Annotated in this window: 788 protein-coding genes, 14 tRNA genes, 3 rRNA genes, 2 other RNA genes, 3 pseudogenes and 1 other annotated feature (1 of these 811 running past the window's edge); of the genes and pseudogenes, 301 read left to right on the top strand and 509 right to left on the bottom strand. The window is 45.9% G+C overall.

Annotation, left to right across the window (positions count from 1 at the left end; translation table 11 throughout):
• Positions 1-393 precede the first annotated feature (393 nt).
• Positions 394-2,100, top strand: a complete 1,707-nt coding sequence (locus CA267_RS18225) for a response regulator (RefSeq protein WP_075609464.1) — start codon at positions 394-396, stop codon at positions 2,098-2,100.
• Here CA267_RS18225 and CA267_RS18220 read toward each other — a convergent pair.
• The gene (locus CA267_RS18220; RefSeq protein ID WP_269748484.1) at positions 2,072-2,989 is read right to left on the bottom strand and encodes an NAD(P)-dependent oxidoreductase; all 918 of its coding nucleotides are present in this window, start codon (positions 2,987-2,989) and stop codon (positions 2,072-2,074) included. The two genes, CA267_RS18225 and CA267_RS18220, sit on opposite strands and share 29 nt — an antisense overlap.
• Positions 2,990-3,086: 97 nt before the next feature.
• On the opposite strand from CA267_RS18220, the gene CA267_RS18215 reads away from it, so the two are divergent.
• Together CA267_RS18215 and CA267_RS18210 are read left to right on the top strand one after the other, a co-directional pair.
• Positions 3,087-3,581 carry a glutathione peroxidase gene (locus CA267_RS18215; RefSeq protein WP_075609466.1) on the top strand — a complete coding sequence of 165 codons (495 nt, stop codon included), beginning with the start codon at positions 3,087-3,089 and terminating at the stop codon, positions 3,579-3,581.
• Between the two features lie 16 nt (positions 3,582-3,597).
• On the top strand, positions 3,598-4,602 hold the full coding sequence (locus tag CA267_RS18210; protein WP_075609467.1) for a 2-hydroxyacid dehydrogenase: 1,005 nt from the start codon (positions 3,598-3,600) through the stop codon (positions 4,600-4,602).
• Between the two features lie 240 nt (positions 4,603-4,842).
• Here the strand turns inward: CA267_RS18210 and CA267_RS18205 are convergent, their stop codons facing one another.
• The 6 genes from CA267_RS18205 to CA267_RS18180 form a co-directional block, all read right to left on the bottom strand.
• Positions 4,843-5,601, bottom strand: coding sequence for a methyltransferase (locus CA267_RS18205; RefSeq protein WP_075609468.1), 759 nt, complete (start codon positions 5,599-5,601; stop codon positions 4,843-4,845).
• A gap of 2 nt (positions 5,602-5,603) precedes the next feature.
• Positions 5,604-6,365, bottom strand: a complete 762-nt coding sequence (locus CA267_RS18200; RefSeq protein WP_075609469.1) for a Nif3-like dinuclear metal center hexameric protein — start codon at positions 6,363-6,365, stop codon at positions 5,604-5,606.
• 116 nt (positions 6,366-6,481) lie between these two features.
• A complete protein-coding gene (locus CA267_RS18195; protein WP_075609470.1) occupies positions 6,482-7,114 on the bottom strand; it encodes a TetR/AcrR family transcriptional regulator in 633 nt (210 codons plus the stop codon).
• 7 nt (positions 7,115-7,121) lie between these two features.
• Positions 7,122-8,144, bottom strand: coding sequence for a protease SohB (sohB, locus tag CA267_RS18190; RefSeq protein ID WP_075609471.1), 1,023 nt, complete (start codon positions 8,142-8,144; stop codon positions 7,122-7,124).
• A 92-nt stretch (positions 8,145-8,236) separates the two neighbouring features.
• A complete protein-coding gene (locus tag CA267_RS18185) occupies positions 8,237-10,795 on the bottom strand; it encodes an acylase (protein WP_083638450.1) in 2,559 nt (852 codons plus the stop codon).
• A 169-nt stretch (positions 10,796-10,964) separates the two neighbouring features.
• Positions 10,965-13,562 (bottom strand): VolA/Pla-1 family phospholipase, encoded by a 2,598-nt coding sequence (locus tag CA267_RS18180; protein ID WP_075609472.1) that lies wholly within the window; start codon positions 13,560-13,562, stop codon positions 10,965-10,967.
• A 319-nt stretch (positions 13,563-13,881) separates the two neighbouring features.
• Between CA267_RS18180 and CA267_RS18175 the strand changes: the two genes are divergently transcribed.
• On the top strand, positions 13,882-14,625 hold the full coding sequence (locus CA267_RS18175) for a YciK family oxidoreductase (RefSeq protein WP_075609473.1): 744 nt from the start codon (positions 13,882-13,884) through the stop codon (positions 14,623-14,625).
• A 96-nt stretch (positions 14,626-14,721) separates the two neighbouring features.
• On the opposite strand, the gene glnS is transcribed toward CA267_RS18175, so the two are convergent.
• On the bottom strand, positions 14,722-16,392 hold the full coding sequence (gene glnS, locus CA267_RS18170; RefSeq protein WP_075609474.1) for a glutamine--tRNA ligase: 1,671 nt from the start codon (positions 16,390-16,392) through the stop codon (positions 14,722-14,724).
• A 239-nt stretch (positions 16,393-16,631) separates the two neighbouring features.
• Between glnS and CA267_RS18165 the strand changes: the two genes are divergently transcribed.
• Positions 16,632-17,663 (top strand): LacI family DNA-binding transcriptional regulator, encoded by a 1,032-nt coding sequence (locus tag CA267_RS18165; RefSeq protein WP_075610073.1) that lies wholly within the window; start codon positions 16,632-16,634, stop codon positions 17,661-17,663.
• Positions 17,664-17,764: 101 nt separating this feature from the next.
• On the opposite strand, the gene CA267_RS18160 is transcribed toward CA267_RS18165, so the two are convergent.
• The 10 genes from CA267_RS18160 to CA267_RS18115 form a co-directional block, all read right to left on the bottom strand.
• The gene (locus CA267_RS18160; RefSeq protein WP_097349134.1) at positions 17,765-17,974 is read right to left on the bottom strand and encodes a hypothetical protein; all 210 of its coding nucleotides are present in this window, start codon (positions 17,972-17,974) and stop codon (positions 17,765-17,767) included.
• A gap of 272 nt (positions 17,975-18,246) precedes the next feature.
• Positions 18,247-19,932, bottom strand: a complete 1,686-nt coding sequence (locus CA267_RS18155) for an alpha-amylase family glycosyl hydrolase (RefSeq protein ID WP_075609476.1) — start codon at positions 19,930-19,932, stop codon at positions 18,247-18,249.
• 11 nt (positions 19,933-19,943) lie between these two features.
• The gene (locus CA267_RS18150; RefSeq protein WP_075609477.1) at positions 19,944-21,419 is read right to left on the bottom strand and encodes an MFS transporter; all 1,476 of its coding nucleotides are present in this window, start codon (positions 21,417-21,419) and stop codon (positions 19,944-19,946) included.
• A gap of 45 nt (positions 21,420-21,464) precedes the next feature.
• On the bottom strand, positions 21,465-23,312 hold the full coding sequence (locus tag CA267_RS18145) for a glycoside hydrolase family 13 protein (protein WP_075609478.1): 1,848 nt from the start codon (positions 23,310-23,312) through the stop codon (positions 21,465-21,467).
• A 302-nt stretch (positions 23,313-23,614) separates the two neighbouring features.
• Positions 23,615-25,426, bottom strand: a complete 1,812-nt coding sequence (locus tag CA267_RS18140; protein ID WP_232367574.1) for an alpha-amylase family protein — start codon at positions 25,424-25,426, stop codon at positions 23,615-23,617.
• A 206-nt stretch (positions 25,427-25,632) separates the two neighbouring features.
• Positions 25,633-26,529, bottom strand: a complete 897-nt coding sequence (locus CA267_RS18135; RefSeq protein ID WP_075609480.1) for a PEP-CTERM/exosortase system-associated acyltransferase — start codon at positions 26,527-26,529, stop codon at positions 25,633-25,635.
• Positions 26,530-27,003: 474 nt separating this feature from the next.
• Positions 27,004-27,519 carry an RNA methyltransferase gene (locus CA267_RS18130; RefSeq protein ID WP_075609481.1) on the bottom strand — a complete coding sequence of 172 codons (516 nt, stop codon included), beginning with the start codon at positions 27,517-27,519 and terminating at the stop codon, positions 27,004-27,006.
• Between the two features lie 338 nt (positions 27,520-27,857).
• Positions 27,858-29,396 (bottom strand): histidine ammonia-lyase, encoded by a 1,539-nt coding sequence (gene hutH, locus CA267_RS18125; RefSeq protein WP_075610074.1) that lies wholly within the window; start codon positions 29,394-29,396, stop codon positions 27,858-27,860.
• A gap of 6 nt (positions 29,397-29,402) precedes the next feature.
• Positions 29,403-31,073, bottom strand: a complete 1,671-nt coding sequence (hutU, locus tag CA267_RS18120) for a urocanate hydratase (protein ID WP_075609482.1) — start codon at positions 31,071-31,073, stop codon at positions 29,403-29,405.
• Entirely contained in the window at positions 31,070-31,795 is a 726-nt protein-coding gene (locus tag CA267_RS18115) for a UTRA domain-containing protein (protein ID WP_075609483.1), read from the bottom strand. The genes hutU and CA267_RS18115 overlap by 4 nt, the downstream gene beginning before the upstream one ends.
• A gap of 105 nt (positions 31,796-31,900) precedes the next feature.
• Here CA267_RS18115 and hutI point away from each other — a divergent pair, with 105 nt between their 5' ends.
• The 4 genes from hutI to CA267_RS18095 all read left to right on the top strand — a co-directional run bounded on the left by hutI (position 31,901) and on the right by CA267_RS18095 (position 37,786).
• Entirely contained in the window at positions 31,901-33,109 is a 1,209-nt protein-coding gene (gene hutI, locus CA267_RS18110) for an imidazolonepropionase (RefSeq protein ID WP_075609484.1), read from the top strand.
• Positions 33,096-34,043 carry a formimidoylglutamase gene (gene hutG / locus CA267_RS18105; RefSeq protein ID WP_075609485.1) on the top strand — a complete coding sequence of 316 codons (948 nt, stop codon included), beginning with the start codon at positions 33,096-33,098 and terminating at the stop codon, positions 34,041-34,043. Before hutI ends, hutG begins: the two co-directional genes overlap by 14 nt.
• A 204-nt stretch (positions 34,044-34,247) precedes the next feature.
• Positions 34,248-34,919: a hypothetical protein gene (locus CA267_RS18100; RefSeq protein WP_075609486.1), complete on the top strand. Its 672-nt coding sequence runs from the start codon at positions 34,248-34,250 to the stop codon at positions 34,917-34,919.
• The gene (locus CA267_RS18095; RefSeq protein ID WP_075609487.1) at positions 34,919-37,786 is read left to right on the top strand and encodes a glycoside hydrolase family 16 protein; all 2,868 of its coding nucleotides are present in this window, start codon (positions 34,919-34,921) and stop codon (positions 37,784-37,786) included. Before CA267_RS18100 ends, CA267_RS18095 begins: the two co-directional genes overlap by 1 nt.
• Positions 37,787-37,854: 68 nt before the next feature.
• Here the strand turns inward: CA267_RS18095 and CA267_RS19065 are convergent, their stop codons facing one another.
• The 13 genes from CA267_RS19065 to sdhC form a co-directional block, all read right to left on the bottom strand.
• Complete coding sequence (locus CA267_RS19065; RefSeq protein WP_321174022.1) at positions 37,855-38,112, bottom strand: DUF6363 domain-containing protein; 258 nt, start codon at positions 38,110-38,112, stop codon at positions 37,855-37,857.
• A 332-nt stretch (positions 38,113-38,444) separates the two neighbouring features.
• A complete protein-coding gene (locus CA267_RS18090; RefSeq protein ID WP_075609489.1) occupies positions 38,445-42,782 on the bottom strand; it encodes an alpha-1,6-glucosidase domain-containing protein in 4,338 nt (1,445 codons plus the stop codon).
• Between the two features lie 68 nt (positions 42,783-42,850).
• Entirely contained in the window at positions 42,851-45,898 is a 3,048-nt protein-coding gene (locus tag CA267_RS18085) for a TonB-dependent receptor (RefSeq protein ID WP_075609490.1), read from the bottom strand.
• A gap of 337 nt (positions 45,899-46,235) precedes the next feature.
• The gene (locus CA267_RS18080; RefSeq protein ID WP_075609491.1) at positions 46,236-47,717 is read right to left on the bottom strand and encodes a tryptophan halogenase family protein; all 1,482 of its coding nucleotides are present in this window, start codon (positions 47,715-47,717) and stop codon (positions 46,236-46,238) included.
• A 104-nt stretch (positions 47,718-47,821) separates the two neighbouring features.
• Entirely contained in the window at positions 47,822-50,647 is a 2,826-nt protein-coding gene (locus CA267_RS18075; protein WP_075609492.1) for a TonB-dependent receptor, read from the bottom strand.
• A 1,274-nt stretch (positions 50,648-51,921) separates the two neighbouring features.
• Positions 51,922-52,794, bottom strand: coding sequence for a succinate--CoA ligase subunit alpha (gene sucD / locus CA267_RS18070; RefSeq protein ID WP_075609493.1), 873 nt, complete (start codon positions 52,792-52,794; stop codon positions 51,922-51,924).
• Entirely contained in the window at positions 52,794-53,960 is a 1,167-nt protein-coding gene (gene sucC, locus CA267_RS18065) for an ADP-forming succinate--CoA ligase subunit beta (protein ID WP_075609494.1), read from the bottom strand. The genes sucD and sucC overlap by 1 nt, the downstream gene beginning before the upstream one ends.
• Before the next feature lie 152 nt (positions 53,961-54,112).
• Complete coding sequence (odhB, locus tag CA267_RS18060) at positions 54,113-55,657, bottom strand: 2-oxoglutarate dehydrogenase complex dihydrolipoyllysine-residue succinyltransferase (protein ID WP_075609495.1); 1,545 nt, start codon at positions 55,655-55,657, stop codon at positions 54,113-54,115.
• Between the two features lie 9 nt (positions 55,658-55,666).
• Complete coding sequence (sucA, locus tag CA267_RS18055; protein WP_075609496.1) at positions 55,667-58,489, bottom strand: 2-oxoglutarate dehydrogenase E1 component; 2,823 nt, start codon at positions 58,487-58,489, stop codon at positions 55,667-55,669.
• Positions 58,490-58,657: 168 nt separating this feature from the next.
• Positions 58,658-59,368: a succinate dehydrogenase iron-sulfur subunit gene (locus tag CA267_RS18050; RefSeq protein ID WP_075609497.1), complete on the bottom strand. Its 711-nt coding sequence runs from the start codon at positions 59,366-59,368 to the stop codon at positions 58,658-58,660.
• A 14-nt stretch (positions 59,369-59,382) separates the two neighbouring features.
• Complete coding sequence (gene sdhA / locus CA267_RS18045) at positions 59,383-61,155, bottom strand: succinate dehydrogenase flavoprotein subunit (protein ID WP_075609498.1); 1,773 nt, start codon at positions 61,153-61,155, stop codon at positions 59,383-59,385.
• Position 61,156: 1 nt separating this feature from the next.
• Positions 61,157-61,504, bottom strand: coding sequence for a succinate dehydrogenase, hydrophobic membrane anchor protein (gene sdhD / locus CA267_RS18040; RefSeq protein ID WP_075609499.1), 348 nt, complete (start codon positions 61,502-61,504; stop codon positions 61,157-61,159).
• A complete protein-coding gene (gene sdhC / locus CA267_RS18035) occupies positions 61,498-61,872 on the bottom strand; it encodes a succinate dehydrogenase, cytochrome b556 subunit (protein ID WP_075609500.1) in 375 nt (124 codons plus the stop codon). The genes sdhD and sdhC overlap by 7 nt, the downstream gene beginning before the upstream one ends.
• A gap of 663 nt (positions 61,873-62,535) precedes the next feature.
• Here sdhC and gltA point away from each other — a divergent pair.
• Positions 62,536-63,816 (top strand): citrate synthase, encoded by a 1,281-nt coding sequence (gltA, locus tag CA267_RS18030; RefSeq protein ID WP_075609501.1) that lies wholly within the window; start codon positions 62,536-62,538, stop codon positions 63,814-63,816.
• A gap of 63 nt (positions 63,817-63,879) precedes the next feature.
• Positions 63,880-64,302, top strand: a complete 423-nt coding sequence (locus tag CA267_RS18025; protein WP_075609502.1) for a DUF3429 domain-containing protein — start codon at positions 63,880-63,882, stop codon at positions 64,300-64,302.
• A 134-nt stretch (positions 64,303-64,436) separates the two neighbouring features.
• On the opposite strand, the gene CA267_RS18020 is transcribed toward CA267_RS18025, so the two are convergent.
• From CA267_RS18020 to CA267_RS18005, 4 genes are all read right to left on the bottom strand, one after another.
• Positions 64,437-65,897, bottom strand: coding sequence for a phosphohexomutase domain-containing protein (locus tag CA267_RS18020; RefSeq protein ID WP_075609503.1), 1,461 nt, complete (start codon positions 65,895-65,897; stop codon positions 64,437-64,439).
• On the bottom strand, positions 65,894-67,315 hold the full coding sequence (locus tag CA267_RS18015) for a mannose-1-phosphate guanylyltransferase/mannose-6-phosphate isomerase (protein WP_075609504.1): 1,422 nt from the start codon (positions 67,313-67,315) through the stop codon (positions 65,894-65,896). Before CA267_RS18015 ends, CA267_RS18020 begins: the two co-directional genes overlap by 4 nt.
• Positions 67,316-67,483: 168 nt before the next feature.
• Positions 67,484-68,317 carry a pirin family protein gene (locus tag CA267_RS18010; protein ID WP_075609505.1) on the bottom strand — a complete coding sequence of 278 codons (834 nt, stop codon included), beginning with the start codon at positions 68,315-68,317 and terminating at the stop codon, positions 67,484-67,486.
• Positions 68,317-69,276, bottom strand: a complete 960-nt coding sequence (locus tag CA267_RS18005; protein WP_075610075.1) for a glutathione S-transferase family protein — start codon at positions 69,274-69,276, stop codon at positions 68,317-68,319. The genes CA267_RS18010 and CA267_RS18005 overlap by 1 nt, the downstream gene beginning before the upstream one ends.
• Positions 69,277-69,525: 249 nt before the next feature.
• Between CA267_RS18005 and tcdA the strand changes: the two genes are divergently transcribed.
• Both tcdA and CA267_RS17995 read left to right on the top strand, forming a co-directional pair.
• Positions 69,526-70,302, top strand: a complete 777-nt coding sequence (gene tcdA, locus CA267_RS18000) for a tRNA cyclic N6-threonylcarbamoyladenosine(37) synthase TcdA (protein WP_075609506.1) — start codon at positions 69,526-69,528, stop codon at positions 70,300-70,302.
• A 36-nt stretch (positions 70,303-70,338) separates the two neighbouring features.
• On the top strand, positions 70,339-70,746 hold the full coding sequence (locus CA267_RS17995) for a hypothetical protein (RefSeq protein ID WP_075609507.1): 408 nt from the start codon (positions 70,339-70,341) through the stop codon (positions 70,744-70,746).
• Positions 70,747-70,762: 16 nt separating this feature from the next.
• On the opposite strand, the gene CA267_RS19260 is transcribed toward CA267_RS17995, so the two are convergent.
• From CA267_RS19260 to CA267_RS17970, 5 genes are all read right to left on the bottom strand, one after another.
• Positions 70,763-71,287 carry a DUF2919 family protein gene (locus CA267_RS19260; protein WP_075609508.1) on the bottom strand — a complete coding sequence of 175 codons (525 nt, stop codon included), beginning with the start codon at positions 71,285-71,287 and terminating at the stop codon, positions 70,763-70,765.
• A complete protein-coding gene (locus tag CA267_RS17985) occupies positions 71,277-71,714 on the bottom strand; it encodes a GNAT family N-acetyltransferase (protein ID WP_075609509.1) in 438 nt (145 codons plus the stop codon). The genes CA267_RS19260 and CA267_RS17985 overlap by 11 nt, the downstream gene beginning before the upstream one ends.
• A 190-nt stretch (positions 71,715-71,904) precedes the next feature.
• Positions 71,905-72,651 (bottom strand): serine/threonine-protein kinase, encoded by a 747-nt coding sequence (locus CA267_RS17980; RefSeq protein WP_075609510.1) that lies wholly within the window; start codon positions 72,649-72,651, stop codon positions 71,905-71,907.
• A 98-nt stretch (positions 72,652-72,749) separates the two neighbouring features.
• Positions 72,750-73,211, bottom strand: a complete 462-nt coding sequence (locus CA267_RS17975) for a MarR family winged helix-turn-helix transcriptional regulator (protein ID WP_075609511.1) — start codon at positions 73,209-73,211, stop codon at positions 72,750-72,752.
• Positions 73,212-73,231: 20 nt separating this feature from the next.
• Positions 73,232-73,396, bottom strand: coding sequence for a hypothetical protein (locus tag CA267_RS17970; protein WP_170669088.1), 165 nt, complete (start codon positions 73,394-73,396; stop codon positions 73,232-73,234).
• Positions 73,397-73,445: 49 nt separating this feature from the next.
• Between CA267_RS17970 and rimO the strand changes: the two genes are divergently transcribed.
• The gene (gene rimO / locus CA267_RS17965) at positions 73,446-74,873 is read left to right on the top strand and encodes a 30S ribosomal protein S12 methylthiotransferase RimO (protein WP_075610076.1); all 1,428 of its coding nucleotides are present in this window, start codon (positions 73,446-73,448) and stop codon (positions 74,871-74,873) included.
• A 45-nt stretch (positions 74,874-74,918) separates the two neighbouring features.
• Here the strand turns inward: rimO and CA267_RS17960 are convergent, their stop codons facing one another.
• The 7 genes from CA267_RS17960 to CA267_RS17930 all read right to left on the bottom strand — a co-directional run bounded on the left by CA267_RS17960 (position 74,919) and on the right by CA267_RS17930 (position 82,824).
• Complete coding sequence (locus tag CA267_RS17960) at positions 74,919-75,926, bottom strand: Kelch repeat-containing protein (protein ID WP_083638455.1); 1,008 nt, start codon at positions 75,924-75,926, stop codon at positions 74,919-74,921.
• Positions 75,920-76,579 (bottom strand): SDR family oxidoreductase, encoded by a 660-nt coding sequence (locus CA267_RS17955; RefSeq protein ID WP_075609512.1) that lies wholly within the window; start codon positions 76,577-76,579, stop codon positions 75,920-75,922. The genes CA267_RS17960 and CA267_RS17955 overlap by 7 nt, the downstream gene beginning before the upstream one ends.
• Positions 76,580-76,595: 16 nt before the next feature.
• Positions 76,596-77,351: a 3-deoxy-manno-octulosonate cytidylyltransferase gene (kdsB, locus tag CA267_RS17950; protein ID WP_075609513.1), complete on the bottom strand. Its 756-nt coding sequence runs from the start codon at positions 77,349-77,351 to the stop codon at positions 76,596-76,598.
• Positions 77,352-77,361: 10 nt separating this feature from the next.
• The gene (locus CA267_RS17945) at positions 77,362-77,556 is read right to left on the bottom strand and encodes a Trm112 family protein (RefSeq protein ID WP_075609514.1); all 195 of its coding nucleotides are present in this window, start codon (positions 77,554-77,556) and stop codon (positions 77,362-77,364) included.
• On the bottom strand, positions 77,546-78,577 hold the full coding sequence (gene lpxK, locus CA267_RS17940; protein WP_075609515.1) for a tetraacyldisaccharide 4'-kinase: 1,032 nt from the start codon (positions 78,575-78,577) through the stop codon (positions 77,546-77,548). Before lpxK ends, CA267_RS17945 begins: the two co-directional genes overlap by 11 nt.
• Complete coding sequence (gene msbA, locus CA267_RS17935; protein WP_075610078.1) at positions 78,574-80,322, bottom strand: lipid A export permease/ATP-binding protein MsbA; 1,749 nt, start codon at positions 80,320-80,322, stop codon at positions 78,574-78,576. The genes lpxK and msbA overlap by 4 nt, the downstream gene beginning before the upstream one ends.
• A gap of 81 nt (positions 80,323-80,403) precedes the next feature.
• The gene (locus CA267_RS17930; protein ID WP_075609516.1) at positions 80,404-82,824 is read right to left on the bottom strand and encodes a DNA internalization-related competence protein ComEC/Rec2; all 2,421 of its coding nucleotides are present in this window, start codon (positions 82,822-82,824) and stop codon (positions 80,404-80,406) included.
• Positions 82,825-82,862: 38 nt separating this feature from the next.
• Here CA267_RS17930 and CA267_RS17925 point away from each other — a divergent pair, with 38 nt between their 5' ends.
• A complete protein-coding gene (locus CA267_RS17925) occupies positions 82,863-83,396 on the top strand; it encodes a DUF2062 domain-containing protein (protein WP_075609517.1) in 534 nt (177 codons plus the stop codon).
• Positions 83,397-83,436: 40 nt separating this feature from the next.
• On the opposite strand, the gene ligA is transcribed toward CA267_RS17925, so the two are convergent.
• The 3 genes from ligA to smc are packed head-to-tail and all read right to left on the bottom strand — an operon-like array spanning position 83,437 to position 90,329.
• A complete protein-coding gene (gene ligA, locus CA267_RS17920) occupies positions 83,437-85,473 on the bottom strand; it encodes an NAD-dependent DNA ligase LigA (protein ID WP_075609518.1) in 2,037 nt (678 codons plus the stop codon).
• A gap of 53 nt (positions 85,474-85,526) precedes the next feature.
• Positions 85,527-86,840, bottom strand: coding sequence for a cell division protein ZipA (gene zipA / locus CA267_RS17915; RefSeq protein ID WP_075609519.1), 1,314 nt, complete (start codon positions 86,838-86,840; stop codon positions 85,527-85,529).
• Positions 86,841-86,858: 18 nt separating this feature from the next.
• A complete protein-coding gene (gene smc / locus CA267_RS17910; protein WP_075609520.1) occupies positions 86,859-90,329 on the bottom strand; it encodes a chromosome segregation protein SMC in 3,471 nt (1,156 codons plus the stop codon).
• A gap of 224 nt (positions 90,330-90,553) precedes the next feature.
• On the opposite strand from smc, the gene cysZ reads away from it, so the two are divergent.
• Positions 90,554-91,297: a sulfate transporter CysZ gene (gene cysZ, locus CA267_RS17905; protein WP_075609521.1), complete on the top strand. Its 744-nt coding sequence runs from the start codon at positions 90,554-90,556 to the stop codon at positions 91,295-91,297.
• On the opposite strand, the gene CA267_RS17900 is transcribed toward cysZ, so the two are convergent.
• Together CA267_RS17900 and nlpI are read right to left on the bottom strand one after the other, a co-directional pair.
• Positions 91,284-92,789, bottom strand: coding sequence for a tetratricopeptide repeat protein (locus tag CA267_RS17900; protein ID WP_075609522.1), 1,506 nt, complete (start codon positions 92,787-92,789; stop codon positions 91,284-91,286). The genes cysZ and CA267_RS17900 overlap by 14 nt on opposite strands.
• A gap of 9 nt (positions 92,790-92,798) precedes the next feature.
• Positions 92,799-93,689 carry a lipoprotein NlpI gene (gene nlpI / locus CA267_RS17895; RefSeq protein WP_075609523.1) on the bottom strand — a complete coding sequence of 297 codons (891 nt, stop codon included), beginning with the start codon at positions 93,687-93,689 and terminating at the stop codon, positions 92,799-92,801.
• A 141-nt stretch (positions 93,690-93,830) separates the two neighbouring features.
• On the opposite strand from nlpI, the gene cdd reads away from it, so the two are divergent.
• On the top strand, positions 93,831-94,229 hold the full coding sequence (gene cdd, locus CA267_RS17890) for a cytidine deaminase (RefSeq protein ID WP_075609524.1): 399 nt from the start codon (positions 93,831-93,833) through the stop codon (positions 94,227-94,229).
• Positions 94,230-94,260: 31 nt separating this feature from the next.
• Here the strand turns inward: cdd and CA267_RS17885 are convergent, their stop codons facing one another.
• Positions 94,261-94,551 (bottom strand): DUF1244 domain-containing protein, encoded by a 291-nt coding sequence (locus CA267_RS17885; protein ID WP_075609525.1) that lies wholly within the window; start codon positions 94,549-94,551, stop codon positions 94,261-94,263.
• Between the two features lie 59 nt (positions 94,552-94,610).
• Positions 94,611-96,722 (bottom strand): polyribonucleotide nucleotidyltransferase, encoded by a 2,112-nt coding sequence (gene pnp, locus CA267_RS17880; RefSeq protein ID WP_075609526.1) that lies wholly within the window; start codon positions 96,720-96,722, stop codon positions 94,611-94,613.
• 378 nt (positions 96,723-97,100) lie between these two features.
• Here pnp and CA267_RS17875 point away from each other — a divergent pair, with 378 nt between their 5' ends.
• Positions 97,101-97,655 (top strand): HNH endonuclease, encoded by a 555-nt coding sequence (locus CA267_RS17875; RefSeq protein WP_075609527.1) that lies wholly within the window; start codon positions 97,101-97,103, stop codon positions 97,653-97,655.
• Positions 97,656-98,112: 457 nt separating this feature from the next.
• Here the strand turns inward: CA267_RS17875 and CA267_RS17870 are convergent, their stop codons facing one another.
• From CA267_RS17870 to CA267_RS17855, 4 genes are all read right to left on the bottom strand, one after another.
• The gene (locus CA267_RS17870) at positions 98,113-99,003 is read right to left on the bottom strand and encodes a mechanosensitive ion channel family protein (RefSeq protein ID WP_408609426.1); all 891 of its coding nucleotides are present in this window, start codon (positions 99,001-99,003) and stop codon (positions 98,113-98,115) included.
• Positions 99,004-99,114: 111 nt separating this feature from the next.
• Positions 99,115-100,362 carry a glutamate-5-semialdehyde dehydrogenase gene (locus CA267_RS17865; protein ID WP_075609528.1) on the bottom strand — a complete coding sequence of 416 codons (1,248 nt, stop codon included), beginning with the start codon at positions 100,360-100,362 and terminating at the stop codon, positions 99,115-99,117.
• Positions 100,359-101,468, bottom strand: coding sequence for a glutamate 5-kinase (proB, locus tag CA267_RS17860; RefSeq protein WP_075609529.1), 1,110 nt, complete (start codon positions 101,466-101,468; stop codon positions 100,359-100,361). Before proB ends, CA267_RS17865 begins: the two co-directional genes overlap by 4 nt.
• 825 nt (positions 101,469-102,293) lie before the next feature.
• On the bottom strand, positions 102,294-103,280 hold the full coding sequence (locus CA267_RS17855; protein ID WP_232367572.1) for a DNA topoisomerase IB: 987 nt from the start codon (positions 103,278-103,280) through the stop codon (positions 102,294-102,296).
• A 497-nt stretch (positions 103,281-103,777) separates the two neighbouring features.
• Between CA267_RS17855 and CA267_RS17850 the strand changes: the two genes are divergently transcribed.
• Complete coding sequence (locus CA267_RS17850; RefSeq protein WP_075609531.1) at positions 103,778-104,332, top strand: hypothetical protein; 555 nt, start codon at positions 103,778-103,780, stop codon at positions 104,330-104,332.
• 90 nt (positions 104,333-104,422) lie between these two features.
• Here the strand turns inward: CA267_RS17850 and CA267_RS19255 are convergent, their stop codons facing one another.
• Together CA267_RS19255 and CA267_RS19250 are read right to left on the bottom strand one after the other, a co-directional pair.
• On the bottom strand, positions 104,423-104,620 hold the full coding sequence (locus tag CA267_RS19255) for a hypothetical protein (protein ID WP_097349133.1): 198 nt from the start codon (positions 104,618-104,620) through the stop codon (positions 104,423-104,425).
• Positions 104,617-104,757, bottom strand: coding sequence for a DUF2878 family protein (locus tag CA267_RS19250; protein WP_097349132.1), 141 nt, complete (start codon positions 104,755-104,757; stop codon positions 104,617-104,619). Before CA267_RS19250 ends, CA267_RS19255 begins: the two co-directional genes overlap by 4 nt.
• Before the next feature lie 393 nt (positions 104,758-105,150).
• Between CA267_RS19250 and CA267_RS17830 the strand changes: the two genes are divergently transcribed.
• The 4 genes from CA267_RS17830 (at position 105,151) to CA267_RS17815 (ending at position 110,785) form a co-directional block, all read left to right on the top strand.
• Positions 105,151-106,773, top strand: coding sequence for a diacylglycerol kinase family protein (locus CA267_RS17830; protein ID WP_075609534.1), 1,623 nt, complete (start codon positions 105,151-105,153; stop codon positions 106,771-106,773).
• Positions 106,774-106,917: 144 nt separating this feature from the next.
• Complete coding sequence (gene gdhA / locus CA267_RS17825) at positions 106,918-108,258, top strand: NADP-specific glutamate dehydrogenase (RefSeq protein WP_075609535.1); 1,341 nt, start codon at positions 106,918-106,920, stop codon at positions 108,256-108,258.
• Between the two features lie 291 nt (positions 108,259-108,549).
• Complete coding sequence (locus tag CA267_RS17820; protein WP_075609536.1) at positions 108,550-108,993, top strand: hemerythrin domain-containing protein; 444 nt, start codon at positions 108,550-108,552, stop codon at positions 108,991-108,993.
• 463 nt (positions 108,994-109,456) lie between these two features.
• Entirely contained in the window at positions 109,457-110,785 is a 1,329-nt protein-coding gene (locus CA267_RS17815; protein ID WP_217358040.1) for a DUF2254 domain-containing protein, read from the top strand.
• 540 nt (positions 110,786-111,325) lie between these two features.
• On the opposite strand, the gene CA267_RS17810 is transcribed toward CA267_RS17815, so the two are convergent.
• The 9 genes from CA267_RS17810 to ftsH form a co-directional block, all read right to left on the bottom strand.
• The gene (locus CA267_RS17810) at positions 111,326-111,484 is read right to left on the bottom strand and encodes a YqaE/Pmp3 family membrane protein (protein ID WP_075610081.1); all 159 of its coding nucleotides are present in this window, start codon (positions 111,482-111,484) and stop codon (positions 111,326-111,328) included.
• An 857-nt stretch (positions 111,485-112,341) separates the two neighbouring features.
• Positions 112,342-114,675, bottom strand: a complete 2,334-nt coding sequence (locus tag CA267_RS17805) for a bifunctional diguanylate cyclase/phosphodiesterase (protein WP_075609537.1) — start codon at positions 114,673-114,675, stop codon at positions 112,342-112,344.
• A gap of 7 nt (positions 114,676-114,682) precedes the next feature.
• Complete coding sequence (locus tag CA267_RS17800; protein WP_139316245.1) at positions 114,683-115,312, bottom strand: cupredoxin domain-containing protein; 630 nt, start codon at positions 115,310-115,312, stop codon at positions 114,683-114,685.
• A 227-nt stretch (positions 115,313-115,539) separates the two neighbouring features.
• Positions 115,540-115,625, bottom strand: a tRNA-Leu gene (locus tag CA267_RS17795).
• Between the two features lie 6 nt (positions 115,626-115,631).
• Positions 115,632-116,003 (bottom strand): preprotein translocase subunit SecG, encoded by a 372-nt coding sequence (gene secG / locus CA267_RS17790; RefSeq protein WP_075609539.1) that lies wholly within the window; start codon positions 116,001-116,003, stop codon positions 115,632-115,634.
• Between the two features lie 10 nt (positions 116,004-116,013).
• Positions 116,014-116,760: a triose-phosphate isomerase gene (gene tpiA, locus CA267_RS17785; RefSeq protein ID WP_075609540.1), complete on the bottom strand. Its 747-nt coding sequence runs from the start codon at positions 116,758-116,760 to the stop codon at positions 116,014-116,016.
• Between the two features lie 93 nt (positions 116,761-116,853).
• Positions 116,854-118,197 carry a phosphoglucosamine mutase gene (gene glmM / locus CA267_RS17780; RefSeq protein ID WP_075609541.1) on the bottom strand — a complete coding sequence of 448 codons (1,344 nt, stop codon included), beginning with the start codon at positions 118,195-118,197 and terminating at the stop codon, positions 116,854-116,856.
• A gap of 16 nt (positions 118,198-118,213) precedes the next feature.
• Positions 118,214-119,038, bottom strand: a complete 825-nt coding sequence (gene folP, locus CA267_RS17775) for a dihydropteroate synthase (protein WP_075609542.1) — start codon at positions 119,036-119,038, stop codon at positions 118,214-118,216.
• Positions 119,039-119,162: 124 nt separating this feature from the next.
• Positions 119,163-121,112, bottom strand: a complete 1,950-nt coding sequence (ftsH, locus tag CA267_RS17770) for an ATP-dependent zinc metalloprotease FtsH (protein ID WP_075609543.1) — start codon at positions 121,110-121,112, stop codon at positions 119,163-119,165.
• A gap of 777 nt (positions 121,113-121,889) precedes the next feature.
• On the opposite strand from ftsH, the gene yhbY reads away from it, so the two are divergent.
• Complete coding sequence (yhbY, locus tag CA267_RS17765; protein ID WP_075609544.1) at positions 121,890-122,186, top strand: ribosome assembly RNA-binding protein YhbY; 297 nt, start codon at positions 121,890-121,892, stop codon at positions 122,184-122,186.
• A 90-nt stretch (positions 122,187-122,276) separates the two neighbouring features.
• Positions 122,277-123,056: an SDR family NAD(P)-dependent oxidoreductase gene (locus tag CA267_RS17760; RefSeq protein WP_075609545.1), complete on the top strand. Its 780-nt coding sequence runs from the start codon at positions 122,277-122,279 to the stop codon at positions 123,054-123,056.
• Positions 123,057-123,119: 63 nt separating this feature from the next.
• Here the strand turns inward: CA267_RS17760 and CA267_RS17755 are convergent, their stop codons facing one another.
• A complete protein-coding gene (locus tag CA267_RS17755) occupies positions 123,120-125,513 on the bottom strand; it encodes a Lon protease family protein (RefSeq protein WP_075609546.1) in 2,394 nt (797 codons plus the stop codon).
• A 452-nt stretch (positions 125,514-125,965) separates the two neighbouring features.
• Here CA267_RS17755 and leuS point away from each other — a divergent pair, with 452 nt between their 5' ends.
• The 13 genes from leuS (at position 125,966) to lipA (ending at position 139,011) form a co-directional block, all read left to right on the top strand.
• Entirely contained in the window at positions 125,966-128,569 is a 2,604-nt protein-coding gene (leuS, locus tag CA267_RS17750) for a leucine--tRNA ligase (RefSeq protein WP_075609547.1), read from the top strand.
• Entirely contained in the window at positions 128,569-129,087 is a 519-nt protein-coding gene (locus CA267_RS17745) for an LPS-assembly lipoprotein LptE (RefSeq protein ID WP_075609548.1), read from the top strand. The genes leuS and CA267_RS17745 overlap by 1 nt, the downstream gene beginning before the upstream one ends.
• A gap of 11 nt (positions 129,088-129,098) precedes the next feature.
• Positions 129,099-130,124, top strand: coding sequence for a DNA polymerase III subunit delta (holA, locus tag CA267_RS17740; protein ID WP_075609549.1), 1,026 nt, complete (start codon positions 129,099-129,101; stop codon positions 130,122-130,124).
• Between the two features lie 5 nt (positions 130,125-130,129).
• Positions 130,130-130,804, top strand: coding sequence for a nicotinate (nicotinamide) nucleotide adenylyltransferase (gene nadD / locus CA267_RS17735; protein WP_075609550.1), 675 nt, complete (start codon positions 130,130-130,132; stop codon positions 130,802-130,804).
• A 26-nt stretch (positions 130,805-130,830) separates the two neighbouring features.
• Positions 130,831-131,148 (top strand): ribosome silencing factor, encoded by a 318-nt coding sequence (gene rsfS / locus CA267_RS17730; RefSeq protein WP_075609551.1) that lies wholly within the window; start codon positions 130,831-130,833, stop codon positions 131,146-131,148.
• Positions 131,149-131,244: 96 nt separating this feature from the next.
• Positions 131,245-131,715, top strand: coding sequence for a 23S rRNA (pseudouridine(1915)-N(3))-methyltransferase RlmH (gene rlmH, locus CA267_RS17725; protein ID WP_075609552.1), 471 nt, complete (start codon positions 131,245-131,247; stop codon positions 131,713-131,715).
• 5 nt (positions 131,716-131,720) lie between these two features.
• Positions 131,721-133,631 carry a penicillin-binding protein 2 gene (gene mrdA, locus CA267_RS17720; protein ID WP_075609553.1) on the top strand — a complete coding sequence of 637 codons (1,911 nt, stop codon included), beginning with the start codon at positions 131,721-131,723 and terminating at the stop codon, positions 133,629-133,631.
• Positions 133,628-134,743: a rod shape-determining protein RodA gene (rodA, locus tag CA267_RS17715; protein ID WP_075609554.1), complete on the top strand. Its 1,116-nt coding sequence runs from the start codon at positions 133,628-133,630 to the stop codon at positions 134,741-134,743. The genes mrdA and rodA overlap by 4 nt, the downstream gene beginning before the upstream one ends.
• Entirely contained in the window at positions 134,743-135,597 is an 855-nt protein-coding gene (locus CA267_RS17710; RefSeq protein WP_075609555.1) for a septal ring lytic transglycosylase RlpA family protein, read from the top strand. The genes rodA and CA267_RS17710 overlap by 1 nt, the downstream gene beginning before the upstream one ends.
• A gap of 294 nt (positions 135,598-135,891) precedes the next feature.
• Positions 135,892-137,040 carry a serine hydrolase gene (locus tag CA267_RS17705; RefSeq protein ID WP_408609425.1) on the top strand — a complete coding sequence of 383 codons (1,149 nt, stop codon included), beginning with the start codon at positions 135,892-135,894 and terminating at the stop codon, positions 137,038-137,040.
• A 95-nt stretch (positions 137,041-137,135) separates the two neighbouring features.
• Positions 137,136-137,399, top strand: coding sequence for a DUF493 family protein YbeD (gene ybeD / locus CA267_RS17700; protein ID WP_075609557.1), 264 nt, complete (start codon positions 137,136-137,138; stop codon positions 137,397-137,399).
• Entirely contained in the window at positions 137,400-138,056 is a 657-nt protein-coding gene (lipB, locus tag CA267_RS17695) for a lipoyl(octanoyl) transferase LipB (RefSeq protein WP_075609558.1), read from the top strand.
• On the top strand, positions 138,049-139,011 hold the full coding sequence (gene lipA / locus CA267_RS17690) for a lipoyl synthase (protein WP_075609559.1): 963 nt from the start codon (positions 138,049-138,051) through the stop codon (positions 139,009-139,011). The genes lipB and lipA overlap by 8 nt, the downstream gene beginning before the upstream one ends.
• A 127-nt stretch (positions 139,012-139,138) precedes the next feature.
• Here the strand turns inward: lipA and CA267_RS17685 are convergent, their stop codons facing one another.
• The 3 genes from CA267_RS17685 to CA267_RS17675 are packed head-to-tail and all read right to left on the bottom strand — an operon-like array spanning position 139,139 to position 141,890.
• Positions 139,139-140,863 (bottom strand): GGDEF domain-containing protein, encoded by a 1,725-nt coding sequence (locus CA267_RS17685; RefSeq protein WP_075609560.1) that lies wholly within the window; start codon positions 140,861-140,863, stop codon positions 139,139-139,141.
• A 27-nt stretch (positions 140,864-140,890) separates the two neighbouring features.
• Complete coding sequence (locus CA267_RS17680) at positions 140,891-141,094, bottom strand: hypothetical protein (RefSeq protein ID WP_075609561.1); 204 nt, start codon at positions 141,092-141,094, stop codon at positions 140,891-140,893.
• A gap of 1 nt (position 141,095) precedes the next feature.
• A complete protein-coding gene (locus CA267_RS17675; RefSeq protein ID WP_075609562.1) occupies positions 141,096-141,890 on the bottom strand; it encodes an SAM-dependent methyltransferase in 795 nt (264 codons plus the stop codon).
• A gap of 583 nt (positions 141,891-142,473) precedes the next feature.
• Between CA267_RS17675 and ansA the strand changes: the two genes are divergently transcribed.
• The gene (ansA, locus tag CA267_RS17670; RefSeq protein ID WP_075609563.1) at positions 142,474-143,481 is read left to right on the top strand and encodes an asparaginase; all 1,008 of its coding nucleotides are present in this window, start codon (positions 142,474-142,476) and stop codon (positions 143,479-143,481) included.
• Positions 143,482-143,490: 9 nt separating this feature from the next.
• The gene (locus CA267_RS17665; RefSeq protein ID WP_075609564.1) at positions 143,491-144,327 is read left to right on the top strand and encodes a DUF2797 domain-containing protein; all 837 of its coding nucleotides are present in this window, start codon (positions 143,491-143,493) and stop codon (positions 144,325-144,327) included.
• Between the two features lie 319 nt (positions 144,328-144,646).
• Here the strand turns inward: CA267_RS17665 and CA267_RS17660 are convergent, their stop codons facing one another.
• From CA267_RS17660 to malQ, 13 genes are all read right to left on the bottom strand, one after another.
• Positions 144,647-144,865 carry a hypothetical protein gene (locus CA267_RS17660; RefSeq protein WP_075609565.1) on the bottom strand — a complete coding sequence of 73 codons (219 nt, stop codon included), beginning with the start codon at positions 144,863-144,865 and terminating at the stop codon, positions 144,647-144,649.
• Entirely contained in the window at positions 144,859-147,681 is a 2,823-nt protein-coding gene (locus CA267_RS17655) for a DUF349 domain-containing protein (protein WP_075609566.1), read from the bottom strand. Before CA267_RS17655 ends, CA267_RS17660 begins: the two co-directional genes overlap by 7 nt.
• Positions 147,671-147,961: a YeaC family protein gene (locus tag CA267_RS17650; RefSeq protein ID WP_075609567.1), complete on the bottom strand. Its 291-nt coding sequence runs from the start codon at positions 147,959-147,961 to the stop codon at positions 147,671-147,673. The genes CA267_RS17655 and CA267_RS17650 overlap by 11 nt, the downstream gene beginning before the upstream one ends.
• The gene (locus CA267_RS17645) at positions 147,958-148,287 is read right to left on the bottom strand and encodes a zinc ribbon domain-containing protein (RefSeq protein WP_075609568.1); all 330 of its coding nucleotides are present in this window, start codon (positions 148,285-148,287) and stop codon (positions 147,958-147,960) included. The genes CA267_RS17650 and CA267_RS17645 overlap by 4 nt, the downstream gene beginning before the upstream one ends.
• A 162-nt stretch (positions 148,288-148,449) precedes the next feature.
• Positions 148,450-150,108 (bottom strand): alanine/glycine:cation symporter family protein, encoded by a 1,659-nt coding sequence (locus tag CA267_RS17640; protein WP_075609569.1) that lies wholly within the window; start codon positions 150,106-150,108, stop codon positions 148,450-148,452.
• Between the two features lie 56 nt (positions 150,109-150,164).
• The gene (locus CA267_RS17635) at positions 150,165-151,292 is read right to left on the bottom strand and encodes a M14 family metallopeptidase (RefSeq protein WP_075609570.1); all 1,128 of its coding nucleotides are present in this window, start codon (positions 151,290-151,292) and stop codon (positions 150,165-150,167) included.
• Between the two features lie 96 nt (positions 151,293-151,388).
• Entirely contained in the window at positions 151,389-151,937 is a 549-nt protein-coding gene (locus CA267_RS17630; RefSeq protein ID WP_139316246.1) for a TlpA family protein disulfide reductase, read from the bottom strand.
• A gap of 139 nt (positions 151,938-152,076) precedes the next feature.
• On the bottom strand, positions 152,077-153,522 hold the full coding sequence (locus tag CA267_RS17625; RefSeq protein WP_075609572.1) for a glyceraldehyde-3-phosphate dehydrogenase: 1,446 nt from the start codon (positions 153,520-153,522) through the stop codon (positions 152,077-152,079).
• A gap of 785 nt (positions 153,523-154,307) precedes the next feature.
• On the bottom strand, positions 154,308-154,709 hold the full coding sequence (gene msrB / locus CA267_RS17620; RefSeq protein WP_075609573.1) for a peptide-methionine (R)-S-oxide reductase MsrB: 402 nt from the start codon (positions 154,707-154,709) through the stop codon (positions 154,308-154,310).
• A gap of 21 nt (positions 154,710-154,730) precedes the next feature.
• Positions 154,731-156,281, bottom strand: coding sequence for an NADP-dependent phosphogluconate dehydrogenase (gene gndA / locus CA267_RS17615; protein ID WP_075609574.1), 1,551 nt, complete (start codon positions 156,279-156,281; stop codon positions 154,731-154,733).
• Between the two features lie 142 nt (positions 156,282-156,423).
• Positions 156,424-158,514 carry a glycogen debranching protein GlgX gene (glgX, locus tag CA267_RS17610; protein ID WP_075609575.1) on the bottom strand — a complete coding sequence of 697 codons (2,091 nt, stop codon included), beginning with the start codon at positions 158,512-158,514 and terminating at the stop codon, positions 156,424-156,426.
• A gap of 8 nt (positions 158,515-158,522) precedes the next feature.
• Positions 158,523-160,703, bottom strand: coding sequence for a 1,4-alpha-glucan branching protein GlgB (glgB, locus tag CA267_RS17605; RefSeq protein WP_075609576.1), 2,181 nt, complete (start codon positions 160,701-160,703; stop codon positions 158,523-158,525).
• A 69-nt stretch (positions 160,704-160,772) separates the two neighbouring features.
• Positions 160,773-162,980: a 4-alpha-glucanotransferase gene (gene malQ / locus CA267_RS17600; protein ID WP_075609577.1), complete on the bottom strand. Its 2,208-nt coding sequence runs from the start codon at positions 162,978-162,980 to the stop codon at positions 160,773-160,775.
• A 235-nt stretch (positions 162,981-163,215) separates the two neighbouring features.
• Here malQ and gap point away from each other — a divergent pair, with 235 nt between their 5' ends.
• Complete coding sequence (gap, locus tag CA267_RS17595) at positions 163,216-164,211, top strand: type I glyceraldehyde-3-phosphate dehydrogenase (RefSeq protein ID WP_075609578.1); 996 nt, start codon at positions 163,216-163,218, stop codon at positions 164,209-164,211.
• Between the two features lie 144 nt (positions 164,212-164,355).
• Complete coding sequence (locus CA267_RS17590) at positions 164,356-165,207, top strand: D-hexose-6-phosphate mutarotase (RefSeq protein ID WP_075609579.1); 852 nt, start codon at positions 164,356-164,358, stop codon at positions 165,205-165,207.
• Positions 165,208-165,781: 574 nt separating this feature from the next.
• Here the strand turns inward: CA267_RS17590 and CA267_RS17585 are convergent.
• The 5 genes from CA267_RS17585 to zwf are packed head-to-tail and all read right to left on the bottom strand — an operon-like array spanning position 165,782 to position 171,406.
• Positions 165,782-166,426, bottom strand: coding sequence for a bifunctional 4-hydroxy-2-oxoglutarate aldolase/2-dehydro-3-deoxy-phosphogluconate aldolase (locus CA267_RS17585; protein ID WP_075609580.1), 645 nt, complete (start codon positions 166,424-166,426; stop codon positions 165,782-165,784).
• A gap of 3 nt (positions 166,427-166,429) precedes the next feature.
• Positions 166,430-167,383, bottom strand: a complete 954-nt coding sequence (locus CA267_RS17580; RefSeq protein ID WP_075609581.1) for a glucokinase — start codon at positions 167,381-167,383, stop codon at positions 166,430-166,432.
• Positions 167,380-169,209, bottom strand: a complete 1,830-nt coding sequence (gene edd / locus CA267_RS17575) for a phosphogluconate dehydratase (protein WP_075609582.1) — start codon at positions 169,207-169,209, stop codon at positions 167,380-167,382. Before edd ends, CA267_RS17580 begins: the two co-directional genes overlap by 4 nt.
• 9 nt (positions 169,210-169,218) lie before the next feature.
• Positions 169,219-169,911, bottom strand: coding sequence for a 6-phosphogluconolactonase (pgl, locus tag CA267_RS17570; RefSeq protein WP_075609583.1), 693 nt, complete (start codon positions 169,909-169,911; stop codon positions 169,219-169,221).
• A 1-nt stretch (position 169,912) separates the two neighbouring features.
• Entirely contained in the window at positions 169,913-171,406 is a 1,494-nt protein-coding gene (gene zwf / locus CA267_RS17565; protein ID WP_075609584.1) for a glucose-6-phosphate dehydrogenase, read from the bottom strand.
• 273 nt (positions 171,407-171,679) lie between these two features.
• Between zwf and CA267_RS17560 the strand changes: the two genes are divergently transcribed.
• Positions 171,680-172,528, top strand: a complete 849-nt coding sequence (locus CA267_RS17560) for a MurR/RpiR family transcriptional regulator (protein ID WP_075609585.1) — start codon at positions 171,680-171,682, stop codon at positions 172,526-172,528.
• Positions 172,529-172,782: 254 nt separating this feature from the next.
• Positions 172,783-174,219, top strand: coding sequence for a pyruvate kinase (pyk, locus tag CA267_RS17555; protein WP_075609586.1), 1,437 nt, complete (start codon positions 172,783-172,785; stop codon positions 174,217-174,219).
• Positions 174,220-174,261: 42 nt separating this feature from the next.
• Here the strand turns inward: pyk and CA267_RS17550 are convergent, their stop codons facing one another.
• Positions 174,262-174,813 (bottom strand): NAD(P)H nitroreductase, encoded by a 552-nt coding sequence (locus CA267_RS17550; RefSeq protein WP_075609587.1) that lies wholly within the window; start codon positions 174,811-174,813, stop codon positions 174,262-174,264.
• Between the two features lie 555 nt (positions 174,814-175,368).
• On the opposite strand from CA267_RS17550, the gene sppA reads away from it, so the two are divergent.
• A complete protein-coding gene (gene sppA, locus CA267_RS17545) occupies positions 175,369-177,231 on the top strand; it encodes a signal peptide peptidase SppA (RefSeq protein WP_075609588.1) in 1,863 nt (620 codons plus the stop codon).
• Positions 177,232-177,235: 4 nt separating this feature from the next.
• Positions 177,236-177,724 (top strand): SprT family zinc-dependent metalloprotease, encoded by a 489-nt coding sequence (locus CA267_RS17540; protein ID WP_075609589.1) that lies wholly within the window; start codon positions 177,236-177,238, stop codon positions 177,722-177,724.
• Positions 177,725-177,842: 118 nt separating this feature from the next.
• Here CA267_RS17540 and yfbV read toward each other — a convergent pair whose 3' ends face one another.
• The gene (gene yfbV / locus CA267_RS17535) at positions 177,843-178,292 is read right to left on the bottom strand and encodes a terminus macrodomain insulation protein YfbV (protein ID WP_075609590.1); all 450 of its coding nucleotides are present in this window, start codon (positions 178,290-178,292) and stop codon (positions 177,843-177,845) included.
• Positions 178,293-178,546: 254 nt separating this feature from the next.
• Between yfbV and trxB the strand changes: the two genes are divergently transcribed.
• The 4 genes from trxB to infA all read left to right on the top strand — a co-directional run bounded on the left by trxB (position 178,547) and on the right by infA (position 181,310).
• Positions 178,547-179,515 (top strand): thioredoxin-disulfide reductase, encoded by a 969-nt coding sequence (gene trxB / locus CA267_RS17530; protein WP_075609591.1) that lies wholly within the window; start codon positions 178,547-178,549, stop codon positions 179,513-179,515.
• 41 nt (positions 179,516-179,556) lie between these two features.
• A complete protein-coding gene (aat, locus tag CA267_RS17525; RefSeq protein ID WP_075609592.1) occupies positions 179,557-180,306 on the top strand; it encodes a leucyl/phenylalanyl-tRNA--protein transferase in 750 nt (249 codons plus the stop codon).
• Entirely contained in the window at positions 180,303-181,019 is a 717-nt protein-coding gene (locus tag CA267_RS17520) for an arginyltransferase (protein WP_075609593.1), read from the top strand. Before aat ends, CA267_RS17520 begins: the two co-directional genes overlap by 4 nt.
• A gap of 72 nt (positions 181,020-181,091) precedes the next feature.
• Positions 181,092-181,310, top strand: a complete 219-nt coding sequence (gene infA / locus CA267_RS17515) for a translation initiation factor IF-1 (protein ID WP_075609594.1) — start codon at positions 181,092-181,094, stop codon at positions 181,308-181,310.
• A gap of 78 nt (positions 181,311-181,388) precedes the next feature.
• Here infA and clpA read toward each other — a convergent pair whose 3' ends face one another.
• Both clpA and clpS read right to left on the bottom strand, forming a co-directional pair.
• The gene (clpA, locus tag CA267_RS17510; protein ID WP_075609595.1) at positions 181,389-183,665 is read right to left on the bottom strand and encodes an ATP-dependent Clp protease ATP-binding subunit ClpA; all 2,277 of its coding nucleotides are present in this window, start codon (positions 183,663-183,665) and stop codon (positions 181,389-181,391) included.
• Between the two features lie 24 nt (positions 183,666-183,689).
• A complete protein-coding gene (gene clpS / locus CA267_RS17505) occupies positions 183,690-184,010 on the bottom strand; it encodes an ATP-dependent Clp protease adapter ClpS (RefSeq protein ID WP_075609596.1) in 321 nt (106 codons plus the stop codon).
• A 205-nt stretch (positions 184,011-184,215) separates the two neighbouring features.
• On the opposite strand from clpS, the gene cspD reads away from it, so the two are divergent.
• Positions 184,216-184,434 (top strand): cold shock domain-containing protein CspD, encoded by a 219-nt coding sequence (gene cspD / locus CA267_RS17500; protein WP_075609597.1) that lies wholly within the window; start codon positions 184,216-184,218, stop codon positions 184,432-184,434.
• A gap of 190 nt (positions 184,435-184,624) precedes the next feature.
• A complete protein-coding gene (tnpA, locus tag CA267_RS17495) occupies positions 184,625-185,059 on the top strand; it encodes an IS200/IS605 family transposase (protein WP_075609268.1) in 435 nt (144 codons plus the stop codon).
• 448 nt (positions 185,060-185,507) lie between these two features.
• On the opposite strand, the gene CA267_RS17490 is transcribed toward tnpA (CA267_RS17495), so the two are convergent.
• A complete protein-coding gene (locus CA267_RS17490; protein WP_075609599.1) occupies positions 185,508-187,733 on the bottom strand; it encodes an NADP-dependent isocitrate dehydrogenase in 2,226 nt (741 codons plus the stop codon).
• Positions 187,734-188,165: 432 nt separating this feature from the next.
• Between CA267_RS17490 and CA267_RS17485 the strand changes: the two genes are divergently transcribed.
• The 7 genes from CA267_RS17485 to CA267_RS17455 all read left to right on the top strand — a co-directional run bounded on the left by CA267_RS17485 (position 188,166) and on the right by CA267_RS17455 (position 195,033).
• A complete protein-coding gene (locus tag CA267_RS17485; RefSeq protein ID WP_075609600.1) occupies positions 188,166-188,714 on the top strand; it encodes an rRNA large subunit pseudouridine synthase E in 549 nt (182 codons plus the stop codon).
• Between the two features lie 175 nt (positions 188,715-188,889).
• The gene (gene mnmA, locus CA267_RS17480; protein WP_075609601.1) at positions 188,890-190,011 is read left to right on the top strand and encodes a tRNA 2-thiouridine(34) synthase MnmA; all 1,122 of its coding nucleotides are present in this window, start codon (positions 188,890-188,892) and stop codon (positions 190,009-190,011) included.
• The gene (hflD, locus tag CA267_RS17475; protein ID WP_075609602.1) at positions 190,011-190,637 is read left to right on the top strand and encodes a high frequency lysogenization protein HflD; all 627 of its coding nucleotides are present in this window, start codon (positions 190,011-190,013) and stop codon (positions 190,635-190,637) included. Before mnmA ends, hflD begins: the two co-directional genes overlap by 1 nt.
• A gap of 14 nt (positions 190,638-190,651) precedes the next feature.
• Entirely contained in the window at positions 190,652-192,025 is a 1,374-nt protein-coding gene (gene purB, locus CA267_RS17470; protein ID WP_075609603.1) for an adenylosuccinate lyase, read from the top strand.
• A 63-nt stretch (positions 192,026-192,088) separates the two neighbouring features.
• The gene (locus CA267_RS17465) at positions 192,089-193,297 is read left to right on the top strand and encodes an adenylate/guanylate cyclase domain-containing protein (protein WP_170669086.1); all 1,209 of its coding nucleotides are present in this window, start codon (positions 192,089-192,091) and stop codon (positions 193,295-193,297) included.
• 51 nt (positions 193,298-193,348) lie between these two features.
• Complete coding sequence (locus tag CA267_RS17460) at positions 193,349-194,494, top strand: cupin domain-containing protein (protein WP_075610082.1); 1,146 nt, start codon at positions 193,349-193,351, stop codon at positions 194,492-194,494.
• Positions 194,495-194,574: 80 nt separating this feature from the next.
• Positions 194,575-195,033: a GNAT family N-acetyltransferase gene (locus tag CA267_RS17455; protein ID WP_075609605.1), complete on the top strand. Its 459-nt coding sequence runs from the start codon at positions 194,575-194,577 to the stop codon at positions 195,031-195,033.
• Positions 195,034-195,049: 16 nt separating this feature from the next.
• On the opposite strand, the gene CA267_RS17450 is transcribed toward CA267_RS17455, so the two are convergent.
• From CA267_RS17450 to ydiJ, 7 genes are all read right to left on the bottom strand, one after another.
• Positions 195,050-195,469 carry a DUF4826 family protein gene (locus tag CA267_RS17450; protein WP_075609606.1) on the bottom strand — a complete coding sequence of 140 codons (420 nt, stop codon included), beginning with the start codon at positions 195,467-195,469 and terminating at the stop codon, positions 195,050-195,052.
• A 120-nt stretch (positions 195,470-195,589) separates the two neighbouring features.
• On the bottom strand, positions 195,590-196,153 hold the full coding sequence (locus CA267_RS17445; protein ID WP_075609607.1) for a PEP-CTERM sorting domain-containing protein: 564 nt from the start codon (positions 196,151-196,153) through the stop codon (positions 195,590-195,592).
• 73 nt (positions 196,154-196,226) lie between these two features.
• The gene (locus tag CA267_RS17440; RefSeq protein WP_075609608.1) at positions 196,227-197,660 is read right to left on the bottom strand and encodes an alkaline phosphatase PhoX; all 1,434 of its coding nucleotides are present in this window, start codon (positions 197,658-197,660) and stop codon (positions 196,227-196,229) included.
• A 173-nt stretch (positions 197,661-197,833) separates the two neighbouring features.
• Entirely contained in the window at positions 197,834-198,625 is a 792-nt protein-coding gene (tatC, locus tag CA267_RS17435; protein ID WP_075609609.1) for a twin-arginine translocase subunit TatC, read from the bottom strand.
• Complete coding sequence (locus CA267_RS17430) at positions 198,622-199,038, bottom strand: Sec-independent protein translocase subunit TatA/TatB (RefSeq protein ID WP_075609610.1); 417 nt, start codon at positions 199,036-199,038, stop codon at positions 198,622-198,624. Before CA267_RS17430 ends, tatC begins: the two co-directional genes overlap by 4 nt.
• 2 nt (positions 199,039-199,040) lie before the next feature.
• Entirely contained in the window at positions 199,041-199,283 is a 243-nt protein-coding gene (tatA, locus tag CA267_RS17425; RefSeq protein WP_075609611.1) for a twin-arginine translocase TatA/TatE family subunit, read from the bottom strand.
• 254 nt (positions 199,284-199,537) lie between these two features.
• Positions 199,538-202,582 carry a D-2-hydroxyglutarate dehydrogenase YdiJ gene (ydiJ, locus tag CA267_RS17420; protein WP_075610083.1) on the bottom strand — a complete coding sequence of 1,015 codons (3,045 nt, stop codon included), beginning with the start codon at positions 202,580-202,582 and terminating at the stop codon, positions 199,538-199,540.
• Positions 202,583-202,901: 319 nt separating this feature from the next.
• Between ydiJ and CA267_RS17415 the strand changes: the two genes are divergently transcribed.
• From CA267_RS17415 to CA267_RS17405, 3 genes are read left to right on the top strand one after another with little or no spacing between them, the layout of a single operon-like run.
• A complete protein-coding gene (locus CA267_RS17415; protein WP_083638466.1) occupies positions 202,902-203,051 on the top strand; it encodes a class IIb bacteriocin, lactobin A/cerein 7B family in 150 nt (49 codons plus the stop codon).
• Between the two features lie 21 nt (positions 203,052-203,072).
• On the top strand, positions 203,073-203,198 hold the full coding sequence (locus CA267_RS17410; RefSeq protein WP_083638468.1) for a class IIb bacteriocin, lactobin A/cerein 7B family: 126 nt from the start codon (positions 203,073-203,075) through the stop codon (positions 203,196-203,198).
• A 48-nt stretch (positions 203,199-203,246) separates the two neighbouring features.
• A complete protein-coding gene (locus CA267_RS17405) occupies positions 203,247-203,426 on the top strand; it encodes a hypothetical protein (RefSeq protein WP_139316247.1) in 180 nt (59 codons plus the stop codon).
• A gap of 180 nt (positions 203,427-203,606) precedes the next feature.
• Here the strand turns inward: CA267_RS17405 and ppsA are convergent, their stop codons facing one another.
• Positions 203,607-205,979, bottom strand: coding sequence for a phosphoenolpyruvate synthase (ppsA, locus tag CA267_RS17400; protein ID WP_075610085.1), 2,373 nt, complete (start codon positions 205,977-205,979; stop codon positions 203,607-203,609).
• Between the two features lie 193 nt (positions 205,980-206,172).
• Here ppsA and ppsR point away from each other — a divergent pair, with 193 nt between their 5' ends.
• The gene (gene ppsR, locus CA267_RS17395; RefSeq protein WP_075609612.1) at positions 206,173-206,985 is read left to right on the top strand and encodes a posphoenolpyruvate synthetase regulatory kinase/phosphorylase PpsR; all 813 of its coding nucleotides are present in this window, start codon (positions 206,173-206,175) and stop codon (positions 206,983-206,985) included.
• Between the two features lie 36 nt (positions 206,986-207,021).
• Here the strand turns inward: ppsR and CA267_RS17390 are convergent, their stop codons facing one another.
• Together CA267_RS17390 and CA267_RS17385 are read right to left on the bottom strand one after the other, a co-directional pair.
• Positions 207,022-208,989, bottom strand: a complete 1,968-nt coding sequence (locus CA267_RS17390; RefSeq protein WP_232367571.1) for a tetratricopeptide repeat-containing sulfotransferase family protein — start codon at positions 208,987-208,989, stop codon at positions 207,022-207,024.
• Positions 208,990-209,253: 264 nt separating this feature from the next.
• Entirely contained in the window at positions 209,254-211,893 is a 2,640-nt protein-coding gene (locus CA267_RS17385) for a TonB-dependent receptor (protein ID WP_075609614.1), read from the bottom strand.
• Positions 211,894-212,184: 291 nt separating this feature from the next.
• Between CA267_RS17385 and CA267_RS17380 the strand changes: the two genes are divergently transcribed.
• Both CA267_RS17380 and CA267_RS17375 read left to right on the top strand, forming a co-directional pair.
• Positions 212,185-214,194, top strand: coding sequence for a BCCT family transporter (locus CA267_RS17380; RefSeq protein ID WP_075609615.1), 2,010 nt, complete (start codon positions 212,185-212,187; stop codon positions 214,192-214,194).
• 33 nt (positions 214,195-214,227) lie between these two features.
• Positions 214,228-214,707 carry a MarR family winged helix-turn-helix transcriptional regulator gene (locus tag CA267_RS17375; RefSeq protein ID WP_075609616.1) on the top strand — a complete coding sequence of 160 codons (480 nt, stop codon included), beginning with the start codon at positions 214,228-214,230 and terminating at the stop codon, positions 214,705-214,707.
• Between the two features lie 2 nt (positions 214,708-214,709).
• On the opposite strand, the gene CA267_RS17370 is transcribed toward CA267_RS17375, so the two are convergent.
• Both CA267_RS17370 and CA267_RS17365 read right to left on the bottom strand, forming a co-directional pair.
• Positions 214,710-215,042, bottom strand: a complete 333-nt coding sequence (locus CA267_RS17370; RefSeq protein WP_408609397.1) for an RnfH family protein — start codon at positions 215,040-215,042, stop codon at positions 214,710-214,712.
• An 11-nt stretch (positions 215,043-215,053) separates the two neighbouring features.
• Positions 215,054-215,482: a type II toxin-antitoxin system RatA family toxin gene (locus CA267_RS17365; protein ID WP_075609618.1), complete on the bottom strand. Its 429-nt coding sequence runs from the start codon at positions 215,480-215,482 to the stop codon at positions 215,054-215,056.
• 173 nt (positions 215,483-215,655) lie between these two features.
• Between CA267_RS17365 and smpB the strand changes: the two genes are divergently transcribed.
• Positions 215,656-216,132, top strand: coding sequence for an SsrA-binding protein SmpB (gene smpB / locus CA267_RS17360; RefSeq protein WP_075610086.1), 477 nt, complete (start codon positions 215,656-215,658; stop codon positions 216,130-216,132).
• 24 nt (positions 216,133-216,156) lie between these two features.
• Here smpB and CA267_RS17355 read toward each other — a convergent pair whose 3' ends face one another.
• Positions 216,157-217,413, bottom strand: coding sequence for an oxidoreductase (locus CA267_RS17355; RefSeq protein ID WP_075609619.1), 1,257 nt, complete (start codon positions 217,411-217,413; stop codon positions 216,157-216,159).
• Positions 217,414-217,675: 262 nt separating this feature from the next.
• Between CA267_RS17355 and CA267_RS17350 the strand changes: the two genes are divergently transcribed.
• The 3 genes from CA267_RS17350 to ssrA all read left to right on the top strand — a co-directional run bounded on the left by CA267_RS17350 (position 217,676) and on the right by ssrA (position 219,455).
• Positions 217,676-218,080, top strand: a complete 405-nt coding sequence (locus tag CA267_RS17350; RefSeq protein WP_075609620.1) for an SRPBCC family protein — start codon at positions 217,676-217,678, stop codon at positions 218,078-218,080.
• A gap of 442 nt (positions 218,081-218,522) precedes the next feature.
• Entirely contained in the window at positions 218,523-218,837 is a 315-nt protein-coding gene (locus CA267_RS17345) for a DMT family transporter (RefSeq protein ID WP_075609621.1), read from the top strand.
• 261 nt (positions 218,838-219,098) lie between these two features.
• Positions 219,099-219,455: a transfer-messenger RNA gene (gene ssrA, locus CA267_RS17340) on the top strand.
• A 312-nt stretch (positions 219,456-219,767) separates the two neighbouring features.
• Here ssrA and azu read toward each other — a convergent pair.
• Complete coding sequence (azu, locus tag CA267_RS17335; protein WP_321174023.1) at positions 219,768-220,217, bottom strand: azurin; 450 nt, start codon at positions 220,215-220,217, stop codon at positions 219,768-219,770.
• 282 nt (positions 220,218-220,499) lie between these two features.
• Complete coding sequence (gene norR / locus CA267_RS17330; RefSeq protein ID WP_075609622.1) at positions 220,500-222,068, bottom strand: nitric oxide reductase transcriptional regulator NorR; 1,569 nt, start codon at positions 222,066-222,068, stop codon at positions 220,500-220,502.
• A gap of 151 nt (positions 222,069-222,219) precedes the next feature.
• On the opposite strand from norR, the gene CA267_RS17325 reads away from it, so the two are divergent.
• The 3 genes from CA267_RS17325 to hmpA are packed head-to-tail and all read left to right on the top strand — an operon-like array spanning position 222,220 to position 224,826.
• On the top strand, positions 222,220-222,459 hold the full coding sequence (locus tag CA267_RS17325) for a hypothetical protein (RefSeq protein ID WP_083638469.1): 240 nt from the start codon (positions 222,220-222,222) through the stop codon (positions 222,457-222,459).
• A gap of 2 nt (positions 222,460-222,461) precedes the next feature.
• On the top strand, positions 222,462-223,622 hold the full coding sequence (locus CA267_RS17320) for an NnrS family protein (RefSeq protein WP_075609624.1): 1,161 nt from the start codon (positions 222,462-222,464) through the stop codon (positions 223,620-223,622).
• 16 nt (positions 223,623-223,638) lie between these two features.
• Entirely contained in the window at positions 223,639-224,826 is a 1,188-nt protein-coding gene (gene hmpA / locus CA267_RS17315) for an NO-inducible flavohemoprotein (protein ID WP_075609625.1), read from the top strand.
• 370 nt (positions 224,827-225,196) lie between these two features.
• Here hmpA and CA267_RS17310 read toward each other — a convergent pair whose 3' ends face one another.
• Positions 225,197-225,571 (bottom strand): hypothetical protein, encoded by a 375-nt coding sequence (locus CA267_RS17310; RefSeq protein WP_097349239.1) that lies wholly within the window; start codon positions 225,569-225,571, stop codon positions 225,197-225,199.
• A gap of 294 nt (positions 225,572-225,865) precedes the next feature.
• Here CA267_RS17310 and CA267_RS17305 point away from each other — a divergent pair, with 294 nt between their 5' ends.
• On the top strand, positions 225,866-226,372 hold the full coding sequence (locus CA267_RS17305; protein ID WP_075609626.1) for a retropepsin-like aspartic protease family protein: 507 nt from the start codon (positions 225,866-225,868) through the stop codon (positions 226,370-226,372).
• A 48-nt stretch (positions 226,373-226,420) separates the two neighbouring features.
• On the opposite strand, the gene CA267_RS17300 is transcribed toward CA267_RS17305, so the two are convergent.
• A complete protein-coding gene (locus CA267_RS17300; RefSeq protein ID WP_075609627.1) occupies positions 226,421-227,230 on the bottom strand; it encodes a DUF3307 domain-containing protein in 810 nt (269 codons plus the stop codon).
• Complete coding sequence (locus CA267_RS17295) at positions 227,227-227,862, bottom strand: hypothetical protein (protein ID WP_075609628.1); 636 nt, start codon at positions 227,860-227,862, stop codon at positions 227,227-227,229. The genes CA267_RS17300 and CA267_RS17295 overlap by 4 nt, the downstream gene beginning before the upstream one ends.
• Positions 227,863-228,094: 232 nt before the next feature.
• Here CA267_RS17295 and CA267_RS17290 point away from each other — a divergent pair, with 232 nt between their 5' ends.
• On the top strand, positions 228,095-230,506 hold the full coding sequence (locus CA267_RS17290) for a PemB family protein (protein ID WP_075609629.1): 2,412 nt from the start codon (positions 228,095-228,097) through the stop codon (positions 230,504-230,506).
• Positions 230,507-230,620: 114 nt separating this feature from the next.
• On the opposite strand, the gene CA267_RS17285 is transcribed toward CA267_RS17290, so the two are convergent.
• Entirely contained in the window at positions 230,621-231,091 is a 471-nt protein-coding gene (locus CA267_RS17285; protein WP_075609630.1) for an EVE domain-containing protein, read from the bottom strand.
• Positions 231,092-231,288: 197 nt separating this feature from the next.
• On the opposite strand from CA267_RS17285, the gene CA267_RS17280 reads away from it, so the two are divergent.
• Complete coding sequence (locus CA267_RS17280) at positions 231,289-233,487, top strand: YgiQ family radical SAM protein (RefSeq protein ID WP_075609631.1); 2,199 nt, start codon at positions 231,289-231,291, stop codon at positions 233,485-233,487.
• 176 nt (positions 233,488-233,663) lie between these two features.
• Here CA267_RS17280 and CA267_RS17275 read toward each other — a convergent pair whose 3' ends face one another.
• The 5 genes from CA267_RS17275 to CA267_RS17255 all read right to left on the bottom strand — a co-directional run bounded on the left by CA267_RS17275 (position 233,664) and on the right by CA267_RS17255 (position 240,035).
• Positions 233,664-234,758 (bottom strand): SGNH/GDSL hydrolase family protein, encoded by a 1,095-nt coding sequence (locus CA267_RS17275; RefSeq protein ID WP_083638473.1) that lies wholly within the window; start codon positions 234,756-234,758, stop codon positions 233,664-233,666.
• 464 nt (positions 234,759-235,222) lie between these two features.
• On the bottom strand, positions 235,223-236,815 hold the full coding sequence (ahpF, locus tag CA267_RS17270; protein WP_075609632.1) for an alkyl hydroperoxide reductase subunit F: 1,593 nt from the start codon (positions 236,813-236,815) through the stop codon (positions 235,223-235,225).
• An 84-nt stretch (positions 236,816-236,899) separates the two neighbouring features.
• Positions 236,900-237,457 (bottom strand): alkyl hydroperoxide reductase subunit C, encoded by a 558-nt coding sequence (ahpC, locus tag CA267_RS17265; RefSeq protein ID WP_456298158.1) that lies wholly within the window; start codon positions 237,455-237,457, stop codon positions 236,900-236,902.
• A gap of 581 nt (positions 237,458-238,038) precedes the next feature.
• Entirely contained in the window at positions 238,039-238,980 is a 942-nt protein-coding gene (locus tag CA267_RS17260) for a GGDEF domain-containing response regulator (protein WP_075609634.1), read from the bottom strand.
• A 380-nt stretch (positions 238,981-239,360) separates the two neighbouring features.
• The gene (locus CA267_RS17255; RefSeq protein WP_075609635.1) at positions 239,361-240,035 is read right to left on the bottom strand and encodes a 2OG-Fe(II) oxygenase; all 675 of its coding nucleotides are present in this window, start codon (positions 240,033-240,035) and stop codon (positions 239,361-239,363) included.
• 291 nt (positions 240,036-240,326) lie between these two features.
• Between CA267_RS17255 and CA267_RS17250 the strand changes: the two genes are divergently transcribed.
• Positions 240,327-241,877, top strand: a complete 1,551-nt coding sequence (locus tag CA267_RS17250) for a bifunctional GNAT family N-acetyltransferase/carbon-nitrogen hydrolase family protein (protein ID WP_075609636.1) — start codon at positions 240,327-240,329, stop codon at positions 241,875-241,877.
• Positions 241,878-242,190: 313 nt separating this feature from the next.
• Positions 242,191-242,973 (top strand): hypothetical protein, encoded by a 783-nt coding sequence (locus tag CA267_RS17245; RefSeq protein ID WP_075609637.1) that lies wholly within the window; start codon positions 242,191-242,193, stop codon positions 242,971-242,973.
• A 407-nt stretch (positions 242,974-243,380) separates the two neighbouring features.
• On the opposite strand, the gene rpsO is transcribed toward CA267_RS17245, so the two are convergent.
• The 8 genes from rpsO to CA267_RS17205 form a co-directional block, all read right to left on the bottom strand.
• Positions 243,381-243,650: a 30S ribosomal protein S15 gene (gene rpsO / locus CA267_RS17240; protein ID WP_075609638.1), complete on the bottom strand. Its 270-nt coding sequence runs from the start codon at positions 243,648-243,650 to the stop codon at positions 243,381-243,383.
• A gap of 117 nt (positions 243,651-243,767) precedes the next feature.
• Positions 243,768-244,745 carry a tRNA pseudouridine(55) synthase TruB gene (truB, locus tag CA267_RS17235; protein WP_075609639.1) on the bottom strand — a complete coding sequence of 326 codons (978 nt, stop codon included), beginning with the start codon at positions 244,743-244,745 and terminating at the stop codon, positions 243,768-243,770.
• Positions 244,746-245,144 (bottom strand): 30S ribosome-binding factor RbfA, encoded by a 399-nt coding sequence (rbfA, locus tag CA267_RS17230; RefSeq protein WP_075609640.1) that lies wholly within the window; start codon positions 245,142-245,144, stop codon positions 244,746-244,748.
• Positions 245,145-245,245: 101 nt separating this feature from the next.
• The gene (gene infB, locus CA267_RS17225; RefSeq protein WP_075609641.1) at positions 245,246-247,867 is read right to left on the bottom strand and encodes a translation initiation factor IF-2; all 2,622 of its coding nucleotides are present in this window, start codon (positions 247,865-247,867) and stop codon (positions 245,246-245,248) included.
• Between the two features lie 24 nt (positions 247,868-247,891).
• Complete coding sequence (gene nusA / locus CA267_RS17220) at positions 247,892-249,385, bottom strand: transcription termination factor NusA (RefSeq protein ID WP_075609642.1); 1,494 nt, start codon at positions 249,383-249,385, stop codon at positions 247,892-247,894.
• A gap of 46 nt (positions 249,386-249,431) precedes the next feature.
• The gene (gene rimP, locus CA267_RS17215; protein ID WP_075609643.1) at positions 249,432-249,890 is read right to left on the bottom strand and encodes a ribosome maturation factor RimP; all 459 of its coding nucleotides are present in this window, start codon (positions 249,888-249,890) and stop codon (positions 249,432-249,434) included.
• Between the two features lie 397 nt (positions 249,891-250,287).
• Positions 250,288-251,280, bottom strand: a complete 993-nt coding sequence (locus tag CA267_RS17210; RefSeq protein WP_075609644.1) for a response regulator — start codon at positions 251,278-251,280, stop codon at positions 250,288-250,290.
• A gap of 9 nt (positions 251,281-251,289) precedes the next feature.
• A complete protein-coding gene (locus CA267_RS17205; RefSeq protein ID WP_075609645.1) occupies positions 251,290-254,607 on the bottom strand; it encodes an MHYT domain-containing protein in 3,318 nt (1,105 codons plus the stop codon).
• A gap of 313 nt (positions 254,608-254,920) precedes the next feature.
• Here CA267_RS17205 and CA267_RS17200 point away from each other — a divergent pair, with 313 nt between their 5' ends.
• Genes CA267_RS17200 through cyoD form a run of 4 tightly spaced genes read left to right on the top strand, consistent with a single transcriptional unit; the run spans position 254,921 to position 258,910 of the window.
• Positions 254,921-255,889: a ubiquinol oxidase subunit II gene (locus CA267_RS17200; protein WP_075609646.1), complete on the top strand. Its 969-nt coding sequence runs from the start codon at positions 254,921-254,923 to the stop codon at positions 255,887-255,889.
• Positions 255,886-257,973, top strand: a complete 2,088-nt coding sequence (locus tag CA267_RS17195; RefSeq protein ID WP_075609647.1) for a cbb3-type cytochrome c oxidase subunit I — start codon at positions 255,886-255,888, stop codon at positions 257,971-257,973. The genes CA267_RS17200 and CA267_RS17195 overlap by 4 nt, the downstream gene beginning before the upstream one ends.
• On the top strand, positions 257,970-258,608 hold the full coding sequence (locus CA267_RS17190; RefSeq protein ID WP_075609648.1) for a cytochrome c oxidase subunit 3: 639 nt from the start codon (positions 257,970-257,972) through the stop codon (positions 258,606-258,608). The genes CA267_RS17195 and CA267_RS17190 overlap by 4 nt, the downstream gene beginning before the upstream one ends.
• Complete coding sequence (gene cyoD / locus CA267_RS17185) at positions 258,605-258,910, top strand: cytochrome o ubiquinol oxidase subunit IV (RefSeq protein WP_075609649.1); 306 nt, start codon at positions 258,605-258,607, stop codon at positions 258,908-258,910. Before CA267_RS17190 ends, cyoD begins: the two co-directional genes overlap by 4 nt.
• 314 nt (positions 258,911-259,224) lie before the next feature.
• Here cyoD and CA267_RS17180 read toward each other — a convergent pair.
• The 4 genes from CA267_RS17180 to CA267_RS17165 all read right to left on the bottom strand — a co-directional run bounded on the left by CA267_RS17180 (position 259,225) and on the right by CA267_RS17165 (position 260,095).
• Positions 259,225-259,301: transfer RNA gene (locus CA267_RS17180), tRNA-Met, on the bottom strand.
• 76 nt (positions 259,302-259,377) lie between these two features.
• A tRNA-Met gene (locus CA267_RS17175) sits at positions 259,378-259,454 on the bottom strand.
• 25 nt (positions 259,455-259,479) lie between these two features.
• On the bottom strand, positions 259,480-259,716 hold the full coding sequence (locus CA267_RS17170; RefSeq protein ID WP_075609650.1) for a hypothetical protein: 237 nt from the start codon (positions 259,714-259,716) through the stop codon (positions 259,480-259,482).
• A gap of 73 nt (positions 259,717-259,789) precedes the next feature.
• Positions 259,790-260,095 (bottom strand): 4a-hydroxytetrahydrobiopterin dehydratase, encoded by a 306-nt coding sequence (locus CA267_RS17165; protein WP_075609651.1) that lies wholly within the window; start codon positions 260,093-260,095, stop codon positions 259,790-259,792.
• 524 nt (positions 260,096-260,619) lie between these two features.
• Here CA267_RS17165 and CA267_RS17160 point away from each other — a divergent pair.
• The 8 genes from CA267_RS17160 (at position 260,620) to CA267_RS17125 (ending at position 267,622) form a co-directional block, all read left to right on the top strand.
• Positions 260,620-261,612, top strand: a complete 993-nt coding sequence (locus CA267_RS17160; RefSeq protein ID WP_075609652.1) for a mechanosensitive ion channel family protein — start codon at positions 260,620-260,622, stop codon at positions 261,610-261,612.
• Between the two features lie 31 nt (positions 261,613-261,643).
• Positions 261,644-261,811, top strand: a complete 168-nt coding sequence (locus CA267_RS17155) for an entericidin A/B family lipoprotein (protein ID WP_075609653.1) — start codon at positions 261,644-261,646, stop codon at positions 261,809-261,811.
• Positions 261,812-262,237: 426 nt separating this feature from the next.
• Positions 262,238-263,392, top strand: a complete 1,155-nt coding sequence (locus CA267_RS17150; protein WP_075609654.1) for a zinc-dependent alcohol dehydrogenase — start codon at positions 262,238-262,240, stop codon at positions 263,390-263,392.
• Between the two features lie 11 nt (positions 263,393-263,403).
• Positions 263,404-263,907: a hypothetical protein gene (locus CA267_RS17145; protein ID WP_075609655.1), complete on the top strand. Its 504-nt coding sequence runs from the start codon at positions 263,404-263,406 to the stop codon at positions 263,905-263,907.
• Between the two features lie 531 nt (positions 263,908-264,438).
• Entirely contained in the window at positions 264,439-264,834 is a 396-nt protein-coding gene (locus tag CA267_RS17140; protein WP_075609656.1) for a DUF3718 domain-containing protein, read from the top strand.
• A 1,110-nt stretch (positions 264,835-265,944) separates the two neighbouring features.
• Positions 265,945-266,340 (top strand): DUF3718 domain-containing protein, encoded by a 396-nt coding sequence (locus tag CA267_RS17135; RefSeq protein WP_075609657.1) that lies wholly within the window; start codon positions 265,945-265,947, stop codon positions 266,338-266,340.
• A gap of 221 nt (positions 266,341-266,561) precedes the next feature.
• Complete coding sequence (locus CA267_RS17130) at positions 266,562-266,957, top strand: DUF3718 domain-containing protein (protein ID WP_075610090.1); 396 nt, start codon at positions 266,562-266,564, stop codon at positions 266,955-266,957.
• 332 nt (positions 266,958-267,289) lie between these two features.
• Positions 267,290-267,622 (top strand): hypothetical protein, encoded by a 333-nt coding sequence (locus CA267_RS17125; RefSeq protein ID WP_075609658.1) that lies wholly within the window; start codon positions 267,290-267,292, stop codon positions 267,620-267,622.
• 40 nt (positions 267,623-267,662) lie between these two features.
• Here the strand turns inward: CA267_RS17125 and CA267_RS17120 are convergent, their stop codons facing one another.
• Positions 267,663-267,818, bottom strand: coding sequence for a hypothetical protein (locus CA267_RS17120; protein ID WP_170669085.1), 156 nt, complete (start codon positions 267,816-267,818; stop codon positions 267,663-267,665).
• 178 nt (positions 267,819-267,996) lie between these two features.
• On the opposite strand from CA267_RS17120, the gene CA267_RS17115 reads away from it, so the two are divergent.
• The gene (locus CA267_RS17115) at positions 267,997-268,272 is read left to right on the top strand and encodes a hypothetical protein (RefSeq protein WP_075609659.1); all 276 of its coding nucleotides are present in this window, start codon (positions 267,997-267,999) and stop codon (positions 268,270-268,272) included.
• 54 nt (positions 268,273-268,326) lie between these two features.
• Here the strand turns inward: CA267_RS17115 and CA267_RS17110 are convergent, their stop codons facing one another.
• Complete coding sequence (locus CA267_RS17110; RefSeq protein WP_075609660.1) at positions 268,327-268,653, bottom strand: YkgJ family cysteine cluster protein; 327 nt, start codon at positions 268,651-268,653, stop codon at positions 268,327-268,329.
• A 290-nt stretch (positions 268,654-268,943) separates the two neighbouring features.
• Between CA267_RS17110 and hemN the strand changes: the two genes are divergently transcribed.
• A complete protein-coding gene (hemN, locus tag CA267_RS17105; RefSeq protein ID WP_075609661.1) occupies positions 268,944-270,314 on the top strand; it encodes an oxygen-independent coproporphyrinogen III oxidase in 1,371 nt (456 codons plus the stop codon).
• Positions 270,315-270,371: 57 nt separating this feature from the next.
• On the opposite strand, the gene CA267_RS17100 is transcribed toward hemN, so the two are convergent.
• The 7 genes from CA267_RS17100 to moaB are packed head-to-tail and all read right to left on the bottom strand — an operon-like array spanning position 270,372 to position 274,590.
• Positions 270,372-271,388: an ATP-binding cassette domain-containing protein gene (locus CA267_RS17100; RefSeq protein WP_075609662.1), complete on the bottom strand. Its 1,017-nt coding sequence runs from the start codon at positions 271,386-271,388 to the stop codon at positions 270,372-270,374.
• Positions 271,373-272,053 (bottom strand): molybdate ABC transporter permease subunit, encoded by a 681-nt coding sequence (gene modB, locus CA267_RS17095; protein WP_097349148.1) that lies wholly within the window; start codon positions 272,051-272,053, stop codon positions 271,373-271,375. Before modB ends, CA267_RS17100 begins: the two co-directional genes overlap by 16 nt.
• Positions 272,043-272,864: a molybdate ABC transporter substrate-binding protein gene (modA, locus tag CA267_RS17090; RefSeq protein WP_075609664.1), complete on the bottom strand. Its 822-nt coding sequence runs from the start codon at positions 272,862-272,864 to the stop codon at positions 272,043-272,045. Before modA ends, modB begins: the two co-directional genes overlap by 11 nt.
• A gap of 16 nt (positions 272,865-272,880) precedes the next feature.
• Positions 272,881-273,348, bottom strand: a complete 468-nt coding sequence (locus CA267_RS17085; protein WP_075609665.1) for a molybdenum cofactor biosynthesis protein MoaE — start codon at positions 273,346-273,348, stop codon at positions 272,881-272,883.
• The gene (locus CA267_RS17080; RefSeq protein WP_075609666.1) at positions 273,349-273,594 is read right to left on the bottom strand and encodes a MoaD/ThiS family protein; all 246 of its coding nucleotides are present in this window, start codon (positions 273,592-273,594) and stop codon (positions 273,349-273,351) included.
• 7 nt (positions 273,595-273,601) lie between these two features.
• Positions 273,602-274,081, bottom strand: a complete 480-nt coding sequence (gene moaC / locus CA267_RS17075; RefSeq protein WP_075609667.1) for a cyclic pyranopterin monophosphate synthase MoaC — start codon at positions 274,079-274,081, stop codon at positions 273,602-273,604.
• Positions 274,081-274,590: a molybdenum cofactor biosynthesis protein B gene (gene moaB, locus CA267_RS17070; RefSeq protein WP_075609668.1), complete on the bottom strand. Its 510-nt coding sequence runs from the start codon at positions 274,588-274,590 to the stop codon at positions 274,081-274,083. Before moaB ends, moaC begins: the two co-directional genes overlap by 1 nt.
• A gap of 75 nt (positions 274,591-274,665) precedes the next feature.
• On the opposite strand from moaB, the gene CA267_RS17065 reads away from it, so the two are divergent.
• Positions 274,666-275,463, top strand: coding sequence for a HesA/MoeB/ThiF family protein (locus CA267_RS17065; RefSeq protein WP_232367570.1), 798 nt, complete (start codon positions 274,666-274,668; stop codon positions 275,461-275,463).
• 281 nt (positions 275,464-275,744) lie between these two features.
• On the opposite strand, the gene CA267_RS17060 is transcribed toward CA267_RS17065, so the two are convergent.
• The 4 genes from CA267_RS17060 to recC all read right to left on the bottom strand — a co-directional run bounded on the left by CA267_RS17060 (position 275,745) and on the right by recC (position 287,175).
• Positions 275,745-278,039, bottom strand: a complete 2,295-nt coding sequence (locus tag CA267_RS17060) for a zinc-dependent metalloprotease (protein ID WP_083638548.1) — start codon at positions 278,037-278,039, stop codon at positions 275,745-275,747.
• 366 nt (positions 278,040-278,405) lie between these two features.
• Entirely contained in the window at positions 278,406-280,280 is a 1,875-nt protein-coding gene (gene recD / locus CA267_RS17055) for an exodeoxyribonuclease V subunit alpha (RefSeq protein ID WP_075609670.1), read from the bottom strand.
• Positions 280,277-283,873 carry an exodeoxyribonuclease V subunit beta gene (gene recB / locus CA267_RS17050; protein ID WP_170669084.1) on the bottom strand — a complete coding sequence of 1,199 codons (3,597 nt, stop codon included), beginning with the start codon at positions 283,871-283,873 and terminating at the stop codon, positions 280,277-280,279. The genes recD and recB overlap by 4 nt, the downstream gene beginning before the upstream one ends.
• 8 nt (positions 283,874-283,881) lie before the next feature.
• Positions 283,882-287,175, bottom strand: a complete 3,294-nt coding sequence (recC, locus tag CA267_RS17045) for an exodeoxyribonuclease V subunit gamma (RefSeq protein ID WP_075609672.1) — start codon at positions 287,173-287,175, stop codon at positions 283,882-283,884.
• A 547-nt stretch (positions 287,176-287,722) separates the two neighbouring features.
• Between recC and CA267_RS17040 the strand changes: the two genes are divergently transcribed.
• Positions 287,723-288,376 carry a dUTP diphosphatase gene (locus CA267_RS17040; protein ID WP_075609673.1) on the top strand — a complete coding sequence of 218 codons (654 nt, stop codon included), beginning with the start codon at positions 287,723-287,725 and terminating at the stop codon, positions 288,374-288,376.
• Between the two features lie 510 nt (positions 288,377-288,886).
• Here the strand turns inward: CA267_RS17040 and CA267_RS17035 are convergent.
• From CA267_RS17035 to CA267_RS16980, 12 genes are all read right to left on the bottom strand, one after another.
• Positions 288,887-289,921: an alpha/beta hydrolase gene (locus tag CA267_RS17035; RefSeq protein ID WP_075609674.1), complete on the bottom strand. Its 1,035-nt coding sequence runs from the start codon at positions 289,919-289,921 to the stop codon at positions 288,887-288,889.
• Between the two features lie 119 nt (positions 289,922-290,040).
• A complete protein-coding gene (locus CA267_RS17030) occupies positions 290,041-291,714 on the bottom strand; it encodes an AMP-binding protein (protein WP_075609675.1) in 1,674 nt (557 codons plus the stop codon).
• Positions 291,715-291,944: 230 nt separating this feature from the next.
• On the bottom strand, positions 291,945-296,222 hold the full coding sequence (locus CA267_RS17025; RefSeq protein WP_232367569.1) for an EAL domain-containing protein: 4,278 nt from the start codon (positions 296,220-296,222) through the stop codon (positions 291,945-291,947).
• Positions 296,223-296,350: 128 nt separating this feature from the next.
• Positions 296,351-296,845, bottom strand: coding sequence for a hypothetical protein (locus tag CA267_RS17020; protein WP_075609676.1), 495 nt, complete (start codon positions 296,843-296,845; stop codon positions 296,351-296,353).
• 44 nt (positions 296,846-296,889) lie between these two features.
• On the bottom strand, positions 296,890-297,393 hold the full coding sequence (locus tag CA267_RS17015) for a hypothetical protein (RefSeq protein WP_075609677.1): 504 nt from the start codon (positions 297,391-297,393) through the stop codon (positions 296,890-296,892).
• Complete coding sequence (locus CA267_RS17010; protein WP_075609678.1) at positions 297,393-297,593, bottom strand: hypothetical protein; 201 nt, start codon at positions 297,591-297,593, stop codon at positions 297,393-297,395. The genes CA267_RS17015 and CA267_RS17010 overlap by 1 nt, the downstream gene beginning before the upstream one ends.
• A gap of 344 nt (positions 297,594-297,937) precedes the next feature.
• Positions 297,938-299,242 carry a ribonuclease J gene (locus tag CA267_RS17005; protein ID WP_083638478.1) on the bottom strand — a complete coding sequence of 435 codons (1,305 nt, stop codon included), beginning with the start codon at positions 299,240-299,242 and terminating at the stop codon, positions 297,938-297,940.
• 335 nt (positions 299,243-299,577) lie between these two features.
• Entirely contained in the window at positions 299,578-301,746 is a 2,169-nt protein-coding gene (locus tag CA267_RS17000) for a S46 family peptidase (protein WP_075609679.1), read from the bottom strand.
• A gap of 401 nt (positions 301,747-302,147) precedes the next feature.
• Positions 302,148-302,411, bottom strand: coding sequence for a DUF2789 family protein (locus CA267_RS16995; protein ID WP_075609680.1), 264 nt, complete (start codon positions 302,409-302,411; stop codon positions 302,148-302,150).
• 144 nt (positions 302,412-302,555) lie between these two features.
• Entirely contained in the window at positions 302,556-302,915 is a 360-nt protein-coding gene (locus CA267_RS16990; protein WP_075609681.1) for a DUF2750 domain-containing protein, read from the bottom strand.
• Positions 302,916-303,236: 321 nt separating this feature from the next.
• Positions 303,237-304,079 (bottom strand): LysR family transcriptional regulator, encoded by an 843-nt coding sequence (locus CA267_RS16985; RefSeq protein WP_075609682.1) that lies wholly within the window; start codon positions 304,077-304,079, stop codon positions 303,237-303,239.
• 132 nt (positions 304,080-304,211) lie between these two features.
• Positions 304,212-304,376, bottom strand: coding sequence for a hypothetical protein (locus CA267_RS16980; RefSeq protein ID WP_170669083.1), 165 nt, complete (start codon positions 304,374-304,376; stop codon positions 304,212-304,214).
• Positions 304,377-304,694: 318 nt separating this feature from the next.
• Here CA267_RS16980 and maoP point away from each other — a divergent pair, with 318 nt between their 5' ends.
• From maoP to CA267_RS16965, 3 genes are all read left to right on the top strand, one after another.
• A complete protein-coding gene (gene maoP, locus CA267_RS16975; RefSeq protein ID WP_075609683.1) occupies positions 304,695-305,054 on the top strand; it encodes a DUF413 domain-containing protein in 360 nt (119 codons plus the stop codon).
• A gap of 217 nt (positions 305,055-305,271) precedes the next feature.
• Positions 305,272-306,003 (top strand): PRC-barrel domain-containing protein, encoded by a 732-nt coding sequence (locus CA267_RS16970; protein WP_075609684.1) that lies wholly within the window; start codon positions 305,272-305,274, stop codon positions 306,001-306,003.
• 5 nt (positions 306,004-306,008) lie between these two features.
• On the top strand, positions 306,009-307,325 hold the full coding sequence (locus tag CA267_RS16965) for a class II fumarate hydratase (protein WP_075609685.1): 1,317 nt from the start codon (positions 306,009-306,011) through the stop codon (positions 307,323-307,325).
• Here the strand turns inward: CA267_RS16965 and CA267_RS16960 are convergent.
• Positions 307,322-307,639 carry an ArsR/SmtB family transcription factor gene (locus tag CA267_RS16960; RefSeq protein WP_075610094.1) on the bottom strand — a complete coding sequence of 106 codons (318 nt, stop codon included), beginning with the start codon at positions 307,637-307,639 and terminating at the stop codon, positions 307,322-307,324. The genes CA267_RS16965 and CA267_RS16960 overlap by 4 nt on opposite strands.
• Before the next feature lie 184 nt (positions 307,640-307,823).
• On the opposite strand from CA267_RS16960, the gene CA267_RS16955 reads away from it, so the two are divergent.
• The 4 genes from CA267_RS16955 to CA267_RS16940 all read left to right on the top strand — a co-directional run bounded on the left by CA267_RS16955 (position 307,824) and on the right by CA267_RS16940 (position 311,401).
• Positions 307,824-308,192: a rhodanese-like domain-containing protein gene (locus CA267_RS16955; RefSeq protein ID WP_075609686.1), complete on the top strand. Its 369-nt coding sequence runs from the start codon at positions 307,824-307,826 to the stop codon at positions 308,190-308,192.
• Between the two features lie 91 nt (positions 308,193-308,283).
• The gene (locus tag CA267_RS16950) at positions 308,284-309,201 is read left to right on the top strand and encodes a LysR family transcriptional regulator (RefSeq protein ID WP_075609687.1); all 918 of its coding nucleotides are present in this window, start codon (positions 308,284-308,286) and stop codon (positions 309,199-309,201) included.
• Positions 309,202-309,327: 126 nt separating this feature from the next.
• On the top strand, positions 309,328-309,531 hold the full coding sequence (locus tag CA267_RS16945; protein WP_139316248.1) for a hypothetical protein: 204 nt from the start codon (positions 309,328-309,330) through the stop codon (positions 309,529-309,531).
• The gene (locus tag CA267_RS16940) at positions 309,521-311,401 is read left to right on the top strand and encodes a putative bifunctional diguanylate cyclase/phosphodiesterase (RefSeq protein WP_075609688.1); all 1,881 of its coding nucleotides are present in this window, start codon (positions 309,521-309,523) and stop codon (positions 311,399-311,401) included. The genes CA267_RS16945 and CA267_RS16940 overlap by 11 nt, the downstream gene beginning before the upstream one ends.
• Here the strand turns inward: CA267_RS16940 and CA267_RS16935 are convergent.
• Positions 311,390-311,992, bottom strand: coding sequence for an exopolysaccharide biosynthesis protein (locus CA267_RS16935; protein ID WP_075609689.1), 603 nt, complete (start codon positions 311,990-311,992; stop codon positions 311,390-311,392). The genes CA267_RS16940 and CA267_RS16935 overlap by 12 nt on opposite strands.
• A 208-nt stretch (positions 311,993-312,200) precedes the next feature.
• On the opposite strand from CA267_RS16935, the gene CA267_RS16930 reads away from it, so the two are divergent.
• The 10 genes from CA267_RS16930 (at position 312,201) to CA267_RS16885 (ending at position 320,809) form a co-directional block, all read left to right on the top strand.
• Positions 312,201-313,535 carry a sigma-54-dependent transcriptional regulator gene (locus tag CA267_RS16930; RefSeq protein WP_075609690.1) on the top strand — a complete coding sequence of 445 codons (1,335 nt, stop codon included), beginning with the start codon at positions 312,201-312,203 and terminating at the stop codon, positions 313,533-313,535.
• 17 nt (positions 313,536-313,552) lie between these two features.
• The gene (locus CA267_RS16925) at positions 313,553-313,777 is read left to right on the top strand and encodes a hypothetical protein (RefSeq protein WP_075609691.1); all 225 of its coding nucleotides are present in this window, start codon (positions 313,553-313,555) and stop codon (positions 313,775-313,777) included.
• 5 nt (positions 313,778-313,782) lie between these two features.
• The gene (locus tag CA267_RS16920; protein ID WP_075609692.1) at positions 313,783-315,297 is read left to right on the top strand and encodes a sensor histidine kinase; all 1,515 of its coding nucleotides are present in this window, start codon (positions 313,783-313,785) and stop codon (positions 315,295-315,297) included.
• Positions 315,287-315,739, top strand: a complete 453-nt coding sequence (locus CA267_RS16915; RefSeq protein WP_075609693.1) for a response regulator — start codon at positions 315,287-315,289, stop codon at positions 315,737-315,739. Before CA267_RS16920 ends, CA267_RS16915 begins: the two co-directional genes overlap by 11 nt.
• Before the next feature lie 22 nt (positions 315,740-315,761).
• Positions 315,762-317,756 carry a response regulator gene (locus tag CA267_RS16910; protein WP_075609694.1) on the top strand — a complete coding sequence of 665 codons (1,995 nt, stop codon included), beginning with the start codon at positions 315,762-315,764 and terminating at the stop codon, positions 317,754-317,756.
• A gap of 172 nt (positions 317,757-317,928) precedes the next feature.
• The gene (locus CA267_RS16905) at positions 317,929-318,270 is read left to right on the top strand and encodes a DUF883 domain-containing protein (RefSeq protein ID WP_075609695.1); all 342 of its coding nucleotides are present in this window, start codon (positions 317,929-317,931) and stop codon (positions 318,268-318,270) included.
• Between the two features lie 2 nt (positions 318,271-318,272).
• Positions 318,273-318,773 (top strand): hypothetical protein, encoded by a 501-nt coding sequence (locus CA267_RS16900; RefSeq protein ID WP_075609696.1) that lies wholly within the window; start codon positions 318,273-318,275, stop codon positions 318,771-318,773.
• A 9-nt stretch (positions 318,774-318,782) separates the two neighbouring features.
• Entirely contained in the window at positions 318,783-319,040 is a 258-nt protein-coding gene (locus CA267_RS16895; RefSeq protein WP_075609697.1) for a hypothetical protein, read from the top strand.
• Positions 319,041-319,049: 9 nt separating this feature from the next.
• Positions 319,050-319,616, top strand: a complete 567-nt coding sequence (locus CA267_RS16890) for a CC0125/CC1285 family lipoprotein (RefSeq protein WP_075609698.1) — start codon at positions 319,050-319,052, stop codon at positions 319,614-319,616.
• A 746-nt stretch (positions 319,617-320,362) separates the two neighbouring features.
• Positions 320,363-320,809, top strand: coding sequence for a ferritin-like domain-containing protein (locus CA267_RS16885; protein WP_075609699.1), 447 nt, complete (start codon positions 320,363-320,365; stop codon positions 320,807-320,809).
• 61 nt (positions 320,810-320,870) lie between these two features.
• On the opposite strand, the gene yfbR is transcribed toward CA267_RS16885, so the two are convergent.
• Positions 320,871-321,515: a 5'-deoxynucleotidase gene (yfbR, locus tag CA267_RS16880; protein ID WP_075609700.1), complete on the bottom strand. Its 645-nt coding sequence runs from the start codon at positions 321,513-321,515 to the stop codon at positions 320,871-320,873.
• Positions 321,516-321,952: 437 nt separating this feature from the next.
• Here yfbR and CA267_RS16875 point away from each other — a divergent pair, with 437 nt between their 5' ends.
• The gene (locus tag CA267_RS16875; RefSeq protein WP_075609701.1) at positions 321,953-322,129 is read left to right on the top strand and encodes a DUF1328 domain-containing protein; all 177 of its coding nucleotides are present in this window, start codon (positions 321,953-321,955) and stop codon (positions 322,127-322,129) included.
• 28 nt (positions 322,130-322,157) lie between these two features.
• Positions 322,158-322,352 carry a hypothetical protein gene (locus tag CA267_RS16870; protein WP_075609702.1) on the top strand — a complete coding sequence of 65 codons (195 nt, stop codon included), beginning with the start codon at positions 322,158-322,160 and terminating at the stop codon, positions 322,350-322,352.
• Between the two features lie 949 nt (positions 322,353-323,301).
• On the opposite strand, the gene CA267_RS16865 is transcribed toward CA267_RS16870, so the two are convergent.
• From CA267_RS16865 to CA267_RS16845, 5 genes are all read right to left on the bottom strand, one after another.
• Positions 323,302-325,776 (bottom strand): efflux RND transporter permease subunit, encoded by a 2,475-nt coding sequence (locus tag CA267_RS16865; protein ID WP_075609703.1) that lies wholly within the window; start codon positions 325,774-325,776, stop codon positions 323,302-323,304.
• A complete protein-coding gene (locus CA267_RS16860) occupies positions 325,730-326,623 on the bottom strand; it encodes an MlaA family lipoprotein (protein WP_075609704.1) in 894 nt (297 codons plus the stop codon). The genes CA267_RS16865 and CA267_RS16860 overlap by 47 nt, the downstream gene beginning before the upstream one ends.
• Positions 326,610-326,963, bottom strand: a complete 354-nt coding sequence (locus CA267_RS16855; RefSeq protein WP_097349146.1) for a hypothetical protein — start codon at positions 326,961-326,963, stop codon at positions 326,610-326,612. The genes CA267_RS16860 and CA267_RS16855 overlap by 14 nt, the downstream gene beginning before the upstream one ends.
• 202 nt (positions 326,964-327,165) lie before the next feature.
• Positions 327,166-327,348 (bottom strand): hypothetical protein, encoded by a 183-nt coding sequence (locus CA267_RS16850; RefSeq protein WP_139316249.1) that lies wholly within the window; start codon positions 327,346-327,348, stop codon positions 327,166-327,168.
• 289 nt (positions 327,349-327,637) lie between these two features.
• Positions 327,638-328,255: a BON domain-containing protein gene (locus CA267_RS16845; protein WP_075609707.1), complete on the bottom strand. Its 618-nt coding sequence runs from the start codon at positions 328,253-328,255 to the stop codon at positions 327,638-327,640.
• Positions 328,256-328,630: 375 nt separating this feature from the next.
• On the opposite strand from CA267_RS16845, the gene CA267_RS16840 reads away from it, so the two are divergent.
• Complete coding sequence (locus CA267_RS16840) at positions 328,631-329,641, top strand: endonuclease/exonuclease/phosphatase family protein (RefSeq protein WP_075609708.1); 1,011 nt, start codon at positions 328,631-328,633, stop codon at positions 329,639-329,641.
• On the opposite strand, the gene CA267_RS16835 is transcribed toward CA267_RS16840, so the two are convergent.
• From CA267_RS16835 to CA267_RS16810, 6 genes are all read right to left on the bottom strand, one after another.
• The gene (locus tag CA267_RS16835) at positions 329,601-329,978 is read right to left on the bottom strand and encodes an MgtC/SapB family protein (protein ID WP_075610095.1); all 378 of its coding nucleotides are present in this window, start codon (positions 329,976-329,978) and stop codon (positions 329,601-329,603) included. The two genes, CA267_RS16840 and CA267_RS16835, sit on opposite strands and share 41 nt — an antisense overlap.
• Positions 329,979-330,468: 490 nt before the next feature.
• Positions 330,469-330,882, bottom strand: coding sequence for a response regulator (locus CA267_RS16830; protein ID WP_075609709.1), 414 nt, complete (start codon positions 330,880-330,882; stop codon positions 330,469-330,471).
• A 153-nt stretch (positions 330,883-331,035) separates the two neighbouring features.
• A complete protein-coding gene (locus CA267_RS16825) occupies positions 331,036-331,572 on the bottom strand; it encodes a hypothetical protein (protein ID WP_075609710.1) in 537 nt (178 codons plus the stop codon).
• Between the two features lie 481 nt (positions 331,573-332,053).
• On the bottom strand, positions 332,054-333,274 hold the full coding sequence (locus CA267_RS16820; protein WP_075609711.1) for an AGE family epimerase/isomerase: 1,221 nt from the start codon (positions 333,272-333,274) through the stop codon (positions 332,054-332,056).
• Positions 333,274-334,449 (bottom strand): glycoside hydrolase family 130 protein, encoded by a 1,176-nt coding sequence (locus CA267_RS16815; RefSeq protein WP_075609712.1) that lies wholly within the window; start codon positions 334,447-334,449, stop codon positions 333,274-333,276. Before CA267_RS16815 ends, CA267_RS16820 begins: the two co-directional genes overlap by 1 nt.
• 19 nt (positions 334,450-334,468) lie before the next feature.
• Complete coding sequence (locus CA267_RS16810; RefSeq protein ID WP_075609713.1) at positions 334,469-336,337, bottom strand: sodium:solute symporter family protein; 1,869 nt, start codon at positions 336,335-336,337, stop codon at positions 334,469-334,471.
• A 224-nt stretch (positions 336,338-336,561) separates the two neighbouring features.
• Here CA267_RS16810 and CA267_RS16805 point away from each other — a divergent pair, with 224 nt between their 5' ends.
• From CA267_RS16805 to CA267_RS16795, 3 genes are all read left to right on the top strand, one after another.
• Entirely contained in the window at positions 336,562-337,554 is a 993-nt protein-coding gene (locus CA267_RS16805) for a LacI family DNA-binding transcriptional regulator (RefSeq protein ID WP_075609714.1), read from the top strand.
• Between the two features lie 78 nt (positions 337,555-337,632).
• Positions 337,633-338,811 carry an AGE family epimerase/isomerase gene (locus CA267_RS16800; protein ID WP_075609715.1) on the top strand — a complete coding sequence of 393 codons (1,179 nt, stop codon included), beginning with the start codon at positions 337,633-337,635 and terminating at the stop codon, positions 338,809-338,811.
• A gap of 13 nt (positions 338,812-338,824) precedes the next feature.
• Complete coding sequence (locus CA267_RS16795) at positions 338,825-339,325, top strand: NUDIX hydrolase (RefSeq protein WP_075609716.1); 501 nt, start codon at positions 338,825-338,827, stop codon at positions 339,323-339,325.
• A gap of 185 nt (positions 339,326-339,510) precedes the next feature.
• On the opposite strand, the gene CA267_RS16790 is transcribed toward CA267_RS16795, so the two are convergent.
• The 3 genes from CA267_RS16790 to CA267_RS16780 all read right to left on the bottom strand — a co-directional run bounded on the left by CA267_RS16790 (position 339,511) and on the right by CA267_RS16780 (position 345,824).
• Positions 339,511-341,430 carry a sialate O-acetylesterase gene (locus CA267_RS16790; protein ID WP_075609717.1) on the bottom strand — a complete coding sequence of 640 codons (1,920 nt, stop codon included), beginning with the start codon at positions 341,428-341,430 and terminating at the stop codon, positions 339,511-339,513.
• A 116-nt stretch (positions 341,431-341,546) separates the two neighbouring features.
• Positions 341,547-342,539 (bottom strand): LacI family DNA-binding transcriptional regulator, encoded by a 993-nt coding sequence (locus CA267_RS16785; RefSeq protein ID WP_075609718.1) that lies wholly within the window; start codon positions 342,537-342,539, stop codon positions 341,547-341,549.
• A gap of 270 nt (positions 342,540-342,809) precedes the next feature.
• On the bottom strand, positions 342,810-345,824 hold the full coding sequence (locus CA267_RS16780; protein ID WP_075609719.1) for a TonB-dependent receptor: 3,015 nt from the start codon (positions 345,822-345,824) through the stop codon (positions 342,810-342,812).
• Positions 345,825-346,198: 374 nt separating this feature from the next.
• Here CA267_RS16780 and CA267_RS16775 point away from each other — a divergent pair, with 374 nt between their 5' ends.
• From CA267_RS16775 to CA267_RS16750, 6 genes are all read left to right on the top strand, one after another.
• Entirely contained in the window at positions 346,199-347,203 is a 1,005-nt protein-coding gene (locus tag CA267_RS16775) for an aldo/keto reductase (RefSeq protein ID WP_321174024.1), read from the top strand.
• Positions 347,204-347,581: 378 nt separating this feature from the next.
• Entirely contained in the window at positions 347,582-348,034 is a 453-nt protein-coding gene (locus tag CA267_RS16770; protein ID WP_075609721.1) for a cupin domain-containing protein, read from the top strand.
• A gap of 415 nt (positions 348,035-348,449) precedes the next feature.
• Complete coding sequence (locus CA267_RS16765; RefSeq protein WP_075609722.1) at positions 348,450-349,040, top strand: gluconate 2-dehydrogenase subunit 3 family protein; 591 nt, start codon at positions 348,450-348,452, stop codon at positions 349,038-349,040.
• A 27-nt stretch (positions 349,041-349,067) separates the two neighbouring features.
• Positions 349,068-350,798, top strand: a complete 1,731-nt coding sequence (locus CA267_RS16760; RefSeq protein ID WP_075609723.1) for a GMC oxidoreductase — start codon at positions 349,068-349,070, stop codon at positions 350,796-350,798.
• The gene (locus CA267_RS16755; protein WP_075609724.1) at positions 350,795-351,706 is read left to right on the top strand and encodes a sugar phosphate isomerase/epimerase family protein; all 912 of its coding nucleotides are present in this window, start codon (positions 350,795-350,797) and stop codon (positions 351,704-351,706) included. The genes CA267_RS16760 and CA267_RS16755 overlap by 4 nt, the downstream gene beginning before the upstream one ends.
• 343 nt (positions 351,707-352,049) lie before the next feature.
• Positions 352,050-352,925, top strand: coding sequence for a dienelactone hydrolase family protein (locus CA267_RS16750; RefSeq protein ID WP_075609725.1), 876 nt, complete (start codon positions 352,050-352,052; stop codon positions 352,923-352,925).
• Between the two features lie 69 nt (positions 352,926-352,994).
• Here CA267_RS16750 and CA267_RS16745 read toward each other — a convergent pair whose 3' ends face one another.
• The 7 genes from CA267_RS16745 to CA267_RS16715 form a co-directional block, all read right to left on the bottom strand.
• Positions 352,995-354,266 (bottom strand): GDSL-type esterase/lipase family protein, encoded by a 1,272-nt coding sequence (locus tag CA267_RS16745; protein WP_075609726.1) that lies wholly within the window; start codon positions 354,264-354,266, stop codon positions 352,995-352,997.
• A 114-nt stretch (positions 354,267-354,380) separates the two neighbouring features.
• Positions 354,381-357,314, bottom strand: a complete 2,934-nt coding sequence (locus CA267_RS16740; protein ID WP_232367568.1) for a TIM-barrel domain-containing protein — start codon at positions 357,312-357,314, stop codon at positions 354,381-354,383.
• A 41-nt stretch (positions 357,315-357,355) separates the two neighbouring features.
• Positions 357,356-359,092, bottom strand: a complete 1,737-nt coding sequence (locus CA267_RS16735; protein WP_075609728.1) for a DUF5597 domain-containing protein — start codon at positions 359,090-359,092, stop codon at positions 357,356-357,358.
• A gap of 142 nt (positions 359,093-359,234) precedes the next feature.
• Positions 359,235-359,555: a tryptophan 7-halogenase gene (locus CA267_RS16730; RefSeq protein WP_075609729.1), complete on the bottom strand. Its 321-nt coding sequence runs from the start codon at positions 359,553-359,555 to the stop codon at positions 359,235-359,237.
• Positions 359,556-359,613: 58 nt separating this feature from the next.
• Positions 359,614-362,430 (bottom strand): TonB-dependent receptor, encoded by a 2,817-nt coding sequence (locus CA267_RS16725; protein WP_083638481.1) that lies wholly within the window; start codon positions 362,428-362,430, stop codon positions 359,614-359,616.
• A gap of 109 nt (positions 362,431-362,539) precedes the next feature.
• Positions 362,540-364,948 carry a glycoside hydrolase family 95 protein gene (locus CA267_RS16720; protein ID WP_075609730.1) on the bottom strand — a complete coding sequence of 803 codons (2,409 nt, stop codon included), beginning with the start codon at positions 364,946-364,948 and terminating at the stop codon, positions 362,540-362,542.
• Between the two features lie 187 nt (positions 364,949-365,135).
• Positions 365,136-365,957: an IclR family transcriptional regulator gene (locus tag CA267_RS16715; RefSeq protein WP_083638483.1), complete on the bottom strand. Its 822-nt coding sequence runs from the start codon at positions 365,955-365,957 to the stop codon at positions 365,136-365,138.
• Positions 365,958-366,179: 222 nt separating this feature from the next.
• On the opposite strand from CA267_RS16715, the gene CA267_RS16710 reads away from it, so the two are divergent.
• The 7 genes from CA267_RS16710 to CA267_RS16675 all read left to right on the top strand — a co-directional run bounded on the left by CA267_RS16710 (position 366,180) and on the right by CA267_RS16675 (position 374,996).
• A complete protein-coding gene (locus CA267_RS16710) occupies positions 366,180-367,259 on the top strand; it encodes an aldo/keto reductase (RefSeq protein ID WP_170669082.1) in 1,080 nt (359 codons plus the stop codon).
• A 15-nt stretch (positions 367,260-367,274) separates the two neighbouring features.
• Positions 367,275-368,408: an amidohydrolase family protein gene (locus CA267_RS16705; protein WP_408609424.1), complete on the top strand. Its 1,134-nt coding sequence runs from the start codon at positions 367,275-367,277 to the stop codon at positions 368,406-368,408.
• The gene (locus tag CA267_RS16695) at positions 368,386-369,591 is read left to right on the top strand and encodes a UxaA family hydrolase (protein ID WP_075609732.1); all 1,206 of its coding nucleotides are present in this window, start codon (positions 368,386-368,388) and stop codon (positions 369,589-369,591) included. Before CA267_RS16705 ends, CA267_RS16695 begins: the two co-directional genes overlap by 23 nt.
• A gap of 3 nt (positions 369,592-369,594) precedes the next feature.
• Entirely contained in the window at positions 369,595-370,323 is a 729-nt protein-coding gene (locus tag CA267_RS16690; RefSeq protein ID WP_075609733.1) for an SDR family oxidoreductase, read from the top strand.
• Between the two features lie 15 nt (positions 370,324-370,338).
• Complete coding sequence (locus tag CA267_RS16685; protein ID WP_075609734.1) at positions 370,339-371,193, top strand: fumarylacetoacetate hydrolase family protein; 855 nt, start codon at positions 370,339-370,341, stop codon at positions 371,191-371,193.
• The gene (fucP, locus tag CA267_RS16680) at positions 371,190-372,482 is read left to right on the top strand and encodes an L-fucose:H+ symporter permease (RefSeq protein WP_075609735.1); all 1,293 of its coding nucleotides are present in this window, start codon (positions 371,190-371,192) and stop codon (positions 372,480-372,482) included. Before CA267_RS16685 ends, fucP begins: the two co-directional genes overlap by 4 nt.
• 504 nt (positions 372,483-372,986) lie before the next feature.
• Positions 372,987-374,996 (top strand): pectate lyase family protein, encoded by a 2,010-nt coding sequence (locus tag CA267_RS16675; protein WP_075609736.1) that lies wholly within the window; start codon positions 372,987-372,989, stop codon positions 374,994-374,996.
• An 80-nt stretch (positions 374,997-375,076) separates the two neighbouring features.
• Here CA267_RS16675 and CA267_RS16670 read toward each other — a convergent pair whose 3' ends face one another.
• Positions 375,077-375,712 carry a DUF4760 domain-containing protein gene (locus CA267_RS16670; RefSeq protein ID WP_075609737.1) on the bottom strand — a complete coding sequence of 212 codons (636 nt, stop codon included), beginning with the start codon at positions 375,710-375,712 and terminating at the stop codon, positions 375,077-375,079.
• A gap of 638 nt (positions 375,713-376,350) precedes the next feature.
• On the opposite strand from CA267_RS16670, the gene CA267_RS16665 reads away from it, so the two are divergent.
• The 6 genes from CA267_RS16665 (at position 376,351) to CA267_RS16640 (ending at position 381,926) form a co-directional block, all read left to right on the top strand.
• Positions 376,351-377,736 (top strand): integrase family protein, encoded by a 1,386-nt coding sequence (locus tag CA267_RS16665; RefSeq protein ID WP_083638486.1) that lies wholly within the window; start codon positions 376,351-376,353, stop codon positions 377,734-377,736.
• Positions 377,733-378,587, top strand: coding sequence for a hypothetical protein (locus CA267_RS16660; RefSeq protein ID WP_075609738.1), 855 nt, complete (start codon positions 377,733-377,735; stop codon positions 378,585-378,587). The genes CA267_RS16665 and CA267_RS16660 overlap by 4 nt, the downstream gene beginning before the upstream one ends.
• 91 nt (positions 378,588-378,678) lie before the next feature.
• Complete coding sequence (locus CA267_RS16655; protein ID WP_075609739.1) at positions 378,679-378,864, top strand: helix-turn-helix transcriptional regulator; 186 nt, start codon at positions 378,679-378,681, stop codon at positions 378,862-378,864.
• 2 nt (positions 378,865-378,866) lie between these two features.
• On the top strand, positions 378,867-379,133 hold the full coding sequence (locus tag CA267_RS16650) for a helix-turn-helix domain-containing protein (protein ID WP_075609740.1): 267 nt from the start codon (positions 378,867-378,869) through the stop codon (positions 379,131-379,133).
• A gap of 3 nt (positions 379,134-379,136) precedes the next feature.
• Positions 379,137-381,365, top strand: coding sequence for an AAA family ATPase (locus tag CA267_RS16645; protein WP_075609741.1), 2,229 nt, complete (start codon positions 379,137-379,139; stop codon positions 381,363-381,365).
• Positions 381,366-381,647: 282 nt separating this feature from the next.
• Positions 381,648-381,926, top strand: a complete 279-nt coding sequence (locus tag CA267_RS16640) for a hypothetical protein (protein ID WP_075609742.1) — start codon at positions 381,648-381,650, stop codon at positions 381,924-381,926.
• A 184-nt stretch (positions 381,927-382,110) separates the two neighbouring features.
• On the opposite strand, the gene CA267_RS16635 is transcribed toward CA267_RS16640, so the two are convergent.
• From CA267_RS16635 to apbC, 3 genes are all read right to left on the bottom strand, one after another.
• Positions 382,111-382,187: transfer RNA gene (locus CA267_RS16635), tRNA-Pro, on the bottom strand.
• A gap of 479 nt (positions 382,188-382,666) precedes the next feature.
• Positions 382,667-383,263, bottom strand: coding sequence for a dCTP deaminase (dcd, locus tag CA267_RS16630; RefSeq protein WP_075609743.1), 597 nt, complete (start codon positions 383,261-383,263; stop codon positions 382,667-382,669).
• A gap of 73 nt (positions 383,264-383,336) precedes the next feature.
• On the bottom strand, positions 383,337-384,422 hold the full coding sequence (gene apbC / locus CA267_RS16625) for an iron-sulfur cluster carrier protein ApbC (RefSeq protein ID WP_075609744.1): 1,086 nt from the start codon (positions 384,420-384,422) through the stop codon (positions 383,337-383,339).
• A 107-nt stretch (positions 384,423-384,529) separates the two neighbouring features.
• Here apbC and metG point away from each other — a divergent pair, with 107 nt between their 5' ends.
• Positions 384,530-386,596: a methionine--tRNA ligase gene (metG, locus tag CA267_RS16620; protein WP_075610099.1), complete on the top strand. Its 2,067-nt coding sequence runs from the start codon at positions 384,530-384,532 to the stop codon at positions 386,594-386,596.
• A gap of 48 nt (positions 386,597-386,644) precedes the next feature.
• On the opposite strand, the gene CA267_RS16615 is transcribed toward metG, so the two are convergent.
• Positions 386,645-387,406 carry a methyltransferase domain-containing protein gene (locus CA267_RS16615; RefSeq protein ID WP_075609745.1) on the bottom strand — a complete coding sequence of 254 codons (762 nt, stop codon included), beginning with the start codon at positions 387,404-387,406 and terminating at the stop codon, positions 386,645-386,647.
• Between the two features lie 87 nt (positions 387,407-387,493).
• Here CA267_RS16615 and gloB point away from each other — a divergent pair, with 87 nt between their 5' ends.
• From gloB to CA267_RS16600, 3 genes are all read left to right on the top strand, one after another.
• Positions 387,494-388,291: a hydroxyacylglutathione hydrolase gene (gene gloB, locus CA267_RS16610; RefSeq protein ID WP_075609746.1), complete on the top strand. Its 798-nt coding sequence runs from the start codon at positions 387,494-387,496 to the stop codon at positions 388,289-388,291.
• A gap of 66 nt (positions 388,292-388,357) precedes the next feature.
• Complete coding sequence (locus CA267_RS16605) at positions 388,358-390,061, top strand: LysM peptidoglycan-binding domain-containing protein (RefSeq protein ID WP_170669081.1); 1,704 nt, start codon at positions 388,358-388,360, stop codon at positions 390,059-390,061.
• A 5-nt stretch (positions 390,062-390,066) separates the two neighbouring features.
• Positions 390,067-391,128: a hypothetical protein gene (locus tag CA267_RS16600; RefSeq protein WP_075609748.1), complete on the top strand. Its 1,062-nt coding sequence runs from the start codon at positions 390,067-390,069 to the stop codon at positions 391,126-391,128.
• Positions 391,129-391,364: 236 nt separating this feature from the next.
• Here CA267_RS16600 and cysS read toward each other — a convergent pair whose 3' ends face one another.
• Complete coding sequence (cysS, locus tag CA267_RS16595; RefSeq protein ID WP_075609749.1) at positions 391,365-392,741, bottom strand: cysteine--tRNA ligase; 1,377 nt, start codon at positions 392,739-392,741, stop codon at positions 391,365-391,367.
• A 162-nt stretch (positions 392,742-392,903) separates the two neighbouring features.
• Here cysS and CA267_RS16590 point away from each other — a divergent pair, with 162 nt between their 5' ends.
• The 6 genes from CA267_RS16590 to CA267_RS16565 all read left to right on the top strand — a co-directional run bounded on the left by CA267_RS16590 (position 392,904) and on the right by CA267_RS16565 (position 398,772).
• The gene (locus tag CA267_RS16590; protein ID WP_075609750.1) at positions 392,904-393,401 is read left to right on the top strand and encodes a peptidylprolyl isomerase; all 498 of its coding nucleotides are present in this window, start codon (positions 392,904-392,906) and stop codon (positions 393,399-393,401) included.
• A 63-nt stretch (positions 393,402-393,464) separates the two neighbouring features.
• Entirely contained in the window at positions 393,465-394,199 is a 735-nt protein-coding gene (gene lpxH / locus CA267_RS16585; RefSeq protein ID WP_075609751.1) for a UDP-2,3-diacylglucosamine diphosphatase, read from the top strand.
• Between the two features lie 189 nt (positions 394,200-394,388).
• Complete coding sequence (locus tag CA267_RS16580; protein WP_075609752.1) at positions 394,389-395,021, top strand: YqiJ family protein; 633 nt, start codon at positions 394,389-394,391, stop codon at positions 395,019-395,021.
• A gap of 17 nt (positions 395,022-395,038) precedes the next feature.
• The gene (locus CA267_RS16575) at positions 395,039-396,811 is read left to right on the top strand and encodes a flotillin family protein (protein ID WP_075609753.1); all 1,773 of its coding nucleotides are present in this window, start codon (positions 395,039-395,041) and stop codon (positions 396,809-396,811) included.
• 511 nt (positions 396,812-397,322) lie between these two features.
• Entirely contained in the window at positions 397,323-397,871 is a 549-nt protein-coding gene (locus tag CA267_RS16570) for a hypothetical protein (protein WP_075609754.1), read from the top strand.
• A 403-nt stretch (positions 397,872-398,274) separates the two neighbouring features.
• Positions 398,275-398,772, top strand: coding sequence for an LURP-one-related/scramblase family protein (locus CA267_RS16565; protein ID WP_075609755.1), 498 nt, complete (start codon positions 398,275-398,277; stop codon positions 398,770-398,772).
• 219 nt (positions 398,773-398,991) lie between these two features.
• Here the strand turns inward: CA267_RS16565 and CA267_RS16560 are convergent, their stop codons facing one another.
• The gene (locus tag CA267_RS16560; RefSeq protein ID WP_075609756.1) at positions 398,992-399,393 is read right to left on the bottom strand and encodes a type II toxin-antitoxin system death-on-curing family toxin; all 402 of its coding nucleotides are present in this window, start codon (positions 399,391-399,393) and stop codon (positions 398,992-398,994) included.
• Entirely contained in the window at positions 399,393-399,563 is a 171-nt protein-coding gene (locus tag CA267_RS16555; protein WP_075609757.1) for an acetyltransferase, read from the bottom strand. The genes CA267_RS16560 and CA267_RS16555 overlap by 1 nt, the downstream gene beginning before the upstream one ends.
• Before the next feature lie 1,873 nt (positions 399,564-401,436).
• On the opposite strand from CA267_RS16555, the gene CA267_RS16550 reads away from it, so the two are divergent.
• The 3 genes from CA267_RS16550 to CA267_RS16540 are packed head-to-tail and all read left to right on the top strand — an operon-like array spanning position 401,437 to position 404,896.
• Positions 401,437-402,639 (top strand): ABC-three component system protein, encoded by a 1,203-nt coding sequence (locus CA267_RS16550; protein ID WP_075609759.1) that lies wholly within the window; start codon positions 401,437-401,439, stop codon positions 402,637-402,639.
• Complete coding sequence (locus CA267_RS16545; protein WP_075609760.1) at positions 402,636-403,079, top strand: three component ABC system middle component; 444 nt, start codon at positions 402,636-402,638, stop codon at positions 403,077-403,079. Before CA267_RS16550 ends, CA267_RS16545 begins: the two co-directional genes overlap by 4 nt.
• On the top strand, positions 403,076-404,896 hold the full coding sequence (locus CA267_RS16540; protein WP_075609761.1) for a DUF3732 domain-containing protein: 1,821 nt from the start codon (positions 403,076-403,078) through the stop codon (positions 404,894-404,896). The genes CA267_RS16545 and CA267_RS16540 overlap by 4 nt, the downstream gene beginning before the upstream one ends.
• Positions 404,897-405,184: 288 nt before the next feature.
• Here the strand turns inward: CA267_RS16540 and CA267_RS16535 are convergent, their stop codons facing one another.
• Positions 405,185-406,081, bottom strand: a complete 897-nt coding sequence (locus CA267_RS16535) for an NAD(P)/FAD-dependent oxidoreductase (RefSeq protein ID WP_075609762.1) — start codon at positions 406,079-406,081, stop codon at positions 405,185-405,187.
• Positions 406,082-406,210: 129 nt separating this feature from the next.
• Here CA267_RS16535 and CA267_RS16530 point away from each other — a divergent pair, with 129 nt between their 5' ends.
• The 3 genes from CA267_RS16530 (at position 406,211) to CA267_RS16520 (ending at position 407,693) form a co-directional block, all read left to right on the top strand.
• Entirely contained in the window at positions 406,211-406,624 is a 414-nt protein-coding gene (locus CA267_RS16530) for an RrF2 family transcriptional regulator (protein ID WP_075609763.1), read from the top strand.
• A 345-nt stretch (positions 406,625-406,969) separates the two neighbouring features.
• Positions 406,970-407,200, top strand: a complete 231-nt coding sequence (locus tag CA267_RS16525; RefSeq protein WP_139316251.1) for a hypothetical protein — start codon at positions 406,970-406,972, stop codon at positions 407,198-407,200.
• Between the two features lie 256 nt (positions 407,201-407,456).
• On the top strand, positions 407,457-407,693 hold the full coding sequence (locus CA267_RS16520) for a DUF2798 domain-containing protein (protein ID WP_075609765.1): 237 nt from the start codon (positions 407,457-407,459) through the stop codon (positions 407,691-407,693).
• A gap of 90 nt (positions 407,694-407,783) precedes the next feature.
• On the opposite strand, the gene CA267_RS16515 is transcribed toward CA267_RS16520, so the two are convergent.
• The gene (locus CA267_RS16515; RefSeq protein ID WP_232367657.1) at positions 407,784-408,974 is read right to left on the bottom strand and encodes an NRAMP family divalent metal transporter; all 1,191 of its coding nucleotides are present in this window, start codon (positions 408,972-408,974) and stop codon (positions 407,784-407,786) included.
• 229 nt (positions 408,975-409,203) lie between these two features.
• Between CA267_RS16515 and CA267_RS16510 the strand changes: the two genes are divergently transcribed.
• Positions 409,204-409,638: a thiol-disulfide oxidoreductase DCC family protein gene (locus CA267_RS16510; RefSeq protein ID WP_075609767.1), complete on the top strand. Its 435-nt coding sequence runs from the start codon at positions 409,204-409,206 to the stop codon at positions 409,636-409,638.
• Positions 409,639-409,761: 123 nt separating this feature from the next.
• Here the strand turns inward: CA267_RS16510 and CA267_RS16505 are convergent, their stop codons facing one another.
• From CA267_RS16505 to miaE, 3 genes are read right to left on the bottom strand one after another with little or no spacing between them, the layout of a single operon-like run.
• Positions 409,762-411,672 (bottom strand): DUF3857 domain-containing protein, encoded by a 1,911-nt coding sequence (locus CA267_RS16505; protein ID WP_075609768.1) that lies wholly within the window; start codon positions 411,670-411,672, stop codon positions 409,762-409,764.
• Positions 411,665-412,699 (bottom strand): hypothetical protein, encoded by a 1,035-nt coding sequence (locus CA267_RS16500; RefSeq protein WP_075609769.1) that lies wholly within the window; start codon positions 412,697-412,699, stop codon positions 411,665-411,667. Before CA267_RS16500 ends, CA267_RS16505 begins: the two co-directional genes overlap by 8 nt.
• A gap of 27 nt (positions 412,700-412,726) precedes the next feature.
• Positions 412,727-413,515 (bottom strand): tRNA isopentenyl-2-thiomethyl-A-37 hydroxylase MiaE, encoded by a 789-nt coding sequence (gene miaE, locus CA267_RS16495; protein WP_075609770.1) that lies wholly within the window; start codon positions 413,513-413,515, stop codon positions 412,727-412,729.
• 256 nt (positions 413,516-413,771) lie between these two features.
• Here miaE and CA267_RS16490 point away from each other — a divergent pair, with 256 nt between their 5' ends.
• Complete coding sequence (locus CA267_RS16490) at positions 413,772-414,371, top strand: Yip1 family protein (RefSeq protein WP_075609771.1); 600 nt, start codon at positions 413,772-413,774, stop codon at positions 414,369-414,371.
• A gap of 236 nt (positions 414,372-414,607) precedes the next feature.
• Here CA267_RS16490 and purF read toward each other — a convergent pair whose 3' ends face one another.
• From purF to fabB, 10 genes are all read right to left on the bottom strand, one after another.
• Entirely contained in the window at positions 414,608-416,125 is a 1,518-nt protein-coding gene (gene purF, locus CA267_RS16485; RefSeq protein WP_075609772.1) for an amidophosphoribosyltransferase, read from the bottom strand.
• Between the two features lie 14 nt (positions 416,126-416,139).
• On the bottom strand, positions 416,140-416,628 hold the full coding sequence (locus tag CA267_RS16480) for a CvpA family protein (RefSeq protein ID WP_075609773.1): 489 nt from the start codon (positions 416,626-416,628) through the stop codon (positions 416,140-416,142).
• A gap of 204 nt (positions 416,629-416,832) precedes the next feature.
• Positions 416,833-417,420, bottom strand: a complete 588-nt coding sequence (locus CA267_RS16475; protein ID WP_075609774.1) for an SPOR domain-containing protein — start codon at positions 417,418-417,420, stop codon at positions 416,833-416,835.
• A gap of 24 nt (positions 417,421-417,444) precedes the next feature.
• A complete protein-coding gene (gene folC, locus CA267_RS16470) occupies positions 417,445-418,713 on the bottom strand; it encodes a bifunctional tetrahydrofolate synthase/dihydrofolate synthase (protein WP_232367567.1) in 1,269 nt (422 codons plus the stop codon).
• Entirely contained in the window at positions 418,714-419,559 is an 846-nt protein-coding gene (accD, locus tag CA267_RS16465) for an acetyl-CoA carboxylase, carboxyltransferase subunit beta (RefSeq protein ID WP_075609775.1), read from the bottom strand. It abuts the gene before it with no gap.
• 155 nt (positions 419,560-419,714) lie between these two features.
• Positions 419,715-420,506: a tRNA pseudouridine(38-40) synthase TruA gene (gene truA, locus CA267_RS16460; protein ID WP_075609776.1), complete on the bottom strand. Its 792-nt coding sequence runs from the start codon at positions 420,504-420,506 to the stop codon at positions 419,715-419,717.
• Between the two features lie 146 nt (positions 420,507-420,652).
• On the bottom strand, positions 420,653-423,922 hold the full coding sequence (locus tag CA267_RS16455) for a FimV/HubP family polar landmark protein (RefSeq protein ID WP_075609777.1): 3,270 nt from the start codon (positions 423,920-423,922) through the stop codon (positions 420,653-420,655).
• 479 nt (positions 423,923-424,401) lie between these two features.
• Positions 424,402-425,418, bottom strand: a complete 1,017-nt coding sequence (locus tag CA267_RS16450; protein WP_075609778.1) for an aspartate-semialdehyde dehydrogenase — start codon at positions 425,416-425,418, stop codon at positions 424,402-424,404.
• Between the two features lie 76 nt (positions 425,419-425,494).
• Positions 425,495-426,643: a 4-phosphoerythronate dehydrogenase gene (locus CA267_RS16445; RefSeq protein WP_075609779.1), complete on the bottom strand. Its 1,149-nt coding sequence runs from the start codon at positions 426,641-426,643 to the stop codon at positions 425,495-425,497.
• A 110-nt stretch (positions 426,644-426,753) separates the two neighbouring features.
• Positions 426,754-427,968: a beta-ketoacyl-ACP synthase I gene (gene fabB / locus CA267_RS16440; protein WP_075609780.1), complete on the bottom strand. Its 1,215-nt coding sequence runs from the start codon at positions 427,966-427,968 to the stop codon at positions 426,754-426,756.
• A gap of 209 nt (positions 427,969-428,177) precedes the next feature.
• Between fabB and mnmC the strand changes: the two genes are divergently transcribed.
• Complete coding sequence (mnmC, locus tag CA267_RS16435) at positions 428,178-430,199, top strand: bifunctional tRNA (5-methylaminomethyl-2-thiouridine)(34)-methyltransferase MnmD/FAD-dependent 5-carboxymethylaminomethyl-2-thiouridine(34) oxidoreductase MnmC (protein WP_075609781.1); 2,022 nt, start codon at positions 428,178-428,180, stop codon at positions 430,197-430,199.
• A gap of 47 nt (positions 430,200-430,246) precedes the next feature.
• Here mnmC and CA267_RS16430 read toward each other — a convergent pair whose 3' ends face one another.
• From CA267_RS16430 to CA267_RS16410, 5 genes are all read right to left on the bottom strand, one after another.
• Positions 430,247-430,987: a FlgO family outer membrane protein gene (locus CA267_RS16430; RefSeq protein WP_075609782.1), complete on the bottom strand. Its 741-nt coding sequence runs from the start codon at positions 430,985-430,987 to the stop codon at positions 430,247-430,249.
• Positions 430,984-431,655: a FlgO family outer membrane protein gene (locus CA267_RS16425; RefSeq protein WP_075609783.1), complete on the bottom strand. Its 672-nt coding sequence runs from the start codon at positions 431,653-431,655 to the stop codon at positions 430,984-430,986. Before CA267_RS16425 ends, CA267_RS16430 begins: the two co-directional genes overlap by 4 nt.
• Before the next feature lie 241 nt (positions 431,656-431,896).
• Positions 431,897-432,196 carry a YfcL family protein gene (locus tag CA267_RS16420; RefSeq protein ID WP_075609784.1) on the bottom strand — a complete coding sequence of 100 codons (300 nt, stop codon included), beginning with the start codon at positions 432,194-432,196 and terminating at the stop codon, positions 431,897-431,899.
• A gap of 9 nt (positions 432,197-432,205) precedes the next feature.
• The gene (locus tag CA267_RS16415; RefSeq protein ID WP_075609785.1) at positions 432,206-433,339 is read right to left on the bottom strand and encodes an ATP-NAD kinase family protein; all 1,134 of its coding nucleotides are present in this window, start codon (positions 433,337-433,339) and stop codon (positions 432,206-432,208) included.
• Positions 433,336-433,920: an elongation factor P hydroxylase gene (locus tag CA267_RS16410; RefSeq protein WP_075609786.1), complete on the bottom strand. Its 585-nt coding sequence runs from the start codon at positions 433,918-433,920 to the stop codon at positions 433,336-433,338. Before CA267_RS16410 ends, CA267_RS16415 begins: the two co-directional genes overlap by 4 nt.
• 130 nt (positions 433,921-434,050) lie before the next feature.
• Between CA267_RS16410 and CA267_RS16405 the strand changes: the two genes are divergently transcribed.
• The 5 genes from CA267_RS16405 to CA267_RS16385 all read left to right on the top strand — a co-directional run bounded on the left by CA267_RS16405 (position 434,051) and on the right by CA267_RS16385 (position 438,157).
• A complete protein-coding gene (locus CA267_RS16405) occupies positions 434,051-434,758 on the top strand; it encodes an FFLEELY motif protein (protein WP_075609787.1) in 708 nt (235 codons plus the stop codon).
• Positions 434,751-435,203 carry an acyl-CoA thioesterase gene (locus CA267_RS16400; RefSeq protein WP_075609788.1) on the top strand — a complete coding sequence of 151 codons (453 nt, stop codon included), beginning with the start codon at positions 434,751-434,753 and terminating at the stop codon, positions 435,201-435,203. Before CA267_RS16405 ends, CA267_RS16400 begins: the two co-directional genes overlap by 8 nt.
• Positions 435,200-436,336, top strand: a complete 1,137-nt coding sequence (locus CA267_RS16395; protein ID WP_075609789.1) for a retropepsin-like aspartic protease — start codon at positions 435,200-435,202, stop codon at positions 436,334-436,336. Before CA267_RS16400 ends, CA267_RS16395 begins: the two co-directional genes overlap by 4 nt.
• 99 nt (positions 436,337-436,435) lie before the next feature.
• A complete protein-coding gene (locus tag CA267_RS16390; protein ID WP_075609790.1) occupies positions 436,436-436,996 on the top strand; it encodes a type 1 glutamine amidotransferase domain-containing protein in 561 nt (186 codons plus the stop codon).
• Between the two features lie 75 nt (positions 436,997-437,071).
• Positions 437,072-438,157, top strand: a complete 1,086-nt coding sequence (locus tag CA267_RS16385) for an alkene reductase (RefSeq protein WP_075609791.1) — start codon at positions 437,072-437,074, stop codon at positions 438,155-438,157.
• A 75-nt stretch (positions 438,158-438,232) separates the two neighbouring features.
• Here CA267_RS16385 and CA267_RS16380 read toward each other — a convergent pair whose 3' ends face one another.
• A complete protein-coding gene (locus CA267_RS16380) occupies positions 438,233-440,269 on the bottom strand; it encodes an NADPH-dependent 2,4-dienoyl-CoA reductase (RefSeq protein WP_075609792.1) in 2,037 nt (678 codons plus the stop codon).
• A gap of 297 nt (positions 440,270-440,566) precedes the next feature.
• On the opposite strand from CA267_RS16380, the gene CA267_RS16375 reads away from it, so the two are divergent.
• Complete coding sequence (locus CA267_RS16375) at positions 440,567-441,172, top strand: TetR/AcrR family transcriptional regulator (protein ID WP_075609793.1); 606 nt, start codon at positions 440,567-440,569, stop codon at positions 441,170-441,172.
• Between the two features lie 535 nt (positions 441,173-441,707).
• Here CA267_RS16375 and CA267_RS16365 read toward each other — a convergent pair.
• Positions 441,708-443,645: a GNAT family N-acetyltransferase gene (locus CA267_RS16365; protein ID WP_075609794.1), complete on the bottom strand. Its 1,938-nt coding sequence runs from the start codon at positions 443,643-443,645 to the stop codon at positions 441,708-441,710.
• 1,151 nt (positions 443,646-444,796) lie between these two features.
• On the opposite strand from CA267_RS16365, the gene CA267_RS16360 reads away from it, so the two are divergent.
• Complete coding sequence (locus CA267_RS16360) at positions 444,797-446,230, top strand: hypothetical protein (protein WP_075609795.1); 1,434 nt, start codon at positions 444,797-444,799, stop codon at positions 446,228-446,230.
• Between the two features lie 444 nt (positions 446,231-446,674).
• On the opposite strand, the gene CA267_RS16355 is transcribed toward CA267_RS16360, so the two are convergent.
• From CA267_RS16355 to fadR, 4 genes are all read right to left on the bottom strand, one after another.
• Positions 446,675-447,277, bottom strand: a complete 603-nt coding sequence (locus CA267_RS16355) for a superantigen-like protein SSL4 (RefSeq protein ID WP_075609796.1) — start codon at positions 447,275-447,277, stop codon at positions 446,675-446,677.
• A gap of 80 nt (positions 447,278-447,357) precedes the next feature.
• Positions 447,358-447,717 (bottom strand): phasin-related domain-containing protein, encoded by a 360-nt coding sequence (locus tag CA267_RS16350; RefSeq protein ID WP_075609797.1) that lies wholly within the window; start codon positions 447,715-447,717, stop codon positions 447,358-447,360.
• Positions 447,718-447,821: 104 nt separating this feature from the next.
• On the bottom strand, positions 447,822-448,202 hold the full coding sequence (locus tag CA267_RS16345; RefSeq protein WP_075609798.1) for a VOC family protein: 381 nt from the start codon (positions 448,200-448,202) through the stop codon (positions 447,822-447,824).
• 501 nt (positions 448,203-448,703) lie between these two features.
• Positions 448,704-449,414 carry a fatty acid metabolism transcriptional regulator FadR gene (gene fadR, locus CA267_RS16340; protein ID WP_075609799.1) on the bottom strand — a complete coding sequence of 237 codons (711 nt, stop codon included), beginning with the start codon at positions 449,412-449,414 and terminating at the stop codon, positions 448,704-448,706.
• 286 nt (positions 449,415-449,700) lie between these two features.
• On the opposite strand from fadR, the gene nhaB reads away from it, so the two are divergent.
• From nhaB to CA267_RS16325, 3 genes are all read left to right on the top strand, one after another.
• Complete coding sequence (gene nhaB, locus CA267_RS16335) at positions 449,701-451,281, top strand: sodium/proton antiporter NhaB (RefSeq protein ID WP_075609800.1); 1,581 nt, start codon at positions 449,701-449,703, stop codon at positions 451,279-451,281.
• A 27-nt stretch (positions 451,282-451,308) separates the two neighbouring features.
• Entirely contained in the window at positions 451,309-451,833 is a 525-nt protein-coding gene (gene dsbB / locus CA267_RS16330) for a disulfide bond formation protein DsbB (protein ID WP_408609423.1), read from the top strand.
• A 92-nt stretch (positions 451,834-451,925) separates the two neighbouring features.
• Entirely contained in the window at positions 451,926-452,378 is a 453-nt protein-coding gene (locus CA267_RS16325) for a GNAT family N-acetyltransferase (RefSeq protein WP_232367566.1), read from the top strand.
• A 14-nt stretch (positions 452,379-452,392) separates the two neighbouring features.
• Here CA267_RS16325 and CA267_RS16320 read toward each other — a convergent pair whose 3' ends face one another.
• From CA267_RS16320 to CA267_RS16265, 12 genes are all read right to left on the bottom strand, one after another.
• A complete protein-coding gene (locus CA267_RS16320; protein ID WP_075609803.1) occupies positions 452,393-452,887 on the bottom strand; it encodes a YcgN family cysteine cluster protein in 495 nt (164 codons plus the stop codon).
• Positions 452,884-453,549 carry a fumarylacetoacetate hydrolase family protein gene (locus CA267_RS16315; RefSeq protein WP_075609804.1) on the bottom strand — a complete coding sequence of 222 codons (666 nt, stop codon included), beginning with the start codon at positions 453,547-453,549 and terminating at the stop codon, positions 452,884-452,886. The genes CA267_RS16320 and CA267_RS16315 overlap by 4 nt, the downstream gene beginning before the upstream one ends.
• A 1-nt stretch (position 453,550) precedes the next feature.
• A complete protein-coding gene (locus tag CA267_RS16310; protein WP_408609422.1) occupies positions 453,551-454,510 on the bottom strand; it encodes a lytic murein transglycosylase in 960 nt (319 codons plus the stop codon).
• Positions 454,511-454,548: 38 nt separating this feature from the next.
• The gene (locus tag CA267_RS16305) at positions 454,549-454,842 is read right to left on the bottom strand and encodes a YcgL domain-containing protein (protein ID WP_075610101.1); all 294 of its coding nucleotides are present in this window, start codon (positions 454,840-454,842) and stop codon (positions 454,549-454,551) included.
• A complete protein-coding gene (rnd, locus tag CA267_RS16300; RefSeq protein ID WP_075610102.1) occupies positions 454,842-456,026 on the bottom strand; it encodes a ribonuclease D in 1,185 nt (394 codons plus the stop codon). The genes CA267_RS16305 and rnd overlap by 1 nt, the downstream gene beginning before the upstream one ends.
• Positions 456,027-456,087: 61 nt before the next feature.
• Positions 456,088-457,740, bottom strand: a complete 1,653-nt coding sequence (fadD, locus tag CA267_RS16295; protein WP_075609806.1) for a long-chain-fatty-acid--CoA ligase FadD — start codon at positions 457,738-457,740, stop codon at positions 456,088-456,090.
• A gap of 124 nt (positions 457,741-457,864) precedes the next feature.
• Positions 457,865-458,704, bottom strand: coding sequence for an alpha/beta fold hydrolase (locus tag CA267_RS16290; protein ID WP_075609807.1), 840 nt, complete (start codon positions 458,702-458,704; stop codon positions 457,865-457,867).
• An 83-nt stretch (positions 458,705-458,787) separates the two neighbouring features.
• Positions 458,788-459,471, bottom strand: coding sequence for a Slp family lipoprotein (locus CA267_RS16285; RefSeq protein ID WP_075609808.1), 684 nt, complete (start codon positions 459,469-459,471; stop codon positions 458,788-458,790).
• Between the two features lie 89 nt (positions 459,472-459,560).
• Positions 459,561-459,863, bottom strand: a complete 303-nt coding sequence (locus tag CA267_RS16280; RefSeq protein WP_075609809.1) for a hypothetical protein — start codon at positions 459,861-459,863, stop codon at positions 459,561-459,563.
• Between the two features lie 112 nt (positions 459,864-459,975).
• Positions 459,976-460,656 carry a tRNA (adenosine(37)-N6)-threonylcarbamoyltransferase complex dimerization subunit type 1 TsaB gene (tsaB, locus tag CA267_RS16275; RefSeq protein WP_075609810.1) on the bottom strand — a complete coding sequence of 227 codons (681 nt, stop codon included), beginning with the start codon at positions 460,654-460,656 and terminating at the stop codon, positions 459,976-459,978.
• 16 nt (positions 460,657-460,672) lie between these two features.
• Positions 460,673-462,586: an ATP-dependent DNA helicase gene (locus tag CA267_RS16270; protein WP_075610103.1), complete on the bottom strand. Its 1,914-nt coding sequence runs from the start codon at positions 462,584-462,586 to the stop codon at positions 460,673-460,675.
• 149 nt (positions 462,587-462,735) lie between these two features.
• Positions 462,736-464,049 (bottom strand): alpha-amylase family glycosyl hydrolase, encoded by a 1,314-nt coding sequence (locus CA267_RS16265; RefSeq protein WP_075609811.1) that lies wholly within the window; start codon positions 464,047-464,049, stop codon positions 462,736-462,738.
• Between the two features lie 259 nt (positions 464,050-464,308).
• Here CA267_RS16265 and CA267_RS16260 point away from each other — a divergent pair, with 259 nt between their 5' ends.
• From CA267_RS16260 to CA267_RS16235, 6 genes are all read left to right on the top strand, one after another.
• Positions 464,309-464,803, top strand: a complete 495-nt coding sequence (locus tag CA267_RS16260) for a DUF2244 domain-containing protein (RefSeq protein WP_075609812.1) — start codon at positions 464,309-464,311, stop codon at positions 464,801-464,803.
• 11 nt (positions 464,804-464,814) lie between these two features.
• Entirely contained in the window at positions 464,815-466,062 is a 1,248-nt protein-coding gene (locus CA267_RS16255) for a saccharopine dehydrogenase family protein (RefSeq protein WP_075610104.1), read from the top strand.
• A 129-nt stretch (positions 466,063-466,191) separates the two neighbouring features.
• Complete coding sequence (locus tag CA267_RS16250) at positions 466,192-467,052, top strand: TraB/GumN family protein (protein ID WP_075609813.1); 861 nt, start codon at positions 466,192-466,194, stop codon at positions 467,050-467,052.
• A gap of 247 nt (positions 467,053-467,299) precedes the next feature.
• Positions 467,300-467,872, top strand: a complete 573-nt coding sequence (locus CA267_RS16245; RefSeq protein WP_075609814.1) for a lipid-binding SYLF domain-containing protein — start codon at positions 467,300-467,302, stop codon at positions 467,870-467,872.
• 223 nt (positions 467,873-468,095) lie between these two features.
• Entirely contained in the window at positions 468,096-468,836 is a 741-nt protein-coding gene (locus tag CA267_RS16240; protein WP_075609815.1) for a PEP-CTERM sorting domain-containing protein, read from the top strand.
• A 675-nt stretch (positions 468,837-469,511) separates the two neighbouring features.
• Positions 469,512-471,980 carry a membrane-bound PQQ-dependent dehydrogenase, glucose/quinate/shikimate family gene (locus tag CA267_RS16235; protein WP_232367564.1) on the top strand — a complete coding sequence of 823 codons (2,469 nt, stop codon included), beginning with the start codon at positions 469,512-469,514 and terminating at the stop codon, positions 471,978-471,980.
• Between the two features lie 424 nt (positions 471,981-472,404).
• Here CA267_RS16235 and CA267_RS16230 read toward each other — a convergent pair whose 3' ends face one another.
• Complete coding sequence (locus tag CA267_RS16230) at positions 472,405-472,740, bottom strand: hypothetical protein (RefSeq protein WP_075609817.1); 336 nt, start codon at positions 472,738-472,740, stop codon at positions 472,405-472,407.
• 244 nt (positions 472,741-472,984) lie between these two features.
• Positions 472,985-473,100, top strand: a sequence feature (His leader region).
• 44 nt (positions 473,101-473,144) lie between these two features.
• Between CA267_RS16230 and hisG the strand changes: the two genes are divergently transcribed.
• The 8 genes from hisG to hisIE are packed head-to-tail and all read left to right on the top strand — an operon-like array spanning position 473,145 to position 480,255.
• Positions 473,145-474,047 carry an ATP phosphoribosyltransferase gene (hisG, locus tag CA267_RS16225; RefSeq protein WP_075609818.1) on the top strand — a complete coding sequence of 301 codons (903 nt, stop codon included), beginning with the start codon at positions 473,145-473,147 and terminating at the stop codon, positions 474,045-474,047.
• 12 nt (positions 474,048-474,059) lie between these two features.
• Positions 474,060-475,367, top strand: a complete 1,308-nt coding sequence (gene hisD, locus CA267_RS16220; RefSeq protein ID WP_075609819.1) for a histidinol dehydrogenase — start codon at positions 474,060-474,062, stop codon at positions 475,365-475,367.
• Positions 475,364-476,446 carry a histidinol-phosphate transaminase gene (gene hisC, locus CA267_RS16215; protein WP_075609820.1) on the top strand — a complete coding sequence of 361 codons (1,083 nt, stop codon included), beginning with the start codon at positions 475,364-475,366 and terminating at the stop codon, positions 476,444-476,446. Before hisD ends, hisC begins: the two co-directional genes overlap by 4 nt.
• Positions 476,443-477,513: a bifunctional histidinol-phosphatase/imidazoleglycerol-phosphate dehydratase HisB gene (hisB, locus tag CA267_RS16210; RefSeq protein ID WP_075609821.1), complete on the top strand. Its 1,071-nt coding sequence runs from the start codon at positions 476,443-476,445 to the stop codon at positions 477,511-477,513. The genes hisC and hisB overlap by 4 nt, the downstream gene beginning before the upstream one ends.
• Positions 477,513-478,115, top strand: coding sequence for an imidazole glycerol phosphate synthase subunit HisH (hisH, locus tag CA267_RS16205; RefSeq protein ID WP_075609822.1), 603 nt, complete (start codon positions 477,513-477,515; stop codon positions 478,113-478,115). The genes hisB and hisH overlap by 1 nt, the downstream gene beginning before the upstream one ends.
• Entirely contained in the window at positions 478,116-478,853 is a 738-nt protein-coding gene (gene hisA, locus CA267_RS16200; RefSeq protein WP_075609823.1) for a 1-(5-phosphoribosyl)-5-[(5-phosphoribosylamino)methylideneamino]imidazole-4-carboxamide isomerase, read from the top strand.
• Positions 478,835-479,638 carry an imidazole glycerol phosphate synthase subunit HisF gene (hisF, locus tag CA267_RS16195; RefSeq protein WP_075609824.1) on the top strand — a complete coding sequence of 268 codons (804 nt, stop codon included), beginning with the start codon at positions 478,835-478,837 and terminating at the stop codon, positions 479,636-479,638. Before hisA ends, hisF begins: the two co-directional genes overlap by 19 nt.
• Positions 479,635-480,255 (top strand): bifunctional phosphoribosyl-AMP cyclohydrolase/phosphoribosyl-ATP diphosphatase HisIE, encoded by a 621-nt coding sequence (gene hisIE / locus CA267_RS16190; protein WP_075609825.1) that lies wholly within the window; start codon positions 479,635-479,637, stop codon positions 480,253-480,255. Before hisF ends, hisIE begins: the two co-directional genes overlap by 4 nt.
• A gap of 6 nt (positions 480,256-480,261) precedes the next feature.
• Here hisIE and CA267_RS16185 read toward each other — a convergent pair.
• Positions 480,262-480,867 (bottom strand): annotated as a pseudogene (locus tag CA267_RS16185) (substrate-binding periplasmic protein); the annotation flags it as partial.
• Between the two features lie 235 nt (positions 480,868-481,102).
• Between CA267_RS16185 and lepB (CA267_RS16180) the strand changes: the two are divergent.
• Together lepB (CA267_RS16180) and CA267_RS16175 are read left to right on the top strand one after the other, a co-directional pair.
• Positions 481,103-481,744 (top strand): signal peptidase I, encoded by a 642-nt coding sequence (gene lepB, locus CA267_RS16180; protein ID WP_075609826.1) that lies wholly within the window; start codon positions 481,103-481,105, stop codon positions 481,742-481,744.
• A gap of 150 nt (positions 481,745-481,894) precedes the next feature.
• Positions 481,895-482,350 carry an Hsp20 family protein gene (locus CA267_RS16175; RefSeq protein ID WP_075610105.1) on the top strand — a complete coding sequence of 152 codons (456 nt, stop codon included), beginning with the start codon at positions 481,895-481,897 and terminating at the stop codon, positions 482,348-482,350.
• Positions 482,351-482,413: 63 nt separating this feature from the next.
• Here the strand turns inward: CA267_RS16175 and soxR are convergent, their stop codons facing one another.
• Positions 482,414-482,884, bottom strand: a complete 471-nt coding sequence (soxR, locus tag CA267_RS16170; RefSeq protein ID WP_075609827.1) for a redox-sensitive transcriptional activator SoxR — start codon at positions 482,882-482,884, stop codon at positions 482,414-482,416.
• A gap of 73 nt (positions 482,885-482,957) precedes the next feature.
• Between soxR and CA267_RS16165 the strand changes: the two genes are divergently transcribed.
• Positions 482,958-483,398 (top strand): alpha-crystallin domain-containing protein, encoded by a 441-nt coding sequence (locus CA267_RS16165; protein ID WP_075609828.1) that lies wholly within the window; start codon positions 482,958-482,960, stop codon positions 483,396-483,398.
• Between the two features lie 490 nt (positions 483,399-483,888).
• On the opposite strand, the gene CA267_RS16160 is transcribed toward CA267_RS16165, so the two are convergent.
• From CA267_RS16160 to adk, 3 genes are all read right to left on the bottom strand, one after another.
• A complete protein-coding gene (locus tag CA267_RS16160) occupies positions 483,889-485,022 on the bottom strand; it encodes an alanine racemase (RefSeq protein ID WP_075609829.1) in 1,134 nt (377 codons plus the stop codon).
• The gene (locus CA267_RS16155; RefSeq protein WP_075609830.1) at positions 485,022-485,420 is read right to left on the bottom strand and encodes an MAPEG family protein; all 399 of its coding nucleotides are present in this window, start codon (positions 485,418-485,420) and stop codon (positions 485,022-485,024) included. Before CA267_RS16155 ends, CA267_RS16160 begins: the two co-directional genes overlap by 1 nt.
• A 120-nt stretch (positions 485,421-485,540) precedes the next feature.
• A complete protein-coding gene (gene adk / locus CA267_RS16150; RefSeq protein ID WP_075609831.1) occupies positions 485,541-486,185 on the bottom strand; it encodes an adenylate kinase in 645 nt (214 codons plus the stop codon).
• A 387-nt stretch (positions 486,186-486,572) separates the two neighbouring features.
• On the opposite strand from adk, the gene CA267_RS16145 reads away from it, so the two are divergent.
• The gene (locus tag CA267_RS16145; RefSeq protein WP_075608833.1) at positions 486,573-487,904 is read left to right on the top strand and encodes an IS4 family transposase; all 1,332 of its coding nucleotides are present in this window, start codon (positions 486,573-486,575) and stop codon (positions 487,902-487,904) included.
• 54 nt (positions 487,905-487,958) lie between these two features.
• Here CA267_RS16145 and htpG read toward each other — a convergent pair whose 3' ends face one another.
• The 14 genes from htpG to zorA all read right to left on the bottom strand — a co-directional run bounded on the left by htpG (position 487,959) and on the right by zorA (position 508,324).
• Positions 487,959-489,881: a molecular chaperone HtpG gene (gene htpG, locus CA267_RS16140; protein WP_075609832.1), complete on the bottom strand. Its 1,923-nt coding sequence runs from the start codon at positions 489,879-489,881 to the stop codon at positions 487,959-487,961.
• 116 nt (positions 489,882-489,997) lie between these two features.
• Positions 489,998-490,597 carry a recombination mediator RecR gene (gene recR / locus CA267_RS16135; protein WP_075609833.1) on the bottom strand — a complete coding sequence of 200 codons (600 nt, stop codon included), beginning with the start codon at positions 490,595-490,597 and terminating at the stop codon, positions 489,998-490,000.
• 238 nt (positions 490,598-490,835) lie between these two features.
• Positions 490,836-492,533, bottom strand: coding sequence for a P-loop NTPase fold protein (locus tag CA267_RS16130; protein WP_075609834.1), 1,698 nt, complete (start codon positions 492,531-492,533; stop codon positions 490,836-490,838).
• 173 nt (positions 492,534-492,706) lie between these two features.
• Positions 492,707-494,440 (bottom strand): restriction endonuclease subunit S, encoded by a 1,734-nt coding sequence (locus tag CA267_RS16125; RefSeq protein WP_075609835.1) that lies wholly within the window; start codon positions 494,438-494,440, stop codon positions 492,707-492,709.
• Positions 494,440-495,915 (bottom strand): type I restriction-modification system subunit M, encoded by a 1,476-nt coding sequence (locus CA267_RS16120; RefSeq protein ID WP_075609836.1) that lies wholly within the window; start codon positions 495,913-495,915, stop codon positions 494,440-494,442. The genes CA267_RS16125 and CA267_RS16120 overlap by 1 nt, the downstream gene beginning before the upstream one ends.
• A 44-nt stretch (positions 495,916-495,959) precedes the next feature.
• Positions 495,960-498,404, bottom strand: a complete 2,445-nt coding sequence (hsdR, locus tag CA267_RS16115) for an EcoAI/FtnUII family type I restriction enzme subunit R (protein ID WP_083638492.1) — start codon at positions 498,402-498,404, stop codon at positions 495,960-495,962.
• A gap of 558 nt (positions 498,405-498,962) precedes the next feature.
• The gene (locus tag CA267_RS16110) at positions 498,963-499,304 is read right to left on the bottom strand and encodes a hypothetical protein (protein ID WP_075609838.1); all 342 of its coding nucleotides are present in this window, start codon (positions 499,302-499,304) and stop codon (positions 498,963-498,965) included.
• 24 nt (positions 499,305-499,328) lie between these two features.
• A complete protein-coding gene (locus CA267_RS16105; protein WP_075609839.1) occupies positions 499,329-500,279 on the bottom strand; it encodes an IS30 family transposase in 951 nt (316 codons plus the stop codon).
• 60 nt (positions 500,280-500,339) lie between these two features.
• Positions 500,340-500,711 (bottom strand): HEPN domain-containing protein, encoded by a 372-nt coding sequence (locus CA267_RS16100; protein WP_075609840.1) that lies wholly within the window; start codon positions 500,709-500,711, stop codon positions 500,340-500,342.
• 13 nt (positions 500,712-500,724) lie between these two features.
• Positions 500,725-501,423: a hypothetical protein gene (locus tag CA267_RS18925; RefSeq protein ID WP_217358039.1), complete on the bottom strand. Its 699-nt coding sequence runs from the start codon at positions 501,421-501,423 to the stop codon at positions 500,725-500,727.
• A 13-nt stretch (positions 501,424-501,436) separates the two neighbouring features.
• The gene (locus tag CA267_RS16090) at positions 501,437-504,289 is read right to left on the bottom strand and encodes a DEAD/DEAH box helicase (RefSeq protein WP_075609841.1); all 2,853 of its coding nucleotides are present in this window, start codon (positions 504,287-504,289) and stop codon (positions 501,437-501,439) included.
• Positions 504,279-505,676 carry an EH signature domain-containing protein gene (locus CA267_RS16085; RefSeq protein ID WP_075609842.1) on the bottom strand — a complete coding sequence of 466 codons (1,398 nt, stop codon included), beginning with the start codon at positions 505,674-505,676 and terminating at the stop codon, positions 504,279-504,281. The genes CA267_RS16090 and CA267_RS16085 overlap by 11 nt, the downstream gene beginning before the upstream one ends.
• Positions 505,677-506,462: an OmpA/MotB family protein gene (locus CA267_RS16080; protein WP_075609843.1), complete on the bottom strand. Its 786-nt coding sequence runs from the start codon at positions 506,460-506,462 to the stop codon at positions 505,677-505,679.
• Between the two features lie 17 nt (positions 506,463-506,479).
• On the bottom strand, positions 506,480-508,324 hold the full coding sequence (zorA, locus tag CA267_RS16075; protein WP_075609844.1) for an anti-phage ZorAB system protein ZorA: 1,845 nt from the start codon (positions 508,322-508,324) through the stop codon (positions 506,480-506,482).
• A 719-nt stretch (positions 508,325-509,043) separates the two neighbouring features.
• On the opposite strand from zorA, the gene CA267_RS16070 reads away from it, so the two are divergent.
• Positions 509,044-510,018, top strand: a complete 975-nt coding sequence (locus CA267_RS16070; protein WP_075609845.1) for a hypothetical protein — start codon at positions 509,044-509,046, stop codon at positions 510,016-510,018.
• A gap of 1,396 nt (positions 510,019-511,414) precedes the next feature.
• Here the strand turns inward: CA267_RS16070 and CA267_RS16065 are convergent.
• From CA267_RS16065 to CA267_RS16030, 8 genes and pseudogenes are all read right to left on the bottom strand, one after another.
• Positions 511,415-511,567 (bottom strand): hypothetical protein, encoded by a 153-nt coding sequence (locus CA267_RS16065; protein ID WP_170669079.1) that lies wholly within the window; start codon positions 511,565-511,567, stop codon positions 511,415-511,417.
• A 124-nt stretch (positions 511,568-511,691) separates the two neighbouring features.
• On the bottom strand, positions 511,692-511,949 hold the full coding sequence (locus CA267_RS16060; protein ID WP_075609847.1) for a DUF2442 domain-containing protein: 258 nt from the start codon (positions 511,947-511,949) through the stop codon (positions 511,692-511,694).
• A 773-nt stretch (positions 511,950-512,722) separates the two neighbouring features.
• Entirely contained in the window at positions 512,723-513,676 is a 954-nt protein-coding gene (locus tag CA267_RS16055) for a hypothetical protein (RefSeq protein ID WP_075609848.1), read from the bottom strand.
• Between the two features lie 303 nt (positions 513,677-513,979).
• Entirely contained in the window at positions 513,980-514,813 is an 834-nt protein-coding gene (locus tag CA267_RS16050) for an abortive infection family protein (protein ID WP_075609849.1), read from the bottom strand.
• A gap of 88 nt (positions 514,814-514,901) precedes the next feature.
• A complete protein-coding gene (locus CA267_RS16045; protein WP_075609850.1) occupies positions 514,902-516,365 on the bottom strand; it encodes a hypothetical protein in 1,464 nt (487 codons plus the stop codon).
• 43 nt (positions 516,366-516,408) lie between these two features.
• Complete coding sequence (locus CA267_RS16040) at positions 516,409-517,719, bottom strand: restriction endonuclease subunit S domain-containing protein (protein ID WP_075609851.1); 1,311 nt, start codon at positions 517,717-517,719, stop codon at positions 516,409-516,411.
• Positions 517,720-517,935: 216 nt separating this feature from the next.
• Entirely contained in the window at positions 517,936-519,198 is a 1,263-nt protein-coding gene (locus CA267_RS16035; RefSeq protein ID WP_075609852.1) for a Y-family DNA polymerase, read from the bottom strand.
• A pseudogene (locus CA267_RS16030) lies at positions 519,198-519,597 on the bottom strand (LexA family protein). Before CA267_RS16030 ends, CA267_RS16035 begins: the two are co-directional and overlap by 1 nt.
• A 343-nt stretch (positions 519,598-519,940) precedes the next feature.
• Between CA267_RS16030 and CA267_RS16025 the strand changes: the two are divergent.
• Positions 519,941-520,105: a hypothetical protein gene (locus CA267_RS16025; protein WP_170669078.1), complete on the top strand. Its 165-nt coding sequence runs from the start codon at positions 519,941-519,943 to the stop codon at positions 520,103-520,105.
• 82 nt (positions 520,106-520,187) lie between these two features.
• Here CA267_RS16025 and CA267_RS16020 read toward each other — a convergent pair whose 3' ends face one another.
• From CA267_RS16020 to CA267_RS16010, 3 genes are all read right to left on the bottom strand, one after another.
• Positions 520,188-520,844: a hypothetical protein gene (locus CA267_RS16020; RefSeq protein ID WP_075609854.1), complete on the bottom strand. Its 657-nt coding sequence runs from the start codon at positions 520,842-520,844 to the stop codon at positions 520,188-520,190.
• 36 nt (positions 520,845-520,880) lie between these two features.
• Positions 520,881-521,660 (bottom strand): PEP-CTERM sorting domain-containing protein, encoded by a 780-nt coding sequence (locus tag CA267_RS16015; RefSeq protein ID WP_075609855.1) that lies wholly within the window; start codon positions 521,658-521,660, stop codon positions 520,881-520,883.
• A gap of 108 nt (positions 521,661-521,768) precedes the next feature.
• A complete protein-coding gene (locus CA267_RS16010) occupies positions 521,769-523,916 on the bottom strand; it encodes a PKD domain-containing protein (protein WP_075609856.1) in 2,148 nt (715 codons plus the stop codon).
• 91 nt (positions 523,917-524,007) lie between these two features.
• Here CA267_RS16010 and CA267_RS16005 point away from each other — a divergent pair, with 91 nt between their 5' ends.
• Positions 524,008-524,256, top strand: coding sequence for a helix-turn-helix domain-containing protein (locus tag CA267_RS16005; RefSeq protein ID WP_075609857.1), 249 nt, complete (start codon positions 524,008-524,010; stop codon positions 524,254-524,256).
• Positions 524,257-524,515: 259 nt separating this feature from the next.
• Here CA267_RS16005 and CA267_RS16000 read toward each other — a convergent pair whose 3' ends face one another.
• Complete coding sequence (locus CA267_RS16000; RefSeq protein ID WP_170669077.1) at positions 524,516-524,722, bottom strand: hypothetical protein; 207 nt, start codon at positions 524,720-524,722, stop codon at positions 524,516-524,518.
• A 31-nt stretch (positions 524,723-524,753) separates the two neighbouring features.
• Between CA267_RS16000 and CA267_RS15995 the strand changes: the two genes are divergently transcribed.
• Positions 524,754-525,092, top strand: coding sequence for a hypothetical protein (locus tag CA267_RS15995; protein ID WP_075609859.1), 339 nt, complete (start codon positions 524,754-524,756; stop codon positions 525,090-525,092).
• A gap of 87 nt (positions 525,093-525,179) precedes the next feature.
• Here CA267_RS15995 and CA267_RS15990 read toward each other — a convergent pair whose 3' ends face one another.
• The gene (locus tag CA267_RS15990; protein WP_075609860.1) at positions 525,180-525,581 is read right to left on the bottom strand and encodes a hypothetical protein; all 402 of its coding nucleotides are present in this window, start codon (positions 525,579-525,581) and stop codon (positions 525,180-525,182) included.
• A 336-nt stretch (positions 525,582-525,917) separates the two neighbouring features.
• Between CA267_RS15990 and CA267_RS15985 the strand changes: the two genes are divergently transcribed.
• The 4 genes from CA267_RS15985 to CA267_RS15970 all read left to right on the top strand — a co-directional run bounded on the left by CA267_RS15985 (position 525,918) and on the right by CA267_RS15970 (position 529,098).
• Complete coding sequence (locus tag CA267_RS15985; RefSeq protein ID WP_075609861.1) at positions 525,918-526,268, top strand: hypothetical protein; 351 nt, start codon at positions 525,918-525,920, stop codon at positions 526,266-526,268.
• 177 nt (positions 526,269-526,445) lie between these two features.
• On the top strand, positions 526,446-526,739 hold the full coding sequence (locus CA267_RS15980; protein ID WP_075609862.1) for a sigma-70 RNA polymerase sigma factor region 4 domain-containing protein: 294 nt from the start codon (positions 526,446-526,448) through the stop codon (positions 526,737-526,739).
• On the top strand, positions 526,739-528,028 hold the full coding sequence (locus CA267_RS15975; protein WP_075609863.1) for a tyrosine-type recombinase/integrase: 1,290 nt from the start codon (positions 526,739-526,741) through the stop codon (positions 528,026-528,028). Before CA267_RS15980 ends, CA267_RS15975 begins: the two co-directional genes overlap by 1 nt.
• A 224-nt stretch (positions 528,029-528,252) precedes the next feature.
• The gene (locus CA267_RS15970) at positions 528,253-529,098 is read left to right on the top strand and encodes a hypothetical protein (RefSeq protein ID WP_075609864.1); all 846 of its coding nucleotides are present in this window, start codon (positions 528,253-528,255) and stop codon (positions 529,096-529,098) included.
• Positions 529,099-529,230: 132 nt separating this feature from the next.
• On the opposite strand, the gene CA267_RS15965 is transcribed toward CA267_RS15970, so the two are convergent.
• The 7 genes from CA267_RS15965 to CA267_RS15940 all read right to left on the bottom strand — a co-directional run bounded on the left by CA267_RS15965 (position 529,231) and on the right by CA267_RS15940 (position 534,943).
• A complete protein-coding gene (locus CA267_RS15965) occupies positions 529,231-529,557 on the bottom strand; it encodes a YbaB/EbfC family nucleoid-associated protein (protein WP_075609865.1) in 327 nt (108 codons plus the stop codon).
• A gap of 42 nt (positions 529,558-529,599) precedes the next feature.
• Positions 529,600-532,119, bottom strand: a complete 2,520-nt coding sequence (gene dnaX / locus CA267_RS15960; protein WP_075609866.1) for a DNA polymerase III subunit gamma/tau — start codon at positions 532,117-532,119, stop codon at positions 529,600-529,602.
• Between the two features lie 15 nt (positions 532,120-532,134).
• Positions 532,135-532,671 carry an adenine phosphoribosyltransferase gene (gene apt, locus CA267_RS15955; protein ID WP_075609867.1) on the bottom strand — a complete coding sequence of 179 codons (537 nt, stop codon included), beginning with the start codon at positions 532,669-532,671 and terminating at the stop codon, positions 532,135-532,137.
• Between the two features lie 21 nt (positions 532,672-532,692).
• Positions 532,693-532,815, bottom strand: a complete 123-nt coding sequence (locus CA267_RS19165) for a hypothetical protein (protein WP_269748473.1) — start codon at positions 532,813-532,815, stop codon at positions 532,693-532,695.
• A 111-nt stretch (positions 532,816-532,926) separates the two neighbouring features.
• Complete coding sequence (locus CA267_RS15950; RefSeq protein WP_075609868.1) at positions 532,927-533,688, bottom strand: HvfC family RiPP maturation protein; 762 nt, start codon at positions 533,686-533,688, stop codon at positions 532,927-532,929.
• Positions 533,685-534,530, bottom strand: a complete 846-nt coding sequence (locus CA267_RS15945) for an HvfB family MNIO-type RiPP peptide maturase (RefSeq protein ID WP_075609869.1) — start codon at positions 534,528-534,530, stop codon at positions 533,685-533,687. Before CA267_RS15945 ends, CA267_RS15950 begins: the two co-directional genes overlap by 4 nt.
• 74 nt (positions 534,531-534,604) lie before the next feature.
• Complete coding sequence (locus CA267_RS15940; RefSeq protein ID WP_075610108.1) at positions 534,605-534,943, bottom strand: HvfA family oxazolone/thioamide-modified RiPP metallophore; 339 nt, start codon at positions 534,941-534,943, stop codon at positions 534,605-534,607.
• Between the two features lie 422 nt (positions 534,944-535,365).
• Here CA267_RS15940 and CA267_RS15935 point away from each other — a divergent pair, with 422 nt between their 5' ends.
• Positions 535,366-535,941 (top strand): hypothetical protein, encoded by a 576-nt coding sequence (locus CA267_RS15935; protein ID WP_075609870.1) that lies wholly within the window; start codon positions 535,366-535,368, stop codon positions 535,939-535,941.
• 449 nt (positions 535,942-536,390) lie between these two features.
• Positions 536,391-536,993 carry an EF-hand domain-containing protein gene (locus tag CA267_RS15930; protein WP_075609871.1) on the top strand — a complete coding sequence of 201 codons (603 nt, stop codon included), beginning with the start codon at positions 536,391-536,393 and terminating at the stop codon, positions 536,991-536,993.
• 164 nt (positions 536,994-537,157) lie between these two features.
• Here the strand turns inward: CA267_RS15930 and rrf are convergent.
• The 6 genes from rrf to pssA all read right to left on the bottom strand — a co-directional run bounded on the left by rrf (position 537,158) and on the right by pssA (position 544,645).
• Positions 537,158-537,273, bottom strand: a 5S ribosomal RNA gene (gene rrf, locus CA267_RS15925).
• Between the two features lie 221 nt (positions 537,274-537,494).
• A 23S ribosomal RNA gene (locus CA267_RS15920) occupies positions 537,495-540,379 on the bottom strand.
• A gap of 781 nt (positions 540,380-541,160) precedes the next feature.
• Positions 541,161-541,237, bottom strand: a tRNA-Ile gene (locus tag CA267_RS15915).
• A 235-nt stretch (positions 541,238-541,472) separates the two neighbouring features.
• Positions 541,473-541,548: transfer RNA gene (locus tag CA267_RS15910), tRNA-Ala, on the bottom strand.
• 81 nt (positions 541,549-541,629) lie between these two features.
• Positions 541,630-543,179 (bottom strand): 16S ribosomal RNA (locus tag CA267_RS15905).
• The 16S, 23S and 5S rRNA genes sit together here with 2 tRNA genes alongside, the layout of an rRNA operon.
• Before the next feature lie 635 nt (positions 543,180-543,814).
• The gene (pssA, locus tag CA267_RS15900) at positions 543,815-544,645 is read right to left on the bottom strand and encodes a CDP-diacylglycerol--serine O-phosphatidyltransferase (protein ID WP_075610319.1); all 831 of its coding nucleotides are present in this window, start codon (positions 544,643-544,645) and stop codon (positions 543,815-543,817) included.
• 288 nt (positions 544,646-544,933) lie between these two features.
• On the opposite strand from pssA, the gene xdp1 reads away from it, so the two are divergent.
• The gene (gene xdp1 / locus CA267_RS15895) at positions 544,934-545,746 is read left to right on the top strand and encodes an exosortase-dependent surface protein XDP1 (RefSeq protein ID WP_075610318.1); all 813 of its coding nucleotides are present in this window, start codon (positions 544,934-544,936) and stop codon (positions 545,744-545,746) included.
• Positions 545,747-545,837: 91 nt separating this feature from the next.
• Positions 545,838-548,630: a tetratricopeptide repeat protein gene (locus tag CA267_RS15890; RefSeq protein WP_075610317.1), complete on the top strand. Its 2,793-nt coding sequence runs from the start codon at positions 545,838-545,840 to the stop codon at positions 548,628-548,630.
• A gap of 42 nt (positions 548,631-548,672) precedes the next feature.
• Here the strand turns inward: CA267_RS15890 and clpB are convergent, their stop codons facing one another.
• The 3 genes from clpB to rluD form a co-directional block, all read right to left on the bottom strand.
• The gene (clpB, locus tag CA267_RS15885) at positions 548,673-551,243 is read right to left on the bottom strand and encodes an ATP-dependent chaperone ClpB (RefSeq protein WP_075610316.1); all 2,571 of its coding nucleotides are present in this window, start codon (positions 551,241-551,243) and stop codon (positions 548,673-548,675) included.
• Positions 551,244-551,435: 192 nt separating this feature from the next.
• Positions 551,436-552,170, bottom strand: coding sequence for a peptidoglycan editing factor PgeF (gene pgeF / locus CA267_RS15880; protein WP_075610315.1), 735 nt, complete (start codon positions 552,168-552,170; stop codon positions 551,436-551,438).
• Positions 552,171-553,154, bottom strand: coding sequence for a 23S rRNA pseudouridine(1911/1915/1917) synthase RluD (gene rluD / locus CA267_RS15875; RefSeq protein WP_075610314.1), 984 nt, complete (start codon positions 553,152-553,154; stop codon positions 552,171-552,173).
• 169 nt (positions 553,155-553,323) lie between these two features.
• Between rluD and CA267_RS15870 the strand changes: the two genes are divergently transcribed.
• On the top strand, positions 553,324-554,091 hold the full coding sequence (locus CA267_RS15870; RefSeq protein ID WP_075610313.1) for an outer membrane protein assembly factor BamD: 768 nt from the start codon (positions 553,324-553,326) through the stop codon (positions 554,089-554,091).
• 124 nt (positions 554,092-554,215) lie between these two features.
• On the opposite strand, the gene CA267_RS15865 is transcribed toward CA267_RS15870, so the two are convergent.
• The 5 genes from CA267_RS15865 to pomA form a co-directional block, all read right to left on the bottom strand.
• Positions 554,216-554,935, bottom strand: a complete 720-nt coding sequence (locus CA267_RS15865) for a ChrR family anti-sigma-E factor (RefSeq protein WP_075610312.1) — start codon at positions 554,933-554,935, stop codon at positions 554,216-554,218.
• Positions 554,928-555,539: a sigma-70 family RNA polymerase sigma factor gene (locus CA267_RS15860; RefSeq protein WP_075610311.1), complete on the bottom strand. Its 612-nt coding sequence runs from the start codon at positions 555,537-555,539 to the stop codon at positions 554,928-554,930. Before CA267_RS15860 ends, CA267_RS15865 begins: the two co-directional genes overlap by 8 nt.
• 123 nt (positions 555,540-555,662) lie before the next feature.
• A complete protein-coding gene (locus tag CA267_RS15855) occupies positions 555,663-556,235 on the bottom strand; it encodes an LON peptidase substrate-binding domain-containing protein (protein WP_232367655.1) in 573 nt (190 codons plus the stop codon).
• Positions 556,236-557,238: 1,003 nt separating this feature from the next.
• A complete protein-coding gene (locus CA267_RS15850; protein ID WP_075610309.1) occupies positions 557,239-558,180 on the bottom strand; it encodes a flagellar motor protein MotB in 942 nt (313 codons plus the stop codon).
• Positions 558,181-558,187: 7 nt separating this feature from the next.
• Positions 558,188-558,946, bottom strand: coding sequence for a flagellar motor protein PomA (pomA, locus tag CA267_RS15845; protein WP_075610308.1), 759 nt, complete (start codon positions 558,944-558,946; stop codon positions 558,188-558,190).
• Positions 558,947-559,250: 304 nt separating this feature from the next.
• Here pomA and xseB point away from each other — a divergent pair, with 304 nt between their 5' ends.
• From xseB to dxs, 3 genes are all read left to right on the top strand, one after another.
• Entirely contained in the window at positions 559,251-559,493 is a 243-nt protein-coding gene (gene xseB / locus CA267_RS15840) for an exodeoxyribonuclease VII small subunit (protein ID WP_075610307.1), read from the top strand.
• An 81-nt stretch (positions 559,494-559,574) separates the two neighbouring features.
• Entirely contained in the window at positions 559,575-560,465 is an 891-nt protein-coding gene (locus tag CA267_RS15835; RefSeq protein ID WP_075610306.1) for a farnesyl diphosphate synthase, read from the top strand.
• A gap of 38 nt (positions 560,466-560,503) precedes the next feature.
• Entirely contained in the window at positions 560,504-562,366 is a 1,863-nt protein-coding gene (gene dxs / locus CA267_RS15830) for a 1-deoxy-D-xylulose-5-phosphate synthase (RefSeq protein ID WP_075610305.1), read from the top strand.
• Between the two features lie 173 nt (positions 562,367-562,539).
• On the opposite strand, the gene CA267_RS15825 is transcribed toward dxs, so the two are convergent.
• The 10 genes from CA267_RS15825 to lpxD all read right to left on the bottom strand — a co-directional run bounded on the left by CA267_RS15825 (position 562,540) and on the right by lpxD (position 570,959).
• Complete coding sequence (locus CA267_RS15825; RefSeq protein WP_075610304.1) at positions 562,540-563,037, bottom strand: phosphatidylglycerophosphatase A family protein; 498 nt, start codon at positions 563,035-563,037, stop codon at positions 562,540-562,542.
• Complete coding sequence (gene thiL / locus CA267_RS15820; RefSeq protein WP_075610303.1) at positions 563,037-564,002, bottom strand: thiamine-phosphate kinase; 966 nt, start codon at positions 564,000-564,002, stop codon at positions 563,037-563,039. The genes CA267_RS15825 and thiL overlap by 1 nt, the downstream gene beginning before the upstream one ends.
• Before the next feature lie 60 nt (positions 564,003-564,062).
• Positions 564,063-564,482 carry a transcription antitermination factor NusB gene (nusB, locus tag CA267_RS15815; RefSeq protein WP_075610302.1) on the bottom strand — a complete coding sequence of 140 codons (420 nt, stop codon included), beginning with the start codon at positions 564,480-564,482 and terminating at the stop codon, positions 564,063-564,065.
• A gap of 12 nt (positions 564,483-564,494) precedes the next feature.
• A complete protein-coding gene (ribH, locus tag CA267_RS15810) occupies positions 564,495-564,968 on the bottom strand; it encodes a 6,7-dimethyl-8-ribityllumazine synthase (protein ID WP_075610301.1) in 474 nt (157 codons plus the stop codon).
• A 105-nt stretch (positions 564,969-565,073) separates the two neighbouring features.
• Positions 565,074-566,174 carry a bifunctional 3,4-dihydroxy-2-butanone-4-phosphate synthase/GTP cyclohydrolase II gene (gene ribBA, locus CA267_RS15805; RefSeq protein WP_075610300.1) on the bottom strand — a complete coding sequence of 367 codons (1,101 nt, stop codon included), beginning with the start codon at positions 566,172-566,174 and terminating at the stop codon, positions 565,074-565,076.
• Between the two features lie 27 nt (positions 566,175-566,201).
• Positions 566,202-566,864, bottom strand: a complete 663-nt coding sequence (locus CA267_RS15800) for a riboflavin synthase (protein ID WP_075610299.1) — start codon at positions 566,862-566,864, stop codon at positions 566,202-566,204.
• Positions 566,865-566,891: 27 nt separating this feature from the next.
• Entirely contained in the window at positions 566,892-568,016 is a 1,125-nt protein-coding gene (ribD, locus tag CA267_RS15795; RefSeq protein WP_075610343.1) for a bifunctional diaminohydroxyphosphoribosylaminopyrimidine deaminase/5-amino-6-(5-phosphoribosylamino)uracil reductase RibD, read from the bottom strand.
• A gap of 8 nt (positions 568,017-568,024) precedes the next feature.
• On the bottom strand, positions 568,025-568,474 hold the full coding sequence (nrdR, locus tag CA267_RS15790) for a transcriptional regulator NrdR (protein WP_075610298.1): 450 nt from the start codon (positions 568,472-568,474) through the stop codon (positions 568,025-568,027).
• Positions 568,475-568,531: 57 nt separating this feature from the next.
• The gene (glyA, locus tag CA267_RS15785) at positions 568,532-569,788 is read right to left on the bottom strand and encodes a serine hydroxymethyltransferase (protein WP_075610297.1); all 1,257 of its coding nucleotides are present in this window, start codon (positions 569,786-569,788) and stop codon (positions 568,532-568,534) included.
• 145 nt (positions 569,789-569,933) lie between these two features.
• Positions 569,934-570,959 carry a UDP-3-O-(3-hydroxymyristoyl)glucosamine N-acyltransferase gene (gene lpxD / locus CA267_RS15780; protein WP_075610296.1) on the bottom strand — a complete coding sequence of 342 codons (1,026 nt, stop codon included), beginning with the start codon at positions 570,957-570,959 and terminating at the stop codon, positions 569,934-569,936.
• 198 nt (positions 570,960-571,157) lie between these two features.
• Here lpxD and ettA point away from each other — a divergent pair, with 198 nt between their 5' ends.
• A complete protein-coding gene (gene ettA / locus CA267_RS15775; RefSeq protein ID WP_075610295.1) occupies positions 571,158-572,825 on the top strand; it encodes an energy-dependent translational throttle protein EttA in 1,668 nt (555 codons plus the stop codon).
• A gap of 115 nt (positions 572,826-572,940) precedes the next feature.
• Positions 572,941-573,363, top strand: a complete 423-nt coding sequence (locus CA267_RS15770; protein ID WP_075610294.1) for a PilZ domain-containing protein — start codon at positions 572,941-572,943, stop codon at positions 573,361-573,363.
• Here CA267_RS15770 and radA read toward each other — a convergent pair.
• Entirely contained in the window at positions 573,330-574,694 is a 1,365-nt protein-coding gene (gene radA, locus CA267_RS15765; RefSeq protein WP_097349221.1) for a DNA repair protein RadA, read from the bottom strand. The two genes, CA267_RS15770 and radA, sit on opposite strands and share 34 nt — an antisense overlap.
• Before the next feature lie 219 nt (positions 574,695-574,913).
• Here radA and CA267_RS15760 point away from each other — a divergent pair, with 219 nt between their 5' ends.
• Positions 574,914-577,394 carry a PilZ domain-containing protein gene (locus tag CA267_RS15760; protein WP_232367563.1) on the top strand — a complete coding sequence of 827 codons (2,481 nt, stop codon included), beginning with the start codon at positions 574,914-574,916 and terminating at the stop codon, positions 577,392-577,394.
• Between the two features lie 3 nt (positions 577,395-577,397).
• Here the strand turns inward: CA267_RS15760 and serB are convergent, their stop codons facing one another.
• Positions 577,398-578,417, bottom strand: coding sequence for a phosphoserine phosphatase SerB (serB, locus tag CA267_RS15755; RefSeq protein ID WP_075610292.1), 1,020 nt, complete (start codon positions 578,415-578,417; stop codon positions 577,398-577,400).
• Positions 578,418-578,558: 141 nt separating this feature from the next.
• On the opposite strand from serB, the gene CA267_RS15750 reads away from it, so the two are divergent.
• A complete protein-coding gene (locus CA267_RS15750; protein ID WP_075610291.1) occupies positions 578,559-579,242 on the top strand; it encodes an AhpA/YtjB family protein in 684 nt (227 codons plus the stop codon).
• Here the strand turns inward: CA267_RS15750 and CA267_RS15745 are convergent.
• From CA267_RS15745 to rpoE, 10 genes are all read right to left on the bottom strand, one after another.
• A complete protein-coding gene (locus CA267_RS15745) occupies positions 579,197-579,979 on the bottom strand; it encodes a TatD family hydrolase (protein WP_075610290.1) in 783 nt (260 codons plus the stop codon). The genes CA267_RS15750 and CA267_RS15745 overlap by 46 nt on opposite strands.
• Positions 579,980-579,995: 16 nt before the next feature.
• A complete protein-coding gene (gene pdxH, locus CA267_RS15740) occupies positions 579,996-580,634 on the bottom strand; it encodes a pyridoxamine 5'-phosphate oxidase (RefSeq protein WP_075610289.1) in 639 nt (212 codons plus the stop codon).
• Between the two features lie 62 nt (positions 580,635-580,696).
• Entirely contained in the window at positions 580,697-581,605 is a 909-nt protein-coding gene (gene era, locus CA267_RS15735) for a GTPase Era (RefSeq protein WP_075610288.1), read from the bottom strand.
• The gene (rnc, locus tag CA267_RS15730) at positions 581,592-582,281 is read right to left on the bottom strand and encodes a ribonuclease III (protein WP_075610287.1); all 690 of its coding nucleotides are present in this window, start codon (positions 582,279-582,281) and stop codon (positions 581,592-581,594) included. The genes era and rnc overlap by 14 nt, the downstream gene beginning before the upstream one ends.
• Positions 582,281-583,195, bottom strand: coding sequence for a signal peptidase I (gene lepB / locus CA267_RS15725; RefSeq protein ID WP_075610286.1), 915 nt, complete (start codon positions 583,193-583,195; stop codon positions 582,281-582,283). Before lepB (CA267_RS15725) ends, rnc begins: the two co-directional genes overlap by 1 nt.
• Entirely contained in the window at positions 583,195-584,991 is a 1,797-nt protein-coding gene (gene lepA / locus CA267_RS15720; RefSeq protein WP_075610285.1) for a translation elongation factor 4, read from the bottom strand. The genes lepB (CA267_RS15725) and lepA overlap by 1 nt, the downstream gene beginning before the upstream one ends.
• 161 nt (positions 584,992-585,152) lie before the next feature.
• On the bottom strand, positions 585,153-585,650 hold the full coding sequence (locus CA267_RS15715; protein WP_075610284.1) for a SoxR reducing system RseC family protein: 498 nt from the start codon (positions 585,648-585,650) through the stop codon (positions 585,153-585,155).
• On the bottom strand, positions 585,647-586,795 hold the full coding sequence (locus CA267_RS15710) for a MucB/RseB C-terminal domain-containing protein (RefSeq protein WP_083638572.1): 1,149 nt from the start codon (positions 586,793-586,795) through the stop codon (positions 585,647-585,649). The genes CA267_RS15715 and CA267_RS15710 overlap by 4 nt, the downstream gene beginning before the upstream one ends.
• A 16-nt stretch (positions 586,796-586,811) precedes the next feature.
• Entirely contained in the window at positions 586,812-587,405 is a 594-nt protein-coding gene (locus CA267_RS15705) for a sigma-E factor negative regulatory protein (RefSeq protein ID WP_075610283.1), read from the bottom strand.
• Positions 587,406-587,480: 75 nt separating this feature from the next.
• Entirely contained in the window at positions 587,481-588,059 is a 579-nt protein-coding gene (gene rpoE, locus CA267_RS15700; RefSeq protein WP_075610282.1) for an RNA polymerase sigma factor RpoE, read from the bottom strand.
• Between the two features lie 197 nt (positions 588,060-588,256).
• Between rpoE and nadB the strand changes: the two genes are divergently transcribed.
• Positions 588,257-589,930, top strand: coding sequence for an L-aspartate oxidase (gene nadB, locus CA267_RS15695; RefSeq protein ID WP_075610281.1), 1,674 nt, complete (start codon positions 588,257-588,259; stop codon positions 589,928-589,930).
• Between the two features lie 7 nt (positions 589,931-589,937).
• Here the strand turns inward: nadB and CA267_RS15690 are convergent, their stop codons facing one another.
• The 3 genes from CA267_RS15690 to CA267_RS15680 all read right to left on the bottom strand — a co-directional run bounded on the left by CA267_RS15690 (position 589,938) and on the right by CA267_RS15680 (position 591,579).
• Entirely contained in the window at positions 589,938-590,801 is an 864-nt protein-coding gene (locus CA267_RS15690) for a MaoC family dehydratase (RefSeq protein WP_075610280.1), read from the bottom strand.
• A gap of 99 nt (positions 590,802-590,900) precedes the next feature.
• Positions 590,901-591,341: a protein YgfX gene (locus CA267_RS15685; RefSeq protein WP_139316260.1), complete on the bottom strand. Its 441-nt coding sequence runs from the start codon at positions 591,339-591,341 to the stop codon at positions 590,901-590,903.
• On the bottom strand, positions 591,328-591,579 hold the full coding sequence (locus tag CA267_RS15680) for an FAD assembly factor SdhE (RefSeq protein ID WP_075610278.1): 252 nt from the start codon (positions 591,577-591,579) through the stop codon (positions 591,328-591,330). The genes CA267_RS15685 and CA267_RS15680 overlap by 14 nt, the downstream gene beginning before the upstream one ends.
• 156 nt (positions 591,580-591,735) lie before the next feature.
• On the opposite strand from CA267_RS15680, the gene ygfZ reads away from it, so the two are divergent.
• Both ygfZ and CA267_RS15670 read left to right on the top strand, forming a co-directional pair.
• Positions 591,736-592,731 (top strand): tRNA-modifying protein YgfZ, encoded by a 996-nt coding sequence (gene ygfZ, locus CA267_RS15675; RefSeq protein WP_075610277.1) that lies wholly within the window; start codon positions 591,736-591,738, stop codon positions 592,729-592,731.
• Positions 592,732-592,783: 52 nt separating this feature from the next.
• Positions 592,784-593,263 (top strand): FKBP-type peptidyl-prolyl cis-trans isomerase, encoded by a 480-nt coding sequence (locus tag CA267_RS15670; RefSeq protein WP_075610276.1) that lies wholly within the window; start codon positions 592,784-592,786, stop codon positions 593,261-593,263.
• Between the two features lie 196 nt (positions 593,264-593,459).
• Here CA267_RS15670 and CA267_RS15665 read toward each other — a convergent pair whose 3' ends face one another.
• Together CA267_RS15665 and nadE are read right to left on the bottom strand one after the other, a co-directional pair.
• Positions 593,460-593,798 (bottom strand): P-II family nitrogen regulator, encoded by a 339-nt coding sequence (locus CA267_RS15665; protein ID WP_075610275.1) that lies wholly within the window; start codon positions 593,796-593,798, stop codon positions 593,460-593,462.
• 5 nt (positions 593,799-593,803) lie between these two features.
• Positions 593,804-594,637: an ammonia-dependent NAD(+) synthetase gene (gene nadE, locus CA267_RS15660; RefSeq protein WP_075610341.1), complete on the bottom strand. Its 834-nt coding sequence runs from the start codon at positions 594,635-594,637 to the stop codon at positions 593,804-593,806.
• Between the two features lie 225 nt (positions 594,638-594,862).
• Between nadE and CA267_RS15655 the strand changes: the two genes are divergently transcribed.
• Positions 594,863-595,408, top strand: a complete 546-nt coding sequence (locus CA267_RS15655; RefSeq protein ID WP_075610274.1) for a GspH/FimT family pseudopilin — start codon at positions 594,863-594,865, stop codon at positions 595,406-595,408.
• Here the strand turns inward: CA267_RS15655 and CA267_RS15650 are convergent.
• Positions 595,405-595,788, bottom strand: coding sequence for a type IV pilin protein (locus CA267_RS15650; protein ID WP_075610273.1), 384 nt, complete (start codon positions 595,786-595,788; stop codon positions 595,405-595,407). The two genes, CA267_RS15655 and CA267_RS15650, sit on opposite strands and share 4 nt — an antisense overlap.
• Before the next feature lie 83 nt (positions 595,789-595,871).
• Between CA267_RS15650 and CA267_RS15645 the strand changes: the two genes are divergently transcribed.
• Genes CA267_RS15645 through CA267_RS15630 form a run of 4 tightly spaced genes read left to right on the top strand, consistent with a single transcriptional unit; the run spans position 595,872 to position 598,624 of the window.
• Entirely contained in the window at positions 595,872-596,402 is a 531-nt protein-coding gene (locus CA267_RS15645) for a prepilin-type N-terminal cleavage/methylation domain-containing protein (RefSeq protein WP_075610272.1), read from the top strand.
• Entirely contained in the window at positions 596,396-597,010 is a 615-nt protein-coding gene (locus CA267_RS15640; RefSeq protein WP_075610271.1) for a prepilin-type N-terminal cleavage/methylation domain-containing protein, read from the top strand. The genes CA267_RS15645 and CA267_RS15640 overlap by 7 nt, the downstream gene beginning before the upstream one ends.
• Positions 597,003-598,094, top strand: a complete 1,092-nt coding sequence (locus tag CA267_RS15635) for a hypothetical protein (protein ID WP_097349222.1) — start codon at positions 597,003-597,005, stop codon at positions 598,092-598,094. Before CA267_RS15640 ends, CA267_RS15635 begins: the two co-directional genes overlap by 8 nt.
• 2 nt (positions 598,095-598,096) lie before the next feature.
• The gene (locus CA267_RS15630) at positions 598,097-598,624 is read left to right on the top strand and encodes a type II secretion system protein (protein ID WP_075610269.1); all 528 of its coding nucleotides are present in this window, start codon (positions 598,097-598,099) and stop codon (positions 598,622-598,624) included.
• Here CA267_RS15630 and CA267_RS15625 read toward each other — a convergent pair.
• The 11 genes from CA267_RS15625 to murJ form a co-directional block, all read right to left on the bottom strand.
• Positions 598,621-599,082 (bottom strand): type IV pilin protein, encoded by a 462-nt coding sequence (locus tag CA267_RS15625; RefSeq protein WP_217358038.1) that lies wholly within the window; start codon positions 599,080-599,082, stop codon positions 598,621-598,623. The two genes, CA267_RS15630 and CA267_RS15625, sit on opposite strands and share 4 nt — an antisense overlap.
• Before the next feature lie 25 nt (positions 599,083-599,107).
• Positions 599,108-603,172, bottom strand: a complete 4,065-nt coding sequence (locus CA267_RS15620; RefSeq protein ID WP_075610267.1) for a PilC/PilY family type IV pilus protein — start codon at positions 603,170-603,172, stop codon at positions 599,108-599,110.
• Positions 603,173-603,183: 11 nt separating this feature from the next.
• Positions 603,184-603,747: a PilX N-terminal domain-containing pilus assembly protein gene (locus CA267_RS15615; RefSeq protein WP_083638568.1), complete on the bottom strand. Its 564-nt coding sequence runs from the start codon at positions 603,745-603,747 to the stop codon at positions 603,184-603,186.
• Complete coding sequence (locus tag CA267_RS15610) at positions 603,744-604,589, bottom strand: PilW family protein (protein ID WP_075610266.1); 846 nt, start codon at positions 604,587-604,589, stop codon at positions 603,744-603,746. Before CA267_RS15610 ends, CA267_RS15615 begins: the two co-directional genes overlap by 4 nt.
• Positions 604,586-605,209 carry a type IV pilus modification PilV family protein gene (locus CA267_RS15605; protein ID WP_083638567.1) on the bottom strand — a complete coding sequence of 208 codons (624 nt, stop codon included), beginning with the start codon at positions 605,207-605,209 and terminating at the stop codon, positions 604,586-604,588. Before CA267_RS15605 ends, CA267_RS15610 begins: the two co-directional genes overlap by 4 nt.
• A 135-nt stretch (positions 605,210-605,344) precedes the next feature.
• The gene (gene ispH, locus CA267_RS15600; RefSeq protein ID WP_075610265.1) at positions 605,345-606,289 is read right to left on the bottom strand and encodes a 4-hydroxy-3-methylbut-2-enyl diphosphate reductase; all 945 of its coding nucleotides are present in this window, start codon (positions 606,287-606,289) and stop codon (positions 605,345-605,347) included.
• Between the two features lie 10 nt (positions 606,290-606,299).
• Positions 606,300-606,755: an FKBP-type peptidyl-prolyl cis-trans isomerase gene (fkpB, locus tag CA267_RS15595; RefSeq protein WP_075610264.1), complete on the bottom strand. Its 456-nt coding sequence runs from the start codon at positions 606,753-606,755 to the stop codon at positions 606,300-606,302.
• Positions 606,756-606,768: 13 nt separating this feature from the next.
• A complete protein-coding gene (gene lspA, locus CA267_RS15590; RefSeq protein WP_075610263.1) occupies positions 606,769-607,302 on the bottom strand; it encodes a signal peptidase II in 534 nt (177 codons plus the stop codon).
• The gene (gene ileS, locus CA267_RS15585) at positions 607,295-610,117 is read right to left on the bottom strand and encodes an isoleucine--tRNA ligase (RefSeq protein WP_075610262.1); all 2,823 of its coding nucleotides are present in this window, start codon (positions 610,115-610,117) and stop codon (positions 607,295-607,297) included. The genes lspA and ileS overlap by 8 nt, the downstream gene beginning before the upstream one ends.
• A 140-nt stretch (positions 610,118-610,257) precedes the next feature.
• A complete protein-coding gene (gene ribF / locus CA267_RS15580; protein WP_075610261.1) occupies positions 610,258-611,178 on the bottom strand; it encodes a bifunctional riboflavin kinase/FAD synthetase in 921 nt (306 codons plus the stop codon).
• 88 nt (positions 611,179-611,266) lie between these two features.
• Positions 611,267-612,826: a murein biosynthesis integral membrane protein MurJ gene (gene murJ, locus CA267_RS15575; RefSeq protein ID WP_075610260.1), complete on the bottom strand. Its 1,560-nt coding sequence runs from the start codon at positions 612,824-612,826 to the stop codon at positions 611,267-611,269.
• Positions 612,827-613,127: 301 nt separating this feature from the next.
• On the opposite strand from murJ, the gene rpsT reads away from it, so the two are divergent.
• Complete coding sequence (rpsT, locus tag CA267_RS15570; RefSeq protein ID WP_075610259.1) at positions 613,128-613,391, top strand: 30S ribosomal protein S20; 264 nt, start codon at positions 613,128-613,130, stop codon at positions 613,389-613,391.
• Between the two features lie 210 nt (positions 613,392-613,601).
• On the top strand, positions 613,602-615,323 hold the full coding sequence (locus CA267_RS15565; RefSeq protein WP_075610338.1) for a GNAT family N-acyltransferase: 1,722 nt from the start codon (positions 613,602-613,604) through the stop codon (positions 615,321-615,323).
• A gap of 170 nt (positions 615,324-615,493) precedes the next feature.
• Here CA267_RS15565 and CA267_RS15560 read toward each other — a convergent pair whose 3' ends face one another.
• From CA267_RS15560 to CA267_RS15500, 13 genes are all read right to left on the bottom strand, one after another.
• Positions 615,494-615,805 carry a hypothetical protein gene (locus tag CA267_RS15560; protein WP_083638566.1) on the bottom strand — a complete coding sequence of 104 codons (312 nt, stop codon included), beginning with the start codon at positions 615,803-615,805 and terminating at the stop codon, positions 615,494-615,496.
• 705 nt (positions 615,806-616,510) lie between these two features.
• On the bottom strand, positions 616,511-617,395 hold the full coding sequence (locus CA267_RS15555) for an IS982 family transposase (RefSeq protein ID WP_170669076.1): 885 nt from the start codon (positions 617,393-617,395) through the stop codon (positions 616,511-616,513).
• A gap of 120 nt (positions 617,396-617,515) precedes the next feature.
• A complete protein-coding gene (locus tag CA267_RS15550; protein ID WP_075610257.1) occupies positions 617,516-619,408 on the bottom strand; it encodes a SurA N-terminal domain-containing protein in 1,893 nt (630 codons plus the stop codon).
• 339 nt (positions 619,409-619,747) lie between these two features.
• Positions 619,748-620,020 carry a nucleoid-associated protein HU-beta gene (hupB, locus tag CA267_RS15545; RefSeq protein ID WP_018983015.1) on the bottom strand — a complete coding sequence of 91 codons (273 nt, stop codon included), beginning with the start codon at positions 620,018-620,020 and terminating at the stop codon, positions 619,748-619,750.
• Between the two features lie 319 nt (positions 620,021-620,339).
• Positions 620,340-622,694 carry an endopeptidase La gene (lon, locus tag CA267_RS15540; RefSeq protein ID WP_075610256.1) on the bottom strand — a complete coding sequence of 785 codons (2,355 nt, stop codon included), beginning with the start codon at positions 622,692-622,694 and terminating at the stop codon, positions 620,340-620,342.
• Between the two features lie 270 nt (positions 622,695-622,964).
• Positions 622,965-624,239, bottom strand: coding sequence for an ATP-dependent protease ATP-binding subunit ClpX (gene clpX / locus CA267_RS15535; RefSeq protein WP_075610255.1), 1,275 nt, complete (start codon positions 624,237-624,239; stop codon positions 622,965-622,967).
• Between the two features lie 74 nt (positions 624,240-624,313).
• Positions 624,314-624,943, bottom strand: coding sequence for an ATP-dependent Clp endopeptidase proteolytic subunit ClpP (gene clpP, locus CA267_RS15530; RefSeq protein ID WP_075610254.1), 630 nt, complete (start codon positions 624,941-624,943; stop codon positions 624,314-624,316).
• Positions 624,944-625,041: 98 nt separating this feature from the next.
• Positions 625,042-626,346 (bottom strand): trigger factor, encoded by a 1,305-nt coding sequence (gene tig / locus CA267_RS15525; RefSeq protein WP_075610253.1) that lies wholly within the window; start codon positions 626,344-626,346, stop codon positions 625,042-625,044.
• Between the two features lie 418 nt (positions 626,347-626,764).
• A tRNA-Pro gene (locus CA267_RS15520) sits at positions 626,765-626,841 on the bottom strand.
• 35 nt (positions 626,842-626,876) lie between these two features.
• Positions 626,877-626,961, bottom strand: a tRNA-Leu gene (locus tag CA267_RS15515).
• A 7-nt stretch (positions 626,962-626,968) separates the two neighbouring features.
• Positions 626,969-627,044, bottom strand: a tRNA-His gene (locus CA267_RS15510).
• Positions 627,045-627,143: 99 nt separating this feature from the next.
• A tRNA-Arg gene (locus tag CA267_RS15505) sits at positions 627,144-627,220 on the bottom strand.
• Positions 627,221-627,245: 25 nt separating this feature from the next.
• Positions 627,246-627,322 (bottom strand) — tRNA-Pro (locus CA267_RS15500).
• A gap of 308 nt (positions 627,323-627,630) precedes the next feature.
• Between CA267_RS15500 and folD the strand changes: the two genes are divergently transcribed.
• Complete coding sequence (gene folD, locus CA267_RS15495) at positions 627,631-628,485, top strand: bifunctional methylenetetrahydrofolate dehydrogenase/methenyltetrahydrofolate cyclohydrolase FolD (RefSeq protein WP_075610252.1); 855 nt, start codon at positions 627,631-627,633, stop codon at positions 628,483-628,485.
• Positions 628,482-629,036, top strand: a complete 555-nt coding sequence (locus tag CA267_RS15490; RefSeq protein WP_075610251.1) for a DUF1415 domain-containing protein — start codon at positions 628,482-628,484, stop codon at positions 629,034-629,036. Before folD ends, CA267_RS15490 begins: the two co-directional genes overlap by 4 nt.
• 49 nt (positions 629,037-629,085) lie before the next feature.
• On the opposite strand, the gene CA267_RS15485 is transcribed toward CA267_RS15490, so the two are convergent.
• From CA267_RS15485 to CA267_RS15470, 4 genes are read right to left on the bottom strand one after another with little or no spacing between them, the layout of a single operon-like run.
• Entirely contained in the window at positions 629,086-630,093 is a 1,008-nt protein-coding gene (locus CA267_RS15485; protein WP_075610250.1) for a DUF4340 domain-containing protein, read from the bottom strand.
• Positions 630,090-631,934: a GldG family protein gene (locus tag CA267_RS15480; RefSeq protein ID WP_075610249.1), complete on the bottom strand. Its 1,845-nt coding sequence runs from the start codon at positions 631,932-631,934 to the stop codon at positions 630,090-630,092. The genes CA267_RS15485 and CA267_RS15480 overlap by 4 nt, the downstream gene beginning before the upstream one ends.
• A complete protein-coding gene (locus tag CA267_RS15475) occupies positions 631,934-632,665 on the bottom strand; it encodes an ABC transporter permease subunit (protein ID WP_075610248.1) in 732 nt (243 codons plus the stop codon). The genes CA267_RS15480 and CA267_RS15475 overlap by 1 nt, the downstream gene beginning before the upstream one ends.
• The gene (locus tag CA267_RS15470) at positions 632,662-633,588 is read right to left on the bottom strand and encodes an ABC transporter ATP-binding protein (protein ID WP_075610247.1); all 927 of its coding nucleotides are present in this window, start codon (positions 633,586-633,588) and stop codon (positions 632,662-632,664) included. The genes CA267_RS15475 and CA267_RS15470 overlap by 4 nt, the downstream gene beginning before the upstream one ends.
• Positions 633,589-633,892: 304 nt before the next feature.
• Between CA267_RS15470 and tsaA the strand changes: the two genes are divergently transcribed.
• From tsaA to CA267_RS15450, 4 genes are all read left to right on the top strand, one after another.
• A complete protein-coding gene (gene tsaA / locus CA267_RS15465; protein ID WP_075610246.1) occupies positions 633,893-634,618 on the top strand; it encodes a tRNA (N6-threonylcarbamoyladenosine(37)-N6)-methyltransferase TrmO in 726 nt (241 codons plus the stop codon).
• Positions 634,619-634,705: 87 nt separating this feature from the next.
• Positions 634,706-636,412 carry a proline--tRNA ligase gene (locus tag CA267_RS15460; protein ID WP_075610245.1) on the top strand — a complete coding sequence of 569 codons (1,707 nt, stop codon included), beginning with the start codon at positions 634,706-634,708 and terminating at the stop codon, positions 636,410-636,412.
• A gap of 37 nt (positions 636,413-636,449) precedes the next feature.
• Positions 636,450-637,289 carry an MBL fold metallo-hydrolase gene (locus CA267_RS15455; RefSeq protein WP_075610244.1) on the top strand — a complete coding sequence of 280 codons (840 nt, stop codon included), beginning with the start codon at positions 636,450-636,452 and terminating at the stop codon, positions 637,287-637,289.
• 21 nt (positions 637,290-637,310) lie between these two features.
• Positions 637,311-638,234: a phospholipase A gene (locus CA267_RS15450; RefSeq protein WP_232367561.1), complete on the top strand. Its 924-nt coding sequence runs from the start codon at positions 637,311-637,313 to the stop codon at positions 638,232-638,234.
• 326 nt (positions 638,235-638,560) lie between these two features.
• Here the strand turns inward: CA267_RS15450 and CA267_RS15445 are convergent, their stop codons facing one another.
• Both CA267_RS15445 and CA267_RS15440 read right to left on the bottom strand, forming a co-directional pair.
• Positions 638,561-640,183 (bottom strand): methyl-accepting chemotaxis protein, encoded by a 1,623-nt coding sequence (locus tag CA267_RS15445; RefSeq protein WP_075610242.1) that lies wholly within the window; start codon positions 640,181-640,183, stop codon positions 638,561-638,563.
• A gap of 147 nt (positions 640,184-640,330) precedes the next feature.
• Positions 640,331-641,377 (bottom strand): zinc-binding alcohol dehydrogenase family protein, encoded by a 1,047-nt coding sequence (locus CA267_RS15440; RefSeq protein WP_075610241.1) that lies wholly within the window; start codon positions 641,375-641,377, stop codon positions 640,331-640,333.
• A 413-nt stretch (positions 641,378-641,790) separates the two neighbouring features.
• Between CA267_RS15440 and katG the strand changes: the two genes are divergently transcribed.
• Positions 641,791-643,968: a catalase/peroxidase HPI gene (gene katG, locus CA267_RS15435; protein ID WP_232367653.1), complete on the top strand. Its 2,178-nt coding sequence runs from the start codon at positions 641,791-641,793 to the stop codon at positions 643,966-643,968.
• A 104-nt stretch (positions 643,969-644,072) separates the two neighbouring features.
• On the opposite strand, the gene guaA is transcribed toward katG, so the two are convergent.
• Both guaA and guaB read right to left on the bottom strand, forming a co-directional pair.
• Entirely contained in the window at positions 644,073-645,653 is a 1,581-nt protein-coding gene (gene guaA, locus CA267_RS15430) for a glutamine-hydrolyzing GMP synthase (protein ID WP_075610239.1), read from the bottom strand.
• A gap of 70 nt (positions 645,654-645,723) precedes the next feature.
• Complete coding sequence (gene guaB, locus CA267_RS15425; protein ID WP_075610238.1) at positions 645,724-647,193, bottom strand: IMP dehydrogenase; 1,470 nt, start codon at positions 647,191-647,193, stop codon at positions 645,724-645,726.
• Between the two features lie 101 nt (positions 647,194-647,294).
• Between guaB and xseA the strand changes: the two genes are divergently transcribed.
• A complete protein-coding gene (gene xseA / locus CA267_RS15420) occupies positions 647,295-648,704 on the top strand; it encodes an exodeoxyribonuclease VII large subunit (RefSeq protein WP_075610237.1) in 1,410 nt (469 codons plus the stop codon).
• Between the two features lie 25 nt (positions 648,705-648,729).
• Entirely contained in the window at positions 648,730-649,848 is a 1,119-nt protein-coding gene (locus CA267_RS15415) for a hypothetical protein (RefSeq protein ID WP_139316258.1), read from the top strand.
• Between the two features lie 31 nt (positions 649,849-649,879).
• Here CA267_RS15415 and der read toward each other — a convergent pair whose 3' ends face one another.
• From der to trmJ, 20 genes are all read right to left on the bottom strand, one after another.
• A complete protein-coding gene (gene der / locus CA267_RS15410; protein ID WP_075610235.1) occupies positions 649,880-651,322 on the bottom strand; it encodes a ribosome biogenesis GTPase Der in 1,443 nt (480 codons plus the stop codon).
• Between the two features lie 117 nt (positions 651,323-651,439).
• Entirely contained in the window at positions 651,440-652,666 is a 1,227-nt protein-coding gene (bamB, locus tag CA267_RS15405; protein ID WP_075610234.1) for an outer membrane protein assembly factor BamB, read from the bottom strand.
• A 54-nt stretch (positions 652,667-652,720) separates the two neighbouring features.
• Complete coding sequence (locus tag CA267_RS15400) at positions 652,721-653,338, bottom strand: YfgM family protein (RefSeq protein WP_075610233.1); 618 nt, start codon at positions 653,336-653,338, stop codon at positions 652,721-652,723.
• A 58-nt stretch (positions 653,339-653,396) separates the two neighbouring features.
• Positions 653,397-654,674, bottom strand: a complete 1,278-nt coding sequence (hisS, locus tag CA267_RS15395; RefSeq protein ID WP_075610232.1) for a histidine--tRNA ligase — start codon at positions 654,672-654,674, stop codon at positions 653,397-653,399.
• A gap of 90 nt (positions 654,675-654,764) precedes the next feature.
• The gene (gene ispG / locus CA267_RS15390) at positions 654,765-655,883 is read right to left on the bottom strand and encodes a flavodoxin-dependent (E)-4-hydroxy-3-methylbut-2-enyl-diphosphate synthase (RefSeq protein ID WP_075610231.1); all 1,119 of its coding nucleotides are present in this window, start codon (positions 655,881-655,883) and stop codon (positions 654,765-654,767) included.
• 8 nt (positions 655,884-655,891) lie between these two features.
• On the bottom strand, positions 655,892-656,851 hold the full coding sequence (locus CA267_RS15385) for a RodZ domain-containing protein (RefSeq protein WP_083638564.1): 960 nt from the start codon (positions 656,849-656,851) through the stop codon (positions 655,892-655,894).
• A 9-nt stretch (positions 656,852-656,860) separates the two neighbouring features.
• Entirely contained in the window at positions 656,861-657,964 is a 1,104-nt protein-coding gene (gene pilW, locus CA267_RS15380; protein ID WP_075610230.1) for a type IV pilus biogenesis/stability protein PilW, read from the bottom strand.
• Between the two features lie 27 nt (positions 657,965-657,991).
• Positions 657,992-659,110, bottom strand: coding sequence for a bifunctional tRNA (adenosine(37)-C2)-methyltransferase TrmG/ribosomal RNA large subunit methyltransferase RlmN (locus CA267_RS15375; RefSeq protein WP_075610229.1), 1,119 nt, complete (start codon positions 659,108-659,110; stop codon positions 657,992-657,994).
• Positions 659,111-659,856: 746 nt separating this feature from the next.
• Complete coding sequence (gene ndk / locus CA267_RS15370; protein ID WP_075610228.1) at positions 659,857-660,288, bottom strand: nucleoside-diphosphate kinase; 432 nt, start codon at positions 660,286-660,288, stop codon at positions 659,857-659,859.
• Positions 660,289-660,436: 148 nt separating this feature from the next.
• Entirely contained in the window at positions 660,437-660,850 is a 414-nt protein-coding gene (locus CA267_RS15365) for a SufE family protein (protein WP_075610227.1), read from the bottom strand.
• A gap of 18 nt (positions 660,851-660,868) precedes the next feature.
• Positions 660,869-661,402 carry a putative Fe-S cluster assembly protein SufT gene (gene sufT, locus CA267_RS15360; protein WP_075610226.1) on the bottom strand — a complete coding sequence of 178 codons (534 nt, stop codon included), beginning with the start codon at positions 661,400-661,402 and terminating at the stop codon, positions 660,869-660,871.
• Positions 661,403-661,411: 9 nt separating this feature from the next.
• Positions 661,412-661,771: a HesB/IscA family protein gene (locus CA267_RS15355; protein ID WP_075610225.1), complete on the bottom strand. Its 360-nt coding sequence runs from the start codon at positions 661,769-661,771 to the stop codon at positions 661,412-661,414.
• Positions 661,772-661,782: 11 nt separating this feature from the next.
• On the bottom strand, positions 661,783-663,000 hold the full coding sequence (locus tag CA267_RS15350) for an aminotransferase class V-fold PLP-dependent enzyme (protein WP_075610224.1): 1,218 nt from the start codon (positions 662,998-663,000) through the stop codon (positions 661,783-661,785).
• The gene (gene sufD / locus CA267_RS15345) at positions 662,997-664,256 is read right to left on the bottom strand and encodes a Fe-S cluster assembly protein SufD (protein WP_075610223.1); all 1,260 of its coding nucleotides are present in this window, start codon (positions 664,254-664,256) and stop codon (positions 662,997-662,999) included. The genes CA267_RS15350 and sufD overlap by 4 nt, the downstream gene beginning before the upstream one ends.
• Entirely contained in the window at positions 664,253-665,014 is a 762-nt protein-coding gene (gene sufC, locus CA267_RS15340; RefSeq protein WP_075610222.1) for a Fe-S cluster assembly ATPase SufC, read from the bottom strand. The genes sufD and sufC overlap by 4 nt, the downstream gene beginning before the upstream one ends.
• Positions 665,015-665,017: 3 nt before the next feature.
• On the bottom strand, positions 665,018-666,454 hold the full coding sequence (gene sufB / locus CA267_RS15335) for a Fe-S cluster assembly protein SufB (RefSeq protein ID WP_075610221.1): 1,437 nt from the start codon (positions 666,452-666,454) through the stop codon (positions 665,018-665,020).
• Positions 666,455-666,784: 330 nt separating this feature from the next.
• Positions 666,785-667,966 carry an IscS subfamily cysteine desulfurase gene (locus CA267_RS15330; RefSeq protein ID WP_075610220.1) on the bottom strand — a complete coding sequence of 394 codons (1,182 nt, stop codon included), beginning with the start codon at positions 667,964-667,966 and terminating at the stop codon, positions 666,785-666,787.
• Between the two features lie 3 nt (positions 667,967-667,969).
• Entirely contained in the window at positions 667,970-668,455 is a 486-nt protein-coding gene (gene iscR / locus CA267_RS15325; protein WP_075610219.1) for a Fe-S cluster assembly transcriptional regulator IscR, read from the bottom strand.
• Positions 668,456-668,560: 105 nt separating this feature from the next.
• On the bottom strand, positions 668,561-669,388 hold the full coding sequence (cysE, locus tag CA267_RS15320) for a serine O-acetyltransferase (RefSeq protein ID WP_075610218.1): 828 nt from the start codon (positions 669,386-669,388) through the stop codon (positions 668,561-668,563).
• Between the two features lie 6 nt (positions 669,389-669,394).
• Positions 669,395-670,111 (bottom strand): tRNA (cytosine(32)/uridine(32)-2'-O)-methyltransferase TrmJ, encoded by a 717-nt coding sequence (trmJ, locus tag CA267_RS15315; RefSeq protein ID WP_075610217.1) that lies wholly within the window; start codon positions 670,109-670,111, stop codon positions 669,395-669,397.
• Positions 670,112-670,336: 225 nt separating this feature from the next.
• Here trmJ and suhB point away from each other — a divergent pair, with 225 nt between their 5' ends.
• The gene (suhB, locus tag CA267_RS15310; RefSeq protein ID WP_075610335.1) at positions 670,337-671,113 is read left to right on the top strand and encodes an inositol-1-monophosphatase; all 777 of its coding nucleotides are present in this window, start codon (positions 670,337-670,339) and stop codon (positions 671,111-671,113) included.
• Between the two features lie 45 nt (positions 671,114-671,158).
• On the opposite strand, the gene CA267_RS15305 is transcribed toward suhB, so the two are convergent.
• The 12 genes from CA267_RS15305 to CA267_RS15250 form a co-directional block, all read right to left on the bottom strand.
• On the bottom strand, positions 671,159-671,338 hold the full coding sequence (locus tag CA267_RS15305) for a hypothetical protein (protein WP_139316257.1): 180 nt from the start codon (positions 671,336-671,338) through the stop codon (positions 671,159-671,161).
• Between the two features lie 502 nt (positions 671,339-671,840).
• Positions 671,841-673,742 carry a putative bifunctional diguanylate cyclase/phosphodiesterase gene (locus tag CA267_RS15300; protein ID WP_075610215.1) on the bottom strand — a complete coding sequence of 634 codons (1,902 nt, stop codon included), beginning with the start codon at positions 673,740-673,742 and terminating at the stop codon, positions 671,841-671,843.
• A complete protein-coding gene (locus CA267_RS15295) occupies positions 673,726-675,324 on the bottom strand; it encodes a sensor domain-containing diguanylate cyclase (RefSeq protein ID WP_075610214.1) in 1,599 nt (532 codons plus the stop codon). The genes CA267_RS15300 and CA267_RS15295 overlap by 17 nt, the downstream gene beginning before the upstream one ends.
• The gene (locus CA267_RS15290; protein WP_083638563.1) at positions 675,317-675,754 is read right to left on the bottom strand and encodes a type 2 periplasmic-binding domain-containing protein; all 438 of its coding nucleotides are present in this window, start codon (positions 675,752-675,754) and stop codon (positions 675,317-675,319) included. The genes CA267_RS15295 and CA267_RS15290 overlap by 8 nt, the downstream gene beginning before the upstream one ends.
• Positions 675,754-677,016 (bottom strand): hypothetical protein, encoded by a 1,263-nt coding sequence (locus CA267_RS15285; protein WP_075610213.1) that lies wholly within the window; start codon positions 677,014-677,016, stop codon positions 675,754-675,756. Before CA267_RS15285 ends, CA267_RS15290 begins: the two co-directional genes overlap by 1 nt.
• A 517-nt stretch (positions 677,017-677,533) precedes the next feature.
• Complete coding sequence (locus CA267_RS15280; RefSeq protein WP_075610212.1) at positions 677,534-677,833, bottom strand: type I-F CRISPR-associated endoribonuclease Cas6/Csy4; 300 nt, start codon at positions 677,831-677,833, stop codon at positions 677,534-677,536.
• A 147-nt stretch (positions 677,834-677,980) separates the two neighbouring features.
• Positions 677,981-678,922 (bottom strand): protein translocase subunit SecF, encoded by a 942-nt coding sequence (gene secF, locus CA267_RS15275; RefSeq protein WP_075610211.1) that lies wholly within the window; start codon positions 678,920-678,922, stop codon positions 677,981-677,983.
• Between the two features lie 10 nt (positions 678,923-678,932).
• Positions 678,933-680,777 carry a protein translocase subunit SecD gene (gene secD / locus CA267_RS15270; protein WP_075610333.1) on the bottom strand — a complete coding sequence of 615 codons (1,845 nt, stop codon included), beginning with the start codon at positions 680,775-680,777 and terminating at the stop codon, positions 678,933-678,935.
• A 52-nt stretch (positions 680,778-680,829) separates the two neighbouring features.
• Positions 680,830-681,165: a preprotein translocase subunit YajC gene (yajC, locus tag CA267_RS15265; RefSeq protein ID WP_075610210.1), complete on the bottom strand. Its 336-nt coding sequence runs from the start codon at positions 681,163-681,165 to the stop codon at positions 680,830-680,832.
• A gap of 27 nt (positions 681,166-681,192) precedes the next feature.
• Complete coding sequence (gene tgt / locus CA267_RS15260; RefSeq protein ID WP_075610209.1) at positions 681,193-682,305, bottom strand: tRNA guanosine(34) transglycosylase Tgt; 1,113 nt, start codon at positions 682,303-682,305, stop codon at positions 681,193-681,195.
• Between the two features lie 157 nt (positions 682,306-682,462).
• Entirely contained in the window at positions 682,463-683,509 is a 1,047-nt protein-coding gene (gene queA / locus CA267_RS15255; protein ID WP_075610208.1) for a tRNA preQ1(34) S-adenosylmethionine ribosyltransferase-isomerase QueA, read from the bottom strand.
• A gap of 150 nt (positions 683,510-683,659) precedes the next feature.
• A complete protein-coding gene (locus CA267_RS15250; RefSeq protein ID WP_232367560.1) occupies positions 683,660-683,923 on the bottom strand; it encodes a DUF6471 domain-containing protein in 264 nt (87 codons plus the stop codon).
• A gap of 184 nt (positions 683,924-684,107) precedes the next feature.
• On the opposite strand from CA267_RS15250, the gene CA267_RS15245 reads away from it, so the two are divergent.
• The 12 genes from CA267_RS15245 to CA267_RS15190 all read left to right on the top strand — a co-directional run bounded on the left by CA267_RS15245 (position 684,108) and on the right by CA267_RS15190 (position 694,980).
• A complete protein-coding gene (locus CA267_RS15245; RefSeq protein WP_075610206.1) occupies positions 684,108-684,497 on the top strand; it encodes a DUF2170 family protein in 390 nt (129 codons plus the stop codon).
• Between the two features lie 23 nt (positions 684,498-684,520).
• Entirely contained in the window at positions 684,521-685,201 is a 681-nt protein-coding gene (locus CA267_RS15240; protein WP_075610205.1) for a PspA/IM30 family protein, read from the top strand.
• A 114-nt stretch (positions 685,202-685,315) separates the two neighbouring features.
• Entirely contained in the window at positions 685,316-686,368 is a 1,053-nt protein-coding gene (locus CA267_RS15235; RefSeq protein WP_232367559.1) for a potassium channel family protein, read from the top strand.
• A gap of 2 nt (positions 686,369-686,370) precedes the next feature.
• The gene (locus tag CA267_RS15230) at positions 686,371-687,018 is read left to right on the top strand and encodes a YjfK family protein (RefSeq protein ID WP_075610204.1); all 648 of its coding nucleotides are present in this window, start codon (positions 686,371-686,373) and stop codon (positions 687,016-687,018) included.
• 12 nt (positions 687,019-687,030) lie between these two features.
• Entirely contained in the window at positions 687,031-687,447 is a 417-nt protein-coding gene (locus CA267_RS15225) for a DUF350 domain-containing protein (RefSeq protein WP_075610203.1), read from the top strand.
• 10 nt (positions 687,448-687,457) lie between these two features.
• Positions 687,458-688,072 carry a DUF1190 family protein gene (locus CA267_RS15220; protein WP_075610202.1) on the top strand — a complete coding sequence of 205 codons (615 nt, stop codon included), beginning with the start codon at positions 687,458-687,460 and terminating at the stop codon, positions 688,070-688,072.
• On the top strand, positions 688,073-689,248 hold the full coding sequence (locus CA267_RS15215) for a glutathionylspermidine synthase family protein (RefSeq protein WP_075610201.1): 1,176 nt from the start codon (positions 688,073-688,075) through the stop codon (positions 689,246-689,248). It abuts the gene before it with no gap.
• Positions 689,249-689,253: 5 nt separating this feature from the next.
• Positions 689,254-689,793, top strand: a complete 540-nt coding sequence (locus CA267_RS15210; protein WP_075610331.1) for a rhomboid family intramembrane serine protease — start codon at positions 689,254-689,256, stop codon at positions 689,791-689,793.
• 44 nt (positions 689,794-689,837) lie between these two features.
• Positions 689,838-690,551 (top strand): VC0807 family protein, encoded by a 714-nt coding sequence (locus CA267_RS15205; RefSeq protein ID WP_075610200.1) that lies wholly within the window; start codon positions 689,838-689,840, stop codon positions 690,549-690,551.
• 265 nt (positions 690,552-690,816) lie between these two features.
• Positions 690,817-691,476 carry an ABC transporter ATP-binding protein gene (locus CA267_RS15200; protein ID WP_075610199.1) on the top strand — a complete coding sequence of 220 codons (660 nt, stop codon included), beginning with the start codon at positions 690,817-690,819 and terminating at the stop codon, positions 691,474-691,476.
• Positions 691,477-691,478: 2 nt separating this feature from the next.
• Complete coding sequence (locus CA267_RS15195; RefSeq protein WP_075610198.1) at positions 691,479-693,908, top strand: ABC transporter permease; 2,430 nt, start codon at positions 691,479-691,481, stop codon at positions 693,906-693,908.
• Complete coding sequence (locus CA267_RS15190; protein WP_075610197.1) at positions 693,898-694,980, top strand: lipocalin-like domain-containing protein; 1,083 nt, start codon at positions 693,898-693,900, stop codon at positions 694,978-694,980. The genes CA267_RS15195 and CA267_RS15190 overlap by 11 nt, the downstream gene beginning before the upstream one ends.
• 35 nt (positions 694,981-695,015) lie before the next feature.
• Here CA267_RS15190 and glsB read toward each other — a convergent pair whose 3' ends face one another.
• Positions 695,016-695,924: a glutaminase B gene (gene glsB, locus CA267_RS15185; protein WP_075610196.1), complete on the bottom strand. Its 909-nt coding sequence runs from the start codon at positions 695,922-695,924 to the stop codon at positions 695,016-695,018.
• A 100-nt stretch (positions 695,925-696,024) separates the two neighbouring features.
• Complete coding sequence (locus CA267_RS15180; protein WP_083638571.1) at positions 696,025-697,467, bottom strand: alkaline phosphatase; 1,443 nt, start codon at positions 697,465-697,467, stop codon at positions 696,025-696,027.
• Positions 697,468-697,825: 358 nt separating this feature from the next.
• On the opposite strand from CA267_RS15180, the gene CA267_RS15175 reads away from it, so the two are divergent.
• From CA267_RS15175 to CA267_RS15160, 4 genes are all read left to right on the top strand, one after another.
• Positions 697,826-698,770, top strand: coding sequence for a LysR family transcriptional regulator (locus CA267_RS15175; RefSeq protein ID WP_075610329.1), 945 nt, complete (start codon positions 697,826-697,828; stop codon positions 698,768-698,770).
• Between the two features lie 109 nt (positions 698,771-698,879).
• On the top strand, positions 698,880-699,047 hold the full coding sequence (locus CA267_RS15170) for a hypothetical protein (protein WP_170669075.1): 168 nt from the start codon (positions 698,880-698,882) through the stop codon (positions 699,045-699,047).
• Complete coding sequence (locus CA267_RS15165; protein WP_075610194.1) at positions 699,014-699,301, top strand: hypothetical protein; 288 nt, start codon at positions 699,014-699,016, stop codon at positions 699,299-699,301. Before CA267_RS15170 ends, CA267_RS15165 begins: the two co-directional genes overlap by 34 nt.
• A 596-nt stretch (positions 699,302-699,897) precedes the next feature.
• Positions 699,898-700,737, top strand: a complete 840-nt coding sequence (locus CA267_RS15160; RefSeq protein WP_075610193.1) for a PEP-CTERM/exosortase system-associated acyltransferase — start codon at positions 699,898-699,900, stop codon at positions 700,735-700,737.
• 187 nt (positions 700,738-700,924) lie between these two features.
• On the opposite strand, the gene CA267_RS15155 is transcribed toward CA267_RS15160, so the two are convergent.
• From CA267_RS15155 to CA267_RS15145, 3 genes are all read right to left on the bottom strand, one after another.
• The gene (locus tag CA267_RS15155) at positions 700,925-701,941 is read right to left on the bottom strand and encodes an NAD-dependent epimerase (RefSeq protein WP_075610192.1); all 1,017 of its coding nucleotides are present in this window, start codon (positions 701,939-701,941) and stop codon (positions 700,925-700,927) included.
• 11 nt (positions 701,942-701,952) lie between these two features.
• Positions 701,953-703,227 (bottom strand): Vi polysaccharide biosynthesis UDP-N-acetylglucosamine C-6 dehydrogenase TviB, encoded by a 1,275-nt coding sequence (tviB, locus tag CA267_RS15150; RefSeq protein WP_075610191.1) that lies wholly within the window; start codon positions 703,225-703,227, stop codon positions 701,953-701,955.
• A gap of 101 nt (positions 703,228-703,328) precedes the next feature.
• On the bottom strand, positions 703,329-704,093 hold the full coding sequence (locus tag CA267_RS15145) for a S1 family peptidase (protein ID WP_083638562.1): 765 nt from the start codon (positions 704,091-704,093) through the stop codon (positions 703,329-703,331).
• A 145-nt stretch (positions 704,094-704,238) separates the two neighbouring features.
• Here CA267_RS15145 and CA267_RS15140 point away from each other — a divergent pair, with 145 nt between their 5' ends.
• The 7 genes from CA267_RS15140 to CA267_RS15110 all read left to right on the top strand — a co-directional run bounded on the left by CA267_RS15140 (position 704,239) and on the right by CA267_RS15110 (position 714,108).
• A complete protein-coding gene (locus tag CA267_RS15140; RefSeq protein ID WP_075610189.1) occupies positions 704,239-705,093 on the top strand; it encodes a ThiF family adenylyltransferase in 855 nt (284 codons plus the stop codon).
• A 61-nt stretch (positions 705,094-705,154) separates the two neighbouring features.
• The gene (gene pepA, locus CA267_RS15135) at positions 705,155-706,021 is read left to right on the top strand and encodes a flocculation-associated PEP-CTERM protein PepA (RefSeq protein ID WP_232367558.1); all 867 of its coding nucleotides are present in this window, start codon (positions 705,155-705,157) and stop codon (positions 706,019-706,021) included.
• Positions 706,022-706,457: 436 nt separating this feature from the next.
• Positions 706,458-707,228: a flocculation-associated PEP-CTERM protein PepA gene (gene pepA / locus CA267_RS15130; protein ID WP_075610187.1), complete on the top strand. Its 771-nt coding sequence runs from the start codon at positions 706,458-706,460 to the stop codon at positions 707,226-707,228.
• Between the two features lie 713 nt (positions 707,229-707,941).
• On the top strand, positions 707,942-708,706 hold the full coding sequence (gene pepA / locus CA267_RS15125; RefSeq protein ID WP_075610186.1) for a flocculation-associated PEP-CTERM protein PepA: 765 nt from the start codon (positions 707,942-707,944) through the stop codon (positions 708,704-708,706).
• A gap of 146 nt (positions 708,707-708,852) precedes the next feature.
• A complete protein-coding gene (prsT, locus tag CA267_RS15120) occupies positions 708,853-711,450 on the top strand; it encodes an XrtA/PEP-CTERM system TPR-repeat protein PrsT (protein WP_075610185.1) in 2,598 nt (865 codons plus the stop codon).
• 88 nt (positions 711,451-711,538) lie between these two features.
• Positions 711,539-712,645, top strand: coding sequence for an acyltransferase family protein (locus CA267_RS15115; RefSeq protein ID WP_075610184.1), 1,107 nt, complete (start codon positions 711,539-711,541; stop codon positions 712,643-712,645).
• 356 nt (positions 712,646-713,001) lie between these two features.
• Positions 713,002-714,108, top strand: a complete 1,107-nt coding sequence (locus CA267_RS15110) for an acyltransferase family protein (protein ID WP_075610183.1) — start codon at positions 713,002-713,004, stop codon at positions 714,106-714,108.
• A 267-nt stretch (positions 714,109-714,375) separates the two neighbouring features.
• Here the strand turns inward: CA267_RS15110 and CA267_RS15105 are convergent, their stop codons facing one another.
• From CA267_RS15105 to CA267_RS15085, 5 genes are read right to left on the bottom strand one after another with little or no spacing between them, the layout of a single operon-like run.
• Positions 714,376-715,356, bottom strand: a complete 981-nt coding sequence (locus CA267_RS15105; RefSeq protein ID WP_097349244.1) for a glycosyltransferase family protein — start codon at positions 715,354-715,356, stop codon at positions 714,376-714,378.
• Positions 715,357-715,385: 29 nt separating this feature from the next.
• The gene (locus CA267_RS15100) at positions 715,386-716,237 is read right to left on the bottom strand and encodes a hypothetical protein (RefSeq protein WP_075610181.1); all 852 of its coding nucleotides are present in this window, start codon (positions 716,235-716,237) and stop codon (positions 715,386-715,388) included.
• Positions 716,238-716,274: 37 nt separating this feature from the next.
• Positions 716,275-717,531 (bottom strand): O-antigen ligase family protein, encoded by a 1,257-nt coding sequence (locus CA267_RS15095; protein WP_075610180.1) that lies wholly within the window; start codon positions 717,529-717,531, stop codon positions 716,275-716,277.
• Positions 717,528-718,085 carry an arsenate-mycothiol transferase ArsC gene (locus CA267_RS15090; protein WP_170669074.1) on the bottom strand — a complete coding sequence of 186 codons (558 nt, stop codon included), beginning with the start codon at positions 718,083-718,085 and terminating at the stop codon, positions 717,528-717,530. The genes CA267_RS15095 and CA267_RS15090 overlap by 4 nt, the downstream gene beginning before the upstream one ends.
• Before the next feature lie 35 nt (positions 718,086-718,120).
• Positions 718,121-719,227 (bottom strand): glycosyltransferase, encoded by a 1,107-nt coding sequence (locus tag CA267_RS15085; protein ID WP_075610178.1) that lies wholly within the window; start codon positions 719,225-719,227, stop codon positions 718,121-718,123.
• Positions 719,228-719,336: 109 nt separating this feature from the next.
• On the opposite strand from CA267_RS15085, the gene CA267_RS15080 reads away from it, so the two are divergent.
• From CA267_RS15080 to CA267_RS15070, 3 genes are all read left to right on the top strand, one after another.
• Entirely contained in the window at positions 719,337-720,497 is a 1,161-nt protein-coding gene (locus tag CA267_RS15080; protein ID WP_075610177.1) for a carboxylate--amine ligase, read from the top strand.
• 4 nt (positions 720,498-720,501) lie between these two features.
• Positions 720,502-721,488, top strand: a complete 987-nt coding sequence (locus CA267_RS15075) for a polysaccharide deacetylase family protein (RefSeq protein WP_075610176.1) — start codon at positions 720,502-720,504, stop codon at positions 721,486-721,488.
• A gap of 113 nt (positions 721,489-721,601) precedes the next feature.
• Entirely contained in the window at positions 721,602-722,411 is an 810-nt protein-coding gene (locus tag CA267_RS15070) for a hypothetical protein (protein ID WP_075610175.1), read from the top strand.
• Positions 722,412-722,500: 89 nt separating this feature from the next.
• Here the strand turns inward: CA267_RS15070 and CA267_RS15065 are convergent, their stop codons facing one another.
• The 9 genes from CA267_RS15065 to CA267_RS15025 all read right to left on the bottom strand — a co-directional run bounded on the left by CA267_RS15065 (position 722,501) and on the right by CA267_RS15025 (position 731,997).
• Positions 722,501-723,247 carry a DUF3405 domain-containing protein gene (locus CA267_RS15065; protein WP_075610174.1) on the bottom strand — a complete coding sequence of 249 codons (747 nt, stop codon included), beginning with the start codon at positions 723,245-723,247 and terminating at the stop codon, positions 722,501-722,503.
• A gap of 108 nt (positions 723,248-723,355) precedes the next feature.
• On the bottom strand, positions 723,356-724,258 hold the full coding sequence (locus CA267_RS15060; protein WP_075610173.1) for a hypothetical protein: 903 nt from the start codon (positions 724,256-724,258) through the stop codon (positions 723,356-723,358).
• 65 nt (positions 724,259-724,323) lie between these two features.
• Positions 724,324-725,157 carry a glycosyltransferase family 2 protein gene (locus tag CA267_RS15055; protein WP_075610172.1) on the bottom strand — a complete coding sequence of 278 codons (834 nt, stop codon included), beginning with the start codon at positions 725,155-725,157 and terminating at the stop codon, positions 724,324-724,326.
• Between the two features lie 31 nt (positions 725,158-725,188).
• Complete coding sequence (locus CA267_RS15050; protein WP_075610171.1) at positions 725,189-726,994, bottom strand: ABC transporter ATP-binding protein; 1,806 nt, start codon at positions 726,992-726,994, stop codon at positions 725,189-725,191.
• 112 nt (positions 726,995-727,106) lie between these two features.
• A complete protein-coding gene (locus CA267_RS15045; protein ID WP_075610170.1) occupies positions 727,107-727,862 on the bottom strand; it encodes a glycosyltransferase in 756 nt (251 codons plus the stop codon).
• A complete protein-coding gene (locus CA267_RS15040) occupies positions 727,862-728,725 on the bottom strand; it encodes a hypothetical protein (RefSeq protein WP_075610169.1) in 864 nt (287 codons plus the stop codon). Before CA267_RS15040 ends, CA267_RS15045 begins: the two co-directional genes overlap by 1 nt.
• A 46-nt stretch (positions 728,726-728,771) precedes the next feature.
• A complete protein-coding gene (locus tag CA267_RS15035) occupies positions 728,772-730,037 on the bottom strand; it encodes a glycosyltransferase (protein WP_075610168.1) in 1,266 nt (421 codons plus the stop codon).
• A 12-nt stretch (positions 730,038-730,049) separates the two neighbouring features.
• The gene (locus CA267_RS15030; RefSeq protein ID WP_139316255.1) at positions 730,050-731,225 is read right to left on the bottom strand and encodes a glycosyltransferase; all 1,176 of its coding nucleotides are present in this window, start codon (positions 731,223-731,225) and stop codon (positions 730,050-730,052) included.
• Positions 731,188-731,997: a sulfotransferase family 2 domain-containing protein gene (locus CA267_RS15025; RefSeq protein ID WP_075610166.1), complete on the bottom strand. Its 810-nt coding sequence runs from the start codon at positions 731,995-731,997 to the stop codon at positions 731,188-731,190. The genes CA267_RS15030 and CA267_RS15025 overlap by 38 nt, the downstream gene beginning before the upstream one ends.
• A gap of 47 nt (positions 731,998-732,044) precedes the next feature.
• Between CA267_RS15025 and CA267_RS15020 the strand changes: the two genes are divergently transcribed.
• Positions 732,045-732,887: a hypothetical protein gene (locus tag CA267_RS15020; protein ID WP_075610165.1), complete on the top strand. Its 843-nt coding sequence runs from the start codon at positions 732,045-732,047 to the stop codon at positions 732,885-732,887.
• Positions 732,888-732,947: 60 nt separating this feature from the next.
• On the opposite strand, the gene CA267_RS15015 is transcribed toward CA267_RS15020, so the two are convergent.
• Positions 732,948-734,018, bottom strand: a complete 1,071-nt coding sequence (locus CA267_RS15015) for a glycosyltransferase (RefSeq protein ID WP_075610164.1) — start codon at positions 734,016-734,018, stop codon at positions 732,948-732,950.
• A gap of 19 nt (positions 734,019-734,037) precedes the next feature.
• Positions 734,038-735,480 carry an exosortase gene (gene xrt / locus CA267_RS15010; RefSeq protein ID WP_075610163.1) on the bottom strand — a complete coding sequence of 481 codons (1,443 nt, stop codon included), beginning with the start codon at positions 735,478-735,480 and terminating at the stop codon, positions 734,038-734,040.
• Positions 735,481-735,685: 205 nt separating this feature from the next.
• Here xrt and CA267_RS15005 point away from each other — a divergent pair, with 205 nt between their 5' ends.
• From CA267_RS15005 to CA267_RS14990, 4 genes are read left to right on the top strand one after another with little or no spacing between them, the layout of a single operon-like run.
• Positions 735,686-736,834: a glycosyltransferase family 2 protein gene (locus CA267_RS15005; protein ID WP_075610162.1), complete on the top strand. Its 1,149-nt coding sequence runs from the start codon at positions 735,686-735,688 to the stop codon at positions 736,832-736,834.
• Positions 736,831-738,045, top strand: coding sequence for a DegT/DnrJ/EryC1/StrS family aminotransferase (locus tag CA267_RS15000; RefSeq protein ID WP_075610161.1), 1,215 nt, complete (start codon positions 736,831-736,833; stop codon positions 738,043-738,045). Before CA267_RS15005 ends, CA267_RS15000 begins: the two co-directional genes overlap by 4 nt.
• Before the next feature lie 25 nt (positions 738,046-738,070).
• Complete coding sequence (locus CA267_RS14995; protein ID WP_083638558.1) at positions 738,071-739,366, top strand: FemAB family XrtA/PEP-CTERM system-associated protein; 1,296 nt, start codon at positions 738,071-738,073, stop codon at positions 739,364-739,366.
• A 7-nt stretch (positions 739,367-739,373) separates the two neighbouring features.
• Positions 739,374-740,408, top strand: coding sequence for a GNAT family N-acetyltransferase (locus CA267_RS14990; protein WP_075610160.1), 1,035 nt, complete (start codon positions 739,374-739,376; stop codon positions 740,406-740,408).
• Here CA267_RS14990 and CA267_RS14985 read toward each other — a convergent pair.
• A complete protein-coding gene (locus tag CA267_RS14985) occupies positions 740,402-741,271 on the bottom strand; it encodes an XrtA system polysaccharide deacetylase (RefSeq protein WP_075610327.1) in 870 nt (289 codons plus the stop codon). The genes CA267_RS14990 and CA267_RS14985 overlap by 7 nt on opposite strands.
• Positions 741,272-741,914: 643 nt before the next feature.
• Between CA267_RS14985 and CA267_RS14980 the strand changes: the two genes are divergently transcribed.
• Positions 741,915-742,769, top strand: a complete 855-nt coding sequence (locus CA267_RS14980) for a polysaccharide deacetylase family protein (RefSeq protein WP_075610159.1) — start codon at positions 741,915-741,917, stop codon at positions 742,767-742,769.
• 347 nt (positions 742,770-743,116) lie between these two features.
• On the opposite strand, the gene CA267_RS14975 is transcribed toward CA267_RS14980, so the two are convergent.
• The 4 genes from CA267_RS14975 to CA267_RS14960 are packed head-to-tail and all read right to left on the bottom strand — an operon-like array spanning position 743,117 to position 747,895.
• Positions 743,117-744,754, bottom strand: a complete 1,638-nt coding sequence (locus CA267_RS14975; protein ID WP_097349242.1) for a TIGR03016 family PEP-CTERM system-associated outer membrane protein — start codon at positions 744,752-744,754, stop codon at positions 743,117-743,119.
• Complete coding sequence (locus tag CA267_RS14970; protein WP_075610157.1) at positions 744,747-745,676, bottom strand: XrtA-associated tyrosine autokinase; 930 nt, start codon at positions 745,674-745,676, stop codon at positions 744,747-744,749. Before CA267_RS14970 ends, CA267_RS14975 begins: the two co-directional genes overlap by 8 nt.
• Positions 745,673-747,241, bottom strand: coding sequence for an XrtA system polysaccharide chain length determinant (locus CA267_RS14965; protein WP_075610156.1), 1,569 nt, complete (start codon positions 747,239-747,241; stop codon positions 745,673-745,675). The genes CA267_RS14970 and CA267_RS14965 overlap by 4 nt, the downstream gene beginning before the upstream one ends.
• 21 nt (positions 747,242-747,262) lie before the next feature.
• Positions 747,263-747,895: an XrtA/PEP-CTERM system exopolysaccharide export protein gene (locus CA267_RS14960; RefSeq protein ID WP_075610155.1), complete on the bottom strand. Its 633-nt coding sequence runs from the start codon at positions 747,893-747,895 to the stop codon at positions 747,263-747,265.
• Positions 747,896-748,045: 150 nt separating this feature from the next.
• Between CA267_RS14960 and CA267_RS14955 the strand changes: the two genes are divergently transcribed.
• On the top strand, positions 748,046-749,458 hold the full coding sequence (locus CA267_RS14955) for a TIGR03013 family XrtA/PEP-CTERM system glycosyltransferase (RefSeq protein WP_075610154.1): 1,413 nt from the start codon (positions 748,046-748,048) through the stop codon (positions 749,456-749,458).
• 14 nt (positions 749,459-749,472) lie between these two features.
• The gene (locus CA267_RS14950) at positions 749,473-750,423 is read left to right on the top strand and encodes a sulfotransferase domain-containing protein (protein WP_075610153.1); all 951 of its coding nucleotides are present in this window, start codon (positions 749,473-749,475) and stop codon (positions 750,421-750,423) included.
• 441 nt (positions 750,424-750,864) lie between these two features.
• Here the strand turns inward: CA267_RS14950 and tnpC are convergent, their stop codons facing one another.
• From tnpC to hldE, 5 genes are all read right to left on the bottom strand, one after another.
• A complete protein-coding gene (gene tnpC / locus CA267_RS14945) occupies positions 750,865-752,364 on the bottom strand; it encodes an IS66 family transposase (protein ID WP_097349187.1) in 1,500 nt (499 codons plus the stop codon).
• Positions 752,365-752,450: 86 nt separating this feature from the next.
• The gene (gene tnpB, locus CA267_RS14940; protein ID WP_075608945.1) at positions 752,451-752,801 is read right to left on the bottom strand and encodes an IS66 family insertion sequence element accessory protein TnpB; all 351 of its coding nucleotides are present in this window, start codon (positions 752,799-752,801) and stop codon (positions 752,451-752,453) included.
• Positions 752,798-753,115: an IS66 family insertion sequence element accessory protein TnpA gene (gene tnpA / locus CA267_RS14935; RefSeq protein WP_075608946.1), complete on the bottom strand. Its 318-nt coding sequence runs from the start codon at positions 753,113-753,115 to the stop codon at positions 752,798-752,800. The genes tnpB and tnpA (CA267_RS14935) overlap by 4 nt, the downstream gene beginning before the upstream one ends.
• 244 nt (positions 753,116-753,359) lie before the next feature.
• The gene (locus CA267_RS14930; RefSeq protein ID WP_075610152.1) at positions 753,360-754,442 is read right to left on the bottom strand and encodes an XrtA/PEP-CTERM system-associated ATPase; all 1,083 of its coding nucleotides are present in this window, start codon (positions 754,440-754,442) and stop codon (positions 753,360-753,362) included.
• Between the two features lie 113 nt (positions 754,443-754,555).
• Entirely contained in the window at positions 754,556-755,986 is a 1,431-nt protein-coding gene (hldE, locus tag CA267_RS14925) for a bifunctional D-glycero-beta-D-manno-heptose-7-phosphate kinase/D-glycero-beta-D-manno-heptose 1-phosphate adenylyltransferase HldE (protein WP_075610151.1), read from the bottom strand.
• A gap of 27 nt (positions 755,987-756,013) precedes the next feature.
• Here hldE and CA267_RS14920 point away from each other — a divergent pair, with 27 nt between their 5' ends.
• Complete coding sequence (locus CA267_RS14920; protein ID WP_232367557.1) at positions 756,014-756,355, top strand: GIY-YIG nuclease family protein; 342 nt, start codon at positions 756,014-756,016, stop codon at positions 756,353-756,355.
• Here CA267_RS14920 and CA267_RS14915 read toward each other — a convergent pair.
• Complete coding sequence (locus CA267_RS14915) at positions 756,352-757,263, bottom strand: DUF350 domain-containing protein (protein WP_075610326.1); 912 nt, start codon at positions 757,261-757,263, stop codon at positions 756,352-756,354. The genes CA267_RS14920 and CA267_RS14915 overlap by 4 nt on opposite strands.
• A gap of 58 nt (positions 757,264-757,321) precedes the next feature.
• On the opposite strand from CA267_RS14915, the gene glnE reads away from it, so the two are divergent.
• Positions 757,322-760,246: a bifunctional [glutamate--ammonia ligase]-adenylyl-L-tyrosine phosphorylase/[glutamate--ammonia-ligase] adenylyltransferase gene (glnE, locus tag CA267_RS14910; protein ID WP_232367556.1), complete on the top strand. Its 2,925-nt coding sequence runs from the start codon at positions 757,322-757,324 to the stop codon at positions 760,244-760,246.
• Positions 760,247-760,257: 11 nt separating this feature from the next.
• Here glnE and CA267_RS14905 read toward each other — a convergent pair whose 3' ends face one another.
• From CA267_RS14905 to CA267_RS14875, 7 genes are all read right to left on the bottom strand, one after another.
• On the bottom strand, positions 760,258-760,878 hold the full coding sequence (locus CA267_RS14905; RefSeq protein WP_075610324.1) for a TcpQ domain-containing protein: 621 nt from the start codon (positions 760,876-760,878) through the stop codon (positions 760,258-760,260).
• A 229-nt stretch (positions 760,879-761,107) separates the two neighbouring features.
• Positions 761,108-762,037: an LpxL/LpxP family Kdo(2)-lipid IV(A) lauroyl/palmitoleoyl acyltransferase gene (gene lpxL, locus CA267_RS14900; RefSeq protein ID WP_075610149.1), complete on the bottom strand. Its 930-nt coding sequence runs from the start codon at positions 762,035-762,037 to the stop codon at positions 761,108-761,110.
• A gap of 431 nt (positions 762,038-762,468) precedes the next feature.
• Positions 762,469-762,726: a DUF3081 domain-containing protein gene (locus tag CA267_RS14895; RefSeq protein ID WP_075610148.1), complete on the bottom strand. Its 258-nt coding sequence runs from the start codon at positions 762,724-762,726 to the stop codon at positions 762,469-762,471.
• Between the two features lie 194 nt (positions 762,727-762,920).
• Positions 762,921-763,475, bottom strand: coding sequence for an outer membrane beta-barrel protein (locus tag CA267_RS14890; protein WP_075610147.1), 555 nt, complete (start codon positions 763,473-763,475; stop codon positions 762,921-762,923).
• Between the two features lie 24 nt (positions 763,476-763,499).
• On the bottom strand, positions 763,500-764,735 hold the full coding sequence (locus CA267_RS14885) for a hypothetical protein (protein WP_232367555.1): 1,236 nt from the start codon (positions 764,733-764,735) through the stop codon (positions 763,500-763,502).
• Complete coding sequence (locus CA267_RS14880; RefSeq protein WP_083638556.1) at positions 764,704-765,498, bottom strand: outer membrane lipoprotein-sorting protein; 795 nt, start codon at positions 765,496-765,498, stop codon at positions 764,704-764,706. Before CA267_RS14880 ends, CA267_RS14885 begins: the two co-directional genes overlap by 32 nt.
• Positions 765,485-767,893: an efflux RND transporter permease subunit gene (locus CA267_RS14875; protein ID WP_321174035.1), complete on the bottom strand. Its 2,409-nt coding sequence runs from the start codon at positions 767,891-767,893 to the stop codon at positions 765,485-765,487. Before CA267_RS14875 ends, CA267_RS14880 begins: the two co-directional genes overlap by 14 nt.
• 356 nt (positions 767,894-768,249) lie before the next feature.
• On the opposite strand from CA267_RS14875, the gene CA267_RS14870 reads away from it, so the two are divergent.
• The 9 genes from CA267_RS14870 (at position 768,250) to CA267_RS14830 (ending at position 781,395) form a co-directional block, all read left to right on the top strand.
• Positions 768,250-770,514, top strand: a complete 2,265-nt coding sequence (locus tag CA267_RS14870) for an acyl-CoA dehydrogenase (protein WP_075610144.1) — start codon at positions 768,250-768,252, stop codon at positions 770,512-770,514.
• Positions 770,515-770,700: 186 nt separating this feature from the next.
• Positions 770,701-772,722: a putative bifunctional diguanylate cyclase/phosphodiesterase gene (locus tag CA267_RS14865; protein WP_075610143.1), complete on the top strand. Its 2,022-nt coding sequence runs from the start codon at positions 770,701-770,703 to the stop codon at positions 772,720-772,722.
• A 6-nt stretch (positions 772,723-772,728) separates the two neighbouring features.
• Positions 772,729-773,319, top strand: a complete 591-nt coding sequence (locus CA267_RS14860; RefSeq protein WP_075610142.1) for a thymidine kinase — start codon at positions 772,729-772,731, stop codon at positions 773,317-773,319.
• Complete coding sequence (locus CA267_RS14855) at positions 773,316-774,062, top strand: SDR family oxidoreductase (protein WP_075610141.1); 747 nt, start codon at positions 773,316-773,318, stop codon at positions 774,060-774,062. The genes CA267_RS14860 and CA267_RS14855 overlap by 4 nt, the downstream gene beginning before the upstream one ends.
• 90 nt (positions 774,063-774,152) lie before the next feature.
• Positions 774,153-775,769 carry a serine hydrolase gene (locus CA267_RS14850; protein WP_075610140.1) on the top strand — a complete coding sequence of 539 codons (1,617 nt, stop codon included), beginning with the start codon at positions 774,153-774,155 and terminating at the stop codon, positions 775,767-775,769.
• Positions 775,770-775,853: 84 nt separating this feature from the next.
• Positions 775,854-776,351, top strand: a complete 498-nt coding sequence (locus tag CA267_RS14845; protein ID WP_075610139.1) for a GAF domain-containing protein — start codon at positions 775,854-775,856, stop codon at positions 776,349-776,351.
• 269 nt (positions 776,352-776,620) lie between these two features.
• A complete protein-coding gene (locus CA267_RS14840; RefSeq protein WP_075610138.1) occupies positions 776,621-779,545 on the top strand; it encodes a TonB-dependent receptor in 2,925 nt (974 codons plus the stop codon).
• Between the two features lie 179 nt (positions 779,546-779,724).
• The gene (mscL, locus tag CA267_RS14835) at positions 779,725-780,153 is read left to right on the top strand and encodes a large conductance mechanosensitive channel protein MscL (protein WP_083638555.1); all 429 of its coding nucleotides are present in this window, start codon (positions 779,725-779,727) and stop codon (positions 780,151-780,153) included.
• Between the two features lie 189 nt (positions 780,154-780,342).
• Entirely contained in the window at positions 780,343-781,395 is a 1,053-nt protein-coding gene (locus tag CA267_RS14830) for an NAD(P)-dependent alcohol dehydrogenase (RefSeq protein ID WP_075610136.1), read from the top strand.
• 98 nt (positions 781,396-781,493) lie between these two features.
• On the opposite strand, the gene upp is transcribed toward CA267_RS14830, so the two are convergent.
• From upp to CA267_RS14795, 7 genes are all read right to left on the bottom strand, one after another.
• Positions 781,494-782,123, bottom strand: a complete 630-nt coding sequence (gene upp, locus CA267_RS14825) for a uracil phosphoribosyltransferase (RefSeq protein WP_075610135.1) — start codon at positions 782,121-782,123, stop codon at positions 781,494-781,496.
• A gap of 90 nt (positions 782,124-782,213) precedes the next feature.
• Entirely contained in the window at positions 782,214-782,978 is a 765-nt protein-coding gene (locus tag CA267_RS14820) for a class I SAM-dependent methyltransferase (RefSeq protein ID WP_170669073.1), read from the bottom strand.
• Between the two features lie 564 nt (positions 782,979-783,542).
• Positions 783,543-784,550: a zinc-dependent alcohol dehydrogenase family protein gene (locus tag CA267_RS14815; RefSeq protein WP_083638554.1), complete on the bottom strand. Its 1,008-nt coding sequence runs from the start codon at positions 784,548-784,550 to the stop codon at positions 783,543-783,545.
• Between the two features lie 285 nt (positions 784,551-784,835).
• Positions 784,836-785,087, bottom strand: coding sequence for a cell division topological specificity factor MinE (minE, locus tag CA267_RS14810; protein ID WP_075610133.1), 252 nt, complete (start codon positions 785,085-785,087; stop codon positions 784,836-784,838).
• On the bottom strand, positions 785,087-785,896 hold the full coding sequence (gene minD / locus CA267_RS14805; RefSeq protein WP_075610132.1) for a septum site-determining protein MinD: 810 nt from the start codon (positions 785,894-785,896) through the stop codon (positions 785,087-785,089). The genes minE and minD overlap by 1 nt, the downstream gene beginning before the upstream one ends.
• Positions 785,897-785,927: 31 nt before the next feature.
• Positions 785,928-786,653 carry a septum site-determining protein MinC gene (gene minC, locus CA267_RS14800; RefSeq protein WP_075610131.1) on the bottom strand — a complete coding sequence of 242 codons (726 nt, stop codon included), beginning with the start codon at positions 786,651-786,653 and terminating at the stop codon, positions 785,928-785,930.
• A gap of 193 nt (positions 786,654-786,846) precedes the next feature.
• Entirely contained in the window at positions 786,847-788,214 is a 1,368-nt protein-coding gene (locus CA267_RS14795) for a DEAD/DEAH box helicase (RefSeq protein WP_075610130.1), read from the bottom strand.
• A 322-nt stretch (positions 788,215-788,536) separates the two neighbouring features.
• On the opposite strand from CA267_RS14795, the gene CA267_RS14790 reads away from it, so the two are divergent.
• Both CA267_RS14790 and CA267_RS14785 read left to right on the top strand, forming a co-directional pair.
• A complete protein-coding gene (locus tag CA267_RS14790) occupies positions 788,537-790,141 on the top strand; it encodes an ABC-F family ATPase (RefSeq protein WP_075610129.1) in 1,605 nt (534 codons plus the stop codon).
• A gap of 335 nt (positions 790,142-790,476) precedes the next feature.
• Positions 790,477-791,418 (top strand): collagen-binding domain-containing protein, encoded by a 942-nt coding sequence (locus tag CA267_RS14785; protein WP_075610128.1) that lies wholly within the window; start codon positions 790,477-790,479, stop codon positions 791,416-791,418.
• A 111-nt stretch (positions 791,419-791,529) separates the two neighbouring features.
• Here the strand turns inward: CA267_RS14785 and CA267_RS14780 are convergent, their stop codons facing one another.
• From CA267_RS14780 to CA267_RS14770, 3 genes are all read right to left on the bottom strand, one after another.
• Positions 791,530-792,156, bottom strand: a complete 627-nt coding sequence (locus CA267_RS14780; RefSeq protein WP_075610127.1) for a trimeric intracellular cation channel family protein — start codon at positions 792,154-792,156, stop codon at positions 791,530-791,532.
• Between the two features lie 277 nt (positions 792,157-792,433).
• Positions 792,434-793,438: a ribosome biogenesis GTPase YlqF gene (gene ylqF, locus CA267_RS14775; protein ID WP_075610126.1), complete on the bottom strand. Its 1,005-nt coding sequence runs from the start codon at positions 793,436-793,438 to the stop codon at positions 792,434-792,436.
• Between the two features lie 70 nt (positions 793,439-793,508).
• Entirely contained in the window at positions 793,509-794,252 is a 744-nt protein-coding gene (locus CA267_RS14770; protein ID WP_075610125.1) for a TrmH family RNA methyltransferase, read from the bottom strand.
• Positions 794,253-794,476: 224 nt separating this feature from the next.
• On the opposite strand from CA267_RS14770, the gene rlmE reads away from it, so the two are divergent.
• On the top strand, positions 794,477-795,097 hold the full coding sequence (gene rlmE / locus CA267_RS14765) for a 23S rRNA (uridine(2552)-2'-O)-methyltransferase RlmE (protein WP_075610124.1): 621 nt from the start codon (positions 794,477-794,479) through the stop codon (positions 795,095-795,097).
• Positions 795,098-795,129: 32 nt separating this feature from the next.
• On the opposite strand, the gene fdxA is transcribed toward rlmE, so the two are convergent.
• The gene (fdxA, locus tag CA267_RS14760) at positions 795,130-795,453 is read right to left on the bottom strand and encodes a ferredoxin FdxA (RefSeq protein ID WP_075610123.1); all 324 of its coding nucleotides are present in this window, start codon (positions 795,451-795,453) and stop codon (positions 795,130-795,132) included.
• 239 nt (positions 795,454-795,692) lie between these two features.
• Between fdxA and CA267_RS14755 the strand changes: the two genes are divergently transcribed.
• The 3 genes from CA267_RS14755 (at position 795,693) to CA267_RS14745 (ending at position 801,663) form a co-directional block, all read left to right on the top strand.
• Positions 795,693-797,318 carry an NAD(P)/FAD-dependent oxidoreductase gene (locus tag CA267_RS14755; protein ID WP_075610122.1) on the top strand — a complete coding sequence of 542 codons (1,626 nt, stop codon included), beginning with the start codon at positions 795,693-795,695 and terminating at the stop codon, positions 797,316-797,318.
• A gap of 535 nt (positions 797,319-797,853) precedes the next feature.
• Positions 797,854-800,580 (top strand): TonB-dependent receptor, encoded by a 2,727-nt coding sequence (locus CA267_RS14750; protein WP_075610121.1) that lies wholly within the window; start codon positions 797,854-797,856, stop codon positions 800,578-800,580.
• A gap of 72 nt (positions 800,581-800,652) precedes the next feature.
• Positions 800,653-801,663 carry a pectinesterase family protein gene (locus tag CA267_RS14745; RefSeq protein WP_075610120.1) on the top strand — a complete coding sequence of 337 codons (1,011 nt, stop codon included), beginning with the start codon at positions 800,653-800,655 and terminating at the stop codon, positions 801,661-801,663.
• Between the two features lie 340 nt (positions 801,664-802,003).
• On the opposite strand, the gene CA267_RS19160 is transcribed toward CA267_RS14745, so the two are convergent.
• Both CA267_RS19160 and CA267_RS14740 read right to left on the bottom strand, forming a co-directional pair.
• Positions 802,004-802,138 (bottom strand): hypothetical protein, encoded by a 135-nt coding sequence (locus CA267_RS19160; RefSeq protein WP_269748472.1) that lies wholly within the window; start codon positions 802,136-802,138, stop codon positions 802,004-802,006.
• A 55-nt stretch (positions 802,139-802,193) separates the two neighbouring features.
• Positions 802,194-803,393, bottom strand: a complete 1,200-nt coding sequence (locus CA267_RS14740; protein ID WP_075610119.1) for a hypothetical protein — start codon at positions 803,391-803,393, stop codon at positions 802,194-802,196.
• Between the two features lie 539 nt (positions 803,394-803,932).
• Between CA267_RS14740 and CA267_RS14735 the strand changes: the two genes are divergently transcribed.
• From CA267_RS14735 to CA267_RS14710, 6 genes are all read left to right on the top strand, one after another.
• Positions 803,933-804,709 carry a DUF481 domain-containing protein gene (locus tag CA267_RS14735; RefSeq protein WP_075610118.1) on the top strand — a complete coding sequence of 259 codons (777 nt, stop codon included), beginning with the start codon at positions 803,933-803,935 and terminating at the stop codon, positions 804,707-804,709.
• A 136-nt stretch (positions 804,710-804,845) separates the two neighbouring features.
• Complete coding sequence (locus CA267_RS14730) at positions 804,846-805,634, top strand: OBAP family protein (RefSeq protein ID WP_075610117.1); 789 nt, start codon at positions 804,846-804,848, stop codon at positions 805,632-805,634.
• A 360-nt stretch (positions 805,635-805,994) separates the two neighbouring features.
• Positions 805,995-808,127 carry a TonB-dependent siderophore receptor gene (locus CA267_RS14725; RefSeq protein WP_075610116.1) on the top strand — a complete coding sequence of 711 codons (2,133 nt, stop codon included), beginning with the start codon at positions 805,995-805,997 and terminating at the stop codon, positions 808,125-808,127.
• A 231-nt stretch (positions 808,128-808,358) separates the two neighbouring features.
• Positions 808,359-808,643 (top strand): hypothetical protein, encoded by a 285-nt coding sequence (locus tag CA267_RS14720; protein WP_075610115.1) that lies wholly within the window; start codon positions 808,359-808,361, stop codon positions 808,641-808,643.
• 5 nt (positions 808,644-808,648) lie between these two features.
• A complete protein-coding gene (locus CA267_RS14715) occupies positions 808,649-810,265 on the top strand; it encodes a PepSY-associated TM helix domain-containing protein (RefSeq protein WP_075610114.1) in 1,617 nt (538 codons plus the stop codon).
• Positions 810,262-810,549 carry a hypothetical protein gene (locus tag CA267_RS14710; protein ID WP_075610113.1) on the top strand — a complete coding sequence of 96 codons (288 nt, stop codon included), beginning with the start codon at positions 810,262-810,264 and terminating at the stop codon, positions 810,547-810,549. The genes CA267_RS14715 and CA267_RS14710 overlap by 4 nt, the downstream gene beginning before the upstream one ends.
• Before the next feature lie 221 nt (positions 810,550-810,770).
• Here the strand turns inward: CA267_RS14710 and CA267_RS14705 are convergent, their stop codons facing one another.
• Together CA267_RS14705 and CA267_RS14700 are read right to left on the bottom strand one after the other, a co-directional pair.
• Positions 810,771-811,811 carry an alpha/beta hydrolase gene (locus tag CA267_RS14705; RefSeq protein WP_217358037.1) on the bottom strand — a complete coding sequence of 347 codons (1,041 nt, stop codon included), beginning with the start codon at positions 811,809-811,811 and terminating at the stop codon, positions 810,771-810,773.
• Between the two features lie 92 nt (positions 811,812-811,903).
• Positions 811,904-812,857, bottom strand: coding sequence for a glycoside hydrolase family 43 protein (locus CA267_RS14700; protein ID WP_217358036.1), 954 nt, complete (start codon positions 812,855-812,857; stop codon positions 811,904-811,906).
• A 992-nt stretch (positions 812,858-813,849) separates the two neighbouring features.
• On the opposite strand from CA267_RS14700, the gene CA267_RS14695 reads away from it, so the two are divergent.
• Positions 813,850-814,446, top strand: a complete 597-nt coding sequence (locus CA267_RS14695; RefSeq protein ID WP_232367554.1) for a DUF4136 domain-containing protein — start codon at positions 813,850-813,852, stop codon at positions 814,444-814,446.
• Positions 814,447-815,161: 715 nt separating this feature from the next.
• Here CA267_RS14695 and tnpA (CA267_RS14690) read toward each other — a convergent pair.
• The 5 genes and pseudogenes from tnpA (CA267_RS14690) to CA267_RS14670 form a co-directional block, all read right to left on the bottom strand.
• Positions 815,162-815,596 (bottom strand): IS200/IS605 family transposase, encoded by a 435-nt coding sequence (tnpA, locus tag CA267_RS14690; RefSeq protein ID WP_075609268.1) that lies wholly within the window; start codon positions 815,594-815,596, stop codon positions 815,162-815,164.
• A gap of 172 nt (positions 815,597-815,768) precedes the next feature.
• Complete coding sequence (locus CA267_RS14685) at positions 815,769-818,747, bottom strand: TonB-dependent receptor domain-containing protein (protein ID WP_075610109.1); 2,979 nt, start codon at positions 818,745-818,747, stop codon at positions 815,769-815,771.
• 270 nt (positions 818,748-819,017) lie between these two features.
• A pseudogene (locus tag CA267_RS14680) lies at positions 819,018-819,897 on the bottom strand (IS982 family transposase).
• Between the two features lie 690 nt (positions 819,898-820,587).
• The gene (locus CA267_RS14675; RefSeq protein WP_075610524.1) at positions 820,588-823,557 is read right to left on the bottom strand and encodes a TonB-dependent receptor; all 2,970 of its coding nucleotides are present in this window, start codon (positions 823,555-823,557) and stop codon (positions 820,588-820,590) included.
• A gap of 317 nt (positions 823,558-823,874) precedes the next feature.
• Positions 823,875-824,969 (bottom strand): tryptophan 2,3-dioxygenase family protein, encoded by a 1,095-nt coding sequence (locus tag CA267_RS14670; RefSeq protein ID WP_075610525.1) that lies wholly within the window; start codon positions 824,967-824,969, stop codon positions 823,875-823,877.
• A gap of 119 nt (positions 824,970-825,088) precedes the next feature.
• Here CA267_RS14670 and CA267_RS14665 point away from each other — a divergent pair, with 119 nt between their 5' ends.
• Positions 825,089-825,364: a late competence development ComFB family protein gene (locus CA267_RS14665; protein ID WP_075610526.1), complete on the top strand. Its 276-nt coding sequence runs from the start codon at positions 825,089-825,091 to the stop codon at positions 825,362-825,364.
• A 12-nt stretch (positions 825,365-825,376) separates the two neighbouring features.
• On the opposite strand, the gene ffs is transcribed toward CA267_RS14665, so the two are convergent.
• An RNA gene (ffs, locus tag CA267_RS14660) (signal recognition particle sRNA small type) lies at positions 825,377-825,473 on the bottom strand.
• Positions 825,474-825,560: 87 nt separating this feature from the next.
• On the bottom strand, positions 825,561-826,619 hold the full coding sequence (locus tag CA267_RS14655) for a Glu/Leu/Phe/Val dehydrogenase dimerization domain-containing protein (RefSeq protein WP_075610527.1): 1,059 nt from the start codon (positions 826,617-826,619) through the stop codon (positions 825,561-825,563).
• A 190-nt stretch (positions 826,620-826,809) separates the two neighbouring features.
• Between CA267_RS14655 and CA267_RS14650 the strand changes: the two genes are divergently transcribed.
• Entirely contained in the window at positions 826,810-827,277 is a 468-nt protein-coding gene (locus CA267_RS14650) for an Lrp/AsnC family transcriptional regulator (RefSeq protein WP_075610528.1), read from the top strand.
• A 27-nt stretch (positions 827,278-827,304) separates the two neighbouring features.
• Here the strand turns inward: CA267_RS14650 and maiA are convergent, their stop codons facing one another.
• From maiA to pspA, 9 genes are all read right to left on the bottom strand, one after another.
• Positions 827,305-827,958, bottom strand: a complete 654-nt coding sequence (gene maiA / locus CA267_RS14645; protein ID WP_075610529.1) for a maleylacetoacetate isomerase — start codon at positions 827,956-827,958, stop codon at positions 827,305-827,307.
• A 37-nt stretch (positions 827,959-827,995) separates the two neighbouring features.
• The gene (locus CA267_RS14640; protein WP_075610530.1) at positions 827,996-829,006 is read right to left on the bottom strand and encodes a fumarylacetoacetate hydrolase family protein; all 1,011 of its coding nucleotides are present in this window, start codon (positions 829,004-829,006) and stop codon (positions 827,996-827,998) included.
• 8 nt (positions 829,007-829,014) lie between these two features.
• Positions 829,015-830,175 (bottom strand): homogentisate 1,2-dioxygenase, encoded by a 1,161-nt coding sequence (locus tag CA267_RS14635; protein WP_075610531.1) that lies wholly within the window; start codon positions 830,173-830,175, stop codon positions 829,015-829,017.
• A complete protein-coding gene (gene hppD, locus CA267_RS14630) occupies positions 830,168-831,262 on the bottom strand; it encodes a 4-hydroxyphenylpyruvate dioxygenase (protein ID WP_075610532.1) in 1,095 nt (364 codons plus the stop codon). The genes CA267_RS14635 and hppD overlap by 8 nt, the downstream gene beginning before the upstream one ends.
• Positions 831,263-831,466: 204 nt before the next feature.
• The gene (gene tyrR, locus CA267_RS14625) at positions 831,467-833,023 is read right to left on the bottom strand and encodes a transcriptional regulator TyrR (RefSeq protein ID WP_075610533.1); all 1,557 of its coding nucleotides are present in this window, start codon (positions 833,021-833,023) and stop codon (positions 831,467-831,469) included.
• A gap of 135 nt (positions 833,024-833,158) precedes the next feature.
• Positions 833,159-833,959: a phenylalanine 4-monooxygenase gene (gene phhA, locus CA267_RS14620; RefSeq protein WP_075610534.1), complete on the bottom strand. Its 801-nt coding sequence runs from the start codon at positions 833,957-833,959 to the stop codon at positions 833,159-833,161.
• A 191-nt stretch (positions 833,960-834,150) separates the two neighbouring features.
• Positions 834,151-834,597, bottom strand: a complete 447-nt coding sequence (gene pspC, locus CA267_RS14615; RefSeq protein WP_075610535.1) for an envelope stress response membrane protein PspC — start codon at positions 834,595-834,597, stop codon at positions 834,151-834,153.
• A complete protein-coding gene (gene pspB, locus CA267_RS14610) occupies positions 834,594-834,833 on the bottom strand; it encodes an envelope stress response membrane protein PspB (protein ID WP_075610536.1) in 240 nt (79 codons plus the stop codon). Before pspB ends, pspC begins: the two co-directional genes overlap by 4 nt.
• Positions 834,834-834,919: 86 nt before the next feature.
• Positions 834,920-835,594, bottom strand: coding sequence for a phage shock protein PspA (gene pspA, locus CA267_RS14605; protein ID WP_075610537.1), 675 nt, complete (start codon positions 835,592-835,594; stop codon positions 834,920-834,922).
• A gap of 199 nt (positions 835,595-835,793) precedes the next feature.
• On the opposite strand from pspA, the gene pspF reads away from it, so the two are divergent.
• The 6 genes from pspF to CA267_RS14575 are packed head-to-tail and all read left to right on the top strand — an operon-like array spanning position 835,794 to position 842,234.
• On the top strand, positions 835,794-836,906 hold the full coding sequence (gene pspF, locus CA267_RS14600; protein ID WP_075610538.1) for a phage shock protein operon transcriptional activator: 1,113 nt from the start codon (positions 835,794-835,796) through the stop codon (positions 836,904-836,906).
• A 17-nt stretch (positions 836,907-836,923) separates the two neighbouring features.
• Positions 836,924-838,528 (top strand): ABC transporter substrate-binding protein, encoded by a 1,605-nt coding sequence (locus CA267_RS14595; RefSeq protein ID WP_075610809.1) that lies wholly within the window; start codon positions 836,924-836,926, stop codon positions 838,526-838,528.
• Entirely contained in the window at positions 838,525-839,556 is a 1,032-nt protein-coding gene (locus CA267_RS14590; protein ID WP_075610539.1) for an ABC transporter permease, read from the top strand. Before CA267_RS14595 ends, CA267_RS14590 begins: the two co-directional genes overlap by 4 nt.
• Entirely contained in the window at positions 839,543-840,436 is an 894-nt protein-coding gene (locus CA267_RS14585; protein WP_075610540.1) for an ABC transporter permease subunit, read from the top strand. The genes CA267_RS14590 and CA267_RS14585 overlap by 14 nt, the downstream gene beginning before the upstream one ends.
• Positions 840,436-841,431, top strand: coding sequence for a peptide ABC transporter ATP-binding protein (locus CA267_RS14580; protein ID WP_075610541.1), 996 nt, complete (start codon positions 840,436-840,438; stop codon positions 841,429-841,431). The genes CA267_RS14585 and CA267_RS14580 overlap by 1 nt, the downstream gene beginning before the upstream one ends.
• Positions 841,428-842,234, top strand: coding sequence for an ATP-binding cassette domain-containing protein (locus CA267_RS14575; RefSeq protein WP_075610542.1), 807 nt, complete (start codon positions 841,428-841,430; stop codon positions 842,232-842,234). Before CA267_RS14580 ends, CA267_RS14575 begins: the two co-directional genes overlap by 4 nt.
• Here the strand turns inward: CA267_RS14575 and CA267_RS14570 are convergent.
• The 9 genes from CA267_RS14570 to CA267_RS14530 form a co-directional block, all read right to left on the bottom strand.
• Entirely contained in the window at positions 842,231-843,361 is a 1,131-nt protein-coding gene (locus tag CA267_RS14570) for a sodium ion-translocating decarboxylase subunit beta (protein WP_075610543.1), read from the bottom strand. The two genes, CA267_RS14575 and CA267_RS14570, sit on opposite strands and share 4 nt — an antisense overlap.
• Positions 843,362-843,364: 3 nt before the next feature.
• A complete protein-coding gene (oadA, locus tag CA267_RS14565; protein ID WP_075610544.1) occupies positions 843,365-845,167 on the bottom strand; it encodes a sodium-extruding oxaloacetate decarboxylase subunit alpha in 1,803 nt (600 codons plus the stop codon).
• Between the two features lie 17 nt (positions 845,168-845,184).
• The gene (locus CA267_RS14560; RefSeq protein WP_075610545.1) at positions 845,185-845,451 is read right to left on the bottom strand and encodes an OadG family protein; all 267 of its coding nucleotides are present in this window, start codon (positions 845,449-845,451) and stop codon (positions 845,185-845,187) included.
• A gap of 735 nt (positions 845,452-846,186) precedes the next feature.
• Positions 846,187-846,263: transfer RNA gene (locus CA267_RS14555), tRNA-Arg, on the bottom strand.
• Positions 846,264-846,311: 48 nt separating this feature from the next.
• Positions 846,312-846,388, bottom strand: a tRNA-Arg gene (locus CA267_RS14550).
• Positions 846,389-846,427: 39 nt separating this feature from the next.
• A tRNA-Ser gene (locus tag CA267_RS14545) sits at positions 846,428-846,518 on the bottom strand.
• Between the two features lie 162 nt (positions 846,519-846,680).
• A complete protein-coding gene (csrA, locus tag CA267_RS14540; protein WP_075610546.1) occupies positions 846,681-846,878 on the bottom strand; it encodes a carbon storage regulator CsrA in 198 nt (65 codons plus the stop codon).
• Positions 846,879-847,011: 133 nt separating this feature from the next.
• Positions 847,012-849,609 carry an alanine--tRNA ligase gene (alaS, locus tag CA267_RS14535; RefSeq protein WP_075610547.1) on the bottom strand — a complete coding sequence of 866 codons (2,598 nt, stop codon included), beginning with the start codon at positions 849,607-849,609 and terminating at the stop codon, positions 847,012-847,014.
• Positions 849,610-849,747: 138 nt separating this feature from the next.
• Positions 849,748-850,197 (bottom strand): regulatory protein RecX, encoded by a 450-nt coding sequence (locus tag CA267_RS14530; protein ID WP_075610548.1) that lies wholly within the window; start codon positions 850,195-850,197, stop codon positions 849,748-849,750.
• 101 nt (positions 850,198-850,298) lie between these two features.
• Here CA267_RS14530 and CA267_RS14525 point away from each other — a divergent pair, with 101 nt between their 5' ends.
• Complete coding sequence (locus CA267_RS14525; RefSeq protein ID WP_075610549.1) at positions 850,299-851,516, top strand: GNAT family N-acetyltransferase; 1,218 nt, start codon at positions 850,299-850,301, stop codon at positions 851,514-851,516.
• Positions 851,513-853,594 carry a M13 family metallopeptidase gene (locus CA267_RS14520; protein ID WP_075610550.1) on the top strand — a complete coding sequence of 694 codons (2,082 nt, stop codon included), beginning with the start codon at positions 851,513-851,515 and terminating at the stop codon, positions 853,592-853,594. Before CA267_RS14525 ends, CA267_RS14520 begins: the two co-directional genes overlap by 4 nt.
• Before the next feature lie 59 nt (positions 853,595-853,653).
• Here the strand turns inward: CA267_RS14520 and CA267_RS14515 are convergent, their stop codons facing one another.
• The 4 genes from CA267_RS14515 to CA267_RS14500 all read right to left on the bottom strand — a co-directional run bounded on the left by CA267_RS14515 (position 853,654) and on the right by CA267_RS14500 (position 858,378).
• Complete coding sequence (locus CA267_RS14515; RefSeq protein ID WP_170669072.1) at positions 853,654-855,297, bottom strand: SulP family inorganic anion transporter; 1,644 nt, start codon at positions 855,295-855,297, stop codon at positions 853,654-853,656.
• The gene (locus CA267_RS14510; RefSeq protein ID WP_075610551.1) at positions 855,294-855,959 is read right to left on the bottom strand and encodes a carbonic anhydrase; all 666 of its coding nucleotides are present in this window, start codon (positions 855,957-855,959) and stop codon (positions 855,294-855,296) included. The genes CA267_RS14515 and CA267_RS14510 overlap by 4 nt, the downstream gene beginning before the upstream one ends.
• Positions 855,960-856,171: 212 nt before the next feature.
• Positions 856,172-857,719 (bottom strand): SulP family inorganic anion transporter, encoded by a 1,548-nt coding sequence (locus CA267_RS14505; RefSeq protein WP_075610552.1) that lies wholly within the window; start codon positions 857,717-857,719, stop codon positions 856,172-856,174.
• Between the two features lie 20 nt (positions 857,720-857,739).
• Complete coding sequence (locus CA267_RS14500; protein WP_075610553.1) at positions 857,740-858,378, bottom strand: carbonic anhydrase; 639 nt, start codon at positions 858,376-858,378, stop codon at positions 857,740-857,742.
• Between the two features lie 155 nt (positions 858,379-858,533).
• On the opposite strand from CA267_RS14500, the gene CA267_RS14495 reads away from it, so the two are divergent.
• Both CA267_RS14495 and CA267_RS14490 read left to right on the top strand, forming a co-directional pair.
• Positions 858,534-859,487 carry a hydrogen peroxide-inducible genes activator gene (locus tag CA267_RS14495; RefSeq protein WP_075610554.1) on the top strand — a complete coding sequence of 318 codons (954 nt, stop codon included), beginning with the start codon at positions 858,534-858,536 and terminating at the stop codon, positions 859,485-859,487.
• 248 nt (positions 859,488-859,735) lie between these two features.
• Positions 859,736-860,638 (top strand): LysR family transcriptional regulator, encoded by a 903-nt coding sequence (locus CA267_RS14490; RefSeq protein ID WP_075610556.1) that lies wholly within the window; start codon positions 859,736-859,738, stop codon positions 860,636-860,638.
• A gap of 49 nt (positions 860,639-860,687) precedes the next feature.
• On the opposite strand, the gene CA267_RS14485 is transcribed toward CA267_RS14490, so the two are convergent.
• The 35 genes from CA267_RS14485 to CA267_RS14315 all read right to left on the bottom strand — a co-directional run bounded on the left by CA267_RS14485 (position 860,688) and on the right by CA267_RS14315 (position 897,251).
• Complete coding sequence (locus CA267_RS14485; RefSeq protein WP_083638594.1) at positions 860,688-861,275, bottom strand: DUF938 domain-containing protein; 588 nt, start codon at positions 861,273-861,275, stop codon at positions 860,688-860,690.
• Positions 861,268-863,892 carry a methionine synthase gene (metH, locus tag CA267_RS14480; protein ID WP_075610557.1) on the bottom strand — a complete coding sequence of 875 codons (2,625 nt, stop codon included), beginning with the start codon at positions 863,890-863,892 and terminating at the stop codon, positions 861,268-861,270. Before metH ends, CA267_RS14485 begins: the two co-directional genes overlap by 8 nt.
• A 9-nt stretch (positions 863,893-863,901) precedes the next feature.
• Positions 863,902-864,957 (bottom strand): homocysteine S-methyltransferase family protein, encoded by a 1,056-nt coding sequence (locus CA267_RS14475; protein WP_170669071.1) that lies wholly within the window; start codon positions 864,955-864,957, stop codon positions 863,902-863,904.
• 3 nt (positions 864,958-864,960) lie between these two features.
• Positions 864,961-865,899, bottom strand: a complete 939-nt coding sequence (gene metA / locus CA267_RS14470; protein ID WP_170669070.1) for a homoserine O-acetyltransferase MetA — start codon at positions 865,897-865,899, stop codon at positions 864,961-864,963.
• 78 nt (positions 865,900-865,977) lie between these two features.
• Positions 865,978-866,406, bottom strand: coding sequence for a DUF2802 domain-containing protein (locus CA267_RS14465; protein ID WP_075610558.1), 429 nt, complete (start codon positions 866,404-866,406; stop codon positions 865,978-865,980).
• Between the two features lie 338 nt (positions 866,407-866,744).
• On the bottom strand, positions 866,745-867,236 hold the full coding sequence (locus tag CA267_RS14460; protein ID WP_075610812.1) for a chemotaxis protein CheW: 492 nt from the start codon (positions 867,234-867,236) through the stop codon (positions 866,745-866,747).
• Between the two features lie 17 nt (positions 867,237-867,253).
• Positions 867,254-867,988 (bottom strand): chemotaxis protein CheW, encoded by a 735-nt coding sequence (locus CA267_RS14455; protein WP_075610559.1) that lies wholly within the window; start codon positions 867,986-867,988, stop codon positions 867,254-867,256.
• An 8-nt stretch (positions 867,989-867,996) separates the two neighbouring features.
• Positions 867,997-868,761 (bottom strand): ParA family protein, encoded by a 765-nt coding sequence (locus tag CA267_RS14450; RefSeq protein WP_075610560.1) that lies wholly within the window; start codon positions 868,759-868,761, stop codon positions 867,997-867,999.
• Positions 868,762-868,798: 37 nt separating this feature from the next.
• Positions 868,799-869,932, bottom strand: a complete 1,134-nt coding sequence (locus CA267_RS14445; RefSeq protein ID WP_075610561.1) for a protein-glutamate methylesterase/protein-glutamine glutaminase — start codon at positions 869,930-869,932, stop codon at positions 868,799-868,801.
• A gap of 26 nt (positions 869,933-869,958) precedes the next feature.
• Positions 869,959-872,250: a chemotaxis protein CheA gene (locus CA267_RS14440; protein ID WP_075610562.1), complete on the bottom strand. Its 2,292-nt coding sequence runs from the start codon at positions 872,248-872,250 to the stop codon at positions 869,959-869,961.
• Positions 872,251-872,262: 12 nt separating this feature from the next.
• Positions 872,263-873,024 (bottom strand): protein phosphatase CheZ, encoded by a 762-nt coding sequence (locus CA267_RS14435; protein WP_075610563.1) that lies wholly within the window; start codon positions 873,022-873,024, stop codon positions 872,263-872,265.
• A 35-nt stretch (positions 873,025-873,059) separates the two neighbouring features.
• Complete coding sequence (gene cheY, locus CA267_RS14430; RefSeq protein WP_075610564.1) at positions 873,060-873,443, bottom strand: chemotaxis response regulator CheY; 384 nt, start codon at positions 873,441-873,443, stop codon at positions 873,060-873,062.
• Between the two features lie 48 nt (positions 873,444-873,491).
• Positions 873,492-874,220 carry an RNA polymerase sigma factor FliA gene (locus CA267_RS14425; protein WP_075610565.1) on the bottom strand — a complete coding sequence of 243 codons (729 nt, stop codon included), beginning with the start codon at positions 874,218-874,220 and terminating at the stop codon, positions 873,492-873,494.
• A complete protein-coding gene (locus tag CA267_RS14420) occupies positions 874,217-875,083 on the bottom strand; it encodes a MinD/ParA family protein (RefSeq protein WP_075610566.1) in 867 nt (288 codons plus the stop codon). Before CA267_RS14420 ends, CA267_RS14425 begins: the two co-directional genes overlap by 4 nt.
• Complete coding sequence (flhF, locus tag CA267_RS14415; RefSeq protein WP_075610567.1) at positions 875,080-876,489, bottom strand: flagellar biosynthesis protein FlhF; 1,410 nt, start codon at positions 876,487-876,489, stop codon at positions 875,080-875,082. The genes CA267_RS14420 and flhF overlap by 4 nt, the downstream gene beginning before the upstream one ends.
• 29 nt (positions 876,490-876,518) lie before the next feature.
• On the bottom strand, positions 876,519-878,618 hold the full coding sequence (flhA, locus tag CA267_RS14410; protein WP_075610568.1) for a flagellar biosynthesis protein FlhA: 2,100 nt from the start codon (positions 878,616-878,618) through the stop codon (positions 876,519-876,521).
• A 92-nt stretch (positions 878,619-878,710) separates the two neighbouring features.
• The gene (gene flhB / locus CA267_RS14405; RefSeq protein ID WP_075610569.1) at positions 878,711-879,835 is read right to left on the bottom strand and encodes a flagellar biosynthesis protein FlhB; all 1,125 of its coding nucleotides are present in this window, start codon (positions 879,833-879,835) and stop codon (positions 878,711-878,713) included.
• Positions 879,836-879,847: 12 nt separating this feature from the next.
• The gene (gene fliR, locus CA267_RS14400) at positions 879,848-880,630 is read right to left on the bottom strand and encodes a flagellar biosynthetic protein FliR (protein ID WP_075610570.1); all 783 of its coding nucleotides are present in this window, start codon (positions 880,628-880,630) and stop codon (positions 879,848-879,850) included.
• A gap of 4 nt (positions 880,631-880,634) precedes the next feature.
• Positions 880,635-880,904, bottom strand: coding sequence for a flagellar biosynthesis protein FliQ (gene fliQ, locus CA267_RS14395; RefSeq protein WP_075610571.1), 270 nt, complete (start codon positions 880,902-880,904; stop codon positions 880,635-880,637).
• Between the two features lie 9 nt (positions 880,905-880,913).
• Complete coding sequence (fliP, locus tag CA267_RS14390; protein ID WP_075610813.1) at positions 880,914-881,648, bottom strand: flagellar type III secretion system pore protein FliP; 735 nt, start codon at positions 881,646-881,648, stop codon at positions 880,914-880,916.
• Positions 881,649-881,667: 19 nt separating this feature from the next.
• Positions 881,668-882,081, bottom strand: coding sequence for a flagellar biosynthetic protein FliO (fliO, locus tag CA267_RS14385; RefSeq protein ID WP_075610814.1), 414 nt, complete (start codon positions 882,079-882,081; stop codon positions 881,668-881,670).
• A gap of 28 nt (positions 882,082-882,109) precedes the next feature.
• A complete protein-coding gene (gene fliN / locus CA267_RS14380) occupies positions 882,110-882,511 on the bottom strand; it encodes a flagellar motor switch protein FliN (protein ID WP_075610572.1) in 402 nt (133 codons plus the stop codon).
• A gap of 30 nt (positions 882,512-882,541) precedes the next feature.
• The gene (gene fliM, locus CA267_RS14375) at positions 882,542-883,600 is read right to left on the bottom strand and encodes a flagellar motor switch protein FliM (RefSeq protein WP_075610573.1); all 1,059 of its coding nucleotides are present in this window, start codon (positions 883,598-883,600) and stop codon (positions 882,542-882,544) included.
• A 13-nt stretch (positions 883,601-883,613) separates the two neighbouring features.
• Positions 883,614-884,138: a flagellar basal body-associated protein FliL gene (gene fliL / locus CA267_RS14370; RefSeq protein WP_075610574.1), complete on the bottom strand. Its 525-nt coding sequence runs from the start codon at positions 884,136-884,138 to the stop codon at positions 883,614-883,616.
• Positions 884,139-884,227: 89 nt separating this feature from the next.
• Positions 884,228-886,009 (bottom strand): flagellar hook-length control protein FliK, encoded by a 1,782-nt coding sequence (locus CA267_RS14365; protein WP_075610575.1) that lies wholly within the window; start codon positions 886,007-886,009, stop codon positions 884,228-884,230.
• Positions 886,010-886,172: 163 nt separating this feature from the next.
• Positions 886,173-886,613, bottom strand: coding sequence for a flagellar export protein FliJ (gene fliJ, locus CA267_RS14360; protein WP_075610576.1), 441 nt, complete (start codon positions 886,611-886,613; stop codon positions 886,173-886,175).
• A 5-nt stretch (positions 886,614-886,618) separates the two neighbouring features.
• Positions 886,619-887,953, bottom strand: a complete 1,335-nt coding sequence (gene fliI, locus CA267_RS14355) for a flagellar protein export ATPase FliI (RefSeq protein WP_075610577.1) — start codon at positions 887,951-887,953, stop codon at positions 886,619-886,621.
• The gene (gene fliH / locus CA267_RS14350; protein WP_075610578.1) at positions 887,946-888,725 is read right to left on the bottom strand and encodes a flagellar assembly protein FliH; all 780 of its coding nucleotides are present in this window, start codon (positions 888,723-888,725) and stop codon (positions 887,946-887,948) included. Before fliH ends, fliI begins: the two co-directional genes overlap by 8 nt.
• A gap of 21 nt (positions 888,726-888,746) precedes the next feature.
• Positions 888,747-889,787 carry a flagellar motor switch protein FliG gene (fliG, locus tag CA267_RS14345; RefSeq protein ID WP_075610579.1) on the bottom strand — a complete coding sequence of 347 codons (1,041 nt, stop codon included), beginning with the start codon at positions 889,785-889,787 and terminating at the stop codon, positions 888,747-888,749.
• A gap of 11 nt (positions 889,788-889,798) precedes the next feature.
• Positions 889,799-891,499: a flagellar basal-body MS-ring/collar protein FliF gene (fliF, locus tag CA267_RS14340; RefSeq protein WP_075610580.1), complete on the bottom strand. Its 1,701-nt coding sequence runs from the start codon at positions 891,497-891,499 to the stop codon at positions 889,799-889,801.
• Between the two features lie 16 nt (positions 891,500-891,515).
• Positions 891,516-891,848 (bottom strand): flagellar hook-basal body complex protein FliE, encoded by a 333-nt coding sequence (gene fliE / locus CA267_RS14335; RefSeq protein WP_075610581.1) that lies wholly within the window; start codon positions 891,846-891,848, stop codon positions 891,516-891,518.
• Positions 891,849-892,161: 313 nt separating this feature from the next.
• A complete protein-coding gene (locus CA267_RS14330) occupies positions 892,162-893,508 on the bottom strand; it encodes a sigma-54-dependent transcriptional regulator (RefSeq protein ID WP_075610582.1) in 1,347 nt (448 codons plus the stop codon).
• Entirely contained in the window at positions 893,505-894,695 is a 1,191-nt protein-coding gene (locus CA267_RS14325) for a sensor histidine kinase (RefSeq protein WP_075610815.1), read from the bottom strand. The genes CA267_RS14330 and CA267_RS14325 overlap by 4 nt, the downstream gene beginning before the upstream one ends.
• A 120-nt stretch (positions 894,696-894,815) precedes the next feature.
• Complete coding sequence (locus CA267_RS14320; RefSeq protein ID WP_075610583.1) at positions 894,816-896,291, bottom strand: sigma-54 dependent transcriptional regulator; 1,476 nt, start codon at positions 896,289-896,291, stop codon at positions 894,816-894,818.
• A gap of 159 nt (positions 896,292-896,450) precedes the next feature.
• The gene (locus CA267_RS14315; protein ID WP_075610584.1) at positions 896,451-897,251 is read right to left on the bottom strand and encodes a flagellin N-terminal helical domain-containing protein; all 801 of its coding nucleotides are present in this window, start codon (positions 897,249-897,251) and stop codon (positions 896,451-896,453) included.
• Between the two features lie 266 nt (positions 897,252-897,517).
• On the opposite strand from CA267_RS14315, the gene CA267_RS14310 reads away from it, so the two are divergent.
• Genes CA267_RS14310 through rffA form a run of 9 tightly spaced genes read left to right on the top strand, consistent with a single transcriptional unit; the run spans position 897,518 to position 904,812 of the window.
• On the top strand, positions 897,518-898,249 hold the full coding sequence (locus CA267_RS14310) for a class I SAM-dependent methyltransferase (RefSeq protein ID WP_075610585.1): 732 nt from the start codon (positions 897,518-897,520) through the stop codon (positions 898,247-898,249).
• A 17-nt stretch (positions 898,250-898,266) separates the two neighbouring features.
• Positions 898,267-899,247 (top strand): TDP-N-acetylfucosamine:lipid II N-acetylfucosaminyltransferase, encoded by a 981-nt coding sequence (locus CA267_RS14305; protein ID WP_170669069.1) that lies wholly within the window; start codon positions 898,267-898,269, stop codon positions 899,245-899,247.
• 11 nt (positions 899,248-899,258) lie between these two features.
• The gene (locus tag CA267_RS14300) at positions 899,259-899,978 is read left to right on the top strand and encodes a WbqC family protein (RefSeq protein ID WP_075610587.1); all 720 of its coding nucleotides are present in this window, start codon (positions 899,259-899,261) and stop codon (positions 899,976-899,978) included.
• Complete coding sequence (locus CA267_RS14295; protein ID WP_075610588.1) at positions 899,975-900,739, top strand: hypothetical protein; 765 nt, start codon at positions 899,975-899,977, stop codon at positions 900,737-900,739. The genes CA267_RS14300 and CA267_RS14295 overlap by 4 nt, the downstream gene beginning before the upstream one ends.
• Positions 900,736-901,479: an FkbM family methyltransferase gene (locus CA267_RS14290; protein ID WP_075610589.1), complete on the top strand. Its 744-nt coding sequence runs from the start codon at positions 900,736-900,738 to the stop codon at positions 901,477-901,479. Before CA267_RS14295 ends, CA267_RS14290 begins: the two co-directional genes overlap by 4 nt.
• A 3-nt stretch (positions 901,480-901,482) precedes the next feature.
• A complete protein-coding gene (locus CA267_RS14285) occupies positions 901,483-902,109 on the top strand; it encodes a class I SAM-dependent methyltransferase (RefSeq protein ID WP_075610590.1) in 627 nt (208 codons plus the stop codon).
• Positions 902,106-902,771, top strand: a complete 666-nt coding sequence (locus CA267_RS14280; protein WP_075610591.1) for an acetyltransferase — start codon at positions 902,106-902,108, stop codon at positions 902,769-902,771. Before CA267_RS14285 ends, CA267_RS14280 begins: the two co-directional genes overlap by 4 nt.
• On the top strand, positions 902,768-903,688 hold the full coding sequence (locus CA267_RS14275) for a glycoside hydrolase family protein (RefSeq protein WP_075610592.1): 921 nt from the start codon (positions 902,768-902,770) through the stop codon (positions 903,686-903,688). Before CA267_RS14280 ends, CA267_RS14275 begins: the two co-directional genes overlap by 4 nt.
• Positions 903,685-904,812, top strand: a complete 1,128-nt coding sequence (rffA, locus tag CA267_RS14270) for a dTDP-4-amino-4,6-dideoxygalactose transaminase (protein ID WP_075610593.1) — start codon at positions 903,685-903,687, stop codon at positions 904,810-904,812. The genes CA267_RS14275 and rffA overlap by 4 nt, the downstream gene beginning before the upstream one ends.
• A 386-nt stretch (positions 904,813-905,198) precedes the next feature.
• Here rffA and CA267_RS14265 read toward each other — a convergent pair whose 3' ends face one another.
• From CA267_RS14265 to pseB, 18 genes are all read right to left on the bottom strand, one after another.
• Entirely contained in the window at positions 905,199-906,107 is a 909-nt protein-coding gene (locus CA267_RS14265) for a class I SAM-dependent methyltransferase (RefSeq protein ID WP_170669068.1), read from the bottom strand.
• 244 nt (positions 906,108-906,351) lie between these two features.
• The gene (locus tag CA267_RS14260; RefSeq protein ID WP_075610594.1) at positions 906,352-907,551 is read right to left on the bottom strand and encodes a glycosyltransferase family 2 protein; all 1,200 of its coding nucleotides are present in this window, start codon (positions 907,549-907,551) and stop codon (positions 906,352-906,354) included.
• On the bottom strand, positions 907,552-908,661 hold the full coding sequence (locus tag CA267_RS14255; protein WP_075610595.1) for a class I SAM-dependent methyltransferase: 1,110 nt from the start codon (positions 908,659-908,661) through the stop codon (positions 907,552-907,554). It abuts the gene before it with no gap.
• Positions 908,661-909,851, bottom strand: a complete 1,191-nt coding sequence (locus CA267_RS14250) for a capsular polysaccharide export protein, LipB/KpsS family (RefSeq protein ID WP_139316273.1) — start codon at positions 909,849-909,851, stop codon at positions 908,661-908,663. The genes CA267_RS14255 and CA267_RS14250 overlap by 1 nt, the downstream gene beginning before the upstream one ends.
• 274 nt (positions 909,852-910,125) lie before the next feature.
• Positions 910,126-911,001 carry a glycosyltransferase family 2 protein gene (locus tag CA267_RS14245; RefSeq protein WP_075610597.1) on the bottom strand — a complete coding sequence of 292 codons (876 nt, stop codon included), beginning with the start codon at positions 910,999-911,001 and terminating at the stop codon, positions 910,126-910,128.
• Complete coding sequence (gene glf / locus CA267_RS14240; RefSeq protein ID WP_217358035.1) at positions 911,001-912,167, bottom strand: UDP-galactopyranose mutase; 1,167 nt, start codon at positions 912,165-912,167, stop codon at positions 911,001-911,003. Before glf ends, CA267_RS14245 begins: the two co-directional genes overlap by 1 nt.
• Entirely contained in the window at positions 912,164-913,120 is a 957-nt protein-coding gene (locus CA267_RS14235) for a glycosyltransferase family 2 protein (RefSeq protein ID WP_075610598.1), read from the bottom strand. Before CA267_RS14235 ends, glf begins: the two co-directional genes overlap by 4 nt.
• The gene (locus CA267_RS14230) at positions 913,117-914,304 is read right to left on the bottom strand and encodes an acyl-CoA reductase (protein ID WP_075610599.1); all 1,188 of its coding nucleotides are present in this window, start codon (positions 914,302-914,304) and stop codon (positions 913,117-913,119) included. The genes CA267_RS14235 and CA267_RS14230 overlap by 4 nt, the downstream gene beginning before the upstream one ends.
• Complete coding sequence (locus CA267_RS14225; protein ID WP_075610600.1) at positions 914,301-915,395, bottom strand: LuxE/PaaK family acyltransferase; 1,095 nt, start codon at positions 915,393-915,395, stop codon at positions 914,301-914,303. The genes CA267_RS14230 and CA267_RS14225 overlap by 4 nt, the downstream gene beginning before the upstream one ends.
• A 2-nt stretch (positions 915,396-915,397) precedes the next feature.
• Positions 915,398-916,783 (bottom strand): AMP-binding protein, encoded by a 1,386-nt coding sequence (locus tag CA267_RS14220; protein WP_232367652.1) that lies wholly within the window; start codon positions 916,781-916,783, stop codon positions 915,398-915,400.
• 5 nt (positions 916,784-916,788) lie between these two features.
• Positions 916,789-917,553 carry an SDR family NAD(P)-dependent oxidoreductase gene (locus tag CA267_RS14215; protein ID WP_075610602.1) on the bottom strand — a complete coding sequence of 255 codons (765 nt, stop codon included), beginning with the start codon at positions 917,551-917,553 and terminating at the stop codon, positions 916,789-916,791.
• Positions 917,537-917,776 (bottom strand): acyl carrier protein, encoded by a 240-nt coding sequence (locus CA267_RS14210; protein ID WP_075610603.1) that lies wholly within the window; start codon positions 917,774-917,776, stop codon positions 917,537-917,539. The genes CA267_RS14215 and CA267_RS14210 overlap by 17 nt, the downstream gene beginning before the upstream one ends.
• Positions 917,777-917,793: 17 nt before the next feature.
• On the bottom strand, positions 917,794-918,372 hold the full coding sequence (locus CA267_RS14205; RefSeq protein ID WP_075610604.1) for a GNAT family N-acetyltransferase: 579 nt from the start codon (positions 918,370-918,372) through the stop codon (positions 917,794-917,796).
• Entirely contained in the window at positions 918,372-919,397 is a 1,026-nt protein-coding gene (gene pseG / locus CA267_RS14200; protein WP_170669067.1) for a UDP-2,4-diacetamido-2,4,6-trideoxy-beta-L-altropyranose hydrolase, read from the bottom strand. The genes CA267_RS14205 and pseG overlap by 1 nt, the downstream gene beginning before the upstream one ends.
• On the bottom strand, positions 919,394-920,449 hold the full coding sequence (gene pseI / locus CA267_RS14195) for a pseudaminic acid synthase (protein WP_075610606.1): 1,056 nt from the start codon (positions 920,447-920,449) through the stop codon (positions 919,394-919,396). The genes pseG and pseI overlap by 4 nt, the downstream gene beginning before the upstream one ends.
• Positions 920,450-920,569: 120 nt before the next feature.
• A complete protein-coding gene (gene pseF, locus CA267_RS14190; RefSeq protein WP_075610607.1) occupies positions 920,570-921,262 on the bottom strand; it encodes a pseudaminic acid cytidylyltransferase in 693 nt (230 codons plus the stop codon).
• Positions 921,259-922,404 (bottom strand): UDP-4-amino-4,6-dideoxy-N-acetyl-beta-L-altrosamine transaminase, encoded by a 1,146-nt coding sequence (pseC, locus tag CA267_RS14185; RefSeq protein ID WP_075610608.1) that lies wholly within the window; start codon positions 922,402-922,404, stop codon positions 921,259-921,261. The genes pseF and pseC overlap by 4 nt, the downstream gene beginning before the upstream one ends.
• Positions 922,401-922,746, bottom strand: partial view of a UDP-N-acetylglucosamine 4,6-dehydratase (inverting) gene (gene pseB, locus CA267_RS14180; RefSeq protein ID WP_075610609.1) — the final stretch only. The gene runs 659 nt beyond the window's last position; 346 of the gene's 1,005 nt are visible here — the last part of the coding sequence; its start codon lies beyond the right edge, outside the window; its stop codon occupies positions 922,401-922,403. Before pseB ends, pseC begins: the two co-directional genes overlap by 4 nt.

Raw genomic sequence — 922,746 nt, 5'->3', positions numbered from 1 at the left:
AACATTAACCAAACCTGACCTTGACGTAAACGTAAACAAAAAACCCAGAGTAAGCAAGTTGTAAATAATTTGTGACGGTCACCGGTATGCTCTATCAGAAGTAGTTCACCCACAACCGGGATGTCTTTGCAGTATTGTTTACTTATTGGCACCATACGACACCGAGGCAGTGTTGATACAAGCAGCACAGGCGTTATTAATATGACATGATTAACTACTGAAAAGTACCACGATGTAAGCGCAAAAACAGTACACTTAACAGGCGCCATTTAGCGCGGAATATAGGTAGTTGAAATACTTTATTAACTGGCAATTGATGACGTACTCGCTTGCCATGGTATGCTGAACTTACGGCCGATTGTGGCTATAGCTTTTCATTAACAGGTAGGACCGATGATATACCGTGTTGCCATCGTTGAAGACAACGCCACTGCCAGGTCGAATATCCGCAGCAATCTGTTACCAATGGGCCTTTTCGAGATCAGTAGTTTTAGTAACGGTAATGAGCTGAAAGCAGCGCTTCGCCGCCAGGACTTCGAAATTATTATTTTTGATTATCATCTGGGTCAAAGCAAAACCGGGGTTGAGTGGGTACAGACACTTCGTCAGAGCCAGTTCCTCAAGCCAAGTACCGGCATCATCTTTATTACCTCAGACCGGTTACCCCAAACTGTTGGTAAAATCATTGATGTACATCCAGACCTGTTGCTGATAAAGCCTTACAACATAGCTACCCTTTGCCGAAGCATGAAACATTATCTGGCCTATCGTAGTTATGTCAGTCAGGTTCTGCATGCTATGGATACTGGCAATTTGAAAGAAGCCATAGAACAAATTGAAAAACTCCGCCTCGACACTATTCCGGAAAAGCTAAAAAGCGAAGTGCTTAAGTTGCAGGCCCGCCTGTATTATCAGGCCGGAAATGTAACGCTTGCTGGCAAGCTTTACGAATCTGTATTGCAACAGTCAGAGAAAGTGCTGTGGGCGCAGTGGGGAAAAATTAAATGTCAGTACGTGGCGGGCAACTGGGCGGACTGCAAAGATCAGCTTAACGATTTACTATCGTCGAGCCTTGCCAGAGATAAAGCATTCGAATGGCTGGCCTGTCTGTGTTTCGAACAAGAAGCTTACGCTCAGGCCGAATTTTATTTGGATCATATAAAAGTCAGCGAGCTTAGCGGACCAGCGTCGCGGCTAAAATCTATGACCTATCAGCGTCAGGAACGCAGCGTTGAAGGAATCGAGCTACTTCAAAGGAAGCGGGAATATCACCGCAGCGCGCGGGACCGCTTTAACGAATTTACGTTTGACCTGGCAGAGTTCTATTTAAACATTGCCGAGCAGCAACCCATTGTAAACCGGGCTGAGAGCCTGCTGCAGGCTCGTCGCTTAATCGGCATAGCCGGAAGAAATAAGGCTGACCAGCAGCTTACTCAGAAACGGGATTACCTGTTGGCATATTCTGCAGTTCTCGAAGGCGACCAAAATAAAGTAGAACAGCTACTTAACGGCGAATATATGGAGGTCTTTATTCGCACTGATACGCCAACATTAATTACTGCCGCAAAAGTGAACAGCGCCATTGGGCGGATGAGCAAAGCGCGGGAATTACTTACTCTTGCCCACGAAAGAAACCAGGATATGGAAAGCTTGGCGGAACAAATTTCTAATCATGACACGCTTACCGCGACAGAGCGCCAAATGGGATTGGCTACCGAGCAAGCAGCAGAGTTAAACGATAGCGGTAGCAGATTATTCGTCCAAAAAGACTACATAAAAGCCATGTTGTGTTTTTATCAGGCTTTTACCTTAGTGCCTGGGACTTCCGCATTTGGCTTAAATTTGTTGCAGTGCATGATAGAATCAAGACACGCCGCTTATCGCACGTTTACGGTATCTACACTAGTGAGCCAGTTGACTGCCACAGATTTGTCGGCCAGTAACCAGCAACGTCTGGCGCAGCTTCGCGCTGCGGTCATGGAAGATGAAGCCTTTTTCCTGCAGGCCAGAACCATTAATATGGCGCCAGCAGATCCACCTTCAACAGCAGCGCAAGACAAGGAGGAAGAGGTTATCGTGTCAGGCGCGTCAGCAAGCTAGACGTATCCCAGCGGCTGCCTCCGGCTTTCTGAACATCCGCGTAATATTGGTCGACTAAGGCGGTCAGCGCTAAAGTCGATCCGTTTCTGCGTGCCTCTGCCAGAGCAATAGCCAGGTCTTTGCGCATCCAGTCGACTGCAAAGCCGAAGTCGTACTTGCCATCTAACATAGTCGCTGCGCGGTTTTCCATTTGCCAGGATTGCGCAGCGCCTTTGCTGATCACCTCAATCACCTGCTTACAATCAATACCAGCCTGCTGACCAAAATGTAAAGCCTCAGCCAACCCTTGTACAATGCCCGCAATACAAATTTGGTTCATCATTTTTGCGAGCTGGCCGCTGCCACTTTCGCCCAATAACTGGCTGTGTCGAGCAAACACATCTATTATCGGTTTGGCTTTAGCGAATACATCGCTGTCTCCCCCTACCATTACCGTTAATTGCCCGTTTTCTGCACCCGCTTGTCCACCGGAGACCGGGGCGTCCAAAAAGCCGATGTTTCTATCTTTACATGTTTTGTAAAGTTCCCGGGCAACTTCAGCAGAAGCCGTCGTATGATCGACCAGAATGCTGCCATTACGCATAGCAGAAATAGCCTGCGTAGCAACTTCGTGCACGTCATGATCGTTGCCTACACACATAAAGACCAGGTCTGCTCCTTCAGAGGCTTGCGCCGGCGAGAGCGCAAGATGACCTTCGAATTGAGCTTTCCATCGCTCAGCCTTTGCAGTTGTACGGTTATAAACGGTAACGTCATAACCGGCCTTTGCCAAATGACCAGCCATGGGATAGCCCATTACGCCCAGCCCAAGAAAGCTTACTTTTCGGATCGTCATAAGATACTCTTTATTTTTCTGCCAGTTATACTGGAATGGAAGATGCTCAGGAATTTCTCGTATAGTAACAAAGTTAACTGCTACGTGTTACTGCGGGAATGCCAGGGACAAATCTTTTTTTGCAAACACTAACCGATGAAAAGGAAACATCATGCCTTCAGTTTACAATTTCACTGCTACGCTTAACAACGGCGATGTCAGACCGCTGTCGGATTACGCTGGAAACGTTATGTTAATTGTAAACACAGCCAGTCGCTGCGGCTTTACTTACCAGTATGGGGGGTTGGAACACCTTTATAACGAGTATAGAGATGCCGGACTCGTGGTGCTTGCATTTCCGTGTGATCAGTTCGGTCATCAAGAGCCGGGATCAGACGCTGAAATTAAGCAATTCTGTGAACTCAATTACGGAGTTAGCTTTCCCGTTTACACAAAAATCGAGGTAAACGGTGCGAACGCCCACCCTCTCTTTCAACACCTTAAACGGTCTGCCCGTGGCTTTCTGGGTACTACGCGTATTAAGTGGAATTTTACCAAATTTTTGATTGATGCCTCGGGTAAGGTGGTAAAACGCTACGCGCCTGCCACAAAACCCGACGCCATAAAAGCAGATATTCAGCGTCTTTTAGCGCTTCCAACTCATTAATTTTTGAGGGTAATTTATGACGATTCAAGTAGGTGTTTTCAGCAGCAAACCTTATGATGAAGAAGTAATTGTCGCCGTGCAGCGAGGTACTAGTGTCAACTTTCATTTTGTTGCCGCACCACTTGATGAAAATACCGTGGCGTTGTGCAGCCAGTTCGAGGTGGTATGCCTGTTTGTTAATGATGATGCCAATGCCCAAATAATTAAAAAGTTAGCAGCAATGGGAGTTCGGCATATTGCGCTGCGATGCGCAGGTTATAACAACGTCGACATCGCCGCTGCAAAAGCGTGTAACATCGCTGTATCTCATGTTCCCGCTTACGCACCACAAGCGGTGGCTGAACATGCGGTTGCTATGATGCTGACGTTAAACCGAAAGATGCACAAAGCTTATAATCGGGTAAAAGAAGGAAATTTTGATTTAAACGGCCTGATGGGCTTCAACATGTATGGTAAAACAGCGGGCATTGTCGGCACGGGACACATCGGCCAGGCCACGGCACGTATTTTACTTGGTTTCGGATGCGAGGTATTGTGTTGCGATCCTTATCCGTCATCGGCATTAGAACAGGCAGGCGCCAAATACGTTAATTTCGAATCATTACTGGAGCGCTCACAAATAATCAGCCTGCATTGCCCTCTTAACGAAAACAGTTATCACCTGATAAGCGCGCAGGCGATAGAAAAAATGCAGAATGGCGTGATGTTGATTAACACGTCCAGAGGCGCCCTGGTGGATACCCAAGCCATTATCGCTGGACTTAAATCTCGTAAGATTGGTTATCTTGGACTGGACGTTTACGAAATGGAATCGGAGTTATTTTTCCGCGATCATTCCAGCGATATTATCCTTGATGATGTATTTGAGCGACTGGCGACTTTTCACAACGTGTTGATCACCGGTCACCAAGGTTTTTTTACTCGTGAAGCTCTATACCAGATAGCCAACACCACACTGAACAATATACAACAATTCATTCAGGGGAACGCTGCACCCGCCACGTTCATTACTTTGCGTTAATAGTACTATTTACCCCCCCACTCGAGCGTTGCCGCGCCGCTCAATAACGCTCTTTTTGCGCCTGGCATCGTTGCGCTTTCTAACATAGCCGGCTATGACGTACGAAATTCCGCCTTGCTATGCGCAAAAATCTCTTCATCAAGCCAATATTAGCTTAAGAACAATCGAAAGCTATGTCTAAGCTGCTGATTTAAAAGGACGTTTGAAGTCTATAGGAGGACTCTTATTCAGAGTTGTTATTCAGCTTTCCGCGGATTTGCGCAACATCAGGTGAATATATTTACCTAACCAGCAATACGGCGGTGTTTGGTTATATTGCCGTTCCAGCGCAACCAACTGATCAAACACAGCGTCGCTGCTGGGTTTCTCTTTCATATAATCATGAAAACAGCGAATGCCGGTAATCGATTCTACAGAAAAGCCCGTACCTTCAGCGTGCTGAATGACTTCTGCGGGGCGCAGCGGATTATCTGGATTTAACCGCACCTGGTTTTTTACCTTCATTCCACGGCTGATATAATCAAAGTTCCCATACAACGCGTTACCAAACAATGCCGCATCGCGATTAAAAAAGCTCAGACTGAGCAACTTACCTGGCGCCATGTTTTGAAAAATAAGATCAATGGCATCGAACGGGCGAGCCAGCCATTCCAGCACGGCATGGCAAACAATGAAATCATACGAATGTAAATCGGCGGCTTGATCCAGGGTTTGTTGAACAATGGTAACGTCTGGAGTATCAGCGAGCATTTCTCTGGCAAGCGTTAGCACCTCTTCGGAGGCATCAGTTAACGTTACCTGATGCCCTAAATCGGCTAGTGTTTTAGTCATGACTCCGGTACCACCACCGATGTCCAGAATCTTGCTTGGTCCATTGGCAAGAAACGGCATCATGGCATCGATTAAAAGCATATGCCGAAGGCGACCTTTCGTGGTGCCGTAAATGTTCTTAGCAAATTTGGCGGCAATACCATCAAAGTACTGATCAGTGATTTTCATTGTCAGGCCGGGTTGTCAATATCAATAAAACGTACATCAATTTTCAGTTTTTCAGCAATATACTCGCCCACGGCTTTTACGCCGTAGCGCTCAGTGGCATGATGTCCTGCTGCAAAAAAATGAATATCCATTTCCCGGGCGATGTGTATAGTCTGCTCGGACACCTCGCCGCTAATAAATGCGTCCATACCTGCGGCGGCAGCTTGCTCGATAAAGCCCTGTCCTCCGCCACTGCACCAGGCAACAGTGCGAATGCTGCGGGATCTGTCGCCTTCTACCAGCGGTGAACGGTTCAGTACGTTGCTAATTCTCTCTTTTAGCTGCGCCTGACTAATGGGTGTGGGCAATTCACCGGAATACACAATACCTTGCGGCTTAACATCTGCGAGCGTCTTCACGTGTTCCAGCCCCAATAACGCGCCTAATTGGGCATTGTTTCCAAAGCGCGGATGAATATCAATGGGAAGATGATAGGCGAACAGATTAATATCGTGCGCTAACAACGCAGCTATTCGTTTCCTTTTCATACCGGTGATCACCCCAGATTCTCCTTTCCAGAAATATCCATGATGTACCAGGATAGCGTCGGCCTGCTGTTCAATAGCCGCATCAATCAGTGCCTGAGACGCTGTCACTCCTGTAACAAGATGGCGAATTTCTGATTTACCTTCTACCTGCAACCCATTGGGACAGTAATCCTTTACTTCCGACGGTTTTAGGAGCAGATCCAGCTCCTTTTGCAGGCTTTCTCTGGTAATACTCAATATTTACCCCTTAATTTGATTTATTCCTGGACGGCCTGTAGACAGCTGAATGCGTGCATGAAGGCCCTATTAAGAACATTCACTAGCTAGCATAACCCGTATCAGCGGCGGAAACGTTAAGAGTTGCCCGCTCCCGCTATCCCTTGAGATACGAAAGGTACAAGATGAGCGATGACATCTGCAATATCTACCTGTTCGTTAAAATCCGATTCCGCAATTTCCTTTAGCGCTTTACTCGAAGCCATTGAAAAAACAAAACTGCCCATGGCGAAGTGCAGGCGCCAGAACAATTCTGCGTCAGGTACATCGGGTAAGCGATCATGGATGGCGCGTACCAGTGTGGTGACTGTACTTCCGTAACCCGCCATAATAAAACGCCGTAAATGCCCTTGCGTTTCATTGTAGCCTCGCCCCAGTAACTGAACAAAAGTCTCGGTTCCGTTAGGCCGAACCTTGCTGAGCGTAATCATGGGCGGAATTAATGCATGCAGTAAATTTTCAATGCCAGGCGCGCCATGTTCTTCAGGTAATTTGTTTAGTACCCCATCAATCTGCGGCATAAGTGTGTCAAAATAGCGCTTAAACACGGCTTGGATCAGGTTTTTCTTACTACCGAAGTGATAGTTAACCGACGCCAGATTGACTCCGGCTCTTGTGGTGATGGTGCGCATGGAAGTTTGAGTAAAGCCTTGTTCTGCAAACAAGGCTTCAGCGGCATCCAAGATTCTAACTTTGGTCTCTTTCGCCATAGTACAACTAGTTAAACCAGGTCTTCGACTGGCTCCACAAACGCATAATGCTTCTTTCTGCCACACTGGCAAACGACATTCCCAACTTCTCGGCAACGTTCTTCTTAACACTGTATTTAACGCTGTAGATGTGTCTTTCTGGATAAACTGAAAGAATATAATCGTCTGATGTCATTATTTCATCTACCAGTCCAAGTTCCTTTGCTTTGACTCCTGGCCAAAACTCGCCCGTGGCCACCCGCTCAATATCCAGTTCCTCTCGCTGACTTTTGACAAAGTCTTTAAACATTACGTGAATATCTTCAATTTCTTCGCGAAACTTCTCACGGCCTTCATCCGTGTTTTCGCCAAACACGGTTAAGGTGCGTTTGTATTCGCCGGCAGTATGTTGTTCAAATTCAATGTCGTTTTTCTTCAACAGTTTATTGAAGTTAGGCAACTGCGCCAATACGCCGATTGAACCGATGTAGGCAAATCTGGCGGACAAAAGTTTGTCAGCAACACACGCCATCATATAGCCGCCGCTGGCAGCTACTTTGTCTACTGCTATTGTTAACTTAATTCCTTTATCTTTAATTCGTCGTAGTTGTGACGCGGCCAGACCATAGCCGTGAACCACACCGCCGCCACTTTCCAGACGTACCAACACCTCATCCTGTTTATCTGCAATACACAAAATAGCGGTTACTTCCTCGCGAAGACGCTCCACTTCATGTGCATCCATGGAACCTTTGAAGTCGATGACAAACATGCGCGGCGAATCATCTTCTGGACCCGCTTTCTTCTTCGCTTTATTGTCTTTTTTCTGTTGTTTAGCCAGTTTTTTCAACGCGGCTTTATCCAATAAAACTGAACGTGCGTAGTGGGTAATGTCTTTCAACTGCTCTGTAAGTGAAAGTATTTCCAGTTGCCCTTTTCCCTGTTTTTGCCTGTTTGCCGCGCCAACAATAGCCGACACAATTAAAATAACAGCTGCGACTAATGTGACAGCTTTTGCTAAAAATAGCCCGTACTCGTACAAAAACTCCAAGCGTTCTCTCCTAAGTTACAAAACAAAAGGACCTTATTTCAGGTCCTTTTTACTATGAGGTATCGTTCTTACGCTATTGTATCAGTGTTCGTTTATTCTGACGATAAGCTGATTTGCTCAATTGTGTTATCAGTAATGGCTTGGTCCGTAAAATACACATCTCGTAACTGAGGCTGTGATGAGTAAAGACGAGTCTGATCAAGGAAATGCTCCGACCCATACACGCGGGACTGAGAGTAAGTTAAGATCCCCCTCGCCTGCGGTCCGGCTTCGGTGAAATTCACAATTAACATCCAGCTACTCCCGTAGTTAATATGATAACCCTGTGCCTCTGCACTCATGATGGTGGTGTCGTTAAGCGGCGCGTACGTGTGTCTTCGCAACAAAGTGCCGTTATTGTCCGGCACAATATTAAACACATTGAAACCGCCTTCTATATTATGCGCGCCGCCCCACGGCAACCGCTCACCCGAAGGCGTACCATCAGGCAGACTGCGCTCAACGAACTGTACACTACCAAATTCAGCATCCGGTGCGACGTTCGCCGCTTCAAGCACCTGCACTGCCCGGGCAAACTGAGCTAAGGTAGTGGCATTTTGTATCAATCCCGAGGGTGTTGTTAACGGTTCCTCTGCATTAAACGGCGTCTCCCACTGCGGATCGGTAGCAAACTGAAACGCAAATTCTCTGAATACGTGCGCTCCTACGCTGCTGGTGTTCATGGTGCCATCCCATGTTGCAAGGGCTGAGCAAGCAGCACTGATATCAACATCTTCGCCATCTACATTCACCGCGGTAGCGCCTTGTGCTTCGCACATCTGCAGCACCGACGGTAGAATATCCTCCGCAAGATAGCTGCGATTGCTCATCAGCATTGTTTCAAGCTCTGCGGGATTAAACTTATTATCGCTGCCCGCTGCTGTCTGCATAAACTTCTGGCCCATTCGCGAACGCAATGATTGCTGATAGTCGGTTTGCCCGTACAGGGGAGACACGCCGGTAATTGGCGAATTGAAATTCGTCAGCCAAAAGCTGTCATTGGAGTTTTGAACAAAATCTTCGCCTTCGTATTTCGGCGCATTTTCATAGGGTACCGGACGTTCAAAATCAAACGCCGATAAATAGCCCGGTAACACAGTAAAACCTGCTGCGGCTTTTGTCTGTACCAGCAACGGATTAGTAGTAAGCTCGTTCAAGGCTGTTTCAGTCAAATAAGGTACAGTGGAGTCATCGATATAGAAAACCTCACCTTCTTTTGATGCTGCCATTGTATTGTTAAAAATAACACCATCGTAGTTTTTAAAGGCCTGTTTGAACTCTTCCATACTAGTGGCCATATTCATTGCCAGCCAATGATCGACGACATCCAGATTTGGCAGATTCGCATCTTTAATGGCAAAGGCGTTGGTGTCGGTCCAATCAAAGCTACCGGGGACTTCAACCATTGGCCCGTAATTCGTATAATAGGACGTTTTGTTCATTTTGATTGTCGTACCCGGGCCCACCGCCACCTCAATTTCCAACGGCTTTTCGTAAATAGTCCGGCGATTGCCATCAATCATATGCGTCATATTGCTATCATCTTCATCATCAAGACGTAGTTGATAGATAACAAAATGCTCTGCGGTAGAGAAGGTATGGGTCCAGGCAATATTGTCGTTAAAGCCTATATTCACTGCGCCAGGTAAACCCATTAATGAGCTACCCAACACATTCAAATGGCCGGGAATAGTAGTGTGAAATTGCCAGAAGCGTAAGTTTCCGGTATGGGGGAAATGAGGGTTGGCTAACACCATACCCATTCCATTTTCCGTTTTTTCACTGCCCAACGCCCAGCCATTGGAGCCCATATCCGCAGGATTGGTTGGCGGTACTGTGACGGCGGGCGTCATCTTAACTTTTGTTGTAGAAGCAGTGGCAGGTTGCGGCAGATAATCTTTTCCCGGAGGGGCTGCCAGAAACATGGGTCCAAGAAAGTTTGCAGCCCCTGGCAATAAGGCGACACCCAAGGAATAGGTCAAAATATCCGTGCTGTCCAGCTCATAAACCCACGGCTGACCTGCACAAGCGGGATCTTGATCTTCAACAGGCGTGTCGTTTAAATATTTATTATACCCTGCCGTATACCCTTGAAACATCGCCCGACTGTTAGCAGACATGCGCGGCAGATTTTCTTCGGCTAATTGTCTGATCCCCAACGTCAGAAAACCAAAGTCGTTAATAAGATTTTCAGAATCGCCGCTACCCTGCACTTCGTCGGGGCCGAAAAACTTCGCCCGCTGCGAATTGTATTTGACTATTTGATCAGCGAGCACACACATATTGTCTCTAGCGAACGCATAACCTACCCCGTAAGCCATACTTTCTAAATTATCCGCAGTAACATGGGGAACGCCGTATTTGGTCCAGCGAATATCCGCATTTAAAACACCATCATCGTCAAACGCCACCATTGTTGGCGTTGCAGGCGTTGTAGGATCCGTCGGTTCAGGTGTCGGTTTTTCAACATTACTAAAATCGTTATCATTATCACCGCAGCCGCCGAGCGCGAATAGTAGCGAAAGCGCTAGTAAACTTTTTTTCCACGGCAAAGCAGCGGCTCCAACGCGGGAGCTTGTAACCGAAATGGAAGATTGCGTAAACTTTGTCATCATGTCTCCTTGATGTTGACCGCAAGTTTCTTGTATAGCAGATTTAGCACAGGCCAGACCTATTAACAAACACTTAACAAAAAGATTTTGTAAGCAAAGTAAAAAGCCGACGAATCACGGAGTCCCTTAAGGGCAACACGTAATTCGACGGCTTCGATATTAGGCGTAACTAGTTTGCTACAACATCTTCGTTTTCAATGGGAAGAATCGTGGCATCTGATGCAATATAACCAGCCACTTCCTTCTGCATCTCAGTAAACACGGCTAAACCCGCCTCAGGATTTAAACTGGAGCCGTGTGCCCCCTGGTTAAACTGTACCTGGCCACTCACCGGTGACGTACCAGAAAGGGTAGAAGATACCTGCTGCAGCCCCAAAACCGCAGCCAACGCCTGTTGTCCTGACAACGGCAAAGTTGTGGTAACAGGAATTACCTGATCAGGCAGGTTTTCTTCGCCGCCATCTCCCACTACCGTCATCATATGCACTGGCGTAGTTTCAGCAACCATACCCGCATAGTTGTTAGCATCACCTGCATCCATAACGGTTTGCGCTGCAAAAGCAAACTCTGCTAACGTAGCTTGTACAGCCGCAGCTTGTTCTGCAGTCAAATTATCATTAAATACTGCAACTGCCGCTGTTAGCTGCTCTTGTGTCACGTCAGAAGTTTCATAAAGTTGCATCAATAATGCCTGGAATTCTTCTGACGATTCAGATAACAACAGCCCCTTGATTAACGGCCCGAACGTACGGGATTCAATTAGAAATTGAGCTACTCCGCCGCCCGGTGATTCAAGCGATGCTTCTTTAACCGCATAAAGTCCGTTCAAAGGTTCCAGTTCACCGCCCAGATTGCTGTTGGCTACCGCCGCAAAATTAAGCCCAGCAATAGCGCCCAACGATACGCCCATAACAGACACACGAGACAAATCAAAATTGACTGCTTGATCGCTTGTTGTGTCATTCAACGCATTCAGGCCAAGACGCAGGCCGAGTAAATCAGCAACGCTTTGCCGTAAATTGTCGCGAGCTGTCGGTAAACTCGCCAGATTCATATAGTGGGTCGCGCTAATTTCCGTAGCGTTGATTTCGTCGGTGCCATCACCGTCTAAGTCGAAACCACGACTGCCGTGCAGCGGCTGATCAATGGCTACTGTTGCTATACCTGCTAATGATAACGCTCCACTAATCGCCAGCATATCTTCTTTCTTACTGGTAATGCCATGAGACAAAATCACAACCGGCCAGCCCGCTTCAGGTTCGCTGATTTCAAACCCCAAACCTGCTGCAACATCAGGGTTAGGTACGGTAATTTGTACATCAAGCGTTTCTTTACCGTTATTACCGCCTGTTGATTGAGGAACGGGATTGAACCGGGTGATATTGCGAGCCGGGTCTAACATTTTACCGTTCACGCGCAGATCAGCTAAGCCCAGCTGTTGACACATCGCGTGGTTGGGTCCGGGCGTCGCCCCGGCTAACACTTCTTCTGACGCGCGAGCTAGCACAATGCCGCTGTCACAGGCCGCATGCCAAAAATCATTGACTGGCGCCCGTGGATTTTCCGCACTGGGAACACCCAGGTAATAAGGAAGAGATACAGTTCCTTCATAACGTTGGGCAGCGCAAAAAGCTCCCGCTTGTTGAAGAATGCCCTCCGACAAGGCGACTGCAAATTCATTTACCTCGGGACCCCAGGTTGATTCCAGCGCACCAGAAGTCGTACCTAATAACCCCTCACAGGTTTGTAGAAGACTAAAATCTATTGTTTGAATAAATGCTGCAGCTTCGGCAGACAGGTCCGCTATCCCTGTTTCAACAGCGTCTTTCAGCGCTTCCGCAGAGGCAAGATTAAGTGCTTCCATAGCATTGGGTGCCGCCGCAGGATCCGTGACAACAATAACTGGCAGCGCTTCGCCCGCTGAGGGATCGCCCGCTCCGGCACGAGCCGCATACTCGGCGACCATCACTTTTTTAAGACTTTGCAAAGCGATATCAGTCGACTGGGTAGTAAAAGCAGAAACATAGGTGATATCTTCACGATTTAGCCCCACTTCTTCTAAGGGGGTAATAAAAGAATTGACCAGACCCTGCAGTTGAAGCTGATCGTCAGTGGCCAGGGGCTTAGAATTAATATCCTGGCGAACCAGTTCCCACGTTGTAGAACCCGCGACCGCTTTGCCAGAGGAGTCTTTAAGATCTGTGGTCATAACTAACATATAACCATGAGCCGGCTTTAATGGCTTTAGCGGCACCACGCTAATGGTGTTGGCATCAATTAGGCTAAGTACATAATCTGTTCCGTACTGCAATTGTGCTCCTACCTTACAACCCGAAGAAGGTATCGCCGCGCTGGCACAATCGGGATCGCTTTGGTCCAACCCTAACGTGGCCTCATAAAGCATGACGCCTGCGGATAATGTATCACCATCCAGTGACACGCCTGAAGGTGTCTGCACATTAATAACGAATGGGTGCTGAGTTGACCAACCGTCCAAAACATTTAATGCGTTTTGCGGATCAGCAAAGTCAGTTGTATCTGCTACCGGAATATTTAACGTATAATCAAAAAAACCGTCGTCGCCGGGTAGCATAAGCAAATCATTGGGGATATTCAGGTCGCCATTTGCTGGATCAAACACAATACGGGAAAGCGGTGTTTGCACAGGTGTTTCATCCTGAATGTCTTCGATGGTGTCGTTGGAACCTCCGCAGCCAGCCAAACCCAACGCCAAAGCGATGCTGGAGCTGATAAAGAGTTTTCTCATTGTGTCTCCCTAGAATTTCATTGTTGTTATTCTGGACCTAAAATTTACCTTCCTATCGCCACCCTTAAAAGCTCTTATACGGTGCGGCATCAGGCGTCGAACGGAAGAAGTTAGACCAGTTACATTTCATCCAATATTATTGGCTTTGCAATAACTTTGCAAAGATTTGTTAACATTTTGCAAGTGGATAAATTTTTGCTGTAATTTCTTTCCTCCAGGTTTACAAAACACCCTCGCTGGGTATGATCTGCGTTCGATCATCACAATGGCTGTCTTTGTTTCATATATAAAGAATAGTCGATACCGGATAAATGAGGTTATGAATAATTATCAGGCGCCTGCGGGCTTGCTGGAAAACCGAACTATACTAATAACAGGAGCTGGTGACGGTATTGGTGCAGAGGCTGCAAAAACCTACGCTGCTCATGGTGCCACTTGTATCTTGCTGGGGCGCACGGTGAAAAAACTTGAAACTGTATACGACGCAATAGTTGCTGCAGGTTCACCGGAACCCGCTATCGTTCCGTTGGACATTAGAGGCGCGACCAAAAAGAATTACATAGACATGGCCGAGACAATTGCCGATCAGTTTGGCAAGCTTGATGGTATTTTACACAATGCTTCGGTTCTGGGACATTTGAGCGCATTTGCGGATATTGAGCCAGATGAGTGGCTTAACGGGATGCAGGTAAACGTAAACGGCGCGGCTTTTATGACCCAGGCGTTACTGCCACAGCTACTTAAATCGGATAGCGCATCGGTAATATTCACGTCTTCTGGTGTTGGCCGCCAGGGACGTGCATTCTGGGGCACATATGCAGTTTCGAAATTTGCCACTGAAGGCATGATGCAAGTTTTGGCAGCCGAATATGCCAAACGTAACGTACGCTTTAATTGTATCAACCCTGGCGCTACAAGAACCGCTATGCGGGCCAGCGCATTTCCTGCAGAAGATCCGCAGACGTTAAAAACTCCCGCAGATATTATGCCGCTTTACCTTTATTTAATGGGAAAAGATAGCGAAGCTGTAAACGGTCAGAGTCTGGATTGCCAACCAAAGTAAAGATGGCTTTGGCGGGTTTGACTAAAAACAAATTTGCGAAGATAGTAAAAAAAAGGCTGCGATTACAGCCTTTTTATCACCAAATTTTATTTGGTTCTAATTATCGTCAATTTTTGCCCACGTGTCTCGCAAGCCTACGGTACGGTTAAACACCGGCATAGCCGCGGTGCTATCTGAATCCACACAGAAATAACCCGTACGTTCAAACTGCCACGCCCCAGCTTCTGGCACATTTTCAGTTAACCCAGCTTCCACCCAGCCTTTTTTAGTGACCAGTGAGTCCGCATTAATGGCGTCGACGAAATCTTCTTCGGCTGCCGGATTGGGAACATTAAACAAACGATCATACAACCGGAATTCTGCTGCCTGACCCGAAGCGGCATCTACCCAATGAATTACGCCCTTTACCTTACGCCCATCAGCGGGATCCTTACCTAGGGTATCCGCATCATAGGAGCAATAAACGGTGATAACATTGCCCTGCTCGTCTTTCTCCACACGTTCTGCTTTTACTACATAGGCATTTCGAAGACGTACTTCCTTACCCAGCACTAAACGTTTGAACTTTTTGTTGGCTTCTTCGCGAAAATCTTCAGCTTCTATCCATACTTCACGGCTGAACGGAACTGATCTTGTTCCCATTGATTCATCATTAGGATGATTAGGCGCGGTCAACGTTTCCGTTTTATCCTGCGGATAATTCTCTATCACCAATTTAATGGGCTCTAAAACTGCCATTGCTCTAGGCGCATTTACATTAAGATCATCGCGAATACAGGCTTCCAGCATGCCCATTTCCACCATATTGTCCATTTTCGTGATGCCAATACGTTTGCAGAATTCCCGTATAGAACCAGCGGTGTAGCCTCGGCGGCGCAATCCTGCGATTGTAGGCATACGGGGGTCATCCCAACCAGAAACATGATGTTCATCTACCAATTGAATCAGGCGTCGCTTACTTAATACCGTATATTCAAGATTGAGCCGGGAAAATTCGTACTGACGAGGTTTAGAGTCAATCGATATATTATCGATTACCCAATCATATAAACGGCGGTTATCTTGAAACTCCAATGTACATAAAGAATGGGTGATACCTTCCAGCGCGTCCGAAATACAATGAGTAAAATCATACATCGGGTAAATGCACCATTTATCGCCGGTTTGATGATGATGGGCAAATTTCACCCGGTATAGCACAGGATCACGCATGCACATAAATGGTGATGCCATATCAATTTTCGCTCGTAAGCTACACTGGCCTTCGGCGTATTCACCGGCAGTCATCTTTGCAAACTCGCGCTTGTTAGTTTCGACATCTGTATCACGATAAGGGCTGTTTTTTCCCGGCTCCGTTAGCGTACCGCGCATTTCTCGCATGACGTCCTGCGGGGAAAAATCTACGTATGCCAAACCCTTTTCTATTAGTTCGCTGGCAAAAGCGTGCAGCTGATCGAAATAGCCTGAGGAATAACGCGCTTCTCCATTCCACTGAAAACCAAGCCACTGCACATCTTCTTTAATTGAGTTAACAAACGCGATGTCTTCTTTAGCGGGATTGGTATCGTCAAAACGCAGATTGCAGGTACCGCTGTAATCTTCTGCAATACCAAAGTTAAGACATATAGATTTTGCGTGCCCAATATGCAGAAAGCCGTTAGGTTCTGGCGGGAAGCGCGTTTTAACCGTAGTGTGCGCACCGGACGCAAGATCTTTATCTATAATTTGCCGGATAAAATTGGTCGGACGGTGATCAGTCTCGGCCATTCGCGTATTCCCCTTATTATTAATTTGAACAAAATTCGTGCCGTGAGTATAACACCGACCGCTCCAGGCCAAACAACATTTATTGTAAACCCCGAAGCGAGTGATTAAATAAACAGCGGCTACAGCTAATTAGCTGCTGTAAAGCAACAGTGAATTCAGAAAAAATCGTTCTGTCGACAAAATATGGTAATCTATCAGCTTTGGCGAAGTGCTGTATTCCGTTCCAAGAAATGGTGTTCATGAAAGAAAAAGCAACCTCTTTTGACATTGCCCATATTGCTGGCGTTTCCCAGTCCACAGTATCCCGCGCGTTGAATAACAGCCCGTTGGTTAATCAGGAAACCCGCGATCGTGTGCAGCGGATTGCCCGGGAGCTTAATTACAAGGTTGACAAAAACGCCAGTAATTTGCGAACCCAAAAAAGCAATACTATTGCTTTGTTGTTATTTGAAGATCCCACTTCTGATGATTCGATGATTAACCCGTTTTTCCTTTCCATGCTAGGTAGTATTACCCGCGCCTGCGCCAATGCGCGGTATGATTTACTGGTATCTTTTCAAAACCTTGATGATGACTGGCACGCGGAGTATGAAGATTCTAATAAAGCAGACGGGATAATTTTGCTCGGCTATGGCGACTATTTATCCTACCGCAACAAGCTTTCACAGTTGGAGGAGCAAGGCACCCATTTTGTGCGCTGGGGTGCTCATGATAAAGAGCATCCAGGAGTCAGTATCGGCTGCGACAATTACCAAGGGGGTTTCGATATTACCGAACACCTGGTAAAAATGGGACATCGTAGTTTTGCTTTTATCGGCGATGCTGGTAGTCATGCGCCAGAGTTTATGGCGAGACACCAGGGTTATGTTGATGCATTGAGCAAACACGGACTGTGGACCGAAGACACTCCACAATTCGATGCAATTTCGACGGAAGATTCCGGTTTTCACGCTGTGCAAGAATTGCTGGAACAAGAGGCATTACCCGACGCCATCGTTTGCGCATCAGATTTGATTGCAATGGGAGTATTAAAAGCGCTGCGGCTCAGTCCGTACTCCGTTCCTGAGGATGTTGCCGTAGTCGGCTACGATAATATTCAGGTTTCCGGTTTTACTACGCCGGCACTCACTACTGTGCAGCAAAATACCCGTTTGGCCGGTGAAATTCTGGTAAATACTCTCCTAAAGGCCATTGCCAAACAAGAAGTTCATGATTACCTGATGCCAGCGGAACTTATCATTCGACAGTCTTGTGGTAGCGACAATAGTTAACGTTGTGCTGCACGAGCGAGCATAAATTAAGGCGGAGCATGACACCCAGTGGCGATAGTCTGCCCGCTCTTTTTATGCCTACCTTTACTCGATACGCCAAATTATGCGCTTTCTAACCGTTCGGTAGTCTGCCGTGAGTTGTGACAGATTTTCAGCAGTGCATCGAAATCTCTCACTGTTTGCCCGTCAACAGTGCAGTAACCGCCAAAATAAAAGCTGCTCATAATTTTTCGACGCATGGTTTCAGTAATATCTTGCTTTTCCATAGCACAACTAAAGTTGCGGCTTTTATCAAAAAATGAAACGCTCATAAATAACTCCAAGATTAATGAGTAGGCGAAGGTAAATGCATCCTTTTTTGCCTTGCTGAAGAAGCTAAGCAAAGAAAGTGCCCAAAAACAAGCTGCACCTAATCTTTCGAAATCGATGTTATTGTCTCGCGAGAATATGACATTCTTACGACAATGGAAAAATCTTCTGCTTTCTCTGAGGAGATCCCATGTCTATGACAATAGCAATAAGAGTTTAAGGGAGAGAAAAAGAGCGGGCAGCAGACCGTTTACTGCCCGCGTTGAAGGTAGAATTACTGCGCTGCCATTCTGTTTTCCAGAGTCTGAATCAAGGTAGGTTCTGTTATTATCCCGTCCCGCACCCACACTTGAACGCTGTTAGCTGCTACCGATGTATTGAGTGTTGCGCCACGCGTTAATGATTTTGACTCTCCTGACAGTTGCTCTGTCCATTCACCGGCTTGAATAAAATCGTTCACCGAAAAAGACGCAGGTGCGTTACCTTTGTTCAGTAAGACTAATGCGGTCTGTGAAATATCACCTTCCTGCAGAATCCGATAGAAAGACGCTGTATTCCCCTGCAACTTAATATTAAGCTGTAACCCGCGCTGTAAGGCTGGAGTGGCCTTTCTTACCATTGCAATTTTCTTTAGCGCGTTATGAATTGGATGATTTTTAGCTTTTTCTATATTTGATTGGCCAAAATAGTTACGATTTCCTTCATGTTCGGCTGTTCCTCGCATAAACCCTATTTCTGATCCCTGATATACCACAGGAATCCCGCGCACAGTAAACAGCCAGTTATGCGCATTCATGAACCCAGCATCGGACGCATCCATACGCGGCATGTCATGATTGTCGTAGAAGGTGGTAAGCTCGTAAGGGTTGTTGTACGGCCCGTGGGTCAGGTACAGTACGTCCTCTAGCTCACCAAAATCGCTGTCTTTGTTGGTAAAAACTTCCACCATTGCTTTTTGCATGGGGAAATCCAGTACACTGATGCCGCCGTTTTTTGGCAGCGTATGCTGAGCGATAAAGTTTGCGTCATATTGAAAGCTTTCTCCAAACATGTAAAAGCCTGGATGTGCTGAGCGAATTCGATCAGACATTTCCCGCCAAAAGCTGTGCTTCACGTGCCGAATGGTATCGATGCGAAATGCATCAGCCCCTTGATCAATCCAATAAAGATAACTGTTTATCAGATAATCTTGTACATCAGGATTATCCTCATTCAGGTTAGACAACTGGGCAAGATCAGGAAAATCATGGAAGAATGACTGCAACGGCTTTGAGGTGTCTAACTCTTCAGGAGGCAAGTTTTTATGATCCGCTACCAGCTTACCCTGCGCATCGTATAACTCTCCAAACCCAGGTTGGTCAACGGGCATTGTGAAGCTGGGAGAGCCATGATTGGCGACAATATCAAAAACCGTTTTAAGGCCGTGATTCTGTCGCATGCTTGTGGTGTAGTCTTTAAACGATAAATCTTCGCTGACAAGATGTTCGTCAGCTTGATAAAAGTTGGTCGCCCAATAGCCGTGATAACCGGTTTTGCCGCCGTCTTTAAACTGCCCGCCGTATTCGATGGGTTCGCCGCCAGTGAAGGCTTGATCAGGATTATCAACAACCGGCGTCAACCACACCGCAGTAAAACCCATGTTTTTGATATAGTCAGCGTTATTTAGCACGCCTTTCAAATCGCCGCCCATATATCCAACATTCGCCGACTTGCCATCCGGCCCCTGTAGTTCTAGCTGCCATGTGGGATGCTCCCCACCCTGATCTGGGTAATTGTTCTGCGAGTCGCCATCGACAAATCTGTCGGTCATGACAAAATAAATGGCTTGGGCGGTGAACGGTTCTTTGGTTCCATAAAATGCTTGTGATGCAGTTGTCACAGAAGTCCGGTCTGTACCAGCGCAACCGCTGATTACGCTGGCGATGATTGCAGGCAGCAACGCATATTTTGGCAAATTCATAATTATTCCTTCTATTCCACGACAGGTGGCGGCAAGTGATCAGGTTCTTTAACAAAAAATACAGCTATCGCGCCCACTATCATGGACAATCCCGCCACCACAATGATGTACTTAGCTTCATTATCAAAAACCGTACTTAGGATGAGGCCAGAGAATAATCCGGCAATTATCTGAGGAATGGCCACGGTGAAGTTAAAAATTCCCATGTAAACCCCGGTCTTATTTGGTGGGAGTGCTCCAGCGAGCATTGCATAAGGCATTGCCAAAATGGCCGCCCAAGCGATCCCTACCCCTAACATTGGCAACAGTAAGTTGACAGCGCCTGCAGGTACAGTGACTTGTGTAATAAGTAAATTGACATCCACCGGAGTAAGATCTTGAAAGAACATGAAGCTGATATAACTCATTCCGCCTAGTGCCAGTGATAGCGAGTAAATCAGTTTACGTCCGAAGCGATCTGCCAGTTTTGCCAGAAAGACCGAGAAGATAGCGGCAAATACGGAATAAGCGGCAAACAGAATACCAACCCAATCTCCCGCGGCGCCTTTAGCGGCGATTATATTTTCTGGCACAGCTGCAACGGTAGCAATATAAGCAGGATCAAACCATTTTTTGTCTACATTCCAAATATGCTGGGTAATGGCTGGCATGGTGTACACCCACATTATAAATAGTGCAAACCAGGAAAAAAACTGTACCACAGCCAGTTGCGCCATGGTTTTGGGCATGGTGGTAATGAGATTGAAAAACGCCTTAAGACGCTGACTCGGGCTTAACTTTTGACCGTGTTCCTGCTCAACAGTTTCTGCATCTACACCTTTATAATGGTAGTATTCTTTGGGCGAATATTCTCGAGTCCGTATTACTGTCCAGATAACCGAGCCTAACAGTACCGTCGCCCCCAGATAAAAAGCCCATACTACTGACGGCGCGACTTCGCCGACCCGTGCAGTATTGTCCAGCCCCACCACATTGGTTAACACAAACGGCAAAATAGAACCAATGACAGCACCAATGTTAATCAGCAGCGCTTGCACCGAATAGCCGATATTCCGTTGAGATGGCGGTACCATATCCGAGACCAGAGAGCGAAACGGCTGAAAACACACATTGAACGATGCGTCCATCAGCGCCAGCATTAGCGCACCGAAAAGCATAGGAACCATAAATGCAACAAATAAAGGCGCATTTGGCATCAGTAACATGCCGATTGCGGCGGCAACCGCTCCTACTAAAATAAAGGGCCGCCGGCGACCAAGGCGATTCCAGGTTCGGTCCGAAGCCGACCCAACAATTGGCTGAACAATTAGGCCCATAACCGGCGCTACCAGCCAAAACAGTGATAAAGAATGTAGGTCGGCGCCGAGATCTGAAAGTATTCGGCTGACATTGGCGTTTTGCAGAGCAAACCCGAACTGCACGCCCAAAAACCCGAAACTGACATTCCAGATTTGCCAAAAGCTTAACTTTGGTTGTTGTGTTTGCATAAAAATCTCTTAGTTATTGTTGTTCTTTACTGCCGGCAAAACACCTTACTGCAGAATCCAAACCGTTGCACTGTTAGCAGGAACTGGCAACGTATTCTCAAGCGCTCGCGATTGTTGAGAATCCAGTTTTTTGGCAATCGCAAACGGCGCCAGATGCGAGGCAAACCTCTTAAGCTTAAGGTTAATGTCTTTCGCCTGTTTGTTGATCACGACGAGCACTGCTTCATTGATATCATCTTGATGACGCAGATAAACATACACACCATCCACAGGCGCAAAATGGGTAAGTCTTCCCGTCGCCACTACCGGATGGTTTTGACGTAAGTGCAGCAGTGAACGAACACGCTGCTGTGCTTGACGCTGGTGGTCGCTTAAACCTTCTCCAGTAAATGCATTTACTTTATCTCCTTTCCAACCTCCCGGAAAATCGCTGCGAATGATGCCATGATCTTCTGTACCTGCATTTCCCATTAAAATTTCTGTTCCGTAGAAAATTTGCGGAATCCCACGTGTGGTGAGCACATAGGTCATTGCCATATCCCAAAGCGCCTGACTTTCATCCAACTGGGTAAAAATCCGGCTCATATCGTGATTGTCGGCAAACACCACGAGATTATACGGGTCGCCGTAAATAAAATCGCTGGTCAAAATATCGTAAAGCGACTTCAATCCTGTTTCCCAGCTTTCTTTTTCTTTCAGCGCCGGTGCAATCTGTGCCTGTAATGGAAAATCCATTACACTGGGAAGATAGCTTTTATAATCATCGTATCTGTTTGTTCCCCGCTGCCAGTAAGAGGTAATCAGCGGATTGGTAGACCATTCCTCCCCGACAATATTGAAGTCAGGATATTCCTGCATTAGTCGGCGGGTCCACTCAGATAAAAAAGCACGATCGGAATAGGAATAGGTATCTACGCGAATTCCGCTTAAGTCAGCATATTCTACCCACCAGATCGCGTTTTGAATTAAATAGGTAGCAAGGAAACGGTTTTGCTGATTGAGATCCGGCATTGAGGGAACAAACCAGCCATCGCTGAAAGCTTGTTGATCTTCTTTAACGCCATGGGGATCATGTAGCGATTCTCGCTGATGAGTTGTCGGTGTAAACTCGCCCCGATTATGGATCCAGTCTTTTGACGGTGCATCAGTCATCCAGCTATGACTACTGCCTATGTGATTAAGTACCATATCCATGATAACGCCAATCCCTTTATCCCGTGCTTTGGCGCTGAGGGTTTTATACAACTCGTTGGTACCGTAGCGAGGATCGAGTTGATAATAATCGGTGATGGCGTAACCGTGGTATGAATAGCTGTCCATCGCATTTTCCAGTAGCGGCATCGTCCAGATCTGCGTAAATCCCATTTCCTTCAAATAATCAAGATGATCGATGATCCCCTGAACGTCGCCACCGTGACGTCCACCCGGCGTGGTGCGGTCTAACCTTTCGGTATAGCCTTGGACGTTATCGTTTCTGGTATCGCCATTGGCAAACCTGTCGGGAGTGAGAAGATAAATGGCATCTTTTGATGAAAACCCCTGCCGCTGTGCAGAATTTTTCCTGCGGCTGGCCAGTTCATATTCAACAGTGGTAACAGTGTGACCCTCTTTGATAAATTCCAAAGTAAGCTGGCCAGCGGCTGCATCTTCTATGACTAAATCAATAAACAGATAATTGGGGCTATCCAGAGAACTTACTTTCTTTATGGTTACCCCTGGGTAATCAGTACTTACCTTACTGTGAGCGATGTTGGGTTCATACACCATTAACTGTAGCTCGGAAGACTCCATCCCCACCCACCAGTTCGGCGGCGACACCACAGCGGCGTTGCTGATACCAGACCACAGTGCGAAGGAAAGACATAAAGATATTACTGTTTTCAGATTAGGCATCACATCACTTATTTCGGCTGTTAACAGGACGTTAAGATAATGAGTGATAGTACCCCTTCGCCCCGTCCAGACCAAACGAATGCATACGTATTCAGCGTACACAATAAACGTAAAAGGTACTGGATGATGAGTATTTGTACAATGGAGGAGAAACCATGCAGCTTATGCCGTCAAAACCCGTTTTTAGGTTACACGTAACCAGCCCTCAGCTTTTCTGAGCATAAGCTGAGGAACCTTTGCACAGGCGCGCATTTTTTATTCTGGTGTATGGTTATACGAATGCGCATTAATGTGAATTAGCATCATTCAAGCTCATAAACTTTTGACTCCAGGGGCGCAAGATCAACATTCAAGCTGGCTTTACCGTCTTTCACAGTAAGTGAATTGGTTTGACCCGTTAATAAATCTTTCACCATAATTGAGCTTTCAAGATTCCACGCAGTAACAAGAGACGCCGGTAACGTAACAGAAATTGAGGTGTCACTTGTGGAATCGAAATGACTAATGACAATGAGCCTGGAGTTGTCTTTGTAACGAGCAAACGCAAGCTGTTTCTCACTATACGCACTGCCATTCCCCAGGCTAGTGGTGTGTAAACTGGTGTAATCACCGGCCATGGCTTTGTGAAAAGCTGCTATACCCATGACTTTTTCGTAATATGCCCGCAGCGCTTTTTCTTTGTCGGTGGATTGACCGCCATCGAACTTGCCGTTGTTCATCCAACGTTGATGGGCAGGTACTCCGGCATAATCAAATATAGTCGTTCGCGAAGGATCGCCGAATCCCATATCCTCACTGCCGTCCTCTCCTACGTCCTGTCCAAAATAAAGCATCATTGGTGAGCGGCTTATCAGCGCCGACACAACAAGAGCCGGTTTGCCTTTCACCGCGTTTCCGGCAAACTGCGGGCTGGCAATGCGTTGTTCATCGTGGTTTTCAAGAAAATGCAGCATATGGCTTTCGATATCTTGCATATCCTCCTGCACACTTTCTAATGCAGAGGTATCGCCGCTGTTTTGCATAACTGCTTTCAACGAATCATAAAACGCAACCTTGTCGTACAGATAGTCCATTTTGCCGAGCTGAATATAATCGCGGTAAAGCTCAGGTTGGTAGACTTCTGCTAACAAGAAAGCGCTGGGATTTTCCATTTTAATTGAGGAATTTAAAAAAGACCAAAACTCTACCGGTACCATTTCTGCCATATCGTAGCGGAAACCGTCGACGCCTTTGCGAAGCCAGAAATGCGCGATATTGCGAAATTTGTACCATGAGTCGGGCAACGACTGCTTCGCCCAGAACTCGGCGTGGGCCGCGTAGTCTTTTGTCCGGTAGGAGTCAGGTAATACCGGAAAATCGTAGCTGCCATCCGGCTTAACCCCATAATTTACTTTGACAGTCTCATACCAGTCGTTAACATCGGGCTGAGCGGTGCGAGCGCCGTTACCAGTCCATTTGGCTGGACTTTCATTAAATTTTCCGTCGGCTAGCGGGTGTGGTTCGCCTCCTAAAGGCAATGTTGATGCGCCCGTTTGCGGAACGACGAAATCTTTTCCCACCACGTAATAGAAGTTGTTATCTCTTGCATATTCAACATTGGTGTTATCTTGCGCGCCAAAGTTTGCCACACCTTCTGGTAAGTTCATGGATTCATATTGTCGGGCAACGTGATTGGGGACAATATCTATAATGACTTTCATACCATGGGCATGAGTGCGACTAATAAGCGCTTCAAACTCAGCCAGTCTGTTAGCAGGGTCTTCGGCTAAGTCAGGGTCAACATTGTAGTAATCTTTTACCGCGTATGGAGAACCAGCACGTCCTTTAACGACGTCAGGATCATCGCTGGAAATACCGAATTGGGAATAGTCCGCTACTACTGCATGATGAGGGACGCCAGTAAACCAAATGTGAGAGGTGCCTAGCTTTTTAATGTCAGCCAGAGCCTTATCGGTAAAATCGTTGAATTTACCTACCCCGTTTTCTTCACGGGTGCCCCAGGGTCTGTTAGTTGTATTGGTATTACCATAAAGGCGGGTAAAAACCTGATAGACCACAGGTTTAGTATGAACCACGGAGCTAAGGTCGTCGCCATAAGCGTTTGAAGTTGACATGTCGACTCCGGGAGCATTTTCGTTTGCCATCGGAGTACATGCTCCGAGCAACGACATAAGCAATGTACAGATCACCCCTTTCGGCAGGGATTTTTCAGCGGGACAGTACATGAATAACTTCCTATGATAACGGTTATCCTAGAATAACCGTTAAAGGAATGTTAACCACCTATATGCATACGTATTCAAATGTAAAATTAGTAGAATTACGCTGCACGGCGTTGTTTGCCATCCTTTTGTGTAAGTGAAGACGGTTGGTGACGAAAAATTGCGCCAAAGTTGGGAATTTCTTCCAACTCCTGCATAATCTTACGCTGAAAACGTTGTAATGCAGGGGAAATCTGCTGCATAAATTCTTCAGGAGATAACTGATACGCCGCCCGCTGACCATGATATTCAATTTCATGCCCTAGCTGCTGGAAATTGATCCCCAGCATCTTCAAACCGCGAGCAAGCTTTGGTTCCATCATTACATAAACATTTTCGATGTCCCGAAGCACACATATGCTGGCAGCAAAAAAGTAAAGTGCCAGCGATAAATATGGGAAATTTCTTCCAGGTTCGGATTTACGAAAGCCCTTATGTAAGGACTTACCGGTAACAGGAGATAAAGAATTATCTGATTGGCGGCGACGGAAGCGTTTGGGGATTGCTAAGCGAGAAATTTCGCAGATGGTTTGTCTTGGATACCGCTGGGGACTATGATCGTCAATTCGTATGGCTTCTGGACAATTATGCTCCAGTGGTAGAACCTGGCCCGGATGCTGGGGCATTACCAGCCTTACTGTTCCCGCACAATCTCCGGTGGCTTTGTGCTTGATGTAACAGCTAAGCGCATATTCATCAAACTCGTCATACTCCATTTTTGTCTTATTTTGTTGCTCAAAACCCAGTTCTTCACAATAAACCTGATGTCGCGTACGAAAACACACACGCTGCTCATCCTCTTCGTGAGCAACAACTAAGGTAAAGTGTTCAAAAAAATGACTGGCCGCCGCATCAATGGCTTTGTTGACTTTCCGACGGATCACAGGACGAAGCACCTGTTTGATACCCGGAACTTGATGCACTTTTTTAAAAGCGTTTAACAAGCGACGTTTCACTCTGACTCCCGTTTATTTTGGTCTATCGGATTAAGTTGAGTCTTCTTTGAATCGCTTCCGTGCCAGCCCTTAGTTTCAGATCCACGCCAGATCGAGCTTAAGGGCAGTACACTGCCTGATCACCCTATTAAAGTAAATAGTAAAACGTATTTTATATTCAGTTAATTAGATGGATATAACTATTTATAATCGTTATTTTCAGGCGGGAAATGATTCCGCTCTGGCCAGCATAATCAACAATCGGGCCAGCTTGAGCATTCTTATTAATAATAGGTAATTTACCAGGAGGATAAATGGAGTTTACGCGATAGAAGCAGAGCCATAGGCCGCGCCGGACGGGTGCTGCTAATTTATCGATTACGCGAGACTTTTATTTTTAGATCAAAACGCCACTTGTGTTCGCAGCCCGTCTTTCCGTTCCCTGCCCTTTCTAAACGTATCTCTTTGGCAACACCCTGTACATATTTTTACACTTTAGGGACGCTTGGGGGCGAATTTTAGCCTGTTGTTCTTATCGCGACTGGCTTTGATAAGCTCGTCGCTGGCGTCATAGTCACTTTTGGCAAGACGATCATAAAGTACAACATTTACTGTCGCCGCTAGATTCATACAGCCTTGCGTCGGAACGTACACTACGTCATCACACTGCTGCAGAACGCCTTTGGGTATAGAGCCATCTTCAGGACCAAAGATATAATATGCATTCAGGGGATGATTATATTCGGGTAGTGGTGTAGCTCCTTCGGCAAGTTCAACCGCGATGACTTTCGCGCCCGGCTGTTTACCTTCAAGAATGAAACCCACCCCTTGAGCGGGGATAGTTTTATGCACCGCTTTGGTATCAGCGTTAAATGCTTTTGCTCTGGTATATCTTTCACCGGTATAAAAAATCCTGCTGGCACCGTAACAACCTGCCGCTCGTAGCACCGCTCCTACATTGGTCGCTGACTTTGGGTTGATCAAACCGATACTTACATGTTGTTGATTCAAAAGATTACCAGTAAAAATAAAAGAAACGAATTATGGCAAAACCAGCGTGTAAAGTCAGCTTCCTTCGTTGCCAGTACGCCAGTTTATTCAGCATTTATCTAAGATAATAGAATCCGGTAGCTCCGATGCAAAACCAGAAAATGATGGATGGATAGTGGTTTAATAAAACAACAAATGTGCGCATGTTTTGAAGGAGTTATGATGACTTACCGCCCAAGTATCTCTGGTGTTACCTTTCGCCGACACTTATTAAAAGGTTGATACGGTACAGCCTCTCTAGATTTACAGAACAAAGCCGGTGAGAAATTCCCGGCCCCGATGCCAACAAATGACAAGTATTATGTAAGAATGAAAGCATTTACATTAGCGGATACAAGGTCGGCTAACTCATGCTTCATAATTAACTCGCACGCTCCGGCAATGTCTGGCGCAAAATAGCGGTCTTTGTCATAAAAAGGCACGACTTGACGTAAGAGCTGATGAACTGCCGAAAGCGGCTGACTGGTAGTGAGTGGAGCACGAAAATCCACTCCTTGCGCGGCGGCGAGCCACTCAATGGCTAAAATGCCAGCGACATTCTCATAAATGTCTTTCAGTCTGCGCCCTGCAAAGGTTGCCATAGAAACGTGATCTTCCTGATTGGCAGAAGTGGGAAGCGAATCAATACTTGCCGGATGGGCCAACGTTTTATTTTCGCTAGCCAACGCGGCACAGGTGACCTGCGCAATCATAAACCCTGAGTTCACACCTCCGTTCTCAACCAAAAATGGCGGCAAACCGCTCAGGCTTGAATCAATTAGCAGTGCCATGCGCCGTTCAGCAAGAGCACCAATTTCAGATAGCGCTATCGCCAGCATATCCGCGGCCATTGCAATAGCCTCAGCGTGAAAGTTGCCGCCGGAGAGAATGTCGTTACTGTCGGCGAAAACCAGTGGATTGTCTGACACGCCGTTGGCCTCTGTCACCAATGTTTGCGCCGCATAACGCATTTGTTGCAAACAAGCTCCCATTACCTGTGGCTGACATCTGAGTGAATAAGGATCTTGTACCTTGGCACAGCCTTCATGGGAGCGACCTATTTCGGATTCACCCAACAACGCGCGAAATATGCTTGCCACATCCCGCTGGGCCTGATGACCTCGCACTTCATGAATACGATCGTCAAACGGTACGCGCGACCCTAATGCGGCTTCAACACTCATTGCCCCAATTGCCATGCTGCTCAGCAGTGCATTCTCCGCGAAAAATAAACCTTCTAACGTAAACGCAGTCGATGCCTGAGTACCATTAAGTAATGCCAGACCTTCCTTGGGTGCTAACGCGATGGGCGTTAAACCAGCGGCCTGCAACCCTTTAGCGGCAGGCTGTCTCTTGCCATTAAGAATTACTTCCCCTTCACCTAATAACACCGCACTCATATGGGCAAGAGGAGCAAGATCACCCGAAGCGCCCACAGAACCTTTTTGTGGAATTGCTGGCCAAACCTGGTGATTGTAGAGGGTAATTAGTGCTTCGATGACTTCACGGCGAATACCGGAAAAACCGCGAGCCAGCGAGTTAATTTTTAACAGCATCAGCAAACGCACCGTTGAGGTCTGCATAATCTGTCCGATACCCGCAGCATGAGACAGCACAATACTTCGCTGTAGCAGCTCTAGCTCATCTTCGGCGATTCGTGTATTCGCAAGTAAACCAAAGCCTGTGTTGATACCATAAACGGTGCGGCCTTCCTTCAGAACATCTTTGACAGTCTGTTCGGCAGCGTCAATACCGGCGTGGGCAGATTGAGCCAGTTTGAGCGGCGAATGGGTGCGAAAACATTGTCTACAGTCATCCAACGAGAGCGTGCCGGGATGCAATTCGAAAAAGTTGTCCATCATAATTTACTCCTTGTCCATCATCGGCAAATCCAGACCGTGCTCAGAAGCGCACTTTCTCGCAATCTCATAGCCGGCATCAGCATGGCGCATAACGCCAGAAGCCGGATCGTTATGCAGTACCCTGGCAAGACGCTTATCGGCATCGGTGGTGCCATCACACACAATTACGACACCGGAATGCTGGCTAAAGCCCATGCCCACGCCACCGCCGTGATGAAGGCTCACCCAGGTAGCACCACCTGCGGTGTTTAGCATTGCGTTAAGTAACGGCCAATCGGATACTGCATCAGAACCGTCTTTCATGGCTTCAGTCTCACGGTTTGGAGAAGCAACAGATCCGGAATCAAGATGATCGCGCCCAATCACCACCGGTGCTTTTAGTTCGCCATTTCTCACCATCTCATTAAATGCCAATCCTAACTTTTGACGTTCTCCTAACCCTACCCAGCAAATACGAGCTGGTAGCCCCTGAAACTGAATTCGCTCTCGAGCCATATCCAGCCAGTTGTGCAAATGAGGATTATCAGGAATCAATTCTTTGACTTTTTGATCGGTTTTGTAGATATCTTCTGGATCGCCAGATAACGCCACCCAGCGGAAGGGACCGATGCCTTGACAAAACAGCGGCCGAATATAGGCGGGAACAAAGCCCGGAAAATCGAACGCATTTTGGACGCCCGCCTCCATTGCCATCTGGCGGATATTATTGCCGTAGTCTACTGTGGCCGCACCTTTGCGCTGAAACTCAAGCATTGCCGAGACTTGCAGCGCCATAGATGCTTTCGCCGCTTTCACCACCTGCGCTTCGTCGGCCTGGCGGCGGGCGCTTGCCTCTTCCAATGTCCAACCTTTGGGTAGATAACCGTTTAAGGGATCGTGTGCGCTGGTCTGATCGGTCACAACATCGGGTACTACTCTTTTTCTTAAAAGCGCTGGAAACACCTCTGCCGCGTTGCCCAATAATCCTACTGATACCGCCGTGCCTGCTTTTTTAGCCGCGTTAATCATAGCCAAAGCTTCATCAATGGTGGTGGCCTTTCTATCGAGGTATCCGGTTTTCAGTCGTAAATCTATTCGGCTCTCGTCTACCTCGACGGCAATCATCGAAAATCCTGCCATCGTGGCGGCCAACGGTTGAGCTCCGCCCATGCCTCCCAGTCCACCGGTTAATATCCAGCGGCCTTCAGCTTTGCCCTCAAAATGGGCTTTGGCAATGCTGACAAAGGTTTCATAAGTACCTTGAACAATTCCCTGCGAGCCAATATAGATCCAAGAACCCGCTGTCATCTGCCCGTACATCATCAAGCCTTTTCTGTCCAGCTCGTTAAAGTGCTGCCAGTTAGCCCAGTGGGGAACCAAATTAGAATTAGCAATCAATACACGAGGGGCGTTCTTATGGGTGGGAAATACGCCAACTGGCTTACCGGATTGCACCAACAAGGTTTCATCATCATTAAGCCGCTTTAGCACTTCGATTATTTTATCGTAGGCTTCCCAGTTTCTAGCGGCGCGCCCTATTCCACCGTAGACGACTAACGATTGCGGATGTTCAGCAACGTCTGGATCCAGGTTGTTCATCAGCATGCGAAGCGGCGCTTCGGTAAGCCAGCTTTTCGCGCTGAGTTCGGTGCCGCGAGGGGCAGAAATAACGCGTGTAGGGTCGTTTCTTATCATTTTTTTAACTCCTTAACGGGGGCATCAAATTGCAGATGGCCGCCCAGTCGATAGCGATTGCCGGGGTGAGTCAGTAAAGCAAAACTGACTATTCCCCGTGCAGAATAGGTGCGTCTGGTAATGCGCAGACAAGGCTGTTGAAGAGGAATTTCCAGTACGTCTGCGTCTGTATCTGAGGGAAGCATTGCTTCAACAATATGGTCCGCTTCAGTCAGAGGAGCGACGAGATTAAGATACTCATTGGCTGTAACTTTGTTGAAATCCTGCTGGAGATAGTCGGGCGCCCACACTGGGCTGACGAGCCTTTCTTCAAGTTGCACCGCCACCTGATTCTCATAATGCACCACCCGCGTGAAATAAAGCTCAGCCCCCGGCGCGACCCCTAACCATTTGCTTTGTTGCTCGCTGGCAAAAATTTTATCTTTAACTAGTAAACGTGCCTGGTACTGGTGACCGCGGGATCGAATCTCTTCTTGAACACCGACAATTTTCAGCATAGAGCTCATCGGACGGCTATCCGACACAAATGTACCCAGCCCTTGCGAACGCGCAAGAATTCCTTCTTCAACCAGTTCAGTCATTGCCCTGCGGGCTGTCATGCGACTGACCTTATAACGCAACGCCAGCTGGTTCTCGGAATCAATTTGATCGCCCGGCTGCAGTTCTCCGGATTCAATAGCATCGAGCAATGCAGATTTAATCGTGATGTAACGCGGAAGCATTAATGTATTCCTTTGGGCAGAATACGGCACACTTTACTGCAAGCCACTTGTATATACAAGTATGCACAAGTAGACTGTAAATCCATAATCCTACGAAGGAATCACATGGCGTCGACACTACTAACAAATATTCGTATTGCATCAATGACTGAAAACGGTAACCCCTTCGGCGAATTGGACGCGTCCTCACTGCGTATGGCTGACGGTAAAATCACCGAACTCGGCAATTCTCTTAAACCTAAAGCAGCAGATACTGTTGTGGATGGAAAAGGCGCCTGGTGTCTTCCCGGCTTCGTTGATTGCCACACCCATCTGGTCTACGGCGGCAGTCGGGCAAATGAATTTTCCCAGCGACTGGCGGGGGTGAGCTATGAAACCATCAGCCAACAGGGCGGTGGCATAAAAAGTACAGTAAGAGCTACCCGGGATGCCAGTGAGTCGCAGCTTTTCGAGACTGCCATGCGCAGAGGCCGGCGGCTTGTCGAAGAAGGCGTCACTACCATGGAGATTAAATCGGGCTACGGATTGGATCTTCAAAATGAGTGCCGCATGCTAGACATTGCACAGCGAGTAGCAGACGCGCTGGGGATCCATGTTCAGCGTACTTTTTTAGGCGCCCACGCGTTGCCTCCCGATTCCTCTCTTTCTGCTGATGAATACATTGACCTTGTTTGCGAGGAAATGCTGCCTTTCGTAACGAAGAACAATTTAGCTGATGCGGTAGATGTCTTTTGTGAGTCTGTTGGGTTTACGCTTGCTCAGACAGAACGAGTATTTAAGGTAGCTAAAGACTGTGGGCTGAAAATAAAAGCGCATGTCGAACAGCTGTCTGACAGTAAAGGGGCATTATTGGCCGCGCGATATGGAGCGGTCTCTGTTGATCATGTTGAATATCTTGCGCCCGGTGATGTCCCTGCGCTGGCAAAGGCTGGAACGGTAGCGGTGCTGTTGCCAGGCGCGTTCTACTATTTAAAAGAAAAACAGCTTCCTCCCGTGCAAGCGTTGCGGGATCATAACGTCCCCCTGGCAGTCTCGACCGATATTAATCCCGGCACCTCGCCGATTGCGTCGCTGCTGACATGTGCAAACATGTCCAGCGTATTGTTTGGCTTAACGACAGAAGAAGCACTAAAAGGAATTACCGTTAATGCTGCAAAAGCGCTGAGCCTGTTTAATAAAGGCACAATCGCCAAAGGCGCTGACGCCGATCTGTGTTTGTGGCAAATAAGTTCACCAGATGAGCTGATATACGAAATCAACGGTTTTCGCCCTTACGCGAAATGGATAGGAGGTAAACTGCATGGAAAATCTTAACCCCTGGACGGGAAGAATTGACGCAGAGGACGGAGAGCGTGGCCATCGCTGGCATCAGGTTGTGCAATGTCAGCACATTGATGAGTTGCCAGAACATGAAAAAGCGTTAGTTCTCGTTGGTTATCCTAATGATAGTGGAGTAGCCGCCAATAAGGGCAGAACTGGCGCGGCGGAAGGACCAAATGCATTGCGCCATGCGTTAGCCAATCTTCCATGGTGCAAAGAAGGGTCTCTTTACGATGTCGGCGACTCAACAATTTTTGATGTGCTGGATGACACACAGTGCAGTTATGCTAGCTTAGTAAGTTGTGCGCTTAAAAAGAAGGCGAAGGTGATTGGGCTAGGAGGCGGCCATGATATCGCTTGGGCAGCCTTTCAAGGGCTTGCCGCTGCTCTTCCTCAGGGTACAAATATCGGGATTATTAATATAGATGCTCACCTGGATTTACGCAAACCTTCACCGGCTGGAACATCCGGCACACCTTTTAGACAAATTTCAGAATGGTGCCACCAGCAAAAAATGCCCTTTCACTATGCCTGCTTTGGGGTTTCTAAAGCTGCGAATACTTCCGCTTTATTTGATTATGCCAAGGAATCCAACACCCGCTTACTACTCGATTACGAATTTAATATTGAATCAGCCATTGCCACTGTCACTCCATTTTTAGAATCTATCGATTCCCTTTACGTAACCGTATGTATGGATGCATTTTCTTCTTCAGTCGCCCCTGGCGTTAGCGCCCCTGCGGCCTTAGGGATTCCACCGATAGCGGTAATTCAGTTTCTGCAATGGCTTGGCAAGCAACAAAGCCCGCTAAGCTTTCGATGGCATTACAGCGATATCGCTGAATTAAACCCCACTTATGACGCCGAGATGAAAACTGCTCGGCTAGCCGCACGTCTCGTTTTTGAACTTACTGACGCCATGGGATAAAACTATACAACCTTCACACGCCAATTAAATACACATTGAATTAACAATATATTGACGTTTCTTTTTCATATAGTTAAATTGTAAACGCGAGCATTGGTAGGTGAAAGTAAATCGCTCTCTCTCACCCCAAAATGTAAGCGCTACCATTTAATAAAAAATAATCGCGTAGTTAATTTTAATTTGGTTTGTTTGTTGGAGATACACATGAAAAAAACACTACTAGGATCACTCATAACACTGGCGTTTTGTAGCGCATCTGGCACTGCTGCAATGATAGAAAACGGAGATTTCAGCACCTGCGATCTCACCAGTTGGCAAACAGATAGCGATGGCGCCGCAGGCAACCCAGCAGATTTTACTGTGACTGGCGCAGCACCCAACTGTGCAGCAAACATCTACATTGATAACACCGATGCCATGGCGAATACTCTCTATCAAAACCTGGATCTCACCGCTTCCGCAGATTCGCAACTATGGCTGAATTATGATTTTAGCGTAAACAGCGAATTAACCGATCAGGCACCACTGACCGCGGATTATTTTGCCGTATATCTAAATGATGGTAGCGGCATGACCTACGACTATACCGGTAACCTTGGCACGTTTTTCGGCGCGCCTGATATCAACGGCGAAGCTAGCTACACCGGAGCATTTCTTCTTGACGACAGTTTTAAAAACCAAACAGGTTGGAGCATTGAATTTCAACTGTTAAGTAACGTTGATATGTCACCAGCGTGGATGACGATTAATTCTGTAAGTCTTAATGAAGTGACTGCCGACGTCTCTGCACCCGCCACCTTCTCTATTGCCAGTTTGGGCTTATTCCTGCTTGGCGCAAGAAGAATGAACAGAAGTAGCAAAGCTGGAGTTGCATAATGAAAAATTCGCTCTCTCTACTCATTAGCAGTTTGCTTATGGGGGGAATGTCTGCTCCCGCATTGGCTGATTGGACTGATGTTGAAGCCCCGCTTACCATTTCACAAGCAAGACAGACGTTTGATCGCGTTAACAAAGCGTATGTGGTTAACGTGACCATTACCAACCAAAGCGATATGTCAATCAGCGGGCCAATGAGACTGTTAATTGCTAACAGCTCACTAGATGTTGTTCAAATGTCTGGCGAAACTGAAGATGGTGTTCCCTTCATCGATGTTTCTACCGACTCGCTGGCGTCGGGTAGCGCTATGACTGTACCTGTTCGATTTGAATTTGCGCGGGGAAACATTACTTTCGATGCGCAGCTACAACAGGATAGCGAGCAAGAAAACAACTGGGTAATGGTGTGGCAGGACGAGTTCGATGGCGACGAGATAGACTCGTCAAAATGGAGTTTTGAAGAAAATTGCTGGGGCGGCGGCAACGGTGAACAACAGTGTTACACTAACCGCGAGGATAACGCCTATGTAGATAATGGCGTTCTTACGATTATTGCAAAGAAGGAAACCTTTATTGGCCCTGATAATCCTGATGGGAATACGGATAGTCTTGCTACCCTACCCTATACATCGGCTCGGCTTCGCACGATTAATAAAGGCGACTGGACCTACGGCCGCTTTGAAATAAAAGCGAAGCTGCCGTCCGGTCAAGGAACCTGGCCCGCTATCTGGATGCTTCCCACCGACTACGTTTATGGCCCATGGGCAGCATCGGGTGAAATCGACATTATGGAGGCGGTAAACTTAAAGGCCGCTTCTGATGATCCCACCGCCAACGGCGCGCCAGAAGATCGTACCTACGGCACCTTGCATTTCGGCCGCATTTGGCCAGGAAATGTGAGCTCAGGCGCGCCTTACCGTTTACCTGATAATGCCAATCCTGCTGATGGTTTTCACGAATACGCTATTGAGTGGGAAGACGGCGAAATCCGCTGGTACGTTGATGATGTGCATTTTGCAACGCAAACGCAAGAAGGATGGTACGCGCAATATCAGGATGAAAACGGCCAATGGCAGACTGCACAAGGTAGTGCTCCCTTTAACGAGCGTTTCCACTTGTTGTTGAACGTTGCCGTGGGCGGCGCTTGGGCAGGTAATACTAATGAAACAGGCATTGATGACACAGTCTTCCCCCAAACGATGGAAGTCGATTACGTGCGGGTGTACGAATGCTCTGTTAATCCTTCCACCGGTGAAGGTTGTGCGTCGATAAACCCTGATGCGACGCAAGTGCCAGGTGTCCCAACACCTGAAATTATTGATCCTGTTGAAAACTTAGGTGCAGGCCCGGTATTTAACATCTACCTGAACAGCTTGTTAGAAGGTATGTCCATCGGCAGTTATAATCCTAACGGCAGTGTTGCGATTGAAACGGTTGAAGACGGTGAACATGGCAATGTACTGCAAATCACCCAAACAGGCGACACAGGCAACATGTATGTGAATACTGACCCGGCCATCAGCCTTACCCATTTTGCCGAATACGGCGAACTGGTTTTTGACGTAAGAGTCATAAACAATGATGCGGATTCAAGTCTGTTGGTAAAAATGGATAGCGGATGGCCTGCAGTCAGCGATACCACCGTTCCTTTACCGGCTGTTGGCGAATGGCAGGAAATTCATATTTCTGTTGCCGATTTACTCGCACAAGGAAACCGTTTTGCGCCGGGTAACTTCGCTAACGTGGATGCTCTGGTTAATCCTTTTGTGGTAGAAACCACTGGCCCCATGACTTATGCCTTGGATAACATTCGTTTCCAGTACAGTCTTGACGGCGTGGCTACTGCGGTTATCTTCGATGACGTAGATCATCCTCCGTTTGGCATTAACAAATACGTTGCAAGCGGCACAGTTGATATTGAACAGGTTGTTAGTAGCGACGGTGACCATGGCGAAGTGAAACAGGTAACCTTCAATACCAACGAATCTGTGGTGTATTTTCAGACGCAGGTAGGCACTGACAATCAGCCGGCGAAACTGGATGTCAGTAATTTCGACACCATTGATTTTGATCTTTTAGTGCTGAATGACGATCGTGCAGAAAGAACCTTTAATGTCAAAATGGAATGTGGAAACCCCTGCGGTTCTGGTGATTTTCCTATTGAAGCTCCAGCGATCGGGGAATGGAAACATTACTCTATTCCTATCGCTGATCTGGTTACTCATCCAGGTTCTTCTTTGGACTTAACTCAGGTTGATACGCCTTTAGTGGTTTTTCCTGCTTGGGGAAATCAGCAAGGCGTGGTAATGCAAATAGACAACGTAAAACTTGTCGGCGATGGTGATGATTCGAACAATACGCCTATCAACGTCACTGTCTCAGATACCTTTCCTATCTTTGACGATGGCTTTACCGAAGGATGGAGCCTGTGGGATTGTTGCGCCAATGCTGCAATTTCCGTTGTACAAGACGCTGAGCGTGGTCCCGTTGCTAACGTAGATTTTTTTGGACCTGCGCCCACTGTCTCAGGACTTAGCGCCACATTGCCGCACGATTTGACAGCGGTTTTTGAAGGGACCCTGGAGTTTGACATGAAGCTTGTGTCACCATCCAATGATCCGGGCGCACTGCTGCTTATGAAGGTAGAAGGTGCTGATGGTAGCTTTGCGCAACTTGAGTTAGTTCAAAGTAATGAAGGCGCACAACCTCAAGTTGGTCAGTGGCAGCATTTTACCTACGATCTTAGTACGTTAGCTAACATGGGTCTCAACTTAGAGAAAGTGAAACTTGTATTGATATTTCCAGAGTGGGATAGAGCCCAGGGTGCGGTTTATCAGCTAGACAATATTATTGTTAACGCTGATTAAACAGCCGATGAAGAACCTGCAGTTGCCGTTTCAACTGCCAGGTTCTTCCACTGTAGCGGTTATGAGGATCACACTCCGCCTATAGCTTGAGCAACGGTTAATGGTTCATTTTCTTTAATACCGCGTAAATGCGCGCCTGCCGCTTTCTTTCCTTCACGATAGCCTAACGTGAGCTTTAATTTATCCATAGTGAGTGCCCTGATTTTAAAATGTTCCGAAGGAGCAAGAATTGTCACCTTGCAATCGGCCGGTGGATTGTCCATAAATTGCAAAGCGTCGTTGTAGATCTGTGGCCTGTTGAGGCTCTGCGTAGAACTTTGAAACAACCAGCCGCCGTTGGCAACAGGTTTAGTATCCTATACATAAAGCTGATTCGGCTCGAAAAGTGCGAAGTTTCTTTTCCTCAACCAGGCAGGGCGGAATCGCAGATGCTTTGTGCAATAAGTGAAGATCTCGTCGCCGAACTTCTGGAGCAGGAGCACGCTAACAGAGCCAGCGAAGATAATTTCACGGTTTTTTAAGACTTCCTGTTTTTCTATCGCTGGCGCAAATGGGTCCATCCATGCGCTTATCGTTCCCATCTTGTCGCACATAAAGCTATTTAAATAAAAAAAGCCGCTAAGAGTAGCGGCTTAAATTATTTGTTTCTGAATGATCACTATATCGGGATCACCGTTACTATTGGCGCAGAACCGTCCGGCCCCGCGACTTCAAACCGATAAGTGCCAGCAGGTAAATCCAAGAACAAATTTATATTACTCGTCCCTAAAACCTTGGCCGAATTGGCGACAATCCCATTACTTATCGCATCTTCGGGAGTGCCGAAATCAATAGTAGCCCAATCTTCAGACGCTACTTTAAACTCGGTGGCTCCTTTACTTAACGTAATTTCAGTACTGTAGATACCGCTGCCCTGATACACCAGCTCATGCTCGGTGCCCCACTCGTTCATCCCACCACGAATAAACACTGGCGTGGTGCCAAAAAATGCTGTTTCAAACACCTTTACCACTGGCTGTTCGGCGTTGCTCATATTCAGTATAAAGCTGTATTCAGCGTCTTCCTCCACAGTGATCTGCAGATTTTCGCTGGTATCTGCTACCTCGGTTGTTCCCCCTATTATCACCGTTTTATCAACATATGCAGCACTGATAGCGCCAAAATTAACCGTCGACCAGTCATCTGAAGCCGCCTTAAAATTGTAGGTCCCCGCAGCTAACGATAATGTTGCAGAATATTGGCCGCGGCCCACGTAGGTAAACGCATTGTCAGTGCTCCAGTCGTTAAAGTCGCCACGCAGAAACGCGGTAGTTCCCGCCAAAGGTTCTTCATTAACAATGGTAATTTGCGGTGATGCTGGATCTATAGCATTAAAGCTGAAGAGATAAGTCGCACTCAAGGCTGGAGTAAAGACCAGATTATTATTACTCGTTGCTAATACTTTTTCTTCATCTTCAACAATAGCAACGTTCGCAGAATCAGGCGCACCAAAGTTCACGGCAGTATAGTCATCAGATGCAACTTTAAATTCATATTCCGTCCCTGCGGTCATCTTCAAAGACACCTGGTAAACGCCGCCTCCCTGATAGATCATCGGATTAAGTGTTCCCCACTCATTCATGTCGCCTCGCAGAAATACTGCAGTATCTCCAAAGGGAACCACATCAGGTGCACCGGAAGTAGCATAAGCTGATAAGCCATAGCCTTGCGCTCCTGCTTGCGATTTCACAAAGACCGCCATAGTGAGGGCGGGTACGGTGATGGTTCCGTTACCTGCGTCGTCACCCTCCCCTTCAGCGAAAAACGCGCCGCGTACGTTTGCATCTACCGAATTCATCTGCACAGGGTGCAGGTTAAAGCCGGTCGCTGAACTGACCTTTATCGACTTTTCTTCATAACCGGTATTCACCACTACCACTAACGCGTCCAGCATAGGATCAATATCAGTAAGAGTGATATCAGAATCTGGCGATACGCCATCATCAATACTCATCACAATCAAACCTTGCTGTTGGGATTTTCCAATATTATGAAAGCCCACACGGTCGATAACGTCTTGCATAGTGGTAAGCCTGAAAAGCGGGCTCTGTGACCGAATACTGAGAAATTCATTGAACACTGCAGAAGCAAACTCGATGTCACTCATGGTCGCTGCTCGCTGGGAAGAATTAATGAACTCGCCCATTTCTTTCCAGCGAACGTCGTTGTCCTCAGCTAATGGTAGTCCGACGTTCCAGTTGTTGGTGTTGTAAGTAAAATCGAGGTAGTTGAACCAATCGCCTGAATCGTAGCTGTTGCGATCCATCGACTTGGAGCGCAACATGTCACCGCCCATTTGCAGAAATGGTATTCCCTGAGACATCAGCGGAAGGCCGATCCCGATATTCTGCGCTCGCACGCGTTCAGAGAGGGAGAGATCCATTGGTAACGTGTAGTTGAACTGATCCCACAAGGTTTCATTATCATGTTTGGACACGTAATTGATGATGTCTGCGGGATCGGTGGCGTAACCGCCAAGATTGCTGGTGGCAGTGGCAGCGCCGTTTGATGTTTTTAGAACGAATTCGGTTAAGGTTCCAGCCATTCCCACTTTCACCCTGTCCTGATCACTTAGTGCCTGATCGCTTTGAGGATTGAAAATATTCCCTTGACGGACTGCCTCACGAATACGATCGTTAAAGGTGCCGATTTCAGTGCCAGCCATATTTAGCTGATTTGCCTGCTCGTAGCCCCGGTCTTCCTTCAACCAGCCTTCGCCGTAAAAATAGGTATCAGAGTCCACCTCTTGAACCGCCGCTTTTAGACGCACCATTGTCTCTTTGGTTGCCTGACTCATTATGTCGAAACGAAACGCATCAAATTTATATTCCTGCGCCCAGATGAGCAATGAGTCCTTCATCACCTTTTCCATCATGACGTTGCGCGGCTCAGTATCCTCACAACAGGTTTCCTGCACAATCGCGCCGGTTTGCACGTCGTATCGATGATAATAACCTGGCACTACTTTATCCAAGACTGACTTAGGGTATACTCCAGAGGTACTGGTGTGATTGAAAACCACATCCAAAGCTACACGCAGACCTAACTCATGAAGCGCCTGAATCATTGCGCGCATTTCTACTATTCGTGCCACGCCTTCAGCATCAGATGCATAACTGCCCTCTGGCGCACTATAATGTTGAGGATCGTAGCCCCAGTTGAAGGTATCTACGCCTCTGATTTGTTGAGTAAGAGCTTGCGCTTTTTCGGCTTCCGCCAACGGATCGTAGCTGTTATACACATCCAGCAGCACACTCGTTGCAGGTTCTTCGTCACAGATTGGCGCTTGCCCGTTTAACCGACACAGGTCACCAACGGTGTTGTATAAGGAAACCGTATTTGCAGGGTCCTCGTCGACGGTGGCTATGTCGTTGGAAGGTAAAATATGAAAGTGGGTAAGCCCCGCTTCAACCAGCTTTTGTAAATGCGTGACTGGCGCTGTGCCTTGTTCAGTAAACGCCAAGTATTTTCCACGGTTTGCTGGTGAAGTGGATTCGTCCCGGGCGCTAAAGTCACGAATATGGCCTTCATAAATCACTGCATCTTCCGGATTAGCAATAGTGGGAATGGCCTGAGTTTCCCAGCCCTGCGGTTTTAAATCCTCATCTTGCAGATTGACAAAGCGAGAGAAACGGCCGTTGGTAGTTAAAGAGACAGAATAAGGGTCTGTGACTTCAAGGGTTTCAAGGGTTTTTGTTGCTGGATGATACACCACCACCTGATATCGATATAACGCCCTATCTAAATCCATATTTCCCTCATAGCGCCATACGCCTGAAGTATCATCTCGGGTCATGGTAAAGGAATTTGCCAGGGTTTTGCTGTCGGAATAGGTAAGTAGTGTTACACTTTGTGCTGTAGGTGCCCAGACCGCAGCAGTAATGCCAGTATCGGTATATATAGCACCCAACTGCGTTTCATCAGCATCATCTTCTTCGCTAGTATATAGCGCGTCCAGCGCTTTCGCAGTTTGCACACCGGTCGCCGCCACCAACGTACCCTCGCTGTTATATCCCGCAAGAACCACCTGATAAGTGAGAAGTTGTTTAGCTTCTTCTGGCGTCCACTGTCCACTCCAGGGGGCAAGGGCGGCTAAGTGTGGTGCTGTCGCAACTTGATCATCTGATAAGCTCGCTGGTACCAGCTCGATAGTCGTGCCATTCAGTCCCTCTTCCAGCGTCACGGTTAAGGTGGCATTTTCTGAATAATGTAATTTTACACTTTCAACTCCTTCAGGTGTATTCCACAGCAGAGTGTTCGTATCCAGCCAGTGCGCAGCTACCCCTTCTATTTCAACAGGTTGAGGCCCTAGTGACATAATAGGAAACCCAAAAATCGTGGCTTCTCCGGACAACGTGAAATTCATTCGCGTATATTTTTCATCATCCTGAATCAGTGAGCCTTGGAAATCACCGCCACCGAGCTCCTTACCTGCGTCGTCAGTACCTTTATGGACAATGAAGTTGTGGCAGCTACCATAGTTTTCTTTTAGCTCCAGCACCCAGTAAGCCCCATAATTAGGATCAATACCCGTGGGTTGTCTGCCATTCGCCCAATCGGAGTCTGCATCAGCGTATGCATCGCACTCATCATTATTCCATGTATGAAGACGCCATCCTTCATAGGCGGGATCATTGGCCGAATTATCAGCATCCACTGAGGCTCTGTTGAAATACAGCACCGCCTGTTGATCGCCAGGGAAAAAAACGGGATCCGGCAGACTTGGATCAGCCCCAACTACACAGGCATCGTTGGCTTCATTAGGTACTGTAGGTGGGTCACAGGCAATAGGCGGCGGTGCAACGCAACTGGTTCCGGCAGCATCTGGCACTTCCGGCGCGTCACAGGTTAGCAGGTCGTTATCGCCTGATTCCACCTCTGAACCGCCACACGCGGTGAGCAACAGTATTGAATATATTAGCGCTGTCAGCGCAAGTGTTCGTTTGAATGAAAGCATGGCTTGTCTCTGTAAACTAAATGTCAGAAATGATTTCCCGAAAAAGCGTTGTAATTTTTCTATCGTCTTCATAGCGAGTAAGTCATCCCCAGAAAGTATTGGGTGCCAAAGAACTGAATCGTTCCGGTTTGTTCAGGTGAGGTAAAGTAGCTCTTGGTAGGTTCGTCGGTAAGGTTATTTACCTGAAAAAGGACGCTCAAATTATCGTTAATGTTGTAAGACGCTTGATAATCGATCACCAATTCCGCATCAAAATTTACGGTTTGATCATTCACCGCAACCTGCTCTGACACAAAAGCATCCCGATACCTGCCTGAGACACGGGTTTCAAAACCTTCGTAGTCCCAGAACAATGTCAACGTAGCAACGTTTTCTGACAAACCTGGCAAGCGGCTGGAAAATACGCCATCGCTCAACGTGCGCTGAATTTCGCTTTCGGTGTACGAATAACTGGCACTGATCCCTAATCCTGCAAGCGCGCCAGGCAACATGCTGTAAATTTGCGTATAAGCCACTTCTACACCGCGAATATAACCGCCTTCGGCGTTATTAATGGCGGTCTCGTAAAGACCATTTTCGGTGGGTACAGAGATAAATAGAGGATCGCCATTTTCATCCCTGGCCAGCTCCGGTTCTTGTCCTGAAAATTCAGCTTCTAAGTAGACGGGAACCTCGACAGCTTCGGGGATGGTAAAGCCGTTCCCCTCAAAGTCGTACGGCTCAATGGCGATATTTTCAATAAATGATTCAATATTTTTATAAAATGCAGCAACAATAATCGCGCCTTCGGTTTCTTCAAAGTAGTATTCGTAAGAAACGTCATATTGGGTTGCGTAAAACGGATCCAGATAGGGGCTGTTGCGGGCGGAGCCATTTACTTTGGCAGTGGGTTGAGACAGCGTAATCTCGTTAGAGTCCCGGTTCATTGTAGCGGTAACGGTTTCTACCGAAGTAGAAGAATTTGCTGCAAAACGGTTGATAGGCGCGCGCCCCATCACTTTAGCCGCAGCTACTCGTAGTTGAGTATTGTCGGTCAATTTGAAATTAAGATTAATAGAAGGCAATACGTCAGTGAATTCGTGGGCGAGAATCGTTGGACGGTAAAAGTTATTGATTAAGCCCGCTTCATCCACGATATTTTGTGCGCCTGCTAAAGGATCGCTCATTTCTACCGTTGTTCCCGTATCTGGATCGGTGACAAGTTTAGTAGCTCGTTGCAACGTAGTTGACCGTTGCTTCGAGCGTACATAACGAATACCCACGTTGCCGGATACCGGAATATCTCCAATTTGTGTATCGATATTGGCCATTAAATAGGCAGCATTAACGGTTTCAAATACAGTGCCGCTTTCCTGCACCGTCCATTCAGAGGCAGGCCCGGTGCCGCCATTGATGACACCTGCAGCGCCGACACCCCACGTTTGTACAGGCTGCGGTGCTCCATCGGGGAACCATGCTGCTAATGCCGCGTCTTGATTAACAGACAAGTAACTGGGGAAGTAGCTAAAATCTCCCGACCAATCTACCGTTTCTACTAAGCTTTCATCAAGGGGTAACGGCGGTTGACTGACGGAAAATCCGCCATCATTTCCAAATTCAAAGATAGAACGGTCATTACGATATTCCCGATCTGAGTAGCGGTAACCGAATTCCATCGACGATAATAATGGCAGATCAAGATAATATTGAAAGTCCGCTCGATAAGCGTCTAATTCGTCTTTGTTTTCATAAGGGTAAATGCCGTATTTACTCATCATAATCCGGCTGGTGTCAGCAAAAGCGTCGAACTGGCTGAATCCGATGTCTGGTAAATTCTGCCCATTTAGCAAATAGGAAATCTGAACATTTTCGTCAAAGGCAGGGCTGGCTGCTGATGCATCTTCAGACACCAGTCCCCACAGCAAGCCATTGCGAAAGTCGCTTTGCGCTTTTGATAGCGATACATCGAACTGAGCTGCAAGATTCTCAGTAATTTGCCAGTTGGCGTTAATTCCGTAGCTTTCCACCTGATCAGTATCGTGATTATCATCATTCACCATCTCCACACGAGTAAAGCTGTTATCTGTGCGAGTAAAAGTGCCACCCACCACACTGTTGTTAACAATAACCGGATTAGTAATACTGGCGTTAACGCCGCCAAACTTTACTCGCAGTCCTCTGGCAAAGGTTTCTGATTCAAATCTGGATACAAAGGCATCAGCTTTTAGGCGAAAGTTATCCAGCGGCGCCCACTCAATGGCAGCAATGTAGCCATTGCGCGTTTCTTTGCCACCCCGGTGCTGCATTTCGAATCCTTCGCTAATCAGTTCGCACTGCGGGCAATCAGAGCCGATGTTCTCCACATCACCCTCTACGCCATCCACATCCACCTCACCGTTGTAGGCCAGGCCGACAAATTGAGTGGAAACGCTGGGTTGAAGCAACCGCGCGTAGCCCATTGAGACACCCAAAGTATCCTCAAGAAATTTGCCCTGATAGGACAAGCTGAGTCTATGACCGTATTCTTCAGCGTCGGGAATTTCATCAGCGCGGTCGTTAAACATTCCGCGCACGTTAACGTTAAAAGTATGGGTTTGTTCGTTAGCGAGCGGGCTGGCAGTTTGAAGCTCGACGGTACCGGCAACGCCTCCTTCTATTAACGATGCCTTTGGTGACTTATAAACCGCGGCAGAGCTAATCAGTTCTGAGGGATACTGGTCAAATTCAATAGCACGACTGCCGCTGGTCGAGACCTGCTCCCTGCCGTTGAGCGTGGAAAAAACAAAGTCTCCGGCAAGGCCCCGAATGTTAATTTCTGCCGCTTGTCCACCCGTACGTACAGCGGAAATACCGGGAAGCCGCGTCAGAGCATCAGCCATCGACACATCAGGTAATCCCCCTAGATCGTCTGCTGAAATTTGCTCGGATACGGTATCGCTGTACCGTTTCTGGTTAAGCGACTGAATGAGACTGGTGCTATATCCCCTTACCTCAATTTTCTCGATGGTGTCTTCCTCTGCACCTTGAACCTTTGAGGGTTTTTGTTCGCTTTCCTGAGCGAAAAGAGGTTGGCTGAAAAAAGCCAGCCCGCTCGTCATCAGAGCCAGCGAAATAATACTGGGTTTGAAAGTTTTCATTTGGCATTTCCCGTTGCTTATTATCTGACAACCGGGTTACCGCCCCCAATTGTCTTTTTTATTTCAGTGGGAATACTAGCCTTTAGTACGAAAAAGAAACAATGCACTGCATACGTATTCAGTAACATTAAATTACCTTTTATTAACATTCGGCGGGAGTTACGCGGACAGGAACCTTAGAAAGTTGATTACCCCTTGATCTCACAGGTGTTCCTATGAGAATCTTTTTACTCAGATTTGTTGCAAGGTGATGTGGAAAATCGTGCGGGTTAAATAAATGTGGGTATTTTGTATTACCGGCCCATGAGGGGAAGCCTGAGCCGATCACAAAGATAGATTATCTGCTAAGCATATGCCGAATATAATCATCATGGCTAGGCAAATGGAAGACAGGTTCTAGCTTCTTTGCCTTTAGTTGGGTGAGCATTTTAATAATAGCAGCATCAGGTAATGTGTTAACCAGCGGATGGTATTCCTGAGGTTTAATACCCTGTCCGACCATGACCTGTAACCAGGAGCTTTCAAGAAACAAGTCATTTTGCTCTCGGAATAGCTTTCCATTTTCTTTAAACAACGCGATTTTGTGCGCCAATAACTCGGGCACCTGTACGTGTCGCATGTCATTCCAGAAATCTTCTTCTCGTTCATTTAAATAGTAGTGAAGCACTAAGAAGTCTCTGATTTGCTCGAATTCCAACTGAGATTGGCGATTATATTCTTCAACCATGGCGGGCTTAATGTCGTGCTGGGGAAACAGTTGCAGTAGCCTGACAATACCTGACTGAATAAGGTGGATGCTCGTGGATTCCAGCGGTTCCAGAAACCCACTGGACAAGCCAATGGCAACCACATTCCGGTTCCACTGACGACGCCGCCTTCCCGTGGTAAAACGAATTAGCCTGGGTTCAGCGAGGGCTTTGGTCTCTAAGTTCTCCATTAGTACAGACCGCGCTTCCTCGTCGGTGATGTATCTGGAACAAAACACATGTCCATTGCCGTTGCGATGCTGTAACGGTATTTGCCACTGCCAGCCAGCTTTATGCGCAATGGAACGGGTGTAGGGAACGGTCTGTTGATGGTGCTCTGAAGGTACAGCAATAGCGCTGTCGCAAGGCAGCCAGTGGGACCAGTCGTCGAAGCCAGTCCCGAGGGTTTGCTCAATAAGTAATCCTTTAAAGCCAGAGCAGTCAATAAAAATCTCACCATCTATTTTTCTGCTATTTTCCAGCACCAAAGCAGAAATATCACCATTCTGACCTCTTAATACCTGTTGGACCTTTCCTTCTATCCGCTTTACTCCTGCCTTTTCGCTGATTTTTCTTAAAAATTGTGCATATAAACCAGCATCAAAATGATAAGCGAAAGGCATTTCCATTATAGGATCCTGGCTATTTATCTGCGCAAACTTTCCGGCTACCGCGCAATGGTAATTAAGATCGTAAGCCCACAAATCATCCTCAACACCGAGCTTTTGCCCCCGCGCCAATACGTGATGAAAATGACAGAACGCCATACTCTTTCCCGGGACACCGAAGGTATGAAAGTAAGATTCGCCCGGTCTCTTCCAGTTTTCGAATCTGATCGCCAGCTTTATGGTAGCTTTGGTTTCTTTTAAAAATTCAGATTCATTTAGCCCAAGTACATTATTAACGAGCCTTATCGGTGGAATTGTTGCTTCGCCAACCCCTACAGTACCAATTTCATCAGACTCTATTAACGTGATAGAAACCGTATCGCCTAGTACTTTTTTCATCAGTGCGGCTGACATCCAGCCGGCGGTGCCGCCTCCTAATATCACCACTTTCTGAATTTGACGCATATTTATTTTCCAAAAAAAAGCCACTGCTATGACATAGTAGTGGCTTTGGGTAGATATCTCTATTTAACCGAACGAATTAGCCTGTCCGGCGCTTACCATTCAGACTAAAATGAATAATTAAAGCCCAGCAAATAGTTGGCACCGTAGGATTGATACATAGTCACTTGGCGCCCATCGGCCTCTGAGGCTTGGATATCATCCTCGTCGGTAATGTTTTGTGCCTGCAGCGTTACTCGTAAACCATCGAGAGACTCAATGCCAGATTCAGAGAAATCATAACCAATTTGCGCATCCCACAGAGTACCACCTTGTTTTGTCGCATCCGTTAGCGCCAGACTTACGCCCCGCTCTTCGGTTAGATATTCACTACGTTTCGTACCGGCAAGACGAATTTCGAAGCCATTGCTTTCGTAGAAAAACGTCAGACTGTAGTTCTCTTCAGATAAGCCAGGAATCCGGTTTTCTTCTGTTCCCGGCGCTGCGTCGGCTTCGCCATCCATAAAGGTAGCACTGGCAAACACCCCGAATCCTTCAAGAGACTCATGAATAAGTTCACCCGGCAAGCTGCCCTGTAACTCCCAACCTCGAACGAAACCTTCAAATCCATCCATTGTGGTGGTTACCGAACCTTGCATCAATATCGGTGCTTGACCAGTAGAGGATTGGTGCAATTCAGGTATATAGAACTCGGAAAAATCCTCAACTACCGCATTGCTACGGTGCCAGTTTTTAATATCCTTATAGAAAAAAGCCACTGACACGTAGCCGGTATCCGCAAAGTAGTTTTCATACGCCAAGTCAAACTGGTTCGCTTCTAAAGGTTTTAACTCTGCGTTACCTGAACTACCGCCCCAAGGGCTGTTTTCGATATCACCACTGGTGATCTGGTTATCATTAAAGGCAAAGGTAACCTGCGCATTAGGACGCATATCATCCATTCGTGGCCGGGAAATGACTTTGCTCATTGCCAGACGGACAAACTGGTTTTCCGCCACTTCTGCGTTCAGATTCATGGTAGGCAAGACATCCGTATAGTCTGTGCCTCCTGACACTGGCGTGGCTACCGTCATACCATCCGCGTTAGAATAAGTGCTATAACCAAATGACTCCTGATCAGCGCGTACCACTTGCAGACCGAAGTTACCACGCAAATAGATACCACTGAATTCGGTATCTAAATCAAGCTTGGTATAAAGGGTAGTTAGCTTTTCATCAACGGTATAAGTATCGCCGAGACGATCGTTCTGGACCAGCTTAGCATCTAATTCGCTATAATAGCCGCTGTTGTACAGGCCGAGGGAATCGTACGCAAGTACGCCTTCAATGCCTATAAAATCCAGTGGTACTACACCTAAAACGTCTGGAATGGCATCAGCGTCAGGGTAAGACGGCGAAGTAAGGTAAGCGCCATTGTTTACTTTGCTTTTGCTACGGTCCGAATATACCACTCCTGCTTCAAGGCCAGTAAAGATACCCCATTCTACAAAACCATCTACTGAGAGACGATAAGTGGTCAGCTCTTCTTCAAATCTTGGCCTATTGACAAAGCCGTCTTGCTGATCAGCAAAGTACAGTTGTTCGTCGCCCTCGTAAATAGGTGCACCCCAGGCTTGGGGACCGGCGACACGGATCAGGTCTGGATTGGTTAAGTCTACTGGGGCAATGGTGGGATGATCGCTATACATCACGCCAGTTGAGGTCATTTCCCAGGAGCGAGCGGTATACGGACGACCCTCTACGCCAGCACGCCCTACCCCTGAATAACTTTCTACATCGACAATACTTTTATCCACTTTACCTGAGGAAATATCGCCCGCAAGGGTCCAGGAATCGTTTAAAATATATTCAACATTCATTCCGACGGTGGTGAGATCAGAATCCTGCCGTCTGGCGTCGTTGCGGATGACACTGTAATAATCGTCAAAATATCCAGCTGTAACCAGACCATCTTCTACTTCAGTAATAGTATATGCTACGCCTCCCCATTCAGGGCCACCTTCTTCCAGACCACGACGCACATCGCTTTCTTCAAAATCAATATAGAGCGCATCTACTTGCACATTTAATTTATCATTTGGTGCCCACTGCACTACAGCCGCTAATGAATCTCTTTCCAGCATAGCAGAACGTGCAAATGAATCATGGCCGCCTAGAATAACCGTATCTTCTGGGACCGTTACACCTTCAGCGGCATTGGCTGGATTGGCTGTTGGATAGCCCCACAGTCGCGATTGTTGTTCCTGCCGTGGCGATTCCATCGATGCAAATGTCAATGCAAGCCCTAGAGTATCGTCGGCAAACTGATCCACATAGTTAAAAGATAGCCGATGCCCATCGTTGTCCATATCCGGATTTGCGGAATCTTCACTGTTTTTCTCAAAAGTGCCGTTGACGGTAAAATTCTGCTTTGCAGATAATGGACGCACCGTTTGCAGGTCGATGGAACCGCCAATATTTTGTGTTGTCATGCCAGCTTCTGGCGTTTTATAAACCAGAATGTTAGAAATAATTTCCGTGGGGTAAAGGTCAAATTCGACGCCGCGGTTATCGCCCATACCTAGCAATTCGCGACCGTTAAGTGTGGTGCCAACATAGTTTTCGTTGAATCCGCGGACGGAAATACCAGACGTACGGCCGTTGCGACGCTCCCCAGCTAAACCAGGTAAGCGAGAAAGTGACTCAGCGATACTGGTGTCCGGGAGTTTACCAATGTCTTCGGCAGATATTGCTTCGACAATGGAGGAATTGTCCATTTTTATTGCTTGCGCACGCTGAAGGCTACCGCGGATACCGGAAACCTGAATTACCTCGACCATATTTTCATCAACTTGATCGGCCGAATTTTCTTGTGCAATTACAGGTACAGCACAAAAGGCAAAGCCACTGGTAATCATGGCAACTTTAATTAAGCTTGGTTTAAATTGTGTCATCTTGGTGTCCCATTAATATCTGAAAACCGTCACATATTCTTCTTTTGACAATTTAGTAACGGCACATGTCATCATCTTGAATCCTATCCTTAAGGTCCTATAAGCTCAATTCCCTGCATACGTATTCATAAAATTTAAAAAACATCTAGTTAACATTGAACATAACCGTTAACACTTATTGCATAAGTTGATTTCAAAAAGAAATGACGACTGTTTAACAGATGCAGAGGGTGAAAATCTTCTCTAGGAGCTATTGTTAGTGCATCTGGTATCGTCTAAATGCCGTATATAAAGTTGATTCAACGTAAAATTTAGCAAATGGAAACCAGTTAGTAGCTAATTTTACTGCCCCTGGCTTGCCGGCAAATGTTAACTCAGCGGACTCAGAACGGCCAGAAGGTAAAAGCAGATCACATAGAAGAGTAAATTCCTCTATCTTCCTTCGGGCGGGGCTTTTTCAGCTTAGAGCTGCGTCAATTGCATTCGATTCAGCCAGGCAAAATCTTGGCGAAATCGGTTAGTCAAAAGTTGAAAATTTCTCGCGCTGAATGAGCACAGATTAAGGCGGATCATTATTTACCCCGGTAACAGCAAGAAAAGCTGAGAAGCCGTTTGCGCAATTTTAAGTGGAGAGTTAGCAAAGAAGTTGCGCTAGCGTCTCCGACCGATTGCTGTTGGTATCTGCTTGTTCTTCTAATTTACAGTGTTAACCGAGACAGCGTGCACTGGTGTTGGATCTACGTGAACTGATAACGCGGTGAAGACACCTTACGTTCATCGCAGCTAAAACTTCATAGACTTAATTCTTAATGCTCACCATTCACTTTGTGGAGGATGTTTCGAATATAGCTTTCGACACCAATGGTAGCGAGAACCGCATTTAGATCAGCAAAGAAAAGTAGTCAACTCAGAAAAAACCGAGCTTTGCAGTTCGAGACGTTTACTTGCGTAGTATTTACGCCATTCGAAATCATGTAACGCAGAAAAGTTCTGCTGGCCCAGGTGCCCTGCTTCTTCAAATCCCATCAGTCGGATTTACCTTGGAGCTATCCAAATGATCTATGTCTTCTTTATCAACAAATGGGAAAGCTCTGGCTGAGTGAGACATAATTTGTAAAGATTTTTTATGCTTGGGAAGAGAAACGAAAAAATCCGATATCAGTAACTCTGATATCGGATTTTGAAATCCTAAAAAGCATTATCATTCGGATGGTTCGGCTACCTGCCAGATATTAACCCCGAACGGCTTATAAGATAAAAATCGATAATTATTACTACCAGCCAGTAGCTTCGCGTAGTGCTTTACCGATATCAGCCAGTGAACGTACTGTTTTTACGCCTGCAGACTCAAGTGCAGCAAATTTATCGTCAGCCGTACCCTTACCGCCAGCTATAATTGCACCAGCATGACCCATACGCTTCCCAGGAGGAGCTGTTACACCAGCAATATAAGATACGACCGGTTTGGTGACATTTTCTTTGATAAACGCAGCTGCTTCTTCTTCAGCTGTGCCGCCGATTTCACCAATCATAACAATCGCTTCAGTCTTCGGATCTTCCTGAAACATTTTCAAGATATCGATAAAGTTAGAACCTGGAATAGGATCGCCACCAATACCTACGCAAGTAGATTGTCCGAAACCTTCATCTGTGGTTTGCTTTACTGCTTCATAAGTCAATGTACCAGAACGGGATACAATACCCACTTTTCCGGGCTTATGAATATGACCAGGCATGATACCGATTTTACATTCACCCGGAGTGATTACACCGGGACAGTTCGGACCAATCATCCGCACGCCTTTCGCGTTTACGTACTCTTTTACATACAGCATATCCAGGGTAGGAATGCCTTCCGTAATACAAACAATTAATTCGATACCGGCATCTGCAGCTTCTACAATTGAATCTTTGCAGAATGGTGCTGGTACATAGATAACCGTTGCTGTTGCACCAGTTGCCTCTACTGCTTCACGCACGGTATTAAATACCGGAAGGCCTAAATGGGTTGTGCCACCTTTTCCAGGTGTTACGCCGCCAACCATTTGCGTACCGTATTCAATTGCTTGTTCAGAATGAAAAGTACCTTGCCCGCCAGTAAATCCCTGACAGATAACTTTGGTATCTTTATTTATTAGTACTGACATTATTTGCCCTCCGCAGCTTTAACAACTTGCTGAGCTGCGTCTGTAAGACTGCTTGCAGCGATAATATCCAAACCTGAGTCAGCTAGAACTTTACGACCTAGCTCAGCATTAGTACCTTCAAGACGAACAACTACAGGTACATTTACACCAACTTCTTTCACAGCACCGATAATGCCTTCAGCAATCATGTCACAACGAACAATGCCGCCAAAGATGTTTACCAATACCGCTTTAACATTGGCATCAGAAAGAATAATTTTGAAAGCTTCAGCAACACGTTCTTTGGTCGCACCGCCACCAACGTCAAGGAAGTTAGCAGGTTTGCCACCATGCAGGTTAACGATATCCATCGTTCCCATAGCCAGACCCGCACCATTAACCATACAACCGACGTTTCCATCTAATGCCACATAGTTAAGTTCAAAAGCAGCAGCATGAGCTTCACGAGCATCTTCCTGTGAAGGATCATGCATTTCTTTTACTTTCTTCTGGCGATAAAGCGCGTTGCCATCAACACCTAACTTGGCATCTAAGCAATGAAGATTACCATCAGCTTTAATTACGAGCGGGTTGATTTCGATTAATGCTAAGTCCAAATCTTCGAACATCTTTGCAAGACCCAGGAAAATTTGCGTAAACTGCTTAACCTGAACGCCTTCTAACCCAAGTTTAAACGCCATTTCGCGCGCTTGGTAAGGTTGAGGGCCAACGATAGGATCGATTTCAGCTTTTAGGATTTTTTCTGGTGTCTCTTCCGCTACCGTTTCAATTTCGACTCCACCTTCTGTAGAAGCCATGAAAACGACACGACGTGATGCGCGATCAACAACAGCACCAAGGTAGAGTTCATTGGCGATATCGGTGCAAGACTCTACCAGAATTTTGCTGACCGGCTGACCTTTTTCGTCAGTCTGAAAGGTCACCAAATTTTTGCCAAGCCATTTTTCTGCAAACGCGCGAATTTCATCTTTAGTCTTCACGAGTTTGACGCCGCCGGCTTTACCGCGTCCACCTGCGTGGACCTGACATTTTACCACCCATTCTCCGCCGCCAATGCGGTCCGCTGCTTCTGCAGCTTCTTCAGGAGAATCAGTTGCGTATCCTTCAGAAACAGGTAAACCGTATTCTTTGAATAGCTGCTTACCTTGGTATTCATGCAAATTCATGGTGTTTCTATCCGATTTTTAGTAAGACAAAAGCCGCGGTCCGCGACTTGATTAGCTTGGCTGATATTATAGGATAAATACCAGCGCTGTGATTGATAAATGCTCTGGAAAACCAAAGCATCTATCCGCACACAATTTTTTGAAATAGAATCTTATACGTCCAGCAACAGACGTGTCGGATCTTCCAGCATCTCTTTTACAGTTACCAGAAAGCCCACCGATTCTTTGCCATCAACAATACGATGGTCATAAGACAGCGCTAAATACATCATAGGTAAAATTTCAACTTTGCCATCCACTGCCATTGGACGGTCTTGAATTTTATGCATACCTAAAATTGCGCTTTGTGGTGGATTGATGATCGGCGTCGACATCAGTGAACCAAACACACCACCGTTAGTAATAGTAAAGTTCCCACCCTGCAGGTCAGCCATAGCAAGTTTGCCATCACGGCCTTTAATGGCGAGATCTTTAATGCCTTTTTCAATACCTGCCATTCCCAAAGTATCGGTATCTTTCAATACTGGTGTAACCAAACCGCGAGGAGTAGATACGGCAATAGAAATATCGAAATAGTTATGATAACAAATATCGTCGCCATCAATAGAGGCATTGACATCAGGGAAACGTTTCAGGGCTTCTGTCACTGCTTTGACGTAAAAGGACATAAAGCCTAAACGAATACCGTGACGTTTTTCAAAGCTTTCCTGATATTGCTTACGAAGTTCCATGATAGGTTTCATGTTAACTTCGTTGAATGTGGTAAGCATCGCGGTAGAATTTTTTGCTTCTAGGAGGCGCGTCGCGATGGTCTTACGCAAACGAGTCATAGGAACGCGTTTTTCCGTACGTTCACCCGTTGGCAGTGAATCACCGCTATCTTTAGCTGGGGCAGAAGCCGTTTTCTTCGCATCGCTATCGGATTTCAAATACTGCTCAACGTCTTCTTTGGTAATACGGCCGTTTTTGCCTGTTCCTTTAATTTTGTTTGCGTCAATCCCTTTTTCAGACAATAAACGGCGAACAGAAGGGCTAAGTGCGTCGCTGCTGTCGCTATCGTCTGCATCCGTAGAATCGGATTTCACTTGTGCTTGTGCAGAAGCGCCTGAGGATGCACCTTCAACAAACTTTGCAATGACTTCTTCAGCGGTAACTGTTGCGCCTTCTTCTGCAAGAATTTCGCTAATAGAACCATCAGCAGGCGCAACGACCTCTAACACCACTTTATCGGTTTCAATATCCACCAGGTTTTGATCACGTTTTACCGTTTCACCAGGCTGAACATGCCAAGTGGCAATAGTGGCATCAGCGACAGATTCAGGCAGAACAGGAACTTTTACTTCACTAGTTTTACCAGAAGCACTTTCGTTAGATGTAGTAGCCTCTACCTTTTCATGGGAAGCAGTTTTAGGTTCTTCTTTGGAAGACGTATTGTCTGATGAGGCCGATGCTGCCTTACCACCTTCTTGTAATTTAGCAATCACTTGCTCACCTAAAACAGTAGCGCCTTCTTCATCAAGAATTTCACCAACAACGCCGTCGGCAGGAGCAACAACTTCCAGAACGACTTTATCTGTTTCAATATCAACCAGGTTCTGATCGCGCTTAACTGTGTCACCGGCCTTCACATGCCAGGTTGCAATGGTGGCATCGGCAACTGACTCAGGTAAGACCGGAACTTTTATCTCTATTGTCATCTTTGTTCCTTATTTAATAGTGAGTGCGTCTTCAACCAGGGCCTTCTGTTGCTGGTTGTGAACGGAAACATAGCCAACCGCAGGCGAAGCTGAAGCTTCACGACCTGCATAGGTCAAATGGGCGCCTTCAGGAATGGCTTGCCAGAAATGGTGCTGACTGGAATACCACGCACCCTGATTCTGCGGCTCTTCCTGACACCAAACCCAATCTTTTACGTGACTGTAATTAGCAACGATTTTCGCGCATTCTTCCTGCGGGAAAGGATAAAGTTGCTCTAAACGTATGATCGCCACATCGGTTTGCTCATTTTTACGACGTTGATCAAGTAAGTCGTAGTAAACTTTTCCTGAACACATTACTACGCGCTTAACCTCAGAAGGATTCAGATCATCTATTTCACCAATGACGTTATGAAATACACCTTCAGCTAATTCTTCTAATGTAGAAGTGGCTAACGGATGCCGCAATAACGACTTGGGAGACATCACGATCAACGGCTTCCGCATTGGTCTGATAACCTGGCGCCGCAACATATTAAATACCTGGGCAGGTGTAGATGGTACACAGACTTGCCAGTTGTGATCAGCACATAATTGGAGGAATCGCTCAAGTCGCGCAGAACTATGCTCTGGTCCCTGCCCTTCATATCCGTGGGGCAATAACACGGTCAAACCACACAGACGCCCCCATTTTGCTTCGCCGGAACTTAAAAACTGGTCGAATACGACTTGCGCGCCGTTTGCGAAGTCACCAAACTGCGCTTCCCAAATTGTCAAACATGAAGGCTCAGCAGTGGCGAAACCGTACTCAAATGCCATGACGGCTTCTTCAGATAGGACCGAATCGTAAATCTCGATATCACCCTGTCCTTCTCTCACATGCTGCAAGGGGATAAAGGTGCTGCCATCGGTTTGATTATGTAAAACTGCATGACGGTGGAAGAAGGTTCCACGACCAGAATCCTGGCCAGTCATCCGAATATCATTACCAATATCGACAATAGTAGCGTAAGCCAATGTCTCGGCCATACCCCAATCGAGCTTCTTCTCACCAGTCATCATCGCTTTACGATCTTGATATAGCTTATTTACACGAGACTGGAGCTTCACGCCTTCTGGATAGCTGGTGATTCTCTCACCTAATTCTTTAAGTTTATCAACGCTCACTTTGCCGTCATACGGCGCATCCCAGTCATGGCCAATATAGGGGGTCCAGTCTACGGAATGTTCTGTCATTGGACGCCACTCATCAACCACACAAGCGCCATGATCTAGTGCGGCACGATAATCATCAATAAGTTTCTGGGCATCCTGCTCTTTGATAACACCCTCAGCAATTAGCTGATCTGCATACAACTGACGGGGAACCGGATGCTTCTGAATTTTCTGATACATCAAAGGCTGTGTTGCGTTTGGTTCGTCGGCTTCATTATGGCCATGGCGACGGTAGCAAACCAGGTCGATGACAACATCTCTTTTGAACTTATTTCGATAATCCAATGCCAGCTTGGTTACAAATTGTACCGCTTCTGGATCGTCGGAATTAACATGAAAGATGGGAGCCTGTACCATTTTCGCAATATCGGTACAATACTGGGTAGAACGGGTATCTTCCAGTTTAGATGTAGTGAAACCTACCTGATTGTTTATAACGATGCGCACGGTTCCGCCAACGGCAAAACCACGAGTTTGCGACATGTTAAACGTTTCTTGCACCACGCCCTGTCCGGCAATGGCCGAATCACCGTGAAGGGTGATTGGTAATACTTTGTGGGAATCGTTACTGCGGCGATCCATTCGAGCACGAACAGAGCCCATGACTACTGGATTAACAATTTCCAAATGAGAGGGGTTAAATGCCAGCGCCAAGTGAACGTTGCCGCCAGGAGTCGCAAAGTCAGATGAAAATCCTGCATGATATTTTACGTCACCTGAGCCCAGCGTATTATCATGCTTACCTGAAAACTCATCAAACAGTACAGAAGGATTTTTACCTAATACGTTCACAAGAACATTAAGACGCCCACGGTGTGCCATACCGATAACGACTTCTTTCGTACCCACGACGCCTGCTTCTGTAATCAAGCCTTTAAGCATGGGGATGAGTGCATCACCGCCTTCAAGCGAAAAACGCTTAGCGCCAGTAAATTTCGCGCCCAGATACTTTTCCATTCCATCTGCAGCGGTCAAACCTTTTAGCAGCGCAAGTTTTTCTTCTTTCGCTACTTCAGGCTTCGATTGCACCGACTCGATACGCTGTTGTAGCCAACGCTTTTGTTCGGTATCGGTGATATGCATATATTCTGCACCGATAGAACCGCAGTAGGTTCGGTTCAGCGATTTAAATAATTCACCCAACGACATGGTGTCTTTGCCAATCGCATAAGATCCGACGTTGAAGATGGAGTCAAAATCATCTTCCGATAAATTGTGGTGGCTTAATTCCAAATCGCGTACGCGAGGTTGCTTCCACAGGCCCAAGGGATCGAGATTCGCATGCTGATGGCCTCGAAAACGATAGGCGTTGATCAACTGCAACACTTTAACCTGACGTTCATCAGAAACCGCAGCACTATTAGAGGCTGGCGTACTACTCATTCTGGCGGCGGGCCCCAAGGCAGCGAGTTTTTTAAACTGCTCCCGGATAGTGGAGTGGTTGCTTTCTAACTCAACGCCATCGACCTTAGGTAGGCTATCGAAAACTTGGCGCCAGGAATCGGACACGCTTTGGGGATCTTCAAGGTACGCCTCGTACAATTGTTCAACATAAGCTGCATTTGCGCCAGCCATATGTGAAGAATCCCACCACGCTTTCATCACGCTTTCTTGCATTATTGTGCCTTGCTACGTTTTATGAACTAAATAACACGAGCGTCTATTATGACCGTTATTGATTTCAGAACCAACCATTTAGCCCGCATATAAAAAAAATAGCCATCCCGGATGGATGGCCATTTAAAGCATTACTATCTGCAATACAATATTTCGCAGAAAATAGTACTAAACAGCCCGTTGCAAAAGCAGCGACTTGATATGGCCGATAGCTTTTGTCGGGTTTAATCCTTTCGGACAAACACTCACACAATTCATGATACTATGACAGCGGAAAACGCTAAATGCATCATCAAGGTCGTTTAAACGCTCTTCTGTTGCTGTGTCGCGAGTATCCGCTATGAAACGATACGCATGAAGCAAACCCGCAGGACCGATAAACTTTTCTGGATTCCACCAAAACGATGGGCATGAGCTTGAGCAACAGGCACAGAGAATACATTCATATAATCCATCAAGCTTAGCCCGCTCTTCAGGAGATTGCAGGTTTTCTCCTGCAGGAGGCTGCTTGTGATCATTAATTAGAAACGGCTTAACTTTTTCGTATTGCTTAAAGAACTGGGTCATATCCACAACTAAGTCGCGAATAACCGGTAAACCAGGAAGCGGACGAATTACAATCTTGCCTTTACCCAGTGCAGAAAGGGGAGTAATACAAGCTAGACCATTTTTCCCATTTAAATTCATACCGTCAGAACCACAGACTCCCTCGCGGCATGAACGACGAAATGATAACGATGGATCCTGCTCTTTTAATGCTATCAGTGCATCTAGCACCATCATATCCTGACCTTCTTCCACTTCCAGCGCATAGTCCTGCATTCGTGGCGCGTTATCAACATCTGGATTATAGCGATAAATCGAAAAAAACATTTGCATGATTTTTACCTCTTTTAATACGAACGCACTTTAGGTGGAAACGCTTCCCGTAACTTCGGCGCCATATTGACCTCACGTTTACGCATTGATTCAGACTCAGGCCGATAAATGGAGTGGCACAACCAGTTGTCGTCATCTCGATCTGGATAATCAAACCGACTGTGCGCGCCGCGACTTTCCGTTCTAAAGTTTGCGGCAACGGCTGTACAATAGGCTGTTTCCATCAAATTATCCAACTCAAGGCACTCAATACGTTGCGTGTTGAAATCCTGACTCTTATCGTCTAAGCGCGCATGTTGCAATCTTTCACGAATTTCTTTTAGCTGGGTGAGGCCATCTGCCATGGAATCGCCTTCACGAAACACTGAAAAATTAAGCTGCATGCATTCCTGCATATCCTTTTTGATCTGAACAGGATCTTCTCCCTTGCCCTTCTCGGACCCTTCCCAGCGATTAAATCGAGACATAGCTGCTTCAATGTCAGAGTTTGACGCATCACGAGTTGGGGCCATTTCGCTAAGCGTTTCGCCCAGATGCAAGCCAGTTGCGCGACCAAATACCACCAAATCGAGTAACGAGTTTCCACCCAGGCGATTGGCGCCGTGCACAGATACACACGCAATCTCACCACAAGCAAATAAACCTTTTACCACTACATCCTGGCCGTTCTCGTCCACGCGTAACGCTTGACCATGAACGTTAGTAGGTATACCGCCCATCATATAGTGACAAGTCGGTATAACGGGAATTGGCTCTTTCACAGGATCTACGTGCGCAAAAGTGCGCGAAAGCTCAAGAATACCGGGTAGACGAGATTCAAGTACGTCTTTACCCAAATGATCGAGCTTCAACTTAAGATGGGTACCCCACGGGCCATCACAACCCCTGCCTTCACGAATTTCTGTCATCATGGAACGAGCTACAACATCACGACCTGCCAAATCTTTAGCATTAGGAGCATAACGCTCCATGAAGCGTTCACCATCTTTATTTAGCAGATAACCACCCTCGCCTCGACAACCCTCAGTAACCAAGGTGCCAGCACCTGCAATACCAGTGGGATGGAATTGCCACATTTCCATATCCTGCATGGATACGCCCGCACGAAGAGCCATACCCACGCCGTCACCAGTATTAATATGGGCGTTTGTCGTAGATGCAAATATGCGTCCCGCTCCCCCCGTTGCCAGAACAACAGCACGAGATTTAAAATAAACCACCTGGCCACTTTCGATATCTATGGCGGTACACCCTACAACTTCGCCATCCTGATTTTTTACCAAATCAAGAGCGTACCATTCGCTAAATACCGTAGTGTTGTTTTTTACGTTTTGCTGATACAACAAATGCAGTAAAGCATGACCAGTACGGTCAGCAGCAGCGGCAGTTCGTGCAGCCTGCTCGCCCCCGAAGTTCTTCGACTGTCCACCGAACGGACGTTGGTAAACCTTACCGTTTTCAAAACGGGAAAAAGGCAGGCCCATGTTTTCCATTTCAACAATGGCTTCAGGGCCGTTTTTGCACATGTACTCAATGGCTTCCTGATCACCAATATAATCAGAGCCTTTTACGGTATCGTACATATGCCATTCCCAGTTATCTTCATGGGAATTGCCTAACGCAACCGTAATTCCGCCTTGGGCTGACACGGTGTGTGAACGAGTCGGAAATACTTTAGACAATAATGCGCACGTTTTATTTGACTGTGATATCTGAAGTGCAGCACGCATACCTGCACCACCGGCGCCTATAACTACGGCGTCAAACTCATGTACTGGTAAATTCATATTACACTCCCAACAAAACAAACAGACCAACAGCAACGTATATAAAAGCAATAAGGTTAATTAAAAACTGGATAGTGGCCCGCAGTTTCAGCGCTTTTACATAATCAGTGAGCACCTGCCACATACCAATTCGAATATGGATCATGGTGGCGACAAGCGTAGCGAGGGTAAACACCTTCATTGTCAAACCAGCAAACAGACCACGCCAGACAGTAAACGTAATTTCTTCTGTGGTGAAGAAGAACCACGCCATAAAGATGGCATACGCTGTAATGATTAAGGCGGTCGTACGCAGTGAAATAAAATCCTGCACTCCGTTACGTCTAGCACCTGATTGATTTGTTACCATATTGCAACTCCCAATACGACGGTCAGTATTATCCAAAGTGCAATAATCGCTTGTGCACTGAGATTTCCTGATTTAAGTTCTTCCCAATATCCTATCTCAGTTATGAGATGACGAATGCCGCCGAGGGTGTGATATATCAGAGCCGATATTGTGCCGATTGCTATCACTTTCCCAACCCAGCCGTTCATTATCTCTTGTACATCAGCGAATCCTTCTGGGGAGGAAACAGAAACTGCCCACGCCCAGATGACGAACAACAACGCAAAAAATAATGCGACGCCGGTAATACGGTTGAGGATTGACGAAATAGCAGCGGGAGGAAATCTTATGGTAGTAAGATCTAAATTTACTGGTCTTTGCTTTTTCACAATGTATGCCTGTTTATTCCGTAGGGAGAAGGAATCACTCACTGTTTTTATGTCCTAATTGAGCTATTCCGCTTATAACCTGTTAATTGCCTCATCCGTTGAGTCGTTAACAATTTGTGAATTTTTTATTACTTGTTTAACAGAACAAATATTCTGTCTTCAAAGCTCGCATGAGTATATCCAGCGCATTGTATAATTACAATTTTTTGTGGCCTATTGAGGCGTTAGTTGTCGATATTCTGTTCTCAACTAAGACAGCAGTTAAAGATAACCAGGTAAGTAAATTAAAATTACAAAGAGATTTCATTTTATCAATATTGCTATACATTAAATGAAACGGTATTAAGCGGTAAGCATTTACCCGTCGTTGTAAGAATCGGCTGTAGCTTTGCCAACGTTTCTCAGTTGAAAGTTTCAAATTAAGCCCAACATTGATGTTTGCATCTCAGTTCAGATAAAGCAGCATCAATTTACGTTTACCAAACCATACTTGTGTCAGGTCTGGTGTATAATGCTAAAGAATTGAGAATATTTATTGCGCAAACCTGCATTTAAATTGACTTATTGATACATAATAAAGTAAAACTACGCCACTTTTCCCAACGAAGCAGTCCATTTAAAGCTGTTTCGCTGCAAACAGAACCATTCTGAGGAGAGCATTTTATGGCAGATCAGAAAGCCATTCTTAAAGCCGGCGACAAGGAAATTGAACTTCCTATATTGTCTGGCACAGAAGGACAAGATGTAATTGACGTGCGTCCACTTGGGGCAAACGGATACTTCACGTATGATCCGGGCTTCATGGCTACAGGATCCTGCGAATCGAAAATTACCTATATTGACGGCGAAAAAGGCGTATTGTTACATCGCGGTTATCCCATTGAAGAATTAGCACGGGATGCAAGCTATCTTGAAGTTTGTCACATGCTATTAAATGGCGAAGCTCCGAGTAGCGAAGAATACGAAGAGTTTAAAGCAACTATCACCCGTCATACCATGGTTCATGAACAGATAAATATGTTCTTCCATGGTTTCCGTAACGATGCCCATCCAATGGCTATGTTATGCGGAACAGTGGGTGCAATGTCATCGTTCTACCATAGCGACCTGGATGTTTCCAATTGTGATGAACGCATGCGTAGCGCGCACCGTCTCATCGCGAAGATGCCTACCCTGGTAGCAATGTGTTACAAGTACAACATTGGTCAACCCTTTGTTTATCCGCGTAATGATCTTAGCTATGCGGGCAACTTCCTGAACATGTTATTCTCCGTTCCGGCTGAAGATTACAAAATCAGCCCTGCGGTTGAACGTGCAATGGATCGTATATTTATTTTGCATGCCGATCACGAACAAAACGCTTCTACATCAACTGTACGGTTAGCCGGTTCTTCTGGTGCTAATCCTTACGCGTGTATTGCTGCTGGCGTGGCTTCTTTATGGGGCCCGGCTCACGGTGGTGCAAACGAAGCGTGTCTGCGAATGCTTGAGGAAATCGGAAGCGTTGACCGTATTCCGGAATTTATTGAGCGTGCGAAGGACAAAAAAGACCCCTTCCGCCTCATGGGTTTTGGGCATCGGGTTTACAAGAACTACGATCCGCGCGCAACAGTAATGCGTGAAAGCTGTCATGAAGTTCTTAAAGAGCTGGAAATTAAAGATCCTTTGCTTGAAGTAGCTATGGAACTTGAGCGTATTGCACTTGAAGACCCTTACTTTGCCGAGAAGAAGCTGTTCCCGAATGTGGATTTCTACTCAGGCATTATTTTGAAAGCTATTGGTATTCCAACCAATATGTTTACGTGTATTTTTGCTCTTTCCCGTACCGTGGGATGGATTTCTCATTGGCATGAAATGATGAGCGATCCTAAACAAAAGATTGGACGTCCTCGTCAGCTTTATACGGGCTATAGTAAACGTAAATACACCCCTATCGACAATTAATTTTTTGTCGAACCGCAAAAATAGCGCCTGCATGGCGCTATTTTTAAATAAGGAGTAGCGACTATGCCCTATCCTGCTCTCGCGTTAGGTATTGCTGGACTCATTCCTTTTATTTTTCTAGCCGTTACTGCAGTTGTTGACTTGCTTCCAGTCTATGAAGCTGCGAGATATTTTACTCAATATTCCGCGGTGCTTCTGTCATTTTTTGGCGGCGTTCATTGGCTGGATGCGATTCAAAACCGGCGCACTAATCACCAGTTATATGTGGCGATGCTTCCCACTATCATTGGTTGGCTATGTCTTATTTTTAATGGCGATGTGCGGGTACTTGGCGTACTCTCTGTCTCTTATGTGCTTCTTCTAATGTACGATAAATACACATTAGCTTTTGATAAAGAGCTGGTTGTAAGCTATATCTCGCTACGCGTGCTACTTACCACCGTTGTAGTTATCTGTCACGCAATCATGATTTTTCAACTGCAATAAATGCCGTTCCCTAACAACTTGCTGGATATCTATAAAAGAGTTTGCTGAAGAAGCTTGGGGAAACGACAGGAACACTGACGCTCTAGTAAAAAAGGAGCTACCGTGACTTACGGCAGCTCCTAATTAGAAGCGAGTTATTCGTCTCGAATAACGGCAAGCAATTCTGCCGTTTTTTCTTTCATTAAAGGAATATCATTTCTCGATTCCACATTCAGTCTGATAACAGGTTCAGTATTAGACTTGCGTAAATTAAATCGCCACGTCCCGAATTCTAGCCCTAGACCGTCAATTTCCTCGATAACTTCTGCTTCGGGTTGGTATTTCTTCATCACCCGTTCCAACGCCGCGTCAGCATCTTTTAGTGTGCTGTTAATTTCACCTGATGAGGGAAATGCAGCAATGCGGGCTTTTACCATTTCAGCCAGCGTTTGATGTTTAGTACAGAGTAATTCAGCCACTAGCAGCCACGGGATCATGCCGGAATCACAATAGGCAAAATCTCGGAAATAATGATGCGCGCTCATTTCACCGCCGTATACTGCATCTTCTTTACGCATTCGCTCTTTTATAAAAGCATGGCCGGTTTTACATTTTATAGGCGTACCGCCAGCAGTAGTGACAATATCTTCCGTATTCCAGCAGACCCGTGGATCATAAATAATTTTAGCTTTATTATCTTTATCCAGAAAGGCTCTCGCAAGTAACCCAACTATGTAATAACCTTCTATAAAGTTACCTTGGGCGTCAAACAAGAAACAGCGATCAAAATCGCCGTCCCACGCAATACCGAAATCAGCATTATTTTCGACAACTGCCTGGGCTGTATCAGCGCGATTTTCGGGAAGGAGAGGATTGGGAATACCATTAGGGAAAGTACCATCTGGTTGATGATGGACTTTGATAAATTCAATAGGTACGCCTTTTTCCTTTAACGCTGATTCAATGGCATCCAGCACTTTACCCGCCGCCCCATTCCCCGCATTGGCGACTATCTTCAATGGCGTAAAATTGTTTAAATTTACATATGACAATACATGAGCCACATAACTGTTTAGGCAACTCTTGCACTCATAGCGTCCCGTGCTTTGAAGCAACCCCTCTTTTATATGTGCCTTTCCGTTAAAGAATGCTTCTTTATCAATGGTAACACCATCGGTGTAATACGCCATTCGCTGGTTTACTTCGTCATCAGATAACGCTTGGGCAGCCTCTTTAATAGCGTTTAGCCCTGTATCTCCACTAATCGGCACGGAATTAGCTTTTACTAATTTCATGCCGTTATAGTTGATAGGATTATGACTTGCGGTTACTTCGATTCCACCATCTACACCCAAATAGGTAGTAGCAAAATAAATTTCTTCTGTTCCGGCCATGCCGATATCAGTCACCGCTGCGCCGCCCTCAATTAAACCGGCGGCAAGTGCTAGCTTGAGCGGAGTGGATGTTAACCGTACGTCGCCACCCACCACAACACGTTGTGCAGAAAGCTCTTTAGCGAAAGCAAAACCAATACGATAAGCCACCTCTTCGTCTAGTTGGGTATTGAGTTCGCCGCGAATGTCGTAAGCCTTAAAGCATGTTATAGGCTTACTCATTTTTTGGCCTCTTTACTCTCAGTTCTGCCGTAGCGATCGGAAAATCTTACGATATCGTCTTCACCAAGATAGGCTCCAGATTGAACCTCAATCAGCTCCAACGGAATTTTTCCAGGATTTTCTAACGCATGAACTTCACCGATGGGAATATATGTAGATTCGTTTTCTGTCACCATTTGTGTGGTATCGCCAATTGTTACACTGGCTGTACCTGAAACCACAATCCAGTGTTCGGCGCGGTGATGATGCATTTGAACAGATAATTTTTCGCCGGGCTTTACAGTAATACGTTTCACCTGGAATCGCGCGCCATTATCAATTGAGTCGTAACTACCCCAGGGCCGGAAGACTTCGCGATGGAATTCAAACTCAGGGCGCTTTTCGGCCTTAAGCGTGTTAACCACATTTTTGATTTCCTGCACCTTATCTTTGTGCGCCACCATGACAGCGTCTTTGGTTTCAACGACAACGATATCATCCAACCCGATTACAGCAATGAGCCTTTCTTCAGAGTTAATGTAGCTGTTGCGGGTATTTTCCAAAATGGCATCACCCACAACCACGTTTCCGTGGGCATCTTTATCAGACGTTTCCCATAACGACGTCCAGCTTCCTACATCTGACCAACCCGCATCCAGAGGCACCATGGCTGCTTTCTGAGTTTTCTCCATCACTGCATAATCGATTGAATCGTCAGGGCACGAGGCAAACACGTCAGCATCTACTCGAATAAAATCAAGATCCTGAGATTCGGAATCTATGGCTTTCTTACAAACACTAAGAATTTTTGGTTGATACTTTTCAAGTTCTTCCAGATAGCGGCTGGCTTTGAACATGAACATACCGCTGTTCCAGAAATAATTACCCGATGCCACGTATTGCTCTGCTGTCGCCATATCCGGCTTTTCTACAAATTCCTGAACGGCGAAACCGTTTTCCAGCTCCTGTCCAGACTTTATATAGCCATAACCGGTATGCGCTTGGTCAGGCACAATGCCAAAAGTAACCAAATAGCCTGCATTTGCCAATTCCTCTGCCTTTTTTATAGCATCATGGAACGCTGGAAGCTTTTTGATTAAGTGGTCTGCTGCAAGAACGAGCAACGTAGGATCTTCTCCTCCCTGCACCGCATGTAAAGCTGCCAGCGCAATTGCAGGCGCCGTATTTCTTCCTACTGGTTCCAGCAAAATTCCGCTGTGCTTTACGTTCTGTTGGCGTAGTTGCTCCGCCACCAGAAAACGATGTGCATCATTACAGATTAAAATAGGCTCTTCTGCTCCCGTACCTTTCAGCCTTCCAATAGTTTCTTGAAGCATGGTTTGTTCTGAGGTAAGGGCTAAAAACTGCTTAGGCAATGCCGCGCGAGATTTCGGCCAGAGACGACTTCCGGTACCACCGGCTAATATGACTGGTTTCATTTACTTTCCTGTGAAATATTGGCGAAAGCCTTATTTATCCTTACTCCATGTTAATCAAGGCATTAAATCCAATCAATGGTGGTAATGCAAATACATGGTCTATTTTCGTTTTTAATCTAAGAAAGGGGTTCAACAGACCCCTTTTTAAATCAAAACTGGTAATACAGATCAGTTTGCTAGCTTGCCGCTCTGGTAATCCTGTAACGCCTGCTGAATTTCCTCATCGGTATTCATAACGAATGGCCCATATTGAACCACTGGCTCACGTAAAGGCGCCCCCGCAACAAGAATAAATTTGGCAGCTTTTTCTGCCTTAACGGAAAAGAAGTCACCGGCGGACAACACAGCTAACTGTCCCTGTTCTACCGGTTTTTCAGCAATTTCTACGCCACCTTCGTAGCAATATACAAAAGCAGTGTGATCTGCGGGTAACGTAACGTCAAATTTGTCACGCTCTGATACGATAAAATCGGTAAAAAGTGGCTTGACTGAATTAGTTTGCACCGGCCCCGCCTGTCCTTCCAAATTACCCGCTAACACTTTAACAATGGTTTTGTCAGTAAGAGAAACGTGAGGAACAGCATCGGGTTGAATATCCTGATAACCCGGGGCTGACATTTTTTGCGAGGCGGGTAAATTAACCCATAGTTGAAAACCCTGAAGCAAACCTTCTTCCTGCTCTGGCATTTCCTCATGAATCAGCCCCCTACCCGCATTCATCCATTGGATGCCGCCGCTTTGAATCAAACCTTCATTACCAACAGAGTCCCGATGCCGCATTTTACCTGCCAGCATATAGGTAACGGTTTGAAAGCCTCTGTGAGGGTGTGGAGGAAAACCGGCAATATATTCGCCCGGTTTATCCGAACTGAAAAAATCCAGCATGAGGAAAGGATCCAGTCGTTTAATGGCAGGCTGACCAATAATGCGAGTTAACGAAACACCAGCGCCATCCTGAGTCGCCATTCCTTCATAAACACCGGTTACGGTTCTTGTCGTCATTATAGAGATTCTCTTCCGTGGGGAGCATTCAAGGCTAAATCAGGCCCGACAGGTACAATTTGCGTCGGGTTGATCATGGTATGGCTAAAGTAATAGTGACGCTTGATATGCTCAAAGTTAACAGTTTCAGCAACACCGGGATACTGATAAAGCTCCTTCATGTAGCCGTTTAATGCGGGATAATCTGCAATCCGTTTTATATTGCACTTGAAGTGCCCATGATAAACCTGATCAAAGCGAATAAGTGTCGTAAATAGGCGCCAGTCTGCTTCCGTAATACGTTTGCCAACAAGGTACCGCTGTGTAGAAAGCCGTTGTTCAACTAGATCAAGAGCGTCAAAAAGAGCCGCCACGGCTTCCTCATAAGCTTTTTGCGTAGTGGCAAAGCCGGTTTTATAAACACCGTTGTTGATGTTGCTATAAACCAGTTGATTTATCTCCTCAATCTCGGCATGAAGCGATTGCGGGTAGTAATCATCGTGATTGCCCGTCAGCGAATTGAATGACTGATTAAAAATCCGAATAATATCCGCAGATTCGTTATTTACAATAGTTTCGCTTTTTTTATCCCACAGCACCGGGACTGTCACCCGGCTGGTAATGGTCGCATCGACCCGCGTATAGAGCTGGTGTAAATACTCATAATTATAAAGCTTATCTCCCGTTGCTGCTGGAAAGGATTTAAAACTCCAGCCTTTATCCAACATTTCCGGAGAAACAACAGATACATCTATGTGAGATTCTAGCTGCTTAAGCTTGCGGAATATCAGAGTCCGATGCGCCCACGGGCAGGCTAGCGATACGTAAAGGTGATAGCGACCTGATTCCGGAGTGTACCTGGCGTCTTTACTGTCTTCCACCCAATCACGAAAAGACGATGATTCACGCTTAAACTTGCCGTCGTTACTGTCAGTGTCGTACCATTTGTCTTGCCACTTGCCGTCAACCAGTAAGCCCATTAGTCTGCTCCCGTAAATTTGATCTTGCGCTATTTCACCATATACCAAGTTGAACGTATTGCGCATAATTTTGGATTTTTCATCCTATTTTTTAGATATTGACGCTAGGGCGTGTTGAGTACACGACTCTCTGCGGTTGCGGTAGTGTGTCGTTCAATTGATTAAGGTATTATGACAAGTTCTACGGTAGTCAGCTGCTACAGTCAGCAGAGCATCCTAAATACTTTTTTCCGGATTAGTCGTTAATTTATGAGTAACAAACAACGTTTTGGTGGTATCAGCCGGCTTTACGGTGCCGATGCCACTACTACTCTCGCCCGCTCACACGTCTGTATTGTTGGCATCGGAGGCGTGGGATCGTGGACAGCAGAAGCCCTGGCAAGGAGTGGTGTAGGCAATCTCACGCTTATCGATTTAGACGACGTATGTGTAACTAATACCAATCGGCAGATTCACGCCCTCACTGATTCCATAGGCCAACCGAAAGTAGAAGTTATGGCCCGGCGTATTCGTTTGATCAATCCAGACTGCCAGGTAAATGCAATTGAAGATTTTGCAACATCAGATACAGTGTCAGAATATATAACCACGCAGATGGATGCAGTGGTGGAAGCAACCGACAGCGTTCGCGCTAAAGCGGCCATTATCGCGTTTTGTAAACGTAACAAAATAGCCGTGGTAACAATTGGCGGCGCCGGAGGACAGATTGATCCAACTCAGGTCACGGTGGGCGATCTCTCCAAGACCATACAGGATCCACTGGCGGCAAAGCTGCGCAGTGAATTGAGACGCAGCTATAATTTTACGAAGAATGTAAAACGTAAGTTTGGCGTGGAGTGCGTATATTCCACTGAACAATTACGCTACCCTCAGCCCGATGGCAGTGTATGCTTCAATAAATCGGTGTTAGAAGGTGGAACCCGGCTCGACTGTGCAGGTGGTTTTGGTGCCGTGGTCACGGTAACATCAACCTTTGGAATGTTTGCCGCAGCGCGAATCATAAATCGTCTTACCGGTGAAAAATAATAATTCACGAGCGTAATCGCCACTGAGGAGTTTTATATGCAACAGGCTGATCTGGAGCAATTAATGGCCGAGAGTGCCAACGATGCAGTGCAAACTGCAAAACAAGAGTTTGGTGTTTCCCTGGATTTTACACCCGAAAGTATCCGGCAAGTAGATAGCGTATTGCTGAGCTTTGTAGACAGGTATCATGACCAAGCGCTGGAAGACAATGCCGTATTCACTCTCTGTAATATCTTCGGCGCTTATGTCGGGGAAAGTTTTAAAAAAATAGCCGGCGGCAATTGGCGCTACGATCAAACTGATCCGCAAGCACCCTTTGTTGTACTGGATGTAGGTGACCGCTCCTACGCATTCGCGGGAATTTGCTATGAAAGGCTGGTAAACGATAGCCAAATAAGTGTAAAAGCTTACTTCGATAAAGCTAGCCAAAATCAAATGCATTAATGGTAGTCAAGCGTGTTTAACCGGGCTTTTCAGAGCTTGAAGATAAAGGTCCCGCCTCAGTGCGCTTGGGGTGGCGCCAATCTTTTATCATTAGTTTTACATGGCGACTCCTCACCAAGCAAACAAGAAACAAGCACGAGAGTAGCAGCATCAGCGCGTTGACAAACTGAAACAGCCAGTGATAAACCGCAATTTGCCATACCTGCACAGTAACAGAAGCAAGTATTCCGAAGATTAAAAGCGGGTAAATGCAATGTCGCCAGGAGGTGCGCGATTTTTTCCAAAGGCGCTCCCGATTTCCCAGCAACAACAATACAGTCAAAAAAGGAAGTGTGATTACAAGCCTAATTATCAGGTAGCTGCTTTGGGGATAAAATAACTGAAGCAGGAATGTTGTTTGATCTCTTATCGCAACCGCAAAAATAAATATGAGCCAGTCAGCGCATGCTGCCAGCAACAGCATGTATAACCAAAGAGGCGGTTTAACGACACCGCCTTCATCGTAGCAATGAAGAGGCAATGGCAATGTGTTACGCGTCATGGCTTAACGTCAATGCGAAATGGTGGCTGGCAATTGCCATTCGTTTACGTAAGTAGAATCGGTGCGCGTTAAAACGCTGGACTCCGGAATCCAGATGTAAACTTTCACATTGTTGCTCTTTGGCAATCTGAATACAGGCTTCCATCAGTCCGTCGCCGATTCCTTTTCCTCTAGCGCTATCTACGGTTACAAGATCATCAATATAAAGATGTTTTCCCCACGCCAGCTTCTCATTTATCACATATCCAGCCAGAGCAACGACCTGCTCTCCTTGCATGGCAGCAAGAAGCCGGTAGCCGGACTTCATTTGCGTGTGCATTTTATTAGCAAGTTTCTCCAGCGAATCATGCGGTCTGAGTTGTTGCATCACTGGTGCAGCAGCCAGTAGAGAAGAATAAGTGGTTAAATGAATGTATTGAAGTTCCATAACTTCCCATTGTTTTACGTATTTTTAGGAAGACCACATTACACCCTTCCCTCACATTCCCGGCCACTACCGATTTCTTTCACCTATTTCCCACTCACTTGGCAAGTAAATGCAGATGTAAGTATTCCAAACCGTAAAAGCGACGAAACATGATCTTTTCAGGACCGCTGCTTACATAACAAGGCGCAGTCTACCAGAACTTTTCCAGTATGTTTTTTACAATATCCAAACTCAAGATGTTGGCAAAAAGCGCCTGAACGCGAACCTGCAACCGGTGGAGAGGATATCCGCGAAATATCCATACCTTACGTACTTTATTGTATTTTTCATAAAAACGGCTGCGAAATTGAGGCAAAGGCGTTTTCCCAAGGCGCTGCCAGGCTTTGTATGTGCCTGTAATATCTGCTCCACGCATAAAACGCGACAGCCAACGGGGCAGCGAATGCCAGCGTATGCTCGACTGGAAATCAATAATTGCCGGCTCTCCGTGCGTATCAACTAAGATATTTCCCAAATTGCGTAAATCCAAATGCACTCTGCCGGCTTTATGCATAGCGCTTATACGCTTTTCAAGTTGATAAAAAAATTGAGGCGAGAGTTGTTCGCCGCTCTCGCAAAGGCTCTTGAGGGTTTTTCCTTCTACATACGAATACGCAATGGTCGAGGAGGTAAGCCGGTAGCACTTCTCTGCAATGCCATCAATATGCTTCAGCGCACTTATTGCCTTAAATTCCTGATTGATAAACATTCTTCCCACTGAATGTCTGATTAACCAATGACGTGAGGAAAAGTCTTTTATAACCAAGTCAAAAACATGATCACAGTACCGATACACGATAGCGTTCGCGAACCGTCCTTCATTAATAATGCTAAGATGACGAACGTCAAAAAAATGTGAGGGAAAGTACTGCTGCAAGGACTGTATTAACGTGTCCAATTTTACGAACCCAAATAGTTGTCAAGGCAACTATTTTCCCACCCACTTTATTGCCCAGGCAACTATATTGAGGTAAAGCCAGGTTTCTTTACGATGAACTATTCTAAATTGGACAGACAATGACCGAGCAACGAGAACAACTGCTCACGCTGCTTCATATTTAACCCACTTAGCGCCTCTTCATACACGGTGTTCACGTGCTTAACTGTTTGCGGGAATAATGCCCACGCGTTGTCCGTGAGCGCCAGTTTAAACGCTCGCCCGTCGTGAGGGCACGGCGTGCGAACGATAAGACATTTTGCTTCCATCCGGCACAACATACGACTCATTGCTCCCCTATCGTTTTGCGTGAGTTCACATAACTGCGCCAGCGTATCTGCGCGATTGCCTGCTATCAATTTAATCACTGCGTACTGGGAAGCGGTTAAATCCAAAGGTTTCAGTTTACAATCGAGCTTCGCCACGATCTGGTTGCGCAAAGAAGCAACCAAGCGCCCTAAGTCACCAGCCGTTGCTGCATTTTCTTCCTTCCTTTCTGAATCTTGCACTTTTATATTCATAGTTAAACGTATATCTTTATTTAACGGCCTGTCTCGCTTTTACCTGGATAAACCAGCGCCTTTTTCGCGGTCAGTAAGACCGCGACACCGGAAAATAATTCCTTTTGGTTATTTTTCTTTCTCAGCGCTCGGCTGTGATGGATGAAATTAGCCGCCGAATCTACTGCGATTACGATTATCATCATGTATAATCCGCGTCCTTTCTTAACTTTTACCCAAACGCCAAAGCCGCCTATGACCGTTAAAACCTATCGCCCGAATCAAACTACCACAATGGAAATCCCTGTAAAAACGCTACAGGAAAACCGTTCAGCTGCACCTGCTTTGGGCTCGAGAATCGGTTTCGTCAGTCTCGGCTGCCCAAAAAATTTAGTCGATTCTGAGCGGATTCTTACACAATTACGCACCGAAGGCTACGATGTGGTTCCCACTTATCAAGATGCCGATCTGGTCATTGTAAACACTTGCGGATTTATTGACTCTGCGGTGGAGGAATCGCTTGATACTATCGGTGAAGCACTTAAAGAAAACGGGCGGGTGATAGTCACCGGCTGCTTGGGAATAAAGGATGACGAAATACGTGAAGTCCATCCTAATGTTCTTGCTATCACCGGCCCTCACGCTTATGAGGAAGTGGTGGAGCAGGTGCATACGCATTTGCCGAAACCAGAACACAATCCCTATCTGCACTTGATCCCTGATCAAGGTATTAAGTTAACGCCGCGACACTACGCCTATTTAAAAATTTCCGAAGGATGTAATCACCGCTGTACGTTTTGTATTATACCGTCTATGCGAGGCGATCTGGTAAGTCGTCCCGTGGGCGAAGTTTTAGATGAAGCAAAACGTTTGCAGGCCGCAGGAGTTAACGAGCTTTTAGTGATTTCGCAGGACACTAGTGCCTATGGCGTAGATGTAAAACATCGGACCGGCTTTTGGAATGGTATGCCGGTAAAAACGCACATGCAGCAACTTTGTGAAAAGCTGGGGGAATTAGACATGTGGGTGCGTCTGCATTACGTGTATCCCTATCCTCATGTGGACGATCTCATTCCGCTAATGAATGAAGGCAAGATCCTGCCTTACCTAGATATTCCTTTCCAACATGCCAGCAAACGAATTTTACGCCTGATGAAGCGTCCAGGGAGTGCAGACAGAACCATTGAACGCGTAAAACGGTGGCGAGAACTGTGCCCTGAACTTATTATCCGTTCCACTTTCATAGTGGGCTTTCCTGGTGAAACTGAAGAAGAATTTGAAGAGTTACTCCAGTTTCTGCAAGAGGCGCAACTAGACCGCGTAGGCTGTTTTACCTATTCCGCCGTTGACGGCGCAAAAGCCAACGATTTACCTGATCCGGTTCCTGAAGATATTAAACAGGCTCGTTTAGCAAGATTTATGGAAGTTCAAGGGAAAATTTCTGCAGCTCGCTTGCAACAACGCATAGGCAAAGAATATCAAATAGTCATTGATTCAGTAGATAGTGAAGGCGCAACAGGAAGAACCTACGCAGATGCACCAGAGGTGGACGGTGTGGTTCATCTTAATGGTGTATATCATCTCAAACCCGGTGAAAGAGTATGGGCTGAAATCATTCATGCTGACGAACATGATATCTGGGGCGTACTGTCGGACGATGAAGAAGATAGTTTACTCAATTAATGAGTAACGCCTGCTTTTGCAGGCTTTCTTTAGCGAGAATACAGATTATTGGTGAAGTTTAAGCTTGCTGACAGTTGAGCGGGTATCATTTGCACCCGCTTTAGCCGCACCACCGATTATCCATATAGCGTCGTCAACAGACACCGCCCCTAATCCATGCCGGGGCACCGGCATGACTGTGGCCTGCGACCATTTTTCTCGCTTCAAGTTATAGCGCCATACTGATGAAAATACGCCGCGTCCCTCGGTGAAGTATTCTCCACCAAAAGCAAAAATATTGCCGTGTAATACCGCGCAAGCTAGCCCCGCCTGCGGCTGTGGAAGCGGCTTTCCTTCAACCCACTCATTGGTGGCGGGATCAAAAATTTCATGTGAATCCAGATTGCCCTCTTCCACCGTACGTCCGCCAATGACATGCCATTTACCTTTCGCTACCACAGCGCATGCACTGTTTCTGGAAGTAGGCATTGGCGCTGCTGTCTGCCAAACTCCAGCTTCGGGATCAAATACGCCATGCCAATTTGCATCTTCCTGATCCGCCCACTTCCCATTGCTACCTTTTTTAGGAGTTCGCCCCCCAGCAATATGAATCTTCCCGTTCAATATACCTGAAACGGTTTCGGATAATGCGACTGGCATAGGCGTTTTTTCGGCCCATTCATTCACATTTTCGTCATACATAAGGACGGAATTAGTATTTGTCCACTGCCCGTCGTCAGATTCGACAAAACCACCAAAAGACCATATATTGTCCTTAACCGCGACCAACATCGGGTGGTGCCGAGGTGCTGGCAAAGGGGCCAATCGCTGCCATTTTTCTTGGTCCTTTTGCAGCCGATAAACGTGAGCAGAAACGTTTAAACCACCGGTTTCCGTTGCGCGTAATCCGCCAGCGACATAAATCGCATTATGTAACACCGCGGGATAAATTTCCTGCACCGGCTGAGGTAAAGAAGGTCCTAATGACCATCGGTAGTTTGTTACCGGCTCAGCAGCTATGGCACTGGCAAAGGTTCCTGTCAGCCACAATCCTGCAACCAGCCATTTTACCACGGTAAGGAGTCTCCGTTAGAGTGGAAAAAGCCCCCGGTGCTTTCCAACGTAAGCTCACCCATTCTTTCTACCAGTCCTTTCGCCGCAGTGGCAGCATCAATATCGCCTGCGTTGTTTACCATTTCTGTTTGAACAAAGCCCGGATGGAGAAGCGCCACCGCTATTCCTCTGGGCCGCAAATCTCTGGCAAGGGATACTCCCGCCGCGTTTAACGCCGCTTTGGACATACGATAACCATAATAACCACCAGAACCGTTATCAGTCATTGAGCCCATACGGCTGGTCATCAAGCCAATTTTGGCATTTTCCGCCATTGCCGGTAGCAGCAACTGAGTTACCAACAGCGGCCCTAGCGCATTGACTCGAAACTGATAGTCGATCGTGTTCGGGTCCCAGTCTTCCAGACTTTCGCGCCCAAGCACGCCGGCATTGTTAATTAGCATGTCTATCTTAACGCTTAACAGTGAGGCCAATGACTGATGAAGACTCTCTGGATTGGATACATCGACACCTGTTACCACTGTCGCACCTGAGGAGCTAAGTTCATCACTACTATTTCGGCAGACGCCATATACTCTATCACCACGAGAAAGATAGGCCTGAACCAATGCCAGACCAATACCTCGATTTGCGCCCGTTATGACTACGTTCATTTTCGTTTCTCCTTCTTTAACGTTCTGACAATATATGTAGTAGAGATGCCAGATCCTCTGGCGTATCAATTCCTACTGGTGGGGGAGCTTGTGCTACATCTACATGAATTTTGTCCCCGTACCAAAGCGCCCGTAGCTGCTCTAACGATTCTATATGTTCCAGCGCGGTAGGTTCATAAGCTACGTACTGACGCACATATTTGGCCCGATACGCGTACAGCCCTATGTGGCGGAAATACAAATCAGGGTTAGCGTAGGTAGGGTTGCCAAGCATTCTATCTCGTTCAAAAGGCACGGCAGCGCGGGAAAAATAGATGGCGTGAGAATACTGATTCGTTACCACCTTTACCACATTTGGGTTTAATACCTCATCCGCTCTAATAATCGGTGTAGCGAGCGTTGCAATGGCGACATCGCTGTTAGCAGACAAATTAGCAGCCACTTGATTGATATTCTCAGCGGGCACAAAGGGTTCATCACCCTGAACGTTTACAATAATAGCGTCGTCTATGAGCTTTTCTCTGCTTATCACTTCCGCTATACGTTCGGTGCCCGATGTATGATCCCTGGAAGTCATGCATACATCCACAAACCCCTTCGCCACATTAGCAATCCGTTCGTCATCAGTTGCAACAATAACCCGCGAGGCGCCCGCTTCCTGTGCTCTTTCCACCGTGTGCTGAATCATAGGTTTACCCTGAATATCAGCCAGAGGCTTGCCGGGAAAACGACTTGAGCCGAAACGAGCGGGAATGACTACAATGAAAGACATAATATCCCTGCTATTTAATGGCTTCGAGTTCATCAAGAGATAATTGATTTGCCGTTTCTTCAATAAGCACCGGAATTCCCTCTTTTACCGGATAGGAAAGTCGATCAAATCGACACACCAGTGCTTTTTTATCATCAACAAAAATAAGTTTCCCTTTACACAATGGACATGCCACCACATCCAGTAATTTTTTATCAAACGCCATTTGACCTTCCTTTATTCAGCCATCCAGAGGCTTCTAAACGGGTGTTTAGTTCATTATAAAATGCATCGGGTAATACTGCATTTACTGCAAGGTACCAGCATTCTTCGTGGGCGAAGTAGTTTACTTTTACGGCGTCTTTTTCCGTCATAATTACAGGGCCTATAGGAATATCATCCTTTACAAAGGTATGGTGATCTGCAAATTCCCGCTTCTTTAATACATTCACACCGGCACTCGACAGTTGCGTGAAAAAACGCTGCGGGTTACCGATACCAGCAATCGCATTCACGCTAGGATATCGAGCAATAAAATCTTCAATACCCAAGGTGAGCGCAGGATCCTTAACATTAATTATACAGGATGAGCGCAATTGCATGTGAAACTGCGGAATTGTGACACTTAACAAGCGCGCATCTTCTGCGCACTTAACGTTGTGTAAAATCATATCCACAGTGTCAAGACGCCAGATCCCTTCACGCAGTGGCCCCATTGGCAAAAGCTTTCCATTCCCGTAGCGTCTTTCATCCATCACTACCAGCTCAACATCCCTTTTTAGCGCGTAATGCTGTAAACCGTCATCACACACAATGACCTGACATCCAAAACGGCTGACAAGAAACTCTGCTCCTCTGCGCCTGAGGGGGTCAATGACTACATCTACGCCAGTGCGCGACGCAATTAATCTTGGCTCATCGCCTACGAGAGCAGCTGAGTCAGCATGCATAACATGATGAGGAAAATGTTGCGCGCGTCCGCCATAACCGCGGCTTAGCACACCGACTTTAAGTCCCTTAGCACGAAAATGTTCAACTAGAGCTATGACCACCGGGGTCTTGCCGTTTCCCCCAACGCTGATATTACCAACAATAACAAGAAAAGCATCAGGCTTGGAAGAGGCAATGAACCCAGTAGCGAAAAGATACCGCCGACAAGCAGTAACCGCAGCAAACAACATTGAAAAAGGCCACAATAACCAAAGGAACGGGTGGCCTCTGTACCAGGCTCGTTCCAGCTTACTCACCCCGCGTCACCAAACTGTAAAGTATGCAGTTGAGCATAATGACCTTGCTTTTCCAGCAACTCATGGTGCTTGCCTTTTTCAATGATCTGGCCTTGTTCAACCACAATAATCTGGTCAGCATTTTCAATAGTAGACAGACGATGCGCTACCACAATACTGGTGCGTTCTTTCTGCAGTTTTTCCAAGGCATCCTGAATCAGTCTTTCCGACTCGGTATCCAAAGCCGATGTCGCTTCGTCCAGAATTAATACGGGCGCATTGGTGAGAATAGCGCGAGCGATAGCAATACGCTGACGTTGACCGCCGGATAACATCAGGCCGTTTTCTCCTACTATTGAATCCAGACCGTCGGGTAATTGGGCGAGAAACTCAGTAACGTGTGCGATATCCGCAGCCTGTTCAATGTCTTTCCGGCTAACTTTTTCTAACGACCCGTAGGCGATGTTATTGGCGATGGTATCGTTAAACAAGGTGACATGCTGCGAAACCAACGCGAATTGGCTACGCAATGACTTGAGGTCGTAATCCTCCAGCGAAATGTCATCTAGCAGTACTTCTCCCTGCTGCGGAGAATAAAATCTGGTAAGTAACGATGATATGGTTGACTTACCACTGCCTGATCGGCCTACAAGCGCAACGGTTTCCCCTGCTTTTGCGGAAAAAGAAATGTTCTTTAATGCCGGAATATTCTTGCCTGGGTAAGTAAAAGTAACGTTTTCGAAGCTGAGATTTCCTTTTACTCTCTGTTTTGTCACCGTCCCGTTATCTGGCTCATCATTTTCATCCAGCACTTCAAACACGCTGGTACAGGCAGCCATACCTTTTTGAAATTCATTATTGACTGTGGTTAATTGCTTTAGAGGCTTCAACAACAACACCATGTAGAATACTACGCTGATAAACACACCGGCGGTAAGTTCTTCTATCATTTGCGGCGTACTGGCAATAAATAGTACGACCGCAAGTGCAATTGAAGCTATAACCTGAATGGAAGATACACTCAAGATTTGAGTCACTGCCAGCTTCATAGTTTGCTGTCGATTAAAATTGTTCTTCTTAGCAAAGCGATCTTCTTCAATCTTTTGCCCGCCAAACATCAACACAACTTTGTGGCCTTTTACTGCCTGCTCGACTGCAGAAGTGACGTTACCCATTGATAACTGAATGTTCCGGCTGACAATCCGAAACCGTTTACTTACAAACGCGACAATAACGGCGACGACAGGTCCGATAACAAGAAATACCAGCGACAGTTCCCACGATTGATAAAACATCACGCCGAGCAGACCGATAACAAACGCGCCTTCTCTCACAATAGTCAGCAACGCTTTGCCCGATGCATTGGCGACTTGCTCTGTATCATATGTGACCTTACTGATCAGCCCTCCAACCGCGTTGTTGTCATGAAAAGAGACGGGAAGATGAATGTACTTTTCAAACAATTGCTGGCGCATACGCATGACGACTCGAGACCCAATCCACGACAGCATGTAAGTACCAAGAAAATTAAAAAGGCCGCGGAGCAGGAAAAGCGGAACAATGGCATACGCAGCAAGCCGCAAATATTCGTGATCACTGTTGCCCAGCGATTCATCTATTAGTGGCTGTAGTTGAGAGACAACGTAGGTATCCACTGCGGAGTAACCGATCATCCCTACGACGGCAAGAGCGAAAGCCAATTTGTAATCGCGAAGATAGCCTGTGAACCGGCGCAATTGCGACGCTGAATAATCGATTTGCTGCATGAAATATAACACCACGTTGTTTATCAGCACCATTGTAACTGCTTGATGCGAAAATCCATAATTTAGCCCACGAATTGTCCATTAAGGCATCAATTCTTTTCCGTTTTTACGGCCATCCGAGTCCTCACCTATCCAGTTTTCAGGTTTTCGGCCCAGTTGAAACCATCGGGGGTTAAGGTGCTGACGGTAAGTGAAAACTTCAGGCGCGTTAACGCCGGTAAAATCAATGCGGATATAGCCGTGATAACTGGTCGCGAACATTTTTGCACCTACCTTCTGGTAACGCGTCATCGTTTCGGAAGACGGAAAACCCCACTGGTTAGCATAACCCTGGCTGAATACCACTATTTTGGGCGATACTCGCTGCACAAAAATACCTGAAGAAGAGGTACTGCTACCATGATGCGGTGCCACAAGTACATCAGCGTTAAGGTTTGACGCCCTGTATAAAAGCGCATATTCGCTGCTTCTTTCAATGTCTCCGGGCAAAAGTAAGCGATGGCTTCCATCGTCAACCAGTAAAACACACGAATGATTATTATCCGTTATGTGGTTTCCAGGCAACGGCCAGATACTACTAAACGAGAGCCCTTCCCACATCAAGTTTAACCCTTGCTGACAATCGCCGTCGGCCAGATGCACGGCAGGCTCTGAAGCTTGCCCATTTGCTTTAGTATACTCCAGTATTGCGGATAGTCCGCCCGCGTGATCATCATCACCATGACTTACAAATATATGATCAATCTGCGTAATCGAAAGTGCATTAAGTGCTGGTATAACCACCGCTTCCATATAGCTGCCCTGAGATAGGAAACTTTTTCCCGTATCGACAATGACACCTTTACCGCCTCTTGAAATAAGCAGCGCCGTACCTTGCCCAACATCAAAGCTATGAAAGTACCAAGGTGACGAAGCGAAGGGAACGAACCCGGAACAGGCAGCAACAAGCAATATTCCAGAGATGAGACGTTTATGCTGAAATGGTGGAAAGCTCAGTGCAATAATGGCAGCTAAAAGTAGTACGACGTTTGAACTTGAAAATGCAGAGGTTGTTACCATACCTTCCTCCAGTGCCGGAATGGAGAGCACACGCAGGATACCGCCCATAAGCCAGTCAACAAATTCCAGAGCTGGCATACCGGTATGAGGTAAAAACCAGCTCAATAACAGCGCTATCTCCCCCACTGGCACCAGTAGTGAAACCAAGGGTACACAGAAAAGGTTTACCACAGGCGCAGTTAAGGAAACGGCTCCAAACCACCCTAGCGTAACCGGTAACATCAGTAATGACAGCCACAATTGGATGCGGATGAGCTGCTTAAATTTCTGATATCCGGTAATTGATAAAGCGGGAGAACGCCAGTTGATAAACCATATCATTAATACCGCTCCGGCACTCAGGTAGAGGCTGGCGGATAAAATGCTGAACGGAAAGCAAATAATTACAGCCACTAGCATCCAAAGAGCAATGTGATGCGCAGCCCAGTGCCGATAAAAGTGCTTAATGGCAAAATAGACGCTGAGTAACACCAAAGCCCGGGTTACTGGCAATTGCCATCCTGCCAGATGCGCATATCCCGCACACATCGCCAGTACCGGTATCACCAGTTGCCGGTCAAGATTCAGCACGGGTGTGCGCAGGCCACTTAAGCAGGAGAAACCCACGCCGATTATCATCATAAACCCGTAGCTAAATGCCGCGACCATACCAAGATGTAAGCCGGAAATGCTAAATAAATGCGCGGTGCCGGTGACCTGCATCATTTGCCAGTCATCCGCTGTGAAGTCGCTGCGATCGCCGATCAGTAACGCTTTTAGCCATCGCCCATGCTTTAGCCTCGCGTTATCAATATGCGCACCCAGTTGGTAGTGCAAACTCTTTGCAGGTTGCAGAACTTTAATAGGCGCAGCGTTGCGGATATATCCCGTAGCAACTATTTCCTTAGCCACCAAATATTGCTGCTTACTTCTGGTACCCGGATTGGCGCTTCCGTAGGCAGGTTTCAACCTGGCGGTGACTAACACTTGCTGATGAACAGCAAGTTTTGCTGTGGGTTTAGCCCAGGATAACGCTATTTTTCGCGCTGGCTGAATTTGACTTTCATCTAGTTGGCTGACAGACATTACCATTGTCGAGCGAAGCGCATCATGTCGATATTCCACGATCTGTCCTGTTAAAACGACATCTTGTTGAATTTTGTCCAGAGGGAGTTGCCAAGCGGTGTGCCAATGCCCTACACTCGCCACCCACAGTGCCCCGAATAGTAAACCGACACCACCAATAATCGGCCCAACACTACGGGAGATTGCGTTGGTAAACGAACTTTTTAGTGGGTGCGAAGGTACACAGTAAAGAGAATTTCGGCAGTTGCTTAAAAGTAGCGCCGATAAAAGCAGGGCTCCGGCTGACAATACCCACAGGTTTGGCAATACAGGCCATAGCACCGCAGATAGTGCTCCTGCACAAAAGGCGGCCAGCCAAATAGTGGTATATTGTTGCATTCCGTTGCTTCGTTCCTACGAAATTGGTCATTTTTTGTATGCCAAGAAAATTTATAAAGCGGTTTTTGCCCGATCATCAGACAATAAAGAAACAGCGTGCATTGCGAATGTTCGGGACGATATTGCATGAGCCGAACCTGTGGCATTTAAATCGTCGTTCGGCATCAGGCGCATTAGGAATCGGATTATTTTTTGCCTTCTGGCCAGTCCCCTTTCAGATGTGGCTTTCCGCCGCCGCTGCAATTCCGTTTCGCGTCAATCTACCGTTATCTGTAGCCACAGTATGGATTACTAATCCTTTTACTATTCCTCCGATATTTTACGGTGCTTATAAAATAGGAACTACTGTACTTGGGTCTGACCCGAAGCACTTCGAGTTTCAGTTCAGTTGGCAGTGGGTTGTTGAAAGTTTGTCTACGATAGGCCCCGCTTTCCTGGTAGGTTGCGCTATCTGTTCCGTAGTTGGTGGGCTGGCAGGTTATTTCGGTTTAAACTGGCTGTGGCGATTTTCGGTCCGCAAATCCTGGGAAAAACGAAGACTGGCAAGGCAGCAAAAAAAAGAGGAATGTTAGTTCCTCTTTTTATTAATAACATCTGCGTCGCTACTTATCCTTAATAAACGCCGTATTCTTTTAACATTTCTATCAACTTGGCTTCATCCCAAATTGCCACATCCAAGCTTTGTGCTTTCGTCAACTTAGAGCCTGCTTTGTCTCCAGCGACCAAAAAATCTGTTTTAGCAGACACCGAACCGGCTACTTTAGCCCCAAGTTGTTGTAAAAGCACCTTAGCATCATCTCGACTCATCTGCGCAAGTGTACCGGTCAATACACAAGTTTGCCCAGTGAGCGGTAAATCATCTGAAGACGGGACTTCCACGTCAGGCCATGTAACACCCTCATGAATCAGGTCGTTGATAATATCAACATTGTGGGCTTCGTTTAAAAAGTTGAACACGTGTAGCGCCACCACTGCTCCCACATCATTCACCGCCTTAAGGGCCTCAATGTCAGCGAACATTAACGCTTCAAGCGTACCAAAGTGCGTTGCTAAATTGGCCGCTGTGGTTTCTCCGACTTCGCGGATCCCCAGCGAATAAAGAAATTTTGCTAGTGTCGTCTTTTTAGAATCTTCCAGTGACTGAAGTAAATTGCTTGCCGATTTTTCCGCCATTCGTTCAAGTGAAACTAATGACCCCAATGACAACTTATAAAAATCCGCCGGGCTTTTAACCATGCCGGCATCGACGAGTTGCTCTACCAGTTTATCTCCTAAACCATCGATATCCATTGCCTTGCGCGAAGCAAAGTGCTTTAACGCCTGCTTTCGCTGGGCGGCACAAAAAAGTCCGCCGGTGCAGCGCGCTACAGCCTCTTCGGCCAGCTTTTCTACCTGGGAGTCACAAACGGGGCAATGTGCAGGAAACGCAATATCACGAGTGTCTGCTGGACGCTCAGCCACGACCACAGAAACAACTTGAGGAATAACATCTCCAGCCCGGCGAATGACTACTGTGTCGCCTATTTTCACCCCAAGACGCAGGATTTCGTCCTGATTATGCAAAGTGGCATTGGAAACCGTGACGCCACCGACAAACACTGGCTCTAACCGCGCTACCGGCGTAATGGCACCCGTTCGACCTACTTGAAACTCAACCTCAAGCAGTCGCGTCATTTCTTCCTGTGCCGGAAACTTCTGAGCAATTGCCCAGCGAGGAGCACGAGCAACAAAACCCAGTCGCTGTTGCTTGTCAATTTCATCAACCTTAAATACTACGCCGTCGATATCGTAGGGAAGTGAAACTCTTGCTGCGAGGATTTTTTCATAATAAGCCATACAGCCCTTTGCCCCCTCAGCAGTGTCAACCTGAGGACACAGCGGTATACCCCACGTCGCCAGCTGTTCTAAACGCTCACTATGATTGGCCGGTAACGTAAAACTTGCTGGCGTTACCAATCCCAGAGAATAGGCATAGAACATAAGTGGTCGTTTGGCAGTAATACGCGAGTCGAGCTGGCGTAAACTTCCCGCAGCTGCATTTCGAGGATTGGCAAACACCTTGGCGCCGTTCTGCTTTTGACTTTCATTAAGTTTTTCAAAACCGGCTTTTGGCATAAATACTTCACCGCGGACTTCCAGACGCTCCGGCCAACCTTTTCCTCGCAACGAAAGCGGGACGTTGGCGATGGTTCGAACGTTCTGTGTGATATTTTCACCCACCTGACCGTCCCCGCGGGTAGCTGCTCGTACCAACTGCCCACTTTCATAAAGAATACTAACTGCTAACCCATCTAACTTGGGCTCACAGCTGAATTGCAAAACAGCATTATCTTTCAGGCGATCGGATAACCGCTTCTCAAAAGCAAACAGAGAGGCTTCGTCGAAAGCATTATCCAGTGAAAGCATCGGGACTTCATGAACCACCTGCTCAAATGATGGTAGCGGCGCCCCCCCTACTTTCTGAGTCGGTGAATCCGGCGTTTTCAACTCAGGATACTGAGCTTCAAGCGATTTTAATTCATTAATTAATCGGTCGTACTCAGCGTCGGGGACACTTGGGTTATCCAGTACATAATACTGATAGTTATATTCGTTGATTATTTCACGCAGCTGCGACGCGCGCTCTGCAAAGGAGGAACGTGTAGACATAGGATTCTCGAAAAGCTTGGGGCCACCAGCGAGTGCTGATGGCCGACTTGAAATCAGTAACGATTGATCATTCGCTGACGCTCAAAATCGCGAATTTTTTCAATATACTGCTGTAGCCCTTGTTTTGTTAGCACGCTTCTTCGCCCATCAAGCACCTGTGCTGAAAATTCTTCGGCAATTTTACGCGCGGCGTTGTGCATCATGTTGAAAACCTGATGCGCATCGCCTTCAATGGGCAGTATCATAAACAACGTCACACCTTGAGTGGTAAACGTCTCTAAATTGTCGATATCAAATACTCCAGGCTTGAACATGTTCGCCAAACTAAATAATACCGGCCCCTTCCCGTTTGAATTTACGTGGCGATGGAAGATATCCTGATCGCCAAATTTAAAGCCCAGCGTAAGCAAAAGAGGCAGTAGTGACGCTCCGGAAATTAGTTCACTCTCTGGTGCTCGCACGTTTAATACCAATACTTCCTGCTCGGCAGCGGAAGATGGTTTCTGTGAAGTATCAGAGTTTGTCGCATTCTCTTCTGTTGTCGCGGCGCTGGCAGTGGTTTCTTCAAAGTCGATGCGCATTTGATCATCGCCAAAGCTAGGCTCCTGACGATGCTTGGGACTGCCTTTTGAACGCTTACGATTTACGAAACGGCGAGCCTGTTCGCCTAAGCTTCCGCCTTCCTCGCTGTCGTTATCTTCTTCAGAGGGATGCCCAGCAGGATGCCCAGCAGAATGCCGATCGTCTTCTGGCAAAGATTGAACATCCAGCTTGAAATCATCGGTTTTCACTTTGTCTGCTTTTTCAGCGTCACTCATAGGATGTTCTGTATCTTGAGAAGAAGAATGAGTGCTTTCGTTTTTCTTCAACAAAAATCCAGGTGGTTCAGGCATGTTAAGTTCGTTGTCTCTATCAGTTGACGGAGACCGGTTCGATTGAAGATGAGGCTTAGGGTTACTGATCACTGAACCATACAAACGAGTATCTGCTTTAACACCTTGCGCAGATTTAGCGCTTTCTGCATTGGGGGTTTCCGGCGCGGAAGCTGAATCACCAGGTTTTGACTTTGTCGCTGGATTGCTGCTGACAACACGAACTGGCCCCAACCCTAGCTCGTCATACTCGTTTTCATCTTCACGAGGGGAGCGCGCTGCCGCGCTTTTTGTTCCCATATCATCAGCCGACCACGCTACATCGTCATTATCCAAAGTATCGTTATCTGCTTCTTCATCCCAACGCCTCGGCTCTACCCGGCGCTTTGTCTCTGATTTGCCGTTTTTGCGGATTTTCCAGATACCATGTGCAAGAACTGCAACGATAAATAAGGTACCTGCTACCAGTAATGATAGACGTAATTCATCTTCCATTAATCAAATCGCCCTTTGTTATGCTTCTACGAAGGCCATAGCTTCATCTACATCCACCGCTACCATACGAGATACCCCGGGTTCAGCCATGGTAACGCCGGTAAGATGGGTGGCCATCTCCATCGCAATCTTATTATGGGTAATGTAAATAAACTGCACTGAACTAGACATTTCCGAAACTAAATTACAGAAACGCCCCACGTTGGCATCATCCAATGGCGCATCCACTTCATCCAACAGACAAAACGGCGCCGGATTCAACCGAAATATTGCAAACACCAATGATAAAGCTGTTAAGGCTTTTTCTCCACCGCTTAATAGGTGAATTGTACTATTTTTCTTTCCCGGCGGCCGAGCCATGATGGTGACACCGGTTTCCAGTAAATCATCATCCGTTAATGCCAGATAAGCTGCTCCTCCGCCAAATACCTTCGGAAACAGCGTTTTCAAACCTTCATTCACATCTTCAAAGGTTTGGGAAAAGCGGGTTCTGGTCTCTTTATCAATCTTTCGTATCGCCGTTTGTAGCGTATCCATCGCCGTGACTAAATCTTCGTGCTGCATATCAAGATGATTTTTTCTTTCCGCCTGAACTTCGTACTCTTCTACAGCTGCAAGATTAACGGCACCCAAACGGGCAACAGCAGCTGTCGTTTTTTCCAGCTCTTTTTGCCACTCATTTTCATCAGCATTATTGGCAAGATTTTCCAATATCGGTTTCAGTGATTGTCCCGTTTCCTGCAATTGTTCAAGAACAGAGTTGGCTCTGACACGGTAGCCTTCAATTTCTATTTTTACCGAATCAATAATTTTCTGACGCTGCTGAATTTGTTCCTGCAGCCCTTTTTGCCCTTGCTGCGCTTCCTGTAATAATGCTTCTGCATTTTGCAGTTTTTGTTGCTCAGTTAGCCGCAACTCTTCAGTATCTTCACGCTGCAAAAGCAGCGTTTGCAACTGTTCTTTCTGAGTTTCAAGCGGCGTAGCTATGCTGTCGCGCTCTTCCCTTAACAGCCTTTCCCGATTCTCATATTCAGCCAGTTGAGTCTGGTTACGCGTGACCTGCTGCTCGTATAAAGACTGCTGACTTTGCTGTTGTTGAATGGATAAAGCCAGCTGATGTTTTTCTGCGGTGTATTGATCCACAGAACGACGAAACTCAATAGCCTGATGCTCAAGTTTTTCGCGCTGTTGCTGACTCTCTTCCATTTGAGTTTCATGATCAACAATCGATTCCTCCAACACTTCCAGTTGCGCAGATAACGCTTCGATCTGTTGTTGCTCCATTTCCAACATCTCTTCGTGTTTTGCCAAGTCCTCTGCAGTGCGTTGAGCACGATTTTCACTCTGTTCCTTTTGCAGTTTTGCCACACCGTATTGATTTTGTAGCTGCTGCAACGCATTGCTGGTCTCGTTCCGCTTAGCTTTTGCCTCATCCAGCTGGATTAGGGTCTCTCTTTCATTGGCGCGAAAGTTATCGGCAAGCTCGCTTGTCTCTTCCAGCTTTGCCTGTAACTGTTGCAAGTGTTCATATAATGATGATAACTGTGCTGCACGTTGCAAAGCTCCAGTCTCCTCGCTGGCCTCCCCATATACCAGCCAGTCTCTGCCAATCCATCCCCCACTTTCTAATACAACGCTTTCGTTGTTATCTAAACTTGAGACCCGCTCCATAGCCGTTGCAACATCGCTGGCAATGTAAATGCTATTGAAAATGTTCGGCACGCGTGTCTGATTCAAACTCTGCGCAAGTGTTCCAGGAATCTTCGTGGTCGTAAAACTATCACTGGTGTAAATGGGTATGCCGGCGGGAACATTGTCGAGGTCATCGATAAGGTCTTGTAACGACAATTCGTTGGCAACGACGGGATGTTGGAGATACTTTAACGTTTGTTCTACCAGCTTTTCTCTGCCCGGTTCCACTACTAACGATTGCCACAGCGCCTGGACTGAATCTGGCAGTTCGCCATTTTCTGCTACAGCAGATTGCTGCAGCGTTTCCAGTGCTGCAATCCGTGACTCCATCTGCTGGACATCACCTTGTGCCTGGGTAAGTAGCCCCTGCGTTTGGCGAGATTTTTCTGTTGCAGCATTGTGATTTTCTGCGCGCTGGCTATAACTGACTTCGCAGCTACCAAGTTTTCCGCGCGCTAACTCAATCTCATTTTGCAACTGAGCGAGTTTAACCGTCAAATCGTCCTGCGCGAGTTCCCTCAACTCCTGTTTAAGTTCAGAGATTCTCTGAGAAGTCCGCAGCTGCATATTCATGGCCGACTGAATTTGGCCATGACAATTTTGCGCTTTTTGCTTTACGTCGTTGTACCCCGATTCCTGATCACGGCTTTTCGCATTAAAACTTCTTAACGCCTGTTCCGCTTGGTCGCGATTATCCTGCGCTTGAAAAAGGGTTTCATCGATAATTTCCTGACGGGGAATAAGCTCCTCAAGCTGCTGCTGCGCCATGGCTTTGGCGGTTTTCGCTTCGCTCATCGCGCTGGCAAGTACGTTGCGCTTATTGTTGAGCTCATCAAGTTCTTCTGTAATCTGGTTGTTGCGCTGCTGACTGTGCAGCATGTTCTGTTCGATACGAGTGATTGAAGTACTGATGCCAAATAGCTGCTGTTGCAGGTCATCCAGCTGCGCTTTGTGGGAAGCAGCCTGTTCGGTATATACCATCATGCCGGCTTCATCGCCACGTTGCTGCGCGACGAGTGCATCAACTTCAGATTGTTGTTGGCGCTCATCGCTTTCCAGACGGCTGATATGCTCGTTGTGCTTTAGCCAGCGAATCGCAGCCAGCTCGGCCTTCAACGTTCTTTCAGTAGACTTAAGCGTTTTATAACGTTGCGCCGCCGCAGCCTGGCGCTGCAATTTTTCCAGCTGCTTGCCAAGCTCGTTACGCACATCTTCAAGTCTTTCAAGGTTTTCATGGGTATGGCGAATACGGCTTTCGGTTTCTCTTCGGCGTTCTTTGTACTTGGAAATTCCGGCGGCTTCTTCGATAAAGATTCGCAGCTCCTGTGGCTTGGATTCGATAAGCCTGGAAATCATGCCCTGCTCTATAATGGCATAGCTTCGAGGGCCAAGGCCTGTACCTAAAAACAAATCAGTGACATCGCGGCGGCGGCACTTTACGCCGTTGAGAAAGTAGTGCGATTGCGCATCCCGCGTGACCAGTCTTTTTACTGCCAGTTCATTGTACTTCGCGTATTCACCGCCAATACGGCCTGAACTATTATCGAAGGTCAGCTCTACGCTACACTGCCCTACAGGTTTGCGTGCTGAAGAACCATTAAAAATGACATCGGTCATGGCATCGCCGCGCAAATTTTTTGCTGAGCTTTCGCCAAGCACCCATCTGACAGCATCAATAACGTTGGATTTTCCGCATCCGTTTGGTCCCAGAATTGCGGTCATTTTGCCGGGAAAGGGTATTGTGGTGGGGTCTACGAAAGACTTAAATCCGGCGAGTTTAATTTTCTTCAGGCGCACCGCATTGCTCCCGTTCTGTCACGTAACAGAAGACCCTGGCTCCGGAGCTGCAGTGCTACCGTAAATATATTGATGAAGGTCAGTTGGGTCACCGTTTAGCAGCGCGCATGTAAATTATTGTTATGCTGCGACTTTAACAAAACTCATACGCTGTAACAATTGGATTTAGAGATTTGGCCTGCCTCTCTGTATACTCGCACATCAAATAAATTAAAGGAGAGATTATGCAATCCCGCAGTGGTTTCGGCTACTTTATTGCCGGATTTTCCTTAATAAAAACCAAAGGATTAAAGCGTTTTGTATTTATACCGCTTTGTATAAATCTTATTTTATTCGCCACCGCCTTCTACTTTTTATTTGGCAAAATTGAGGGAGGGATCTGGTATATCCTGTCGCTAATTCCTGAGTGGCTTGGGTGGCTAAAGTCGGCGCTGGCGTTTCTCTTGTGGCCATTAGCGGTAATTAGCGTGCTGCTGGTTTTCGCGTTGATCTTCGGGACGCTGGCGAATTGGATTGCCGCCCCGTTTAATGGCATTTTAGCGGAGAAAGTAGAACGACATCTTACTGGCAAACGTCTTGGTGATGATGGCCTCTTCGATTTGCTTAAAGACATTCCCAGAACGCTGGGCCGCGAGCTATCCAAGCTTCTGTGGTACATCCCTAGAGCACTGGGTTTTCTCCTGCTTTTCTTGTTTGTTCCGGTTTTTGGACAGATTCTTTGGTTTTCTTTCAGTGCGTGGATGATGGCAATCCAATACTGTGATTATCCATACGACAACCATAAAGTGCCATTTGGAACTATGCGCTACCATCTCGGTCAGCACAAAGGAAAAGCATTTTCTTTTGGGGTAATGGTAAATATTTTTTCGCTTATTCCCATCGTTAATTTCATTGTTATGCCCGTAGCAATTTGTGGCGCAACTGCAATGTGGGTTAACGAATTAAAAGGCGAAATTATTCGCGAATAACAGGAGGCTGCGAATCCGCTTGCGGCTGTTCTGCCAGGGTGTTTTCATTACCCCTGACAATGGGCTCGGAGCGATTGTAGGCTTCGTATTTTGCCAGCCATTCGCCTGCTTGAGCGGTTTGCCCGTGTTTGTGAAAGCTTTGAAAAAGATTCATAAATATAGGCCTTTGCGCTGTGGGCTCCGCTAACTGCTGTTGCCAAAGTTGCAAGTAAATGGGCGGAATTTCGCCGCTGTCGTGATGTTCTAAAAAGGTAATTTTATCGCTGGGCTTATACGCACGTTCACCCGTCCCGTCACAGGATTTTGCCGGCCATATACTGAGATCAGGCTCTAATGATTGCCAGTTTTCAAGTGTAGCCAAGGGCGCGTAAGTCAGCACACCATCGAAAATCAGATTCGGTGCAGGTATTTTTCCGCAATACCGTTTTGCCATAGGCTCACTTAGTGCATACTCGTCAACAAACCCTGCAAAGTGCGCTAACTCATGCACAAACACAGAATAAGCATCGGTAAGGTCAAGGAACATGACTCCATTGTTGACATTGGCTTTCCCTAAATCTGCGACAATAACGGCGTGAGTAAAACTCTGTTTTTTTACAGCAGCTGCAAGTGGACGGATATCACAACCAAGCCTGCCGGATTGCTGCCAGCTGTCATCGCACTTCAGTACATCTTTTTTCAGCCACACGGGATCCAGCATGCATATTGGTAAAGAAGAAAGACGCTTGTCGTGGGTAAAGCGCTTCTTTATGTCGTGAGCTCTTTCTATGGTAGATAAGGAGGTCGCAAAAATCTGGATGCGTTGCTGACAAAGCTGATCTGACGGCCATTGTTGTAGTTTTATCTGGTTTACCGTCACCGGTTGATACAGCGCAAGCACCTTAGTTAACTTTTGCGCTAGCTCATGACCTTGCTGCGCAGCCTGTTCAAGATATCCTTCTGACTCTTTCTTGCTTCCTTCATCCCATAACAACCGGCCATACTGAAACGCGCTTTGCGCATAGTCCTTCGCAGTTTTCTTTAACCAGGGACGCGCTTTGTCGGGCTGTGAGTGGAGCAAATACCAGTCGGCTAACGCAGCTTGTGCAGGCAAATAGTCTTGCTCAGCGGCACGAACTAACCATGCCTCCCGCTTTTCTGGATCGTCCGTGGCAAGTGCATATTTCATTTGCGCTTCGGGCACTTCTCCTCTTGCAGCAAGTCGCATCAAGGTGGTGCTTTTGTCATCGTCGCTAACCATCTGGTACAGCGCCCAAGCGGCGTCCGCATTGCCCAGCGCCACCAGTTTGTTCAACCAGTATTCATCGCCATTAGATTGCGCATAACCGGTTAGTAATTGCTGAGCCGAGTCGCTACCCTGCAGAGCCGCACGCCACAGTAACGGGGCCGGATATGATGCCGCTTGAGCATTTTGAATTAGCTGCTGATTTTGACGACCTGAATCCGCGCTTACCAGCAATAATGCCAGCAACGCTAAGCATAAACCTCGCATGGGCTTGGTTTAATTCGTTTCGTCTACTGCATTGCGCAGGCGGCTGAGTTCCAGTCGAGCATAACGATGCTCTACGTAGTCATAAACATTGGTGCTAAGTGCCAACTTGAAGTAGTTAGCTGCAACACTTCTGTTCCCACGGGCACTGTGATATTTGCCTAAATAGAAATAGGCTTCGCAGAGCCGGTCAGTAAGTTCCTTTTGACTCGAAACGCCTTCAATTAAAGAATTCAGTAACGTATTTTCTGTTATTTCACCCAAATACAGGTCGACCAGCCGGGTTGCCCAATGCTGCGGCGAGAGTTTATCCCGTACAGATTTTAGATCAGCCAGAGCCTGCACCGGTTCTACATCAGCTTTAGCGAAATAGGCCCATAGCGCGCGAAACGGATCACTCTCTTCTTTCTCAAGAAAGGTGTTTAAATCATTGATCGCAAGATCAGCCCTTCCACCGTAGTACAATGCTATACCTCGGTTAAGATAAGCAAAGTCATAGTCAGGGTTAATATCCAACGTGGAATCAAAAGCTTCGTATGCCTGGATGAACTCCATTTGCTGAATATAATGAATGCCGATGGAATTAAAAGCTGGAGCCATATCCGGCTTTAATTGCAGTGCCTGACCATAGTCAAACTGAGCAAGCCCGGCAAGTCCAACGCTGTCATAAAGCATGCCACGCTGATAATGCAGTTCAGCACGATCTTCATCAGGCAATGAGGCACTTGCCAAAATTTGGTTGTACCGAGCAATTGCCATTTGCGAACGCGGATTAACGGGCGCGGGCTCGGCAAGAAGAAGATTCCCCATCTCCGTTCGCTGCGAAACATCACGTGTTTGTGCACATCCAGCTAAAAAGAAAAGAAAGAATGAAAAAAAGATGAGACTAAAGAGTTTACGCATGTTAAAAATGGGGTCTCTCAATAATTAATAGAATTGCGCCAACGGCTACTAACGCTGCCGTTCCAAGCCGTTGTGATAGGCGCAACGATCGCGCATTTACTGGTAAAAGTAAAGCCCGAAGAGGTGATATAAGGTATTTGTATGGACACTGAAATTGAACAACTCTTAACAGAACGCGCACATGTTGCGCAGAAAAATGCACACGCTCCCTACTCCGGCTTCCAGGTCGGTGCAGCTATACTTACCCATGATAATCAGATTTACAGTGGTTGTAACGTAGAAAATGCAGCCTATCCGCAGGGACAATGTGCGGAGGCATCGGCTATCGGTGCTATGGTTTCTCACGGCAGTAAAAACATTAAAGCTGTTTTAATTGCCAGCCCAAACAATGACTATTGTTTTCCCTGTGGCGGCTGTAGACAAAAAATTGCAGAATTCGCTGATGACGAGATACCTGTCATACTTGTCACTCAGGGAGCACAATCAAAAACTGTTACTGTGGGTGAGCTTTTACCTTACGCATTTCGGCTTAAACCATAGCGTCGTAACAAAACTGACCGTTACCGAAAGATCATTTTGCCTTTGCTGCTAAAGCCGCCAGTTGTTCTTCGGATGCTGGCGCCTGATGATTAGCTTTCCATTCGGAATAAGGCATTTTATAAATAACTTCCCGAGCTTGCTCATAATCTATCTCCACTCCTCTTTCCGTCGCGGCCGTGGTATACCATTTTGCCAGACAGTTGCGGCAGAAATCGGCAAGTATCATTAAATCAATGTTCTGAACATCTTTGTTAGCGTCTAAATGCTCAAGTAAGCGGCGAAAAGTAGCGGCTTCTACTTCAGTCTGAGTTTGTTTGTTCATTCGTATTTCCTATACAAAAAAGGGAGCGCGATGCTCCCTCTTTAATTATAAAATAACGATTATTCGTCGTTAGATTCTTTAGGTGCAGGTTTCTCTAGCAGTTCTTTGATGCTGAGACGTACCCGATTCTGACGGTCAATTTCCATAACTTTAACATCGACCATTTGTCCTTCAGATAAATAGTCGGATGTCTTATTGACGCGTTCATGGGCAATTTGTGAAATATGAACCAGGCCTTCTTTCCCCGGAAGTACTTCTACAAACGCACCAAAGTCAACAATACGCGTCACTTTACCGTTATACGTTTTGCCTACTTCAATTTCTGCAGTAACTTGCTCAATCTTCTTGATCGCAATATCAGCTTTTGCACGTTCGGTGGCAAAAATCTTGATTGTACCGTCGTCTTCAATTTCAATATTTGTTTCTGACTCTTCAGTAATCTGGCGAATCATAGCGCCGCCTTTACCGATAACATCGCGGATTTTATCCTGATCAATCTTCATCGTGTAGATGCGAGGAGCGAATTCACTCAGTTCATCGCGGTGGCCAGAGATAGCTTCATCCATCACTTTCAGAATATGCAACCGCGCTTCTTTCGCCTGCTTTAAAGCAACCTGCATAATTTCCTGCGTGATACCTTCAATCTTGATATCCATTTGCAGTGCAGTAATACCGTTAGTGGTACCCGCGACTTTAAAGTCCATGTCTCCTAGATGATCTTCATCACCCAGAATATCGGAAAGAACCACAAAATTATCGTCGCTCTTAACAAGACCCATTGCAATACCAGCAACAGAGGCTTTAATAGGAACACCAGCATCCATTAATGCCAAAGATGTACCGCACACAGAAGCCATTGACGATGAACCGTTAGATTCGGTAATTTCTGATACTACACGCACCACGTAGGGAAAATCAGCTTCGTCAGGCATAACAGCTTGAATACCACGCTTCGCCAAACGGCCGTGACCGATTTCGCGACGCTTAGGCGAACCAATCATACCCGTTTCTCCCACACAGTATGGAGGGAAGTTGTAGTGCAACATAAAGCGGCTGTCACGCTTACCAGCAAGCTCATCAATCATCTGAGCATCACGTTCTGTTCCAAGGGTAGCAGCAACCAGCGCCTGCGTTTCGCCCCGGGTAAATAATGCAGACCCATGGGTACGTGGTAAAATGCCAGTAGCAACATTTAGCGCACGAATCATAGCCGGATCACGGCCGTCAATTCTTGGCTCACCCGCGAGAATACGAGAACGAACTACGTCGCTTTCCAATTCATGCAGTAAATCTAAAACTTCCTTTTTATCCTGCTCTTCATCTTCAGCGATAATATCGGCCAGCGCTTTTTCTGTCACTGCAGTAACGGTATCTTTGCGAACCAGCTTATCTGAAATCTGGTACGCTTCTGTCATACCAGTTTCCGCTAACGCCTTAATTTTCGATTTAAGCGCCGTGTTTTCTGCTTTTGGCTGCCAATCCCAACGTTCAGTGCCCACGGATGCGGCAAATTCGTTGACTGCCGACACAACGGTTTGCAGTTGTTCATGACCAAACATCACTGCGCCAAGCATCACATCTTCAGACAGTACGTTAGCTTCAGATTCTACCATCAGCACAGCGCCCTGAGTTCCAGCAACAACCAGATCCAGGTCGCTGTTTTCTTGCTCAGAAGCACGAGTGTTAAGAATATATTCACCCGCGGAATAACCCACACGAGCGGCACCAATCGGGCCATTGAAAGGAATGCCAGAAATAGCCAATGCTGCTGATGTACCAATCATGGAAATGACATCAGTAGGAATTTCAGGATTCGCCGACATCACTGTTACCACAACCTGAACTTCATTTTTGAAGCCTTCAGGAAACAAGGGACGAATCGGGCGGTCGATTAAACGCGCAGTAAGGGTTTCGCCTTCAGAAGGACGCCCTTCACGTTTGAAGAAGCCGCCAGGAATTTTACCCGCAGCATAGGCTTTCTCTTGATAATTCACGGTAAGTGGGAAAAAGTCTTGATCGGCTTTTGCTTCTTTTTTCCCTACAACAGTTACCAGCACGGACGTATCATCCATACTAGCCATAACTGCAGCTGTTGCCTGACGAGCGATCACACCCGTTTCTAATGTGACAGTATGCTGTCCGTACTGAAAAGATTTTGTAATAGGAGTCACTATTTATCCTTTAAATATTCATCTATATATATTCGCTTTTGAACGCGGCGCATAGTATAGCTATGAATAGCACCTAATTCCATTGACAAATCCTGGTTTAGCGAAATTATCATAGCAGTATTACCGGTTAATCAACTGTTCTACTAGCGGCCCCGCCATCCCGTTTACGCTCTCTCTGAGGTGTAATCTATCATTCATTTGCGACCTTATTTTTAAAGCCACTTTTCTATTTGCCGTATCGTCTATTGCACAGCATTGAAACAAACCCGCTAAATTTACTTTTTATTCGGTTTATTTTGCTTTTAAATAAGTCTATTTTTTCATCAAAATGACATATAAAAGAGTATGCTGTTAGCAGATGAACGCAAAGGAGTTATCATGCTGGTTTTACGACTTAATAAAGCAGGTATGCCCCAGGAGTGGATTCATGTCGAGCAGGCAGCGCGGCTCTACTCTCAAGATAAAGTGCTGTTTGAACTGGGTACCGATCACTATACGATGCTGGGAGGTTGGAATCGCCTTGGCAATAGGAGTAGATTGCGCCTTTCTTCCATCATCGCCTGTGATGGTAAAGTAACTGATATCAGCGGCAAGGTTGCCCTTACTAATCGTTACCTTTTTCGGCGAGACAATTATCTTTGTCTCTACTGCGGCCAAACCTTTTCGCCTTCTACACTCACTCGGGATCACATTATTCCTCGCTCTCGAGGCGGGAAAGACTGTTGGACTAATGTGGTAACAGCCTGTCCCCGATGTAACCACGCGAAAGGTGCTAAAACGCCCGAAGAAGCAGGTATGCCTCTGCTCGCCGTACCGTTTAGACCCAATATTTACGAGCGTTTTTATTTAATGAATCGCCGTATTCTTGCAGACCAAATGAATTTTCTTGCCAGTCACTTCACCCAGCGTCGCGAGTGGATCGCCAGTGGTTAACGCAGGGAGAGATGGCCACTTTCAAACAATGGTGACGTTTTTTTAGCCGAACTTGTGGAACGGGGACGCTCCAGCAGAACCATCAGGAATGACTTTCCCGCGTTTCGAATAAGAAATTTACTCATTTTTTAAGGTTGCAGAATGTTTATTCATTCATGCTCTTGTTCTGATTTTTACCTCAATGACAAATTTATCATCAGGTTTATTCGACAAATATGTCGGGGCAGCTTAAGCCCAACCCGAGATAAGAAGTATCGTACAGACCTTAAATATACTTTTAAATCAGCAGCTTATATATAGAAGTCGATTGTTCTTAAGTTAATATTGGCTCGAGGACGAGATTTTTGCGCATAGCAAAGCAAGATTTCGTACGTCATAGCCAGCTATGATTAAAAAGCGCAACGATGCCAGGCGCAAAAAGATCGTTATTGAGCGGCGCGGCTTATCTCGAGTTGGGTTAATTATTATCTACCGTCTGCGAGGAAGCCTGCTTTTCAAGCGTTTGCCCTTGTAACGCCGAATGCCAAAGATCCATCCAGTCGGCACTGATTTTCTGCTGTAATGCATGTGCCTCTGCAGTAGGACAAAAAAGCGATACCGTGACTTTCAGCTTTGCAAACTGATTTGTTTCCACGGCAATATCAGGATCGATTTGAATAAATTCCACTTCCATATGCCGCTCAATTAGCCCTTTATAGCGTTCAGCAACGTCCCGAAAATATTCACAATGGCCTTTTGCTTTTGCGATGAAGGTGGGCAATAAAGAATAGGGATTTACTGAGGGTTCATTAATAATAGAAAATGAGTGAAGCGTATATCTTCGTAAAAAGTTGAGATTCTTAACGGTCTGGGTGACCAGTTGACTATTAGGAACATACACATGTTTTCCAGTGTAGCTAAATGATTCGTGATCAACTTCGAGCAAGGCAGTTTTTGCCCAGTCCATTTCAACCACTTCGCCCACTATATTATTCATCTGAATCCAGTCGCCGACTCTAAAAGGCTTGGCTCCCAGATAGTAGATGAAACCCATGAAGCACTGAATGAATTCCCGGGTGGCAAGTACGATTGCTACCATAAAAGCAGCGATGGAAATAGCCAAACTCTGGATTTCATTGCCCCAGAGCAGCATGAGAAGAATAAGAAGAGAGGCGTTTCCCAGCTGTTCAAGAATATTTATGGTATGGCGTCTGTCCTCACCTTTTCTTTTACTGCGCATTTTAATGAGCTTAAGGATAAGACGTTTTGCCGCCAAAAACAGCACTACAATGATAGCGGAGGAAAACAGCTTGTAGGTGTCTGTCAGATAAACAATTTGTAACCACCAATTATCTACATCAATATTCAACACTTAGCCCCTGGCTTCAATTTTTCGCTCCACATAAAAAAACACCGGGTTTCTATCCAACCCGGTGCTTTCATTATGACCAATGCCTAACCAAGAGACAATCCCATACGGTTAATCTCTTACCTGTCCAGTACCATTTACCAGATACTTTTCCGACGTTAAAGATTCCAGTCCCATTGGGCCGTAAGCGTGTAGTTTGGTGGTTGCAATCCCTATCTCAGCTCCCAGTCCTAACTGACTGCCATCTGAGAAACGTGAGGAAGCATTAACCATCACTACTGACGCATCGACTGTGCGCTGAAAACGATCCGCTGCTTCTTTATCTTCAGTACAGATAACCTCTGTGTGGTGACTGCCAAACCGAAAAATATGTTCGAACGCGGCGTCAATATCCTCCACCACACGAATAGCGATTTCCAAGCCAAGATACTCTTCACCGTAACCTTCTTCACTAATAACATCTGCGCCCTCAAAATAAGCAGCACCTTTGTCATTGACGTGAATTTTTACGTCATGTTCGGCTAAGGATTTCGCAACTCGCGGAAGGAAATCTCCAGCTACCGCCTGGTGGACAATTAATCCTTCCAGTGCATTACATACACCCGTTCTTTGCGTTTTTCCGTTAAGTAGCAAATTGAGCGCTTTGTCCAAGTCAGCGGCTTTATCAACGTAAAGATGACATACGCCTTTGAAATGCTGGATGACAGGCACTTTTGCGTTATCTGTCACGTAGTTAATCAGCCCTTCGCCGCCACGTGGAATAATTACGTCAATATAATCTCGCTGCTCCATCAACTCCTGCATAAGCTGGCGATCTGCATCAGGTACAACGTTAATCAACGCTTTCGGCAGATCATGCTTTACCAGAACATCTTGTAGAATCTCAGCGATACAGAGGCTGGAATCGAGCGCTTCTTTGCCCCCACGTAAAATTACTCCGTTACCCGATTTGAAGCATAGTGCTCCTGCATCGGCGGTCACATTAGGGCGGGCTTCATAAATCATACACACCACCCCCAATGGAATACGCATTTTTTTAATTTCGATACCATTGGGGCGGGTTCCTATTACCCGTTCCTGCCCCACCGGATCATCAAGGCTGACAATGACTTCAATGCCTTCAGCCATACTTTCTATGCGTTCGTCATTGAGAATCAACCGATCTACCATAGCAGAATCTAATTGGTTTTCTTTCGCTCGAGCGACTTCTTTTTCATTAACTTGCTTTATTTTTTCTTTGTTTGCCCGAAGCGCCGCTGCCATATCTTTTAACACTGCATTTTTTTTAGCTTCATCCAGGACAGCTAAGGTTTGTGCAGCTTTTTTTGTCTCTTTCGCTAACTCTGAAATTAAGCTCATTCTTTCTCCAAATTTGCGATGTTTTGATTTGAAATAATCGGACCGGTTTTTTGTTCAAACTCAGTGGCAAAATCTTCGTTATCTTGCTTGGCGATAAAGTTTAAAAGACAACTGCTGTAATTGGATTTCGCTTTTACCAGCTTGGTACCATCATCTTTTCGCACTAAAATCGTATCGCCGACGGAAAACTCACCTTTCACTTCAATTATTTCACTACTCGTTAACTGATCTGTGTCACTTTCTAAAGACGCGGCGAAATTGCTTTCCACGATAACCTCACCCTGCGCATTAGAGGTGTGCCGCATCCAGTGAATATTCTCCTGCATAGGGGTCTCGTGCGCCTGAAAATGGGTGCCCGGATTCTTGCCTTCAAGCAACATATTGAATGACAATTCGGTAAAACCGTTAATGATGAATGTATCTATGCCATGAGAAACCGCTTTTTCGGCCGCCTCGATTTTCGTTCGCATTCCGCCGGTACCTACACCGCCTTTCACAGCGCCACCAGCCATGGCATAGATACTCTCATCAATATGTTCCACCCACGACAATAATTTTGCATCATCATGTTCATGAGGATTTTTATTGTACAACCCATCGATATCCGAACAGATTATCAGCGCATCTGCATCAGCAGCCGCTGCCACCATTGCTGACAGATTATCGTTATCTCCAACTTTAAGCTTATCAGTCGTTACCGTATCGTTCTCATTTACGATAGGTAAAACGCCGTTGTCCAGCAGACAAAATATGGTCTCGCGAATACTGACATACCGCTCCCTGTCCCGCAAATCGCCGTGGGTCAACAAAATTTGCGCAGAAGGGAAATCGAACAACCGATCCCATGTTGACATCATTTCTGTCTGTCCGGCTGCCGCCATTGCCTTTTTAACCGCGATATCTGTTTTTTCCTGCTCAGGAAACAACTGAGATCCTGCCGCAACGGAACCGGAAGAAACCAGCACCACCTGGGTACCAGCAGCCCTACACTTCACAATAAATTGCGCAATACTCAACAAATAGTGGCTGCTGCACCCCTTTTTATTCGGAGAAATTAATGCACTCCCAACCTTAATTACGATACGTTTCCAATTTGAACGACTCATATTTAATCACCTCAAACCATTTATTCTGCGAATTCTTACTTTACTGAAGACAACTAAGCGCATCACCTGCGTGAAAACTAAGCCTAAAAAGTGCTCCTACCTTCCACGGTACGCACAGCAAAAGCAGGACTAAATTCGTTCCATTTACGAAAAACGAGAGTAAATCACTAATCCTTCGTTAACCCAGCACTACCCAAAATCAATAGACATAGTGTAGATGTCTAATTGTTATGCTACCAACAATTAAGTATTCAAGAGCGCGTTAGCCAATAAAGCGATATTTACTTATTACCCGCCAACCCCGAAGACACTCAGCACTTCGTAATTTTTCGTTGACTAACGACACTTCTGCACTCATCGCCGTAGCTAAACTAACCGCCACCTTAATGTAACCCCACCTCAGAATAAGCCGCGCCGCTCAATAACAATCTTTTCTATTTCTAAGAGTAGTCAAATCTATTCAACCTTTTGAAATTTGGTAAATAAACGGACGAAAGTCTCTCACATTGCCGCCTAATCATTTTCGGCCATGCGTCACTAGATGGATGTGCCAATTAGTTTGAGCTCTAACTATATCAAGTTTGAGCACTGCTTTGCAAGCTGTAGAGGATAAAATCAGGTTATTGTCGGTTTCGTAGGTAAGTACTTCCACGATTAACAAAAGTCTACAATGTCTCTCAATAAAATATATAAGTCATTGTTATAGATTATAATTATGGTTTAATTCAATATCCTTTATAAATTAACTTTGAATAAAATACCTCAACAAAACATGATTTACTCATTTAATTTACGGGTTCGGTTAATTTATGGGGAGAGTTTGTCTCAAGCAGCTATTATTCCATTGAGAAGTTTCTCTGTCGCGACGATTACTTCATCGTTCAACTGATCTTCCGGAATAATTTTTTTGATTTCTTCCATCGTCAGTTCTCGCTTAGAGGCGGTATCAACAACCTGAAATAATTTCGGGTGAAGGTAATATTGGCGACAAACTGCTGGCGTATTTCCCAACATTGACGCGACGTGCTTAACCAATGTGGTAGACCAGCCACGGCGAGGATTTTCCAGGACTGCGCGTTCGACCTGGGGCAAACTCATTAATGCAAAACGACTCGCTCCCCAGGTGCGAAAATCTTTGCAGGAAAATCCGTCTCCCATATTTTCGTGGATAAAGGCGTTAACATCGTGACTGTCCACATCATGCCATTTTCCTTGGCTATCCTCATACCGAAACAGTGCATAACCACGCTCTTCAGCACTTTCAGCAACAAGGTCTGCCAGTTTTGGATCTTCAATCTGGACCTCTCGCGGCTTGTTGTGCTTTCCAATGAAGGAAAGTTTAACGGTGTTATCATCTTGAAGAATATGTTTACGTCTTAACGTAGTAAGGCCGTAGGTGTTGTTACTAACGGTATACTGTTTATTTCCCGCGCGTAGACCTGTGTGATCGAGGATAAGGCAAACAAGGGCAAGAGTGCGATCGCGGGTCCAATGAAGATCATCTACATGAGACCAGCAAAACTTTCTAAACGCCGGCAGGGCCGCGCCAAATTCACTTAGCCGGGCAAATTTTGCGCTTTGTTGAGCCTTGTGCCAATTAGGATGATAGATGTATTGCTTTCGCCCCTTAGCATCTATGCCGGTAACTTGCAGGTTAGCAGTAGCTTGTTGATTAATACGTACGTCACACCAATTAGGAGGGATAACCAACTTTTGAATTCGCTGGAGCACTCTTTGGCTTTGTACCTTCCGCCCGGATGAGTAAAAAAACTCAAACCCTTTTCCACGACGTCTACGCCGAATATCTAACATTGCACTTTCCATTACTGCTACCTCGATGATTCATATTCAATGCGTCAACATTTTGCACCCCTTTAGGCGAAATTTCAGGGCTCGACCAGGTGCCCGCATTGTTCTCTGGCAGTTGGTAGTGCAATCTTAAGACCAACTAACCAAGTATCAGGTAAGTACCCGAAAATTCTTTTGCAGGCAGGTGAATCCTGCTCAGTTAGCTAAAGCGGAATCTTGAATAATCAGAAAAATTTTCATTTGTTCCCGCAAAAAGTTCCTGTTTCAGCAAGATTTTCAAGTGTTCCAAGCATTTGTGACTGAACAGTCCTTTACCTTTCAACTACTTATAGCCGTCGGTACAAATCTTGTATCATCATTTTAGAGAATGGAAAAGGAACGTAAGGCTACTTTCCTAATCCTGAAGGAATTCGAGCGTAATGCTCCAGCCAGGTATTCCAGTAGAGTTACGGGATTTGGCAAAAAAATGGATTGATGTTTAGTCACAGTGTGGAGGAAGTATGAACAGTCCAGCTAATCATGAAAATATTCGGGCAGCATTTTTGAGCCCTCAACACATTCAGGTTGCTGCAGTATTTGAAACAGCAGATGAAGCCCGTGCGTCTGTGACTGACGTGGAGCACGATACCGGAGTTGGACGCGATCAAATCACTATTGTCGATCCAACTGATAGTCACTTTAGCGAAAAATTAGAAGGGGATAGTGAAAGTATTGGTAGAATGATGTGGAATTCCCATTTGATATTGGGAGCGGTAGGATTGGCGGTCGGACTAACCATTGCCTTTTTACTCGTTCAATTTGGTCCTGAGCTCACGCAGAATAATCCAATGTTTACATTTATTGCCCTTATTAGCCCAGGCATATTCATCGGTCTTTTCGTCGCGGGTTTGATGGGTCTTCGCCCCGACAGAACAGAAATTATTGATACGGTAAGACACGCCATTCGCAGAAAGCATTACGCAGTCATCGTTAACCTTAAGAAGCATCAGTCCATTAAAGCAGTTGTTGATGTGCTTTCCCAGCGCAGTCGAAAAGTAGTGGAATCTGCTCAGTAAGCTGTAGAAAGTTGAAGCGCTCTGATTTGAGCGCTTTGCAATTTCCGCAAGTAGCAGCCTTTCGGGTCATTATGTCAACCTCCAGCCATCTTAGAACAACGAAAGATGAAAACTTGAATAATTTTCCACAGGAGCCATACCAGTAGCCAAATATTTATCGCAAGCTCCGCCATTATATATTTCGGGCTGTTCTACCTTTTTTACAATTAAAAGCGTAAGAGGCAAAATACCAATCCATATTATCGCCAGCACAGCCAACGATTGCACCAGGCTTAAATCAAAAGTCACAGCCTCCAGGCGAAGCCCCGCCCAATAATTAAGGGCCCAGCTAATGCCCCCAATATAGCAGCGAGAAACCAGCGACCCTGTAAATAATGCAAACTGTAGCGCACTGTTACACCAAATCCCGCCCATATAAAAACCAATCATACCGGAGCAAGTGGAGCTGATGGATGATCAGGAAAAATAAACAATCCGATGGCGACAGCCAAGGCTGTCACTAACAGTACCTAATAATCCAATTGCAACTGCACAGTGAAAATCGGTGTTACGTTCTTTAGAGAAGATGAAGAAGCTCTCTAGCAGCAGAACAATTATCCACATCAACTGAAACGGAAAAATGACAGCTATTATCCAAATTGCTGGAAACCATAAAAAATTCCGATTTTTCCGCCGGTTGTGTTCAACATGGCAGACATTCTGCATTATGACGGGATGTTTTAACTGTTTATAACATAATAATTCCCTCTTAGTATGGGCAATATGTCTGAAGTTCCATAATCGGTCGGGAAAGGAATAAGCTTCAAGGAGAATTCAGCTTGAAAATGGTGAAGTACTACGTGCTAGGTGCAATTGCTGCAGCGTTATTAGCTTGGTTTATCCCTTTTTGGCCAGTACAGATTTTATTTTTATGGATTTGCTTTTCTTTAGCAGCAGTAAGCACCGCATACTTACTTAAGTACCCTTCGATGTTTCGTAAACGTGAGGACGGATCTATACCCATATACGTGCGTTGGTTATTTATTCCTTTTTTATTGGGAACAGACGCATATAATTCGTGGGCCAGAAGAAACGACAAAGTCCCGGCTATACAGCAAATAGATGAAAATCTTTTTCTCGCCTGCCGCCTCTTCGGCAAAGATGTGGAAACTCTCCATGAATATGGGGTTAACGCCATACTTGATGTCACAGCTGAATTCGACGGCCTGGACTGGACCGCCTATCAATGGGATTGTGCATATCTAAATATTCCGGTACTCGATCACACTAGTCCAACTGGTGAACAGCTCAATACCGCATTGAACTGGATTGACCAGCAGATTCGAGATGGGAAAAAGGTGGTCGTGCATTGTGCGCTAGGAAGAGGCAGATCAGTCCTCACCATGGCCGCTTACCTGCTTGCCCGAGATAACACGCTTTCTGTGCTTGATGCTCTTAACAAAATTCAATCCATTCGCGCCACAGCACGGTTGAATAAGCGCCAGCTGCGGTCGCTATCTAAAATTAAACAAGGCGGCAGACTTAAATTTACCCGTTCCCTGGCATTAATAGCTAACCCGGTGGCTGGCGGGGGAAAATGGCTGGAAGAAAAAGACGATATACTTGCACAGCTAAATCCCCACTATCGGGTAACTGTACACGAGACTACAGAATCTCTTGATGGCACTCATCTAGCCCGTAAAGCAATAAAGGCAGGAGCCGAGGTCGTTGTAGCGTGCGGAGGTGATGGCACCATTACGGAAGTCGCTGCGGCATGTGTTGATACCAATGCAATATTGGGCCTCATTCCGTTGGGAACGGCAAATACACTTAGCCATGTTCTTCATGGTTATGCCAGCAAAATAGTACCAATCGGTTCAGCCTGCGATGCAATAATCGAGGGAAAAGTCATAGAAATGGATACCGCCTTATGTAACGGCGAATTGATGCTGCTTGTGGCTGCAGTGGGTTTTGAACAGCAAATGATATCTTCTGCTGATCGCACTCAAAAAGATGCTGGCGGGCAGTTGGCATATCTTCGCGGACTCTGGGATGCGATATCAAAAAATGATACCGGTACTTTTGAAATTCGATTTGATAATGAGGAAAGCGTTAAACTTACGACGCCTAGCCTTGTTATTGCAAACGCCGCTCCGGTGACTACAGCGCTCGCTCAGGGTGGTGATGTTCCTGATGCAACTGACGGTAAGTTAGATATAACCTGGCTGGAACCGCAGGAAAGCTCCGATAAGCAGTTTCTGTCATTAGCGGAACTCGTTTTTTTAAGTGGCGAAAGCAAGAAGGAATCAGAGAGAATCCGCTATCGCCAGGCAAAGCAGGTAATTGTTAAGTTTTCTGGTATGGAACACTACGCATTAGATGGCGAAATCAAACAGGCAGAGGAACTTCATATTCAAATTCATTCCAATAATCTACGGGTAATGGCTTCGAAACCAGAATAGCTCTGCTGTTACGGATAAATTGCCTTATCAGAAACGTATTTTTTACCCGCTGTCGGCGGCTCTCCTTAACGGTGATAAATATATTGATCAAGATCTTCGGTTTCTGGGTACCGACATTATTCCTTAAGTAAAAAGAGGCTAAATATGGATGAGGAATCTACTTTAAACGAATTTAAAACCTGGATAGATGAACGTCACCCTTCTCAACCCGAATATCTGCAGGCAACTAAAGAGATTGCAAAGGATGTCATACCAATTTTTTGCAACAATGAAAGTTACCGGCGACTTAATGTATTTAAAAGACTATGCGAACCGGAGCGCATTATTCATTTCAGCGTTCACTGGCTCAACGACGCCAACGAAGTGGAAATCCACAACGGCTGGCGTATACAACATAGCGGCCTGATTGGCCCTTACAAGGGGGGACTGCGCTTCCATCCGTCAGTCAACGAATCTGTCCTTAAATTTCTCGCGTTTGAGCAATCCTTTAAAAATGCTCTTACCGGAATTCCTATAGGCGGAGCCAAGGGAGGATCAGATTTTAATCCCAAAGGACGTAGTGAAACAGAGGTAATGCGGTTTTGTCAGGCTTTCATGGGCGAATTGCAGCGCCATATAGGGCCTCACACCGATGTGCCAGCTGGTGATATTAATGTAGGTAGCAGGGAAATTGGCTTTTTATACGGCGAGTATCGGAAGATCCACAATCGCTTTGGTGGCAGCCTGACCGGAAAGGATATTTCCTTTGGCGGGAGTCATGTGCGTACGGAAGCGACAGGTTTCGGCCTCATTTACATGTTAAGAGCCGTACTTAAGCAGCATAAGGATGAGATTAAGAATAAACGAATAGGCATTTCTGGGGCTGGGAACGTAGCCTTACATGCTGCTCTAAAATCAGTACAGGTTGGCGGGCAAGTTATTAGCCTTTCCAACAGCCGTGATTGCCTTATTAAAGAAGAAGGGTTCAGTGAATCGGCTATCTCGTGGGCCATTAAGAACAAAGCTGAAAGCGACAACATCCTGATTGACCTGTGTGAACATCATGGAGGAGATTGGCATAAAGATGCCACGCCGTGGCAACAACCAATGGACATTGCCCTGCCCTGTGCTACGCAAAATGAATTAGATAAAGATGCAGCGGCGGCTTTACTGTCTAATGGTTGTAAATACATTCTTGAAGGCGCCAACATGCCGTGCACCAATGAAGCCCTGGATCTCATTGAAGAAAAAGGCATTCCATTTGTTCCTGGAAAAGCATCTAACGCTGGCGGCGTCGCCATTTCTGGGCTCGAAATGTCTCAAAACGCCACATTCAAACGAGCTACTTACAAGAAAATTGATGATGCGCTTCAGGACATTATGCTGAACATTCATCAGCAATGCGTGGAAGCTGGCACTGCAGATGGGCGCGTTAATTATGCAAAAGGCGCTAATATTGCTGCTTTTCGACGTTTGGCCGATGCCATGGTGGCGCAAGGAGTCTAACCGGGTAATCGAATGAGCATGGATAGGTCAATCATGATATCTCTGCTGGGGCGTTCTCGCTCCAGCAAGTTGCCTAAGGAGTCTCAATGTCTTTCGCAGGCTCTTAGCGATTTCCCCTCAGTTTGTAACCGCAAGAAATGCAAAATAAGTGTAAAAACTACGGAATGTTATTATTCGAAGAGCAACTGCCGCACTCGCAGCGAGAAAAGACTTTAACTTTCAATGAGTTAATCACCTCACTTAATGGAACGATATTCGCAGGGAAAGACATAGTAAACTGGGAGTACTACTATGAATATTTTTGAAGCCATACGTCAAGATCACGAAAAGCAACGCTCATTACTGAAGATACTTGCGGAAACCAGCGGAGATACGCCTGCGAGACAAGAGTATTATCAGGAGTTAAAGGACCAACTGGAAAGTCACGCAATTGCAGAAGAACGATTTTTTTATTCGCCTTTAATAGATACGGACGAAGCTATAGAACTTTCCCGTCACGGAATGGCGGAACACCATGAAATTGACGAGCTACTCGAAAAACTGGATGAGACAGATATGAGCTCTTCTGGATGGTTACACCATTTGAAAGCGCTTCAGGAACTCGTCGAACATCATTTTAACGACGAAGAACAAGATTTCTTTCCGATTGCCGATAAAGTTCTCAGTAAACAGCAGAAAAATCACCTGGCAAAAGAGTACAGGGACGAGATGCAGGCTGAACTCCATGAGCATTAGGAGGAAATGCCGCGTCGAAAAACCGGGGCTTTTAATTTTTCGTCCTCAACTACCCGATGTTATGTCCTGTACTGCGGACTAGCGCCAAAAGATAGGGTTATGTAGTTTAGTTATCTAAGAGGGTATTTATTATTTCTTCTATAGCAAGTTCGGGGTAAGCAAAATTAGTGTTTATACGCGGTGCAGATGAGGCAAATAGGCGATATCACAGTGTTTAATTCGTCTTTTGCCGAATGGCTCACATGTAGTGTTGTAACTACATAGGATGTCAGCCAAATCGCTAACCGTAACTAACCGATAATTGATAGCTCATTAACCGCAGTTCCGAAGTAGGAGTGCGCCAACAGATCTATCGCGCAACATTCTATGGCGTTTCAGATACGAAACCGTACCTTTCGCAGCTGATGATGGTAACGGCCGTGGGATTACCCTCAATATAAGGTCAGTAAAAGGATATTAGACTGTGGTGAGCTATTCTGTGTTAACCACTCGAATTCGAACATGGGTGGAAGGGATCAGTACCAGCTATTGGTTTATTCCCGTTTGCATGATGATAGTCACTTCGATGTTTTGCCTGGTGTGTCTAACGGTGGCACGCCGCGCCTCGATGCCCGAGGGAATGTTAAGTTTAATCCCGCTGGTGACTCAAGCCGGTGCCCAGCAATTACTTTCTACCATCGCTACAGCTATTATAACTGCTACAAGTATCGTGTTTTCTATGACAATCGTAGCGCTAACGATGGCTTCAGCGCAGTTTGGGCCTCGTCTCCTACGCACATTTATGATAGACAAAGGCACACAAGTCGTGCTGGGCACAATGGTATCGACCTTTCTTTTTTGTATTATTGCACTGCACCATTTAAGTAGTATTACAGAAAACAGAGATGCGCTTTCGCTCCTTTCTGCACTGGCCATGCTGCTTGCTATTATTGATACTTTCACCATAGTTTACTTTATTCATCACATTGCACGGTTTATTCAGGCAGATGAAGTTATCTATCGGTGCTTCAGAAACTTAGAAGCGAATCTTGACACATTACTGCCTCGTCCCGAAGGCGAAGCGAATGAGCTACCGATTTCCGAGGCGTTGGTAAGCGTAGGTTTTTATCAGACATCCGTTAAAGCGAAACGCATTGGCTATGCGCAGAGTATCAATTACTCGAAGATGTTAAACCTTGAATCGGACAGGATTACAGGGATTGAGGTGAAGGCGAGAAGCGGCGATCATGTTATGCCAGACGCGACCATTCTAATTATTCATTCAACTTGTCAATTGCAGGAAGAGACTATAGAAGAGTTGAGGAAGTTTATTGTTATCGGCCGGCAGCGCACGCCCATACAGGATCCGGAATTCGTAGTCAGCCAGTTGGTAGAAATTGCATTACGCGCGCTTTCACCAGGAATAAACGACCCCTTTACCGCAATTACTTGTTTAGATAAATTAACTTCAGCGTGTATTCTAATGTCACATCGCGTTTTTCCTGCTTCTTGCGTAGTGAACACCTCCTCGAATATCTGGTTAAAGCGACGCACCTTTAATTTACACAGTGTTATCGACACCAGTTTCGACCAAATTCGTCAGGCGGGCAAAGCGCACGTCGATGTTGCCCTGCATATATTGCACTGTCTTAGTAAATTAAAGGAGCACTTTGATAAAGAGTTTCAAGAGAAGATTAATGAACAAGCTAAAGCTACCGTTGAACTAATCGAACTTGAGCGGATAAGTGAAAAGGATAAACGAGAAATTCAGGAAGCTTATACGTCATTTACACATTGCCCGAAGATATTCTGAAGGAGGCGTTAGCGCGTTATTATATCAGCCTCATGTAGTTCGGATAATACTAATCCACCTTGATGTGGACTACTAAACGTCTGAACTTTATTCAGATTCTCCAAACATCAATAATCTGCTGAACATAACGCAGTAAATACTAAGTGATGATGCCTAATCTAGGGCGAGATCGCGAATATTTTTACCCAAAAAGTGAAGTTTTCTTAGCCAGAACTTCTGGGGCCTTTAATTTCTGGAGTCTTGGATGCTCCAGAAGAGCCATCAGGGATGATTTTACGGCGTTTCGGATAAGAAAGCTTTACCTATTTTCACTGCTGATGGTTTTTCGCTCAGTCTAGCGGTTGCCCTGAGGCTTAATACCTTGATAGCTCCACGGTATCGGTAAGGAATGAGGGATAAAAAAAACGTTATATCAGAAAGATAGAGGAAGAAACCGTTTCGACGTCGTTATCTTCAGTATGATATTGGATGCCATACACAAGTGTAGGGGCGTTCAATTAGATCGCCCCGTAGCGTCTGGATCGTTTATACCAGGATCCCCTAACGTGTAACAATAATATATATCGCATGTATGATACCGGGAATATACCCCAGCAACGTCAGTACAATGTTGATCCAAAACTGCACACCAATACCTACTTGTAGAAATACGCCCAATGGGGGTAAAAGTATTGAAAGAATTATACGTAAAATATCCATTTCCTGTTCCTTATAAAGTGAAAACATCTATCCTACCTATGCAACTACTTTGCCATTAATAATAAGCGTAATGATCGAGCGTTTCTGTACGGAGCGGTGCTTACTTTGCCAACAAACCATTTTGTTGCTAATGCGGATATCGGCCTTATTCATCGCCATAGTCAACAAGTCCACTGTTCAATTAGGATCGCTTTCACTGATCTCATTCTTCAACAAAATTGGAGCATAGTATGGTCAGCACAGGTACAAGAAACATCGACCAAAGCGCGAATCGGCTTTGCTGACTTGCTCTTAAACGTTACGACGACCGTGCTACTCAAGTACTTCAGTCCTCTCGGGTAATATTCAATCTTATGAACAAGACTAGCAAGAAGGGTTGCAACGCCTGTCTCGCCGCCTAGTTGCTCATAAACTGCTGCGGATATCGAAAACCAGCGCCAGAGGGTCTATAGAATAAGCTAGCGCCGCTAAGCTTCATCCGCCCATTGATAAGTATCCACATTCTAATCTTTTGCATCAGCAATGCTGCCACACTCGGTGAAGCAAACGTCATAATGAAAGACTTGCTGGGTATATATGTAACAAATACATCCACCAGTCTTCTTCACTTAATCGAAGATTATCTGACTTTTGCCTGCACCCAGCCCATAGGATTAGATGATGACTCAGAAGTAGTCCTACCGCCCCTTTTCGTCATTCACTGGTAACTGCGCCAGTATGACCAAAACCTAATAATCCTAATTTCTAACTGCTTTGCTTCTGTCTGGCGTCCTGTAAACAGGTTAACCGCTATGGCTCCTGAATGAACTTTGGTTGCGGCCATTTAATATCAATAGCGCTAATCGCTACTCTTCAACCTATAATTTCTCTGCGTTTTGCGAATAAGGCGACACCGCTAGCCATTCAGTTAATGCCGCTATCGATAATGGCTTGCTGATGAAATAGCCTTGAGCAATATCACAATGCCAGTCGCGCAGAAGAGCAAAGGCAGCTTCGTCTTCGACACCTTCAGCCACCACTTTGAGTTCAAAGACTGAAGCCAAGTGTAGAATCGTACGCACTATTTGTTGATCATCGACATCATTAGATAAATTCAAAACAAAGCTTTTATCTATCTTGATGGTATCAATAGGCAGATGCTTTAAATAAGCAAGCGAAGAGTAACCTGTCCCAAAATCATCAATCGCTAAACGGAAGCCCTTCGCTTTTAATTGTCTTAAATTCTCGGTAGCGAGATCAGCATCCGCGACCAAGTCACTTTCGGTAATCTCCAATTCAAGATCAGTTGGCTCTAACCCCTGCGCCGCCAGTAAATCAGCCAGTTTATCCAGTAATGCTCTATTTTGAATATCATGCGATGACAGGTTCATAGCGATAGTAAATGTGTGACCTGCCGCTCTAAACATGGCTAAGTCATTTATTGTTTTTCGCATTACCCAGGTGGTGACCTGCTCAATCATTCCAGCTTGTTCTGCAATGGCAATAAATTCATCGGGAGGAACAAAACCCAGCAGCTTATTATTCCATCGGACGAGAGCTTCCATGCTGCAGATCTGCAGGGTTGAAAGAAATACCTTGGGCTGATACACCATACTTAATTCAGCCTGCTCAGCAACCAGTGCATTTTTTAATTCTGTAATAATAGCTAACCGCCGTAGATAGCTTTTTTCAAGCGCCTGTTCATAAGGCAGTAACCATTGCGATGACTTTACCGCTTCATCAATAACAATATTCACTTTACGAAACAAGTCTTCTGCGTTATCGATATTGCCAGGACAACGAATTTCTGCGAACACAACCTTCATTGGAATGGCTAACAAGTCTGATTCAACCGGCTGTTCAAGAATGTGGCGAAGCGTTTCCAACTGCAATTGCGAAAGCATTTGTTCAGGAATATAAAGAATCTCGCTTCCGGACAATCGTCCTGCAACGCCCGGCCATCGCAACAGTCGCTCAGATAGAATTTTTAAGCAGTAGTCGCCATTAGCATAACCGTAAAGATCATTAATAGTTCGAAACCCTAGCAGATTGATAGCAATAACTTGAAAATGCTCTGCAGAATCCATTCGTTGATTAATCAGGTGTTCGATATAACTACGATTGAACAAGCCCGTAAGTAAATCATGTTGTGCCTGAAACCGAATGCGATCTTCACGACTTTTAATACTGCGCTGCATACTGGAGAATGCTGAAGCAAGATTTGAGATTTCAGATAATCTGCCTTTTACATTCAGACTTTGCTCGTAATCACCTTCCGCCACTTTTTCGACAGCTTTTACCAGATGCGCCACAGGTTTGCTTACCCGCCGAGACAACAGCATTGACACAGCGAGGGAAAACACCATAGCGACAAGAGAAATGCTGATGATACTAAACTGAAGCTCAGAGAAGTTCTTATAGTGATCGCTGATATCTACAGCCATTAAAATATCCACAGGGGCTACTTCGCCATTCGGTAGCATCAGCTCGCGAGTGTCGTAATTGTTCTCGCCTCCCATTGTTATGTCCAGCCAGCTGACTGCTTGAGGCTTGTGCTGCAAAATATGCTGAGCTTTAGTTTCAGCAAGACTTGCTGTCATAACCACAGGAGAAGCATTACGCTCCTTATCGGTGGAAATAATGATATCGGCTTGAATTACCGCTTTTAAATCTACTAAAAATGCTTCATTGATTACTAATCCGATACCGGCAATAGCAACAGGCGTAGGCGCCCCTACAGGCAACAAGATCATTTGATAAAGCTGACCATCGACAACAATGAATTCGTTGGCGCCACCTTGCTTAGAGACCTGCTGAAGAAGATCAGGGAGAGGAAATCTCATCCCGCTGAGAAATTGTTGAGGTTGACTGTTTATGACATTGCCCTGAAGGTCTAACAGCACCATAAGATCGGCATGGATGCGTGAGCGTTGATTAGTCCAAGCGCTTGCGATGGTGGGAATATCACCCGTTGCTACCGCTTGTTTAAAACTGAAATCCGCCGTGAGAACGGTGGCAGAGTTTATAAGTTGTTGTTCCCTACCCTCTACAACCTTAGTAAACACGCTTTGAGCAACGTTCAACTCCCTTTCTACCTGGTTATTGACCATTCTGGACGTGGCAGTCCATACGTTTAATAGAATGAGTACAGCAGTGAAAACCACTCCACCTAGCAAAATTCGAAAGATACTTTGACGAAGAGATATTTCCACCTAGCGATTATCCGCCAAACTTCTGCTTTCCAAAAACTGTACCTGAGTCCACAGCGGGCGCTTCGACAAGTGTTAGATCCACTACCTGGGGTTCATTAACCGCTGTATCTCTCAACTTTACAGCGAATCGTTTATTGTGGGTCTCGTCGAGCAGGGGGTGCCAGAGAGAAACTTCGTCAACATTATCGGGTACCGAAATCTGCCCAGAAGCATCAGATTGCCACGTGATTTCCTCGTCTTTTACATAGATATAACCCACCATCTGATCGTGAATATTACATCCGATTACCACGATTCCGGGTATATCAAATTGAACGGGAGGGGCATTTCTTCCGCTATACAACTCAATTTCGAAAGCCTTGGGTGCAGAAAAGCTATATACATGGTGACGAATATTGTCACTATTAGGAAATAACACCGACTGCCCTTTATCTATTGTTAAGACCCGGGGATAAAATTGTTTGCCCTGCTGATCCATAATGGCAACAGTATTGGGAATTTTAAGATGCTCCTTACGATCAATAATTGCTGCTCGCGGAACACTTACAATGACATCTTCAATCGGGTGATTATTTTGATCTACCAGCAGTAATAGCTTGGCATGAACCGCCATCCGTGGATTTGATAACAGTATCAACGCTATTGTCCACAGAAGCAGACGCTGTAGTGAAATATTAATGTATCACCTCTATATGGTTTCTACGCGAGCGTTTGTATTAAACAATTGTAGCTTGGTTTGGTAGCAGGTTTAACAATCCTTTTCACTGTTCACGGCCATGATCGAAGGGCGTGACAGCTAACATTATAATACAGATAGAAAAAGAGAAAGAAAAAAGCCGGCTTTCGCCGGCTCTTTATACTATTTGGTGCGGAAAGCGGGACTTGAACCCGCACGAGCTATGCTCACCACCCCCTCAAGATGGCGTGTCTACCAATTCCACCACTTCCGCAAATTATTAATTAGGTACATCATCAGTTTGTGGTTGCTGCGCTGGGGCAGGAACGTCATTATCTACAGGCACATCCTGATCTGCTGGAACAGTTTCCTGTTGCACTGGAACTTCAAGATTCTCCCACTCATCGCCGCCCTTCTCACGATTAGCAGTTAAATTTCCTAAAATTAAGCTTATCAGGAAAAACAGGGTTGCAAGAATACCGGTTGTTCTGGTCATAAAATTACCAGAGCCCGATGATCCAAAAACGGTATTTGAACCACCCGCACCAAATGATGCACCCATGTCTGCGCCTTTTCCCTGCTGAATGAGCACAAACCCAATCAAAAGCAGTGCGATTATCAAATACGCGACCAGTAGCACTTCATATAACATAATTACCTCGTCAAATTGCCGCTTGGCAAATTGCTATAAAATCATCTGTATTTAAACTGGCGCCGCCAATCAAACCGCCATCTACATCTGTCTGCTTAAATAATTCAGTCGCATTAGAAGGCTTAGCGCTGCCTCCATAAATAATTCTTACACGTGAAGCCATCGCCTCATCGTAATCAGCAAGAAAGCCTCTGATAAAAGCATGAACTTCCTGTGCTTGTTCAGGGGTAGCCGTTTCCCCAGATCCGATAGCCCAGATAGGCTCATAGGCAATAACACACTGTTGCAAAATGTCAGCAGACATCACAGAGACTACGGCTTGTAGTTGTTCAGTAATAAAACGCTCAACAAAGCCTTCTTTACGAACTTCCAGCGACTCACCCACACAGATAATAGGGATAAGTCCTTCTGAAACTGCTCTATGCGCTTTTTCAGCGACAATCTCGTTCGTTTCGCCGTGATGTTCACGTCGCTCAGAATGCCCGACTATGACATACTTACAATTCATTTCCTGAAGCATTGCTACAGAAACATCGCCGGTGTGAGCACCATTTTTAAGATGGCTTATATCTTGCCCGCCTATAGAAAAGGTCTCAGCGTTGAACAAAGACAAATAAGGGAATGGCGGGCACAAAACCACGTCCAATCCTGAAAAACATTTCTGATTCAATGCGTTAGTAAAAACTTCTACTAATGCTCGGTCACCATTCATTTTCCAGTTTGCAGCCACCAAAGGCTTGCGTTTTACTTTGTTCACAGTCAGACCTTACCTGTCCTGAAGCGGGCGTGATAGTAACGAGTCCCGCAAAAATATACAAGTACAAAAAGCAGAATCTTGCATCGATTTCAACTATTTGGCTACTTTGCGTACAGCCTCAGCGATATATTCAGCCCACTGCAAAGAAGCCATTGCATCGTTTGATTCAACCATAACCCGAATTAACGGCTCAGTACCGCTTTTACGAAGCAAGACGCGGCCATTTTTCCCCAACACGCGTTCAGCTTCCAACACAGCCTCATTAACGGTGGAATCGTCTAAGGGATTGCTATTCCCTTCCTGATATCTCACATTGATTAACTGCTGTGGGTATTTTTCAAAACCGCTGGCGAGATCATGCAGACTCATGCTAGCACGTAACATAGATGCTAATACCTGCAGCCCGGCAACAATACCATCTCCAGTAGATGCCGTATTTAGATTTAGCACATGTCCTGAATTCTCTCCACCAATAGCCCAACCCTTCGCTTGCAGAAGTTCCATTACATACCTGTCGCCCACTTTACTACGCGCAAACGGCACACCCAGTTTATTCAGAGCAATTTCTAACCCCAGATTGCTCATCAGCGTTCCCACTACGCCGCCATTGAGTCGACCGCTTTTCAGCGCATCGCGTGCAATTATATAAATAATCTGATCGCCATCAATGATATTGCCAAGATGATCTACCAACATAATTCGATCACCATCTCCATCGAGCGCAAAACCTAAATCAGCTTTTGTCTCCAGCACCTTATCGACTACCGCCTTCATTGAGGTCGCACCGACGTCTTCGTTGATGTTTAAACCGTTAGGTGAAGTACCTATTTCTATTACGTCTGCACCAAGTTCCGAGAGTACGTCTGGAGCAATATGATAGGTAGCACCATGGGCGCAATCCACCACTATTTTCATACCCGTTAACGATAATTCTGACGGAAAAGAACCTTTACAAAACTCAATATAGCGACCAGCAGCGTCATTTATGCGCGACGCTTTCCCCAGCTTGTTAGAAGCAACACACTGTAGTGGCTGGTCCATCATACGTTCGATAGCAAGTTCAATGTCATCATCAAGCTTGAAGCCGTCAGAGGAAAAAAACTTGATACCATTGTCATAGTACGGATTGTGGGAAGCGCTGATAACAATGCCCGCTTCGGAGCGAAATGTTTTGGTTAGATAAGCTATAGCAGGAGTCGGCATAGGGCCTAAGAGGCCGATATTAATTCCGGCCGCAGACAAGCCCGCCTCCAACGCGGATTCGAGCATATAACCGGAAATTCGAGTATCTTTCCCAATAAGTACCTTGTTGGTTCCCTGACCAGCCAGTACTTTTCCAGCTGCCCAGCCGAGTTTAATGACGAATTCCGGATTGATAACGCTCTGCCCTACCTGCCCCCGAATTCCATCGGTTCCAAAATATTTGCGTTGCCCCATAAAAGCTCCTTTGTTTTTATTTTACGGCACGTAATTTGTTTATAATTTTTATTGCATCGACAGTTTCAGCAACATCGTGCACCCTGAATACTTGCGCGCCCATCTGGGCCGCTACTGTGGCAATTGCAATACCACCAGCAAGACGTTCACCAACGGGTTTATTGAGTAATTGTCCAATCATTGACTTACGTGATACGCCTACAAGAACGGGATAACCCGTTGCTATCAATCGTGGCAACTGCGCCAATAGCTGATAATTGTGCTCCAGATTTTTACCGAAACCGAAACCGGGATCCAAAATAATATTTTCTTTAGAAATGCCCGCTTCAACACATTCAGTTATACGCTCTTGCAGGAATTCGATCACCTCTGCCACTACGTCAGAATATTGAGGATTTTGCTGCATAGTACGCGGTTGCCCTTTCATGTGCATCAGGCATACCGGTACCTGTGCGTTTACGGCTGCCTGCATTGCTCCAGGTTCCTGAAGCGCCCGCACATCATTAATCAATCCTGCGCCAACTGCAACTGCTTCACGCATGACCGTTGCTTTACTGGTATCAATTGAGATAACCACATCAGTTTCCTGACGAAGCCGCTTTATTACAGGAATCACTCTTTCTAACTCTTCTTCTTCTGTAATCTCCGGCGCGCCAGGACGCGTAGATTCGCCGCCAACGTCTATGATAGACGCACCTTCGCGGATCATAGCTTTCGCTTTAAGAACGGCGGCATCCAAAGAATTGTGAGCGCCTCCGTCTGAAAAGGAATCCGGCGTGACGTTTAAAATTCCCATAACCTGTGGGAACTGTAAGTCCAAGTCGATGTGATTAAAATGCATAGTTGTTTGGCTCGAAAATCGTTTGCCGGTAAGGACGTTCAGGATTTTCAGTGAAAGACCTTACCACGTCCCGCAATAAAAAAGCGCCAGATCAACTGGCGCTTTTTAACAACAATATTGTCAGTTAGCTAGGCAAATCGCCAGGCTTACCTACCGATGGTTTATCAATTCCATCATCGGTAATTTCGCCTTCTCTGGCAGGCTTCCCACCTGTAGGCTTATCTCCGCCAGAAGGTGTACGGTCATCCCAGTCTGCTGGAGGACGTACATCACGGCGCGCCATCAGATCATCAATTTGCTTCGCATCGATGGTCTCGTATTTCATTAAAGCGTCTTTCATCGTATGCAGAATATCTTCATTCTCGATGAGAATCTTTTTCGCCCTATCATAGTTACTATCGATTACGGCTTTAATTTCAGCATCAATAGCGCGAGCGGTATCGTCTGACATATGCGATGCTTTAGACATCGTTTTTCCAAGGAAAACTTCCCCTTCTTCCTCTGCATAAAGCATTGGCCCCATTTTACTGGACAAGCCCCACTGCGTTACCATTTTGCGCGCAATGTCCGTGGCTCGTTCAATGTCGTTAGACGCACCTGTGGTAACTTTCTCGTCACCATAAATGATTTGTTCTGCTATCCGGCCGCCGAATAAGCTGGAAATCATACTTTCCAAATGCTGCTTAGAGTGGCTGACTCTATCTCTTTCTGGTAGATACATTGTTACACCCAACGCTCTGCCTCGAGGTATAATCGACACCTTGTACACTGGGTCGTGTTCTGGCACCAGGCGTCCCACAATAGCGTGACCCGCTTCGTGATAGGCTGTCATGGCTTTTTCATTTTCTGACATCACCATCGATTTACGCTCAGCGCCCATCATGATTTTGTCTTTAGCCTTATCAAATTCTTCCATTGACACTAATCGCTTGTTGGACCGAGCAGCAAATAACGCAGCTTCATTAACCAAATTGGCTAAATCTGCACCAGAGAAGCCAGGAGTTCCTCGGGCAATTACTGCGGCATCTACATTATCGCCCGTCGGTACTTTACGCATGTGTACTTTAAGAATTTGCTCACGACCGCGAATGTCCGGCAGTCCGACAATAACTTGTCTATCGAATCGGCCTGGACGTAATAACGCAGGATCAAGTACATCTGGGCGGTTAGTCGCGGCAATCACGATAATTCCTTCGTGGCCTTCAAACCCGTCCATTTCCACCAACATCTGGTTAAGAGTTTGCTCACGTTCATCATGACCTCCTCCCAAACCTGCCCCGCGTTGGCGACCTACCGCATCAATTTCGTCAATAAAGATAATACACGGTGCTGCTTTCTTAGCTTGTTCGAACATATCCCGAACCCGAGACGCTCCCACACCAACAAACATTTCTACAAAATCTGAACCGGAAATGGTGAAGAATGGAACTTTTGCTTCCCCGGCAATAGCTTTGGCCAGTAACGTTTTACCCGTTCCAGGAGGGCCAACCATCAATACGCCTTTGGGAATTTTACCGCCCAGTTTCTGGAATTTTGATGGATCACGGAGAAAGTCCACTAACTCCGCAACGTCTTCTTTGGCTTCATCACAACCTGCCACGTCGGCAAATGTGGTTTTAATTTGATCTTCCCCTAGCAGGCGCGCCTTACTTTTGCCAAACGACATAGCACCACGACCACCGCCCCCTTGCATTTGACGCATGAAAAATATCCACACACCAATAAGAAGCAGCATTGGAAACCAGGAGATAAAAATTGATGTAAGAATTGACGGCTTTTCTGGTGGCTCACCCAGAATACGAACATCCTGTTTGATTAAATCAGTAATTAACTGATCATCAAAATAAGGAATGTATGTTACGAACGTTTCACCCGAACGCTTAGTGCCCCGAATTTCTCTGGAGTCACTATCAATGCGGACTTCACGAATGTTGCCTTGTTTCGCTTCTTTTAAGAAAGTTGTGTAATCTGTTTGCGCTCGCGTCGATTCACCAGGTGAAAAGCTTTGAAACACCGACATCAACACAACGGCGATAACCAACCATAAGATTAAATTTTTTGCCATATCGCTCAATGCTACTAACCTCTAAAAAACCGGAATCGTACTGACGCATTCATCAAGTAAACTACATAACAAGTAATGAAATTACTAGAAAATGCTTGCCACCCGTGCTTTCCGTAACGAAATACGTTCCTTTCATCGCACACCAAGATTACTACACTTTATAACCACATGCCACCAGACTTCCTAAGCATAATGCGCTAAAAACAGCACAACGCGCAAAAATCGGAGTTGTCATTTTAAAGAATAATAAAGTAAAACCAACAAAGGCAATGAAATATTAACGAAACTCCTTCAGTCAAAATTTCAAAGCCCTACTTACTACACCTTATCAACCGCACGTTCGTTTTCCGTTCTGGCTGACTTCTTGCCTTTATAAAAGAAAAAGGACGTTCATACTTCCTGACAAATTAAAAGCGCCAAGCTCAGGCAATGCTATTTCTACGAAGTTCCCATTGATTCCGTTCAACAACCTGTTCAAAACATTTTTTGAGAGGACAGGGAAAAAAATGCTGGCCAACAACAGTGTCAGTAGCAATCCTCGCCATTACCTTCAATTTCAATAAATCCATTTAACGTAGAGTCTGTTTCAAGCAGATCTGCTATCTAACTTGAATCCGAAATTTTCTAGCCTTAACAGCGTTCCTGAAATCCACATGTACATGATGCCGGCTATATACTTCTTTTTTGCCATTTCAGCGCATTCTGATTAGGATTGTGGTAAAGATGGCGGTAGAATACGTCATTTCAAGATGTAATTATCATAATAATTGTAAGAAAACCTATTAAATGAAGCTTTCAAATAAACAAAAACAATTTCTTAAAGGTTTAGCACACGCATTAAAGCCTGTTGTTCAACTTGGTGCAAACGGCCTCACAGAGGGAGTCGTTGCTGAAATTAACAATGCGCTCAACTATCATGAACTGATTAAAGTTAAAGTTCCCACTGATGACAGAGAAGAAAAGACATTGATAATGGATGCGATTGTGCGGGAAACAGATTCAATCAAAGTTCAGGCTATTGGCCATACCCTGGTGCTTTTTCGCCCCAGTGAAGAGCGTAAAATACAGTTGCCAAAACACTAGAATCTGTTTTTCCTAATCTGGCTCGAAACATAGTTTTCTGCTTCACCTGTCAGTACTATGCGTTTTCGTTATCGAAAAGCAGGTATTTGCATGAATTTATCAGGTGCTACGGCCATTGTGACAGGTGGCTGTTCAGGATTGGGTCACGCCACCGCTATTGCGCTACGACAGGCTGGCGCAAACGTTGGGTTGTTAGACCTTAATGAAGAATTAGGTGTGCAGCGGGTAAACGAGCTTGGCGCAGACGGAACCGTGTTTCATAAGGTAGATGTTCGCCAGGAATCGGATGTACAGCAAGCCATTGATGCCGTTAAGGAACGGTTCAAAGAGATTCACCTTTGTGTGAATTGTGCAGGCATCGCTCCCGCGAAGCGCCTGTTAAATCGTGAAGGTACTGCTGCTCCCCTCGCTGATTTCCAAAAAACAATAGATATTAACCTTGTCGGAAGCTTTAATGTTGCGCGTCTTGTTGCCCAGGCAATGGCATCTCAGACTTCTTTATCTGACGATGATAATGAGCGTGGGGTAATTATTAATACCGCCTCAGTTGCCGGGTATGAAGGTCAGATTGGTCAAACTGCCTACGCAGCCAGTAAAGGTGGGATTATCGCGTTAACTTTACCAATGGCGAGAGACTTGGCTCCGCTTGGCATTCGCGTGAATACCATTGCGCCAGGCGTAATGGGAACGCCTATGTTGCTGGCAATGCCTGAAAACGTGCAGGAGGCGCTGTATTCCAATGTGCAGTATCCTAAACGTCTGGGATTACCTGAAGAGTTTGCCAAATTAGTGCTGCATATTGCCGACAATGCCTATCTTAATGGTGAAACTATTAGACTAGATGGTGCCCTTAGAATGCCGCCCAAGTAACGCTTACTACCCGTCGCGGGTTTAGTGAGGGGAACAGAACAGGAATAATACCCTGCCCCCTCGCTATTCTTCGCCACCATTAACAATTAACGCAATGTTATAGAGTCGGTTTACGGCGTGGTAATTTACGGTATTTTTCGGATACCTGCCGCGGGACGTCATTTTGCCCGCCTCTTTTTGCATTAGTATGGTTAATGCCTCATCAACTGTTTCTACAGCGTATATACTAAATTGTCCTTTTTTTACCGCATCAATTACCGCCGCATTTAACACCAGGTTCACGGCATTCGATTTAGGGATGACAACTCCCTGCTTCCCCGTCAATCCTCGGTGCTGACATAAATCGAAGAAGCCTTCGATTTTTTCGTTTACTCCGCCGACCGCCTGCACTTCACCATACTGATTAATTGAACCCGTTACAGCAAGCGCTTGATTGGCGGGTATTTCTGTAAGCGCTGAAATCAGGGCAATAAGCTCTCCCAAAGAGGCACTGTCACCGTCAATGTGACCGTAGGATTGCTCCAGCGCAATATTGGCCGACAGAGTTAATGGAAAATGCTGGGCATATTTATTGCCGAGGTAGCCGTTCAGCAACATGACGCCTTTGGAGTGAATCGGCTGACCTAGCTCAACTTCCCGTTCAATATCCACCACTCCGTTTGCACCAGCATACACGGTTGAGGTGATGCGTGCTGGCGTGCCAAATGCGGTATCTCCAACATCCAATACGGTAAGGCCATTCACTTTACCAACAGCCATACCGTCTGTAGCAATTAATACATGGCCTTCTTTGATATCGTTCAACAATGATTGACTGACTCTTCCCGTACGCCGCTTTTTCGCTGTTAGCGCAATTTCTATATGCTGAATATCAAGAATATCATCAGCCGTTTTACAACTAAAAAACTGTGCTTCATTAATAAGCTCAATGACGTGGGCAAAATGGGCCGATAGCTTTTCCTGGTGCTCAGCCATTCGCAATGAATACTCTACCAACCGACGCATCGCGTTAGAGGTAATACCTTTCATTCCTATCTGGCGAATGTGTACCCGCACTCTACCGACAAAATCATAAAGAGCCTGGCGAGTTAAGGGAATTTCATAATCGAAATCTACCAGTACCCGAAATAATTCCGCAAACTCGTCATCGTAATCTTGCAACGTATAATAAAGATCCCGGGAACCAAGCAAAATAACTTTTACGTTTAACTCAACAGGCTGAGGGTCAAGGGTGATGGCATTTACCATCCCTACGTCCTGCTGAGGAAAATCCATCTTTAAAGAACCCGACTTGATGGCGAGCTTCAACACCTCCCATACATACGGCTGCTCGATAAGATGATCCATTTCCAATAATAAATATCCGCCATTTGCTTTATGTAGCGCGCCCGGCCGTATCATTCGATAGTTGGTGTAAACGCTGCCATGAACATTCGTGTATTCAACCTTACCGAACAAGTTCTGATACGTGGGGTTGGGTTCATAAATTACCGGCGCGCCTTGGGAAATCGTATGGCCGATAACAACGTTAGGCAAAAATTGCTCTTCAAGCAGAAGCCGTTTATCAACTTCGTCGGGCTTCTCTTCTTTACTTTCATCGGAAAGCAAAGAAACAATAGTGTTAACGAGGGGTACGCGTAACTGCCGAAGATATTTTAAAATTCCCAGGTGGCCAGCATATTTGTGCTCAAGGGCCTTTAATAAAGGTCGGGTTCCTTGTTCAGCAGTATCTTTATTCAGCTTACGAATTTGTTCTGAGTTTTCTCGTTTCCAGGTAGGTAAAGCTAACAGGCTTTCGCTTAAACGATTTTCCAGTTCATCAACAAGGTTGTAGTAGTACTGCCGCTTTTCATCAGTTAGTTGTGAGAATTCGGAATCATCCACAGGTTTACCGTCGATGATTGGCGCAAAACGTATTGCTCCACCCTCTTCAAGAAGCGCGACCTGGTGTGCCTGCGCGTACCGCTCTACTGCATCAATAGCTTTATCGTACCGCTGATCAAATTCCCGCGCAATTGACGCTTTCTTACGCTGATACCCCGGATGATCAAAGGCGGCTGGAAACGTGTCAAGCAGCTCATTTATCAATCCGCTCATATCTTTATAGAACGCTTTTCCCCCGCCTGGCGGCATACGTAAAACATAAGGTTCCCGTTCTTCATCAAAGTTATTGATGTAACACCAATCATCCGGAGTCGGTAAGGTAGCAACCTGACGCTCAATATAATCTTTCACCAGCGAAAATCGACCGGTCGCGGGTTCGCCCATTACATAAAGATTATATCCTTTAGCGTTGATGCCCAGGCCAAAAGTAAGCGCTTCGCGAGCACGTTCCTGACCGATGAACGTCGTATTCATCACGTCGTCATCATTTAGTGCCTGATTGATAATTCTTCGGTTAATACCGGGAGAAAGTTGCGTTGGTAATAGAGGCGTATAATTGGCAGCGCCTGACATAGTAAGTATTTTCTCTTTATTGAATCGCGTTCGGCCTACCTCAAATTTTTGGATAAGCAGTAATCGCGATTGACTCCGTATCTCACAAAAACTTCAGCGAGTTTTAACTAGGGCGTCCTCACTGAACCCGGCATTGTTAGTCCAAGTTCTGACGGAGCAGGTTTGAAAATACCCCGTCCAACAGCATCTATATAACTAATCATGAACTAGCTGATAAAAATATCATAGAAATGAGGCAGACTCTCGAAAAGCTTTATCTTTACCGTCAGAATTTAAAGAAAAGGTTATGACCATTAAACAATACACATCGGATTCGATCTCTAGGAGATTACGGCAAAAATAATGTTTCCCTGGCAGAAAATCTGCACCTGCTATTGTGACAACGCAGGCCGCTGGGGTATTCTATGCGACCCGATACATAGACATATTTTAAACGCGGAAGCCTTAGTTTCATGGCCGAAAAACAGTACCACCCTAAGCAAATAGAACAAGCCGTTCAACAATACTGGGAAAATAATCAGTCCTTCAAAGCGGTTGAAAATCCTGATAAGGAAAAATTTTACTGCCTTTCAATGTTTCCTTACCCCAGTGGGCGGCTTCATATGGGCCATGTACGCAATTATACCATCGGTGATGTAATCAGTCGTTTCCAGCGTATGCAAGGGAAAAACGTGATGCAGCCTATGGGTTGGGACGCTTTCGGTTTACCCGCAGAAAATGCTGCAATTAACAACAGTACTGCCCCTGCCAAATGGACGTATGCCAATATTGATTACATGAAAGACCAGTTAAAGTCTTTAGGTTTTGGGTATGACTGGGATCGTGAAGTCGCCACCTGCAAACCAGATTATTACCGTTGGGAACAATGGTTTTTTACCCGTTTGTACGAAAAAGGTCTGGTTTATAAAAAGCATGCAACGGTAAACTGGGATCCGATAGATCAAACCGTACTGGCGAATGAGCAAGTTATTGATGGTCGTGGCTGGCGCTCCGGCGCATTGGTTGAGCAAAAAGAAATTCCTCAGTGGTTTATCAAAATTACCGATTATGCCGAGGAACTGCTTCAAGACCTTGAACAACTCGAGCAGTGGCCAGATCAGGTTAAGGCAATGCAGGCAAACTGGATTGGGCGTTCAGAAGGTGTGGAAATCACTTTCGAATTGGCACAAGCTGCGGGTGATGTGAGTGATTTAACAGTCTACACCACTCGTCCGGATACGTTTTATGGCGTGACCTACGTTGCCGTGGCCGCACAGCATCCTATAGCAGAATTTGCCGGCGCAACGAATCCGCAAATTTCCGCTTTCATTGAAGAATGTAAAAACACCAAAGTCGCCGAAGCCGAAATGGCAACCATGGAGAAAAAAGGTTGCGATACTGGCTTATTCGCAGTTCATCCGCTGACCGGCGATAAAGTACCGATTTGGATAGCGAACTTTGTACTGATGGATTATGGCTCAGGTGCTGTAATGGCCGTGCCAGGCCATGATCAGCGCGACTGGGAGTTCGCCGCCAAGTATAAGCTGCCGATTGCTCAGGTTATTGCACCGGTTGAGGGTGCTGAGGATAAGTGTGATTTAGCAACCAGCGCCTACACTGAAAAAGGTGTACTTATTAACTCTGATAAGTTTAATGGCTTGTTATTTACCGAGGCGTTCGAGCAAATATCCAGCGCACTAGAAGCCCGAGGCAGTGGAAAGCGGAAAGTCAATTATCGCCTTCGCGACTGGGGCGTTAGTCGCCAGCGGTATTGGGGCGCGCCTATTCCTATGTTAAAGCTGCCTAACGGAGAATCTGCGCCGGTTCCAGCCGAAGATCTGCCCGTGCTATTGCCTGAAGATGTAGAAATGAATGGCGTGACATCACCGATAAAGGCAGACCCGGATTGGGCAAAAACAACCCTGAATGGCGAAGAGGTTTTACGGGAAACAGATACGTTTGATACCTTTATGGAATCATCCTGGTACTACGCCCGTTATTCGTGTGCACAGAATGATACTGCCATGCTTGACCCGGCGCAGGCTAATTACTGGTTACCAGTAGATCAGTATATTGGTGGTATCGAACATGCGATTTTACACTTGTTGTACTCACGCTTTTTCCACAAGTTGCTACGCGATGAAGGTCTGGTCGATTCCGATGAACCTTATAAACGTCTTCTCTGCCAGGGTATGGTGCTGGCCGATTCCTATTTTTCGGAAGACGATGCTGGTAAGAAAACCTGGTTTTCTCCCACTGATGTCAGTACCGAAAAAGATGATAAAGGCCGCATTATAAAAGCATGGCTGACCAAAGATGGCACGCCCGTCGAGCACGGCGGCATGACCAAAATGTCGAAATCGAAAAATAATGGTATCGACCCTCAACAGGTTATTGATCAGTACGGTGCTGACACCGTTCGCTTATTTACTATGTTCGCCGCGCCACCAGAACAGACACTTGAATGGGTGGATTCTGGCGTCGAAGGGGCTAATCGTTTTCTACGTCGTGTATGGAAGTTGGTTACCGACCATATTGACAACGGCGCACCAGCCCCGCTGAAGAAAAACGCCCTGAACAAAGAGCAGCAAGCGCTGCGTCGTGAAGTGCATAAAACCATCGATAAAGTTACGGATGATCTTGGTCGTCGTCAAACCTTTAATACTGCAGTAGCCGCAGTGATGGAGCTTTTGAACCATTTGCAAAAAGCCTCACAGGAATCTGATGCCGATGTTGCGGTAATGCGCGAAGCCGTCGAAGCACTGCTTTTGATTCTGAATCCCATTACGCCTCATATCAGCCATACATTGTGGAAAGCACTAGGACATTCAGAAGATATTGAAACCGTAGCCTGGCCTCAAGCAGACTCTGCCGCATTGGTAGAAGATGAAAAGCTGATTATTGTTCAGGTGAACGGGAAAGTACGGGCAAAAATTACGGTAGCCGCTGACGCCCCTAAAGAAGAAGTTGAAACCTTGGCTATTGCGCAACCAAACGTTCAGCAATTTACCGAGGGGAAAACGGTGCGCAAAGTTATTGTCGTGCCTGGTAAGCTTGTAAATATCGTGGCGAACTGATGATAAGAAGCTATGCTTTTCTACCACTATTTCTGGTCAGCCTGGCGTTGGCCAGCTGTGGTTTTTCGCTTCGCGGCAATCAACCTTTACCTCCTTCGGTGAATTATGTTGCCGTGACTTCTGCGCAAGCACATGCTCCACTTGCCCGAGCGTTAAAACAACGCTTAGAAGTTTACGATATTCAGGCAGGCGACCTTGCTGATACTCCTAATCCTGATCACACTGTGCTGATCAGGATTATGCCTGAGCAACTAGAAAGGCGGCTGCTTTCGGTATTTTCGACTGGACAGGTCGCCGAATATGAGCTGATATATGGCGTAAACTATCAGGTGATATTTCCCGATCAAGAAGCGGTTTCTGCATATTTTGAGGTTCTCAGAGATTATCAGGATGATCCTGCCCAGGTTCTGGCGAAAACCAGAGAACTTAATCTGGTACTGCAGGAGATGCGACAGGAGGCAGCAGATAGAATCATCCGGCGCCTTGCCAGCCAGTCTCCTGTCAGCGATATTGAGTAGCACGCTAATTTATGCAGGTTTACCCGAATCAGTTCAACCAGGAGATTAGCCGCTCTCTTAAACCGGTCTATCTGCTGTTCGGCGATGAGCCGCAACAGAAATTTGAAATGATAGAAGCGGTAAGAAACAGCGCCAGGCAACAGGGGTTTACGGAGAGAACCGTATTTGTCGCCGATAAGGAGTTTTCATGGAGCGCATTACTTGAGGCTACGCAAACGCTGTCTCTCTTTTCCTCTCAGCAGCTTATTGAACTAGAATTACCGACTGGAAAACCCGGAACAGAAGGTAGTAAGGTTTTGCAGACCATTGCAGCGACGCTGGGCACAGACATTTTGCTTATCATTCACGGGCCGCGCATAGCTAAAGATGTGCAAAAAGCTAAATGGTTTAAAGTGCTCGATGAGATAGGTGTCTTCTCACTGAGCTATGCACTTGAGGGAAAGCAACTCTACAGCTGGGTTCAGCAACAGTTACAGCTTGCTAACGTCTCTACCACCCCAGCCTGCGTCAAGCTTATCGCTGATTTTTGTGAAGGCAATATGCTGGCCGCCAAACAAGAAATACAGAAGTTGTCACTGTTGTTTGATCAACAACATATTACCGAGGACCAAGTTGAAGCCGCAATGGTGGATCAATCCCGCTACAATGTATTTCAGTTGATTGATGTCATGCTGGGGGGGGAACAACAACGCTGTATCAAAATGCTCTACCGTTTGGAAAGCGAAGGTATTGAACCGAATATTATTATCTGGGCACTATTGCGTGAATGGCAACTACTTTGGAAATTGCGGCGAATGCTGGATGAAGGAGAAGCAATCCAATGGCAACGACACGGTATCTGGAGAAATAAGCAAGCTTTATATCAGGCAGCATTGAACAGATTGTCGAAAAACACACTAACGGTAATACGAGATCAGCTACGTGATGCAGATATCGCGTTTAAACAACAAACCGTAGTACGACCGTATATAAAAATATGCCATCTTTGCATGCTGTTTTTAGCAATACCGCTACAAACATTACCGTTTATGGATTAAGATCAATGAGCGGACGCCATCCTATAGCCCTGCTCGGGGGCACGTTTAACCCACCCCACAAGGGCCATGTCGAACCTGCGCTACAAGCCATTAGTCAAATAGGTATAGATCAACTTGGCCTTATGCCCTGTAAGCTACCTCCCCATAAATCCACCGAGGGAATAGCGGAAAAACATCGGGTAAATATGGTGAAGCTTGTTTGCGCCCATCACTCTCAGCTTTATCCTGAGTTAGTGGAATTATCCTTAGGCACGCCTTCCTATACCTCAAAAACGCTACGACATCTGCGTAAAGATTCTCCCACACAACCGATAATCTTTATTATGGGAGAAGACTCCTGGCATAGCCTGCCTCAATGGAACGACTGGCGCGAGCTTCTGAAGTTGGCTCACCTGGTGGTGGTAAAACGGGATGTCGCTGGCGATGAAAAGCCTGCCGGGTTGCAGAAAGATTTACAGTTGCTGATTGAACAACATGAGGTAGATTCAGCAAGAGCACTAACCTTTTGCCCTGCAGGCGGGTTATACTTCGCTCATACGTCGTTGAAAACAGTTTCTTCGACGCAATTACGAGAAATGTTTAGATCGCCAGATATGGCGTCTAACCAAATTGAAAGAGTAGCAGATTGGCTTTTGCCAAGCGTTATAGACTATATCCAACAACACAGGCTGTATGCCTGAATTTTGCGACCTACCGAGGAGAACTTTTGGAGAGTAATAAGCTCAAACAGTTTGTCATTGACAAAATTGACGATATGAAAGGCAGAGATGTTGTCCAGCTGGATGTACAAGGTAAATCCACCATTACTGATATGATGATTGTTTGCTCAGGCAATTCCAAACGTCATGTTTCAGCAATTGCCGATAATTTGGTTGTAGAAGCGAAACAGGTGGGGCACCTTCCTCTCAGTGTGGAAGGAAAAGAAACCGGAGAGTGGGTATTGGTAGATCTGGGTGAAATCATTGTTCATGTTATGCAAGATGAAACGCGGGATTTTTATCAATTAGAAAAACTGTGGTCTTAAAATTTACCTGGCCGCGGGGCCTGCTGAAAGTTATTTATGTAGCTCGCTGTTTTCAGTGAAGTATTCTGTTAGTTAGTGTGAGGAAATACTGAGCCTGTGCGTATACAGATTGTCGCAGTTGGAACAAAAATGCCTGCGTGGGTTGCTGCCGGAGTCGATGAATTTATTCGACGTTTCCCACCTGATATGCCTGTTTTTTTTAACGAAATTGCCGCAGGGAAAAGAGGCAAGAACGCTGACATCAAACGCATTTTGCAAAAAGAAGGAGAAGCGATGCTCACGGCGATCCCGAAAGGAAATCGCATTGTTACTCTTGAAGTAACCGGAAAGCCGTGGGATACACCGCAATTAGCCACCCAACTGGAGGCGTGGAAGATGGACGGTCGCGACATCAGCCTATTGATAGGCGGCCCCGAAGGACTCGCCCCAGAATGTATTCAATTGTCTGAGCAAAGATGGTCGCTTTCTCCACTGACACTGCCCCACCCTCTGGTGCGCATTATTGTAGCGGAAAGTCTTTATCGCGCCTGGTCTGTCGTCCAAAACCACCCTTACCATAGGGAATAGGCAGTATGGCCAGAAAACGTCAGATCATCCGCGACCATACTGCAGAAGCAAATCTGTTTGCCCGGCGCACAGCAGTCGCTATGTTGATTGTGCTCATCGCGCTGGGGGTTGTAGTACGCAATCTTTATAGTCTACAAGTAGAGCAGCACGAAGATTATCAGACGCGATCCAATGGCAACAGGATCAAAGTCTTGCCCATTGCGCCTAATCGCGGCCTAATCTATGACCGCAATGGCACAATATTGGCAGAAAACAAGCCCGTATTCAGTTTAGAGTTGGTCCCAGAGCAGATAGAAGATTTAGATGCCACGTTGAAGGAACTGACTTGGCTAATGGGAATTACAGAAGAAGAAAAAGAAAATTTCTTTAACACGCTAAAAAGCCAGCGCCGGTTTAAGCCTGTTGCGCTGCGAAGCCAGTTAACCGAACAGGAAGTGGCGACGTTTTCGGCGCAAAAGCATCGTTTCCCTGGTGTTTCTATTGAGGCTCGTTTATCACGTTTTTACCCTTTTGGAAAAACCCTAACCCACGTTTTGGGCTATGTAGCAAAAATTAATGAAAAAGATCTGCAGAAATTAGTAGAAGCAGGTCAGGAAGCAAATTACGCCGCCACCTATGACATCGGAAAGCTCGGCATCGAAAAGTTCCATGAAGAAAAACTCCACGGTCAGGTCGGGTATCAGCAGGTAGAAGTGAACAGTCAGGGACGTATTATTCGCACACTTAGTGTTGACCCTCCTGTGCCGGGACGAGATATCGTTCTAAATATTGATCTGGAGTTGCAGATGGCGACTGAACGTGCACTCAAAGGGCAACGCGGCTCCATTGTCATCACATCGCCTAAAACAGGAGGGGTACTGGCGATGTTTTCAAGCCCAAGCTATGATCCAAATTTATTTGTGCATGGCATCAGCCAAGCCAATTATAGCCGGCTTTTGAATTCTCCTGGTAGGCCGTTGATAAACCGGGCCACACAAGGACAATATCCTCCAGCATCCACCGTTAAGCCTTTTTTAGGTTTAATAGGTCTTGAGGATAATGTAATAAATGTCAAAACCACTATCAATGATACCGGACGCTACAAGTTACCCAACGTTTCTCATGTCTGGCGTGACTGGAAAAAATGGGGGCACGGCAAAGTCAATGTCACCAAAGCTATTGAAGTTTCCTGCGATACTTTTTACTACGATCTTGCCTATAAGCTGGGAATTGACCGGATCAGTGAGTCGATGTCAGAATTTGGTTTCGGGGATTATACCGGCATTGATTTATATGAAGAATCTGATGCCAATATGCCAAGTCGAGGCTGGAAACGGGCAAGATTTGATCAACAGTGGTATATCGGCGATACCATTCCGGTTGGAATTGGACAAAGTTACTGGACAGCCACTCCCATTCAGTTAAACCATGCCCTGAACGCTTTGATCAACTACGGCGAACGTTATATACCGCAAATTATGCAAGGTTATCGTAATAAAGACGGCGAGGTTCTTATGGAACCGCTAAAAACACTGCGTCCGGTTCCCATCTCAGAGCGAAAGAACTGGAACATTATTCTCGGCGCAATGCATGATGTTATTCACGGTGAAGACGGTACGGGACGGAAAGCGTTTAGTGATGCAAAATACCAGGCTGGCGGTAAATCAGGTACGGCACAGTTATTTTCTGTCGGACAAAATGAATCATACGAAGCAGAGAGTGTGTCAGAACATCTGAGGGATAACGCCATGTTTGTCGCGTATGCGCCATTTGAGGATCCTGAGGTGTCGGTGTCAGTAGTTCTTGAAAATGCGGGCGGAGGCAGCTCAAACGCCGCCCCGCTTGCCAGAGAAGTTATGGACTTTTATTTCCGCTACAAAGATTTTTCCGAACCTGAAATTGTCACAAACAACACGTTGACTAAGGCGGCGGAATGAACAGAAATACGTTGAAAAACAATCCCACTACATTTTTGCAAAAGCTGCACATTGATGGCGTACTGCTGTTGGGGTTGTTGGCGCTGATGGGCGTGGGGCTCATCACCCTCTATTCAGCATCCGGACAGGATATTGAGCAGATGGAACGCCAGTTAGCAAGGCTTGGTATTGCGTTGGCTTTTATGTTTGGGATGGCACAGCTTCCTCCACTAGCTTATCGGCGTTTCTCCCCTTATACGTACATCCTTGGGTTGCTGATGTTAGTAGCAGTCCTCCTGTTTGGGGACGTGGGAAAAGGTGCGCAACGTTGGCTGGATCTTAAATTTATTCGCTTTCAACCGTCAGAATTAATGAAATTGGCCGTACCTATGATGGTGGCGTGGTATATCAGCAAGTTTACTTTGCCTCCCCGCTTACTTCAGGTGTTTGTTAGTTTCATGCTGGTTCTTGTACCCACAATTCTTATTGCTAAACAACCGGATCTGGGTACATCCTTACTTATTGCGAGCTCTGGGATTTTCGCTATTTTTCTTGCCGGAATGAGTTGGAAACTGATTGGCTTTGTGGCAGCGCTAGGTGGAGCCTTCCTCCCCATTATGTGGTACTTCCTGATGCAGGAGTACCAAAAGCTGCGCGTGATCACTTTTCTCAATCCGGAAACCGATCCTCTTGGCTCTGGTTATCATATTATTCAGTCGAAAATTGCGATAGGCTCCGGAGGACTTGAGGGAAAGGGATGGCTACAGGGAACGCAGTCTCAACTTGAGTTTTTACCTGAGCGACATACGGATTTCATATTTGCTGTGTTTAGTGAAGAATTTGGTCTGCTGGGCATTCTAGGTTTACTTGCTATATATATTTTTATCATCGTGCGTGGGTTAATTATTGCCAACCGAGCTCAAGATCCTTACACCAAGCTATTGGCTGGCAGCATTACTCTCACCTTCTTTGTCTATGTATTTGTTAATATGGGAATGGTTTCCGGGCTTTTGCCTGTTGTGGGTGTTCCTCTTCCATTAATCAGTTACGGCGGCACATCAATGGTGACATTGTTGGCAGGGTTTGGCATCCTGATGGCAATTGGCACACAAAAGCGGTTTTTATCACGGTAATGCGGTTTTCATACTTTCTAGCTCTGTTTTTTGTCACATCTTTAGTTGGATGTCAGTCTTCCAGCCGATATAGTCAGCAGCAAGACTCCGCACCTACGTTCGCCTACGCTGAGCCAAGTATTGAGGATGCTACGCCGCAATATGAACCCTATCGTGAATATAGCAGCCGTCCCTATGAAGTGCTTGGTAAACGTTATTATCCGCTGCAGACCGGAAAAGGTTTCGAACAAACGGGCTATGCCTCTTGGTATGGGCAAAAATTCCACGGCCATCTTACATCAAACGGCGAAACCTATAATATGTTTGCCATGTCGGCAGCCCATACCACACTGCCTTTGCCCTCTTACGTAAGAGTCACCAATCTGGAAAATGATAAACAGGTAATTGTGCGAGTCAATGACCGCGGCCCTTTTCATTCCGATAGAATTATCGATTTATCCTATGCGGCAGCGATAAAGCTGGGGTACCAGGCTCAGGGCACTGCGCGGGTAAAACTTGAGGTGATTCACTTTGATGAGAACAATAATGTTACAGTTGGCAACCAACCCACCGTCAGCTATGCTCAATATGCGGGGCTTGAAACCCCACCTGAAGAAACGCTTAAGCCAGCATCGACAGTTGATAGCGATGGCGTATATATTCAAGTTGCTGCGCTGAGTGACATTGAGAAAGCCAAATCAGTTTCCAGCTTGTTATCCGCTCTTTATCAAGTGCCAACAGAAATTCCCTTTATTGATAACATCTATAGACTACGTCTTGGTCCCCTTACTGATCGTTTCCAGGTACAAATGCTGCTTGCGGACCTAAAGCAAAATGGCTATCCCGGTGCATACACAGTGGGAACTGAGTTATAGCAGATGTAGCGTGGTTGGGTATGGGTCTACCTTAGTCATTCTAAAATGTGCTTAAGAACGCAGGACCATTTCGCGTTGGCGATGAGAATTGAATTTCATCGTTCTATTTTGTGACATTGTCGAGGAAACTCCCACTTGCTGGTAGAAAACACTAAACTTTTCCCGCAAAGCCTAGTCCTAGTGGGGGGCTTAAGTTAGAATTCCCTCGATAAGTCATTCCCAATCAAAAAAACGGTAAAAATTATCACCATGTATAATAATATTAATCGCGCTAAATCGTCTGCAATCTCTAAAATGGTGGCAGCCTGTATACTGTTGTTAACCTTCTTTGCTTCTTTTGCTTACAGCGCTACGGTTATTCCGCCGGCGCCGAGTGTCGCAGCGGAAGGTTTTGTATTAATGGATTATGAGACAGGACATATCATTGCCGAAAAAAATGCTGACATGCAGCTTGATCCCGCCAGCTTAACCAAAATGATGACCGCTTATGCTATTGGTAAGGAATTGGAAGCTGGCAATATCAGTATGGACGATATTGTTACCGTTTCGGAGAACGCGTGGGCGAAGAAATTTCCTGACTCGTCTAAAATGTTTATCGAAGTTGGCACTCAGGTATCTGTCGCAGATTTAATGCGAGGAATTATCGTGCAGTCAGGTAATGACGCGTGCGTCGCAATGGCAGAGCATGTAGCAGGGTCGGAAAGTGCCTTTGCAAGTATGATGAATGCCCATGCACAAGCATTGGGAATGTCTTCTTCGCATTTTGTCAATAGCCATGGCTTACATGACCCTGAACACTTCACTACTCCGCGGGATATGGCCACGCTTTCTCGCGCTATAGTGGCAGAAACACCTGAAATCTATGCTATCTACAGTGAAAAAGAGTTTACCTATAACGGTATTAAGCAATACAACCGAAACAGCCTGCTATGGGATCAAAGCCTGAATGTTGATGGCATAAAAACCGGCCACACGTCGGATGCAGGTTACAGCTTAATTACCTCTGCCGAACAAGGCGGAATGCGGTTAATTTCTGTGGTAATGGGAACCGAAAGCGAGCGCGCACGCAAAGAAGAAAATAAGAAACTGTTACGTTACGGTTTTCGTTTTTATGAAACGATTACTCCTTATAAAGCCGGAGAAAGTTTTGTCTCCCATCGTATATTTATGGGCGACAGAGAGACTGTAGACCTTGGAATTAACCAATCTACCCCCATTACCATTCCACGCGGTCAGGCTGAAAATCTTGAAGCCAATTTTGAACTGAATAAAAAACTTGAAGCGCCGCTGGCAAAAGGCCAAGTGGTAGGTAAACTTTATATTCAGTTAGATGGTGAAGACGTAGCTGAATACCCTTTAGTGACTTTGCAGGAAGTGAACGAAGGTGGTTTTATAGACCGTATGATGGATTACGTGATGCTGAAATTAGGTTTGGACGAATAACCCTCCTAATCAACGCATTCCACTAGTTCAAAGACGGCCAGATTTGCTATAATCCGGCCGTTTTTGTTTTTATAGATTGCAGTCAAGGATATCTCATGGATACCCATTTCGATGAACTACTCGATTTTCCGACCTATCAGACATTTAAAGTAATGGGAGTTGCCCACGAAGACCTGCCAGCTCAGGTAATTGCGTGTTTACAGCAACATGCCCCCGGCGACTATTCGCCCACGGTAAAACCCAGTAGTAAGGGTAACTATCACTCTCTTTCTATTAGCGTTCGCGTAACCAGTAAAGAGCATATGGAAACCTTGTACACCGAACTGGCAGATTTAGAGCTTGTGCGGGTTGTTTTATAGGTGAACGATAATACTGATTCGGTCATTGTCCGGCAGCTGAACCTACGCCAGTATTTGCCGGTGTGGCAGACCATGCAAACTTTCACTGACACTCGCAACAGCGATGCGGCAGATGAAATTTGGCTGGTAGAGCATGAGCCGGTTTTTACTCAAGGCCAGGCAGGCAAAGCCGAGCACATTCTACTGCCGGGAAATATTCCGGTTGTAAACGTGGATCGCGGCGGGCAGGTAACGTATCACGGGCCGGGGCAGCAAGTGGTTTATCTGATGCTGGATGTTAAACGGCGGAAGTTAGGTGTACGACATCTGGTGAACGCCATGGAAAACGCGGTTATTCAGTTACTGGCAGATTTTGATATTACAGCCTACGCCAAGAAGGATGCACCTGGCGTTTATGTCGAAGAGATGAAAATCTGCTCGTTAGGTTTGCGTATCAGGCGCGGTTGTTCATTCCATGGACTGGCGTTGAATGTTAATATGGACTTGGCACCTTTTACCCGAATCAATCCCTGTGGATACGCAGGAATGGAAATGACTGATACTCGACGGCTCGGCGGTCCTGCCACAGTTGCGGAAGCTGGCCCGGCTCTTGTACAAAAATTACTGGATCAATTACAGATTCAGCATATACAACGCAAAGAAGGTTTTGATGAGTAATGCACGTCCACAAGCCGGAGTAAAACTCCGCGACGATGAAAAAGTGAAACATATTCCGGTGACGATTATTCCCTCCGAGAAAGAAGAAATGTTGCGCAAACCTGAATGGATAAAAATCAAACTTCCGCGCACCACCGACCGAATAGATCACATAAAACAAACGCTTCGTAAAAACAATCTGCACTCAGTATGTGAAGAAGCCAGTTGCCCTAATCTTGCAGAATGTTTCAATCATGGCACGGCGACATTTATGATTTTGGGAGACATCTGCACACGGCGTTGTCCTTTTTGCGATGTCGCCCACGGCAAGCCCCTCCCTCCGAGTGCCGAAGAACCAGAAAAACTGGCAAAAACAATTGCAGAAATGAACCTGCGTTACGTGGTAATAACGTCTGTAGATAGAGATGATTTGCGCGACGGCGGCGCACAACACTTTGTTGATTGTATTAATGCCATCCGCGAGCATAGCCCCACTACAACTATTGAAGTGTTGGTACCAGACTTTCGCGGCCGTATGGATCGCGCCCTTGATATCTTTCAGCACGGCGTACCTGATGTTTTTAATCATAACCTGGAAACTATTCCAAGATTGTATCGGGAGTGCCGTCCGGGAGCGAATTACCAATGGTCTCTTGATCTATTGAAAAAGTTTAAAGAGCAACATCCTCACATCCCTACCAAATCTGGTTTAATGATGGGAATGGGCGAAGAAAGTGAAGAAATTCAAGGCGTGCTTCGCGATTTACGTGCGCATAATGTGGATATGTTAACGTTGGGGCAGTATTTACAGCCAAGCCGTCACCATTTTCCTGTGAAAAAATACGTTCACCCACAAGAATTTGATGCGTTGGGAGATTATGCTAAAAGTATCGGTTTTTCTCATGCAGCCTGTGGTCCCATGGTACGGTCCAGCTATCACGCAGATCGTCAGGCCGCTGGTCATGAAGTGAAATAAAAAATTGTTTGCCCTTTCTTTTGAAGGGGCAATACCCATTCACGTAATCACAACACAGTTCATTGAACGTAAATTATAAGACTTATCTCTTTTCGATTAGGTTCAGCCCCAAAATTACAACTCATGCTTAGGTACCGGAGTACAAATGTTGATCGTATTCGTATACCTGATTGCGGCCATATTTTTTGGATTGATATAACGCCAGGTCAGCAGCCGAGAAAAGATTATCCAAATTGTATCCTACCTGACGGGTATCACTCACGCCAAAGCTCGCCGATACCGAAAATGAATGTCCCGACACTGATGAATCAATCATTTCGATAGCTTCACGACACTGTTCGGCAAATACTAAACCTTCTTTAACATCTGCATCCGTAATTAACATGCCAAATTCTTCTCCGCCCATACGACCCAAAGTACAGTTTTTATCCGAAACAGTGTTTATCGCGTTTACCACCTCCCGTAGTACCCAATCCCCCACCTGATGACCGTAGTTATCATTGACCCGTTTAAAGTAATCCAAGTCTAGAAGTAGCATACATACCGGACTCCCCTGGCGGGAGGCGGTCTTCAAAACTTTTGTCGCTATGTCGGAGAAATAACCCCGATTAGCACATCCCGTTAATGAGTCTGTGGTGGCAAGCACTTTAAGCCTGTGTTGGATTTTACGGCTACGGTATGTCCAGCAGAGTAAACCGATAACCGTTATTGAGGTGAACACCAGCGCAAGTAGTGCGCTTTCGATCTGCTGTCTTCTAAGATCCGATTCAGTGCCAAGGAGCTTGTTCTTTTTGTCGAGAAGCGCAATCTCGTTTTCCTTCGCTTTCAAATCGTATTTGGCCTGCTGTAACGCCAATGCTTTTACGACGCGTTCACTGTGCAACGTTTCTTTTAGGGAGTTCTGCTTTTCCAGTAACGTTAAGGCACGTTCATACTCACCTTTCTGTTTGGCCACTTCAACCAGAACCTTATAAGCTTCAATTTTTGGAGGTAAAAATTGGCCCGCTTTGTCCAAACTGATAACGGCAAAAGATGTTTTTCTTGCCATGTCCAATTCATTCATAGCCAGGTGAAACTTAGATTCTGCTGCAAAGAAGCTTGACTGAAGAAAGGCGACGTCAAGCGCTTCAACCTGACTTTGCGTATCTTCAAATATCATTCTGGCCTTGTTGATATTGCCGTTCTGGACATAAAATGAAAACAAGTGAACATAGTTAGAAGCAACGTAGTAAGGTTGTTCAGCTGCTTCACAAATGGTAATAGCGCGGGAAAATTGCTTTTCTGAAGTGTTAGACTCCCTCACTACGATTTCATTTTGCATCGTGAGCGCGAAGCAGCGCTGCTCAACGGTGATGTCAGGACTCGCCAAAATCTTTTCAGCATAAGTCAGTGCCATTCTGGCTTGCTCAGTACTGTTATAAAAAATGAGTAAGCCCTTGTAGGCATCAATTAACACTTTAGTATCCGCAATATGCGCCAACATTGCGTCTAACTGTTCGGCCAGCTCTACACTTACTCCCCATTGTTCGGAATAGGATGCTATACCCAGCATTGAGGTGAGTATTCGCACCTTCAAAGGTGACGACGCCGGCACCTCATCCAATAATTCTCTATATAGTGAAAGCGTACGCTGTAGGTCACCTTCAAACGTACTGAAGTAGGCTTCTAGATATCGATAATGAAGTTTTTCTTGAGGAGAAAGGCCTTGCCTTTCAATCTGCATGAAAAGCGTCAGCGCCTTTTGTGTATCAGACAACCGTAGCTTGTCAGATTGCTCGAGTAAACTGGCACCTGAGGCAAACGTAACCTGCAACCATACAACACACAAAAGCCCGATCAGGTATTTTGGCAAAACCTATTCCTCAAAACGACTGGTTCCCTAGCGAGGATCTTTTTCAGGATGATCGTCGGGCATTGGTGCGGGATCATTTGGATCGGTAGGTTCTACTATCGCCATAATGGCATTGATATCAGCTGCAGAGGCTTTAAGCTCCGCAATTTCCTGCTGTTGCGCAACGGTTAAATTCTCATATGATGCATTAACGTCTTGTGCAAGTTGTTCCAGAACTATAATGGGACCCATACTATTTTCCTTCCAGTTTATGAAGTTGTTCCAGTTGCGCAAGTATAGCCGTATTTTTAGAAAGTTTTTGTGCAGGAGGAACAACAAGTGTGGTTATCGGCTGCAATTGTGCATCAGCCAGTTTGTTTAACGGTACCCAATCTATTCTTACCTTATCGGTAATTAAGGTCGGACACTCATATAAAGCTACCAAATGGTCGGCAGGATAGGTTTGTAAAAGAAGATCTACCAGAATCTGGCGCTCCCCTCGGCTACTTATCCGTTTTGAAATTGTCAGATCACCCGCTAAGGCTACCTGCCATAAAATAAGATAGGCAGTAGGGTCGAAACGGCGATGATAGAACATAAATTGACTGGTTTCGAAGTGCTGACACCCAAAGGCCCCAGGATCAATTCCCATGTCTGCGTAAAGACAATCTTCGGCTGATATTCCAGGTTCCATGTGCGCGGAAAATCCTTCTTCCCGAGCCTTCGCTATAGCGTGATGTGGTACCTGCGCAAACACTCCGGGATGCCCGTAAAACGCACCGACTACCCGTTTTCCCTGTCGAACTTCAGCCATTATCCGAACCAGCATTTCGCGATAGGTGATTCTGCGATCTTTGTGTTCCGCGTACAGGTGCTGGAGTGACCGTACGTCTGGATTCATCGTTTCGATCCAGCTCTCCATAAGCGGATGACAACTGGTAAACACTACTTCTGCGTTCTCAATGTGACTGCGACAGCGTACAGACATATGAGCACCGAGGGTCATACCTGGGCCCACGCATACCAAACTTCCTTTATTGTTTTGCATAAGGTGCTACGAATTGTTTCAACCGCTGTATTTGAACTAATTATGCTGCTTTCCTATTTTGACGCAAGGAAAAACCTAATGCTTGCCATGTAAGTTTTATACCTATATATAATTATTCATACCCAATTGATTGTGGAGGCGTCCCGGGTTCTACTGAGATAAGTGTAATGAATTTTTTCTTTCACCCTGTTAATTGGTGAATCAGCGCTTGATGTTCTTTGCGGTTATGGCTTGGGGTAGCCCGAGGCGGAATCGTGAACATTCTTCAAATAAAAAGTGAAAGTTTGTTAGCAAAACTTCTGGAGCATGGATGCTCCAGCAGAGCCATCAGGGAGAATCTGCGGCGTTTCGGCTAAGAAACTTTTACCTATTTTTCTCAGCTGATGGTTTTTCGCTCACTCACGCGGTTGCTCTGAGGCGCAGCCTCTTCAATCAGCACTTCTTCGTCGCTCCCGTATACATCGAATTCTCTTATTCGTGCTAGCAGCCATATTGCTTTTACGCTGTCCCTTAATCAGTGGTGCTTTAGATAGATGACATTCATACCCACCTTGTTACAATAAGCGCAAAAATCGGAATGCTTATGCGCAAACACATTTATATCGCCTATACAGGCGGCACTATTGGAATGAAGCCGTCCTCTCATGGCTACGTGCCAGCCGCAGGATTTTTAAGCCAAACACTCTCTGCCATGCCCGAATTTCACCGTCCGGAAATGCCATTGTTTACGTTGCAGGAGTACGGAAATTTAATTGATTCGTCTGATATGAATCCCTCTGATTGGCAACGAATTGCCGATGATATCGCGATTAACTACGACCGCTATGACGGGTTTATTATCCTACACGGTACGGATACCATGGCTTATACGGCCTCGGCGTTGAGTTTTATGCTGGAAAATCTTTGCAAACCGGTGATTGTAACAGGCTCACAAATTCCGTTGGCAGAGCTTCGATCCGATGGTCAGGTAAATCTGCTAAATGCGCTGTATATCGCTGCAAATTATCCCATTGCTGAAGTTGGGTTGTTCTTTAACAACAAACTTTTTCGCGGGAATCGTAGCCGTAAAGTGGATGCAGATGGCTTCAACGCGTTTGATTCACCCAACTTTCCGCCACTACTCGAAGCAGGCATTAGTATTCGGTTGAAAGCGGGAAAACTCGCAGAATCTACTTCCATCCCTATGAAGGTTAGTCCTGTGACTGCACAGCCGATTGGATTGATCAGCCTGTATCCGGGCATTGCTTCAGAAGTCATTAAAAATACTCTGCAGCAGCCTGTTAACGCGTTAATTCTACTTAGCTATGGTGTGGGCAACGCGCCACAACAACCTAAGTTGCTTAAACAGCTAGCCTACGCTCAAGAGCGTGAGATCGTGGTACTCAACTGTACTCAGTGCATGCGTGGACGTGTTAATATGGAAGGATATGCCACCGGACAAAGTCTTAGAGAAGTCGGTGTGCTGTCAGGCAGCGATATGACCCCGGAAGCCGCCCTCGCCAAATTACATTATCTACTGAGTAAATCTCTTACATTTTCACAATTAAAAGATCAACTAGCGGCGAACCTTCGCGGAGAGCTCAGCGACTAAAGGAGCAACATGCAGTATTATTCAGGTACTATACGTAAAATGCGAGTAAGTACCGATTCCAGCAATCAGGTAAAGTATCATCTTCCAGTAGGTGAGGAACTATTAGATGTAAACGCGCTTATCGGTCAAACTATTACAGCAGAATATCGCGGCACAATTAAATGCTTGAATTGTGAGAGAAAAACCAGGAAGAGCTTTAATCAAGGTTACTGCTATCGCTGTCTGATCACGCTGGCTCAATGCGATAGCTGCATTATCAGCCCAGAAAAATGTCACTACGACCAAGGCACATGCCGCGAGCCGCAATGGGGTGAGGCGCATTGTTTGAGCGATCATTTTGTATATATCGCCAACACTGGCTCACTTAAAGTAGGAATTACGCGTCACATCGGCGAAGGAATTTCATCTCGATGGATTGATCAGGGGGCGACACAGGCAACAGTTGTGATGAGAGTGCCAGACAGACTTACCAGCGGCCTGGTCGAGACGCTATGTAAAAGTCATATTGCCGACAAAACAAATTGGCGGAAGATGTTAACAGGCGAGCCTGAGAAACAAGACCTGATCCACACCAAAAATACAATTCTGGAAAAAATCTCCGCCCCTTTACAAGCACTTCAAGAAGAAAAAGGCCTGCAGGCAATCGCCGAAGTGAAAGATGTGGTACATGATATTCATTATCCTGTCACTACTTACCCTCAAAAAGTAAAATCCATTAATCTGGATAAAACTCCGCAGTTTTCCGGCGCGCTACTAGGGATAAAAGGACAGTACTGGATGTTGGACGGTGATCGCGTCATCAATATGCGCAAATATTCAGGATACGAAATCGAGATCGCAGTGTAATACTAATCGACGTTGATGTGCGCTCACTCAGCGCGAATATTTTTTAACTTTTGACAAGCCAGTTTCATGAAGGTTTAGTGGGGCTAAAGCGAACGCAGCTGGCGCCGTTCAAAGGCTGAAAAAGACGCCGCTGTACTTCAGTCGAGTATTTTTTCAAGTAGCTGAACCGACAACCATTAGCCGCTTTAAGCCAGTTTGAAAAGCGGTATGACTTTGGCTTACTTACAATTTAAAGAGCAATGCTGTGCTTCACTTAAGTGTCTGGGCAAGGACCCTTTCCACCCTTGCTGAGAGAGCAATTATTACTGCTGATATACCGTTACCGTACTTCTTCGCCTTCCAGCTCCCGGGCTAAATCGTCAAGTTCAGAGGCGGTGCTGTCAAAGGTACCCTCTGCATACTGATACTTCACTAATACATGACGATTATTTCGCCCATACTTAACGATAAGCTGCTCAGCGTTAAAATGGCTTGCCGTATTTAAGAAACGATAAGCCATTTTTTCAGAGGCAAAGCGATATTGAGTTTGAACTACCATCCCTGCTCTCCTTTTTCTTGTACCACCAATTCCTGATAAGCTGTTACTGCTAAGCGAAAGCGTTCAAGCAAAGGTTTTTCATCTGCTTTGACTGGACCATGAGACAACCACGCTTCTATAACATCCTCAGCACGAGTGCTCTCACCTTTTTCCAACTTAGCCGTCATCAACGCTAACTGAACATCCTGACGTTGCGACGCAGCACTTTGTGGTGAAACCACGCCCAAAGTCACCTCCAACATGGTAGTTAACCAGGCGCGGTTGTGCGAAGGCGTATTCTGCATCAGAAATGCCTGCTGCCATCGTTTGTCGAGGCGCTGATAACAATCTTGCGGAATTTGCTCTGCCGCATTCTGTGGCTGCTGCCAGTGTTCCAGCGCCTCCAGTAGCGCATCCAGGCGTGCAAATTTTTGCTCTAACTCTTGCTCCTGCCTTACGGCCTCGATTTGCTGAGAAACCTGACGCAGTTGCGCGTTCAACTGATAGCTGACCTTCCCGGAATGTTCTCTGGCTTGAGCTTCCAATTGCGCTAATTGCGCTTCGCTTTCGCTTACTGGTTGCGTTGGTAGCTTTCCTTTTAACAAATCCACCTTTTCAGCCAATGATGCGACAGAATCGGATATCGCATTATTCTTTGCTTGCCGCTCTTGTTTAAGCTTAGTAAACAGAGCGTCGTTAAGCTCTTTAAACGCCCGCCACAGCTTAGCTTCATGGCGCCGCCCTGCAGAAGCAACGTCCTTCCATGCTTCCTGATATAAACGCGCCTGTTCACCGGCATGATCAAGGCTGTTGCTTTCGAGCAACACTTTAACCTTCTCTATCAACGCCTGTTTTTTCTGCTTATTTTGTTGATGCCACGCTGCAATACGATCTGCGTGAGGAGCCAACGCGGATTCCCAACGCTTACGTAACTTTTCATAAGTTTGCCGGTCAACCTGCCCTGCACTGCGCCACTGTTTTTTAGCACTTTCCAGTGATCGGTGTAGCTCTGCTTCAGAAGAGTCCTCGGCCAAGGATTCAAGATATTCAATTAACGCTATTCGCTGAGTTTTAGCCTGCTCACGAAGTTCGTCTTGTTTAGCAAAATACTCGCGACAGGGAACAAATGCCTTTTCTAGATTTTCATCAAACTGAAGATTGAGTTTTTCATCTCCATCGTCGCCGGTACTTCCCAGCGATTGCCATTGTTGGCGTAGTAACTTTATATTTTCCGCTCGCGCATGAACATCTTCAGGCACAGCGTCAGCAAGAGCTTCAGCCTGAGCGAGAAGCGCAGGCTTACGCGGTTTGGCAATATAGTTTTGCCAACCTTCCAACCTTTCGATTTGTTCTTTAGTTTGCTCAAAACGCCGGGAAAGCGAACTTTGTGCTGATGCGGGTAAAGCGGCAAAATTTTCTGCCAGTTGATTAAACTTACCCATAGCTACACGAAAACGGCCATTGTCAATCAAGTTGTTTATGATACTTAGCTGTTTGCGGCAGATTCTCAGGTCTTGCTCTTGCTCCGCCTGCTGCTCCTTTACAACACTTTGCCAGGAACTCTGGATTTCTCGCCATTCATTTTGCCATTGTTCAGGCAGGTGGAGCAGCACGCTACACGTCTCTTTCCATCTTGTTTCCAAGGCACGCCACTGCTGCCAGTCATCCTCAGACGCTTGCGCGGCTTGCGGCAATTCTTTTGCGGTATCTAAAATCTGTTTTAATCGAATGCCGGCTTGCTGTTGCGCAGAAAAATTATCCATCTTTCCTAGCAAGGAGGCTACGACCTCAGACAGTTTCACGATTTCAGCACGATCGACATCAGATGCAGAAATCCCAGATAGGGCCCTTTCGAAGTTACGAACACTGGCGTTTGCTGTTTCAACATCAGCAATGGTAGCGTCGCTCAGTCTTTCATTAAACAAGCAATTTACGTTATCTTGTGCCGCCGCCCTAGCTTCTTGCGCTTCCTGCAAACGCTGCTGGGCTACACGTTTTGCTTCTTCAGCTTCCCAACGGGGACGCAAACGTTCGCTATGGCGTTCAATTGCTGCTGAAATCCGGCGATATTTGTCACGAAAATTGTCGGCAACAAGGTTATCAAGAAAACTAAAATCCTCTGCTAATTGCTGATAATCCTGCGTCAATTGCGCGTGCCGGCTTTTAACTTCAGGAAAATTCATTTTTTCCGTTAACGCCTGCATCTTTGACAATACTAAGGTAGTGTCTCGTTCAACAATCTGCGGCTTTTGCACAAGCGCCTGAAGATGCGCGATACGCTGTTCAATTAACGCTATAACGTTAGAATCTTGCTCTTTTCGCTGCAGCTTTTGCAGAAAATCAATATCATCAACAGTGGCGATTATCCTCTGCTTTAACCCAGCACTGGCATAGGTTAGAAAATATTGCTGCAAAAAATCACTTTTGTTGATTTTGTTCAGCAATTGCATGACAAGATCGGCGTCATCATGCAGCGCTTCCTTTTGCATTAGTACTTTTCGCAACATTCCTGGAGAAGCTGACTGTAAAAGGTAGTTTCGTTTTTCCTGAAGAGATAGTCTCGAATTTTCTTCGAGAATAGCAGATTCTACATGTTGCTCTGCCCGCTTCTTTACAATTGGATCACGGGCGATTTGTGACATTTTTTGCCACAACGCAAATGAATTCAGTTTATCCAATGCCGCAAGCGTAACCTCGGTGCTATCATCATTAAAAGCCAACTCGTGTAAAACCGATTTATCTGCGGGCTTTTCAGGAGACAGCTTCGCAATAGCCTGAAGACGAACTTTGGGATTGGCACTGGTGTGCGATGGTGAAAATATACGACTAAATATCATCCTGCTTAAACCGGGCTATTGTGTTTTCATCACCATCTTGGGCTAACGCGTCTTTAAATTCACGTTTACTTTTATGCACAATTTCACCGCGTTCGTTAACGGTCATGTGTTCAGATGATTTTTCCACTTTTGACTGATACAACAAAACCGCCTGCATCGAACTGGCACGCTGCGCTTCTGATAAAGGCGTGCCATCAGGCCATTTTCCAGTTTCTACAGCTTGACGCAGACGGTCGTAGACCTCCGGCGTCATACCTGCAAGTAATCTTTCTATGCTCATGAAGAAAATCGTTTAATTATGAGTATTCTTACGCGATTCACAACATACCATATAAAACCCACCACCGAGGCAAGAATAGCTAAATTATGTTGTAAATCTCCAGGTTTGGTGCCGCCCCAGTACATAAATCCGAAACCTGCGATGAACAACAACATTGCGATCATCGACTGGTTCTGAATGCTGTGCAGCTTTTTGTAACGCTGCATTTGCTGCTTACGCAAGATATCTTCAGAAGAGGCATCGCCTACTGCAAAATTACAGTGCGGGCAAACTGCGGCTTTATCAGAAATCTTTTTGTTGCACGAGGGACAATCAATCAATGCCATTAAATGCTCCTGTATATTTTAACTCTCTGCGTTAAACGGGCACAATGTTTAAGCCAGAGCTATTATACGTTCAATAACTAAGAATACACGCCAGAACCGCCACTAAGGAAAAGCGTGATTAGATAAATTACCTCATAATCACGCTAACATCGAAGCCGTCGATTACTTGTTTACTTTACTCCAGTATTCGTTGACAGTTTGTTTCATTTCTTTGCTTAACATCATTATTCCAAAAAGATTGGGTAATGTCATGACGACGATAGCCACGGCGGAAAGCGCCCACACAAGCGTGGTATCTGAAAATGACGCCCAGATAAAACCAGCCACATAAATCACTCTGTAGGGCATCACCGAACGAGGCCCCAATAGATAAGTCATTGCCCGGTCGCCGTAGTAAGACCAAGCAATGGCCGTGGAGAAAGCAAACAACATTAACCCTATGGAAACAATATATTTGCCAAAATCACCAAAGAAGCCTCGGGTAAATGCAATGGTGGTCAGTGCTGCTGAATGAACCAGAGATTTACCGCTGATTTGAATATTTTCCTTAACCGGCTTACCTTCATTTATTTGCAACGTACCGGTGTAAGCTTCATCGCCTCCCACACTATAATTAACCTCTTCGGCAACAGAACGAGCGTTCAGAAGTGTAAACCCGCCGCTTACTGCCGTGCCGTTAACCACCGATACAGGGCCTGTATACGGAGCAATGGCAGCCCCGTCAACACCATTAATAAAACGGTAAAGCTTGTTGATATCCTCGGCATTTTTGTCGTCATATTGTCCAGCAACAAAGTACATGTCGGAACGATCAAACACGTTCTGGTGCTTTTCTTTCCATACGCCGGAAGATAAAATAACTAATCCGGTAATGGTACAAATAATAATCGTATCAATAAATGGCTCCAGTAGGGATACCATTCCTTCTGACGTGGGTTCTTTAGTCTTTGCTGCAGCGTGAGCAATAGGCGCTGAGCCCTGCCCGGCCTCATTGGAAAAGAGCCCACGATTTACGCCTCGATTGAAAGCATAAGCCAGTGACGCACCCAAGAAACCACCCGCAGCAGCTGAGCCACTAAAAGCATCACCAATTACAGCCATAAAGGCTGGACCGATGTTTTCCAGATTTGCAAAAATAACGGCCAGTGCACCTATTAGATAAATAACAGCCATAAGCGGAACCACCTTCGCCGTAACTGCTGCAATACGATGGATTCCGCCAAGAATAACCAGTGCTAGCAGAATACCCAGTACACTTCCTACAATGAGGGGATCAAAGCCAAAAGTGGCTTCAATGCTCTGCGCTATGCCGTTGCTCTGAGGCAAATTCCCGGTTCCGAAGGAACTGATTACGGTAGCAATTGCAAAGGCGATTGCCAACCATTTCATGTTCAGGCGCCGATCCATATAATACATAGGTCCGCCAGCCATGGTGCCATCTTCGGTTTGCACGCGATATTTGTGAGAGAGCGTTACTTCCACAAACTTGGTGGTCATTCCCAAAAACGCCGTTGCCCACATCCAAAATAAAGCCGCAGGACCGCCTAAAAATATGGCGAAAGCGACGCCACTTATATTTCCTGTGCCAACGGTCCCGGAAAGCGCGGTAGTTAAGGCGCGAAAGTGGGTGGTATCGCCAGGATCGCTGTCGCTATCATACTTTCCTGTCACCACCAGCCACGCATGCTTGAAAAAACGTATCTGCGGAAATTTCAGGTAAATAGTAAAAAAAAGACCAACACCTAGCAACACGAAGGGAAACCAATCCGCTCCCCCAAGCATGCCATCCAATGACACTAAAAAGTTGTACAAGCCTTCCAAAGTGTTCCCCTCAATTGATTGTTGTTTTTATTATGGCTTTATTAGCACATTTATTATTATCGCAACTGAGATGCGACTGCTCGCACCGCAATAAGTAAATCTTCCCCTAACTGTTTACAGCGCTGCACCGACCAGCCGTATACCGGGTCAGGTAAATCTTTATTATCTTTAAATGGCATTTCCAACGTGTACGCCAGACAATCAAACTTATTACCGACAGCATTAGAGGCAACGGTAAGGTTCGCTTTGCCAGGTTCATCTTTCGCGTATCCGTGAACATCCTGAAATTCAGGTGTTGCAGTAAGTAACGCATCTTTAAACTTGTTTTCCAATTCTTTGAGACGTTCTGAATAAGCGGGGATCCCCTCGCTACCCGCAACAAAGTTGTAAGGCAATGCTTCATCACCATGTAAATCGAGATACATATCTACCCCAACCGCGTTCATAGCTTCCAACACACACCAGACTTCAGGACTTTTTTCCTTAGAAGGTGCTGCCCATTCACGGTTTAAATTGGTACCCACCGCGTTGCAGCGCAGGTGCCCTCTGGCTCCACCATCAGGATTCATATTAGGTACAATATAAAATACCGCGTTTTCTAACACATGCCGCGATAGTCCATCCTGTTCATCAAGTAACCGATAAATTAACCCTTCAGCGCACCACTGCGCCATAGTCTCACCGGGATGTTGTCGGGCCGTCACCCATATCTTTTTCTTGCCGGGGTCTTCTTCACCAATTACCAGCATTGACATATCGCGACCATCGACAGTGAGGCCGAGCAGGCGGTGCTCACACAGCAACGACATCTGTGCATCATGTATTAAATCCAGGTGACGTTCGTAGCTATAAGGGATGAAGTAAGCGAAATAGACGGCGGGTTGCTCAGGAGTAAAGTCGAAAGAGAGATTGTCACCGTCAAATTGGCATTTAATACGAAACCAATCCTGGCGATTATAGGAAGCCAGGATGTCATAGTCTTTCCAGCCATTTGGATAAGCGGATTTTGCTAAGTTAGTGATGGCGATACGGTGAGTGGTAAACGCCTCGCTGAACAGACGAAAATGAAACCATTGATAAAATTCTGACTGATTGTCTTTCGGGATTGATAAAACGATATCATCTGGCGACTCTGCGCGAATAACTTCGATATTCCCGCTATCAAACTGACTTGAAATATGCATGCTACTGTCGACTCCGGTATTCATATAATCTTTTTTTGCGCAACAATTTAGCACAACGCGCCACTATATTACTATTAACGGTAACACAGATGCTGCTTATTCAACCTGCTCGGCTTCCTGTGCTGTCACCCAGGTGCGCATTTTAAGTCCGGCGGCCGAAGAGTAACCCATTGAACTGGCCTTTATTACAAACTTTTCATTTAACAGGTAATACGTTGGATACCCTTGCACTTTAAAAGTATCTTTTAAACCTTCATCTCCCAACAATATCGGACCTTCGATATCCGATAAAGCTTTGAAGGCTTTTACTTCGTTAACGTTTTTATAATCAAGGGCAATGCGGTAAACGTTAAATCTTTTGCTATCGACATATTCAAGATTACTGATGCTCGCTTTACATATTTCGCACCAGGGCGCAAAAAAGTATAGTAGCGTAGCCTTTCCTGAACCCGGACCCATTCGCTGACTTCCTCCATCGACTAAGGGGAGACTGAAAGGAGCAATGACTACGCTGCTGTCGGTATCTAACATATCTTTTGTCTGCCATTTCGAGGCAAAAAACATCAGCAACGCCAGTATGAGCCCATCCCTAACCCATCGGCCCCACCGTAGCGTACCTCGGCTCGTTTTATTTTTAGCGGTCACAATACCTTACCTCTGTGATCCTCAACAACTGTGAATGGCAATCCTGCGCCAGTCGCTACAGCCTACCCCAAATTACTATTTAAAGATAAAAAAAACCGGCAATGCAAGCAAAGCCGGTTGAAAAACGCCTGCCTTTGGATCAGGCAGGTAACGTTGGGAATAAAAGTCCTGCCATGTCGCGAATCACTCGCATTACCTGGCAACTATAGCCAAACTCATTGTCATACCACACGTACAACGTTAGCCGTTTGCCAGCGACAATGGTCGCTTGGGAATCAACAACTGCCGACGCTCGCGAGCCTACCATATCAGTAGAGACAATTTCCTTACTTGCGGTATAATCAATTTGATTTTGAAGTTTCGAAAATAAAGCCGTATTTCGTAAAAATTTGTTTACAGTTATGCGATCAGTGGCATTAGCTAAATTCAGATTAAGAATAGCCAGTGACACATTTGGGGTGGGTACCCTGATCGCATTTCCGGATAATTTGCCGGCTAACTTAGGATAGGCTTTCGCCACGGCTTTTGCTGCACCAGTTTCTGCAATTACCATATTTAAAGGGGCGCTTCGTCCACGACGATCCCCTTTATGGTAATTATCTATCAAATTTTGATCGTTAGTGTAGGAATGGATAGTTTCTACATGACCGTCTTCAATTCCATATTCTTCGTCCAACGCTTGCAGCACCGGCGTAATAGCATTGGTAGTACAACTTGCAGCAGAAAGGATGGTATCTTCGGGCATTACATCATAATGATTTACACCGTGAACAATATTTTTTATGTCGTCTTTTCCCGGTGCGGTCAACAATACTTTTGCCGCCCCTTTAGCGCTAAGGTGACGCTCTAGCCCTGTCCTGTCGCGCCAGACGCCGGTATTATCTACAACAATCGCGTCATTGATACCGTAAAGCGAATAGTCAATGTCGTCAGGGCTATCGGCATAAATAATTTGAATAAAAGCGCCGTTCGCTTTTAAAGCCTGCCGTTCTTGGTCGACGGTAATGCTGCCATTGAAAGGGCCGTGAACCGAGTCCCGGCGCAGTAAGCTTGCCCGTTTTTCGAGATCGCCGTCTTTACCGCCACGCACCACAATCGCTCGCAACCGCAGTTTGTTATTTTTGCCTTGGCGCTCAATAAGTAACCTCGCCAGTAAGCGCCCAATTCTGCCAAAACCGTACAGCACGATGTCTTGAGGCTGTTGATCGTCAGATTTATCAACAATGGTTGACAGTTGCTCACGTAAATAGGCTGATAAGTCTTGCTTTTCTAGAGCCGTACCATAAAAAAAATTAAACGCCAGTTTGCCAATATCTATTTGGGCAGGTGCTAATTTCATTTCGCTTAGCGCTAGCAATATGGGCCAGCTTTCCCGCAAGCGCAGCTTAATTCCTTCGTGCAAGCGGACTTTTCGATGCGCCTTAATTACATCAATGGCACTGGCATTGAGAAGTGACCGACCATAGACAGAAATTTCTACCGCATGATTGCGATATAGCTTACCGATAAGCGGCAACATCATTTCCGCATAATCTTGTCTTTCCTGCCAACTGCTTTGCAATTCCAGTTCGACCTGTTGATTCATTCCTTCGCCTTATCATACGTTTGTGCTGAAAAAGAGACCATGCCAGCTTCTTTTTTGAGGGTACAAAGGTGATTCTATTAGTCTGGCATGGACGAGGGGCATTCTAATTAAACTATTGAAGAACGCCAAATTGTTGATTAATTTCAGAAAAAGTCTATATAAACGTAGAGGCGGTAATTATTTAGTAATTTTTCTACAAAATTAAATGACACCAGATTTCGCGGTTATGAATCTGAGGTGTCCCATCGCAGCGCGATGCCAACGTTAACATCAGGCAGGCGTTGTGTTCAGAAGAAGGAATCGATGAGTGGTACGAGCCACTGTCATCGTCAGCGCCACTTAGCGCAATTTAAGTTAAGGAAATAAGAGACTAGAAGCCGGAAAACCGTCGTTTAAGAAGATGAAAAGCAGCACCAGGCGCCTTGTGTAAGGCGCTCACTTACCTGCCAAATGCCGCTGAACTGTTGTTAAGTGCGTTTATTAATGGCGGGTGAACGTTGCATCAATGGATGGGAAGTAATCGTCTGACAGCCTTAGCGTCTTCAAATATGCGCTAAAATCCAGCGACTCCGAGAAAATGAGAACTGGTGCTGTTCTGTAATTCTCTTTCATAAAAAAAATATATTTTTTTATAAAACTGTATAAGCAACAGTCAGCAGCGGATTCAATTGCCGTTCTAGAGAGGGTTTTGAATGGAGCGTAAGCTTAGCTAAAAAGCATTAATGTGCAGAAACCACCGGGTCAGGAGACAGCGAGACAAGGAATAATGCCTCGCCCCCCTACCATTAGCCTTTCACTATTTCCTTGTCATCAGATTCAAAAGTCAAGGAAACAGAGTTTACGCAATATCGTTGCCCCGTAGGTTCAGGTCCGTCGGGAAAGACATGGCCCAAATGTGCGTTGCACTGTTTACAGTAGATCTCAGTGCGATGCATACCATGACTAACATCTTCACGAAAACCGACGTTTTCACTGTCTGTCTGATCGTAAAAAGAAGGCCAACCACAACCGGCATCGAACTTGGTAGATGCTTCAAAAAGCACGGCACCACAACATTTACACAAATACTCACCGCTACGCGCTTCGTTCAGCAAAATACCCGTAAAAGGTCGCTCTGTTCCGGCCTGACGAGTAACCCGAAATTCTTCTTCTGTCAGCTTACTCTGCCAGTCGTCGTTGTTACTCATGACATCATCCCCTCAAGTCGATTAACGTTTAATAGCTACCTGTGGTCTGGCTGGATCACTCCATTCTAAATGGAACCGCTTGCTCGCGGGTTTATCTACCCGTTGATACGTATGTGCGCCAAAATAATCTCGCTGCCCTTGCAGCAGGTTAGCTGGCAACACTGCCGTGCGATAAGAATCATAGTAACTTAAGGCTGACATCATTGCCGGACAAGGTATTCCTGCCAGGCTGGCCTGCGAGATAGATTCACGCCAATCCAGCTGGTATTGCGTAATTTGATCAGCAAAGAATGGGTCCATGAGAAGGTTAGGCAGGCTCTCATTGTTCTCATAAGCCCGCGCAATAGACTGCAGAAACTCCGCACGAATGATGCAGCCGGCGCGCCATATCTTGGCTATATCTCCAAATTGCAAATCCCACCCGTGTTCTTTCGCCGCAAGACTCATCAGTTGAAAACCTTGAGCATACGCGCAGATTTTAGAGCAGTATAAAGCCTGTTCCAGCTTGTTTACTGCCGCTAATTTTTGTTCGTCGCTCAATACTGGCGCATTCGGCCCCTTTAATATTTTGCTGGCCTGAACCCGCTCATCTTTTAAGCTTGACAGACTTCTGGCAAATACTGCGGAAGTAATAGTTTGTGCAGGACTTCCCACTTGCAACGCGCTTACTGCTGTCCATAGCCCAGTACCTTTCTGGCCAGCTTGGTCTAGAATGACGTCGACGAGAGGCTGAGACGTCTCAGGATCCATTTGCTCAAGAACTTCGGCGCTGATTTCAATGAGATAACTATTCAACTTGCCTTCGTTCCAGCGGCGGAATACTTCGGCAATTTCTGCGGGCGCCATATGTAGCGCAGTGCGCATAGCCTGATAGGTTTCACAAATAAGCTGCATATCCGCGTACTCGATGCCGTTGTGAACCATTTTTACATAATGTCCCGCACCGTTGGGACCAATATAAGTCGCACAAGGTTCGCCGTCTAACACAGGCTTACCCGGAATAAGAGATTCGAGAGGCTTGCCAGTTTCAGGATCCACTTTGGCTGCAATCGCTTTTAGTACCGGCTCAATTCTGGTCCACGCGTAAGGATTACCTGAAGGCATAAGAGAAGGACCAAACCGCGCACCAACTTCCCCCCCAGAGACCGCGGTAGTAAAAAAGATAAACTTGCTTTTGTACTTCTCTTCCCGAGCTACAGAGTCTGTCCATAAGCTATTGCCGGTATCAACCACGATGTCATCAGCATGAACACCCGCATCAATCAGATGCTGGCACACATTATCGACCGGATCTCCCGCAGGCACGGAGAGGATAATTAGGCGCGGAGACTTTACCTTGTTGAGAAGTTCGGTATAAGAACTACACCCGGTGATTCGCGCCTCTGCATCCCCGCGTTCATCCGCATCTTTCGCTACAATGGCATCAACCTTAGATTGATCTAAGTCGAAACAGGCTACCCGGTAACCGTGATCTGCCAAGTTGAGCGTGAGATTTGCTCCCATTACACCCAACCCGATAAAACCAATGTTACAGTCCAATTCGTTCTTCTGCTTTCCATCTTCTTTTTGCATGGATTTTACCTTAAGTTTCGGATGAGTACGGATCTTACCATCCGTTCTGTATAAATACTGTTACGCGATACCCTTCTAAAACAAAAGCGCAGGTGTGATCCGCGTAACCTGGCTTTTACGAATGGCGTCCGGCCCAATCATGTCAGTTACTCTGCAATTCCGAGTAACTAAAAATCGCTAAGCTCCGCCCAGCCTGTAAAAATACGCGCTGAATACATATATTGGGTTGATCATTAATAGACGCATATCGTGTATCTAAGTGTAACGTCCAGCCACCATGGGGAGACAAACTGGGTAAATTAAACCGCACATCGTTATCGCTGGAATTAAAGCACATAAACCAGTGTTCCGGCGGTTCATTATCTTTCGATCGGCCTCGAATTTCCGCTCCAAAAGCTTGATTATCGGCGTCCTGCCAATCCTTCGAAACTTTACTGCTGCCATCAGGCTTAAACCATCGAATCGCAGCCACATTCGTTTCGCGCTGAAAATTATCGTCCTCCAGTAGCAGATGAGATAACAATTCGCTGCTTTGCCGTAACGCAACAACATAACTACAAAACGTAAGGAAATCTTGCTTTCGTTTATTCAACGTCCAGTCAAACCAGTTCATTTCATTGTCTTGGCAGTAGGCGTTGTTGTTACCCTTTTGGGTGCGACTTAGTTCATCTCCTCCAAGAATATGTGGTGTTCCTTGCGATAAAATCAAGGTAGTGAAGAGGTTCCTTTTTTGCCGTTCTCGCAAGGAGATGATCCCAGCATTCGTAGTGTCCCCTTCTTCACCATAATTGCAGGAAACATTATGGCCATGGCCGTCGCGATTATTCTCACCGTTTGCTTCGTTATGCCGCTGTTCGTAACTCACCAAATCTTGCAGTGTAAAACCATCGTGGTACGTAATGTTATTTACGGACGTGTTGATATGACGCTTATCTTTGTGAAAGACATCTCGGGATCCCATCAGACGTGTAGCAAATTCTGCTGTCATACCATGGTCGCCGCGCCAATATGCACGTACAGTATCGCGAAATTTATCATTTACTTCTAACCAGCTTGATGGAAAGTTTCCGAGCTGATAGCCGCCAGGGCCAATGTCCCAGGGTTCTGCGATCAAGATACTATTTTTCAACGCAGGATCTTGTCTGATAGCGCGTAGTAAACCGGCATTTTGTGAAAAATGCTGAGGATCCCGGCCCAGGCAAACTGCCAGATCGAAACGAAAGCCGTCTACGCCGATGACCTTTACCCAATACCGCAGCGCGTCTAAAATCAATGTCATCATCGTCGGCTGCGCTGAGTGAATCGTGTTGCCGCAACCTGAATGATTGCTAAATACCAACTCGCCGCTGGCAGTTTGCTCCATTAAGTAAGCCTGATAAGGACATAGCCCTTTATAGGAGAGGATTGGCCCGCCGTTGCCTCCCTCTGCGGTGTGATTGAAGACAACGTCAACAATCACTTCAAGCCCTTCTTGATGATATGCATCAACCATAGCTTTAATTTCAGCCAAAGCATCGGCTTTCGCATACCGAGGTTCCGGCGCAAAAAAATTGATGGGATTATATCCCCAATAATTTGTCAGCCCTTTTTCAGTAATATAAGGTTCAGGCATAAAAGAACACAGTGGCATAAATTGTACTGTGGTTGCGCCCAATGCTTTAATGTGACTGATGACGGCAGGATGGCATGCCCCCAAATATTTACCTTGATCCTCTTCAGGAACTAGAGGATGAAGCTTTGTTAAGCCTTTAACATGTGCCTCATAGATAATCCTTCGGTGACGGGGGAGTGCTGGCTTTTTAATCGTAGAAGGCGGATAGCGTGTACCGTCCACAACCATACTCTTAGGTACCATAAATTGTGAATCGTGCGCGTACTGCCGGGCGTTCCACTGAATGGGACGACTCAGCTTTTTTGCATAAGGATCAATAAGTAATTTGTCTGCCGGGGCGCTGTGCAGTTGGCCATCACCTCTGTCAACCCGATAACCATACAACTGTCCATCAGCGACATCTTCTACAAACCCATGCCAGATGTCGCCGGACTTCGCGGGTAAGAGTATTTCATTAACGGGTTCTTCGGTATCGCCATGATACAAGCAGAGTATAACTGCCCGTGCATCAGGACAGAAAACGGCGAAGTTACATCCCTCATCAGTGGGTGTAGCGCCCAGCGGCTGAGGATTACCCGCGCTAACAAGAACTTTTTGCGTTGAGTCTACCTGCGCGTCCACGCAATCTCCTATTCATGAATAAAATATATAGTGGCGAGAGGCGGTAAAGATATTTTAATGGAATAAGGTCGATAGTTATGAGACTGCTCAACCGCCTCCACTACCTGTTCAACGGGATACTCACTTCCCCAAAATACCTGACTATCCGTATTCAGTACAAGCTTGTATTTACCTTTATCCTGGACACCCAGTTTAAAATCTGAACGCGGAGTGGGTGTAAAATTGCTTATAACGTAGACTTTCTGGCTGCCATCCGCGGTCTGGCGGATAAAAGAAAGTACGCTCTGATCCGCATTTCCGCTATCAATCCAGCTAAACCCGGCGGGTTCGTGATCACAACTGTGTAACGCGGGTAGCGTTTTGTACACATCGTTCAGCTGCTTATAAAGTGCCTGAATTCCCTTGTGCTTATCAAACGCCAATAAATGCCAATCGAGGCTACAGTCATGATTCCATTCTCTCGTCTGACCTAGCTCATTTCCCATGAAATTTAATTTTTTTCCCGGGTGCCCATACATAAACCCGGCATAACAACGAAGATTTGCCGCTTGTTGCCACTCATCCCCCGGCATTTTACCAATCAGACTGCCTTTGCCATGCACCACTTCATCGTGGGAAATCGGCAGCACAAAGCTTTCATCGTAAGCGTAAATCATGCTGAAGGTGATATCGCCATGGTGATATCGCCGGTTTGCAGGGTCATTAGCAATGAACCGCAACGAATCGTGCATCCATCCCATGTTCCACTTAAAGCCAAACCCTAAGCCGCCTTCGTGAACGGGTCGTGACACTTTAGGAAACGACGTTGATTCTTCCGCAATCGTCATGGCATCAGGATACTGCCGATACACTTCTTCATTCATCCAGCGCAACAAGCTAATCGCTTCAAAGTTTTCGTTGCCGCCATGAATGTTGGGGATCCATTCGTTATGTTTGCGCGAATAATCCAGATATAACATTGAAGCGACCGCGTCTACTCGCAATCCGTCGATGTGAAATTTATCCAGCCAGAAAAGTGCATTGGCGACGAGAAACTGACGAACGGTGCCCTTGCCGAAATCGTAAATACATGAATTCCAATCCGGATGCCAGCCACGACGGGGATCATCATATTCATAAACGTGGCTACCATCGAAGCGCGCTAAACCGTGGCCATCTTCCGGAAAATGTGCAGGCACCCAATCAATAATCACACCGATTCCGGCCTGATGACAACTGTCGACAAAATATTTAAATTCATCGGGATCACCAAAGCGGCTGGTCGGAGCAAATAGTCCTACAGGTTGATATCCCCAAGACCCATCAAATGGAAATTCAGATACCGGCATTAGCTCTAAGTGGGTGTACCCCATATCTTTAACGTAGGGTACAAGATCGGCAGCTAAATCTCTGTAGCTCAGATATCGCTTTCCCGATTCTCGATCTGGCCGCTTCCAAGAAGCTAAATGAACTTCATAAATACTCATTGCCTGATGATATTTGTCGGCTTTCCTGGCTTCCATCCACTGCGCGTCTTCCCATTGATAGCGACTGTGATCAAACACGCGTGATGCATGCGAAGGATACTGATCAGCGTGGTAACCTAAGGGATCAGCTTTATGAGGCAGATCATTTCCCCACGCATCTTTAATCTGATACTTATATCGTGTTCCAGCACTTACTCCCGGAACCACCAACACCCAAAAACCAATATCGGTGCGTTGTAGCGGATGCTTGCGTCCATCCCACTGGTTGAAATCACCAATAACCGATACTGCTGATGCGTTTGGGGCAAACACTGCAAAACGAGTGGCTTCTATTTCGCCATCATTAACCGACAAATTGAGAAGTTGCGCGCCCGCTTGCTGATAAAGGTTCTGTGGCGCGTGATCAATAAAGTGCACCGCGTGAAAGGCTTCCTCCTGAAACTGGTAAGGATCGATAACTCGGTATTCGGTCTCTGACGTCGTAACCAGCAGCTCATACGGCTGGTCTTCTTTCAGTTGAGTTGATACTCCTCTGAACAAATCGCTATCGTTTACCCGCTGAAGAGAAAAAAGCGTTGTCTCTTCGCCCACACGGCTTACTGAAACGGCGGTTGCACCGGGGAGCCATGCGGTAATTTGCAGGCCTTCTGGCGTTGAAGTTGGACCGAGTGTAGAAAAAGGCTGTGCACATTTAGCCCATGCCAGTTGCTGCTCAATTTGCATGAAGTACTCCTGTTAAAGACCGCAGTCACCCTGACTGCGGACCTCCTGTTATACCTGTTACGGTAAAACTTACTTATTGGTGCTCGCACTTTTACGTTTTTCTGTCAGCGTCCTGGCCAACTGGCTGATTTCCTCGTTATCGAATATAGCTTCAAGGTTTTGACTGAGTTTGCGTCGCCAATTGGGGTACTCGTTAAAGGTGCCGGGAACGTTCACAGGTTTATCCATTTCCAGCCAGTCTTCCAGTTGCAAACTTAGCAGAGCACTTGAGCCTCCTGCCATATGAGTTTGCATTCCGATGTTTAATGCTCGACTCATAGCAGTATGATTAACGTCGCGCCCGACGTCGTCCCCCACAGAGTGGTGCCCGTGCAAGGAATCCAGTATGGCCTGCTTGTTCTCATGACGATCAGCATACAGCGTCGACAGGATTTCGTCTGTCGGATATAGCCCCAGCTCTTTCCCCAACTGCAGATCCAAACAGTGCCAGAAGCCAATTAGCGTTGGCATATCATGAGTGGTAAGCGTGGACATTGATTGTACGGGATAGTGAGACGGTGAGAAAAATCCCCCATCTTCAGCTTGCTCAAAAAAGAATACCCGATAGGAATAAACGCCATTGTCTGCCAACTTACTGCGGATCTCTTCTGGCACAGTTCCCAAGTCTTCGCCAATTACCAGACTTTGATGACGATGGCTTTCCAACGCCAAGATGCCAAGCAAGTCATCAACGGGGTAATACACGTAGCCGCCATCACGGGCGTGATCGCCCTTCACTACCCACCATAGACGCAGTAACGCCATGACGTGATCAATACGTAACGCACCTGATGACGCCATATTAGAGGAAAATAAATCGATAATAGGCTGGTAACGCTGCTCATATAGCTTGTGCGGGTCCATCGGCGGGAGGCCCCAGTTCTGCCCTAACGGCCCCAGAACATCTGGCGGAGCACCCACACTCGCGTTCACACAGTAAAGATCTTTATTACCCCAAATTTCTGCACTTCCTTCGCTCACACCCACAGCCAGATCGCGATACAGCCCGATAGCCATACCTGCATCATCCGCCACCTTGCTTGCTTGCGCTAACTGAAGCGCAGCTTGCCATTGCAAAAACTGATAAAACTTTACCCGTTTACTGTTGGCTTTTTTAAACTTAGCGACGTCTGGCTTATGGTATTCCTTCACATTGTCTGGAAATACTGGCCATCCCCACGAAGGCTTCTCTTCAGATTTCAGCTTTTCTTGCAGAACATCATAAACCGCCAGCATGTCGAGGCTTTCTCCGCCTTCGTCGACGAATTTTTTAAACGCGCGATTCTCTTTTGTGTTTTTAGAAAGAAATTGGTGATTATAAACTTCAAAAACGGCAGCTAACGCCTTTAATTTCAGTTCAGCTACGCCAGTATAATCAATGTACTCCACTTCACGCACGTGCTGCAGCTTACGTTGAAAATCATCATCATTAACAATGCGTTGTACCGAATCATCACGAAAGCCTTCAATGGCGGAGACATCTAAATAAAGATAATTTAACCAACGGCGAGAAGAAGGCCCGTAAGGGCTACAGGCTTCCGGATTGGCCGGATAAAGCGAATGAATAGGATTTAATCCGATAAACTCAGCGCCGACATCTGCTGACTTACGAATTAGTTTCGCCAAATCGGAAAAATCACCAACACCCCAGTTGCTTTCGCTTCGCAAGCAGTATAACTGGACACTCAGACCCCAGATTTTTTTGCCTTGTTCTATCGCTTTCGGTGTGTAACACGCCTGAGGTGCTACAATTAATCGCATATCAGCGAGAGATTGAGCGTCGCCGTCTACGTGTAGCGCGAAATTGTGGTAGCCCAGAGGCAACTGATGGGGAAACGCCACGGCGTATTCCTGATATTCAACCTCGTCAAATTGGGCAGCGCTGATAAGTTGTTGGTCCACGGGAATGAAAGAATGACGGAACTCCTGGCCACTTTCGTCAGTCACAATGACGGTATAGTTGTCGTTAACCAATTCAATCGGTAAACGTACCGTAAATTGAATGTTGTCAGTTTCACGATTAACTTGTACTGGGTTCAGAGGCGATTGCCATATATCTTTGGCCTCCTGAGTGAGTTGCGCTTGTATGGCCTCTTCGCTGCTGGTGTCGTAACCCAAGACGTTTAACAATTTGGCTTTACTTGCCTCTGAGATGGTTGTGGGTTTGCCCCATGCGTCCACATAGTGAGTTTCTATGCCACGCATCTCAACCAGCTTTTGCAGAACGTGATTTGTCATGTAAATTTATTCCTGTTCGAAGCGCGTTGTGCTTTTGCTACCACTATAGGCACATTTAGCCAACGCACAAATTTTTAACATTATTAGTTAAAGTCACGGATCAAAGAAACTGAATACGATTGCATAGATGCACTTCTGTAATTTTGCAACAAAATTTGCATTTGCTTTGCCAATTATGCCATTCTGATCCATACTTTACGTAATTTATTTTCACCTACTAACTTTGAGGTACGTCATGACAATACGCATTGGTATTAATGGCTTCGGACGCATTGGACGTCTGGTAATGCGCGCCGCAATGAAACGCGCTGATGTTGAAGTAGTTGCAATTAACGACCTGCTTGACACGGATTATATTGCCTATTTGTTAAAATACGACTCGACTCATGGAATCTTTGACGGTGATATTAAGGTTGACAATAATCAACTAATTGTCAATGGCAAAAGTATTCGAGTGACAGCTGAAAAGAATCCTTCTGATCTTGCCTGGGGCGATGTAAATGTAGATGTAGTGGTTGAATCTACTGGCTTGTTCCTCACCCAGGAAACAGCAGCAAAGCACTTGGAAGCAGGCGCTAAAAAAGTTGTAATGTCCGCACCATCAAAAGATGATACCCCGATGTTCGTTATGGGTGTTAATCACGACAGCTATAATGGTCAGACAATAGTTTCAAACGCCTCGTGCACCACGAACTGTCTTGCACCTTTGGCGAAAGTTCTTAACGACAATTTTGGCATCGTAGATGGACTCATGACTACTGTTCATGCGACAACGGCTACGCAAAAAACCGTAGATGGCCCTTCTCATAAAGATTGGCGTGGTGGACGTGGCGCTAGCCAAAACATAATACCTTCTTCTACTGGTGCGGCGAAAGCCGTAGGTAAAGTTATTCCTGAATTAAACGGTAAGCTTACAGGTATGGCTTTCCGTGTACCTACGCCTAATGTTTCTGTTGTTGATTTAACCGTAAACCTGGCTAAACCTACCAGCTACGAAGAAATTTGTGCAGCAATGAAAGCGGCATCAGAAGGCGAATTAAAAGGGATCATGGGATATACCGAAGACGCTGTTGTCTCTACTGATTTCCTCGGAGATTCACAAACATCAATTTTTGATGCAACAGCAGGTATCGCATTAACTGATACTTTTGTAAAAGTTGTTTCCTGGTATGACAACGAATGGGGCTATTCCAATAAAGTTCTGGATTTGGTTGAACATATCGCCAAATAGATGCGTACAGATGTTTTGTTGATGATTAGCTGAAAATCTGGTGTAAAAAAGGTGTGATTATGTATCGCACCTTTTTTCGTTTCAGGGCACAATGTTAATCAGTATCAGCGCTTCAATGACTTAGCAGTTTCACAGAGAGGATTTATGTCCATCGCAAAGAGTATTACGGTTAACGAGTCAGCCGGTATCACCTTTTTAGAAGTAGATAATGCCTATGCGACCGGCAAAATCAGCCTCTATGGAGGCCATGTTCTTTCGTTTATTCCTAAAAGCGACCAAAAGGAGCGCCTTTGGCTCAGTCCGCACGCATACCTTAATGGTGAACGCCCTATTCGCGGAGGAATTCCCATATGCTGGCCATGGTTTAGCGACGATCATGGAAAGGAAAAGGGCACCCTCCCCTCCCACGGTTTTCTTCGCTCGCAAGTGTGGCAATTACAACAGTCTGAAGACTTAGATGACGCCACAAGAATCCTGTTAACACCTTCCTTCAGCCGCGGTGATGGCTTTGAATATGATTGTCAGGTGACACTTGAACTGCTGGTTGGCGCAACGTTAGAAGTCACCTTACATACAAAAAATACCGGCGTAATCCCTTTTGTATTTAATACAGCATTACACACCTATTTTGAAGTGCCAGATATCGGCAATACTTCATTAACCGGTATCCATGGAAATTATAAAGATAAGACGGATAACTGGGCAGTAAAAGCCACTCCGATGCCTTACACCATCAGCGGAGAAACTGATCGCATTCACTTAACGGCCATTCCGGAAGTGATAATCAACGATAGCGACACGCCATTAACGTCTGTGTCATCGTCAGGACATGATTCTGTGGTAGTTTGGAATCCATGGCAAGGTGCTGCGTCAATTTCGGATATGGACGCATTTGGCTTTAAACACATGCTCTGCGTCGAAACTGCTTTCACTCAGGGTTGTGAAGTTGCGCCAGGCGACACCCACTCTATCACCCAGATTATTTCTCCCGCCTGAGAAAAGAAAGGACAGACGGTAGTGCAAGCTGCCGTTGGTTCTGATTATGTCTAATACTAATCCGCATCAATATGTGCTCAATATTGAGCTCTCCTGCCTTAACCTCAGTGGCAATGAGAAGAGAGGAAGAGTCGACTTAAAATTAGATACCATATCTGCGTAGCCTCTGATACTAATGAGCAGCTCACAGAAAAGGTTTTTCTGGCAAAATTTACGAGGTGTAATGGGATTTTACAAAGAATATATGGAAGCTATTGATGCAAACACCAGTCATTGTAGAAAAGCACTCACTCAACATGAGCCTTCCATTTGCTGACTAAGAAGCCGTACAACATTTCGGTTGCTTCAAAGTAGTTGACACAATGTAAAAGCGAAAGCGCTGGAATATTTACGTCAGACTAATTTAAGAGCTCTCTACTCTGCATCGCTCGAATTTGTTAGGGTAAGGTTTTACACTAATCCACATTGATCTGTGATCAACTCAGAGATAGCGAAATCCATCAATAAAAGTTGCGGGTTAAATGAGAAAGCCAGATCTCGCAATCTGGCTTTAATAATGAAAGCTAGGTCAACACTACTGCTTTGATCCTTTAACCGCTTCTTCCGCTAGTTTAGTAATAGTGTTCCAGTCGCTATTAGCAATAGCTTCATCAGGTGCTACCCAGGATCCACCCACACAAACCACGTTTTTCAACGCCAGATAGTCTTTGTAATTGTCAGGTCCGATCCCACCTGTCGGGCAGAAGACTACGTCAGGAAAAGGGCCGCTAATGGATTTGATAGCTTTAATACCGCCAGACGCTTCTGCAGGAAAGAATTTCATGTGTGTGTAACCTGCATCCTTTCCTTTCATTAAATCTGACGTTGATGAAATGCCTGGGATGAGAGGAATTTCACACTCCATTCCTGCTTTAAGTAATTCAGCGGTCATACCGGGGCTAATAGCAAATTTTGCACCCGCTTCAATGACTGATTTTAACTGCTGGGCGTTAGTCACTGTACCCGCACCAATCAATGCATCAGGTACTTCATCTGCGATCACCTTAATGACATCCAGTGCGGCTGGCGTACGTAATGTCACTTCCAGCACTCTAATACCTCCTGCCATCAGCGCTTTTGCTAGCGGTACCGCCTTCTCCACATCATGAATAACCAGTACCGGGACGACGGGACCAGCAGCAAAAATTTCTGCTGGAGAGAGTTTCCAATTCGTTGTCATGTTTCAACTCGCAGTATGTTGTTGTAAATACGCTGATGCCCCTAACAAACCGTGGTCAGGCTCTGCAATCAGATAAGTAGGAATGTCTTTAACGTAATGCTTCATCTGGCCTTTTGCTTCAAAACGGGCCCGGAAGTCACTACGCTTGAGAAAATCGGCAAACCGGTTGGCGATACCACCACCGACAAATACACCGCCACTGGTCGCCATATTTAACGCAAGATTGCCCGCAAAGCTGCCCATAATGCGGCAAAACTGAGTAAGGGTGACTTCACAGATATCGCAAGAACCATCAAGCGCCTGAGACGTAACCTGAGCGGGTTCTGTCAGCGTAGCAGCAACACCCCGATGTTCGGCAAGTGCACGATAAATATTCATAATACCGCGCCCTGACATCACTTCCTCTGCCGAGGCGCGACCATAATGGTTTTGTAAATAGCGCCAAATAATGATGTCGGTTTCATCTACCGGTGCAAAATCAATGTGTCCGCCTTCCCCGTCCAGGGTCTTCCAGCCGCTAGACGTGGTGGTAATGTGTTCAACGCCAAGACCAGTGCCAGGCCCAAATACAGCAATGTTACCACCGGCTTTTGCTGTCCCCTCTCCTATTTGGATTACTTGTTCTTCAGAAAGCACCGGCAGCGAATGCGCAACAGCGGTAAAATCATTGATAACAAATAATTCGTGGAGTTTCAGTTGCTGTTTTAGCGCCTGCTGAGAAAACACCCAACTATGGTTAGTCATCGCCACCTGGTCGCCTAAAACGGGACACGCAATAGCTATACAGCCCTGGGTAAATTTTTGTTGAGGGCAGTCTTGAAAGTACTGAAGAATAGCCAGATCAATACTGGCGAAATCTTTACAAATATATTTCTTTATATCAGTCACACCGTTTTCTGTGACTCTGGCCAATCGAATGTTAGTGCCACCAACATCGGCGACAAACTGCCAACTCATAGCGCTTGCTCCTGCGTTACGAATAACGAACATGCGCCTTCTTCTGCGCCGGTAAGTGTTGCACGCATACCGGCAAACATTTCGCGCCCCATACCTTCCTGGTGATGTGACAAATCAGCAGGTTTCGCCTCGCGTTTTTCCAACGTCTCATCATCTACACAAAGACGCAAAACACCATTTTTAGTGTCTAATTCAACTAAATCGCCACTTTCCACTTTAGCTAACATGCCGCCCTTGTTGGCTTCAGGGGTCACATGTATTGCAGCAGGAACTTTCCCTGATGCTCCAGACATACGCCCATCAGTAACCAAAGCGACCTTATATCCTTTATCCTGCAGTACGCCAAGCGGCGGAGTCAGACGGTGAAGCTCAGGCATACCGATAGCGGATGGTCCCTGAAAACGAACCACAACGATGCAATCTTTATCAAGTTCACCCGCTTTGAACGCGGCATCCAGTTCAAATTGATCTTCAAACACTACTGCCGGCGCCTTAATGTGACAATGAGGCTCCGGTAACGCAGACGTTTTAATAACAGCACGTCCAAGATTACCTTGCAGAACGCTAAGTCCGCCATCCGGCTTAAATGGTTTTGCAACAGTAGCAAGTACCTGATCATCGAGTGATTTGGTTGGTCCATCTACCCATTCAAGTACACCGTCGCGCAACACTGGCTCTTTAGTGTATTGTTCTAACCCTTCACCACAAATCGTTTTAACGTCGTTATGGATTAAGCCAGCATCAAGCAGCTCTTTAAACAACAGCGCCATGCCGCCAGCAGCAACAAAGTGATTGATATCGGCAGAGCCATTGGGATAAATCCGGGTTAATAACGGAACAGCATTAGAAATTTCAGAAAAATCATTCCAATTAATAATGATTCCGGCTGCTCTCGCTACTGCGACCAAGTGCATCGTATGGTTAGTAGAACCACCCGTTGCTAACAAACCAACCAAGCCATTAACTATTGCTTTTTCATCCACTACGTGACCCATAGGCATATAATTCTCGCCTAGATCCGTCAACCGTGTTGCCTGAATCGCCGCCGCTTTGGTTAATGCATCACGCAAGGGCGTGCCGGGATTAACAAACGATGCGCCAGGTAAGTGCAACCCCATAATTTCAACGACTAACTGATTAGAGTTTGCCGTTCCATAAAACGTACAGGTTCCGGCAGAATGGTAGGACTGAGATTCTGCTTCAAGCAACTCTTCACGGCCTACTTTGCCTTCCGCATAAGCTTGGCGAACTCGTGCTTTTTCCTTATTGGGAAGACCTGAAGGCATAGGACCTGCGGGGACAAACACCGTTGGAAGATGGCCAAAAGATAATCCGCCCATCAATAATCCAGGCACTATTTTATCGCATATCCCTAACATCAAGGCGGCGTCAAACATATTATGGGATAACGCCACTGCCGTGCTTTGGGCGATAACATCGCGGCTCATCAGGCTCAAATCCATGCCTGGATTGCCCTGCGTCACGCCGTCACACATTGCTGGCACGCCGCCGGCAAACTGCGCCACACTTCCTACCTCTTTGACGGCCTCCTTGAGAATTGCGGGATAAGCTTCATAAGGTTGATGTGCAGATAGCATGTCGTTATAGGCAGAAACAATCGCTACGTTTGCCTTTGTCATACTGCGCAGATCAGTCTTGTCCCCGGTGCCGCAAGCAGCAAAACCGTGGGCCAGGTTCCCGCACGACAACACTCCGCGGTGCGGGCCTTGTCTGCGAGCTTTATCAATTTTTGCCAGATAGGCTTTACGGCTATCTTTACTACGCTCAATGATACGCTGAGTAATTTCAGCAATTTGGGAATTCATATATAGCTCCTATGGCGCCCACATCAGCGTAACCGGTGCCCGGTTTATCACTGCTGTGACGGGTTTTTGCACCTCGGTGGCACCGTCTAAGGCTTCGGTCAATACTGCTTTTTTGCTTTCGCCTGTCAGGTGTAAAAAGATGTTCCGGCTGTTTAACAGTGCCGGTAACGTAAGAGAGATGCGCTGGTGAGGTGCGGTTTTTGGCGTAACAGCGACACAAATCATGCCGCTGGACATGTTCAGCCCTTCCTCGATCTGTTCTGAACAAGGAAACAGCGAAGCGGTATGCCCGTCCTCACCCATGCCTAAAATCAGCGCATCAAAAGGCTGTACTATGTTGGCAAGGCGAGATTGCACTTCATTTAAGCCATCATTTGCATCAGCATCATCGGTTTTCAGCGGTATAAAGTGCGCAGCCTTAGCTTTGTTCTGGATAAGATTTTCTTTTACCAGAGCAGTGTTACTAGCGTCATGGCTTTCATCTACCCAGCGTTCATCGGCCAGGGTAATATCGACCTGATCCCACTGCACATCTGCTTCACTTAGCTTTTTAAATAAAGCCAAGGGTGTACGTCCACCACTAACAACGAGACTGGCTCGACCGCGCTTCGCGATTCCATCTGAAAGAATGGCAATCAGCTCTTTTGCAAAGCTCTGGGTCAACGCTTCTGCGTTATCAAAATTTTTGGTTATAAGTGCCATATTATTTCTTCTTCACAACTTTGCTTTCATACCAACTGCGGTTTTCACGAGCCAATAAGCCTATTGATGCAACCGGCCCCCACGTACCTGCTTGATACGGTTCAGGCGGCTCATTGGTATGCTTCCACGCTTCCAAAATTGAATCGACCCACTTCCAAGCCTGTTCAACTTCGTCGCGTCGCACAAACAGCGCCTGATTCCCCAGCATAACTTCCAACAACAGCTTTTCGTAAGCGTCAGGAATGCGATCCTGAGAAAATGCTTCAGAAAAACTCAAATCCAGTTTGGACTTTTGTAAGTCCATGGAGCCAGAACTTGTCAAGCCCGGCACTTTGTTCATAACCGTAATTTCGACACCTTCATCCGGCTGAACACGAATAACCAGCTTATTCGGTGGCAGATTCTGGAAGCTGTCGCCGAACAGATTGTGAGGCTGCCGTTTGAAATAAATCACCACTTCACTCACTTTGGTGGGAAGTCGTTTACCTGTTCTTAAATAAAATGGGACTCCAGCCCATCGCCAGTTGTCGATCTCTGCCTTAATAGCAACAAATGTTTCTGTCTGGCTTCTGGTATTGGCATCCTCTTCTTCAAGATAGCCAGGCACTTCATGCCCTTTCACGAAACCAGAGCTATACTGGCCGCGCACGGTGGTTTCACTAATGTTAGAAGAATTAATGGGCCGCAGCGCTTTCAGCACTTTTAGTTTTTCATCACGAATACTGTCGGCATCTAACGTCGCAGGTGGCTCCATGGCAACTAAGCTTAATATTTGCAGCAGGTGATTTTGTACCATATCGCGCATTTGACCGGCATCATCAAAATAGCCCCAGCGGCCTTCAATTCCCACCGACTCAGCTACACTGATTTGCACGTGATCAATACAATTGTGATCCCAATTGGTGGCAAAAATAGAGTTAGCGAAACGCAGTGCAATCAGGTTCAATACCGTTTCTTTACCAAGATAGTGGTCAATACGGTAAATCTGCGATTCTTTGAAATATTCTGAAACCTGATCATTTATATCTTTAGAAGACTCAAGATCATGGCCAATCGGTTTCTCAAGTACAACCCGAACACTGCTGTCAATAATGTTACAACTATGCAGGCCACGACAGATATCACCGTAGATGGGCGGTGGAGTTGCCAGATAACAGACCATTGTTCGTGACGCGTCCACACATTCATCGAATGCGCGATAGCTTTCAGCGTCTTTCATGTCCACGCAGAGATAATGCAAACGCGCTTTTAAACGTTCCCACGTTACTTCACATACCGACTTTTCGCCGAACTTTTCAATGTTATTTTTTACTTCTTCGCGGTATTCATCTACAGAAATATCCTGACGGGCAACGCCGATAATGGTGGTGTCCGGATGAATAAGCTCAGCTTTTTCCAGCTGATAAAGTGACGGCAGAAGTTTGCGTCGAGAGAGATCCCCTAATGTACCAAAAAGCACAAAATCACAGGGTTCAAAGGAATTATCCATTACCATATTGTCGACCTCTTAATGAAAAGAAGATAACAGCATCAGTAGGCGTGCTGCGAACTGTTACCTAAATGTTATTGGAACATAGTTAACACTAAATGTAGTAAAATTACAACTTGGGGCGATTCAGTAAATTTCAATGCCGTCATTAGCCGCGTTTTTCCGCCATTTGTATGACAAACTGTCAAAAAATTACATTTTCCTTGTCACTTGTGTCACTTTGGGTAGTATATTGAACAATCGCACTGAACGAATACCCCTACATATTGCTATATCCGTATGAATATACTTGAGAAAATTACCCAAAACAAAGCCGCGTTCAGTAAGTCCGAACGCAAAGTTGCCGAAGTGATCCTGGCCAACCCCCAAACCGCAATTCATTCGAGTATAGCAACACTGGCGAAAATGTCTGATGTTAGCGAACCCACCGTCAACCGGTTTTGCAGAAGACTGGATACGAAAGGCTTTCCTGATTTTAAACTTCATCTGGCACAGAGCCTCGCAAATGGGACGCCATATGTAAACCGTCATGTTGATGAAAATGATACTCCTGAGGAATACACCACCAAAATTTTTGAGTCTACTATGGCGTCGCTGGAAGTGGCTCGTCAATCGGTTAACGTAAATACAGTAAATCGAGTCGTAGATTTGCTCACTCAGGCGCAAAAAATTTCTTTCTTCGGTTTAGGGGCTTCTGCCTCAGTCGCCCACGATGCGCTAAATAAATTTTTCCGATTCAACGTGCCGGTTATTTATTTTGAAGATATTCTTATGCAACGTATGAGTTGCATGAATTGCGCCGAGGGCGATGTGGTTGTGTTAATTTCTCATACTGGCAGAACCAAGAGCCTGGTGGAAATAGCCCAGATTGCGCGAATGAATGACGCAACCGTGGTGGGAATCACCTCTGCTGACAGTCCCCTTTCTAAAGAATGTAACTTTGTGCTTTCTCTGGAAGTGCCAGAAGATACCGACATGTACATGCCTATGGCGTCTCGTATCGCTCAACTTACGTTAATAGACGTGTTGGCTACAGGTTTCACCTTAAGACGCGGCAATAAGTTCAGAGAAAACCTTAAACGTGTAAAAGACACCTTGCGCGGTTCGCGGTATGACAAAAGAGAATAGCTGGCTTTCACGTTAAGCCACTTATCCGAACAGCGTGTCTACAATTTCCTCGGCCTCCTGATAGTTTTGCTATAATGCAGGGGAAAGCAAACAATTTTGTTGCTGACATTCACATTTTTGTCAGATTACACTACTATTCTGTAATTAAATTACGTAAAGTGATTACAGACACTGCCTGGATCGCGCTGTGATTCGAAAACAGTGTATTGCTTCAACTTATTTCACTCATAAAATCAACAAAGCGACACATCATTATGACTAGAAGAACCAAGATCCTTGCCACCCTGGGACCTGCTACAGATTCATTAGAAAGCATTCAGGCAATTATTGCTGCCGGTGCCAACGTTGTGCGAATGAACTTTTCTCACGGTCAGGCTGAAGACCACATCGAACGCGCAAAAAGAGTACGTCAGGCAGCGAAAAACTTAGGTAAATACGTCGCTATTCTAGGCGATTTGCAAGGGCCAAAGATTCGCGTAGCTCGATTTAAAGGCGGCGCTATTCATCTGGACGTCGGCGCCCCCTTTATTCTTGATGCTGAGCTAGACAAAGACGAAGGTACTGTCGATGCTGTAGGCATTGATTATAAGGCTTTACCAGATGATGTGTCGGCAGGAGATATTTTACTGCTTGATGATGGCCGTATTCAGTTAGAAGTCCTGGAAGTTAAAAGCCGGAAAGTTTATACCACGGTCACCGTAGGCGGAAAATTATCAAACAATAAGGGCATTAACCGCCAGGGCGGTGGGTTATCTGCTGAAGCCTTAACTGAAAAAGATAAACAAGATATTAAAACTGCGGCCACAATTGGCGTCGATTACCTGGCTGTGTCCTTTCCTCGCAGTGGTGCCGATCTTGACTATGCTAGAGAACTGGCTGAAGCCGCAGGCTGTTACGCTAAAATTTGTTCTAAAGTAGAACGTGCTGAAGCAGTTGCCACTGATGAAGCTATTGATGACATTATTCGCGCGTCTGACGCAGTGATGGTTGCCAGAGGCGATCTTGGTGTAGAAATCGGTGATGCTGAACTGGTCGGCGTACAGAAAAAGCTGATTGCCCGTTCTCGTCAGTTGAATAAAGTCGTCATTACCGCCACGCAAATGATGGAATCGATGATTAACAGCCCGATGCCAACCCGGGCTGAAGTTATGGATGTAGCCAATGCGGTATTGGATGGCACTGACGCCGTGATGCTTTCAGCAGAGACAGCTGCAGGTAGCTTCCCGGTAGAAACTGTGAAAGCAATGTCACGGGTATGTGAGGGCGCTGAAACGCAGCCGAGTATTAAAATATCCAAGCATCGCATGGACGATATTTTTGCTACGGTGAGCGAGAGTATTGCTTTATCAGCCGTATATGCTGCCAATCATTTGCCCAGCATTCGTGCTATTGTTGCATTAACGGAAAGTGGAAATACACCAAAGCTGATGTCACGTATGACCACTGGACTGCCTATCCTTGCAATGTCACGCCATTTTGAAACCCTGAACACGATGGCGCTGTTTCGTGGTGTGCAACCCATCTTCTTTGATTCAAGAAACAGCGAGCCTGGTCAATTGAAACACGATGTGATGACGGTTTTAAAGGAACATGGATTAGTTAAATCTGGTGACAGCGTGATCATGACCTATGGTGATGAAATGGAAAAAATTGGCGCCACAAATGCGCTGAAAATTGTGCAAGTCGACTAAGTATTAAAACGATAAAGGGCCGGAGCTGAATCTCCGGCTTTTTTATATCAAGCGTTCAAAATAATCCGCTGAATTTCGGGCTGGCGCTATCGGCGTGTCAAACGCGGGCGTGCCAAGGTAAAGAAAGCCTACAATTTCATCTTCTTCTCCAACCCGCAGTCCTTCGCGCACAACATCACACTGTGCATATGCGCCACTTCTCCATATTCCGTTAAACCCTTGTGCTATTGCAGCCATCTGCATTGCCATAACTGCACAGGATGCTGATGCAACCTGCTCTATTCGCGGCACTTTCGCATTTTCTGTGTATTTTGCAATTGCCACAATTACCATTGGCGCACGCAGGGGCAATTGTGGCGCCCGTTCAATTTCCTTTTCCGACTTACCATTGTCAATGGCAGACTGCTCGAACAGTGCCCCAAGCTTCTGCAATCCACTTTCTTCACAGATGATAAACCGCCAGGGAGTTAATGCTGCATGATCCGGCGCTCGAAGTGCCGCCTGCATAATGTTTTCCAAAACCTCACCTTTTGGTGCTGGCGCTTTGAGACGAGGCTGCGAGCGGCGATGTAAAAGTAATTCCAGTGCATCCACGCAATGCTCCTTAAGCTGATTAAAAACCCAAAATTGTGATAATTTATCCTACGCACATGCAAAAAGAAAAACTAGAGGTTAATGCAAACTTTGCCACTGTTCGGGTTTGACGTGGGCGTTCGGCCTAAACAGCTTTCTCATATAGCGGTTGCCCCATCCCGATACAATCTAAACTACAAGACATAAGCTGCAATGCACCGATACGGAAGATTTTGCTAAAATTGCTGCAGGCATAACCCCAAGACTCTTATTTTGCACCATCGCAAGTGCTTCCCTGCCTCGCGGCCCGAACACGAGTAACTACGCCAGCTATAGAGACAACAAAGCGTAGCATTAGGCTGGTATAAGTATGATAATTTATCTATGTTTGGTAACCTCATCAAGAGTACAGTAGAGGGGGGAACGATGCCGGCAGATAATAGACAAAACAACGAACCAGACACAGTAGCAATGTTGTCCACGTCCCGTTCTTACAATTCATTACAAATTAAGTTAGCGATTCCAGCAAGTTTCGTTAACATGAACAGCTAAATAACTCAGAGGTAGCGAGCGACTATGTCAGCGAAAGGAAGCTGGACCAAATCCTTATTTGTTGGTCTTTGGACGGTACTGAATTTTTGCCGGAAATTATTATTCAACTTTATTTTTATTCTTATCATCGTCGGTATTTTCATTGCTCTTTCCAGTGATAAAGACCCTCTTACTGTTAAGCCCAATAGTGCGCTCTACCTAAATTTATCCGGCTCGCTAGTGATAGAAAAGGAAGCTGTTGAGCCTTTTTCTCAGTTCATTCAGGAAGCTTTAGGAAATGAGCAGGAAAATCCTGAGGTTCTTGTTAGAGACGTTATAAAAACCATCCAAAACGCTAAGCAAGATCGCCGAATTAAAGCCCTTGTTCTGGATTTACAAGATCTGACAGATGGCGGGCTCGACAAGCTTCGTCAAGTCGCAGAAGCTATTGATGATTTTAAAACTTCTGAGAAACCGGTTTACGCTATTGGCGACTACTATACCCAGACTCAGTATTATCTCGCTTCTCACGCAGATCACGTTTATTTAAACCCGATGGGAGCTCTACTGCTTGAAGGCTACGGAAGATACGGCCTTTATTTTAAAGATTTATTAGAGAAGCTTAATGTGACTACTCACATCTTTCGAGTAGGAACCTATAAATCTGCGGTTGAGCCCTTTTTACGTAACGACATGTCTGATGCTGCCAAAGAAGCAAATCAGGAATGGTTAAACACCTATTGGGCGCAGTATAAAGCTGATGTCGGTGCTGCGCGTAATATGGATGAATCTAATTTTGATGAAAAATTAGATGTTTTAGTCGAAAAATTTAATGCTGCCGGGGGCGATTTTGCGCAATATGCTTTGGAAAACGGGTGGGTAGACGCGCTGAAAACCCGTGAAGAAGTTCGTCAGGAGCTAGTGAACCTGGTAGGCTCCGATGACAACGAGTTAGGGGTAAACGTAACTCCCTATAATACCTATGTAAAAGTGATCAATCCCCCCGTTCCTTACCATGAAAATGACACAGATAAAGTTGCGATTGTCGTGGCAAAGGGAACAATCCTTGATGGCGATCAACCCGCAGGTGCGATTGGTGGTGACAGTACAGCCCGTTTGCTGCGACAGGCGCGCCTTGATGATTCCGTGAAAGCGGTTGTACTACAGATTGATTCTCCTGGCGGCAGTTCTTTTGGGTCAGAAGTCATTCGTCAGGAAGTATTGGAACTTAAAGCTGCAGGTAAGCCGGTAGTTGCGTCTATGAGCACATACGCAGCGTCAGGAGGATACTGGATATCTTCAGCGGCTGATAAAATTATCGCTTCGCCTAGCACCATTACAGGCTCCATCGGCGTGTTCGGCATGTTTATGACTTACGAGAAGTCACTCGACTACATCGGTGTTAATAGTGATGGCACCGGCTCAACTGAAATAACCGGCATGTCCCCCACCCGCGCTCTCGACCCTCGGTTTGGTCAGATTTTGCAGCGCAATGTGGAAAGCAGCTACAATCGTTTTATCAATATGGTAGCTGAAGCCAGAAGTATGACACCTGAGCAGGTAGATAAAATTGCGCAAGGAAGAGTATGGATTGGCAGCACAGCATTAGAACTCGGGTTGGTTGATGAACTCGGCGATCTTAATGATGCCGTCGTTGCCGCAGCTGAGCTGGCCGAACTGGATGACTTCGACACTTTTTATGAGCAACGAAAGTTGTCCCCTCAGGAGATTTTCTGGAAAGAGATGTTCGGTCAGGCAATGGTCTGGGGCGCAAAGGTGCAATTCGCTGACAGTAACAGTCAATTGATGGGACTTGTTCGCCAGGTAGTCTCAGAGTTTGATGAACTTAAACAGTTAAACGATCCTATGGGCGTTTATATACTTTGTTTGGAATGTCAGGTTAAGTAGCTGAGTGAACAGCTTCTCGCTACGCGATAAACAAGATGTGATACAGGCCGTCGAGCGTTTGTATCACATCGCCTTTACACGTTTGAATACCCGATTCCCTCTTCCGGAAGTCACATTTCGTAAGTCTGGAAAAAATGCGGGTACAGCTTTTCTCCAACAAAACCGTATTAATCTTCACCCTCTTCTGTTTGCCCATAATAAAGCGGCTTTCTTCACCGACGTTATTCCACACGAAGTCAGTCATCTCATCACTTTCCAGCGATTCGGACGGGTGAAACCTCACGGCAAAGAATGGCAATATATTATGCAATTTGTATTTGAAGTCGAGCCGAACACCACCCACCAATTTGATTTAACGCCTCTGAAGTTAAAGACCTATCCCTACCGGTGCCAGTGCAGTACCGTTGAACTTTCTGTTCGACGCCATAATAAAGTTCTTAAAGGACAGCAGTACCGCTGCTTGCGCTGCAACGTTTTGTTAGAGTCGCTGTAGATCATCGCCTTTAAGGGATACGGCATTTTGATTCAGGAATTAGTGGGAAAACAGACATTAAAAAAGCACCTTTGAAGGTGCTTTAGTTGGGGTAACGGCTGATTGCTTGCAAGGAAGCTTACTGAAACCAGTGACGAGTGAGCATACGGTCTAAATCACTGAATGCGGTTTTAAGTAAACTAGCAAGTTCACGATACTGCGGGCGAGATTTGAGCGACTGCACCGCACAACCCTCAGCGCGCATTTTTGAATGAACTTCTTGGTACCAACTACGCAACTGAGGGGGTAAAAGCTGGTTTGAACGATGCCCCAACCAAAGAAGCCCCTGCATAGGTAAACTTAGAAAAAAAGCGCCTATAGCGATAGCTTGAGGTAAATATTCAGCGCCAAAGGTATTTATCATCATGGCACATGCCAGCACGGCCATTGGCGGCATGGTTTTAATCGCCAGTCGCGTGGCGGAAATTACCCTACATTCAGGGAATATGGCATACAATTCCTTCTTTACCGGCCAGATATTCATATACTCCTGCCCGTCCCGGAACATAGAAGTCATAGATTGAGCCATAAATCACCTCATTAAATACAAATACTGCATCGCCACGTTACCGTATTTAGAGCAGTATGGGTAATAATCTTTTCATATAATACTTGCTAATTGACATTATAGCCCACTTGATCGCGCAAGTGACAATATTGAGATAAAGAGGCATCATACTTAATACGTAACGATGCTTGAATAATAGGTTTTTGCCCCTATAACCTGTGAACATCGAATAAGAGATAAGCTTCGGCAAAGAAGCGATAGTTTTGGAGATTAAAATGGCAGAAAGCAGACACGTTCGTCTTCTTATATTAGGTTCCGGCCCCGCAGGTTATTCGGCCGCGGTGTATGCAGCTCGCGCAAATCTTGAACCTGTGCTCCTTACAGGTATTCAGCAAGGCGGACAGTTGACCACCACTACCGAAGTTGAAAACTGGCCTGGTGATCCAGAAGGATTAACCGGTCCGGATCTAATGGTAAGAATGCAAAAGCATGCAGAGAAATTTAATACTGAAATTATTTTTGACCACATCAACAAAACTGATTTCAGCAAACGCCCCTTTACTTTACACGGGGATAACGGCACCTACACCTGTGATGCATTGATAATCGCTACCGGAGCCTCAGCAAAATATCTTGGTTTGGAATCCGAGGAAGCGTTTAAGGGCAAGGGCGTTTCTGCATGCGCGACCTGCGATGGCTTTTTCTACCGCAATCAGAAAGTTGCCGTGGTCGGCGGTGGGAACACAGCCGTTGAAGAAGCACTTTATCTTTCCAACATTGCGTCTGAAGTTCATGTGATTCATCGTCGAGAAGAATTCCGCAGCGAGAAAATTCTCGAACAGCGTCTTTTGGATAAAGCTGAAAATGGTAACGTCGTCCTGCACCTCAACCGGACTTTGGAAGAAGTCATGGGGGATGAAATGGGCGTTACCAAGATTCGCATTGCTGGTACTGCCGGCGAAGATGTAAAAGAAGAGTTGGACGTAATGGGCCTATTTATTGCCATTGGTCATAAACCTAATACTGATATCTTTGAAGGTCAGCTGGAAATGAGAGACGGCTATATCGTGGTGAATAGCGGATTACAAGGTAACGCTACGCAAACAAGTGTTGAAGGTGTATTTGCAGCGGGTGACGTAAGCGACCATATCTATCGTCAAGCGATTACTTCTGCGGGAACAGGCTGTATGGCCGCGCTGGACGCTGAAAAGTATCTTGATGGTATGCGAGTGGTTCAAGGCTAAAGAATAATGGGAAAGGGCTAACCCCTTTCCTGTCTCCCTCTATGATAGAACTCCCCTATCTCACGGACGACACCCCTTTCCCCGATGTGTCGCGGGCTTTAACAGAACCAAATGGACTGTTGGCTTTTGGCGGTGCACTTGATGTTAACCGGCTTTTTGAAGCCTATACTCATGGCATTTTCCCCTGGTTTAGTCGCGAAGAACCTATTTTGTGGTGGTCTCCTGATCCACGAGCTATTATAGAACTAGACGAGTTTCATGCGTCCAGCAGTCTGCGTAAATTGATAAAAAGACAGCAGTACCACGTGACGTTAAACTATAATTTCAATGCGGTAATCGAAGCGTGTTCCAGTATTCCACGGTTGAATCCCCACACAGGGAAAATAAGTCGGGACACCTGGATAACAAAAGAAATGCAACGGGCTTACGAGCAGCTTCATATTGCAGGAATAGCCCACTCAATCGAGGTATGGGATGAAAAGGATGTGCTGGTCGGGGGACTATATGGTGTCGCTGTCGGCAAGGTGTTTTGTGGAGAATCTATGTTCCATAAACGTGATAACACATCAAAGCTAGCCATGTATGCGCTGGTAACGCATATGAAGAACCATAATCTGGCCTTTATTGACTGTCAGCTTCCTACCGCTCATTTGGTTTCGCTTGGAGCCAAAACGCTTTCGCGGGCCGACTTTATTTCGCGATTACACAAGCTCAATCAAACGTTGGATGAACAGGGAAATATTGCCCGCTTTTATCGTCATTGCTGGTTAAAACAGGTAATTACGCTATGAAGTTTGGTATCACGCAGACATTCTCATGTAGTTATCTGCCAGAGCAGCACGAGCAGCTTCTGGTTTATGCCGAACGAGACAAAGATCAAGCGACGCGGTACGGGCAGCTTATTCAGGCTGGCTTTAGGCGAAGTGGAGATCAAATCTATCGCCCCCACTGCCCAAGCTGCAATGCATGCCAGTCGCTTCGCATTGCCGTTAACCAGTTTGTTCCTTCTCGAAGCCAGACACGTATACTTAAGCGTAATACCAGGTTGCGAAGTGAGCTCGTACTGACACCAAAGGAAGAGTACTACGCATTGTACGAACGCTATATCGGTGAACGCCACGCCGATGGCACCATGTTTCCGCCGAGCCACAAGCAGTACGAAAGCTTTATTCTTTGCCACTGGAAAAGACCTGTTTTTATTGAAGCCTGGAAGGAAGATACCCTGGTGGCGGTAGCGGTCACTGATGACATTAGTGATGGCTGCAATCATACGGCTATGTCTGCACTTTACACATTTTACGCGCCAGAGCTTGAGAAAAACTCCATTGGTACCTGGATGATTTTGCAACAAATTGCTCATGCTAAACAGCTGGGCAGACAATATCTTTATCTTGGATACCAGATAGAGGGATGTAATAAGATGAACTATAAAGGCAGGTTTTTACCCAATGAACGCTTTATTGAGAACAAATGGCGTAAAATTGACAAAAATTTAGCTTATTAACTTTACACTGCGCCTTAGATTGGTTAAGGTCTGCGCGGCAAAAAATTCGACATACTGAGGTAACTGCTTTACATGGCAAAAGAAGATTCAATCGAAATGGAAGGTACGGTACTTGATACCTTACCAAATACTATGTTCCGCGTTGAGCTGGAGAACGGCCACGTCGTGACGGCGCACATTTCAGGAAAGATGCGTAAAAACTATATTCGAATTTTAACAGGTGACAAAGTCACTGTTGAAATGACCCCGTACGATCTGACGAAGGGTCGTATCGTTTATCGTGCCAGGTAATATTCAGTAAGCAGTTTTCAGCACTCATAAAAAAGCCCGATAAATATCGGGCTTTTTTGATCCTTACTTGTTCAATAGTTAGTTCGATTCTGCCTCGGCATTTTGTGCTTCTACGCCGGAATAAGAAAACGTGAGTTTGTCTTCACTTAAATCAACCTTAACGTTACCACCTTTATTCAGCTCTCCGAACAACAGCTCGTTCGCCAGTTCTTTCTTAATTTCATCCTTAATAAGACGTGCCATCGGACGCGCGCCCATACCTTTATCATATCCTTTCTCGGCCAGATAAGCTCTTGCCGCTGCGGAAACTTCAAGCGACACGCCTTTATTATCCAACTGCGCCTGAAGCTCAATAATAAATTTATCGACAACTTGCAGAATGACTTCCGAATCCAAATGATTAAACCATATAATACCGTCGAGACGATTACGGAATTCAGGCGAAAATATCTTATTGATTTCCGACAACGCATCGTGGCTATGATCTTGTTGTTTAAAGCCAATAGACTTACGGATAGTTTCCTGCACGCCAGCGTTGGTTGTCATTACCAGCACAACGTTACGGAAATCGACTTTGCGGCCGTTGTTATCCGTTAAGGTGCCGTGATCCATCACTTGCAGCAATATATTGTAAATATCGCTGTGCGCCTTTTCAATTTCATCCAGCAGCACTACAGAATATGGGTTTTTAATTACGGCATCTGTCAGTAAGCCGCCTTGATCGAAGCCTACATATCCAGGAGGTGCGCCTATGAGCCGGCTGACAGCGTGCCGTTCCATATACTCGGACATATCAAACCGCACAAGCTCTACGCCCATGATTTTCGCAAGCTGCTGTGTAACTTCTGTTTTACCTACACCGGTAGGTCCCGCAAACAGAAAACTACCGATGGGTTTAGTTTCCGTTCCAAGACCAGAACGAGACAAATGTATTGCATCGGTTAACGTTTCAATGGCTTTATCTTGTCCGAACACCATCATCTTCAGGTCTCGATTAAGATGCTTTAATGCTTCTCTGTCAGACGCTGATACCGATTTCTCAGGGATACGGGCCATCTTTGCAATTATTTGTTCAATGTCCGCGACGTTAATTGTTTTCTTCCGTTTAGACTGCGGCAACAAGCGCTGGCTAGCTCCGGCTTCATCCATTACGTCGATAGCTTTATCGGGCAGGTGCCGCTCATTGATATACTTTGCCGACAATTCCGCTGCTGCTTGCAATGCTTTTTGCGTAAAGCGCACGCTGTGATGCTCTTCATATCGCGACTTAAGCCCCAGCAAAATTTTCGTAGTATCGCTAACGCTAGGTTCAACCACATCAACTTTCTGAAAACGACGGGCCAGTGCACGGTCTTTCTCGAAAATACTCTGATATTCCTGATACGTGGTAGATCCAATACAACGTAGCTCGCCACTGCTCAACTTCGGTTTGAGCAGATTGGACGCATCCATCACCCCACCCGATGCCGCACCAGCACCTATGATGGTATGGATTTCATCAATGAATAATATTGCGTCAGGATCTTTACTCAGTTCGCGTAGAATTGATTTAAGACGTTTTTCAAAATCGCCGCGATACTTGGTGCCTGCTAGCAGCCCGCCCAAGTCCAGCGAATAGACGGTACTTGCAGCGATAACATCAGGTACATCTTCTTTTACAATCCGGTACGCCAAACCTTCGGCAATGGCGGTTTTACCCACACCCGCTTCGCCCACTAGCAACGGGTTATTTTTGCGACGCCGACACAAAATCTGGATTGTCCGCTCTAATTCAGAATCCCGTCCAATAAGTGGATCGATTTTGCCGTCTTTCGCCTGCTTGTTAAGATCGGTGGCATATTTGCTTAAGGCAGATCCGTTTTCCTCGCCTTCAGCCGCATCTTCTCCGCCTTCCGGTGCACCGGAAGCGTCATCGTCCATTTTACTTACGCCGTGACTGATATAATTTACTACATCCAAGCGGGTGACATCCGCTTTCTTAAGAATGTACACCGCTTGAGATTCTTGTTCGCTAAAAATCGCGACAAGCACATTCGCCCCGGTAACTTCATCCTTTCCCGAAGACTGAACATGAAACACTGCGCGCTGTAACACACGCTGAAAACCTAAGGTAGGTTGCGTTTCTCTGTCCGTCGCCTGATCATCCAGAATTAATGGTGTGGTGTCTTTTACGAAATCCAGGAGTTCGCTTTTGATTGCATCAATATCTGCGCCACAGGCCTTTAGAGCGTCCCGAGCAGCTGTATTATCCATTAATGCGAGTAACAGATGCTCCACCGTCATAAATTCATGACGGTGCTCTCTGGCAAACACGAAAGCTTCGTTTAACGTTTGCTCTAATTCTTTATTCAACATATCGCTCGCCCTCTGTTAATTGACTTACGCCTGCTCCATGGTGCACATAAGCGGATGTTGGTGCTTACGTGCGTACTGATTGACCTGCATCACTTTCGTTTCCGCAATTTCTGCAGTAAATATGCCACATACCGCTTTGCCCTGATAATGGACTGTGAGCATAATTTGATTGGCCCTCTCAGCATCCAAATTAAAAAAATGGGTGAGAACTTCGACCACGAAATCCATAGGGGTGTAATCGTCGTTGTTTAACAACACTTTGTACATCGGCGGCGGTTGCGTTTTTTGGCGCTCCGCTTCTCTCTGCTTTTCTTTCTCTATACTGATCGCGTTGTCTTTACTCATAGTATTATGATAGTGCCTGTAGGTGTCCAGAACAGAATTTTTTCTAATTGAATAATTCTGCAATTTACGCTTGACATTTAGTGGTTAAAATATCTACAGTTTCAATATGGGTATGTGAAGTGACGCACATAGCCATTGTGCTCTCGGTATTTTCTATTGTGGGGGCATATACATGTTAGTTCAAGGATTAAGAGGAAGTCGAAGTATGGCGGTTGGAAAAGTTAAATGGTTTAACAACGCAAAAGGGTTTGGTTTTATCGTTCCGGAAGATGGCGGTGAAGATATTTTCGCCCATTATTCTACCATTCAGATGGAAGGTTATCGTTCATTAAAAGCTGGGCAAGAAGTTAAATTCGATGTTCAGCAGGGCCCCAAAGGCTTGCATGCCGAAAATATTGGCTTGGTCGACGAGCCTGAGCGTTAACTGATACTATCAGACTAGCGTTTCCGAAGAGGCTCTTTACTGTTGTGCAGTCAGTAAAGAGTCTTTTTTATTTTCAGCCCTAAACCACCTACTTCAGTAGGTGGTTATCATTAATGTCAGGGCTTTGCCCGTATACCTACCCATGTTAAATCTCCCTTTGATTTTTAGCGAAGTCAAAAAGGAAAATAACATGAGTAGATACGAGCAAGCATCGCACGTGTTTTGGCGATGTCAATATCACATAGTCTGGACTCCGAAATACCGGTTCAGGATATTATCGAATAAATTAGGCAAAGATGTTTACAGGTGTATTCACGTCTACTGTCAGCAACTCGACTGCATAGTGATGGAGTTGAACGTGCAGATAGACCATGTTCACCTAGTAGTAAAAATTCCTCCAAAGCTGTCGATATCAAACCTGATGGGTGCTTTAAAAGGCAAGATAGCTTTGAAACTATTCAATAAGTACCCACATTTGAGAAAGAACAAAATGTGGGGAAACCACTTCTGGCAACGAGGTTACTTTGTTGATTCAGTGGGAGTGAACGAAGAGATCATTAGACGTTATGTACGTCACCAGGAGAAGGTTGAAAGACAAGAGCAAGCTCAGCTCGCCCTAGAATAGAAGGCCCCCTTTTAGGGGGTTCACACAAAGCCACCTTCTTTAGAAGGTGGATTCTTTACTTATCCTTTATTGCTGGAGTATCTTCCTTAGATACTGCGTATTCCCCCTCATGCTTTAAACGAAACACCTATACCTAATCAATAATACCCATTTGTAGATAGCATCACATTTTCTAGCCTCAACAAATTCCTCTGATCATTTCAAATTATTAATGTCAGCGATAGAAGCCAGTGTATAGGTATGGATATGTGGCGTGAAGCCTGCCCGCTTGCTAAAGCTGCATCAGTCCCACTTGCTCTGGAACCACCATAGCGGCGTACGACTTCTTCGTCAGCAAGTGGGTGGACTCACGCTGAGTAAGTACTTATCTATGCGGATCAATATTACTTCGGCGAAGGCCCAAAAAAGCCTGCTTTCGCAGGCTTGGTATCTTGAACGTTCCGAAAAACTATTTGGCTAAAATCTTGTGAAGCGTCTCGCTTGGAGACATCGCTTTTGCCAGCTTGTCTTCATCAGGATAGTAGTAACCGCCAATTTCCTGAGCTTGTCCTTGCGTAGAATCTATTTCAGCAATGACTTTATCGATATTGGTTTTAAGTTCCTCATAAACCGGTTTGAACTGTGCGGCAAGGTCAGCGTCTTGCGTCTGATTTGCCACTTCCTGGGTCCAGTAGAGTGCCAGATAAACGTGGCTACCCCGGTTGTCCAGTTGTCCCACTTTACGTTGGGGGGATTTATCGGTATTGAGAAGCGTTTCGGTGGCCTTATCAAGCGCATCCGCAATAATTTTCGCCTTTTTATTGTCGTGCTTAATAGCCACATCTTCAAGCGATACCGCCAGCGCAAGGAATTCACCTAACGAATCCCAACGTAGATGTCCCTCTTCAACAAACTGCTGAACATGTTTCGGTGCAGAACCACCTGCGCCGGTTTCATACAGACCACCACCCGCCATTAGAGGAACAATGGACAGCATTTTTGCACTGGTTCCTAATTCTAGAATAGGAAACAGATCTGTCAGATAATCTCGTAGCACGTTGCCGGTGACTGAAATGGTATCTAGCCCGCGGATCGCCCGTTCCATACTGAAGCGAATAGCACGAACCGGAGACATAATCTGGATATCCAGACCATTGGTATTGTGCTCTTGCAGATACTTTTCCACTTTTTTGATTAGCTGAGCATCGTGAGCTCGTTCTTCGTCAAGCCAAAATACCGCTGGCATTCCAGATTGACGTGCGCGAGTAACCGCGAGTTTCACCCAATCCTGAATAGGCGCGTCTTTCGCTTGGCACATGCGCCAGATATCGCCTTCTTCAACATCGTGTGACATCAGTATGTTGCCGTCCTGATCGACAATTTCCACTGTACCGTCAGCTTCAATTTCAAAGGTTTTATCGTGCGAACCGTATTCTTCTGCCTTTTGTGCCATCAGTCCGACATTGGGCACCGTTCCCATGGTAGTAGGATCGAATGCACCGTGAGTTTTACAGAAATTAATAACTTCCTGATAAATCGTCGCATAGGTGCTTTCGGGAATAACTGCTTTGGTATCGTGAGATTTTCCATCAGGTCCCCACATTTGACCGGAATTGCGGATCATGGCGGGCATAGAGGCATCCACAATGACATCGCTAGGGACATGAAGATTGGTAATGCCTTTATCAGAATTGACCATCGCAATCGGTGGGCGATCAGCATAGCACTTGTTAATATCGCTCTCTATTTCAGAACGCTGTGATTCAGGTAGCGAAGAAATTTTGTCATAAACGCTGCCTAAGCCATTGTTAGGGTTTACACCAAGCTCTTTAAACAGGTCGCCGTATTTTTCAAATAGTTCTTTATAAAATACCTTAACGCAATGACCAAACACGATAGGATGTGACACCTTCATCATGGTCGCTTTTACGTGTAGAGAAAACAGTACGCCGCTTTCTTTAGCATCTTCAATTTGTTCTTCAAAGAATTTACAAAGGGCGTTCTTACTCATAAACATGCCGTCAATAACTTCACCGGCAAGTAAATCTACCCGTGGCTTAAGGGTTTTCTTTTTCCCCTGCTTATCAGTAAATTTAATGCTTACATGACCTGCTTTATCCACTGTGGTGGATTTTTCACTGGAATAAAAATCACCACCGCGCATATGTGCTACGTGCGAACGGGAGGCTTGACTCCAGGCACCCATAGAGTGAGGATGCTTGCGGGCAAAGTTTTTTACCGCAGTAGGCGCACGACGATCGGAATTTCCCTCACGAAGAACAGGATTTACCGCACTTCCTAATACCTTGCCGTAACGCTCGCGAATTTCTTTTTCTTCATCAGACTTAGGTGCTTCAGGAAACGGTGGTACGTTAAAACCTTTCGCATTTAGTTCTTTAATTGCTGCGCGTAGTTGGGGAATCGACGCACTGATGTTGGGCAATTTGATAATGTTAGCATTTGGATCCTGGGTCATTTCACCAAGCTCAGCTAACGCATCAGGCACCTTCTGTTCATCCGATAAATAATCTGGGAAGATTGCCAGGATCCGTGCGGCTAGAGAAATATCACTCAGTTCGACACCGATGTCTGCGGCACTGGCAAATTTCTCAATGATAGGTAACAACGAATAGGTCGCCAGCATGGGCGCTTCGTCGGTTTTGGTATAGATGATGGTCGACTTGGCTTTGGTCATTATATACCTCAAGGTTGACGGTACTGTAATACCGTTATTTATTCCATTTATATACGGCGCATGTCACCGAACATATTACTATGCCGAATGATCATTCAGGCGGTCTGGTAGCAGCGGCAAGTTATCAATGATGTTACATTCTTTAAGGCGGCTCTGCGCCATTTGAGAAAGAAAAACAGTCGTTATGTCTATAAGTGAGACATCTCATCATCATTCAGCTACTACCAGCTACGTAAATTTGCCGCGCACATTAGTATAAGGGCGAATAATGCAGTTACAAGTCATACCTTTGTGTTAGCGTAGGTGATCATTGAAAATAGACGTTTGACAATGCCGTAGAGGTTCTTCGTCTCTCCCATGCACTTACATTTTCATCAGCTTAAGCATGTTTCCTCTGTTACACTACGCTACATTTATCGGTAGAGGTACTTCATGTCTGCTTCCCCCTGCGTGGTCCTGTTCAACAAGCCTTTCGACGTTCTTTCTCAGTTTACTGACGAGGATGGACGAAAAACATTGAAAGATTTTATTCCCATTCCTAACGTGTATGCAGCCGGTCGACTGGATCGTGATTCAGAAGGATTACTGGTGTTGACAAACGACGGCAAGTTACAGCACAAACTCGCTCACCCAGCCGCCAAAACCAGTAAAACGTATTGGGCGCAAGTAGAAGGTGAGCCCACAGATGATGCCATTCGGATGTTGTGCCACGGCGTTGAACTAAAAGATGGCCGAACTTTACCCGCTAAAATTCAACGTATGGAGCCGCCTTCTGTATGGCCAAGAAATCCGCCGGTTCGGTTCCGTAAGCTTATCCCAACCACCTGGCTATCCATCACCATTACAGAAGGCAAGAACCGCCAGGTTCGTAGAATGACGGCCAATGTCGGCTATCCTACACTCAGACTCATTCGCTATCGTGTAGGCAGTTGGACTATTGACGGTCTGGCGAATGGCGCATACCGCAGTATTCCGCTTTAACGCCACGCGTCGACGCAGCGTGCGTAATTCCAGAGTCTGCACGAAAGCACAACACTGTAATACACATCCGCATCAATGCGGATCAGTATAAGTGCGTGTTGAGTCGTGCTAAATGACAATTAATCTGGTAGAATCCGCGACCCTGAATTACCTGTAAAAGAGTGTGTTATAAAAGGTGAATAATTCGTCATTTGCTCACAATTCCCCTGAACAGAAAAAAGTCATTGTTGGCCTATCCGGCGGTGTCGATTCGTCCGTTTCTGCTTACCTGTTAAAAGAACAGGGATATCAGGTAGAAGGCCTGTTCATGAAAAACTGGGAAGAAGATGACAATGATGAGTATTGCTCTGCAGCAGAAGATCTTGCCGATGCTCAAGCCGTCGCGGATAAACTGGGCATTCATCTACACACTATCAATTTTGCTGCTGAATATTGGGACAACGTATTTGAATATTTTCTGGCTGAATATAAAGCCGGGCGTACTCCCAATCCCGATATCATGTGCAACAAAGAAATCAAATTTAAGGCCTTTCTTGAATTCGCCGCGGAAGATTTAGGCGCTGATTATATCGCCACCGGTCACTACGTAAGACGGCGTAAATATCAGGATGGCTGGCAGATGCTGCGGGGGCTGGACAGCAATAAAGATCAAAGCTATTTCCTTTATACATTAGGTGAACAGCACATCGCTAAAACCTTGTTTCCTGTAGGGGAACTGGAAAAGCCGATGGTAAGGAAAATAGCGGAAGATCAGGGGCTGGTTACCCACGATAAAAAAGACTCTACCGGTATATGCTTTATCGGCGAACGGAAATTTAAAGATTTTCTCGCTCGTTTTTTACCTGCTCAACCTGGTGTCATTGAAACCGCTGAAGGCGATGTTATCGGTGAGCATGAAGGTTTGATGTATCATACGTTAGGACAACGTAAAGGGTTGCATATCGGCGGGCTGAAAGATTTTGGCGATGACCCCTGGTATGTCGTGGATAAAGATGTCTCCCGCAATGTGTTGATTGTTGGCCAAGGCGCTGATCATCCGCGTTTATTTTCTAATGGCTTGATTGCCAAACAACTACATTGGGTCGATCGCAATCCGCTTACGACCTCGGTTCGTGCTATGGTTAAAACCCGCTACCGCCAGAATGACATTCCTTGCGTACTGACACCGACAACCGATGATGAAATAAAGGTGACGTTTGATGAGCCGCAAAAGGCGGTCACCCCGGGTCAGTCGGCGGTTTTTTATCAAGAGGAAGTCTGTCTTGGCGGCGGCATCATTGAGAGTTACATCCGCTGATGTTAGATCCGAAAATTGAAAAGCATCTTGCGCTTGCCGGGGTTTGTCAGGCTGCGGCCCTTGTCCAGCAACTGGCCCGCAAAGGCAATGTTGACAAAGATGCCTATGAAGCCAGTCTTTCGAGTATTTTAGTCACAGACCCGGAATCTCCCCAGCATGTATTTGGTAAGCTGGATAATCTAAAAATTGGTTACCGCACGCTATTTAGTCAGTTATCTGATAAAACAGCGAAAAAAGATACCGAGATCACCCGTTATATCGCCAGTTTACTTGGGCTTGAGCGTAAATTAGCTAAAAAGCCAGATGCACTGAATAAACTTGCAGAGCGCATTTCTCATGTGCAGCGTCAGCTTGCTCATGTGGAGTTTGATAATGTTCAAATTGTATCATCGCTCGCCAGTATCTACAGCGATATCATCAGTCCTCTTGCACCACGTATCCAGGTGGCTGGAAATCAAGATTTACTCAGCCAACCTATAAATCAGCATCGCGTGCGCGCTCTGTTACTGGCTGGCTTGCGTTCTGCGGTTATGTGGCGACAGATGGGTGGCAGACGAAGACAGATTTTATTTAGTCGAAAGCAAATTCTGGAAAGCGCTACCCAAGCGCTAAGATTGATTAATTAGTTGAGGAGCTAAAGGTGGAACTGAGTCAGTTAACCGCAATTTCCCCTGTTGATGGACGTTACGCCGGTAAAAGCGCTGAGCTACGGGGAATATTCAGCGAATATGGCCTGTTAAAATATCGGGTACAGGTAGAGGTTCGCTGGCTACAGATGTTAGCCAGTCACAGTCAGATCGCAGAAGTCCCTGCTTTTAGCCAGCAGTCAAACGCGCTGCTCGACGAGATTGTTTCGTCATTTTCTGTCGATGATGCTCAGCGTATTAAAGACATTGAACGCACCACCAATCACGATGTAAAAGCAGTTGAATATTTTCTTAAAGAAAAAGTTGAGCACCACAGCGAGCTTAATGCCATCAGTGAATTTATCCATTTCGCCTGCACATCGGAAGATATCAACAATCTTTCCCACGCTCTGATGTTGAGGGAGGCTTGTGATTCAGTAATTTTGCCTTACTGTGACAAGCTTATTGCTGAGCTAAAGCGCTTAGCACAAGACTACAAAGCAATTCCCATGATGGCGCGAACTCACGGTCAACCAGCCTCGCCTACCACTATGGGCAAGGAAATGGCTAATGTGGCGTTGCGTTTAATGCGTCAGCGCGAGCAGATTGCTAAGGTAGAATTGCTCGGCAAGATTAACGGCGCCGTGGGCAACTATAATGCTCACCTTTCAGCCTACCCCAATGTTGACTGGCATGATGCAGCTGAAAAATTTGTGACAAGCCTGGGTTTGACGTGGAATCCTTATACTACGCAAATTGAACCCCACGATTATATTGCCGAGTTATTTGATGCTGTTAGCCGCTTTAATACCATTTTGATTGATTTTGATCGGGATGTCTGGGGATATATTGCGCTTGGTCACTTTAAGCAACGGACGGTGGCCGGAGAGATTGGCTCTTCAACTATGCCACATAAAGTGAACCCGATAGATTTCGAAAACTCAGAAGGGAACCTCGGCCTGGCCAATGCGATTTTTAATCACCTGGCGGTGAAACTTCCTATTTCTCGTTGGCAACGAGATCTGACAGATTCCACAGTGCTGCGCAATCTGGGAGTGGGCGTGGGTTATGCCATTATTGCTTATCAGGCCACGCTAAAAGGTATCAGTAAATTAGAGGTGAACGAAGCGAGTCTGCTAACTGAGCTGGATAATAACTGGGAACTTCTGGCAGAGCCAATTCAAACCGTTATGCGTCGCTACGGCATTGAAAAACCTTATGAAAAGCTGAAAGAGTTGACTCGTGGTAAAAAAGTTAACGCCGCTGCCATTGCCGATTTCATTGATAACCTTGAACTGCCTGAAAATGTGAAAACGGAATTAAAGTCTCTTTCTCCTGCAAATTATATTGGCGATGCAATCCGTCTGGTAGATCAGTTACCAAAATAGGAAATGTTTTGTAGCCTTCTAAGACCGGTTTTAACGCCGGTCTTTTTTATTATTGGAAGGCTAATGCATCATCAGATATTTTCATCATCTACCTCTTCCCGCGGCTACTTGTCTGCACTGATAAAGCAGATAACACTGATGATGAGCTTTTGCTTCGTTATTCAGCTCTCCATTGCTATTTATTATGTTGAAACCATTGGTGCTGGCGGTTATATAAACCTGCTTTGTCATAGTGCCGCCATTCCATTAATACTGCTTTACTGTTCCCGCCAGCAGGTTCTTATCGCTCGTCGTTTACTAAACGTAATTTTTGCCAGTTATTTATGCTGTGCTTGCGTAATTTGGGGAATGTCTCTTGGCATCCAGCACTTTTTGTTGCTCGGTAACCTTGTGTGTGGATTCTTTTACCGCACTAACGAGCGAACTGAACAACTAGGCACCGCAATGGCTTTTAGTGGGCTATTTATTGCTATAGAAATGATGAATACCGATTTTGCGCAATGGCAGCACGTTGTTCGTCTTGCAGACAGTCTTACCCTCACCTTTGCCACTCTCATCATCCTGTTATGCTTTCAAAGACAAACTCAAACGAGGTGGCAGGCGCTCAAGAAGGTTAACAATGACACACGCGCTTTATTAGCCAATATATTTCCGCCTTCAAGCAGCAATAATCTGCAGCAGCTATGGCCAATGGGACAAACGAAGACAGTCTCCTGTGCTAGCGTAATGTTCGCTGACTTACAAGGCTTTACTCGCTTAAGCGAAACGTTTGAGGATGAAGAGGTAGTAGAGATTTTAGATAGCCTGTACTGCCAGTTTGACGCTATTGCCAAGCAACTAGGTGTCGAGAAGATAAAAACTAACGGCGATGAATATATGGCAGCAGTCGGCATTCCCTCTACCGTAAGCTCTAGACCCACATCGGAACCCAACGCCGTGACAATGTACCGCTTTGCCTGGCGGATAAATGAAACGTTTCAACGCTATTGTACAAGGTTACATTTACCGTGCAATTTGCGAATAGGTATCGCGACTGGTGCTGTAACCGCAGGAATCATAGGTAAAGAAAAACCGGTATTTGACATCTGGGGGAAGACAGTCAATCGTGCCGCACGCCTGGAACACGCCGCTACACCCGGCACCATTTTCCTCTGTCAAAATTCTTACAATGCAATCGTCACATACTATAATCAGCCACTCGCTGTCCCGGCATCCAGTTTATCGCTGACCGCCTTCAAAGTGACGCATCCGCCGCCCGCTTTTGTTACTTGAAGCTGAGAGAACAAATCCGCATAATTCTGCTTTTACTAAATGACTCATGCCATGACTTTCTCGCTGACAAACTTCTCCATTCATGACTTTCTGAGCCAGCATTGGCAAAAGAAACCCGCTGTGTTCCGCCATGTCTTTTCGCCATTCGTTGATCCTCTGGATGAAAATGATTTAGCTGGCATAGCAATGGAAGAGGAAGCAGACAGTCGCATGGTTATTCAAGATGCGCACGGCTGGCACGTTGAGCATGGTCCTTTTACTGAAACAGATTTTGGCGAGCTTTGCCGGGACAAATGGACGCTGTTAGTGCAGGGAGTCGATAAATACTTACCCGACGCTGATGCCTTAATGGAAGCGTTTAACTTTATTCCTTATTGGCGCATGGATGACTTAATGGTAAGTTTTGCCTCCCCTGGAGGCGGAGTTGGGCCCCACCTTGACCAATACGATGTTTTTCTGGTTCAGGGAAAAGGCAAACGCCGCTGGCAAGTGGGAAAGCCTGGGGAACATATCGCGCAGTATCCTCATCCTGACCTAAAGCAAATCCAGCCTTTTGCAGCTGTTATGGACGTGGTACTTGCACCAGGAGACATGCTTTATATCCCGCCAAACTGGCCGCACAATGGCGTGGCTGTAGATGAATGTATGACATACTCGGTTGGTTTCAGAGCACCAGATCAGGCGCAAATCGTTCAAAGCCTGCCAGAGATATTTGCAACAGCTTCCGATACCGCAATACGTTACACCGATCCGGCTTTGACTGCCCAATCACACCCTTCCCTCGTCAGCTCTACCGCACTTTTAACGTTGAAATCCCTGCTGATGGACGTACTCAACGGCGATCAGTGGCAACAAGCTATGCTGCGGTTATTAAGTGATCAGCAACTGCCCGAATCTTTTCCCGCTACGCTTTATCAACCGGAAACCTTAAACAACGCGCTGAAAGCTGGTGCTATTTTTCAGCGTGTGCCGGGATGTCGCCCGCTGTTTACCCCCACTAACAACAGCAGTATTTTTACGTTTTTCGTCAACGGAGAACTCTTTACCGCGTCACGGGCTTGCGAATCGTCTGTGCTCGCTATACTTTCTGGCGAGTGGGTAACTTCTGAATGCATAAGCAAGTGCGAAAATAAATTCGCGCTTTTAGAAATTGTGTCTACTCTTATCAATAAGGGGTATTGGGAACTGCACGAATGACTGCATGATTAACAGTTCCCTAACCAACACATAATCAGTTTAAAACATAATCAGTTTAAAACATCATCATAGTAAATCATATGGCGTTTCAGGTAGAAAACGTTGATTGGGTGAGCGGTAAAAATCGACTAACACAATTACGAGAACGGGTTTTTATTCTTGAATGGCGGCTTCCGCGAGAGGCGGAGTTTGACGAACGTGACGCTAATGCATTCCATATTCTGATTAGCAATGATAAACGTGAACCCATTGCAACCGGACGTTTAACCCGCGACGGAGAAATTGGCAGAATTGCGGTAAAGCAAGAGCATCGGGATCAAGCAGTCTATCAAAAACTTTTTAATGCTTTAATAGGGCTGGCGAAAATTGAACAAGTTCCCACCGTAAGCGTAAGCTGCGATCTGGAAGGGGTGGAACACCACCGTCAATTAGGCTTCAAACCCTCGGGGCCGGTTTTTATGGAAGCTGGGATTCCGCGCCAGCGTATGGCCTGTTCGGTGAATAACTTTCCACTACCTGATGTTACTAAAATGCATTAACTGCGTGCAGACAGAACTAAGAAACAGACGGCCACAATTTTTCATTATCAAATATATCGTACAGATCTTCTGCACGTTGCTGTAAAAGTGCGGCAAAATCCATTTTGATCTTATCCTCACTTGCCTGAGCCAGGTTAGCTGATTTAATTTGCCAAGACATGGCAAAATATCGAACGGCATCTCTGGCATTTTGCGCGTTATCAATGGTTGTAACGTCTGAAGGTAAATTACCTGTAAGAACCCAGTAGTGCTTATTATCCTGAGATTTGATTTTCCAGATGGCAACAAAAGGAGCTAGGTAACGACTGGCTGGCGCATCTACTGTATCAAATAATATTTCATGCTCAGCTAAATGTTTATTGGCTTTCTGGTATTGCTGTTTTACCCAAGCAGCACGTTGTTCGTCAGTCAATTCGTTGGCTTTATTATCTGTCATGATTACTGCACAGCAGCTTGATGTAATTAGCATTACTGTACAGCGTACCTTGATTGGCAAAATGTGTGATAGCGTGGAAAAGACGCGGCAAGCCCATTCCTGCCGCGATTTTTTTTATGTCTACTTGTAGGCGTTACGTTTTTTACGTTGTATCAAGGCAGCCACACCCATTATCGTTAAGATAAAAGTGCCTGGCTCTGGAACCTGTGCAGCATTGGCAATAGCTTCTAAGGTATATGCTGCGCTGGCAAAACTTATACCTTCGTTACCCCCTAGCGCAAGTGTATAGACACCCGCAGCAAGCCATCCCGCATCAAGTTCATTTTCACCTGCATTGGGTGTAAATCCGTCGATGCCTGTCAGGTACGTCAAGCTTTCTCCAGTGAACGTGATAAAGTCACTGGAGTTCGAGAAAAGAAAACTCGGATCTGCCGATAGTTCACCGGCGTATAAGCTCATGCCGAATGACGTTAAAGCGTCGATATTAAAACTAATCTCAGTTTCCTTATCCAAGGAAAATACGAAGAAATCGATGGCTGAAGTATCTCCTGCCAACCAACCGTCTTCTGACGCTACCGTTCCAGTATAAGATGAAGGTAGTGAAATCGGCATAATTCCTGCGTTCGCGGCAAAACTTCCAATCATAAGTGACGCCACTGCAATGGCTTTAATTAATTGTTTCATTGTGTATTCCTATATTATTTTATTATGTGAAGTACGCCCTTAGCGGGCGTAGCATTATTTAATTTCGCGCAGTTTATAGAGCGCCGTTTTCCCACGGACCGGTAATTGCAAAAGTCACACCTGGAGTTTGAATGTTGACGAACAACCAACGGCCATAGAAACAGGCGCCAGCCCATTCGCTGCTCGAGAAACTGCGACGTGCGCTACCGTCAGTCGAGCTTCCCACAGAATCAGAAAAGTTGTCTTTAACGCCCGGATACACACCATCAATGGTTTCCAAATCGCCTTGATCCAGCATCATATGATTTTCCGCAAAAGTGAATGTATCACCACCCTGCGTCAGACCCACCAACCGCTTAGGATTAGAGCTTCCGTCTTCACACATCAAAATGCTGCCGCGAGGACTTACCACTATGTTATCCGGGCCATTTACCTGGGAGTCGCTTTGTGATTCAAAAATAATGGTCAGTTGTTGCTTTCTAGGATCGAAGCAGAAAATCTGACCCAGGTTTGCCGCGCCACCACTGGTCGAAACAAAGTAAATTTTGCCATCGTCATACCAGCAACCTTCACCGCGCTCGATAATTGCAGCATCAGACGCCTGAGAAAAACAGGTTTCGTTAAACGCATCTGGATCAGGCACTTCCTGCCAGCTTACTGTCCACGAAGAACCTTCTACCAGACCATTGCGCAAATCAACACGAGGGGTATTATTTAATACCATGGCGTAAAGCTTGCCGCCCGCTTTCAGGTCGCCGTATTCTCCTGCAGATTCAAACTTGTAAAAGCCAGAAGCGCCAGTGTCTTCTGTCATGTACACATAGCCGGTAGCGGGATCGACAGCCGCTGCTTCATGAGAAAAACGTCCCATCTCGCGAATTGGATTGCCATCTGAAATACCGAATCCGGGTACTTCAAATACGTATCCGTGATAAAAACCCTGTTGTTGTTGATAGGTTTCTTCACAAGAAAGCCAGCTGCCCCAAGGCGTAGGACCGCCACAACAATTACGGATAGTGCCACCTAAGCTGTTGTAGGAAGAAAGGAACTTGCCCTCCATCACATCAAACAAGACGTTGGTTGTTCCACCATTTTGGGCAGCGTTATAAATGCCGCGGCCGCTAACAGGTGAACAGGGATGACTTTCGCCAAAATCCAGTTCATGGTTACGAACAAGACAAACCACGTTTTGTTTTGCTGCAACTACCGCCATGCCATCGTGATCAGTTGGAGTTGGGGTACGGTCAGACTGTATCTGCCCGGTCCATCCGTATGAGGTGTATTCAAATCCTTCTGGCAATGCCAGTAGCTCAAGACCAGTGGCCTTGTCCTTTTTTAGCGAAAGAGGGCCGTAAGAATCTGAATAAGGCAAATTTGCGGCTACTGCCTTAGTCGACATTGCTGCAAAAGCGGTGCTGGCAGCGACAACGGAGCTGCCTTTAACGAATTCCCGACGGTTGACTACAGCTTGGCTCGAGGCGGCCAAAGATTTTTTTACGTTTGACATTTTTTATACCTGTTGATGTTGGGTTATTATCAAGAAGAAATCCCAAATGGTGTAAGGGTACGGCTTCCTCAGGTCTTGCTTCCAACACCAATCTACGGTCCAAAAGTGACAGGATTAGGCATTTTTTTTTACGTTTTTCGTACAGTTTTGTTACGGTTAAACAACGGCTTATGTTATAGATCGCTTACAGCCTGCTGACTCTCCTTTTGCTGCTGCTTTTGCATCCAGCTAATCATCATAATCGACAGTTCATAGAGCAAAATAATGGGTGTGCCTAATGCTATTTGTGAAATTAAATCTGGCGGCGTAATTAACGCAGCAAGTAGAAAAATAATCACAATGGCGTGGCGTCTATAACGCTTCAACGTTTCGGCAGTGACCAAACCCGCTTTTGCCATCACTAGTAGACATACCGGTAGTTCAAAACTTAGTCCAAAGGCTAAAATCAACTTTATTACGAGAGAAAGGTATTCACTGACTTTGGCTTCAAGCTCAACGTTGATGGCCTGCTGCGTTCCTGTGGTTTCAAAGCTGATAAAGAACTCCCACGCCATCGGCATGACCACGTAAAAGGCCAGAGCGCCGCCGGCTATAAACAGCACCGGTGTCATACAAAACAAAGGAATCAAACTTTTACGTTCGTGTAAATACAACCCAGGCGCCAAAAAACGCCACAGTTGCATTAACATAAGAGGCAAAGTGAAGAAAAGCGCGGTAAAAAAGGACAGCTTTAAATAGGTAAAAAATGCTTCCTGCAAGCTGGTATAAATCATCCTTCTTCCGCTTTGCGCGCCAAATATCTCCACTAATGGTTGTTGCAGGAAGCGGTAAATATCGTTAGCAAAATAGTATGCGATACCAAAAGCGGCCGCAAAAAACAGTAAGCAATATAGCAGTCGGGTCCGTAGCTCCGTGAGATGCGCCAGCAACGGCGCCCGGGAAAGATCAAGGTTTTCCTGATTCATCTGTCCAAGCCTTTGCCGATGTTAGAAGATGTTTGTGTAACTGGTGACGCTGCTTCTTTTGCAGCATTCGCGGTGGCTTCAGCATGTTGATTACGAGCAGCAGTTATCATTTCTTGCCGCTGCTGATGCTGAGCCGCACTTATTGTGCCGGGACGGAAATCGGCGGGTAATTCGCGTAACTCAGGCGGAAGTAAATCACGCCAGCTGTCATCACCTTTTTTTCCTTTGCCTGATGCAATATTCACTTCCTTTTCCAGCTGCAAAATGCTGCCTTGAAGGTCGGCATACATACGGCGCACTTTAGCAATAAATTTTCCGACGATATGGAAAAGCTGAGGCAAATCTTTCGGCCCCAGAATGATAAGTGCCAGAACAGCGACAAAAAATAGTTCAGCCCAACTGAAATCCAGCATAATTAGCGGCTTGTTTTTTCAGACAATGCAGCAGCAGTGGCGGCAGGCTCAACCGCTGATGTTTCTGTAGAGGATCGATTTGCCAGAGTGTCTTTTGGCGTTTCCTCCTCATCTTCTCGCATCCCCTGCTTGAAGTTTTTTATACCCGACGCAAGGTCACCCATGAGCGCCGGGATCTTGCCGCGACCAAATAAAAGTAAAAATATCGCTAATACCAGCAGGATCTGCCACATATTCACGCCCATCAGTTTTCTCCAGGATTTACAGTGTGAATAGCGATACTGGCAAGACAATATGAAACATCAATGACAGATTGATGAAGGATTTAAAACGTAGAGATAGAAGAGAAATGCGAATGAATGATTGCGGCGCGAGCCACGCGATCTGGAGCCAGCACAATATCGGTTAAACGGTTAGCAAGGGAACCGGCTTTTTCCGGCAGGGCTAAAACAAATATTTCGCACCAGACCAGTCGATTCGGCGACCGATCTGGCATCGTTTAAGGGTGCACTCGTATTAAAGAAAGCAATGCCTGCAACGGGTGGCGCGGTTTAAAGTCTTCAATGCGATGCACCTGGCTTCGGCAAGAGTAGCCGGTTGCGAGAATTTGGCTTGCCCGGTATCGCTGAACTGCTTGTTCCCAGCTCAAAGCATAAATGCCTAGTGAACGTTCCTTTTGATCAGCCTCGTGACCGTATGTCCCTGCCATACCGCAACAGCCAACCGCAACGATATCAAGAGGCTGTTTTATACGAGCAAAAATCGACTGCCATTGGTTTTCAGATTTTGGTAATGCCGTTTTTTCTGTACAGTGGCTGAAAAGCGCTAATGGTTCGGTGGCTTGCGCGGCTGAAAGGACGGGCCAAATCGACTCTGGCAGCGATAATAGCCATTCATGCACGGTGAGAACAGAAAAGTGGCCTCTCGCCTCCCCTAACGTTTTAGTATATTCATCGCGATAACACAGTACCAGTGATGCATCCACTCCCACCATGGGAATATCTAATTCCTGCAACTGATTTAAAAATGCGGCGGTGTTTGCCGCTGTCTTCGCGAAACGTTGCAAAAAGCCTTTTACATGTTCCGGCTTCCCATTTGGTTTAAAAGGCAGCAATACTGGTTGTAGCCCCAGTTCTTTCACTAACTGCACAAAATCAGCCACCACCTGGGCGTCGTAGTAGCTGGTGAAAGGATCCTGCACAATAAGTACATGACGTTGACGGGCCGCGGAATCTAATTTTGCTAGCGACTGGAAATCGAAAGCAACCTCGTCTTTATCAATACGATCCCCCAGCACCGGCACTGACAGCAGCGGCGTATCTACATAACCTATGGATTTTTCAATCATTCCCTGTACGAACTTTTGATTAAGAAAGAAATTGATAAAGCCAGGCACGATTGCCATTATCGGTGCCATACGTTCAATATTTGCTACCATATGATCTTTTAAAGGTCGCAAATAGCGCTGGTAGTAAATAGATAAAAACGTCGAGCGGAATTCCGGCACATCCACCTTTACCGGACACTGACTCGAACATGATTTACAAGCAAGGCAGCCATTAAGCGCATCAAATACTTCGTGAGAAAAATCGTCCTGGCGATTACGGCTGTTTTGCCAACGCTGCCACCAGGAAGAGGAAAACATCTGCGCGTTCAATTTAGCGGTATTCACCCCTTGTTCGCTAAGTAAGCGGATCCACTCCCGTATCAGCCCGGCTCTTCCTTTTGGACTATGACGGCGATCGCCGGTAATTTTACTTGAAGGACACATTGGCGAGGTCGTGTCATAGTTGAAACACAAGCCATTGCCATTACATTCCATTGCAGGTGATAAGGCACTTTTAAAGGCGACGGGAATAGTCCGATCAAACGTAGCGCGCTTGGTATCGCTTACTTTTACCAATTCCTCGTTACTGTCAAAAGGTGTACAAATTTTTCCAGGATTCATTTTATTGTGAGGATCAAAGGCACTTTTTATCTTACGCAATTCGGTAAACAGGCTTTCACCAAAGAACGCCGGACCATATTCGCTGCGGTAGCCTTTACCGTGCTCTCCCCACATTAATCCACCATATTTTGCCACCAGCGCGACAACTTCATCCGAAATCGTATGCATGAGCTTTTCCTGCTCAATATCGCACAAATCCAACGCGGGACGAACATGCAGTACACCAGCGTCGACGTGGCCAAACATGCCATAATGTAAACCGTGCCCATCCAAAAGCGCGCGAAATTCCAAGATAAAATCAGCCAGATTTTCAGGCGGCACAGCGGTGTCTTCGGCAAACGCAATGGGCTTCTGGCTTCCGGCTGTTTTTCCAAGCAAGCCGACAGATTTCTTTCGCATCGCGTAAATTTTACTGATGTCAGCTTTATCAAACGTGACCTGATAGCCGATTACACCAGACTCCCCGGTTCTTGCTGCTTCTGATAATTCCTGCTCTAACGCGGCAATACGTTGTTTGATTTGCGCTTCATCGTTGCTGTTGTACTCCACCATATTTAAGCCAAGCATGGTTTGATTGGGCACATCAGTAATGAGATCGGCAATGGAATGCCAGATAATGTCTGTTTTTGCTAAGTTGAGAACTTTGCTGTCTACCGTTTCTACTGATGTCGCTTTTGCAGCTATCATGCGCGGAGCGTGGCGCAGAGCAGAATCAAAACTATCATATTTGATGTTTACCAAAGCCTTATGGCGAGCGATTGGTGTCAGCGACAGCTTCGCTTCAGCAACCATTGCCAAAGACCCTTCCGCGCCGGTGATCAAACGTCCGATATCAATTTGTTGCTTCTGATCATCATAAGCATGTTCAAGATCGTAGCCGGTGAGAAAGCGGTTTAAGCGGGGAAATTTAGCCAGAATTTCATCGCGTTTGCCCACACATGTGGCTAAAACCTGCTGTAATATTTTCCCTTCGCTGGTGTTGTCGCTCGCTCGCTTTTTTGCTTCTTCCATCGATATGGAAGAAGTCTGCAGTACTTCACCGTTAGCGAGTACTGCGGTAAGACCAAGTACATGGTCGCTGGTTTTGCCGTACACCAGCGAGCCCTGCCCCGACGCGTCGGTACTTATCATGCCGCCCAGCGTAGCGCGATTACTGGTGGATAAATCAGGTGAGAAGAAAAAGCCGTGGGGGCGTAATGCGTCATTCAACGCATCTTTAACTACACCAGCCTGTACCCGAACCCATTGCTCTTCAACATTGATTTCCAGAATTTGTGTCATGTATCGTGAGACATCTACCACAATACCGTCGGTCAGGCTTTGGCCATTGGTACCGGTTCCGCCGCCACGGGCGGAAAACTTCACCAGCGGATGCTGATTCGCTATCTCACCAATTGCTCGCATATCGGCAATGTTCTTGGGAAAGATTACCGCCTGAGGAAGCTTCTGATACACCGAATTATCGGTAGCAACAACGAGCCTGCTGCCATAACTGAAGTCAATATCGCCGCTGAAAGCCGAATTTTCCAGCGCAGTCAGGTACGCTTGATAATGGCTTAGGGGACTACTCTGTGGGGCAATACGCGGCAGGCTCAAGTTACAACTCTCCAACTGATATTTGGACGCTAAGTATACCCATCGCTCCTGTCAGTCTCTAGCCAAAACTTGCGGTTTTCCACAATTCCTTTTGCTTCATTCCGACAAAGCATAAATTTATTTCACGTCAAATCTGACTTTCAAATAACGTGATTTAAGATAAACGTTCGTAAGTAACGGGTTCAACAACTCTTCTATAAATGAAGACTTACGCTGCATCGTGTCACAAAACTGGCCTTTCGGCCGTTGTTAAAGCTTATAGAGACGTTAATAATGGTTTGGCCATTTTGGCACAACATCAATTCAAGGAGGAAAAACGATGAACGAAATAAGTTTCGATTCACCAGCCATGCAACTTAACGCGTCGGAAATTGAGCAAGTCAATGGTGGGATCCTTCCCATTATTGCAGCTGCTGTAGGTTTAGATGCGGCACTTACCGGCTTTATGATCAGCGCAGGTTATTGGTAAACTTTAAAAGGAGAGTATGTTATGCAAGAATTAACACTTCAAGAACTGGAAACCGTCAATGGCGGCATTTTACCGCTTATTCTTGGTATTGCAGCTGCGGATATGGGATTAATTAGTGCCATGTACGGAGCGGGTTACTGGCGTTAAAAAACAAAGCCAGATATTTTAAAATATCTGGCTATTCCGAGTAGAGATATGATGAACATTTTAAAATATTCTGTTTTCTTTCTTGCTGCCTTAGGATATTTGGTAATTCAAATTACTCACGCCGTAGCGAAACCCTTAGATCAGGCGCTATCGTTATGGTATAGCGGGATAATCGGGATCATGTTAGGTGCCTATGGGTATTACTTGTTTGGCCGTAGTAAAAACTGATTCCGGCTTAGCAGATGCAGATATAGCTAAGTGGAAAAGCAGAGCGCTTTCGGGTACCCCTTTCGCTACATACGGCTTGGCTAAAACAGCGGGAAGTTCACTTTCTGATCTATGATCAAAAGTTTGCAAACACTGTAGTATAGATCGGCAAAGCGCCGACCTAAATTACAGAAGACGAATCTAATTATGATTTTCTGCCAGGTACAGCCATGTCTCAACAACAGTATCGGGATTCAGCGAGACGGAGTCTATTCCTTCATTCACTAACCATCCTGCAAAATCTTCATGATCTGAAGGGCCCTGTCCGCATATTCCTACGTATTTTCCGCGTTCTTTCGCGGCCCGGATTGCCATGGATAACAACGCTTTTACAGCGTCGTCTCGCTCATCAAACAAATGAGCGATAAGCCCTGAATCCCGATCTAGTCCCAGCGTAAGCTGAGTCAAATCGTTGGAGCCAATAGAAAAACCGTCAAAAATATCTAGGAACTTGTCTGCCAACAATGCATTAGAAGGTAGTTCGCACATCATAATAACACGCAAACCATTTTCTCCCTGAACCAGCCCCTGCTCTGCCAGAATATCAATAACCTGCTGACCTTCATCCAGAGTACGTACAAACGGGATCATTATTTCCACGTTGGTAAGCCCCATCTTATTGCGTACCCGCTTTACCGCCTCACATTCAAGGGCAAAACAGTCTCTGAAATCGTCTGACACATACCGGCTCGCTCCGCGAAAGCCCAACATCGGGTTTTCTTCATCTGGCTCGTATTGATATCCTCCCACTAGATTAAAATACTCGTTGGACTTAAAATCCGACATGCGCACAATAACTTTTTCCGGTGAAAACGCCGCACCAATTGTGGCAATGCCTTCTACAAGCTTTTCAATATAAAACTCAGTGGGAGATTCGTAACCCGCAATCATATCGCTGATTTCTTCTTTCAGCTCCTCAGGTTGGCTGTCGAAATTGAGCAGAGCTTTTGGATGCACGCCAATCATTCGATTAATAATAAATTCAAGCCGCGCCAAACCTACACCTTTATGAGGTAACCGCGCAAAATCAAAGGCCCGGTCAGGATTGCCCACATTCATCATCACTTTTAGCGGCAGGTCGGGCATGGCATCTATCCGCGACGTTGTCACATCGAATTCCAGCGCTGAACTATAGATGTAGCCGGTATCGCCTTCTGCACAGGAAACCGTTACTTTCTCGCCGTTTTTAAGCGTGTCAGTGGCATTTCCACATCCGACAACCGCAGGAATACCCAGCTCACGTGCAATAATGGCTGCGTGGCAAGTTCTGCCGCCGCGATTGGTGACAATGGCGGAAGCCTTTTTCATAATCGGCTCCCAGTCAGGATCAGTCATATCCGTCACCAACACATCCCCTGCCTGAATCTTGTTCATCTCTTCAATAGAGGCCAGCACCTTTGCTTCACCGGCACCAATTTTATGGCCGATAGCCCGGCCCTCGCAGATAACTTTCCCTTCACTTTTCAAATGAAAGCGTTCTATGCTTTGCGTATTTTCTCGACTGCGGACCGTCTCCGGACGTGCCTGCACAATATACAATTTGCCATCTACACCATCTTTTGCCCATTCAATATCCATTGGACGTTTATAGTGCTTTTCGATAATCATCGCCTGTTTGGCCAATTCCGTGACTTCTTCATCGGTCAACGAGAATTGCATACTGTCTTTTTTCTCAATATCAACAATAGAAACTTGCTTTCCGTGGCTTTGGTCATCGGAATAGATCATTTTAATTAGCTTACTGCCAAGATTACGCCGCAAAATTGCAGGAAGTCCCTTGTTGAGAGTAGGCTTGTGTACGTAAAATTCATCAGGATTCACCGCGCCCTGAACGACCATCTCACCCAATCCGAAGGAACTGGTGATAAACACCACATCTTCAAAACCAGATTCTGTATCTATCGTGAACATAACGCCAGAGGAAGCAATGTCACTTCTTACCATGCGCTGAACGCCAGCAGACAATGCAACGCCCTTATGATCGTACCCCTGATGCACGCGGTAGGATATGGCACGGTCGTTAAATAAAGACGCAAAAACATGCTTTATCGCAACCAGCACCGATTCATAGCCTTTCACATTTAAAAATGTTTCTTGCTGTCCGGCGAAAGAAGCGTCAGGCATATCTTCCGCGGTCGCCGAGGAACGTACTGCAAAAGATGCATCTTGGTCAGCGTCACCTTGTAATTCAATAAAATATTGCTTTATCGCAGCTTCAAGCTCTGGCTGAAACGGTGTATCAATAATCCATTGGCGGATATTTTTACCAGCTTCAGCAAGCGCCGTGACATCATCAACATCGAGTGAATCCAGCAACTGGTGAATCCGGGCGTCAAGGCCGCTTTGCTCCAGAAACTCATTGAATGCGTCTGCTGTGGTAGCAAAACCTCCGGGCACTTGAACCCCGGCATTCGCCAGATTAGAAATCATCTCCCCCAATGAAGCATTTTTCCCACCCACGCGTACGACATCCTGCATGCCTAATTCTTGATACCAAAATACGTAATCTTGCACTGCCAAAGCCTCCAGCTTTTCATAAAAATGGTAGCCCAGTTGTCTGGGCCCGATGTATCGCGTCATAAGCCATCTCAAGCAAATTGTTTGATGCACTGGCTTTTCGATAAATCCATCTTAGAATGGGAAAAATCAGAAAGTAAAATTTATCTTAAATTCGTAATAAATTTACGACAATTGTTAAGGATATGTTGTGCGCACAGCTTTTTATATTTCCGATGGTACCGCCATTACCTCTGAGGTGTTTGGCCACGCCCTGTTGTCTCTGTTCCCTATTCAGTTCAATCATAAAACGATTCCTTTCGTCGAAACGGAAGAACACGCTTATAAAGTGCTGGAAAAAATATCTGAAAGTTTTCAAGACAGCGGTGAGCGACCGCTTGTTTTTTATACAATTGTAAATATTGATGTGCGTAAGATTATCGCCCGCTCAGTGGGAATTAATTATAATTTTCTCGATCAGTTCGTAGCGCCGGTTGAAAAGGTGCTGGGGGTGCCGTCCAAACCGGAAAAACACCGCACCCACAGTATTCATGAGAAGACATACGATATTCGCATTGACGCGGTAAACTACGCGCTAGCTAACGACGATGGTTCCAGTGTAAAAGATTACGCCAGCGCCGATATTATTCTGGTGGGCGTATCGCGTTCGGGTAAAACACCCACCAGCCTTTATCTGGCGCTGCAGTACGGCATCAAAGCCGCTAATTATCCGTTCACAGAAGAAGATATGGGAGACATATTAAAGCTACCGCCCGCGTTGCGACGCTTTAAAGATAAATTGTTTGGCTTAACTATTCATCCTGATCGTTTACATCAAATACGCTCCGAAAGGCGTGCCAACAGTCGCTATGCTTCTTTACAGCAATGTAGAATGGAACTGCGGGAAGTAGAGAATCTTTATCGCCGGGAAAAAATTCCTTTCCTCAACAGCACCAAGTTCTCGATTGAGGAAATTTCCGCGAAAATCCTTGCTGAAACAGGTCTTCAGCGGAAAAAATATTAACGATCCGCGCATCCTGCTCCATCAGTTTAAAGTTCGTTAAGCCGGGTACCGGTTCAGTGCATCGAACAACGGCTGCAGGTGACTTTCAAAGTGCCGCCACTGATCCCTTCCCGTTTGGTATATGGGCTGGCGCACTTGTTGTGAGCTTGGTGTTTTCACCACGCGCTCAGTGTTATAAAACGATAAGCACTGCTCCTCAAAAGGCAGCCCGCAATAGTCGAGCATACGATGTACCTGCCCTTCCAAATCATCTAAGACATCTTCATGCTGAACGCGCAGGATTTGCCCGGGAAATAACTCGTCCCAGTGCTTCATCAGCTTTTCGTAGGCCACGTAGTACCGCCCGATTTCGTTGAGCCCATAGGTGAATTCCTGCCCATCGCCAAACAATTGCTTATAGCCACTGAAACAGCACGCAAATGGCTCTCGACGGGCATCAATAATTTTTGCGTGAGGAAGTATGCTTTTGATTAAACCAATGTGCATAAAATTGTTTGGCATCTTGTCAATAAAATACGGTGCACCCGCGCGATAGCAGCGGGTATCGTCAATGTACTTTTGCCCAAGAAGTCGGCGCTGCTCGCTTGTCAAATCAGCAAGGCTGTGGGGGTAGGCTTTTTTTCCTCCGCCAAGGCTGGCAGCAATCCCCATAATATTATGCAATTCCATTGTGCCGTCTACGCAGGAATGAGAAGCAAGGATCTGCTCAAGTAATGTAGAGCCGGCGCGTGGTAAGCCTACAATAAAAATGGGATCGGCTATGTCACAACCTGCATCGCCTAAGCCGGATAACTCTGCTGGACAAGCCTCAATTTGAGCCTCAACTGCCCTTTCAACAGGTTCAATATTAAACCGGCTGGTACGCAATTTTAGTGAGTTCGCCCGCGCATAATACTGAAATGCTTCATCGTAGTGCTGTCGATCTTCCTGTGCTTTTGCTAAAGCAAACAGAAGGTGAATTCTGTTTTCGATAGAAAGACTAGTACTTTCAAGTTGCTGCATAGCCTCTATTTCTTGATCGCTGAATGTGTAGGTTTTGGTGTTGGCTAAACTCCAGTAGGCGTCGCCGAGTTCGGGCGTTAATGATGCCGCTTTTTGGTACGCGTGCAATGCATGAGCAATGTTTCCTTTCGCTTTGTATGCATGACCGAGGGCTAGCCAAACACCAGGCAGGTTTTCCTGCGCTTCCAGTCTTTCCATAAAAATAGCAATGCCGTCATCAAGTTGGCCTAGCCCAACCACCGCGTTCGCTTTGGTGACAGAAACCGCAACATTTTCAGGCTGCTGCTTCAGCAAACGATCAGCTACTTTTATTACCTGTTCATACTTTCCTAACTTGTAAAGCAAATTGAGATAGCTTTGTGCGGCGGCTTGATTCTCAGGATACAGTGTTGTGCAACTTTCCAACAAAAATTCCGCTTCATAAAATACATTTAGTTGCATGCCGATTTCTGCGAGCAGAACCATGCCTTCCGGATGATGTTTATTCTCCTGCAAGAATTGCCGACAGACTTTATCGGCAGCATGAAACGCGCCTTCATACATCAAATCGTACCCGCCCAATACAGGTTTTGGCAGGGAATTAAGCGCAGCAACTTTTTGTTGGGCAAGTGCAAAAGCATTATGCTGCTCCTGTTGCTGATAAATAATTATCAATTGCTGCCAGCTCGGGAGCAAAGCGGGGTTGTGTAAGGTGGCATGGTAGAAGCAGGCCGCAGCTTCTTTGTTCGCCTCAAGAGCAAGTAAACAATAACCTTTTTCCTGATAAGCTCTGCCGTAATCAGGTCGCAGTACCAGCAATCTGGTGAGCGAGGATAACGCCTCACTATAGTTCTTTTGTATGCGATAAATAACGGCATCAAGATATAGCAGCTCAGCTTTTTGTCGTTCATCAGCAAGACTATCCAAATGCATATCTATGAGAGATTTTGCCTCGGCCAGTCGCGCCTGCTGCACCGCCCGTTTTACTTGCGCTGCGATATCTTGTCCATCTACTTCCATCATAACTCACCAAGTCTAATTGGAAACGGCAAGCGTAAGCGCTTGCCGCTATTTTTTACTACCGCGTAATACTAATCCGCTGATATGGATTAGTATAAGCCTAACGTCTGTCGATCTTTGCCGTCCGAATTTTCAGTAAACCTGCTTTAATTGTGCAGCGAACCATGAAGCCTTTTCGCTACAGAAAAGTCAGCTAAATAAGTATTGAGCAACAACGAGCAAGACAGATTCACGACAATTCCTTCGGGTAGCAATGATCAACTGGTCCTAGTAATAATCGTAAGAAAAGCGCAAGCCAATAGTTCTCGGACGATTAGTAACCACTTTTGGCGTAAATTGTTGGGTATCAATATTCAAGACTGCATTTTCATCAAATACGTTATCAATATACAACTCTGCCTTCCAATCGTTCTTAGTTACACCCATCGCCAAGTTCGCGATAATGTAGCTGTCTTGAACATAACGACCGCCACGGAAGGTATCCCCGTCAGCGTCACTGTATGTCACGCCCTCATAGACTGCTGCTTCCTCTTCAATTTCGAGTCCAGAGCCCGTGCCGTAAATTAGCTGCGTGGCGTCTTCCATAACATAAGCACCCATTACCATGCCCGCGAGCCTGTCACCCGTATAAGCCACTGAAGCGTTTACGTACCCGGTCCTTGACTCTGGAAGCTCAAAATAATATCGAGCATTAATGTTACCGGAAAATTTTGCAGAGTAAGGTAACCTTGCCCCTTCTCCTGGCGCTATTCCTTGCAGCTCCGTATTTATCCGTGTAAGTTCGGTATCTAATAGACTGATTGCAGAGCTGATTACTAAATCGTCGGTAGCCAGCCAGGTAATATCTGCATCCAATCCTCTAATTTCTGCATCGCCCACATTATCGGTAAATACCAGGAAGCTGATGTTAGTCGGATCGAAACGTGAGGTCTGCAAATCCTGAATTTCAGAATAATACGCGGTAGCATTCAACCTCACCTGACCGTCAAAAAAGTCGCCTTTTAAACCCAGTTCATAATTATCCAGGGTATCAGTGGTGGAATAAACAGGAATACGGAAGCCTTCAAAAGCGCCAGTCTGATTACTCGCCTGACCACCACCTACACGGTTAGTGACGGGAGGACGAAAACCTTCAGCATAGGTGGCAAACAGCAAAATGTTGTCTGTCGCTTTCCAGTCGAATGAAAACTTATAGATCGTATCATCGACGGTTAGGGTGCCGTCGGGATCCAGTGAACCCACTTGCAGCTGACCACTTTCTACAGCAGCTAACACCGCTTCGGGATCTTCACCCACAGCTTCTAGCTCGTCCGTATCCAAAGAGCCAAAAGCTCTTATTCTGCGGCTGACATCCACAGTGGTGGTCGACCCTTTATAAGTATCATCTATCTGATACCAGCGCGCACCAAAACTGGCTGTAAGAGTGTCAGTTAAATCGTATTCCAGTTGACCAAACAGAGCATATTGTTCAATAGTATGGGTGACATCGTTAACAAAGCCTACCTCTGAAGGAAAAGGACCGCCGTTGCTGTTAATACCTTCGCTACCAAGAAGCGTGCGCGCCATATCGGGAAATTTTTCAGTGCTGGGGATCTTAAACTGACCAATGGTAGCCACCTCCTGCTTATCATAGAAAATCCCTGCGGTTACACGCCAAGGCGCATCAATAGTAGTGTTAAACCGCAATTCATGGGTATTTCGCGTTGAAGTAGTGTCTTCTTTATAGAATTTAGTGGGATCTAAACAGGTTTCATCCGCCGCATTAACATTGGCACCGTAATTACATACATAATATGCAGAAAACAAACCGCCATTGGTATAGCCGGTGTAGTCGACCAGAGTATCAATCTCTCTGTCTAAATAGCCGCCGGTATAGAGAACATCGAGCTTTTCCAGTCGTCCTTCCAAGGTCCAGGTTGTCAGGCCAAATTCGTCAGTGTTTTCTTCCGGCTGAAAGCGGTTGGTTGAGCTTTGCCCTTCCAGATTCGGATCGTAGGCAAATACACCTTCGGTATCCAACGTTTGCTGCGTGTGCTGAACCAGCAGATCCCAATTCTCATTAAAGATATAAGATAAACCGAAACGTGCCCCTGCATAAACGGCATCATTAAAATCATCTTCAATTAGCGCGTCATTTTGTGGGGCCACGACGGGAGTGTTTTCCGGGTCAGCCAGCACCCCGCCAGAGATTCTGTCAATTACCACCGCACTGCCAGTATAGCCACCGTTACCTGGCTGGTTTTCGATATTATCAATCCAACCGCCTTGTTTATCGTTATATGCGGCCACGCGTACTGCAAGCTTATCAGTTAGCGGCATGTTTATATAAGCTTCAACAGCGTTACTTATTTCGCCGCCTTTAGTTGAAGCCAATGACATATCCAATCCAGCGGCAAAACCGGAATGATTAGGCTTTTTGGTGATCATTCTTACGGTTCCAGCCTGAGAACTGGCACCAAAAAGCGTACCTTGCGGCCCGGGTAATACTTCAATCCGCTCTACGTCCGTGGCATATACATCCAAATTACGGCCAGCCATAGATACCGGCATTTCATCCACATAAAATGCCACGGATGGCTGTAGCGCCTGAACAGACGAAAGCATAATGCTGGATTGTGTTGTTGCGGCACCGCGAATGTAAATTTCGTTTTGTCCAGGACCCGTTCCCTGAAACGTAACGTTTGGCAGAAACTCTACATAGTCTCCAAAGTTGTCGATACCAAGATTTTCTAAGGCTTTACCGTTTAACGCGGTAATCGCAACCGGTACATCTTGAATTGATTCGGTGCGCTTTGTCGCCGTCACTTCAATGGTTTCAATTTTTGCCTTCGTATCACTTTCCTGCGCATAAATATGCGTAGAGGTGAGCGCAGCCAAAATTGCGCAGCTAAGCTGTGTTTTTCGCATGAGTGTATTCCTTGGTCTATAATCTTTTTATTTGCAATATTTACCTGTTACTGCTGCTGTCGATTGCACCAGATTGAAAAATAGACGTATTGCATTATATGAACTTAAATTGAAATTTTACCTTCTTCTCTAACTATATTTATATAGCGAGAGGCGATATAATACATGAAATCAATAGGTTCTGCAGAAAAGTGGCAAAAAACTAGATTTGACTACTAATAATTACAGTAGAAACTTAAAAAGCACCGTCTTCCAGCAGAAAAATGTTGGCTTTGATAGGAGGAAAGTAAAATTAAAACATCTCATTCAGATCAAGATACTAAAGAGTTAAGCGCCAACGATTCCGAGGCAGGCCAGCTTAATAAACCTGTATTTATTTCCTCGTCGCTGCTTATCATCGCTTTACTTATTTTTGCCGTATCCTCGCCCGAGGTAGCCAATACGTTTTTCCAGCATTTATTGGACGTGATAATTAAAAACGGTAGTTGGTTTTATATTCTGGCTGTGGCCATAATTGTCCTTTTTGTCACTTTTCTTGGGCTTTCCAGCTACGGTAATATCCGCCTCGGACCTGACCATTCAAAACCTGAATTTTCCTTACCCACCTGGCTGTCGATGTTATTTGCGGCGGGGATGGGTATCGGATTGATGTTCTTCGGTGTAGCAGAGCCGTTAATGCACTTCATGGACCCACCCACCGCCGATCCGAATTCTGTAGAAGCTGTGCGTGAGGCGATGAAAACCACGTTTTTTCATTGGGGAATTCATGCGTGGGCTATCTACGCGGTGGTGGCGCTCGTCTTAGGATATTTTGCTTACCGGCACAATTTGCCCCTTACCCTGCGTTCTGCACTATACCCGTTTATTGGCGATCGCATTTACGGTTGGGCTGGTCATCTGGTTGACATTTTTGCTGTGACTTCAACTATTTTCGGGATTGCAACCTCTTTAGGTGTGGGCGCCTCGCAAATAAACGCTGGACTAAATTACGTATTTGAGCTTCCTAAAAGTACTACGGTGCAGATCTCGCTGATGGCAGGCGTAGTCTGCATCGCCATAGTTTCAGTGGTAACCGGGCTTGATAAAGGCATTCGTCGCCTTTCGGAAACGAACATGCTGCTGGCAGTGGCATTGCTTATTTTTATTTTGATACTTGGACCAACGGTGTTTTTGCTACAGGCCTATCTGCAAAACACTGGCGCATACTTGTCTGATATCGTAAGAAACACTCTTAACCTATATGCCTACGAAAAAACCGACTGGATTGGCGGCTGGACTATCTTTTACTGGGGCTGGTGGTTGGCTTGGGCACCTTTTGTTGGCTTATTTATCGCCAGAATTTCTTATGGACGCACAATTCGTGAGTTTATTTTAGGTGTGCTACTTATCCCTTCACTGTTCACACTGCTGTGGATGACAGTATTTGGCAATAGTGCTATCGACTTAGTTTTTTCCCAACACAACGTCGCGCTTGCGTCGATGGTGGATCAGGATACTTCCGTAGCGCTATTTGTATTTCTGGATAACTTTCCGTTCAGCCAGTTTTTAAGTGTGATTGCCGTACTGATGGTAATCATCTTTTTCATTACATCCTGTGATTCAGGCGCTATGGTAGTGGATATGCTTTGTTCCCACGGAAGTAACAACACTCCCGTGTGGCAGCGTATTTACTGGGCAGTAGGTGTTGGGGTGGTAGCATCTATCTTACTTTACGCTGGTGGTCTTGATGCCCTACAGACAATGACCATTGCGTCGGCGTTACCGTTTGCGATAATTCTGCTGGTTTCTCTACTTGGGTTGTTAAAAGCGTTGCGGGTTGAAGCGTACAAACGGGAAAGTTTACAAATTCCCGCCGTGCAATCTGCCGATAACGAGACAAACCAGAACTGGAGAGATCGACTGGAAAATATTGTCAGTTATCCAAATAAAGTTGCCGTTTCCCGCTTTATGAAAAAAGTTGTTTTACCCGCTTTTAAAGAAGTTGGCCTGGAATTAGAGAAACAAAATTTCGAAGTGGTCATCATTGAAGATGAAGAGCATATGAAATTTTCAGTCGCCATGGGCGACGAGCCTGAATTCGTTTATGCCGTTTACCCGACACCGACAGCTCAGCCTGATTTTACCGTAACTGAGGGTGAATCATTGGACACAGACGGCGACCAGACGTACTATCGCGCCGAGGTCCACCTGAGTGAAGGCGGGCAGAATTACGATATCATGGGGTGGTCAAAACTTGCTGTTATCAATGATGTTATTGATCATTACCATAAGCACCAACACTTCCTACATTTAATGAAGTGATACAATAAAAGATGTTAAGTAGGATTACTTTAGATGCGTAAAGAAGAAGAGCTACTGGTCGCACTACGGCGGGTTATTCGCGCCGTAGATCTGCGCAGTAAACAACTCAGCAGAGATGTGGGATTAACAGGGCCACAGTTGCTGGTTATGCAGAACATTGGAACCAGCCCCGGCATCATGGTACGGGAAATAGCTGAGAACATTACTTTAAGCCCGGCGACCATCACCAATATCCTCGATCGGCTGGAAGCCAGGGGATTAGCTACGCGTATTCGCAGCACGACGGATAAACGCAAAGTGGGCGTATATTTATCTGATGAAGGGAAAAGCGCGCTGCATAATGCGCCGCGGCCATTGCAGGAACATTTTATAGAACGGTTTAATCAGCTAAAGGAGTGGGAGCAAAGTCAGCTGGTTTCCACTATGCAAAGAATTGCGAGTATGATGGATGCCGAAGATATTGATGCATCGCCGTTTTTAGAAGTGGGGAATATTATGGATAAGCCTCTTTAGCTTTATTTAGCTTTTTGCGGATTGGGTCGCCCACCGGTGACCTTATCGGCTCTCCCCTCTTCTTTCGCTTTTTCGGCGCGGCGTTTACGCACTTCTTTGGGATCAGCAATTAAACTGCGATAAATTTCAATTCTGTCTCCATCTTTTACGGTATCTTTCAGCTTTACTACGCGACTCCAAATCCCTACCTTTGTCGCATTTAAATCAAGATCGGGGTACAAATCGCTAATTCGAGATGCGGCTATTGCTTCTTCTACTGTCGTCCCTTCAGCAACCGCTAATTCTATTAGAGACTGCTTTGTCGGCAAGGCATACGCTACTTCAATGTTAAGCATTCTGGGCGCCATCAGTAAACCATTCTCGCACGTTCGGTGAAGGCATTGACCATACTAGAAGCCAGGCTGTTAAAAATTTTGCCAAAAGCCAGTTCGGTCAGCTTATTGCTGAATTCAAACTCAAGATTCAGCTCAATTTTACAAGCAGTCTCCGATAGTTCGGAAAACGTCCAACCCCCTGTTAACCGTTTAAACGGCCCTTCAATCAGCGTCATTTCAATGTGTTTAGCCGGCTCTAGCGTATTAAGAGTGGTAAACCATTGTTTTACTCCTGCCTTTGCTACCAGTAAAGAGGCCTTCATTTTTTTCCCTTCCTGAGACACAATTTTACTGTCTTTGCAGCCGGGTAAAAACTGCGGGTACGACTCCACATCATTAACCAGATTAAACATGGCTTCAGCACTAAAGGCGACTAACGCGCTACGGTGGATACTCGGCATGTACGCTCGCTTGCATTTATTTCGGAAACAATAAGTTTATCATGAGATATTCCCGCCACCTACCCTTCTGTTTTCTGAAGATTGCCCCATATCTGCTGTCATATGATGAATTATCCCATTATCACCTCTTTGAAATTAAAGACATTACCGTAGCAATCGGTATAATAGCGCCTATGAAAAAGAACAAAGCTAAAAATTCGACCGGTACCATCGCGCTGAATAAAAAAGCACGACACGATTATCATTTAGAAGACAAGCTGGAAGCCGGAATGGCGCTTCAGGGTTGGGAAATCAAAAGTATTCGTGCCGGAAAAGTAAATCTTACTGACAACTACGTTATCATCCAAAATGGTGAAGCTTTATTGGTAGGTTGTCGTATTGCGCCTCTTACCCAAGCTTCTTCCCACGTCATCTGTGAACCGGAACGGGCGCGTAAGCTGTTGCTAAATAAGAAAGAGATTAACCGTCTTATTGGTGCCCGCGAACGTGAGGGTTATTCCATTGTGGCCACGGCAATGTATTGGAAAAAGTGCTGGGTGAAACTGGAAATTCACCTTGCTAAAGGTAAGCACGCTCATGACAAACGTGACGCGGTTAAAGATCGTGACTGGCAGCGCCAGAAAGAACGCGTAATGAAGAGCAGTGTTTAAATAAGCACTATTTTTTTGCCTCTTTTACTTTTCTTTTTCCTGCGCCCAGGCAGCCATATATGTATGGTAACGCTTAGTCATTTTGCGTCGGTGAAGTAGGTCAAGCAATAAACTGTGAAAAGAAGATGGATGTTTAAGAGGCGTAAGATCATTTCCCAGCCTTCGAAGCTCCCGCCGTACCTTTGCCATTTTCACAAAACTTGCTAACGTTTTGTCTCGCCAATGACAAACGGGAGCTACGCCTTGATAATCGGCCTTTATTTGCCATTTCTTCGCCAGATCCGGAGTGGATGCCACGGCTGAGCCCATGCCCGCGAGTGCGCAACCTTGTTCAATTACCCGCTCCGCCACTGCAAGCCTTCTAATTCCTCCGGTTGTCATCACAGGAAGCGATGTTGAAGCCGCAATCCTTTTAGCAAACTCCAGAAAATAAGCTTCTTTAGGTAACGTGCGTTCGTTATGGGTTCGTCCTTGCATAGCAGGCGATTCGTAACTACCTCCTGTAAGCTCAACCACATCCACCCCTACGCCTTCAAGCATAGAGACCACGACCTGGGCGTCATCAATATCAAAACCACCATGCTGAAAATCAGCGGAATTCAGTTTCACCATAATAATGAAATTGCTACCGCAACACGCGCGGATCTGGCAAACAATGTTAAGCAGCAAACGGGCGCGATTCAGTAAGTTTCCACCCCATTCATCTTCACGCTGGTTCCACAACGGCGACAGAAACTGCGTTAGCAGATAACCATGAGCCGCATGAATTTCAACACCATCAAAGCCAGCCTCTTTCGCTCTCACTGCAGTGGTAACAAAACGGGCGCAAATTGTGTGAATATCACTGCCCTGCATGGCTATCGGTTTTGCAAATAAACTTGAATGCCGCCCCATATTCAAGCTAATTGCAGAAGGAGCCAACGCTGTATCCCTCATAGCTTTTAACACCTGTCGCCCGGGATGATTAATTTGCATAATGGCGAGGGCGCCGCCGGATCTAATAATTTTTGCCCATTGTATAAATGGTTCAATGGGTGAATCAGCCTCAAGCGCTACGCCACCCGGGCCAGTCATAGCATGGCGATCAATCATAACGTTGCCGGTGATTATCATCCCCAGGCCGCCATGAGCCCAATAGCGGTAAAGGGAAAACAATGCGTGGTCAGGTAACAGCCAGCGCCCTGACATATTTTCTTCCATCGCCGCCTTGACCAAACGGTTGCGCACGGTTTTACCACAAGGCAGGGTAAAGGGAGTGTAAACTATAGACGTTGAGCTCATAGATACTTCGACGGTGAAAAGGCCGCCATACTTTAAATGACCTGAGGTAAGAATGCACCCGTTGATATTCTCTGACGTCCTCATACTTTGAACAAAAACAACGAAGTGAACAATTTTTGAACTTTAGTTACGGAAGGTTGCGCTAAAAAGTAGCTATGCTTAACTTCAAACTGGGTGGCTTATAGTGTAGGAATAGTAAAGCGTTTATCGCAGCGCTATCATCCGCCTTCTTCCCACAGCTTAGTTAGTACGAGGTTTTTCAATGCAAGACGTGCAACATATCAGCATCGCTATTGCGCGGCCTCCAGATGCCGTATACCAGTTTGCAGGGAATCCGGCCAATCTTCCGCAATGGGCTGCAGGAGTTGCAGGGGCTGAAATCCAACAAGAGAATGATATCTGGATTGCTCAAGCACCGTTTGGGAAAGTGAAAATCAGGTTCGCTCAGCAAAACGCGTTAGGTGTGATGGATCACGACGTAGAGCTTGAGTCGGGCGAAACTTTTCACAACCCAATGCGAGTTGTACCTAATGGTGAAGGTAGCGAATTGATATTTACGCTTTTCCGCCACCCGGGTATGACAGATGACGAATTTGCTGCAGATAAACTGGCCATTAGCAATGATTTGCAGACGCTAAAAGAACTGCTTGAATCGGCCGCGGGTTAATCGTACTACAGTTAACCCCTCCCCCTCCTGATCTGCTTTAGGGAGAAAGCAAAATGAAATTATATCGGTATGCTAAAGTTGAAACAGAAATACTCGGGCTATTGTTGCTAACAGCAAGCATGTGAGCGCTAGTCGCTGCGGTTGTTATTATTTTTTATATATACTCAGTGGCGGGTTTTACCTATGGCGAGATAGTATTTCGCATAACCGTGACGCGCTTAGCTTCGGCTAATGCTTTTTGGCGGCATTGCAGCTGCTGTCGTTGCTATAGAAAATTACTTTGCGAGACTGGTTTTTAATCCGGTGAAATTGGCAAACCTATAGAACGTCGTTGGCCTTTACAGACTGCTGGTCTTATGGCTTTTATTCTATTATGAAGTAAGGACGACCTTACCGCTCACTTTAATTCTGGGGACGACCCCAATTTTTCGGGGTGAACCTTATGGCATGGATAATTCTTTTCTTCGCTGGCATTAGTGAAGTCGCATGGGCTGCAGGCCTAAAATATGCGGACGGTTTTACCAAACCACTTCCTTCTGCTTTAACATTATTCTGCCTGATAATCAGCTTTTTACTGTTGGGATTGTCGCTGAGAACCCTGCCGTTAGGCGTGGCCTATGGCGTATGGGTTGGCATTGGCGCCGTCGGCACCGCAATAGCGGGAATAGTATTTTTTCATGAATCAGTAAGTCTGTTAAAGCTTGCCAGCATTGGGCTGATTCTTTTGGGAGTAATCGGTTTAAAACTGGCTTCGTAATGAAAGCCGGAATTTAAAGCTGGTTACCTACGGCTTACCCGCGGCTTCGAGAACTTCTGTGTGAACTTTTTACCTTCAAAGCGTTCATACAATATGGAAAAGGGAGAAGTTCTTACGTTTTACCAGGATGTGAATGGTGCGTTCACTTACAGTACTGAAGTTCGTTGTTGTACTGTGGTGCAGTTCAGTGTAAGATCGCTTTTAAATCAAAGCTTACCGCAAGTTAGTAAGTTTTGACGTACCTAGCAATAGGACGTCCTCGGGGCTGATTAGGATTCGACAGGATCTAGGAAGCTGGAGGTGCATGCAGAGGAGCGGTTTGCCTCTTAAAAAGCCGCATTTAAATAGTCGCAAACGACGAAACTTACGCACTAGCCGCTTAATACCCGGCATAGGCCCTTCCACCTCAGCTTTGTTTGCTAGCGAGGGTTCGGAAGGTCATATAAGCAAACTAGCGAGGGAAACTTTCCTGAGGTTGAACCGCGAAATAGTATCAGGACAGCTATGACGTATCCTGTTTGTCGGAGACCGAAATAGTTAAATAAAAGACAAAATAAGCATGTAGTACCAAAGGTAGACATTTTCTGGACGCGGGTTCAAATCCCGCCAGCTCCACCAAATGATAAGGCCCTGCGTCGTAAGACGTGGGGTTTTTTGTTTGTGCTGGTTGCCGTTGAATAAAGATTGCTTTGGTTCACAAACCGTTGGGGACAATTCGCACGTCGCCGGCGCCCAGAGGGTCAGCGCCTTGAAAAGCGCTGAGGATATTCTTGGTAGCTTCACCATATGCAGGGTTAGCCAAAGACCACAAAAAAGGCTCTAACCGGTAAGGTGTAGAGCCTCATTGTCTCCTGAGATTTATTATCCAGTGACATCTACGATTCTCAAGAATTAGGTAGTACTACTACCAACGTTTTCCTCACGAGTTTGCTACTGCAATTTTACTGTTCCTTTCATAACCGCAATGTGTCCGGGGAAGGAGCAAAAGAACATATAATCTTCTTCTGGTTTTATTTTATCTACCTGAAACGTAACAGATGTTTTTTCACCTCCGCCAATAATTTCGGTATGAGCAATGACCCGTTCGTCATCGGGTTTAATGTAGTCATTATCTAAGCCTGCTGTCATACCATCACTCGCCACGGCTTGTGCATTAGATGCTTTAGTGATTACAACGTTATGCCCCATCGCATTTTTAGGAAGCTTTCCTGAGTGAGTAAGATTAACGGTGAACTCTTCGCACGATTTGTCGATGACAAATTCGTTTTTATCGTACTTCATCGCGTCAGTGCTATCGATGTTAACTTCGCACTCGGCAGCCATTGCCGACGTTGCCATGGCTGCACACGCAAAAGGTATTGCCAGATATTTAATCTTCACGGTTTTGTTCTCCAGGTTAAAGAAAAATAAAAACTGCCTCTTTCGCAAATTAACTGCGTTGGAGGCAGGTTCAATATGAGTTTAAACGGAAGATATACGTTTTTTGATTTGTTATGTGAGCAACAGTTTTAGAGCAGGACGAAAATAATCCAGATTACCTCCGCTCAGCTGAAAGGTAATTTACCGGTCGAAGCGCTGCCGGATAATCGTGGAAAGACTCTATAACTGTAGCTACACCGCGGTGGCTTCCCCATAGCGGGCCAGCATTAACAGTTCGCCCGCTTACCTTAAGGCTTTTTCCACGGTAATGCCTAATCGCTTAGCCAATCTTGCCAGGTTCGCTCTATCCATGCTTACCGCCTCTGCTGCCGCGGTCCAGTTAAAGCCATTGCTTTGCAACGCGTCGCGGATGATCGCACGCTGAAATGCTTCGGTCTCATCTCTTAGGCTTATCGACTGCGTTTGTAGGTCAGCTGCGCGAGGTTCAATTCGAGCTGGCACTTCTGTTTGTTCAAAGGGAAGACTCAAAGAATCTGCATCAATGGGGACTATCGCCTCTGACGATTTCTTTCTTTGTACATTAATTGCCGCACGACTAAGGGAATGTTCAAGTTCTCTTACGTTACCTGGCCAGGAGTATTGTTGTAAGGCTAATTCTGCAGAAGACGTTAGACTGAGCTGACGAAATCCCAGCTTTCTTGCAAGCCGTTCCAAAAAATAGTTTGCCAGTAGCAGGATGTCACTTTTACGTTCTTTTAGCGGCGGTACACTGATTGGATAAATTGCCAGGCGATGGTATAAGTCTAGCCGGAAATTGCCCTTATCAGCTTCTGCGAGTAAATTGCGATTGGTGGCAGCAATAACGCGAACATTCACAAGTTGGATCTCGTCTCTACCCACGGGTTGTATCTCCCCGCCTTGTAACGCTCGAAGCAACTTACTTTGAATATTGAGAGAAAGTTCGCCAACTTCATCCAGAAACAGTGTTCCGCCGTTGGCGAGCTGGAATTTCCCCACTCTGTCTCTGTCAGCTCCCGTAAAAGCTCCTTTGACGTGACCGAATAATTCGGATTCCGCCAATGTTTCTGTTAGAGCGGCGCAGTTCAGGTAAACCAAAGGCTGATGCTTACGCAACGAATGATAATGCACATTTCGGGCAACTAGCTCCTTTCCCACACCAGTTTCGCCTGTAATAAGCACGGTAAAATCGGACGGCGACACAAGAGAAATATCGGCTTTCAGCTTCTGCATCGCTGTACTTGTGCCAATCATTTCACCGCCATCTTTTGCAAATACGTCCTGGGTGAGTTCGGATACAAGCTGGCTGGCATGCGATGCGGACTCTTGCAACGTTGCTAGCAACAGCGCCGACTTTAACGTAGCGCTCGACAGCGCCGCGAGAATTTCCAGAGTGTCATCACTAATCTTGTCGAAAGCCTGTGGCGCCAGACTGTCCATGGACAACACGCCTATCAATTCGCCATCAGAGTGCAAAGGCAATCCTAGACAGGAATGTACAGCTAAATCATCTTCCGGGCTGGACAATAGACCATCAAAGGGATCAGGAAGATTACTGTCGGATGGAAAACGGGTGGGCAAGGTGTCTGCACAGATTTGCTCTAACCGAGGATGAGCGTCAATGTCAAACCTTCTTCCCATTGTGCCCGGAGCCAATCCTTGGACAGCTAAAGGGATCAAAAGCCCGTCCTGCTTTCGCATTAACGCTACCGCATCGCATGCTATTACTTTTCTTACCGTAGTCAGTAGTCGCCCAAAACGATCTTCGTTGTTCAGGCTGTTTGCCAAATCCACGGCAATTTTAAGTAGCAGATGAACATTGTCGTTATTCATATAAACCCATGTGAGTCAAAAAGACACACCTTCACTATGAGTCACTTTGACTCAAAGAGCAAATTTATTTATTTATGTTATTGAAAATTAGGCGGAAACAATATTGGCATTAGCTGTGCAATTCTCTAGTAGCCAACTATCGGAGATGATAATGAATTCTGCCTTTAACAATCGCTATATTCGCCTACTACGAATGTCTAATATCGCCATGGCAATAACGCTGATGCTACTCGTGTCTACCGTACTGATTTGTTACCCGTTCTCTGAATATTTTTCGGTTCCCACTCAAATCGCCAGCCATATATTGATGATCGTTATCGCCGCTGCTCTTAAAATAAGCTACGTGTCGCGGTGCGTTGCGCTGCACGAATTACGCATGGAAGTAAGATAACCGTGAAGATAAACAACCGATTCGCTTGTGCTCCGTTCAGATTGTTTTTTCTTGCTTCCAGTGTGTGGGCGGTCCTCGCTCTGTTGTTGTGGGGGCAGTTCTTTCTGCATGGCTTTACGCTATCTGTCAATCCTGTGTTCTGGCACGCTCACGAGATGCTATTTGGTTTTGCTGTGCCTGTAGCTTTTGGATTTATTTTCACCGCAGCCCGCCACTGGACCGGTAAGCAGGCAACCCTATTGTCCTACCAGCTATTCCTGTTGGCGCTGTGGCTGTTGTGTCGGTTTACCTTTTTTATTCCTTTTCTTCATTCCCATAATGCAATTTTTATCGGCGTACATCTTACCTGGTGGGTGTCCGCCCTTGCCGCGCTTTACCGTCAGTTGCTTCACAAACAGTCTGGCACTTACGCCGGTCATTTCCTCATCTTCTTCGTTATGGCTATGGTTGATATCAGCATGCTTATTTTACAACGTGAAGGAGCTCAACAGGAAGTGCAGGTGTTATTGACTACCGCCGTTTTGCTATTTTGTGTGCTGATTGGATTGATAGGTAGCAAAATACTACCGTTTTTCACCCAGCGAGCAGTTGCGGGTTATCAGGTCCGCCGGCGACCACGGCTGGAGAAATTGACCTTTGTTATTACCGCAGTGAGCGTCGTTTCCTTTTTTACTTCGAAATGGTTTGCCGTTTCCTCACTTCCAGGTTACTGGCTGATAGCCGCAGGTTTTCTTAACGCCACGCTGTTGATCAGTTGGCACACCAAAGGAATATGGCATCACCCGCTCTTATGGTCGTTGTACGTTGCTTTCGGGTTCATGAGTCTAGGGCTGTTATTTTGCGGCATTAGTTTTTTCGCGTTCTTCGTGCCGTTTAACGATGCGCTACACCTTATCACCATTGGCGCTATGAGCAGCATGATGCTAGCCATCATGGTTCGGGTGTCGCTGGGTCACACAGGCCGCGTTGTTCGAGCGCCTCGCTATTTCGGCCTGGCTTTAATTCTGCTTTTCGGCATTGCGTTCATACGTATGCTGGCGTTTCTGTTTCCCTCTCCGCCGCTTATCTGGTCGATTACAGCGTGGGGAGCCGCATTTGTTATCTCACTTTTTGTTATTCGCTTTGGCGCTATTTTGCTTCGTCCCCGAATTGATGAAGCCTAACCTACAGGACAGTTTGATGCTTAGCCAACACACAATCCATACCGTAAAATCCACCATCCCGTTGCTGGAATCAGCTGGGACGTCGGTGACCGACTATTTTTACAACCGCATGTTCAGACATAATCCTGAACTTAAAGACACTTTTAACATTAGCAATCAGAAAACCGGTAAACAGCCATTCGCTTTGTTCAGCGCTATTGCTGCTTATGCTAAGAACATTGACAATCTTGATGCGCTTGCCCCTCTGGTTGAACGCGTTGCACACAAACACACCATATTTTTTATACAACCCGAACAGTACGCGATTGTAGGGCATCATTTAATCGAGACACTCCGCGAGTTGGCGCCTGAAGCATTTACTCCTGACGTTGAGCAAGCCTGGAGCGAGGCTTACCAGTTTCTTGCCGATATTCTCATTGGTAAAGAAGCAGCACTTTATGAAATGTCTCGTCAAAAACAAGGTGGCTGGTACGGCCTGCGCTCATTTAAAGTAGCTGAGAAAAAAGTAGAGTCGGACCTGGTAACCAGCTTCCGGCTAAAACCCGTTGACGGCAAACCAGTCATAACCTATACGCCGGGGCAGTATTTAGGCGTTAGTATCAAACCGGTTACAGAAGTACACAACCAGATTCGCCAGTATTCCCTTTCTGATAAGCCTAACGGTGAGACCTATCGTATTAGCGTTAAGCGGGAAACAAATCCCGAAAAAGGCATTGTTTCACATTATCTCCATGAAGCTATCAAAGAAGGAGATACACTTGATGTGTATCCACCTGCTGGCGCTTTTTATCTTCGCGATAGCCACAAACCTGCAGTGTTAATATCAGCAGGCGTCGGGCTCACGCCGATGATGTCGATGTTAGAAACAATGAAAGCCGACAATCCGGAACGCAGCGTTTACTTCCTGCACGCTTGTGAATCTGCGCGTCAGCATTCTTTTAAAACAAGGATAGAAGAACTCGCTGCAACAGGAATATCTATCGCGCCGATGTTCTGGTATATACAGCCCCACGAGGAAACTGGAGTATACCAGGGGCTAATGGAGCTCTCTCCCGTTGCCCATGATTTACCCCTTGCAGATGGCGAATTTTATCTCTGTGGCCCCACCGGCTTTATGGCGTTCATTAAGCACCAGCTGATAGCCATGGGTGTTAATGAAGCAAATATTTTTTACGAAGTATTTGGCCCCCACGACGACCTGTAACTGTCGATAATTTGTTGCCCCACATTCTCGGGGCAAGATCGCGAAGTTTTCTCGAATGGCAGATAAAAATTCTTGAAATTAGCTGCTGGAGCTGGGATGCGCCAGCAGAGTCATATTGAATGATTTTTCCCCTGAATGATGGTTTGTGCCGCTGTTACCGCCCATGTCTCTGGCGCAGCTTAAAAAACAGAGGTTAAACTCTCGTTACGCGATGAAGACGTTTAAGCGCAATTTCTTAAGAAAAGCATGTTATCGCGCCTCGCACGCTTTTATGTTTGATATTCAAATACGCTTAAATGCTTCTGTGTACAAAACAGGAGTTCATCTAGTTGCTAGCGTCCTTGCACAACTGGACTTTCCTCACACTTACTTACCGGTGCCGTTTAAAAGGCGGGCGGCCACTATAATCTGTGCTGTCTTGATTCTTGATTTCTTCAAATTGAGCAATATCGATAACCCGGAGCCGTTCTACTTTTCTTTGATAAGGCGGTTTACCTGACATATCTACTGTTCTCACTTCTACCCATTCCATGGCGTTTTCCTGGGAAAGGGCTTCAAACTGCGCGACATCTTGTACAGGCAAGGTTTCAAATTTACGCGTGAATGGCGGTTTGCCGGTGCGATCTACTACCTGCACCCGCACGGTGTCTACTGCTTGGCTTTCATGCGTGGCTTGTGCGCTGGCCCCTCCTGGAAGGGCAATCACACACATTCCGCTTAGTAAGGCTAAAGTTTTCATTGTCATATTCGTCTCCACCAGCAATTGTGACGTTTACCAAGATGTTTGATTAACCTCACTATTATATATTTGAGAACAATAATAATAATGGCGTTTCATGATAGCAGTTACCTATCACCTAACGGCTATAACGGAATCTTCTTCTATGAAGCTGCACCTATACTGCGCATTGTTTAATTTGTGGTGCACCAATGTGTTTCGCCTTGATCGCGCCGTAAAAATAATTCCCTGTGCTTTCAATAAGATAGTAAACGGCCTTAAAATTGCCATTGTTATTCCCATTAGATATGGGGAATAGCGATGACAAAATGGTGCGCACTGCTACTGATGTTGATAGTGGTCACCCCGTCCGTAGTGGGAAAAGATTTTGATCATGAACTTACTCTTCTTGCCAGTTCAGGAGGGACACTTTATGTTGAGGCGTCCTTTGGCTCGTCCCTCACCACAAATTTTATGGTAGATACGGGTTCGGGCATGGTGACAGTTAATAAAGAAACTTTCCAAAGACTAAATAAGCTCGGCGATGCTGTACCCGCTGGAGTGTCTGCCGCTCGCCTGGCAAACGGTAAAATTCAAAAGGTCAGGCTGTATCGCGTTTCGCACTTTCAGTTGGGGGAGTCTTGTGATTTCAATGACGTAGAAGTGGCAGTGATTGACAAGGGCAATAACATTTTAGGCATGAGTGTGCTTTCTCGCATTGCTCCCTTTGCTATGCATATGAACCCGCCGCGATTGGCGGTTTCCAACTGTATTGAATCTGCGTTAGAGAATGAAGCAGAGACTGTGGCTTCATTGCCCCGCTCCTGAAGTAGGAAATCCGGTCAGCAGGAACGTCTACACGCTCCCTTTACTTTCTTATTTTCCCGTTGGTAGCTGACTGACAATGGCGGTAGTGAGAATGCCAACCATAATGGTAACGGTGAAGCTGATAAGCGTGCCTAACATTACATATTCTGTGAGCTTCTTGTCCTGATCCTGCCGCAAATCGCCAAAACGAAATACTGACTTAGCCGCCATTAGAAAACCAATGGCAGAGAACTGATTAAGTAGAATAAAGGTCAGGATCAATATTCGCTCCAGATATCCGATCCCTTTTCCTGCCGATGCCAGCGATCCTTCGGTGTCCGGTAATTTTTCTCGCGCTACATCCTGTTTAGGCGAAGGTTTAGCATGCTCAGTTAGCTGCTTTGTCCAGGGTTCGAGGAGCATTGTAATGATTACGGAGGTAGGCTTTAGAATAATGAGATAAGCAACCACAACTACTATGTGCTTGTATGACAGACTGGGTGAATTTACCAGTTTTATGAAGGCAGGCACTTGTTCGGTGGCAATTATCCATACCCCTATTAACACCAGCGCGTGGGCAACCTGATCAGCAAGAAATGCGCGCATACTCTGAGGCCTTTGATAAGACTTAATCCAATCAATTAGCCAGTGGCTAGCGAAAACAGTTGCCGCTAAAATTACCGTAGCGCCAACCTTTTCATCGGTAAATAATAACAGAACCGTTAGCGTTAGTATTCCATGCACCAAAGCATGCGCAGTAAGTTGTGGGGATTTATGGTGATCTCTATTACGGCTGGCTACCCACCTATACGGCTGCAGATAAAAATCCCCTACCAGATGAGCCAATACTAACATGCTGAGTAAAACCCATTCGTTCATAGGTTCATTTCCTTTACACTTTCTTTGAAGTAATCGCAGTATTCATCAATAAGTTGATAACGGCTGGCGAGCAGTAGCTTGGTAGTGTTGCTGCGTGTTTTTTTTAGCTTTTTCGCAACCGCTTCATGTGACTGGTTGGCTGAAGTTATGTAACACAGCAAGGTTTCAGCCTGTATTGTGGTTAACCCCAAAAGATGCGCGTCCACAAATTTAGTCAGTAATGTCAGCTTATTCTGAAGCAGTTTGTCGTTACTATTTATAGTGAGGTACGCGTTTTTCATGCTGTCTAATCCTTTCCCTGAAAGCACAAAGGCTTCGCCGGTTGAGCTTTTGACATCGTGACGCAGCAGCATTGCTTTGCCAATTCCGATACTTTGTCTAACGCTAAATGCAGGCTCTGATGTCTTTAATGCCAAGCGCAGTATAATGGCGCCCTCGATTGCCTCTGACGGATTATCGAAGATAATCTGGAAAGAATCACCCCGAAAGATATCGAATTTAATGGAACAACGTTTTTCTAACTGGGAAAACGTACTGTTCAGGGCATACAACAATTTTTCGTAATGTTCAGGGGGAATTTTTTGAGAATTGACGATGTCGCCGGTGAGAACACCGATAGCGTTTTTTTCCATTTTGCTCACCACCTGCTTTGTTGTACAAGTTAATCTTTTAGTGTGGGAGTATTATAAGTCACAAATTTAAAAGTTACCATACTAAGTAACATAAGAAAAAGTTACCCGAGAGATTCACTTGGTGTCTGCTGCCCTCAAAACTCGCTTTTTTGGAAATACAGCTTTTCATTGCGCCACCGGTGGCAACGGGATAAATTAACGACATTATAACGAAACCTGAAAGCTATTAAGCATGCGCTGTGTCATTCTATTTCTGAGCCTACTATATTTATCGGCCTGTGCTCAACCACACCCTGCAGAGGCAGAATTAGCGCCGCAGAGCGAATTACTCCCTACACTAGGTCCGCACGCTTTTTATGTCGACCAACGACTTTCAGAACATGAACGTCAACCCTATCAATTTAACGATTTGCATAAGGCAATAAATGCAGCACCTTCGGGAACCGAAGCAAAGCCAACAGTGATATATCTGGCACCCGATGTTTACCAGTTACAAGGTTCGCCTACCGATCGCGGTTTGTATATTCATCAAGACTGGCTGAGGCTTGTAGGGTTATCCGCAAATGCAAAAGATACGGTGCTGGCGGATAATCGGGGCCACACTATTGGTGCCACCAGTAAAACAGGTTCATCACCCGCAGAAAGCGTATTTATAACCGGAACCGGCTTTTCCGCTTATAACCTGACGATTGGTAACTACTGTAACGTGGATTTGGTTTATCCCAGAAATCCCGCTCTGAATCAGCCTAAACGGACAGACACAATTACCCAGGCTTATGCAATCGGGGCTCATCATCCTGATAAAATATTAGATAAATATGTTTTCGACAACGTACGTTTTATCAGCATGCTGGACACTATTGCGCTAGGGGAAGTGCGGCGGGTTTACTACCATAACGTGTATGTCCAGGGGACCGATGATTTTTTAGGTGGCGGAAATGTGCAAGTTCTTAAAAACAGCACTATTCATAGCTATACCAGCCGACCAATCTATATTGCAGGTAAATCGGGTACTGCATTTATCAACGTGCAATGGGATATCGATTTTGCTGAAACGCAACCCTTGTACCTCACTAAAATGGCCTCCCGCTTATTCTTGAAGAACGTTAACTTTAATGATCTCAATAATAAAGTCACTACTGTACATACCGCTCCCTACCCCAAACCTGACATCCAAAGTTACACGTATAACATCACGTTAAATGGCAATCCGATAGCGTTACAACCTGCCAGCACGGTCATTTCCCTTACAAAAAAACAGGCCGATATTCTCACAGCAAACGCATTGTTGGCGGGTGACGATAGCTGGTCGCCAGACAGCAACAACGCTTCATCCACGCCCTCGCCACTCGCGATGCAAATCGAGGGGCCGCAGCACTTGCTGGCTGGTGGCGACAGCATTACGTTTACCGCAAAAAGCTTTCCCAAACGTACAGTGGAGGACATAACGTGGAAGGTCAGCAAACCGATTGTCGATATAAAAAATATTGAGGAGGGCGTTGTTTCGATTAGTAGCCAATATAACGGCGAATATCCGCAAAAGGTTACGCTAACTGCCAGCGCAGAAAACGGGATCTACAGCAATACGACGTTTGCGGTAAAACCTGTAAAACTGCCCGCCCCACCCTTCGCATCGGCACCGCAGATTACATTAGAAAACGGTAAATTGTACCTACACTATAAACTGGACTTAGCGTTCGCGGGCGGTATTCATGCGGATAAGTCTCTCATCCACTGGTACCGCAACGACAGCAGCGGCAATCAAACCATGGTGGCAACTTCGCGTCTAAACCAGCCTTTACAACAATACACATTAGTACCCGCCGATATCGGGCAGACAATAACCGCCGCTATTACTCCTAAAAGCCAACGCAGTGATCCCGGCAAAACGTTAACGGTTGACTACGGCCCTGTTTCAGCCGCTAGCATTGCAGATAATGGAGATACCTTTAGCGTGGTTCTGTTACCTCAACAATTTCCCACCCAACGCCAACCCGAGATCAAAAGCGGCTATTGGACGCAAGATACTTACTATCCCAAAGATCAGCAGGTTAATTGGCAGGCAAAAGCTGAAAGGCCATGGCGCTTCGGCAAAGGCATAAATGGCGCGCCTGAATATGGTCTTATGCCGGCTTCTCAAGGCGCCAGGTTACTGTATAGCAGAAGTGCAATTTATAAAGAAATGGAAGTGTTGGCTACGCTTGATACCGAAAAGACGGCCGCGCAAGGTTTTGGTAGCCCGAACGGGCAATATCTTGAATTTTATATCGGCTATAATACCCAAACAAAAAGCGGGTACGCACTACGCATCGAGCGTACTAGCAAGTATGGCTATGCCACAGATTTCACTTTGATGCACTATCAAAATGGTATGGGTAAACCTCTTACGTCTTCAGTAACGGCAACGGCGTTTAACAGCAATACCCACATTACACTTAAACTCGATCATCAGATGTTTAGTGCGCATGTCAGCACCGCAACACCTCTTTCCAAGCAACAGCGAGAGGCGGGGCTAGCTTCACAGGTAAATCTCGTTACACCCGTTACTGAAATTAATGGCGCAGGGTTTGGTCTGCAACACACAGGCACAGTGGGCGAAGGCGGTAGATTTGTACTAAAGAGTTTGCGGGCGGATTATCGTTAACGGGTCTATTCACTGGTCGAACGTCGGCCGCTATATCGAGCTTCATACATCGCAATGACAGCCGACTTTATAGTTGACAATAAGGCCACTTTGTAAAACGGAAGAGCATACTGTTTATTGTTTGCCCTGCGCCATATTCATCAATATTTGCCATTCTTCAGCGCTAACCGGCATTACAGATAAACGGTGCCCCTTTTTCACTAATCCAATTTCATGAATAGCAGGTGTAGCTTTAATAGTGCTTAGAGGCAATACCCGTGCGAATTGCTGCTCGAATGTGACATCGACGCGATACCAACGTGGATTGTCCCGTGAAGCCTTTGGATCGTAGTAAGCCGATTCAGGATTAAACTGGGTTTCGTCGGGGTACCCTGCTCGGCTTACTTTTGCTACACCGGCTATTCCAACCTCTTTACAACTGGAATGGTAGATGAAGACTTTATCATTTAGCGCTACCGAATCACGCAAAAAATTACGCGCCTGATAGTTCCTCACCCCATCCCACGGCTCTGTTTGTTGCGGCCGATGTTTTAAATCTTCAATGCCAAAGGTATCTGGTTCGGTTTTAAACAGCCAATATCCCATTCTCTTGCCGCCACATTCTGTTGAGAGCCTTCATTATAGATTGCCCGGTTGTCGTTTTATATTAAAGAGTTAGACTAAACGAAGACAGCAAGCGTTCTTCTGTATTTGCTTACCTCATCTTTACCAGTAGGTAATGCTATCACCCCACCAAATGCACCTGCTATAATATGCGCTGAATTTTTCAACAATCAGTTGTTATGCAAGCTACTATTAAGGCTGATCGCAGCCTGTTTTCCTACCCAAAATACTGGCCGCACTGCTTAGGCACTGCGCCGTTTCTTCCAATGTCCAAAGCGGAAATGGATGAGCTTGGCTGGGATAGCTGCGATGTCATATTAGTCACTGGCGATGCTTATGTCGATCACCCGAGCTTTGGTATGGCAGTGATTGGGCGGGTATTAGAAGCCCACGGGTTTCGTGTTGGTATTATTGCCCAGCCGGACTGGACCAGCAAAGAAGACTTTATGAAGCTGGGTAAGCCCAACCTGTACTTTGGCGTCACGGCCGGCAACATGGATTCCATGATTAACCGCTATACGTCGGACAAAAAGCTGCGTCACGACGATGCCTATACGCCTGGAAATATTGGCGGCAAGCGCCCCGATCGCGCAGTTACTGTTTACTCGCAGCGCTGCCGGGAAGCTTTTAAAGGCGTTCCCGTCATTATTGGCGGCATTGAGGCCAGCTTGCGCCGTATTGCCCATTACGATTATTGGTCGGAAAAAGTGCGCCGTTCGGTATTGTTTGATTCTAAAGCAGATTTGCTGATGTTCGGGAATGCCGAGCGTCCTCTGGTGGAGGTCACTCACCGGCTGGCTGCTGGTGAAGATATCGCCGATATTACTGATATTCGCGGTACCGCTATTATTGTTAAGCAAGCGCTCCCGGACTGGCAAGGGGTAGATTCCACCTCGTTAGATCGGCCGGGCAAAATTGATCCCATTTCCAGTCCTTATCAAATGGAACCGGAATGTGACTCGCAGGACAAGGGCAACTCTGAAGCGCCAGATACCCAGCCCATTGTTATTCAACCGGCAGAAAGACGGAAACCCTGGGAGAACGTGTACGTTAAATTGCCCGCCTATGAAACGGTTAGTGAGAACAAAACCCTTTATGCTCATACTTCACGGATTTTGCATCAGGAAACTAACCCGGGTTGTGCGCGTGCCTTAATGCAGCGCCATGGTGATCGGCACATCTGGATCAATCCACCGGCAATGCCGCTGGAAACCGAAGAAATGGACGCTGTTTTCGACTTACCGTACCAGCGGGTGCCGCATCCTGTATACGGCGAGGCGAAAATTCCCGCCTACGATATGATCCGCTTCTCCATTAACATCATGCGCGGATGTTACGGCGGCTGTACATTTTGCTCAATTACCGAGCATGAAGGTCGAATCATACAAAGCCGATCGGAAGATTCTATCATTCGTGAAATAGAACAAATTCGCGATACCGTGCCTGGTTTTACCGGCGTTATCTCTGATCTTGGCGGCCCTACAGCCAATATGTATCGATTGCGCTGTAAAAGCCCCAAAGCAGAAGCCACATGTCGTCGGCCTTCGTGTGTGTATCCGAGTATCTGTGCGCATATGGATACCGATCATAAACCCACTATTGATCTCTATCGCCGCGCACGGAAACTTCCCGGCGTTAAAAAGATACTGATTGCTTCAGGCGTTCGCTACGATCTGGCAGTGGAAGACCCGGAATATGTGAAGGAGCTGGCCCTTCATCATGTTGGCGGCTATTTGAAAATAGCGCCAGAACATACTGAGGACGGCCCGCTCTCAAAAATGATGAAGCCGGGTATGGGCAGCTACTACCGCTTTAAAGAATTGTTCGACAAATATTCTCAGGAAGCGGGTAAAAAGCAGTATCTTATTCCCTATTTTATTGCTTCTCATCCGGGCACTACCGATGAAGACATGTTAAATCTGGCAATTTGGTTGAAGGAAAACAAGTTCAAACTGGATCAGGTACAGAACTTCTATCCTTCGCCGATGGCAACAGCGACAACCATGTACCACACTGAGGTAAACTCGCTGCGCAAAGTGAGCAAAGACAGCGACGCGGTGCCATCAGCAAAAGGCGAAATTCACCGGCGGCTACACAAGGCAATGCTGCGATACCACGATCCAAAGAACTTTGCGCAGATTCGCCAGGCTTTGACCAAAATGGGTCGCGAAGATCTTATCGGAAGAGGACCTCAGCATTTAGTCCCACCAGAAAGTGCTGATGAGAAACGTGGTAAAGCGAAGAAGGCAAAACATGGCGAGCGAGCGTTAACGAAGCATACTGGTTTACCACCCAGCGGCTTTCGTACGGGCAAGAGAAAAAGCCCGCAGCAACGTAGTCAAACTACGGTTACCAGTACGCCCAAGGGAAAGAAGTAGTGCGAAACCGGCAGAATATCTCGAAGGAAAAACCGATTTATTCTGCCTTCCGTTAGCCTGCTTTCGAAAAAGGCTGGAAAATCGAATGGCTATCGCTATCCCAGCATAATCCGACCGCCGTTGTACATTCGCAGGCGGGCCTGCGATTTAAGGCCGCCTGTAAAATACACTAAACGCTATTGCCAGCCAGTCATTTCTCGAATTTTCGCCGCCAGTAATGCGGCATTTTGCTGATGATGCATCACCCGCGGATGTTGCGTGTATCCGGTGAATGGAAATATTAGCGTGTCTATGTCTTTATCACCCGCTTGTTGCTGCTTTGCCACAGCCTGCCGGATAATCTCTGGCCATTTAGATTCTTGAGCTGAGGCATCCATACTGCCTAATGCGCATAGTATTTTTGCCTCAGGATATTGCCCCCGAAGGGTTTTAATAAAATCGGCATACGCATTAATAAAGTCCTTGTCTGAAGGTGTTGGATTCAGGCGCTGCTTATCTAAAAAAAGTGCCCGGTCGTTTTGGAAGAGATTGACGACAACTACGTCAGGCGTCCAGGAATCGAAATTCCATTGTGTATCATTGTTACCCACAGCAATGAGCTGATCGTAAAAATCAGACATGGTGAAACCAAACCAGCTTACCAGCACACCTATCCCGCTCTGGGAAATAGTGTGGAGCTGCGCGTTCAGCTCTCTTGCAGCTATGGCGCCATAGGACAGATAATGGTTTTTCTGTGAAGGAAGATCGTCGCGGCCATTAAATATGCCCTCGTTCCCCATACCACTGGTAATGGAATCGCCATAAATCTCTATTTTTCGCTTAGGCGCTGCGGGGGGAGCTTTCACGGTGGCACTATCTGGAATATCTAGTCCTAAAAACCGAGTGGCACCTTCTTCGCCTTCAGTGCGCTTATAAATCTCAATAGTGTGAGAGGTATCTGCCAAAGCGCTGGAGATCCAGTAAACGTGTTTTCCCTGCAACGCATTAATAACGTAAGGCGCATCGGAGTTACCATCGAGAATAATGTTGTAATAATTATTCCCGCTGTCATCATCTAAAATTACGCTTACCGAACTTCCGGTAAAGGTTGTTTTAACCTGACTTCCTGGCCAGGAAAGCAATGGCGCTTTTGGATCGGTAAAATCAATCCTGCCGACATACTGAAACGCGGGATTATCCGCTGGAACTGTCTTTGCCACTGCACTGCTTAGTGCAATAGCGGTAAATAAGAATGTCGCCAACCCCACACGAGTTATACGTTTTATTCGCATATATCCATTTTCCTTCCTCATAGCTGTCTGTCTATTAGGGCAGATTTACCCCTTCAGGTAAAGTGTGAGCAGGTAGACGATGTAAGGATAAAAACATCTTATACCGATCCGCATAAAGAAGTGCTCACTCAGCGTGGGTCTTCTCGCTTGCTGACAAAGAAGTTGTACGCCGCTTTGGTGGTGCCAAAGCAAGTGCAACTGATGTAGCTTCAGGATGCGGGAAGGCCGCGCCCAGAGGGAGAAAGCAGGACTTCCCATTTCTGCGTTGCATTATTTTGAAAGGCTATAGCATTCCTTCAATAATACGTCTGGAACTGAAAAGTCCTGCTTTCTCTGAGCTGATCACTTCTTTATGTGGATCGGTATTAGGGGGAAAAAGAAAGGGAATTTGTTTTAACAGATTACAGATACGAAGAAACCGGGCTTTCGCCCGGTTTCCTAAGTCATAGCCAGCGATGTAGAGCCTAAGCGGCTGCAGACTCCGATGTTTCTTCCTCGGGTACTTCGTGGCTCAGAAGATACTCAAAAGCAGCCAGTGATGCTTTTGCTCCTTCCCCCATCGAAATAACGATTTGCTTATAAGGTACCGTAGTAACATCACCTGCAGCAAAAATACCTGATTCCGACGTATTACACTTATTATCTACAATAATCTCGCCGTGCGGTGTCATGTCTATCACTCCTTTCATAAACTGACTGTTTGGTACCAGGCCAATTTGAACAAATACACCTGACAGCGCTTTGGTGTGCACTTCTTCGGTAGCGCGATCCTGATATTCGATACCGGTTACCTTCCCATTTTCAGCCACTATCTGACGAGTAGCGGCATTGCGGATAATGGTAACATTGTCACGCTTTTGTGCTTGGTTAATCAGTACCTGGTCCGCTTTTAAGTCAGGCATGAACTCAAACACAGTGACCGATTTCACAATACCTGCTAAATCCAGCGCAGCTTCAATACCTGAGTTACCGCCACCAATTACTGCGACGTCTTTCCCTTTAAAGAAAGGCCCGTCACAGTGAGGGCAGTATGCCACACCGTTTCCTACGTTTTCTTTCTCGCCGGGTACGCCAAGCTCTCTCCAACGTGCGCCGGTAGCGACAATCATAGAGCGCGTTTTTACTGTTTCGCCAGATGACAATGTCAGCGTTTTGATATCGCCTTTTTGAATGTCACTGACTCTGACATGCTCTTTAAGCGTAATATCGTAATCTTCCATGTGAGAAACCAGATTTCCCACTAATTCCGGACCAGATGTTTTAGGCACAGAGATTAAGTTCTCAATACCCATAGTATCTTTAACCTGCCCGCCTACGCGGTCAGCAATTAAGGTAACCTTCAAACCTTTACGAGCGCTATAAATAGCGGCACTTACACCCGCAGGGCCACCACCGATTACGGTAACATCCTGCAGCGGCAGCGATTTAGACGCATTCGCTTGAGTAAGGCTGGGATCCCTTTCAATTAATTTATCAATCAATGTCGCTGCATCTACCTTACCATTGGCAAAAAGTTTGCCATTAAGATAAACGCTTGGAACGCCTTGGATATCGCGTTCTGCAACCAGTTTCTGATATAAGCCGCCATCAATCATTTCAGACGAAATATTCGGATTCAGTAAGGCAAACTGATTTAGCGCCTGTACCACTTCCGGGCAATTATGGCAGCTAAGGCTGATAAATACTTCGAAATTCAGCTTTTCCTTAACGCCCTGCACAATGCCTTTTACGCTGTCATCGACTTTTAACTCTGTGCCGGAAGCATGCAATAACGCTAAGACCAGTGAGTTAAACTCATGTCCACCAGGAATACCGGAAAAACGTATACCAGTATCTTCACCATCGGCTTCAAGTGAGAAGCTGACTGCACTGCGCAATACGCCGTTAGTATCACGTTCTTCCAACTTGATCTTGTCGCTCACGCTTGCAATACCGGACAGAAACTCAACCAGTTCTTCGCGTTTGCTATGCTCACCAGTTTGCACGACGAACGTAACTTCTTTTTGCATTGAGGCTGTGTAACCTTTCAATGCTTGTAAAATTTCTTTAGATAACACGGTTAATCTGCCTCTTATAGGGTTGCAAGAGTGGTGTGGGCCGTAAGGCCCACACCGGCTCAGATAGTTGGTCTAAGCAAATACTTAGATTTTACCTACCAAATCTAATGAAGGAGAAAGTGTCGCTTCACCTTCTTTCCATTTAGCTGGGCAAACTTCCCCTGGATGCTCTGCTACATACTGTGCAGCTTTGATTTTACGCACCAAGTCTTCTGCGTCACGGCCAATACCTTCAGCAGTAATTTCCATAGCTTGGATAACGCCATCAGGGTCAACTACAAAAGTCGCACGGTCCGCCAGGCCCATGGTTTCACGCATACAGTCGAAGTTACGAGTAATTTCGCCTGTTGGGTCGCCAATCATGGCAAATTGGATTTTACCGATAGTTTCTGAAGTATCGTGCCATGCTTTATGAGTGAAATGAGTGTCAGTAGACACAGAAAACACTTCAACACCACGAGCTTGCAACTCTTCATATTTGTCTGCGATATCACCAAGTTCAGTTGGGCATACAAAAGTAAAATCTGCTGGGTAAAATACAAATACAGCCCACTTTCCTTTAATATCTTCGCTGCTTACTTCGATGAACTCGCCGTTTTTAAATGCGTTTGCTTTAAAAGGTTTAATAGCAGTGTTAATCAATGCCATGGTTAATCTCCATTAGTTGGGTTGGTGGTGTGGCATCCTCCGAAAAGAAGAACGACACCTTCGTTACGTAATTATTCAGAACATCGTTTTAAAAAAATAAACAACCTAGACTGGTTTGAATATCTTTTAAAGCGTCTGTTCAACTTGGAAAAATTCTAACGTGAGGCAGCTAAGAAAGATAATTGGGAATGTTGAATGCTCTAATCTAGAAAACAAATCAAAAACCCTTCCTTTCCGCACATATATTGAACTATAAGAATGACAAATTTTTAAAGGTAGTTCAAATTTATTTCGCTTTTGAGTACCGCCAAGAAAATCTCAGCGATGCTGTTTATACTCATCCACCTTGACGAGTGCTCACTCAGCGCGAGAATTTTTCAACTTTTAACAAGCCAATTTCGTGAAGGTTTAGTGGGGTTAAATCGAACGCAATTGGCGCAGCTGAAAAGCTGAAAAAGCCGCGCCTTGCTGGCCGCGCCCGACGGGGGATGCAGCACAACGACAAGAGATTGGGGCAGGAACGGGTTCAGCATAAGCATTTAAGGTGTGTTGGTAGCGGGTTTTTCTGTGGAAACCTAGTGTGGTTTACCAGGCACTTCTAAATATTCGTATTCAATTCTGTTTCGGCCCGCGTCTTTTGCTCGATACAGCGCGTGGTCTGCCGTATCAACCAAAGTGCGAATACTTACCCCCTGGCGGCCTCCTCGACTAAAATCGACAAACGTAACACCGATACTCACGGATAAATAAGCGGCTTGATTGGCTTTCACATGCTCTATTTGCTGATGACGGAATTCTGCAATAATTGCTTCTGCAATTGCCATCGCCCCCGAATCGTCTGTTTCTCCCAGGATTATTCCGAATTCCTCACCACCAAGCCGGCTGACAAGATCAGTACTTCTTTTAGCTTCTGCTTTAAGGATCCTTGCAACAGCAACAAGACAATCATCACCTTTGGCGTGGCCGTAATAGTCGTTATACGATTTAAAATCATCGATATCGACAATGAGAAGCGCAAGAGGATTACCATTTCGCTGGCACCGCTCTATCTCGTGTTCGATGGCTTCATCAAATTTTCGTCGATTCGCCAGATTTGTTAATGGATCGGTTGCCGCTAAAGATTCAAGTTGCAGAGTCTGCCTGTAAAGGCGGGTATGGGTCTTTACCCGCGCTTTTAAGATAGGAACTTCAACAGGTTTAATGATGTAATCTACCCCTCCAATATCAAACCCTTTAGTTTGCTGACGTATAGTGTCTTCAGCGCTGACAAAAATAACCGGGATCTTGTGGGTGCGTTCATCCTGCTTTAGCTGTTTGCAGAACTCGAAACCGCTCACCTGCGGCATTACAACGTCTACCAGAATGATATGAGGTTTAACTGTCGTTGCCAGTCGAAAGCCCTCGCCCGCAGTTGTGGCAATCGTCACCTCGTAATCTGATGATAATGCAGCGGCTATAATATGAATAGTGGTGGTATCATCATCTACTATCAGCACACGAGGGCGCGTTTGCGGCATAACGACAATCCTGCAAAATAAGTGACTTGAGTGTAGCAAAGGAACCAGATTACATCTGTTTTCCAACCTTTTCTTAGAGAATAGACCTGGGCAAGAGCGAGAATGAACGAAAAGCCAGCAGCCTTGAGAATCAAGCGGAATTTCTTATCCGAAACGCCGTTAAATTATCCCGAAGGGCTTTGCTGTAGCCCCCCCAGCTCCAGCAGGGCGGCTAATAAACCCTCGCTTGTTCAAAAAGCATTCGCGCTCTCTTCCTAAAGAATAGACGTATTATCAGGATAAAAGAAGCGGCCGAATAAAGTTGTGCTGAAACCGGTTATGCTACCTTCAGGTTTATAAAAATTCACGCGCGTATTTGCCTTAAATAGATAACAAACAAACTAACGAGGCGGATCAACTTTATTGCCGTGAGTGGTATTAATTCGAAACCAGCCCGCAACGGAATAACGATCACGCTTCGCTGGCTTTACTTCGTGAGGAAAATCTTCGCTTAAGAAAATAGCGACGGTGCCCATTCGAGGTAACACATTAATGCCTTCTCTGTCCGCTTCGTCCCGATAAAGCACCAATTCTCCCCCATCCTCCAATTGCCAATCGGCGTTCAGATAGGTTACCAGCGAGAGCATCCGGTTGGATTCGCCCTTGAAGGCATCCGTATGGCGTTTGTAAAAGCTCCCGGGTGCGTAGTGCGCAAAGTGACTTTCGAACGAAAACAGACCAAGGAACAGCCGACGATTGAGATACGCTTTTAGTTCTTCACACCACAACAACCATCTACGACCTGCTTCGCTGGTACCGTCAATCCAGCAGATCTCATCTGTACGTACGAAGCTATTTTTTTGGTATTCCTGCTGGCGCCCGATGCCTGCTGCAGTAAAGTTATGATCACTGAGGCGATGTTGGCAATCGGAAAGTTGTTGGGACAATCCGGTGGGTAAGGCCTGATGCTGAATGCTGTAACCTTTAGTGCATAAATCTTCTACAATTTTTTCAAAAAGAATAACGTTATTCTCCCCCTCACAGGGTGAAAGTAATTGCTGAACAATACCCGTCATTATCGTTAATATGCGCTGGTTAATAAAGAAACTGACTTATACGCCGTAATATAAATGCTGACAAGGCTTTTTCATCAGGGATAGTACGAAATTTATTAACTATTCATTCTAATTGCAGGGGATTTTTAACCCAGCAGGATATTTGTGGCATAATTCAGTAACGCTGTTGAAACAGAGATAAAGGGCAGCGTAGAGACTGACTTACAGTAGAAGTAAACTCGCCACACCTTGATTAATGAAGTTGGCATCACAATACCTAATAGAATTGTTTTTACACGAGGCGGTATAACTATGAGTCAAGATCAGACTGTAGTGGAAGACACAGAACATCACCTGGAGCTGAGACATTTAAAACTTGAAGATTACGATGATGTAAAAGAGTTAATGAATGCGGTTTATGCTCGCGTTGGCGGCGCATGGCCCTATAAAAATTTTAAAGCCCAGGTAACAACGTTTCCAGACGGCCAGATTTGCATTGAAGACAAAGGCAAAGTCGTAGCGTTTGCAATTTCTGTCATCGTGGATTACGAGCAGTTTGGCGATAAACACAGTTATGATGAAATAACCGGCGATGCCTACTTAACCACTCACGATCCAAACGGTGATGTGCTGTACGGGGTAGAAGTTATTGTCTCGCCCGACTATCGCGGCTTGCGGTTAGGTAGACGTCTGTACGAAGCACGCAAAGAGTTGTGCCGAAACTTAAATCTGACATCCATTATGGCTGGCGGCAGAATTCCTAATTACTCTAAATATTCTGAAGAGCTATCGCCGTACGAATATATTGAACAGGTTAAATCAAAAGATATATACGATCCGATTTTGACGTTTCAGTTGTCCAATGGCTTTGAAGTCAAACAGGTTCTTCAGGCTTATTTGCCGGAAGATGAGGCGTCAAAAGGCTATGCGACGTTACTGCAATGGCATAACATCTATTACGAGCCGGATAATCCAAGGTTGTTTGGCGGTAAAAAATCTAATGCTCGGATTGGCTGTATTCAATGGCAAATGCGTTATTTTGACAGTGTGGAAGAACTCCTGCAGCAGGTCGAATATTTTGTCGATGCGTTGTCTGACTATAAATGTGATGTGGCATTGTTCCCTGAGTTTTTCAATGCGCCACTGATGGGCCTTAGCCCGTCGGAATCTTCTATTGACGCTATCTGGCACCTTGCAACTTACACCGATGAAATTCTTTCTGCGATGTCGCACCTAGCGGTGTCGTACAACATTACGATCATCGCGGGCTCGATGCCGGTTGTAGAAGAAGACGAGCTTTACAACGTCAGTTATATTTGTAAACGCGATGGCACCATTGAAAGTCAGTATAAGCTACACCCCACTCCGCACGAAAAGAAAGACTGGATCATGCAAGGCGGTAATAGCCTGAAGGTATTTAATACCGATTTTGGTAAAATCGGGGTTCTTATCTGCTACGACGTTGAATTTCCAGAACTCGCACGACTGATGTCAGAGCAGGAAATGCAGATTTTATTTGTGCCATTTTGGACCGATACTAAAAATGGCTATCTGCGGGTTCGCCGTTGCGCGCAGGCTCGCGCTATCGAGAACGAATGCTACGTGGTCATTGCTGGCAGCGTGGGCAATCTGCCTAAAGTAGATAATGTGGATATCCAATACGGCCAGACCGCCGTATTCTCCCCTTCCGACTTTTCATTTCCCCACGATGCGATTGTCTCGGAAACCACGCCAAATACTGAAATGACGCTGATTGTGGACCTGGATTTGGATAAACTGACCAAATTGCAAAATGAGGGGTCGGTGAGAAATTATCTTGATCGTCGCAGAGATCTGTATCGGGTTGAATGGATGGGCAATTAATTAACATGCCGTTAGCTCTTACTGGCAGAACAGAATTCTTTGTTATGGTAAAGACTTCTGTTTCTGCCAGTAACGTTAAGGCGTGTGTGGTAACTACAGAGCGGTTTAGGTTGCATTGCTGGGGCAAGAAATAAGCCCGTAGCGTTTTGACAGCCGTTAAGCAAGATGAAAGGGCAACATGTTGGTTTTAGATAACTATGCCTTGTTGTATTCTGCAAAGGCATTTAAGTAAAGAGTTGGTATTGAGGAGAAAATAGCGCTAACATCCGCTTTCACGCTTATTTTCCTATGGAACAACGAGTAAAGAGAGAATATGGCAAACGATTCAAGAAACGAGGATTTTCCTACCATTAGATTGGATGAAGAAGATCGTCGTGAGTACCAAAAAAAGAAACATACTGCTGCGCATACTATTTCGTCTCAGTCGAACAAGCAAACGGAGAACGCGGACGCTGGTAATTCCGCAACCAGTAAAAGCGGTAATGGTTTATGGATAGCATTGGTAGCACTTGTGGCGTTATTAGGGTGCGGCGGTTGCTACTACTTGTATACCTTGCTTCAACAACAGCAGGAAAGTGCAGCTCAGGCAGAAACAAGAATTGCACAGCTTGAGAAAAGGCTTTCTGCTACCGGTGAAGAAATGGGTGAATCTACAGTCGCGCTTCAGGTGAAGGTAAGTGAGGTCACGGAGCGTACCAATAATCTTTGGGAGCAAATGGATAAGCTGTGGGCTTCAGCTTGGCGCCGAAACCAAAAAGAAATCACTGAATTGGGCGACAAGCTAAATTCAGTTCAAAACTCCCTTTCTACATCACTTAATACAGTGACCGATGATGTTGCTGCACAGAAGAATCAAATAGCGTCAGTAAAGAATCAGCTTGCTTCTCTTGCAGATGAAATTTTATCTTTAAATGTCCAGATGGAACAAGCGGCAGGTGATAAACAAGCGCAGGCGCAAGGGATAAAAAACCTTGCCGATAAACTTGCGGTGCTTGAACAACGAAACAATTCTTTGGCCGGCCGCATCAGCAGTATGGAAAACGAAATAAGAGAAGTAGCCACGAAAGTAGTGAGTCAACCTTCGCCGCAAGGCTAAATTATCTCTTTTCCTAATAAATAAGCGCCTTCCTGGCGCTTATTTATTTAACCCCTATCTCACCCTTCTTCCATTTGCTGAACAAGCGAGCGAATTCGGCTGGATACGCTTATACCGCTCTTCAAAATGAAATCAGATGAACATCAGCGCAATACTACTCCGCCTTGATGTGTCCTCACTCAGCACGAGAATTTCCACCTTTCGACAAGCGAATTTCGTGAAGGTTTAGTGGGCTAAATCGAATGCAATTGGCTCAGCTCCAAAGCTAAAAAGCCGCGCCTTGCTGGCCGCTGACCGCGACCAAAGGGAAATAGAAGAACCCATTAAAGCGGATTAGTATAATACTCCATACTAGACAACAGATAGAAAAAAAGCGCCATAAAGGCGCTTTTCTTAGAAACCTGTGCTTATCGACGCAGGCCTAAACGCTTAATCAGATCAAGGTAACGCTCTGCGTTTTTACCTTTCAAATAATCAAGAAGCTTACGGCGCTGGCTAACCATACGTAACAAACCACGACGTGAGTGGTGATCTTTCTTATGGTCAGCAAAGTGGCCTTGAAGTTTGTTGATGTTATGAGTTAACAATGCAACTTGAACTTCAGGTGAGCCGGTATCGCCTTCCTTTACGCCATATTCGGCAATAAGATTTGCAGTTTCTTCTTTAGTTAGTGACATATGTATCTCCTAGTGAGTGAAATCTGGCCAATCACTAATTCAGCCAGATTATAAGAGCGCGTATTATAGCGATGCGTACTCTGATAGCAAGTATTCTCTGGTGAGGATCGTAATTTCCTATTCGTAAACGACGCGTCGCCGTGGCGAAACAAATACTTTATCTGGATCTTTACAACGCGTCTGATCCTTGGGCAAGGTTATTCCATCACCTACGCCTAAAAACAGAGCTTGCTCAGGCTTTTCAGCGTATACACGATAACTTTGGCCTTCTTGCAATGCCTGAGCGGTCTTTCCACTCACGCTTTGGCCGTGCTCAAAACGATGTTGTTCACTGTCGTCTAAATAAATTGCCGGTAGCCGTAACACAGCTGAATCCATAGGCAACAGCAGCTTATCCAACTCATCAAATTGCCCGTCCGCCAAAGAAGAATTCATTGCTTCCAGTGCTGCCAGAGAAATCATTTTATCTGTAGGATAGTCCGCGACCTCGGTGCGATGTAAACGGGTAACATAGGCACCACAGCCCAACTTCTGCCCAATATCGTCAACTAAGGAACGTATATAAGTACCTTTACTACATTTAACCCGCATATAAACATCAGGCAGAGCAATTTGTAGAATCTCTAACTCATAGATAATAATATCCCGAGGCTCTCGTTCCACCGTCTGACCCAGGCGAGCGTAATAATACAGCGGTTTACCTTGGTATTTTAAGGCGGAAAACATGGAGGGAATTTGTTTACCCGGCCCTTTAAAACTTTCACAGACTTCTCTTACCGCGGCTTCATCCACATTAACTTCGCGTTGTTCGACCACATCACCATCGGCATCTGATGTGGTAGTACGGATGCCAAGATGCGCTGTAACTTCATAAGTTTTCTCGGCTTCCAGCAGGAACTGAGAAAATTTTGTGGCTTCGCCAAGACAAATCGGCAACATGCCGCTGGCCAGAGGATCCAGCGCCCCGGTATGGCCAGCTTTAGAAGCATTAAACAACCAACGGACTTTTTGCAGAATCTGGTTGGAGGAACCACCACGGGGTTTATCAAGTAACACGATGCCGTTTATGTCACGGCCCTTACGTCGTCTAGCCATCTACTCCTGCTCTTCGTCTCTGTCCTGACTTCTGGCTTTATCCTGAGCCACTGTCTCGGAAACAAGATTAGAGATCCGCATACCTTCAGTGATAGAAGTATCTTGGAAAAAATGTAAATCCGGCACACTTCGCATACGAACGCGTTTAGCTAAAATACTCCGGATAAAACCTTTATATTCCACCAGTTGTTTTACTTGCGCTTTGCCTTCTGCTTCATCGTTCTCATAAATAGTGACAAAAATTTTTGCGTGCGCTAAGTCTCGCGATACCTCAACATCAGACACCGTAATAAGAGGCAATTGTCCTACGCGATGCTTGTATTCGTTTTGCAAAATACTCGCAACTTCTTTGTGAATTTGCTGAGCTACCCTGTCGGTTCGAGAAAATTCCCGTGCCATATTCACTCTCCTGATTTTATGTCTGCCAAAGATTTCCTAATACAGACAAAAACGGGGGCTTTCGACCCCCGCTTTACATACTATACTACGTTGGCTGGCAACTAGATCTGACGTGCAACCTCAATAACTTCGAAGACCTCAATTTGGTCACCGACTTTAACGTCATTGTAGTTTTTCACGCCGATACCACATTCCATACCGTTACGCACTTCCTGAACGTCGTCTTTGAAGCGACGTAAAGATTCCAGCTCACCTTCGTATATCACCACGTTTTCACGCAGAACACGAATTGGACTGCTACGTTTAACCGTACCTTCGGTTACCATACAGCCTGCAATGGCTCCGAGTTTAGGCGATTTAAATACGTCACGCACCTGAGCAAGGCCGACAATTTCTTGTCTGAACTCTGGTGACAACATACCGCTCATCGCTGCCTTCACTTCATCAATCAGGTCATAGATAACGCTGTAATAACGTAAATCGACTTCTTCGGTTTCCAGAACCCGACGGGCAGTGGCGTCAGCACGTACGTTAAAGCCCACGACAATAGCGCCAGAAGCCGCTGCCAATGTTGCATCAGTTTCGGTAATTCCACCTACACCGCTGCCGACAATGTTAACTTTCACTTCATCAGTAGACAGCTTCATCAACGATTCGGCGATAGCTTCTACAGAACCTTGTACGTCCGCTTTTAGTACGATGTTCAACTCACTAACATCACCAGCTTCCATATTGGCGAACATATTTTCCAATTTCGCCTTTTGCTGGCGAGCCAGTTTCAGTTCACGTTTCTTCTGATGACGTTTAGCTGCAACTTCCCGCGCTTTGCGTTCATCTTTAACCACTACGGCGTCTTCACCGGCAACAGGCACGCCAGATAAGCCCAGCACTTCTACTGGGGTGGAAGGTCCAGCCTGGTCCAGCGTTTGACCATTTTCGTCACGCATTGCGCGAACACGGCCATATTCTTCGCCGCATAAAAAGATGTCACCCGCTCGCAGCGTACCATTCTGGATAAGCACTGACGCAACCGGACCACGACCTTTATCAAGACGAGATTCGATAACGATTCCGCGGCCAGGGCCAGAAGTGATGGCTTGCAGATCCAACAATTCAGCTTGCAAATTAATGGCTTCAAGCAGGCTGTCCACGCCCATACCGGTTTTTGCCGATACATTGACGAACTGGTGCTCACCGCCCCACTCTTCTGAAATTACGTCTAGCTGAGACAATTCGGTTTTTACCCGATCTGGATCCGCTGCCTCTTTGTCCATTTTGTTCACCGCAATAATGAGCGGTACGCCGGCAGCACGAGCATGCTGAACAGCTTCCTTCGTTTGCGGCATCACACCGTCATCAGCAGCGACTACGAGTACCACGATATCTGTTGCAGTGGCTCCACGCGCACGCATGGCCGTAAAAGCGGCGTGACCTGGTGTATCCAAAAAGGTAATTTTGCCACTATCGGTTTCCACTACATAAGCACCAATGTGCTGTGTAATACCCCCGGCTTCTCCGGCGGCCACTTTGGCTCGACGAATGTAATCCAGCAGCGAGGTTTTACCGTGGTCAACGTGCCCCATAATAGTAACAACGGGTGCGCGCGGTGTTTTATCACCTTCACCGGCATCTGCCAGCAATTCATCTTCCAACGCATTATCATTAACAAGTTCATACTTGTGGCCCATTTCTTCCACCACAAGTACAGCTGTATCTTGGTCCAGCACCTGATTAATGGTCGCCATTTCGCCCATCTTCATCATGGCTTTAATGACTTCGTTTGACTTAACAGCCAGACGATTAGCCAATTCACCCACAGTGATAGTTGCACCTATTTTGACGACACGCTCAACCGGTTGAGCTGGTTTATTAAAGCTTTGCTTCAAGTGTTCTCCCGCGTTTTTCTTCGACTTCTTGCGACGTCGAGAAGAGCGTTCAACCTGCATATCTTCTTCGTCTTCCGCTTCCTGAGCGTAACGGTTTGAATGCAAGTGAACGTCTTGAGCTTCTTCTTTTTTGCGACGTTCCTCTTCTTCTTTCCAACGACGTTCGTTTTCTTCAGCAAGTTTACGTGCTTCTTCTGCAGCGCGTTTTGCTTCTTCTTCGAGTTTTTTCTTCGTCTCTTCTTCCTGCGCCTTACGTAAACGCTCTTCTTCCTGACGAGCTTTAGCCTGTTCAGCTCTCTCTTCGTCAGTCATATTGGCTTCTTCACGCTTACGAGCTTCAGCTTCTTGCTTCGCTCTTTCTGCGCGTTTTACACGCTCTTCTTCAGCTGCTTTTTTCGCTTCCGCTTCCTGCCTGGCTTTTTCTTCTGCCACGCGTTTTGCTTCTGCTTCTGCCGCCGCTGCACGCTCTTGCGCTTCTTTCTGCGCCTGTGCTTCTTCCTCAGCGCGTCTGGCTTCCTCTTCTTCAGCCTGACGTTGCTCGTCTAGATCCGTTCGTTTTACATAGGTACGCTTTTTACGCACTTCTACTTTCACAGATTTAGATTTTCCCACACTAAGCGTGCTGGTTGTTTTTCGCTGCAACGTCATGCGCTTCGGCTCTCCCGAACCTGAACTACCGTGCTGCTTACTTAAATGGTCCAGCAACAGGCGTTTCTCATCTTCAGTGACTTGAGTATTTGCACTCTTATCGATACCGGCATCTTTAAACTGACTCACTAGTCGGTCAACGGTTGTTCCAATGTCACTGGCGAGCTTTTCAATCGATACTTCTGCCATTACGTGTTAATCCCCTTGTTGACCTTATTCTTCACCAAACCAGACAATGTTGCGCGCAGCCATAATCAGGGCACCCGCTTTTTCTTCATCTAACTCATCAATATCACTGATCTCATCAGTGCCCTGTTCCGCCAGCCCTTCCAAGTCGGTAATACCCCGACTTGCCAGAACAAACGCAACATGTCTGCTCATACCTTCAAGATTAAGCAAGGCTTCCGTTGGTTCTACACCTTCCAATGACTCTTCGTTCGCTAATGCCCGCGTTGTCAGGAATGCTCGTGCGCGTGTACGCAACTCTTCAACGGTATCTTCCTCAAATCCTTCTATTGCCAGCAATTCACTTACCGGCACATAAGCGACTTCTTCTAACGTGCTGAAACCTTCATCGACCAGCACTTCTGCAAATTCTTCATCAATATCCAGACCATCCATGAACAATTTAAGCACTTTTGCATTTTCTTCTTCATGCTTATTGTTCAGGTCGTCAATAGTCATTACGTTCAGTTCCCAGCCAGTCAACTGACCAGCAAGACGAACGTTTTGGCCACTGCGACCAATGGCCTGCGCAAGATTGTCCGCTTCTACCGCAACATCCATGGTGTGGCTGTCTTCGTCTACCACTATCGACGCAACTTCAGCTGGAGCCATAGCGTTAATAACAAACTGGGCCGGATTTTCATCCCAAAGCACGATATCTACGCGCTCACCGCCCAATTCGCCAGAAACCGCTTGTACCCGCGAACCGCGCATGCCTACGCAAGCGCCCACTGGATCGAGACGCTTGTCGTTGGTTTTCACCGCTATTTTAGCGCGAGAACCGGGATCCCGTGCCGCCGACTTAATTTCCAACGTCTCTTCTGCTATTTCCGGTACTTCCAGTCTGAACAACTCAACCAGCATATCGGGGTGAGTACGGCTAATAAATAACTGCGCACCCCGTGCTTCCGGACGAATAACATAAAGCAAACCCCGTACCCGATCGCCTGGGCGGAAGGTTTCCCGTGGCAGCATATCATCGCGGTAAATAACACCTTCTGCGTTATTACCTAAATCGATAATGATATTGTCGCGATTTACCTTTTTCACCGTACCGGTGACCAGCTCGCCGACCCGGTCCTGATATTCCGCAATCATTTGTGCACGTTCAGCTTCACGAACTTTTTGTACAATAACCTGTTTAGCGGTTTGTGTAGTTATACGGTCAAAAGCGATAGACTCGATTTGCTCTTCGACATAATCGCCAACCTGACTTTCAGGTTCATCAATTTGCGCTGCCGAGAGAGTAAGTTCCGCATATGGATTTTCCTGCTCCTGATCATCAGGAATAATCAACCAGCGTCTGAATGTATCAAAATCACCGCTTTTTCTGTCGATGCTAACGCGTACTTCAATATCGCCTACGTTTTTCTTTTTGGTTGCGCTGGCAATGGCAAATTCCAGTGCTTCAAAAATCTTTTCTCTAGGCACTTGTTTTTCATTTGAAACGGCTTCCGCCACTAACAAAATTTCTTTATTCATTTTCGCCTCACTAATGCTTTCCAGACGGAAAGCGTGTGCTGTTCCATTAGTCGAATGTGGGAACAACGTTACCTTTTTCGATATTCGCCACAGCTAACTGGAACTGCTGGCCGTCCACTTCAATGCTGATCGTGCCATTTTCGCACGTGAGCAATTTTCCTTTAAAATTACGCCGGTTATCCATAGGCATTGACAGCTTTACCTGCACAATCTGGCCTATCACTTCCTCGTAGTGCTTCTCTTTGAACAGCGGTCTGTCCATACCAGGTGAAGACACTTCAAGGTTATATTCCGTACTGATGGGATCTTCGACATCTAAAATTGCGCTGGCTTGATAACTGACTTCTGCACAATCATCTACGGTTATGCCGTCTTCATGATCAATAAAAACACGCAAGATTGAATGTTTTCCTGCACGAACAAACTCTACGCCTACCAGTTCAAAGCCCAGAGCTTCAACGCCAGGTTCAAGCATCGTGGTCAGTTTTTCTTCAAGCTTTAACAATCCTTACCTCCAAAAACGAAAAAAGGGCTTAAAGCCCAAACTACCTTTTACTAAGACTCTTGCAGTCAGCATAAATTCCGATTCAAGTACAACAAAAAGCCCCGGACTAGCGGGGCTTTTATACAAATCTGAACCCATCACTGTCAAGAGACAGTTGCAAACGCATGGGTACTACCACCTATCGTGGTACGGTTTGCTAAACTAGCAAAGCGCTATGCCGCCGTTCAAAGAACGAAGCCCGCTCTCGCTGAAAAGTGCGAGTATTATACCTACCGGCACACCATTAAGCAACTAACGAATCCAAATGTATTAAAGCTTTAGGGTTTAATACATTCAGTGCAGATAAATTTTTATCCCTCATGCGCTTACCTTGCCTGACCCAGTGCCATCAGACTGATTACTCTTCCTGCCAGTGAGCTTTAATTTCAAGAATAGCGGGTAAATTTTCTACCATTAATGCAACCAAACGCGGATCGAAGTGTTTACCACTTTGTTCCTGAATAAAATCCATCGTCTCAGTTACCGACCATGCCGCTTTATAAGGACGGGTGCTGGTCAGCGCATCAAATACGTCGGCAATAGCGACTATTCGTCCCTCAATGGGTATATCTTCGCCCGCTAAACCTAGCGGATAGCCGGAACCATCCCATTTCTCATGGTGGGTAAGCGCTACAGATTTAGCCACCTTAAGCAGCTCGGAGTCAGCTTCGCCAAGAATTTCCGCACCTATTTGCGGATGAGTTTTCATTATCGCGAATTCTTCATCCGTCAGCTTGCCGGGTTTAAGCATAATATGATCGGGAATGCCGATTTTACCGATATCGTGCATAGGCGCAGCATGCAGCAAGGTTTCGGCCTGCTCCGCAGAAAAGCCGTAGGCTTGGGCCAGTATTCTTGAGTAGTGACTCATTCTCAGCACATGCATACCGGTTTCATTATCTTTATATTCCGCCGCTCTGCCTAAGCGTTGCACTACCTGTAAGCGGGTACGCTTGAGCTCATCTGACTGCACCAGCGACAAGTGCGTTTTTACCCGCGCCAGTACTACGGCGGGAGAAATGGGTTTGGTAATGTAATCTACCGCCCCAGCTTCAAATCCTTCTGTTTCATCATGAGTATCATTTAATGCAGTGACAAAAATAATAGGAATGGAACGTGTACCCGCATCCTTCTTTAAAGCGCGGCACGTTTCAAATCCTGTCATTCCAGGCATCATCACGTCCATTAGGATCAAATCAGGTAATTGTTCCTTAGTCACACGAATGGCTTCTTCACCATTTTTAGCAAACGCAAGCGTATAGTGCGGTGCTAAAAGCTGCTTTAGTACCCGCAAATTAACTGGTTCATCATCGACCAGAAGAAGAGTAGAAACGGATTCAGTCGTTAACATTTCAAAAATTCACTCTATTTCTATTCTGTCAATGACAAGTTTTAATTTTTGCTCAGCTCGCTCAAATTCAAATTCATCGATATCGGTACAAATACTACGAATATCTTTGCAATAGCGTCCTTGCTCCAGCTCAGACAGCTCGAAAAGCAAATTTTCATCGAGACGATTATGTTTTACGCTGGCGAGTACCGCTTGCAACGTGCTGTGCAACGCCCGCATATCAACCAGGCCAGAGGATTCGGCTGCCGGTTCTGTGGTTCCCACTTCCAACTGACATTCGAGCGCCTGAATTTCCTCTTGCAATTGAGCAAGCAACGTCTTGATAGAGGCGTTTCTTTGCGCCGCATGTTCCATTTTCTTAAATAGCTGCATTAGTCGAGACAGCCCGAGATTACCGGTGACACCCTTTAAACTGTGGCTAATACGTTGAATATCCCTATCGCTGTTTTCGGCTTGCGCTTGTTGTAACAGGTCGAGGGACTCCTCAAGATTAGCCATGAAACGAAGAATTTCAGCGTTATGGGTCTTACGGTCGCCCCATAGAGCCTCGCCTTTCACTCTGTCTATGACCTTGATAGCAGCCTGTTGCTTATGCGCTTTTTCTGGCGAAAGTGATAAGTCAATACCTAAGACTCGAGCGATTTCGCGATTCAGCAATGGGAAATCAATTGGCTTGTTGGCAAACCCTTCCATGCCCGCCTCAGATGCCGCATCTTTATCCTGAACCAGAACGCTCGCCGTAAGCGCCACGATGGGAAGACGTTTAAGATGATGTAACGCTTCATATTCGCGACGTTTTTTTGTGGCAGTTAAGCCATCCATTATCGGCATCTGCAAATCCATCAATACCACATCAAAGGAATCGGCGGCCATTTTCTCCAGCGCTTGCACTCCGTCACATGCCGACGTCACAACGTGGCCATGCCTGCGCAACAGCAATGCAATCAGGTCGACGTTCTGCGTGATGTCATCCACCACCAATACACGCAGTGGCGGTAAATTTATTTCGCTGGTTTCAACAATGAGTTCAGCGGGTTTTGCCGCCTTAAGCGGTAAAACAAACTTGAATTCGGAGCCGCTCTTCTCTTTACTGAAGGCTTCGATAGTTCCCCCCATTAACTCTACCAGTTGTTTACTGATAGTGGTGCCAAGACCGGTACCGCCATATTTTCTGCTCATAGAGGCATCTGCTTGCGCAAACGCATCGAAAACATGGGCGAGCTGATCTTCGGTCATGCCGATGCCAGTGTCTTTTACGGTAAATTGCACCTGATCTTTTAAGTGTGGTGTAACCGTAACCGTCACTTCACCCGCACCCGTGAATTTTACAGCGTTACCTAACAAATTATTCAGAACCTGACGAATTCGTTCCGGTACACCATGATACGTATGCGCTAAGTCCGGCGATAACTCAACATTCAGCTCCAGCCCCTTCCGCTTGGCTTCCAACCAGAATGTAGAAATAACGGTATCGACTTCATCGGTAATAATAAAATCCCGGTATTCCAGCTCAAGCTTCCCTTTATCAAGCTTGGCGCTGTCCAGAATGTCATTTAAAAGATGTAAAAGAGAACGCGCCGAACGGTTAATCGTAACGACGTGCTTGTGCTGCTCTTTTTCTAATACTTCATCAAGAAGAAAATCGCTGAAACCGATAATGGCATTCATGGGGGTGCGAATTTCGTGGCTCATATTCGCTAAAAAAGCCGAGCGTGCAGCAGCGGCTTGCTCTGCATCTACTTTTGCATTTATTAGTTCGTTTTCCATTAGGCGACGTGAGGTAATATCCATAATAAATCCATCCAGCCAGGTTTTGGATTTATCGTCACTTAACATGTATGCTCCTTCCTCTCGCAGCCAGCGAATGCTGCCGTCGCGATGAATAATGCGATACTCTAAACTGAATTTCTGGCTATCTCCCCTTTGACCATAAATGTTAGCCAAATCATCAGGATGATAAAGATCAGCAAAACTGCGGATAGGGTTAGGTAATAAGAAATCTGACGCCGGATAGCCTGTAATATCTTCTACTGCATCACTGATAAATTCCATTAGCCAATCTGCGCGATCCATACAGCGGTAGGCAATGCCGGGAATATTCCCGATAAAGGAGCGGAACTTTGCTTCGCTTTCTCGAATTGCAGATTCCATTTCGATACGTTCGCGGATGTCGGCGATAAAAGCTACAAAATAATTGTGCCCGTGAACCTGAGTATGCCCTAGCCCCACACGAGCAGGAATTTCTTCTCCTTGCTTGTTAAGCACAGTGACTTCTCTGCTGGCCCCAATAATTTTTTCATGAGCCGGCACTGTACGATGAAGAAAGACATTGTTGTCGTACAGATAACGCTTGTGTTCTGGAATAATCATTAGCACCGACTGCCCAACCATTTCTTCAGTTTCCCATCCAAGAATGTCGGTGATTGCAGGATTGGCTTTACGGATAATCCCGTTTTCGTCAATCTTTAAAATGCCATCTATGGCAGTATCCAGAATGGCTTGCTGCGTTTGTTGGCTACGATATGCCTGTTCAGAAATTTCGCGATATCTAATCAGTAAGCTGACGCCCAGCACCAGGACGATAATCACACTGGTAAAGAAAACTACGCCACTGGCAAGATAAAGTGAAATGGTGTCACTTTGAGTGGAGTTTTCCAGCCCTGGTGGCATCACAAAACGCGCAGCAATCATTCCCGTATAGTGCATTCCCGAAATGGCTGAGCCCATGACAATACTGGCGATAAGCCGTAATTTGATACCTGTCTTACTAAGTCTGGTAAAGCGGGTAAGGCCGAACTTTATCCACAACGACAACATCGACAAAACGACAGCCACAACCAAAGACAGTAAAAATAATCCAAGGTCGTAACGCAATAGCGGCGCCATTTCCATTGCCGCCATACCTGTATAGTGCATACAACCAATACCAGCACCCACCAGTAATCCAGCAAGCATAATCTGCCCTGGACTCACTCGTTTGAATATTATGTTATATAGCGCGACCCATGCAGCGGCTAAAGAAGGTAAGAATGAAACAGCAGTTAGGGTGACGTTGTAGCTGATCGGCGTGCATACTTCGAGTGCCAGCATGCCGATGAAGTGCATTGCCCAGATGCCACCAGCTAGTGCCAGGCTACCCACACCGAGCAGAATTTGCTTATATAACGGGTTATCTGTACCTCTTGCCTGACCGGCAGTACGAAAAGCAATATATGACGCGGAGATCGCAATAAACACTGATACAGCAACCAGCGGCAGAGAGCTTTCTCCGGCAAGTACTAAAGCCCCCGTTGGCACTTCAAAAAAAGAGGACAACCCAACATTCATTTCAATCTAGCCTACAATAGTATTAACGGTTTGCATCTCTGGCCTTGATGAAGCTAAAGTGCATTTACTGCCTACTGCGGGGTGTCCGTACTGCGCATGACTGGTAAGGCAAAAAAGTAAAATTGGCGACTCGGTTAAACTTTATTTTTTCGTGCAGACTATAAAACCTGCGTAACACAGAATAATCCTTGAAATGGACGCCGATTGATATGTTTACCTGGTACTCAAAAATTTACCTGTGTATTGAACAAAATACCTTCGTCTTGTGATTTGTCAGCGCGAGATCCAACGTATAGCAGCTAGCCTTCCCCTTTTGTCACTGCTATTACTGATACCGCCCGCAAATGCAAGCGCAACATTTCTCGCGCCACTGGGTAGCGTCGCGGAAGCTCAGCGCTCTCACCTGATATGGGTAATTGTGCTGACACTAGGCGCAATTGTGCCGGTGTTAATAGCTACACCTTTAATTCTTTGGCGTTATCGTTATCAGAATAAAAAAGCCAAATACCTCCCTAGCTGGGCGTTCAGCATAAAGCTGGAATACGTTCTCTGGGGGCTTCCCTCTATTATTGTTACGGCGCTAGCATTTAAGTTATGGCACTCGGTTGCCGAACTTGCCCCCTATAGACCCATTGAATCACAAGAAAATGTCGCGCCGTTATGTGTTCAGGTTGTAGGCTTAAACTGGAAATGGCTGTTTATCTATCCTCAGTACAATATTGCCACAGTCAATGCACTTAATCTTCCCGTTGGTCGCCCGGTTTCTTTGCAATTAACCACAGATACTGTAATGCAAAGCTTTCGGATATCGGCTCTTGCCGGGCAAATTTATGCAATGCCCGGAATGACAACGCAGCTTAATTTTATAGCGAGTAAAAAAGGGGAAACGCTGGGCGAAAACACACAATACAACGGCGACAAATTTGCTGAACAGCGTTTTGCAGTGAAAGCCTTATCTACAGCAGACTTCCAACAATGGGTAAGTCAGGTAAAAGATACAGGTAATCAGCTTACTGCTGAAAATTACCACATTTTAGCAAAACCCGGCAATGCCGCCTTAGCGCGCAAACAGCTGGATTTAAAGAACAATGAAGCATTAAATTTCAATGCGCTGCCTGCACATTTGTTTCATCGCATAGTGAACCGCTACCACACTCACAGCGCCGTACCCGACACTGCCCAACCAGGTAGTCCGACGTACGAAGCTGAACGTGCTTCCCTGCCCTCACTGGATTTGCCAATGACAAACTTTTGCACACAGATGAAAAAGGAATTGCAATGAGCACCTGGTCTTTGACAGGTCGGCTATCACCAGATGTAGTCACGCTGTTTGATGTATTTAAAGATCCCTCTATTAATAACGCAGTGGTCAGTGGCGCGGCATCAACAGAAGTCATCGGAATATTGGTGGCGGTGGCACTATTAACTCGTTACCGGCTTTGGAAGCCGCTTTGGGAAAAATGGTTAACCAGCGTAGACCATAAAAAAATTGGCATCATGTATATTGTACTGGGCCTTGTGATGATGAGCCGGGGTGTAATTGAGGGCGCAGTGATGCGAGCCCATCAGACAACCTCCCTCGGTGGCAACGGTATACTTTCCGCGCATCACTTTGCGGAACTGTTCAGCACTCACGGCACGATCATGATATTTTTCGTTGCCATGCCGTTTATCATCGGACTGATTAATTATCTGGTGCCTTTACAAATCGGCGCGCGGGATATGGCATTCCCGCTAATGAACCAGATCAGCCTAGGACTAACTACAGCGGGAGCGGCGCTGGTAATGATTTCGCTGGTTATCGGAGAATTTGAAACCGGCGGCTGGACCGCGTATCCCTCCTTCACCGCCAAAGCGTTTTCTCCCGGCGTAGGACCGGATTACTGGATTTGGGCCATCGCAATTTCTGGAGTAGGCACCTTACTTTCCGGAATTAATTTTGCGGTGACCATCTACAAATTGCGGGCGCCGGGCATGCGCCTGCTTTATATGCCGCTGTTCACCTGGACTACGTTGTGCACCTCCATTCTGATTATTTTTTCAATGCCAGCACTCACCGTTGCTGTTTTAATGTTAGCGCTGGATCGCTACTTAGACTTCCATTTTTTTACCAATGATTTGGGTGGCAATATGATGAATTACGCCAACCTGTTCTGGATGTTCGGTCATCCGGAAGTCTATGTCTTAATCTTGCCCGCTTACGGCGTATTTTCTGAGACCTCTGCAACGTTTGCGGGTAAGCGTCTCTACGGCTATAAATCGTTAGTGGTGGCGACGATGTGTATTGCTGTTCTGTCTTTCACTGTTTGGCTGCACCACTTTTTCACTATGGGGCAAAGTGCCACTGTTAATGCCGCATTTGGCGTGGCAACAATGCTCATTGCCATCCCAACCGGCGTAAAAGTTTATAACTGGCTGGCGACATTGTTTCGCGGGCGCATTCGATTAACTGTTCCCATCATTTATTTAACCAGTTTTTTTATATTGTTTGTCATAGGCGGCTTGAGCGGCATTGTACTTGCCAATCCCACTATTGATTATCAGGTCCACAATTCTCTTTTTCTGGTAGCACATTTTCATAATGTACTGCTGCCGGGGCTTCTGTTCGGTATGCTCTCGGGCATTCATTATTGGTTCCCCAAAGCTTTTGGTTTCAGACTGGATGAAAAGCTGGGGAAAATTACGGCGCTGCTTTGGGCAATCGGGTTTTCCGTTACCTTCTTACCGTTGTACGGGCTAGGCTTAATGGGCATGCCCAGACGCAGCCCCAGCTATTACAATGCCGAATTTGAACCCTGGATGATTCTTACGGGATTCGGCGCCCTTTGCCTGGTAAGCGCCATGTTGATGCTCTTTGCTACTTTTTGGGTGAGCATTAAAAACCGCCATACGTTAGCGGTGCCTCACGGCGATCCCTGGAACGGCAGAACGTTGGAATGGTGGACGCCCTCTCCGCCTGATGAATGGAATTTTGCACATCCGCCCCAAATTTCAGGCATAGACGCATTCGCTTATGCTAAAGAAAGTGGCGCTCCATATAATGTGCCCAGTCAATACCATGAAATTGTACTGCCCGCGCCCAGCTCGTTAGGCTTTATATTCATGTGCCTGTTTACCCTGTTAGGATTCGCTCTTACATGGTGGATATACTGGTTAGCCTTACTGTGCGGCCTGGCTATTCCCGTGGTTTTAATTTGGCACAGTTTTCGTGCCGAAAAATGTCAGGTGATCAGCGCCGCGACAGTACGTCAAAAAGATTCAGCGTGGCGTAACCAAACGCAGTCTGCTCCCGGTATTAAACGGGATCTGGAAAGTACCGCCAGCAACAAAGGTAAGGCGTCAACAGAAGGAGCGGTATCGGTATGAGTACAGGGAGCCGACATCCTGGTTTAAATCTAGGAGAAGGTCACGGCAGCGCAGACGAGCGAGCAGAAATCGCGATGTTCGGTTTCTGGATTTTTCTAATGAGCGATTTTATCACCTTCGGATTAGTATTTGCAGTGTATGGCACCGCCATGGGTGCCACTGCAGGCGGACCAACAGCCAAGGATCTCTTTGAATTTAAAAGTGTTTGCCTTCAGACTGCGGTGCTTCTTTTCAGTAGCCTGACCTGCGGTATGGTCAGCATGTCCCTTAAACACCAGCACAGCGATAATCAGCAACACAGTATCTTTTTTCTGGTGTTCTGGATACTTGTTACCACGCTTTTAGGAATGGTATTTATTGGTTTGGAGTATCGCGATTTCAGCACCATGGCTGAAAAAGGGGGAATACCTTCGCGAAGTGGATGGTTAACTTCGTATTATGCGTTAGTAGGATTGCATGGGCTGCACATGATCGCAGGTTGTCTGTGGGCCTTGGTTTTGGTTGTACAGGCACTACAGTTTGGCTTAGAGGATAAGGTTAAGACACGCCTGATGCGCTGGAGCTTATACTGGCATTTTCTGGATATTGTATGGGTGGGAATTTTCTCTGGCGTTTTCCTGGGAGGATTTATATGAATGCTGAAAAATACAATGAACTAAAAAGCTATATCATGGGCTTTGTATTTTCCGTAATACTTACCAGCATCCCCTTTTACGCCGTTTACACAAAAGCATTTTCCCCAGCCACCCTGTACATTGTTATCGCTATTGCAGCAGTGACGCAAATTGCAGTGCAGTTTCGTTTCTTTTTGCACATAAATTTCAGCAAGCAAAAAAGAGAAGACTTGCACCTGATCCTGTTTACGGTGCTGCTTCTCATTATCATGGTGGGGGGCACCCTGTGGATAATGACAGATTTATCTTCTCGAATGCACTAACCTTAGAGGCCAGATACTAACCCACATCGTTATGTGCTCATTCAGCACGGCGTTAATACCAAACACGACGATAGAAGCCATCTGTCCCCTCCGTTTATGCTCACATCGGGATTACAGGATCTTTACCAGGGCGTGGGCCTTTGCTGTTCCTTTTTAACAAGCCGCCATCCCTTCATTCCATACACTTGCGCTACACCGGAACGGAGGAAGTTCACAATGTTCCCGATGCCATAATAAAGAGGCGTCGCGAGACGCTATGTCCGCTTTTTATTCCACATACAAAAACACCGCCATTTAGGCGGTGTTTTTGTATGTGGTTGCGGGAGCAGGATTTGAACCTACGACCTTCGGGTTATGAGCCCGACGAGCTACCAGACTGCTCCATCCCGCGTCTGTCTATTTTAAAGCGAGACGCTTTCGCTTTGTTGATATGCCACTTGGTTTTACTTAAGCAACCTATCTGTATGTGGTTGCGGGAGCAGGATTTGAACCTACGACCTTCGGGTTATGAGCCCGACGAGCTACCAGACTGCTCCATCCCGCGACTGTAAATCTTAGTGGTATGTGCTTCACATGCCTTCCAAGTGGTGCGTATTATACATAGGCCTCAGGCCTTGGCAAGTATCTATTTCAATTATGTGACACATTTTTATCGATAGCTGGTTTATTGAACGATATGGTGAAAACAACATCATTTTATCCAGGGCAACCGCATGAATGAGCGAAAAACCATCAGCTGTGAAAATAGGTAAAAGTTCCTTATCCGAAACGCCGTCAAATCGTCCCTGATGACTTTGCTGGAGCATCCATGCTCCAGAAGTTCGGCTAAGAAACTTTCACTTATTGTTTAACAACTATTCGCGATCTTCCTCTGTCATTTTATGGCTTCAGCTTCTCCATTTTCTCAGCTAATTTGAAATCAAGTTCACTAAGTCCATCTGCATCATGGGTAGTCAGCTTCACTTCAATTTTGTTATACACATTGAACCACTCTGGATGATGATTAAGTTTTTCCGCCCAAATCGCCACCTGCGACATCCATCCAAACGCGCCTATAAAATTTTTAAATGAAAACGTCTTGGTAATACCATCGCCATTCCTCGACCATTGCTCGTCTTCTTGTAACTTTTCATTTAATAGCGTCAACGCTTCAGCAATTTCTTCATCGTTATACTTTCTTGACATTTACCAGTTCCTTTTAATCATTATTAAATTAATAGCATGCTTTGAGTGGCTTTAACTCCTATTGCTTTCTCCTCAACGGCATTTTTCCAACGTACTTCATCGTTGAAGATAGCTCAGCCTACTCGTTAAACCTCACAAACAATATAGGTTTCGCTTTATCGTTAATTAAGCTGCGTTAATCTTCGTTTACATCTTGATCGCGTACAATTTAGTAGTGGTAATCGCCATTTTCAAAGCCGCAAATGATTTTGTCATTTTTTCACGGTAGCAGTAGATCTTGCAGGCAATAACTATTATGTAGTCATGTCCTCTACTTTCCTTTGTTAAAAATAACAAAGGCTAAGAGCGCCCACGCAGGCTTGATATGTTCACCGAAAGAATTTCGCAAACCGGAACGTATTTTGAATCCGTTTGGGTGCAGTGAGAGGTAATGAGCCAAGACTAATTCAGATATCTCAGCATTAATTGCCGGGTGACTCTATTTTCCGAACTCGCTGCACACATCACCACAAGCAAGGAGTGGCATGGATTTTCCGGAACTAGAAAAGTTTTATCAACTGATTAGCGAGAAGCTGGAACACTGGCTTGTCATTGGTATAAAGCATATCCCAAATATCATCGTTGCAATTATCATTGCAGTTGCATTTGGTGTTCTTGCTAAGATTGTGGGAAGAGTCATCAGAGGCGTACTTCATCGTACATTTGATTCAGTTCAAATTGCCGATCTTATTACGTCTATCATCAAGGCTCTGGTGGTACTAGCAGGGATTTTCCTTGCTCTTGATTTCGTCGGCCTGCGCGGCACTGTAACGTCGCTTCTTGCTGGCGCTGGCATAGTGGGACTTGCCATCGGTTTCGCCTTTCAAGATCTTACCGAAAACTTTATTGCTGGCGTGGCTATGGGTATTCGAAAGCCATTTCAAATCGGGGACGTGATTGAGGCGGAAAGCGTGTTTGGGACGGTAGCGTCTATCAACCTTCGTAACACTCACGTGGAAACGTTTTTCGGCCAGCGTGAAATCATTCCCAATAAAATATTGTTCCGAAATATTCTTACCAATTACAGTGTGCTTGGTCATCGTCGAATAGAAGTGCCTGTCGGTATTTCTTACGCTGATGATCCAGATAAAGCAGCAAAAGTTATTGTTGAAGCGATGAATAAAAAAGACTACGTAATCAATAAGGATGACACCGCTGTATTCGCAGAATCCTTTGCTGAGAGCAGTATAAATTTACTGCTGTGGTTTTGGATCCGCTATCCCGGTGAACCCGGCTTTATGCAGGTCAGACACGACGCCATTGTTACCGTACAACGTTCGCTCAGTGACGCTGATATTCTCATACCCTTTCCAATCCGTACTCTCGATTTTGGCGCCAAAGGCGGCGAAAAGCTGGATACCATGCTAAAACCCGTTGCTCAAGGCAACGCCGATGAAAAAAATGAAAATTCAACTTCCTCTTCACCCCCACTTAGAACACAAGCATCTGACGAAAATAAGGATGCGTCTTCTGAGTAACTTAATAAACAATCGTAACAAGGAGTAATATATGAAGTCACTATACACATCAAGACGCTTACGCTCGCAATCCCTGGTGCTGTTGATGGCATTTCTGGGTTCACTGCTAACAGGATGCGCCACAATGGAGGGAGCCGGCGAGGATATTCAATCGGCCGGGGAATCTGTTGAAGATGCATCAGAAGATGCACAAAACTAGGTAATTTGCAGGCGGCAACAGATGACCGTTGCTGCCTCTTTCACTGCTATCGTGTATCCGTCCCTACAGGGGCCTCAACTTCCTCGCTTTGCGGCAACGGCCATGCATTTCGTTTTGTGACAGCAAAAAATATTGTTCAAACCAATGCGAAAAGATGTCTCTCACACTTCTCGTCCCTTGCCTACTCGGCAATAGCTGCGACACATTACAGATGTTAAACATAAACGTACCGCTTGCGCTGGAATTAAATATTGATCGCCAGAGATAAGGCACACCTCTTGCAATTTGCCTCTGGTAATCGAAATTTGCTCTTTCTATTTTGCAGTGGCAACGGTTTCGCTAGCGTCCTTTTGCTGGACTGACGGTTTCTTAGCGTGTCCTCCCGTTCAACCCGCTGAAATTTTTAGCCATTAAGGAGATATATTTATGCTCGCCATGAACTACCGTGGCCCTCAACGGGTTCGCGCCGACCAAAAGCCAATGCCCGAAATTCTACACCCGCGCGACGCCATTGTCAGGGTCACCCGATCCTGTATCTGCGGGTCCGACTTACACCTGTATAACGGCAATGTACCAGATACACGAGTGGGAACGACTTTCGGCCACGAATTTACAGGTGTAATCGAGGAGCTGGGTCCAGATGTTCACAACCTTAACGTTGGAGATCGCGTGCTGGTTCCCTTTAACATCGCCTGCGGCCAGTGCGCGTTTTGTAAAAAAGGGTTATACGGCAACTGCCACGAAGCCAATTCCCAGGCCACCGCAGTGGGCGGTATTTTTGGTTACTCCCACACCGCTGGCGGCTATGACGGAGGCCAGGCTGAGTACGTGCGTGTTCCTTATGCCGATATCGGGCCTACAGTCATTCCCCCAGGCATGGATTTAGACGATGCAGTGATGTTGACTGATGTGGTACCCACCGGTTATCAAGCGGCTGAAATGGGGGGGATCCAGCGCGGTGATACCGTAGTGGTGTTTGGTGCTGGCCCTATTGGTATTATGGCGGCTCGTTGCAGTTGGCTGTTTGGTGCTGGCCGCGTCATTATTATCGATAAAGAAGATTACCGATTAGAATTCGCTAAGAACTATGCGCAATGCGAGACGTATAATTTCCTGTCAATGGCCGATCCCGTGGTATTCATTAAAAAGCTCACCGACTCGCTGGGAGCCGATGTCTGTATCGACGCAGTGGGAGCAGAAGCTGCTGGTGATGCATTACAAACTATTACAGGCCGTAAAACATTGTTGCAGGCTGGTTCAGCCACAGGTTTGCAATGGGCAATCAATTCCGTGAAAAAAGGCGGTATTGTTTCAGTAGTTGGAGTTTATGGCCCTACCCTCAATTTGGTGCCAATGGGTAATGTGGTGAACAAAGGCATCACACTGCGGGCCAACCAGGCGTCGGTCAAACGTCTGCTCCCGCGACTTATCGAGCACGTGCAAAACGGCGTGCTGAAACCTAAAGAGTTGATCACCCATCGGATACCGCTGGAAGAAGTCTCTGATGCGTATCGTATCTTCAGCGACAAGCTTGATGGCTGTATCAAAACCGTTCTTATTACCCCCTCGGCTGACAAATAAGGAGTATGACGATGAATGATATAAAAAAACCCGAAGTATCTGCTGAAGACATGAAACACATTAATGGCTGGGGCATTGATGCTGATCCTGATAACGACCCCACGTATCCGCTGCAGCAGCGCGACAAGGCCGCTCATGAGGTAAAATGGGATCGCCCCAAGCAACAACCAGTGGATCAAGAGGTACTGCATTCTATTGAACGTCCAGATGTTACTGCGGTGTACGGGACGTCAGCAGCACCCTCAGGGATCAGCGGCATGTTAAGACGCATAGCGTTTCGATACGGTGAAGGCAGGTTCGCCCACTGGCTCCCTCTTGTTCTGGCAGATCGCATCAATTCAGTTGAAGGAATTGTGAGCGATTTATGTCACGGCCGCGTCACAAACGTTTTTAAAGAAAAAGGCATGAAAGCGCAGTGGGAGCATAATCGTCCGGCTGTGATAAAAAAAGCAGCAGTAACGGCGGTTGTAGTAACTGGTGTCGCATGGTGGCTTTCTTCACGTAAAAATAAGTAGTATCTCAGGTAAACATATACATGCGGTAAGGTCGTTGTTGCGGCTTTACCGCATGCCGTTTTGCTGAATTTGGTGTTGGACATCAGGAACCCGCAGGTTATTTCATACGGCAATTCTCTTATTGAGAATAATTTGTCCTTCTACCAGTTAGACTGGCATCATTCTTCAATAAAAATCAGCGCGAGATCGTTAATATTTTTTAAACAATAAGTGGGAGTTTCTTAGTTGATGGCTTTTCGCTCACTCATGCGGTTGCCCTGGATAAAGCATCAACTTATTTAAGTCCTCTAGCGCTGAAGGCCAATAACCTAAAGCTTCGCGAGCAATTCTATCTGCCTGCTTAATATCGCTCCCTATCCCAGGAATCCCTGTTTCATAGCCACTTTAAGTATAACTTCAAATACCGAAGTATCGCTTTACTACTATTTTGAAACGTCTTTTTTAGCTTAAATACTCACCGAACCAGCGGCCTGCAAAAAAAAGAATAACGCAGGCCCTAATAACTTAAACTCTTATTTCGAGGAATTAACCATGTTGAAAATCGTTAAAACTTCAGTTTTATTAGCCCTGGCTAGCGTCGGTGTTGCCAATACTGCACAAGCTGACATCAATGATGCCTTAGCTAATATTTGCACCATTGTACAAGCTGATGATAAGGGCGAACTTCGTAAAAAAATTCGTACAGTTGAGTCAGATTACCGTATGAAATTACACGACTACTACTCCGGAATTTCTTGTGGTGGAAACAGCCTGATTCGCACAGCTATGCTGGCAAACGCGGTTGAAGCCGGTACGCTATTAGTGAAAAAAATGCCAAAAGGCGATTTATCTGAGCCAGAAAAAGACGGCAAAACTCTGCAAGCATGGGTGTCAGAGAACGGATTACAAGGCAGCGCAATTGCAGCGGTAATTCAAGAACGCATGTAAATGTTTCCACACCATGTGGACCAGTCAACATGGTAGCGGGGACATTCCCCGCACTAAAAGCGGCTTCTCGAAGCCGCTTTTTTTATTTGTTTTTCACTTCACCTAAATAAACTGCACTTATTTCACATTCACAAGAAAATAAATCCCTCCTGGTAAAACCCCCTTCTCCAATTCGCTACTTTTAGTTAGCGAGGAGAATGTCCAACCCGCCTGACTCCCTCAGCGCATCCAGCGGCGAATAAACAAGACGTCACGATTCGGTAATAGCAACTCCCTTTCAAATAGCCGTCATGTAACGCGTTAATACTCATCCGCCTCAATGTGTGCTCACTCAGCGCGCTCAAGGGCGTGTTGATCTTTGCTGTCCGAATGTTGTTCAAAATAAACCTGTTTTGATGGCGCCGCGAGCTATGGAGCCCCTTCTTAGTAAAAAAGTCGCCCAAGTAAATAGTAAGCAACAAAGAGCAAGACAGGTTTATGATGAACCCTACAGGCAGCGATTGAACAGAAAAGGTCAACACGCCCTGGTATAAATTATTTCTGCGGTTGGCTTCCAAGATAAAGACCGCAACTGCCTTTTTAACAATAGGTGAATATTTTATGGCCGAACTTCTGGAGCAAGAAGTGCTTCAGCAGAGCCATCAGAGGTGATCATACGATGTTTGACTGAGAAGTTTGTTCTTATTACTCAAGGGTGTTGGATTTATAGTCTTGCTAGGCCGGGTTTCAGGGGTGTTGTGATGGAGTGTGAATAGCGGGTGAATTGAAGAAAATACATTCAATACGTTTAATTTGTATTTATGCGAAATGGACGAAATAAACATTTTAAATTTCGTCATTTACGCTTGGCTACAATATTTTAAACATTCAAAAAAGGGAACAACCTGTTAATACTGAAGAGATTTCTAACGAAAATCAAGGCGTTCCCAAAGTTGAATACCAATAATTTCTATTTTTAAATCATAGACTAACCACCTAACTACAACCGCTTTGACGCAGATGGTATAAGGCTATATACCTCAGTATTGGGAGACATGTTTTAGTAAATAACCGTTTGTACTTAAATAGATTCCACACTAACTATTAACTATAAACACAAGGAAACTAACCATGTTGAAAATCGTTAAAACTTCTTTGACTGTTGCTGTTACTTCAATCATTTTCGCCAATACAGCTCACGCCGATATTGAAGATTCACTTGCCAATATTTGCACCATTGTTCAGGCCAACGATAAAGGAGAGCTACGTAAAAAAATGCGCTCCGTACAGTCTGATTATCGTCTGAAATTGCGCGATTATTACTCTGGCATCAGCTGCAACGGCAACAGCTTGATACGCACTGCAATCCAAAACAATGCGGTAGAGGTCGGCACCTTATTAGTTAAAAAAATGCCTGCTCGTGAGCTGGAAGCTCCAGAAGCGGACGGCAAAACTCTACAGGCATGGATTGCAGAAAATGGCTTTCAAAGTAATCCTATTTCCGCTGAGTTGAAAGACCGTATTTAACCTGAACATTTATATCACCATGTAAACAGTCAACATGGTTGCGGGGTTTCGGCCCCGCCCTCAGTGGCCCTTATTCAAGGGCCACATTTTCTTCATATCTCTCTACGCATCTTGTATAACTTTGCATACCGATGTATCACCTTTTCGCTAGTGCGCTTTTTAAATTTGCTATTAAATCCGCCTCGTTGAGCCACGCAGTGTGGCAGCTTGAGGAACCTACCATGTTGAAATCAGTAAAATTAACCGTATTAGCGTCTGTTGTTGGCTTTGGATTTTGTACGTCTGCTCTGGCGGATATTAATGATGCGTTAGCTAACATCTGTACTATTGTGCAAGCGGATGACAAAGGCGAGCTACGTAAGAAAATGAAAAACGTAGAAGATGACTTCCGTATCAAATTGCAAGATTACTACACCGGAATTTCCTGTGATGGTAACAGCCTTATCCGTACTGCAATGCTGAGTAACGCGGTAGAAGCCGGTACTCTGCTAGTTAAGAAAATGCCTAAGAAGCAACTTAGCGAGCCAGAAAATGACGGCAAAACGTTACAAACGTGGATAGATGAGAAAGGTCTTCAGAGTAATCCTGTAGCACAGGCTCTTGCTGAACGCATTTAATAAAAACTATTAGACACCATGATGTCACCGATCAACATGGTAAGTGGGTACGCCCACAGTTCAGGCGCCTTAACCGGCGCCTTTTTTATATGAAAGGAAGTATATCTTCGCCCCTATCTCTTTCTTTGCGGCCGTTTCCCCCTTTTTTGCCAACAAACTGATTGCCGTCGAAAAATCTAGCTGCTCGTTGGAAATTGCTCTTGAACGATTACCGGGTTTCAGGTAAACATTAAGATATGAAAATGTATACCCTTGTATGGCTTTACAGGTTTTGTTTTTATCCGGTTTAGCATTAAATGATTATGAACAAACAAACTACTTAAGGAGCAGCTGTGAAGCTTTCTCCTTCTTTTTTTAGAGTGCTGACTATGATTAAAATTGTTAAAAACTCTATCGCTTTAGGTCTGTTGTTATCCAGCGGCATGGCGATGGCATCTCAGAATGAAAGCGACGCCACCCATTGTAGTTTTTCCTCTACGTTAAGCGAAGGGGTGGTTGTAAAAAAAGCCCGCAGCTCGCTGCGTGAAGTTAATTTATTGGCAGAATCTGTTCGCAGCAACTGCGCGACAAATAGTAAGTTTCCTGAACAATTTTTGTTGCAATCGGTTGAAGCAGACGCGCTTTTGCACAAAAAACTGCCCGCTAACATGGTCGCAAGCCGGTAAATTAAAAAATCCTTTTTACTTAGATTTTTCTACGTCTTCACTACCCAAACACCATTCGGTGAAAAAATGGCCTTCCCAGCCCTTTTGCCTCCTTCCCGTCGAAGTAGCTTAAGACGATCTCGTAAAGTTCGCTGCCGATGTGGAATGAATGCAGACCATAGTAATCTTCTACTTTAACATCCACTAACACCAACATTAATCATTACTCTTTTCGTGAGCGTACTCAGGCAATAACTAAGGCGCTTTCATTGGTAAGCGTTACGGCGCTTAGGGTTTTTGACGGCGTTGAGAATGTGGATACCAACTTCACTGATGCGGATTTACTCCGCGCTTAAAATAATGCCCGCCAACAGGCTTCTCCTAAAGCAGTCCGTTTGCAATTTCAGCAAGATGATATAGATACAATGCTGGGCGCTTATTATTTCAGCCAAAATCTCGATCTTGATTTTGCTATCGTTTCGCTGGTAAATCTTCGGTGGCAGCTCAATATACCGGATTATGATCTCACCATAATTGCCTGGAGCCAAAATGTATTAAATGGAAACTACGCCGTTAAAAACGGATTCGATGCTCCCGTAAAAACGGGAAAAGTCATGGCGTATCCCGGTCAACCCGGGACTTATGGCCTCACAGTGCAAAAGAACTTATAGCCGGGCATAATGCCAAACCGCGTCGATGTGTGCTCACTAAGCGCGGGAATTATCTTACGCAGCAACAACCGGAATCAGATCTGCCGATAGGCCGTGTTTCACCCGCGCCTTAAGGCAAGCCACTGAACCGGGCTCAAATTCGCGGCACGTCGTAGAACGCTGCTCGTATATTTCGCATCGGATATCTTCACCAATATTGCCAACCAATGCCACGCAACGAGGTTGAGGTTGATTGGTTCCTTTCATTGCTACGCAGGAGGCATTAACTTTTTCGGTAAGCGCCTCAGGCACAGTACCGCCAAGAAACGGATCGGATTCAGCCCAGTAAAAAGACACGCGAAAGGTGGCACAACATGCACCACATTGAACACAAGGATTCATACTACTTTTTGCTCCACACTACGTGCACAACAACCAGCGAATTCTGGGTTGGCATCAAAATACATTCCGGTACAACCGGTGATCAGATTTACATTCGATGTCACAAGGATAATAAGAGAGGCAGAACGCCTTATCCGGACGCGCTATTATCTCACTACTTTCGCAAATACAACAATAGATAACGGATTCTCCGTTAAGAAATATACAGTCTATTGAACGAGATCAATATTTGAAAAATAGATATCTTTTACACTTCGATAATCTTCTTCTGCGTAAAGTCAGTTACAGCCATGCCAGCTATCGACCTGTTTAATCCCGCAATACTGAGTAAGTACAACATTCAAGGCCCCCGCTATACTTCTTACCCTACGGCGCTGGAATTTAGGTCGGACGTTCAGGACGGCGATTTAGCGCGTGCGGCAGAAAATTCAACTGCCACAGGATTATCGCTTTACATTCACATCCCTTTTTGTCACAGCATGTGTTTTTACTGTGGCTGCAATAAAATTGTGACTCGACAACAAGATAAAGCCGATCGATATCTTGATTATCTGGAAAAGGAAATTGTTTTACGCAGCAAATTATTTAGGTATCGGAAAGTGTCTCAGTTGCATTTAGGTGGCGGTACGCCCAGTTTTCTTACCCTCGCTCAACAACACCGGTTAATGACAGTGCTGCAGAAGCATTTTCACTTTGCAGCAAAAACGCAATGTAGTATTGAAGTAGATCCCAGACGAATTGACAAGAATTACATTAAAGCGCTTTACGCATTAGGATATAATCGCTTAAGCATTGGCGTTCAAGACACTGATTATCGCGTGCAGGCGGCGATCAACCGAGTGCAAAGCACGGCGCATATCGCCGATTTAGCGGAACAAGCCCGAAATGAAGGCTTCAACTCTATAAATCTGGATATCATTTACGGCCTTCCCCATCAGACTCCAGAAACATTTACTACCACCCTGGCAGCGGTAAAAGCCATAGCACCGGAGCGGGTATCGTTGTTTGGCTATGCGCACTTACCTTCAAAATTTGCCGCACAACGTAAAATTAAAGATGTCTGGCTGGGAGATGGCGCAGCCAGAACCGAATTAATGAAGCTGGCGACGCAGCGTTTAACCCGTGCAGGATATCGGATCATTGGCATGGATCATTTTGCGCTACAACATGATGAACTGGCTATAGCGCAGACCAACGGTACTCTTCATCGCAATTTTCAAGGTTATACCACTCGTGGAGATTTAGATCTGCTGGGGCTGGGCGTTTCTTCTATAAGCTCAATTGCTAATTTATATGTTCAAAATCCTACGGACCTTAGCAACTATTACGGTGCGCTAGATAGTGCATCAACTTTGGTTAGCAGAGGGATAGAGTTAACCGAAGATGATCAAATCAGGCGCACTATCATCACGCAACTTATGTGTCATTTACGTGCAGATTTTTCTGTACTGAACAGTCAGTTTGGTATTCGCGCTAGCGATTATTTCAAACAGGAGCTGATATCATTACAAACGTTTGTAGACGATGGATTAGTGGAGGTTACTGCACAAGGAATCGTTGTTCATCCTCATGCCCGCTTGCTTATTCGAATAATTTGCATGACCTTCGACGCGTACTTACAGCAATCGGTGCAGTTTCATCGGTATTCCAAAGTTATCTGAATGCCGAAACAGGGAAATCGATTACCTGAACAGCGATAATCAGAATATCAGGAAACGTCATCTCATTTTAAACCTGGCGGTGACGGTTTCCCCGCGCTCTAGCGCCATTTTTTCCAGCGACAGCTGGCTTATCAAGGAATAAAGCGTGGTCTGTTGGCGTTCTAACCTTACCAGAACCTGCCCGTCCGGTAGCGTGTTAATATCACCAATTTCGCATTCAAAAGCATTTACGATAGATGATTCGCTTCGATGCTGCCGATCTAAACTGACTTCTCTGGCATCAATGGTTATTTTGGCAACGCCACTATCAATCACAGGATGGCGGGCGTAAATTTTTTGATCTTCGCATTCAATTTCATAGCAACTGTAGTTAGCGTGATGTTGTACCACGCTACCACTTAACAGGCTAAACCACTGCTCAGACATTTGATTGTTGTTGATGACGCCTTCAAGAACCTGAGACGGCTCGCCTACCTGCATTATTTTTCCGTTTTCCATGTAAAGCAGAGCGTCGCAAAATAAGGTGAGATCTCGCAAATCATGGGATACCAGAATCATGGGTAGCCCGTCAGTGGCAAGTTGGCGCAAATAAGCAAGCGTCTTACGTTTAAGTGCCTGATCCATCGCACTAACAGGCTCATCCAGCAACAGAATATCAGGAGAATTTAAGATAGCTCTGGCGATGGCTACTCGCTGCGCTTCTCCACCTGAGATCTGCGCCGGCATCTTATTTACCAGGTGCGAGCAGCTACACCCTTCGGATACATCATCGATAGCAAACCCAGGGCTGCATGCTAAGTCAGCAGCAAAAGCAAGATTCTGCCCAACAGAAAGATGAGGAAATAATGCAGGTTGTTGAAATACCATTCCCACACGAGCTTGCTGTAAGTTGGCGTCGCCCCATTTGCCGGTTACCGTGGCGTTGGCTTCAAGTTTTGCCAGACAGCGTAGTAATGTCGTTTTACCCGCGCCTGAAGGGCCGGTAAGACCCAATAGTTGGGTAGTATGATGAGTTGTAATTTGATTATCGGCAATTTTGTGCGGGGGACGCAGAATTTTTACTGCAAATTCCATTCGTTTATCCCCTTGCGATTATAACGATACAAAATGCTTAGCAATACAAAGGAGAAAACCAATAGGCCGAAGGCCAGTAAATGCGCTTTCTGGTATTCCAACGATTCCACATGATCATACAGTGCAATGGAGAGCACCTGGGTTTCTCCGGGAATATTGCCACCTATCATTAACACCACCCCAAATTCCCCAACCGTATGAGCAAAGCTGAGACCAAAGGCGATAACGAAGAATGGACGGCATAAAGGTATTACGATTTTACGAAAGCAGGTAAAGCGTTTCATCCCCAGTGTTTTTGCTACGTCCAGATAACGCTTATCCAGTTGCACAAAACCGGTGTAAAGCGGTTGCACAGCAAAGGGTAAAGAATATATTAACGAGCCAACTACCAGTCCGGTGAACGAAAATGCTAACTGGCTACCGGTAGTGGTGAGCCAAAGCTGACCAAGCGCGCTGTTAGGGGAAAAAGCAATAAGCAGATAAAACCCCAGTACCGTTGGAGGTAACACCAGCGGCAAAGCAATTATCGACTGCAACAGGTTTTTCAAAGGGTGCTGACTTCTGGATAACCACCAGGCTAAGGGTGTAGCTATTGCCATCAGCAGCACACTGGTTATAACGGCTAATTTCAAGGTCAGTAAAATTGCAGTAACATCAGTTGCCAAGGCTTTCCCCTGGAGTATCTAATGCCTGGCCATACCCCCAATCATCTAAAGATTTTTGCACCTTAGGTGACAGCAGATATTCCATAAAGCGAGCGGCGGCCTCGGGATGTGCCGCTGCTTTCATCACTGCCATTTTTTGCACAATCGGTTCATGATAATGCTCGGGAATAAGAACAACGTGACTACTGCGATCTTTAATTAGCGACCACGCCACCAGCGCATTATCGACATTGCCGGAAATATAATACTGATAGGCTTGGAGTATATTTTTGCCGTAGACCAGTGATGGCAGCATCTGTTGCCACAACGCCAGCTTTAATAAGGTTTGTTGGGCTGCTAATCCGTATGGAGCAAGACGGGGATTGGCGATTGCAAGTTTTTCATTGGGAGCTAAAGCAGCAGTTTTTAAATCATCGATGGCAGGCTCGGCCAAACTGCGACTAAGATACGCTAACCGCCCTACTGCATAAGTTTTCACAGCGCTCGAAGCAACCAGTCCGTCTTCAACTAACTGTAATGGCCTTTCTGCATCGGCAGACAAAAATACATCAAAAGGGGCACCGCTTTTTATTTGCGCATACAAGGTTCCGCTTGAGGCGACGGTAATGATTGCATGGACGCCAGAGCGCGTCTCAAACTCCTCAGATATTGCCTTTACCGGTTTGGCAAAATTCGCGGCCACCGCTATATGCAGCGTTTCTTCTTGTGTGGCTTGCGCGGCGCAAAGCTGGTTTGGGAAAAGAAAGACAGGGCATAGTGCTATTACAAACGTAAGTACGGCAACAATGCGCTCGATTAATTTCCCTATCATCACCATTTAGCCTTTTTCATTTCTGCTGTTGCAGCCATTTCGTGGCAGCACGTTCATCACTTTCTTTTGCTTGCACCCATGCAGGCTGGCCATTCTGATATTCTTTTTTCCATAGCGGAACGGTATTCTTGAGAACATCCATAATAAAACATGCACCGTCAAAAGCTGCCTGGCGATGGATTGCAGCACACCCCACCCATACAATCTGTTCATGGTTAGCAATTTTACCTACTCTGTGCACAATACCTGCGGTTGCCAGGGAAAAACGGGCAATAGCTTGTTCAGCCAAGCGGTTCATGGCGGCCTCTGTCATTCCCGGGTAATGCTCAAGCTCAATCCCCTCTATACTACCGCTGTGATTGAAATCGCGAACAAGACCGGTAAATGTCACTACTGCTCCAAACGGCTTATCAGCAGCTTGAGAACACAACTCATCATACAATGCCTGCTGATTAAAATTATCAAAAGTCACGTTAACGAACATCTACCCGCCCGTTACCGGTGGAAAAAACGCCACTTCATCGCCATCACTTACCGGGTGCTCACCATCGACCAATACATGATTGCATGCCATTAGTACACCATCGCTCAATGCCTGTGCCCACTTTCCATCTTGGGCAGACAAATAATCGACCACGGCTTGCATGGTCATATCAGGCTGCGCGGGAATGACAGTCTGGCCTTCACCAGCAACTTCTCTTACCTGGGCAAAGCATTTTACGGTAATCATAATGTTCTTATACGTCCGTTTGCCAGTGGCCGGTCTTGCCACCTTTCTTATCCAATACTCGAATACCTTCCAGTCGCATTCCCGGATCAACGGCTTTACACATATCAAAGAGGGTTAGCAGCGCAATGTTGACTCCCGTAAGTGCTTCCATTTCTACGCCGGTTTTGCCGCTCAACTTGCAAAAGCAGCGCACCTGAATTCTTGCTTTATCTGCTTCAATAGAAAAAGTGACATCGACTTTCGACAAAGGCAAAGGATGACACAGGGGAATGAGTTCCGCGCAACGTTTTGCCCCTTGAATACCAGCAATTCTGGCGACAGCGAAAACATCGCCTTTGGCAATATTATGCGAGGATATCTTTTCTATAACTTCCGCAGAAGCATAAAGGTACCCTTCTGCGGTTGCTTCTCTGATGGTGACGGCTTTTTCAGTCACATCTACCATATTGGCTTCACCACCAGCGTTAAGATGGCTGAATTCTGCCATTAGTGCTGCCCCGTTAGATGACCCACAAAGTTACACGGTTTAAAGCTGGCATCAAGCTGGCTTTTAATGATTTTTTCCCAGCCTGTGCGACAGGCTCCTGTTGATCCTGGTAAACAAAATATAACTGTACGATTAGCGAATCCCGCTACCGCACGAGACTGAATAGTAGAGGTGCCGATTTCTTCAAAACTAAGGCTACGGAATAACTCACCAAATCCATCTACTGCTTTATCGAACAGCACGCTAAGCGCTTCGGGGGTAGAATCCCGCTGCGTGAATCCGGTGCCGCCAGTGACTAGCACCGCATGAATGCTGTCATCAGCGATCCATTTCGACACAACGGCTCGTTGAGCATAAATATCATCTTTCACCAGTTCCCGAGCCACCAGATTATGACCGGCCTCTTTTAGAGCATTTACGAGATACTCACCAGAGGTATCGGTTTCCACCGTTCGTGTATCTGAAATGGTAAGTACAGCAATGTTAAGCGCAACGCTTGCAGTTGTCATGATGTTCCTTGAAAAATTCTATACAGGCTGAATGTTGAGAATGTGGTACATTGGTAGTTCAAACGGCAGAATTTTATGCCTTTTCAAATTTATTCACTTGCACCGTTACTCACTATGCCAGATTCGCTTAGCAAGACTCAAGTAATGCGATTCAATCGACAGATTGTATTGCCACAAATTGACCTGGACGGGCAGGAAAAACTGCTCAATGCTCGTGTTTTAGTCATGGGAATGGGTGGACTGGGCAATGCTTCGGCACAAAGCTTGTGCGCCAGCGGCGTAGGATATTTAACCTTGGTTGATGACGATTACGTTGATGCCACCAACTTACCTCGGCAAATATTGTTTCGGGACCATCAGGTAGGGCAACATAAAGTGGATGCCGCCAGAGATACACTTTATGCTTTGCAACCTGCCTGTAACATACAAATATGGCGCGAACGGCCGAACATTGTTGACCTTACAGCACTGGTTGCAAAGCATGATCTGGTGCTTGATTGTACCGACAATCTGCCTTCCAGAAGTCAAATAAACAACGCATGCGTTGTTCAGCAAACACCTCTTATCAGTGGTGCAGCCATTCGGTTTGAGGGGCAACTATTTGTTTATAACCCCAGTGAATCATGCGCTTGTTATGCGTGCGTCGAGCGGCTATTTGCGGCGCCGGATTTATCCTGTACTGAAGGGGGAATATTTTCGCCAGTGGTTAATATTATTGGTGTACAACAGGCGCTCCTGGCTATGCAGTTACTAATTGGCTTTGGCCACTGCCCCGTCAGCGAACTGCGTTTGTTCGACGGACTAACGCAGCAGTGGGAATGCTTTCGCGTACCAAAATTCGCTCACTGCTCGGTTTGTGGCACCGATGTATAAAATTGAGGGATTTTACCAGGGCCGTGTTGCCCGGAGAGATCGCGAATGATGATTAAGCGATAAGTGAAAATTTCTTAGCCGAACTTCTGGAGCATGGATGCTCCAGCAGAGCCATCAGGGATGATTTTACGGCGTTTCGGGTGAGAAATTTTGCTTATCCCTTGAGACGGCTGAATCTTTATTCATTCATGCTCTTACCGTCGGGCGTGTTGCTGGTATGGGTAAGGGCAAACAGAAGCCAAAATCTGCACAGCTGTTTGCCGTCCCTTAGCGAGTCTGTTTTAAATGGGTGAACCTGGCGGCAAAGGTTTCACTTCAAACGCCCCTGCCCACTTGCCAGTTTCCCAATAGGCTTCGAGTTGATTCTGTAGAATGCTGCTGCCAGGTAGCTTACTTTCATCATCCAGCCATTCTTCAAACTCTGCCACCGCACTTTCCATTGCCAGTTTTGCCTCAGGGGCTAAATCAGGGTTCTGCAACGCACGCATCACCGCATTGAGTGCTACCATTCGCAACCGCGGGTTTAATCCGGAATCAGAGTTATCAGCACGATACCAGTGCATAGTAAAAATCTGGTTTACCAACTGTTCCAAATCCGGCAACGCCTTCGCCTGAGTCGCCTGCCAGGATAAACGGTTGAGTCGCTCAGGGTTCAGCAGCAGCGAAAACGAAAAATCAGCAGCAGATTCAGCGGCGCTTAGAGGATCAAACGCCAGCCCCATACGGCTGTTAAATTCCTCGCGGGTAAGATCATCACCAAACGCAGTAGGAGGAATAAGTCTAATCAGTCCTTCAGGAAACTGCAGAAACGCTGGCGACGTCGCCGCCAACAATTGCTGAATGGCCTTTTCCTGCGACTGTGGCGTTACCATCGTCTGCCCTACCGGTTTAGAGTAATCGCCTTTACGTTCATATTCATAAACCAGTCCACCTACCTGCTTTGCTACTGCTTCTAATTGATAGCGGTGTAGTAAATAGATCGGCACTACCACATTTTCTAACGACGACAGAGTGGCATTATCAGGAATAGAGTTTATCCCCAGCCGTTTTAATGCCAATTCGCGCACAGCCACTATGTCTTCATAGGCAGCTAACGGATCGTCGCCGTTGTCCCACATATGACCGTTGCTTGAGGGATAACTGGATGAGCGGGTATCCCAGTCGGTTTTGAATTTCAGGCCGCTGGCGCGCGTTTCAGCAATGGCTTTGGCAAGCCCTTCTTGTTCTGCCTTCGCGTTTGGATAATTCTGATATCCAAAGGCAATGGTGTATTTGTCCCACTCACCCATGCCTGTATCGTAGGCGTCGTCCAATACAATATTGCCATTTTCTACCGACAGTTTGGGATGCGGGTAATCCATCACCGATTCGCGACCATTTTCACTTGCGGCAAAATTATGGGCGATTCCCAGCGTATGTCCGACTTCATGGGCAGACAACTGGCGGATGCGCGCCAGCGCCATTTCCTTCTGCGCCTCAGTGGCATGCTGTCCATCAAACGGACTGGTTAATCCAAGGGCAATCAAATAATCCTGACGTACTCGCAACGAGCCTAAAGTTACGTTGCCTTTAATAATTTCGCCGGTACGGGGGTCGACTACAGATGAACCGTAGGACCAGCCCCGGGTAGCGCGATGCACCCAGTTGATCATGTTATAGCGCACATCCATGGGATCAGCGCCTTCCGGAAGCACTTTTACCTGAAACGCATTTTGATAACCAATGGCTTCAAACGCCTGATCCCACCAGCTTGCCCCCTCTTTCAAAGCGCTCATCACCGGTTCCGGAATGCCGGGATCCAAATAGTAAACAATGGGTTTTACCGCTTCGCTCGTTTTGGCTTCCGGATCTTTTTTTGTTAGCCGATGACGGGTGATAAAGCGTTTTTCAATCGGTTCAGATATGGCAGTTGCGTAGTCGTAATAGCCGCGCTTCCAATACCCCGAATAAGGGTGATACGGCCTCGGCGTATAATTATCATCGGGTAGCTCAATAAAAGAATGATGAAGATGCACAGAGATACTATCGGGATCCGGCGTTACCTGTCTCACATAATCTCCAGCATTCTTTCCACCGAAGGTGACGAGCGCTTCAAGTTCAGTGTTTTTTTTAAACCCTTTACTTCTTGGCAAAAACACCCCACTACGAGAAGCGTCAGGAGCGAAATTTCCTTGCTCGGATTGGAAAAGCGCGGTCGAGATACCGTGCACATCGCTTAGCAGGTAAGGTGTGTAATCGATGAGCACTTTATCGCCATCGACTGCAGCGACAGTAAAACCCGCCAACACTGAGTCCGCAAAGGCTTCATCGATACTGGCTTTTTCTGCTGGATTATCAGAATCTGCGCGGTACTGCGTATTAAGCTGCTTCAATAATACCTTATTACCGTAACGCTCAAATTCAATGATACGGGTATCACCGAGTTGCCCCCGGTCTAACCCGATGTCGTTTGATCCCACTCCCTGCGGCATACTGGAAAGAAATAACAGGGGCTGATCAAAATCAGTAATTTCTAAAAAGATTTTGTCGTTTTCGCTGTCATAATAAAAAGGAATATAGCCGTCATGTCGAGACATGGCAGCGGTGAAATCGCTCAGTTTCGTGGTGACCGCCCACAACTGACTGCTGGCGAACGTCAGCAATACTAATAACCATTTATACACAGTAAGTTCTCCCTTTGAACATGCAAATTACATTATTGTCGTTTTTCTCGTTTGCCGCCTTCGGCAGGCAACTTGTCGTAGTTATATTGTTAGCTAACGGCTGACTGCGGCGGTAAGCCCGTCAGTCGACATCCTTGCCCTACCGCAATTGCAGATTTTTTGAACTGTCTGGCGGCGAAAACCCGTTTCAATAAGATAGGAAATTTTTGCTACGAAACAGGAAGCGAGATAAGGCGCTTTTCTCGCTCCCTCTATTTTCAGCGCATACTGCTATTGCAGCTACGAATTTCCACCCAACTTTGTGACAATTGCTTGTGCCAGACCAGAAAAGCGCTGCTGTCTTGTAGCCACTACATCTGCAAAGCGTGATTGCGACGATACTAACAACGCTCCTTGCCTGGCGCGCGTCAAACCGGTATACAACAACTCGCGGGTGCATACGCTGTCCATTTGGCTGCCAGTGGCGTCGGGAATAAACAGCACTACTTGCGCAAACTCTGATCCCTGAGATTTATGTACCGTCATAGCGAAAACAGTTTCTACACGAGGAAGCCGGGAAATACTCAGACCTCGATAACCGCCTTCCGCCTTTTCAAACCAGGCTTTTAAATTCCCCTCATCATCTGGCCAGATAAGCCCGACATCACCATTAAACAGCCCTTGAGAATACTGATTTTCCAACACCATTACAGGCCTGCCGCGGTAATAGGTTCGCCCGTTTAATGCGCCCCCCAAACCTAAGGCACTTTCGATTTGCTGATTAAGCTGCTCAACGCCTAAGGGCCCTTTGCGTACGGGTGATAGCCAGCGACAGTAATTTACCGCTGTCATGGCTTCTTCCAAAGATTGGCTTTTCACTATATTGCTAAAGCTTTTCCTCGCCAACGTGCGTAGCTGTTGTGATAAATCCTGCGAAGGAAGTTGTCTCACTTCTTGATTTTCCAACAAATTAAAACCTTGCACAGTGTCGATTTGTTTTATATTGCGCCAAGCAAATTCCGCATCGCTGTTTTTAATTGCGGTGGCGACAAGCGCAATGTTGCCGGCAAAACGGTGGCTTACCTGTAGCGTTTGAACATAGCTGCGGCTAGTCTCGCTTACTGGCAGCGCCGGCAAGTGCGGACACAAGCGTTTTATATGTGCGGCCATGGCAGGCGTTACGCTACCTGATGAATGCTCTGCCAGCAGCGCTTCGAGTACGTTACCTGATTCAACAGCAGGTAATTGCTCTGCATCACCCACCAGAACAAGCTGCGCATTGGCAGGTAACGCGCGACAAAGCCGCGCCATCAAAGCAAGATCGACCATCGATGCTTCGTCCACTATTAATACATCGCAAGTGAGTGGAGAAACCGCATTTTTTCGGGTCTGGACGCCAAACCGCTGAAGACCCAATAAACGATGCAAGGTTACGGCTTCATTAGGAATGTAAGGCTTTAATGCGGCTGTTTTCTCGCCCGCTATGGCGTGCAACGACGCACTTACCGATTCAGATAAGCGTTGTGCTGCTTTTCCCGTTGGTGCGGCCAGTTGAATATGTAGTTTATTTTCGTAAGCAGCCTGTAGCGCTAACATTAAACGAGTAACAGTATAAGTTTTGCCTGTTCCCGGCCCTCCGTTTATGATGGTAAAACGCTGGGAGAGACTACTTGCTGTCGCTATTTGTTGCCAGTTTTGCTGTGACTGCGGGTCCACATCAAAGATTTCCGGCCAGAGGGCTGCCAACCGGCTGTACTGCCCATCATCCAGCGGTTCCACTGCAAGTCGAGCCGCGATTGTCTCAGCCACATCTGTTTCAAACTGCCAGTAACGTTGCGAATACAACCTTCCCTGCCAGTAAACTAAGCAGCCATCAGCATCGCCTTGAAGACAAAATTGAGTAAGCGCATGTAGCCGGTCATAATCGGGAAACCTATACCCAGCTTTGTCATCGTCCGGTTGCGCAAACCAGGTTTGATTAGCAATTGCCGATAAATTCAGGCATGTGTTTCCCTGGCGTTGTGCGTAAGATAAAGCCAGCAAGATGTGAAACCAATCATCTGCCGTTTCAGGCGTCGCGTCGAAAAGCTCTGTCATCAGTCGGGCGAAATAGAAATCAATGGCTTCCAATCCAGCCAGTCTTTTAGTGGCAGCAGTAAAAGATTCCCTGCTCATGATGTTTGCTCCGTCTCAGGGACTTCCGCAGTGCCGCCAAATAGCGTGTCCAGGTCATTTAATAACGATGCTGTTACTGGCGTATAAAAAACGCCCTCTTGCCGGGTATTTTCAGCATGCATACCACGCAGGTAGAGGTAGAACACGCCACCGAAATGAACGTCGGCATCATAATCCGGTATCATTTTCTGTAAATACCGGTGCAATGCCAGGCAATAAATCAGGTACTGCACGTCGTAAAGGTGCTGCTGGTTGTTTTGCAGCAAAGCGGCAAAGTGATAGTCTTCAATTCTGTCGCCAAGGTACGTAGATTTATAATCAGCGACAAAAAACTTTCCTTCATGTTCGAAAATTAAGTCAATAAACCCGTGCATCATCCCTTCCAGGCTTTGTCGGTCCAGTGAAGGCGGGCTTAGCAACTGCTCTTGGCTAAAGCTTTGGCGATGCGCCATCAGCACCTGCGAAATGCCTTGCCAGCGCGCGTTTTTGACGGGGAAATAAAATTTCGCTTCTCGTAATATGGATGTCTCTGCCAAATCCTTCAAACAAACAGGCGAAGAATGAGGCAGGTGTAAAGGCATCGCCAGTACTTCATTCAGCCAGTTGAAAAGCGCATCATGTTTGTCGGCAGCAAGGTGAAAACGGCTGATAACTTCACTGGCGCTACTGGCCCAGTCGGCGCTATTGAAATTCACAACTTCCAAAAGATCGTGTAGCAAATTTCCCGCACCCGCGCCTTTTTCAAACTGAAAACGAAAGGCCGCGGATTCCGGAGAAGCTGCCTGTATGGTTTCGGGCGCTACAGCAGCAACAGGTTCCGACTCACGGCGGGTGTGTTTTACTACCGCCTGCTGACGAGCTAAAGCAGAAAAAGAATACAGTCGCCAGTTTTCTTCAACTGAACCACAAAACGTTGCAAGAGAAAGCGCCTCTTCTGACGCCGTTTTAGGCGCGCGAGCCCGGTGCTCAAACGGGTGCTGAACCTCGACAAGGGCGGTATGATCACCCGGTTCGTTTTGTAGACTGGTAAGTATCTGCTGCCAGTTTTGTTTATCCTTTACCCCTAACGCCTGAGCAAGCGGCGACTGTTCACTGTCGTTAAATGGTGCTATTCCTAAATAGCATCTATGGGCTGCGCGGGTGACCGCCACGTACAGTAATCGCGTGGCTTCTGCGTGCCCTTCCTGGCGCACTTTTTCCACCGCCCGGTAGCTGCGGCCCAGTTGCAGCGCCAATTGTTTTTGCTCACTATCGTAAAAACGGAATTGCTGTATCCACTGATTACCTGCTTTCGCTGGGTCTCGATAAACGCTGGCAAAGGGAACAAAAACGATGGGATACTCTAATCCTTTAGAGCCGTGTTGCGTAACCAGCTGAATTAAACGTGCATCGCTTTCCAAACGCTGAACCTGTTCATCGGCCTGTTCAGGAGCACTAACCTGGCGATGCAGCCAAATCAGCAACTGTTCTGGCTGTGGCTGAGTGGTGGCCGCTCGCTCCACGACTTCGGCAAGGTGTACGTAATTAGTAAGCGTACGTTCAGTTGACTCATCCAGCCCACAGAACTGCGTTTGCAGCAAATGCAATATTACCGCCATACAGCCTCTTTTCTGCCACATATCGCGTAACAACAGCACCTGACTCATCACGGCTTCCCACTGCTTGTCATCTTCGTGATATAACAAATCAATCAGGTTCTGATGCGACAACCCTAATAGCGGGCTACTTAAGGCAGCAGCAAGACGGCTTTTATTCTCCCAGTGCCAGATACCGTCCAACACCCGGTATAAATCCTGCGCTTGCGCAGAAGCAAACAGGCTTACCCGGTTACTGAGAAAAACCGCGCCTAATCCGGCTCGTTTTAGCGCTTGCTGAACAATTACAGCTTCGGGCGTACTTCGCACCAGAATGGCAATATCTGCAGGCTCTACCGCCCTATCACCTAGCCGTGCCTCATCAAGCAAGCGGGAAATTTCTGTACACATCCATAGCGCTAACTGATGCTGCATCTGCGTTTTGGCTGGCGCGTCATTTTCATCGTTAGGCTGCAACAGCACGTAGTTTAACGCCGCTCGATGGGGGTTGGGATCATTCAGCGGCGTAGCAGCAGCTTTCGCGCCAGCAGTGCTATTGACCGGCTCATAATCAATACCATAACCAAATACGTTTGCCGCGTCTTCAGTTAATAGATTGCCGTAAAACAGCCGGTTATAAGCGGTTACCATTTTTTCAACTGAGCGCCAGTTGGTGTTCATTACCCAGCGATGATCGGCTTGGCGTCCAGCTTCCAGATAAGTAAAAATGTCGCCGCCACGAAACCCATAGATAGCCTGTTTGGGATCGCCTATCATCATCAACACATTATCGGTGCTGCCCGGGGGATAAACAGTAGCAAGAATTTGGTACTGGTTAGCATCTGTATCTTGAAATTCATCAATCAGGGCAACGGGAAAAAGCGAGCGTAATTCAGCCTGAAGGCCGTTATTTCTATCGCTCACCTGCTCGGCCAGTAACCGAATCAGATCATCAAAATCAACAATCCCCAGTCGTCGCTTTTGCGTAGCAACATGTTGACGAATAAACTCAAAGGCCTGGGCCACCAAGGCGTAGCTATCAGCGGCTTCAACCCGTTTATCCCGGTCACTTTCCAGTGCTACAAGCGTCTTTTTAACGTGAGCCAGAAATTCTTTAAGTGGGGCAAAAACGGTTTTTAGGTGTTCATTCCCGCGATAGCGATTGCCATTGATAAACTTGCCGATAGCGGCCGGCGGTGCAGTAAGGGCAGCTTGCTGTAACCAGGCGAGCGTTTCGCTCCATTCCTCTTGTCTTACTGCTGCATCTTTCTTTCCTTCGATGAGCGTAGAAGCAATGGCATGTTCTTCGTTAAGAAGCCCCTCCCGAATGCGGACAAACTCTGTCTCCAGAGTTTGCTCTTCCTGCTGCAGACCGGTTGCAAAATCCTCCTCAATCTGCGCTTTCGTCAGAACATTGGGTACAAGACCACTACGTATTGCCGCTCCAAATTGCGCCAAAAGCGTCTCTGGATCGTGCCAGTTATTTTGCACCAACAACGGGTAGTGTTCTGCGTTGCCGGCAATCATGCGCACCCAGTCACGAGACGCTTCTACGTAAAGCATCCTCGTATCTGTAGCCAACGACAGTTCCATCGGTGTACCACCGGAAAACGCCAGCTGGCTTAGCACCTTGTTACAAAAGCCATGAATAGTGAACACCGAGGCTTCATCTAATTCCAGCAGCGCAGCCTCGAGTGTTCGTCTTCCTGTCTCGGGATACTGTTGATAAAGATGCCGATAAACGGGATCTGCGTCTGGAGCAGCCTCAATCCCCTTTTGCCCGACAAGCAGCCAAAACAGCAAAGCTTCGCGTAAAGTTGCTGCAATTCTGCCGCGGATTTCTTCGGTGGCGGCATTGGTAAATGTCATCACCAGTATTTGCTGCACAGAAAGGTTTTTTTCCAGCAATAAACGCAAATATAAACGCGTAATATTGAAGGTTTTACCGGTACCAGCACTGGCTTCGATCAGGTGTCTGCCAGCAAGCGGCATGCCTACAACGTCTAACGGTTTTGCCACTTTTTCCCTCATCGTTTTTTGTCTCCATGACATTGCATCAGCGGTAGAAATAGCGCTTCTATGTCCGCAAGCGGAATATCGGTCAGTGCAATGCCGTTGGGATAAAACCATTTAACATAATCATCTTCATTTAAGCCCTTTTGCTGCTGTGACTGGCCTTCAGCCAATTGCTGCCACATTTGTGTTGCTTTGGGTGTCGTCACCCAATCGGATAAAAGCTGATCTTGAGCAGCATTTAACGCGGCAATAGCAATATCAGCAAAGCCAAGGTAGGGGCCTTGATGCGCCTTTGTAAATACCGCTTCATACTGAGCTAATAAGTGTTGTGCCTCTTCGGAAGAAAAAGCGCTAAAGCTGGCGCGTCGAATAGTGAATTTGTCACTTTTCCAACTTAAGTAATAAGCTTCCAAGGGAAGCGCGCGGCCGCTGGCATTAAATACCAGCATGGTTAAAAACTGAGACAGCAACCGCTGAACGTGCTGCTTACCTACATGCATATGCTTGAGAGTCAGGCCATCAGTCCAAGCCTTTGCCTCAACAGTACATTGGTGTCCTTGCCAACTGGCAACAATAGCATCGCTGTGAGTTAACGCCAGCGCCTCACCTAACGCTTCAGATGCAGTATTCCAACGTTCCAGCAAGGTAGCAGTTAATGGCGTTGCCGGCAGCTCTCCGCTAAGCTGATAGCGCGTCAGTACCGTAGCGGTATTGTTCTGCTCAACACAGGTATTTACTAAGGCATCCATTACCTGATATCGAATTAAAGGGCTTTCGGCAAAGGGTTCTGCATCACTTAAATCTGGCTGTTGATTATCCAGACGCACACCTAAAACCTGATTTGCAAAATATTGCAGCGGATGGCGCAGGCAACGAGCAATCTGCTGAACAGAAACTGTCTCTGGCAGCCGTGGTTCTTCCAGTGGAGCAAAGGTCGTCCGGGCCGGCTTACTGGCAGTTGAAATCGATTCAGCAAGGCGGTACCAGCCCGGCTCGAAGCTGATAAAATCCGCAGAAAAATTGCCGGCGCTAAAAGGGTGTAGTGGCAATTGTCGCTGCTGAATTTTGCTGTCGAACCCATAGCCTCGCTCAAGCACGTCAAGCAATTCAGCCAATACTAAACTCGGCTGGCGCTCACTGTTATCTTTTTCACTGTTTCCCTGATAGCTCAGGTAAAGATAATCCCGTGCAGAAATCAGCGCTTCCAGAAACAGATAGCGGTCTTCCATCCGCCGCGAGCGGTCACCAATTCTGGCTGCATTTTTAGGCATCAAGTCAATGCTGATAGGTTGAGACTGGCGTGGAAATTCCCCATCATTTAATCCTAAAATGCATACTACTTTGAACGGAATACTGCGCATTGGCAGCATTGAACAGAATGTTACCTGCCCCGTCATAAAATGATTGCCTACATCTGGTGAAGAAAAGCGTTTAAGCAGAACCTCTCGAACCTGACGAAGTGACAGGTCGCCGACGAAACCAGCTTCGCGGCAGTGATGCTCTAAATCCGCAGTAGCCCTTTCTAAGGTTTCCCAGGTATCCTGTTGTTCTGGTAATGGCGAAAAACAGGCTTCTCGTAATTCTGTTAAAAATTCACGCCATTGCTCAGGCGTTCTGGTCTTTTTTAGCTGTGTGCAATAATGGCCAAGCTGATCCAGTAAGTGAATCAGCTTCCCCAGCACCACTGTTTGCTGACCTTCCACGTCCGGCACAGTAAGAATATCATGAGAAATTTTCTCTTCATCAGCAAACACCATCCCCATCAATAAACGCTTCAGTCCCCATGACCAGGAATGTAAAAAGGAGTCTGTAGCACCGTGTGTAATCACGCTTTTATGGTGACTATCTACCCCCCAGTGAACCTTGGCCTGTTGTAGCCAATAGCTCATCGAATCAAGATCGTCACTGGTAAGAGAAAACTTGGCCTGAAGCGCATCAAGACGCAGATAATCCATAATTTTGCTCACCTCGAATCGGCTATCCGGAAGGCTGAGCAAACTGATGAAGGAGGCAATTAAAGGTTCTGAATCCAGTGGTGAACGATCGGCAATGGAACAGGGGACCCGTGGTGCGCCGGAATTATCCGTAGACGGTGTGCCAATGCGGTGGAAAACCGCATCAATGAGCGGAGCATAATCCTCAATAGCGGGGCACATTACCACCACATCAGCAGGTTTAATTCCACTGTTGTTGTTCATTAAATGAAGGAGTTGGTCATGTAAGCCCTGAACTTCCCTTAACGAACTATGCGCTCTGGCAATAATAATACTGTTATCTTCTTGTGATACGGGTACCGTGCGCGACGGCGCTGTCGCCTGCAAAATATCTTGCTGCACCGCATGTAAATAACCTGTGGGCACGGTATTACCTTGCTGGGCAGGAACGTCAAAGCCGCTGATTTCAAAGGTATCAACGCTGGTGAGAAGATTAAAAAGATCGCGCCCTTGTTTGCCTAGGTTTGCAAGCAGCGGATTATCCTGTTGATCTAATTGCCACTGCGTTACGCCCTGCTGACGCAACAGCCTTGCCCGTTCTCTGTCGCTTTTCACATCCCCCCAATAGTTAACGCTTGGGTTTAAATGAAAAATATGAATATCAGTGTATTTTGCCAGTGCATCGAAAAACTGCACCAGTTGAGGCGCCATGGTATTAATAGCAAACGCAATGACTCTGGCTGGCAACGTTATCTCACAATCTTGCTGCAACGCATCAATCGCCATCTTGTGCAGGCGCGCCGGGTGAAGCGGGCTTTGGGCAACCAGGTGGCGCCATATCAGTGATTGCCAGATTTCATCTTCACTATTTAATACAAGTTCACCCTGCTCCCAGGAAAATAGCCAATCAGGCCGATACAATAAATATTGCTCAAAAATGTCAGCCAACGCAGTAGCGAATTGCAAACGCTGCACCCCCTGCTCCTCAGCATCAGCCAGATGCTGCCAATAGCGGCACGCTTTTTCGGTTTCTGGTGAGTGGCAAAATGTATCGCTGCGCAGGATATTTTCAATTCGCCAAACCAGCACTTCACGCCGATATGCCGATTGTTGAGGGACCACATCTTTTCCCAACACCGCGCGGGCAGTATTCCACATAAACCGGGTTGGCAGCGGAAATGCCAGATTCATTGCAATCCCTTTTTGCTGGGCCAACTCCATGTTCAGCCAATGCTGCATACCTGGATTTTCCACCAGAATGGTTTGCGGACTAAAAATATGACCGGGTTGTTGTTCTAACAACGCACCCAGTAAATAACTGAGATGTTCCAGTTTGTTTGAGGGGTATAGTGCGAGCAAAATAAACCACATTTTGAGGATGCTTTAGAGCATGTTACGGCATCTGTAGAATTTCCTCCACATGCCGCTGGATAATTCATGGCGTTAAAAGGAAATCACCATCTGTAGTTTATTGCCCGAGCAAATGGTCAGTAAGCGACAATAGAATGTCAGATAATAGAAAAATAAAGTTTGGCGAATAATTGAGCGGTGATGTATATTAATGCCGAGAAAAAAAACCCACACAGATCTCAGGACACGAAAAATCTGTGCGGGCAAGGTTACGGGCCGCATACTAACAACCTGGTTTCGGCGTTGCCTGGCACCTCTCCAAGTTAGCGCTAGTATGAAGCGCAGTTAACAATATTGTTAAAGCACCGTTCGTGCCAATAAAGAATAACGATAAAATTCAAAACGTTACACAAGAAGCGCGCTTTCTCTGAGGAAAGCGCGTTTTTTATTTTGGTGCAGGCGCACCAAGAATGCCCATCCTTCTTATGAGCCTCCGTAGATTTTTGTTAGCTTCCTTAACGACTTTTCATCCGATACAATCGGCGTATCTCGAAAACAGGATTCGAATATGCTTACCCAACAACAATTGGCCACTATGCTGGCACTGCAAAATAAAATGAACACAAAAGTTAACCCCAAATGGTTAACTGCAGGCTACGCCTATTTGCGGGCAGCGATGGTGGAATCAGTCGAAGCTATTGAACATCATGGCTGGAAATGGTGGAAGGCACAAAATAAAGATTTGCCCCAGCTTCAGATGGAACTGGTAGATATATGGCACTTTGCGCTTTCTGACAGCATTATTCAGCATCAGGGCGATATTGCTGCTACAGCCACCGCCCTTGCTTCTCAGCTGGCTCAAGCAAAGACTACCGTTCAGTTTGATGGGCAGGAGTATTTGCCTGAAAACATGAATCTTTTGGATAATCTTGAGCTAATGGCAGGATTATGTGCCGCAAAACGCTTCTCCGTTCCCTTGTTTATGCACATTGTTACAGAATGCGATATGGATAGTGAAGAATTATATCGCCAATATGTAGGCAAGAATGTCTTGAACTTTTTCCGCCAGGATCACGGTTACAAAGCGGGCACTTATTGTAAAGTATGGAATGGGCAGGAAGATAATCAGCATCTGGTGGAAGTATTATCTGCGCTTAATATTCATGACGATAATTACAGTGAGAGTGTCTATCAAGGATTAAAAGCGCGATATCCTCAGTAACAATCTCGTTTTGCGTTTGTTCACCGTTGAACCAGTTTAGGAACTTATACTAAGTCAGGGGTTAACAAACAAGGTGCAATGTTGCATCATCCCATGGCGGCTCCCATCCTATGAGTGACACGTACAGCATTAGCTGCTGGTGCGTTCCTCATAGGGCGAGGTTGAAACTTCTTGCCTCGCGTTACTCCAATTACAAAAGCACCACGACATTCACTTAACGATGTTTCGTTCAAGCCCTTAGCACTTGCTAAATGATCAACAATAATTGCCAATAGTGTAACTTCTGAAAAAAGAGAAGGTAGATAAATGTTATCTACCGCTCAGAGCGAGAACGCGAATATTCTTTAAACAATAAGTGATAGTTTCTTAGCCGAACTTCTGGAACATGGATGCTCCAGCAGAGCCATCAGGGACGATTTTACGGCGTTTCGGATAAGAAACTTTTTTATATTTTCACAGTTGATGGATTTTCGCTCACTCATGCGGTTGCTTTGATCTACCGCTGCGTTATTAGTCAGCCCGAAACACTCGCTGCTTCAAAAACTGTATTGCGTCATCAAGCACTTCTGGCGCGTGTTTGTCGAAGCACACGTCCAAAAAAGCGTTACATCCGTTATCCAAAAAGGCGTGATTTCTATCGGGATATACGCGATACATGACAGGCTGGCCGGCTTTTTCCAAAGCATCCGCGTACGCTTTTACCGCTTCAGGAGGTGTAGTTTTGTCCAGCGCGCCGACATAAACAAACTGTGGCGGCAGCTTTTTGCTATCGGCGTTGGGAATCAAAAATATTGGTGAAACCGCTTCATACCATGAGGGGTTGGCAGCAACGGTAATCTTGTTGCCAAAAATGCCTCGGGCGGTGGCTTTGCCCATTTGCCAGAAAATATTCTTGTCACTTTCAAAGCCATTCTCTGAGGCAGCCTTGAGATTAAATGCACCATAGCTAACAACAGCGCCCTGCACCGTCACTCCGCCGTTATTCATTACATCGCTGGCGGACTTGCCAGGTGGTAGCCATGTCGGCACAAACTCCCTTTTATCCGCGGTAAAGCCTTCGTTGCCCAGCATATCCCCACCAGTAACTACCATGGCAGCCAGATGCCCACCTGCACTATCGCCGGTTACGGCAACTTGCGTCGGATCACCATGGTATCTTTCAATATTTGCCTTAACCCACAGCACGGCACCTAAAGCATCTTCGATGATATCATTCATATGGACAGAATTATTACTGTCACCTAACAACCGATAGTTAACGTTGGCTACCACATATTGACCATGTTCGGCGAGGTATTTGGAGGTTTGTTCCATAATAGCGTTTGAATTAATTAACCATCCACCCCCATGGAACAACACGATTACCGGTCGTTTATTCTGCAATCCTTCAGGCTGATAAATATCCATGGTCAACGCGTGTCCGTCTGGTTTCGCCCATTCAACATCTTCGAAAACCTTAACGGAATCGGCCAGAGCAGTACTTGAAATAGCGCCTTGCAGAAAAATCAGCAACGCCATTGACACTAAGCGCGAATTAATTTTCATAGTTTCTAATGTCCTTTTAATAATTTACAGTCTCAGAATATTTGCAGGAGCAACTATTGTGCAATGGCAAATTGACCGGATGCTCAATAGATAATTATGGGTTCAAACGTTAAACCGCATTATCGGTTTATCCATACCAGTTTATCTCGATAATTTTCCTGAATAACGGTTTCAAATCTGGCTTCCAGTACGTGCCGTTTCACTTTTAGCGTAGGCGTCAGCAGATCATTTTCAATAGTCCACTCCTGCTCCATCACTAATAACCTGTCAAGCACCTGATGACTTTCCAGCGCCGCATTAACGTTGTTAAACGTCTCCAGAAGACTGCTTCCCACAGATTGAAGATCATGCTGATACGCCTCTTTACTTAACACCACCAGAGCCACCGGCTGAGGCAAATTGGTACCTGACACGCAAACCTGCTCAACAAATGGATTTTCCATTAGCTTCGCTTCTATGGGGGCAGGTGCAACATATTTACCTTTGGCAGTCTTAAAAATATCTTTTAATCTGCCGGTAATGCGAATATACCCTTCGCTGTCCATCTCCCCCTTGTCACCGGTTTTTAAGTAGCCATCAGCGGTTAACACTTCAGCCGTTTTTTCCGGTTCAAGATAATATGAATGCATGTTACAGGGCGATTTCACCTGAATTTCACCATTCTCAGCAATGCGAATATCTACGCCCTCGTAAGCTTTTCCTATTGTGCCAATCTTGTCTTTCCTGAAAGGTACGCTGGCAGTGCCGTATGCGCTGTTTTCTGTCATTCCCCACCCTTCAGAAATATGAATTCCAATTTTATGGAACCATTCGGTTATTGCAGGTGCTAAAGGTGCCGAACCACTTGCCCATAGTCTGGTACATTGTAAGCTTAAGCCGCGCCGAATCTTGCTGGCTACCAGTTGATTAAGCAGAGGGATCTTCAATAAAATATCGAGTTTTTTCTGGGGGATTTTCGCCAGAATCCCCAGCTGAAATTTCGTCCATAACCGCGGAACAGAAATAAATAGTGTTGGCTCACAAGTGTGGATATCGCGATGAAAGGTTTCCAGGGACTCAACAAAATAAATATGTCCACCGGCATACAAGCTGGCAAGTTCCACCAGCACTCGTTCGGTAATATGAGCCAACGGTAAATAGCTTAATAATCTGTCATCCCGATTAAGCGCCAATGTGATCATGGCATTTTGTGCAGCCCAGCACACTGATTTAAAAGTATGCACTACGCCTTTAGGACGTCCGGTACTACCAGAGGTGTAGATAATTGTCATTACCTGATGTATATCAGGCGCAGGAGATCCCTCAATAGGCGCACAATCTATAAAATCTGACCACGCTGTGCCTTCACCAGCGCCCGGATAGGGAAACGCCACGGTTGGTAAACCTTCGGGGATAGCAGCAATTTGCTTGTCTGCATCGTCAAGTTTTCCCACAAAAAGCAGTTTAACGTTAGCATGTTGCAGAATGTATTGAATAGTCTGTTCACCAGCAGTGGAAAAAATTGGCACCGACACATGGCCAGCCATCATAATCCCAAGATCTGCTATAAACCACTCTGCACAATTTTTTGAAAAAATACCGATGCGACTACCTGGCTCTAACTGCAGGTCTTGAAGGCGCGCAGCCACTCTGCGAGCAAGATTCGCCACGTTTTTCCAGGTGTATGTTTCATAGTTGCCGCTAACCGGCTGGGTTAAGTATACCGATTCGCCCTGGCTTGCCTCCCACTGATAAAGCATGGTAAGTGGGGACATAACGGGGTGATTCGTGATAAGTGTGGGATCCAGTGGCATAACTGCTGAGCCTCTTAACTAGCGCGCCTTAACATTAACATAAAGTTTACATTATTGTAGTTATACTATTCCACAACATTGCGAATTAGGATAATTATATAGCGTGAGCGCTCTCGCGAAATGACGGGGGAAGCCGCACATCGTTTTAGTATTGCCTGAGCAAGCGCGTCTGGTGCAGCGTCAATACTGATCAGAAGGTTTTGTACTGTCGGTGTGACAATAGGCGTGGGCTAGAGATTCTTAACGTCCGTTACTGCTAATACTGGCCATTTCTTATCAAGCAAGGAAAGAATCCTGTCAGCTTCAATCGGTTTAGAATAGTAATAGCCTTGTTGGCAATAACATCCTTTTTGGGCAAGATATTTTGCTTGTGCATAGGTCTCAACTCCCTCGGCGACACTTACCATATTTAAACTTGCGGCCAGCCTGATTGTGGTTAATACCAGCGCATCACTATGGTGTCCAGGCTGAAGATCATCGACAAAGCTTTTATCTATTTTAAGTACCTGCAGCGGAAACTTTTTTAGGTAGCTTAATGATGAGTAGCCGGTGCCAAAGTCGTCAAGGGCCAGGACAAATCCTGCATCAATAAAACGCTGTATTTGGTAAAGCGCGTTGTCGGTATCATCCATCAGCACGCCCTCTGTAATTTCAAATCGCAAGGCGCTGATAGGTAAACTGGCTTCAGTTAGCTGAGATAAAATACCGTCTACATCAAATTCGGTTTTAAAGTGAAGTGCAGAAAGATTAACGGACACATAACCACGATAACCTTTCTGATACCATTGAGTGAGATCTTCTACGGCTTTATTTAAAGCTACGCGCGTTACTTCAATGATGTAACGCAGTTGTTCGAGAATGGGAATGAAATCATTAGGGAAAAGCGTTTCGTCATTGAGTTTGCAGCGCAACAACAATTCAACGCCTTCCATTCGCCCTGTTTTTACGTTGACAATTGGCTGATAATGATTATGAAAACAGTCTTCCTGAAAAGCAGTTTTAACCTGATTTTCAAGATGCAGACGTTTTTTAGCACGCTCATTCATTTCACTGGTGTAGTAAGTAAACCCGTTTAAGGTATCTTTCTTCGCCGTGTACATTGCCACATCAGCTTGCTTTAATAATTCAGCCGGTACACTGGCATCATCAGGGTAAAACGATACTCCCACACTGCATGACACGCGAAGTACTTCATTGCCAAGTGCTACAGGAGTTTCTACCGCTTCAATCAGTCTACCGACAAAAGAGCTTAACGCATCTGAATTTTCCACCTCTTCCATAACCAGTACAAATTCATCACCACCTAAGCGGGCGACGGTATCATTACTGGAAGCAAGATTTGCCATGCGGCTCCCAATAATCCTAAGTAGTTTGTCACCATAATCGTGTCCGAGAGAATCGTTTATTCCTTTGAAACGATCTAAATCTACAAACAGCACTGCCACTTTAGTATTATGGTGACTGGCGTTTGCTATCGCATGCTCAAGCCTATCAAGTAACAGGCTCCTGTTGACCAGCCCGGTCAGGCTATCGTAATTAGCGATTTTCAACAGTTTTCGCTCAGCATTCTTCTGTTCGCTGATATCAGAAATAACTACGAGATAATGATCAACCTTGGCGCTGTTTTTATCTTCTGTAATGGCAGTGATATCAACCAGAACATCGTAGCGACGTCCGTCGGCGCCTTCGATAACATCTTCATTTTTCCAGAACTCTCCCGCACGTAAATTTGATAACCTGCCGGATAACTGGCGTTGCAGTTTGGGAAAACGCTGATAAAGACGATTTAGCTGGCGATCCAGATGTTGATCGGGTTCAATCCCAAACACATGCTTGCATGCCGGGTTTGCGGCAACGGGAACCATGTTGGCATCAAAAATTATTACCCAATCCCGGGTCTGCTTAAATGCGTCACCAAACAAACGCACTTGATGCTGCGCTTGATGCAGCCGATTAAGCTGACGCTGACGATGATAAAAATACAAAAGAAGCGTTAGCAAAATTGCGCCTACGTAAATACTATATGCTAGCGGCGAGCGCATCGGCGGGTAGGGAATCGTGAAAGTAATGGCGGCTGGCATCACCGTATAATCAAATTGCTGCACCGCAGGACTGACTTCAAATCGGTAGGTTCCTGGTGCCAGGAAAGCAAAAATAACATTGTTGTCTTTGGTCTTTGCTTCGCTAATTATGTCGTTCCCCCGTGACAAGTTGTAACGGTAAACTTCATCATGGTACTGGCTCATGAACAAAGATGAGAAATGGATGGAAACGCCAAAGTCATCATGCTGTAGCTCAAAATGCTTTCCCGATAAATTTATCATAGGAGTGTTGAGCTTGCGGGAATCCAGTTCTACGGAACTAATTGCCATGGTCGGGGTAAAACGATTTCGGTCCGCTTCTGCTGCAATTTTCTCTGGATCAAAAATTATTAGCCCGTTTGTGGAGCCATAAGCCAGTCTGCCGTCATCTAGTTCAAGTACGGCATCCTCATTAAATTCTGAAACTTCCAGATCCTGACCATAGATAAAGTTACTAACTTGCTTAGTATCCGGCGAAAAACGGTGCAACCCGCTATGTGAGCTAAACCATAAAAAGCCTTGTTTATCCTGCTGCAACGAATAGACGATATTGGTGGAAAGGAGATTGTCTTTATGAAAATGATGTTTTAACTCAAATGTCGTCGCATCCAGACCCAGCAAACCAAATCGTGGAAACCCTAGCCACAGTATATTTCGCTCCCGATCGACAACCAATGAGGTAACAGCCACGGCGTTATTTCGTTGTTCGGGAGGATACCGATATACGAGTGTTAGTTTGAAAGTATCCTCATCAACTAACCAAAGGCCGTCCAACATAGACAAAAATACACTGCCGTTATAAAAGTCGGGAGCAGCAATAAATCCGTATGAAAATGGCACATTAACAGTGGGTTCATCAAAGTTCAGCTCGATCAGTTCTTGGCTGGAAGTGTCGTAACGATAGAAGCTTTTATCGCCAATGAAAAATAATCTACCTTTTGAATCCATCGCTGCTGCGCCAGTCCACTTTTCAAGTTCGCTTTGTTGTTGGATGTCATTAACCGGTAAAACCTGCGTTTTACTGGTCTTAATGTCAAACAAACGTAACCCGTCCAACGTTTGCAGAATCAAGGTATTGCCGCTGCCTTTAAAAACTTTTTCAATGGTGGTATCCGTTCTGGCAGCTTTGACACCGGAAGACATTAAGAAAAGCTCAGACGTGTTAGAATCCTGTCGGTACTTAGTTAGCCCATTGTCGGTCCCCAGCCATAACGTTTGCGGATCACTTTGATATATGCTCCATATAGTATTGTTGCTCAGCACATCATCTTGACGACGGTAATTGTTCTGAACAGTAAAAATAGAAAGGCTGTTAGCAGACCAATAAAGGGCGCCACCATAAGAGCTACCTAACCAAAGGTTATTAGTCTTATCAACGGTAACTGCTTTTATATCTTTTTTCGCCAGCTCATCTTTGCCATTATTGGGTTCCAAAACATGGGCCGACTCCCATTGCCCCTGCTCGTTTTGCTTTAAAGACATCAGGCCTATATCAGTTCCAAGCCATAGGTTGTTTCCTGCGCCTTGAGTAATTTCCCAGATATTGCGGTACGGCACTACCTCTTTGAATCGCGCAGTCGATCCAGGCTTCTTTAAACTCGCGAGTAAATTATCCAGGGGCGTCACGTACAACCCTTCAACGGTGCCCACAAAAAAATTGCGCTTCTCATCGATAAAGAGATATTTAGAATCTCGTTTGTCGCGGTTAGGAAGTGATCCGCCAAGATAATCTACCGCTTCCGGTTGGCTTTCCGGATCTCGAAAATTTACCGCCAGTAACGCGCGTTCTGTCGCCAGTAACATTGTTTCATCAACAACGAGTGCCATGCGAATATAGTTTCCTTCCTTTATCATTGCGTCAGGAAGTTCAAAAATCACTGTGGCGGTATTATCCCGCACATTATAACGATAGACTTTTTGATCGATTGCAATAATGACGTTGCCAGAGTCTTCCTCTTGAAAGGACGCTGCCGATTGGATCCACTCAGGCTCGTATTTAAACGGGGCAGAGAGAACATTTTGAATAGTATTGGTGTTTAAATTGTAGCGGAAGATGCCTGAGCTATACGTGCTGATCCAAAGGTTACCGTGGCTATCCATGAATAGTTTGGTGATGCTGGCATTGGTAAATACCTGATCAGGACCAGCGATATGGTCGTATCGATATCCATCCCAGCGATCCAGGCCGCCTTCGGTGGCAATCCACACAAAGCCGGTTCTATCCACGAGAATGTCGTTGACTGTGTCCTGGCTGAGGCCTTGCCGCGTAGACAGATAAGTGAAGTTGGGATCCTGAACAAGAGGATCGGCAAAAGAAATGCTGCTGAAGCAGCATACCAGCACCGAGAAAAAGAAAACCATGCGCTGCAAAAGCACGTTTGTCCCCTGCAGTAGCCATGATTTGTTTTTATATTGTTTTAAGGCCACAGGGGTATCCTCATACTACGTAAGGCATGAAAAACGCCTAAGATTCTTTCTTGTAAACATCATCCTCCGTAATAACGATTGAACGAAAAGCATACCGTGATGCAACCTGCGCATTTTAACCATTATTATCAGCCATAGGAACTATCATTGATTATTCGCTCATATATACACTTACCGATATATATAACTAAAATTAAAGATACAAAATAATTCATAGCCACTATAACGTAAGCGTACACGTATCCCATAAATTCCGAATCTATGAGCAATCGCTCGATGTAACGCACCACTTGGAATACCCCAAAGGCAATTAGTAGCCCTAAAATAAACTTCGATGCTCGTTCCATTTTTTGGCGGGAATATTTCACTCCCAGTATCACCAGACCCACACAAAGAAAATCCGAAAACGCGAAACCTAAGTACCATAATGAGAAAATTAGATAATTATGATGTTCGCTGTTAGCCAAAGGCATTAATGTTAAGGTAAGAGCTTGATGTAGAGCCTCAATAGCAATAATGCCCACCATCACGTAAGTGAAGCTCGTTAAGCGTCGAACAACGGCAGAATAGACAATAAGACATGTAAGGTTGATAATGGTTATCGGTGATATATCAAAGGACATAATATTTTTTAAAGAGAATGGATAGCGACGTTTTCCAGTAACTGCTAGAGGGATCGGAAACTTTGACGTAAATTTTCTAATATTACTTTCGCTACAAAACCAATAAGCAGTAGAGCGATAATCATGTTAATCAATACGATACTATTACTATACATCAAAGACATTAAATAGCTGTCGATATAACTTCTTTCAACAAGGCGTACGATTTGAATAACTCCCATAAAACCATGAAGCCATAAAACAACTTTACTAATCGTATCAAAAGGAACTTGCGCCTTTCTGCTCCATAAACAAGCAACCCAAATAAATAAAAAGTCTGTTGCAGCGAATCCAATATACCAGGAGTAGTAAACTAATTCATAGTAGCTGCTATATTCATTACTGCTATATAAGTAAAACTCTAATCCTACGTGTAGGATTTCAAGAATAAGCACTCCAACAAATATAAAGGAAAAAGCCGTTAATTTTTTTACACATAAGGTATAAACAAACAACGCTGCTAAATAGAGCAGCGTTGTCGATGGTACGATATTGAGAATATCTGCCATTATTTCCTTTTATCTCCGGGCTTCGGTAGTTCATTACCACTGCCATTACCATTGGTAGTCATACTACAAAGCAGAGGGACAGTGGCGCAAATATTTTCTACAAAGCTTGCCGAAGCTCCTCTATCAAGCTGCGCTGCCGCTACGGTTGTTGATAATAACCCGATAACTGAGACTACTGCAATTTTAATGATCTTTTTCATGATAGTTCCTTTGATAGTTGGTTTTAGAATATTGCTTCATCATTGAAGTACTACTAATGCTTTATCGACAGAAGGTTCGTTTACGTGAAGGTTTTTTTCGATTACCTGGCTGATGATTTGATACCAATTTGCATAGCTTGATTTTTATTCGGCCCGCGCCCTGCTGTCAGCTGACAAAGAAGCACTGCATCACTGCGGTGGCTACAGAATATGTACAGATGAACCACGACGGATGAACCACAGGACGCAGTACAGCCACGCCAGGGAAATCGTTCGCTATTTTCAAAGCTACGCTCTGCCCGTTAAGACAATAACTTGCGAACTGATGCGGCTAACAAGAATTTTTAAGATTGACGAATAGGCACTCGACCCGTTTTTACCACACCACGGCGAATTCCGGCTTGCGGGGCTAAACGATATAAATCTCCGTTTTCTCCGACGTAGTTTTTACGCACCCCGCTTGATTTCGCTATTTCAGCATGCGCTAGCAGATGCTCTCGCTCACCATGTACAGGTATGGCTATCTGCGGCTTTACCCATGAAAACATAAGGCGTAATTCTTCGGCATAAGGATGCCCGCTGGCATGGATGGGCAAGTCACTTTCTTCACTTTGCACAGTTATAATGCCACTGCTGTTAAACCTGGTCATAAGCGCTTCGACCGCTTTTTCGTTGCCAGGTATAACGATACTGGAAAAAATTACCGTATCACCCTTTGCAAGCGCAAGATGCGGATGATTGTCTGTTGCAAGCCGGTGTAACGCGGCTCGTGGCTCCCCCTGACTGCCAGTTGCTACCACTAACACTTCTTCGGGAGGTAAATAACCGATATGCGCAGAATCAACAACCTTTAGAGTATCAGGCCAGATTTCCAGATAGCGAGCGATACTATACATATTTAACAGAGAACGCCCAAACAGTGCCATGTACCGGCCTGTTTTTTCGGCCACTTTGGCTAAAGATAATAAACGGGCGATATTGCTTCCAAAGCAGCTTACCACTACCCGACCCTTCTTAGGTTTTATGGTAGCTAATAGTCCGTCATAGCAACTTCTTTCTGAAATAGAAAAACCCGGCTTGTTAGCATTGGTTGAATCTCCTACCATTGCCAAAACATTCCGCTTCGCGAGTTGTTGATACAGCTTTGGATTAAACGCTTTGCCAGTAACAGGCTGGGCATCGATTTTCCAATCCGCAGTGTGTAATACATTGCCAGCCAACGTTTCAATGAACAACGCATAAGGTTCAGGAATAGAGTGAGTCATGGCGAGCCAGCTAACACTGAAAGGCCCGATTTGACATACAGCAGCACTAGATACTTCGATAATTGGCACCTTGGCACTAAGGCCTACCTGCGCCAATTTCCGGCGCAGCACTTCAGCGGTGAAAGCAGTGGTATAAATCGGGCAGCGAAAACGCTGCCATAAATAGGGTACCGCGCCCACATGGTCTTCATGGGCATGCGTTATTACCATTCCGCATAGCCGCTCCCTTTGCTGAACAATAAAACCAGGATCTGGTGCTACTACCTCGTATCGATCACTGCTTTGAGAGCCAGGTTTATGAGGTGGTACTAACGGCTCATCAAATGATACCCCACAATCGACCATCAACCAGTGCCCGGCGTGCCCGTACAGGTTGAGGTTCATACCGATTTCTCCGGTTCCTCCCAGTGGCAGAAACCATAGGTCCTCATCCCCAGGAACCAAATGTGACGTATCCGAACTTGAAATAGTGACCTCCCAACCGCAAAACCATAACCCTGCCTGCAACAAATTTACTTACCCGCGCGCGTCTACCAGCTAACTTTCGATTTTAGTCATCTCCTAGTGTCATACTCGCCTCTTGTTACTCATTTACAATGGCAATTTGAGTCACCGATCATCCGCACTGCCCTGATTAACTCCGATCGCAATATCACGGAAAGCTTTTCAAGGAGATCGAATTAAGGGCGCGGACTAACGCGCCCTTAATTCGCGTGAACTCACTTTACAATTGTCATTTCATCAATGAGGTTTTGCGCGTTATCCACATATTGCATTACCCACAGCATGTAACGGGTATCCACATGAATAGTACGAGTGGTTTTGGGGTCGAAATCCCAGTCGGAGTTTACGCTCTCAAAAGTGCCATCGAACAGCAGTCCCACCAATTCCGCATCAGCGTTTAAGGTCGCGGAACCAGAATTTCCGCCAGTGGAATCTAAATCAGTAAGAAAGTTAACCGGTACGCTACCAATGCTTTCCAGTTGATAAGGGCCGTACTTCTTATCCTCAATCAGTCTTAATTGCTTGGCAGGTGAATTGAATGGCTCCGTGGCGGTGTCCTTTTTGAGAATTCCCTCAAGCCGGGTAAAGGGTTCATAAATGAGACCATCTTTCGGCTTTCCGCCAAGCACGGTGCCGTAAGTGACTCGCAAAGTACTGTTGGCATCTGGATAAGCCAGACTATTCTGCGCTTTCTGCCAATCGATAATTGCCCTCATATACTTAGGTTGCAGCGCGGCAGCTCTACCGGCCAGGGCTTTGGCGTCATTTTCTATTTTCATTTCGGTAGGGTATAACGCCACTGCCAGTTTTATGAAGGGATCATTACTGGCTTCAAGTTCCTCTTTATTAGCAGATAACAGGGATAGACGATATTTAGCTTCATCTAACTGAGTATTTTCATAAAAAGACGTCAGCGTTGCATCTAAAGAGCTGTCATCGTTTTTGCCGCTTAACCCCAGCGCTTCATCAAAAGCATCGATATGTGCTGTAGCTGGTTGCTCACGGTACATATTGATAAATTTCTGCCACACGGCTTTATCAACTTTGGCATCATAACGGCGATCGATCCGCTGCATACTTTGCTCAAGGCGAGAGCTATCACGCTCCTGAAACCCAGGTTCTCGTTCAGCATCAGGTTTGGCCTGCTCAATCGCATTACGATACAACGTCTGTGCAGCAGCAAGTAATTGGGAGCGCGTAATATTGTTATACCAGAAATTCTGCTTACTTTTCGTCGCTTGTTGCGCCGACACATCATCTAACGCGCTAATGGCATCAAGGAGATCCGGCTTATTTCCAGCATTTTGCAGCCATTGATTCAGCGATTTTTCGCGCTTTTCCCGCCGCTCAACTAAGCCAACCCGCTTTGCTCCCGCTAGCTGCCCTTCGGTATTTTTCAAAAAGTTATTCAGCCCGGCCAAAGTTGACTCGTACTTGATTCGCGCTTCGCTCCCTTCTGGGGCGGCGTCTTCAATGGTGTCTATCCAAGTGGAAATTAAATCGACATAAGTTGGATACATCCAGCCAAAGGTATAGTCTACCGTTGCCAGGCGAGCGTAACGATTTGTAGAACCCGGATATCCCACTGCCATTACGAAGTCCCCTTCGTTCAAACCGGCGGCAGAAACCTTCAACATGTGTTTTGGCTGATATGGCACGTTATCTTTACTGAAATCTGCTGGTTTACCGTCTGGTCCTACATAAGCGCGGTAAAAAGAAAAATCGCCAGTATGACGTGGCCACATCCAGTTATCTATATCCCCACCGTACTTCCCTATGGAATCAGCGGGCGCGTAAGCAATACGCACATCTCGGATTTCCATTTGTTTAATCAGTTTATATTCAAGCCCCTCAAAAAATGCCGGTACGGAGCAGCGATAGCCTTCTTCGGCTTCACATTCAGCGATGAGTGTTTTTTGCTTCTGTTCGATGGCGTCATACCGCTCTCGTCCGGACATGTCGTTGTCCAGCTCGCCGAGCACCTGCTCGGTAACATCGGAGAATGCTACCGTCACCCACATTCTCGTGCCAGGCGCAGCCGGTAATTCTTCATTCATGGTTTTCGCCAGAAAGCCATTTTCCAGATAGTTGTGCTCTGGCGTACTATTGTACTGCACAGAGCCTCGTGCGCAGTGATGGTTAGTTACAGCTAAACCTTTCGGCGAAACAAACGACGCGGAGCAACCGCCTAATGAAACAATGGCGCCCATAGGAAAAGCCGTAAGATCGCTCAAACGCTCTGGCGGTATATTTAATCCAGTAGCTTTCAAATCTTCGGCTATTTGAGGTAATTGCTCTGGAGTAAACATTCCTTCTTTTGCCATTACGTTGGTACCTACAAGCAACAGTGCAGTAGAAGCACAAGCAAACAATATGCGTGACATTAAATTTCCTTTTTACGTTTTTATTATGTACAGCGAGATGTTACACATTTTTTGAACCTGCGCACAACACCAATGCCTAAACAGACGTGACAGCTGTGAAAAAATATTGCCAGCAGATGAACCGCATACAAATGCCTTTTTCAGATAAGCGGGTTTGCGGTCGCGAAGCGTCGGTATCGTTTGCTATCTAGAAGAATAAAGGAAAACGTTAAAACAGATAGCTTTCCTGGCTTTGCCAAGCTAAACGCATGAGCGAAAGTTCATCCCCTGGATCCCGAAATTCCATACCGCGCTAAGTCAGCCCTAGTGGCTTCACCGGAGCATCCTGCTCCAGACCTTCGGCTGGCAAACCTTCACTCACAATTAAAAGTATCGCCTTCTCGCTAAAGCTTTGCTGGGAACTACGAAGCACGTGAGTCGTAGTTTTCCTTATCCTGGTGCAGCCGCACATTAAGCTTATCGATAACGACCACCCACTCAGCATCTGCAACATAGGCGTTCTGTATAAATTCGGCTTGCGCTTCATTCCAAAAAGGAGCGTCTTCCAGATGGCGACTATCGTGAACGCCGCGGTGTTTCGCGATAAATTCTTCTATCTTTTCCTCACTAGAGTCTAAACCAAGCTGCATGAACAAATCCTGCATACTGGGATGCTGTACAACCATACGTCTCTCCTTAGCTATATCAATTAATACCTTAAACGTGCCCCTGCAAAGCAAAGATCAGTCATAGGTATTGCTCAAATAAATATGGCCAGGCAGATGTATTTTGACGTTGCCAGAACCCAAAGCTCCGCTGCCGCCTTTGACTTACGCTAATAAACGATCTGCAAATTCTTCCGGCGGATAGACCTCGCCATCTTCTCCGGGAACAGGACAAATCATAAGCATAAGATCATCTTGTATCAGTCCTGGCGTCCACTTTTTCAACCAATCGTCATAAGAAATAGCCATGGGTTCACAGTGAGACCAGTCCTCAGTGGCCCAGAGCTTTGCTAACTCAGCATCGGGCCACACCGGCACACCGTCTTCGTCATCGGCCGTCAGCATAACGCAGCCATCTTCATCTTTTAATATCCAGATTGCTTTGTTCTCCCGAATAAGTGCGATGGTATCGTTTAGGCGGCGTTCTGCATTTGCAGAAATCAAAGGATGCGTATCTAAGGACATAGTGAAACCTCGTTGTGAATAAATGGACAAGACGAACCACCATTTGCTCGTCACTATTCTATAATATACGAATATAGTTAGTAGGACTTGCTGGCGGTAGATCATAAGTATCGAAATAATGGGCGCTATTATACTAATCCGCCTTCCCCCGGTCATTGAGCAAAGCAAGATTAGCGGCGAAAGTCGTTTTTGTGTAGGAAGGGTCCTCTCGGATACGAAAAGCTATGGCGAGTTAAACAAGGCTAAGTTACGACGCGGAGAAGTCGTCATAGTTTACTCACCATATTCGCATTCAACGCGCTGACTCCCCCACAACCGCAATTACGCCATAATCGCGTGGGACGGCGACAATTGAGCAATGAGTTCAGATAAGCCAGAACGTTTGATAATCTTCATGCTGTTCATATAAACCGACGAGTGAATCGCATCCAGTGCCATAACTTTGCGAATAGAAGTACCTTTGCTAAACAATGATGCACTGTCTGCTGGCAATACTGCTATTCCGCCCTCTTCTTCCAGTGCTGAGACAGCTAACCGTAAAGAATTCGTTTGTAGTTTAGCGTCCCGTAGGTGATGATTATGCGTAAGTAATACGTCCCGGGCTTTACTCCCCCAATCTATAGCAATGAAATCAGCAGGCGCAATTTCGTCTGCATTATAATTCACCGCGTACACGTTTAAAGGCTGTTGAAGAATAAGTTCGCTCTGAATTTCTTCCGACTTCAGCGGTTCCGTAGAGAACGCTAAATCGATAACACGTTCATGGAGTTGGCGGGTAAGGTTATCCGGCGTAAGCACTTCTGCTTTCACCGACCAGTCGGGAAAAGACTGATGAATACGAGACAGCGTTGACGTTAAGCAGAGTTCACTCGCCAACTGAGTAGCACCGCAAACGACATATTCTCCGGATTCGAGCTGCAGTTCCCGCTTGGCCTCTTTTAATGTATCGCTTAGCTGGTGGGCAAAGGGTAGAAGCTTTTTTCCAGCTGGCGTTAACTGAATACTGTTCCGGTGGCGCACGAATAGCGTAGTTTGAAAATACTCTTCCAACAATTTGATGCGCGCACTGACTGCTGACTGAGTAAGATAAAGATTTTCGGCAGCTTTACCGAAATGGCGAGTATTAACAACTTCTATGAAGGTGGTAAGAAAGCGGATATCCATGCTTTTTACGAAATTTCGACGTGACAAGACCGTAAAACTGTCATAGTTTCGGTGCTAAGTAAACAAAAAAGCATAGCAGCGCATCAGTTTCCTGATGCGCTGTGTTCTTTATCTGGAGGATGTTACCCGCGTTTAGTAACTTTCCTGGTGCAGACGTTTTTGCTTCTCGCGACGTTGAAGGTCGCGCTTCTGCTTAGTCTTCACCTGATGACGACGATCCGGGTTTTTCTTGCCTGAAACGTCTTCATCTTCTACCGAGTCCCATTCTTCACGGTGGTAACGATAGTCTTTGCTCATTGCAGTCTCGTTGTTGTTGCCTCATTCGCATTATCAGCCTCTGAAAAAAAATGGGAAACAAATATTTATTATCGTTACGATGAATATTTTTTAATCATCAAGAGGGATCTTTTTTATCTAAAATGAGTTGCAACTGGAGTTATAAATTCTGCTTTCACACCTGATAAACCGGGTCTTGGGCCTCGTACCTACAGCAATACAAATCGTTTCAAGTGTATGCAAAATAATTTGTGGAGAAGAACAAAAATTTTTGTTTCATTTTTTGGATAATTTGCACTAAAAGTCACCTTGAAATTACCATTGAAACGAGACAACTCTATGAAAGCTCCTGACGTTCGCGTATCACCAAAGCCTTTTATTGACCGTAGTAAATTTCCCTACGGTTTTCGCAAATCCGGAGACTTCAGTATCAGCGAAGCTGACTTACTGACCCGCTACGGGAAAACCTTATTAGCATTAGAAAGCGGCGAACTAGCCCCAGCCTCTGTAGATGAAAGTCATTTTATGGAATTCATCAGCGGAAAAGCAGAAGCTGTCAATAATCTTGAGAAAGCCTGGCAGAAATATGTTCATCTGGCACGCGGTAAGCGTCATTTCTATACGCTGCACAGCAGCGCCGCCAGTAACCAGTCTGATTACGATGATGACTTCACTGACGAAGAATTTGACGTCGCCTAAACGTATCTCACGCCGTCTGTAGTCTCTAATGGTTGTAGAGCGTATCCTTGTGCGCTCTACTTGCTTTTTATTCCTAATTTTCCAGTGCCTGCCCTGAGGGCAATGATCCTTCCCTGCCCGCGAACGAATCCAATTCTTACCGCAAAACCGTATGAACTCACAGTTAGCACTACACGTATAATCGCTTATTCGTTGTGGAACAAAAGGATCAGGTAAGATGATTTCATATAAGCAGTTGAGAGATTTTGATATACACGCCACTGACGGTGATATTGGTGGATGCAAAGATGTTCTGTTTGATGACCAGGATTTTGTGGTCCGGTATCTGGTAGTAGACACAAATAATTGGCTGCCATTGAGCCGCAAAGTGGTCATTTCCCCTATTTCCATTGCGCGTGTGGCCCGAGATGAAGAGAAAATTCATGTCAACATGACGTCTCAGGCGTTAAAGGATAGTCCCTCAATTGATGAACATAAACCTTTATCACGCGAGTACGAAGAGACCCTTTTTAAATACTTTGGTTACGGCTATTACTGGATTGGACCGGGTGCTTGGGGCGATTTTACCCACCCTACTGAACTGGCCGACCAGGAAATGCAGGAATCGCTTAATGAACTGAGTGAAAAGCCCTCCAATCATTTGCGTTCGTGCAGTGAAGTACATGGTTATGAAGTTTCCACTCAGGATGATGAAATTGGACATATTACCGATTTTCTTATTGATCCCGAGAGCTGGTCACTGAAGCTGCTGGTGGTGGATACGCGCAACTGGCTTCCGGGCGGTAAAAAACTCGCTGTGCGTCCTGCTGATCTTGAGAAGATTGACTGGTCAAGCCACAAGGTGGTTTTTAAACTGAGTCATGATCAATTAATGGCGCGTCCAGAAGTAGATATGGATAAGCTACAGGATGAAAGTTACGTTCAGTCAATGCTGCTAAAAGCGGAGTAACGAGTATGAATAAGACGCTATACCAGAAGGAAACCTCTCTTGCAGCAGAAAATTTCGCAATTGGCGATGCGCCGATGCCTGCCACTTTTATTCGTGCCTTAGGCTATGTTAAAGGTGCTTGTGCGCAGGTAAATGAGCAACTTGGTTTACTCGATAAAACAGTGGCAGATGCTATTTGGGAAGCGGCAACTGAAGTTGCGCAAGGGCAACACGATCATCAATTTCCCGTCGATGTTTTTCAAACCGGTTCTGGTACCAGTACCAATATGAATGCCAATGAAGTGATTGCGTCATTAGCTAGCGAACATGCCGGGCGCACCGTACATCCCAATGACGATGTGAACAAAGGACAAAGTTCTAATGACGTTATTCCTACTACTATTCATGTCAGCGCGCTAATTGAATCAACCCATACATTAATGCCTGCGATAGATAAGCTTTGCGAAAGCATTGAAGGCAGAATGGTGGAATTTGAAACGGTGATAAAGACCGGCCGAACGCATCTAATGGATGCCATGCCCGTCACTGTTGCGCAGGAAATGTCGGGTTGGTATGCGCAGCTTAAACAAGCTCAGGCTCGTTTGTCAGATACTCATCAGCGGTTAAGTCAACTCGCCATAGGCGGCACTGCAGTGGGTACAGGCGTTAACACTCATCCTGAATTTGCCGCTCGCGTCGCGTCGGTACTTACAGAACAACTCGGTATCACCTTTACAGTAACTGATAATCATTTTGCCGCGCTGTCTGCGCAAGATACCGCTGTAGAATTTTCTGGGCAATTGTCTGTTTTGGCTGTAGCGATTATGAAAATCAGCAATGATTTGCGATGGATGAACAGCGGGCCATTAGCCGGATTGGGCGAAATTGCGTTAGCCAAATTGCAGGCTGGTAGCAGTATTATGCCGGGCAAGGTGAACCCCGTCATCCCGGAGGCAGCAGCGATGGCCGCTGCACAAGTCATGGGTTATCACACAGCAGTGACGGTTGCAGGGCAGTCAGGTAATTTTCAGTTAAATGTGATGCTGCCGTTAATTGCCAATAACATATTGCGCAGTATTCAATTGCTGGCCAATAGCTGCAACCACCTTAGTGAAAAAGCAATAAATACTTTTACTGTAAACACACAGCAGTTGAGCAAAGTATTGGCAAAAAACCCCATACTTGTCACCGCTCTCAATCAACGAATCGGTTATGAAAAAGGAGGAGAAATCGCCAAAAGAGCCTATCAGGAAAAACGGGACATTTTCGAAGTTGCGCAGGAAATGACCGATTTAGATACCGCTGAGCTCAAAAAGCTCCTGGACCCGGCCAATCTTGTTTAGCCGTCACCGCTTTTACAGAAAAAATCAGTAAGGAGAGACATTGTGCGATGGATACGCGTATCTGCTATACGATAGTAAATGACTTGGCCGTCGCGGCGAGTGGCGACAAGGCTGGCGTCTCTGAGCAACGCCAGATGTTGAGACAGCACCGGTTGAGTCACTGGAATACGCTTGAGAAGATCAGTCACAGAAAGTTCCTGCTCCAGAAGTGAGCCCATCACTCTTAAGCGCGTTTTGTTCGCCAAATGTTTTAAATAACGTTCTACATCCTCAGCGTGAGTAAGCAGTTCTCGCGTTTTTTTTGTATTTTGCATTAGAGTCATGTAGTTACTTTACTACTTAGAGAGGGTATATATTGAAGCGCGTCCTGCTCGTGAATGGCAAGTGCGTTTATCTTGAAAATGCCACCACTTAAAGCCTATCGAAGTAACTTGTTGAAATTATGACAAGATACTTCTACTTTGAGTTAACAGAATGGAAGATATTAAGGAGTCATGATTGTTACTTACCATTGAGGATCGATTAGCTGCTATACCCGGCGCTATCAGACGCGTGTCAGCTCAAGAAGCTGCTGAAGAGAGTTCGAGCAATAAGGGGATCATAGTTGATGTACGCGAAACTGCAGAGCAGGAAACCGCGCCTGTCCCTTCAGCCATACGTTTTTCCCGTGGCATGTTGGAAATGAAGATGCTGCAGGCCTACCCTGATCCATCGCTACCGGTTTATCTGCACTGCGCATCTGGCGTACGCGCCCTGTTAGCAGCGGAACAACTGGTAAAAATGGGCTACGAAAATGTCTCAGCGATTACGAGTAACATCAAAGACGTTCAGCAGGCGTTTGAAAAAACTGTGACAAAACAGGGGTAAGTAAAACGCTAAAGCACAAAAGGAAACGCTACTCAATCTCTTAGTAGAAGGTTTAGAATAGCATCACCATTCTCATTAACTGATTCTTAAAATGCTAAAAGCAACCCTCGAACAATGGCGAATGTTTAAAGCTGTGGTTGATTCCGGCGGGTTTAATCAGGCAGCTACGTCTGTACATAAAAGTCAGTCAAGCGTTCATCATGCGGTACAAAAGCTTGAAAATGCGCTGGGTGTGGCCTTGTTTATCAATGACGGCAGACGCGTCCGATTAACAGAAGCTGGTGAAATGATGTTAAGACGGGCGAATTTTCTGCTTGATGAAGCCCATAAAATAGAAGCTGTGGCCGCCAGTTTAAAAAGAGGAACAGAAACTCAGTTACGTATTGCCGTGGATATTATTTTTCCGCCTGAGTTACTTTACAACGTACTGGATAAAGTGTCGCAGGAATATCCGCTGTTGCGAATTGAAGTCATGGAAACCGTACTAAATGGAGCGAACTCGCTACTCAAATCTGCGGAAGTCGATATTGCTATCTCTCCTTTTCCTTTCCCAACTGGCTTTAGTGAAGATCTTTGCGAGATTGAGTTTGTGGCAGTTGCGCATCCCCGACATCCTTTGCATCAATTACATCGCCCACTTACCAAGGAAGACTTAAAATCCCATCGGCAGATCGTGGTGAGGGATTCGTCAACCGAGCGCAAAGCAGATGCAGGTTGGTTGGGTGCAGACCAGCGCTGGACAGTCAGTCATGTTCGCACCTCTGTTGATATTATCACCAAAGGATTAGGGTTCGCGTGGCTGCCTCTTGCAATCATACGGCACCAATTGTCTTGCGGACAACTGGTTCCCCTTCCCTTAGAGCAAGAAGGCGTTCGCAAAGCTCTCCTCTACCTCAGTTTTGAAGACGGCGACCGACTAGGCCCAGCCGCCAGATCATTAATTGGAGAATTGCGCTATCAATCGATGCAACTTCCCTCTGCCGAGCGGGTTTTTGACAATAGTCGTTGAACCTCAGCACGTATCAGGTTATAACCTACCAGCACAGCCATAGAATTATAATAAAAAACTGCAGTTATGGATGAAACCGCTTGCGATGGAAATAAGTAAAGACGCTGTTTTATTGGCGTTTTTTGAATGAATCTGACAGTTCAATGCACTTCTGGTGTTAAAGCAATTGAGCGTCTGCCCCGCTACTTTTTCTCCCGCTACACACGTAGCTTGTCTTTTTCTCTGTGGGTAATTGTAAACTTTGCCAGCGTTGGCAACGTACTTGTCATCATTCGAACATCACCCACTGCTACTTTCAACTTTGCACACCGGTCGAGTAATGCCCGATAGCCTGGAATTAATAAAAAACGACAACAAATTGCGAAAGCGTTTGCTGCTAGGCTCTATATCTCTGTCACTCTTAGTGATAGCGATATTCTGTTACGTGGGCTACGGGCTAATGCTGGAAATGGAGGAAGATTTAGAGGTTCAGGCGTTTAAAGATCAGTTTAGTGACATAGAAGAATTGATCTTGCCGCAGTTATCCGCGGACAACCTGCCCAACAAACAGGTAACGTTAACGGGTAGAGATGTCGCCATACTCACCAAGGATGTTGTTTTCGTAAGTGTCAATGACGTTACGTTACTACAGCCAGAAAAGCAGTTCGATGTCGATAATGTTCTTGCGGCACTTTCCGACACAGGCTTTTTTACGTTTGGTGATCAAAACTATTTCGCCCATCGAGCAAAGCTTGCAGGCACCGACGACACGCTGTTTGTGGTGTGGGAAGCTATCGGGCTTGTCCAGGTTTCTCAACAAATTATTAGCCGATTGTCTGTAGCTGCGTTTCTTACCTTCTGGCTGGCAGTATGGTCTGCCCTCATTATGTCAGCATTTATTACTCGTCGCTTTGAAAAGGCCAGTAAGGCGCTGGAGCGTTTAGCGCTAACGGATAATCTTACGCAGCTATATAACCGCAATGCCTTGTTCGCATTACAGGAAGAGGATGAAAATAAAGGTGCTCTGTTTTTACTGGATTTAGATAGATTCAGAGACATTAATGATGCTCTCGGCCATGATATGGGCGATCGGCTACTCAAAGCTTACGCGAAGCGCCTTACCCATTTGGCAGGCAAAGAGATGCAGGTATTTCGCTATCGTAGCGACGAGTTTGTGTTGTGGCTGCCCCATGTGAAGCGCGAGGAAGTACAAGACCGCGCATTTAAAATCTTGTATGACTGCCGAGAGCCTTTACGCGTGGGAAGCAGCGCATTCGAAATTGGCTGCAGCATTGGCGTCGTGCTTATGCCAGAACACGGGCGTATGATAGAAACCCTTATCAAAAATGCCGAAAATGCAATGCACCGCGCAAAGCGGCTGCGTTTGGGGGTGCAGATTTATAACGACCGTCTTGCCTACAACAGCACAATCAAAGTCACGTTAAGAAGCCAACTGCGTTCAGCCCTGCATCAGCAGCAATTTGAGCTGTATTACCAGCCCAAAGTGGTCATGAGCACTGGCAGTGTAGTGGGAGTAGAAGCCGTAGTTCGCTGGAATCATCCTGAAGAAGGTTTACTGCCTCCCGGCTACTTTATCGATTTGGTCGAGCAAAGCGGAATTGTTCACGCTTTTACCCGCTACACGCTGGAAAGTGCCGTAAGTCAGATTAAAATCTGGGAGGATGAGGGTCGCGCCATTCCCGTGTCTGTCAACTTATCTGCCTACAATTTAATTGACGGCGCATTCGTCCCTTTTGTGGAACAACTCCTCGCGCATTTTGCGATTACTCCCTCATTGCTGGAATTTGAGCTCACTGAAAGTGCGACAATGGTCGACATCGGCGTTAGCAAAAAAATGATAAAATCTTTCAGGTCATTAGGAATAAAAACGTCAATCGATGACTTTGGCACCGGCATGAGCTCGTTCGCCTACTTGCGAGACCTGGATATCGATACCGTCAAACTGGATAAGTCATTTATTCAGGAGCTGCGCCCAGACTCAAAAGATGAAAAAATAGTTGAAGGTATTGTATCGTTATGTCGCAGCTTAGGCATTGGTATCGTTGCTGAAGGCGTGGAAACGCTAGAACAGGCAGAAACACTTCAACGACTTAATTGCCTTATTGCCCAAGGCTTTTTTTACGGGCGTCCGGTACCGGTAACAGGCATCGACGCCTTGATGTCCGCTTCCCAAAAAACGGTTGTCCATTCAGGTCAGTGATAACAACTGCTGCCCGCCCATAACAAACCCTGTTATTGCCAGTGACAACCCCAGCAACGCTATCGCCCCATCATCAGTAGCCATACCAACAGCCATAATTAGAACGGAAAATGCAGGTATCAGACCTAAAAAAGGCACCAGTTCAAGTGGCACCATCATTAATCCGCAGCAGGCGCAGCAAAGTGCGATCAAACTTCGAAACAGCATCTGGCGCATAAAGAACCATCGCGGCATTAAAAATTTATCTACATACACAACATAGGGCTTCACTTTTTGAATGCCAGTGTTAAGGGAATCGCGGCTCATGTGAATGTCTTTTATCACGGAAGGTAACCATGGATGCCCTTTCGCCAGTAAAACTTGCAACGAAATAAGAAAAATTGTTATTCCCGTCACAGTGGGTATTCCGGGGATTGCGCCTATTGGTGTAGAGCAGATAAATGCTGGCACTGCCAGCATAGGACCAAAGCCACGCTTCTCCATTAGTGTTAGTAATTCACCAAAAGCGACTTTTTCTTCCCTGCCTGAAGATTGCATCCGCCCCAATAACTCGTACAATGTCATTGAACGTTGCGCAGCTTGGGTAAACATGTTCCGTTTCCTGTAATTGTAAATGCTTTCCTCGATCGAAGTTGTGCTATTTTTATGCCATTGTTTATAAACGGTTGTAAATACGTTTCTTTTAAGGCAAACACACCGTAGAATGTTGCCTCGTAAGCAGGTATTGGCCTGATCCGGTTTTGCCAATTCCCTGTATATCTTTCTCTGGCAATATAATCGTTACAAAAGGAAGTTTTTTGTGCTTACTGTTTTACTCGTTGACGATGATCCTGAGTTCACAGATGTAGCCTGCACTATCATAGAGTTTCTGGGGCATGACGTCTTGACAGCAGGAACCCTTGCAGAAGCCCGCGAGTGGCTCACTAAAGAATCTTTTGATCATATCCTGCTCGATTTTATGCTTCCTGATGGTAGCGGCGTCCATCTTTTCGAGGAACTTGACCAATTAGATAAACGCCCGAGAGTGACGCTGATTACCGGTCATCCCTCCGTCAGAGGAATAATAAAAGGGTTATGTGGGCCCAACATTGATTATCTGGTAAAACCAATTCAACGGGAAGAAATTGAAGCGGTTCTGCAAGGCAAAAAGAAAGCCAAGGATAAAAGTTCAGGCTCTAAAATTAAAAAATACTTTGGTCACCTTATTGGCGAATCAGCATCAATGCGCGAGTTGTACAAGCTCATTGAACGGGTGAGCCGTACCAGCGCAAACGTCATGTTGCTCGGCGAAAGTGGCGTCGGCAAAGAAGTCGTAGCCGAAGCAATCCATCAAGCTTCTGACGTAGAAGGTCCTTATGTTGCCACTAACTGTGGAGCATTTTCTAAAGAACTGATTGGCAGCGAGCTGTTCGGCCATGAGAAAGGTGCCTTTACCGGGGCTGTGGGTCGTAAATCCGGGGTCTTTGAACAAGCTGAGAACGGCACCCTTTTTCTTGATGAAATTACCGAGATGCCGATCGATATGCAGCCCAATCTGCTGCGGGTATTAGAAAACAAGGTTGTCATTCGGGTCGGTGGAACCAAAACGATTCCCGTAAATTGTCGTGTGGTGTCCGCGACTAACCGGTCTATGGAAACCATTGCTGAAAGCAAGGTATTGCGGGAAGATATCTACTTTCGTCTGGCTGTATTTCCAATTACCATTCCACCACTACGCGAGCGCAAAGAAGACATTCCTCTGTTAGCGACTTATTTTATTGAAGAGCTGAATAAAGAAAACGATACCGAATTTGAATGGGATCCGGTACAGCTTGATACCCTGACCTCTTACGATTGGCCAGGAAATGTTCGGGAATTACGGCACTTTGTTCATCGTGCGGCCATTATGAGCGATCCCACGAAAGCGGAAATCGAATTACCAAAAACTATTGAATCTCCGTTCGCTAAGAAGCAATCGACAGCGCCAGCGTTACAAGCCGGCCGGACGATAGAAGATGTAGAGAAGGAGCTTATTTACGCAACGCTCGAAAAAGTGAATGGAAACAAGACATTGGCAGCGGAAATGCTTGGTATCAGCACAAAAACCCTGTACAACAGACTTCATGCTTACGGAGACCTGAGCAAAGACGAGTAATCGTCGGAGATGTAATAATGAATGACAAAGAAATGGCAATGATAGCCACACATGTACATGATGCTCGCAAGCCGCTCAACCGTATTTCCATGCAAGCCGAATTAATAAAAATGGTGTTAAACGGAGACTTACCGGTTGAAAAAGCTGAGCAAGCGTTAGATAAAATAATTGCCGGCACCAAAGATTGCAGTGAAGCACTGACGAAAATGTTGTCAGACCTAGGTGACCTTCAGGCGGAATAAGTTGTATGCTAAACAAGCTGGTTCAATCACTCTACAGCTGGGTAATACTGGTAGGTGTGGTGGTGGTGATTATTACGGGTAACTCTTTTTACGTGGTAAGCACGCTTGATGACTTGGCAGCGTTAGAAGCCAGGCTGTTTAGTACAAACCGGGTCATCAATGCCATCAACACGCTTCACATGGCTATATTGCGTGCAGAATCGGGCCAGCGCGGTTATCTGCTGACGGGCGACGATAAGTATCTGGTAGAATATACTGCCACGCTCAATCGTCTGAACGGCCTGATTGATGAGGTCGAAATTAGCGCTTTAGCATCAGATTTACCCGAGCAAACTCGCCAGGTTGATCAGCTCCTGGAATTGAGCAAAGTAAAACTGAACGAGCTCATCCGCACCGTTGAAATTGCCCGCGCCGGTAATGTAGATGAAGCAATAAATATCGTGCAATCTAATGTCGGCTTGCAGCTTTACGACAGATTCCAGTCCTTATTCAGAAATATTGATAATTCTGAAAGGGAAATGCAGGGAAAACACCTGGCGAATCTCATGCAATTACGACGTGACTCGGTGAACACGTTACTGATCTCCGCCCTCACGACCGCCTTACTTATTATCTCCATATTTGTTTTACTTAAGCTCAATATGCGTGAAACCTTCCTACATCAGCGCGCTCTTGAAGAATCCAACGAAGAACTTGAAGACAAGATTGCACTGCGAACGCAAGAGCTTAAACTTTATTCTGAAGAGCTAGCCAGAAGTAATCGCGAGTTAGAGGATTTTGCTTTTGTTGCCTCTCATGACCTACAGGAACCGTTGCGAAAAATTCGCGCGTTCGGCAACCGTCTCGATTCAGGCTACAACGACGTTATTGACGAACGTGGCAAAGATTTTCTAAAACGTATGCTCAGTGCTGCAGAACGAATGTCAATGCTGATTACCGATCTGTTAGCATTTTCTCGTATAGCCACACGCGGCAAAGCGTTTGAATCAGTGGATATTAACGAAGTCTTTGAAAACGTGCTTGAAGACCTGGAGATTGCAATTGAAGAAGGGGAAGCGGTAATTACCCTGCCCAAGTTGCCAACTATTCAAGCCGATAAGTCCCAGTTTGAGCAACTTGTTCTTAATCTTATCTCCAACGCGCTGAAGTTTAAAAAAGACAATGAGACGCCGGTAATTACGGTGTCCTATCGCACGCCTGCGGCAGAAGAATTATCAATGTTCCTGCAGATCGACAGTTATGAATGGATTCAAATTACCATTGAAGATAACGGCATTGGCTTTGACCAGTCTTTTGCAGAAAAGATATTTGCGCCTTTTCAACGCTTGCATGGCCGTAGTTCTTATAAAGGCACGGGAATCGGTCTGGCGGTGTGTCGGCGCATAGTAGAGCGCCATAACGGCGAAATCCGTGCTTATAGCGAACCAGGAAAAGGTACCAAATTCGTGATTACTATGCCGACAAATGGGGAACCATTTGCGACAACTAACAGTGAAGGAGTAGTAAGTAATGCCTCTTAAAAGCGCCACATCCATTAATATTTTAATGGCAGATGATGACGAGGATGATCGTCTTTTAACCATTGATGCGTTAAAAGAAAGTCGGGTGTTAAACAACCTCTATTGTGTAGAAGATGGTGTAGAGTTACTTGAATATCTACGTCGCGAAGGAAAATATAGTGATCCAAAAGATTCTCCTCGCCCTAGTCTTATCTTGTTAGATTTGAACATGCCGCGTAAAGATGGCCGGGAGGCTTTGCAGGAAATAAAAGCGGACCCTGCTCTCCGTTCTATCCCAGTAGTGATTCTTACCACTTCTAAAGAAGAAGAAGACATGTTACGCGGATACGATCTAGGTTGTGCGTCTTATATCACCAAACCAGTAAATTTCGAAGGTTTGGTGGATCTCATGCGAGCGCTGGGACGCTACTGGATTGAATTTGTTGAGCTACCTCACGATTAAGTTGTAAAGGCAAAGGTGCAATGTGACAGATATCATTCGCGTATTATTGATAGAAGACGATGAAGATGATTATTTTCTAACTGCGGATTATCTGTCACAGTGTGAAGATCCTAAATTCCAGATAACCTGGGTAACCAATAGCGCCCACGCCGTTAAAGCTTTTAATAAAAAATCCTTCGATATTTGTTTGCTAGACTATATTTTAGGCGCCGAAAACGCCGTTGATGTACTGGAAATTCTCAAGTCCAATGGCATTTCGGTCCCAGTGGTTATTCTGACTGGACAGTCAGATATCCAAATTGACGAAATGGTAATGCGTGCAGGTGCAGCAGACTATTTGACAAAAAGTGAAATAGAAACACCGCGTTTTATGCGTACCATGCGGTACGCTATGGTTCGTCGGGAAATTGAAAATGAGCGAATAGAACGGCACAAGGTCGAACAGCAAAACAAAGCCAAAGATAAATTTCTCGCACATTTGGGCCACGAACTGCGCACCCCTCTTACTTCTATTCTGGGCTATACCGAATTATTACTTGATGACGTTGCCAATGATCGCCTGAACCAGGAATTATCGATTATTCATACAAACGGCAAACATTTGCTTAGTTTATTGAACGACCTCCTCGACATGTCAAGGATTATGGCCAATAAGCTAGAGCTATCGCAGAAAGTCATTAATCTAAGCAGCTTTATGACAGACGTTCATTCCCTTATGAATTTGGCAGCCAAGGATAAAGGGCTCAAAATGTCAGTGGTTTCGGAATCGCTAATTCCAGAAATGATCCGAACTGATCCTACGCGACTTCGCCAGGTGCTCATTAATCTAATCAGTAATGCGGTTAAATTCACCGATACTGGCCACGTCGGCGTATCGGTAGAAGTCACACCGCCTAAGTATCCCGGTGATATAGAACGATTATTGTTTAAGGTAAAAGATACAGGCATCGGAATGCCGCCAGACAAGCTTGAAGACATCTTTCATCCTTTTGAACAAATTGAAGATGTCATGAGAGCAAATCATGGTGGTGCAGGTTTGGGACTGGCAATCAGCCGCGAGCTGGTAAGTAAAATGGGCGGTAACATCTCTGTGGAATCTGTCTTTGGGAAAGGTAGTGTCTTTTCTTTTACCATCGATCCCGGCGATATTAGTCAGCAACACCGCGAACAGTTAAACTTGGCCGTCCCCAGCTCGCGTACTGCTCAGACTCTTATGTTGCATGTGTCAGGGCGCGTACTGATTGTGGATGATTTGCGAGAAATAAGACGTCTTACGGGGCATATGGTAAGTCAATGCCACGCTACTGTTGCTTATGCGGAAAACGGCGTAAAAGCACTAGAAGCGGTGCTTATGGCAGAGCAGGAAGGTCACCCTTTCCACCTGGTGTTGATGGACATTCATATGCCGGTTATGAGTGGTATCGACGCATTAAAGGCTCTTCGAAAGCATAACTGTAATGTAGCTGTCGTAGCCATTACTGCAGCCAGCCGCAAAGGCTTAAAACAGTCATTGTTAGACGAGGGGTTTGACGATGTACTCGGAAAGCCTATTGAAAAGACAGCGCTTATCCAGGTGCTCGATAAGTATTTAATCAGTACGCCGGTTGAAGCTGATAACCTGCTTGAGGTTGAGGGTACGTCTCAGCAGGAATTTGATAAAGTAGATAATCCTAACACGGGAAAAAAAGTGTTAGTGGTTGAAGATGATCATGATGCAGCTGAACTTGTTCAGTTACTGCTTACTCATCAAGGTCATGATGTCATTATTGCCCATTCAGGTAAAGAAGCGCTGGATACCTTGAGCGATAACTATTTTGATTCTGTCCTGTTGGATCTGACATTACCGGATTACAGTGGTTTGGATTTGGCTGCAGAAATCAAGTCACTGCAGACCGATGTTGATATCATTATTGTAAGTGGCCGCGAGCCCGATCCTAAAGATCTTCAAAAACTCGGTATTCAGCAATCGGTGCTAAAGCCCGTCAGTAAAGATGATTTGCAAGTTCTGTTCAGATAAGCGTTGTTTACGCAATTATTACAAGCCCGCTGAAGGATTTACTTGGCACAATATTTATCTTAGCGGTACCCTTCTAAAATATTCTTCATAATTAATGGCTTACGAATATCTTCGTCTTGGTACACGCATTGCAGCGCCCTCTATGCAGAAATTCATCGAAAAGGAGATAGCAATGGCTATTCAAACACCACAAGGCGTAACAGATAATTTAGCTTCAAAAAAACCATCTACTGCAAACGGTGTGGGAGAGAAATCTCATCCAGTCACTGATAAGCTTCAGGAAACTCTGCATTCTTCTGTAGATAAATTAGCGAGTTCTGCAAGTCGAGCAGAGGAAACGCTACGTTCATCCGCTTCAGGAACTAGCGAAAAAGTTGCTGCCAGCAAACGCGAAGCAGAGCAAAAATGGCTAGGTTCTTCAGTGCGTAAGTACGCAGTGGAAAATCCTATAGCTGCCGCAAGTGTAGCGTTTGCAGCAGGTATGTTGATCACTTCACTGATGCGCAAAAAGTAAGCATGTCTACTAACAAGGAACAGTTTCACAATGCGGCCTACGGGTCCAATGAAACCAATCCCTACTGCCCGGCCAGTGATACTGGCCGGGCAGATTCATGTGCTGATGAAAAAAGGCCTGATGATGACGCAACTTTTAAAGAAACGCTAAACGCCTTTAAAAACGTATATGCGCAGAAAAAAGCAGAAGTTGAAGCGCTTTCGGAAGTCATGGCTGCAGAGACAGAGCTCGTTAAAAAGTCTCTTGTCGTTACCGCCCTTTCGTTACTTGCTTCATTTACTTTCGCTTGTTGCTGTTGGTTGGTTATTAATGTGGCATTAGGAATTGCGCTTCATCATGCTGGTTTACACTTTGCGTGGTCTTCATTGGTATTAATTATCATCAATGGCTGTCTTGCTGCTTTTGCATTCACAGTGGCAAAAAACGCTTATAAGCATCTGACTTTCATGCCGATCGTTCGCGCTTTTATAGGAAAGGCTGGCGTTGAGGAAGATGTACATTAAGGAGAAATTATGGCAATGTTCCTTAACAAGGAAATAAACGCTGTTCATCACGCCCATCAACATTACTCAATTTCGCAAAGACGAAGTGACTATGCAGTGGCCAGACTTAAAATCCGAACAAGATTGTTTATCGCGTCACCTTCAGTCTTATTAGGCTTCTTCTGTAGTGGAGTATTTAAAGGGTTAACATCAAGCCAACCCTCTTCGGGAAAGCGAATGGCGCTGCTCACGTTCGCAAGAACCGCGATGTTTAAATTTCTTACCTAAGGACAGATCATGAAATTGCTACCTTCAACAGCTCGAATACCCAAATGTACATTAACAGTGTTAATGTCCGGAATACTGATGGTGGCGGCATGTTCTTCGTTACCCAGCGTAGCTCCTACCCCATATCAGTCAGCTAAGACATTTAACGGTTATGGATACTCCAGTGTCCAGTTAAGTGATAATGAATATCGGGTAATGTTTAAAGCTACAGATGAAACTCCGGCTGACAAAGTGCAGGAATATACACTTTATCGTTCAGCTGAATTGGCGAAAGAGAGAGGCTATAGCTGGGTAGCGATTGTAAAAACCGATGTTGAAAAGAAAGGGACGATTGGTAAAACAGTCACTCGTTCAAGAAATGAGCCGAAACCGCCGGTGATGAAAGATGAGCAGTGTACAATGTCCGGTTGTAGTGAAATTGTACAGCCGCTAAACACAGGTACCGAAATGAGCGTAGAAACGAAGCCTATGAATGATATTTATTATTCTGTAATGGTGAGAATGGGCGCAAATAAGGTTTCCACTGGTAACAATGCGTTTGCAGTCGATGAAATTTTGTCAACTAAGCCAGATTAGCCGCTAAGACGTTGAAACTGTTTATCAACGAGAGATAATTGGTTACGTGGCCAACCGGCTTCACTCACCTCAGTTACGCCGATTTTCCTAATGCGGCCATTTCATTCATCCAATGAGCCCGTGATACTTCTATCAAAAGGAGTAGTGGCAGTAACATCTTTCTCAGTCGTCAGTGGACATCTTGCTTGATTTAGCCCCCTAAACCTTCACGATTTTGGCTTGTCAAAATTTGAAAAATTCTCGCGCTGGGTGAGCACACAACAAAGCGAATTACTGGTAGCAAGCTGCTTAACATAGTTTTCACAGAACTACCCCAAGCATAAGAAACTTTCTTGTTGAACATCATCCTGATACACATAACGAGGAGGCGAATCCCATTGCACTGAAGAAATTTACCCATTCCCTCTAGCGATCTTTCCTGCTTAAATAAGAACAGCGACAATATTAAGAGCCTGCAGCTGAGTGTCTTCCTGTGTTGTCAGCCAAACCGTTTCTATAGCTTTGCCGCACCAGAGCCTTCTCTTCTTACAACGAGAAGGTAAATTTTACTGGTTCTTATTCCAATATCCCGCGCCACACCAGACTCTCTTTTTACGTTTTCAAAAAACTGTTATTAATCAGCAAGGTTGTTCAACATTACAAACTCATTACCGGTCTTACTATGGAACGTAGTGTGCATTGTATTCAACCGAAGTCTGCGAGATTGGCTGGCGTTTTTTCTTTTCTTTTGTATGTGGAGATTTCCTATGAGTAATCAAACACCCCAGGTTGACAAAGTAACTGACATAATCAAAGTAATGAATGGTGGGATAGAATTTTATCAGGACGGGATCGAAAAAGTGTCCCAGCAAAATTTGAAAGCGATGTTCACCAGAATGATTACCGAAAAGCAGGAAGCCATAGCCGCCCTTCAGCCCTACGCGGTTTCTGAACAAGGTGATGCAGAAACCGATTCTGACTGGACTGTTGATGTACGCAACATGTATACGAATCTTCTGGGCGCCCTGAGTTCGAATAAAGACCACACTTATGTAGACCAGCTTGAAGAAGTTGAAGACAAAGTTCTCGAAGCCATTGACGACGCACTGGAAGAAAACCAGCCCGCCAACTGCGCCACTGAGCTTCGCCGGGTCCGAGTTCGTATGCAGCAATGTCACGATGAAATGAAATCTTTACAGGATGCTACGGCGTAGACCTCAGGAAAATTACCCATGGCGAAAGGCGTCATGGGTAGGGTTAAACTTAAGCTCACAGTTATTCCGAAAGATGAAGGGTATTCGCTCTTTCTACCCAGTCCAAATCCCGTGTTTGTTCATCTAACGTCCCTTTTGCATCTTCTAAAAATACCTGACAGAAATAGTCAACGCACGGGTGAAGCTCACGATACTTTCCAAGCTGAATTTCCATTTCCTGCTTGGCGTTAGAAAATTCTCCGTTCGATTTAGACAGCTCGTAATCACATTTTAAATATGCACAAAGGACATCTGCAGCTTTCGCCAAGCGTACGTGGGCATCTTCTTTGTCCTGCTCAATAAGAGGCTGATAACGAGCCTGCAGCTTTTCAGGAAGCGTTTTAATCAGCATTGCCTCGAATCGGCGCTCCAGTTTTTTTATTGCGGTTGTCGTTTCAGGGTCGTGGTATTTAACCGGACTAGGAATATCACTCATTCCCGCTATCTCACTCCCTTCATGAAAAAGTGCCATAGATGCTACCCGATCAGGATCAATATCCTCTTCAAATACGTCCGCGGCAATGGCTCCCAACATATGTGCGACGACAGCAGCTTCATAAATATGGGTGGAAAGAATTTCATCCTGAAACTGCGCCATTAATGGCCAACGCTTTACGTTTTTTGCCCGCTGCATTAGCCCAATAAAGGCGGAATGATTTTTTGACATGGAAGGTCCTTGATGTTGGATGGCAAGATTATATCAAGATCGTCAGGGATATGGACAGGGAGAGATCGTGAATGATTTTTCGCGATAAGTGAAGATTTTTTAGTCGAACTGCTTAAGCATCCATGCTCCAGCAGAGCCATCAGGAAGGGTTTTACGGCGTTTCGATGATAAATTTTGTTTATTACTTAAGACTGCTGAATGTTTGTTCATTCATGCTCTTGCCCTCGATATATAGAGGAGAAGATGAGGATTAACTTAGGCGTCCCACCTTGTTAGCATCGTGTAAAAAGTGCATTCTTCTTGTAATAGTGAATAATAAAACTCACTACCTTTCGTGAAAAATTATTATTTAAGGATTAAAATCAAATGCTTGCAGATTTGGCACAGTTCGCGCATATCTTATTGTGAATTTACGGAAGCAATAAGAGGATTTACTTATGTTAGGTTGGGCTATTACATTCTTTATTATCGCCATTATTGCAGCAGTTTTTGGTTTCGGTGGCATTGCCGGTGCAGCTACAGGTATTGCTCAGTTTTTATTCTTCGTATTTGTCGCGCTATTGGTCATTTCGCTTATTGCAAATGCGTTACGCGGTAAATCACCTAGAGTTTAAGATTAATTAGGATAAAGGAGAAAGGAATATGATGACATATAAAGCATTTTTAAAAACTTTGATGGTTGCTGGGTTCGCTCTGTCTCTTAGCGCCTGTGATCAGGGCCCTGCGGAGGATGCAGGTGAAGAGTTAGACGACGTGGTAACTGATACGGGTAACGCTGTGGAAGACGCTTGTGAAGATGCTAAAGAAGGCATGGACACAAAAGACCAGGATTGCTAATTGAAATACGATAAAAAAACCAGGTTTTTACCTGGTTTTTTTATGACCGCATGTTCCAGTTCAAAACGAACTAGAGTAAACCCCAGATAAACAATATAACTTGCCAAACCGCTTTTCCAATTTGCTGCAAACATTATACTGATCCACACTGATGTCTGATCAGCTCAGAAACAGAGGAAACCATTTATCTCTTTTCGGGCGCGGCTTTTTTGCGCTGAGTGAGCACAGCCTTGCCGATTAGAATGATGGCCAATCGTGAAAAAGGGTCAGCCGCGCGATGAGACTAAAGAAAGAGAGAGTTTATTCCTCGGGGCTAAGCTGAACCGTATAATCAGCAATATCTACTTTCAATAACGACGATTCTTGTTCCTCTGAAATGTCAGGACGTCTATCAAAGATGGTCAGCAGGGAATACGCGAGGAATAAAGATATAGTACAACAGATGAAAAACGCCAACCAAACTTTGGCAGAAGAGGAATGGCTTGTGAAGAAATAATATCTATCTTTTAATTTACTCGTTTTAGATGCTCCCACGCGCTTTCCTTTAATACAGAACTCCGTTTCCAACCCCAAAATTTATACTTATTTTCAGGAAAGTACAAGCCTCTTAACTCACGGTTCAGGTTTTACGTTCACCCTGCTCGTTAGCGAAAACCATTGAGGTTAAATTACGGCGATCAATGAACACGGTGCCCTGCCCCAGGCTTTCAGCTGGCTATTCTCGCGTAAATAGCGGTACCTTAAGCACAACCGCAGAGGCAGGCTGTTTAACAAATTGAGGAACACTAGCCTTTATCTGGCAGCATTTCACGGAAACAGTCATAGGGTTATCTAACACTTCATCAATGACTTTAAATTCTTCTTTCGAAGTCAATCAATCATTTTAAATGCTCTTTTTCGGCAATCTTTGCTTTGTACTCGCTCAATTTTATCTTCCCGACAAGAGAGCTTAATTGCTCTCTCTGGAACTTTGCTGCGGCTTATTGGGCCTGGCAACTAACCAGTTTAATAGCGCCGGCAGTAACGTAAGGTCGGTAATTAAAGCAAATATCATTGCCGTAGCGGTGAGCAAGCCAAAATATACACTGGGTAAAAAGTTTGAAAGCCCAAATATTGAGAAGCCGATGGTAATAATTGTTGTAGTAAATACTATCGCCAAGCCGGTATGACCAAAAGCCCGGTTACTTGCACTACTCGCCTCGTTACTTTCTGCTGTCGCGTCCTTCCTACCCTGCAGATAAGCGTGTAAAAAGTGAATGGTGTCATCAACGGCAATGCCCATTGCAATGGCCGCAATGGTAATTGTCATAATATCAAGAGGAATGCCTAACCATCCGATTACCCCCAGGATGCCGAGCGTGGTAAGTATATTAGGTACCAGGGCAATAAGCGCAATCTTTAATGATCGGAAAATCAGTAGCAGTACCAGTGCCAGCACCGCATACACGATCCCCAAAGTTGTCACCTGAGAGTCAAATAAGCGGCTAAGGATATCCTGGTACAGTACGAACAGGTTAGTGAGTTGATATTCATCTCTCTCTACACCAACAGCTTGCAAATCTTTCTGTAAGTCGTTCATGAAGGTTTCGCGATCGAGCCCTGCGGTGGTGTCCTGAATTCGAATTGAGATCCGCAACTGTTGAGAGTCTGGAGAAAAATAGGCTCCTACAAGTTGATTTACAACCTGTTTATCAAGAATATGATAAATGGTAGTTAACTCATATTCAGTGAGCGGCTTGTTATCATTGAGCTGCTTGGCTAAATCAGTAAAGTTGGCGACAGAAGTCACACTGCCAGTGGCTTCAAACGCTTTTACTGCAGCCTGAACAAGTTGTAGACGGTTTACTGCATCAGCCGTAAGCACCAATTCCTGATCATCGTTTACCTGATCAACGTTAAGGATGATATCAAGCGGCGTTGAGCCTCCGAACTGCTGGTCAATAAAAGCCAGCTCTTTGTGAACCTGAGTATCATCATCAAAATAGTCAATAAAGGAGTTCTCCACGTCTAAACGTGAAATACCCAATGCCGTCCCCAAAAATATCAGTATGCACACCAAAGCCACAGATTTAGGAATAGCCAGGTTCATACGCTTAACGTCATCCAGCGCTTTTTCAATGAAACGATATTCTGAAGACTCTTGACTTGCAGGTAATAAGGTTAGTAACGCGGGAAACAGGAGCAAGCTTACACTGATGGTCACTAACATGGATACCAGCATCATCCAGCCGAAATCTACCACCGGTTGCAATCCGCTGAAAATAAGCGAGCCGAAGCCCACGGAAGTAGTAAGCATGGCGAAAAAACTGGGAGCGAGTTTATCGTTTAATGTGGCAATCACTCTTTCACGCTGGGAGAACGCCGGATTGTTGCGGCTAATTTCTCGATAAGCTCCTATCAGATGTATCATCACCGCTAGCGTAAGAATCAGCTGCAGTGCAACAAAATTGGCGGATATAACCGTGGTGCGCATATCCAAAAACCCAAAAATCCCCATTGTCAGCAGCACACTCACGGCACAGGAAAACAAAGGAAAAAGCACCCATTTTATGGACCGATAGAGAAACAATAACAATAAAGCAATGACGACAGAAATCGCCAGACCGAAATTGGTTAAGTCAGATTTGATAATATCGATTAAATGCTGGCCCACCACGTAGGAACCGCCCATGTATGTGTTGGCCCGATCTTCAACCTGCTTGCTAATCTGCGTTAATTGCTCAATTTCTTTTTTTCGTTGCTCTATCAGCCCTTGCTTTATGGGATCAGCTTTGGCTTTTAATTCGCTAAGTCTTCGCTCCTGCTCTGGGGTTAAATCGCCTTCTAGCAACTGTGCCTGGATCCTCGTCATTTCTGACTCTATCTGTGCCAGTTCTGGATTTTCTTCAAATACAATCTGAATAGAAGTGGCGGTACCCTGGCGGTTTATCAGCAAGTCGGTGAAAATCGGATGATCGACCACCAGATTTTCCATGACCTCAGGAGAATAGTGTTGATTCTGCCAGGTAAGGGAGCTGACTTCTGTCCCGCCGGTTAAAGCAGAGGTATCGTTAATTAACGGGACAGTCAAAATGGAAGTGACAGCTTTAACCCTGTCTAGCTGGCGAATTTTTTCCGATAGCGCACTGATATCGTCAAAGGTTTGTTGGCTAAAAAGGGCGTGCGCAGTTGGCTCATAAGCTAACAGAATAAATTCATCCGGAGAAAACTGCTGGTTGGCAACCTGTGTCTGAATATAAAGTTTATTATCTTTAACCAGCAGCGTGTCTGCTGACGCATCAATCTTAAACTGGCTGACAAAATAACCCAGCACACCGATCGCTATCGCGAACGCGAGGATCAGAAACCATCTTGCTGCCACAATTCCATTGGCAAGTTTATTTTTCGTCTTGTTGCTGCTCGTTGTTGTACTGGAAGAGTTCATCTCGCCGCTGTCCCTGTATATATTGGTTTCTAAAGTAGATGTAAGGATCTTCTGCCTGCTGATAAAGCTGCTGGTAGGTGTCGGATTGATTAGAAAAATCATCAAATCCATCAGCGGTACGTAACTGGTATGATTCAGGGGGCTCAAAAAACTGGTTTATAGGATGAATAAAACCTTCGGTAACGGTGGAAAAGGCACCTCGGGTGTCGCTCGGGCCTAGCAAAGGTAGCACCAGATACGGCCCCGACTGCACATCATAACGCTGCAGCGTATCAGCAATGGTTTGTTTCTTCGGTTCCATTTCGAACCAGTTGGTAGCGGGATCAAATAAACCTAAAATGCCAACTGTCGAGTTAATAACAAATCGGCCAAGATTAACACCCGCCTCATCAACTTCGCCGGCAAAAAGATTGTTCACCAGGTTCAGGGGTTCGCGGATGTTGTCAAACGCATTACCGATTTTGTCTCTGACGACGACAGGCACCACATATTGGTAGCCGTTTGAAGCCGGAATCAGTACATATTGATAGAGATAATTATTGAAGCCAAAGACTGAGCGATTAAAGCCTTCCCAAGGGTCATAATAAAAATCACCGGTTGCTACGTCCGAACTGCCCTGCGCATCGGTTACTGCAACAACTGTAGGTTCGACACTGATTTTACCCTGGCTGGTTTCAACAGTAACAGATTTTCCCGCACTCAGTTGCTCAACATTCTGATTGGGTTGCTGGCGCTCTTCCTTTGTTTGATTACTCTGTGTCGCTTGCTCTTCGCTTTCCTGGGGAGTGGCGCAACCCGCGATCACGCCCACTGCTAATATAATTACTATCTGCTTAAAGGCTTGCATATATACCACTTCCCATCCTTTCGTGGTGTGTAAGAAGGTTTTTAGCGCGGCTTAATACGTCATCGCGGCTGGAATACCACTCGTTGCTGTCGTACTGCTTGGCCAACTCAAGATAATGTTTGATACGCTGCTGGCGAATAATATGATCCCGTTTGTGTAGATCAAACTCTGTCTCTAAATACTGACGTTTTACGGCTTGCATATCGATATCATTTTTAGCCGCTAATTTGCGAGATTCTTCTGGTGAAGATAAAAATTCGGCTATTACCTGGGGCTGACTGATAACCCCAACACTGCCACAAAGTAACACGGATAAAAGAGCCCATTTAATGAAACGCATTGTGCCTACCTCCGAAGTCGTTAAATCCATTAACCAGAGTGCAGTCTCTATACCAGAGTGGTATTAAAAAGCCTGAAGAAAATTCGCATATCTTGCTGAATTATAAAATATTTTTATTTGATGGTATAACCGCTGATAGCCGTTAAAACTGAGTGGGCAATTACTACAGAATTTTCGTAGATATTGCCCATTGAGTTTCTTTTTATTCACCTACACGTTTAGCCATCCAATTACGATACAAAGCTGCATTTTCAGCTGAATCCACCCTTTGTACGTCGTGTTGCTTCTCATATCTATCAAACCAGTTAAACACTGGCTGACTCTGCAAATATTTTTGAAAGCGGCTGTTCGGCTGAGGCGGGTATTTAGGTTTAAGAAACTTCATGATGTCAGTCCTTTCTTTATAGTTAATTCTGTCTGTCCAGTTCTTCATACCATTCGCAAAGGTACTGGATAGTCTGACATATTCAATTAACGAACCAATTGCGCAAAAATATAAAAAAACGCTTCGTGTCAGCAAAAACAGCGGGTAATAATAAAGTTGTAGTTTCGGTTTAAAGGTCATTCATACGGAGGAGTATAAGCTTTGCTGAGTGATGGGAAAAATTTACAGGGCAACTTGTAGAGCTAAAAAAAGGCACCGAGGTGCCTTTTTCTTTACTTTGGAGCGTTAGCTACTGAGTATTGGTCATTGCTGTTTTTGTAGCGACTTTTAAATTGTCTTCTACATTCTTCACGTCTGAAGCATTTTTAGCAATTTCTACCGCTAGTTGCCGTTCAGCATCCGAACCTACGTCTCCGGTCAGTGTTACATTTCCATCTTCTACATCAACGTCGATGTCTAAGCCAGAGATATCGCTGTCCATAAGCAAACGCGTTTTGATCACCGTAGCGATTTTCGCGTCGGTTAATGCGTTTTCATCATCCGCATCGTCGTCATCCACATCGGAATTAGATGAAGCGGTCATTTCATCATTGTCCCAGTCTTCAACCACAGAGAGTTGATTATCTACAGAACTTACTCCATCAATATTAGCAACTAACTCTTCTGCTAGTTTTTTATCAACGGAATTTTCGACCTTTCCTGTCAGCACAACTTTACCGTTTTGGACGTCGGTATTAATATCGAAAGAATTTAAATTTCCATTAAAAAGCAACGTAGCTTCAGCTTTACCGTCTATCCACGCATCTTTTGCGCCTTTCTCCCATTTATTCTCGTTATTCATATCACCGGCTAGAGCGGAAGCAGACAGTGTACCAGCTACTATCAACGATAAAATTGAACGTTTCATGTTTGTTTCTCCTTTGTCAATACTCTGAGTACAAAGCTAGTTCTATGCCAACACTTAATAGCTTGATAATATTGCGAAAACCGCGGCTAAAGACAACATTTCGCAAAAATTTGCTGCAATGTTTACGGTAAAATTAGTAGTTTTTACTCAGAGAAACGTGCAGAGATAAATCCGTCTCACCTCCCATCATTGGCTACGCCACCATACTGAAAGTATGGCCGGAAAATAACGATAAAGGGCTATCTCATAATGTTACAATTAACGCGTACTACTAAACCTGATAAGCTTTATTGCTGTACTACCCTTTGTCTTTGATCTTGGTATCCGCAACAAGTTGCTGTAAATTCAGAATGTTCTTAAAAGGATCAATCGCTTATGTTTGAGACGCTCTCACTAATGAGCACTCTGCTGCTGTTTACGACTATTGCTCCTCTTTTACCAGGAGAGCACTGGACAATCCGCGTATGGGAATTTCCCCGCGTGCAGTTGTTCGTCCTCTTATTGGTGACTCTCTTGGGCTGGGGAATAAACTTTGGCAGTCATTTAACGACCTCCCTTGTTTTCATGGTCGCTTTGGGGGCAGCCATTTTTTACCAGGTTTTATGGATAATTCCTTACACAAGGTTATGGAAAAAAGAAGTAGTAAGAGTCAAAGAAGCGAAGGCGGAGCAATGCATCTCCGTCATGACAAGCAACGTCTATATGTACAACGAAAACTACGCTGGACTGAAAGGTCTGGTGAAAGAGAATAAACCTGATTTACTCATTACTCTGGAAACCAACGGTAAATGGGAAAAAGAACTAGCAGAGCTTCACGACTCATACCCGCACCGCCTTGCCTGCCCTCTTGAAAATCTTTATGGTATGCACCTATACAGTCGCATTCCTTTTAAGGCGGAGAAAATCCGCTACATTATTGAGGAAGGCGTACCCTCAATGGAAATTACCATTGAATTAGCCGGGCAGGAGGTTGTAGTGTACTGTCTGCACCCGAAGCCTCCGAGTCCAACAGAGAATGAAACAGCCGGTCCAAGAGATGCCGAATTAGCGGTTATTGGGCGCGAAGTTGCCGAGAAAACGGTACCTGTAATTGTGGCTGGCGATTTAAACGATGTAGCATGGTCACCCACCACTCGCAAATTCAGAAAATCTAGCGGCGCTAAAGATCCGCGCAGGGGGCGAGGTTTTTTCAATACTTTCCACGCAAAATATCCCCCGATACGCTGGCCGTTGGATCACGTTTTTCACAGTGCCGAATTTGAATTGGTTCATATTAAACGTCTGCCCGGTTACGGCTCAGACCATTTTCCCCTATTAACAAAGCTCCAGCTTAACCCTAACCGGATTAAACACGTTTCTTCATCGGATCAGAAAACTGGAAAATAATGAACCCCATGAACGATAGCACTAGACTGATTTCATAGCGGGTGTAGGCTACAGAGACACCCAGCGCTCCTACCAACCAGATACCTGCTGCAGTCGCAGTGCCGGCTACTCGCTTGCTGTTTTTAAGGATGGCGCCGCCCCCGATAAAGCCAATGCCGGTAACAATGCCGTACATTACACGAGCTTCCGCTTCGCCGTCCTCGTAAACATCCCTTCCCACCAACATAAATGCACATGCAGATATTGCTACCAGTGGAAATGTACGGATGCCAGCCCCGTCGGCTCTATGTTCTCGATTGTAAGCAATGGGTAATGCAAGAATGAACGCTATACCCATTTGATAGAAGTGATAGAATATCAGGTGTAGATCCAAATCCACGCAGCTCCTCCTTCTTGATTTTATTCTGAAAAGCAATAACAGTGCCTACTCATGTAGTCATACCAAATCAATGTGATATCGACTCACTCAGGACGTATCTGGCGGTTAATGAAGCAGGCGAGGTTCGGCTTCCTTATAACAAGGGCGGTACCCGCGTTGCCAAATTCCTACGTGCCCCTATTAAACGTAGCATTTCATTCAAGCGACTCAACTAAGTCCTTCAGTTTTCATTAAGGGAGTGCAAGTCGTTGCGGATAAAATTAATTATCACTACTGACACGAGTCAAAGCTAGCTTCATTTTTTTTGTAGAGTATGACAGCGTTATTTTCTGAAAAGGTATGCACAACATGGGAGACTACAGCTCGAAGGCTTTACTGTGACGAGAGTAATGGGTGGTTATTTTTCGTGGTGCTTGTTTAAGAACGGAAAAGTCAGGTATAAACCTGGCTAAGCAGAAACTGCCAATTCTGGCAATCTACGGGCGCTTGCTGTTAAAGCAGCGAGCCGTTGGCAACGCTCTACCACATCTTTGTAGTTGTTAAGATCAGAGACAATGTCGTCTGCAGTGCAGTGGCTGAGGTCAATACCCGCACTACTTTGTGGCGCCATTAAGATTACGGGTGGGTGATTCGGCTTAAGTAATTTTAATTTCCGGCATATGTTTTCGCCCTCCATATCTGGCATGTGGATGTTAAGCAAAGCCACGTCGTAACGGTTCAGCGTCGCCAGCCTGATAGCGAGCTTACCGCTCGCAGCGTAATCTACTTTCCATCCTAAACCAGCAAGCAGACGAGTGAGGCGGCTAGCCGCAACAGGATTATTTTCTGCCACTAATACTGTCAAAACATTTTTTTCTGGCATATTGTTTTCTTATTGGCGCTGTGGCCTCTATCCCACTGTGGTTCATGTTAACCCGAGTAGACTCACCTACACCCGCTAAAGTTGCCCAACGGAAGCTCCGATAAAGGGTAAGCACAACATAGGCCAACATTTTGCAGCTGAAGATTCTTAACGTTACGAGGGTAAAGTCTCTCTGATGCGCTCGCAGGCTTCTTCCCGTGGAATAAAATGGGCAAGCCCCAACAGTCTGTCGTCCCGTGGCCAAACTGCTTTGTTTAGCAAAACGACATCGTGCTGCGAAAGTTTTTCAGAATCCAGTACTACGGCTACAGCCTTTTTATTAGGTTTAATAAAAGAAGGCTCTACCTGCTTCACTGCGTCAGGCAGTACACAGATGAATTCCCTTTTTTGCGGATCGCGAATAACGCAAATTTCGTTTTCTAAAAAAACGATAGAGGGCCACCCTTCTGCAATACGGCTTTGCGCAAACATGGCAATGGTGAATGCGATAAGTGCTCCAAAGGTGGTAAAAATGAATGTTTTACTCAGATCTGGAGCCAACGACACAATTACCCCTACGATTAGCGCGAACAATATCCACGCGCCAAACACCCGCCGCATGACTTTAGGGCTAATGCCAGAGAAAATAATAGCCTGCTTTAATTGCGCTTTGTCGAAGGTTCTTATTGTGACATAGGTTGATGCAGTCACTCCCTCTTCCTTTTTAATGTTGTTTAATGACAAGTACCATAAAGCATATCATCCTGCTACACAAAAAGATTAAGAGATTGATTCAATAGCATTAATGTCTGCCAGTCGTGATAAAGACCCGTGCAGCATTAAAGAGACGAGGAACGATTGTGCGAAAAAAAGCTGGCCGTTCGACCAGCTAAAACTCTATTAGAGAGACTATTTCCAAGAGAAATAACTTTACCTTTTGATGGATGATCTGTAAATGATAATTATTACTATTAATAAATAAAACGTACTTCTATGGTGAGCTCCTCTATCCGTCTATGTCAGCAAATAAGCTTTCAGGTTACCCCAGCTACAGTTTCTGCGATCACTTACGAATCATCCGTGAATTCTTCCCTATGCCTCCGGGAAAGATGAGTAATTATATTCTGCTACGTATAGATAATAAACTCTCTCGATCGGTGGCAAAGAAGCATTACATCCATGCGTAGTAGGATTACCTCGGTGTCAGTTTATCGAAACGATGGCAAAGTTCCATCATCGCGCGTCCACTATGGTAAGGCGCCTTCCAGAAACCGGCTTTATAGGTAGGTTCGGCTGGTGCGTGGTGACATTTTGCTGTCCAATACCATTCACCACCTTGATCGTCTTTATGATAACGCTGAATAAACGACCAGATTGTCTCACACGTGTGGTAGTAGCCGCTGTTACCGGTGAGCAGGTAAGCGTTAAAAAAACCTACCAGGGCTTCTGCTTGTACCCACCAGAAGCTGATATTTTTACGGTGGCCGCTGGAAACATCGGCATCATCACATAAAAAGCCGGCATCACTCATACCCTGACGAAGTGTTTTTTCTGCCAAAGCAAGTATGACCGATTCGGCCTGCGCTTTACGCTTCTCATCAGCAAGAATTTCCACCGCTTCATGAAGTAGCCAGCTTGCCTCAATGTCATGGCCAAACGATACAGTAGCTGACAGATCTTCCCATTTTTGGCTAAAAAACAGCTTTAGGTGACCGGTTGCACCATCCATGATTCGTTCGAGAAATGTATCAACAATATGTTGCAGCGCTTCGCTAACCTCATCGTCAGCGTGTACACGATACAGCGCCGAGTACGCTTCAAGTACATGCAAATGGGTATTCATCGATTTAGGACAATTGAGATCTTTTTCACTTAAACGGAAATCTTCAATAGCGCCCCATTCTCTCGTACAGGCCTCTATATAGCCGCCGTTTTCTCTATCTCTGGCGTGTTTTTCTACTAGTTGAAAGCATGTTTTTGCCAAGACCAGTGCCTCGGAATTTTGGGTTAGCGCGTAGTACCGGCTTAACGCGTAGATGCCAAAGCACTGCGCATAGCTTTGCTTTTTACCCTGCACCAGGTGACCAGCAGAATCAGCTTCCCAAAATAAGCCGCCGAACTCGTGATCAACCAGATTATGGCAAATCCACTCGTAAGCCCGGGTGGCAAGGGCGGTGTAGCGGGTATCGCCATTAAAAAGCGCCAGTTCGCTGAAAAACCAAAGGATACGGGTATTCAGAATGACACCTTTGGGAGCGCCAGATACGGGTTTTGAAAACGCGTCGACTTCGCCAAAAAAGCCCCCCTGTTCCTCATCTACCGCGATGGTGGCCCACCAATTCGCAATACCTTCAAGTTCACCAAGCACCGCTTCGCGGGAAAAAGGTTTATAAGGCAACGCGGCTACTGCCATTACAATTTGCCCTCATTTTTACTGATGAGCGTGTTAATTGCACATACGGATGCTGCTGAGGTCAACTTATCTTCTGGCGTATTAACACAGTAATCGACCAACTGGTTTATCGTGGTGGTGGCCACATGCAGCCGCGTATCAGCAGAAGCGTAATAAATAAAAACATCGTCATGCTGGTTACGTATCCATCCGTTCGTGAACGCTACATTGCTCACATCGCCTACCCGTTCCTCGCCCTCGGGCCCAAGAAATAATCCACCAGGTTTATAAATAATTTTCCATGGCGCAGTTAAGTCTGTCATAAACATATAAAGCACGTAACGCAACCCTGCAGCAGTGTTTCTAACGCCGTGTGCCAGATGCAGCCAACCCTGAGCGGTTTTTAGAGGCGCAGGCCCCTGCCCGTTTTTCAGCTCATAAACAGTATGGTAAACCTTCTGATCAATAATCTTTTCTTCATCAACTTGCGCGTTTTCCATGCTAGCCGTCAGGCCCCAGCCTATACCGCCGCCACCGCCGACACTAATAAAGCCATCTTGCGGACGCGTATACAAGGCGTATTTGCCATCGATAAATTCGGGGTGCAGTACCACGTTACGCTGCTGACCGCTGTGAGTGATAAGGTCAGGCAAACGCTCCCACTTCACTAAATCTTTTGTGCGCGCAATGCCACACTGGGCAACGGCTGCTGACGTATCATCCATACGCGTTTTATCTTTGCGTTCAGTGCAAAACAGCCCATATATGTAGCCGTCTTCATGTTTCGTTAAACGCATATCATAAACATTGGTGTCTGGCTCATGGGTTTCTGGCATGTCGATGGGCCGATTCCAAAATGTAAACTTGCTTACCCCATCGTCACTTTGCGCTACGGCGAAAAAGGATTTCCGATCCGCCCCCTCTACCCGCACCACAACCAGGTACTTGCCGTTAAAATAGATTGCGCCGGCATTAAAAGCGGCGTTTACGCCGATGCGTTCCATCAGAAAAGGATTGGTCTGGCGGTCAAAGTCATAACGCCAGTTCAATGGAATATGCGCTGCCGTTATCACGGGGTTTTCCCAGCGTTGGTAGATGCCATTGCTCAGCCCCGTTGGCGAATTCTTCTTCTGAATGAGAGCCTCATGAGCCGTACGTAAAGCATCAAGGCGTTCGTCGAATAAAGATTGCGTCATAAAATCTGTTCTCTCGCGATTATTTTGAAGATTGGAGTTGAGATGAGAGGGGCTGAGTCGGTTCTGCCGCCTTTATGTCGGTGGGCCAATCCTGCAGATTGTCCCACCAGAAAAATTTCAAGTACACTGTAGTACTTATTGCAACAGCCATAGCAATAAAAAAAGCGGGCCACTCCCGTATCACCATAAAGATGGGTGCTGCAGTTAATGCGGTATGCCAGAAAATTCCGACCACAATATTTATGGCATCCCGTAGCCCGTCCCGATTAGCTTGGATGGCGGGATTATCTGCCTGTAGCGCACGTAGAACGGGCCCCCATAAACCCCAGGGCCGGGTTTTCAAGTAGAAGTGCTTTAGCACCGCCATATCATCCGGAGTCGATATTAAACTCACCACAACACAAGCCAGCAAACACAGAGTAAACATGGCAGGAAACCCGTAGAGCGGCGAAATATCGGTAAACATCATGGGAATGGCGGCAAGAATGCCCGCCAACATGCCAGCGAAATAGCCCATGCCGGTAAACCGCCACCAGTACCATTTAAGGAGATTCGAAGCGGTGTAGCCGCCATATAATGCGGAAACCAGCCACATTACGATGCTGTTCAGAGAGGGAATAAACAGGCCAAATACCGTCCCCGATACAATAAAGGCAATGGACACCATATAGCTCATCCAGATTGCTTGCTTTTCCGTAGCTTCAGGATTGATATAGCGACGATAGATATCGTTAACTACGTAGGCGGGTGCGGCATTAGTAGTAGCGGCAAAGGTAGACATAAAGGTAGCCAGCAATCCCGCGATAATCAGCCCTAGCAGACCGTTCGGTACAAAGTTTGCCAGAGCAAACGGGAGTATCTGCTCAAAATCTACCTCTTCACCCATCGCCTGTAGCGCCGGCATGAAGTAAACCAAAGCCAGAATGGTCAAACCGGTAATCATCATGTAGCGGGGAAATAGCAGTACAATGCTGACGAAACCACTCATCTTCGCAGCGTCAGTGGGACTACGGGCAGATAATACCCGTTGCATATCGAAGTTTGGCGCTGGGCCAGCCATGCTTTGTAAAATGCCTTTGAACAACACCAACATGATGAATACTGAAAATAAGGACCAACCATCCGTCACAATCTGCGCGTTGGCCTGTTCAAGGACACCGCTCCAGTCGAGGTCAAGCTGCCAGCCAAACCCCAAACTTTCCCATCCGTCTGGAATCACCTGTTGAAGCATCTGTGGAGACACTTGTTGCATAGCAATAATGCCAATAGCAATACAGGCCACAGTCATAATAATAAACTGTAAGACTTCCGTAAAAACCACGCTTACCATACCGCCCTTTACCACATAGATAGCGGTTAATGCGGTGACGATAAGCCCGTAGTAAACTTCGTTCATGTGAGGATCGGAGTTAAGTTGCCAGGGTAGGAATACAGCGGCAAATTTACCAATGCCGATAAACCCGTAGGCCAAAAATCCGAGCACGCTTAACAATGCAAACAGGACAACGATGAGGTGGCTGAGCGTAGCACCTCTGCTAACGCCGAAGCGAAAACGGATCCACTCGGCCCCGGTCATGACTCCGGAGCGGCGCAACCAGATAGATAGAAACACCATTAAAAAAATTTGATTAAAGCTGGGCCACAACCAGGGTATGAATACACTCTTTAAACCATAGATAAAAAGCAGATACACCATCCACATGGTGCCGCTGATATCAAACATACCCGATGCGTTCGACAAGCCGAGAAAAGGCCAGGGAATACGGTTTCCGCCAAGAAAATATCCCTTGGTATTTTTTTTCGCTGTTTTTGAGATAAAAACACCCAGCAGTACCACAACAATCAGATAGCCAACAACGACCAGTACGTCCAGGGTAGACAGCTTCATATATTCATTCCGTGTTACAGCCTGTTAACAACGTGGAGCAACTATGCTACAAGAACATAAATTGAACCGGTTCACAATTCAAGTAAAATATAACCTTTTTACCTACAAATATTTTCTAAAAATTCGAGAATATCTCCGTTAGCCATTGGTATCTTAATCACTATTCCCATATGTCGTTTGTCAGGTATAGTGCGTGCACTGGCTTTAGAAACAAAGGAACTTTTATGGCGACAATCAAAGACGTAGCGCGTGAAGCTGGATTATCTACCGGCACTATCTCAAAGGCACTACATGATCCGCAAAAAGTTTCCAGAAAAAACCAGGTAAAAATTGAAGCGGCCATAAAAAAGCTTAACTACAAGCCCAACATGCTGGCGCAGAAATTCCGTGCCAGCACTTCTAAAACGCTGGTAGTAATGGTGCCCGATATCGCTAACCTGTTTTTCGCCAAAGTGATTAGCGGGATTGAAGCTGTTGCCCAGGCTGCTGGCTTTAGCGTGTTGTTAGGCGACACTAAAGACTCTCTTGAGCGAGAAAGAGAATTCATCCGCATGGTCGAAACCCGGCTTGCTGATGGTTTAATTAATCTGCGTCCGTATTACAAAGATGAAGCATTATTGCCTATCAAAGGCGTTCCCAGTGTTACCGCCAGTAGCAGTAGTGGGACACCTTCTTATTCTGTCCGTATAGACAATGTTGCCGCATCAGAAAAAATCGTTAAGCATCTTATTGGTCTTGGGCATAAACGTATTGGTGTTATCTCAGGTCTGCATCATAACCCCCATACGATTGATCGATTAGAAGGCTACAAAAAGGCGTTGTCTCAAGCTGGTATAGATTACGATGAAGACCTTGTCGTTGAAGGCGATTTCAACTACTGGTCTGGTCTAAGTGCCGCCGAACAATTTTGTCAGATGCCAAACATGCCCACTGCTTTCTTCTGTATGAATGACGAAATGGCCATTGCTGCTATGAAAGGCTTTATCGACAAAGGATTTTGCATTCCACAGGATCTCTCCGTCGCAGGCTTTGACGATATGGATGTATCACGATATGTAGTGCCTACACTTACGACGGTCGCCCAGCCTGCAGAAAAAATTGGCGAGAAAGCCGCTGAAATGCTGATATCTCTTATTCAGGGTGACACGCCAAAGTCGGAAGAAGTCATTCTTCCCTTTGAGTTTATTATTCGCGAAAGCACCGGGCCTTTCCAATAGCATTACAGTTAAGAATTGAACCGGTTCATTTTTAAGGTATTATTGAGCTATATCTCGTAATTCCGACAGCGCGTTTGAATGAATAGTAAAATTAACAATTGCCGTTTAGTTGAAGCCGCTAATGCTTATGATCATTGGCTGGGACAACAGGTTTTTCCCGTATGGTTAGCCAATGGTTTTGAGGCAAGTGGCGCTAGCATCGAGACCTTTACCGCCCATGGTCATCCCGATTTACGCAGCCACAAGCGAATTCGAGTTCAAGCCCGGCAAATGTTCTGCGTCTGCTACGGCCAAACGCGTGGGTGGACAGATTCAGGTAGTGACATCCTGCATGGCATTGACAGTTTCCTGGCGAATTCGACCGAAAGTCATTCTCCGGGTTTTTATCCCACCATACTAAATGCTGAAAATCAGGTTATTGATACTTCGCGAGATTTGTACGACTGCGCCTTTTTTCTTTTGGCTTACGCATGGCGCTATCGAGTGTTTCACGATTTACACGCGCTGAAAAATGCCCATAATTTAATAAACATCATTGAACATTTATTAAAAGGTTCACGCGGAGGATGGAAAGAAGGTGATTATGCCTATCAGGTCCGTCGGCAAAACCCGCACATGCACCTTTTCGAAGCATTTATGGCGTTGTATGAATCCACCAGAGACGCCAAATGGTTAGCTTACGCCGGAGAAATGTTCGCGCTTTTCGAAACAGTTTTTTTTGATGAAGAAGCGGCTGTGCTACGGGAATTTTTTACTGACAACTGGCAACCCGATCCCGCTCGTAGTCATGTAATTGAACCCGGCCATATGATGGAATGGGTATGGCTGCTGTATAAATATGGGAGCCTATCTGGCAAGCCTGTACACAAATATTGCACTACGCTTTATCGCCAGGCACTCAAAATTGGTCTTTGCAAAAGTTCTGACCTACTTCTTGACGCCGTGACTGCAACTGGCGAGGTAATTACAGGCACCAAACGTTGCTGGCCTATGACAGAATGGGTGAAAGCAGCTCTGGCCATGACAATATTGTTTCCCAATGAAAAAAACAAGAGCCATGCTTATGTCAACGACGCCTCAAACGCCCTATCAAGTCTGATGCGTCATTATCGTCACCCTGAACGTGCCGGACATTATATCGATCGTCGGGATGAAAAAAACAACATTCTTGACGCTTCCATGCCCGCCAGTACCCTATATCATTTATGTATGACGCATAATGAAGTATTCAACTGGCTGCGTCTGCGTTGCCAGTAACTACGGAGTCACTATGTTTAACTTTTGTCCGCAATGCCGAAGCGCCAATATCTCAACTATCAACGGCTCTGAATATCGCTGCCCAGACTGCGGCTTCGTGTATTATCACAATACGGCATCAGCGGTGGCCGGTATTATTACTTGTGACAATGCCATGTTAGTTACCCAGAGAGCCAGAAATCCGGGGAAAGGAATGTTCGATCTGCCGGGCGGTTTTGTTGATCACGGCGAATCTCTTGAGCAGGCTTTGTCGCGAGAGGTGGAAGAAGAGCTGGGGTTAACCTTGACCGATTGGCAATACTTTGTGTCTTTGCCTAACACCTATCGGTATACAGATGTACTGTATCATACCTGTGATGCTGTATTTTCGATTGAACTGTCTTCACGCCCGACACTCACTCCAGAAGCTAGTGAAATTCTTCAGGTTCACTGGCTGGAGCGCGATAAAATTGATTTAACGACAATTGCTTTTCCATCACTGCGTGAAGCCATACGGCGCTTTTGCAGACGCTAATACACTTTACGTGCATATTGCAATTGGATGCTAAAGCGGCTGCCCCTGTTATCGCGCCTCTGGTAACAGTGGCAGCCTTATTTTATACCAAACAATACTAGTACGAATCCTCCTTGATGTGTGCTCACTCAACGGGAGAATTAGTATATCAGTTTAACTTTCTGCTCAATCTTTGTTTGGGTTGCTTATTCTGATGCCGCACTTACGTGTTCTGCGTTCCAGTTATCCGTTCTAAAAGGTACAGCTGGCAAACCTTCAGCGTTTACCAGATTTACTGCTGGATTATCTGCCCAGGCATAACGCAGGGCCACGGGCTCGCTAACTTGTGGATGGTGAACCTCTACAGTACGCCCTTTTATCGTTGCCTTTCCTCTATAAAAGACTCCATCTTTACCTGCAATAATGAAGCCTTTAGGAGCTTGCCCGTCGGTGGTTTGCAAGCCTTTGTCATGGTCAAAATGCACGATGATGCGACTACCCTGGTTTTCCATTGCTCGATAATCCGGACCAGAGGACAGGATATTATCGCCATACACCTTACTTGCCGCCTGCAGCCATAGCCGTTCCCCGACCACTCGTTTACGCTTAGGATGGATGTCGTCGCCATTGCCTACATCAATAGTGACCGCCATACCGGTGAACGGTAAAGCCAAGGTTTGGCGCTGCGCATCTCGCAAATAAGCCCAGGCGCTATCCGGCTGCAATGGCTGACGCGGTAAAAATGCCGCTAGCTGTACATAAAGAAAGGGGAGATCAGGAGCATTTGCGCGGGTGCGCCAATTCTCAATCATTTTCGAGAACAACGCGGCGTAATAAGGGTGCCGCTCGACATTGCTTTCGCCCTGATACCAGATAACTCCAGCCGCTGCATAAGGCAACAGCGGGTAAATCATTGCGTTATAAAGAAATCCTGGCGTAAAGCTGTAGTTTTTTACATCGGGCATGGGAGGCTCTACCTGGTTGCTGTATTTCCAGTCTGCGAACAGATCCGTCTTTTCTCCTTTTACCGACAGCCATATTTCACCCTCTTTGCCCACAAACACATTGTTGTCCCAGTCATTGGCTGCGCGAATCGCAATGACATTCTCTCCCGCTTTTAACATAGAAGCTGGCACTTCATGAAGGGAGTCGCCATTGCGCCAGTCTTCGGTTGCCAGTAACTTGCCATTGATGAAAATAAAAGCGTTTTGAACAATATCTCCCAAACTTAACGCAACCGAACTCTGCGCTTCATTTCTACTTAGGGTGAACCTATGTCGTAGCCACACAAAATCGTGTAGCGCCGTGGTATTAGGTAAAGTACGAATAGCCCATGAGCTATCATCAAAGCCGATACCGGCAGCACCGGTGGCCAGTGCCTGCTCGACGCTGTTTATCCGGGACCACTTCTCAGTATTTCGCTTTTCATTCGCCGCAAGCTTTTGCGGCCAGTTTTCAGTTTTTAACACTTCAGTTGCCATGGCTTTATAGCCCGGAACATTTTTTACTTCGTCGATATCTGTCCATGCTTCTGCCGGCGTACCGCCCCAGTTACTTTCGATGATGCCCACCGCCACATCTTCATGTTGCTGCAAGCGCTTAGCGAAAAACCATGCCACAGCGGAAAATTCACCAGCAGTTTCTGGCGATGCAACCCGCCATTGCCCTTCAGGCAACTGTTCCTGCTTTTTCGGAGACAGCGTATTTGGCACATCAAAAAAGCGGATCAAGGGTATTTCTGCATTGGCAACTTCCTGCTCGTGCCCGACTACATTATCCTGTAAATCCCACTCCATGTTGGATTGCCCGCCCGCTATCCACACCTCGCCAAAGTACAAATCCGATACTTCACGGGTCTCATCGCCTTCAACCAGCAGCGTAAAAGGGCCGCCTTTTTGATGAGGTGGCATAACGAGTGTCCAGTTACCACTTTCGTCAGTGACGGTGGAAAATTGCTGTTGATTAACGGAGACTTTTACTTTCTGTCCCGGCGGCGCGCTGCCCCATACTTTGACTTCTTTATCGCGCTGCAGCACCATATGGTCGGTGAACAAAGGAGACACTGTCATTGCTACGCTTTGAATGCTAATCATCGACAGCAGTCCTGCAATAATTGCTATTTTCATCAGTTAATTTCATTCCCATTGGTAAATGTCGACCTGAGTCTGAAGAATCAAAGAGTACATCGGTAACCGCAATCTTTTGATGCTCGTATCAACTCAGCGTTTAGAAAAAAGTTCTGTCAGAGTAAATATGGCCGGGTGCTTTCACGAATTATCAGTTCGAAAGGCAAGATGTATTCAATTAACTTTGGCTCAGTTCCCTCGATCATTTGGAAAAGTAATTCGGCGGCCTTTTCACCAATTTTTACACCAGGCTGGCGTACTGTAGTCAGCGGTGGGTCGCTGTAATTAGATACCTCTAAATCATCAAACCCTGTCACTGAGATATCCTGAGGTACGCGAAGCCCCTTCTCTTTTAAGCCTTTAATTGCACCAATCGCCATTTCGTCATTCATACAAAATAATGCTGTGGGCTTGTCTTTAAGCTGCGCAAAGTGCTGAACAGCATTTAATCCAGACCAAAGAGTAAAGTCCCCTTCTATTACATAATCGTCGTTGAACGCGATATTTGCCTGCTGCAAAGCCTGACGGTAGCCCAACATACGATCGCGGGTATGGGGGTTATCTTTTAAACCAGAAATGACTCCGATTTTTCTGTGACCTTGATCGAGCAGGTATTTGACTACCTTATACGCAGCTTCCGTATTGTCGATACGCACTGAAAGATAGGGAGTATTCGCGCAGCCCGCTGCGTTCACTGCTTTCACATTGCAGTTAGGTAGCAATGACTCTTTATGATGGGGGCGAAGCTGAATGATCCCGTCAGCCTGTCGGGTTTCCACCAGGTTAATAAATTCTTTTTCGCGGCTGGTAATATCTCTTGTATCCCCTAACAACACGTTATAGCCGTACTTGGCAGCCGTATCTTCTATACCACTGATGAGACTGGCAAAAAACAAATTGGCAATATTGGGAACCAGCACAACGATAGTATTGGTGCGCTGTAAACGGAATTTTTGGGACGTCAGGTTCGGCCGGTATTGAAGTTTATCTATGGCCTGGTTAACCCGTTTAAGACTTTCCTTTGAAACCAGCTCAGGATTACTTATTGCGCGGGACACCGTGGCAATGGATAAACCGGATTCTTTAGAAACATCTCGAATTGTCGCCATACATTTATCTTTATTTCTTATCTGGAGAAAGATTGCAGGATTCGAGCACTCGTAATAGTGAGTTTCATCATGCTGTCCCTGCACAAGGTATTATTCTGAACTATTTCGTTTTCAACAAACACCCTAACTTGTGAAAAACTTAATAGAAAGAGAAATTTATCCATAAGTATGTTCGTCAGCGCGTTGATAAAGTCCCTTTACACTAATTAATAAGCGCAACAGCCAAAGGTGCCAGCAACGCTGGCACCTCAGTTTTCGGCAAGTTCAGTTTTAGAACTTTGCCCGCACACCCACTGTGTAACGGGTTTCATAGTAGTTCTGGAAGGCGTACTGGTCCGGCCATTGCAGATAGTAGTCTTCATACTCACCGGTCACGTTAGACCCTTGCGCATAAACAGTGAAATTGTCGTTGATATCGTAGCTGGCCGACACATCCACATAGGCAGTTTCGTCCTGAAACAGATTCAGCGCGCCCCATCCGCCCTGTCCTGCCAAACGTTCACTACGATAGTTGTATGCAATACGCGCTTCAAAACGGTCGCCCTGATACCAGCCAATCAAGTTAAACTGGCGCTCGGAGTTGTCGTTAAACATATTTTGTTCGCCGTAGATATCGGTGCCAGAACCTTCACTGGGTGAATAGGTAAAGTTAGAATCGATACCAAAGTTGGTGAACATACTGTCGGCGGCAAGATAATCGCTTAAGGCAATTTTTGCCCCGATTTCAAAACCTTTAAGCGTGCCGCCTTCTCCCTGCACCAGCGTTGAAATAGGCACGCTACGGCGCACAATACCATCGGCGTCAGGCATTTCCATATCCACCGTCTCGCTTACGGTAAAGCTGTCAATCTCAACGCGGAAAATCGCCGCGCTTATCATGCTGGCTTCGCCGGTGTACCATTCCAAAGAAATGTCGTAATTCGTCGATTCCCACGGGTCCAGATTCGGGTTTCCAGCCAGGCTGCCTCCGGTCACAATAAACTGCCCTTCGGTGGGACTTCCCGCTACAGAATCCAAAGCGTTGCTAAGAGTCAAACCTTCGCCATACTGGTTCAGGTTCAAAGGGGTCATTGCTTTTGAAAAAGCAAACCTTGCAACAAGATCATCAGTAATGCTGTAAGAAACGTTCAGCGATGGCAAAACGTTAGTGTAATCCCTGCTTGAAAGCACATCGCCGGTATCTACAGCCGTACCGCCGTACGCTTTGTTTTCACCGGCAATATTTTGTTTAACCGATAAATCGGTTTCAATTACACGTACGCCTGCGTTACCTTTTAACAGGCCATCTAATGCTTCAAAATTTGCCTGAACAAAATAGTTTAATTCTGCAATATCGGCGCTAAAGCTGGAACCCGGTATTACATTTTTCGTGCTGGAACCAAATACTCTGTTATGGAAAGCTTCGGGATCATCATAGTCGCGAGGATCTGCTGCCCAGACAGCAGGAATGCCACTAACAGGGCCAAAATCTGTCACCTGCACAACATTGTTGTACTGATCAAGAGGAATACTTTCCAAAGCGGCATAAGGCATAAATTCGCCGTTAACCGTTTCGCCATCAGAACAGGCTGGTGCGGGGGCGTTTAGCAGCACGTCGGTGGCCTTCCATTGCGCTTCACACCCAGCAGTTTGTACTGGAGAAAACAGATTATACCGTTCATATTCCGCGCTACGTTTGGCGTAACGAATTCCCGCATCGATGCTGGTAATATAGCCTTCTTCTAAACGGTACTTCCCTTTCATGCTGAACGCGTTCAGATCACCTTCTGCATTTTCGTTACCTTCAGAAGAAAACGCTCCGACGTTATAGCTATCCAGATTTGCCATATAATCTGCGATAGTGGCACCGCCGCCCAATCCACCTGCAAGTTCGCGATCAAAGCCGCTCCACACCGGATGTTCTCCAGTAGTGTCGTAGGTTAAATGGGGATCTTCACTGTAGCCGTTGGCATTAATAGCTTGCAGGCAACCTCCTTCATCGCCTACCACCTCATCGTTCGGGCCACATTTATCGGAGGGAACCAGATTGGTTGTTCTTCCCAACGTGGTTGAACCATTAGTTAAATCGCCTTCGTTATAGCCATGACGGTGTTCTTGGGAAGCGCGACCAATTATGGTTCGAAACTCACCGGTGAACGCCCCGCCGTTGTCGTAATCCAGTTGCAAATTTATATTGGTGGAGCTGTTATTGTAAACGTCATTCTGCGTAAACGACTTTAACCGCGAAGGATACAGCTCAGCCTGTGACCATGCGTAGACCTCACCGCCATCAATCATTGCACCAGTAGCACGTTCTTCGGTAGGCGTAAACCAGCCACGTGGCCCCCACTTGTTGGTGGCGCTCATACCCAATTTACGATTGAATTCTTCCTGCTCGGTATAGAAAATATCAGCGGTAAATACAAATCCTTCACCCAAATCCACCTGAGTAGAAGAGTTTATGCCAAAACGTTCCCGCTCTGTGCCCTGATTCCACGCCGAAAAGCCTTGAGCTCCAAGAATAACGCGTCCATCACGGCCGGGCTCGCCTACTTCTTCGGCGCTGGTGCGGTCAGTCCAGCCAGCATCCCCAGGACTGCCGGTGTTCAAGCCGTTATAGGAGTTAGCTAAATTAACATTGGCGTAAGTACCGGATATTAAAAAGCCGACTTTACCATTATGCCAGTTGTACAGGGCGGATAAGTTAGGATCATTTTCCTGGGTTTCATCACCACGTTGAAATTCTACAGAGCCTGAGACCGTTTGACCTTCTTCAAAGTCAAAGGGGCGATAGGTCTTCAGGTTTACCGTACCCGTAATGCCCGCATTTCCTAAATCTGCAGTGGCATTTTTATATACATCGGCACCGCGGAAAAGTTGTGAAGGAATATCGCTGAAGTTCGGTTGAGTAGAGACAACAGAGTTAGCCCCCAGATACTGCTCACCGTTCAGCTGAGTCACTACTTGCGGCAAACCGCGAATGTTTAGCGATGCGCCCTCACCGGCAGAACGTCGAATCTGAACACCGGAAATACGCTGAAGCGAATCTGAAATCGTGACATCCGGTAACTTGCCGATATCGGTAGCAGCAATAGAATCAACGACTGTATCGGCAGTACGTTTATTAAAGATAGATGCGACCTGCGAACCACGAATACCACTTACATTGATGACTTCTATGCTGCTCTCATCAACGGCGGCGTCGGTTTCCTGAGCACGTACCTGACCTGCCTGAAGGCTTGCCAACACTCCTAATGTCAGTGCTGACAGCTGATAGCGCTTATGTGTGTTCGTAAATACTTTCATTTTTCAGTCCCTACTTAGCGTTAAGATACAGTGAATCCGGATACATCTCTTATTCTCTAACCCAACAAGGATCTTGAACGCGTTCACATGTAACCGTTTTCATGTTTCACGCAATGTAATACATCAACCTTCACTTTTCAATAACAATGTCTTTACAAGAGGCAAAATATTTACAAAAATAGCCGTTCTTATATGCAAAACCTATAACCCTAGGAAATATAAAGGTTTCACTATATCCAGATACAGATAGGAGACGGGCGAAACGCGGAGGACTTCACCGCTCTTTTCCCTGTGCCTCAAGAATTTAGCAGTGAAACGTGCGATGTAACCGAATTGCATTGTCGTGATCATTAAAAATCGACCACATGGAGTGCATGACTATGAACTACCAGGCTTCAGCAGCGCGGTACGAAAAAATGAAATACAAACGTTGCGGAACCAGCGGATTGCGACTTCCTGTCGTGTCGCTGGGTCTGTGGCAAAATTTTGGTCTGGACACGCCGCAACGTTTAGCAGAGCAAAAACTCTTTGCTGCCTTTGATGCGGGAATTACGCATTTTGATTTAGCGAATAATTATGGCCCTCCCCCAGGAAGTGCGGAAACCGCCTTTGGCCGGATACTGAAAAACAACCTTCGAAGTTACAGAGATGAAATAGTTATCTCTACCAAAGCAGGCTATACAATGTGGGATGGCCCCTATGGTGATTGGGGGTCGCGGAAGTACATGTTAAGCAGCCTGGATCAGAGCCTGCAACGTATGAACCTTGAATACGTAGACATTTTTTACAGTCATCGTCCTGATCCTGAGACCCCCTTAGAAGAAACAATGGGCGCACTGGATAGCGCTGTAAGATCAGGCAAAGCACTGTATGTAGGGTTATCAAACTACACCGCTGATCAAACCCGTTACGCCACAGATATCTTAAATGAACTAGGCACGCCCTGTCTTATTCACCAGCCAAGGTATTCTATGTTTGACAGGTGGACGGAAGAAGATGATCTACATGACGTTTTACAGGAAAGAGGCATAGGCTGCATTCCGTTTTCTCCCCTTGAGCAAGGTATTCTTACCAGTCGCTATCTGGAAGGTATTCCTGCGGATTCCAGAGCCAACAGTCCTGATAGTCCCAGACTTCATCGTGCCGATATTACGCAAGAGAAGTTAGCGAAGGTGAAGGCATTGGCCGAAATTGCACTAGAGCGCGGTCAGACCATGGCGCAACTCGCTATGTCCTGGTTACACCGCCAACCTACTGTAACCTCGGTGATAATGGGTGCCAGCAGGGTGTCACAGATTGAAGAGGCAGTAAAAATTGCTCAAGCACCGGGGTTTAGTGAAGATGAGCTTGGCCAAATTGACGCGATTTTAAGACGCTGATAGCGACATCACATCGACATACAACTTGCACGATGGTAGTTGTTCGTAAAGTAGTAAAGCTACAACTAGTATAACGCTAAGCGTAAAGAATCACACCGACACTAAATAGCTGTTCGTAAGTGTGCTACACATGAAAAGGCAAAACGGGGGTATCATTCAGAACTGTCCGCAGGCGCTGTGCAACAGGCGCTGTGCAGCAGGCGCTGCGCAACAGCATGGATGCTGCGGCTGAGGCCCACGGAAGGGTTTACAGCGTGTTCTGAATGGCGTCTTCGTTATGACTCATACTTCGGAACAGTTATTCGGGCGGTAAAAGTAAAAAATTTTTTGCAAGGGCGTGTTGGCCTAAATATCTAAACCAAAAGGAACATGTAGATCATGACATTTCATTTAGCCTCTAAAATAACTGCTGTTTTAATGGGCGCCGCGATGTTGGCTCCTGTGTGCGCTACTCCAGCAGAAGAACTTACTACCTCCGCTATTATGCCGTTAAAAGATGCTACAGCGGAAAAAGGTGATGGCTGGGTATTCTATAGCTATTTTACCGGTGATACGGTGGGAACTGAACAGTCACTCACCGGGCTTGCTGTCATTCAGCCTGGTAAAGAAATTCATCCTCCTCATGTTCATCCAGAAGAAGAATACCTGATGGTGACGCAAGGCAACGGCGTATGGACAGTAAATGGTAAAGATACGCCAGCCTCCACAGGTGACATGCTTTATGCGTCGCCGTGGGAGTCACACGGGATTAAAAATACCGGGGATATTCCGCTAAAATTTGTTGTAATGAAGTGGCACAGTAAAGGGAAACCGCTGCCTGAACAGCCTTAACATTACGTGCACCGCGAGAATTTGCCAAACGTTAGCGGTAGTTTAAACCTATCTGCGGGGCTTCGGCTCCGCAGAAACTTAAATGATTTACCGTTTTCTTTTTGTATTTTTACCATTTTCTCCAAACTAATTGAAACCGGTTACACAAACAGGTAAAGTGACGCCAGGTTGTTAATAAAATTTACATATAAATAAACTATACAACCCGAATTTCTGAAGCGAGTATTCTCGACTTTCACATGTTGGCGGCATATGTTGGCGAATAGTAACGCCCGTTTACCTGATCTATAGCTGGCTATAAGGTGAAAAAGCGCCATACATCGCTGTCGAGAAGCACGGTCTTTGAGCTGAGGTTGTATAACATTCCCGTTTTCCCCATAACGGCTTATGAAGTAACAATGAAGGTAGAAGTGCAATGAAAATCTCCCGCAGAGACATACTTAAGGGCGTTTCAGTAATAGCAGGAAGTGCAACGGCAAGCGTGCTGTTAAGCTCCAAATCGATGGCTGCGTTGTCAACCTATAGCCAGGGAAATGGGAAAGAGAAGCCTAAATTATTTTCTCCGCTTCAGACCGAAGTTTTAAAGAAGGTGTGTGAACTCACCATTCCCAAAACCGATACACCGAGCGCAGCAGATGTTAATTGTCATCATTTTGTTGATCACCAACTTCAGGCGGTGTTTACGCCAAATGAAGGCGACGCCATAGTCGAAGTGTTAAACAAGATTGCTCATAGTAGCGAAGACAAATATGCCACAGGGTTTACTGCAGCGAAGGAAACGCAACAGTTGGAATTACTTACAGCGCTTGAAGCGAAAGAATCGCCCTTCACTGACCAACATCATCAAGCGTTTAAAATGCTCAAAGGGCTCATTGTATTTGGCTATTACACCTCTATGCCCGGCGCAACAAAAGAACTGACTTACCTCGCTGTTCCCGGCGGTTTTCGTGGTTCTGTGCCCTATTCCGAAATTGGCAGCGCTTATAGTTCTAAAGCCTTTTACTAAGTCAGATGAATTGAGAAGTACTAAGACATGAAAAAAGAAACCTATATCGAACAATCGAATGAAAATTTCGATGCTATTGTCATTGGCTCAGGCATCACTGGCGGCTGGGCGGCGAAAGAATTATGTGAAAAGGGTTTTAAAACCCTGATGATTGAACGCGGTCGAGTGGTGACTCATAGAAAAGACTACATCACCGAAGGGAAGCCGCCCTGGGAATACCCTAACCGAACCAAAGTCGACCGTGAACTTGCCGAAGAGCAATATAAAATTCAGAAGCAGTGTTACGCATTTAACGATGGTACCAAGCAATTTTTTGGTAACGACAAAGATTACCCCTATTCCACAAGCGAAGGAACTGAGTTTAGTTGGATACGCGCCAATCAGTTAGGCGGTAAATCCATGTTGTGGCACCGTCAGTCCTATCGAATGAGTGAATTTGATTTTCTTGCCAATTCACGTGACGGACACGGGAATGATTGGCCTATTCGTTATAAAGACCTTGCGCCTTGGTATGAGTATGTTGAGCGCTTTGTAGGCATTAGTGGTTCCAAAGAGAACCTGCCACAGCTTCCTGATAGTGTCTTTCAGCCCGCGTTTGAGATGACTGCGCCTGAAAAATATTTCGCTGAAAAAATGAAGCAGGAAGTGCCGGATAAACCGGTGATTATAAGCCGCTGCGCGCATCTTACCGAACCTCAACAAGTGCAGGTTGATTTAGGTCGTATGCGCTGTATGGCAAGAAACGAATGCCAAAAAGGCTGTTCCTTCGGCGCCTATTTTTCCACACAAAGCGCTACTTTGCCTGCTGCCGCTCTTACCGGTAACCTGCACATCGCGCCCAATAGCGTAGTAGAAAGCTTAATTTATGATGAAGCGACTAATCGCGTAAAAGGTGTGCGCGTTATTGATAACGACACCCTTAAAGAGCGGGAATACTTCGGTAAAATTGTATTTATGTGCGCATCGACACTTGGCACTACACAAATTATGCTGAACAGTCGTTCCAAACGTTTTCCCAACGGTATTGCCAATAGCTCCGGCGTACTTGGACAGTATTTGATGGACCATAACTACAACGCACTGGTAACTGCGAATATTGATGGTTACGAGGATGAATACTACGTAGGAAGACGTCCTGCGTCTTTATATGTGCCAAATTTTCATTATGAGCCTTCGAAATATCACAAAGCGTTCAAGCGAGGCTATGCGTTTGCGGGCAGCGCATCAAGAAGCGATTGGCAATATATGGCTAATGCCGATGGTTTTGGTGTGTCCTTTAAAAACATGCTTCACAACCCGGGAAGCTGGGGCATGGGGCTACAGGCTCAGGGAGAAATGTTGCCTAACCGTGATAATCAGGTATCGCTGCACGCCACCAAAAAAGACAAATGGGGAATTCCGCAATTGCATATTCACTGCCAATGGTCGGATAATGAAAATGCAATGATGAACAGCGCGTTGGAAGTGGGCAGCGATATGATGAAAAAAGCTGGCTTTACCAATATTAAACAACAACTTTTAGGGCAACCGCCTGGATTGGCCATTCACGAAGTTGGCACCGCCAGAATGGGCCGGGATCCAAAAAATTCTATTGTTAATGGGTATAACCAATCCCATGATGTACCTAATTTATTCGTCACCGACGGTTCCAGCTTTTGTTCGTCAGGGGTAGGCAATCCTTCACTTACCTTTATGGCAATTACTGCCAGAGCCGTCGATTACGCAGCCAAGGAAGTTAAAGCAGGAAGACTATCATGAACACCATCTATCAGTTTAAGCGCAAGTTACTCTCCGCCGTGGGCATTTCCGTTGTGTTGTTTGCCATTGGCGGATGCAGCGAGCCGCAAACCCAACAGCCAAAGCAGCCAGAGGGCGCGGCTGAAGCAACGTCAGCGCAAGCCCCGCAAGTAAGCGTTCAACTTTACTCGGTCAAAGACTCTCTTAAAGCGGACTTTAAAGGTACGTTGGAACAGATTGCCAACTTAGGGTTTGATGGTGTGGAATTTGCCGGCGATTTTGGCCCTTATGCTGAGGATCCAGAAGGGTTAAAAGACTATTTAGCGTCTATCGGTTTACAAGCCAGTGGTGCCCACGTGGGTATCGATCAGTTAAAAAATAACTTTGACAATACCACTGACTTCTATAAAAAGCTGGGCGCATCATGGCTTATCATTCCTTGGGACGACCGCGCATTTAATGGCGACGATGTGAAAGCGGTTGCTGAAGACCTTTCTGCCCTTGCCGAAAAACTTAAGCCATTGGACATGCGAGTGGGTTTTCACAACCACGCTCAAGAGTGGCAGGATTACGGCGATGCCAGCTATTTGGAATATCTGGCGGAGAATACGCCGAAGTCAGTGATCCTTCAGCAGGATGTGGGCTGGACAATAGATGCCGGCGAAGATCCTATCGCGTTTGTAAAGCATTACCCTGGGCGCACGCTCACCACACACTTTAAGTCAGACGTAGCGGAAGATAGCCAGTACGTGCCGATTATTGGAAAAGACAATATCGACTGGAAAGCCGTGTATACCGCTACCATCACTGATGGTGGTGCGAAGTGGATTGTTATCGAACAGGAAGAATATCCTAATGGACTTTCTCCTATGGAAGCGCTGACGCAATCGAAAGCTGGCTTTGATGGAATCATAAAAAGCGCCCGTTAATCCGCTACCCGTAGCTGACACTCACCGTCTGCTACGGGTGGTTTTACCACTTGCGTAAAAGACCATTACTCTTCCCCGCCCGTCATGCCTTAAGTTTTAAATATTTAACCTCAACTCAGGATAAGCCGCGCCGCTCAATATTAGCTTAAGAACAATCGACAGCTATATCTTACATCCTGATATAAAAGGATGTTTAAAGTCTATACGACAATTCCTATCCCGAGTCGGGTTATTTAGCCATTCGTCGTTCGGTAAAAGTGGATAAAAGCGGGTTAATTTTCCACATCCTCCTGCTAACCTACTACAATGAATTCCTAACAATTATATTCAATGGAAACCTGCTATGTGTGATAGTCAAACGGAAAAAGATATTGAAAAATTTCTGAGCTTGAACAAGCTGAACCGACGCAACTTCGGCAAAATGATGGCAGCCAGCGGTATTGTCGCCGCCTTTCCTCAGTTTGCCATTGGTGCCGCTGATGTCACCGAACAACAGGTAACTGTGACCACCCGCGACGGTGAGGCCGATTGTCTTTACATTGCTCCTGCCAGTGGTAAGCACCCAGCAGTTGTCATGTGGCCGGATATTAAGGGGCGTAGACCAGCTTTTGACATAATGGGAAGGCGTTTGGCAGCACAAGGCTATGGCGTACTGGTGGTTAATCCTTTTTACCGCGATACCAAAGGCCTGGCGCTACCAGAAAATGTCACTTTCCCCTCTGATGCTGCATGGGAGATTCTTAGCCCTATGCGCGAAAAGCTCACAGCCGATGCAGTGGTTTCGGATACACAAGCTTTTTTCAGATTTCTGGATAAACAAAAGCAGGTAGATAAATCCCGTCAGGGTGCCGTAATGGGCTACTGCATGAGTGGTCCGTTCGCCATGTTTGCTGCCGCAGCAATGCCCAATCGGATTGGCGCAATAGCCACATTTCACGGCGGCGGTTTGGCAACTGATGAGCCGAATAGCCCGCACCTGACCATTCCCGGCACTGATGCACAAGTGCTTCACGCAATCGCAGAAAACGATAATGAAAAGCATCCCGATATGAAACCTATGCTTGTAGAGGCTTATAAGAAAGCCAATATTCCTGCAGAAATTGAGGTTTATGAGGGTACTTTACATGGCTGGACGCCGCCAGATTCACAAGCCTACAATGAAGAACAGGCTGAAAAGGCGTGGAAGCGAATGTTAGCTTTATTTCAACGGGCGCTATAGCCTTCTACATGTCGTAAAAGAAAACCGGGAACGCACAATGTGGGTTCCCGGTTTTACCTTCCGCTATATCTACTGCGACGTGTCGTTTCTCACGTATTTATCAATATAGGGCTCCAGTTGCCTGGCCCATATTTCGTAGCCTTCTTCCTCAGGATGCAGTAAATCCGGCATAATCGTGGTGGTTAGCTCGCCATTTGCAGTAAGAAACTGCTTGTTAAAATTATCAAACATAACCCCCTTTTCTTTCGCAAGCTGTTTTAATAGTGCATTGGTTTGTTCATTATTTTGCCGTAGCTCGTCGGCTGCCTCTGCACTACGGGGAAAAATTGCGAGTAACAGCACCTTAGCATCAGGCGTCGCTTTTTTCACTTTATCAACAATTGCTGCAACCCCCTGACTTATTGCCTGAGGACTGTCCAGCCGATGCCCGGTGTTGTTGGTACCAATCATTATCACCACCAGCTCAGGCGATACATTATCTAACGCACCATGTTGTAAGCGCCACAGCACGTTTTCTGTGCGATCTCCGCCAAATCCCAGATTCAGTGTAGAAATGTCGCCAAAATGGGAAGACCATACAGTTTTACCACCATTTTCCCAGCCTTGCGTGATCGAGTCACCCAGCATCACAACCTCAATGTCTTGCTCTTTTGCCTGGGCAAGCTTCTCTTCATGACGCGGCATCCACCAATCCGTCGACCAGTATTCATTTAAAGGAGCCGGTGTTAACGCTAACTGTTCATCACTTTTGCAATCGACATTAGCAGTACCCGATCGCCGATACGCTATATTTGCGACTTTAAGTTTGCCATTGCCGCCGGTCTCCAGATTGAATCCCCGTTTAACTGCCGATAAGTCGGCTGTGGGATCAACCAGACAACGTACCGGGATTGCCAGATGGTGCCAACCGCTTCCTACGTTTTCCTGGGCCCATTCCCTTAACCGAAAATGACGATGGCAGTATGGCGTGCAATTAGCACTTACGCTGACAATTCCTCTGTCTATTGCCTCTACCTGCATATCAAATTCCAGTATTCCGTTGGCAACAAATGGCTGCAAATTGACTCCTTCACCTAAAAAATAAAGTCCGGAAGACCAGCTTTCCTGAAAATCTAACGCCAACGCCTGACCACGGTCGTCGGTTTTTACCGTGTCCAGCTTTACCATCCCGTTTCCGACGTTAGCGGAATGCTTCACCGGCATGTCCTGCTCATGGTTGCGAACGTAAAGCTGCCATGATTGTGGTGTATCGTTGTTATATAACACGATACTTTCGCCGGCTTGCTGTACTGCGCTTCTTCCACTGTTTCCGGAACAGGCAGCCAGTGCGAAAAGCAGCACACAACACATTCCTGTAGAACGAAACGAATAAGACATCGTTCTTATCACTCGTTATTCTCCAAATTAAACAAAAGTAGCGGCGTTATATGAACGCCGCCTTCAGGTTATACACGTTTACAGTTGAACGATAACTTCCTCACCCTTATAGGAAATTGAATGCTCAGGTTTCACGTCCAAATTGGCGGCGTCCTGTTGTTCTCCCCGAATCAGGCGCACTCTGAACTTCCGCGTTTTATTCTGTTCAGGAAATTGCCCCTGTCTGGCACCAATGACAAGGCGCTTGTTGCTGTCGTCATAACGAATGGGCGTGAAGCTGAATTCGCCTTTTTCGTAGTCGTAGCTCTTACCATCATCCTCATAGAAGCTATAGTTTCCATCGGCACCGGCATAGATAGTCAACAGTATTGGGGCATCGGGTTTTTCATAAACTGTCTGTATTGCCGGGCCAGTAGGCACTATTGAGCCAGCGCGGACGAACAATGGCATCCGTTCAAGTGGGGCGTCAGCCGAAACGGTCTGTCCGCCATCAAAAGATTTACCGGTATAAAAGTCGTACCATTTAGTACCTTCAGGTAAATAAACCTCACGAGCAGTGGCACCTTCTTTATCCACTGGATTGACCAAAAACGCCGGGCCAAACATATACTGATTGTTGATATCGCGCACCGATTTATCTTCAGGAAAATCCATTATTAAGCCGCGCATCAGTGTATCGTCCTGATGATACTGTTTACCTGCCTCGCTGTAGATATAAGGCATCAGGCGGTAACGAAGTTTGGTGTAATAGACCATGGAGTCGTACGCTTTGGAACCTTCATCGGCAATATTATAAATTTCGCGGTAAGGGTTTTGTCCGTGAGAACGAAATAAAGGCACAAAGGCGCCAAACTGGAACCAGCGCACATTCAGTTCCTGCCAAGGCTGAATGTCTTCAGGCTCAAGACCAGAAAAGTGCCCCACGAAACCGTTGCTGGTATTGCGGTATTTATTTTCTGGCGTAAAGCCGCCGATATCCATTGTCCAGTTCGGCATACCCGATAAACCAGTACTGATGCCTGCGGCTATCTGCTCGCGCAAATTTGACCAGCGGGGAACGGTATCGCCACTCCAGATTGCTGCCCCGGTACGCTGAATGCCGCCAAAGCCGCTACGGGTAAGGATAAACGATCGCTTCTCAGGATCATCTTTACGTTCACCTTTATAAACCCCTTCGGCATTAGGTAGCGCGTAAGAATTGAAATATTCTGTGCCCGAGCCAACGGAAAGCGGCGTCATTATTTCCTTACGCTTCGTGAAAGACAGGTTCGAGTGAATATCGGGCTCAGAGGCATCCAGCCACCATGCGTCGATACCAAGCACGTTCAGATTTTCCTCAATTTGTCGCCAGAAGATTTGCTGTGATTCTTCCGGGTACGGGTCGTAGAAGCCATTGAGATAACCTTTGCCAATCCAGTCGAGGTTTTTCTCGTTATCGACATTTTTGCTTAACATATAACCTTTGGCTGCAAGCTCTTGGTAATTTTTGGTATTAGGGTAGAACTTGGGCCACACCGATATCATAATTTGCGCGTCTAAATCATGAATTTGCTCCACCATTTTTTTCGGATCAGGAAAGTGCTCCTTATCAAACTCATGACTGCCCCATTTATCTTCAGGCCAGTAGGACCAATCCAGTACAATGTTATCCAGCGGAATTTTTCGCTTGCGATACTCCTTCACCACGTCGACAAGTTCCTGCTGGTTTTGATATCTTTCCCGGCTTTGCCAGAATCCATAAGCCCATTTTGGCAACATAACTGCCTTGCCGGTAAGGGCACGGTATCCCTGAATCACACCATCGTAGTCTTCTGCAATAACGACATAATAATCAATTGCTTTTCCTGATTCCGAAGCAAACGACAGCGAATACTGGTCAGCATGAGCAAGCGGCGGCGCGTGTTTTAAACGGATATATCCACCTTCTGAATCCCAATTAATACGAATATCCGTCTTTTTACCTGCGGTCATTTCATAGCGAACGTCGTGATACCAGGGATTCCAGTTCATTCGCCAGCGGTCCAGTACCTTTTCACCGCCTAACCACAGTTGGGCGTAGCCACTGTTGTACATTCTAAAAAAATGGTTACCTGAAGTGTCAGATTCAATACTTCCTGACCATTCCACTCTTGGCGCTGTAACGTTTCCTAACTCATCAGGAAAAGGATGTTCACGGGTACTGTTATTGGCTAAAAACTGATAATCAGGTTCGGCCTCTACCCGGGTCAGCAGTAATTTATCACCGTCGAAATATTTGGCTGTTAATCCGCCGGGCTTACCTTGCGCATCATAAAGCTTCAGGTTCTCCGGCAGAGGCACGGCACCTTCAGGGTTGCCAAAATGAGTGACTGAAGCGTTATCCCACAACACGCCATAGTTACGGCTGGACACCACCAGAGGAATGGTAATTTCCAAATTGTAGGTGGTCATTTCCAGATTATCACCGGCGAAATTTACCTCACCGTTTTGATGCTGACCAAGCCCGTAAAACGCTTCGTCAGTATTTTTATTCCACTGTTGACGCAGAGAAAAACTGTCCTTTTCAGGCGTTACCGGATCAGCGGTAACCGGCCCGAAAGTGCCGCTATCTACTTCTGTCAGCAACTGCTCATTGCGATTATTGAAAACGGCAACATTGCCGCTGTTCACATCCACGGTGGCATAGCCACCAGACGTAGTAAGTGTCACCTTCTCACCTTGCTGCGAAATGCTGAATTCGCCCTGAGGTTTGGCAGTGACCTGAATACTTTCTGCAATCGCTTCAAGATTATCGTGGGGTAAATTGGTAACCCGAAAAATATTATTCCGGTAGACTTCAACCCTTACCAGTTTTGCTTCCCCTGAAGAGGGTTGTACAATTACGCCGTTTGCCGTTTCCTGATAACGGGCAGCTGCATTTTTAGTCTCGGCAGCCTGCGCGCTATTAACCTGATTCGGTTGGCACCCAGACAACGTTATAACAGCCGATAGCGTAAACGCGGCGGCACCGAATAATCGCAATGATGACTTCACATAGTTCTCCATTATTTTCCTACGCTTAAAATTTTCGCCAGCTATCTTCGATAGGTAGCCATCTTGACCTTCAACACATGTGGACGAGAGGTAAAGTTTAGTCCCCAATCGGTCTGATCGCCGTTCCAGACCCGTTCAAACACCCACTTCTGCCCCTCAAAATGCCCCTCTTCCACCCGCTCAATCATAGTCGGCGTTCCCTTCAATTCATCAGAAGGCACAAAGGTGACTCGCGCGCGAAACGCCGTCACTAAAAACTCATTCTCTGACAGCTTTATGATGGCAGCGCCACCAGAGGCAGGATCGTTGCCGGTGGGAGGATTTATCCAAAACATTTCCCGGCCATAGGTCACTTCCGCGTTCCACTTACCCAAATCGGCGGTTTGTGTGAAACGCGCTCCTTCCTTGTCTTTTTCATTATCGGAAGCCGTGTCATCGCCAGAACCTTTGGCGTTCCACACATCCTCACTTTTCTCTGAATCGGGTTCAGCAAAACCCCATACCGGATGTTTATAACTCAGCGCCGCCCAGGCCTCTGCCATTGGAGCGAATAACCGGTAATTCTCAGCAAAAGCGTTAATGACCTCATCGTTGACCGCTTTAGCTCCCAGAGGAAAATTGGCGTAGTCGGTATAATCCATACCGAAGGGCGCGAAACCTATTCCCTGCTCACCGAGAGTTTGAAAAAAGTAGCGGGCGTAACCTTCAGCGTTACCAATCTCTGCGACAAACAGAGGATTGTCTGGCCGTGAATAAAGTTCGAGCACTCGCGCAACGGTTTTAAAATCGCGAAAATAAATATCAGGAGATATCATATCAATACTGGGCGCAGCGATTTTCCATAAGTCGATAACGTTGTCTGTGGGACCGCCCATGGAATAGCCATCACCTGGCGTAAAGGGATTGCGCAGCGCGACATTGACGTTCATAGGTAAGTTTTTAATTTGTTTGCCGGCCTGAGCAATTTCTTCCACGTAGGTAGCGATATGCCAGGCGTGGAAAAATTCGTCGGCATCCTCTTGGAAAACCTGTTGCCAGGAACCGGCAGGTAGGTTCATCGCCTCGCGAAGCTTTGCAGGGACTTGCGCATTAAACTGAGTATTCGCCATGGCGGAGAAATCTCTTTTGCTGCCATAGGTGCCGACTTCGTTTTCTACCTGCACCATAATTACACGATGAGCGGGATCGTTATCTCTTAAGTAGCTCATCAATTGCATAAATGCACGCTTATCTGCTGCCAATGTTTCCTTTCCTAGCGGAGACAACGAGTTAAGCATTTTTCCGTCTTTCGTGATGACTCTGGGAAAGCGCTGGTTATCCAGCTTTACCCAGGAAGGTGCGTAATGGGGCGCATTATTTTTCCAGGTGGCAAACCATAATAGATTCAGCCTTACATTATGTGCTGCTGCCTCGGCAATTAAGGTGTCCAGAAAACTGAAATCAAACTGCCCTTCTTGCGGTTCGATTTGTTCCCATGCAACAGGAATACTTAAGGTATTGGCTTGCATTTTCTCAACCACCGGCCACACGTCCGCCAGAGCAGCCGAATAATTTGCTGAATTGTTGGTTTGCGCCCCTAAAATAAGAAACGGCTTATTATCAACAATAAACCGGTGCCTGCCGTTTTCACTTTGCACTCGCGGCAAAGACGCATCATTATTCCCTGAACGGAATGCCGTTTTCGCCCCCGCTGCAGAATGACTACAGCCCGCAAGGCTGGTAACAGACGTAATCACCACAATGGCAAAATACAGTGATAATCGTGGTGCTAATTTCATTGTGTCTAATCCTTTAACTTAAAAGCCGGTGCTTAGGAACTAAAGATGGTTCTTGTCATATTGCTAGCGAACTTGCACAAGAAAAGCGCTGGCTATACGATGTATCATGCGCTTTCGCCAATGTTGATGAAAAGGTACAGCATCAATGTCGGCGCCAAATCCCAAAAGGATGAAAGTAGTTGTGCTGTTCTTTGCGCCAGTTGATAAACTCGATACCTAACATAAAAGTGCGTTTAATGGCGCGCAAAAATTCCTTTTTGTCTATGTCCAACAGTCGCTTAAACAGTCGAATAAGGGGAATACTCGCCTCCCCTGCTCCCGCCGTAGCGATTTTGGATGATTCAACCCCGGTCACCTGACACGGATGCTGTTTGAGCACACGATTCAATGCCGCCGCAGCCATCCAGCCTGCGGTTCCGCCACCAATAATGACAAAGTGACGAAGAAAATTATCCTGCTGCATGTTGTCTATCCAGTAAACGGCCTGGACAAGTGCATAAATGGCCCAGGCCCCAATTTAATCAAAAAGACATACGTAAACGCAGACTGTACCGGCGGTCGTTCAAAACAAAATCCCGAGGCCTGTTTTCAAACCCCTGATAAGTTTCCCGCGTCTCATCGGTAAGATTAACCGCATCGAGAGTTACGGACAGATTGTCAGTAAAATCGTAGGAGACCGACGCATCCAGTTGGCCATAATCCTTGTTGTAGATCGGCAAATTGCCCGTGCCATTCCCAGAAGTTGTAATGACCCAATCGTCTCGCCAGTTGTAAGCTACGCGTGCAGATAAATCATCTTTGTCGTACAACAGTATCAAGTTATAGCTGCTTTTTGATAGCCCTTCCAGCGGCACAAGAAGCGGATTGCCGTTACTGTCTGTTGCGGAAGGACTCGGTGCTTCACTATCAACATATGTATAATTGGCTTGGACTCCGAAGCCATCAAAGGGCGCTGGCACGAAATCAAAAAATGTCTGAATCCCGACTTCAAAACCTCTAATGGTTCCGCTTTCCCCGTTAACCGGAGCAGTAACCTCGAACTGCTGCGTGCCTTTTCCTGGAACTTCTAATGGTGCATCATATACCCCATTTTGTTGGAAGTTCTTCACCTTCTTATGAAACAATGTTGCATAGGCTAAGTCGCCTGGGCTAAAGTACCATTCAAGTGCCATATCAAACTGGTCAACAGTCAGTGGCTTAAGATTCGGATTGCCGCCGGTCCCGGTGCTATCGCGGTAAACCGGAGGTGTTGATGGATCGCCGTCGTCATCTATATAATTTTCAATGTAAGAAAAGTTAGCTGCAAGCGAATCGAACGAGGGGCGAGATAAACCCCTCGAAGCCGCCAGTCGCCAATACAGTTGTTCCGTAAGTAAAAAGCGAATATTAAAGCTAGGTAACACTTCGGTATAACTTTGCTCAATGGTAATTGCACTTTGCTGTTGAATATCCGTAGAGGTATCTTCTGCGGAACGATAGGTTAAAGTCTGCGTACCTTCAGCAGTAACGTCCGTTTTCACGACTCTCACACCAAAATTTCCGACATAGAAATCATCATCAACTGAGCCGAAATCGACCATTGCATAAATTGCCATTGTCTCTTCGCCCTGGGAGTTCAATTCGTTTCTATCGGTAAAGCCTGGCACAGCACCCGATTGTGGGTTTAACCCTGCCAATATTGCCAGCGCTTCTTCTGGATTTGCCAGTAAATTAGGGTCAACCACAAAGTGCGGACCAAAAGGATTCTGTGCACCATCATCTCGCCAAAATGATGTTTGGTGAGGATCTTGTGCATAATAAGCGGGGAATTCGATGTAATCAGCAGTTGCTTCATCGGTGCCATCATAGGGAGGACCGGACACTGCAGCCCAATCATAGCCTGAGTCCGCAGTGTTAATATCTTTGGTAGTGTATCTGGCGCCGGTAGTAAATGTTCTGAAAATAGTACCCTGGTCAAAATCCCAGGTAAGGTCAGTACGGGCGGCAAGTTCATCACCTGTGTTCTCGGCAGATCTTGCCATCATGGCGGTGTAACTATAATTATCCGGATTAGTTAAAAAATCAGCCGCGTCTGTAGCCGTATTTCTTACTTCATAGCGCGGGATCTCTTGGGTAAGATCCATGTAAAAGGTTGAACCGGCCTTTAGCCCCCCGAATCCTGTAGCATCTCGATAATCAGTGGACGAATCAATATATTGCAGATCGGCCTTAACCCCCAACTGACCAGAAACTTGCCACTCAAATCCAATAGAAAGATCTGAGGTTTCTGAGTTACGGGTAGCATCTCGGGTAGCGGTTTCCAATGGTATATTGTTGTAAGCTCCGGTGAGCAGATTGCCCTGCTCGTCAAAACTGAACTCCCCCGCCACAGCATCTAATGTTCCGCCCTCTCCCGCACCGTAACCAAACATAGTAGTTTGCGGATCATAAAATTCATACTTTGACAGAAGATACTGTGAGTAAATCATCAGATTTGAGTTAGGTGCCCATTGTGCTGCCATCGCCAGACCTTTCCGTTCACGCTCGCCGAGCCAGGCGGAGATACCGCCGCCTGAAGCAACTTCGACTTCTTCACCTTCATAACCGGGAATATCGGTGCGGGTATAGAAAGGTTCGACAATAACGGCATCTTCGCGGAATTTGGTTTTGCTGAAAGAGGCATTGATCAAAAAGCCGAACTCGCCAGAATCTGTGTCCCAGCGATCAGAATAGAGCCCTGATAAATTGGCACCCACATCATCTCTTAAATCATATTGAATGGCTTGCGCCGTGGCGCTAATTAACCTCTCATCTGAATCGAAAGGCTTGCGCGTTCGCAGGTTAATCAGGCCCCCGATCCCACCTTCAATTTGTTCAGCCGATGGGTTTTTATAAACGTCTACCCCCGAAAGCAGTTCGGAGGGGACATCTTCAAAGCTAAGCGATCGTCCCCCGGTGGTGGAAAAGATATCGCGCCCGTTTAGCTCAGTACGTACCTGCGTTAAACCCCGGATCGCGACATCGCTGCCCTCGCCCCGGTTCCTGGAAATCTGCACCCCGGAAATCCGTTGCAGCGCCTCGGCCACGTTAAGATCAGGCAGCTTGCCGATGTCATCAGCAATAATAGAATCGACTATTTGCCCGGAAAACTGCTTTCGACTGACGGCAGAGGCCAAACTGGACCGTAAGCCAGAAACTTCTATCACTTCAACTTCCTGGTCCTCGTCTTCTGCAGCAGTTTCCTGGGCATTAAGTGTTAGCGGCATCAGCATTCCCAGCGCACTGACGATGCAAAGCGTGAGTCTGGAACGACGAAACCCAGGCCTGTTCATCGATAAATTTTCTTTATTCTCGTTCATGTGTAATCCCACTTGGTTTTATCTTATGTAAACTGCCGAGCGTACCGCTACTACTTCTCCCGGTGTTTTCCAAAACTCGGCGCTACTTCACTGTTGTCGCCGAACCTTCTTAACGTGCGTGAGGGGTAACCACGTACTTTTTTCCACCTTGAGCTGAAAATGTGGTGGTATTTCCCTGTAGCTTTGTTTTTATCAACGTTCCAGCACTATCTAAAACCTGAAAACCGTCGCGCATATCGCCGTGATAAAGCGTAATCTGTTGGTCACTCACGCTACTTATGGTCGCTTGCTGAAGCCTTGCATCTTGCCATCTCATATCCACCAGGATATTGCCGCGCGCTTTCAAACCGGTCACCTGCCCTGCCGGCCAGGAAGCAGGAAGCGCGGGTAAAAAATGGAGGTTGTCGAGATGGCTTTGTAAAAGCATTTCAGTCATGCCAGCGGTTGCGCCAAAGTTGCCGTCAATCTGAAAAGGAGGATGATTATCCCAGAGGTTTTTTAGTGTACTGTGGGCTAGCTGCTCTTGTAGTAATTTGTGCGCTCTATCGCCATCAAATAGCCGCGCCCAGAAATTTATTTTCCACGCTTTACTCCATCCGGTACCGCCGTCCCCTCTTGCGTTTAGCGTAACCTTTGCAGCCTCGGCTAATTCGGGAGTTTGCGCCGGTGAAATTTGATTGCCCGGGTACAGCGCGTAAAGCTGGGAAATATGCCGATGATGCGACTTTCTATCATCGAGGTCTTTTCTCCATTCCTGTAGCTGCCCCCACTTTCCTATCTTAAGACCGGGCTCAAGCTTATCGAGAACGGGAGTGATTTTTTCTACCCACGTCTTCTCATTCAGTTGCTCGGCAACAGTAAGCGTATTGCGCAATAGATCTGACACAATTTGCTGAGACATTGCGGCTGCTACCGCGAACGTGCCATGCTCAGGAGAAAAAGAGGGAACCACGACCCAGGTATCGCTGTTTGGATCTTTTACTAGCGCATCCAGCCAAAAAGCGGTGGCTTCACGCATCACGGGCCACGCACGATTCTTTAAAAAATTATTATCCTGCGTAAACAGGTAATGCTGATAAAAATGCTGGGAAATCCAGGCTCCTGCCTCGGGCTGCCAAAACGCCGTAGGCCAGGCAATTGTCCCGCTAAACCCCCAGATATTGCTGTTTAAAAATACTGTCCAGCCATTTGCGCCCATAATGGCTTTCGCGGCTTCTTGCCCCGGTGGAATGAGACTTTCTACATAATCAAACAGCGGTATATTGGTTTCAGACAGATTAGTCATATCTGCCAGCCAATAATTCATTTGCAGGTTGATGTTAAAATGGTAGTCGGAATTCCATGGTGCATGTTCGTGTTTGTTCCACACGCCTTGCAGATTCGCTGGCAAACTTCCCGGCCTTGAAGAGGCAATTAACAGATAGCGGCCGTATTGATAGTACAGTGCTTCTAATGCGCGTGTGCTCTCTGCTGAGGCATTACCGTGCTGGTAACGGGCAAGTAATGTATCGGTAGGTACATCGGGTATTTCAGCATCTAGATCCAAATTCACCCGACGATATAATTCACTCTGATCCTCAATATGCCGTTTTTTGACTTTTTCATAGTCGCCAGAAAAAGAAGCAATAATGTTTTTCAAGTTGCGCTGAGCAGACTCGCCACGATAATCCGGATAATGATTCTCATAGTTTGTTGCTGCGAAAAAAAACATTGTGACATCGCTTGCATCACTGACGATGATCTTGTTTTGTTGGCGACTTACCTTCCCGTTATGGGTGACTACCTCCAGATTGGCTACATATTGCAGATTGTTATCGGCCAAGGCTCCGGACACCGCGATGCGATTTTCACTGCCGCCCCAATTTACTGAACGATTGTCGGGAATATCCAAACTAATTTCCAATTGCATTCGCTTTGGCTTGCTGGCGTGCAGGCGCACGGCCAAAGCCTGATCAGGGTAGCTGACAAAGTATTCACGGTAATAGGTGGCGCCTTGGTAATCGTACTGAACCGTCGCGGTTCCACTTTCAAAATTCAGGGTGCGGGTGTAATTGCTAATCTGAGAAAATTCGTGATCAGTATCCACTATAAGATCGGCGAACCTTTGATAGCTTCCGTATCCGCCAGGTTCATGACCTAGTTTTTCTGCAACTGCCTCAGGCGCCATCTTACCAGTGCGTAGCAATGTCTTCTGTATTTGGGCTAACGCTTTGGCATATTGTTCTGGATTTTTAGGTAAACCTGTCACATATCCTTCTTTGCTTCCCGGCCCCCCTGTCCACAGGGTTTTTTCTGCGATAACAATGCGTTCCTGCTGCACCCCGCCCAGCACGCTCGCGCCTAAAAAGCCGTTTCCAATAGGAAGTGATTCGCTTTCCCAATCAGCTCCCGGTGCTGTATACCATAAGCTTTCTGCTGCACTGGTTGTTGCTGTTACTGTGAGTAACAGCAACAACACCGCGGTGCTTAACTGCCGCACACGGTAACCAACGGGTGAAAGAGAAGCGGAACCAAACATCGTTAGACAGCACCTTGTAAAATATATGTAAATCGATTGTACAAATCATAGCCATGCATGTTTTGTATATCAAACTATTTTTCATATTTAACTAGATTAAGTGACCAGAAAGGAACAATGAGTCTGTAGAGGTGAAACGGTGAAGGAGAAAGAGGTGAAAAGAGGACCGGAGGCGTCCTCAGAAGACTTATTGGTTCGTAGCGCCAAGTTTAATTGCGATACGGTGAGCACAATTGCGAACTTCTTCTATGGTGGTATTGATATCAAGCGTATTTAAGCCACCGAGATAATGAATGTAAGGAACCACCAGACAAGCAATCAACTTTCTATCGCGCCCGAATATCGGAAAGCCGATATCTTCAACGCCTTGAATCTGGCGGCTAAGCATACGTTCATAACCTTGGTTTTTTACAACGTCAATCAAGCTTTTTAACGCCTGCGGTGACATTTCCTTTTCAATTTCTTTAAATATTTCCGGATGATCGCTCCGACTGGTAAAGGCGATGAAGATATGTCCCGAACAGGAGTTTAATAAAGACGCCGAGGCCCCTAACCGAATAGTGATAAGTTTATCCATGGGGCTGTCTTTTTGTGCGACAACAACGGCGCGCATACCATTACGCACCGAGAGATGGCATGACTGCCCAACAATTTTCGTCAACGAATCCAGTTCAGCCACAGCCACTTCGGTTAGAGTCTTAATGGGTGAGTGAGCATGGGCTACATCAAATAATTTGAGTGATAACCGGTACTTATCGGTTTCTTCATCAAGCTGAATATATCCTCTTCGTTCCAGCACGCACACCATTCTGAATATTTCAGAAACCGATTTTTCTAACTGGTTAGCCATTTCTTTTAATTTAAAGCCTTCCGCAGAGCCTGCAAGTAATTCGATAATATCCAAGCCCTTTTCCAACGCTGGCGCTGTATAAGCTTTTTCGGAAGAGGCGCTCTCCCGCCGGTCTTTATCGCTAAAACCTTGCTGCGGCTGATTTTCTATTTTGGGCATTTACCAATCTCCAAACCTTTCTGCATATCATCAAATGCTAAGGCGTAACTTTGTGCGGGACGCACTCAATAGTATTTTTGTTAGTATCATGAAGCGTCACAGCACGCGGTTATCCGCTCAGCCATGTTAACTTCTGAAATTAGATCTAACAATGCGTTTACATATCAGAGAATAAATTTTATATTTAAAAAACACATTTGTATACAAAACATAAAAGAATGGATGAAGCGGGGCTATGCCACTATGACAATGAGTACCGCCTTGAATAAAGAGGCGCTGTATTTAAGACGTCCACAACGCTTGCGTTTAGGGGTGGGTGGCGCGCCTTTCGGTAATCTATACAAGGCGATGACCGACGAGGAATGCTTTTCCATTGTTCACACGATGTTAGAAAACGGATGTAATGTTATCGACACGGCACCTTTCTATGGTTTTGGCTTATCAGAAAGACGGTTGGGCGGTGTCTTTCGCTCTTGTTCCCAATTTCCCGAACGAACGGTTATCTCGACGAAAGTCGGAAGAGTGCTTGAGGCTGACTCCTCAGGGTTTACATCAAAAAGCAGTGACGGCTTTATCAACTGCGACCCAATGTCAGCCCAGTTTGATTATTCCTACGAGGGAATTATGCGTTCCTTTGAGGGGAGTATAGCGCGTTTAGGTCGCAACCCCGATATTCTGCTGATCCACGATATTGGCGAGTACACCCACGGTAGTGACAATCAGCAATACATGAAGCAGTTGGAACAAAGTGGATTTCTTGCACTGGAAGAACTAAAAGCCACAGGTGATATTAGTGCCATCGGCGTGGGTGCAAACGAAACTGAGGCTTGTCAAACCTTATTAGGATTATTTCCACTGGATTGTATTTTGCTGGCGGGCCGGTTTTCCCTGTTAGAGCACACTGCTTCATTGCCGTTACTCACACAGTGCCAACAGCGAGGGATTCAAGTATACGCTGGTGGCATCTACAATTCTGGCATATTAGCCAGTGGAAGCAGCGGCAGAACGCCTTTTTACAATTACCAGGTTGCACCTGTTGAAGTGGTGCAAAAAGTTAATGCCCTTGCTGCCGTCTGTGATGAATATAATGTGCCTCTTGCCGCATTGGCAATGCAATTTGTGCTTTCTCACCCCGTGATAACCGCGGTGGTCCCCGGCATGTCTTCTCTGACAGAAGCCAGCCAAAATCTCGCCTACTTCGACACGCACATTGATACTGAAGTATGGGAAACATTGCGGGAGCTGAATCTTTTAGCTGCAGATTATCTTTCCTTACAGGAGGCTTTTTGTGCAAATAATTGATAGCCATTTGCATATCTGGGAGTTGCACCGGGCGACTATCATTGGCTAACCCCGAGCTTAAGCGCACTGTATCGGGACTTCACCCCCTCTGAGGCACTAAGTGAAATGCAGCGAGCTCAAGTCGCAGCCAGTGTTTTGGTGCAAGCTGCTGCTACTGAAGCTGAGACTGAATACCTGCTTGGCGTAGCCTCACATTTTCCTGAACAATTTTTAGGTGTAGTCGGATGGGCGGATTTTACGGCTGTGGATGCCATCGCACGTATCGCCCGGCTGGCAGAAAATAAAAAGCTGGTGGGACTGCGCCCCATGTTGCAGGACATTAGCGATGTCAACTGGATCCTTAACCCGGCGTTAGCCCCCGTATTGCAGTTTATCAGCGACAAAGCAATTCCGTTTGATGCACTAGTGACCTCATCTCACCTGCCTGCTGTTATTAAGCTGGCGCAACGCTACCCGCTAATGACCATCATTATTGACCACTGTGCCAAACCCAGTGTAGACAATGCGCCGCAGGAAAATTGGAGGGAAGCAATGGCAACATTGGCAGAATATCCCAACGTGGTAGTTAAAATGTCCGGCCTGCCCTCTGAATCGGCTGAGCCGTTTAATAAAGCGGGAGCTGCACAATTTCTGGATCTACTGTTACAGTATTTCGGTGCTGATCGGATCCTATGGGGAAGTGATTGGCCCGTAGTTACCCAGCGAAGCAACTATTGCCAATGGCTGACGTTTTGTATTGAGTTTTGTCAACAACGATTAACGTCGAAGCAATGTGAAGCTGTGTTTGCACTTAATTGCCATAGAATTTACAACCTCGCCCGCCCTGCTCCTGACAGTGCACCTCACCCACTGATTCTTCTGCATGAACGCGACAACGTGCTAATCGCCCGTAGAAATCTTGCTAAGGGAGATGTGATGACCATCGACGGTGTTGAAATAGCCATTGAAACCGATATCGCCGTAGGCCACAAACTCGCCCGCCACACCATTGCGAAAGAGGAAAAAGTTATCAAGTATGGAGCGGCAATCGGCGTCGCTAAAGTGAATATTTCCCAAGGCGCGCATGTGCATCTGAACAACTTGCGCAGCGACTACATTCCCAGCCATACAAGGAGCAGTGTTAACCATGACACCTCTTCCCGCGATTAGCGGCTTTTTACGTCCAGACGGGCGTAAAGGCATTAGAAACATAACGTTAGTTTGTTACCTGGTGGAATGTGCGCACCATGTGGCCCGCAAAATTGTGGATAAAGCCGACCAGTCTGACGTCCATCTTATTGGCTTTCCTGGCTGCTTTCCGAATGACTACGCCTTAAAGCAGCTACAAAGTATTGTCAGCCATCCCAATGTTGGCGCTATTTTACTGGTGTCGCTAGGGTGCGAGGGCTTTAACAGAGAAGCGTTGTACGATGCGGCTCACAGGTCCGGCCGTCCGGTGGATACATTGGTGATTCAGCAACAAGGTGGTACTCGATCAGCGATTGAAAGCGGCATTATGAGAGTACAAGCCCTGCAACAACACATCGTTGTGCAACGCGAACCTATGGCAGTATCTGAGCTGGTGATCGGTACGATTTGCGGCGGTTCCGACGGCACCAGTGGCATAACAGCAAACCCTGCAGTGGGAAAATCTTTCGATAAACTGGTCGCGCAACAAGCCACCTGCATTTTTGAAGAAACGGGAGAGTTAATTGGTTGTGAGCAGATCATGGCTGAACGTGCTGCCACTCCTGAACTGGGTAACATTATTACTGCTGCCGTGGACAAAGCCAGTAACTATTACAAAGTGCTGGGCTATGGCTCATTTGCGCCCGGCAACGCAGAAGGTGGTCTAACCACTCAGGAAGAAAAAAGTATGGGCGCATACAGTAAATCAGGCAGCAGCCAGATAAGCGGCATAATAAAGCCAGGCGATGTCCCTCCCCGCGGTGGGCTTTACCTGCTGGATGTGGTACCCGATGGTGAGCCACGCTTTGGCTTTCCCAATATTTCCGATAATGCCGAAATTGTCGAAATGATTGCCTGCGGCGCACACCTCATTCTATTTACCACCGGCAGAGGCTCCGTTGTGGGCTCAGCCATTTCCCCGGTGATAAAAGTTTGCGCCAACCCAGAGACCTATCGCAGCCTTTCTGAAGACATGGATATCAACGCCGGCAGAATTCTGGAGGAAGATACCAACATTGATGAAATCGGCGATGAAATTTATCGCGCCGTACTGGCTGTCGCTAACGGTGAACCGACGAAATCTGAAGCACTCGGCCATCAGGAATTCATTCTTACTTACAAAACCTTCGAGCCTATTGGCCCGCAGTGTCTACCTTTCGGATAACTTATGCTAAGACTTAAAAACAAAAAGGTATTAATTACCGCGGCGGCCCAGGGAATTGGCAGGGCGAGCGCTGAGTTGTTTCATCAACAAGGTGCTCAGGTCATTGCTACTGATGTCAATATGCCGCTACTTAAAACGACGCAAGTCGCTGAGCATCATTATTTAGACGTCACTGATCTGGACAATATTCACCAGCTACAGGCGCAAATCGGAAATGTGGATATACTGTTTAATTGCGCAGGCGTCGTTCAGAACGGCGGGATAATGGATTGCTCAGAAGATGACTGGGCGGCTTGCTTGGCACTAAACGTCACTTCTGTTTATCGATTGTGCCAGGCGTTTATTCCCGGCATGTTGGCTCAAAAGACGGGTTCCATTATTAATATGGCTTCCGTTGCAAGCAGTATTACTGGCGTTGGCAACCGTTTTTCTTATGGCGCAAGTAAAGCTGCGGTTATCGGTATGACCAAGGCAATGGCCGCCGAATTTGTAGCAAACAATATCCGGGTTAACGCTATATGCCCCGGTACCATTGAATCGCCCTCCCTTGAACAGCGAATGGCGGCAAATGGCGATTATGAAGCCAGTCGCAAAGCCTTCGTTCAGCGCCAGCCGATGGGGAGATTGGGTCAACCGATTGAAGTGGCTCAGCTAGCCCTTTATTTAGCAAGCGACGAATCATCGTTTACTACCGGGCAGGTGCATGTCGTAGATGGCGGCTGGACAATTTAACTAACAGGACTATGTATGAAACTGATTCGCTACGGAGAAGCGGGCAAAGAAAAGCCCGGGATTGTAGATACGAAAGGCGCTTACCGGGATCTTAGCAAACATATTAATGATGTCGCGGGCGCCACACTGGGCGCGGATTCACTTTCTGCGCTGCAACAGCTTGATATAGATTCACTACCGGAAATTCCTGCTGATGTACGCTTGGGGCCTTGTGTTGGCAATGTAGGGAAATTTATTTGTATCGGGTTAAATTACGAAGATCATGCTAGAGAAACCAGCGCAGATATTCCTCAGGAACCCATTATTTTCATGAAAGCCACCAGCGCCATCAGCGGTCCGAATGATCCTATTATCCGCCCCAAAAATAGCACCAAACTTGATTGGGAAGTGGAATTAGCGATTGTGATCGGAGAATCCATTTCTTATGCCGATGAAGCACAAGCAGAAAAGGCCATTGCTGGTTACTGCATTTGCAATGATATTTCCGAAAGAGAATTTCAGTTGGAGCGCGGCGGCCAATGGGATAAAGGCAAAGGCTGCGACAGCTTTGGCCCTCTGGGTCCATGGCTGGTAACCAAAGAAGAAATTAAGGATGTCCTCAACCTGGATATGACGTTGCAGGTAAACGGCAAGCAGTATCAGAATGGCTCCACCCGCACAATGATATTCCCACCCGCTTATGTAGTAAGCTACATAAGCCAGTTTATGAGCTTACAGCCTGGCGATGTTATCAGCACCGGCACCCCGCCCGGGGTAGGACTAGGTATGAAGCCGCCAGTGTGGTTACAACCGGGTGATAATGTGGAGCTACAAATCACTGGATTAGGGCAGCAACGCCAGGTTGTAAAGGATTATCAGGAAACGCTATGATTGGCGAAAATACAAGAAAACAGGCTTCTTTTGCAACAGTGAGTCCATGTCTGGTACTGGTAATCAGCCTTTTCTTCATGTGGGGGTTTGCTAACAACCTTAATGACATTCTTATCCAGCAATTTAAAAAAGCTTTCGTTTTATCTGATTTTGAATCCTCTTTGGTGCAGTCAGCGTTCTACCTTGGCTACTTTTTCTTTGCCATTCCTGCTGCGATCATTATGCAGAAGTTCGGCTATAAGCAAGCTATTGTAGGCGGACTTCTGCTTTACGCCTGCGGAGCGCTGCTGTTTTTGCCCGCAGCAGAGCATCAGGAATACACCTTTTTTCTTATTGCTCTTTTCGTTATCGCCAGCGGACTTGCTTTTCTTGAAGCAAGCGCCAACCCATTTATTGTAAAGCTAGGACCACCAGAAACCGCCCAGCAACGATTAAATTTTGCCCAGTCTTTTAATCCTTTAGGTTCTATTACCGGCGTGCTGGTCGGGCAATCTTTTATTTTTACCGGTGTTGAATACAGCCAACAGCAGCTCGCCGCTTTTAGCCTTGATGAAAAAGCAGCTTACTTACGCGAAGAGGCGTTAACGCTGCAGGTCCCCTATTTGATTATTGGCTGCACAATACTGTTGTGGGCGGCACTATTTTTATTTTTAAAAATCCCCAAGCAGGTAAATGAAGCACCAGCGTCTTTTAGTCTCGGCGGATTTCGCTCTGGTATGGCAGCGTTAATGCAAAAGCCTCACTTCCGCGCTACCTTACTGGCGCAGTTTTGTTATGTGGGCGCGCAAGTGGGCGTATGGAGTTTTCTTATCCGCTATACCCTGGTAAACCAGCCGGAAATGACGGAAAAAGCTGCGGCTAATATGCTGTCTATCTCGCTGGTGTTGTTCATTATTGGCCGGTTTGTCGGCACGGCGTTAATGTCGAAAATGGAAGGGCGTAAGCTTATGGCCATCTTTGCTCTGGGGAACACTGTACTGTGTGGCTTTGCCATGTTCGTGGGAGGAAAAGCAGGAGCCTATGCGCTTGTCCTCGTCAGTTTTGGAATGTCGATTATGTTCCCTACCATTTTTGCCATGGGTATTGCCGGGGCTGCGGAACACAGCAAGATGGCTTCATCTCTTCTTATTATGACCATCATCGGCGGAGCCATTCTCACTGCAGTCATGGGAATGGTGTCAGATTTATCCGGCATATCTGCGGCATTTGCGGTTCCGGCAGCTTGCTTCGTAGTAGTAGCCTGGTTTGCTTTATCTGGATATAAAAATAAGTCTGTTGCGCATAGATAAAAACTCCCCCTGCGTGAGACATCGCTATTGCTGATAAAAAGAAGCCGTACGCTACTTTGATTGGCGGCAAAGCAAGTGCGGCTGATGCATATTCAGCAAGTGGTAAAACCCGCAGTCAGAAAAACGCTACCCCCTCCACACAGTGAAGTCACAGTTTAAATTTCATCCGAAAAGCCTCCACCAATCGCTGGGCTGTAAGCATAGATAACGTTGCGGCACAGCAGGTAAACAGGCGTATTTCCAGTTGGTGCGATGAGCGAGATTTGGGCGCGTATGCTACCGGTATTTCCTCACCAGTAGGAACGTCCTCGCCGACGATGTTAATTTTTAACCAATTGTTTGCACATTTATTTTACAACTGTCTATACTTTTCCTCACCGTTGCCACCGGTAGCACGTTTTAGCGTGTTACCGCCAAAACTAAAAACGGTATATATAGCAACCAAACCGACGTTGTGAAATTGCAGTTAACGTAGTGTCGGAAATTCTCATTCAGGACAATAAAATGAAATTCAACTTACCTGCGAAACTTACCAAAATTACGATGATTTTTGCCAGTCTTGGCTTTACAGCTAACGCCTTTGCCGATGGCTACCATACACAAAACGGGGGAACGACCGGAGGTGCGGGCGGTAATGTTGTCTATGCGACAACCGGAACCCAGATTCATGAGGCGCTCTGTAGCAGAGCATCAAGTGACACTCCTCTCATTATTGAAGTGGAAGGTACGATCAATCATGGAAATACCACCAAAGTTTCAGGAGATAGCTGCAATACGGCTGCTGATAAAATTGAGCTTAAAGAAATCAGTAATGTCACGCTAATTGGCGTGGGCAACGGCGCTCTTTTCGATGAACTAGGCATCCACATTCGAAGTGCGAGTAACATCATTATTCGAAACGTGCACGTAAGAAACGTCAAGAAATCCGGCTCGCCGACCTCTAACGGCGGAGATGCAATAGGCATGGAATCAAATGTCAGCAACGTTTGGGTAGACCACGTCACACTGGAAGCCAGTGGCGGCGAAAGTGAAGGATATGACGCACTTTTCGATCTTAAAGGAACGTCGAAATACGTTACCCTTTCCTACAGTATATTGCGTAACTCCGGCAGAGGCGGCTTAGTTGGCTCAAGCGATAGCGATGACAATAACGGCCCGGTTACCTACCATCATAATTATTACCAAAACATTAATTCCAGAACGCCTCTTTTACGTCATGCCACTGCCCATTCTTACAACAACTATTTTAATGGCATCCAGTCTTCAGGGATGAATCCTCGAATCGGCGGCCAGATTAAGGCTGAACACAACTATTTTGAAAATGCGAACAACCCGCTTGGCACCTTCTACACTGACGACATGGGGTACTGGGAAGTTAACGGAAATATTTGGGGAGCCAATGTAGTCTGGACTGAGGAAGACAGCGGTAATCACCCTGCGGGTCCCAATCCCAGCTCAACAACATCAATTAGTATTCCATACAGCTATCAGCTTGATGATGCGAGTTGCGTTCCTGCACTCATTCTTGCTACTGCAGGCGCCGATACGCAAATGGCTGAATCGGACGGTAGTTGCTCGGTGACTGGCGGTGGCGATAATGGAAATGGCGACAACGGCGGCGATGGCGATAACGGAGGTGGTGACAATGGCGGCGGTGGCGACTCAGGTACTAATCTGGCAATCGGTGCCGGCGCAGATGGAAGTTCAAAAGCAAGCGGAACCAGCTATGGGAACGTAATCGACGGCAACGTAGATACATTTTGGTCGCCGTCAGGATCTACAGGTACCATTAATGTAAAGAACCTGGGCTCGGAAGTCAGTGCTGCACGTATAGTGGAATCGGCTGGCGCAGAAGGCAGAATTACCGCCTGGTCACTTGTTAACTACGATACCGGCGTAGTTTTAGCTTCCGGCAACAGCGTGCCGGACGTAGTTACCTTCAATGCCGTTACACTTAATAAACTCAGTTTTGTCATTTCTGCGGCAACAGGTACGCCACAAATTGCTGAATTCGAAGTGTATGCATCTTCTACAGGTTCAGGTAATTCTAATGGTAACAGTAGTAGCCAGCACAACAGTATTGTCAGCGGCACGTACCGAATCGCCCCCGTTCACAGCGGCCAAACGTTGGATGTGACTAATTGTGCATCAGTAAACGGCGTAAATGTTCGCCAGTGGAGTTGGCTCAACAATGAGTGCCAGCAATTCATTATTACACCTGTTGATGATATTTGGCACAGAGTATCACCCGTTAATGCCCCTAACCTGGCTCTAGAGGTAGATTCATCCAGCACGACGAGCGGAGCCAACGTAATGCTTTGGGAATACTGGGGCGGGTACAACCAACAGTTTAGGTTCCAAAGTGCGGGTAACGGAAAATGGCGACTGGTTAACCGCAATAGCGAGCTATGTCTTGATATTGAAGGAGCATCGGCAACTGAGGGCGCGAACCTCATCCAATGGACGTGTACCGCAGGCAGAGAAAATCAAATGTTTGAACTGATTTCTCAGTAATAGGACGGAAGGTGCGGGCTTGGCGTGCGTTCCAAGCTCGCTTTTATTGTCGGCTGAAATTTAGCCATTGAGCTTAATGTTCAGTGGATATTTTTTTGTGCTAGTTTATTTAGTTTTTTAAAAATCCTGCTCAACTCAGCTTTTCTTTCCTTCTCTTTTATTGAATCTCTTCTAATTACCCACTTTAAAACTAACCAGCTAAAGTTTTCATAGAATGTCACTTGCCTTTTTTGTGATGAAATTATGAACTCTCTAAAATAAAAGCCAAAATCTATCACCATTGATTTATAAGCTTCATACAAATACAGCTCATCATATAAATCATGTCGTATTGCATTCGATGCCTGTTCCCACGTATTCAGCACATACCTTATTGATTTTGCATATTCGTTGCTTCGATGTTCTGGTTGCGCCAGTTCGGCGAAGTCAAGCTCACTTCTTCTTGCTATGGCTTCCCCAACCTTTCTAATGTGTTTTAAGTATGCTTTATTATCTTGCAGCCTTTTTTGGAAATCCAAAGAGTTTGCCTCTCTAGCGGTCTGGCGTGAGTATGCTAGATTTAAAAGCGCCGCTGTTAGAGCTAGTGATGCTGAAAGTAGAATGGCAATGGCAGATATGAGCTTTTCATCAACCTGATGAATGACAAATATACCTCCCAAAGAGACTAATATTATAGTTGCCGCAAGAATGTAATTTAGCTTAGTTCTTTTTTTCAAAACTCACTCACAAAAAAAGAGCCATCAGGCTCTTTTTAAAATCTCGATTAATATTTTTGATTACGCCGCCGCGCCAAATCCCCAGTCTTCTTCTCTATACATAGGACACTCCCTACTTAGCACTGTGTATTTTCAAATATAGTCTTTATAAACTGACAATGTCAATACAGATCAATTGAAACGGCCAACACGTCACTCTAAAGCCCAAAAAGCCTAGAATATCAAAGAGTTAAAACTTTATACTAACTGTGCAGGCGATCCATTAAGCTAATTATAGTACCGAAATCCTTTACAGAAAGCAATTTGAAACAACATCCAATTGTAAATGCACTGAATATTGTGACAATTATGGGACGCTCATTTTACGAGCAATCAATGAGCGGGGTAAGTCATTGAAAATAGGAAAGTTGGTCGGTGTGAGAGGATTTGAACCTCCGACCCCTGACACCCCATGAACTCCAGAGGGATAAGCTGCAGCCCGCAATATAAAGGAGCAAACCCCATCCAAATAAGGCCTACACTATAATTTCTCTTCATTTTGTTGTAGCTGAAAGTAACTAGAAATAATCCTTTATTGCGGTACAATAGCCCCTAATTAGCCCCTCCTATTGAAAAGGGGCTTCCAAGAGGGGCTAAAAGTGAAGACGTCAATCACTACCGCACAAGCTAAAAAGTTTGCTGATACCGCAGCGCCAAATAAAGAGCTTTATTGCTCAAACATCACAGGCTTTCATCTTAGGAAAAACGCAAAGGGTGTTAGCTGGCGTTTGAAATACTTAGACGCAACTAAGAAAAGACGCCGTGTAACTATTGGAGGCTATCCTGCCTTACATCCTCAGGAGGCCGCTCAAACCGCTATAGAATGGCGCAGTGGTATCACCAAGGGCGAAGCAGACCCAATGGCAAAGCGCGAGGCGTTAGCCGCTCAGAAACGTGTACAAGAGCAGCAACAACAGCAAAACCAGTACAAGGTAACAGGACGTTTCTTTACTGACGTTTACGAGCCACATCTGATCAGCAATTACCGAAGCGGCAAAGAAGTCGCCAGTAAGATAAAAAACTTTTCTTTCCTCTTTGAGCGTGACATGGACAAGATCAACTCACACGATATAAACGCTTGGTATAGTCGTGCTTCTACAGCTGGGCTAAAACGTCAAAGCATTATCGGTTATCTAGGAGCATTTAAGGCAATGCTCAACTTTGCAGCTGGCACAAAGAAAGGCGATCAGAACAACAGCCCCGTAATTCAGTTTAACCCTCTTAGGGACTATTCTTTACCACGCCCAAATGTTCAAGAGCGAGAACAATTAAAGCGCCAGAAAGAGCAACTGCAGGCGAAACGCGACATATTCACGCCTGAAATTAGAACCGGTATCATGCAAGGTTTAACGGCCTATGCTGAAAAGATTAGAGCGCAACGCCGTAGCAGCCGCAAACATGGTAAACCGTTTCTACCTGATTTAGACCTTGTTCCTTTCCCGCATTGGTTTTTACCGTTTGCTCATATTGCCCGCTTAACAGGTATGCGCCCTAGTGATATTAGATCGCTTCGCTGGGAGCAGCTATCCTATAACCGCTTTAACGGTGAAACTGTACTGACCTTTACCCCGCCTAAAACCGAAGACAAGGGCATAGAACCTATAGAAGTAAAGTTTCCAGTGTCAGGCGAACTAAAAGAGATACTCAGTCAGTGGCAAGAGCATCACGGAAACCCCACCAGCGGTTTTATATTTAAGTCTGAACGCACAGGTAATCAGATAGAGCGCAAAGCCTATTTAAAGCATTGGAAGCACGTTAAAGATTTGGGAAAACTACCGAAAGACTTAGACTTCTACGCTTTCCGTCACAACTTCATTTCAACACTCGTTAAACAGAACTACAGGCCGCTGAGAATAGCCAAGCTGGTGGGGCATGCTGACGAAACCATGATAATAAAGCACTACTTTCACACTGATAACGAAGATATGAACGAGCTAGCAAGTGTGGCCGCACAAAGCTGGGCTAAAGCTGTAGGGGGTGAATGATGAAAAAAATAAAATATAAAATGGGGAGTCGAAAAAAGTATGACGGCTTAGTAACACATCTTAAGGACGTTGATACAATCGGCGATCCTAAGGCAATACCGCCTAACCGCGAAGAGGCAGAGAAAACCATGTCGTGGGCGCGTGATGCTATAAAGCGAAAGGGGGAACGTGGAATAAAGCCAGTCAATGCGGAGAAAACGAGAGACTGGGATCTTGAGTTGATGTTGCCGGACCTTGCAGCAATGCTGTTTAGCGATTATCTCGCTGAACGAAACTTGCCTAGTGAGTTTACACCTCACTTGTTAGGCTCAGATCAAAAACAACGCGTTCCGTTCAAAACGCGGCTTTTAGAACTAGCTATCGAAAAGAAACTAAATGAACAAGAGCAGCGAGGAGTTTGCCTTGCAGCAGACGGACTATTTGAAATTTCTTGTGCAGAATCAAATGTGAAAAACGAGAACTTCGAAATGGCCGCGATCCATATAGGTCGGGCAATGCCGATCGCCGTTGTATTGAACGTAATTAAGATGGAACACTCTTGGCACAATGGACAAAGTTATCAGAACAAAAACAAAAGCAAGGCAGAAAAAGAACGAAAGCCAGAATTAGGAAAAATCTATAGAAAGCTAGCCAAGCGGAAAAAAGCAGGAGAAACACCAAAAGACCTATGGCCGATTTTTATTGAAGATTTGCACAATGCTACAGATGAAAATGGGGCAAAACCGTTTGATGATGTTAAGTCATTTTATCCGAATAGCGCAAACGTGAGAACTTGGCGCGTTGAGTTTTATGGGAAAAGCGGACCGGTTAAAATTAGATATGAAGCTTATCTAAAAGGCTTGAGAAAATAAGTTAAAAAAACTATACAGGTAGCCGCGGCTAATTCCACCTCCACAATTTAATAGAAGCCTCTAGCAACTAACTGCAAACAGGGGCTTCATTATGAACCAGCAGACAGACCTACTCAGACCTAGCCAAGCGGCAGCGTATCTGAACATGCACCGCGTTACACTTCACCGCTTGTCCGAGCGTGACCCAAACTTCCCACGAAAAATTAAAGCTGGAGAGCGGCTTTGCTATTTCCGCAAAACTGACCTTGAAGCATGGCTAAAAGATCGGGAGGTGTGATCATGAAAAAGCAAAACAATATACACAGCACCAGCTTAGTAGCGCAGCGCCAGCGGCTATTAGAAGCGCTTAGAGAGCGTTCCCTTACTACGGTAGATTGTCGTAATGAGCTAAACATTATCGCGCCAGCCCCAAGAATTTATGAGCTTAGACACAACTACGGGCACGAAATACTAACCGAAAGAGTAACCGTTGCTGATAATCACGGACGCTTACATCCACGAGTAGCCCGCTATCACTTAATGAAAAACGAAAACTGCGGGGGGTAATTTATGATCGAACAAAAGAAAGCCCCAGCGGTTACTGAGGCTATGCAAAACAATATAAACACAAGCACGTTTAATATACCGCTTTGCTCAGGTTTTGGCCAGTTTCATAGCACCAAGAATAAGCTAGAGCCAAAGGCTTATAAAGCGATCACACTTCAACAAATAGTCGATATGCTCGCACGACCACCAAGCAGGGCTAAAGAGCATGGCCAGTGGGCTATATTCTCAGACTTAGCGAGTCGGGATGTTATTGAACAGCGCAACACCGGTGCGTTTTACGCTCTGTGGGCTGACATTGATGATACAGGCGACAAGACCTTTACGGATATGTTTAGCCTCGCTTATGGTGCATTAAGCGTTGACCTAATAGCGTACACCAGTCGAAGCGCTACTGAAGCCAAACAGAAAAGCCGTTTAATTGTTCCATTAGCCCATTCGGTAAACGGTCGCGACTTTGAGATCATGCAAAAGATACTCAATGACAAACTAGAAGCCGCTGGTGTTATACCAGACCGCAAAACCGAAACCGCAAACCAGATCTGCTACTTACCGAACAAAGGCGAGTTTTACGACTTCATGGATAACTTCTTTACCGGCCTGTTATCGGTGGATAGCTGGGGCGATGAGTTTCACGCTGAGATGCAAACGCTGGAAGCTGCAGAGTACACCCGTAAAGAGCGGCTAGAGCAAAGTAAGCGTAAGGCATACGAACGTATGTCAAGCAGCGGCAAAAGTCCTATAGATGCTTACAAAGCGGCCTATAGCCCCCTTGATTTACTGGAACTATACGGCGGCAAGGTCAGAGGCGAACGAGCAGTTTCCCCGTTATCTGAGAGTGGTAACGCCCAGATCGTCATCAAGCCAGACGGCGCTTTACTAAGCCATCACGGGAGCGATGATGAAGCTGGACTAGGCAAACGTACCCCACAAGGTAAACGCCTCATAGACGCATGGGATTTATTTAAATTCTTTGAGCATGGTAACGATGAAACAGCAGCCCTTAAAGCCGCTGGCGTTATGTTCACGGACGAAAACGGTGTAAGTATCTCCAAGCGTAACCAGCGCGACTACATGGAAGCCCAGAGCGCGACCCCAGAAGCACTAGAGGCGGTAACAGTGATATTCGACAATGAAGCTCCACCTAGCCAGTTAAAACAGCCGCCAAAGCCTACATTCGACTTTACCAAATTTGCACTCAATGGGAGTTCAGCCACTATGAAAGCGCAGATGCTCGATGATAGATATGTACTTGATGGACTGGCAATACTAGGGCAAGCCACCGTCTTTTACGCCAAGCCAAACAGTGGTAAAACCTTACTGACCTTGCACCTAATTTGTGACGGTATAAAGCGCGGCGAGGTTGACGGTTCAGACGTTTTTTATATTAATGCCGATGATGATCTCAAAGGCCTAGTGACCAAGTTGGAGATAGCTGAACAACACGGTTTTTATTTGATTGGGCCAAGCTTCAAGGATTTCCGCATAAACGACTTTGCGTCATATATCGCGGCAATGATTAAAGCGGACGACTGCAAAGGCAAGGTGATTATTCTCGACACCTTAAAGAAGTTCACAAATATCATGGACAAGAAAATGGCCAGCGATTTTGGAAAGTATATGCGCGGGTTTGTGAGTAAAGGCGGCACTATGATATTGCTGGCACACACCAACAAGAACAGAGATTTAGAGGGTAAAGTAGTGTTTTCGGGAACGAGCGACATTGTGGACGATGTAGATTGTGCCTATACGATAGATGTGACAGAGAGTAACGAGCTAAGTAAAACCGTTCTGTTTGAGAATATCAAAAGCCGAGGCGACGTTGAGCAAGAGGTGGCCTATAGCTACGCTAACGATATTACAGGGGCAACTGGCGGTTACCTCGCTTTACTCAATTCCGTTCACAAGGTAAGCACTGCAGACGCAGAGGAAGCAAAACAGCAGCGCGGGATTATGGATCAGCTTGAGAAGAACGCTCTAATCATTGAAGCCATACAGGAAGCCTTAGCCGGTGGCGAGATGAAGAAAACCGACCTAATAGAAGAAGCGAACAAGCTATCCGGAATTTCTAAAGAGCGAGTAAGTAAAACACTAAACGCTCACACAGGCAAAGACTGGAGCAAAGGCCATCGCTGGACGAGACGCAAAGGCGAGAAACACAGCTTCTTTTTCAGGGCGCTTCACTGCACAGATCAAACATTTGGTCTTTATGACAAGCTCAGTAACGGCGACTAATTTAACAAGTTTGTCAGTGATATTTAAGCCAGCTTCGCAGACTCTGGAAAATTAGAAAATTTAAGAAATTAGAATTAAGGGGTAAAGCATGGGGACAAGAAGTGGCTATTAATTAGCCACGCTTGGTTTTTGAATTAGGCTGCAGCCCCCACCAGCGCTTAATTACTCTAATTTTCCTAATTATTCTAATTTCTCAAAAATATTAAATATTCTGTACTTTTCAAATACTGGGGTAGAACCAAAATATAAAGCGAGGCTAACATCCATTCAGGAGCGCCAATCATGAAACCTACCAAATTAACTGACCAACGAAACAACACACTAGAAGCAGTGAAAACGATTATACAGAGTCATAATCTGCATGGACTACCGAGCTATAGACGCCCCTTGGCACCGAGGTACAAAAATGTAGTCGCCATACTGAACGATCAGCAAATTAAAACAACATGGTGTAATGAGTGGACACCCAAGCGGCTACTGAGATTTTTACAACGGCTAGGCTATGCAGGCTTAAGCGGTGTTAAAGAAGATATGATGGGACTACCTAAGAAGCTGGAATAAGGTTTGTTGAATTTTCAGTGCTAATAAAAAAAGGGTATTTTCTTACACATTAAGGGAAGCGCAGAAAACAGACATTATATTTGCAGAGTAGCCCCTAATCAGCCCCTCTCTAAACGAACTCAACATCCAGACATAAAAAAAGGCCTCAAGCAAACGCTCAACGCCTTGTTTTTACTCGAAAAGTTGGTCGGTGTGAGAGGATTTGAACCTCCGACCCCTGACACCCCATGACAGTGCGCTACCAAGCTGCGCCACACACCGACCGAAAGAGCGGACAAGTGTACTCATTTTTTTGACTATTGCAACGCAAAAAATCCATTTTAACTGCCGTTTGCCGGTAAAATGCACAATAACTTCAACAGCCTGCTAACAAATATAAAAATTATCGTAGGTATCCAGCTACACTTGCTTCCCCACCCGTGTGAAAGTAGTAATAGATGGCACTTACGTACGGCGCACGTCTTCGTTAAACATCGTTAGCTATAACAGCTCGCAGTTACTCGCGGCGAAGATTTTTCGCTTCTGTCCGGCAAGGAACAGCATATTCAAGCTTTGGCTATTAAGGGCGTGTTGACTTTTTCTGTTCATTTTTTTCAGGGTTCTTCATAAACCTGTCTTGCTCTTTGTTGCTCGTTACTTACTTAAGTTGCCTTTTTTACCGAGTACGGGCTTCATAGCTCGCGTCGCAATCAAAACAGGTTTGTTTTGAACAAACTTCGGACAGCAAAGATTAACACGCCCTACTTCTCGTCTTTACCGTCAGAGCTAATTCTGCTGGCGTCGGCGCCATGTTGCCCTTTATATTTTGCGTCTAACCTGGCGCTGTAGGGTTTTTCAGCAGATTGCGACAACACTTCAAAACTTAACGCCCCGATCTTCATCATTGGGCGCAGCGCCAGCGGCAACTTGCCACTATTAAAGAACTCCAGCACAATATTTCCTGACCAGCCTGGATCGATGCGGTGGGCTGTCACATGCACCATTAATCCCAGTCGCGCCAATGAGGAACGCCCGTCCAGCCAGCCGACAATGTTATCGGGTAACGTTACTGACTCATAAGTCACAGCCAGCGCCAGTTCCCCTGGATGAAGGAAGAATGCCTTGCCGTCGGCCAGCTCAATTTCATCACTCATGACTGAGTTTAACGCTTCCTGAACCTGCGCTTTCGGTCCACTTAAATCGATAAACGGCGCCTGATGATCTTCAAATACGCGAAATTTATTTCCCAGCCGAATATCCACGGTCACGCCGCTGATTTCACTGTAATCGGGCGTGGGATCGATTTTAATTTTGCCTTCCTGTAGATATTGAAAAATATCTCGGTCACACAATCGCATAGGATTTTCCTACTTCTTTTTGGGCGCTCATTATGCGTACGTAGCCAGTGCTAATCAACAAGCTAGTTGCCTGTTACTGAAACCTTACCCCGATAGGATCGCCTTTTATGTTAGTTTCATCAGTTCGTGCGCTCAGAGTAAGCGACATTGTCATTGATAGTGCCCTTGCAGCTTCTCGATAAGCCTCAGCTAATGGGCTGTCAGGCTCAGCGGAAACCAGAGGTGCCCCGCTATCGGCGTGCTCCCGAATCTGCATATCAAGAGGCATAGCCCCTAGCAACGGTAAATCATAACGCTCTGCCAATTTTGTTCCACCGCCGTGGGAAAACACGTATTCTTTGGCGCCACAGCTGCGACACTGGTAGTAGCTCATATTTTCTATAAGCCCCAGTACAGGTACATTCACTTTGTTCAACATGGCGATGCCTTTTTGCGCGTCCGCCAACGCCAGATCCTGAGGAGTGGTAACAATAACCGCTCCAGACAAAGGCACCTGTTGCGCCATCGTCAGTTGAATATCGCCGGTTCCGGGTGGCATATCGACTATCAGATAATCCAATACCGGCCAGTGAGTTTCATCAATTAATTGTTTTAACGCGCGGCTGGCCATCGGCCCACGCCACACGGCAGCATCTTCTTCGGGCACAAGATAGCCAATAGAATTTGCGACCAAGCCTCCAACTTCTATGGGTTGCATGTGCTTACCATCAACACTGGCTGGGCGAGCACTGGTGTTACCCAACATAATCGGAATAGAAGGGCCGTAAATATCGGCATCTAAAACCCCGACTCTTGCGCCCTCCTGCTGCAGCGCAAAGGCGAGATTGATACTGGTAGTAGATTTACCCACCCCGCCTTTGCCCGAAGCAATAGCAACAATATTGCGAATGTTAGTCACTCCAGGAAGTTTTGTCTGCGCGCTGGGAATTTGTTGGGTAACCTCAACTGCAGCATGTATTTCCTTTGCCTGCAGACTGTCTTCGATATGCTGACGCAATCTTTGGTGTTGAGTGGCAGCACAAAAGGGTAAGGTGACGACCAGCTTATCGTTATCCTGTCGGCACCAAGGGCGGGTTTCTTCTATGGGCAATGAATAATACTTAGCCACTAAGCCGGCTAAATGCTCGACTGTCTTATCTGGTTTGCGAGAGAAAAACATAGGTTACCTTTAATTTACCGGATTACGTGAATTACGTAATGCAAAAATGGCGCAATTCCGATAGTATTTGCAGCCATTTTGAAACGCTTGAGATCATAAAAGTCATTATGTCAGAACACCTCTCGTCTTCTGCCGCACCGGCATCGACCACTAAGCGCCGTATACTGGTTACCAGTGCCCTGCCCTATGCAAACGGTTCTATTCACCTTGGCCATTTGCTGGAGCATATCCAGACCGATATCTGGGCTCGCTTTCAACGTCTAAGAGGCCACGAATGCTACAGCGTCTGTGCCGATGATGCCCACGGCACACCCGTTATGCTCAAAGCCCAGGAGCTCGGCATTACACCAGAAGAAATGGTCGAGCAAACCCGCGCCGAACATCATCAGGATCTGCAAGACTTTTATGTGAACTATGACAACTATTATGTGACTCACTCGCCAGAAAACAAGGCGCTGTGCGAAACGATTTATCATCGTCTTGATGAAGCGGGCTACATTAGCAAGCGCACCATCAATCAGCTTTACGATCCGCAAAAGCAAATGTTTTTGCCAGACCGATTTGTAAAAGGCACATGCCCTAGCTGTAGCGCTGAAGATCAAAACGGCGATAGCTGTGATGTTTGCGGCGCAACTTATAGCCCTACTGAGCTAAAGAATCCTCGCAGCGTAGTATCGGGTGCGACACCTGTCTTAAAAGAGTCTGAGCACTTTTTCTTCGATTTGCCGCAGTTTGAAGGCATGTTAAAAACCTGGATTCGTTCTGGTGCCTTGCAGGATGAAATGGCGAACAAACTGCAGGAATGGTTTGAAGACGGCCTGCAGCAATGGGATATCAGCCGCGATGCGCCTTATTTTGGTTTCGAAATTCCGGGCGCGCCCAACAAGTTCTTCTATGTGTGGGTAGATGCACCGGTTGGGTACATGGCTAGCTTCAAGAACTTTTGTGATAAGAATGATGTCGATTACGATAGCTTCTGGGAAAAAGATACTGATACAGAGCTTTATCATTTCATCGGTAAAGATATTACCTACTTCCACTGTTTGTTTTGGCCAGCAATGTTGGAAGGTGCTGGTTATCGTAAACCTACAGGTGTGAATATCCACGGTTTTGTGACCGTAAACGGGGCCAAAATGTCGAAGTCTCGCGGCACTTTCATTAAAGGCCGTACGTTTCTGGATCATCTTGACCCGGAATATCTGCGCTACTATTTTGCTTCCAAACTAGGCGATAATGTCACAGACATTGATCTTAATTTTGCTGACTTCGCTCAGAAAGTAAATTCTGATTTGGTTGGCAAAGTGGTAAACATTGCCAGTCGCTGTGCCAGCTTCATCACCAAACGCTTTGACGGTAAGTTGTCAGATAATGTACTTGAGCCTGAACTGCTTGCTCAGTTCCACGGCGCGTCAGAAACCATCGCTAACTTCTACGAAAGCCGCAAGTATCATCAAGCTGTGCGCGAAATTATGTCGCTGGCCGATAAGGCCAATCAGTTTATTGATACCAATGCGCCTTGGGTAACCATTAAGGACGAATCGAAACAGCAATTTACTCATGATGTTTGTTCACTGGGTATTAATATGTTTCGAATTCTGGTGACATATTTGCAACCGGTACTGCCGGTGTTAGCAGAGAAAACCGAAGCCTTTTTAAATGACACGCTAAGTTGGGAAGGCGCGCAAGCTACGCTTACCGGTCACGCAATTAATAAATTTAAGCCAATGATGCAAAGAGTGGAAATGGAGAAAATAGACGCAATGGTTGATGCATCCAAAGAGAATCTTGCTGCTACCAGCACACCGAAAATCTCCGCGGAAAGTCCGCTGGCGAAAGACCCTGTCAGCGACACTATCAGCTTTGATGACTTCGCTAAAGTAGACCTGCGAATTGCCCGTATTGCTAATGCGGAACATGTGGAAGGTGCAGATAAACTACTACGCCTTGAGCTGGATCTGGGCGGCGAAACTCGTCAGGTTTTCGCCGGCATTAAATCTGCTTATGCGCCTGAAACGCTCATTGGCAAACACACTGTAATGGTGGCTAATCTGGCGCCGCGCAAGATGCGTTTTGGATTGTCTGAAGGAATGGTGCTTGCGGCTGGTCCCGGCGGAAAAGATTTATACATTTTGGAACCTCATGAGGGTGCCAAACCGGGTATGCGAGTGAAATAGTTTTTGGCCGTGTATTGCGCATAGTGGTGCGCAATACGCTACCTGAGGTTACTGCTCTTTTTTGTGTATTGCCTCACCTGCTTTTAGGCGCATACTCGCACCTAGAGGGCTAAACTGCGGCTGAAGTTTCCATTTAGGACGAACTGTCGTCATCGGCCACACGCGTTTGCGGGCCAAAATAACATACACCGAGCTGCACCAGGGGCAGTATTTACAAAGCCACTGCTGAAAGGCCGATAACTCTTTTTTACGGTATTTGAAAAATAGCATGGAAAAAAGTACCTGACGCTGCTCAACAATCTCAAAGCCCAGGAGTTGTAGCCAATCCCGTATGCGCGAGCTGGTAAAAAATCTGGCGTCATGCAGAATGTTACCGCGATTTATCGGTAAAAACTTCCCGATTCCGGTAAGACTAAAAGGATTGAAGCCGCTTATCATCACGTAGCCGCTGTGAGTAATGCAACGGTCTACTTCACGTAATATCTGATGCGGATCCTGCGCAAAATCCAGTTCGTTGGCGAGCAAAAAACCATCGATACTGTTCTCGATGTAAGGCAGTTCGTGAGACTTTCCCTGCAGGCCCGTTTGATCGCCCAGAACCCGGGTTTGATTAATCTGATGCGAAACAGGACATCTTGCCAGCTGAATTTGTGCGCTAAGATTTCCCAGTTTTACGAAATGATAACCAAAAATACGCTGGCTATAACTATTACACACCTCCTGCACAGCTTGCTGGATAACCTCCCCGGCGGGAAGCTCAGTCCAGTCGGTAGGGTAACGAGGCTCTGTATGGTGAAAGGCCGATCTCATTGATTTTCAGGCTGATCCATTTGGTTGCGCAGACGCTATCAAGTTCCTATAGTATCCTATTCATTACTTTTCACAAGCAGGTACGCTATGACCGTTGCTCAAGGAAAACTACCTGACGGTGTGACCGTCTCGCCTGTCCGCGCTTTTTCCGACAACTACATCTGGTGTTTACACAATAATACCCATGTTGTTGTGGTCGACCCCGGCGAGGCGCAGCCTGTGCTCACGTTTTGCAGAGAAAACAGCCTGACCTTATCTGCGATTCTCATCACGCATCACCACCATGATCATACCGGGGGCATCGAAAAGCTCATTTCCACGCGCCCGGATATTCCGGTCATTGGGCCTCGTGGCGGACATATTCGCGGTGTTACCCAATCAGTCGTTCAAGGTGACACGGTTTCTTTAGCGGATTTAAAATGTGAATTTTCGGTTATTGAGGTTCCAGGGCACACTTTGGATCACCTAGCTTTCGCTGGCCAGGGGCTGGTTTTTTGCGGTGATACGTTGTTTGCCGCAGGATGTGGGCGGTTATTTGAAGGCTCTGCCGCACAAATGCTTCATTCATTAAACAAGCTCCAGCGCTTACCCGATGATACACTGGTTTATTGCGCTCACGAGTATACCCAGTCTAATATTCGTTTTGCCAAGGCTGTAGAACCAGAAAACCAGGAACTACAAGATTATGCGCTTGGGGTAGAAAATCAGCGAAAAGACGATAAACCAACCATCCCTTCGGATATAAAAACCCAAAAGGCAGTGAATCCTTTTTTGCGCGTAAATGAGCCTAACGTTGTTGCAGCAGCTAACTCTTTTAGTAATCAAGCGCTTAATGATGAGGTCAGTATTTTTGCATCATTACGCAAGTGGAAAGATGAGTTTTAATGGATTTCACAGCTAGAAAACGTACAATGCCAAGTTTGTCGTAGTTAAAAACGGGGCTTTAGCGCAATGAAATGCCGGTTGACCATTTTATCTTCACTTGTGTTGTCGCTCACACTTAGCGGGTGCCAGACGCTGGATGATTCTCAGCAGGACACGGTGGATGCTGCCCAGCAGAGCCAGCAATCAGACACCATAAATGAGAACAACAGTGGCGCTTCGCCTGATAAGTGTGAAATTGGTCGCACCCCCATTGAAGACAAACAAGACTGCGAAATAGCCAAAGATGGCGTTATTGAGGTGGTACACCCTCAAGAAGATGTCGACGTAGAATTGGAGCCCGAAGCCATTGAAGAAGCCCCGGTAGTGATTGATGATGTCTGGGTACGCATCGGTAATCAGCTTCAGTTTAGTATGCCCGACGATCGGCGGGTACACGTACAGCGTAATTGGTATTTAAAACATCCTGAATATATGGCCAGGGTGGTCAATCGTGCTAAGCCTTTTCTTTATTATATTACTGAAACTCTTGAAGAGCGCAAAATGCCCCTGGAACTGGCGCTGCTTCCTATTGTAGAAAGTGCCTATGATCCGTTCGCTTATTCGTTTGGGCGGGCTGCCGGAATGTGGCAGTTTATTTCCAGTACCGCTAAACGTTTTGGTATTCGACAGTCCTGGTGGTATGACGGCCGGCGCGATGTCATTGCCTCCACTGAAGGTGCGCTGGATTACCTGACATATTTAAATAAGATGTTTGATGGCAACTGGTTACATGCTCTTGCCGCGTACAATAGTGGCGAAGGTCGGGTTCAGCGAGCTATCAAACATAATAAAGCGATAGGAAAACCCACCGATTTCTGGTCTCTGGATTTGCCAAGGGAAACGCGCGCCTATGTACCCAAACTACTTGCATTGGCTGATATTCTGAAAAGAAAGAAGCATTATAAGTTTACCTGGCCAGAAGTAGAAAATGTTCCCGTAATTGTTGCAGTAGATATTGGCTCTCAGGTAGACCTTGCTTTTGCGGCGGATTTGGCAGATATGAAATTAGAAGCCTTTAGCGCGCTTAATCCTGGATTTAACCGCTGGGCAACTGATCCCGATGGCCCTCACCGGTTGGTTTTACCCACAGATAAAGCCGATGCTTTTCGTCAGGCACTTGCCAAAATAGATCGTAAAGAACGGTTAAATTGGGTACGGCATAAGATCAAAAGTGGCGACTCACTGCTGAAACTTGCTGCGCAATATCATACCACTGCAGATATTATAAAACGCGTAAACAACCTCGATTCCAATGTGATTCGAATTGGCGATTACGTCATGGTGCCGGTAGCGCTTAAAGCGCTGGATGCTTACCCGTTGTCTCAGGATCAGCGTCTTGCGTCAATTCAAAATACTGAGCGTGCCGCTCACCAGCTAATCCACGAAGTGGCTGCTGGCGATACTTTTTGGGATCTCAGCCGCGAATACAAAGTGAACATGCGAGATTTGGCAAAATGGAATGCCATGGCTCCTACCGATCCATTACTGCCCGGTAAAAAGCTGGTTATCTGGGTAAACCAGGTGACTGAAGCGCAAAAGCAAAATGCAATACTGCGTACTCTCACTTATACAGTAAAATCCGGCGACTCGCTTTCTCGCATTGCCAATAAATTTAACCTTAAAATCAGCGATATTGCCAAGTGGAATGACCTAAACCATAAGCGCTATTTGCAGCCCGGTCAGAAGTTGACCCTTTATGTGGATGTGACGCGGCTTAAAAACGTAGGATAACGTCAATGCTAAGAATTAACCGGGAGAATTTACGCGCAAGTCACGAGACTCCCTGGTTGATCCTGGATTTGGTCATGCTGGTACTGCTGATAGTCAATCTGGCATGGCTTATTTTCGACGCTCTTTACGCTACGGATGTAATCCATTCACAACTGGACAGGTTCTGGCCTGCCCTCATCACACTTTATCAGCCTGTTCATAAAAATTTTATTTTGGTGGACCTGGTTTTTATCACAATATTTTTTGCCGAATTTTGCTTTCGCTGGAGCGTCTCGGTGATCAAAAAAGAACATTTGCGCTGGTACTTTTTTCCATTCTTACATTGGTATGATCTGGTGGGGCTAATTCCGCTGGGCGCCACGCGAATTTTTCGTTTCCTACGTATTTTCTCTATTCTGCATCGCCTGCACAAATTTAAGATCATCGATTTAAATCGCACAGCCATTTTTCGCTTTTTCACCTTTTATTACGATGTTTTTGTGGAAGAGCTTAGCGACCGTATTGTAGTGAGAGTGTTGTGTGATGCGCAAAAAGATATAGCCGCTGGTTCGCCACTGGTTGAAGATATCAATCGACAAGTATTAGCACCAAGGCGGGCAGAGCTTACCCAATGGCTTGCAGGTGCCCTCAATCATTTTGGGGAATCCATTGCTGACATCGATCACGGCGAAGTTATTCGTCAGCATGTTCGTCAAAGCATAGGAAAAGCGGTCAAGAACAATGCTCAGGTTTCTACCCTCCATTATTTGCCGATTATCGGCCGCACAATCGAAAGCACTCTGGAAATTGCGGTGACAGACATTGTGACCACCTCACTTATCAACTTACTTTCAGATTTAGATGCCAAAAGCATTGATCATTTCGTTATCTCAGGCTTCAAGGATTATAAACCTACGGCTAATGAGCTGGACAGAGAAGTTCTGCAGATTATTAACGAATGTCTTGAATTGATGAAATCCCACGTTTCTCAGCAGCGCTGGAAATCGGAACTAATGGAAAGAGAAAGTACGTTACCGGTTTCTGATGTTCATAAGCCGATGTATCACAAACCGGGCGACCCGAAGTGAGTATATATGGTAACAAGTACAATACATGAAGCCTGCCGCAACCTGATGTCTCCGGTATTGTTCTTAACCTTACACCAGACTACCCATATTACATGAGGCCACCGCCCTAGTTCTGGTTCTGCGCTTTTTATGCACCAGTCACAATTGTAGAATCCAGCCACCGAGGAGCATTTAGTTGCACAGCGCTACAAAGTGTTACCAGCGCACTTGGCGCTGGCTGGGCCGATACAGCCTGGCTACTGCCGCCGCCATGTCGTTCCCATTGGCCCATCTTCAAGTACTACGCCTTTTGCTGTTAAAGCATCACGTGCACTGTCAGCAGTCGCCCAATCTCGCGCAGCCCGGGCATCATTTCGTTGCTTGATAAGTGCTTCGATTTCAGCAGCCTCGTCGTGAGCTCCGGCTTGCAAAAATATATCCGGATCTTGTTGCAGTAAACCAAGAATGTTTCCCAGTTTCTTTAATAAAGCCGCCAGGCGTCCCGCTTGGGCAGTATCAGTCTTCTGCTTGTTTAAATCGCGCGCCAGGTCAAATAGTACCGAATACGCTTCAGGCACATTTAAATCATCGTTCATGGCCGATTCGAAACGAGCTAAATAGCCACCGTAGGCAGTGTCTACTTCATCGTCGGCAGTAACGCCGCGAAGCGCAGTATATAAACGCTCCAACGCCGACTTCGCTTGCGTAATATTATCTAAAGAATAACTTAACTGGCTGCGATAATGGGCAGACATCAAAAAAAATCGCAATACTTCAGGATCGTGTTCTTTTAATACATCCCGCAAGGTAAAAAAGTTACCCAGAGATTTAGACATTTTTTCGTCGTTAACCTGCACCATGCCGGTATGCATCCACACGTTTACATATGGCGTGTCGTAGGCGCAGCACGACTGCGCAATTTCGTTTTCGTGGTGCGGAAATATTAAATCGGAACCGCCGCCATGGATATCAAAATGCGCACCAAGATGTTTATGATTCATGGCAGAACATTCAATGTGCCATCCCGGACGCCCTTCTCCCCATGGAGATGTCCAAGCAGGTTCACCGGGTTTAGCGGTTTTCCACAGCACAAAATCCAAAGGATCTTCTTTGCCACCGGCAACGTCTACGCGAGCACCTGCATTAAGTTGCGACAAATCCTGTTTGCTCAATTTGCCATAGTCTTCATAAGTACTCACATCAAACAACACATCACCGCTGCTGGCCTGATACGCGAATTTTTTGTCGATTAGCTTGGATATCACATCAATGATTTCATCTATGTGAGTAGTAACTCTGGGCTCAATATCAGGTTCCAACAGCCCAATTGCAGCAAAGTCTTCGTGCATCATTCCAATGGTGCGTGTGGTAAGTTGCGCCATGGTCTCGTTATTCTCTTTTGCACGGGCGATGATTTTGTCATCCACATCGGTAATATTGCGAACGTAATTCACATCGTACCCCAGATGTTTAAGGTAACGAACCAGTACATCAAAACTGAGGTAGGTTCTCGCATGACCCATGTGACTTAAGTCATAAACGGTAATTCCACACACATACAAGCCCACCTTCCCTTCTTCCAGCGGTACAAATTTCGCTTTTTCTCGGGTTCGGGTATTGTAAAGGTGTAGCATTGGCGTTATTCCTTAAGATAAAAGTGGGGACGGATTTTAGCACTGTAAAAGCGCCAGTCACAGGTCTTTATAGCGATTTATGCCTTGGGCTAATTTAACTCAATATTGAAATGAGCTACCATTAGCCGTTAGGTAACTTATCCCATTAATAAGGAAAATATCATGGTAACCCTCAAAACCAATTATGGTGACATCACGTTAACTCTTTTTGCTGACAAAGCGCCGAACACTGTCGAAAACTTTTTGAACTACGTAAAAAAAGGGTTCTATGACAACACTATTTTCCACCGGGTCATTGATGGCTTTATGATTCAAGGCGGCGGTTTTACCGCTGATATGGAACAAAAAACTAACGATGCACCTATTGCCAACGAAGCAAATAACGGTGTAGCGAATGAAGCAGGTACTATCGCCATGGCGCGTACCAACGATCCGCACTCTGCTACTGCGCAGTTCTTTATAAATATTAAAGACAACGACTTTCTAAATTTCACCAGCGAGTCTGTAAACGGCTGGGGATATTGTGCGTTCGGTAAAGTGACCGAGGGTATGGACGTAGTAGAAAAAATCAAGAACGTAAAAACCGGCACCAGCGGCTTTCATCAGGATGTTCCGGTGGAGCCTGTTATCATTGAAAAAGCTGTGATTACCGAAGCGTAATTGGTCGTCATATATGGGTACGGCTTGCTGTGCCCGTCCCTTACCTAGCCAGTCAGTTTATTCATGCCATTTACCTACTTTATTGCTGATCTTCATTTAAGCGCTGATCGGCCCGATATCACCGCGTGTCTAATGCAGTTTTTAGAGCATGACGCTCCCAAGGCTGAAGCACTATACGTATTGGGCGACCTCTTTGAAGTGTGGATTGGCGACGATAATGTCACTCCCTTTAATAACAGCATTGCTAAAGCGTTTAAACTACTAAGTCAGAAGATCCCGATTTACTTTATTCACGGCAATAGAGATTTTGCTATCAGGCAAACCTGGGCTGATAAGGCAGGAATTATTATTTTGCCAGAGCAAAAAGTCATCGATCTTTATGGGCAACCCACCTTGATTACCCATGGTGATGAATTATGTACCCGGGATCTTGCTTATCAAAAATTTCGCCGTAAATCCCGGGGATGGTGGTGGCCCAGGCTAATGCTTGCCTTGCCACTATGGGTGCGCCAGCGAGTGGCGGAAAACGGTCGAAAAGAAAGCGTCGAAAACCAAAAACATTTGAAAGCTGAAATTATGGATGTTACGCCAGATGAAATCGTAAAAGTAATGGAACACTATCAGGTGCGGCAGTTAATACACGGTCACACCCACCGCCCTAATATCCATTCATTAGTGGTAAATGGAAAATCAGCGACGCGAATCGTGCTTGGAGACTGGTATGAACAAGGCTCTGTATTGCGCGTCAGCGCCTCAGATGTTGAGCTGGAAAAAAGAAGTTTTTGTTTTAAGCAATAGAGCCTGCCATTCTTCGATGTCGAATTTGATCGGAAAAAATCTGCGGAAAATTTTGTCCTAAGCTGTATTTGCTTCGGTGTGTGCTCATTTAACGCAGAATTGATACGAATTTCTAAAGCATCTGCTGGTTTTACGTTTAATTTATGATATAACCTTTTCAACATATTGTTTTCATCAAGGATGGTGATTATGTTTTCTTTTCTGCTCAGCGATGCCAACTTCTGGTTCAGCGTGGCAATAGGCGTTGTGGTTGTACTGTTTGTTGTCGAATGCATTGGCTTGTTATTCGGCGCCAGCTTGTTAGGTGTTTTCGACGATATACCCGGGTATGAGCTTACTTCGGATACTGACATTGATGTTGGTCACCCCACAGCCTTTGCAAATTGGCTGAGCCTCGACAAACTCCCTCTGATGATTTGGGTTATCATCTTTCTTACGCTGTTTGGCCTTACCGGCTATCTTCTTAATTATCTCTACGAACAATTTTTTCAAAGCCTGATTCCCGCCCTTTTATCTTTACCTGTGGCTTCTGTTTCGGCGCTCATTCTTACTGGTGGTATAGGCAAAAGGATAGCTCCGCTTTTACCTAAAAACGAAACCTCTGCCATTTCAGATGACGAGTATTTCGGTGCAATTGCCAAAATTACCATTGGAACCGCCCGCCCTGGCAGCCCTGCAGAAGCAAAATTTGTAGACAAGTATGCTCAGGCACATTATGTACTGGTTGAACCGTTTGAAGCTCAGGAAGTTTTTAGCCAGGGTGAAAAAATTATTTTAGTAAAAAAAGGACTGCGCGGCTGGCTTGCCACGCGTTACAAATAGTTAAACAAGGATCGAACATGGAACAGCTCTCAAGTAGTAATTTATCTTTTATGCTGGTAGTCACGGGGATTATCGTTATTTCGCTGCTAGCAATTGGTTTAATTTTCGCCAAACTTTATACCCGGGCGACTAAGGAAACAGCGTTTGTGCGCACCGGCCTCGGCGGTGAAAAAGTGATAAAAGACGGCGGCGCCATTGTGCTCCCGGTGGTTCACGAGATTATTCCTGTCAACATGAATACACTACGAATTGAGGTGGAAAAAACGCAAAAAGATGCGCTTATTACCAAAGACAGGATGCGGGTTGATGTAAAAGCGGATTTCTATCTTCGTGTCGCTCCCAATGCAAGCGGTATTTCTATGGCAGCACAGACCCTCGGAACACGCACCACTCGAGCGGAAGAAGTTAAAAAGCTGATGGAATCAAAGTTTGTTGATGTGCTGCGAGCTGTTGCTGCCGAAATGACCATGACAGAAATGCATGAACAACGTGCTGATTTCGTCCAGAAGGTTCAGCAAAGCGTCGCCAACGACCTTGAGAAAAATGGCTTAGAACTGGAGTCGGTGAGCTTGACCGGCTTCGATCAGACAGACCTGCAGTTTTTTAATGAAAATAACGCGTTCGACGCCGAAGGGCGTGCGCGACTGGCGAAAATTATTGAAGAAAAGCGCAAAGAAACCAATGATATTCAGCAGGAAAATCGTATTAAAATTGAGCAGCGGAATCTTGAAGCGGAAAAACAGTCACTGGAAATAAAACGCGATGAAGAAGAAGCTCGGTTATTACAGCAACAGGTATTGGCCTTCAAGCGTCAGGAACAAAAAGCTGAGATAGCCAAACAGCGAGAACAAAAAGAGCGGGAAGAAAGAGAAGCCGGTATTGTAAGAGAACGTGCCATCGAAGCGGCGGAAATTGAGAAATCCCGTGAAATAGAAACGCAGGAAATAGCAAAACGCCAGGCTCTGGAACAAGCCCGTATTCGCCAACAGCAGGAAGTCGAAGTTGCTGAACAAATAAAGCAAATAACGGTTGCCGGAAAATCAGAAGAAGAATCAGCAGCCCGCGCGAAAGCGGCGGAAGCAGAAAAAAGCAAAGTTGAAAAGGAAGAAGCTGTTATTACCGCGCGTCAGGTTGCCGAAGCCCATCGGCGCAAAGAAATTGAAGTTATTGATGCGCGCAAAGAAGCTGAACGCGAAGCTGTTGGAATAACAGTGGAAGCTCAAGCGAAAAAAGAAGCAGCATGCAGTACCGCAGAAGCCATTCTTACGGAAGCCAAAGCTTCTGCAGATGCAAAAATATTACAAGCCGAAGCGGATGAAAAAGTTCTTGCGGTTGAAGCCGCCGGTAAACAGGCGCTGTACGAAGCAGAGAATACACTCAAAGATGAACAAATCGACTTACAGAAATCCTTGGCAATTTTAAAGGTTCTTCCTGAAATTATCGCCAGTGCTGTTAAGCCGCTGGAAAATATTGAAGGGATCAAGATCCTTCAAGGGTATGGACACAGTGCGTCTGGCGCTTCATCTTCTGTAACTCATACCGGCAGCATTGCTGATCAAGTCACCACTGCGGCCCTTAACTATCGTGCGAACGCCCCTATGATTGACGCCATGCTTAGAGATTTGGGCATGGTAGACAAGCAATCCGGCTCCTTGCACGACTTACTGAGTGGCAATAATCCGATTATTGCCTCCGCGACAAATGCAGCAAGTAAGTTTAACGGTGCGGACGAATGCAATGGTCAGGCTGTTGAAGCACCAGAAGAAATAACCCCACCGACAAAACTATAATAAAAGTAAGCCATAGCCCAAAGGGCCTTCGAGCACTGAGGGCAATGGCTTCATTTCACACTGATTATAAAGCGGGATGTTACTGCTAATAAGATGAATAATTTCGAAGTTAAACCGACAGCTGTCAAGAACAGGGTTTAGGTAAACCTGACAGGCGGTTATGTGCGAGAAGCAGTCTTCGAGACTATCAATGTCGTTTTTCTGCTTTAGATAAACAGAAGATGCTCAGCTTAATAAACCATCCCCAAGCCTCGTAGTTCAGGAATCGACGATTTAGCAAATATGGCATCCATGACAGACAAAAAATGTCTGTGCTAGCCCACTTAATGCTTACTATTCGGGAGACTAGCAATGTTAATCGGAATACTAAATTTCGGGTTAACACTTCCAACCGACTAATAATAATGTATTATTTCTGCGCATTCTGAGAAATGTATAACGTAGTTATGGCAATCACACCTGATAATGCCCGATTGTGATTTGTCGTTAGCCTGGGCATGGATAAAATCAAATGAACAAGTTAAAAGCCTCAGCGGTTTTGTGTGTCACCCTTTTTGCAACTGGATGTGCTAATAAGGTACACACTTACGCTACCTCAACAGAAAACACCATCGCACTTCGCGGTCTCGCAAAACAAAGTGTCGAAGCCAACATTGGTGAATTCACAGATTCCGGGAAGAATGAATCAAAGATTATGTGTCGTTTATCCTCTCCAGTAGGCACACCAGAAGGTAAAACGTTTGCCACCTACATCAGAGATTCAATTGTGTCTGAAATGGTTGTCGCTGACCTTTATGACGATGAATCTCAGACGGTCATCACTGCCAACCTGAATGACATATACGGCAGTACCGTAATCGGTAATGCTTACTGGGAATTCGATATTTCCCTGTCATCCTCAAATGGCAACACGCTTGACGTTAAAACTCGCTACGATTATGAGTCAAGCTATCTAGCCACTTCAGCCTGCTCTGAGATGCAGCGTTCTTTTGTGCCTGCAGTGCAGAAGCTGAACACAACGATATTTTCAGACCCGAACTTTCCGGCGCTATTGAAATAATCCTGTTGTGATGGTAAGCAGAACATGCTGATCTGCTTACCCTTCTGCTCGCCCAATTTCACCGCTCGCAAGCTTTCACAATCGTAGTTCACAACTCTGTTCATGGGATAGTCATGGCGTTGTGGGGGAATTTTGAAGCGGGATCGTTTGAAGGACACCCACCTCAGTTCAGCAATAAAAACAAGCGTGCGAAAATTACTATCCACGCAAAGTGACGCCTGATTTTTCTTCTTAAGGTTAAGCAAGGGGGAGAGTGGCCGCTTCGAATGTGTTGTTGCGCATTTTCGGAACACGCTACATCATGCATTTTGCCGGGATGCGTGGAGGAGGGGCATTTGGATAAGAAATTGTATAAATAGCCTCCCTTCATCCCATAGCCTTTAGAAGTACAAAGGAGTAGTAGATGTCTACGGTATTATCCATCAGCAATAAGTTAATGAGTTTTAGAGGACGAATGTCCATTGGTGATGAAAATGGTGAAGCCTTATATGATGCGAATGGGCAATTTTCGCTATTCTGTCGCACTTGGACACTGAATAAAAGCGGGAAGCAAATCGCAACAGTGAAGAGGAAAATATGGGCTTGGATGCCTACATATAATATGGAATCATTCCTTGGGAACTTTATGATCAAGAGGCATCTGTTCTCTTGGACTCGCGCTTATAGCGTCATTGGAGGTCAGTATGACGGTACAGAAATACGGGGAAACTTTTGGGATCTTAAATTCAGGGTCACACGGGGAAATAATTGTATCGCGTCCGCCAAGGGAAAGATTCTGACATTGCGGGATACCCATAGCATTCAAGTGCATGGTGACAAAACTGAGGACGAACTTTTCACTTCTATTGTTATGGTAGTCCTGCATCTTGACAGAAAAAGTGATAGAAACGATTCAGACTGACTATTCAATCAGCTCAGTGGAAACGTTTTTTTGGTCAATTGACAGATCAACGCACCGGAAATGGCACGAACAGAATCAAGCGAACTTTTGCCGTCGCCACCGAAGGCGGTGGTCTCGTCTGAGCGAAAAGCGGAATTTAGCGCAAACGTCGTGTTAAACAGTTTTTAGCACCAAGCGGACATCGATACACCTGCTCTTTAGCAAAGACCATTGCCTCTTTTATGAAGTAGCATCTTGTTCTGACACATACTGGGCGTAAAGCAAATCTGCAAAATCTGACTCGTCTATTTTACCTACAACTAAATCTCTTATTGCATCTGCAAACAGGTCATTGTCGGCGGTCAGTTCAAAATCATTAAGGGAAAGGTATTCCAGCGCCACGGCTAAACCAGTTCGTTTGTTGCCATCCGGCAATGAATGGGAAAGCGCGATTGACGCTGCATATTTTGCTGCAATTTCGAAAACGTCGTCTAAGCCAAGATAAGCAATAGCATTGTCTATTCTGCCTAAAGCTCCCTGAAGTTTATTGATATCAGCGGCGCCCTTCATCCCAGGTTCGTTTTCGAGTATGAACACATTAATTTCGATAACGCGTTCAAAGGGAAAAAAAATCAGATCCATTACATATCAGCGAGTTTTTCGAAGGTTCGCTTATGGGTTCTTAAAACCAGTTTGGTTTCAGATTTAACAATTTGCTGACCATATTCACCAGACAAATCAAGTTTCTTACTGGCTGCAATTTTGGGGCGTTGAACAGCTTTAACGCCGTACACTTCAATTTTAGTATTCATAAAAACCTCGGAAAAATAGACTTACAGTATATACCTGATTTGGGAGGAAGAACATTAGCTTGAAGGGCCGCAAATAGCGTCCAGCATACGGTTTATCGTTAGAACCATTTCGGTAATTTAGCATTTTCAGTGTTTTCTGCCATACTTTTCTCTTAGACCTTCGCAGGATAGCCATGGCATCTGCAAGCCCCCGCGGAACCAACACCGCATTATAGGACAGAAGCGCCCACTTAAGATTTCTCACAGGTATTTGTATCATACTGGGGTTGGAAGATAACAAGCGTTACCTGACACTTTTTAACCTGGCTCCTGCGGGTAAGTTACGAGGTTGTTATTTGGTAGGACTGCGCGTCACATATGTAACGTGCGGCGGCGCAGCTTTGTATCGCGCTCACGTCATCCAACAAAACCCGATTAGCCCTGTGCTATTTGAAGTTACCGGAGACACTACGAAATGGATTCTCGAGTGAGTGCGACAAAGCGGACTAACCAGCCGTAATTATTTGTTTCCTTCCATCAGGTCGTTAGAAGATCATATTTGTACCAGGCAATACAAGCGTATTTTCATGGATGGATTGAAAAGCTGGGGCTTGAGGTAACGTTCTATAGACGCATACCCTGTGCCGAACTAAAGCCGATCTGATCTACAAGAAAACAAAGAACTTGCGGGTTGTTCAACTTCTCTTAGGTCACAAAAAACTGAAAGCCCCGTAAAATACTTAAACACTGAGGTAGATGATACTCTCGAAATTGCAAAGTCGCTTGATATTGATGTTTTCTATCAGGTTTTGCGCTGACGTCGCAATGGTTGTAAACAATGGCGGCTTTAGTCAAAACGAGCATTCGGAAAGCTTATGTGCGAGGCGGCACAGCAACGCGGCATGGATGTCAAAGAGAAGTTAATCAAACGCCGTCAGAAGATGAATTTGAGAATGCAATATCCAACGGAGTTTCGAGGGGTTGACAGCAATATCAAAATGCCCTAGGAAGTGGATTTCTTAACCGGCCAGGCTTTCTTTAAATAAGTTCTCTAACAAGCTTTTTGAACAGGGTTATTCCGCGTAATGCTGAATAACCTTTTTTTGTTTCTTAAAACCAATACTTTGGGTTGAGGGGCCTCGCTCCACGTTGTCCGCTTTGGGCAGCAGCCAGCCTCACGCATTGAGCTAATGATGTACGTTGTATCGCTCAAAGCTGCCATTAAAATTGCAATGAACCAACAGCTGCTTTACGGACGGAGCTGCCCTACAGCGAGCCTTGACGGGCATAAATAGACAAAAAGCGGACGTTCAGTGAAGGATTAACTCATTTATGCCCCAAAGTTTGTTGGCCTTGGAATGAAGGTTTAGCATTTTTGGTATTAGTTTGGGAATAGCTTTAGTCGCGCTCGGCTACATCTTATTTGTTACGTATCTTCGAAGGTCAAACCTTCAATGGGGCTTAATTGCTTGCAGCAAGCTTATGTGCAGGTACTTCTGCTCCACGCCGCAAGTACATCCCTGTAGACTCGACAATGGCATCTGATGTGAAGGGATTCACAAATGCCGTGATGACATGGGTGTCAAGGAACGGCCATGCCATCAACGTCCGTAGACGCACCTGCACCGGGTTATTCGTCTCTTCAATTTAGCTTCATTTGATACAGCATGATACAAGCTGTTATTTTTAAAGAAAAATTTCTGTTAAGTATGATGAAGCATATTGAATTAATGTTCCAAAATAGATTAAAGTATCACCAATCAAGGACAGAGCTAGGCCAACTCGACTCGAGCATCGACCACGCCATTAAGGGAATGAAAAGCCAACCACCTCCCTCAAAAGTTAACTCTGACTCCATTTATTTAGTTAAACAAATGCATTTGTTGAGGCTTTGATGTCAGATGATTTTTTTGAACAGGTAGCTGCTGATAAAAGCCAGTTGGGTTTCGACTACCAAGATCTTGTGTGCCTTGAATATCTCATTGATATGAAACAAGGAGAAAGTGTTGGTCTTGAAGTTTTAGATGATGTTCATCATGAGAGAATTCACGGCGGAAAAGCGTTAATTCAAGTTAAGCACTCTGTTGATGAGACTGAAGCTGTAACAAATAGAGACTTAGACCTTTGGAAAACTCTTTACAACTGGAGCAAGGCTCTTGAATGTATTTCAGATGATGATATTCAACTTATCTTTTTCACAAATAAGAAGAAAACAATAAGAAAAGGTCTCGTTGAGCAGTTAGATCAAACTACCATCAAATTAACTGATATCGAAGAAATAATCTCTTCAATCAAGGCTGATATAGATGAAAAAGAATCTATTAAGGAAGAAGGCGCAGCAGAAAACCCTGTTAGAAAATATGTTGATTATGTTGATAGTTTGACCTCAGAAAAAAAAGACAGACTATTTAGCAAGATCGTCTTCATATTTTCTGTGACAGATATTTTCGACAGACTGAGAAGTAAGATTGAATACTTCTCAATTGACAATAATAAGTCATTAGATGTCGTCTATCAGTTGATTGGTGTCTATAGGAAAAAGAAATATGAATTAATTAAAGGTGGCAATAAACTGAGAATTGACTTTGGTACGTTTAGAAAAGAGTTTCAGTTTGACCGCGTTATTAAACTATTCCAAGACAGGAAAGTTGATTTTTCGAGTTATCATGGCTTTAAAAACATAAATAATATCAATCCTAAAGATGGCGTATTTGCTAAGCAGTTAGAAGATATAAGTATAGATAGTGATGATATTGTTGAATATGCAATGGAATATGCGGCTACATCTATGTTTATTCAGAAAATGATTTCTGAAGGTGAATTTAGTACGACAGAAGATGAGGCGGTAAATGAAGAGTTATATTCATCTTGGCGATCTCTACATAAACGGAATTATAACGGACAAGATGTTAGTAATGAGCAAAATCATATGACTCTTGCTAGAAATTGTTTATATAACTTGGAAGATACAAATTTGGTTGTATCTAACTCCATCTTAGCGCAGCCGATGGTTATTGGAAAAGGTATGGAGTTATCTGATTTGCGTTGGATTGGTTGGCGAAAGGATTGGAAAAAAGTCTACGGTGGCACTAAATGAATAGGGTGTTAAATAATGAAGCTATTGGGTTGTTAGCTATACAGTCAGTGCTATCTTATCTTGGTTCATTAAGTGTAGCCAATGCCTACTTGATAATACCTTTGGCTTTTGATAAGAAAATAAGAAGCTATCTAAAACGAAAAGGAACATCGGTTCTATCTGCTCAAGAATTAGTAACTTCGAAAAGTGATTACTTTATTGGATTTAATGAAAAGTTTACTGACTATCTTATAATTACAAGCAATGCAATTTCGATGGGGATAGAACTTGGTTTATTCTCTATTGAAGATAGTGTCCTTACATATACAAACTATACGATTAGTTCGGACGACTATTTAGGGAAGAAATTTGGTGATATTACTTTGGCATCGGAAAATTTGTCGAAATTTCTAACTTCAGAACCTGAAGAATTGTATTCTTTATTAAGATTGAAAATATGACTATTCAAATAAAAAATATATTAATCTGGCAGAAAAATGGTAATCTCCGAAACCTTGAGTTATCAACTAATTCAGTTAACGTAATTACTGGTGAGTCAGGTAAGGGTAAGTCTTCAATTCTCCACATTATTGACTACTGTTTGCTTTCTTCGAAGGCGGACGGTATATCCAAGCATAATATTGATGATAAGTCCTCGTGGTATGGGCTGAAATTACAAACAGGTGATGGTGATATAACTATTGCGAGGCCTGCCTACCATGCAGGTGAGACAAAGGAAGCTTATTTTTCAGATCAAGGCCAAATACCAGAACTTCCATATAATAATATGAAAGTTGATACACTAAAGAAGGTGCTAGATAAGTCTTTTGGCTTGGATGGTGAGCTGAAAGTTCCCTATGGGGGTAGAACCGTAAAGGCTGGTTCTAAAGTATCTTTCCGTAATTTTTTGAGCTATTGCTATCAAGATCAAAGTGCTCTAGTTGCACCTGACTATTTATATAACAGACCTGGAGATATAAAAACTATCGAACGTATAGAGCGAACATTTCGTATGGCGTTAGGCGTTGTGGATAGTGAAGGTGCAATTATCACTGAACGTCTTGAGAAGCTCAAACGGGATCGCTCAAGCTTAGAGCAACGCTCGGAGGTGATGCAGAAAAAGCAGCTTCACTTTCAGGAAGATGTAGAGCAACTAGAAGAAGAAGCAATTTCTCTTGGGCTTCTCGAAAAACCTAACGAAGATATCAAAGATACTTTAAGCAGTTTAAAGTCGATAGCCGAATCGAATATAGAACAATTTAGCGAGGCAGGTATCAAACTCAAAGATCTTGAGTCTAAACAGTTAGAGCTAAATTTGAAATTACAGCAGTTTAAGCGATTCAATGAGGATTTTAGCAATTACCAATCTCTTTTAAAGGAGAGTGGCGATTCTATCCTTCCGATTGAATACATTCTTGATAGGTATAGTGAGACACTCCCGGGAACTCACACAAGCGATCTTTTGCTTGCGTTAGAAGAGCAGCTAACTAGAGTGAAACACAGTTGGGAAACAAGGAAGAAGTCACCTCTATATGTTGATGTAAATGCCAAAGCTAAGGTATTGAAGAAAGAGTTGGACGAACTAAAGGTAAAGATAAGCAAGCTTAAGGTTACTAGCAAGGTTCTATCTTCGCCTGAAGATATATATAGATATCAGGGGAAGCTATCTGTGAAAGTAGAGCTTTTCTCTGAACGCTCGATTCCAATTGATTACAAAGAGAAGCTTTCCGAAATTGACAAGAAAATTGAAGATCTTAGTGGTTATGTTCAAGATATCGAGTCTAAACGTGAATTTGTTATGGGTAAGCTCAATAGGTATATCAACCTGCATTTAAGCCGACTGAAACTCAAAGGATATGAGAACAGCCAAGCAGTGTTTTTAGAAAAAGAACGTGCTATTAATCTAGTTCTTAATGAAGGGGAAGCGGTCGAGAAGATGATTGATATTGGCAGTGCATCCAATTACTTGTACTTGCATTTGTCTTACTTCATGGCTCTGCATAAAGTAGCGAGAGAGAATTCAGTTCCTTGGCTTGCACATTTCTTAGTTTTTGATCAGGTAAGTACGCCTTATACGTTGGAGAACTCTGATGATATCGCCAGTCTAGATCTAGCATTGAAAGAAATTGATATGTATGTAGAAGCAATGAAAGATAAGGGAGGTATTCAAGTCATTTTGATGGAACACATCCCTGAAGCTCATTGGGTCAATCTAGAGCTTTCAAACTTTAAACTGGTTGATCGAGAGCTAGTTAATGGTTATGGGTTAATAAACTAAATCTTGAAACTAAATTGGAACGGCATAAATTAATAGGATCAGAGTAAAAATCAGGCCAAAACCTTCTCATAAGGTTTAATCGAAGAGACAGAAAACTCGGTGTAGGTCCAGCTGTGACCTTCCGTGACAGGGATGTCACGGGTGAGTTAATACTTGAGGGTCCGCTTTACGTACAAAGCAGCCCCCCATGTTTAGCGAAGGTCAAAGTGCCGCTAGTGTTAGATCGTATACGAGCCCGTACAGGTAAGAAACTAAAGGACGAACACTACTTCTTTCACGCTGCGATATTTATCCGAATATCAGGCTTCTGTGTGCGGCAACCCCACCCATTACGCCAGAAGCGATTGCAAAGGTCGCATTTTGCATGGGCGCTGACATGTCCCCTACGGCAAATATTCCCGCTACGCTGGTTTCTTTCATGCCATCAACTTTTACGATATCTCCTAACGGAGAGGGTTCAAGTTCACATCCCAATGCAGTAACCAATGCATTTCGTGCATTGATTTTTGGCCCTATACACAGGCCTTCCAGTGCCAGTTCTCTGCCATCTTGCACGGTAACAGATGTTATTGCTTCCCCTTCTCCGTTTACTTGAATAATGGGCGACGTTTCAATAGCCACATCGCGTTTTTTCAGTAAAGTGTACTGCTCGTCGTCAGGAGTATAGACACCCTGTGTAAAAAAGGTGGTTTTTCCCCACTCAGGGATCATTGCAGCCTGATGAACAGACATAGCGCTAGTGGCAACGACACCCAAAGGTCGGTCGCGTAGTTCAAAGCCATGACAATACGGACAATGTACTACGGTTTTTCCCCAACGCTCAGATAAACCCGGGATGGGTGGCAAGGTGTCCTGAAGTCCTGTGGCCAGTATCAGCTTTTTGCAGCGAAAAACATCACCTGCTTTTGTGATTACTACGAATCCTTCTGCGTCCTTTTGTGCAGTTTCAACATATCCGCTCCGTAGAGTAAATGTTGGATAATTGTTTAATTGCTCAAGCGCTGTTCGCCTAATTTCGGTCGGCGTTTTACCATCAAGAGTAAATACGCCGTGCGAGGCAACAGCAAACCGATTCCGAGGCATTCCCGCGTCAATGACAAGTACATGTCTGCGACCACGCACCAACTGCATTGCTGCCGACAAACCTGCAAAGCTTCCTCCAACAATAATTACATCAAAATTCATAAGTGTTCTCCCGTCATACGTAACAACTATAGTTACATAAAATATTAGCACCCGCAATATATGTAACCTTAGAAGTTTCATGATAAACTAACTGCCGCATTAAAAGATGGTATTAAGAGGTGAATCACGATGAGAAAAGACAGTCGTTTGTCGCGTGTATTGCATGTGCTGGTGCATTTGGAATCTTACGGTAAACCCGCTACATCAGAAGTGTTAGCGAAAATGTTGAATACCAATCCGGTAGTCGTGCGTCGCACGATGGCGTTGTTGAAAGCCAAGGGTTATGTAACCTCATTAAAAGGTCATAATGGCGGCTGGTCGCTGGCAACACCTCTTTCGAATATTACCCTTTTTGATATTCATGAAGCGTTGGGCGAGTCTTCGGTGTTTGCTATAGGTTTAACCGACGAACACAATAATTGTCCGATAGAAATGGCGGTTAATGAGGCAATTAGCGACGTTTTAACCGAAGCGGAATCTCTTTTGCTGCAAAGATTTAAGACCATTACCCTTGCGCAACTGGCAAAAGGCTTTGGCGTGTAGAGCAGCCTCAGCACAAGATTGGGTTCACGAAAACTTCTTTTTGTTTCATGCTCGACCAGATCACCAAATAACTGGAGCAAACTCACTTCTCTTCTCTTTCGCTTTCTGTCGCCAACCAATTTAATGAATTTCTCAATATCTTCTTTTTAATCAGCTAGTTGGTTTAACTATTTGAGCAACTTAGTAAGAAAATTAACGAATCGGCTGGTCATTTCATTTATTCAACATATTGTGAATCTACATAACGGTATTAACGCGCATACAGACCGGCTATTTTCCTTCCTATAAAATTTGCCCAGTTTCGTTTGGTCGCGGGGTTATTCCCCAAATAAAGAGGAAAGAAGTGTGGAGATGAATGTTTCACGAGAAGATATGAAAATGATCATCATGGAGCTGATTGATGGCGCAGAATTGATTGGCATCCGTGAATCCGCAAATCAAATCTATTGTAAACTTTGTGGCGCAACTGCACCGCATACGGAAAACGCAGAAGTTGAGCATTTTGATCACTGCGCAGTTTCGCGCTCTGATATGTGCCTAGGCTACAAATTCAGAGGCTTTCAAAAAGAAGATTAATTGCCTTCATGGCGCTTTAACAGAGGTTTATTACCCGGGATATCCTACTTTAGGGCAGAGCCAAATAGTGCGCTATTTCTTCTTGTGCCAGCTTCAGTGCATTTGCTAATGGCTTAGGCTGGCAAAGTGTTCTTCCAGCCTTCGCGTCCGCGAGATGTCATCGCTCCTGCTGGCGAACCCACGGCATCATCTTTTAATCCAGGTGGTGCTGCTCGGTTTAAACCTGTCAAGCACCACAAGAATAGTGGAATTGACTATGCATTCACCCAAAACAATCATTGTTGCGCAAGCGCTCATTTCTTTTATGATGGCGGCATTAATGACCGGCATTTTCAGCTGCCTTGAGCTCGGATTCACCCAAGAATGGCTACTTACCTGGCCTATCCATTTTATGTCAGCCTGGCCCATTGCATTTGTATTGTCCCTTCTTGTCAGTAAAGTGGCATTTGCTATCGCCATTAGGCTCACTCAGGATGCTGCTCCTACACGATAGCAGCAATCACCGGGAGTTTTAGCGTGCCGTGTCGCTATTATACCAATCCACCTTGATCTGATCACACGTCAAGGTGGATGAGTATTCGCCTTACAAGTACCACCTCCAGGCGATAAATAGCATCAAAAATCCGAAGAGATACGCAAGCCCTGTATAACTTAGTAATCGCAGCCATAACCCGCCCTGCAGTTCTGGTTTAATAGCTGCGGTGTGGACCAGCTTGTGATTCAGCCAGGCAAACATGGGGGTGGTAATAAAAGCTAGTGTCATTGCGAATGACAACATCGCTAGTAACGCGGCTTTAAAAAACAGCACAATTGCAAAGCTTGCCGCAGCAACAATAAGTAGCCAACGAACAAACAGGAAATTGGGAACGTCAGACTTTCCTTTTAGCAGAAGGTAACCCTCAGCCAGGGCTCGGGAATAACCATCATAAACGGTAAGCGCTGAGCCGAATATGCACAGAAAAGCGATGAGCGCAATGAGATAGCGTGACCATTCACCAATTGTAACAGCATACAGGTTTACCAGTTGATGTGAGAAACCAATACCACCGCTGGCTAAAGGTTCGCTACTTCCATGCAAAACCAGCGCACCTAGTGCAAGGAAAACCAGCGCCAGCAGTAACGTCGTAATGTATCCCAAGTTAAAATCGAACAACGCAGATTTTGCGGTCACTTTTTGAGTTTGGCTTTGCTGTTTCAACCACAATGACGTAATACCTGAAATTTCGATGGGAGCTGGCATCCAGCCCATGGTGACCACAAGAAAGCCGATGGTTGCTAATGTCCAGGGTGAAGGCGACGCAAAAGTCGGTGGGGCAACGGGACCTTGATACCAGGCCACTGCCGTAGCGGCCACAGTGGCGATTACCAGCAAAACCATAATTACCTTGGCAACTCGATTTAGCGCGGCAAAATGACCGGCGATCAGAATCAGCAAACTGGCAAGTAGAACCATTCCTGCAAGCCAGGAAATCGGCAATGAAAATGGCAAAAAGTAGCCAAGTAAGCTGGCGGAAAACATTAGCAGCGCTGCTGAATTTACCACAGCAGCAACATTGTTGAGTATAAAACTGATGAGTAAATACCCCTTCCCCATCTGATTGTAACCCTGTTGAAGCGTTTCCCCCGAACTGATGGTATAACTGACACTGGCGCGGAAAAACGGGTACTTCAGCACATTTACCAGAAAAATAAGTAACACTAATTGCCAGCCAAACTGAGCACCTGCCTGTGTTGATGCCACTAAATGGCTACCGCCAATGGCTGCGGTGGCCATTAATACACCCGGCCCTAGCAGTTGGATTAGCTTTTTGAGGGTGTTTTGTGGGCCTTCAGCATGCGAAAGGGTATTCTGGACCACGACACATATATCCTGTTTTTATGACAACATCGCCTAACCTAGTGTAATACTAACCCAGCTAACATAGTTTTCGTCAGGAGTTTTTTTCTTCTGACCATGCAGCGACATTACGCTTCTCTGTTCCAGCTTTAGAAGGGGGAAATAGATGGCTCACAACGTGAACCGTTTAATTGAAGAAACTGAAGAACGTTATATCGTGATATTCGACGGTATCTGCCGCTTTTGCAATCGCTCGGTAGATTTCATTATCAAGCGTGATCCAGCGGCAAAGTTCGCGTTCCTGCCTATGCAATCAGATGTGGCTGTCAGGCTAGCAGCGGAGTTGGGAATAAATAATCTGGGAGAAGATACCTTTGTGCTTATTAAAAACAGACAATGCTATTTCTATTCCACCGCAGCATTGGAAATAACCAGAGACCTCACTGGCTTTTGGCCCTGGTTAAGATTGGCGATGATATTTCCAGCGCCGATAAGGGACGCTTGTTACCGTTGGGTCGCCCGCCGCCGGTACCGACTATTTGGTAAGCGTGAACAGTGCGTAGCGCCATCAGCAGAAAAGCGTGCACGCTTTATTTCCTAAGCTTGCGTTAGATTTAGTTTTAATGCCTGTTGATCGCTGTCCGAATGCGGAATCAACTTACCCTGTTTCGATGGCGGCAACTCCGTCGATCAATAACAATACTCAGTTGCTTCTCCAAAAGCACTACCCTTTCTGCCCAGCAAAGACAATATGAGTCTGGCTCTGAAATACATCAACCAGTGCGTTAAACTGGGCAAAATTATTCTTTTCCAACCACCGCGAATGAATCAGTAATTTGCTTTTTACCGTCAGTACAAGTTCATGTTGGCCGTTAAAGCGACGGGAGACGGTTCGAGTAAAACTGCCGAGGGGATGCTGCAGATTCAACTCAGCCGGTAATCGGATTATTTCCCAGTCTTCGGGAAAAACAAACTGGTATTCCGATACCACTCGCGAGCCCGCATAAAATACATCGTAAACCTTATTCTGGATTTTCGCCGTGGACAGTTCGTGCGCCAACCAGGCATCATTTTCGTCCAGATTAATACCATCATCAGGATCAAAATAGGATGGGAATTCAGTGAGCGTTTCTATAAACAGCTCCTGATTGACAGTCTCAACACCAGAAAAGGATATAGCAGGGTCAGCGGAATCTGCGACGGTATCATGATAAAGCTCTACGGCCCATTCATTACGCTCCTTCTCATTTTGACGCGCCAGAATACCGCGGACTTGGCTTTCGTACGCGCCTTCAAAAGATACCCTCTGCTTCTCTGTCTGCCCGCCGCTGGGGTTAAATCGGATAGTCGTCTGAGAGTGTAGTCGCCAACGGTAACTGTCAGCTAACAGATTTTGCAGTTGCGCCTCGCTTTCTAATGGCAGAGACACTCGGTTCTGAATCCAGTCTGGCACATTTTGCCAGCTGGTATAGGCATCGGTGGGATCCAGACAATATCGCGAATCCTCCCAGTCAAAACACGCCACAACATGATCAAATAGCGTAACCGATGGAAGCAGCACACTGGCAGGACGACTGCGCTCTGTTGCTACCAGCACGGGTTCCGCATCAATATCTATTTCAGCAAGCATAGCTAACAGCAACGCTGTTTTGTCTTTACAGTCACCGTAGCGGTTGCGCAAGGTTTCGTCTGCTTTGTGCGGCACAATAGCGTGGCCTTGCTCAGACATGGAAACGTAACGAACATCCCGTGAGACAAACTGAACATCCCGTGAGACAAACTCGTGAATAGCCCCAATTTTTGCGCGCTGGCTGGTTAAATTGCTAGTGAGCTCGGTGACTTTTTCTGCTATTCCGGCACTATTTGATATTGCTACGTCGAAACCGCTATTTACAATTTTCTGTACTGCTTGCCAATTGCTCAGCGAACTCACCGAAATTTTACCGACATCATCTCCCACGGAAATACTTTTATCCGCTTTAACAGGGTCGATATTTTCACCTTTACAACTGAAGATATACTCCTTTTGCTCGCACTGCACATTGTCGCTGTCTGATGCGGCATGTAAAGGTTGTTGCTCCGTCCAGCTGGCAAGAAAACGGTAATTCACCACCTGAGCCTTTCTCTGAGGGTAACTGTGAAAAGACCAGAATGGTGTCTTTTCAGTGACTGGATGGCGAATCTCGTAAGAAATCACCGACATACCACCCACGCTCACTGCAGGATATGACACTACCATACGCTTGCCGTCGGTGAAGGTGTTGTAACTGTCATCATCAATAATTTTAAGGCCGGCTTCGTCCACCCAACGCACGTCACCTGCAGGACTTATGCTACCCGCGGCAAGAATGGTAAGGGTTTCATCGTTACTGCTGAAAGGGACAGATTCATATCCTGAATCTTGCACTGATGTTTTGGTGGGGTAGTACCAGATTCGGGTAACTTTGGTTACAATCTCATCCTGATGTGCCTGTACTTTTACGTCCTCTAACAGTGCCGTCAACGTCGTAAAAGCGCTTTTATCAATGGAAGATAATGCAGCTGTGGCCTCTTCTGCCAAAGCGGGATCTTTGGTTATTGCTAATGCGGGGGCTGCAGATAATACCAGCAGAAAAGTGACAAGAATTTTAGTCATTGATTTTTAATCCTTGTGCATCTGCAATAAAAGCATCGCGGTATTTTTTCAGCTCCCGCTGTGAACCCGAGAACGAGCCTGCTATTTCCACAAAACGTTTGTTGCCTTCCAGTAAGGTAGAAACATACAACTGATGAGAGCCGTCCATTGTTCCCTCGCACACGATAAAAGAACGCAGACGCGCCGAGTTGCCTCTAAGCTCACGATGTGAAGAACAAATGGGCGCATCCATATTATCAATAAACGCCTGATAGCGGTTTTCTGCCAGCAGATTAAAAGAATCCCCATCGCTATAAATGTAGACCAGGTAATTCATAGTTTTCAGCGGGCCCATCATCTTAAATACGGCTTCGCCTTTGTCTGCTTTTCTTACTTTTAGGGGGCGCCACCCACTTTGTGACAAAGGAATAGAAATACCTTTTTCTGCGAGCTCAACCGTCGACAAGGGTTCGTATTCTTTAATCATTGCCAGTGAAATTTGTTGATACAATACATAACCAAAAATAGCGGCCAGAATTGGGGCGAAGACAACAACCGCAGCCCATTCGATAGGATTGTAGCCAGCGTATCTGGGCATGATAGGCGCGTTATTACAGCATCGACGCAGACGGTTAATGCGGTGGTGAAGCAATATGAGCCAGATAAGATTGGCTAGAAAAACTAGAATGTCTATGTAATCTTCTGTACCAAAAAGATAACTTATCCAGAAGTAAAGGGAACAGGCGAAAAAACCAGCCATCCAGATATGATCGGTAAAGCTGCGCCAACCTTTTACACCCACCGCCTTTTCTGCATCACGTAAAGCATGAAAAAAACGAGGCAGAGCAAAAGGCTGCAGAAAAAAGAAGCCTGGAACAAAGATCCACAAGAATGGGCTGAGCGCCTGGCCAGTGATACGTCTGCAATCTCGAATAACCAGAGCAAACCAGATGGGAGCATACAAACCCGCTGTACAGAAAAAAAGCAGAGCAGCCAGAAAGCTTCTGCGAGGGGGTGCGGTCACCGGTGCTTCAGAGGGTGTCTGCATAACGTCCCTGTACCTCAATCAACAACTTTAGGAACCAGCATACTCTGCAACCACAGCTTGATGCGGTACGCCGGAATGAAATTTAAAATCAGCATCAGGCGAAGAGATAAGCGCAGCTTCCTGTTCACCAAAAAACCTGACACGGTCTGTAATGTCTTTTCCCGCCACCTGTTTGGCGAGCGTTAGATAATCCTCATAATGTCTGGCTTCGCTGCGAAGCAATGACACATAAAACCGATTAAGTTCACTATCCAGATACGGTGCTAACCTGGCAAATCGTTCACAACTACGTGCTTCAATATAAGCACCACAAATTAATTTATCAATTAACGTATCAGGCTCATGGGTTTTAACGTGCTTCATCAATCCGCGGGCGTAGCGCCCCGCAGCTACATTTTTGTATTCAATACCTCTGCCCGATAAAATATCGAGTACCTGTTGAAAATGATGCAATTCTTCTTTAATTAACAACACCATTTTGGTTACCAGATCATGACCATAGTCGCTATCTCCCTGCGCATTGATCATTTTTTTTAAGCCATTATGCATGCCTTCAAAGTTGCCATCGCCCTGCTGACGGTAGACAAAATCTTCATAGGGCTTCAGCCAGTTCAGTAACTGATCCCCATTTTCTTTATCAACAGCATAGCGCCTGAGTAACAACATGGCGGTTTGAGCGGCTTTTAATTCACAGTTACAGTGATCAATTAGCAGGCCGGGTAAATTTTCTGGTTTCCGGGCTTTGAGAATCCATGACTGCGGGGTTTCACAAAGCAGAAAACGTTTAATGGGATCAGTTAGTTCTTCAACAGACATAAGCGATAGTTCTTATAAAAATAACTGTATTTTACCCTTTCTTCTCACCATATTGATACAGCACAATCGGTATTCCTACTACCGCGAGCCCTGTTTCATCGCGTGACCTCAAAAGATAATGCAACAGGGGAAAAGAACATTTTTTGAACAAAATGATTGACATCTTCCACCCTGGGAATGTAAATTTAATGTTATATTTTTTAACAAAGAGAAAAAGCTATTCCCTCCAACAGTTTAATAATAAACGGTGACGCTTATGATACTGAACCACCTTGTAGGAATTTACACCCATCCCCGAGAAGAATGGCAATCTATTGATAGCAGGCACGAGAATTATTTTTATGCGATGAGTCATGTCGCAGTCATTGCACTTATTCCGGCTTTGGTGACTTACTATTCTGCCGCACATTTGGGCTGGAGCATAGGAGCAGGCAATTTAATTAAGCTCACTAATGAAAGTGCGATTTCACTGGGAATTGGTATGTACCTCGGGTTGATTGTAGGCGTGATGGCGCTTGCAATCCTAATCCATGAACTTGCCAATGCATTTGATGCCAAACCCTCCTACACGCAATCACTGGAACTGGCAGTATATACCGCCACTCCATTGTTTATGGTGGGACTTGCGGGATTTTACCCAGAGTTGTGGTTCGTTATGGCGATGGGACTGGTGGGATTAACCTACTCGATTTACCTGCTTTACTCAGGAGTTCCAATCATCATGCATATTCCTGAAGAGAAAGGATTTATCTATGCCAGTTCTGTAGTGACATGCGGTTTGGTGTTGCTCACAATCCTGATGGCTACATCTGTCATAATGTGGAGCATGGGCTTCGGGCCGGTTTATATGCATTAACACTGCATTGAAGAGACATACCAGATTTACGGCGATTTCATTGATAAGTGAAGATTTTCTGGCAAAACTTCTGAAGCAGAAATACGTCAGCAGAGCGAAATATCAAAAAGCGTAACAGTTGTAATCTTTTGTGGATTTCCGTTTTGAATAGGACCTTAAACTAATCACACATCAAGGTGGATTAGTATTAAAGTGAAAAAAAGCCGCAAGTGCGGCTTTTTTTGGCTAACGAGTAATCATGAGTCCATATTGTGCATATCGAGATTGCTTAACTCAGCCTGCACCACTGGAGCCTGACGTGCTTTTTCGCTGCGAGCTAAATCGATACGCTCAAGATACTCCTGATTGATATCAGCAGTAATGTAATTGCCATCAAACACTGACGTTTCAAACCGTTGAATATCTGAGTTTTCTTCCCGGACAGCAGAAACCAAGTCGCTGATATCCTGGAAAATTAAGCCGTCGGCCTGAATTAAGTCAGCGATTTGATCTATTTCACGGCCATAGGCAATTAATTCATTAGCAGAGGGCATATCAATACCGTATACGTTAGGAAAACGAATTTCCGGTGCTGCTGATGCGAAGTAGACTTTCTTGGCACCTGACTCTCTGGCCATCTCAATAATCTGCCCAGAGGTGGTTCCTCTCACAATGGAATCGTCTACCAGCAATACGTTTTTGCCTCTGAATTCAGAGGATATAGCATTTAATTTACGCCGGACAGACTGTTTCCGCATCGTCTGCCCGGGCATAATAAATGTACGACCGATGTAGCGATTTTTCACGAATCCCTGACGATAAGGTAAATTCAGCGTCGTAGCGATTTGCAAAGCCACATCCATAGAAGTTTCCGGAATGGGTATCACTACATCAATATCAAGATCGCCCCACTCTCTGGCAATTTTTTCACCCAGCTTTCTTCCCATGTTTACCCGGGAAGCATAAACAGAAATGCCATCGATGAAAGAATCAGGACGGGCAAAATAAACAAATTCGAAAATACATGGAGCAGAAGCCGGTGCTTCAGCACATTGCTGTGTGAATAGTTCACCTTGTTCAGTGATATAGACGGCTTCACCCGGAGCTACGTCACGAATAAAGGTATACCCTACAACATCCAGCGCGACGCTTTCGGAAGCTACCATATATTCTTCGCCCATTTCCGTAACGCGTTTACCTAACGCTAACGGCCGAATACCATTGGGATCGCGAAATGCTACCAGTCCTTGCCCGATAATAGCGGCGACTACGGCATAAGCACCGCGGATTTTCTTATGAACATTAGTAACGACTTTAAAAATATCTTTTGCAGTAACAGTTAATTCTGCACAACTTTGTAGTTCGTGAGCAAAAATGTTAAGCAACAACTCAGAATCTGAAGAAGTATTAATATGCCGACGGGCAATACGAAAAACTTCTTCCTGTAGTTCGTGAGAGTTCGTCAGGTTTCCATTATGGGCGAAGGCAATACCAAAGGGAGAATTAACATAAAATGGTTGCGCTTCTGCTGAACTGGATGTTCCCGCTGTGGGGTAACGATTATGGCCAATTCCCATATTTCCTGTCAGGCGCTTCATGTGACGAGTATGAAATACGTCGCGCACCAAACCATTAGCTTTGCGAAGATTAAACCTGTTGTGATCAATGGTTATAATACCTGCGGCATCCTGTCCACGGTGTTGTAACACGGTCAATCCATCATAAAGTGACTGCGCAACCGGCGTTTTACCAACTATTCCGACAATACCACACATCTGCGTTACCTATTTCAAGCGGGTGTTAAAAAACTGGAGCTGCCTTTCACAAAAGAGAAAAACCACTCAATAATGACTGCAAATTCCGGGATCAGCACCGAATTCATCCACCATTGCGATGTGGCAGAGGGGGTGAAGGTGTCCATAAAGAACAACAATGCACTAACAATAAGTGCGCCTCTTAACGCACCGAAGACTGCGCCAAGAACTCTATCTGTACCAGACAATCCTGTAGCCTGAACGAGCTGCCCCACTATGTAATTCACCATACCGCCCAACAGCAACGTGGCGGTAAACAGAACGGCAATGGCTGCGCCATTACGTAAGAGTTCGTCGTCTATTCGCGTAAAATAAATTGCCAAATCGGCGTAAAACTGGCTGGCAATAAACAGCGCCCCAAACCATACCACCAATGAAATGGCTTCTTTAACAAACCCTCGAACCAGGCTAATCAGGGTAGATACCGCAATTATACCCAGAATGGAAAAGTCTACCCAATTCATCAAATTACATTTTGCCTGTTAATACGAAAAACAGCAGCCAACGAGACCCTTGGCGAGATGGCGCGCATTTTAACAGAAGCCTTGGAGATTACCAACGCGATTTCCTGTTTCGTCCTGGGGATGAGACCGGAAAAGTAAGCAAAAGTTGCCATACTTAAGTCGATAACAAGTATGAAAGTGAACCGATTGCAGGCCCAATTTGCGCTATTCCACTTTAAATCGAGTAACTTTTCCCTTTAGGCCAGTAATTTCCTGTAAATGCGGAATAGCAGATTGTAGACTGGCTTTATCCAGGTCGGGGCCAACGAAGACTTTAGTCAACAAACCGGAATTTGTTTTTATAGGTCGACTAAATGCGCGATAGCCTGCATTTTCGAGGTTTGCCAGCAACTGCTTGACGTTTTTCTGGTGGCGGAAACTGCCAAGTTGAACAACCCATCCGCCATCTTCATCTGCAGAAACTGGATCATTGACTACAGTTTGAGTGGCAAGATTATCTTTTATTGCCACCGCTTCTGCCTTAGCAACACTAGCATTTTGTCCAGTCGCATTGCCATCATCTACCGCGGGGTCGTCGACAACTTCTATGGGTCGCTGAGCAGCCTTCGCTACCTTATCAGAAGGAAATGGTTCTGGATCAACGATAGGTTTTCGTGTTGGCGTTGCAGGCACGCTTGCAAACGTTTCTTCGTTTTTTTCCTTTTTCCCATCCAGAAAATCTGGCAGAAAAATTACCGCCAAGGCAACCAGTATAACCGTACCCACTATCCGATTTTGTAAAGCCGAAGTCACCTTACACTCCTTTTGCCTAATTCATCACGCATGAAACGCCAATACATCTGCAACAGTCAGGAAAGACCCAAACACTAATATGGTGTCACCGGGTTTGGCCACATCGCGACAGGAAACGTACGCATTAATAACAGAATCATAGCACGATGTGCGTGTTCGATGAGCGGGCGGCAGTGCGTTTTTTAGTGCATTGGCCGCACAACCCCTAGGGCCCGCAGTAGTGGCTAAATACCATTGAGCAGGAACATCCGTAAATACTGCTAGTGTTTCCTCTAATGCTTTATCTTTGAGCATCCCTACAACACAAAATAAATTGTTATATGACTGTGTAGTTAGCCATTCTACCATGGCTGCTGTCGCCTGGGGATTATGCGCGACATCCACGATAACTTCAGGAGCGCTTGATAGCCGCTGTCTCCGTCCGGGTAGTGAAGTTTCTGCAATAAGAGAACGAAGTTGTTGTTCGTCAGGCATTAACTGTAAGGCATGTAACGTAGCTAAGGCCGTACTTATATTTTGTTTGAGAATTTGCGGCGCGGGTAAATCAGTCAAGATAGCGGCGCCACATTGCCATTGCCATCCATGATCGGTTTCTACCACCGAAAAATCCCGCTGGGCCCATAATGCCTTAGCTTCTAATCGGTTTACTTCTTCGTAAAGGGTAGCGGGAGGATGTAACTCACCGATAATGGCTTTGCTTCCCCGGCGCATTATTCCCGCTTTTTCTACGGCAATTTGCTCACGAGTGTCACCGAGCCAATCCTGGTGATCAAGCCCGATGGTTGTAATGACTGCAATGTCAGGATCAAGAATATTGGTAGCGTCCAGTCTGCCGCCCAGTCCGACTTCAAGTATCGCCACATCCACTGACGCTTCAAGCATCATCACCATAGCAGCCAGCGTACCAAATTCAAAATAGGTTAAAGATATATCTTCGCGTGCTTGTTCAATTACAGAAAACACCCGACAGTAATCAGCTTCGGAACAGAGTTCGTTGTTGATCCGTATCCTTTCACGATAATCCAGCAAATGAGGCGAGCTATAAACACCTACGGATTTTCCCTGAGCAAGCAGGGCCTGTTCAAGAAAACGACAGGTGGTGCCTTTGCCGTTAGTTCCCGCCACGGTAATCACAAGGGTACTGGAGAAATCCAGGGTAAGACGTTGCGCTACCTGCTTGACTCTCTCCAACCCCATATCAATAGTGGTGGGATGAATAGATTCCAGGTAAGACAACCACTGCGCCAGCGTCTTTGCCGCTGGCGCCATAGAATGAGGATAAGATTCGGTCACTTAATTGGGACGATGTAGTTTTACCAATAGGCGGTGTAATTTATCACGCATCTGGCGACGGTCAACAATCATATCAATTGCGCCCTTTTCCACCAAAAACTCACTGCGTTGAAATCCTTCAGGAAGTGTTTCACGCACTGTCTGTTCTATAACACGAGGGCCGGCAAAACCAATTAGAGCTTTAGGTTCAGCGACATTGATATCTCCCAGCATGGCCAAACTGGCTGACACACCACCCATAGTAGGATCGGTTAATACGGAGATGTAGGGCAAGCCTCTTTCGCTCATTTTCGCCAGTGCAGCAGACGTTTTAGCCATCTGCATGAGCGACATTAACGCTTCCTGCATTCGGGCTCCGCCACTCGCTGAAAAGCAGATCAACGGCATATTATTTTCTAAACAAGCATTTACCGCAGCAACAAAACGCGCGCCCACCACAGAAGCCATGGAACCGCCCATGAAAGCAAACTCAAAGCTAACCACTGCAACAGGCATTCCTTTTAACTTACCTTGCATAGCGATGAGCGCATCTTTTTCATTGGTGCTCTTTTGCGCTGCTGTAATACGGTCTTTATAGCGCTTAGAATCTTTAAACTTCAAAATATCCCGAGGTTCAAATTCTGCGCCCAGTTCTTTTCTGTCTTTTTCATCCAGAAAGCTATTGAGACGGCTGCGAGCGCTGATACGCATGTGATGATCGCACTTCGGACATACTTCTAACTGCTTTTCTAAATCAGTTTTATACAGAACTGCCTGGCAGGACCCACACTTTGTCCAGATACCCTCAGGCACATTTCCTTTAGTAGAAGTTTGCGTCCGTGGCAGTATTTTTTGAATCCAGCTCATTAAGGAGAATCCTTTTATTCGTTTTCAGTGCTTACTTGATTATTATTTGTGCACATCTGTCAAAATTTTAATATAGCGCGCTATTAGACCACAATACACGAAAATGCTAAAAGCAAAACTGGTCTAAGAAGTTAAACAAGCTTTTGTTCACTGTATCAGGTTTCCGGCAAAAATAGTGGCCCGATTGGCCGAACCGGCAGTTCGAAACGCTCAGGATAGGTCACGTGCACCAGATACAAGCCATTAGGTTTTGCAGTAGCAGCGGCGAGCGTACGATCTTTAGCAGCAATTAATTCGGCTATCCAGTCCTCGCCCTGCTCTCCTGCGCCTATGTCCATTAACGAGCCGGTAATATTTCTCACCATATGGTGGAGAAACGCGTTTGCATGAATATCAAGAATAACGTATTTACCCAACCGCGAAACCTCTACCCGCGTCACTTCCCGGTAAGGAGAGCGAGACTGACAGTGCGCTGCACGAAAGGCGCTAAAATCATGTTCGCCAATAACCGCCTGCGCCGCCCGGTGCATACGGCTTTCATCCAATTCGCGATACTCGTGAGTCACGCCATTATGTAAAATAGCAGGGCGTAGGCGGTCATTGTAAATGATATAGCGGTAGCGCCGATGTGTGGCAGAAAAACGTGCGTGAAAGTCTTCATCAACCACTTTACACCACGTCACCGCAATAGAATCAGGAACGTTGGCATTTATTCCCATGGTCCAGGCGCGTTCTGGGCGTACCACATCGGTATCAAAGTGCACCACCTGGGCCGTAGCATGAACACCAGCGTCGGTCCGCCCGGCACAGAAAATATCTATCCGTTTATCGGCGACTTTGCTTAATGCCTTTTCCAGATACTCTTGTACGGTAGGAACATTATTTTGTCGCTGCCAACCGTAATGCGCAGCACCGTCATATTCAATTCCCAAGGCAATTCGCGGCATACTTCTCACTACCCTCTTAAAAAAATCGGCTAAGTGTAGTCATAGCCGCATTCAAGTGCAATGCGAGGGACAATCCTATGGGAAAAAACCCGTCGAATTTTTCACTTATCGTCGTTAATCAGCAGCATATCCTCTCTTGCCGCAAATCAACCCTTGAGCGACGCCAGCAAGTTTTCCGCTTCTTCCTGTAAATCACTGTTACCTTTTTCTGCCACTTCTTTTAATAGCTCTCTGGCCGCGTCCATATCATCCATTTCAATATAGACTCTGGCCAGATCAAGGTTTGCACTTTGACCTGCATCTTTGTCGATATCAATTATGTCATCGTCTTCTGACACACCAGTAAAATCAGATAGACTTACGTCCAAATCCAAAGGAACTTCATTGAAGTTATCTTCATCTTCCTGCATGCTTTCATCCAGCAACGTCTCTACATCAAGAAAAGAGGCTTCATCTTTTGCTCTTGGCGCTAAGGGTTCTGCGTCTGTGTCAGTAAGTAAGGCTTCAAGATCAAGGTCTGGATTATCCAGCTTAATGTTTGACTGGCTCTCTGGCTTTCTTTCAGTGTCATCGTCAATAGAACCCAATAATTCATCAAAATCTGAATTTTCCAGCTCATCAAAAATTTCGTCATCGCTGCTGTCACTATCTCCAGTTAGCCAGTCATCCAGCCCGGGAACATCCTCTAGCTCATTAATTTCCTTTTCCGAAAACTGGGTGTTGGGGAGCACACCATCAATTTCCTGCTCTAATGAGAACTCTTCTGTCTCATCAAAAGAATTTTCCAGAATGCTGTCGTTGAAGGCTGTATCTGTTTTACCAGCACCAATCTCGGAAAATGATGGGATCTCGTCCATCATTTGCTTATCAAAAGCATCTAAAGCTTCATCAAGGGGATCGGTCGCGACAAAATCATCTGCCCCTGCCGCTAAGTCCTCGCTTTCACCTGCAGAGCTATCGAAACTATCTTCTGACTCTGTCTTCGGTGCAGCTTCAAATGCGGGAGCTTGCTCTTCCTCAGGGTCATCACTATTAATGTCGCCAGAATCTTTATCAGCTAAACCGGCATCGACAGCGCTTGCCTGATCGGCTTGGGGCGGTGTCACCATTGCGTCTGTTGAAGGATCAGTTTCTGCATTCTCTTCGTGATCACCGGCTTTATCATCTGCTTCCGGCGCAGCTGCGGAAGCATCGGGTGACTCATCAAATTGTGATTCAGATGATGACGACGGCGCCTCTGCTTGCTGCTGTGCAGAGCCTTCTTCATCCGAATCTTCACTCTCTTGCCCGGCTGTCGCGTCAGTTAGCGATTCGTCATTATCTGCATCGCTTGCCGGTAATTTTTCCTCGGGTTGTGATTCAGATGATGACAATGCTTCTTCTGCTTCCAATTCTGCCAATAATTCATCAGAAAGCTCGTCTAATTCTTTATCTTCTTTGGCTTCTTCCGCTTCTAGTTCTGCAAGCAGTTCGACGCTTAAGTCGTTACTGAGGTCATGCTCGTAAAGGCCTTCTTCAGTAGTATCAATTACATGTGCAGGCGGTGTATTAATTACGTCTTCATTACTTTGCGACTGTAGTTTTGCTATCAAGTCGTCAGACAGGGGGTCGCTGAAGTCGTCAGCATTTTCCATATCCTCAACATCTATTTCATCCAGATCTGCAGTTAAGGCATCAAGGTCTTGAATTCCTTGCGGCGACGGTGCACTCGATACCTCAATTTCATCTTCATAATCGTCATCTTCATCACGTTCGTCGGGCATCCCGCCCATCATTTCAATTTGCTCTATTTCGCCGATTAGCTCATCGGTAATGCGATCAAGATCCTGATTCTGCTGATGAATTTCCTTGTCCAGCTTCTCAAGCATATCTTCGTTTATGGTAGCGTCTTCCACCCCAAGAGTTTCTTCAAGCGTAGCTGGCTTGTCTTCCTCCAGCAGCTCATCAATACTGATTTCAGGTTTGTCGTCTGTTTCTTCAGTTGCATCTAGCGCCGTCGTACCCGCACTAATTTTTCCATTTGCGTCAGCTTCATCCGACACTTCAACCACAAACTCATCACTGCCAGTATTATCATTTTTCGCAGAAGAAGCAGCTACAGCTGCGACTTCTTCCGCCGCTCCGCTTCCAGAGATATCCGCGTCTGAACCCTTGTTTGGCTCATCCAGCAGGTCATCGCTCTCCGACAAATCAATTGCATCAATGTCAAACTCAGTATTTAACGTGTCACCATCACCGAAGAGGCTATCAAGTTCGTTCTGATCCAAAGAATCTTCGCCGTCCTCAAATATGTCTTCGCCTCCAGGCACCAGCATATCGTCTTCATCAAGTTCGGCGAAGTTTTCAAGTTCATCGTCTAGTGCCTCTTCCAACTCAGAGGAAAGTACGTCATCAAGCAAATCGTCATCATTAAATAAGTCGTCATCTGACAATTCTGCTGCATCCGCCAGATTGTCTGGCATCGCTGTAGCCATATGAACTGTGGTATTTTCCGGAGCTGATGACATAGATGAGGCAGCGGAAACAGGCGCATCAGGGGCCGAATCAGTGGGTGGCTCCCTACGCTTTAACAGCCAGGCGGCCAACCCGCCCATAATTAAAAGGGTCAGGATCCCGGAACCCACAACTAAGCTGACAGGATGAGCGAGCGTATCCATCAGCGAGCCACCTTTCTCAGCTTGCCGTTCTGATTGCTCCTGTCTAATCATGTCGAGCAACTGGCGTTGTAGCGCGAGCTGTTCATCCATCTGTGCCTGAACATCTCCTTCAACCTGATCACGAAGACTGCTTAAATCAGTATTTACCTGATCTACCCGCTCATATAATTTACGATTTTCGTCAAGTAACGACTGTACATTTTCCAGCGACGCGGCAAATTGCTGCCGCAGTTCATCGAACTGCTTTGCCTGCTGAACATCCATTTGAGTAAGCTGTTTTTCGAGAGCTGTTTTGGTATTGCTTAAATCTTCCTGATTAACCAACGGAACAGCAGGCTTAACGTTTTCTTTGCGAGTTCCCGATTGCTTTTGCAGACGAGCAAACTCTCTTTCATCCTGCTCGGCGCGTTGTTGTGCTTTTTGTGGATCGATGCGAGAAATGTAGCGTTCAGAGGGCATGCGCAATATAGCGCCGTCTACAATCAGGTTTAAGTTGTTCTGTTCAAAAGCGTTGGGATTTAACTGGTAAATCGCCGCCATCACCTGATAAATAGAGAGATTTTTATTTTGCCGATGTCTTTCGGCGATCTGCCATAAAGTATCAGAAGAATCGACGGGGCCAAACTCCACGCCAGAATATTGACTGGTGGCGTTTTTCGGGCCTTTGATTTGCATCGTTCTTTCTTGAGCATCAACGTCTGGATGGGGCGCTGCTAACATTAGTGATAAAACAAATATGCCCGTCAAATGCAATTTCATAGCGTTCCTATATACCCTCAAGCGTCTCAACCGCAGCCATTATTCATTGGCGGTCATTCTAAGGTAGCTGGGTATGTAAGGATAATCATCTGCTGTTATCCCTCTACCCATTGTTATTATTCGCGCGCCGGTTCAACGTAAAACGCGTTTTTTTGCGATGATAAAGCCATGCCAGCTCAACATGATCCGCCATACTGTCAAAACACCGTCATAAGTCAATGAGCCAGCTTCCTTTGACGGGCCATGCAAAAAATAATCCACAGCGACCTCTATCAGTTTTATCCGCTTAAAACTATAAACCAGTTACCAGTAGCAATCTAGGTAATAGCCCAAATAACCGCAGGGAAATGGATAAGGATGATTAGCGAATTAGTTTCTGCTGAATTTTATTGAGGAGGTTTGGTGTGACACATGATAACCAATAGTGTTTAAAATAGTTGTAGCCAGGCAGGTAATGGCCTGCCTGGCGTTGATGTCATTTACATATAATCGCGAATAAGCGTTTCGGCAATTTGCACACTATTGGTCGCTGCGCCTTTACGAATGTTGTCTGAAACGACCCATAGGTTCAGGCCGTTTGGATGCGTAATGTCGTTACGGATACGACCCACATGCACCAGATCGTTTCCGCTGGCACTGCTGACTTGCGTGGGGAACTGTTCCCGGGCCTCATACACCTGCACGCCTGGCGCATCAGCCAGCAACTGCTTCACTTGTTCAGCATCAATAGGCTGGCGGGTTTCCAAATGAATAGCTTCACCATGGCCATAAAAAACCGGCACCCGTACGGCGGTAGCATTTACTAAAATGGAAGCGTCACCCATAATTTTCTGGGTTTCCCACGCCATTTTCATTTCTTCTTTGGTGTAGTCGTTATCCAAAAAAACATCGATTTGTGGAATGGCATTAAATGCGATCTGACGGCTGAAAGCTTCTGGTGTGATTTGTCGCGCGTTAAGAAGATCGGCAGTTTGTTTAGCGAGTTCTTCCATCGCTGATTTACCAGCACCTGATACTGATTGATAAGTACAAACGTTAATTCGCTCAATGCCTACCGCATCGTGTATAGGCTTAAGCGCTACCAGCATCTGGATGGTAGAACAATTCGGATTCGCAATAATATTACGGTTGCGGAAATCAGCTAAGGCATGGGCATTGACTTCAGGCACTACTAAAGGGATATCAGGTTCATAGCGAAACTGAGATGTATTATCAATCACTATACATCCCGCTTCGGCCGCTTTCGGCGCATAAATCGCTGAAACACTGCCACCGGCAGAAAAGAAACCATACTGCGCCTGGGTCCAGTCGAAGGATTCCGCATCCAACACTTCCACTTCTTCGCCCTTAAACGTGACGGTACCGCCAGCAGAACGTTTACTGGCAAGCGGATATAAGGTTTTAACTGGAAATTTCCGCTGCTCAAGAATATCGATCATTGTCTGGCCGACCAGACCTGTGGCGCCAAGAACGGCAACATCAAAGGCTTGTGACATATTAGGTGAAACTCCTACTTTCGTCGCGTGAAAAGGTTAATACATCACGCTGGGCTGATTATTTTGCAACACACTGCTAGAGCATTTCCAAGGTAAATCCCAAACCGGTTAGCTGGCGGATTATACCATTGGAAACCATTCCGGAGAGACGCAGTGTGTACGCTGCATATTCGCGACGAACCCGGTATGATTTTCTTATCGCCGCAAATTGATTCGATTTTGCCATGGCTTGGCGAAAAAACCTATCGTCGTCTTGGATATCATATATCGAAATTAGCAGTTGGCGTAGTTCAGCCCAGGACAATGCTTCGACAGAGGGATCTTCCGGCGTAAAATCAACGGGTTCAGGTGTATCCAAAAAGTCTTCCATGGCAAGCTGAGGAAACTTATCCATCTGATCGCAAAACTGCTCATACACAAGTTGCGTTCCCCGAAGCTTACCTTCAACTGAGTGGCCTGCTATGTGAGGCGTAGCTAACCAAATCTTTTCCAACAAAGTGCTACTGATATTCGGCTCGTTATAGTAGACGTCAAGGACAACCGATGGTGGATTGGGCTTGTGCAGGCGCGCGATTAAAGCGGGTTCATCTATCACCTCGCCACGACAGGCGTTAATCAGTAATTGGTGGCCCTGAAGCGCCTCTAGACGCTGCTCGCTCATCAGGTTAACGGTAGCAAACTCGCCATCTTGAATAAAGGGCACGTGCAGCGTGATCACCTCACATTCTAAGATTCGGTCCATATTTACAAAGTGACGGGGATCATCAGTGTTTTCCAAAGGCGGATCGCAGAGTAAATAAGCAATATTCAATGCTTGTAAATAATGCGCCAGTGCGGTTCCTACATACCCAGCTCCCACTACACCGACCGTAATACGGGAGAGGTCAAGTTTTTCCTGCTCATGCGCGGTTAATAACGCGCTGATTACGTATTCCGCCACTGCTGCAGCATTAGACCCGCCTGCAGAGTTCCATTTTATATTGTGTTGCGCCAAATAGGCGGTATCCAGATGATTGGTGCCAGCTGTCGCTGTGGCAACATATCTGAGGGATGAGGCCTTGTGTAAAAGTGCTTCATCAACTTTGGTGGTAGAACGCACCGCTAAATAATCGGCGTTGACAAGATCGTCGGCACCGACGTCCTGCCAGTTAAAAGCCACAGCCTCACCCAACGTTGAAAAATACTCGGCGCCCCGAGGAATGGTGTCTTCGAAATACAGTTTCATAACGTCACTACATCCTTGAACGAAAGAGAAAACCATCGGAAGCTTAGGAAATTCTCGTGATACAGACAAAAACAGCGCCCACAGGCGCTGTTTTCTTATTCCCTTTAACTTTATCGCTGATAACGCTGCATTACCAGAGTAGCGTTTGTGCCACCAAAGCCAAAGCTATTAGACATAATCGTATTTAACGTAGCTTCACGTGCTTCAGTCACGATATCCAGACCAGCTGCCGCTTCATCCAACTTGTTGATATTAATAGATGGTGCAATAAAATTGTTTTCCATCATCAACAGGCTGTAAATAGCTTCATTCACACCGGCTGCGCCTAACGCGTGGCCAGTCAATGATTTAGTCGCACTGATTGGCACGCCTGATTTGCCAAACACTTCCTGAATGGCCGCCAATTCTTTAACATCTCCTACAGGGGTAGAAGTACCATGAGTATTCAGGTAATCAATGGGTCCATCGATATTCTGCATCGCCATCTTCATACACCGAATCGCGCCTTCGCCGGAGGGAGCAACCATATCAAAGCCATCAGACGTTGCGCCGTATCCGACAACTTCACCATAAATTTTTGCGCCCCGTGCCAGCGCATGTTCTAGTTCTTCAACGACAACCATACCGCCGCCACCAGAGCTGACAAAGCCGTCACGATCAGCATCATAGGTACGAGAAGCCACTGCAGGATTGTCGTTATATTTAGACGACAATGCGCCCATTGCATCAAACTGGCTGGAGAGCGACCAATGAAGCTCTTCACCTCCACCCGCGAATACCACATCCTGTTTGCCTAACTGGATAAGTTCCAACGCATTGCCAATACAATGCGCGCTGGTGGCACAGGCGGAAGCAATGGAATAATTCACACCTTTAATTTTAAACGGCGTGGCCAGACACGCAGAAACGGTAGATGCCATACAACGAGGCACCATATAAGGACCGACGCGTTTAACACCTTTTTCCCGCAGGATATCGGCAGATAGCACCTGATTCTCGGAAGAAGCACCGCCAGAACCAGCGATAATTCCTGTACGTTCGTTGGAAATATCACTCTCTTCCAGACCCGAATCAGCAATAGCTTGCTGCATAGCGATGTATGCGTATGCCGCAGCGTCACCCATAAAACGCATGGCTTTGCGGTCAATGTGATCTTTCACATCCAGATCAACATTTCCCCAAACCTGGCTACGTAAGCCCATTTCTGCAAATTGTTCGGAGAACGTAATTCCTGACTTACCTGCTTTCAGGGACGCCAGAACGTCTTCTTTATTGACACCGATGCTGGACAAAATGCCCATACCGGTGATAACAGCTCTTCTCATAATTTACCCTTTATTTAGATGGGGCATATGTTAACGATTTTCAGCACCAAAGTGGTCTGCTCTTTTCGTTTATACCGCTCGACGTTATGCCTACACCTTAAGTATGCACTGAATGTATTACAGTATAAGCAACGATTAAACACTACCTTCACTTTAGCATGCACGTTATGATCGCCCCAGCGAAATCATTCTAATCCAAGGTTTAAGCGTTGAAATCGACCTCAGCCACAGTTCATTTTAATACCCAAGGCACGCCCGTTGCTGATAATTTTGACGATGTTTACTTTTCCAATGACAGTGGAATTGATGAAACCATGCACGTTTTTATGGGCGGAAATGATCTCCCAGGGCGCTGGTTAGAACATCAAAAATCTCACTTCGTTATCGGCGAAACCGGTTTCGGCACTGGCCTAAACTGCTTGGTGGCTATGCACGCGTTTCGGCAATTTCGGCATGCGAATCCTGATCATCCCCTCACCCACTTGTTTATTCTGACAACAGAAAAGTATCCTTTACTTCAAGATGACATAAAAAAAGCGTTACTAGCTTTTCCCACGTTAGCGGAAGCGGCTGATCTACTGGTTGCCCAATACCCTATGGCACTACAAGGATGTCATCGTCTCCATTTTAACGCTTTTTCAACCACATTGGATTTGTGGCAAGGCGATGTCCACGCGTTACTCCCGCAGTGGCATACTCCTGTAGACGGGCTTGTTGATGCCTGGTTTCTTGATGGCTTTGCTCCCAGCAAAAATCCGCAGATGTGGACCGATGCATTGTTTTCTCAACTCGGAAGGTTGTCAAAACCCGGCGCTACCTTTGGTACTTTTACCGCTGCTGGCGTGGTGAAGCGGGGTTTGTCTGCCGCTGGATTCGAAGTAAAAAAGCATCCGGGCTTTGGGCGTAAACGGGATATGTTAGTGGGACGTTATGCAGAGCTTCGCCGCAAAAAAATCGATGCGCCTTACTATCGCTTTAGCTCCGTTGCGCTCACCGCTCATCACCGCGTCGCTATTGTGGGAGGCGGTTTGGCGGGTGCGTGTACCGCCTATGCTCTGGCCAAACGGGGTATTTCCGCTACGCTTTTTTGTCACTCTGACTCTCTTGCACAAGGCGCCTCAGGCAATCCGCAAGGCGGTTTTTATCCGCAGTTACACGCGCAGGCCAGTTTTCCCAGCCAGATTCAGGCGCTGAGTTTTCTATACGCCAATCGCCATTATCGGCAGCTTGCGCAACATCGTCCGTTTAGTCATGACTGGTGCGGCGTCTTGCAATTGGGTTTTTCTGAAGAAGTGGTTAAGCGGCAACATAAAATGGTTTCTGCCGATATCTGGCCCAGCGAAATGATTGCGCCGGTGAATGAACAGGAAGTCACTGCTATAGCCGGGGTTCACCTGCCCTACAGCGGCATTTACATTCCCCAGGGAGGCTGGATCTGCCCGCCGGAACTGGTGACTTCGCTAATCAATGCCGCGGCTGAATATGTAGACGTTAAATTGTCCCATCAGATAACAGAAATAAGGGAATCTACCGACGTCGTTAACCTGACAATTAACAACACCCGCTATGATTTCGATCATGTCATACTCGCAACGGGCGCTGATTCGATTACTTTAGATATCTTTGATCAGCTCCCTCTTCGCCCGGTGCGAGGCCAGGTTGAAGCCATTCCTACTCAGCCGCCAATAGTCAATCTGAAAGCTGTGATTTGCCATAAAGGCTACTTAACACCCGCCTATCAAGGCCGTCATGCTCTCGGTTCAACGTATCAAAAAAATGATGTGGATTGTACCCCGCGAGAAAGTGAGACCCACATCAATCTACAAACTCATAGAAAGGCGCTGGCAAGTTCACAATGGATAGACAAGTTAAAATACGATGGCACCGCCAGAGCATCCGTTCGTCTTGGCATGCCAGATCACCAGCCTGCAGTAGGATTGTTGGGAGATACAGAAAAGCAGGCTCGGGATTATGCAGATTTATTTAAAGGCCAGCCTTTATCTGCCATGCCATTACCAGCAAAGGGAAGAGTAAGTGTGTTTACTGGTTTGGGTTCAAGAGGCTTAACAACGGCACCGCTCATGGCTGAGATGCTGGTCAGCCAGCTGTGCCACCAGCCCTTGCCGATGGCTAATTCGCTGCTTCAGGCGCTAAACCCTAATCGCTTTGTTATACGAGCTTGTCAGCGTGGAGCAGCAGAAACTGACACTATCGGCGGTAAGGAAGATTAAGAAGTCTCGAGCCGTCCAAGGTTCTGTTAATTGCAAAGGTTTAATATTTACCCTCTGCTAAGTTTTATGCTGTCTGAATTTTCACTTTCCACGCTGCCGTTACTGGGAATTAACGCATCGACAACATAAAAAGGAATAAACGTTTGCGCACTGGCCATTACGCGACGGTTCTCGAGGCCGAGAATTCTGGCGTTCACCATCACGCCCCCCTGATGTTTAGCCAGCGTGCCAGTGAGTACGTATTCTACCGGTAGCTCGTTGTTTAGCTCCAGATAATCCCGCGATAATAAAAAATCGCCCGACTCCGTGACGCGAATGTAAGTTGTAGCTTTAAAATCTACAACGGGAATACGGAATTTGTGTAGCTCGTGCATAAACGACTCAGACATTTGCTGACCCAGCAAATTCGTTTGCTGCAAATCCGAATCCAACAAGGCGAAGGTGGTAATTGCCACTGGCGTCTGCTCAGAGACTTGTTCCATATTGGCGATTAGATCCTGGGCCAGATTTTTTACATAATCGCTGATGTCTTTATCTAACAGAGGGCCTTTATAAACGCCCTGATCGCCGGAACGAAAAAATATCTGCCCCGCGCTACGTCGTGTGTCTTTATCTTCTGTAACTTTGGCCATGGGCGCTTCACGGTCCGACGCCATGACGTCGATTACGTTCATTGCGCGGCGACTATTCGGTGTTTTGGCAACGGCATCTTCATCTACAGAGGAACAAGAGGTTGCCGACACTATAACCGACAAAGCAATTAGCACCATCTTCAGCGGAGACTTCATATATCGTTACCCTTTTCTTCTGCTCTGGTTTCTTCCGTTCTATAAAGACGGCCCTGACGACTGGTTACCTGTTCGCGTTCCCAAAATAGTTCGGCAGGGAAAAAGCGTGTGGCAGCCGCCACCACATCTTTACTTTTGGCGTTAATTACCCGCGCATTTACAATGGCACCAGCCTGCTGATGTACCAGCGTACCGGTAATAAAGTAATCCACGCGGTCGATATCAGCTAACTGTTCAAGATTTCGGGAAAGCACACGATCTGCACGGTCTCCCATTAATATATCGTTAGTAAGCTTGAATTCTTGAGTCGTGAAGCCGCGTTTTGTCGCTTCTGTAATCATTCCCTGTTCTAACTGATGACCCAGCAACATCAGTGGGTTTTGATCTTTTGCGTTATATTCCATTGAATCAGCCGGCACAAAGCCCACTACGGCATATCGAGCTTGCGGAATCGGGCGCAAATTTGCGAACAGTTCATTTGCCAGAATAAAAGTATGATATTCCACATTCCCCAATGGCGGCACTGACTCGTTTGAACGATATTGCCCGTTTTGTTCTGGCTCCGATGCGCAACCGGTAGTGAATAAAGCTATCAGGCAAATAAACGCCATACCGCTAGCTGACCAGTGGTTTTTTACAGACAGAAGATAATAGCTCAGAGAGTTCATGGTGATACCGTAAATGGCGCAGTTGTAAATGTCTTAGATCAGCACTGCAGCAATAATCGCACCAAAGAGGAAGATGTAGCGATTAAATTGCCGTTAAGTGCTCCAGGCCCTGCCCAACAGAGGCCTTCACACGGCGGACCCCGCAAATTCCGGCAAGAAAAAGCAGCGCCAGGCGGCAAAAAAGTGCCAGAAAATTGCCGCTTTCGTTAATGTTCTTAGGCGGAAGTTTTTGCAACAAACGTTAGCGCGCCTCCCTAACCAGTTTTTGCCAAAGCGCAACAACCCGTTGCTGATCGACAATCTCAAGCTCACCTCTGGCAAAAGCGGCGTCAAGGCTTTGCTGCATTTCAGTGTGTAAAGTCGCAACGGTTGCCTGAGCATCCATTTCCTGTTTTCGAGCAATGACAGCAAAATGCCCTTGCAGATAACTGGCCAAAAATAATTCATCATCGTTACCGTGATCCACTACGCCGTCTAACCGCGATTCAATGTGGGTCACTGCATCAATAAATTCCGAGTCTGCAGCGGGTTCTGGTTGCATTATTTTCTCCTACACCACTGGGTATAAAACTTTATCGTGATAGCCTGTGATCACTTGTAAATGTCCAGCAAGCAGCGCATCCAATTCGCTGTCACCGGAGTCCAGGCGCAGTGGCCGACCTTCCAGTTGCTGAAGCTTTTGTTTAGTTGCTATCACCAACATATTTTCTTTGCCGATTCGATGTAAAAAAGCAGGGCTTAGTTGTTGATTGCCTCGTCCAAGGATGTGCCCTTGTCCGCCTATCACTGTAATCACCAATTTGGTAGGTGCCGTTTGAGTAAGTGAAAGCAGCGTTTGCGCAGTGACATCACTGGCAACAAGTTCGCCATTTTTTATAATGTCGACGCCTAACAGCGTATTGGGTAATGCTAAATGTTCCATGATAGCGGCGACAGTGGTACCGGATCCCATCACAAACATGGCTTCAGGTAAATCTTCCATTACTTCAAGAACATGCGCAACAATGTCAGCAATAACCAGTTCTTCATGTTCGCGGCCGCCCATTTTCACTGCTTGTATGTACGAAAGTTCAGCGGGAACTCGCATGTCGCCAAAATGGCGAGCAAGTACTTTTCCCGCCCGAAAGGCGTCTTCGTCAATGTCACGCACTTCACCTTCCATTTCACTTACAAGCTCACCTTTTGCCATCAGCGCTACCACCTGCCCTGCCGCACTTGGCGTTACTGCGTACACACCGGAATGGATTTTACAACCAGCCGGTACTCCAAGCACTGGCACCTTATCGCGAACAGCGTTGCATATGTTGCGGGCAGTGCCGTCGCCACCAGCAAAGAGCAGTACATCAATCCCACTGTCGATAAGAAGCCGAGCAGCCTGTTCAGTATCCTGTGCTTCAGTTTGCTTGTTTGCTGGTGTAAAAATGACTTCAAAGGGCAAGCCTGATTGGTCGCAGCTATCTGCGCCCATTTCGCCCGCGACCGTTTTTATCTGCACAGCCGCTTCAGATTCAGCTAGCACGGTAAGTGCTTTTGTCATTTTATCCTTAGCCAGCTTTTGGGCACCCTGTGCTAATGCCTTTTCACGAATTTTAGCACCATCACTGCCTTTTAGTGCCAGCGCACCACCAATTCCGGCGAAAGGATTTACCAGAACGCCAAGGCGAAGTGGCTTTTTCTCTGTCATATCGCTTCTCTGTAAATGGTCCGTGAACATAATTGAGAGGTCCGAAAATGTTGTTGCAGTACCTCAATAAACATTGCCGCTCTCGGTGGAAAGCTGGTTCCAATATAGGTTAGTAATTGCTTTTCAACTGCAAGGGTAAAGCCTTTTCTATCCGGCTCAGCGCCGTTTAGATTATCGGTACTTACGCTAAATTTCCTGCCCAAAGCCAGGGTAAAAGCCCATTCAATTGCCTGAGGTTTAACTTCTGCTTGTTCAAACGCGCGCTGCTGCTCGCTATTACGTCCATCCGGGCAATACCAGTAGCCATAATCTTCCAATTCTCGGCGCTTGGCGCCGGCAATACACCAATGGGCTATTTCGTGTAACGCACTGGAGAAAAACCCATGCGCGAAAACAATTCGACAGTGAGGCGTAGTATCATCAGCGGGAAGATAAATTGGCTCAGATTTTCCTCTTGTCAGTTTGGTATTAAACCGGGGGTAAAATGTCTGGTTGAACAAATCGATAAGTGTATCTACTTCTGGATCAACATCAAGACAGGGCTGTTCGACTGGGTTATCAACTGAGTTAACATTCAACATACGACTCTTTGTGAATTGCAAAGTATGGGCACTGAAAGTGGCAAAGTTTACCAAAATTCGTCTTGCTCAGCTATGATAGCTACAAAAATCTCGCACTGGATTTCAGGAGCGTTAGATCAGGAGGGTTAATGTGGGGCAGTCAGAACAGTCATTGGTGCGGCATATCCACTCAGTTAATGCGCTGCGGGAATCAGCTGAAAAAACTGGCTTGCTTAAGCAAATCCATGCGTTGCAGAATTGGCAGTGCCAGCGTTTATTAGCGACGCATAGCGAACTTGCACAACAGGAAAAATATCAGCGGGCGATGAATTTTTTTGTAGAAGAACTGTACGGCCCTCAGGATTTCAGCCAGCGGGATGCTGATCTCGCCAGAGTCATTCCCAAATTCGCAAATATTCTTCCAGCCAACGCCATGCAGGCACTGGACGACGCGCTAGCGCTCAATGCTTTGTCTTTTGAGCTGGATATGCAGATGGTTCAACACTTGGCTTCTGCTCCATTAACCAGAGACAGCTATGCTGAAGCTTATCTTACCCTGGGTCGCCAGCCGGACCGGGAAAGGCAGATTTTATTAGTGGCAAGTATGGGGCGGGAGCTGAGCAGCGTAGCCAATATTTTCGGTATCGACACATTATTAAAGCTAGCTAAACGACCAGCGCACGTTGCCGGTCTTCAATCGTTACATGGATTCCTTGAAAGAGGCTTTATGGTATTTAAAACAATGGGTAATATAGAAAGTTTCATGCAACCAGTCATTGCACGAGAGCATGAGTTGATGCTACAACTATTCGACCCAAAGCGCGATTTGACGAAGGAAAACCCGGTTCCTCATGTGTAGCCCTCAACTCTGGTTTCATCCGGCACCGTTTGTTCAAGACTGGACTATTGGCGAGACGCATATTGATCATTATCAGCATGTCAATAATGTTGCGTATGTTAGCCAGGTAGAATCACTGGCGTGGGCGCATTCCAAACATCTCGGCTTACACTTCGACCACTATGTTGCGCTGGATCGAGGGATGGTAATACGCCGGCATGAGTTGGACTACCTTCTTCCTTGTCATCTGGGAGACTCGTTGCGCTGTGCCACCTGGATTGTGAAATGTGATCGGGCGGTCTCATTGACGCGGCAATTTCAGTTTATTTGTCAACGCCGCAATAAAACCGTATTTACTGCCCGCACACAATTTATATGTGTCAGTTTGGCTAGCGGTAAGCCAAAGCGGATGCCTGCGGAATTCCGCTCAATCTATGGCAAAGCTTGTGTTCAGGAAAACGAATGAAAACGGCAGTTGCAGTATTGAGTCTGCTGTTGATAATATCGTTGTCACTTAATGTCTGGTATTGGTCTTCAAATCATAAAGCAGCTTCTGCTGTGCCAGATTCGGCAACAGCAGCACCTGCCACACCTGTAAGATCAGCAAACATAAATATTTCCGCAGTTGCTCCTGATTCACCACCAGGTCCCGAAAACACTGCCGCAGAGGACAAAAGCGAAGATGCGCAAGAACTCAGCCGCATAAAAAGCTGGATCCGCAACGGCGAATTTGCCCAAGCCGCTACAGCAATTAATGAACGTCTTCGTCTTACACCAGATGATATCGAATTGTTGCTGCTTGAAGCTGATATTATTGCCAAAACCCAACCGTTAAGTGATGCAATTATTCACTATTATAGCTTACTCGATTTATCTCTTCCCCCTTCTACTCGCGGCGACATTGAAAACAGGATTTCGACGTTAATGCAAAACGCTATTGAGCAACTAAAAAAAGACAGGGCGTGGGATCTTCTGGCGCGTTTTCTTGAACCTCTTTTTCAGCTTATGCCTCAGGATCGCAGCATCATCGTTGCCCTGGCTGATGCCTACGCCAGGCAAAATAAACTGACGTTAATGGAAGATGTTTTGGCTTCTCTTCCACCTAATGACTATCAGGCAAGCGCCATTCGGAAAAGGGTTCAGGACGAAACTGAACTTCCGTCCGCCACGGGAGACACTGATTCGGCTCCTCCCGCCAATGCTAAACCTGATGCTGTAACGCAAATCCCTCTTACCCGCGCAGGCGATCATTTTATCGTTGAGGTAAAAGTGACTGACTTGCCGGTTCCCCTGCTGATTGATACTGGAGCCAGCACGACAGCGGTTTCCAGCCAACTTTTCGCTGATATAAAAAATCGCGCTCATGTGGATTTCGTGGGTGTTTTTGATGTAAATACCGCCGCGGGAAAAATTCGCGCCCCGTTAGTACAACTCTCTTCTTTAGAAATTGGCCCGTATCGGCTGAAGGACGTCAGCGTGCTGGTACTGCCTGTTGATGCTATCAGTGGTGCGCAAGGTTTACTGGGAATGAACATCTTAAAGCAGTTTGATTTTCGTATTGATCAACAGGGCAAAATACTCATGCTGCGCCCGCTCTGATTGTTTTTCTGTCGCCGTTAAATTTAATGTTTGTAAACAAACTTTCTCAGTTTCTGCCACGTAGCAAGTAGCACATTTATCACCGAGGAGAAACTATCTATGGGTAAATTAACAGGCAAAAAAGTCGCTATTCTTGTCACTGACGGTTTTGAACAAGTTGAATTGACCGAGCCAATGAAAGCAGTGAAAGACGAAGGCGCGGAAGTGGAAATTGTTTCATTGAAGTCTGGCGAAATCCAAGGCATGAACCATGATGAAAAAGGCGATAAATTTCCGGTAGACAAAACTGTCGATAGCGTATCGGCAAGCGATTACAATGGGCTTATTCTGCCAGGAGGCGTCGCCAACCCTGATACATTACGCACCAATAAACAGGCAGTAAAATTTGTGCGGGACTTTTTTGATCAGCATAAGCCGGTTTCAGCAATTTGCCACGGGCCGTGGATGTTGGTAGAAGCCGATGTACTTAAAGGCCGTAAAGTCACATCGTTCCCTAGCATCAAAACCGATGTTATTAACGCTGGAGGCAACTGGGTTGACGAAGAAGTCGTGGTGGATCAAGGGCTAACCACCAGTAGAAAACCGGATGATTTAGCTGCGTTTAATGCGAAAGTTATTGAAGAGCTTCGTGAAGGTAAACACGACCGCCAAACTGCTTAATCGTATTTCTGTTTTGGGGCCAGTGGTACTTCGCTGGTTCCCTTCCCCTTTTCTTTTTCAGCAAACAGGACAATCATGTCGGATTTATTTTCTCCAGCTATGGTAGGCAACGTAGAAACACGTAACCGAATTTTCATGGCACCGCTTACTCGAAGCCGGGCCGATGATGAATCGGATGTGCCCGCAGACATGGCTATCGAATACTATGCGCAGCGCGCCTCCTCAGGCCTTATTATTGCTGAAGCTACCCAAATTAATCCGGTTGGCAAAGGCTACATTCGCACTCCCGGTATTTATGCCGCAGAACATGTACAGAAGTGGCGCGAAATCACCGATGCGGTACATGCCAAAGGAGGCAAAATATTTTTACAGTTATGGCATGTTGGACGCATCAGCCATACGCATTTTCAACCCAACGGCAATGCTCCGCTTGCGCCGTCAGCAGTAAAACCGGATGTTGAAGTTTTTTTTGATGGCAAAAAGCAACCTGCTTCTATGCCTAAAGCCATGACAGTCGAAGAAATAAAGTCAACGGTAGAAGATTTTCGTAAAGCCGCGGCATACGCTAAGGAAGCACATTTTGATGGCGTAGAAATTCACTCTGCTAACGGCTATCTAATCGATCAGTTTATCCGGGACAAAACCAATCATCGAGATGATGAATACGGCGGCTCACTGGAAAATCGCTGTCGGTTACTGAGTGAAGTCACCGAAGCAGTACTGACTGTGTGGGAACCATCTCAGGTCGGCGTGCGGCTGTCACCTGTGGGGAATCAAAATGATATTGCCGACAGTGACCCACTCAATACCTTTACTTATGCTATTAATATGCTGAACAACTACCATCTCGCTTACTTGCATATGGTGGAAAAATTCCCCACCATGGGGATAAGTAACCGGGATCTAAAAATTCAGGAAAGTTTGCGCAATGTATGGCAAGGTTTTTATATTGCCAACGGCGAGTACGATTATTTAAATGGTCAACGGGCAGTAGAATCGGGTTACGCAGACGCCGTCGCGTATGGTCGCCCTTACATCGCCAATCCAGATTTGGTCGAACGTTTTGCACTTGGTGCCGAACTCAACGAACCAGACCCTGATACCTTTTATCAAGGCGAAGAAAAAGGTTACACCGATTATCCTTTTCTAAACGAGCGCTGATATGAGCGTTGAGTGGTTGATCCAGGTAGAAAGGCAGGAATTTCCGCCTTTCTACCTGACAAAAAATAATTGATATTAAAGGGATGCGGCCAAACGTGTGCCCTGGTCAATTGCCCGTTTTGCATCAAGTTCCACAGCCTCATCTGCACCGCCAATCACATTATAAGGAACCGACAGCCCCTCAGTGAGTGACTGCATAGGCTCCTGACCGGCGCAGATGATGACATTATCTACCGCCAGAATTCTGTTTTCCCCTTCCACTGTAACATGCAATCCATCGTCATCAATTTGGTGGTATTCCACTGAGGCAAGCATCTGCACTCCTTTTTTTAGCAGACCTGCTCGATGTGCCCAACCTGTCGTTTTCCCCAGACCAGCGCCAACTTTAGTGGATTTGCGTTGCAACAGATAAATTTCGCGAGATGAGGGTTCTGGTTGTGCAGTCATACCTTCCACACCAGCACGAGCAGAAAATGTCATATCAATACCCCACTCTTTCATAAAAACGGGAATATCCAGACTCGGCGTGAGCTCACCGTGTGACAGATACTCAGCAGTATCAAATCCAATACCACCGGCGCCAATAATGGCTACTTTACGACCCACTGGCTTCTTAAATTTCAGCACGTCTAAGTAAGACATAACTTTCGGGTGTTCGATGCCCTTTATTGGCGGCATTCTAGGCACAATTCCGGTGGCCACAATAACATGGTCGAAATCGGCATCTTGCAGCATGGCCGTAGTCACAGGTGTATTCAACTTTACTGTTACTTTCTGTAACGATAACTGTCTGGCGAAATAGCGCAATGTTTCGTAAAACTCTTCCTTGCCAGGTATTTGTTTAGCGATATTAAACTGGCCGCCAATTTCTTTGTCACTATCAAATAGGGTTACCGCGTGCCCACGTTGCGCAGCGGTAACAGCCGCTGCCAACCCAGCTGGCCCGGCGCCTACAACAGCAATTCTTTTACGCGTAGCGGCAGGATGAACGACTAATTCCAGCTCATGGCAAGCTCTCGGATTAACCAGACAGCTCGTTAACTTGCCATTAAAGATATGATCCAGACACGCTTGATTACAGCCAATACAGGTGTTTATTTCGTCGGCACGCCCTTCCTGGGCTTTGCGCATAAACTCAGGATCAGCCAGAAACGGACGAGCCATAGAAACCATATCGGCGTCACCTCTTGCTAACACTTCTTCGGCGACATCGGGCATATTAATTCGGTTAGAGGTGATTACCGGAATAGATAGTGCCTTGCGAAACTTTGCAGTGACCCAGGTAAACGCCGCCCGTGGCACCTTGGTAGCAATGGTAGGAATGCGGGCTTCGTGCCAGCCAATTCCGGTGTTAATAATGGTAGCACCAGCCTGTTCGATTGCTCTACCAAGTTTCACTACCTCATCATAGCTTGAGCCTCCTTCAACCAGATCCAGCATTGAAAGACGATAAATTAGAATAAAATGCGATCCCACGGCGTCGCGTACACGGCTTACAACTTCAATTGGCAGGCGGATGCGATTGTCATAGTCACCGCCCCAGCTGTCGTCACGATGATTGGTTCTTTTAGCAATGAACTGATTAAGGAAATATCCTTCAGAGCCCATTATTTCCACGCCGTCGTAGCCAGCGCGCTGCGCCTGTTTAGCGGCAAAAACGAAATCCTGAATTTGCTTTTCTATCTCCTCACCTGTCAGAGCTTTTGGAACAAAGCGATTAATCGGCGCTTGAATGGCTGACGGAGCCACAAGACTTTTGTTGTACGCATAGCGCCCGGTGTGCAGGATCTGCATACATATTTTTCCATCAGCGGCATGCACCGCATCGGTAACTTCTTTATGCTGCATAACGGCTTCATCAGAATCCAGTCGGCGCGTCATAGGATGCGTCGAGCCTTCTTCGTTTGGTCCAATGCCGCCGGTAACAATTAGCCCCACGCCCCCTTTCGCGCGCTCGGCGTAAAATGCAGCCATATGCTTATGCCCGTCAGGAACTTCTTCCAAACCGGTGTGCATCGATCCCATCACTACCCGGTTCTTCAACTGCGTAAAACCGAGATCCAGCGGGCGAAACAAGTGCGGGTATGTGGGGTGGTCTGTGGTGGCTGTCATGATGAATCCTGATTGTAGTGATTGCCTGAGTCGCACTTTGCATCAGATAAGGCTGCAGGCAAATATACCGCCCAGCAGCATGTTTAATGCTTATAAGCTATTAAAACCAAGCCGCGCGTTCAATCGGCAATGCGCAGCGGTAGTGAAATTCGGTGCTATATCTGAAACGAATATTTTTCTGACACCATTAGTACGAATCGTTACTGTAATATTGAACTAGACACCGTCAAGATAAGAAGCTATGTTGACGGTGTCAAGATTTATCATCATATTCATCACATAATATCTGAGGTTGTCATGAAATCCGCGACACTGCCCTACCACCACGGTGATCTTCGCGCTACGTTAGTCAGTGCGGCGACTGCGCGTCTGGAAAATCAAGGTATAGAAGGGCTCTCGCTTCGTAAACTCGCTGACGATATTGGGGTATCGCGCACCGCGCCGTACCATCATTTTGAAAACAAAAACGCGTTACTGAGCGCCGTTGCCGCCAAAGGCTTTCAAGACTGGTTAGCGTCAGCAAAGCGCATTATTGAAGAAGCAGCCGTGCCACCAGAGCAGCGTTTTCGACAGTTTATTTATCAATACATTAATTATGCGGCTACCCACCCGCAAATGTATGAACTCATGTTTGGCAGAACGATCTGGCAACAGGGAAACGCAACAGAGGATTTAAAATCCGTAGCATTTCCTAGTTTCCAATATCAGGTTGAGATGACGCGCTTATGGCAAAAGCACAACCTGTTACCCTCCAATCAGGAAGCACTGCGTCTGGCGCAGGTGACTTGGGGCACGTTACATGGGATCGCAAGACTGGTTATTGACGGTATTTATGCCCAAAGCGAGCATATCGAAGACATGTGCAATTGCGCAGCCGACCTGTTTATGCAACAGCGAAAATAAGTCACAACGTTTTCCCACCGTTTTTTACAGTCGCACGACAGACCCGGCTTATAGTGAACGTTATTGCCGCTCTGGAAGCAAATACCACGCTAGAATACACTAGTAAGCGGTGCGTAGGGCGTAGGCCAGTGTGGAATTCAAACGTGCTGACAACTTTGTCTATTGCGCTCATTCTCTATCAGAAATGATGCGCTGTCGGATTATAATGAACAGACCGCACCGGTGCTTCTTTCAAATATTAAGGTTACAAGTATCGAATTGATTAGCAATTAATTAACGATGAATATGGGCGAATAAAAGATACCCGCTTTCTAATTAACAAGCTGCTTTCCAAGGCTAGCGGTTGTAAGCAGGGCACTCGGCGCAGCAGACCCGCTCATTCGCTATTTTAGCCTGTATTTGTTCGGCGGCATTTAAAGATGAGCTCGCCACACTCCCCTCACATTACACATTGAATAAGAGCTTTGGAGGGAATACATGTTTCGCTAAAAGGTAAACACGTACCAGTAGAAAAGAGCGAGCTAAAATTCTGGTTTTAGGCAAAGTCCTTTTGCTGATCCTGTAATGACAAAGTCATAAAGCGACTATTGGGATCTTCCCGATAATTGCCAAACGGTGAACAGTAGGTAAAGCCGTAGCGGGTGTAAAGAGCTCTGGCGGGAGCAAAAAAGTCCATGGATCCGGTTTCCAAACTTATGGTTGCGTAACCGCGTGCTTTAGCTGTGTGGATGACATGTTGCAACAAAGCCGACGCTACGCCTCTTTTTCTAGCGGTTATTGCCGTTCGCATAGATTTAATTTCACCGTGGGCAGGCGTTAACTCTTTTAAGGCAATGCAACCCAGAAGCCTACCTTCAGCGCGTGCTGTCCAAAACGTAACCGAAGCATGTTGCAAGCCAACAATATCCAGAGCGTGCACACTTTCTGGCGGCGACGTTTTTCGCATATCATCCAGGTGTTCTTCCAGAAGCTGAATGACATCCTGGCTTTCCAGTAGTTCTATAGCTATTTCCATATAACATCCTGATACTGGTCGTTTTTTGTTAACAACGGCGGGGGTGAAATCCGGGACATTTTTGCTGATATCTTTGACATTCACCTCTGCGTTGTCAACTGCTTTTTCCAGCGCAGCAAAGGCTTCAGTAAAATGATCGGCCAGAGGTTGTAATGACTTCACATATTTATTGCAGCACACCATTCCGATATTGGCTTTGCCTGCGTAGGTCATCAACGTAATATTGACGCCGCCACCTGGGGTTATTGTGGAAATGGGATAGCAGGATAATAATTTACTGTCTTTAAAATAACGGGTGTCGCTCGGCCCGGGAATGTTTGACACCAGCATATTGGCAATAGGCTTAATCCAGTTGGAAAGTCGGAGTAATTCGCCGACCAAAGCACTGGCCTGAATGAGAATAGTGTAAGCGCTGAAAGCTTCGGCGCTGGCGTCTTGAACTGCCTGCTTTACAATACGGTGATTAACTTTGATTTGCTGCAAACGCAAATACGGATTTTGCTCGCCATGAGCCAATTGTACTGGAACGATAGCAATCCGATTTCCCGTTGTTTGCTCTCCTGCTTCGCGCAAATTGATCGGCATGTTGGAAATCAAGGCTTTCTCAAACACCTGACCATATTGGTGCAATAGGCGATGCACGCCAATATCAAATACACACAACAGCACTTCATTAGCCGAAGCACCGGTGAGCCTGCTCAGCCTTGATATTCGGTTAACATCTATATCTGCGGTAGCAACCGTACGTCCCTTTTGCACCTGTCCGGTAAGTAAGGTTTGCGAGCCGCTAAAAGGTGCGGGCATATAGTTTGGAAAAATACGGAAAATTTTTAGCAGTAGCCGGATAAGGATAATAAGCAATTGTGTCCCAACTTTTATATTACCCCAGAGCCGCTGACAAAAACCTGGTTGGCGCTTTTGCCGGTGAACCGGATTCCACAAATGCGTTAACGCCCAAAGCGGCACAAAGCCGCAGTTTTTCGGGTTGGAGGAATAGCCACACTGAAACCACTTCACTAATGTGGCACCATCACCATACATATGATGAACCCTGGCATAAATAGCAAAGCGAGCCGACTGATCATCAAAGATAAAGTGGTATTGCCAGAGTGGCTTCGCGTGGTCTAGCCTGGTTTCATGAAGTGTGGCAACGAAGGCATTCAATGCGCCATCATCATCCACATCGGCCACTCTATGAAGCTGAACATGATAATTCATGTTCAGGGACTTAACCGGCTGCAAATCCAGCGGATAGCCCAGGAACGTCCTTACGGTGCAGTTAAACGGTGGCGTGCCAGTGGCAAACGTGCGAACGTCGTCAACAAGTTGTTTTACATACTCAGATCCCTCTGCTAATGCAGGCATCTCAAGTTTTTGCAGACATGCCACGTGTTTTGGATTAGAAGCCGAGTCAGCTAGCCAAAATGACTTGTCGAGTAACGACAGCGATATCCCCATCAGTGGGTATCACGCCATTCTCTGCCACTTCGATAGCTTAGATTTACTGTAGGGAGCCACGTCATTTCGCTACGGGCTCGTGGGATAGTTTCTGCTGCTAGCGTCAGGCGTGGTAAGAGAACGACCATCAGGAGCGGCTATTCAGAAAGGTGCTGAGCTTCTTCGCCCAGTTTAAAAAAGACTGATTATACTGACATGACGGCGTGATGCCGCTCCCTTCCCGCTTAACTGGCATCAGGTGCTCGGTAGTCTTTAGCTGCAAATTATTGTCCTTCGGTTTGACACACATCTGACAGTGCTTGCTTTTCTTTAAGTGTAATGGAAGTCGCCTGAACCAATATCAGCAGCAATACTTCAACCGGATTTTCCCGGCATTCCATACAGACAACAATTGCTACTATGATAAGGTATGGTGATTGACAGGCTACTGACGGCGCCACCAATAATCAATGTTTGCCATCCTCCCTTTTTTGGCTGTAACTACAGCGCATCTTGACGTCGCTTGCTGGAAAGAACGTGAATATTTTAAGCAAATGCTAAAAGTGCGAGTTCACGATAGCGCCGCTTTATATATTCCCTGATCAGCGATAGGTGCAGATCCTTTTCTTTTCGCGAAATGTAGCCGCCTTCACTTGCAAATACAATTGCTAATCCTATAGTGGTACGAATTGTCAGTGATGTTTGCTCAGCTCAGAGATAGAGGATCAGTATAATACCGCTGGTAACGAAGAACTCGCGATCAGCTTGCAAACAATAGCTGAGTTTTTAGACGAACGTCTGAGCACGAATGCCCAGTAGTTAATGCTCAATGGTGTCGCCTTTCTAGAGTAGACGGCGACGCGAAGCATAACAGCACCTAAGTTATTAGTTGCATTCTTAATGAGCCACTATCACAACGGATCGGTATAAAGAGTTTACGCTCTGTCAAAAGCAGCCAGGCGCCGCCTCTTTGCCACGTGATGTTATAGAAAGAAATACCGTATTCAGCGAAACATTAAGGTATTATCTGCGGCTGTAACAATGCGGCAGATTTACAGCCTGTAGTGAACATATTTGCAGTAGCGCAAAATACTGCGCATCACTCTAACATCCGACAATAAATAAAATTTTTATCAAAGCGCGGTGAGTGTCACCGGCGCTTAAGGGTAACAGTGAACAAGAAATACGAAAATCCTGACAACATCTATACGCAGCAAGTCAAGCAACTCATCGAAATGGTGCATCCGCAGGATCCTGAGCAGGCTTCTGTCTATGAAGACGCCCGCCGCTATTTCGCACTGACTCCGTCTTTAGAAGCGCACGCTCATGAGCTAAAAATGCAACTAGGGGCGCTACAGGAAAATACAAAAAAGGAAGAGGCATTTTTACATCTAAAAGATCAGTTAAAAGCGACAAAAAAGAAACTGGAAGATGAACGACTGCAACGGGTAGCGAAGCTACGTGATGTATCTTTACGTTTGCTGGAATTGTGTGAAGGCGATACATTTGAAGAAACCCAACTGCTGAGCTCGAAGTTTCTGGGTACGATTATGCTGATTACGCAAGGAACAGAACGTAATTTTGCGCGTCTACATCAGCGATTAAAACCTTTATATAAAGCGGTATTAACGCTGCGTTTAGTGGACAGATTACTGGAAGAGGAATCCATCAGTCACCCCTACCTTTCCCACTATAGAGAATCGTTGAATCGCTTCCGCGGCAATTATTTCTGGCAAGAAAAATGGCAAACTGAATTAGCGATTCCCCTTATTACCGGCGCAATTCTACAGGATATTGGTCTACAACACCCTGATGCGCTTTTAATATTGAACGGGAAAGAGAATGATCAGGACGAATTTAGATTACTTGAGGAAACGCAGCGTAAACTTTTATTAAAGCTGAATTATCACCACACAATGTCGTATTTACAGCAAGGGTTGGGACTACCGGCGTATATCGGCAACGACAAAGCAGAAAGAGATCAGTTTTTTAAGACTCACCAAATTGCGAATCAGTTTCGCCAACAACTAGTAAAAGATGCGTTTGTTTCTAAAAGCGGCATTGGTGAATTACTTAAGATCCCACAGATCTACGTATCCATTGTGTTATCGACCAAAGCAGATTACGACCGCAAAAGCTTGCCTAAAGGTTATATGTTGATAGAACAACTAGCGAAAAAAGGGGCACTCAACCCTCGCCTGGCTGAGGCATTCATCAAAATAGTGGGTTACTTTCCCCAAGGTTTTGGTATTACGTTCATCCCGGTCAACGAGCGTGGGCAGGAGAAAAATCAATACGAATATGCCATCGTTACTCAACTGAACCCCAAAGATCCTGCTGAGCCTATGTGCCGTATCGTATCGCGAAACTTAACTTATATTTCATCCGGTACCGCTGAGATAATCAGTAAAAGCCGTAATTTGTTCTTTCCTGCCAATCGCCAAAAACTTATGCGCGTTGGGAAGGATCGCCTGATAGAGATCATGAGTCAGCTATCAAATAATTTTAATTCCGAAGATATAGACAATCTGGTTCCTCCGCTTTGGGAGCCAAATGAGTTCTTCTCAAATAAACGGAATCAAAATCTTTGGAATCGATCGCTTTAGTTATGCCTAGCCTTGCCTGAGGGTAACGAATCACCCAGAACGCCTCCGGCAGTTTATAAATAAAGCGCAGCTATAGGATGTTTCCCAGGAATAATGGCAACGCACCATCCGCTGAGCCTTCCTTAGGACGCTTTTCAAAGGCTTGTAGTCTTCGTTAACCGAATTCGAAAGAACCCCTCTTTCAAGAAGAGAGCGAGAGTGGTTCTATGCAATAAGTGAAATAGCCCAAATTCTGGAGCAGGGATGCGCCAGCAGCGCCATCAGGGAAAATTTTACGGTATTTCGGATAAGAAATTTTTGTCAATATCTCAAGACTGCTGAAATTTTATTCATTCATGCTTTTGGCCCGCCCTCCCACTTTATCGCTAAAATGCCTTCATTCAAGTATCTGTACTAAGAACCTTTCATTCTCGCTGAGTGTTCAGTTAGCAATACGGACCGGTATCAGCTTTCTTTCTTGGGTGTTTTTCTTTCCGAGTTAGCAGATGGCGATGTCGTTGGCCCTGGAGAAGGTGCAGCCTTATTGGTGCGGGATTTAACCACAGCCGTTTGCGGTGATACTGTTTTACCCGATGGTGTCGGCGCTGACGGTTTTTCCTTGTCTGCCGAACCGTCTTTCTTTACGTTCGCCGATTTTTCATTGGAGGTAGAAGCTGTTGACGTTTCGTTTGCCTGCTGCTTTTCTGAAGCCTGTTTAGCAGCTAGCAACGCGACTTGCTCTACCAGCATGTCTAACTTGGCAGATAGTAACGCCAGTTGTTCTTCACGCCTGGGGGCCGGACGCCGGAACTTGGGCATTAACGAAAACAATGGGTTTGCTGCAACTAGCGTCTGTACCGAACTAAAAACATGTTCGGGACTAAAGCGTTCTCGCAGTCTCGCATCAATTGGCGTTCCTCGATGCTGCAGATCATCGAAGGTCTCCTGGGTTTGTTCAAGACGTTCCAGAACGGTTTTCGATAAAAAGAATATTTGTTCACCGACTAAACCGGCGCCAGCTTCAATCCATTCAAACAGAGAGGGAACGGGTTTATGATTTCGCTTCATAGTGACTCCAATTGGCGCTTACGCACATCCAAAAATAATGATGGCCGAATAGCCCGCTTGTTGATAGCCTTAGCGCAAGCTCAACTTCGTGCTATCAATTTTGCCACGGCCTCGGTTAAAGCATCCACCTTCGCGGTCAATTCTTCTATTTTCTTATCTGTATGATCTACGTCTAAACCCATTTTCTGGCGCACTTCACTAACACGATTTTCAACTTCATTTGTGGTTTCTTTAAATCTGGCTTTGGCGTCGTCCTCAAGGTTTTCTCCTTTTTTAACCAGATCATCAAACGCCTTGCTGGTATCAGCGCTGAATTTTTCGTACCGTTCCTGGGCTTCCTCTACACTTTTCCCGTACGCCCCCAGCCCAGCAAGCCAGATCTTACGTGCAAAATCTTCAGCTTCGCTGATTTTACTTTTAACTGAATCGTTCTTAATCATGCTGATTTATCCTTTTAACGAGGAATTCGTCGGTTATTAAAGCTTACATGATGTACCCCAAAGCACACCCACAACAGGAACGGCTTATAGTTGCCGCTTTTTATTCAGGCCATAGAATGCAGGCCAATAGTATTACCTTCTGTATCGGTAATTAATGAAATAAAACCGTATTCGCCTATCGACATTTTAGCTCGAGTTACACTACCACCTGCCGCGGCTACCCGGGATTCTTCTATCGCACAATCCTCACATGAAAAGTAAATAATTGTACTGTTTCCTCCCGGCGGATAGTGTTCCATTTTCACCAGCGAACCGCCCGCCCCGTATTGATCCATCTGTGAGGGAAAAGCCCACATCTCCAACTGTTCATCGGTAGGATCAGACAGCTGTTCCAGCGTTACCCTAAGTACAGCCTGATAAAATGCTTTTGCTCTTGCCATATCTTCTACATATATTTCAAACCACGCAATTGGGTTGTTGAGCATTTTGATTCTCCTGTTCGGACTTACAGAAATTGGTATAACAACCTGATGGTGACCAGATGAATATGTATAGCAGATATTTTTTCATCTGCAGAGTAATAAGAGATATCGCCCAAAGAAAAGATAATCCGCATTGGTGTGTGCTCACTCAGCGCTAGAAATTTTCAACTTTTAACAAGCCAGTTTCGTGAAGGTTGGTGGGGCTAAATTGAACGCAACTGGCGCAGCTCAAAGGTTGAAAAAGCCGCGCCCAAGGAAGATTTACAGCGTTTTCTGAATGCTGTTCTGACTATGACTCATACTTAAAAAGTTATGTAGAAGAAAAGACAAAAAGCCTCAACAACTAACCAACGTAAAAGCCAGCCGGGTTAATGTCGGGGTTAATGACGGGCTAAAACTAAATGTAGGTGACAAGCAAAACGGGAACGGAGAAAGCGCAATTTTTCTACGCTTGTGCCGCTTCTCATTCGTCAGAGAATAGTGAAAACAAGACAGTTTAAGGAATTAGTCGACAAGATCCTTTGGCATTTGATCGCGAATTTGCTGCCACACCTTGCCGCTTTCTATACCGTATTTACGAACAACCACAGGGACGGTGTCATATTCTCCGTTTTCTGCCACATCCAGCAGCTTTTGGTAAAACTGTCTGGCCACCTTGCGCGCTCCTTCATCAGAAAAGTAGTACCCACCAATCCGAGAATACAAGCCACGGAAACCGTTCATCATCAGAACAAAGACATTATTGTTAGATGCTAACGCTAAATCATGGTTCAGTTGATAATCGAACTGCGCAAACGCCAGGCCGTTTTCTTCAACATTTTTATAGCGAGCAATAATTTCAGCAGATTGCTGAGGATTGTTACGTATTGCGCCACGGATGAATACAGCACTTAAATTAGTACGTGCCGCCAGAAGATTATCAACCAACTCAGGAATGCCTTCTTGATCTAACCTGGCTAACGTCTCAAGAATATTGAGGCCACAGGTTTCCCAGAAATTATTCACTTTAGTGGGCTTTCCATGCTGAATTGTCAGCCACCCGTCACGCGCAAGCCTTTGTAATACTTCGCGTAAGGTTGTTCGCGTGACACCGATTAGCTCAGACAGCTCACGTTCCGCCGGCAAAATAGTGCCCGGCGGGAAGCGACCGCTCCAAATCGATTCCACGATATATTCTTCAGCAAATCCAGCCGGGCTCTGAGCCTTGTAAATCATAACTATTTCGCCTGAACATCTTTTTTATTTTCAAACTGATTGTACCAGATGCATTTTCGTTAACACAATCAATTAATCACTCATTAACTTGCTATTATACGATTGATGGCAGGTTATCTCCTTCCTCAACCCGCAATTTTAAGGTAGGCTGAATTCTGTTGGAGAATTCAGAAGCCTAAACCCTCTGAAAAACGAATCTCTGGCTGTTATTGCTTGCAATTTGCGATAACAATAATTACAAGAAAACTGCGAATATCGTCGACAAGTTGTAGAAGGATACAAAACGATGCAAACCTCCATGACCGTGGCTACTTATCGGAACTTTCTCGGCCATGCGCCCGACTGGTACAAAACGACGATCATTGGTTTCCTTATTGCCAACCCTTTACTGTTTATGGTGGATCCGTACCTGTCAGGTTGGATTTTGGTGATCGAATTTATATTTACGCTGGCAATGGCATTGAAATGCTACCCTCTACAGCCAGGAGGATTACTGCTTATTGAAGCGATGTTCATAGGCATGACCTCTCCCGAACATATGATGCATGAAATTGAAGTCAATCTGGAAGTATTGCTGCTACTCGTGTTCATGGTAGCGGGTATTTACTTTATGAAAGACCTTCTTATGTATCTGTTTACCAAGCTGGTCTTAAAGGTAAAAAATAAAATATTGTTGTCACTGTCGTTTATTATGGCATCGGCATTTCTATCGGCTTTTTTAGATGCTTTAACGGTGGTGGCGGTAATCATTAGTGTGGGGCTGGGTTTTTATACCATCTATCACAAAGTCGCTTCTGGAAAAGAATTTCATCATGATCACGATCACACCATGGATGATGGTGTGATTGAGCTGGGTCGTGACGACCTCGACAGCTTCCGCGCATTCCTGCGCAACCTGATGATGCACTCAGCTGTTGGTACCGCCTTGGGCGGCGTGATGACAATGGTAGGTGAACCACAGAACCTAATCATTGCTGATAAAGCCGGATGGGATTTCGGCGAGTTTTTTATTCGCATGGCACCTGTTTCAATTCCTGTATTTGTATTTGGTCTGCTTACGACCATGGTTCTTGAAAAGATGAGATGGTTTGGCTATGGCGCAAAGCTGCCTGAGCCAGTTCGTACCATTTTGACAAATTACAACAACCATATGGATCAGGAGCGTTCCAGTCGCGATAATGCCAAGCTCGCTGTACAAGCGATTATTGGTGTGTGGCTGGTGGTCGGCCTTGCCGGCCACTTTGCGTCGGTGGGGCTGATTGGCTTGTCAGTGATCGTACTTGCCACCTCAATGTCAGGCGTTATTGAAGAACACGCTTTAGGCAAAGCGTTCGAGGAAGCTCTCCCTTTCACAGCATTGTTATGCGTTTTCTTCGGAGTCGTTGCCGTAATTATCGACCAAGGACTATTTCAGCCGGTCATTCAATGGGTACTTTCTTTTGAAGGAGAAACCCAGATGGTAATGTTCTATCTGGCAAACGGCGTGTTGTCTATGGTCAGTGACAACGTATTTGTGGGTTCGGTATACATTACTGAAGTCATGTCTGCGCTGAACAACGGGCAAATTACCCGGGATCAGTTCGATATGCTGGCCGTGGCAATTAACACTGGAACTAACTTACCGAGCGTAGCAACACCAAATGGTCAAGCTGCTTTTCTGTTCATGCTGACATCGGCCATTGCGCCACTTTTACGGTTGTCCTATGGCAGAATGGTAATAATGGCACTGCCCTATACGCTAGTACTGACTCTGGTGGGGTTAGCGGCAACATATTTCGGGCTCGCTGATGCCACCCAGGCATTGTATGATATGCACCTAATTGAACATCATAGCGCTTCTGCTGCCGCTGGCGCGGAAGGTCATTAATCAAAGTCAGGTAATAAAACTACGATGATGTCGTTGGTATATGGAATGAGTCGCTGGGCAGAGCATAAGTCTGCCTGGTTGCTACTCTTTTTATCGTCGTTAGCGCTGGAAATAGCGGCGCTTTATTTTCAGTACGGGCTGGGGCTTGAGCCCTGCATCATGTGCATTTATCAACGCACAGCGATGTACGGCATCGTGTTTTCTTCACTACTGGTACTCATTTTCAATAACGGTATCACCCGCATGATCGGGTTTGCTGGCTGGGCCGTCTCTGCGGGCTGGGGCTGGATGATTGCTCGTGAGCATGTTGAAATTTTAAACGCCAGTAATCCCTTTTTTGCCAGCTGTGAAATTATTCCTAACTTCCCTTCGTTTATGCCGTTGCATGAATGGTTGCCGGCTGTTTTCGCTGCCAAAGGCGACTGTACGGAAGATAGCTGGCAATTCCTGGATATGGGAATGGCAGAGTGGATGATAATTATTTTTGGCATTTATTTCGTGCTCTTTTTGTTTGCCTTCGGATCGCGGTTGTTGGACAAGAAACTCTTTTGATCGACCTCACTATCCTGCCATCAAGGCTTCCTCCGATCCATACTACAAAAGGACCGATTACCATTCAACGTATCGGCTTTAAGCATACGGATATGTTGTGCGAAGCAGCACAGAAGTCCGTTCATCACGTTCGGCCATGGCTGGGTTCCGGTTGTTGTCCGGTCACACCTGTGGCTGCACGGCAGTGTATTGATGAGTTGGAGCAGAAACGCGAGAGGAGCTACGGCATAACCTATTTGTTAGTAATGGAAGACTCCTGTTTAGGAATGGGTCTGATAAATTATGTTCATCCGGTACACCGTAGCGCAAATCTGGGTTATTGGATTAGGCCTGAAGCATGCGGACAAGGCTTAGCTGTTGCCTTGTGTAAAAGCTTGCAAAAGCTGGCTTTTCTGCAAATGGATTTATGTCGACTGGAGCTTTATATCGAACCCAACAACAAAGCCAGCTTACGTGTAGCTGAAAAACTTGGGGCCGAGAAAGAGGGATTATGCCGTAAACGCATATTTGGTCGGGACGCTTTGCTTTACAGCCTTACGACATAGTACTGATCCACGGTTTAATCAATATCCTCTAGCGGCCAAATAGCAATATATTCTTCGAATTCTTCTAAATTCACATCGGTTTCAAATACTGTTTTACCTCTTATCGACATTCCACTTTTGTGCATTGCAGTTTTCTTCCCGCGATTGAGAAGTGGGTGCCATGATGGTAAGCCTCTGCCTTCGTGTAAACGTCGGTAACTGCAACTAGGCGGCATGAAAAAGATGTCTTTGAGGTTTTCTTTGGTCAATTTTACGCAATCAGGTACAAGCTGTGTGCGTTGAAAATACTGGCTGCAACTGCAGGTCTTCGTGTTTAGTAGTGAACAGGCAATATTGGTAAAGTGAACGTGTTCATTGGCGTTAATATGCGACGTTGGCGCCGCTTCTTCGGCTTCATCGTCATCAATAAATTTATGTAAGCAGCACTTTCCGCAGCCATCACAAAGTGCTTCCCACTGCTGCTCATTCATATCTTCCAGTGAAGTTGTTTCCCAAAATGGTTCGCTCATAATGCCTGCACACTTGTTTCTACAGTGATCTTGTCAGCTAACGTCGCTGAAACTGAATCTTCAGAAGTTAAAGGCCCCACTCCTTTTGGCGTACCTGTCAAAATAATATCACCAGCATCCAGTGTAAAAACACTAGACATATGACTAATCAAGTCCACGATGCCACGAAGCATCATGTTCGAATTTCCAGCCTGACGGGCCTCGCCGTTAACTGTTAGCGTAAACTCGATGTTCTGTAGGTCGGGAACTTGAGATATTGGAACAAAGCCCGATACGGGACAACTAAAATCGAAAGCCTTTGCTCTTTCCCAAGGATGCCCTTGCGCTTTCAGTGTACGCTGGACATCTCGCAACGTCAGATCCAGCGCTAAGCCGACTCCCCATATAGCAGCCTCTACATCATCATGAGTCGCATGACAAAGACGCTGTTTTAGTAATACTGCTATTTCAAGTTCATTGTGACATTCGCCTTTATCCGCAGGTATCGAAAGCGGCTGCGATAAATGGCATAACGCGTTTACGGGCTTCATAAATAACAATGGTTCAGCCGGTACCTCTGACTGCATTTCTTGTACATGATCCAGATAATTGCGCCCAACGCATACGACTTTTCCTAATGGTAAATCCACCGGTAAACCCAAACTGTCTAAATGCTGGTACATATCAGTAGCCTCGCTTTATACGGTCGGAAAGATACCCGACAGCTATACCGAAATAGCTTGAACGGTTCCATTTCATTAGTGTATGAAAGTTATTGTAGACCAGGTAAAGGCGCCCATCTTTACCATCAGGCATAATTAACGAAGCGGGAATATTGACATCAGGTAAGTCATTGCCATTATAGCGACGCACCCCTCTTGCCTGCCACGTGGATAACGGCACATACTCTTTTTTGTCCAACCCCGCATGCGTACCAGCATAGCCTTCGCGAAAAACAACCTGCCGCCCCCATGTACTTTGATCATCCCAACCTTCAGAAGATAAGAAGTGAGCTATTGACGCAAAAACATCCGCTTGATTGTTCCAGATATCTTTCTTACCGTCACCATCGTAATCTACTGCATAGGCAAGAAAAGAGGTTGGCATAAACTGGCTTTGCCCCATAGCGCCAGCCCAGGAGCCTTTGAAGCTTTCTACTGTCGTATGCCCTTCCTGCAAAATTTCTAAGGCAGCAAAAAACTGTTTCTTGAATAAGGTTTCCCGACGCCCTTCGTACGCCAAGGACGTCAACGCAGAAAGCACATCGAACTTGCCCTGGATTTTGCCAAAGTTAGATTCATTTCCCCACAACGCCACAATAAAACGAGGCTGAACACCGTACTTTTTGCCTATTTCCTCCAGTAGCGCCTGGTTCTTTTGATACAGCTCAACGGCCTGTTTCACCTTCCAATCGGGAACCCGCGTAGCCAGATAGGTATCCAGGGTGATCTTTTTTTCGGGCTGGTTACGATCCGATTTCACCACCGTGGGGCGAAACTGAATGTTAGCCATCACGTTTTCAAGAAAAGCATTCTCGTAGCCCTTCGCCGTGGCTTCTTGCTTGAGTTGTGTGAGATAACTCTTGAATCCGGCTTCGGTTTTTTCTTCTGCCCAAGCAAAATGAAAACTTATAAAATAAACGATTACAACAACATAAAACTTATGCACAAACACTCTCCAGACTACTTTTTATCCGGTTTAGCAGGCAATCCTATTGCTACTCGATGTTCCGCCAGCCAGTCTTCCTGTTTGGGCGGCATTTGGAGATAAAAACCTTTTTCCTGCAGCGCTAATTTAATATCCGCTACATCAATACCAGCAAGAGTCCGCCGCTTGTCGACCGGCACCACCATTACCAATTCAGGTTGGCCAAACTGTTTTAACAAAATTTCAGGTACATCCTGAAATGCGTCTTTGCCAGGCACATATAGCAACATGCCCTCTTTACGACGAGTTCTATAAACTGCACAAAGCATCATTCGGCAGCCTTCTGTAAAGGACGATGGTACTGCTTAACAGGACCAAGAAGATTTTCCAGCATAGGTTGGAAAAGTGGCTTGCGCCATCCGTTTAGAAGATCAGGTTGTAAACCCATGGCCTTTGTTTCGTCAATTTCAAACCACCACCATTTTAGGACCTGATTTATCTGCTTTTTAGAGGCGAGAATTTCCTCGCTGACACCTTGTTCAACGGCTATTTTGGAGCTGATTTCTTTTATGGCCGCCAAATATTTCTTGTATTCAGGAAAATCTATGAGCCGCTTTACCCGTGGTAGGTGCTCAGCAGGTGACATTTGGTTAAACTCCTCAAGAGCTTGATTAACGATATTCACGATAGCTTCACCATGCATACGCATAGTTTGAGGAGAAATCCCGTGCACTCGATTTAACGCCTTTTTGTCTTCCGGCAATTGCTGGGCCGCCTCAAATAAATGCGGCTCTTTGAACACAAAATTTAAGGCTATATCTTTATCACGAGCACGATTCAGACGCCACGCAGCCAGGTGTTGAAGTACTGTTAGTTGTCTGCTGTTCAACCGCCAGTTGTTTTTAATGAGTAAGTACGCATACTCCAAGGGCATAGAAGCACGCTTCTTTTCGGCCAAAGTTTGAATTTCTGCAAAAATCCAGTTGCGCTTTTCGCGGCCGTGAATCATACCGTTAAGCTGTTCATATGCAGGTAACAGGTACAACACGTCGTTGGCTGCGTAAGCCAGTTGGTTTTCGCTCAACGGACGAGCTAACCAGTCGGTGCGCGATTCCCCTTTATCCAAAACCACGCCACACAGCTCTTCAATTAATTTTGCGTAACCAATCGACGCCCCCAATCCCAGCACGCTGGCTGCAAACTGGGTATCGAATACCGGAAATGGAATAACGCCGAACGCGGCTAAAAAGGTCTCTAGATCTTCTGAGCACGAATGCAGTATCTTTACCACATCCTGATTTTCCAATAACAAGATAAAGGGAGAAAAGTCGGTAATGTCAAGAGGATCGATAAGCACCAGTTGCTGACCGTCAAACAACTGTATAAGCCCAAGGTGCGGCTTCAGTGTACGCGTGCGCACAAACTCGGTATCTAACGCTACCGCTTTACACTGCTGCGCGCGCTGGCAAGCCTCTGCCAATGCTTCATTAGAAGTGATTAATTGATAATCCATAATACGAAAGCAGCCGGCATTCGCCGGCTGCACCTCATTTTTAATTCAGGAGCTTAAGCCATTAATCGCGAAGTTCCCTACGCAGAATTTTCCCCACGTTGGTTTTAGGCAATTCATCTTTAAATACAACAAGTTTCGGCACTTTATATCCGGTCAGATTATTGCGGCAATGCGCTATAACCTGTTCAGCGGTCAAGGATGCATCTTTTTTTACGACAAAAAGCTTAACGGCTTCCCCACTCGCTTCATGAGGAATGCCAATCGCTGCTGCCTCAGCTATTCCGTCGTGCATCGCTGCCACTTCTTCAATTTCATTGGGAAAAACATTAAATCCCGATACGAGGATCATATCCTTTTTCCGATCAACAATATAGAAGTAACCGTTTTTATCTACCCTGGCGATATCGCCGGTGGCAAGCCAGTCATCCTTTAGAATTTCGCTTGTTTCGTTTGGTCGGTTGAAATAACCTTTCATTACCTGTGGCCCTTTTACCCACATTTCACCAGGTTCGCCTTCTGGCACTTCAATGCCATCATCGTTAAGCAAGCGAATATCAGTGGAAGGTACTGGTAAACCAATCGCCCCGGTATAGGCATCAATTTGCGGAGGATTAACGGCTACCACAGGCGAACATTCTGTCAGCCCATAGCCTTCTAACAATACGGTCCCGGTTACCTTATGCCACTTTTCGGCCACGGGACGTTGTACAGCCATGCCGCCACCCAAACCAAATTTAAACTTTGTGAAATCCAGTTCACTGAATCCAGGCGTGTTGAGTAACCCATTAAACAAGGTATTGACCCCGGGCAAAATAGCAAACGGATATTTCTTCAGCTCCTTCACAAATCCCGGCATATCACGAGGATTAGTTATCAATAAGTTAGGACAGCCGTACTTCAAAAATAACAGGCAGTTGGCCAGTAATGCGAAGATGTGGTAGAGCGGTAATGCGGTAACAACTAAATCCTCACCCGGCGTTATCACTGTTTCCAGAATTCCGGACACCTGCTCTAAGTTAGCGATCATATTGCGATGCGTCAGCATAGCGCCTTTCGATATCCCTGTGGTTCCCCCGGTATATTGCAAAAACGCTAACGATTCACCGGTAAGTTGCGGTTTTTTGTATGTCAGCGTCCTTCCTTCTTTCACTGCCGACATAAAGGAGCCTGCACCAGCAAGGGTAAATGCGGGCACCAACTTTTTAATATGCTTAACTACCGCATTTACGACCCAGCGTTTAGGGGCGGGAAACATATCTCCCAAAGAAGTCAGCAACGTGTGTTGAATGGGAGTATCTTTGATAACCTTTTCAAGCGTGGCAGCAAAATTTTCGACAATAATGATAGCTTTAGCATTAGAATCATTCAGCTGGTGCTTCAATTCGCGGCTGGTATAAAGTGGATTGACGTTAACCACCACCATACCCGCCCTTAACACACCAAACATAGCCACCGGATACTGCAGCAAATTCGGCATCATAATGGCGACAGCATCACCGCGCTCCAAACCGGAATGTTGCAGATAAGCAGCAAATTGTGCCGACAATGTATCCAATGTCGCAAACGACATTTTATGGCCCATATTAATGTAGGCCGTACAGTCACTGTATTTTTCCACCGACTGTTCAAAAATATCAATGATAGAAGAATAGCGATCAGGATCAATTTCTGCGGACACGCGAGAATCGTAATGCTTAAGCCAGGTTTTTTCCACAAACCCTCCGTCTATTATTATTTTGATCTAAGCGCTGGAAAACGTACAACATTCATCCATAACACCACTGGTCTGATTACTTGCGCATAGTATAGGATGAAGGCCTAAAGATAAACTTTCCAGTTTACAATTGTTCAACAAAATTACGGATTGCCGTACCCACCAGCTCAGGCTTTTCCATATGAATATGGTGCCCGCCCACAAAATATTCACATTGACTATTCTTAAACCAATGCTGACGCGCTTCATAACTGTTCTTCACTTCTTTGAAACTGTCACTCGCCGCTCCAAACCAAACCGGACATTGCACATTACGCATTAACGCCTCAGCCTGCTCTTCAGTTAAACGCACTGTGGAGACGGTACGTAATTTCGGATCGCTGGCCCAAAAACAATGTCCGCCTGCGTCTTGAGTAAGGTTACGGGAAATAATCGCTTTTGCATGTTCAGGCTTAATATCAGAAACGTTGCATCGCGCTTGCACAGCCTCCTCAAGATTGACGATGTTCAGGCGATTACGAGATTTTTTGAAACGGCTGAGGATGGATGTGCGGATCTGCTCAGCAATGGTGTCAGTTGGTTTCGTTAGCGGGCCGCAGGCATCGATACTTATTACCCCTTTTACTTGTTCGGGAAACGTTGCTGCATACATGGTAGCCAAAATTCCGCCCAGGCTGTGTCCAAGCAGGATCACGTTGTTAAACTCGTAATGATCCAGCAGAGAATACAAATCTTGAAGATAATCTACCAGATTATAATGCGAGCCGTGGGGGCGATGGGTGGAAGTACCATGACCCGCCAGGTCGAGCGAAATGAAACGATATTGAGTAAGATAAGGAAACAACGGCTCCAGGCTCGCAGCATTATCAAGAAAACCATGAAGGCCAATAATAACCTGCCCTTCTCCTTGGTTATCCAGCCCGCCGAGTGTTAGCGGACCCGCGTGAAATTCTGTTTCAATCATGACACACCTTACGGAAATTAAATGCCGAAAAAGCGGCAATATGTTGCCGCTTATTTACCAATGGATGCCGCTTTTCAAAAAGGTTATTTACGATCAACCTTAACATCTCGAGATATCGAAGAACGGCTGGACGAGGAACTGCTTCTCTTCACCGCAGGGGTAGGTTGCGGTTTCACGGTAGGCCGAAAATTACTACGTTCAATAACTCTTACCCGCGAATGCCCAAATCCGTTCATGCCGAATCCCCAGCCTGGACGATAAAATGGATGGTAGAAAGGAGAATACCAGCCAGTTCCATAATTGAAGTATAGTGTAGAAACGTCATAAACGGTTTCTTTACGCCATAAATGATAGTCCTGCACATTTAGAGTAGGGTACATATAAGGTTGTTCGCCCACCATCCCCGCAGTGGGTTGTTCTACTGAACCAACGAAAGTAATTGGACGACCTTCCTCAAAGATAATAGGATCCACGAAGCCGTTTATCTGGGCTTTAAAGCGGCCTATTGTATCTTCGCTTGTATTAGGTTTGCCGTAATGGTTAACCGGAAAATGAACGACTTCAATCAAGGTCTTTTGGGGCTTATTCTCCACTCCCACAATAATACCGCCCCATCTTGCAGTCTGACCACGAACAGCGTCGCCGCCCGTCACGGCCCGATTATAAGAAACCAGTTGCGTACCTTCTGGCACTTCAAGGCTTTCGGGCACTAATGCACAGCCCGATAATACCAATATAAATGAAATTGCGATTAACCGAAGAAACATAAATTTACCTCAGTGCTTCTGATGAGATTCAATACGCATATTATCCAATAAAAGACTGAATAAAAGCTGAATGTCAGCGATGGATAGTGTCACGCGAAGATATCTACGCCCAACAATTGCCGGACATTTTCTCGCTGCGCTTCTCTGTCCAGGCTTAAATAGGCGGTGACAGCTTCCTGCCCTTTGCCCTCAGGCTGGTCGTATCCGCTTTGTTGCTGAAAAGTTCTGGCACTATTTAGTGCATCATCGGTTTTTGCAGCATTGACAACGCCTTCAGATATTACAGGATCGACAGCATTCCCCGTTGAAGAGGTGTCAGGTACGCGCTCGACTTTGCTACGCGGAGGCGCTTGGTCGGGGCGAATAATCTGTAAAGAAGGTTTTATTTCCATTTTCACATCTGGTCGTTAAAAAATCTTTTGCGCAAGAGATACTATCGAGACAGCGTTAGGGCCGGTAAGAGAAGACCGGCAAAAATCAATTTAGTTCAGCAAATTTTATGCCCTATTCCTTGCCCGGGAGTTTTTTCCATGTAACAGTATCTCGCAAATATACCGGTAGTGCTTCTTCAGCAGTTTTGCCTTCTCCGCGTATTAACGCCACTTTTGCCAGTGCCAGCATGTATTCAGCAGCAGGATAAAGAGCAGCCACCTTTCGTGCACCCATTTTTTCTTCAAGTGCGGGATATGCCTGCCACCCAGTCCCCACTGCAGTATAACTGTCACTGTCAATTAATTCACATGCCGCTTCAGGCGAGCAAACTTGCTCGGACTGGTGCGCATCAACAACACCGTCGTTACTGGAAAAAACACCAAAGTACACTTCCCCCATTCGGGCATCAATGGCGGCAAAAACCGTCTCAGCCTGGTGTTGTACTACAGCCTGCTGCGCCATGGCAGCTAATGTGCTAACTCCAACTACAGGCAACTGCGAGCCTAATGCCAAACCTTGTATCATGCCGGTGGCAATCCGTACGCCGGTAAAGCTTCCGGGCCCCCGCCCAAACGCCAGTCCATCTAACTGGGATAGTTTTACGCCAGCTTCTTTTAAAACACTATCAACCATCGGTAGAAGCTTCTGGCTATGTTGCTGCGGACAGATTTCAAAACGGCTGATAACGGTGTTTTCCAGCAGTAAAGCTACTGAGCAGGCTTCTGTCGCGGTATCAATGGCTAAAATATTCATGTGACTTCCAGTGCGGTTAATCTATTTTCGCTAAAAATGCTTCAACCTGCTCAAGAGACCGGGTACGCCGCATATCCGGCAGGCTGGAAATAAAAGTTTGAGCATAGGGTTTGGTAACCAATCGGTTATCACAAATTACCAGAACGCCTTTATCTGTGGGATCTCGGATTAATCGTCCTGCCCCCTGTTTAAGCGTAATAACAGCCTGCGGTATCTGAATAGCCGCAAAAGGATTCGCTCCCCGCTTTTTAACATCTTCAATCCGGGCTTGCAGCAATGGATCATCCGGTGACGCAAAGGGTAATTTGTCAATCATGACACAGACCAAATCGCTGCCACGTACATCCACACCTTCCCAGAATGCGCCGGTTCCTAACAACACTGCATTTTCGTTCGCCAGATACTCGCTCAGGAGAGCCTGCTTGGTAGTTGTGCCCTGCACCAACAATGGATTTTCTACGGCGGTTTCAAGGCGGCCGGCAATTTCATTTAACATCGCATGACTGGTAAACAACAAAAAGCAGCGCCCACGGCTTGCTTTAATTAGTGTTTTTGCGGTCTCAAAAAGCGTTTCCCGCATCTTGAAGCTATTAGGTTCAGGTAGATAGCGGGGGACGCAGAGTAGCGCCTGATTCTGGTAATCAAAGGGGCTTTCCAGTCCTAACGTTTTCGCATCTTCCAAACCCATGCGGCGCTGAAAGTGTTCGAATCCGCCGTTAACCATCAAGGTTGCAGAAGTAAACACCCAGCCCCGTGGTGGTGAAGACACGAATCGCCGAAACTTGGCAGCAATAGATAAAGGAGTTAAGTGCAGTACGATATGTCGAGGCGTTGTCTCATACCATAAGCTCACCCCATCCTGCTTGTCATCCCGCAGCGCATCCAACCGCTCTCGCGCTTCTACTATTCGCTCGTAAAGATTATCCAGATCTTTGTCTCGACCAATGTGCAGGCGAGAAACTTCATGCAACACACCTAACGCATCAGCCAGGCGGCTTACCTGCTCTCGCACTTCGTCTCGTTGCAATGCTTCCTGCCAGTTCCCCCGCTGCGGCGAATCTGGAAACAGTAGCCGCAAATCCGACGCTATCATACGGCACTTATCTGCTGCTTTGTCGAGTTGTCCTGCATCTTTGAGAACGGTACGAAACAGCAAGGTAATATCTTTTGCCATATCGTGGATCTGCCGGGTTGACAGCGACTCACCAAAATAATCGCTGGCGATATCGGGAATTTGATGTGCTTCATCAAAAATAATGGCATCTGCTTCAGGGATCAATTCACCAAAACCTGTGTCTTTTAACGCCATGTCCGCAAAAAATAAATGGTGATTCACCACGATCACATCCGCATCAAGGGCTTTGCGACGGGCTTTTACCAGATAGCATTCTTCATAATCAGGGCAGTCTCTTCCCAGGCAGTTATCCACCGTAGAGGTAACCAAGGGGATGACTTTTGCGTCCTCAGGTAAGGTTTTTAATTCACCGATATCGCCGCTTTTGGTGGTATTAGCCCAGATTTTTACTGTTGAAAGCTGATGGAGTACATCTTTTTCTACTAACGTTGAATTGCCGCCATGCTGCGCCATTCGGTGAATACAGAGATAATTGGCGCGGCCTTTTAACAGTGCCGTTTTACGATGGCTCCCCATGGCTTTTTTTATAACGGGAAGATCCCGGTGATATAATTGCTCCTGCAGATTTTTGGTCCCTGTGGAGATGATGGCCTTACCGCTGATCTGAAGCGCTGGGCCAAGGTAGGCAAAAGTTTTTCCAGTGCCAGTTCCCGCTTCCACTACCAGACAGTGATTATTATCCAACGCATCTTTGACTGCATCGGCCATGTCGGTTTGCGCCTTACGGGGAACAAAGCCAGAAATGGCTTTTGCCAAAAGACCATCGGCAGAAAAGAGTGTCGAAATCGAGGCCATATCGTTCAGGTTCAACTGCAAAAGGCGGCATTATGCCAGATAATTTATCCTGGTGGTGGAATAGATAACATTCTCTGGCCTACCTGACCTGTTGCGACTCGGTAGAACCTTTCACTCGTCGCCGATACTCACAAATATATTTTCCCGCGCTAGCGTTTCTCCACTAACACCTTATATTCCCACGGCTGTAAAGTCAGCGCCTGTTCATCACTCAGCTTCACGGCTTTTTCAGATAGCGCGTTAATATAGTTGCCAGCAAAGAGTTCAGAGTCGAATTCGGCCTCGGCGGTAGTCTTGGATAAGTTTAGGATAACCAACACTTTTTCATTACCTTTCATGCGCACAAAACTGAAAACTTGTGACATGGAAGAATTGGGAACCTGAATCATGGTGGCGCCAAAAGGACCATTCCACAGTGCAGGAATGGACTTCTTTACTGCGATTAGCCGTTTGTATAAATCACCCATGGCATGATCCTGCCATTGAATCGGGTCCCGTTCAAAAAAAGCCAGACGCTTTGTTTCTCCAGCTTCCTGACCATTATGAATTAGTGGCATGCCTTCACCGATAACCGACAGCACTACGGCTGCTTCCAAAGCCTCGCCGAATTGTTCTTGTGGTGTACCAGCCCATGCATTCTTATCGTGATTACTGACGAAGGTCATGCGATAAGCGCTTTTAGGCCAGGAGCGCTCATTCCATGAATAGTATTTTCTTAACTTTTCTAAAGGCAGTCTCGTCTGCGCGATTCCTTGAACAGTTTCGTACCAGCTCCACCCGTATGTCATGTTGAATGCTCTTTCATGCATATCCCGGTCTTCCCATTCAGCCAGCATAAATACCGGCTTAATGGCATCTAATACTTCCCTCGCCTGCTCCCAGAAATCTTTAGGTACGTAGCCTGCCACATCGCAACGATAACCATCAATATCGAATTCTTTTACCCAATAGCTAAGCGCCTCAATCATATAGGTTCTAAGGCCAGCCTGGTCATAATCAAATTCTATGATGTCATCCCAGTCCCACCAGGGAGACGGTCGAAAATCTCCTTTAAAATCTTTGGCGTACCACTCTGGATGGCTACTGACCAGGTGGTTATCCCACGCGCTATGGTTGGGCACCCAATCAAGAATAACTTTCATATCAAGCGCATGAATAGCCGCGATCAAATCCTTTAGGTCGTCCTGATTGCCAAATTCAGGATTGACACCGTAGAAGTCTTTCACTGCGTAAGGACTTCCCAATTCTCCCTTTTTATTCATTTCACCAATGGGATGAACTGGCATCAGCCATATGATGTCCGCTTCCAACGCCCTGATATGCTGAAGTTTTGCTTGCACCCCTGCAAAGGTCCCTTCCTGACTGAACTGACGAGTGTTCACCTGATATATAATGGCATGTTTAGACCACTCCGGTTGCTCTAACAGATAAGGAGAATTAGGAGGATAAGGGTGAGTCGACATGAAACCTCTCCAGAATTGAGTTGCGTCTTGATTGAAAATGATTGCCAGGATACGAACAAAGGTTTCTACGCACGAACGCCTAAAGTGATTACTCTAGCTAGAGATATTGCGCGACAACGATGAAACCCGCTTTAACCGATGTGGCTAGGGTCAGTTGACAGTAAGGAAAGTCGGCGTGGGAAATTCCCCTCCCTCAAACCAACAATTAATGTGCTACCTTTAAAGAGCAATGTAAAAACGTAAAACTAGGTGAGAGGCTATGGTGGCCGTGAAGCAGCAAGACCTGACATTGCATATTCTATTACTTCCGAACCGATCCGCGAGTTGGAGGGAGGTGAAACGCTTGCTGTTAATAATGGCTTTTCCTATTTTTATTATTGCTGTTGCCTGGTCATTAACAGGTGCATGGCTCATCCTCCCTTTCGCCGGGTTAGAGTTTGGTTTATTGGCGTTTTTGATGTACCGGGTTTCTCTCTATACTTACCAGGAACAATTAATTATTCTTTCTCCGAACGTCATCATTATTGAAACGGGTTACCGCCACAAAAAGATACTTAAGATAAAGCGTCATGAATGCTTTGTGGATTTTCGAGAGTCAGAGGACGACTGGCAGCTACCCGGTATTTTTATGCATTGTGGCGAGCAGCGCGTTGAAGTGGGTATATTCCTAAATTTACCGGACAAAAAAGAATTGCGAAGGCATTTGGAACAGGCCGGGCTTCCCGTCTGCAGAACACATTGGTGGAAACAATAGGTGATGAGGTAATGGAAAAACTTGATATTGTTGTCTACGGAGCCACCAGCTTTATTGGTCAGATCATCGCGCGCTTTATGGCAAAAACCCCGAAGACAAGCGCTATCCGCTGGGCAATCGCAGGTAGAGATAAAGTAAAGCTTCGTCACCTGGCTGATTCGCTCGCATCCTTTCTGCCTGCACCGCCGCCGGTTTTAATTGCCGATAGCGACGACCCCGCCTCACTACACGCTATGTGTGAACAAACAAAAGTAATATTAACCACCGTAGGGCCTTTTGCTACATTTGGTGAACCTCTTGTTAAAGCCTGTGTAGCCAATGGGACGGATTACGTGGATTTAACTGGTGAGCCTCAGTGGATTGCAAAAATGCTTTCCCGCTACGAAGATAAAGCAAAACAATCTGGCGCACGCATTGTGCATAGTTGTGGGTTTGATTCTGTTCCTTCAGATCTGGGCGTTTATTATTTGCAACAGGAGAGTCAGCGGCTTTTTAGTGAGCCCTGCCAACACGTATACATGCGCGTAAAGCGAATGCGCGGTGGTATTTCTGGCGGAACTGTCGCCAGCATGCTAACTCTGTTTACTGAACTACGGCATAACAAGAAAGCCCGAGCGGCAGTGGCAACACCTTTTGCGTTATGCCCAGCGCATTTTCGTCCCTCAGTACGACAACCTTCTTTGAAGCGAGCAAAATACGATCACTACACGGGCAGGTGGATTGCCCCGTTTATAATGTCAGCCATCAATACTCGCATCGTACATCGTTCTAACGCCTTACTTAATGCTGAATATTGCGAAGACTTCACCTATCAGGAAGCAATGGTCACGGGTGCCGGACTAAAAGGTGCACTTCGCGCCTGGGGTTATACATTTGCTATAGGCGCTTTCGCGCTTGCAGCCTCAATTCCTCCTGCCCGCAAAGTTCTGTTAGAGCGCTGGCTGCCGCAATCTGGTGAAGGTCCATCTGAAAAAGCTCGCAACAAAGGCTTTTTCGATATCTGGTTTTACGGTGAAACGATATCGGGAAAACGCCTTACCGCCAGAGTCACGGGAGACAAAGATCCCGGCTACGGCTCCAGCTCACAAATCATCAGTGAAGTTGCACATGTTTTGGCTACAGATCACGTGGTACGTCGACTGCCGGGCGGGTTTTACACTCCTGCAAGCTGTTTTAAATCTGCGCTTTTTGAGCCGCTTTGCGAATCGGCAGGAATAACCTTTGAGATTATACCAGCTCCGTCTCTACCGATACGTTAGAAAGCTAATGGGTTTTCTCCGTGTTTGCTCAAACAATAACAGTGGCTGCATCTATTACAGTTGTGACAGTTCCCATTCCGCAGTACATTGCTAACTTTTCCAGGATTCATCGCAAAGGATGTAGAGTTAATGCGTAAGTTTATTTTATCAGCGTGTGCGGCTGCACTAGCAACTTCTGTTCAAGCTGCTTCCGTTTGGAAAGTGGAAAACGGTTCCAATACGCTATATTTGGGTGGAACCTTGCATATTTTGAGTCCGTCGGACTACCCGCTCCCCGCTCCCTATGAAGAAGCTTATAAAGAAGCAGATACCCTGGTATTTGAAACCGATATCGGCGCTCTTACGTCACCCGAATTTGCTGAAAAGTCTGCTAGCTTGTTGACTTACAGCGGTACTAAGACGCTGAAAGATAATATTAATGATAAAACGCTGGCGGCACTTGCTGAGCACCTGAAAAGTCGCGGCGTGCCTCTTGAGCGTTTTATGAAATTGAAACCTGCGTTAGTCGGTATTTCGTTAAGCCTGATGGAATATCAGCGAATAGGGCTCACCAGCCAAGGTGTCGATAATTATTTTTACACTAAAGGCATGGGAGAAGGTAAGACGCTGGACTGGTTCGAAACACCTGAAGATCAGTTAGGTTTTATTGTAAAACTAGGTGAAGGCGAAGAAGACGCATATATTCAGTATACACTGGATGACTTAGAAAAAATGCCAGGTATGGTCGGAGAAATGAAAGAAGATTGGCGAAAGGGTGACATGGCATCCCTTTATGTAAACAACATCGAAGAAATTGTGGCTGAGTATCCCTCTATCTATGAAAACCTACTTACTGAGCGTAATACTAACTGGCTTCCAAAGTTGAAAGCGTTAATGGCTACCCCTGAAACCGAATTTGTTTTAGTAGGGACTTTACATATGCCGGGCAAAGATGGTGTTTTAGATTTATTAAAGCGTGAAGGTTATACGATTACTCAACTGTCTGAGTAATCTACATTTGCTCGTATGCTCTTCCCCTCTCTTGAGGGAGCGTATAAATTCTTCTGAATAATAATAACCCGCTTTTCCTTGAGCTCGCCCTCTCTGCATCTGCCATATTCGCACGTACTTCCAAAGCGCACGAATATTGCATCGACTTGGGAAAGTAACAGTAAAGCCTGTTAAATACATCTGTTTGCTGTAAATGACACTTGTTATGGCGATACAGGATTGGAGAACACATTGAATGGAAATAACAATGACTATAAAACAAAAGATGCTCTGGCTGATATGTGCCTTAACTTTTCTCTCGCTAACCGGTTGCGCATCAATGGGAAGTGGTACTGTGGCAGAAAAGCGAGACGTCATTCTGGATATGCAACAAGCCGCACTTACCAAACTTTATAAAGAAAAACCTGATACGCGTGCGCAACTTAGAGACGCGGCGGGTTATGCGGTCTTCAGCAATGCCAATATTAATCTTATTTTTGTGTCCGCAGGAACGGGATATGGCGTCGTTAATAATAATCTTACCGGCGTTAAAACTTATATGAACATGGCAGAAGGTGGTATTGGGCTGGGTATCGGCGCAAAAGACTATCGGATTGTCATGGTATTTCATAGTCAGGACGCCTTAACGTACTTCATAGAAAACGGCTGGACCGCAGGCGGAAACGCTGATGCAACGGCTAAAGCGGGAAATAAAGGTGCTTCTATTGATGGCGAAGGCTACCTTGGAAATATTACCGTTTATACAATGACAGAAAGCGGATTAGCGCTTCAGGCTACAGTAAAAGGGACTAAATTCTGGGTAGATGACCAGCTTAATTAAGTTCAAGATATCTATAAGTACATTAGTAATTTGACTGTGTAAAATTGACACGGCAACTCGCTTTGCCGTGTAATAACTTCTTCAAGAGCGTTTTGCCTTTTCTAAAGCTATTGATAAATCTCCGTTTTTACCACCCCAGACCAGGCGTATATGTTGCAGTTCGCTGTTGCAATAATGTTGCAATAATTAGGCTGTTTTAACACGGTACCGGAGAAAATAAGCAATGAAGCAACTTAAATACACTATACCTCTACTTCTCACTTCCTTTGCAAGCCAGGCAGCTCTGGTTGACTTGTCCACATGGATGACAGACGGCGAAGGCTCATGGTCGGTAAGCGCCGATAACAACACTGCGAACCAGTCCGTTAACGGGGATCCGACGGTATTTTATTCCACTGGAAGCAGTTTGGGTCAAACTATTTCTGGTGAGTTTAGTGTAGGAACCGAGAATGACGACGATTTCATTGGTTTTGTCCTTGGTTATAATGCAGGAGAAATAAATTCAGCTACCAGCGACTTCTTATTAATTGATTGGAAGCAAGCTGATCAGGTTCATCCTGAGCTTGGAACAGCAAGTGCAGGCCTTGCCATTTCTCAAGTATCTCAGGGTTTAAATTACGACACTGGTGCTTGGGAGCATGACCCGACCATGGGAGTCACTGAGTTAGCTCGCTCAATCAATTATGCAGAAACTGGTTGGGAAGATAATACCATCTATTCATTTGATATCACTTTTACTGCGGAATTGGTGGAGGTTTTCATCAATGATATAAAAGAACTTAGCATCAGTGGAGAGTTCACAGACGGAGGCTTCGGTTTTTATAATTTTAGCCAGCCGGATGTGCAGTACTCCCAGGTAATGGCAGACGAAGCACCACCAGTGGGTGTTTCTGAACCCACTACGGTGCTGTTATGGGGAGCTGGCTTGGCTGCAGTGTTTCTGCGTAGGAAGCAAAAGCAGTAATATTGATCCATGATCGGCGCAGAGATAGAGGAATCCATCTGATGAAGTCACGTTGGTGAAGGAATACCCATGCCTTTCAAGCTAATGAAACGCGGGGTATATGGTTTCCTCTATTTCCTTTGGGCAGGGTTTTTTTGGCTTTTGAGCTGCGCCAATAGCATTTGATTTAACCCCGCTAAACCTTCACGAAATCGGCTCGTGAAAAGTTGAGAAATTCTCGCGCTGAGTGACCGCACATAAATGCGGATTAGTATACGTATATCATCAGGAAGCAAGAGCGCCCTGCCTATGCTTATAAATGCGCAAGACAACCGTACTTGCGCTCTTCAATAGATATAGCTTTCTTTTTCTGAACACAGGGTAAGTCTAAGCTCATTAATTTCTTCCATATTCCAGCTTCTTTCGGTGTAAACCGAAAGCTCCTGTTCCCCAATTTAAATTAGCGCTTTTTCCTGATTCCGCAGCATTCTTAGCGGGAGTGTGAACCGACTTCTCTACCATTCGTAGCAACTACAACAATACGCGATGGAAATATTTGATGTTGTGTATTCCAAGTGGCATGAATAAATGATGGATCAGGCCGTTTTAGTATAACAACATGCTGCGCCACGTAAGATAACCTGTTGAGGATGAAATCTTACTTATCGCGGCATTGCAATCCAGGAGATGTCGTCTGTGAGTTCGTCTAAAAGTAATAGCCAAGGAAACTACTGGCCTACCCTTATATTAGCGATATTTATGGGACTATGTGGGGTAGGACTGGCAGCCGGAGGAGCCTGGCTAATAGTGGTTGGGGGTAGTTGGTACTATTTCCTTGGCGGAATAGGAATGTTAATTAGCGCCTTCTATCTGGCGAAACGAAGTCGCAAAGGTGTTTGGGTATTTGCTCTGGTTCTACTAGGGAGCTTTATCTGGGCTGCCTGGGAGTCGGGACTGACTTATTGGCGCTGGGTGCCACGGATGGACGTAGTCATGCTTTTGGCGCTAGGTGTGACTTTGGTTATGCCAAGACTCCGCCAGCCATTTCCTCGCAAACTATCCTATACTTTATCTTCAATATCGCTGGTAATTTTTGCGGTAGTATTTTCATTAGCTTTTCTACCCTTAAATCATTATCAAAGTGCAGTGGCGCCGGGTATAGCCAGTGAATCCTTCAACACCAATACCGCATCTTCGACAAACCCCAACGTCGCGGATTCTCCCTCGGAAGAAGACTGGCCTACTTACGGAAGAGATAATGCAGCGACACGATATTCTCCGCTTACACAAATTAATTTGTCCAACGTTGAAAATTTAGAAAAGGCCTGGGTGTATCGTACCGGCGATACTCCTGAAGAACGCTGGGGAGCAGAAACCACGCCACTAAAAGTCGGAAACAAGCTTTATTTATGTACCGCTATGAACGATATGATGGCGGTAAACGCCAAAAGTGGTGAGTTGATTTGGCGGTACCGGGCTAATTTAGACAAAAAAGATATTCCCTATACTGCGGCTTGTCGTGGAGTTGCTTATTATCAAGTTCCCGAGTCCCAACAATCTGATGGTTCCGCTTTATGTCAAACACGAATTATTGAAGGTACGCTGGATGGACGGATTATAGCTGTAGACGCTAACACTGGTGAAGCCTGCCCCGATTTCGGGAATCAAGGGCAAGTGGATATAAAAGAGAATATGGGTGTCACGCCAGACGGTTATGTCGCTATCACTGGCGCGCCGAATATAGTTAATGGTGTCATTATTACTGGTCATCAGGTACTGGATGGGCAAGCCAGAATGGTACCTTCTGGTGTAATTAAAGGCTTCGACGCAGTTACCGGCGAGTTGCTGTGGGCATGGGATATGGTGAAACCCGATATTGATAAGGTACCACCGCCAGGGGAACATTATACCCGCGGCACCCCCAACATGTGGACCACGGCTACCGGCGACAATAATCTAGGCCTGGTATATTTGCCTATGGGCAATTCCTCACCAGACTATTGGAGCGGATTTCGTAGTGAGGTAGAAAACGAATATTCTACCGCGTTGGTTGCTCTGGATGTTAAAACGGGTAAGCCGGAATGGAAATTTCAAACGGTACACAAAGATGTGTGGGATTACGATTTAGGTTCTCAAGTTACGCTTATAGATTTTCCAAAAAACGGGAATACGGTTCCTGCCCTTATTCTCCCCTCCAAGCAGGGAGATATCTATATTCTGGACCGGCGCACTGGCGAGCCTTTAGTGGGTGTAGAAGAGCGTCGTGCCCCGCAGGGAGGCGTTGAGCCAAAGGAGCGCAGTGCCACTCAGCCACACTCGCTTTATCACACATTGCGCCGTCCTGATCTAACGGCAAAGGACATGTGGGGTCTCACACCATTTGACCAGCTTGCCTGTCGAATTCAGTTTCAGATGGCGAGTTATAAAGGGATGTTTACCCCACCAACCACCGAATCCCGCTGGATTCAGTATCCAGGATATAATGGCGGCTCCGATTGGGGCAGCGTGGCCATCGATCCTGAAAGGGGGCTGCTGATCGCGAACTACAATGATATGCCAAACTATAACCGTCTGGTTCCTCGTGAAGCCGTACAAGAGCGAGGCTGGCAGACCCGGGAAGAACAAAACGAACAGCCGCAAAGTTCACAAAACAATAGACGAGCGTTGTCCGAAAGCACAGGTTTCCCGCAAGCAGGCAGTCCTTACGGTATCAATATAAACGCGGGATGGCGCCTTCCCGTCACCGGCTTGTTGTGTAAACAGCCACCCTACGGCGGCATTCGTGCCATTGAATTGGCGAGCGGCAAAACGCTGTGGGACCGTCCTTTAGGAACAGCGCGCCGAAACGGCCCGTTCGGCATTCCCTCTTTCCTCCCAGTAAACATTGGCACCCCAAACAACGGCGGTTCGGTGGTTACTGCGGGAGATCTTATTTTTATCGCTGCCGCCACTGATAATCTCATTCGCGCCATTGATATCAATACCGGGAACACTGTGTGGCAGGACGTACTTCCCGCTGGAGGGCAAGCAAATCCTATGGTTTACCAGGTAGATGGTAAACAATATTTAGTTATTGTTGCTGCCGGGCATCATTTTATGGAAACACCAAAAGGCGATTATGTCGTTGCCTATGCCCTTCCCGACGCACTTAATAACACTGATTAGGTAGTTTAATTACTGGATGAGGCGGTGATCAGCTGCCTCATCAGTAGGCTAACTCAATTAGATGAAATTAATTCAACGAGCCGCAGGTATTTTATTTCAAAAGTAGAGGGGCTTTATCAGTTCGCGGTTTTGTTCCCAAGACTCAATACGGACTCGCAAAAGCGTATACCACACTCCCCCAAGAAAGAGACAAATTCTGGGACGGCGTCAGGTAAGGTTTGCTGACTCTAAATAGCTGTTCGTAAGTGCGCTACACTACAGATGAAAAGGCAAAACAAATGTATCATTCAGTACCCTCCGTAGGCGCTGGCCAGCTTGGGTGCTGCGGCGGAGCACCCGAGGGAGAGTATATACTCATCCGCCTTATGTGTGTCAGCTCAGAGTACACATCAAGGTGGATGAGTGTTATTTAGGTCAACACGCCTTAGATATAAATGTCCAAATGTTTAATTTTTCCAGTCGCTCGATGTTTCTCTTCTTCAGCTTTCTGGTTAACCTGCTTCGGCAACTGCTCGCCTTCCGTCCCGGAGGAATTGATATCCTGATGTTCACGTTTATCATGTGAGTAACCTGTCTGCTCTTCATGCCGCTGATACTGTTCTTTGCGATTCACCAGGCGCTCTTCGTCGTGCTCGGCCTTCTCCGGATCTCCGAGCGCTTGCGACTTTTGCTCTGCAGTGACTCGCGTAATTTTCTCTTTGCTCTTCACCGGGACCTTGCCCTCTCTGGGCAATATGGGAAACAATAAATCGCTGCTCATGATACAGGCTCCGTAATGACAGTTATAATGAATACAACTTCTCCTATCTGTACGTATCGGCCGCTCCTTTCTATCATTTAGCATTTTTTTCAAGAAAATTTCCACTTCGCATAAGTTATATCCAAACTGTTGAATCAAAATGGGTAAAAGAGTGCAGCTAGAGGGTTGCAAACCTGCAGGTAATTGGCTACTGTTTGGGCGTCTACACTTTTGTGAAAAATTAAATGTTTAACTGCGCTCTAAACCATCATCATCACCATATAGCATAGCCTTTCAGGTTCGTGCTGGGAGGTTATTGTTTCCTTCCAGTGGCGCAGATGCAGATTCTCGACCCCCGGAAGGAGACTTCCGGGGGTTTTTCGTTTTTAGCGCCAATATTAGGATTATACAGAGGAATGAACGTCATGACGGACAGCAAGAGACTGCGCATTGCGATACAGAAATCGGGCCGATTAAGCGATGACAGCATCGCCCTGCTAAAAGCGATCGGCATTAAGCTTAACATTCGTGACCGTTTGTTGATTGCGCACTCCACCAACGAAGCCATCGACCTTCTACGGGTACGGGATGACGATATCCCCGGATTGGTTATGGACGGCGTGGTTGATTTAGGCTTTATTGGCGAAAATGAGCTGGAAGAAAAAATGCTGGAGCGTCAGGCGGCGGGTAAACCTGCTGAATTCGAAGTCCTACGACGCCTTGATTACGGTGGCTGTCGTCTCTCCATCGCTGTTCCTAAAGAATTTTCTTATGATGGCGCGGCTTCCCTAGCCGGAAAGAAAGTCGCTACCACTTATCCTTACTTACTCGAACGGTACTTCAAAGAGCAAGGCATTAAAGCCAAGGCTGTCATGTTGACGGGTTCTGTGGAAGTCGCTCCTCGCGCCGGTGTGGCGGATGCTATTTGTGACTTAGTTTCCACTGGCGCCACGCTTGAGGCGAACGGCCTGGTAGAAGAAGAAACGATATTTCGTTCTAAAGCCGTGCTTATTCAGCGCGCCGATGGTGAACTCAATGATGAAAAACAGGCCTTAATCAACCGTTTGGTGCCACGTATTGACGGCGTTATGCAGGCCAAAGAAAGCAAATATATTATGCTGCATGCTCCAAAAGCTTACCTTGAACAGATAAAAAGCCTTTTGCCTGGCGCGGAAAATCCAACGGTATTGCCCCTCGCAGGCAGCGAAGAGACAGTCGCGATTCACGTAGTCAGTGCTGAAAATCTGTTTTGGGAAACCATGGAGAAGCTAAAAGCACTGGGCTGCAGCTCTATTTTGGTAATGCCCATCGAGAAGATGATGGGCTGAGCGGACACCACTATGATTACTTGGTCAACATTAACCTTTGATGAAAAACGCGAGGCATTGGCTCGCCCTGCGATGAAAGACAGTGCATCTTTGAAAGCCACAGTAAGTCAGATATTAGCTGAAGTGCAGTCACACGGTGATGCTGCCGTTATTCGGTATACACAACAGTTTGACTGCCCTTCCCTGACGTCGTTACGACTTTCTAACGAACGGCTGCATGAGCTAGCCGAACAGGTCGCAGATGATGTTAAGCGCGCCATTCAAATAGCGTTTAATAACGTTAAGCAATTTCATGAGGCGCAAAAGCCTGCTGATATACGACTTACCACAACGCCGGGAGTAACCTGCGAACAGCGCTTCACTGCGTTAGATACAGTCGGTCTTTATATTCCGGGCGGAAGTGCGCCCTTGCCTTCCACAGTGCTTATGCTCGGAGTACCTGCTAGCGTGGCGGGTTGCCGCAGAAAGATCCTATGTACACCGCCTAATCAAAATGGCGAAATTGCTTCAGAAATCGCCTTTGCTGCCCGCCTCTGCGATATTGATGAGGTTTATCTCTGCGGTGGCGCACAAGCTATTGCCGCCATGGCGTTTGGCACTGAAAGCGTGAGTAAAACAGACAAAATCTTTGGACCTGGTAACAGCTTTGTTACTGAAGCTAAGCAGCAGGTTAGCCAGCGCGCTGATGGTGCCGCGATCGACATGCCGGCTGGTCCGTCTGAGGTGTTAGTAATTGCTGATGATAATGCCAATGCTGATTTTGTGGCCGCTGATTTGCTGTCGCAAGCGGAACACGGCCCCGACTCCCAAGCCATTTTAGTTTCACCAAGCAGCTCATTAATTACGGCGGTGCAACAAGCAGTAGAAGCTCAGTTAGCCACCTTATCTCGTAATCACATTGCCGCTAAAGCAATGGAAAATGCGCGGTATATTTTGACAGACACCATTAGTGATGCAATTGCGGTAAGCAATGTTTATGCACCCGAACATTTAATTGTACAAGTTGGCAATGCCCGCAGCTACTTACCTGCCATTCAAAATGCAGGTTCCGTGTTTCTCGGCGCGTGGTCGCCTGAGTCGGCAGGCGACTATGCTTCGGGTACTAATCACGTATTGCCGACGTATGGGTACGCACGCAACTACTCGAGTCTGGGGCTGTTGGACTTTATGCGCCGGTTTACTGTGCAGGAACTTAGCAAAGAAGGAATCAGTAATTTGGGACCAGCCATTATGACACTGGCACAGGCAGAAGGATTGGACGCTCATAAACAAGCTGTTGCCGTGAGGCTGAACGCATTAGCGCAGGAGTGTGATCAATGAGCCAACTTGTAAATCGTCTTATTAACGCTAATCTTGCGGCGTTAAAACCGTATGAGTCGGCGAGACGTCTGTTTTCCGGAGGGCAGGATTGGCTAAACGCTAACGAAAGCCCTTTTACCAACCCTTATGAAATCGACAGCGATCACTTCAATCGATATCCGTCCTGCCAGCCCGCGGCTGTTATCAACGGATACGCGGCGTACGCTCAGGTCGATAGTGAACAGGTTCTAGTCACCCGGGGCGCCGATGAGGGAATAGAATTACTTATTCGCACCTTCTGCCAGCCAGGGCAAGACAATATTCTTATTTGTCCCCCCACCTATGGTATGTACGCAATTAGTGCTGAAACCTGCAACGTGGGCGTGAAACGCGTTCCACTGCAAGCGGATTTTCGCTTAGATGTTCCGGCGATCTGCGCCGAAGATGATGTAAAACTAGTGTTTATCTGCTCACCCAATAACCCAACGGGCACAACGGTTGATCAAGGTGATTTACTCACCATCGTTAAACATTTTGCTGATACTGCTTTGGTGGTTGTAGACGAGGCCTATATCGAATTTGCCATGGATGCCACCTGGGCGAACGCGCTCGCGAGCCATCCGAATCTGGTCATCTTGCGGACATTATCGAAAGCCTTTGCTCTGGCAGGGTTGCGGTGCGGTTTTACGTTAGCCTCACCTGCCATTATTCAGGCCCTGCTAAAGGTCATTGCGCCTTACCCTGTTCCAGAGCCCGTGGCTCAAATAGCGGCTCAGGCACTAACAAAAGAAAACATTGAGCGCCTGCGCGCTCAGACAGCTTTTTTGAATAGCGAATGTGAACGATTAAAGCAGGAACTGGCGCGCCGTAGGGGTATTGAACTACTAGGCGATACAAAAGCCAATTTCATATTGTTCCGCTATGCGGGAAGCAGCGAACTTATGCAGTATTTAGTTTCTGAAGGCATGCTCATTCGCGATCAGTCTAAACAGTACAGCCTTAATCAATGTTTGCGGGTCACAGCGGGAAATGAAGCCCAGAACAACCGCTTACTTCAGTTAATTGACCACTTTATAGCACAAACAGGAGTGTCGGCATGAGCCAGCAAGCCATACTTTTTATCGACCGTGACGGCACATTGGTAGAAGAACCCCCTATTGATAAACAACTCGATAGTTTAGAAAAGCTGGTTTTCGAGCCACATGTGATCCCGGTACTAATAAAGCTGCAAAGCGTCGGGTTCCGACTGGTGATGGTCAGTAATCAGGACGGCCTGGGGACAGACAGTTTTCCTCAAGCTGATTTTGATAAGCCCCATAATGCAATGATGGCTCTCTTTGCCAGCCAAGGCGTGCAGTTTGACGATGTCCTTATATGCCCTCACTTTGATGAAGATAGCTGTAGTTGCCGTAAGCCGAATCTGGGCCTGGTGAAAGCGTATTTGCAGCAGGGTAAAGTAGATTTCGCGCGCTCTTATGTTATCGGCGATCGCATTACCGATATGCAACTGGCTGAGAACATGGGGATCCGCGGGTTACAGTACGATCGCCAAAACAATAACTGGAAAGCGATAGAAAAAGCATTGACGGCCTCGTGTCGGATTGCAGAAGTGGTGCGACGGACCTCAGAAACGGATATTACCGTGCGAGTGGATTTAGATTCCAGCGCTAAGTCGCAGATCCATACCGGCATGGGTTTTTTCGACCATATGCTGGACCAAATCGCCACCCACGGCGGCTTTGAAATGAACGTGAATGTAAGCGGTGACCTGCACATCGACGACCATCATAGCGTTGAAGATACGGCCCTGGCGCTAGGCGAAGCCTTGAAAAAAGCATTAGGCGATAAACGCGGGATCGGCCGTTTCGGATTTGCCTTACCTATGGATGAATGCCGGGCGGAATGTATTATGGATATCTCTAATCGTCCGCATCTTAAATTTGACGCAAATTTCTCCCGGGATCAGGTGGGCGAAATGACGACAGAGATGGTTCCCCATTTCTTCTATTCTCTGGCTCAGAGCATGGGGCTATCGTTACACCTTTCTACCTCTGAGGGGAATGCGCATCATCAGGTAGAAAGCCTGTTTAAAGTATTTGGGAGAGCGCTACGCCAGGCCATTGCACGCGAGGGTGATGCGTTGCCAAGCAGCAAGGGAGCATTGTGATGAGTCAGCGGATTGTTATTGTTAATACCGGCTGCGCGAATATTTCTTCGGTTAAATTTGCGCTGGAGCGTCTGGGAGTTCAAGTCGAAGTTTCAGCTGAAGACAAGGTAATTAAAGCGGCAGATAAAGTTTTCCTGCCCGGCGTGGGCACCGCCACTGCCGCCATGACCAGTATTCACGGCAAGCGACTCGCACCAACTTTACACAACCTGACCCAACCGGTTCTGGGGGTTTGTCTGGGTATGCAATTAATGATGGAAAGTTCAGATGAAACCCGCACAGGGACAGTCGAATGCTTGAATCTGATGCCAGGAAAAGTAAAACGTTTAATGGCGGGAGAGTTGCGTCTTCCCCACATGGGCTGGAATACCGTTTCTCCATCGCCTGATTCGCCTCTTTTTATGGGCATTCCAGAAGGCACTTACTTTTATTTTGTGCATAGCTTCGCCGTGCCGGTTTATGAGCATACCGTAGCGAGCTGTGAGTACGGCCAACCGTTTTCTGCCGCAATTGGCCATAACAACTTTTTTGGTGTGCAGTTCCACCCTGAACGCTCCGGCGAAGCTGGCGCAGAACTATTAAATAATTTTGTGAATCTATAGATGATAATTCCCGCAATTGACTTAATCGATGGTGCTGTGGTGCGACTGTACCAGGGCGATTATGAACAAAAAACGCAATACGCTAAAGACCCGGTAGAAGTGGTTCACGAATACGCTGATCAAGGAGCTACCTGGCTACACATTGTCGATTTGACCGGTGCCAAAGACACCGACAAGCGCCAACTACACTTAATTAAGCGTATGGTGGATACAAAACGCATGGCTTTTCAAGCCGGTGGTGGCATTCGGAGCGAACGTGAAGTCGCTCAACTGCTTGATTCCGGAGTCAGCCGTATAGTCATTGGTTCATTAGCGGTCAAGCAGCCTGAACTGGTGAAAGGCTGGTTAAAATCTTACGGCAGCGATGCCATCGTGCTGGCGCTTGATGTGAATATCGACGAACAGGGTAACAAGCTAATCGCTACCCACGGCTGGCAGGAAAACTCTGGCGTGGCGCTGGAAGATCTGCTTGAAAATTTTGCCGAAATGGATGTTAAGCATGTGCTATGTACTGATATCAGCCGCGACGGCACACTTAGAGGCGCGAATGAAGCGCTTTATGAAGAAGTCAGTCAGCGATTTTCAAATATTGCCTGGCAAGCTTCTGGCGGAATTGGCGGCCTTGATGATATACGTGCTCTGCGTCCCACGGGCGTTAGCGGTATAATCTTGGGTCGTGCGTTATTGGAAGGCAAGTTTACTGTTAAGGAGGCTATTTCATGCTGGCAAAACGGATAATTCCTTGCCTGGATGTGCGCGATGGCAAAGTGGTTAAAGGTGTACAATTCAGAAACCACGAAATTATAGGAGATATCGTTCCTTTAGCAGCGCAGTATGCCAGCGCTGGTGCTGATGAACTGGTGTTTTATGACATAACTGCCAGCTCTGATCAGCGTGTTGTCGACAAAAGCTGGGTGAGCCGTATCGCTCAGGTCATTGATATTCCCTTTTGTGTTGCCGGAGGAATTAAGTCTGTAGAAGAAGCTGGCCGCATTTTAGAAATGGGCGCAGATAAAATATCGATAAACTCCCCTGCCCTCACAAATCCGGAGCTGATTAACCAGTTACACGATGTTTACGGGCAACAATGTGTCGTAATAGGTATCGACAGTTTTTTCAACGAAAAGAACGGTCAGTACGAAGTATATAAGTTTACTGGCGATGAAAGCCGCACCGAGCAAACCCGATGGCAAACGGTAGATTGGATCCGCGAAGTCCAGTCCCGGGGTGCCGGTGAAATTGTGCTTAACTGCATGAATCAGGATGGAGTTCGCAAAGGCTATGATCTTGCACAGTTAAAAGCGGTGAGAGAAATCTGTAATCTGCCCCTGATTGCTTCAGGCGGTGCCGGTGAAATTAGTCATTTCACAGACGTATTTCAGCAAGCGGATGTGGACGGTGCGCTAGCCGCTTCTGTTTTTCATAAAGGCATTATTGATATGCAGGATCTCAAAGATACGCTTAGTTCTCACGGCATCATCATGCGCAAGCGCCACAGTCAAAAAAATACAGGAATACTATGATCATCGATTCTTCAAATCTGCGCCAGTTAGCATGGGAAAAAATGGAGGGCCTCCTACCTGCTGTTGTGCAGGACGCAGTTAGCGGAAAGGTACTAATGCAGGGATACATGAACGAGGAGGCGTTGAGCGTCACGTTGTCATCAGGCAAGGTCACCTTTTTCAGTCGCTCAAAGCAACGTCTTTGGCAAAAAGGCGAAACCTCCAACAATACGTTAGATCTGGTTGAAGTCGGCAGTGATTGCGACAATGATTCGTTGTTAGTTTTAGCTAATCCGAATGGCCCGACCTGCCACACTGGCAGTGAAAGCTGCTGGGCTAACAGCCAGCCAGCAGAATTTACTTTTCTAGCCGATTTGGAAAGGGTATTGGCTGCACGCAAAAACGCAGATCCTGATTCCAGCTATACGGCGTCGCTGTATGCCAAGGGCATTAAAAGAATTGCCCAAAAAGTAGGAGAAGAAGGGGTAGAGACAGCGTTAGCCGCCACTGTTCAGGACAAAGAAGAGCTGAAAAACGAAGCCGCCGACCTGATTTATCATCTGACAGTGCTGTTGCAAGCGAGCGATATGAGCCTTTCTGATGTAATTGACGTGCTAAAGTCTCGCCATCAACCCTGACAGTATTTATTTCATCGACTGCACGGCGCGCTGCAACCGCGCCACAATTGCCGGATCGAGGCTCCGGTTAGCCGCTAAATAACCGTGTACCGATAGCTCAGGAATAAACCTGACTGGTGCAAATCGGCTGGCGTCCATTCCAAAACGCTGTGCTGTTGGAGCAATTAACGCAGGATCTTCAACAATTAAATCTACGGTGCCGCGAAGCAGATGTTGCCAGGAGCACTGAATATCTGCACAGATAAATATCTGTTCGTTCTCTTTTAGCCCTAACTGTTGCAGCCAGTAATAAGAAACGTCATCGCGCTGAACTGCGATGCTGTAGTTGTTGAGCGCTGCCCAGTCATTTATGACGATATTTCTATTGCCAGCCAGCTTTACCAGCGCCAGCTCAAAAAGCACTACAGACGCGATAAAGATAAAGTCCTGCTCTCGTTCGGGCAGGCGTGTTATGGAGTAAATAAGTGATTTGGTATTTTTCTTGGCTAGGTTAACCGCTCTTGCCCACGGGTAGAGTTCATATCGTGCGTTAAGCCCCGCAGCGTCAATAATGGCTTTAACTCTATCCGTTGCAGAGCCGGCTACGTCTCCTTCCGTACTCTCATATTGGTAGGGAGGCGAAGATTCAGTCTATACAACTAAATCAGCCGCTAAAGCTGACCAGGATAACAATAAAAATAAACCTGCAGTTACACATTTCACTACACATACCAGAACCCGCTGTTAATATTTGCTAACTTTATCAAACTTATGAGTGGGTAAATAGACATGTTTTGTTACAGCACAAGCCACAACTTTTGAACTATAGTCTTGTCATAGTCGAGCAATAAATCACAGGAAGATAGGTATGAAAAAACAACTGGCAGCGCTTTGGCGCGACAATAAAGGATTTTTGGTTTTCATTGTATTGATGTTTGCCGTACGTAGCAGTTTCGCAGATTGGTACAATGTACCTACAGGCTCAATGTTACCCACCATAGTGGAAGGCGACAGAATTTTTGTCAATAAAGCCGCTTATCGAATTGACATTCCATTCACCGATATTAGCGTGATGGAAACGGGAAACCCCGAACGGGGCGATATTGTGGTATTTGAAAGTAAGGCAGCCGACAACCGGCTGGTGAAACGGGTGGTTGGACTTCCGGGCGATCGCTTAGCGATGCAGGCGAACCGCTTGTTCATCAATGGTAAGCCGTTGTTTTATGATGACAGGAATGATGGAGAAAAAATTGAACATCTAGGTGACGTAGCGCACCCTATTCAGTTAGTAAAAAATGACAGTACCCTTACCAGTTTTTCGCCAGTAACTGTTCCAGCCAATCATATTCTGGTACTAGGCGACAATCGCAATAACAGTGCGGATTCCAGAGTCTACGGTTTTGTACCTGTCCACGAGTTGCAAGGTAAAGCAATCAGCGTCATTTTTTCACTGGATGCAGATAACTATTTTGCTCCTCGCTCCTCGCGTTACCTCAAGCCGATGATTTAAGGTGCTTAAATTTTTTTGATTTTTCGGCTTGAAAAACTTGGGTCTGTTACTACATAGGAATTATCGGTGCTTGCAAGCAAGGCCGATAATACTGCCGCCGATGATCGGGGCAACTTTTTTAACATATTGCTTTATTTTAAGGATATGACCATGCGTACTATCGATCTATCTCCACTTTACCGTTCATTTATTGGTTCTGATCGTCTTGCCTCTCTTGCAGATGCAGCCTCTCGGAATCAACACACGTATCCTCCCTATAACATTGAGCTATTAGGTGAGGACAAATACCGAATTTCTATGGCCGTTGCCGGTTTTGGCGCCGACGATGTGACAATTGAAGCACAAGAAAACGCGTTGACTGTTACGGGTAAAAAGCCGTCTGACACTTCACCAACGCAAGATGAGAAATCCAGTAAAGAAGGTAAAAAATATCTTCATCAGGGAATTTCATCTCAAAGTTTTGAACGTAAGTTTCAGTTAGGTGATCACGTTAAAGTGATTGGCGCAGACCTTCAACATGGCTTGTTACATATTGATCTGGAGCGGGTTGTTCCTGAAGCGAAAAAGCCGCAAAAAATAGAAATTGGTACCAAGCAAGAAGCTTAGTAAGCAGTAGTATCTGTTGCTGACATAGATAACTACGAAACGGCACTTAACGGTGCCGTTTTTTTATCCCGTTTCGCTTCTGTCTGGCCATTTCTCCTTATCAGCTTCAACTAACAAAACCGGGCCGGGACCGTCTTGCGCCAGTGTGTCATCAGGATTGTAAAGCGGACACCGCTCCATAGACAAACAACCGCAACCAATACAGCTGGTCAACGAAGACTGTAGTCGCTGTAAGCGTTGAATACGCTGCGCTAACTTTTTCTCCCAGAGCGTGGCCATCTGCTGCCACTGCTGTGGCGTCGGTGCTTTAAATTTCGGTAAGGTAGCGAAAGCCGGTTCCAGTTCATTCAGAGCAATTCCCAATTGTTGGGCAGCTTTTATGAGGCTGACCCTGCGGATGGTATCTCGCCCATACCGTCTCTGATTTCCTGCGTTTCGAGAACTGTGAATTAGCCCCCGCTTTTCATAAAAGTGCAGTGCTGAGACATTGACGCCACAACGCTCTGCAACTTTTCCTACTGACAAATCATTCATTTAAAAACCTCTTTACCTAAACCTAAGTTGAGGTTTTAACATGCGATCTCTCAAACAGACAAGGAAATTAGAGATGACATCAGCAACGTTCTTGAATCAGCCCCCCTCCACGGTTGCCCGACCTGGAAAACCCGTACCCGATGGTAAGAGACTGCTAAAAAATTTGCTTTTTGACGAGCCAGTAAATATCGGCTCCCCGGCGCCTATTTACCCTACGTTCAACGTCGCCATGATTAAGTCCGATCATTGCCGGATCACGATTGGCGCACCGGGGTTTAGCCAACGCGACATTTCGATGAATCGTGAGCGGACACTTTTAATCATTACAGGAAAGCGCACGGTTGATACCTCTTATCGTATGTCTTCTCTTTGCGCAGCTTCAATCACGGGAAACCCTGCAGCTTTTTTCGAGTGTATTTTCGACATTGGAGAGCACGTGCAGATATCAAGAACCGCTATGGAAAACGGCCTGTTAGAAATAGATCTCATCAACCGGTTAACCGCATCCGCCTAGCCATCCTGGCGCCTGCAGCCTTAGCTTTTATTTTTTCTCTGGGCATTCATCTCTAAGATGAAAATTAGCCTTTATACGGCGTTTCCTTAACGTTTTCTCTACTGACATAAGTCTTAGAAAAACTGGCTTTACCTAATACCGACGTGACATTTTTAAGTACGCGATATCAGTGGCAAAAGGAGCATATGAATGAGCACATCAACGACTAGTAGTTCTATAAAGATACAGAAAAAGAGAGACTCGAAAGGTGGTATCTTGATCCTGGTAAAAGCCGTACTCAAGAGCTATGACAAGTACTTTCATCAGGTAATGACGATGAAGTAAAAATAAGAAATTTGATGGACGGGCGCTCGAACTTTTAATAAACAAAAGATTCCGGCAGTATTGTTTATCGTTGTAGGCTTCAACCAATACTAAATAACCTGAAACCTGGTAAAGTACAAGCGTCTTTCCTGCTGCCTATTTGTTCATCTGCGCTGGCAACTTATTACTACCAGCCATGTATTCGCGACCATTGGGCGCTAACGCTGTGGTTGTCCCGGGTTACGTGATATTGCGCAAATTGCGAAGCCGTGGCGCATGCGTGAATAGGTAAAATTCGTAGCATACTGCCATATGAAAATACGTCTTCCATAGGTGAGCGTCCATCAACATGTGCAATAACGCCATGTTCCTGATTGGTTTGTGATACGTACCAGCCGGGTAAAAGATTCCCGTGGATGTCACACACCAGACCATAGCCGCAGTCCTTTTTCTGCCCTGTGGTGCCTTTGTCTCGCGACAACGCCATCCATCCTGCATCAATCAACACCCAGCCCTTTTCCTGTTGATGACCAATTACTGACGTCAGTACACTTAAAGCGATGTCGGTGTATTCACAAAGATTGATACCGGCCATAACACAATCGAAGGTAGCATAAACCCCGGCACGTAGTTCCGTGATCCCTTCATGAGATATATCCGCAAGAGCAGTGGGCGTAGAACCAACAGACACCATTTCGCAGGAAATGCCGGCTTTCGCTAACGAGGCAACTGCAACGTTAATTTGTTCGCATTCCTGCTGTGCCATCTTGTCCTTCGCCTCCTGCGAAAAGCACTGGTAAGATGCGCCTGCGTGGGCCATCAGGCCCTTAAATTGAAGTTTTCTCGTATCAGATAGCAGACGAGCAATTTCAACTAGAGTAGACGCATTAGGGTTAATCCCGGCGCGCTGATTATCTACATCAACTTCCACAGCAACGCGTAACGAACCGTCCAGTTGAGGAGCAACTTCAGTTAATGCTTTGGCACCAGCCATGCTATCGACAATCACGGTTAAACCAACGTCTGCACTCAGTAATTCATTTATCGCTTTGACTTTATTCGGACTTATCCCAACAGCATAAAGAATGTCTGAATACCCCGCACTGGCAAAATATCGCGCTTCTGCTAGCGTAGAGACCGTAATGGGAGAAGGAGCAGGCGCGTAAATTTCTGCGGCTTGTAAGCTTTTTAGGGTTTTAACATGCGGACGTAATATAAGATTTTCCCTGGCACACTTCTCCTGCATGCGCTTAGCATTAGCCCTTAATTTTGATTCGTCAATAATACAGGCGGGAGTGATGAGTGAAGCCAGTAACGTCATTATAACACCATGTAGTGGATCATAAATAAATTCGTACATGCCAGGAACAGCAGCGACAAAAACGTCAGCGCCATGCCCGCTAATCGTTGCCAGCTAGCGCCTTCATGATGACGCAGACCGTAGGCATGCAATAAGCGTCCAAAAAGCAGTGAACAAGCGCCAAGATGCAGCACCCAATGCACATTCGTAATGGTTTCTAACGCGGCCAGCAGAATCAATGTTAGCGGCACGTACTCGTTGAAGTTTCCATGTACGCGGGTCAGCCTAAGCAACTCGGTATCACCACCATTGCCAAGGCTAATCTGCCTTCTTCGTCTTACGCTTATTACCGACACAGAAATGTACAGGTAGCACAACGCAAGCAAGCTGGCGTAAAACGCTGTAATAGGCAAAGTCATTCCGTTTCTCCGTGATCAAAATTTTATGATTCTGCCAACGACGCACATCTCTGACAAAATTAATGCATCTATTATAAATTCAAAAGGCCGCAAAAAGCGGCCTTTACAATTTCTTTAATATTAATCAAGCAAAGTTTGGAGTTCTTTACTTACTTTCTCAACCGGTTTGGTGCCGTCGAGCTTATGATATTCACAGTTGCCAGACTCGGCTTCCGCAGCGTAATACCCTACCAGCGGCTTTGTTTGCTCGTGGTAGACGCCTAAACGCTTACGAACCGTTTCTTCTTTATCGTCATCACGAATGATAAGGTCTTCCCCGGTGGTATCATCTTTTCCTTCCGCCTTTGGAGGGTTATAAACCACGTGATACACGCGGCCAGATGCAGGGTGCACGCGACGCCCTCCCATCCGCTCTACAATAACATCATCGGGAACATCAAATTCGATAACATGATCAATCTTAATCCCTGCCTCTTTCATTGCATCAGCTTGAGGAATAGTGCGCGGAAAACCATCTAGTAAAAAGCCCTCTTTGCAATCATCCTGGCTGATACGCTCTTTCACCAGACCGATAATGATGTCGTCGGAAACGAGCTTACCTTCATCCATAACGCGTTTTGCAGCCTGCCCCATCTCTGTGCCTGCCTTAATTGCAGAACGTAACATGTCGCCTGTGGAAATTTGGGGAATACCAAACTTTCCCATTAAAAATTGTGCTTGAGTTCCCTTACCGGCACCCGGTGCGCCGAGGAGTATGATTCGCATTGTTGCGCTCTCCGCTTTTTATTTTATAACTGACGGCACTTTACACATTCACATCAGGCGTGACAAGACTTTGCGAGGTTTAACCTATGAACTTGCGTCGTTTGAGTCAAGTTTTGTTAACGCGTTTATCAGAGCTATTTTGTTTTTTATACACAAAGCGGATAAAGCTCTTCAATATCGAGGAAAAAGAGTTGGTTTATAGATAAAAATAGCAATCCGCACGGTCTGTGCCCGGCTCAAAGATAGAGGACCAGTATAAGAAGACTCAAAATGAAAAACGGGCGCTAACGCCTAATGCCGATCAGTTAAGAAATATTTTAGCGATCGGTTGACCGATCTTTTCAGGGGTTCACAATCCGATATCAGGAAACTGGTATCGGATTTTTTATGTCTCTTCTTCAAGCATTAGTTGATACATCGCAATTTTTAGATGATGTTAATTCCCTCGATAAACTAAAAGCGATTCTTGACCCTGACATACTTGAGCAAGCTTTTAAGCGTGCAGGCGTTGCAACTGTGCGGCGCAGGAGGTTACCGCTTGAAGCCGTGATGTGGTCTGTCGTTGGAATGAGCTTGTTTCGCAATGAAACAGTTTGGGATATTGCCAGTCGACTGGATATTTCTTTGCCTGGTAAAAATAAACTTGTTGCTCCCAGCGCGCTGGTCCAGGGTAGACAACGTTTAGGTTACGAGGCTGTACAACAAACATTTCAAATATTAGCGCATAGAACGTTTACCACTCAGGCATTTGAGCAATGGTGCGGACTGAACCTTCTGGCTGTCGATGGCGTGGTATATCGGACTCACGACAACGAAATTAACCGTCATGAGTTTGGTTGTGATAGCAACAATCATGGGGAAAGTAGCTACCCACAGGTACGGATGTGCAGTTTGATGGAAGTTTCCAGCCATTTGCTATTAGACAGTGCGTTTGATGGCCGGCATGCAGGTGAAATGAGTTTAGCTCAACAACTGTTACCTTCAGTTCCTGGCCACTCGTTAACCCTGTTTGACCGCGGATATTACTCACTTGGTTTACTACACAGTTGGCAAAGTGTGGGAGAAGATACCCACTGGATGATACCTGCCAGAAAGGATTTACAATATGAAGTAAAGCATACTCTAGGCAAGAACGATGCAATTGTGACGTTATCGACCACACCTCAAGCCAGAAAGAAGTTTAGTGAACTGCCAGAAAACCTAACGGCTCGACTAACCAGCTACCAGGTAAAAGGAAAAACCTACCGCGTCCTTAGCTCTCTAATCGATCCACTGCGTTTCCCCTATGACGAGGTTACAGAAGTGTATACCCAACGCTGGGAAATCGAATTAGGTTTTAGGGAAATGAAACAAGGAATGCATCAATCGAAACATACACTACGGAGTAAAAAACCTGACATGGTTCGCCAGGAGCTATGGGGATTGTTGCTGGCTTACAACCTAATAAGGATCGCTATGATAGATGCGACAAAAGACTATGATGAACTATCTCCGACAAGATTGAGCTTCAATCTCTGTATGAGGCAGGTTATTGCGTTCTTCATGTTCACTTCAGTTCACAGCGCAAGTAAGCTTCCTGCTCACTATGAAGAGCTGCTTAATACTCTGAGACTGTTTACATTGCCCGATAAAATCCCAGACAGGCATTATCCACGAGTGATTAGACGAAAGCCCAAGAAGTATCCATACAAAAGAAAATGCCAGTCAGCTCTTAACTGACTGGCATTAGGCGCTAACGCCCGTTTTTAGATATCTTAAGTGCTGTAACCTACGCTATTTAGACAGGCTCATTAACAAGCTGTTCAAATTACGCGCAAAACTGGAAGGATCTTTCAGGCTCCCCTGTTCGGACAATGCCGCTTGATCATAAAGCACTTCAATCCATTGTTTAAAGAGGCTTTCATCCTGTACGTCAGAAAGCTTATGAATCAACTGATGTTCAGGGTTTAGTTCAAATTGGTATTGAACCTCCGGAACCTGTTGACCCGCAGCCTGCATCAGCTTGACCATCTGCGTGCTCATCCCGTTTTCATCGGCCACGATACACGCTGGCGAATCCGTCAGGCGGTGAGTAAATTTCACATCTACTACTTTACTTCCTAGTGCCGACTTCGCCCGCTCCAGTATCCCTTCTACTTGCTTCTCGGCTTCTTCCTGCGCTTTTTTGGTTTCTTCGTCATCCAGATCTCCAAGATCCAGATCGCCTTTTGCAATTGACTGGAATTGCTTCTCGTCGAATTCCGTCAGATGCGACATTAGCCATTCATCAATGCGCTCGCCCAGCAACAGCACTTCAATGCCCTTCTTACGGAAAATTTCCAAATGGGGGCTGTTTTTCGCCGCCTGATAATTATCAGCTGTGACATAGTAAATTTGCTTTTGGCCTTCTTTCATCCGCTCTACGTAGTCAGCCAACGACACAGTCTGTGCGTCAGTATCATTATGTGTAGAAGCAAATCGTAGCAAGCCTGCAATTTTTTCGCGGTTACTGAAGTCTTCGGCCGGGCCTTCTTTTAGCACGTTACCAAATTCGTTCCAAAAACCCTGATACTGCTCGCTATCATTTTTCGCCATGCGCTCAAGCATTTGTAAAACACGCTTAGTACAACCCTGGCGCAGTGCCTGAGTGACTTTGTTATCTTGTAAAATTTCGCGCGATACGTTGAGCGGAAGATCGTTGGAATCGAGCAAACCTTTTACAAAACGCAGATACGTTGGCATAAACTGTTCAGCGTCATCCATGATAAATACACGCTGCACATATAATTTAAGGCCATGTTTCTGATCCCGATTCCACATATCAAATGGCGCTTTAGCTGGAATATATAGCAGACTGGTATATTCGGTCTTGCCTTCCACTCTATTATGCGCCCACGTTAGTGGATCGGCAAAATCGTGAGAAATGTGTTTGTAGAATTCTTTATATTCTTCATCAGTGATGTCCGCTTTATCGCGAGTCCACAGTGCTGTAGCTTTGTTAACCACTTCCCACTTACCTGGCTCAGCAGGAATTTTTTCACCGTCTGGGCCGTCTCTCTCAGGCGTTTCCTTCTTCCACATCTGTACAGGGATGCTGATGTGATCAGAATATTTGCTAACGATGGAGCGCAAACGCCAGTCATCAAGAAACTCTTTTTCATCTTCACGCAGATGCAACACAATTTCTGTACCACGGGAAGGTTTATTAATTTCAGCAACTGTGAATTCACCTTCACCGTCTGAAATCCATTCAACACCCTCACTAGGATCAGCGCCCGCCGCACGTGAACGAACTGTCACACTGTCGGCAACAATAAACGCCGAGTAGAACCCTACACCGAACTGCCCAATCAGCTGCGAATCTTTAGCTGAATCGCCAGAAAGTTTACTGAAGAAGTCTTTGGTACCAGATTTCGCAATCGTACCTAAATTGGCAATGACTTCCTCCCGGTTCATACCAATACCATTATCGCTAATGATTACGGTACCGGCTTCTTTATCAACGCTGATTTTAACGTGCAGTTCGCTGTCGTTTTCATAAAGTCCGTCGTTTTCCAACGCGCGAAAACGAAGTTTATCTGCTGCATCTGCCGCGTTAGAAACCAATTCGCGAAGAAAGATTTCCTTATTGGAATACAGGGAATGAATCATCAGATGCAGAAGTTGCTTAACCTCTGTCTGAAAACCGTGTTTTTCTTGATGGGCTGCTTCAGCCATAAACCAGAATCTCCTAGTTAGATGGATCTTATTTCAAACAGGGAAGTGAGGACTTAGCTGTAGGATTTCAACTGCCCGACAAAAATATTTGTCAGGCAATTTGCACAATTAAAAGATTAGAGCCTTCTGCGACCAGAGAACGCGTGAGTCAGAGTGTTGCCATCTATGTACTCCAATTCACCCCCGACAGGCACACCATGGGCGATACGACTCGCTTCTATATTGTGGCGGGAACAGAGCTGAGCAATATAATGAGCAGTGGCTTCACCTTCCACTGTAGGATTGGTGGCAAGAATGACTTCGCTGATGGCTTCTTCCCGTAAACGTTGCTCAAGTTCGCCTAAGCCAATATCGTCAGGACCAATGCCATCAATGGGAGAAAGATGCCCCATCAACACAAAATAGGTGCCTTTAAACGTCAGTGTCTGTTCAATAGCCATTACATCCTGAGGGCTTTCAACGATGCATAGCAAGCCGCTGTCAGCACGTTCCGGGTGCCGACATATTTCACAAAGTGGATCTTCGGTAAACGTGCGACACCGCTGACAATGGCGAATATGCTCCATTGCATTATGCAGCACCGTACTCAGCGCCAACGCACCCTGGCGGTTGCGTTCAAGCAGATGAAATGCCATGCGTTGAGCACTTTTATTTCCCACTCCGGGCAGGCATGTCAGAGCGGAAATAAGCTCTGACAGTAGCGGACTAAACTTCATTTAGGTTAAAACGGCATTTTGAAACCAAATGAGGCTTTGTTACTGATGAGTGCTGATGTGTTATATTCAGCGGCTTGTAGCGTTTTTGACATCGTTTTCATTACTCAACATTACTCTTTATTACTTAACTTTTGGCCCCTATTTGACCCCAACATATCAAGTGAGTCAGAACGCAAGGATATCAAAAATTTCTACAGGTTATGGGGCTTTAGCAAAATGAGACCTGGAGTCGGCAAGTCTAGCACTCTAAAAATTTCTCTTGTTTTTCTTTCAAAAGAACTAATCGTTTCACTTCAGCTCGTTTACTACCGAATTCCAAATCGCTTACTTCATAATACTCTGCAATGCTGTCATGAATCAACTTCAAGAATCGAGCCTCGCGCTCTATAGAGAGCTGACTTTTTGGCTTGTCGTAACCAAAGCGTTCGAGCAAAAAAATCCCTAGTCTTCTAAATGAGTATGACTCCCAGCTAGCAAATGATTTTACCCAATAATCTATATCCAAACGTGATAAAGCCCCGACTTTCCAGTCTTCGATTTTTTGCGATTCGTACGGCCAGCCGTGAGCGACTTCCCCACATAGAAGTTCAAAGTGCGCCTTTTTTCTATGCTCTTGCCAAGTTGCGTAATACTCATCTCCCAATATTGATAAACGAGCATTCTTTACTTCAACAATTTTTCCTCGCTCCTTTGATATGGAAAACGACTTACCTTGGCAAAGGGTTTCCACCTCATCTAAAAATTTGTCTTCACTTGCATCAACATATTCGAAAAAAATCAATGTGCTATAAGCAGAACAAGCCTCTAGCCATCTATTGAGTTCTGGACTCTTCTCGTTGTAGATATAATTTTTCAAAACAGGGACATCTTGATCTAGAAATTCCTTGGTAAAGATCTCGCCAATCATAGTGCTTTTGTATATGGCTTCATCAACTGGATTACCTTTCGAGATCAACCTGACCACTTTGAATATATCTTTTAAGGGGAAATCATTCCCATTGAAGATTGTGATGGCCCCCTCAAGAGGCATAGATGAACCACCTATTTTTTGCCTATGTTGCTTATCTAACTCGTCGTCTTCATCAAACCCAAACGCTGCACTATAAAACGCTTTTATCTCACTTTCTGACTTACCTACCTGAGCGAGAAATACAATTGAAAAAGCGTCGTTTATTAAACCTTCTAAAGTTCTCGTTTCGTTTATCTCATATTCTCGCAAAACAGCAGAATAAATATACTTGATACGCTTACTCATTCGTATCAATACCCGAAGATTATCTACTTCGAGTCGTGTGAGATTACTTTCAATAAGAAGATGATGCTTTTCATAGATTTCATCACAAAAAGCGATTCTTATAATTTCGTCAACTGTCGGTTTATAAGCTACAACATCGTTAAAAAATTTTTCTTTAAATGATTTTTCAACACTCAACTTTTCAAAATCAGTGGCAAACAGAAACTTTGTACCATTCTGCTCAGCTAAGTTGTAACACAACTCTATAACTTGCTTTGCAAAGTTTGTATCAGAAAGACGTTCGATATCATCAACGACGATTAAACGCTTGCCAATTCCGTTCAGCATTGTTTCTTTAGCAATACCAGTCATTCCACTGAAAAAAGCCAATAGTCCTTTATCAGTTTTATCTAGTGCCTTATCCAGAGCAGCCGTAGTTGTTTTTAAACTTTTAGCGAGAAAGTTAGCTCCTTCTCCGTTTACATTGTTTAAAGCTCCCAAAAGATGGTTTATAAAGTCATCCCTGGTTCTTAAGCCTGCAACCGAAACATAAACTGCACTATCAGCATTGGGGATAAACTCCGTTTTTAGGTAGACAGTCTTGCCTGTTCCCCACTTCCCATCCAAGACTACCAGTGAGGGAAAGGAATCATCCTCAAATAAATTTTGGATCTTTTCTTTAATATCTAATTTCGATTTCATGATTGCCTTCGCACAAGTCTATTAATTTAATAATTCAACTTGACAAACCATATGGATACACTTGGTCAAATTGTGGACTAGCGGCTGCTTCCCCAATTGGGTTGGCAAGAATCAGTTTAACCAATCGCACTATAAGCTTTTTCGTTTTACAGCCTTAACAAATTAGCCAAAACTTATTTAACCTGTTTAACGAAGGCTTGTGAAATATTGATTTTAACTTTTCGTAGTGCCTGAAACTTGCACGTAAGATTATCACATAACGCCAGCAACTCATGGACTCTAGTGACAATCCTTTTTTGCTCTATAACTTTAGGCAAAGGAAATACTAGTTGTCTTAACAAACCGAGATTGAGAACATTCATGGTCGAACCGTGGCTCTTGTCGAATAACTCTTCTTGTATCAGTCGGCTACCAAGCACAATACGTATATATTCTCTACTAACATCATCGTGCAGGCTTAGTTTAACTAAACGAGGGTTGATAATTCCTTGACTAGCCTCTTGTGACAAAATGAGAACCTTTCCAATCGTACCAACCAAGCTTATCAGCATATCTCCTGGTTGAACTTTACATGAAATCAGAGATTCAAACTTTTCCTGATTAATGTAATAATCACCTATATTTTCATCACCAGAAATCACCTGTTCTTGACCATAAATTTTGTATCCATCTTCGACGTAAAAACTTTTTTTCAGTGCGGATCCGAATGGCCCAGCTTTTAAGGCATTTTTCTCATTTTTGGCTATGTGGTCGAACTTTACCCACTCCCACCCATCAGGGAGGTCAAATGGCTTTTCTTCGTCGGATATGGACGGCAACGGCTTTTGTTTTTTGATTTTCTTATCTTTGATTAGCTGCTCTTTTTCTGCGGCAATGCGTTCGAGTAGTTGTGATGCGGGTTCGTCGTTGGGATCTTGTTTTACCAGTTTGCCCATTACTGCGAGTTGCAGGATGGTGTGTTTCAGCTGGTCGATGCTGTCCTCTGTGGTGAATAGCACGTCAAAATGTTCGCTGATGCGCTGCCAGCTTTCGTTTAGCTCGTCAGTATCTTTTGCGTTGGTGAGCGTTTCTAACAGTGATTTAACAAGTGTTTGATGCGCTTCGATACTGGCTTCGGTTTGTGACTCTAGTTGGTCACATAGCGCCATCAACTCTCTTACTTTTTCTACGATTCTAGCTTGCTCATTTAAAGGTGGAATTGGGATTTCAAAAGTCTCAAAAGTGCGCTTACTCAACCCCTCAATAGCCATTCCAACCTGTCTATCCCAGATTTCTTTTTGAATTAAGGGAGACATGAGTACAAGATGAACCCAGTTGGTTAATTCTGGTTCACACATCCTAACAATCGTAACGTGTTGGCTAACATTAGCTTCCTTTAAAAAATCAGGAAAAACTGTCGTCCTGCCTAAAGAAGCTCCAGTTATATTAAGCAAAATATCACCAGGGAAGACTTTAGTTTTGCTCATCTTTTCATGCACTTCATCACTAATGTAAACGACGTCATCTAGTTTAACTCCGTCGTTCCACACATTTTGAGATCTCAGAAATGGTATACCAGACTCAACGTAAGCACTTTTTCCTCCCCTTGGTGTACTTCCAGATCCAAGTTTGGAAACTAAATCTCTAATCTTAAAGATTGCCCACCCTGTAGGGACTATTAGTTTACTTTCACTTCCTGTGCATAAAGATTTCGCAGTAAGCCTACTTAGAAAGCTATCATTTTTTTCAACTGATTGTTCCTGCGATACAAGCTTTCCTCTTACAGCTAACTCTAAAATCAACTCTCTCAGCTTTTTTATCCCATAAAGCTCAAGCTTGTTTGAACTACCCCGCCCTGACGCAGACTTGGTTTTGATTGCTGATGTCCAGATATCCAGGTTTTCAGTAATGATACTTTCTACTGACATTAGACTTCGCCCTCAGCGCCTGATGACAGAGCTTCCGCCAGTATGCCTTTAAGCTGATCGCGCAATGCCTGAATTTCTTGCTGTTGTGTTTCGTATTGCTGTAGCAGTTCGTCAGGATCGTGGCTTTCTACTTCGCCAACGTGTGGGTTTTTAATATCCAGATTGAAGTTTCGTTCGATGACTTCTTCGATTGAAATTTTCCAGGCTTGTTCATTCTCTACTCGACTGGCAAAGTCATCTTCCTCTTTGCCCCACCATTCCTGTTCAGTTTTGAATTCTTCAAACTTCATTGGTTTAGTTTTGGAGTAGTTTTTCACGCCGTCTGGATATGGGTGCTCGTAAAACCAAATCTCTTTGGTTGGCTTCCCTTTGGTGAAAAACAGCAGGTTGGTTTTAATGCCTGTGTAAGGGTTAAACACACCATTAGGTAGCCTGACTATGGTGTGTAGATTACATTCTTCTGTAAGTAGCTTTTTGATTTTGGTTTTGACACCTTCACCGAACAGCGTGCCGTCTGGCAATACTACAGCGGCGCGGCCTCCGTCTTTAAGCACCTCGATGATGAGCTGTAGGAACAAGTCGGCGGTTTCACGCGTTTGCATATCTGAAGGGAAGTTCTTTTCGATACCATCTTCTTCAGTGCCACCGAATGGCGGATTAGTAACGATAACATCAAACTCGCTGTCCCAGTTTGAAAGTGGTCGGTTGAGGGTGTTGTCGTGCCTAATTTGCACAGGTACTTCGATACCGTGCAACATCATATTTGTGGTAGCTAACAGATGCGGTAACTGCTTTTTCTCAACACCATGAATTTGGTTTTGCAGTGTTTTGTGGTCAGCTACGGTTTTTACGTATTTTGATTTTACGTGGTCAACGGAGCAGGCTAGAAAGCCAGCTGTGCCACAAGCCGGATCAAATACTTTATCGCCCAGTTTTGGATCTACCCTGTCTACAATAAAACGGGTTACTGCACGAGGTGTATAGAATTCCCCTGCGTTACCCGCACTTTGTAAGTCACGTAAAATTTGCTCGTAGATATCACCGAATAAGTGGCGTTCTTTAGAGTCGGTGAAGTCTACTTCATTTAACTTGTTGATCACTTGGCGTAACAGCGTGCCATTCTTCATGTAGTTAAAGGCATCGGAGAACGCTTCGCGCACGATAAAGCCTCGCGGGTTCCTATCGATGGGTGCTGTTAAGTTTTTAAGCGCTGGGAATAAGTCATCATTCACAAACTCCATCAGCTCGTCGCCCGTGCTCCCTTCATCATCGGCTGCCCAGTTGCGCCACAGGTACTGAGACGGAATTGGCTCACGGTAATCGTCCATTTCAAATTCCAGCTCTTCTTCCTGGGCATCGAATATCTTTAAGAATAGTAACCATGACATCTGGCCTAAGCGCTGAGCATCACCATCAACGCCTGCGTCTTTTCTCATGATGTCCTGAATGGATTTAATAACGGTACTGATAGACATACTTTCTTATTCTCTGATTCTATATTGTTCGGCCTGAGCGGTGCTCAGGCTGATTTATCTGGTGTGGTGCTGTAGATGGCTTTTTCCAGTTCCGCTATGGCTGCTTCATACTGTTTTGGCCCGCCAAATCCTTTCTTGGCAATTTCGATGGGGCGGCCAAACTCTACAACTTTACCTGTTTTAAGGGCATCTTTGCTTTCCAGAGCCTCTACGCCCTCATCACTGTATTTATTCAACAGTTCATTTAAAACGGCCTGCGCCATTTCGCTATATTTGGTGAAGTAGTTGCGCTTTTTAACATTGTTTGCGCGTTCTTTGCGCGTTAGCGGAGGATGGTCGAAAACAACGTGGCATATCATATCAAAGGGATCTAACTCTTTCCCGATTTCTGCTTCAAGGACTTCCCAAATGATGCCTTCAGATTCTAATTCGTCGATAACCGCTTGCTTGCGTTCAGAGCTATTCCAGCGCTTGATAAATTCATCAAGAGACGCAAAGGACTTGGTGAGTGTTTTTTTGGTGTAGTCTTTAAACGATTCTGTGACGAGTTTGCCGTCTTCATCATAATACTGAACACGCTCCCCCACTTTCTTCACTGCTACACCATTAATGTGGTATTTGGTTACAGTCGTTTCTTCGTCATCATCCCAGCCTGTTTGAGGTGCTTCTCCACCTTCAGGAAAATCGAAGTCATCATCGCTGCCGAGATTATCAGAGTTATCTGTATTGTCTTCAGTTTCATACTCTGAGTCATGCCCTTCTAAAATATCGTCGAAATCAGAGTCGGCATCATTGATATCACTGGGCTTGGTACTGATGACTTTTTCTGGAATACCGTCGAAGCGCTCATCGGCAAACAGCTCTGTGGCTTTTTTGAAATCAAGGATGGTGAACCAGAGCTTGCCAAATTTATCATCGATACGCGTGCCTCTGCCGATGATTTGTTTGAACTTGGTCATACTCTGAATGTTCTGATCGAGCACTACCAGCTTGCAGGTTTTCGCATCAACGCCCGTTGTCATAAGCTCAGATGTAGTAGCGATAACGGGATAAGTGCGCTTTGGGTTAATGAAGTTATCTAACTGGGCTTTACCAATGGCATCATCACCAGTGATCTTCATTACGTACTTATCGCTTTTGGCATACTGTTCTGGGTTACAGTTAATCAACGCCCTGCGCATTCGTTCGGCGTGGTCGATGTCGTTACAGAACACAATTGTTTTTGCCAGTGGGTCTGTGCGCTTTAGGTAATTGGTAATCGTCTCTGCCACCAATTGTGTGCGCTCATCGATGACTAAAGTGCGGTCAAAGTCCTTCTGGTTATAGATGCGGTCTTCAACTTCGTTGCCATGCTTATCAACCTGCCCTTTGGTTGGTCGCCAGCCTTGCAAGTCAATATCGAGATCCACGCGAACCACTTTGTACGGGGCGAGAAAACCGTCTTCAATGCCTTCTTTTAGCGAGTACATATAAACTGGCTCACCAAAGTAGTCGATATTAGACACTTCATCGGTTTCTTTGGGTGTAGCAGTTAAGCCAATCTGGGTAGCTGAACCAAAGTATTCAAGAATTTCCCGCCAGGCACTGTCTTCTGAAGCACTGCCTCTGTGGCACTCATCAATTACGATAAGATCGAAGAAATCAGGATCGACTTGCTTGTAAGCTTTCTGGCTTTCATCGGGGCCAGTTAATGCCTGATATAGCGCAAGGTGAACTTCGTAAGCGGGATCGACTTTTCTGCCAGTGATTTTAGTCATCGCCTGACCGAATGGCTGAAAGTCGTTAATACGGGTTTGATCTACCAGAACATTCCGGTCTGCGAGGAATAAAACACGCTTCTTCGCTTTGGCTTTCCACAATCGCCAAATTATTTGAAAGGCGGTATAGGTTTTACCTGTGCCTGTTGCCATTACCAGCAGAATACGATCCTGCCCAGCCGATACAGCTTCTACTGTTCTGTTGATTGCCTGTAACTGATAGTAACGAGGGGATTTGCCAGAGCCGTCATCGTAGTAATCCTGAGTGATGATAGGTAACTGAGAATATTTATAGCCTTTGAACGTACAGTATTTAGCCCAGAGCTGCGCAGGTGTTGGAAAGTCTTCTAACTTGATTTCGGTTTCAAGCTGCTGAGGATTCGTTTTGTCATGAAAAATAAAACCATCGCCATTACTGGCGAAGATAAAAGGCACATCAAGTAACTTGGCGTAATCCAGCCCTTGCTGCATTCCTTTACCGATATCATGCTTATTGGCTTTGGCTTCTATAACAGCCAGGGGCATTGAGGGTTTGTGATAAAGAACAATATCAGCGGATTTTACTTTTTTACGGGCAGCCACCATTCCTCGAACGACGACTTTGCCATCACGCAGTTTTACTTCCTGCCGAATCTGGGTCATATCATCCCACCCTGCTTGTTTAACAGCAGGCATGATGAACTTAGAAATGATGTCCGTTTCTGATAGCGCTTTTTTGTTCACTGAACTCATGATTACCTCGATGCTACTCATACCAAGGACTGGTTCAGACTTATCTAAACTAGGTGGGAACACGTGTCCTTTACGTATGAACTATCAATCCTTAATTTATTGTTCTTTTATCGAGCCTGGTCGCGGCGTTAGTTCAGTTGTAAAAGTACCAGAATGCCGAGTAGATGTCATTTCGAAAGGCTACTGACATCTGCACCTACTTCGTTTATGCCGAAAGTTCTCCACAAGCGGCCCTTTTTAAGGCTGAAGACATAAGAGGAGAACTTCATGAAATGTAGGCGACAATTTTTTAGCGCATTGTTTGACGTACTTAGCTCACAACTGATGACCATCGGTGACATTCTGTTTGTGATTTTTGTTGTACAGCTGATAACCCAGTTCGAAGTTGCAGAGAGTTATCCGTTTACCGGAATAAGAGGCTATATGCTAATTTTACTCATCTATTTATTATCACTTGCTTGTCACTTACAAAGTGCAAGGCTGCGAAAAAAATAGAATGTTCTTGGAGCACCCGCTGGGTGCTCTTTTTTCTAACCTGCTATAAGCTCGCTCACGCTTCTATGGCATAACAACAGGGTAATTTGAATCACCCCAAAGCTCGTTGGGATTCTTCATCATGATATCGAGTAGTGCTGGCACTAGCTGATGCAAAAAACAATTAGCATCTCTTAGCTGGTCTCGATTAACTCTGCTGCTCCATGTCGCACCACCATGAATAAGCTGGTTTCGAAGTGTGTACAGTCTTTGCAGAACCAATTGAAGTACAACCTGGGTCTGAGTATTGCCAAGCGCTTTCGCCGCTCTGGATTTCGAAGCGGCAAAACGTGATTTGAATTCTTCTTCGGTCAGGTTACCGTTTTGATAATCCCAGAATGGCTGATAAACATACCGCGAATTCAACTCCGAAGTGCACCACTCGCTAAATTAAGCCGCGCCTCTCAATTCTTCGAACACTACGGTTGGTTGTTTAAAGCCAAGACATTTCCTTGGCCTTGCATTTAGGGCACGTTCAACGTCAGCAATTTGCTTGTCCGTCACTGTCCGTAAATCGGTGCCTTTACGGATGTATTGCCGCAACAGCCCGTTGAAGTTTTCGTTCAGTCCGCGTTCCCACGACGAATAAGGGTTGGCGAAGTAAATATCCGTCTTCAACTTCTCTGCAACCCGTTCATGGTCACAGAATTCGCTGCCATTATCCGCCGTAATTGTGTGGACATGACGACGATAGCGCCACAGCATGCCGATCATGGCTCTACTCACTTCTGCTGCGCTTTTGGCTGGTACTTTGCGTATAAGATACAGCTTACTTTTGCGCTCAACCAGGCTAACTATCGCGCCTGTTCCTTGCTTCCCTAAAACAGTATCTGCTTCCCAGTCACCAAACCGCTTCTTCTTATCAACAATGGCAGGACGGCGCTCAATTCCAACCCGATTCGGAATAATAACGCGCTTCGCTCGGCTGCCTTTACGGTATTTCCGGCGTCCATGTCGCAACTGCTTGTGCAACTTGCCACCACGTAATTTATCGCGCTGTACGAAACCGTAAATCCACTCGTGACTGACTGGGTGGCCGATGATTTTGCCTACATCTGCAATCTGCTCGGGACTCCATTTCTGGCTCAACCCGAACTCAACAAACGTAATTGTCAGCGCTGGTATGCCATATTTCGCTGCCTGACATCGTCGTTTAATCGTCTTAGCATGAGCGATTTCGGGCAGGTAGTGATTATCCCGGATCCTGTTGCGCCTGACTTCGCGACTAATAGTGCTGTGACTTACTTTAAGTCGTTTCCCAATCTCCCGATAGCTGAAACCCTCGCATAAGTAGGCTTCGATCTGGTATCGTTGCCCCTCGATCAACTGCTTGTAACTCATGGTAATACTCATGTTTGTTTGGCGACTACAGAGTACCACCAACAGGCAGTTGATCTCTTCTCACCGTTTAACCATGAGTGGTGCACTTATTATCTGAATTCGGGACTGGTTATTGAGTAACACCCGAATGCTTCCAGGAAATTCTTGCCACACCATTTTTGACAATACGTCATCAGTATCCAGAGCAAGTAGCTTTTCAATAAATAACGAGAAACTTTCGGCTTCGCGCAGTTTAAGTGCATCGATATCCTGTGCGTAGATGGCGTTGAATGCTATCCAAAGAAAAATGAATTTAGCATCAGGATCGTCATCGCACATCTCAGCTCGCTGAAGCCAACTGAGTCCTCTGTGGCTTCGCAGTGCCAAACTGTCGCCGAAGTTATCGCGATGAGCGCGTTGAAACGCTTTTAACTCTGAATATCGTGCTTCCATGTTCTCTCACTCCTTATCGCCACTCAACGGCTGAGACTATACCCCAATTTCCTTTTGGATTAGGACGCCGCCACTTGGCTTTATCCATTTTGCGCAGATAGTGGAGTGCCTCTTCATAAGATCCTATTTTCTGTTCATCGCCTTTTTCCCCTACGGTAAAGAATCCGTTTTTTGAAAGTTCAGGCGTGAAGGCCGTACCATCTTTGGCATAAGGTATAGCCGATGCAGATACCTGCGACTTGGAAATGTCTCTGGTAATTTTTGCGGTGAAACTCTTTTCTGAAGATGCAGTGGGCTTATCCGGTTTTACTCTGGGGACAGATGCGTGACGCTCCGAACGCTCCTTAACCGCGCCATCAAGCTTCACCCAGGTGACTGCACCGTTGGGATGTTCGTAAGGTATTGGGCTATCAAATTCTTCAATATTTCTGAGCTTCCACGCATAATTCCATTTATCAAGTAATCCAGCTTCGACTTTTGCTTTTGAGATGCCGTGTTTGTCAGTGGCTGATAGCAACTGTTCGTAACTCAAGGGGCCTTCACAAGCAAACAGCTCTGCGGTGCCAAAGATATGCTTTGTACCTTTTTTAATTAGTCCGATTACCTGCCTTTTTCCGGTGCGCGTTCCACGCATTTCCCACGTTTTTTCGCCTGTGAAAATTTGCGAAATATAAGGCTCGTCGATTACCAGGCCGATATTGGGTAAATCCATCTACAGTTTCCTTTTAATTTTTCGTATTTAGCGTGTCACTGAACAAATTATGCATTTCCTCTTTTGATAACGTGCCAGGCAGCAACGCATTCATGCTCAGATTCCGTTTATTTGTTAGCAATCGGTTCAGGTTTGCATCGAAAGATTGCTCTTTATATTTTGGGTGCAGTGCCAGCGGTATATACACGTGCACGGTTTTCTTCTGTCCAATACGAAATGCTCTGTCAGTGCTTTGATCTTCTACAGCGGGATTCCACCAACGTGTAAGATGTATAACATGATTAGCAGCAGTGATTGTCAGCCCTACTCCGCCAGCTTTTGGCGAAAGCAGCATGATGTCGAACTCGCCTTCCGATACTTGCTGGAATTCATCAACAAAACGCTTACGGGTATAGCCGTCTACTGAGCCGTTGATCCTGAAGGGACGTGTTGGAAGCTGGTATCGCTGCTGAAGATATCCTGATAAATACTCCTGCACATCGATGGCCTCACAGAAAATTAACGCCTTCTCACCTTTACTGTGTATGTCATCTAAAATTTTGATGAGTGCAGATAGTCTTGCAGAACGCTTTATGACACCGTCGGTTATACCGGAACCGTCAAATTCTTCCGCGACAAGTGATGCTCGACGGATTTTCTGGATAACTCCAAGCATCCCTCCCTTCGCAGCTTCATCCTGCCCGTCTTTGATTATTTTCTCGTACTCATCTGCCTGCAACGCAGGCATCTCTATAGGTACTTCTCTGATTACTTTTTCGGGTAGCCCAGAGATGTGCTCTTCTTTCATTCGACGCAGCATTAGTGCTGGGTGACTTTTATCCACCAGCAGTGATTTTAGACGTTTTGCTTCTGTGGGATCAGACTCAGCAGGGAGTGCATATTCATTGTGGAAATGACTCAGAGACCCGAAAAGTCCTGGCTGAGCTGTATCTACAATACACCACAGATCTTTCAGTTCATTCTCAACCGGAGTGCCCGTGAGCATAAGCGTAAAATCAGACGATAAGGACTTCGCCATTTCAGTGACACGAGATACCGGATTTTTAATTTTTTGGGCTTCGTCGAAAACGGTCACCCCCCAGTCGATAGAAATGAAATACTTTATTTTGTCCCGCAGCGTTTCGTAGGTCGTCAATATCCAATCAGACCGACTTAACAACCGATTGCGTTCGACCACCGACATAGTTTTGAGTGCCCGAATGTTTTCACCAAAAGCTTCAAACACCTCTCCGACTCCGTCATTCTGAATGTGGATACGAGCTTCATCCAACCAATTTTTAAGCAACCCAGAAGGAGCGACGACGAGAAACGGCTTTTTGGTGTACTGCTTTGAATCCATCTGTGATTTTACAGATGTTAGAAAAGCGAGGGTCTGAAGTGTTTTCCCTAACCCCATGTCATCTGCTAGCAATGCCCCCACAGATCCACTTTCCCAATGCTCACATAGCCAGTTAACACCAAACTTCTGATGATCATAAAGCGTTTTAGTTTTTAGCTTCTCAGGCATCCGGTTCAAAGCAGGCCGAGCGCTACGCTTGACGATTTCAAAATCAATTTCTTCAATATTGTCTTTGAGTACAGGAGCCAACACTTCTTTAGGGTTGTAAGGATCTGCTGGCCCATCGTCGTCAAACGGCTTCAACATTCTGATGAGGAGATTTTTAGTCTCTAACGATACTGGAACCTGCTGACCTGAGAATGTGGTCTCCGTAATTTCGTTATCCAGCGCTTCAGTGACCGCTTCGAGTAGGTGCTTCATTTCCTCTACAGTGAAATTAACGAGCAAATCCTCAATAGGGAAAAACAGGCGTAAGCTATCATCTGGCACCCAATCGCCTTCACGCTTTACCACGTAAGCGCAAAGTTTAGGTTCCCACACGCCGATATTAGCAATCCGTTGACTGACAAATTCTGGTGTTTCTACAAATACGGCTTCGGTATCTTCTGGTGTTTCGTCCAACCCGAGAGCTTCATTGATCACTTTATGCGGGTTACTTACAAAGGCCAGGCGCTCTTCAGCTGGTCGCGTTTGGTAGTCTTTCACTACAGTAAGCACATCTTGTATCCGCTTAGGAAGTACCACGTAAGTATTGTTACCAACTGCGTAGTTACTTCTTACTCCGCTCCATGATTTGAAATGATCCTCGAACTGCTTTTGCCTTACCTTAGGAACTGCATACTCCACATCAGATTGTGATTGAGTATTCCATTCACTCTCCGCTGCGGGCTTAATTAACAACGGGTTAAAAACCCCATGCTCCTGAACATCCAGCGTTAGCCTATCCGCACGACAAATAGTGATATCGTCTAATTGCCCGTCTACCACCGCTTCCTCTGGAAGTAATTCTTTGATTTCACCCAAAGCGACGAACTGCTCATCCCTGTCATCAAAGCTGGTGTTATTAAACCTGTCGATTCGCTTCGTTAATTGGAAGAGTGGATCTAGTAATAAAGACTCCTTTCCGGCAGCTTTTACAAAAATATCATTTACTTTCGCCCCCAGAACAGGTCGCCCCTGTGCATTAAGTAAGCGATAGCTGATTTGAAAATTAGGGCTGCTAATGAGGCCACTTGTTGAAAGCTTTACTGAACCATCGAAGACATTTAACAACCCGAGCTGCTTAACCTCTATCTCTGTCAGCTCGGCGATAGTCGCACTACTGCAAAAAATACCTTTATCAGAGACTTCAATATCAGCACTGCTGTTGGCTAGCCTGAATAAGGGGTCAGCACATATTGCCTTCTCATCACGTTGAAGCTGGAAACGTCCCCACTCTTTGGGATGTAATCGCTGACTTGCGCCCTCAGCAAAGAAATGAAATACCTGATTGTCGTATGACCAGTAAAAATCCGCGCTATCTGTCATTCATGTACTCTCGACTACTCACCGAAACTCCGGTTAAGTCATTTATCAATGTGGAAAGCTTGTACTGCCAGCCACCGGAATCGCTTGAATGGTGTGCGCCTTCATAGTCACAGTTTGATATCAGCTCAGAACGGCGGTAAGCACCCTTATACAGTTTAGGTCGTGAAAGGTCACGGTCCCACACTCGGTATTTCCCCGAATGGCTCCACTCCGTAACCAATACGCCACCAATGACCATGATTAGCGAACTGTGGTTTGGCGCACCGCCCGACAAAGTCGCAAATGCACTTCCATGATTCAGAAAGTTACGAGCCTGCACTTTTGCTTGAGGGCCTAGCGCTACCCAGGCTTCCTGGATAACCCCTTTTTTGAGATAGGCATTCCAAAAACGCTTTCTGTATACCCAATGATGATCTGCTGTGGAGTCGGTTTTGGCGACATGACTAAGTAGGTTGAAAAAGTCATTCATGGTATTTTCAACCATCCACCCACGCATGACATCAACTGCCTCTTCACTCACTCCAATCCAGCCAGATTTACTGATCCGAGGGTCGCCATAGTGAGCTAAAAAGAGCTTTTTCAGTTTCTCCTTTGATCGTTTTTTTGGCGGTGTTATCTGGTAGGAAAGTAACATTCCCTCGGCAAAATCATTACGTAATGAGGGGTAAATAAACTGCTTCTCGCTATCAATAAAAGTGTTGATCATTTCATCAACAATAAAGAGCTGTCTGGAGCTACTCATCTCTGACAAAGAAGCACCCAGTTCTGTCAGAACAGACTGCAAGCCCACTTTAAAGAAGTTTCCGAAATTTAAGCCCCTGTGCAAGCGGTAAGTAGAGATACAATCCACTATTGACTCGTTAACAGCTATCTTTGTGAAACGCTGCATGACGTTAGGGGAGAATAGTGAAACGCTTTGCGCCCACTCCCTCAATTTATTCAGCTTCGGTGTATCTGCCTTGATGATAAGTTCTGATATAGCTCCTTTGAGTTCCGAGAACTTGCGCGAGTTAACAGGATACTCAGATAAAAACACCTGAATCAGACCAGGAACGGCCTGAAAACGATCACTGTCGAGAAACCAGCTAAAGGTAATAGATATTGCCCTTTCCTGTTCGAAGAGAGGCTCTTCTCCAATTCTTTGCACCAGCGCCCAGGGGATTAGCTTCTCTTCTCTTCTGGAAAATTGCGAGAATAACGAAGGCTCTTCTATTGCCTTTAAAAGCTTTTGATACACCGCTTCTAAATCAACTAGTTCGGGTGCATCGGCTAACGACAATTCAAATATCGACTGAACATATTCTTTTGCTTTTAAAAGTTCGCTTACGCTCTCTGTCCTTAGCGCAGGCATAGTGAACATGTCGAAATTTAAGCTCTTAGTCGCCATTTAGTTCGCCCCTGCCTCAACAATAGAGCGCTGGGCATCCGTCAATGTAGGAGGAGCCATTGTAAACCGGATATCTATCCTACGATTAACAGGGTCATTGGTAGGTACATCATGGGCGTGCCCTTCAACGGGACGACCTTCACCGTAGCCAGAGACCGAAAATATTGGTTGGCCTGAAGCATTTTCCATATTTAACAATGGAGGCGACTGCATCACATGTCGGTATGCTGAAATTGCTCTTTGGGCTGATAAATCCCAGTTATCTTTGTATCGCCACGAGTTCATTGGAACGTTGTCAGTGTGGCCTTCAACAAACACACTATCGAGCGTACCTTCTAACTCACTTTTATTTACACACAAGCCATTTTCAGGAGGATTGGATGAATAGCACGGTAATATGCTGGACATGACCATAGATATGATTTCTAAATTGGTTTTACTCGTTTCGTTGAGTGTAACCTCAGATGACTCAAACAATACGGCTTGTTCGGTCAAGCGAAGGACGCCATGTTCAGTATCAACTTCTACAATAATGTCCTGAGTTGCCAGTGTTTCTTTGATTTCTAACAATAGCTGCGTTCTGATTTGCTCTCTGTTAGTTAGCTTACGTACAATCGTTTTCTGGGTTTCAGTAACTTTTTCCTGCTTTTGGATAGCATCCTGAAAGTTCAGAATAAACGCGACTAGCGTAATAATGAAAACCAGTAGCAAACCAGACATCATATCTGCCACAGAGATAAGGTATCCGGCTCCCTCATCTTCTAAGAGATCATGTTGTTCGTTCATTGGAGTTCCCTACCCAATTACTGCGCTGAATTCACAATACGCTTTGCTGATTCGACCTTACTATTAAGCTCAATTTCCGCAGCCTTTGCTTTAGCCACAGCTTCGGATACTTCTTTTTGTGTTAATTGAATGATTTTCTGAATGCCGTCGGTAAAAACGGATGCCCTGTTATCCAGTGTTTCATCAAGTCCCTCCACTGTTTCGGACAGGTCCTGAGTCGCACCTGCCAGACTTTGAACTACTTCAGCGGCGTGTTTATCCAAATTGATGACGTAATCTTCGGTATTCTTCGCGTAGCTTTGAAGACCATCACTAAGAGAGCTGAATAGCTTCTCAACTGACTTATCAATATCAGCGAACCTTTCCTGATATTCCTTCCAACTGCTCTCAATCTCTTTCTGACCCGACAGCAGTTCGGAAACAAATGATTCTGTGCTCTGTGTAGATTTAAAGAGGGCGTCAGTATGTTCCTTAACAGCCTTACCGTAGCTCGCGAATTCAGCGGCGACTTCCCTGAACTCAACATTCGCTTTAGCAGCTTGCTCAATAAGCCCTTTACTTTGCTCTAGTGTTTCAGACAATTCTGCATGAATTTGCTTGTTTGATTCTGACAGTGAGGTCATCTCACCGGATGCCAATTTCAACTGGGTAGCTATCTGAGTTACGTTGTCGATGGCTGCCGCGAGGTCTTTTGCCATCTTATCAGCGGCCTTCTCAAGTTCAGAAGTCACACCTTTGATAGCTTCAGACATGCCCGCAGCGAGGTCAGAAACCGCATCCGCGATACCTTTAGCAATTTCAGCACTTCCCTGACTAAGAGCTGTAGACATATCCTCAACCGCTTTTCTGGATGCATCTTGCATCGCTTGTTGACCGTTACTAAGACTAGAGACTTGCTGTTCCATTTGTCGAGTCATGCTTTCAACAGTGGTCGCAAACGCTTTCATTTCTTCACCTGCTGCACCACTAATAGACTGAGAAAACTCTTTTATCAGCTTCTCAAGCGTTTCATCGTTGGCAGATTTCTGTTCGTTCCTCAGGTCGTTTATTGCTGAAACTACAGGAACGGCAACGTGCTGCTCAATAACTTGTCCCAATGATACGGCTAAATCATTCGCGAAGGATTCGAGTGCCACAGATTGCTTCTTAGACTCTTCAAGTGCCTTGTTTGCCAAACGCTCAGCAGAAAAATACTCTACCCTCGCATCAATTTCCGCCACCAGTGATTGGCAGCGCTTTGTAAAATTGTGAAGCTTTTTCTTTTCATAAAAGGAAAATAAAAGCGAGGATATCAAACCGAATATTGAAGTGATAAAAGCTAGCGCGGCACCATCAAGCAATGTGTTAAGAGCTTGCTTAGCATCGCTCATGTCATTTGAGTTCAGTCCTGGCGCTGCTAAATATATACCCACAGAAAGACCAACAAACGTTCCAATAATCCCCAATCCTGTCAGGGTATTGGGCAACGAGTTGTAAAAGCGCATGTTGATGTAGTGCCACAAAATATTCTTTTGGTTGAAATGTGTCGCGGTAAGGTGCGTATTCAGGATAACTTCTTTATCACCTTCGAAATCGTCGCCTGGTATTAACAGCGTTTCTTCAAACTCACGCCAGCAGTCTTTGAGGTAATGACTTTTCCCCATCCACTCAGAAAATTCATAATAGCTTTCAGGAAAGCTCTCCTTATTTCGCTCCGATTTTTTAATCTGTGCTAACGCACTTTCCATTTCTTTATTTATAGGATTTATATGCCCCTTGAACCGGAGCGAAGATATGATCGCAATGCCAACTGTAATCACACAGTACACGGCTATGAAATAGCCAGATGTGAGGCTTTGGAGAAGGGAGTCAAACGTATCCATACTACTTCCTTGAATCAAATTGTCAGGGTTTTTTTACCCTTGTCATATTTATTTACTTTCCAGTATTCAGCAAGACAGCTTCGGTTGCAATGTAATGTGTCTCAGCTAGATGGCAAAATCGAAAATATTTTAGCGCAACGCCGAATGTGACAACACAATCCAAACTTCTACCGATACGGCACCATAGGTGCCCTAACAAATAGTCGGCACGACTTTGCAAAAGAACTTGAGCAAAGCTCAACAGCAACCGCGTAGAGAATTAGTATGTGAAACATAGTGATTCTCGTAGCCGGAGGCAGCATCGCAGATTAACCACTGTTTTCGTTTGCCCTAGCAAACTTGCAAAGTATTGCGCAGCAATAATTTGCAACCTTCACAACTACGTTGTGAGAACTGCGAGCGGGGTATCCCTCGCGACGCTTTCCCCGAGCAGAGGAAGGGGAAAACGGTGGTTAATCAGCGGTAGCTGACTCCGAGCAACGCTTCTGTCGCCGTCGCAAAGCGACAAGTGCCAGAGTAGCGACGAGTCGCGTCCACTCTGGCTTGCAGAAGTGTTGCTACAACGAAGTTGTTTGTATTTTCTGGCGAGAAAATACAATTGCTAAGCGGACTGCTTAGCTAAGCGAAGCTTGGGCATAATGCATAGCATTGTGCTCCACCCTGCCGATTTCTCATTGCGTGAATCTATTTACTTTCGACGTAAAAACACAGGAGAAAATATGAACTACGTTGAAAGAGCATTTGAAACATCACTGACGCATATCAATATAGCGAGTGCTTCCGATCCTGGCACCTTAGGTATGCAGAGAGAGAATGCCGTTCTTGCAATCCTCGGGGCTTTTAGAGTTTCTAGTAAAAGCGTACTACAGCGCCATCTGGGGCTTAATCGAGAAGCAGTGAATAAACTCGTTAATCGCATGAAGAAAAAACAGCTGGTTACCTTGCACAGTTCTTTTGCGAACACCGATAAGGGATTTATTTTACTCACATCGCAGGGAATCAGAGAAGCTGAATTTCTGTTGAATAGAGAGCTGCACCTACGCTCTGATTCGAGCAGAATCAATGAGCGAAATCTTATACATGATCTTTCAGTTCAAATAGTAATTTTGAATTTAGCGAAGAGCCAAGGGATTACCGGATTCGCATCAGAAAAAGACCTTTCGGTTCTTCTTGAGAGTCGGGGCAACGATCCACGATTGGTTGATGCACTTGTTGTTGATGCAGATACCGGATGTACTGTCGCGATTGAAATGGAAACATCGAATGCAAAAAATAAAGGTAACGGTAAGCTCCGAGAGGCAATACTTACAAAATATCTACAAGAGCTTGAAAACATTAATGGCTTATATGAGTTCGTTTACATGTATAGCCACAGACAACGATTTTTGACCCAGATCGAAAAAGCTCATTCGAGATTGTTTTCAGCTAATCGCTCACAGTTCTCTCCTGATCAGCAAACTTTACTAACGAGCCGCATAAAGTTTAAACCACAAGAGTGTAATGTTATTTACGAACTCATGTTCAACAGCAAACGCCAGCTAGGCGACGATAAGTTGGAGTTAGTTCGGAAAGACTCGTATCTACAACAGTTGGAAGAACTTGAAAAGCTAGCTCACACAACTGAAGACAGAGTTATTCAAATTCGTCGCGATGGATTCATAGAGGCGGGAAAGCTAATGGGGTTGATTGAATAAAAAAGCCTTCTGTTTGACCTGTCGGGAGCCTGATGGCTCCCTTTTCTTGTGGCCTCTCTTGCTTCGACAACAAACGCCAATCGCGATGATTATTGCTCATCATCTACAGCCCGCACCTCTCGGCTGGCTGCGAACCGAGGCAAAAGCGCAGTCGAGGTTTACCGCACTTTCAATATTATTCCCATATAACTGAAAAATATGGCTAATGAAAGTAAGACTGTGGTTCTGCATTCCTCTTTATGTAGTCACGTATTCAGGTAAATTTCAGTTTACAGCGCTTTGTGTTTTTTTTCTGACAACATTTTCCGAAATTCACTACTTGCAAGGCTCATAATGCTAGCTTCGCAAATCTTGAAAGGACAAGCACCACACCTCGGAAATCTTACGCTATGAAATTGTCTCAGAATATGACGTTTTAGTAGATGAATGGAGGCAATCTTCCGAAAAAGCGCAATCATTACTCAGAAGATTGTGGAATATAATACTGACAACTTTAGCAGCGTACGAACCGTACGCTTCAAATGATTTACGTAATGACTTGGAGAATCAGGCAGCTGATGAACTACGTAAATGGTTAACAGAACTCCGAGCTGCCAAGGAAGCTATAGCTGAGCTTTACGAAAGTTAATGAGTGACGCAATATTTTCCCATCTCAATTCCTAGTTATTAACAGGACTAACTAGGAGAAACTTTAAATGAGAATATACTATGAAAGCCTTTTCAACGCGTGCTTGAAAATTAGCGGGAAGTGGGTGTCGCTGAGTAACGCAATAATAGCAGTTGCAACAATCAATACCCTTTGTAACGTTATATTCTTGTTGCTTGATTATCCAGAATTCATCGTATATCAATCCCTTTCGAACAGACTTTACTTGATTTCTTTCGGATGTCTCGGGGTTGCGTTGGTTTTAGGATTAATAGCTTATGTAGCTATGCGAAAATTGGAAAGCGAATGATATTGAGCACCCCGGCAGGGGTGTTTTTTTCTTTAGTGTAATTTGTACTAGCTCAGCCCTGAGCTCACAATTACCGAGTTTTTTATGGTGCCAACGTTAGATTAGGTTTGAGCTAAATTTTTTGTAGTAGCTCATATCTGATCTTACAGTTTCGGTGACTAGGTTTGGACTTAACTTGACAGATAGCTATGAGCGTTTAGCAAAAGTTAAGGATAAATCTAATATTCTGAAGAATCACAGGTGCAATTTGGGAATATTACGTTCGATAAACGTAAAAATCATAAAAAAATTTCCCTCCAAAAAAAGGCATGACTACCGACCAATTCGTTCCGCTCTGCGTCGCGAATTCACAACCTTATGCTTACGATAGGACACGTGTGCTGTAATAACTACTGCTCCAACAATCAGTAAGGAAATTCCACAAATCACATACAAAGTTGTCACTTGAACAGTGCCTCATGTTTTAAGTTTTCAATATCCATAGTTAAGCCACCAAGTTCATCATCCGCTTTTTCGACACCATCGTTCAGCAAATACAAAGTATGCAGTGCTTTTAGCACATCAGAACGATTGTGTCCGGCGCTCACGAGCATTTTTACCTCATTAAGGTAATCAGGTTGTTGTCATAATTAGTCCTTTGCATCTGCAACCCAGTAGGCAAATGCCAACAATACTAATAGCCCCACCACGCCAATAATAAAGCCTTCTAATGTCATATTAGCCTAACCCAGAGGATATCTTACCGACGTACAGCTGCGAAACCGGAAAACAAAGCTCAAAATCATTCCAATCCAACTCACCGTCCATAATGCGAAATTTCCGAAATTGATTCATATCTAGATAGCGTCGTGTGATTGGATTTGTTGCCAATTTTAAGAATGGGCCGAAGTCGACTTGCTGTTGGGTGCCATCACTAAAGCTGATGTCGATTTTGTACTCACGCGCGTAACTCGCGCTTAAGATGGCAATGTACATTTTTTGAGCCTAACTCTGAATTAAAGTGTCGAACGGCACCGCATGACTATATCCAGTGCGATACTCGGTTAGTGGTCATCAAACAGTCCCTTGAACAATTTTGCAACAAGCTGCTGCAAAATTATTTTTTGGCCCAGCTTATGACATAGAAGCCCAGCGCCGATAATACGATAACAACAAACCAGGCTATACCCACAGCCAACCAAATGTTCATCTATCTCAAACCGTTAATTCATAATATTGCGTTACCGATGCTTAAAATAACTAATCAGATACGCAATTAAGGCTATCCCACCTATTGCCACGGCCAACCCTATTAGCTGAACTTCATTCATTTTATTTAGGGCCTTTTTTCCGAGTCAATACGTAGGCTGTTCCAACATATGCAATTAACAGCGATAGAATCGAGCCCAATACAACAAATATTTCTATCATCTGCAACCATGTTTAACTATGACGAATTCGCCTGTTTTAACGTAATGCGAAGTGTTGTTTCAAGCACGAGCATATCCCGAACAGTATAGGACAAGAAATGTCATATTGGCTATGGTGTTTATATGAAACGTGTGTACTACAATGTAATTGTCCCCACTCTCCTTCTGACCATTGGTCTGCTTTCTGTTCTGCTCTCTTTCGTTTACAAGCCCTTCGACCAGGTAGGGCGATCTAAGTCGATAGCCAGAAGCGGAACTTGTTCACGCAAATTCGTTTCTCAGAGCAATGGGTTGCCTAGGGCACTTTTGAACCTGAAGCAAGCGAGTCTATTAGCTGGTTTACGAATCAGCTAGCCACCGCATTATGTTCAGCAAAAACTCTTCGTTTTGTTCCGCACCAACAGAGCGTAACCCAATCGTTTGGCCTGTATTTTTAATTAATTGCGAAGAGAACATCATGCCTTCAGAAAAAACTGCTACACGTCCTTTACCTAACTCTAAAATAGCGCCTTGATTCCACCCTGACATTGGAACCCTCGGTGTATCCGAGTTTATTTGGAACGGTATTTTTGGTTCTGTTGCAGTAGTTCTGTTCCCTAAATTCAATAGAGATATTGCTTTCTCGGGGGCTTTAAATGCTGAGCCACCAAACGATCTCACCTGTAGAATTTCTGATGATGCATTATTGATACTTTCTAGAAAAAGAGGTTGTGATTTTTCATCTATATTATTAGTAGTTTCTTTACTGTAAGTGGTCGCGTGTCCAGCGAGCGACTGATTCACTTTGCTAAAAGTTACGTTTCCAACATGTCCATTGATGAACTGAAAACCAAGTGCATGTGCCAGATTATCTATAGCTTTGGGAAAGGGAGTGTGATCTGCAACTAAAAAAAGTGAGCCACCACTTGATATCCAGCTCTTGACCACTTCAACCTCATTGTCATCAAGCGCTGCTCCATAAGGTGGAAGCCAGTCCTGTCGCTTTCTGTCAAGCGCGTTTGCAATTACTAAAACATCAACCTGTCTTAGCTGATTTTCTGTAATTGCTTTATCATTCGAGCTGACCCTGAATCCGTCACTTTCAAGAACTTGTGCGAATGGCTTATATCTACCGCTCAATGTAAGAAAGTTATTATGGGCTTCATCTATTAACACGAGCGGACTACTCTCAGGTGAAAAGTGTGCAACTCTGTGTTTAGGTCTGAAGTCAGGGTCGGATTGTTGAGAGCTGTCAGAACAGGCTACCAATACTATAGCAAAGCCAAAAATAATTAAGCTGTGCACTAACTTCATTTACACCTTCCTCTGTGATAATTAGGTAGTGATTAATTAAAAAATTTAACGATGCTCGACCATACCATAAAAAAATATTGGAGAGAGGTAGTTTTACAAATCAGAAGTATAAATAGATGTGATTCAGTGACCTATCATTGCGTCGTGCAGTGATTAGCAAACTTCCACTTTAAGTACGTTGCCGCTCTACAAGCTTCATGCGGCACTTCCAGACAACGAGCGGACATTCAACGCACGTGAACTGGGAAATTTGTAGCACTGCGGAAAAATGGTCCGCGCGCATGCCTTTGTTATACAAGATCTCTACCGTTCTCTCTGAATACTGTCTTGAATGTACCTAAATACTGTATACATGGCGTTAACAATGGCGGTTGCTTCAGGTACATCTAGCAAGTCATTCACATGGGCTAGGCTGGCCTTATTTCTAAGCGTAGAAAAGGCATCAATAGACGCGGCAAAAGAATTAAGGACTCTGGTAACTTCCTCAGCCCTATGACCTGACGCTTGTAATGCCGGATGAAACTGTCGAAGTTGCTTGAACGCTTTAGATGCTGTAGGGACGTTTTGTAGATCAATTTGATTGTCAGTACAAAGTTGCACTAAATATCCATGGAGAGCAGTATGAGCGCGATCTATTGCGCTTGAAGAATCCACTGTACCGATTAATGCTTTCGCGTCTCCCAAAGCCCTCATTACCGAAGTCGAAATAGATTCACTAAATTCTGGCGCAGCAACACTGCCTGCTGTTTGAATCAACTCCTCATCAACAATTTGATAATGATCTTGGTTGTTAAGCAGAATCTGATTCATGTGCTGCACCGTTGGCACGGATGCGCCACGATTTTCTAGCTCTTCTAAAGCCTCATATACAGCAGCTATAAAATTTGGAGCATCCTTTGCTGCATTCTGAGCTTGGTTGGACATGTCAGACTCAGCCCAGTCGAGCGAAGAGCTGCGGGCGTAATAATCACCAGAAACTTTGCAGAAGTGTTTCTTGAATATCTCAACTATTTGCTGCCGACTCATTGCTCCTGAAACTCTTCTGATCAATGAATTAAAATCATTTACAGATTGGTCACTGAGTGGTGTCGTTATCCCCATGGGGAATCTAAGTTCACTTGCCATTTGTAGCGGCATTAATTGCCCTCTTTGTTAAATAACACCGCACTTTACGGCGATGTTGGAGCGCATCGAAAAAATTTGCGACAGCAGCGCCTTGTTACCCCTAGACAACTTTAGAAGCCGACAATTTTGGTGATGCATCAATTATCACTATATTTTCGGCCCCTTCTTGCCCCATAGCTTTAAGGATTCTACCTACCTTCGCAACTTCTAATTTCGTATAGCACAGTATCACTTTGATATCAGAGATCGACTTAGATGCTTTCTTGTATATCTCCGTCTGATTTTTAAGGTTATTTTTTAACGAGGTAGATCTGGCTAGCTTAAACTCTATAATTGTCGAGTCTCCGCTACCAAAAGAAACCTTATAGTCAGCAGGTCCACGACCGTTATTTACTTCAGAGTTCACATCATATGGAGAGGCATACCAAGTCAATCTAAATACACGCTGAATAGTATCCTCGGAAGCTATAGGTTTTCCTTTTTGATAGAAAATTCTATATCCGTCATTGTTTTCTATGTTGTCTTTAAGAAAATTTGCTCTTTGTAGAGCTTCGTCGTAACTATTAGGCTTAACGTTAAAGAAATCGCTAGACTTGAGTAAGCTCTCACAAAAAAGCGAAAGAGTATTGATAAGTTCACCACGTATTTTTTCAATCTTCTCTTTTGATAACTTCGTGGACTCATCTTTTTTGTCTTCTTTTTGCTTTATGTAGTAATCTAAAATCTCTGGAAATTGATTTATTGTTTTTGATACGGCGTACTCAATATCTTTTTTCTTTGGCGAAACTGGCAAGGCTTTATAGAAGTAAGAGTTTACAGATTCACGCAAAGCAGCATTACCAATTGAGTTTGCTATTTTCCTAAAATTTCCAGACAGCTCGCTGTGGCATATAAATGCTTGATCTTTTGTAAGAATATCTAGGGGGGTAAGCAGTATGAAATCGCCATCTTCCTCTAGGTGGAAGTATGGTAGCTCATATTCCTTTGGTTTCCATATCATCAATTTTTCGTCATAAGTACATCTAACACTGAAAACCTTTCTTTGATGGGGCTGTAACGATTTTTTTGCAAAGCTTTGTGTGTACTCCAGTAGGTACTCAAGCATTAAATTAGTGGCGAAATCACTAATAAAGTCTTTTCCAATTCCTACACCAACAAGAGTCAGCTTCTCAATATGGGTTGCTGACGAAATTGTCTCTTCTCCGAAATTGGAATAGAACCCGTTGAATGCGGCAATGATATCTTTAGCAAACTTGGCTCCCAACCCCTTTCCATTATTTCCATACTTACAGAGACCGAGCCAGTTTTGTTTTATCTCTGGAAATTTGAAGAGATTTTCATTTGCTGAATTTCCCTCATTTACTGCTATTTCTTTTAGTAAAATGAGGTGAGAAACGATTTTATCGTGTTGCTCTTGATATTCTTGCTTGTCTGAAGCAAATAGTAGAAATGGATCAATAAACAGCGGTAAGTCTGAAGTTAAACAGATGTTCAAAGCGCCATGATCATCGAGTTCTTTCTCTTCAATCTCAAAGTATTCTGAAAATATTAATTTGATGCTCATATTCTTCCTTGAGTGTTAATGCTCTTGTTAGCTGCGGCCTCAACTATTCTTCTCTCGTATTGTCATCAAAATGAGGGTACACAGAATAATCAAATTCGTCAGTCAGAAAACGTTCAAATGATTCGCGAACCTTTTTGTGATCACAGCTCGCTCTGTTTCTTCTGTAAATTTGGTTGTTCGCCTCAATTTTATTCAGCAAGAACTCAGCGGTGTCCTGATTTTTAAAGTGTTTTAGATTTGGCATCAGGTGTTGAGTAAAGCGAAGGTCTGCTGCATCATAATCGACACTTACTCCGTAATAGCACGAAATAAGTTTAGCGTAACAATCCTCCCACTCTTCTGAGTCGGATAATTCTAAAACGTACTTCCATTGATATTGAGTAAATTTTGGTGAGTTTTCACCTTCAATCCAATTTACCAAATACTCATAGTGATTTTCTAAACTTCCACGGACGAACCAGCCACAAGTCTTACCTACATCTGTACTTTCACTAGCATGTTTAACTTTTAGCTTAGCATCCTCTGTAAGTAACGGGTAAATAGTCTCATTCATTGAAAGATAGTGGAGTAGATAATCAAGAGGTTGCCCTGCACCAGCGATGTTACTGTAATAGTCTTTATCTGCGTCAATTAGTGCATTTAGGCGAGTTTTATGCCGATCAGTGATCAGTCGAATGACACCAATATTTACCATCCTATTTTCATTACATTTGTCGTTATCAAGCTTGAACGTAAGCTTCCATAATGATTTATAAAGCGCGAATTCCACATCCTCACTCATTCTGTTGAGGTATCTACTTTCAAGGTAAGTTTTGATCTTGGCTTTAGTATTTAAAGCTTCCTTAGCTTCGTCTAAGTCTTCTAAAATCTCCGTAATTACTTTTTGCGTGTAAAAGGGAGGCTTTATTAGCAGACCTTCGAGCGTATTTCTTATTAGGGATCTGACTGTTTCTTTATTTGGCTTATGAAGATCGAGGTTTTCTTTAAGAACAGGATGAGCACAAAGGTGTCTTTGTTTTTGTAAATAACGTAGATTTTCATAGTCAGCTGTGTCAATGAAATTTGTTTTTTTGAGAACGTTTTCTATTACGCCTAGCTCCCAGCTTGATGAACGTGAATCTTCATCTTGAATATTCCTAACATCCTCAAGGATCTCTTTAGCTGATGGGTCTGCGTAGAGGTCAACAAGATATTGAAGTTTATAGATAATGTCTGTAATAGCTACAGCCCATAACATCACTACAGAAGATCGATACGAACCTATTTGATATGAGGATAGAACCTCTTCGAAATACTCTTTAGTTTTACCAAAGTGTATTTTCTCCTTCATCGTCTCAAGTTCAAAATTCTTCACTTAACAAAAACCTCCTTGTTGGCAGCTAGCAGCTTGTTGCTGAGACTTCATAGTAACACTCGTTTCCACTGAAAAACCATATTCTGTGTTTTCATGGGAAAGAACATGAAATGTCCGCTTTACGTACAAAGCAGACTGTCAAGTTTGGTTTAGCTCTAAAATGAAGAGTAACAGATATAGTTTTGGTTAATCCCAGTAATTAATTAGCTATGTGAATTAGCATAGAATTCGTGGTATATCCTCCCAGCGCGTCGTCGCGCACTTTGATAAAAAACCACGTCGCATATCGAATAGCTGATGCTTTTGTCGAGCGCCGAAGTGAAGTGTGTTGCGGCCATAGCGCTGATTAATACTGTCTAAGCATCGCATTAAGGATGCATTGTCAGCAGAGCTACTAAAAAGATCTTGCTGTCTATGCTCGTTTTCACTAACTAAGTCCACCAACCCCACCCCGCATTTGTAGAATTTAATACCTTTCATGAAAAGCGCATCTATCCCATCACTTACGGCAGAAATTATCTGTCGGGTATCCTTTGTAGGTGTTGAGAAAGGAAAAAGTAGCGATTTGCGATAATAAGGAGCGTCATCATGTGGTGAATTTGTTGCAAATATTACCGCTGACTGAGCCAGACAACCTCGTTTACGCAGCTTCGTCGCAACGATTTCAGCATGTGTCACCAAAGCAGACCTAAGTTGCTGTTTGTCTGTGATTCGCTTACCGAAACTACGGGTAGAATAAATTTCTTTTTTATCTGGCCTTTCTGTATCCCAATTAAACCTAATTTCTCCGCGCAACTCGCGGATGGTGTTTTCTACGTTTATACTAAATAAATTTCGCATATGAGAGGGTGTCTGCTTATACAAGTCCAGTGCAGTAGTAATTCCCATACTGTTAAATCTTGCTCCCAGACGTCTCCCAATCCCCCACACATCGGTTACATCCATTTGATTCAATACAGCTTTCTTTTCTGATTCGGTTGCAATGATGGCTACCCCATCGAAACCTTGAATCTTTTTCGCCGCATGATTTGCCACCTTGGCGAGCGTTGGTGTTGGCCCAAATCCAACGCCTACCGGAAGACACACTTCCCTCCAGACTCGTTTTCTTATCTGAATGCCCAGGTCATACCAGAAAGCACTGTCGGTTTCAGTGAAATCATATCGCAAGAAACATTCGTCAATTGAGTAAACATGGCTTTCGGGCGCATAACGAGCGCACGTATCCATCATCCGCTGACTCAAATCCGCATACAGCGCATAGTTACTACTTCGCACCACTACTCTCGCTTTCTTTGCCTCATTTGCAACTTGGAAAAACGGGACGAATTTCTTGAATCCGAGTCGTTTGGCTATGGGGCACACCGCAACAACACAACCATCGTTATTGGACAGCACAATAACGGGTCTCTTATGAATGCTTACATCAAACACTTTTTCGCAGCTCGCGTACATGCTTACTGCATCGACTAGTGCGAACATCAAAGAAACCGCGCTAATTTCTTATGAAGCCTTACTGAACGGATGACCACCCCTTCAACGCGAAATTCATCTTCATCGGACAATTGATAGGCCGAAATTTGACTAGACGAGGATAACAACTTGCGATTAATTTTCCAGGCGCTTACAGACAAATTCGCTGTTCAATAACGCAACCACTATCGCCAAGTGCGTGATGCTTTCTGCTCGCGACACAATTAGCAAATCGCCATCATGAATTCCATCTCCTATCATCGACTCCCCCCTCGCTAACCCGATGAATGTTGCACTAGGATGCTCAATTAATAACGCATCCGAATCGAGACCGAGTTCAACGTACTCCGCTGCTGGAGACTCAAAGCCGAAAATCCCAGCTTGCGCCGAAATGGGAATAACTTTCATACAAACCAACCTACACACTGTTTTTATATACAGCTTTTTAATGTGATTTTGGTCGCTTTCAATGTCAATGAAGCAAATGTGAGTACGTAATGAGGTAAGTTGTTGAGACGTAATTTCTTTTAGCTGCTCGCCGACCATAGGGTTAGCAACAAGAGCTTGATGTGACCTTCCTATCTACTACCAGGATGCAATAAGAACAAAAGACAAAGTGCCTGTCTTTTGTTATCTCTACAGTCCTTAAGGACAGGTTACAAGCTATGTTTTATCTGTGACACTGGATCATCACTTTGAAAAAAGAAGAAATGCTGTGTCCCGCGAAGAAATCGACCAATTGTGGAGCGCCATGACACGTTTCCCTGAAGATATTTTTCTTGCGTATCGAGGTGTCGAGGTAAGCGAAGTCTATGGCAATGAAGAAATTATCGAGTTGATTAACGGAAAGTTTTTTCCATTCAATCAAATTGTTAAAAGAGACTTTGGTTTGGGGTTTGATGATGTTGCAAAGTGATGAAAGAAGCTTTTGCCATTTGACACATAGGCCTGGAAATTATGACGAGAAGGGAGTGCCCTGCCTTCTCGTCATGGGTTAATTATTCTGTAGCTTCTAATGCCACGGTGTCATCCACAAATACTCCCTTCCATCGGCTAGGAATATAACTATCCACGACGCTCGTTTCAGGCGAAGCATTTTGCAAAGCTATTTGAATCCGCTTCATTGTTCGCGGAATTAATTGACTGGTATCACCAACCACAGAGCGCGCCAAACTTTGACTAAGGGCGTTTACGGAAAGTCCGCCGCTTTCTTGTTCAAATGTCGCATAAATATCTACATGATATCCATCAGCGTACTGCACAACACAAGTAAAGAACGTTGTGCTTTCACTCCAACCGGACGTGGAACTATCAGATTTAATGGTTAGCAACGGGTCTTGGCACTGTGGCACCTTCAGATTCATGCCCTGCGCCTGAGCCATTGCCGCAAAACCGCTTTGCCCGAATGGATTGACTAAGGTGAACCTAGGTGCCGTAGCTGGCAGCAATGCAGGCGGAATGCCTTGGTTATACGTCAGTGAGTTCATATTCTCTTTAACAGTTGTAATGACTGTATCAACAACTTGTTGACGAATTGATGAATCCCCAGGGATGTTAATGATCAGATAAGCTTGCTCGGTTGATTTTGTGGGAGTGGTTGAAGCGCAGCCAGTTGCTAAGAGCGCAAAAAGGGTTGTAAAGATAAGTTTGTTCATTACATCTTCCTAATTATTGTTATTTGTGAGTGAAAGTTAGCGAGCCTTGCGACCGAAATTATTTCTTCTTGCGAAAAGGAACCCACCGACGACAGCAAACATTGCGATAGAGGTAGGTTCAGACACGTCGGCGATAGCTCCGACTCCGCCGTTGTCACTCTCTTCGTCGCCGCCATTGGAGACGTCACCGTCCAAGTAGCTTAAGTCTAGGGTGCCACGAACCAATGCTATGCCGTAACGAGGATAGGAAAACGATGTTGTGAACGTATCTTTATTCAGATAAGCATTTCCACCATTCTCGTTGCCATTGAATACCGTAAAGTCGTCGTAAAGACCCGCCAAGCCGTAGTAATTATTATTATTATCATCACTGCCAAATATGGCTTCGGTTTTGTTCAAGGCATCGCCACTTAGGTAATCTGAAGCGCGCGCCAGATACGTGTACCCGAATAAAGTTTGAAACTGCACGTCTGTCTCAGTATCAGAGTTCAGTTCATCTGACCACCCCGTGCTGGTTTGCTGGGTAAAGGACTCAGACTCGACCCAGTCATAGGAGGGTACGAAGTAATTGAACAGGCCCGTCATCTCAGTCACAGACGCGACGCGCCATCCATCGACAGCGTAAGTTGAAAGAGCTGAATTAATTGACATGCCTTTGGTTGACGACCATTGCAGCCAGTCCATGCCTAATCCGCTGACGACGTCAGAACTGTCCTCTCGCGTGAACTCACCATAACTGATGACACCACCATGTGTAGTCGTGGTCACCGTAGCGAGCAAACCCAATGCGGCTAATTTTTTTCCTATTATTTTCATTATGTTTCCCTCTGCCAATGCAGTTAAATGTTACTAATATAAACAGCGTTTGCTAATTTGCGGTGTGAATAACACCTTGAGGAGAGAGGCTCGCGCCTCTCATGATTTTTATTCGATGGTTACAACGACTTCGTCACGATCACTATCGCGACTGCCATCATTGACAGTTAACCCAACGACCACAGTGCCAGTGAAATCATCATTAAATAGCAAGGTTGGCTTTGCCAATGTTGGATCATTAAGCGTGGGTAAGTCTGCGAAATCCGATGTGGTGCTGATAACCTGCCAGGTGTAACTTAGCGAGCTGGTTTCGGAATCGCTACTGGCAGAACCGTCAAGCTCGACCGAACGCGACGAAGACGTGGTATCTTCCCCTGCATTCGCGACAGGCTTGGCATTGCCAGAGGCATAAATAGTGACATGATCTACTGACTGAATCCCATAGCTATCAGACGCCAACAACTGCACGACATAGCGGCCATTTGCATCAATGAGTAGCTTGGGTGCTAACGAGGACGCTTCTTCCAGAACGGAAGTAGAATTGTAGGGGCGAGAAATCACGCTCCATTCATAGGTAACGTTTTCGTTTTCAAGTCTTAAACTCTTCGAGCCATCGAAAGTAACAGTGGTTCCAGAAACGACATCAAAATCATTCCCAGCGTTGGCTATTATCGGTGTAATATAGTCATAAACGTGGATTTGACTTCCCTTTACGCTCTCAGCTACCCCTTGAGATTCTTTTCCTGACGCGACCACGCTATAGTGATAATAACCAGGCACTGTAGGATTGACAGAAACAACAGGTCGTTCATCTCCATAAGCAGCGTAGGCTTGACTGTTTACTTTTTCATTATTAAGGCGATCATTAGGCCACCAGATTAAACGCATAGGCTCTCCTTCTTTATCAAAGGAAGGCGTTGCATTTAATGTAAAGCCAGTGCTCAGACTCACAGCACTTTTATGCGCTGTAACAGCGAAAGGATTGAGTTTATCGTCAGAAAGCGTAATACGAATTAGGTAGGATTCGCTGGTTCCTGTAGAGTCACTTACCGTTGCTCTGATTCTGTAGTTCCCAGCTTTATCTCCAGTAAATTCTGTCCAAGATTTTTCAAGAATTGAACGGGTAATTGAGGGGCGGCTACCAGAGGGGCCACTCGCCACTGTCCAGTTGTATGTCAGTTCTTCACCATTGGGCGAAATACTGTCAGAAAAATCGACAATGATAGGTTCATTGACTTTGCCAAATAGATACTCTGAAGTCACCACATTTAGACCCAACGGTGCAAACTCAGCCACAGAAATGGTGATAGTTTTTGGCTCGGATGATAACTCATTATCACTGGCGACTAATTGGGCTGTGTAATCTCCCGCCAAATCTGGCACAAACTCGAATGTCGCTTTATCACTTGTGGTCGCTGCAAGTTCACTCGATTCGGGTGTAGAAGTGAAAGACCATGCATAATTTATTTCATCGCTGTTGTCTTCTACAGTGCTGTAAAGATAGACAATTTTTCCTGATGTCAACTCATCATCGGAGACAAGCTCCGAAATGACAGGAGCAATATTCGCTTCGCTGACTTTAACACTGAAAGAAGCAGGTTCGCTTTGTATATCGGTGCTGGTAATTACCAGTTCAAACTCGTACGTCCCGACAACATCAAACTCCGGTGCAGCAAGCGTGGGAGAATCCGACTCCACATCGAATGTTGCGCTGGTTAACGCACTTTCGCCGGGCGCTGAAACGAGACGCCAGGAATATATATTATCTTCGCTCACATGTTGGCTTTGCGATGCGTCAAAGGTCAATTTGTCGCCTAACTCAACATCAAATTCCGAAGTAATTACTGCAACAGGAGCTGGCGCATCAACGGTAATAGTGATCGAATCACCCTCGCTATCAACAGTGCCATCATTGACAATCAGTACCGCGACATATTCACCAGCAACATCAGGGGTAAATTCAATCTGCGCGCCTTCACCCATTGGTGACGCGAGTGAACTGCCTTCGGGAAGCATTTCTAATTTCCAGTGATAAGTCAGCGCATCGCCATCTGCGTCAGAACTGCTTTCACCATTTAACGTAACGCTGTCACCCACGTTAATTCTGGCATCACTTCCTGCCTGGGCTACTGGAGCTGCATTTGAAGGGGGTTGGGGATTGGGAGATGGATTTTCCGAGGGGTCACTACTTGAGCCACCGCATCCCGTTAATACTAGCGTTGGGATAATGAGCGAGGCTATTGTCGTCCGATTCATACTACTTTTCCTTGATAATTATTGTTTATTATATCTCCGGATAAATATCCGAATATCGGATATATTAATTACTCGCATATCGTTTGCAACTATGAAAACGATATTTGATGCAGATTATCGCAAAGTAATTGGCTGGCTCATTGCAGAGCGTAAGTTCAAGAAGATGTCTCAGCCCGAGCTTGCTGAGAAGCTAGGCTTCCCCAGCAACTCTTATGTGAGCAAGATTGAGACATTTGAACGCAAGCTCGATATTCTTGAATATGTACGCCTTTGTGAAGCGCTGGAACTGGATGCTAAGGAAGGCTTAGAAATGTTGAAAAAGCGGAGTAAGCAGTTTTAGAAAAAATTTGTGTACATTGCTGTTTTCAGCAGCGCCTCTTGAGAAGATTTCGATATCATTTTTTGTGGTTAGAACAAATAAGCTACTTACAGGGAGTCTCCAAAATAGTTCGCTGTCCCTAACTGGGCGTACCACCGCAGCTTACCCGCTTCCCCTCACCCCATTGGACTTAGACAATAGTGAAGCTCAAATTTATCTGCATAATGCTCAAGGGATTGCAGCACCTCCACACGGTATTAAAAATAAATTGCAACCATATCTAAACCCAATGGCGCTTGCCATTGCCGTCATCCAGTTCAGCAAGCAAAGTATTGTCTAGACCAATCCCTAGATTACGCTCCAACCTGTCACAATGTAAATAAAGATGACGGCCATCGTTAGCAAAGCTCTCCTTTCCTCCTCTTTGAGCCGTATGAGTAAATAGCGTAAGGGACAAAGAATTCTCCTCGTCAGTGGCTATGTACATTCGAAGACATAACTACTATTAAGGAAAAATCATGACTTTAATGAATATAACTGACATTGATACTTTCAAGCCGAGTAGCGCAATAAGTGATGATGAAGATATTCTCATCCTCTATAAGGAAGGAAAAGAATCGATTTGCTACGTCAGAAATTATTTGATGCAGCAAGAGTTCCTAATTATCAGTTCGGGTTTAGTCATGGAATTGCCGGAATATTACAGGCCTATGACAAACATCTTTGTGCGCGTACATTTTCATGTCATAAGAAAATTTAGATTGCGCATTCAGGAATATGTGATCAAAAGCAACCAGCTTCTGCATTTTTATCGTTTTTTTGATGCGTCGATTGCCGAGTTCTTTGACTCACTGTAACTATTAAGCCAGCAACTTATTGCTGGCTTTTTTCTTTTTTCCCAAATATCTTCGCTAACGATAATGAAAAGGGCTGCAAAGCAGCCCTCAGAGTAGATCGATCTGCTCAGTCCATTCATCAATCGCTTCGGGGGAAAAGTACCGATTTTTCGATACACCGAACACGTTCTCAAACTCCAGGTCGTCTACTTCATCTGAGTTGATAAACTGAACTATTTGCAGTTCAAAAATCAGGAATAACAAGCACCGTTCGTTAGGTGCGAAGTATTTCTTTCTGAACTCATCAGGGAGTTGCTGTACAAGCCCATCTGATAGCACGAAGCCGTTAGTGATAAACCTCTCATCTTTGTGCTCATAGATATAGTCGAGTGTCTCTGGGTTGAAATACCAGCACATTCGAAACTTATCAGGCCATTCAGTCCTGGTAGAGCGTTTGAATTGGTGAATAAACGTGATTTGCAGATCACGGTGTTGTGTCTTCTTTGTCATAGTTAAGTCCTCAAGTAGTAAACCTCAGGAATAACTAAGTCTGTGAGTGGGGAATTAAGTCTACCTGTGCTGCCAGCTGACGGAAAACAACAAGAAATGATCAAGGCGTTAGCATTAATTTACGGATTGTATCCACTATACGAGCTGCCGCGAATTGCACTTTAGGGCTGGAGGGAAAACTTTCGCTCAAACATTGGTGAACATAAAATTTTAAGCAGGAGGGAGAGGCAAAATGGCAATCACATTGCTGCTGAGCTATCGCAGTCAATGAAATTGAAACTAGCAGATTTTTCCGTAAATTTCTAGTGATGGAAATACGAATTAGTCGGGAAAAATATGACTCTGCTTTCAAAAATACTTTTCGATCATTGCGACGTTGAAGTTAGCCCATCGCCAGAGACAGAAGACACTGGTACACAAGATTTAGCGACAGTAAACCCAGCAACAGGTCTAGCCATGTTGAAAGGCTCGACGATAGATGTAGCGGGCAATCCGCTCGGTACTGATTTTACAGAAGGACAAACCTCTTCATGCAGCTTTCAAGACTTTGATGATCATTTAAGCGACTCGTTTAGTTGCGACTCGCTTCACTCACATTCAGCAACCATATTTGATTGCGACACTTCGAACGATTTTATATCAGACAGCTTTGACAGCTCCTGGGACAGTGGTTTTGATGAATATTGAAAGCAAGGACTGATTGCGTAATTCCGGTATAGAACTGACAGAAAAGCTTAAATGCTGCTTATGCCAGTATATCAACCTTATATATCTAAAAGGCATACACAAAAGCACGTAATTTTTCTGAAAATTTTTTTTGTTTTGTAACCTGATATCAGGTTTATAAACAAAGAGAAAAAAGCTTTGACCAACCCAGCTAGCATAAATATTGCCGAGGTAATGGACAACCCTGAAAAGATTGAATGGATTCTGAATAAGATCGCTTTCCTAGAAACAGAGCTTGCGAAGCTCAAAAAACCTCAAAACCAGTGGCTAACTTTAGAAGAAGCCGCAGCTGAACTCGGGAAAAGCGTAAGCGCAGTTCGTCAGCGACTTAAAAGTACGAAGAAGCCTATGCCAAAAGGCAAAGTGTGGAAGCAGGCTAAAAAAGGTCACGCCATCTCTGTAAATGTAACAAATTTTAGGAAGTTTATGTAATGTCTCAGGCCCTAACTAACGAAAATGACCCTATTAAAGTCGCATTAGACGCAGCAAAAGGGGTATCAATCCACAATGGCAGCCTACGTTTGCAATTTAAGCTTCCAGGTCAACTTCGACATACTCGAAAGTCGCTTGGCTATCCGCCAAACCTGGATAATATTGAGATTGCTATTGACAGGCTGCGTAACATAAAACAGGACATCGCAAATGGCTTGTTTAAGTATGATGAGGAAGAATTTTGGTCTAAGCACTTCCCCACTAATGCACGCAACCCAGGCTCGCCGATCACTGTAGAAGCTTGCTTCAAAAGCTATGTAGAAGAAAATGATTCGGTACTCTCCGACTCAATTAGAGAGAAACTTAATACAGCTCTTAATTGGCTCTCGCACTATAGACTCGCCTCGAAGCCACTTGGACATCTTACTAAGACAGTCCTTAAAGATTTAAGAAAAAAGAGCGTACAAGGCAATAGCAAAACGAAGTTTGCTGGTTGCACAGTAACGACAGTAAACGAGTACAGCAGTACGCTACGAAGAGTGCTAGATTATGCCGTTGAAGAAGGTCACCTGAAAGAAAACCCCATGAGATTAGTACCTCAGTTGAAGAAGGACGACCTTAATTTAGAGTATTATGATCGTTACGTTAAGCCTTTCACTGTGGCTGAGCTAGACTGCCTCCTCGCCACAATCCATGTCCCATCAGTTAGACAGATGGTTAAATTCCTAGCCTGGACAGGACTTCGGCACGGTGAACTGAAGGCGCTGGCATGGGAAGACGTTGATCTGGAAAACAAGAGAATTACTGTTAAATACAACCTCACGAGAAAAGGAAAGCTAAAACCGCCAAAAACCAAAAGCGGCTACCGTGTGGTAGAGCTTCTTCCAGCAGCATTAGCGGTGCTAGAAGAAATGAAGGATGAGTCGGCAGCTCTTCCGCCAGTAACTGATAAAATTCATTACAAATACGGCAAATTTGATATCGTCAAAAGACGAAGAGTCTTCTTAGGAAGAGCTAATCAGCCTTACAAAAGACCAGAACTTACAACTGCCCCCAAGCAATGGGAAAAGTGGTTGAGAGAAGCAGGTGTCTCTTACCGCGCTGCTTATCAACTTCGACATACATATGCGAGTAGGATGCTTACAGCAGGATGCAACGAAGCTTGGCTAGCAAGTCAAATGGGCCATGCGAATACAAATATGATAGCGACGATATACGGAAAGTGGATACCTGAAGACAACCCTGACTATATAGCCCAGTTGGCAAAAAAGCTGGGGCAAAACTACTGACCGTAAGAAAAATAGGGGCTGTACAGCTATGTCAGTCCCTAAAATTAGATTAGTAGAAAAGTAAAAGTAGTTATTCTCCTTGCCGTCAAATTAATTACCTAACTCACTTATTCCGCACAAAATTCAATTCTCTCAATCATCCCCCTACTCCGCGCTACAAGCTTTTGGTAGACTTCTGATTAAAAGTTTGAGTAATAAAAATTTAAAACTAAGGAAAGTTTCACATGTCATTTCGACTCCTTCGCATTTCAGCAATTGCTATTTGTCTATCAATCTTCCCGCTAATAAATCATGCCTTTGCTCAAGATTCTGAAAAACAAGAAAGTCATTTCAATTACAATAAAAATGACGAAGCTGGTTTGGAATGGTTCATTCGGAGATACAAAGACAACGATCCTGCCGGACTAGTGAATGAAGCTGAACTGCTCTTGGCTGAGCTTAAGAAAGCGAGAATGAAGCTAGCGGAAGAGCAGCACGCTAAAGCAGTTGAAAAAAATTTCTTGTCGATATCTTCTTCGAAAGAAGCTAAGGAATTCTTGAGCGACCCCAGAAATTCCACTCGAAAAGATCTTCTTGCTAAAGCGCGAGGGCTTTTGAGTAAACTAAAACTTGAAGAAGCGAATAGAGAACTCCAGCAGCTCAACTCTATTACTGACTATCAAAGTTTTATTACCAATCACTCATCGAATGAGTTTAAAGAACTTAGAGCTATTGCTCAGCACAAGATACTATCGATAAAAACTCAGGCACAAATGGCTGAATATGAATCGCTCGAAACGATCTCTGACTACATGTTCTTCATTAGGAAGTATGAGCAGTCTGACCATAATGGTTTCATCGCTCAAACTAAAGCTAAAGTTGCAGCGCTTCGGGATCGGACAGTTCAATTCAGAGAACAACTCGAAGAGGGAGACGATAGCCATTGTGGACTCGTAGTCCTCGTGAAAGACAAGGTAGTGCAGATTGAAACAATGATAGGTCTCAAATATATCAAACGCGAACAAGTGTTTCCGCATGGCTTTGAAGAGTGTACGTTCGTCAACAATATTTACCAGAGTCCAGCCGCTTAAAGACTATCACTCGAATCTTGAATCAAAAAAGCTCTGGTAGCAACCAGAGCTTTTTCATATATATCACTTGCCCCCTGCTTGACCCCATCACTTTTCAAACTGCTAGAGACCAATGAATACGGGGCTTTTTGCTTAAAACGGCATTTTGAAACCTGGAGGTAATGGCATGCCCCCAGTGACATCACCCATTTTTTCTTTGCTGGTTTCCTGTACGCGACGAACGCCATCGTTAAAGGCCGCGGCGATCAAATCTTCCAGCATATCTTTATCGTCTTCCATTAAGGAAGGATCGATATCGACTCGGCGAATGTTATGGTTGCAAGTCATTGTAATTTTAACCATACCGGCCCCGGCCTGCCCCGTTACTTCAACGTTAGCCAGTTCTTCCTGCATCTTTTGCATGCGCTCCTGCATTTGCTGCGCCTGCTTCATGATATTGCCCATTCCACCTTTAAACATACTTTTTCTCGCTATTCGTTAAGTAAATAATTCAGCCTACTGCTACCGTGCTTTCACTGTGTCAGGGAGCACAGAGGCATTAAAAGTTGTCAGTAAAGACTGAAATGATTCATCAGATGCCACAACCTGTTGTGCGTAATGTTGTCGCATTTCATTAATTTGCTGTTGCAGTGAAAAAGGTGTTTGCTGCGGTTCGCCTTTTTCAATATTCAGCGTTACGTCCATTCCCAAAACCTGGTTCAGCGCCTGATTCACCTGTGCTACGGCTCCATCATTGAGTAAATGAGACTGACTGGCGTCTAATTCAAGTGTCACTGCACTTCCTTGTTGAGAAAATGCAGAGTGCAATACGATCTGTTTAACTAATCCAGCCACTGGCATCTGTGATATGAGATGACTCCACTCATCAATCTGACTAGCCTCGAGCAGTTTTTTTCCGTTAGGTAGATAAGCGGGTAGCGAACCTTGCTCAAGTGATACTGGTGTGTCTGTACTTTCGGGGTTTACCGAAATCTCAACAGTAACCCGCGCCCCTGCCTCTGCAACGTCGGAAGCGCTGGCTACCATAGGAGCGTCTGGCTCAATGGCATTTACCGAAGGATTGGGTTTGGTAGTAGTCGCAAACGTTGTTGATGCCCCTCGTCCATCCACAGGAGAATTGACCTGAGAATAACCAGGCCCTGAGTCAACATTATCGGGTATACCTTCCATTACCCAAGGTGGAACATCATTCTTATCATCAGGAGTAGAATCGACAGGTGTAGGGTTGGCTTCTTTTAGAGCCTTCTGAGCTTCCTTACGTTCCGGCTTTTCAACGACAGGAACCGCTGGCGACGCTGATTTTGCTTGATCGAAGTGCGACTTTGCTGGTTGCCTGCGAATATCGCGAGCAACTTCGGTGACTTTGTCAGACTTTTTTACCGAAGAGTCTGACGCCTCCCCACGACTTCGCTTCAGACGCTGACGCAATGCCAGCATTTCCTCCATTGAGGATAAACTACCAGCACTGTCATCATCAGGTGCTGATTGGGATGACGCCTCAGACTCAGCCGATACATTCTCCTCCTGTTGACCTTGATAGCTTTCTTGAAAAGGAGAAGGGTCGTCAATGGAAAAGTAATCTTCGGCGTAATCAGGTGTATTATCAAAAGGTGGAATATCACGAAGTGCCATGTTCGCAGGCTCTTCGGCCGCATCATCTGAATCATTAAACGGCTCGGCGGTATTTTGTCCTTCTGATTCAGCTTCTACCGGACGAGGGACATTTGATGAAACACGGTACTGCCCAGCCTGCTGTTCAATTGCCGCTTGTTCCTCGGCAAGTTTTTTTATGCTGAAATTATCTGTTTCGTCACCGGCACCGGCAGTTTCAGCACGTGAACCATCAACATCGTCCTCATCAGGCATTTCTTCATGCTGAGGCAAGACTGCTGCAGGTGCCTGCTCCGCAATAACGTGTTCCGGATCTTTGACAGGCGCAGTTGGCGCAAACGACATCATCCGTAGCAGTGTCATTTCCAGTCCACTGCGTCCCTCGGCGGCATAAGGCATGTCTTTCCTGCCTTGCAACGCAATCTGGTAAAGCAACTGGACCTGCTCTGCCGGTACTTGCTTTGCTAATTGATAGATTGCCTTGGCCGATGTAGTTTCGAGTTTACAAACATCAGGCACCCATTGAGTAAGTGCAATCTGATGCAGCAAACTACTAAGTTCAGCGAGTAATTGATTATAATCCGGCGATTGTTCCGCCATCTGCGCCACGATTTCCATAAGATCATGAGGCTTTTTCTGTACGACAGCATACAACAGCTTTAGCAACTGGTGACGATCCATCAGACCCAGCATATCGGTAACGATAGCGGTTGAAATGCGATTATCGCCTTGTGCGATGGCTTGATCTGTCAAACTTAATGCATCACGCATACTTCCCTGTGCAGCACGGGCAAGTAACGCGAGAGCTGGCTCCTCAAAGGGAATTGCTTCCTGCTGCAATACGTATTGTAACTGCCCGGTAATTTGTTCCCGAGAAAGCGCTTTAAGATTAAACTGCAAGCAGCGAGAGAGAATAGTAACAGGTAATTTTTGCGGATCTGTCGTCGCCAGCAAAAACTTTACATGCGGAGGCGGCTCCTCCAAGGTTTTCAGCAGTGCGTTGAAACTGTGTTTAGACAGCATGTGCACTTCATCAATCAGATAGACTTTGAAGCGGCCCCGCGTCGGCTTATATTGTACGTTATCCAATAATTCACGGGTATCTTCCACTTTGGTTCTGGAGGCAGCATCAATTTCCAGCAAATCAACGTAATTGCCGTGCTCAATTTCTTTACACGTATCACACTTTCCGCATGGATTGGCGCCCTGTCCTTCCTCACAGTTCAAACTTTTAGAAAAAATGCGAGCGATGGTGGTTTTTCCCACACCACGAGTTCCTGTGAACAGGTAAGCATGATGTAAGCGATCATTATCCAACGCATTGGCGATAGCGGTCACAACATGATCCTGGCCTACCAGCTCGCTAAAGCGGCCGGGACGCCATTTTCTCGCCAATACCTGGTAACTCATCGGTGTTGCTGCTCCTTATTCGCCTGCAAACTCGCAGATTGAATAGGTAGATATATTCATTGCGGCAAGTTTCTCAGCGCCACCCAAGTCGGATAAACCAATAACGAACCCTGCATGTTCAACTGAACCTCCCAGGTTTCTTATTAACTTTGCTGACGCGGCAATGGTGCCGCCGGTCGCTAGTAAATCGTCTATCAACAGAACTTTATCGCCCGGCTGAATTGCGTCCCTATGAATTTCCAGTGTATCCATGCCGTATTCCAGTTCGTAACTTTCACTTATTACCTCTCGGGGTAGTTTATTAGGTTTACGAACGGGCACGAAGCCGACCCCCATTTCAATTGCTAATGGCGCACCAAAAAGAAAGCCTCTAGCTTCCGTTCCGGCAACCTTATCGAACTTATAAGGCTTAAATTTTTCTAATAATAATGCAATGCAGCTGGAGAACGCTTTGTGGTCCTCCAGTACGCTGGTCACATCACGAAACATTATGCCTGGTTTCGGATAATCAGGCACAGTCTTAACGACTGATTTAATATACTCAGCGGTCACAATAACGCCTTTGGTTTGCTGCTACAGCCAGAAAGTGAACCAGCCTACAATGACATGCAAGAGAGAAAACGCTAATAAAACCGCAATGATAGCCAGAACATACCAACCATTGAAAGCTTCTTTAAAATCACTGTTATCAGCCATTAGTTACCTAACTGTATAATCATTAAAAATGGGCGTAAATGGTAATCGAAACTTAATCAGATTGACAGCCTTTCTAGCAATCAAGCGCATCATTAGGCTATCGAATAACCGCTATTTCGCTTCTGTGGCTGGTAAGAGGATAGTGTGATCCAGCAATTGCGTGAATGTTTCTGCAAAGCTATTTTCCAAGGAAGTCGCGTCAAGGTGGGGTAAAGAAGTTTGTAGCTGTTTAAGTATGAATGCCCTATCGAGCCCCTCGTCTGCCGCTTGAACAATGTTGAGCATGAGCGCGGTAGCAACATTAATTTGCAGAAAAGACACTGCATCATCGGGCTTACGATAAACTACGTAGTAAAAGGGGTCAGAAGATGCGGCTTGTGGCTGAAAAGATGGCGCAATTTGATGAACGGGATAGTAGTAGGAAACCAACGCTGCCAAACGAGACAGGCGCACCCTGTGCGGAATCCCCTCTTCGACACGCCACTCATAAATGCTGTTGTCACCTTTGCGTATACTGACATCCAGCTCCAACCATTCATAGTGAGCCAGTTCAGGTATAAAGCCGGGGACTTCTTTCAGACATTCAGGTTTAACAGAAAGATAGTCAATAAATTCTTTACTGATTTCAGCAAAGTACGGTGAGCAGCATTTATGTTCTTTAAAAAAAGAACTCACCAACTTCTGCCATTCTTGCGGCTTTACAATACTGTTTATCACGGGAAAACTGTTTTGCAGAAAGCCGTCTATATTCTTAAGAAAAAGCGACTGATATAGGTGTAATCTTCTTTGTTTATCGTGACTATCCGGTGCCGATTTCTCAGGTTCTCTGATACTGCTTACGAACTCTTGTTGTACCTGTTTGAAGTGACTCAACCTATCACTTCCTGAACAGACATCTGCCTTGGACTATGCTTCTGCTGATACCATTTGATCCGTTCCACTTCTTTCAGCAACTGACGTAACGGTGGAACATTAAAATCTCTTTCCAAAAGGGTTGGAAAGACACCATGGCAGGCATAAGCGTCATCCAGTAATTTCCATACAGGTTCGATAACGTCTGCACCGTGAGTATCTACTTTCAAATCTTCCGCTTCATCAAAGTGACCCGCAATATGGCCATAAACAATTTTTTCAGAAGGCAATGCGCATAAAAACGAGTTTGCATCATAACGATGATTAACACTGTTTACATAAAGATTATTTACATCCAACAACAGCTGGCAGCCGGATTTTTCAAGCACCGCCAATGTGAAATCCAGTTCACTCATTTCCTGACCAGGAGCAAGATAGTAAGACACATTCTCGATGATCAGAGGTCGCTGGATAATGTCCTGAACGCGCTGTATTCTCTCGACGACATGATTAATAGCCTCTTCGGTAAATGGTATGGGCATCAAATCATACATGTGGCCGTGCCCGGAGCAGTAGCTGAGGTGTTCGCTATAAACTTCGATTTGATGCTCATCAAGAAATCTTTTTATGGATTTGATCAGGTCAATATCGAGGGGATCCGGGCTGCCAATAGAAAGAGATAAGCCGTGGGTTGTAAAGGGAGCCTGCTTTATACATTGGTTGAGCTGCTTTTGGTATCGGCCACCCAGCGGGATCCAGTTTTCTGGCGCGACCTCCCAAAAGTCCACGCTAGCGGGCAGTTCCGGCAACAGCGCATCCAGCATTTCTCTTCGCAAGCCCAGGCCGGCACCCAATACGTTCATAGCATCCTCTATAGCCAGTGATAAAATCTATACGTGGAGTGGCCGACGACGAGAGAGGCCACTCACCTTAAAGACTAGTGCGTATCGCTGCCGCATTTACCTTCCTTTTCGGCCTTATCTTCACCGCATTTACCTTCCTGCTTCGCTTTTTCACCTCCACACTTGCCTTCCTTTTTAGCTTTGTGCTCACCCCCGCACTTGCCTTCTTTATCAGCTTTTTCATCCTTGCTCTTCCCTTCCTTCGCGCTTTTATTTCCGCCGCAATTACCTTCTGCAACTACCTGCATATAGCCTGATTCAAGCTGCTGCATACCAAAAGGATTACTTTCTGCCATCACATCGGCTGATGCGAATGATCCTATGACCACAGCACCAATGGTGTTCGCTACTGGCTTTTTCTTATTTAGTTTCATAATTAATCCTTCAAAAGTAGATGACATGGCTGAAGTGCATTATGCACAACATCCTTAATTAGACCCCTGCTTTTTATTTTTTCTTTCACATGTTTCTATTAATGTTAGATTCAGCACTACAACCAAAGATTGCCAAAGGTAGCTGCGCTTTACTTCAAGATAGCTAATCAACAATAACTGGATATTCCTTAGCCTAGCTTCTGGAGCTAAGATGCTCCAGCAGAGCCATCAGAAATGTTTTCCCGGCGTTTCCGCTAATGAATTTTTACTCACTCATACTTGCACTGCTCCTTCAACAAATAGCACTAGAAAAACAGTGTTTTTTTCGATCTTTAATCTGTCTGCAATAGTATAAGCAACCTGTACTTGTCATAGCTATACAAGCTACGCTTAAATAAAACTACTCCCGAAAAGGAACTCGTATGCGTATATCCAAGATTGCTAAAGTGTCACTTGTTACCAGTCTTTTAATTTCACCGTTCACTGCTTTTTCCGCGGAAAAAATAGCAAAGGGTACCTACTCCGCTCAAAGTGGTTGGGTGAAAACTTACGAAACGGCAGATCTTGCAAATCGCACTTCCCCACAGCAGTTAGGTGTTTATGAAATTCAGCTGATTAATACAGGATGGAAAGATATACCTCCGCGTGAACGTAAAGGAATACAGCGAAAGATCACCTTGAAGGGAGTACTTCTGGGAGTAATTGATAGTCAAACTTTTATCGCTAGTCACACCATGGCAGACATAAATCGCCAGTACGTGATAAGAAGCGAAGGCGACCAGGTTTTACCGACAAGTGGCGATCCTTACTGTTCTACAGGTGTTCCTATGACTGTAAGAGAACAGGTCAATTTAACTTCCGCTACGGGAGCTTACGCTAACCTTGCCGGAGGTACTCTCTACTTTGAAGGAACCGTCAATAATTGCCCGACAGATCCCGAGTTTGGGAAGAACGATTTAGAAGTTTTGCCTACTATGGGTGAAGTAGTTTTTAATTAAAAGTTGCCGATAATGCGCGGTTGATTGACGACAACCGCCACTGTTCGATAGCTTTGGTACAATGGCATTCTGATATCCTTCTAAAGAGTTGATAAGAATGCCATTTACACAGATATTTTTACACTCTCTGATAACCGTTTTGTGGGGGGCGTGACGGTTCAGAAGCTTTAACTGCGCCTGAAATAGATAGATATAGCTAGCGAGCATTTTTAGTCTCCGCAATCAATTTCTTCGGAAATCGCAATAGTTGTTTCCGCGCCAACTGTTACTACCTAGGTATTATTTTCACGGTCGTTTACATTTCTATGACATCTCTTCATCAAAAATAATCGAATTTCGAAGCTAGGCTGTTGTTTCACATAGGATTAGAGCATATGGCACAGTTGATGTATTCAACTCTCTGAACTTAATTCCTAAATTTTAGGAGAAATCCGTTAAGGAGCTAATAAATGAAAAAGCTACTTTTAGTCACTGTAATTGGAGCAGCCCTGTCAGCTTGTTCACCGGCTGGCGACGACATGGAAAAAATTGAAAGCACCTTTGCAGAGTTAGATGAAAACAGTAATGGTTACCTTACCAATGCGGAAGTAGATGATGAAGGTGTAGCCAGCTATTTTACCAAGATAGATACAGACTCAGATCAACAAATAAGTAAAAATGAATTTGAATCCTATTTGCAGTCTAATCCTGAATCTTTTGAAGATGATATAATTCAAACAGCTCAAAAAAATAGTAAGGGCGATATAGAACCTGGTTATGCGAGAGGGCAGTCAGGAAACAATGACGCTACAGTAAATAATCAAAGTTCTGCCTTGGAACAGAATACAGCTCAGAGGACCTCTCCTGCACAGCAGAGCAACAATGGAAGAATTGCTAAAGCAGAATTTGATCGGATGGATGTCGATAAAAGCGGCGAATTAACAAAGGCAGAGGCTTCTCGTGACGGAGTCAATGAAGCATTTAACGATATCGATGAAAATAACGATCAACTGCTATCTCGAATGGAATATGTCGATTTTTACCAGAATCGTAATTCATCCAGCGGCAACTAGCGCCTGAAATTGATGATTTAAAAGTACGACTATACACGTAATGCGCAGCGAAATGCCGATAGTTACCGGAGGTACGTAGTTATCGGCGGCCGCGCACCTGCTGAGAGAACTTATCAACATAAAAAAAGGGCTACCCTTGCGGATAGCCCTTTCTTCGAATGGGAGCCTGGCGATGTGCTACTCTCACATGGGGAGACCCCACACTACCATCGCCGCTAACGTGTTTCACTTCTGAGTTCGAAATGGATTCAGGTGGTGCCACGTCGCTATTGTCGCCAGGCAAAAACTCGTTGCAATAAGGCGTTGTCTTATTGCGTAAGGAAGATTTCACTACTCTTTCAAGTATGAGCATCACCCTTACATAAATTCTTAATTGGTCTTAACAATGCTGGAAAGCATAATATTAGTGTCTAAGTCAGAGTCTTCGCTACTCTTTTGACTTGATTAGGTTTGTCATTCACACACAACACCGGTCTTCTCTCGAAGCCATTTAGGCGTTGTATGGTTAAGCCTCTCGGGCAATTAGTACAGGTTAGCTTAATGCCTTACAACACTTCCACATCCTGCCTATCAACGTCATAGTCTATAACAACCCTTCCAGACCTTAAAGGTCAGGGATGACTCATCTTGGGGCTCGCTTCCCGCTTAGATGCTTTCAGCGGTTATCGATTCCGAACGTAGCTACCGGGCAATGCCATTGGCATGACAACCCGAACACCAGCGGTTCGTCCACTCCGGTCCTCTCGTACTAGGAGCAGCTCCCCTCAATCATCCAACGCCCACACCAGATAGGGACCGAACTGTCTCACGACGTTCTAAACCCAGCTCGCGTACCACTTTAAATGGCGAACAGCCATACCCTTGGGACCGACTTCAGCCCCAGGATGTGATGAGCCGACATCGAGGTGCCAAACACCGCCGTCGATATGAACTCTTGGGCGGTATCAGCCTGTTATCCCCGGAGTACCTTTTATCCGTTGAGCGATGGCCCTTCCATACAGAACCACCGGATCACTATGACCTACTTTCGTACCTGCTCGACGTGTCTGTCTCGCAGTTAAGCTAGCTTATGCCATTGCACTAACCTCACGATGTCCGACCGTGATTAGCTAACCTTCGTGCTCCTCCGTTACGATTTGGGAGGAGACCGCCCCAGTCAAACTACCCACCAGACACTGTCCATAATCCCGATTAGGGACCTATGTTAGAACATCAAACATACAAGGGTGGTATTTCAAGGATGGCTCCACATCATCTGGCGACAATGCTTCAAAGCCTCCCACCTATCCTACACATGTAGGTTCAATGTTCAGTGCCAAGCTATAGTAAAGGTTCACGGGGTCTTTCCGTCTAGGTGCGGGTACACAGCATCTTCACTGCGATTTCAATTTCACTGAGTCTCGGGTGGAGACAGCGTGGCCATGGTTACACCATTCGTGCAGGTCGGAACTTACCCGACAAGGAATTTCGCTACCTTAGGACCGTTATAGTTACGGCCGCCGTTTACCGGGGCTTCGATCAAGAGCTTCTCTAAAAGATAACCCCATCAATTAACCTTCCGGCACCGGGCAGGTGTCACACCGTATACGTCATCTTTCGATTTTGCACAGTGCTGTGTTTTTAATAAACAGTCCCAGCCACCTGGTCACTGCGGCCTCCATGCGCTTAAGGAGCAAGTCCTGTCACGCACAGAGGCGTACCTTCTCCCGAAGTTACGGTACAATTTTGCCGAGTTCCTTCACCCGAGTTCTCTCAAGCGCCTTAGTATTCTCTACCTGACCACCTGTGTCGGTTTGGGGTACGGTTCGCATAATCATAAGCTTAGAGACTTTTCCTGGAAGCAGGGCATCAACAACTTCACCACCGTAGTGGCTCGTCTCGTGTCTCGGCCTTAAGTGTCCGGATTTACCTAAACACTCAGCCTACGCACTTTCACCTGGACTACCAACGCCAGGCTTGCCTAGCCTTCTCCGTCCTCCCATCACTGATTATACAAGTACGGAAATATTAATCCGTTTCCCATCGACTACGCATTTCTGCCTCGCCTTAGGGGCCGACTTACCCTGCCCTGATTAGCATGGGACAGGAAACCTTGGTCTTCCGGCGTGGGGGTTTTTCACCCCCATTATCGTTACTCATGTCAGCATTCGCACTTGTGATATGTCCACCCAACTTCTCAATTGAGCTTCAACCACTTACACAACGCTCCCCTACCACTTGAACCTAAGTTCAAATCCGCAGCTTCGGTATATTGCTTAGCCCCGTTACATCTTCCGCGCAGGCCGACTCGACTAGTGAGCTATTACGCTTTCTTTAAAGGGTGGCTGCTTCTAAGCCAACCTCCTAGCTGTCTTAGCCTTCCCACATCGTTTCCCACTTAGCAATATTTTGGGACCTTAGCTGGCGGTCTGGGTTGTTTCCCTCTTCACGACGGACGTTAGCACCCGCCGTGTGTCTCCCGGATAGCACTCATCGGTATTCGGAGTTTGCAAAGGGTTGGTAAGTCGGGATGACCCCCTAGCCTTAACAGTGCTCTACCCCCAATGGTGTTCGTCCGAGGCTCTACCTAAATAGATTTCGGGGAGAACCAGCTATCTCCCGGTTTGATTGGCCTTTCACCCCCAGCCACAAGTCATCCCCTAACTTTTCAACGTTAGTGGGTTCGGTCCTCCAGTTGATGTTACTCAACCTTCAACCTGCCCATGGCTAGATCACCGGGTTTCGGGTCTATACCTAGCAACTCAACGCGCAGTTAACACTCGCTTTCGCTACGGCTCCGTTATTCACTTAACCTTGCTACTAAATATAAGTCGCTGACCCATTATACAAAAGGTACGCAGTCACCCCCCATAAAGAGAGGCTCCCACTGCTTGTACGTATACGGTTTCAGGTTCTGTTTCACTCCCCTCACAGGGGTTCTTTTCGCCTTTCCCTCACGGTACTGGTTCACTATCGGTCAGTTAGGAGTATTTAGCCTTGGAGGATGGTCCCCCCATATTCAGTCAGGATAACACGTGTCCCGACCTACTCGTTTTCACTATAATGGCATTGTCATGTACGGGACTATCACCCAGTATCGTGGCACTTTCCAGAGCCTTCCACTAACACCAATATAACTTAAGGGCTACTCCCCGTTCGCTCGCCGCTACTAAGGGAATCTCGGTTGATTTCTTTTCCTATAGGTACTTAGATGTTTCAGTTCCCTACGTTCGCCTCATTAACCTATGTATTCAGTTAATGATACACATAAATGTGTGGGTTTCCCCATTCGGACATCTGTGGCTCAAATGCTTTTTGTCAGCTCACCACAGCTTTTCGCAGACTTACACGTCCTTCATCGCCTCTAACTGCCAAGGCATCCACCGTATACGCTTTGTCACTTAACCATACAACCCTAAATGGCCTGCTGCTTTGCTTCCTAACCTGCGCGCCTTTTCCTCACTCAGTTAGTCACATACGTGATGTATGCTCCTGCCTTCGTTCGTCAAGCTCGCTTGTCTGGAAACCAAATCATTGCCCATTTCCTCTTATCAACCAGGTTGATACCAGAAAATGTTCTTTTACTGTTACCACTTTTGAACAGCGAATGTTCGTGAAAGGGTGGCAACAGCGGCCTTGACCCGCCTTTTTATCCGGGCTCAGGTGAGAATTGAATCTCTGTTGTATGCATGACAAGTCTAATCAATTTCGTGCCAAATAAGGATGCAAAGCATCGTTACTTTTGCGCAAGGAGGACCATCATTACACTCAGTTGTGTAAAATGACCCACTTGCTGCACGTTTTCAGTCAGATAGAGTAGCTTGAGTGCAAAATCATCCAGAGGATGACTTTTGCGCAAGGAGGACTCACAGTACGCTCAGTTGCATACTATTTATCTCTCTTAGTTACTCTTTCTTAGATTGATTACTAATATCAGCTTTCCAAATTGTTAAAGAACGTTTCTTGCAATCGAACTTGCCGATTGCAACACAAGGTAGATATTTGCAAAGCAAACACCTTCTTGCCTTAGAGTAAAAAACCCTAATCAATACTCGCTTTACCCGCGGTTATTCATTAGGATTCTGCTTTGCCGACCATATTAGCGTATTTCTTTCGTAGATAAGGAAGAGGAAATCGTGGTGTGCGCGTAGCACATGAGATTTTCTCTGACGCCGTATACGGAAGAAATGGTAGGCTTGGGCAGACTTGAACTGCCGACCTCACCCTTATCAGGGGTGCGCTCTAACCAGCTGAGCTACAAGCCTGTTCTTGCTTCTGTCTGGGCTCGTATTGCTGCTCTTTATTTCCTCGCTCCTCAGTCACATACTATATGTATGCTCCTTCGTCGCTCGTCAAGTCGAACACCACTACAAACCAAGCCATCGCAATAACTTTCTACCCGACCTGCTTTCTTTAGTAAGCAGACATTAGGTCAGCAGGGTTTCCCTGCGATTAAACCGCGTGTCGCGCTCACTTGCGAAGCAAGTGCCTGTAGGCAGATGGTGGAGCTAAGCAGGATCGAACTGCTGACCTCCTGCGTGCAAGGCAGGCGCTCTCCCAGCTGAGCTATAGCCCCATAGGTCTATCTCGTTCTTTATCTTCTATAACAAAACAATCTGTGTAGGCACTGCATCAAAAATGTCGCGTCGACTTTTGGTAAGGAGGTGATCCAACCCCAGGTTCCCCTAGGGTTACCTTGTTACGACTTCACCCCAGTCATGAAACACAAAGTGGTAATCGTCCTCCCTCATCGTGAAACGACGAAGGTTAGACTAACTACTTCTTTTGCATCCCACTCCCATGGTGTGACGGGCGGTGTGTACAAGGCCCGGGAACGTATTCACCGCAACATTCTGATTTGCGATTACTAGCGATTCCGACTTCATGGAGTCGAGTTGCAGACTCCAATCCGGACTACGACAAGCTTTAAGGGGTCCGCTCCACATCACTGTCTCGCTTCCCTCTGTACTTGCCATTGTAGCACGTGTGTAGCCCTACACGTAAGGGCCATGATGACTTGACGTCGTCCCCACCTTCCTCCGGTTTGTCACCGGCAGTCTCCTTAGAGTGCCCAACCAAATGCTGGCAACTAAGGACAAGGGTTGCGCTCGTTGCGGGACTTAACCCAACATCTCACGACACGAGCTGACGACAGCCATGCAGCACCTGTGTCTGAGTTCCCGAAGGCACCAATCCATCTCTGGAAAGTTCTCAGCATGTCAAGTGTAGGTAAGGTTCTTCGCGTTGCATCGAATTAAACCACATGCTCCACCGCTTGTGCGGGCCCCCGTCAATTCATTTGAGTTTTAACCTTGCGGCCGTACTCCCCAGGCGGTCTACTTATCGCGTTAGCTTCGCTACTTACAAATTAAATTCACAAACAGCTAGTAGACAGCGTTTACGGTGTGGACTACCAGGGTATCTAATCCTGTTCGCTACCCACACTTTCGCACATGAGCGTCAGTCTTTGGCCAGGGAGTCGCCTTCGCCACTGATGTTCCTCCAGATATCTACGCATTTCACCGCTACACCTGGAATTCCACTCCCCTCTCCAAGACTCTAGTCTGCCAGTTCTAAATGACCGTCCCAGGTTGAGCCCGGGGCTTTCACATCTAGCTTAACAAACCGCCTGCGTGCGCTTTACGCCCAGTAATTCCGATTAACGCTCGCACCCTCCGTATTACCGCGGCTGCTGGCACGGAGTTAGCCGGTGCTTCTTCTGTTGCTAACGTCAATGCTGATGGGTATTAACCATCAACCCTTCCTCACAACTGAAAGTGCTTTACAACCCGAAGGCCTTCTTCACACACGCGGCATGGCTGCATCAGGGTTGCCCCCATTGTGCAATATTCCCCACTGCTGCCTCCCGTAGGAGTCTGGGCCGTGTCTCAGTCCCAGTGTGGCTGATCTTCCTCTCAGAACAGCTAGAGATCGTCGCCTAGGTGAGCTCTTACCTCACCTACTAGCTAATCTCACTTGGGCCTCTCTTTTGGTAAGAGCGCAAGCGCCCCCTTTGGTCCGTAGACATTATGCGGTATTAGCAGTCGTTTCCAACTGTTATCCCCCTCCAAAAGGCAAGTTCCCAAGCATTACTCACCCGTCCGCCACTCGTCAGCAACTAGCAAGCTAGTCCTGCTACCGTTCGACTTGCATGTGTTAGGCCTGCCGCCAGCGTTCAATCTGAGCCATGATCAAACTCTTCAATTAAATATATCGAAATATGAATTGTCGTTGTGACACTCTTAACGAGTGCCCACACAGATTGTCTTGTTATAAATTGTTAAAGAACATTTCTACTGCGCCTTTGCTTCGTATTGATGCGCTTGGTTTCTTCGCTTCTCAGTCACATGCATCAGCATGCTCCTTCGTCGCTTATCAAGTCGCACAACACTACGAATCAAATGCTGTGTAGAAAGCAGTTAATGACTAATCATTTCAACCGCTTGCTTCAGTTTACTCCCTGAAGCGGGAGGCGCATTCTACGCCTTTCGTTTTCCGTGTCAACACTTTTTGAAATTTTTTATTTCCAAGAGCGTGTCACTCAAAACGGCTTCAGTGGTGTCTCTTACAACCCCCTGAAGCGAGGCGCGCATTCTACGCGACTGGTTCCTGCCGTCAACCTTTTTTTTTGAAATTTCTTTCATCAGCGGTTGCAGCTGAAACCCGCATCAGCACTGGCTTTACCAGCCATCAGGGCCGTCGTTGTTTTGACTTTCCTGCCGAAGCGGATGCGCATTCTAGAGGTTTCTATACAAAGGTCAACAGTGAAAATAGTAAAATATTAAAAAAGCGACCCAACCGGTCGCTTTTCACTCACAATGGTTATTTTACCAACAAACCACCTACTTTTTCTCTTCTTCATCGGCCTCATAGGTATGCTTTGGCGTTTCGTATTCAGCTTCTGAGGTTTCCTTAGTAGGAAAGTCTGCATCTTCTTCATGATCACCCACTACATCCTGAAGAGTAACTTTGTCTACAGTACGGAAAGTATTTATAGGGCCAGCTAGCGCATACATCAAAAATACCAGGAACAATACCAGAGCTGGTTCGGTAGCAACGACTACAAAAATAAGCATAACAATAAGTATGGCGACGAAAGGAACCTTGCCATGCCAATTAACTTCTTTAAATGAGTTATACTTAAAGTTACTCACCATCAGTAATCCGGCAATACCTGTTACTAAAGCAACAACTACTCCCCAATCATCGCCGTTCAGCCCATAGCCTTGCCCTACCCAAACCAGACCTGAAACCACTGCCGCTGCAGCCGGACTTGCCAATCCTTGAAAAAAACGCTTATCTGCTACTCCCACCTGGGTATTAAACCGCGCTAATCGTAAAGCAGCTCCTGCTACATAGATAAAAGCAGCTAGCCACCCGAATTTCCCCAGTTCTGTTAGTCCCCAATTGTAAGCGACTAAAGCTGGCGCTACACCAAAGGAGACCATGTCAGCCATAGAATCATACTCAGCACCAAACTCACTTTGTGTGTTAGTTATACGCGCGACCCTGCCATCTAAACTATCGAAAACCATTGCAATAAAAACCGCTATGGCTGCTGCTTCAAACCTTCCGTTCATTGATGCAACTACCGCGTAGAAGCCGGAAAAGAGCCCTGCCGTAGTGAGCAGGTTAGGCAGTAAATAAATTCCTTTACGCTTGTTATCTGACATATGTCCTCGTTTTCATAACTGTATTAACAGCATTATTCCATACGCATAAAGGAAGTAACAGTATCATTGCTGTTATAAACATACCTGCGGATTGGTGTATATACCGCACTCCAGCGTGAAATATCATAGACTGGCAGCGTTAAATACTGTTCTGCTGCGTTGTCAGTAATCTTTACAATGGAAGGTTGTAATATTTACAAAACATCTTTCATGTTATTGATAAAGTTGGTTTTATTAGAAGTGGCCTGTTTCCTGCTGAAGGGCAATAAGGTATTGAGGAGTACTATAATGAAAAAAATTACAACTTTAGTAGGGCTAGCTTTATTTTGCGGTGCATTGAGCATAGGAAATGCTTTTGCGTCAGATACAACGTGGAACTTCCAAGACAGTAATTCCGGTATAACGAACTCAGGCGCGAGTTGGAACAATAATAACTGGGGTAATACGCTTAGTATGTCCTCCGGTGACATGACGCTTGAAATATCAGCGTGGGCAGATAGTGGTCAGACAACGGAAACTCGGTGGGCTGGTTGGCCTTGGCAATACAATACTAACACTCCAAACGGCCAAATTGAATCTGGTTATATAACTAACAACAGCGGTGGCTTACTCAGCTATAGTCAAACCCATACTCACTCCAGCGACAGTCATGCGATTGATAATGCGGGCTACACCGACATGTTGCTGTTTTCATTTAGCGAAGCCGTCAGCCTAACCAGTCTTCAGCTGGGTTGGATTTCTGGCGACTCTGATTTGTCTATTGCAGCTTTCTCAACTATGCCCGACTTCTCTGGACAAACGTGGGCCGATGTAGCTATAAGCGATGCAATTAGCGATAGCTACTCGAAGAATGACGTAGGTTATAATACGCTTGATTTGTCTGATAATTCTACCGTCGCTCAATATTGGTTAATTGGTGCCTATAACAATAATTTTGGCGGCCATGGCTGGAGTACTAATAATGACCAATTTAAGCTGCTGGCATTAACTACGCACGGTATTGATACGACTCCCCCACCGGTTGATGTTCCCGCGCCAGCAACAGCAATGCTATTTTTATGTATGGCAGGTTTGCTGGTGGTGCGCAGAAACCGCAGATAGAGTAATTTATTAGAAAAGCCCCGCTCTGTCGGGGCTTTTTTGTGTACAATTTGTAAAGATTTTATATGCTATTAACCGCGAAGAGGTAGATGTGAAATACGGATTAAAAGGCTGCTTACTGGGAATTTTCATAAGCACCAGCGCAATGGCGTTGACCAACGCGGCAGAGTCATACGACAGTGCTTTAACCGCATTCAATCAAGGCGAAGTTCAGGAATCTTATCTGTTACTTAAACAGGTTTTAAAAGATAATCCAGACCATCTACCTTCCAAACTTTTAATGGGCAAAATTCTTCTTATTGACGGATACGTAAACGAAGCTATTGAAGAATTTGAAGAAGTTTTGTTAGCTGGCGGTGACGTTAATCTTGTAATGCCTGTACTTTCTCGCGCTTATCTGTTTTCCGGTCAGTACAATAAAATTTTTGCCATGCTTAACCGCAATTCCCTTTCCAGTGAAGCGGAGTTAGCGGTATCGTTGGTAGCTGGCACTGCTTACAACCGGCTTAACAGAAAAAATGATGCAATATCACTTTATCGAAGCGTATTGAGTAAATCGCCGGATTCAATTGAGGCAAACAACGCATTAGCCACTCAACTGATCGAACTACATCAGCTTGATGAAGCGAGAACCCTCATTACCCACTCAGAAGATCTTCAGCCTGGTAACCCTTTTACATTATTGACTAAAGCTAAGCTGGTCACCGAGGAAGGCCAAAACAGTTTACCGATTTATCGCAAGGCTTTCGAAATTGCTCCAGATAACCCTGCAACGATGCGCGGCTATGCTGGCGCGCTGGCTGAAAATGGCGATTATCAACAGGCCAGTGAGTTGGTTGAGAAGATAGAGGCACAAACGCCTGGCGATGTGCAAAACCAATTATTAAAAGCACGTATCCTAGCGTTAACTCAGAATCAGCATGAAGCAGATAAAATACTTAAACAACTTACTGAACGTCTTAGCCTGCTTTCTGACGAACAACTTAATGAGCGTATTGAATTAAGTCTGATTACCGGCATTGTAGGTTACTTGAATAAAAACTTCGATATTGCCAGCTCAGAACTGACCCGATATATGAGCCAGCGTGAAATGACGCCGGAGCAACTAGGTATGCTAGCGGACGCATTGCTACGAATCGGCGCTTATAAAGAAGCCGCGAAGATACTGGAAAAAAATGAAGCCATAGTCATTCAAAATTTACCTTTAGCCACACTAAACTGCGAGCTTTTTATCACCTTAAATCGACGCTTTAAATGCGAGCAGATCCTACCGGAACTGAAAAAACGTTACGGGAATCAAGAAGCCTATTATATATTAAAAGCGAAGGTATTATTAGACGCTGGTAAGTTTGAAGAAGCCCAACATTTGCTCGCAAACGATTTGTCAGCCTCAGAGGCCGAAGAAGTGCTGCGGTTAAACACAATGTTGTTAAGTAATCAGCAAAAATTTGACAAAGCCTTACCCATTGCCAAAAAACTTAGCGCCAAATATCCTAAAAATGTAGATTATCAGGCGCTTCTTGCTGATTTGCTGATCCGTACTGATGATATCGATGCTGCCAACCGCATTGTTGCTGATATTCTCGCTAAGCATCCAGATTCTGTTGCCGGTCAAGTGGCAAAAGCTCGCATTGCCTTTGCGAGGAAGGATAGTGAAAAGGCCAGAATAGCCATTGAAACTGCCGTAAAGCTGGACAAGAACAATATTCCAGCAAGACTGCTAGCGGCACAGATCTATATTAACTCTAACCGCAATGACGCTGCGTTGGAACATCTGCTTGCGGCGAAAACACTGGCTAAAGAAGATGTCAGACCGCGCGAACTTTTAATATCCATCTATCGGAAAGAAGGAAATAGCAAAGCAGCTCTTAGTGAAATAAACGCTCTGCTGGGAATAGACAGACTTTCACCCGAATATCATTTGGAAAAAGCGTCTATTTTGATGGACGTCAAGGACCTCGCTGGCGCTAAAAAGCAGTTAGATATCGTGTACTCCTTATGGTTAGATGAACCGCAGAAGCTATTGGCGTTAACTTCTTATCAAGTGAGAGCCGCAGACGTCGCTGGCGCAAAAAAATCTTATCTGTCAGCAATCAATGCGGCGCCCAAAGCGGTTCAACCAAAGCAGGAATTTATTGCCTTTTTAATAGCGCAAGATGAACTCGATCAAGCGGAAACGTTGATTAAAGAGGTTGTTGAACAGTTTGGTGATTCTGCAAATTTATGGTTACTGCAAGGTGATCTTGCGAATGCCCGAGGCTCTCTCGAACAAGCTTCCTCTTTTTATGCGCAAGCGATAAAATTAGCTCCTGAGTTTACACTTCCTTTAATAAAATCTTATGAACTCGCCAAAAGAGGAATAGGTAAAGAGCAATTTATCAACTATTTGAACCAAAGCAGGGAGAACGGCAATGACGAAGATAAGGCGTTTAAGTCTCACTTGTTGGCAGATATTTACTATCTTGATAAAAGCTATGATAAAGCCTCACCTCTTTATTTAGCGTTGCTTAAGAAAGATAACTTGCCCAATAAGGAATCAATTCTAAATAATCTCGCAAACATTTACGCTAGCAGCGATGTGGAAAAAGCACAGAGATACATTGAAACTGCTTTGCAAAAAGCGCCCAACTCGGCGCCCTTGCTCGATACGAAAGGGTGGCTGTTAAGTTTATCTGGCGACTATCTAGCTGGGTTAGGCGTGTTGCGACAAGCCTATACGTTAGACTCCTCAAACCCCTCAATTCATTTTCATATTGCTTATACGCTCGATAAATTAGGAAGAGCGGAGGAAGCCAGGCAAGTACTGGTTAAACATGGCACCCTCCGTATGACATTCTCGGAACTGAATGAAGCAAAGTCTTTGGCGGAAAAACTGAAGATATAAAAAAGGGGGACGGACGCCCCCTTGTTCTAAATAACGCTTTGGCTACAGTACGATAAACTGCTCGCCTTCCACATCAATGCGTATTGTCGACTCCGGCAACAGCACTCCGGAAAGTAACTTGTGGGCCAGTGGATTTTCAATTTCAGTTTGGATCGCCCTTTTTAGCGGCCGGGCACCAAATACAGGATCAAATCCCGCTTCAGCAAGTTTATCCATAGCCGCTCCTGATAGCTCAAATTTGTAACCTTTATCGGCCAAACGCTGACGCAGAGAGGCCAACTGAATTTTAGCAATGGATTTAATTTGCTCTTTGCCCAGAGGATGGAAAACGACGATATCATCCACACGATTAATAAATTCCGGACGGAAATGCTGTCCCACCACATTCATTACCATCGCCTTCATTTCATCGTATTGGCTTTGCTCGTGCTTATCCTGAATAATGTCTGAGCCGAGGTTGGAAGTCATAATCACCACTGTGTTTTTGAAATCCACAGTTCTTCCCTGTCCGTCGGTCAAACGACCATCATCCAATACCTGCAACAGAATATTGAAGACATCCGGATGGGCTTTCTCTACCTCGTCAAGTAAAATAACCGAATAAGGCTTCCGTCTCACCGCTTCGGTAAGATACCCACCTTCTTCATATCCTACATAGCCTGGAGGTGCACCTACCAGCCGAGCCACAGAGTGTTTTTCCATAAACTCGGACATGTCAATACGGATCAGCGCTTCTTCAGTATCGAACATAAAGCTGGCCAGCGCCTTTGATAACTCGGTCTTTCCTACCCCTGTTGGCCCCAGGAACAAAAACGATCCTATCGGCCGATTGGGATCCGCCAGACCCGCTCTTGAACGACGAATGGCGTTGGATACTGCCGTTACGGCTTCTTGCTGGCCGACCACCCGGTTATGTAGCGAATCTTCCATTCGCAGAAGCTTATCGCGCTCTCCTTCCAACATTCTGGCGACAGGAATTCCTGTCCAGCGTGATAATACGTCCGCAATTTCTACATCGGTGACCTTGTTTTTCAATAACAGCGTTTCTCTGGCTTCATTTTCCGCTGCCCTTTCCAGCTTCATTTCAAGCTCTGGGATGCGCCCATATTGCAACTCAGACATTCGGTTTAAATCCGAAGCCCGACGGGCAATTTCCAAATCGAGTTTGGCCTGCTCAAGTTCAGACTTAATCGTTTGCGTGCCTTGCATGGCATCTTTTTCTTCGTGCCATATCTTTTCAAGATCACCGTATTTAGATTCGGCCTGTTCTCTTTCCAACTCGATCATTTCTAACCGCTTGTGGCTGGCATCATCAGTCTCTTTTGCCAGCGCCTGCTCTTCCAATTTAAGCTGAATAATGCGCCGTTCAAGTCGATCCATTTCTTCAGGTTTTGAATCAATCTGCATTCGAATGCTGGAAGCCGCTTCATCAATTAAGTCAATGGCTTTATCTGGCAGTTGCCTGTCACTGATATACCGGTGAGACAGACTAGCCGCAGCTACAATTGCCGGATCAGTAATGTCAACCGAATGATGAAGCTCGTACCGCTCCTTTAACCCGCGTAGAATAGCAATGGTGTCTTCAACACTCGGCTGTTCCACCAGCACTTTCTGAAAACGTCGTTCAAGCGCTGCATCTTTTTCGATGAATTGGCGGTATTCATCCAGCGTAGTCGCACCCACGCAATGAAGCTCGCCTCTAGCCAGCGCTGGCTTGAGCATATTACCCGCATCCATTGCACCTTCACCTTTACCCGCACCAACCATAGTGTGCAGTTCATCAATAAATAATATGACCCGCCCTTCTTCCTTGGCGAGTTCATTAAGCACAGCTTTTAATCGTTCTTCAAACTCGCCGCGGTATTTAGCTCCAGCAATTAACGCCCCCATATCAAGGGACAATACGCGCTTGTTTTTCAGCCCTTCAGGCACTTCACCGTTGACAATTCGCTGAGCAAGACCTTCAACTATCGCCGTTTTTCCCACCCCTGGTTCGCCAATCAGCACCGGATTATTTTTGGTTCGGCGCTGTAAAACCTGAACCGTGCGACGAATTTCTTCGTCACGTCCTATTACCGGGTCCAACTTACCCTGCTCTGCGCGCTCTGTGAGATCAGTAGTAAATTTTTCCAGTGCCTGGCGCACGTTTTCAGCGTTCGGATCCGTCACTTTTTGACCACCTCGCATTTTATCGATAGCGGTTTCAATCTTATCTTTAGTGACGTGCAACTCCCGTAAGATGTCGCCTAAGCGCCCTTTATCTTCTAAAGCAGCCAATATGAAGATTTCGGAAGTGATGTACTCATCTTTCCGTTGCTGTGCAATTTTGTCGCACAGATTGAGCAACAAACCGCTTTCTTTACTGAGCTGGACATCACCACCTACCCCCTCAACCCGAGGCAATCTTTCAATGGCTTCAGCTAGCGCTGAACGAAGCCCGTTTACATTAACCCCCGCTTGATCAAACAACGGACGTACCGAGCCACCCTGCTGATTCAGCAGAGCCGTCATTAAGTGAACTGGCTGAATAAACTGGTGGTCTCTGCCTAGCGCAAGAGACTGCGCATCAGAGATCGCAATCTGGAACTTGCTGGTAAATCTATCTAATCGCATGAATTTCACCTTCACAAAAAACCTTGCGTAATTTATGGGTCTTATTGGGAAATGATTCAAGTGAGGCGATTAAATATCGTGCAGTTTTTTTATCGCCGATTGGTGAGAACCTTCAGATACGGCTCTACAGCCACCTACACTTTATCGTGTTCATAAAAAGAAGCTAAAGCAAAGAGTGTGCGCGCAAAACCGTTATGAAGTTATTCCTATTACGCTTACCATCCGCCCAGTAGCAGATCTGCCAGCATGTTGCGCAAAGCGGTGGGAGTAGAAACGCGTTGAATCACTGTAGGTGCAAAGCTCTGACCGACCTATCCAACCGATCCCAAGTGTACTTAAAATTGATTCCGCTACTGCGGGTAAATCAAGATAACATCTGCCATCTTCATCTGCGTTAGTCTGAAAACCGGGCCATCTGGAAAATCTTTCCGCTGTTTCATGACCAACCTGATAGTGACGTTGGCTAATTGCAGGACCAACCCACGCCATCATTTGTTCAGGTGCGGTGCGCATTTCAGCGATAGTATTTTCGATTATGCCGTTAACTAAGCCCTGCCAACCAGCGTGAATGGCAGCCACTTCCTGCCCATTTTGATCGCACAGTAACAGTGGAACGCAATCTGCAGTCATGACGGCGCAAAAGACATCCTGGGCTTGAGTGACACTAGCATCAGCGGCAAACGTACCTTCTTTGCGAAGCTGCGGTAGTCTGACACACTGATTTCCATGTACCTGCTCTAACCACCAGATTTTCTCGCTGTCAGGTAATAAAGCTCTGTTACTAATTACATGTTCAGGTACATCACCGACATGCAATCCCACATTCAACCCGCTATACTTACCCGTACTTACTCCACCCTGGCGAGTGGTGGTATAAGCAACAATATGTTTGGGTGCGGGCCAGTGTGGCCGAATAAGGGAGAGCATCTATATTTCGTTGGCCCCGAAGGCCTTAGTGTCCTCTCGCACCGCGTTTAACAGCGTCTCCATATCCTGTGGCAGTGGCGCCTGCCACGTCATCCACTCCTCGCTAGCTGGATGAAATAAAGACAGCTGAGCCGCGTGAAGCGCCTGGCGCTGGAAGTTCCGCAACTGTTCGATAAATGCCTCCGTCGCTCCTCTTGGCAAGCGAGGACGGCCGCCATAAGCCTGATCGCCCACTAAAGCGTGTTTAATATACGCCATATGCACGCGAATCTGGTGGGTTCGACCGGTTTCGAGTTTTAGCCTCAAGTGAGTATGGGCGCGAAATTTTTCCATCACACGATAATGTGTCACCGCTGGCTTTCCTAATTCACGGACTGCCATATGGGTACGTTTGGTGGCATGTCTTCCGATTGGCGCATCTACCACTCCACCAGCTACCATCGTTCCCATAACTAACGCTTCATATTCCCGGCTCATCACTCGATTTTGCAGTTGGTTAACAAGGTGAGTTTGCGCCGGCACGGTTTTGGCTACTACCATTAAGCCGGTAGTGTCTTTGTCGAGCCTATGAACAATGCCAGCCCGAGGAACCTTATCAATATTCGGCACGTGAGCGAGCAACGCGTTGAGAAGCGTCCCGTCCTGATTCCCGGCCCCAGGGTGCACCACCAGATCCGCGGGTTTATTAATTACAAGGATCGCTTCATCTTCGTACACGATATCCAACTCTATTCTTTGCGGCTGGCTAACGGTTTGCACTTCCATTTCGGCTTCAACAGTAATATGTTCGTCGCCAAACATTTTTTGCCTTGGGGTGGTACTTGTTTGACCATTAATGGCAACATTTCCGTCAAGGATCCAGGTTTTTAACTTCGAACGGGAATATTCGGGGAACAAATCCGCCAAAACCTGATCTAACCTTTGACCAAAATGTTGGGAGTCAGCGGTGGCTTCAAGATTAACGACATTTTCAGACTGAGTCATAACTTCTTTTAAAAGTAGCAAAAGCGGTATTATAACAAGCTTTGCGACAGGTAAACGGAAACTTTCACGGTTTTATGTGGAGTTTGCGCGAATGAGTGCGTTAGAATGCTTTATAAAGGTAGTAAGTGACACACGCAGTAAAACGGTTAAGCAGGAAAAATAAATATATATGAAATCATTTCGTTTGATGATGCCCTTTGTTGTTGGTGTCATGGTCTCTGTAGCGGGTTGTAGCTCATCGGAAGATCCGGAGAAAAAAGCGGCTATGGCCAACATGGGCGCACAGCAGTTATATGATAATGCCAAGAAAAGTATGGATAATGGAAATTTCAGTGCTGCAGCAAACACTTTAAGTGCACTTGACTCCCGTTATCCTTTTGGTCCACTTTCAAACCAGGTACAGCTTGACTTAATCTACAGCTACTATAAATCTGGTAAAATTGATGAAACATTAGCAACCATTGACCGCTTTATTCGATTGAATCCTAATCATTCGGATGTTGACTACGCAGTGTATATGCGCGGTCTTACAAATATGGAATCGGATACTAATCTGTTTCAGGAATTAATGAACATTAACAGAGCAGATCGGGATCCAGCGAAGTCAAGGGAAGCATTCGAGGATTTTCGCAAGCTTATTGAGCAATATCCTAACAGTAAATATGCTGCAGATGCTCGTAAGCGAATGGTCTATATTAAGAACCGGTTAGCCCAGTATGAAATTGCTATTGCCCGTTTTTATATGCGTCGGCAGGCCTACGTCGCTGCAGCCAATCGTGGAAGATATGTTATTGAGCATTATCCCAATTCAGATCAAATTCAACAGGCATTGGAAATTATGGTATCGAGCTATGAAGAGCTTGGTTTAAATGAGTTGAAAGACAATGCAATGAAAACGCTGAAACTCAACTTTCCCGAAAGTGAATTTGTTAGCTAGCGAACCGTGCTCTTCTACCGCTTTGCTAATCAGAAGTTAGTGCTGGCGGTAGTCGCTTTCGCAGGCATCGTTGATTTGCGACAGCTTGTGCAGAGTATCTTTTTATTTGTTGTTGCTAACGAATTTATCGCTGAACAGCGTATGCGGCCGCTTCCGCGCTCTCGTAACTGTCGCCGAAAAACAGAGCGCTAAAGGGATTAAGAAGACTGACAATGCCGGAAGTAAATTGCACAGGTCGGTCAAGAACAGTTAGCATCAGGCAACCTTCATCGACTTGAGAATGCGGAGCATGAGTTTGATCGTCCCGGAAGCAAAGAAAGTCACCTTTCCTGTAGGTGTTGAGGTTATCGCTGAATTCGCCACTAATTACCAATGAGTATTCAATTCCCTGATGAGTGTGCTCAGGAACACCTCCTCCCTTTCCCATATAGATGAAGTTTGCGACTCCTGAATGACCGAAACTTACAGGAGCCTGCCACAGCCTACCCACTAGCGATGACCAGTTTCCTGTTTTGGAGATAAATCGATGTAAAGTAGCTGGCAATGGAAACGACTTTCCATCTAATTCAATAGCAGTAGGATGAACTTGCGAGGTTGAGACTACTAACTGCGTGGATGCGGGCAACTCCGTGATCTGTGCCAACATTGTTTCTAAAGAAGGGACGTTTCCTTCGTCGGCGAAGAGAAACTCGTTCTCCGCTATTCGAGCCGTTTCCTTATCTATATCATCCCTGCATTTCCTGCACATGTCGCAGTGGGCCGACACCATTATACTTTCTACAGGAAGCAGCGTGCCCTCAACAAACCTCGTCAATTGCTCAGGGCCGGGATGGAACTTAATCATGATCCTGAAGCATGCCTTTTAATCTCTGTAGCGCAAGGCGCGTTCTTGATTTTACAGTTCCTAAAGGAATACTAAGTTCATCGGCCACTTCCTGCTGAGATTTACCGTCAATATAAATGGCTTCAATGACGGCTTTCTGCTTCACTGGCAATGATTCAAACATGAATCCGATTTGCTCCAGAGTAATTTGTTCATCTAAAGGCGCTTCATTCGCGTCTGCAGTTTGCTCGCAAAGAACCGGCCAAAGGTCATCTGAACAGACGTCTTCCTTGCGATTTTGTAATTTACGAAGCATATCGAAACGGATGTTCCTAGCTATCGTAAAAATCCACGTAGACGGGCTACCTTTCTCAGCATTGAAAAGATGGGCTTTCTGCCAGACATTGGACATTGTATCCTGAACTAACTCCATAGCGAGCGCTTCGTTACCCATTTGCTTAAGCGCGTAGGACCGTAGCCGTGGAGCGAAATAGCTAAAGACTCTGGCGAAAGACTTTTTGCAACGGCTTTCTGCTACCGACACGATATAATCTGACATCTCTCCAGCGCAATCTTTAGGCTTAACTACACTGTTACTTTGTTCCAATGGAATTCCAACTAACATAAGTTTCGTCCGTTTTCTACTTGGTTAATAGATATCCAGGTACAAATGTTTAAAAAAGATCCCGTTCTTACGCCCGTCGTATAATCTAACTTACCGGTAACGCTGTAAAAAGTTCAAATTCTATCACTGAACCAGCGCTGACAAATAGTTAAGCAGTTTGTGACAATCTTTCTGCTCAAGAAAATACTGTTTCTGTCTGGCGTCTACCGGAAGCAACTCTAACCAGCGATGAACTACCCACAAAGGATCTTCGAATGCGGGTTTTTCATACAATGAGCTTAACTCCTGATAACGGTCGAAAATCTCCTTTAAGCGTTCGTCCATAGGTGAAATTTCTTCAGGGGTGATATTGCAACGCCACGGTTCAATGGTTTGGCAACTACCAATCCTAAGGCCATCGGCTTCAGTTTTAATATCACTCACCTCTACACCAAATAGACCAGCAACTTTGATGCCAAGAAGACCATCATCAAGAACATCAAAATCAATGACCTCAGCGTAAGTTCCTATGGGAAAGATATGTTCGTTGTTCTCTTTGTTCCCTCGCGCATTAAGCATACAAAGAACAAAACCAGAGTTTGATGCACACGCCTCCTTTACCATCCGCACGTACCGGGGCTCAAAGATTCTTAAGGATGTACGCCCTCCAGGCAGCAAGTGTGCAGACAGAGGAAACAAGGGTATTTGGCTTTGCATCATTGATTAATTTTTTTAAAAATAGCTTTTAGGCTGTCTACGCTACGACACTCTTTTCGGATCGCTGTTAAACCCGCGAACCCAAAGGTTTTGGGGGGCCAGCAATGATCTTTCTCCTGTAGCTGGCGGTAATGGATCTACTAACGATTATGGCCTTTCCCTTTGTCGATAATTAGCCAGTTTTTTACGGCCTTTCAAGACATTGGCAGTTTGAACAGTGAAATGCTGGGAACTATTTACACTAACGATGTAGAGTTTATAGACCCTATTTACACTGCCCAAAAGCTTGCTTGCGTCAAGAAATAACTCACAAAACAACTGTAAACCTTGGCACCTGCCATTTTTTATCCGGATCGTTATTTAGTGCTATGGCAATCCCATAATTCCACTGACGTCGTTACTTGAATGGTGCATCTGACATTACCGTGTAGCCGTACGGCATCAGCCAGCTAAAAGCTAATGAAAATGGAATTCTTACGCGATTACTATGGTTTCGGTGAAATGATATATGAACATATTCCTGCTCCAGGTGGGATAGCCAAAAAGATCAAGAGGAAGATAAAGACATGACGACCCTATAAGTAACAGTGGTCACATCGGGTATTGGCAAAGTTCTGGCGCAATAGCCGCTAAGAAAGGTTATTACGTTACTGCCTGCGGCAGAAATCGGAGTACTTAATCAACTTGCCGAGCTCGAGAACATAGAAAGTTGTCATTTTGATGTATCTGATGGGAAGGCAACTCAACGTGCTCTGCAAAAGAAGCGTTTTTGACATTGCCGAGCTAACGCAGGGTCACACGAATATGTGGATATTGATGCCTTTGCTCCAGAAATGTTCCGGCGTGTCTTTAAACGAAATTTTTTCGGTGTTGTTAACAGTGTGGCATCGCTATTATTCTAAGCTCAGTGCAGACGCCCCATGTTTCGCCAGTGATACCTTATATCCATATCACAAAGTATTAGTATCACTGCTGCACAGAATTCCCACAAAGATCGCGTGGGTTATTCTTGCTTATTTTCAATCACCGAGATTGGCTTGGATAGCATGGGCTTTCCCTGATTAATATTAATTTCTACCCGTCGATTCGTGGCTAGATCTTCCGCAGTAGCGGCATCTTCTATAAGGGGCTCAGTGCTCGCCTTACCCACGACTGTCATACGGGATTCGTCGAATCCCGGTGCCATTCGCAGCTCTTCTGCAACAGCCACAGCTCGCTGCGCCGATAAATCCCAGTTTGAACGATATAGCTCATTTGATATCTGCTGACCGTCGCTGTGGCCGGAAATTTCAATCTCACCAGGTATATCTGCCAGCAAGGTACCAATTTTTCTTAAAATAGGTGCGAACTGCGGTTGCAGAAAGGCTGACCCAGCAGAGAAAGAACCATTTTCGCGGATCCGAATTGTAAGTTGTTGACCCAGAGACTCCATTTCAATCGATCCATCTAACAGTTCCTTCTGAAGTTGTTGAGCCACTTTTTTCATCATTTCACTTACTTGCTCCTGGTCCGCACTTTCCTGTGCCGAGGAACTCTGTTCAGTCGCAGTTTGTTGAGCTTGTCCTCCTCGTTCTTCCCCATGCTGCTTTTGACGCCCACCCGCAGATTCTTCATCGCCAGCCTGAAACTCCAGTGTGGGCTGTGTCATTTCAATCGTCTGCTGCTGAATAGTTTCGATAGGCGAAGGATCGGGACGCCCTGGCCGAAATTCCATAGCAATAACACTGGTCCCTTTCGGTATATCTTTAACTTCTATCTTGTTTTGCACACCAAAAGCAAATTTCATGGAGCCGGCAATTTGTTTGAACTTGAGGACATCCATTTCTGAAAATGAAAGTAACAATACAAAAAAGCACATTAACAGCGACATAAGATCGGCAAATGTTGCCATCCACGCAGGCAGACCTGGTGGCGGACACTTAGGACACTCTTCTTGATGAGCCATGGGACCGTTATTCCTCTTCTACGCCGCGCTTACCCGCCGCGAGATAGTTTTTAAGTATTCCTTCGATAACGCGAGGATTCTGCCCATCGGCAATTCCTACAATTCCGTCTAGCACAAGCTTTTGATTTAGCTTTTCTTCTTCCATTCGATTGGCCAGCTTGGAGGCAATTGGCAAACAGACCACGTTAGCTAAAAAAGCACCATACAGGGTAGTTAACAACGCCACTGCCATTGCCGGTCCAATGGCTTTTGGGTCGTCCATATTAGATAGCATTGCCACCAATCCCACCAAGGTGCCGATCATGCCCATCGCTGGCGCGACGTCGGCCATCCCCTTAAAGATAGAAGCCCCGAAAGCGTGACGCTCTGTGGTCATGGAAATATCTTTTGCCAGCGTTTCCCGCACAACCTCTATGTCATGACCGTCCACCAACATATCCACTCCTTTTTGCATAAAGGGATTTTCAATTTCAGCTTCTTCCAACGCTAAAAATCCTCCTTTGCGAGCAGCATCTGCCATTTCCACAATTTTCTCGATCAGCTGTTCTGGCGGATCGATTTTAAACATAAAGGCTTTTCCGGCAATTTTGCCAGCACCGAAAAACTGCCCCAGCGTGAACTGCGACAACACGACGAACGTAGAGCCACCGAAAACAATCAGTACCGAGGGAACGTCGAAAAACATGCCGAGATCCCCGCCGAGAATCATGGCCATGATAATAAAGCCTATCCCACCCAACATGCCAATGACGGTTGCTAAATCCACGTGTCAATCCTCAATATACAAAAACAAATCGGAAGATCTGATAAAGGTCTTATCATAATGCCTTTTATATTAGCTGCTTAGAGCAACAACAAACTTCTGCCCGTTATTCTATCGGCATTGGTGAAGAATTCTATAACCTATTTAGTTCATTACCACCTTATAGATGCAGTATTTCCGTATCCTTTTGTATTCGCACGTCTTCCCATTAACACCGGACAAACCATTTGCGGACAAACCATTTGACCCGGCGCAAGGCCTCGGTTAATGTGCGCCTATTGAAACCAACCAGGCATTGTCAGTAACCGTGACTGAAAAAACCACTGCACCTGCTTTTGAAGATAGCCTCACCGAACTGGAAGCCATCGTTTCAGAGATGGAATCTGGTGACTTGCCGCTAAACGTGGCGTTGGAAAAATTTGAACGCGGTATTAAACTATCCCGACTCAGCCAGCAAGCTCTTGAACAAGCTGAACAAAAAGTTAAAATTTTGCTGAATGAACAAGACGAAAATAAACTTCGAGATTTTAATAGTACGGCTGAAGAATAAGTTTTTTGTCTAACCGTTTCTCACTTTCCTTGACACGCAAAGGCTAAGCGCGACAAACGCTTCCCTTACAGGTTTAATTTTATGATTTTCGATGCTCTTCGTCAGCAGGTGAAAAACCAGACAGATGAGAGTCTTCTGCATCTCATCTCTATACTGCCAGATCATGCTCCGCAGTTGAAAGCCGCAATGCAACATGCGTTATTAGTAGGCGGCAAACGGATGCGCCCTTTGCTGGTTAATTTGGTAGGTAATACGCTGGACGTACCTACATCAGACCAGCTTACCATCAGTATGGCCATTGAGTGTGTTCATGCCTATTCACTGGTACATGATGATCTGCCAGCGATGGATGATGATGAGCTGCGGCGCGGTCAGCCTACGTGTCATATTGCTTTCAATGAGGCCACGGCAATTCTTGCTGGAGATGCATTGCAAACATTGGCGTTTACCATATTAGCTGATCATCCCATGTCTGAATTTGGTCACGCACAACGCGCGAGGCTGGTATCGCTGCTGGCAAAAGCGGCGGGGTATCTGGGAATGTGCGGCGGTCAGGCAATTGATCTGGACAGCACAGGCAAAAACGTGTCGTTGTCACGGCTAACTGAGCTTCATCAACTGAAGACCGGTGCATTGTTGTGTTCTTGTGTGGAAATGATCACATTGGTGAGTCCAGAAGTGAGCATCAAAGACAGAGCGCAATTTATAGAATTCGCTCGCTTAATTGGTCTTGCCTTTCAAATTCAGGATGACATTCTGGATGTTGAAGGTGATGCCGGGCAACTGGGTAAATCGACTGGATCAGATATTGCCCAAGGAAAGATGACTTTTCCGGCCTTGCTTGGAATGGACAATGCCAAGAAGGAATTAGCGCAACTTCACGAACGGGCGCTTCAAGCGCTCGACAGTTTGCCCTACAATACAGAATATTTAGTAGCGTTTACCGACTTGATGGTTAAGCGGAATTACTAACGCTGATATGTTACTTAAAAACATAAGAACAACGAATAATGAGTTTAGATTTAACGCACTACCCCACGCTGGCGCTGGCACAAACACCTGAGAGCTTGAGAAAGCTGCCGCAAGAACAACTTAAGGCCCTTGCTGATGAGCTTCGTCAGTACCTATTGACATGTGTAAGCCAAAGTAGCGGTCATTTTGCTTCGGGTTTGGGCACGGTGGAGCTAACGGTGGCGCTGCATTATGTCTACAACACCCCCTTTGACCGTTTGCTATGGGATGTAGGCCATCAGGCTTATCCGCATAAAATTCTCACCGGCAGAGCAGGCAGAATGTCTACTATTCGTCAAAAAGACGGCCTTCATCCATTTCCATGGCCAGCGGAAAGTGAGTACGATACCTTTGCCGTTGGACATTCTTCTACTACTATCAGCGCTGGATTAGGCATGGCCGTAGCTGCAGAGAAAGATGGTAAAGGCCGTAAAGTGGTAACCGTTATCGGTGACGGCGCACTTACTGCGGGAATGGCGTTTGAAGCAATGAATCATGCCGGTGATATTAATACGGATATGGTGGTGGTGCTAAACGACAATGAAATGTCAATTTCCGAAAACGTAGGAGCGCTTAACAGCCATCTTGCCCGCCTGCTCACCGGTAACTTCTTCAATAAAATTCGAGATGGTGGCAAAAAACTGCTAAGTAATGTTCCGCCCATTAAAGAATTTGCCAGCCGCGCTGAAGAACACATTAAGGGCATGGTGGTTCCCGGGACCATTTTTGAAGAACTTGGCTTCAACTACATCGGCCCTATTGATGGTCACGATGTGGACGTGATGGTGGACACCTTACGCAACCTTAGAAGATTAAAAGGGCCTCAGTTGCTGCATGTTGTCACCCGAAAAGGCAAAGGCTACCCTCAAGCTGAAAAAGATCCTATTAAGTTTCATGCAGTGCCAAAGTTTAACCCTGCGGATGATGCCTTACCTAAATCGCCGCCTTCCGCTCCAACATTTTCAGCAATTTTTGGTCAGTGGCTGTGCGATATGGCGAAAGCCGATCCCAAGCTTATGGCGGTAACGCCCGCAATGCGGGAAGGCTCCGGAATGGTTGCCTTTTCTCAGCAGTTTCCTGCGCAATATTTTGACGTTGCCATTGCCGAGCAACATGCTGTTACCTTTGCTGCTGGATTGGCGAAGGAAGGATATAACGCGGTTGTAGCAATATATTCTACTTTCCTGCAACGCGCTTATGATCAGCTTATTCATGACGTGGCGCTACAAAATCTTCCTGTGCTTTTTGCCATTGATCGCGCTGGCATCGTAGGCGCTGATGGGCCAACTCATCAGGGCGCATTCGATTTGGCCTTTTTACGTTGCATACCCAATCTTGTCATTATGACACCTGCTGACGAAAATGAATGTCGTCAGATGCTTTACACCGGCCACAAGGCCAAGCAGCCTGTTGCAGTGCGCTATCCCCGGGGATCAGGTAACGGCGTAGCGCCTGACGAGACAATGACAGCAATACCGCTGGGTCAGTCTCGTATCATGCGGGAAGGCAGACGCGTTGCCATCCTTAACTTCGGCATTTTGTTACCCTACGCTGAACAGGCGGCGAATGAATTGGATGCCACCGTCATTGATATGCGGTTCGTGAAGCCGCTGGACGAAAAAGCAATCGATGAGGTATGCCAGCAACACGAACTACTGGTGACAATAGAAGATGGCTGTATTATGGGTGGCGCAGGCAGTGCCGTAGCTGAATACCTTAACAGCAGCAAACAGCTTAAACAGTTATTGCAGATTGGGTTACCCGACACCTTCATTCTTCAGGGCACACAGCAAGAAATGTATGCTGAACACGGGTTAGATAAAGCAGGTATTGTGGAGAAAATCCAACGGGCTTTGAAGTAATTAACTAACTGGTATTATGCCCTTACAGAAAAAACCCGCTCAAAGCGGGTTTTTCAAATTTTGAGCTGCGCCAAATTGCGCTCGAATTAGCCCCCCTAAACCTTCACGAAAATGGCTTGTCAAAAGTGGAAAAATTCTCGCGCTGATTGAGCACAGATCAAGGTGGATTAACATCAAGCTGGTAGCGACAAAGGCCAATTCATATTAAACAACTGCAACGTCAGGCAAGCCATAAGGCCAGCGAGAACGTCATCTAACATTATTCCTATCCCGCCATGTAAACGTTTGTCTACCATCCCAATTGGCCAAGGTTTAAGAATATCGTAGAAGCGAAAGATGACAAATCCTACAGCTAAATTCGGTAAGCTAATGGGAATAAGTAAAAACGTTACAAACATGCCCGCTACTTCGTCCCACACAATGGAGCCGTGATCGTGAACTTGCATATCCTCAGCCGTTTTACCGCATATGTATATCCCTGCCAGACATATTATTGTAGTGACAGTAGCAAATTGCCATGCGTTTAGTAAATCCGCCGCCAACAGTAAAGGTAATGCGGCAAGCGAGCCAAAAGTTCCGGGCATAAATGGAATTAACCCACTACCGAAACCTACGGCACAAAAATGCGCCGGATTCTTCATTGAAATCCGTTCGCGATATAGTGGCTGCATTAAAACTCGTGCTCGAACCCTGATTTACTGGGCATAGGATAAGGAGCATCTTCCAGCTTCAATTCCAGCTTTCCAGAATGTCCCGTTATCTGTCCAATACAGGTAGCCTTAACATTGGTACTGCTTAAAGAGGTTTCCAGATGTCCGCGCTGCTCTTCATTGACAGTAAACGCCAACTCGTAATCATCACCTGCAGTCAGCGCAAACTCGCGGGCTTTTCCTTCCCCCAAACACTCCGTTAGTTGTCTGGAAAGAGGAAGTCTGTCAACGTGAACTGTTGCACCGCAACCAGACGCTTTAAGAATATGACCGAGATCCGCAAGTAAGCCGTCTGAGATATCAATACACGAGCTCGCCGTTCGACGCAAAGCCGTTCCAACAGCAACTCTGGGTGTTGGAAAATAATGGCGATTGACCAGATAGTCCCGATTTTGTGCAGTTGTCTCAATCTCGCCTGACAGAATTCCCAGTCCTGCACCAGCGTCACCTAATGTGCCTGTGACATAAATCCAGTCACCTGGTTTGGCAGTACTGCGTTTTAACGCATTCTCTGGAGGTATGAAGCCTTGAGCGGTAATTGTCATCGCCATGGGTCCATGTACCGTATCACCGCCGATTAACTGCACAGAGTAGTATCGGGTAAGCTCATACAATCCTTCGGCAAAATCTGCCAGCCAGTTTTCATCAATTTTAGGAAGTGAAAGCGAAAGGCTAATCCACGCCGGTTCCGCTCCCATTGCAGCTAAATCGCTCAGATTAACGGCAACAGCTTTATACGCCACTGACTTAGCAGGCGCACTTTCAAAAAAATGGATGCCTCCTACTAAGGTATCAGTGGTAATGGCCAGATGTTGATTTTCTGCGACAGTGGTAACGGCACAATCATCGCCAATTCCCACCAGCACATCCTTACGCTGATGGCCGCCACCTGCAAAGTAGCGGCCGATTAAATCGAATTCTTTCACGAGATTTCGCAGGTATTTATATGAGATGAGAGAATACGCACTAAACGCCTTCCTTGATCATCAGCGCTCATTTTGACGCAGCGTTTTCACCGCTTTATCCAACGAACCATTAATAAACTTATGGCTTTCTTCTGCGCCATAAGTCTTGGCCAATTCAATAGCCTCATTAATGATTACACGATAGGGCACATCCATGCGTTCAGTTAATTCAAAAGCAGCTAAACGCAATATAGCTTTTTCAATTGGATCTAACTCTTCGGGCAATCTGCCTAAATATGGCTTAATAGCGGCATCCAGTTTACTGACATTTTTCGCGACTCCCCGCAGCAATGACTGAAAATAAACCATATCTACTTTTTGCATATCATTGCTGGTAGCCAATGCCAGCTCGATTTGATCAATAGGGTTTTTACTCATTTGCCAGGAATAGACACCCTGCAAGGCAAGTTCGCGAGCTTTACGACGTGCTGAAACTTTCACTTAAATCGTACCTTAAAGGTTATCGAGGGCTGACATAACATTGACCATTTCCAGAGCGCCTAATGCAGCTTCAGAACCTTTATTACCTGCTTTAGTTCCTGAGCGTTCAATTGCCTGCTCAATAGAATCGGTAGTGATTACCCCAAAAGAAACCGGGATTCCGAATTCGAGAGAGACCTGAGCCAGACCTTTGTTACATTCTCCTGCAACGAAATCAAAATGAGGCGTTCCGCCGCGGATGACTGCACCAAGGGCAATAATTGCATCATAGCCCCCTTTTTCAGCTATTTTTTTCGCCGCTACCGGAAGCTCATAAGCACCAGGTACGCGCACCAGCGTAATATCCCCATCGCTCACTTCACCATGGCGTTCAAGAGTATCTAACGCCCCTTCAAGCAGGCTTTCAACCACGAAACTGTTAAAGCGTGATACAACAATGGCAAACTTCTTACCTGTTGCTCTGATGTTACCTTCAATCACCTGCATGACCTAAACCCTTAAGAAAAAACGGCGCGCAGTATAGCATAACTGCACAGAAACTGAATGAATTGATTTTTATCTATTCCGGCGTAAACCGAGATGTTACTACTTTTATTGATAAATATATTCGACGACTTCCAGTCCGAAGCCGGAAAGCGCATGGTATTTGATTGGCTTACTCAATAGACGCATCTTTTTCACTCCCAGCGTGGCTAAAATCTGACTGCCAATGCCTACTGTGCGCGAAGACCCTTGCCACGTTTGCCCCTCAGGTTGGTCACCGCGATCCTCTGCGGCAAAACGACGCACCTGACTTTCAAGATGTTCCTCTTTCCCAAGAAGCACCAGTACGCCTCCTTCCTGAGCAATACGCTGCATGGCTTCGGGTAACGTCATTGAACGATTTATTGAACGGGTGGAACCGAGCAAATCGCTTAAAGTATTATGAAGATGGACACGCACCAGCGTAGGCTCGTTTTCAGAAATATCGCCTTTCTTAAGCGCAAAATGAATTTGGTTATCGATAATGTCTTTGTAGGTATGTAGTTCGAATTCGCCGTATTCTGTCGGTAGCTGACACTGAGCCACTTTTTCGATCGTGGTTTCGTTAAGATTTCGATATTCAATTAAATCAGCAATAGTACCTATCTTTAAATTGTGCTTTTTCGCAAAGTCTTCCAATTCCGGTCGGCGCGCCATAGAACCATCGTCTTTAAGCACCTCCACGATGGCTGCGGCAGGTTCACATCCTGCTAAGCGTGCCAGATCCACACCCGCTTCGGTATGACCAGCACGATTCAGGACGCCACCTTCTTTAGCAATGAGAGGAAAAATGTGGCCGGGTTGCACTATATCCGAGGCTTTTGCGTTTGCCCCCACAGCGGCCAATATAGTAGTGGCTCTGTCGGCTGCGGAAATTCCCGTCGTTACATTACGGGCAGCTTCAATGGAAACGGTAAAATTAGTAGAAAACTGCGCGCCGTTTTTATCCACCATTAAAGGCAAATTAAGACGCTTACAACGCTCTTGTGTCATTGGCAGGCAAATGAGCCCTCTTGCATGGGTAGCCATAAAATTTATAGCTTCGGGTGTCACATGCTCTGCTGCCATGATCAAATCACCCTCGTTTTCCCGATCTTCATCATCCATCAAGATAACCATTTTTCCCTGACGGATGTCTTCAATTATTTCTGCAGTTGTATTAAATGCCATAGTGTTTGCTTATGTAGGGTATTGTTATCATTTTCGTAAAAAACCATTTTCTGCTAAAAAAGCCATATCTATTGAACTGGCTTGAGGTCTGGCTGCCTTGTCCCCCATCATCAGACGTTCTAGATATCGCGCGATTACGTCGACTTCAAGATTCACTTTACTCCCTGATTTATACGTGCCTATGACTGTTTCCTGTAACGTGTGAGGGATTATCCAGAGCATAAACTCGGCGCCATTTACATCGTTCACCGTTAAGCTGACACCATCAACGGTGATACTGCCTTTATGAGCAATATATTTGGCTAAATCACTGGGGGCTTCAACCCAGATTTCTACATAATTGTTACGGTGGATCACGTTGCTGACATTGCCTACACCATCAACATGGCCGGAAACAATGTGGCCACCAAAACGGTCCGTGGGCCGCATAGCTTTTTCTAAATTTACCTTCGAACCTGATTGATATTGTGCAAAGGCGGTATGTTTGATGGTCTCAGCCGAGACATCGGCGCAGTAATAATCCTTGCCAAATTCCACTACGGTCAGGCAAACGCCATTGGTCGCTATACTATCGCCCAAAGCAACATCGGCCATATCCAGCTTTCCACAAGATACCGTAAGACGAATATTCTCGCCCCGCCTGTCTAAACGACTGATACTTCCCAGCGCCTGTATTATTCCAGTAAACATAACTATTTTAGTACCGTAAGCTGTCTGCTACCTAACGCGGTAGGTCATTTTAATATCATTGCCGAGCTGGCGACTATCCAGCAACTGCATTTGAAAAGTTTCATCAAGTGAAGTGAACGCAGGCAGGGCGAGCATAGATTTACCTTCGCTACCTAATAGCTTAGGCGCTTGATAAACAATAAGTTCATCGACCTCGCCAGCCTGAAACAACGCGCCACTCAGTCCTGGTCCCGCCTCAACCCAAACTTCATTTAACTGCCGTTCCCCTAGCGCCTGCATTAGCGCGTTTACATCAATGTGACGGTTTTTTCTTGGTAACACCAAATCAGATAATCTGGCTGAGTCATGTATACAGGTCGCAACAATAGTGGGAAAGCCGTCGTGAAAAAGTCGCAGGTCAGGCGGCAAAGATAAATTACTATCGACAACGATGCGTAGTGGCTGGCGGATTTCGGCAAGGGGATAATGATCTAGCGCCGCTTGCCCGGGCCTGACTAACAAACTCGGGTTATCTGCTTTTGCGGTGCCAGAACCCGTTAATACCGCGCAACTGGCAGCTCGGTGACGCTGCACATCCTGACGTGCTTCCGGCCCGGTTATCCACTGGCTCACGCCGTTTGCTAATGCAATTTTACCATCAATGCTGGCAGCTACTTTAACAGTAACAAAAGGCTTTCCGGTCACCATTCTTTTAATAAAACCGCGATTGAGGGTAGCCGCCTCAGCGGCAAGTATACCTGAAGTCACCTCAATACCTGCCGCTTGTAATTTCTCTATACCCCGCCCGCTTACACGGGGGTTAGGATCAGTCATTGCCACAACCACCCGCTTTACGCCTGCCTTAATTAGGGCTTCAGCACAGGGAGGAGTGCGACCAAAATGACTACAGGGTTCGAGTGTGACGTAGGCAGTGGCACCTTTTGCTGATGCGCCGGCTTCCTGCAACGCGTGGACCTCGGCATGCGGCGTACCCGCTCGAAGATGGAAACCTGTCCCGCATTTATTTCCATTGCTATCAATGATTACACAGCCAACGGCGGGGTTTGGAGAAGTGGTATAGTGTCCTTTACGGGCGAGCTTAATGGCTTCTGCCATCCACAAATAATCGGTTTGAACGGCGTTAGTATTCTGAGGAATTTCGCTAGTTTTCATAGAAAGCATCAATCCCCTAACCGGGCGATTTCTTCACCAAATTCACGAATATCTTCAAACGAGCGATAAACTGAAGCAAACCGCACATACGCGACTTTATCCAGCTCTTTCAGTGCGCTCATTATCAGATTTCCCAGAAACTGGCTCGATACTTCACGTTCACCAGTAGCCCGTAACTTCGACTTTAAAGAAAGCACACATTGCTCGACTTTTTCGGTACTCACCGGACGTTTTTCCAACGCGCGCTGCAAACCTGCTCGCAGTTTCTCCTCATTGAAAGGTTCGCGCGAACCGTCTCGCTTGATAACACGAGGCATAACCAGTTCAGCGCTTTCAAAGGTGGTAAAACGCTCATGGCACATCACACATTCACGACGACGACGTACCTGATGCCCTTCCGCAACCAAGCGAGAGTCGATAACTTTCGTTTCCTGAGCTGAGCAAAATGGGCAAAACATGGCACGTCCTCGATGGGCGTTGTTCTTATAAAGCAGTGCACAACGCCAATTAGCTATTTAGCCGTAAACAGGGAACTTCTCGCACAGCGCGACAACTTCACTGCGCACCCGATCGACAACACTTTCATCGCCAAGATTATCAAGTATGTCGCTAATCCAGTTGGCCACTTGTTTCGCTTCGTCTTCTTTGAAGCCACGACGGGTGATAGCCGGACTACCAATACGTAAGCCACTAGTGACAAAAGGTGAGCGTGGATCGTTAGGAACAGAGTTTTTATTCACCGTAATATTGGCTCGACCCAGTGCGGCATCAGCGTCTTTACCAGTGATATCTTTGTCAATCAGGTCCAACAGGAACAAATGATTTTCAGTACCACCGGAAACAATCTTATAGCCACGGTCCTGCATAACAGCAACCATAGCCTTGGCATTTTTTACCACTTGTTGCTGGTACTCTTTGAACTCGGGCTGTAGCGCTTCTTTAAACGCCACGGCTTTTGCAGCAATAACATGACACAGCGGACCGCCCTGATTGCCGGGAAAGACAGAACTGTTCAGTTTTTTATAAATCGTTTCGTCACCGCAGGATGATAAAATCAAACCGCTGCGAGGACCTGCTAACGTTTTATGCGTGGTAGTGGTCACAACGTGTGCGTGGGGTAAAGGATTCGGATAGACGCCAGCCGCAATCAAACCAGCAACATGAGCCATATCTACCAGCAGATAAGCCCCAACTGAATCAGCAATTTCGCGGAACCGCTGCCAATCCACTATGCCTGAATACGCAGAAAAACCGCCGATAATCATTTTAGGCTTATGCTCTTCAGCGAGCGCTGCAACCTGATCGTAATCAATTTCACCGGTTTCGTCGTTTAAACCATACTGAACTGCATTATAGGTTTTACCAGAAAAGTTAACATGCGAGCCATGAGTTAAATGACCACCTTCAGACAAGCTCATGCCTAACACAGTATCACCCGCCTCAAGCAACGCCATAAAAGCTGCGGCGTTGGCTTGAGAACCTGAGTGAGGCTGCACATTCGCGAAATCAGCGCCGAACAATTGCTTAGCGCGGTCGATGGCTAATTGTTCAACCACATCGACATTCTCACAACCGCCGTAATAACGTTTGCCCGGATAACCTTCGGCATACTTGTTGGTTAACTGGGTGCCCTGCGCTTCCATCACTCGTGGACTACAGTAGTTTTCTGAGGCAATCAGTTCAATATGATGTTCTTGACGCTCATTCTCTTTAGCAATGGCTTGTGCTAATTCAGGATCGAAATCCGCAATTGTCATTTCACGAGAAAACATGAAGGCTCCTTATTACAGCGATTTGAGGTGGCATTAAAATGAACGCTTATTCTAGTCATTTTAAACAGCATGTATACTGCTTTATGGTCGATTTGTCTGTCTCAGCCATGTAACACTTCGTTTGCAGCACTTTACCAAACGGCGACTATTGCTTTTCCAGCGCCTTTACACGCTCAAATAATGTATCAATTTGACGTAGCCGTACGGTGTTTTTACGCCAGTCACGGTTTTTCATTGCTGGCTGACCTGATGAATATAAACCCGGTTCAGTAATATCCTGAACAATCATGGTATAGCCGGTAACCTGCACGTTATCACAAATGCTGATATGGCCGTTTATTCCCACACCGCCACCGATAATGACATGTTTGCCAATATGCACACTCCCTGCAATCCCTGTTGCGCCACAAATGCAGGAATGGTCTTCAATAATGCAATTGTGCCCAACCTGAACCTGATTATCGATGATGACATTTTTGCCAATCAAGGTATCTTCCATAGCTCCCCGATCAATACTGCTTAAGGCACCGATTTGACTGTCATCACCAATCTGTACCGACCCGGTCTGGGGAATCGGTAGCCAGGTCCCGCTGTCATTCGCATAGCCAAAACCTGCGGCACCAATGACCGTCTGGCTATGTATTGTCACCCGTTTACCGATAACCACATCGTGATAGATAGTCACACTCGGGTAAATTACCGTATTTTCGCCGATTCTTGCGCCTTTACGAATGATGGCATTTGCGCCGATTACGACGTTGTCGCCCAGCACAACATTGTCTTCAATAATAACATGATGCCCTAGTGAAACATTGGCACCCACCGCCGCTGAAGCCGCCACAATTGCCGAATCTGCCACGCCAGTTGTTACCGCTGGCGTGGTATCGAAAAGCTGAGCGATACGAGCAAAAGCGGCGTGGGGATTTTTATGGACAAGTGCAGGGACCGGACAGTCTCCCTTCATACTTTCATGCAAAATGACTGCGCCAGCCTTCGTTCGGGCTAACTGGGGTTTGTATTTGGTATTGGTTAAAAAGGATATCTGGTGTGACTGGGATTGCGCGAGCGTACCAACTGCTGAGATCTGTGCGTCGCCGTTTCCTGATACTTCACCGCCTGCATGCGCCGCTAGCTCCGATAAGGTGTAAACACGTTTGTTAAATGCGGTCATTGATACATCCTCTAAAATTTATCCTAATCCTATGCTACTGTAAATTTTCAGATACTTCCTCATCCGCCATTAAAAAACTGGCCTTATTACACGCCACTGGTTACTTTTACATCAGTTACCGATGAATCCACGCAGGTTCACTGGAATACGCTGCTATAAAACGATTACAATAGCCCTTTCTTTGGGCAAGGATTCAGCATGTCACAATACGTTTATTCTATGCATCGGGTGGGCAAAATTGTCCCGCCTAATCGTCAAATTTTAAAAGACATTTCGTTAAGTTTTTTCCCTGGTGCAAAAATTGGTGTGCTGGGTCTCAATGGTGCGGGTAAATCTACCCTGCTTCGCATTATGGCCGGTATTGATACCGACATTGAAGGCGAAGCCCGTCCTCAGCCGGGTTTGAAAATCGGCTACCTGCCGCAAGAACCCCATCTGGATGAAACCAAAGATGTGCGCGGCAACATTGAAGAAGCAGTGGCCGATGTCACCCATGCGCTCAAACGGATTGACGAAGTTTATGCGGCCTATGCAGATCCAGATGCCGATTTTGATGCCCTGGCAAAAGAGCAAGGCGAACTGGAAGCAATAATCCAGGCAAAAGATGGTCACAACCTGGAAAACTCATTGGAGCGCGCCGCTGATGCATTACGTCTGCCTCCTTGGGATGCCGATGTCAGCAAATTGTCCGGTGGCGAACGCCGCAGAGTAGCGCTTTGTCGTCTGTTACTCGAAAAGCCTGACATGCTATTGCTGGATGAACCTACCAACCACCTCGACGCTGAATCGGTGGCGTGGCTCGAACGCTTTTTGCACGACTATGAGGGCACTGTGGTAGCCATTACTCACGACCGTTACTTTTTAGATAATGTTGCGGGCTGGATTTTGGAACTGGACCGCGGACAAGGCATTCCATGGGAAGGTAATTACTCTTCATGGTTGGAGCAAAAAGAAAACCGTTTGCAGCAGGAAGAACGGACTGAAAGTGCTCGCCAGAAGTCAATGAAGCAGGAATTGGAATGGGTGCGATCAAATCCCAAAGGCAGACACGCGAAAAGTAAAGCGAGGATGGCTCGGTTTGAGGAAATGTCTACGACAGATTACCAAAAGCGTAATGAAACGAACGAACTTTTCATTCCTCCCGGGGAGCGTCTGGGCGATAAAGTTATTGACGTTAGCGGGCTGAAAAAGTCCTACGGCGATCGGGTACTGATCGACGACATGACATTTTCTGTTCCTAAAGGCGCGATAGTGGGCATTGTCGGTCCAAACGGTGCCGGTAAATCAACGCTGTTTCGTATGCTGACAGGCCAGGAACAAGCGGACGCGGGCACAATTGATATTGGCGAAACGGTTCGCATTGCCAGTGTTGAACAGTTCCGCGATCATATGAATGAAAAAAATACGGTATGGAAGGAAATTTCGAACGATCAGGACATTATCCGCATTGGTAATTTTGAAATTAACAGCCGCGCGTATTGTAGCCGCTTTAACTTCAAGGGCAATGACCAGCAAAAATTTATCAAGGATTTATCCGGCGGAGAACGTAACCGAGTACATCTGGCGAAGCTGTTAAAAGCAGGTGGAAATGTGCTGTTACTCGATGAGCCAACCAATGATTTGGACGTGGAAACCTTGCGGGCGCTGGAAAATTCACTGCTCGAGTTTCCGGGTTGCGCTATGGTGATTTCCCATGACCGTTGGTTTTTGGACCGCGTCGCAACGCATATTATGGATTATCGTGATGAAGGGAGTATTAATTTCTTCGAAGGTAATTATACTGATTACGAAGAATGGCTGAAAGGCACTTATGGCCAGGCTGCAGTAGAGCCACACCGCCTCAAATACAAACGCATGACCAAATAAACATAGCTGAAGCCGGATTATTATCCGGCTTTTTTACACCAGCTCAACAACAGCTGTTGACCTGAACCTACTCTATGCACTAATAATGGTAGCGAATTTTTAGGAGAGTATCAGCATGACAGACAAGCGCATGTTTCAGCGTGTTGCAATTGGTGTGGCGGGAAAATTAAGCCATCAACAAGCTAGTATTAATGTAACCGTTGTAGATTTATCTCTCCAGGGACTGCGGATCAGTGCAGACGAAAAAGCTTTAGAAACGCTCCCATTCGACAGCCACGATCCCTACACCATCACGTTCCAAGCGAACGGTGACAGCCCGGAAATTGTGGCGCATTTACAACAACTATATCGGCAAACCGACACTCGGCGTTCCGATATCATCATGGGATGTAAAGTTGATCATATTGATGTGGAGAGCCTGGCGGCGCTACGCAGGCTCATCCAACTTAACAGCCGCCACGAAGATGTGAGCGAAAAAGATCTCAACGCGTTTATTGAAGCAATTTACGGTAAAGCGTCAAGTGCATCAGAAAGCTGAGAAACCGGTACAACCTGCAAACCGGGGATGGGTTGTTTGGGCGCATTGGCTTTTGGTACAATCGCACGCTTAAAACCGTGTTTGGCAGCTTCGGTAATGCGTTCGGAGCCATTTGGCACAGGCCTGATTTCGCCGGCCAGACCCACTTCACCAAATACTATTAAATCTCTGGGCAGTGCGCGGTTGCGGAAGCTGGAAATCATGGCTAAAAGCAGAGCAAGATCAGCGCTGGTTTCTGCCACTTTTACACCGCCTACCACGTTAACGAAGACATCCTGATCATTCATTTGCACGTTTCCATGACGATGCAACACTGCCAATAGCATGGCCAGGCGGTTTGCATCTGTGCCGACAGCTACCCGCCGCGGATTAGCCATTTGTGAGTAATCCACCAGCGCCTGAATCTCTACCAACAGCGGCCGGGTGCCTTCCCAAATCACCATTACGCTGGAGCCTGGCGCTTCTTTTTCGCCACGACTTAAAAAAATAGCTGAAGGATTATTTACTTCCTTCAGGCCTTTTTCTGTCATACCGAATACGCCCAGTTCATTCACCGCCCCAAAGCGATTTTTCTGGCTACGCAATGTGCGATAACGACTGTCGCTTTCGCCTTCCAACATCATAGAGCAGTCAATGCAATGTTCCAGCACTTTAGGTCCAGCAAGATTGCCATCTTTTGTCACATGCCCCACCAGAAACATGGCGATATGATTCTGCTTTGCAAAGCGGGTAAGATAGGCCGCGCTTTCCCGTACCTGAGAAACGCTGCCGGGCGCCGACTGTACGTCAGCAATGTGCATTACCTGGATAGAGTCAATTACCATAATCTTTGGCTTTCGCTCTAATGCCAGCTGGCAAATAGTTTCTACGTTTGTCTCTGCAAGCATCAGTAGCTTGTCATCAGGTAAACCGAGGCGATTCGCCCGCATCGCCACCTGTTGTAAAGACTCCTCCCCGGTAACATACAAAGCGGTGTAATTTTTCGCTAAATTGCACATTACCTGAAGAAGCAAAGTACTTTTACCTGCACCTGGGGAACCGCCTATCAGCAAAGCGGAACCAGGTACAATTCCACCCCCTAACACTCTGTCGAGCTCTTTAAAACCAGAAGAAAAACGCGGAAGTGCGGCTAAATCAATGGTATTTAACGGCTCTATTTTTGCCTGTGTCTGCCCTGCGTAGCCTGAATGGGCTGCCTTTGCTGCGGAGGCTGGACTTACCACAAACTCAGAAATGGTATTCCAGGCTTTACATTCACTGCACTGACCTTGCCAGCGCGGAAACTCTGCACCACACTCTGTACACACGTAAGCGGTTTTGCGTTTTGCCATAAAAATATTTTCACCACAAATGATTAGAGGTATTCTACACCGATAACTGGGGTCTCGCATGCTGAGCTTAGAAACAGATCGCAAAAGCAATTCTTATCCAGATATTGCCTTAACTGCCGATATCAGTTTACCCTCTTCATATAATAACAAAAGTTGTAATACAAGCCCATGAGTCAGGATCTGCAGCAGTACAGCGAAATCATAAAGCAGTTAAAATCAATGATTAACGAACCTGAGTTTAATCAGGTGTTGGTGCAGTTGACTCGAGATATTCCCCGTGAAAAACGCTTTTTGATTAAAATGGAACTTAAACGGCTGGCTCGCCCCTGTATGCGTTCCATCGACCTTCGTGGTCAGGTTGATGGTGAGTGTCGCCTTTATGAGCATGCTGGCATTCCCCACTATCTTGACGATATTGCCATTGAAGTTTTCGAGCAGCAATTGCGTATTTTTGGCCATTTTTGTTTCGGCGTATACGAAGCTGTATTGGAAACGGAAAATAACTTTCGTGTCATGCGCGACAAAGCTGCAGCAGAGGCGGCTCAAGCGCAGCGCAAAGCTGAAGAAGACGTCACTGGCAGAGCGCTTAACGGCTACAATGTACCTGTAGTCAATTTGTTTTCTTATTCCATTCGCGAGCACGAGCGAATGAATTTTGCTGTAGCCGTTGAAGTTTTTAACGAAAATCGTGTCAGCATTCGTGGCAACAGCGTCGATATCTCCATCGAAGGGATGAAGATAAAAGTCGGTAAAGAAGCGCTGTTTAAGCCTGGCGAAAAGCTGTCGGTGTATTTTCGAGGGCTGGAAGATGAATTCGCGATGGATAAGCGACACGGCATTGCTTATCACGTTATGAAGATCTCGCGCTTACCCGACGCGCAGCACCTGATGCTGCGCCGGGCAAAAGAATTTCCTAATGCCGCATTTGATCAGTTTCTTGAAAATTTTATCCATGGCAATAAGCGTCGATATAAAGTCAACATATCCAATACCATCGACGCCATCAGAAATAAGATGCTTGAACAATATTTTTCTCCTCGTAGCCCTTCTCTGCCCGTTTTTGTGGATACAACTGAACAAGGTCTGATTCCTCGTTACGCCATGACAAACGAGGTAAACCGCGAGATATTGGCATATTGGAACGACGAAAATGAGGATTTGCGCCTCGGTTACCTGATCAATCCCACACGCTTGTCATGGTTAGCCGAACAATCAACAACGGCTCGGGTCACCTATGTTTACAGCTTTACCCACCTACAGAATGAAAAGATTTATTTTTACTCTGCATCCGCGCAGGAGCTTGAGCAAAAAGAGGAGCTGAAAAGTTTGTTCCTTGGTTTTGGATCGCGTAAAGCAAGCTGGCGAGTGTATAAGCTTCAAATGGCTGATATGTCACCGGATCAAGCTCATGTTCCCCTGTCTATACCTGACAGTGTAGGTGTTAAAATTAAGCGACAGAATCACCCACCATCAGCGCGTTTAATGGCAAAGCTAAAAAATCTACGCCATATCGTTCATATTACTGATATCACTTCAGAAAGCGGTCAGAGACAATATTCGAGCCAAAAATTTAGCCGAAACAATCTACCGCATTTGCGTGCGTTCGGCCACGCCAAAAACCGTATTCCTGCAGAGATAAAAGTGCATCGTGTCTGTTTTCAGGATAAACGTCTGGAGACTCGCTATCTGCTACGGTCAAATATTGTTGTAAAAAGAAACGGTGCAGCGCCGGCGTTGAGTGGCGTTAGCGAAGATATTTCGGTACATGGATTACGGATAGAATTAGCTCAGGAGTTTCTTGGCGAACTGGACACTCAGGTAGAGGTGGCTTTCCCTAAGTTGCAGGAAATCACCCGCACACATAATGTGATGGAGCTGAAATATCGCGTTATTCATCACAACGTGGAGCGTAATATCCTTCATTTAAAAGCGATGGAAGGTGAGGAAGGTAAAAGCGCCAGAGCCTTTTTTGATGATCTCATTAAACAAAATCGCTCTTCGCTGAAAACCTATCCGGAAGAAGAAGAAATTCCCGGAATTGGCCATGCGCTCCGCTGTATTAACGCGCGCAATGTGCCGTCCATGGCTTTTGTGCTCGCCAAAGAAAATACTCGTTATGTTCCCCAGGGCGGAATTATTAGCGAATTTGACAATAATCTGAACCGCCTTGCTACCCATTTTTCAGAAAAGGGAAATCTAAACGTAGAATTTATGTTTAGAGATAGAAAAATGACTGATGCTTTTGTCCAACGGGGTATTAAACAGGTTAAAGCGGATAACAATGTGTTAAGAGAGGAATTATTTATAGCCTATGATCCCTCTCAAAAAGAAAGCAGGATGGCTATTATCCCACGTTTAGACAGCCGCTTTATTAATGATGAAAACCGCCTTAACTTTATTACTGAGGCAATGAACCGAGGCCAGTTTATCGCACTACATATTATGCTGGCCACCACCGGTAAACCGGATTTGGAAATGCTGCAGTCTGAAATAAACTATGTAAGCGTCTATGCGATTCACCGGGCTAAAGAGCTGGAAGAAAAGTTGTGGAGCATCTGTGCCTGCGCGCACCTTATTGATATCACTGATGAAGTGCTTATGCGCTACAACGTGCCCAAAGTGGATAGAGATCGAAATCGTGAGCTCGACGCGACATATCAGGTCGAGCTGGGCGGAATTCGAGCCATGTTACAGGCGTAGGTTTTATTTCATGTAGTAAAGCAGTGCATGAAGGCCACTGTATCGAATGGCGACATCAGCGTTGTCGTTTACTATAGGCTTGGCATGACACGCAACCCCCAAACCCGCTTTTTCCATCATTAGCAGGTCATTGGCACCGTCTCCCATCGCTATCGTTTGTTGTAGCGGAATATTCCAGTCAGTTGCCAGTTGGGTGACGGTCTGTGCTTTAACGTTGGCGTCAACGATGCTGCCTGAAACTTTTCCGGTTAAGGTTCCGGCGACGACTTCCAGCTCATTAGAAATGGCAGCATCCAACCCAAGACGGGTTGCCAGATGATTAGCGAAAAACGTGAACCCACCCGATGCAATGGCAACTCGCCAGCCACGGCGTTTTAGTTCTTCAACCAGCGTAATCGCGCCTGGCATCACCGGAATGCTATCGCGGATCTGAGTTAACATTTCAGCTTTAACTCCCTCTAAACACGCGACTCGCGCAATCAGGCTTTCTTTAAATTCCATTTCGCCCCGCATGGCGCGTTCGGTTACTGCCGCAACTTGATCGCCCAGTCCGGTGAGTTTAGCAATTTCATCAATACATTCGATTTGAATCACGGTGCTATCCATATCCATCACCAGCAGGCCGGCTTTTTCCAGTTCCGGTTGTGTACGCTGCACCGCAAGCTCCACCCGGTAGCGCGTTGAAACCTCGGTTATCTTCTGCTTAAGAGACTGGTGGTTGTGCAACATTACAGGAGCGGTAAGCACAGTTTCCCCAAACGCCTGGTTTAACCCATGCTCCACTATTCCACCAACAGAAACATTATCCGCCAACGCCTTTACTATTTCCGTAAGTTGATGCAAAGTCAGCGCCTGGGCAGCCACGGTCACTACGGCATCAGCGGGTGGCGTGGCATCACTTTTGTGCGCTTCCTGGCGCCAGCCCGTGGTTGTAAGGTGCATCGCCAGGTTCGGAACACAGAGCAACGATTGCAGGTAAGCTGCGCTGTGTAGCTGAGAGTCATTGGGAGTTATTTTGGTCACTAGCACATATCCTTAATTCTAAACTGCGCTCATCCTAACGAAAGATACCTCCGTGTGAAATAACCACTTGGCAATATGATATATTTACCCTACTGTTGCCCCACAGGTTATACCTCGTCAAATGCCGTCGGACTTACACTTATGCCTTCACATCCTGCCTCGTCAACAGAATCCACATTCCCTGGCAACCCTATCTCAGACCAACGGGCGTCTCAATTGGTCTCACACAGCGGCTATCGCGTTTTAAAGCAAATTTTTCATACACTACTGCTAGCGGCAATAATGTTACTCATCCTTTATGTGGTGATTACGTATCAGAAGCAACAGCAGGCGTGGTTGCTGGAACAAGCGGCAGAGCCGGGCAAAACACTGGTTCGACAGTACAGCCAAATTTTGGCTCCTGCCGTACAGGACAAAGATACGCAAACGGTAACGGCAACGCTGGCCATCTTAGCGTCCGAGCCCCGAGTGCTGGCTGCAACCGTTTTTGATAGCCAGGGGGAGATAATCGCGCCTTTAGATAGCACATCCTCGGTGGTCAGTAAAACTTACCTCAATCCTTTTCCGCCCGTTACTCAAGTGCAGGACATCGTGAATGACGCCGGAACAACTACCGGTTATCTCCGTCTACTGGTAGATCAACGCGCCCAGTTAGCCAAACCATTAGCTCGCGAGCGGGATAAGCAACCTCTGATAGTTGCTGTTGGATTCATCACTTTTTTCACCGGCTTTTACGTAGCGCGGTTTTTTTACAAATTACGCCCGCTATTGCAACGACGTTACAAATCGCTCTTTGTTTGTGAGAACTTAAACAGGCGGCAGTAGTTCTGTGAAGTTTGACGTATTACATCCTCTGATGTTGTTGCTTTAAGTTCACTTAACACTTCGACTATCTGGGGCAAATACTGCGGGGAATTGCGCAGCCCCTGGCGTCCGGCCATAGGCATATCTGGCGCATCAGTTTCTAGCACAAGATGCCTTAGTGGGATGTTAGCCAGCGCGTTGCGCGTCTTTTTTGCCCTTTCATAGGTAATAGTGCCGCCAATGCCAAGTAAGAATCCCATCTCGATATAGTCGTTAGCAACCTGTTCACTGCCGGAGAAAGCGTGAATAATGCCTTTAAAGGGGAAAGCCGCTTCTTTTAATAAGCCAATTAGACGGTGATGGGTTTTATGATGATGTAAAATGACAGGTAACCTGAAATTTTTTGCCAATGCTAGCTGGGCAGAAAACAGCGATTCCTGATCCTGTGCACTGGTATCAACAGTGGCATCCAGACCAATTTCACCGACAGCGACCAGAATGTCGCGATGCTCATCCAGCGATTTCTCCAAAGCTTGAACACTGGAGTCATTAAATTCTGCAAAAAAATAAGGATGCAGACCGAAAGCCAAATCGAGCTGTGGATAGCGTGACTGCAGATCAAGTTGCCGTTGCCAGCCCGATGGCGTAGTACCCGGAACCAGAAATCGCGTAACGCCGGCTTTTTCACTGTTGGCGATAACATCATCAATATCATCTTTAAAAGCAGGGAGATCCAGATGGCAATGGCTGTCAATCATCTTTCGAAATCCTCGCCTAGGGCATTAACCTTTGAGTTTGCCAGTTCCCCGCATCATCGACATTATATTCAAACCGATCGTGCAAGCGATCTTCTCCGCCTTGCCAAAATTCTACTTGATGCGGCTTAATACGAAAGCCTCCCCAAAAATCAGGAACAGGAAGACTTTTATTGGCAAATTTTTCTTTTAGCTGATGAAACTGGGTCATTAACAATTCGCGGGTAGAAATGGGCTGGCTTTGCTTCGAAGCGTACGCAGCCAACTGGCTATCTTTTGGACGAGAAAAGAAGTACCGAGCGTTTTCTGCCGCGCTGAGTTTTTCGGCCGTTCCGCAGATTCGAACCTGACGCTCCATAAAAAACCACGGGAAATGCAACGCGACCTTTGGGTTAGCCGCAATTTCCTGTGCTTTACGGCTACCGAGGTTAGTGTAGAAAACAAAGCCTTCCTCAGTAACATCTTTAAGTAAAACGATACGCTGGGAAGGCTGCCCATTGGCCGCAACCGTTGCTACCGTCATTGCAGTAGGATCCGGTATACCTGCATCAATAGCGTCTTGCAGCCACATTTTGAACAGTGTCAACGGATGAGGCGTTAACTGCTTTTCAGTCAGAGAGCCCATTGAATACTGTCGACGCATATCCGAAATTGCCATGACACCTCCTGCCTTTACGAATCCAGAGATTTTCACTTAGTATGGGAAGCCAGAGTTAGCGTTTACTCTTCACCATAGCCAAGCGAACGTAATGCCCGCTCATCATCCGCCCACCCTTGTTTAACCTTCACCCAAAGCTCCAGAAAAACTTTGTTGTCAAACAACGATTCCATATCTTTACGTGCTTGCTCACCAATGGTTTTCAGCTGTTTTCCACCTTTTCCAATTACCATACGTTTCTGGCTTTCCCGTTCCACCAGAATCAAGCCATTAATACGATACACGCCGTTTTCCATTAATTTGAATTGTTCAATTTCAACGGTAGTGGAATACGGTAATTCATCACCAGTAAAGCGCATTAATTTTTCGCGAATGATTTCCGCAGCCATAAATCGACTGGAACGGTCAGTGATATAATCGTCAGGAAAATAGAACTCGCTGTAAGGCAATGATGCCTGCACCTGTTCTCGCACCGCGTCCACCTGTTTTCCCTGCCTGGCGCTTATGGGAATAATGTGTTCAAAGGTATGTTGGCTTGAGAGCACCTGCAAGTGCTTCATCAGGGCATCACGATCCTGCACCTTATCCACTTTGTTCACGATAAGATAGCAAGGCAAGCCGGAATTAATGACCTTATTTAGCACCATTTGATCATCGTCGGTCCAGCGCGTGCCTTCGACCACAAACAGGACTAATCCTACTTCTGCCAATGAACTTGACGCTGCACGGTTCATGTAGCGGTTTATCGCACGTTTTTCATCCTGATGAAGACCGGGAGTATCTACATAGATAGATTGCGTATCGCCGTCAGTATCAATTCCTAAAATTCGGTGGCGGGTAGTTTGCGGCTTGCGTGAGGTAATACTTACTTTTTGCCCGAGCAACTGGTTCAGTAATGTAGATTTACCTACATTGGGACGACCAACAATCGCGACTAACCCACAACGGGTTGAGGTGTCATTTTCCTGCATCTTCTAATTTCTCCAGGGCCATTCTGGCAGCTTCCTGTTCTGCCTTGCGGCGACTGTTTCCGGTGCCAATCATGGGCTCATCCAGTTGATTAACCATACAACTGATTTCAAAGACTTGCGCATGATCTTTGCCGGATATATTTACCACATCATAGACTGGCAGCGCTTCACGTCGGGATTGCAGGTACTCCTGGAGACGGGTTTTGCTGTCTTTGGGATGTTCATTAGGATCCAGCGCATCAATGCGCTTCTCCCACAGCGTCAATATCACAGCTCTTACGGTTTCTAACCCTGCGTCAAGGTAAATAGCGCCAAGAATGGCTTCCACAGCGTCAGCGAGAATGGAGCCCCTTCGATGACCGCCGCTTTTCAACTCTCCTTGTCCGAGTTTAAGCAGGTCTCCCACTTTGGCTTCTCGTCCAAGTTCAGCCAACGTTTCTCCCTTAACCAGAGTAGAACGCATGCGTGTGAGTTTGCCTTCCGGCACCTGCGGAAACTTCTGAAACAGCGCATCAGCCACTACCATGCCCAGCACGGCGTCACCGAGAAACTCAAGCCGCTCGTTATGGTTTTTACCGGCACTTCGATGGGTTAGCGCCTGCTCCAGCAAGCTAATATTTGAGAACTGATAATTCAGCACGCGTGTAAGATGCGCGTACGTGTCGATACCCTGCATTATTCAATACTACCCACGCGGCTAAAGCGAACGCCCGTTGGTATCCAGGTGGGCAGCAGACTGTCTTCACCCCGTTCAAACTCAAAGCTAATCCAGATAGCCACGGCTTCACCTACGAGATTTTCTTCGGGTACGAATCCCCAGAAACGGCTGTCACGGCTATTATCACGATTGTCTCCCATCACAAAATAGTGGTTTTCAGGAACAAGCCATTCATTACTGCGGGTACCAGGCTGAGTATAGTAATTAGAAGCAGGAATATCGCGCATCGGATGGCGCAATATGTCATGGCTCGCCTCTCCTAATTGCTCGGTATATCGCAGCAAAGGCGCCATGTCCTGAACAAAATCGCCGCGGCTTTTAAATTCTACCGGAACCGGTTTTAGCGCTGGACACTGCTTGGCTTGCTCGTTAGCGCAATAAGGTTTAATGAAAATTTGTTTGTTCTGGTATACCACGGTGTCGCCCGGCAGCCCGACCACACGCTTAATGTAATCGATATTAGGATCTTCCGGATATTTAAACACTACTACATCACCGCGTTCAGGCTCTCCCGTTTCAACAAACTTGTTTCGAAACACCGGGTCGCGCAGACCGTAAGCAAACTTCTCTACCAGAATAAAATCACCGACCAGCAGGGTTGGCATCATGGAGCCTGAAGGTATTTGAAAAGGCTCGTACAGAAACGAGCGCAGTATCAGTACAAAAGCAATGACGGGAAAAATCTGCTGTGCGGTATCAACCAGATAAGGCACCTCTGGTTCAGACCCCATTGCTGAAGTGCCAGTGGCGCGAGCGTCGCTTTGCGCAGCTTTACGCTTACGTTTGGGCGCAAAAACGATAGCATCAATCAGCCAGATCAGACCTGAGGCAATGGTTAAAATTACCAGCAGTATAGAAAAATAGTTCGCCATTATTTACCAACCTTCAGTACCGCCAAGAAGGCATCTTGTGGCAACTCAACGTTTCCTACTTGCTTCATTCGCTTCTTCCCTTCTTTTTGTTTCTGGAGCAGTTTCTTCTTCCGACTCACATCGCCGCCATAACACTTGGCAATAACATTCTTACGTAGCTGTTTAACTGTACTACGTGCTATGACATGGTTCCCGATTGCAGCCTGAATAGCAATATCAAACATTTGTCTTGGGATGAGTTCACGAAGTTTGTCGACCATATCCCGGCCACGCTGCTGCGAATTGTCTCTGTGAGTGATAAGTGCCAGCGCATCCACGCGCTCACCGTTAATCAATATGTCTACCCGCACCATGTCGGAAGATTGGAAGCGTTTGAAGTTATAATCCAGCGAGGCAAAGCCCCGACTGGTAGATTTTAATCGGTCAAAGAAATCCAGCACTACTTCTGCCATAGGAATTTCATAAGTTACCGCCACTTGCTTACCGTGGTAAGTCATGTTGGTCTGCATGCCGCGCTTTTCGACGCAAAGCGTAATGACGTTACCAAGATAATCCTGCGGCACCAGAATATGCGCTTCCACCATAGGCTCAAGGATTTCTTCAATCTCATTGACTGCCGGCAGCTTAGAGGGATTATCCACCGTATACACTTCCCCCCGTGTTGTCTTTACTTCATAAATTACGGTCGGGGCGGTGGTAATAAGGTCAAGATCATACTCCCGTTCAAGGCGCTCCTGGATAATTTCCATGTGCAGCATGCCCAGAAAGCCAATACGGAAGCCAAAACCTAAAGCAGCGGAACTTTCTGGCTCATAAAATAATGAGGCATCATTCAGACTAAGTTTAGATAAAGCGTCACGAAAATCTTCATAATCATCGGAACTAACAGGAAACACACCGGCATAAACCTGCGGTTTTACTTTCTTAAAGCCCGGCAACGCCTTTTCCGCGGGTTGCTTTGCTAAGGTAATGGTATCGCCCACAGGTGCGCCATGAATTTCTTTTATACCAGCAATGATGAAACCAACTTCACCAGCTCGTAGTACACCGGTATCCAAAGCTTTGGGAGTAAACACCCCAACTTTGTCGACCTGATGTGAGTGACCATTGGACATAATCTGAATTTTGTCTTTCACGGTCAACTGACCTTCGACAATTCGTACCAGTGACACTACACCTTGATAGTTATCAAACCAGGAATCAACAATTAGCGCACGCAGTGGTTTATCACGATCTCCTACTGGCGGCGGAATTTTATTAACAATAACTTCAAGCACATCCTCAATACCTACACCGGTTTTCGCGGAGCAACGTACTGCGTCAATAGCATCGATACCTACGATGTCTTCGATTTCCTCTGCAACGCGCTCAGGTTCGGCCTGTGGCAAATCGATTTTATTGAGAATAGGCACAACTTCCATATTCATATCGATAGCGGTGTAACAGTTCGCCAATGTTTGTGCTTCTACCCCCTGCCCCGCATCCACTACCAGCAATGCGCCCTCACAAGCCGCAAGTGAACGTGAGACTTCATAAGTGAAATCTACGTGGCCTGGAGTATCGATAAAGTTCAGCTGATAAGTTTCACCATTCTTCGCTTTGTAATTAAGGGTGACACTTTGCGCTTTTATCGTGATGCCGCGCTCCCGCTCAATGTCCATGGAGTCCAGCACTTGCTCGGCCATCTCACGCTCTGTAAGCCCTCCGCAGTGCTGGATAAGACGATCTGACAACGTGGATTTTCCGTGGTCAATGTGGGCAATGATACTGAAATTACGAATGTGCGAATGTTGCATAATGCTGGAGATTACCTGCAAGAATAACGTTAACGGTATTGTCACTTTGCTAATGCAAAGCCTGATTAAGCGCAACGATACTTAAATTAAAAGCGATTGCGCGCGAAGCGTGCGGATTTTACCTATTTCTGAAGGGAAAAGCGAATAGACTCGCCGTTTGATTAGCGGCTTTCGGCGTCGTCTTTGTTCGCGGCTGTGTGAACGCTGGCTTCAACGTGCTTCTGTAGGGGGAAAATCACCGGTTGAAAGCGGCGTTTATCGAATTGCTTTAGATAGCCAGAAATCCAAATAAAACCTGCCATCGTAGCTGCGATACTGCCAGCAACTACCCATAACTCGCTGTTGAAGCCAATTTTAGGCAGCAGCTCGGTAAGCAGCAGCGCACAGCCAATAAAAATGAGTAAAGGGACGAGATACAGCCAGCCTGAAGCGGCAAGAATCCCCGCTTCAGGAATTCCCACTTTAACGCTGTCACCTACAGAAACTGGAAACAAGGCAGTCACTGTTAATTGCTGGGTTTTGGGGGCCATAGCACGAGAGATAACACCAGAACCGCAATTTGCCTGCGCCTGGCAACTTGAACATGTCGATTTAATTGCGGCTTCCAAAGTAACTTTATCGCCATCAACGGCGACCACGCGCGCGGTTTCAGTAATCATTTGCCTGTGTCCTTAACCCGTAATGACGTAGCTATGGCATTTGCTGTTTTTAAAGGGATTTCACCCACCACCGTTACCTGCGCTTTACCATCAGTTAAAGTCAGGAAAGTGTTGAGGTCGTGTCTAAGTACAAGGTCGGCGCCCACAGCATCCGTAGCAGGTTGAACATAAACAGACACATCAACCAGACCATCACTGAACATCTTGTATTCCACCACCTGACCTGTCAAAGACAGACGACGGATATCCCGCTTCACTTCTGTCATTCCTTCAGGTAGATATTCGACTTCCCAGTTATGCTGCCTGGGTAACTTGGGCACAATTGCCATTACATCGGGTAAGGAAGCCTGGTTAACCCGGGCAAAATAGTGGTGAGGTGAATCAAGAATAGACAAGCTAGTGACCTGAATTTGCTCCAGAAGATTTCCCTGTAAATCCAGCGTATTCATTTTCAGCAACATACCCGTTTTTTCATCCAGCCACAATTGATAACTGAAACGGGTATTATCGCGGCTGACAATCCGTATCTGCTGAGCGGGGCGCCCGGTTACCCGTGCTCTGCCAACGGTAACGAATTCGTAACCTTTTTTAAGCGTATCAGGATGGAACAGTAGCTCGCTGGGAATCGGTCCGTTTATCTCGGTAGAGCGCAAACTGTATGGAGGCACATCCGGCTCAAATACGCTGACTACATCGTCTACCCGAATTAATTCCCGCCCTGGCCCGTTCTGTAAGTTCAACTGCTCCATGGCAGTGCCATCTTCCCATATTGCATGACGCCAAAGGTAAGGTTCAGTTTCCTGGCCTGAACGACTCACCACAAAAGAAATCTGAAAATTTAGCTTGCGAGTCGAGTCGGTGAGCCGGTGTAACCAATCTGATGCGCTCAACAAACGCGTGGCTGCAACTTCGTCATCAGGTTGCGCTTCACCGCGCTCGGGCACAAATTCGGCTGTAGACTCAGCCGCTGTGCTTTGTTGCTGAACCACATTAGGATCGCCATTCGACCGAATAGCATCTGGATGGGTAACTTCCTGAGCGTAAAGTCCTACGGGAAATAAACCTGTTATCGCCCAAGCCAATTTGTAAGGGCGTAAAAATGCACATACCAGCCCACAAGGGGCTGGTATGCTAATACTACACATTAATTTCATCGCTTATTTATTTCGGACTTTCGTCTGATTCCTCATTCAGCTTGGCAGCTTCACTTTGTTCCTCTGCCTGCTTTAATCTCACTTGTTGTTCATGGTCTGCAATCAGCGCATTTACCTTGCGTTTCTTCTCAAGCAATACTTCCATATCATTGCGCGGCAAAGAACGGGTTTGTTCAAGACTTACCGGAGCCATCCCACCCTGCGGTCCTAAACGCCCCGGTAAAGATTCAAATGGCTCTGTCGGTGCAGGCTGATTGTACTGTTGTACACCAAGAATCACTGCAACTGCAACCGAAGCTGCCACTGCAAACTGACCAGATTGCTTCGCAAACGGCACCACGTTGCCGATGACGGGCAACGATCGCCAGCGAGATTTCTTCGGCGCCACTATTGCAGGTTCCTGTTCAAGGGCTGCGGCAATCTGCGCCGTCAAGTCCAACTCAGGAGCGACGGATGCTTCTTTGCGAAGACCGCTACGAATAACATGATAGCGTTGCCATTTCGCCTGGAGCAGTGCATCGTTTTTGATGGCATCGATGATATCAGTGCCTTCAGTCTCGCCATCCATAAAGGCTGACAGTTTTTCTTGCTGTTGCATCATATTATCTAATCCTGATCAATGATGATCAATAAACACCTTAACACAGCTAGTTAGTACCCGACATCATCAAAAAGTTCAATTTTCTAACAACGGCTGTATCACTTTGTCGATTGCTTCACGAGCCCGGAATATCCGAGATCTCACTGTTCCTACCGGACAGTCCATAACATTGGCTATTTCTTCATAACTCAACCCTTCAATTTCGCGCAACGTAATTGCCATACGCAAATCATCGGGAAGCTTCTCTACCACACGAAATAAGGTGGCTTCAATCTCACTGGAAAGGAGGTTCCGTTCCGGCGTATTTTGTTCTTTTAACGCATCACTGCCCTCATAGTAGTCCGCTTCCTCAGCGTCTACATCATTTGCAGGTGGCTTTCTACCCTGAGCAACGAGGTAGTTTTTGGCGCTGTTCACTGCAATTCGATACAACCAGGTATAAAACGCACTATCACCACGGAAATTTGGCAATGCACGATACGCTTTAATAAAAGCATCCTGAGTTACGTCGGCAACATCTCCAGTATTTTTCACATAACGAGACACTAGATGCATCACTTTATGCTGATATCGGGTTACCAACAGGTTAAACGCGTTTTTATCACCACGCTGAACCTTTTCAACTAACTGCTGATCGGTTATCTGCTCGCTCATCCGAGCTATATCTCCTATACGTCTACATCTCGATAGCTCATGCAAGCAATGGAGTAGACTTTCTACTTCTGAAAAAGTTCGCAAAAAAGAATCTTTTATTGCAAAAAAATTAAACGAATGTTTGATCGTTATTTAAGTTTTTCGTTGCATCAATTAGACTTGCCGAACCTTCGCTTAATCCGACAATGCTAAAATACATGAAAACAGTGACTTCTTCACTATCTTCCACAGATTCACAAGCGATTGAACATCGTTGTGACGTACTAATTATTGGCAGCGGTGCTGCTGGTCTAAGCATGGCGTTGAAACTCGCTGATCACTGCAATGTCATTATTCTTAGCAAAAGCGATCGCAATGAAGGTTCGACGCGCTATGCGCAAGGCGGGATTGCCGCTGTCTTTGATGAACTCGATTCCATCGACGCTCATGTTAATGACACCCTGGATGCAGGCGCAGGTTTATGTGATGAAGCTGCTGTACGCTTCACTGCGGAACACGCCAAAGGTGCACTTAAGTGGTTAATTGATTATGGCGTGCCATTTGATACAGAAAAAAACGAACAAGGCGTAGAGCGTTTCCACTTAACCCGAGAAGGCGGTCATAGCCACCGGCGAATTTTACATGCCGCAGATGCTACCGGTGAAGCTTTACAAATTACTTTGAATGATCAGGTATCAGCACATCCTAACATTCACTTCTTCGAGCGCTACAACGCCATCGACCTAATTCCTTCGAAAAATCACCCTGGCCGTTGCACAGGTGCATACGTATGGAATCGTCAGCGCGAGCATGTTGAAGTAATTCGTAGCAATTTTATTGCGCTGGCAACCGGCGGCGGAAGTAAGGTTTACCAGTATACGTCAAATCCTGATGTCTCCAGCGGTGACGGGGTAGCGATGGCGTGGCGCGCTGGCTGTCGCGTGGCTAATATGGAGTTCAACCAGTTTCACCCTACCTGCCTTTATCATCCTCTAGCGAGAAACTTTTTGATTTCAGAAGCGCTGCGGGGCGAAGGTGCTCAACTGTGTCACGCTGATGGCACTCGCTTTATGCACAATTTCGATGAACGGGGAGATCTGGCGCCCCGGGACATTGTCGCCCGTGCAATCGATTTCGAAATGAAACGTTTAGGCGCAGATTGTATGTATCTGGATATCAGCCACAAGCCAGCTGATTTCATCGTTAAGCATTTTCCGAATATTTACCGGCGCTGTCGTTCCTTAGGAATCGATATTACCCGCCAACCCGTACCGGTCGTACCGGCAGCACATTACAGTTGCGGCGGCGTGGTCACCGATTTTGACGCCAGAACGGATTTGGATAACGTCTACGCTGTTGGGGAAGTTGCTTACACTGGTCTGCACGGAGCAAATCGTATGGCTTCTAATTCGTTGCTGGAATGTGTGGTTTATGCATCGGCAGCGGCGGAGCATATTATTTCCCGGACAAATGATGATTATGCGGAAGAGGCGATTGCGCCTTGGGATGAAAGTCAGGTGAGTAATTCAGATGAAGAAGTTATTATTCAACACAATTGGCACGAACTACGACTGTTTATGTGGGATTATGTCGGCATCGTTCGCACCAATAAGCGACTGGAAAGAGCACTTCGCAGGATCAATCTGCTAGAGCAGGAAATTCAGGAATACTATTCTCACTTCCGGGTGAGCAATAACCTTTTAGAGCTTCGTAATCTGGTAACTGTTGCTGAACTGATTGTCCGCTGTGCGATGAGTAGAAAAGAAAGTCGCGGTCTGCACTTTAACCTCGACTACCCGGACATGTTGGAGCACCCTACCCCAACTATCTTACAACCTTCAAAAAACCGCACAAAAATTGAACCTGGCTCTCTGACCACTTACAGCTCGTAGCCAACGTTTAAGAAACGGTGCCGAGAATATGCGGGGCCGTTTTTTCATTTCCGACTAAAGCGAAAGTTGCGGTGTGTTGTTCGGGGTTGTCCATAAGTAAGTGAGTCAGAGCTGGCAAAAACACCGGACGCTTAAATTCACAGTATATCTGCGATATAGGATCAGCAGCGTTTTCTTTACGTCGTACATGTTTTTCAATTTCTGAGACACATTTTGCCAGCGTCCACATTCCATGAGCGATTGTCTTATCAAATCCAAACGGACGGGCGCTAAAACGCGATAAGTGAATAGGATTATAATCGCCGGAAAGTTTTGCGTAGCGCCGTCCAATCCCCTCAGGCACATCAATATCAGTGACCTCATTGAACTGCTCCCACTGCGCTTTAGGCGGAAATGAGCTGTCTACTTTTCGCTCCACATGAGGCGCATTAATTCTGATCAGATAGCGGCCAATCGCCTGATAAACATCTTGCCCCTGTTGCTCGGCGGTAACTTTTATTCCAATCTCCCACCCTTTCACATGAGCTTGAACATCATGAAACCGGGCGGTTAACTTCGCTGGCTTGGATACGTCCACTTGGGTTTGCTGGATAATTTCATTGGTTCTGTGGATCAACCCTAAAAGCGGGAACGGGCTTCCTTTATCGGCCAGACATTGCATTTGAAGATTCGTGGCTCTTGTCTGTAGATAGCACGGATGAGGTTGGTGCTTCACATTCCAGCCTACGTTTTCGCAATATGCCTGATAGTGTTCTGGATCAGGAGACAAGTGCTCTACATAAACCTTTTGTGGCAGCAACGGAGGATTAAATTGCGTCAGCGCTTGAGTATCTGCCCGTTTTAGGAGTGCTTTTAAGTAAGTTAAATTCAAAATAGTTCTATGAGAGAAAATCTAAAAATAGATAATAGAGAAGTCAGTTGCACAAATAAACTTCTATTCTGTCAGTGCCGCATTTTCTGCTTGTTCCCTTTAAGACTGTCTAATCGCAAGAACTTGCCTCACCAGACGACGATAGTCCTGCTCGCTACACTCCCCTCGCATGATCCAGCGGTGAAATTTTTTATTGTTCTGGTCCAGCAAACACAGATATATAGCAAAGAATGTGACGCAGCTTTTGCGGGAAATTATCTGATACGGCTCTTCTACTGCAATATTATTTCGCAATAAAACCTGCCAGTGCGCTTCCTGGTTTATCTGTACTGCTTCGGGTTGTTGTTCGACGGGTTGACGATGTTGCCAACCACACCAAAGGGCGACCGGTACAAACAGTAAAAACAGATACAGTGGAGACAGCCATGTCCACACCGGTTCTGGCAGTAAATATAAGGCTACGCCTAAAATTATCACTGGCCCATAATAAGCATACCGACGCAGTGGTGATACCTGTAGCGAAAGTCTATACTTTGACACGATTGACGATAATCGAAACCATCTCTGCCAATTCTGGATCCTCACACTTTTGATGACCCATGAACCACGCAAACAGGTCAGGATCGTCACTCGTCAGTAAGCGTTCAAACGTCTCTTTTTCATCATCTTTTAAATCATCGAATGCTTCATCGACAAATGGCATCAGCAACACATCAAGTTCAAGCATACCGCGACGGCACGCCCACTTTAATCGGGCTCGTCTTTTTACTGAAAACATAGAAAATTCACTGTTAATTACACCGCCTAACTATAACACGCCTCCAACATTGTGTTGACTGCTCTTTTTAGCGGTTTTCCACTCAACGGGCTTGCTTCTTTAAATAATTGCCCCATTGTTAAAAATATTGCTACCTCACAGGATCTCGGAGCCCGCATGAGTTCACTCGCCTCATTGAAGAACATTGAGGAAAATTGTTGTATTACCCTTGATCAGCACGCAATCATTAGTGTGACTGGTGAACAGCGTGATAGCTATCTTCACGGACAATTGACCGTTGATATTAATAAGTTGGCTGATGATCAGGCTAGAAGAGCGGCTCACTGCGATTTTAAAGGCAAAGCCTGGGCGCTGATGACAGTATGTCGTTTCAGCGATGCAGTATTGCTTAGCATTGCTAAAGACGCATTGACGTCATCTATGGCGCAACTCCAAAAGTACGGCGTTTTTTCAAAAATAGAGATCCGTGATGAAGCCTCTCACTTTCAGCAGTTTGCTTTACAGGGAACCCAGGCAGAAGCGTTCGTTATTGAACAATTTGGTAAGTTACCCGAAAGCCCAATGCAAAGTCTTCAGTCTTCTGATGGCCTGGTAATTCGACAGGACTATCCGCAGTCACTATACTGGCTGATTTTATCTCCGGCAGGGGCAGAAGCACTGCAGACATATGTTAGACAGAATCAGATTGTTAACTACCCTTCTTCCGTATATGAGGCGCTAGCGGTCGAGAATGGGATCCCAGACGTCACTAATGATAATATCAATCAATTTGTGCCGCAGATGATGAACCTGCAGGCGTTAAATGGTATTGATTTTAACAAAGGCTGTTATATGGGTCAGGAAGTCGTAGCACGGACTCGTTATTTGGGGCGAAACAAACGTGCTGCGTTCAGCTTTTGTATTCCAGCCGCGCTAGCCGTAAAGCCTGGAGATATACTTGAGAAGCAGTTAGGGGACAACTGGCGCAGGGGCGGTACGGTAATTCGGGCCGCAACGTTAGGAGCGGAAACCTGGATAATGGCGGTACTAGCAAATGATACTGAAATGAATGCTGTTCATCGGTTGGCTAGCGCTCCAGAACACAGCTTCACTCCTATAACGTTACCTTACTCTGTAGAACCGAATTCTGAAAATCTCGCTAAGCAAAAGTAAGCTGGCGACAAATTCACGTGCAGCGCAAGGCTGCCACAATCAAGGAAATATTATGACAATTACCTCAGACAGCGTCGTTACGATTCACTATAAAGTGTCTTCAGAAGACGGTACAGAGCTGGATTCATCTTTCGGCAAACAGCCCTTAACCGTTTTGCTGGGCAGACGATTTCTCATTGAAGGCCTGGAAGAGGCGCTGATGGGTAAAAGCAAAGGCGATTCCTTTTCCGTGTCGGTTGAACCAGAAAGAGCTTATGGCCAGAGAATGGATCAGCTAGTGCAGCGCGTACCTAAAAATATGTTTGAAGGCATGGAACCTGAAGTGGGCATGTCATTTAGAGCAACCACCGAACAAGGTGAGCAATCTGTTGTGATTGTGGAAGCGACAGACGATGAAGTCGTTGTGGATGGTAATCATCCACTTGCTGGCGTTCCTTTATCATTTGAAGTTGAAGTGGTTGAGGTCCGTGAAGCGACACCAGAAGAACTGGATCACGGCCATGTGCACGGGCCGGGTGGTCACGATCACTAGTTGACTCAACCCAATATAAAAGGTGGCCGCGGCCACCTTTTATTTTATTGGGGTAATTACCGGCTAGTAGAGGCCATATTCATCTGTTTTAATAGTGACCTAATTTATCTCCGGTGTATCGAATCACGCGCCGCTTTATGAGAATTAGCACTTTTGATGTTTTCGCAGCGTAAATAATTATTACGACTAATCAGGGTTACAACGCATCTTCGTTGTTTTCACCGGTACGAATACGTATCGCATGGTCAACGTTATACACGAAAATTTTGCCATCCCCGATTTTGCCCGTTTTGGCTGAACCCTCTATCGCTTCGATCGCTTGCTCTACAAGATCGTCCGCAACCACCATTTCAATCTTAATCTTCGGCAGAAAATCGACTTGGTATTCGGCGCCGCGATACAGTTCAGTATGCCCTTTTTGTCGTCCAAAGCCTTTAACTTCGGTCACCGTCATTCCTGCAATGCCAACTTCCGCGAGAGCTTCGCGAACGTCATCCATTTTAAACGGTTTAATAATAGCTTCGATTTTTTTCATAACGGCTACTCGTCGTAAACGGTGGGTATGGGAACCCGTTTGTGCTGGGTTCGTTGGTAAATATAAAGCAATTTTTCTGACACTTCTTCTGGAACATCCTTCCCTTCAAGAAAATCATCAATTTGATCATAAGTCAGCCCCAGAGCCTGCTCGTCGGCCTTTTGCGGTGCCAATGATTCCAGATCGGCGGTGGGGGCTTTTTGAAGTATTTTAGCCGGCGCTCCAAGGTGCTCTGCTACCTGGCGAACCTGTCTCTTATTCAGACCAAATAAAGGAGCCAAATCACAGGCACCGTCGCCATACTTGGTGTAAAAGCCGGTGATATTTTCAGCTGAATGATCACTGCCCAACACCAGTCCATCTACCATTCCCGCAATTTCGTATTGAACCACCATCCGCGTACGAGCTTTAACATTACCTTTTACAAAGTCCTGCTTCCCTTCGTCTTTTGGTAGCAATCCGCTACCACTAAGCGCGGAGGATGTGGCGTCGTGAGTCCCATCGGCACCAGGCTTTATGTTAACGGTAATGGTGTGCGACGGCTTAATAAATTCCACGGCTGCTGTTGCATCTTCTTCATCAACCTGCACACCATAAGGTAATCTGACTGCAATAAATTTAAACCTTTGATGTTGCTCTTCATTGAGCTCATCAACAGCAAGCTGAGCAAGCCGGCCAAGCGCACAGGAATCGATACCGCCGCTGATGCCAAGCACCAACGCCGAAAGTCCCGACTGCTTAAGTTGCTGCTTGATGAAATCTACCCGTCGCGTTACCTCAAAAGCAACATCAATGCTGGGAAGCACTTTCATTTCTTCAATAACTGCTTGTTTCTGCATCATAAAATCCACTTGTCTGCGTTGGCGTCCTGAATGGAGTCTACGCTACTGCGATTGTTGTGTCAGCAATGACGTAACGTACAGACATCTGAAAATTCAGACGCTATGTGAGAAAAAACGCAAATTGTTATTGCTATAGACTCACGCACTCGAATTATTATACCCAAATTTTTTATTTATAGTTTAGGCTATACAACAAAAGAAACGACGAGAATCCCTATCGATATGCGCAACGTCCGCGGTCTCACATTAATAGAGTTAATGACAACGGTTGCCATCCTAGCCATTCTAATGACAATCGGCGCTCCCGGTATTCAGCGCATTCTACAACAAAACAGTGTGACCGCCGATATCAATAACTTAAGCGCAGCGGCCAGATTTGCGCGCTTTACCGCCATTGATGAAGAGGTGGAAGTAACGCTCTGCCCTACCGCAGATTTCAGTCAATGTACTGCCGACTGGCAGCAAAACAAAATGGTGTTCGTCGACAGTAACGCTAACGGTTCCAGAGATGCCAATGAACCCGTTCTCTCCACTGCGGATGCTGTCAGTAAAGGAAACTCAATTGCAGGCATATCCAGCGCACTCCTTTTTAGCGCCCACGGCGGCATTGATCAAGCCCTTACTGTTACTGTCTGCCCTAGCGGTGGCTCAGCAAAGGATGCTTCCGCTTTAATTACCAGCTTGTATGGCCGCATCGCCGTAGCTATTGATAGTGACAACAATGACATTAAAGAAAGTAGCAGCGGCGCGGATTTGTCCTGCAGTTAGTGCCAACATTCTTCCGGCGTTTGATGAGAAGACTGATCCACTGAAATTTGATCGCAGCCGTCTCGTTTTTCATCTATTCTTTTTGCAATAAGAGTGTAAGTGCTTCGTCCTGTATTCTCCACGCTAATGGTATAATACTCTGTTACCGGGCTTCCCAATTCAGCTGCACTGGCATAGCTTTCATTCTCGAGTCGATGGCGTTCTTGTAAGTGTTGTAAATTAAGCAGGGTCAGACGAATATCTGCCTGTCTGGCACGCGTAATAAACTGACTATAGGCTGGCACCGCAATGGCTGCCAATATGCCACTGATTGCCAGCGCCACCAGCAGTTCCAACAAGCTCATGCCACACTCGCTTTTCGTCTCCCTTCGCCCCAGCATTCGCTTTCCCCCGCTTAAGGTCAGTATTCATAGCTCTTGCTATTCGTTACATTGCAAACAGATTAACAAAGCAGGACTTCCTTTTGACCTCTTCACAAGTACAGTCACCACCTTACGGGCTGACGTTAACAGAACTACTGGTAGTTATGGGCTTGATAGGCCTGCTATTAACGCTCGCTATTCCCTCGTACGTGGACCTTCAACACCAACAGTTGTTGCGAAAAACATTGACTCAGACTCGGCTGTTATTCAGAGAAGCACAAAGTCTGGCTATGGTAGAAAGTAAAACTACCCGTTTACAAATCACAACCGGAGCTTCATGGTGTCTTGCCATTACCCGCCAAACATCCTGCAACTGCTTGATAGAAAGCGATTGCGCAGTCGCGGGTCGAGAATACAAAGTGAGTGCCGCGAAAACGCCAATACTTCTTTTTCACTCCACGTTTGTTCCTGCCAATTCAACCTCGTTTGATTCCACCGGCCTTTCCTATGGCTTTGCGGGTAGTCTTACATTTAAAATTGCCGAGCGTCAGGCCAAACTTATTTTAAGTAACCTGGGGCGGGTTCGCGTTTGTATGGCGCAAGGGCAACTAAGTGGTGTTCCTCAATGCTAAGAGCGAACAAAGGTTTTACGTTAGTTGAGTTGCTCATCACCATGGCAGTAGGAACAGCCATGGTTTCTGCTACAGCCATATTTGCGGCCCATCTTTCTGTCACCCACCAAAAGATGACTCTCACGCTTCAGCTTCAGGATTCGTTAATACGGTTAGCGACTGTTCTCACCCGGCAGCTTTCTCATTCCGGGTATGACGGCAATGCCATGACTTATTTTCATACCCCTTCCAGTGGAAGCAGCGAATTCGCCGATACCCTCAAACTTTCACACTTTCCCGGCGAAATGAATAACAGTTGTGTGGTTTTTCGCTATGACCACAATCGCAACGGGCAGTTTGACGCTGTATCGCCCAACGAAAATTTCGGATTTCGTCTACACGAGAAGGCGGTGGAAATGCGGTATAATGGCAACAGTTGCAAGCAATTGGGTTGGCATAATTTAACGGATCCCAATGAAGTTGAAGTACTCTCTTTACACTTTGCGCTGTATTCACAGCCAACCCAACCCCATCATCGCTTACTTGCTGTAACAATAGAAGCGCAGCTGACTCGCTATCCTTCTATTACCCGTACCATTAGCGCAACCACCAGCATTGTAAATGGCTAATTTACCGGTAAGGACGACTCGCGGCATGGCGTTGCTCGGGCCTATCATGCTGCTTATCGGCTTTAGTATTACTGGTGCGGTAGTGGTAGGAAAAATACTGCTAAGCCAGCAAACGATTAGCCGAAGCCTCAAAGAGCAACAGCAGGCATCAGCCGATGCGGTTAATAAACTTACGGTTCGGGTTGCGCAGTTACAACATACCAATGATTGGCAGGCGCAGCTTTCTCTTACCGAGCGTGAGGACGTTACATCCTACTCCAAAAACATTGTTCGTGAGGCAACGACAGAAAGCTTTACCTTACGGGTTCGGGGAGCATCCGAGGACGGCGCAGTACAACGTCATATTGAAGCATCGTACATACGCTTTCCGCGACTTATTAATCTTCCCCCAGCACCTTTGATGGTACAAGGGGAGCTGTCTCCATCGACCAGCTTAATGCTGCACTCGATTACCGCAGATACACTGACGCCCCAGTGGCTATCGTACGTCAGTGATAGCCATTTAGACCTTAGCGGCAACGACAAAATCACCTGTCTGGAACCGCGCTTCAATGTCGCCAGTTGCGTGGATAACGCTGTTACCTCGTCCGCTGTTAAAGGCCCAGATATCGTGGATAACGCAGCAGGATTCCCGCCAGATATTTTTGCCTATCTCTTCGGCGTTACAAGTAGCCGCTATGAAAAAGTACGTCAAAGCGCACATTTTTTGCGCACCAATTGCGATGATACTACAGGACTGGTCGGAATGATTTGGATAGAAGGAAACTGTGACCTCGCCACCTCAGCAATGCTCGGTAGCGAAACCTCGCCGGTAATTGTAGTTGTTCACAATGGCGAACTATTGCTAAGAACTCACAGCAAAATTTTTGGCTTGGTGGTGATTTTTAGAGAAAACTCCGCGCTGGATTACCGCGTCACCATTCCCATAAGTGCCTTGGTGAAAGGAGCAATTATATCCAACCATGCTGTTGATGCTGACTCTACTATCAACATTTTATATTCTCGGGCGCTTTTATTAACGCTTCAGAGGCATCCTTTTCTACAGCAAATGGAATTGATCCCAGGCACCTGGAGAAGCTTCTGAAAATGAAACAACAAGGCTTTACCTATATTGAAGTTGCCATTGCGACTGTCATTGTCGCATTATCAGCACAGAGTATGATTATGCTGACGCAGAATTGGCGCCAATTTGCTGAATCAATTTTTGAAAGACACGCTGCGAACTTTTTACTTATAGGAACTGCGCAAGATTTTCAGCTTTTAGCAGCAAATCAGGCGGCCGACGCTTTTGCGCAAATTGAAGAAAATAGCGGAGCACGGGAACCAGCTGGGTTAACTACCATCAATCTTGGTTCGGCAAATCCAAGTGCATCGTTTTCAAGAAATTGGCATGTGAGTTCACAATACCTTGACCTTTCTACACCGCTAAGAGCGAACTTCACCTCCACGCCACAAGAAGAAATTCGCCCTACGATAAAACAAATAACTGTGACAATAAACTGGACTGATGCTGATGGTGACGTCAAAAGCATCACCACGTCAGTAGCTATCAGGTCACCCGCACCAGGCAGCCTGGATAACTTTTATCAACTTAATATGACTGCAGGTTTTTAACAGGACCAGCAGTATTCTGTTGCCTGAATACTGCCGTTACTATCGCTGTCCCACGCTTTGCGACCATCACTGAAGTAAAACAAATCACCGTTGCCGGCCTGAGATGAACCTGAAACCGGCGTCGCCTTAAGTTCATAAGCCGTATCTGAAGCGGCCACTATGGTGAGCGAATAGCGTTTATTGGTTTCGCTTTCCGAGGCAGGTGAGTAACCGGCAAATATTGCGGGACTACCGGTGTTTGCCCCTCCTGATGCTGCGCCCTGATAGCTGAATGTGCCACTGTGGTGGCGTTCCATGGCAGCGGCAAGGGCCATTAAATCCGCCTGCGCGCTGCTGCGGTAACTGCTCTTGATCACAGATTGATACGAAGGATAGGCTATGGCGGTAATTATACTTACCACCGCCACTACAATCATCAGTTCGATAAGGGTAAAACCCTGCTTTAATGTGCTCTTCATGTACATCACTCAGTAATTATTGTTATTATTGGCGTTCGGTTTCTGTTTCCCAACTGCCTCGCTGTACCCGCTCGAATCGACCATAGATATGCCGTGCCAGACAAGCGAAATCAGAACCGCAGTCTTCTTCGTCGCCATTTTCATCAACATCAATCACTGCTGAGACGCATTCGGTTCCAAGACACACCACCGGCCTGACAATCTCTTCAATCAGTATTTTGGTTTCCGGCGCAATTCCGGTTTGTTTCAGCTGCGCATACCTGTCCTCATTGTCTAAATTGTTGTTATTATTTAGATCATCCACCGCGTTCCCGTTGAACATATCCACCAGATAAGCCCGACTGTTTCCTGTAGGCGGCGCACAGGCACTCTCGGAGCTACTCGCTGGCACATAAGATGTGAAAAGTATTTTATAATCTATGATAAGCGGAGAAGACAGCACCTTCTCACCCGCGGTTCCTAAGCGGATATACCAGCCCGACTTTCCCGCAAAAGCCGAGGTTGCGATTTCTCGGGTGGTAGCGTCACTGTCAGTGAGAAGATGATTAGTGGCGTCATAAAGGTTTGATTCGGTCAGAACAGTGTCAAACGTATACAAGCCTTCACTGTCTCTAAGGAACACACCTTTATCCTTCAACATATAGAAGCGGTCAGCCACAGTGGTATTGAGCGGGGAAGCGCGCCAGCCGCTGCCAATGGCTACCGCATAGTAAAGCTCATCTCCCAGCGCGACCTCTGATACATCAGCGCCATAGAAAAAGCGTCGATTATCGGCTTCTAACGGCCCTCCAAAATCAGCCAATCTTGCGCCTTTTACAAAATCAGCGCCCGTGCTGCCGTTGTAAATGTCCATACGGAATAGTTGACCGCCCATATCGGCCACATACATGTGATCAGCAAATCCATCATTATCTCGATCAATGACTGAAATTCTGCCGGGAATACTATATTGCATGTCAGGAAGGTTTAAATCAGCATCAGCGTTGCTGGCGTGCCATAATAATTCGCCGCTATCAGCATCAAACATGTATACGGCATTGCCGTAAGCATCAGCCGAGCGAACTGATTTAGTATCTTGTTCATCACTGTATCCACCGCCTACAATCATCACATTGCGCTCGGTGGAACCTATTTTAACTTTGGTAATGGTAGGCCTTGACCAGGTCTGACCGAGTTTTTCCAGCCCGACATCACCGCCATTGATAGTAAAAAGCAAGGAGGGGGAGGTTTTGCTGGTAACATCAAACACATAGTAGTTTCGACCACCACGGCGCATCCCGAGATACAGGTAGGTTTTATCATCGACATACCGTAATACCATGTCACCGTCTAATCCATACACATGGTTAAACGTGGAGTTATCCTGATAAAAATCGTACAGGTTGCCGAGCAAATCTTTGGGGATAATGGCGAAATTCTCTTCCCCTGTGTAAGCATCAAATGAATGCAGAAAACCTTGGTTGGTAGCGACAAAAATTGCTGAATCTGTGGTTCCATAATTCACAATGACGGGCTGCGAATGGATAGGATCGCCCATTTGCAATCGCACGTCGGTAGTGCTTCCGTCTCCATCAACGTCTTTTATATCTACGCCTCGGGCCCACTTCAAAAGATTAGCGCGCAGACTGTCGTCATCAATAGCTTCAATTGCTAAGTCGCGTCTAGTAATAGTGGTGTTGGTCTCATGCAGGCGATTCACTGATGAAATTACATTCCCCGGGGTATCGAAGAAATAGACATTTCTGTTGCTATTGAGCAAGCTGGCTGCCCCGCCCTCACGTACATCGTTGCCGTCCGCGAGTACAGACCAGTAACTGTGGGAATTGTCGGCAAAAAATCCGGTAACACTGTCGACCGCATCAATGCCGTTTCTATCCAGAATTTGATCGCCACTTAATTTATATTTCTTAAGATTGCCCGGCCAAATGGTACCTTCAGCGGGTTTGAAAAGCGCAAAGTACAACTCGTCCCGGTGTGTCAGACGGTTCAACTGGTTTACCGCCACCCCCGGTGATACAAAGGTCGCATTTATGTCTTTTACTGATCGCAAAATAGATTGGAAGGCGTTGGTGAGTTGTTCGCTATCATCGGCCTTATAAAAGCCGCCACCGCTTTGAACTGCTAATTGATTAAGAAAATTATTGGCCGTGGTGTTAGCAGCGAAACCGATGGTATGGGTAATTACCCGTCGGTCAATAGCCGAAGTTTCAGTTTTGCTGACATTTTTTACCAGATCCAGTCCGCATTTTTCTCCGCCGGAACCTGTGCAATATTTGTTAAGCAAAGACTGAATTTTCGATACGCTATGATTGTTGTTTGCTTCACCGTCGGAGAGCAAGACGATATGATTGTTCGTCTGACACTGCAAATCCTGCACCGGCGAAATATACGTCGCGCCAGAGGGTATATACTCGTTCATACATTCATAACTGCTCAGATTATCTTCAGTACAACCATTTGGCAGCACCGAATCAGCGCCAATATAAGAGGCTCGGTGGCTGACGCGGGTACTACGTCTTAGCGTGCTGGAAACACTGGAATTTCCTCGGGCCAAACCATAATCTACGTCTAAGCCGCCGTAGTACAGAACGCCTTCATATAAGGAATCGACAATAGGTGTCATGCCGCTGGCGTACAGTTCATCTACTTTGCTGATTAGGTGCTCTCGAACTGTTGCCGACACGCCGGGTGAGGCGTTGCCGTTAAACTTTATCACCAGTCTTGGCGCATAGGATGCTTGTCCGTTGTAGGAGTAAATACCCCGGGTACCAGAAAAATCACTAAATACAAAACCCAGGGCATTGCCGGGTGACCAGCCGCCGCGGTTAACAATAGCCTGCACAATGGACGAAACATCTGGTGTCTGCACATCATACTTACGGTAAAAAGCAGGTATATTCCAGTCTATTCCCGCGGTCTTCGGTAGATCACGCACCATATACCGGCGGTGAGGGTGAAAGTCTTCAAGATTATCCTGAGCAACACCCCTGATTCTTGCAGAAGCAGACCAGTATTCGGTATCGTAAGCAGTAAATTCAAGATGAGCCTCTTTGATAGTGGCTCCCTGGGGAATGTTAACGTTATGAAATCGGATGCCAACATATTCATTGTTTCGACTGTCAAAGGTCAGTTCTGTACCCGTTGCGTCATAACCTCGTGATTGCTCTTCTACGTTATCTTTATTGGTATCTACCTGAAAAACGGCTTCACCCGCCACACATCCAACAGCAGTTGTCTCGTCATACGTCACCACCAATTGGGGCGAGCTACCCAGGCCTTGATCGTAGGCTTTTGCCTGACGATTGCTGGCGCTGTCTGTGCTGGAAGCTTCCATCATTAGCGTGAGCGCCTGCCCACCACACCACGCTTCTTGATCAACAATTTCCTGCAGGATGACAGAAATGTCAGGTGTAATTACAATTTCATCAGTCACAGGAAAACTATTATTACTGTCCCACAATATGTCATTTGAGGTGATAGTGCGTGAGGAGAGATTATTGGCGGAGTTTGTAATCTCAGCACTATTTCCACTTAATTCCCCCTTTATAACAAAGGATGTCGCGGCAGTATTTAATTGACTGGAAGTCAGACGCAATTGAGCGCTGGTAATTACCGCGCCCCGTGGAATGTCTACATCGGTGAAACGAAAGGCCGAAAGGACGGTAGACGTTCCCAGACTTAGCACCAACGTATTGCTATTAAAATTAACATTGCCGTTCACCTCGTATGCATCGTCGCTTCCCTGGGAAGTAGAAGTAATAATTTCCGGGCTGACGGTATCGTCAATATTGCGTACCGGAAACAGTACAGGTCCGCCATAATCCGAAAACCGCATCAAGCCGGCGTTAATGTTTGTCGCCGAGCTTAGCGTAGATTTGAGCGCATCCTGTACTCTTACCATTCTGGATAAATCTGTATTATCCTTTGCCGTCATACTTCCGGAGGTATCCATAATAAACAGCACGTTAGGACTATAAGTAACAGCAGAACCGGAAGTTCCTAAATAGATATCAAGGTCATCCCCTACCGCCGACCAGCCGATACAAAGCCACAGAATTAATGAAAACAGACACTGTACTAGGTTCTTCATATCCACTCCGGTTACTGCGACGCTGGTGCAAGCACCGCAGCTGACACAGTGTTCGCCACTATCGTTTTTTTACCGGCTATTTTTCCACAGCCGCGCACAATAAACACATGACAGTTGATGTTACTACCGCCAATGACATTACTCGAACCACGACATGCCTGCTCTCTCACAAAAGCGGTTCGGGACCAACTTTGGGTTGAAGGGGATGACTGATAATTTCCTGTTGCCGTATGTTCATTTCCGGTGGTCAATCCGGCCGCGGTAAGTTGGCGATTTGTCCAGCTGCTATCATCTGCGCAGCTCATGGTATCTGATTTGGGGTCGAATGCCGCCCCTTGACGTGCTTCAGATAGCGGATCCTCTTTGGTATCGTCTACCAATAGCACTTCATCTTCTGCTTCAAAAAAAACGCCTGCCAGCGCCGCCTCTGCCGCATCAAATGCCATACCGGATTGTTGCATAGACATTGCCATTTTTGATTGGCCAAGGCTGCCGGACACTGCGCTGACTCCAAGAATAGTCAGGGAAAGCAGTACCAGAAGCGCCAGCACCATTACCACACCTTGCTGTTTCACTGCGCGCTCCTTACAAAATTTTTCATATTTCGTAGACCAAGCGTTTGAGTAAACACCTGAAAATAATGTTGCTTATCCGTCGTCACAGGATTTTCATTGAGAAGCGCGTATTGTTGCGTCGTCGTCTGATTGACGTTTGCGCTATCACTTTGAAGCAACACGCCAAAGCGGATAGCTACAACCTGCTGGTTTTGGGTACGTAATCCAGCCAGTTCATCGGCAGTGACATAACGAACAGCCTGACCTTCAGAGGTGTTAGCCTGCGCCGTGACGCCATATTGAACCTGAAAGCTTACAACGTTATCCATCAAGGTTACCGCCTGGTTAACTGCCGCCCCTGTCTTTAAGCCTCGCAATACTCTTCCATCAAAACCAGTGCACTGCAATTTACCACTGACAACGCTGTAACGGTTCGCGACGTGAAATTCACTCCCTGTGGCATAGCCATAAGAATTACCGGCACAGTCTGCTTTAGCCAATAAGTTAACCACCAATGTATCGTTTGCGCCTGAAGCACCTTGCGCAGAGCCTAACGTTCTGTTAGCAGGAAAATCTCCGGGTACGGCTACTGGCCGGTTCTGCACAAAAGCCGCCTCAACCACCATGTCTACGCTGCTGTCCACATTAGCTTTAACCTGGTCGTAGCGTCCCACTTCCAGCAATTCGCGCGTCAGACGAAGCACGATAAACCGCCCCGATTCCTGCACCTGTGCCACTGCCTGATTTAACGAATTCGTCACCCGGCTACTGACCATGGTCTGGATAATTGCTCCTGAGATAATCAGCCCCAGCACCAGCGAAATCATTAATTCCACGAGTGAAAAACCCTGTTGCCGCGTCATAAAGTTATATCCTTAAAGACACAGGCATTGGCAGTATCGCTGTCTGGATTACAACGTTCATGAAGGGTGTATTGGCGATTAACGGTTGTACTTACGGGCCACCGCAACAAGATTTCGATGCGTGAACCAGCACTGCAATTATCTGCGTCGGCGCCATTATTATCATTACAAGCCACAGAGAGAATAGTGGCGGGATTGGTTTGAACTGCCGAGCATGACAACGCCCAGCCGTCGTATTTTGCCATCTGCGCTTCGTCACACTGACCCGATTCACAATCTGGAATATCGGCGGGACGAGATAAGCAGTAACATTGATAAGGCGAGGAGCCGCTGTTACAACTTAGGGAAGAGAAATTGTAATTTGCTGCCTCAAAATAGCGATTATTAACCACCAGACCATCTCCCGCCTGAGCAGGTCTTGAGGCAGCACGCAAACGCTCTGCCACCTGTTCGGCGACAAATTCGGATTGGGTTCGGCTAATGGCATCTTTGTTGGCAAACGATCCGACGAACTGCAATGAGGCAACACCTAATAGCCCGATTGCAAGAATAAATAGAGTAATCAAAATTTCGATTAACCCCACGCCCGCCTGACGGCCCAACAGCGCATGATTGCGCATATGGTTTATACTCACTACTTAAGAATAGCTTTTCAAATTTATCCTATACCAGAGTAGTTTGTTTTAACGTATTCCTTAACGTCAGTGAGTATCGAAAATGATTCGCGAATATACCTATCGCTGCTGGCGACTTATTTAAACAACCTGCTTAATTCTTAGCTCTTTAGGAACGGCGAATTCTACGTTTTCCTCTCGTCCAGGTCGCTCAAATGCTTTTGTTGCCCCCCATTCTATTAACCGGTCAACCACGCCCTGTACCAGCACTTCAGGTGCTGATGCGCCTGCGGTCACACCAATATGCTCGACGCCTTCCAGCCAGTCTTTTTGAATGCAGTTAGCATCAGCAATTAAATAAGCCTGAGCTCCTACTTTTTCTGCCAGCTCTCGCAATCGGTTTGAATTAGAGCTGTTCTGCGCTCCCACAACTAGCAAAACCTGACAGTCATTCGAGAGCTCTCGTACGGAATCCTGACGGTTCTGAGTTGCGTAGCAGATATCATCTTTACGCGGGCCATGAATTGCAGGAAAACGCTCTCGTAATGCATCAATCACTTCCGCGGTATCATCCACCGACAGGGTGGTTTGGCTACAATAATACAGATGCTCCGGATTTTTTACATTCAATAGCGCAACGTCACTGATGGATTCAACAAGGTAAATTCCACCGGCCTCATTATTATACTGCCCCATTGTCCCTTCTACTTCTGGGTGTCCGGCATGGCCGATAAGAATGCACTCGGTTCCCGTTTTACTGGCGCGGGTCACTTCCATATGCACTTTTGTCACCAGCGGACAGGTCGCATCAAAAACCTTCAATCCTCGAGAGGTCGCTTCATTGCGTACAGCCTGCGATACCCCATGGGCAGAAAAAATGACGATACTATCATCGGGCACTTCATTAAGTTCATCGACAAACACCGCGCCGCGCTTTTTCAAGCCATCAACGACGAAACGGTTATGAACAACTTCATGGCGCACGTAGATTGGCGGGCTAAATATCTCTAAAGCTCGTTCTACAATGGTAATGGCTCTGTCTACGCCGGCGCAGAAACCGCGAGGATTAGCAAGATGGATCTGCATGGAATACTCCTTAAGCCTCTCGCTTTGCGGGTTTAACATCAATAATTTCTACATCAAAAATGACAGTTTGACCAACCAGCGGATGATTAAAGTCCACCGTTACCGAATCGCCAGCCACACTGCGTATTATACCCGGAATTTCGGAACCATCGGGTTGCGAGAATGCCAGAATAGCCCCTTCTTGAATCTCTATATCAGCACCAAAGCGACTGCGATCCATATGATGAATATTATCTGGATTCGCTTTACCAAACGCTTCTTCAGCGTGAAGCGTGAAAGATTTTTTCTGCCCTTTTTCCAATCCTAACAAGCAGGCTTCAAAATTGGGCGTTAAACTTCCGTCTCCCATTACCAGTTTCGCCGGCTTATTGTTGACTCTTGTGCTGTCCGCTGCAGAACCATCTTCCAGCTTAAGATCAAAGTGCATAATGACTTCGCTGTCAGGACCAATAATTGTTTGTGACACGGCGGCCTCCCCGCTACGGCTTCGTTGAAGGTGAAGTAGGTGAATTGGCACTATCGGCTTTTTTCACGTCTTTATGTAAAAACATATCGATAATTAGCAATGCCGCACCAATAAAAATGGCACTATCGGCTATATTAAACGCAGGCCAGTGCCAATTACTAATATAAAAATCCAAAAAATCAATCACGTAACCATGAACGAGGCGATCATAAACGTTGCCCAACGCCCCGCCCAATATGCAACTAAATGCTATTGGCAGCAATCGCTGTGATTTCGTAGCCTGCTTGAGCCACCATAGGATCACAGCGCTTACCGCAGCGGCAATCGCAGTAAAAAACCAGCGCTGCCAGCCGTCAGCATCGTGCAAAAAGCTAAACGCTGCACCATAGTTGTGTACGTAGGTAATGTTGAAAAAAGGCAGCAGTTGTACCGACTGGTACAACTGCATGCTGTCGAGCACTGCGTGTTTGCTCCACTGATCAAGCACAAATATTACAGCGCTTAACCATAAAAAGCGCAGACCCGTCTGAGTGAGCACATTACGCATACTGACGCACTTCCCCTTCCCCATCAACATTGGTGATACAACGTTGACATAGCTCAGGATGTGATGCATCAGTGCCTACATCTTCCCGATGATGCCAGCAGCGAACACATTTTTCACCCGCACTTTTTGTCACCTCAATCCATAGCCCTTTAACTTCAGTCTCCTGAGCGTCATCGGTTTTATCTGCAAGCGGCGCTAAAACAGCGCCAGAGGTGATAAGTACGAATCTAAGTTCATTTTCTAACTGACTCAGTTGCTGAAACAAATTGTCATCAGCATAAAGACGAATTTCAGCCTCAAGAGAACCACCGAGACGTCCTTCTTTACGGGCTTGCTCCATGGCCTGGTTAGCTGCATCTTTTACTGCCAGTATCTGGTGCCAGAAGTCATCATTGAAGGCACCCGATGAGGCAAAATTGTCAAACCCAGAATACCAGCTTTGCGTGAACACAAATTCTTCACGATCACCAGGCAACTCCTGCCAGATCTCCTGCGCGGTAAAACTGGTGATAGGCGCCATCCACCGCACCAGTGCTTCAATGATATGGTAAAGCGCGCTTTGACAGGAACGACGCGCCACACTGTCGCTTTTAGCGGTGTATTGTCTGTCTTTTATAATATCCAGGTAAAAACTGCCCAGCTCCACAGAACAAAAATGTGTAAGCTTTTGCATAACCACCAGCATGTCGTAGTTGTTATAGGCGTTGATAATTTCCTGTTGCAGCGTCCGGGTGCGCGCTACAACCCATTGATCCAATGCCACCATCTCAGATTCATCAACGGCGTGTACGTTAGGATCAAAACCGTTCAGGTTAGCTAGCAAGAATCTCGCAGTGTTACGCACACGTCGATAAGCATCAGCTGCGCGTTTAAGAATTTCATCAGAAACTGCGATTTCGCCGCGATAGTCCGTGGATGCAACCCACAAACGCAGAATATCTGCGCCTAATTTGTTGGTAACTTCCTGCGGCGCCACGACATTGCCTACAGATTTGGACATTTTTCGTCCATGCGCATCAACCGTAAAGCCGTGGGTCAATACTTCTTTGTAGGGAGCGTGACCGTACATTGCCGTAGACGTCATAAGCGATGACATAAACCAACCGCGATGTTGATCAGAACCTTCAAGATATAAATCGGCACTGGCAGGAATGTCGTCACGGCGCTCTACCACAAAATAATGGGTTACACCTGAATCAAACCACACGTCGAGGGTATCAGTAACTTTATCGTACTGCGCCACCTCATCCCCCAACAACGTGGCGTCATCCAGATCCCACCACGCTTGAATGCCACTGAGCTCAACCTGCTCTGCCACTTTTTCAATGAGTACAGAAGTTTCAGGATGCAGCTCTCCGCTTTCTTTATGCACATATAAAGGAATGGGCACACCCCAGGTGCGTTGTCGGGAAATACACCAATCGGGGCGACCTTCCACCATTTTCTCAATGCGTTGTTGACCCCATTCAGGGATCCATTTCGTTTGTTCGATTTGCCTTAACGATTCTGCACGCAAGCCTTGTTTATCCATACTGATAAACCATTGCGGTGTCGCACGGAAGATTATTGGCGTTTTATGACGCCAGCAATGAGGATAGCTATGTTCATAGGACACGCTTAACATCAGGTTGCCGTGCTCTGCTACCGTGTCGACAATAGCGCTGTTTGCTTTAAATACAAATTGGCCGCCAAACAAAGGTGTATTGTCTAAATACACACCATTGTTTCCAACCGGGTTGTACACTTCGATGCCGTAGCGTTTGCCTACGTTAAAATCATCCACACCATGAGCTGGCGCGGTGTGAACACAACCGGTACCGGATTCAGTCGTAACGTGCTCACCTAAAATCAGCGGCACAGTCATGTCCAGAAACGGATGCTTCACTTTTAACGTATCCAGTGCTTCACCAACGCAACTGGCAACTTCTTTATAGTCGGTGATGCCATAGCGCTGCATGCAGCTTTCCATCAGATCGTGGGCAACGACAATCCAGTCTCCGCTTACGCTTAATTCAACCAATGAATAGGTTAGCTCCGGGTGCAAACTGATGGCGCGGTTAGCGGGCAACGTCCAAGGCGTTGTTGTCCAGATCACTACCGATGTCTTATGCGCTGTTAAATCCTGCTCTGTCACTCCAAATGCTGCGGCGATAGCCGTGCTATCAGCAACAGGAAATTTTACGTCAATGGCAGGTGAAACTTTATCTTTGTATTCTACTTCCGCTTCAGCCAAGGCAGAACCACAATCAGTACACCAATGAACAGGTTTAAAACCTTTTTCCAGATGCCCGGAATTTACCACTTTTCCTAGTGCCCGGATAATGTCAGCCTCAGAGCTGAAATCCATGGTTTTATACGGCTTGTCCCAAGCGCCAAAAACACCTAATCGGATAAAGTCGGCCATTTGGCCATCAATTTGCTTTTGTGCGTAATCGCGGCACTTTTGGCGAAATTCAGCGGCAGTGACCTTTTTGCCAGGTTTACCCACTTTCTTCTCTACCATTAACTCAATAGGCAAGCCGTGACAGTCCCATCCCGGCACGTAAGGCGCGTCGAAATCAGATAACGTTTTGGCTTTAACAATAATGTCTTTGAGGATTTTATTTACCGCATGCCCAATATGAATATCGCCATTGGCATACGGAGGGCCATCATGCAAAACAAACGGCGTTTTTCCCGCCTTTGCTTCGCGAATTTTTTTATAGACACCTTTTTCCTGCCAGTCCTGCAGCATTTTAGGCTCGCGCTGAGCCAGATTACCGCGCATGGGAAAGGGTGTTTCGGGTAGATTCAATGTGGCTTTATAATCACTCATAAACTTGTTTTTCCGTCCACCTATTTTGATGGCATATCAAATGGATATGCCCTTTACTGTGCGACATTATTCAGTGCGACACTGTTCAGTGCGACACTGTTCTGTGCGACACTGTTCTGTGCGACACTGTCCGCGACTACTTAAGTGAATGCCTGACGCGCTTGCTCGGCGTCACGCTCTATTTGTTCTTTTAACGCCTCAAAGGAGGCAAATTTTATTTCGTCTCTGATTTTAAATTCAGGGCAAACAATAATGGTTTGGCCGTACAAGCTGCCCGAATAATTAAAAACATGTACTTCCAGTTGCGTTCGTTTTCCCGCCACTGTGGGCCTGGACCCTACATTAGCCACCCCGTGATAGGTGTCTTTGCCGATACTGACAGTTACCGCAAACACTCCTTTGATGGGGGTGCGAAAGCGTTTAAGCAAGACGTTAGCCGTGGGGAAACCGATAGTCCGGCCTTTTTTTTCACCATGCACCACTTTGCCACTGATAGAGAAGCGCCGGCCCAGCATAACCGCCGCTTTGGCAAATTCTCCCGCCGCTAGCAATTGCCGAATAGCCGTTGAGCTGATCCGACAGTCATTGACCTGAAAACTTTGGGTACTGACGACATCAAACTGATACTGCTCACCGGCGTGCGTGAGCATGGAAAAATCACCTTCACGACCTCGACCAAAGCGAAAATCATCGCCCACCACCAAAAATTTCACACCCAGTTTGTCTACCAGTAAATCGTGCACAAACGCATCAGCACTCTGGCTGGCAAAATGACGATTAAAACGCACACAGATAAGTCTGTCTACGCCCAGGGCTTTTAACTGAACGTATTTTTCACGCAAAGTGCTCAGTCTGGCCGGTGCGGTTTCCGGGCTGAAAACTTCTTCTGGTTGCGGCTCAAAAACCATGACTGTGGCGGGCAACGACAGGGCTCTTGCTTTTTCAATGACACTGGCTAATACCGCCTGGTGCCCTTTATGTACACCATCAAACTTACCGATAGTCAGTACACATCCGCGGTGGTGCGGGCGTAGGTTGTGAAGCCCCCGAATTAATTCCACTGTTGAACGCTGCCTTTTTTCGTTCGCTACATCACAAAACACGCGATTATAAACGACCCGTTCCGTAATACCAATTGTTCATCCCGCTTTATCCGCCAATAGCCCTGAAATGCCGGGGGCGAATTCCCAGAATAAGTAACGTCGCAATGAAGGTAACTACGGCAAGGCCGATGGTCAGCACCACATGTTTAATCTGTTCCAGCAACGACAGTAAATAAAAACTATCGCCTTTGTCCAGCCATAGTATCACCGCCCCCATCACCGTACTGCCTGCGATAATCCGGATTAAGAACCAAAATGTTTCGCGACTGACTCTAAACACCCCGACCCGGTGTAATGTTAAATACAGTAATCCTGCATTCATGGTGGCAGACAGACTGGTGGCAATAGCCAACCCGATATAGCCATACGGAATGGCAAATATCAGATTGAAAACCATATTGGCTATCATACACCAGATACCATATTTCACTGGCGTTTTCAGATCCTGACGAGAGTAAAACCCCGGCGCCAGCACCTTTACCAGCATAAAGCTGAGCAAACCAAAAGCATATGCCGTCAAGGAGTAAGAAGACATTCGAGCGGTTTCTGGCGTAAACGCCCCGCGCTGGAAAATGACAGTAAGAATAGGTTCGGCCATCACTGCAAGCCCAACAGCCGCGGGTAAACCAAGAAAGCACACCATACGTACCGACCAATCGATATTACCGGCGAAGGCTTTAGGATCTTTCGCCACATGATTCCGCGATAACGTAGGCAATATCACCGTTGCTATGGCAATGCCAAATAGCCCAAGAGGAAATTCTAATAAACGATCGGAATAGTAAAGCCAGCTAATCGAACCCGTCATTAAAAAACTGGCAATAAAGGTATCAAGCAGCAGATTAATTTGCCCTACTGACACGCCAAAAAGCGCGGGTATCATGAGCTTTCTTACTTTAACGACTCCAGGGTCGTGCCAGCCCCACTTAGGTTTTACCAGCAGTCCAGCCTGATATAAAAATGGCAATTGAAAAGTTAGCTGAACGATTCCCCCTATGAATACGCCCCAGGCAAGGGCAAAAGCCGGTTGCGCCAAATGGGGAGCCAGATACACAGCAAGAATAATAATACAGATATTTAGCAGCACTGGGGTGAATGCCGCTACCGCAAACTTATTAAGAGTGTTGAGAATTGCGCCCGCTAATCCGGTAAGCGAAATAAATGCCAGATAGGGAAAGGTAATTTTGAGCATGGTAGAGGCTAGCAGAAATTTATCACCCGCCTCTTCGCCGTTCCACCAATCAATAAACCATCCCATGCCAAATAAAGCAGCCAGCACAGGTGAGGCGATTACTCCCACTAAAGCCACAACAAACACTATAGCGCCCAATGTTCCGGATACTTTCGCGACGAATTCCCGCAGCTGCGCCTTATCGTTTTCATGGTGCACTTCCGTTAGTACAGGAATGAAAGCTTGAGCAAACGCACCTTCAGCAAATAGCCGGCGCAAAAAATTGGGAATCTTGTTGGCAAAAAAGAAAACATCAGCAGCAGCCCCATCGCCCATCAGTCGAGCAACGACGACGTCCCGTGCCAGGCCCAACACTCTGGATAACAAGGTCATGACGCTGACAATTAGCCCTGACTTTAATAGCTTCCCTGACACAATACCTCTTGATTAGCGCGTAAATTAGCGGACCGACATCATAGCGGAATGGCGATAGCGGGGAAATAACTCAACGCAGAAGTTTTTAGCTAAAACCGATGCATAATTAGGACTGTATTTAATTTTAGATAAAAACTCGGGTGATATTCCCGAAAAGTACTGCTATAATGCGCGCCGCGTGAACAGAGTGTCTTTTCCTATTGAGTCTGTCTTAGTTGCTAAAACAGTTTGACAATTAAGCGATTGGTAGGCAAAATCCGCACCCTCGTTTTTGACATGAATTTTATTTCGGAGTTACACCTTGGCTAACATTAAATCTGCTAAGAAACGTGCAATTCAGGCCGAAAAGCGTCGTCAGCATAATGCCAGCCGTCGCTCCATGACTCGTACAAGTCTCAAAAAAGTAGTAGCAGCAATCGCTAATGGCGATAAAGAAGGTGCTCAAGCTGCACTTGCTACTGCTACGCCGATCCTTGACAGAATGGCTACCAAAGGTTTGATTCACAAGAATAAAGCTGCTCGCCATAAGAGCCGTCTAGCTGCACAAATTAAAGCACTAGGCTAAGTTTTATTTAGCAACATTTAAAAAAGCGCCCTTCGGCGCTTTTTTTATATCTGCTTTCCGGTACTACTGCTGTGTCAGCAACAGCCCATCACCATTCCACGTTCCTTAGCAACAGTCAGTTCCCCGCGTACATTGTCAAATAAGTGAAGCAAGATTGTGCAAAAAGCGTCATGTTCAGTTGATACAGTGCGCAAAAAGCCGGGAAAGATTATGTTCACAGTCGATGAAGTTCTCAATAAGCATTATCCACAGGTAAGCAATAACCCTGTTCTTTTCAAATCTTTGTCTTTTGTCCTGCGCCACTTGTTGCACGAGCGGGAAATGAACGAATTCAAAGACGCTTACCCGCATTACAAAGACATTGATTTCGTAGAACAGGTTCTTGAATATTTCACCGTTAGCTATTCTACACGAGACGTGGAAAAGGAGCGCATTCCCAGTGCGGGACGTGTCGTCATTATTGCCAATCATCCCATCGGTTCCCTTGATGGTCTTGCGCTTATTAAGCTTATTAGCGAAGTGCGCAGCGACATCAAAGTGGTGGCAAATCAAATGCTCATGGCAATTGAACCTTTGCAAAATATACTGTTGCCCGTCAACAATATGCAAGGCGGTACACCCAAACAGCATCTTGAGGCAATTCAACGCCACCTCCATCTTGAAGGCGCTTTACTAATATTTCCCGCCGGTGAAGTTTCTCGTCTACGTCCGCAAGGCGTGCGCGACACCACATGGAATAGCGGCTTTTTACGCATTGCCCGGCTCGCAAAAGCGCCTATTCTGCCGGTTTACATTGATGCTAAGAATTCATCATTGTTCTACGGGTTGTCCATGATCTATAAGCCTTTGGCAACCGCCATGTTGGTCAAAGAAATGTTTCGTAAACATCAAAGCCATTTGCCAATTAGAATTGGCGAACTTATACCAGCACAAGTTTACCAGCCACTTGCTTTGCCCATTGCCGCTCAGGTTAAATTGTTTAAACGACATCTTTATAGAATTGGCCACAGTAAAAAAGGTTTATTGACCACACAAGCAGCCATTGCGCCTCCTGAAGATAGAAGAGAATTGAGCAAAGCCATCAGGCAGCAATGTGAACACCTGGGCCACACCGCCGATGGCAAACATATCTTTCTTTATCAGCACACCCATTGCTCACCTATCATGCGGGAAATAGGCCGTCAACGAGAGATCGCATTCCGCGCAGTGGGGGAAGGAACCAACAAACGTCGTGACATCGATGCCTATGATGCGTATTACTATCATCTGATATTGTGGGATGAAAATGATCTTGAAATTGTTGGCGCGTATCGTTTTGGTGATGCCGAACAACTTGCCGCGCCAACCCACCCTACCGGGCTTTACTCAGCAACCCTGTTTAATTATTCGCAGCAAAATGACAGGTTGTTTTCTCAAGGACTGGAGCTGGGCCGCAGCTTTGTACAACCTGCCTACTGGGGCAAACGTAGCCTTGATTATCTCTGGTTTGGTATTGGGGCATTTTTGGCTCGCTATCCAAAGTATCGATACTTATTTGGTGCGGTTAGTATAAGCAATGCTTATCCCAAACCCGCACAAGACTTATTGGTACAATTTTATCGCACCTATTATCCCGCGAAATTTGCTGAGGCACGCTCCCGACTCCCCTATCAGGGAAACGGAGATACTCTTCAAAGGTTTGTCGGTAACAACTATAAAAAGGAGTTCACCCTGTTAAAGCATTTACTTGCCAACATGGGTGTAAATGTTCCGACCTTATATAAGCAATACACCGAGATATGTCATGAAGGCGGCGCGGCTTTTATCGATTTTAACGTAGATCCGGATTTCAATAATTGTATCGATGGCTTAATAGTGGTTGATATGCACCAGCTTACCGCGAAAAAGAAAAAGCGCTATTTGCAAGATTGCAACATGACTAAGACAGCATAACATCAGACAAATCAGCGGAAAAGTAAAAGAAAGGAGTAGAAGTCACTTTTGAAATTGTCTCTCTTCAGCGACAGAAAGCTCGATTCGTTCGGGTTTCCTTTAGCGTGTCATGACGATATTTGGCATGACACGATTTGCGACTCACCAGGGAAATGACTCAACAGAAGCGATTACAGGGTATCCAACACACTCACAATTTCTCGCGTGTTCTCCACCAGCCGTATCACTTTATTTTCAATGCGGATGGATACAATTCCCGCTGAAGGCTCTCTGTACACGAGCTGTCCCATACGATACACGTCATAATCCAGAAATTGCCCCTTTAAAAGGTTCTTCTGCCAGCCTACAGGCAGGTCTCCTTCTTTGGCAGGTTTTCTGTCGTATCCGGACGATAGCGCATTGCTTCTATCAGCAGCCAAAAGCTCAGCTGAGCAAGTGGTAAGTATTATCCCAACGCAGACTATTGCTGTGGCTAGATTCATAAATGCTCCCTATTTAATTTGCGCACGAGCTTGTCAGTGCAAGGGGCGCACCATGTTCGCGAAATGATAATTTCTTTAACAAAGTGAAAACTTCATCGGCATAATCTTTACAGAGAAGTTGCTTTCATATCCTATGGAAGCATAAGATAATCAGCACATGCTGGAAAAAGGACGTGTGGATAAAACTTTTGATTAAAATATTTGTGCTATTACCGCTACTGCTCAGCGCGCTATGGATTGGCTATTTGAAAATGAATGGTTATGCCATCAGTGAAGGGAAACAAGGATTTGTGTATATTCTTATCCTATCGAGTGTCATTGCCGCATTCTACACACTAATGCTTTTCCTGACCCATTAACGCTTATAATCAGCAGGGGAAGTGGTCTACTGCCCTATGCGGTCACCACACAAGGCGCCGCTATGATTCGAATGGCCATTCCCTCAAATCACGCATGTCACCCCTATGCCTCCACACTAGTGCAGAATTATGCATTATGGAATTTTGACTGCGTATAATACTAATCCGCCTTGATGTTTGCTCACTTAGCGCGAGAATTCTTCAACTTTTGACGAACCAATCTCCTTAAGGTTTTGCGGGGCTATCGAACGCAATTGGCGCAGCTCAAAATAGGTATACAGCGCAGCAACAGCAAAAAAAAGGGCGCTGAGATTCAGCGCCCTTTCCTATTTAACCCCAGATCGGCTTAAGCAACAACCATCGCATTGCGCTCAATGTCACTGATATTAAGGGATGGCTTGTTTTCTTTAAGACAATAAGCCACCAGACCAGCCATTAAATTGAGTGTAAAACCATTTATACTGCGATGCCTTGAGTGCTCAATGTATGAAATGTTCTTTAATTGGTCGTTGATAGTTTCAATAATGAAGCGCTTCGATAGCATCGCTCTGTCCCATAAAGACATCGCTTTTGCTTTCATATTTTTGCGAACCGTGGTGATAAGTTTGACGCCTTTCTCAAATAAATTAGCTTCTAATGCTTTGCTCAAATACCCTTTATCGCCATACAATTTGTCGGGTAAATGTCGAGCTAATTCTTCGACAGGTTTTGTGTCATGGACATTCCCCGTCGTCACTTTTGCCGCCACGATTTCACCCAGATGGCTCACTATCAAGTGTAGTTTAAAGCCGTAAAACCAGCCCATTGTTCCTTTTCCTCTTTGCGCTATCCCGTCAAAGGTTTTATGGCGAGGTATGCGAATGTTATGGCAAACCTTTAGGCTGGTAGAGTCAATGAATTCAATGCCTGTAGGCTTTCCCTTTAAAGTACTGAAGTAGGCACACATGGGCACAATTGTTCGCGGCATTACTTCTAAAAAGCGCGTATAACTAAGCAAATCAGGAAATGCGTTGCGATAAAATACTCTTACATATCCCGAGTAATAATTCTTAAAATCGCGATGATGTGACATGTGAAAACCGATGATGATTGTCATCATTTCACTCATTGACATACGGCACTCACGTCGTCGTCTTCTGGTGCCGTCTTCAAGTAGCTGCTTTTGCCATTGGGGAATAAACACTTTGCAAAAGTCATCGACATCGCAAAATAATTCAACTAGATTCTTCATGCCTGTTCCTTGTTGATTTGGTCATTTCTTTGTCGAAAGATCCGATCTTGGAACAGGCTTTTAGTTCAATTTCTTAAACAGGATTGGGGTTATTTATCCTAAAACTAGCTATTTCGCATGCTAAAGATTGCTGGCAATACTCACATCCGCTTCCTCTCTCAATGCGCTGACAAAGCTCTCATAGGTACTCTGCCCGAAATTAGAAGCCAGACGCTGCTTAAGATCCGCTTTTACAGAGTCATCCAGCTTCTCAGCAGTATTTACAGCAGTAAGTTCGATAACACCAACATCACCAGAGGTTAGTGAAACAACATCAGTTTTTTCGCCTTCTGTCGGAGCCAGGCGAAACAGTGTTTCCGCCAGATTAGCGGGTAGTTCGCCGCCTGCTCGATTTACACCTTCAACGGACTTCCAATCAAGATCATACTGCGCCAGCATGTCCTCGATACTTTCTCCAGCTTCCGTCTTCGCTACCAAAGATTCAGCCCAGGCCATTGCTGCTTGCTGCGCCTTTTCCGCACGCAAGCTAGACTCAATACGAGATTTCACCTCTTCCAGACTACGTGTACGTTGCGGTTCATGCTCTTTTACCCGCATTACCACTACATTGTTTTCATCCAGCTCAATAAGTTCGCTGTTCACACCATCTTCAATCAACTCTGGTGAGAATGCAGCAGATAGTGCCGCTGGATTATCCATAGGCGCCGGCGCAGAAGCCTGATTAAATAAGCCGGTTTCCTTGATCTCTTTATTGGCTACCCCGGCTACGTCTTCCAACGTATCGGGAACCTCAAATGCGACTTCTGCCATTCTTGACTGTAAGTCAAAGAATTTCTCTGTAGCCTTGTCAGCTAATAATGTCTCACGAATTTCCGTAGAAACCTCTTCAAAGGGAGTAACTTGTTCCGGCTTCACATCCGTAAGCTTAATGATGTGGTAACCGAATTCCGTTTCTACAACACCAGAGACATCACCTTTATTTGCCAAACCAAAAGCAGCTTCATCAAAGGCCGAATCCATCATATCAGGCGAAATGAAGTCAAGATCGCCGCCATTTTCGGCAGATAAAGTATCTTGAGAATTTTCTTTTGCCACTTGCGCAAAATCGGCGCCATCTTTAATTTTCGCCAGCAACGCTTCTGCTTCGGCTTTAGCAGCCGCTTCGTCATCGCCAAATTCTATAAGAATATGCGAAACCCGACGTTGCTCTTCTTTACGATAGCGGTCTTGATTATTCTGATAGTATTCATCGATCTCTCCATCGGAAACAGTAACATCATCTTTTAAGTCATCTACAGACAAGTTTACGTAAGCGATATTTACCTTTTCCTGCGTATCAAAAGCTGTAATATTCGCCTCATAATAGTTTTGAATTTCACTGTCGCTGACGTCAATTGATTCGGCAAAAGGAGCGGCATTTACAGTAAGATACCGAGCATCGCGGGTCTGCGCCTGCAAATCATAAACGCGCTGAACTTCAGACGGTAAAGCAAACGCTGAAGCGCCTAAGCCACTGGCAAGTTGCTTACGGGTAAGCTCGACCCGAAGATAATCGCGAAAATCGCTTGCTTGAAAGCCATTCTGACGCAATATGCTGATATAACGATTGTTATCAAACGTACCTGCTGTTTGAAATTCTGGCATCTGGCGAATAGTATCCCGAATCTGCGCATCACTGATTCGCAATCCCACTTCTCGTGCTTTCTGCTCAACCAGCGTATCGCCAATTAAACGCTCCAAAACACCCTGACGGAACTCGCGCAGATACCCTTCGTCTGCAAACATCGCAGAAACACTTTCTCCATATTGCGCTTCCATACGCTGGCGCTGGTTCTGGTACGCACGCTCAAGGGTATCAAGACTAATTTCCTGGCCATTTACGGTTGCCGCCACAGTAGAGCCTGAGGATGTCAGATAACTACCGACACCGGCAAACACGAAACTCAGGACAACCAGACCGATAATGATCATTGCCCAAGGGCCTTGAGAACCTTCTCTGATTCTTTCTAGCATAATTAGATTTTAACTCCGTTGCTTACTACACTCGTCAGGTTTCTTCTCTGGACCCAAACAAGTCGTTGTACCAGACAAAATAAGGCGAGATTATAACGTATTTAGTGGATTAAACGCGAAATTTTTGTATAGCGAATGACTGTCTTTCGACGTTATTGAACGTCGTTTTATGTGCAGTTTAATCGGTGTTTCTATCTGCACGGTAAGAGTTATCACTACGTTGTCAGCTACCTTCCATGAAGCCTATCGGCAATTACGCGTAATCTACAACTGCCTTGCCGGTATAGAAATAAAAAAGGCGATGGTCAAGCCATCGCCTTTTTCTCAATCTATTTAAGCTTAGTTACAAGCGTCTTTCAGAGCTTTACCCGCTTTGAAAGAAGGAACTTTAGCTGCTGCGATCTGAATAGTCTCACCAGTTTGAGGGTTACGGCCGCTACGAGCTGAACGCTCGCGAACTGCGAAAGTACCGAAACCTACCAGTGCAACTTGGTCACCGTCTTTTAGCGCTGCAGTTACTGCATCAGTAAACGCATCTAAAGCGCGGCCAGCGGCTGCTTTAGAAATATCTGCACCAGCAGCGATTTGGTCGATGAGTTGAGACTTGTTCACAATTATGATCCCCTTCGTTTGTTATTATACTGTTTATCCGAAACACTTATTGGTTTTGCTCCGAACGTTATAACAAGCTTGACAGGTAACATCAAGCAATGTGTTACAAATAGTTAACTTATTAATGAATCGCTGCTATCCCTTTAAATACAAGGCTTCAAGCGAGCACTCAGTAAAGGTAACACAAGTTTTGTCGCTTGAAAGCCCTATTCTTAAAAAAAAACAGCAAAACGAGGGCCTAACGCTCAATTTTTAATCAAATGTGACAGAAAATAGCTACATCCCTTACTATACGTAGGATGTAGCCTTCTTGAATCGGTTATTTCTCAGTCACTACTTTAAAAGATTCAACGGGTTCCTGAAGCGCAATATCCAACACTTCATCAATCCATTTAACTGGATGGATCTTTAACTCACGCTTAACGTTGTCCGGAATTTCTTCCAGATCCCGTTCGTTTTCTTTGGGTATAACAACCGTTTTTATACCACCGCGATGAGCAGCAAGTAACTTTTCTTTGAGGCCGCCGATAGCCAAAACCTCTCCGCGCAATGTGATTTCTCCCGTCATGGCAACCTCACATTTAACAGGATTTCCCGTTAATGAAGACACCAATGCCGTACACATGGCGATACCGGCGCTGGGCCCATCTTTCGGCGTCGCGCCTTCAGGCACATGAACATGAATATCGCGCTTTTCATAAAAATCCTGATTAATACGCAGCTTCTCTGCACGACTCCGTACAACCGTCATTGCCGCCTTAATCGATTCCTGCATTACATCACCGAGAGAACCGGTCGTGGTCATTTTGCCTTTTCCAGGTACCGCGGTAGTTTCTATGGTAAGCAGATCGCCGCCTACTTGTGTCCAGGCCAGTCCCGTTACCTGACCAATCTGATTTTCTTTATCCGCTTTACCATAGTCATGACGTTGAACACCAAGATATTCCTTTAGATTTTCTTGCGTCACCACGACTTTTTCTTTGCTCTTACTAAGCAAAATATCTTTCACTGCCTTGCGACAAACCTTGGAAATCTCGCGTTCCAGATTACGCACTCCCGCTTCACGAGTGTAGTAACGAATGATACCGATTATTGCAGATTCAGTGATCTCCAGTTCGTTTTTCTTAAGCCCGTTGCGTTCTATCTGCTTCGAAATAAGATGCCGAACAGCAATATTCAGTTTTTCGTCTTCGGTATAGCCGGAAAGGCGGATAACTTCCATTCTGTCCAGTAGCGGACCAGGAATATTCATACTATTAGAAGTCGCAACAAACATGACATCAGACAAGTCGTAGTCAACTTCCAGATAATGATCGCTAAAGCTATTGTTTTGCTCTGGATCCAGCACTTCAAGTAGAGCAGAAGCTGGGTCGCCGCGCATATCAGCAGACATTTTATCTATTTCATCAAGCAAAAACAGCGGGTTTTTAACCTCTACTTTCGCCATTTTCTGAATCAGTTTTCCTGGCAACGAACCAATATAGGTTCTGCGATGCCCGCGAATTTCCGCTTCGTCCCGCACGCCACCCAAGGCCATTCTGACATATTTGCGGCCGGTTGCTTTCGCTACCGATTGTCCAAGTGACGTTTTACCTACCCCAGGCGGACCCACTAAACACAGAATCGGTCCTTTCAACTTTTTGACGCGTTGCTGTACCGCCAAATATTCAATAATCCGCTCTTTGACTTTCTCAAGCCCGTAATGGTCAGCATTCAGTACTTCTTCAGCACGCGCTAAATCTTTTTTAACGGCGCTACGCTTATGCCAGGGAACCGATGTTAACCATTCAATATAACTACGTACCACGGTAGCTTCAGCAGACATGGGAGACATCATCTTAAGCTTTTGCAGTTCTGCCTTCGCTTTATCTTCGGCCTCTTTCGGCATTTTTGCTTCAGTAATTTTTTTACTTAGCGCTTCAAATTCATCCGGCGCATCATCAAGTTCGCCAAGTTCCTTCTGAATAGCTTTCATTTGCTCATTCAGATAATACTCGCGTTGACTTTTCTCCATTTGCTTTTTCACGCGGGTGCGAATTTTCTTTTCCACCTGCAGCAAATCGATTTCGCCTTCCATCAGCGCCATAAGATATTCAAGACGTTCATTAACGCCTTTCATTTCCAGCACTTTTTGCTTTTCCACCAACTTTAATGGCATATGCGCCGCCATGGTATCTGCCAGACGTGCGGCATCTTCAATACCATTTAACGAGGTGAGTACCTCAGGAGGAATCTTTTTATTTAATTTAACGTAACCCTCAAACTGCGACACTGCAGAGCGAATAAGCACTTCTTGTTCGCTATCGGAAAGATTCTCATCATGAACGCGGGCAATGTCTGCTGTAAAATAAGGATCAGATTGGGAATAGGTTTCGACTTCACCGCGCACGTTACCTTCTACCAGCACTTTTACTGTGCCGTCCGGCAGCTTCAGCAACTGCAAAATTGTTGCAATTGTGCCTACGGTATAAATGTCATCCGATTCTGGCTCATCAACACTGGCATCTTTTTGTGCGACCAGAAATATCTGTTTGTCATTTTCCATTGCTGCTTCAAGACAACGGATGGATTTTTCCCGTCCGACAAACAGCGGTATGACCATGTGTGGATATACCACCACATCCCGTAAGGCAAGTACGGGAATTTCTATGCGATTTTCACGCTCAACTGTCATACGTGTTCTCTATATAGTTAGTAATGTCGGTTTATATGGGGATGCCTATGCAAAGTTCAATCGATTTCAGCCCGGCATCCTCTTAATAGTACTAAACGACTATGATGCAATCAGCTCAGAGCACACATTAATGCGGATTAGCATAAGGTTTACCTTTATCAATGCTATTCGGTTGCGGTGGATTTACAACCATTTTCATATCTGTTTGGAGATCTCACCCTTAAAGGTGAAGATAAAAAGAAAAAAAGGCCCGAAGGCCCTTTTTGATGCTTACTCAGCAGCTGCTTTTTTGTCGTTATTGCCATAAATCAGAATTGGTTTTGATTCCCCTCTGATCACGGTTTCATCAATAACCACTTTGTTAACCTCCTCCATAGAAGGCAGGTGATACATCGTGTCTAATAGCACAGCTTCTACAATGGAGCGTAACCCTCTGGCACCGGTCTTGCGTTGCATTGCTTTTTTAGCAATAGCATGAAGGGCGTCATCGCGGAATTCAAGTTCCGTATCTTCCATCGCAAATAATGCCGAATACTGTTTTGTAATTGCATTTTTCGGCTCGCGCAGGATTTCGATTAACGCTTCTTCATTCAACTCTTCCAGACTGGTGACAACGGGTAAACGTCCGATGAACTCTGGAATTAAACCGTATTTTACCAGGTCTTCTGGCTCAACCTGTTTAAGCAGTTGACTGATGTCTTTATTACTGTCTTTGGATTTGACTGTTGCACCGAACCCAATACCACTGTTGGTATTTGCCCGCTGCTCAATGACCTTATCCAAACCGGCGAACGCACCACCACAGATAAATAAAATTTTAGAAGTATTCACTTGCAGGAATTCCTGCTGTGGATGCTTACGCCCTCCCTGCGGAGGCACGGAAGCAACAGTCCCTTCTATTAATTTAAGTAAAGCCTGTTGCACGCCTTCACCGGAGACATCCCGGGTAATCGAAGGATTATCGGATTTACGCGAAATTTTATCAATTTCATCGATATAAACGATTCCTCTCTGGGCTTTTTCAACATCGTAATCACATTTCTGAAGTAGCTTCTGAATTATGTTTTCGACGTCTTCGCCCACATAACCTGCTTCGGTAAGGGTTGTCGCATCTGCCATCGTAAACGGCACATCCAGCAACCGCGCTAAAGTTTCCGCTAGTAACGTTTTACCACTGCCTGTAGGTCCGATTAGCAGAATGTTACTTTTTCCAAGTTCCACTCCCTCGTGAACATCACCATTTCGTAGTCGCTTGTAGTGGTTATAAACCGCTACAGACAATACTTTTTTAGCGTGCTCCTGACCGATCACATAGTCATTCAGATGTGCATGAATTTCGTGAGGTTTGGGTAAAGCATCATGCTTCTGTTTAGGCGCGATTTCCTTAATCTCTTCCCGAATAATGTCGTTACAAAGTTCGACACACTCGTCACAGATAAAAACGGACGGCCCAGCTATTAACTTTCTTACTTCGTGTTGGCTTTTGCCACAAAACGAGCAGTACAATAGCTTGTTGTCACCGTCTCCGTTCTGTTTATCACTCATTACGTTATGCCTCTGCCTTTCCTGAATATGAATTGGATGTGCGCAAGCACGTATTCAGGCTATTAATAACTATACTACTTAGAAGTAACCGCGTCAGATCGATTTGTTAGTACCTGGTCAATTAAACCATATTCTTTCGATTGAGTGGCACTCAAAAAGTTATCTCTATCGGTATCGCGGGCTACAGTTTCATAATCTTGTCCAGTATGCTGCGCCATTAAACGGTTCAACTTTTCTTTAATAGACAGGATTTCTTTAGCATGAATTTCAAAATCTGACGCTTGTCCTTGAAAGCCACCTAAAGGCTGGTGAATCATCACCCGCGCGTTAGGTAAACAGTAGCGCTTACCTTTAGCACCACCGGATAATAAAAACGCCCCCATACTGGCCGCTTGACCAACGCAAACCGTACTCACATCAGGTTTGATAAAATTCATGGTGTCGTAAATTGCCATACCGGCTGTTACCGAACCGCCAGGCGAATTAATATAAAGATAGATGTCTTTTTCTGGATTTTCAGCTTCTAAAAACAACATCTGCGCCACAATGAGATTTGCCATGTGGTCTTCCACCTGTCCAACAAGAAAAATAACGTTTTCTTTTAGTAGGCGTGAGTAAATGTCGTAGGACCGCTCCCCTTTGGATGTTTGTTCAACAACCATAGGAACCAGTGCATTTTGTGGATCGAATGGGGTATTTATCATAGCTACCTTGAAATCTTAGCGTTTAAAACGAAAATGCTCGGAAGGTTCCGAGCATTTAAGCAGTTGCTGACAGGTTAAGTCAATCAGACGGTGAAAAATTACGCCTGTTTGTTCATTACCTCATCAAAAGCTTTTGTGACTTCCTGAGTTTTAGCGTTGCTAAGTACCCATTCAATCGCTTGCTCTTCTAATGCAACATTGCGCATTTGCTGCATTAATTCTTGATTATTTTTGTAATAATCAATTACTTCTTGCGGATCTTCATAAGCAGATGCAGCAGTTTCGATCAATGCATCAACTTTAGCGTCATCCGCTTTCAGCTCGTTGGTCTTAATAATTTCACCCAATACCAAACCGATAGTGACACGACGTTTAGCATTGTCGGTAAACAGCTCAGCTGGCAGTTCCGGCATATTCTGGCCGCCGCCCTGTTGGCTGAAACGCTGTTTTGCCTGTTCGCGCAGAGCCTCAATTTCCTGATCAATTAACGCTTGTGGAATGTCCACTTCGTTTTTCTCAATCAATTTAGCAATTACATCTTCTTTTACTTTCGCTTTTAGGGTCTGGTCCAACTCGCGCTGCATATTTTTGCGAACTTCTGTTCTTAATGCTTCCACGCCGCCTTCTTCAATACCAAACAGTGTAGCAAACTCTTCGTCTACTTCAGGCAGTTGTTGATCTTCTACTTTCTTCACTTTAACGTTAAACACGGCATCTTTGCCTTTCAACGCTTCAGCATGATATTCATCAGGGAATTTCACTTCCACTTTAACGTCTTCGCCAGCTTTAGCTCCAATAATAGGATCTTCAAAGCCAGGAATCATGCGATCTTTGCCTAATTCCAACGTAAAGTCTTCTGCTTTGCCGCCTTCGAACTCTTCACCGTCAATTGAACCGACGAAATCTATAACAACACGATCATCCTTCTTCGCTTCACGCTTGGCTTCTTTCCACGAAGCGTGCTGCTTTTGCAACGTCTCCATCATAGTATCTAAGTCAGCGTCAGTAATTTCTACAACTGGCTTTTCAACTTCGATTTCGTCAATGCCTTTCACTTCAATTTCAGGATAAACTTCAAACGCCGCAACAAATTGCAGATCTTCGCCATCCTGATCTTTCGTTAATTCAAATTTAGGCATACCTGCAGGAGTGATTTTTTCCTGAATAATAGCCTGATAGAAGTTTTGCTGCATAACATCGCCAGCTACTTCCTGACGAACCGCTTGACCATAACGTTTCTTAATTACGTTTACAGGCACTTTGCCTGGACGAAAGCCGTTAATACGCTGTGTTTTCGCTAATTGTTGTAAACGCGCTTTTACTGCTGAATCCACTGATTCCGCAGGAACGGTAATAGTAAGACGGCGTTCTAAACCCTGGGTCGTCTCGACTGAAACTTGCATATGTTACCTCAACTGTACGTCCGTTTGACGTTTTGTTCTCAGGCCCCTTTCCCGTTTTGCCACTGCGGCCAATTTCGCCCGGGTTGGAGGTCGTTAGTCAACGATGATAAAACCGCTGGTTAAACACGTTGGTTAAAAAAAGACGCGGTAGTATACAGTCACAGAAATTCAGAGTCGAGAGGGAATCGGCCGCAATTGCTGAAGAATTCCCTTATTTACCCGTAAAAATCACAACCGCCACTCATGATGCCAGTGATAATGGGGATAATACAGTGAAAACCAAGGAAAATTAGAAATTTTGTCTGATGAAGAATGAGTTAAGTCAATTAATAAGAGATAACGCTAAAATATGCAGGGTAATTAAATGATTTTACGACAATTTTACGAACTACACGATGCCATGATCAAAATTCGATAATGGTCGGTGAGACAGGATTTGAACCTGCGACCCCTTGGACCCAAACCAAGTGCGCTACCAAACTGCGCCACTCACCGAAACGAATTACCAGTAATCGAAGTTACTAAAAACATGGTGCGGAAGGAGAGACTTGAACTCTCACGCCGTGAAGCACTGGAACCTAAATCCAGCGTGTCTACCAATTCCACCACTTCCGCAAAAAAGTGGGGTGGACGATGGGACTTGAACCCACGACAACCGGAATCACAATCCGGGGCTCTACCAACTGAGCTACGCCCACCATTGAGGTGTTATAATACGAATGTATCCCGCCATCTTACCACAAAGATTATAAAAATCAGAACCTTTGTTTGCTGTCAGGCAACCTACCTGACCCGCATGGCGCGTCCGGCAGGATTCGAACCTGCGACCACCCGCTTAGAAGGCGGGTGCTCTATCCAGCTGAGCTACGGACGCTCGGCGAATCTTCGCATGCAATAAATGGTCGGTGAGACAGGATTTGAACCTGCGACCCCTTGGACCCAAACCAAGTGCGCTACCAAACTGCGCCACTCACCGACTGTGTAGAAGTTGTGAATTTCACTACCGCTACGGGGGGCGCATATTACCGACTCGCCCTATCCTCGTCAAACACTTTTTCGCGGAAAAAATCTAACCGCTCACAAAGCACCCAATCTACTGAATTTTTGTGCAATATCGCCAACGAGTGGCGATTAAATCAGTAAATTGCTGACTGCGGACATTCTACGACAGGTTGCTGATATTGTCCCCGTTTACGCGCAAAAAAATTGATTTGGTTTTGGAAAGCTGAATTAACTTGTGAAACAATATGACCTTCAGGCATCAATAAAGAATTTTAATCCCTTATGACCGCTCACTTAATTGATGGCAAATTAATTGCCAAGCAAGTTCGCCAGCATGTTGCTTCTTATGTAACCTCTTTAAAGGAAGCCGATAAACGCTCTCCTGGCTTAGCTGTGGTGTTAGTTGGTACTGATGCCGCTTCGCAGGTATATGTCGCCAATAAACGTAAAGCCTGTGAAGAAGTGGGATTTATTTCGCGTTCTTTCGATCTGCCATCAGACACGTCGCAAGATGAACTCCTTTCGCTAATCGACAATTTAAACAATGACAGTGCCATAGACGGTATTCTGGTACAGCTACCTTTACCAGCAGGACTTAATTCAGAGCGTATCCTTGAGCGCATTCATCCTCATAAAGATGTTGATGGTTTTCATCCTTACAACATCGGCCGCCTGGCGCAGCGTATTCCGGCTTTAAGGCCCTGTACACCCAAAGGCATAATGACCATGATTGAAGCAACAAAGAGACCGGTTAAGGGGCTGGATGCTGTTATTGTAGGCGCCTCTAACATCGTAGGCCGGCCCATGGGCCTGGAGTTATTGCTGGCGGGTTGCACAGTCACCACCTGCCATAAGTTTACCCAGGATTTGCGCGATCATGTAAGCCGTGCAGATTTGTTGGTCGTCGCGGTAGGAAAGCCTAATTTCATTCCTGGCGACTGGATCAAACCCGGAGCAATTGTTATTGATGTAGGAATAAATCGTATGTCAGACGGCAGTCTTTGCGGCGATGTAGATTTTAACAGCGCCGTAAAGCGCGCTGGTTGGATTACGCCTGTACCTGGCGGCGTAGGCCCAATGACAGTGGCAAGTCTCATTGAAAATACGCTGGAAGCGTACGTGAAATTTCATTCATGATAGCTGCTGAAACAGTAATTCACTGTACCCAGCGCTGGCTTGATGACGTTGTCATTAAATATAACTTCTGTCCGTTTGCCCGTTTTGTGCGAGAACCGGATTCGATTCATTATCAGGTATGTTCTCAGCCTGCTGCCGAAGCAGCTTTAGAACAGCTTTATGTGGAGTGCGCCCGGCTGGACGAAGAATCCCATATTTCCACTACCTTGTTTATTCTTCCGCAAGGTTTTGACAACTTTGATGATTATCTGGATTTACTTGAGCTGGCACAGGAGTTAATTACGACGTGGGGCTATGATGGCGTTTATCAGTTGGCGAGCTTTCATCCTCAATATCGCTTTGCGGGCGAAGCTATAGCATCTGCTACGCACTTTACTAATCGTTCGCCGTTCCCCATTTTGCATCTGATAAGGGAAGCCGATATTACGCGCGTACTAAAAGACTTTGGCGATCCGCAAACTATTTTTACTACTAATATGCAGACTACCACTCAATTAGGCGCTGAACATTTTTCAACCTTATTGGCAGCCTGTAAAGCAAAGACGCAGTAGTTCCTGCTGAGCATCAAAGCCGTTTTCCTTAACGGCTTTACTCTATTTCCTACTGCTTCTCGTTTAACAATTGACTGCCTGAGGCCAACAAATCCTTTCTTGAAACGATAAACGGCTGCGCCTGATATTCCGTTATCTCAAACACCCATTCGTTAATCCAGCTCGGACTATCGGGCGTGTTAAACCAGACTTTTCTGGTATCTCCTCCTTCTTCCTGCGAAACATAAGCGAACACCTGGCTGTTATCTGCCAGAGTGAAACTGACATCCGCCACCAGTTCGGCATTATCCCACTGGCTTTGCACGTAAGGATGAGCGCGATCAAAGCGAAAGTTGACGAGGTCGGCCACCGTTCGTGCCAAAATCCCCGAATACGCTAAGCGTTCCCCTTCACCCAAACCTTTCAATTCCCAATCATTAGTAGAGGTGTCCATACGCTCAATAACAAGAGGCGAGCGATTGTTTGATACCATTTCAACTTTTACTACCTCTGAAGTTTTAAATGGCACAACGTCTTTTTTCAGCCAGTCGCTACTGGAGGCGGGTAAACGAATAACGCTATCAATGAGAAAGCTGTGCTTCTTTTGCGGGTGCCGTACAAAATTGCCCATGCCATTACTCGCGACATTCCCTACCAACACCTGCCACTGATGCTTAGCAGAGGCCAAGCGGACCAGTGTAGACTGCGCATCGTCACTGCTCAGGCCTTCAACACCCAGCCTGGAATAGTTCTGGGTTTTGCTGGTCTTGGCTTCAAGAATATGGGTTTGAGCTAACGTACTTACCAAAGCCGAAAGCGCATCTGTATTTACGGGAAAAGATTGTGCCCCTTCTAAATGAGTGGCTAGCCATTTGCCATTTTCCTGCTTAGCACTGAAAATTATCCCGGCATGATTTTCAATGCTCACGGTATTTATCGCACCGGCAGCGGAAGATAAATCGCTAAATAAAAAACGCGTTTCCTGCGGCTTTTCCTCTTTGCCACTTTGATTCAGCCAATACGCAGCACCACCTGTAGCCGCAACTAAAAAAGTCAATATGAGAACGCGTATATTCACGATCTAACTCCTGTGTATACCGCGCCCGCCTTACGCCGGAACAATCGCGACAATCCGAAAAGAAGGATCACCAGCAGCAAAGGTGCTGCTGCAATATTGACGAACTTCAGCCAGTTCCCCAACGCGTCGATATCCCTTTCAAGCTGATACCGCACTTCACGTAGTTGCTTGCGGATCGCCACCCGCTTGGCTACAAAATCATCTATGGCTGCTTGTTGCTCAGCGCTTACAACCAGCGCGCCGCTCTGCCCTGGATGACTTTGTAACTGAGATAACTGCGCTTCGGTATCAGCCAGCTCAGTCTGCAGTTTCTCTTCATGTTCGCGGTAGCGCGCTTGTGCTTTTAGTTCCAGTTCCTGCACGCGTTCAAACGGTCGCACGAACGTGCCCCTACTGCGCACACTGATCAATGCATTGCTACCCGCTAGGTTTTCTGTGGCATTGGTGATGAAATCACCATTATTTGCAAAAGGCGTATAAACGGTCTCACCAAAAAAATTGCTTTGCTGGACCCAAAAACGATCAGCAAGCATATCAACATCAGCTACTACAATAACGCTGATTTTGCTTGTGTTACTGCTGAAGGCTGTTGCCTCAGCGACGGGGCCGCTATACGCAGACGTTGCCCGGCCAGTAAAACGGGCAGCTAATACATAGGATTGGGTAGCGCCATCCAGCTCCTTCTGTAACGCAGCAGGATCCATATTCTGTGAATACATTTCAGCACTGATGAGCCGGGCATCAGCAGAGCTGGTAAACAGCGATTCCTGCCGTAGTTGACTACCCTGCACCAAAGACAATGTGCCAAAAGATGCGCCATTAATGCTTTCAAGATTCGCGGTAGTTACATCCTGACGGTTAAGTTCTTGTGCTGTCAGACCGAGAATTCCCGGATGCGTAACTATGCCACCATCCTGAGCTCGAATGTCCAGGCCTAATCGCGCATCTAGCACCACTTTTTGTAAATCGGCGTTTATTCCCCAACTTTGCAATAAGGTTAAGGTGGAAGAATTAGCGCCCATTGAGCCCATCATCGACATTGGGGCGGATTCATAATGAGGATCGACAAAAGCAAGAACCCGACCTTCATTCATGGCAAATTGATCAATAGCATAACGAAGCTTTTCAGTAAGTTTACCAGGATGCGCCAGCATGACCACATCGGTGTGCTCAGGTAAAGCGTCGGCATTGCTTTCAACGACTTCCACATCATAAAGCTGCGATAGCTGGTCGAAAAATACCATCGGTGGTGTAAATTGTCCTGTCATCGGATTCTGCCCGCCGGTCACGGGCAAATCTGTTACCAACGCCAGTTTTACTTCTTCAGGATCGCTAAGCTGGTAAATCAGCTTGCTGATGTCATACTCCAGAAACTGCTCTTTTTGAGGATCAAAAAAAGCAATGGTAAATTGATCATCAAGCGCATTGGTTCCGGCCAGCCCGAAGTAGATCGCTTCGCCTATCGGTCCTACAGTGGCACCCGTTAAACCAAATTGCGTAGCTTGATCTTCCGCTTCTGAAAAGGGTTCAGGATCAATAACTTCAAGTTTAATCATGCCGTCTGCCGCCTGTTCATATTCTTGCAGCAGACTTTTCACCCTGTCTGCATAATTGCGCAGACTCGTCATGCCTTTAGAGGCTGAATCCGAATAGAAAAAGTAAAGCGTAAGAGGTTCGTCAATATCTTCAAGAACCGATTTACTGCCCTCTGACAGTGAGTACACCTGATTCTCTGTAAGATCTACGCGCACTTGACTTAGAAGTTGATTGTTAACTAGTACCAACCCCACAAAAAGTACTGCCAGCAGCAGTAAACTGATAATTGCTGTAATTTTCTTCATCAGTGGGCCTTTTTCTGTTCAACAATAATTAACCCGGCATACAGCCAGATAAAAATTACCAGCAGAAAATAAGTAACATCGTTTAACGCCAGTACGCCTTTAGCCATGGCATCGTAATGTGTTAAAAAACTAAATGACGCAACGGTATCGATAGTGAGAGTAGCAGCCCAGTAGCGAAACGCATCCAAGACCACAGCGGTGCCACTCATCACAAATAAAAAGCAGATAACAACAGCCAGAATAAAGGCAATTACCTGATTTTTCGTCATTGCCGACATACACATGCTAATTGCCAGAAATGCACCAGCCATCAGCCAGCTTCCTAAATAAGCGGCAACGATAATACCGTGATCTGGCTTACCCAGGTACGTTACGGTGAGCCACAATGGGAACGTGAGAACGAGTGCGAGCCCCAGTACCGCCCAGGCTGCGAAAAACTTACCTATTACGGCTTCCCAAATAGAAACAGGTAATGTCATCAACAATTCGATGCTGCCTGAGCGGCGCTCTTCTGCCCAGGAACGCATTGCAATGGCAGGAACAAGAAACAGGTATAGCCATGGATGAAAATTAAAAAACGGCAATAGATCTGCTTGTCCGCGCTCGTAAAAATTTCCTACAAAAAACGTGAAAATACTACTTAACATTAAAAAAATGGCGATAAACACGTATGCGACGGGGGTGGAAAAAAAGCTGCTAAACTCTCGCTTTGCAATCAGCCATACATTCATGCTGCTACCTCCGATGAGGTAATCTCTCGAAATACATCATCTAGCCGCCCCTGCTCTACGTAGAGCCGATCCACCGGCAGTCGAAAATGCTGAATATGTGCCGTCACCGGCCCCAGAATATAATGCCCGGGTTCAGGAAATAAAGTGACCATACCGTCACTGCGGTTAACTTCCATATCCGCTACGCCCTCAATCTCCGCAAGACCGGAAATATCGGAGGCATAGCTGAATTTAATAGTAACCGCCTGATTGAAACGTGAACGCTGTTGCAAGGCAGCGGGGGTATCGTCAAAACGTAAAGCACCGTTGGCAATAATCATTACCCGATTACACACCGCAGTGACTTCTTCAAGAATATGGGTGGAAATAATAACTATTTTATCCCGTGACATTGTTTGAATCAGTCGCCGAACCTGATGTTTCTGATTAGGGTCCAACCCGTCTGTGGGCTCATCAAGAATAAGGATTTGCGGATCGTGGATAATCGCCTGCGCCAGCCCTACCCGACGCTTAAATCCTTTGGATAAATTTTCAATTGGCCGATTAAGTACTTCCTGAAGCTCCACTTTTTCTATCACATCTTTAATACGAGACTTCTTTTTCTTACCGGATAATCCTCTAACATCTGCAATAAAGTGCAGAAACTGGAAAACGGACATATCCCCATAAGCGGGGGCTCCTTCAGGCAAGTAGCCAATATTCTTTTGAATTGCTTTGGCTTTTTCAGGCATTTTTAGCCCATTAATTTTTATTGAACCTGAAGTCGGCGTAAGAAAGCCGGTGAGCATTTTCATAGTCGTGGATTTCCCCGCCCCATTGGGGCCCAGAAAACCCACAATATCACCGGGCTTCACCTCAAAAGATAAATCATCTACTGCCTTAAAATGGCTAAACATTTTGGAAAGATTTTTTACTGAGATCATAGGTTTCCTATCGCGATCATCTTTTATGATTTTCCGACATACAACAAATGTTTAATGGCCATGCGGCCAGCGAGAGAGATATAGTGACATAACAGCGATTTTCAATCATCCCTTAATACCGATCAGGACGTATAAAAAACCCGCCTAAAACAGGCGGGCTAAAAAGATGGGTTCCAGGGAGACCAGCAACGACAAACCCAAATCGAAACTGGGTACAGCAAAATGAGAGAGGGTAAAATAGCAAAAAAATGTGAGAGAATTATGACAACATACTTCGTAATCCCAAACTCTGACATTCCTTGATATGACCAAACTTACGTTTGACATTACCCCCATCGCTATTATTGACACGCCATTTCAGCAAAAGTTCACGATCCCTCGTCAACCTAATCTTGCCAACGCACCAGGAATAGTTAAATTTACGCCTGAATTTGCCGACCCCAGATGTTTAAAAGGTATCGAAACATTCAGCCACCTCTGGTTATTATTTATTTTCCACGAGACTTTATCCAGAGGTTGGAAAGCTGCAGTGAAGGCGCCCAGACTTGGCGGCAACAATACCCTCGGCGTCTTCGCAAGTCGAAGCACCCATCGTCCCAATGGGATCGGTATGTCGGTGGTCAAAAACGAAGGTGTAAAAGACGTTGACGGACAAAAGGTGCTGCTTGTCAGCGGCGTTGATTTACTTAACGGCACACCGATTGTGGATATTAAACCTTATTTACCTTATGCCGATGCTTTAGATAATGCCACGGATCCCCTAGAGCGTTACGCTTCCATTCCCAATCGTGAAGTTACTTTTTCCGAACAGGCTGCGAGCTATTTGCAATCGGCGCATAATCGTTATCCTCAGTTGCAGCAACTTATTCAGGATATTTTGCGTCAGGATCCTCGTCCAGCCTACAAACATAAGCTGAATGACGATCCCAAAACTTATCATGCGGCTCTGTATGACCTTGACGTTAGCTGGCGCGTAATTGACGGCAGGATCCACGTCAGCAAGATCGCTCCGGCTGACAGTACTCGCTGAAGGAGCAGGAGAATTTACTGTTGTGGCTATTTCGATACTGCTAGAATACGGCGGTTTTTCTCTCTCGTTAAAGGATGAATAGTCGCAATGCGCACAAGTCAATACCTACTGTCGACGCAAAAAGAAACCCCCGCCGATGCGGAAGTCATTAGCCACCAGCTGATGCTTCGGGCCGGTATGATCAGAAAATTAGCGTCAGGGCTGTACACCTGGCTGCCGACAGGGTTGAGGGTATTGAATAAAATCGCCGACATTGTCCGCGATGAAATGAATAAAGCAGGTGCTATTGAATTGCTGATGCCTGTTGTTCAACCTGCTGATTTATGGGAAGAGTCCGGTCGATGGGAAGAATATGGCCCGGAATTATTACGCGTAAAGGACCGTCATCAACGAGATTTCGTTCTCGGCCCTACTCACGAAGAAGTGATAACGGCGCTAGTACGTAACGAAATTAACAGTTACAAACAGTTGCCCATCAACTTATACCAAATCCAAACCAAATTCCGCGATGAAGTACGCCCGCGCTTCGGTATTATGCGTGGTCGTGAATTTACCATGAAAGATGCTTACAGCTTCCATTTGGATGCAGATAGCTTAAGCGAGACCTACGAGAAAATGTATCAGGCGTACAGCAATATCTTTACCCGTCTTGGGCTGGATTTTCGTGCTGTTATTGCCGATTCTGGCTCTATTGGCGGCAGTGTCTCACATGAATTTCATGTTCTAGCAGACTCCGGTGAAGACGCTATCGCCTTTTCAACAGCTTCTGACTATGCGGCCAACGTGGAAATGGCGCCGGCGCTGGCACCTGATGCTTCGGCCTCACCTTCTGGCGCTCAGGCGGAAAAAATCGTGAAATCGGAAGATCAGTCATGGGAAGAGTTTTATCATGCCCACGGCAAAGATACAGCCGCAGCCTTAAAGGTAGTAGTAGTACAAGCTGAAAATACCGAACTATCCGCTGAAAACTGGGTTATGCTGGTGCTGCGCGCCGACCATTCTTTAAACGAAATAAAAGCAGAAAAGGTGGATGGCGTGATGTCTCCGCTGGTAATTGCTACCGATGAAAAGGCTGCTGCGGTGCTGGGGTGTCATCCTTCCTTCGCCAGTCCACTGGAATGTAAGCTGCCAATATTTGTCGATCACAGCGCAGCAGCACTGGCTGATTTTATTTGCGGTGCCAATGAAGCTGATACTCTCTGGATAAATGAAAATTGGAAGGGCTCGCCTACCACTGTAGACATTCGCAATGTTCAGGCAGGTGATGCGTCTCCAGACGGTAATGGTTCCCTGGAAATCAAGCGCGGTATAGAAGTAGGTCATATTTTTCAGCTTGGCGACAAATATTCTCAAGCCATGAACTGCGGCGTGCTAAGTGAAACCGGTAAGCATCAAATTCTGACAATGGGTTGCTATGGCATAGGCGTTTCGCGCATTGTGGCGGCAGCAATTGAGCAGAATCATGACAAATTCGGCATCATCTGGCCTGATCCAATTGCACCTTTTAAAGTTGCGTTAATTCCGATGAATATGCACAAGTCCCAGCGCATTAAAGACGTCGCAGAAGCTATGTACAACAAGCTTGTTGCAATGGGCATAGAGGTGCTATTTGATGATCGTAAAGAACGTCCAGGTGTAATGTTTAATGACATGGAATTAATTGGCATACCTCATAGTATTGTCATTGGCGAAAGAAATCTGGACAATCAGCAGGTGGAATATAAAAACCGTCGTACAGGTGAAACACAAATGCTTGCTATAGACGGAGTCAGTGACTTTATTGCCAATATCTAATTCGCGTAGTCATTGAGGAGCCAGTTCAGGGGGATACATGCAGTTGACTTTTTATGGGGTGCGGGGGTCTATACCCACCCCAGGCGCCCAATTTGTGCGTTATGGAGGCAATACTGCATGTGTTCACGTTTGTTTGGCCGATGGCACCGATATTATTCTCGACGCTGGCACGGGCATTCGAGCGCTTGGCAATATGCTGGTTAAGAAAACATCGCCAATCTATCTTTTATTGACTCACAATCACTGGGATCATATTCAAGGTTTCCCTTTCTTTGCCCCTATTTATCAAAAAGACCGATCCATTATCATCAACCCTGGACAAACCACTGAACCGGAACATGATAAGATACTAAAACAGATGGAGGGATCGGTGTTTCCCGTTCCAATCTCTGCTCTGGCTTCTAATATCCAGGTAAAGCCTCTTCCTGATCATGTTGACACCTGGAAAATTGGCAGCGCCACAATTAGCCGCTTACCGATGAACCATCCCGGCAAAGGCAGTGCCTACTGTATTGAAGACAATGGCGCCAAGATTGCCTATATTACGGATAACGAGTTATATCCGCCGTACAAAAAAGAAACAGACTTTCTGACATTCGTAGATTTTGCCCGCAATGCTGATCTAATTATTCATGATGCACAGTATATGATGAGCGACATGCCAGATAAATGCGGATGGGGCCACTCGGTTGCTGAAGAAGCGGTAAAACTGTCGATGGCCTGTAATGCGAAGATGCTTGCACTATATAGTCACGATCCGGAGAGAACAGATGAGGAAATCGATGCAGTGGTAGAACATTGTCACCACTACATCGGTATCGCCGAGTCTCCGTTATCGCTGGTTGCTGCCGCCGAAGGTCACACGTTGCAATTTTAACCTCAACACGGAGTTCCTCCCTTGAAATATTTAGTCAAGGCCATTGCCGGGATGCTGCTGGCAATTATCAGCACTCCCATTCTTGCTCAGGAAGACAGCACCACCACCCCCGAAGCCCAACAAACACCGCAGAAACCCGAAAGCATTCTCAGTTCGAGATTTAAATCAGATCGCAATGCGATAGACAACCTGTTTACCATTACGCAGCATCGCCCAAATTTTGTATTGCCTATCACTTATGTCAGCGATCCCAGCACTGTAGGAAATGAAGATTTAACGGCGCAGACAGTAGATAATAAAGAAGCCAAGTTTCAACTAAGTGTGAAATTTCCTCTTTATCTTGAAGAAAAGACCGTTGATGGCATGTACTTTGGTTTTACCCTCACGTCGTTTTGGCAGCTGTATAACAGCCAGGCGTCCAAGCCTTTTCGGGAAACCAATTATCAGCCTGAAGTTTTTTATCAGCGAGAGGCTGACTTTTCAGTACTGGGATACGATTTCAACACGTTTCAGGTGGGCTTTAACCATATGTCCAATGGTCAAAGCGGAGTTCGTTCAAGAAGCTGGAATCGGCTGTTTGCGTCATTGTTGTTCAGCGACGTCGATAATATCTATTATCTCAAAGCCTGGTATCGTATCCCGGAAGACGAAAAACTGACCCCGGACGATCCGTCTGGGGATGATAATCCTGAGATCAGTAACTATTATGGACGTGCAGAAATGGGATATGGTACGCGTTTGGGAAACTTTCAAATTCTGGCGCTGCTACGTAATAATATGAACTTCAATACCAACCGTGGCAGTATTGAGCTTAACCTCACCTATCCGATCACCGACCGATACGAATTGTTGCTGCAGTATTTTAACGGCTATGGCGATTCCCTGATTGATTATAATCACTCTCAGGAACGCATTGGCGTCGGGTTCCAACTTGTATTTCTGTAATACCAATCCACTCAGGCAAGTATGAAAAAAATTCAGCAGTCTCAAGGAATATGTAAAATTGCTCATCCGAAACGCCGTAACATCATCCCTGGTGGCTCTGCTGGAGCATCCATGCTCCAGATGTTCGGCTAAGAAATCTTCACTTATCGCTTAACAATCATTCGCGATCTCTCGCCAATCAACTGCTTCATAATTTGGGCTATTCGTTAGCTCTGGTATGCCCAAAACGACGTTTCTTTATGAAGTAGCATATATTAAAGCAGCGTCATCCACCGAGCGGCGCAGCTTTTTCTCGCTGACTGAGTACATCTCTTTGCAGATAAGTATTACCTGGTTAGCGCATGAACAACTTTTTCTACATTCATTGCCATACTTTGCATTGAATGAGAAATATCGTTTCGCTGAGATAATTGATGATAGCGTTTTGAAGAACTTATTACGTTTTGAATCACCGTTTCTACATCGCTTAGTACCGCTTCCTGTTCATCAGCTGCAGCGTTTAGTGCCACCACCACTGTCGAGGTTTCTTTGATATCATTTACCACAGTAGTGAGTGTGATAAGGGCGGTACCCGCTTCCTGTGCATTACTTTCTGACAACGCTTTACCTGCCTGCATTGCCGTTACTGCGCCTCTTGCTTCCGCTTCAAAGCTAGTAAGTATGTTATTAATTTCCCGCGTAGATTGCTGCGTCTTGGCAGCTAGTGCCCGCACTTCATCGGCTACCACTGCGAAACCGCGCCCGTGCTCTCCCGCTCTTGCCGCTTCAATTGCCGCGTTTAATGCCAGTAAATTGGTTTGATCTGCAATCTCGTTAATGACATTCACCACTTTTAAAATGTTGGCGCTCCGGCTTTGCAAGTCATTCACTATTTCGCTGGATTGATTGACGGTGTTTGCAAGCTGGCGAAATCCCTCGTTCGCTTTCTCAAAGGTGGCGTAACAACTGGCCACATTGCGCTCGGAGTTATTGGTTGCCACTGCAACCTGATCGGTAATTGACACCAGGCTCTGTACAATTTCACGCAGCTTGTCAGTGCTGCTGTCAAGGGTTTGGCTGGTTTCATGCTGCTCTACCGCGCCTTGCTGTATCGATTCACTCACTTCTCCTAATGTCGAAACCGCCTTTTTCATATCTTTTTCTGCATGCTGAAGCTGGTTTACTGATGACTGAAGTTTATTTTGGATAGCTCTAGCCGAGTCAGCCAATACCCCCAATTCATGTTCACTGGAATAGCTGATTCGGTCGCTGTACTGGCTGCTTGCTAATTTCGCTAGCCCGCTGGCTATTTCTTTAGTGGGATTAATAACCTGGCGACGTAACCGGACAACCACATAAAGGGTGCTTAATATCGAAAGCGCCACGGCTGCAAACAAAATAGTCCAGAGCGTTTGCCGGGTGTCGGTACGCATATCTTCAAACGCCTGCTGAGACTGTTCAGCAATATTCTTACCAATAGCGGCGAGTAATTGTGCCGGCTCGCGGTCTATTCCCTGTACGTAGCTATCTGCAACTTTTGCGTCAAAGCCTGACGCCACAAACGCGTTGTACCCTTCCCGATACTTTGCGGCCATTGTCTGGTGGGCTCGCATGAACCTTTCAATATCAGCTCTGGCCGTATCACTGATTTTGGGATTTAACAATAGCGCCTCAAAAGCAGAGTCAATTTCTGCTTCCCGTGCCTGAAAGCTTGCCCAGTATTTATTCCTTTTTGCTTCGTCACTTCCACGTAACAATACGTTTTTCCATTCCTGCACCTGCGTTTTAAACGTGCTCAGGATTTTGCTTACATCCCGCTCGGCGGTCACAAGTGTTTTTTCTAACTGATCAAAATGGTTTAGCAGTGAAAACGATTTGTGAATGGAGGATGCATTCAACAGAACAAGAATTATAAGTGCCGCTAAGACAGGCGTCATTACCAATCGACTAATACTGGTATACTTCAACATGGAAACCTCTTGGGGAAGCGAAGGCCCACATTAGATAACTGGTATATGACACCAATGTGACAACACCCTTATCATTAGCTATATTCAATTACCCTTTGTCATACTTGAACGCGCGTAGCGTCAGAACTTTGGGCGATACGCGCTACGCTACCCTTTCGGCTGCACCGGGGATTGATCACGGTTGAAACCTTCCAGCACCAATTTGCCCATCGCACGATTAGATTCCAGAATCTGATGGGCCTTTAGCAGGTTTTCAACGTTGATTTCGCCGAGGTTTTTTCCTACTGTGGTTGTCAATTGTCCCTCATCCACCATATCCGCGATGCGACAAAGAATGTCGTGCTGTTCCTGCATGTCGTTGGTATTAAATAAGGAGCGCGTGTACATAAACTCCCAGTGCAACGAAATACTTTTGCGCTTTAATAGCGCGATATCAATAGCACCGGGATCGTCAATTAGTCCGAACCTTCCCTGCGCGGCCAACGCATTTACACACGCTTCAAAATGCACATCGGTATGAGTAAGGCTGGCGACAAAATCCACCTTCTCGATTCCTTGCTTTTTCAGCTGTTCATCCAGCGGATGATTGTGATCAATAACATAATGAGCGCCTTTGTCTTTCACCCATTGCTTGGTTTCACCTCTGGAAGCAGTGCCCACCACAGTGAGAGATGTCAATCGGCGGGCGAGCTGAACTAAAATAGAGCCGACGCCTCCCGCAGCTCCCACTACCAGCAAGATTTTCCCTTCGCCGCTGCTATCTGTAGGTACCTGGAGACGGGAAAACAGCAACTCCCACGCGGTTAATGAAGTCAGTGGTAACGCAGCAGCTTCGGCATTGGAAAGAGAAGTCGGCGCTCGCCCCACAATGCGTTCATCCACCAGTTGATACTCGGCATTACTGCCCTGGCGGGAAATATCACCGGCGTAAAAAACCCGATCGCCAGGTTTAAACAGGCTAACGCTGTTGCCGACTTCCTTCACTACGCCCACCGCGTCCCAGCCTAATACTTTAAAAGTATCTGCTGCTGGCTCGACAGACTTACGTATTTTTGTGTCCACTGGATTTACGGAAATAGCCTCAACCGCGACGAGAATATCCCGCCCTGCCGGGACTGGATTAGACATATTAACGGCTTGAAGCGAGTCCGCCTTAAGTTCTGTTGTTGCTTGTTTGTAGCCAAATGCGAGCATTGTAAAATCCTTAAAACACGATAATGTTGCGATGTTTCTGAAATTTGATTCGAAGTAAGTATCCTGAGCTTACCGCAAGTAGATCACTTCTATCGCAGAAACTTCAGTGCTGTCGGGTCGTAGATCAGCAGGCGCTAAAGCAAATCATCATCGCCTTTGCGCTGTCTTTTCCCGTGACCAATCACTGTTATAATAACAACACGTAAAAACTGATTACACCAATCGGAATTCCTCGTTTTCTATTATTGTCCCTGCAGCCAATAATCTTCCTCGCCGAATGATACCCATTGACAGTGATAACGGTCACTGCAAAGCGGTATAACACCTTGTTACACTCAGAGAGAACAACAAAAATGAAAAATAGAGTATTGCCATTAGTGGCTGCAGTTGCGATAGCTCTCGCACCGGTTGCAATGGCATCAACATCCCAGAACGATACACCTGTAGTGGGTGAATCGGCCAAAGCTAATTCCTTTTGGTGGCCTGAACAACTGAATCTTTCTCAACTGCGGGCGCACGGCAGTGAATCGAATCCCTACGACAACTTTAACTATGCTAAAGAGTTTGAAAAACTCGACCTTGAAGCCGTCAAAGCGGATCTGCGTAAGGTGTTAACGCAGTCGCAGCCATGGTGGCCAGCAGACTACGGACATTATGGCCCATTCTTTATTCGTATGGCATGGCACGCAGCGGGAACGTACCGCACCATTGACGGCCGTGGTGGCGCTGGCGGTGGCCAACAACGTTTCGACCCGTTAAACAGCTGGCCAGATAATGCCAGTCTTGATAAGGCACGCCGACTGGTGTGGCCAATTAAGCAAAAATACGGTCGCAGCATTTCCTGGGGCGACTTAATGGCTTTGACAGGTAACGTAGCACTGGAAGATATGGGCTTTAAAACCTATGGTTTTGCCGGTGGTCGTGTCGATGAGTGGGAACCGGACAACGTATACTGGGGTCCAGAGCAGGAAATGCTTACCGACAAACGCCGTGATGATAAAGGAAATCTGAAAGGCCCCATGGCTGCAACTGAAATGGGCTTGATTTACGTGAACCCGGTGGGCCCTCACGGCAACCCCGATCCAATAGCAGCCGCCCGCGATATCCGTTTAGCATTCGGTCGTATGGCCATGAATGATGAAGAAATTGTTGCGCTCATTGCAGGCGGTCACACTTTCGGTAAAGCGCATGGCGCAAAACCTTCTGATTGTCTGGGTAAAGAACCTGCCGCTTCGGCGTTGGAAGATCAGGGTTTAGGCTGGAAGAACAAATGCGGAAAAGGCAATGCTGAAGACACCATGACCAGCGGTTTGGAAGGCGCATGGACAGTATCACCTACCCAATGGACAACTAACTATCTTGACAACCTTTTCAGTTTTGAATGGAAACAAACTAAGAGCCCGGCTGGGGCAATCCAGTGGATACCCACTGCTGAATCAGCTGCTTCTTTGGTACCCGATGCGCACATTAAAGGTAAGCGTCATGCGCCCATTATGTTTACTACTGACCTTGCCGTAAAAGAAGATCCTGAATTCCGTAAAATCGCGAAGCGTTTTCAGGAAAACCCGGAAGATTTCGAGCTGGCGTTTGGCAAAGCGTGGTTCAAACTTAATCACCGTGATTTGGGGCCTAAAGCAAGATATCTGGGCGCTGAAATTCCAAAAGATGATTTGATTTGGCAGGATCCTATCCCTGCGGTAGATCATAAGTTGATCAGCGAAAAACAGGCTGAGACACTCAAAGCGCAAATTCTTGATTCTGGCCTGAGCGTTCAGGAGCTGGTTCGCGTAGCCTGGGGTGCGGCAGCAAGCTACCGTGATACTGACATGCGTGGTGGCGTTAATGGCGCGCGAATTCGCCTGGCTCCACAGAAAGACTGGGCTGTTAATAATCCAGACGAGCTTGCGAAAGTATTAAGCAAACTGGAATCGATTCAACAATCGTTTAACCGTAAATCCGGTAAAACGAAGGTCTCTCTGGCAGATATGATCGTGCTGGGTGGTGCAGCTGGTATTGAACAAGCCGCCAAGCAAGCGGGAATAGACGTAAAAGTTCCCTTTGCACCTGGCCGAATGGATGCATCCCAGGAAATGACAGATGTAGAATCTTTTGCGGTTCTTGAGCCAAAAGCTGACGCATTCCGCAATTATTACGCGCAGGAAAACACTCGCTCACCGGCGGAGTTAATGGTAGATAAGGCAGACATGCTCTCTCTTACTGTACCTGAAATGACAGTGCTGCTTGGCGGTATGCGTGCATTGAATGTGAATGCCGATGGCTCTAGCCATGGCGTATTTACCGATAAGCCCGGGCAGTTGAGCAACGACTTTTTCGTTAACTTGCTGGACATGAAAACCAAATGGAATGTATCAGCAGATAACGCTTCATTGTACGAAGGGCGAGACCGTGCGAGTGGCGAGCTGAGATGGACAGCAACACCAGTCGATCTTATCTTCGGTTCCAATTCCGAATTACGTGCTGTTGCTGAAGTTTACGCGTCTAACGATGCTAAACAAAAGTTTGTTAACGACTTCGTTTCAGCCTGGGTCAAAGTAATGCGCAATGATCGTTTTGATCTTAAGCGTGCATAGGATATTGCGCTCAAAGACTAAGAACAAAAGGGTTTAAGACAAGAAAGCCGGCTCGCGCCGGCTTTCTTATTTAAGAACAAATGCTAATCAACAATAACTAACCGTTATTCCCATTCAATCGTCGCCGGCGGTTTCCCGGAAATATCGTAGACCACGCGAGAAATGCCATTAATCTCATTGATAATGCGGTTAGACACCTTACCTAAAAAGTCATAAGGCAAATGGGCCCAGTGTGCAGTCATGAAGTCGATAGTTTCAACCGCGCGCAGAGATACAACCCAGTCATATTTGCGAGCATCTCCCATTACCCCTACCGAACGTACCGGCAGAAACACGGTGAAGGCCTGGCTCACTTTATGATAAAGCTCGGCTTTATGAAGTTCCTGAATGAAGATGTCATCCGCGCGACGCAGCAGATCGCAGTACTCTTTTTTAATAGCGCCTAATACACGTACGCCTAAGCCTGGTCCCGGGAATGGATGGCGGTACAACATGTCATACGGTAGCCCCAACTCCAGCCCAATTTTGCGAACTTCATCTTTAAATAACTCGCGCAGCGGCTCAACCAGCCCCATTTTCATTTCTTTTGGCAATCCGCCTACATTGTGATGGGATTTGATGACGTGGGCTTTACCAGTCGCCGATCCGGCAGATTCTATAACATCAGGATAAATAGTGCCCTGCGCCAGCCACTTCGCATTGGCGAGTTTAGTTGCTTGTTCATCAAATACTTTAACGAACTCGCCGCCGATAATTTTACGTTTGGCTTCCGGGTCTTCTTCGCCAGCCAATGCATCTAAAAACCGATCTTCGGCATCAACTTTGATGATGTTCAGCCCAAAATGGTCACCGAACATTTCCATAACCTGCGCACCTTCATTCAAACGCAGCAAACCATTATCCACAAACACACAGGTTAAATTTTTACCAATTGCACGATGCAACAGCATTGCGGTTACTGAAGAATCTACGCCACCAGATAAGCCAAGAATCACTTCGTCATCGCCTACCTGTTGCTTCATTCTTTCAATGGCATCTTCAATGATGGCGCCCGGTGTCCAAAGTTTTTCGCAACCACAGATATCCATCACGAACTGCGATAATATACGCTGCCCCTGCAAAGTATGTGTCACTTCGGGATGAAACTGGACGCCGTAGAATCGCTTCTCTGCATGATAAATAGCCGCGTGGGGACAATAGGACGTTTGCGCAATAGTCTCGAAACCTTCCGGAACTGCCGACACCTTATCACCATGACTCATCCACACATCCAGCAACGCATTACCATTGCTGTTAATATGATCTTCTATTTTGTCAAACAGCGGGGTGGGTTTAATTACTTCCACCTGCGCATAACCAAACTCACGCTTGTCTTCTGATCCCAGCACACCGCCACCGAGTTGCTCGGCCATGGTTTGCATGCCGTAACACACACCCAGTACCGGCACACCTGCGTCAAATACATATTGAGGCGCACGAGGCGAATTTAGTTCAGTCACCGACTCTGGGCCGCCAGAAAGAATGATCCCCTGCGGATTAAACTCTTTAATCTGCTCTGCTGTGACATCCCAGGCCCATAGTTCACAATAAACCCCTATCTCCCGCACGCGCCGTGCAATCAACTGGGTGTACTGAGAACCGAAATCCAGGATAAGGATGCGTTGATCATGTATGTTCGTGGTCATGTGTTTATCCGTATAAAAAAATACAAAGGCTGGTCATTAACCAGCCTTAAAAGACGTGCAGAAATTGCAGTTATCCTAAACGGTAATTAGGTGCTTCTTTGGTTATGCTGACATCGTGCACATGGGATTCGCCCATTCCGGCAGAAGTAACACGTACAAACTGGGCCTTGGTGCGTAGATCGTCAATGGTCGGGCAACCGGTTAAGCCCATGGCGGAACGCAAGCCGCCCATTTGCTGATGAATAATATTGGCTATCGGACCTTTGTACGCTACTCGACCTTCAATGCCTTCAGGCACCAGCTTTTCTGCATTGTTAGGATCCTGAAAATAGCGATCGGATGAACCATGGCTTTGATTCATCGCACCTAACGAGCCCATTCCACGATAAGATTTATAATAGCGGCCCTGGTATAGTTCAACTTCACCGGGCGCTTCTTCTGTGCCGGCCAGCATGCTTCCCACCATGACGCAACTGGCACCTGCCGCCAACGCTTTGGCAATGTCGCCGGAAAAACGAATACCACCGTCAGCAATGACGGGAATACCCGTTCCTTCTAAAGCACTAACGGCATCACTCACTGCGGTAATTTGTGGCACACCACACCCTGTTACAATGCGCGTAGTACAGATTGAACCGGGGCCAATGCCCACTTTCACCGCATCTACACCGGCATCGGCCAACGCTTTAGCGCCGTCGCCAGTCGCTACGTTACCGGCAATGATTTGTAAATCGGGATAGGCTTCACGCACTTTTTTGACCCGATCAATAACACCCTGAGAATGACCATGAGAGGTATCAATTAATAATACATCAACACCGGCTTCTACCAGTAAAGCAATACGTTCATCAGTGCCCGGGCCTACACTCACCGCAGCGCCAACCCGCAAACGACCTAATGAATCTTTACAAGCATTAGGTTTATTTTCTGCCTTTTGAAAATCTTTAACGGTAATGAGACCAGTAAGTTTAAAGCCATCGTCCACTACCAGAATTTTTTCAATTCGGTGTTCGTGCATTAACTCCAATACCTGTTCAGAGCTGGCTCCTTCCTTTACCGTAACCAGTCGTTCTTTTGGCGTCATAACTTTATGAACAGGAAGCGTTAAGCGATTTTCAAACCGCAGATCCCGACCAGTCACCAAACCGACTAAGTTATTTTCATTGTCGGTAACAGGAAAACCGGAATAGCCCAGTCTTTTACTCATTGCAATGACCTCACCAACCGTGGCATTCTGGCCAACAGTAACGGGATCAGAAACTACACCGCTTTCGTACTTTTTAACTTCAAGAACGTGCTTGGCCTGCTCTTCTGGTTGCATATTTTTATGAATAAAACCTATACCGCCTTCTTGCGCCAGCGCAATGGCTAAACGAGCTTCAGAAACCGTGTCCATTGCCGCAGAGACCATGGGAATATTCAATGTCACATCACGCGTTAACCGAGTGCGGAGATTGGCAGTATGAGGAAGAACTGTTGAGTGGCTGGGAACCAGCAACACATCATCGAACGTAAGAGCTTCTTGAAGGATTCGGAGCATGCAACAACACCTGTTAAATAAAGGGTTAATTGCGGCGCAATTGTAGTGTTTTTTGATAATCAGGTAAACTCTAATCGTATTAATCACTAAGATTTTTTGAAATGCTCTATACAAGTCCAGGTACATCCCGCCAGATTCTTACGGTCACCAAACTCAATCGCCTCGCCAGAACTATTCTGGAAAGCGAAGTGGGGCTAGTGTGGCTGTCAGCGGAAATTTCAAATTTTGTCTGTGCCGCTTCAGGTCACTGGTACTTCACGCTCAAAGACAACAAAGCACAGGTTCGTGCAGCCATGTTTAAAACTGCCAACCGCAATATTCGTCAGCGGCCGAAAGAAGGCGATAGTGTACTGGTGCGGGCGTCGGTTGGGCTTTACGAGCCCAGAGGTGACTACCAGTTAGTCGTAGAGCACCTGGAAAGCGGTGGCGAAGGTCAGTTAAAACAGGAGTTCGACGCGCTGAAAGAAAGGCTGAATGCCGAAGGCCTTTTTGATCTTGCCAGAAAGCGCCCCCTTCCTACGTTTATTCGGCGAATTGGCATTATTACCTCCTCCAGCGGCGCTGCCTTACACGATGCATTAACAGTGTTAAAGCGTCGTAGTCCTGCCACAGAAGTCATTATTTATCCTTCCATGGTGCAAGGAAGTACGGCTCCGGCACAACTTATCAACGCGTTAAATACCGCGAACATACGTAGCGAGGTGGATGTCATACTGCTCACGCGGGGAGGCGGTTCTCTGGAAGATTTGTGGAGCTTTAACAACGAAGCACTGGCCCGCTGCATTGCCGCTTCTCGCCTGCCCGTTGTCTGTGCTGTAGGACATGAAATTGATGTCACCATCGCTGATTTTGCGGCAGACCTACGCGCACCGACTCCATCGGCAGGCGCCGAGCTTCTTAGTCAGGACATGGCTAGTCAAAAAGATCGCATAGAGCAACTTTCACAATCGCTTTTGCGTAGCTGGAAGAGTATTTTTCAAAGTACCAGCCATCGGTTGTATGTCGGGCAACAGCGACTACAATCAGTGCACCCCTCGGCCAGACTGCAAGCCCAATCGCAAGGCCTGGACCGACTGCAGCTTGCCCTCAATCATGCTATTGGCGGTTACCTTGTGAACGCTGAACGGCGTCAAAATAAGGCGCTCAGTCGCCTTTCCCGCTTTGATCCCACGGCTAAGTTACAGAAACTTCAGAATCGCCAACAGTACGCCGCCAACCACCTGATCGTGGCTATGCAGCGTAAGTTAAAATATGAGCAGCAGCGTATGGCGTCGCAGGTACAGTTACTGCAATCTGTGAGCCCGCTTTCTACGTTGGCAAGAGGGTATAGCATAACATTTAAAGACGGCAATCCTGTTACCAGCACGGCGTCATTAGCACCGGGGCAGCAAATTCGCACCCGCTTGGCGCACGGCGAACTCACCAGTCAAATTATCGACGTTACCCATTCCCCCAAGACTACGCCAACTGAAAATAATGATTGTGGTAGCGATCCGGATCGGTCAAACTAGCGCGCTTAATTTTTTCGGGTATGTTGTGAAAGTAGTCTTTCTCGGATTAGCGTTCATGGTTTTAGCGGGCTGCCAGCATCGAGGCGAGCCTGATGTCGCGCTGTCGACTTCGCAAAAATCTGCCTCCCGGTATCATGTCAATGCGCCATTGGCAGTTTTTTCCACCTATCCTAGCGCCGCTGCTGCAAGAACCTGTCAAGCTAACAATTTCGATAAAACTCAATGCAAAGAAGATGCGGTCACTGGTGAAGATTTTGTAGAGGCGCTTAAACAAAAGCAATTTTTTGATCAAGTCATTCCTTCCGCAGCAGGGCAGGATTATGAACTACTCATTGCCAATCAGGCGGCAACAGTTAACACCGGAAACTGGTGGCAGCAAACCCTAAGTTCGCTTAATGCAGATGTGTGGCCCTATCAACGGCAACGTCATTATTTTACCGAGCTCACGGTCCAGTGGCGGGGAGTGGAAATTAACAGTAAAATGATTGAACATCGCGCAGCCGTCTTGGATGGCGTCAACGTAGAGCTGGCAGGGAATATTCTCGATTTATGGTGGAAATACGCTCAGCAAGAGGATATTTTCAGCGCGTCTTTTTTATATCAAGCGCTGCAAGCCAGCGATTATCTTGCTGATATGTCTATGCCTGCGTCTATCGCTGTTTTCACCCGCACTGATACGCAGCTATATCATGATCCGTTTAAAGGCGCTATTGCCCGTTACATTCACCCGCAGTACGACAGTGCGCTGCTGGATATAACTGTTTCGCCTATTTTAACCGCCCTGAATGAAACAGACGATAGTTCCCTGCAGGAGCTACTAAACAAAGAAATTGAAGATGCACAAACTGTTGCCAATGCTCGGGATATGCAGTTGCAGATAGACTCACCTATCCAGCCGTTTTACGTAAATAGGAACGACAGTCAGCAAACAGGATGGTTTATGGCAATTAGCGCAGAATCAGATAACGGCGATACGTTGTTCGCGACGACTTACATATTCAGGCAGCATGACAAAATTATCAAATTTAGCACCACCTTCCCTCCCCGGGTTTCTGACGAGCTGGTAAGAGAAGCGCTACCGCAAATCAGCGTTCCCACAGAGTCCCCGTTTATGGCCACGCTTCGGGGAATGGCTACACAGTAGCGTTAAAATAAAGAAATAGTAGTAGCTACTACTATTTCTTTTTGTGAAAAGACATCATCCGTTTACGTTTGCGCTGTTGGCCGAGAGTCAGCTGATTTTTCTTACCCTCAAACGGATTACTCCCTTCTCTGAATTCAATTTTTATGGGCGTGCCCATTATTTGCAAAGACCGGCGGAAGTAGTTCATTAAGAAGCGCTTGTAAGCTCCTGACAAGTTGTCTACCTGATTACCGTGGATGATAATTACCGGCGGGTTGTATCCTCCCGCATGTGCATATTTCATTTTTACGCGACGACCACGCACCAGTGGCGGTTGGTGTTCATCCTGAGCCATTTCCATAATCTGCGTCAGAATGGAGGTGTTAATCCGCCTGGTGGCACTGCTATAAGCTTCCTGCACAGATTCAAAAAGATTTCCCACACCGGAACCGTGCAGTGCAGAAATAAAATGAATGCGCGCAAAATCGATAAATCCGAGTCGGCGATCCAGTTCTCGTTTTATTTCATCTTTTACGTCAGTGTTCAGGCCATCCCACTTATTTACCGCAATAACCAGAGAACGACCTGAGTTTAAAACAAAACCTAATAAGCTAAGATCCTGATCGGTTATACCTTCTCTGGCATCAATAACCAGCAGCACCACATTGGCTTCTTCGATAGCTTGTAACGTTTTTACGATAGAAAACTTTTCAACTGCCTCAGAAACCTTTTTGCGTTTCCGAACACCAGCAGTATCTATCAGAATATATTCACGTTCATCACGCACCAGGGGGATATGCACACTGTCTCGAGTGGTACCTGGCATATCGAAGACTACAACCCGCTCTTCCCCAAGTATGCGGTTGGTAAGTGTAGACTTACCCACATTGGGTTTGCCCACAATTGCTAGCTTTATAGGCAGGTTTTGTAGACGTTCCAGTTGCGCTTCCGCATCCAGCTTTTCTTCATTATCGGTAGCTTGTACCAGCATATCGGGAAACGAAGGAGCCAGCGGCGCCAATGACAATTCCAATAACTGGGTCACCCCTCGCCCATGGGCAGCAGCTATTTGATAAACAGTGCCTAAACCAAGAGAGTAAAATTCGGCACTTTCACTATCGCCATCAATACCATCGACTTTATTGGCAACAACAAAAACAGTTTTATCGAGCTTGCGCAGGTGATCGGAAATCGCCTGATCGGCGGGCATAAGGCCTGCTCGAGCATCAACCATAAACACTACCACATCGGCTTCGTCGATAGCCATAAGAGACTGTTGCGCCATTTGCGCGTCAATACCTTCTTCGTCTCCGGTTATGCCGCCGGTATCCACCACGATAAACTGCTTTTGATCATATGTTGCCTGACCGTATTGTCGATCCCGCGTAAGGCCTGGATAATCAGCTACCAGCGCATCTCGGGTATTGGTTAAACGGTTAAAGAGTGTGGATTTCCCTACATTGGGTCTTCCCACGAGTGCAACAACAGGCAACATGCGTGTAGTCCTAAATCTGTTTGAACATGAACAAGCTGGCCGCGTATAAACGCGGCCAGCTATAAATAGAAGTTGATTATACCTGTTATCGTCAGTGGCGTCAGTACACCATTGGGATTATTGAGGCGTTGTTATAGAAGCAACAGTGCCGTCACGGGTAATGGTGACAATAGCATCGCCTACTTTTACCGGCGCCGCGTAAATGGCTTCATCTTCGTCATCCCCGCCTAAATCCAAACGCGCTTCGACCTTACCAGTTTCCTGATTAACCCAATGAAGAAAGCCCCATTTATCTCCTACTACGATATAGTTCCCAATCGGTTCAGCAGCCGTAAGAGAACGTTGTTTAAGCGCTCCCTGTGACCACAGCTCAACCCCATTGCGGCGATCCAGCGCGTAAATAAAGGATTTGTTATCCACCACGAATATGGTGTTATCGTTCATTGTTACGTTTCGATACGAGCCATATTCACGCTTCCATATCACCCGGCCACTGCGCAATTCCACTGCGGCCAGTGTACCGTTATAAGAAACCGCATAAACGATTCCGCCATAAAGAAGAGGTGCGGAATCCACGTCGACGATACGTTCCAACTCTGTCGCTCCGGCAGGAGTCGTTATTGCGGTTTCCCACGCGAGCAAACCTGATTCCAGTATATTTACCTGCAGTTTACCTGTGGCGGTGCCAACTAATGCACCTCCATTAGCGGCAGCCGGCGCAGATATACCGCGTAACGTTAGCGGCGGCACATCGCTTTCATGTTGCCAGATCTGTTCTCCAGTCTCGGCGTTCAAGCCAAACAGAACACCAGAACCGGTATTAATAACTAAAATTCCTTCATCCTGTGCTGGAGAAGCAAGAATTTCACCAGGCACCGATTGTTCCCAGATAACCTCACCGTTTTCAGCATTCAGCGCCATGACTGCGCCGTTTTCAGTGCCTATAAATACCTTATCGCCATAAACACTCAAGCCGCCAATTCGGGCCGATTCACCGCTGGCCCAAAGCCGGGTAATTGAAGATAGAAATCCCTCATCGTGAAAAATTGCAAAGTCCTTTTCCCACACAACTTTGCCATTTTCAGGATTTAATGCTGCAACGTCACCGTGACGATCTGCCACATAAATTTTGTCGTTAGCAAAAACCGGACGTAAACGTGAGAAATAGTCGTCGATACCGTCGCCAATATCTCTATCCCAGTTTACCTTAGGCTTAAATTGTTCCTCAATCGGCTTCAACTGACGGATTTCCAATTCATCTTCGTCTGCAAACCAGCCTGAAACCGTGGAACAGCCTGACAATGTTGCTGACAAAGCCAGCGCCAATGTTAAAGCGCGTGTCATTCGACCTTTACGGCCACACGTTAATCGTGACAAATCAGCTACCTCTTCGTCTATTTATGAGCCAGCGGCTACAGAAAGGTTGTCCAACTTCATTTGCAGTAAACGGTCGTTACTGCGCTTTTCTAAAGCACTGGTATAAGCCATACGTGCATCATCAAACTTCTGCTGGCTTACATAAATATCGCCTTTCACGTCATTAATTTCTGCTGCAAAAGAGTCGTTGTCTAATTTATCAAGCGTAGAAAGAGCCGCATCAGCTTGTTGAAGCTCAAGTTGTACCCGCGCCAGACGTAAACCTGCAATAGTCGCGATATGAGAATCTGCCGATGTCATAATCGTTTTTAGATGTGAAGCGGCGGTGTCTAAGTCACCATTTTCCACAGCTTGTTGCGCCGCAACCAAACCCGCAATGTGCGCATAACCCGTGGCTTCGTTATTTTTGATAAAGGTCTCAATCGTACTCAGGCCATTTTCCTGCTCTACGGCTTCAATAGCAGTTTGGTACTGCGTTGATGCGCTTTCCTGTGCCTCAATCTGCGTCTGTGAATAATAGCGCCAGCCCCACAGCGCGCCTAATCCAATTACCGCACCTACGATGATGGCAGTACCGTGGTCTTTCCAAAACCGCTTTATCGCTTCGACTTGTTGTTCTTCTGTCGCGAATTGTTCCATTGCTTTACCTCTAAAACGTTTCCTGGCCGCGACTTTTGACAGGCAGCGGCGTCATTTGTTAATCCAGCATTGATGAGATGGTGTCACTCAGCGCACCAAGTTCAACGGTTATTTGCTCATGATCACCGCGCAACGGTTTAACCGTAACCTGCTGTTGTTCGGCTTCTTCACTCCCTAACAACAATGCCACTTTGGCACCAGTTTTATCAGCACGCTTTAATTGCTTTTTTAAATTGCCGCCGCCACAGTGCAACATGACTCGCCACTGTGGTTGAAGGTCTCGAAGACGTTCGGCGACTGTCAGTGCATAGCTTTCAATATTGTCACCTAGCGCAGTAACAAAGACATCTGCAGCACTGTTATCCGGTTCTTCATCACTTAGCGTAGTCAGTAACAACACCAGTCGTTCTATGCCCATAGCAAATCCGACTGCTGGCGTTGCTTTACCGCCAAGTTGTTCCACCAAGCCATCGTAACGCCCGCCGGCACACACCGTTCCCTGAGCGCCTAGGCTGTCTGTCACCCATTCAAAGACTGTGCGGTTGTAATAATCGAGCCCGCGCACCAATCGAGGATTAATCTCATATTCGATACCCGCTTGCGATAATCGTTCACACAAAAGTGAAAAATGTTGCTTCGACTCATCATCCAGATAGTCCAGCAAGGAGGGGGCATCAGTAATTGCCTCTTGAACCTGCGGATTCTTGCTGTCTAAAACCCGCAGTGGGTTGCTTTCCAGCCGGCGTATGGAATCTTCATCCAGCTTATCAGCGCGCGCTTTAAGATAATCAACCAGCGCTTCGCGGTAAGCCTGTCTGGCTTCATTTGACCCTAACGAATTAATCTGTAGCTTTACATGGTTATTAATGCCAAAAGCCTTCCATAACCGGGCGCTTAGCAAAATAACTTCCACGTCGATATCCGGGCCCAACAAGCCGTAAGCTTCTACGCCAAACTGGTGGAACTGACGATAGCGACCTTTTTGAGGGCGCTCGTGCCGAAACATAGGTCCGATGTACCATAAACGTTGCTGCTGGTTATAAAGCAGGCCGTGTTCATTACCGGCACGCACGCAACTGGCTGTCCCTTCCGGGCGCAAAGTAAGGCTGTCACCGTTACGATCTTCAAAGGTATACATTTCCTTTTCAACGATATCTGTCACTTCGCCGATGGAACGCTTGAATAATTCTGTGCTTTCTACGATAGGAGTGCGGATTTCCTGATAACCATAACTGGCTACCACATCACGCAATGTAGACTCGACGTACTGCCAGGTGCCGGACACCTCGGGCAGACAGTCGTTCATTCCTCGAATAGCCTGGATTGTTTTAGCCACCTGATGATCTCATACTGCTATTGAATAAAAGCCCGGCATTATAGGGGCTTTAAGGATAAACAACAATGATACTGACAGAGTCAGCGACGTTTACTCTTTAATGGCAACGGGAATAGCGTTGGCGCTGTCAAGAAGCGCGGCTTTCGCCCGTATACGCTTTTCCAACTGTGCCACCAGATCGTCGTTCGACAAACGCTCTTTCTGTCGTTTGCCGTCAACGTAGTAGCCGCTCATATTACGCGCGCCGGTTAATCCTAAATCTGACACTTCAGCTTCTCCCGGGCCGTTCACAACGCAACCGATAATTGATACGTCCATGGGAGTAAGCACATCTTCCAGACGCTGCTCAAGAGCGTTAACGGTAGTAATAACATCAAATTCCTGACGCGAACAACTTGGACAAGCGATGAAATTGATACCTCTGGAGCGGATACGTAGTGACTTAAGAATATCAAAACCCACCTTAATTTCTTCCACAGGATCAGCTGCTAACGAAATTCGAATAGTATCGCCAATTCCTTCTGCTAACAGCATCCCCAGCCCCACCGCGCTTTTTACTGCACCGGCGCGCTGTCCGCCGGCTTCGGTGATGCCGAGGTGAAGTGGCTGATCAATTTTTGCTCCCAGCAGCCGATACGCGCCCACTGCCAGAAAAACGTCAGACGCTTTCACACTGACCTTAAACTGGTCAAAGTTAAGCTTGTCCAAAATATCCACATGCCGCATGGCCGACTCGACTAAAGCCTCTGGCGTGGGCTCGCCATATTTTTCCTGCAGATCGCGCTCCAAGGAACCACCGTTAACGCCAATCCGAATGGGAATACCTTTGTCTCTAGCGCAATCCACTACCGACCGTACCCGTTCTAGATTCCCGATATTTCCCGGATTTATACGAAGACAGTCGACACCGTATTCCGCCACCTTCAAGGCAATTCGATAATCAAAATGAATATCTGCGATCAGCGGTACCTGTACCTGCGCTCTAATCTGTTTAAACGCTTCTGCCGCATCCATTGTAGGCACGGACACACGAACAATCTCACCGCCGACGGCAACAATACGTCGTATTTGTGCCACGGTTGCCTCCACATCAGTGGTAGGAGTATTTGTCATAGATTGCACTGCTATAGGAGCACCGTCGCCTATGGGGACTTTACCTACATAAATTCGAGACGATTTTCTACGTTTGATTGGACTTTCAGCAAACATGGTTATTCCTACATTGGAAGCGTGAAGCGGGCAGTACGGCCTGTTTGAAAGGAGGAAATATCGACTTTTTCACCTTCGTAGGTGATGGTAACGTTATCGGGTGCGCCCAAGGTGACTTCAAACGGCGCTTTACCAGAAATATTCATCACCCGCCCCGCTTGCTTTACGCCATAAGCAATAGCTTCGCCTGTGGCGTCTTCAATATTGACCCAACAATCAGCTCCAAAGGTAAATACCACTTCAGCCGTTTCACCCGCTTCTGGTTCGCTTTCATCAGCAGGGGCTGCTGGAGCATCAGCTTGCTGATTCGCTATTGCAGCTGCATCGTCTTCATCCACGGGATTCGCATTTGCTGTGCCCGCTTCGACTGGAGCACTTTCTACCAGCCCTTCGGCGGACTGGGAACGCACAGCCGGCGTTGCAACTGGTCTATTTTCGGAGGTCTGTGACTCGCTTCTTGGTGAAGCAGACTGGCCCGTAGCGCTGCGCTCGGAAGTCGTATTTGGCGCAGGGGGAGCCTGGGCTAAACTGTCATCATCAGCCTGCTGATACCACCACACAACGACGCCGGCTACCAACAGCAGCAAAATGATCCATGTCACCATCATCCAACGATCATCATGAGCCTGCTTCGCTACGCGTTTGGAGAAACTCTGGAGTTTGGCAGGCTGCTTAGGTGCAGTATGTATCTTTTCGAATTCTTCAATTACTTTTTTGTCGTCAATACCGACGTTTTTCGCATAAATCCGCACGTAACCTTTAGTAAAGGTAATAGACGTATTATCATCCAGTTGGTCAGCTTCAAGACTCTGAATATTCGAAAGGCGTAAAAACAGTTTGTCGGCCATATCTTGCTGGCTCAACCCGAGCCTTTCGCGCCCAGCACGTAGCATTTTACCTGGCGTTACTGCCGAGGTTGTTTCTACGTTCTGCTCTTGCGCTTCCACCTTGGTGTCTTCTGAACTCATTCAAACTACCTAATTATTCCGTTGCTCTGGTGGGACTAGCCACAGTTTCATACCAGTATGGATATCACCCGCATCGCGAAGATTATTCCAGCTTTGCAAGGATGTCATTTTAATATTGTACTTTACCGAAATACGATAAAGATTTTCAGACCATTCTACGACATGGTAAAGAGATTTACGGTCATTGTCCGAATTCAACGTCGACTTTTTCTTCACCGACGCGATAGCAACTTGTGCTGGCTCTGGCGCAGGGCCTGGCGAAGGCAATTCCGTCTCATCCAAGGCTTGGGCAGGGGCATTATGATTCGCACGCGGTTTTGCGCGGCGAATCATTTTTTGCTCCCTATCGCTCTGCTCTGCCCTTTTTTTACTATAGGCTTTGGCTAATGCGCTGTCAGGATACATGGTGATCAGCATTTCGCCATAGCTGTGCGCTGTCGCCAGGTCGCCTTTTCCTTCGGCAATATCCATTGCCATTCCAATGGATTCAGGACTGACTCTTGCCACCTTATCGTATTTTCGCAATGTCTGTTGAGCTTTATCCCATTGCTGTGTATCAATGTACAGCTCAGTCAGTAAAAAAAGGCTCTTTGCTCTTGTTGGCTGGTGATTTAATGCGTTTTGCAGATATTCAATAGCATCATCATTCGCTCCTTGCCCGCGGGCGCACAACGCCATGTTTTCATAAGTCTCAGCAAAACCAGCGTACGACTTATTATTAATCGCCTTTAAAAAATACTCCGTCGCGTCTTTATAACGTCCCTGCTGACACAAAAACGTACCATAGCTGTTCGCGATATCCGCGTTTCTGGGATCAAGCTTTAGCGCGTTATTGTAGAATTCTTCTGCTCTACCGGCTTCCTCTACAGTCTGATAATAATACGCCAGAGCATAGTGAGTGTCGGCGAGACGGGGCGCAAACTCCAGCGCCTTATCGAGGTTCATTTTGGCCTGAGGATAGTTGCCGTTTGTAAGGTACGTAAGCCCCAGTGAAATCCGACTTTTTGCCGCTTCTTGCATATCGAAATTATCACTGCCGGGAAAGTTATCAGGCAATGACTGACTGACGCATCCCGTGAGAAACACCACCAATGCTATAACGCCTAAACGCATCGTCTCCTACCTCTGGTCGTCATCTGATTATTGCGCCATTTTTACCGATATTGCGTCGCCCTTCATCTGTTTTTTCAATAATCTTTTTGTCCGGTCGACCACATCCCCTACCAACTGCCCGCAGGCGGCATCAATATCATCTCCCCGAGTCTTTCTAACAACCACCGTTAGCCCATATTCCATCAGCACTTTGGAAAAACGGTCAATGCGAGAGTTGCTGGAACAGGTATATGGGGAGCCGGGGTAAGGGTTAAACGGAATAAGGTTGATTTTACAGGGCGTTTCTTTTAGCACTTTAGCTAACTGATGCGCCTGATCGGTGCTGTCATTGATGTGCGAGAGCATGACGTATTCTACAGTTACCTTGCCCTGATTAGCGCGAGACTTACTCAAATAGCGTCTTACCGCCGCTAAAAAGGTTTCTATATTGTATTTTTTATTGATAGGAACAATTTCATTACGTAGTTCGTCCGTGGGCGCATGCAAGGAAATCGCCAACGCCACATCAATCTGATCGCCAAGCTTATCTAGCGCTGGAACCACCCCGGAAGTACTTAGCGTGACCCGTCGTTTCGACAATCCAAAACCTAAGTCATCCAGCATAATATCCATGGCTGGTACAACATTCTTAAGATTCAGTAGAGGCTCGCCCATGCCCATCATAACCACGTTGGTAACAGGGCGTTTACTCGTGTCGTTGGACAACCCCAGATGAGTCGCTACCCGCCATACCTGACCGATAATTTCGCTGACACTCAAATTACGATTAAAACCCTGCTGCGCCGTAGAACAAAAGGTACACTCCAGCGCACAACCCACTTGCGAGGAAACGCACAGGGTAGCGCGGTCACTTTCGGGGATCCACACAGTTTCGACTTCCTGCCCGCCTTCCAGCGCTAAAGCAAATTTAATAGTGCCATCGCTGGCTTCCTGAAAATAAGCAATTTCGGGCGCTTTCACTTCACATTTTTCAATTAGCTTAGCCCGCAGATTTTTGTTCAAATTGGTCATCTGCGTGAAATCGCTTATTCCTTGCTGATAAATCCACTTCATAACCTGATCAGCGCGAAACGGCTTCTCACCAATCTCGTGGAAGAACTCGCGTAACCCTTCGCGATTAAGATTCAACAGGTTAATCTTTGTCATACATCAACGACCTTACTCTAATTTTACTTAAGAAATGCGTGCGATAAGTTCATCAAAGCCCTATATCAACTCTGCTTTTGCCATGGCAAAAACACGTTAACGACATTCCATTCTGGCGTTGAAAATTATCAGAAGTTCAATGACAACAACATAGCTGTGGCCACACTTGCCTGAGTGACACTCTTAAATGACTGTACACTGCACAATTTTTGGACGCAGATTTTACCATAGGCAGATGCGCATAGAAAGCAGGCATTATAAGAGTTCTGATGGCTTTACAACCTGAAATCGTGCGTTTATCTGTAACAATTTCGGCAGTTTTGACGCCACCCGCGATACAATAATTTGCTTGCACTGTGCGCACGCTGAGAAAACGTGACTTAACAGCAGGACAAACTCCCTGACACGCTGGTTTTGTGTTAGATATTGTGACCTGTTCGTCTTTTTATCTTCCTTTTGATTCGGATATCCTTACGCGCCAGGATCACCACCACAAACTGCAGCAATGGCTTGCCGATCAAAACTGGGCTGAAAGCTTTGAAAAGAACAGAGATGAAGGTCTTGTCAGCAGGCAGTCCGGCTCAGTCAGTCAACTTTTTACACCGCAGGGACCGAGACTAGATAGCAGCATTGGGGAGATTTTTGGGGTCGATGACGCCTTCGCTGAATATGCGTTAACGCTGAGCGAAAATACAGCAACAAAAAAAAGGAGCTTCGAAAGCTCCTTTTTTACGCAACCGTTTAAATTAACGAGTGCGAGGGCAGATTTCTTCTTCAGAAAAGAAATAAGCGATTTCACGCGCCGCCGATTCTGGTGCATCAGAACCGTGAACCGCGTTTTCATCGATAGATACTGCGTAATCAGCGCGCAGCGTGCCAGCTGCTGCGTCAGCAGGGTTAGTTGCACCCATAATTTCACGATTTCTCACTACGGCATTTTCGCCTTCAAGCACCTGAACCATTACTGGACCAGAAGTCATGAAATCAACCAATGCACCAAAGAAAGGACGCTCTTTATGTTCTGCGTAAAAACCTTCAGCCTGCTCTTTGCTCAAATGTAGCATTTTAGACGCTACAATGCGCAAGCCAGTAGTTTCAAAACGATTGTAGATTGCGCCGATAACGTTTTTTGCTACTGCGTCTGGCTTGATAATTGAAAAAGTGCGCTCTAGAGCCATCTTCCTGTCTCCGAATTAAGTCTTATAAATTTTGGCCGCGAATTATAGGCAATTCTCAGCTACTTGACCAGTGGCTATTTTTGCTGCCGCTGAAGTATGTATTTACTACCGTTGTCACCTTACCGTACGACAGATCAGCGCCAGGCAATTAATTTATGGACTGGCGCGCCAATAGCTGGATTTTCGCGACAATAGCACGTAACCCATTGCCGCGGGTGGGCGTAATGTGCCTTTCTAAATCCAGTTCCGCGAAGTAGCTGTCAATATCGAAATCTAAAATTTGCTTAGGCGTTTTATTATTGTACGCGGCCAAGACTAATGCCAGCAATCCCTGAACAATTACTGCGTCGCTATCAACATCAAACTTCAAGTGTCCGCCTTCGATACGAGAAATCATCCAGACACTGCTTTGACAGCCCTTTACCAACCGATCTGGCGTCTTATCTTCTTCAGCAAGACCTGGAATCGACCTGCCCAGATCAATAATATATTGGTAGCGTTGTTCCCAGTCATCAAAAAAAGCCAAATCATCTACGATTTCCTGGCTATTTGGCAGTTGCATGCGTCATCCTGTTTACGATTAGAAAAATAAACCTGCTTCAAGTTGCGCTTCTTCGCTCATCATATCCCGCGACCAAGGCGGATCGAAAACCAGCTCAACATTCACTTTGCGAACGTTTGGCACCAGGCCAACCCGATATTCCACATCGCCCACCAACACCGGCCCCATGCCGCACCCCGGAGCAGTAAGCGTCATGTTTACATTGACCTCCTGCGTTTGCTGGTTTACGTCCACTTTGTATATTAAGCCTAAAGATACGAGATTGATCGGAATTTCAGGATCGAAAATCGTTTCCAGCGCATCCCACACCTGTTGTTCATTGATAGAGCCATCTTCGGGAGACTCAAAATCCAACGTCATTGCCTTACGGCCAATTGCGCTGGCATCGGTTCCATCAATGCGGTACATATTACCGCGCCAGGTGACAGTATAGTTGCCGCCCAGTTCCTGAGTGATCGTTACAAACTCCCCTTCAGGAATGGTAGTAACATTGCCCGCCGGCACTAATCTTGCGGTACAGTCACGCTCGGTGACCACCATTTTCTGCTCCATGATTACCTTCTATGCACTGATATTGAAGCTTTCACCACAGCCGCATTCGTCAACCACGTTAGGATTATTGTATTTAATAATGCCGTTAACGCCTTCTTTGACATAATCAATCTCGGTGTTGCGTACAAGAGGAACCGCATCTTTGGCAATTGCGACAGAAAGCTTATCGCTCACTTTCACAATTTCATCAGAGTCTTCCGGGCGGTCAGCAAAATCCAGGACATAAGCGTAACCCGTACAACCACTAACGCGAGTAGAAAATCGAATCCACTGACCATCGCGATCAGCAACTTTTTTCTCAAAATGCTTTCTTGCACTGTCTGTCAGCGAAATGACCGACGCATTGGGTACAAACGTTTCAACCGTCACAAAGCCTCCTGTTAAGCCAACATGGCTTTCGCTTTACGAAGAGCGATGAACAACGCATCCACTTCGTCAAGCGTGTTATAAATAGAAAATGATGCGCGAGCCGTGCCAGGAATGCCCAATCGTTTCATAAGCGGCTGGGCGCAGTTATCACCCGTGCGAATAGCAACGCCCTGGCGGTCCAAAATAAAGCCAACATCTGCCGGATGCGCACCATCCAGCAAAAAGCTCAGCACGCCCACTTTATTTGCCGCAGTACCAATAATTCTCATGCCGTCAAAGCTCTCAGCCTGCTCAGTGGCACTGGCTAACAACGTACGTTCATGAGCTTGCACTGCTGCGGTATCCAGCTGACTGAACCAGTCTATCGCCGCAGCCATCCCGATAGCCCCAGCGATATTCGGCGTACCAGCCTCAAGGCGATTGGGTAACCCGCCCCAGGTTGCTGAGTCGTAAGTGACATCCGCAATCATTTCACCGCCCGTAAGCCATACCGGCCAGTCTTCTAATACAGTATGGTGGCCCCATAGCGCCCCAATTCCTGTAGGTCCGAACAGCTTATGTCCGGAAAACGCATAGAAATCGCATCCGATATCCTGAACATCTACGCCACCGTGAGCGATTCCCTGTGCTCCATCAACTAAGACCAACGCACCGTATTCCTTCGCTTTAGCAGTTAATGCCTTAATAGGATTAACCGTTCCCAACGCATTGGAGACATGAGGAAATGCCACGAGCCGGGTGTTAGGACCAAGTAAAGCCTCAAAGGCAGCAATATCCAGCTCGCCGTTATCATACATGGGCACTATTTTTAACGTGGCGCCCGCGCGTTTGCATGCCTGTTGCCAGGTAACCAGGTTGGCGTGATGCTCCATTTCGGTAGCTATCACTTCATCGCCCGCCTTAAGGCGCTGCCCCAATCCGTTCGCTACCAGATTAATCGCTTCCGTAGTTCCACTGGTCCAGATAACTTCTTCACGCACATTAGCATTAATAAATGTTGCCACCGTGTCACGAGCGTTTTCATAGCGCTTAGTGGCTTCATCAGAAAGCCGATGCGCGCCGCGGTGAACATTCGCGTTACATGTGGTGTAAAAGTCTATTATCGCGTCCAGCACCGCTTGGGGCTTCTGCGTGGTAGCGGCATTATCAAGATAAACCAGCGGCTTACCGTCGATTTGCTGGGCCAGAATAGGAAACTGCTGGCGTAGCGACATCACATCAAGGCTCATTTCACCTCCATGTGACTGAAACGCTCGCTAAGTTTTGGCAGTAACCATTGGGAAATAGCCTGGTCCGGAATTTGATTGACCAGCTCCTGAATAAAGCCAAAGTTGAGCATGACCAGGGCTTTGCTACGAGAAATTCCACGAGTCACCAAATAATACAGTTCGTTTTCGGCAATTTCGGCCACTGTCGCGCCGTGAGCGCATTTAACATCGTCGGCGTAAATTTCCAGTTCAGGCTTGGTATGGATAAGCGCCCGGCGTGAAAGCAGCAGATTGCGATTGTTCAATTCTGCGAGAGTTTTCTGCGCATCACGATGAATATGAATGCGACCATTGAATATTGCCCGTGCACCATCACCAATAATACCGCGGGCATTTTCTTCCGTCGTTCCATTAGGTACGGCATGCTCAATGTTGGTATGAAGATCAAATAATTCACCTTCTGCCAATAAATAAATCGCATTCATCTTCGCGCTGGCATGTTCACCAGCGTGCCAGATATCAATGTCCAAGCGGGACAACTCGCTTCCGTAACCCACTACCGCGCTGTTAAGTGAAGACGATTCACCCAGCTTAAAGTGACTGCCGCCCACCTGTTTTGCCTTTTCGGTATAAAAAGCAAAACGGTAATGTTCCAAATGAGCGTTTTTGCCAATATCGTATTCGGCGAACGCGGTAGTCATGCTGCTCACCGCGCCTTCACCATGTTCAAGCACCCGCGCCCTGGCGTTCTCTCCTACTCGAACAAGCACTCGAATATGAGAATCTACATCCGCAGTAACCTTATTTACTATGCGAATGACAGGCTCAATAACCGCATCTGCAGCAACGTCGATGACTATTCCTTGTTGCGCAACGACATCATTGACTAAGCCAAAAACATGGCGCGCCGGCTTAACGCTGCCAAACAAGCTGATCACGTTCTGTTGCGCGTTTTCCGAAGGCGTAGATAAATCAGAAATGGTAATACCTTCAGGCAAATTAATGCTGCTGATGTCCGTTACCAGCTGACCATTAGCAAAAACAATATCAAGAGAATTCAAGTCATCAATAACCGGAGCAGCTTCTTCGCCTGTCACGACACTGTTATTGGCTTCCCGCTTATCTAAAGCAGTTAAGGGTGTAAATCGCCAACTTTCGTTACGGCGTCCCGGCCAGCCAGCTTGCTGTAATTGCAGTAAAGCCTGTTGACGCACAGGCGCCAAATAATCCGATACCTGCTGCGCCTGAGCAATGACCTGTGTTAGCCACTGGCTCATGCTTCAGCCTCCTCGTACTTTTTACCTAAAAACGCGTAGCCGCCTTTTTCCACTTCCAAAGCCAAAGAGGCATCGCCACTTTTAACAATTTCACCGCCAGCCAAGATATGTACGAAATCGGGTTTAATAAAATCCAGCAGGCGCTGATAATGGGTGATCACAATGAAACTGCGCTCACCATCACGTTGACTATTAACGCCATCTGCAACAACCTGCAGGGCATCAATATCCAGCCCGGAATCGGATTCATCAAGAATGCAAAGTGACGGCTCAAGCAAGATCATTTGCATGATTTCGTTGCGTTTTTTCTCGCCACCAGAAAAACCTTCGTTCACACCACGCTTTAAAAAGTCCAGCGGCAATTGAACCTGCTTACAGGCTTCTTTGGCCTTTTTCAAAAATTCAGCTGCCGTGAGAATGTCTAACCCGCGTTGCTCCCGCATGGCATTTACGGCTTCTTTCATAAATTCCATATTACTAACGCCGGGAATTTCTACCGGATACTGAAATGCCAGGAAAAGCCCTTCACGCGCCCGCTCTTCCACTTCCAGCTCAAATAATGGCTTATCATTAAACATCACTTCACCTGAAGTGACCTCATAGCCTTCGCGCCCTGACAAGACATAACCAAGCGTCGATTTACCTGCTCCGTTGGGGCCCATGATCGCGTGGACTTCACCCGGCTTAACCTCCAGGTTAAGGCCTTTAATAATGGCTTTGTCTTCCACACTCGCATGTAAGTTATTAATTTTAAGCATTGATTACCCCACTGAACCTTCAAGACTAATTTCGAGCAACTTACCCGCCTCAACGGCGAATTCCATCGGCAGCTCTTTGAATACTTCTTTACAGAAACCGTTCACAATCATAGAAACGGCTTTTTCGGCGTCTAATCCCCGTTGCTGACATAAGAACATTTGTTCGTCGCTCACTTTAGAAGTGGTCGCTTCATGCTCAATAATTGCAGTAGGATTCCGACTTTCAATATAGGGGAACGTGTGTGCCCCACAGGTATCACCAATAAGCAATGAGTCACACTGCGTAAAATTACGTGCTCCGTCAGCTTTAGGACCCATTCTCACCAAGCCGCGGTAGGCATTATTACTATTGCCAGCAGATATTCCTTTGGAAATAATGGTCGAACGAGAGTTTTTACCAAGATGAATCATTTTGGTACCGGTATCGGCCTGCTGACGTCCGCGCGTCAATGCAACGGAATAAAACTCGCCGACGCTGTTATCACCTTTAAGCACACAACTAGGATACTTCCAGGTAATGGCGGAGCCAGTTTCAACCTGCGTCCAGGATATCTTGGCATTGTTGTGGCATATTCCCCGTTTGGTCACGAAGTTATAAATACCGCCTTTGCCATTTTCATCGCCGGGATACCAATTCTGCACAGTAGAATACTTGATGTTAGCGTTGTCCATCGCCACCAGCTCGACTACTGCAGCGTGCAACTGGTTTTCATCCCGTTGCGGCGCAGTACATCCTTCCAGATAACTTACGTGGCTCCCTTCGTCAGCAACAATCAGAGTACGTTCGAACTGGCCGGTGTTTTGCTCATTAATACGAAAATAGGTAGACAACTCCATCGGGCAGCGAACACCTTTTGGAATGTAAACAAATGAACCGTCAGTAAATACAGCGCTATTAAGTGCAGCAAAAAAATTGTCCGAGCGCGGCACCACGGTTCCCATGTATTTTTTCACCAACTCAGGATACTTGTGCACCGCTTCAGAAATAGGACAGAAAATAACACCGGCATCTTCCAGTTTAGACCGAAAGGTTGTGACTACAGAGACCGAATCAAAGACAGCATCAACGGCCACACCTGCGAGCATTTCCTGCTCGTGAAGTGGAATACCCAGCTTTTCGTAAGTACGCAGCAATTCAGGATCAACTTCATCCAACGACTTCGGCTTGTCCTTCATGCTTTTGGGCGCTGAATAATACGAAATCCCCTGATAATCAACTTTGGGATAATTTAGATGGGCCCAATCAGGCTCTTCCATCTTCAACCAGGCCTGATACGCCTTAAGACGCCATTCGAGCATCCATTCGGGCTCTTCTTTCATAGCGGAGATTCGGCGGATAACCGATTCGTCCAGACCGTTTTCGAAGGTTTCAGATTCAATTTCCGAATAAAAACCCGCTTCGTATTTTCTCGATAACGCCTGTTCGATCTGTTCACTCATGTTTGGATCTCACTTTTTTGCCTGCGATGGCTGGTACATTTGCAATCATTCAGGGCCATCTCGGTCTTGCCCTGTTTTGCTTACTAGGACAGATGTCTGAGACATCTTACCGTCTCTTTCTGAAGCCGTACCAACCTAATGTCAATGTGCGTATTATATAATACCTGAGTAAATCACTCAACTATTCGCGGTTTGTTTAATTAATTACCAGAAGTGTAAGCGTTTGGCTTTTTGAAATCAGGACGCATTCCAACTACCCGATTTTCTGCAGCTGAGGCGGGCGCGAATCATGCCCCACCCCCTTAAATTATTCAATACCGTTACAGCAGCCTACGCGTGGGTAGACCTTTTCTGCGCTAACCGAAGCTTGGTCACCGTGTCGCAAACTTTGTCGATAACATATTCAATATCTTCCGCCGTGGTAAAACGGCCAACGCTAAAGCGTATTCCGCTATGCGCTAATTCGGCACTACGTCCTATTGCACGAAGCACATACGACGGCTCAAGGCTGGCAGATGTACAAGCGGAACCCGAAGAAACCGCAATATCATGAAGGCCCATCATCAGGCTCTCGCCGTCAACGCCGCCAAAACTAACATTAAGATTACCAGCAATGCGGTGCTGGGCATCCCCGTTTAAATAGATATCGTCTAATGCGCTGAGCCCTTGCCACAGTGTATCCCGCAACTGTTGAATGCGGGCAGTGTCTGTCGCCATGGCCTTTCCCGCCAATTCCAGTGCTTCACCCATACCCACTATCTGGTGCGTGGGTAAGGTTCCGGATCGCATTCCCCGCTCATGTCCGCCGCCGTGGATCTGCGCCGCTAATTTAACCTTGGGGCGGCGTCTGACGTACAAGCCGCCAATGCCTTTTGGGCCATAAATTTTGTGGGCTGAAATGGAAAGTAAATCCACCTCCAATGCTTGGGTATCAATGGCTACTTTACCCACACTTTGGGCTGCATCTACATGAAATAGAACGCCTTGCTGTCGGCACAGTTCACCAATAGCCGCAATATCCTGAATCACGCCTATTTCATTATTTACATGCATAACACTGACTAAAATGGTGTCTTGCCGCAGCGACTGGCGTAACTGCGCCAACGATATCAGCCCCTTTTCATCTACGGGTAAATAGGTAATCTCAAACCCTTTACCCGCCAAATAGGCGCAGGTATCAAGCACGGCCTTATGCTCAGTTTCTACAGTAACAATATGCTTTCCTTTATCAGCATATTGTTCCGCCACGCCTTTAATCGCTAAATTATCAGATTCGGTCGCACCAGAGGTAAAGACGATTTCCCGCGGATCGCAGTTAATTAAATCGGCAATTTGATTGCGCGCCACATCAACCGCTTCTTCGGCCATCCAGCCAAAACGGTAGGTCCGTGACGCAGGATTGCCAAAGTTGCCATCCAGCGTCAGACATGCAGCCATTTTTTCAGCGACACGCGGGTCAACTGGCGTGGTGGCCGCATAATCAAGATAAACAGGAGAAGAAGAACGTGTCATGAATTACAACCGAATACTAACTTCGATGTCCTGAGCAATCTTGCTTAGCGATTTACTCTTATCCTGCCGTCCGGCTACTTCAAGCACATCTCGCTTATCCATTAACTCACCCAGAGTAATACTATTAAGAAAAACACTGATGCGGTCACTAAGATCCTGCCATAAACTATGCGTAAGGCAGCGCTCACCGCCCTGACAATCTGACAGCCCCTGACAGCGGGTAGCATCGACAGTTTCATCAACAGCCCGAATGACTTCACCGATGGCGATACTACCAGCGTCGCGGCCCAACAAATAGCCGCCTCCCGGCCCCCGAACACTGTCAACCAACTGCTCTTTGCGTAAGCGAGAGAAAAGCTGCTCAAGATAGGATAATGAAATTTCCTGGCGCTCGGAGATATCCGCTAAAGGAACCGGCCCCTGCGTAGAATGTAATGCTACATCCAGCATTGCGGTAACTGCATAACGCCCTTTTGAAGTTAATTTCATATCTCTCCCCTGCCCAAAATCAATGCGGAAATTGTTCCATACCCGAGTAAAATGGTCAAGTATATACCCTACTAATTTACTAAGGTATTCGCTCCACGCCTCTACTTAAATTTTGGGATCAAAGGCTTCATGGCTGTCGCCAGCCTCATCGCGAACAAAGGGATCGATGCCAGTATTCGCAAAGTCTTCTGCCGTAATGGAATGTAAATTGTCGGTACAGACATCGCCGCCGAGGGAGCGAATAACACCACAAAGCTCTTCGACTTTAGCGTCCATTTTGTGCATATGTTCCAGCATCACGCCCATCGCGTTGGCTACCGGATCAGGATTATCCGGCGCTACTGCGTAAGCATCAAAACCATATTTTTCAGCAATCTGGTTGCGTTTTTTGCTGGTGCGTTCAATTTCGTCCTTATCAACAGCAGAAAGTACAATCCGCCCCGGAATGCCCACTACCGTAGCCCCGGCGGGCGTATCTTTAACTACCACTGAATTGGAACCAACTTTGGCACCTTCACCGATAGTAATTGGCCCTAAAACTTTAGCTCCAGCGCCAACCACTACGTTTCTCTCCAGAGTCGGATGACGCTTTCCGGCTTTCCAGCTTGTTCCGCCTAACGTCACACCGTGGTACAAAGTAACGTCATCACCAATTTCGGCGGTTTCGCCAATTACCACGCCCATGCCGTGATCGATAAAAACCCGACGGCCAAGGGTCGCGCCTGGATGAATTTCAATGCCGGTGAGCCAGCGGCTAAAAGTAGATAAACTGCGTGCCAGCCATTTCCAGTTCATTCGCCACAACTTATGGCTGATGCGGTGTAACCATACCGCATGAAGACCGGGATAATTGGTAAGTACCTCAAAGGTATTGCGGGCTGCGGGATCCCGGTGAAATACACCGCGAATGTCGTCTTTTATACGCTCAAACACCGGTTTTTACTCTTTGGTCGATTTATCAATAGAAGATAGCATGCCACGCAGAATATTCAGTTCCTGTGATTCTGGCCGCGCACGATTAAACAGGCGTCGCAGTTTTGTCATCACCATGCCCGGATGGTTCTTCACAATAAAATTGGTGCGTAATAGCGTCGATTCCAGGTGCACATAAAAGCGCTCCAAATCCTCGTTCAGCGGATACTCGGCTTCTTTTTCAGGTAAACGGGTAGTATCCAGATGCGCCATTCGAATTTCATAACACAGGGTTTGCACCGCAGCTGCCAGATTTAACGAGCTGTAATCAGGATTTGCCGGAATACATACATGAAAGTGACATTGCTGAAGCTCTTCGTTGGACAAGCCGTTATTTTCGCGGCCAAAAACCAAGGCCACTGGATAGTTTTCCACTTCGCTAACTAATTTTCCGCCACATTCTCTGGGCTCTAACATAGGCCACGAATGGGTGCGCGAGCGCGCCGACGTGCCAACCACCAAACCGCATTCTGCCACTGCCTCCTGTAAGGTGGGAACAATGGTAGCATTCGCCAGAACATCACCCGCGCCGGCAGCCAATGCACTGGCCTGACCGTCAGGCTCCTTTACCGGATCCACCAGATAAAGGTTACTCAATCCCATGGTTTTCATCGCTCTGGCGGTAGAACCAATATTACCTGTATGGGAAGTGTTAACGAGTACAATTCTGATGTTGTCGAGCATGTGTCTGCCTGCATTGTGGAAAGGCGCAGGATAATAACACAGTAGAGCTCTAGATGGCTATCCTGAAGCTATTGTGATGCCCAATCGTCAGGTGAACACATTGCATAATTTGTTCACTCTGCTACACTTCGCGCGTTTTCGAGAATGCTGATCAATGCCTCTCCTTTCACAGACGGTATTGTTGCAGCGTTTCACTTTGATCTTTATACAATTGGTGGTTTATCTATGCATCCGATGCTGAATATTGCGGTGCGCGCTGCGCGCGCGGCGGGTACAATTATTGTTCGCGGTTTTGAAAATCGTAGTGACATTGCAACAGAATCTAAAGGCGCAAACGATTTCGTTACGCAAATTGATAAAGAAGCAGAAAAAGCAATTATTAATAAGATTCAGCAATCTTATCCTGATCATTCTTTTCTCGGCGAAGAAAGCGGCGAAACCGCAGGCAGTGATACTGAATATCAGTGGATAATCGATCCTCTGGATGGCACCACCAATTTTGTAAAGGGCATCCCTCATTTTGCCGTTTCCATCGCGCTTCTTCATAAAGGCCGAATCGAACAAGGTGTGGTTTTTGATCCCATTCGTGGCGAACTTTTTACCGCTAGCCGTGGTCAGGGTGCGCAGTTAAACGGTTACCGTATTCGTACGTCAAAACCTAAAGACTTACAAGAAACTATACTCGCCACAGGTTTACCATTCAAAAATAAAGCACGTTTTGGTGAATACGCCTTAAGCTTAAATAAAATCTTTCAGGAATGTGGGGATATCCGCCGCGCAGGGAGTGCAGCTCTTGATTTGGCTTACGTTGCAGCGGGACGTCACGATGGTTACTGGGAACGAGGCGTTAAACCCTGGGACACTGCAGCGGGTGAATTGCTTGTGCGTGAATCAGGCGGCCTGGTGACAGATTTTAAAGGAAACAACGACCCTCTTTATAAAGGCGAGATTGTTGCAGGTAGCGCAAAGGTTATTCAAGGCGTGCTTAAGCATCTGAAATAATCATATAAAGGCAGCGCGAGCTGCCTTTTTTGTTAAAGTGTTCTGCTACTTTTCTTTTCGCTGACAACGACATTTCATTGAAGAGCTATTAAAGCTAACTTCTACCTCGCCATCTGAAGAGTAAATATAAACATCTTCTTTGGCTTGGTGCATCGGAAAATAGAAGCTTGATAGCCCTTTCTGCTCGTTTTTAAAAGCTTTGCCGCCATCTGATACTTTGAGCATGTGAACAGCATTTGGCATGGAAACAGTCTTCAATTCTGACGTACTCCCTTCCCAAATCAAACGTCCAACGCACTAATCCAGTTGTTGTGCAGTCGGTTGACCACTCCACATTGTCATTGGCGTGAGAGGGAAAGACACTAATCATCCCAAGCAGTACAAAACCCATCCTTATTCTTCGCATCGTTTTTCCGATAGCTTCTTTAGTAGATGCCAAGAATACTCTTCACAGCCGTTTTCAACAGAAAGTGAGTAATATTCTTGGTCTTCTATCACATGAAAATTGGAAGGTCTGGCTGGATCGTCATCAACTACCATATTTTCAATATGAACTCGCTTCTGTTTACCAAGCTATCTTCCATTAGATAATGGCCTTCGATGTCAGGTAACTCATTTACCCAAGATTTAATAGTATCCATCTTGTTTCCTATTCCGATTCCTCAGTTGGCTTCACCTGAGGGAAAAATCATATACGTAATAGAACAGAGTTCAAAAAGCGGCAGCCTTACGCCGCTTGAGGCTGGTCCCTCACAAACTGAAAAAATTCACCGGCCGGTAGAGGGGGCGACCAGTAGAAGCCCTGCCCGTAAATACACCCCTGCTCCCGGAGCAAAGCGGCTGTTTGCGCATCTTCCACACCTTCGGCTATATTTTCTAAATCCATTACCTGACTCATTTTTATAATGGCACTGACGATATGTTGCTGCTGGGGGTTTTGCACCATTTCCCGCACAAACGACATATCTATTTTTAATGTCGAGGCATTAAATTTTGCAAGGTAGTTGAGGTTGGAATAGCCGGTACCAAAATCATCAATGGCAAAGTTGACGCCCCGCTCTACCATCGCGTGGACCTGCTGCTTAACGTGATCAGGATCATCAATAAACAAAGATTCGGTGATTTCCAGCTCAAGCAAATTGGGATCAAGCCCGGATTTCTGTAGGGCGCGAAAAACATGGGTAGGTAAGCTTCCCCGTTTGAACTGTACCGGCGACAGGTTTACAGCGACCGTCATTCCATGCAGCCCTGCCTGTTGCCAGCGGGCGCATTCCAGGCAAGCGGCTTCTAATGCCCAGCGGCCAATTTCAACTATTAAACCGGATTCTTCCGCCACCGGGATAAATTCTTTAGGCAGTAAATAATTGCCGTCTTTTTTCCATCTTATCAGCGCCTCTGCACCCACAATTTGATTAGTGGCCAGCTCAACTTTTGGTTGATAGAAAAGCTCAAACTGATTGAGTTCAATAGCAGTTTTTAATTCGTGAGTAAGCTGCAGCTTACGCTGAATAGCGTCTTTCATATCGTTTTCAAAGAAGCGATAGGAGTTCTGCTCGTCTTTTTTCGCCCGGTAAACCGCGAAACTGGCTTTACGTCTGAGCTCCTCAAAGTCTGTTCCGTCAAAAGGCGCAGCGGCAATACCGAGCGCGCAGCTCATTTCAAAATCAAAGTCGGATATGGCCAGTGGCATGATGGTGGAACGTATCGCCTGATGACAAAAATCGTTCAGGGATTCAAAATCCGGGGCCTGTTTGATGAAGGTAAACTCGATACCGGATGTACGATAGACTCGGGTGCTGTCATCTTCAAGCTTGATGTAACGTTCAGACAAAGAGGCCAGCACCGCATCTCCCAGCTTGTGGCCCAAGGTGGAATTGATCCAGTCGAAGTTGTTCATTCGCAGAATAATAAAACCAACCACCTGGGCTTTTTTATGTGCGGATAAAACCACGCTACCAAAATCCCGCTTACATTTCTCACCATTAGGCAAACTGGTCTGCTCGTCAAAAAGTAAGCGGGATTCTGCGTCTTTGCGGATAAGTTCGGTGCGCTTTTTCTGATCTGTCAGCCGCTGCAGCAACCCTTTCACGTAGTGGGTGATAAGTATGATGCCCAGGCCATATAACAATAACATCAGTGACATATCCGCAGCTTTGCGCCAGGCTGCTTCGGGCACATCATAAGCATTCTCAATCAAATCAATGGAGATAGCATAGGCAAAGAAATAAAAGCTGAACAGCATGTAGAACGCCAGCGGCAGGATTATGGTTTTGCCGCCCAGGAAGGAGGCAAAAATCAGCACGCCAGGGTAAAGGAACAGCGCCGTATCAAATAAGCCATCGTAATAGAATGCGATGGAGGATGCGAAGATGGTCACCGTCCATAACGACATTCCCGCTACCATGTTACTGGTATCAGCAGACATGTATTTCAGCAGGATAAGGAAAAACAGGATGATGGTCGTCTGCTCAAGCAGCCACTCGCCTTCCCCCCGCCAGAGAGCGCTTACCGTAAGAATAATAAAGAGCGCGATAAAAACCACCAGCACCGCCCTGACTTGGGCGACGCGGTAGGTGATATCAGGCAGCAGCGCGTTTAGCGAGGTAAAAAAGTCAAACCGACTTTTCACGAACAGACGCCTCCCCGACCAGTTCGTTGGCAAACTTCAAAGAAAGACCGGGATGATCGTCTTTCGTTTTCTTTACGTCATACATGGCGTTGTCAGCCAAATTGATGATCGTCTGCAAGTCGGAGGAATCCTGCGGATACATTGCGGCGCCTATACTCGCACCAATGGTCACGTTTTGATTAAACTTGCGTAAGAAGTAGGGCCGCCCGATCCGCCTGGCCAGCCTATCCACCAGGTCGCGGGTTTCATGGTGGCTGGCATTATCCAGCAGCAACACAAATTCGTCCCCGCCCCAGCGACAGCCAAAGTCCTGTGGCCGCAAGGTTTTTTTCATTCTGTCGGCCACAAAAATAAGGATCTCATCGCCAGATTCGTGCCCGTAAACGTCATTGATTTGTTTAAACCAGTTCAGGTCTATTAGCACCAGCGCGAACGGCTTTTTGTTGTCAATAAACTGGTCGAGCTTCTTCTCCAATCCCTGACGGTTGTAAAGGTTGGTCAGCTTGTCGAAGTCAGCCTGATAGGCCAGCGCTTCCAGCTCCTTTTTCCGCTTGGAAATGTCATGCAGCGTGATCTGGTAGTACTCCCGCAAATCATCACTGATTATGGATGTCACCACTACCTGAACCCACAGGGATAGCTCCGGGTCCTGGCTTTTAAGTTTAAATTCCCCGGTGGCTATTTCTTCGTTGGCGAAAGCCAATTCTACGGTTTTTGAAAGTTTGGATGGCTCAGCAAATAAGCCTTCCAACAGCGGCCCAAAACTTTTACGCAACGGCAGTTCCAGTCTTTCGATGATTTTTTCAAAAGCGGCATTAAACAGCAGGATGTTACCCCGGGGCTCCATCAGCACAATAGGAGAAAAGGAATTTTCAAATAGCATGCGAAACCGTTTTTCCAGCGCTTCAATTTCACTTCTTAGCTGTCTTTCCTGGGAAAACTGCTGCTCGGTTTTATCCAGAAGATTGTTGATGTCTCGCACCAGCCCCCCTAGCTCACTGTGCTGATGAAATTCAGGTACAGCAAGGCGGTTGCCTTCACCGGGGGTGGTCTTGTGCAGTGACTGGGCTATTTTTATCATCGGCCGGGTAATAAGCAAAAATGCTACACAAATGGCCACCAGGGTGACCACAAACGCCTGTATAATCATAGCTTTGGCATTATCTAAAGCGAGTTGCCGGGCACGGGATTCAATAAACTCCAGATTCGGCTCAATAGCCAATGAGCCTATGGTTTTTTCCTGCTCGAACAATGACTGAACAGCAAAAACCCTCGGCTCTACCGATAGACTTTCATTACCGGATACAGTGATATCTTCAAAGGACATGGTGGCATTTAACACCACATCATTGGTGGTTAAGCCGGTAACCACTTCTTTGGCCAAATCGGCATCAGCCAAGTAGGCGGCAGTGGCGGCAGTGGTTTCAATGGTTCGGTAAAGGCTCTCAATATTCTGATGAGCAATTTTTACCTCCTGATTGTACGTCAGGCGATAAAACAACTGGGTTGAAAGAAAACCTATCGCAACAGCGGCAAAGCCTATTACCACCGCCAGGCGAATCAGCAAGCCGCTTTTATTCATCGAAACTGTAAACCACTTTTACCGACGGCGTGATGCTCTGTTTACTGACATACGCGATACCGTTTTCTGTCCGGGAGACAAAATCCAGTATCGCCTGCTCATCTTTATACTCGCTGGGGGGGCGGGCTTTACCGGAGAACTTCACTCTTGACCAGTACGCATTTACCCGGGCCAGCGGCATACCAACCAGTTCGCGATAAAACTCTTCCCGCGCTCCAGCATTTCCCCCAATATCTACCGGCACCGCCGGTGCACCATTGGGGAAAGCCACAAATTTGCCCATAAACATATCGATAAGCTGGGACTTACTAAGGACGATGGTGGGATTATTTTTATGTACCACCACCACCAGCTCCGTACCGGCTACCACTCGCGTAGCGCCAATTGCCGCTATCACCAGCATTACAATAAGTAACTTGTGCCAGCTCATCAGAAAAGAAAGCTCACGTTGGTAAAGAGTGTATTTACATGACCGCTGTTACAACTGCAGTAGTTACTGGGATCAGCAGGTTGCCAGAAAGTGCTGCCGTCTTTACTAATCCTGGTGTGGTCCCATTGCATCTTTAACGACATATTTTCAACGAAATCCCAGCGCCAGCCAACAGACAGTGTTTTTTGATTGTGATTGTAGTAGTTCAGCAGGAATTCGGCGCCTTCGTACAGCATGTCCGCGCCGGGAATCTGAGCCAGCGCTACAGTGTCAATATTCTGCTTTTCCAAATTAAAGGGTTTTGTATCGGCAAACGCTAAGGTAGCAAAAAAATTATGATTCGAGACATGATAAATTGCACTAACATAGCCGCTGTAGACATTGCGAATGGTCAGGCTGTCAGAGCTGACCTTCGCCATCTCAGACATTACAGTCACTTTATCGAAACGATATTGTCCACTGATGGAAGTATATTTTCCCTTGCGGTTATCTAAGTCCAGATAATGAGCAAGTTGTAGCGCATTCGGCCAGATAAATTCAGAGCCCGGGAGTTGTTCAAGTAACTCCATTCCCTCAATGAGAGGCTGTACGATTGTGGAGTCAAATTTCACCTGGGTACTGTTAAACGCTATGTCCCAGCTCATTGCAGAAAAGTCGATAGCAACTCCGAACACATCATCGAACTTCAGCGGCTCGACATTTTTAGAGCTATAAGCAGTAAGAACCGATTCTGTGCTGCCATAGAAGAATTTGGCCGAAACAGTAATTTCGTCAGTGAGAGGTCTGCGGTAACTCACATCCACACCATCAAGAAAACGGTGTGGAAAAATCCCATATATTTCGTTTGGCACGTGCGCCCAGGGATAGGCAAAATTAATATCCCGATATTCGGTTACTAAAAACAAATCAAAAGCAGTTCTACCGGCGCGAAACGACCAGTTGGGTTCGGGAGTATAACGAACAAATGCCAGGTTTAAGGCTGAGTCTAAAGTGAAGTTTTCCTGGTCACGATAAATGCCCTGCACCACAAAATCCAGCTTATCAGTGGCTAAAATGTCCAGCTGAACACCGAGATTGGAAGATTCGCCAAAATCAAGTTCGTCAGCGAAAACACCACCAGTTTTGGAGTAATCGGCGCGATATCCAAACACCCCGGAGTCTGTTTTTACTACACCTAAAGTCCCGTAACCCGAAACTTCAAACTGCGGTGATGCTGCCGCCCCAGCGGTCAACAGAAACAACAGAACAAAACATTTAGCCATATATACGCAAGCCCTAACCCATAAGTAAGCGACTTCCTTGTTTTGCCACTTGGTGATGTAGTTAAAAGATAAAATCGCACTCTCAAAAAGAAAGGTGCAGGTATGAATAACGCCGTTGATGGTTTTTCTAAAAAACCGTAGGGATACTGCCAAATTTAGCCCAAAGTATCAAAACTTGTTAGGCATTTTTACCTATACCCGTGTGTTGATTTTAATCCTGTTCCTTTGAAAAACGTTGCCTGTAAGCTGCCTTTGCAGCAGCGGGATATCTTTCGCTTCTACCCGTGGGATCGCGGAACATGTGTTGAAGTCGCCGATCTTATCGCTGGTATACGATGTATTCCCGAAGGTACGGGGAAAACGTTTTTCACGACAACGGGAACCAATGAAACAAATTTCGGTTGTTGACATGGATCAATTTTAGACTGTTGTTGACAGGGGGCACGCCTTTGAATTTCTAAGCCGCCTGTGCGCCGGTGAAGGATATTCAGCGTGATTAGCAGTATTCCATGTTTTTCTAAGCCGCCTGTGCGGCGGTGAAGTAGTGAAAGTTACTATCAATTAACTGATTGTTGAGGAGCTTTCCGTGCGATCGTTCAATTACCTTTTTTAAATTTCTCAAAAAAGGGTTAAAGTGAGGTACAGGTGTTGTTGCACTTAATCCATATTTGGAAAAGTAAATATCGTGTGTATAAGGTGTCTCGACAATAGCTTGCTTTATAAACAGAGGAAATTGTTCACGAATCGACTGACTTTTAATCCGAACAAACGGTAAATCAACTTTTTCCGCTACTGACCCGGGTATCTGCTGGAGCATCCATGCTCCAGAAGTTCGGCTAAGAAATATCCACTTATCGCTAGAAATAATCCGCGATCTCTCCTTAAGCTAAAACGAAAGCTAGTAGCACAGCTCAAAAGCTGAGAAAGCCGCAAGAGCGGCTTTTTTTTAAGACTTCATCCAAAATTAAAGCAGAGAATCCATATCCTGCCCTTCTTTTTCCACCTGAGGCGGTATGAGGTCTTCCTTACTGATCCCAAGTGCAAGTGCGACTGAACTGGCAATGTAAATGGATGAGTAGGTTCCAACAACCACCCCAAATAACAAGGCAGTAGCAAAGCCGTGGATCAGCGCGCCGCCTTTATAATATAGAGCAACCAACACCAATATGGTGGTCAAAGAGGTAATTACCGTTCGACTTAATGTCTGCGTAAGGGAGATATTGATGACTTCCACAGGCTCAGCTTTACGAATTTTGCGGAAGTTTTCCCGAATCCGATCACAGACTACTATAGTATCGTTAAGTGAATAACCAATTACAGCAAGTAGCGCGGCTAACACTGTCAGGTCAAATTCAATCTGTAAAAAAGAGAACAACCCTAAAGTAAGAATAACGTCGTGAACCAAGGCTGCGACAGATCCCAGTGAAAAACGCCATTCGAATCGCATAGCCACGTACACCAGAATACACAGCAGTGCTACGAGCATAGCTAAACCGCCCTGCTCCGTTAGCTCATCTCCAACGTTGGGGCCGACAAATTCAATACGACGCATTTCTACATCAGACCCATCAGCGCGCAAGGCTTCTAAAACCTGATTACCAATAGTGGCTGCTTTTACCCCCTCTCTGGGCGAAATGCGTATCAACACATCTTCACTGGTACCGAAATTTTGTACCACTGCATCTTCAAAATTAGCAGCAGTGAGTTCGTGCCGGATTTTGGTTAAATCTGCAGATTGGCTGTAACCGACCTCTATTAATGTCCCACCGGTAAAATCCAGGCCCCAGTTCAGGCTGTTTACACCCAGCGAAACCAGCGAGCCAATTATCAAGCAGGTCGACAAAATCATGGTGGGTATACGCAGACGCATGAAATTGACGGTTTCGGATAAATTTAGTATTTGCATAATATGCTCCTTAAATCGCCAATTTCTTCACTTTACGTCCACCCCATACCGCGTTAACAATAACGCGAGTTACCACAATGGCGGTAAACATGGAGGTCGCAATTCCTATCATCAGCGTGATAGAGAAACCTTTAATTGGGCCAGTACCTACAGCGAACAGAATTAAACCGGCAATAAAGGTAGTGATATTTGCATCCAGAATAGTCGAGAACGCGCTGTCATATCCCTGGTGAATAGCTTGCTGTGGGCTTCTTCCGTCACGAATTTCCTCGCGTATCCGCTCAAAAATAAGCACATTGGCGTCTACCGCCATACCAACAGTCAAGACGATACCTGCCATACCCGGTAGCGTAAGAGTAGCACCAGGAATCATCGACATGACACCAATGATAATGACAAGGTTGGTTAACAGCGCAAAATTTGCTACCAGCCCAAACGCTTTATAATAAATCAGCATAAAGACAAGAACAGCGGCAAGCCCCCACAGAATGGCTTGCATGCCCAATTCTATGTTTTCCTTACCCAGGCTTGGCCCGACAGTCCGCTCTTCAACAATCTGGATTGGCGCAATAAGAGCACCAGCGCGTAGCAGTAGTGACAAGTCTCTTGCTTCTTTGGGCGAATCCAAACCGGTGATACGGAATGAACTTCCCAGCTGAGCCTGGATAGTCGCAACACTAATGACTTCTTCGTGCTTTTCAAATACCAGCTTACCGTCAGCATTACGCTCGCCAGTCGACTTATACTCGATAAATACGGTTGCCATTGGCTTACCGATATTGCCCCGCGTCGTGCGCGACATTTTATTTCCACCTTCAGAATCCAGTGAAATATTAACCTGCGGAATGCCATATTCATCAACACCGCTGTTAGCATCGATAATATGATTGCCGGTTAACATAATTCGCTTTTCCAGCAACTGCGGACGGCCTTGCTGATCCTCAATTACTTGTGAGCCAGCAGGAACACGGCCGTTCAATGCGTCCCGCACGTCGTTGTCCTGATCTACCAGACGAAATTCCAGCGTGGCGGTAGCATTCAAAATTTCTTTTGCGCGGGCGGTATCCTGAATGCCTGGCAGTTGCACAACAATCCGATCCGCCCCTTGTTTTTGCACCAGCGGCTCTGCAACACCAAGTTGATTTACCCGATTCCGAATAATAGTAATATTCTGCTTAACCGCGTTTTCGCGTATACCCTGTAGTTTGGCTTCAGAAAATGATGCACGCAGCACCATGTCGTCCACTTCTTCAAACGTTAAATCAGGATTGCGGTTACGTAGGAAAAACTGCGCTTTTTCAAGAGTTTCTTCATCCCGAAAATGAATATCGACGTGATTCTCACGCTGCTGCACTGTGCGATAACGCAGCTTTTCTTCACGAAGGGCTGTACGGAAGTTATCTTGCGCATCTTCAAGAGATTTGCTGATGGCTTCGCTCATGTCCACTTCCATTAAGAAATGCACACCGCCGCGTAGGTCCAAACCCAGCTTCATGGGCGTACCGCCCAATTCTTCCAACCACTGAGGGGTATCCGCCGCCAGGTTCATTGCCACCGAATAATTAGTTCCTAAAGACGTTTCCAACAGCTCTCGGGCACGCAACTGCGCGTCAGAATCATTCAAGCGAACGAGAATTTGTTCATTTTCAAATTCAATACGCTTAGGCGTAATATTGTTATCGGCAAGGGTTTTCTTAACATCATCTACCATTTGCACAGTGACGTTACCGTCCCGGCCAGCAGAGATCTGAACAGCGTTATCTTCGCCGTAAATGTTGGGAAGAGCGTACAAGGTGCATAAGCCAATGATCACGATGACCAGTAGCACCTTCCAGATAGAATTCTGATTTAACACGTAAAATTCCTTGTTCCGGTTACCGGGATGCATCCCGGCCCCGGTATTTCTCTTAGATTGACTTCATGGTGCCTTTAGGCAGAACAGCAGTCACAGACGACTTCTGCACAACAATATTGCTGGTATCATTCAGCGCAATTTCGATAAAGTCTTTATCTTCTGCTACTTTAATGATGCGTCCCACTAAACCGCCTTGAGTGAGAACTTCGTCGCCTTTACTTAATGAAGAAACCAGATTTTTGTGTTCCTTTACGCGTTTGGCTTGCGGACGGTATAGCAAGAAGTAAAAAATCAGACCGAATACACCCAACATAATGAGCATTTCGTAACCACCGCCTTGCGGTGCGCCAGATGATTGTGCGTAAGCGTTAGAAATAAATAAGCTCATATTTTTCCTCGATAATTGTCTTTGTTGTTATAACGCCGGTACCGGCATGTTCTTTTGTTCGTAAAAAGTTTCTACAAATGCGTCCAGCTCTTCTTGCGCGATGGCATCACGTAGCCCCTGCATCACGCGCTGATAATAGCGGAGATTGTGGATGGTATTAAGCCTTGCACCCAAGATTTCGTTGCATTTATCCAAGTGGTGGAGATATGACCGCGAATAATTTTTACAAGTGTAACAATCACAGTTTTCATCCAACGCGGCGGTATCGGTGCGATGCTTGGCATTGCGAATTTTAACCACGCCTTCGGTCACAAATAAATGGCCATTGCGAGCGTTTCGGGTAGGCATTACACAATCGAACATATCAATACCACGACGAACGGCCTCAACAATATCTTCAGGTTTACCCACTCCCATCAGATAACGCGGCTTATTCTGCGGAATTTTTGGCGCGGTATGGTCGATAATCCGAATCATATCTTCTTTGGGTTCGCCAACGGATAAACCACCAATGGCATAGCCGTCAAACCCGATATCTTCCAGGCCTTTAAGCGAAACATCACGAAGACTTTCGTACATCCCGCCTTGAATAATGCCAAATAATGCAGAAGGATTATCACCATGTGCGCTTTTACTGCGCTTGGCCCAACGCAACGACAACTCCATCGACAATCTGGCTTCCTGCTCGGTGGCGGGGTAAGGCGTACATTCGTCAAAAATCATAACGATGTCAGAGCCTAGATCCCGCTGAACGTCCATCGACTTTTCCGGCGTTAGCAGAATTTTCTCACCATTAATGGGCGAACGGAAAGTCACGCCCTCTTCAGTAATTTTACGCAAATCTCCCAGGCTAAAAACCTGAAAGCCACCAGAATCAGTGAGAATAGGTTTATCCCAGTGCATAAAATCGTGTAAGTCGCCATGCTGGCGAATGATGCTGGTACCGGGGCGTAGCATCAAGTGAAAGGTATTTCCCAAACAGATGTGAGCACCGCTGTCGCTTAGCTCTTCTGGCGTCATTCCTTTTACTGTGCCATATGTGCCTACCGGCATGAAGGCGGGAGTTTCCACCACGCCACGCTCGAACACCAGCTTGCCGCGTCTGGCTTTCCCATCGGTATTTAACAACTCAAATTGCATGAAATTGGATTTCCCATAACTGAGCGCACTTCAGACGCTGCGGGTCAAAATAAAATTGGCGGGGATTATACCAGTTCTGCGTGATAGATCATGTATTGCGCACCAACGGAAAGCAGAAAAGGCCATTCCTTATCGCACCGAATGCAATATCTACCGTTTACCCATCGGCTTTTTCAATAAACATGCTGTCACCGTAACTAAAGAACCGGTACTCCTCTGCAATCGCTTGCGCGTACGCCTGCATAACATTGTCCCTGCCTGCAAATGCGCTGATCAGCATCATTAACGTCGATTCAGGTAGATGAAAATTGGTAAACATGGCATCAACCACTTTAAAGCGGTAGCCGGGATAAATAAAAATATCGGTGTCGGCGAAAAAAGGCATTATCAGTGACTCAGACGATTCCGCCACAACCGCTGCCGATTCCAGCGATCTGACTGACGTCGTTCCTACTGCTATTACCCGCTTCCCTGCTGCTTTCGTTGCCAATACTGCATCGACGACGCTCTGACTAACCTCTGCATACTCTGCATGCATCTTATGTTCAAGAATGTTGTCCACTCGCACAGGTTGAAATGTACCAGCGCCAACATGTAGCGTAACAAAAGCCAGATTTACGCCTTTTTGGCGCAACGCCGTAAGTATGGTGTCATCAAAATGAAGACCCGCAGTGGGCGCAGCCACTGCGCCTGGCTTCTGGTTATAAACTGTCTGGTAACGCTCTTTATCGCTGTTTTCATCAGGCCTGTCGATGTAAGGAGGCAATGGCATATGGCCATGAGCCTCAAGAATTGCCAGCACCGGCGTATCGTGGTCGAACCGCAAATGAAATAAAGCGTCAAGGCGACCAATAACGGTGGCGTGAACCGCCTCTTCCAGCACTAATTTAGTGTCGGGTTTAGGCGCTTTGCTCGCTCGTACGTGGGCGTAAACCGTATTATCCGGCAAAATTCGCTCCACCAAAACTTCGACCTGTCCGCCTGATGCTTTTTTCCCTTTCAGCCGCGCCGGCATGACGCGAGTGTTGTTAAAAACCAGCAGATCCCCTTCTTCTACCAGCGACAGCGTTTCTTCAAACTGACGATGGACAACATTGCCGGTTTTGCCGTCGAGATGCATCAACCTGCTGGCTGAGCGTTTTTCAGTGGGATATTTGGCGATCAAATGATCGGGCAACGTAAAAGAGAAGTCGCTTAATTTCATTATTTACTTAACTACCAGAGTTTACGGATAAGAAAATCAGATACGCGTCATTTTATGGTAATTCGGCAAGTCTTGATACCTTTCAGGCAAGACTAATACTAATCCATATTGATGTGTGATCTCTCTACGTGAATTAGTAGAAACCGAAGCTTACCCTTTTTCGGCATCGAGTTCAGCCAGGATCTCTTGCAAGCCTTGTACTGTAATGGGTCTGGCATTTAACACCAGCAAAATTTGCAGCAGCAAGTCTGCGCCCATAATTCCTTTATTGACTTTGTTTCGTAAATTGTCCGCGCTTTGTTCTACACCCACTTCCAGTAAACGCTCACTCAAAGACTGGTACTTTACGCCTCGTAACGACATTTCTGACTTAACAATTCGTTGAACAAGTTGCCGCCAAGCATTTTTGGTCATAATAAAAACCACCATTTGTGAACTATAATTTACGAAAAAACATTTTATTACACATTAAGCGCGTATTTATTATTGACGATTGCACCCCATATTGTCTACACTGAATTCGTGAATATTGGCGAGCAGACAAAATACCGTTACAGTGGGCTCGACAAATTCGCTTCAATCGTAAAGGAGAAACGTTATGACGTGGGATCTGGACAAAATTGATTCCCTCTTGCAAGGCCACGATGATTACGTAATTACTCGTGAAGAAGACTGTTTACTTATAGCCAATCAGGACGGTATTGATGCCTGGCTCGCCATAAGTGGCGAACAAATATTGGTTGAGAGCCTGCTGTTTTCTTCTTCGCAGGTAAAGAATAAAGCAGCGTTGGATCATGAAATTCTGTCCACGCACATGGTTTTCCCACTTACCACCGTGGGTATTTCAACTATTGGTGGTGAAGAATATTACACTGCCTTTGGCGCGCTAAGTGCGCAGTCGAAAGCGGAAAGTATTGTAATTGAAGTAGAAACTCTGTTTCAGAATGTTGCATCGTTCCTTGATGCCTATGAAACGCATCTTAAATAATGGTTTAGTGACAGGAGAAGCGAATGTCAGTTTGGAAAAAGCTTATTACAGCCGTTAGAGGTGGCGCTAACGAAGCAGCCCAGTCAGTGGTTGATAGTCAGGCCATTAGAATTCTTGAACAGGAAATCCGCGAAGCGAAGGAAGAACTGAGAAAATCAGATCATGCCCGCACGCAAATCCTGGCCAAGTGCAAATTATCCCAGCAGAAAATTGATAGCTTTAATGCGTCGATTTCAGAGTATGAAGCCCACGCTCGCAAAGCAATTGATAGCGATAGAGAGCTGGCACTGGAATGTGCGCAGAAAGTTGCTGATTTAAAAAGTGAGCGTGAGCAGGAACAGTCTTACTTGGATCAGTTCCAGCAGTCAGAAAAGCAACTGGCCGGTAACATTCAACAGGCCAAAGCGAATTTGCGTCGTCTGGAGCAACAGGTTGATATGGTTAAAGCCACAGAAAGCGTGCAAAAAGCGCAGGTTGCTGTGTCTTCCAGACATATGGGTGCAAATAGCAAAATGAAAACGGCGACAGAATCATTGTCCCGTATTCAGGAAAAGCAAAAAATGAAAAATGCTGAACTTCAGGCTGCTGAAGAGCTGGCCAGCGAAGAATCCAACGGCGATTTAGAAAAGCGCCTCGCGGCTGCCGGTATCAAAGGAGGTAAAACCTCTGCTGATGACGAGTTAAGTCGTATTCTAGGCAAGTAATGAAAACCAGGGAGCGCTTATGTGCTCCCTTTTTTTATCTTCATATTGTTCAGCAGGCTGGTTTAAAGGCATACTGAATTCAACAATTAAAAAAACAGGAAGTTAGTGTAAGCCATGCAAACTTGGGCGCATATTCGCAGAGTCATGTTGAGTTACTTCTCTGAATCCCGCTGGTACACTATTGCTGCAATCGCGCTATTCTATGCTTTCTCCAGTTGGATATTATTACGCGCAGTGGGAGAAACTGCTCTTACTAGCTCTGTTGATTATCTGTATTGGTTAGCGGTTACTGCCTCCACAGTAGGCTACGGGGACTTGTCACCCGTATCACGACCGGGAAAACTCATCGTTGCGCTTTACGTAATTCCGCTGGGGTTAACTATTTTTGCAATGGTAGTCGGACGGCTTGCAGCCTGGGTGAGTAATCAGTGGAAAAAAGGATTAAAGGGCATGAAACAACTGCATATTAAAAATCATATTCTGGTTATTGGCTGGAATGAGCAAAAAACACTATTGCTGCTTGATTTGCTATTAAAAGAAAGAGATGCGCTGCCTGATCATCCGCAAATTGTGCTGTGCGTGAAAGCAGACATTACCAATCCCATGCCTGACAAAGTGGAATTTGTTCGCGTAGAATCTTTTAACAAAGATGAAGATATGGACAAAGCCTGTTTACGTGATGCAAGTGTCATACTGATTGATAATCCACAAGATGACGTAACGCTGACCACTGCGCTTTATTGTAGTCAGCGTAACCCAAAGGCCCATCAGGTTGCCTATTTTACCGATGACAGCCTGGTGCCGTTGTTGCAGCAGCATTGCCCGAACGTAGAATGCACGCCCAGTGTGGCCGTGGAAATGCTGGCAAAATCAGCGTTTGATCCCGGTTCGAGCATGTTACACCACGACTTGCTGAGCGTGGATGCGGGGCAAGCGCAGTTTTCTGTGGCTATTCCACAAACTGGCCAAACGCTCACCGTCGCAGATGTGTTTATCAATTTGAAAAAGCATTACGATGCAATTTTCATTGGTTACGCGCCAGCTGGCGTTTATCAGAAACTGGTGGTGAACCCGGAATTTGAGGTGACATTATCACCCGGAGACAAATTGTTTTATATTGCCGAATCCCGTATTCGTGATATTGACTGGAAAAAATTAGGAGCCTGACCATGTTTGGCAAGTTGTTTGGAAAAGATAACAAGCCCAGCAAGCCTAAAGCACCTGAAGTAATGGGGCTTTACCTTGGTGGCTCATTTGAACTTGATAGCCTGAAGCTAAGTTTGCTCGAACCTGAACTGGTTATCGAAGCTGCAGCGCGGTCGCAGTTGATACAGGCTGTAGGTCACGCGCCGCTGGATTCAGGCGGCGACTTGTTAAGATTCTACACCGATGATGACGCCTTTTTACAGGTAGTGCTTGATGGCGGCATGAGCGAAAACCACATCACCGATGTCAAGCTTTGGCATTTTTATGAGACCAAGACCATCGGCAGCGATTCGCAGTGGCAGGACTGTCTTAACAATATTATTTCGCAACCTACGTACTCACTGGAAGGCCATACCTACACAAGAGTATGGGAAGCAGTTGGCGACGTTTCTCCGCCCGTCGCGGTGACAGAAACCACTTACGAAGAAGATGGTGACGTCAGTACCACGGATCAGTTTATAATGCTGTATGAGCGCCCACTTGATAATGATCGTACTGAATCTTTACTTGTCGTAGGCGAAGAAAAAGTAGTAGGAAATAATCTCGATCGCTGTCTGGTCATTAGCACAGGCTTTGATATTCAACCTGCTGATATTCAAATTAACGGATAAAGGAAAACCCGCATGGAACACGTAATGAACTCACTGGCAGGGCTTGACAATTTTGCTCTGTACTTTGCTATTTCTGTAGTCTTTTTGTTTATCTTCAAAATTGTGTATGCCTTTGTTACCCCACACGACGAATGGAAACTGGTGAAAGAAGATAAAAATGTTGCCGCTGCCGTTGGTTTTGGTGGTGCGCTGATTGGTTTTTCCTTAGCGCTTTCTGGCGCTGCCGCCAATTCTTTATCCATTATCGATTTTGCTATCTGGGGCGTAGTAGCCATTATTGCGCAATCTCTTGCCTTCGCTTTGCTGCGTTTTACATTCATGCCCAAAATTGCTGAGCGGATCAATAACAACGAAGTTTCTGCTGGCACTATGTTGGCGGCAATGTCGATTGCCGTAGGATTGCTTAACGCCGCTTGCATGACCTATTAGGAGGTTTGCTATGAGCCAACGAAAACGCACAAAACACATTGACCTTGCGCACATGCGTAAGGCGTTTTCTCTAAAACCCCTGGCGGTAGGCGTAGCGGGCGTGATGATGACGGGCTGCGCGGATAATCGTCAGGACGCCACTATTTATGCCTCGCTGGATGAATGTAAAAGCGCCAACCCGGATGCAGCAGCAAAATGTGATGCGGCGTATCAGACAGCCGTTGAAGAAGCCGAGCGGACCAGTCCCCGTTTTTCAACCGCTAATGATTGCGAATACGAGTTTGGTACAAACCAGTGCCGCCAGGTTGAAACCAGCAGCGGCAGCTTCTTTATGCCGTTTATGGCTGGCTTTATGGTCAGCAATCTATTAAATCAACGGCCCTATTACTCGCAGCCGCTTTACACCTCGTTTTCACGTAATTCACCGTTTCGCTCGCGCTGGGTTACTGCTAACGGGCAAGTGTTTGACGGCGATATTCGCAAGCGGAATTACAAAGTATCGCCTTCGGTGTACAAAGCCAAACCGACAGTAACTCGCACTATGAGCCGTGGCGGCTTTGGCAGTTCCGTTCGCGCTAAATCCAGTTGGGGAAGCAGCAGCCGTGCAGGAGGCTGGGGCGGATAAGTGTTAAGAATTTCGATAAAGCCGCGGCCAAACTGGCAACAGCTGGCCGCCGAATTCGGCTTTCATTTTCACACCATGTACGGTGAGCCTTATTGGGATGAATCCGCTTATTATCAGCTCACTTTGACACAAATCGAGAAGCACATTGAAGATCCTACCGAGGAAATTCATCAGATGTGTCTGGCTGCGGTAGAAAACGTTGTTAACGATGAAACGTTGCTTCGGCGTTTTCAGATACCGGAGCCTTACTGGGATTTGCTAAAAGCTTCCTGGGCTACCAGGCAACCGTCGCTCTATTCCCGCCTTGATCTGGTGTACGATGGCTCAGGACCGGCAAAATTGCTGGAAAACAACGCCGACACCCCCACATCGCTTTACGAATCCGGCTTTTGGCAATGGCTGTGGTTGGAACAACAAGTCGACCGTGGCAACATTCATCGTAAAGCCGATCAGTTTAACTCTCTACAAGAAAAGCTCATCCACCGCTTTGATGAAATCGCGCGTTTCCACCAGATAAACCAGATGCATTTCGCTTGCTGCAAAGATACAGATGAAGACAGAGGCACCGTACAGTACTTGCAGGATTGCGCTGCCGCTGCTGGCATAAATACAGACTTTGTATTTATTGATGATATTGGTTTAGGAGACACCGGCGTATTCACTGACTTAGCCAATATGCCGATAACCGACTGCTTTAAGCTGTATCCATGGGAATTTATGCTCAGAGAGTCGTACGCTGATGCGCTAGCTGACGCCAATGTCAATTGGATTGAGCCATTATGGAAAGCGATAATTTCTAATAAAGCGTTATTGCCTTTGCTGTGGCAAATGTTTCCTAACCACCCTAACCTGCTGCCTGCATACTTTGCCGACGACTTTTCATCATTGGCCAAGGGATCAGACTCAGGTAAGTGGATAAAAAAACCGCTTTTCTCCCGTGAAGGCGCTAATATTTCATTATTGGAAAATGGCAGAGAAAATCTGCTGTCGGATGGCCCTTACGGCGAAGAAGGGTTTATCATTCAGGCATTTCATCCGCTACCACGGTTTGAGAACAACTATACGTTAATCGGCAGTTGGTTAATCGATGATAAACCCGGCGGCATTTCAATTCGAGAGGATACCTGTGAAATCACTCAGGACCTGTCGCGCTATCTGCCCCACATAATCTTATGAGCCAAATGCCACTGTTAAAAACACAATTGCGATTTTTGGCTAGCGTTGCCGCCATTCTGATCGCCATTGAAATTGTTAATCTGCTGACCGGCAACAGCCTTAACCGGTTTGGTGTTATTCCACGCTCGTGGCACTATATCGGCCAGATTTTTACCGCACCGTTTTTACATGGCTCACCGACTCATCTGGCTGCGAATCTCATGCCGCTGCTGCTGTTTATGTGGCTTACGTTACAGTGGGGTCAAAAGCGTTTCTTCTATATTACCCTGTCAATATTTGTGATTGGCGGTCTTGGGGTTTGGCTGTTTGGTCGCTCTGCAATTCATATTGGTGCCAGTGGCATGGTATATGGTTACTTCGGATTTTTGCTCCTCGGCGGATTCCGTTCCAAAAAGATCCCATACATGATTATTTCTGTACTGGTAGCCATATTGTATGGCGGTATGCTTATTGGTGTGTTGCCTTCCCGTGGCTTTGTATCGTTTGAATACCACTTGTTCGGATTTATTGGCGGTTTAATCGCAGCCTGGGCTTGGGGCAAGTAGCGATATCTCGTATACTGAACGCTCCTCGAATGTGAATAGAAGTTATGACCTCATCATCAAATGAAACAAATAAGCCGCAAAACCAGAATCAAGGATTCTTCGGTAATCTGGCTTTTAATATCGTTATTCCCGTAGTCCTTATGAGCTATGCTAGCTCGGAAGATTATCTTGGCCCGGCCTGGAGTATTGTCGCGGCACTGGCGTTTCCGTTTATATACGGCATCTGGGATTTAAAACAGTCTGGCAAAGTCAATGGCTTTTCCATCCTTGGTATTATCAGTGTGTTGCTAACAGGCGGTATCAGTTTGTTGAAACTGCCTGCCGAATACATCGCCATTAAAGAAGCTGCCATTCCTGCTCTTATTGGTATTGCTGTGGTGATCACTCAGTACACCAAAAAGCCGTTAGTCAAAATGCTCATTCTAAATGATCAGATAATTAACTGGCCTCACCTTAATCGCGTGCTTGAGCAAAAAGGCAAGGAACATGAATTCAATCGTAAGGTTGCAGTCAGTTCGTATATCGTTGCAGGGTCTTTCTTTTTATCTTCAGCCCTCAATTATATTCTGGCTAAAATGATTCTGGTGAGCGAGCCTGGCTCCACCGCCTATACTGAAGAACTTGGTCGCATGACAGCATTGAGTTATCCGGTAATAGTGATTCCCAGCATGATTTTGTTGGTAACGGCGCTGTGGTATTTGTTCTCACAGATTTCAAAAATTACAGGTGAAGAACTGGATAATTTTCTTAACCACTAATTCCCTGGTCCCGAATCTTCAGCGCTTTTTCACGAAGATCTCTTCAGCAGCACGGATGCGGCTGCAGATCACTTATAGGTGAATTTCGCGTGTTAAACCCAGAGGCTTTGCCCCGTGGTATCTGCCCCTTTCCGCTGCGCTCCAAGGTTAAGAAAAGCTGGTTAACATCGCTTTACGTAGCCGCTGTAGAAAGTAAGCGCAGATCAAGACGGATTAGTATTACGTATAGCAATACAACACTTTGCCATAGCGTTTGCCTGTCTCAATGTTACATATTCAACACTTATCCCGGCGTTTCCCGGCGCACACCGCGCCTATTTTAAGCAACTTGTCGCTGCAACTGCCAGCTGGAGAATCTGCCAGTATTCAGGGCGCATCGGGTTGTGGCAAATCAACGTTGCTTGCCTTAATAGCCGGTTTTGATAAGCCTGATTCTGGCGACATCCGTGTCGATGATACTGCAGTGCATCAGTTATCCACATCCGGGGCAGATGCGTTTCGTGCCAATCATCTGGGCGTAATATTTCAAAATTTTAATTTACTGGAATGCTTTAACGTATGGGACAACGTAGCGTTTACGGCGCGCCTTAAAGGGAATTTTGACCCCGCGTTGCAACGGCAGTTACTGCAACAGTTAGGCATAGATCAGCTAGCGAATAATGCAGTCACCTCCCTTTCCGGCGGCGAACAACAGCGTGTAGCTATTGCTCGGGCGCTAAACCATCGCCCTTCGTTAATTCTTGCTGACGAGCCCACCGGCAACCTTGATGAAGCCACCAGCGATAATGTTATAAGCTGCTTATTTAATGAATGTAAGGCTCGCCAAACCACGTTAGTGTTAGTGACTCATAGTCAGGAAGTGGCTTCGCAAGCTGATCATCATTATCTGCTAACTCACGGTGCACTATCGCAGATGATAGGATAACCATGCAGCGCTCAATAACCGCGTTGCTTCTTACCTTAAAAACACTGGTTGCACTTGCCCGACAGCGAGCGTGGGAACCCCTGTTGGTATGGTTTTCGGTCGCAACCGCGTGCGCCGGGCTAACCGCAGTGGCACTGATAAATGACAACGCCTCCCAATCCATCAGTAAGCCACCAGCGCTGGCTTTCCACTATGTAGTTTCAGCAAAACAGCAAAGCCAACCCCCAACCCAACATGATTATGCGTTACTGCGGCGCGCGGGCTTTACTCAACTCGCAGCCTTCGTACAGTTTGACACTTATGTAAAAGAAGCAACAGAAACCGTTCCTATTTCGGTAATCGCCTTTGACAGCACAGCACTCCCGCCTGGACTCTCTCCTGCCGCGGGATTGGCAGACGCCAGCGGTTACGCTCCCGCAGGAATGAATCCGCACCTTGCTGCCCGGCTCAGTAACGCCACCTCCGTCGAGGTAAAACTGCCTCACAATCAATGGCAGCACTTCGCTGCAGTAATGCATAGCGCCGTTCCCGATAACACTGTCGTTATTGATATTGCCCAATTTTATGCGTCAGACAGAAGCCTCAATGGTTATCCACTCAGCGGCATGGCGTGGATTGGCAAGATGAACAAAGCGAAGCGTGAAGCACTTAACACTGCGTTACCTTCGCACCTGACATTAACCGAACAATTTTCGGAGCTGGATCAAGGCTCGGTGCCTGACAGTTTCAAACTCAACCTTTGGGCAATGGGCATGCTGATGGCGCTGGTTTGCCTTTTTATTATAATTAATGCCTTACATTTAATGTATCGCGCCCGTCTGGCAACGCTCATCCGGCTGCGCCAGCTGGGAGTGTCGGCCAATTATATTACGCTGTCACTCTTATTAGAGATGTTGTTACTAACCGGTCTTGCCAGCGCAGCGGGAGTCATTTTGGGCTTTCAGATCAGCCATTGGGTAAGCCCTGCGCTGTCTCAGACTTTTTCCAGTCTGTTTAATGCGGCTTACCAGAATCAGTCACAGTCTCTGGTTATCTGGTTTCTTCCGGCATGGCTTATCAGCGCTCTTGCTGTCGCACTTGTCGCCATGATTCCCTTGCGTAAGTTAAAAGCCAGCTTACAACTTCGGCGCGCGCCGACACCTGTGTATGTGCGCGGGCTTCTTCCCATAGCAGTAGTACTGTGGATTCTCAGCGGCTTAATTTTCCTGCTCATACCTACGACAACGGGTGCACTAACAGGAATAGCCACGGTTCTATTGGCCGGCTGTACATTAATGGCCGTTTTTCTGCCGGCATTATTGGCGGTTTGCAGCCGTGTAATTCCTGCGCGCTGGCCAGTGTGGCACTGGAGCTTTCACAGCGCGGTGGCGCTATCGCTGCGTACACGTCTCGCTGCCTGTGCCTTCTTTATCGCGCTTACGGCAAACGTAGGGATGAACGTCATGGTTGATAGCTTTCGCCAAGCGACCGAAAGCTGGTTGAGTCAGCGCCTGTTTGCACAGGCCTATCTTTACACCGCCGCACCGCAAGAAGCCATTAAACAAGCACCTGAAGGCTTAACGTTAATTCCCCGTTACGCAGCTGCAGGCACTATAAACAATGCAAAGGTAGAAGTGCGCAGTTTCCCTACAGAAGCCCAGTTTCAAAAAAGCCTGCTTACAGACAGCACTATTTTGCATCCGTGGCGTAAGTTTATTGAGCACACCGGCTTGTTTGTCAGCCAGCAAACAGCGTACCGGCTAAACCTTAAAACCGGTCAAACCGTCCAACTTTCATTTGCTGGTGAAACCCAAAAAGACTACACCGTAATTGGTATTTATCCTGACTACGGCAATCCTGCATCACAAGTGTTACTGCCGCCGGATCAGGTTTCTGAGCGCGGCGAAATTAACGGTGCTATCGCCATTATGGGTCAGCAAATGAGCCAGGCTGACATTCAACAATGGGCCAATACACTTGATGCCTCAGCGAAGTTGTATGATACCGACAACATTATGGCGTTATCTCTGGCGGAATTTGATCGCACCTTTGTCATCACCGATGCGCTTAATGTTGTCACGCTGCTAGTGGCTGCGCTGTCTTTTCTTATGTCGGTGGCCTTGTTGTCGCTGGATACGCGGCCTCAGTTGTCGTTGCTTCGAGCGCTGGGGGTCCGGTCGCTTGCCATCCGATTCGGGCTGCTTGGCCAGTACTTATTAATCCTGGTATTCTGCACACTCATGGCGATACCAGCAGGAATTTTATTGTCCTGGTTGCTCGTAGACCGGGTTAATCGCTACGCCTTTTACTGGACCTATCCCCTCGTTATCGACCCAATAGTTATGGTGCAGTCAGCCGCTATCAGCATCGGTTTGCTAATGGTTCTGCTAAGCCTGCCTGTAGGCAAATTGTCGTCAAAAATTAACACCAGAGAGGCAATGAATGTGGATTAAAAATACGCTGACATTTATCGCACTGGCATGGCTGATCGGCGGCTGCACGCCTTCTGGCGAACCCTCCTCAGAAAAACCCTTTTTTGCGCGTGCTGGTGAAGTTAATAAGGATGCTTCAGAAGTCAGCCTTAGCCGACCCATGCAACTACCCGCTGATCATAAAAGCCACGCGGATTATCGGCTTGAATGGTGGTATCTCACAGCCAATTTGGAAGATAGCGACGGAGCATTTTTCGGTGTCCAGTTTACTTTGTTTCGCATTCAAAATAGCAGTGTTCAAAACAACTGGGAAAATGGTCAAACCTGGATGGCTCATGCATCACTGCACAGCCAATCAAAACACTGGTTTGAAGAACGATTTGCCAGAGGCGGCGTGGGCAACGCTGCTGTTGAGACAAGCCCGTTTCAATTGTATCTGGACGACTGGCAATGGTCAGCATCTGCTGAAAATGCGCCCTTCCCTGCCACTTTAAGCTTTACAGTTGAAGATAATGCGACGCTACAGCTATCTTTAACGTCTGAGGGGCCATATGTGCTGCATGGTAACCAAGGCATCAGCCAAAAATCCGCAGATGCCAGCCTGCGCTCTTACTATTACAGCCAACCCTTTATAGAATTGGGCGGCACAATCAATGTCAACGGCAAGTCGCACAGCGTGCAGGGAAGAGGATGGTTCGATCACGAATGGACATCTCATCTGGCCAGGCAAGAAGCCCTTGGCTGGGATTGGTTTTCTCTGCATCTGGATAACGGCAAAAAGCTGATGGCCTTTCGCATGCACGTAAAAGATAATCCGCCTTACATCACCGCCTCCGTAATTGAAGAAAGCGGAAATGTCACTCACCTTACCTCAGAAGAAATTGCGCTTGAGGTTGTCGCCAATGAACAAATTGGCGCCCGGCGCGTGCCGGTGCAATGGCATATGGCAATCCCTTCACAAAACATCGATATTCGCATTGCGCCAAAAAAGTCACAGCAATGGAATCAGGCCACGTTTTCTTATTACGAAGGCGCTGTCAGTGTTAAAGGAAACCATACTGGAGAAGGGTTTATGGAACTTACGGGTTATTAGCAGCTGTTCTTCTTTCAACAAATACGGTAACGCTCCTAATACACCGACCAGCCAATTCGATTGGTAAGCGATTCCAATGCCGCTACGCCCACCAAAGAATTTCCCATTTTATTCAGCGCGGGTGACCAGACACAAATGGAAAAACGGCCGGGAACAATGGCAATAATGCCGCCACCGACACCGCTTTTACCCGGTAACCCCACGCGAAACGCAAAACTTCCCGCTTCATCGTACAGTCCGCTGGTTGCCAGTAGCGCGTTAACCTGACTGGTCTCATCTTGTGACAAAACCTTCTCGTTGCTAAACAAGCTATAGCCTCTGTTGGCAAGAAAGTTCGTGGCTTTGGCCATATTCACACAGGACATGCGAAGCGCACAGGCAGAGAAATAATTGTGCAGCACGTCATCCACTTCGTTTTCAAAATTGCCAAAAGATTTCATCAGGTACGCCATGGCCGCATTGCGGGAACGATGGGCGTATTCGGATTCGGCCACTTCTCTGTCGATAAAAATATCTTCGTGCCCGGAAACACGGCGAACGAAGTCCCGCATGCCCAAATGTGGCGAAGCAAAACGAGACTGGTTCATATCGCTTACCACCAGCGCGCCTGCATTAATGAAAGGGTTCCGCGGGATACCGTTCTCATATTCCAGTTGCACCAGAGAATTAAACGGCAGGCCGGAAGGCTCTCTTCCCACACGGTTCCATAGCTCTGGCCCGTAGTTATTGATGGCGATAATTAAACTGAATACTTTTGAAATACTCTGAATTGAGAATTCCTGGTCTGCATCACCTATTTTGGTAATTTCTCCACGATTATCGCAGATAGCGATGCCAAACTGGTTCGGGTCAACACATGCCAGGGCGGGAATGTAGTTCGCTACTTTCCCCTGCCCCAGCATAGGCAGCACTTCAGTATAAATATCGTTTAGCAGCGTTTGCATAGTCATCACCAGGGAATAGAGAAAGACGGCACATCTGCCGTCACTTTAACATAGTCGGTAAAAGAACCTGCAATTGCTGCCAGAGCGAGCCTCGCATTTCTTAATTACAGTGCAGGCTATCATTAAAGTCGCAGCCTTTACTTGCTGAGCCATTTTCCGCTTTTGCGTTGGCGGGAGCTGTTGCATTCGTTGCCGCGCTTGAGCTGTTCAGGAAGTTAAAGAAGTTTCGGGCAATATCGGTGTTGTCGATTTGACCGGCAAACGCATCACTTCCCGCACCAAAGGCAAAAACTTCAACGTCAACACCTGTATGGCCGCCTGTGGTCCAGCCGGTATTGGTTTTTTTATCCAAGAAGGCTTTTAACGCCGTTTCCCGCGCTTTTTCATCCTGCTGCTTCGCCATGCGGTTAATTTGCTTTATCTCTTCATCAGATAAGGAAAAACCCAGCTGCTCGGCGACGTAGTTCGCAGAATTACTCTGTGTAGTCATGCCATTGGCAATAGTGGCTACAGAAGCTTTCATGCTGCGTAAATACTCCGGATGCCAGGAATATTCGCCGTTAGCGCCAATAGTCAGTCCACCCGTGCTATGATCGGCGGTAAGAACAACCAAGGTATCAGGATGTGCTGCCACGTAACCACGCAGATATTCCATGGTAAGGGCAAGGTCGTGCATCTCCGCCATTGCAGAACCAATGTCATTGCTGTGACCCGCCCAATCTACCTGACTGGCTTCAATCAGCAAAAAGAAGCCTTTGTCGTTCTCAAGATGTTTTACGGCGTTTTTGGCGATGTACGACAGCCTGTTTTGACGCTCATCATCCAGAGCCGCAGGCAAGCCTACAGGGGCAAATAATCCTAATACTTTAGAGCCAGCCGGTAGTGTGGCCAGCTTGTTATAGCTATCGACATATTGATAACCTTCATCAATGAACTGCCCCACAATATTGCGATCTTCACGCTCAAAATAGGACGTACCGCCACCCAACATAACATCTGCGACAAACTGACCGTTTATTCTGTCATCAAAGTAGCTGTCTGCAAGCGCGTCATAGTTTCTACGGCTTTCATTGTGTGCCATATAAGCGGCTGGGGTGGCGTGATTGATTTGCGAGGTTACCGCTACGCCAGTACGCAAGCCCAATTCTTTTGCCCGCTGTAAAACAGAGCCTACAGGCGCTTTGTTGGCATCAACGCCGATGGCACCATTATAGGATTTTACACCAGTGGCTAACGCTGTTGCTGCGGCCGCAGAATCTGTTACATAACCGGACACCGCAGCAGGATACGTCGATGCATTTCCCACAAAAATATCATCGAAAACAACATTTTCAATTTCATCTGTGGCGGGGTCGTCAGCAAAATTGCGATAAGCAGTAGTATAGGCAGGGCCCATTCCATCAGCTACAACCATAATTATGTTTTTTGGCGCAGTCGCCGCCGTCGCTACTTTGTCGTTTGCAGCGCTGCTGCCAGACATTTGTGCGCAACCTTGGGTGAGTGCCAGGCTTATTAAAGATATCAGCGTAAGTTTTCGAGACATGTTTGCTTCCATGATTAGTAATCGTAAGTAGTGTAAAGCAGCAGTCATGGCTGCACAAAAGTAATTCTGCCAGTGGGCCATTTTACAAGTCCGATGCGAAAACCCATGAACATAAAAGCGGCTGTCAAAGATGGCGAACCGCTACTTAAACAAAGCGGACAGTCAGTAAAACCCGCTCGGTTAGCCAACGCTGGCTCCTGCCGTTGCTCGTATCGCTGGTTTCCCAAATCATATTCAGCCGGAATCCAGTTCAATATAAATAATCCTTTTACTTTACGACGACACGGGTATCTGACATCTTCTGGAAGGCTCTTTATAATAGCCAATGTTAATCACTGGGATAAAAGGCATTAAAAACATGAATATTGCGAAGGTGGATCTTAACCTTTTGGTGTACCTGGATGTATTGTTAAGAGAAGGCAGTGTTACGCGGGCAGCCAATCAGCTGAGTATCACGCAGCCAGCTATGAGTAATGGCTTAAAGCGCCTGCGGGATCTCTTCAAAGATCCACTTTTGGTTCGCACCAGCGACGGCATGACGCCCACCCAACGCGCTCTGGAATTGCAGCCGGTGATCCGGGACGTGTTAAGCAGGCTCGAAAGCTCCATTCAGCCCGAAACCGACTTTGATCCCGCCACCAGCAATCGCACCTTTCGCATTATGACCAGTGACTATGCAGAAAGTACCCTGTTACTGGAACTGGTGGGTAAACTCGCGAGCATGGCACCCAACATCACCCTTGACCTTATTACGCCCAGCGACGTTACCTTTCATGACGTTGAGCAGGGAAAAGTGGATATGGCAATAAACCGTTTTGAAGAACTGCCGCTTTCGTTTCATCAAAAGGTCATCTGGTACGATACATTTAGCTGTGTTATCAGCGCCAACCATCCCCTGGTGAATAAGTGGGATCTGGAAAGTTATCTTAGCGCGCAGCACATCTGGGTAAGCAAAACCGGATTCGGTGTGGGTGTAGGAATTGATCCCAACGAAGTACAGAAACTTGGCTGGGTGGATGCAGAACTGACTAAACTCGGTAAACAGCGGGATATTCGCGTTTTCACGCGTCACTATCATGCGGCCTTACAAATTGCGAAAACGCAAAACCTCATTGCTACGCTTCCCAGCAAAGCGGCTAAAATTTTTAAAGACGATCCTAAAGTTGTGCTCAAAGAGCCACCTTTTGACATACCCCCTATTGCGCTGAAAATGGCGTGGAGCGCGCTGCTTCACCATGATGTCGGGCATATTTGGTTACGACGACTGATAAGCGATGTGGCTACGTCGCTAGGAAACAGCTAACCGCTCCCCCTGTCATTCACAAAGAAAATGATTTAGATAGCAAGCATAAACTGAAAACCGGGAGGTAGGCGCTTTACACTGAGATGAATATTTCAGGTAAGAGGCAGGTATGAGCGAATATATAACACGCGGGCGTTTACAGATTGCCAGGGTTCTCGACACTTTTATTAACGATCAGGCGCTTGTGGGAACACAAATAGAAAGCGCTGCATTCTGGGCGGCCTTACCGGCGTCAATTAAGCGTTGCTGGCTAAGCGTCAGTCGCTGCAAGAGTTAATTGATGATTATCATCGCCGGGGCGATCCTCCGGGCGGCCCTGATTACAAAAGTTTTTTGCAGAAAATTGGCTACCCTACTCCTCAGCCTGACCAGGTAAACATTGATGTTACTAACGTAGATCCTGAAATCGCTAACCATGGCGGGGCCGCAGTTAATAGCGAGCAGCTAACCGTGGAACTGGAAAACGGCGCCAGCACCACGCTTTGCAATCCAGAGCAATGGCTAGAATATCGCCATGATGCCGAATCCTGAAACCGCGCTGGGGTTTCTGGCGGCGAAAGATCTTATTTTTACAGGAAAAGCGCAGCCTAATTGGTTACTCCGAGCCCTTGTTAAATGCGCGCAGGCGTGAAATGAAAGCGCGATCGACACCATATAGTTATACTACCCAGAGTGGCAACTGGCTCTGCGGATTGATAAAACCAATGAGCTCAGTTTTTTCCACTTACAAATGATGGTATCTTTACTTCAGAGACTTCGCCTGCGGCAGCTTTTTGCACCCAACCCGCTAATCCTGAGGGTTATAGCGGGATAGCAGTAAGATATAAAAATTATACCTATCGGATCTTCTCTTTATTTGCGTAAAGTGAGCTATTATTGAGAATATAGAAAGATTGCTGGCAATAACTGCAAGACTGCCGATATAGAGAATACTGCACTGTCTGCTGGGGATCTGTTTCTGGATTTATTCTGCCGGAACTAATTTTCACTGGCAAGCAGATTATCCTGACCACATTCTGGCTTACCGCCAGAGCGTGGCTCAGGAAAATTGAAAGGGACTAGACAAACAACAATGTTTTTCTTTGTCATCATTTTTAGATGTGTCAGGACAGCGTGTAGTAGATCTTATGACTCAAAAGCGATCCATCTTCGATAACCTTTCTAAGAAGGTGAAGAAAACCAAACTGGGAAAATTAGTTACCGGTTACCAGCAACTGCGCGAAGCTAATTATATCTCCAGTCACTTCAGCACATTTCTTCAGCCAGTATTGGCAATAGATGAAGACCTGCGAGAATCTGTATTTAAAATTCGCCACAATGTGTACTGCGAAGAGCTAGGTTTTGAGCCGGTTAAAGAGAACGGCCTTGAAGTAGACGACTTCGACAAGTTCTCGCGCCACTGTCTGATTCGGCATATCAACTCTGATCAACTCGCGGGAACGGTACGCATTGTCAGGCCGCTGGAATCTCACGAGCAATTGCCGATAGAGAAATATTGTTTATCGTCCATTAGCCGACAGGATCTCAATCCTTATCATTTTGACCGCAAAAACGTATGCGAAATTTCCCGCCTTGCCGTTCCCAGCTACTTCCGTCGTCGTCAAATGGACCGCTTTGCTGGCGCTGCAACCGGTGTAATTAACCAGCAAACCTATTCAGAAACCGAACTTCGCTGTTTTCCATTCATTGCAGTAGGTTTGTACTTCGCCGCTGCAGCGACTGCGCTTGAAAGCAACATTGAACATGCTTATGTAATGATGGAACCACGATTAGCCCGCAGTATGAGTTTTGTGGGAATAAAGTTTGAGCAAATTGGACCGGTGGTGGATTATCATGGACGCCGCGCGCCCTATTATATTAATCAGGATTTACTACAAAAAAACCTGAAGCCGGGTTTTGCCAAAATGTTAACTACCATCCGCCAATCTATTCGAGACCAGCTTCCAGCGTCAGATATCACGCCGTAAAGTAATCCGCAATGATGTGTGCTCACTCAGCGCGGGAATCTCTTAACTTTTGATAAGCCAGTTTGGTGAAGGTGTAGTGGGCCTAAATCGGACGCAATTGGCGCAGCTCAAAAGCTGAAAAAACCACATTAAAAAAGGCTGGCAGCAGACTGTCAGCCTTTTTAACACCTATAGTTTCAGGCGTTGTTTATACGTTATAGTAGCCTTTGTACCACTCAACAAAGTTTTTAATGCCGGTATCTATGGTAGTGGTTGGACGATAGCCGGTATCATTTATCAGCGCCTGCACATCGGCAAAAGTATCAGGTACATCGCCTAGCTGTAATGGCAGCAGTTCTTTCTCTGCTTTTTTGCCCAGCGCTTTTTCCAGGGTTTCAATATAAGTTAACAGATGAACCGGCGTTTGCGCGCCAATGTTGTACACTTTCCACGGCGCCTTGCTCGACCCAGGCGCAGGCGTTTCACCTGTCCATTTAGGGTTTGGCTCAGCGGTATTGTCCAGCGTACGAATAACACCTTCTACAATATCGTCGATGTAGGTGAAATCGCGGCGGTGGTTACCATGGTTAAATACCTTGATTGGCTCACCGGCTAAAATCGCTTTGGTAAACAGGAAAAGCGCCATGTCTGGTCTGCCCCACGGACCATAAACAGTGAAAAAGCGCAGGCCGGTGGTAGGCAAATCGTATAAATGGCTGTAAGTATGTGCCATTAGCTCGTTCGCTTTTTTGCTGGCTGCATACAAAGAAACAGGATGGTCAACGTTATCTTCAACAGCAAACGGCATGCTTTCGTTGGCACCATACACTGAACTGGAAGATGCATACACCAGGTGCTTAACCTTGTTGTGGCGGCAGCCTTCAAGAATATTCATAAAGCCGACAATATTGGAATCAATATAAGCATGAGGGTTTTCCAGTGAATACCGTACCCCTGCTTGTGCTGCCAGATGAACTACCTTGTCAAATTGCTGTTCTTTAAACAGCTTTTCCATACCGTCTTTGTCTTCAACCGACATTTTTACAAAGCTGAACTTGTCGGCGCTGGGTAATGCTTTGACGCGATCCAGCCGCGCATGTTTTAGTGTAACGTCGTAATAATCGTTAAGATTATCTAAACCAACCACTTCGTCGCCGCGCTCAAGCAGATACATGGATACATGCGAACCAATGAAGCCCGCGGCTCCCGTTACCAGAACTTTCATGTCACTTTTCCTTATAAACGTATATCAACGCTTGATTTTTCAAACATATATTTAAGATCAAAGACTACAGAGGTTTCTTTACACAGGCTTCGTAGTTGCTGAGATGACCATTCTTTAAATTGCCGATGTGCCACGGCAGCGATCACTGCGTCGTATTTACCTGCTTCAGGTTTGTCAATTAACTTGAGTCCGTACTCTTCTTCCACTTCTTCAGTGCTGGCCCATGGATCATAAATGTCCAGGTTCACGTTGTACTGCTGTAACTCGCTGGCAATATCCACCACTTTGGTATTACGAATATCCGGGCAGTTTTCTTTAAAAGTAATACCCAGCAACAGAACATTGGCACCATTGACCATAATCTGCTTTTTCAGCATGCTTTTAACCAATCGAGAGACGACATACTCTCCCATCTGGTCATTAATTCTGCGCCCGGCCAGTATCACATCTGGATGGTGCCCTAATTCTTCGGCTTTATGGGTAAGGTAGTAAGGGTCTACGCCAATACAGTGACCGCCGACCAGCCCGGGCCGAAATGGCAGAAAGTTCCACTTACTGCCCGCCGCTTCCAGCACTTCTTCGGTATCAATACCCGCACGTTCAAAAATCATCGCCAGTTCATTGATAAGCGCAATGTTAAGATCCCGCTGAGTGTTTTCAATGACTTTGGCCGCTTCTGCCACCTTAATAGATGAAGCTTTGTGCGTACCCACTTTAATAATTTCGTTATACAGCGCGTCGATTTTGTCAGCAATGTCAGGCGTACTGCCGGCAGTCACTTTTACAATGGAGTCGAGCCGGTGCGTTTTATCACCCGGATTGATTCGCTCGGGGCTATAACCGGCAAAAAAGTCTTTGTTAAAGGTAAGGCCTGATTTTTTCTCAATCAGCGGAATACAGTATTCTTCAGTGGCCCCAGGGTACACAGTAGATTCATAAATGACAGTGGTGTTGGGGGTAATCACTTCTCCAATCATTTCACTGGCTTTATGCAGCGGTGTCATGTCAGGCTGCTTGTTCTTATCAATAGGCGTAGGCACAGTGACAATAATCACGTCACACCCTGACAACAGGCTGCTGTCGGCGGTAAAGGAAAGCAACTTTGCTTCTTTTAGCTCTTCTTCCGACACTTCAAGCGTATGATCCCGATTAGATTTAAGTTCTTCCACCCTTTTTTTGTTAATGTCGAAACCCACAGTTTCGCGATGCTTACCGAATGCGACTGCCAATGGCAAACCGACATACCCTAATCCAATAACAGCAATTTTTTTAAATTCTACAGACATAGTTATACAACGCTTTTATAAAACGAACTGGCAAAATGTTGTCACATTTCCACATGCAAAGAAACGCAAATTTTCAGGATAATCAATACCCGGGTATATTCTTATAATATATTGTGCTTTTTTGCCAAGGCATAAACGTGGCTAATCGGAACTGCATACGTAATTCCGCTTGGGCTGGTAATGGCCGATTCTTTGGTTTCTTTAACAAATACTTTATTAATTACCGCAATTACTTTACCGCTACCGGCCAGATATACCGGACTACCACTGTTTCCGGGGTAAGCAACTATATCCAGCTGGTATACCATAAACGGGTTGCGAATATGCTGAAGAAACTGCTCCGATAATTGCTGGCTATTCTGGGCCGCAATGATATTTGGCGTGTATGCGGCCACTATTCCTTTGTGAGTCGCAGCGTACAACCCTAATATTCCGCCGATGGGAAAGCCGGTAATCGCGATGTCTTCGCCATCGTCAATAATGGTATCTGCTGCAACCATGTTCACCGCCGGTAAGGCTTTGCCAATTTTAACGATGGCAATGTCATGCTCTTCATCGGTGAAGATTTGCTCAATGGGAATTATCTCGGCCCGTTTACCTTTAGGAACAAACACCACTCTGCCGGATTTCACCTTTTTATCCAGCGCGGTGGTGACCACATGATGATTGGTAACCACATAGTGTCCGTCACCTATCACAAACCCTGTACCGCTAAGCTGGTGACTGACAGTTCCCATGGGTGAGTAAACCCCCACTCCCACTATCGATGTTTTTATCTTTTTGACGTTATCAACAAAGTCCGCACAAAGGGCAGGTCGACAAACGACAACACTCAAAGCAGCGAGAATCGCTATCAAGTACTGCACTATTTATACACTCCTTAGCTATAATCCTTCCACAACACCTTTTTTTAGCATTTTTCTTTAACATAATCATGTCATCTTTGGCATGATGTCGATTTATTAACAAAACCAGGAAATATACTGGCGCGAATTCATAAGAGAGTAAGAAGTGTTCGATTACGATAAAGCATTCTCACGAAATATTGGCTGGGTAACCCGCGCTGAACAGCAGCAGTTAAAAAATAAACGCGTTGCCATTGCTGGCTGTGGCGGAGTTGGCAGCTTACACACCCTTACCCTTGCGCGATTGGGTGTCAGCAATTTAAACATATCTGATTTTGATCAGTACGATGTGCACAACTTTAACCGTCAGGCTGGTGCGTTCATGTCTACTGTCGATAAAGACAAAATGACGGTTATGTCCTCAATGCTGCTGGACATAAACCCTGAAATGTCGATTCGTGAATTTCCCCAGGGAATCGACGAGAGCAACGTCGATGACTTTCTTAAAGACGTAGACCTTTATATAGACAGCCTGGACTTTTTTGCGCTTGCTGCGCGTAAGCTGGTGTTTCAGAAATGCTATGACGCTGGTATTCCCGTTGTTACTGCGGCTCCGTTAGGTATGGGAACAGCGCTGCTTTGTTTTATGCCAGGGAAAATGAGTTTTGAAGAATATTTTCGCTTCGAAGACAAAGCCACCGAGGAAGAACAGCTTATCCAGTTTTTAATCGGGCTTTCCCCCGCTATGCTGCAACGCCCGTATCTGGTGGATAAATCAGCAGTAGACTTTAAAGCGAAACGAGGCCCCTCCACTGCCATGTCGGTAACGTTATGTGCAGGTGTTGCCGAAACTTACGCGTTAAAGATTCTGTTAAATCGTGGCGAAGTGCTTTGCGCGCCTTATGGTTTACATTTTGATGCTTACAGAAATACTATGAAAAAAACCTGGTGCCCCAAGGGAAACCGCGGGCTGCTGCAGAAATTGAAGTACAAGATAGCAGCCAGCATTGTGCTTAAATAACGGCCAACTTGTGTCGAGTTCTTTTACACTTTGTAAAATTATAAATTTTCCACCGATCACTATGCTCATAAAAACAACGCCTTATAAACGTGGCACTATAAGTGCTTTGATTAAAATGAGGCGTAAAGCCCACTTCTACTTTGGAATGATGGAGATCGTTATGAAATTTAATAAAGTGTTTAAAGCACTTACTTTAACAGCGGGTCTGGCAGCGTCTTTTTCTAGCTCTGCAGAATTCTTAGACTTCACTGTTGATGAATCTGCTTACGGCAATGGTATGGTTGAAGCTGACAAAATTAATGGCGGATTTGTAGAAACGATTGAATTTGACGGAACTGGCGGGTTCTCGGCAATGGCTTTCGCAACTTTTACACAATTCTTCAGTCAGGATGGCACAACAACGGTGACAAATTCTGAACTGGGCTCAAGCTATGTGATTTATGCAATGTTTGAAGCAGAAGGTACGGTTGAATCAGCGACCCTAAACGGTCAGCCTGCTAGCATCCTTACTGGTAACTCAGGTGCTTTCACTCTGTATGTTGACGTTGATGCTAACACAACTGCCAACTCTGATTACTCACTGAATGACTCAGGTGACGATATCGAATTAGGTTCGTCTATGACATTGGGCGAAAACATCGGATATCAAGTTGGACCAAACGGCCTTTTTGACTTCACATTCAGTGACTTCGATTTGACTGAAGCGGGTTCTAACTACTTTGTTAGCCCTAATCCTTTTTACATGACTGTAAACTTGAACGGCGATTTCGATACTTTCGAAACAGCTAACATCCAAACCACTACTGGTGACGTAAGTGCTGTTTTTGAAGACGCACCTGCGGAAGTTCCAGAACCTTCTACTATTGCTGTACTGGCATTAGGTCTGTTAGGTCTTGGCGCTAGCAGCCGTCGTAAATCTGCAAAATAATTTGAGATTTATTTAAAAAAAGCGACTTCGGTCGCTTTTTTGTTGTCTGCAGTTTAAGTTAAATCACTGTGATAACTTTTCTCTCAGCGAAAAGTATGAGTATGAGGGTATACCAATCCGCAATGTTGTGTACCCAGCGCAAGGAGAGAGGACTAGTATTGAATGAATAACCAGCGAAATTACGTTTCGAAAACCTGTTGGCACCTTTAAATCGCGCAACCCAAAAACACAGGTTTCAACCTGCCACACCGTCATTTTCCCATCTCCGATACCAACCCGTACACCCCCTTTTTTATCAGCTTTTTTTACACTCCCCGCGTTGCAGATACTTAAAATCAGGCAAACTCTTTGTAAATTAGAGGCTTAAAAAAATGGCACAGTAGCTGCAAAAGCCTTAACAGAGGTAATTGGACTTTCTCACTTGGAACACTCTATTATGAAACTTAATAAAATAATTAAAGCACTGACAATGACTGCTGGTTTGGTAGCTTCTTTCTCTAGCTCTGCTGAGTTTATGGATTTTACCGTAGATGAAAGTAACTACGGCGGTTCATTGGTTACAGCTGACAAATTCAACGGCGGTTATGTTGAAACTATCAGTTTTGACGGCGCAGGCGGTTTCTCGGCTACTGCGTTTGCTACCTTTACCCAACTTTTTGCCAATGACGGCACATCAAACATTCCAGCATCAACACTAGGTTCATCTTACGTATTGTATGCACTGTTTGAAGCAACAGGCACTATCGAAACAACAACTTTTGCAGGCAAAGACTCTAGCGTGTTGACTGGCACCAGCGGTCAATTCACTCTGTATCTTGATGCTAACGCAGATACTACAGCGTCTCCTGAAGCTGATTATGCGTTAAACAACAGTGGTGACGATCTGGTACTAAGTACCTCAGCCACACTAGCTGACAACATTGCTTATCAAATCGGCGAAAATGGTCTATTCGACTTCACATTCATTGACTTCTCTTTAACTGCTGACGGTGAAGCATACTTTGTAAGCCCTAACCCGTTTTATATGACAGTACGTACCAACGGTGACTTCGATTCTTTCGCCACCGCTGCTACTCAAATTACTACTGGTGACGTAAGCGCTGTATTCAGCAACGCTCCAGCAGAAGTGCCAGAACCTTCTACTATCGCCGTACTGGCTTTAGGTTTGCTGGGCCTTGGCGCACGTAGCCGCCTTAAAGCTAAATAATACATTTACTTGATAATGAAAAGCTGGCCCGCACATGCGGGCCAGCTTTTTTTTATATCCTTTCAGTAGCTTTTCAGCATTTCTTGTACCAATTCTCATTGCAGTGTGATCAGTTCAGAGCACACATGATGACGAATATTATTTATCTCTTACTACCGGAACTTGGTTCTACCTAACTTAACAACTCTGCGCACAAGACAATCGGCAATTTTTTACCGAAGAGAGCGAGCTATTAACCAGGATCCGTAGCCTGATTCGGCCTACCCGCACACCTCACTTTTCAGCTTGTTCTTAAGCAGGTAACGACGATCTGCATCGCCGATACCCTTCCTAAGCATAAACCGCACTGCCGGCTTTAGGCTCCGATAATTAGTCAACTACTAAAGATACAAACGTAATCATGCTCTTGGTGAAAAAACCTCTCACATTGGCGGTATTATGTATTCAGAAACAAAAACTTAGCAATTAACAAGATGATTACATATAGGCGATAAGATTAGTAAATATAAAGTTAAAACTGATAAACTCATACTTTGTATACACATATTCCTTTTCTGCCAAAAAAGTATCAGGATTTTTTACACTTCGGCCTGTTTATTTAATAAACAGCTAAATTTCCCTATAAAAATCAATATCATAAAAGTTGGCACATGAAGTGCATTTAAATAATCGTGGCATTAATGCCCGTTACTTTGGAATGGAAAGGAAGTATTATGAAATTTAATAAAATTGTTAAAGCACTGACACTAACTGCTGGTTTAGCAGCATCGTTTTCTAGCTCAGCAGAATTCATGGATTTTACTGTTGATGAAACCAGCCAAAACGGTACTACCGTTGTTGCTGATAAAATTAACGGTGGTTTCGTAGAAACTATTGCGTTTGATGGTACTGGTGGTTTCACTGCAACAGCTTTTGCCACATTCAGCCAGTTGTTCTCTAACGAAGGTCAAACTACCCTGACTAATTCTACTCTGGGTTCTGACTATGTACTGTATGCTTTATTTACTGCTACCGGTACTGTGGAAGAAGAAACTTTTGCTGGTCAAACGTCAAGCATTTTAACTGGTACTTCTGGTCAGTTCACTTTATACATGGATCGTGATGCCAATACTACAGCTAACGATGATTTCTCACTGAACGATTCAGGTGATGACTTAGAACTAGGTTCTTCTGTTACTATCGAGAACAGCATTGGCTACCAAATCGGTGAAAATGGTCTGTTTGACTTCACCTTTACTGATTTCGCGTTAACTGATGACGGCAGCATGTACTTTGTTAGCCCAAATCCTTTCTACATGACCGTAAATGTAAACGGCGACTTCGATACATTTGAAACTGCAGCTGTTCAAACAACTACTGGTGACGTTAGTGCTGTATTCAGCAACGCTCCAGCAGAAGTTCCAGAACCTTCTACTTTAGCAGTTCTTGCTTTAGGTCTGTTAGGTTTAGGTGCATCTAGCCGTCGTAAAGCTAAATAAGCTTACTGATGTGCTAAAAAAGGCGACGAAAGTCGCCTTTTTTAATTATCTCGCGTTTCCGCCTAACCTTCACCTACCTTCCCTTTCTTTTTCACAGAATACCGCTTAAAGTAGGTCGTCAAAAGTAATCGGTAAAACAGTATCCTATGGAAAATAAGTTTGTCAGAACATCTATCGCCAGCCTTCTCTCATTAACGCTACTGACCGCTTGCGGTAAAGCCAGTGTTGAAGATCAACTTGGTGATGCGCAACAGGCGCTTCAGGCGCAAAAATATCAAAGCGCTATTATTACCCTTAAATCGACGCTTCAGGATGCCCCTGATGATCCTCGTCCACGCGCGTTACTTGCCAAAGCGTATTTTCAGCTAGGGGATATGGAGAGCGCGGTAATTACTTTTGAAAAAGCACTTGAACAAGGTGCTGACATAAATGGTGTTGCTAAAGAATACTTTCTTGCTCTTTATTCCAGCCCTGAATCCGGGCAGTTTGTGTCGACATTGGAAAAGTATAAAGACTCACTTAACCCACAGGCACTTGCTACCGGCGAGCTGATTGCAGCAATACTCACCGCCAGACGTGGTGACAGTTCCAGTAAAGATCATATAGCTGCCGCTAAAGCAGCTGCCGGCGCAGGCGATGGCCGCACAAACGATCTGTCAGACATTATCGATGTTTATCTTATTCAACGAACAGCATCAGACACTAAAATGCTAAATGCTGCGGTTGAAAAACACCCCAACGATTGGCTGGTACAGTCACTGGCCGCGGAATTACAGTATGCTTTAGGCGATCTTCAAGCCTCGTTAACAAATTACGAAGCGCTTTTGGAACAAAAGCCACAGTTTCAGCGCCTGCACTTAAATATCGCCGAAGCGCAAATACGCTTAAACAAGCTGGATGAAGCCAAAAAGCACGTTAACTACATTTTAAAGCGATATCCGAATCAACCGGTAGCTAACCAGCAACTTGCTGTTATTGAAATAGCAGCAAAAGATTTTGCGTCTGCCAATAAACATATCGAACTAGCCATGAACAATGGCATGGCTTCACCGTTTACCAGCTACATTGCCGGATTAACCCATTTTCGTTTAGGCAATTATGAACAGGCGCTGCAGAACCTTTCCAAAATTGTTAATGCTGTTCCTGCTACTCACCCAGCTAAACAGATGTTTGTTGCGGCGAAACTTCAGGCAGGGGCATCGCAGGATGCCTATGCAATGTTGCAACGCAATCCTGAATTAGTGGCCAATAATACCGGCCTTGCCGCGGCCACGTCTAAAGCCTTACTTGGCAGTGGCGATAGAGATAAAGCGAAGCAGCTACTTTCGCAAATCGATAGCAGCAAGGTAACAAGCGACGCAGGCAAACAACAGTTGGGCCTGTTCAAGGTAATGTCTGGTGACATATCAGGCATGGCGCTGGTGGAAGAGGCATCTAATGCGCTGTTAGCAGACGCATCAGCAGCAGATACCAAGCAGTCAAAGTTACTGCTGCTAAGTATGAAGACGTCGAGCGGCGAAACCGATGCTGCCAGAGCTATGTTGAATAAATGGATTGCAGACGAACCAGACAATGTAGAAAACTATGTCATTGCTGCTGAGTTTGAGAAGTTTCAGCAGAATTATAAAGGCCTGGACGCCATTTACAGTAAAATTGCTGAATTAGATCCTGACAACATTGCCGCCAAAAACTACAACGCATCTAAGGCTATCGGCCAAGGCAATTACTCGAAAGCATTAACTTTGTTTTTGGATAACCTGAAGCAGAATCCAAATAGCGCCGATGCCCTTGAAGGTGCTTACCAGGCTGCCGCCAAGGCAAAAGACGAATCGGCAGCCCAGGCGCAAATTAATGATGTGCTGAAAAATGCCACCGACACCAGCACCTTTACTACCTTGTATAGCCAGTTCCTAGCGGGCAATTATTCACAGGTAATAAAAGTTGCTGAAGCATCGACATTTAACGCCAGGGAAACCCCACCCGCCAATTACATGCTTTCCACCGCTTATTTACAAACCGGTCAAGCCAATAAAGCCATTAATGTGCTTCAAAAAATTGTTTCCAGCGGCATGACAACACCGCAGGTTTTACTCAACCTGGCGAAAGCCCAGGCTGTGGCGCAAAAGCCGCGGCAGGCGTTGGAAACGCTGGCAATGTTTAATGAAAGCGGTTCAGCAAGCAATGCGGAAATTTATGAAGAGGTTCGCCTGCTAAAAGCGAGTATTTTGATGGATCAAAATAATTACGCTAACGCCCTACAAGAACTTAACGCAGCCAGCGAGCAGGTTAAAGCCAGCCCGCAAGGCCAGTTACTGTTAGGGCGTGGTTACTTGGGTACAGGCAAAGCAAACGAGGCTGTCAATGCGTTACAGCAAGCCTATTCGGCTTCTGAATCCGGTGTTGCCGTACAATATCTTTTTGAAGCGCTAAAAGCTGACGGCAAGACAGATCAAGGGTTAAAAATACTAAAACAGCATATGGAAAAGTATCCAGATAAAGATAACACCAATATGCTTTATATCAGCGAGCTGGCATCGCAGAACCCCACCGAAGCCATTCGTTACTACGAAGATCTTCTTAGTAAGCAGCCGGAGAACTGGGTAGCAATGAATAATGTGGCCTGGTTACTGTACGAACAAAACAGTCTGGAAAAAGCTCACAGCTGGATTAAAAAGGCCGCAAAACTAAAGCCTCGGAATCAGGGCATTTTAGATACCAAAGCGAAGATTGAAGCGAAGATGTAACAGGCCATTATAAGGTGGCCTAAAGTAAGGCCACCGGCTATGCAAATCCTTTAACCTGTTATTCCAGCCGCGTTTTCAGGATCAGATAATGACAAGCAGCAATACCGCCCGCCTCTATTATCTTGATTCAATGCGAGCGATATTAATGGTATTAGGTGTGGTCATGCATTCTGCACAACTTTATAGTCTTGAAGAACCACTTCCGCTAGCCAGCCAATACCACAGTATCTGGATGACCTATCTGTATGACACCATACATTTATTTCGCATGTCTGCATTTTTTATGGTATCCGGCTTTTTCTGCTATCTTACCCTAAATAAGTATGGCGGAGCAAAGTTCCTGCGGCTAAGGCTGGTGAGAATCGCAGTTCCTCTTATTACAACGATTTTTACACTCAATCTGTTGCAGTTTTATTTTCTACAACAGGGAGGCTGGATAAGCGGAAGTCTTACACACCACTTCACCAGTGGCGTTTATATCGGACACCTATGGTTTTTGGTGAACCTGCTTTACTACTTTATTTTTTCGGCAACGCTACACAGTATCAGTCCGTTACCAAAAGCCAGAGGGCTGACAGACACCTCTACTTTCTTTCGCAAATGCCCGGTTGCCATACTACTGCTGCTACTGCCCATGGTCACGTTATCCGTGATGGCACTGAATAAACTAGGCATTCCTATCTATACTGAAAAACTCGGGTTATTCAAGCCATATTCGTTACTGTATTATTATGTTTACTTTGCTTTTGGATACCTATTGGCCGCCAACCGCAGTTTCTACCAGAATTTTATGAAGATAAACCCGCTTTTTTCTATCGCTATTATCATTCTGGGATGCCTGGTTAACTACCTGTTTGTTCGCGATTCCAGCACGCTCATGATGGCCATAGCTGAATATGGCTACCTGGTAGCGCAGTGGTATTCTGTCGCTTTGTGCTTCTATCTGTTTAGTAAATTACTTGACCAAAAATCCCACGTTATGGCACTTTTTTCCGAAGCATCTTACAGCGTTTATCTATTCCATTTTATTATCTTAATACTGTTCTCTTCCGTGCTGGTTAAATTAAATTTCGGCCCCCTGTTAGGCACTATGCTATCCATAGTAGTCGTAACGGTGTGTTCTTTCGCTATCCACTTTTTCATTATAAGGAAATTCATATTTCTGAGATTTTTATACAATGGAAGGTTTTATTGAATTGTTAAACAGGCAGGTAGGGGGAACGCGCCCCTGAATTCAGATAACAGGTGCACCATTCGGGTTAAACGGCGAGAAGATATTTGTTAACTAACATGGTAATATTCTGATGAGGGGAGTCGCCGCTACGAAGGCCTTCTCAGTAAGCAACCGGTCGACTGGTAACAATGAATAACGTCGCTTGGTTGCTGTACGAACAGAACAGGCCGCTAAATCAAAAACCTAGAAATCAGGTAATTTTGTAGATACCCAAGCGAAGACGTAATAGTAACCATACAGAGGCCTCATATGGGGCTTCTTTCTAAACACTTAACTTCATGAGCCTAATTTCCCAGCCACACTTTCAGGATGAAAAGATGACCAGTAGTAGCTCCGCCCGTATTTATTATTTGGATTCAATGCGAGCCATATTAATGGTACTAGGTGTTGTAATTCACTCCGCGCAAATTTATAGCACAAAACACGCTCTTCCTATAGTTAACGGAGAGACCAGCGTTTTTATGAGTTATCTTATCGACACAATTCATCTTTTCCGCATGCCGGCGTTTTTTGTTGTTTCTGGCTTTTTTTGCTATATCACACTTAATAAATACGGAATCCCAAAATTTTTGCGATTGCGACTAGTTCGGATCGCGGTACCTTTAGTTGTCACTATATTCACGTTTAACATGATTCAATTCTACTTGCTTAAAGAGGGCGGCTGGGTAAAAGGCAGCTTGGCAAGCCATTTTATAAACGGCGGTTATATTGGACATCTCTGGTTTCTTGTAAACCTTATTTACTACTTTATATTTACAGCGATCATCCATAATATTGGGCTGATAACAAAATTTAGGACTCGTGTTATTGAATCCACGTGGTTTAATAAAACGCCTGTCTTAGTGTTGTTGTTTGCTCTGCCCATTATCACTATTCTGATAATGGCTTTGAACAAACTAGGCTTTCCAATTTACGTAGAAAAATTTGGCTTATATCGACCTTATTCCCTACTTTACTATTATGTTCATTTTGTTTTTGGGTATGTTCTGGCGTCCAACCGCCACCTGTACCACAATTTTATGAAAGTAAACCCTTTAATTTCTATCGTGCTCATTGTGATCGGGTGCACTATCAGTGGTATATTCGCTACTAGCAACGATACCCTTATAACAATAGCAGCAGAGTACAGCTATCTTGCGGCACAGTGGTTTTCTATAGCATTGTGCTTTACTATTTTCTCTAGGTTGTTTGACCACAGGTCACACTTTATGGCTTTTTTTTCAGAAGCGTCTTACACCGTTTATTTATTTCACTTTATACTTCTAATGCTAGTATCTTCATTACTAGTAAAATTGGATTTAGACTATATTCTAGGCTTCACGCTTTCTATAGTGATCGTGACCTCGCTGTCCGTTGCTGCGCACGTATTTATTATTAGAAAATCCAAAATTCTTGGATTCTTATATAATGGAAAATCTTACTGACTTCTGAGTTAGAGGTAGGAAATATATAAACTATTATAGCTTTTGTTAATCGAATTTATATTTCGATTAACAATAAGTGGTCCTGAAACTATAATGACGAAGTCATTACATGGTTATTATTGGATACTTCGCAAACATGTCACCATCCTACTAAAGATAATGTAAAGTCATATATACACTTACTACAGGGGTGCCAGAAAAATATTCAGCGAATAAGATAACGCTAAGAGATCAATGTGAGAAGATAGATGCAGAACATAAAGCTAATTAATTTGCTTCGTTACATTTAATGGAATAGTTTAGGCGAGCGCAAATCTTTTGCTGGAGCAAAGTTATCTTTATACTATATTCCTCTCTAAAAATTTCGACTTTTTTAATTAGGCTATTTTCCTGACTTGCATGAATAGCATTTATTAAGCTTGCACTATTTAGTTCCGAGTAACACACTGAATCGTGAAATAATTCTCGATTTACGACGGTATCACTAACTACAACTGGTTTTAACAAAGATATTGATTCGTAAGCGCCACATACCAGACAGTCATCCCTTGTAGTCAAATCAAGGACAGCTAAACAATTAGCTAACGTTTTAACGTATTCATCTTCAGAAATGAAGCCTAAAAGAACAACATTGTCCGGCAACGTGTTAAAATCGATTTTATCAGAATACTTTTTATAATTACCAGAAAACTTGAAAACATATTCTGGTAACATTCTCGCTACTTCAATATAGAGATCAATAGGCTCATCTAATGACCAAGAACACACAACAAAAAGATAGTTTCCATTACTTAACTCCTCCGTATTTATCTGAGGAAAAGATGGCAATGGATCAGGAATAAACTCGGATTTGATATCAAATTTATTTAAATGGTCTACCAATAGCCTATTAGTTACGAGTACAAGATCAGCACGCTTTAGTATCCAATTATTTATAGCTAAGAGAAACTTTGATTTACCTTCGTTTGGATAAACGCCTGCATTATGCGCGTCTATAACTAATTTAGTAGTAAATATTTTGCTCAATATTACTGAGATGAAACATAGAATTATAGAAGGATTCTGAACAAAAATTAAACTATAGCTTTTAGAGTTAAAGATAAAATAAGTGTCTTTCAGGCATAACAGATAGCGCTTAATGCCATTCCCATTGTTTGAAAACTCAAAATATTTAGCATTGAATAGATCGGCCATAGAGCGATTTCTTGGTTGACGTTCCCACGTTATCCAAGCTGATTTAGAATACATTTTAAATTTTCCTGCTTATTATTAATTAACTATGAATCGCTTGGGATTCTACATAAGTCTGTATAAAACTCGACAATAGGATAGCCGTCAACGTCCGTCCACTTCGGAGTTTCAGAAGTAATAGTAATATCATCTACATACATGAACTGATCTTTGGGAGCGCCACCATTCCAATACGTAAAGAGCAATGCTCTAGTAGCCAAATCATCTACATGTTTCAAAGTTTTTCTATTCGTTATATGAGCAATCTTTTCCCCATCCTTCCATATTCTAACTTCAGCCATTCCCCCTTCATCTTTACTGATACTGTCGAAAGTTATAGACATTTGATAATTTTCCCAACGTTCTTTTTGGAATATATCATTTTTTCTACCCACATTATGCCAACGTTGTTCGCCTTCATATATAAAGCGAAACGGTGCATTACTTCCTTTTATATTCACATATAAATCGTCATAACCAACATTTTTTTGCTTAGAATCTTTAGTTAATATCCTTAGAAATTTAAGCCTACTGCCCCCAGAAGAAGAATAGGGCTCAAATTCTTCTGGCATGTAAGTATGTACACTAAACCAAACTTTATCGCCTCGTCTAAGAGGTTCGGGAAATTTCCAGTCTCCCCCCCATCTTCCGTAGCCAGTCTGACCTTCTTTTATCCATATTTTTGCTGACTGACCAGATAAAACTTGATCTTTAGTAACTTCAGATTGTCCCGCTAAGTCTTTAAAACCGGTACTACCTTTTGCTCTATCACCCAGCTTTTCACTTTCAAATGTAGATTTTATCGTCCAGCCATCACTTGCTTTCGAATTTGGCGAAAAAATCATGAAAAATATAAATAGATTAAAACACAAAATCTTATGCATTTTATTTATGATCATACTGATATTTCCTTAATATGGATTATTGTCAATTAACCTATTTAGTAAAACTAGAGATTAAACTTATTTGTAAAGCAATTGAAATCCATAAGAATGGATAGTATCCAATCGTCACAAATTGACCAGCAATAAAAAATCCTACCACACCTAATTTAAGCGATATCCAGAGGGCATTATAAAATGGTTCACTTACTATGCTACTCGTACCTATTCTAGGTCGTTTCATAATTAAGCTAGCCATAATTATCAACAAATATATCAGAAGCCCAGTAAAACCTGAATCAGTTCCTATTTGTATCAAAATATTGTGAGGTAACTGAGCGTAGCTATATAAGACATCTTTAAAATAATGGTCTTGGTAGTAGGGCTGAAAATTGTAATAGCCAACACCTAAAATGGGATTGTCCTTCATCATGTCCCAGCCATGCTCCCAATAAAGCTTGCGCTGAATGGAAGATTTATCTTCTCCGATTTCCGTAAAACGTAATTTCTGCTCTTCTGGAAGAATATTCCAACCTATTGAGCAAATTAGTACGATAAGGATAAGTACTTTCGGTTTAAAAATTTGTTTATAAAACATCAGAAGTAACTGGATGACTAACGCTATCTGAGCCCCTCGGCTGCTACTGCCCAGTATTGTCAGAATAGGGCATATAGTTGCTGCTAATAACAAATATTTCTCCCACCGTCGCACGTCATTTTTATATGCTTTATACAAGTAATAGCCGATAGGAAATAACACCAGCATTAACACGGCGAGTTCGCCAGAATTTTGAAAATAACCCGGCGGCCCCATTAGTCCCCACGAGGTGAATCCAAAGCCTCGCATAATCCAAATTCTAGATGTTCCGATAGCTATTTTTAAACAACATAAGAAGAAAACCATAAAAAAGATATAAAATCGTTCTCTAGTGGTAACAATCGATGTAATGACAAAAAATATAATAATCCACTGGATGAAGAATATATAATAATCGAAAGACCAACCAACATCATATGCAGTTATCATAGAAAGGTGAATTATTACTGCAAAAAATATTAGAAAAGTATGCATTGCAGTAAAACGAAGTTTGGCCTTCGAGTCGGTAAAAATACCAATAATTGCGAGACCTAAAAATAACTGCGCCCAAGGTAAAAAATCAAGCCATTTAAATATCGCTTGAGGGCGAAAGTACTCAACAAACATATATGCACAGACGCACTTAAACGCAAAAGATTCCGTTTTAAAATGCGCCCAAAGCTTTTTTACTTTTAAAAAAAGAAAATCATCTACTGTATACGTCTGAGTTTTCATGATGTACTTCTAATGCCTTTAATCGCAGCCTTCGTTGCTTGCTCAATCTTCTGCAAGCAGTCCTTGAAGAATACCTGATTTGTGCTGTAAGGGTCGTGTAAATATACGATCTTCGTATCGGTGAGCATACCTATCAGCAGTATGGGCGTACTGGGATATTGAAGCTTAAGTTCCTTTACGTGCGCGGGTTCCATTGCAATAAGCAAGTCGCCTTCTTCGGGTTGGTATTCTTTAATGTTGATGGAACGATGCTCTTCCAGGTTATAACCAAGAGAAGCTGCGACAGAAATTGTTTTTTCGAACGCTTTGTCACCACCACGACAGTGCAGACCGAAAGACACTGCTGGAAAACCCAGGGATTTACTTACGTATTCACCGAAAGGGCTACGGCAGATATTACCGCTACAGATAAATACTAACCGTTTCGTGCCCGCAAGATTAGATGTTCCGTGAGCACGAAATCTTCCTAGTCCATTTAAAAAATTAAAATAGAAGTACCTCAATACTCCTTTTTTAGATCCAAATCTATCAGCGATTTTTTGTGATATGCTCAAAACTGTTCTCTTTATTATAACTAACTACATAATCGCTAATTGATATCAGCGTGCTGACGATACAACTGTTGGTATGATGCTAACATGCCTTGCGTTGAAAACGCCCCTTCAACCCGTTCTACTGCCATGGCGTTTACTATGGATTTTAACCCCATATCTGCTGTTTCTTTGATAGCCTCAGCTATCGCCTTAGCATCAACAGCTACAAGCCGGCCCTGTTGATCATTTTGGATAATTTCTTCCGGACCCCCGCAGCGTGTGGCTATAACAGGCAAGCCTGTTGCCATGGCTTCAATTGTACTGATGGAAAATCCTTCAGCGTCAGAGGTCAGTAAAAAGCAATCCAGATTTTGTAGGTATTCAGGCGTATCGGCAATAAAGCCTATAAAATGTATATTGGTAACATTACGTTTGGCAATAAGCTCGTCAAGTTTGGTTTTTAATGAAGCTTTGGGATCGCCTGCAACAACAAACGCCAGGTTTGGGTGAGTTTGCTGCGCAATGGCGGCCGCCTCTATTAATAAATCGTAGCGTTTGGACGTTCTAATATTCCCTAGCGATCCAAATAGAATAGTGTCTTCAGGCAGGTGTAGCTGCTGCTTTAGGCGGGTGGATCGCTGCCCATTATAAATTGCGGTATCAATACCGTTATAAATTACTGATGTTCTTTCTGGCACCAACAGGTTGTGCGCCTTAATTTTTTCCGCCAAAGAACGACTTACCGCAACAAAATGGGAAATGCCATGGCGCATAAACCACAGCTTTAAGCCTTTAAAACGTTCATTGGGAGAAATATCCACCATGCCGTGATACGTAGCAATAACCGGGATTCGGGTGATCATGCCCACAATAGAGGCATAAACGTTCGAGCCCAACAAGTGGGATTGAATGAGCCGCACCTTGTGCTTTTTTACTAATTGGCAAAGTTTGATAATAAGACTTACATTAAAACTGCCTTTGGAATCGATAATAACAGGTTCAATTCCCACTTCGCGAAGGGAGGTAGCCACGTAGCCTTCACCCCGAATAACCGCAATAGAATCAACATCAGCGCTGCGAATTTTATCAGCCAGAGCAATAAAAACATCTTCTGCGCCGCCCGGCCCCGTGGTATCGATTAAATGTAAAATCTTATAAGTCATGTTTATTTTTTTCAGGCATAATAGCCACTAAATGAATGCTACTAAAACTACTTGTGGCAAAGGATACCAAGCAATCCTGTTGCTGCATACCGGACATTGAAGTATTGGTATGGAAAAAAAAGCAATTCTTGTCTTTGATGCCGCGCAGCGCAGTGCATTGGCAGCTACCCGGGCATTAGGCAAGCGAAAGGACATTCTGGTTTACACAGCAGATTATCATGAAAATGCGTTAGCAGGATGCTCTCGCTATAGCGAACAGTATCTTCGCTGCCCTAACCCTTCTGAAAACAGTCTTGCTTTTATTAAGTGGGTTAGCAACACAGTTACACAATATCATATTGATGTGTTATTTCCGTTAACTGAAGTTACCAGCCGAACATTGTTAGAACACCAAGCGTCTTTACCGGCTTGCAAGCTTCCATTTGCGCCTTTACATAAAGTGCTAGCGCTGAGTAACAAAAGCGAACTTACTAACTTGGCCGAAAGTTTGGGCGTTCCGGTTCCGGCTTCTCAGTTTTGTGAATCGGCTGCGGATATCCAATGGCAAGCGGTTAAATTTCCCTGCGTACTAAAACCCGCCTTATCGAAAGTAATGGTTGATAACGCCTGGCTGGCCACGCAGGTGCATATTGTGAGTTCTGAAGAAGAAATGCGCGAGGTACTTACCCAACAGCCATATTTTGATGGGCACGCGTTTATGGTGCAGCAATATATTGGTGGCCAGGGCGCAGGGGTATTTTGTTACTACCAGCAAGGCGAAGCAAAAGCATTTTTTGCGCATAAGCGGTTGCGGGAAAAGCCCCCATCTGGCGGCGTAAGCGTGTTAAGCGAGAGCGTTGCTGTAGATCCTACCATGAAACTGTATGCCGAACGTTTGCTAAACAGTGTGGGCTGGCACGGCGTAGCGATGGTAGAGTTTAAAATAGATGAAGACGGCACGCCCTATTTAATGGAAATTAACACCCGCTTGTGGGGCTCATTACAGTTGGCGATAGATGCGGGAGTAAATTTTCCGGCGCTGCTGGTAGACGGCGAATATCAGCCAGTAAACACACCGCCCCCCTTTACCACCGGCGTGCAGCTGCGTTGGTTATTAGGCGATGTTGACAACCTTTATATACAACTTAAAAGCGGTGCGTTAACCTTTGGCGATAAATGCCAGCATATTCTGCGCTTTTTAACCCCCAAGTTTGCTAAACGTCGGCATGAGATTAACCGAATGGACGATATGAACCCGTTCTGGTACGAACTAAAACATTATTTTAAGTGAATTTATGCTAAAGCCTCTGCTGAAATCTTGCGCACAATGGGTAGCTGGCACCATCGGTTGGGCTAGCATGAAACGCGGCGATAAAAAGCTCATTGTGCTTATGTATCATCGCGTTCTGCCTACAGACGACCCTCGTTTTCAATATGAAGAACCCGGTATGGTGGTATCTGATCGCACCTTTGCCATGCATATGCAAACGCTGTCAGCAGAAAAGCTACCGGTGATGACGGTGTCAAAGTGGGTGGGCCTGAGCGATGTAGAGCGCCCCGCTTTAACGGTGGCCATTACTTTTGACGATGGCTGGTTAGATAATTACGAATATGCTTTTCCGGTGTTAAAGCAATACGGTTTTCCCTCTACGCTCTATGTGGTTTCGGATTTTCTTGGGTTGCCCGCGCCCTTTTGGCCCAACAAGGTGCTGCGGTTACTGCTGACGCCCGGTTTGCGGATAGATGAGAACTGGCAACCGCTATTGAACATGATTAACGCCGAACTTTCATTACCGCTAAGCCGTAATGCCGCCGCAGAGGTAATTGCTAAACTCAAGCAGTATGATGATGACGACATTTATCAGGCACTTGCTTCTATTAAAGCCGATACCGCAGCGTCGCAAATCGAAATGATTAATCAGGAACAGCTACTTGATGCGCAAACCCATTATGGTGTAGAAGTCGGTTGCCATACACGTAAGCATTATCGGTTAGTTGAAGGGCTAAATGCAGAAAAACTGCAGGATGAAGTTGTACAAAGCAAACAGATTTTAGAAGCACTTACGCATAAAGCCGTCTCTTCTTTTTGTTTTCCTAACGGCGATTTTTCTGACGCAGCGCACGCGCTGGTAAAATCTAATTATTGTTGCGCAGTTACAACTAAGCGTGGCATAAATACCTCCGGCTCACTTATTCCTTCAAAATTAAACAGAGTGGGCGTACATGACGATATCAGCAATCGACCCATTTCCTTTAAAGCCAGGTTGTCTTGCTGGTTATAATGCAGCACCGTTGTGAATAATATGGTAGTGGTTTATTGTCTGCGCACATCAAATCAGCCTGACAGAACGTGTTCATGTCACAGAAGTTGTAAAACGTTGTAGAAGAATAGAATATGAAACAAAGCACCCAGTATAAATACGTCATTACTTCAGGTTGGTGGTGTGGCGAAGTAGAGCAAGAACAGCGCGTAAGGTACGGCAGCGAAGAAATTCGTTCAGTCGCCTTTTTCAAAAAATGGAAAAAATCTATCTTTGATAATACGTCTCCTATTCAAATTATGGTAGTAGACAGCCACTCCCCCACCAAGCCTACAAGAGATGAACTCGAAGGTATCGAGTTTCTTTCTATTACGGAAAATCCTGGCCACTCCACTAACCATACCGGCAAATATTGTGGATACATGCGGTCAATAATTATGGGTGTTACCTATGCCTCGCTATGCGACGTAGACTATTGGGTATATGTAGAACAAGATGCGCTGCTGCAGGGTGAAGGCATTATTGAAGAATGCATCAGCCAAATGACGAAACCTTTTATGTTTGGCTCAGCTAAGGGCGTTCCTCAACTTATTCAGCAAAGCTTTATTATTATAAGAAAGGATGGCTTCGAGCCGTTTTTACGCCACTTAAATGAACTGGATTACCCAGATAGCGAACTGCCCCCCGAAACTAAATTTGTGCTGGCGGCAAGCCCACTGCTTAGAATGCTGCCAGTCAGCTTGTTCAAAGGCAGCAAAAACCCCAGCGCCTTTAGAAAAATGCTGCGGCGGCTGGTAAGATTTTTAGTAGCGAGATTCAAAGGCTATGATGAGCTGCCCGTTGGCTACGGCAGAGCCAGACCGATCAAATTTGAAGATAAATATTTGTACTTTCAACATGCTACTGAAGAAGAGTTGGCAAAGTATGAAAAAATAAAGATGTAAGCTTCAGCCAATGTTCCTGATTTCCCCCAAAACGCTTCTCCTTTTCACTTTACTAAAGATGTTCTAGCGCTTTGGATGCTAAAACATCTTTAGCGAAACGTATTTCTTATGATGCTTCTAGCCCTTTTTATAGTGCGTCTGCGATATTCACCAAAGGGTTTTACCGGATGGTAGAGTGTATTTCGCTTAATGCCTGTTAGCAATTTCGAAGGCTCGTAAGTGAAGGAACCTGGCCCCATTCCCATTTTTGTGGGCGTACTGGTATAGCAATCCGGTACAACAGTTTTAATGTCTTCTACTGTTTTGCCGTAATAGGTTAAGACAGTTGGCCATGCAATCTCGTGGTGTCCGGCCCATCCCTCGCCGTACGCTATTATAAGCGTTTTAGCAGCAGATGAAGAAATACGGAAAAAAGGTAGAAATACCGTTTTTTCTATCGAGACATTGTTTTGTGGAGTGACAAAAGAACGCCTATGCTTCCACCCCTGAACGATTTCTCTGTAATTTGTTGCCAGCAAATCATCATTACTGGCATCAAATGCTGAAATAAAATCAAAAAAGCTTCCTGTGTACCGAACGTCATCTTCGCAGAACCAATAATAATCGTATTGGGGATGATCATGTGCAAAGGCTAAATGACAAAGATCGAGATTCCCTGGCATGATAGTCCAATTATTCTCATGAAACTTCGGCGCGCTGTCTTTAAACAGTGCACGCAAAGACGCCCGGTTGTACACAACATGCTGAACACCATTCACATTGCGGTTGAACGCTTCACCGCTATCATCGTAGGTTAAGACGAAGAAATCACATTTTCCGGCAAAATGCTTTGCCAATTTTAACGCCTGACTGTTGACGCTTCTTGAAAAGAAGATGAAACACTTTCTCTGGTTCATTAGTTCCCGCACTACTTGTCTTTTATTAGTACCACTATTCTCCCTTACTTAAGGTCGAACTAACGCTTCTGGCCACTCTTGTTGAATTACACTGATATCATTTTGATACTGCTGCTGTAGCACCTGCTGCATATCCTTATCGATAAATGTGTATTTGTCTTCATTACTCGTTGCTTTTTTATCCTGATAGATATCTCTACACACTTTTGTCCAATATTTAGGAGCGACAAAGCTTTCGGCTTGTATCATATCTTCAACATACTTAACTGCATCTAAACTGGGAGTAACCGTACCCTCTGGTGGCTGAATGACAGGAACCGCCAGTTCAGCCCCGGTAAATTCTTTAATAATTTCGCGCCAGTGATTGCTGTAATCTTCCTGCTGCCATATTTTAAGTTTGGCAGCAGGCAGCTGAAGCTGAATATTATAAAGAACCGGCAACCACGAAGGCGATTGGCCATTTTTTAGTGCTGTAGATAGCGCCTGCTTGGCCTTAAGGGCAATTTTTGGCTTAAAGCGTAAAGCTGTAGTGTATGCTCCAGGCAATACCTTATCAAAACTTCGTATACTTAGGTAAACAGTGGTATCTATATAGCCACTGATAAACTTAATAAAATCCAAATTTACCCGTTGATATGGCTGAATGGCGCATAGATCAATGCAGTCGCCCATTATGTTTTCTTCAGAGATTACCAACGTACTGTCAGCGTTGCATTGCTGCATTAGGTTTCTGGCGAGATAGCCCTTCTTTAAAAAGCTCAGCTTAAGCTTAGCTAAACGAGACGTGTGGGTTAGCTCGCGAATAGCATCGCGGTAGTCGTCTCTGGGAAGATAGATGATATTTTGTTGAGCGAGTTCTTCTTTAACGGCGGCAAGGGTGTCTTGAAGGTGGGTAGTTGCCGTTTTATGTGCGCCGATATGAATATGTAACTGCTTAGGTTGTCGAAACATGAAAGTTATCCATTAAAAACGAAGCTGACTCTTAAACTGCTACTGTGACAAAATTTCTTTTAGCTTTAAAACAAACGAGCAATAATGTAGCGAACTCCTGAAGCTATTTCGACATAGGTTTTTCGCAAGGGTTGCTGGCGCATTTTGAAAAACCAGAACTTGCTATACATGAAGCGTTGACCAGGGCTAAATAACGCCCTTTTGGTGTAATAGGCTCCGCGGCCTATATCATAGCTATGCTTTAGTTTTTCAAATTCTGCTTGAGTTTTACGGCCATGATCATGGTGCACAACAATATCGGGAACGTATCTGCCAGCCCCGCCTAAGCGAAGGCATTCTGCCATGGTATCAACATCTTCGCAGGGAAATTTTGCTCCGGCACCAAACAGTGGATCAAACCCGTTTGCTTTTTCTAATATTGATTTACGGAACATAAAATTTGCACCATGAATCGCTCCGGGACGCATTACTGTATAAGGAGGGAAATCTTGAACTTCTTCCGATAACTTAACGGTTATATTGAGATCCGTTGGGTCAAACAACAACACCCGCCCGCCAAAAAAGCTTACAGATTCGTCTGCAAAATTTCGTGCAATGGCGGTCAGATAGTCAGGTTCCGGATAACAGTCGTCGTCGGTATAGGCAATAATGTCATAACGCGATACGGCCAAACCTGCGTTGCGAGCATTACCCAGCCCCTGCTGTTTTCCTACACAGGTGACCAGCGGCAGCGATGAGGTCTGCCGGTAGTTGTTCAGGAATTCAGCCGTACCGTCAGTACAGTTGTTATTTACGACAACTAATTCCCACGGATGGTCAAATTGCACCCGCTCGAACGCCTTCAGGCACTTTTGCAACGCATCCACTCGGTTATAAGTACAAATGATAACGGAAATCACACAGACACCTTAGTCAGAAAGCGAGTAATCATTATGACAACTCTTCGTCGCCGTAAACCAGTTCGCGGAAATACTCAGACGTTTGAAGTAGCTCTTCATAGGTGCCATGGCAACTTACTGAGCCATCTTCAAGAATAAATATATCATCGCATTTTTCTACCGTAGACAGGCGGTGAGCAATCATAATAATGGTCATTGATTTTGACAAGCTGCCTATTTCTTTAAGAATATTTCGCTCAGTAATATTATCTAATGCGCTGGTAGCTTCATCCATAATTAGGATACTGGGCTGGCGATATAGCGCCCGCGCTATCGCCAAACGCTGGCGCTGACCACCGCTAAGTAGATCGCCGTTTTCACCGATCACAGTGTCGTAGCCGTCACTTAACGTTTCAATAAACTCATCAATATTGGCTCGTTTAGCTGCCTCTTTCACTCGTTCCAAGTCGATGTCGCTGTCTTTTATGCCAAAGGTAATATTTTTAGTAATGGTATCGTTAATCAAAAATATGTTTTGCGGCACATAACCAATTGAGTGTTGCCAACTTTTGACGTTATCGCCTTTCAGTGGCTTATCATCAATGAAAATGCTTCCTTCGTTCACCGTGATTAATCCACAGATAAGATTTGCAACAGTCGATTTTCCTGCACCGGAACCACCAACAAAGGCGACTAACGTATTCGCTTTAATTGTCATGCTCAGATCTTTAATAGCAGGGGCCTTTTCTCCGGGATAGCTAAAATTGATATGATCAACGACAAGCGATTTATTTAATAAAAGCTTACCCGAAGGAGAGCTCTTCTTTTCCATCGATAACTTGCTTGCATCATCAAATTCGTTACTTACATCCCATACCACTTTACCGTGTCCTTTAAGGGTGGTAATTGATTTGTAAATGGTTTGTGCTGCAGGCAATATTTTATACCCCGCCATTGCATAGAAGCCTAGCGTTGATACCACTGAAGCACCCGAGCCTTCAGTAAGTAGCAAATAAAGTGCTAACCCGATAATCGCTAAGAAAATAATAGTTTCAACAATATAACGAGGTAAGTCACCGGCAAGTGAAATATAAGAATTGGCATTAAGGCCACGGCGAGTTGTGCGGTCAAGACGGGTTTCATACCAGTCTTCCACATGCATCAATTTTACGTCACGAATACCGCGAATACTTTGCTGCAAAATATCCAGCTTTTTTCGGTTTACATCGGTGACAATTACACCCGCTTCTACTGTTTTCCGCCGTACAGTTAGATAAATAACGTAGTACACCGCGCCTACCACGGCGCCTGAAATTATAGATAACATGGGGTCGACGAGAAACAGTGTCAGAATAATCAGAAACACCACTAAAAACTGTGAAATCAACTGCATAGATGGCTGCATGACCATATAAATCATACGGGGAATTTGCCCGTTAATTTTGTTGATCATATAACCCGGACTATTTTTCATAAAGTAGATAAACTGATTCGACATATACAGATTAAACAGCCTGCGCTGCAACTGCGACCCGATGGAAACGGAAACCCGAAACGAAAACCAGATCACAATTGCAGATATTGCGTTTCCACAAAAGATAACCACACAAACTAATGCAGCGTACAGTATTAGAAACTGTTGGAAATCCGTTGCGCCAGAGAAATCGTATATGGCGGCATAAACAGGATGAGAATGAATAAGATCAGGGGCAGTAATAACGGCGATAAAGGGCGCAATACTCCCGATAGTCGCGATCTGCGCTAGTGCCGAAATAAAAAACAGCCCCTGTAGCGCATAAACTTTCAAACGTTGCCGCTGATTCAGCAAGCGAAACAACTCTTTTAGATCTTTAAACATCTTTTTTCTCAATCCTTACAGCTTACATTTTGGGCGCCCTCAGCTTCATTGCTGGAACGGCATTAATTCGTAGGAGTTATAGCGACTGCTCCACTAGCTTCACTCACTGATATTATAAAATTTTATCGAGTACCTTAACGAGCCACGGTGACTTTTTCATGACCTGGTATACGCTGGGGCGAGAAAGTATCCAATCATCTTTTTGTATTCGTTGAAGGCGATTTCCTTTCATTCCGGCATAGTGAATGAAATACTTTGAAAACCGCTTTTCAAAACATCCCCAGGCTTTTGTAAAGTTAAAGGCGCTATCAATGAACGTTATGGGAATATTCAGTTGGTTAACCCGATAATTAAACACACTTTGATCGTTTAATCCCGGTAAGTGCTGTTCTTTTTTCCCGGCTATCCAACTTTCGATTAAACCATCGGTGGTATTAAGCAAATTGCGATAAGCAGCCGTAAATAGCACCACTCCAGAATTGAAGTATTCCTGCTTCCATTCCACATCGCCTAGCAGAGTTGCTAATGAACGCTTCTCGTCATCGACGGCTTTATAAACGTGCTCAACACTTACTGCTGCAATATTATCACCAGAACAAATGGCAAATAAATCAGGGGCGTCTGGAGTGATAAGAATATCAGAATCGATGTACAAAACTTTTTCATAGTCTTCCAGAAAATTGTAAATCTGGTTCTTCTCATAATACGGCGATAGCCGCTGCGAAATATCGGTTAGCCCCATTACTCTAAAATCGGCGCCCATACTTTCGGCGTAACGCTGAATTCTAGGTACGGTATATTTTGCTAAGGCTTCAATTTCATCACCGACCACAAGGGTAGTAACAAGGTAACGCTTTTTAAGTTCCATTATTGAGGGCCTGACTGTTTCTGATTAAGCACACTGAGCGGTAAATTGTAGTGCGCAAAGCAAGCCTGAAACTGCTTATCGTTCCCGCCCCCACCTACGTTTTGTGGCCCTAGCTTCGCCTCTTCCTGACTTCCTTCTGTGGTCATATATTCTCTAAAGCGGGAGTTTACTTTTGAGCTGACAGTACCTTGCAACAACGCCATAAATTTAAACCAGATATCGTCGGCTTTGGGGGAAAGCTTCCGAAACAAGGCAATATTGGTGGTGTCAGGATGCAAACTGCCGGGCGGATACAGTACACCGCCTACGCCAGTAGGAAAAATCCGGTTATCGGCGCCGACAATGCCTTGCGCCAACCATCCCCACTTCGTATAGGGGGCCAGGGTGCCGTCAGCGTTAAAGTTTATGTAATGTGCGCGGTGGCAATGAATAGCACCAGGCCTGTTAAAATAAGCGTCAACCAGCTCTGCAAGCCATTGTTTGGGATACAGTGTATCGTCGTCGGCGGTAACAATGACTGCCTCAGGATACTGCACTAGAGTATGGACCAGTTTGGTATGTGGTCCCACATCTTCACAAAGCTTTACGGTAACGCCGCGCGCTTCAAAGGCTTTTATATTAGCCGGGATTTGTTCGATATGTTCAGAAAGCCAAAGGATAATCATGGTTGGCTGAACAGACTGGGACAACAGTGAATTAAGCGTTAAATCCAACAGATGTAAACGCGACTCAATAGAGGTAAGCGAGACGATTAACTGCTTATCATTTTTTAGCTTATTACCAGCAGCTAGTTTACTGGTATCCTGCTTTAGTCGCCGCAAAAGTTGGCTATCTTTAAATTTATTTATTTGATTTCTGAACATACTTTACCAACTAAAAACCGTATTTTACACTGACTCGACACCTCAATCAGGCTCTGCCGAGAATATCCCTATAGATCTGGTTCATTCGTTTACCGATTAATTCTGCACTGTAGTTATTTTCCACCCAGCTTCGTGCGGCAGTTTGTATCGCTAACCATTCATCTTTTCTTTGCACAACTTTAGCTATGGCATCTGCTAAAGCGTCGGCGTCTCTATCGGGCACCAAAAATCCGGAGTTCCCATCATCAATGCATTCAGGAATACCGCCACTTTTTGTGGCTATGGTGATTAAACCGGTAGCCTGAGCTTCCTGCAGCACAACGCCTTGCGTTTCTTCATGAAAGCCATCAGTGGAACGTAAACTAGGTAAGATAAAAATGTGCGATTCTCTATAAATCTCTCGCAGTTTGGCGTCAGGAATATTCGTGTAAAGCTTTACCCTGTTTTCAATATTAAGCTGTTTTGCCTGTTCTTGAAGCTTTTCCTTGTCTGGTCCGCTACCTACAAGTGTGTACTCGATATCAAGCCCTTCATCCACCAGCTTTTTTACCGCATCTATTGCGTATTTTTGCCCTTTATCCGGATGATAGCGGCCTACTGTTAACAATTTAACTTTTTCATCGCTTGGAAATGCTTTGCTATGGAATGGCCAGTTAGCCAAATCTATTCCTTGCGGAATGATCATAATCTTTTCTTCTGGCCCGCCCAGCGAAACATACTGGCTTTTTGCAAATTCAGTATTTACAAATATTGCCTGAGCCGGATCCGTGTAAGCTTTGCGCATCTGAGGGCTGGTTTTTGCTACGCCGACAGGTGGAAGGCCGTGAAAGGTAATGACAAGAGGCGCACCGTTAGCTTTTATTAAACGATTTGTCTTAGCTCCAATACTTTCCACGTGGGAATGGATAATATCGGGTTTAACTATGAAAGCCGGAGATAACAGCGTTTCAAAGATTCGTTCCTTTTGAGATATTTTCCCATAATCATCTGGAAACCCTTTAATTAATTTCTGGTTTAGCGCCCACACACCTTTTTTTAAACAATTTTTAAGGAAAAATTGCAGAAGTGCTTCTCGATTATCCTCGACACAGCAGTATTTGCTCACAAGCTCATGTTCTCGTACAGCATCACTGAAGGTCTTTTCCTCTCTTCTAGAAAAAATCCTATTCTCGCCACCATGTTTAGAGATCTGAACAAGATGATTGATAAGCCAAGGCTGAATTAAACTGGGAAACGTTTCTGCTATGGTAAGAACATTGACTCCGGTAGGTGAAGTTTTCGGCCCAAAAGGTTTAAAATAATGATTTGTCATAGTCTTTACTGCCTATTGGTTTATTATTTTTTTTAAAGCCAGAACCAGGGCTGCATGAGTCTTTTCGAGCGTGTAGTCGGCCTCTACAGTATGCCGCGCACTTTTGCCATTACTCGCTAATTTTTCCGGTTGGGTTAAATAAAAACGGAATGCGTCGCAAGCACTGGAAATATCGTTTTCCTTATATATTTTACCTGTATTACCGTCTTCTGTTGCAGAACAAACCGATTTGTTGTCCGGCACTATAACTGGCAACCCTTCAATCATGTATTCAAGTATTGACAATGAATAGCCGACTTCCCCTTGCGATGGTTGAAACCCGATATCGCAGCATGAGTAAAGAGATCTGACATTATTAACGCGGCCTGGAAAGCTACAGTATTCAGTGATCCCCAGTTTTTCGGCATGCGCCACCATAGCTTCGAGATCAGGGCCGTCGCCACAAAAAAGATAGAATATGTTAGAAAAACCGTCCTTTTTTACTAACTGGTGGATGACATCTAACGCAAAGAAAACCCCTTTGTAGCGGTTAGCCCTGCTTGCAGTAACAATAATTGTCTTATTAGATAAGGCCGCTTTTTCCATTTGCGCTTGTAGAGGCGAAACGAGATTTGACGAATTTATTAGTCTTATCCCGTTTGGTACAGTAAAACACCGTTTTTCTGCAAAACAGGAAGTGTCTAATGTGCGCTGAGTGACAAATGAGGTTGCACCGAAAGCAGCATCGACACGGGTGAAGCGGCTATTGACATAAAGTTTTTTTAGAAAACGCTTTATTCCTTTCGGCTTTGTGCGCAAACCGGGAGAATGGTCATGCACAATAATTTTGCGAATACCTGCAAGCCTGTACAAAAAGTATTGAAAACGAGCAACACCATAATCTGAAAGATAGAGAATTTTGATATTATTTTTGCGTATAAATTGGACGTTCTGCAAAACGCTGGAGACAGTAGTCGCGGCGAAATTATGACGTTTGCACTTTATCGAACTCTCTTCAATTTCTTCAGGAATGGTATTTATTGTTGGATATGCTATCCACGTTTCATACTTCGGCTCAAACGTTTCGCTAATCTTTACCCAGTAGCTTTCCATCAACCACCATGCGTAGCCGACGTCTGATTGCCAGTTCGCTACGCAGAGAATTTTGGGTTTAGCGACTGACGACATCGACAAATCTTCCGTTTTCAATTTTTTTCCTACTCATCCCGCTAAAGTGATAGCCAAAATTAGCGATATCCCTCTCATATAACAAAGCTACTTTTGCTATCGCATCCGGGGTGTAAACCTCTTCATAGCCCGCTCTTTTGGACGCATTTGTATGTGCTAACTTTCTCTCACAACCTATTTTTTGGGCGATGAAGGTGAAATCATTCTCTATCGTTTCGAAGTACGCTAGATAGTCAATCAGTGCGGTATTCCCTTTTGAGCAAATAAAATCGCTCTGGGGCCAGAAATGGATGTGAGAATACAAACGTTCAGGAGTAAGCCATTTCAGCACAAAATCATTGATGTTTTCAATTCCGGAGAGATTTTCGAGAGCCCAGGTTTTGTCGTTGTCATCCCATCCTCCCCCTTTTAAATAAGAGAAAGCAGAGTAAAGTCTATCCCATGGGTTTCTTACATAGGCGAACTTGAAATATTCGCGGTAGGTTCTACGACCGTAAATCACGCGATACTGCCATGCGCGGTAATGATAGGGAAGCTTTCCAAACAAGGTTAACGCGACAGAAGTTCCTGCTGTTTTGGTAATATGAACAAAAATACTTTTCTTTTCATCGAAAGGAGCAAGCGAAAAATCCCCCTTTGCCGATGGATGTACCTTTGATCTTAAGGCTGCCAACTCGTTTGGATGCCGGAATTTATAGAGTTTAAAACGCCATTCTTCAGGCACAATCTTTTTATATATTAACGACAACAACGGCACAAAGCTCAAGAACGAAAAATTTAAAGTATGGTACATCAGACTTTTTGTATATGCTATGCGTCAAATTACGTTTAGAGTGAATTATGTTTGTATCTGACTCACTTATTTTTACCGAACTACACAAAACGGCTGGCAGTCATATTGGAAAACTGCTTTCGCAGTATGTGCAAGGCGAACAAATTGGCAAGCACAACAGAATCCCGGTCCAATTACGAAATCGTTTCGTAGTCGGATCAATTCGTAATCCATGGGATTGGTATGTCTCGTTGTGGGGATATGGCTGTGATCGAAAAGGCAGCGTATTTTTGCAGACCTCGCGGAAGACGGATTTGCGTTACACCGCAATTCAACTGCCTCAGGAGATGGGCGCGCGTTACGGAAGCCCTATCGTATTTATGCGCCAGATGTACAACGATAGCAAAAAGAATGTGAGGCAGTGGCAAGAGTGTTATTGCGATCCTTCTGATGTAGACGCATTCCGTAGGTGGATTAAATTGATGTTCTCGCCTGAATATGCGCTTGACGTAGGAGAAGGGTACGGATTTACCGATTTTAGCAAAAACGCTGGGTTGTTAAGCTACCGATTTTTTAAATTGTTTTCCGCTCTTGATACGGAAATTTATAGCAAAAGCTGCAAAGCTTCGCCCGACGATTTACACGAACTTTGGAAAAAACAAGGGTTTGTAGATCAGTTTATTCGACAGGAAAACCTCGAAGAAGATTTTCTTCTAGGGATGGAAAAAGCAGCAGTTCATCTTTCGGATGAACAAAAATCTGATATTTGGCGTGCAAAAAATAACAAAACTAACACGTCATCACGTAAAGCCACCTCCTACTACTATGATGAAGAAACCGCTAATTTGGTCTTAGAAAGAGAAAAATTCTTGATTGATTTCTTCAACTATCGAATGGATTCTATAGTCTAGTGGCATTTTGAGCTTCGTAGAAACAGGCGGTATAGTTTCGCGAAGCTTTAGAGGATAAACCTAGCGGCGATATAGCGCTTCAAGTTTTTTCGCATTTTCCGAAGCAAGGAACTTCAGAGGAAGATTAACATAAGGATTTAGTGAGAGTACTTTAAGCACCCCATTAGTATAAGCCTTCGCTTCATGATGCTCTACCAGCCCACTGCCCTGCCCCTCGTTTAACAACGGAATCAACCCACCGGTGGCGTGAGCCACCATGGGTACGCCCAAAGCCAGGCTCTCCAGCGCTGTCATTGGCAGTCCTTCGTGATCAGAAGGCATCAACAGCAGGGTCATTTTACTTATCCAGCCACGAACGAGGTCAGTGTGGCCATAAAAAGTAACATGCTGGCTTATTCCGGTATTTTCAGCGATTTGTTGATAATGCTGGCGCTGCGCGCCATCGCCGAAAATATGAAAGTGAAACTGATGATGTTGGCTGTGCTCTGACAGCAAAATTTTTGCTGTTTCCAGGAACAGATCCACCCGCTTTACCGGCTCAATCCGGCCCACAAAACCGATATGAATTACATCGGCGGGTAGCGGCGGTATTTGTGCACTTTCGGCATCAGCCTTTACCTGTTCGACATCAATGCCATTATCAATCGTATGAATTTTTTTCCGTGGATAAGTGTCGCTGAGTTTGCGGGTGAGATCTTCCGAGACCGAGACAATGCCCTGCTGCAAATAGCGGCCACAGAACTCATCAGCAGAAATTTGTATGCGCTGCTTCCAGCTTGGCGTAAATTCGGGGGCGCCATGAATAGTGCGAAAACAAGGAACTTTGATAGATAAGCGGTTGGCAATAGCACCAAGAATATTCTCTTTTTGGCGGTGAGTGTGAATAACATCTGGCCGCGAGGTATTAAAATGCTGCCTGAACTTCGCTAGCAAACTTTTGAAGCCAGTGGAAGATTCCGGATATACCGTTACTTTGACGCCGGCTATTCGTAACAGCTCCGCTAGCCGACCTTCGTTTAGCACTATGGCGCTAACGTCATGGCCGTTTTTCACCAACTGTGAGCATAGCGTCCATACCTGAACTTCTGCCCCTGCCCATTTATCGCCAGATGCAATATGCAATATCTTCATGAGTGATACGTCTTCATGATTAGTTAACTTCTACCGAAAACAGCGCATCAAGCCACTCGTTATTATCTTCAATATCCTGACTGATATTGTCACACTTGCCGTTACATCGGATTTGTAACACGATTGCACTTGCAACCGGGACTTCAAATACCTGAAGCAGTTGTGCCAGCTTGGTATCAAGATCGTCAGTGGTAACATGATCATCAACGCGGTAGAACCACACTACCAGTGCTCTTCCTCCGTCTGTCACTGCAACATTTACCGTACCTTCGGGCAGAGTTATCAATTGCCGTCGGTTCAGCGCTTTTGCCGGGTGGTTAGCATAATAAATAAGTTCTTTGCCTTGCGCCTGCGTAACGTAAGAAGCCACCATCAACGTAGCGCTACGGCCGTTTATCTGCCCCTGATATACCTTTTCACTATCTGCGCCTTCGTAGTTAGCGCCGAAGTTTGCAATGGTTTTTTCCGATTCTGTAAAGTAATTGAAAGTATCGGGCAAGGAAACTGTCACTGCTTTCTGACTACTGGCGTTACTTTCAATGACTTTCCAGGTAACCGGTAAAACCAGAAAAGCGATAAGCGTCAGTGACGTAGTGGCAATCAGTTTGCCAGAAACAGGTTGTACTGGCTCTGCGGATGTTGCTTCAAATTCGGTGTCTTTGGCTTCCAGGCGTTTGGTATAGAGGAAATAAAACACCGCCAGCACTGCAAAGATCACCCAGCCAAAAAAGCCATGGTCATAAACCAGGCTGCTTTGCATTTCTGACTGATAGCCGATAAGAATTAGCAGGTAAACCCGAATCCAGTTGCCGACCAGTGATAACAGCACCATTAATACCACTGCCCAAATTTGCAGTGATAGCCGTTGCAAATTCAGATAGGCATAAAATAATCCAAGACATAACCCTGCCAGCAAATAGTTTAAGCCAGCGCAGCCATTAGCAATACGCATAACGCCGTATGGCATGTGAATATCGTAACCGTCGATAAACGCCACAATACCGGTAGCTTGGATAAGCAATGTGTTGATATAAGTGGTGAGGTTCTGCAATGGCGTTAATAGCACGTCCATTACAGGAATGGCGAGGTACAGCGAGAATATGGGTACAATGACTTTCAGGCTGTTTTTAACGCCTACTAAAGAGGCAGTCAAACACAATAACAGTACGGGCAATACAATCTGCTGAAGCATGATGACCTGCACCGCGTTGGCAGCCAACCAGAAAGCGCCTGCACCAAAGGCCACCGGCACCGGCCACCAGGAGGCATGAAAACTCTGCCACCGTTTATCGGTTGCCAGTACATAGGCAATGAAGATCAATAAGATATAGCCATGGGAATAGGCTTCGTTGTTTCTCGACCATAATTCATGAAGAGAAATATAGGTATTGGGGATAGCCAACCCGGCGATAACCGCACCAGCAATCAGCCAGAGTAATGCTTTGAATCGAAAAGCGGACATGAAACCTCTTGTGCTCATTTTTATCGTTATTCCATTTACTGCTGCAGCTAATCACGCCAATGTGCGCGTTAAGCCCCCGCTTAAGACTGCAATATCATACTTATTGCATGAATATGTGCAATAGCTGTTGTAGAACCGTTGCACATATACCTGCTAGCACGGTAAAGTACATGCCTATGAAGTTGTCAACAAGACATTAACGAATATGATTTTTTTATTCTGGTTGTTACTGATTTTATCGGTTTTCAGTTACTTTATTTATCCTGTCATTCTTACATTACTGAACAAATTCAGTGCCTCGCCCCGTCGTTACGATGCGGACGACGCTGAAAAGCAGTGGCCTGATGTTACGCTTATCGTTACCGCCTACAATGAAGAGCACCGCATTCAGGAGAAAATAGAAAATACACTGGCCCTCATTTATCCTGATGGAAACCTGAAGGTTGTAGTCGCTTCCGATAGTTCTACCGACGCGACAGATTCCATTGTGGAATCTTACGCCGACAAGAACGTACATCTGGTGCGTGCGGCAGAACGTTTAGGCAAGGAAAATGCGCAGCTAACCGCCATAAAAACGGTTGATTCGGGCATTATTGTGTTTTCTGATGTTGCGACCAAAATTGAGCCCGATGGCATTGTTAAGCTGGTACGTTACTTTGATGATCCGCAGGTGGGCGCGATTTCCAGTGAAGATCGCTTTATCAGCAAAGACGGCAGTGTTGCAGGTGAAGGGGCTTACGTAAAATACGAAATGTGGCTACGCAAGCAGGAGTCAATGTTAGCCGGTTTGGTAGGGTTAAGCGGGTCTTTTTTCGCGGCCCGGGTGGAAGTGTGTAAAGAGTGGGATATTCATTCTCCCAGCGATTTTAACACGGCTTTAAATTGTGCCAGAGCAGGTTATAAAGCCGTGACTGCGCCTGATGTATTGGGGTTCTACACCGATTTGGCTGATCCCAGTAAAGAATACGCGAGAAAAATACGCACTGTGATTAGGGGAATGACCGCGCTGGAGCGGCATCCTGAAGTGTTAAACCCGTTTTCTTTCGGCACATTTGCGTTTCAGGTGGTAAGCCATAAGCTGCTACGTTGGACAGTGCCATGGACATTGCTGGCGCTATTTATTGTTACGCCGTTTTGTATGATGGAAGAAGGCGGCTTTTACGCGCTGGCTTACGTCGCACAATTGCTTTTTTACGGTATAGCGCTATTGGCGCACTGGTTGCCGTCGTTCAGAGAACGCTCCTGGGTCAAAATTATTTACTTCTTCACGCAAGTAAATATAGCGCTGTTTGACGCCAGTATTCAGTTTTTGTCGGGCAAACGTATGACGGTCTGGCAACCTTCCGCACGATGAGCTGGTCTCAGTTGCCCCCGGTGGGCACGCCTATTAGTATAAAATCGCAGCGCTCCGCTCAATGGTTGAAATTTCAGGATTTTAACCATGTGCTGGTGGAATCGGGAACGGCGGCGCTGGCTTTATTATTAAAGGTTATTCGAACGAATCTAGCTGCTGAAAAGACGGCGGCAAGAAACTTGAATGTAGTGATTCCCGGTTACGCCTGCCCAGATTTAGTGGCTGCATGTCTGTACGCCAATGCTACGCCTGTCATTATTGATTTTGATGCCAGCAGCTATCAGTACGATTTATCGCAACTTGCCAATTTACAAGAAGAAGTGGACGTTATTCTCTGCCCTTCACTGTTTGGGATAAGCATGCCGTTATTGCCCCTGCGCCATTGTGTGCCGGACGCCTTAATTATAGAAGACGATGCTCAGTGGTTTCCTGAGCCGGAAAACGCGGAAGATCGCAGCAGAAACCTTGTGGCGCTTGTTGATTCTGCATCGGCCGAGTACGTTCTGCCGGAGCAAACCCGGCAAGCTGATTTTTTTATTACCTCGTTTGGTCGCGGAAAACCGGTTAATTTGCTTGGCGGCGGGCTTGCCGCCTGGCATCACCGCTACGCAAGCTGGTTTGATAATATCGACACCCTGGCGCAATCAAACGATAACAATGATAACGCCTATCGCATCAAAGCCCGGTTGTTCAACGGGCTTTGCCAGCCACTATGCTACGGGGCCCTTATCCGAATTCCTGGACTTACTTTAGGGCAGACGGTGTATCACCCGCTAGATAGCATTACTAAAATGGCAGGGTTTAAAACCGTGCTGGTGCCGCCAAGTGTTCATGCGTATTTGTCAGGAAGTATGAATGCACAACAGCAACTGGTTAACGCCACTACGCCTGCGTGGCCCGAGCAAACCGTAAATAAGCGCTTACTGCGTTTACCCGTATTAGCAGCCAATCGGGCGGCCAGAGACGAACTACTGAAGAAACTTAACGCTGCGGGATTAGGCGCGTCGCCCATGTACGCTACGCCTCTGCACGATATAGACGGAATCGCGGCGTTAGCTGAGTGCCCTTTTGGTACCCCGGTGAGTGGAGTGATAGCCGATTGTCTGCTAACCCTGCCGGTACATCCGGGCGTAAAACCACGTCATGTACGCAAAATGATTCAGATACTGGACAGCCTGCGACACAATATTGTTGCGTATCCGCAGGTGTGACTACACTGCCCAAAGAGCAAGTGAAATGAATATAGAAGAGATAAAATCTCAGTTAAAAGGTTTAAAAGAACAAAAAGGCCGCATTGCGCGACAATTTAAAAGTGTAGAAAGCGGCACCGAGGAACATGCGGCGTTGATTGCTGCAATGCAGGAAGTGAGCACCGAGGTAAAGACGCTGGAAAGCGCGCTGAAAGATTGTTTAAACCAGCAGCAGGAACCTTCTCCAACTTCCGTTCGCAAGGTGCTGCCGCCAAGCCAGTTTAATCAGCCACAAAATACGTACGGTGAAAGCATCACTCTCAACACGTTAACTGCTTCTGATGATTTATCTTCGTGGTGGGCGTTTGTCGATGCCAGCGCTAACGATTCGCTTTATCACAGCAGAGCAATCTGGCAGTTTTATGGCACCCAGCCCTACACCCACCGGGAATTGATTGTGGCGGTTAATCGTGCTGGCGAGATTGTCGGCGGTCTTCCTTTTGTTACCTTAGCGACGCCAGTGTTCGGCAAGTTCACGGTGTCACAGCCCTTTTTTAATTACGGCGGCCCGTTAACAGGATATCGCGACGTGTTTGAAGCGCTGCTGCAAGCGTGTAAGAAAAAAGCGCAGAGTGGCGACGATAAGTACGTGGAAATTCGCACCACCGTAAAGACGCCGCTGCCAGCATCCTTAAAAAAAGTCAGTATGCTGCGGCAGTTGCCGACCTCTTCTGAAAAACTCGACGAAGAGTTGGGTGCAAAAGTGCGAGCGCAGGTTAAAAAAGCAGAAGAAAATCAGCCGACATTTAAGGTTGGCGGTAGCGAGTTACTGAAAGATTTTTATGCTGTATTTGCCAGAAATATGCGCGACCTGGGGACACCGGTAAACGGCATCGATTTTTTCGAAGCTCTATGCAATGAGCTTAGGCACAATATCCATATTGCCATGGTGTACATTGACGGCAAGCCCGTGGGTACCGGGTTTCTCACTACCCATCGTAACATGATGGAAATTCCCTGGGCCTCCACCGTGCGCGACGTGAACAAAATGAATATCAATATGTGGATGTATGACAACATTTTGAAATTTGCGATTACGCAGAAAGTCGAATGGTTCGACTTTGGACGCTCCACCAAAGATGCGGGTACCTATCGCTTCAAAAAGCAATGGGGCGCGCGGCCTTTTCAGCACTATTGGTATTCTTTTGCGCAAGAAGAGGAAAGTGAATCGTCACTTAATCCTGACAATCCGAAATTTAAGTTGGCGATTAACGTGTGGCAGCGTTTGCCGGTATGGCTAACCAAGCGAATTGGGCCGTTCCTCTCCCGTCAGTTGCCGTGAGAAACCGATGAAAGCCAGACTGGATATCGGATACAACGCTTTTTTGACGCTGGAACAGCCGTGGAAAGCGTTGGAAGAAAGGGTTAATGCCATACCCTTCATTCGCTTTGAATGGTGTAAGGTGCAGGCTGCCTTTCGACAACAACCTATCGTGCTTAGCGTATGGTCTGAGGCTTCCTGCATTGCTATTTTGCCGCTGGTGCAGAAACCTCTTTCGAAAAAGCTTTCCTTGCCAGTGTTAACGCATCTTTGCGAACGTTTTACCGATTACCAATGTATGCTGGTTGACAGTAAGGTAGAAATTAAAGACTGCCTTAACGCCATGTTTTCGTTGCCTGCCTTTAAGCAGTTTCAGCAATTTCCCTTGCTGATCCCCTACCCTGACGCACAGCTGTTTGAAGCGCTAAGCAGCCAAAGTACAGGTATATCTAGTTTAGGAAAATACAGCAAGGTTAGCTATTATCAGCACTGGCAACATACTCAATATGATGTTTCCCGAGAAAAACTGAAAGCCAAGGTATTAAGAGAAGCTCGCCGCCGGCAGCGTAAGCTGCAGGAACCAGGCAATGTTTCCATACACTGGTCTCATGAATACGATGCTGCCCTTATCGACTGGATCCTGGATAGCAGCGCCCGGCGCTACGGCGACAACGCGCTTACCAGACGCGAAAGCCGTGATTGCGTGCAGGCGCTCTTCGCTGTTTACCGCTCTTCGCTGCACCTGGCGTGCATCAAGCAAGACGGGGAGTTTATCGCCGGGCACCTTGGGTTTATTTATAATGGCACGTTAATGTACTACGTTCCTGTCACCTCTGAGGTGGGACGTAGCCATTCACCCGGTATTATTATGCTCAATGAAATCATTCAGCACATGAACGCGCTTGGCGTTACTTGCATTGATTATTTACGCGGTGATGAAGATTATAAAGCCGATTGGGGGAATGTGCAGGAGCCAAAATGTGGCATATTCTGCCATCCGGCAAAAGGACTTAATATCGTTAAACCCTTTATTTACCGGATGTGGCTTAGCAGGAATCAGTAGTCGCCGTTCGCTACACTTGGCCAGTTACCAAGCGTCGGATGCTCTTTATCCAGATAGGCGTCGGCCATCGTTGTCCAATTATACTTACTACACAATTTCGTAAGTTTCGTGAGCGCCGATTTCTGGTTTACATGATGCCGAAACTTCGATTTGAAGTTACTTTCAATGCGAGGTTGCTCCGGGTCAAACTCCCAGGGATGCGTGTAAAAATTGGCAATACGATTTTCCTGCCCTTTTCCGAACAAAAAATCAAACACGGCAAAGGGTAGTAGCCTGAAATATCCACCACCTCCGGCTGGAAACACCCGGTTGTGCCATACCGCGGTGGTAACAGGAATTTCCAGAAGCCCATTTTCCAACCGATAAGCATCACGCGGTGCTTTGGGCACACCATATAAATCGTGATTAATCGGATAGCTGCTGGAGCTGTATTCGTAACCGGCTTTGGCAATTAAGTCGTGCGCCCAGTCGTTATCGGCACTAATTGAGAAACACGGTGCACGATAACCTTTTACAGGCATACCTACTATGTCTTCTAACAAGGCTTTTGCTTTGGTAATGTCTTCGAAAAATACGTCAGCATTCTGCTTGGAAAGGTGCTGATGCATGTAACCGTGACTGGCAATTTCGTGCCCTTCGGCGACAATACGCTTCAGCAGCTCAGGATGGGCCTTGGCAATCCAGCCCAAGGTAAAGAAAGTCGCTTTTACATCGGTATCAGCAAACACGCCTAGCAGCTTGTCCATCTGAATAGCCAGTCGAGACTCGTACTTCGACCAGTCATTTACAGAAATATCGTCTGCGAATGCTTCGACCTGAAAGTATTCCTCCAGATCAACCGTCATCGCGTTTATGTTTGCCATAATTCCTACTTTACACTCAGTGCTTACATCTATTGATAGCAAAACGCCATCGTTGTACCCATTACTTATAGCCGTTAGCAGCAGAACAGGATCTACTCTCAACCGCCTAATTCCTTCTATCACCGGCACATTGTAATAGCTCCAGGGCCAAAAGGAAATATATATGCTTACTGCCGGTATTATGGTACGTTTGAATTCCTGTGCGCGTTACCTATAACAGGTTGCTACTAATATAGCATTTAATATCACCTGAGAGCCGGTGGACGTTTCGCTAAATGTTTTAGAAAATTGTACATTAATTCTCTGTGCTGCTTGGGCGCTACTTTATCAGTATAGTCTTACGCTTTATATGCAAAAAGATTGAACGGCTCAATCTGATTAATTGATTGATGATTTCGGTAGTAATTAATGTACCCTTAGCGGGTACCATTCTAGTTATCGCTCTACATCGAATATTTAATATTGCAGGCAATGCTAACAGTACAAGCTTTAATCATGTAGTTGGAAGATTGAATTGATACATTCGCTTTTTTTAAGTCGTGGACTTAACTGGCTTCTTAACAAAACGCTCAGTCAACATGTCTGCATCTTTACCCTGCATCGCCCTCAAGGTAACCATGGTTTAAACGGGGTGGATTTGTCCATGCTTACCAGATTCATGAAACTGCTAAAGAAGCATCATTGCGAATTTATCAGCATTGATGAACTGCTGTCTCCATCTACCTTTTTAAATCCATCGAAGAACTACGTGTGTTTTACAGTGGACGATGGCTACGAAGACCAAACTCAACAGCTTATTCCTGTATTGCTTGCACATAATGCCAAACCTACTTTGTTTGTCATCACTGATTTGGTGGAAGGTAAAGATTTGCCGTGGGATGCGCAAATTGCAACGGCTGTGCAGGCTTCGTTATGTACTGAGCTTGAGGTAGGGACGTTGGGCGTGCCAGGTGAGAAGTGGCTGTCTTTAAAAGATAAAAGGCAAGCCAGGCGGCACTTATCTTTTCATGCGAAGCGTTTGGAACGCAATGCCCGCCTGCAGTTTGTTGAAGATATCAAATTCCGTCTTTGCGCTAAAACGCCTATCGATACATCGCACTATACTCCCACAAACTGGCAACGTCTTCGGGAGCTGGAAGCAGAAGGGTTAAAAGTAGGCTCGCATACTTGTTCGCACAGCCCGTTATCAACCTTATCAAAGGACGATATAAGAGCCGAGTTAATTGCCAGCAGAGAGATACTTGAGAAAAACCTACAAGCGCCATCAGCTGTTTTTTGTTATCCCGTGGGTATGAGCGAAGATGTTGACGACAGGGCCAGGGAAATTGTGAAAGAACTGGGTTACAAGGGTGCACTGACTTCTGAACCAGGATATTTTGTAAGAAGAAGCATGCGTGAGAATTTATTTGATGTGCCGAGGCTCAGTTTACCAGCATCATTAAATACCGCTGTACGTTATGTATCGTGGCTTGAAAAGATGCGGGCGGTTTCTGCATAGACCTACATCTACCTTTAAATGGTTCGGACGGTATATTCCCCTGAAACCTGCGAGCATACACTGTTACGACTGGATTAATACCCGAAGCTTGTTATAGCAGACAACGTGATTTAATTAAGCAGACCAAATCAAGAATAAAAAACGATATCTATATAGGAAAGGGATCAAATGAAGTTATAGGAATCGTCTATTATTGCAGTTAATAGACGATCAATAATTACTTGACCTTGTTAGTCTTTGCGGTCCGAATCTTGCGCTAATTAAACCTGTTGCGATTGTAGCTCAGACTATGAAGCTTCATCCTTCAAAGGGTTAATACGATAGTGAGCAAAAACTACCAACAAGCTCTAGTATCGATAGCTTACGCCGAAGGAAATTTGTTTGTTCGTAAAGTTACTGCCTAAGCGGCTACTACCAATTTCCCCATTCTGATCTGTGTAGCTTATATCTGACGTAATATCGAAGCGGCGGGTTAATTTATGAGTAACCCCTAGTTTTAATTTCATATTCTCACTAGTTCCTGATTCCTGTGTTACTGATTCTCTTTCGATATCAGCAAAACTCAGGTCTGCGGTAAGTGAAGTGAATACACCAATATTATAGCTGGACTTAATTCCTACAGTTCTGGTCTCTCGCTGCCTTTCCTGTGCTAAATAGTTATCGTTTATATACTTAGCGTAAAAAGCAACCATCAATTTACGGGATTGGTAGCCGATTTCCAAGTCACCGCCTTTTCGAAGGATAACGCTATCTTCAATAGCATTATTGTCGTCGATAATTTGTACAATTTGCTCCCCCGCCTGAGGGATATAATTTAAAGAGCCGGGTTGGAAACAGTCAAAGATACCAGCAGAACCATCTGGACAGACAAATACTCCCAAAACTTCTGGATCAGCCAGAAGCTGAGAGAAATTTCTTACGTCTTCAGAATAACTTATAGAGGTTCTGAGATGTTTCGCTGCATGTGTGAACTGTACATTGGCAGAATCACCGTAAAAGCGCTTTCCAAAGCTAGCTGCCAACTGCGTGCGAGGGGTAAAAGCCCACTCTACAGCTACACCCGCGAAGGTATCGCCATCATTGGCAGCGTTTGAGGAGCTGGCTTTATTCATCGTTAACGATACCGACCTGCCCCTGCTTTGCCGATATGTTACACCGGCGCCATAACTATCAAAGCTGCGTTCATTTGCTAACGAAGAGTCATTGCCGATAAACGTATGAGATTCATGTTGTCCGGTGAGACGAAGAGCCCAGTTACGATAGACTTGCTTATCTATATATCCGGTTGCATTCTCTGATTCGAAAGAACCTAGTTCTACACGGCTTCTGTCAGTATCACTATAGTTACCATTGAGCGTCCAGACATAGGTTCGCGCCTGATCACCATTTCGCAATGCTGCAACAAACGCTAGTGTTTCATTATTAAGCCGATTCGTATTCGTCAGCGCCGTTTCATCAGTCCTGACATCGGTATAACTAAAGGAACCAGTACCAGCCACCAAACCGCTACCGGCAATATTGCTTACCGCGGCAATCCGGTTCGTCCGGGTTTCCGCCAAGTCTTCAGAATTTACCAGAAAATCTGATACTAAGTAATTTGCCGTATTGGTATTTAGGTACCGTGAGTTCCCGCTCGCCTGTAAATTAAACAATCTGTCAACGATAGCCCAATTAGCGTTATAGTTATATTCAGCATAATTATTTTTGGTAGACAAATCGTTATTATCACGTTCTAAATGCGTCGCAGTACCATTGAATGAGCCTGTAAAATTGGCACCGCGAAATACTGCGGTTAAGTTAGGCTCAATCGTCAAGGTTGAAAGATCACGATTCCCAACACTATCCGATTCAATTTGCTGAAACACAGCATTAGACGTTACACCGGCATTCAGCTTTAAGTCACCAGCATGTACATGCCCGCCTTTTAGATACAAAGCAGACATGATAATTAAAGCTAATTTCGAAGAGTTAAATTTATTACTCATTAACCCGTTCTTGCTCTTCTGCATAATAATATCCATAGTAGCCCGAGTCGTTACTATCCTTATTGACGGATTTATTCACTACAAAGCCAATGGCCATATCGGGGTTTAGCCTCTCAACAGAAAGTTGAATATCTGATAGCTTCGATTTTCCTTCTTCGGTTACCACCACAGCCTGGCCCGCAAAATTAGCGAGTACCGCGCTTTCGGTAATACCAATCAGGGGCGGAGTATCGATAATGACAATACGATCTGGGTAACGGTTTGCGAACTCATCTACCGTTTCGTGCATCTTCTGGCTAGCCAGCAACTCGGTTGACAAGTGGTGAGTTTTGCCTGCTGGAATGACTTTAAGCTTATCGATAGAGGTGGGATAAAGCACGTCTGCAATGTCGTCAACTTCACCGGTTAAATATTCCATCAACCCTTTGCGACGTTCAACTCCCAGCGTATTTAACACATTGGGTTTTAGTACGTCTGCGTCAACCAGCAGTACGGTTTTATCCTGTTCCGACGCAATACTAAGCGCCAGGTTAACCGCAGTGAAGGTTTTTCCTTCGGAAGGACGCCCGCTGGTGACCATAATAATATTGCTATTATTTAGTGTAGAGGCTAGCGGACCAAAAGCGTTAGCTAAAAGCTTACGCTTAATCTCACGATATTCTTCGTTAATCTGTTTGCGAACACCTTGCAAAGAAACATGACCGTTTTTTTCTAAACGGTCAATATCAATGTTAAAAGGTGTAAGTTTAGAACTTTCGCCTTTACGTGGTGCAGACCTGCGTTTATTAGCCTGTGAAGATACATTGTCAGCGAAAGTTTCAGGGCCCGACTCAGGAGAATCGGGAAACTGGTCTTTTTTCTGCTTTTCCGCAGCCATAGCTTCCTGGCGACGCTTCAGCGCTTTCTCGATGGTACTACTCATGACAACATACCTTGCAAATTAATATTCAGTAACTCTGCGCCAACTAACAACCCGTACACCACGATTATTGCAAAGGAACTGGCAGCAAAAATCGCCATTCGCGTTTTATTCACCGAGCTAATTTTTTCTTTGTCTAAGTGTGTGACCGTTCCCCATACGGGATAATCGGTAATTTCAGCAAGCTGTTTAGCTCTGATTAACACCGGCGACAATTGGCTGAGAAGGAATGCAATGCCGATACCCGCACCAAATCCTATTAGCAACACTGCTGAATAAAGCACAATGCGATTAGGACCAGACGGTTTTCTCGGAGCAAGTGGTGGTTCGATGATTCTGAACTGGAACTCTTCTGAAGAAATATCGGCACGTCTGGAAAGATCGGCGGATTCTCTGCGCGTTAGCAGTTCTTCGTAGCGCTTTTTCGTAATGCCATAGTCACGATTTAGCGATGCTTGCTCTGCTTCAATTTGTGGAACCAGATCAACTTTCGACTCAAGTTCCTCAATCTTTTTCGCAAGATCTTCCTCTTTCACTTTTAAAGAGGCAATAGTGCCCTGTAAGCGGCTGGTTTCCAGGGATAACTGGTTATTCAGTTCGCCCACTGGCTGGCTTGAATCCAAACCCTGTTGTTCCATAAACTCCGCAATTTCTTCCTGGCGTGACTTTTCTAAGCTCGCAAGAAGCATTTTGGTTTCGATCACATCCGGGTGCTTATCGGTATAGCGCAATAATAAATTATCAAGGCGATCTTCTAACGAAATGATCCGTTCATCGTAGCGAGTCTGCAACGAGTTCTCGCCCTGGCTTCTTACATCAAAGCTGTCAGCCATTTTTGAAGAAGACATTTCCCCTTTCATTGAATCGATTTGCTGTTGTGCCTGTCGAATCTGTAATTGGGTTGACTCCAGTTCACTGCGCATGGCTTGTAACGAACTATAGAAGCTGCCTTGCAACGGCAAAATATTATTATATTTACGCTTAAATTCAGCCAAACGTTGTTCTGAATCCGCTAAACGACTTTCATAATCAGCTATCTGCTCGTCAAGAAAACGCCCTGCTGTGTCAGTGTCTCTTCTGTTGTTCCCAAGCGACCCTTCTACAAACAATTCCAACGTTTCCTGCACAACCCGTTGTGCCACTGAAGGCACCTGATTGGTGTAACCAATAGTGTAGATATTGTCGCGCCCAGTAGTGCCCAATCTAATTTCTTCACTTAAAGTAGTAACCAGATTATTGAACTCAGCATCTGACGTAGTCGAAATGTCTAAATCACTTTCACGGGCTATGGTTTCAAGGTTAGAACGACTAAGCAGCGTTTTCGCCATAACTTTAATATCATCTTGAGGATTAGACTGCAGCGCGATACCCGAAAGTATTGGCCGCAAGGCTGATCCTGTGTCGACGAAAACGACCGCTTTAGATTCGTATTGATTGGGAAGAGTTGCTACATATATAAAGCCAATGGTACAAATTACCCACGAGCATATAACGATGATGCGTTTTTTTATCCATATGCCTTTGATAAAATCAAAAATCGGCGATAGGGACGATTGTAAATCCTGCATTGAATATTTGTTCCGTTACTTCTAGAACCAGGCTTCTGGGATAATTACGATATCACCAGGGAGAATATCAACGTTTTTAGAGATATCGCCGTCGCGAATTAAATCGTTAATGTTGATGTTATAAGTGTGTTGTTCACCGTCCACAACTCTTACTAGTTTAGCTTGATTACCGTCAGCGAATTCTGTCAAACCGCCCACAGCTATCATCAGATCAAGCAGTGTCATGTGTTGTGTATAGCTGATGGCCCGAGGGTTGGTGGCTTCGCCGATTACCCGAACCTGTTCGCTAAGCGGGCCGGAAAAACCGCTTACGCCCACAGTAACTCGAGGATTATTAATAAACGTAGAAAGCTTTTCTTCAATTTCGCGAGCCAGTTGATCGGGTGTACGACCGGCCACGTCGAGGTCTTCGACGAGTGAAGTGGTCACTTTTCCATCAGGGCGTACGGTGTATTGCCCGGAAATCTCGGGGTTACGCCATACAAATATATTTAGTTGATCACCGGGCCCAATCAGGTATTGATAATTATCAACATTCGTAGTGAGGGATGGTCGTGTGGTGGCATTTGGTAAGTCTGAGGTACTGCTACACGCGCTGAGTAGCGATACCGCGGTTCCTAAGGCGATAGTTAGTATGCTTTTAGAGCTGTACATAAGAGATCTTCCTACACTCGTTATGGTTAAATTTTTGTTTTGATAATTTACCCTACGGCAAATAGCACTATAATGCCAACATCATCTGTAGTCTATTACAATAATAACCTTTATGATGTACTTCGACGTTGCAGTATCAGGGAGCCAAGGGTGGCATTAAACAGGCACAATCAAAGTAAACGTTCCAACATTCTCGTTGTTACCGAAGCATTTCTCATAGCGTATATGGGTTACATTACTCACTTCATTTTGGTTCAACTTGAACTGAGTCAATCTATCCCACTCGAAAAATTAGTCATAAATGTCGGTTTACTTACCGTTTTCATCCTTCTTTGTTCTTTATCGGTAGGGCTTTACGAAGCCAAGCTTAGAGAGACATTCCGAGGGATCATCAGACGAATTTTTGTTAGCGTTGGTTTAAGCTACTTCATGGTAGAAATTATAAGCCGGGCTTTTTTTGACCGCTTAACGATGCATCCGTATTTTCTTCCGGCGGCAGTATGCAGCATTATTATTACTTTAGTTGTCTTTCGCTATTTTACCAACCGGCTTGGTTTGCTTGGCCTGGGAAAAATGCGCATTATTATTCTTGGAGCGGGTGAAAGAGCGTCAATTATCGAAAAAAGAATGCGTCGGGATGTAGACAGAATCGCATTTGAATTAATGGGATTTGTTCCTATTCCTGGCGATAATCGTGAAGATGGTATTAAGAAAGAAAAAATTATTCACGTAAAGGTCGACGAAAATTTTCAGCAGTTTATTGCCGACAACGACATAGAAGAAATTGTCATTGCCTGCGATCAACGCCGCGGTACCTTACCTATCGACGTACTTTTTGAATGCCGATTACGCGGAATAGAAGTAACGGATTTGCTGGATTTTATGGAACGGGAAACCGGTCAGATTGTCGTCAATTTGATGTATCCCAGTTGGGTTATCTACTCCAATGGCTTCCATAGCCAGAATTATCTTCGGGACGCGCTGGATTACACTTTTAACGTGATTCTGGCCACCTTTATCATGTTTTTTACCTGGCCGTTTATGCTGATCACCGCACTCATTATATACATGGATGACGGGTTCAGAACCGGCTCTTCGGTGTTTTATAAACAAGAGCGTGTTGGCCTCAACGGAAAATTATTTAAAATTATTAAATTTCGTTCCATGCGCCCGGACGCTGAAAAAGACGGTGCCAAATGGGCAAGTAAAAATGATGATCGGGTGACTCGTATAGGCCATTTTATCCGCAAATACCGCATTGACGAGTTGCCCCAGCTAATTAATGTGTTCAAAGGAGAAATGGCATTTATTGGCCCTCGCCCTGAACGCCCGGAATTTGTCGAAAAGCTGGTCAGAGAAGTGCCCTACTATAATCAGCGCCATAATGTTAAACCTGGTTTGGCCGGTTGGGCGCAATTAAATTACCCTTACGGTGCCAGTGTTGAAGATTCCATGGAAAAACTGAAATTCGACTTATACTACGTGAAGCATCAAAGCTTGTTACTGGATATTCTGATCCTAATTCGAACAGTTGAGATTGTGTTATTCGGTAAAGGACGTTAATTAAGGAAAAAAGTGTGAAGGACAGCGAAATCAGTTATCTTGGAAAAGTAGGTCAAAAATTTCAGCGAAAACTATCGATGGATGTGGGAAAAGATGATGATGTCATCTTTATGTCTGGAATGGGCAGAAGCGGAACCACATGGTTAGGTGATATCGTTAATTATGATCGCAAATCCCGGATTCTTTTTGAACCTTTCCACCCCACAAAAGTTAAAGAAGCAAATAAGTTTGAATACATTCAATACTTGAATCCAGAAGAAACTGACGAAACACTTGAAAAGCAGGCTCGCACTATTTTAGCTGGTAAGGTTCGTAATAGCTGGGTAGATCGCGACAATCATAAGTTTTTTTACTATAAACGAATAATAAAAGACATTCGATGTAACCTGATGCTTGGGTGGCTGAAGAAGTTATCCAAAGATCTTCCTATTATTTTACCCATTAGACACCCTCTACAGGTAGTATCGTCATGGTCGAATCTCGGCTGGGGAAAAGAAACTGAAGGCAATCGAAGCGATTTCGAAATAATTATGTCTCAACAAAAACTCCTCAGCGACTTCCCGCTTATCAAAAAAGCCGCAGAATCGATAGACAGCTCTGATTTCGTAGAACGGACGGTGTTTCTGTGGTGTGTGTTCTATTATGTACCCTTACAACAGCTTAAACCCGCTCAATTTCACATTGTTTATTACGAGAATCTAATCATAGAATATGAAAGCGAAGTACGAAAACTTTTCCGCTATTTAGAAAAGCCCTTCAACTTAACCCTTATCGAGAAAAGTTTAAATCGCTCTTCAAGCACCAATTTTCTAAAAAGAGATTTTGAAACCGACCAAGCTCAACTCATTGAGGGGTGGAAAAGCACCTTTACCACTGAACAAATAGAAAAAGCTCAGCACCTTCTTGCTATGTTCAAACTCGATGCCCTTTATACTAATGATGGATATCCCAAGACGTTGCCGTAGCGATTGTGACAAATAAAGTTCTATGGATATTTTGACTTCCTTTCGGCCCATGGTAACCGCTTCTTGCAGGGAGAGATAGCGAATGATTTTTAAGCGATAAGTAAAGTTTTCTTAGCCGAACTTCTGGAGCATGGATTCCATTAGAGCCAGCCAGGATGATTTTATGGCGTTTCGGATGAGAAATTTTGTTTATTATTGAGACTGCTTAATTTTTATTCATTCATGCTTTTGCCCTGCCGCTTCTTGCTTCCATTGCGCCAGCTTACTCGTATTTAGTGCTGCTGAATCATTGCCCGGGAAAGCTTTTTGGCATATCCCGCTTTTTCTCACGATATACTTGCCACTCACCTTCTCCATCATTAGCGAAAACAGTCTTGTGGTGCGCACTGGACAGGTCTATTCCTAGGTGATGGAAGTATTGTATCCGTCCGGTGATCCCACCTAACGTTTAGCAAACTGCCATGGTAGCAGTAACTCGCCATCGGCTTCAGGTTGACTCAGCAACTCTAGACTGCCCATCACGTAATCGAACACATTGAGGTTGTTGGCCTTGGCGGTTTCGATGATGCTGTAGAGAATGGCACTGGCATTAGCACCGGTTGCTGTTTGACTGAACAACCAATTTTTCCGTCCGATCACGAACGGCTTTATTGCTCGCTCAGCGCGGTTATTATCGATGCTGAGCTGGCCATCCAGTGTGTAGCGTTCCAGTTTATGCCATTGGTTGAGGCAGTATTGTATCGCTTCGCCCAGCTTGGTTTTGGGTAGCACTTGTTGTGCAGATTTGGCTAGCCAGGTATGTAGTTGATTCAGAAGCGGCAGGCTCTTTTCCTGCCGGTGGGTGTATCTTTCTTCTGCCGTTTTGTCTTTTATCTGTGTTTCTATCCGATAGAGCTTCTGGATATGATTCAAGACCCAGTCAGCTTTGCCACTGCCTTTATTACCGGCACCTTTTTTCGCTTCCATAAACTTACGGCGCGCATGGGCCCAACAACCGACTAAGGTGGCTTGCGTTTGCTCATAACCCGCGTAGCCATCCACTTGCAGATAGCCGCTGTAACCTGTAAGGAAGCCCACAGCACATTGCCCGGCCCGACTATTGTGGTAGTCGTACAACACAATATTAGGTATATCACAGCCTGGTACCTTACCCTCAGGCGAGTCTGCCCCTGTGGCATACAGCCACATATAGCTGGTCGCTTTGTCGGAGTCGATGACCTTCAGTGTGGTTTCATCTGCCTGGATAACTGACTGCTGTAGCAGATGTAGATGAAGCTGGTCGTATAATGGTTTAAACAGCTCGGCGCAGCGGATTATCCAGTCAGCCATGGTCTTACGACTGAGTTCGATGTCATGTTGTTTGAACATCGCCTCTTGTCGGTACAGCGGCAAGCCGTATTGATATTTACTGGTGATTATCTGACTTAGTAAGCTGGGCGTTGCGTAACCTTTGGGGATTACGCTATGTGGCACCGGCGCTTGTTTTACTGTGTTGTTGACACTCTCTTTGTCACAGGTGCGGCACGCATATTTAGGACGCACATGCTCAATCACTTTAACCTGAGCAGGGATAAACTGTAACTTCTCTGCTTTATCCTCGCCGATGCAGTGCAGTTCACCGGCACAACAGCCACAGATTTTTTCTTCATCGCTAATGTCGTGAACGATGACTTCACGAGGCAGGTCTTTGGGTAAGGGCTTTCGCTTGGCTTTATTGCGCGTGTAACTAATCGCTTCTTGCTCTGGCGTTCCATCCCCGGCAACAAGTTCCTCGACCTCATTAAACAATTCACCCTGACTAGGGTGACCTTCGGTGCTTTTACCAAACTGCTTATGCTGGGCAATACGGAACTGCTCTTCCAGATATTGATACCGGTTATTCAGTTCCTGAAGCTGCTTCTCCAGCTCAGCGATGCGACGTTGATAATCTTCTTCGTTCATAAGATTATTATCGCCGATTAAGTCACTGATTACCCAGCATTATTCAGACGATTTCGTGATCGATAATCGCTGCTTATGATCACCGGTTATAAGCCGGAAGCGGTGTAATGCAGTGGCTGGTGACCTACCACATCGTAGCCGGATAACAACCATTGTAACTGCTGTTCATCCAACAATATGTGCTGAATCTGGTCGTCTTTAGGCCACTTGAACCGGTGTTTTTCCAGGCGCTTGTACCACAGGACAAAGCCGGTCTTATCCCAATAGAGGATTTTCAGCTTATCCCGCTTCTTATTACAGAAGACAAACAACGCATCACGGAATGGATTCAGTTGCATCTGTTGTTCAACCACCACAATCAAACCATTGATGGACTTGCGGAAGTCGACGATATCCATGTACAAATAAATATCAGCAGGCTCAACGAACATCTTCATTCGTTCAGCGCCTTCATTAAAGTGGCAACCCAATGAGGGTTGGTGTTTACTGGCACACTCAATTGCGAGCCGCCATGTTTCAGCGTAAGTGCATGAGGCACGTCTTCCATACGTGACTCTACGGTTGTCACGTCGCGCTTAACCCGGATAAAGTTGCTATGGCACTGATGCAACTGAATATCCCGTCGACGCGTATAGTAAGTCTGCAAGTTAATACATTCTTGGCGGCAAAACTCGACAGCTGTCAGGCCGCTTTGCTCTTGTTGTTTAAATATTGATCGCCATTCATCTTTGCTGCGTCGAGGCTGTCGCATAGTGTTGTCCTTCTGAAAAAGGAATACGATGCCGGAGTAACTTCAGGATTTAAATGTGGTGATCACCGGACGCTCACGAAGTATTCTGCGTTTTGCTCATTGGACGCGGGCAAACTCTTTGCGAGGCAATATTACTATGGTTAGGTAATTGCTTAGCGAAAAGGCATAAAAAAACCCGCAAACCCAACTCAAAAGTTGGATATTGCAGGCCTGTTTTTTATCTTAGAAGCAGAAGTGTAGCTGGCTATTCATCACCCTTCAAACGCACATAAGTCTGATACTTTTTCTTTAGCAATTTGTCGATATATTGGGTGAGTTTTACCTTATGACTAATTGCATCATCCAGGGCATCGACTAATTCGCCCAGCATCGCTTTATAGTATTCTGCGTCCTGCACCTCGTGACCATTTGGGGTAAGCAATTTTTGTTTGGGCTTCGTCGGTTTGACGATCTGGCCGGCTTCCGCAGCCGCGTCGGTGTCATCATCTGCCTCGGCAAATTGAGGAGCATCAGGAACAAACATTTCGTCTTTAACTTCGTTGATAACTACATCAACGGCTTCCTCAGATAACACTTCAAGCTCTTCTAAAAATCCGTAGAGCAGAATACGGTCCATCAAGGTGTTAATTTTTCTGGGTACACCCCGGGTAAACTTATAAATGTGCGCAAATGCTTCATCGGAAAACAGTGACTTTCCATTCCAGCCAGCGTGATGCATGCGGTATTCAATGTAGGCTTTGGTTTCTTCTTCGGCTAGCGGCGCCAAATGACAGGAGGCTACGATGCGCTGCCGGAACTGTTCCATATTGGGAGCGCGTAAAATTGGCTGTAATTCTTCCTGACCCAGCAAAAAACTCTGTAGCAATGGCTTACCGAATTGCTGGAAGTTAGACAGCATTCGAAGTTCTTCTATGGTTTCCAAAGGCAGGTTTTGCGCTTCATCAACAAGCAATAGCGCGCGTCGACCTTCTTTACTTAAGTCGTAAAGAAAGTTCTCCAAATCTTTTAAAATATCTGCTTTTGACAACCCCGCCACATTGATACCAAATTTAGACGCTACCATTTTTACCAGTTCATCGGGCGTCAGTTTAGGCGTGACAATTTGCGCAGCAACAATATCATCTTCAATTTCGTCTAATAAGCTGTTTGCGATGGTGGTTTTTCCGGTGCCGATATCACCGGTGATCACGATGAATCCTTCTGCTTGCGACAAGCCATATTGCAAATATGACATAGCACGCTTGTGCCACTTGCTCGCAAAAAAGAACGCCGGATCCGGCGTGAGCTGAAACGGTTTTGAATTTAGGCCGTAAAAACTTTCGTACATGTGTCCTACCGCTAATGCTGGAGCTACTAACCAATTGATGCTCTAGCTTATCGTAAAGCCAGCGTTGCTGCTATCAATCTGTAAGGGCCACAAAAAATACTTTTGTGGCGGCGTTATTTTGTTTGTTGTTCGACAATGCGTTTTATAATGCCCGTAGTCGAAACACCTTCTTCAAAATGCAAGACCCGTACCTCTCCGCCGTTTTCCATGACTTCTTTGCCACCCGCAATATCTTCAATTTTATAATCTCCCCCTTTCACCAGTATATCGGGCAACAGGCGGCCAATAACCCGTTGGGGCGTGTCTTCGCTAAAGGCTACCACCCAATCCACTGCGCTTAAGCCTGCTAAGACAGCCATTCTTCTGCTTACATTGTTTACTGGCCGCCCTGGCCCTTTTAACTGCGTGACGGATTCGTCGGTGTTTACCGCCACTATTAATCTGTCTCCCAATGCGGCAGCGGCTTCAAGATAAGACACATGGCCGGCATGAAGAATATCGAAACACCCGTTGGTCATCACAATTTTTTCTCCACGTTTGTGCGCCTGCTCGACAGCCAGCGCAAGCTGATCTTCCGACATTACGCCGCCATCTAAGTGGCCGGCGTCATGCCCGATAGCAACAGCCAGTTCGGTGGCAGAAACAGTGGAGGTGCCCAATTTCCCTACTACGATACTCGCTGCCATATTAGCGAGAACGCAGGCATCTTCCAGCGCCAGGCCTGCTGCCATGGCTACAGCGAGTGTAGACACTACGGTATCTCCGGCTCCTGTGACATCGAAAACTTCTTTGGCTTTAGCAGGTAAATGAAATTCGCTGGTCGAAAGCCGAAATAGCGTCATGCCTTCTTCAGAGCGCGTCAGCAGGAGCGATTCAAGCTGCAATGAAGCACACAGTGAGCGGGCTTTTTCTATTAATTCCTGCTCGTTCTGTGGAATTCCGGCAACGGCTGCCAGTTCCGCTAAGTTAGGCGTTATCAGCGTCGCCTGGCGGTATTTGTCGAAATTATTACCCTTGGGGTCGACGATGACTTTTTTACCGTGCTGCCGCGCCAGTTGAATAAACGCCTGTGGATCGCTGAGACTACCTTTATTGTAATCAGACAAAATCACCAGGTCGCAATGCGGTAACGCTTTTTCAAAAGCTGCTATCAGCGGCGCTTTATCGGTATCGGCGAAGCTTTGTTCAAAGTCCATCCGCAGTAACTGTTGATTGCGGCTCATTACCCGTAATTTAGTTATGGTATCTAAGCCCGGAATACGAAAAAGATGATGATTTATCCCCATTGAAGCCAGACGATCTTCCAGAATGCCAGCATTTTCATCTTCACCACCCAGCCCCATTAATGTCACGTTAGCGCCTAAAGTCGCAGCATTAATGGCAACGTTAGCAGCGCCACCGGGTCGGTCTTCCGCGCTTTGAATATTGACTACTGGTACTGGTGCTTCGGGGGAAATTCTTCCCGTAGCGCCTGACCAGTAGCGATCTAACATCAAATCGCCCACAATGAGAATTTTCGCCTGACTAAAATCTGGTAATATCATGGTTTTAAATCATTAAGCATTGAAAAATTGCAGCAGAGTATAACAGTCCCCCTTAAAAAAGAGGACACGAAGCCATGGTTTGTTTATCTTATCGAAAATCGACTCGGCCAATTGTACACCGGCATTACCACTGATCCCTGCCGCCGGATTCGCCAGCATCGCGGCGACATTGGCGGTGGCGCTAAATCGCTACGGGGGAAGGCGCCATTACTATTTAAAAAGGTGCTGCGGGTAGAAAATCGGGCGACCGCTTCGTCGTTAGAATACGAAATAAAAGCGTTGGACAGAAAACAGAAAGAAGCGTTGATTGCGGGCACCAAAACCCTTTCGGCACCCTGTTCGGATGTAACTTCAGCATTTACGGGCTAACCTAAAAATTCCAGCACACCGTTAAAAATTAATGCGATTCCTACGCTAAGGGTAAGCTCCAGACACGCTACGCCAATATTGTGCTGTTGATCCACTTCCAGACGATAATTTAAACCGTACAGAATGAATTTTTTGCTGACAGTTACCAGCACCATAAGCAGAAACGCCAGTACGATACTGACAATCAGCCAGCCGGTTACGTTACTCACGTACCCTAAAGGATTATACTCAAGTAAGTTACTGGCGGATGCGACTACCAGCGCGGTTCCTAAAAGATTACCCGAATGTTCTATGGCCAGCGCCATTTGCCCTTTTTTCAGTGCGCCCTGGAAGGAATCATTTTGGTTATCCCGGGCGTAGCGGATCTCGTAGAGTCGGGTCATGACCAACAGGATTGTTAATACCACAGTAAAGCCGGTAACAATGGCAATAATCGCGTTCATGTCGCTGCCGTCGACCCACACCATCATGCTTCGCAGAATGATTGCACTGGAAATAAGACTGGCAGCGTCAACAAGCGCTACGCTTACGCTGCGATCGGAAATTAACGCGTGGCTATCAAGATGGTTCAGCACCACTTTATCGTGAGCAAAACGCCCAAACTTCACCAGGATTATGCCCACCACGCCAAAAGTTAACATTCCAATTGCTGCCCGGCCATACCCCTGGCCGATGTGTCGCCCCACTACCGATGCCATAACTATGCACAACGATAACATGCCACCGGCGATACTGATCCCAAACGCAAAGTTATCTTTTACGCCTAATTCGTCAGCCACAGTGCTTCTGCGGGATATTCCCGCCAGCCACTTCATCACCATTAACAGCAATAACGCAAGGCCAACATCGATGACAAGATAAATCCATATGTCGTGCGGCAAAGGCAACAATTTGACTAACGCTTCCATCTCTTTTATTCCCATTGGGTTTGCTGCGTTACCGCATGCTGGAGTCTGAGCGCAAGCTATGCCAGACTCCCATCAAGTAAATGAATTTGAAACGCATCGTACTATGCCTACGCAAAAAATAAAGAACAGGATTATTGAAGAACACGCGCAGCAATACTGGCTACGTTTTCAGGAAGCTTGTGCGGCGCATCCGCAACTGCTGGATTTGCAGGATAAAATTAAGCCGCTTTTTGGATTAAGTGAGTTTATTACCGAGCAGTGTCTGCGACATCCACAGTGGGCCGTGGATATTTGTGATGCCTTATCCGCCGCTCCCGATAAGGTAAGCGACTACGCCGCTAATCTTGATGATGCGCTTGCCAACGTAAAAAATGAAGATGAGCTTTTAGCGGCATTACGCCAATATCGCCACCGCGAAATGGCTATTATTGCCGCTTTGGATTTGATGAATTATCAGACCATTGAGGTTTCGCTGAAGAAGGTTTCTGCGCTTGCAGATGCTCTTATTTTAGGCGCGTATAACTGGTTATATTCACACCTATCGTCACAGTATGGTACACCCGAGGGCTCGTTTGGCGCGCAGCCCATGCTGATGTTGGCAATGGGCAAATTAGGCGGAGGCGAACTGAATTTTTCCTCGGATATCGATTTAATATTTGCTTACCCTGAAAAAGGCGAGACTTCCGGCGCTCGCAAACCGATGGAAAATCAAAAGTTTTTTACCCGCCTTGCCCAAAAGCTGATTGCCGCGCTCAATAAAATAACCGTAGATGGTCAGGTTTTTCGGGTAGATATGCGGCTTCGCCCGTTTGGTGACAGCGGCCCGTTAGTAATGCATCTGTCTGCTTTTGAAGATTATTATCAGGAACAGGGGCGGCACTGGGAACGATTTGCAATGGTGAAGGCGCGCATTCTGAACCCCGCTGACAACTACTGCGATCAACTTGCCGATATTCTTAAGCCTTTTACTTTTCGTCGCTATCTGGATTTTACGACATTGGATGCCTTACGAAACATGAAGCAGCTTATCGCCAGTGAAATCCGTCGCCGTCAACTGGCAAACAATATTAAATTAGGCGCTGGCGGTATTCGCGAAGTCGAATTTTTTGCGCAAAGCTTTCAGTTGATACATGGCGGCCGGGAACCGCAACTGCAATGTAAAGGACTGCATACCTCGCTGCAGGCTTTAGATGATCTTGGTGTAGTAGATTCGCAAACACTCACCGCGCTCTACGAAGACTATCTGTTTTTGCGCAAAACAGAGCACACATTACAGCAGTGCCGGGATCAGCAAACCCAGTCTTTGCCCGACGACTATTGGGGGCAGGCTGTTGTGGCACATGTGGCAGAGTGTGAAAACTATGACGCTTTTATGGCAAAAATAGATGCCGCAATGCATCGCATTCATGTTCAGTTTAATGATTTAGTGGAAGAAACGCAGGACAGCCACGGGGACGACGACTCGTTGTTTTCCAAGTGCGCAGATGCCTGGAGGCTACGACTATCGCAAAACGAATTTGCCGCACTTTTTGAAAATCAGCTTCCTGCACAAACTGCAGAAGATGTGTGTGCTCAACTGGAGAATTTCCGCGGCCATCTTCGTGGCTACCGGATTGGTCAGCGTGGCGAAGATACCTTGCAAAAGCTGATGCCTGAACTGCTTTACGTGCTGGTATCTGAAAAACCTCAGCATGCCGGGCGCGTGTTAGCCCGCACGCTTGGTGTGATTAACGCCATTACCGGGCGCACTACGTATCTGGATTTGCTCTTGGAAAATCCTGACGTGCTGCGCCAACTGGTTAAGCTGTGCGACAGAAGCGAATGGATTGCTCACCAGATTCAGAGATTCCCCTTGTTGTTGGATGAACTTCTTACTCCGCTTTATTTACAGCAGCAAGAAACGGATATCATTGAAAGTAAAAGCCAATACGCCGATGAGCTGCGCCAGAGTCTGTTACGGATCGATGAAGAAGATGCCGAGCTGATGATGGATGCCATGCGGCAGTTCAAACTTTGTCAGCAGTTGCGTATTGCTGCCAGTGATATCAGCGGGTCTTTACCTATCGCCAAAGTTAGCGACAAACTTACTGTACTGGCAGAAGTGCTGCTGGACACTTGTATTCACAGCGCATGGCAGCAGGTAAAAACAAAATTCGGTGAGCCTGAACACCTGGAGGCTGGCAGCACAGGTTTTGCTGTCATTGGATACGGTAAGCTCGGGGGATACGAACTAGGCTATGGATCTGATCTCGATTTAGTGTTTTTACACAATGCTCCCAAAGAAAGTCAAACCAACGGCAAACGCACCATCAGCGCGCAACAGTTTTACATTAAGCTCGCCCAGCGCATTATGCATTTGCTAAATACAAAAACCTTATTCGGCCAGCTTTTTGAAACGGATTTACGGCTGCGGCCTTCCGGTAACGCAGGGCTGCTGAGCTGTCATGTTGAAGGGTTTCTTCGGTATCAAAGGGAAGACGCCTGGACCTGGGAGCATCAGGCGCTTGTCAGGGCCAGAGGCATTAGCGGAGATACCGCCGTACTTGAGGAGTTTCGGCGCATTCGTAATGCGATTCTTTGCCAGCGTCGCGACCGTGACACATTAAATAATGATGTAAAAACAATGCGCAAAAAGATGCGCGACCATTTACTGCAGAATTCTCAGCAAGGGGTGGATATTAAGCAGTGTGAAGGCGGTATCGCTGACATTGAGTTTCTCACTCAGTATTGGGTGCTGGCGCACGCCCATGAGCATGCCAGCCTGACCACCTATACCGATAATCTCAGAATTTTGGATGGTATAAAAGCGCTTCAACTGTTCGATGCTACGCAATGCGCCCGTTTACAGGAAGCTTACTTGCGGCTGCGGGATCACTATCATCAGTTAACCTTGGCTGATGATAAGTACGCAGAGGAAACTCAGGATTTACAAAGCATGCGAGCGCAGGTGTCGACTGTGTGGAACGCCGTATTTATGGCCTAAAACGTAGAGAGCTAACGGCTTTCAGCGCTGTTGCAGCGTGATTTTAAATAGTCAGTCACTTCTGCTGTTACAACCAGTGATCGCTGATCTGGGCACACATACGTTTTGACCTCCCCCATGAAGTTACTGTCTATTGCGCTGGCAATTTTGGCGAGGGAGCCAACAATGGTGTTGTCTATCTGAAATTGATGTTTAATGACAAAATCCTGATCCAGATCCCAGATAATTTGCATCCCTTCCTGTTGAGCATAAGCAGTAATGGCTTCACGCACCGTATTACCCGCTTTGAACGTGCGGAACTTATGTTCTCCTACCCAGCGTTGATTAACTGGCTTCTGATTGCTCGCCATATTGCGCAGTTGCTGATCCAGCCCCGCCTCTGACCTATCAACGTCTAACACAAAATCGTCTCCCTCTTCTTCAATCGGATCGGTAGACGAGGTGCGAAATTCGCGATAGAACTCGCTGAGCCCATTTGAAATAGATTTTTCTTTTGGGGCTTCTGCGTATTCGGGGCTTGTATCACTGGTTCTTTGTAAATAAATAACAATACCGGCAATGATTATCAGCACCAGCGCCAATGCGAATTGTTTAGCCCAAAATATAGTGCTGGAACGATTTTTTTTTGCCATAAACATCACCGGATTGCTGCGCGTAACATCGTTAGCCCTGAGCAGTGTTGGTGTTTTACCTGTTAAGCCTGTTGAAGGATGCTGTAAAACTGAACAGCAATCGTCAACAAGCCCCGGCAAAACCCGTTTCTCTGCGGCGAACTCAGCTTATTATAACTGCGTGGTAAGATTCATATTACCGTTAATTTTTCAAAATGGACAAACTTATGTACCCGCTTTAAAAGTGATACTAATCGTAAAGCGAAGGCGCGCTATCATCCGGACGGGTTTTAAATCGCTTATGCATCCACAGATAACTTTCTGGTTGTTCTTTAAGAATTTCAGCAATATGTTGATTCAGCAGAGTTAACGCCGCGTGATCTTCCATTTCTGCTAATTCTGTCAGCGGGGGATAAATTTTTACTTTATAGCCACTGGACGTATATTGGGATGTGATGAGCATAGGAACGCAGTTGGCGCGGCGCAGGAACATAAGCGTCGCTGTGGAGGTGGCCGTTTCTTCCACTCCACCAAAAGGGACAAAAATACTCTGGGCGCGGCCGTAGTCCTGATCAGGTAAATATAAGCACAGCTCCTGACTATCCAGTGCTGCCAACAATGCTCGGGCATTGCGTTTATGGATCATGTATTTGTTTGAACGGGCACGGCCGTGATACTGCATATAGTCAACCAGCGGATTGTTGTGCTTTCGATAAAACGCGATACTGGGATGCGTGTAGCCTAATCCTCGACAGGCGAATTCCAGATTCATGTTATGCAGCGCCATGCCAAATACGCCTTTTCCCTGCTGAAGAGCAGCTTGCACATGTTCGTACCCTTCAATGGTGAAAGCACGTTTAATGCGCCAGGTTGGCCACCACCATCCCATTGCCGTTTCAAATACTGCCATGCCGGTACGCCGTATATTTTCTTCGACTAATGCTTCTTGCTGTGTCTCGGAAAGTTCAGGATACGTTAACGCAATATTACGCTTGGCTATTTTTGCGCGTTTAGGGACCAACTTCGCAATCAGCAAACCAACGCCTGCCCCTATTTTTCGAATTACCGGCAAGGGTAGCCAAGTTAGCAAATACAACAATCCTGCACCCAGCCAGACGGGCCAGTAGCGAGGCGCTAAAAAAGAAAGTTTGAATTCGGGAGGCGTGATGGCAACAGACAATACAATTTTCCTGTTATTTTTTCCTGCTATTGTAGCGTTACAAACCGCCCTCGCCTACTCCGACGGGCGTGAAAAGTCACATTTCTGACGTTCGTTAAGTTGATTAAGGCAACTGTTGAATAAGTTGTGGCTTATTATTGGTACCAAAACGGTTTGTAAAATGCTTACGCTAGAGCGAATGAGATTCTTGAAAAGCAGCAGGCGCCACATTAAAAACAGGGCTTTCACCGCGCCCTAGAAGTAGAGCAAGAGCATGAAAGAATAAAAATTCAGCAGCCTTGAGAAGTAAGCGAAATTTCTTTTCCGAAACGCCGTAAAATTATTCCTTATGGCTCTGCTGGAGCATCCCTGCTTCAGAAATTCGGCTAAGAAATTCTGACTTATTATTTAATAAAATATTCGCGATTTCTCCCTGTGCTTAAGATAGAGCATTAATAACCAGAGTCGATTTCTTTGAGTTTTTTCTCAAATTTTTCGTAATCGTCGTTGGATTCATAATCATAGTGATATTGGTTATGAAACCCATATTGCAGCTTCACTTTCGAATCTTCTATAAACAAGGTATATCCATCTAAATCGGTGAACGCGGTAATACCATTCAGAAAATATTTATCATCTCTTTTTTCGCCAGACTGACGAATCTTATCAAACACCCGCAAAAGTAACTTGCTGTCTAATTCATTTCTCATAGTTACCTGATCCGTTAGATTGCCCTAGCTTCTTTTTACCCGCCAAGGCTCAATAAGGTTTAACTGCTAAAGCTGACGGCTTTCGGCAGCTTGCGATTTTCGCCAATACGGTGCCTAATCAAGGCTGGGTAGCTTGCACCGCAATAAAAACAGTTGAGGTTGTGCAACCGTTAAACACTAAAGATCAGCAGGCCTTAGTTAAAGTTATAACGAATACCTACATTCACTAAATTAGCTGCCAAATCGTGTTCACCCCGCACATGCGTGGCTTCAATACGAAACATGGTATTCAGTCCAAGATGATAATCGAAGCCGAAACCCACCATGCCCGCGACGACACCTTCGTCAAATTCACAGCTGTTGGCAACAGTCACGCCTCCCAGCGCACAACCGCCTTCCTCGCGCCGCCCTTCTATTCCTTTCACATCGACATTCATTATGCCGAGCTTGTAATACAGTTCGCCAATAGCGGCACTGGCTTTGCCCAACACAGCAAGATATAAAGCGTCGGCTTTCATACCTTCATTTTCTTCCAGATTGTCAGCCAAACGTTGATAACCCACTTCAGCGTACCAGCTGCGAGCAAACTGATGCGCTAAAGCAAAATGATAATTTGCCTTATCAGCAGACTGCTGGCTGAATTCTATATCCGAATAACCCGTGCCAATGACACCATACATGTTTTCCGTTGCCAGGGCCGGTAGCGACAGCCCCGCTGCTATGCCAAGTGCAGCAAATCGCTTCTTCATGATTGTTCTCATCACACTGTAGTTTTAGAAAAAGTATTCCAGAGACACCTGGATATGATCGTCACGACGCATAACAAAATAAGTGTCATCTGGATCATCTGAGGAAAAGAAATAACCATCGACTTTCCAGCGCCAGTTATCGGTCATCCGGCTGGAAGCTTCAATGAATGCGTTGTAGGTCTGGGTGTCATCTAAATCCTGAATAAATCCTGTCAGAACTTCGGTGCCGTCAATGTCATTCCAGATCCAGCGCAATCCCACCATCAAGTCGTTTTGACCGGTAGCAAAATAATTATTTTCACGTTCGTCGTATTGATATTCCATCAGCACGCCAAGATCATGACTGGTACCCAACACGCCTACGGTGGTGCGTTCAAAGCCTGCCACAGCAGCAGTAAAATCTTCGCTCTGGCCGCTACGATAAATTCCTTCGAACTTTAGCAACCAGGAGCCCTGGACTTTTAAAAGGTCAACGCCAACCTGTTCAATTTGGGCGTAATAACTTTCAATATATATGCTGGCTGTTTCTGGGTTTACTGTCAGATTAACCTCAGGTTCCCGGGTGGTGCCGTCGAAATAGGATAAACCTACTTCCCAATCACCAATGCTGTTTTGCCAGCGTAGCGCATAATCAACGTGACGTTCTTCATCGTCGGATTCGTAGCGCACATTATCATCAAGAATGGGTAACGGGGGGCGTAACCGGCCTTCGAGGCCAGGGAAAGTTCGCTCGCGAAAATAAGGCAGCACATATGCTGAAAATCGTCCCCAGTCGCCATAAGTATTAAGGTTGATCATAGGTTGACCAAGTTTATCTTCGCCATCAATAGACTCCACCATATCTGTCTGGTTAATGATATCTACCAGATGAAGAGATTCAGTTTGACCCCAGAAAACTTTACTGATACCTACGCGAGATTCCCACGTCTCGCCTATATGAAGCCATTGAAGCTCGCGAATATCATAGTGGGTACGTTCGTCGTCCTGCTCATCAAAGCGGGCGAAAGGCTTGAACAGCAAACTATCGCTACCTTCGTTCCAGTCGGTATAAATTTCCGGCTCGACGAACAGAGACATTTGCGCACGCTCTTGCCCTTCATAGGCGGGATCCTGCAGGAAATAACGTGTTTCAATTCCGCTGGAACCAGCAACATCCACTTCGGCGAAAGCAGATGTTGCTGTGAGCGCCAAGCCCACTAAAGATAAATTTATTGCGTTTGACACGAGCTTAGCGTGCCCTCCGTAAACTGTTGTTGTCAAAATCTGATTCCTCTAAATCTTCGCCGAAACTCAATGTATGGGTTACCAGTTCAGTAGACTTCTGCGTTTGCTGGTTATACATAAAACTGCGCAACGGTCGCCAGAACTTATCTTCATACAACTTATAATCTTTAAACTCTAAGGTTTTCAGCGCATCGCCTTTGCGATCAAAAAACTCGACTTTGCGCACCCGGTACTCTGACTGATCTATCCACACAATCTGTTTGGAATAACCGGAAAATTCATCTTGAGGGGTTTGCTCAATAACATAAACTTTATCGCCCTGATAAACGTCTTCGCGCAAGTAGTCGTAGGTGAATTTTCCTACTTCAAACGAGGTCATATCTTCAAATGCAAATTCGCTGCCCATGAAAGGACCAGACTTATTGCGCGAGGCTATGCGCTTTACCCGCTTTAATGCCGGCAGATAGATCCATTGCTCGTCCGGCTCCTGGGCGTGAGAAAAGCTTAAGAAGGCCGTTCCGCTGACATCTCTTGGCGAATCGAACACAGTCAACGCTTTGTCGCCATCGTCCTGCACTTCAAGCGTTTTCACCCGCATCTTACGTTCAGCTTCCTGGCCTTGGGCGTTACGTAAAATCATGGTCATTTCGGCAACGGTATTTTCCCATCCCCGATCGCGGGCTTTACGTTCTTTGGCTATGCGTAGCCCCTCTTTTTCAGACTTTTCATCCGCAAAAACGGGACTGGTGAAGGCTAATACCGCCATTAGCAGCCAGAGAGTTATCTTAGGTTGTTTCATTTTTTGTACCTCGAAACGTTATTTTATCTTTGTCTAGCCACATAAGAAACGCCGGCAAGAACAATAAATCTACCAGCAACGCAGCAATGATAATAATGACTGTCAGTAACCCCATGTCAGCATTTAGCAGGAAGCTGGACAGGGTTAATACGCCAAAGCCCGCCGCCAGTACCACTGTGGTGGTAGTTAATGCTAACCCCACTGTTTTAAAGGTGTAATGAATGGCTTCGCTGACTGCCATACCTTCGTGTCGCGCAATCTGGTACTTTGACAGAAAGTGCACGGTATCATCAACAATGATACCCAATGTCATGCTTAATACCACTGACAACGCCATGTTTATTTGTCCGGAAATCATTCCCCATATACCAAACCCGATTCCAGCAGGAATCAGATTGGTCAGCAAACTTACCAGCCCCAGGCGCCAGGATCGTAGTGCGATTACAATTAGCCCTGAAATCAGTACTAACGCCAGTAGCGTGCCCCACACCATACTTTGCATATTACGCGCGCCAATATGGGCGAACATAAGCGGCGGACTGGCAGCTTCCAGACGCAGTTCAGGATTTAGCCGCTCAAACCAGGCTTTGGCCCGTTCTTCAAAGGCTGTAAATTCGTTGCTGCCCAGATTATCTAAGACCGCAACAATTCTTACTGCGGATTTATCTATATCCACCTGATTATTGAGATCCAGCCCGTACGGCAACGACATTTCGTACAAAAGCAGATACTGCGACGCTAACTCTTTATTTTCAGGTAGTTCGTAGTAGCCGTCCTGATCTTCGTGCATGTTCATGTTAAGCCGCTTCATGGTGTCAGAAAGACTGGTAACATGATGCACCTCTGGCTGGTTGCGTAGCCATTCGGCAAACATGTCAATCTGACGCAAGACAGCAGGATCGTTAATGCCGTATTCTTCTTCGGTGTATACCACGAAATCAATATTGGACATACCGCCCATGTATTGTTCCTGCACATTGACCGCCTGACGAAACTCACTGCTGTTATTGAAGTACTTCACCGCCACGTCATTTAGCTCGTTGTTGGTGGAATACGCCAGCGACACTAGCACTATTAAAATGGAGTATGGCAGGATTCTTCGATAGTGCCTGGTTACCCATTCGCCTGAGCGCGTGAAAAAGCGCTGTTGCTTTTCCGCGTTACTATCGGTTTTAAAGGGTGCCAAAATTAAAATGGCTGGCAAGATCGTCAGCGAAAACAGGCAGGCAAGAATCACGCCCACCGCGGTCATATTACCTAAATCAGCAAGAATGGGGACCGCGGAAAAGTTTAACATTAAGAAACCAATGGCGGTGGTCACGCTGGTGATAAGTACCGGCTTCAGGTTAAGCCGAAGGCTCTCTGATAACGCGGTATATTTATCTTTACCGCTATTAAGTTGCTGCCGAAAACCCACAATAATATGTATGCAGTCGGCAACAGCCAGAGTGGTTACCATTGTGGGTACGTTAACCGTTGCAGTGCTAAGAAACAGCCCTGCCCAGCCCGATAAACCCATAGTTACCAGAATACATGTGCCTACGATTGCAAGAGTGGCCAGCGCCGCCGTTATTGAACGGGTAAGTAAGCCAATCATGATGGTAATCACTACAAACATCAGCGGAATCAATGTTTGTGCGTCCTGCTGAGCTGCAACGGCAAAGGCGTCATTCATGATCACCATTCCTGTCAGATAAATCTGGTGACCAGGATAAGCCTCTTCATACTTTGCTTCGAGCATGCGGGCGTAGTCCGCAATCTCAATGACTTCTTTGGTTTGATCGCCATCGGGCAGCTGAATTGTGGCATTAATAACGGCCATATTGGCTTGATAAGAAACCAGCCTGCCGTCTAGTTCCGGAGCATTACCCACCACCTTTTGCACCCAGTTAATATGCGCGGGATCAAGCTGACCTTCCCGTATCAAATCGGTAACGATAAGATCGTCTTGCTCAGCGTAAGTGTGCTGGTAGTTGGAAAGCGACTCTACCCGCGTAGACAGCGGAAGCTGCCAGGCTTCTTCTGTTAATTCACGGATCAGTTTGAAGGTTTCAGGATTATAAACAGAGCCGGAATCCGGTACGATGAGAAACGACACATTTTCGCTTTTATTGAAAATGTTCTGCATTTCCTCAAAAGCCATCCGCTGCGGATTATCTTTTTCAAAAAAGACCTTATAGTCGCCACGAAAATATAGCTTAGAAGCGCCAAACCCCGTCGCCAGACACAATAAAACGAAGACGACTAATGCTGTTTTGGGTGCGTGGAGGAACCACCGTATCCATTCTGGAAGCTTTTGCATCAACTCCAATACCTTTGCAAGTTTTATCATTAACAGTGTATCTGCAATTACAACATTAGTATAAGAAAGATGCCCGAAAATTGTGATTTTCACATCATACAGCTGCATGCCAACTCATACTTTTTTACGTGGTAGCAGCGGCCATCTGTACATTAAATTTACGTTAAAAAATCATCGTCGTTTCCCCAGGGCAACTGCATGAGTAAGCGAAAAACCACCAGCTGTGAAAATATGTAAAAGTTTCTTATCCAAAACGCCGTAGAATCATCTCTGATAGCTCTGCTGGAGCACCGATGCTCCACAAGTTCGGCTAAGAAACTTTCATTCTTTGTATAAAAAATATTCGCGATCCCGCCCCGGTCCTTCCCCTTTGCCACGAAGGATTTGATCTTTTTTAAATCCAAGGTACTATAGTCAAATATAACTGGTCAGATGAGCGGATGAGTATTATGAGTATCAGAACAAGCCTGAAAAAAGTGCTACCCCCAATTTCGGTTACCGAGCAAGAAGCATTGGATGCCGGTGATGTGTGGATTGAGTCTTCTATCTATCAGGGGAAGCCAGACATGCACGCTCTGCGAACGGTGCCGCAGGCAACACTCAGTGCGGACGAAAAAGCGTTTCTGAACGGCCCGGTTAAAGAACTGCTGGAAATGGTTGATGATTTCGAACTGAGTAACAGCCAACATATTCCTCAGCACATAATTGATTTTTTGGGTAAAAACCGTTTTTTCTCGATGATTATCCCTAAGAAATTTGGTGGCCTGGAATTCAGTCCTTACGCAAATTCCACCATTGTGGCGACAATTGCAGCCAAAAGTGGTGCTATCGCCGTTACCGTGATGGTGCCAAACTCATTGGGACCGGGTGAGCTGTTAATGCACTACGGTACGCCTGAGCAGCAAAATTACTGGCTCCCACGTTTGGCGGTAGGCGAAGACATTCCCTGTTTTGCGTTAACCAGCCCAGAAGCGGGTTCGGACGCAGGGGCAATTCCGGATGCCGCCATTGTCACCAAAGGCCAGTGGAATGGCGAAGAAGTCATTGGTTTGTCGGTGAGTTGGGACAAGCGATACATCACCTTAGCCCCTATCGCCACTGTGTTGGGTTTGGCATTCAAAGTGTTTGATCCCGAACATCTGTTAGGTGACAAAGTCGAACGGGGCATAACCTGCGCCCTTCTGCCTAAGTCTCACCCTGGGGTAGAGCTGGGGAATCGTCATGATCCCATGGGTGTGCGGTTTTATAACGGCACGACTCGCGGAAACAATGTTTTCATTCCAATGGACTTCATTATTGGCGGTCAGAAAAATATTGGTCGTGGCTGGCAGATGTTGGTTAGCTGTTTAGGCGCTGGCCGTGGAATTTCCTTACCGGCTATGGGTGTAGCGACCGGCCAGTCTGCATTGAAAGCTGCCTCTGAATATTCCTTTATTCGTGAGCAGTTCGGCTTGCCCATTGGGCGTTTCGAAGGCATCCAGAGCAAACTTGCTGATATTGCAGGTAAAACCTTTTTGCTAGAAGCCATGCGCGTACTGACCACAGAAGGTCTCGGAATGGGCATCAAGCCTTCGGTAGTCACGGCTATTGCCAAATATCACATGACAGAATTAGGTCGGGATGTAATGAACTCGGCCATGGATATTCAGGCAGGTAAGGCTATTCAGCGCGGGCCGCAGAATACCTTGGCGGGAGGTTATGGCGCGTTACCTATCGCCATTACTGTTGAAGGTGCCAATATTCTTACTCGTAACCTGATGATATTCGGCCAAGGCGCAATGCGCTGTCACCCGCATCTAAAGGAAATGGTAGAGCTGATCCATAGCAATGACAGTAGTGCCGACGCGCAGTTTAATAAAGTGTTGGGTAAAACTATTTCTTTCAGCATGAAAAACGCGTTTCGTAGTTTAGGAAAAAGCTACTTACCGTTCCTGCGTGGTGCAGAATCCAGTTTACCGGAAGTGCGTAAGTACGAAGCTCGGGTTAATGCAATTTCCGCGAAACTTGCTCCAATGGCAGATTTATCTTTGTTGGTTTTAGGTGGCGACCTGAAAAAGGCAGAACTGCTTTCAGCACGCTTGGGCGATGTGATGAGTTACCTGTATGGAGCCATGGCGTGCGTACGATTTTTTGAACAACGGATGGAAGATCGTAAACTGGCACTGCCCTACTTCGATTATGCTATGCAGTGGTCGTTGCAACAGGCAGAACAGGCTATTGTTGATTTTATCAACAACTTCCCGAACGCTCCTACTCGCTCACTAATGCGTGTGCTGACTGCCACCTACAGCAACAGCGTAAGCGGTATTAAAGATGACTTGGTAAGAAAGCTGGCTATGGCTTCCATGCAAGATGACAGCGTAAAAGCACAGCTGACTCACTTGGTGCGTCCTGTGAAAGGTGACGGTAACGACATCAACGAGCAGGCATTTAAAGCCAAACATGCCGTTGCCCACCTGCTGACAAAAGTGCAAAAAGCATTGCGTAAAGAACCGGTCGTGCCGTTTGTTTCATTCGAAAACGCGTTAAATAAATTGCAGGAAAAAGGTGTGATTGATGGCAAGGAAGCCGAGATGCTGCACGATTATAATGAAAAGCGTAAGCTGGCCGTTCGTGTCGATGAATTCACCTTCGATATGGAGCTACTGCCTGCGTCAGAAACAATGCCCGGGGCAGAAGAAAGCAAAGCAGAAGAAAACCAGGATGCAGCGTAAATAGTAATTACGATCGCTTAAAGGGAGGCCCCGCCTCCCTTTTTTGTTCTGTATTGACTTTATAGTGCCACCACGTCCTTTTTGAGACCCAACCTCCATTAAATAATGTCCTGCGAATATTTGTGCAGCCTAAGTCTTTAATGTATTTTCATTTAAGTTAATAAGAAAAGTTGCCAAGGCGATTCCGTGCTACCTCAGACCGACGAATCAACATCGCTTAAAAAATCCACAACACGAGACGCCGTTGATTTGCTTTACAGCAATATAAATAGTGGTCTTATTATGACCGCGCTAGCAATGAGCGGATTAGTGTTCGGTTTTGACAGTCCCAATACCCAACACAACAAGCTTGCGTTCTGGTATGTCATGATGATTGTCCTGGTCATTCGTCTGATAGATGCCGCGATTTGGTATATTCGTAGTCAGAAAACCGACTACGATCCTCAAACCTATTTAATTCGCTTTAGCACCGGTGTTGTGGTTACCGCCCTTGTTTGGTCGAGTTACAGCATCGTGCTTTACTCTACTATGGCCACCCTGGAGCTAGCCTCCACCATGATTATTCTTTCTGCCATGGCAGGAGGCGCCGCAACAATACTGGCTCCCAGCAGAACACTGGTGTGGCTTTATTGCTCAATTCTTCTTATACCCATGTCTGTTCTTGCTATCTTCGATCAGCGTGAAGAGTTTCTGATACTTGGCAGCTTAGGGCTTATGTTCTGGGTGGCGATGCTGATCACCTCACTACGTTCAAACAGATTTTTCTCGGATGCAATAGAATTAAAAGCACGTAACGTAGAACTAATGAAACAAATGGCAGCAGAAAAAGGGGTAATTCAGCGAATTAACGACGAACTTCACCGTACTAACGAAAAGCTTGATGCGACTAATGCTACGTTAGAAGAGGAAGTGATTAAACGCACCGAAGAGTTACATCGGTTATCTAGCCGCGACCCGCTGACATCATTGATGAACCGCAGTGGCTTTTTGCGCCATCTGGATAGACTTTTAGAAACCGCTAAGAAGACGAATAGTCGTCTGGCAGTGCTATTTATTGATTTAGATGGTTTTAAACAGGTTAACGATAGCCTGGGGCATCGCGTTGGTGATGAAGTCCTTGTTGAAGTTGCCCAACGACTTACCCGATTTTGTGAAGCTGACTGCCTTGCTCGCTGGGGCGGCGATGAGTTTATCATGATATTACCTTACGCTAATCGTGATACGGCGATTGCGGTGGCTCAGGCGGCCAGAAGCGGCGTTACACTTCCATTTAATGTAGCGGAAAATCAGATTACTCTGGATGCCACCATTGGTATTTCGCTGTTCCCTGAGCATGGTGAGCTTGCTCCCATCCTTATTCAGGATGCGGATTTAACCATGTACCAGCAGAAGCGCACCTCCAGAGGCAGTGTGGGAGTATTTAACGCCGCTATTTATGAATCGCTGAAAGAAGAACAAGCGCTGCATGAAGGGCTTCGCCAAGCCATTGCGAAAAGAGAGTTTACCTTAGTTTACCAACCGTTGGTGACATCAGAAGACGAAAAACTTTGGGCCGTGGAGGCACTTTTACGCTGGCAATTTGGTGGCAGAGCAATCGGACCGGATGTTTTTATTCCCCTGGCTGAAAAATGTGGTCTTATTCATGAGATCGGAATTTGGGTACTGCATCGAGCCTGTATTGATGCGGCACAGTGGCAATTTGATGAACCGGTTGCGGTGTCAGTGAATGTCTCGGTAATTCAGTTAATGGCTGATGGATTTATCAAGATACTGGACCGCGCGCTGGCAAGCTCCGGACTTAATCCTGAACGCCTGCATTTGGAAATTACCGAATCTGTCTTTGCCAAAAACAAAGAAAAAGTCATTCGTGAAGTGAATGCTATTAAAGCCAGGAAGGTACAAATTTCCATTGATGACTTTGGAACCGGATTTTCTTCGCTAAGTCAGTTACAATCCCTCAACTTTGATCACATTAAAATTGATCGAACATTTGTACAGAATCTTGAGGAAGGCAGCGACACCATTATTCGCGCAACCGTACTGATTGCCCGAGAATTTGGATGTAAAACAATAGCAGAAGGTATTGAAACACCAGAACACGCCGCGCACTTAAAAGCGATGGGAGTGGACTATCTTCAAGGATATTACTACGCTAAACCGCTCAGCCTTACAGATCTTCTGCACTGGTATAACAACAATAATCGTTAACAGACTATGGCCCAACTCTATTTTTATTATTCAGCAATGAACGCTGGTAAATCCACATCTTTGCTGCAATCTGCTTACAATTATCGTGAACGGGGAATGCATGTAGAAATTTTTACTGCGGCATTGGATAACCGTTATGAAATCGGCAAAGTCACCTCGCGTATCGGCCTTCAAGCCGATGCCCAGCTTTATCGCCAGGAAGATAACCTTTTTGAGGCTATTTACGCCCTGCATCGTGAACATCCCCTGGACTGTGTGTTTATCGATGAAGCTCAATTTTTAAGTCAAATCCAGGTACGCCAACTGGTAGAAGTGGTGGATGAACTTGATGTACCGGTTTTGGCTTATGGCTTAAGAACTGATTTTCTCGGCGAAACGTTTGAAGGCAGTCATTATTTGTTGGCCTGGGCCGACAAGCTTTCCGAATTAAAAACTGTGTGTCACTGTGGACGCAAAGCCAGTTTTGTTGTGCGCCTGGATGAAGAAGGTCAAGCGGTGACGACCGGCGATCAGGTGCAAATTGGTGGCAATGATCGCTATGAATCCATGTGCCGCAAGCATTTTAAACAACTGGTTTGGGATAAAGCAGCGGTATGAGAAAAAACATTCTTATCACCGGAGCAAGCTCTGGCCTTGGCCGTGGCATGGCGCTGGAATTCGCCCGCGCAGGCCATAATCTGGCACTGTGCGCGCGCCGAATGGAGCAACTGGAAGCGGTGAAACTTGCCTGCGAACGGCTCAATCCAGCCATTCAGGTTGCCATCGTAACCCTTGATGTTGACGATCATCAGGAGGTTTTTACCGTATTTGAGCATTTTGCAGACAGATTCGGTACTCTCGATCGAATTATCGTTAACGCAGGAGTGGGAAAAGGAGCCGCCATTGGCACCGGCCATTTTCAGGCGAACAAACAAACGGCGACCACTAATTTTGTCTCTGCGTTGGCTCAATGTGAAGCCGCCATGACAATTTTTCGGCGGCAAAACGCCGGGCACCTTGTCACCATTTCTTCAGTTAGCGCGGTTCGCGGATTTCGTCGGGCTATGACTGTATACGCCGCGACAAAAGCGGGCTTGGGTGCTCTTACTGAAGGTATTCGCGTGGATGTATTAGACACACCTATTCAGGTTTCCACTATCTATCCTGGTTTTATCCGCACCGAAATTAACGAAAAGGTAAAGCGCGTGCCGTTTATTGTGGATACAGAAACCGGCTGTCGTGCGTTGGTTAAAGCCATCAATAAAGAAAAAGCAAATTGTTACGTGCCAGTATGGCCTTGGGCGTTTCTGCAATATGTTCTGCGAATTGCGCCCTTACGCTGGCTGGCGAAAATGAGCTAACGACTAAACCGTTGGTTTGGTCGATGGTACGTTGACATCCACTGCGGCGGCAGGAAATATAACCAAGCTAAAAAAATTACAGGCGTTTATATGTCGCACTATCTTTCTCTTCGTATTTTCACAGTCATTTTCAGTTTAATGCTATGCAGTTTTGCGGCATTAGGTGAAACAATAAATCGACTCCCTCAGCAGCTTTCTCAGCTGCCTGAGGTTATTGATTCAGCACTGGAAACCTTTTACACCCCCGGCATGGCGGTGGGAATAATTAAAGATGGTAAAGTCGTTTATTTAGCGGGCCATGGTAAGCGCGATTTAGCTAACGATTTACCCGTCACCCCTGAAACCTATTTTCGCCTGGCTTCCACCACCAAAGCCTTTACCGGCGCCTCTGTTGCTATGTTAGTTGATGATGGCAAGCTGCAATGGCGCGACAGAGTTACGCGGTATTTGCCTGAATTTGCGATGCAGGATCCCTGGGTAACCAGAGAGTTTCAGATTATTGACTTACTTACCCATCGCAGTGGGCTGGTTTCTGGTGCAGGCGACAGCATGCTTTGGCCGGAACCCAGCGGCTTTACCCGTAGCGAAATAATTCATAACTTACGTTATCTTACGCCACAAAGCAGCTTTCGCAGCGATTACGCTTACAGTAATGTTATGTACATTACCGCCGGAGAACTGGTTGCCAGCATAAGCGACCAGCCTTGGGAAGAGTTTGTTGCCAAGCGAATTTTTGCCCCCTTAGATATGAGTTGCTTTGCCGGTGACATGCCGCCCGAAAAATTAACTAATGCTGCTGTCAGTTACGGTCACAATGATAAGCGAGGAATTTATCCTGTAGTGCGCAATCAAATTGGTGTCACCGGGATCGTTTCGGCGGCAGCGGGAGGCATTGCCTGTAACGCCACTGATATGCTTAAGTGGGTGCAAATGTGGCTGAACAAGGGGAAATCGCCTGATGGCAACCAGTTGCTGACAGATAAAAGTATTGACACTATGTTGTCAGCACATACCGTTCTCAGTGTGGATGATACTGACAAGGAGTGGGACCACACCTTATTCAAAGCCTATGGCATTGGCTGGCGGTTATCCGATGTCTTTGGTCATCAGGTTATTTCCCACACCGGCACCCTTTCTGGCTATCAAGCCTACGTGGCCTTTGTTCCAGACATCAGTGCAGGCGTCGTGATACTCAATAACGGTTCTAATTACGGAGCGAGAGGCGCTGTTATGCAAACTATTCTCAAAGGATATCTCACCGCAGAGCAACCGCAACAGAATTGGATTAAGCAATATCAGGTTTATCAGGACAAGCAGGAGCAAATTTACTTATCAAAGCACAGCACGCCGCAAGGCAGTGGAACAGTAATTCTACCGTTAGAAAAGTATACCGGCACTTTTGAGGACCGATGGTTTGGGCAGGTAGAAGTAACGCAACAAGGCGACAAGCTGCGATTAAAGGCAAAAAAAATGCCCACGCTGAGGGGCTCGTTGGAACCCTTTGATGATCATACTTTTGTAGTACGCTGGGATAACCAAAATGCCGCCAGTGATGCCTTTGCGCATTTTAGGGTTAACACACAGCGTGAAGTCATCGCTGTAGATTTTTATCCTTTTACCGATAAGGTAAAAGCCAACCACGAATACCGGGACATGCACTTCATCAGAATGGAAGCGGGATCGGGCGTGACTTCAGTGACGCCGTAATCCCAAAAAAATTGCCCCTTGCGATAATTATGGATGAATGCTTAACTACCTGGTCAATGAAGTTGATATGGCGAGGCTGTAGTAATGGTTGATATCGACCCCTTAACTGAGCTCACAATCAAGTTAAGTCGTCAGAACCTTTCTGAAGATAAAAAAAATATAGCTATTTGCACCTGCATTAAAAAAACCGTTCCTCAAGCGAATCGAATAAGCTTGTGGCGATTTGAAGACGACCGCCAAACAATTCGGTGTGTCATGCGCCATGAGGGTGTGCCCCGTAACGATGTCAACAATATGGTGCTACGCCAGGCGCAATTTCCTGCCTATTTCGATACCATTTTGAAAAACGAGCTTGTAGTGGCTTCTGATGCCCGCTCCCATCCCGATACGACTGATTTTACCGAATCCTATCTGGAGCCTAATAAAATTTACTCGGTACTTGATTTTATGTTTCATCAAAACTTCAAGCCAGTGGGATTATTATCCTGTGAAGCCGTTGGACGGCCTGTAAAATGGGGCGATCGTGATATTGCCGTAATGAAACGCGCTGCGGGTATTATATCGATGTTTTACCCGGGTTAGGTTGCTCTCGCTACACCCTCTGAACCTGCAATCGCGGGCATGCTCCTGCTCGTGAGTAATACTAATCCACCTGAATTAATCAGTAATCCTGCAACTAAAACAACTGCGTGCACTAGCCTGCCTTGACACCCTCCGCTTTCTTTCTGAGTAAGCTGATAGCACCTATTGCTGAATTTTTTCCTTAAAACGCCTTACCACATCGCGAATGTTTAACTATTGTTAACTTTACGTAATTCTTTTCGCACTCCAGCACCAAAAGGCGTTTTATAATGACAAGAAAAACTTTTTTTAAACCCGCTTTACTGTCTCTTGCGGTAGGTTCAGCCATGTATTCCACATCTTCCTTTTCTCAAGAAGCAAACACTGAAACGAGCAACGACGCTGAAGCGCAGGGTATTGAAGTCATTGCTGTGTCGGGCATCCGGGGTTCATTAATGCGCTCTCAAGCGGTAAAAATGGACAACTCTTCCATTGTTGAAGCGATTTCCGCTGAAGACATCGGCAAATTGCCTGATTCGTCCATTGCTGAGTCTCTTGCCAGACTTCCTGGTCTTGCCGGTGAGCGCGTAGGAGGCAGAACCTCAGGTATTTCGGTGCGTGGTTTTAAAGAAGATTTTATTGGTACTTCTTTAAATGGACGCGAGCTGATCGGGATTGGTGATAATCGGGGTGTTGAATTTGACCTTTACCCTGCTGAAATTATGACTGGGGCCACTATCTACAAATCCACCGACGCAACCCTAATGGTGCAAGGTATTGGCGGCACGGTAGACTTACAAACCGTACGCCCTCTCGCTGCCCAGGAAACCCTTACCCTTACAGGCACCTACGAAGTAGGGGGTAATGATTCTGACAACCCCGAATACGATAACAAAGGCAAGCGCTTCGCCCTTTCCTTTGTAGAAAAATTTGCCGACGACACTATGGGTGTGGCTGTTTCGCTGGCCACGACAGAATCTCCCCGTAACGAACGTAAATATGGCGTGGGTGCGTACAATGCGAATGAAGATGGCATTATTCTGCCTACAGAATTAGATACGCAGGCGATTAGCCGGGAACTCGACCGTGACACCATTTCCGCTATTTTTCAGTGGCGCCCGACCGATAACTGGGACATTGTACTCGATGCGCTAAGTATTGATTATTCTGATTCCGGGGTAATACGCGGTTTTATCGAACCGTTTTCTTCTGCCAACGTGACTGGCTCGGGCGTCAATTCCACCGGCACACAGATAGAATCCAACCCTGTACTGCGAACCGATCCCGCAAGAAAAGAAGGCGAGCTGAAAACCTTCGGCCTTAATCTTACCTATCACGTTAATGATTCTTGGTCGGTTAACGTCGATGTTGCTAACAGCCAATCTGAAAAAAGGGACCTGCGAGCCGAATCCTATTCAGGGCTGGCGCGTTCAGGCGCGCTGCCTCCTGAGCAATTCGGATCACGCGAGTTTACGATGGGCGCAGATGGAATCTTCTTCAACGACCAAAGTGGACTGGACGCGTTTTCCGACCCCGCGGCGTTGCAACTTACCGGGCCCCAGAGCTGGGGAGGTGGCATGGCCAGCATAGCCGATCAATTTGCTACTGACGTCTTAAGCGCAAATGGCGAGCCATTCAACTATCTGAATGCACAGGATGGCTTCTTAAATTATGCAGATTTTGAAGAAGAATTGACCACCGCCCGTTTTGAGGTTGCAGGTTTACTCGACGGAGACTTCTTCACCGAAGTCACAGTAGGCGTAAATTATTCCGACCGTTATAAAGCAAAAGACAACAAAGGTTTCTTTGCGACTGCCTCATCTTACCCCTATTCAGAGGCCATTCCTGAGGCATATCTTTATAACGGACTGACTGACCTTACGTGGGCAGGTCTGGGTTACGTTGTCGCATACGACGGGTTCGCGCCTTACAACGATGGTGAATATACGTTAAATGATGCTGGCCTGCTCGAGCCTGATCGGCTTGGCGACACCTACACTGTTGATGAAGAAGTTTTCACGTTGTATGCCAAGCTAGATTTTGATTCTGAAATTGCCGGCTTTCTGGTCACGGGTAACCTGGGTGCTCAGTATGTGAAAACCGACCAAAGCTCTGCGGGTTATATCGGCGTTGTAGGGCAAAATTTTGCCGTGTGCGATGATGACAGCAATGGCGCCATCGATACCGATTGTATCGTCAACGAAGGGGCCGACTACTCGCACTTTCTGCCTAGCTTAAATATCAGCGTTGAGCTTGAAGAAAACCGCTTTCTTCGTTTTGCGGCAACGAAAACTATCAGCCGGGCGCGTATTGATCAGATGAAGGCTTCCGGCTTTGTTAAGTTTGGTCAGAACATTGATACCATTGCTATACCCAACACTGAAGCCGCTGTAGAGGAATACGGCTCACCCTGGTCAAAATTTGCGGGTAACCCGCAGTTGCGCCCGCTTGAGGCCAACAATTTTGATTTGTCTTTTGAAAATTACTTTGAAGACGAAGGTTATGTATCGGTGGCGCTGTTTTATAAAGACCTGGTCAACTGGACCCGTGATGGCAACGAGCTTATCGATTTCACCAACGATGTCACCAATGACGGGGCCAATTATTTTATTCCCGGTTTTCATACCCGTATCGCTCCCCGGGACGGTACTTATGGTCCGGCGGATATTCAGTACGCAGAAGGCGATTTAATTTCGCCACCGGATTACGGCACTTTTTCGTACTTTGAAGATGGTTTAGAAGGAAAAGTGAAAGGCGCAGAAGTTACCGCACAAGTACCGCTTAACATGCTGACGGACATATTAGATGGATTCGGGATTGCGGCTTCTGCCACATTTATCGACGCCGAACTGCAGGATGGCACGCCTATTCAAGGGCAGTCAGATGAAGTGTATTCTCTTACCGCCTATTACGAGATGAACGGGTTTGAGATACGGGTGGCCGCCACAGATCGGTCCGAATTTTCAACTTATCAGCGCGGCGGCTCAAACAAAATTGAAACAGCAACCCGCAGCCCGGTAACGCAGGTAGATGCACAGATTAGCTATGACTTCGCCGACAGCGGCATTCGTCATCTGGAAGGGTTGCGGGTTTCCCTGCAAGGCACTAATCTCACTGACGAAAAAGAAGAAACCGTAGGTGAAAGCGGTATTGTAACGCTACGTCGGGAATTCGGGCCGTACTATATGCTTAACCTTAACTACTCTTTCTATTAACTGCACAACGGGCCTCACCGACGTACGGCATGAGGCCTTTTTTCAAACAAAGTGATATTTCGTCGTTAAGGGAAATCAGCTTCAGTAACAGGAAGTTTCTTTGATATCTTCTCTGAGCTGATCACACATTGATGTGGATTAGTATAAACCCAGAGACAGCAACTATAGAGACAGTAAATATGTGGAAAGATTTTAGAAGTTTTATCGCGCGCGGAAATGTAATTGATTTAGCTGTTGGAATTATAATGGGTGCGGCATTTACTACCATAGTCAAGTCTTTGGTAAGTGACATTATTACGCCGGTGCTGGGCATTTTTATCGCGGATATCGACTTTTCTAACTTGTTTATCAATCTTTCAGATACCCACTATGACACACTGCAAGCGGCACAAGAGGCAGGAGCTGCTACGCTTAATTACGGGTTATTCATCAACGCGGTAATTAATTTTCTGGTTATTGCTTTGGTTGTTTTCTTAATGGTAAGAAGTATTAATCGCCTGAAAGAAAAAGCGGAAGATCCAAAAGACACGACCGTACCTACGCCAAAAGATATAAAATTATTACAAGAGATCCGCGATGCGTTGGTGGCTAATCAGCAGTCCAGATAAATTTTAATAGCGCGGCACTAAAATAACCGCCGCCGGAAAAACGAGGCGTTTAAGCCTGTCCGGTCTGCTATACCGATCGACTAAATGCGTTGGACACATGGGTCATTTCATCGAAAGATTTCCTCTTGAGCCTGAAACATTTTTCTGCGGTTCGTCAACCGTTCCGCATCAACTTCACGGAGAAACATAATGAACACGATTGGATATGCTGCTGAGAGCGCCACCGCAGCACTTGCGCCTTATTCTTTTGAACGCCGCGATTTGCGCAGCAATGATGTTGCCATTGATATTCAGTACTGTGGCGTGTGCCACAGTGACTTACACACCGTTAGAAATGACTGGGGCGGTACCACCTATCCCATCGTCCCTGGTCACGAAATTGTGGGTAAGGTGACAGACGTTGGCAGCGACGTTACCAAATATAAAGTGGGTGATATCGTGGCGGTGGGCTGCATGGTAGATTCCTGTCAACAATGCGATCAGTGTCACAAAGGTGAAGAACAATTCTGTCGTGAAGGCATGGTCGGCACCTATAGCGGCACAGACCGGATAACCGGCGAAAGCACCAAGGGCGGTTATTCCAAGCACATTCGAGTGCGTGAAGAGTTTGTACTTTCAGTGCCAGACAGTCTCGATACGTCTCGCGTAGCACCATTATTGTGTGCCGGTATTACTACATATTCGCCGTTAAAACATTGGGGGGTAAAAGCAGGTTCTCGGGTTGGCGTTATAGGGTTAGGTGGTTTAGGTCACATGGCGCTTAAAATAGCGAAAGCGATGGGTGCAAGCGTTACTGTGCTGGGGCGCAGTGACGAGAAGAAGGAAGACGCCAGAGCGCTGGGAGCAGACGAATACCTTATTTCCACCAATGATGATGCCATGGAAAAAGCGCGCAATAGCTTTGATGTCATTATTAACACCATTCCTGTTAAACATGATGTTACGCCTTACATGCCTTTACTTGATATTGACGGCTCGATGGTTATTGTCGGACAGGTGGGCCCGCTGCAAGAGCCTTCAACGGTGCCGATGCTAATGGGCAGACGCCAGGTGGGAGGCTCGCTGATAGGCGGCATTGCCGAAACGCAGGAAATGCTGGACTTTTGCGCAGAGCATAATGTGTTGCCGGAATGCGAAATGATTGCCATGCAAGATATTAACGATGCTTTTGATCGGCTGGAAAAAGCGGATGTGCACTACCGTTTTGTTATTGATATGTCGTCACTTTCCACCGCAAGCTAGAACCTGCTGTTTTTTAGTGTTCACCCTTTTCTGCCCCCACTTTAAAAGACAAACTGCCTATTCTGCTCGTCTTTTAAAGTGGGGCAGTTGCAAAATGTTTAGCGTGTGCCGAAAATTTTGTCTCCGGCATCGCCTAACCCCGGCAGAATATAGCCGTGTTCATTAAGGTGATCATCTATCGACGCTGTAAAAATATCGATGTCAGGATGCACATCTGTAACAGCTTTAATGCCTTCGGGTGCGGCGACCAAAAACAATCCCATGATTCGTTTACACCCTTTTTGCTTCAGCAAATCAATTGTCGCAATGAGGGTACCGCCGGTGGCCAGCATTGGGTCGATGATTAACGCCGTACGTTCATCAATATTGGCGACAACTTTGTCAAAGTACGCTACCGGCTGCAAAGTTTCTTCATCACGGTATAAACCCACCACGCTTATTTTGGCATTGGGGATCAACTCCAATACGCCATCAAGCATGCCCAATCCTGCACGTAAAATTGGCACCACAGTTATTTTTTTGCCTTTTATCTGCGCCACTTTTACCTCATCGCCAGCCCAGCTTGTCACTGTTGAAGGTTCTGTTGGCAAATCCCGTGTCGCTTCATATGTTAATAGGTTAGCCACTTCTCCTGCCAATTCACGGAAATCTTTGCTGCTGATTGCGCCATCGCGCATCAACCCAAGTTTGTGTTGGATAAGAGGATGTTTTATCTCGTGCACTGCCATCGGCGTTGCTCCTGCTGTATTACTTTGGTAGTAATATAGAGACAGCACAAAATTAGTAAAGGGCTATTCCTGCTTTTGATTAAGAAGCTACTAGGTTAAAGGTATAGCTTTACTTTTCTCAGAAGAATCTTGTGCGTTTTTTTCAATGATGTAAATGAGGTCATTGTGTTGCCACGCCAGTCGCCCAAGAGACAATGTGCTTAAAGATTTAGCAAAGGCTTTAATAGACCTGTCCACTATTGTTAAACGTCTGCTGTAGTTATTTTTTCCTAGCTCTTCAAGAATTGTCAGCCCGTTGTTCTCGCAAAACTGCCGTATTTTCTCTCGTGACAAGTCGCCATCGTATACCACCGGGTAAGGCATATGCCCGGGCTTACCCGCATTTTTATTGCCTTTGACATACCGATAGTAAAAAACGTGGAACCAATGCGGAGTGCTGCGGGCGATAAAACCGTACACTGAGTCTCTGTCGGGAATCTTGATTATCATGATACCTTCGGGTTTAAGCCAGCGGCTAAAATTATCTAGCACCGCTTGAACATTCTCTATATGTTCTAAAACATAAGCAGTATAAATAACATCGAATTTATTAGGCTCAAGCTTAGCGGTACGTAAATCCCCAATAATGACTTCGTCTAAATCATCATACTTGCTTTTTCTCAGGGCAATCGCATCTTTATCAATATCGATACCAGCTAACGTAAATCTTACTTCAGACAGCTGCAGCGGCCATTTCTGTCCACATCCCGCTTCCAGAATCTGGAGCGGTTCTATATTCTTCACTCTGCGCCTTATATAATTTTCAATTAGGCGTGTTTCCTCTGTCGTTGAAGGAACAATTTTTTGTATTCCCACCAGCTTCCTACGTTGCATTAAATGTCCCTATTGAAGTAGCCTATTAACCCCAACTTGTGTTAATAGGCGTCGGATAAATACACCTATCGACTATTATTAATCTAGTGTTGGCTCGATGGCGAGATTTTTGTGCATAGCAAGGCGGGGCTTCGTACGTCATAGCCGGCTATGACTGGAAAGCGTAGCGATGCGACGCGCAAAAAGATCGTTATTGCCGGTGCGGCTTAACCCGACCTAGGGTTTGTAAATGATTTAGCCAAAGCCATAGCGTTAGATACACGGCTCAGGCGCTCCCTGCCGCGGTGTAATCCTTACGGATGATAGACTGGAATAGTTCAACCATTTTAGTAGGCGGGTAGCTTCAGTTGGCGAAGGGTTTTGCCACTTTAAAACCACTAGCAATAACATTTTTATTGCCGATTTTTAAATACCTGGTATAGGCATTGTCATTCTGGTGCTAAGTTACCAGCAATCTTAAGTGATGCGCGACAACTGCAATCATCAGCCCGTGACATTCTTTTTTTAGCTACCGGGAGGGAAATCCTCCCGTTTCAGAGAGTTGGGCTAAATTTCTATGGCAATCTTTCCAAAATGTTCACCCGACTCTTCATATTTAAATGCTTCTGCCAATGCATCTAAGGGGAACGTCTTATCAATTTCCGGCGTAATCTTAAGCCCTTCTAAGCCCCTCACAAACTCATTTTGCATCTGGCGGCTTCCTACCACAATGCCGCTAAGGGTAATTTGCTTTTGCATAAGCGTAGCGGTGGGCACTTTCCCTTCCACCCCCGTCAGCACACCAATCAGCACAATATTTCCGCCTATCCGACAGGCATCAATTGACTGCGCTAAAGTGCCGGGGCCGCCAACTTCCACAACAAGGTCAACGCCCTTGCCAGCCCATTTTTTGACTGTGCGCCCCCATTCTTCATCCTGCTTATAATTTACCGTAAAATCGGCACCAAGCGCTTTGGCTTTTTTTAGTTTTGCATCAGATGATGAAGTAATTGCCACTTGCGCGCCCATGGCCTTGGCAATCTTTAGCGCGTAAATAGAGACACCACCAGTGCCTAACAGCAGCACCTTATCTCCAGCTTTCAATTTGCTTTCTACCACCAGGGCACGCCATGCAGTCAGTCCTGCAGTGGTGATTGTTGCCGCTTCAGTATGCGCCCAGCCTGCAGGCGCTTTGGTAAAATAACGTGCGGGAACCGTTACCATGTCTCGAGCGTAACCGTCTATACCATCACCCGGTGTTTGGGCGAAGTCTGCAACTTCAGGGGCTCCTTTTAGCCAGTCAGGAAAAAAGCAGGATACAACCGCGTCCCCAGGTTTGAATTCGCTAACACCCTCTCCCACCGCTTCAATAACTCCCGCACCATCGGCTAAAGGAATACGTCCCTGTGCTGATGACGCACCGCCGCTGACCACGCCATAATCATGATAGTTTAGTGAACTGGCTTTTAGGCGTACTGTAATTTCTCCCGCCTGCGGCGCGCTGGCCTCTTCAACATTGTTTAATTTAAGCCCTTGCAGACCTTTTTTAGAATCATCAATTACCATTGCTTTCATAACGTTTTCCTGTATCAAACAAGTCATAGGTTATATACCTACCGACCCGCTCTCACGTTTACTTTGTTTTATTAAAATTGCAAAAAACTAAAAATATTGGGTAGACCAAAGAAGGTTTTTGTCTGAAGGGAATAATACTAATCCGCGTTGATGTGCGCTGACTCAGCGCGAGAATTTTTCAGCTTTTGACAAGCCTGGCCGCGCCCGGCTGGCCGCGCCCGAAGGAGATAAGAAAAAGGCGCTACCTGTGCAGTAGCGCCTTACATTTTAGTTACGTAGGTGAAATTACTCGGGCAGTGTAATATTTAATTCAAGCACACTGCAGTCATCGCTGTTTTCCAGCTGCACTGTCACTTGATCATCCCCAATTTCCACGTATTTGCGAATAACGCTGAGAATTTCCTGCTGCATCATAGGCAAATAATCGGGTTCATTGCGTTTACGCCGTTCGTGCGCAACAATAATCTGCAAGCGTTCTTTCGCGACAGAGGCAGAATTGGGCTTCCCCTTCTTTAAAAGATAGTCAAAAATTCCCATTACTTTCCTCCCAGCAAACGTTTAAGAAAACCCTTCTTCTGCGCCTCTAAGAAACGGTGCTCGACTTTCTCGCCCAACAATCTTTTCACTGCGTCAGAATAAGCCTGACCCGCTTTGGATTCCTGATCAAGAATAACCGGCGACCCTTGATTAGACGCTTTCAATACGGCTTCTGATTCCGGAATAACGCCCAGCAATGGCACCGCCAGAATTTCTTCAACGTCAGCCACACTTAACATTTCTGCAGTGGCAACGCGATCAGGGTTATAACGCGTTAACAGCAGGTGCTCTTTAATATTTTTACCTTGCTGCGCACGCATGGACTTGCTTTGCAGAATTCCCAAAATGCGATCGGAATCCCGCACTGAGGATACTTCAGGGTTAGTAACCACAATTGCCTCATCGGCAAAATATAGCGCCATTTGCGCACCTTGCTCAATACCAGCAGGAGAATCGCAAATGATAAAATCGAAGTCTTTGCTAAGGTCGTTGAGTACCGTCTGTACGCCTTCCATGGTCAGGGCATCTTTATCGCGAGTTTGCGAGGCTGGCAGAATATATAGCCCGTCCGTTCGCTTGTCTTTGATCAGCGCCTGATTCAGATTCGCTTCTTTATTGATAACATTGACGAAATCATAAACCACGCGGCGTTCGCAGCCCATGATTAGATCCAGATTCCGCAAACCTACATCAAAATCCACAACTACGGTTTTATGACCTGCCAGGGCTAACCCTGTACCGATTGCAGCGCTAGATGTCGTTTTGCCGACACCGCCTTTCCCTGAGGTTACAACAATTATTTTTGCCATCTAAACTGTCCTCGATGAACACGTCTCACTACTAAGATAACGATGTTATCATTAGCGCGTCTTCTTCTAAATATGCTTGTGCTGATTGTTTCCAGCATTGGGTTTGAATTGTGTCCTGCAACACAAAACGTCCAGCAATAGAAAGCAGTTCCGCTTCTAAATGCTGACAAAATATTCTTGCCTGGGTGTCGCCTTTCACACCTGCAAGGGCGCGCCCTCTGAGGGTGCCGTACACATGGATGTTACCATCTGCAAGTATCTCGGCGCCTTCACTGACCGAGGCCAGTATAATGAGATCTCCACCCTGAGCATAAATTTGCTGCCCTGAACGTACCGGGCGGTGAATCACCTTAGCGGTCTGCGCCGTTTGCTGCTCTGCGTCTGGTGCGACAGGTTCTTCTGGATCTGCCTTTTCTGGCGTGGGCTCGGTTACCTGTAAAGCCGAATCTGTCGCCTTACTCTGGCTTATATCCGACAACCCCAGGTCGTTAATAGTTTCTCTTAATCCTTCTGTCGCCCCTTTCACTGCCATCGGCTGCAACTTATGTCGGCGGCATTGGGTGACGATTAACTCAAATTCGGTGGGAGTAACAGCTTGATTAAAATGCAAAATGAGTGATGAGCGTGTGAAAAACAATGGGGCGCTGGCGACTTTAGCCGCTAGCTGGCTATCAAATTCATCCGGTTCAAACTTGAGTATGTCTAACACAATGCTGGTTAGCGTTGTGCCTTTCATACGAAAGCACGGCTCTGCCATTCGAGTATCCTGAAGCTGAAGCCTTCCTGTTCCGGCGCTCAGCGTAGTTGGAGAAAAATCTAAAGTCGCAACTCTATCAAATTACGTACTAACGGCAACAGAAACCCGGAGCAGCCATTAACGACTGCTCAAATAATACACAAAATACACCAACAACCAACAAGAATTGTCAAAAATCGGTATTTAAAGCGGGTTAACTCGAATGGTTTGAAGAAGGTTTACCGTTGGCACCGTTGGAGCGAAATCGACGCTTTTTCTCTGCTTCACCGGGTTTTCCGCTACCCTGCCCCTGCGAACGGTTGCCGCCGGGTTTTCCCTGACGAGGGTTTCTTGGCTTAGCGCCTGCTCCATCAGTGGAATGGGCTTTCGCTTTTTTCGGTCTGTTTGCTTTCACCGGACGAGTATCTAACACCGTTTCAGTAAGCGGTAGTTCAGGTTCGAAGCCTGGGAGCGTTTCCCGACGAATAACGGTTTTTATCAGTCTTTCAATATCTTTTAATTGATCCAGTTCGTCTTCACTGACAAAAGATACTGCCTGACCACTTGCACCCGCGCGGCCAGTACGGCCAATCCGGTGAACGTAATCTGCAGGCACGTTCGGCAAATCCAGATTCACCACGAACGGAAGCTGATCAATATCAATACCTCTGGCAGCAATATCTGTGGCCACCAACGCACTGACTTTACCATTTTTAAAATCAGCTAATGCACGGGTTCTGGCGCCCTGGCTTTTATCGCCATGAATAGCAGCGGCAGCAATACCCGCTGATTCCAGCTTTTTAGCAATCCGATTGGCTCCATGTTTAGTGCGACTAAACACCAGAATTTGCTGCCATTTCTGACGTTTAATCAGTTTAATTAAGGCGGCGGTTTTGCGTGATTTGTCCACAGGAACCAGCCACTGCTCCACTTTTTCGACTGTGGAATTAGCCGGTGACACCGAAATTTCTTGCGGATTATTTACCAGCGTATTTGCTAATTCGCGGATAGGATCTGAAAATGTGGCGGAAAACAACAAATTCTGACGGCGCGTGGGTAACATCTTGATGATTCGCTTGATGTCATGGATAAAGCCCATATCGAGCATACGATCCGCTTCATCCAACACCAGCACTTCAAGCTGTGAAAATTTCACCGCATTTTGCTGATATAAATCCAGCAGCCGCCCAGGCGTTGCCACTAAAATATCGATACCTTTACGCAGGCGTTGCATTTGCGGATTGATACCTACACCGCCAAAAACAACAGCATGGCTAAGCGACAAATGCTTGCTATAATCTTTGACGCTTTCTTCTACCTGTGCGGCAAGCTCGCGGGTAGGTGTTAAAATAAGCGCTCTAATATGATTATGCTTGGGACGTTCGCCTTTTTGCAGCAACTCCAGCAGCGGCAGCGTAAAGCCTGCTGTTTTGCCGGTACCCGTTTGCGCCGCAGCCATAACGTCACTGCCGCTTAAAATGGCAGGAATGGCTTGTTGTTGAATGGGCGAAGGCGTTTCGTAGCCTTTATCAGAAATTGCTTGGAGCAAAGGGGCAGATAACCCCAAATTGGCAAACGCCATGAAAACCTCAACTGGTTGATGAAACCAGCACTAGCTGGCAGGCGGCGTAGCTTACAGGAAATTACGTTAAATTACCATGCGAGATATTAGGGCTATCCCACCAGCCAGCCTTTGCTTTCGCGGCCATTCCCTTGCCCCCACAGCTCCCCCTTCCCTGGTTCTTTTGATACTGTTGCATCTTGCGATGACGTATTCTTGTGAATAATTTATAACCATGTGCCCTCGACTTAAACGCGCTATTTCTTTATAGTGCGCGCCGCAATCAATATCTTTGCTGCAAGTACGCTTTACACCCACGACATTTATATTCTGGAATACTATTTTGATATCTACCGCAAACATCACCATGCAATTCGGTGCTGAGCCTCTTTTTGAGAACATTTCAGCAAAATTTGGACACGGCAATCGTTATGGGTTAATTGGTGCAAATGGTTGCGGCAAATCTACCTTTATGAAAATTCTGAGCGGCGAACTCACACCGACATCAGGAAATGTGTCGATTACGCCAGGGGAAAAGCTCGGCACCTTAAGCCAGGACCAATTCGCGTTCGAAAAATTCTCAGTTATTGATACGGTTATTATGGGCGATGTGGCGCTGTGGAAAGTCAAACAACAACGCGACGCCATTTACGCAAAACCGGAAATGAGTGAAGAAGACGGCATGTTGGTGGCAGATCTGGAAACCGAGTTTGCTGAAATGGACGGTTACACTGCAGAAAACCGCGCTAGTGAAATTTTACTGCAGGCGGGCATTGCTGAACGCTATCATTTTGGCCCGATGTCGCAAGTTGCACCGGGCTGGAAGCTGCGCGTTCTGCTGGCGCAGGCACTATTCGCCAATCCCGACATTCTGTTGCTGGACGAACCGACTAACAACCTGGATATCTATACCATTAACTGGCTGGCAGAAATTCTGAATCAGCGTAAGTGCACCATGATCATTATTTCTCACGATCGCCATTTCTTAAATTCTGTTTGTACCCACATGGCGGATATTGATTATGGCGAACTACGTATTTATCCCGGAAATTACGAAGCCTTTGTTGCCGCGTCGTCGCTGATTCAGGAACAACTGCTAAGCGAAAACGCGAAAAAAAGCGCAGAAATTGAAGAGTTACAAAGCTTTGTTAACCGATTTTCAGCCAACGCATCTAAAGCCAAACAGGCGACGTCCCGCGCTCGCCGAATGGAAAAAATAAGCTTGGACGAGGTTAAGGCATCAAGTCGCAGAACGCCCAGAATTATACTTAAGCAGCACCAGAAGCTGCACCGTCAGGCGCTGATTTTAGAAGATTTAGGTCATGGTTTTGATGACAACATACTATTTGCCGGCGCCAATTTAATTCTGGAAGCTGGTGCTAAGCTCGCGGTAATTGGCGAAAATGGTGTAGGTAAAACCACCCTGCTCCGCTGCCTGATGAACGAGTTTCAGCCGCAGCATGGCATGGTTAAATGGTCTGAAAACGCCGCTATTGGGTATTGTGCCCAAGATAGCAGTGCTGACTTCGCTAACGACATGACATTGTTCGACTGGATGTCGCAGTGGCGCACGCCTAAGCATAACGATTTAATGGTCAGAGGCATGTTAGGCAGTCTGCTTTTCAGCGCTGATGACTTTAATAAGTCAGTGAAGGTTTGCTCGGGTGGAGAGAAAAATCGTTTATTATTTGGCAAACTAATGATGGCCGATTTAAATGTGCTGATAATGGACGAACCTACCAACCACATGGATATGGAAGCCATTGAAGCGCTGAATAACGCCCTTAAGAAGTTCGACGGCACCCTAATTTTTGTGAGCCACGACAGAGAGTTTGTCTCTTCCCTTGCCACGCGGATTCTTGAAATCAAAGACAAAAAAGTCATTAACTTTGACGGTACCTATAACGAATATCTTGCCAGCCGCGAGGAAGCTCAGCGCGTAGCCTAGCCGCTCACAGCCGCTGTAAATAAGTACGCTAGATTAGTCACTTACCCCTTTAATTCCGGTAATGCGTCGTTACCGGAATTTATTGTATTGCCTAGTAAAATTGCATCGCTTTCCATTTCCGATATGATTAATAATTGAACTAATAAAAAAGATGCGGAAGCCCTCTTCCTCATCAAAAAGAATTAGCGTTGGTCTCTTCAGGGCCACGAAATCCAGTTACTTCGATGCGTGAACCTATAGAACCAATCGCCATGCCGCTCAATGCTTGTTGTGTAGCTTGTCTCAACAACAACGTTGAGAAGTGCGATTAAACATTTTTCCAGGAAGAAACAGGTATGAAAAGAGTACGTTCGGTTATAGCAATTGTGGGAAGTTTGCTTGCTGGCCAAGCCACGGCCGGCATTATAAGTGCGCCTTTTGCGGGCGCTTCTGACTATAGTATTGTTGTTTCTGGCAATGCTGATCTGGGCAGTGGTGTCCACGTTCATGGTGGAGCCTATATTGGCGGTGATCTCACGCTAAACGGCGGCAATATGTCAGTTGGCAGCGACAGCCACACTGGCTTGTACGTGGGCGGAAGCATCCTTTCCAACCAACGCATCGATTTGATGAACAATGATTATCGAATCCGCGGCACCAACGCGGCGTATTTCCAAAATGCCGGAAGTTTGCTGAAAAATTCTACGATGGATTCTGTTGATGTAGCATCCGCAATACAAGCTAAAGCAGATGCGCTGGCAGATCTTGAAGATACCGGCGTAACGGTTCACGACTCTGACTGGAACCAAATAAAGATTGATCTGGTAGCTGATACGCTTAACGTGATGAACTGGGATGCAACAAACGCCTCCTTTTTGACCAGCCAAAATGCCAATCTAATGTTTAACAACTTTACCGACGATACCTTTCTGGTAATAAATTACACAATGGAAGACGACTTTACGTTTGCGGCGAAGAACCAGAACCTGCCCGCCAGCACTTACGCCAACGTATTGTGGAATTTTATTGGCGATGACCAACTCACCATCGCTAATTCTGTGTCTACCTTTAAAGGCAGCATTTTGGCAGCAAATAGTAATGTAAACTGGCAAGCTAACGACATTGACGGTCAACTACTTGCAGCTGGCTTAACCTGGAAAAACACCAGCCAAAGCCATTACTACATTCCCTGGCAAGATGAGACTGATGTTGAAGTAGCGGAGCCCACAGTGTTGATGATGTTTATACTGACCATGGGTGCGCTAGTGGCTCGGCGTCGAAAAACCATCGGCCTCTGATACAACATTTTACAAATCTGGGCGCATCTTTATGCGCCTTTTTTATTGCTAGCTCTTAATGTTGACACTGTCCAGCCGCACACCCTGTTGCCCTCCGGTAGCCCGCAAGTGTCAATCAAGTTTTTTTCCTCGTTTGAAAATGGTAGGTTCCCAGTTCCAGCGTATGGCACCGAGTCGCAAAAATACTGTGGTCGCGAGTGAAGCGATAATACACCAACCGTAAGAGACATCGAGTAGAAAAAGCGCAGCGTAGACTAATCCGCCAGCAATACAGGCAGTCGCGTACAGCCCGCCCCGTAACACTAGAGGAATTTCACTGCATATCACATCACGTATTAGTCCGCCAAATATACAGGTGATCGTGCCCAGCGTTATCGCTACCACCATACCTGCATCGTTGATAAGAGACTTTTCGATACCCACGATATTGTACAACCCTAAGCCAAAAGCGTCGGCGAGGAGGAAGTAGTAGCCGGAAAACTTGGAAACGACGCGAATAAGAAATACCGTTACGAAAACAGCTGCATAGGTCGCATAGAGATAATCCGCATGCGCTACCCAGAATACCGGTTGATTCAGGAGAATATCGCGTAAGGTGCCACCGCCCAGTGCCGTCACTGATGCGAGCACGACAATACCTAAACCGTCGACATCTTTTTTATGAGCCAGAAGCGTGCCGGAAACCGCAAAAAAAGCGACGCCTATTACGTTAAGAAGGTGAAACCATTCGCCGCTCAAGGTGTTTCTCCTATAAGAAAAATTGCAGGTAAAAAACAACTAAAGGTGTGATGTGAAATACTCTATATGGCTACACGGGAAGCGATAGATCAGAATTAGAATTAAAAACTGCATGTTGACGCCACAAGCAGCACTTCCTAAGGTTTTTATACTAATCCGCCCTGATGAGTGTTAAAGAAAAATGGCGCCAGCACGCTGGCGCCATTTGGGGAAGCTTAGCTTTTGCTTACGTCAACCGCTCACTGCACTGAAAATAGTAACCACTGCTGTCGTTTCTTTACTTGGGGCGCTTCTTCATCTCTTTACTCTGCGCCCCGCGCTTTTCGGTGCGCTTTTCCTTTCTGTCTTTTTTATCAGGCGTTAATGAGCCATCTTTGAACTTTTGCTTACGCTTTGCTTTGTCGGCGACTTTTTTGGCGGCGGCTGCTGCCATCTCGACTTTTTCCTGCGTAATCATTTGTGGCGTCTCAAGCGTAATTCTGCCCAGCTTCCCTGACTGCAATTCGTTAAGCAGCACTTCGCAAATTTTATGCAGGTTTATCCGCCCGCCCGCCATTAATGCACCCCGTTTCTTAGCCGCGGCCTCTAAAAATTCAAGTTCAGTATCGGGTAAATCATCCAGTTTATAACGTTCTTTCATTAATTCCGGATAGGCTTTAATCAGATAATCCGCAGCGAAAAAGCCCACATCATCATATTCCATCGCCGTATTCTTCACGGCTCCTGAAGCAGCTAACCGGTAGATAGAATGGGGATTTTCCAGTTTTGGCCACAGAACGCCGGGCGTGTCAAATAGCACAATGCCGCCGCCCAGATTAATTCGTTGCTGACTTTTCGTCACTGCCGGCTCGTTACCCGTTTTCGCGATAATACGCTCCGCGAGAATATTGATAAGGGTAGATTTGCCCACGTTAGGAATACCCGTGATCATTGCTTTAACTGACTTACCCGGCGCTTCTTTGTGACCGCAAACACTGCGAACAAGATTTATGATTTGCTTGCTACCGGCGGGGTCGTCGCTGGAGGTAGTAATCGTTTTTACGCTACGCTCACGTTCCAGATACTCTTGCCACTGCGCGGTAAGATCCGGATCAGCCAAATCGAATTTATTCAGAATTTTAATGCACGGCTTATCGCCACGAATTTTCGCAATTTCAGGATTTTCACTTGAGTACGGAAGTCGCGCATCCAGCACTTCAATCAGGATATCAACCTGACTAAGCGACTCTTTTATTTCTTTTAGGGCTTTATGCATATGCCCCGGGAACCACTGTAAAGCCACGTCGCTTTTCCTCAAATGGTAAATAGGTTTGTTACCGTAAAAGTTTTAACCAGCTAGCAGATATTGCCACCTAAAGCGATAACTGATACGCACATATATTGACTGCACTGGCTAAATTGAGTGAATCAATAATTCCGCTACCGGAAATAGTAAACGCTTGTGCATTACACGCCGATAGCGCTTCAAGCGGCACACCACGCGCTTCGTTCCCAAACAGATAACATTGGAAATCAGCAAACTGTGCCGTATTAATGTTTGTGCCTTGCATATCGAGGTAGGCGAATTTATTAAAGCGCTGTGATAAATCATCTAGTTCTACATCCAATTCTATGGGTAGATGGAAAATTGCACCCATACTTGATCGCACTACTTTAGAATTGAATGGATCCACGCTATTCGGACTCAGTAATAAACGAAAGTTACCAAACCAGGCGAGGCTTCTTATGATAGTACCCAGATTGCCGGGATCTTGCACTTCATGCAGATAAACACAACGCTCGCCGTGCCTGGCAGTCGTATTTTTATCGAGTGATTGTGGCAAGGGGACACAGGCAATAATTCCCTGCGGCGTTTTGGTGTCACTAAGGCGGGCCATCTGCTTGTCGTTAATGACCGATACCGTAAAATCCGCCTCCAACTGACTTGTCCATTCTCGGCATTCTTCAGTTATATACAACGAAATGTTGTTCAGACCTGGGCGGGTTTGTGCCACCTTTTGTAATTCAAGAATTAAATGCTCGCCTTCAACCAGATAATAACCAAATTGTAAACGGTACTTCTTTTGATGCAGCTTCTTTACATCGTCTAGTTTCATATCAACTTGCCTTTATTATTTTGATTATGCTGCGCACGCTTAATTCTAAAATAGGTGTCGTTGGGTTGGCTATTAGCCTTGTCAGGCGTTTACTCAACGCTTTTTCGGCCAAGTGTACCGTTTCGCCCCGTCTAAGTCAGGCAAAAAGCCGTGGGAAATTTGCAAAACGAACCTGCACGCTTACAATAAGTGCCGTTTTGGTAACTCTAACAGCAGATTCACTTATGGCTCGATCGAAAACCAGTAAGAAATGGATGGACGAACACGTCAATGATCCCTATGTCAAAAAAGCGCAGGCAGACGGCTATCGTTCTCGTGCCAGCTATAAGCTGATAGAAATAAATGAAAAGGATAAATTATTTCGTCCCGGCAGTGTGGTGCTGGATCTGGGTTCTGCCCCAGGTGGATGGTCGCAGATTGTGGCACCGATAGTGGGTGAGGCAGGACGCGTTATTGCCTCCGATATTTTGGCGATGGACAGTATTATTGGCGTTTCCTTTATTCAAGGCGACTTTACAGAAGAAGCGGTATACGAACAAATTCTCAGCACTCTGGATAATGATAAAGCTGATGTGGTGGTGTCTGACATGGCGCCTAATTTGAGCGGAGTGAATACCACCGATCAATATTCTTCTATTTATCTTGTAGAGTTAGCGCTGGATATGGCGCGCAATGTACTAAAACCCGGTGGCGCTTTTTGTGCAAAAGTCTTTCAGGGTGTGGGGTACGAAGAGTACGTTAAAGACGTGCGTAAATCTTTTGATAAAGTCCTCGTGCGCAAGCCAGCGGCATCTCGCCCCCGTTCTCGGGAAGTATATGTGGTAGGCAAAGGCTTTAAAGGCTAAAACTAATTTGCACTGAGGCAAGAGAAATAGGTTTAGCGCTCAAGTAGAGGGAGCTTTTCGGGCACGCCATTCCATTCGTCAGCATCTGCTGGCGGCGCTTTCGGCTCGCTGATATTCGGCCATTCCTGAGACAATTGGGCGTTAATTTCTAAAAACGCGGCCTGTTCGGATGGAAGTTCAGTATCCTGAAAAATTGCTTCTGCCGGACATTCCGGCACACACAGCGCGCAGTCGATGCAGATGGCCGGATCAATTGCCAAAAAATTGGGACCTTCAAAAAAAGCATCTACCGGGCATACGGCTACACAATCGGTGTATTTGCATTTAATACAATTGTCGGTCACTACAAAGGTCATCGTGAAACTGTTTCGTCATTCAGTATGGCAAATAAGTGTAAAGAAGCCCGAATAAAACACAAGTCTCTTATGCTGTTGAATAGCCCAACGGTGATGAATTATTCGCTTATACCTCTACTCGGCTAAACTCCATTAATCACGTCGGCTCTTTAAACAGGGCTATCTATCACGTACTCGCTGTTTTAAAATACGGCGCCCCTGGCAGAGAGGCTGCCCGGCGTTTAAAGAGTATGTAAATTATGTTGCGTCTAACCGATATTAAACTCCCCCTGGATCATAATGAACAGGCACTTGAGCTGGCTATATTAAGCAAACTCAATATTAGCCCCGGTCAGCTGGTGTCATTTGATATGTTCAAGCGAGGTTATGACGCACGCAATAATAAAAATATTCAGCTCATTTACACCCTCGACGTTGAGGTAAAAAATCAGGCAGCACTGTTGCAGCAGTTTTCCCATGATCCACAGGTACGTGAAACCCCAGACATGACGTACAAGTTTGTGGCTCAGGCTCCCGCTGATCTTAGTCACAGACCGGTGGTTGTGGGGCTAGGACCCTGCGGATTGTTTGCCGCCCTCATTTTGGCTCAGATGGGTTTTAAGCCGATTGTGCTGGAACGTGGTAAAGCGGTACGTGAACGTACTAAAGACACCTTCGGTTTCTGGCGTAAGCAGCCGTTAAATCCTGAATCGAACGTGCAATTTGGCGAAGGCGGTGCAGGCACATTTTCTGACGGCAAACTATATAGTCAAGTGAAGGATCGCAAGCATTACGGCCGTAAAGTTTTACAGGAATTCGTTGCTGCAGGCGCGCCTGAAGAAATCATGTATGTCAGCAAACCGCATATCGGGACGTTTAAGCTTGTTAGTATGGTAGAAAAAATGCGTGAGCAGATTATCGCACTGGGCGGCGAAATTCGCTTTAGCACCCGCGTCGAAAAACTGGATCTAGAAGGCGAAGACCACCGGTATAAAATTAAAGGCCTTCATTTATCGGGTGGGGATTACTTAAGTTGCAAACAGGTTATTTTTGCCGTTGGTCACAGTGCCCGCGACACCTTTGCCACCCTTTACGAGCAAGGTGTTTATATTGAAGCCAAGCCCTTTTCTATAGGCTTTCGAATTGAACACGAACAAAGCATGATTGATGCCTGCCGATTCGGCGAAAACGCTGGGAACCCGATTTTAGGCGCAGCGGATTACAAGCTGGTGCATCACTGCACAAACGGACGCTCGGTGTATAGCTTTTGCATGTGCCCTGGCGGCACTGTCGTGGCTGCTGCCTCTGAGCCAGGGCGGGTGGTCACCAATGGCATGAGTCAGTATTCCCGTCACGAACGCAATGCTAACAGCGCCATTGTGGTTGGCATCACACCTGAACAGGATTTCCCGGGACATCCTTTGGCGGGAATTGAATTGCAGCGCCGTCTGGAAGCGCTGGCTTTTAGTGTAGGCGGCGAAAATTACCATGCCCCCGCACAGTTAATTGGAGATTTTTTAGCTGGGAAATCCAGCGCTGAACTTGGCGACGTTAAGCCTTCATACACCCCAGGCATCACGCTTACAGACTTAGCCAAAGTCGTACCTGATTATGTCACTGAGGCCATTCGCGAAGCCATTCCCGCCTTTGATCGTCAAATTAAGGGCTTTGCCAAAGCCGATGGTTTATTGACCGGGGTCGAAACCCGTACTTCATCCCCCATTTGTATTAAACGCGGCGTAGATTATCAAAGCGTCAATGTCGAAGGCTTGTATCCCGCCGGAGAAGGCGCAGGCTATGCGGGCGGCATTTGGTCAGCCGGCATTGATGGTATACGTGTGGCGGAAGCCGCAGCCTTGGCCATGGTGGGTAGTTGGGAACCGTAATTAGTAATTATAAAAGTGCAGCGGTGGGCGCTGATGTTCGCTCCTGATCTCGTCGACGCCAGAGTTACTGCACTCAAAGATATTTTGGATGCCGCTTTCTGCAGGGCGGAACGATAAAGAGCAGCTCAAGATCATACTTAAGCAGTCGCATCGATTGGCCTATGCCACTGCATCCATTATCCACGGTGATGTCGAAACTAATATTCTTTAGCGACTTATAACTACGGCACAAACATAGCCAAACCCTTATGCCACCGGTATCTTTGGTAGAGCAAACGCATATTGTGAACTTGTAAGACCTTCTCACCCCTTCTCTCCCGTACTTCCAGCACTACTAAGGGGAACCGCCTCAGCCACATCAAGGATATTAAAACAAAGTTTCTAAATTGTTAAAATAATGATTGCTTTATATGCCACCGGTGGCAAAATGACGCTGGAGTGTACTGACAGACGGCTGTCTTTCGCTACGGCAGGTAAGTTTATTTAATTGTTGTTCTGCTGATTTTAACTCGTAAATAGAATAGAGGAGTCAGATATGAAGTCAGGAATTATGTTTAACAAAAGTGTGATTGCCACCCATGTTTTTGCCGCAATGTATTTGGCTCTTAGTGCTCAAAACGTCTATGCGCAGGAAAGTACAGATGAAGCAGCAAGTGAAGATGATATAGAAGTCATTGATGTGAAAGGGTTTCGCGGTTCGTTGGTGAAGGCGTTAGACGCAAAACGTGATGCCGCAAACGTACGAGACTCAATTATGGCGGAAGATATCGGGAAATTTCCCGATTTGAACGTGGCAGAAGCCATTCAACGGGTCCCCGGTGTCGCCATATCCCGCGAAGGTGGAGAAGGTCGCAATATAACATTGCGTGGATTTAGCCCAGGCTTTACCCGAACCACATTAAACGGCATGGAAGTTCCCGCTGGCAGCGATGGCCTTGATTCAGGCGGTGTGACAGTTAACAGCAGCCGGGCCTTTGACTTCAACGTTTTTGCTTCTGAACTGTTTAATCGCATAGATATTCAAAAGACGCAAACAGCTTCTATTGAAGAAGGCGGTATCGCCGGTACCGTCGACATGTACTCCGCCCGCCCCTTTGATTCCCCGGGGTTTTTGTCAACAATATCAGCAAAAGCCGGATACAACGATTTAACTGAAAAAGTGGATCCCAGAATGGCTTTTTTGATCAGCAATACTTTTGCCGACGATACGCTGGGCGCATTGTTCTCAGTCGCAATATCTGATCGCACTGTACGTCAGGAAGGTTTCGGCAGTGTACGCTGGCAACCTACGAATCAGATTGGCGATGGCACCTGGGGTGATACTTCCCAGCTAACCACCATCAACGGCACGCCCAGCGACTACTGTGGTGCTGAAGAAGCTATTTCCTGCTTGTGGGTACCGCGGTTGCCCCGGGCCGACTTTTTCGGCAATGACCAGAAACGAATAGGTGTCACCACATCACTGCAATATAAACCTTCCGATGACATGCTGTTCACCCTGGATGTGTTGCACTCGGAACTGGAAAACGATCGTCGCAACTACAACTCTATGGAGTGGTTGGTAAACCGTGACGCCCCCGGTGATTTTCAGGGGCAAACGCCTTTATCTATGACGGTAGACGAGACCGGAAAAATACTAATAGCCGGTGAGTTCGATAACGTGACCTCCTGGTACGAAAGCCGCTATCAGGTTTCAGATTCCACTTTCGATCAGTATGTACTATCAGGCGATATTCAGCTTAGCGATACACTGTTGCTGGATGTCATGGCGGGATTTGCTAAGAACGACGCCGATCGGGAAGAAATTCGCTATTACTACCGCAGTGTTCCCCACTACTACGCCTATGACTACAGCAATGGTGATGGCGCAAACGTTAGTTACGGGGATTACGACATGACTGACCCTGACAACTACGTGGATGCGGTCAATGCTTCTAATCGCAATGATCGGGTGAAGAAAACCAATTATACAGCGAAAATCGATTTACAGTACCTGGGCGATCGTTATGACATTAAAACCGGTCTGGCATTCAACGATCGGGAAGTTGATTATCAGACAGGTGATGGCGTTTTTACCGCCTTTGATCCTTCTCAGTATTCCCGCCCGTTCCCCTACTCCGATTTTGGCTCCGGCCTGGATGTGACACTGGTTCCGTTCCTTGTCGCTGATTTTGACAAGCTGGAACAAGACGGCATTTTGACTCACAATTATACGCCCAATACCGCATCAAGCTGGGTGGTAGGTGAAAAAACCACTGCATTGTATCTGGAGTATAACGGTGATGTAGACATAGCTGACATGTTACTGCGCACAAATTTCGGCGTACGTTATGTCAATACAGAAGTCACCTCAGAAGCTCTGGTAGGTGACAGCCCGGTATCTGTTCAGCGGGATTACAACAACTTCCTGCCTTCAATGAACCTGGCGCTTGAAGTCACCGACGACGTGATCGCCCGTCTTTCATACGCCAGAAGCATGACCCGTCCCAACTTGGGCTCACTGAACATCGCCTCTCCGGTTTTTGGTTATACCACATTTACGGTGAGTAATTTGGGTAACCCTGGCTTAAACCCTTATGAATCGAATGATGTGGATATGGGCCTGGAATGGTATTTCGATGAAGAAGCCATGCTGGCTGTGAACATCTTTAATAAGGAAATTGTCACTTCACTGGATACAGAAATCGTTGAGAAACTGGTAGAGGAAGAATTTTGGCCAGTTATTTATGCCGACCCGCAATATCAGGCAACGGCTCCACTGGGCGACCCCGCGGTACAGTCTTATACTCACAATATTCCAGTGAACAACAATGACGGCTTTTCAGTAAAAGGCTACGAAGTCATGTATCAGCAACCTTTCACTTTCTTCGATAGATGGTTGTCGAACTTCGGTGTGGTAGCGAATTATACACATGTAAGCGCGGAAGACTCTACCGGACTTTCTCCAAACTCCTATAACTTCACGCTGTATTACGAAGAAGAGGATTACGGTGCACGTGTATCAGTTAACAAGCGGGATGATTATCTGCTAAGCGAGCCAGGTGGAAATGGACATGCTCAGGAGCGTAAATTTGGGCCGACCCATGTCGATTTCTCGTCATTCTATAATTTTAGCGAGCAGCTGACGTTTTCGTTTGAAATTATCAACCTGACCGATGAAATAGAACGCATTTATGGCACCGGCGACGGAGATATGGATCTCACAAGAGAATTCAGCCACACCGGCACACAATACTTTGTTGGGGCGCGGTACACGTTTTAACCCTTTAAAAAGTAAACTGGGGATGCAGCCGCATCCTCATTTTATATTCATAGAACGAGATTTGAGGATTGAATGTTGAAATATATGATGGCTCTTTTGATCATATTTGCAGTAATACATCCTGCTGCCATGGCTTACGAAACGCACCTGACCGTAGCAAAAGACGGCAGTGGCGACTACCGAACCATTAAACAAGCTATTTTGGCAACCAAAGCCTTTCCCTGGGAAGATATCACCATTTTTATAAAAAACGGCGTTTATCATGAAAAGGTGGATATTTATGCGTGGAACACTCGCGTTCATCTGGTAGGTGAGAACCGCAATAAAACCATTATCTCTTACGACGATCATTTTAAAAAACTTGATCTGGGACGCAACAGTACCTTTCATACTTACACCATGCGTGTGGCAGGAAACGATTTCAGCGCCTCCAATTTGACGATTGAAAATACCGCCGGCCCTGTCGGGCAAGCTGTTGCATTGCATGTTGAAGCAGACCGCGCCGCCTTCACCAATGTAACCATAAGAGGATATCAGGATACGCTGTATGTCGTTGGAGAAGGCCATCGTAGCTACTTTGAAAATTGTCGCATCGAAGGCTCTGTCGATTTTATTTTTGGTGAAGGCACTGCGTATTTTGAACAATGCGACGTTGTTTCTCTTATGGATAACACATATGTCACCGCAGCCTCTACGCCAAAAGAGCAACCATTTGGATTTGTCTTCAATCGGTCTAAATTTATTGCGCCCGATAAGGTTAAAGGTGTTTATCTGGGTCGTCCATGGAGGCAATTCGCCCGCACAGTAATAGTGAACAGCGAATTAGGCTCGCACGTTCATCCTGCTGGCTGGAACAACTGGGGTGACGCGACTAAGGAGAAAACCGCATTTTACGCAGAAATGAATAACAGCGGCCCCGGCGCAAAATTAGACAACCGGGTTAGCTGGAGCCACCAGCTGGCTGCCGAAGACGCAGAAAAATATAGCCTTTCGAATGTGCTGAGAGGTTGGCAGCCATCTGCCATTGCGTTGCCTACAGCGGATGCTTCTGCCGATAGCGGGTCTGGAAACCGTGTGCATTGATGAAGCGTGCGATGAATAAAATGTAGGCTAAGAATCTGAATTGTAGCCTTTGGGGAGATAACTTTCGCGGTCGAATAATGACGCCGTTGGCGGGTAAACCGTGGTGAGTGATGACGCCAAACGCTTACAAAATCGGGTCACGATGAGCAGTTGCGCTAGCTACTTTTCGAAGTGCTGTCTGCACAGGAACGGTGACGTATTTGTAACGGGACAAGTCGATGTAATAGTGACATTCCCGGCGAATTGAGAATGCCACTATCATTGCTTCTTTTTACACTTTCAGCCTTGCAATTCTATTTGGCTACTAGTGGTTGCGGAAGTTCTCAGAAACTGTTGGGCTTCAAAGTCTTCCCGTCAAAAAGAGTATCAGCACTACTAGTAAAACCAGTCCGCCGATACCGCCTATAAAGACGTTCTGTACCAAAGCGCCCGCAATTAGCAGCAGTATCACTAAACCTAATAGACCCATTCTCATATTTTTTCCTCGCAATTATTTAGTTCAATATGTCCACTATGATTTCAGCATTATGCTATCTACGAGCTGGATACACACGACGTACAGCGCCAGCACCCATATGCCCGCCTACTAGTCCAGCCACCATGCCTAACGCAGCGGCAATAAACGCTGACCACAGAATGGCTTGAGTATAAGTACCTACAGTTTCAGAGGCTTCGTTCAGCTCAGCCTTAGCTTTAGAAATTAGTTCCTTGGCTTCTTTTTCTGCACCGTCGACAATGGCTTCGACTTCACTTTCAGACAGGTTAGTATTAACAGCCAACACATCTTTAGCTCTGTCAGGTTCGCCCATTATCAGATACTGCCCTGCTGAAATCATGGTTTCTGAATCCAGCTCTTCTAATGTTTGACTGACTTCTTGCGAGGACACTTCACCGCCAGCCATATTGCTTACCGACTGGCTAACCGAACGCTGAACATCTTCTACCTGCTGACTCAACCAGTTCTGCGCTTGCTGGGCATCATCACTTTCGCTCCAGCTGTCGGCTTGCTCTTTAGCACCTTCAATAATCGAATTGATTTCATCATCACTAAGTTCGGTGCGTTGTGTTAGCTCGTTACGTGCCTTTTCAGTGTCTCCGGAAATAAGTGCACTTGAAATAGCGCCTGCGTCTTCTGCATTTAGCGAGTCAATTGCTGACTGTACTTCACCTTGGCTGGGGCCATTTTCTCCGCTACTTGTCTCACTAATTACGCTTGATGCTTGACGTTTTATGATTGCAGCAATGCTGGTTTTTACTGAATCGGGGATCAGACTCTGTTCACCAGAGCCGGTGCTGGCAACAGATGCGCTCGCCTTATTAACGGTGCCTAAAGCGTTTCCGATTGAGTTCATTGCACCACCGATACCAGAAGCCCCCAGTACAACCATTAACAACGTGCCGACTGACCACACGGTAAGGCCATGTAGCGCACCGATACGATCATCAAGTATCCCCGCTATTTTAGCTGCCAGTAATCCTCCCGCGAAGGTAGCAACAATAGTGCTTATCAGTATCCAAATGATAGATCCTATGCCAAGACCATCGCCCATTGCCGATAAATCTGTCGCATCCGCAATTCCCACTCCGATAGCCGAGCCAAGCAATAATAGTAGCCAACTTAGTGCGACCATTAAGGTAACACCGGCAAAGATGGCGCCCCAACTTACGCGATGCCCCTCGTTAAAAGTCGCCGCTGCTGTCGCGGTTGTTCCAAGTGTTTCTCTTTCCATAATGAAATCCTCGATTAAATAAAGTGTGTGTCACTAATAACTTAGCTATTGAAGTGTTCGATGATTAGCAACCTCTAAGCGCAATAATCAGGCCAGCTCTCACCGAACGTATAGATTATAGTTGATGACTTTTCACACGGGCGCTGTGGGACAAAATTTAGGAAGAGAGGCATTAAAAGCGCACACAAATTCAGCAAATGTTCCTGCAACACTTACTACGTGCTTCGTAACATTTACAGTGTGGAATGTTTCTTCTTGCGATAGTGATAAATATTTACGGGTTGATGAATAGCGCTTTTCCCTTAGCCGCTCCCCGCCGTTTGTTAAGATGCATTGATTGCTTAAGGCTTTCTCATTTACCGAAGCTATATCACATGATGAAAATTGTATGTTTTGCTATTTAAGCTATTCGTGGAATCAGCGATCGAAGGAGCCTTCCATCAGCTTATAAGACGGCAGGTTCAGGTTTACTCGTGATTGTAAGACTTGTATCGTTATAGGTGCGAAACAGACACGTTGTAAATGTTGAGGAATTCAGTTTGCCAGTAAGATCCACCCTACTCTTTATTCTATTTTCTTGTTACCTGCTGGTAAGCAACGTTGCGAATGCGATTGTACCGGTGGATCAATCCAACGTTGCCGAAGAAGGATTTAGCGGCAATGTTGGGATCAGTCTAAACGGGCAGTCTGGGAACAAAGAAGAAAGGGAATACAGTTTAAGCAGTATTATTCGCTATGGGCACCTAGCAAATTCGTTTATATTTATTACGGACTATAACTATTCAGAAACCAATGATCTTAAAGATGAAGATGATTTTTACAGCCATCTGCGCTGGATTAGAAATGACTTTTTCCGTCCGAACGTTGATTCCGAGCTCTTTATTCAGTACGAGTATGATGATATAGCCGATCTTTCCAGTCGCAAGCTCGCCGGTGGCGGTGTGCGCTGGCGTTACAACAGGCAGTCAGAATCGTCAGAAATCAACACTTTATTGGGGCTCGGCGCCTTCTATGAAGTGGAAGAATCGCTCAGTAATAACGCCGAGGTCAGTACAACCAGAGCCAATTTTTACGCGAAGTTCCTGTACGGACGTCGTACACAATTTCCTTTTGATGCCTACCTTACGCTTTACTATCAGCCAGCGGTTGACGATATCAAGAACTTTCGGGCGATAGTCATTTCCGGGATTGAGTTCAAAATCACCCAAACATTGTCGCTGAACGTCGAAGCCGAGGTTGATCATGATTCCTCCCCTTTCACTAACGTTGAAGAAACAGATATAGAGTACGGTGTCAGGATGACGTACAGTTTTTGACCTGATAAACCGCTTCAGTATTTTACCGGATGATTCAGTAAGATTGTTGCAAGGCGCTTCATTTGTGCCAAACTTTAAATAAAGCCAGCGATGCTTTCGCTGCCCGCCTCTGCCACATAATCACGCCGGAGCCCCTATGTTGAACAAGATAAGCAGTCCGCTTAACAATGTACTTGCGCCTGTCATCATGCTATTTACGTTATCTGCCTGCACCGACTCCAAGCCGCAGATCACGCCACCTGGGCAAGATGAAAGCACGGTTACTGACGCGCTGGAAATTGGGGCCGCTGTATTACAAAACAATGCACCATTAACTGGAATGGATGTCTATCTGGTAGGATTTCACCCGATGAAAGCCGATCCAGACCACCAGATGGAGGCGCATCACTTTTGCCGGCAGGTAAACGAAGATTTTGCGCAGTGTGCATTATTTGACGGCAATGCGGCTGATGCCAATCTTAATGGCGTGGAATACATCATATCTGAGCGACTCTTTAGTACTTTGCCTGTGGAGGAGCGTCAATATTGGCATCCGCATAATTATGAAATTCTTTCTGGTCAGCTAATTGCCCCAGGGATTCCTGATGTCGCCGAAGAAGAGTTGATGCGAAGAAAGATGAACAGCTATGGAAAGACCTGGCATCTTTGGGACACCCGGGATGAAACGGGTACCACACTTCCGCTCGGCAAGCCTATGCTGGCATGGTCATTCAACCGGGATGGTGAAGCGCAGCCGGAATTGTTGGAAAGCCGGGACGCGCGCATGAATCTGAACACTGGCGAGAAGCGCCGGGAGCGAGCCGAATTCGTTGACCGCGCCAAACCTCAGTACGGTGTAGACGAACTTTCAGGCAAGTTTCCACGACCTACGCAGGATATACCGGGCGTACAAGAGGCAGAGGCAGCAAAATCAAAAGGGGAGTAATGAAGCGTTAACTTCTTTTCAAATTTGAAACGGCAGCTCCATAGCGCTGTAAGCAATCAAATATCAGTTGCAGTATAACGTCCTACCTGTGCGGGTTACCAATCCCGCATCCTGTTGGCCTTCAGCCAGCCATTCCCTTTTCTTTGCTATTTCGAAATAACCAACCCCACGCATTGTTTGGCTGCGATTGTCTTTAGCAACCGCACTGAAGGGATCGGTTGTTTTAAGCCATTTAAACAACTTCCAACTACGGTCATCCAAACACAAAGATACAAATGATAACAATTACCATTTAATAATTAACTTTTGTATTTTATACTGCTCGCGCTATGCAAAACCACTCAACCTGCAGAGAACATCATGACCAATAAGAAGATTTTTGCGCTATCGCCCATCATGTTGGCGTTTGGCGTTCAAGCACAAGCATCACTACCAACGAATGAAGAAGCAACTAAGGAAACTGATGATATTGAAGTCATTCGTATCGTTGAAAGCCGTACCCAGCGAATAAGTTCGGGGGCGACCGGCTTGGGCTTGGATAGTTTTGATACGCCGCAGTCTATGTCGATAATCGAAGAAGGTCTGATATCTGACTATAACCTTAGTGATATCAACAGCCTTTTCAGGCAAGTCACCGGTATCAATGTTGACCAATCCGAAACCGACCGTACCTATTTCAATGCCCGCGGCTTTGATATTACCAGTATGCACGTCGATGGTTCCGGCATTCCCTTTGGCGATATTTTTGTGGGCGATCTGGACACCGCAATCTACGAAAAAGTAGAATTTTTGCGTGGCTCTAACGGCCTGATCACCGGATTAGGAAACCCTTCGGGAACGGTAAATTATGTCAGAAAACGCCCCCACAACGATGCCCAAGCCAGCGTAGCGGTGACAGCGGGCCGCTGGTCGAATTTACGAGCGGTAGCCGATGTATCAACGCCGCTGACAGATTCGGGTAGCTGGGCGGCGCGGGCGGTAATTGTTCATCAGGATAAAGAAAGCTGGTTAGATTACTACGAAAACAACAGAACGGTACTGTACGGTGTGGTAGATGGGCAGATAAGCGATTCTGTCACCCTGACGTTCGGCTACACCTATCAGGATAACAACAGCGACGGCGTCACCTGGGGAGCTGTACCGTTAATTTATTCAGATGGCACTCAGGTTGATTTTCCTGTTTCAACCACCTCGGCAATGGAATGGAGCTACTGGGATACGTTAAGTGAAAATGCTTTTGCTGAACTCAGCTGGTACATCACTGATAATTTCTATTTCACCAGTAAGCTTAATTATACGCAATACGAAGATGACTCTGAATTATTTTACACCTACTCCAACACTGGATTGGACCGTGAGACGGGATTGGGCCTGTTGGGCTATCCAGGCAAGTTCTACGCTGAAGATGATACGTTAATTTGGGATAATACACTTCAGGGCACGTTTGAAGCCTGGGGAATGGAGCATTCCTTTAATCTCGGTATCAGCCTTGCTGATGCTGACACACTGGATCTTGATTCTACCGCGTTAAGTGGTTTTGATATCATGCCCACATTTCCTGGTTGGGCAGCAAATGAAGTAGCGAGACCAGAGTGGGAAGCGCCGTATAAAGCTGGTTTTACTGATGTCTCGCTCAATCGCTTTTATGGCGCGGTGCAGTTAGCCGTTACTGAAACCTTCGATCTTATACTCGGCGCCAGTTTTGTTGATTACGAAAACGAGGGAGAATCCTGGGGGGTTTCGACGTCTACCACGGAAGATGGCAGTAGCCCTTATATCGGCTTTACCTGGGAGGTTATCGATAATCTCAATATTTACGGTAGCTACAGCGACATTTACCAACCGCAGTATTATTTGAATGAAGACCTTGAGCCGCTTGGATCTGCGGAAGGCCGCAGCTATGAAATGGGCCTGAAGAAGCAGTTTGAAAATAATTTTCTTATCAGTGTCGCGGTCTTTCGAACAGAACAGGAAAACCTCTACGAATTCATCGAATACGGCGATGGTGACGGCGTTGATGACGACGATTACTCGGACGACTTCGATTATTCGCTCTACAGAGGCGTAACCGTAGACTCCAATGGTGTTGAAATTGAAGTCTCAGGCAACCTCACTGAAGAATTATCGCTTCAGGGCGGCTTTACTGCCTTAACCATGGATGACGAAAATGGCGATGAAGCTCGCACATTTATTCCGCGCAGAACATTTAAACTGCTTATCGATTACGCGCCGCAATGGCAAGAAAAGCTAAACGCCGGTATTTCTGTCCGTTGGCAAAGTGAAATGTATTTCGACTCCGCTTACGGCCGTATTACTCAAGATAGCTACGCGCTTATCGGCGGCTATGTTCAGTACAGCTTTAATGAACAGCTATCTCTTAGTCTGAATCTGGACAACATTACAGACGAAGAATACCTAAGTTCCGTTCGAACCGAGCAGGCTTTCTACGGCTCACCCACTGACTATAGCCTGACACTTCGCTGGGCTTATTAATCTAAAGAACAGAAGATTCGTTAAAGGGCACTACAAGATTGTTAGTGCCCTTCGCGACTGACTTGGACATAAATAGAGGCACATAAGACAAGGAATGATTCTCATTTCTATCGTAGTATATTTCTTGTACACTGCCGGTTAACGGAAAGTTATTTTACATACATAAACGCAGCCAGAATACATCGACAAAGTCAGGTAATTTGTTTTGCGTACCGATTAGGGAACCTGGCTATGACGACATCAACCGGATTACTTTTTAAAAACGGCCGTTTCTGGCTTAGTGGCCCAGCTACCCTGCTGGTATCTCTGCTGGTAATGCTGGCTATGGCCGCCTGGTTTCCCCCCGGCGCTGGCAATGTGAATAACATCGTCATGCCTTTGGTTATGTTTCCCTTAATCTGGGCTGCATTATTTTTTTACACATACCTGGCTAACGATATGCGTAAAGCGTGGGGGCTGTTGCTGGCGCTGTTTATCGTGAACAGCGTCGTCCTCGCCTTCCAATTTTTAGGCTAACAACTATGAATCAAAACACCCCCACAATGCGTTCGAAAGCCAAAGCTCTGCTTAGCCTGCACACTTGGTCAGGCATCATTTTAGGTATGTTGCTTTACGCTGTCATTTTCACCGGCACCGTTGCTGTAGTTTCCGATGAAATTGGGGAGTGGTCGAATAGCAACCGTCATCAAAATCTGGTCGTCACCAGCAATGTAAACAGTACGGTAAATCGCCTTGCAGCAATGACTGAGCAGGACTACCTTGATGAAATTTCGTTATATGAAAATCACCGCCAGCAACTGGTTTATTTTTTCCACACTCACAAGCAAAATCCTTCCGGCGAGATGGATGAATACGGCACGCAATATCTGGTAAATTCGCAAGGTGAGGTTGTCTCGCAGCAAGACGGTTTTGGTAGCGAATTATATGCGCAGGACGACAGCAATGCGCTAAGCCGGTTTTTAGTCGCCATTCATACAGAATTACACATACCTTCCCCATGGGGATTAATACTCACGGGTATTTTGGGCCTCGCAATGCTTATTGCTGCGGTGTCTGGCTTTATGATGCATCGTCATCTGTTCACGGATATTTTTGCGATCAGGAAGCAACGTGACGGCAAGCCACTTAAGCGCGATTCCCACACCGTTGCAGGCACCTGGAGTATTCCTTTTGCAATTTTGCTGGCCTTTACCGGTAGTTTTTTCAGTTTTGCTACCGCGTTCGGTTTGCCAGCAATGGCCGTAGTCGCGTTTGGTGGTGATCAAGAGGCCATGATGTATACGCTGGTTGGCGAGCAGCAGAATAAAAGTGAAGCGCCTCTGGAATCAGCGAATTTAAATAAGATGGTGACAGATGCGGCAGAACGCCAGTCTTCGGTGCCCTACTTCATAACCGTTTCTCACCGGGGGACGGAATCTGCCAGTATGTCAGCTTTCTTTATGCCCCACGAAGGTAAAGTAGGATTCGAACAACTAGTTTACGATGCCACCGACGGTAGTTTTGTCGAATACAAACCGCAAGTTGGCACCGTGCCTTCGGCCGGCAGTGTTATAATGTCGCTGATATATCCCATTCATTTTGGCACATTCGCTGGCCTGATTTCGAAGATTATCTGGATAAGCCTGGGCGTGGCGGCCTGTTATGTCACAATCACCGGGCTACAACTTTATGCTTTTCGAAACGAAAAAGGTGAAACGCCGTGGCGCTGGTTCAGCCGTCTGTGTATCTGGGGGTTCTATGGCCTGCCGCTTTGCTCTTTAAGCTGCGCAATCGGTTTCTTTGTAAGCGGCGAAATGGAACTGAATCAAAGCGCATGGACTCCGCTTTCATTTGTTATTGCAGCCGCAGTAATCAGTGCGATGTCTCTTCTGATAAAAAATCTAACTGTACTTAAACAGGTGTTATTTGTCGCTAACGGTGTGTTTTGCCTTACCCTGCCCGCATTACGATTCCTCAGTTCGGGCAAGGGTTGGCTGGAAGCAGCAAAACAAGACATGATCGCTATGATGTTTATTGATATTGCTCTGCTGGTTTGCGCGGGCTGGTGTTTTTACGCGCTTTACACATTGCTACAGCCAGGGAACAAGCTGGCTGGTAATCAAACGCAACCAATAGAGCAACAGGAGATGGCCAAATGAATCATTTACTCTCCACCCTGCCCTTTATTATTTACAGCGCGCTTATTATCTTGTTGTTGGCAAAATCCGATCCCAGGCGCGCCCAGTTATCCGGTAAAACCCGTGTCAATCGTCATAACAACGTTTCATTATCTCCGGCAAGCCGAAAGCTTTTGGCGTTAAGTTTACTGCTACCTGTTATTCCACTTGCCATTATGTCGAACTATGCTGGCATATTAATGTACGCAGGTGCGCTAACGGTAATTGGGTGGTTGATGACTGAGCTGCCAGCGTCTGTGGTGTAATTTGCGAATTGGTTCCAACACAAGTATCTCAATAGTGAGTAACACCGTCAGGTATAACCGAAAACCAATCGGTGAGTAAGAATCCCCTTTTTCTCTAAAAAGGCTGACGGCGGGCAATCCATAGCGTACTTCCAAAGTTGCCACCGTGATTGCGAGCAAAGACGATACAAGCACGCCATGGTAAAGACGTCGTTGCGAAGACAGCTAGCTATATCTAGCCGCTACCCCGCTTTGGACTTCAGCATTTCGTGCATGGTCAACCAGCTAGTAAAAGCGCTAAACCAGCCGGTACTAGTGGTTTCCTTCGAATACATACCGAAGCCGTGACCACCCTGCTCGTAAAAGTGAAACTCCACCGGTTTTTCAGCAGCGTGCCAGTTCTCAATCAGGCCAAATTCACTGTTGGCGAAGAAAGGATCATCTGCGGCAAGCGCAACAAAAAGTGGAGGCGCGTCGTCTGGCACTGCTACCGCCGTTAACGGGCCGTAGATGTTGCCAATAAATGCGGGTTTGGCGTCTTCACCTACAAGGGCAGTGGCCATGGTGAGCATGGCGCCAGCAGAGAAACCTATCATGCCAATACGGTCTGTATCAATTTTCCATTCGGCTGCACGAGCCCGGATCATAGCAAAGGCGGCGCGAGAGTCTTCAATCTGGGGCGCAAGGCGGGTTTTCATCTGCTTTGGTTCAGGACGTGGCGGCCGCCGGCCAGTGTCTGAAAACATCTCATCCATCGCTCGTTTAAATTCAGTCATGTCACTGGGTGTCTGGTTCAAACGATACTTAAGAACAAATGCGGCAATGCCTTTCTCGGCCAATGCGCGGGCAACATCCCACCCTTCGTTTTCCATCGACAGTGTGCGAAATCCTCCACCGGGTGCAACTATGACCGCCGCGCCGATAGCGTTAGCCGGATCTGGCAAGAAAGGGGTGAGTGTGGCAACTGTAACATTCCTGACAAAACGACTACCATACTGAGAATGCCACGCCTCTAAAGTTTGAGCCCCAGGAAGTGGCGCGGTACCAATTTCGATGGCATTCGGCTGGTCGGGGGTTGGAATCGGGGTCATAGCATCGTCTGTCTGCGCCAAAGTTCGAGCACCAAACAAGCAAGCGGCTATCAGCAAGGTTACCCGAAGTATGGCTGACCGGGCGGCTCTAGGTTTGGAATGCATCTGTCCTTTCACCAAATGCTGTTTAACTGTTGAAGAGGAAGCGCCGAGTTGGGCCCATGCGTGACTTCTTTGATTAAGCTTTTTCATATAATTTCCTTACTATATCGTCTGGACAAAGAGTTTGGGCATGCAAGCCAAGATTCCGGCTGAACTTACGCCGAACTCGCCATTGACTGCTATTATTTCGATGTTCGGATAATGGGTTTAATGGTGCCATCTTCATTGAAGTGCACAGTGTCCACAGCAACCGATCTTCTGTAGCTGCCGCCGTCAGGGAGATCGGCGTTGTGATATGCAAGATAGGTGTTGTCCTTGAAATCAAACATGGCGGGGTGAATGGTAGTAGTGCCAGGAAGCGGCTCCATAATTATTCCCCGGTATTGCCAGGGTCCGGTAGCAGAGGCGCTAGTCGCATAGGCGATACTTTCCGGAAATCCCGCAGCATACACCAGATAATACAGGCCATTGTGTTGTGAAACGTATGGCGCTTCCTCAAAGTTAGGCAAAGTATTCACAGCATGAATTTGGACCTGACTTGTGTCACGGTTTTGCATTGTTCCATCTGAGTCCAACGTGTAGATTTCACCTTTCAGATGTATTAAATCGGCTTCAAGCTCAACCCACCATAGCTGCTGATTCCCCCAATAAAGGTAGGCTCGGCCATCGTTATCAATGAAAACAGCTGGGTCAATATTACGCCAGGTGTGATCTTTATATTCAGCGGTATCTTCAAGTAAAATCATTGGCATACCACGCGGGTCTTCAAATGGTCCTTCAGGGTTATCTGATACGGCTACGCCAATTGCAAAGCCAAACTTCCCTTCCGACTGCCCACCTTCCACTGTGGCATAAAAGTAATACCTGGAGACTCCTGATTCATCTTTTCGGTGTATTACGTGATGCGCATAAGCGTTGCCTGTCTTGCTGTCCCCCCGGGCCCAATCAAAGTCAGAATAACGAAATACGGCGCCTTTATTTTCCCAAGTCATCATGTCCGTACTTGTCCATAAGCGGTAGTCGTACATGCGATAATCATTGCCATCTACATGCTGCTCGTCGTGCGTTGTATACAGGTACACAGTGTCATTCACAACCATAGTTGCAGGATCCGCTGTATATATAATTTTACCCACCTTGTTGGTTGGATCCTCGGTGTCGTACTTGATAACAGGATTGTCAAAGCGTAAGGGAGGAATAGTTGACGCTGTGCTTTTGCTTCCAGCAAACTCTTCCGTTTTAGTGCTGCACGCAACTATTGTTAAAAGTGATATAAACAGAAATATATGCTGAGAGATTTTTTTTATAGTTACTATAGTCTTCGCTGTAGGCATTAAGGCGTGTTCCAGGTCATAAAGCTCATGAATTAACAGTTTGTTAAACTTTGTAACAAAGGAAACATCAGGACTATTGCGAATCCGTTTAATATGCTTATCTTTTTTACTCGTCGCTAATGTCAGTTAAGAACAATTCAGCATATATTGCGTTTTTCAGCTAAAATGAGTGTGGTGAACAATGAAAGTAGTATTGCATTGAATTTAGCAAGCCATTGCGGCATACCGACATAGCTATTGATGTATCCGGCGACAGCCAACGCTGCAGTTGCCTCTGATGCAGTTTTGACGATAATAAAAAGAGCGCCCGCTATTTTACCACTTGCCGGATTCAAAAGTGATATTCGTACTCGTAAGTTCCACCACTTACAGGATGGGCGACAGCCTGCTAGGCGGATGAAAACCTATTGCCTAAAGCAGCAATAGCAATTCACCAGATCAACGCGTCTCCGGCGATTGAAGCACTCATCCCTACAATTACGTAGGCTCCTGTTCCCAATATTGACCCAAGGCCAATGACTATCGCGCCCGTAAGCTGGATATTTCTTACTAGTTGGTCATTCATGAATACCGTTTCTAATAGCGAAATGGTAGCGAATTACACGAGCGGCCGATGATTGTTATATGACAGAAACCGATCAACCGGTTGCTTAATATCCTTCATTAATACTTTACTTGCAATGGTCACGAACCTGTTTTGTTACTTTTTTTACAGTCTTTAAAAATAGAGATATTACAGGTAAAAACCGATCCGTATTACCGGTTGTGGCCGTTAAAAGGAAGACTAATTATTATTGTCTAAAGTTATGCTATTACAAAAAACACGCTTACATGCTCGACTATTACTCTTTGTTGCCTTTCTCTCCTGCGGCTTGGTGGTTGGGTGTGCCTCAAACAAACCGCAAATTGAGATAAGTGACGATCACAACTTTTCCGCTATTAACACCTTTTATGTTCGACCTCCGCTTAACTCTGTTAATGCCACGATTGAAAATCATATGATGTCTTCTATAACCTCTATTCTTCAGAGCAAGGGCTTACAAGCTGCCAGCAAAGAAAATGCTGACGTTGAAGTTAGCTTTTTCCCTTCCACCGCAAGCAAAGAAGATGGAAAGTCAGTAAGCTTCGGCCTTGGCACCGGGGTATTCGGACGTTCAACCGGCATATCGCTGGGCAGTATTTTTAGCGTTCCTGTGGGTGAACAAGTGAGTCAGTATCAAAACCTTCAGATTGATATTATTGAAGATGGCGCGTTCATTTACAGTGCTGTGGGAAGTGCAGAACTCGATGCAAACGATAGCATTACTATCCAGAAAGAACTGACCAGCCTGGTTCGCGAGTTACTACAGCCTTATCCGGCCAAAGTCGAAACGCCTATGGAGCCGCAGTAACCTTGGGATGTAGAATATTTTTCATCCCCAACTCTTTTCTTGGTGTTTTCGAAAGAGATGTAACGAAGATTTACCGGTTCGTACTAGCTGATGGAACGTTCGAACACAAAGATTCGGTATAAATAGATTTGAGTGTGAGGAGACTATGCATGCCGATTCGGTGTGCTCGTTAATTTCTCTACTCCTGTAATGGGAATAGCCCTGAAAACACTATCCATGTATGGGTACCGTTTAATTTACGCGCCAATCCGCCCGCTATATACTTCTGCGGGAAATCTAACAAGCATTGCCCGAACGGACTGTCATCTTGCCTGATGAACCACCTTCTCGCTGACCTGGCTGGCAGACAGTACAGAAACGATAAGCAAGACAATATATAAAAGACTTACAGCCCCTGCTGTGAATAGCCGATTGGCTGCGGCACTATGGAAATCACCGCTGCGATTTCTCCGTTTTCTATGCACACATAGCTACGTGGCTTTGACGCGCTTTACTTTATATCACCTGAGATAACCGGTATCAACCCGCCATATCTGCTGCCACTTGGTAAATTACGGCTATCAGTAAAGATAAGAGCTTCTTCGTGGCCTTCTAAAAACCCGAAGATAAGTGTGAGTGTCCATCTTGGCTTTATGCGCCGTGCCCGGCGCACCAAGTAAAGAATCCACCTTCTAAAGAAGGTGGCTTTGTGTGAACCCCCTAAAAGGGGGGCCTTCTATTCTAGGGCGAGCTGAGCTTGCTCTTGTCTTTCAACCTTCTCCTGGTGACGTACATAACGTCTAATGATCTCTTCGTTCACTCCCACTGAATCAACAAAGTAACCTCGTTGCCAGAAGTGGTTTCCCCACATTTTGTTCTTTCTCAAATGTGGGTACTTATTGAATAGTTTCAAAGCTATCTTGCCTTTTAAAGCACCCATCAGGTTTGATATCGACAGCTTTGGAGGAATTTTTACTACTAGGTGAACATGGTCTATCTGCACGTTCAACTCCATCACTATGCAGTCGAGTTGCTGACAGTAGACGTGAATACACCTGTAAACATCTTTGCCTAATTTATTCGATAATATCCTGAACCGGTATTTCGGAGTCCAGACTATGTGATATTGACATCGCCAAAACACGTGCGATGCTTGCTCGTATCTACTCATGTTATTTTCCTTTTTGACTTCGCTAAAAATCAAAGGGAGATTTAACATGGGTAGGTATACGGGCAAAGCCCTGACATTAATGATAACCACCTACTGAAGTAGGTGGTTTAGGGCTGAAAATAAAAAACCTCCCGATGAACGGGAGGTTTTAAAATTACATACTTCAGGTTAATTAGAACTGCAGATTAACACTAAATCTGTATGTACGGCCTAGTACATCGTAGTATGCCGGGAAAGTGTTACCGCTGTTATACGACGTAGATGCTGCTTCTCCACCAACTACAGGAGGCTCTTTGTCGAACAAATTATCTACACCAAAGCTAAGACGGGTAAAATCGTTCAAATGATAGCTAGTAAACAAGTCGAAGTAGCTATAAGACTCAATTTTACGGAACGGAGCAAAAGTGTCAGCCTGTTGCGAAACTTCACGCTCTATCGAACTTTGGTAGCTCCACAGAAGAGAAACGGAGTAATCTTCGTAGTTCCAAGTCGTTCTTAAAGTTCCACGTGTCTGATGTTGAGGATCGCAGTTGCCACCAAAGTATCCGTTACAATCAATAACTTCACTAACCGACGAGCTTAACTGCTCTACCTTCAAGTAATGGTTAACATTACCGCTGAAATCTAACGTACCAGCGCCGTCTAGGTCTAAACCAACGTTAAACGACATTTCTAAGCCGCGAGTACGCAACCAAGACAGATTTGTGGTATAAGCCTCTACCCCAGATCCTGAAATGGTTAATCCGCCCCCGATACGGTTAATCTGCGCACACTGATCAGCGTTACCTAGTACATAACAACCATCAAGAATTTCCTGAGGGGAATTTTCACCAATATATCCATCGACGTCGATATCGTAATAATCAAGTGATAGCTGCGTACGCTCTAAACCTTCAAACTCAGGAGACCATACAATACCAGCAGTTAGTGTATTCGCTGTCTCTTCATTAGGCAGTGCATCAGGATTAGATCCGGATAACACATTAATCTGACCTGACACAATGTCGTCTACGGCACCAACCTGTGACTCACTCATGCCTGTAGAAAGACACAATGTACGTAATGTAGCATCAATGTTGGCAGCATTAGCTGATGAACATGGATCCATATCAGCATTATCCAATGCAGTTACCAATGGCGCATATAGTTCACCAACATTTGGCGCACGAGTCGCTTTCTGCTTCATTACACGAACTAAAAGCTCGTCTACTGGACGCCAAGCTAACCCTAACTTCCAGCTATCAGTACTTCCTACAGTATCGTAAGTTGCATAGCGGTAACCGAATTCTAGCTCAAGAATTTCAGCCAGTGCTGCGCCTTCAACAAGAGGTAATTTACCTTCACCAAAAACTTCATTAACTTTAAACGAACCTTCAACAGGTAACGAGTTACCGCCGGCACCACCTAAACAGCTAGCTGGAGCTAATTTCAAACATTCATCTGGATTAAAAGAAGCAATTTCTTCGCGATACTCGTAACCAAAGCTCATTGCGAGAGGGTTATCAGCCCACGGTAATACTACTGCTTCGATCGGTCCATCAACAATTGCAGAAAAAACTCTTTGTTGATATTCAGTGGTTGCAAACGCAGTTGCAGAAGAATAAGCAGCCATTTCTGGAGTGATAGTTCCAAAGCCGCCAAATACGTTTAACGGTACACAACCGCCGCCAGAAGTACACTCTTCAGTAGAGGTCGCATCTAAGGCGTTGGCAATGTTTGCAACGTTCGTGTAACCCGCGTCACGATTAACTTTGTTGGTTTCACCGTGTTGGAACGAAATATCATAGGCCCATGAGTCCGTCAGGAAGCCTTCCATACCAGCAACAATTTGAAACTGGTCTGTATTAAAAGTACTTGAACGTGCACCTAACTCAGGTGTGCGGCGGTTGACAGACATGTAAAGATAGTCCTCACTGTCCACAACGCCATTCCCATTTACGTCGCGCCAAGTGTCTAAGCCGTCATTTAAGGAACCCAGATTAGCATTTGCGCCATCGACAATGGCTGATCGCGCTTGATCGGAGAAATAAGGGTTGGCTACAGGGATCCAAAACGCGCTACCAAAGATTCCTGACGGTGCAATCTGAGTTTCAACAGAAGTATTTGTAAAGTTAAAGGTACCGTAAACAGTATGATTATCACTCAAATCATAATGTGCCATTGCTGTAGCACTGTATCTCTTAGCAGGGGTTTGATAGTAGTTAAACGGGTTGAAGTTATACGTGCTACACGCATCGCCGATGACAAATGACCCATCATCACGAAACTGACCCGCTACCGCTGGAGTTCCCACAATACCCATACGAGTAGGTATGCCGGTTCCACTGCCGCCACCTGGGGCAACGACGTTCGGTGTGCTACCACCACAGGTAGGATCAGAAGGCGGAGTCGGAGCGATACCCTCTAAAAAGTTTTGGTAGTTTGCGCCGGAAGCTGTTTCTATTCCATAATTACCTAAAGAACGATCACCGAGTAATAGAGGATCACGATTTAGCCAGCTTACAGAAACAACAGCATTACCTCTGTCGTTGTCGAAGTTACCGCCCAAGGTGAACGCCATGTTTTTGGTCTGTGCATCTGCTTCGCTAGTACGCGAGTGTGACATGTCCAGCTCAACGCCTTCAAAATCATCTTTAAGAATGATGTTAACAGCGCCAGAAATTGCATCAGACCCATAAACCGCCGAAGCACCACCAGTTACTATATCAATTCTATCGATCAGTGCGGTCGGAATAGTAGACGTGTCAACAGTACCTGACGTGTTAAATGGCACCACACGCTTACCATTCATCAACACAAGGTTCCTGTTTGATCCTAAGCCACGCAAGTTAATGGTGGCGCCGCCGCCTGAACCATTGTTAACGTTACCGTTATCTCCAGGCATTGCACCGGGCAAAGAACGTATGATTTGCTCTAACTCCGGCTGTTGCTGTTGTTCAATTTCAATTTCGCCAACAGTTGCAATAGGGCTGGTAGACATGGCATTAGCACTTCTAATGCGGCTACCGGTTACCTGAATCTTTTCTACTTTTTCTTCCGCTGATTGCTCATCTTGCTGTGCGTTGACATTACCAGCTATCAATAAGGGGGACATCGCGCTAACTGCTATAGCGTAACGTATAGACTTACTGAGTTGATTACCTTTAAACATGGATTGTCTCCCTAGACCACTATTAAACTAGTGTGTGTTATATGTCGCTTAAACGATTTCTTATTTGTGAAGGTTTTTTGACCTCGCCAATAACCACAGAAACATGAGGGGGTCAATTGAGTTTACGACCCTTATTTTGAAAAGTTCAATTTTTTTCAGCTTTTTTTTGCGGTAACTTACCTCATAGGAGATTAAGTTGACTTTTTTCAGTTGTTAGCGGCTAGATATGGTTTCAATCATTCCTATTTCACTCATTAACCCCAGATCGGCTTAAGCAACAACCATCGCATTGCGCTCAATGTCACTGATATTAAGGGATGGCTTGTTTTCTTTAAGACAATAAGCCACCAGACCAGCCATTAAATTGAGTGTAAAACCATTTATACTGCGATGCCTTGAGTGCTCAATGTATGAAATGTTCTTTAATTGGTCGTTGATAGTTTCAATAATGAAGCGCTTCGATAGCATCGCTCTGTCCCATAAAGACATCGCTTTTGCTTTCATATTTTTGCGAACCGTGGTGATAAGTTTGACGCCTTTCTCAAATAAATTAGCTTCTAATGCTTTGCTCAAATACCCTTTATCGCCATACAACTTGTCGGGTAAATGTCGAGCTAATTCTTCGACAGGTTTTGTGTCATGGACATTCCCCGTCGTCACTTTTGCCGCCACGATTTCACCCAGATGGTTCACTATCAAGTGTAGTTTAAAGCCGTAAAACCAGCCCATTGTTCCTTTTCCTCTTTGCGCTATCCCGTCAAAGGTTTTATGGCGAGGTATGCGAATGTTATGGCAAACCTTTAGGCTGGTAGAGTCAATGAATTCAATGCCTGTAGGCTTTCCCTTTAAAGTACTGAAGTAGGCACACATGGGCACAATTGTTCGCGGCATCACTTCTAAAAAGCGCGTAACTAAGCAGATCAGGAAATGCGTTGCGATAAAATACTCTTACATATCTCGAGTAATAATTCTTAAAATCGCGATGATGTGACATGTGAAAACCGATGATGATTGTCATCATTTCACTCATTGACATACGGCACTCACGTCGTCTTCTGGTGCCGTCTTCAAGTAGCTGCTTTTGCCATTGGGGAATAAACACTTTGCAAAAGTCATCGACATCGCAAAATAATTCAACTAGATTCTTCATGCCTGTTCCTTGTTGATTTGGTCATTTCTTTGTCGAAAGATCCGATCTTGGAACAGGCTTTTAGTTCAATTTCTTAAACAGGATTGGGGTTCATTAATGTCCTACCTCTTCTTCTACTTCTACTTCTACTTAAGAGCTAGTCATTGTTTTCGAGGGATATGAAACGTCAAGCCTGCATCATGGCTTGAAGCGGATTTATAAGCATAGCGCGCTTCATAAGGAGGCGTACGAAAAGCTGGGCTAGCGTGATCATATATGAAGAAAGGTCGGTATTAACGTCTCCGTTCGGCGATCTCATTATATAATTCGTGATATTTTGCTGCGGCATGGTGCTCTTTATAAGGAGAGCACCATGCATCCTCCTCCGCGAAACCATAAAGAATGGCTGTCTCTTTTTTAAGCATAGGGTTTAGGCAGCTAGCAGTCGTATTCAATGGGTTTTCGCGGCGCGGCTTACATAAGCAAGTGGTGCACCCCTAATTCGAATTCGTGCTTTAAAAAGGGTGCTTAAATGGACCACAAACTCTTACGGCCACTATTCTGCGTGCTGAATGGTGAAGATTACATAGCATTACATGCGTCTGACAAACCGTTGATTAGGTATCGCAAACCTGCTATGTGAATTGAAAATGACAAAGAAAAAAGGCCAGCATAAGCTGACCTTTTAATAAGCACTTAATTAAGTATTATTTAAAACTCAATACCTGCACTAAATTGAACGTACCGAGGCGTCTGGTAGGCCGTAGCCGCCATAAAACGCTCGTTCGTATCGCCAGGGAAGCTATCTTCAGCAAACTCGTTCCGTCTTTGTATTGAAGCAGCATCAAGTACGTTATATACATCTGCTCTTAGTACCACTGCTGAACCGTACACCTCTAAGTTGTAGGTCAAGTTCAGGTCAAGAGTAGGAGTCCATTCTGTGCGTCCGTAGGTACCACGTGAGAACTTAGCATACTCGGCTTCAAGCTCTTCGTCCGTACAATTGGCAGTACAAATATAGAAAGTGTCGCCGTATGCAGGAACGCCATTAGGATGGCCGATACCAAAAGCGTTCGTTGGACGCCCAGACGCTAAAGTAAAGTTTGCTCCAAGTGTAAGATCGTCGGTAAGTGCATATGCGCCGTACGCTTTAAATACGTGACGACGATCGTTAGGTAAGTAACCATAGGCACCATCCATCAACTCTGGGAAGTCAAAGTCTTGAGTAATACCCGCATCATCCTGAGCATTATCTGATTTAACCAGGCCTTCTGTATTACCGTAGCTTTGTGACCAGGAATAAGAAGCATTGAATGACCATTGCCCATCCCAAACACGTGCTAGCGTTAACTCAACTGCATTGTACTTACGTTCACCTTCCGGATAGCCAATTTCTGCTAAATCAACTTCAATGGCTTCATCAACCGAACCATCGCCGCTACAATCTGTGTCGGCAAATAGGGTTGCGATTTTACCAGGGTTGCCTAGGATGTAAGACGCAGCATGACAACCGTAAGTGTCATCAAGATAACCTGAAACTTCCATATCGTCGATAGCGCCATTCAGCTCACGACGGATACCACGGATACCCCAGCTCCAGTTTTCTGCAAAGACAGCTTCATACCCAAGTATAAATTCATCCTGATACATGGGATCCAAATCCTGGTCAACGAAAGAACGCGTATCCGGTACACTACCGTCGGCGTTCACTCTGTCTGGGCCGATCTGTGAACCTTTCTCGTAAGTTAGGTATTCACTACCATTAAAATCAGCGATCGCAGTCCCTAACAATGGAAAATATTGCGTGACATCAAACTCGTTTCCTGACATTCGAACGTTAGTGTTACTTGCTACAGGCAGGAAGTAACGGCCGACGTTGGCGTATACTTTGGATTCTCCGTCGCCATTGATGTCATAGGAGATACCGAGACGGGGTGCCCACATATTATCAATTTTAACGAAGGTTTCACCTGCACCATTTTTATTATCAAACGCGTCATTACGTAGACCAATCGTTGCAGTCAGACGGTCCGTGACACTCCAGATATCTTCAATATAAAACGCACTATTCTCTGTTTCAAAACTTCCTTCTACCGTACGAACACGTTCCTCTACGTACTCTGTGACACCCGCCGGAATAACCGCGCCATTGTCCAACTGTCCACCGGCTTCACCATCGCGTAAGTAAACAAACTTACCATCCGGTCCTGAATAGCCCTCCAGTGCCTCAGAAGTATTCGTTTCCGTATCGTAACCAAAGCGCACTAGGTGATCACCTAAATACCACTCAAAGTCGATACGCATCGCTTCACGCTTATCTTCACCTTCCTCGGTTAAATAGGCGGGACTACCGATACAGCCTGCAAACGTACCCAGTGGAGCATCATCGCGCAAATCGTAAACAAAATTACATTCATTTTGAACATTACTTCTCGATGTCAGAGCGTATTTGTTTTCTCCGTACATCGCCGTAACAGTTAAAGTATCAGTAAGGTAGCCTGTATATTTAACTGACCAGTTATCGCCCCCATTTTCTTCATACCCAGTGGACTGATACGTTTTTTCACCTGACGCTAAATCCAACCGATAGTTGCCAGTGGTAAGGGTGTTAGAATCAGAAAACGCTAACAACTCAAGTAAATGATCATCATTTATCTGCCAGTCAATTTTACCGCCGTAGAACGCGTCATCTGAACTTTCATCAAAGAAACTGCTACCTTCGCCAGTAGTTCCTTCACGACTAATATCACGGGGGTTATAAATTGCATAGAAAAATAGAGTATCTTCGATAAGCGGACCAGAAGCGTAAATATTTCCTTCCATTTCGCTTCTTTCATCTAAACGATTAACTACATATGCGTTACCGTTTGATAAGTATGTGTCAGGGCTTTGTTCTCTAAGACTTTCAGGCTGGTAATATACGTTAGCACCAAATTTAAATTCGTTGGTACCACTTTTAGTAATCGCGTTGATTACACCACCTGTTGAACGACCAAACTCAGCGGAATAGCCGCCGGTCTTTACTTCAAACTGTTTATAAAATTCAAATGGAACATCTGAGAAACCCGTACCAGTTCTGAAGTTGGTTACATTTAACCCATTAATATAAACAGCGTTTTCCGCAACAGACGAACCACCGAATGAGGCCAGGTTACCAAAACGGCCATCACCTGCCACTGTACTCGGAGCCAACAAAGCAACAGCTGTCGCGTTTCTTGCTACCGGTAAACGATCGATTTCAACTTCGCCGATGTTAAGTGCAGTACCTGAAGAACTTATATCAATCATTGAAATGGATGTTCCAGAAACTTCAATTCGCTCAATATCAGTGGCTAATCCAACAGTTAACTGTCTTGAACCACCAGCGTTAATTGAAAACTCTTGGGACTTGCTTTGGGCATAACCCGGTGCTTTGGCAGTTACCACATAACGGCCAATAGGCAGAGCCGGGAACCGATAGTTACCTTCAGAGTCAACTTCTACGGTTCTGGTAAAACCTGTTTCCACATTCAGAATTGTTACTTCTGCATCCGCAACTGCTTGTTCTGATGAGCCGACAACCTGGCCAGATACAGCACCTGATGTACTTTGAGCCAACGCAGGCGCAACGCCCCCCATTGCCGCAGCCACAGCTATCGCCGTAACCGTGCGGGTAAAAATATTTCTCTTAAAATTAAACATTTGTGTCTCCCTGGACAACAATACTAATTGATTATTAATTTTTAGAATCGCTTGAGCGCGACTTATTCTTTTGAACGGCCTAAACCTGACCCGATAATAAACAAAGAAAGTAAGAAGGGTCAACTGTGCACCTACCGGATTGTCAGAAAAGTTCCAATTATTTCTCAGAATCCTCCATTAAATGTAAATATTTACATACAGAAACAAAAAATATAACAAGTTACTTCGAATAATTGATATATTTTTACAATTTTTAGAGCAAAACCCATTCTTATTATTTACTGAGCAAGTCTTGCGAACTACTAAAACAAGATTGGCTAATTTTGGCCCAAATAAAACCCTAGATATTTTCTTATTGAATCAGGCAGTTCCGGCAACATTTCTTTCGGAAGTAAAAACGTTGCCATGTTAAAGAAGTCGACGAAAATTCTGTTCGATTCAGTGGTCTTTTTAAGATAGTGGTGACCCGAGGAGCCGCCTGTCCCGATTTTTGTTCCTAGCATGCGTTGTACCATCATGGCGTGCCGGTAGCGCCAGATAGTCAGCTTCTCGTCGATATCTGTTAGTGCGGTAATTAGCTGAAAAGGCAGGTTGAAAATGGGTTCTTCAGAATACTGTTTGATAAAGAGCGCTGACAGCATGGCTTGCTGGCTTAGCCGAAACGTGCCTTGCTCAGTCAGATCAGCGTATTTTTGCGTATCGAATAACGCGTCGAAATTGTCACGGGTAGATTGCCAGTCGCGCAGCTCCTGCTGTTTTTCTTTTTCAGTAAGCGTGTCATTCTGATAAATGGTCTTTTTGTCATTGTCGAGCAATGTGTCTGTTGCCGCTTTATAATGTTGCCAGAAGTCAAACTGATCTCGCTTTAGCAACGGCATGCGCGCCAGCCAGTTCTCGATAAGCTCGAACAAACTGGGTTTCTTTTCAAGGTTTTCCAACAGCGCCCGGTCTTGTTCTGACAGCCGGTTATAAAAGCTTTGTTTATCAAAATCGATACGGAATTCACGTTTCAATCCGAGCGAAATTTCCAGGCGTTTGAATTGGATACTTTGAAAGCCTGATGCCGGCACCAGATAATCTCTGAAAGCGAGAAATTGCTGTGGCGTCATGGTTTCCATCACGCTAATTTGATCGTTCATCAGCTGCTGTATCTGAATAATACGGTGTAAACGATGAACCACCGTTATAAGCTGCTGATCTTTCACTTCTTCCTGATTAAATATATCTATGACCGCATTCAGTTCATGTAACACCTGCTTAAACCATAGCTCGTACACCTGGTGCACGATAATAAACAGCATTTCGTCGTGGGCGGTTTCGCCATAGCGAGTGCTCTCCAGTGATTGCGCCCCCAGAATTTTATCCAGTTGCAGATAGTCACCGTAGTACACGGGAGTTAAATTTCTTTTCATAGTCTTTCTACATTGTCGTAAATTTTAAAAATTTTAACACTCCCCCCTCGACTTCGACAGTAAACAGGCTATATAGAAGAGAGATAACTGTTCTGTTGCTGTAACTTAAAGGAACCATCATGAAGTTGGATGACGACATTCACAATTATTACGAACACCTGGTGCTTGAACGAATCGCAAAATTAAAGCTGGATAAAGATAAATCTACTGATTATATAGCTGATTTGTGCTGCCTTGCATTGAACCAGGTACCGCCAAGGTACATTCGATACGAAGTGGATATGGCTTTTTACCTGCCGCAAAGCGAACGCCAGCAAATGGAGATGAACGTGGAATATGCCGTAGAGAAAGCGATTAACTTTTTAAATCAGTCGCAGGAAAGAAAGCCTGCTTAAGAGAGGGTGGCAGGCCTCCAGCCACATCCCGGCACATGAGTCGTCTGCTGCGGCTGCTCCCTTCCGGGCCTGACCGAGTCCACAGAGTATCATTGCGAGAGGACCAAAAGCCCACCATAGAAACTTGCTCAATGGCGAGAGGCTGAAAGCGACTTACCATTGGAGCGGCGCATTATGAACAAGTGCGCGTTAACTTTCAAGCTTTGCCGGTAAATCGTTCCTCAGCAATCATATTTGCTACACGATTGGTGGCTTTTTGTTCTGTTTCGGCTCTTTCGAATATTTCATTCAATGTCTCGCCGATTTGTTCAATATGCTCGCGCATGGCGTCATTGGAGGAAGATTCCATGCGTTGATGGTAAATATCGATAACGCCGCCAGCATTAATTACATAATCTGGTGCATACAAAATGCCGCGTTCACGCAAGACATCACCGATATCTTCTCGCGCCAATTGATTATTGGCCGCGCCAGCAATTACCTTGGCTTTTATGGTAGGTAGGGTTTCATCATTGATAGATGCGCCTAACGCACAGGGCGCAATGACATCCACGTCTAAGGTATAAATGTCTTCTGGGGCCACTGCGGTTGCATTAAATTCTTTAACGGCACGCTCTACCCCTTCAGGATAAATGTCTGTTACAAATAATTCAGCGCCTGCTTCATGCAAATGTTTAGCTAAACGATAACCAACATGTCCCATTCCCTGGATCGCAACCTTTATCCCTTTAAGATCGCTTTTAAGCGCGTAACTGACCGCCGCTTTCAATCCAACAAACACACCATATGCCGTAGAAGGCGCAGGATTTCCATCAGGTTGTTCGCCAGCATAATGATATTGCGCTTTGGTACCCGCAATATACTGGGAATGTTCTGCCATTTGCTGAAGATCTGTTACTGCAATCCCTGAATCTTCAGCCGTAAAATACTTCCCACCTAAAGAATCAACAAACTTACCCATTGCTGCCATCATCTGCGGGGTTTTCTGCTTACGTGGGTCGCCGATAATAACGGACTTACCGCCACCCAACTTTAGGTTAGCCATCGCAGCTTTATAAGTCATGCCTTTAGAAAGACGTAATACATCTGTCAGCGCTTCCGCACTATCAATGTACGGCCACATGCGACAACCACCCAGAGCAGGACCCAAATTGGTATTATGGACGGCAATAATTGCACTTAGACCCGCCTCTTCATCGCGGTAAAACGCCACATGTTCATGGTTGGCAAATTCAGGGTGATCAAAAACAGACATACGGGCTCATTCGTTGCAAAAAGTTTACGTTATCTTAGCGTAACAGCTTGAGGACGTACCTTGCTAAGTTTAAGAGCGGAATTTACAAGCAGCAATGAAGCTCTTATTATTCTTCCTCGTGCTAGGATGTATATCCTAGATTTGATTTTATTATATAATACCCATCACAATAATTAAGAGCTTCCCCTACATGAAACTTGATAAATTTGATCGCGAGATACTTCGCGTTCTACAGCAGGATGCAACGATATCAATGGCCGATTTAAGTCAGCGTGTGGGGTTATCTCATACGCCCTGCTGGCGTAGAGTCAAACGTATGGAAGCCGACGGTATAATCCTGCGCAAAGTGACATTGTTAAATAGCAAGAAGCTTAACCTTGGGGTCTCGGTTTTTATTTTTGTCACTTTGAAAAATCATGATGGAGACTCACTCACTGACTTTGAGAACGCAGTTCAATCCATAGATGAAGTTGTTGAATGCCACACTACCAGTGGCGAAAAGGATTATCTTTTAAAAGTAGTAGTAGAAAGTATTGAGGAATATGAATCTCTGCTGAAGACAAAGCTTACTCATTTACCGCTGGTCGATCATCTCAGTTCCACATTCGCGCTAAAGCAGGTAAAAAACACCACCGAATTACCCATCAAAAATCAATAAGCAATCCGGCCTTGAATCTGCGGCGCTCTACTGAGAGTCAGTTTGATTTTCCGGGGCCGCCTGTTTAAAGGCATCAAGTGCATTGCAATTTTCTGCTATCTTGCTAATCAGCGGAAACTGGTGCATGTTAACTCCGAACCGCCGGGCATTATAGACTTGTGGCACCAGACATACATCCGCCAGAGTCACATCAAAGTCGAAGCAAAATTTCCCCGCCTGCGTTTGCAGGCGGCTTTCGATTGCCCGAAAGCCTGTTTCTGTCCACTTTCTTACCCACTGCGTAGTGGCGTCATCACTGGCGTTAAACTGACTTTTAAGGGCGTTTAACACACGAAGATTGCCCAACGGTTGAATATCACACGCAATGTCCTGCGCCAAAGCCCGCACGCTGGCCCGTTCAAGCGTATGCTTTGGAAGCAACGGGTAAGCATCGTAATAACGCTCATCAAGATACTCAATGATACTGAGCGATTGTGTGAGAATAATGTCTTCATCTTCATGAACCAGCGTAGGCACCAAGCGAGCCGGATTTAAGCGTTGATAGTGCTCTGAATGTTGCTCTCCGCCGTCTTTTGCCAGGTGAACAGGTACATAGTTATATTTTAACCCTTTCAGGTTTAGCGCAATTCGTACTCGGTAAGAGGCAGATGAGCGCCAATATCCGTATAAAGTTAGATTCATTATGCCTCCTTACTATGCAGGCTCTTTCAAGCATAACCTATTTTAAAGGTTTTACCTGCTGGTCTATTGCTCCGAAAATACTCACACCTGTTTCATCCAGCATTTCGATACGAATGCGATCGCCAAATTGCATAAAAGGCGTGGAAGGCTTCCCATCTCGAATGGTTTCGATCATGCGAACCTCAGCAATACAGGAATATCCTACTCCACCTTCGTCGATTGAAGAGCCGTAATCAGTGCCTTGTTTGTTGGATACCGTTCCTGATCCGATTATCGCACCTGCGCGAAGATTTCTGGACTTCGCTGCATGGGCAATCAGTTGGCCGAAGTGGAATGTCATATCTTCACCGGCGGCGGGTTTTCCGAACAGTTTGCCGTTGTAAGTAGAACGCAGGGGATAGCTCAGTTTTCCATCTCGCCAAGCATCGCCTAGCTCATCAGGCGTCACGGCTACCGGAGAAAAGCTTGAAGCTGGCTTCGACTGGAAAAAGCCAAATCCTTTTCCAAGTTCGCCTGGAATCAATCCCCGTAGCGATACATCGTTGACCAACATCACCAGTCTTATTTTCTCCAGCGCCTGAATATCCGAACAGCCCATCGCCACGTCATCAATAATAACAGCCACTTCACCTTCGAAATCAATGCCCCATTCGTCGCTCGGTAGGATGATGTCGTCATAAGGCCCGATAAAGTCATCTGAGCCTCCCTGATACATTAGTGGATCGCTCCAGAAGCTTTCGGGCATTTCAGCGCCTCTGGCTTTTCTCACCAGTTCAACGTGATTAACGTAAGCGCTCCCATCCGCCCATTGAAAAGCGCGAGGTAACGGAGATGCGCAACGTGCTGCTTGAAACGCTTCGCTCTCAACAACATTGTCGTTTAGCTGTTTATAACGCTGTTGAAGTGCATCTTCAACGTGCTGCCAGTTGTCCAGCGCCTGTTGCAACGTGGCGGCAATATCAGATGCATCGCATGTTCTCTGTAAATCTCTTGAGACCAACATCAATCGCCCATCGCGGGAGCCGTCTTTATAGGTCGCCAGTTTCATGAATATTCCTATTTCTGTGTTTCACTGTCTTGAGCGCGCCAGCTATATACATAGTCGGGGTTTTCCACCGCTTTTGCAGCATCACCGACTGTCAGGGCATCACGGGTATCAAGCATAACGGCAACTTCGTCGGTAAAGGTTTTCTTATGGGCGCGGCCGGCAGCAAATGCTTTCGGGTGGGGGCCGTGGGTAAAGCCAGCGGGATGGAATGTCACCATCCCTCTTTCGATATTGTCACGGCTGAAAAAATCGCCTTCATGATAAAAAAGCACTTCATCGTAATCATCGTTACTGTGATAGAAAGGAACCTTAAGCGCGCCGGGATCACTTTCAATTGGCCGGGGCACAAAAGTACAAATTACGAAACGTGCGGCCACAAACGTAGTATGTGCAGATGGCGGCAAATGGTAGCGATGGCTCATGATGGGGCGAATGTCTCGCCAGTTTAAACGCACTACACTCAAATCGCCGTGCCACCCGATAGCATCTAATGGATTATAAGGATAGGTGATGCGTGATACCTGCTGATGGCGTTTAACTTCTACCTGCCAGGTATCTTCGTCCTGCTGAGCCAGAAATGCGTCATTAATTTGAGGCGTGTCTAACACTGCAGGGTCAAAAATTGCGTGTCCGCCAAGCATCCCTTTTTCCGGTAACTGATAAGCATCATTAGTCGCTTCAATCATCAGCAGTTGCATTGGCTTGGCAGGCTCTAAACGCCACATGGTCGAACGCGGTATTACAATATAATCGCCTTGGCTTACCGGTAAATGCCCGTAGTCACAGAACAGCGTTCCCTCACCTTCGTGAATAAACAACAAATCGTCGCCGTCTGCGTTACGTGCCAGCGTTGTCATTGGCTTCGCACAATGCCACAGCCGATACTGGCAATGCGCATTGCTCAATATAAGGGGAGCACCAAAAGGACTCGTAGAATCAGACTTACACCCTTTGCTGCTCAAATTATTTAAATCGAAGGCCCGCGGACGCAATTCTCCTTCCCACTCCATCCAACCAGTAGGTGCATGCTTATGATGCATATGAGCGGCAGGACCAAAAAAGCCGCTACGCCCAATTTCCCGTTCGTAAATCCCTTCTTCAGGAAAATCGGCGTGAGCCTGGCGGGAGTGCGTGCCCTGGCTTGTGGGAAAGGAGATCCAGTTACGCATTTTCCTGCTCTTGTGAAATTACGCCGCGCCGAATTTGGTCCTGTTCGATAGATTCGAACAATGCCTTAAAGTTACCTTCGCCGAAACCTTCATTGCCTTTGCGTTGAATGATTTCGAAAAACACAGGGCCGATAACGGTATCAGTGAAAATTTGTAGTAAAATTCCATCTTTCATAGGAGCGCCATCAATAAGAATACGCAGATCCCGAAGTTGCTGAAGACTTTCACCGTGGCCTTCTACTCGTTCGTTAACTGCTTCATAGTAGGTGTCTGGTGTATCCATAAATGCCAACCCACGAGCTTTAAGATCGGCAACTGTTCTATAAATATCATTGGTTGAAAGCGCAATGTGCTGAATGCCCTCCCCTTTATATTCTTTGATGAACTCCTCAATTTGTGATTTATCATCTGAAGATTCGTTGATAGGAATGCGGATTTTCCCGCACGGTGATGTCATGGCTTTACTTACCAGCCCCGTCAGCTTGCCTTCAATGTCGAAGTATCGGATTTCACGAAAATTGCCAATTTTTTCGTAAAAATTTGCCCACACCGCCATATTTCCGCGGCGCACATTGTGAGTGAGGTGATCGATGAACTCCAGCCCGGCATCCGCCGCTGCAACTTTTTCTTCCCATCCATCGTAAAATCTGAAATCTACCTCATAGATATTCGCATCGCCGTATCTGTCGATAAAATATAATGTACTTTCACCAATGCCATACACAGCGGGAATGTTGAGCTCCATCGGCCCTAGATTACCGACAAACTTTTTAGCTCCATTTGCCAGCGCATGCTCCAGCGCTATTCCTGCATCCTTCACACGAAATGCCATTCCACACACACTGGGGCCGCGCAAACGTGCAAATTCTTCGGCCTGAGAAGCGGGTTGAGCATTGACGATAAAATGAATATCGCCTTGTTTATACAACCACACGCGCTTGGATTTATGTTGAGCCACTTCGGCAAAACCCAGGGAAGTAAAAAGCGTTTTTAACGCATTAATGCCCTGTTCATCAGCAGCGGTATATTCAACAAATTCGAATCCGTCTGATCCAAGTGGGTTATACGAATAATCTGCGTTTGCCATTTTTTCGGCCCTTGTTAACAATTATTTTTCATACTAAACATCATTATTAACAAACAAGCCAGCCCCCACAATTATAGGAGCAAGAACAAAAGAAAGGAGAATGCGTACATTAATCTTGACGAGAAGGGGTGATCAGAGGGGAAAGAGGCAGAATTCACGCTTTACCGTCGAAGTAAAGCGTAAATCTACACGGACAGAGCGTATCTAAAGCTTTACAGTGGCTTTATTGATACCATAATCGCGCAGCTTATTGGCGATTGCGGTATGACTCAAACCCAGCTTTTTCGCCAATTGGCGAGAACTGGGATAAGAAGGATATAGCCTTCGCAACAATTCCTTTTCAAACTTTTTTACTTCCTCGTCCAGGGTCCCATCAAAATTTTCGTCAATATAGGTGACGCTGGGTGCGCAGTCCGGCAACTGAACATCTTCCTTGGTAATTTCATTGCCATCTAACAAAGAAAGTGCGCGATAAAGCGCGTTCTGTAACTGCCTGACATTACCCGGCCACGGATATTGCTGCAGAAATTCTACACAGGATTTACTTAGTTTAGCCGGACGCCGCCCCAATTTGCCGCTGTGTTGCGAAATAAAAGATTCTGCCAGGGCGACAATATCGGGACGTCGTTCTTTAAGAGAGGGAACGACAAGACTTAGCACGTTCAAACGGTAGTACAGCTCCTTTCTAAACAGGCCATCTTCCACCAGCTGCCCCAGATCCCGACATGTTGTACACATGAATCGCACATCAACTGCTACCGTCTTATTATCACCCACCCGTCGAAACTCGCCGTTTTCCAATACCCGCAAAAGCTTGGCCTGAAGCTGCGCAGACATATCAGCAATTTCATCAAGCAGTAAAGTACCGCCAGCAGCCAGCTCTAACAGTCCAGCTTTGCCTGTAGGCTGATTGAATGCGCCCGCGGCGTAACCGAATAATTCGGTTTCTGCCACGCTGTCAGGTAATGATGCACAGTTAAGTGCTAAAAATTCACCCTGGCTGCGCCGGCTGGCTTGATGACAGGCGCGGGCAATCATCTCTTTTCCTGTACCGGTTTCGCCAAAAATGAGAATAGGCGCATCTAAGTCCGCTATCTGCTTGGCTTCTTTTATGGTTTTACGCATGGCCTGTGAGGCAACTACGAAATCGTCAAAACTGTCAGTTTCCGGTTGATGGAAGGCGCTGAACTGTTGCCCTAATCGCATTTCTGATTTCAGTATGACTACCGCCCCTGCCATTATTGTCTGATGTTCCCCATCAGGCACTACAATGGGTAATATATCTGCCAGATAATCTTGCTGAATAAACTTTACCTTGGTGGATTGGGCGGGCGTATTTTTTCCTTCCATCCAACGCATGAAATTGAAGCCCTTTACCAGTTCCTGAATGTCTGTCCCTTCGACATCATCAAAGGTCATTTCAAGTCCGCTGGTAACCGCATCATTACACATTACCACCCACCCCTTAGTATCAATTGAAAACACCGGGTCGGGTAAAGTACGCAAAATGGCAGAGAGTTGGTTTCGCTCTCTCTCGCCGGGCATATAGGGAGTAGTTTTAACGTCATCTATGCCGTTTATGCGGCGAATCTGAGGCATTAAATGCTGAAAGTCGGCAAACTCAATGTTAGGGAAATTGAGAAAAATTTTACCTCCTTCGTCAATTTCAATGCCGCGCAAGTCTATTTCGTGAGTTACAAGAATATCTAACACGTCCTGAGTGATCCCAAGACGGTCCTGACAACTAATCTCTAAACGCATAACCAATTCTTCATGTAAAGTTATTTTTACAGCATATCACATTTTTATAACAGTAAAAGTAGAAAAATTGGGATGATATAAAGGATAGGTAGAGAGGTTTTACTGCCAGCGGCAAGTAACCCTGCCGCTGATTTACTACCCGGCTTGTTTTTCTTTGGGTGCAAAAAGAGGCTCAAACAACCCTTTTTGTTTTGCCTCTGCGACTAAAGCCATAATGTCAGCCTCTGCAAGAGTGAACAGGTCACCGAAATCATCAAGTATGTAGTATAAGGGCTGCATGATGTCGATGCGGTAAGGCGTTCGCAGCGCATCAATTGGATTCATCGGTTTGCGAAGTGGCGTGTCACTTTCAAGCGCATATAAGGTTTCACCCGGCGAAGAGAGAATTCCTCCCCCATAAATGCGCGTTCCTTGCGAGGTGCTTACTAGTCCAAATTCTACGGTAAACCAGTAAAGTCGCGCGAGGTAAACTCTGTCCTCTTTGTTAGCGGCCAGCCCCAGCTTACCGTAGGTATGGGTAAAATGCGCAAATGCGGGATTAGTGAGCAGCGGACAATGACCGAACACTTCGTGGAAAATATCCGGCTCTTGCAGGTAATCGAATTCAGCGCGATTGCGGATAAACGTAGCCACCGGAAACTGCTTGTTCGCCAGCAACGTGAAGAACGCCGTAAAGTTAATGAGTGCTGGTACCTCAGCAGTTTCCCAACCAGTACAAGCTCTAAGTGTTTTATTGATTTGGGGTAATTGCGGAATGCCGCCTTTACAAAGATGAAGCAGCTCCAGACCATCAAGATATTCCTGACATGCCCTACCCTGAAGGAGATTTAACTGTCGATGGCACAGTTCGTCCCAGATTTGGTTTTCCTCATCGCTCCAGGCTATCTTCCCATGCGCATCTGATTGACGCGATTGGTACGGCGTAGATTTCGACATAACTTAACCTTTGCGTAAATCCTAAGTTACCGTCTAGTGTAATGAAAATCGAAGGCCGAGAAAGGAAAGTACGTAAACCTGCGCAGCTGTCTTACGTAACAATATATTTACATTATGATTATGTCGCGCTATAAAAAGACCGCGCAACAGAAAAGGCAGCGGGCGCTGCCTTGTAGCAAATTTTAAGCGTATTAAAGCCGGCTAATTTCCCGGTTTAACTGAAATTCTCTGGAGGTGACATATTTTTCCATATTGCGAAGACGAAGTTCAGAATCCTTAAACCGGTCGCTTATATCGCGAAATGCCTGTTTGGGCGGTTCCCCTGCTTGCCATACGTTACGCTTTACTTCCACCTTATGACCTTTACCCGCATCGCTGGTTTTATTGCGCCAGCCCTTGCCTTCGTGGAAAGGATCTATTACCAGCTCTTCATTAAGGTTTATAGGCTTTTTATCCAGGATAAACCATCCAGCAACGTAGGCTACAACCATAAAAGCTCCGGCGAGCAAAAAAAATGCCGTGACAAATAATATGCGAACCAGCCATCTTTCAATACCAAAATAATTAGCCACACCAGAACATACGCCTGCTATACGTGCATTTTCCGTATCTCTGAACAACTGTTTACGATGATTCATGCGCGGTTCCTCCACTGCGGGGACTCATTGTCGAGAATCGCTTCCAATGTCTGGATCCGTTCAGACATTTTTTCGGCCTTCTCGGCTAATTCCTGTAACGCCGCGTATTCTTCTGCCGTTAGTCCCTGATTAACCTGTCTTTTACTTCTGTAATGCAAAATCAGCCAAATTGGTGCTACAAAAATCGTAAACAGGATTAAAGGGGCTATGATTAACGCTAAAATTCCGTCATCCATTTTTCATTACCTCCGATAATTTTAATGTGCTCGCATTCTTGGCGCTCCTGTTGCCGTGATCATAGCAACAGGGAGCCAACAGAGACTTATTCCACGTTGTTGTTAGTTTTATTTAATCTCGCTTTCAGTGCAGCAAGTTCTTCATCAATCTTCTCACTGCCTTCCAGTTCAGCAAATTCGTCATTTAACGTCTTTTTGCCTAAATCGTAAGCTTCCACCTGAGACTCAAGATCATCAATTTTTCGCTCATACTGTTCAAAGCGACCCATGGCAGCATCTACTTTTGAACTGTCCAACGTGCGTTTGACTTCCAGCCGCGAACTCACCGTTTTCTGGCGCATAATAATCGTTTTTTGACGACTCTTAGCATCGGCCAGCTTATCCTGGAGTTGAGAAACTTCATCCTGAAGTTTAGAGATTTGCTCTTCCACACCGGCTAATTCTTGTGTCAGCGTGGCTGCCGCTTCTGCAGACTTTTTCTTTTCCTGTAAAGCTGCGCGCGCTAAGTCTTCACGATCCTTGCTTAACGCCAGTTCTGCTTTCGCGGCCCAGTCACTCGCATCAGATTCATACTTATTGATCTGCGCTGTAATTTCCTTTTTACTGGCAATAGTTTTTGCAGAGGCTGAACGTACCTCTACCAGCGTGTCTTCCATTTCCTGAATGATCAAACGAACCATTTTCTCTGGATCTTCAGCCTTATCCAGTAATGCGTTAATATTAGAGTTCACTATGTCAGTGAAACGCGAGAAGATACCCATAATTATTACCTCTAACTCGTCTTAAGGGATATGCACAATGGCATAGGTTGAATATACCTATTCAATATACTTGCCAACTTCGTAAGTTTTTAACCTTATGTATTATAACGCGATTTTAGAAACTAAATAGTTGTCGTAAGCGGACACTTTTTCATCTACACTACTATTTAGTCGAAATGACTAAATTTTAAGGAATATAATGAGTAGATTTCGCCAACAGGAAAATTTGTTGGGCCAGGCAAATAGTTTCCTGGAGGTACTTGAACAGATTTCACAAATTGCCCCTCTGAGTAAGCCTGTGCTGGTAATCGGCGAACGCGGCACCGGCAAAGAACTGGTCGCTGCTCGTCTTCATTACCTTTCGCAGCGTTGGGATCAGAATTATGTGAAACTTAACTGTGCAGCGTTAAATGAAAATCTGCTGGAAAGCGAGCTATTCGGCTATGAAGCAGGCGCTTTCACTGGCGCAGCCAAACGCCGGGAAGGCCGCTTCGAAATTGCCCATAACGGTACCTTATTTTTAGATGAGCTGGCAAATACACCCAGTCTGGTGCAAGAAAAACTGCTTCGTGTTATTGAATATGGGGAATTTGAAAGAGTTGGCGGCAGCAAAACGTTGAAAACCGACGTGCGCTTAGTTGCTGCCACCAATGAAGATTTACCCGCACTAGCGGAAGCTGGCGAGTTTCGCGCTGATTTGCTTGATCGGCTTGCCTTTGATGTCATCACCATTCCTCCGCTCAGGGAGCGGCGCGAAGATATCTTACTATTGGCTGAAACTTTTGCCATTAATATGGCACGCGAAATGGAAATGGAATTGTTCAGCGGCTTTACTGAAAAAGCCAAGCGTACCTTGTTAGACTATCACTGGCCGGGGAACATTCGAGAACTCAAAAATGTTGTTGAACGCGCTGTGTACCGTTGCAATAACCCGCACCTTCCGGTGCATGAGGTGATTCTTGATCCCTTCGAGTCAGCATTTAGGCCAAGCTCCCGTATTAAAGCGCCTGCTCAGAAGCTTTCGCAAACGGTTGCAACTGAAGCTGTAGCCACACCTCCCCCACCTCCGGCAGAAAGAGCTTCCGCCAATGAGCCTGTTGCAGCGGAGCGTATAGACGTTGAATATCCTATCGACTTAAAAGAACGCTCACAACAGTTCGAAATCGACATGATTCGTCAGGCATTGGCAGACAGTCAGTATAATCAGAAGAAGACGGCGGACAAACTTAGCCTGACGTATCACCAGCTACGCGGTTACTTGAAAAAATACAATTTGCTCGATTCTTCCGCTGAATCCGTGGAGTCATGTTAATGGCTGCAGCGCAGGCGATGCTTTGGGTTTTTATTATCGTTGCTCTCGCATTCGTAGGCGGCTGTTCGCCCACTGAAAAAGATGCCTATTACCGGTCAGGCATTATTTACTGTTCTGAAAGTAATCCGGTGAATTTCAACCCTCAGCTAGATACCTCCGGCACCACATCTGATGCCACGTCGCATCAAATCTATGACCGCTTACTCGATTTTGAACCTGAAACTGGCCACATCGTGCCGAGCCTTGCGAGTAGCTGGTTAGTCTCAGACGACGGTTTAACCTATGCTTTTCAACTCAGGCAGGGTGTGAAGTTCCATCACACAGATTATTTTACGCCTACGCGAGATTTCAACGCTGACGATGTGATTTTCAGCATTAACCGGTGGCGGCTCCCTTCACATCCTTATCACAATGTATCCGGCGGTCGCTATCCCTACTTCGAAAGCATTGGTTTGGCTGACAACATTGCTAATGTCGAGCGGATAAACGGCTACCGCGTAAAGGTGAAATTATACGAAAGAGACAGTTCTTTTCTGGCAAACTTAGCCACTGATTTTTCCATTGTTTTATCTGAAGAGTATGCGCAACGCCTTATGGAAGCGGGCGTTCCAGAGCAAATTGACCACTTTCCTATCGGCACTGGTCCATTTCAGTTTGAAAGCTACCGTAAAGATCATTTCATTCGTTACCACCGCAACGATTTATACTGGGGTGAAGGGAACAGCGCTGAACGGCTGATTTACGACATCACCGCCAAAAGCTCTATTCGTATGGCAAAACTCATCACTGGCGAGTGTGATGCCATCGCTTTTCCTGCACAAACGGAGCTGGACATTATTCGTAACCGGGAAGGTCTGGCGCTGGCTGAAAAGCCTGGCTTAAATGTAGGTTTTTGGGCTTTTAATACTCAGCGCCCGCCTTTTGATAACCCTGATGTGCGCCGGGCGCTAGCGTATGCAGTAGATAAAAACACCTTGCTGGAAGCCGTGTATTTTGATAGCGCAACCCGTGCCAAAACCCTGCTACCCCTGGCAAGCTGGGCCTTCCAAAGCGATGCTGAAGATACGCCTTACAATCCTGTGTTAGCCAGAAAATTATTGGATGAAGCAGGAATAGAACCTGGCTTTACCATGACAATCTGGGCTATGCCAGTGGAACGGGCTTATAATCCTAACGCAGCTAAAATGGCAGAACTTATTCAGCGCTATCTAGCTGATGTCGGCATCCGTGCCAATATTGTGACCTACGACTGGACAACATTTCGCCGCCACTTGCGTGAAGGGCTGCATGACTCGGTACTTATTGGTTGGTCTGCAGATAATGGCGACCCCGATAATTTTTATCGTCCTCTATTAAGCTGCGGCGCCATTCCCTCTGGAACCAATCGTGCGATGTGGTGCAATAAGCAGTACGATGATTTGCTTAATCGCGCTCTGCAGACTGAAGATATGGAACAACGTAAAGCTATTTATCAAAGAGTAAATCGCCTGTTACACGAGCAATTACCGGTTGTACCTATTGCTCATGCTTATCGTTATCAAGCTTATCGCAAGGAGCTGCAGGGTATGGTGATTAACCCGTATGGTGGGGTTAGATTCGGTGGAGTGACGAAGGAATTGTGATTAAAATTTTAACCCGGTATATCACGCTGTTTGTACTAACGCTGCTGGTTCTGGCGATATTATCCTTTTCGCTCGCGTATTTATTTCCCGGTGATGTACTGGTAAACCTGACGGGAATTACGCCTCAAAATAATATGCAGCGGGATGCGCTAATCCGGCAATTTAAGTTAGATCAGCCTTACGTATTTCAGTTTATTTATTATTTGGAGCAACTACTCAGCGGCGATTGGGGTTATAGTTTTATTTCTGGCTTGCCGCTACGGGAAGAAATAGGCATCGCCATGCCCGCCACTATCGAACTTAGTACCTATGCTATGTTCATCGCTCTGGTCATTGGCGTTCCTATCGGCTGCTATGCGGGTTTAAGAAGCTATACAGCAGGTGATTACGCAATAAATTCTGTCAGCATGATAAGTTATTCTTTCCCTGTTTTTTGGCTGGCGTTAATATTTATCCTGATATTCAGTTTGCAATGGGGTATTGCGCCACTTTCCGGTCGTATAAGTCTTTTGTTTGATGTTCCCAACCACACCGGTTTTGTGATGATAGATATCATGCTGGCTGATAACATCGATAAAGCGCTCGCCTATAAAGATGCGCTACAGCATTTGGTATTGCCGACACTCGCCATCGCCATTATTACCACGGCATCAATGATACGAATTACCCGTAGATCCATAATCGAAGTATTAAATAAGCCTTATATCACTGCTGCCCGCTCTCGCGGATTATCAAAATGGCAGATATTCACCCAACACATATTGCGAAACGCGCTACTGCCCATATTACCGTTAATGGCAATGCAGATTACAACTCTCATAACCAATGCCATGATTGTAGAAACACTTTTTTCCTGGCCAGGTATTGGCAACTGGCTTATTCAAGCCATATATCAACGAGATTACCCGGCTCTACGTGTAGGTATGTTCGCCGTAGCATCAGTGGTTGTCACTTTAACCATACTCATTGATTTCTTTAATCGCGTAATCGATCCAAGCAGAGAAAAATTCGAACGTGGCACAGTTTAGTTTATACGAAGAAGAATACCATCCTTCGCCCTGGCATAGAACGTGGAGGGAGTTCCGTTCCAGTCATGTAGCCTTTGTCGGGCTTATGGTGTTAGGCCTGTTCTTCTTTTTTTCAGTGTTTGCTCCTCTTGTGGCGCCGTACGCTCCTCTTGAACAAAACATTGATGCATTGCTCATCCCGCCCAGTTGGGAGGTAAATGGGTCAATTTCTCATCTGTTCGGTACTGACGCATTAGGGCGAGACGTTTTTTCCCGCATCATTTATGGCTGCAGGGTAACTTTCGGAACCAGTCTGGTGCTGGTGATATTAGCCATGGTGATTGGCGTTGCCGTGGGCACATTAGCCGGTATGTTAAGCGGCGTTCGTTCCAGCATTATTAATCATCTGCTAGATGCTCTTATGGCCATACCTACCCTGCTCATCGCTATTATTATTGTGGCAATATTGGGCAGCGGTCTTATCAACAGCATGTGGGCAATAACGCTGGCGCTTACTCCTCAGTTCGTCCATCACACCCGCTCCTTTGTACGAGCAGAGATGAAAAAGGAATATGTACTGGCATCCAGACTCGACGGGGCCAGCTATTATCAATTGTTTCTTCACTCTATTTTGCCCAACATGATTGAGATGCTGGTGGTACAGGGTACGCTAGCGCTTTCTATCGCCATTATTGATATTTCAGCCCTGGGATTTCTTAATCTTGGCGCACAACCGCCTCTGCCTGAACTGGGTGCCATTCTTGCTGATGGGTTAGATGTCGCCTATTTGGCACCCTGGAATGTCGCTCTTCCTGGTCTTTCAATTTTTTTAATGGTGCTAGCTATTAATATCGTCGGTGACGGTTTGCGCTCAGCCCTCAGAAAAAGGATAAGCCGCTAATGCCAATGCTTGATATTAAAAATATGACACTGGAAATGGAAACCAGTGCCGGTTACGTGAAAGCGCTGGACAAGGTAAACTTAACCATCAACACGGGCGAAATACGTGCTCTTGTTGGCGAATCGGGTTCAGGAAAAAGCCTGATTGTTTCGGCCATTTCCGGCGCTATTCCTCCGCAATGGCGGGTTACGGCAGATCGTATGAGCTGGAGAGGAGAAAACCTGCTGACGATGAGCAGCGAAGATCGCCGCGAGATAATGCGCAGAGACATCGCAGTAGTATTCCAAAATCCTATTACCGCGTTAGATCCTTCAGCCACGCTGGGCGAGCAATTGGAAGAAAGTGTTCCTGACGAACTGGTGGAAGGCACCTGGTTTTGGGAACGTAAAAGAAGTCGTCGAAAAACCGCCATCAGTACTGTGCACAAAGTAGGAATAAAGCAGCATAAGCATTACTTAAATGCCTATCCTCATCAGATCCCTACTGACACCGGGCAAAAATTCATGATTGCCATGGCACTCGTGTCCCAACCGAAATTGCTTATTGCCGACGATCCCACCCGGGGTATGGAGACAACCACAAAGACCAAAGTGCTGAAACTTTTCACGCAGTTAAATCAGACGAAATCCCTGTCAATATTGTTTATTAGCCATGACTTGCTCGCCATAGCCAGCATGTCTCACACTTTGACTGTGCTTTATTGTGGTCAAACGGTGGAATCTGGAAAGATGAAGCGTGTTCGTAAGCGCCCACTGCATCCCTATACCCAGGCCTTACTGGATAGCGCCCCAAGCTTTCGTAAGGATCTGCCGCCGAAATCTACGTTACCCACTTTGGAAGGCACCATTCCATCACTCCAACATGTACCCATTGGTTGTCGGTTGGGCCCGCGTTGCCCGCGCGCCCAAAAAGACTGCGTGGTCACCCCGGCAGTTCGGCGGATTCATGATCACACGTATAGCTGTCATTTCCCGCTGCATATGGAAAAACTATGAGCGAGATAATGCATGTTCAGGGGCTGATTTTCAGGCATAGCAGTAAGAAAAAATGGTTAAAAAAACCAGAGGTGTTTGAGCTCGGGCCGATTGAACTATCGGTTAAGCGTGGCGAAACTATTGCCATCATTGGCGAAAATCGGTCTGGTAAATCCCTGTTGGCAAAAATGCTGGTAGGCGCTGTCGCTGCCGATGAAGGTGTAATTCATTTAAGTAATGAGCGTTACAACGCCGCCCGCAAAAAAACTACAAAAAGCTACAATCGCAGCAATGATATTCGCATGATCTTCCAGCACAGCAGCGAGGCCATGAATCCTGGAATTCCCGCGGGTATGATATTGGATGAGCCGCTGCGACTAAACACCAAGATGACGGAAAATGAACGTAAAGCCGCAATTGAAGATACATTGGTTAAAGTGGGATTACTTCGCGAACATTACTATTTCTATCGCCACATGTTGTCAGATGGTCAGCAGCAGCGAATAGCTCTTGCTCGTGCAGTTATTCTGCAACCTAAAATTCTGGTCGCCGACGAACCGTTTGCGGCATTAGATCCCTCTATTCGATCTCAATCGGTGAACCTGATTTTGAAGCTACAAGAGGAAATGGGTCTGGCGTTTATTTTTATTTCTCATAATTTAGGGATCGTCAGGCATATTGCTGACAAAGTCATTGTTATGGATAACGGACAAATTGTCGAATCAGGAAAGACCGAGACCATCTTCCGATGGCCTCAACATGAGATGACGAAAAAGCTGATTCTGGCGTATCAGTCTCTGGTACCTCAGCAAACGCTAAACTAACCTACCAGCGCCAGTAAAATTCCCGCGGCAACAGCAGAACCCAACACGCCTGCAACGTTCGGCCCCATGGCATGCATCAACAGGAAATTGTGAGGATTGGCTTCAAGTCCGACTTTATTTACCACTCGTGCAGCCATGGGTACGGCAGAAACGCCTGCCGCACCAATTAACGGGTTAATGCTTGTGCGACTAAACTTACTCATTAGTTTTGCCATAAGCACCCCCGACGCAGTACCAATAGCAAAGGCGGTAGCGCCGAGCGCCAATATACCCAGGGTTTCTAGAGTCAGGAATTTTTCTGCCGACAGTTTTGAGCCTACCGCCAGCCCGAGAAAAATGGTCACGATATTTATCAGTTCATTTTGAGCAGTATGACTTAAACGTTCTACCACCCCACTTTCCTTCATTAAGTTACCGAAACAGAACATGCCTACCAATGGCGTAGCGCTAGGTAGAAACAAAATAGTCAGAAACAATACTGCCAGCGGAAAAATGACTTTTTCTTGCTGAGAAACATGGCGTAACTGCGCCATTTCTATTTGCCGCTCTTCTTTGGTAGTCAGCGCTTTCATAATGGGTGGTTGAATAATTGGCACTAACGCCATGTACGAATACGCGGCAACGGCAATCGCACCCAGCAGCTCAGGGGCTAGCCGCGACGCCAGAAATATTGCGGTAGGACCATCTGCACCGCCGATAATAGCAATAGCGCTTGCATCCTTTAAAGAAAAGTCAAAGCCGGGAATAAAGTTAAGCGCAATAGCCCCGAAAAGTGTTGCGAAAATACCAAATTGTGCCGCAGCGCCTAACAGCAACATTCGCGGATTGGCAATAAGAGCACCAAAGTCGGTCATTGCGCCAACACCCATGAATATCAACAACGGAAATATACCGGTGTCGATTCCAACTGCGTAGATGTAATGCAGCAGCCCGTTGGCTTCGGTAAAACCCGCTAGCGGAATATTGGTTAACAGCGCGCCAAAACCGATTGGCAGCAACAGCAGCGGCTCGAACTTCTTTACTATCGCCAGGTACAGCAGTAATCCGCCTACGCCCATCATGATTAACTGTCCGATTTGAAAATGCGCCAGCGCCGTGCTCTGCCAAAGTATATTTAACTTTTCCATGCTCTACTGCAACTGTATCAATGGTTGACCGTTTGAAACCGCATCTCCCTCTTTCACCAGAATCTGCTGCACCGTTCCCTCTACGGCGCTGCGTATTTCGGTTTCCATTTTCATGGCTTCCAGAATCATTACGATGTCACCCTTGGCTACGGAGTCTCCGCTGGCAACCAACAGCTTAAAGACATTTCCGGACAGAGGCGCATCTACAGTAGCGCCACCAGGTTTTGCTGCCATCGGCTCGGTTTTCTGTGGAGAAGATGAAGTAGGTTCAACACTTGTCAGCGCTCCAGAAGCCGCCACTTCCACGCGATAAACTTTCCCTTCGACTTTGACATCATAAGTGGCTGAGCCTGTATCGGTGGTAGAGTCTTGCAACCCGTCTTCTTTTTCTGCAATGACATTATGCTTACTATTGTCATCTGTCGGTGCCGGTTCAAATGCTTCAACGTTGCCGCGATTTTGTAGAAACTTAAGCCCGACTTGCGGAAACAGGGCGTAGGTCAGCACGTCATCAATTTTTTCACTCGCTAAACGAATCGATTTTTGTTGAGCCAATTCGTCTAATTCTGCAGTTAGCTTTTCAATTTCAGGTTTAATTAAGTCGGCTGGGCGGCAGGTAATTGCCTCTGCGCCATCGAGCACCCGTTGCTGCAGTTCCTGATTTACCGGTGCGGCCGTGCGCCCGTACTCTCCTTTTAATACTCCCGCAGTTTCTTTACTAATGCTTTTATATCTTTCGCCAGTAAGTACATTCAGCACCGCTTGTGTGCCTACTATCTGCGATGTGGGTGTAACCAGAGGAATAAAACCTAAATCTTCTCTTACCTTAGGAATTTCGTGTAATACTTCATCAAATCTGTCTTCTGCGCCTTGCTCTTTAAGCTGGTTCTCCATGTTTGTCAGCATGCCGCCGGGTACCTGCGCAATTAAAATCCTGGCATCAACGCCTTTCAAACTTCCTTCAAACTTGTTGTACTTCCTTCGTACCCGTCGGAAATAGCCGGCAATCTTTTCAAGTTCCACAAGAGAAAGCGCTGTATCGCGCTCTGTGCCTTCTAAAATAGAAACGATAGTCTCAGTAGCAGTATGACCGTAAGTTCCGCTCATAGAAGATATAGCCGTATCTACCATATCAATGCCAGCATCAATAGCCTTCTGATATGTTGCGGTGCTAAGCCCGGTAGTAGCATGACATTGCATGGCGATAGGAACCTGCACTGACTGCTTCAAACGCGTTACCAGTTCCTCGCAGACGTAGGGCTTGAGCAGTCCTGCCATGTCTTTAATACAGATAGAATGAACGCCCATATCTTCAAGCTGTTTGGCCATATCCACCCAGCCATCAGTATCGTGCATGGGACTGACCGTGTAAGAAAGCGTCCCCTGAGCGTGAGCGCCGCAATTAATGGTAGCGCTAATGGCAGTTTGAAGATTCCGAATGTCATTCATTGCGTCAAAAATCCGAAAGACATCGACGCCATTGGTGTGAGCGCGTTCGACAAACCGAGTCACAACATCATCAGCGTAATGGCGATAACCCAGCAGGTTTTGTCCCCGTAACAGCATTTGCTGAGGCGTCTTTGGCATTGCCTCTTTCAGTGCCCGAAGCCGCTCCCAGGGATCTTCTCCCAGATAGCGGATACAAGCGTCAAATGTGGCGCCTCCCCACGATTCGATAGACCAATAGCCTATCTCGTCTAGTTGTTTAGCGATGGGCAACATGTCTTCAATGCGTAGCCTGGTAGCAAGGAGCGACTGGTGGGCGTCTCGCAGTACCAGTTCAGTAATAGCCAGAGGTTTAGACATGATAACTCCTTGTACGGTTAGCGGGGCTTATTGCGATGTGCATGAAGTGCAGCAGTGATTGCCGCGACAGTATGATGATCAATTGTCGGATTGTGGCTCAAGGTCGGGTGACTCTCAGGTTTACCTGATGTTTCTGATTCGCTGCGTGGAAAGCGTGCACACAATTTGGCAATAGCCGTAATAGCACCAATCAGCAGTGCCAGAAAAGCAAAAACAACCCCCATTCCTACGCCCATTAATACGGCAGATTCTTTGAGTAAATTGCCAATAGTTTGCGCTTCCATGACATCACCTTATGCATTGAGTCTTTCGATAATTATCATCCCATCGCGTACAAACGGAACAATAGCAGTCACTATGCCGAAATAATAGTGATATGGGAACCTGTCAAATAATACTAATCCGCATTGATGCAGGAATTCCCAGGCCTTTCAAACCAATGTCACGCAGGAGAATAGATCCGCAACGAGCAGGGATAAAATTCACAGTATCAGTCCGATCCCTCAGCGAGTACTAAGTCACCTCTGGTTAAGGCGCTTGAATGAAGAAATTATACTAATCCACATTGAGGTGTGGTGAGCTCAGAGACAGAGTGGGGAATGTCGGATTCGAATAATCTAAAGGCAAAACGTTAAAACGATGAATGCGCGGCTTATGATTCAGCTAGCAGGTATCAGGGCAAGTATGAAGGAAAAAATATTCAGCAGTCACAGGAATAAGCAAATATCTCATCCGAAACGCCGCAAAATCGTTCCTGATGGCTCTGCTGGAGCATCCAGGCTCCAGAAGCTCGGCTAAGAAATCTTCACTTATCGCTTAAAAACGATTCGCGATCTCTACCTGAGGTGATTGGCTGTGTAGCGTGTGAGGGAGGATTAACCGGGTTAAGCTGCCGTCGTCCCTTCGCCGAGGCGCTAAATTCTATTCGCTATCGCTATAATCACGCCGAACCTCTAGCCGGTTCTCATCCTCATACATTACATAAAAGAAAACCCACCAAAAGGTGGGTTTTCTTTATATGGCGCGTGTGGAAGGATTCGAACCTCCGACCGCCTGGTTCGTAGCCAGGTACTCTATCCAGCTGAGCTACACACGCTTTAACTTTACTTCTACTACATTAAGCAGAAGGTGACATTTTAATAAGTGGCGCGTGCGGAAGGATTCGAACCTCCGACCGCCTGGTTCGTAGCCAGGTACTCTATCCAGCTGAGCTACGCACGCGCAAAACTTGTTTTGACTGTCACTATCAATAAAACTAAATGGCGGAGAGGGAGGGATTCGAACCCTCGATACCAGTAATAGGTATGGTTCCTTAGCAGGGAACTGGTTTCAGCCACTCACCCACCTCTCCGGAACGTGGGGCGCATTTTACGGATTCACTCAAAGGTGTCAAACCTTTTTTTAACGAATGACGCTCACCTGCTGGCATTTTAAACAAATTAGGGTCAAAACCAAATCTTTATTAATACAGAACGAAAAAAGGCTGGTAAAAACCAGCCTTAATCTTCTTTAACTATTCATTATCCGGAGTGCCAGGCTGACCACTTTTTTCTGCCTGAATCCGCATATAAATTTCTTCACGATGAACCGATACTTCTTTAGGCGCATTCACACCAATTCGCACCTGATTCCCCTTAACTCCTAGTACAGTAACTGTAACCTCGTCACCTACCATTAGAGTTTCACCAACACGACGAGTCAATATAAGCATTCGCTTGCTCCTGTTCCTTATTTGTGAACAAATCCATTTAAAAAAACCATTTCATTAGCACGACCCAATGATGGTGACAGTGATTCCCTGTTTTTGTGTCACTTCAAAAACTCACTGCTTTAAGACATTCAGATTATAGCTTATCTACTAACCAAGAGGTAACTGAGTCGAGTGCAACAGCCAAGTTTTCGGGTTGATCGCCGCCTGCTTGAGCCATATCTGGTCGGCCGCCACCTTTACCACCTACTTGAGAAGCGACGTAATTAACCAGTTCACCTGCTTTCACTTTACTGGTTAATTGTTTAGTGACTCCTGCAATCAGATTCACCTTACTTTCATTCGCTACACCTAATACTACGATGCCTTCACCAATTCGGTTTTTAATATCGTCCATCATTCCACGTAGCGACGATGCTTCGACACCCTCAACGTTGGTAACAAGGACCTTAACGCCATTGATATCAACGGCTTGACCTAGTATGTCAGCACCTTGCTGACTGGTAAGTTTTTGCTTCGCTGCACTTAACGCTTTTTCCAGTTCTTTGTTTTGCGACTGCAACGCGCCAACCCGTTCAAGCACGCCTTGCGTATCCGTTTTCAGCAAAGCGGAAACCCGGCTTAGCAGCGCCTGCTGCGCCTGAATGTAATCAATTGCCGCTGCACCAGTAATCGCTTCTATACGGCGAACTCCGGAAGCAATTCCGCTTTCAGTGGTAATTTTGAACAGCCCGATATCGCCCGTGCGACTGACATGGGTACCGCCGCAAAGCTCAACAGAAAAAGGCCCCATGGTGACAACACGCACTTTCTCATCGTATTTCTCGCCAAATAACGCCATAGCACCGGACGCCTTAGCCGCATCCAAATCCATTAACTCGGTGGTTAACGAATGATTAGCGCGTATTTCTTCGTTCACACGCTGCTCTATTATAGTCAGTTGGGCGTCCGTCACCGCTTCAAAATGAGAAAAATCGAATCGCATACGTTGCGCTTCAACCAGTGAACCTTTTTGAGATACATGCTCACCAAGAATTTCCCTCAGCGCTGCGTGCAACAGGTGGGTGGCACTATGATTTTTCTTTACGGCTTCACGATTGGCTTTATCAATGCTGGCACTGGCTTTATCACCTTTTCTTATTTCGCCGACTACTTTTCCCTTGTGAGCAAAAGCATTACCCAGCTTTTGCGTATCTGTCACAATGAACTCACCGTTGGCGACTTTCAGAATGCCTTTATCACCGCTCTGTCCACCGGATTCAGCGTAGAACGGCGTCTGATTTAGCACCACAACCCCTTCCTGGCCGTCTGACAATGCTTCGCAAAGGCGGTTATCCGCTATCAGTTCAATAACCTCAGCTTCGCCTTCCACATCAACGTAGCCGGTAAACTGCGTCTGATGCTCTATCTTCACCATATCGTTGTAGTTAGCACCGAACTGGCTTGCCTGTTGCGCTCGCTCACGCTGAGCTTGCATGGCTGCTTCAAAGCCGGCTTCGTCGATTTTTAAATCGTGTTCCCGGGCAACATCGTTAGTAAGATCAACCGGAAAGCCATAGGTATCGTACAGCTTAAAGATAACGTCACCGGGAATCGTATCGCCATCCAGTTCCGCCAGCGTATCATGTAGCATCGCCATACCACGGGCCAGCGTCTTGCTAAACTGCTCTTCTTCCACGCGCAGAACTTTTTCGATAACCGGCTGCTGATCCACCAATTCGGGATACGCCTGGCCCATTTCTTTGGCTAATGCCGCCACCAGTTTATAAAAGAAAATATCATTGGCACCCATTTTATAACCATGGCGCACGGCGCGGCGAATTACCCGGCGCAATACATAACCCCGGCCTTCATTGCTGGGCATGACGCCATCACAAACTAAAAAGCTGCAAGACCGGATATGGTCGGCAATAACGCGCAGGGATTTATTTTCTAAATCATCAGTTCCGACAATGTCTGCAGATGCTTTAATCAGGTTTTGGAACAGATCTATTTCGTAGTTGCTATGCACGTTCTGCAAAATAGCAGAAATGCGCTCCAGCCCCATACCGGTATCAATCGAAGGCTTGGGCAAAGGCTCCATGGAACCATCAGCCTGCTTGTTATACTGCATGAATACCAGGTTCCAGATTTCAATGAAGCGATCACCATCTTCTTCTGGCGAACCTGGAGGACCGCCCCAAATGTGCTCGCCGTGATCATAAAAAATCTCTGAACAAGGACCGCACGGGCCGGTATCACCCATAGACCAGAAATTATCTGAGGTATTGATGCGAATGATTTTTTCGGCGGGAACGCCAATGTCATTTTCCCATATAGCAAAAGCTTCATCATCTTCTGCAAAAACGGTGACAAGTAACTTTTCTTTAGGCAGCTTCAGTTCTTCTGTCAGGAACGTCCACGCGAAAGTGATCGCTTGCTTCTTAAAATAATCACCAAAGCTGAAATTGCCCAGCATTTCGAAAAAGGTGTGATGGCGAGCGGTATAGCCGACATTTTCTAAATCATTGTGTTTACCACCAGCGCGCACACATCGTTGCGACGACACCGCTCGGGTGTAACTCCGTTTTTCTGCGCCCAGAAAGACATCTTTAAACTGGTTCATCCCTGCGTTGGTAAATAAAATTGTAGGATCATCTGCTGGAACCAGTGATGAACTTGCCACCGGCTGATGGCCATGTTTTTTAAAGTAGTCGATAAACGTCTGGCGTATTTCAGCAGTTGATAATGTCATTGAATCCTAACTTCCTATTTGATTTAACAGCGATGGCTAGCGTAAAAACCCGCGTAGATTGAAACTCGCGCGCGCACACCCGGGTGGGCGCAACAATATCACGGAATAACGCTTATTGTTAAGCGCTTAGCGGCCAATTCACTCGCCGTTTATCGCGTATTGAATTTGCGAATGCGTAAAACCGCGGTAGCGTAAAAACTGCATTTGCTTCTGACGTTGCTTTACATCTTCTGGTAAGGCCAAGCCGAACTTCTTTTCTTTGGCTGCCAGTGCTAACGCAAACCAATCTGTATCGGCCTCTGCAATGGCGGCGTTAATGATATCTTCATCAATATCATGCTGCGACAACTCGTTTTTTAAACGTACTGGCCCCACCCCGCGATGTTGCAACGAACGAATTTTTGCTTCAGCGAAACGAGCATCGCTCTGAACACCTGTTTCGCGTAGCTCCGTGACAATGGGAACACATTCCCGCTCATCATAACCTTTCAACGTTAATTTGCGCAGAATTTCCACCACAGAATGCTCTCGTCGCGCAAGCATGCGAATAATCGCTTCGGTAATGATTTTTCGATTGGAGTCTGACATGTTTATCCGTTGCTTATAGCTTCCTAAAAACCGTATTGTTGATGACAGATATCTTAACTCACTTATGATTATAATTAATCTCCCGGCAGATATAACGCGCAATGGCATTTCACTTTAGCTTTATTTCCAAAATATCCGACATTTCCTCCGCGCAGTGGCAGGCACTTGCACAAAACGCAGGGCCATTTTTGCAGCACGGCTTTTTATCGCTGCTGGAATCTACCGAGTGTGTTGGTGAGGCAACGGGCTGGCAGCCTATGCACCTGATCATTTATGACGATAATGTTCCCATCGCCGCCATGCCCGGTTATATAAAATATGATAGTTACGGTGAATATGTCTTCGATCACAGCTGGGCCAACGCCTACCATCAATACGGTTATTCGTATTATCCTAAATGGATATCAGCAATTCCCTTTACACCCGTAACTGGGCCCAGGCTGCTGTTGGCCGATCACGTTAAGGAAGACGTCGTCCGCACGTATGCTGCCCAAGCCATTGATACCCTGGCGCAGCAAAATATTTCCTCAGCCCATATTCTGTTTCCGCCGCTGAAATGTGCTGGCGCTGCCGTAACTGCCGGTTATCTCAAGCGCGTTAATGTTCAGTTTCAATGGCACAATTATGACTATCAGCATTTTGATGATTTTTTAGCTGCGCTGACTTCCCGTAAACGCAAGGCGCTTAGGAAGAGTCGCCAGCAGTTATCCGCCGCAAATGTCACAATAAAGCGCTATACCGGCGCGGACATTTCTGCGCCAGAGCAAGATTTTTTCTACTTGTGCTATCAGCAAACCTACCTTAAACGTAGTGGTCATAACGGGTACTTGAGCGAAGGTTTTTTTAAAGGCTTATTTGCCACAATGGCCGAAAATATGTTACTGGTTGTGGCTTATCAAGATGAAAATCCAGTAGCCAGTGCATTATTTTTGTATGATGCCACAGGGCTATATGGACGTTACTGGGGAAGTCTTGTGGAAATTGATGGTTTGCATTTTGAATGCTGTTATTTCCAAGGTATTGAATTTGCAATCGAGAAAAAACAACCGCTATTTAATCCCGGCACTCAGGGCGAGCATAAAATTCTAAGAGGGTTTGAACCCATTTACTGCGTTTCTTTTCACAAACTTTTTGCGCCGGCGTTTCATCACGCCGTTTCCAATTTTTTATACCAGGAAACGCCCGCAATGGTGGAGTATTATCATCAAGCCGCAGAAGTCCTGCCCTTTAACAATACATTTTTACCTAACCTTAAAACGATGAAAACACCGGACGTCCACATGGACAACCGAGAGACAAAACAGAGAAACGACAAATGAAATATACAGTACTTGCCGCCGTTGTGGCAGCATCATTAGGTCTGGCTGGTTGTGGCCAGTCAGAGCAAGCAAAAGAACAGCATAACAGCGCCCAAACGACGCAATCTGCGGCTGAACAAAAACCTGAACTCGGCACTTTTGGTGTAGATTTATCAGCTCGTGATGAATCAGTGAAACCAGGTGACGATTTCTTTATGTACGCCAGCGGCAACTGGTACAGAAATTATGAACTGCCTGCTGATAAAGTACGGTATGGCGCTTTTAATGCGTTACGGGATCGAAGTGAAGCACAGGTAAAAGAAATCATTGACGATATCATGTCACGTGAAGATCTTAATGCAGATGAACAATTGGTACATGATTTTTTTCAGTCCTACATGGACACCGAAAATTTGAACCAAAAAGGCATTCAACCCATTAAAGATGTGCTGAATAACATTAGCTCCATCGGCAACACCACCGATCTGACTAAAGTTTTTGGTAACGCCTGGCTGGACGGATCTATCACGCCAATTTATGCAGGTTTGTGGTACAACCGGCTCGATCCCAACGAATATGAAGTGAGTGTGGGCGTGGGTGGCTTAGGTCTTCCTGACCGGGATTACTACTTAAGTGATCAGGAACGTTTTAAAGATATCCGTGAAAAGTATCTGGCACATATTGAGCAAATGCTGACGTTGGCGAAAGTAGAGAATCCAGCCGATAAAGCCAAACGCATATTAGCTTTGGAAACCGACATTGCTAACGCGCAGTGGCCGCGCGAAAAACGTCGAGACCGCGATTTAACGCTTAATCAGATTGAACGATCTGAACTTTCAGATAGGTACCCTAATTTCGAATGGGATACGTTCTTTGCCCAAAGCGGACTGAAAGTTCCACACCTAAATATCAGCCAGCCTGAACCGGTAAAAGACGTTATTGGCATTATTAATAACGCTGATCTGGCAGATTGGAAGGCCTATTTGACGTACCACACTATCAGCAACAATGCCGATCTGCTTTCGCAAGATATTTACCAGGCAAACTTTGACTTTTTCGGCACCACGCTCAATGGCCAGCAAGAACCGCGTCCGCGCTGGAAGCGAGCCGTTGAAAAAATGTCAGATACAGAATCACTGGGCTTTGCCCTGGGTAAAATTTATGTCGATAAATATTTTCCCGAAAGTTCTAAAGAGCAAATGTCTGAGTTAGTGGAAAACTTGCGTACGGCCTTAGGCAAACGTATCGATAATCTTGACTGGATGAGCGAAGAAACGAAAAAGGCTGCACAAGAGAAGCTGGCGGCATTTCGACCTAAAATTGGTTATCCCGATGAGTGGGAATCATTACAGGGTGTGGAAATCAGCAGCGATAATCTGGTTCAGAATGTGCGCAATTTGCGTAAGTTCTTCCAAGAGAAAAGCGTAGAAGATGAGCTCAAGCCCACTGATCGTGAACGTTGGGGTATGACACCGCAGACAGTTAATGCTTATTACAATTCTTCCTTTAATGAGATTGTGTTTCCGTCAGCAATTTTACAGCCTCCGTTTTTTGATCCTAACGCCGATCCTGCCGTGAATTATGGTGCTATCGGCGCCGTTATTGGTCACGAAATGGGTCATGGCTTTGACGATCAAGGTTCTAAGTCTGATGCTAAAGGAATCCAGCGCAACTGGTGGACCGATGAAGATCGCGCTGCGTTCGAAGCGAAGGTCGACCAGTTAGCTGCGCAATATGATGCTTATGAGCCGATAGAGGGGAATACTGTCAACGGGCGTAATACGTTGGGCGAAAACATTGGTGATGTCGGCGGTTTGGCTATGGCTTATGAAGCTTATCAAATTAGCCTGAACGGAAAGGAAGCGCCGGTTATAGACGGCTTAACCGGCGACCAGCGTTTCTTCCTGGCGTGGGCGCAAGTATGGAAAGAAAAACGTACTGAACAAAGCCTGCTTAATCAGTTACGCTCAGACCCGCATTCGCCCGCACGCTACCGCACGTTGGCACCACGTAACCACGATGCCTGGTACAAAGCGTTTGATGTACAGCCCGACGACGAGCTTTATCTGGCGCCGGAAGATCGCGTGAAGATCTGGTAATTTATTGACTTAAAAAAAGGGCCACAATCGTGGCCCTTCGCTTTCCATTTTCAGCATATCTACTGGTTGATATCAGGAACAGATTGGGATTTTAAATCTGGGCCTGGGCCTTCAACTTTATCTACTGCGTAGGCTAACGCTTCTTGCCGCGTAGTAAAACTTCGAATACCTGCTTGGTGTGCATTAATATTCTCCAGCACCCGTTGCACGGCTTCATTTGCCCCACAGAGCACCAACTCACGACCCGACGCTTTGGCATCCGTAGTAATGGTTTCCACCGCCATGGCAGCAGAAACATCAACGGTGGGCACGCGGCTAAAATCCAATATCAGAATCTGCGATCCATGCTTAACTTTCTCCCGCACGTGGTGGCCTAAATCTGCAGCCGCCCCAAAACTTAACGGGCCACCAAAGCTGAACATGCTGATCCTGCCTTTCGCCCGCTTAAACAATGCGCGTTCTTCCGGATCGCTAAAGGTTTCTGGTATTCTGTTAACTTCTTCAATTTGCAATTGCGCCACCTGACGAACGTAAGCTAACGCTGCTAACACCACACCAACGCCAACTGCGGTAATCAGATCCACGAATACGGTCAGGCCCAATACCAGTAGCATTAGTGCAAAATCCCACCGAGGGCCGGTGTGGGCACGTTTGAGGTAGCTCCAATCAATGATATCCAGCCCGACTTTCACCAGAATACCAGCGAGAACGGCGTGAGGAATGTTAGCCGCTAATGGACTTAATCCTAATACAATTGCCAGTAGTACAAGTGCGTGGGTCATACCCGAAAGACGTTGCTGGCCGCCACTGCGGATATTAACCACCGTACGCATAGTTGCACCAGCGCCAGCGATTCCACCGATAAGACCTGCTACCGTGTTACCTATTCCCTGCCCGATGAGCTCTCTATTACTGTCGTGGCGGGTTCGCGTCATATTATCTGCTACCAGAGACGTCAGCAGACTATCAATGGCACCCAGTACCGCGAGTATAAATGCCGCTTCCAAAACCAGAAATAGTTGACTGCGGTCAAACACAGGCAAATGCAGGCTGGGTAAGCCAGTGGGAATATTGCCTAGCACTGGTATCCCTTTCAGCAGGAAACTTGCCAGCGTTCCGATAATCAGCGCTGCCAATGCACCAGGGATGAATTTAGCCAGGAACGGTGGCCATTTATAAGCGACGATTAACGTACCTAATCCAAGCGCGAGAGTAGATATGTTGATATCTGACAACGCGGTAGGTAAATAAATCAGTGCGCCCAAAGTGCCTCCCGGCGGCTCATGACCTAATAGACGACCGAGCTGCAGAATAATGATAATCGCTCCAATGCCCGTCATAAAGCCGGATATCACCGGATAAGGAACAAGCCGAATATATTGTCCTACGCCAAGAAAGCCAAAGATGATCTGGAACAAACCAGCAACGATGACTGCCGTCAGGATCAGCTCCACATTCCCCGACAAACTCGCGAATAAACCTGCTAATACAACGACCATGGGCCCTGTCGGGCCGGATATTTGGGAGGGAGTACCGCCGAATAAGGAAGCAAAAAAGCCCACCGCTATGGCCCCATATAAGCCAGCCATCGGCCCCATACCCGATGCTACACCGAGAGCCAGCGCAAGCGGCAAAGCGACAATTCCTGCCGTTATGCCACCGGTAAGATCGCCCCGCACGTTAGACAAATCAAATTTCATCATCTCGTTTCAGCCCCCTTACTCGTAGATTGGGCAGTGTTAGCATAAAGCTGCTTAATAGTTTCGAAGCTGCGGGTCGATTCGTTATAGCAAAGCACACTACCTGTTTCGATGTCATACACCCAGCCATGAAGCTGAATTTTGTTCGTAGCGAGTTTGGCAGCAACTGAGGGATGGGTGCGAATATGCTGTAGCTGCTGAATAACGTTTTCTTTGGTCACTTCGCTTAAATGAGAATGGTCGATATTGCCGCCACAGCGTTCTTTAACTACGTCCGTTGCCACTCGACAATGGCCGAGCCATTCTTTGACATGAGGTAAAGATTCCAAAGCTTCAGGGTCAATCGCTCCTTTCATCGCGCCACAATCTGTGTGTCCGCAAATCACAATATGCTCCACTCCCAGCGCAGCGACAGCAAATTCGATTGAAGCTGTCATACCCCCGGTCTGGTTACTATGTGGCGGAACGACATTTCCTGCATTGCGGCAGATAAAAAGCTCACCTGGACCGGTTTGCGTAACGAGGTTGGGGTCGATGCGCGAATCGGAACAGGTGATAAATAAAACTTCGGGGTTTTGGCCATTAGCCAGCTTCTTGAACGTTGCCTCTTTGGCAGGGAAAACATCCTTTTGGAATTTAGCAACACCTGATATTAAATGGTTCATCAATCATCTCCGGCTCTAACTTTGTAACAAGAAAGTTAAATAAGCGTAATAACCGGAGTGTCACCTGATAGATTTATAGAAAAATACACCACTTGGTGATAGCAAAATGCTATCAAATAAAGAAATTTTCGTTAGCTTTGATCCCTTAGATAGCCGTATTACCGGACAACGGTTGGGAAAGAAGCGCAACCTTTAGGCTGCACTTTTACAGGTCACTTAGCAGAGTGATCAAACTTTATCGTTTCAACTTGTATATTGCGATGCCCGGCTTGGGCTATAAAGTCTTTAACCAGTTCAATGACATCGTAAGCTACCGATTTCGAATTTGAAAAATCCAGTATGACCTTTGAATCTTTAGGGATAGAGTTTAACTTTTTCAAAATGCTGGGTTTATTAAAAAATGAAACTTCTTCTGCCAATACAATATGGTGTGTACTAATCTCATTTTCCTCGGTGACGATATCTTTAAAGTGATAGGAGTTTTTATAGCTATGTTTCAAGGTAAAGAACAAGCTGAAGCCTAATCCCACTATTACGCCAGTCAGCAAATCTGTCACAATCATGACGGCGATAGTCGCGAAGAAGGGAATAAACTGTTCCCAGCCAGACCGATACATAAACGCGAACATCGCGGGCTTCGCCAGTTTATATCCCACGACTATCAGTATTGCCGCTAAAGACGCTAACGGTATAAGGTTAAGCATGGTCGTTAACGCCAATATGGCGATCAACAAGAACATACCGTGTAAAACAGCTGAAAGTTTGGTTTTCGCGCCGAAGGTTATATTAGCTGAGCTACGCACTATTACCTGAGTGATAGGTAAACCGCCCACCAAGCCCGAAACCACATTGCCCAAACCTTGCGCTTTTAATTCTCGATTGGTCGGCGTGGTATTTTTTGCCGGATCGAGTTTATCGGTAGCTTCAACGCACAAGAGAGTCTCAATGCTGGCAACGGCCGCCATAACCAACGCCAGGGAAATTACCTCTATACTGAAAATCTGAGAAAAATCGGGGAACGATAATTCGTCTGCGAATGAAGAAAGACTGTCAATAACCGGTAGTGAAACCATTTGTGCCGATGTTAAGGGAGAGCCTGCTTGCGCTAGCATTACTGTAAACAGAATTCCCATAAGCACTACTACAATAGGCCCTTGTATTAACTGGAAGATCTTGTGCTGCTTAGTCAGATATTTATCCCAGAGGATTAGCACAGCCAGAGATATTCCCGAGATAGCAATAACACTCGGAGACATTAACGAAATAGCGTGTTCGATAGCGGAAAAGGTATTTTCCCCGTTAGCCTGGGAGAAAGACTCTTCGCCGAGAAAATCCGAGTGCCAGCCAAACAGGAAGGGCAACTGCTTTAAAATAATGAGCAACCCGATGCCTGTAAGCATACCGGTTATCACAGAAGTAGGAAAAAAGTAGGCGATAAAACCGGCCCGTAAAAACCCAAGTAAAATCTGAAACACCCCGGCCATTACTACTGCACTAAGAAATATCTCCCAGCTTCCCAAGGTAGAAATAGCATCAAACACGATAACGGCGAGTCCAGCCGCAGGACCGCTTACACCCAAACGAGAACCACTTGCAAGTCCGACAACGATTCCGCCGATTATACCCGCGATCACTCCTGCGAACAGGGGCGCTCCGGAAGCTAAAGCAATTCCCAGACACAAGGGAAGTGCGACAAAAAATACCACAATACCTGCCGGGAGATCGTTTTTGATCTCCTTAAAAGACAAATCCAATTTCATAGAGGCCTCTGCTAATTACCTTAAACAACCTTACTTTCTGCGTAAGCTTGTTCCATTTCTTCAAAAGTTTGTGAAGCAGAATCCCAACATAGGATTGTTCCTTTCCCAATATCATATACCCAGCCGTGCAACTGGATCTGGTTGGTTGCCAGTTTAGCCGCTACAGAAGGATGAGTCCTTAGATGTTGAATTTGCTGAAGCACATTTTCCTTAGTTAAGTCATCAAGACGGTCGTTGTCTAAATTGCCAAACTTTTCTTTTACGACTTCTGTCGCACATCGACAATGACCAAGCCACTCTTTAACATGTGGCATGGAAGACAGTTTTTCAGGGTTTAATGCCCCTTTCATTGCGCCGCAATCGGTGTGGCCGCATACCACAATATGGGTAACACCCAAGCCAGCGACCGCAAACTCGATGGATGCTGTCATGCCACCAGTTTGGTTGCTATGGGGAGGGACAATATTGCCCGCATTACGGCAGATGAACAGATCGCCGGGTTCTGTCTGGGTGACCAGATTGGGATCAATGCGAGAGTCGGCACAAGTGATAAAAAGCACTTCAGGGTTTTGACCGTTAGCCAGTTTTTTAAACGCCGCCTTTTTACCAGGGAAAACGTCTCGTTGAAATTTAGCAACACCGGATATTACGTGGTCCATATCTTTTCCTTTCACTCAAATACCAGAAAATATTCTCATACACCCGATCAGGTGTACAAGTTGGCGTACAGCATCCGCTGATAGCTATATAGAAATATAGTCAATTTGGTGATAGATTATAGCTATAAAAGGTTCCTACTATCAGGCCATTGTCTATGCAGCTGAATTATAAAATGCCTTCGCTTAATCAAATTCGCTACTTTGTCTCGGTAGCACGGCATCTGAACTTTCGCCGGGCCGCGCAAGCATTAGGAATCAGTCAGCCAACGCTTACCAGCCAGATCAATGCGTTAGAAGCGACGTTAGGTGTGGTGTTATTTGAACGCTCCCGTTCCGGCACGTTGTTATCTTCACAAGGGCGTGCGTTGCTTCATTCTGCCGAAGCGGTTCTCCACGCTAGTCAAGAGCTTGGTGAAGTCGCGCGTTCATTGTCCGATGGTGAAAATACCACCTATCGCCTGGGTATTCCGCCCACGTTGGGGCCTTACCTTCTTCCTCATATTTTGCCCGATATTCACCTGGCGCGGCCAGGGCTAAAGTTTTACGTCAGGGAAGCTGCGCCCCGCCAGTTGCAACAAGGCCTGTTGGCGGGCGAATACGATCTCATTCTCTCTCCTATGTCGAACCAGAATTCACAAATTCAGGTGCAGCCGTTATTTTTAGAACCGCTGAAATTTGTGTTACCGTCAGATCACGCCCTTGCAGGATACGATTATATTCAGCCCACAGCTATTCGAGGTGAAAAAGTTCTGACATTGGAAGATCGTCACCATTTTCATTATCAGGTTCAGGAAATTTGCCTGCAACTGGGCGCGAATGTCGACCGGGATTATGAAGGCACCAGCTTAGATACATTACGTCAGATGGTAGTAATGGGTATGGGTATGGCTTTTCTACCGGGACTGTATGTACATTCAGAACTGCATAAACCAGAAGCATTACATGTTTGCGAATTGGCCGATATGCCAATTGTAAGACAACACGTACTGGCATGGCGAAATACCTCGCCAGCACGTGCCTTTTTCCGTGATCTTGCCAGCCTGATGCGCAGCGTAATTGAACAACGGCTTTCTGATGCAGTATCCGTGTCGGATCTCACCGACGTTTAGCTACAGGTTTGTGATAGTTGCTTTCTATAGACCTCGGTGGCCGCTACCGAATTTTTTAACGCTACGGTTGTCTGTAGCGACGTTCGGTTTTTCAGCCCTAAATCCAGGTTTGCTGATCGGGCAGCCAACAGAAAGCAGGCGTTAAGATTATCTTGTGCGCCGCGATGAATCCGCGGTGGAATGTTCAGACAAATCATGAAGAATAATGGTATATTTCCATGCATACATGAGCAAAATTCATACATTCCATGATTGAACGACAACATCTGCGTATAGTGGCTATGATTGCCAAAAAAGGAACGTTAACTGATGCTGCCGCAGCACTTCATCTAACTCAGTCAGCCTTGAGTCATGGGATGAAGAAACTGGAACTGGAATTTGGCGTGGCACTGTGGCACAAAGACGGCCGACGACTGCGCCTGAGCAACGCCGGCGAGTCGCTTCTCAATCTGGCGGAAAGGATTTTGCCACAGTTTGAAAATACCGAAGAACACCTCGCACAAATTGCCGCAGGTAAAAAGGGGGTCTTACGCATTGGCATGGAATGTCACCCCTGTTATCAATGGCTGTTAAAGGTTGTAAAGCCCTTTTTAACCCAGTTTCCCACAGTGGATGTGGATGTTCGCCAAGCGTTTAAATTTGGGGGCTTACAGGCGCTTCACGGCTACGAAATCGATTTACTGCTCACTCCTGATCCGTTGTTTATTCCTACTATCACCTATGTACCGGTGTTTCAGTATGAGCAAGTACTGGTGGTAGCCAATGATCATCCTCTGGCGACCAAACCTTGGGTACGTCCGCAGGATTTAGCTAACGACACGTTGATAACCTATCCTGTTGAGCCGTCGAGGCTGGATATTTTCGCGCAATTTATGACCCCGGCAGGCGGCTCGGTAAAACGACATAAAACCATCGAAACGACTGAAATCCTGCTGCAAATGGTAAGTGCAGGACGAGGCATCAGCGCCCTGCCGCGTTGGCTGGTGGAAGAACACAGCCAGTCGCTGCCAATTACGCCTGTCAGACTTGGCGAAGACGGGCTGTCAAAGGCTCTTCATATTGGCTATCGCAGCAAAGACGCTTCTGCTGACTACTTCACTGCCTTTTTAGAAATGGCAAAGGAAATTGGCGCGAGCACTCAGTCAGCGTAGTGCTACGCCAAACCCGCTCCACAAGAGTTTGCGTCTGGGATAGAAAAAACTACGGAGCTTTCTGCCAAATCAGCAAAAGATTATTAGCTGGCATAGGTGCCATTGTCTTGAGTTGTAAAGCCGGAGCCCAGCGTTCTAATTCGCTGATGTCGCGATAACCGCCGAAACCCTGGCTGAGTAAATGATGATGAAATTCTTCGTTACTTTGGGAGCTGAACTTTCCATTGTGCAAAAACGGGCCATACTGACAGAAAACCCCTCCTGCAGGTAAGCAGGCTGAAATCTGTTGCATCATAGATTTTGCTTCTTCCGGTTGCATTATGTGGGCGGTATTAGCACTGTATACCGCGTCAAACTCAAATGCTGAAAGAGGCTGCTCGCCAATTTTGAGCGTCACAGGCATGCGCAGGTTGGCGGCAGGTTCTTCATTAATCCACTGACATATTCCCTCGTGATACTGCACTTGATCGCTGGTTTGCCACACCAGATGCGGTAATCGCGGCGCAAAATACACTGCGTGCTGGCCAGTGCCGCTGCCAATTTCCAGTACCCTGGTACTGTCTGCGAATGCCGCTTTAAGCAATTCCAGAATCGGCCCCTTATTGTTTTCACAAGCCTGACTGAAAGGTTTATTCATTAAGATTCGGCGCCAACCATTTTTCTGCAGTTTCCATCGTCCAACCCTTGCGCTGAGCATAATCTTCAAGCTGATCGCGCTGAATTTTTGCGACAGCAAAATATTTTGACTGCGGATGCGAAAAATACCAGCCTGACACCGCGGCGCCCGGCCACATTGCGTAGCTTTCTGTTAAACGCATGCCGGTGTGTTTTTCTGCATCCAGCAAATCCCAAATAAGCTGCTTCTCTGTGTGTTCCGGACAAGCCGCGTAGCCAGGTGCGGGTCGTATGCCCTGATATTTCTCGCGAATGAGAGCATCGTTATCCAGATCTTCATCCGGTGCATATCCCCAATATTGCTTGCGGACTTGTTCGTGAAGATATTCCGCAAAAGCTTCCGCCAGACGATCAGCAACCGCTTTAACCATGATGCCATTGTAGTCATCACCGGCTTTAATATAGTGATTTGCCAGCTCTTCTTCACCGATTCCAGCGGTAACAGCAAACGCTCCGACATAATCGCTAATTCCGCTGACTTTTTCCGCCACAAAATCTGCCAGACAATAGTTAGAAAACTGCTCTTTAAGCGTTTGTTGGCGCAAATGATGTGCAACTCCCGCCAGCGCCTGGCGACTATCATCCTGATAAATTTCAATATCATCGCCCACCCGGTTTGCAGGGAATAACCCGATAACGCCTTTCGCCCGTAGCGACTTATGTTTGATGACTTCATCAAGCATATCATTGGCATCCTTAAACAGCTCTCTTGCCTGCTCTCCCACAATTTCATCGTCCAGAATTCGAGGATATTTGCCAGCTACAGACCAGGTCAGGAAAAAGGGTGTCCAGTCGATATATTTACGCAAAACGTCCAATTCTACAGAAACAGGAGTGACGCCCAATTTCCTGGGCTTCACCGGCTTCTGGGTAAAATCAGGTTTAAAGCCGTTTTCTCTGGCATTTTGCAAACTTACCGGTCGGCTGCGAGGTTGCTTTCGCGCGTGCTGATCACGCACTTTGTCATACTCCCGAGACAGTTCTTCGGCATAAATGGCACGGGAGTCTGCTTTTAGCAGCTTCTGACACACGCCGACTGCACGACTGGCGTTAGGCACATACGCAACGGGTGCATGATAATTTTGCTCAATTTTAACCGCGGTATGTGCTTTGGATGTGGTAGCGCCGCCAATGAGCAACGGCAGGTCAAATCCCTGTCGTTCCATTTCTTTTGCTACGTGCACCATTTCATCTAAAGAAGGCGTGATAAGGCCAGACAAACCAATCATGTCCACACCTTCATCTTTGGCGGTCTGCAAGATAGTGGCGCAAGGCACCATTACACCTAAGTCGACCACTTCAAAGTTGTTACACTGCAGCACCACGCCAACAATATTTTTCCCGATATCGTGGACGTCACCTTTTACTGTCGCCATTAAAATTTTGCCGTTACTGCGAGTGTCGTCAGTCTTTTCCTCTTCAATATACGGCTGCAGGTGCGCTACCGCTTTTTTCATAACTCGAGCAGATTTGACGACTTGCGGTAAAAACATTTTACCTTCGCCAAACAAATCTCCGACCACATTCATGCCGTCCATCAGCGGCCCTTCTATAACGTGAAGCGGACGTTCGGCAGCCAGCCGGGCTTCTTCGGTATCATCAATAATATAGTCGGTAATTCCTTTTACCAAAGCGTGTTCAAGGCGTTTGTTGACCGGTTGCTCACGCCATGATAAATCTTCAACAGCTGCCGCTTTACCATCACCCTGATACTTGGGCGCGAGCTCTAACAAGCGTTCAGTGCCATCTTCCCGACGGTTAAGAATGACATCTTCTACTGCGTCGCGAAGCTCCTGAGGGATCTCATCGTAAACTTCCAGTTGTCCGGCATTAACAATAGCCATATCCATTCCGGCGCGGATGGCGTGGTAAAGAAAGACCGAGTGCATGGCTTCGCGCACCGGATTGTTGCCGCGGAAAGAAAAAGAAATATTAGAGAGACCGCCGGAAATATGGGAATACGGACAGGTTTGCCGAATTACGCGGGTAGCTTCAATAAAGTCTACCGCGTAATTATTATGCTCTTCAATCCCGGTGGCGACGGCAAAAATATTGGGATCGAAAATGATATCTTCAGGAGGAAAACCGATGGTTTCAGTGAGTAATTTGTAGCTTCGCTGGCAGATTTCAATTTTACGTGCCTGCGTGTCTGCTTGCCCGCTTTCGTCAAAGGCCATTACTACAGTTGCGGCACCGTATCGCTTTAACAATTTGGCGTGATGCAGAAATGCCTCTTCCCCTTCTTTTAAGCTGATAGAGTTAACTATGGCTTTTCCCTGCACGCATTTCAGACCTGCTTCGATAACTTCCCACTTGGAAGAGTCAATCATTATCGGCACACGGGAAATATCGGGTTCAGACGCAATAAGATTCAAAAATGTGCGCATGGCCTCTACCGAATCCAGCATGGCTTCGTCCATGTTAATATCGATAATTTGCGCGCCATTTTCTACCTGTTGACGGGCAACATCCAGGGCAGCTTCATAATCGCCATTTAATACTAAACGTTTAAACGCAGCGGAGCCGGTGACATTGGTTCTTTCACCGATATTGATAAAACTGGAGAACTCTGCGGTCACAACACCACCTTAATGCACAAAGGGTTCAAGGCCAGACAAACGCATCCGGGGTTCATAAACTGGTACAGGACGTGGCGCTACACCTTCAACCACATCGGCAATCGCACGAATATGTTCAGGGGTACTGCCGCAACAGCCGCCAACAATATTCACCAACCCCGCCTTCGCCCATTCTTCAATGTGAACGGCCATTTCTTCGGCGTCCATATCGTATTCGCCAAACTCATTAGGCAGCCCTGCATTCGGATGCGCAGACAGCAGACATTCAGAAACGCTGGACAATTCATCCACGTACTGACGCAGTAAATCTGGTCCTAAAGCACAATTTAAGCCAAAAGAAAAAGGTTTGATATGGCGAAGAGAATAATAAAAAGCTTCGGCCGTTTGTCCGGAGAGGGTTCTGCCGGAAGCATCGGTAATTGTGCCTGAGATCATGACTGGCAGCGATTTATTCAGTTTTTCAAACACAGTTTCCACTGCAAAGGAGGCGGCTTTCGCATTGAGAGTATCAAAAATGGTCTCGATTAAAATAATGTCTGATCCACCTTCAATCAGCGCTTCGCAGGATTCTACATACGCTTCTACCAATTGATCAAAAGTAACGTTTCTTTTACCGGGATCGTTTACATCAGGAGAAATAGAAGCCGTACGGTTTGTTGGCCCCAATACACCAGCCACAAACCGAGGTTTGTCTGGCGTAAGCCTGGTAAACTCATCGGCGGCCTGACGAGCAAGTTTTGCCGCCGCCAGATTTATCGCGCGCGAATGCGCCTGCATATCGTAATCTGCCATCGCGATTGTCGTGGCATTAAAGGTGTTGGTTTCGATAATGTCAGCGCCGGCGTCGAAATAAGCGCAGTGGATATCATAGATAATCTTGGGCTGAGTAATTGAAAGCAGATCATTGTTGCCTTTCACATCGCAATGCCAGTTAGCAAACTGTTCGCCACGGTAGTCTGCTTCCTCCAGCTTATGCTGCTGGATCATCGTACCCATTGCGCCATCCAGAATCAAAATACGTTTAGCAGCAGCCGCTCTTAGCTGCTCATCAGGTTCTGAGCTCACTTTCTACCTCTTAGGCTGTGCCTTTTCCGCTAACAAACTCAAATCATAAGGCGTAGTTTGGTAAACGTAATAATTTAGCCAATTGTTAAATAATAAATTGCCGTGGGACCGCCACCTTACCAGCGGCGCTTCGTTGGGATTATTATCGGGATAATAATTGACTGGAATGGCAGGTTCCACACCCGCTTCCAAATCCCGGTGGTATTCCTCGTTCAACGTTTCTGCATCATATTCTGGGTGACCCGTGATAAACACCATGCGTTTGTCATCAGATACTACCACGTAAGCGCCGGCTTGTTCAGACTCTGCTACAACCTGCAGTCCCGATACCTGGTTATAAACCGCACTGTTTATATGTCCGAATCTGGAGTGCGGCGCATAAAACTGCGGATCGAACCCGCGCAAAATTTCATTGTGGGGATCCAGCACCTTATGCTCGAAAACCCCGGAGATTTTTTGCTCCCGCAAATGGCGCTGCACGCCGTAAAAGTGGTACATCGCGGCATGGGCTGCCCAACAAAGGTACATTGTGGAATTCACATGACGCTGTGCCCATTCAAGTATGGTGGTCATGGTATCCCAGTATTTTACGTCTTCGTAATCAATATGCCCCAATGGAGCGCCGGTAATAATGAGACCGTCATATTTCTTCTCAGCAACACTGGAAAAGTCATGGTAGAAGGCATCCATGTGCGACTGTGGTGTATGCTTGGGTGCCAGTTTATCAATACGGATTAAATCCACATTGACTTGCAAGGGGGTGTTGGAGAGCAGCCTGAGCAACTGAACTTCAGTCTCAATTTTATTAGGCATCAAATTCAGGATACCCATTTCCATGGGCCGAATATCCTGCGTGGCTGCACGATTGCTATCCATTGTGAAAATATTTTCTCCCAGCAATACATCCTGGGCAGGGAGTTGTTCTGGAATTCGGATTGGCATGTCGGCTCCAATAATTAACGATGATGGAGCTATTGTGGCGCAAGCGCGGGGAATGTCAACTTCTTTACGTCTAGACGTCTAAACGTTTCTGTCGTTTTTTCGATGCATACTGATAAGAAGTTCTGCTTCAGCACGAGGTAAATCACAAGCCTGCATAATTTCCGCAATCGACGCGCCTTGCTTTACCAGCTCCGTTGCGCGGGAATAAAGGCGCATTGACGGGTCTTGTTGCTTCACTTCTCTCAACTGGTTTTCCAATTGAACTAGCTGCTCCTGAAGCTGTTGCAGGTGCTTTCCCTGCACCAGACTTCGGGCTTGTTCTTCATTTATCTGATGAGAAAGGTGCGCAATTTCATCACCAATAGCATTGCGCTGTATTTGTTGCTCTTCTTTCACCGTGAGCAATGAGTTGCTCACGCCTCGCAAGCTAATCGCTAAAATAATACACAGCAGCAATGCCACGCCAGCAAGCCCGATAGCAATATAGGTCAACGTCGTTACATCCATAGAATGGACACCTGGCTCCATATTTATTAATCAATTTATCGTATGCCAATCCGTAGTAATAGTTATTCGCTCAGAGTGCACGCAGCGGTGAATAATTAAAACCTTGTTATGCAGGAATGGCGTTACCTTATAACCAGCGACAACGTAGCGCCTTAAACGGTGGGGGCGGATCCGCAAGGCCCCCTGTTTTCTGCGTTGCTCAAATTTAATGAGCACTCCAGATTCTCACTGTGTCATCAATTACCGCTGCGGTCAGGTCTACGTCGTTCGCAGAGATAACAAGTAAAAGCTGACAAAAAAGGCAGGTTCTGCGACCTGCCTTTTTCCACTACCCAATACTAAATATTGGTAATTTCATCCCACTCTTCGTCGCTAAGCAGTTTATTTAAATCTACCAGGATAAGTAGCTCGCCATCACGATTGCTTACGCCTTGAATAAACTTAGCGCTTTCCTCCGTGCCGACATTGGGCGCGCTGTCAATTTCCGACGACCGCAAATAAACCACTTCAGCAACGCTATCTACTAAGATGCCCACCACCTGATCATCAGACTCAATGATGACGATACGCGTATTGTCGGTGGTATCAGACGGCGGTAAACCGAACCGGGCGCGAGTATCGATAACTGTCACCACGTTACCACGAAGATTAATAATACCCAGAACATAGTCTGGCGCTCCCGGCACCGGTGCTATCTCTGTGTGCCGTAGCACTTCCTGCACTTGCATCACGTTGATGCCGTATGTTTCATCACCAAGGCGATACGTCACCCATTGCAGGACTTGATCCTTGCTGTCGGGGGTATTGCTGGTTGTTCGTTCGTCATTCATGAACCTGGCTCCCATTACTAAGGCATCTTCTCATTACTGCCCAAGCCATTGTTGAGCATTGAAATTAACTGATATACATCAATTAACGCACACATTCTTTCTTTTACCATTCCCGCTAACCACGGACGTTTGCCTTTGGCTTCGCGCCATTTAACTTCGTCTTTAGTCAAGGTAACAGTGTTAACCAATTTATCGCTGGCCAAACCCCACAAACTATCACCTAACGTAATAAGATACTGATAGTGTAGCGTTTCTGCGAGTTTTTGGTCGTATTTTTCTGGCATAACCCATAAAGCCGTGTCGACAACATTCATTTTTTGCGCGCGATGTAACATAACACCTTTAAACCACGCCGGCTTCCCGATCAGTGGTGACACTTTTTCGAGCCGATGAATGCCGCCCAATGTGGTAAGCGGCACCGCCATAGTCAGTCCTGCCACTTCAAAGAATAACGCCTGAAAGCGATTGTCGAGCTGATCCTTTATTGGCTGCAGGACAACGTTAGAAGCGTTTTCTTCAGGTATGCCTTCAGCTTCCGTCGCAGGAGGTTCATCAAGCGCACCTTCCAAATAGATATCACTGTCTTCAGGATCACTGGCTGCGGAGGGAGCATCAAGTATCTCCAGCGCCGCCTGTTCAAGAAGCTTTGCCGTTTTTGCCGTTACTTCAGCCGGATCTTCCGGCGCCTGTAAAAGGCTGTCCAGATAAGCTTGCATAACATCTTCACGGGCAAAAGGCGTACTTTTTGTCATTACTTTGTCTATCGCTCCAGTTCTTCAAGTAACTTGGTATAGGCATAGACCCCGCGAGTGCGTGGAAAAATGACGGACGCCGGTGATTGCGCCTGGCTTGCATCGCGAAAACGTGTATCGACCGGGATCATACCCTGCCAGACGTTATCGCCATAGCCTGTCATCAACCTTTTCTGAGCAATGATAGCGGCGTTCGTACGACGGTCAAACATGGTTGGCACTATGATAGTGTCGAATTCCTTGTGCAGCGAACGCCCCATAATTTTCAGGGTATGAATCATGCGATCCAAGCCTTTTAGAGCAAGGAACTCTGTCTGTACCGGCACTATCACCTTATGACAAGCCGCTAAAGCATTGACCATCAACACCCCCAAAACAGGCGGACAATCCAGCAGTACGTAATCAAAATCGTGCTCAATCGCTTGCAGCGCCTTTTTTAAAATCAGTCCCATACCGTTCTGATTGCCCAATTGCCGATCCAGCGTGGCTAATGCCATTGTCGCAGGCAAAATGAAAAGGCTATCCAACTTTGTCGGTATCAGGCAATCAAGCACTATATCGGCATTAACTGGCGCTTTATGAATAAAAATATCGTAAACTGATGAAGATAACTCTTCAGAATCCAGACCAAAATAGTAACTTAGTGACGCGTGAGGATCGGTATCTATCAGCAAAACACGTTTATTTTGTTGCGCTAAAAGGCCACCGAGTGTGACAGTGGTTGTGGTTTTCCCCACCCCGCCCTTTTGATTGGCTATGGTCCAAATCTTCAACTTCCACTCGCTCCCAGTGTTTCAGGCTGACCCGAATCTACTGCATCTCAGTTAAAATGCATTGTGCGATATTTTCGATACTGATGCTCTTTTCAGAAATATTGGCAGATGCTACAGCTTGAGGCATTCCATAAACCACACAGGAATCCTGATCTTGCGCCCATATTTTGGCGCCACTCGATTTTAAAAGACGCGAGCCTTCACGGCCATCAGCCCCCATACCTGTAAGAATAACACCTAGTACATCACCCCCGAATACTTTATGTAAACTACCAAAGGTGACATCAACACTGGGCTTATAACTAATCTTATCAATCGCTTCTGCATCTGTGATAACAATACGCGTTTGGTTTCCGGCTCCCTCGAACAACATTTGCTTTCCGCCAGGAGCAAGGTAGGCGCAGCCGGGGTTAAGAATATCCCCATGTTCAGCTTCTTTTACCGTAATACTGCAGTGGTTATCTAAACGTTGTGCGAATGCATGAGTAAAGGTGCCGGGCATATGTTGCACCAACAGGATCGGATGAGGAAACGTTGCCGGGAGAAGGGAAAGCACCTTTTGCAGTGCCACCGGACCGCCAGTGGAGGCCCCGATTGCAAGACACTGATATTTCTTGCCGGAGCGGGTGACTGACGACACCGTAGGTTGGGCCGAAGCGTCGACTCGTCCGGTTAGTACACTGGAAGATCGAAAAAATTTTGCCGCAGGTGCATTGTCTGGAAGCGCTCTGCTAGGGCGAACCGTATTCATCGATGGGCGACGTATACCAATGCCTCGGCGAGCCAGTAAGCGTACTTTTGTTCGTAGCACGCTGGCCGCTTGCGAGCGGTCTTTGGCAATATCTTCAAACTTTTTAGGCAAAAAGTCCAGTGCCCCTGCTTCCAACGCATCCAGTGTTGCTTGCGCTCCATGATGGGTGAGCGAGGAAAACATGAGAATAGGAAGTGGGCGGCGGTCCATAATCGCCTTTACGGCTGAAATACCATCCATTACTGGCATTTCAACGTCCATTGTTACCACATCAGGTGAAAGCGATGCTATCTTGTCTAAAGCTTCCTGACCGTTTTTTGCTTCACCAACAACTTCAAGTTCTCGATCATCGTCGAGTATTTCGCGGACGCGACGACGATAAAACGTCGAATCGTCCACTACCAGGACTTTAAAGACCATGGATTGTTAATTCCTTCGTATGTTACCTACTTCATTGCCTTACGAGCATATCGCTTCAACAGGCTTGGGATATCAAGAATCAACGCAATACCACCGTCTGAGGTAATTGTTGCACCTGCCATACCGGGGGTTCCCTGTAACAGGGCATCCAATGGTTTAATTACCACTTCTTCCTGCCCGATAAGAGCATCAACAACAAAACCGACTTGTTTTGTGCCAATCTGCACCACTACCACATGGCCTTTATCACGCTGGATATTTTTGGGACCGCGAATTAACCATTCGCCCAGGAAAAACAACGGTATGGCTTTAGAGCGAACAATCATAGTCAACTGACTATCGACAGTATTGGTCTTTTTAATATCCATATTGATGATTTCGTTTACCGCACCGAGCGGTAACGCGAACGTTTGTTTCCCCACCACAATCATTAGCGTGGGAAGAATTGCCAGCGTTAATGGAACTTTGATTTCAAGACGGGTACCTTTACCCAATTGCGAATCAATTTTAACAGTACCATTTAATTGATTAATCTTTGTTTTTACGACATCCATGCCGACACCACGACCGGAAATATCGCTGATTTCAGTTTTTGTAGAAAAGCCCGGAGCAAAAATCAGGTTAAATGCTTCAACATCTGACATTCGCGCAGCAGCATCCGCATCCAGAACCCCTCTTTTAATCGCAATTTCTTTCAGCTTCTCCGGGTCCATCCCTTTCCCATCATCTTCGATGACAAGCAGGATGTGATCGCCTTCCTGAGAAGCCGATAGTTTGACGGTTCCCATTCGGGGTTTACCAGCAGCATGACGGTCTTCGGGCATTTCAATGCCGTGGTCTACTGAGTTGCGTACCAGGTGCACTAAGGGATCAGCGAGAGCCTCTACCAGGTTTTTATCCAGATCGGTCTCTTCGCCTTCAAGCTCCAGCGTTATTTCTTTTTTCAAGCTGCGGGCTAAATCCCGCACCACCCGGGGGAAACGGCCAAAAACTTTCTTGATAGGCTGCATGCGCGTTTTCATTACCGCACCCTGCAAATCTCCCGTCACCACATCAAGATTAGCAATGGCTTTCGTCATACTCTCATCATTGATGCTAACGCCCAGACTCAACAAGCGGTTGCGAACCAATACCAATTCGCCCACCATGTTCATAATCTGATCAAGCCGCTTGGTATCCACACGCACGGTGGTCTCTGCCTGAGGAGACGCGGGATTGGCTTTTTTCTCTTCTTTTAAAGGCGCAGCTGCGGCTGGCACCGATGCAGGTTTGCCGGAGGCTGGTTCAGGGGCTGGCTTGGTTTGCTCAGTCGCTGCGACTTGCTTTTTCTTCGCATCGTTGACCGCTTTGGTTGCCCCTGCATCAACCCGAATTTTTGGTTTTTCCGAGACAGAGGAAGGCGCAGACGGTTCATTTTTTGAAGGCCCCTGACCTTTGCCGTGAAGCTGATCAAGCAAGGCTTCAAATTCATCGTCTGAAATTTCGTCTTCGTTACCGCTGCCGGTACTTTCGGCCTTTTTTGCTGGTGATTTCTGTGACTCTACCGTTTCGCCGACTGGACCGCTGAATTGGCCTTTGCCGTGAAGTTCATCAAGCAGAGCTTCAAATTCATCATCAGTAATGTCTTGAGCGTTACCGGCTGGGGCGTCTTCCGCTTTTACTGAGGTATTTTCGGTTCGCGACGCCGCTTGTTCAGGCTGTGCAGGACGTCCGGGAGCGCCGCCACCATGCAGCTCATCCAGAAGTGCTTCAAACTCATCTTCGGTTATGTCATTGATAGTGCCATCGTTACCGCGTGCGGTAACTGCTGCTACTTCTGGAGCCTGAGGAATGTCTTCAACGATAACATCGTTTTCATCAGTTGGATCGGACGGGTCATCCTGCTCACCAACAATTGTGGCTTCGCCAAAGATATTTTCATCAGGAGATTCAGGACGACTTAATTTATGCAATACTTCAACCAGTGCCGCATCAGCAGGTTTAAGCGGCTCCTGATTTTTCACTTTCTCAAACATCGAGACAACGACATCAGTAGCCTGCAAAATAACGTCCATCAATTCCGGCGTTAGTGTTCGCTGGCCGTTACGCATAACGTCGAAGACATTTTCTGCGCCATGACAGATTTCCACTAACGCAGTAAGCGAAAGAAAGCCCGCACCACCTTTGACGGTATGGTAGCCACGAAAAATTGCATTAAGTAAATCTGCATCCTCAGGATGATTTTCCAGATCAACAAGCTGCTCTTGAAGCTGTTCAAGAATCTCTCCGGCTTCTACCAAAAAGTCTTGTAATATATCTTCGTCTACATCAAACGCCATGCGCCCGCTCCCCTAAAAACCTAAGCTCGACAGGAGGTCATCCACATCATCCTGGCCTTTAACTACATCATCACGTTTATCGGCATCGATTATTGGGCCTTCAGCCTCCACCTTATTCACCTTCACGGCTTTTTTAGGCTTCTGCGTTTGTTTATTCATCGCTGCAATTTCAGGTTCGCCGAACATCGTAAGCATATTGACCAAACTGTCTTCAACTTCTTTCACCAGTTCAATAACCCGTCTGATGACCTGGCCAGTCAAGTCCTGATAACCCTGCGCCATAAGCACCTCCGTAAGCAAACCGGTAAGTTTGTTTGATTCCGTTGATGCATCCGAAAGCAATTCATCAATGTCAGTGCACAGAGTCTTGAATTCACCCAGTTCGATCTGCCGATTCATCAGCTTTTTCCACTCTGGCATAAGCGTATCGATGCGGTGCGTTAGCGTTTCAGCTATCGGCATACTCGCTTCAACAGCGTCCATTGTGGTGTTGGCCGCTTTTTCCGTCTCTTCAATGACATAAGTTAGACGTGTCTGTGCGTCGGGAATATCGTTATTTGCCAAACCAACAATGCGTTCGTCCAGTTGAAAGTTATTTAATGCGTCATGTAATTGGCGGGTAAGTTTGCCAACTTCAGCAAAAAGTTCGATAGATTCTTTAGTTGACGCGGCTTCTAGAATCGCGTTTGCAGAGGCGTTATCGCCCTGCTCCAAATAGACTACGAGCTGTTTGGCTTCTTCGAGCGTAATAGGGACGTGAGAACTTGCCGACATCCAGTTTTCCTCTTAATTGCTTGAGAGCGTCTGGATTAACCTAAACGTTCGAAGATTTTTTCTAGCTTTTCCTTGAGAGTAGCGGCGGTAAAGGGCTTAACCACGTACCCGTTCACTCCCGCCTGCGCTGCCGCCACGATCTGTTCTTTTTTCGCTTCGGCAGTAACCATCAGCACGGGCAGGTGTTTTAATCTGTCATCTTTGCGAATCGCCCGCAGCAAATCGATGCCCTGCATACCCGGCATATTCCAGTCTGTGACAACAAAATCAAAGTCACCTTGCTGTAGCATGGGTAAGGCAGTACTGCCATCGTCCGCTTCCTGGATATTGGAAAACCCCAGATCTTTGAGCAGGTTTTTTATGATACGTCTCATAGTAGAAAAGTCGTCTACCACGAGAATTTTCATATTTTTGTCCAAAATGGCCTCCAGTGAGGAATAATTAATTGTTATAAATATTAGTATGCGCTATTCATCAGCATGCCATGACTGCATTCGTGATTTGAGTTTTAGCATGGCCTGGCTGTGTATCTGGCTAACTCTTGACTCGCTGACGTCTAGAACTTCACCTATCTCTCGCAGGTTAAGTTCTTCATCATAGTACAAGGAAAGCACAATCGCTTCTCGTTCCGGTAGTGTAGTAATAGCATGAGCGAGGGCTTTTTGAAAAGCTCCTTGCATTAAATCTTCTAAGGGCGAATCGCTTCCCTTCGTCTGCTCTGTCGTAATGACATCTTCAGAAACACCAAGATCTTCTATCCCAACGAGTTTACCGGCGTTCACCTCATTGAGCATTTGATGATAATCAGCCAAATTTACGTTTAGCTTCGCGGCGATATCGGCGTCCCGGGCATCTCTGCCGGTTTCTCTTTCCACCTGCGTAATCGCCTGAGTAATTGCACGACTGTTTTTGTGCACTGAGCGGGGCGTCCAATCGCCTCGGCGTATTTCGTCCAGCATTGCGCCGCGAATACGAATGCCAGCAAAGGTTTCAAAGCTTGCGCCTTTGGAGCCGTCAAAGTTTTTCGCCGCTTCCAACAAGCCAATCATGCCCGCCTGAATGAGATCATCCACAAGCACACTGGCAGGTAAGCGCGCTAGCAGGTGGTGAGCAATACGCTTCACCAGCAGCGCATGTTGCTCAACAAGCTGCGATTTATCATTTTGCTGGCGGTAGGCGGCTGCTTTACTGTTCACCGTAGAGTTCCTGCGGTTTTTCTAGTCACTAATTGTTCAATGAAAAATTCCAGATGCCCACCCGGCTGACTGGGAACAGGCCAGCTGATTGCTTTTGTCGCTAGCTGAGAAATCGCCACCGCAGCGGGAGAACCGGGAAAGGCATCCACAATAGCAGTTTGCTTACGTACAGCGCGGCGAATATTTTCATCGAAAGGAACCGTCGCCACCAGTTCCAGCGCTACATCAAGGAACCTGCCGGTAACTTTTGAAAGCTTACTGAAAAGCTCCTGCCCTTCACGAATATCCCGCACCATATTCGCCACGATTTTAAATCGAAACACGCCGTGCTCACGATTCAAAATTTTAATAAGCGCATAGGCATCGGTTAAAGACGTTGGCTCGTCGCAGACAACCACCATAATATCCTGCGACGCTTTTGAAAAACTGAGCACCATATCAGATATGCCGGCGGCGGTATCGACTATCAGAACATCAATCGGCGAACGTAATTCGCTGAATGCGCGAATAAGTCCGGCATGTTCCGTGGGCGACAACTCAGCCATAGACTGGGTGCCAGATGTTGCTGGCGCAATTTTTATGCCGTGGGGCCCGGTAACAAGCACCTCATCCAGGGTACATTCACCAGACAGTACATGAGACAGGTTTTTCTCGACCCGCAGACCCAACATAACGTCAACATTCGCCAACCCTAAATCAGCATCTAATACCATGACCCTTTTACCTTGCTTGGCCATGGAAATAGCTGTGTTCAGCGTAATGTTGGTTTTACCGACGCCACCTTTACCACCGGTGACGGCAATAACTTTGATTAATCGTGATTGATTCATCTTTCTTAAGCTACTCGCTTGATCTTCGATCATACTGCTCGTGCTGAATTGACAACGTGATTGTCTTTAGTATGATTCAAACCGTACTTTTTATAAAGCTTTGCCGCAGCAGATACGAGAGATTTTGCATCAGCAACCTTAATATCTTCCGGTACTTGTTGGCCGTCAGTCACGTAACTTACGGGTAATTGGTACTCTACTGCAACACTCAAAATTTCTCCTAAACTGTAGCATTCATCAAGTTTGGTAAAAATACAACCGTCTAACTTCACAGCATCGTAAGCACCGATAATACGCTGTAATGCGGGATATTGGGTATTTGCTTGCGCAACCAGGTATTTACGTACCGGTTGCATTTGACCATGATTAAACTGATTCAGCTGTTTAATCAAACGGCTATCACGTTGGCTGAACCCTGCCGTATCAACCAGGATCAGGCGTTTATGACGCAACTGAAAAAGCTGTTCAGCTAGTTCTTCACTAGTTTGTGCTTTACGCACAGTGCAGCCGATAATTTTACCGTAGGTAGCTAATTGTTCAAATGCAGCAATACGATAGGTGTCAATGGTAATCATTGCCACTTGTTCTGCGCCATATTTCTGTGCGTATCTGGCTGCCAATTTTGCCACCGTAGTTGTTTTACCGGTTCCAGTAGGGCCGACCAGCGCGACTACACCAGTCTGACTTAAAATATCATTCCCTGTAACATTGAGGCGATTCGCCAATAAATTCAACAGGTAAATCCATGCGTCCCTTTCGTTATAGTCTGCTGGTGTGTAATTAACAAGTTGCTCAGCCAAATGACTGCTAATTCCCATACCAATAAGACACTGCGTCAAATAGCTATGAATTGGGCGTTGGCGACGCTGCCTGGCTTCCATCAAATCAGCCACCTGGTATTGCAGTACGCTTCGCAAAGACGCTAATTCTTCTTTGATAGCATCCAGGTCACCAGTACCGCTTCGATGTTGTGCGGGGGTAGGATCATCAAACACTGACGCTGGTTCAGGCGCTTCATCAAAATGATTATCAAATTGATAAGCGTGTTTTGGTGTTACGGGTTCTGGTGCAGACACCTGGGAAACTGGCGCGGCATTGGCTTTGAAATTGTGCTCTGGCTGCGATTCATGTTTATAGGCAGACTGCGTTTCCGCCTGCTTTTCAAGCAATGCGCGTAAGCTGTCAGGGCCATCGTCACCTATAATTTCGCTGAGGCTGGGAACGGTTTTGCCTGATGCAGGTGTAGCGCCCTCACGTTGCTGTGGATGGCGAGTTTTAAACGACATTTTAGCATCAGGATCTTTATCATAAGCCGCTACTAATTCAATGCCATCCGCCACTTTGCGGTTAGACATAATCACTGCGTCACTGCCGAGCTCTGCTTTCACAGCGTTTAATGCTTCACGCATATCTTTGCCAAAAAATCGTCTAATCTTCATCACAACCTCTGCACTGACCCGGCGTCAGATTATTGACCCACTGAGCTAACTATTCTGATTTGTTTATCATCGGGAATTTCCTGATAAGACAGAACATGTAACCCGGATACTGAATACTTCAAGAAGCGCGAAAGTACTGGACGTAGCATGCCTGATGTCAGCAATACTGCGGGCTCGCCTGCCAGTTCTTGCTGTTGACCTGCCTGTTGTAGCGATTGCTGCAACCGTTCGGCCAGTCCTGGTTCAATGCCCGCGCCATCTTCGCCTCCTGCTTGAAGAGACTGGTGCAACATCTGTTCCAACTCTGGCGCCAAGGTAATGACGGGAATTTCTTTTCCGCCTTGGCAGATTTCCTGAGCGATAAGCCGCTTTAATGAAATTCGTACAGCAGATACCAGTACATCCGGGTCCTGACTCTTGGTGCCATATTCACTTAACGTTTGCACAATACTGCGCATGTCGCGAATGGGAACACCTTCAAACAGAAGCGTTTGCAACACTTTTACTACCGTGCTTAGCGGCAGAATATCCGGCACCAGCCCTTCCACCAGTTTGGGACTGGATTTCGCCAACATATCTAACAACTGCTGTACTTCTTCGTGGCCAAGCAACTGGTATGCATTATTGGTGAGCAATTGGCTGAGGTGCGTCGCCACCACCGTGGCCGCATCGACTACCGTGTAGCCTAACGTCTGCGCGTGTTCACGCTGTTTAGGCTTGATCCAGACTGCATCCAGGCCGAACGCCGGATCTTTGGTGACCCTTCCGTCCAGCTTACCAAATACCTGACCGGGATTAATTGCCAGTTCCTCATCGTGACTGATTTGTGCCTCACCAATATTCACGCCAAGCATAGCAATCGTGTAAGCATTAGGATCTAGATCCAGGTTGTCGCGAATGTGTACCGGCGGAATAAGAAAACCCAGCTCTTGGGAAAGCTTTTTCCGGACGCCTTTAATTCGTGTAAGCAGCTCTCCACCCTGAGATTTATCCACCAGCGGAATCAGACGGTACCCCACTTCCAGACCAATAGTATCGACCTGTTGTACGTCGTCCCATCCCAGTTCTTTTACTTCTGGTGCGACATGCTCATCAGCATGCAGTTTTGCCGGTGTGGAAGGTTTTTGCGCTTCAATTTTAGCCTGTCTTCCCTGCCAGTAACCATAGCCGCCGACAATGCCAGCAAAGCCAAGAAACGCGATATGCGGCATACCGGGAACAATACCCATGATAAACAAGATGGCAGCAGTAATATATAATGCGCGCTGATTGCCCAACTGCTTGCGAATTTCCGTACCCATCTGCTGATTTTCGTTTTCGCGGGTTACGATGATGGCAGTGGCAACAGATAGCAGCAGTGAAGGGATTTGCGCCACCAAACCGTCACCGATGGTAAGAATTGTGTAAACTTCAAGCGCATTGCCAAAACTCAGATCATGCTGCAACATGCCGATGAACAAGCCGCCGACGATATTGATAAGCATGATAAAAAGACCTGCAACCGCATCACCTTTTACGAATTTTGACGCACCATCCATGGAGCCGTAAAAGTCGGCTTCGGCGGTGATTTCTTCGCGACGCTGACGCGCCTGATCTTGATCAATGTAGCCAGCGTTCAAATCAGCATCAATCGCCATCTGTTTGCCTGGCATCGCATCAAGAGTAAAGCGTGCGCTTACTTCAGAAATACGACCCGCTCCGGCAGTCACTACTTTAAAGTTAATAATTAACAGAATGGCAAAGACGACGATACCCACAGCATAGTTACCGCCAATGACCACCTCACCAAAGGCTTCAATAACCTGTCCTGCTGCGGCGCCCCCTTCATGGCCGTATAATAAGACAACGCGGGTGGACGCTACATTCAGAGCTAATCGTAAAACGGTGGCGATCAATAATACGAGGGGGAAAATACCGAAATCCACTGGTTTGTCTGTCATCACGGCAACGAGGATTATGACCAGCGATAACGCAATATTAAAGCTAAACAGTACGTCCAGAAGGAACGGCGGCATGGGCAGAATAACCATGCCCATAATTGCCAACAACACGATTGGGGCGCCAAGCCCGCTGCTAATTTTTTGCATCTGGTTTTTGTCAAACCGCTGCAGGTATCCGGATAACTCCATCGCGTTTTAGTCTCACTAACAGAAAATTGACGGTACGATATGTCTGCGTTGTGTAGTTCAACTACCGTGCCAAGGTGAGACTTTAAGAAAAATTAGTGGCGAAGCTCTGGCGGGATAGGAAGATCTTTCTTGAGCGGCTTCGGGCGTTTCCCTTTACCCGCTTTAAAAGCACGTAACTGGAAAACATAGGCCAACACTTGCGCCACTGCCATAAAGAGCTTGTGAGGAATTTCATGCTCCACTTCGGTGGAATAGTAAATAGCGCGGGCTAACATCGGTGACGGCAAAATAGGCACATCGTGAGCAGTCGCAATTTTACGAATATGCATGGCAAGTTCATCGATACCTTTGGCAACCACTACCGGAGCCCGGTTACCATTGTTATCATACTTAAGGGCCACAGAGAAATGCGTCGGGTTAGTGACAATAACGTCGGCCTGGGGAACTTCCTGCATCATTCTACGTGCTGCAGCCTGGAACTGCAGACGGCGGATGCGCCCTTTCACCATAGGATCGCCTTCGGCATTTTTGTGCTCGTCTTTGATTTCCTGCTTGCTCATCTTCATTTCTTTGTTGTGCTTATAAATTTGATAAGGCACATCAAAGGCAGCAATGGGGATCATTCCCAGGGTAAGAAGCAAAAATGCCCATTCCAGCATTTCCATGGCATGAAACAGGTTTAGCGGATAAATTTCCACATCCAGATGCAACGCTTCTTCCTTAAAATACAATAAGGCAACTAGAGCCAACCCCCCTATAACAAAAAACTTTGCAAAAGCTTTTAACAGCTCAACCAGCGCATTAACACCGAACATGCGCTTAAAGCCACTTAACGGACTAAGCCGGCTGGCTTTGGGTGCTGCAGATTCCCAGGTAAAATTATAACCGCCCAGTGCTATAGAGCCATAAACGCCAGCCACCATAGCCACTACCATATAAATAATCACTGGTACGCTCACCGTATCCAGCGCCTCGCCCCAGGCAGAAAACATGTGGGTAATGTCGTAGGTTTCGTCGCGGGAAAGCGTAAACATACGCTTCGTCATCGCAAATACTGCTTCAGCAATATACCCGCCGATGATCAAAAACATCAGCGCACTAACAATTAAAACCAACGTGGTGGAGAGCTCTCGGGAACGGGCAATCTGCCCTTTCTTTCGAGCATCCTCGATTTTTTTCCCCGTGGGGTCTTCTGTTTTTTCGCTTGAATCAGCCATATTGAGTCAACCTTAGGTCGGGCAGATCCGCAGTAGTTCACACATAAACTGCTGCGCGCGTTCCCACTGAGTATTAAAGTGAGCAGTAAAATTATCCATAGTTATCCAGATAACAATGAGTCCCATAATTTGAGCAATGGAAAAACCAATACTGAAGATATTTAATTGAGGGGCGGCTTTGGTCATTACGCCAAAGGCCAGATTCACGATTAATAATGAGACAATGGGTGCTAATGAAAGCGTAATGGCCGACACAAACATCCAGCTTCCCCAATGTGCAATTTCTCGAAACTGCTCTGGCGTCCACCATCCGTCGCCTATGGGAAATGCGTCAAAGCTTATGACGATCATTTGGATCATAGAGAGGTGCCCGTCGAGGGTCCAGAACAGCAAAGTCGCTAGAATCAGATAAAACTGACCAACCGCAGCTACATTGATACCGTTCACCGGATCGACAATTGACGCAAACCCCAGACCTGTCTGCATGGCAACAATTTGTCCGGCAATAACAAAACTGTTCAGCACCATCATGGACACAAAGCCAATGGCAATGCCGATGATTAATTGCTGAATGACTAAAACAAAAGTTCCGACATTCACCAGGTCAGTCACCGGCACTGGCGGGACTACAGGAACAATTACCAGCGTAAGAAAAACGGCAAGCAAAGCTCGAACCGACGGTGGGATGGATTGAGCGCTTATTCCAATCATGGTGGCGAACATTCCGCTGATACGCATAAACGGCAGCATCATATCGGCTAAAAACTGGATGATTGAGTTCAGTTCAACGTCCATGACGTTAGCCAACCACTTGTGGAATCTGTTCTACCATATGAAAAGTGAAATCCATCAGCTTCTGTACCAGCCAGTTGCCGCCCCAGCTCAATGCTAAAAGTGTCACAATCAGGCGGGGTAAGAAGCTCATTGTTTGTTCGTTGATGGAAGTAGCAGCCTGAAATACAGCTACAATCAACCCTACTATCATGCTGGGAACAATGACTGCAGATACCAGCAATATCACCATAAACATGGATTCGCGCAGGATTTCAACAAAGACTTCGGGTTGCATAGTATGCTCCTAGACGCCCATACCGAAGCTGGTTGCCAGAGTACCAAAAATAAGATTCCAGCCATCGACCAGCACAAATAGCATCAGTTTGAATGGTAAAGAAACAATCATGGGCGATAGCATCATCATACCCATTGCCATAAGAATAGACGCAACCACCAAATCAATGATCAAAAATGGAATAAAGAGCATAAAACCAATTTGAAACGCTGTTTTTAGTTCGCTGGTCACAAACGAGGGAATGAGAATGGTCAGAGGGACTTCTTCGGGTTCCTGATACTTTCCTTCATCCCCTGCAATTCTGACGAAAGTTTCCAGGTCTTTCACCCGAGTCTGTGACAGCATGAACGCACGCATAGGTCCCTTTGCTTCTTCAAATGCCTCCTTTGAACCAATTTGCTCATCAAGATAAGGCTGCAACGCACGTACGTTAATTTCTTCAAACACCGGAGCCATAATAAACATTGATAGAAACAGGCTAACGCCAATTAAAATCTGGTTTGAAGGAGCCTGCTGTAGTCCAATCGCCTGACGCAAAATCGACAGCACCACAATGATGCGGGTAAAAGACGTCATCATCATGATAAAGGCGGGAATGAGACTCAGTGCAGTCATGATAAACAGCGCTTGCAGCGTCATAGAATAATCTTGACTGCCATCGGGGTTGGTGTTTACCGTTACCGCTGAAATACCTTGCTGCGCAAAAGCCGGTTCGCTGCTAAAAATAAATGCAGCAAAGGCCAGAAAAAGATACCCAATAACTTTATGACTTTTCAACGTCACTTTCCTTTACAGCTGGATTGAGCTTGCCCGCCATCGCCTTGATTAGCTTTTGTTTAAACTGATCGCCGCCGCCCTTCGTGGAAGGGATAATCAGTGGGGTTTCCAGTTTGCTCAAATGATTAATATTGTGGGCAGTCACACCTATCAGATGTTGTTCATCACCGACTTCAATAACCATGATGCGTTCCTTCGTTCCTGCCATCATGCTGGCTACCACCTTCATTTGCCCATTGGTACTATGAGTGACATTAAACCGTCGCATGAGGTACGCCAACGAAAAAATAATACCAACTACCAATAACAGCGATAGGAAAATTGACAGTACAGAAGTGGGATTAGTGATGGATTGCGTGCTCTGCGCATTGCTGAACGAGCTAAAAGTAAGGGGCAGCAGCGCGCAACCCCTTCTTAGTACGAGCTTTTTAGCGAAGCTTTTTAATTCTCTCGATTTGACTGATAACATCCGTTAGCCGAATACCGAATTTGTCGTTAACTACTACTACTTCTCCATGAGCAATCAACGTGCCATTTACCAAGACGTCCAGTGGTTCACCCGCTACGCGATCTAATTCCACTACTGACCCTTGGTTCAATTGTAGCAGATTCCGTATGCTAATCCGGCTTCTGCCAACTTCCATTGAAATAGTAACAGGAATGTCGAGAATCGTATCCAGCTTCTTCTTTTCTTCCTGAGTTATCGGTGCGTCATCGGAGAGCTCGTCCAGCTCTGCAACCTGAACGCCTTCGCCGCCAGCCTTTTCATCGGAATCTGCCTGTTCGGCCATGGCTGCAGCCCAATCATCCATACCGTCTTCTTCACTCATGGAAATGCCTCATCTGCTTTAAAATCTGCATTACAAATCTTCTTCAAGTATTTGTAGCTCCGCGTCGTTATCGATAACACGCCCGCCACGGGTTAATAACTGTAACTCCGATTTTACGGAGGTAGGTCTTGCTATTTTGTCGGTTATCTTTAATGCCAAATTATCACGCGAGCGTCCTAATTTCGCCCGGAATGTAGGTAAGTCTTCGATAAGCACTGTAATGTGTTCGGGCATTTCTACCGGAATAATGTCGCCCGCTTTTAAGTCCATAATTTTACGCAATGATATATTTACGTCTAACATATGGGTGCTAAGTTCAACTTTAACGTCCATGATTTCATCACGTAGCGCTTTGCTCCAGCGTAAGTCAGTATCTTCCTTGTCGCTCTGAACACCCGCATCCAGCAATTCGCGGATAGGTTCCAGCATCGAGTATGGAAGCGAAACGTGAAAATCGCCACCGCCGCCGTCCAATTCAATATGAAAAGAACTGATCACCACCACTTCCGTCGGACTGACAATATTCGCCATAGCAGGGTTCACTTCTGAATCCAGATACTCAAACGATACATCCATGACCGGCGCCCAGGCTTCTTTGTAATCTTCAAATATTATCTTTAGCAACATTTGAATAATACGACGTTCAGTAGGCGTAAATTCCCGGCCTTCAATCTTGGCATGGTAACGCCCATCACCGCCAAAAAAGTTATCTACCAGAATAAACACCAATCGCGCTTCCATGGTAATTAATCCGGTACCTTTCAACGGACGAAAACGCACCATATTCAGGCTCGTAGGTACAAACAGGGTATGGATGTACTCGCCAAACTTTATCATCTGAATGCCGTTTATTGATACTTCTGCAGCACGGCGCATCATATTGAACAAACTTACCCGCAAATGCCGGGCGAATCTTTCGTTTACAATCTCCAGCGTTGGCATGCGCCCACGGACAATTCTGTCCTGAGAAGAAAAGTCATATTCCAGCGCAGAAGCATCAGAGGCAGAATCGCTGACATCTTCTTCATCGACGTCATCCACCCCATGCAAGAGCGCATCAATTTCGTCTTGGGATAATAAGTCGCTCACAGTGTCATCCTGGTTATTGCATCACAAAGCCGGTGAACAGCACCTGCTCGACTACATTGCCATCTGTAATTTCTTTCATCACTCGCTGCACTTCAGTTAATGCCTGCTCCCGAAGGGTCACTTTCCCTGCCTCGGTTATCAGATCATCAGCGGTGCCGGCGCTAAAGACCTGTAGCAAAGTGCCTTCAATTAAAGGAATATGCTTTTTGGCAGCTTCTTCGTTATCAACGCCTCTTACCATTAATTGCACTTTTATTTCGACTAAGCGATCACGTCCGTTGCCGGGTACATTGAATACAAAAGGTCTTGGCATTGCGACATACAACGCTGTGCCCAATTCACTTTTCGTTTTGGCAACTGGCGCTGGAGCAGTGTCATCTCCGGTTGCAACTTGTTCAGCAGGAGGCGTATCATCGCCCGTAAATAAAAAGAAGTAAGCTGCCGCTCCGCCTCCTAGCAGCACAACCGCAATAATGATGATCAGCATCATTTTGCTTTTCTTGCCGCCTTCTTCAATCTGTAATTCTTCGTCAGCCATGGTTTACCTTTCTTTTGCCTTTGCCCGTATTATCAACGTTCATAAATAAATGGCAATCTCTGCGCAAATGAAATGTAAGACGGTGAATATTAAGCATAGTAGTCAATACCACCTTGCGCACGGTGAGTAAGAGGTTGCTCAATGACTGTGGTGTCACTCATTTCCTCTTCGGTAAAACCTCCACCGCTGCCGCCAGACCGGTTTCCAGAGTCACCATCTTCACCTTGCTGCCGGCTTTCTTGTTGAACAACGGATTCTCCCAGCTCAATGCCCTGCTCCGCCAACAATTCCCGTAAGCGGGGTTCAGCCTGCGCGAGTGCATCTTTAGCTTGCGGTGATTGCACAATAAAATTCACGCTGGCAGTATCGCCAGATACATTTACCCGCACCTGCATACTGCCCATTTCAGGTGGATCAAGACGAATCTCCGCCATGGTGTTGCGGCTGTTAAGCATCCAGCGAATCTTTTCATTAAGTTGTTGCTGACCTTCCGGCTGATGGATGTTGACGGGTTTTTCAAACCCGTCCTGTATCTGCTGCGACTTACTGGCTTCGCTGCGGATCTGATTATTTTCCTGAATGGCTACATCCGCCGACGCCTGGTGCCTTGCACTGTTCGCCTGTTCCACAGCCATCTGAGCTGCATTTATTCCCAGGTTCAACTGGCTGATTTGTTGCTCAATGCTCTGATTCATCTGCTGAGTAAGCGTAATATCCGCTTCACTCATTGCTTGGGCTATCATGTCCTGTAGGTTAATTCCTGGCTCCCGTCCCTGAGCGAGCTGATCCTGAATTTCGTTAATGCCAGCAATCACAGCCGTTTTCACCGACTGTTGCTGTTGCTCAGATGCTGAGGGAGGCAGCAGCGCTACTACTTTTTCGGCAAGATCTTCTGCCGCGCTCGCTTTAGCCTCGTCCGACAACTCCTGCATTGACAGCATTGCCGCATCCACACCGCTTGCAGAAGTTATGCTGGCGTTGGCAGTATTGGGATCTATATTCAACGAAGCCGAAGTGTCTGAGCCATTAGCATTGCTATGAGCTGTGTTGGCTGTTTTCCCCGCCAATTCAGCTTTTAACATGTCCAACAACGCTGATGCGTTTTCAGCAGACTCTTCATCTGCGGTATTATTACCTGTTGCGCCCTGTGACAAAGCTGACTGCAAATTCGTTATCAAGCTGTTTAGTTCGGACGTGGATAAACCAGTCTGCTTGCCTGTTGCCTCGTTAGCGTCCATTTTATTCAGTAACGCTGCCGCCAGCGCTTCCAGTTCAGCAGAAGCGCTCAACTCGCCACTTCCCGCGGTAGCATCAGTCGCGCCTTCAGCGTCAAGCTGAGCCAGAAGCTCTTGCAATTTGGCTAGCAACTCAGGTATCGAAGTAATGTCACCTTTTAATTCTGAAGCATCTTGTAACGTCATACCGTCAGGTAAAACGAACAAATGATCGTTTTCTTGCTTCACTAAAGCTTCAACGTCAGTTTCAGCACTACCCAAAGCGGATTCTTCCGACAATTCGTTGTCTTTCTCTTGTAGCTTGCGCACCGCATCGACATATTCTAACCAGTCGGTTTCGTTTTTATCTGCCAGAGCTTGTTTAGCATCCTGATTCTGCGCGGCAGCTTTGTCCAGTTCGGCTCTATGACTTTTAGAACTGGCAGCGTGGCGGTCGATTGCAGCCTTTTCTGTAATTCTTTTATTATCGGACGGGTGCGGCTGCCCGCCTTTCTCAGCACGTTTTTCAGCGCCTGCGCGTTGCATAATGTCAGTAAATTGACTGCCGCTCTCAGATGAAACACCTTTTTCTTGCGGTACTTCAATATCTACCGGTAAAGTGGCAATATCTGAACGCTGGGTGGCAATTTGTTGCATAATGACCCTATTCCTGTGCTTCCGATTTACGGCTAACGGCAAATTTTTTGGCGGCCTACGGATGATTATCGTCTTTCTTAATGGGGAGTGAGCAATTCCTGTTCCAACTGATTAAAAAACTTGCAGATACACCCGCAAATTTTCTAACCCATTGGAGAAGCAGTTATTTGTTCAATTTGGCGCGAAAAAATTTCTGCATGGCAAATTCATCGTTCATAGATTGTTCGCGGCGGGCTTCCCGGTTAATTGCCTCTTGCTGCTTTTTATCTATTAAAATATCGACAGCTTTCCGGCGCTTTTGCTGCTCCATCCACACGCGTTTACGCTGATCAGCAACCATAGCTGCCTGCGAGACAAACTGCGTTTGCTGTTCGCAGGCTTTGTCTAACTTGCCGACGAATGATAAATGCTGGTGATACTGTTTGGCCGCAACGCCAGCTCTGCCGTTTTGCTGTATTTGCCGCAAATAATCCAACCGATATTGTTGCAAACTCGTTAGCTTCTGTTTTTGCTGGAGCACATGCTGCTGGGCAAGCTGGAATGCTCGCGCGGCCTTTTGCTCTTTTTCTTCTTCAAATCTGGCAACTAATTCGAGTTGGCGCATATCCGTTAACCTTTACCTAATCCAGTCGCCAGCGCACTCATTCCTTCCAGGCTTTCCGGATACGGCAACACCTGCTTAGTCCCCTGCTGCAAAAAGGCTTTGATGGCGGGTTCAGCGCGAATGGCTAAGTCAATACGCGGATCTGAGCCTTTGGCGTAAGCGCCAATAGCAATAAGATCCTGATTCTGCTTGTAATTGGAATATACCTGCCGAATTCTTCTGGCCTGCATTAAGTGCTCGTCACTGACGACCATAGGCATTACACGACTAATAGAAGCTTCAATATCAATAGCGGGATAGTGACCGCTATCTGCCAATGCTCGAGACAATACAATGTGTCCATCTAAAATGGCTCTGGCCGCATCGGCGATGGGATCCTGAAGATCATCGCCTTCAGTAAGCACGGTATAAAAGGCGGTAATCGACCCCTGTTTTTCATTGCCATTACCCGCTCGTTCCACTAGCGCAGGCAAACGGGCGAAGACAGAAGGCGGATATCCTTTTGTCGCTGGAGGTTCACCCACTGCAAGGGCAATTTCCCGCTGCGCCATGGCGTATCGGGTTAGCGAATCAATTAACAACAGCACATTCATGCCTTTATCGCGAAAATACTCCGCAATGGTGACCGCAGTTTCACAGCCTTTGAGTCGCATCAGCGGCGAGGTATCTGCTGGGGCAGCAACAACCACAGCGCGTTCACGTTCTTCTTCAGTTAAAATATCATGGATAAATTCTTTCACTTCCCGGCCCCGCTCACCAACCAGGCCAACCACCACAACGTCAGCCTTGCAGCCGCGAGTCATCATACCAAGCAGCACACTTTTACCCACTCCACTACCAGCAAACAGCCCCATACGCTGCCCCATGCCGACAGTATTTAACGCGTTAATGGAACGCACTCCCACGTCCATCGGCTGACTGATTGGGCGCCGAGCAAGCGGGTTCATGGGCGGTTTAATGGTTGGTACGCGGGCCTCGGCCACAATAGCTCCCAAACCGTCAAGCGGATTGCCGTTACCATCGACCACCCGGCCCAGCAAACTCATGCCTACCGCCAAGCCGCTTTCGCGGTTCAGCGGCATTACCCGAGAGCCAGGTACAATACCGCGCACCGCTTCTGTGGGCATTAAATAGGTAATGTCTGCGCCAAAGCCTACTACTTCCGCTTCTATTTCACCTTCGATGGTTTGCACCATACATTGGCTGCCTACTGGCAACTGGCATCCTACGGCTTCGAGCGTCAGCCCGATACCACGCACCAGTTTTCCAGCGGCCACAACCGGGGGTGCAGGCACCTGCTTTTCCAGTTTAAGAAAATAATCGCCCCACGGACTAGTCATCACGAAGGCCCTGTTCCATTAGAAATTTATCTAAAATATCTTTGCAGCGGCGTTCCGTAGATACGTCCACCGCATTTTGTGAGGTGACAATGTCACAACCACCGCGCTCCATTCCTGGCGTTTCTACAAAATTCCACTTTTTTTCCCGCACAGTGTCTTCGCCAAAGTGGTCAGTCACCAGTGCAATATCTTCAGGATGCATTTGAATTTGATATTGATTTTCCTGAATCGGAAGCACTTTTAATCCTTCTGCCAGCGCCTGAAGAATGACATTTTCATTGGTGCTGATTTCTGTTTTTATCACTGAACGCGCCAGCGTTACGGCTAGACGAGCGAGCTGCTGACGAATCTCATCATTTACCTGAGCTAGCGGAGCATGAAGTTTCTCGGTTAATTGTTGCCATTCACTTATCTGATTTTCTATTTGCTCCTTGCCCTGGCTAAGCCCCTCTTCCGTACCGGCAGTCAGGCCTTCACGATGCCCGGCTTCTTTACCTTCTTCAAAGCCCTGGGCTTTGCCGTCTTCATAGCCTTTTTGCTTACCTTCGGTATACCCTTCCTCGTAAGCGGCCTGACGAATAGCTTCAATTTCCTGAAGCGTTGGCGGATGAAACTCTTCCTCTTCTTCAGGTGGTTCGTATTTCCAGTCGCTACGACGGTTTAACGCATTGGTTTTCTCATCTTTTCTACGCTGAGCAGCATCTTCGACATAAGGCAAATCCCATGCTTTTGCTTGGGAAAAATCCTCTTCCCCCGGACGTTTGTCCTTCATAAACAGCTCGTTTCATGCAGATTATAAGAATTCATCACCACCGCCGCCGCCAAGCATAATTTCGCCCGAATCAGCCAAGCGTCTGGCCACCGACAGAATTTCCTTCTGAGCCGCTTCAACTTCAGAAATACGTACCGGGCCCAAGGCCTCTAAATCGTCAATCAGCATTTCCGCAGCACGCTTGGACATGTTTTTCGTGATTTTAGCTTTCAATTCTTCATCAGCGCCTTTTATTGCTTTTAGCAGCGCATCTTGCTGAACTTCTCGTAAAATAGCTTGAATGCCGCGATCGTCCACATCTACAAGATTATCAAAAACAAACATCAAATCCTGGATTTGCTGACTCATTTCCTCGTCCTGCTCACGGATAGCGTCCATCAGCTGACCTTCAATGGAGGTATCGAGATAATTCATAATATCCGCCGCAGATTTTAAGCCACCCATTTTCGCAGCCTGAGTGCCGGCCTGACCAGCAAACTGTTTTTCCATAATTTCGTTTAACTCCTGCAAGGCTGCTGGCTGTACTTCTTCCAGGTTGGCGATACGCATAAGAAGATCCAACCGAACTTTTTCCGGGAACTGCGCCAGAATTTCGGCGCTTTGTTCTGGTTCCAGATAAGACAACACAATGGTCTGAATCTGCGGGTGCTCATTACGAATAATGCTGGCCACTTGTTTTGAATCCATCCACTTAAGCGAATCCAGACCTTTCGCTCCGTTCCCCATCATGATCTGATCAATCAGGTTTGCGGCTTTGTCTTCGCCAAGCGCGGCAGTCAGTGCTCTTTTTACAAAATCCTGACTCTGGAAGCCGATGGTGCTGTAATTTTGAATTTCTTCTATAAAGTGTTTGTGTACGGCAGTGATCTTGGCTTGAGTCATATCCTCAATTTTTGCCATTTCACTGCCCAGCTTTTGCACCTGCTTTGGTTCCAGATGCTTCAGGATCTGCGCGGCATCTTCTTCGGAAAGGCTAAGCAACAGAATTGCAGCTTTTTCCACGCCCATTAACTTGGCGACGTCGTAACGCGGCTCTTCAGCTTGAACTAACTCATCAGCCATCTCAACAGTTCCTACTCATCTTGCATTAACCAGCCTTTCACTACCTGTGCAGACAGTTCTGGCTCATTGGCCACCAGCGCACGGACAGCTTTCAGCACATCTTCATCTTTATGTAAATCGGGTAACATCAGCGAGCCGTCAGGGGCAAAGCCAACCTGACCTGCATCAAAGTCCTGATTAAGAATACTGATAGTTTCGTCACCTAAATCCAGACCTTCATCCGCATCAAAATCATCTTTTTCTTTGGTTGCTTCAGGATGAATCAGGCGGCGCAGCATTGGGCGGATAACAAACAGAATCAGCACAATGATAACCAGTCCACCGACTATCAACTTAAGTATAGGTAAAAATTTCGGTTGTTCCCAGATTGGGAGATCTTCGACGATGCCCGTGTCCATGCGAGTAAAGGGAACGCTGACAACCTCCAGCGAATCGCCGCGTGCAACATCAAAACCAATGCCTCCCTGCAACAATCGGCGAATATTCAATAGCTGTTCTTGTGCTAACGGCGTAGAGCTTACATCTCCGCTCTCGCCCGTTATCCGGGTATAATCCACCGCCACAGATACGCTTAAGCGGCGAATCATTCCAGTTTGCTTTTTGGTATGACTGATGGTGGTATCAAGTTCGTAATTGCGAGTTGATTCCTTGGTGCTGCTACCCGGAGCAGAACGTTGTTGTGTACTTTCACCCACTGCATTTTCAGGAATATTCGATTCCAGCGGTGGCTGATTACTTAGCGCACCAGGAATGCCGCCGCTTGTTCCTCCGACAGTACTATGCTCGCTAACCATTTCACTACGTACCGCAGGAAGGTCAGGATTATAGCTGCGCTGTGTTTGTTCCACGGCGGTAAAATCCATGGTCACATCGGCTTGCGCGGTATAGTTACCGATACCCAGCACGGGGATTAATATGGCATCGATTTTTTGCAGATATTCGTCTTCACGTTGGCGTTCGATTTCATACTCTTTACGTGCAACAGCGCTGAGGGAATCCTGGGAACCGGAATTCAGTAATCGGCCATTGCTGTCCGTTACGGTCACATTTTCAGGCTCCATACCTTGCACAGCGGAAGCGACAATATCTACCACCGCGTCCACTTCCTCACCGTTAATGACATTGCCACGTTTTGCGGTCAGAACTATGGTTGCGCTCGCCTTTTTCTCGCGCCGCGAAAATACGTTTTCTTTAGGTAGCGCAAGTAGCACCCGGGCTTTTTGAATGCTGGACATATCTTCGATGGTCGCACCAATTTGCTGCTCTCTGGCATGCTTTAAACGCTCCATCTCCACGCGCTGGCTGACGCCAAAACCCATGTCCTGCATAATGATGTCGCTACCGGCATCTTCTGAACGCGTTAAGCCCTGACGAGTCATGCCCAGGCGAATATCCTGAAACTGATCATTTCGCACCAGTATCGTGTTGCCTTCCAGTTTGTAGTCAATCTGGCTGGCATCGAAATAATCCAGCGTCTCAATGAGCTCTTCGGTAGACATTTTCGCTAACGGCCGATAATCAGGTTCCTGCGCCCAGATAAGGATGAACACCGCAATCGCCACACAAATAACGAGTACCACTACCAGCGCCATCTGACGCATTACGTCAGCGCTGCCGAGGGTATCCATAAAACCAGATTTGTTTTCTGATTCGTTGGCATTGGACTGATTAGTATCTGCTACTGTCAGATTTGTCCCAGTTGCTTCAGCCATGGTTAATTAACTCCACCTAAACCGGCATATTCATAATTGTTTTATACGCTTCCAGCACTTTATTGCGTACCTGCACCGTTGCCTCAAAGGCGATTCCGGCTTTCTCTTTGGCTATCATCACTTCTGCCAAGCTGACAGACTGATCGCCCATTTCAAAAGCTTGTTGTAAATTTTTGGAATGCGTTTGCATGCCGTTTACGCCCTCAATCGCGCCCTTCAGCATCGTGGCGAATTCGCTACCCGACTGATTGTCGTTTATTTTCAGGTTAGGTATTTCGTTGGGCTGAAGACGAGTTTGCCCAATCATGCTCTGCATTTCTTGATATAAACTGCTGGCTTTAACGTCCATAACCTCTCCGGAAAAATATTTTAACTGCCAGTAAATTGGCTGGCGTGCTTACTTTCCTTGGACACAGCAATTAATAGACCAACTTTTAATTTCTATAAGATACAGGCAGTTAGAGGGGATGCCAGAAAATTGACAGAGAATGGGCAGTTGCTCTCTTAAAAGAGACGCGGGTTGGTGATAAGTAGTTTTAGGGTGGAACGCGGTTTTGTACAGCTTAGGTAGTGTTTTACTACTGAAGTTGTGTGGTGCAGCTGCCTAAAGCCATCTGGCCCCAGGCAGGAGTCAAACACAAAAATGATGGGCTTAAACCGGGCTACGCCGGTACCTCAATGCCGTTTTCACGCATTCTGGCAAGCTTGTAGCGTAACGTTCTTGGGCTAATTCCTAGCTTTTCAGCCACTTCTTTACGCTTACCGTTACATAACTGCAGCGTGTCCAGGATAATCTGATGTTCCTGATGACGAAGCTCAGAACCCAGCTTACTGTTATCGTCGTCCAATTCCTGCTGCACAGGTGAATGACTCGCCAGTGACGCCGCCATATCAATCATAAGATCCGACGAATCAATGGTGGCGCCGTCGCAAAGAATGAGCGCTCGCTGAATAACATTCTCCAGTTCCCTTACGTTGCCCGGCCACTCGTAATGAAGAAGCTTATTTCTGCCAGCCGCCGTTATCGTTATTTTACCCATACCCTGGTGTGAAGCGTGGCGCTGAATAAGATGCTCAGCCAAGGGAATAATATCACCCGGGCGTTGTGCCAGAGGAAGCCACACAATAGGAAAAACGTTAAGCCGGTAGAACAAATCTTCGCGGAATTCACCGCTTTCCACTGCCTGATGAAGATCCCGATTGCTGGTGGCAATTACTCTCACGTCCAGTCGCACCGGTTTGCGCCCGCCGAGTCGCTCGACTTCCCGCTCTTGCAACACCCGAAGTAATTTCGCCTGCAGGGTAAGGTCCATTTCGGTAATTTCATCAAGTAACAATGTGCCATGCTGAGCTTGTTCGAACTTTCCCGGACAGGCTTGCACCGCGCCGGTAAACGCGCCTTTTTCATAACCGAACAACGTCGCTTCCAGCATATTTTCGGGAATTGCCGCGCAATTAATGGCAATGAAGGGAGCATTGCTCCGCGACGATTGATCGTGAATATAGCGCGACAGTACTTCTTTTCCTGAACCGCTTGGACCGAGTACCATCACAGTGGCTTCTGAGCGCGCCACTTTTCGCGATAGCTCCAGCAATTGCAGACTAATGGGATCGGCAACAATTGGGGTGCGGGATTCTACCTTTTGTGCAGGCGCATAACGGCCCACCAGGTTAAGCAATACTTCGGGAGCAAACGGTTTCGACAGATAATCCGTCGCCCCATCTCGCATCGCCTGAACAGCATCGTCTATGGTGGCATACGCCGTCATTAGCAGCACGGGTAGCTGAGGATACCGGCCTTTAATGCTTTTCAATAAAGCCAGCCCGCTCATCCCTCCCATTTGTATATCACTGACTACCAAATCCACCGGTTGATTGGCCAGTATCAGCAAAGCTTCTTCAGCACTGTCGGCCGCGGCTACCTGATACTCGGCAAGCTGTAACGTATCGATGAGCGCTTCACGTAAACCCGCATCATCTTCAACAATTAGAATGATTGTCTTCTTCATGAACATTCTCCTGCATACTGAGACGAGCTATTCGAAAGCGGCGCACTCAAAGGTAAAGAAACGACAAAAGAGGCACCACAGTCAGCAAGATTTGTTACGCTTAGCTGCCCCTTATGCGCAGACACTACCGACTTCACCACCGCTAATCCCAAGCCTGTGCCGTGGGTTTTGGTAGTGAAAAAGGGCTCAAAAATCTTTTGTTGCAGCGCTTCAGGTACACCAGGACCAGCGTCGCAGACTGAAATTTCTAACGTATTTTTGCCCACCACTGCGTTAACTTTAATTGTGCTACCTTTCGGGCTTACCTGACTGGCGTTATGCAGAAGGTTAAGTAAGGCGCCCTGCAATGCAGTAATATTGCCGGTGAAGCAGGCTTCCTGCTGAAAGCCATTAAAAATGACATGTTGACTAGCCTGCTGAATAAAGACGGTCGAGGTTGTGGCTACTGCCTGGTGCACATCGCTAAGCGTAAGCAGACCTACCACCTGGTCTTCACCTGATTTGGCAAACAGCAGCATGTCGTTTACCTGACTTTCGAGATCTTTTAAACGGGCAGTCAGTTTGTCAGCAAAATTAATAGTGGCTTCTTCGCCTAACCCTTTTCTTTTCATATTTGCTGCGTATAGCATCGCAGCTGACAACGGCGTGCGAATTTGATGTGCCAGCGACGCCACCATTTTTCCCAACGCAGATAAACGCTGCATGTGGCTTACGCGCGCCTGCAGTTGACGAGTTTCTGTTAAATCAGTTAATACAATCAGCTGACCTGGTTCGTTTTCCAACGGCGTAATAGACAGCTTTACACGGCGACCATCAATAAGTGAAACCTCATGACCATCATCGGCACGGGGCTTAAATGAGCGTTGGATAATGGTGCGCCAGAGCTCACCTTCCAGAGGTTCTCCAAGCAAATCAATCGCCTGACTGTTGGCTTGTCTGACAATGCCAGAACCATCTAAGACGATAACCCCCGCAGGCATTACCTGAAGCAGATGAGAAAGACGGTTTGCCTGTTTTCGCAAGGCATGAACTTCGTCATTTTCAGCATTTGTGGGCGCACCTTTAGGCTTACGCAAAGCATTACGCTGCGACGAATTTGTATCATCGGAAGAACGGTAGTGACCCTCGTGACCATTGAGGAAATCGCTGGTGTAGTCACCACTGTATTGACTGCTATCGTATGCCATATCACCCTCGTCAAAAAGCAGACGCATGTGCGTTTTGCCTATTTAACAAGCAGATGTTATGCCAATATTTATTAACTATATTTCAATAGCTTATGGAATGATAATAGACAGATTCGCTCGTCAATTATCTGACGAGATCTGTTCTTCACGTTGAATATCATATTTACGCATTTTTTCAACTAAGGTGGTTCTGCGCATCCCCAGCTTGTCTGCAGCCCGTGCCACCACCCAATCTTGCTGTTCCAATGCCTGGATAATTAAATTGATTTCAAGATCAGATAAATACTCTTTAAGATTTACACCTTCTGCAGGCAACTGAGAATTATTTTGATCGTCAGCGGCCCCGGCTTCAGTGCTATCGCTGGAGGAAGTGTCTTCCTGAGCAGCAGCCTCTGCGAACAACGCGTTAAAAGCATCACGCTCAAGAAGCTCCTCAGGATAATCGGGTTGGTAGGCCTCTACATCACCATACTGATATTTGGGTGGTAAATCTTGTATATCAACAACTTGGCCCGGATAGAGAATACTCAGGCGCTCTACAAGATTGGCGAGTTCCCTTACATTGCCATCCCAACTATGCTCCATTAATGATGCAATGGCCATTTCGGTAAATCGGACAACGTCTACACCGTCCCCCTGAATGCGACTGATAAGTTCCTGTAACAACAGCGGGATATCTTCTTTGCGATCTCGTAACGCCGGGCTATCGATAGGGAATACGTTTAGGCGGTAATATAAATCTTCACGAAATTTATCTTCGCGGATCATAGTTTCCAAATCACGATGCGTGGCTGCAATAATACGAACGTTACAACGCAACGGGCTACTGCCCCCTACTCGCTCAAAAGTTCGCTCCTGCAGAACCCGCAGCAACTTAACCTGCATCTGTAACGGCATATCGCCAATTTCATCAAGAAACAACGTGCCGTTTTCTGCCAGCTCGAACCGCCCTTTGCGTGCACTAATTGCTCCGGTAAAGGCGCCCTTTTCATGTCCGAACAACTCGCTTTCCAGCAACTCACCCGGTATTGCTCCGCAATTTACCGGAATAAACGGGCCATCTTTTCGTGCAGATAAAAAATGCACGTTACGGGCGACAACTTCTTTACCAGTGCCCGATTCGCCCAAAATCAATACGGTGGCATCGGTAGGAGCGACCTGCTCTACCATACGCCTTACATTTTGAATTTCGTCACTGCGCCCTACCAAGCTTCGGAACAGCCGCGTTTTTAAACCGCTGGATTTGCCCGCTCCAGGCTTGCGCCGACTATATTCCTGGCACCGATGAATAGACTGAGTAAGTATTGGATATGTGAGAGGCAGCGTAACCACATTCACCAGATTACAATCTGGCGAAGCGTCACTTTCCTTTTCCTGGATGGCAACAAAAGGAGTATGAGGAAAAAGAGTAACCAAAGATTTAGCTTGATCAGCAATCGAATAGTCGATGAGTACAGCATCCACCGAATGGGATTTCAAATAGCTAGCACAGTCCGCGAACGACTTGCTATTACAAGGCTCACCCAAAAACGTGATAATGGTCTCTAACTTGTGAATAAGGTCGCCGTTATCGCTAACGAGCAGGATATCCTTCATCAATTCCCCAAAAACGCGTTCTTATTTTTACAGTTTAGCGCATCTGCATGATTGTAGCGGTAAAAGATCCAAGCGCAACAGCTTCCTGATATAACTGGGTATAACTGGTTATAAAAAAAGCAGGTTACCCTGCTTTTCTCAAAAAACTTCTTATTTATACTAACTCAGCAAGGCGAGCACCTGACCCTGTTGCTGATTAGCTTGAGATTGTACGGTCATCGCAGCTTGGTCCAGTATATCATTAGAAACGCTTTGCGATACCGTTTGAGCATAATCGGTATCCTGAATACGGCTTCTCGCGGCAGCTGTATTTACATCTGCTTGCGTTAAGTTTCTTGCCGCACTTGCAAACTGGTTCTGCGTTGCGCCCAAATCAGACTGAGCGGAACCTACGAATTCAAGAGCAGCGTCCGAAGCCTCAATAGCTGCATTGGCCCCTTCCGTTGTAGAAACATCAATGTTGAGGATATCGCTTAAGCGACTTCCCACATTCTGCGTATCTACACTGACGCTTTGGCCACTATTCGCACTTACCTGAAAATCGATAGCGCCGTCTTCACTTAATAAAGGCTTACCGGCAAAATTGGTCTGTTCCACCGTGAGGGAAATATTTTCCTGCAGCCCAGCTATCTCTGACTGGATAGCCCTGCGGTCACTGTCGTTCAAAATTCCGCTGCCAGCTTGAATGCTAAGCTCGCGAATACGGCTAACATCTTCACCAATTCCCGCCAAACCACCTTCTGCAACTTGCGCCAGGGAAATACCATCATAAGCATTATTTACCGCCTGACGATTGCCATCCACCTGAGATGTCAGCCGATCAATAATTTGTTGCGCAGCCGCATCATCTGACGCATTGTTAACGCGCTTGCCAGAGGCCAGCTTTTCCATCAGGTTGGTTTGTTTTTCCTGGACCTGTTGTAACAACCCGGCATTCGGGCTCGGGACGAAATTGATCATTGAACAACCCCTTTCACTGTTTGACAAACACACCTTCACTTAGTATAGCAATCATCAAAGGCAAGACAATGGAAAATCCTACTTGAACGTGACGGTAACGTACATTCGCTGGGACCTAATTATATTGTTTAATACCCAGTCGATACCTTAGCAGTAAGGAGTTATCTGGCGATGCCGATATGCACTATGGCTCTACATTGCCTATAGATAGCTACCCGATAGACTATTATAGTAGCATCAGCGCCCCGTCAGGATCGAAACTACAGATGGTAATTACAATGCTTTATACTATTCCGCCGCGTGGCTACCAAGGAATCTTTGAGATCTTCCGCCATTGGCTGCGTCCCAAGTATTTCCAGTGCCTATTCTCGGAGCGCTATCGTTCACAGCCTGCAGCACATCTAAAAGCACTTGCTCAGGTAAACAGTAAAGTTAAACCTTTGTTGCACTTCGCGCAAAAACCCAATTTGCAAAAAACGTTTAAGCTTTCATTTAACGTTTATGAAACCGCGAACCTATTGCAAAGAACGATAGAACATCAGGTAGATTTGCGAAATCTGCCGTTAGCTGATGAATCTTTTGACGTTGTCTCCCGCTCCCAGATTTTTGAACATAATCGGGACGACTACTCCGCGATTCAAAAATTTCACCGGGTCTCAAACTCAGCCTGTTTTGAAGTCTTAGCTGCACCAGTTGTGGGTCTGAAGACAATCGGGTTTGAACCAGCTGCTGAACAAAACATTCTTGTACGATTCCAGCGTTTAGAGTACTTCGAGCGATACAAGAACTTTCCAAATTTGGATGTACGCCCTTTTAACCAGCTGGCCGCGAAGGATCTCCCTTTTTCCTACGCCAAAATAACCACGCATTCATGCCAAAAACGAACGCTTGACGATCTATTTACATCCCTTATTCGGAATAGCCCTGTATTTAGTTTAATTGCATCTTTCCAAAATGGAATGTTTATTCCATCCATACTGTGTTTTTTTGGGGTCTAGTCATGACTTTGCATATAATGATATTAGATAAATTTACTCCTCCATTTATAAAACTGATAAGCAAATATTTTTGCAAGGAAAAACATCATTTTGCATTTATTACCAGTGAAAAATACAAGTTTGGATTATCAAAGGAAGATGACGTTACATTTTACCATACCGAAAGCGATTTTAATATCTTAAAAAAAGCTATGGTAAGAAGTAATAAAATAGTGCTTCATGGTCTCTGGCGCGATAAAATAGACGATATACTAATTGAAGAGCCAAACCTGTTAAAAAAAAGCTACTGGATAATGTGGGGAGGTGATTTTTATTTTCCAGAAACTAAATCTGAAAATAGAAAAATAATTATTAGAAATGTGGCATATTTAGTAAGTGGTAATCGCGGTGATATCCAGTATGTTAGAGAGCACTATAGTGCTTCTGGAAGACACATTAATAGCGTATGTTACCTTAGTAATGTCTTCTATGATCGTGATATACCGCCCGAGTCACCCCACGCCCTCACGATTCAAGTAGGTAACTCAGCTGATCCTACTAACAATCATGTAGATGTATTTCAACAATTACACCCTATTATTGCGGGTAACACTAAAATCCTTTGTCCTTTGTCTTACTGCGACGAGAATAACGCCCAAACCGTAGTTTCCCAAGGAAAGCAATTTTTCGGCAATCGTTTTATCCCAATTCTTCAATATCTTAGCTTAAAAAGTTACCTGGAGATCCTCAGAAACGTGGATTTTGCTATTTTTCATAGCTGCCGGCAGCAGGGATTTAGTAATATGATAAACCTGCTGGGAATGGGAAAGAAGGTATTTATTAATGATAAATCTAACCTGTGCAAATACTTTACTAGCTTGGGAGTTACGTTTTTCTCTAGCTACAATATTGAGTTATCCCCCATTGATAAGGATGCAGCATTGAAGAACCAGAAAATAATATTGGATAACTTCACGGAAGATTCACTAGTTTACTCTCTGCGAAAATGGGTCGAATAGGATTAAGCGATATGGATAAAAGAGTAGCTATCAGTCAATCTAATTATATACCCTGGATTGGATATTTTGACCTTATAGCGTCAGTAGATGAGTTCATACTGTACGATGATATGCAGTATACACGGCGAGATTGGAGGAACAGGAATAAAATTAAGACGCCACATGGAGTGCATTGGCTAACAGTTCCTGTGCAGGTTAAAGGTAAATATCATCAATTAATTAAAGAAACTTTACTTGATGGAGATGAGTGGAAAGCTACTCATCTACAGACCATAGCGCAGAACTATAGGCGAAGCCCTTTTTTTTCTGAAATCTTCGACTTAGTATCACCAGTTTATGAAAAAGAAAGTTTCAACACGATTAGCGAAGTCAATAGAAGACTTATCAAATTGATATGTAGATATTTGTCTATAGATACAAAAATCTCTACCTCTATGGATTATCATTTAACAGAAGGTAAAACGGAAAGGCTTGTTTCGCTGTGTAAGCAATCTTGTGCTAATAAATATTATAGCGGTCCTGCCGCTCAGTGTTATCTCGATACAGAGCTTTTTTCTCAAAGCTGCGTAACTGTAACTTGGTTTAAGTATGGACCGTATCCCCAATACAAGCAGTTGTGGGGTGATTTCGAGCCACATGTTTCAGTATTAGACGTTCTTTTTAACTGCGGGAAAGAGACAAAAAAAATGCTAAAGAATCACAAAGATTTTTGTCAGAGTACTTATAGATGACTTTCAAGATAAATATTATAGATGTAGATACATTTGAAGAAGTTTTGTCTCAAGATGGTTTTCTTTCTTCTTTAAAAGAAAATGTGTATATCGTAAAACAAATGTTTAGCCCTGATACGATAAATTTTGTGAAAAGTCAGTGCGAGCAGCTCGAAAAATTAAACCCCGCTAGCTGGAATCCTTGTGTTGATCACTGTCCAGATTACCACCGCAAACATTATAATTACCCTAAAGCTTATGTAAAGTCGATTCAGCATGCGTATTACTTTCATCGATGGAATGGGAATTGTCAGTTGTTTAGCACTTTTTACCGAATATTTGAATGGAAAGCTAAGCTTGCTGAGAGTTCAAGTGCTGAAACATATCTCTCCCATGTTCCTTCTGATGGCCCTATCGCCCGTATTGTTGTACATCATTACCCAAAGGGCGGGGGCGGACAAGAAGAACACATAGATCCAGAATCGCCCTATGCTCGAATCCAAACGATTGTTCAGGCAAGCGTTCCCGGCAGAGATTTTTCACAAGGAGGACTTTACATTAATTCAGAAACGACTGGCAAAGCTTATCTTGACGGGTTGACCATACAAGGAGATTTAATTGTAATGTCCCCAGCGATCAAACATGGTGTGGAAAGCATTCACTCAGAGCAAAGTTTGGACTGGGAAAGCAAAGAAGGGCGCTGGATTATAATGCCTATAATTATTAATTCTGATGTTAATCCTGATGAGTATGGCAAACCACAAGGGCTCGGCAAACAGTGAAGAACATAACTATACCTGATAATCATGAGCATTCTATTGACCTGATATTGAGTAACTTAGCCAATTTTTTTGCTGATGATAGAAAATCAAATAAGTTAAGGACTGTGTTACATATTGGTGCTCACAAAGGAGAAGAAGTACCTTACTACCTTAAGTTTGGTTTCACCAAAATTTATCTTGTTGAAGCCATTCCCGAACTGGTAAACCATTTGGAAGAAAAATACTATGCCTCAGACTCTGTAGCTGTTTTTCACCGCGCTATAAGTAATTGTAATGGAACAACAGAATTTTCGATCCATAAAACGAAAAAGGGCAGCGTCGAGTCGTCTAGTTTATTACCTTTAAAAGCATTAGGTGAGATTGTCCCAGTTTTTGACTCCAGAAGAAAAATAGAAGTTCCTGTATCTACTATCGATTATTTTGTTGCTTCTTTGGGTATTGATGAGGTAAATCTTCTTTGTCTAGATATACAAGGTGCCGAGCTAATGGCTTTACAAGGAGCCGAAGGGACACTACGTAATTTGGACTGTTTAATATGTGAAGTAAACCTTTTAGAAAATTATGAAGGTGGAGCCCAGGAAAAAGATATAGAAGACTGGCTTTTTAAGAGGGGTTTTGTGAAAATCTTTACGATTTATCATGAATTATACAAAGGTGACCATACCTTTCCTGCATGGGGTGAAGGCTTGTGGATAAATTCCATAAAGTATCCGAGTATGAATTTAGGTGGAGAAAATTAAGAAATGGAAATCCGCTCACTCAATGACATTGCAGAATATTATGATAGAAAACTATTGGAACACGGCGATGTTCCTGAAGGTGCAGATTGGAAAAGTCTGACAAGCCAGCGTTTACGCTTTGAGCAGTTAGTAAAGGTCGTTAAAGCAGAAGAATGTTTTTCGGTCGCTGATCTCGGTTGTGGCTACGGAGCTTTATACGATTATCTTTTTGAAAGATACGAGAATTTTATTTATCACGGCTACGATATCTCTTCAAAAATGCTAGATTCAGCGGTCATCAGATATGGCAACAAGAAAAACGTTAAGCTCGCTAAATCCCATGTGATACTAGAAAAATCGGATTATGCATTAGCTAGCGGTATATTTAATGTTATCCGAGGCAATGATAGGAATGAATGGCTTGATTATATCTTAAATACATTAGACAACATGAACAGTATGAGTAGACACGGATTTTCTTTTAATTGTTTAACTAAATATTCTGATAAAGAGAAAATGAGAGCTGATCTATATTATACTGATCCTTGTGCGTTATTCGATATATGTAAGACTCGTTACTCTCGAAATGTTGTTCTTTTCCATGATTACGACTTATATGAATTTACAATAGTAGTAAGGAAGAGCATATGAAAAAGAAGCTGGTTATATTTGGAGCTGGCGATATTGCTCAGCTTGCTCATTATTATTTCAGCACGGACTCTGAATATGAAGTTGCCGCATTTACGGTTGACGCAGAATTTATAATTGAAGAACAGCTTTTCAAGCTTCCGATTGTCCCATTTGAAGACTTAGAACACTACTACCCTCCCAACGAATTTTCTATTTTCTGTGCCCTTAGTTATTCAAAAGTTAACCAGCTTAGAAAAGAGAAGTATGAGAATTTGCTATGCCGTGGTTATACATTTGCCAGCTATATCAGTACCAGAGCAACTATCTTAAATGACGGAAAAATCGGCCAAAATTGCTTTATACTCGAAAATAATGTGATTCAGCCCTTTGTTGAAATAGGTAATAACGTTACTTTGTGGAGCGGTAACCACATTGGTCACCATTCGGTGATTGGAGATCACTGTTTTTTAGCTTCTCATGTCGTTGTCTCGGGAGGCGTGCAAATCGCTGAGCAATGCTTTATCGGTGTTAATGCGACCCTTCGGGATCATATTTCTGTTGGTGCAAGAACAGTAATTGGAGCAGGTGCACTTATACTTCGTAGCACCGATGGAGAAAGTGTGTTTAAAGGCAGCCAAACGCTTCCTTCTGCATTAAAAAGTTCGTCATTAAATAAAATATGAAATCGCAGAAATGGCAAAAACTAGGCCAGATATTTTCCTCCAGTAATTTGGGATCTCATTTTGCATCTCACGCATCGCTGCCGATGGCAGTACGACTCCAGGGTAACCAGTATGAGGTTTATTTTAGCAGCAGAGATCTCAACAATGTAAGCTACACCACATCGATTAGAATGGATATGACTATGCCGGTCAATACTATGGGCTTGCCGACACAGGTAATTCTTGGGCCCGGCGATCTAGGTACTTTTGATGACAGTGGGGCTATGGCGACATGGTTTACAAGCTATAAGCAGAAGAACTACCTTTACTACATAGGCTGGAACTTAGGAAAGACTGTGCCTTTCCGTAATGCAATAGGTTTGGCTGTATCTGATAACAGAACGGATTTTGAACGAATCGCGGCCGGACCGATTCTCGATCGTTCACTATACGAACCGCATTTCTGTGCTAGTTGCTGTGTTATTCCAGGAGATGATAAATGGCGTATGTGGTATCTATCTTGTACTGAATGGCGTATGAATAATGGCTATCCCGAGCACAGGTATCACATTAAGTATGCTGAATCCCAGGATGGAATACACTGGATACGTAATGGAATAATAGCAATAGACTTCGCTGACAAAAACGAAATCGCTATCTCTAGACCGTCGGTGCTTTTTTATCAAGGATTATGGCGTATGTGGTTTTCATTTCGACAATCAGGCAACAGTTATCGAATTGGATACGCGGAATCTGCAGATGGCATTACATGGAAGAGGAGCCCAGATCCGGTGTTGGATGTTTCCAAGCATGGATGGGACTCTCAGATGGTTGAATACCCATACGTTTTCTCCCATTCTGGCAAGCTCTATATGCTGTACAACGGTAATGACTACGGCAGAACCGGTTTTGGCATTGCTGCATTGGAAAAATTATGATCCCATTTAATAAACCATACATGACCGGAAAAGAGCTTCATTATATAGCTCAAAGCCACGGGAATTTCAAACTGGCTGGTGATGGGCCATTTACCAAGCTTTGTCATAGTTGGATGGAGACAAATATTGGTGTCGGTCGTGCGCTATTAACACATTCGTGCACCGCAGCATTAGAAATGGCGGCAATTTTGCTGGATATTAAGCCAGGCGATGAAGTTATTATGCCTTCCTACACCTTCGTATCAACAGCCAATGCATTTGTGCTAAGAGGAGCTACACCGGTTTTTGTAGATATCAGAGAAGACACCCTAAATATCGATGAAAATCTCGTTGAACAGGCGATCACACCACACACTAAAGCAATAGTTCCCGTTCACTATGCGGGAGTCAGCTGTGAAATGCACACGCTATTAAAGATTGCAAAGCGTCACGGCATTGCTATCGTCGAGGATGCTGCCCAAGCAATTATGTCCACTTACAAAAAGATGCCTCTCGGCTCTTTAGGGGACTTTGGAACACTGAGTTTTCACGAAACAAAAAACGTCATTTCCGGAGAGGGAGGAGCACTGCTAGTAAACGATAAAAATAAAATCGCACCAGCGGAAATTATCAGAGAGAAAGGAACTGACAGAAGTCGCTTTTTCAGAGGCGAAGTTGATAAATATACTTGGCAAAGTTTTGGCTCCTCTTTTCTTCCAGGCGAACTAACAGCTGCATTTCTTTGGGCGCAACTAGAAGAATGTGAGTTAATTCTAAATGAGCGACTGAATAGTTGGCGCAGATATCACAGCTTGCTCGCCCCCTTTGAAGAGAAAGGTCTTCTACGTCGGCCTATTATTCCTGAATATTGTGGCCACAATGGACATATATATTACGTACTATTACCAAACAATGTGAATAGAGATTTAGTAATCGAGCAACTGAAAAAAAGAAAAGTTAATGCGGTATTCCATTACGTACCTTTGCATTCTGCGCCTGCAGGCAAAAAGTTTGGTAGGATCGCTTCGGATATGAAGTGGACAGACACACACTCTCAGGCGATATTAAGACTTCCCATGTGGATAGGTCTGACAGAACAACAACAACAATACGTTGTAGACACTCTTTATAAGATCCTCTATTAGCTCACGTTTTCAAAAGATAAAGTATGTGAAAATCGAGAGGTAAAATTATGAATCGTACCGGTAAATTCGGAGGCAGATTTGTTTGAGTTATGCTGCCGCATTGTCGGCTAATCGTCGATATTAATTTTTTCATATTTAGCAGGTGGATCAGAAGTCACTCCAAGCTTCTTTCCCGAATCCACTTTCATTTTGTTAACCCAAGCTCTTAATAATCTCAGGTGTACAACCGATCTTAGAGGAAACTGACACCAAAGCAGCCCATCTCAATGAATGCTCATGCTTTGAGGTAAATCCCATGCGGACTGCATACTTGTGGGCTTCTGGGGAAGACATTATTCATTGGCTAACTCTCTCAAGATAATTAGCCTCCCACACTCCTGATTGATTTACTCAATTATTTTCCTTAAGCCGAAACTCTGCGTTATTTCCATGCTAAGAAAAACGATTTCATAATCCTGCTCAACACAAAACCGATAGACAGCTTCAGTCACGCCATACTTATAGTTTTTTATCCAGTTCCCCATACAATAGTCGTGGCCCATAATAAGACCGCCAGCTTTCACTTTTTTTGAATAAAGTTGAAGTTCTTTGTAGGTAGTCTCGTAGCTATGATCCGTGTCAATATAAACCCAGTTAAAGTAATTATCAGGAAAATCATCAGCAGCCTCTATAGATAGCTTTCTATGTATTTCCACCTGGCCACTCGTTATTTGGTCAGCAAAACCTTCATTGACTAGCCTCCAAAGCTCAGAGTTATAACGTTCCGTCCCCCATATATCGATTAGATGCAATTTCTCTGGCCGTACAACAGATAAAATCATTTGCGAAAATTCACCCTTATCTACCCCGATTTCAGCTCCGACAGATTCTGGTGGCAGCTCTTTTAGCAAATCTTCTCGCGATGCCAACAGCTTTGCGTGGACAATGTGTTTCTCTTTTAGCGGATAATATTTCATAGACTCAATAGAACGCTTTTGCTCTAACTGCCGATATTGAATCTCCATCTCCGCGAACTTCTTTTGTATTTCGACTAGATTTATATCTGCCTGTATGTCCTTAAAATAAATGATGCCTGCTTTTTTAAGCGACTCTTCTATTTCTTCAGAAAATGAACTACATATAATCACGCAGTCAAATTCAACCTCTTTAATTTTATCAACCGTAAGCACTGGCTTCGAAAAAAACGAATCTTTAGTTTTTACAGTTTCAACAAAAGCTACAATTTCATGAACTAGCCCAATAGCAGGTAGATAACGGATAGATTTAGATCCAGTACCATAAATCAAAACTTTCATCGAAACTCCTTCCATTCTCAGCCTGCAACCGCGAATTCGCCCACCTCAGTTAAATTAAGTTTGACATGGTGCTAGCTGGCTTTTCACCAGCTTCGTGCTCTTCCCGAAATCCAATCCGAACTAAATTCTAGTTGGTATGAGAACTTCTGGCGGTCGGTCTGGTTAGTTTAATTAACAACTCAGAAGTAATATTAAATAAAGCCTAACGGCCTTTTTAGCATCTACATCGCTAAGCAAGTAATTTTTAATATTGATATACGAACGGACTCATTTCTGGTCTTACCTGAGCTAGATCTTTTTTCATTGAGCCACTATGATTATCCGTCATTAAAACTACTGCGTCGCACATTTTCCAAGTATGCTCCTCTACGCGATGTATCGCCAGAACATCTACACCGAAAAATTTCTCGTCTGCTTCGGCATTTCTATCAATAATACACAAGACGTTAAAAGTGGCTGACGCATGTAATATGAATTTTTGAGAATAATTGTTTTTTCCCCAAAGAATAAGGTTTTTGATGCCGGGCGACAAGGAGTAGATAAACTGACGATAACGCAGGCGGGCCCTTGTTCGCTCCTTTATTACCGTCCTCCAGAATGGCCACATCGCCGCGCCGAGGATGCCCATTCGTAGAGCTATAAAGTTTAGAAGCAACTCCCGCGATTGATCATTATAAATAGCTTTTCGGGCAATAATATTTTGTAGATAACCTACTTTTGCCGTTTTACTAAAGTGGCGTTGGCGCTTCCGCAGAAATTCTAAAGAAAATTGCCAGTTCAAAGAAGCAGCTACACTATGGTTATCTCCCAGATAACGCACGCTCAACGCCTCTTCAAGAAAAAAAAATTGAGCGTGGGCAGCCTCCAGACGCAGGCAGAAGTCCCAGTCCTGATGCCCTTTCAACGACGGATCAAAACCAACTCGCTTACATAAACTTGCACTGACACATAGCGTGCTGGACTGTAGACCTCCAATTTGATTGATCACAAAAGAGTAATACGCGACAGATTCATCCTCTTTTTTTGCGACAACAGGAAAAGCAGCTTCCAATTTTCCAGCACGGAAATTCTGATATGGATGATGAAATACTACGTTGTTCTTATCCCCTTTATATGCCTTTATAGCCTCCTGAATTTTTGCCAGCTTAGATTCCTGCCAAGTATCGTCAGAATCGAGAAATAATATAAACTCGCCCTGCGCTTTGGAAATTCCCGTATTTCGCGCTGCTGCACCATTGATATTTTTATCATGACGAAGCAACTGGATATTGAGCTCACCTGCTTCAGAGACAACTTTTCTGATTTCTTCGGCGATTTTCTCTACACTCCCATCGTCCACAACAATAACTTCAAAGTTCTTAATCGTCTGGCGAGCCAACGATCTAAGGGCACGTATCAGCTCTTTACTTCGGTTATAAACGGGAATGACAACAGAAAAATACATTTAACGCTTTTCAGCTACAGCGATAGTAAAGCAGCCATCATCGCCTTCTTCAACCTGAGCAGCAACATCATCTCGTTGAGTAAACATCGCAGTAATCGAAAAGCCAGCGTTTTCTAAAAGATCTGTCAATTCACTATTGGTGTAGTGTTTCACATGAAATTTAAAGCGCTGCTTATCAAACGGCATAACATCTTCGTTAGGTGTTGAGCAAATCAGTTGACCTCCCGGTTTCAACCAATAATAAAAATTGGCGGCTAACAGTTCATCGAATTCAACATGTTCTATTGTTTCAAACGACACAATGGCATCGAAACTGTTCTCAGCAAAATCTGCATATCTTGCATCGACATTCAAATAGGCAGTGTTTTCTCCGTTGAAATAACGACGCGCTTGAGCAATGGCTCCCTTATCAATATCGACTCCGATAACTGCGGCCCCCACTTTTTCACTTAATAACAAGGTTCCGTAGCCGATGCCGCAGGCAAGATCCAGAATTTCCATTCCTGGATCTGCACCAAGAAATTCAGACGCGAACAGGTAGCGGTTGCGATGATCCTCTCGGATCATGTCATAGCTATTAGCAATCTGCCGCTCGCCACGTCGCATAGTTTTATGAGCAATTGCCGTTAACACGCCATCGCCACAAATAATTTCAGTTTCACAAAAACCAGCTCGAATGAGTAATAATTCCATTCTGCGTGCGTTATAGCCGGACTTATAAATGTTCTGCCCCATTTCACAATAATTTTTATTACGGGGATTACCATTTTGCTGCTCTCCCCAAATAGCGGCGAATGCCTTTCGCGCTGGCGATTCTGCAGTTTTTATGTTGTCGTCAGACCATTCAGCCTGTAACCACTGTCTTGCGGCAAAATCCATGTCTGGAGTTTCAAGTCGGATTCTGCCGCCAATTATTAACATATCGAACCAGTTTAGCATTGCTAAATCTGCCTCCATCGAGGTTAAGTAAGGCAAAACAGTGACTTTCAACTCGTCAAGTGACTCATCTGCAGTAAATTTTTCCCACACGTAATATTGCGCAGGAGGAGCTGCTTCATTCACCGTTACCTGAAATTCTCCGGCACACCTGGTAATTTTTCCCGCTTTCATTATTTATCCCAATGAGAAACTTTTTGTTGTTTAGCTATAACTGCAGCAATAAGATGATGGATATTATTCTTATGCTGTTTTAACAGGCAATCGCCTTCCGCAATTACAGTTTTGCCCGCAAGCGCAGCCTCAAACAAGACAGTGCTGTTAATACCATGTATAATATTTGCCGCTAAAATAAGCGCACGGCTATCCGCATCAGAAAATTTACCCACACGACTTGTGTATTGATTAATATCTTTTGGATGCCGTTTAAATACAATGTCCTGATGCGGATATTGAGATTCGATAAAATCGATAAATTCCTGCATACCTTTCTTAAAGCGACTATGATTTTGCACATTGGAATCATTGGGCATTTGCAGGGGTACAAAAATATAATCATAGTACTCGTGCGCTGGACGAATATTATTAAAAAATTTATTCCGGATTGCTGATAGTTGTTCCAGATGTTTTTCATTAACCCATGAAAGATCATCGTCAGCGAGATAGCGATTAGCGTTAATCCCCACTTCGTCAATATAAAAATATTGACGTTGAGGAAAAAAGCCGCATTCCACAAATTTAGGTTTTATTCCTAATGAAGCAAGTTTCGCGTTGAGAAAGTAAAATTCAGATCGTGAACCGTTCCACAGATAGATATCCTGAGCGCCCTTCAACAGTGATTGCTGTACCTCATGCAACGGGTGCAATGTAAGAACTTTAATCCCCCTCTCTGCCAGTTTGTTTATGTATGTTTGAAACCAAACCTTAATGTGCTCAGCAGGATTAAAGTCAAAAAACAGACAGTAAGGGGCTTCTGTATTTAAAAGATCATACTCCGTGGCATAATAACGCGCGTTATCTGAATCAAGCACAAAAGGTGAACAATCAATTACTGAAACTGATTCGGGAACCCATTGATTTACCCGTGTAAGAATTTCGTATTGATAAGTAGCGCTACCAATCACCACTATATCCAATTCCGCATAAGTGAGCTCGGATTCAGGTCGGCAGATGATGCCCTTAAAATGCATAGTAGCGGGTTGGGGAAGAAATACATAAGTGGGTAAACTGATATTATTTGCAATGCAGTAGCTAAGCAATTGAATCGCATATCCGCCGCCGCCAAGCATCCCCCAACGCCTGTTTTTCAATATATCAGGTGGAACAACTTTACAGCCTGAACCCTTTAATAATGCGTAATCCATATCAAAAAACTAGATTGAAAAACGGTTTTTGAATAGTGGCAAACTTTTTAATGTACCCATTGCTTTCTTTAAAAATTTCATTTTATAGGTTAAACCGTGTTTTATTAATAACAATTTTGGATATAGGTATTACCGACCCACCGACATCGCATAGTAATTCAAGCTGCGATCACGTTCAAATAAGGTAGGAAATTCGCCGCTGTTACGCTAAATTAACTGTTCGGCCTGGCCTCAAGGGTACCTGCTTCTTCCCCCTCTCATGCTGATGCGGCCCTTAACTTCTGGTTAACCAAAGATTATGTCGCCGAGCAAGTTCTTCTTTCGTTGACGGATTTATCTGCGCTAATTGCATTCCCATGTGCCTTACCGAATTGTTAACTTGCAGCACTGAAAAACCTCCTTTGTCCGCCATAAGCGGACCTAAAAAGCAATTAATATCTTCCTCAGTAAACGTCAAACTATAGCTTCGCCACAGGTTCGCCAATAGTATTTTGCGAGTTTCTTGCTGTAGTTGCCGATGCTTTACAGAAATATTTCCTGTGTGCGTTCGGTATTTGATCAATATTTCTGACGCAGCATACATACTATGTGTACCACGGCGTAAAAAACGGATAAACCAGTCTAAATCTTCAAGATGAGGATAATCGCTACGATAGAGCAAGTTTTGATAAATTTCTCGACGAACCATTATGGACGGATGACAAAGCGGAGTGTTACCCAATAACAGTAATGCTTCTGTTTGTTCGCTGGTTTGCCGATAATGCCAATACTCCTGTGGAGCGTTGTTTAATTGAACCTTACTCCCCAGAACGCCAAGTGCTGGATCTCGTTTAAAGTACTCCAATTGTATGGCCAAACGTTCGGGAAAACATATGTCATCGGCATCCATTCTTGCAATATATTTACCTCCCGCTAATCCTATCAGCTTATTTAAAGACGACACTACACCTTCGTTTCTTTGATAGAAAACATTAACTCTGGGGTCTTTTTGTTGCCACTGCCGAAGTAATTCACTCGTCCTATCTGTTGAACCGTCGTTGACAATCAGCAACTCGAAATCGCTAAATGTTTGGCTACATAACGATTGAATTGCCTCGTCGATAAATTCGGCAGCGTTGAATACCGGAAGAATAACCGAGACTAGAGGCATCAGAATACAGCAGCCCTTGTCCGATAGACATAAAGCGCATTGGCCACTGCATCGTCCATGTTGTAGTAACGGTAGTCGGCCAGACGTCCTAACACTGTGAGAGTTGGAAATGCTTGTAAAAGTGCGCGGTAATCGTTATAGCGGTTTTGGTTGTCGTCGTTAAAAACAGGATAATACGGCACATTCCTTTTTGGATCATGACGATCGAAATCCTGCGGGAATTCTTTAACAATGGTGGTGGTTACAGTATCAACAGGCAGAATATGTTTGAATTCGGTTATACGCGTAAAAGCGTGTTCATTGGGATAATTCACTGTAGTTACGGGTTGATAGAAGTCTTCAGAATGCTCTTCATATACAAACTGTAAAGAACGATATGGCAATTCCCCATGAACATAGTTAAACAGCGCGTCTAGCCTGCCGGTAAAAATAACGTGGCCATTAAAGACACTGCCGTCAAAAAAAACTTCTCCTGTATTCTGGTCTAACCGTAAACGAGTCGTGGCATCTACATTAAGCTCAACCTTAATGCTATTGCTCGCTAACATTTTTCTAAACATCGCCGTGTAACCGTCTTTAGGAATAGCTTGCCACTTGTCGTGAAAATAGCGGTTGTCACGAGAAATCACCACCGGAACCCTTGCAGTAACTGCAGCAGAAATGTCTTCGGGTTTTACACCCCATTGTTTGGTGGTGTAATTAACAAAAAATTTATCATAAACCAGTTTACCGAGCGCCTCCAGAGCAGGTTCGGCTGCATCGCATAGGTCCAGGATAGGCACTTTAGCGCCTTCACCGTAGCGCGCAATTAGCAACCGACTTAGCGACTTTGCTTCATGTTTGGGATAAAGTCTATCAAGCGTATTTAGATTAAAGGGCATCGGTACCAGCTTTCCGTCAACACGACTTAACACCTTATGCTCGTATGGATGCCAGTCAGTAAAGCGGGAAAGGTAATCCCAAACTTCGGGCTTATTGGTATGAAACAGATGCGGCCCGTACTGGTGTATCATGATTCCCGCTTCATTACGATAATCGTAGCAATTTCCGGCAATCTGGTCGCGCTGTTCTAGAATTAGAACCTTTTTCCCGGTGGCAGCTAAACGCTCAGCCATCACAGCTCCGGAAAACCCTGCACCAATAACAATTACGTCAGGTGTTATCACAGATGCACTCCGTTACGTAGCGCGTCTTTCAGAGCTGCAGGCGAATCCCGAAGGTCCCAAGCTAACTTGTGTTTTTTGTTAAAAAAACCTGCCCCAGAAGCGGAAGCCGTTATCCAGTGATGGAAGCGTTCATCGTTATCTTTAAATAAAAAATAGAGTGCTGCCGCATACTGATGGTGAGAGATACCGCTTTGAACCACTTCCTCAGACTTACAAAACTGCAGCGCCATCTGGCACGTCATTATCATATCCTGCAGCGCTTGCTCTCGCCGCGCTACACTTCGTTGCGTTTGGGCGCCAAAACTATGCTCGTGGATACGGTAACGTCCTAATACTTCGCCGATAAAATGGATATTGGCGTTAAGATAGCCCGCGTTCAATACGTAAAAGGGATAATCCAGAATTATTTTACAGTCACGAGCAATAGTATTATCTAAATTAGAATGGTTGCGAAACATTACACTGCTGGCCTGCATATAAGTCCCGTAACGAACCAGATGCTCTATATTCGATTCTGTTGGAATGTAGGTCCAGTTGTAAAAGGATTGAGAATACAGACGAAGGGATTGTCCGGTGGCTGAATCAAACACATCGGATTCGTGAAATACCATTTCGCAGCCGGGATGGCTGTCGAGGTAATTTACCTGCGCTTGCAATTTACCGGGTAACGCAATATCGTCGCCATCCAAATAAGCGATATACTCTCCCTTCACCGACTGAAGCAAGGTTCGCATGTTCGCAGCCAGCCCTTCATTTTTGGGCTTAACAATGGTTTTTAGCTGTGGGTAATCAACGGCAAGAGAACGAATAGCACTTGCTGTGCTGTCTGTAGAGGCATCGTCACACGCAATAACTTCAAACGGAAAATTTACTTCCTGGTGTAAAACAGACAACAAACATTCAACTATATAGTTTTCAAGGTTGTACGCCGGAACGATAACTGAAAGCTTCATTTAAATACCACTCGCCTGGCTAGCTGAGTCAAAAGATCGTATCCGTCCCATTCAGGAGAAAATGCCAACGCTTCGCCGACTGGAACGATTCTGTCTATCCCCTGTATCGGCGACTCTTTCAAAAACTTAAAAAATGCTTCTTTTTCAAAGCCAAAATAGCTTAGCGTCTGCAACTTGTTGTCAACCAGAGCAACGAGTTCCTCAAGCTCATTGATTACATAACAGACCAATATTTGCTGTCCTGGGTGAATTTGTATTATAGAGGGTGCTTTAGGGTCTTGTATCACAGCGCAAATTGGCCCAGCCTGTATCGCTTGCTGAACGTTCCCCTCAGCCTGTTGCCATTGACTAAACACCAGTTGTTCATTACGATGAAACTCTGTAAAGGCAGTATCTGACGCCACATTGCCTAGCGTTTCCAGTTGCCTGACTAATCCAATTTCATCCCCACACCAAAACAGTAACCTGGGCGAGGAGCACGCTTGCTGATCAAAGGTGTTCATGTCTCGCCATACTCGCTGTGCAACACTTCTGCGATTGCCTTCATTTATCCCGCTTTGAGCAATAATGGTGGCAGAATATCTGTCCGCAAAGCTGATATCTCTGCAGCGTGGACGAGAGGGTAAATGACGAATGGCGCTCACGCTGTCATCCCCGCCCCAAAGCACTCTGGCATCTGCTTCAAGACTTAAAGACTCCCCGACGCTCTGCGCCTTATCGAACTGAATAAAATTATTTGCCAGCGCAATAGACTGATGTTGCTCTTGCTTGAACAACAGGTTTACGCAATCAATGAGTGCCTGCTGCAAATTGCTTAACTGGCTGGCAACACGAACAATATTCCTGTTTCCCATTATCAACGCGCAAATCCAGCTATAGATGAACATGGTGTCCACATTTGCCGGCGTGTAATGCACTACCAATCCTAAAGGCTTGTAAAAAGCGTCCTGTAGTTGCTGTAGATAACGTGATAAATTGGCCCGTCGCAGCCAAAACCCCAGAGCCACTAGCTCGCTATAATCTCGAAAACGAGGCTCTTTCAGCAGGACTGCAGAAAGCGCATCGGTAAAAGCAAAAATACGCTCATCACCCACCGCTAGTAGTGGCGCGCGTAACGCCGACAGCGCAGTCAAATCGGTGCTGATGCTCTTTTCTTTCACTGGTGCAAGTTGCGTGATGGTCATTCCCGGCTCCCGGTATCGCTACAACCTCTGATCTCGGTTTTCGGTAGACGCCGCGTCACTTCAAAATGGCGACCTAAGCGCCCACAGAGGCAATTATCTTCCCCTAACATTCGACCTAAATCTTCCGTCAAAATACTGTAACCTGGATAACTGGTAGGCAGGGCTGAAATTACCTGAATTAGTCCTTCTTCTCCACAGGCAGATTCCGCCAGTGTATAAGGATTACGAATTACAATATCAGCGACCGATGGCGCGTGAAGATGACCCTTTTCACATTCTACGAATACGCTTCCCACTTGTTCCGCCATACCGTAAAAGTTATGTACTTTGGCAATACCACAAGTTGCTTTTAGACCGGCTTTGAAGGTGGCATTATTTACCTGCTTATCAGCGAGTTTTTTCCAGCCTCCGCTGTGGATGACGATGCCTTGCTCCAACGGCAGACGAATTACGCGATCCTCTAAAGCTTGAACGAAATGTAACCACACCATAAAGGTAAAGCCAAAAATCAGAACGGGTTGCCCCACATTGTCTTCTGCAAAGGCTTTAACTGCTTCAACATCTAACGACATATCTTCGCGTAAAGCATAAACAGGCTTTCTGCCGAAAAATGCCATTCCCTGAACCCCCGCAGCCCGCGCCGAGAAGGCGGGATTTTTTAGTACCTGCGGTGAGTCCACAATGAGCATTGGCAAGCGCGCTTTCCCGATAAACTCCTGCATTATCTTCACTAATGCTTTGCTTTGGCGGGCGCTGGTAAGGCTATCAAGCACAACTTTGGCCGGTGTTTGACCGGTAGTGCCGGAAGACAAGAGCGTTCGGAAAATCTCATGATCGGCAATACTCTGTAATTGCATTACTTTGAAAAGTCTTACCGCCAGATAGGGAAAATCGGCATAATTCGTCAGAGGTCCCAGCTCGTTGGGGAACAGCTTGCGATAAGGTAAACATTGTTGCTGATGATGAACATGCAGCGTATGCATTAAAGCCGTAAGCTTCTTTTGTTTTTCAACTTGAGGTTTTGTGAAAAGCCCGTGATTTAGCAGTGACTCGTACTGCGTCAGGTAAGTGTCTAATGTGTTACCTGCCATAACTAAAGCGCCTGTTTCAGCATCACGTTTAGCATACCATAATCAATTTTCTCATTAGCTAACAAAGGCCAGGCCTCTAGAGTGACAAGACGACGAGATTTTGGTGGTGCTGTCAGTATTTGATCGAAATATTTCTTAACAAGTTCTTTGTCGGTAGCAAGACAAAAAGCAGCAATAACATTTTCTTCGCCGCAGCATCTTACGGATAAACCGACTTGGGCAAACTGTCTTTCCAATTCATCAAGGTTGACTCGCTCGCCAAAAAGCTTCGCAATGCGTTTAGTGCGACCGGTAATGTAAAAATCGCCTTCGCTATCGAATTCGGCAAGATCGCCGGTAGCGAGCCATTCTTTCGGTACAAACGCAGCCAGTTCCCTCGAAGTCTCGACATAACCCAGCATGGTATTTTCCCCTCGATAGTATAACTCTCCTTCGGTATATGCTGTGCTAATCCGGTCGCCAGAAAGAGAGCGCAGCTCCAACTCACCGCCGGGAATTGCCTGCCCGACAGAAGTTGGCTTGTCCCTAACCTTGTCAGCGTCAAGAAAGGCAATTCTTGCGGTAGCTTCCGTCTGCCCGTACATGACAAAAAACTGCTTATTATGTGTCTTTGCGTAGTCAGCGAGTTGTTGAGACACGTCGGGGTCTAACCGCCCACCAGCTTGCGTAAAATAACGTAAAGAAGGCAATTCCTGTCGGGTAAAACGCAAGCGTATCAACATTTCATACCAATGTGGCACACCGGATAAAGAGGTCACCGGCAAAGACTGCAACAATCGCCAAAATTCTCTTTCCATTACGGTCAACGTAGTCATAGCAATGGTGGCTCCACAGGCTAAATGGGAGTGAAGTACCGAAAGCCCGTAGGAATAGGAAAAGGGTAAAGTAGCTAAGGTCCGGTCATCGCTACGTATGGGAAGATACGTAAGAATCGACTCCGTGTTTACGTGTAAATTACGATAAGACAATGCCACGCATTTTCCGCTTCCCGTTGAGCCGGAAGTAGCCATAAGCAGTGCCAATTCGGGGTGCAACGACAGGGGCTGAGACGCAGATGCCTGAACCGTATTTTCCTCGACTATTAAATGAGGATTAAAACGCTGAATAAAATCTTTTTTTGCAGTTTCCTGAAGTTTGGTATTGATGACTAACACCGGAAGACGAAACCGCAGACAGGTCAGGTAATTTACTACGCTGTCGATAGTATTATCCATAAACAGCATGACCAGTGGTCGCGCCAACTCGTTGCGCAAATGCTGACGCCATTGTTCCCTGCGATGCTCTATCCGCCGCAGAAGTTCACAATAGGTAACGCTGCTGGTATCATCCTTTAAAGCAATGCGTTTGTTTGCAGCATGTTGCTCTAAATTATCGACAACACATAACATTGTGGTCACGGTGAAAAAATACCGTCGACAGGCAGAACGTGCCCTGAGGTATAGCTTGCCTGATCGCTTAGTAAGTAAAAAACAGCATTGGCTACTTCGCTCGCCATTCCGGCACGTTGAAATGCAATACGCGAGACTACCGCTTCCCTTGCGTGTTCTTCGTAATGTTCGGTGAGGTGAGTATCAATAAAACCTGGAGCGACAGCATTCACCCGTATGCCGATGGGCGCCAGTTCTTTTGCCAACGACTTAGTTACGCCAGTCAGTGCCGCTTTTGTTGCGGCGTAAGCGCTCATGCCGCTGCTTCCGTGCTCCCCCACCTGAGACACAATATTCACAATACTGCCTTTGCGCTGACGAGACATAAGCCTGGCGGCCAATTGCATATGCTGGTACGGCGCGAGCAGATTCACGTTTAACTGCTCCTTAAACTTATCGAGGCTACTGATACTAAGAGGCGCTTCAAACATCAAACCAGCATTGTTAACCATGCCCCAAAGGGGGCCAATACCAGTCTGCATCTGTTGTTTCTGAATTTGCCGGAAAGTTTCTTTAACGGCTCTTTCGTCAGTCACATCATAAATCAGTGGCACTACTTTTTCGCCCCAGCTTTTAGCCAATTGAGTAAGCTTCGCCTCGTTTCTGCCGCCAGCAAACACAGTCGCACCACCCGCCAGACAACGAGAAACAATAGCCTGCCCCAGCCCGCCTGTGGCGCCGGTGACTAACACCGACTTCCCTTTTAGAGGGGCATCAGAACCCAATGTCATATTTGCTTAATATCGATTTTGCTTTTCCCACTGAACTCATATCAATGATATCGTCAGTGTCTAGCATGACATCGAAGGTATTTTCCAGTTCGGCAATTAGAATCATGTGTGCCGTTGAATCCCACTCTTTGATGGTATTATAGGTCAGGTCATCAGTTACCATATCAGGTGCAACACCTAATGCCTCGCAAAAAGCATCCACTAATTTCTGTTGATTGTTCACTAAAACCTCTTCACTAACTAAGACTGGCGCGTTCGAGACAGCAATCGCTTAAGCATAACAGTTTGCCGCTCGTAGGCCTCTTTTTGCAAGCTGAGTTCAAGTAATTTTTGCTGACTGACGATTTCATATCCTAGTTGTTGATTATATTTGATTGCAGCCTGATTGGTGGCCTTTACCACCGCATGAAACGACTGAGTTTGCAGCTCGTTAAAACAAAAATCATACATCGCAAGAGTAGGCGCAAAAGCCAGGATGTTGCCCTGATAATCGGGATCACCGATATAAAGCCCGGGTTCCAGTTCTTTTGCTGTATGTACGCGCTCACCGACATGACGCGCTTTTATATTTGTAGAGCCGATACAATGGCCCTGATATTCCACAATCCAGTGGTACTGAGAATCATCCCGGCTAACTTTCATAAACCACGCTGCTTGCTGCTCAGCACTTATATATTGAGAATCCAGCATTTGCTTGCTTACAAACGCAGAGTTACGCCACTCTCGCAGTTGCTCAAGATCACTGTAAACAACAGGACGAAGGTGCACGGAGTAACCAGTAATATAAAAGTCCTTCTGTTGCTGTTTGATAGTTATCATTACAATGCTTCGCTTATCACTTCAAGCACACGAATAGCGCCTAGCGCATCATGAAGCTTGCTGGCCTTGGCCGACATTTCCTTAAGTCGGTGTTCATTGAAGAATAACTCAGTTAACGCACTGGATAACCGCGGTTCCGGAAACTCTGTTGTGCAATCAAAAAACTCACACCAGCCTTGCGAACGTGCAAGGTTTGTTGCCCCGCGCTGGTTCTCTGCCACCATCAACAATAGTGACGGTGTTTGGCACACGGCTAACTCGAACTGGCTTCCTCCCGCAGCACTAATTGCAACGCGTGCGTGGGACCATACGTCAGCCATGTTCTGGCAGTTGTGAATATGCTGAACTGCCAAAGGCGATTGCGCAATAAATCGTTCCAGCGCTGGTAGATTTCTATAGCCGGCGCCTGTAACAACCCTCACCGGCACCTCGGGAAGCGTTTGTTGTAGTAGTTGTAATACAGGCAGCGTCAAGCTCATTGGATCGCTGCCGCCCAGATTGACCGCTATTCCGTGGCGCGCCTCTATCGAAGGCAGTGATAAAACCTGAAACTCTCTGCGCAACAAGCGATATTTATCGCCGGTGCATAAGCGGAGCGATGCCTGGCTCTGCAGATACAACTCATCGTATTCACGCGTTGCCGGGTTAATTACAATGTCTGCAAAAGCCGTTAATGCGTTACTTCCGTCATCCAGCACAACCACGCTAGTCTCACAGTTCCGTATGGGTACCAAGAGCTCAGATGTAAATGAGTAACCATCGACAATCAACGCTGATGCGTTTACAGCATTAAGTATTTCGCGAATCCAACTGCCTTCTTCGTGCTGACTTTCAAAAATCGGTACTGATATAACATCGTACGTCCAGTCATGCCTAGCTCTTGCCAGGACTTTACCTTCTTCACTTAGCAAGAAAATGCTTGGGATCGATTGGTCTTCTGCAGCCTGAGCAATAGCCAAGCATCGCATTAAATGACCGAGACCAGATTGTGTAGAAGCTTCTACTCGAAAAACCAGTGGTCTCACGGCTTCATGTGCTCCCACTTTAAGGGCGTGCCTTTACGAATGTCATGATTTGCCCTTTTTCCGAGCACGGTCGACCAATGCCGTGGTGCCAATCCAAATGCAGGTCGTACAATCTTTAAATTAGCGGCTGTCAGCACTTCCCCTGCCGGTATATCTTCGCTGACGTAAATGGAACGTCGATATTGCTTAGCAGCTTCCTCGGCATGGGTGCCGCCGTACCGAACCTTGCCGATTCCCTGCCAGGCTCTTTCTGTTTCTGTCACCAAAGAATGCATTTCGTCGGGCTCAAGTGAAAAGGCGGCATCGACGCCACCGGCATTGCGGTCCAGCACAAAATGCTTTTCAATTACAGTAGCGCCAAAGGCGACAGCAGCGACAGCGACTCCTATTCCACCGGTATGATCACTCAGTCCCACCTGACACCCGAACGCTTCCCTCATATTGGGAATGGTGGCCAAATTCGTATTGCCGGGGTTGGCGGGATAGGTGCTGGTGCATTTGAGTAAAACAATATCATCGCACCCAGCATCTCTTGCACATTCTACTGCCAGTTCGATATCCCGCAGGGATGCCATTCCCGTAGACATTATCAGAGGCTTACCTTTACCCGCAGCATAAGCAATCAGCGGTAAATCGTTTAGCTCAAAAGAGGCAATTTTGAAACAGGGGACGTTTAATTCATCTAAAAAATCAACAGCGTCGTTATCAAAGGGAGAACTAAACGCTATCATTCCCAACTCTTCTGCGCGTTTGAACAGCTGTTCATGCCATTCATAAGGCGTAGCAGCTTTAGCGTACAGCGAATGTAGCGATGCTCCATACCACAGGCTGTCTTTTTCGTTGATCACAAAATCGCTGCTTTGAACGTCTAAAGTCATACTGTCAGCGGTATACGTTTGCAGCTTAATAGCATGAGCACCGCTTTTAGCCGCAGCTTCAACCATCGCCAGCGCAAGCGACAAGTTCTGGCTGTGATTGCCACTAAGCTCTGCAATCACAAAAGGAGGTTCTTCAGGACCAATGGTCCGCCCTGCTATTTGTACACTACGCATTGTTTTCTCCTTAAGAAGGACAAGATACCGTCTATTACCTACGTTTGATAGACTGGTCCTGCAGGCATTTTATGGAGAAATCCGGCCCAGCTTTCCGAATAACCCAACTTTTTAGTCATATCAGGGAATCGCTACGTAAGCTCTGTACATAAGCTCAGCGCGCTGCCAATCCTCTGGTGTGTCTATGTCCTGCACCAGATAACGAGGCAAAATAATCGGTACACTGTGAGGCGCAAACATGGGCTGATTACTGAGCCAACCGTGGGTGGTGCCCCAGTAAAACTGCCCGGCGTCGTGGTAACACTCTTCCAAATCCTGAGAACGCATACCCATTTTACTTTCATCCAACGGCTCTACTCCTTCACCAGCCAATCGAATAGCGCGCTGGATGGGAAAGGCGAAGGAGGTTACAGAAAAAGCAAAATGCTTCGAAAGATCATGACTTAGCCGTGAGCAGCCTTCCTGCAATTTATCAGCACGTAGAAAAGGCGCAGTGGCATAAATGCAGCAGACGTAATCTACCGCACGCACGTGAGACTGGTAATGGCTAATAGCATGCTGAACTACTGGAAAGGTACCTACCAAATCATTAGATAACGACTCCGGCCGCTTTATAATATATGAAGCACCAAAGGATTGGGCGATATCGGCGATTTCCTGAGAATCAGTGGTAACGATAATTTCATCAAAAAGCTCACTTTTTTTAGCAGCCGCCAGAGAATAAGCAATCAAAGGCTTTCCAGCGAAATCTCTTATGTTTTTGCCGGGGATACGTTTACTGCCGCCCCGAGCGGGTATAACAGCTATTCTCACATTAGCACCTCTTTTAACTGGCGAATAACCTCATCTTGCATATCGGCCGTAAGTTCAGCATATAAAGGTAGCGTAATAGCTCGTTGATAATATTTTTCGCTTGCTGGGTACTGGCCCTGAGCAAAACCGAGTTTTTGATAATAAGGATGCCAGTGAATAGGAATATAATGCACATTTACACCAATGCCTGCATTTCGCAAAGCTTCAAATACCTGCTTTCTATCATGATGCAGTAACTCGATAACGTACAAGTGCCATGCGCTTCGGATATTGCCCGGAGGCCGAATAACGGGAAGTTCAGCCAGCGCCTTGTGATAATACTCTGCTTTTTTCCTACGAGCGTGAATAAAGCTGTCCAGGCGCTTTAGCTGCGCTAATCCGAGCGCGGCATGAAGGTCGCTCAAGCGATAGTTATAGCCCAGACACTGCTGCGCGTAATACCAGGCTTCGTCAGAGTGACCTGCTGGAAGAAGCTCTTTCTCACGGGTAATACCATGACTGGCATAAAGTCTGAGCTTCTGCGCCAGGTCTGCGTGATTGGTAAGTACCGCCCCGCCCTCAGCTGTGGTAATCGATTTCACTGGATGAAAGCTCAACACCGTCATGGAGGAACAATTACTCCCTCCAATTTTATTGCCATCGAAATCTTCACCGCCTAGTGCATGCGCACCATCTTCAATTAGAGTGATATTATAAGGTTTGACTATGTCGGCAATCTGACGCATATCACAACTGCTGCCAGCAAAATGCACCACTACCAATGCTTTAGGCAGAGCTTTCTGCTTTGCTGCATGATGAAGCTTTTCTTGTAGTAACGCCGGGCTCAAATTACGGGTATCCGGATCAATATCAACAAAATCGACCGATGCTCCGCAGTAAAGCGCACAGTTCGCAGACGCAGCAAAAGAGTTAGGTACTGTCCAGACAATATCGCCAGCTTCAATGCCAGCGGCAAGACACGCAATGTGTAAACCAGACGTCCCACTGTTTACAGCCACTGCATGACTTGCTCCTGTATACTCACAGAGCGCTCTTTCAAACGCTGGAACCTGCTTTCCCTGCGTAAGAAATTCGTTTTTTAAAACATCGACAACGGCGGCAATATCGGCATCATCAATGTTGTGCTTGCCGTAAGGGATCATGCAGTTAGCTTGTCCAATTCCTTTAATTCTTCAACTGTTAGAAAGTGGGGGTTTTTCCCGGAGTGGTATTCAAATTTTTCTGAGACTGCATGCCCTTCCTCGCCTAGCCGGTTCTTCATATAGTCGACATTTTTATCGAAAAACGTAATGGCTGGCGCAATGACATAATGATTGTCAAACTCAATAGAATGGTGAGCCATTTCCTCGGGCACCATAAGTTCATGAAGCTTTTCCCCAGGGCGAATACCAACAGTCTCATACTCGCGCTGGCCGCTCATAGCTTCCACTAAATCAACAATTCGAATAGAAGGAATTTTGGGCACAAAGATCTCTCCTCCCTGC

It is taken from the genome of Alteromonas pelagimontana (assembly GCF_002499975.2).
Classification (GTDB): domain Bacteria; phylum Pseudomonadota; class Gammaproteobacteria; order Enterobacterales; family Alteromonadaceae; genus Alteromonas; species Alteromonas pelagimontana.
Note: the sequence above shows the minus strand (reverse complement) of the source record. Positions and strands in the feature narration are given on the sequence as shown.

Bases quoted from the DNA above. Each gene is read 5' to 3' on its own strand.
- CA267_RS18225 (WP_075609464.1), top strand. From the start codon at position 394: ATGATATACCGTGTTGCCATCGTTGAAGACAACGCCACTGCCAGGTCG.
- CA267_RS18215 (WP_075609466.1), top strand. From the start codon at position 3,087: ATGCCTTCAGTTTACAATTTCACTGCTACGCTTAACAACGGCGATGTC.
- CA267_RS18210 (WP_075609467.1), top strand. From the start codon at position 3,598: ATGACGATTCAAGTAGGTGTTTTCAGCAGCAAACCTTATGATGAAGAA.
- CA267_RS18205 (WP_075609468.1), bottom strand. From the start codon at position 5,601: ATGAAAATCACTGATCAGTACTTTGATGGTATTGCCGCCAAATTTGCT.
- CA267_RS18195 (WP_075609470.1), bottom strand. From the start codon at position 7,114: ATGGCGAAAGAGACCAAAGTTAGAATCTTGGATGCCGCTGAAGCCTTG.
- CA267_RS18185 (WP_083638450.1), bottom strand. From the start codon at position 10,795: ATGACAAAGTTTACGCAATCTTCCATTTCGGTTACAAGCTCCCGCGTT.
- CA267_RS18180 (WP_075609472.1), bottom strand. From the start codon at position 13,562: ATGAGAAAACTCTTTATCAGCTCCAGCATCGCTTTGGCGTTGGGTTTG.
- CA267_RS18175 (WP_075609473.1), top strand. From the start codon at position 13,882: ATGAATAATTATCAGGCGCCTGCGGGCTTGCTGGAAAACCGAACTATA.
- glnS (WP_075609474.1), bottom strand. From the start codon at position 16,392: ATGGCCGAGACTGATCACCGTCCGACCAATTTTATCCGGCAAATTATA.
- CA267_RS18165 (WP_075610073.1), top strand. From the start codon at position 16,632: ATGAAAGAAAAAGCAACCTCTTTTGACATTGCCCATATTGCTGGCGTT.
- CA267_RS18160 (WP_097349134.1), bottom strand. From the start codon at position 17,974: ATGAGCGTTTCATTTTTTGATAAAAGCCGCAACTTTAGTTGTGCTATG.
- CA267_RS18155 (WP_075609476.1), bottom strand. From the start codon at position 19,932: ATGAATTTGCCAAAATATGCGTTGCTGCCTGCAATCATCGCCAGCGTA.
- CA267_RS18150 (WP_075609477.1), bottom strand. From the start codon at position 21,419: ATGCAAACACAACAACCAAAGTTAAGCTTTTGGCAAATCTGGAATGTC.
- CA267_RS18145 (WP_075609478.1), bottom strand. From the start codon at position 23,312: ATGCCTAATCTGAAAACAGTAATATCTTTATGTCTTTCCTTCGCACTG.
- CA267_RS18140 (WP_232367574.1), bottom strand. From the start codon at position 25,426: ATGTCAACTTCAAACGCTTATGGCGACGACCTTAGCTCCGTGGTTCAT.
- hutH (WP_075610074.1), bottom strand. From the start codon at position 29,396: ATGGACAACTTTTTCGAATTGCATCCCGGCACGCTCTCGTTGGATGAC.
- hutU (WP_075609482.1), bottom strand. From the start codon at position 31,073: ATGATAAGAAACGACCCTACACGCGTTATTTCTGCCCCTCGCGGCACC.
- CA267_RS18115 (WP_075609483.1), bottom strand. From the start codon at position 31,795: ATGCTTCCGCGTTACATCACGATTAAATCTGCATTGCTCGATGCTATT.
- hutI (WP_075609484.1), top strand. From the start codon at position 31,901: ATGGCGTCGACACTACTAACAAATATTCGTATTGCATCAATGACTGAA.
- hutG (WP_075609485.1), top strand. From the start codon at position 33,096: ATGGAAAATCTTAACCCCTGGACGGGAAGAATTGACGCAGAGGACGGA.
- CA267_RS18100 (WP_075609486.1), top strand. From the start codon at position 34,248: ATGAAAAAAACACTACTAGGATCACTCATAACACTGGCGTTTTGTAGC.
- CA267_RS18095 (WP_075609487.1), top strand. From the start codon at position 34,919: ATGAAAAATTCGCTCTCTCTACTCATTAGCAGTTTGCTTATGGGGGGA.
- CA267_RS18090 (WP_075609489.1), bottom strand. From the start codon at position 42,782: ATGCTTTCATTCAAACGAACACTTGCGCTGACAGCGCTAATATATTCA.
- CA267_RS18085 (WP_075609490.1), bottom strand. From the start codon at position 45,898: ATGAAAACTTTCAAACCCAGTATTATTTCGCTGGCTCTGATGACGAGC.
- CA267_RS18080 (WP_075609491.1), bottom strand. From the start codon at position 47,717: ATGCGTCAAATTCAGAAAGTGGTGATATTAGGAGGCGGCACCGCCGGC.
- CA267_RS18075 (WP_075609492.1), bottom strand. From the start codon at position 50,647: ATGACACAATTTAAACCAAGCTTAATTAAAGTTGCCATGATTACCAGT.
- sucD (WP_075609493.1), bottom strand. From the start codon at position 52,794: ATGTCAGTACTAATAAATAAAGATACCAAAGTTATCTGTCAGGGATTT.
- sucC (WP_075609494.1), bottom strand. From the start codon at position 53,960: ATGAATTTGCATGAATACCAAGGTAAGCAGCTATTCAAAGAATACGGT.
- odhB (WP_075609495.1), bottom strand. From the start codon at position 55,657: ATGACAATAGAGATAAAAGTTCCGGTCTTACCTGAGTCAGTTGCCGAT.
- sucA (WP_075609496.1), bottom strand. From the start codon at position 58,489: ATGCAAGAAAGCGTGATGAAAGCGTGGTGGGATTCTTCACATATGGCT.
- CA267_RS18050 (WP_075609497.1), bottom strand. From the start codon at position 59,368: ATGCAAATGTTTTTTTCGATTTATCGCTATAATCCAGATGTTGATAAC.
- sdhA (WP_075609498.1), bottom strand. From the start codon at position 61,155: ATGAATTTACCAGTACATGAGTTTGACGCCGTAGTTATAGGCGCCGGT.
- sdhD (WP_075609499.1), bottom strand. From the start codon at position 61,504: ATGGTAACAAATCAATCAGGTGCTAGACGTAACGGAGTGCAGGATTTT.
- gltA (WP_075609501.1), top strand. From the start codon at position 62,536: ATGGCAGATCAGAAAGCCATTCTTAAAGCCGGCGACAAGGAAATTGAA.
- CA267_RS18025 (WP_075609502.1), top strand. From the start codon at position 63,880: ATGCCCTATCCTGCTCTCGCGTTAGGTATTGCTGGACTCATTCCTTTT.
- CA267_RS18020 (WP_075609503.1), bottom strand. From the start codon at position 65,897: ATGAGTAAGCCTATAACATGCTTTAAGGCTTACGACATTCGCGGCGAA.
- CA267_RS18015 (WP_075609504.1), bottom strand. From the start codon at position 67,315: ATGAAACCAGTCATATTAGCCGGTGGTACCGGAAGTCGTCTCTGGCCG.
- CA267_RS18010 (WP_075609505.1), bottom strand. From the start codon at position 68,317: ATGACGACAAGAACCGTAACCGGTGTTTATGAAGGAATGGCGACTCAG.
- CA267_RS18005 (WP_075610075.1), bottom strand. From the start codon at position 69,276: ATGGGCTTACTGGTTGACGGCAAGTGGCAAGACAAATGGTACGACACT.
- tcdA (WP_075609506.1), top strand. From the start codon at position 69,526: ATGAGTAACAAACAACGTTTTGGTGGTATCAGCCGGCTTTACGGTGCC.
- CA267_RS17995 (WP_075609507.1), top strand. From the start codon at position 70,339: ATGCAACAGGCTGATCTGGAGCAATTAATGGCCGAGAGTGCCAACGAT.
- CA267_RS19260 (WP_075609508.1), bottom strand. From the start codon at position 71,287: ATGACGCGTAACACATTGCCATTGCCTCTTCATTGCTACGATGAAGGC.
- CA267_RS17985 (WP_075609509.1), bottom strand. From the start codon at position 71,714: ATGGAACTTCAATACATTCATTTAACCACTTATTCTTCTCTACTGGCT.
- CA267_RS17975 (WP_075609511.1), bottom strand. From the start codon at position 73,211: ATGAATATAAAAGTGCAAGATTCAGAAAGGAAGGAAGAAAATGCAGCA.
- CA267_RS17970 (WP_170669088.1), bottom strand. From the start codon at position 73,396: ATGATGATAATCGTAATCGCAGTAGATTCGGCGGCTAATTTCATCCAT.
- rimO (WP_075610076.1), top strand. From the start codon at position 73,446: ATGACCGTTAAAACCTATCGCCCGAATCAAACTACCACAATGGAAATC.
- CA267_RS17955 (WP_075609512.1), bottom strand. From the start codon at position 76,579: ATGAACGTAGTCATAACGGGCGCAAATCGAGGTATTGGTCTGGCATTG.
- kdsB (WP_075609513.1), bottom strand. From the start codon at position 77,351: ATGTCTTTCATTGTAGTCATTCCCGCTCGTTTCGGCTCAAGTCGTTTT.
- CA267_RS17945 (WP_075609514.1), bottom strand. From the start codon at position 77,556: ATGGCGTTTGATAAAAAATTACTGGATGTGGTGGCATGTCCATTGTGT.
- msbA (WP_075610078.1), bottom strand. From the start codon at position 80,322: ATGCAGCAAATCGATTATTCAGCGTCGCAATTGCGCCGGTTCACAGGC.
- CA267_RS17930 (WP_075609516.1), bottom strand. From the start codon at position 82,824: ATGCAACAATATACCACTATTTGGCTGGCCGCCTTTTGTGCAGGAGCA.
- CA267_RS17925 (WP_075609517.1), top strand. From the start codon at position 82,863: ATGCCAAGAAAATTTATAAAGCGGTTTTTGCCCGATCATCAGACAATA.
- ligA (WP_075609518.1), bottom strand. From the start codon at position 85,473: ATGTCTACACGTTCCTCCTTTGCAGAGCGCGCGTCGCAGCTGCGTGAA.
- zipA (WP_075609519.1), bottom strand. From the start codon at position 86,840: ATGGAAGATGAATTACGTCTATCATTACTGGTAGCAGGTACCTTATTT.
- cysZ (WP_075609521.1), top strand. From the start codon at position 90,554: ATGCAATCCCGCAGTGGTTTCGGCTACTTTATTGCCGGATTTTCCTTA.
- CA267_RS17900 (WP_075609522.1), bottom strand. From the start codon at position 92,789: ATGCGAGGTTTATGCTTAGCGTTGCTGGCATTATTGCTGGTAAGCGCG.
- nlpI (WP_075609523.1), bottom strand. From the start codon at position 93,689: ATGCGTAAACTCTTTAGTCTCATCTTTTTTTCATTCTTTCTTTTCTTT.
- cdd (WP_075609524.1), top strand. From the start codon at position 93,831: ATGGACACTGAAATTGAACAACTCTTAACAGAACGCGCACATGTTGCG.
- CA267_RS17885 (WP_075609525.1), bottom strand. From the start codon at position 94,551: ATGAACAAACAAACTCAGACTGAAGTAGAAGCCGCTACTTTTCGCCGC.
- CA267_RS17875 (WP_075609527.1), top strand. From the start codon at position 97,101: ATGCTGGTTTTACGACTTAATAAAGCAGGTATGCCCCAGGAGTGGATT.
- CA267_RS17865 (WP_075609528.1), bottom strand. From the start codon at position 100,362: ATGAGCTTAATTTCAGAGTTAGCGAAAGAGACAAAAAAAGCTGCACAA.
- proB (WP_075609529.1), bottom strand. From the start codon at position 101,468: ATGAGTCGTTCAAATTGGAAACGTATCGTAATTAAGGTTGGGAGTGCA.
- CA267_RS17855 (WP_232367572.1), bottom strand. From the start codon at position 103,280: ATGTTAGATATTCGGCGTAGACGTCGTGGAAAAGGGTTTGAGTTTTTT.
- CA267_RS17850 (WP_075609531.1), top strand. From the start codon at position 103,778: ATGAACAGTCCAGCTAATCATGAAAATATTCGGGCAGCATTTTTGAGC.
- gdhA (WP_075609535.1), top strand. From the start codon at position 106,918: ATGGATGAGGAATCTACTTTAAACGAATTTAAAACCTGGATAGATGAA.
- CA267_RS17820 (WP_075609536.1), top strand. From the start codon at position 108,550: ATGAATATTTTTGAAGCCATACGTCAAGATCACGAAAAGCAACGCTCA.
- CA267_RS17810 (WP_075610081.1), bottom strand. From the start codon at position 111,484: ATGGATATTTTACGTATAATTCTTTCAATACTTTTACCCCCATTGGGC.
- secG (WP_075609539.1), bottom strand. From the start codon at position 116,003: ATGTTATATGAAGTGCTACTGGTCGCGTATTTGATAATCGCACTGCTT.
- glmM (WP_075609541.1), bottom strand. From the start codon at position 118,197: ATGGGGCAACGCAAATATTTTGGAACCGATGGAATTCGGGGGCAGGTA.
- folP (WP_075609542.1), bottom strand. From the start codon at position 119,038: ATGCATTTTAATCACATCGACTTGGACTTACAGTTCCCACAGGTTATG.
- yhbY (WP_075609544.1), top strand. From the start codon at position 121,890: ATGAAGCTTTCAAATAAACAAAAACAATTTCTTAAAGGTTTAGCACAC.
- CA267_RS17760 (WP_075609545.1), top strand. From the start codon at position 122,277: ATGAATTTATCAGGTGCTACGGCCATTGTGACAGGTGGCTGTTCAGGA.
- CA267_RS17755 (WP_075609546.1), bottom strand. From the start codon at position 125,513: ATGTCAGGCGCTGCCAATTATACGCCTCTATTACCAACGCAACTTTCT.
- leuS (WP_075609547.1), top strand. From the start codon at position 125,966: ATGGCCGAAAAACAGTACCACCCTAAGCAAATAGAACAAGCCGTTCAA.
- CA267_RS17745 (WP_075609548.1), top strand. From the start codon at position 128,569: ATGATAAGAAGCTATGCTTTTCTACCACTATTTCTGGTCAGCCTGGCG.
- holA (WP_075609549.1), top strand. From the start codon at position 129,099: ATGCAGGTTTACCCGAATCAGTTCAACCAGGAGATTAGCCGCTCTCTT.
- nadD (WP_075609550.1), top strand. From the start codon at position 130,130: ATGAGCGGACGCCATCCTATAGCCCTGCTCGGGGGCACGTTTAACCCA.
- mrdA (WP_075609553.1), top strand. From the start codon at position 131,721: ATGGCCAGAAAACGTCAGATCATCCGCGACCATACTGCAGAAGCAAAT.
- rodA (WP_075609554.1), top strand. From the start codon at position 133,628: ATGAACAGAAATACGTTGAAAAACAATCCCACTACATTTTTGCAAAAG.
- CA267_RS17710 (WP_075609555.1), top strand. From the start codon at position 134,743: ATGCGGTTTTCATACTTTCTAGCTCTGTTTTTTGTCACATCTTTAGTT.
- CA267_RS17705 (WP_408609425.1), top strand. From the start codon at position 135,892: ATGGTGGCAGCCTGTATACTGTTGTTAACCTTCTTTGCTTCTTTTGCT.
- ybeD (WP_075609557.1), top strand. From the start codon at position 137,136: ATGGATACCCATTTCGATGAACTACTCGATTTTCCGACCTATCAGACA.
- lipA (WP_075609559.1), top strand. From the start codon at position 138,049: ATGAGTAATGCACGTCCACAAGCCGGAGTAAAACTCCGCGACGATGAA.
- CA267_RS17680 (WP_075609561.1), bottom strand. From the start codon at position 141,094: ATGGGTCCCATTATAGTTCTGGAACAACTTGCACAAGACGTTAATGCA.
- CA267_RS17675 (WP_075609562.1), bottom strand. From the start codon at position 141,890: ATGCAAAACAATAAAGGAAGTTTGGTATGCGTGGGCCCAGGTATGACC.
- ansA (WP_075609563.1), top strand. From the start codon at position 142,474: ATGCGCAAACACATTTATATCGCCTATACAGGCGGCACTATTGGAATG.
- CA267_RS17665 (WP_075609564.1), top strand. From the start codon at position 143,491: ATGCAGTATTATTCAGGTACTATACGTAAAATGCGAGTAAGTACCGAT.
- CA267_RS17660 (WP_075609565.1), bottom strand. From the start codon at position 144,865: ATGGTAGTTCAAACTCAATATCGCTTTGCCTCTGAAAAAATGGCTTAT.
- CA267_RS17655 (WP_075609566.1), bottom strand. From the start codon at position 147,681: ATGATATTTAGTCGTATATTTTCACCATCGCACACCAGTGCCAATCCC.
- CA267_RS17650 (WP_075609567.1), bottom strand. From the start codon at position 147,961: ATGAGCATAGAAAGATTACTTGCAGGTATGACGCCGGAGGTCTACGAC.
- CA267_RS17645 (WP_075609568.1), bottom strand. From the start codon at position 148,287: ATGGCATTGATTGATTGTCCCTCGTGCAACAAAAAGATTTCTGATAAA.
- CA267_RS17635 (WP_075609570.1), bottom strand. From the start codon at position 151,292: ATGCATATTTCAAGTCAGTTTGATAGCGGGAATATCGAAGTTATTCGC.
- CA267_RS17625 (WP_075609572.1), bottom strand. From the start codon at position 153,522: ATGAATCAACAGGTCGAACTGGAATTGCAAAGCAGTTGGCAGGAAAGA.
- msrB (WP_075609573.1), bottom strand. From the start codon at position 154,709: ATGAGTAACAACGACGACTGGCAGAGTAAGCTGACAGAAGAAGAATTT.
- gndA (WP_075609574.1), bottom strand. From the start codon at position 156,281: ATGCAAAAAGAAGATGGAAAGCAGAAGAACGAATTGGACTGTAACATT.
- glgB (WP_075609576.1), bottom strand. From the start codon at position 160,703: ATGCAAATTGAGCAGCAACTGGCATGGGCTAAATGTGCACAGCCTTTT.
- malQ (WP_075609577.1), bottom strand. From the start codon at position 162,980: ATGACAAATCACGTTCTGCAAAAGCTGGTTGAGATGCGTGGCATAGAA.
- gap (WP_075609578.1), top strand. From the start codon at position 163,216: ATGACAATACGCATTGGTATTAATGGCTTCGGACGCATTGGACGTCTG.
- CA267_RS17590 (WP_075609579.1), top strand. From the start codon at position 164,356: ATGTCCATCGCAAAGAGTATTACGGTTAACGAGTCAGCCGGTATCACC.
- CA267_RS17585 (WP_075609580.1), bottom strand. From the start codon at position 166,426: ATGACAACGAATTGGAAACTCTCTCCAGCAGAAATTTTTGCTGCTGGT.
- CA267_RS17580 (WP_075609581.1), bottom strand. From the start codon at position 167,383: ATGAGTTGGCAGTTTGTCGCCGATGTTGGTGGCACTAACATTCGATTG.
- edd (WP_075609582.1), bottom strand. From the start codon at position 169,209: ATGAATTCCCAAATTGCTGAAATTACTCAGCGTATCATTGAGCGTAGT.
- pgl (WP_075609583.1), bottom strand. From the start codon at position 169,911: ATGGCACTTATAACCAAAAATTTTGATAACGCAGAAGCGTTGACCCAG.
- zwf (WP_075609584.1), bottom strand. From the start codon at position 171,406: ATGGTAATGGATAATTCCTTTGAACCCTGTGATTTTGTGCTTTTTGGT.
- CA267_RS17560 (WP_075609585.1), top strand. From the start codon at position 171,680: ATGAATATACTTGAGAAAATTACCCAAAACAAAGCCGCGTTCAGTAAG.
- pyk (WP_075609586.1), top strand. From the start codon at position 172,783: ATGACTAGAAGAACCAAGATCCTTGCCACCCTGGGACCTGCTACAGAT.
- sppA (WP_075609588.1), top strand. From the start codon at position 175,369: ATGTCAGCGAAAGGAAGCTGGACCAAATCCTTATTTGTTGGTCTTTGG.
- yfbV (WP_075609590.1), bottom strand. From the start codon at position 178,292: ATGGCTCAATCTATGACTTCTATGTTCCGGGACGGGCAGGAGTATATG.
- trxB (WP_075609591.1), top strand. From the start codon at position 178,547: ATGGCAGAAAGCAGACACGTTCGTCTTCTTATATTAGGTTCCGGCCCC.
- aat (WP_075609592.1), top strand. From the start codon at position 179,557: ATGATAGAACTCCCCTATCTCACGGACGACACCCCTTTCCCCGATGTG.
- CA267_RS17520 (WP_075609593.1), top strand. From the start codon at position 180,303: ATGAAGTTTGGTATCACGCAGACATTCTCATGTAGTTATCTGCCAGAG.
- infA (WP_075609594.1), top strand. From the start codon at position 181,092: ATGGCAAAAGAAGATTCAATCGAAATGGAAGGTACGGTACTTGATACC.
- clpA (WP_075609595.1), bottom strand. From the start codon at position 183,665: ATGTTGAATAAAGAATTAGAGCAAACGTTAAACGAAGCTTTCGTGTTT.
- clpS (WP_075609596.1), bottom strand. From the start codon at position 184,010: ATGAGTAAAGACAACGCGATCAGTATAGAGAAAGAAAAGCAGAGAGAA.
- cspD (WP_075609597.1), top strand. From the start codon at position 184,216: ATGGCGGTTGGAAAAGTTAAATGGTTTAACAACGCAAAAGGGTTTGGT.
- tnpA (WP_075609268.1), top strand. From the start codon at position 184,625: ATGAGTAGATACGAGCAAGCATCGCACGTGTTTTGGCGATGTCAATAT.
- CA267_RS17490 (WP_075609599.1), bottom strand. From the start codon at position 187,733: ATGACCAAAGCCAAGTCGACCATCATCTATACCAAAACCGACGAAGCG.
- CA267_RS17485 (WP_075609600.1), top strand. From the start codon at position 188,166: ATGTCTGCTTCCCCCTGCGTGGTCCTGTTCAACAAGCCTTTCGACGTT.
- hflD (WP_075609602.1), top strand. From the start codon at position 190,011: ATGTTAGATCCGAAAATTGAAAAGCATCTTGCGCTTGCCGGGGTTTGT.
- CA267_RS17465 (WP_170669086.1), top strand. From the start codon at position 192,089: ATGCATCATCAGATATTTTCATCATCTACCTCTTCCCGCGGCTACTTG.
- CA267_RS17460 (WP_075610082.1), top strand. From the start codon at position 193,349: ATGACTTTCTCGCTGACAAACTTCTCCATTCATGACTTTCTGAGCCAG.
- CA267_RS17455 (WP_075609605.1), top strand. From the start codon at position 194,575: ATGGCGTTTCAGGTAGAAAACGTTGATTGGGTGAGCGGTAAAAATCGA.
- CA267_RS17450 (WP_075609606.1), bottom strand. From the start codon at position 195,469: ATGACAGATAATAAAGCCAACGAATTGACTGACGAACAACGTGCTGCT.
- CA267_RS17445 (WP_075609607.1), bottom strand. From the start codon at position 196,153: ATGAAACAATTAATTAAAGCCATTGCAGTGGCGTCACTTATGATTGGA.
- CA267_RS17440 (WP_075609608.1), bottom strand. From the start codon at position 197,660: ATGTCAAACGTAAAAAAATCTTTGGCCGCCTCGAGCCAAGCTGTAGTC.
- tatC (WP_075609609.1), bottom strand. From the start codon at position 198,625: ATGAATCAGGAAAACCTTGATCTTTCCCGGGCGCCGTTGCTGGCGCAT.
- CA267_RS17430 (WP_075609610.1), bottom strand. From the start codon at position 199,038: ATGCTGGATTTCAGTTGGGCTGAACTATTTTTTGTCGCTGTTCTGGCA.
- tatA (WP_075609611.1), bottom strand. From the start codon at position 199,283: ATGGGCGTGAATATGTGGCAGATCCTGCTGGTATTAGCGATATTTTTA.
- CA267_RS17415 (WP_083638466.1), top strand. From the start codon at position 202,902: ATGAACGAAATAAGTTTCGATTCACCAGCCATGCAACTTAACGCGTCG.
- CA267_RS17410 (WP_083638468.1), top strand. From the start codon at position 203,073: ATGCAAGAATTAACACTTCAAGAACTGGAAACCGTCAATGGCGGCATT.
- CA267_RS17405 (WP_139316247.1), top strand. From the start codon at position 203,247: ATGATGAACATTTTAAAATATTCTGTTTTCTTTCTTGCTGCCTTAGGA.
- CA267_RS17390 (WP_232367571.1), bottom strand. From the start codon at position 208,989: ATGATGGAAGTAGATGGACAAGATATCGCAGCGCAAGTAAAACGGGCG.
- CA267_RS17385 (WP_075609614.1), bottom strand. From the start codon at position 211,893: ATGCGAAAAACACAGCTTAGCTGCGCAATTTTGGCTGCGCTCACCTCT.
- CA267_RS17375 (WP_075609616.1), top strand. From the start codon at position 214,228: ATGCGTAAAGAAGAAGAGCTACTGGTCGCACTACGGCGGGTTATTCGC.
- CA267_RS17370 (WP_408609397.1), bottom strand. From the start codon at position 215,042: ATGCTTAACATTGAAGTAGCGTATGCCTTGCCGACAAAGCAGTCTCTA.
- CA267_RS17365 (WP_075609618.1), bottom strand. From the start codon at position 215,482: ATGCCGAGTATCCACCGTAGCGCGTTAGTCGCCTTTAGTGCTGAAGCC.
- smpB (WP_075610086.1), top strand. From the start codon at position 215,656: ATGAAAAAGAACAAAGCTAAAAATTCGACCGGTACCATCGCGCTGAAT.
- CA267_RS17355 (WP_075609619.1), bottom strand. From the start codon at position 217,413: ATGAGCTCAACGTCTATAGTTTACACTCCCTTTACCCTGCCTTGTGGT.
- CA267_RS17350 (WP_075609620.1), top strand. From the start codon at position 217,676: ATGCAAGACGTGCAACATATCAGCATCGCTATTGCGCGGCCTCCAGAT.
- CA267_RS17345 (WP_075609621.1), top strand. From the start codon at position 218,523: ATGGCATGGATAATTCTTTTCTTCGCTGGCATTAGTGAAGTCGCATGG.
- norR (WP_075609622.1), bottom strand. From the start codon at position 222,068: ATGAATAACGACAATGTTCATCTGCTACTTAAAATTGCCGTGGATTTG.
- CA267_RS17325 (WP_083638469.1), top strand. From the start codon at position 222,220: ATGAATTCTGCCTTTAACAATCGCTATATTCGCCTACTACGAATGTCT.
- hmpA (WP_075609625.1), top strand. From the start codon at position 223,639: ATGCTTAGCCAACACACAATCCATACCGTAAAATCCACCATCCCGTTG.
- CA267_RS17310 (WP_097349239.1), bottom strand. From the start codon at position 225,571: ATGACAATGAAAACTTTAGCCTTACTAAGCGGAATGTGTGTGATTGCC.
- CA267_RS17305 (WP_075609626.1), top strand. From the start codon at position 225,866: ATGACAAAATGGTGCGCACTGCTACTGATGTTGATAGTGGTCACCCCG.
- CA267_RS17300 (WP_075609627.1), bottom strand. From the start codon at position 227,230: ATGAACGAATGGGTTTTACTCAGCATGTTAGTATTGGCTCATCTGGTA.
- CA267_RS17295 (WP_075609628.1), bottom strand. From the start codon at position 227,862: ATGGAAAAAAACGCTATCGGTGTTCTCACCGGCGACATCGTCAATTCT.
- CA267_RS17290 (WP_075609629.1), top strand. From the start codon at position 228,095: ATGCGCTGTGTCATTCTATTTCTGAGCCTACTATATTTATCGGCCTGT.
- CA267_RS17285 (WP_075609630.1), bottom strand. From the start codon at position 231,091: ATGGGATATTGGCTGTTTAAAACCGAACCAGATACCTTTGGCATTGAA.
- CA267_RS17280 (WP_075609631.1), top strand. From the start codon at position 231,289: ATGCAAGCTACTATTAAGGCTGATCGCAGCCTGTTTTCCTACCCAAAA.
- CA267_RS17275 (WP_083638473.1), bottom strand. From the start codon at position 234,758: ATGCGAATAAAACGTATAACTCGTGTGGGGTTGGCGACATTCTTATTT.
- CA267_RS17260 (WP_075609634.1), bottom strand. From the start codon at position 238,980: ATGCCGCAAACGCGCCCTCGTGTGCTGATAGTAGATGATGATACCACC.
- CA267_RS17255 (WP_075609635.1), bottom strand. From the start codon at position 240,035: ATGACGGGTATTGTTCAGCAATTACTTTCACCCTGTGAGGGGGAGAAT.
- CA267_RS17250 (WP_075609636.1), top strand. From the start codon at position 240,327: ATGAGTCAAGATCAGACTGTAGTGGAAGACACAGAACATCACCTGGAG.
- CA267_RS17245 (WP_075609637.1), top strand. From the start codon at position 242,191: ATGGCAAACGATTCAAGAAACGAGGATTTTCCTACCATTAGATTGGAT.
- rpsO (WP_075609638.1), bottom strand. From the start codon at position 243,650: ATGTCACTAACTAAAGAAGAAACTGCAAATCTTATTGCCGAATATGGC.
- truB (WP_075609639.1), bottom strand. From the start codon at position 244,745: ATGGCTAGACGACGTAAGGGCCGTGACATAAACGGCATCGTGTTACTT.
- rbfA (WP_075609640.1), bottom strand. From the start codon at position 245,144: ATGGCACGGGAATTTTCTCGAACCGACAGGGTAGCTCAGCAAATTCAC.
- infB (WP_075609641.1), bottom strand. From the start codon at position 247,867: ATGGCAGAAGTATCGATTGAAAAGCTCGCCAGTGACATTGGAACAACC.
- nusA (WP_075609642.1), bottom strand. From the start codon at position 249,385: ATGAATAAAGAAATTTTGTTAGTGGCGGAAGCCGTTTCAAATGAAAAA.
- CA267_RS17210 (WP_075609644.1), bottom strand. From the start codon at position 251,280: ATGTTAACGACTGAATCCGTTTCTACTCTTCTTCTGGTCGATGATGAA.
- CA267_RS17205 (WP_075609645.1), bottom strand. From the start codon at position 254,607: ATGAATGTTGGGTTGTCCTCTTTTTTTGAAGTGCCAACGGGGGCTTTA.
- CA267_RS17195 (WP_075609647.1), top strand. From the start codon at position 255,886: ATGAGCACCTGGTCTTTGACAGGTCGGCTATCACCAGATGTAGTCACG.
- CA267_RS17190 (WP_075609648.1), top strand. From the start codon at position 257,970: ATGAGTACAGGGAGCCGACATCCTGGTTTAAATCTAGGAGAAGGTCAC.
- cyoD (WP_075609649.1), top strand. From the start codon at position 258,605: ATGAATGCTGAAAAATACAATGAACTAAAAAGCTATATCATGGGCTTT.
- CA267_RS17170 (WP_075609650.1), bottom strand. From the start codon at position 259,716: ATGCTCCAGCAAAGTCATCAGGGACGATTTGACGGCGTTTCGGATAAG.
- CA267_RS17165 (WP_075609651.1), bottom strand. From the start codon at position 260,095: ATGTCAAGAAAGTATAACGATGAAGAAATTGCTGAAGCGTTGACGCTA.
- CA267_RS17160 (WP_075609652.1), top strand. From the start codon at position 260,620: ATGGATTTTCCGGAACTAGAAAAGTTTTATCAACTGATTAGCGAGAAG.
- CA267_RS17155 (WP_075609653.1), top strand. From the start codon at position 261,644: ATGAAGTCACTATACACATCAAGACGCTTACGCTCGCAATCCCTGGTG.
- CA267_RS17150 (WP_075609654.1), top strand. From the start codon at position 262,238: ATGCTCGCCATGAACTACCGTGGCCCTCAACGGGTTCGCGCCGACCAA.
- CA267_RS17145 (WP_075609655.1), top strand. From the start codon at position 263,404: ATGAATGATATAAAAAAACCCGAAGTATCTGCTGAAGACATGAAACAC.
- CA267_RS17140 (WP_075609656.1), top strand. From the start codon at position 264,439: ATGTTGAAAATCGTTAAAACTTCAGTTTTATTAGCCCTGGCTAGCGTC.
- CA267_RS17135 (WP_075609657.1), top strand. From the start codon at position 265,945: ATGTTGAAAATCGTTAAAACTTCTTTGACTGTTGCTGTTACTTCAATC.
- CA267_RS17130 (WP_075610090.1), top strand. From the start codon at position 266,562: ATGTTGAAATCAGTAAAATTAACCGTATTAGCGTCTGTTGTTGGCTTT.
- CA267_RS17120 (WP_170669085.1), bottom strand. From the start codon at position 267,818: ATGTTGGTGTTAGTGGATGTTAAAGTAGAAGATTACTATGGTCTGCAT.
- CA267_RS17110 (WP_075609660.1), bottom strand. From the start codon at position 268,653: ATGAATCCTTGTGTTCAATGTGGTGCATGTTGTGCCACCTTTCGCGTG.
- hemN (WP_075609661.1), top strand. From the start codon at position 268,944: ATGCCAGCTATCGACCTGTTTAATCCCGCAATACTGAGTAAGTACAAC.
- CA267_RS17100 (WP_075609662.1), bottom strand. From the start codon at position 271,388: ATGGAATTTGCAGTAAAAATTCTGCGTCCCCCGCACAAAATTGCCGAT.
- modA (WP_075609664.1), bottom strand. From the start codon at position 272,864: ATGATAGGGAAATTAATCGAGCGCATTGTTGCCGTACTTACGTTTGTA.
- CA267_RS17085 (WP_075609665.1), bottom strand. From the start codon at position 273,348: ATGTTCGTTAACGTGACTTTTGATAATTTTAATCAGCAGGCATTGTAT.
- CA267_RS17080 (WP_075609666.1), bottom strand. From the start codon at position 273,594: ATGATTACCGTAAAATGCTTTGCCCAGGTAAGAGAAGTTGCTGGTGAA.
- moaC (WP_075609667.1), bottom strand. From the start codon at position 274,081: ATGGCAGAATTCAGCCATCTTAACGCTGGTGGTGAAGCCAATATGGTA.
- moaB (WP_075609668.1), bottom strand. From the start codon at position 274,590: ATGACAACTGCAAGCGTTGCGCTTAACATTGCTGTACTTACCATTTCA.
- CA267_RS17065 (WP_232367570.1), top strand. From the start codon at position 274,666: ATGCCTTTTCAAATTTATTCACTTGCACCGTTACTCACTATGCCAGAT.
- CA267_RS17060 (WP_083638548.1), bottom strand. From the start codon at position 278,039: ATGTCTCGACATGACGGCTATATTCCTTTTTATTATGACAGCGAAAAC.
- recD (WP_075609670.1), bottom strand. From the start codon at position 280,280: ATGAGCAGGGAATCTTTTACTGCTGCCACTAAAAGACTGGCTGGATTG.
- recC (WP_075609672.1), bottom strand. From the start codon at position 287,175: ATGTGGTTTATTTTGCTCGCACTATACCCCTCAAACAAACTGGAACAT.
- CA267_RS17040 (WP_075609673.1), top strand. From the start codon at position 287,723: ATGCTTACCCAACAACAATTGGCCACTATGCTGGCACTGCAAAATAAA.
- CA267_RS17035 (WP_075609674.1), bottom strand. From the start codon at position 289,921: ATGAAAATTAATTCGCGCTTAGTGTCAATGGCGTTGCTGATTTTTCTG.
- CA267_RS17030 (WP_075609675.1), bottom strand. From the start codon at position 291,714: ATGCCACTGGATCCCACACTTATCACGAATCACCCCGTTATGTCCCCA.
- CA267_RS17020 (WP_075609676.1), bottom strand. From the start codon at position 296,845: ATGTCCTTTGATATATCACCGATAACCATTATCAACCTTACATGTCTT.
- CA267_RS17015 (WP_075609677.1), bottom strand. From the start codon at position 297,393: ATGGCAGATATTCTCAATATCGTACCATCGACAACGCTGCTCTATTTA.
- CA267_RS17010 (WP_075609678.1), bottom strand. From the start codon at position 297,593: ATGAAAAAGATCATTAAAATTGCAGTAGTCTCAGTTATCGGGTTATTA.
- CA267_RS17005 (WP_083638478.1), bottom strand. From the start codon at position 299,242: ATGAACCTCAACCTGTACGGGCACGCCGGGCACTGGTTGATGGTCGAT.
- CA267_RS17000 (WP_075609679.1), bottom strand. From the start codon at position 301,746: ATGTCACGCATATTGTTTGCTTGTGCTTCTACTGCACTGTTGCTTGTA.
- CA267_RS16995 (WP_075609680.1), bottom strand. From the start codon at position 302,411: ATGGTTGTACAGCATCCCAGTATGCAGGATTTGTTCATGCAGCTTGGT.
- CA267_RS16990 (WP_075609681.1), bottom strand. From the start codon at position 302,915: ATGTCCTTAGATACGCATCCTTTGATTTCTGCAAATGCAGAACGCCGC.
- CA267_RS16985 (WP_075609682.1), bottom strand. From the start codon at position 304,079: ATGGATATCCGCTTTCTTACCACCTTCATAGAAGTTGTTAATACTCGC.
- CA267_RS16980 (WP_170669083.1), bottom strand. From the start codon at position 304,376: ATGAGCAAAGACTATCGTTACCACCGTGAAGAATGGGACTCGGTAGAA.
- maoP (WP_075609683.1), top strand. From the start codon at position 304,695: ATGAAAGCTCCTGACGTTCGCGTATCACCAAAGCCTTTTATTGACCGT.
- CA267_RS16970 (WP_075609684.1), top strand. From the start codon at position 305,272: ATGATTTCATATAAGCAGTTGAGAGATTTTGATATACACGCCACTGAC.
- CA267_RS16965 (WP_075609685.1), top strand. From the start codon at position 306,009: ATGAATAAGACGCTATACCAGAAGGAAACCTCTCTTGCAGCAGAAAAT.
- CA267_RS16960 (WP_075610094.1), bottom strand. From the start codon at position 307,639: ATGCAAAATACAAAAAAAACGCGAGAACTGCTTACTCACGCTGAGGAT.
- CA267_RS16950 (WP_075609687.1), top strand. From the start codon at position 308,284: ATGCTAAAAGCAACCCTCGAACAATGGCGAATGTTTAAAGCTGTGGTT.
- CA267_RS16945 (WP_139316248.1), top strand. From the start codon at position 309,328: ATGAATCTGACAGTTCAATGCACTTCTGGTGTTAAAGCAATTGAGCGT.
- CA267_RS16940 (WP_075609688.1), top strand. From the start codon at position 309,521: ATGCCCGATAGCCTGGAATTAATAAAAAACGACAACAAATTGCGAAAG.
- CA267_RS16935 (WP_075609689.1), bottom strand. From the start codon at position 311,992: ATGTTTACCCAAGCTGCGCAACGTTCAATGACATTGTACGAGTTATTG.
- CA267_RS16925 (WP_075609691.1), top strand. From the start codon at position 313,553: ATGAATGACAAAGAAATGGCAATGATAGCCACACATGTACATGATGCT.
- CA267_RS16920 (WP_075609692.1), top strand. From the start codon at position 313,783: ATGCTAAACAAGCTGGTTCAATCACTCTACAGCTGGGTAATACTGGTA.
- CA267_RS16915 (WP_075609693.1), top strand. From the start codon at position 315,287: ATGCCTCTTAAAAGCGCCACATCCATTAATATTTTAATGGCAGATGAT.
- CA267_RS16905 (WP_075609695.1), top strand. From the start codon at position 317,929: ATGGCTATTCAAACACCACAAGGCGTAACAGATAATTTAGCTTCAAAA.
- CA267_RS16900 (WP_075609696.1), top strand. From the start codon at position 318,273: ATGTCTACTAACAAGGAACAGTTTCACAATGCGGCCTACGGGTCCAAT.
- CA267_RS16895 (WP_075609697.1), top strand. From the start codon at position 318,783: ATGGCAATGTTCCTTAACAAGGAAATAAACGCTGTTCATCACGCCCAT.
- CA267_RS16890 (WP_075609698.1), top strand. From the start codon at position 319,050: ATGAAATTGCTACCTTCAACAGCTCGAATACCCAAATGTACATTAACA.
- CA267_RS16885 (WP_075609699.1), top strand. From the start codon at position 320,363: ATGAGTAATCAAACACCCCAGGTTGACAAAGTAACTGACATAATCAAA.
- yfbR (WP_075609700.1), bottom strand. From the start codon at position 321,515: ATGTCAAAAAATCATTCCGCCTTTATTGGGCTAATGCAGCGGGCAAAA.
- CA267_RS16875 (WP_075609701.1), top strand. From the start codon at position 321,953: ATGTTAGGTTGGGCTATTACATTCTTTATTATCGCCATTATTGCAGCA.
- CA267_RS16870 (WP_075609702.1), top strand. From the start codon at position 322,158: ATGATGACATATAAAGCATTTTTAAAAACTTTGATGGTTGCTGGGTTC.
- CA267_RS16865 (WP_075609703.1), bottom strand. From the start codon at position 325,776: ATGAACTCTTCCAGTACAACAACGAGCAGCAACAAGACGAAAAATAAA.
- CA267_RS16860 (WP_075609704.1), bottom strand. From the start codon at position 326,623: ATGCAAGCCTTTAAGCAGATAGTAATTATATTAGCAGTGGGCGTGATC.
- CA267_RS16855 (WP_097349146.1), bottom strand. From the start codon at position 326,963: ATGCGTTTCATTAAATGGGCTCTTTTATCCGTGTTACTTTGTGGCAGT.
- CA267_RS16850 (WP_139316249.1), bottom strand. From the start codon at position 327,348: ATGAAGTTTCTTAAACCTAAATACCCGCCTCAGCCGAACAGCCGCTTT.
- CA267_RS16845 (WP_075609707.1), bottom strand. From the start codon at position 328,255: ATGAAACGTTCAATTTTATCGTTGATAGTAGCTGGTACACTGTCTGCT.
- CA267_RS16840 (WP_075609708.1), top strand. From the start codon at position 328,631: ATGTTTGAGACGCTCTCACTAATGAGCACTCTGCTGCTGTTTACGACT.
- CA267_RS16835 (WP_075610095.1), bottom strand. From the start codon at position 329,978: ATGGGTATAGCGTTCATTCTTGCATTACCCATTGCTTACAATCGAGAA.
- CA267_RS16830 (WP_075609709.1), bottom strand. From the start codon at position 330,882: ATGCCAGAAAAAAATGTTTTGACAGTATTAGTGGCAGAAAATAATCCT.
- CA267_RS16820 (WP_075609711.1), bottom strand. From the start codon at position 333,274: ATGGCAGTAGCCGCGTTGCCTTATAAACCTTTTTCCCGCGAAGCGGTG.
- CA267_RS16815 (WP_075609712.1), bottom strand. From the start codon at position 334,449: ATGACGCAATCTTTATTCGACGAACGCCTTGATGCTTTACGTACGGCT.
- CA267_RS16810 (WP_075609713.1), bottom strand. From the start codon at position 336,337: ATGAAGCTGTCTACCCTGGACGTACTGGTCGTTGTTGGCTATCTGATT.
- CA267_RS16805 (WP_075609714.1), top strand. From the start codon at position 336,562: ATGGCGACAATCAAAGACGTAGCGCGTGAAGCTGGATTATCTACCGGC.
- CA267_RS16800 (WP_075609715.1), top strand. From the start codon at position 337,633: ATGAATAGTAAAATTAACAATTGCCGTTTAGTTGAAGCCGCTAATGCT.
- CA267_RS16795 (WP_075609716.1), top strand. From the start codon at position 338,825: ATGTTTAACTTTTGTCCGCAATGCCGAAGCGCCAATATCTCAACTATC.
- CA267_RS16790 (WP_075609717.1), bottom strand. From the start codon at position 341,430: ATGAAAATAGCAATTATTGCAGGACTGCTGTCGATGATTAGCATTCAA.
- CA267_RS16785 (WP_075609718.1), bottom strand. From the start codon at position 342,539: ATGGCGACAATTCGAGATGTTTCTAAAGAATCCGGTTTATCCATTGCC.
- CA267_RS16780 (WP_075609719.1), bottom strand. From the start codon at position 345,824: ATGAAAGTATTTACGAACACACATAAGCGCTATCAGCTGTCAGCACTG.
- CA267_RS16775 (WP_321174024.1), top strand. From the start codon at position 346,199: ATGACTATGAACTACCAGGCTTCAGCAGCGCGGTACGAAAAAATGAAA.
- CA267_RS16770 (WP_075609721.1), top strand. From the start codon at position 347,582: ATGACATTTCATTTAGCCTCTAAAATAACTGCTGTTTTAATGGGCGCC.
- CA267_RS16765 (WP_075609722.1), top strand. From the start codon at position 348,450: ATGAAAATCTCCCGCAGAGACATACTTAAGGGCGTTTCAGTAATAGCA.
- CA267_RS16760 (WP_075609723.1), top strand. From the start codon at position 349,068: ATGAAAAAAGAAACCTATATCGAACAATCGAATGAAAATTTCGATGCT.
- CA267_RS16755 (WP_075609724.1), top strand. From the start codon at position 350,795: ATGAACACCATCTATCAGTTTAAGCGCAAGTTACTCTCCGCCGTGGGC.
- CA267_RS16750 (WP_075609725.1), top strand. From the start codon at position 352,050: ATGTGTGATAGTCAAACGGAAAAAGATATTGAAAAATTTCTGAGCTTG.
- CA267_RS16735 (WP_075609728.1), bottom strand. From the start codon at position 359,092: ATGAAATTAGCACCACGATTATCACTGTATTTTGCCATTGTGGTGATT.
- CA267_RS16730 (WP_075609729.1), bottom strand. From the start codon at position 359,555: ATGCAGCAGGATAATTTTCTTCGTCACTTTGTCATTATTGGTGGCGGA.
- CA267_RS16725 (WP_083638481.1), bottom strand. From the start codon at position 362,430: ATGAACGAGAATAAAGAAAATTTATCGATGAACAGGCCTGGGTTTCGT.
- CA267_RS16720 (WP_075609730.1), bottom strand. From the start codon at position 364,948: ATGTTTGGTTCCGCTTCTCTTTCACCCGTTGGTTACCGTGTGCGGCAG.
- CA267_RS16715 (WP_083638483.1), bottom strand. From the start codon at position 365,957: ATGCCCAAAATAGAAAATCAGCCGCAGCAAGGTTTTAGCGATAAAGAC.
- CA267_RS16710 (WP_170669082.1), top strand. From the start codon at position 366,180: ATGAAGCGGGGCTATGCCACTATGACAATGAGTACCGCCTTGAATAAA.
- CA267_RS16695 (WP_075609732.1), top strand. From the start codon at position 368,386: ATGACACCTCTTCCCGCGATTAGCGGCTTTTTACGTCCAGACGGGCGT.
- CA267_RS16690 (WP_075609733.1), top strand. From the start codon at position 369,595: ATGCTAAGACTTAAAAACAAAAAGGTATTAATTACCGCGGCGGCCCAG.
- CA267_RS16685 (WP_075609734.1), top strand. From the start codon at position 370,339: ATGAAACTGATTCGCTACGGAGAAGCGGGCAAAGAAAAGCCCGGGATT.
- fucP (WP_075609735.1), top strand. From the start codon at position 371,190: ATGATTGGCGAAAATACAAGAAAACAGGCTTCTTTTGCAACAGTGAGT.
- CA267_RS16675 (WP_075609736.1), top strand. From the start codon at position 372,987: ATGAAATTCAACTTACCTGCGAAACTTACCAAAATTACGATGATTTTT.
- CA267_RS16660 (WP_075609738.1), top strand. From the start codon at position 377,733: ATGATGAAAAAAATAAAATATAAAATGGGGAGTCGAAAAAAGTATGAC.
- CA267_RS16655 (WP_075609739.1), top strand. From the start codon at position 378,679: ATGAACCAGCAGACAGACCTACTCAGACCTAGCCAAGCGGCAGCGTAT.
- CA267_RS16650 (WP_075609740.1), top strand. From the start codon at position 378,867: ATGAAAAAGCAAAACAATATACACAGCACCAGCTTAGTAGCGCAGCGC.
- CA267_RS16645 (WP_075609741.1), top strand. From the start codon at position 379,137: ATGATCGAACAAAAGAAAGCCCCAGCGGTTACTGAGGCTATGCAAAAC.
- CA267_RS16640 (WP_075609742.1), top strand. From the start codon at position 381,648: ATGAAACCTACCAAATTAACTGACCAACGAAACAACACACTAGAAGCA.
- dcd (WP_075609743.1), bottom strand. From the start codon at position 383,263: ATGCGATTGTGTGACCGAGATATTTTTCAATATCTACAGGAAGGCAAA.
- apbC (WP_075609744.1), bottom strand. From the start codon at position 384,422: ATGTTTTTCTCTCGCAAACCAGATAAGACAGTCGAGCATTTAGCCGGC.
- metG (WP_075610099.1), top strand. From the start codon at position 384,530: ATGTCAGAACACCTCTCGTCTTCTGCCGCACCGGCATCGACCACTAAG.
- CA267_RS16615 (WP_075609745.1), bottom strand. From the start codon at position 387,406: ATGAGATCGGCCTTTCACCATACAGAGCCTCGTTACCCTACCGACTGG.
- gloB (WP_075609746.1), top strand. From the start codon at position 387,494: ATGACCGTTGCTCAAGGAAAACTACCTGACGGTGTGACCGTCTCGCCT.
- CA267_RS16605 (WP_170669081.1), top strand. From the start codon at position 388,358: ATGAAATGCCGGTTGACCATTTTATCTTCACTTGTGTTGTCGCTCACA.
- CA267_RS16600 (WP_075609748.1), top strand. From the start codon at position 390,067: ATGCTAAGAATTAACCGGGAGAATTTACGCGCAAGTCACGAGACTCCC.
- cysS (WP_075609749.1), bottom strand. From the start codon at position 392,741: ATGCTACACCTTTACAATACCCGAACCCGAGAAAAAGCGAAATTTGTA.
- CA267_RS16590 (WP_075609750.1), top strand. From the start codon at position 392,904: ATGGTAACCCTCAAAACCAATTATGGTGACATCACGTTAACTCTTTTT.
- lpxH (WP_075609751.1), top strand. From the start codon at position 393,465: ATGCCATTTACCTACTTTATTGCTGATCTTCATTTAAGCGCTGATCGG.
- CA267_RS16580 (WP_075609752.1), top strand. From the start codon at position 394,389: ATGTTTTCTTTTCTGCTCAGCGATGCCAACTTCTGGTTCAGCGTGGCA.
- CA267_RS16575 (WP_075609753.1), top strand. From the start codon at position 395,039: ATGGAACAGCTCTCAAGTAGTAATTTATCTTTTATGCTGGTAGTCACG.
- CA267_RS16570 (WP_075609754.1), top strand. From the start codon at position 397,323: ATGAACAAGTTAAAAGCCTCAGCGGTTTTGTGTGTCACCCTTTTTGCA.
- CA267_RS16565 (WP_075609755.1), top strand. From the start codon at position 398,275: ATGTCTACGGTATTATCCATCAGCAATAAGTTAATGAGTTTTAGAGGA.
- CA267_RS16560 (WP_075609756.1), bottom strand. From the start codon at position 399,393: ATGGATCTGATTTTTTTTCCCTTTGAACGCGTTATCGAAATTAATGTG.
- CA267_RS16555 (WP_075609757.1), bottom strand. From the start codon at position 399,563: ATGAATACTAAAATTGAAGTGTACGGCGTTAAAGCTGTTCAACGCCCC.
- CA267_RS16550 (WP_075609759.1), top strand. From the start codon at position 401,437: ATGTCAGATGATTTTTTTGAACAGGTAGCTGCTGATAAAAGCCAGTTG.
- CA267_RS16545 (WP_075609760.1), top strand. From the start codon at position 402,636: ATGAATAGGGTGTTAAATAATGAAGCTATTGGGTTGTTAGCTATACAG.
- CA267_RS16540 (WP_075609761.1), top strand. From the start codon at position 403,076: ATGACTATTCAAATAAAAAATATATTAATCTGGCAGAAAAATGGTAAT.
- CA267_RS16535 (WP_075609762.1), bottom strand. From the start codon at position 406,081: ATGAATTTTGATGTAATTATTGTTGGAGGAAGCTTTGCAGGTTTGTCG.
- CA267_RS16530 (WP_075609763.1), top strand. From the start codon at position 406,211: ATGAGAAAAGACAGTCGTTTGTCGCGTGTATTGCATGTGCTGGTGCAT.
- CA267_RS16520 (WP_075609765.1), top strand. From the start codon at position 407,457: ATGCATTCACCCAAAACAATCATTGTTGCGCAAGCGCTCATTTCTTTT.
- CA267_RS16515 (WP_232367657.1), bottom strand. From the start codon at position 408,974: ATGGCCACCGCAGCCATTGGCGGTAGCCATTTAGTGGCATCAACACAG.
- CA267_RS16510 (WP_075609767.1), top strand. From the start codon at position 409,204: ATGGCTCACAACGTGAACCGTTTAATTGAAGAAACTGAAGAACGTTAT.
- CA267_RS16505 (WP_075609768.1), bottom strand. From the start codon at position 411,672: ATGACTAAAATTCTTGTCACTTTTCTGCTGGTATTATCTGCAGCCCCC.
- CA267_RS16500 (WP_075609769.1), bottom strand. From the start codon at position 412,699: ATGCAGACACCCTCTGAAGCACCGGTGACCGCACCCCCTCGCAGAAGC.
- miaE (WP_075609770.1), bottom strand. From the start codon at position 413,515: ATGTCTGTTGAAGAACTAACTGATCCCATTAAACGTTTTCTGCTTTGT.
- CA267_RS16490 (WP_075609771.1), top strand. From the start codon at position 413,772: ATGATACTGAACCACCTTGTAGGAATTTACACCCATCCCCGAGAAGAA.
- purF (WP_075609772.1), bottom strand. From the start codon at position 416,125: ATGTGTGGTATTGTCGGAATAGTTGGTAAAACGCCGGTTGCGCAGTCA.
- CA267_RS16480 (WP_075609773.1), bottom strand. From the start codon at position 416,628: ATGAATTGGGTAGACTTTTCCATTCTGGGTATAATTGCGGTATCTACC.
- accD (WP_075609775.1), bottom strand. From the start codon at position 419,559: ATGAGCTGGATTCAAAAAATACTGCCACGGACGCAAACTTCTACTAAA.
- truA (WP_075609776.1), bottom strand. From the start codon at position 420,506: ATGCCGCGAATTGCCTTGGGAATTGAATATGACGGTGCTGCGCATTAC.
- CA267_RS16455 (WP_075609777.1), bottom strand. From the start codon at position 423,922: ATGAAATTGCATTTGACGGGCATATTTGTTTTATCACTAATGTTAGCA.
- CA267_RS16450 (WP_075609778.1), bottom strand. From the start codon at position 425,418: ATGTCACAAGCCTTTGATGTTGCCGTTCTTGGCGCCACAGGTCTGGTC.
- CA267_RS16445 (WP_075609779.1), bottom strand. From the start codon at position 426,643: ATGAAACTGTATTTCGAAGACACCATTCCTCGGGGCGCCGAGTATTTT.
- fabB (WP_075609780.1), bottom strand. From the start codon at position 427,968: ATGAGAAGAGCTGTTATCACCGGTATGGGCATTTTGTCCAGCATCGGT.
- CA267_RS16430 (WP_075609782.1), bottom strand. From the start codon at position 430,987: ATGAAGTCTCCGCTGAAGATGGTGCTAATTGCTTTGTCGGTTATAGTG.
- CA267_RS16425 (WP_075609783.1), bottom strand. From the start codon at position 431,655: ATGAACTCTCTGAGCTATTATCTTCTGTCTGTAAAAAACCACTGGTCA.
- CA267_RS16420 (WP_075609784.1), bottom strand. From the start codon at position 432,196: ATGCAACCAGAACCCGCTGCAGACTCGGAATTTATTGATGCAGTGACC.
- CA267_RS16415 (WP_075609785.1), bottom strand. From the start codon at position 433,339: ATGACAGAGAAAAAGCCACTTCGCCTTGGCGTTCTGGTAAATCCTTTC.
- CA267_RS16410 (WP_075609786.1), bottom strand. From the start codon at position 433,920: ATGTTGAATGTTAACTCAGTTGATAACCCAGTCGAACAGCCCTGTCTT.
- CA267_RS16400 (WP_075609788.1), top strand. From the start codon at position 434,751: ATGTGTAGCCCTCAACTCTGGTTTCATCCGGCACCGTTTGTTCAAGAC.
- CA267_RS16395 (WP_075609789.1), top strand. From the start codon at position 435,200: ATGAAAACGGCAGTTGCAGTATTGAGTCTGCTGTTGATAATATCGTTG.
- CA267_RS16390 (WP_075609790.1), top strand. From the start codon at position 436,436: ATGGGTAAATTAACAGGCAAAAAAGTCGCTATTCTTGTCACTGACGGT.
- CA267_RS16385 (WP_075609791.1), top strand. From the start codon at position 437,072: ATGTCGGATTTATTTTCTCCAGCTATGGTAGGCAACGTAGAAACACGT.
- CA267_RS16380 (WP_075609792.1), bottom strand. From the start codon at position 440,269: ATGACAGCCACCACAGACCACCCCACATACCCGCACTTGTTTCGCCCG.
- CA267_RS16375 (WP_075609793.1), top strand. From the start codon at position 440,567: ATGAAATCCGCGACACTGCCCTACCACCACGGTGATCTTCGCGCTACG.
- CA267_RS16365 (WP_075609794.1), bottom strand. From the start codon at position 443,645: ATGGGGATATCGCTGTCGTTACTCGACAAGTCATTTTGGCTAGCTGAC.
- CA267_RS16355 (WP_075609796.1), bottom strand. From the start codon at position 447,277: ATGAAGCGAAATCATAAACCCGTTCCCTCTCTGTTTGAATGGATTGAA.
- CA267_RS16350 (WP_075609797.1), bottom strand. From the start codon at position 447,717: ATGATTAAGAACGATTCAGTTAAAAGTAAAATCAGCGAAGCTGAAGAT.
- CA267_RS16345 (WP_075609798.1), bottom strand. From the start codon at position 448,202: ATGCTCAACAACCCAATTGCGTGGTTTGAAATATATGTAGAAGATATG.
- fadR (WP_075609799.1), bottom strand. From the start codon at position 449,414: ATGATTTACAAGGCTCAGAGCCCGGCTGGATTTGCTGAAGAATATATC.
- nhaB (WP_075609800.1), top strand. From the start codon at position 449,701: ATGCAAACCTCCATGACCGTGGCTACTTATCGGAACTTTCTCGGCCAT.
- dsbB (WP_408609423.1), top strand. From the start codon at position 451,309: ATGTCGTTGGTATATGGAATGAGTCGCTGGGCAGAGCATAAGTCTGCC.
- CA267_RS16325 (WP_232367566.1), top strand. From the start codon at position 451,926: ATGTTGTGCGAAGCAGCACAGAAGTCCGTTCATCACGTTCGGCCATGG.
- CA267_RS16320 (WP_075609803.1), bottom strand. From the start codon at position 452,887: ATGAGCGAACCATTTTGGGAAACAACTTCACTGGAAGATATGAATGAG.
- CA267_RS16315 (WP_075609804.1), bottom strand. From the start codon at position 453,549: ATGTACCAGCATTTAGACAGTTTGGGTTTACCGGTGGATTTACCATTA.
- CA267_RS16305 (WP_075610101.1), bottom strand. From the start codon at position 454,842: ATGCTTTGTGCAGTTTATAGAACTCGTCGTAAAGAGGGCATGTTGCTA.
- rnd (WP_075610102.1), bottom strand. From the start codon at position 456,026: ATGGATTATCAATTAATCACTTCTAATGAAGCATTGGCAGAGGCTTGC.
- CA267_RS16290 (WP_075609807.1), bottom strand. From the start codon at position 458,704: ATGATTGAAACAGAATTTCACGCGGGTCCGCTAACACTCGGCGGGCTG.
- CA267_RS16285 (WP_075609808.1), bottom strand. From the start codon at position 459,471: ATGTTTCTTCGGTTAATCGCAATTTCATTTATATTGGTATTATCGGGC.
- CA267_RS16280 (WP_075609809.1), bottom strand. From the start codon at position 459,863: ATGGAAATAAAACCTTCTTTACAGATTATTCGCCCCGACCAAGCGCCT.
- tsaB (WP_075609810.1), bottom strand. From the start codon at position 460,656: ATGAATATTTTAGCCATTGATACCGCGACAGAAGCCTGCTCAGTAGCT.
- CA267_RS16270 (WP_075610103.1), bottom strand. From the start codon at position 462,586: ATGGCCTCGATTTCGACACTCTTTTCTGCCGATGGTCTTTTGGCAAAA.
- CA267_RS16265 (WP_075609811.1), bottom strand. From the start codon at position 464,049: ATGTCGACTCACCCTTATCCTCCTAATTCTCCTTATCTGTTAGAGCAA.
- CA267_RS16260 (WP_075609812.1), top strand. From the start codon at position 464,309: ATGGTGGCCGTGAAGCAGCAAGACCTGACATTGCATATTCTATTACTT.
- CA267_RS16255 (WP_075610104.1), top strand. From the start codon at position 464,815: ATGGAAAAACTTGATATTGTTGTCTACGGAGCCACCAGCTTTATTGGT.
- CA267_RS16250 (WP_075609813.1), top strand. From the start codon at position 466,192: ATGCGTAAGTTTATTTTATCAGCGTGTGCGGCTGCACTAGCAACTTCT.
- CA267_RS16245 (WP_075609814.1), top strand. From the start codon at position 467,300: ATGACTATAAAACAAAAGATGCTCTGGCTGATATGTGCCTTAACTTTT.
- CA267_RS16240 (WP_075609815.1), top strand. From the start codon at position 468,096: ATGAAGCAACTTAAATACACTATACCTCTACTTCTCACTTCCTTTGCA.
- CA267_RS16230 (WP_075609817.1), bottom strand. From the start codon at position 472,740: ATGAGCAGCGATTTATTGTTTCCCATATTGCCCAGAGAGGGCAAGGTC.
- hisG (WP_075609818.1), top strand. From the start codon at position 473,145: ATGACGGACAGCAAGAGACTGCGCATTGCGATACAGAAATCGGGCCGA.
- hisD (WP_075609819.1), top strand. From the start codon at position 474,060: ATGATTACTTGGTCAACATTAACCTTTGATGAAAAACGCGAGGCATTG.
- hisC (WP_075609820.1), top strand. From the start codon at position 475,364: ATGAGCCAACTTGTAAATCGTCTTATTAACGCTAATCTTGCGGCGTTA.
- hisB (WP_075609821.1), top strand. From the start codon at position 476,443: ATGAGCCAGCAAGCCATACTTTTTATCGACCGTGACGGCACATTGGTA.
- hisH (WP_075609822.1), top strand. From the start codon at position 477,513: ATGAGTCAGCGGATTGTTATTGTTAATACCGGCTGCGCGAATATTTCT.
- hisA (WP_075609823.1), top strand. From the start codon at position 478,116: ATGATAATTCCCGCAATTGACTTAATCGATGGTGCTGTGGTGCGACTG.
- hisF (WP_075609824.1), top strand. From the start codon at position 478,835: ATGCTGGCAAAACGGATAATTCCTTGCCTGGATGTGCGCGATGGCAAA.
- hisIE (WP_075609825.1), top strand. From the start codon at position 479,635: ATGATCATCGATTCTTCAAATCTGCGCCAGTTAGCATGGGAAAAAATG.
- lepB (WP_075609826.1), top strand. From the start codon at position 481,103: ATGAAAAAACAACTGGCAGCGCTTTGGCGCGACAATAAAGGATTTTTG.
- CA267_RS16175 (WP_075610105.1), top strand. From the start codon at position 481,895: ATGCGTACTATCGATCTATCTCCACTTTACCGTTCATTTATTGGTTCT.
- soxR (WP_075609827.1), bottom strand. From the start codon at position 482,884: ATGAATGATTTGTCAGTAGGAAAAGTTGCAGAGCGTTGTGGCGTCAAT.
- CA267_RS16165 (WP_075609828.1), top strand. From the start codon at position 482,958: ATGACATCAGCAACGTTCTTGAATCAGCCCCCCTCCACGGTTGCCCGA.
- CA267_RS16160 (WP_075609829.1), bottom strand. From the start codon at position 485,022: ATGACGTTACTGGCTTCACTCATCACTCCCGCCTGTATTATTGACGAA.
- CA267_RS16155 (WP_075609830.1), bottom strand. From the start codon at position 485,420: ATGACTTTGCCTATTACAGCGTTTTACGCCAGCTTGCTTGCGTTGTGC.
- adk (WP_075609831.1), bottom strand. From the start codon at position 486,185: ATGCGAATCATACTCCTCGGCGCACCGGGTGCCGGTAAGGGAACTCAA.
- CA267_RS16145 (WP_075608833.1), top strand. From the start codon at position 486,573: ATGTCTCTTCTTCAAGCATTAGTTGATACATCGCAATTTTTAGATGAT.
- htpG (WP_075609832.1), bottom strand. From the start codon at position 489,881: ATGGCTGAAGCAGCCCATCAAGAAAAACACGGTTTTCAGACAGAGGTT.
- recR (WP_075609833.1), bottom strand. From the start codon at position 490,597: ATGAAGTTTAGTCCGCTACTGTCAGAGCTTATTTCCGCTCTGACATGC.
- CA267_RS16130 (WP_075609834.1), bottom strand. From the start codon at position 492,533: ATGAAATCGAAATTAGATATTAAAGAAAAGATCCAAAATTTATTTGAG.
- CA267_RS16125 (WP_075609835.1), bottom strand. From the start codon at position 494,440: ATGTCAGTAGAAAGTATCATTACTGAAAACCTGGATATCTGGACATCA.
- CA267_RS16120 (WP_075609836.1), bottom strand. From the start codon at position 495,915: ATGTCTATCAGTACCGTTATTAAATCCATTCAGGACATCATGAGAAAA.
- hsdR (WP_083638492.1), bottom strand. From the start codon at position 498,404: ATGAGTTCAGTGAACAAAAAAGCGCTATCAGAAACGGACATCATTTCT.
- CA267_RS16105 (WP_075609839.1), bottom strand. From the start codon at position 500,279: ATGAGTTACAAGCAGTTGATCGAGGGGCAACGATACCAGATCGAAGCC.
- CA267_RS16100 (WP_075609840.1), bottom strand. From the start codon at position 500,711: ATGGAAGCACGATATTCAGAGTTAAAAGCGTTTCAACGCGCTCATCGC.
- CA267_RS18925 (WP_217358039.1), bottom strand. From the start codon at position 501,423: ATGGATTTACCCAATATCGGCCTGGTAATCGACGAGCCTTATATTTCG.
- CA267_RS16090 (WP_075609841.1), bottom strand. From the start codon at position 504,289: ATGACAGATAGCGCGGATTTTTACTGGTCATACGACAATCAGGTATTT.
- CA267_RS16085 (WP_075609842.1), bottom strand. From the start codon at position 505,676: ATGGCGACTAAGAGCTTAAATTTCGACATGTTCACTATGCCTGCGCTA.
- CA267_RS16080 (WP_075609843.1), bottom strand. From the start codon at position 506,462: ATGAACGAACAACATGATCTCTTAGAAGATGAGGGAGCCGGATACCTT.
- zorA (WP_075609844.1), bottom strand. From the start codon at position 508,324: ATGGATACGTTTGACTCCCTTCTCCAAAGCCTCACATCTGGCTATTTC.
- CA267_RS16070 (WP_075609845.1), top strand. From the start codon at position 509,044: ATGAACTACGTTGAAAGAGCATTTGAAACATCACTGACGCATATCAAT.
- CA267_RS16065 (WP_170669079.1), bottom strand. From the start codon at position 511,567: ATGCTCGTGAGCGCCGGACACAATCGTTCTGATGTGCTAAAAGCACTG.
- CA267_RS16060 (WP_075609847.1), bottom strand. From the start codon at position 511,949: ATGTACATTGCCATCTTAAGCGCGAGTTACGCGCGTGAGTACAAAATC.
- CA267_RS16055 (WP_075609848.1), bottom strand. From the start codon at position 513,676: ATGAAGTTAGTGCACAGCTTAATTATTTTTGGCTTTGCTATAGTATTG.
- CA267_RS16050 (WP_075609849.1), bottom strand. From the start codon at position 514,813: ATGCCGCTACAAATGGCAAGTGAACTTAGATTCCCCATGGGGATAACG.
- CA267_RS16045 (WP_075609850.1), bottom strand. From the start codon at position 516,365: ATGAGCATCAAATTAATATTTTCAGAATACTTTGAGATTGAAGAGAAA.
- CA267_RS16035 (WP_075609852.1), bottom strand. From the start codon at position 519,198: ATGTTCGCACTAGTCGATGCAGTAAGCATGTACGCGAGCTGCGAAAAA.
- CA267_RS16025 (WP_170669078.1), top strand. From the start codon at position 519,941: ATGACACGTTTCCCTGAAGATATTTTTCTTGCGTATCGAGGTGTCGAG.
- CA267_RS16020 (WP_075609854.1), bottom strand. From the start codon at position 520,844: ATGAACAAACTTATCTTTACAACCCTTTTTGCGCTCTTAGCAACTGGC.
- CA267_RS16015 (WP_075609855.1), bottom strand. From the start codon at position 521,660: ATGAAAATAATAGGAAAAAAATTAGCCGCATTGGGTTTGCTCGCTACG.
- CA267_RS16010 (WP_075609856.1), bottom strand. From the start codon at position 523,916: ATGAATCGGACGACAATAGCCTCGCTCATTATCCCAACGCTAGTATTA.
- CA267_RS16005 (WP_075609857.1), top strand. From the start codon at position 524,008: ATGAAAACGATATTTGATGCAGATTATCGCAAAGTAATTGGCTGGCTC.
- CA267_RS16000 (WP_170669077.1), bottom strand. From the start codon at position 524,722: ATGTACATAGCCACTGACGAGGAGAATTCTTTGTCCCTTACGCTATTT.
- CA267_RS15995 (WP_075609859.1), top strand. From the start codon at position 524,754: ATGACTTTAATGAATATAACTGACATTGATACTTTCAAGCCGAGTAGC.
- CA267_RS15990 (WP_075609860.1), bottom strand. From the start codon at position 525,581: ATGACAAAGAAGACACAACACCGTGATCTGCAAATCACGTTTATTCAC.
- CA267_RS15985 (WP_075609861.1), top strand. From the start codon at position 525,918: ATGACTCTGCTTTCAAAAATACTTTTCGATCATTGCGACGTTGAAGTT.
- CA267_RS15975 (WP_075609863.1), top strand. From the start codon at position 526,739: ATGTCTCAGGCCCTAACTAACGAAAATGACCCTATTAAAGTCGCATTA.
- CA267_RS15970 (WP_075609864.1), top strand. From the start codon at position 528,253: ATGTCATTTCGACTCCTTCGCATTTCAGCAATTGCTATTTGTCTATCA.
- CA267_RS15965 (WP_075609865.1), bottom strand. From the start codon at position 529,557: ATGTTTAAAGGTGGAATGGGCAATATCATGAAGCAGGCGCAGCAAATG.
- dnaX (WP_075609866.1), bottom strand. From the start codon at position 532,119: ATGAGTTACCAGGTATTGGCGAGAAAATGGCGTCCCGGCCGCTTTAGC.
- CA267_RS19165 (WP_269748473.1), bottom strand. From the start codon at position 532,815: ATGGCTGATAACAGTGATTTTAAAGAAGCTTTCAATGGTTGGTATGTT.
- CA267_RS15945 (WP_075609869.1), bottom strand. From the start codon at position 534,530: ATGAACGTATTGGGTGCCGGCCTGGGCTTGCGAAGAGAAATGCTGGAT.
- CA267_RS15940 (WP_075610108.1), bottom strand. From the start codon at position 534,943: ATGAAACTAAATAAGAAAAAGCCAGTAGCGAACACCATTGGTGCTGTG.
- CA267_RS15935 (WP_075609870.1), top strand. From the start codon at position 535,366: ATGCGTATATCCAAGATTGCTAAAGTGTCACTTGTTACCAGTCTTTTA.
- CA267_RS15930 (WP_075609871.1), top strand. From the start codon at position 536,391: ATGAAAAAGCTACTTTTAGTCACTGTAATTGGAGCAGCCCTGTCAGCT.
- pssA (WP_075610319.1), bottom strand. From the start codon at position 544,645: ATGTCAGATAACAAGCGTAAAGGAATTTATTTACTGCCTAACCTGCTC.
- xdp1 (WP_075610318.1), top strand. From the start codon at position 544,934: ATGAAAAAAATTACAACTTTAGTAGGGCTAGCTTTATTTTGCGGTGCA.
- clpB (WP_075610316.1), bottom strand. From the start codon at position 551,243: ATGCGATTAGATAGATTTACCAGCAAGTTCCAGATTGCGATCTCTGAT.
- pgeF (WP_075610315.1), bottom strand. From the start codon at position 552,170: ATGCTCTCCCTTATTCGGCCACACTGGCCCGCACCCAAACATATTGTT.
- rluD (WP_075610314.1), bottom strand. From the start codon at position 553,154: ATGACTCAGTCTGAAAATGTCGTTAATCTTGAAGCCACCGCTGACTCC.
- CA267_RS15870 (WP_075610313.1), top strand. From the start codon at position 553,324: ATGAAATCATTTCGTTTGATGATGCCCTTTGTTGTTGGTGTCATGGTC.
- CA267_RS15865 (WP_075610312.1), bottom strand. From the start codon at position 554,935: ATGATTAAGTTCCATCCCGGCCCTGAGCAATTGACGAGGTTTGTTGAG.
- CA267_RS15860 (WP_075610311.1), bottom strand. From the start codon at position 555,539: ATGTTAGTTGGAATTCCATTGGAACAAAGTAACAGTGTAGTTAAGCCT.
- CA267_RS15855 (WP_232367655.1), bottom strand. From the start codon at position 556,235: ATGCAAAGCCAAATACCCTTGTTTCCTCTGTCTGCACACTTGCTGCCT.
- CA267_RS15850 (WP_075610309.1), bottom strand. From the start codon at position 558,180: ATGGCTCATCAAGAAGAGTGTCCTAAGTGTCCGCCACCAGGTCTGCCT.
- CA267_RS15835 (WP_075610306.1), top strand. From the start codon at position 559,575: ATGATTTTCGATGCTCTTCGTCAGCAGGTGAAAAACCAGACAGATGAG.
- dxs (WP_075610305.1), top strand. From the start codon at position 560,504: ATGAGTTTAGATTTAACGCACTACCCCACGCTGGCGCTGGCACAAACA.
- CA267_RS15825 (WP_075610304.1), bottom strand. From the start codon at position 563,037: ATGCAGCCACTATATCGCGAACGGATTTCAATGAAGAATCCGGCGCAT.
- ribH (WP_075610301.1), bottom strand. From the start codon at position 564,968: ATGCAGGTGATTGAAGGTAACATCAGAGCAACAGGTAAGAAGTTTGCC.
- ribBA (WP_075610300.1), bottom strand. From the start codon at position 566,174: ATGGCATTTAATACAACTGCAGAAATAATTGAAGACATCCGTCAGGGA.
- CA267_RS15800 (WP_075610299.1), bottom strand. From the start codon at position 566,864: ATGTTTACTGGAATAATACAGGCGCTGGGAAGTATCAGTCGTTTAGAC.
- ribD (WP_075610343.1), bottom strand. From the start codon at position 568,016: ATGAAAACTAGCGAAATTCCTCAGAATACTAACGCCGTTCAAACCGAT.
- nrdR (WP_075610298.1), bottom strand. From the start codon at position 568,474: ATGTTTTGCCCATTTTGCTCAGCTCAGGAAACGAAAGTTATCGACTCT.
- glyA (WP_075610297.1), bottom strand. From the start codon at position 569,788: ATGTTTTCTCGTGAAATGACAATTGCGGATTTCGATCCTGAATTAGCA.
- lpxD (WP_075610296.1), bottom strand. From the start codon at position 570,959: ATGACCGCATTTAACAAACGTGTTTACACCTTATCGGAGCTAGCGGCG.
- ettA (WP_075610295.1), top strand. From the start codon at position 571,158: ATGTCACAATACGTTTATTCTATGCATCGGGTGGGCAAAATTGTCCCG.
- CA267_RS15770 (WP_075610294.1), top strand. From the start codon at position 572,941: ATGACAGACAAGCGCATGTTTCAGCGTGTTGCAATTGGTGTGGCGGGA.
- radA (WP_097349221.1), bottom strand. From the start codon at position 574,694: ATGGCAAAACGCAAAACCGCTTACGTGTGTACAGAGTGTGGTGCAGAG.
- CA267_RS15760 (WP_232367563.1), top strand. From the start codon at position 574,914: ATGATTAACGAACCTGAGTTTAATCAGGTGTTGGTGCAGTTGACTCGA.
- CA267_RS15750 (WP_075610291.1), top strand. From the start codon at position 578,559: ATGCCTTCACATCCTGCCTCGTCAACAGAATCCACATTCCCTGGCAAC.
- CA267_RS15745 (WP_075610290.1), bottom strand. From the start codon at position 579,979: ATGATTGACAGCCATTGCCATCTGGATCTCCCTGCTTTTAAAGATGAT.
- pdxH (WP_075610289.1), bottom strand. From the start codon at position 580,634: ATGGCAATTTCGGATATGCGTCGACAGTATTCAATGGGCTCTCTGACT.
- era (WP_075610288.1), bottom strand. From the start codon at position 581,605: ATGCAGGAAAATGACACCTCAACCCGTTGTGGGTTAGTCGCGATTGTT.
- rnc (WP_075610287.1), bottom strand. From the start codon at position 582,281: ATGCAGGGTATCGACACGTACGCGCATCTTACACGCGTGCTGAATTAT.
- lepB (WP_075610286.1), bottom strand. From the start codon at position 583,195: ATGGCGAACTATTTTTCTATACTGCTGGTAATTTTAACCATTGCCTCA.
- lepA (WP_075610285.1), bottom strand. From the start codon at position 584,991: ATGCAACATTCGCACATTCGTAATTTCAGTATCATTGCCCACATTGAC.
- CA267_RS15715 (WP_075610284.1), bottom strand. From the start codon at position 585,650: ATGATTACTGAAACCGCGCGCGTGGTCGCCGTTGATGGCGATAAAGTT.
- CA267_RS15710 (WP_083638572.1), bottom strand. From the start codon at position 586,795: ATGTGTAGTATTAGCATACCAGCCCCTTGTGGGCTGGTATGTGCATTT.
- CA267_RS15705 (WP_075610283.1), bottom strand. From the start codon at position 587,405: ATGATGCAACAGCAAGAAAAACTGTCAGCCTTTATGGATGGCGAGACT.
- rpoE (WP_075610282.1), bottom strand. From the start codon at position 588,059: ATGAGCGAGCAGATAACCGATCAGCAGTTAGTTGAAAAGGTTCAGCGT.
- nadB (WP_075610281.1), top strand. From the start codon at position 588,257: ATGAAAACAGTGACTTCTTCACTATCTTCCACAGATTCACAAGCGATT.
- CA267_RS15680 (WP_075610278.1), bottom strand. From the start codon at position 591,579: ATGTTTTCAGTAAAAAGACGAGCCCGATTAAAGTGGGCGTGCCGTCGC.
- ygfZ (WP_075610277.1), top strand. From the start codon at position 591,736: ATGAGTTCACTCGCCTCATTGAAGAACATTGAGGAAAATTGTTGTATT.
- CA267_RS15670 (WP_075610276.1), top strand. From the start codon at position 592,784: ATGACAATTACCTCAGACAGCGTCGTTACGATTCACTATAAAGTGTCT.
- CA267_RS15665 (WP_075610275.1), bottom strand. From the start codon at position 593,798: ATGAAAAAAATCGAAGCTATTATTAAACCGTTTAAAATGGATGACGTT.
- nadE (WP_075610341.1), bottom strand. From the start codon at position 594,637: ATGCAGAAACAAGCAGTTATTGAAGAAATGAAAGTGCTTCCCAGCATT.
- CA267_RS15655 (WP_075610274.1), top strand. From the start codon at position 594,863: ATGCGCAACGTCCGCGGTCTCACATTAATAGAGTTAATGACAACGGTT.
- CA267_RS15650 (WP_075610273.1), bottom strand. From the start codon at position 595,788: ATGCTGGGGCGAAGGGAGACGAAAAGCGAGTGTGGCATGAGCTTGTTG.
- CA267_RS15640 (WP_075610271.1), top strand. From the start codon at position 596,396: ATGCTAAGAGCGAACAAAGGTTTTACGTTAGTTGAGTTGCTCATCACC.
- CA267_RS15635 (WP_097349222.1), top strand. From the start codon at position 597,003: ATGGCTAATTTACCGGTAAGGACGACTCGCGGCATGGCGTTGCTCGGG.
- CA267_RS15630 (WP_075610269.1), top strand. From the start codon at position 598,097: ATGAAACAACAAGGCTTTACCTATATTGAAGTTGCCATTGCGACTGTC.
- CA267_RS15625 (WP_217358038.1), bottom strand. From the start codon at position 599,082: ATGAAGAGCACATTAAAGCAGGGTTTTACCCTTATCGAACTGATGATT.
- CA267_RS15620 (WP_075610267.1), bottom strand. From the start codon at position 603,172: ATGAAGAACCTAGTACAGTGTCTGTTTTCATTAATTCTGTGGCTTTGT.
- CA267_RS15610 (WP_075610266.1), bottom strand. From the start codon at position 604,589: ATGACGCGGCAACAGGGTTTTTCACTCGTGGAATTAATGATTTCGCTG.
- CA267_RS15605 (WP_083638567.1), bottom strand. From the start codon at position 605,209: ATGCGCAATCATGCGCTGTTGGGCCGTCAGGCGGGCGTGGGGTTAATC.
- ispH (WP_075610265.1), bottom strand. From the start codon at position 606,289: ATGCAGATCCATCTTGCTAATCCTCGCGGTTTCTGCGCCGGCGTAGAC.
- lspA (WP_075610263.1), bottom strand. From the start codon at position 607,302: ATGCGTAATGTGCTCACTCAGACGGGTCTGCGCTTTTTATGGTTAAGC.
- ileS (WP_075610262.1), bottom strand. From the start codon at position 610,117: ATGAGTGATTATAAAGCCACATTGAATCTACCCGAAACACCCTTTCCC.
- CA267_RS15565 (WP_075610338.1), top strand. From the start codon at position 613,602: ATGTTCACAGTCGATGAAGTTCTCAATAAGCATTATCCACAGGTAAGC.
- CA267_RS15560 (WP_083638566.1), bottom strand. From the start codon at position 615,805: ATGAATCTAGCCACAGCAATAGTCTGCGTTGGGATAATACTTACCACT.
- CA267_RS15555 (WP_170669076.1), bottom strand. From the start codon at position 617,395: ATGAAGAATCTAGTTGAATTATTTTGCGATGTCGATGACTTTTGCAAA.
- CA267_RS15550 (WP_075610257.1), bottom strand. From the start codon at position 619,408: ATGCTAGAAAGAATCAGAGAAGGTTCTCAAGGCCCTTGGGCAATGATC.
- lon (WP_075610256.1), bottom strand. From the start codon at position 622,694: ATGACAGTTGAGCGTGAAAATCGCATAGAAATTCCCGTACTTGCCTTA.
- clpX (WP_075610255.1), bottom strand. From the start codon at position 624,239: ATGAGTGATAAACAGAACGGAGACGGTGACAACAAGCTATTGTACTGC.
- clpP (WP_075610254.1), bottom strand. From the start codon at position 624,943: ATGATAAATACCCCATTCGATCCACAAAATGCACTGGTTCCTATGGTT.
- tig (WP_075610253.1), bottom strand. From the start codon at position 626,346: ATGCAAGTTTCAGTCGAGACGACCCAGGGTTTAGAACGCCGTCTTACT.
- folD (WP_075610252.1), top strand. From the start codon at position 627,631: ATGACCGCTCACTTAATTGATGGCAAATTAATTGCCAAGCAAGTTCGC.
- CA267_RS15490 (WP_075610251.1), top strand. From the start codon at position 628,482: ATGATAGCTGCTGAAACAGTAATTCACTGTACCCAGCGCTGGCTTGAT.
- CA267_RS15480 (WP_075610249.1), bottom strand. From the start codon at position 631,934: ATGAAGAAAATTACAGCAATTATCAGTTTACTGCTGCTGGCAGTACTT.
- CA267_RS15475 (WP_075610248.1), bottom strand. From the start codon at position 632,665: ATGAATGTATGGCTGATTGCAAAGCGAGAGTTTAGCAGCTTTTTTTCC.
- CA267_RS15470 (WP_075610247.1), bottom strand. From the start codon at position 633,588: ATGATCTCAGTAAAAAATCTTTCCAAAATGTTTAGCCATTTTAAGGCA.
- tsaA (WP_075610246.1), top strand. From the start codon at position 633,893: ATGACCAAACTTACGTTTGACATTACCCCCATCGCTATTATTGACACG.
- CA267_RS15460 (WP_075610245.1), top strand. From the start codon at position 634,706: ATGCGCACAAGTCAATACCTACTGTCGACGCAAAAAGAAACCCCCGCC.
- CA267_RS15455 (WP_075610244.1), top strand. From the start codon at position 636,450: ATGCAGTTGACTTTTTATGGGGTGCGGGGGTCTATACCCACCCCAGGC.
- CA267_RS15445 (WP_075610242.1), bottom strand. From the start codon at position 640,183: ATGTTGAAGTATACCAGTATTAGTCGATTGGTAATGACGCCTGTCTTA.
- CA267_RS15440 (WP_075610241.1), bottom strand. From the start codon at position 641,377: ATGCTCGCATTTGGCTACAAACAAGCAACAACAGAACTTAAGGCGGAC.
- katG (WP_232367653.1), top strand. From the start codon at position 641,791: ATGGCATCAACATCCCAGAACGATACACCTGTAGTGGGTGAATCGGCC.
- guaA (WP_075610239.1), bottom strand. From the start codon at position 645,653: ATGACCACGAACATACATGATCAACGCATCCTTATCCTGGATTTCGGT.
- guaB (WP_075610238.1), bottom strand. From the start codon at position 647,193: ATGCTCCGAATCCTTCAAGAAGCTCTTACGTTCGATGATGTGTTGCTG.
- xseA (WP_075610237.1), top strand. From the start codon at position 647,295: ATGCTCTATACAAGTCCAGGTACATCCCGCCAGATTCTTACGGTCACC.
- der (WP_075610235.1), bottom strand. From the start codon at position 651,322: ATGTTGCCTGTTGTTGCACTCGTGGGAAGACCCAATGTAGGGAAATCC.
- bamB (WP_075610234.1), bottom strand. From the start codon at position 652,666: ATGACACGCGCTTTAACATTGGCGCTGGCTTTGTCAGCAACATTGTCA.
- CA267_RS15400 (WP_075610233.1), bottom strand. From the start codon at position 653,338: ATGGAACAATTCGCGACAGAAGAACAACAAGTCGAAGCGATAAAGCGG.
- ispG (WP_075610231.1), bottom strand. From the start codon at position 655,883: ATGTTTGCTGAAAGTCCAATCAAACGTAGAAAATCGTCTCGAATTTAT.
- CA267_RS15385 (WP_083638564.1), bottom strand. From the start codon at position 656,851: ATGAGTTCAGAAGACACCAAGGTGGAAGCGCAAGAGCAGAACGTAGAA.
- pilW (WP_075610230.1), bottom strand. From the start codon at position 657,964: ATGCGTTTAGGCGTTATAGCATTGGTGGTGTTTCTCACGGGATGCGTC.
- CA267_RS15375 (WP_075610229.1), bottom strand. From the start codon at position 659,110: ATGACAAAGATTAACCTGTTGAATCTTAATCGCGAAGGGTTACGCGAG.
- ndk (WP_075610228.1), bottom strand. From the start codon at position 660,288: ATGGCTCTAGAGCGCACTTTTTCAATTATCAAGCCAGACGCAGTAGCA.
- CA267_RS15365 (WP_075610227.1), bottom strand. From the start codon at position 660,850: ATGCAACTGCCAAATAGCCAGGAAATCGTAGATGATTTGGCTTTTTTT.
- sufT (WP_075610226.1), bottom strand. From the start codon at position 661,402: ATGGAGCAGAAAATGGTGGTCACCGAGCGTGACTGTACCGCAAGATTA.
- CA267_RS15350 (WP_075610224.1), bottom strand. From the start codon at position 663,000: ATGAGCCTTGATGTGATGTCGCTACGCCAGCAGTTTCCTATTCTGGCC.
- sufD (WP_075610223.1), bottom strand. From the start codon at position 664,256: ATGAGCCAGTGGCTAACACAGGTCATTGCTCAGGCGCAGCAGGTATCG.
- sufC (WP_075610222.1), bottom strand. From the start codon at position 665,014: ATGCTTAAAATTAATAACTTACATGCGAGTGTGGAAGACAAAGCCATT.
- sufB (WP_075610221.1), bottom strand. From the start codon at position 666,454: ATGAGTGAACAGATCGAACAGGCGTTATCGAGAAAATACGAAGCGGGT.
- CA267_RS15330 (WP_075610220.1), bottom strand. From the start codon at position 667,966: ATGACACGTTCTTCTTCTCCTGTTTATCTTGATTATGCGGCCACCACG.
- iscR (WP_075610219.1), bottom strand. From the start codon at position 668,455: ATGAAATTAACTTCAAAAGGGCGTTATGCAGTTACCGCAATGCTGGAT.
- trmJ (WP_075610217.1), bottom strand. From the start codon at position 670,111: ATGCTCGACAACATCAGAATTGTACTCGTTAACACTTCCCATACAGGT.
- suhB (WP_075610335.1), top strand. From the start codon at position 670,337: ATGCATCCGATGCTGAATATTGCGGTGCGCGCTGCGCGCGCGGCGGGT.
- CA267_RS15305 (WP_139316257.1), bottom strand. From the start codon at position 671,338: ATGCTCAAAGTATCAGATGGCGGCAAAGCTTTTAAAAACGAGCAGAAA.
- CA267_RS15295 (WP_075610214.1), bottom strand. From the start codon at position 675,324: ATGAATAAAAGCGGCTTGCTGATTCGCCTGGCGGTGGTAATAGGCTTT.
- CA267_RS15290 (WP_083638563.1), bottom strand. From the start codon at position 675,754: ATGAGCTGGCACAAGTTACTTATTGTAATGCTGGTGATAGCGGCAATT.
- CA267_RS15285 (WP_075610213.1), bottom strand. From the start codon at position 677,016: ATGGCTAAATGTTTTGTTCTGTTGTTTCTGTTGACCGCTGGGGCGGCA.
- CA267_RS15280 (WP_075610212.1), bottom strand. From the start codon at position 677,833: ATGCTCCAGCAGATACCCGGGTCAGTAGCGGAAAAAGTTGATTTACCG.
- secF (WP_075610211.1), bottom strand. From the start codon at position 678,922: ATGCAAATACTAAATTTATCCGAAACCGTCAATTTCATGCGTCTGCGT.
- yajC (WP_075610210.1), bottom strand. From the start codon at position 681,165: ATGAGCTTATTTATTTCTAACGCTTACGCACAATCATCTGGCGCACCG.
- tgt (WP_075610209.1), bottom strand. From the start codon at position 682,305: ATGCAATTTGAGTTGTTAAATACCGATGGGAAAGCCAGACGCGGCAAG.
- queA (WP_075610208.1), bottom strand. From the start codon at position 683,509: ATGAAATTAAGCGACTTCTCTTTTACGTTGCCCGATCATTTGATCGCC.
- CA267_RS15250 (WP_232367560.1), bottom strand. From the start codon at position 683,923: ATGACCAAAAATGCTTGGCGGCAACTTGTTCAACGAATTGTTAAGTCA.
- CA267_RS15245 (WP_075610206.1), top strand. From the start codon at position 684,108: ATGACGTGGGATCTGGACAAAATTGATTCCCTCTTGCAAGGCCACGAT.
- CA267_RS15240 (WP_075610205.1), top strand. From the start codon at position 684,521: ATGTCAGTTTGGAAAAAGCTTATTACAGCCGTTAGAGGTGGCGCTAAC.
- CA267_RS15235 (WP_232367559.1), top strand. From the start codon at position 685,316: ATGCAAACTTGGGCGCATATTCGCAGAGTCATGTTGAGTTACTTCTCT.
- CA267_RS15230 (WP_075610204.1), top strand. From the start codon at position 686,371: ATGTTTGGCAAGTTGTTTGGAAAAGATAACAAGCCCAGCAAGCCTAAA.
- CA267_RS15225 (WP_075610203.1), top strand. From the start codon at position 687,031: ATGGAACACGTAATGAACTCACTGGCAGGGCTTGACAATTTTGCTCTG.
- CA267_RS15220 (WP_075610202.1), top strand. From the start codon at position 687,458: ATGAGCCAACGAAAACGCACAAAACACATTGACCTTGCGCACATGCGT.
- CA267_RS15210 (WP_075610331.1), top strand. From the start codon at position 689,254: ATGCCACTGTTAAAAACACAATTGCGATTTTTGGCTAGCGTTGCCGCC.
- CA267_RS15205 (WP_075610200.1), top strand. From the start codon at position 689,838: ATGACCTCATCATCAAATGAAACAAATAAGCCGCAAAACCAGAATCAA.
- CA267_RS15200 (WP_075610199.1), top strand. From the start codon at position 690,817: ATGTTACATATTCAACACTTATCCCGGCGTTTCCCGGCGCACACCGCG.
- CA267_RS15195 (WP_075610198.1), top strand. From the start codon at position 691,479: ATGCAGCGCTCAATAACCGCGTTGCTTCTTACCTTAAAAACACTGGTT.
- CA267_RS15190 (WP_075610197.1), top strand. From the start codon at position 693,898: ATGTGGATTAAAAATACGCTGACATTTATCGCACTGGCATGGCTGATC.
- glsB (WP_075610196.1), bottom strand. From the start codon at position 695,924: ATGCAAACGCTGCTAAACGATATTTATACTGAAGTGCTGCCTATGCTG.
- CA267_RS15180 (WP_083638571.1), bottom strand. From the start codon at position 697,467: ATGTCTCGAAAACTTACGCTGATATCTTTAATAAGCCTGGCACTCACC.
- CA267_RS15175 (WP_075610329.1), top strand. From the start codon at position 697,826: ATGAATATTGCGAAGGTGGATCTTAACCTTTTGGTGTACCTGGATGTA.
- CA267_RS15170 (WP_170669075.1), top strand. From the start codon at position 698,880: ATGAGCGAATATATAACACGCGGGCGTTTACAGATTGCCAGGGTTCTC.
- CA267_RS15160 (WP_075610193.1), top strand. From the start codon at position 699,898: ATGACTCAAAAGCGATCCATCTTCGATAACCTTTCTAAGAAGGTGAAG.
- CA267_RS15155 (WP_075610192.1), bottom strand. From the start codon at position 701,941: ATGAAAGTTCTGGTAACGGGAGCCGCGGGCTTCATTGGTTCGCATGTA.
- tviB (WP_075610191.1), bottom strand. From the start codon at position 703,227: ATGTCTGTAGAATTTAAAAAAATTGCTGTTATTGGATTAGGGTATGTC.
- pepA (WP_232367558.1), top strand. From the start codon at position 705,155: ATGCTCATAAAAACAACGCCTTATAAACGTGGCACTATAAGTGCTTTG.
- pepA (WP_075610187.1), top strand. From the start codon at position 706,458: ATGAAACTTAATAAAATAATTAAAGCACTGACAATGACTGCTGGTTTG.
- pepA (WP_075610186.1), top strand. From the start codon at position 707,942: ATGAAATTTAATAAAATTGTTAAAGCACTGACACTAACTGCTGGTTTA.
- prsT (WP_075610185.1), top strand. From the start codon at position 708,853: ATGGAAAATAAGTTTGTCAGAACATCTATCGCCAGCCTTCTCTCATTA.
- CA267_RS15115 (WP_075610184.1), top strand. From the start codon at position 711,539: ATGACAAGCAGCAATACCGCCCGCCTCTATTATCTTGATTCAATGCGA.
- CA267_RS15110 (WP_075610183.1), top strand. From the start codon at position 713,002: ATGACCAGTAGTAGCTCCGCCCGTATTTATTATTTGGATTCAATGCGA.
- CA267_RS15105 (WP_097349244.1), bottom strand. From the start codon at position 715,356: ATGTATTCTAAATCAGCTTGGATAACGTGGGAACGTCAACCAAGAAAT.
- CA267_RS15100 (WP_075610181.1), bottom strand. From the start codon at position 716,237: ATGATCATAAATAAAATGCATAAGATTTTGTGTTTTAATCTATTTATA.
- CA267_RS15095 (WP_075610180.1), bottom strand. From the start codon at position 717,531: ATGAAAACTCAGACGTATACAGTAGATGATTTTCTTTTTTTAAAAGTA.
- CA267_RS15085 (WP_075610178.1), bottom strand. From the start codon at position 719,227: ATGACTTATAAGATTTTACATTTAATCGATACCACGGGGCCGGGCGGC.
- CA267_RS15080 (WP_075610177.1), top strand. From the start codon at position 719,337: ATGGAAAAAAAAGCAATTCTTGTCTTTGATGCCGCGCAGCGCAGTGCA.
- CA267_RS15075 (WP_075610176.1), top strand. From the start codon at position 720,502: ATGCTAAAGCCTCTGCTGAAATCTTGCGCACAATGGGTAGCTGGCACC.
- CA267_RS15070 (WP_075610175.1), top strand. From the start codon at position 721,602: ATGAAACAAAGCACCCAGTATAAATACGTCATTACTTCAGGTTGGTGG.
- CA267_RS15060 (WP_075610173.1), bottom strand. From the start codon at position 724,258: ATGTTTCGACAACCTAAGCAGTTACATATTCATATCGGCGCACATAAA.
- CA267_RS15050 (WP_075610171.1), bottom strand. From the start codon at position 726,994: ATGTTTAAAGATCTAAAAGAGTTGTTTCGCTTGCTGAATCAGCGGCAA.
- CA267_RS15045 (WP_075610170.1), bottom strand. From the start codon at position 727,862: ATGGAACTTAAAAAGCGTTACCTTGTTACTACCCTTGTGGTCGGTGAT.
- CA267_RS15040 (WP_075610169.1), bottom strand. From the start codon at position 728,725: ATGTTCAGAAATCAAATAAATAAATTTAAAGATAGCCAACTTTTGCGG.
- CA267_RS15035 (WP_075610168.1), bottom strand. From the start codon at position 730,037: ATGACAAATCATTATTTTAAACCTTTTGGGCCGAAAACTTCACCTACC.
- CA267_RS15025 (WP_075610166.1), bottom strand. From the start codon at position 731,997: ATGTACCATACTTTAAATTTTTCGTTCTTGAGCTTTGTGCCGTTGTTG.
- CA267_RS15020 (WP_075610165.1), top strand. From the start codon at position 732,045: ATGTTTGTATCTGACTCACTTATTTTTACCGAACTACACAAAACGGCT.
- CA267_RS15015 (WP_075610164.1), bottom strand. From the start codon at position 734,018: ATGAAGATATTGCATATTGCATCTGGCGATAAATGGGCAGGGGCAGAA.
- xrt (WP_075610163.1), bottom strand. From the start codon at position 735,480: ATGTCCGCTTTTCGATTCAAAGCATTACTCTGGCTGATTGCTGGTGCG.
- CA267_RS15005 (WP_075610162.1), top strand. From the start codon at position 735,686: ATGATTTTTTTATTCTGGTTGTTACTGATTTTATCGGTTTTCAGTTAC.
- CA267_RS15000 (WP_075610161.1), top strand. From the start codon at position 736,831: ATGAGCTGGTCTCAGTTGCCCCCGGTGGGCACGCCTATTAGTATAAAA.
- CA267_RS14995 (WP_083638558.1), top strand. From the start codon at position 738,071: ATGAATATAGAAGAGATAAAATCTCAGTTAAAAGGTTTAAAAGAACAA.
- CA267_RS14990 (WP_075610160.1), top strand. From the start codon at position 739,374: ATGAAAGCCAGACTGGATATCGGATACAACGCTTTTTTGACGCTGGAA.
- CA267_RS14985 (WP_075610327.1), bottom strand. From the start codon at position 741,271: ATGGCAAACATAAACGCGATGACGGTTGATCTGGAGGAATACTTTCAG.
- CA267_RS14980 (WP_075610159.1), top strand. From the start codon at position 741,915: ATGCTTACCAGATTCATGAAACTGCTAAAGAAGCATCATTGCGAATTT.
- CA267_RS14975 (WP_097349242.1), bottom strand. From the start codon at position 744,754: ATGAGTAATAAATTTAACTCTTCGAAATTAGCTTTAATTATCATGTCT.
- CA267_RS14970 (WP_075610157.1), bottom strand. From the start codon at position 745,676: ATGAGTAGTACCATCGAGAAAGCGCTGAAGCGTCGCCAGGAAGCTATG.
- CA267_RS14965 (WP_075610156.1), bottom strand. From the start codon at position 747,241: ATGCAGGATTTACAATCGTCCCTATCGCCGATTTTTGATTTTATCAAA.
- CA267_RS14960 (WP_075610155.1), bottom strand. From the start codon at position 747,895: ATGTACAGCTCTAAAAGCATACTAACTATCGCCTTAGGAACCGCGGTA.
- tnpC (WP_097349187.1), bottom strand. From the start codon at position 752,364: ATGAACGAAGAAGATTATCAACGTCGCATCGCTGAGCTGGAGAAGCAG.
- tnpB (WP_075608945.1), bottom strand. From the start codon at position 752,801: ATGAAGATGTTCGTTGAGCCTGCTGATATTTATTTGTACATGGATATC.
- tnpA (WP_075608946.1), bottom strand. From the start codon at position 753,115: ATGCGACAGCCTCGACGCAGCAAAGATGAATGGCGATCAATATTTAAA.
- CA267_RS14930 (WP_075610152.1), bottom strand. From the start codon at position 754,442: ATGTACGAAAGTTTTTACGGCCTAAATTCAAAACCGTTTCAGCTCACG.
- hldE (WP_075610151.1), bottom strand. From the start codon at position 755,986: ATGATATTACCAGATTTTAGTCAGGCGAAAATTCTCATTGTGGGCGAT.
- CA267_RS14915 (WP_075610326.1), bottom strand. From the start codon at position 757,263: ATGGAAGCGTTAGTCAAATTGTTGCCTTTGCCGCACGACATATGGATT.
- glnE (WP_232367556.1), top strand. From the start codon at position 757,322: ATGCCAGACTCCCATCAAGTAAATGAATTTGAAACGCATCGTACTATG.
- CA267_RS14905 (WP_075610324.1), bottom strand. From the start codon at position 760,878: ATGGCAAAAAAAAATCGTTCCAGCACTATATTTTGGGCTAAACAATTC.
- CA267_RS14895 (WP_075610148.1), bottom strand. From the start codon at position 762,726: ATGAGAAATGAATTAGACAGCAAGTTACTTTTGCGGGTGTTTGATAAG.
- CA267_RS14890 (WP_075610147.1), bottom strand. From the start codon at position 763,475: ATGAAGAAGCGATTTGCTGCACTTGGCATAGCAGCGGGGCTGTCGCTA.
- CA267_RS14880 (WP_083638556.1), bottom strand. From the start codon at position 765,498: ATGAAACAACCTAAGATAACTCTCTGGCTGCTAATGGCGGTATTAGCC.
- CA267_RS14870 (WP_075610144.1), top strand. From the start codon at position 768,250: ATGAGTATCAGAACAAGCCTGAAAAAAGTGCTACCCCCAATTTCGGTT.
- CA267_RS14860 (WP_075610142.1), top strand. From the start codon at position 772,729: ATGGCCCAACTCTATTTTTATTATTCAGCAATGAACGCTGGTAAATCC.
- CA267_RS14855 (WP_075610141.1), top strand. From the start codon at position 773,316: ATGAGAAAAAACATTCTTATCACCGGAGCAAGCTCTGGCCTTGGCCGT.
- CA267_RS14850 (WP_075610140.1), top strand. From the start codon at position 774,153: ATGTCGCACTATCTTTCTCTTCGTATTTTCACAGTCATTTTCAGTTTA.
- CA267_RS14845 (WP_075610139.1), top strand. From the start codon at position 775,854: ATGGTTGATATCGACCCCTTAACTGAGCTCACAATCAAGTTAAGTCGT.
- CA267_RS14840 (WP_075610138.1), top strand. From the start codon at position 776,621: ATGACAAGAAAAACTTTTTTTAAACCCGCTTTACTGTCTCTTGCGGTA.
- mscL (WP_083638555.1), top strand. From the start codon at position 779,725: ATGTGGAAAGATTTTAGAAGTTTTATCGCGCGCGGAAATGTAATTGAT.
- CA267_RS14830 (WP_075610136.1), top strand. From the start codon at position 780,343: ATGAACACGATTGGATATGCTGCTGAGAGCGCCACCGCAGCACTTGCG.
- upp (WP_075610135.1), bottom strand. From the start codon at position 782,123: ATGGCAGTGCACGAGATAAAACATCCTCTTATCCAACACAAACTTGGG.
- CA267_RS14815 (WP_083638554.1), bottom strand. From the start codon at position 784,550: ATGAAAGCAATGGTAATTGATGATTCTAAAAAAGGTCTGCAAGGGCTT.
- minE (WP_075610133.1), bottom strand. From the start codon at position 785,087: ATGGGAATTTTTGACTATCTTTTAAAGAAGGGGAAGCCCAATTCTGCC.
- minD (WP_075610132.1), bottom strand. From the start codon at position 785,896: ATGGCAAAAATAATTGTTGTAACCTCAGGGAAAGGCGGTGTCGGCAAA.
- minC (WP_075610131.1), bottom strand. From the start codon at position 786,653: ATGGCAGAGCCGTGCTTTCGTATGAAAGGCACAACGCTAACCAGCATT.
- CA267_RS14795 (WP_075610130.1), bottom strand. From the start codon at position 788,214: ATGGCGTTTGCCAATTTGGGGTTATCTGCCCCTTTGCTCCAAGCAATT.
- CA267_RS14785 (WP_075610128.1), top strand. From the start codon at position 790,477: ATGAAAAGAGTACGTTCGGTTATAGCAATTGTGGGAAGTTTGCTTGCT.
- CA267_RS14770 (WP_075610125.1), bottom strand. From the start codon at position 794,252: ATGAAACTAGACGATGTAAAGAAGCTGCATCAAAAGAAGTACCGTTTA.
- rlmE (WP_075610124.1), top strand. From the start codon at position 794,477: ATGGCTCGATCGAAAACCAGTAAGAAATGGATGGACGAACACGTCAAT.
- fdxA (WP_075610123.1), bottom strand. From the start codon at position 795,453: ATGACCTTTGTAGTGACCGACAATTGTATTAAATGCAAATACACCGAT.
- CA267_RS14755 (WP_075610122.1), top strand. From the start codon at position 795,693: ATGTTGCGTCTAACCGATATTAAACTCCCCCTGGATCATAATGAACAG.
- CA267_RS14750 (WP_075610121.1), top strand. From the start codon at position 797,854: ATGAAGTCAGGAATTATGTTTAACAAAAGTGTGATTGCCACCCATGTT.
- CA267_RS14745 (WP_075610120.1), top strand. From the start codon at position 800,653: ATGTTGAAATATATGATGGCTCTTTTGATCATATTTGCAGTAATACAT.
- CA267_RS19160 (WP_269748472.1), bottom strand. From the start codon at position 802,138: ATGAGAATGGGTCTATTAGGTTTAGTGATACTGCTGCTAATTGCGGGC.
- CA267_RS14740 (WP_075610119.1), bottom strand. From the start codon at position 803,393: ATGGAAAGAGAAACACTTGGAACAACCGCGACAGCAGCGGCGACTTTT.
- CA267_RS14730 (WP_075610117.1), top strand. From the start codon at position 804,846: ATGTTGAACAAGATAAGCAGTCCGCTTAACAATGTACTTGCGCCTGTC.
- CA267_RS14725 (WP_075610116.1), top strand. From the start codon at position 805,995: ATGACCAATAAGAAGATTTTTGCGCTATCGCCCATCATGTTGGCGTTT.
- CA267_RS14720 (WP_075610115.1), top strand. From the start codon at position 808,359: ATGACGACATCAACCGGATTACTTTTTAAAAACGGCCGTTTCTGGCTT.
- CA267_RS14715 (WP_075610114.1), top strand. From the start codon at position 808,649: ATGAATCAAAACACCCCCACAATGCGTTCGAAAGCCAAAGCTCTGCTT.
- CA267_RS14710 (WP_075610113.1), top strand. From the start codon at position 810,262: ATGAATCATTTACTCTCCACCCTGCCCTTTATTATTTACAGCGCGCTT.
- CA267_RS14705 (WP_217358037.1), bottom strand. From the start codon at position 811,811: ATGAAAAAGCTTAATCAAAGAAGTCACGCATGGGCCCAACTCGGCGCT.
- tnpA (WP_075609268.1), bottom strand. From the start codon at position 815,596: ATGAGTAGATACGAGCAAGCATCGCACGTGTTTTGGCGATGTCAATAT.
- CA267_RS14685 (WP_075610109.1), bottom strand. From the start codon at position 818,747: ATGTTTAAAGGTAATCAACTCAGTAAGTCTATACGTTACGCTATAGCA.
- CA267_RS14675 (WP_075610524.1), bottom strand. From the start codon at position 823,557: ATGTTTAATTTTAAGAGAAATATTTTTACCCGCACGGTTACGGCGATA.
- CA267_RS14670 (WP_075610525.1), bottom strand. From the start codon at position 824,969: ATGAAAAGAAATTTAACTCCCGTGTACTACGGTGACTATCTGCAACTG.
- CA267_RS14665 (WP_075610526.1), top strand. From the start codon at position 825,089: ATGAAGTTGGATGACGACATTCACAATTATTACGAACACCTGGTGCTT.
- CA267_RS14655 (WP_075610527.1), bottom strand. From the start codon at position 826,619: ATGTCTGTTTTTGATCACCCTGAATTTGCCAACCATGAACATGTGGCG.
- CA267_RS14650 (WP_075610528.1), top strand. From the start codon at position 826,810: ATGAAACTTGATAAATTTGATCGCGAGATACTTCGCGTTCTACAGCAG.
- maiA (WP_075610529.1), bottom strand. From the start codon at position 827,958: ATGAATCTAACTTTATACGGATATTGGCGCTCATCTGCCTCTTACCGA.
- CA267_RS14640 (WP_075610530.1), bottom strand. From the start codon at position 829,006: ATGAAACTGGCGACCTATAAAGACGGCTCCCGCGATGGGCGATTGATG.
- CA267_RS14635 (WP_075610531.1), bottom strand. From the start codon at position 830,175: ATGCGTAACTGGATCTCCTTTCCCACAAGCCAGGGCACGCACTCCCGC.
- hppD (WP_075610532.1), bottom strand. From the start codon at position 831,262: ATGGCAAACGCAGATTATTCGTATAACCCACTTGGATCAGACGGATTC.
- tyrR (WP_075610533.1), bottom strand. From the start codon at position 833,023: ATGCGTTTAGAGATTAGTTGTCAGGACCGTCTTGGGATCACTCAGGAC.
- phhA (WP_075610534.1), bottom strand. From the start codon at position 833,959: ATGTCGAAATCTACGCCGTACCAATCGCGTCAATCAGATGCGCATGGG.
- pspC (WP_075610535.1), bottom strand. From the start codon at position 834,597: ATGAATCATCGTAAACAGTTGTTCAGAGATACGGAAAATGCACGTATA.
- pspB (WP_075610536.1), bottom strand. From the start codon at position 834,833: ATGGATGACGGAATTTTAGCGTTAATCATAGCCCCTTTAATCCTGTTT.
- pspA (WP_075610537.1), bottom strand. From the start codon at position 835,594: ATGGGTATCTTCTCGCGTTTCACTGACATAGTGAACTCTAATATTAAC.
- pspF (WP_075610538.1), top strand. From the start codon at position 835,794: ATGAGTAGATTTCGCCAACAGGAAAATTTGTTGGGCCAGGCAAATAGT.
- CA267_RS14595 (WP_075610809.1), top strand. From the start codon at position 836,924: ATGCTTTGGGTTTTTATTATCGTTGCTCTCGCATTCGTAGGCGGCTGT.
- CA267_RS14580 (WP_075610541.1), top strand. From the start codon at position 840,436: ATGCCAATGCTTGATATTAAAAATATGACACTGGAAATGGAAACCAGT.
- CA267_RS14575 (WP_075610542.1), top strand. From the start codon at position 841,428: ATGAGCGAGATAATGCATGTTCAGGGGCTGATTTTCAGGCATAGCAGT.
- CA267_RS14570 (WP_075610543.1), bottom strand. From the start codon at position 843,361: ATGGAAAAGTTAAATATACTTTGGCAGAGCACGGCGCTGGCGCATTTT.
- oadA (WP_075610544.1), bottom strand. From the start codon at position 845,167: ATGTCTAAACCTCTGGCTATTACTGAACTGGTACTGCGAGACGCCCAC.
- CA267_RS14560 (WP_075610545.1), bottom strand. From the start codon at position 845,451: ATGGAAGCGCAAACTATTGGCAATTTACTCAAAGAATCTGCCGTATTA.
- csrA (WP_075610546.1), bottom strand. From the start codon at position 846,878: ATGCTTATATTGACTCGTCGTGTTGGTGAAACTCTAATGGTAGGTGAC.
- alaS (WP_075610547.1), bottom strand. From the start codon at position 849,609: ATGACATTATCAACTGCTGAAATACGCCAGACGTTTATCGACTACTTT.
- CA267_RS14530 (WP_075610548.1), bottom strand. From the start codon at position 850,197: ATGTCAGACTCCAATCGAAAAATCATTACCGAAGCGATTATTCGCATG.
- CA267_RS14525 (WP_075610549.1), top strand. From the start codon at position 850,299: ATGGCATTTCACTTTAGCTTTATTTCCAAAATATCCGACATTTCCTCC.
- CA267_RS14520 (WP_075610550.1), top strand. From the start codon at position 851,513: ATGAAATATACAGTACTTGCCGCCGTTGTGGCAGCATCATTAGGTCTG.
- CA267_RS14515 (WP_170669072.1), bottom strand. From the start codon at position 855,297: ATGATGAAATTTGATTTGTCTAACGTGCGGGGCGATCTTACCGGTGGC.
- CA267_RS14510 (WP_075610551.1), bottom strand. From the start codon at position 855,959: ATGAACCATTTAATATCAGGTGTTGCTAAATTCCAAAAGGATGTTTTC.
- CA267_RS14505 (WP_075610552.1), bottom strand. From the start codon at position 857,719: ATGAAATTGGATTTGTCTTTTAAGGAGATCAAAAACGATCTCCCGGCA.
- CA267_RS14500 (WP_075610553.1), bottom strand. From the start codon at position 858,378: ATGGACCACGTAATATCCGGTGTTGCTAAATTTCAACGAGACGTTTTC.
- CA267_RS14495 (WP_075610554.1), top strand. From the start codon at position 858,534: ATGCAGCTGAATTATAAAATGCCTTCGCTTAATCAAATTCGCTACTTT.
- CA267_RS14490 (WP_075610556.1), top strand. From the start codon at position 859,736: ATGATTGAACGACAACATCTGCGTATAGTGGCTATGATTGCCAAAAAA.
- CA267_RS14485 (WP_083638594.1), bottom strand. From the start codon at position 861,275: ATGAATAAACCTTTCAGTCAGGCTTGTGAAAACAATAAGGGGCCGATT.
- metA (WP_170669070.1), bottom strand. From the start codon at position 865,899: ATGCCAATCCGAATTCCAGAACAACTCCCTGCCCAGGATGTATTGCTG.
- CA267_RS14465 (WP_075610558.1), bottom strand. From the start codon at position 866,406: ATGGATGTAACGACGTTGACCTATATTGCTATCGGGCTTGCTGGCGTG.
- CA267_RS14460 (WP_075610812.1), bottom strand. From the start codon at position 867,236: ATGAATGACGAACGAACAACCAGCAATACCCCCGACAGCAAGGATCAA.
- CA267_RS14455 (WP_075610559.1), bottom strand. From the start codon at position 867,988: ATGACAAAAAGTACGCCTTTTGCCCGTGAAGATGTTATGCAAGCTTAT.
- CA267_RS14445 (WP_075610561.1), bottom strand. From the start codon at position 869,932: ATGGTCTTTAAAGTCCTGGTAGTGGACGATTCGACGTTTTATCGTCGT.
- CA267_RS14440 (WP_075610562.1), bottom strand. From the start codon at position 872,250: ATGGCGTTTGATGTAGACGAAGATATATTACAAGACTTTTTGGTAGAA.
- CA267_RS14435 (WP_075610563.1), bottom strand. From the start codon at position 873,024: ATGTCGGCAAGTTCTCACGTCCCTATTACGCTCGAAGAAGCCAAACAG.
- CA267_RS14420 (WP_075610566.1), bottom strand. From the start codon at position 875,083: ATGATCGAAGATCAAGCGAGTAGCTTAAGAAAGATGAATCAATCACGA.
- flhF (WP_075610567.1), bottom strand. From the start codon at position 876,489: ATGAAGATTAGACGATTTTTTGGCAAAGATATGCGTGAAGCATTAAAC.
- flhA (WP_075610568.1), bottom strand. From the start codon at position 878,618: ATGGAGTTATCCGGATACCTGCAGCGGTTTGACAAAAACCAGATGCAA.
- flhB (WP_075610569.1), bottom strand. From the start codon at position 879,835: ATGGCTGATTCAAGCGAAAAAACAGAAGACCCCACGGGGAAAAAAATC.
- fliR (WP_075610570.1), bottom strand. From the start codon at position 880,630: ATGGACGTTGAACTGAACTCAATCATCCAGTTTTTAGCCGATATGATG.
- fliQ (WP_075610571.1), bottom strand. From the start codon at position 880,904: ATGCAACCCGAAGTCTTTGTTGAAATCCTGCGCGAATCCATGTTTATG.
- fliN (WP_075610572.1), bottom strand. From the start codon at position 882,511: ATGAGTGAAGAAGACGGTATGGATGATTGGGCTGCAGCCATGGCCGAA.
- fliL (WP_075610574.1), bottom strand. From the start codon at position 884,138: ATGGCTGACGAAGAATTACAGATTGAAGAAGGCGGCAAGAAAAGCAAA.
- CA267_RS14365 (WP_075610575.1), bottom strand. From the start codon at position 886,009: ATGCAACAAATTGCCACCCAGCGTTCAGATATTGCCACTTTACCGGTA.
- fliJ (WP_075610576.1), bottom strand. From the start codon at position 886,613: ATGCGCCAACTCGAATTAGTTGCCAGATTTGAAGAAGAAAAAGAGCAA.
- fliI (WP_075610577.1), bottom strand. From the start codon at position 887,953: ATGACTAGTCCGTGGGGCGATTATTTTCTTAAACTGGAAAAGCAGGTG.
- fliH (WP_075610578.1), bottom strand. From the start codon at position 888,725: ATGAAGGACAAACGTCCGGGGGAAGAGGATTTTTCCCAAGCAAAAGCA.
- fliG (WP_075610579.1), bottom strand. From the start codon at position 889,787: ATGGCTGATGAGTTAGTTCAAGCTGAAGAGCCGCGTTACGACGTCGCC.
- fliF (WP_075610580.1), bottom strand. From the start codon at position 891,499: ATGGCTGAAGCAACTGGGACAAATCTGACAGTAGCAGATACTAATCAG.
- fliE (WP_075610581.1), bottom strand. From the start codon at position 891,848: ATGGACGTTAAAGCCAGCAGTTTATATCAAGAAATGCAGAGCATGATT.
- CA267_RS14330 (WP_075610582.1), bottom strand. From the start codon at position 893,508: ATGAAGAAGACAATCATTCTAATTGTTGAAGATGATGCGGGTTTACGT.
- CA267_RS14325 (WP_075610815.1), bottom strand. From the start codon at position 894,695: ATGGCATACGATAGCAGTCAATACAGTGGTGACTACACCAGCGATTTC.
- CA267_RS14320 (WP_075610583.1), bottom strand. From the start codon at position 896,291: ATGAAGGATATCCTGCTCGTTAGCGATAACGGCGACCTTATTCACAAG.
- CA267_RS14315 (WP_075610584.1), bottom strand. From the start codon at position 897,251: ATGATCAATTTCGTCCCGAGCCCGAATGCCGGGTTGTTACAACAGGTC.
- CA267_RS14310 (WP_075610585.1), top strand. From the start codon at position 897,518: ATGGTAATTACAATGCTTTATACTATTCCGCCGCGTGGCTACCAAGGA.
- CA267_RS14305 (WP_170669069.1), top strand. From the start codon at position 898,267: ATGATATTAGATAAATTTACTCCTCCATTTATAAAACTGATAAGCAAA.
- CA267_RS14300 (WP_075610587.1), top strand. From the start codon at position 899,259: ATGGATAAAAGAGTAGCTATCAGTCAATCTAATTATATACCCTGGATT.
- CA267_RS14295 (WP_075610588.1), top strand. From the start codon at position 899,975: ATGACTTTCAAGATAAATATTATAGATGTAGATACATTTGAAGAAGTT.
- CA267_RS14285 (WP_075610590.1), top strand. From the start codon at position 901,483: ATGGAAATCCGCTCACTCAATGACATTGCAGAATATTATGATAGAAAA.
- CA267_RS14280 (WP_075610591.1), top strand. From the start codon at position 902,106: ATGAAAAAGAAGCTGGTTATATTTGGAGCTGGCGATATTGCTCAGCTT.
- CA267_RS14275 (WP_075610592.1), top strand. From the start codon at position 902,768: ATGAAATCGCAGAAATGGCAAAAACTAGGCCAGATATTTTCCTCCAGT.
- rffA (WP_075610593.1), top strand. From the start codon at position 903,685: ATGATCCCATTTAATAAACCATACATGACCGGAAAAGAGCTTCATTAT.
- CA267_RS14265 (WP_170669068.1), bottom strand. From the start codon at position 906,107: ATGAAAGTTTTGATTTATGGTACTGGATCTAAATCTATCCGTTATCTA.
- CA267_RS14260 (WP_075610594.1), bottom strand. From the start codon at position 907,551: ATGTATTTTTCTGTTGTCATTCCCGTTTATAACCGAAGTAAAGAGCTG.
- CA267_RS14255 (WP_075610595.1), bottom strand. From the start codon at position 908,661: ATGAAAGCGGGAAAAATTACCAGGTGTGCCGGAGAATTTCAGGTAACG.
- CA267_RS14250 (WP_139316273.1), bottom strand. From the start codon at position 909,851: ATGGATTACGCATTATTAAAGGGTTCAGGCTGTAAAGTTGTTCCACCT.
- CA267_RS14245 (WP_075610597.1), bottom strand. From the start codon at position 911,001: ATGCCTCTAGTCTCGGTTATTCTTCCGGTATTCAACGCTGCCGAATTT.
- CA267_RS14235 (WP_075610598.1), bottom strand. From the start codon at position 913,120: ATGAAGCTTTCAGTTATCGTTCCGGCGTACAACCTTGAAAACTATATA.
- CA267_RS14230 (WP_075610599.1), bottom strand. From the start codon at position 914,304: ATGACCATCACGCAACTTGCACCAGTGAAAGAAAAGAGCATCAGCACC.
- CA267_RS14225 (WP_075610600.1), bottom strand. From the start codon at position 915,395: ATGGCAGGTAACACATTAGACACTTACCTGACGCAGTACGAGTCACTG.
- CA267_RS14220 (WP_232367652.1), bottom strand. From the start codon at position 916,783: ATGTTATGTGTTGTCGATAATTTAGAGCAACATGCTGCAAACAAACGC.
- CA267_RS14215 (WP_075610602.1), bottom strand. From the start codon at position 917,553: ATGACATTGGGTTCTGATGCCCCTCTAAAAGGGAAGTCGGTGTTAGTC.
- CA267_RS14205 (WP_075610604.1), bottom strand. From the start codon at position 918,372: ATGATAACTATCAAACAGCAACAGAAGGACTTTTATATTACTGGTTAC.
- pseI (WP_075610606.1), bottom strand. From the start codon at position 920,449: ATGCGTAGTGTACAAATAGCAGGGCGGACCATTGGTCCTGAAGAACCT.
- pseC (WP_075610608.1), bottom strand. From the start codon at position 922,404: ATGATCCCTTACGGCAAGCACAACATTGATGATGCCGATATTGCCGCC.